Annotated in this window: 781 protein-coding genes, 5 tRNA genes, 6 rRNA genes, 2 other RNA genes, 13 pseudogenes, 1 riboswitch and 1 other annotated feature (2 of these 809 running past the window's edge); of the genes and pseudogenes, 309 read left to right on the forward strand and 498 right to left on the reverse strand. The window is 48.4% G+C overall.

All coding sequences use genetic code 11. The annotated features are described in order from the left end of the window. The 6 genes from K9N75_RS16250 to K9N75_RS16275 all read left to right on the forward strand — a co-directional run. Positions 1 to 348, forward strand: partial view of an efflux RND transporter periplasmic adaptor subunit gene (locus K9N75_RS16250; protein ID WP_008814250.1) — the final stretch only. 843 nt of this gene lie to the left of the window's left edge; the window shows 348 of its 1,191 coding nt (coding positions 844–1,191); its start codon lies beyond the left edge, outside the window; it ends in the stop codon at positions 346 to 348. A gap of 45 nt (positions 349 to 393) precedes the next feature. Then, complete coding sequence (locus K9N75_RS16255) at positions 394 to 3,546, forward strand: multidrug efflux RND transporter permease subunit AcrB (RefSeq protein ID WP_039188527.1); 3,153 nt, start codon at positions 394 to 396, stop codon at positions 3,544 to 3,546. Between the two features lie 160 nt (positions 3,547 to 3,706). Next, positions 3,707 to 3,979 carry a type B 50S ribosomal protein L31 gene (locus tag K9N75_RS16260; RefSeq protein ID WP_004091742.1) on the forward strand — a complete coding sequence of 91 codons (273 nt, stop codon included), beginning with the start codon at positions 3,707 to 3,709 and terminating at the stop codon, positions 3,977 to 3,979. Continuing rightward, positions 3,979 to 4,119 carry a type B 50S ribosomal protein L36 gene (gene ykgO / locus K9N75_RS16265; RefSeq protein WP_020303633.1) on the forward strand — a complete coding sequence of 47 codons (141 nt, stop codon included), beginning with the start codon at positions 3,979 to 3,981 and terminating at the stop codon, positions 4,117 to 4,119. The genes K9N75_RS16260 and ykgO overlap by 1 nt, the downstream gene beginning before the upstream one ends. Positions 4,120 to 4,635: 516 nt before the next feature. After that, a complete protein-coding gene (gene tomB / locus K9N75_RS16270; protein ID WP_008814252.1) occupies positions 4,636 to 5,010 on the forward strand; it encodes an Hha toxicity modulator TomB in 375 nt (124 codons plus the stop codon). 13 nt (positions 5,011 to 5,023) lie between these two features. Beyond that, a complete protein-coding gene (locus K9N75_RS16275; protein ID WP_004091739.1) occupies positions 5,024 to 5,227 on the forward strand; it encodes an HHA domain-containing protein in 204 nt (67 codons plus the stop codon). Between the two features lie 669 nt (positions 5,228 to 5,896). Here the strand turns inward: K9N75_RS16275 and ffs are convergent. Further along, positions 5,897 to 5,993, reverse strand: an RNA gene (gene ffs / locus K9N75_RS16280) — signal recognition particle sRNA small type. A 190-nt stretch (positions 5,994 to 6,183) separates the two neighbouring features. On the opposite strand from ffs, the gene K9N75_RS16285 reads away from it, so the two are divergent. Next, a complete protein-coding gene (locus K9N75_RS16285) occupies positions 6,184 to 6,516 on the forward strand; it encodes an MGMT family protein (RefSeq protein ID WP_224451891.1) in 333 nt (110 codons plus the stop codon). Between the two features lie 57 nt (positions 6,517 to 6,573). On the opposite strand, the gene K9N75_RS16290 is transcribed toward K9N75_RS16285, so the two are convergent. Beyond that, a complete protein-coding gene (locus tag K9N75_RS16290) occupies positions 6,574 to 7,092 on the reverse strand; it encodes a YbaY family lipoprotein (RefSeq protein WP_008814254.1) in 519 nt (172 codons plus the stop codon). Positions 7,093 to 7,404: 312 nt separating this feature from the next. Here K9N75_RS16290 and tesB point away from each other — a divergent pair, with 312 nt between their 5' ends. Next, entirely contained in the window at positions 7,405 to 8,265 is an 861-nt protein-coding gene (gene tesB / locus K9N75_RS16295) for an acyl-CoA thioesterase II (RefSeq protein ID WP_008814255.1), read from the forward strand. Positions 8,266 to 8,328: 63 nt separating this feature from the next. Here the strand turns inward: tesB and amtB are convergent, their stop codons facing one another. The 5 genes from amtB to K9N75_RS16320 form a co-directional block, all read right to left on the reverse strand. After that, positions 8,329 to 9,618 carry an ammonium transporter AmtB gene (gene amtB, locus K9N75_RS16300; protein ID WP_039188520.1) on the reverse strand — a complete coding sequence of 430 codons (1,290 nt, stop codon included), beginning with the start codon at positions 9,616 to 9,618 and terminating at the stop codon, positions 8,329 to 8,331. 33 nt (positions 9,619 to 9,651) lie between these two features. Next, positions 9,652 to 9,990 (reverse strand): P-II family nitrogen regulator, encoded by a 339-nt coding sequence (glnK, locus tag K9N75_RS16305; RefSeq protein WP_004091732.1) that lies wholly within the window; start codon positions 9,988 to 9,990, stop codon positions 9,652 to 9,654. Between the two features lie 345 nt (positions 9,991 to 10,335). Next, positions 10,336 to 12,114, reverse strand: a complete 1,779-nt coding sequence (locus K9N75_RS16310) for a SmdB family multidrug efflux ABC transporter permease/ATP-binding protein (RefSeq protein WP_096080499.1) — start codon at positions 12,112 to 12,114, stop codon at positions 10,336 to 10,338. Next, complete coding sequence (locus K9N75_RS16315; RefSeq protein WP_061059718.1) at positions 12,107 to 13,879, reverse strand: SmdA family multidrug ABC transporter permease/ATP-binding protein; 1,773 nt, start codon at positions 13,877 to 13,879, stop codon at positions 12,107 to 12,109. The genes K9N75_RS16310 and K9N75_RS16315 overlap by 8 nt, the downstream gene beginning before the upstream one ends. A gap of 253 nt (positions 13,880 to 14,132) precedes the next feature. Next, a complete protein-coding gene (locus tag K9N75_RS16320) occupies positions 14,133 to 14,594 on the reverse strand; it encodes an Lrp/AsnC family transcriptional regulator (protein WP_004091728.1) in 462 nt (153 codons plus the stop codon). A gap of 125 nt (positions 14,595 to 14,719) precedes the next feature. Here K9N75_RS16320 and K9N75_RS16325 point away from each other — a divergent pair, with 125 nt between their 5' ends. Next, entirely contained in the window at positions 14,720 to 15,760 is a 1,041-nt protein-coding gene (locus tag K9N75_RS16325) for a PLP-dependent cysteine synthase family protein (RefSeq protein WP_199371676.1), read from the forward strand. Between the two features lie 77 nt (positions 15,761 to 15,837). Here K9N75_RS16325 and cof read toward each other — a convergent pair whose 3' ends face one another. Next, complete coding sequence (cof, locus tag K9N75_RS16330; protein WP_008814260.1) at positions 15,838 to 16,659, reverse strand: HMP-PP phosphatase; 822 nt, start codon at positions 16,657 to 16,659, stop codon at positions 15,838 to 15,840. A gap of 103 nt (positions 16,660 to 16,762) precedes the next feature. On the opposite strand from cof, the gene K9N75_RS16335 reads away from it, so the two are divergent. Then, positions 16,763 to 18,463 carry an SgrR family transcriptional regulator gene (locus K9N75_RS16335; RefSeq protein WP_224451892.1) on the forward strand — a complete coding sequence of 567 codons (1,701 nt, stop codon included), beginning with the start codon at positions 16,763 to 16,765 and terminating at the stop codon, positions 18,461 to 18,463. Positions 18,464 to 18,587: 124 nt separating this feature from the next. Further along, entirely contained in the window at positions 18,588 to 19,274 is a 687-nt protein-coding gene (gene queC, locus K9N75_RS16340; RefSeq protein ID WP_020303632.1) for a 7-cyano-7-deazaguanine synthase QueC, read from the forward strand. A 51-nt stretch (positions 19,275 to 19,325) separates the two neighbouring features. Here the strand turns inward: queC and K9N75_RS16345 are convergent, their stop codons facing one another. From K9N75_RS16345 to K9N75_RS16410, 14 genes are all read right to left on the reverse strand, one after another. Continuing rightward, the gene (locus tag K9N75_RS16345) at positions 19,326 to 19,736 is read right to left on the reverse strand and encodes an acyl-CoA thioesterase (protein WP_061059717.1); all 411 of its coding nucleotides are present in this window, start codon (positions 19,734 to 19,736) and stop codon (positions 19,326 to 19,328) included. Positions 19,737 to 19,892: 156 nt separating this feature from the next. Next, on the reverse strand, positions 19,893 to 20,273 hold the full coding sequence (locus K9N75_RS16350) for a ComEA family DNA-binding protein (protein WP_008814264.1): 381 nt from the start codon (positions 20,271 to 20,273) through the stop codon (positions 19,893 to 19,895). A gap of 140 nt (positions 20,274 to 20,413) precedes the next feature. Next, on the reverse strand, positions 20,414 to 22,297 hold the full coding sequence (gene ppiD, locus K9N75_RS16355) for a peptidylprolyl isomerase (protein ID WP_008814265.1): 1,884 nt from the start codon (positions 22,295 to 22,297) through the stop codon (positions 20,414 to 20,416). 318 nt (positions 22,298 to 22,615) lie between these two features. Next, positions 22,616 to 22,888 carry a nucleoid-associated protein HU-beta gene (gene hupB, locus K9N75_RS16360; RefSeq protein WP_008814266.1) on the reverse strand — a complete coding sequence of 91 codons (273 nt, stop codon included), beginning with the start codon at positions 22,886 to 22,888 and terminating at the stop codon, positions 22,616 to 22,618. 218 nt (positions 22,889 to 23,106) lie between these two features. After that, positions 23,107 to 25,461, reverse strand: coding sequence for an endopeptidase La (lon, locus tag K9N75_RS16365; RefSeq protein ID WP_004091714.1), 2,355 nt, complete (start codon positions 25,459 to 25,461; stop codon positions 23,107 to 23,109). A gap of 190 nt (positions 25,462 to 25,651) precedes the next feature. After that, positions 25,652 to 26,923 (reverse strand): ATP-dependent protease ATP-binding subunit ClpX, encoded by a 1,272-nt coding sequence (gene clpX / locus K9N75_RS16370; protein WP_008814267.1) that lies wholly within the window; start codon positions 26,921 to 26,923, stop codon positions 25,652 to 25,654. A gap of 283 nt (positions 26,924 to 27,206) precedes the next feature. Continuing rightward, entirely contained in the window at positions 27,207 to 27,827 is a 621-nt protein-coding gene (gene clpP / locus K9N75_RS16375; protein WP_004091711.1) for an ATP-dependent Clp endopeptidase proteolytic subunit ClpP, read from the reverse strand. Between the two features lie 224 nt (positions 27,828 to 28,051). Further along, positions 28,052 to 29,356, reverse strand: a complete 1,305-nt coding sequence (tig, locus tag K9N75_RS16380) for a trigger factor (RefSeq protein WP_004091710.1) — start codon at positions 29,354 to 29,356, stop codon at positions 28,052 to 28,054. Between the two features lie 512 nt (positions 29,357 to 29,868). Further along, positions 29,869 to 30,198 carry a transcriptional regulator BolA gene (bolA, locus tag K9N75_RS16385; RefSeq protein WP_004091708.1) on the reverse strand — a complete coding sequence of 110 codons (330 nt, stop codon included), beginning with the start codon at positions 30,196 to 30,198 and terminating at the stop codon, positions 29,869 to 29,871. 196 nt (positions 30,199 to 30,394) lie between these two features. After that, positions 30,395 to 31,510, reverse strand: coding sequence for a glycoside hydrolase 5 family protein (locus K9N75_RS16390; protein WP_224451893.1), 1,116 nt, complete (start codon positions 31,508 to 31,510; stop codon positions 30,395 to 30,397). A 64-nt stretch (positions 31,511 to 31,574) separates the two neighbouring features. Next, positions 31,575 to 33,134: an MFS transporter gene (locus K9N75_RS16395; RefSeq protein ID WP_224451894.1), complete on the reverse strand. Its 1,560-nt coding sequence runs from the start codon at positions 33,132 to 33,134 to the stop codon at positions 31,575 to 31,577. A gap of 102 nt (positions 33,135 to 33,236) precedes the next feature. Further along, on the reverse strand, positions 33,237 to 34,259 hold the full coding sequence (locus K9N75_RS16400) for a Gfo/Idh/MocA family protein (RefSeq protein ID WP_130961777.1): 1,023 nt from the start codon (positions 34,257 to 34,259) through the stop codon (positions 33,237 to 33,239). Between the two features lie 12 nt (positions 34,260 to 34,271). Further along, positions 34,272 to 35,345: a Gfo/Idh/MocA family protein gene (locus K9N75_RS16405; RefSeq protein WP_224451895.1), complete on the reverse strand. Its 1,074-nt coding sequence runs from the start codon at positions 35,343 to 35,345 to the stop codon at positions 34,272 to 34,274. Then, complete coding sequence (locus K9N75_RS16410) at positions 35,342 to 36,535, reverse strand: Gfo/Idh/MocA family protein (RefSeq protein WP_224451896.1); 1,194 nt, start codon at positions 36,533 to 36,535, stop codon at positions 35,342 to 35,344. Before K9N75_RS16410 ends, K9N75_RS16405 begins: the two co-directional genes overlap by 4 nt. A gap of 343 nt (positions 36,536 to 36,878) precedes the next feature. On the opposite strand from K9N75_RS16410, the gene K9N75_RS16415 reads away from it, so the two are divergent. The 9 genes from K9N75_RS16415 (at position 36,879) to K9N75_RS16455 (ending at position 47,447) form a co-directional block, all read left to right on the forward strand. Then, positions 36,879 to 37,949, forward strand: coding sequence for a LacI family DNA-binding transcriptional regulator (locus K9N75_RS16415; RefSeq protein ID WP_224451897.1), 1,071 nt, complete (start codon positions 36,879 to 36,881; stop codon positions 37,947 to 37,949). 204 nt (positions 37,950 to 38,153) lie between these two features. Beyond that, positions 38,154 to 38,732 carry a lipoprotein gene (locus tag K9N75_RS16420; RefSeq protein ID WP_039188620.1) on the forward strand — a complete coding sequence of 193 codons (579 nt, stop codon included), beginning with the start codon at positions 38,154 to 38,156 and terminating at the stop codon, positions 38,730 to 38,732. A 59-nt stretch (positions 38,733 to 38,791) separates the two neighbouring features. Beyond that, positions 38,792 to 40,273: a muropeptide MFS transporter AmpG gene (gene ampG, locus K9N75_RS16425; RefSeq protein ID WP_185922331.1), complete on the forward strand. Its 1,482-nt coding sequence runs from the start codon at positions 38,792 to 38,794 to the stop codon at positions 40,271 to 40,273. A gap of 631 nt (positions 40,274 to 40,904) precedes the next feature. Further along, complete coding sequence (gene cyoA, locus K9N75_RS16430) at positions 40,905 to 41,834, forward strand: cytochrome o ubiquinol oxidase subunit II (RefSeq protein ID WP_008814277.1); 930 nt, start codon at positions 40,905 to 40,907, stop codon at positions 41,832 to 41,834. Between the two features lie 3 nt (positions 41,835 to 41,837). Continuing rightward, a complete protein-coding gene (gene cyoB / locus K9N75_RS16435) occupies positions 41,838 to 43,829 on the forward strand; it encodes a cytochrome o ubiquinol oxidase subunit I (protein ID WP_004091693.1) in 1,992 nt (663 codons plus the stop codon). Next, entirely contained in the window at positions 43,819 to 44,439 is a 621-nt protein-coding gene (locus tag K9N75_RS16440) for a cytochrome o ubiquinol oxidase subunit III (protein ID WP_004091692.1), read from the forward strand. Before cyoB ends, K9N75_RS16440 begins: the two co-directional genes overlap by 11 nt. After that, positions 44,439 to 44,789 (forward strand): cytochrome o ubiquinol oxidase subunit IV, encoded by a 351-nt coding sequence (locus K9N75_RS16445; protein ID WP_004091690.1) that lies wholly within the window; start codon positions 44,439 to 44,441, stop codon positions 44,787 to 44,789. The genes K9N75_RS16440 and K9N75_RS16445 overlap by 1 nt, the downstream gene beginning before the upstream one ends. 13 nt (positions 44,790 to 44,802) lie before the next feature. Beyond that, the gene (gene cyoE / locus K9N75_RS16450) at positions 44,803 to 45,693 is read left to right on the forward strand and encodes a heme o synthase (RefSeq protein ID WP_004091685.1); all 891 of its coding nucleotides are present in this window, start codon (positions 44,803 to 44,805) and stop codon (positions 45,691 to 45,693) included. 386 nt (positions 45,694 to 46,079) lie between these two features. Then, positions 46,080 to 47,447 (forward strand): MFS transporter, encoded by a 1,368-nt coding sequence (locus tag K9N75_RS16455; protein ID WP_130974203.1) that lies wholly within the window; start codon positions 46,080 to 46,082, stop codon positions 47,445 to 47,447. A 697-nt stretch (positions 47,448 to 48,144) separates the two neighbouring features. Here the strand turns inward: K9N75_RS16455 and K9N75_RS16460 are convergent. Next, positions 48,145 to 48,636, reverse strand: coding sequence for a YajQ family cyclic di-GMP-binding protein (locus K9N75_RS16460; protein ID WP_224451898.1), 492 nt, complete (start codon positions 48,634 to 48,636; stop codon positions 48,145 to 48,147). A 187-nt stretch (positions 48,637 to 48,823) separates the two neighbouring features. On the opposite strand from K9N75_RS16460, the gene panE reads away from it, so the two are divergent. Both panE and yajL read left to right on the forward strand, forming a co-directional pair. Continuing rightward, entirely contained in the window at positions 48,824 to 49,735 is a 912-nt protein-coding gene (gene panE / locus K9N75_RS16465) for a 2-dehydropantoate 2-reductase (RefSeq protein ID WP_008814280.1), read from the forward strand. Beyond that, positions 49,698 to 50,288: a protein deglycase YajL gene (yajL, locus tag K9N75_RS16470; protein ID WP_224451899.1), complete on the forward strand. Its 591-nt coding sequence runs from the start codon at positions 49,698 to 49,700 to the stop codon at positions 50,286 to 50,288. Before panE ends, yajL begins: the two co-directional genes overlap by 38 nt. Before the next feature lie 2 nt (positions 50,289 to 50,290). Here yajL and K9N75_RS16475 read toward each other — a convergent pair whose 3' ends face one another. Beyond that, the gene (locus K9N75_RS16475) at positions 50,291 to 50,857 is read right to left on the reverse strand and encodes a YiiX family permuted papain-like enzyme (RefSeq protein WP_263481249.1); all 567 of its coding nucleotides are present in this window, start codon (positions 50,855 to 50,857) and stop codon (positions 50,291 to 50,293) included. 91 nt (positions 50,858 to 50,948) lie between these two features. Then, positions 50,949 to 52,397, reverse strand: a complete 1,449-nt coding sequence (gene thiI / locus K9N75_RS16480) for a tRNA uracil 4-sulfurtransferase ThiI (RefSeq protein ID WP_004096669.1) — start codon at positions 52,395 to 52,397, stop codon at positions 50,949 to 50,951. A gap of 247 nt (positions 52,398 to 52,644) precedes the next feature. Here thiI and xseB point away from each other — a divergent pair, with 247 nt between their 5' ends. The 3 genes from xseB to dxs all read left to right on the forward strand — a co-directional run bounded on the left by xseB (position 52,645) and on the right by dxs (position 55,861). Further along, positions 52,645 to 52,902 (forward strand): exodeoxyribonuclease VII small subunit, encoded by a 258-nt coding sequence (gene xseB, locus K9N75_RS16485; RefSeq protein WP_008814283.1) that lies wholly within the window; start codon positions 52,645 to 52,647, stop codon positions 52,900 to 52,902. A gap of 2 nt (positions 52,903 to 52,904) precedes the next feature. After that, positions 52,905 to 53,810: a (2E,6E)-farnesyl diphosphate synthase gene (ispA, locus tag K9N75_RS16490; protein WP_039188484.1), complete on the forward strand. Its 906-nt coding sequence runs from the start codon at positions 52,905 to 52,907 to the stop codon at positions 53,808 to 53,810. 185 nt (positions 53,811 to 53,995) lie between these two features. After that, the gene (dxs, locus tag K9N75_RS16495) at positions 53,996 to 55,861 is read left to right on the forward strand and encodes a 1-deoxy-D-xylulose-5-phosphate synthase (RefSeq protein ID WP_224451901.1); all 1,866 of its coding nucleotides are present in this window, start codon (positions 53,996 to 53,998) and stop codon (positions 55,859 to 55,861) included. 85 nt (positions 55,862 to 55,946) lie between these two features. Here dxs and K9N75_RS16500 read toward each other — a convergent pair whose 3' ends face one another. The 26 genes from K9N75_RS16500 to tssB form a co-directional block, all read right to left on the reverse strand. Continuing rightward, on the reverse strand, positions 55,947 to 56,465 hold the full coding sequence (locus tag K9N75_RS16500; RefSeq protein ID WP_008814286.1) for an Hcp family type VI secretion system effector: 519 nt from the start codon (positions 56,463 to 56,465) through the stop codon (positions 55,947 to 55,949). A gap of 314 nt (positions 56,466 to 56,779) precedes the next feature. Further along, positions 56,780 to 58,051 (reverse strand): RidA family protein, encoded by a 1,272-nt coding sequence (locus tag K9N75_RS16505; protein WP_224451902.1) that lies wholly within the window; start codon positions 58,049 to 58,051, stop codon positions 56,780 to 56,782. A 364-nt stretch (positions 58,052 to 58,415) separates the two neighbouring features. Next, complete coding sequence (locus tag K9N75_RS16510; RefSeq protein ID WP_224451903.1) at positions 58,416 to 59,393, reverse strand: hypothetical protein; 978 nt, start codon at positions 59,391 to 59,393, stop codon at positions 58,416 to 58,418. 102 nt (positions 59,394 to 59,495) lie between these two features. After that, a complete protein-coding gene (locus K9N75_RS16515; RefSeq protein ID WP_224451904.1) occupies positions 59,496 to 59,636 on the reverse strand; it encodes a hypothetical protein in 141 nt (46 codons plus the stop codon). Positions 59,637 to 59,918: 282 nt separating this feature from the next. Further along, positions 59,919 to 60,896 carry a hypothetical protein gene (locus tag K9N75_RS16520; protein ID WP_224451905.1) on the reverse strand — a complete coding sequence of 326 codons (978 nt, stop codon included), beginning with the start codon at positions 60,894 to 60,896 and terminating at the stop codon, positions 59,919 to 59,921. Between the two features lie 531 nt (positions 60,897 to 61,427). Beyond that, positions 61,428 to 62,492 (reverse strand): hypothetical protein, encoded by a 1,065-nt coding sequence (locus K9N75_RS16525; RefSeq protein WP_224451906.1) that lies wholly within the window; start codon positions 62,490 to 62,492, stop codon positions 61,428 to 61,430. Positions 62,493 to 62,507: 15 nt separating this feature from the next. Next, positions 62,508 to 64,904 carry a hypothetical protein gene (locus tag K9N75_RS16530; protein ID WP_224451907.1) on the reverse strand — a complete coding sequence of 799 codons (2,397 nt, stop codon included), beginning with the start codon at positions 64,902 to 64,904 and terminating at the stop codon, positions 62,508 to 62,510. After that, positions 64,901 to 65,833 (reverse strand): DUF4123 domain-containing protein, encoded by a 933-nt coding sequence (locus tag K9N75_RS16535; RefSeq protein ID WP_224451908.1) that lies wholly within the window; start codon positions 65,831 to 65,833, stop codon positions 64,901 to 64,903. The genes K9N75_RS16530 and K9N75_RS16535 overlap by 4 nt, the downstream gene beginning before the upstream one ends. 7 nt (positions 65,834 to 65,840) lie before the next feature. Beyond that, a complete protein-coding gene (locus K9N75_RS16540; RefSeq protein WP_008814292.1) occupies positions 65,841 to 66,119 on the reverse strand; it encodes a PAAR domain-containing protein in 279 nt (92 codons plus the stop codon). Between the two features lie 10 nt (positions 66,120 to 66,129). Beyond that, the gene (gene tssI, locus K9N75_RS16545; RefSeq protein ID WP_224451909.1) at positions 66,130 to 68,184 is read right to left on the reverse strand and encodes a type VI secretion system tip protein TssI/VgrG; all 2,055 of its coding nucleotides are present in this window, start codon (positions 68,182 to 68,184) and stop codon (positions 66,130 to 66,132) included. Positions 68,185 to 68,195: 11 nt separating this feature from the next. Beyond that, the gene (locus tag K9N75_RS16550; RefSeq protein WP_064573131.1) at positions 68,196 to 68,606 is read right to left on the reverse strand and encodes a molecular chaperone; all 411 of its coding nucleotides are present in this window, start codon (positions 68,604 to 68,606) and stop codon (positions 68,196 to 68,198) included. A gap of 54 nt (positions 68,607 to 68,660) precedes the next feature. Continuing rightward, positions 68,661 to 70,025, reverse strand: a complete 1,365-nt coding sequence (locus K9N75_RS16555; RefSeq protein ID WP_224451910.1) for a VasL domain-containing protein — start codon at positions 70,023 to 70,025, stop codon at positions 68,661 to 68,663. Between the two features lie 51 nt (positions 70,026 to 70,076). Then, complete coding sequence (tssM, locus tag K9N75_RS16560; protein WP_224451911.1) at positions 70,077 to 73,775, reverse strand: type VI secretion system membrane subunit TssM; 3,699 nt, start codon at positions 73,773 to 73,775, stop codon at positions 70,077 to 70,079. A 6-nt stretch (positions 73,776 to 73,781) separates the two neighbouring features. Then, on the reverse strand, positions 73,782 to 75,227 hold the full coding sequence (tssA, locus tag K9N75_RS16565) for a type VI secretion system protein TssA (RefSeq protein WP_224451912.1): 1,446 nt from the start codon (positions 75,225 to 75,227) through the stop codon (positions 73,782 to 73,784). Positions 75,228 to 75,278: 51 nt separating this feature from the next. Beyond that, entirely contained in the window at positions 75,279 to 75,959 is a 681-nt protein-coding gene (gene vasI, locus K9N75_RS16570; RefSeq protein ID WP_064573125.1) for a type VI secretion system-associated protein VasI, read from the reverse strand. After that, positions 75,956 to 77,476 (reverse strand): sigma 54-interacting transcriptional regulator, encoded by a 1,521-nt coding sequence (locus tag K9N75_RS16575; RefSeq protein WP_224451913.1) that lies wholly within the window; start codon positions 77,474 to 77,476, stop codon positions 75,956 to 75,958. Before K9N75_RS16575 ends, vasI begins: the two co-directional genes overlap by 4 nt. Continuing rightward, complete coding sequence (gene tssH, locus K9N75_RS16580) at positions 77,476 to 80,076, reverse strand: type VI secretion system ATPase TssH (protein WP_224451914.1); 2,601 nt, start codon at positions 80,074 to 80,076, stop codon at positions 77,476 to 77,478. The genes K9N75_RS16575 and tssH overlap by 1 nt, the downstream gene beginning before the upstream one ends. 75 nt (positions 80,077 to 80,151) lie before the next feature. Then, positions 80,152 to 80,976, reverse strand: coding sequence for a type IVB secretion system protein IcmH/DotU (gene icmH / locus K9N75_RS16585; protein ID WP_064573119.1), 825 nt, complete (start codon positions 80,974 to 80,976; stop codon positions 80,152 to 80,154). 5 nt (positions 80,977 to 80,981) lie between these two features. Beyond that, positions 80,982 to 82,322: a type VI secretion system baseplate subunit TssK gene (gene tssK, locus K9N75_RS16590; protein WP_224451915.1), complete on the reverse strand. Its 1,341-nt coding sequence runs from the start codon at positions 82,320 to 82,322 to the stop codon at positions 80,982 to 80,984. Between the two features lie 2 nt (positions 82,323 to 82,324). Beyond that, positions 82,325 to 82,834: a type VI secretion system lipoprotein TssJ gene (gene tssJ, locus K9N75_RS16595; RefSeq protein ID WP_008814303.1), complete on the reverse strand. Its 510-nt coding sequence runs from the start codon at positions 82,832 to 82,834 to the stop codon at positions 82,325 to 82,327. Continuing rightward, complete coding sequence (gene tagH, locus K9N75_RS16600) at positions 82,831 to 84,120, reverse strand: type VI secretion system-associated FHA domain protein TagH (RefSeq protein WP_224451916.1); 1,290 nt, start codon at positions 84,118 to 84,120, stop codon at positions 82,831 to 82,833. The genes tssJ and tagH overlap by 4 nt, the downstream gene beginning before the upstream one ends. Positions 84,121 to 84,142: 22 nt before the next feature. Then, positions 84,143 to 85,105: a type VI secretion system baseplate subunit TssG gene (tssG, locus tag K9N75_RS16605; RefSeq protein ID WP_008814305.1), complete on the reverse strand. Its 963-nt coding sequence runs from the start codon at positions 85,103 to 85,105 to the stop codon at positions 84,143 to 84,145. After that, positions 85,102 to 86,877 carry a type VI secretion system baseplate subunit TssF gene (gene tssF, locus K9N75_RS16610; protein ID WP_008814306.1) on the reverse strand — a complete coding sequence of 592 codons (1,776 nt, stop codon included), beginning with the start codon at positions 86,875 to 86,877 and terminating at the stop codon, positions 85,102 to 85,104. The genes tssG and tssF overlap by 4 nt, the downstream gene beginning before the upstream one ends. Before the next feature lie 12 nt (positions 86,878 to 86,889). After that, complete coding sequence (tssE, locus tag K9N75_RS16615; protein WP_008814307.1) at positions 86,890 to 87,318, reverse strand: type VI secretion system baseplate subunit TssE; 429 nt, start codon at positions 87,316 to 87,318, stop codon at positions 86,890 to 86,892. 3 nt (positions 87,319 to 87,321) lie between these two features. Continuing rightward, positions 87,322 to 88,806: a type VI secretion system contractile sheath large subunit gene (gene tssC, locus K9N75_RS16620; RefSeq protein WP_130976007.1), complete on the reverse strand. Its 1,485-nt coding sequence runs from the start codon at positions 88,804 to 88,806 to the stop codon at positions 87,322 to 87,324. Between the two features lie 56 nt (positions 88,807 to 88,862). Next, positions 88,863 to 89,372, reverse strand: coding sequence for a type VI secretion system contractile sheath small subunit (tssB, locus tag K9N75_RS16625; protein WP_008814310.1), 510 nt, complete (start codon positions 89,370 to 89,372; stop codon positions 88,863 to 88,865). A 366-nt stretch (positions 89,373 to 89,738) separates the two neighbouring features. Between tssB and K9N75_RS16630 the strand changes: the two genes are divergently transcribed. Further along, positions 89,739 to 90,713 carry an aldo/keto reductase gene (locus K9N75_RS16630; protein WP_064573116.1) on the forward strand — a complete coding sequence of 325 codons (975 nt, stop codon included), beginning with the start codon at positions 89,739 to 89,741 and terminating at the stop codon, positions 90,711 to 90,713. A gap of 91 nt (positions 90,714 to 90,804) precedes the next feature. Here the strand turns inward: K9N75_RS16630 and pgpA are convergent, their stop codons facing one another. The 6 genes from pgpA to nrdR all read right to left on the reverse strand — a co-directional run bounded on the left by pgpA (position 90,805) and on the right by nrdR (position 95,123). After that, positions 90,805 to 91,275 carry a phosphatidylglycerophosphatase A gene (pgpA, locus tag K9N75_RS16635; protein WP_064573194.1) on the reverse strand — a complete coding sequence of 157 codons (471 nt, stop codon included), beginning with the start codon at positions 91,273 to 91,275 and terminating at the stop codon, positions 90,805 to 90,807. Positions 91,276 to 91,312: 37 nt separating this feature from the next. Beyond that, a complete protein-coding gene (thiL, locus tag K9N75_RS16640; RefSeq protein WP_008814313.1) occupies positions 91,313 to 92,290 on the reverse strand; it encodes a thiamine-phosphate kinase in 978 nt (325 codons plus the stop codon). A gap of 137 nt (positions 92,291 to 92,427) precedes the next feature. Beyond that, positions 92,428 to 92,847, reverse strand: coding sequence for a transcription antitermination factor NusB (gene nusB, locus K9N75_RS16645; RefSeq protein WP_004096748.1), 420 nt, complete (start codon positions 92,845 to 92,847; stop codon positions 92,428 to 92,430). Positions 92,848 to 92,867: 20 nt separating this feature from the next. Continuing rightward, complete coding sequence (gene ribH / locus K9N75_RS16650) at positions 92,868 to 93,338, reverse strand: 6,7-dimethyl-8-ribityllumazine synthase (protein ID WP_004096750.1); 471 nt, start codon at positions 93,336 to 93,338, stop codon at positions 92,868 to 92,870. Positions 93,339 to 93,510: 172 nt separating this feature from the next. Next, positions 93,511 to 94,632, reverse strand: coding sequence for a bifunctional diaminohydroxyphosphoribosylaminopyrimidine deaminase/5-amino-6-(5-phosphoribosylamino)uracil reductase RibD (ribD, locus tag K9N75_RS16655; protein WP_130976006.1), 1,122 nt, complete (start codon positions 94,630 to 94,632; stop codon positions 93,511 to 93,513). Positions 94,633 to 94,673: 41 nt separating this feature from the next. Beyond that, positions 94,674 to 95,123, reverse strand: coding sequence for a transcriptional regulator NrdR (gene nrdR / locus K9N75_RS16660; protein ID WP_004096754.1), 450 nt, complete (start codon positions 95,121 to 95,123; stop codon positions 94,674 to 94,676). Between the two features lie 315 nt (positions 95,124 to 95,438). On the opposite strand from nrdR, the gene K9N75_RS16665 reads away from it, so the two are divergent. Next, on the forward strand, positions 95,439 to 95,972 hold the full coding sequence (locus K9N75_RS16665) for a DUF3251 domain-containing protein (protein WP_224451917.1): 534 nt from the start codon (positions 95,439 to 95,441) through the stop codon (positions 95,970 to 95,972). Positions 95,973 to 96,055: 83 nt separating this feature from the next. Here K9N75_RS16665 and secF read toward each other — a convergent pair whose 3' ends face one another. From secF to queA, 5 genes are all read right to left on the reverse strand, one after another. Further along, on the reverse strand, positions 96,056 to 97,027 hold the full coding sequence (secF, locus tag K9N75_RS16670) for a protein translocase subunit SecF (RefSeq protein ID WP_008814316.1): 972 nt from the start codon (positions 97,025 to 97,027) through the stop codon (positions 96,056 to 96,058). 10 nt (positions 97,028 to 97,037) lie between these two features. After that, complete coding sequence (gene secD / locus K9N75_RS16675; RefSeq protein WP_008814317.1) at positions 97,038 to 98,894, reverse strand: protein translocase subunit SecD; 1,857 nt, start codon at positions 98,892 to 98,894, stop codon at positions 97,038 to 97,040. A 27-nt stretch (positions 98,895 to 98,921) separates the two neighbouring features. Further along, complete coding sequence (gene yajC, locus K9N75_RS16680) at positions 98,922 to 99,254, reverse strand: preprotein translocase subunit YajC (RefSeq protein ID WP_004096758.1); 333 nt, start codon at positions 99,252 to 99,254, stop codon at positions 98,922 to 98,924. A 166-nt stretch (positions 99,255 to 99,420) separates the two neighbouring features. Further along, on the reverse strand, positions 99,421 to 100,548 hold the full coding sequence (gene tgt, locus K9N75_RS16685; protein WP_008814318.1) for a tRNA guanosine(34) transglycosylase Tgt: 1,128 nt from the start codon (positions 100,546 to 100,548) through the stop codon (positions 99,421 to 99,423). Between the two features lie 154 nt (positions 100,549 to 100,702). Continuing rightward, positions 100,703 to 101,776: a tRNA preQ1(34) S-adenosylmethionine ribosyltransferase-isomerase QueA gene (queA, locus tag K9N75_RS16690; protein ID WP_008814389.1), complete on the reverse strand. Its 1,074-nt coding sequence runs from the start codon at positions 101,774 to 101,776 to the stop codon at positions 100,703 to 100,705. 188 nt (positions 101,777 to 101,964) lie between these two features. Between queA and K9N75_RS16695 the strand changes: the two genes are divergently transcribed. Next, positions 101,965 to 102,546 carry an ACP phosphodiesterase gene (locus K9N75_RS16695; RefSeq protein ID WP_096080429.1) on the forward strand — a complete coding sequence of 194 codons (582 nt, stop codon included), beginning with the start codon at positions 101,965 to 101,967 and terminating at the stop codon, positions 102,544 to 102,546. Between the two features lie 222 nt (positions 102,547 to 102,768). Continuing rightward, on the forward strand, positions 102,769 to 103,371 hold the full coding sequence (locus K9N75_RS16700; RefSeq protein ID WP_004847724.1) for a peroxiredoxin C: 603 nt from the start codon (positions 102,769 to 102,771) through the stop codon (positions 103,369 to 103,371). A 79-nt stretch (positions 103,372 to 103,450) separates the two neighbouring features. Here the strand turns inward: K9N75_RS16700 and malZ are convergent, their stop codons facing one another. Continuing rightward, on the reverse strand, positions 103,451 to 105,277 hold the full coding sequence (malZ, locus tag K9N75_RS16705; RefSeq protein WP_224451918.1) for a maltodextrin glucosidase: 1,827 nt from the start codon (positions 105,275 to 105,277) through the stop codon (positions 103,451 to 103,453). 401 nt (positions 105,278 to 105,678) lie between these two features. Here malZ and K9N75_RS16710 point away from each other — a divergent pair, with 401 nt between their 5' ends. Continuing rightward, positions 105,679 to 106,929, forward strand: coding sequence for a mechanosensitive ion channel family protein (locus K9N75_RS16710; RefSeq protein ID WP_004847716.1), 1,251 nt, complete (start codon positions 105,679 to 105,681; stop codon positions 106,927 to 106,929). Positions 106,930 to 107,088: 159 nt separating this feature from the next. Continuing rightward, positions 107,089 to 107,373 (forward strand): hypothetical protein, encoded by a 285-nt coding sequence (locus tag K9N75_RS16715; RefSeq protein WP_224451919.1) that lies wholly within the window; start codon positions 107,089 to 107,091, stop codon positions 107,371 to 107,373. 62 nt (positions 107,374 to 107,435) lie between these two features. On the opposite strand, the gene proY is transcribed toward K9N75_RS16715, so the two are convergent. From proY to K9N75_RS16740, 5 genes are all read right to left on the reverse strand, one after another. Then, complete coding sequence (gene proY / locus K9N75_RS16720; protein WP_039188460.1) at positions 107,436 to 108,830, reverse strand: proline-specific permease ProY; 1,395 nt, start codon at positions 108,828 to 108,830, stop codon at positions 107,436 to 107,438. Positions 108,831 to 108,974: 144 nt separating this feature from the next. Then, positions 108,975 to 110,294, reverse strand: coding sequence for a branched-chain amino acid transport system II carrier protein (gene brnQ, locus K9N75_RS16725; protein WP_008814394.1), 1,320 nt, complete (start codon positions 110,292 to 110,294; stop codon positions 108,975 to 108,977). 640 nt (positions 110,295 to 110,934) lie between these two features. After that, on the reverse strand, positions 110,935 to 112,380 hold the full coding sequence (locus tag K9N75_RS16730) for a sensor domain-containing phosphodiesterase (RefSeq protein WP_311136429.1): 1,446 nt from the start codon (positions 112,378 to 112,380) through the stop codon (positions 110,935 to 110,937). A 69-nt stretch (positions 112,381 to 112,449) separates the two neighbouring features. Beyond that, positions 112,450 to 113,597 (reverse strand): IS3 family transposase gene (locus tag K9N75_RS16735; RefSeq protein ID WP_109171055.1). Its coding sequence is split into 2 segments (ribosomal slippage): positions 112,450 to 113,360 and positions 113,360 to 113,597, totalling 1,149 coding nucleotides; the frame shifts between segments, so codons are not numbered across the junction. Positions 113,598 to 113,657: 60 nt separating this feature from the next. Continuing rightward, a complete protein-coding gene (locus K9N75_RS16740; RefSeq protein WP_224451921.1) occupies positions 113,658 to 114,371 on the reverse strand; it encodes an MASE1 domain-containing protein in 714 nt (237 codons plus the stop codon). Between the two features lie 541 nt (positions 114,372 to 114,912). Between K9N75_RS16740 and K9N75_RS16745 the strand changes: the two genes are divergently transcribed. The 3 genes from K9N75_RS16745 to K9N75_RS16755 all read left to right on the forward strand — a co-directional run bounded on the left by K9N75_RS16745 (position 114,913) and on the right by K9N75_RS16755 (position 119,859). Then, positions 114,913 to 115,155: a YfgG family protein gene (locus K9N75_RS16745; RefSeq protein WP_008814396.1), complete on the forward strand. Its 243-nt coding sequence runs from the start codon at positions 114,913 to 114,915 to the stop codon at positions 115,153 to 115,155. 65 nt (positions 115,156 to 115,220) lie between these two features. Beyond that, positions 115,221 to 116,657, forward strand: coding sequence for a magnesium transporter (gene mgtE, locus K9N75_RS16750; RefSeq protein ID WP_224451922.1), 1,437 nt, complete (start codon positions 115,221 to 115,223; stop codon positions 116,655 to 116,657). Between the two features lie 214 nt (positions 116,658 to 116,871). Beyond that, a complete protein-coding gene (locus tag K9N75_RS16755) occupies positions 116,872 to 119,859 on the forward strand; it encodes a PAS domain S-box protein (RefSeq protein WP_224451923.1) in 2,988 nt (995 codons plus the stop codon). A 10-nt stretch (positions 119,860 to 119,869) separates the two neighbouring features. On the opposite strand, the gene K9N75_RS16760 is transcribed toward K9N75_RS16755, so the two are convergent. After that, positions 119,870 to 120,352 (reverse strand): methylated-DNA--[protein]-cysteine S-methyltransferase, encoded by a 483-nt coding sequence (locus K9N75_RS16760; RefSeq protein ID WP_008814399.1) that lies wholly within the window; start codon positions 120,350 to 120,352, stop codon positions 119,870 to 119,872. Beyond that, on the reverse strand, positions 120,352 to 121,785 hold the full coding sequence (alkA, locus tag K9N75_RS16765; protein ID WP_224451924.1) for a DNA-3-methyladenine glycosylase 2: 1,434 nt from the start codon (positions 121,783 to 121,785) through the stop codon (positions 120,352 to 120,354). Before alkA ends, K9N75_RS16760 begins: the two co-directional genes overlap by 1 nt. A 195-nt stretch (positions 121,786 to 121,980) precedes the next feature. On the opposite strand from alkA, the gene yegD reads away from it, so the two are divergent. After that, positions 121,981 to 123,333, forward strand: coding sequence for a molecular chaperone (yegD, locus tag K9N75_RS16770; protein WP_130974197.1), 1,353 nt, complete (start codon positions 121,981 to 121,983; stop codon positions 123,331 to 123,333). A gap of 86 nt (positions 123,334 to 123,419) precedes the next feature. Here the strand turns inward: yegD and K9N75_RS16775 are convergent, their stop codons facing one another. After that, positions 123,420 to 124,100 (reverse strand): DUF1003 domain-containing protein, encoded by a 681-nt coding sequence (locus K9N75_RS16775; RefSeq protein WP_224451925.1) that lies wholly within the window; start codon positions 124,098 to 124,100, stop codon positions 123,420 to 123,422. Between the two features lie 589 nt (positions 124,101 to 124,689). Between K9N75_RS16775 and K9N75_RS16780 the strand changes: the two genes are divergently transcribed. Next, positions 124,690 to 126,051, forward strand: a complete 1,362-nt coding sequence (locus tag K9N75_RS16780) for an APC family permease (protein WP_064573086.1) — start codon at positions 124,690 to 124,692, stop codon at positions 126,049 to 126,051. A gap of 65 nt (positions 126,052 to 126,116) precedes the next feature. Here K9N75_RS16780 and K9N75_RS16785 read toward each other — a convergent pair whose 3' ends face one another. The 3 genes from K9N75_RS16785 to K9N75_RS16795 form a co-directional block, all read right to left on the reverse strand. Then, a complete protein-coding gene (locus tag K9N75_RS16785) occupies positions 126,117 to 126,596 on the reverse strand; it encodes a GNAT family N-acetyltransferase (protein WP_008814404.1) in 480 nt (159 codons plus the stop codon). Between the two features lie 4 nt (positions 126,597 to 126,600). Beyond that, positions 126,601 to 127,029: a TOBE domain-containing protein gene (locus K9N75_RS16790; protein WP_039188449.1), complete on the reverse strand. Its 429-nt coding sequence runs from the start codon at positions 127,027 to 127,029 to the stop codon at positions 126,601 to 126,603. Between the two features lie 101 nt (positions 127,030 to 127,130). Then, positions 127,131 to 127,445, reverse strand: coding sequence for a DUF2623 family protein (locus K9N75_RS16795; protein ID WP_008814406.1), 315 nt, complete (start codon positions 127,443 to 127,445; stop codon positions 127,131 to 127,133). Positions 127,446 to 127,746: 301 nt separating this feature from the next. Between K9N75_RS16795 and K9N75_RS16800 the strand changes: the two genes are divergently transcribed. The 3 genes from K9N75_RS16800 to K9N75_RS22765 all read left to right on the forward strand — a co-directional run bounded on the left by K9N75_RS16800 (position 127,747) and on the right by K9N75_RS22765 (position 128,924). Next, complete coding sequence (locus K9N75_RS16800) at positions 127,747 to 127,950, forward strand: hypothetical protein (RefSeq protein WP_004095514.1); 204 nt, start codon at positions 127,747 to 127,749, stop codon at positions 127,948 to 127,950. A gap of 114 nt (positions 127,951 to 128,064) precedes the next feature. Next, positions 128,065 to 128,490, forward strand: a complete 426-nt coding sequence (locus tag K9N75_RS16805) for a GNAT family N-acetyltransferase (protein WP_008814407.1) — start codon at positions 128,065 to 128,067, stop codon at positions 128,488 to 128,490. A 302-nt stretch (positions 128,491 to 128,792) separates the two neighbouring features. Further along, positions 128,793 to 128,924, forward strand: a complete 132-nt coding sequence (locus K9N75_RS22765) for a hypothetical protein (RefSeq protein WP_004095510.1) — start codon at positions 128,793 to 128,795, stop codon at positions 128,922 to 128,924. Positions 128,925 to 129,003: 79 nt separating this feature from the next. Here the strand turns inward: K9N75_RS22765 and yjjG are convergent, their stop codons facing one another. The 5 genes from yjjG to hpaR all read right to left on the reverse strand — a co-directional run bounded on the left by yjjG (position 129,004) and on the right by hpaR (position 133,091). Then, a complete protein-coding gene (gene yjjG / locus K9N75_RS16810; protein WP_008814408.1) occupies positions 129,004 to 129,678 on the reverse strand; it encodes a pyrimidine 5'-nucleotidase in 675 nt (224 codons plus the stop codon). Positions 129,679 to 129,843: 165 nt separating this feature from the next. Further along, on the reverse strand, positions 129,844 to 130,764 hold the full coding sequence (gene lpxP / locus K9N75_RS16815; RefSeq protein WP_437178030.1) for a kdo(2)-lipid IV(A) palmitoleoyltransferase: 921 nt from the start codon (positions 130,762 to 130,764) through the stop codon (positions 129,844 to 129,846). Between the two features lie 331 nt (positions 130,765 to 131,095). Then, positions 131,096 to 131,308 carry a transcription antiterminator/RNA stability regulator CspE gene (gene cspE / locus K9N75_RS16820; RefSeq protein ID WP_004095506.1) on the reverse strand — a complete coding sequence of 71 codons (213 nt, stop codon included), beginning with the start codon at positions 131,306 to 131,308 and terminating at the stop codon, positions 131,096 to 131,098. A 448-nt stretch (positions 131,309 to 131,756) separates the two neighbouring features. Then, on the reverse strand, positions 131,757 to 132,395 hold the full coding sequence (locus K9N75_RS16825) for a hypothetical protein (RefSeq protein WP_224451926.1): 639 nt from the start codon (positions 132,393 to 132,395) through the stop codon (positions 131,757 to 131,759). 225 nt (positions 132,396 to 132,620) lie between these two features. Next, positions 132,621 to 133,091, reverse strand: coding sequence for a homoprotocatechuate degradation operon regulator HpaR (gene hpaR, locus K9N75_RS16830; protein ID WP_114445719.1), 471 nt, complete (start codon positions 133,089 to 133,091; stop codon positions 132,621 to 132,623). Positions 133,092 to 133,462: 371 nt separating this feature from the next. Here hpaR and K9N75_RS16835 point away from each other — a divergent pair, with 371 nt between their 5' ends. The 12 genes from K9N75_RS16835 to K9N75_RS16890 all read left to right on the forward strand — a co-directional run bounded on the left by K9N75_RS16835 (position 133,463) and on the right by K9N75_RS16890 (position 145,535). Further along, positions 133,463 to 134,107, forward strand: a complete 645-nt coding sequence (locus K9N75_RS16835; RefSeq protein WP_224451927.1) for a fumarylacetoacetate hydrolase family protein — start codon at positions 133,463 to 133,465, stop codon at positions 134,105 to 134,107. Then, positions 134,104 to 134,868, forward strand: coding sequence for a fumarylacetoacetate hydrolase family protein (locus K9N75_RS16840; RefSeq protein ID WP_008814413.1), 765 nt, complete (start codon positions 134,104 to 134,106; stop codon positions 134,866 to 134,868). Before K9N75_RS16835 ends, K9N75_RS16840 begins: the two co-directional genes overlap by 4 nt. Beyond that, a complete protein-coding gene (gene hpaE, locus K9N75_RS16845; protein WP_008814414.1) occupies positions 134,865 to 136,331 on the forward strand; it encodes a 5-carboxymethyl-2-hydroxymuconate semialdehyde dehydrogenase in 1,467 nt (488 codons plus the stop codon). The genes K9N75_RS16840 and hpaE overlap by 4 nt, the downstream gene beginning before the upstream one ends. Before the next feature lie 68 nt (positions 136,332 to 136,399). Continuing rightward, on the forward strand, positions 136,400 to 137,257 hold the full coding sequence (gene hpaD, locus K9N75_RS16850; protein ID WP_008814415.1) for a 3,4-dihydroxyphenylacetate 2,3-dioxygenase: 858 nt from the start codon (positions 136,400 to 136,402) through the stop codon (positions 137,255 to 137,257). A 9-nt stretch (positions 137,258 to 137,266) separates the two neighbouring features. Beyond that, positions 137,267 to 137,650 carry a 5-carboxymethyl-2-hydroxymuconate Delta-isomerase gene (locus tag K9N75_RS16855; RefSeq protein ID WP_008814416.1) on the forward strand — a complete coding sequence of 128 codons (384 nt, stop codon included), beginning with the start codon at positions 137,267 to 137,269 and terminating at the stop codon, positions 137,648 to 137,650. Between the two features lie 87 nt (positions 137,651 to 137,737). Then, entirely contained in the window at positions 137,738 to 139,216 is a 1,479-nt protein-coding gene (locus K9N75_RS16860) for an NAD-dependent succinate-semialdehyde dehydrogenase (protein ID WP_224451928.1), read from the forward strand. A 25-nt stretch (positions 139,217 to 139,241) separates the two neighbouring features. Continuing rightward, positions 139,242 to 140,045, forward strand: coding sequence for a 2-oxo-hept-4-ene-1,7-dioate hydratase (gene hpaH, locus K9N75_RS16865; RefSeq protein WP_008814418.1), 804 nt, complete (start codon positions 139,242 to 139,244; stop codon positions 140,043 to 140,045). A 10-nt stretch (positions 140,046 to 140,055) separates the two neighbouring features. Then, positions 140,056 to 140,868 carry a 4-hydroxy-2-oxoheptanedioate aldolase gene (hpaI, locus tag K9N75_RS16870; RefSeq protein ID WP_008814419.1) on the forward strand — a complete coding sequence of 271 codons (813 nt, stop codon included), beginning with the start codon at positions 140,056 to 140,058 and terminating at the stop codon, positions 140,866 to 140,868. A 23-nt stretch (positions 140,869 to 140,891) separates the two neighbouring features. Then, positions 140,892 to 142,268: a 4-hydroxyphenylacetate permease gene (gene hpaX, locus K9N75_RS16875; RefSeq protein WP_004095486.1), complete on the forward strand. Its 1,377-nt coding sequence runs from the start codon at positions 140,892 to 140,894 to the stop codon at positions 142,266 to 142,268. Between the two features lie 74 nt (positions 142,269 to 142,342). Further along, complete coding sequence (gene hpaA / locus K9N75_RS16880) at positions 142,343 to 143,230, forward strand: 4-hydroxyphenylacetate catabolism regulatory protein HpaA (RefSeq protein WP_039188439.1); 888 nt, start codon at positions 142,343 to 142,345, stop codon at positions 143,228 to 143,230. Between the two features lie 209 nt (positions 143,231 to 143,439). Further along, positions 143,440 to 145,002, forward strand: a complete 1,563-nt coding sequence (hpaB, locus tag K9N75_RS16885; RefSeq protein ID WP_004095476.1) for a 4-hydroxyphenylacetate 3-monooxygenase, oxygenase component — start codon at positions 143,440 to 143,442, stop codon at positions 145,000 to 145,002. Positions 145,003 to 145,022: 20 nt separating this feature from the next. Next, entirely contained in the window at positions 145,023 to 145,535 is a 513-nt protein-coding gene (locus tag K9N75_RS16890; RefSeq protein ID WP_004095473.1) for a 4-hydroxyphenylacetate 3-monooxygenase reductase subunit, read from the forward strand. Between the two features lie 33 nt (positions 145,536 to 145,568). Here K9N75_RS16890 and yddG read toward each other — a convergent pair whose 3' ends face one another. Then, positions 145,569 to 146,465, reverse strand: a complete 897-nt coding sequence (yddG, locus tag K9N75_RS16895; RefSeq protein WP_224451929.1) for an aromatic amino acid DMT transporter YddG — start codon at positions 146,463 to 146,465, stop codon at positions 145,569 to 145,571. A gap of 381 nt (positions 146,466 to 146,846) precedes the next feature. On the opposite strand from yddG, the gene exbB reads away from it, so the two are divergent. The 6 genes from exbB to K9N75_RS16925 all read left to right on the forward strand — a co-directional run bounded on the left by exbB (position 146,847) and on the right by K9N75_RS16925 (position 154,392). Continuing rightward, complete coding sequence (gene exbB / locus K9N75_RS16900; RefSeq protein WP_094189167.1) at positions 146,847 to 147,692, forward strand: tonB-system energizer ExbB; 846 nt, start codon at positions 146,847 to 146,849, stop codon at positions 147,690 to 147,692. Positions 147,693 to 147,699: 7 nt separating this feature from the next. Continuing rightward, a complete protein-coding gene (gene exbD / locus K9N75_RS16905; protein WP_039188433.1) occupies positions 147,700 to 148,134 on the forward strand; it encodes a TonB system transport protein ExbD in 435 nt (144 codons plus the stop codon). Positions 148,135 to 148,188: 54 nt separating this feature from the next. Continuing rightward, a complete protein-coding gene (locus K9N75_RS16910) occupies positions 148,189 to 149,082 on the forward strand; it encodes a ChaN family lipoprotein (protein ID WP_185922317.1) in 894 nt (297 codons plus the stop codon). Beyond that, positions 149,079 to 149,867, forward strand: coding sequence for a TonB family protein (locus K9N75_RS16915; protein ID WP_224451930.1), 789 nt, complete (start codon positions 149,079 to 149,081; stop codon positions 149,865 to 149,867). The genes K9N75_RS16910 and K9N75_RS16915 overlap by 4 nt, the downstream gene beginning before the upstream one ends. Before the next feature lie 98 nt (positions 149,868 to 149,965). Beyond that, positions 149,966 to 152,071 (forward strand): S9 family peptidase, encoded by a 2,106-nt coding sequence (locus K9N75_RS16920; RefSeq protein WP_224451931.1) that lies wholly within the window; start codon positions 149,966 to 149,968, stop codon positions 152,069 to 152,071. Between the two features lie 56 nt (positions 152,072 to 152,127). Next, positions 152,128 to 154,392, forward strand: coding sequence for a TonB-dependent receptor domain-containing protein (locus tag K9N75_RS16925; protein ID WP_008814427.1), 2,265 nt, complete (start codon positions 152,128 to 152,130; stop codon positions 154,390 to 154,392). Positions 154,393 to 154,462: 70 nt separating this feature from the next. Here the strand turns inward: K9N75_RS16925 and K9N75_RS16930 are convergent, their stop codons facing one another. The 9 genes from K9N75_RS16930 to K9N75_RS16970 all read right to left on the reverse strand — a co-directional run bounded on the left by K9N75_RS16930 (position 154,463) and on the right by K9N75_RS16970 (position 163,779). Next, a complete protein-coding gene (locus K9N75_RS16930) occupies positions 154,463 to 154,783 on the reverse strand; it encodes a YnfA family protein (protein WP_367882867.1) in 321 nt (106 codons plus the stop codon). Between the two features lie 111 nt (positions 154,784 to 154,894). Next, on the reverse strand, positions 154,895 to 156,331 hold the full coding sequence (locus K9N75_RS16935) for an MdtP family multidrug efflux transporter outer membrane subunit (protein WP_008814429.1): 1,437 nt from the start codon (positions 156,329 to 156,331) through the stop codon (positions 154,895 to 154,897). Between the two features lie 5 nt (positions 156,332 to 156,336). Beyond that, positions 156,337 to 158,289, reverse strand: coding sequence for an FUSC family protein (locus K9N75_RS16940; RefSeq protein WP_224451932.1), 1,953 nt, complete (start codon positions 158,287 to 158,289; stop codon positions 156,337 to 156,339). A 9-nt stretch (positions 158,290 to 158,298) separates the two neighbouring features. After that, positions 158,299 to 159,327, reverse strand: a complete 1,029-nt coding sequence (gene mdtN / locus K9N75_RS16945; protein WP_008814431.1) for a multidrug transporter subunit MdtN — start codon at positions 159,325 to 159,327, stop codon at positions 158,299 to 158,301. Positions 159,328 to 159,333: 6 nt separating this feature from the next. After that, positions 159,334 to 159,606 carry a YtcA family lipoprotein gene (locus K9N75_RS16950; protein ID WP_071887105.1) on the reverse strand — a complete coding sequence of 91 codons (273 nt, stop codon included), beginning with the start codon at positions 159,604 to 159,606 and terminating at the stop codon, positions 159,334 to 159,336. 189 nt (positions 159,607 to 159,795) lie between these two features. Then, complete coding sequence (cbpM, locus tag K9N75_RS16955) at positions 159,796 to 160,101, reverse strand: chaperone modulator CbpM (RefSeq protein WP_008814432.1); 306 nt, start codon at positions 160,099 to 160,101, stop codon at positions 159,796 to 159,798. Further along, positions 160,101 to 161,018 carry a curved DNA-binding protein gene (gene cbpA, locus K9N75_RS16960; RefSeq protein WP_224451933.1) on the reverse strand — a complete coding sequence of 306 codons (918 nt, stop codon included), beginning with the start codon at positions 161,016 to 161,018 and terminating at the stop codon, positions 160,101 to 160,103. The genes cbpM and cbpA overlap by 1 nt, the downstream gene beginning before the upstream one ends. Positions 161,019 to 161,262: 244 nt before the next feature. Further along, positions 161,263 to 162,447 (reverse strand): MFS transporter, encoded by a 1,185-nt coding sequence (locus K9N75_RS16965; RefSeq protein ID WP_224451934.1) that lies wholly within the window; start codon positions 162,445 to 162,447, stop codon positions 161,263 to 161,265. A 195-nt stretch (positions 162,448 to 162,642) separates the two neighbouring features. Continuing rightward, a complete protein-coding gene (locus tag K9N75_RS16970) occupies positions 162,643 to 163,779 on the reverse strand; it encodes an alpha/beta hydrolase (protein ID WP_040012351.1) in 1,137 nt (378 codons plus the stop codon). A gap of 199 nt (positions 163,780 to 163,978) precedes the next feature. On the opposite strand from K9N75_RS16970, the gene K9N75_RS16975 reads away from it, so the two are divergent. After that, the gene (locus K9N75_RS16975; protein ID WP_008814443.1) at positions 163,979 to 164,875 is read left to right on the forward strand and encodes a LysR family transcriptional regulator; all 897 of its coding nucleotides are present in this window, start codon (positions 163,979 to 163,981) and stop codon (positions 164,873 to 164,875) included. Between the two features lie 201 nt (positions 164,876 to 165,076). Here K9N75_RS16975 and K9N75_RS16980 read toward each other — a convergent pair whose 3' ends face one another. The 8 genes from K9N75_RS16980 to K9N75_RS17015 all read right to left on the reverse strand — a co-directional run bounded on the left by K9N75_RS16980 (position 165,077) and on the right by K9N75_RS17015 (position 176,181). Beyond that, positions 165,077 to 166,045, reverse strand: a complete 969-nt coding sequence (locus K9N75_RS16980; RefSeq protein WP_224451935.1) for a carbohydrate kinase family protein — start codon at positions 166,043 to 166,045, stop codon at positions 165,077 to 165,079. Then, entirely contained in the window at positions 166,045 to 167,421 is a 1,377-nt protein-coding gene (locus K9N75_RS16985; protein WP_224451936.1) for a NosD domain-containing protein, read from the reverse strand. The genes K9N75_RS16980 and K9N75_RS16985 overlap by 1 nt, the downstream gene beginning before the upstream one ends. Before the next feature lie 54 nt (positions 167,422 to 167,475). Then, positions 167,476 to 169,164, reverse strand: coding sequence for a glycoside hydrolase family 32 protein (locus tag K9N75_RS16990; RefSeq protein WP_224451937.1), 1,689 nt, complete (start codon positions 169,162 to 169,164; stop codon positions 167,476 to 167,478). Further along, positions 169,148 to 170,569 (reverse strand): glycoside-pentoside-hexuronide (GPH):cation symporter, encoded by a 1,422-nt coding sequence (locus tag K9N75_RS16995; RefSeq protein ID WP_224451938.1) that lies wholly within the window; start codon positions 170,567 to 170,569, stop codon positions 169,148 to 169,150. The genes K9N75_RS16990 and K9N75_RS16995 overlap by 17 nt, the downstream gene beginning before the upstream one ends. 117 nt (positions 170,570 to 170,686) lie before the next feature. After that, entirely contained in the window at positions 170,687 to 171,697 is a 1,011-nt protein-coding gene (locus K9N75_RS17000) for a LacI family DNA-binding transcriptional regulator (protein WP_039188393.1), read from the reverse strand. Positions 171,698 to 172,479: 782 nt separating this feature from the next. Then, entirely contained in the window at positions 172,480 to 173,535 is a 1,056-nt protein-coding gene (locus tag K9N75_RS17005; protein WP_185922308.1) for an NAD(P)-dependent alcohol dehydrogenase, read from the reverse strand. Between the two features lie 80 nt (positions 173,536 to 173,615). Next, positions 173,616 to 174,443 carry an SDR family oxidoreductase gene (locus K9N75_RS17010; RefSeq protein ID WP_008814450.1) on the reverse strand — a complete coding sequence of 276 codons (828 nt, stop codon included), beginning with the start codon at positions 174,441 to 174,443 and terminating at the stop codon, positions 173,616 to 173,618. 676 nt (positions 174,444 to 175,119) lie between these two features. Beyond that, entirely contained in the window at positions 175,120 to 176,181 is a 1,062-nt protein-coding gene (locus tag K9N75_RS17015; protein WP_375374064.1) for a GGDEF domain-containing protein, read from the reverse strand. A gap of 384 nt (positions 176,182 to 176,565) precedes the next feature. Between K9N75_RS17015 and K9N75_RS17020 the strand changes: the two are divergent. The 6 genes and pseudogenes from K9N75_RS17020 to K9N75_RS17045 form a co-directional block, all read left to right on the forward strand. Then, positions 176,566 to 176,706, forward strand: a pseudogene (locus K9N75_RS17020) (aldo/keto reductase); the annotation flags it as partial. A 275-nt stretch (positions 176,707 to 176,981) separates the two neighbouring features. Further along, positions 176,982 to 177,239 carry a YjhX family toxin gene (locus K9N75_RS17025; protein WP_004110819.1) on the forward strand — a complete coding sequence of 86 codons (258 nt, stop codon included), beginning with the start codon at positions 176,982 to 176,984 and terminating at the stop codon, positions 177,237 to 177,239. Positions 177,240 to 177,414: 175 nt separating this feature from the next. Then, on the forward strand, positions 177,415 to 178,161 hold the full coding sequence (locus tag K9N75_RS17030) for an SAM-dependent methyltransferase (RefSeq protein ID WP_224452625.1): 747 nt from the start codon (positions 177,415 to 177,417) through the stop codon (positions 178,159 to 178,161). 169 nt (positions 178,162 to 178,330) lie between these two features. Then, positions 178,331 to 178,540 (forward strand): zinc ribbon domain-containing protein, encoded by a 210-nt coding sequence (locus tag K9N75_RS17035; RefSeq protein ID WP_254704377.1) that lies wholly within the window; start codon positions 178,331 to 178,333, stop codon positions 178,538 to 178,540. Positions 178,541 to 178,971: 431 nt separating this feature from the next. Next, positions 178,972 to 179,292 carry a hypothetical protein gene (locus tag K9N75_RS17040; RefSeq protein WP_208326247.1) on the forward strand — a complete coding sequence of 107 codons (321 nt, stop codon included), beginning with the start codon at positions 178,972 to 178,974 and terminating at the stop codon, positions 179,290 to 179,292. A 90-nt stretch (positions 179,293 to 179,382) separates the two neighbouring features. After that, positions 179,383 to 179,946 (forward strand): annotated as a pseudogene (locus tag K9N75_RS17045) (site-specific integrase); the annotation flags it as partial. 10 nt (positions 179,947 to 179,956) lie between these two features. On the opposite strand, the gene K9N75_RS17050 reads toward K9N75_RS17045, so the two are convergent. Further along, positions 179,957 to 180,032: transfer RNA gene (locus K9N75_RS17050), tRNA-Thr, on the reverse strand. Positions 180,033 to 180,295: 263 nt separating this feature from the next. On the opposite strand from K9N75_RS17050, the gene curA reads away from it, so the two are divergent. Then, a complete protein-coding gene (gene curA, locus K9N75_RS17055) occupies positions 180,296 to 181,327 on the forward strand; it encodes an NADPH-dependent curcumin/dihydrocurcumin reductase (RefSeq protein ID WP_224451939.1) in 1,032 nt (343 codons plus the stop codon). A gap of 47 nt (positions 181,328 to 181,374) precedes the next feature. Here the strand turns inward: curA and proA are convergent, their stop codons facing one another. The 5 genes from proA to gpt all read right to left on the reverse strand — a co-directional run bounded on the left by proA (position 181,375) and on the right by gpt (position 186,208). Next, positions 181,375 to 182,628, reverse strand: a complete 1,254-nt coding sequence (gene proA / locus K9N75_RS17060; protein WP_008814465.1) for a glutamate-5-semialdehyde dehydrogenase — start codon at positions 182,626 to 182,628, stop codon at positions 181,375 to 181,377. A 20-nt stretch (positions 182,629 to 182,648) separates the two neighbouring features. Beyond that, complete coding sequence (gene proB / locus K9N75_RS17065; protein WP_008814466.1) at positions 182,649 to 183,755, reverse strand: glutamate 5-kinase; 1,107 nt, start codon at positions 183,753 to 183,755, stop codon at positions 182,649 to 182,651. 114 nt (positions 183,756 to 183,869) lie between these two features. Beyond that, positions 183,870 to 184,271: a sigma factor-binding protein Crl gene (crl, locus tag K9N75_RS17070; RefSeq protein ID WP_008814467.1), complete on the reverse strand. Its 402-nt coding sequence runs from the start codon at positions 184,269 to 184,271 to the stop codon at positions 183,870 to 183,872. Positions 184,272 to 184,331: 60 nt separating this feature from the next. Then, positions 184,332 to 185,579, reverse strand: a complete 1,248-nt coding sequence (gene frsA / locus K9N75_RS17075; RefSeq protein WP_004095194.1) for an esterase FrsA — start codon at positions 185,577 to 185,579, stop codon at positions 184,332 to 184,334. A gap of 170 nt (positions 185,580 to 185,749) precedes the next feature. Next, the gene (gpt, locus tag K9N75_RS17080) at positions 185,750 to 186,208 is read right to left on the reverse strand and encodes a xanthine phosphoribosyltransferase (RefSeq protein WP_020303596.1); all 459 of its coding nucleotides are present in this window, start codon (positions 186,206 to 186,208) and stop codon (positions 185,750 to 185,752) included. A gap of 256 nt (positions 186,209 to 186,464) precedes the next feature. Between gpt and pepD the strand changes: the two genes are divergently transcribed. Continuing rightward, positions 186,465 to 187,925, forward strand: coding sequence for a beta-Ala-His dipeptidase (gene pepD, locus K9N75_RS17085; RefSeq protein ID WP_008814470.1), 1,461 nt, complete (start codon positions 186,465 to 186,467; stop codon positions 187,923 to 187,925). Positions 187,926 to 187,985: 60 nt separating this feature from the next. On the opposite strand, the gene dinB is transcribed toward pepD, so the two are convergent. From dinB to K9N75_RS17130, 9 genes are all read right to left on the reverse strand, one after another. Continuing rightward, positions 187,986 to 189,047, reverse strand: a complete 1,062-nt coding sequence (gene dinB, locus K9N75_RS17090; protein ID WP_114444327.1) for a DNA polymerase IV — start codon at positions 189,045 to 189,047, stop codon at positions 187,986 to 187,988. Between the two features lie 821 nt (positions 189,048 to 189,868). Then, positions 189,869 to 190,096, reverse strand: coding sequence for a (Na+)-NQR maturation NqrM (gene nqrM / locus K9N75_RS17095; RefSeq protein ID WP_004847648.1), 228 nt, complete (start codon positions 190,094 to 190,096; stop codon positions 189,869 to 189,871). A 1-nt stretch (position 190,097) separates the two neighbouring features. Next, a complete protein-coding gene (locus K9N75_RS17100; RefSeq protein ID WP_224452626.1) occupies positions 190,098 to 191,105 on the reverse strand; it encodes an FAD:protein FMN transferase in 1,008 nt (335 codons plus the stop codon). Positions 191,106 to 191,332: 227 nt separating this feature from the next. Next, entirely contained in the window at positions 191,333 to 192,559 is a 1,227-nt protein-coding gene (gene nqrF / locus K9N75_RS17105) for an NADH:ubiquinone reductase (Na(+)-transporting) subunit F (RefSeq protein ID WP_064572977.1), read from the reverse strand. Positions 192,560 to 192,577: 18 nt separating this feature from the next. Beyond that, on the reverse strand, positions 192,578 to 193,174 hold the full coding sequence (nqrE, locus tag K9N75_RS17110) for an NADH:ubiquinone reductase (Na(+)-transporting) subunit E (protein WP_004847642.1): 597 nt from the start codon (positions 193,172 to 193,174) through the stop codon (positions 192,578 to 192,580). A 5-nt stretch (positions 193,175 to 193,179) separates the two neighbouring features. Beyond that, entirely contained in the window at positions 193,180 to 193,809 is a 630-nt protein-coding gene (locus K9N75_RS17115) for an NADH:ubiquinone reductase (Na(+)-transporting) subunit D (RefSeq protein WP_008814474.1), read from the reverse strand. Continuing rightward, entirely contained in the window at positions 193,802 to 194,620 is an 819-nt protein-coding gene (locus tag K9N75_RS17120) for a Na(+)-translocating NADH-quinone reductase subunit C (RefSeq protein ID WP_048797633.1), read from the reverse strand. Before K9N75_RS17120 ends, K9N75_RS17115 begins: the two co-directional genes overlap by 8 nt. Next, a complete protein-coding gene (locus tag K9N75_RS17125) occupies positions 194,613 to 195,851 on the reverse strand; it encodes an NADH:ubiquinone reductase (Na(+)-transporting) subunit B (protein WP_008814476.1) in 1,239 nt (412 codons plus the stop codon). The genes K9N75_RS17120 and K9N75_RS17125 overlap by 8 nt, the downstream gene beginning before the upstream one ends. Before the next feature lie 3 nt (positions 195,852 to 195,854). Then, positions 195,855 to 197,198, reverse strand: a complete 1,344-nt coding sequence (locus tag K9N75_RS17130; protein WP_185922285.1) for a Na(+)-translocating NADH-quinone reductase subunit A — start codon at positions 197,196 to 197,198, stop codon at positions 195,855 to 195,857. A gap of 475 nt (positions 197,199 to 197,673) precedes the next feature. On the opposite strand from K9N75_RS17130, the gene dpaA reads away from it, so the two are divergent. Then, a complete protein-coding gene (gene dpaA / locus K9N75_RS17135; RefSeq protein WP_008814478.1) occupies positions 197,674 to 198,399 on the forward strand; it encodes a peptidoglycan meso-diaminopimelic acid protein amidase in 726 nt (241 codons plus the stop codon). On the opposite strand, the gene K9N75_RS17140 is transcribed toward dpaA, so the two are convergent. Continuing rightward, positions 198,370 to 199,137 (reverse strand): class II glutamine amidotransferase, encoded by a 768-nt coding sequence (locus K9N75_RS17140; protein ID WP_008814479.1) that lies wholly within the window; start codon positions 199,135 to 199,137, stop codon positions 198,370 to 198,372. The genes dpaA and K9N75_RS17140 overlap by 30 nt on opposite strands. A 209-nt stretch (positions 199,138 to 199,346) precedes the next feature. Beyond that, positions 199,347 to 199,925 carry a D-sedoheptulose 7-phosphate isomerase gene (gene lpcA / locus K9N75_RS17145; RefSeq protein ID WP_008814480.1) on the reverse strand — a complete coding sequence of 193 codons (579 nt, stop codon included), beginning with the start codon at positions 199,923 to 199,925 and terminating at the stop codon, positions 199,347 to 199,349. A gap of 317 nt (positions 199,926 to 200,242) precedes the next feature. On the opposite strand from lpcA, the gene fadE reads away from it, so the two are divergent. Then, the gene (gene fadE, locus K9N75_RS17150; RefSeq protein WP_224451940.1) at positions 200,243 to 202,735 is read left to right on the forward strand and encodes an acyl-CoA dehydrogenase FadE; all 2,493 of its coding nucleotides are present in this window, start codon (positions 200,243 to 200,245) and stop codon (positions 202,733 to 202,735) included. Between the two features lie 402 nt (positions 202,736 to 203,137). Here fadE and glnB read toward each other — a convergent pair whose 3' ends face one another. The 6 genes from glnB to purL all read right to left on the reverse strand — a co-directional run bounded on the left by glnB (position 203,138) and on the right by purL (position 214,236). Beyond that, positions 203,138 to 203,476, reverse strand: coding sequence for a nitrogen regulatory protein P-II (glnB, locus tag K9N75_RS17155; protein ID WP_004847623.1), 339 nt, complete (start codon positions 203,474 to 203,476; stop codon positions 203,138 to 203,140). 11 nt (positions 203,477 to 203,487) lie between these two features. Beyond that, positions 203,488 to 205,110 (reverse strand): NAD+ synthase, encoded by a 1,623-nt coding sequence (locus K9N75_RS17160; protein ID WP_039189995.1) that lies wholly within the window; start codon positions 205,108 to 205,110, stop codon positions 203,488 to 203,490. A gap of 192 nt (positions 205,111 to 205,302) precedes the next feature. Continuing rightward, entirely contained in the window at positions 205,303 to 206,643 is a 1,341-nt protein-coding gene (gene glrR, locus K9N75_RS17165) for a two-component system response regulator GlrR (protein ID WP_004094641.1), read from the reverse strand. Positions 206,644 to 206,656: 13 nt separating this feature from the next. Then, complete coding sequence (gene qseG, locus K9N75_RS17170) at positions 206,657 to 207,478, reverse strand: two-component system QseEF-associated lipoprotein QseG (RefSeq protein WP_052238114.1); 822 nt, start codon at positions 207,476 to 207,478, stop codon at positions 206,657 to 206,659. Positions 207,479 to 207,481: 3 nt separating this feature from the next. Further along, positions 207,482 to 208,918, reverse strand: a complete 1,437-nt coding sequence (locus K9N75_RS17175; RefSeq protein WP_008814484.1) for a sensor histidine kinase — start codon at positions 208,916 to 208,918, stop codon at positions 207,482 to 207,484. A 1,427-nt stretch (positions 208,919 to 210,345) separates the two neighbouring features. Then, positions 210,346 to 214,236, reverse strand: coding sequence for a phosphoribosylformylglycinamidine synthase (purL, locus tag K9N75_RS17180; protein ID WP_224452627.1), 3,891 nt, complete (start codon positions 214,234 to 214,236; stop codon positions 210,346 to 210,348). A gap of 315 nt (positions 214,237 to 214,551) precedes the next feature. On the opposite strand from purL, the gene mltF reads away from it, so the two are divergent. Further along, positions 214,552 to 216,048, forward strand: coding sequence for a membrane-bound lytic murein transglycosylase MltF (gene mltF / locus K9N75_RS17185; RefSeq protein ID WP_114475766.1), 1,497 nt, complete (start codon positions 214,552 to 214,554; stop codon positions 216,046 to 216,048). Here the strand turns inward: mltF and tadA are convergent. Further along, positions 216,045 to 216,557 carry a tRNA adenosine(34) deaminase TadA gene (gene tadA / locus K9N75_RS17190; protein WP_008814487.1) on the reverse strand — a complete coding sequence of 171 codons (513 nt, stop codon included), beginning with the start codon at positions 216,555 to 216,557 and terminating at the stop codon, positions 216,045 to 216,047. The two genes, mltF and tadA, sit on opposite strands and share 4 nt — an antisense overlap. Positions 216,558 to 216,777: 220 nt before the next feature. Between tadA and pspE the strand changes: the two genes are divergently transcribed. Beyond that, positions 216,778 to 217,098: a thiosulfate sulfurtransferase PspE gene (pspE, locus tag K9N75_RS17195; RefSeq protein WP_008814488.1), complete on the forward strand. Its 321-nt coding sequence runs from the start codon at positions 216,778 to 216,780 to the stop codon at positions 217,096 to 217,098. A gap of 294 nt (positions 217,099 to 217,392) precedes the next feature. Then, positions 217,393 to 218,544, forward strand: a complete 1,152-nt coding sequence (yiaY, locus tag K9N75_RS17200; RefSeq protein ID WP_008814489.1) for an L-threonine dehydrogenase — start codon at positions 217,393 to 217,395, stop codon at positions 218,542 to 218,544. A gap of 203 nt (positions 218,545 to 218,747) precedes the next feature. On the opposite strand, the gene K9N75_RS17205 is transcribed toward yiaY, so the two are convergent. Then, the gene (locus K9N75_RS17205) at positions 218,748 to 219,647 is read right to left on the reverse strand and encodes a LysR substrate-binding domain-containing protein (RefSeq protein WP_064572962.1); all 900 of its coding nucleotides are present in this window, start codon (positions 219,645 to 219,647) and stop codon (positions 218,748 to 218,750) included. A 116-nt stretch (positions 219,648 to 219,763) separates the two neighbouring features. Between K9N75_RS17205 and K9N75_RS17210 the strand changes: the two genes are divergently transcribed. Beyond that, positions 219,764 to 220,633, forward strand: a complete 870-nt coding sequence (locus tag K9N75_RS17210; protein ID WP_224451941.1) for a pirin family protein — start codon at positions 219,764 to 219,766, stop codon at positions 220,631 to 220,633. Positions 220,634 to 220,708: 75 nt separating this feature from the next. After that, complete coding sequence (locus tag K9N75_RS17215) at positions 220,709 to 221,392, forward strand: isochorismatase family protein (protein WP_061059638.1); 684 nt, start codon at positions 220,709 to 220,711, stop codon at positions 221,390 to 221,392. A 39-nt stretch (positions 221,393 to 221,431) separates the two neighbouring features. On the opposite strand, the gene yfhb is transcribed toward K9N75_RS17215, so the two are convergent. Next, positions 221,432 to 222,082, reverse strand: a complete 651-nt coding sequence (yfhb, locus tag K9N75_RS17220; RefSeq protein ID WP_039190014.1) for a phosphatidylglycerophosphatase C — start codon at positions 222,080 to 222,082, stop codon at positions 221,432 to 221,434. 265 nt (positions 222,083 to 222,347) lie between these two features. Between yfhb and K9N75_RS17225 the strand changes: the two genes are divergently transcribed. Next, the gene (locus K9N75_RS17225) at positions 222,348 to 222,608 is read left to right on the forward strand and encodes a YfhL family 4Fe-4S dicluster ferredoxin (protein ID WP_004094302.1); all 261 of its coding nucleotides are present in this window, start codon (positions 222,348 to 222,350) and stop codon (positions 222,606 to 222,608) included. Between the two features lie 40 nt (positions 222,609 to 222,648). Here the strand turns inward: K9N75_RS17225 and nlpE are convergent, their stop codons facing one another. The 3 genes from nlpE to K9N75_RS17240 all read right to left on the reverse strand — a co-directional run bounded on the left by nlpE (position 222,649) and on the right by K9N75_RS17240 (position 224,358). Continuing rightward, a complete protein-coding gene (gene nlpE / locus K9N75_RS17230; protein ID WP_008814494.1) occupies positions 222,649 to 223,329 on the reverse strand; it encodes an envelope stress response activation lipoprotein NlpE in 681 nt (226 codons plus the stop codon). 62 nt (positions 223,330 to 223,391) lie between these two features. Then, on the reverse strand, positions 223,392 to 223,808 hold the full coding sequence (gene arfB, locus K9N75_RS17235) for an alternative ribosome rescue aminoacyl-tRNA hydrolase ArfB (protein WP_096080376.1): 417 nt from the start codon (positions 223,806 to 223,808) through the stop codon (positions 223,392 to 223,394). A gap of 1 nt (position 223,809) precedes the next feature. Continuing rightward, entirely contained in the window at positions 223,810 to 224,358 is a 549-nt protein-coding gene (locus K9N75_RS17240) for a YaeQ family protein (protein WP_004094307.1), read from the reverse strand. A gap of 226 nt (positions 224,359 to 224,584) precedes the next feature. Here K9N75_RS17240 and K9N75_RS17245 point away from each other — a divergent pair, with 226 nt between their 5' ends. Beyond that, complete coding sequence (locus K9N75_RS17245; protein WP_008814496.1) at positions 224,585 to 224,785, forward strand: YaeP family protein; 201 nt, start codon at positions 224,585 to 224,587, stop codon at positions 224,783 to 224,785. Then, on the forward strand, positions 224,772 to 225,032 hold the full coding sequence (gene rof, locus K9N75_RS17250; RefSeq protein ID WP_004094310.1) for a Rho-binding antiterminator: 261 nt from the start codon (positions 224,772 to 224,774) through the stop codon (positions 225,030 to 225,032). The genes K9N75_RS17245 and rof overlap by 14 nt, the downstream gene beginning before the upstream one ends. 94 nt (positions 225,033 to 225,126) lie before the next feature. Here rof and K9N75_RS17255 read toward each other — a convergent pair whose 3' ends face one another. The 24 genes from K9N75_RS17255 to rpsB form a co-directional block, all read right to left on the reverse strand. Continuing rightward, on the reverse strand, positions 225,127 to 225,444 hold the full coding sequence (locus tag K9N75_RS17255) for a c-type cytochrome (protein ID WP_020303586.1): 318 nt from the start codon (positions 225,442 to 225,444) through the stop codon (positions 225,127 to 225,129). A gap of 650 nt (positions 225,445 to 226,094) precedes the next feature. Further along, positions 226,095 to 227,414 carry a tRNA lysidine(34) synthetase TilS gene (gene tilS / locus K9N75_RS17260; RefSeq protein ID WP_064572956.1) on the reverse strand — a complete coding sequence of 440 codons (1,320 nt, stop codon included), beginning with the start codon at positions 227,412 to 227,414 and terminating at the stop codon, positions 226,095 to 226,097. 78 nt (positions 227,415 to 227,492) lie between these two features. Continuing rightward, positions 227,493 to 228,977, reverse strand: a complete 1,485-nt coding sequence (dtpD, locus tag K9N75_RS17265; RefSeq protein ID WP_096080374.1) for a dipeptide permease DtpD — start codon at positions 228,975 to 228,977, stop codon at positions 227,493 to 227,495. A gap of 73 nt (positions 228,978 to 229,050) precedes the next feature. Further along, on the reverse strand, positions 229,051 to 231,192 hold the full coding sequence (locus K9N75_RS17270; RefSeq protein WP_004094314.1) for a lysine decarboxylase CadA: 2,142 nt from the start codon (positions 231,190 to 231,192) through the stop codon (positions 229,051 to 229,053). Between the two features lie 150 nt (positions 231,193 to 231,342). Then, positions 231,343 to 232,665 carry a cadaverine/lysine antiporter gene (cadB, locus tag K9N75_RS17275; protein ID WP_020303585.1) on the reverse strand — a complete coding sequence of 441 codons (1,323 nt, stop codon included), beginning with the start codon at positions 232,663 to 232,665 and terminating at the stop codon, positions 231,343 to 231,345. Positions 232,666 to 233,091: 426 nt separating this feature from the next. Then, on the reverse strand, positions 233,092 to 234,696 hold the full coding sequence (gene cadC / locus K9N75_RS17280; RefSeq protein WP_224451942.1) for a lysine decarboxylation/transport transcriptional activator CadC: 1,605 nt from the start codon (positions 234,694 to 234,696) through the stop codon (positions 233,092 to 233,094). 107 nt (positions 234,697 to 234,803) lie between these two features. Further along, positions 234,804 to 235,220 (reverse strand): VOC family protein, encoded by a 417-nt coding sequence (locus tag K9N75_RS17285; protein WP_008814502.1) that lies wholly within the window; start codon positions 235,218 to 235,220, stop codon positions 234,804 to 234,806. Between the two features lie 181 nt (positions 235,221 to 235,401). Continuing rightward, positions 235,402 to 236,361 (reverse strand): acetyl-CoA carboxylase carboxyl transferase subunit alpha, encoded by a 960-nt coding sequence (accA, locus tag K9N75_RS17290; protein ID WP_004094320.1) that lies wholly within the window; start codon positions 236,359 to 236,361, stop codon positions 235,402 to 235,404. Positions 236,362 to 236,373: 12 nt separating this feature from the next. Further along, positions 236,374 to 239,856, reverse strand: coding sequence for a DNA polymerase III subunit alpha (gene dnaE, locus K9N75_RS17295; protein ID WP_008814503.1), 3,483 nt, complete (start codon positions 239,854 to 239,856; stop codon positions 236,374 to 236,376). A 181-nt stretch (positions 239,857 to 240,037) separates the two neighbouring features. Beyond that, complete coding sequence (gene rnhB / locus K9N75_RS17300; RefSeq protein ID WP_039190216.1) at positions 240,038 to 240,631, reverse strand: ribonuclease HII; 594 nt, start codon at positions 240,629 to 240,631, stop codon at positions 240,038 to 240,040. 42 nt (positions 240,632 to 240,673) lie between these two features. After that, complete coding sequence (lpxB, locus tag K9N75_RS17305; RefSeq protein ID WP_061059633.1) at positions 240,674 to 241,864, reverse strand: lipid-A-disaccharide synthase; 1,191 nt, start codon at positions 241,862 to 241,864, stop codon at positions 240,674 to 240,676. 3 nt (positions 241,865 to 241,867) lie between these two features. Continuing rightward, on the reverse strand, positions 241,868 to 242,656 hold the full coding sequence (gene lpxA, locus K9N75_RS17310; RefSeq protein ID WP_008814506.1) for an acyl-ACP--UDP-N-acetylglucosamine O-acyltransferase: 789 nt from the start codon (positions 242,654 to 242,656) through the stop codon (positions 241,868 to 241,870). A 3-nt stretch (positions 242,657 to 242,659) separates the two neighbouring features. Beyond that, a complete protein-coding gene (gene fabZ / locus K9N75_RS17315) occupies positions 242,660 to 243,115 on the reverse strand; it encodes a 3-hydroxyacyl-ACP dehydratase FabZ (RefSeq protein ID WP_004094325.1) in 456 nt (151 codons plus the stop codon). A 281-nt stretch (positions 243,116 to 243,396) separates the two neighbouring features. Continuing rightward, positions 243,397 to 244,419, reverse strand: a complete 1,023-nt coding sequence (gene lpxD, locus K9N75_RS17320; RefSeq protein ID WP_008814507.1) for a UDP-3-O-(3-hydroxymyristoyl)glucosamine N-acyltransferase — start codon at positions 244,417 to 244,419, stop codon at positions 243,397 to 243,399. Between the two features lie 3 nt (positions 244,420 to 244,422). Beyond that, positions 244,423 to 244,920 (reverse strand): molecular chaperone Skp, encoded by a 498-nt coding sequence (gene skp / locus K9N75_RS17325; RefSeq protein ID WP_008814508.1) that lies wholly within the window; start codon positions 244,918 to 244,920, stop codon positions 244,423 to 244,425. Between the two features lie 174 nt (positions 244,921 to 245,094). Beyond that, entirely contained in the window at positions 245,095 to 247,482 is a 2,388-nt protein-coding gene (gene bamA, locus K9N75_RS17330) for an outer membrane protein assembly factor BamA (protein ID WP_008814509.1), read from the reverse strand. Between the two features lie 37 nt (positions 247,483 to 247,519). Further along, complete coding sequence (rseP, locus tag K9N75_RS17335; protein ID WP_224451943.1) at positions 247,520 to 248,875, reverse strand: sigma E protease regulator RseP; 1,356 nt, start codon at positions 248,873 to 248,875, stop codon at positions 247,520 to 247,522. A gap of 25 nt (positions 248,876 to 248,900) precedes the next feature. Further along, entirely contained in the window at positions 248,901 to 249,752 is an 852-nt protein-coding gene (cdsA, locus tag K9N75_RS17340; protein ID WP_008814511.1) for a phosphatidate cytidylyltransferase, read from the reverse strand. A 9-nt stretch (positions 249,753 to 249,761) separates the two neighbouring features. Beyond that, positions 249,762 to 250,523 (reverse strand): (2E,6E)-farnesyl-diphosphate-specific ditrans,polycis-undecaprenyl-diphosphate synthase, encoded by a 762-nt coding sequence (gene ispU, locus K9N75_RS17345; RefSeq protein ID WP_008814512.1) that lies wholly within the window; start codon positions 250,521 to 250,523, stop codon positions 249,762 to 249,764. A gap of 276 nt (positions 250,524 to 250,799) precedes the next feature. Continuing rightward, on the reverse strand, positions 250,800 to 251,999 hold the full coding sequence (gene ispC / locus K9N75_RS17350; RefSeq protein ID WP_008814513.1) for a 1-deoxy-D-xylulose-5-phosphate reductoisomerase: 1,200 nt from the start codon (positions 251,997 to 251,999) through the stop codon (positions 250,800 to 250,802). Between the two features lie 168 nt (positions 252,000 to 252,167). After that, a complete protein-coding gene (gene frr, locus K9N75_RS17355) occupies positions 252,168 to 252,725 on the reverse strand; it encodes a ribosome recycling factor (protein ID WP_004094336.1) in 558 nt (185 codons plus the stop codon). Positions 252,726 to 252,915: 190 nt separating this feature from the next. Then, positions 252,916 to 253,641: a UMP kinase gene (pyrH, locus tag K9N75_RS17360; RefSeq protein WP_020303583.1), complete on the reverse strand. Its 726-nt coding sequence runs from the start codon at positions 253,639 to 253,641 to the stop codon at positions 252,916 to 252,918. A 206-nt stretch (positions 253,642 to 253,847) separates the two neighbouring features. Beyond that, positions 253,848 to 254,699 carry a translation elongation factor Ts gene (gene tsf, locus K9N75_RS17365; RefSeq protein ID WP_008814515.1) on the reverse strand — a complete coding sequence of 284 codons (852 nt, stop codon included), beginning with the start codon at positions 254,697 to 254,699 and terminating at the stop codon, positions 253,848 to 253,850. A gap of 247 nt (positions 254,700 to 254,946) precedes the next feature. Then, the gene (gene rpsB, locus K9N75_RS17370) at positions 254,947 to 255,672 is read right to left on the reverse strand and encodes a 30S ribosomal protein S2 (RefSeq protein ID WP_004094351.1); all 726 of its coding nucleotides are present in this window, start codon (positions 255,670 to 255,672) and stop codon (positions 254,947 to 254,949) included. 374 nt (positions 255,673 to 256,046) lie between these two features. Between rpsB and map the strand changes: the two genes are divergently transcribed. From map to K9N75_RS17395, 5 genes are all read left to right on the forward strand, one after another. Beyond that, positions 256,047 to 256,847, forward strand: coding sequence for a type I methionyl aminopeptidase (gene map / locus K9N75_RS17375; RefSeq protein ID WP_008814516.1), 801 nt, complete (start codon positions 256,047 to 256,049; stop codon positions 256,845 to 256,847). A gap of 448 nt (positions 256,848 to 257,295) precedes the next feature. Beyond that, the gene (locus K9N75_RS17380) at positions 257,296 to 257,997 is read left to right on the forward strand and encodes a DUF4396 domain-containing protein (protein ID WP_039190043.1); all 702 of its coding nucleotides are present in this window, start codon (positions 257,296 to 257,298) and stop codon (positions 257,995 to 257,997) included. 381 nt (positions 257,998 to 258,378) lie between these two features. Further along, complete coding sequence (gene glnD / locus K9N75_RS17385; protein ID WP_371272863.1) at positions 258,379 to 261,015, forward strand: bifunctional uridylyltransferase/uridylyl-removing protein GlnD; 2,637 nt, start codon at positions 258,379 to 258,381, stop codon at positions 261,013 to 261,015. Between the two features lie 160 nt (positions 261,016 to 261,175). Next, positions 261,176 to 262,000: a 2,3,4,5-tetrahydropyridine-2,6-dicarboxylate N-succinyltransferase gene (gene dapD, locus K9N75_RS17390; protein ID WP_004094357.1), complete on the forward strand. Its 825-nt coding sequence runs from the start codon at positions 261,176 to 261,178 to the stop codon at positions 261,998 to 262,000. Positions 262,001 to 262,143: 143 nt separating this feature from the next. After that, complete coding sequence (locus K9N75_RS17395; RefSeq protein WP_008814520.1) at positions 262,144 to 262,530, forward strand: DUF3461 family protein; 387 nt, start codon at positions 262,144 to 262,146, stop codon at positions 262,528 to 262,530. Between the two features lie 540 nt (positions 262,531 to 263,070). Here K9N75_RS17395 and K9N75_RS17400 read toward each other — a convergent pair. The 4 genes from K9N75_RS17400 to syd form a co-directional block, all read right to left on the reverse strand. Beyond that, positions 263,071 to 263,520, reverse strand: a complete 450-nt coding sequence (locus K9N75_RS17400) for a flavodoxin (protein ID WP_008814521.1) — start codon at positions 263,518 to 263,520, stop codon at positions 263,071 to 263,073. Between the two features lie 40 nt (positions 263,521 to 263,560). Continuing rightward, positions 263,561 to 264,331, reverse strand: a complete 771-nt coding sequence (gene truC, locus K9N75_RS17405; protein ID WP_130974678.1) for a tRNA pseudouridine(65) synthase TruC — start codon at positions 264,329 to 264,331, stop codon at positions 263,561 to 263,563. Beyond that, positions 264,331 to 264,663 (reverse strand): YqcC family protein, encoded by a 333-nt coding sequence (locus tag K9N75_RS17410; protein ID WP_008814523.1) that lies wholly within the window; start codon positions 264,661 to 264,663, stop codon positions 264,331 to 264,333. The genes truC and K9N75_RS17410 overlap by 1 nt, the downstream gene beginning before the upstream one ends. 717 nt (positions 264,664 to 265,380) lie before the next feature. After that, positions 265,381 to 265,932, reverse strand: coding sequence for a SecY-interacting protein (gene syd, locus K9N75_RS17415; protein ID WP_008814524.1), 552 nt, complete (start codon positions 265,930 to 265,932; stop codon positions 265,381 to 265,383). A gap of 69 nt (positions 265,933 to 266,001) precedes the next feature. Between syd and queF the strand changes: the two genes are divergently transcribed. The 3 genes from queF to xni all read left to right on the forward strand — a co-directional run bounded on the left by queF (position 266,002) and on the right by xni (position 269,342). Beyond that, a complete protein-coding gene (gene queF / locus K9N75_RS17420) occupies positions 266,002 to 266,850 on the forward strand; it encodes an NADPH-dependent 7-cyano-7-deazaguanine reductase QueF (RefSeq protein WP_174705390.1) in 849 nt (282 codons plus the stop codon). A 313-nt stretch (positions 266,851 to 267,163) separates the two neighbouring features. Then, positions 267,164 to 268,528, forward strand: a complete 1,365-nt coding sequence (gene ppnN / locus K9N75_RS17425; protein ID WP_224451944.1) for a nucleotide 5'-monophosphate nucleosidase PpnN — start codon at positions 267,164 to 267,166, stop codon at positions 268,526 to 268,528. A gap of 61 nt (positions 268,529 to 268,589) precedes the next feature. Next, positions 268,590 to 269,342 (forward strand): flap endonuclease Xni, encoded by a 753-nt coding sequence (gene xni, locus K9N75_RS17430; RefSeq protein WP_061059627.1) that lies wholly within the window; start codon positions 268,590 to 268,592, stop codon positions 269,340 to 269,342. 97 nt (positions 269,343 to 269,439) lie between these two features. Here the strand turns inward: xni and rlmM are convergent, their stop codons facing one another. From rlmM to K9N75_RS17450, 4 genes are all read right to left on the reverse strand, one after another. After that, positions 269,440 to 270,585 (reverse strand): 23S rRNA (cytidine(2498)-2'-O)-methyltransferase RlmM, encoded by a 1,146-nt coding sequence (gene rlmM, locus K9N75_RS17435; protein WP_004094376.1) that lies wholly within the window; start codon positions 270,583 to 270,585, stop codon positions 269,440 to 269,442. Then, the gene (locus tag K9N75_RS17440; RefSeq protein ID WP_008814528.1) at positions 270,578 to 270,973 is read right to left on the reverse strand and encodes a DUF423 domain-containing protein; all 396 of its coding nucleotides are present in this window, start codon (positions 270,971 to 270,973) and stop codon (positions 270,578 to 270,580) included. Before K9N75_RS17440 ends, rlmM begins: the two co-directional genes overlap by 8 nt. Positions 270,974 to 271,030: 57 nt before the next feature. Then, positions 271,031 to 271,948: a transcriptional regulator GcvA gene (locus tag K9N75_RS17445; protein ID WP_008814529.1), complete on the reverse strand. Its 918-nt coding sequence runs from the start codon at positions 271,946 to 271,948 to the stop codon at positions 271,031 to 271,033. A 385-nt stretch (positions 271,949 to 272,333) separates the two neighbouring features. Then, the gene (locus K9N75_RS17450) at positions 272,334 to 272,555 is read right to left on the reverse strand and encodes a YgdI/YgdR family lipoprotein (RefSeq protein WP_004094379.1); all 222 of its coding nucleotides are present in this window, start codon (positions 272,553 to 272,555) and stop codon (positions 272,334 to 272,336) included. A gap of 190 nt (positions 272,556 to 272,745) precedes the next feature. On the opposite strand from K9N75_RS17450, the gene csdA reads away from it, so the two are divergent. Further along, positions 272,746 to 273,978, forward strand: a complete 1,233-nt coding sequence (gene csdA / locus K9N75_RS17455) for a cysteine desulfurase CsdA (RefSeq protein ID WP_224451945.1) — start codon at positions 272,746 to 272,748, stop codon at positions 273,976 to 273,978. Then, entirely contained in the window at positions 273,975 to 274,409 is a 435-nt protein-coding gene (gene csdE, locus K9N75_RS17460) for a cysteine desulfurase sulfur acceptor subunit CsdE (RefSeq protein WP_008814531.1), read from the forward strand. The genes csdA and csdE overlap by 4 nt, the downstream gene beginning before the upstream one ends. Here the strand turns inward: csdE and tcdA are convergent. Together tcdA and mltA are read right to left on the reverse strand one after the other, a co-directional pair. Beyond that, positions 274,404 to 275,216 carry a tRNA cyclic N6-threonylcarbamoyladenosine(37) synthase TcdA gene (gene tcdA / locus K9N75_RS17465; RefSeq protein ID WP_008814532.1) on the reverse strand — a complete coding sequence of 271 codons (813 nt, stop codon included), beginning with the start codon at positions 275,214 to 275,216 and terminating at the stop codon, positions 274,404 to 274,406. The genes csdE and tcdA overlap by 6 nt on opposite strands. Positions 275,217 to 275,300: 84 nt before the next feature. Next, entirely contained in the window at positions 275,301 to 276,416 is a 1,116-nt protein-coding gene (gene mltA, locus K9N75_RS17470) for a murein transglycosylase A (protein WP_020303582.1), read from the reverse strand. Positions 276,417 to 276,631: 215 nt separating this feature from the next. On the opposite strand from mltA, the gene K9N75_RS17475 reads away from it, so the two are divergent. Further along, a tRNA-Met gene (locus tag K9N75_RS17475) sits at positions 276,632 to 276,708 on the forward strand. Between the two features lie 141 nt (positions 276,709 to 276,849). On the opposite strand, the gene amiC is transcribed toward K9N75_RS17475, so the two are convergent. Further along, a complete protein-coding gene (gene amiC, locus K9N75_RS17480; protein WP_008814534.1) occupies positions 276,850 to 278,100 on the reverse strand; it encodes an N-acetylmuramoyl-L-alanine amidase AmiC in 1,251 nt (416 codons plus the stop codon). Between the two features lie 233 nt (positions 278,101 to 278,333). On the opposite strand from amiC, the gene argA reads away from it, so the two are divergent. Further along, complete coding sequence (gene argA / locus K9N75_RS17485) at positions 278,334 to 279,662, forward strand: amino-acid N-acetyltransferase (protein ID WP_008814535.1); 1,329 nt, start codon at positions 278,334 to 278,336, stop codon at positions 279,660 to 279,662. A 22-nt stretch (positions 279,663 to 279,684) separates the two neighbouring features. Here argA and recD read toward each other — a convergent pair whose 3' ends face one another. From recD to cysD, 15 genes are all read right to left on the reverse strand, one after another. After that, positions 279,685 to 281,541 (reverse strand): exodeoxyribonuclease V subunit alpha, encoded by a 1,857-nt coding sequence (gene recD / locus K9N75_RS17490; RefSeq protein WP_130961657.1) that lies wholly within the window; start codon positions 281,539 to 281,541, stop codon positions 279,685 to 279,687. Then, positions 281,538 to 285,113, reverse strand: a complete 3,576-nt coding sequence (gene recB / locus K9N75_RS17495; RefSeq protein WP_114444373.1) for an exodeoxyribonuclease V subunit beta — start codon at positions 285,111 to 285,113, stop codon at positions 281,538 to 281,540. The genes recD and recB overlap by 4 nt, the downstream gene beginning before the upstream one ends. Next, on the reverse strand, positions 285,113 to 288,019 hold the full coding sequence (gene ptrA / locus K9N75_RS17500) for a pitrilysin (RefSeq protein ID WP_375374065.1): 2,907 nt from the start codon (positions 288,017 to 288,019) through the stop codon (positions 285,113 to 285,115). The genes recB and ptrA overlap by 1 nt, the downstream gene beginning before the upstream one ends. A 144-nt stretch (positions 288,020 to 288,163) precedes the next feature. Further along, positions 288,164 to 291,535 carry an exodeoxyribonuclease V subunit gamma gene (recC, locus tag K9N75_RS17505; protein ID WP_224451946.1) on the reverse strand — a complete coding sequence of 1,124 codons (3,372 nt, stop codon included), beginning with the start codon at positions 291,533 to 291,535 and terminating at the stop codon, positions 288,164 to 288,166. Positions 291,536 to 291,633: 98 nt separating this feature from the next. Next, positions 291,634 to 292,005, reverse strand: coding sequence for a type IV pilus modification PilV family protein (locus K9N75_RS17510; protein WP_130974674.1), 372 nt, complete (start codon positions 292,003 to 292,005; stop codon positions 291,634 to 291,636). After that, complete coding sequence (locus K9N75_RS17515) at positions 291,999 to 292,448, reverse strand: DUF2509 family protein (protein ID WP_039190076.1); 450 nt, start codon at positions 292,446 to 292,448, stop codon at positions 291,999 to 292,001. Before K9N75_RS17515 ends, K9N75_RS17510 begins: the two co-directional genes overlap by 7 nt. Beyond that, the gene (locus K9N75_RS17520) at positions 292,445 to 293,026 is read right to left on the reverse strand and encodes a prepilin peptidase-dependent protein (RefSeq protein ID WP_039190080.1); all 582 of its coding nucleotides are present in this window, start codon (positions 293,024 to 293,026) and stop codon (positions 292,445 to 292,447) included. Before K9N75_RS17520 ends, K9N75_RS17515 begins: the two co-directional genes overlap by 4 nt. Then, on the reverse strand, positions 293,017 to 293,475 hold the full coding sequence (locus K9N75_RS17525; RefSeq protein ID WP_008814543.1) for a prepilin-type N-terminal cleavage/methylation domain-containing protein: 459 nt from the start codon (positions 293,473 to 293,475) through the stop codon (positions 293,017 to 293,019). The genes K9N75_RS17520 and K9N75_RS17525 overlap by 10 nt, the downstream gene beginning before the upstream one ends. A 246-nt stretch (positions 293,476 to 293,721) precedes the next feature. Then, positions 293,722 to 294,516 carry a thymidylate synthase gene (gene thyA / locus K9N75_RS17530; protein ID WP_008814544.1) on the reverse strand — a complete coding sequence of 265 codons (795 nt, stop codon included), beginning with the start codon at positions 294,514 to 294,516 and terminating at the stop codon, positions 293,722 to 293,724. Positions 294,517 to 294,583: 67 nt separating this feature from the next. Then, positions 294,584 to 295,453, reverse strand: a complete 870-nt coding sequence (gene lgt / locus K9N75_RS17535) for a prolipoprotein diacylglyceryl transferase (RefSeq protein WP_008814545.1) — start codon at positions 295,451 to 295,453, stop codon at positions 294,584 to 294,586. Between the two features lie 335 nt (positions 295,454 to 295,788). Next, the gene (locus K9N75_RS17540; RefSeq protein ID WP_224451947.1) at positions 295,789 to 296,181 is read right to left on the reverse strand and encodes a FlxA-like family protein; all 393 of its coding nucleotides are present in this window, start codon (positions 296,179 to 296,181) and stop codon (positions 295,789 to 295,791) included. A gap of 219 nt (positions 296,182 to 296,400) precedes the next feature. Further along, entirely contained in the window at positions 296,401 to 296,724 is a 324-nt protein-coding gene (locus K9N75_RS17545; RefSeq protein WP_373368230.1) for a DUF3561 family protein, read from the reverse strand. Positions 296,725 to 296,785: 61 nt separating this feature from the next. Beyond that, entirely contained in the window at positions 296,786 to 297,427 is a 642-nt protein-coding gene (gene cysC, locus K9N75_RS17550; protein ID WP_224451948.1) for an adenylyl-sulfate kinase, read from the reverse strand. 17 nt (positions 297,428 to 297,444) lie between these two features. Continuing rightward, complete coding sequence (gene cysN, locus K9N75_RS17555; protein ID WP_224451949.1) at positions 297,445 to 298,884, reverse strand: sulfate adenylyltransferase subunit CysN; 1,440 nt, start codon at positions 298,882 to 298,884, stop codon at positions 297,445 to 297,447. 37 nt (positions 298,885 to 298,921) lie between these two features. Next, entirely contained in the window at positions 298,922 to 299,830 is a 909-nt protein-coding gene (gene cysD / locus K9N75_RS17560; protein WP_130974673.1) for a sulfate adenylyltransferase subunit CysD, read from the reverse strand. 412 nt (positions 299,831 to 300,242) lie between these two features. On the opposite strand from cysD, the gene K9N75_RS17565 reads away from it, so the two are divergent. After that, complete coding sequence (locus K9N75_RS17565) at positions 300,243 to 301,283, forward strand: aminopeptidase (RefSeq protein WP_064572919.1); 1,041 nt, start codon at positions 300,243 to 300,245, stop codon at positions 301,281 to 301,283. Between the two features lie 263 nt (positions 301,284 to 301,546). Then, positions 301,547 to 302,335 (forward strand): DUF2076 domain-containing protein, encoded by a 789-nt coding sequence (locus K9N75_RS17570; RefSeq protein WP_224451950.1) that lies wholly within the window; start codon positions 301,547 to 301,549, stop codon positions 302,333 to 302,335. Positions 302,336 to 302,402: 67 nt separating this feature from the next. Here the strand turns inward: K9N75_RS17570 and fhuB are convergent, their stop codons facing one another. From fhuB to fhuA, 4 genes are all read right to left on the reverse strand, one after another. Beyond that, on the reverse strand, positions 302,403 to 304,421 hold the full coding sequence (fhuB, locus tag K9N75_RS17575) for a Fe(3+)-hydroxamate ABC transporter permease FhuB (protein WP_130953882.1): 2,019 nt from the start codon (positions 304,419 to 304,421) through the stop codon (positions 302,403 to 302,405). After that, entirely contained in the window at positions 304,418 to 305,335 is a 918-nt protein-coding gene (gene fhuD / locus K9N75_RS17580) for a Fe(3+)-hydroxamate ABC transporter substrate-binding protein FhuD (protein WP_130953883.1), read from the reverse strand. The genes fhuB and fhuD overlap by 4 nt, the downstream gene beginning before the upstream one ends. Positions 305,336 to 305,361: 26 nt before the next feature. Further along, complete coding sequence (gene fhuC / locus K9N75_RS17585) at positions 305,362 to 306,159, reverse strand: Fe3+-hydroxamate ABC transporter ATP-binding protein FhuC (protein WP_175320348.1); 798 nt, start codon at positions 306,157 to 306,159, stop codon at positions 305,362 to 305,364. A 77-nt stretch (positions 306,160 to 306,236) separates the two neighbouring features. Beyond that, a complete protein-coding gene (gene fhuA, locus K9N75_RS17590; protein ID WP_008814555.1) occupies positions 306,237 to 308,414 on the reverse strand; it encodes a ferrichrome porin FhuA in 2,178 nt (725 codons plus the stop codon). A 700-nt stretch (positions 308,415 to 309,114) separates the two neighbouring features. Between fhuA and ompC (K9N75_RS17595) the strand changes: the two genes are divergently transcribed. Then, a complete protein-coding gene (gene ompC / locus K9N75_RS17595) occupies positions 309,115 to 310,269 on the forward strand; it encodes a porin OmpC (protein WP_224451951.1) in 1,155 nt (384 codons plus the stop codon). Between the two features lie 180 nt (positions 310,270 to 310,449). Here ompC (K9N75_RS17595) and mrcB read toward each other — a convergent pair whose 3' ends face one another. After that, the gene (mrcB, locus tag K9N75_RS17600; RefSeq protein WP_039190115.1) at positions 310,450 to 313,026 is read right to left on the reverse strand and encodes a bifunctional glycosyl transferase/transpeptidase; all 2,577 of its coding nucleotides are present in this window, start codon (positions 313,024 to 313,026) and stop codon (positions 310,450 to 310,452) included. A 106-nt stretch (positions 313,027 to 313,132) separates the two neighbouring features. After that, entirely contained in the window at positions 313,133 to 315,607 is a 2,475-nt protein-coding gene (gene hrpB, locus K9N75_RS17605; RefSeq protein WP_224451952.1) for an ATP-dependent helicase HrpB, read from the reverse strand. A gap of 53 nt (positions 315,608 to 315,660) precedes the next feature. Between hrpB and thpR the strand changes: the two genes are divergently transcribed. The 9 genes from thpR to panD all read left to right on the forward strand — a co-directional run bounded on the left by thpR (position 315,661) and on the right by panD (position 323,110). Further along, positions 315,661 to 316,221 carry an RNA 2',3'-cyclic phosphodiesterase gene (thpR, locus tag K9N75_RS17610; RefSeq protein ID WP_008814559.1) on the forward strand — a complete coding sequence of 187 codons (561 nt, stop codon included), beginning with the start codon at positions 315,661 to 315,663 and terminating at the stop codon, positions 316,219 to 316,221. 37 nt (positions 316,222 to 316,258) lie between these two features. Further along, positions 316,259 to 316,966, forward strand: coding sequence for a DNA/RNA nuclease SfsA (gene sfsA, locus K9N75_RS17615; RefSeq protein WP_061059611.1), 708 nt, complete (start codon positions 316,259 to 316,261; stop codon positions 316,964 to 316,966). 192 nt (positions 316,967 to 317,158) lie between these two features. Then, positions 317,159 to 317,614: an RNA polymerase-binding protein DksA gene (gene dksA, locus K9N75_RS17620; protein WP_004094427.1), complete on the forward strand. Its 456-nt coding sequence runs from the start codon at positions 317,159 to 317,161 to the stop codon at positions 317,612 to 317,614. Positions 317,615 to 317,761: 147 nt separating this feature from the next. Beyond that, complete coding sequence (gene gluQRS / locus K9N75_RS17625; RefSeq protein WP_061059610.1) at positions 317,762 to 318,637, forward strand: tRNA glutamyl-Q(34) synthetase GluQRS; 876 nt, start codon at positions 317,762 to 317,764, stop codon at positions 318,635 to 318,637. A 151-nt stretch (positions 318,638 to 318,788) separates the two neighbouring features. After that, positions 318,789 to 320,183 (forward strand): polynucleotide adenylyltransferase PcnB, encoded by a 1,395-nt coding sequence (gene pcnB, locus K9N75_RS17630; protein WP_211271668.1) that lies wholly within the window; start codon positions 318,789 to 318,791, stop codon positions 320,181 to 320,183. Beyond that, positions 320,180 to 320,659, forward strand: coding sequence for a 2-amino-4-hydroxy-6-hydroxymethyldihydropteridine diphosphokinase (gene folK, locus K9N75_RS17635; protein ID WP_224451953.1), 480 nt, complete (start codon positions 320,180 to 320,182; stop codon positions 320,657 to 320,659). Before pcnB ends, folK begins: the two co-directional genes overlap by 4 nt. 220 nt (positions 320,660 to 320,879) lie before the next feature. Then, a complete protein-coding gene (gene panB, locus K9N75_RS17640; RefSeq protein WP_061059609.1) occupies positions 320,880 to 321,674 on the forward strand; it encodes a 3-methyl-2-oxobutanoate hydroxymethyltransferase in 795 nt (264 codons plus the stop codon). A 66-nt stretch (positions 321,675 to 321,740) separates the two neighbouring features. Then, the gene (panC, locus tag K9N75_RS17645) at positions 321,741 to 322,601 is read left to right on the forward strand and encodes a pantoate--beta-alanine ligase (RefSeq protein ID WP_035503722.1); all 861 of its coding nucleotides are present in this window, start codon (positions 321,741 to 321,743) and stop codon (positions 322,599 to 322,601) included. Between the two features lie 128 nt (positions 322,602 to 322,729). Continuing rightward, a complete protein-coding gene (gene panD, locus K9N75_RS17650; RefSeq protein ID WP_008814566.1) occupies positions 322,730 to 323,110 on the forward strand; it encodes an aspartate 1-decarboxylase in 381 nt (126 codons plus the stop codon). Positions 323,111 to 323,177: 67 nt separating this feature from the next. Here panD and K9N75_RS17655 read toward each other — a convergent pair whose 3' ends face one another. Together K9N75_RS17655 and cueO are read right to left on the reverse strand one after the other, a co-directional pair. Continuing rightward, entirely contained in the window at positions 323,178 to 324,509 is a 1,332-nt protein-coding gene (locus tag K9N75_RS17655; RefSeq protein WP_064572896.1) for a polysaccharide deacetylase family protein, read from the reverse strand. A 295-nt stretch (positions 324,510 to 324,804) separates the two neighbouring features. Continuing rightward, positions 324,805 to 326,427 carry a multicopper oxidase CueO gene (cueO, locus tag K9N75_RS17660; RefSeq protein WP_061059607.1) on the reverse strand — a complete coding sequence of 541 codons (1,623 nt, stop codon included), beginning with the start codon at positions 326,425 to 326,427 and terminating at the stop codon, positions 324,805 to 324,807. A 261-nt stretch (positions 326,428 to 326,688) separates the two neighbouring features. Here cueO and K9N75_RS17665 point away from each other — a divergent pair, with 261 nt between their 5' ends. Further along, entirely contained in the window at positions 326,689 to 327,036 is a 348-nt protein-coding gene (locus tag K9N75_RS17665) for a YacC family pilotin-like protein (protein WP_008814569.1), read from the forward strand. Positions 327,037 to 327,127: 91 nt separating this feature from the next. Here the strand turns inward: K9N75_RS17665 and yacL are convergent, their stop codons facing one another. Continuing rightward, positions 327,128 to 327,493: a protein YacL gene (gene yacL / locus K9N75_RS17670; protein WP_224451954.1), complete on the reverse strand. Its 366-nt coding sequence runs from the start codon at positions 327,491 to 327,493 to the stop codon at positions 327,128 to 327,130. Positions 327,494 to 327,825: 332 nt separating this feature from the next. Further along, positions 327,826 to 328,479 (reverse strand): tellurite resistance TerB family protein, encoded by a 654-nt coding sequence (locus tag K9N75_RS17675; protein ID WP_008814571.1) that lies wholly within the window; start codon positions 328,477 to 328,479, stop codon positions 327,826 to 327,828. Between the two features lie 491 nt (positions 328,480 to 328,970). Between K9N75_RS17675 and K9N75_RS17680 the strand changes: the two genes are divergently transcribed. Continuing rightward, positions 328,971 to 330,605 (forward strand): vWA domain-containing protein, encoded by a 1,635-nt coding sequence (locus tag K9N75_RS17680; RefSeq protein WP_224451955.1) that lies wholly within the window; start codon positions 328,971 to 328,973, stop codon positions 330,603 to 330,605. 772 nt (positions 330,606 to 331,377) lie between these two features. Here the strand turns inward: K9N75_RS17680 and K9N75_RS17685 are convergent. After that, complete coding sequence (locus tag K9N75_RS17685; RefSeq protein ID WP_130975265.1) at positions 331,378 to 332,148, reverse strand: helix-turn-helix domain-containing protein; 771 nt, start codon at positions 332,146 to 332,148, stop codon at positions 331,378 to 331,380. Between the two features lie 957 nt (positions 332,149 to 333,105). Here K9N75_RS17685 and K9N75_RS17690 point away from each other — a divergent pair. Both K9N75_RS17690 and K9N75_RS17695 read left to right on the forward strand, forming a co-directional pair. Continuing rightward, entirely contained in the window at positions 333,106 to 333,777 is a 672-nt protein-coding gene (locus K9N75_RS17690) for a winged helix-turn-helix domain-containing protein (RefSeq protein WP_193765304.1), read from the forward strand. Between the two features lie 88 nt (positions 333,778 to 333,865). After that, positions 333,866 to 334,246, forward strand: a complete 381-nt coding sequence (locus K9N75_RS17695) for a FidL-like protein (RefSeq protein WP_130975263.1) — start codon at positions 333,866 to 333,868, stop codon at positions 334,244 to 334,246. 376 nt (positions 334,247 to 334,622) lie between these two features. On the opposite strand, the gene K9N75_RS17700 is transcribed toward K9N75_RS17695, so the two are convergent. The 5 genes from K9N75_RS17700 to K9N75_RS17720 all read right to left on the reverse strand — a co-directional run bounded on the left by K9N75_RS17700 (position 334,623) and on the right by K9N75_RS17720 (position 347,283). Continuing rightward, positions 334,623 to 335,177 carry a tyrosine-type recombinase/integrase gene (locus K9N75_RS17700; RefSeq protein WP_224451956.1) on the reverse strand — a complete coding sequence of 185 codons (555 nt, stop codon included), beginning with the start codon at positions 335,175 to 335,177 and terminating at the stop codon, positions 334,623 to 334,625. 870 nt (positions 335,178 to 336,047) lie between these two features. Further along, positions 336,048 to 342,434 (reverse strand): Ig-like domain-containing protein, encoded by a 6,387-nt coding sequence (locus K9N75_RS17705; RefSeq protein ID WP_224451957.1) that lies wholly within the window; start codon positions 342,432 to 342,434, stop codon positions 336,048 to 336,050. A 209-nt stretch (positions 342,435 to 342,643) separates the two neighbouring features. Further along, on the reverse strand, positions 342,644 to 343,264 hold the full coding sequence (locus tag K9N75_RS17710) for a LuxR C-terminal-related transcriptional regulator (protein ID WP_130975960.1): 621 nt from the start codon (positions 343,262 to 343,264) through the stop codon (positions 342,644 to 342,646). Positions 343,265 to 343,649: 385 nt separating this feature from the next. Further along, entirely contained in the window at positions 343,650 to 344,306 is a 657-nt protein-coding gene (locus tag K9N75_RS17715) for a tyrosine-type DNA invertase (protein ID WP_224451958.1), read from the reverse strand. A gap of 1,444 nt (positions 344,307 to 345,750) precedes the next feature. Further along, on the reverse strand, positions 345,751 to 347,283 hold the full coding sequence (locus K9N75_RS17720) for an EAL domain-containing protein (protein WP_224451959.1): 1,533 nt from the start codon (positions 347,281 to 347,283) through the stop codon (positions 345,751 to 345,753). A 542-nt stretch (positions 347,284 to 347,825) separates the two neighbouring features. On the opposite strand from K9N75_RS17720, the gene K9N75_RS17725 reads away from it, so the two are divergent. Both K9N75_RS17725 and K9N75_RS17730 read left to right on the forward strand, forming a co-directional pair. Beyond that, positions 347,826 to 350,126, forward strand: coding sequence for an FdhF/YdeP family oxidoreductase (locus K9N75_RS17725; protein WP_224451960.1), 2,301 nt, complete (start codon positions 347,826 to 347,828; stop codon positions 350,124 to 350,126). A gap of 100 nt (positions 350,127 to 350,226) precedes the next feature. After that, positions 350,227 to 350,682, forward strand: a pseudogene (locus K9N75_RS17730) (transposase); the annotation flags it as partial. A 428-nt stretch (positions 350,683 to 351,110) separates the two neighbouring features. On the opposite strand, the gene acnB reads toward K9N75_RS17730, so the two are convergent. Then, complete coding sequence (gene acnB, locus K9N75_RS17735) at positions 351,111 to 353,708, reverse strand: bifunctional aconitate hydratase 2/2-methylisocitrate dehydratase (RefSeq protein ID WP_224451961.1); 2,598 nt, start codon at positions 353,706 to 353,708, stop codon at positions 351,111 to 351,113. Between the two features lie 416 nt (positions 353,709 to 354,124). Between acnB and K9N75_RS17740 the strand changes: the two genes are divergently transcribed. Next, positions 354,125 to 354,382 (forward strand): hypothetical protein, encoded by a 258-nt coding sequence (locus tag K9N75_RS17740; protein ID WP_008814574.1) that lies wholly within the window; start codon positions 354,125 to 354,127, stop codon positions 354,380 to 354,382. Between the two features lie 153 nt (positions 354,383 to 354,535). Here the strand turns inward: K9N75_RS17740 and lpdA are convergent, their stop codons facing one another. The 4 genes from lpdA to pdhR all read right to left on the reverse strand — a co-directional run bounded on the left by lpdA (position 354,536) and on the right by pdhR (position 361,753). After that, positions 354,536 to 355,960 (reverse strand): dihydrolipoyl dehydrogenase, encoded by a 1,425-nt coding sequence (gene lpdA, locus K9N75_RS17745; RefSeq protein WP_020303577.1) that lies wholly within the window; start codon positions 355,958 to 355,960, stop codon positions 354,536 to 354,538. Between the two features lie 304 nt (positions 355,961 to 356,264). Then, positions 356,265 to 358,151, reverse strand: coding sequence for a pyruvate dehydrogenase complex dihydrolipoyllysine-residue acetyltransferase (gene aceF, locus K9N75_RS17750; RefSeq protein WP_224451962.1), 1,887 nt, complete (start codon positions 358,149 to 358,151; stop codon positions 356,265 to 356,267). A gap of 13 nt (positions 358,152 to 358,164) precedes the next feature. Beyond that, on the reverse strand, positions 358,165 to 360,828 hold the full coding sequence (aceE, locus tag K9N75_RS17755) for a pyruvate dehydrogenase (acetyl-transferring), homodimeric type (protein ID WP_008814576.1): 2,664 nt from the start codon (positions 360,826 to 360,828) through the stop codon (positions 358,165 to 358,167). Between the two features lie 160 nt (positions 360,829 to 360,988). Next, complete coding sequence (pdhR, locus tag K9N75_RS17760; RefSeq protein WP_004094492.1) at positions 360,989 to 361,753, reverse strand: pyruvate dehydrogenase complex transcriptional repressor PdhR; 765 nt, start codon at positions 361,751 to 361,753, stop codon at positions 360,989 to 360,991. Positions 361,754 to 362,628: 875 nt separating this feature from the next. On the opposite strand from pdhR, the gene K9N75_RS17765 reads away from it, so the two are divergent. The 3 genes from K9N75_RS17765 to K9N75_RS17775 all read left to right on the forward strand — a co-directional run bounded on the left by K9N75_RS17765 (position 362,629) and on the right by K9N75_RS17775 (position 366,652). Further along, positions 362,629 to 364,026, forward strand: coding sequence for an amino acid permease (locus K9N75_RS17765; protein ID WP_039190149.1), 1,398 nt, complete (start codon positions 362,629 to 362,631; stop codon positions 364,024 to 364,026). Positions 364,027 to 364,247: 221 nt separating this feature from the next. Beyond that, entirely contained in the window at positions 364,248 to 365,651 is a 1,404-nt protein-coding gene (locus tag K9N75_RS17770; RefSeq protein ID WP_061059603.1) for a glycoside-pentoside-hexuronide (GPH):cation symporter, read from the forward strand. 50 nt (positions 365,652 to 365,701) lie between these two features. Continuing rightward, on the forward strand, positions 365,702 to 366,652 hold the full coding sequence (locus K9N75_RS17775) for a glycoside hydrolase family 43 protein (RefSeq protein WP_224451963.1): 951 nt from the start codon (positions 365,702 to 365,704) through the stop codon (positions 366,650 to 366,652). Between the two features lie 110 nt (positions 366,653 to 366,762). Here the strand turns inward: K9N75_RS17775 and ampE are convergent, their stop codons facing one another. After that, entirely contained in the window at positions 366,763 to 367,617 is an 855-nt protein-coding gene (ampE, locus tag K9N75_RS17780; RefSeq protein ID WP_064572880.1) for a beta-lactamase regulator AmpE, read from the reverse strand. A 20-nt stretch (positions 367,618 to 367,637) separates the two neighbouring features. Beyond that, positions 367,638 to 368,195 (reverse strand): 1,6-anhydro-N-acetylmuramyl-L-alanine amidase AmpD, encoded by a 558-nt coding sequence (gene ampD, locus K9N75_RS17785; protein WP_039190156.1) that lies wholly within the window; start codon positions 368,193 to 368,195, stop codon positions 367,638 to 367,640. 142 nt (positions 368,196 to 368,337) lie between these two features. Between ampD and nadC the strand changes: the two genes are divergently transcribed. The 4 genes from nadC to hofC all read left to right on the forward strand — a co-directional run bounded on the left by nadC (position 368,338) and on the right by hofC (position 372,455). Then, complete coding sequence (gene nadC, locus K9N75_RS17790; RefSeq protein WP_008814582.1) at positions 368,338 to 369,228, forward strand: carboxylating nicotinate-nucleotide diphosphorylase; 891 nt, start codon at positions 368,338 to 368,340, stop codon at positions 369,226 to 369,228. A 165-nt stretch (positions 369,229 to 369,393) separates the two neighbouring features. Further along, positions 369,394 to 369,876, forward strand: coding sequence for a prepilin peptidase-dependent pilin (gene ppdD, locus K9N75_RS17795; protein ID WP_061059600.1), 483 nt, complete (start codon positions 369,394 to 369,396; stop codon positions 369,874 to 369,876). Further along, positions 369,873 to 371,261, forward strand: a complete 1,389-nt coding sequence (gene gspE, locus K9N75_RS17800) for a type II secretion system protein GspE (RefSeq protein ID WP_224451964.1) — start codon at positions 369,873 to 369,875, stop codon at positions 371,259 to 371,261. Before ppdD ends, gspE begins: the two co-directional genes overlap by 4 nt. Continuing rightward, a complete protein-coding gene (hofC, locus tag K9N75_RS17805) occupies positions 371,262 to 372,455 on the forward strand; it encodes a protein transport protein HofC (protein ID WP_224451965.1) in 1,194 nt (397 codons plus the stop codon). A 59-nt stretch (positions 372,456 to 372,514) separates the two neighbouring features. Here hofC and K9N75_RS17810 read toward each other — a convergent pair whose 3' ends face one another. Further along, positions 372,515 to 373,561 carry a GMP reductase gene (locus K9N75_RS17810; protein WP_039190166.1) on the reverse strand — a complete coding sequence of 349 codons (1,047 nt, stop codon included), beginning with the start codon at positions 373,559 to 373,561 and terminating at the stop codon, positions 372,515 to 372,517. 393 nt (positions 373,562 to 373,954) lie between these two features. Here K9N75_RS17810 and coaE point away from each other — a divergent pair, with 393 nt between their 5' ends. From coaE to yacG, 3 genes are all read left to right on the forward strand, one after another. Then, positions 373,955 to 374,578 (forward strand): dephospho-CoA kinase, encoded by a 624-nt coding sequence (gene coaE / locus K9N75_RS17815; protein WP_020303575.1) that lies wholly within the window; start codon positions 373,955 to 373,957, stop codon positions 374,576 to 374,578. After that, positions 374,571 to 375,323 (forward strand): cell division protein ZapD, encoded by a 753-nt coding sequence (gene zapD / locus K9N75_RS17820; RefSeq protein ID WP_004094527.1) that lies wholly within the window; start codon positions 374,571 to 374,573, stop codon positions 375,321 to 375,323. The genes coaE and zapD overlap by 8 nt, the downstream gene beginning before the upstream one ends. A gap of 61 nt (positions 375,324 to 375,384) precedes the next feature. Beyond that, positions 375,385 to 375,582, forward strand: a complete 198-nt coding sequence (gene yacG, locus K9N75_RS17825) for a DNA gyrase inhibitor YacG (RefSeq protein ID WP_008814588.1) — start codon at positions 375,385 to 375,387, stop codon at positions 375,580 to 375,582. A 57-nt stretch (positions 375,583 to 375,639) separates the two neighbouring features. On the opposite strand, the gene mutT is transcribed toward yacG, so the two are convergent. The 19 genes from mutT to mraZ form a co-directional block, all read right to left on the reverse strand. Then, positions 375,640 to 376,035 carry an 8-oxo-dGTP diphosphatase MutT gene (gene mutT / locus K9N75_RS17830; RefSeq protein WP_008814589.1) on the reverse strand — a complete coding sequence of 132 codons (396 nt, stop codon included), beginning with the start codon at positions 376,033 to 376,035 and terminating at the stop codon, positions 375,640 to 375,642. A gap of 98 nt (positions 376,036 to 376,133) precedes the next feature. Beyond that, positions 376,134 to 378,842, reverse strand: a complete 2,709-nt coding sequence (secA, locus tag K9N75_RS17835) for a preprotein translocase subunit SecA (protein ID WP_004094534.1) — start codon at positions 378,840 to 378,842, stop codon at positions 376,134 to 376,136. Positions 378,843 to 378,917: 75 nt separating this feature from the next. Beyond that, the gene (gene secM / locus K9N75_RS17840) at positions 378,918 to 379,442 is read right to left on the reverse strand and encodes a secA translation cis-regulator SecM (RefSeq protein ID WP_039190226.1); all 525 of its coding nucleotides are present in this window, start codon (positions 379,440 to 379,442) and stop codon (positions 378,918 to 378,920) included. A 256-nt stretch (positions 379,443 to 379,698) separates the two neighbouring features. Further along, on the reverse strand, positions 379,699 to 380,616 hold the full coding sequence (lpxC, locus tag K9N75_RS17845; protein ID WP_004094538.1) for a UDP-3-O-acyl-N-acetylglucosamine deacetylase: 918 nt from the start codon (positions 380,614 to 380,616) through the stop codon (positions 379,699 to 379,701). A gap of 112 nt (positions 380,617 to 380,728) precedes the next feature. Beyond that, entirely contained in the window at positions 380,729 to 381,889 is a 1,161-nt protein-coding gene (gene ftsZ, locus K9N75_RS17850; protein ID WP_004094540.1) for a cell division protein FtsZ, read from the reverse strand. Between the two features lie 70 nt (positions 381,890 to 381,959). Next, positions 381,960 to 383,216 (reverse strand): cell division protein FtsA, encoded by a 1,257-nt coding sequence (ftsA, locus tag K9N75_RS17855; protein ID WP_004094542.1) that lies wholly within the window; start codon positions 383,214 to 383,216, stop codon positions 381,960 to 381,962. Then, complete coding sequence (gene ftsQ, locus K9N75_RS17860) at positions 383,213 to 384,079, reverse strand: cell division protein FtsQ (RefSeq protein ID WP_008814591.1); 867 nt, start codon at positions 384,077 to 384,079, stop codon at positions 383,213 to 383,215. The genes ftsA and ftsQ overlap by 4 nt, the downstream gene beginning before the upstream one ends. Before the next feature lies 1 nt (position 384,080). Beyond that, positions 384,081 to 385,001, reverse strand: a complete 921-nt coding sequence (locus K9N75_RS17865) for a D-alanine--D-alanine ligase (RefSeq protein ID WP_008814592.1) — start codon at positions 384,999 to 385,001, stop codon at positions 384,081 to 384,083. Further along, positions 384,994 to 386,451 carry a UDP-N-acetylmuramate--L-alanine ligase gene (gene murC, locus K9N75_RS17870; protein ID WP_039190229.1) on the reverse strand — a complete coding sequence of 486 codons (1,458 nt, stop codon included), beginning with the start codon at positions 386,449 to 386,451 and terminating at the stop codon, positions 384,994 to 384,996. The genes K9N75_RS17865 and murC overlap by 8 nt, the downstream gene beginning before the upstream one ends. Before the next feature lie 135 nt (positions 386,452 to 386,586). Further along, the gene (gene murG, locus K9N75_RS17875) at positions 386,587 to 387,666 is read right to left on the reverse strand and encodes an undecaprenyldiphospho-muramoylpentapeptide beta-N-acetylglucosaminyltransferase (RefSeq protein WP_008814594.1); all 1,080 of its coding nucleotides are present in this window, start codon (positions 387,664 to 387,666) and stop codon (positions 386,587 to 386,589) included. Further along, positions 387,663 to 388,817 carry a cell division protein FtsW gene (gene ftsW, locus K9N75_RS17880; protein WP_233454444.1) on the reverse strand — a complete coding sequence of 385 codons (1,155 nt, stop codon included), beginning with the start codon at positions 388,815 to 388,817 and terminating at the stop codon, positions 387,663 to 387,665. The genes murG and ftsW overlap by 4 nt, the downstream gene beginning before the upstream one ends. 83 nt (positions 388,818 to 388,900) lie before the next feature. Then, the gene (gene murD / locus K9N75_RS17885) at positions 388,901 to 390,217 is read right to left on the reverse strand and encodes a UDP-N-acetylmuramoyl-L-alanine--D-glutamate ligase (protein ID WP_224451966.1); all 1,317 of its coding nucleotides are present in this window, start codon (positions 390,215 to 390,217) and stop codon (positions 388,901 to 388,903) included. 1 nt (position 390,218) lies between these two features. Continuing rightward, on the reverse strand, positions 390,219 to 391,301 hold the full coding sequence (gene mraY, locus K9N75_RS17890) for a phospho-N-acetylmuramoyl-pentapeptide-transferase (RefSeq protein ID WP_004094552.1): 1,083 nt from the start codon (positions 391,299 to 391,301) through the stop codon (positions 390,219 to 390,221). Further along, positions 391,295 to 392,671 (reverse strand): UDP-N-acetylmuramoyl-tripeptide--D-alanyl-D-alanine ligase, encoded by a 1,377-nt coding sequence (murF, locus tag K9N75_RS17895; RefSeq protein ID WP_224451967.1) that lies wholly within the window; start codon positions 392,669 to 392,671, stop codon positions 391,295 to 391,297. The genes mraY and murF overlap by 7 nt, the downstream gene beginning before the upstream one ends. After that, positions 392,668 to 394,155: a UDP-N-acetylmuramoyl-L-alanyl-D-glutamate--2,6-diaminopimelate ligase gene (murE, locus tag K9N75_RS17900; protein WP_061059596.1), complete on the reverse strand. Its 1,488-nt coding sequence runs from the start codon at positions 394,153 to 394,155 to the stop codon at positions 392,668 to 392,670. The genes murF and murE overlap by 4 nt, the downstream gene beginning before the upstream one ends. Further along, positions 394,142 to 395,905, reverse strand: a complete 1,764-nt coding sequence (gene ftsI, locus K9N75_RS17905; RefSeq protein ID WP_008814599.1) for a peptidoglycan DD-transpeptidase PBP3 — start codon at positions 395,903 to 395,905, stop codon at positions 394,142 to 394,144. Before ftsI ends, murE begins: the two co-directional genes overlap by 14 nt. Positions 395,906 to 395,964: 59 nt before the next feature. Then, positions 395,965 to 396,285 carry a cell division protein FtsL gene (ftsL, locus tag K9N75_RS17910; protein ID WP_004094561.1) on the reverse strand — a complete coding sequence of 107 codons (321 nt, stop codon included), beginning with the start codon at positions 396,283 to 396,285 and terminating at the stop codon, positions 395,965 to 395,967. After that, positions 396,282 to 397,226 (reverse strand): 16S rRNA (cytosine(1402)-N(4))-methyltransferase RsmH, encoded by a 945-nt coding sequence (rsmH, locus tag K9N75_RS17915; RefSeq protein ID WP_008814600.1) that lies wholly within the window; start codon positions 397,224 to 397,226, stop codon positions 396,282 to 396,284. The genes ftsL and rsmH overlap by 4 nt, the downstream gene beginning before the upstream one ends. Positions 397,227 to 397,228: 2 nt before the next feature. Next, positions 397,229 to 397,687, reverse strand: coding sequence for a division/cell wall cluster transcriptional repressor MraZ (mraZ, locus tag K9N75_RS17920; RefSeq protein WP_008814601.1), 459 nt, complete (start codon positions 397,685 to 397,687; stop codon positions 397,229 to 397,231). Positions 397,688 to 398,566: 879 nt separating this feature from the next. On the opposite strand from mraZ, the gene K9N75_RS17925 reads away from it, so the two are divergent. Continuing rightward, the gene (locus tag K9N75_RS17925) at positions 398,567 to 399,016 is read left to right on the forward strand and encodes an L-alanine exporter AlaE (RefSeq protein WP_008814602.1); all 450 of its coding nucleotides are present in this window, start codon (positions 398,567 to 398,569) and stop codon (positions 399,014 to 399,016) included. 56 nt (positions 399,017 to 399,072) lie between these two features. On the opposite strand, the gene cra is transcribed toward K9N75_RS17925, so the two are convergent. The 5 genes from cra to leuO all read right to left on the reverse strand — a co-directional run bounded on the left by cra (position 399,073) and on the right by leuO (position 406,084). Further along, entirely contained in the window at positions 399,073 to 400,077 is a 1,005-nt protein-coding gene (gene cra / locus K9N75_RS17930; protein WP_004094567.1) for a catabolite repressor/activator, read from the reverse strand. A gap of 208 nt (positions 400,078 to 400,285) precedes the next feature. Further along, entirely contained in the window at positions 400,286 to 400,777 is a 492-nt protein-coding gene (gene ilvN, locus K9N75_RS17935; protein ID WP_008814603.1) for an acetolactate synthase small subunit, read from the reverse strand. A gap of 2 nt (positions 400,778 to 400,779) precedes the next feature. Then, positions 400,780 to 402,498, reverse strand: a complete 1,719-nt coding sequence (gene ilvI, locus K9N75_RS17940) for an acetolactate synthase 3 large subunit (RefSeq protein ID WP_224451968.1) — start codon at positions 402,496 to 402,498, stop codon at positions 400,780 to 400,782. Positions 402,499 to 402,965: 467 nt separating this feature from the next. Continuing rightward, entirely contained in the window at positions 402,966 to 404,768 is a 1,803-nt protein-coding gene (locus K9N75_RS17945; protein ID WP_224451969.1) for an AMP-dependent synthetase/ligase, read from the reverse strand. 362 nt (positions 404,769 to 405,130) lie between these two features. Then, entirely contained in the window at positions 405,131 to 406,084 is a 954-nt protein-coding gene (gene leuO / locus K9N75_RS17950; RefSeq protein WP_008814606.1) for a transcriptional regulator LeuO, read from the reverse strand. Positions 406,085 to 406,857: 773 nt separating this feature from the next. Between leuO and leuA the strand changes: the two genes are divergently transcribed. Genes leuA through leuD form a run of 4 tightly spaced genes read left to right on the forward strand, consistent with a single transcriptional unit; the run spans position 406,858 to position 411,585 of the window. Further along, positions 406,858 to 408,444 (forward strand): 2-isopropylmalate synthase, encoded by a 1,587-nt coding sequence (leuA, locus tag K9N75_RS17955; protein WP_004094574.1) that lies wholly within the window; start codon positions 406,858 to 406,860, stop codon positions 408,442 to 408,444. 2 nt (positions 408,445 to 408,446) lie between these two features. Continuing rightward, positions 408,447 to 409,538 (forward strand): 3-isopropylmalate dehydrogenase, encoded by a 1,092-nt coding sequence (gene leuB, locus K9N75_RS17960; RefSeq protein WP_215757698.1) that lies wholly within the window; start codon positions 408,447 to 408,449, stop codon positions 409,536 to 409,538. 2 nt (positions 409,539 to 409,540) lie between these two features. Beyond that, on the forward strand, positions 409,541 to 410,953 hold the full coding sequence (gene leuC / locus K9N75_RS17965; protein WP_008814608.1) for a 3-isopropylmalate dehydratase large subunit: 1,413 nt from the start codon (positions 409,541 to 409,543) through the stop codon (positions 410,951 to 410,953). A gap of 14 nt (positions 410,954 to 410,967) precedes the next feature. Then, positions 410,968 to 411,585, forward strand: a complete 618-nt coding sequence (leuD, locus tag K9N75_RS17970; protein WP_008814609.1) for a 3-isopropylmalate dehydratase small subunit — start codon at positions 410,968 to 410,970, stop codon at positions 411,583 to 411,585. A 717-nt stretch (positions 411,586 to 412,302) separates the two neighbouring features. Here leuD and K9N75_RS17975 read toward each other — a convergent pair. The 3 genes from K9N75_RS17975 to K9N75_RS17985 form a co-directional block, all read right to left on the reverse strand. Next, positions 412,303 to 413,775 carry a DASS family sodium-coupled anion symporter gene (locus K9N75_RS17975; protein WP_039185769.1) on the reverse strand — a complete coding sequence of 491 codons (1,473 nt, stop codon included), beginning with the start codon at positions 413,773 to 413,775 and terminating at the stop codon, positions 412,303 to 412,305. A gap of 193 nt (positions 413,776 to 413,968) precedes the next feature. Next, positions 413,969 to 414,772: a nucleotidyltransferase domain-containing protein gene (locus tag K9N75_RS17980; protein WP_130953904.1), complete on the reverse strand. Its 804-nt coding sequence runs from the start codon at positions 414,770 to 414,772 to the stop codon at positions 413,969 to 413,971. Beyond that, entirely contained in the window at positions 414,772 to 415,908 is a 1,137-nt protein-coding gene (locus K9N75_RS17985; RefSeq protein WP_008814612.1) for a slipin family protein, read from the reverse strand. Before K9N75_RS17985 ends, K9N75_RS17980 begins: the two co-directional genes overlap by 1 nt. Before the next feature lie 511 nt (positions 415,909 to 416,419). Here K9N75_RS17985 and rtcR point away from each other — a divergent pair. Then, entirely contained in the window at positions 416,420 to 417,997 is a 1,578-nt protein-coding gene (gene rtcR, locus K9N75_RS17990; protein ID WP_130996349.1) for an RNA repair transcriptional activator RtcR, read from the forward strand. Between the two features lie 5 nt (positions 417,998 to 418,002). On the opposite strand, the gene K9N75_RS17995 is transcribed toward rtcR, so the two are convergent. Then, positions 418,003 to 419,184 (reverse strand): sugar efflux transporter, encoded by a 1,182-nt coding sequence (locus K9N75_RS17995; RefSeq protein WP_061059591.1) that lies wholly within the window; start codon positions 419,182 to 419,184, stop codon positions 418,003 to 418,005. Between the two features lie 225 nt (positions 419,185 to 419,409). Here K9N75_RS17995 and sgrR point away from each other — a divergent pair, with 225 nt between their 5' ends. From sgrR to K9N75_RS18020, 5 genes are all read left to right on the forward strand, one after another. Further along, complete coding sequence (gene sgrR, locus K9N75_RS18000) at positions 419,410 to 421,128, forward strand: HTH-type transcriptional regulator SgrR (RefSeq protein WP_008814615.1); 1,719 nt, start codon at positions 419,410 to 419,412, stop codon at positions 421,126 to 421,128. Positions 421,129 to 421,314: 186 nt separating this feature from the next. Next, a riboswitch (TPP riboswitch) is annotated at positions 421,315 to 421,409 on the forward strand. A gap of 47 nt (positions 421,410 to 421,456) precedes the next feature. Beyond that, positions 421,457 to 422,455, forward strand: a complete 999-nt coding sequence (gene thiB, locus K9N75_RS18005; RefSeq protein ID WP_114445841.1) for a thiamine ABC transporter substrate binding subunit — start codon at positions 421,457 to 421,459, stop codon at positions 422,453 to 422,455. Next, positions 422,431 to 424,035, forward strand: coding sequence for a thiamine/thiamine pyrophosphate ABC transporter permease ThiP (gene thiP, locus K9N75_RS18010; RefSeq protein WP_224451970.1), 1,605 nt, complete (start codon positions 422,431 to 422,433; stop codon positions 424,033 to 424,035). The genes thiB and thiP overlap by 25 nt, the downstream gene beginning before the upstream one ends. Then, positions 424,032 to 424,727 (forward strand): thiamine ABC transporter ATP-binding protein ThiQ, encoded by a 696-nt coding sequence (gene thiQ / locus K9N75_RS18015; RefSeq protein WP_008814618.1) that lies wholly within the window; start codon positions 424,032 to 424,034, stop codon positions 424,725 to 424,727. The genes thiP and thiQ overlap by 4 nt, the downstream gene beginning before the upstream one ends. Positions 424,728 to 424,928: 201 nt before the next feature. Beyond that, positions 424,929 to 425,927 (forward strand): DUF3829 domain-containing protein, encoded by a 999-nt coding sequence (locus K9N75_RS18020; RefSeq protein WP_224451971.1) that lies wholly within the window; start codon positions 424,929 to 424,931, stop codon positions 425,925 to 425,927. 68 nt (positions 425,928 to 425,995) lie between these two features. Here the strand turns inward: K9N75_RS18020 and K9N75_RS18025 are convergent, their stop codons facing one another. Continuing rightward, on the reverse strand, positions 425,996 to 426,763 hold the full coding sequence (locus K9N75_RS18025; protein ID WP_064572847.1) for a DedA family protein: 768 nt from the start codon (positions 426,761 to 426,763) through the stop codon (positions 425,996 to 425,998). Positions 426,764 to 427,625: 862 nt separating this feature from the next. Here K9N75_RS18025 and K9N75_RS18030 point away from each other — a divergent pair. The 6 genes from K9N75_RS18030 (at position 427,626) to K9N75_RS18055 (ending at position 436,216) form a co-directional block, all read left to right on the forward strand. Then, a complete protein-coding gene (locus tag K9N75_RS18030) occupies positions 427,626 to 429,980 on the forward strand; it encodes a DNA polymerase II (RefSeq protein WP_224451972.1) in 2,355 nt (784 codons plus the stop codon). A gap of 230 nt (positions 429,981 to 430,210) precedes the next feature. Further along, on the forward strand, positions 430,211 to 433,117 hold the full coding sequence (rapA, locus tag K9N75_RS18035) for an RNA polymerase-associated protein RapA (RefSeq protein ID WP_008814622.1): 2,907 nt from the start codon (positions 430,211 to 430,213) through the stop codon (positions 433,115 to 433,117). Beyond that, the gene (rluA, locus tag K9N75_RS18040) at positions 433,117 to 433,863 is read left to right on the forward strand and encodes a bifunctional tRNA pseudouridine(32) synthase/23S rRNA pseudouridine(746) synthase RluA (RefSeq protein WP_008814623.1); all 747 of its coding nucleotides are present in this window, start codon (positions 433,117 to 433,119) and stop codon (positions 433,861 to 433,863) included. Before rapA ends, rluA begins: the two co-directional genes overlap by 1 nt. 156 nt (positions 433,864 to 434,019) lie before the next feature. Beyond that, positions 434,020 to 435,171: a double-cubane-cluster-containing anaerobic reductase gene (locus K9N75_RS18045; RefSeq protein ID WP_064572845.1), complete on the forward strand. Its 1,152-nt coding sequence runs from the start codon at positions 434,020 to 434,022 to the stop codon at positions 435,169 to 435,171. A 9-nt stretch (positions 435,172 to 435,180) separates the two neighbouring features. Next, on the forward strand, positions 435,181 to 435,969 hold the full coding sequence (locus tag K9N75_RS18050; protein ID WP_224451973.1) for an acyl-CoA dehydratase activase: 789 nt from the start codon (positions 435,181 to 435,183) through the stop codon (positions 435,967 to 435,969). Further along, on the forward strand, positions 435,959 to 436,216 hold the full coding sequence (locus tag K9N75_RS18055) for a putative Se/S carrier protein (RefSeq protein ID WP_008814626.1): 258 nt from the start codon (positions 435,959 to 435,961) through the stop codon (positions 436,214 to 436,216). Before K9N75_RS18050 ends, K9N75_RS18055 begins: the two co-directional genes overlap by 11 nt. Positions 436,217 to 436,257: 41 nt before the next feature. Here K9N75_RS18055 and djlA read toward each other — a convergent pair whose 3' ends face one another. Beyond that, positions 436,258 to 437,091, reverse strand: a complete 834-nt coding sequence (gene djlA / locus K9N75_RS18060; protein ID WP_039185742.1) for a co-chaperone DjlA — start codon at positions 437,089 to 437,091, stop codon at positions 436,258 to 436,260. A gap of 159 nt (positions 437,092 to 437,250) precedes the next feature. Here djlA and lptD point away from each other — a divergent pair, with 159 nt between their 5' ends. The 9 genes and pseudogenes from lptD to K9N75_RS18105 all read left to right on the forward strand — a co-directional run bounded on the left by lptD (position 437,251) and on the right by K9N75_RS18105 (position 445,695). Next, on the forward strand, positions 437,251 to 439,653 hold the full coding sequence (lptD, locus tag K9N75_RS18065) for an LPS assembly protein LptD (protein WP_039185740.1): 2,403 nt from the start codon (positions 437,251 to 437,253) through the stop codon (positions 439,651 to 439,653). Between the two features lie 108 nt (positions 439,654 to 439,761). Next, entirely contained in the window at positions 439,762 to 441,060 is a 1,299-nt protein-coding gene (gene surA, locus K9N75_RS18070; protein ID WP_008814629.1) for a peptidylprolyl isomerase SurA, read from the forward strand. Further along, complete coding sequence (gene pdxA / locus K9N75_RS18075; RefSeq protein ID WP_064572843.1) at positions 441,041 to 442,057, forward strand: 4-hydroxythreonine-4-phosphate dehydrogenase PdxA; 1,017 nt, start codon at positions 441,041 to 441,043, stop codon at positions 442,055 to 442,057. Before surA ends, pdxA begins: the two co-directional genes overlap by 20 nt. Then, a complete protein-coding gene (gene rsmA / locus K9N75_RS18080) occupies positions 442,050 to 442,862 on the forward strand; it encodes a 16S rRNA (adenine(1518)-N(6)/adenine(1519)-N(6))-dimethyltransferase RsmA (protein WP_039185736.1) in 813 nt (270 codons plus the stop codon). Before pdxA ends, rsmA begins: the two co-directional genes overlap by 8 nt. A 76-nt stretch (positions 442,863 to 442,938) precedes the next feature. Next, a complete protein-coding gene (gene apaG / locus K9N75_RS18085; RefSeq protein ID WP_004089015.1) occupies positions 442,939 to 443,316 on the forward strand; it encodes a Co2+/Mg2+ efflux facilitator ApaG/CorD in 378 nt (125 codons plus the stop codon). 57 nt (positions 443,317 to 443,373) lie between these two features. Beyond that, positions 443,374 to 444,207, forward strand: coding sequence for a bis(5'-nucleosyl)-tetraphosphatase (symmetrical) ApaH (apaH, locus tag K9N75_RS18090; RefSeq protein ID WP_008814632.1), 834 nt, complete (start codon positions 443,374 to 443,376; stop codon positions 444,205 to 444,207). Positions 444,208 to 444,629: 422 nt separating this feature from the next. After that, positions 444,630 to 444,755, forward strand: a pseudogene (locus tag K9N75_RS18095) (fimbria/pilus outer membrane usher protein); the annotation flags it as partial. 74 nt (positions 444,756 to 444,829) lie between these two features. Next, positions 444,830 to 445,372, forward strand: a complete 543-nt coding sequence (locus K9N75_RS18100; protein WP_039185732.1) for a fimbrial protein — start codon at positions 444,830 to 444,832, stop codon at positions 445,370 to 445,372. Positions 445,373 to 445,392: 20 nt separating this feature from the next. Further along, entirely contained in the window at positions 445,393 to 445,695 is a 303-nt protein-coding gene (locus K9N75_RS18105) for a fimbrial protein (protein ID WP_130961298.1), read from the forward strand. 131 nt (positions 445,696 to 445,826) lie between these two features. Here K9N75_RS18105 and K9N75_RS18110 read toward each other — a convergent pair whose 3' ends face one another. Next, positions 445,827 to 446,495, reverse strand: a complete 669-nt coding sequence (locus K9N75_RS18110) for a helix-turn-helix domain-containing protein (RefSeq protein ID WP_008814635.1) — start codon at positions 446,493 to 446,495, stop codon at positions 445,827 to 445,829. Positions 446,496 to 446,625: 130 nt separating this feature from the next. Between K9N75_RS18110 and K9N75_RS18115 the strand changes: the two genes are divergently transcribed. The 9 genes from K9N75_RS18115 to K9N75_RS18155 all read left to right on the forward strand — a co-directional run bounded on the left by K9N75_RS18115 (position 446,626) and on the right by K9N75_RS18155 (position 455,984). Further along, a complete protein-coding gene (locus tag K9N75_RS18115) occupies positions 446,626 to 447,531 on the forward strand; it encodes a LysR family transcriptional regulator (protein ID WP_008814636.1) in 906 nt (301 codons plus the stop codon). Positions 447,532 to 448,120: 589 nt separating this feature from the next. Beyond that, positions 448,121 to 448,663 carry a fimbrial protein gene (locus tag K9N75_RS18120; RefSeq protein ID WP_039185727.1) on the forward strand — a complete coding sequence of 181 codons (543 nt, stop codon included), beginning with the start codon at positions 448,121 to 448,123 and terminating at the stop codon, positions 448,661 to 448,663. Between the two features lie 133 nt (positions 448,664 to 448,796). Next, positions 448,797 to 449,489: a fimbrial biogenesis chaperone gene (locus tag K9N75_RS18125; RefSeq protein WP_224451974.1), complete on the forward strand. Its 693-nt coding sequence runs from the start codon at positions 448,797 to 448,799 to the stop codon at positions 449,487 to 449,489. 149 nt (positions 449,490 to 449,638) lie between these two features. Beyond that, positions 449,639 to 452,191 (forward strand): fimbria/pilus outer membrane usher protein, encoded by a 2,553-nt coding sequence (locus K9N75_RS18130; protein ID WP_311136395.1) that lies wholly within the window; start codon positions 449,639 to 449,641, stop codon positions 452,189 to 452,191. A gap of 175 nt (positions 452,192 to 452,366) precedes the next feature. Continuing rightward, positions 452,367 to 453,197 carry a fimbrial protein gene (locus tag K9N75_RS18135; protein ID WP_130973895.1) on the forward strand — a complete coding sequence of 277 codons (831 nt, stop codon included), beginning with the start codon at positions 452,367 to 452,369 and terminating at the stop codon, positions 453,195 to 453,197. A gap of 15 nt (positions 453,198 to 453,212) precedes the next feature. Beyond that, positions 453,213 to 453,737 (forward strand): fimbrial protein, encoded by a 525-nt coding sequence (locus K9N75_RS18140; RefSeq protein ID WP_130973894.1) that lies wholly within the window; start codon positions 453,213 to 453,215, stop codon positions 453,735 to 453,737. A gap of 71 nt (positions 453,738 to 453,808) precedes the next feature. Next, positions 453,809 to 454,342: a fimbrial protein gene (locus tag K9N75_RS18145; RefSeq protein WP_064572828.1), complete on the forward strand. Its 534-nt coding sequence runs from the start codon at positions 453,809 to 453,811 to the stop codon at positions 454,340 to 454,342. 19 nt (positions 454,343 to 454,361) lie between these two features. Continuing rightward, a complete protein-coding gene (locus K9N75_RS18150) occupies positions 454,362 to 454,889 on the forward strand; it encodes a fimbrial protein (RefSeq protein WP_008814643.1) in 528 nt (175 codons plus the stop codon). A gap of 171 nt (positions 454,890 to 455,060) precedes the next feature. Then, positions 455,061 to 455,984, forward strand: a complete 924-nt coding sequence (locus tag K9N75_RS18155; RefSeq protein WP_008814644.1) for a LysR family transcriptional regulator — start codon at positions 455,061 to 455,063, stop codon at positions 455,982 to 455,984. A 71-nt stretch (positions 455,985 to 456,055) separates the two neighbouring features. Here K9N75_RS18155 and folA read toward each other — a convergent pair whose 3' ends face one another. The 3 genes from folA to K9N75_RS18170 form a co-directional block, all read right to left on the reverse strand. Further along, entirely contained in the window at positions 456,056 to 456,538 is a 483-nt protein-coding gene (folA, locus tag K9N75_RS18160; RefSeq protein WP_008814645.1) for a type 3 dihydrofolate reductase, read from the reverse strand. Between the two features lie 122 nt (positions 456,539 to 456,660). Next, positions 456,661 to 457,134: a threonine/serine exporter gene (locus tag K9N75_RS18165; protein ID WP_039185718.1), complete on the reverse strand. Its 474-nt coding sequence runs from the start codon at positions 457,132 to 457,134 to the stop codon at positions 456,661 to 456,663. After that, positions 457,125 to 457,901, reverse strand: coding sequence for a threonine/serine exporter family protein (locus K9N75_RS18170; RefSeq protein ID WP_061059578.1), 777 nt, complete (start codon positions 457,899 to 457,901; stop codon positions 457,125 to 457,127). Before K9N75_RS18170 ends, K9N75_RS18165 begins: the two co-directional genes overlap by 10 nt. Before the next feature lie 164 nt (positions 457,902 to 458,065). Between K9N75_RS18170 and K9N75_RS18175 the strand changes: the two genes are divergently transcribed. After that, positions 458,066 to 458,680 (forward strand): LysE family translocator, encoded by a 615-nt coding sequence (locus K9N75_RS18175; protein ID WP_039185715.1) that lies wholly within the window; start codon positions 458,066 to 458,068, stop codon positions 458,678 to 458,680. Positions 458,681 to 458,724: 44 nt separating this feature from the next. Here the strand turns inward: K9N75_RS18175 and kefC are convergent, their stop codons facing one another. From kefC to dapB, 5 genes are all read right to left on the reverse strand, one after another. Then, positions 458,725 to 460,611, reverse strand: coding sequence for a glutathione-regulated potassium-efflux system protein KefC (gene kefC / locus K9N75_RS18180; protein ID WP_130973893.1), 1,887 nt, complete (start codon positions 460,609 to 460,611; stop codon positions 458,725 to 458,727). After that, positions 460,604 to 461,176: a glutathione-regulated potassium-efflux system oxidoreductase KefF gene (gene kefF / locus K9N75_RS18185; RefSeq protein ID WP_096080317.1), complete on the reverse strand. Its 573-nt coding sequence runs from the start codon at positions 461,174 to 461,176 to the stop codon at positions 460,604 to 460,606. The genes kefC and kefF overlap by 8 nt, the downstream gene beginning before the upstream one ends. Positions 461,177 to 461,409: 233 nt before the next feature. After that, positions 461,410 to 464,634: a carbamoyl-phosphate synthase large subunit gene (gene carB, locus K9N75_RS18190; protein ID WP_130973892.1), complete on the reverse strand. Its 3,225-nt coding sequence runs from the start codon at positions 464,632 to 464,634 to the stop codon at positions 461,410 to 461,412. An 18-nt stretch (positions 464,635 to 464,652) separates the two neighbouring features. Next, positions 464,653 to 465,840, reverse strand: a complete 1,188-nt coding sequence (gene carA / locus K9N75_RS18195) for a glutamine-hydrolyzing carbamoyl-phosphate synthase small subunit (RefSeq protein WP_061059576.1) — start codon at positions 465,838 to 465,840, stop codon at positions 464,653 to 464,655. A gap of 470 nt (positions 465,841 to 466,310) precedes the next feature. Further along, positions 466,311 to 467,132, reverse strand: a complete 822-nt coding sequence (gene dapB, locus K9N75_RS18200; RefSeq protein ID WP_008814653.1) for a 4-hydroxy-tetrahydrodipicolinate reductase — start codon at positions 467,130 to 467,132, stop codon at positions 466,311 to 466,313. A gap of 513 nt (positions 467,133 to 467,645) precedes the next feature. Between dapB and xdhA the strand changes: the two genes are divergently transcribed. The 3 genes from xdhA to xdhC are packed head-to-tail and all read left to right on the forward strand — an operon-like array spanning position 467,646 to position 471,285. Beyond that, the gene (xdhA, locus tag K9N75_RS18205; RefSeq protein ID WP_008814654.1) at positions 467,646 to 469,931 is read left to right on the forward strand and encodes a xanthine dehydrogenase molybdenum-binding subunit XdhA; all 2,286 of its coding nucleotides are present in this window, start codon (positions 467,646 to 467,648) and stop codon (positions 469,929 to 469,931) included. A 2-nt stretch (positions 469,932 to 469,933) separates the two neighbouring features. Next, a complete protein-coding gene (gene xdhB / locus K9N75_RS18210) occupies positions 469,934 to 470,812 on the forward strand; it encodes a xanthine dehydrogenase FAD-binding subunit XdhB (RefSeq protein WP_008814655.1) in 879 nt (292 codons plus the stop codon). Next, positions 470,809 to 471,285 (forward strand): xanthine dehydrogenase iron sulfur-binding subunit XdhC, encoded by a 477-nt coding sequence (gene xdhC, locus K9N75_RS18215; RefSeq protein WP_008814656.1) that lies wholly within the window; start codon positions 470,809 to 470,811, stop codon positions 471,283 to 471,285. Before xdhB ends, xdhC begins: the two co-directional genes overlap by 4 nt. Positions 471,286 to 471,544: 259 nt before the next feature. Here xdhC and K9N75_RS18220 read toward each other — a convergent pair whose 3' ends face one another. From K9N75_RS18220 to ribF, 6 genes are all read right to left on the reverse strand, one after another. After that, positions 471,545 to 472,528, reverse strand: coding sequence for an alpha/beta hydrolase family protein (locus K9N75_RS18220; protein ID WP_114445855.1), 984 nt, complete (start codon positions 472,526 to 472,528; stop codon positions 471,545 to 471,547). Positions 472,529 to 472,585: 57 nt separating this feature from the next. Further along, complete coding sequence (gene ispH / locus K9N75_RS18225; RefSeq protein ID WP_064572810.1) at positions 472,586 to 473,533, reverse strand: 4-hydroxy-3-methylbut-2-enyl diphosphate reductase; 948 nt, start codon at positions 473,531 to 473,533, stop codon at positions 472,586 to 472,588. Beyond that, on the reverse strand, positions 473,514 to 473,984 hold the full coding sequence (fkpB, locus tag K9N75_RS18230; RefSeq protein ID WP_008814659.1) for an FKBP-type peptidyl-prolyl cis-trans isomerase: 471 nt from the start codon (positions 473,982 to 473,984) through the stop codon (positions 473,514 to 473,516). The genes ispH and fkpB overlap by 20 nt, the downstream gene beginning before the upstream one ends. Before the next feature lie 5 nt (positions 473,985 to 473,989). Next, a complete protein-coding gene (gene lspA / locus K9N75_RS18235) occupies positions 473,990 to 474,478 on the reverse strand; it encodes a signal peptidase II (RefSeq protein WP_039185770.1) in 489 nt (162 codons plus the stop codon). Between the two features lie 11 nt (positions 474,479 to 474,489). Beyond that, positions 474,490 to 477,339: an isoleucine--tRNA ligase gene (ileS, locus tag K9N75_RS18240; RefSeq protein ID WP_130973890.1), complete on the reverse strand. Its 2,850-nt coding sequence runs from the start codon at positions 477,337 to 477,339 to the stop codon at positions 474,490 to 474,492. Between the two features lie 92 nt (positions 477,340 to 477,431). Then, complete coding sequence (gene ribF, locus K9N75_RS18245) at positions 477,432 to 478,370, reverse strand: bifunctional riboflavin kinase/FAD synthetase (RefSeq protein ID WP_008814662.1); 939 nt, start codon at positions 478,368 to 478,370, stop codon at positions 477,432 to 477,434. A gap of 408 nt (positions 478,371 to 478,778) precedes the next feature. On the opposite strand from ribF, the gene rpsT reads away from it, so the two are divergent. Beyond that, complete coding sequence (rpsT, locus tag K9N75_RS18250) at positions 478,779 to 479,042, forward strand: 30S ribosomal protein S20 (RefSeq protein ID WP_008814663.1); 264 nt, start codon at positions 478,779 to 478,781, stop codon at positions 479,040 to 479,042. A gap of 68 nt (positions 479,043 to 479,110) precedes the next feature. On the opposite strand, the gene nhaR is transcribed toward rpsT, so the two are convergent. The 4 genes from nhaR to dnaK form a co-directional block, all read right to left on the reverse strand. Then, positions 479,111 to 480,013 (reverse strand): transcriptional activator NhaR, encoded by a 903-nt coding sequence (nhaR, locus tag K9N75_RS18255; protein ID WP_004089142.1) that lies wholly within the window; start codon positions 480,011 to 480,013, stop codon positions 479,111 to 479,113. Positions 480,014 to 480,249: 236 nt separating this feature from the next. Continuing rightward, positions 480,250 to 481,431: a Na+/H+ antiporter NhaA gene (nhaA, locus tag K9N75_RS18260; protein WP_008814665.1), complete on the reverse strand. Its 1,182-nt coding sequence runs from the start codon at positions 481,429 to 481,431 to the stop codon at positions 480,250 to 480,252. Positions 481,432 to 481,653: 222 nt separating this feature from the next. Continuing rightward, a complete protein-coding gene (dnaJ, locus tag K9N75_RS18265) occupies positions 481,654 to 482,781 on the reverse strand; it encodes a molecular chaperone DnaJ (protein ID WP_004089150.1) in 1,128 nt (375 codons plus the stop codon). Between the two features lie 123 nt (positions 482,782 to 482,904). Then, the gene (dnaK, locus tag K9N75_RS18270) at positions 482,905 to 484,815 is read right to left on the reverse strand and encodes a molecular chaperone DnaK (RefSeq protein WP_004089152.1); all 1,911 of its coding nucleotides are present in this window, start codon (positions 484,813 to 484,815) and stop codon (positions 482,905 to 482,907) included. Positions 484,816 to 485,328: 513 nt separating this feature from the next. Between dnaK and satP the strand changes: the two genes are divergently transcribed. Further along, complete coding sequence (gene satP, locus K9N75_RS18275) at positions 485,329 to 485,928, forward strand: acetate uptake transporter (protein WP_008814666.1); 600 nt, start codon at positions 485,329 to 485,331, stop codon at positions 485,926 to 485,928. A 295-nt stretch (positions 485,929 to 486,223) separates the two neighbouring features. On the opposite strand, the gene K9N75_RS18280 is transcribed toward satP, so the two are convergent. From K9N75_RS18280 to tal, 13 genes are all read right to left on the reverse strand, one after another. Further along, a complete protein-coding gene (locus K9N75_RS18280) occupies positions 486,224 to 487,717 on the reverse strand; it encodes an MFS transporter (protein WP_096080315.1) in 1,494 nt (497 codons plus the stop codon). Between the two features lie 86 nt (positions 487,718 to 487,803). Then, positions 487,804 to 488,703, reverse strand: a complete 900-nt coding sequence (nanA, locus tag K9N75_RS18285; protein WP_020303567.1) for an N-acetylneuraminate lyase — start codon at positions 488,701 to 488,703, stop codon at positions 487,804 to 487,806. Between the two features lie 186 nt (positions 488,704 to 488,889). Next, complete coding sequence (locus K9N75_RS18290; RefSeq protein ID WP_371328677.1) at positions 488,890 to 489,654, reverse strand: transcriptional regulator NanR; 765 nt, start codon at positions 489,652 to 489,654, stop codon at positions 488,890 to 488,892. Between the two features lie 228 nt (positions 489,655 to 489,882). Continuing rightward, positions 489,883 to 491,217: an MFS transporter gene (locus K9N75_RS18295; RefSeq protein ID WP_039185683.1), complete on the reverse strand. Its 1,335-nt coding sequence runs from the start codon at positions 491,215 to 491,217 to the stop codon at positions 489,883 to 489,885. 165 nt (positions 491,218 to 491,382) lie between these two features. Beyond that, positions 491,383 to 491,970 (reverse strand): molybdopterin adenylyltransferase, encoded by a 588-nt coding sequence (mog, locus tag K9N75_RS18300; RefSeq protein WP_008814670.1) that lies wholly within the window; start codon positions 491,968 to 491,970, stop codon positions 491,383 to 491,385. Next, entirely contained in the window at positions 491,967 to 492,623 is a 657-nt protein-coding gene (locus tag K9N75_RS18305; protein ID WP_039185681.1) for an HAD family hydrolase, read from the reverse strand. The genes mog and K9N75_RS18305 overlap by 4 nt, the downstream gene beginning before the upstream one ends. Before the next feature lie 694 nt (positions 492,624 to 493,317). Next, positions 493,318 to 494,016 carry a DNA-binding transcriptional regulator CsiR gene (gene csiR / locus K9N75_RS18310; RefSeq protein WP_039185679.1) on the reverse strand — a complete coding sequence of 233 codons (699 nt, stop codon included), beginning with the start codon at positions 494,014 to 494,016 and terminating at the stop codon, positions 493,318 to 493,320. 131 nt (positions 494,017 to 494,147) lie between these two features. Then, positions 494,148 to 495,548, reverse strand: coding sequence for a GABA permease (gene gabP, locus K9N75_RS18315; RefSeq protein ID WP_008814673.1), 1,401 nt, complete (start codon positions 495,546 to 495,548; stop codon positions 494,148 to 494,150). A 141-nt stretch (positions 495,549 to 495,689) separates the two neighbouring features. Then, complete coding sequence (gene gabT / locus K9N75_RS18320) at positions 495,690 to 496,973, reverse strand: 4-aminobutyrate--2-oxoglutarate transaminase (protein WP_224451976.1); 1,284 nt, start codon at positions 496,971 to 496,973, stop codon at positions 495,690 to 495,692. 117 nt (positions 496,974 to 497,090) lie between these two features. Continuing rightward, complete coding sequence (gene gabD, locus K9N75_RS18325) at positions 497,091 to 498,539, reverse strand: NADP-dependent succinate-semialdehyde dehydrogenase (protein ID WP_224451977.1); 1,449 nt, start codon at positions 498,537 to 498,539, stop codon at positions 497,091 to 497,093. A 48-nt stretch (positions 498,540 to 498,587) separates the two neighbouring features. Further along, positions 498,588 to 499,847, reverse strand: a complete 1,260-nt coding sequence (lhgD, locus tag K9N75_RS18330; protein ID WP_008814676.1) for an L-2-hydroxyglutarate dehydrogenase — start codon at positions 499,845 to 499,847, stop codon at positions 498,588 to 498,590. A gap of 86 nt (positions 499,848 to 499,933) precedes the next feature. Beyond that, a complete protein-coding gene (glaH, locus tag K9N75_RS18335) occupies positions 499,934 to 500,911 on the reverse strand; it encodes a glutarate dioxygenase GlaH (protein WP_008814677.1) in 978 nt (325 codons plus the stop codon). A 447-nt stretch (positions 500,912 to 501,358) separates the two neighbouring features. Then, positions 501,359 to 502,312 (reverse strand): transaldolase, encoded by a 954-nt coding sequence (tal, locus tag K9N75_RS18340; protein WP_035502099.1) that lies wholly within the window; start codon positions 502,310 to 502,312, stop codon positions 501,359 to 501,361. Positions 502,313 to 502,790: 478 nt separating this feature from the next. On the opposite strand from tal, the gene K9N75_RS18345 reads away from it, so the two are divergent. Further along, positions 502,791 to 504,224, forward strand: coding sequence for an alanine/glycine:cation symporter family protein (locus K9N75_RS18345; RefSeq protein WP_224451978.1), 1,434 nt, complete (start codon positions 502,791 to 502,793; stop codon positions 504,222 to 504,224). Between the two features lie 129 nt (positions 504,225 to 504,353). Continuing rightward, on the forward strand, positions 504,354 to 505,133 hold the full coding sequence (yaaA, locus tag K9N75_RS18350) for a peroxide stress protein YaaA (protein ID WP_224451979.1): 780 nt from the start codon (positions 504,354 to 504,356) through the stop codon (positions 505,131 to 505,133). Positions 505,134 to 505,264: 131 nt separating this feature from the next. Here the strand turns inward: yaaA and thrC are convergent, their stop codons facing one another. From thrC to yjjY, 6 genes and pseudogenes are all read right to left on the reverse strand, one after another. Continuing rightward, complete coding sequence (thrC, locus tag K9N75_RS18355; RefSeq protein ID WP_199372272.1) at positions 505,265 to 506,554, reverse strand: threonine synthase; 1,290 nt, start codon at positions 506,552 to 506,554, stop codon at positions 505,265 to 505,267. Between the two features lie 3 nt (positions 506,555 to 506,557). Then, positions 506,558 to 507,487 carry a homoserine kinase gene (thrB, locus tag K9N75_RS18360; RefSeq protein WP_061059566.1) on the reverse strand — a complete coding sequence of 310 codons (930 nt, stop codon included), beginning with the start codon at positions 507,485 to 507,487 and terminating at the stop codon, positions 506,558 to 506,560. Between the two features lies 1 nt (position 507,488). Continuing rightward, positions 507,489 to 509,948 (reverse strand): bifunctional aspartate kinase/homoserine dehydrogenase I, encoded by a 2,460-nt coding sequence (thrA, locus tag K9N75_RS18365; RefSeq protein WP_130995781.1) that lies wholly within the window; start codon positions 509,946 to 509,948, stop codon positions 507,489 to 507,491. A gap of 25 nt (positions 509,949 to 509,973) precedes the next feature. Then, positions 509,974 to 510,097 (reverse strand) — a sequence feature (Thr leader region). Beyond that, positions 510,033 to 510,116 (reverse strand): thr operon leader peptide, encoded by an 84-nt coding sequence (gene thrL, locus K9N75_RS22845; RefSeq protein WP_071603088.1) that lies wholly within the window; start codon positions 510,114 to 510,116, stop codon positions 510,033 to 510,035. It overlaps the preceding feature by 65 nt. A gap of 241 nt (positions 510,117 to 510,357) precedes the next feature. Further along, complete coding sequence (locus tag K9N75_RS18375; protein ID WP_224451980.1) at positions 510,358 to 511,044, reverse strand: tRNA/rRNA methyltransferase; 687 nt, start codon at positions 511,042 to 511,044, stop codon at positions 510,358 to 510,360. 414 nt (positions 511,045 to 511,458) lie between these two features. After that, positions 511,459 to 511,607, reverse strand: a pseudogene (gene yjjY / locus K9N75_RS18380) (YjjY family protein). A 112-nt stretch (positions 511,608 to 511,719) separates the two neighbouring features. Between yjjY and arcA the strand changes: the two are divergent. Continuing rightward, the gene (arcA, locus tag K9N75_RS18385; RefSeq protein WP_004089205.1) at positions 511,720 to 512,436 is read left to right on the forward strand and encodes a two-component system response regulator ArcA; all 717 of its coding nucleotides are present in this window, start codon (positions 511,720 to 511,722) and stop codon (positions 512,434 to 512,436) included. 140 nt (positions 512,437 to 512,576) lie between these two features. Here the strand turns inward: arcA and K9N75_RS18390 are convergent, their stop codons facing one another. Beyond that, positions 512,577 to 513,692 carry a tRNA/rRNA methyltransferase gene (locus K9N75_RS18390; RefSeq protein ID WP_008814685.1) on the reverse strand — a complete coding sequence of 372 codons (1,116 nt, stop codon included), beginning with the start codon at positions 513,690 to 513,692 and terminating at the stop codon, positions 512,577 to 512,579. Positions 513,693 to 513,962: 270 nt separating this feature from the next. Between K9N75_RS18390 and trxC the strand changes: the two genes are divergently transcribed. The 4 genes from trxC to pssA all read left to right on the forward strand — a co-directional run bounded on the left by trxC (position 513,963) and on the right by pssA (position 519,427). Continuing rightward, the gene (trxC, locus tag K9N75_RS18395; RefSeq protein WP_008814686.1) at positions 513,963 to 514,394 is read left to right on the forward strand and encodes a thioredoxin TrxC; all 432 of its coding nucleotides are present in this window, start codon (positions 513,963 to 513,965) and stop codon (positions 514,392 to 514,394) included. A gap of 132 nt (positions 514,395 to 514,526) precedes the next feature. Beyond that, positions 514,527 to 515,219, forward strand: coding sequence for a tRNA-uridine aminocarboxypropyltransferase (locus K9N75_RS18400; protein ID WP_008814687.1), 693 nt, complete (start codon positions 514,527 to 514,529; stop codon positions 515,217 to 515,219). Between the two features lie 44 nt (positions 515,220 to 515,263). Continuing rightward, positions 515,264 to 517,939, forward strand: coding sequence for a bifunctional acetate--CoA ligase family protein/GNAT family N-acetyltransferase (locus K9N75_RS18405; RefSeq protein WP_224451981.1), 2,676 nt, complete (start codon positions 515,264 to 515,266; stop codon positions 517,937 to 517,939). Between the two features lie 132 nt (positions 517,940 to 518,071). Then, positions 518,072 to 519,427, forward strand: a complete 1,356-nt coding sequence (gene pssA, locus K9N75_RS18410; protein ID WP_008814689.1) for a CDP-diacylglycerol--serine O-phosphatidyltransferase — start codon at positions 518,072 to 518,074, stop codon at positions 519,425 to 519,427. A 364-nt stretch (positions 519,428 to 519,791) separates the two neighbouring features. Here pssA and rrf (K9N75_RS18415) read toward each other — a convergent pair. The 5 genes from rrf (K9N75_RS18415) to gmhB all read right to left on the reverse strand — a co-directional run bounded on the left by rrf (K9N75_RS18415) (position 519,792) and on the right by gmhB (position 525,921). Then, positions 519,792 to 519,907, reverse strand: a 5S ribosomal RNA gene (gene rrf, locus K9N75_RS18415). Positions 519,908 to 520,021: 114 nt separating this feature from the next. Further along, positions 520,022 to 522,930, reverse strand: a 23S ribosomal RNA gene (locus tag K9N75_RS18420). Positions 522,931 to 523,179: 249 nt separating this feature from the next. Further along, a tRNA-Glu gene (locus K9N75_RS18425) sits at positions 523,180 to 523,255 on the reverse strand. A 138-nt stretch (positions 523,256 to 523,393) separates the two neighbouring features. Beyond that, positions 523,394 to 524,936: ribosomal RNA gene (locus tag K9N75_RS18430) — 16S ribosomal RNA — on the reverse strand. The 16S, 23S and 5S rRNA genes sit together here with 1 tRNA gene alongside, the layout of an rRNA operon. Positions 524,937 to 525,357: 421 nt before the next feature. Continuing rightward, positions 525,358 to 525,921 (reverse strand): D-glycero-beta-D-manno-heptose 1,7-bisphosphate 7-phosphatase, encoded by a 564-nt coding sequence (gene gmhB, locus K9N75_RS18435; protein ID WP_096080306.1) that lies wholly within the window; start codon positions 525,919 to 525,921, stop codon positions 525,358 to 525,360. A 191-nt stretch (positions 525,922 to 526,112) separates the two neighbouring features. Here gmhB and metN point away from each other — a divergent pair, with 191 nt between their 5' ends. The 6 genes from metN to proS all read left to right on the forward strand — a co-directional run bounded on the left by metN (position 526,113) and on the right by proS (position 531,792). Continuing rightward, positions 526,113 to 527,144 carry a methionine ABC transporter ATP-binding protein MetN gene (gene metN / locus K9N75_RS18440; RefSeq protein WP_008815175.1) on the forward strand — a complete coding sequence of 344 codons (1,032 nt, stop codon included), beginning with the start codon at positions 526,113 to 526,115 and terminating at the stop codon, positions 527,142 to 527,144. Continuing rightward, a complete protein-coding gene (locus K9N75_RS18445; protein ID WP_004091338.1) occupies positions 527,137 to 527,790 on the forward strand; it encodes a methionine ABC transporter permease MetI in 654 nt (217 codons plus the stop codon). The genes metN and K9N75_RS18445 overlap by 8 nt, the downstream gene beginning before the upstream one ends. 109 nt (positions 527,791 to 527,899) lie before the next feature. After that, entirely contained in the window at positions 527,900 to 528,715 is an 816-nt protein-coding gene (locus K9N75_RS18450) for a MetQ/NlpA family lipoprotein (protein ID WP_224451982.1), read from the forward strand. A 113-nt stretch (positions 528,716 to 528,828) separates the two neighbouring features. Further along, a complete protein-coding gene (gene rcsF, locus K9N75_RS18455) occupies positions 528,829 to 529,248 on the forward strand; it encodes an envelope stress sensor lipoprotein RcsF (protein ID WP_004091334.1) in 420 nt (139 codons plus the stop codon). After that, positions 529,245 to 529,952, forward strand: a complete 708-nt coding sequence (gene tsaA, locus K9N75_RS18460; RefSeq protein WP_039184917.1) for a tRNA (N6-threonylcarbamoyladenosine(37)-N6)-methyltransferase TrmO — start codon at positions 529,245 to 529,247, stop codon at positions 529,950 to 529,952. The genes rcsF and tsaA overlap by 4 nt, the downstream gene beginning before the upstream one ends. Positions 529,953 to 530,073: 121 nt before the next feature. Then, positions 530,074 to 531,792, forward strand: coding sequence for a proline--tRNA ligase (gene proS, locus K9N75_RS18465; RefSeq protein ID WP_224451983.1), 1,719 nt, complete (start codon positions 530,074 to 530,076; stop codon positions 531,790 to 531,792). Between the two features lie 79 nt (positions 531,793 to 531,871). Here proS and creA read toward each other — a convergent pair whose 3' ends face one another. Continuing rightward, positions 531,872 to 532,381, reverse strand: a complete 510-nt coding sequence (gene creA / locus K9N75_RS18470) for a protein CreA (protein WP_008815178.1) — start codon at positions 532,379 to 532,381, stop codon at positions 531,872 to 531,874. Positions 532,382 to 532,592: 211 nt separating this feature from the next. Here creA and robA point away from each other — a divergent pair, with 211 nt between their 5' ends. After that, entirely contained in the window at positions 532,593 to 533,471 is an 879-nt protein-coding gene (gene robA / locus K9N75_RS18475; RefSeq protein WP_004091330.1) for an MDR efflux pump AcrAB transcriptional activator RobA, read from the forward strand. Here robA and gpmB read toward each other — a convergent pair. Further along, on the reverse strand, positions 533,468 to 534,115 hold the full coding sequence (gene gpmB, locus K9N75_RS18480; RefSeq protein WP_004091329.1) for a 2,3-diphosphoglycerate-dependent phosphoglycerate mutase GpmB: 648 nt from the start codon (positions 534,113 to 534,115) through the stop codon (positions 533,468 to 533,470). The genes robA and gpmB overlap by 4 nt on opposite strands. A gap of 52 nt (positions 534,116 to 534,167) precedes the next feature. Between gpmB and yjjX the strand changes: the two genes are divergently transcribed. Then, positions 534,168 to 534,701: an inosine/xanthosine triphosphatase gene (yjjX, locus tag K9N75_RS18485; RefSeq protein WP_061059561.1), complete on the forward strand. Its 534-nt coding sequence runs from the start codon at positions 534,168 to 534,170 to the stop codon at positions 534,699 to 534,701. Positions 534,702 to 534,768: 67 nt separating this feature from the next. On the opposite strand, the gene trpR is transcribed toward yjjX, so the two are convergent. The 3 genes from trpR to cspE (K9N75_RS18500) all read right to left on the reverse strand — a co-directional run bounded on the left by trpR (position 534,769) and on the right by cspE (K9N75_RS18500) (position 537,592). Next, positions 534,769 to 535,095, reverse strand: a complete 327-nt coding sequence (trpR, locus tag K9N75_RS18490; RefSeq protein ID WP_004091325.1) for a trp operon repressor — start codon at positions 535,093 to 535,095, stop codon at positions 534,769 to 534,771. A 94-nt stretch (positions 535,096 to 535,189) separates the two neighbouring features. Continuing rightward, entirely contained in the window at positions 535,190 to 537,118 is a 1,929-nt protein-coding gene (gene sltY / locus K9N75_RS18495; RefSeq protein ID WP_039184905.1) for a murein transglycosylase, read from the reverse strand. 261 nt (positions 537,119 to 537,379) lie between these two features. After that, positions 537,380 to 537,592, reverse strand: coding sequence for a transcription antiterminator/RNA stability regulator CspE (gene cspE, locus K9N75_RS18500; protein ID WP_004091319.1), 213 nt, complete (start codon positions 537,590 to 537,592; stop codon positions 537,380 to 537,382). 564 nt (positions 537,593 to 538,156) lie between these two features. Between cspE (K9N75_RS18500) and ettA the strand changes: the two genes are divergently transcribed. Next, positions 538,157 to 539,824 carry an energy-dependent translational throttle protein EttA gene (ettA, locus tag K9N75_RS18505; protein WP_224451984.1) on the forward strand — a complete coding sequence of 556 codons (1,668 nt, stop codon included), beginning with the start codon at positions 538,157 to 538,159 and terminating at the stop codon, positions 539,822 to 539,824. Positions 539,825 to 539,892: 68 nt separating this feature from the next. Here the strand turns inward: ettA and K9N75_RS18510 are convergent, their stop codons facing one another. Beyond that, positions 539,893 to 540,795 carry a LysR family transcriptional regulator gene (locus K9N75_RS18510; RefSeq protein WP_008815183.1) on the reverse strand — a complete coding sequence of 301 codons (903 nt, stop codon included), beginning with the start codon at positions 540,793 to 540,795 and terminating at the stop codon, positions 539,893 to 539,895. 122 nt (positions 540,796 to 540,917) lie between these two features. On the opposite strand from K9N75_RS18510, the gene K9N75_RS18515 reads away from it, so the two are divergent. After that, positions 540,918 to 541,919 (forward strand): zinc-binding alcohol dehydrogenase family protein, encoded by a 1,002-nt coding sequence (locus K9N75_RS18515; RefSeq protein WP_130955071.1) that lies wholly within the window; start codon positions 540,918 to 540,920, stop codon positions 541,917 to 541,919. 44 nt (positions 541,920 to 541,963) lie between these two features. Here K9N75_RS18515 and K9N75_RS18520 read toward each other — a convergent pair whose 3' ends face one another. From K9N75_RS18520 to serB, 5 genes are all read right to left on the reverse strand, one after another. Further along, the gene (locus K9N75_RS18520) at positions 541,964 to 542,821 is read right to left on the reverse strand and encodes a DUF2950 domain-containing protein (RefSeq protein ID WP_130975634.1); all 858 of its coding nucleotides are present in this window, start codon (positions 542,819 to 542,821) and stop codon (positions 541,964 to 541,966) included. A gap of 16 nt (positions 542,822 to 542,837) precedes the next feature. Further along, the gene (locus K9N75_RS18525) at positions 542,838 to 544,616 is read right to left on the reverse strand and encodes a DUF3300 domain-containing protein (RefSeq protein ID WP_224451985.1); all 1,779 of its coding nucleotides are present in this window, start codon (positions 544,614 to 544,616) and stop codon (positions 542,838 to 542,840) included. 528 nt (positions 544,617 to 545,144) lie between these two features. After that, positions 545,145 to 546,386: a multifunctional transcriptional regulator/nicotinamide-nucleotide adenylyltransferase/ribosylnicotinamide kinase NadR gene (gene nadR, locus K9N75_RS18530; RefSeq protein ID WP_008815187.1), complete on the reverse strand. Its 1,242-nt coding sequence runs from the start codon at positions 546,384 to 546,386 to the stop codon at positions 545,145 to 545,147. Positions 546,387 to 546,478: 92 nt separating this feature from the next. Continuing rightward, positions 546,479 to 547,861: a DNA repair protein RadA gene (gene radA, locus K9N75_RS18535; protein WP_008815188.1), complete on the reverse strand. Its 1,383-nt coding sequence runs from the start codon at positions 547,859 to 547,861 to the stop codon at positions 546,479 to 546,481. Between the two features lie 178 nt (positions 547,862 to 548,039). After that, the gene (gene serB / locus K9N75_RS18540; RefSeq protein ID WP_224451986.1) at positions 548,040 to 549,017 is read right to left on the reverse strand and encodes a phosphoserine phosphatase; all 978 of its coding nucleotides are present in this window, start codon (positions 549,015 to 549,017) and stop codon (positions 548,040 to 548,042) included. Between the two features lie 111 nt (positions 549,018 to 549,128). Between serB and K9N75_RS18545 the strand changes: the two genes are divergently transcribed. Then, positions 549,129 to 549,833, forward strand: a complete 705-nt coding sequence (locus K9N75_RS18545; protein WP_008815189.1) for a YtjB family periplasmic protein — start codon at positions 549,129 to 549,131, stop codon at positions 549,831 to 549,833. Between the two features lie 111 nt (positions 549,834 to 549,944). On the opposite strand, the gene rnpB is transcribed toward K9N75_RS18545, so the two are convergent. Then, positions 549,945 to 550,322: RNase P RNA component class A (rnpB, locus tag K9N75_RS18550), an RNA gene on the reverse strand. 25 nt (positions 550,323 to 550,347) lie between these two features. After that, positions 550,348 to 551,217 carry a 16S rRNA (cytidine(1402)-2'-O)-methyltransferase gene (gene rsmI / locus K9N75_RS18555; protein WP_008815190.1) on the reverse strand — a complete coding sequence of 290 codons (870 nt, stop codon included), beginning with the start codon at positions 551,215 to 551,217 and terminating at the stop codon, positions 550,348 to 550,350. A 62-nt stretch (positions 551,218 to 551,279) separates the two neighbouring features. On the opposite strand from rsmI, the gene K9N75_RS18560 reads away from it, so the two are divergent. From K9N75_RS18560 to dolP, 4 genes are read left to right on the forward strand one after another with little or no spacing between them, the layout of a single operon-like run. Beyond that, a complete protein-coding gene (locus K9N75_RS18560) occupies positions 551,280 to 553,322 on the forward strand; it encodes a penicillin-binding protein activator (protein ID WP_224451987.1) in 2,043 nt (680 codons plus the stop codon). Beyond that, on the forward strand, positions 553,280 to 553,693 hold the full coding sequence (locus K9N75_RS18565) for a YraN family protein (protein WP_048797480.1): 414 nt from the start codon (positions 553,280 to 553,282) through the stop codon (positions 553,691 to 553,693). The genes K9N75_RS18560 and K9N75_RS18565 overlap by 43 nt, the downstream gene beginning before the upstream one ends. 36 nt (positions 553,694 to 553,729) lie before the next feature. Beyond that, the gene (gene diaA, locus K9N75_RS18570) at positions 553,730 to 554,320 is read left to right on the forward strand and encodes a DnaA initiator-associating protein DiaA (RefSeq protein ID WP_004091302.1); all 591 of its coding nucleotides are present in this window, start codon (positions 553,730 to 553,732) and stop codon (positions 554,318 to 554,320) included. 10 nt (positions 554,321 to 554,330) lie between these two features. Further along, on the forward strand, positions 554,331 to 554,927 hold the full coding sequence (gene dolP / locus K9N75_RS18575; RefSeq protein WP_008815193.1) for a division/outer membrane stress-associated lipid-binding lipoprotein: 597 nt from the start codon (positions 554,331 to 554,333) through the stop codon (positions 554,925 to 554,927). Positions 554,928 to 555,015: 88 nt separating this feature from the next. Here dolP and mtgA read toward each other — a convergent pair whose 3' ends face one another. The 4 genes and pseudogenes from mtgA to mnmL form a co-directional block, all read right to left on the reverse strand. Beyond that, positions 555,016 to 555,753 carry a monofunctional biosynthetic peptidoglycan transglycosylase gene (mtgA, locus tag K9N75_RS18580; protein WP_008815194.1) on the reverse strand — a complete coding sequence of 246 codons (738 nt, stop codon included), beginning with the start codon at positions 555,751 to 555,753 and terminating at the stop codon, positions 555,016 to 555,018. After that, positions 555,750 to 556,403 carry an isoprenoid biosynthesis glyoxalase ElbB gene (gene elbB / locus K9N75_RS18585; RefSeq protein WP_039184880.1) on the reverse strand — a complete coding sequence of 218 codons (654 nt, stop codon included), beginning with the start codon at positions 556,401 to 556,403 and terminating at the stop codon, positions 555,750 to 555,752. The genes mtgA and elbB overlap by 4 nt, the downstream gene beginning before the upstream one ends. 331 nt (positions 556,404 to 556,734) lie before the next feature. After that, positions 556,735 to 559,138 (reverse strand): annotated as a pseudogene (gene arcB / locus K9N75_RS18590) (aerobic respiration two-component sensor histidine kinase ArcB). Between the two features lie 301 nt (positions 559,139 to 559,439). Beyond that, a complete protein-coding gene (gene mnmL / locus K9N75_RS18595; protein ID WP_039184875.1) occupies positions 559,440 to 560,342 on the reverse strand; it encodes a tRNA modification radical SAM protein MnmL/YtqA in 903 nt (300 codons plus the stop codon). Positions 560,343 to 561,034: 692 nt separating this feature from the next. Here mnmL and gltB point away from each other — a divergent pair. The 6 genes from gltB to K9N75_RS18625 all read left to right on the forward strand — a co-directional run bounded on the left by gltB (position 561,035) and on the right by K9N75_RS18625 (position 570,232). After that, positions 561,035 to 565,492, forward strand: coding sequence for a glutamate synthase large subunit (gene gltB, locus K9N75_RS18600; protein WP_224451988.1), 4,458 nt, complete (start codon positions 561,035 to 561,037; stop codon positions 565,490 to 565,492). Positions 565,493 to 565,506: 14 nt separating this feature from the next. Further along, positions 565,507 to 566,925: a glutamate synthase small subunit gene (locus K9N75_RS18605; RefSeq protein WP_224451989.1), complete on the forward strand. Its 1,419-nt coding sequence runs from the start codon at positions 565,507 to 565,509 to the stop codon at positions 566,923 to 566,925. Between the two features lie 190 nt (positions 566,926 to 567,115). Then, on the forward strand, positions 567,116 to 567,796 hold the full coding sequence (locus tag K9N75_RS18610) for an N-acetylmannosamine-6-phosphate 2-epimerase (protein ID WP_008815200.1): 681 nt from the start codon (positions 567,116 to 567,118) through the stop codon (positions 567,794 to 567,796). Between the two features lie 13 nt (positions 567,797 to 567,809). Next, positions 567,810 to 568,691 carry an N-acetylmannosamine kinase gene (gene nanK, locus K9N75_RS18615; protein ID WP_020303535.1) on the forward strand — a complete coding sequence of 294 codons (882 nt, stop codon included), beginning with the start codon at positions 567,810 to 567,812 and terminating at the stop codon, positions 568,689 to 568,691. Between the two features lie 12 nt (positions 568,692 to 568,703). Further along, positions 568,704 to 569,174, forward strand: a complete 471-nt coding sequence (gene nanQ / locus K9N75_RS18620) for an N-acetylneuraminate anomerase (protein ID WP_114445478.1) — start codon at positions 568,704 to 568,706, stop codon at positions 569,172 to 569,174. Between the two features lie 176 nt (positions 569,175 to 569,350). Further along, entirely contained in the window at positions 569,351 to 570,232 is an 882-nt protein-coding gene (locus K9N75_RS18625; RefSeq protein ID WP_008815203.1) for a MurR/RpiR family transcriptional regulator, read from the forward strand. Between the two features lie 71 nt (positions 570,233 to 570,303). Here K9N75_RS18625 and sspB read toward each other — a convergent pair whose 3' ends face one another. From sspB to zapE, 5 genes are all read right to left on the reverse strand, one after another. After that, on the reverse strand, positions 570,304 to 570,801 hold the full coding sequence (gene sspB, locus K9N75_RS18630) for a ClpXP protease specificity-enhancing factor (RefSeq protein ID WP_130975640.1): 498 nt from the start codon (positions 570,799 to 570,801) through the stop codon (positions 570,304 to 570,306). A gap of 2 nt (positions 570,802 to 570,803) precedes the next feature. Continuing rightward, complete coding sequence (sspA, locus tag K9N75_RS18635) at positions 570,804 to 571,445, reverse strand: stringent starvation protein SspA (protein WP_004091284.1); 642 nt, start codon at positions 571,443 to 571,445, stop codon at positions 570,804 to 570,806. Between the two features lie 346 nt (positions 571,446 to 571,791). Continuing rightward, on the reverse strand, positions 571,792 to 572,184 hold the full coding sequence (gene rpsI / locus K9N75_RS18640) for a 30S ribosomal protein S9 (protein ID WP_004091282.1): 393 nt from the start codon (positions 572,182 to 572,184) through the stop codon (positions 571,792 to 571,794). Positions 572,185 to 572,199: 15 nt separating this feature from the next. Beyond that, positions 572,200 to 572,628, reverse strand: coding sequence for a 50S ribosomal protein L13 (gene rplM, locus K9N75_RS18645; RefSeq protein WP_004091281.1), 429 nt, complete (start codon positions 572,626 to 572,628; stop codon positions 572,200 to 572,202). Positions 572,629 to 572,919: 291 nt separating this feature from the next. Further along, positions 572,920 to 574,041 (reverse strand): cell division protein ZapE, encoded by a 1,122-nt coding sequence (gene zapE, locus K9N75_RS18650; RefSeq protein ID WP_039184965.1) that lies wholly within the window; start codon positions 574,039 to 574,041, stop codon positions 572,920 to 572,922. Positions 574,042 to 574,351: 310 nt separating this feature from the next. Between zapE and zapG the strand changes: the two genes are divergently transcribed. The 3 genes from zapG (at position 574,352) to degS (ending at position 577,451) form a co-directional block, all read left to right on the forward strand. Beyond that, positions 574,352 to 574,747, forward strand: coding sequence for a Z-ring associated protein ZapG (zapG, locus tag K9N75_RS18655; protein WP_008815206.1), 396 nt, complete (start codon positions 574,352 to 574,354; stop codon positions 574,745 to 574,747). Between the two features lie 177 nt (positions 574,748 to 574,924). Beyond that, positions 574,925 to 576,253 (forward strand): Do family serine endopeptidase, encoded by a 1,329-nt coding sequence (locus tag K9N75_RS18660; RefSeq protein WP_040012418.1) that lies wholly within the window; start codon positions 574,925 to 574,927, stop codon positions 576,251 to 576,253. A gap of 121 nt (positions 576,254 to 576,374) precedes the next feature. Next, positions 576,375 to 577,451 carry an outer membrane-stress sensor serine endopeptidase DegS gene (gene degS, locus K9N75_RS18665; RefSeq protein ID WP_004091271.1) on the forward strand — a complete coding sequence of 359 codons (1,077 nt, stop codon included), beginning with the start codon at positions 576,375 to 576,377 and terminating at the stop codon, positions 577,449 to 577,451. A gap of 79 nt (positions 577,452 to 577,530) precedes the next feature. Here the strand turns inward: degS and murA are convergent, their stop codons facing one another. From murA to mlaF, 7 genes are all read right to left on the reverse strand, one after another. Continuing rightward, entirely contained in the window at positions 577,531 to 578,790 is a 1,260-nt protein-coding gene (murA, locus tag K9N75_RS18670) for a UDP-N-acetylglucosamine 1-carboxyvinyltransferase (RefSeq protein ID WP_008815208.1), read from the reverse strand. A 66-nt stretch (positions 578,791 to 578,856) separates the two neighbouring features. Further along, positions 578,857 to 579,111, reverse strand: coding sequence for a BolA family iron metabolism protein IbaG (gene ibaG / locus K9N75_RS18675; protein ID WP_008815209.1), 255 nt, complete (start codon positions 579,109 to 579,111; stop codon positions 578,857 to 578,859). 299 nt (positions 579,112 to 579,410) lie between these two features. Continuing rightward, complete coding sequence (mlaB, locus tag K9N75_RS18680) at positions 579,411 to 579,725, reverse strand: lipid asymmetry maintenance protein MlaB (RefSeq protein ID WP_061059551.1); 315 nt, start codon at positions 579,723 to 579,725, stop codon at positions 579,411 to 579,413. Further along, positions 579,725 to 580,366, reverse strand: a complete 642-nt coding sequence (gene mlaC / locus K9N75_RS18685) for a phospholipid-binding protein MlaC (protein ID WP_008815211.1) — start codon at positions 580,364 to 580,366, stop codon at positions 579,725 to 579,727. The genes mlaB and mlaC overlap by 1 nt, the downstream gene beginning before the upstream one ends. A 16-nt stretch (positions 580,367 to 580,382) precedes the next feature. Then, positions 580,383 to 580,922 carry an outer membrane lipid asymmetry maintenance protein MlaD gene (gene mlaD, locus K9N75_RS18690; RefSeq protein WP_039184853.1) on the reverse strand — a complete coding sequence of 180 codons (540 nt, stop codon included), beginning with the start codon at positions 580,920 to 580,922 and terminating at the stop codon, positions 580,383 to 580,385. A gap of 4 nt (positions 580,923 to 580,926) precedes the next feature. Next, positions 580,927 to 581,709 (reverse strand): lipid asymmetry maintenance ABC transporter permease subunit MlaE, encoded by a 783-nt coding sequence (mlaE, locus tag K9N75_RS18695; RefSeq protein ID WP_008815213.1) that lies wholly within the window; start codon positions 581,707 to 581,709, stop codon positions 580,927 to 580,929. A gap of 4 nt (positions 581,710 to 581,713) precedes the next feature. Further along, the gene (mlaF, locus tag K9N75_RS18700) at positions 581,714 to 582,544 is read right to left on the reverse strand and encodes a phospholipid ABC transporter ATP-binding protein MlaF (protein ID WP_004091262.1); all 831 of its coding nucleotides are present in this window, start codon (positions 582,542 to 582,544) and stop codon (positions 581,714 to 581,716) included. 451 nt (positions 582,545 to 582,995) lie between these two features. Between mlaF and K9N75_RS18710 the strand changes: the two genes are divergently transcribed. From K9N75_RS18710 to npr, 11 genes are all read left to right on the forward strand, one after another. Next, positions 582,996 to 583,979 (forward strand): calcium/sodium antiporter, encoded by a 984-nt coding sequence (locus K9N75_RS18710; RefSeq protein ID WP_008815214.1) that lies wholly within the window; start codon positions 582,996 to 582,998, stop codon positions 583,977 to 583,979. 75 nt (positions 583,980 to 584,054) lie between these two features. Then, positions 584,055 to 585,041, forward strand: a complete 987-nt coding sequence (gene kdsD, locus K9N75_RS18715) for an arabinose-5-phosphate isomerase KdsD (RefSeq protein WP_008815215.1) — start codon at positions 584,055 to 584,057, stop codon at positions 585,039 to 585,041. Positions 585,042 to 585,066: 25 nt separating this feature from the next. Continuing rightward, positions 585,067 to 585,633, forward strand: coding sequence for a 3-deoxy-manno-octulosonate-8-phosphatase KdsC (gene kdsC / locus K9N75_RS18720; RefSeq protein ID WP_008815216.1), 567 nt, complete (start codon positions 585,067 to 585,069; stop codon positions 585,631 to 585,633). Then, a complete protein-coding gene (lptC, locus tag K9N75_RS18725) occupies positions 585,630 to 586,208 on the forward strand; it encodes an LPS export ABC transporter periplasmic protein LptC (RefSeq protein ID WP_008815217.1) in 579 nt (192 codons plus the stop codon). The genes kdsC and lptC overlap by 4 nt, the downstream gene beginning before the upstream one ends. Further along, positions 586,177 to 586,806: a lipopolysaccharide ABC transporter substrate-binding protein LptA gene (gene lptA, locus K9N75_RS18730; RefSeq protein WP_008815218.1), complete on the forward strand. Its 630-nt coding sequence runs from the start codon at positions 586,177 to 586,179 to the stop codon at positions 586,804 to 586,806. Before lptC ends, lptA begins: the two co-directional genes overlap by 32 nt. A 6-nt stretch (positions 586,807 to 586,812) precedes the next feature. Further along, the gene (gene lptB, locus K9N75_RS18735) at positions 586,813 to 587,538 is read left to right on the forward strand and encodes an LPS export ABC transporter ATP-binding protein (RefSeq protein WP_008815219.1); all 726 of its coding nucleotides are present in this window, start codon (positions 586,813 to 586,815) and stop codon (positions 587,536 to 587,538) included. Positions 587,539 to 587,670: 132 nt separating this feature from the next. Beyond that, positions 587,671 to 589,104, forward strand: coding sequence for an RNA polymerase factor sigma-54 (gene rpoN / locus K9N75_RS18740; RefSeq protein WP_004091253.1), 1,434 nt, complete (start codon positions 587,671 to 587,673; stop codon positions 589,102 to 589,104). Positions 589,105 to 589,127: 23 nt separating this feature from the next. Then, positions 589,128 to 589,415, forward strand: a complete 288-nt coding sequence (gene hpf, locus K9N75_RS18745; RefSeq protein WP_008815220.1) for a ribosome hibernation promoting factor — start codon at positions 589,128 to 589,130, stop codon at positions 589,413 to 589,415. 79 nt (positions 589,416 to 589,494) lie between these two features. After that, a complete protein-coding gene (ptsN, locus tag K9N75_RS18750) occupies positions 589,495 to 590,001 on the forward strand; it encodes a PTS IIA-like nitrogen regulatory protein PtsN (RefSeq protein WP_008815221.1) in 507 nt (168 codons plus the stop codon). A gap of 142 nt (positions 590,002 to 590,143) precedes the next feature. Continuing rightward, a complete protein-coding gene (rapZ, locus tag K9N75_RS18755; RefSeq protein WP_004091249.1) occupies positions 590,144 to 590,995 on the forward strand; it encodes an RNase adapter RapZ in 852 nt (283 codons plus the stop codon). Positions 590,996 to 591,004: 9 nt separating this feature from the next. Beyond that, on the forward strand, positions 591,005 to 591,277 hold the full coding sequence (gene npr / locus K9N75_RS18760; RefSeq protein WP_008815222.1) for a PTS phosphocarrier protein NPr: 273 nt from the start codon (positions 591,005 to 591,007) through the stop codon (positions 591,275 to 591,277). A gap of 195 nt (positions 591,278 to 591,472) precedes the next feature. On the opposite strand, the gene ompC (K9N75_RS18765) is transcribed toward npr, so the two are convergent. From ompC (K9N75_RS18765) to K9N75_RS18810, 10 genes and pseudogenes are all read right to left on the reverse strand, one after another. Further along, positions 591,473 to 592,573, reverse strand: coding sequence for a porin OmpC (gene ompC / locus K9N75_RS18765; RefSeq protein ID WP_199372403.1), 1,101 nt, complete (start codon positions 592,571 to 592,573; stop codon positions 591,473 to 591,475). A 214-nt stretch (positions 592,574 to 592,787) separates the two neighbouring features. Continuing rightward, on the reverse strand, positions 592,788 to 594,707 hold the full coding sequence (locus tag K9N75_RS18770; protein ID WP_008815224.1) for a BglG family transcription antiterminator: 1,920 nt from the start codon (positions 594,705 to 594,707) through the stop codon (positions 592,788 to 592,790). A gap of 448 nt (positions 594,708 to 595,155) precedes the next feature. Further along, entirely contained in the window at positions 595,156 to 595,896 is a 741-nt protein-coding gene (gene dagF / locus K9N75_RS18775) for a 2-dehydro-3-deoxy-phosphogluconate aldolase (RefSeq protein ID WP_064572769.1), read from the reverse strand. Positions 595,897 to 595,908: 12 nt separating this feature from the next. Further along, complete coding sequence (locus K9N75_RS18780) at positions 595,909 to 597,024, reverse strand: DgaE family pyridoxal phosphate-dependent ammonia lyase (RefSeq protein WP_008815226.1); 1,116 nt, start codon at positions 597,022 to 597,024, stop codon at positions 595,909 to 595,911. Further along, on the reverse strand, positions 597,014 to 598,147 hold the full coding sequence (locus K9N75_RS18785; protein WP_224451990.1) for an amidohydrolase/deacetylase family metallohydrolase: 1,134 nt from the start codon (positions 598,145 to 598,147) through the stop codon (positions 597,014 to 597,016). The genes K9N75_RS18780 and K9N75_RS18785 overlap by 11 nt, the downstream gene beginning before the upstream one ends. A 67-nt stretch (positions 598,148 to 598,214) precedes the next feature. Beyond that, positions 598,215 to 598,862 (reverse strand): DUF4310 family protein, encoded by a 648-nt coding sequence (locus K9N75_RS18790; protein WP_008815228.1) that lies wholly within the window; start codon positions 598,860 to 598,862, stop codon positions 598,215 to 598,217. Positions 598,863 to 598,880: 18 nt separating this feature from the next. After that, positions 598,881 to 599,669, reverse strand: a complete 789-nt coding sequence (locus K9N75_RS18795; RefSeq protein WP_224451991.1) for a DUF4311 domain-containing protein — start codon at positions 599,667 to 599,669, stop codon at positions 598,881 to 598,883. Between the two features lie 287 nt (positions 599,670 to 599,956). After that, positions 599,957 to 600,241: pseudogene (locus tag K9N75_RS18800) on the reverse strand (DUF4312 family protein); the annotation flags it as partial. Between the two features lie 3 nt (positions 600,242 to 600,244). Continuing rightward, positions 600,245 to 600,607 carry an SFCGS family glycine-rich protein gene (locus K9N75_RS18805; protein ID WP_008815231.1) on the reverse strand — a complete coding sequence of 121 codons (363 nt, stop codon included), beginning with the start codon at positions 600,605 to 600,607 and terminating at the stop codon, positions 600,245 to 600,247. After that, the gene (locus K9N75_RS18810) at positions 600,604 to 600,957 is read right to left on the reverse strand and encodes a PRD domain-containing protein (protein WP_020303531.1); all 354 of its coding nucleotides are present in this window, start codon (positions 600,955 to 600,957) and stop codon (positions 600,604 to 600,606) included. The genes K9N75_RS18805 and K9N75_RS18810 overlap by 4 nt, the downstream gene beginning before the upstream one ends. A gap of 429 nt (positions 600,958 to 601,386) precedes the next feature. Between K9N75_RS18810 and rnk the strand changes: the two genes are divergently transcribed. Then, positions 601,387 to 601,797 carry a nucleoside diphosphate kinase regulator gene (gene rnk / locus K9N75_RS18815; protein WP_008815233.1) on the forward strand — a complete coding sequence of 137 codons (411 nt, stop codon included), beginning with the start codon at positions 601,387 to 601,389 and terminating at the stop codon, positions 601,795 to 601,797. Positions 601,798 to 601,973: 176 nt separating this feature from the next. Further along, positions 601,974 to 603,080, forward strand: coding sequence for a transglutaminase-like domain-containing protein (locus K9N75_RS18820; RefSeq protein WP_224451992.1), 1,107 nt, complete (start codon positions 601,974 to 601,976; stop codon positions 603,078 to 603,080). Positions 603,081 to 603,130: 50 nt separating this feature from the next. On the opposite strand, the gene K9N75_RS18825 is transcribed toward K9N75_RS18820, so the two are convergent. From K9N75_RS18825 to pmbA, 3 genes are all read right to left on the reverse strand, one after another. After that, entirely contained in the window at positions 603,131 to 603,649 is a 519-nt protein-coding gene (locus K9N75_RS18825; RefSeq protein ID WP_020303530.1) for a cytochrome b/b6 domain-containing protein, read from the reverse strand. 2 nt (positions 603,650 to 603,651) lie between these two features. Continuing rightward, the gene (gene cybC, locus K9N75_RS18830) at positions 603,652 to 604,044 is read right to left on the reverse strand and encodes a cytochrome b562 (protein WP_224451993.1); all 393 of its coding nucleotides are present in this window, start codon (positions 604,042 to 604,044) and stop codon (positions 603,652 to 603,654) included. Positions 604,045 to 605,465: 1,421 nt separating this feature from the next. Beyond that, positions 605,466 to 606,806, reverse strand: coding sequence for a metalloprotease PmbA (gene pmbA / locus K9N75_RS18835; protein WP_008815237.1), 1,341 nt, complete (start codon positions 606,804 to 606,806; stop codon positions 605,466 to 605,468). Between the two features lie 386 nt (positions 606,807 to 607,192). Between pmbA and K9N75_RS18840 the strand changes: the two genes are divergently transcribed. The 3 genes from K9N75_RS18840 to yjgA all read left to right on the forward strand — a co-directional run bounded on the left by K9N75_RS18840 (position 607,193) and on the right by yjgA (position 608,422). Beyond that, on the forward strand, positions 607,193 to 607,327 hold the full coding sequence (locus tag K9N75_RS18840; protein ID WP_105375245.1) for a type II toxin-antitoxin system HicA family toxin: 135 nt from the start codon (positions 607,193 to 607,195) through the stop codon (positions 607,325 to 607,327). 22 nt (positions 607,328 to 607,349) lie between these two features. After that, positions 607,350 to 607,760 (forward strand): type II toxin-antitoxin system HicB family antitoxin, encoded by a 411-nt coding sequence (locus tag K9N75_RS18845; protein WP_004097419.1) that lies wholly within the window; start codon positions 607,350 to 607,352, stop codon positions 607,758 to 607,760. 104 nt (positions 607,761 to 607,864) lie between these two features. Beyond that, positions 607,865 to 608,422, forward strand: coding sequence for a ribosome biogenesis factor YjgA (yjgA, locus tag K9N75_RS18850; protein WP_039184825.1), 558 nt, complete (start codon positions 607,865 to 607,867; stop codon positions 608,420 to 608,422). Between the two features lie 79 nt (positions 608,423 to 608,501). Here yjgA and K9N75_RS18855 read toward each other — a convergent pair whose 3' ends face one another. The 5 genes from K9N75_RS18855 to K9N75_RS18875 form a co-directional block, all read right to left on the reverse strand. Next, positions 608,502 to 608,780 carry a barstar family protein gene (locus K9N75_RS18855; protein ID WP_039184822.1) on the reverse strand — a complete coding sequence of 93 codons (279 nt, stop codon included), beginning with the start codon at positions 608,778 to 608,780 and terminating at the stop codon, positions 608,502 to 608,504. A 5-nt stretch (positions 608,781 to 608,785) separates the two neighbouring features. Further along, positions 608,786 to 609,244: a ribonuclease domain-containing protein gene (locus K9N75_RS18860; RefSeq protein WP_008815240.1), complete on the reverse strand. Its 459-nt coding sequence runs from the start codon at positions 609,242 to 609,244 to the stop codon at positions 608,786 to 608,788. 259 nt (positions 609,245 to 609,503) lie between these two features. After that, complete coding sequence (locus tag K9N75_RS18865) at positions 609,504 to 610,994, reverse strand: NAD-dependent succinate-semialdehyde dehydrogenase (RefSeq protein WP_224451994.1); 1,491 nt, start codon at positions 610,992 to 610,994, stop codon at positions 609,504 to 609,506. A 177-nt stretch (positions 610,995 to 611,171) separates the two neighbouring features. After that, complete coding sequence (locus tag K9N75_RS18870) at positions 611,172 to 612,209, reverse strand: LacI family DNA-binding transcriptional regulator (protein ID WP_008815242.1); 1,038 nt, start codon at positions 612,207 to 612,209, stop codon at positions 611,172 to 611,174. A 30-nt stretch (positions 612,210 to 612,239) separates the two neighbouring features. Next, positions 612,240 to 613,955 carry a solute:sodium symporter family transporter gene (locus K9N75_RS18875; protein WP_224451995.1) on the reverse strand — a complete coding sequence of 572 codons (1,716 nt, stop codon included), beginning with the start codon at positions 613,953 to 613,955 and terminating at the stop codon, positions 612,240 to 612,242. 217 nt (positions 613,956 to 614,172) lie between these two features. Here K9N75_RS18875 and K9N75_RS18880 point away from each other — a divergent pair, with 217 nt between their 5' ends. From K9N75_RS18880 to K9N75_RS18910, 7 genes are read left to right on the forward strand one after another with little or no spacing between them, the layout of a single operon-like run. After that, positions 614,173 to 615,924, forward strand: a complete 1,752-nt coding sequence (locus K9N75_RS18880) for an IlvD/Edd family dehydratase (protein ID WP_008815244.1) — start codon at positions 614,173 to 614,175, stop codon at positions 615,922 to 615,924. Between the two features lie 9 nt (positions 615,925 to 615,933). Then, on the forward strand, positions 615,934 to 616,725 hold the full coding sequence (locus tag K9N75_RS18885; RefSeq protein ID WP_224451996.1) for an HpcH/HpaI aldolase family protein: 792 nt from the start codon (positions 615,934 to 615,936) through the stop codon (positions 616,723 to 616,725). Then, on the forward strand, positions 616,725 to 617,609 hold the full coding sequence (locus tag K9N75_RS18890; protein ID WP_224451997.1) for an aldose 1-epimerase: 885 nt from the start codon (positions 616,725 to 616,727) through the stop codon (positions 617,607 to 617,609). Before K9N75_RS18885 ends, K9N75_RS18890 begins: the two co-directional genes overlap by 1 nt. Next, positions 617,602 to 618,474 (forward strand): SMP-30/gluconolactonase/LRE family protein, encoded by an 873-nt coding sequence (locus tag K9N75_RS18895; RefSeq protein ID WP_224451998.1) that lies wholly within the window; start codon positions 617,602 to 617,604, stop codon positions 618,472 to 618,474. The genes K9N75_RS18890 and K9N75_RS18895 overlap by 8 nt, the downstream gene beginning before the upstream one ends. A gap of 1 nt (position 618,475) precedes the next feature. Continuing rightward, positions 618,476 to 619,345, forward strand: a complete 870-nt coding sequence (locus K9N75_RS18900; RefSeq protein WP_096080287.1) for an NAD(P)-dependent oxidoreductase — start codon at positions 618,476 to 618,478, stop codon at positions 619,343 to 619,345. Between the two features lie 26 nt (positions 619,346 to 619,371). Then, positions 619,372 to 620,139: an SDR family NAD(P)-dependent oxidoreductase gene (locus K9N75_RS18905; protein WP_061059540.1), complete on the forward strand. Its 768-nt coding sequence runs from the start codon at positions 619,372 to 619,374 to the stop codon at positions 620,137 to 620,139. A gap of 9 nt (positions 620,140 to 620,148) precedes the next feature. Continuing rightward, the gene (locus K9N75_RS18910) at positions 620,149 to 621,036 is read left to right on the forward strand and encodes a sulfite exporter TauE/SafE family protein (protein WP_008815250.1); all 888 of its coding nucleotides are present in this window, start codon (positions 620,149 to 620,151) and stop codon (positions 621,034 to 621,036) included. A 92-nt stretch (positions 621,037 to 621,128) separates the two neighbouring features. On the opposite strand, the gene dbpA is transcribed toward K9N75_RS18910, so the two are convergent. From dbpA to yiaK, 13 genes are all read right to left on the reverse strand, one after another. Next, positions 621,129 to 622,508, reverse strand: a complete 1,380-nt coding sequence (gene dbpA / locus K9N75_RS18915) for an ATP-dependent RNA helicase DbpA (RefSeq protein ID WP_371419421.1) — start codon at positions 622,506 to 622,508, stop codon at positions 621,129 to 621,131. A 213-nt stretch (positions 622,509 to 622,721) separates the two neighbouring features. Next, a complete protein-coding gene (locus K9N75_RS18920) occupies positions 622,722 to 622,985 on the reverse strand; it encodes a YdgH/BhsA/McbA-like domain containing protein (RefSeq protein ID WP_008815252.1) in 264 nt (87 codons plus the stop codon). A 190-nt stretch (positions 622,986 to 623,175) separates the two neighbouring features. Then, positions 623,176 to 624,579: a GH1 family beta-glucosidase gene (locus K9N75_RS18925; RefSeq protein WP_224451999.1), complete on the reverse strand. Its 1,404-nt coding sequence runs from the start codon at positions 624,577 to 624,579 to the stop codon at positions 623,176 to 623,178. Between the two features lie 43 nt (positions 624,580 to 624,622). Then, complete coding sequence (locus K9N75_RS18930; RefSeq protein WP_199372412.1) at positions 624,623 to 625,945, reverse strand: PTS sugar transporter subunit IIC; 1,323 nt, start codon at positions 625,943 to 625,945, stop codon at positions 624,623 to 624,625. A 141-nt stretch (positions 625,946 to 626,086) separates the two neighbouring features. After that, positions 626,087 to 626,647, reverse strand: a complete 561-nt coding sequence (locus K9N75_RS18935) for a C40 family peptidase (protein WP_020303527.1) — start codon at positions 626,645 to 626,647, stop codon at positions 626,087 to 626,089. A 286-nt stretch (positions 626,648 to 626,933) separates the two neighbouring features. Then, the gene (gene araD / locus K9N75_RS18940; protein ID WP_008815256.1) at positions 626,934 to 627,629 is read right to left on the reverse strand and encodes an L-ribulose-5-phosphate 4-epimerase; all 696 of its coding nucleotides are present in this window, start codon (positions 627,627 to 627,629) and stop codon (positions 626,934 to 626,936) included. Beyond that, positions 627,623 to 628,495: an L-ribulose-5-phosphate 3-epimerase gene (locus tag K9N75_RS18945; protein ID WP_039184806.1), complete on the reverse strand. Its 873-nt coding sequence runs from the start codon at positions 628,493 to 628,495 to the stop codon at positions 627,623 to 627,625. Before K9N75_RS18945 ends, araD begins: the two co-directional genes overlap by 7 nt. Beyond that, a complete protein-coding gene (gene ulaD / locus K9N75_RS18950) occupies positions 628,492 to 629,151 on the reverse strand; it encodes a 3-keto-L-gulonate-6-phosphate decarboxylase UlaD (protein WP_008815258.1) in 660 nt (219 codons plus the stop codon). Before ulaD ends, K9N75_RS18945 begins: the two co-directional genes overlap by 4 nt. A gap of 13 nt (positions 629,152 to 629,164) precedes the next feature. After that, entirely contained in the window at positions 629,165 to 630,691 is a 1,527-nt protein-coding gene (locus tag K9N75_RS18955; protein ID WP_039184804.1) for an FGGY-family carbohydrate kinase, read from the reverse strand. Positions 630,692 to 630,763: 72 nt separating this feature from the next. Continuing rightward, positions 630,764 to 632,101: an MFS transporter gene (locus K9N75_RS18960; RefSeq protein WP_004097388.1), complete on the reverse strand. Its 1,338-nt coding sequence runs from the start codon at positions 632,099 to 632,101 to the stop codon at positions 630,764 to 630,766. A 119-nt stretch (positions 632,102 to 632,220) separates the two neighbouring features. Beyond that, entirely contained in the window at positions 632,221 to 633,192 is a 972-nt protein-coding gene (locus K9N75_RS18965; protein ID WP_224452000.1) for a DUF4862 family protein, read from the reverse strand. Between the two features lie 39 nt (positions 633,193 to 633,231). Next, positions 633,232 to 633,699: a NanQ anomerase/TabA/YiaL family protein gene (locus tag K9N75_RS18970; RefSeq protein WP_064572741.1), complete on the reverse strand. Its 468-nt coding sequence runs from the start codon at positions 633,697 to 633,699 to the stop codon at positions 633,232 to 633,234. 12 nt (positions 633,700 to 633,711) lie between these two features. Continuing rightward, the gene (yiaK, locus tag K9N75_RS18975) at positions 633,712 to 634,710 is read right to left on the reverse strand and encodes a 3-dehydro-L-gulonate 2-dehydrogenase (protein ID WP_008815262.1); all 999 of its coding nucleotides are present in this window, start codon (positions 634,708 to 634,710) and stop codon (positions 633,712 to 633,714) included. 296 nt (positions 634,711 to 635,006) lie between these two features. On the opposite strand from yiaK, the gene K9N75_RS18980 reads away from it, so the two are divergent. Beyond that, complete coding sequence (locus tag K9N75_RS18980) at positions 635,007 to 635,828, forward strand: IclR family transcriptional regulator (RefSeq protein WP_008815263.1); 822 nt, start codon at positions 635,007 to 635,009, stop codon at positions 635,826 to 635,828. A gap of 25 nt (positions 635,829 to 635,853) precedes the next feature. Here K9N75_RS18980 and K9N75_RS18985 read toward each other — a convergent pair whose 3' ends face one another. From K9N75_RS18985 to K9N75_RS18995, 3 genes are all read right to left on the reverse strand, one after another. Then, positions 635,854 to 636,471 carry a DUF3156 family protein gene (locus K9N75_RS18985; protein WP_061059533.1) on the reverse strand — a complete coding sequence of 206 codons (618 nt, stop codon included), beginning with the start codon at positions 636,469 to 636,471 and terminating at the stop codon, positions 635,854 to 635,856. A 157-nt stretch (positions 636,472 to 636,628) separates the two neighbouring features. Continuing rightward, positions 636,629 to 637,588: an HNH endonuclease gene (locus tag K9N75_RS18990; protein ID WP_008815265.1), complete on the reverse strand. Its 960-nt coding sequence runs from the start codon at positions 637,586 to 637,588 to the stop codon at positions 636,629 to 636,631. Positions 637,589 to 637,815: 227 nt separating this feature from the next. Then, entirely contained in the window at positions 637,816 to 638,433 is a 618-nt protein-coding gene (locus K9N75_RS18995; RefSeq protein WP_008815266.1) for a DUF3156 family protein, read from the reverse strand. A gap of 719 nt (positions 638,434 to 639,152) precedes the next feature. Here K9N75_RS18995 and K9N75_RS19000 point away from each other — a divergent pair. The 5 genes from K9N75_RS19000 (at position 639,153) to K9N75_RS19020 (ending at position 644,803) form a co-directional block, all read left to right on the forward strand. Continuing rightward, a complete protein-coding gene (locus tag K9N75_RS19000; protein WP_039184787.1) occupies positions 639,153 to 640,064 on the forward strand; it encodes a LysR substrate-binding domain-containing protein in 912 nt (303 codons plus the stop codon). A 129-nt stretch (positions 640,065 to 640,193) separates the two neighbouring features. Further along, a complete protein-coding gene (locus K9N75_RS19005) occupies positions 640,194 to 641,312 on the forward strand; it encodes an adenosine deaminase family protein (protein WP_224452001.1) in 1,119 nt (372 codons plus the stop codon). A 15-nt stretch (positions 641,313 to 641,327) separates the two neighbouring features. Beyond that, positions 641,328 to 642,584 carry a C4-dicarboxylate transporter DcuC gene (dcuC, locus tag K9N75_RS19010; protein WP_004097369.1) on the forward strand — a complete coding sequence of 419 codons (1,257 nt, stop codon included), beginning with the start codon at positions 641,328 to 641,330 and terminating at the stop codon, positions 642,582 to 642,584. A gap of 526 nt (positions 642,585 to 643,110) precedes the next feature. Then, positions 643,111 to 643,815: an MgtC/SapB family protein gene (locus K9N75_RS19015; protein WP_004097365.1), complete on the forward strand. Its 705-nt coding sequence runs from the start codon at positions 643,111 to 643,113 to the stop codon at positions 643,813 to 643,815. A gap of 100 nt (positions 643,816 to 643,915) precedes the next feature. Then, positions 643,916 to 644,803, forward strand: a complete 888-nt coding sequence (locus tag K9N75_RS19020) for a pirin family protein (RefSeq protein WP_224452002.1) — start codon at positions 643,916 to 643,918, stop codon at positions 644,801 to 644,803. Positions 644,804 to 644,833: 30 nt separating this feature from the next. On the opposite strand, the gene K9N75_RS19025 is transcribed toward K9N75_RS19020, so the two are convergent. Then, positions 644,834 to 646,393, reverse strand: coding sequence for a methyl-accepting chemotaxis protein (locus tag K9N75_RS19025; protein ID WP_224452003.1), 1,560 nt, complete (start codon positions 646,391 to 646,393; stop codon positions 644,834 to 644,836). 301 nt (positions 646,394 to 646,694) lie between these two features. Here K9N75_RS19025 and K9N75_RS19030 point away from each other — a divergent pair, with 301 nt between their 5' ends. After that, complete coding sequence (locus K9N75_RS19030) at positions 646,695 to 648,194, forward strand: aldehyde dehydrogenase family protein (protein WP_096080276.1); 1,500 nt, start codon at positions 646,695 to 646,697, stop codon at positions 648,192 to 648,194. A 76-nt stretch (positions 648,195 to 648,270) separates the two neighbouring features. Here K9N75_RS19030 and tynA read toward each other — a convergent pair whose 3' ends face one another. The 8 genes from tynA to caiT form a co-directional block, all read right to left on the reverse strand. After that, positions 648,271 to 650,538 (reverse strand): primary-amine oxidase, encoded by a 2,268-nt coding sequence (tynA, locus tag K9N75_RS19035; RefSeq protein ID WP_375374066.1) that lies wholly within the window; start codon positions 650,536 to 650,538, stop codon positions 648,271 to 648,273. Positions 650,539 to 650,962: 424 nt separating this feature from the next. Further along, positions 650,963 to 651,874, reverse strand: a complete 912-nt coding sequence (gene feaR, locus K9N75_RS19040; protein WP_061059523.1) for a transcriptional regulator FeaR — start codon at positions 651,872 to 651,874, stop codon at positions 650,963 to 650,965. A gap of 139 nt (positions 651,875 to 652,013) precedes the next feature. Further along, entirely contained in the window at positions 652,014 to 653,114 is a 1,101-nt protein-coding gene (locus K9N75_RS19045) for a DUF1615 domain-containing protein (protein WP_224452005.1), read from the reverse strand. A gap of 449 nt (positions 653,115 to 653,563) precedes the next feature. Next, a complete protein-coding gene (gene caiD, locus K9N75_RS19050; RefSeq protein WP_185922565.1) occupies positions 653,564 to 654,349 on the reverse strand; it encodes a crotonobetainyl-CoA hydratase in 786 nt (261 codons plus the stop codon). 14 nt (positions 654,350 to 654,363) lie between these two features. Further along, entirely contained in the window at positions 654,364 to 655,950 is a 1,587-nt protein-coding gene (gene caiC, locus K9N75_RS19055; RefSeq protein ID WP_224452630.1) for a crotonobetaine/carnitine-CoA ligase, read from the reverse strand. Positions 655,951 to 655,978: 28 nt separating this feature from the next. Beyond that, a complete protein-coding gene (gene caiB, locus K9N75_RS19060; protein WP_224452006.1) occupies positions 655,979 to 657,184 on the reverse strand; it encodes an L-carnitine CoA-transferase in 1,206 nt (401 codons plus the stop codon). Positions 657,185 to 657,310: 126 nt separating this feature from the next. Continuing rightward, on the reverse strand, positions 657,311 to 658,453 hold the full coding sequence (gene caiA / locus K9N75_RS19065) for a crotonobetainyl-CoA dehydrogenase (RefSeq protein WP_224452007.1): 1,143 nt from the start codon (positions 658,451 to 658,453) through the stop codon (positions 657,311 to 657,313). 51 nt (positions 658,454 to 658,504) lie between these two features. Further along, positions 658,505 to 660,028: an L-carnitine/gamma-butyrobetaine antiporter gene (gene caiT, locus K9N75_RS19070; protein ID WP_008815279.1), complete on the reverse strand. Its 1,524-nt coding sequence runs from the start codon at positions 660,026 to 660,028 to the stop codon at positions 658,505 to 658,507. Positions 660,029 to 660,736: 708 nt separating this feature from the next. On the opposite strand from caiT, the gene K9N75_RS19075 reads away from it, so the two are divergent. The 5 genes from K9N75_RS19075 (at position 660,737) to K9N75_RS19095 (ending at position 665,533) form a co-directional block, all read left to right on the forward strand. Continuing rightward, positions 660,737 to 661,510: an electron transfer flavoprotein gene (locus K9N75_RS19075; protein WP_008815280.1), complete on the forward strand. Its 774-nt coding sequence runs from the start codon at positions 660,737 to 660,739 to the stop codon at positions 661,508 to 661,510. A gap of 11 nt (positions 661,511 to 661,521) precedes the next feature. After that, the gene (locus tag K9N75_RS19080; RefSeq protein WP_008815281.1) at positions 661,522 to 662,469 is read left to right on the forward strand and encodes an FAD-binding protein; all 948 of its coding nucleotides are present in this window, start codon (positions 661,522 to 661,524) and stop codon (positions 662,467 to 662,469) included. A 61-nt stretch (positions 662,470 to 662,530) separates the two neighbouring features. After that, complete coding sequence (gene fixC, locus K9N75_RS19085; protein ID WP_130962188.1) at positions 662,531 to 663,823, forward strand: FAD-dependent oxidoreductase FixC; 1,293 nt, start codon at positions 662,531 to 662,533, stop codon at positions 663,821 to 663,823. After that, complete coding sequence (locus K9N75_RS19090; protein ID WP_008815283.1) at positions 663,820 to 664,107, forward strand: ferredoxin family protein; 288 nt, start codon at positions 663,820 to 663,822, stop codon at positions 664,105 to 664,107. The genes fixC and K9N75_RS19090 overlap by 4 nt, the downstream gene beginning before the upstream one ends. 109 nt (positions 664,108 to 664,216) lie before the next feature. After that, a complete protein-coding gene (locus tag K9N75_RS19095) occupies positions 664,217 to 665,533 on the forward strand; it encodes an MFS transporter (protein WP_039184942.1) in 1,317 nt (438 codons plus the stop codon). Positions 665,534 to 665,598: 65 nt separating this feature from the next. Here K9N75_RS19095 and aes read toward each other — a convergent pair whose 3' ends face one another. Continuing rightward, entirely contained in the window at positions 665,599 to 666,573 is a 975-nt protein-coding gene (gene aes, locus K9N75_RS19100) for an acetyl esterase (RefSeq protein WP_224452008.1), read from the reverse strand. Between the two features lie 462 nt (positions 666,574 to 667,035). Here aes and caiF point away from each other — a divergent pair, with 462 nt between their 5' ends. Then, positions 667,036 to 667,440, forward strand: coding sequence for a carnitine metabolism transcriptional regulator CaiF (gene caiF / locus K9N75_RS19105; protein ID WP_008815286.1), 405 nt, complete (start codon positions 667,036 to 667,038; stop codon positions 667,438 to 667,440). 145 nt (positions 667,441 to 667,585) lie between these two features. Here caiF and K9N75_RS19110 read toward each other — a convergent pair whose 3' ends face one another. From K9N75_RS19110 to K9N75_RS19130, 5 genes and pseudogenes are all read right to left on the reverse strand, one after another. Further along, complete coding sequence (locus tag K9N75_RS19110) at positions 667,586 to 668,707, reverse strand: ribosomal protein uL16 3-hydroxylase (protein ID WP_039184742.1); 1,122 nt, start codon at positions 668,705 to 668,707, stop codon at positions 667,586 to 667,588. Between the two features lie 177 nt (positions 668,708 to 668,884). Further along, on the reverse strand, positions 668,885 to 670,762 hold the full coding sequence (gss, locus tag K9N75_RS19115) for a bifunctional glutathionylspermidine amidase/synthase (protein WP_166713509.1): 1,878 nt from the start codon (positions 670,760 to 670,762) through the stop codon (positions 668,885 to 668,887). A 261-nt stretch (positions 670,763 to 671,023) separates the two neighbouring features. Continuing rightward, positions 671,024 to 671,347, reverse strand: a pseudogene (locus tag K9N75_RS19120) (alpha/beta hydrolase fold domain-containing protein); the annotation flags it as partial. A gap of 529 nt (positions 671,348 to 671,876) precedes the next feature. Then, positions 671,877 to 674,190, reverse strand: a pseudogene (locus K9N75_RS19125) (primase-helicase zinc-binding domain-containing protein). 11 nt (positions 674,191 to 674,201) lie between these two features. After that, positions 674,202 to 674,459: pseudogene (locus K9N75_RS19130) on the reverse strand (DUF5375 family protein); the annotation flags it as partial. A gap of 749 nt (positions 674,460 to 675,208) precedes the next feature. Here K9N75_RS19130 and K9N75_RS22930 point away from each other — a divergent pair. The 4 genes from K9N75_RS22930 to K9N75_RS19150 all read left to right on the forward strand — a co-directional run bounded on the left by K9N75_RS22930 (position 675,209) and on the right by K9N75_RS19150 (position 676,660). Continuing rightward, complete coding sequence (locus tag K9N75_RS22930; RefSeq protein ID WP_224452009.1) at positions 675,209 to 675,418, forward strand: hypothetical protein; 210 nt, start codon at positions 675,209 to 675,211, stop codon at positions 675,416 to 675,418. Between the two features lie 114 nt (positions 675,419 to 675,532). Further along, complete coding sequence (locus K9N75_RS22935; protein ID WP_224452010.1) at positions 675,533 to 675,829, forward strand: hypothetical protein; 297 nt, start codon at positions 675,533 to 675,535, stop codon at positions 675,827 to 675,829. Further along, complete coding sequence (locus tag K9N75_RS19145) at positions 675,826 to 676,068, forward strand: ogr/Delta-like zinc finger family protein (RefSeq protein WP_199372392.1); 243 nt, start codon at positions 675,826 to 675,828, stop codon at positions 676,066 to 676,068. The genes K9N75_RS22935 and K9N75_RS19145 overlap by 4 nt, the downstream gene beginning before the upstream one ends. Before the next feature lie 16 nt (positions 676,069 to 676,084). Next, complete coding sequence (locus tag K9N75_RS19150) at positions 676,085 to 676,660, forward strand: phage polarity suppression protein (protein WP_199372391.1); 576 nt, start codon at positions 676,085 to 676,087, stop codon at positions 676,658 to 676,660. A gap of 534 nt (positions 676,661 to 677,194) precedes the next feature. Here the strand turns inward: K9N75_RS19150 and K9N75_RS22855 are convergent. Both K9N75_RS22855 and K9N75_RS19160 read right to left on the reverse strand, forming a co-directional pair. Further along, a pseudogene (locus K9N75_RS22855) lies at positions 677,195 to 677,413 on the reverse strand (hypothetical protein); the annotation flags it as partial. Positions 677,414 to 677,499: 86 nt separating this feature from the next. After that, entirely contained in the window at positions 677,500 to 677,736 is a 237-nt protein-coding gene (locus K9N75_RS19160; protein WP_063978770.1) for a helix-turn-helix domain-containing protein, read from the reverse strand. A gap of 95 nt (positions 677,737 to 677,831) precedes the next feature. Between K9N75_RS19160 and K9N75_RS19165 the strand changes: the two genes are divergently transcribed. Next, complete coding sequence (locus K9N75_RS19165) at positions 677,832 to 680,060, forward strand: DNA-methyltransferase (RefSeq protein ID WP_199372389.1); 2,229 nt, start codon at positions 677,832 to 677,834, stop codon at positions 680,058 to 680,060. A 28-nt stretch (positions 680,061 to 680,088) separates the two neighbouring features. Here K9N75_RS19165 and K9N75_RS19170 read toward each other — a convergent pair. Together K9N75_RS19170 and K9N75_RS19175 are read right to left on the reverse strand one after the other, a co-directional pair. After that, positions 680,089 to 681,354, reverse strand: a pseudogene (locus K9N75_RS19170) (tyrosine-type recombinase/integrase). Positions 681,355 to 681,517: 163 nt separating this feature from the next. Continuing rightward, positions 681,518 to 681,602: transfer RNA gene (locus K9N75_RS19175), tRNA-Leu, on the reverse strand. Positions 681,603 to 681,925: 323 nt separating this feature from the next. Between K9N75_RS19175 and K9N75_RS19180 the strand changes: the two genes are divergently transcribed. Next, a complete protein-coding gene (locus K9N75_RS19180) occupies positions 681,926 to 682,333 on the forward strand; it encodes a DUF4440 domain-containing protein (protein ID WP_064572653.1) in 408 nt (135 codons plus the stop codon). Between the two features lie 55 nt (positions 682,334 to 682,388). On the opposite strand, the gene K9N75_RS19185 is transcribed toward K9N75_RS19180, so the two are convergent. Then, a complete protein-coding gene (locus tag K9N75_RS19185) occupies positions 682,389 to 683,309 on the reverse strand; it encodes a L,D-transpeptidase family protein (protein WP_008815344.1) in 921 nt (306 codons plus the stop codon). Positions 683,310 to 683,635: 326 nt separating this feature from the next. Between K9N75_RS19185 and ampH the strand changes: the two genes are divergently transcribed. Continuing rightward, positions 683,636 to 684,787, forward strand: coding sequence for a D-alanyl-D-alanine-carboxypeptidase/endopeptidase AmpH (gene ampH / locus K9N75_RS19190; protein WP_224452011.1), 1,152 nt, complete (start codon positions 683,636 to 683,638; stop codon positions 684,785 to 684,787). 74 nt (positions 684,788 to 684,861) lie between these two features. Here ampH and lptG read toward each other — a convergent pair whose 3' ends face one another. Both lptG and lptF read right to left on the reverse strand, forming a co-directional pair. Beyond that, a complete protein-coding gene (gene lptG / locus K9N75_RS19195) occupies positions 684,862 to 685,932 on the reverse strand; it encodes an LPS export ABC transporter permease LptG (RefSeq protein WP_004097246.1) in 1,071 nt (356 codons plus the stop codon). After that, the gene (gene lptF / locus K9N75_RS19200) at positions 685,932 to 687,032 is read right to left on the reverse strand and encodes an LPS export ABC transporter permease LptF (RefSeq protein ID WP_008815346.1); all 1,101 of its coding nucleotides are present in this window, start codon (positions 687,030 to 687,032) and stop codon (positions 685,932 to 685,934) included. Before lptF ends, lptG begins: the two co-directional genes overlap by 1 nt. 675 nt (positions 687,033 to 687,707) lie before the next feature. Here lptF and pepA point away from each other — a divergent pair. The 3 genes from pepA to K9N75_RS19215 all read left to right on the forward strand — a co-directional run bounded on the left by pepA (position 687,708) and on the right by K9N75_RS19215 (position 692,681). Continuing rightward, positions 687,708 to 689,219 (forward strand): leucyl aminopeptidase, encoded by a 1,512-nt coding sequence (gene pepA / locus K9N75_RS19205; protein WP_004097244.1) that lies wholly within the window; start codon positions 687,708 to 687,710, stop codon positions 689,217 to 689,219. Positions 689,220 to 689,347: 128 nt separating this feature from the next. Continuing rightward, on the forward strand, positions 689,348 to 689,797 hold the full coding sequence (locus K9N75_RS19210) for a DNA polymerase III subunit chi (RefSeq protein WP_004097243.1): 450 nt from the start codon (positions 689,348 to 689,350) through the stop codon (positions 689,795 to 689,797). A gap of 28 nt (positions 689,798 to 689,825) precedes the next feature. After that, positions 689,826 to 692,681 carry a valine--tRNA ligase gene (locus tag K9N75_RS19215; protein ID WP_224452012.1) on the forward strand — a complete coding sequence of 952 codons (2,856 nt, stop codon included), beginning with the start codon at positions 689,826 to 689,828 and terminating at the stop codon, positions 692,679 to 692,681. Between the two features lie 88 nt (positions 692,682 to 692,769). Here the strand turns inward: K9N75_RS19215 and K9N75_RS19220 are convergent, their stop codons facing one another. The 6 genes from K9N75_RS19220 to atoS all read right to left on the reverse strand — a co-directional run bounded on the left by K9N75_RS19220 (position 692,770) and on the right by atoS (position 700,116). Continuing rightward, a complete protein-coding gene (locus K9N75_RS19220; RefSeq protein ID WP_008815348.1) occupies positions 692,770 to 693,948 on the reverse strand; it encodes an acetyl-CoA C-acetyltransferase in 1,179 nt (392 codons plus the stop codon). An 11-nt stretch (positions 693,949 to 693,959) separates the two neighbouring features. Next, complete coding sequence (locus K9N75_RS19225) at positions 693,960 to 695,282, reverse strand: TIGR00366 family protein (RefSeq protein WP_130975529.1); 1,323 nt, start codon at positions 695,280 to 695,282, stop codon at positions 693,960 to 693,962. Further along, positions 695,279 to 695,944, reverse strand: a complete 666-nt coding sequence (locus K9N75_RS19230) for a 3-oxoacid CoA-transferase subunit B (RefSeq protein WP_004097238.1) — start codon at positions 695,942 to 695,944, stop codon at positions 695,279 to 695,281. Before K9N75_RS19230 ends, K9N75_RS19225 begins: the two co-directional genes overlap by 4 nt. Then, the gene (atoD, locus tag K9N75_RS19235) at positions 695,941 to 696,606 is read right to left on the reverse strand and encodes an acetate CoA-transferase subunit alpha (protein WP_008815351.1); all 666 of its coding nucleotides are present in this window, start codon (positions 696,604 to 696,606) and stop codon (positions 695,941 to 695,943) included. The genes K9N75_RS19230 and atoD overlap by 4 nt, the downstream gene beginning before the upstream one ends. A 268-nt stretch (positions 696,607 to 696,874) precedes the next feature. Continuing rightward, on the reverse strand, positions 696,875 to 698,269 hold the full coding sequence (gene atoC, locus K9N75_RS19240) for an acetoacetate metabolism transcriptional regulator AtoC (RefSeq protein ID WP_039184694.1): 1,395 nt from the start codon (positions 698,267 to 698,269) through the stop codon (positions 696,875 to 696,877). Next, the gene (gene atoS, locus K9N75_RS19245; protein WP_223283568.1) at positions 698,266 to 700,116 is read right to left on the reverse strand and encodes a two-component system sensor histidine kinase AtoS; all 1,851 of its coding nucleotides are present in this window, start codon (positions 700,114 to 700,116) and stop codon (positions 698,266 to 698,268) included. Before atoS ends, atoC begins: the two co-directional genes overlap by 4 nt. Positions 700,117 to 700,626: 510 nt before the next feature. Between atoS and K9N75_RS19250 the strand changes: the two genes are divergently transcribed. After that, on the forward strand, positions 700,627 to 701,130 hold the full coding sequence (locus K9N75_RS19250) for a GNAT family N-acetyltransferase (RefSeq protein ID WP_008815354.1): 504 nt from the start codon (positions 700,627 to 700,629) through the stop codon (positions 701,128 to 701,130). 38 nt (positions 701,131 to 701,168) lie between these two features. Here K9N75_RS19250 and K9N75_RS19255 read toward each other — a convergent pair whose 3' ends face one another. Genes K9N75_RS19255 through dokD form a run of 4 tightly spaced genes read right to left on the reverse strand, consistent with a single transcriptional unit; the run spans position 701,169 to position 706,593 of the window. Next, a complete protein-coding gene (locus K9N75_RS19255) occupies positions 701,169 to 702,566 on the reverse strand; it encodes an amino acid permease (protein WP_008815355.1) in 1,398 nt (465 codons plus the stop codon). Between the two features lie 46 nt (positions 702,567 to 702,612). Continuing rightward, a complete protein-coding gene (locus K9N75_RS19260; protein ID WP_061059503.1) occupies positions 702,613 to 703,716 on the reverse strand; it encodes an alanine/ornithine racemase family PLP-dependent enzyme in 1,104 nt (367 codons plus the stop codon). Position 703,717: 1 nt separating this feature from the next. Continuing rightward, positions 703,718 to 705,139, reverse strand: a complete 1,422-nt coding sequence (locus K9N75_RS19265) for an APC family permease (protein ID WP_008815357.1) — start codon at positions 705,137 to 705,139, stop codon at positions 703,718 to 703,720. A 56-nt stretch (positions 705,140 to 705,195) separates the two neighbouring features. Continuing rightward, positions 705,196 to 706,593 (reverse strand): ornithine/lysine decarboxylase DokD, encoded by a 1,398-nt coding sequence (dokD, locus tag K9N75_RS19270; protein ID WP_008815358.1) that lies wholly within the window; start codon positions 706,591 to 706,593, stop codon positions 705,196 to 705,198. Between the two features lie 193 nt (positions 706,594 to 706,786). On the opposite strand from dokD, the gene K9N75_RS19275 reads away from it, so the two are divergent. After that, on the forward strand, positions 706,787 to 708,232 hold the full coding sequence (locus K9N75_RS19275; protein WP_008815359.1) for a sigma-54 interaction domain-containing protein: 1,446 nt from the start codon (positions 706,787 to 706,789) through the stop codon (positions 708,230 to 708,232). Positions 708,233 to 708,325: 93 nt separating this feature from the next. Here the strand turns inward: K9N75_RS19275 and K9N75_RS19280 are convergent, their stop codons facing one another. Then, positions 708,326 to 709,954 carry an ABC transporter substrate-binding protein gene (locus tag K9N75_RS19280; RefSeq protein ID WP_114446028.1) on the reverse strand — a complete coding sequence of 543 codons (1,629 nt, stop codon included), beginning with the start codon at positions 709,952 to 709,954 and terminating at the stop codon, positions 708,326 to 708,328. A 242-nt stretch (positions 709,955 to 710,196) separates the two neighbouring features. Beyond that, entirely contained in the window at positions 710,197 to 710,628 is a 432-nt protein-coding gene (gene rraB, locus K9N75_RS19285) for a ribonuclease E inhibitor RraB (RefSeq protein ID WP_064572641.1), read from the reverse strand. Positions 710,629 to 710,795: 167 nt separating this feature from the next. Between rraB and argF the strand changes: the two genes are divergently transcribed. Continuing rightward, positions 710,796 to 711,812 carry an ornithine carbamoyltransferase gene (argF, locus tag K9N75_RS19290; protein WP_071603086.1) on the forward strand — a complete coding sequence of 339 codons (1,017 nt, stop codon included), beginning with the start codon at positions 710,796 to 710,798 and terminating at the stop codon, positions 711,810 to 711,812. Positions 711,813 to 711,873: 61 nt separating this feature from the next. Here argF and K9N75_RS19295 read toward each other — a convergent pair. Further along, positions 711,874 to 712,798: pseudogene (locus K9N75_RS19295) on the reverse strand (carbamate kinase). A 435-nt stretch (positions 712,799 to 713,233) separates the two neighbouring features. Here K9N75_RS19295 and K9N75_RS19300 point away from each other — a divergent pair. From K9N75_RS19300 to allS, 5 genes are all read left to right on the forward strand, one after another. Further along, complete coding sequence (locus K9N75_RS19300; RefSeq protein WP_061059500.1) at positions 713,234 to 714,457, forward strand: MFS transporter; 1,224 nt, start codon at positions 713,234 to 713,236, stop codon at positions 714,455 to 714,457. 15 nt (positions 714,458 to 714,472) lie between these two features. Then, the gene (fdrA, locus tag K9N75_RS19305; protein ID WP_224452013.1) at positions 714,473 to 716,140 is read left to right on the forward strand and encodes an acyl-CoA synthetase FdrA; all 1,668 of its coding nucleotides are present in this window, start codon (positions 714,473 to 714,475) and stop codon (positions 716,138 to 716,140) included. A gap of 10 nt (positions 716,141 to 716,150) precedes the next feature. Then, on the forward strand, positions 716,151 to 717,413 hold the full coding sequence (locus K9N75_RS19310) for a YlbE family protein (protein ID WP_224452014.1): 1,263 nt from the start codon (positions 716,151 to 716,153) through the stop codon (positions 717,411 to 717,413). Positions 717,414 to 717,497: 84 nt separating this feature from the next. Then, entirely contained in the window at positions 717,498 to 718,331 is an 834-nt protein-coding gene (locus K9N75_RS19315) for an oxamate carbamoyltransferase subunit AllH family protein (RefSeq protein ID WP_224452015.1), read from the forward strand. Then, positions 718,324 to 719,253 carry an HTH-type transcriptional activator AllS gene (gene allS, locus K9N75_RS19320; protein WP_061059496.1) on the forward strand — a complete coding sequence of 310 codons (930 nt, stop codon included), beginning with the start codon at positions 718,324 to 718,326 and terminating at the stop codon, positions 719,251 to 719,253. Before K9N75_RS19315 ends, allS begins: the two co-directional genes overlap by 8 nt. Positions 719,254 to 719,325: 72 nt before the next feature. Here the strand turns inward: allS and K9N75_RS19325 are convergent, their stop codons facing one another. The 4 genes from K9N75_RS19325 to K9N75_RS19340 form a co-directional block, all read right to left on the reverse strand. Next, positions 719,326 to 719,793 (reverse strand): NanQ anomerase/TabA/YiaL family protein, encoded by a 468-nt coding sequence (locus K9N75_RS19325; protein ID WP_061059495.1) that lies wholly within the window; start codon positions 719,791 to 719,793, stop codon positions 719,326 to 719,328. A 150-nt stretch (positions 719,794 to 719,943) separates the two neighbouring features. Next, positions 719,944 to 721,593 carry an alpha,alpha-phosphotrehalase gene (gene treC, locus K9N75_RS19330; RefSeq protein ID WP_224452016.1) on the reverse strand — a complete coding sequence of 550 codons (1,650 nt, stop codon included), beginning with the start codon at positions 721,591 to 721,593 and terminating at the stop codon, positions 719,944 to 719,946. 57 nt (positions 721,594 to 721,650) lie between these two features. Beyond that, on the reverse strand, positions 721,651 to 723,066 hold the full coding sequence (gene treB / locus K9N75_RS19335; RefSeq protein ID WP_004097204.1) for a PTS trehalose transporter subunit IIBC: 1,416 nt from the start codon (positions 723,064 to 723,066) through the stop codon (positions 721,651 to 721,653). Positions 723,067 to 723,292: 226 nt separating this feature from the next. After that, positions 723,293 to 724,477 carry an MFS transporter gene (locus tag K9N75_RS19340; RefSeq protein WP_224452017.1) on the reverse strand — a complete coding sequence of 395 codons (1,185 nt, stop codon included), beginning with the start codon at positions 724,475 to 724,477 and terminating at the stop codon, positions 723,293 to 723,295. A gap of 138 nt (positions 724,478 to 724,615) precedes the next feature. Between K9N75_RS19340 and K9N75_RS19345 the strand changes: the two genes are divergently transcribed. Continuing rightward, positions 724,616 to 725,326, forward strand: a complete 711-nt coding sequence (locus K9N75_RS19345; protein WP_008815365.1) for a MurR/RpiR family transcriptional regulator — start codon at positions 724,616 to 724,618, stop codon at positions 725,324 to 725,326. 32 nt (positions 725,327 to 725,358) lie between these two features. Here the strand turns inward: K9N75_RS19345 and K9N75_RS19350 are convergent, their stop codons facing one another. The 5 genes from K9N75_RS19350 to glpA all read right to left on the reverse strand — a co-directional run bounded on the left by K9N75_RS19350 (position 725,359) and on the right by glpA (position 733,030). Continuing rightward, the gene (locus tag K9N75_RS19350; RefSeq protein ID WP_224452018.1) at positions 725,359 to 726,738 is read right to left on the reverse strand and encodes a family 4 glycosyl hydrolase; all 1,380 of its coding nucleotides are present in this window, start codon (positions 726,736 to 726,738) and stop codon (positions 725,359 to 725,361) included. Positions 726,739 to 726,751: 13 nt separating this feature from the next. Beyond that, complete coding sequence (locus tag K9N75_RS19355) at positions 726,752 to 728,323, reverse strand: PTS transporter subunit EIIC (RefSeq protein WP_224452019.1); 1,572 nt, start codon at positions 728,321 to 728,323, stop codon at positions 726,752 to 726,754. 594 nt (positions 728,324 to 728,917) lie between these two features. Next, positions 728,918 to 730,117, reverse strand: a complete 1,200-nt coding sequence (glpC, locus tag K9N75_RS19360) for an anaerobic glycerol-3-phosphate dehydrogenase subunit GlpC (RefSeq protein ID WP_008815368.1) — start codon at positions 730,115 to 730,117, stop codon at positions 728,918 to 728,920. After that, a complete protein-coding gene (glpB, locus tag K9N75_RS19365) occupies positions 730,114 to 731,385 on the reverse strand; it encodes a glycerol-3-phosphate dehydrogenase subunit GlpB (protein WP_008815369.1) in 1,272 nt (423 codons plus the stop codon). The genes glpC and glpB overlap by 4 nt, the downstream gene beginning before the upstream one ends. Next, the gene (gene glpA, locus K9N75_RS19370; RefSeq protein WP_224452020.1) at positions 731,375 to 733,030 is read right to left on the reverse strand and encodes an anaerobic glycerol-3-phosphate dehydrogenase subunit A; all 1,656 of its coding nucleotides are present in this window, start codon (positions 733,028 to 733,030) and stop codon (positions 731,375 to 731,377) included. Before glpA ends, glpB begins: the two co-directional genes overlap by 11 nt. Positions 733,031 to 733,477: 447 nt before the next feature. Between glpA and glpT the strand changes: the two genes are divergently transcribed. From glpT to kch, 8 genes are all read left to right on the forward strand, one after another. Next, a complete protein-coding gene (gene glpT, locus K9N75_RS19375; protein ID WP_008815371.1) occupies positions 733,478 to 734,833 on the forward strand; it encodes a glycerol-3-phosphate transporter in 1,356 nt (451 codons plus the stop codon). Between the two features lie 144 nt (positions 734,834 to 734,977). Continuing rightward, positions 734,978 to 736,054 carry a glycerophosphodiester phosphodiesterase gene (gene glpQ, locus K9N75_RS19380; protein WP_039184672.1) on the forward strand — a complete coding sequence of 359 codons (1,077 nt, stop codon included), beginning with the start codon at positions 734,978 to 734,980 and terminating at the stop codon, positions 736,052 to 736,054. Positions 736,055 to 736,453: 399 nt separating this feature from the next. After that, positions 736,454 to 736,732 (forward strand): YdgH/BhsA/McbA family protein, encoded by a 279-nt coding sequence (locus K9N75_RS19385; RefSeq protein ID WP_008815373.1) that lies wholly within the window; start codon positions 736,454 to 736,456, stop codon positions 736,730 to 736,732. 203 nt (positions 736,733 to 736,935) lie between these two features. Further along, positions 736,936 to 737,547 carry a glutathione S-transferase gene (locus K9N75_RS19390; RefSeq protein ID WP_224452021.1) on the forward strand — a complete coding sequence of 204 codons (612 nt, stop codon included), beginning with the start codon at positions 736,936 to 736,938 and terminating at the stop codon, positions 737,545 to 737,547. Positions 737,548 to 737,649: 102 nt separating this feature from the next. After that, the gene (gene selA, locus K9N75_RS19395) at positions 737,650 to 739,053 is read left to right on the forward strand and encodes an L-seryl-tRNA(Sec) selenium transferase (RefSeq protein ID WP_130995837.1); all 1,404 of its coding nucleotides are present in this window, start codon (positions 737,650 to 737,652) and stop codon (positions 739,051 to 739,053) included. After that, entirely contained in the window at positions 739,050 to 740,918 is a 1,869-nt protein-coding gene (selB, locus tag K9N75_RS19400) for a selenocysteine-specific translation elongation factor (protein ID WP_224452022.1), read from the forward strand. The genes selA and selB overlap by 4 nt, the downstream gene beginning before the upstream one ends. Before the next feature lie 185 nt (positions 740,919 to 741,103). After that, positions 741,104 to 742,639, forward strand: a complete 1,536-nt coding sequence (exaC, locus tag K9N75_RS19405) for an acetaldehyde dehydrogenase ExaC (RefSeq protein ID WP_061059491.1) — start codon at positions 741,104 to 741,106, stop codon at positions 742,637 to 742,639. A gap of 153 nt (positions 742,640 to 742,792) precedes the next feature. After that, the gene (gene kch / locus K9N75_RS19410; RefSeq protein ID WP_008815378.1) at positions 742,793 to 743,986 is read left to right on the forward strand and encodes a voltage-gated potassium channel protein; all 1,194 of its coding nucleotides are present in this window, start codon (positions 742,793 to 742,795) and stop codon (positions 743,984 to 743,986) included. A gap of 65 nt (positions 743,987 to 744,051) precedes the next feature. Here the strand turns inward: kch and ridA are convergent, their stop codons facing one another. The 6 genes from ridA to aaeX form a co-directional block, all read right to left on the reverse strand. After that, the gene (gene ridA / locus K9N75_RS19415; protein ID WP_008815379.1) at positions 744,052 to 744,438 is read right to left on the reverse strand and encodes a 2-iminobutanoate/2-iminopropanoate deaminase; all 387 of its coding nucleotides are present in this window, start codon (positions 744,436 to 744,438) and stop codon (positions 744,052 to 744,054) included. A 194-nt stretch (positions 744,439 to 744,632) separates the two neighbouring features. Next, entirely contained in the window at positions 744,633 to 745,097 is a 465-nt protein-coding gene (pyrI, locus tag K9N75_RS19420) for an aspartate carbamoyltransferase regulatory subunit (RefSeq protein ID WP_004097184.1), read from the reverse strand. A 15-nt stretch (positions 745,098 to 745,112) separates the two neighbouring features. Further along, complete coding sequence (pyrB, locus tag K9N75_RS19425; RefSeq protein WP_008815380.1) at positions 745,113 to 746,048, reverse strand: aspartate carbamoyltransferase; 936 nt, start codon at positions 746,046 to 746,048, stop codon at positions 745,113 to 745,115. 346 nt (positions 746,049 to 746,394) lie between these two features. Beyond that, positions 746,395 to 748,356, reverse strand: a complete 1,962-nt coding sequence (aaeB, locus tag K9N75_RS19430) for a p-hydroxybenzoic acid efflux pump subunit AaeB (RefSeq protein WP_008815381.1) — start codon at positions 748,354 to 748,356, stop codon at positions 746,395 to 746,397. A gap of 91 nt (positions 748,357 to 748,447) precedes the next feature. Then, entirely contained in the window at positions 748,448 to 749,371 is a 924-nt protein-coding gene (gene aaeA, locus K9N75_RS19435; RefSeq protein WP_004097178.1) for a p-hydroxybenzoic acid efflux pump subunit AaeA, read from the reverse strand. A gap of 19 nt (positions 749,372 to 749,390) precedes the next feature. Then, entirely contained in the window at positions 749,391 to 749,594 is a 204-nt protein-coding gene (aaeX, locus tag K9N75_RS19440; RefSeq protein WP_004097177.1) for a p-hydroxybenzoic acid efflux pump operon protein AaeX, read from the reverse strand. Positions 749,595 to 750,007: 413 nt separating this feature from the next. Between aaeX and aaeR the strand changes: the two genes are divergently transcribed. After that, positions 750,008 to 750,928 carry an HTH-type transcriptional activator AaeR gene (gene aaeR / locus K9N75_RS19445; RefSeq protein WP_008815383.1) on the forward strand — a complete coding sequence of 307 codons (921 nt, stop codon included), beginning with the start codon at positions 750,008 to 750,010 and terminating at the stop codon, positions 750,926 to 750,928. A 709-nt stretch (positions 750,929 to 751,637) separates the two neighbouring features. Here the strand turns inward: aaeR and tldD are convergent. From tldD to csrD, 9 genes are all read right to left on the reverse strand, one after another. Next, entirely contained in the window at positions 751,638 to 753,083 is a 1,446-nt protein-coding gene (gene tldD / locus K9N75_RS19450) for a metalloprotease TldD (RefSeq protein ID WP_185922523.1), read from the reverse strand. A 7-nt stretch (positions 753,084 to 753,090) separates the two neighbouring features. Beyond that, positions 753,091 to 753,939, reverse strand: a complete 849-nt coding sequence (nit1, locus tag K9N75_RS19455) for a deaminated glutathione amidase (RefSeq protein ID WP_008815385.1) — start codon at positions 753,937 to 753,939, stop codon at positions 753,091 to 753,093. 4 nt (positions 753,940 to 753,943) lie between these two features. Continuing rightward, on the reverse strand, positions 753,944 to 757,747 hold the full coding sequence (gene yhdP / locus K9N75_RS19460; protein WP_130962205.1) for an AsmA2 domain-containing protein YhdP: 3,804 nt from the start codon (positions 757,745 to 757,747) through the stop codon (positions 753,944 to 753,946). Between the two features lie 42 nt (positions 757,748 to 757,789). Continuing rightward, positions 757,790 to 759,259 carry a ribonuclease G gene (gene rng / locus K9N75_RS19465; protein ID WP_004097171.1) on the reverse strand — a complete coding sequence of 490 codons (1,470 nt, stop codon included), beginning with the start codon at positions 759,257 to 759,259 and terminating at the stop codon, positions 757,790 to 757,792. Then, on the reverse strand, positions 759,249 to 759,842 hold the full coding sequence (locus tag K9N75_RS19470) for a Maf family protein (RefSeq protein WP_008815387.1): 594 nt from the start codon (positions 759,840 to 759,842) through the stop codon (positions 759,249 to 759,251). Before K9N75_RS19470 ends, rng begins: the two co-directional genes overlap by 11 nt. A gap of 46 nt (positions 759,843 to 759,888) precedes the next feature. Further along, entirely contained in the window at positions 759,889 to 760,377 is a 489-nt protein-coding gene (mreD, locus tag K9N75_RS19475) for a rod shape-determining protein MreD (protein WP_004097168.1), read from the reverse strand. Continuing rightward, positions 760,377 to 761,453, reverse strand: coding sequence for a rod shape-determining protein MreC (gene mreC, locus K9N75_RS19480; RefSeq protein ID WP_008815388.1), 1,077 nt, complete (start codon positions 761,451 to 761,453; stop codon positions 760,377 to 760,379). Before mreC ends, mreD begins: the two co-directional genes overlap by 1 nt. A 157-nt stretch (positions 761,454 to 761,610) precedes the next feature. Continuing rightward, positions 761,611 to 762,654 (reverse strand): rod shape-determining protein MreB, encoded by a 1,044-nt coding sequence (gene mreB, locus K9N75_RS19485; protein ID WP_004097166.1) that lies wholly within the window; start codon positions 762,652 to 762,654, stop codon positions 761,611 to 761,613. 441 nt (positions 762,655 to 763,095) lie between these two features. Next, entirely contained in the window at positions 763,096 to 764,997 is a 1,902-nt protein-coding gene (csrD, locus tag K9N75_RS19490; protein WP_096080233.1) for an RNase E specificity factor CsrD, read from the reverse strand. Positions 764,998 to 765,293: 296 nt separating this feature from the next. Between csrD and acuI the strand changes: the two genes are divergently transcribed. The 9 genes from acuI to prmA all read left to right on the forward strand — a co-directional run bounded on the left by acuI (position 765,294) and on the right by prmA (position 773,421). Next, on the forward strand, positions 765,294 to 766,271 hold the full coding sequence (acuI, locus tag K9N75_RS19495) for an acrylyl-CoA reductase (NADPH) (protein ID WP_130959406.1): 978 nt from the start codon (positions 765,294 to 765,296) through the stop codon (positions 766,269 to 766,271). A 170-nt stretch (positions 766,272 to 766,441) separates the two neighbouring features. Then, a complete protein-coding gene (msrP, locus tag K9N75_RS19500; protein ID WP_118938167.1) occupies positions 766,442 to 767,443 on the forward strand; it encodes a protein-methionine-sulfoxide reductase catalytic subunit MsrP in 1,002 nt (333 codons plus the stop codon). Between the two features lie 29 nt (positions 767,444 to 767,472). Further along, entirely contained in the window at positions 767,473 to 768,072 is a 600-nt protein-coding gene (gene msrQ / locus K9N75_RS19505) for a protein-methionine-sulfoxide reductase heme-binding subunit MsrQ (RefSeq protein ID WP_039184644.1), read from the forward strand. A 242-nt stretch (positions 768,073 to 768,314) separates the two neighbouring features. Continuing rightward, positions 768,315 to 768,767 (forward strand): type II 3-dehydroquinate dehydratase, encoded by a 453-nt coding sequence (gene aroQ / locus K9N75_RS19510; protein WP_008815393.1) that lies wholly within the window; start codon positions 768,315 to 768,317, stop codon positions 768,765 to 768,767. A gap of 92 nt (positions 768,768 to 768,859) precedes the next feature. Then, complete coding sequence (accB, locus tag K9N75_RS19515) at positions 768,860 to 769,321, forward strand: acetyl-CoA carboxylase biotin carboxyl carrier protein (RefSeq protein ID WP_004097158.1); 462 nt, start codon at positions 768,860 to 768,862, stop codon at positions 769,319 to 769,321. A gap of 11 nt (positions 769,322 to 769,332) precedes the next feature. Beyond that, positions 769,333 to 770,682 carry an acetyl-CoA carboxylase biotin carboxylase subunit gene (accC, locus tag K9N75_RS19520; RefSeq protein WP_004097156.1) on the forward strand — a complete coding sequence of 450 codons (1,350 nt, stop codon included), beginning with the start codon at positions 769,333 to 769,335 and terminating at the stop codon, positions 770,680 to 770,682. A gap of 157 nt (positions 770,683 to 770,839) precedes the next feature. Then, on the forward strand, positions 770,840 to 771,082 hold the full coding sequence (locus K9N75_RS19525) for a YhdT family protein (protein ID WP_008815394.1): 243 nt from the start codon (positions 770,840 to 770,842) through the stop codon (positions 771,080 to 771,082). Then, the gene (panF, locus tag K9N75_RS19530; protein WP_008815395.1) at positions 771,072 to 772,529 is read left to right on the forward strand and encodes a sodium/pantothenate symporter; all 1,458 of its coding nucleotides are present in this window, start codon (positions 771,072 to 771,074) and stop codon (positions 772,527 to 772,529) included. The genes K9N75_RS19525 and panF overlap by 11 nt, the downstream gene beginning before the upstream one ends. Before the next feature lie 10 nt (positions 772,530 to 772,539). Beyond that, on the forward strand, positions 772,540 to 773,421 hold the full coding sequence (prmA, locus tag K9N75_RS19535; RefSeq protein ID WP_004097150.1) for a 50S ribosomal protein L11 methyltransferase: 882 nt from the start codon (positions 772,540 to 772,542) through the stop codon (positions 773,419 to 773,421). 27 nt (positions 773,422 to 773,448) lie between these two features. On the opposite strand, the gene K9N75_RS19540 is transcribed toward prmA, so the two are convergent. Further along, on the reverse strand, positions 773,449 to 773,928 hold the full coding sequence (locus K9N75_RS19540; RefSeq protein WP_064572595.1) for an ASCH domain-containing protein: 480 nt from the start codon (positions 773,926 to 773,928) through the stop codon (positions 773,449 to 773,451). 310 nt (positions 773,929 to 774,238) lie between these two features. On the opposite strand from K9N75_RS19540, the gene dusB reads away from it, so the two are divergent. From dusB to K9N75_RS19605, 13 genes are all read left to right on the forward strand, one after another. Then, positions 774,239 to 775,243, forward strand: coding sequence for a tRNA dihydrouridine synthase DusB (gene dusB / locus K9N75_RS19545; protein WP_004097146.1), 1,005 nt, complete (start codon positions 774,239 to 774,241; stop codon positions 775,241 to 775,243). Further along, a complete protein-coding gene (gene fis / locus K9N75_RS19550; RefSeq protein ID WP_004097144.1) occupies positions 775,225 to 775,521 on the forward strand; it encodes a DNA-binding transcriptional regulator Fis in 297 nt (98 codons plus the stop codon). The genes dusB and fis overlap by 19 nt, the downstream gene beginning before the upstream one ends. A 411-nt stretch (positions 775,522 to 775,932) precedes the next feature. After that, positions 775,933 to 777,429 (forward strand): C69 family dipeptidase, encoded by a 1,497-nt coding sequence (locus K9N75_RS19555; RefSeq protein WP_224452023.1) that lies wholly within the window; start codon positions 775,933 to 775,935, stop codon positions 777,427 to 777,429. Between the two features lie 253 nt (positions 777,430 to 777,682). Then, positions 777,683 to 778,414, forward strand: coding sequence for a FadR/GntR family transcriptional regulator (locus K9N75_RS19560; RefSeq protein ID WP_008815399.1), 732 nt, complete (start codon positions 777,683 to 777,685; stop codon positions 778,412 to 778,414). Between the two features lie 178 nt (positions 778,415 to 778,592). Continuing rightward, the gene (locus K9N75_RS19565) at positions 778,593 to 779,435 is read left to right on the forward strand and encodes a 2-dehydro-3-deoxygalactonokinase (RefSeq protein ID WP_263481236.1); all 843 of its coding nucleotides are present in this window, start codon (positions 778,593 to 778,595) and stop codon (positions 779,433 to 779,435) included. After that, positions 779,432 to 780,082 (forward strand): 2-dehydro-3-deoxy-6-phosphogalactonate aldolase, encoded by a 651-nt coding sequence (locus tag K9N75_RS19570; RefSeq protein ID WP_224452025.1) that lies wholly within the window; start codon positions 779,432 to 779,434, stop codon positions 780,080 to 780,082. Before K9N75_RS19565 ends, K9N75_RS19570 begins: the two co-directional genes overlap by 4 nt. Continuing rightward, the gene (locus tag K9N75_RS19575; protein WP_224452026.1) at positions 780,058 to 780,954 is read left to right on the forward strand and encodes an SMP-30/gluconolactonase/LRE family protein; all 897 of its coding nucleotides are present in this window, start codon (positions 780,058 to 780,060) and stop codon (positions 780,952 to 780,954) included. Before K9N75_RS19570 ends, K9N75_RS19575 begins: the two co-directional genes overlap by 25 nt. Positions 780,955 to 780,976: 22 nt before the next feature. Then, entirely contained in the window at positions 780,977 to 782,377 is a 1,401-nt protein-coding gene (locus K9N75_RS19580) for a sugar porter family MFS transporter (RefSeq protein ID WP_008815403.1), read from the forward strand. Positions 782,378 to 782,410: 33 nt separating this feature from the next. Further along, positions 782,411 to 783,757 (forward strand): MFS transporter, encoded by a 1,347-nt coding sequence (locus tag K9N75_RS19585; RefSeq protein WP_048797719.1) that lies wholly within the window; start codon positions 782,411 to 782,413, stop codon positions 783,755 to 783,757. A 131-nt stretch (positions 783,758 to 783,888) separates the two neighbouring features. Beyond that, on the forward strand, positions 783,889 to 785,598 hold the full coding sequence (ilvD, locus tag K9N75_RS19590; protein WP_224452027.1) for a dihydroxy-acid dehydratase: 1,710 nt from the start codon (positions 783,889 to 783,891) through the stop codon (positions 785,596 to 785,598). Between the two features lie 2 nt (positions 785,599 to 785,600). Then, on the forward strand, positions 785,601 to 786,497 hold the full coding sequence (locus K9N75_RS19595; protein WP_224452028.1) for a dihydrodipicolinate synthase family protein: 897 nt from the start codon (positions 785,601 to 785,603) through the stop codon (positions 786,495 to 786,497). Positions 786,498 to 786,512: 15 nt separating this feature from the next. Next, positions 786,513 to 787,286, forward strand: a complete 774-nt coding sequence (locus K9N75_RS19600; protein ID WP_004097072.1) for an SDR family NAD(P)-dependent oxidoreductase — start codon at positions 786,513 to 786,515, stop codon at positions 787,284 to 787,286. Positions 787,287 to 787,664: 378 nt separating this feature from the next. Continuing rightward, positions 787,665 to 788,081 (forward strand): hypothetical protein, encoded by a 417-nt coding sequence (locus tag K9N75_RS19605; protein WP_008815407.1) that lies wholly within the window; start codon positions 787,665 to 787,667, stop codon positions 788,079 to 788,081. A 94-nt stretch (positions 788,082 to 788,175) separates the two neighbouring features. Here the strand turns inward: K9N75_RS19605 and K9N75_RS19610 are convergent, their stop codons facing one another. The 4 genes from K9N75_RS19610 to agp form a co-directional block, all read right to left on the reverse strand. Next, a complete protein-coding gene (locus tag K9N75_RS19610) occupies positions 788,176 to 789,612 on the reverse strand; it encodes a 6-phospho-beta-glucosidase (RefSeq protein WP_008815408.1) in 1,437 nt (478 codons plus the stop codon). Between the two features lie 39 nt (positions 789,613 to 789,651). Further along, complete coding sequence (locus K9N75_RS19615; RefSeq protein WP_020303503.1) at positions 789,652 to 791,163, reverse strand: PTS transporter subunit EIIC; 1,512 nt, start codon at positions 791,161 to 791,163, stop codon at positions 789,652 to 789,654. 240 nt (positions 791,164 to 791,403) lie between these two features. Next, positions 791,404 to 792,135, reverse strand: coding sequence for a MurR/RpiR family transcriptional regulator (locus K9N75_RS19620; RefSeq protein WP_061059476.1), 732 nt, complete (start codon positions 792,133 to 792,135; stop codon positions 791,404 to 791,406). Positions 792,136 to 792,259: 124 nt separating this feature from the next. Further along, positions 792,260 to 793,573, reverse strand: coding sequence for a bifunctional glucose-1-phosphatase/inositol phosphatase (gene agp / locus K9N75_RS19625; RefSeq protein WP_096080226.1), 1,314 nt, complete (start codon positions 793,571 to 793,573; stop codon positions 792,260 to 792,262). Positions 793,574 to 793,799: 226 nt separating this feature from the next. Here agp and K9N75_RS19630 point away from each other — a divergent pair, with 226 nt between their 5' ends. Beyond that, complete coding sequence (locus tag K9N75_RS19630) at positions 793,800 to 794,135, forward strand: DUF2002 family protein (RefSeq protein ID WP_008815413.1); 336 nt, start codon at positions 793,800 to 793,802, stop codon at positions 794,133 to 794,135. A 181-nt stretch (positions 794,136 to 794,316) separates the two neighbouring features. On the opposite strand, the gene K9N75_RS19635 is transcribed toward K9N75_RS19630, so the two are convergent. Both K9N75_RS19635 and K9N75_RS19640 read right to left on the reverse strand, forming a co-directional pair. After that, positions 794,317 to 795,006 (reverse strand): LrgB family protein, encoded by a 690-nt coding sequence (locus K9N75_RS19635; protein ID WP_224452029.1) that lies wholly within the window; start codon positions 795,004 to 795,006, stop codon positions 794,317 to 794,319. Further along, on the reverse strand, positions 795,003 to 795,443 hold the full coding sequence (locus tag K9N75_RS19640; RefSeq protein ID WP_185922518.1) for a CidA/LrgA family protein: 441 nt from the start codon (positions 795,441 to 795,443) through the stop codon (positions 795,003 to 795,005). The genes K9N75_RS19635 and K9N75_RS19640 overlap by 4 nt, the downstream gene beginning before the upstream one ends. Before the next feature lie 146 nt (positions 795,444 to 795,589). Between K9N75_RS19640 and K9N75_RS19645 the strand changes: the two genes are divergently transcribed. Next, the gene (locus K9N75_RS19645) at positions 795,590 to 796,504 is read left to right on the forward strand and encodes a LysR family transcriptional regulator (RefSeq protein ID WP_008815415.1); all 915 of its coding nucleotides are present in this window, start codon (positions 795,590 to 795,592) and stop codon (positions 796,502 to 796,504) included. Between the two features lie 190 nt (positions 796,505 to 796,694). Here the strand turns inward: K9N75_RS19645 and K9N75_RS19650 are convergent, their stop codons facing one another. The 9 genes from K9N75_RS19650 to K9N75_RS19690 form a co-directional block, all read right to left on the reverse strand. Then, positions 796,695 to 798,341: a Na+/H+ antiporter gene (locus tag K9N75_RS19650; RefSeq protein WP_004097049.1), complete on the reverse strand. Its 1,647-nt coding sequence runs from the start codon at positions 798,339 to 798,341 to the stop codon at positions 796,695 to 796,697. Between the two features lie 254 nt (positions 798,342 to 798,595). After that, positions 798,596 to 799,963, reverse strand: coding sequence for an NCS2 family permease (locus K9N75_RS19655; protein WP_008815416.1), 1,368 nt, complete (start codon positions 799,961 to 799,963; stop codon positions 798,596 to 798,598). Positions 799,964 to 800,216: 253 nt separating this feature from the next. After that, positions 800,217 to 801,533: a guanine deaminase gene (gene guaD, locus K9N75_RS19660; RefSeq protein ID WP_008815417.1), complete on the reverse strand. Its 1,317-nt coding sequence runs from the start codon at positions 801,531 to 801,533 to the stop codon at positions 800,217 to 800,219. Positions 801,534 to 801,569: 36 nt separating this feature from the next. After that, complete coding sequence (locus K9N75_RS19665) at positions 801,570 to 803,030, reverse strand: uracil-xanthine permease family protein (protein ID WP_008815418.1); 1,461 nt, start codon at positions 803,028 to 803,030, stop codon at positions 801,570 to 801,572. 156 nt (positions 803,031 to 803,186) lie between these two features. Beyond that, on the reverse strand, positions 803,187 to 806,063 hold the full coding sequence (locus tag K9N75_RS19670; RefSeq protein ID WP_008815419.1) for a molybdopterin-dependent oxidoreductase Mo/Fe-S-binding subunit: 2,877 nt from the start codon (positions 806,061 to 806,063) through the stop codon (positions 803,187 to 803,189). Position 806,064: 1 nt separating this feature from the next. Continuing rightward, a complete protein-coding gene (gene ygfM / locus K9N75_RS19675) occupies positions 806,065 to 806,841 on the reverse strand; it encodes a molybdopterin-dependent oxidoreductase FAD-binding subunit (protein ID WP_008815420.1) in 777 nt (258 codons plus the stop codon). A 66-nt stretch (positions 806,842 to 806,907) separates the two neighbouring features. Beyond that, on the reverse strand, positions 806,908 to 808,236 hold the full coding sequence (gene ssnA / locus K9N75_RS19680) for a putative aminohydrolase SsnA (protein WP_039184926.1): 1,329 nt from the start codon (positions 808,234 to 808,236) through the stop codon (positions 806,908 to 806,910). Between the two features lie 2 nt (positions 808,237 to 808,238). Next, on the reverse strand, positions 808,239 to 811,346 hold the full coding sequence (ygfK, locus tag K9N75_RS19685; protein WP_224452030.1) for a putative selenate reductase subunit YgfK: 3,108 nt from the start codon (positions 811,344 to 811,346) through the stop codon (positions 808,239 to 808,241). Positions 811,347 to 811,711: 365 nt separating this feature from the next. Then, positions 811,712 to 812,356 (reverse strand): NTP transferase domain-containing protein, encoded by a 645-nt coding sequence (locus K9N75_RS19690; protein ID WP_224452031.1) that lies wholly within the window; start codon positions 812,354 to 812,356, stop codon positions 811,712 to 811,714. 31 nt (positions 812,357 to 812,387) lie between these two features. Here K9N75_RS19690 and yqeC point away from each other — a divergent pair, with 31 nt between their 5' ends. Together yqeC and yqeB are read left to right on the forward strand one after the other, a co-directional pair. Beyond that, entirely contained in the window at positions 812,388 to 813,191 is an 804-nt protein-coding gene (gene yqeC, locus K9N75_RS19695; RefSeq protein WP_224452032.1) for a selenium cofactor biosynthesis protein YqeC, read from the forward strand. Between the two features lie 34 nt (positions 813,192 to 813,225). Further along, complete coding sequence (gene yqeB / locus K9N75_RS19700) at positions 813,226 to 814,818, forward strand: selenium-dependent molybdenum cofactor biosynthesis protein YqeB (protein WP_008815425.1); 1,593 nt, start codon at positions 813,226 to 813,228, stop codon at positions 814,816 to 814,818. A gap of 54 nt (positions 814,819 to 814,872) precedes the next feature. Here the strand turns inward: yqeB and arcC are convergent, their stop codons facing one another. The 5 genes from arcC to ygeW all read right to left on the reverse strand — a co-directional run bounded on the left by arcC (position 814,873) and on the right by ygeW (position 821,081). Next, entirely contained in the window at positions 814,873 to 815,805 is a 933-nt protein-coding gene (arcC, locus tag K9N75_RS19705) for a carbamate kinase (protein WP_008815426.1), read from the reverse strand. Between the two features lie 44 nt (positions 815,806 to 815,849). Beyond that, positions 815,850 to 817,238: a dihydropyrimidinase gene (gene hydA / locus K9N75_RS19710; protein WP_199372373.1), complete on the reverse strand. Its 1,389-nt coding sequence runs from the start codon at positions 817,236 to 817,238 to the stop codon at positions 815,850 to 815,852. 83 nt (positions 817,239 to 817,321) lie between these two features. Continuing rightward, positions 817,322 to 818,539 carry a YgeY family selenium metabolism-linked hydrolase gene (locus K9N75_RS19715; protein WP_008815428.1) on the reverse strand — a complete coding sequence of 406 codons (1,218 nt, stop codon included), beginning with the start codon at positions 818,537 to 818,539 and terminating at the stop codon, positions 817,322 to 817,324. 75 nt (positions 818,540 to 818,614) lie between these two features. Next, complete coding sequence (gene dpaL, locus K9N75_RS19720; RefSeq protein WP_008815429.1) at positions 818,615 to 819,814, reverse strand: diaminopropionate ammonia-lyase; 1,200 nt, start codon at positions 819,812 to 819,814, stop codon at positions 818,615 to 818,617. 79 nt (positions 819,815 to 819,893) lie between these two features. Beyond that, positions 819,894 to 821,081 carry a knotted carbamoyltransferase YgeW gene (gene ygeW, locus K9N75_RS19725; protein WP_004097024.1) on the reverse strand — a complete coding sequence of 396 codons (1,188 nt, stop codon included), beginning with the start codon at positions 821,079 to 821,081 and terminating at the stop codon, positions 819,894 to 819,896. Between the two features lie 511 nt (positions 821,082 to 821,592). Here ygeW and K9N75_RS19730 point away from each other — a divergent pair. Next, a complete protein-coding gene (locus tag K9N75_RS19730; protein WP_008815430.1) occupies positions 821,593 to 823,371 on the forward strand; it encodes a sigma-54 interaction domain-containing protein in 1,779 nt (592 codons plus the stop codon). Positions 823,372 to 823,457: 86 nt separating this feature from the next. Here the strand turns inward: K9N75_RS19730 and K9N75_RS19735 are convergent, their stop codons facing one another. Both K9N75_RS19735 and ssb1 read right to left on the reverse strand, forming a co-directional pair. Beyond that, positions 823,458 to 823,787, reverse strand: coding sequence for a hypothetical protein (locus K9N75_RS19735; protein ID WP_008815431.1), 330 nt, complete (start codon positions 823,785 to 823,787; stop codon positions 823,458 to 823,460). Between the two features lie 241 nt (positions 823,788 to 824,028). Further along, positions 824,029 to 824,568, reverse strand: a complete 540-nt coding sequence (ssb1, locus tag K9N75_RS19740) for a single-stranded DNA-binding protein SSB1 (RefSeq protein ID WP_004097018.1) — start codon at positions 824,566 to 824,568, stop codon at positions 824,029 to 824,031. A 533-nt stretch (positions 824,569 to 825,101) separates the two neighbouring features. Between ssb1 and uvrA the strand changes: the two genes are divergently transcribed. After that, positions 825,102 to 827,933, forward strand: a complete 2,832-nt coding sequence (gene uvrA, locus K9N75_RS19745) for an excinuclease ABC subunit UvrA (protein WP_064572755.1) — start codon at positions 825,102 to 825,104, stop codon at positions 827,931 to 827,933. Between the two features lie 99 nt (positions 827,934 to 828,032). Here uvrA and K9N75_RS19750 read toward each other — a convergent pair whose 3' ends face one another. The 7 genes from K9N75_RS19750 to K9N75_RS19780 all read right to left on the reverse strand — a co-directional run bounded on the left by K9N75_RS19750 (position 828,033) and on the right by K9N75_RS19780 (position 834,549). After that, the gene (locus tag K9N75_RS19750; protein ID WP_004097014.1) at positions 828,033 to 828,380 is read right to left on the reverse strand and encodes an MmcQ/YjbR family DNA-binding protein; all 348 of its coding nucleotides are present in this window, start codon (positions 828,378 to 828,380) and stop codon (positions 828,033 to 828,035) included. Further along, a complete protein-coding gene (locus K9N75_RS19755; protein ID WP_004097012.1) occupies positions 828,373 to 828,801 on the reverse strand; it encodes a secondary thiamine-phosphate synthase enzyme YjbQ in 429 nt (142 codons plus the stop codon). The genes K9N75_RS19750 and K9N75_RS19755 overlap by 8 nt, the downstream gene beginning before the upstream one ends. 205 nt (positions 828,802 to 829,006) lie before the next feature. Continuing rightward, complete coding sequence (locus tag K9N75_RS19760) at positions 829,007 to 829,480, reverse strand: DUF1097 domain-containing protein (RefSeq protein ID WP_224452033.1); 474 nt, start codon at positions 829,478 to 829,480, stop codon at positions 829,007 to 829,009. Beyond that, entirely contained in the window at positions 829,477 to 830,748 is a 1,272-nt protein-coding gene (locus K9N75_RS19765) for a NupC/NupG family nucleoside CNT transporter (protein ID WP_008815436.1), read from the reverse strand. The genes K9N75_RS19760 and K9N75_RS19765 overlap by 4 nt, the downstream gene beginning before the upstream one ends. A 132-nt stretch (positions 830,749 to 830,880) precedes the next feature. Continuing rightward, positions 830,881 to 831,819, reverse strand: coding sequence for a pseudouridine-5'-phosphate glycosidase (locus tag K9N75_RS19770; RefSeq protein WP_008815437.1), 939 nt, complete (start codon positions 831,817 to 831,819; stop codon positions 830,881 to 830,883). Continuing rightward, positions 831,816 to 832,934, reverse strand: a complete 1,119-nt coding sequence (locus K9N75_RS19775; RefSeq protein ID WP_008815438.1) for a PfkB family carbohydrate kinase — start codon at positions 832,932 to 832,934, stop codon at positions 831,816 to 831,818. The genes K9N75_RS19770 and K9N75_RS19775 overlap by 4 nt, the downstream gene beginning before the upstream one ends. A 424-nt stretch (positions 832,935 to 833,358) precedes the next feature. After that, positions 833,359 to 834,549 carry an amino acid aminotransferase gene (locus tag K9N75_RS19780; protein ID WP_224452034.1) on the reverse strand — a complete coding sequence of 397 codons (1,191 nt, stop codon included), beginning with the start codon at positions 834,547 to 834,549 and terminating at the stop codon, positions 833,359 to 833,361. Positions 834,550 to 834,786: 237 nt separating this feature from the next. On the opposite strand from K9N75_RS19780, the gene dkgA reads away from it, so the two are divergent. Then, positions 834,787 to 835,617: a 2,5-didehydrogluconate reductase DkgA gene (gene dkgA, locus K9N75_RS19785; RefSeq protein WP_008815440.1), complete on the forward strand. Its 831-nt coding sequence runs from the start codon at positions 834,787 to 834,789 to the stop codon at positions 835,615 to 835,617. Between the two features lie 49 nt (positions 835,618 to 835,666). Here dkgA and K9N75_RS19790 read toward each other — a convergent pair whose 3' ends face one another. Beyond that, on the reverse strand, positions 835,667 to 837,985 hold the full coding sequence (locus tag K9N75_RS19790) for a YgiQ family radical SAM protein (protein ID WP_224452035.1): 2,319 nt from the start codon (positions 837,983 to 837,985) through the stop codon (positions 835,667 to 835,669). A gap of 274 nt (positions 837,986 to 838,259) precedes the next feature. On the opposite strand from K9N75_RS19790, the gene treR reads away from it, so the two are divergent. After that, positions 838,260 to 839,219 carry a trehalose operon repressor TreR gene (gene treR, locus K9N75_RS19795; RefSeq protein WP_224452036.1) on the forward strand — a complete coding sequence of 320 codons (960 nt, stop codon included), beginning with the start codon at positions 838,260 to 838,262 and terminating at the stop codon, positions 839,217 to 839,219. Here treR and aceK read toward each other — a convergent pair. The 9 genes from aceK to K9N75_RS19840 all read right to left on the reverse strand — a co-directional run bounded on the left by aceK (position 839,216) and on the right by K9N75_RS19840 (position 852,360). Beyond that, positions 839,216 to 840,934, reverse strand: a complete 1,719-nt coding sequence (gene aceK / locus K9N75_RS19800; RefSeq protein ID WP_020303498.1) for a bifunctional isocitrate dehydrogenase kinase/phosphatase — start codon at positions 840,932 to 840,934, stop codon at positions 839,216 to 839,218. The two genes, treR and aceK, sit on opposite strands and share 4 nt — an antisense overlap. Before the next feature lie 122 nt (positions 840,935 to 841,056). Beyond that, a complete protein-coding gene (gene aceA, locus K9N75_RS19805) occupies positions 841,057 to 842,367 on the reverse strand; it encodes an isocitrate lyase (RefSeq protein ID WP_224452037.1) in 1,311 nt (436 codons plus the stop codon). A 61-nt stretch (positions 842,368 to 842,428) separates the two neighbouring features. Continuing rightward, positions 842,429 to 844,027 carry a malate synthase A gene (aceB, locus tag K9N75_RS19810; protein ID WP_224452038.1) on the reverse strand — a complete coding sequence of 533 codons (1,599 nt, stop codon included), beginning with the start codon at positions 844,025 to 844,027 and terminating at the stop codon, positions 842,429 to 842,431. Between the two features lie 365 nt (positions 844,028 to 844,392). Next, positions 844,393 to 845,322: a homoserine O-acetyltransferase MetA gene (gene metA, locus K9N75_RS19815; protein WP_004096975.1), complete on the reverse strand. Its 930-nt coding sequence runs from the start codon at positions 845,320 to 845,322 to the stop codon at positions 844,393 to 844,395. Between the two features lie 149 nt (positions 845,323 to 845,471). After that, positions 845,472 to 846,773, reverse strand: coding sequence for an MFS family transporter (locus tag K9N75_RS19820; RefSeq protein ID WP_039184538.1), 1,302 nt, complete (start codon positions 846,771 to 846,773; stop codon positions 845,472 to 845,474). Positions 846,774 to 847,215: 442 nt separating this feature from the next. Next, positions 847,216 to 847,331, reverse strand: a 5S ribosomal RNA gene (gene rrf, locus K9N75_RS19825). 114 nt (positions 847,332 to 847,445) lie between these two features. After that, positions 847,446 to 850,354 (reverse strand): 23S ribosomal RNA (locus K9N75_RS19830). A gap of 249 nt (positions 850,355 to 850,603) precedes the next feature. Then, positions 850,604 to 850,679, reverse strand: a tRNA-Glu gene (locus K9N75_RS19835). A 138-nt stretch (positions 850,680 to 850,817) separates the two neighbouring features. After that, positions 850,818 to 852,360, reverse strand: a 16S ribosomal RNA gene (locus K9N75_RS19840). 546 nt (positions 852,361 to 852,906) lie between these two features. Between K9N75_RS19840 and K9N75_RS19845 the strand changes: the two genes are divergently transcribed. Then, positions 852,907 to 853,473: a gamma carbonic anhydrase family protein gene (locus tag K9N75_RS19845; RefSeq protein ID WP_008815447.1), complete on the forward strand. Its 567-nt coding sequence runs from the start codon at positions 852,907 to 852,909 to the stop codon at positions 853,471 to 853,473. On the opposite strand, the gene K9N75_RS19850 is transcribed toward K9N75_RS19845, so the two are convergent. The 6 genes from K9N75_RS19850 to dprA are packed head-to-tail and all read right to left on the reverse strand — an operon-like array spanning position 853,428 to position 857,221. Next, the gene (locus K9N75_RS19850; protein WP_008815448.1) at positions 853,428 to 853,697 is read right to left on the reverse strand and encodes a DUF1488 family protein; all 270 of its coding nucleotides are present in this window, start codon (positions 853,695 to 853,697) and stop codon (positions 853,428 to 853,430) included. The genes K9N75_RS19845 and K9N75_RS19850 overlap by 46 nt on opposite strands. Further along, positions 853,694 to 854,512: a shikimate dehydrogenase gene (gene aroE / locus K9N75_RS19855; protein WP_130995616.1), complete on the reverse strand. Its 819-nt coding sequence runs from the start codon at positions 854,510 to 854,512 to the stop codon at positions 853,694 to 853,696. The genes K9N75_RS19850 and aroE overlap by 4 nt, the downstream gene beginning before the upstream one ends. Positions 854,513 to 854,517: 5 nt before the next feature. Further along, positions 854,518 to 855,087 (reverse strand): L-threonylcarbamoyladenylate synthase type 1 TsaC, encoded by a 570-nt coding sequence (tsaC, locus tag K9N75_RS19860; RefSeq protein ID WP_130974163.1) that lies wholly within the window; start codon positions 855,085 to 855,087, stop codon positions 854,518 to 854,520. A gap of 6 nt (positions 855,088 to 855,093) precedes the next feature. Further along, positions 855,094 to 855,636 carry a DNA topoisomerase family protein gene (locus K9N75_RS19865; RefSeq protein WP_008815451.1) on the reverse strand — a complete coding sequence of 181 codons (543 nt, stop codon included), beginning with the start codon at positions 855,634 to 855,636 and terminating at the stop codon, positions 855,094 to 855,096. Positions 855,637 to 855,666: 30 nt separating this feature from the next. Continuing rightward, a complete protein-coding gene (locus tag K9N75_RS19870; protein WP_039188672.1) occupies positions 855,667 to 856,140 on the reverse strand; it encodes a DUF494 family protein in 474 nt (157 codons plus the stop codon). Next, positions 856,112 to 857,221, reverse strand: a complete 1,110-nt coding sequence (dprA, locus tag K9N75_RS19875; protein ID WP_064572555.1) for a DNA-protecting protein DprA — start codon at positions 857,219 to 857,221, stop codon at positions 856,112 to 856,114. The genes K9N75_RS19870 and dprA overlap by 29 nt, the downstream gene beginning before the upstream one ends. A 125-nt stretch (positions 857,222 to 857,346) precedes the next feature. Between dprA and def the strand changes: the two genes are divergently transcribed. From def to mscL, 6 genes are all read left to right on the forward strand, one after another. After that, entirely contained in the window at positions 857,347 to 857,856 is a 510-nt protein-coding gene (gene def / locus K9N75_RS19880; RefSeq protein ID WP_004846534.1) for a peptide deformylase, read from the forward strand. A gap of 27 nt (positions 857,857 to 857,883) precedes the next feature. Next, positions 857,884 to 858,831, forward strand: a complete 948-nt coding sequence (gene fmt, locus K9N75_RS19885; protein ID WP_061059462.1) for a methionyl-tRNA formyltransferase — start codon at positions 857,884 to 857,886, stop codon at positions 858,829 to 858,831. A 154-nt stretch (positions 858,832 to 858,985) separates the two neighbouring features. Next, positions 858,986 to 860,278: a 16S rRNA (cytosine(967)-C(5))-methyltransferase RsmB gene (gene rsmB, locus K9N75_RS19890; protein WP_039188667.1), complete on the forward strand. Its 1,293-nt coding sequence runs from the start codon at positions 858,986 to 858,988 to the stop codon at positions 860,276 to 860,278. Positions 860,279 to 860,333: 55 nt separating this feature from the next. Then, a complete protein-coding gene (gene trkA / locus K9N75_RS19895) occupies positions 860,334 to 861,710 on the forward strand; it encodes a Trk system potassium transporter TrkA (RefSeq protein ID WP_004846539.1) in 1,377 nt (458 codons plus the stop codon). Between the two features lie 8 nt (positions 861,711 to 861,718). Beyond that, complete coding sequence (locus K9N75_RS19900) at positions 861,719 to 863,164, forward strand: TrkH family potassium uptake protein (protein ID WP_008815456.1); 1,446 nt, start codon at positions 861,719 to 861,721, stop codon at positions 863,162 to 863,164. A gap of 73 nt (positions 863,165 to 863,237) precedes the next feature. Further along, a complete protein-coding gene (gene mscL, locus K9N75_RS19905) occupies positions 863,238 to 863,645 on the forward strand; it encodes a large-conductance mechanosensitive channel protein MscL (RefSeq protein WP_008815457.1) in 408 nt (135 codons plus the stop codon). Positions 863,646 to 863,732: 87 nt separating this feature from the next. On the opposite strand, the gene K9N75_RS19910 is transcribed toward mscL, so the two are convergent. From K9N75_RS19910 to rpsJ, 31 genes are all read right to left on the reverse strand, one after another. Then, positions 863,733 to 863,909 (reverse strand): alternative ribosome-rescue factor A, encoded by a 177-nt coding sequence (locus K9N75_RS19910; protein ID WP_096080218.1) that lies wholly within the window; start codon positions 863,907 to 863,909, stop codon positions 863,733 to 863,735. A 10-nt stretch (positions 863,910 to 863,919) separates the two neighbouring features. Next, positions 863,920 to 864,381 (reverse strand): Zn(2+)-responsive transcriptional regulator, encoded by a 462-nt coding sequence (zntR, locus tag K9N75_RS19915; RefSeq protein WP_004846547.1) that lies wholly within the window; start codon positions 864,379 to 864,381, stop codon positions 863,920 to 863,922. Positions 864,382 to 864,399: 18 nt separating this feature from the next. After that, a complete protein-coding gene (locus tag K9N75_RS19920; RefSeq protein ID WP_039188665.1) occupies positions 864,400 to 864,759 on the reverse strand; it encodes a DnaJ family domain-containing protein in 360 nt (119 codons plus the stop codon). 144 nt (positions 864,760 to 864,903) lie between these two features. Beyond that, a complete protein-coding gene (gene rplQ / locus K9N75_RS19925) occupies positions 864,904 to 865,290 on the reverse strand; it encodes a 50S ribosomal protein L17 (protein ID WP_008815460.1) in 387 nt (128 codons plus the stop codon). Positions 865,291 to 865,330: 40 nt separating this feature from the next. Next, the gene (locus K9N75_RS19930) at positions 865,331 to 866,320 is read right to left on the reverse strand and encodes a DNA-directed RNA polymerase subunit alpha (RefSeq protein WP_004846552.1); all 990 of its coding nucleotides are present in this window, start codon (positions 866,318 to 866,320) and stop codon (positions 865,331 to 865,333) included. A gap of 25 nt (positions 866,321 to 866,345) precedes the next feature. Beyond that, positions 866,346 to 866,966 carry a 30S ribosomal protein S4 gene (gene rpsD, locus K9N75_RS19935; protein WP_004846554.1) on the reverse strand — a complete coding sequence of 207 codons (621 nt, stop codon included), beginning with the start codon at positions 866,964 to 866,966 and terminating at the stop codon, positions 866,346 to 866,348. A gap of 30 nt (positions 866,967 to 866,996) precedes the next feature. After that, a complete protein-coding gene (rpsK, locus tag K9N75_RS19940; RefSeq protein ID WP_002438687.1) occupies positions 866,997 to 867,386 on the reverse strand; it encodes a 30S ribosomal protein S11 in 390 nt (129 codons plus the stop codon). 16 nt (positions 867,387 to 867,402) lie between these two features. Next, the gene (rpsM, locus tag K9N75_RS19945; protein WP_008815461.1) at positions 867,403 to 867,759 is read right to left on the reverse strand and encodes a 30S ribosomal protein S13; all 357 of its coding nucleotides are present in this window, start codon (positions 867,757 to 867,759) and stop codon (positions 867,403 to 867,405) included. A 146-nt stretch (positions 867,760 to 867,905) separates the two neighbouring features. Further along, a complete protein-coding gene (gene rpmJ / locus K9N75_RS19950) occupies positions 867,906 to 868,022 on the reverse strand; it encodes a 50S ribosomal protein L36 (RefSeq protein ID WP_008815462.1) in 117 nt (38 codons plus the stop codon). Positions 868,023 to 868,055: 33 nt separating this feature from the next. After that, the gene (gene secY / locus K9N75_RS19955) at positions 868,056 to 869,387 is read right to left on the reverse strand and encodes a preprotein translocase subunit SecY (protein WP_004846557.1); all 1,332 of its coding nucleotides are present in this window, start codon (positions 869,385 to 869,387) and stop codon (positions 868,056 to 868,058) included. 7 nt (positions 869,388 to 869,394) lie between these two features. After that, positions 869,395 to 869,829 carry a 50S ribosomal protein L15 gene (rplO, locus tag K9N75_RS19960; protein WP_004846562.1) on the reverse strand — a complete coding sequence of 145 codons (435 nt, stop codon included), beginning with the start codon at positions 869,827 to 869,829 and terminating at the stop codon, positions 869,395 to 869,397. A 3-nt stretch (positions 869,830 to 869,832) separates the two neighbouring features. After that, entirely contained in the window at positions 869,833 to 870,012 is a 180-nt protein-coding gene (gene rpmD, locus K9N75_RS19965) for a 50S ribosomal protein L30 (protein WP_004846568.1), read from the reverse strand. Positions 870,013 to 870,018: 6 nt separating this feature from the next. Next, complete coding sequence (rpsE, locus tag K9N75_RS19970) at positions 870,019 to 870,519, reverse strand: 30S ribosomal protein S5 (RefSeq protein ID WP_004846569.1); 501 nt, start codon at positions 870,517 to 870,519, stop codon at positions 870,019 to 870,021. 14 nt (positions 870,520 to 870,533) lie between these two features. After that, positions 870,534 to 870,887 carry a 50S ribosomal protein L18 gene (gene rplR, locus K9N75_RS19975; protein ID WP_004846572.1) on the reverse strand — a complete coding sequence of 118 codons (354 nt, stop codon included), beginning with the start codon at positions 870,885 to 870,887 and terminating at the stop codon, positions 870,534 to 870,536. 9 nt (positions 870,888 to 870,896) lie between these two features. Continuing rightward, the gene (gene rplF / locus K9N75_RS19980) at positions 870,897 to 871,430 is read right to left on the reverse strand and encodes a 50S ribosomal protein L6 (protein WP_004846576.1); all 534 of its coding nucleotides are present in this window, start codon (positions 871,428 to 871,430) and stop codon (positions 870,897 to 870,899) included. A gap of 13 nt (positions 871,431 to 871,443) precedes the next feature. Further along, a complete protein-coding gene (gene rpsH, locus K9N75_RS19985) occupies positions 871,444 to 871,836 on the reverse strand; it encodes a 30S ribosomal protein S8 (RefSeq protein WP_004846579.1) in 393 nt (130 codons plus the stop codon). A 33-nt stretch (positions 871,837 to 871,869) separates the two neighbouring features. Beyond that, positions 871,870 to 872,175, reverse strand: coding sequence for a 30S ribosomal protein S14 (gene rpsN / locus K9N75_RS19990; RefSeq protein ID WP_004846582.1), 306 nt, complete (start codon positions 872,173 to 872,175; stop codon positions 871,870 to 871,872). Between the two features lie 13 nt (positions 872,176 to 872,188). Continuing rightward, a complete protein-coding gene (gene rplE, locus K9N75_RS19995; RefSeq protein ID WP_004846583.1) occupies positions 872,189 to 872,728 on the reverse strand; it encodes a 50S ribosomal protein L5 in 540 nt (179 codons plus the stop codon). A gap of 14 nt (positions 872,729 to 872,742) precedes the next feature. Continuing rightward, positions 872,743 to 873,057, reverse strand: coding sequence for a 50S ribosomal protein L24 (gene rplX / locus K9N75_RS20000; RefSeq protein ID WP_004846586.1), 315 nt, complete (start codon positions 873,055 to 873,057; stop codon positions 872,743 to 872,745). Positions 873,058 to 873,067: 10 nt separating this feature from the next. Next, positions 873,068 to 873,439: a 50S ribosomal protein L14 gene (gene rplN, locus K9N75_RS20005; protein WP_000613954.1), complete on the reverse strand. Its 372-nt coding sequence runs from the start codon at positions 873,437 to 873,439 to the stop codon at positions 873,068 to 873,070. 164 nt (positions 873,440 to 873,603) lie between these two features. Next, the gene (gene rpsQ / locus K9N75_RS20010) at positions 873,604 to 873,858 is read right to left on the reverse strand and encodes a 30S ribosomal protein S17 (protein WP_004846590.1); all 255 of its coding nucleotides are present in this window, start codon (positions 873,856 to 873,858) and stop codon (positions 873,604 to 873,606) included. Next, complete coding sequence (gene rpmC / locus K9N75_RS20015) at positions 873,858 to 874,049, reverse strand: 50S ribosomal protein L29 (protein ID WP_004846592.1); 192 nt, start codon at positions 874,047 to 874,049, stop codon at positions 873,858 to 873,860. The genes rpsQ and rpmC overlap by 1 nt, the downstream gene beginning before the upstream one ends. Continuing rightward, on the reverse strand, positions 874,049 to 874,459 hold the full coding sequence (gene rplP, locus K9N75_RS20020; protein ID WP_002438716.1) for a 50S ribosomal protein L16: 411 nt from the start codon (positions 874,457 to 874,459) through the stop codon (positions 874,049 to 874,051). Before rplP ends, rpmC begins: the two co-directional genes overlap by 1 nt. Positions 874,460 to 874,472: 13 nt before the next feature. Then, a complete protein-coding gene (gene rpsC / locus K9N75_RS20025; protein WP_004846598.1) occupies positions 874,473 to 875,174 on the reverse strand; it encodes a 30S ribosomal protein S3 in 702 nt (233 codons plus the stop codon). 17 nt (positions 875,175 to 875,191) lie between these two features. Continuing rightward, positions 875,192 to 875,524, reverse strand: coding sequence for a 50S ribosomal protein L22 (rplV, locus tag K9N75_RS20030; RefSeq protein WP_004391423.1), 333 nt, complete (start codon positions 875,522 to 875,524; stop codon positions 875,192 to 875,194). Positions 875,525 to 875,538: 14 nt separating this feature from the next. Continuing rightward, on the reverse strand, positions 875,539 to 875,817 hold the full coding sequence (gene rpsS, locus K9N75_RS20035) for a 30S ribosomal protein S19 (RefSeq protein WP_004846600.1): 279 nt from the start codon (positions 875,815 to 875,817) through the stop codon (positions 875,539 to 875,541). 14 nt (positions 875,818 to 875,831) lie between these two features. Then, positions 875,832 to 876,656 carry a 50S ribosomal protein L2 gene (gene rplB / locus K9N75_RS20040; RefSeq protein ID WP_004846602.1) on the reverse strand — a complete coding sequence of 275 codons (825 nt, stop codon included), beginning with the start codon at positions 876,654 to 876,656 and terminating at the stop codon, positions 875,832 to 875,834. Between the two features lie 19 nt (positions 876,657 to 876,675). After that, positions 876,676 to 876,978, reverse strand: a complete 303-nt coding sequence (rplW, locus tag K9N75_RS20045; RefSeq protein ID WP_004846604.1) for a 50S ribosomal protein L23 — start codon at positions 876,976 to 876,978, stop codon at positions 876,676 to 876,678. Beyond that, positions 876,975 to 877,580, reverse strand: a complete 606-nt coding sequence (gene rplD / locus K9N75_RS20050; RefSeq protein ID WP_004846606.1) for a 50S ribosomal protein L4 — start codon at positions 877,578 to 877,580, stop codon at positions 876,975 to 876,977. The genes rplW and rplD overlap by 4 nt, the downstream gene beginning before the upstream one ends. A 10-nt stretch (positions 877,581 to 877,590) precedes the next feature. Continuing rightward, on the reverse strand, positions 877,591 to 878,220 hold the full coding sequence (gene rplC / locus K9N75_RS20055; protein ID WP_004846608.1) for a 50S ribosomal protein L3: 630 nt from the start codon (positions 878,218 to 878,220) through the stop codon (positions 877,591 to 877,593). Positions 878,221 to 878,252: 32 nt separating this feature from the next. Continuing rightward, positions 878,253 to 878,564: a 30S ribosomal protein S10 gene (gene rpsJ, locus K9N75_RS20060; protein ID WP_001181005.1), complete on the reverse strand. Its 312-nt coding sequence runs from the start codon at positions 878,562 to 878,564 to the stop codon at positions 878,253 to 878,255. Between the two features lie 413 nt (positions 878,565 to 878,977). On the opposite strand from rpsJ, the gene K9N75_RS20065 reads away from it, so the two are divergent. Further along, positions 878,978 to 879,691, forward strand: a complete 714-nt coding sequence (locus K9N75_RS20065) for a prepilin peptidase (RefSeq protein WP_224452039.1) — start codon at positions 878,978 to 878,980, stop codon at positions 879,689 to 879,691. A 4-nt stretch (positions 879,692 to 879,695) separates the two neighbouring features. Here K9N75_RS20065 and bfr read toward each other — a convergent pair whose 3' ends face one another. From bfr to fkpA, 11 genes are all read right to left on the reverse strand, one after another. Then, a complete protein-coding gene (gene bfr / locus K9N75_RS20070) occupies positions 879,696 to 880,172 on the reverse strand; it encodes a bacterioferritin (protein WP_004846612.1) in 477 nt (158 codons plus the stop codon). Between the two features lie 72 nt (positions 880,173 to 880,244). After that, the gene (gene bfd / locus K9N75_RS20075) at positions 880,245 to 880,442 is read right to left on the reverse strand and encodes a bacterioferritin-associated ferredoxin (RefSeq protein WP_008815464.1); all 198 of its coding nucleotides are present in this window, start codon (positions 880,440 to 880,442) and stop codon (positions 880,245 to 880,247) included. A 157-nt stretch (positions 880,443 to 880,599) separates the two neighbouring features. Continuing rightward, positions 880,600 to 881,784, reverse strand: coding sequence for an elongation factor Tu (gene tuf, locus K9N75_RS20080; RefSeq protein ID WP_008815465.1), 1,185 nt, complete (start codon positions 881,782 to 881,784; stop codon positions 880,600 to 880,602). A gap of 70 nt (positions 881,785 to 881,854) precedes the next feature. Further along, a complete protein-coding gene (gene fusA, locus K9N75_RS20085) occupies positions 881,855 to 883,969 on the reverse strand; it encodes an elongation factor G (RefSeq protein ID WP_004090891.1) in 2,115 nt (704 codons plus the stop codon). Between the two features lie 93 nt (positions 883,970 to 884,062). After that, positions 884,063 to 884,533 (reverse strand): 30S ribosomal protein S7, encoded by a 471-nt coding sequence (gene rpsG / locus K9N75_RS20090; protein WP_004090892.1) that lies wholly within the window; start codon positions 884,531 to 884,533, stop codon positions 884,063 to 884,065. 96 nt (positions 884,534 to 884,629) lie between these two features. After that, positions 884,630 to 885,004: a 30S ribosomal protein S12 gene (gene rpsL, locus K9N75_RS20095; protein ID WP_002212323.1), complete on the reverse strand. Its 375-nt coding sequence runs from the start codon at positions 885,002 to 885,004 to the stop codon at positions 884,630 to 884,632. 142 nt (positions 885,005 to 885,146) lie between these two features. Further along, a complete protein-coding gene (tusB, locus tag K9N75_RS20100; RefSeq protein WP_004090893.1) occupies positions 885,147 to 885,434 on the reverse strand; it encodes a sulfurtransferase complex subunit TusB in 288 nt (95 codons plus the stop codon). 18 nt (positions 885,435 to 885,452) lie between these two features. Continuing rightward, a complete protein-coding gene (tusC, locus tag K9N75_RS20105; protein WP_008815468.1) occupies positions 885,453 to 885,812 on the reverse strand; it encodes a sulfurtransferase complex subunit TusC in 360 nt (119 codons plus the stop codon). 9 nt (positions 885,813 to 885,821) lie between these two features. Then, a complete protein-coding gene (gene tusD, locus K9N75_RS20110) occupies positions 885,822 to 886,211 on the reverse strand; it encodes a sulfurtransferase complex subunit TusD (RefSeq protein ID WP_008815469.1) in 390 nt (129 codons plus the stop codon). After that, positions 886,211 to 886,933, reverse strand: coding sequence for a helix-turn-helix transcriptional regulator (locus K9N75_RS20115; protein ID WP_008815470.1), 723 nt, complete (start codon positions 886,931 to 886,933; stop codon positions 886,211 to 886,213). Before K9N75_RS20115 ends, tusD begins: the two co-directional genes overlap by 1 nt. A gap of 207 nt (positions 886,934 to 887,140) precedes the next feature. Beyond that, complete coding sequence (gene fkpA, locus K9N75_RS20120) at positions 887,141 to 887,959, reverse strand: FKBP-type peptidyl-prolyl cis-trans isomerase (protein WP_008815471.1); 819 nt, start codon at positions 887,957 to 887,959, stop codon at positions 887,141 to 887,143. 272 nt (positions 887,960 to 888,231) lie between these two features. On the opposite strand from fkpA, the gene K9N75_RS20125 reads away from it, so the two are divergent. After that, entirely contained in the window at positions 888,232 to 888,465 is a 234-nt protein-coding gene (locus tag K9N75_RS20125) for a SlyX family protein (protein WP_004090901.1), read from the forward strand. Between the two features lie 69 nt (positions 888,466 to 888,534). On the opposite strand, the gene slyD is transcribed toward K9N75_RS20125, so the two are convergent. The 4 genes from slyD to kefG form a co-directional block, all read right to left on the reverse strand. After that, positions 888,535 to 889,131 (reverse strand): peptidylprolyl isomerase, encoded by a 597-nt coding sequence (gene slyD, locus K9N75_RS20130; RefSeq protein ID WP_004090902.1) that lies wholly within the window; start codon positions 889,129 to 889,131, stop codon positions 888,535 to 888,537. 107 nt (positions 889,132 to 889,238) lie between these two features. Beyond that, positions 889,239 to 889,433, reverse strand: a complete 195-nt coding sequence (locus K9N75_RS20135; protein WP_004090904.1) for a YheV family putative zinc ribbon protein — start codon at positions 889,431 to 889,433, stop codon at positions 889,239 to 889,241. A gap of 26 nt (positions 889,434 to 889,459) precedes the next feature. Continuing rightward, positions 889,460 to 891,274: a glutathione-regulated potassium-efflux system protein KefB gene (gene kefB, locus K9N75_RS20140; RefSeq protein ID WP_008815472.1), complete on the reverse strand. Its 1,815-nt coding sequence runs from the start codon at positions 891,272 to 891,274 to the stop codon at positions 889,460 to 889,462. Then, positions 891,271 to 891,825: a glutathione-regulated potassium-efflux system ancillary protein KefG gene (gene kefG / locus K9N75_RS20145; protein WP_008815473.1), complete on the reverse strand. Its 555-nt coding sequence runs from the start codon at positions 891,823 to 891,825 to the stop codon at positions 891,271 to 891,273. Before kefG ends, kefB begins: the two co-directional genes overlap by 4 nt. A 151-nt stretch (positions 891,826 to 891,976) precedes the next feature. On the opposite strand from kefG, the gene K9N75_RS20150 reads away from it, so the two are divergent. Next, on the forward strand, positions 891,977 to 893,905 hold the full coding sequence (locus K9N75_RS20150) for an ABC transporter ATP-binding protein (protein ID WP_061059459.1): 1,929 nt from the start codon (positions 891,977 to 891,979) through the stop codon (positions 893,903 to 893,905). Between the two features lie 78 nt (positions 893,906 to 893,983). Here the strand turns inward: K9N75_RS20150 and tauD are convergent, their stop codons facing one another. From tauD to K9N75_RS20175, 5 genes are all read right to left on the reverse strand, one after another. Continuing rightward, the gene (gene tauD, locus K9N75_RS20155) at positions 893,984 to 894,832 is read right to left on the reverse strand and encodes a taurine dioxygenase (protein ID WP_166713539.1); all 849 of its coding nucleotides are present in this window, start codon (positions 894,830 to 894,832) and stop codon (positions 893,984 to 893,986) included. Beyond that, entirely contained in the window at positions 894,829 to 895,677 is an 849-nt protein-coding gene (tauC, locus tag K9N75_RS20160) for a taurine ABC transporter permease TauC (protein WP_039189336.1), read from the reverse strand. Before tauC ends, tauD begins: the two co-directional genes overlap by 4 nt. Then, entirely contained in the window at positions 895,674 to 896,456 is a 783-nt protein-coding gene (tauB, locus tag K9N75_RS20165; protein ID WP_039189333.1) for a taurine ABC transporter ATP-binding subunit, read from the reverse strand. The genes tauC and tauB overlap by 4 nt, the downstream gene beginning before the upstream one ends. Positions 896,457 to 896,466: 10 nt before the next feature. Then, complete coding sequence (gene tauA / locus K9N75_RS20170) at positions 896,467 to 897,465, reverse strand: taurine ABC transporter substrate-binding protein (RefSeq protein ID WP_375374067.1); 999 nt, start codon at positions 897,463 to 897,465, stop codon at positions 896,467 to 896,469. 214 nt (positions 897,466 to 897,679) lie between these two features. Then, a complete protein-coding gene (locus K9N75_RS20175) occupies positions 897,680 to 898,285 on the reverse strand; it encodes a LysE family translocator (RefSeq protein WP_008815479.1) in 606 nt (201 codons plus the stop codon). Positions 898,286 to 898,386: 101 nt separating this feature from the next. On the opposite strand from K9N75_RS20175, the gene K9N75_RS20180 reads away from it, so the two are divergent. The 4 genes from K9N75_RS20180 to K9N75_RS20195 all read left to right on the forward strand — a co-directional run bounded on the left by K9N75_RS20180 (position 898,387) and on the right by K9N75_RS20195 (position 902,460). Continuing rightward, positions 898,387 to 899,367 carry a hydrolase gene (locus tag K9N75_RS20180; RefSeq protein ID WP_039189381.1) on the forward strand — a complete coding sequence of 327 codons (981 nt, stop codon included), beginning with the start codon at positions 898,387 to 898,389 and terminating at the stop codon, positions 899,365 to 899,367. After that, positions 899,364 to 899,600: a YheU family protein gene (locus K9N75_RS20185; protein WP_004090917.1), complete on the forward strand. Its 237-nt coding sequence runs from the start codon at positions 899,364 to 899,366 to the stop codon at positions 899,598 to 899,600. The genes K9N75_RS20180 and K9N75_RS20185 overlap by 4 nt, the downstream gene beginning before the upstream one ends. Before the next feature lie 107 nt (positions 899,601 to 899,707). Further along, complete coding sequence (locus K9N75_RS20190; protein ID WP_224452040.1) at positions 899,708 to 901,555, forward strand: DUF4153 domain-containing protein; 1,848 nt, start codon at positions 899,708 to 899,710, stop codon at positions 901,553 to 901,555. Between the two features lie 35 nt (positions 901,556 to 901,590). Beyond that, positions 901,591 to 902,460, forward strand: a complete 870-nt coding sequence (locus tag K9N75_RS20195) for a phosphoribulokinase (protein WP_004090919.1) — start codon at positions 901,591 to 901,593, stop codon at positions 902,458 to 902,460. Positions 902,461 to 902,525: 65 nt separating this feature from the next. Here the strand turns inward: K9N75_RS20195 and K9N75_RS20200 are convergent, their stop codons facing one another. Then, positions 902,526 to 902,933: an OsmC family protein gene (locus tag K9N75_RS20200; RefSeq protein WP_004090921.1), complete on the reverse strand. Its 408-nt coding sequence runs from the start codon at positions 902,931 to 902,933 to the stop codon at positions 902,526 to 902,528. 329 nt (positions 902,934 to 903,262) lie between these two features. Here K9N75_RS20200 and crp point away from each other — a divergent pair, with 329 nt between their 5' ends. From crp to K9N75_RS20215, 3 genes are read left to right on the forward strand one after another with little or no spacing between them, the layout of a single operon-like run. Beyond that, a complete protein-coding gene (crp, locus tag K9N75_RS20205; protein WP_004090925.1) occupies positions 903,263 to 903,895 on the forward strand; it encodes a cAMP-activated global transcriptional regulator CRP in 633 nt (210 codons plus the stop codon). A 43-nt stretch (positions 903,896 to 903,938) separates the two neighbouring features. Continuing rightward, complete coding sequence (locus K9N75_RS20210) at positions 903,939 to 906,017, forward strand: YccS/YhfK family putative transporter (RefSeq protein WP_008815482.1); 2,079 nt, start codon at positions 903,939 to 903,941, stop codon at positions 906,015 to 906,017. Positions 906,018 to 906,040: 23 nt separating this feature from the next. After that, on the forward strand, positions 906,041 to 906,448 hold the full coding sequence (locus K9N75_RS20215; RefSeq protein WP_224452041.1) for a hypothetical protein: 408 nt from the start codon (positions 906,041 to 906,043) through the stop codon (positions 906,446 to 906,448). A 56-nt stretch (positions 906,449 to 906,504) separates the two neighbouring features. Here K9N75_RS20215 and argD read toward each other — a convergent pair whose 3' ends face one another. Continuing rightward, positions 906,505 to 907,728 (reverse strand): bifunctional acetylornithine/succinyldiaminopimelate transaminase, encoded by a 1,224-nt coding sequence (gene argD, locus K9N75_RS20220; RefSeq protein WP_008815483.1) that lies wholly within the window; start codon positions 907,726 to 907,728, stop codon positions 906,505 to 906,507. 222 nt (positions 907,729 to 907,950) lie between these two features. Between argD and K9N75_RS20225 the strand changes: the two genes are divergently transcribed. Further along, on the forward strand, positions 907,951 to 909,480 hold the full coding sequence (locus K9N75_RS20225) for a helicase HerA-like C-terminal domain-containing protein (RefSeq protein ID WP_130961242.1): 1,530 nt from the start codon (positions 907,951 to 907,953) through the stop codon (positions 909,478 to 909,480). A gap of 96 nt (positions 909,481 to 909,576) precedes the next feature. Further along, positions 909,577 to 910,158 (forward strand): aminodeoxychorismate synthase component II, encoded by a 582-nt coding sequence (locus tag K9N75_RS20230; RefSeq protein ID WP_039189311.1) that lies wholly within the window; start codon positions 909,577 to 909,579, stop codon positions 910,156 to 910,158. 166 nt (positions 910,159 to 910,324) lie between these two features. On the opposite strand, the gene ppiA is transcribed toward K9N75_RS20230, so the two are convergent. Further along, positions 910,325 to 910,891, reverse strand: a complete 567-nt coding sequence (gene ppiA, locus K9N75_RS20235) for a peptidylprolyl isomerase A (protein ID WP_008815486.1) — start codon at positions 910,889 to 910,891, stop codon at positions 910,325 to 910,327. A 338-nt stretch (positions 910,892 to 911,229) separates the two neighbouring features. Here ppiA and K9N75_RS20240 point away from each other — a divergent pair, with 338 nt between their 5' ends. From K9N75_RS20240 to tsgA, 6 genes are all read left to right on the forward strand, one after another. After that, positions 911,230 to 911,535 (forward strand): PTS sugar transporter subunit IIB, encoded by a 306-nt coding sequence (locus K9N75_RS20240; protein ID WP_064572541.1) that lies wholly within the window; start codon positions 911,230 to 911,232, stop codon positions 911,533 to 911,535. A 63-nt stretch (positions 911,536 to 911,598) separates the two neighbouring features. Further along, positions 911,599 to 912,924 (forward strand): PTS sugar transporter subunit IIC, encoded by a 1,326-nt coding sequence (locus tag K9N75_RS20245; RefSeq protein ID WP_061059455.1) that lies wholly within the window; start codon positions 911,599 to 911,601, stop codon positions 912,922 to 912,924. 29 nt (positions 912,925 to 912,953) lie between these two features. Then, entirely contained in the window at positions 912,954 to 913,298 is a 345-nt protein-coding gene (locus K9N75_RS20250) for a PTS lactose/cellobiose transporter subunit IIA (RefSeq protein WP_008815489.1), read from the forward strand. Continuing rightward, positions 913,295 to 914,602 (forward strand): 6-phospho-beta-glucosidase, encoded by a 1,308-nt coding sequence (locus K9N75_RS20255; protein ID WP_224452042.1) that lies wholly within the window; start codon positions 913,295 to 913,297, stop codon positions 914,600 to 914,602. Before K9N75_RS20250 ends, K9N75_RS20255 begins: the two co-directional genes overlap by 4 nt. 233 nt (positions 914,603 to 914,835) lie before the next feature. Next, complete coding sequence (locus tag K9N75_RS20260) at positions 914,836 to 915,819, forward strand: LacI family DNA-binding transcriptional regulator (RefSeq protein ID WP_130961239.1); 984 nt, start codon at positions 914,836 to 914,838, stop codon at positions 915,817 to 915,819. A gap of 199 nt (positions 915,820 to 916,018) precedes the next feature. Beyond that, positions 916,019 to 917,203: an MFS transporter TsgA gene (tsgA, locus tag K9N75_RS20265; RefSeq protein WP_224452043.1), complete on the forward strand. Its 1,185-nt coding sequence runs from the start codon at positions 916,019 to 916,021 to the stop codon at positions 917,201 to 917,203. A 67-nt stretch (positions 917,204 to 917,270) separates the two neighbouring features. Here tsgA and codA read toward each other — a convergent pair whose 3' ends face one another. Beyond that, a complete protein-coding gene (gene codA / locus K9N75_RS20270; RefSeq protein ID WP_224452044.1) occupies positions 917,271 to 918,554 on the reverse strand; it encodes a cytosine/isoguanine deaminase in 1,284 nt (427 codons plus the stop codon). Next, a complete protein-coding gene (codB, locus tag K9N75_RS20275) occupies positions 918,544 to 919,815 on the reverse strand; it encodes a cytosine permease (protein ID WP_224452045.1) in 1,272 nt (423 codons plus the stop codon). Before codB ends, codA begins: the two co-directional genes overlap by 11 nt. 383 nt (positions 919,816 to 920,198) lie before the next feature. Between codB and nirB the strand changes: the two genes are divergently transcribed. Beyond that, positions 920,199 to 922,746: the 5' portion of a nitrite reductase large subunit NirB gene (gene nirB / locus K9N75_RS20280; RefSeq protein WP_224452046.1), read on the forward strand. It continues 5 nt past the right edge of the window; 2,548 of the gene's 2,553 nt are visible here — the first part of the coding sequence; its start codon is at positions 920,199 to 920,201; its stop codon lies beyond the right edge, outside the window.

Here is a 922,746-nt window from a genome sequence, read left to right on the forward strand (position 1 = left end):
AACCCTAAAGGCGATTTGTTGCCTGGCATGTTTGTGCGCGCTCGTCTGGATGAAGGGATCAAGAACAACGCGCTGTTAGTTCCTCAGCAAGGGGTTACGCGTAACCCTCGTGGTGAAGCGACCGTCATGGTCGTCGGCGCGGACAACAAAGTTGAAAACCGTACCGTGACTGCAGCTCAAGCTATCGGCGATAAGTGGCTGGTAACCGCAGGCTTGAAATCGGGTGACAAAGTCATTGTGACCGGCTTGCAGAAAATCCGTCCAGGTGTGCAAGTGAAAGTAGAAGAAGCCTCTGCAGGGAACGCTTCAACAAAAGATGCGGCAGCCAGCGAACCTAAGAAGTCTTAAGTGATGCTCGTTGCTGATACATTGATAAAAAGGAGCCAGTAATTCATGGCTAAGTTTTTTATAGATCGACCTATATTCGCCTGGGTTATCGCCATCATTATCATGCTGGCCGGTGCGCTAGCGATTATGAAACTACCGGTGGCGCAGTATCCAACGATTGCCCCGCCGGCGGTGTCGATCTCCGCAGTCTACCCTGGTGCTGATGCGCAGACGGTACAGGATACGGTTACCCAGATTATCGAACAGAACATGAACGGTATCGATAATCTGATGTACATGTCCTCTACCAGTGACTCATCTGGTAGCGTGTCGATCACGCTGACGTTCCAGTCTGGTACTGACCCGGATATCGCACAGGTTCAGGTGCAGAACAAATTGCAGCTAGCAACGCCGTTGCTGCCGCAGGAAGTTCAGCAACAAGGGATCAGCGTTGAGAAATCCAGTAGTAGCTTCCTGATGGTTGCAGGCTTTATTTCTGAAGACGGTAGTATGTCTCAGGACGATATCGCCGACTACGTGGCTTCCAACATTAAGGATCCGATCAGCCGCTCCGAAGGCATTGGTGATGTCACCCTGTTTGGTGCCCAGTACGCTATGCGTATCTGGTTAGATCCAAACAAGCTGAACAACTATCAGATGACTCCTCTGGACGTGATCAACCAGATAAAAATCCAGAACAACCAGATTGCGGCTGGCCAATTGGGTGGCGCTCCTCCGGTTCCTGGTCAGCAGTTGAACGCATCAATCATTGCACAAACTCGCTTACAGACTCCGGAAGAATTCGGCAAGATCCTGATGAAGGTTCAACCTGATGGCTCTCGTGTCCTGTTGCGTGACGTCGCGAAGATTGAACTAGGCGGCGAGAACTATAACGTTATCGCTCGCTTTAACGGCAAACCCGCTGCCGGTCTGGGGATTAAACTGGCAACCGGTGCAAACGCGCTGGATGCGGCCGAAGGGGTTAAGAAAGAACTGGCGAAGCTGGAACCGTTCTTCCCTGCCAGTCTGAAAGTGGTGTATCCATACGACACAACGCCATTCGTTAAAATTTCTATTAACGAAGTGGTAAAAACGCTGTTAGAAGCGATCGTATTGGTATTCTTGGTTATGTATTTGTTCTTGCAGAACATTCGCGCAACCTTGATTCCAACGATTGCAGTACCTGTGGTTCTGTTGGGTACCTTTGCGATTCTGTCAGCCTTTGGTTACTCGATAAACACCCTGACGATGTTCGGTATGGTGCTTGCGATAGGGCTATTGGTGGATGACGCCATCGTTGTGGTGGAAAACGTTGAGCGTGTGATGGCCGAAGAGGGCCTACCACCAAAAGAAGCTACCCGTAAGTCGATGGAACAGATCCAGGGCGCGCTGGTGGGTATCGCGATGGTACTGTCGGCAGTATTTATCCCGATGGCGTTCTTTGGTGGCTCAACAGGTGCAATCTATCGTCAGTTCTCTATCACGATTGTTTCCGCAATGGTGTTGTCAGTACTGGTCGCGATGATCCTGACTCCGGCACTGTGTGCCACTATGCTTAAGCCCGTTGAAAAAGGCGGACATGGTAAAACCACCGGCTTCTTCGGTTGGTTTAACAACATGTTTGAAAAGAGCACTGAGCACTACACGAATTCCGTTGCCGGTATTCTGCGTGGTACAGGTCGCTATCTGCTGATCTATCTGGTTATCGTGGTAGGTATGGGCTTACTGTTTGTTCGTATGCCAACCTCCTTCTTACCAGATGAAGATCAGGGTATTGCCCTGACCATGGTTCAGTTGCCAGCCGGTGCCACGCAGGAACGTACCAACAAAGTACTTGCTGAAGTCACCGACTACTTCTTAGACAAAGAGAAAGCTAACGTTCAGTCCGTGTTTACCGTTAGCGGCTTCGGCTTCAGCGGTCAGGGTCAGAACAACGGCTTGGCGTTCGTGAGCTTGAAACCGTGGGATGAGCGTTCTGGTGCCGACAACAAGGTTCCAGCGATTATCGCCCGCGCAACTGGCGCATTCAGTAAGATTAAAGATGGTCTGGTGTTCCCATTCAACCTACCAGCAATTATCGAACTGGGTACGGCAACGGGCTTTGACTTTGAACTTATCGATCAGGCTGGCCTAGGCCATGAAAAACTGACCGAAGCGCGTAATCAGCTGTTAGGAATGGCAGCAGAGCATCCAGATACCGTGGTTCGTGTACGTCCTAACGGTTTGGAAGATACGCCGCAGTTTAAAATTATCGTCGACCAGGAAAAAGCACAGGCCTTAGGTGTCGCTATTTCAGACATCAACCAAACGCTGTCTACTGCGTTAGGGGGCACTTATGTGAACGACTTCATCGACCGCGGTCGTGTGAAGAAGGTTTACGTACAGGCTGATGCGCCATACCGTATGTTGCCGAACGATATCAACAACTACTATGTCCGTGGTGATGCAGGACAGATGGTACCGTTCTCAGCCTTCTCATCCTCAAAATGGGAATATGGTTCGCCTCGTTTGGAACGTTACAACGGCCTGCCATCCATGGAAATCTTAGGGGAAGCTGCACCGGGTAAGAGTACCGGTGAAGCAATGAACCTTATGGAAGAGTTGGTGACTAAGCTGCCTACCGGTATCGGTTATGACTGGACGGGGATGTCTTATCAGGAACGTTTGTCTGGAAACCAGGCTCCGTCACTGTATGCCATCTCGTTGATTGTCGTGTTCCTGTGTCTGGCGGCACTGTATGAGAGCTGGTCAATTCCATTCTCCGTTATGCTGGTGGTTCCACTGGGCGTTATTGGGGCATTATTGGCGGCAACCATGCGCGGTATGAATAACGACGTTTACTTCCAGGTGGGTCTGTTAACCACCATTGGTCTATCAGCGAAGAACGCCATACTTATCGTCGAGTTCGCCAAAGACTTGATGGATAAGGAAGGCAAAGGGCTGATCGAGGCGACGTTAGAATCCGTTCGTATGCGTTTACGTCCGATCCTGATGACATCTCTAGCATTTATGCTCGGGGTTCTCCCATTGGTTATCAGCTCTGGCGCGGGTTCTGGCGCGCAGAACGCAGTAGGTACTGGTGTTATGGGCGGGATGATTTCTGCAACCATCTTGGCCATCTTCTTCGTACCGATGTTCTTCGTTGTGGTTCGTCGCCGCTTTAATCGAAGTGGTGAAGATATCGAACACAGCCATGCCGTTGACCATCAGGTGAAATAATCTTTCTCCTCTCTAAAAGGCCGCAAATGCGGCCTTTTTTACGCCTCTATCACTCCCCGACTAACCGCGAACTCATCCATAGAGCAACAATCCGCTTGCATCAATAAAATATCTGCCGCATAATTATTGTTATGTTATAACATCAATTAAGGCTTGAATAATGAAACCCAACATTCATCCGCACTATCGCACCGTAGTCTTTCATGACACGACGGCTGATGCTTACTACAAGATTGGCTCAACCATTCACTCCGAGCGAGAAATTGAAATGGATGGAGTGAAGTATCCCTACGTCACGCTCGATGTCTCCTCTGCGTCACACGCCTATTACACCGGCAAGCAGAAAGAGTTCTCAAAAGAAGGGAGCGCCGCAAAATTCCAGCAACGCTTTGGTCATTTCATGACGAAGAAAAAATCAGCAGAGGAAAACTAATGCAAGTTCTGAGTTCATTACGTTCGGCCAAACAACGGCACCCTGATTGCAAAATAGTTAAGCGTCACGGTCGCATATTTGTTATTTGCAAATCAAACCCACGCTTCAAAGCAGTACAAGGAGGGAAGAAAAAACGCTAACGCCGACGCACATCGCCTTATCTCAGCCCCGATCATGGGGCTGACGAACTCAGAATCCTCCCAAAGCCTTGCCACAACCAACGGGTGATAGCATCAATAACTCGTTGAAACCACGAAACTATATTGATAGTGACTGACTTAGCACGTCACGACACAAACGGATATCGTAATAAAAGGTAAAATCTTCTTGGATAGACAATTATTTGTGCAATAATCATAAGAGATCGCTAATGTGATTAATCTAATCACAGTTCTGTTTCTTATTGATTCACTTATTCGGTTCCATGACGATAATTAAGTTTAGTGTCTTTGTTGATGTGTTTAAAAAACGCTCAAAACGTATTAATTAAATACTTCTTAACACAAAATATCGCCAACCCCGATGTGCTTTTGCTATGATACTGCGGCCTTCAGTATTGCTCTATGGTTGTAAACTGCTTATCAGATTTATTGTTGTATTATCTAGCAGCATCGACTAATTCGTTGAGACCACGTTAAGCGTGATGGGGGCATGATATGGATGAATATACGTCTTATCAGCACGATATTACGGAGCTGAAATATCTATGTAATATGTTGTACAATCAAGGAATGGATGTTCTGAGCGATAGCCATCATGGCTGGGTCAACGACCCAACAGCAGTGGACAATCTACAACTAAATGAATTAAACGAACATATTGCAAATTTTGGTTTAACATTCAAGATTAAGTATCCAAATGCTTCAGAATTAACTGAAATATTAGATGAGTATCTTGACGAAACATACAGTCTGTTTAGTAATTACAGCATCAACGAACCAGAACTTAAAAAATGGCTTAAAGCAAAAGGCCGTATTTTGCGTTATTTAGCAGGTGAAAAAACCACATCTGCATTAAATTTTAACCTTTAGACGAGGACTCCTTATGACTAAAATTGATTACCTGATGCGTTTGCGCAAGTGCACTACCTTAGACACTCTCGAGCGCGTGATTGAAAAAAATAAGTATGAACTTTCCGACGATGAGCTAGAGACCTTCTACTCTGCGGCAGATCACCGTCTGGCAGAGCTAACGATGAACAAGCTATATGACAAGATCCCAGCGGAAGTGTGGAAGTATGTACGATAATTAAGACGAAAGAGTCATCATTTAAGAAATTATCCTTATTTATTATTTAGTCATTATTGTCATCAATTGGATTATCCATCGATGATTCTCCATTTGTACATGTGTATCTAAGAATAAGTGCTATTGTTTCTGGCACAACAAATGAACGTAGAAAAAGGCCAATATCATTTATATACACTGGCCTCTTTGCTATTTATTACTATTCACCTGATAAATTTGTACTTCGGCTTGTACTTCGGCGTAGCCTGTCGAGATCGACTGCTTTATCCTTAATATCATTAAGCTTGGTTTCAGCGGCTACCTGCCTCATGTCGTTTTTTGCTTTTGGTGATAGGATGCACTTACCACTAAAACAGCCGCCCTTATACTTAACCCTATCTCAGTAAGAGAGCCCCCACCCTCTGAACTATCTCAATTTCTGAGTGTGATAATACTTTCATTTAATATTGATCTGATACGTTATCAACGGTGTCACCTAGGCTCGTTACAGCATTAGCGATTTCTGTAAGACAATAATGTCACCACTGCATGGGCACGCAGGAAAGCTAGACTATCTAGTTTGAGATATCTGGAGTGGAGATTTCGGGACGCAAATACTACCGATGTAGAAGCTTAGAGAAACAAACTGGAGTATTGATTGGCTTTTAGGTCGCCCTAAATGGGTGGAGGCCCTGCCAGCTACATCCCGGCACACACGTCGCCTGCTGCGGCTGCTTCCTTCCGGATCTGACCGAGTTCACAAGTTAGCGTTGCGGGAGAACCAACAGAGCCTCCATTGATGAGCACCTGAGTTAAAACCAAACAACTTCAGTGCGGGGGCATTATCAGTGATGACCGCGCGAAAAGCAAGGCTCTGGCGACCGAACGTCGTTTTATTAAACAACCGTTTTATCCCCCCATTCCTTATGGCAAACTGACCTTAGATAATGGATGACTGAATCAAAAATCTATCCCCTATGCCAAACGATACTCCCCCTGAAGATAATTTTCGCCAACGTGTGTTGATGACTATCCACGCCGTTCCTTATGGAAAAGTGGCCACCTATGGGCAAATTGCCCGCCTTGCGGGGTCATCACGCGCCGCACGGCAGGTTGGCGGTATTCTGCGGAAACTCCCTAAAGGCTCCACACTCCCGTGGTACCGCGTTGTCAACCGCACAGGAAATATCTCACTTGTCGGACCTGACTACATCCGCCAGCGCACCGCCTTGCAGGATGAGGGGGTTACTTTTAATGCCAATGGAGTTATCGATTTAGCTCTTTATGGCTGGGATCCCTCCCAGCCATAAAAAAACCTGCCTCACTGGGCAGGTTTTTAACGTCAGCCAAAGCCAAATAAATCAGTATTAAAGAGGTGATGCGCCTACAGACTTAGGTTTTTCACTCAGAACCGTTGCTGCACCATCAGCAGAAATAGGAACCAGCACCAGATCTTTCTGAGTACCCGCATTATTGTTCACGACTTCATTCAAAGTATCGGTGATAAACACCAAGCGGCCATCAATTTTAATTGCCGCACTCAGATTGATACGCTGATTTGGCTGGATATCCTGTGGGTTATACGGCAGCACAAAGTTGTATGGAGGCTGTTTGCCATCGGTGCGGAATACTTTCTGTGACAGAACGCGCGCTGGCGCATCGGCCAAAGAAACGTCTGCTAAGGTGACAGTCACTTCAGCATTTGGCGGCAGTGCGATACGTTGACGAAGATTAACGCTACCACGTACTGCTGGACCGCTAATCTGCGATGCATCTGCAGTGATTTGATTACCCGGAGCAGGTGTCGGTACGTCAGCAGCATTCGAAGAACAACCCGCTACTGTTGCCGTCATCAAAACACCACCTACAATTTTCCAGAGTTTCATCAGTTCGGTCTCCTTCCTTTTATTTTTGTTGCCGGATGTGGAATATAAAAATGCGATTCACCACAGCCGACATAGGTCACCTAAAGTAGTTTGTTACGCTACGATACTTTATAAGCATGGCATAAACGGCTGACTTTTCCAGTTTTATCTACTTTACATTAACAATTTCAGATAATTGAACCCTCTAAACAAGACTGAAAACGTTAAACGGTTTTGTGGTAATTTCTGCCATAATTACGCAAGCGATGTGCGCTACCCTCCCACATTGCTTACGCACTCTGTTTTCAACACGGATTAATTAGGATCTCATTCATGAGTCAGGCATTAAAAAATTTACTCGATCTGTTAGATCTGGAAAAAATAGAAGAAGGGATCTATCGCGGGCAGAGTGAAGATCTTGGCTTACGTCAGGTTTTTGGTGGTCAGGTCGTCGGACAAGCATTATATGCTGCAAAGCAAACCGTACCTTTGGAACGAAATATTCACTCTTTCCACAGCTATTTCCTACGTCCTGGTGATAGTAGCCAACCCATTATTTACGATGTAGAAAACCTTCGCGACGGCAATAGCTTCAGCGCCCGCCGCGTCAAAGCCGTACAACACGGCAAACCTATTTTCTATATGACAGCCTCTTTCCAAACCGCCGAAGAAGGCTTTGAGCATCAGAACGTGATGCCAGAGGTTCCAGCTCCTGAGTCGTTAAAATCCGAATCAGAAATAGCCAACAGCATGGCGCATTTAATTCCCGAATCCGTACGCGAAAAATTCACCTGCGAAAAGCCGCTGGAGATGCGCCCTGTCACTTTCCATAATCCCTTAATGGGTACGGTTGAAGAACCTATCCGCAACGTCTGGTTCAAGGCTAATGGGGAAATGCCGGACGATCCTCGTATTCATCAGTATTTGCTTGGGTACGCATCTGATTTCAATTTCTTGCCCACAGCGTTACAACCGCACGGTAAAGGTTTTTTAGAACCCGGTATGCAGGTTGCCACGATTGACCACTCAATGTGGTTCCATCGTCCATTCCGTCTAGATGACTGGTTGTTGTACGCCGTTGAAAGTACTTCAGCATCCGGAGCTCGTGGCTTTGTCCGTGGGCAATTCTATAACCGTGCCGGTGAGTTGATTGCGTCTACAGTGCAGGAAGGGGTTATTCGTCAGCGTTCATAATAAGTAAGAACGTAAAAGGGCGCAGTTCATTTTCTGCGCCCTTCTTCCAATAAAACAAACGTATTATTGGTTGTAAGCATTCTCACCGTGGCTATTTACATCCAAACCTTCACGCTCTTGATCTTCTGGCACACGTAGCCCAACGCAAACATCTGCAATCTTGAAAGCAATCAGCGCCGCCGCACCGGACCAGACGATACAAATTGCCACGCTCAGCGCCTGTACTCCGAACTGGTGCCCCATCGTCACGCCCTCCGCGTAGCCCGTTCCACCGAGCGAGGTTGCTGTCAGAATCCCCGTGGCTAAGCATCCGACGATACCGCATACCCCATGCACGCCAAACACGTCGCAGGTATCATCGACCTTCAACCAGCGTTTCAGCATGACTACGCCCCACAAACCAGCGACACCAGCAATCAGCCCCAGTAATAACGCGCCCCCCACACCGACTGTACCTGCCGCAGGCGTTACTGCCACCAGCCCAGCGATACAGCCAGAACACGCGCCTAACAGAGAAGGCTTACCACGCGTCATCCATTCGACCAAAACCCAAGACAAAATTGCTCCGGCAGTGGCCACAACCGTATTCACGAAAGCCAGAGCAGCAATTTCATTGGCAGCGCTTGCTGAGCCTGCGTTGAACCCAAACCAGCCAATGTACAGCACCGCGGTGCCCATGAAGACCATCGGCAGGTTATGTGGTTTAAAAGCTTCTTTACCAAATCCGGCGCGTTTACCCAGAAGATAAGCGCCAACCAGCCCTGCAATTGCCGCGTTAATGTGCACTACGGTGCCGCCTGCGAAGTCCAGCGCGCCATCAGTTGCCAGATAGCCGCCGCCCCAAACCATATGCGCCATCGGAATGTAGGAGAAGGTGAACCACAACACGGCAAAGATCAGCACCGCAGAGAAACGAATACGTTCCGCAAAGGAGCCCACGATCAAACCCACGGTAATACACGCAAAAGAGCCTTGGAACGCAACGTGGATCATCTTGTAAAACGAGCCGGTTAAATCCGTTAGGCCAATGCCTTTCAGCATCACTTCATCAAAGTTGCCAAAAATGGCGTTACCAGAACCAAATGCCAATGAATAACCATAAACAACCCACAGTACGCAAATTGCGGCGAAAGTGACCATGACCTGCGTCATCAGCGACAACACGTTTTTAGAACGCAGTAGCCCGCCATAAAACAGGCCAATGCCGGGGATGGTCATAAACAGTACCAATGCGGTACAAATCATCATAAAGGCGTTATCGGCCTTATCTGCCACGGCTGGAGCCGCAGCCATTGCGACACCGGGTAGTAATGAGGCACTCCCCAGACCCAAAGTGGATAAGCGTATTTTCATTATTAATCCATCCCTATCTGTGTGAGTTATTAATTACAGTGCCGCTTCATCAGTTTCGCCGGTACGAATACGAATGACGCGCTGTAGTTCAGCAACAAAAATTTTTCCGTCGCCAATTTTTCCGGTATAGGCAGATTTGCTGATCACATCGATAACTTCATCAAGTTGATCGTCAGCAATCGCTACATCAATTTTGACCTTGGGTAGAAAGTTCACGTTGTACTCTGCCCCACGGTATAGCTCGGCATGCCCCTTCTGGCGCCCGAATCCCTTAACTTCGGTAACCGTCAGCCCTTGGATCCCGACAGAGGAAAGTGCTTCGCGTACGTCTTCCAGTTTGAACGGCTTTATCACCACAGTTACCAGCTTCATACAGCCTCTCCTCAAATGATCCTGAATAATTTCGTTAGCGAATTAATATGAGCAAAGCCTATGCCAACTTTATAGAAATCAGTTTTGCGGGAGAAAACACTAGTTTTGGTGCAAAGAAAGAGAGCAGGCAGCAGATAAAACGTGAGGAGTTTCGCAAAACTGCACCAATAGTGTGCAGTTAGGAAAATGACGGTGCGTTTTTTTTACACAAACTATTTTTACATCACGCGGTGACTATCTGCACCACAAAGACCCAGAGATAGATTGTAATAATCAGGGGAATCAAAAAGAAAAGCCGATGTTATGAATAATCATCGGCTCTATGCTGCATTTCAAAAAGAGGGATTAGATGGTCGGTGGTTCCTGACTCAGCCCCGCGGCTAAAGCTTCGCCCACCAACTGCAACTGATGCATCTGATAATAACGCCCCTGCTTTGCTAACAGTTCATGATGCGAGCCTTGTTCCACGGCATAGCCACGATGCAATACCAAAATAGAATCTGCATCAACAATGGTAGAAAGCCGGTGAGCAATCACAATCAGCGTTGTTTGCTGGCGAATAACATTCAACGCCTTCTGAATTGCCTGTTCAGTGCCGGAATCAATGTTGGCCGTAGCTTCATCCAAAATCAAAATCTGCGGCGCTTGCACCAGCACCCGCGCCATCGCCAACAGCTGCTTTTGCCCTACCGATAGGTTATTCCCTTGCTCACCGAGCTGAGTTTGGATACCGTTCGGCCAAGTCCTGACCAGAGGTGCTAGCTGAACATCCTCAAGCGCTTTCCAAACCTGAGCTTCGCTGATATCTCGTCCTAGAGTCACGTTGTTCATCACCGATTCAGCCATAACAACCGGATCCTGCTGCACCATAGCCACGCCTTCGCGTAACACCTGATGGCTCAGCGTTGGGATTGGGCGTCCGTCGATACAGATCTCTCCGCCACTAACCGGATAGTATCCCATCAGCAAATTCGCGAGCGTCGATTTACCACTGCCTGTATGCCCTACCAACGCAACGAACCCGCGGGAAGCAATATGCAAATTGATATCTTGCAGTACAGGACGGCCTTCGCGATAGGCAAATGTTACGTTATTAATATCCACACGCCCGCTTTGCAGCGGCTGAATATCACCACCATAATTCTGCTGTGCATCGTCCATCAGTTCAAAAATACGCTCACCCGCCACAACGGCCTGCTGCATCATAGATTGCTGGCTCGTGAGCTCAATAAGAGGCTCATTCAGGCGGCTTAGATAATTGATAAAAGCGTAAAGAACCCCAACGCCAATCGAACCTTCAGCACTAAAACCAAACATCATCAGCAGCCCACAGAGGATCATGGCCGAAAACAGGCTGAGCAATGGACGCAGTAAAAAGCCTTCCAAACGAAGCGTTTGCATACGCGCTTGATAGTGAGAACGGCTAACCGCCCCCATTTTTTCACCAAATCGAGCCTGCTGACGAAATTGCTGGATCACGCCCATGCCGTTAATGACTTCGTTGAAGCCGTCATTGATATCCGCAAGATAGCTACGCACACGACGCACGACCGGCGTGCTGTAATGCTGATACACCGCCATCACCACAAATACCGCTGGGAAGATGCAGATAGAGATCAGCGCCATTCGCCAATCTAGCGTAAACATTGCCACCAGCATGGCGCCAATCAGCGCAGCGCTTTTTAACACGGTCGCGACTACGGTGACATAGAGATCTTTGATAACCTCGGTGTCATTGGTTACTCGGGAGATAAGCTGACCAACTGGCTGGTTGTCAAACGCAGAAAGAGGCTGACGCAATGCGGCATCCATCACATCGGTTCGCAGTTGCTGTACTACACCCACCGCGGCACGATTGAACAACAATGCCTGCGCATACTGTAAACCGGCTGCAGTAAATTCAAGCAGCAGGTATAACACCGCTAATCCAACGACTAAACCCAGTCTGAGATCGCCTTTGGCCACCACATTATCGATGAAATAACTGATAATGATTGGCCCACAGACCTCTGCCGCTGCCGCAACCCAAAGCATGACCACGGCTATTGCCAACGGTTTTTTGTAGGGACCACCGTAAGCCAGTAGACGTTTCAGCGTCGGCCAGAGCTGTTTGATATTACGCATTATCTGGCTCCTGAGTCTGAGTGTCTGGCTCATCAAGCTGAGCTTCTATTTGTTGGAAGCGATGCATATCGCGATACCAACCGCTTTGCTGACTGAGTTCAGTATGCTGACCACGTTGAGCAACCACGCCTTGCTGTAAGACCAGAATTTCACTCGCTTCAGTGAGTGCAGATAGGCGGTGAGCGCTAATAATGACGGTTCGGTTCTGCCCCCACTCGCGCAAATTATGTAGGATCTGATATTCCGTCCGACCATCAACCGCTGAAAGTGCATCATCCAGAATCAAGATCTCGGCATTAAGCAACAGAGCACGCGCAATAGAGATGCGCTGTTTTTGTCCCCCAGAGAGCATCACCCCGCGCTCCCCGACTTCGGTTTGGTATCCTTCTGGTAAACGCAGAATGTCCTCATGCACGCTAGCCAGCTTAGCGACGCGCTCAATGTCTTCCTGCGTGGCATCCGGCTTACCCAAAGCGATATTCATCGCCACAGAATCAGAGAACAGGAATGGCGTCTGGCTGACGACCGCCAATCGGGTACGCCATTCATCCAGACGCAGTTCACGTAAAGAAATCCCATGGAAACTGATTTCTCCCCGATCGGGGTCGAACTGGCGCTGGATCAGCGAGAGCAGCGCACTTTTCCCCGAGCCCGTTGGCCCGCATAGGCCTAACATCTGCCCAGGCGCGAGATTAAAGTTCACGTTATGCAGCACGGGATGAGCGTCTTCGCTGTAAGCAAAGCTTTCAACGTTAACGATCAGCTCACCTCGGCCTTCTGGCAGCGTTTTGTCACCATCAGTCACGGTTGACTGCTCCGATAGCATGCTGCGAATACGGCTGTAGGCAGCGCTTCCACGCTCAACGATGTTAAACATCCAAGCTAGCGCCAACATTGGCCAAATCATCAGCCCGAGATACATCACAAAGCTGGTCAATTGGCCTAAGGTTAGATGCCCATGTATGACCATCACTCCGCCGCCGCCAATGGCCAACAGGTTAGCGCAGCCAATCGCGATGAAGATAATCGGGTTAAAGCGCGCATCGACTTTCGCCACATGCATATTGCGCGATCCCGCTTCCGCAGCAACCTTGGCAAAGCGCTTAGATTGGTGGTTTTCAAGCCCGAAAGATTTGATCATGCGAATACTGGTTAAACTTTCCTGCGCCTGATCGTTCAGCATCGAGAAAGCGGCCTGAGCAGACTTAAAACGTGAGTGAAGCTGCTCGCCCTGATGTTTAATCACAATGGCCATGATTGGCATCGGAATAAGCGATAAGAGAGTGAGTTCCCAGCTAATCTGAGTGCTCATGACGAATAATACCGCCAACCCCATCACCAGAGAGTCCACCAGCGTCAATACCCCTTCCCCAGCTGCAAAGACGACACGGTCAACGTCATTAGTCGCTCGAGCAATCAAATCACCGGTACGATGGCGCTGATAAAATGACGGCGCCTGATTGCTCAACTGACGATAGTATTTTTCACGCAGCTCAACGGCGAGCAGATAAGAAGCACCGAATAAAAGCACGCGCCAAACGTAGCGCAATAAATACACCACCACCGCAATCGCCAATAAGATAGCGATCCAGAACATAATGGTGGTTCCAGACATATGCTGTTTCGATACGCCGTCAATCACAATCCCCACGATGCGCGGCGGCGCCAGTTGGAGAATAGCAATCACGACTAATAAAAGTACGGCTCCCAGATATCGCCGCCATTCACGGCGAAAATACCAGCCTAATTGGGCAAATAATCTCACGTAGTTTTATTCCATAACCCGCTGCGGGCTCTGATTTATCCCCGTAACACTCCAAGTTGCATGTGCGTTGGCTGCGTTTGTTCACCCTAGTCATAGAACTATCGATGAACTATCTATGCCGCTAGGGACTCAACAACTTGCCGCCTTCCTGCAACTCAAATTATTTAGGGCATACATGCTGTATATTTAAACAGCACTAGGATAACACCGATAGGAAACGTAGGTAACCGCCTGATGGGCAATTTGTCCGTTTTTATTCGCCGACAGGCAAAATCGTGGTGCTTTTGATCTGTTCCATCGCAAAGCTAGAGGTCACGTCACTCAAGCCTTTCACCGCATTAACTAATCGCTTATAAAACGCATCATAGCTTTTCATATCAGCGACTTGCACCTGCATCAGGTAATCGTATTCACCCGCCATACGATAAAAGGCCAGAATTTCAGGCATGTGCTCAACCTGCTGCACAAAATGGTGATACCACTCGCTGCTATGATGCTGAGTTTTAATCATCACAAAGGCGGTTAATCCCAAGCCAAGCTTATCTTTATCCAGCAACGCGACTCGCCCGACGATGTAACCATCGTCTTCTAAGCGTTTGAGGCGCTTCCAGCAAGGTGTCGAAGTGAGGTTGACCGCATCAGCCAGTACCTGCAACGACTGGGTACAATCGCGTTGCAGTAACGCCAGTAGTTTTCGATCTGTTTTATCTAACATATATCGCTTCTGGAGAAATATTTTCTCTTATTAGGCCAATATGAAGTCTATATAGCAACTTATTTTTCTGCAAAAGCAGATAGTCTTAACGCATAAGTTCTGACTGACTCACACAGGCCAATATCATGAACAACTCTTGGGTAAAGCACGCTATTAGCGAGATAGAAGCTGATTTCCAGCGTTCCGCGGATACACATCTTATTCGTTTGAATCTGCCGACATTTCCAGGCATCTATCTGTATCTCAAAGACGAAAGTACTCATCCAACCGGCAGCTTGAAACATCGTCTGGCTCGTTCATTATTTTTATATGGCTTGTGCAATGGCTGGATCAAAGAAGGCACGACGGTCATCGAAGCGTCCTCAGGCAGTACGGCGGTCTCAGAAGCCTATTTTGCTCGTCTGTTGAATCTGCCTTTCATCGCCGTTATGCCCTCGTGCACTGCACGTAAGAAAGTCGAACAGATCGAGTTTTACGGTGGACGCTGTCATTTTGTCGATCACGCCAGCCAGATCTATGCCGTTTCAGAACAGTTGGCCAAAGAGCTCAACGGACATTACATGGATCAGTTCACCAATGCCGAACGAGCAACGGACTGGCGGGGTAATAATAATATTGCCGATAGTATTTTCCGCCAGATGGAGCGCGAACCTTACCCTGTTCCCACCTATATTGTGATGAGTGCAGGCACAGGTGGCACATCAGCAACCTTGGGCCGCTATATCCGCTACCAAGGGCATCCAACCCATCTGATGGTTGTCGATCCGGAAAACTCCGTGTTTATGGATAGTTATTTGCAAAAAGACCGTACGATTACCGGCACCTGCGGCAGCAAAATTGAAGGCATCGGCCGCCCACGCGCCGAGCCATCATTTATACCAGAAGCTATCGACAGCATGATGCGCGTTCCCGATGCTGCCAGCATTGCAACAATTCACTGGTTGCAAAAAGTACTCGGTCGTAAAGTCGGCGCCTCAACGGGCACCAATATGTGGGGCGCGCTCGATTTAGCACGTCAGATGCGAGAGCGTGGTGAAAAAGGCTCAATCGTCACCCTGCTGTGCGACAGCGGAGAACGCTATTTAGAGACTTATTACGATGCGGGATGGGTGAACGCCAACATCGGCGACTTGAGCCAATATAGTCAGCAGCTAGAGTCGCTGTAATGTCAGCTTTTATACGCAAAAAAACCGGACAGCTGCATGCAATATGCGGCTGTCCGGTGGCTGAAAAAGAATCCTCGTTATTCGGGGGAATGGTGAGGTTTTTTAGGTGAACTCAGCCAAGTATTCAACTGTTTAGCCACCGCCTGATGCTGGCAGTGGCCGATAATCTCTAAATGCGGCAGACTTGCCTTAAGCTGCGGCAATGCGTTACCCATGATGTAGCCTTTTCCCACCATGCCAAGCATTTCTCGGTCGTTCATTGCATCACCAAATGCCATACAGTCAGCAAGATCGATATCTAAATGGTTGCACAAGTGACTTAGCGCCGAGCCTTTATTTGTCCCTTTTGGCAGAACCTCTAAGCAATCGTAGGCAGAAAAACAAAAATCGACAGCGTTGCCAAAATGCTGCAGTAGGCGAGCCTGCAATTGTATTAGAGCGTCATGATCGCCACAGAAGCAGATTTTACTGATGCCAAAGGCGGGCAATGAACGCAGCGGCATAATTTTATAACCAAATCCATTTTCCGCGTGGGGCGTTAACAATTCAGGAAGTTCATTCGTAGTAAGCCAGCCATCATCCCTAAATACATGCATCGAGGCGTCAGTGCCCCAATGCGAATGCAACACTTCTTGCGCAATTTCTGGCGAAAGATCCTGAGCAAAGAGATTATTCCCCTCGCAGTCGTGAACCCGGGTTCCATTGCCGGTGATCATGTAACCATGCAGTCCTAAACGGCGCGCAATGGTTCGAACTTCAAGGAAATGGCGACCGGTCGCAAAAGTCAATGCAACGTTTTGTTCAAGCAAGCGATGCAGCGCATCTAAGGTTTCAGCGCCAACCTGATGATCGGGCATTAATAGAGTGCCATCCATATCAAAGGCAGCTAAACGAACCATACCGAAACCTCTTTTTGTGACCGAGATATTGAGTGACTCAGTATGGCGTGGCATTTACGGAACTAATAGTGAACAATTAAAGAAAATTGTTCAGGATTTAGCGATGCGACTGTTACAAAGGCTCAGTCAATATCAACGTTTAAATCAGTTCGCCGGTGATGAGCCCATTTCCACCACCGTGGCTGAACTGGCGAGTGTCTTTTGTTGTAGCGAACGACATGTCCGTACCCTGCTTACCCAGCTACAAGCATTAAAATGGCTGGAATGGCATGCAACGGCAGGCCGTGGCAAACGAGCCCGCCTCCACTGCTTAATTCCAGAACAGCAACTGCGCGCGACTCTCATGCAGCAATTGCTGAAAATTGGCGATCACCAAAATGCATTGAAACTGGCCGAGCGCGATCCTAGCCATTTGAATGAACTGCTGATGCCTCATCTGGGCGGCCAGTGGGATTCCGATCTGCCCACGCTACGTATCCCCTACTACCGTACGTTAGAACCCATCGTCCCTTTGACGCTCACTGGGCGAGCAGAGCAGCATCTTGCACATACTATTCATGCAGGACTCACCCGTTTTGTGACCGGTAATCCTATTCCTCAGCCGGATTTGGCCCACCACTGGCAAACCAGTAGCGACGGTCTACGTTGGCAGTTTTTGCTACGCAGCGATCTACGTTGGCATAACGGGCAACCGATATCCGCAGAACAGCTAGTACAAACTTTAGAGCATCTGCGTTCGCATCCACGCTGCGGCAGTTTCCTCGATAGCATTGAGCAGATCTCATTGCCCCATGCACTCTGTCTCCGTTTTACATTAAAGCGTCCGGACTATTGGCTAGCCCATCGTTTAGCCGATATGCTGTGCCTGCTCCCTCATCCTGATTTTGCTGAGATCGGGGCAGGACCTTTCCGCCAAATCAGCTCGTCAGATATGCTAATTCGGCTTGAGCAGCACAGTAGCTATCATCTGCACCGCCCTTATCTACATGCCATCGAATATTGGATCACATCAAGCCCCGATCAATTGTCCGTTGCCCCCAGTTGCCAACACCCAGTAAAAATCACCATTGGACAATACGAGGAGTTAGACAGCGTACGTCCGGTACAACGGAGTACCAGCGTGGGCTTTTGTTATATCGCTATCAATCAAAAACGAGGAAAACTCACCGAGATACAAAGACGCTATTTAACGACGCTCATCCGCGAAGAGAATACGCTGAACCAATTGCCGATTGAGAATGGTTTGATCGCACGTAGCAGTGAAATGTTGTCTGGTTGGCCATTACCTGAACCAACCACTGAGCCCATCAGTTTGCCGCCAAAACTCACATTGCTCTATCACCCTCCCGCTGAGCTCACCGCGCTCTCTGAACGCTTACAGGAGCGCCTTGCTCAAGCGGGATGTGAACTGGAAGTTCGCTTCCATGATGGCAAACGCTGGGAATCACGCGAACAGTTTGAAGATGTTGACATTGTTTTAGGCGATCGACTCATCGGAGAGTCACCGGAGATGGCACTGGAAAACTGGCTGAGAGTCGATATTCTCTGGCAAGCCATTTTGAGTCACACCGAGCAGTTACAATGTCGTGCGGTGCTTGATGACGTGCAACTCATCAGCGATGAAACCCTGCGACACTATGCTCTTCGCGATTACTATGCCCATCTGATGCAGCAGGGCATTATCATGCCGCTGTTTAACTATCAGTATCAGATCAGCGCGCCCCCAAGAGTTGAAGGCGTGATCCTCACCGCTTACGGATGGTTTGATTTCAGCCAAGCGTGGGTGCCAGCACCAACAGATTAAAGGTCAGGCTGTTCATCCCTTCACGCAGCCGTTACCATATACTGAACCGATTTAAATTATAGATAGCGCAATGGCAGGCAATTTTTTGTCTGCCTCTGTTTTTTTGAACTATAGAGGTAAGGCGATGAAACGCGCGGTGGTAGTATTCAGTGGCGGTCAAGATTCCACAACTTGTCTGATTCAGGCATTAGATCAATATGATGAAGTGCATTGCATCACATTTGATTATGGCCAACGCCATCGTGCCGAAATCGACGTGGCGCGCGATCTCGCTATTAAACTGGGTGCTTCGGCACATAAAGTCTTGGATGTGGGTTTACTCAATGAACTGGCTATCAGCAGCCTGACTCGTGACAACATCCCCGTTCCCACCGAAAGCGAAGACGGTATCCCAAACACGTTCGTACCAGGTCGAAATATTCTGTTTCTCACGTTAGCCGCAATCTACGCCTATCAAGTTCAGGCAGAAGCAGTGATTACTGGCGTATGTGAAACCGATTTTTCTGGCTACCCAGACTGCCGTGATGAGTTCGTTAAGGCTCTCAACAAAGCGATTACGCTCGGTATGGCACGCGACGTTCGCTTTGAAACTCCGCTAATGTGGCTGAACAAAGCCGAAACTTGGGCCTTGGCCGATCATTACCAAAAACTGGATCTGGTACGCCGAGAAACGTTGACCTGCTATAACGGTATTCAGGGCGACGGTTGTGGCGAATGCGCAGCCTGCCATTTGCGTTCTCACGGGTTAAATGAGTATTTGGCAAACCAAGCAGTCGTCTCCGCCAGCCTGAAAGAAAAAACCGGTTTATAACATTTACGAAGCCGCTATGTTTTTTACACTGGCGGCTCAGCCAATGTCCCTTCACTTATTTCCGCTCAATTCCAGCAAGCGATCGCGTAAGGCGCCCTCTAGGGGCAACGCTTTTTGCGTTTTCAGATCGGTGCACACAAACGTTAATGCCGCATCAATAATGATTTCATTATCGGATGTGCGGGAAATCGTTTGATTTAAAACACCGCTTCGACCATTGAGCTGATGAAGTTTGCTCTCAACAATTAACTCATCATTCAACACTGCACCGCGACGATAGTTAATATTTAGGTTCACTACCATAAAAGCAATGGCTTCTTTCATCATCCACTCAAAAGCACCATGGTCTTCAAGCCATTGCCAACGCGCTTCCTCAAGGAATTCTAGATAGCGAGCATTATTAACATGCTGATAGACATCTAAATGGTATCCCCTAACCTTAATGATGGTTGCATTGCTCATCGTTCGAATGGCCTTTCAAAATAATCTCTATTTCATCTGAGGCAACCGTGATAAATCACGGCCACCTCCCCAGCGAGGCTTAACGCTTAGCGCACTATTGAAAGTAGCAGAGTGTTAAAAAACCAAACTGGTTAGACCACTGATTTTTGTGCTCGATCACAATTTTAAACGATCACGGTTACGTTCAATGAGAGAAGCGCCAATGCCTTTAACTTCCTCTAACTGCTCGATCTGAGTGAAAGCACCATTTTTCTCACGATACTCAACGATAGCCTGTGCCTTTTTGAGCCCGACGCCATTCAGCACCGTCGCCATTTGCTCTGCGCTAGCAGTGTTAATATTGACGCTGGTTCCCGTTATACCTGACGAACTCTCTTTAGTCGCTGGCTGTGGATCGGCCGCCTTTGGCGCTTGCTCTACGCTTGGGGAAACCGGCCTGTTTGTGGTTGCAGACTGAGCTTGTGACGGCAGCAGTAAAGCCCCTGTCAGCAACATCCACACACTGAATAAAGACACCATCATACTTTGTTTTTTCATGCTGAAATTCTCCTGTTATGTGTCAGCGAGCACAGGGTGCAACAGGGCAAAAAACATCACAAATAGCATTATGCAGATATGGAAAAGGCCGCATAAGCGGCCTTTTGTTATTGCACCAAAGTGCAAATTTATTGCGATGCTTACTGCATTTCGCTCGCTGCGCTGCCTAATTTAATTTTGGCATTAGCGCGCAAATTATCCATCAGAGAGTCAAAAGTAATACCCGTTGAGCCTGTTAACATCTGAGAAGAGAAGGCTTTAAGCTCCTCGTTGCTCAAATGACCAGACTTCACCGCATCAAGCTGAATCAGCACAATGTTATCCTGACGATCCTGAGCCAAACCATAAACAGGCTTGTTGTCTTTTGGCTGAGCTAACGCAAACACGGTATCAGCTAACTGACGATCTTCAGAAGCACGAGTCAATGTTTGTTCTGCACCAAAGCTAATACCTGCGGCTTTCAGTGCTTCCTCACCTTTACCTGCCTGCAGCGCAGTCAGCAGTTTATCGCCTTCAGTACGCGCCTGCTGGATAGCTTTCTGGCGTTTCACCATCTCGGTGATTTGCTCTTTCACCTGATCCATTGGCTTCACCGCTTCTGGTTTATGAGCAGAAATACGGATAACAAAAGCACGGTCGCCTTCAACGCTAATCACATCAGAGTTACTGCCCGGCGCACCATTTTCACCAAACAGAGAACCCTCAAAGATAGCCTGAGTAACGGGTTTGAAGTTGATAGCCGCAGGAACGTTATCCCGTGTAAACCAACCCGTTTCGGTCGCTTTCACACCAGCAGCCTCTTCCGCACCGGCTAAAGACTCATTATCACTGGTAGCTGAATCGCTGACCTTTTGCTGCAAGGCAAAGAAGGCATCCAGCGCTTTTTGCTGTTTAACCTGAGCCTCAATGTCCGCACGAACTTCAGCCAATGGCTTAACCTGCTCTGGCTTGATGTCATTCAAACGAACAACCAGATAGCCAACGCTCGACTTCACCGCGCCAGAAAGCTGGCCTTTGGTGGTTAACTTCGCGCCCAGAATTTCATCGGGTGTTGTACCTGGTTCTAACCAGCCCAGCTCACCGCCTTTTTTGCGCGAAATGATGTCAGTAGATTTCTCCGCTGCCACTTTGGCAAAATCTGCGCCGCTGTTTAGCTCATCCAGTACCGCTTTAGCATCAGCTTCAGTTTTTACCTGAATAACGCTGTAGTCTTTACGCTCTGGCTGGGTATAGCTGGATTTGTGCTGATCGTAATAGGCTGCAATCTCATCATCAGAAACGGTGACTTTATCCTGAATCGCCGCGGCATCCATTTCGATGTAGCTGACCTTCACTTCTTCAGGTGCGATGAAGCTATTCTTATTCTGCTCATAATAAGCTTTCAGCTCTTCATCAGTAACTTTCTGATCTTTTTCTAGCGCCTTGATATCAATCGTCGCCAGACGCACATCACGCTGTTGCATGGTGAGCGCAGCCATAGCTTCAACTTCGACTGGCAGAGTGAAGCCTGTCGCCGTATAGGCCTGAATCAGCTGTTGGCTGGTTAATTGCTGACGAACTAGCTGTGCATAGTTATCTGGCGTCAGCCCCATGTTGGCAATGATGCTCAGATACTTGGCATTATCAAACTGATTATTCGTCTGGAAATAAGGCATCGCCCAGATGGCTTCTTTCACTTGTTCATCGCTAATCCCCAGTCCCAATTTCTTGGCATACTGGTCAAGCAGCATATCGTCAATCAGGCGGTTAAGAGCCTGCTTACGCAGCTCCTTCATGTAACCTTCGTTCCCTGCCAACACTGAAAACTGGTCGCCCAATTGCTGCTGTAAACGACTGCGTTCGCTTTGAACCGCTTGCTCAAGCTGACCACGGCTAATTTCCTGACCATCGACCTTAGCCGCATAGTCACCGGAACCGCCGGTCAAATAACCCCCTACCCCGGTCAAAACAAATGACACGATGATTAGGCCCAGGATGATTTTGAGCACGACGTGATTAGCGGCCGCGCGTAAATTGTCCATCATAGTGTGGCAACACTCCGCTGTGATTGTGGGTAATACAGTAATTTTTGTCGGCTCAGTCTATCTGATTCGTAGCCAACACTGCACACGTAATACGACTAAATTGGCTATTAAATCAAAAACCACTCCTGTTAAGCGAATCGGCTTACTGGGAGAGACTCTGTTTCCATGAAACTTTAGCCATAAAAAAAGCGCATCGTTTATGATGCGCCTTGTATTTTACCCTAGCAGCTCAACCACGTCAGTCTAATGTTTCACTGTTTGCACTCACACGGAGTCATAACATACAAACAAATTCAGATGGTTGAACCTGACGCACAATTAATTAACTGCGTCTTTCAGCGCCTTGCCAGCACGGAAACCAGGAACTTTTGCAGCAGGAATGCTGATTTCTTTACCGGTCTGAGGGTTACGACCAGTACGTGCAGAACGTTCACGCACGTCAAAAGTACCAAAACCGACCAGAGCAACAGAATCACCGCTCTGCAAAGACTCAGTAACAGACGCAATAATCGCATCTAATGCGCGGCCAGCAGCCGCTTTAGAAATATCTGCACCTTCGGCAATCTTATCGACCAGTTGTGACTTATTCACTCTTTCATCCCCTTTAGAAATCTTATGCCGTACTGGAATATTGTCCTTTGGGTACGGCTGCGCAGCAGTTATATCAATCCTGTCAGTTCATGGCAAGACACATCAAATGCGGCTTTTCCTAATTTGACAGGGTTCTAAGTTAGCTGCACAAAAAAATGCTGGCAAGTCCGAAATGGGCTGCCAGCATAGGTTTTATCAGAGGTTTTTGCGATATATCACTATTTCGCGGTGACCACTTCCATTCCAAACGGTGAATTTTGCAGCGCCAAGGCTAAAACTTCATCAATTCGTTTTACCGGATGGATATCCAGATCGGCCAAGACGTTGTCTGGAATCTCTTCCAAATCACGTTTGTTCTCATCTGGGATCAGTACCGTTTTAATTCCACCACGGTGCGCAGCCAGCAGTTTTTCTTTCAATCCACCGATAGGGAGCACTAAACCACGCAGCGTAATTTCCCCCGTCATGGCAACATCAGCGCGAACTGGATTACCTGTCAGGCATGAAACCAGCGCGGTGCACATGGCAATACCGGCACTTGGACCGTCCTTCGGCGTAGCACCTTCAGGTACGTGAACGTGAATATCGCGTTTTTCATAGAAATCAGGGTTAATGCCTAATTTCTCCGCGCGAGCACGCACTACGGTCAGCGCAGCCTGAATAGACTCCTGCATAACCTCACCTAAAGAACCGGTGTAAGTCAGCTTACCTTTGCCCGGCACACAGGCCGTTTCAATGGTCAGCAGATCACCACCCACTTCAGTCCACGCCAAGCCGGTTACCTGACCAACGCGGTTTTCACTATCCGCACGGCCATAGTCGTAACGCTGTACGCCAAGGAAATCTTTCAGGTTGTCGCCGTTGATCTCAATGTGCTTGACGGATTTATCCATCAGCAGATTTTTCACTGCTTTACGGCACAGTTTCGAGATTTCACGTTCCAGACTACGCACGCCCGCTTCACGGGTGTAATAGCGAATAATGCCGCTAATTGCGCTGTCATCAACTGTCAACTCACCTTTCTTCAGCGCGTTGCGCTCTAACTGTTTTGGCAACAAATGCTGCTTGGCAATGTTGAGTTTTTCATCTTCGGTGTAACCCGACAGACGAATCACTTCCATACGATCCAGCAACGGCGCCGGAATGTTCATGGAGTTTGAGGTCGCCACAAACATAACGTCGGACAGATCGTAGTCCACTTCCAGATAGTGGTCGTTGAACGCGATATTCTGCTCAGGATCCAGCACCTCCAGCAGCGCTGAAGCCGGATCGCCACGCATGTCAGACGACATCTTGTCGATCTCATCAAGCAGGAACAGCGGGTTTTTCACCCCCACTTTTGCCATCTTCTGGATCAGTTTACCCGGCATAGAACCGATATATGTGCGGCGATGTCCACGGATCTCCGCTTCATCACGCACACCGCCCAGCGCCATACGGACGTATTGACGACCTGTGGCACGAGCGATTGACTGACCCAGAGAGGTTTTACCTACCCCTGGAGGCCCAACCAGACACAAGATCGGCCCTTTAATTTTGCTTACGCGGCTCTGGACTGCTAAATATTCCAGAATACGGTCTTTAACACGCTCCAAGCCATAATGGTCGGTGTCCAGAATCTCCTGCGCTTTGTTGAGGTCTTTTTTGACCTTACTGCGCGCATTCCAAGGAACCTGAATCATCCAGTCGATATAGCCACGAACCACCGTTGCTTCAGCAGACATCGGCGACATCATCTTCAGCTTTTGCAGTTCCGCTTCGGTTTTTTCGCGCGCATCTTTCGGCATTTTCGCCGCTTCGATTTTGCGCTTCAGCGCTTCGAATTCGTCTGGAGTATCATCCATTTCGCCCAGCTCTTTCTGAATAGCTTTCATTTGCTCATTCAGATAGTACTCACGCTGGCTCTTTTCCATCTGCTTTTTAACGCGGTTACGAATGCGTTTTTCAACCTGCAGCAGATCGATTTCAGACTCCATCATCGCCATCAGATATTCCAGACGTTCAGTCACATCTGACATTTCCAAAACAGCCTGCTTATCGTTTAACTTCAACGGCATGTGAGCAGCAATGGTATCTGCCAGCTTAGCCGCATCGTCAATACTGTTGAGCGATGTCAGCACTTCTGGTGGGATCTTTTTATTCAGTTTGATATAGCCTTCAAACTGATTAATGGCTGTGCGAACCAGAACTTCCTGCTCGCGTTCATCCATTTCTGGAATTTCTAAATATTCGGCCTGTGCAGCAAAATGTTCACCACTGTCTGATAACGTGGTGATTCGCGCGCGCTGAAGACCTTCGACCAGAACCTTTACGGTGCCGTCAGGCAATTTCAGCATCTGTAAAATAGAGGCAACGGTACCTACAGAGAAAAGGTCATTTACTCCAGGTTCATCCGTCGACGCTTCCTTCTGTGCGACCAGCAGGATCTTCTTGTCGTGATCCATTGCGGCTTCTAGGCACCGGATAGACTTTTCTCGGCCCACGAACAATGGAATCACCATGTGCGGATAAACCACCACATCGCGCAGAGGCAATACGGGGATTTCTATGCGTTCGGAACGCTCAGGATTCATAGAGCTCTCTCTTAGTTTAGCTTCCGCCAGGTTATGGGAATCTTACAACCCGTTTTACGTTGTTGCTTCACCCAGTTTGTATCTGAGTATATGGGGATGTTTACCAGGGATTCAACGCAAACAACAACAGAAAAAAAAATGGGAGATAAAATCCCCCATTTTATTGATAACCCATCAGTTTACTGGCTAATTATTCGCCAGAAGCTTGTGCTTCCGGTTTGCCATAAATCAGCATTGGCTCCGCCTGACCCTCGATGACATTTTCGTCAACGACGACTTTTTCGACGTTTTCCATTGAGGGTAAGTCGTACATCGTTTCCAGCAGAGCGGCTTCAACGATGGAACGCAAACCACGCGCACCTGTTTTACGTGCCATTGCTTTCTTAGCAATCGCCGTCAGGGCTTCGTCACGGAATTCCAGATCCACACCTTCCAGATTAAACAATGCCTGATACTGCTTAGTCAGGGCATTTTTTGGCTCTTTCAGGATCTGAATCAGTGCGTCTTCGCTCAGCTCACGCAGCGTAGCAACAACAGGTAGACGACCGATGAACTCAGGGATCAGACCAAATTTGATCAGATCTTCAGGTTCAGCTTGAGCCAACAGCTCACCTTCGGTGGCTTTCTCAGACAAAGCCTTGACCGTTGCACCAAAGCCGATACCAGTACCGGTATTTACGCGCTGGCCAATCACTTTATCTAAGCCTGCGAAAGCACCACCGCAGATAAACAGAATCTTGGAGGTATCAACCTGCAAGAACTCCTGCTGTGGGTGCTTACGACCGCCCTGTGGTGGAACCGCAGCGATAGTACCTTCAATCAGCTTCAGCAAAGCCTGCTGTACGCCTTCGCCGGATACGTCACGGGTAATCGATGGATTATCCGACTTACGAGAAATCTTATCGATTTCGTCGATGTAAACGATGCCTCGCTGAGCTTTCTGTACGTCGTAATCACATTTCTGCAGCAGTTTCTGGATGATATTTTCAACGTCTTCACCCACATAACCCGCTTCGGTCAACGTGGTAGCATCGGCCATCGTAAATGGCACATCCAAGAAACGAGCCAGCGTTTCAGCCAACAGCGTTTTACCGCTACCGGTTGGACCGATCAGCAAAATATTACTTTTACCTAGTTCAACACCGTTGCTGGTATCGCCATTGCGCAAACGTTTGTAGTGGTTATATACCGCTACCGCCAACACTTTTTTCGCCTGTTCCTGCCCAATAACGTAGTCATCTAGATGGTTACGAATTTCGTGCGGGGTAGGCAAAGCATTACGCTCACGATGTGGAGCGACTTCTTTAATCTCTTCGCGAATGATGTCATTACACAGATCGACACACTCGTCGCAGATATACACTGACGGCCCGGCGATCAGCTTACGAACTTCATGCTGGCTTTTGCCGCAAAAAGAACAGTACAGCAGCTTGCCTGAACCGTCTTTGCGCTTATCTGTCATCAGTAAACCTCTTTCATTAAGTATCTGTCCCGTCGAATCGGTCGCCAATGGCTTACCCTATCAACGGCAGTGCGACCAATCTGCGCAAAACAGCCTTTCAGCATAGGCCATACAACCCATTGGTACGATGCAAAGCATCACCCGACGCTTTATATTCACTATAGTATATCGGCAACCGACCCGATGTGGATAGTTGCGCTATCCATCAGTGGCAAACCGAGTTATTGCTATGTGAACCGAGGGTTGGATAGGCTACACCATTCAAGGCCGTAGTCTGACACAATCAGCCGCGGTGAGTCATTACCGAATCGACCAAACCGTATTCTACAGCTTCGTCTGCTGACAAGAAGCGGTCACGTTCGGTATCACGCTCAATTTCTTCGAGCGGTTTACCTGAATGTTTAGCCATCAGCTCATTCATACGAGCTTTAACTTTCAGGATTTCTTTAGCGTGGATTTCAATATCCGTCGCCTGCCCCTGGAAACCACCCAGCGGTTGGTGAATCATCACGCGCGAATTTGGCAGACAGAAGCGTTTGCCCTTGGCTCCTGCGGTCAGCAGGAACGCGCCCATGGAACAGGCTTGCCCCATGCAGATGGTGCTTACGTCAGGTTTGATAAACTGCATGGTGTCATAAATAGACATTCCCGCAGTGATGACGCCGCCCGGTGAGTTGATATATAGATGAATATCTTTCTCTGGGTTTTCCGCTTCAAGGAACAGCATCTGAGCCACGATCAGATTTGCCATGTGATCTTCAACCTGACCAGTCAGGAAGATGATTCGCTCTTTCAACAGACGGGAAAAAATATCGTATGAACGTTCGCCACGCGAAGTCTGTTCAACAACCATTGGCACTAAAGCCATGTGCGGTGCTAAATCACGCTCGCCACTGTATGACATTAACCGTCTCCTATAGAAATCACTTTGGCATTATTTGCTTTGATTCTACTGTAGATAAACTATGTTGACCATGCTCAACTGCCTGTGTCTGCTGTTATAGGTTAGACACTTGCCCAATATTTGGGGGCGGCACACAAAGAAATAAACCTTTTCCCATAAAAAAACCTTCGCTCTAGAGCGAAGGTTTTTATAACTTCAGAACGGATTAACCATTCAAAGCAACATTACGCTGCCTGAGTTTGGTTCATCAGATCGCTGAAGTTGGTCGCTTTTTCAGACACTTTAGCGCTAGCCAGCAGTGCTTCAACAGCTTGTTCTTCCAGAGCAACATTACGCATGTTGTTCATCAGCTCTTTGTTTTTGCTGTAGAACTCGATCACTTCTTTTGGATCTTCGTATGCAGAAGCCATCTCTTCGATCAGCGCTTTAACGCGATCTTCGTCAGCCTTCAGCTCTTTCTTAGCGATAACTTCGCCCAGCAGCAGACCAACAACAACACGACGCTTAGCCTGCTCTTCGAACAGTTCACGTGGCAGTTCCAGAGCTTGTTTCTCGTTGCCACCGAAACGCTGTGCAGCCTGACGACGCAGAACGTCAACTTCACCGTCAATCAGTGCAGCTGGAACGTCGATGTCGTTAGCTTTAACCAGGCCGTCGATAACCTGAGACTTGATACGGTTACGTACCGCGCCTTTCAGTTCGCGTTCCATGTTTTTACGCACTTCAGCTTTCAGACCGTCCAGAGAGCCATCAGCAACGCCGAAACGTTTAATGAATTCTTCGGTGAATTCTGGCAGTTCACGCTCTTCAACTTTCTTCAGAACGATATCGAACTTCGCTGCTTTCCCTTTCAGGTTTTCAGCGTGGTAGTCTTCTGGGAAGGTAACGTCGATAACGAACTCTTCGCCGGCTTTATGACCCAAGATGCCTTCTTCGAAGCCTGGGATCATACGGCCCTGGCCCATTGCCAGAACGAAATCAGAAGCTTTGCCGCCTTCGAAAACTTCGCCGTCGATAGAACCGGTGAAGTCTACGGTTACGCGGTCTTCAGCTTCTACTGCACGTTCGGTAGCAGCCCAAGTTGCCTGCTGCTTACGCAGAGTATCCAGCATTGCATCAACGTCAGCGTCGGTAACTTCAACAACTGGTTTTTCAACTTCGATGCTTTCCAGATCTTTCAGTTCGATTTCTGGGTAAACTTCGAATTCAACAGCGAAAGAGAAATCTTCGCCCAGTTTGTACTCGCCCGGTACATATTTAGGCGCGCCCGCTGGATTCAGTTTTTCTTTGATGATCGCGTCAACGAAGTTGCGCTGCATCAGATCACCCAGAACGTCCTGACGAACAGATGCGCCATAACGCTGAGAGATAATGTGCATTGGCACTTTACCTTTACGGAAGCCGTCGATACGTGCTTTTTTAGCCACGTTGACCAGCTCACTGTTTACTGCTTTTTCAATGCTGTCGGCTGCAACAGTAATGTTTACGCGGCGGCCAAGGCCTTCGGTGGTTTCAACAGAAACTTGCATCTTATACCTCAAAAAATCACAGTGCTCGGTCAACTCCAGAAGCCATTTTCAACGAAGAAAACCTGACTTCACAGAACCGGGACGGCCGCTTTCACCAGAACCGTGTTCCCTGTTTATCCCTTCTTACCTGAAGCCGCTGCTGTATTGCCTGCAACTTCAAGTCGTTTGGGCATAGAAGCGTCCCGAATACATTCAGGAAAAAATAGACGCGACATTATAGCGATGCATGAGCAATGAGTCGAGAACCGCACACCAAGTGTCCGCGGCGTGATTCACAGTTTCGAGCGATACCTTTGCCATTTCGGCTATAGCTCACACCGCTTTAGCCCCATAACAAAGACGATATGCCATGCAATCGACTGCGCATCTAATCATAAAACTCGCTACGCAAAAAGAAACGGCCTCAAGGGCCGTTTCTCATCGAACACGCTATTAATACAGCAAAAACGGTCAAGAGTTCCACCTTCGTGGTAATTTACTTGCCTTTTCGCCGCCTATTTAAGCAAGTTAGCTTAGGCTAAGGTGCCAGCCCCACGACAAGGGGGGGATGCAGGAACCGTATCTTGTAACGCTTCCCACTCTTTGTGCGTATAGGTATGCAGGGCCAGCGCATGAACACCATCGGCCAGTTCCTCTGAGAGCACGCCATAGATTGAACGATGGCGAGTCAGAAATCGCTCACCTTGGAAACGATCGCTGACTAACACCACTTTAAAATGACTTTCAGAACCTGCCGGTACGTTATGACGATAACTTTCATCAACCACCTCAAGATAGAAAGGTTCAAACGCGGCGCGTAACTTTGCTTCTATCTGTTCTCTCATCATAAGAAATCCCCTCATACTGCATCAGCCTACGTCGGCAGAAAAAACCTGGCGCTTAACAGGCTATATTCTCAAAAGATGAGCTATGACGCACCAATGAGAAACATACCTTAATGTTAATTGTAGCTTTTTCCTAGCAACCAACGACGATAAGTTACATATTTATCTTTTCTGAAACAGGGGATTTTACGCAAACGGGCGTAATGCATCCTTTCTAGTCATTTTTTCTCATATCGGTTTCTAATGCTCTCATCTCGTCGCTATGCATGAAGCGTGAAACCAGCGCCATTTCAGACTGTCGAAACGGTATGCCATGAACATCAAATACATCATGGAACCAAAGATGAGCATAGTCTTTACGGCGTTTAACGATACTGGGCCAAGGCAGCGTGGTCTGCGTTTTCCCAGCCACCAATCCCCAGTGATAACACGCAATATTATGCGTCCTCATTAAAGGAAGCTGCTCTTCGAAAGTGCTACCCACGTGTCGTGCCAGCCATTCGGTGCAAAACAGAGGTCTGCCAAATTGGTTAAGTTGATTTATTAGACCAACCATATCAGGCGTTGCGACATAGGCATGGAAACTGATCACGTCAGACTGTGCTAATGCCTCCTGATCTATCGGATGTTGGTAGGTATTCGCGGGGTGAGAAATAGGATCGGGAATATGCCATGCCCCCACGGTCAATGGCTGAATCGGGTTCACGTCTCGCGCCCATTGAAAAGCTTGCCGCAGCAAATCCAGCGCGAAAACCTCCAATTTTTCAGCATACAAAGCCTCATCGGCTCCACTGATAAATATTCCTCGATTACCCGGTTCGTTATAAAGATCCCAGAGCAGAATGCGTCCATCTGCACGAAACGTCGTGATGACGTCGTGAATATAACGCTCAATGCTGTTCCTCGCGGACAGGTTGCACACGGTATCGCGTCCGGGGCTCGCCACTGCGCGGCTGTTATGCACGCCAGGAATGGGCGCTTCTTGTAAACCGAGATGGGGTTCATTGCCTGAAAACCCACAGTCATCCATTAATGTGAGCATCACCGACATACCATGTTTTCGCGCCACTGAGAGGAAAGCATCAATACGAGCGAAGAGCCCTTCTCTATCGTGCAACCAAACAATAAAAGGCAAATTCACACGCAGCGTGTTGTAGCCAACATTTTCGGCCCAGCCCAATTCCTCATCGATTGTCGCTATATCAAAAGTTTCAGCCTGCCATAACTCGTTCCAATTAACCGCCGTGCGTGGGAGATAATTGAATCCACATAGACATCCTTGCCGTTGATACCAAGCGTTGGCTTCTTCTTTACTCCACTGTGCTCTCATGCACTTACCCTCTCTGCAATATGTCAATAGTTAACCTAATCTGGACATTTCATGACTTACACGCTTAAGAGGGATCGTTGCGGTACGAAACGGATGATAGGGGATCTTTATCGCACACCTTATCCATCCCACCCCACACTTTGTCATACTCATAGCCTGTGAGATCTTTAATCACTTGACGCGAACGGGGATCGCAATCGTCCAAACGTCCGCCCAACTTGAGACGGGCGACTTCTTTAATCAGTATCTTGTGAGTATCACGGGTGAGCTTAAATCGGTATGTGATATAAAAACTAATGGCCAGCAGTGCTCCGGTACCAAAAATCATTAAACCGACAATGGCATGAACTGCGCTAATCGGCTGCACACCGCTACCTTTTACAAATCCACTTTCCTGCAACACAATACCAATCAACATAATGGCAAGTGCGACAGTACTTTTTCGGGTTAAGACCATCACACCCGCAAAAATACCTTCACGACGTTTTTTAGTGATAATTTCGTCGACATCAGGAATAAAACTATAAATATTCCAAGGAATATAATACAACCCTGCACGAGCCACGCCAAAAATAATAAACACACCCGAGAACAGCCACACCGAGACCTGTGTTTCAGTCATATAAATATAAAAAAGAAAACACAGAACACCAAAAATACAGACATAGGATAAACGTAAAGCGCCACTCGGAGTCATATTAAATTTTTCGAGCAACATCATAAAGCCAAAAGTTCCAGGAACAGAAACAAAGGCGGCTACGGTTAAAAATCCAGAAACAACTGAAACATCCTGTTTTAAGCTATAAACCACATAATAGGTAAACACCGCACCGAAGACATCTAACGCTGTAAATGAGGAGATATAAATAGCAATATGCTGGCGGAAAATACGAATTTTGAAAGAAGAGAGGAGATCCAAGACTAAACCTTTCATATGATGCCAAAGGTTTCCCGGACCATGTGCCGATTCGTATTCAGGCTCATCACTATCGCATACATCTTTAGCTTCCCATGTACACATCCAAGTAATAAAAACAGCCACGCAAAATACGACAGCGAAAAACATCCCCGTATAAGTATACGTCATCGGATTATCTTTACCGGTAAAGTGCATAATGACACCCGGTACAGAAACAGCTAGCAGCCCTCCTAACTGTGAACACATCATACGCACACCAGACAAACGAGTCCGCTCGCTGAAACGATTGGTCATTTCTGAAGAGAGGGTTTCCCATGGGACCAGAACCATTGCCGAAAGCAGTTCAATCGACAAATAAGTACCAAGGTAGTACCAATAATTCATATCTGATATCCAAATTAGAGCATACAAAAACATCAGAGGTGAACTAATTAATAAGAAAAAACGTCGGCGACCAAATCGTTTACCTAACCATGTATTACCAAAATTATCGGTAACATATCCCATTATTGGGCTTAATAGTGCATCAATGACTCGTGCTATAGCAAAGATTGACCCAGCGTCTAATACTGTCAGTCCGCAGTAAGTTGTATAAAAGAATAGTAGCCATGTCCCTATAACGGCAAATGCACCACCACCGAATAAATCCGTGACACCATATCCTATTGCAGTACCATAACCGACTCGACGTTCCGTTGGTTTCATTATATAGACCCTGCATGTTGTGGTATAAAAAATAGCGGCTCTGCACGGAGTAATCCCCACGCAATTATTTCAAAGGTTAATAATTTTTAAAATTTAGCTATTTTATTCAGCTACTGTTATCCAACGGCGTAACAACGACGACTGGTATATAGCATCAACCATCCGTAATGATATTTCGGCCTGATTAATATCAACGTAACCAGAGTGGATATTTTCACTTATTGCACGGTAAAAAGATGAAATTGCTTTGTTGTGGCTGCTGCCCCAATAACTTTTTTCCATCCCGATAGTTATCTCATCACTAACGAGCTGAGTACTCCTTCCTTCAACTATTAGCCACAGACTATTTTGGTGCAGTTGTAATATTCCCTTTTCACAGTGAATTTCCAAAAGTAGCGGTGAATCCGTGCTGTAACAATTAGTGGCATAAAATAGTCCTCGGGCACCATTACCTAACATCATATTCGCGGTTGCGGTATCTTCAGCTTCCGTTGCCTGTGCGAGAAAAGTGCTATCGACGACGCCCTTAATCGCCTGAACACCGCCACCGAACCACTGCATCAGATCCAGCGTATGAATGGCCTGATTAATTAGCAGGCTTCCTCCTTCGCGAGCAAATCGCCCACGCCATTCACTTTGTGAGTAATACTCCTCAGATCGCGCCCACGTAAGCATTGCTCGCATACCTATCATTTTGCCAAGCGTCTGCTGTTCAAGCATGGATTTGATCTTCTGACTCGTCGGATTCAGCCTATTCTGGTAGCAGATGCCCAGCAAAACCTTGGATGCTAAGGCAGCCTGTTTGATTTGTTGGATTTCACTCACGTTTAGCGCTAACGGTTTTTCTGTGAATACATGTTTGCCAGCGGCTAAGGCCGCAATAATAATTTCTCGATGCGAATGATGTGGCGTGCAAATATGCACCACGTCAATCTCCTTATCACACAACATGTCATGATAATGACGTGCATAGAGACAGCCATAGCGAGATGCCAGCTCTTCGCCTTTAGCTTGGTCGAGCTCAACGATGGTGTGTAAATTTCCCTCAGGGTGATGTTTTATCCCCTCTACATGACGTGCATGAATAGAGCCACACCCTACAATAGCCGCGTTGATCCTTTGCATACCGCCTCCAACTTAGGTCAATTGATTCTGATTTGCCCACATTTGCGCCCGTACGCATACCTCAGCCGCTTTAAACGCATGAGCCTGAGTCATGGCGTTTTCAGTACGGTTGAGGCAATCAAGGATTAATTGGCCAAAATATGGGAAACCGACTTGACCGGCGACGGGATAACGGAACTCTCCCGCGTTATTGACCAGATACACCACATCCTGCTCCTGATGAGTGATGTCGACGTATTTGCGGATCTCAATGTAGCCCTCCGTTCCTAGCAACGTTAGGCGACCATCCCCCCAAGTGGAGAGTCCCTCTGGCGTAAACCAATCACAGCGGAAATAGCCCGTTGCACCATTGCTGCCCACTAGCATGGCGTCGCCAAAATCCTCAAAATGTGGATGTTGTGGGTGGTTGAAGTTTTTTGCCTGAGCGGCGATAACTCGGGCATTGTCGTTAGCGGTATAAAATAGAAACTGTTCTATTTGGTGGCTGCCAATATCACATAATATTCCGCCAAACTGCTTTCTGTCATAGAACCAATCGGGTCGCCCTTCACCTTCACGATGTGGCCCCATCCCTAGCGTTTGTACTACGCGACCAATTGCGCCTTGTTGCACTAACTGTCCAGCAAAGACAGCGCTTTCAACGTGCAAACGCTCGCTGTAATACACGGCATATTTACGCCCAGTTTGCTCTACCTTCTGTTGAGCCGCAGCCAGCTGCTCAAGGCTAATCAATGGCGCTTTGTCAGTAAAATAGTCTTTCCCAGCATCCATAACCTGCAAGCCAAGCGCACAGCGTTCGGCTGGAATCCCTGCCCCCGCAACCAGTTTAACCTGTTCGTCGGCCAATAAACTTGCAAGGGAATCAGCGACTTGAGCCTGTGGATATTGGCTAACAAACTTTTTAACCTTTTCAGGATCGGGATCGTAAACCCATTTCAAGGTCGCTCCAGCTTCAATCAGGCCATTACACATGCCATAGATATGCCCGTGATCGAGCGCCGCAGCGGCGAAAACAAACTCACTCGGTTGTACGACCGGCTGAGGCTTTCCAACCGGGGCATAGTTCATACCATCTTTGTTTTTCATGCCGAAACCTCGCTGCTCATGTCTTTGTCCATATCTTTGCCCAGAGGGATCTCCCCCTCATCACTAAAGTTTTCTACCGAAGCAGATTTTTCATGAAAATGAGGCGCGAGAGATATCAAACCACCGGTTTGGTAATATGGATCATCGGCATCAATAGGTAGGCTGACATAGGCACGCGTGATAGCAGACTTATAGATAGCAGTGATAAGTTCCAACGCGCGTTTGCCCTGCACACCATCCACTAACGGAGTCGTGCCGGTTTCTAGAGCATGCAGGAAATTATCTATCTGACCAGCATGTAAGGTGTGGGCCAGCTTTGGCACGGAACGATAAAGCTCATCCAACTGCTTTTCACACTCCGTATCGCGTTCTTCAATTGGAAACCCATTCGAGCCAGAAATACTGGCGTACTTATCCCACGGAGCTGAAATTCTAGCCTTCTCACCTTGAATGACTATTTTCTGATCTTCACCATGATGGACAACCGATGCGGTAAGCTGGGTTAATGCGCCAGAGTCATATCTAAAAATTGCGGCGGAAAGATCTTCAACTTCAGCGTTCTCATGCGCCGCATTGGTGATCATCGATACCACCTCAGAGGGATACCCTAGCATCCACTGAATGGCATCAACGTGGTGCACGGCATGATTAAGGGTGCACCCGCCGGCCTCTTTTTCCCAGGTTCCACGCCACCATAGATCATAATAAGAGCGCCCACGCCACCAAAATGAATCCACCTGCGCATGACAGATCTTTCCTGCCACACCTGAATCAATGACCGCTTTTAAGCGCCAGAAAGCATCGGTAAAGCGATTTTGCGCAATAATAGAAAGCGTCTTACCACTGGACTTGGCGGCAGCAATAACGGCATCGCACTCTTGTAATGAAGCGGCCATCGGTTTTTCACAAAGCACATGTTTACCTGCATTAAGAGCATCAATAGCAATCTCTGCATGGACATATGGCGGCGTACAGATATCAAAAACATCAATATTCTTATCGCTTAGAATATCGCTATGGCTGCTGTAAACTTTAGCGTCGTTCAGCCTATATTGGCGTTTTTTCTCTTCTGCCTTTTCAGGGTAAATGTCAACCAGCGCTACAATTTGGCAACGGTCAGAAAAATTTAAGTACCCTTGTATATGAGCACGAGAAATACCGCCGGTACCAATAATCGCGATTTTCTGCATTCTATTACCTCGTTATCATTGATAGAACAAACTCCGTTCCATTCATACAATTAATGTGTTTCTCATAAACATTCCCCATTATTAAGTCAGAGTTGACACCGTAACGCTTAGCTATCTCTGAATAACGGAGTCGGGAAAAAATAATTGTGTCTTGTTATCAACTTCTTCATTTGAATTTTATTTTTGAGAGAATAGTAATGGCTTCTTTTTCACACAACTGTTATTTATGGGACAAATTGCAGCATGTAGATTTAGTCAGCACGACAGAAATAAAACTTCAAAATATACAATTGGCTAGCCACGCAAATAATCTCATCACTCATACATGGAGTCGATCACAAAAATGACTGGCAAATTAAAAATCAAGCAGTTAGCAGAGCTTACCCAACTGTCGACCAGCACTGTTTCTCGCGTATTATCGGGTAAATCAAACGTCAGTCCTCAGGCAAAAGAGAAGGTATTTACTCACGCGAAATTACTGGGTATTTTGCACAACATACCCGCTGGACGGTTATTAATGAATTCCATATTAGTGTGTGCCCCAGCCAAAGCATTCACGCCTCATGGCGATCGTTATTATTATGAGATCATTCAAAGCATCCTCTCTGAAATCGAACATTACGACATACGACTCAGTAAATGCAGCTTGGAGGTCAATGGAGCTGATATTTCATCATTTATAAAACTAATCAACAATGATGATATTGATGCAATAATAATAATTGGAATTGATGACGCAATGTTATACAAGCTCGCCTCGGAATCCAATAAACTGGCTATTACGATAAATGCTAAAGATAAAGAAATGCGTTTAGACAGTATTTCGCCAGACCACTATTCTTCAAGTTACAGCGCTGCGACTTATTTATTTCAAAAAGGCCATCGTCCAGTTTTACTGTTTACAGACCTACGCCGCGATACCATGCTGCTACGCCTCGACGGCTTTAAAAGAGCCTGTTTAGATCATCATGTGTTTTTTGAAGAGTCAGAGCATCTGCTGGTGAATAAGGGGTACGAGGCTGAAGAAGCTAAACTCTCGTTTGAAAAATACCTGCAAAATCGCGCTCGCGAGGCGTTACCCTCTGCCATCCTGTGTGGAAGCAACACCATTGCTCAGGCTGTGATTGATGTTTTCGAACAGCACGGTATTCAGGTCCCAGATGACGTATCGGTCATGAGTCTAGATTTTAATATTGGAATAAAAAAAACTAACTCTCTCGATATTACTTCCGTTTATTTACCCTGTAGAGAATTGGGTCGAGAGTCTGTGTATGTTTTGCAAAGTCGGCTAACTCGCCCTGTTCGGACTGCATTTAACCTACTGTTGCAAAGCCAGTTTTACATCGGAAACTCCGTTGCTGATGTGAATTGGAAACGCAAAGATCTTTATCAGCCATCCTCCAATGACGCTTAAATGAATGAACGAGGATTCTGACATCCTCCTTGCTTCGGAGATTGTGAGCTTTCCTGTATGCAATAAAATCGTTTTTCAGGGCTTCAACATCTCAACGCCAATGTTATGATGGTGAAAATTTTGTCCATCAAGTCCGTAGCTTCGCCAGTACCAAAGTCGAACACGGCGTCTTCTCACGAAAAAATGGTTATTAACTCGATGAAAATGATCACAAAACTGTTTTTCCCGCTCCTTGCCGTTTTCGCCTTGGCCGGATGCGCAACCAGCACCAATACACTAGACGTTAATCCGAAGATGGCACTGCCGCAGCAGGACCCAACCCTGCAAGGTATTACCATCAGCATTAACGGCGCCGATGTTCGTCAGGACAAAGCACTGGCGAAAGTCAATCGCGACGGTGAGTTAGTTACGCTGACCCCGTCCCGCGACCTACGATTCCTGTTACAAGAAGTGTTGGAAAACCAGATGACTAAACGTGGTTATATGGTTGGGCCAAGCGGCGCTGTTGATTTACAGATTGTTGTAAACCAGCTGTATGCAGACGTTAAAGAAGGCAATCTGCGTTACAACATCACTACGAATGCCGATATCTCTATTATCGCTCAAGCGAAAAACGGCAATAAGCAGGTGAAGAACTACCGCTCCGTTTACAACGAACAGGGTGCATTTACTGCATCTAACAGTAAAATCACCAATGCGGTTAACAACGCGATGACGGATATTGTGGCAAACATGGCTCAAGACACCAGCATCAGCGACTTCATTAAAGCGAACGCCCGTTAATTACCCCCATCGTTTTCACCCCGCTCTGCCCTTCTGGGCAGAGCATGGGAATCAATTGAATGCCTAATTCAAATTTAGCTATTTTTGCTCATCGCAATACCGTCATATTACTTTTACTGGGTTTTGCCTCTGGCCTTCCTTTAGCTCTTACCTCAGGTACGCTTCAGGCTTGGATGACCGTTGCCAACGTCGATCTTAAAACTATCGGGTTCTTCTCTTTGGTAGGTCAGGCATACGTCTTTAAGTTCCTTTGGTCACCTATGATGGATCGTTATACGCCATCGTTTCTCGGCCGCCGCCGCGGCTGGCTGTTGGTCACCCAAGTATGTTTACTCATCACTATTTTTGCCATGGGGCTACTCAACCCAATCCAGCATCTATGGTGGCTGGCCGGATTAGCCGTTATTGTCGCGTTTTGCTCAGCCTCGCAAGATATTGTCTTTGATGCCTATAAAACCGATCTGCTCAGCGCTGAAGAGCGCGGAACCGGCGCCGCCGTTTCTGTTCTAGGCTATCGCCTTGCGATGCTGGTTTCTGGTGGACTCGCACTCTGGCTGGCCGATCGCTATTTAGGCTGGCAAGGCACCTATTGGCTGATGGCGGGTTTGATGCTGATCGGGATCGTCGCCACCCTATGCGCTCCCGAGCCACAGGTTTCTGCCCCTGCACCACGCACGCTTGAGCAGGCGGTCATTGAACCGCTCAAAGATTTCTTTGGCCGCAATAATGCCTGGCTGATCCTGCTGCTTATCGTGATGTATAAAATGGGTGATGCCTTTGCAGGCAGCCTAAGCACCACCTTCCTGATCCGTGGCGTCGGTTTTGATCCGGGTGAAGTTGGTCTCGTCAATAAAACGCTTGGCCTATTTGCCACCATCGTTGGCGCATTGTTTGGTGGCGTGCTGATGCAGCGTTTATCATTGTTTCGCGCATTGATGCTGTTTGGTATTTTGCAGGGCGTATCCAACTTCGGTTACTGGCTGCTCGCCGTGACCGATAAAAATCTGCTCACCATGGGAAGCGCCATTTTCCTCGAGAACCTCTGTGGGGGGATGGGAACCGCGGCGTTTGTCGCACTGTTAATGACGCTGTGTAATAAATCCTTCTCAGCCACTCAATTTGCGTTGCTTTCAGCCCTATCCGCCGTCGGTCGTGTCTATGTAGGACCTGTTGCGGGCTGGTTTGTTGAACTGCATGGCTGGCCGTTGTTCTATCTATTCTCCATCATTGCTGCTGTTCCGGGGCTTTTATTGCTCGCAGCCTGCCGAAAAACGTTGGAATACACGCAAACTACCGGTGAATTCTCCCGACGAACTCGGTTTGCACGTGCCTATAAAGTCGCATCTCAGTCGCTGCTGATTGGCTGTGTGCTGATCGCGCTATGGCTAATCGGACTATTAGTAGAAAGCGTACTAAGCCTAGATGCGGGGTCAGTGATGCTGTGGTTATTGGATATCGGTTTACTGCTCAGCCTGTTTGGCATTTTACTGGGTGCAACGTTGGATTATAGAAGCCAACGTCATCATCAACAGATTATTTGATTGCGCCGTTAAATTAATTTATGCGCAAAATTTATTGAGAAATAATTAAGAAAGCATCGGCTGTTTTTTAGTCGATGCTTTTTTTATTTCGCGTCATTGCCATTTTAATAACAATTTGAATAGTTTTTTATTGCTGTTTTTTTCATCTTCCCTTCAAAAATAACCGCTCAACTCTCGTTCAAATTTATTTTTTTGCAGCGAAAAAATAAAAACATATTTTTAACAATACGGAAATTCTTTCACGTTTTGTGCTTTATATCGCTTTCTATCACTCCAAATGTAACGCGTTACATATCCCTACGATCTGTGTCACATTTTCCTATTTTAAGCTGGCAATTCATGAGCTAACGCCCCATTAAGGACTACGCTAAAAGTGACAAAAAGTGATTTTCAAGGATGTGAAATCATTTTTTGTTACATTTACTTTGTTACAACAAAGTGAAAATAACCTACTGATTTAATAGCTACATTCACCTTAAAATGCACCATGAAATGCGACATTTAAAACAAATAATCTGGACTTTTTAAACAATAGGATGACAGTCCCTTAAGAATGTTTACAGATCTGCAACCTTACCGTAAAATGCCCCTACATTTGGGACGACAGAGAGCCTTCGATTGAGGTCGTTAGATGAGACTCAGTAAATTAAATAAAAGCTTTGGGATATTATCTTTAATCGCAGCCTCAGCCTTGCTGAGCGGTTGTGATATGGCGCTTCTGGATCCTAAAGGACAAATAGGTCTAGAGCAGAGATCCCTGATACTGACTGCCCTTGGGCTGATGTTAATCGTGGTGATTCCAGTAATCGTAATGACAATTGTATTTACGCGTAAATTCCGCGCGTCGAATACGGATGCCAAATACACTCCCAACTGGTCTCACTCTAATAAAATTGAAGCTGTCGTTTGGACAGTGCCAATTATCATTATCGCTATCCTCGCAACGCTAACGTGGAAAACGACTCACGAACTAGACCCGTATAAACCACTGGTTTCAGACGTCAAACCTATCCGTGTCGATGTTATTTCCCTCGACTGGAAATGGTTGTTCGTTTATCCGGATCTGGGTATCGCGACCGTTAACGAACTGGCTTTCCCAGCGAATACTCCGGTTAATTTCCGTATCACCTCAAACTCGGTAATGAATTCCTTCTTCATTCCTCGTTTAGGCGGACAGATTTACGCGATGGCAGGCATGCAGACCCAACTGCATCTGATTGCCAACGAGCCGGGTAAATACAACGGGATCTCCAGCAGTTACAGCGGCCCAGGTTTCTCTGGTATGAAGTTCACCGCCATTGCGACGCCGGATAACGCCACCTTTGATCAGTGGGTTGCTGACGTTAAAAAAGCGCCAAACCAACTGACCACGATGGCTGAGTTCGAAGCATTAGCGAAGCCAAGCGAATACCATCCGGTTGAATACTTCTCTAGCGCTAATCCTGAATTGTTTGTCGATGTGATCAACAAATTCATGGGCAGCAAGAAGATGGACATGAAGAAAGACGAGCATATGGATATGGACATGGGTGAGCACGCTCACGCAGGAGCCGAGGAATAACAGATGTTTGGAAAATTAACACTCGACGCCGTCCCGTACCATGAACCCATTGTTATGGTTACGGTTGCCGGCATTATCTTAGGTGGTCTGGCGCTTCTCGCCCTGATTACCTATTTTGGAAAATGGAAGTATTTATGGACGGAATGGCTGACCTCGGTTGACCATAAACGTCTAGGTATCATGTACATCATCGTGGCTTTCGTCATGTTGCTGCGCGGCTTTGCCGATGCAATCATGATGCGTAGCCAGCAGGCGCTCGCCTCAGCGGGAGAAGCCGGATTCCTACCACCGCACCACTACGACCAGATCTTTACCGCCCACGGCGTCATCATGATCTTCTTCGTCGCGATGCCGTTTGTCGTTGGTTTGATGAACGTAGTGGTACCGCTACAAATCGGTGCTCGCGACGTTGCCTTCCCATTCCTGAACAACCTGAGCTTCTGGTTCACCGTTGTCGGTGTGGTACTGATCAACCTGTCTCTTGGGGTCGGTGAGTTTGCTCAGACCGGTTGGTTGGCATATCCACCGCTGTCGGGCAAGGAGTACAGTCCCGGCGTGGGGGTAGATTACTGGATATGGAGTCTACAGATATCCGGTTTGGGTACCTTGCTGACGGGGGTTAACTTCTTCGCCACCATCATCAAAATGCGTGCTCCTGGCATGTCATTGATGAAGATGCCGGTCTTCACTTGGACCGCTCTGTGTACCAACGTTCTGATTATTGCTGCCTTCCCGATTTTAACCGTTACCGTCGCGTTGCTGACGGCAGACCGTTATCTCGGCACCCATTTCTTTACCAACGATATGGGCGGCAACATGATGATGTACATCAACCTGATTTGGGCCTGGGGCCATCCGGAAGTGTACATCTTGGTTCTGCCTGTCTTCGGGGTATTCTCCGAGGTCGTGGCTACCTTCTGTAAGAAGCGGCTGTTTGGTTACACTTCGCTTGTATGGGCGACCGTGTGTATTACCATTCTGTCGTTCATCGTTTGGCTGCACCACTTCTTCACCATGGGCAGCGGCGCAAACGTGAATGCGTTCTTCGGTATAGCCACGATGATTATCTCGATTCCTACTGGGGTAAAAATCTTCAACTGGCTGTTCACCATGTACCAAGGCCGTATCGTATTTAACTCTGCGATGCTGTGGACTATCGGCTTCATCATCACCTTCACCGTAGGTGGTATGACGGGCGTTCTGCTAGCAGTTCCAGGTGCTAACTTCGTACTGCATAACAGCCTGTTCCTGATTGCACACTTCCATAACGTCATCATCGGTGGTGTGGTATTCGGTTGCTTCGCGGGTATGACCTATTGGTTCCCGAAAGCATTTGGTTTCACGCTGAACGAAACTTGGGGTAAACGCGCATTCTGGTTCTGGATCATCGGTTTCTTCGTAGCCTTTATGCCGCTGTACGGTTTGGGCTTCATGGGGATGACCCGTCGTCTGAGCCAGCAAATTGACCCAGCCTTCCATCCACTGCTGATGGTTGCTGCGGGCGGCGCTGCGCTGATTGCATGTGGTATCGCGTGCCAGCTGATTCAGATCTTCGTGTCGATTCGCGACCGCGATCAGAACCGCGACCTGACTGGCGATCCATGGGGCGGCCGTACGCTGGAGTGGTCAACTTCTTCTCCACCACCGTTCTACAACTTCGCTATCGAACCGCAGGTTCACTCGCGTGATGCATTCTGGGAGCTGAAAGAAGAAGGTATCGCTTACAAGAAACCAGAGAAATATGCACCGATTCATATGCCACGTAACACTGGCGCGGGCGTCATCATTGCAGGCTTCAGCTTGGTATTTGGTTTCGCCATGATTTGGGACATCTGGTGGCTGGCGATCGTCTGCTTCCTGGGCATGATTGCAACTTGGATCGTGCACAGCTTCAACGATGATGTTGATTACTACGTTCAAGTTCCTGAAATTGAACGTATTGAAAATCAACACTTTGAACAAATTAGCAAAGCAGGCGTGAAATATGACAACTGATACTTTACATCATACTCACGGTCAGGAGGCCCATGCGGAGCATGGGCACCACGACGCCGGCGACACTAAGGTCTTCGGTTTCTGGGTCTACCTGATGAGCGACTGTATTTTGTTTGCGAGCTTGTTCGCAACCTATGCAGTCTTGGTAAACGGTACCGCTGACGGTCCATCCGGCAAAGATATCTTCGAACTGCCGTTTGTACTGGTTGAAACCTTCCTGCTGTTGTTCAGCAGCATCACTTACGGTTTCGCCATGCTGGCGATGAACAAAGGTAAAGTTGCTAGCGTAAACACTTGGCTAGGTCTGACCTTCCTGTTCGGCGCAGGCTTTATCGCGATGGAAATCTACGAATTCCATCACCTGATTGCCGAAGGTTTTGGCCCTGATAAAAGTGCATTCCTGTCTGCCTTCTTTACCTTGGTTGGCACGCACGGTATTCACGTCACTAGCGGCCTGATCTGGATTATTGTGATGATGATTCAAGTCGGCAAAAAAGGTCTGACCGCGCGTAACCGCACTCGCCTGATGTGTCTGAGCCTGTTCTGGCACTTCTTAGACGTGGTGTGGATCTGCGTATTCACCGTAGTTTATCTGATGGGGGCAATGTAATGAGTCACTCACCTACAACGGGTCACCATTCAACAGACAACAACGGTGCTAGCCACGGCAGCGCAAAGTCTTACATGATTGGCTTTATTCTATCAGTCATCCTAACGGTCATTCCGTTCTGGATGGTGATGGAAGGTACCGCTTCGCACCAAACGATTTTGATTACTGTGGTTGCGATGGCCGTGATTCAGATTTTTGTTCATCTGGTGTATTTCCTGCACATGAACACGTCATCTGAAGAACGCTGGAACCTGATAGCCCTGGCATTTACTGCCTTGATTATCGCGATTGTTGTCGTTGGCTCACTTTGGATTATGTACAACCTCAACATCAATATGATGGTCCACTAAAGAGCTGCCTGTGATGATGAAGCAATACCTGCAAGTAACAAAACCGGGCATTATCTTCGGTAACCTGATTTCGGTTATCGGTGGATTTCTCCTGGCCTCGAAGGGGAGCTTAGATGTTCCTCTATTTATCGCGACCATGGTAGGCGTGTCGCTGGTTGTCGCCTCGGGATGTGTATTCAACAACTACATTGACCGAGACATTGATAAAGTCATGGAGCGAACCAAAAACCGTGTTTTGGTGAAGGGATTAATCGCGCCTAAAGTGACATTGACCTACGCTACGCTGTTGGGCCTTGCCGGTGTTGCACTGTTATATGTCGCGGCTAATCCGTTAGCCGCTCTGTTAGCAGTGATTGGCTTCATCGTCTACGTTGGCGTTTACAGCCTGTATATGAAGCGCCATTCCGTTTATGGCACGCTGATTGGTAGTCTGTCTGGCGCGGCACCTCCGGTTATCGGCTATTGTGCTGTCAGCAATGAGTTCGATGCTGGCGCGCTAATCCTGTTGGCCATCTTCAGCCTTTGGCAGATGCCGCACTCCTACGCGATTGCCATCTTCCGCTTCAAGGATTATCAGGCCGCCAATATTCCAGTGCTACCCGTGGTAAAAGGCATCTCAGTCGCTAAAAACCATATAACGCTCTATATCGTTGCGTTTATGGTTGCCACTCTGATGCTGTCATTGGGTGGCTATGCTGGTTATAAATATCTGGTGGTTGCTGCGGCGGTGAGCGTGTGGTGGTTAGGCATGGCACTCTCTGGCTACAAAAAAGCGGTGGACGATCGCGTATGGGCACGCAAACTGTTTGTGTTCTCTATCGTTACCATCACCTGCCTAAGCGTGATGATGTCGGTTGACTTCCAGTCACCCGCAACAGAGAGCCTGCTAACAATGCTGCGCTAATATCGCTGCATCAATCACTCAGCACTCAGATTGTGCAAAAGCATTGTGCAAAAGCATTGTGCAAAAGCGTTGAAAAGCCGGATTTTATATCCGGCTTTATTTTTCCCTCTCCCCTATCCGCCTCCTAGTCTGTTCAAAATGGACAAGGTCAAGTAATCTAGCTCGGCTACAAATACGTATGTCCTAAATAACTGAAGCCGCTCTCCATACATTTTATAGGGTCACAGAATCTGCTTCAAATATGCAGGAAAGGTTTATGCCTCGGGAAGGCTTTCCATCAACTGCCTCTAGAGCAGAGCACATCAGAAAGCCACGAATAGCCAATAATTATTTCAACACAGCACAAATGCTGAATTGTTGTCGCATAAAAAGAAACTGAGGTTGTAATGAATGATTTTCAGATGACACCAGAGGAACGGAAAGCCACCTGGGGTCTAGGAACGGTATTCTCACTGCGCATGCTTGGTATGTTTATGGTTTTGCCGGTGCTGACGACCTATGGCATGTCACTGGCTGGCGCGTCAGAAACGTTAATTGGAATCGCAATCGGTATTTATGGACTGACTCAAGCCGTTTTCCAAATCCCTTTTGGCCTGTTTTCAGATCGCATTGGGCGTAAACCCTTAATCGTTGGCGGTCTACTGATCTTTGCTTTGGGCAGTGCCATCGCTGCCATGACAGACTCCATTTGGGGCGTGATACTTGGCCGAGCGCTGCAAGGTTCTGGTGCCATCGCCGCCGCCGTTATGGCGCTGTTATCAGACCTGACTCGTGAACAAAACCGAACCAAAGCGATGGCTTTTATTGGCGTGAGCTTCGGCATTACGTTTGCAATCGCCATGGTTGCTGGCCCAATTATTACCCACGCCATTGGTCTCTCCGGCCTATTCTGGATGATTGCCTTGCTGGCGCTCGGCGGCGTGGTTATTACACTACTCTTTATTCCGACTCCTCATCATCACGTACTGAATCGCGAATCCAGCATGGTGAAAGGCAGTTTTAGCAAAGTATTGGCTAACAGTCGTTTGCTCAAACTCAACTTCGGCATTATGTGTGTGCATATCTTGTTGATGTCCAGCTTTGTTGCTCTTCCTCCGCTGATGGAGCAGGCAGGGCTGGCGCGTGACAACCAATGGAAAGTCTATTTGGTGACCATGCTGATCGCATTCGCCTGCGTCGTTCCCTTCATTATTTACGCAGAAAAACAGCGTCGTATGAAACAGGTGTTTCAGGGATGCGTTATTTTAATGCTCGCAGCTGAAGTCATTCTCTGGTACGCCGGTTTGCACCTATGGGGCATTATTTTCGGTGTACAGGTCTTTTTTATTGCTTTCAACGTAATGGAAGCGCTTCTGCCTTCGCTTATCAGCAAAGAATCACCCGTTGGCTACAAAGGTACCGCGATGGGGATCTATTCCACCAGCCAATTCATTGGTGTAGCTATCGGCGGAAGCCTCGGCGGTTTCTTGTATGCGCACGACGGTGCCGCTACCGTTTTTACCGGCTGCGCAGTACTTGCGGTTATTTGGCTTGCCGTTAGCCTCACGATGCAAGAACCGCCTTATGTCAGCAGCCTTCGCATTGTTATTCCAGCAGGAATTCCGGCTACGCCACAGCTAGAACAGGCGATTAAGCAACATCACGGCGTAGCTGACGTGGTGCTGATCCCTGAAGAACAAACAGCGTATGTGAAAATTGACTCTAAGATCACAAGCCGTGGAGAGATAGAGTTGTTTGTGGCGGGGCAGCATTAGGTGTTTATAATTTTTTATGGGTAATTTCGTGCGCCTAATACACCGAAACCAGAATGTACAGGGTGCAGGCGTCCGAGCAAGGCGGCTCAATCGCCGCCTTCCAACCAGATTATTTCTATACTAGAACGGTGAAGGTTTTCGTCCGCCCGTTAGCATTAGTTTCTCCATGATGCCACTGGCGTAGGCGTCCGACGAAAGGTTGCCTGCGCGCAACCTCTCGACTCTCGCACTTTTTACCGCGTCGTTTGGCCGACCGGTCTCGGAGCGCACATCCTGTACGCCCTCAACCTACCGCCATCTTCCCTGATGGCGGTTCTATCACGCATTTCATTCAACACGAAAAAAACACAGCAATATTGTTTTTTTTGTGTCTTTTTAATTGTTTAAGTCTTGGTAGGGAGAGCCGCCGATACAGGGATGTATCGGCGGAGTTTGGGGCGCCCTGGATGGGCGATACCAAACCGGAGCGGGAATGGCGTCTCGGATAAAAGCGCGCGAGTGCAGAGACCACGCGCTGGTGGTCTCTGCCCGTACGCCTTCACCGGTGTATCAATGAAGCTCGGTATCGACAGGCGGGCGGAATATTACACAATGCTTGCAGAGTGGAGTTCCCAAACCGGAGCGGAGATGGCGTCTCGGATAATAAGCGCGAGGTTTGAAGGGGGCGCGTGCAGCCCCCTCTCCCGTGAAAACCGTATTAATCTCTGAAATTATTAAACTGGAATGGTTGTCCCAGAGCGGCGCCACGGATTAATGCCATTACACCTTGTAGGTCATCACGTGATTTACCTGTAACTCGCACCTGCTCGCCCTGAATCTGGGTTTGCACTTTCAGCTTGCTGTCTTTGATAAGCTTGATAACTTTCTTCGCCATCGTAGTATCAATACCTTTTTTCAGCTTGGCTTCGATACTGTAAGTTTTCCCGCTGTGTTCGATTTGCTCTGGAACTTCCAGCGCTGCACCGTCGATGCCACGCTTCGCCAGTTTTTCACGCATAATATCGACCAGCTGGTTCACCTGAAAATCTGAAACACTGGAAATCTTAATGCTTTCGTTTTTTTCAATCAGCTCAAAGCTGGCTTCGACGTTGCGAAAATCCCAACGGGTTCCCAGCTCACGTGAAGCGTTCTCTACGGCGTTACGGACTTCTTGAATATCAATTTCTGAAACGATATCGAATGAAGGCATGCTAAATCTCCTCTCGGTTGAATGCCGAGCATAATAGCGGCTTCCTACGTCGATGCAACTCTAGCCGCAGTCCTTACACCATAACAGATGCTTCCCACTGCGATCTGCGTCATAAAAGTTTATACTGATAAGATTGAATATTTCTGCTTTGCGCGCAAATTGCCCGATGTATCGGGAAGGAGGCCAAATGAAAATAACAGTTCTTGGTTGCGGAGCGCTAGGGCAGCTATGGCTATCAGCATTGGAACAGGATGGGCATGATGTTCAGGGTTGGCTACGCGTACCGCAGCCCTATTGCCCTGTGAACATTATCCAGCTGGATGGAAAGTCATATAATAAAAATCTTGCGGCTAACGACCCCATGCATTTGGCAGAGAGTCAAATTCTGCTGGTCACGCTCAAAGCGTGGCAGGTATACAATGCTCTAGCGCCCCTTTTGCCTAAAATTTCACCATACTGTCGCATCATCTTGCTACATAACGGGATGGGAAGCCAAGACGAACTCCCCTATGTTGAGCAGCCCCTTTTCCAAGGAGTAACCACTCACGCAGCGAGACATGATGGTAATACCATTATCCATGTCGCAGCAGGCGCCACACATATTGGCCCAACTAACTCTGCGGCCATTGGTCAAAGCAATATTGCAGAGGTTCTGCATCATGCACTTCCCGATGTGGCGTGGCACGACAACATTATGCCCGCCATCTGGAAAAAGTTAGCCGTCAACTGTGTAATCAATCCGCTGACAGTGATCTACAACTGCCGTAACGGTGACCTGCAAAAATATATGCCGCATGTCGTAGCCCTCGTCAAAGAGATCGCCTACGTGATGGAAGCCGAAGGATACAGTACCTCGTCAGACAGCTTGCTGCACTACGTCACCAATGTCATATGTATGACCGCCGATAATTATTCATCAATGTACCAAGATGTTCTGGCACAGCGTCATACCGAAATTGATTATATTACGGGCTATTTGCTGAAAATGGCGCGTAAGCATGGTATTAGTCTCACCGAAAATAGCCATGTATTTGAAACTATTAAACGAAAGGAACAAACCTATGAGCGCATCGGCTCTGGTGTGTCTGGCTCCTGGTAGCGAAGAAACCGAAGCAGTGACCACTATCGATCTGCTGGTTCGTGCCGGCATTAAAGTTACCACGGCAAGCGCCGCGGGAAATGGCGATCTGATGATAACCTGTTCGCGCGGAGTCAAACTGCTCGCAGATAAACCGTTAGTACAGGTCGCCGATGAGTCTTATGACGTTATTGTTTTACCGGGCGGGATTAAAGGCGCGGAGTGTTTCCGAGACAGTGAACTGGTGGTGGAAAAAGTGCGCCAAATGCATTTGGAAGGCAAATTAGTTGCCGCCATCTGTGCCGCTCCGGCACTGGTACTAGCGCACCATAAACTGTTCAGCGTCGGCAATATGACCTGTTTTCCGACTCTGAAAGATAAAATCCCAGAGAATCAATGGATCGATAAACGCGCCTATTACGATGAGCGCGTCAATTTACTCACCAGCCAAGGCCCCGGTACTAGTATCGATTTTGCGTTAAAAATTATTGATGTGCTGCTAGGCAAAGAAAAAGCTGCCGAAGTGGCAGCTCAGTTAATTCCTGCATCGGGGATTTGGGCATACAACGAATAGGCTCAGTATCCTACCGACGCCACGGTTTCCAGTAACGGTGAATCAAACATCGCCACCGGAGAAATAACCTGCTCATTGAGCGGTAATTTATCACCGTAGCGAGCCTTGATAATTTTCTTCACTGCAGGGGAAGAGAGATCAAAATCCTCTATCCTCTGCACGGTTCCAATTTTCAATCCAGCCGCGCGGAAATACATCTTCCAAACCAGCTCAGAACAATAAATATCTGTGTCTGACCAGCCAAACAAGATGTCGTATGGCTTACCGATAAAATAACCTGCCTGCTGATTTAGCGCCTGCACCTGCGCAGTCGCCAGGGGCTGTTTTAAGCGTTTAGCCACATAAGATTTTCCCACCCCGTGATCGATCCATTTCTGCAAAGGCGTGTATCTCACGTCGCCCGACGCTTCAAAAACCATGGGCTGATTATTCTTCAATAAGACAATTCCAACATGACTCCATATGGAATGTGTGGCCTTATGAATCGCCAAACTCTGCGACGATGGCGACGTTTGGAATATAATATCACCGGGCTGCGGTTGCCATGCTAGGCTTGCTCGCGGCTGCATGAAGAGCAGCAACAAGCACAACACAATAGCCAGACTGATAATACTTTTGCCCGTAATCCTTTTAGGCTCAGACCTCATTTCCATATGGTTCCTATGGTCGATACACCTTCACATTGTTATAGCCCTGCTCTTTAAGATACAGCGCCTGCAAGCGGCTCATCACACCTCTGTCGCAGTACAACACATAGCTTCGGCTCTGATCGAGATCGCCAAATTGGGTAGCGAGTTTGTAGAATGGTAAGCTTTTGACTTCTAACCCTTCAATTTTCAGCGGTTTATCTTCCTGTTCGTCATTCGAACGGATATCCAACACCACTTCATCACCGGTTAAAGCCTCAACGGTTTCAACTTCAATTACCTGTTCGCTAGTCTGCTCAGCAATTTCACGGATATCCATGTTTTGCGCTTCAGCGACCACGCGTTCGAGGATGTCAAAATCAAAGTTTTCCTCTTCGGCTTCAATCTTAGACTTCACTGCTTTTACGGTTGGGCTTTTCGAAATCACACCGCAGAACTCAGGCATGGTTTTCGCAAAGTCTTCAGTACCAATTTCCCTAGCCATATCAATGATATGTTCTTTATCATGAGAAATCAGCGGACGCAGAATCAGTGTGTCAGTAACGCCGTCAATCAGACGCAGGTTAGTCAGTGTCTGGCTAGAGACTTGTCCCAGTGCTTCACCGGTAACCAGTGCCTGAACACCATAGCGCTCAGCCACTTTGGACGCTGCTCGCATCATCATTCGCTTGAGGATAACACCCATTTGGCCATCATCCACTTTCTCAAGAATCTCACCAACAACGGGAGCGAAATCAATAGCGACAAAACGCACGCGGTGAGAGCTACCAAAGCGATTCCACAAATAATGAGCAACCTGTTTCACACCGATTTCATGAGCGGAACCGCCCAAATTAAAGAAGCAGTAATGCACACGGCACCCACGGCGCATCAGCATATAGCTAGAAACACCCGAGTCAAAACCACCGGAAATGAGCGACAGGACATCTTCCTGCGTGCCGATAGGATAACCGCCCAAGCCTTCATAGCGCCCTTTAATCAACAGCAAGCGATCGTCTTCGATCTCCAAATGTACGGTAACTTGCGGATGAGATAACTTAACTTTGGCGCTTTCAATATGCTGATTTAACCCGCCACCGACATAACGCTCGACTTCGATAGAGGTAAATTCATGCTTACCACGACGCTTAACTCGGACGCAGAAGGTTTTCCCCTCCAGCTTGTCACGGTACATTTCGAGCGTTTGCTCGAAGATGTTGTGCATATCGGTGTATGGGCAATCATCAACTTCTAAAATGTGATGGATCCCCGGGATTCGCGTTAAAGCATCACGTACCTGCTCGGTACGGCTTTCATCTTTAGCACGAACTTCGATATGATCCCAATGGCGTACGATAGCCACTTCATCAATCTGCTTTTTCAGAACGTTGCGAATGTTCCCTGTTAGGATCTTGATAAAGCGCAAACGTACTGATTGGCTTTTGATGGTGATTTCTGGGAATAATTTAATGATAAACTTCATGGCGGCCGTGGCTATTTCGTCGTGATTTACGTTAAAAGGGCTTACACTACGTACCCTAAATTGAGGACGTAATGTACAAGGCGCGCAGTATAGCACTAAGTTGTAATCTGGCGCACTGAACCTCATCTCATGAGTTGAAAATCCGTAATTTGCCAAGTCCTGCAGAGTCCGGTAACGTGGCGAAAAATTCTGGAACTCCATCGCTGAATCACTGTTGATTACAGAACATATAAAAGAAAAGAATACTATGGCAAAAAAAGCACCCGCGGCGCCCAGCTTTGAGCAGGCACTGAGCGAACTGGAACAGATTGTTACTCATTTAGAATCTGGCGAGCTGCCATTAGAAGACGCGCTGAATGAATTCGAGCGTGGCGTACAGCTAGCTCGCCTTGGTCAGCAAACGTTGCAACAAGCAGAACAACGCGTGCAGATCCTACTTAATGACGATAAGGATGCCCCTTTATCCCCTTTTAACACGGATCACGTCAGTGTGGATAAAAGTTAAACATGGTTGTTTTTGAACAGTTACTCAAAACCTATCATCAGCGCGCCGATGCAGCGCTTATTCAGTATATAGAGCCTCTGCCCTTTGCTGATGGACAACTCGTTGCCGCCATGCGCTACGGTGCTTTGCTCGGTGGCAAACGCCTACGTCCTTATCTGGTGTATGCCACCGGAGAGATGTTTGGTCTATCATTAGATAATCTGGATGCACCTGCGGCCGCCGTTGAATGTATTCATGCTTATTCCCTGATGCACGACGATTTGCCCGCCATGGACGATGACAATCTGCGTCGGGGTCAGCCCACTAGCCACATCAAATTTGGCGAGGCACATGCTATTTTAGCCGGTGACGCATTACAAACGCTCGCCTTTTCCATTCTAGCCGACAGCCCAATGCCCGACGTCGCGGTCAGCGATCGACTAGCAATGCTGAGTGAATTAGCGCAAGCCAGTGGCGTTGCGGGAATGTGCGGCGGCCAAGCGCTAGATTTGGAAGCCGAAGGCAAACACGTAGACTTACAGTCGCTTGAGCGAATTCACAACCATAAAACCGGCGCACTGATCCGCTGCGCGATCCGTATGGGCGCTCTGGCTGCGGGTGATACTGGCCGCGCTGCGCTACCTCTGTTAGACCGCTACGCAGCGGCGATTGGTCTCGCATTTCAAGTTCAAGACGATATCCTAGACGTTATCGGCGACAGTGAAAAAACGGGCAAACCACAAGGTTCAGATCAAGAGCTAGAAAAGAGCACCTACCCTGCTCTGCTCGGTCTAAAACAAGCCCAAAATAAAGCTCTAGATCTGTATCAAGATGCAATACAGGTACTTGAAGAGCTTGAGCAACACCACAGCATTGACACTCTGGCGTTAAAATCCTTAGCCAGTTTTATCATTGAGCGCGATAATTAAGACAAATAAAAAACCACGCATTCATTCTATGCCCAAAATAGTTGGAGTTGCGTCAAAGCAGCAAACAAGTAACCCCCTTTGAACTGACTTAGGTCAGAATATCGGGTAAATGTGTTGCTAACACCGATGTAGCTTCAAGTATGCTGGGCATATATCGCAGAACGAATTTCAGACATGAGCCGCTAATGAGTTTTGATATAGCCAAATACCCGACACTCGCGCTGGTTGACGATCCTAACGATCTACGCCTGCTACCGAAAGAAAGCCTGCCAAAGCTGTGTGACGAACTTCGTCAGTATCTGCTCAATAGCGTTAGCCGCTCCAGCGGACACTTTGCTTCCGGTCTTGGAACCGTCGAACTAACCGTTGCGCTGCACTATGTTTATAACACCCCGTTTGACTCGTTGATTTGGGATGTCGGCCATCAAGCATACCCACACAAAATTCTGACGGGGCGCCGTGACCGTATTGCAACTATCCGCCAAAAAGGCGGTTTGCATCCGTTCCCGTGGCGCGATGAAAGCGAATACGATGTGCTGAGCGTAGGTCACTCTTCCACTTCCATCAGTGCTGGCTTGGGTATGGCCGTGGCTGCTGAACGAGAAGGGAAAAATCGCCGTACCGTATGTGTTATTGGCGACGGAGCTATCACGGCAGGTATGGCGTTTGAAGCCATGAACCATGCGGGTGATATCAAAGCCGACATGCTTGTTGTCTTAAATGACAATGAAATGTCGATCTCTGAAAATGTGGGCGCGTTAAATAATCACTTAGCGCAGTTGCTTTCCGGCAAACTTTATTCCAGCCTGCGTGAAGGTGGAAAAAAGGTTCTGTCTGGCCTGCCGCCGATTAAAGAGTTGGTCAAACGCACCGAAGAGCATCTGAAAGGGATGGTCGTTCCAGGGACCTTATTTGAAGAGCTGGGCTTTAACTATATTGGCCCCGTTGATGGACATGATGTGCAGGCCCTAGCCGCGACGCTAAAAAATATGCGCGACCTGAAAGGCCCTCAGTTACTGCACATTATGACGAAAAAAGGCAAAGGCTATGCGCCAGCCGAAAAAGATCCGATCAGTTGGCATGCGGTCCCTAAATTTGATCCTGCCAGCGGCACTTTGCCGAAAAGCTCCGGTGGATTACCAACGTACTCCAAAATTTTTGGTGACTGGTTGTGTGAAACCGCGCTTGATGACAACAAACTGATGGCCGTTACGCCAGCCATGCGTGAAGGCTCTGGCATGGTGCGTTTCTCCAAAGAATATCCGCAGCAATATTTTGATGTCGCAATTGCAGAACAACATGCGGTGACATTTGCCGCCGGATTAGCCATTGGCGGCTATAAGCCGGTGGTGGCGATTTACTCAACCTTCTTACAGCGTGCTTACGATCAGGTCATTCACGACGTAGCCATGCAAAAACTGCCGGTCATGTTTGCAATAGATCGGGCGGGCATTGTTGGTGCAGATGGACAAACGCATCAGGGCGCTTTTGATATTTCGTTCCTGCGATGCATTCCTAACTTAGTCATCATGACACCAAGCGATGAAAACGAATGCCGCCAAATGCTGCATACCGGTCATCAGTATCAGGCCGGACCAACGGCGGTGCGTTATCCTCGTGGTTCAGGCACCGGCGCGACGTTAGAGCCTCTCGCCAGCTTACCGATCGGTAAAGGCGTCGTACGCCGTAACGGCGAGAAAATTGCGATTCTAAACTTTGGGACGCTGATGCCAGATGCCTTAACGGCCGCGGAGCAATTAAATGCTACCGTAGCCGATATGCGCTTTGTGAAACCGCTGGACGAAGCCTTGATCTTAGAACTTGTCGCCACTCACGATGCGCTAGTGACTCTGGAAGAAAATGCAATTATCGGTGGCGCAGGCAGCGGCGTTAACGAACTCCTGATGTCCAAACGCAAAATGGTGCCAGTCCTCAATCTGGGGTTGCCAGATCGTTTTATCCCTCAGGGGACGCAGGAAGAAGCATTGCACGAAATTCAGCTTGATGCCCAAGGCATCGTTGATCAAATCCAGAACTGGCTGCAAAACTAACCGCGTTATCCAATAAACAAAGCTACCTTTCGGTAGCTTTGTTCTTTTTATCTCATCGCACAAAATGAGCTTTCGCGAATCGAAATTAAGACTCGCTTGGCACACGCCAGTCATCAGCACCTGAAGTCCCTGAAACAGTGTGTTCCCAAGTAATTTTACGGTAAGCCAAAGATACTTTAACTAACTGGGTAAATTCTGCTTTCACAGCATCTTGGCAATGCGGCATGTGACAATCGATATCAACGATAGTCGCATCATCCAAAATAGTTGAGAAGAAGTGTTCCTGTTTACCTTCGATCGAGGTGCGGTACCACTTTAGCTCAACTTTCGGCAACATTTCACCGGATGCCAATGCGTTGTACAGCAATGGTACGGCTTTGTTTAATGCAACGGTGAAACGAAATGGCTTATGAACACGCTGACCTGAAGGCTGACCAGACTGTGGATCGGTAGGCACTGTCACAATGTGTTCAAATTCCTGCACTAGCATCTGATCTTCATGACCCTGCACGTAGATGTTACCTACAGAATCAGAGGTGAACGCACCAGAAGTAATGTTGCCCTGAGTTTTACCTTGAATGGCAATATAACATGGAGTTGGCATTGCAATATCCTTATAAAATCTAACTAACTATTGGGATGAATAATCCTTGATAGAACAAAGAGAGGCGCTCCCTTTTTTCTGTTTTTGATGCTATCAGCCCAGTTTAGAAAATAGCTGCCAATTACCTTGGTAAATGTAAGGAAATATAAATAGCGCAAACACAACTTAGAAAAAATTTTCTATCTCAGTCATTCATCACTTAAAACAAAAGATAGTTAGAATAATTAACTGCAGAACACAAACTCTATGTTTCTTTCACCGCTGATTTTATTCGCGACGATTTCGCCATCAATAAGAATCAGCGGTAGAAAACACTATGCTTGTGGCGGCGTCCCTTCAGCATTGGCTGCTACGACATCGATTTGGATCAATGCATCCTTAGGCAGCGCGGAAACCCCTACGATCCGTCGAGCAGGAATACCGCCGGGAAAGAATGTTGCGCAAACTTCATCTACGGCATCTATATCTGCAATATTTTTGAGGAAGATATTTACCTTAACGACATCTCCCATGACATGCTCAACGCTTTCTATGATTGCCTTAATATTTTTAAGGCACTGTACTGTCTGCTCTTTTATACCACCCGCAACCAATTTATTGGATTTTGGATCTATCGGTAATTGAGCCGAGAGATGATTGTAGTGAGAAAAAGCGACGGTCTGTGTAGATAGAGCACATTTAGGCGCATTCACCGTATTATGCGGTTCAATGATAAGCCCATGTCTGTCTTCAACAGCCTGAGGCGGGGTTCCATCGCCATGTGACACCACGGCTTCAATCTGAATCAACGCGTCCATAGGCAACGCTGATGCAACAATTACCGTACGTGCAGGAACATAAGCTATGGTTCTAGCGATGGCGGAATCTGGGAAAAATGTGGTATAGACATCATTCACGGCATCAATGTCTGAGAGATTTTTTAGGAAAATATTAACCTTCACGATATCGTCAAATGGAACGTCAATACTTTCTATGATGGCCTTAATATTCTTTAGACATTGTTTAGTCTGCTCCTTTATTCCTCCCTCAACCACTCTACCCGTTATCGGATTGATAGGTAATTGCGCTGAGAGATTATTATAATGAGAAAAGGAGACCGTTTGGTTAGATAAGGGGCTTATTGGTGCATTTATCGTGTTATGGGTAAGTTTAATTAGGTCACCCGACTGCGGTGCATTGGGAATTGTACCTTCACCGTTTGAAAGCAGAGCCTCAACCTGCACTAAAGCATCCATAGGCAAAGCATTGACCGCAACAACCGTCAGAGCAGGGACATAGGTTGGGAAAAATGATTTATAAACTAGGCTTACAGCATCCACATCTTTAATATTTCTGACAAAAATAGTAATCCTAACAACATCACTCATAACATGATTGATGCTTTCGGCAACTGCCTTGATATTTTTAAAGCATTGTTCAGCCTGTTCTTTTGCACCACCAAAAACCATTTTCCCCGATTTTGGATCGATAGGCAGCTGGGCCGAGAAATTATTATAATGAGAAAAAGCGACAGTTTGTGAATATATCCCGGTATTTTTCGGTGCATTTTCCGTATTTCTTGATAAAACCTCGTTATAACCACTCATAACAGTACTCGCCTTATAAAGTTAGGGTTTAGTGAACCACGAGACAGGCACGTGCGACACTTCATTACCGACAGCTAAGATGTCTATCCGTACTACAAACATGTTGGTTTCATGAATTCGATTGTTTATGCAAAAAAAATGCCACACGATTAAATGTGTGGCATTTAGTAACATCGTAAAATTCAATAGCTATCAATTTCGCTATAGCGATATAGTTCTAATATAATTATTTTTAGGCAAAATGATTCGCAACCTATAACACAACAAGCTTACTTAAAACATTAAAAATACAAATACGATAAGATATATTTAATTAAGTATCGCCACACGTTTATACGTATGGCGTTAATATTCAAGATATCAATTATCGATGAGACAAAATATCTTCGTCACCACCGGTACGCATTTTTATGCTTTCCAATATCCACAGGATCATCTCTTCACCGCTGATTTTATCGCGATATTCGGCAGGGAAATCTCGCGTATCGATTTCGCCATCAATCATAATCAACGGTTTTAGACGATTACCTAACTCAGTACCACTGGGTAACCACTGGAACTCTCGCCCAGTCGGGTTGAGTTTATCATGGCTGACATAGAGCTCCCCCTTAATCCCTCCCACCACAACGGTGGTGCTTGGGAAAAAGGTTCTCAATAGCTTACCTTTCGAAGTGCGGCTATCCAAAACGGACTGCTCATCTTTATTTAGACTTTTAACGTCAATCGTAATATAACTAGATGTGTATTTATCATTAATAATTCCGGCAAGTTCAATACTATAATTATCGCGCTTTTCCAACCGTCCAGGATAATATTGATATTCGTCATTTAGGCAGTAACCTTGCTCATAGTGAGGGTACTTATGGTAGGCTATTTTTGCTATATCACGAGATTGGGCATTAACCTGCCTCAGTATTTCGGCATCAAGCTTACCCGATGGTTGTGGACGAGGAATTTCAATAGAACTTCCGGTTGCTAGAATCCACTCCTTTCTTTCAGGAAAGGATTTTAGGAAATAAGATTGGAGCATATAAATAGAATTCAACCTCTCATTTATTTCCTTTGATGTCTCTATATACTCCAACATCATTCTTGGGTTGTTTTCCATATTCTGATGAATGATTTTACTGCCCGGAGACATTGCAATATCCTTCGCAACCTTACCATTGATATAGTTCACCCAATCTTTTTCTATCGAGGGATAGTCGCTACGAACCGCCTTTGTAATTTCAATATCAAAATTTTCAAATGAATAAGCCCCGCTTTTCATATAAATAAAATTAGGTAGCTCGATCTCATAACGACCAAAACAATGCTTTTGGGTGGGGAGTTGAGTACTCATGGCAACATCCTTATGAAGTGAGTGTGGCCCGCAGCCAGTAGAAGACAGCACCAAAGAACCAAGTAATAGCCACGATAAACGGCTCATAGTAAATCCCTTTAATTATTTTTTAGAAAGTTTAGCATTGTATTCCCACGCGGTGGTTTGCAGCGTTTTATACAAAGCCGCCCTGATTTTTTCGTCTTGATACAGGCTATCGTGATATTCACTGCATTTTTCAACCAGCGTTGCGTTCTGTGCCAATCAACGACTTCAGCGAGAGTCATTAGATTGAAATATTTATTCACTCCGGCAATACCATGTATATCACTTAACTAATATTCATTGACATATCACTGAGCCGTATTTCTCTATATATTCCCCCACTAAACATAATTCTATCCTGACTCAGCAACAAACTCATTAGTGAATGAGGTAATAAAGACTAACTTTTTATTTGATTGAAACAATATAAACGATTGGAAAATGATCATATGACATAACGCCACACGTTTATACGTATGGCGTTAATATTCAAGATATCAATTATCGATGGGACAAAATATCTTCATCACCACCGGTACGCATTTTTATGCTTTCCAATATCCACAGGATCATCTCTTCACCGCTGATTTTATCGCGATATTCGGCAGGGAAATCGTGGGTATCGATTCGGCCATCGATCATAATCAGTGGTTTTAAACGGTTGCCTAACTCCGTACCACTGGGTAACCACTGAAACTCACGTGCCGTTGGGTTAAGCTTAGCGTGACTGATATACAATTCACCCTTAATACCACCCACCACAACCGTGGTGCTAGAGAAGAACGTTCTCAATAATTTGCCCTTAGAAATACGGCTATCCAAGACCGACTGCTCATCTTTATTCAAGCTTTCTAAATTAAGCGTAATGCGGCTATGCGTATCGGCACTTCCCGTGGTGCCACGCCAGATGACGGTATATCTGTCTCTTTTCTCCAATCTTCCTGGATAATATTGATATTCGTCATCCAAGCAGTAACCTTGTTCATAGTGAGGATACTTATGATAGGCAATTTTTGCAATGTCACGAGATTGGGCACTTACCCGTTTTTGCAATTCGCTGTCAAGCTTATCCGAAGGTTGCGGACGAGAAATTTCTATTGTCTTCCCTGTGACCAGAATCCACTCTTTACGTCCAGGAAAAAAACTCAAATAATATGGGTGAAATAGGTACAAGGAACTCATTCCAATATCAGGATTTTTTTCTGTACTAGAATATTCTAATATCACTCTGGGATTAGACTCCATATTTTTGTGTACAACTCGGCTACCAACATTATACTTACCATCCATGGCTATTTTTTCATTAATATAGCTCACCCAATCTTTTTCTATCGTTGGATAGTCCGTACGAACAGCCTTTATAATTTCAACATTAAAGTTCTCAAATGAATAGTTACCACTTTTCATATACATAAATGTTGGCAATTCAATTTCATAGCGGCCAAAACAGTGTTTTTGAGTGGGGAATTGGGTACTCATGGAAACATCCTTATGAAGTGAGCGTGGCCCACAGCCAGTAGCCGACAGCACCAAAGTGCCAAGTAATAACCACGATAAACGGCGCATAGTAAATCCCTTTAATTATTTTTTAGGAGTAGGAGGGTTAGCATTGTAACTCCAGGCAGCTGTTTGCAGTTCTTTATACAACGCAGCACGGATTTTTTCGTCTTGATACAGGCTGTCGTGATATTCACTGCATTCTTTAACCGGCGTTGCGTTCTGTGCCAACCAACGACTTCAGCGAGAGTCATTAGATTGAAATATTTATTCACTCCGGCAATACCATGTATATCACTTAACTAATATTCATTGACATATCACTGAGCCGTATTTCTCTATATATTCCCCCACTAAACATAATTCTATCCTGACTCAGCAACAAACTCATTAGTGAATGAGGTAATAAAGACTAACTTTTTATTTGATTGAAAGAATATAAACGATTGGAAAATGATCATATGACATAACGCCACACGTTTATACGTATGGCGTTAATATTAAAGATATCAATTATCGATGAGACAAAATATCTTCGTCACCACCGGTACGCATTTTTATGCTTTCCAATATCCACAGGATCATCTCTTCACCGCTGATTTTATCGCGATATTCGGCAGGGAAATCGTGGGTATCGATTCGGCCATCGATCATAATCAGTGGTTTTAAACGGTTGCCTAACTCCGTACCACTGGGTAACCACTGGAACTCACGCGCCGTTGGGTTAAGCTTAGCGTGACTGATATACAATTCACCCTTAATGCCACCCACCACAACCGTGGTGCTAGAGAAGAACGTTCTTAGCAATTTTCCCTTAGAAATACGGCTATCCAAGACTGACTGCTCATCCTTATTCAAGCTTTCTAAATTAAGCGTAATGCGGCTATGTGTATCAGCACTTCCCGTGGTGCCACGCCAAATGATTGTATATCTGTCTCTTTTTTCCAATCTTCCTGAATAATATTGATATTCGTCATCCAAGCAGTAGCCTTGTTCATAGTGAGGGTATTTGTGATAGGCTATTTTTGCTATATCACGCATTTGAGCATTGACCTGCCTCAGTATTTCGGCATCAAGCTTATGCGATGGTTGGGGCCGTGGAATACTCATGGTTTTACCCGTAACCAACATCCATTCTTTACGTTCAGAGAAAGATCTCAAATAATATGGATGTAACATATAAATAGAATTCAATCTCTCATTTATTTCTTTTGATGTCTCTATATATTCCAACATCATGCGTGGGTTACTTTTCATATCTTGATGAATGATTTTGCTCCCAGGAGACATTGCAATATCCTTCGCAACCTTACCATTGATATAGTTCACCCAATCCTTTTCTATCGTTGGGCGTTCAGCTTTTAATGCCGTAACAATCTCTACACCAAAGTTATCAAATGAATAGTTCCCGCTTTTCATATACATAAAATTTGGCAATTCAATTTCATAGCGGCCAAAACAGTGTTTTTGAGTGGGGAATTGGGTACTCATGTCAAAATCCTTATGAAGTGAGTGTGGCCCACAGCCAGTAGTAGACAGCACCAAAGTGCCAAGTAATAACCACGATAAACGGCGCATAGTAAGTCCCTTTAATTATTTTTTAGGAGGTTTAGCATTGTATTCCCACGCGGCGGTTTGCAGCGTTTTATACAACGCTGCACGGATTTTTTCGTCTTGATACAGGCTGTCGTGATATTCACTGCATTTTTCAACCGGAGTCGCACCAGTGGCTGATGAAATAGGCAGTTTACCATCCCCCTCACCGCTGCCCGGTTGTAATACAAACTCAGTCGGTAACACGGTTAATCCTGCCGTTGGCGGCGAGAGATACAGCGTTCCCTTCCCTTCGTCTGCCAATGAACTGAATATATGTGTTCCTAGCAAAGAATCGATGCCTGCCAGCAACTTGTTTGAGTTGGTAATTGAATCGCCGTACTTAACCCATCCCTCAGCCGGTGGAAGCGGAGTAATGCCCTGCGCCTGCCAAATCGCTTTATCCCGCGTCGTTAGTTTACTGGTTTTACCACTGAATTGCTGGGTATTATCTAGACCAGAGGAGCCAAGGGAGGCATGAAAAGTTGACGCTTGCTTTAAATATCCAGACACACTCTGGTAATTATCATTTATTTGTTCAGGATCACTGCATAACAAATTGCCATTAATTGTTTTATACCAGTGTTTCTCACTCTGATACTCCGCATAAATATCCCCTTCAACAGCCATTGCCACCGGAGCCGGCGCTTTTTCTCCTTCCACTAAAGAAAAGGATGACGGTTGGTAACACAGCCATCCTTTGGCATAGCTGTTATTAGGTAAGCACTCCAGCGTACTTTGGCTATAGCTCAGCACCATAGTGATTTCGGCTGCATCAGCGCCCAGCACCTGATTGCTGATATAGGCTAACGTTTTGTTTTTCATTGCTTCGTCGGGTTTGCTCCAGTCCACCGAAACAGGCGTTTGCATACCTGCGCGGAACCAGCAATAAATATCCGGCATGCCGTTGGTCGGTAGCCCAACATGCACCGCTTTAAGCAGCAGTGATTTATCAAGAGGAGTGGTCTTCTGGATGCCAGCAAAACTGTTACCATCTTTACTACCGCTAGCAGCAGGGGCCTTAGTTTTCGGATCAACTCCACTCATATAATCATCATCTTGGCTATTTTTTTCACCGCCACCGCTCGATGAACCAGAGCCCCCCATCGTCTCTGGTGACATCCCCGCCAACATTGCCCGTACCACAAATCCACCCGCACCGTGCGAAATCAGTATCACTTGATCCACCGGTTTTTTGGTCAGCCATGTGCCATCAGTGTCATTTGTTCCTGCGGTTTGATATTCACCCATAATCTGAGTGATACGCGTGGTCAGGCGTTGAGCCGCATCAGCACAGCCTTGCATCCAGTTATACCCCACTACGTGCAATGGAAATGCATACCCCCCCATCACCTTGGCAAAATTGGCATCAGCTCCCCACGGAAGCGACGTGTCTTTTTCTTTGCTTTGGTCCTTGCTTTTGTCTCCATCTGTAGCTGCGGGCGCAGCCGGACTCGCCGCTGCCGTTGACGCTGCAGGGCTCGCTGCCGCTGGCGTGGCGGGTTTACTGCCAAAATCCAATAACGACTCTATTGCTGCCAATAAATCCTTCAGCGCCTTACCGGTCGGCAGCGTGGGTTTGGGAATATTGCCGGGCTGCCCCGCAGCACTCACGTCTTTAATGTTGAATCGTGCATCCAAATGGCGTTGCAACGTCATCAAAAACTCACCGTATTGGCTCCAGCACACCTCGCCCCAGCCCTGCTTAAACCGCATATTGATGTCCTGCACCCGCACCGATGTCATGGTGCTAAAGTACGCGGTGTCAGCACTGCCTTTCGTTGCATCTTGATCGATCTTCAACAGCGTATCATCACGACCAATTTGTTGACCTACCAGCAGTTCACGGCGCTTAGACGCATTGCAAAACATCCACTCTAATACTGAGATCGCTCCCCAAACATTACGCCCGATACGCAGAATATCTTCCGCTTTACCCATGACATCAAAAACGTTATTAATCTCTTTTTCGATGTGGGCAATTTTGGTGTTCACATCTGCCAGCTGTTCTTTAAGCTTGCTGGTTGCATCGGTAGCATTACGCTCCAAACGTTTCGCTAGGCTGTCCATCCCCAGTGCTTTCATGATTTTTTGACTGGTTTTATACAATGCCATCAGCCCACCATGCAGCGCGGTGAGTTTTTTTTGCAAATCCAATAGTTTTTGCACCATCGGCGACGACGTCACCTTGCCTGACGGATCGCTCATCATGCCACTGAGATCGGTGGCGGCGGTGCCCAACGGCGTATGGTAGCTGCCCATCCCCGCCATCGGATCCCATACCACGTCACCTTCCGATAGGTTAAACAGACGCGTGCCCATGATATCCGGTACAAAAATCACCGGGATCACCACCTTTTTACACTGGCAATCACCACGACATTCATGATCGCTCATGCATCACCTCCTGTGCGGGGTAGATACGTCGCAATAATCCGACGTTCCAATTGGTTGTCCATTTGGCTGTAGCCATGGAGCTGCTGTGCAGACCACAGCGGATTGGGGTCAGGGCTGAACCAGCGCTGTACCGGACCGAAGAAATCATCTAGCCGCTCGGGGGCTAACGAATTAATCCACGTCGCAAATACTCTCGGATCGTGAAAACGAAAGCGGCTACCGCCTTCTCCTTCCCCCTGACGGACATACAGCAACCCTTGCAAGTGGGTTACGATATCCTCAACTTCGCCGTCGGCCACCAGCCACAGCGTGTTGATGGCATACGCCGGACGCGACAACAGATATTGCACCATGCGTGGTTTCATCCACGCCGCAATCAGCCACGGCCCATGGCTTTCCAGTGCTCTATCGGCGGAGTTGAACAGCGAGTAGTGTGCTACGTCCAGCCCGCAGGCAAAGCCCTGAGGCGCGGCATCAAACGCACCGTCCACAAGAGCCCACAGCGGTAAACCTGCCTCACACCAGCGATAAACAGCATGCTGCGTGAAATCTACCGGTTGCACGGGCGTCTCTACCACTGGCCGTTGTTCTAAATCGGCCATTTGCAGCAACGTATTAATCCGCACATCGTTGATTTCACCAGCGTTCAAGACGGCCTGCACATCCTCAAGCTGCCAGAAGTTTTCCCCACCGCGATGCGCTATCTCTAGCCATAGCGGCAAATGGTAAGAGTTCATCACGTCATAACGACGAGCCTGCTCAACCGTTTGGGTTAGCCATGCTTCCCCAGTCGCGCCAAGCGGGATCGGAGGCATATCTTTAATCGCCATCACTGAACGCAACGCATTCCAGATAAGCGTTTGCTCGCGCCCTGCTTGCAGAACCTGATGATCCTGCTCGTTTAAGTACCAATATTTCTTTTCCACCATGCTGTCCTTAGCCGATGATAAGCCCCGGATCGCCCTGAATTACAACGCCCCCGTGTACGGTCTGTGATCCCATAACCGCCACAGGGATGCCATTGACCGTTAACAATGGGTTGCCCACGGCGATAATGTCCGGCCCGCCGGTTTTGCATTCACATTTATGCCCAACCAACGCCACCGGAATGCCATTCACCGTTAGCCCTGGATGACCTTCTTTGATGGGCCCCCCCACATGTTTAGGTAATGGGCAAACATGCTGGTGCCCTTTTAATGCAACAGGTACTCCCATATCCTTCTCCTTATTCCAGTGACTGTAGGCAAATTGGACAAATTTCTGATAGCGGATCGCCGTTCATCGCCGTTGCACTCAGCGCCGACATTGAATTCCCCCCACCGCTGGTAATCCGCGTAAGCGCCTTGATATTGACTATTGGCGACGACAGTGTGATGCCGCTGCTGTCGATCACAATTTTTCCTCCTGGCCCCTGCAACACCACGCTTTGAGCACCTTGCAACACCAAGTCGTTGGTGTTGATCAGCACTTTCTTGTTCGCTAGCAGTTCGTAGGTACCCGCTACCGTGTGATGATGATCACCCGCGATATCCTCGGTAAAATCCGCACCCATTTGGTCCTTGCGCTGATTTAACACGTGGAACAGATATTGGTTATCAACTTGGATCTGCTGGTTATGCATCACGTTGATCATCTGATCGTGATGAATACGCTCAATGTGATCATGAGTGACATCGCTGGTTTTATCGTTGCCGATCTCTTCGGTCTGATCGTGTTTAATGATTTTCGAGCAGTCTTGTTCAACCATGATGTATTGGTTGTTTTTGACTTCGGTTTGCAGATCTTTTTGCGCATGTAGGTAGATCAGCTGTTTATCTTGCTCATCCTCAAACGACAGCTCGTTGTAACCCGCACCTTTATGGGTATCTGTACGTAATACGGTGCGTGTTTTGTGCACCGGTAGTGCATGAGGCGGCACGTTGACAACGTGGTAGGTACGACCGGTAATAATCGGTTGGTCAGGATCCCCCTCAAGAAAATCGACAATGACCTCATGACCAATGCGTGGCACCGACATCGCTCCGTAGCGACTGCCTGCCCAACTTTGCGCTACGCGGATCCAGCAAGAGCTGGTTTCGTTGCCTTTCCCTTCCAGATCCCACGGGAACTGCACTTTAACTCGCCCCACCTCGTCGCAATAAATCTCCTCGTTTTCAGGCCCAACAACGACCGCAATTTGCGGTCCATCAACGCGTGGACGAGGATTTGGCATGGGGCGCCAAGTTTGCCGATCGGGAATAACGACGATCTGACTTTCCAGATAGGTGCCACTGACACCAGCTTCTTCCTTCTGCGATTCAGGCTGTTGCCCCTCACACAGCAACGACACAATCTGCCAACGTTGGTTAAACGCTTCGTTCGGGTGCTGTTGCATGATGATGCACTGCCCCCCCATCAACGAAGGGCTATCTGAACGTCCATGCGCCTGCATGGCATCCTGACGCAGCGCATCAAGCCGATAGCCACTATAGGCCTGCCCGTTGAAATCCGTTTTGTAGCGGCCAGGATAGTCGTAGTGCTGAATCTCGCTACGTTGATGGTCAGATTTGCTATGTTGCTGATAGAGCATTTCCCAAGCGGGATTTTTGAAGGTGTGATCTTTCAACAGCACCTGCGCAGGACGCACATTTTCTTCGTAGCTAAATCGTTGAATACTAGCCCCTTCGCTCAGCCCCCGCTGATGCGGGTTATAGGGCAGCGTTTCTCCCATCGGCAAGAAGGTACAATCATCTACAAAGACGATTTCTTGCTTGTCATTATCGAAATGGAAATACCACGAGATCCCTTCTTCCGCAGCCAACCGCTCGATAAAGGCCAGCGTAGACTCACGGTACTGCACGCAATACTCACGCGTCGGATGTTCGTAGCGCAATTGGAAGTTGAAAGAGATGATATTGGCTTTTTGCAGCAGCGTAGTGATGATTTGCTGGGGCGTCTGCTGCTGAAAAATACGTGAAGATTGGTCAAGCGAAAGTAGCCACATCTGGGGCCGTAACGTCACGCTGTAGCGAGTACGCTCGTTACCGGTGTCGCTATGTGAGAAACGAGTAATAATCCCATTAACCCGTCGCTTTATCTCACCGTTGTACCAGATTTGCAATTCACCAGATTCATCCAGCACGCGGCTAAATGCAATCTCAGCGGTTATGCTCGCCAGCTCAACATCCAGAGAGTAAATCTGAGACAGTCCCTCGTTAAGCGCAAAGCTCACTACGCTAAAGGTTTTTTCTGGCAGCGATTGCGTCGTAAAGGTGAACTGCAATCCCGTGTTGTCGGCCATAATGGACCTCCTTATCCTCGAGCTTTAGCTTGAGCTACGAACCCAGCAATATGCTGATTTCCAGCCAACGATTGGCATGTACCAGCAACATCTGGATTATCAGCCATCAAACTTTGCTCAACTTTTTGCCCCATTTGGTCCAATGTGGCGTTATACATGTCGTCGGATTTACCATCAGGGTAGTATTCCCGCGTATCCCACCCCATTTCCATTCCCGTCATCACCGCAATCATGCTCAGTGACTTGTTGGCTGGAATATCGCTCACTCCGCAGCGATCGCGTAAAAATGCGGCGCTACCAATGAGATCGGCTAGACCGTTCATCTGCTCTTGAACTGAAGGTATGGCGCTACTTTTTGCCTGACATCCCCCCACCAGCGATACTAATAACAAACTCAGTGTTATCACTTTTATCTTGTTCATTGACCCATCCTCGTCTTTATCACTAGATATAAGTACTCATGCTCTGTGTAACGTTTAGTTTGGCGTTCCATCTCCTTTTTCGGCTTGCAATAACAGATAGCGCGCCTGTAAGCCGCGTAGCTGATCGTCAATTTGGTGTAATAAAGCAGGAGAAGGCTTAATCCCTTGTTGTTTCTGCTGCTCTAATTGCGTAAGTAAATGCGTCACAGGCGGCGCCGCATTTAATTGGCTTTGAATGTTGTACAGACCCGTTTTCAGGCTAGATATCGTCATGTAGCCGCGATGCAATTTCTCTGATTCAAGTAATTCATCGAGCAGAGACTGCACCGCCTGCTGAGTTTTCACGTAATCAGAACCTTTCCCCGCCGCCGATAGGCTTTCCAATTGCTGTTGCCATTGCGTCGATACGCTATTTTGTGGATAAACCCTTTGCAGCAACTGGCTGATTGACTGCCCTCTTTGCAATGGTTCAATCGGAGATGCGTTTACAATCGACGTAAGTTTTTCTTGATAGAGCCTAAGAACCTTCTGTTCTTGCTGCTGTAGATCAGCGTCATGCACCAGCGCCTGATTAAGAGACATCAGCGCAGGCGAGGATTGAGCGGCTAATAAAAACTGAGCAACTGGGTTTTCTGGCTGCCAAGCGTGATAACCAAAGACGGCTGCGAGCGTCAATAGACAGCCGGTAACCGCGCCGGATAATACGGGCAGCCAGGGAAAACGTTTCTTCTGTGTATTGATTGACTGAATGGATGTAAAAACCTGCTGGGTATCTGAGGTTTTTTGCATTGCCGAAGGGGATGAAAATGGCGCATTTGCAGTATCACCTTGCTGCGGTAGATACACCAGAGGAAGAACCACCGGGGGTTCCCCTGCTTGCATTGACGTTGCCGCAGCTTTGCTCTCTTTTACACACTCTTGTAAGAAATAAAGCAGGCTGTTGATCAGCATGGGATTGATTTCTTTATGCAACTGCAGCTTGTCACTCACGCGTTTAAGCGCATATTCCGCACGGAAAACATCTCTCATGGTTTCCGGCGAGCGTGTTAGCTGTCGTACCAAAGCGCCAACCCTTGCAGCGAACCAATCCAGCATTTCATTGCGTGCTCGAGCTGCCGTTGGCATTGGCCAAAACATATCCCACTGAGCCACAATCAAAACAGCCATCAGCTCGCAGCCTTCAGCAAACCCATTCCATCCATTCAAACGGGTACGTGCCATTGAGTAATAAACTACGCTTTGTAAGTCGACGCCATTTTTAGTAAACAACGCAACGCCCAGTTGCTGCACCAGCGGCCAATCAACCGGAGGATGCAAGGGGTGGGTCATCTTATTAATCTCGCCCCGGATACGCTCGAACTCGTCAAAATCTCGAGGATCTTTGCCGGTGGCAACTTGCTGATAATCTAAATTAGCCATACGTTTCAAATCAGTGCTGCTTCATGACCAGCAGCACTGATGCTCTCCTGATCAGTAAAGTTGGTCGGTCAGCGTAAACTGACTGAATAAGCCACCCGCAAACGGATTATTTGATTCATCCACATATACGCGGTAGATCATTGTTCCGTTATCAACGGCAAAACGCATATCAAAGCTATTGTCTTGTACGTTGGTGAGCTCACCTTTATCCCAAAGCCGGAACATCGCCCAAGGCCCCACATAACCCACACTGCGTGGGGAGCCGCCGCTAACATCAGGCACTAAGGTCAATTTACTTTCATTACCCGCACGCATAGTGTTTGGCCATACCAAATGTGCCGTATGGCTATTACCTTGCGTGTAATCCACCAGTTGCCCATCTAGATTGAGGACAGCCCGACGCTTGTTGGCGCTGAGATCCACCGGAGAAATTGCAAACTGGATACCAAATCCATTTTGCGCGGTAAAAAATGTTGAGCGGATTTTCGCTGCCTGTTCCAACGCCGTTAGTATTTCAGGACGGATCAGGCTATTGCCTTCGCTATCCAAAGAACCATTACCGTCAATAAACACTTTCAGGTTGTTTTTGTAGAAACTGTCCAACGTTCCATTTGGTCCAAAGAACCGCTCCATATCGCTAAGCGCAACTTCTTTGCTTGCCTCCGGATTAAATGGATAACGATCGGCCATTTGGTTCATAAACGGCGTCACTACCGTTTTCGACCATTCAGCTTCCAGTGATTGCAATGCCAAAGCAGTCACGGCCTTCCAGCTATTATCAGCCAGTTGTTCAACCCAGCGCCCTAGCGGATCCGACAAGTTTTTAGACAGCTGTTGGGCCGTAAAGAATGCATCGGCATTATTTTGCTGCAATCTCATCTGCACCAGCAGGAGCGCTGCTTTGCCCGGCTCAGGCGCATTGCTGATCCGGTGCAGTTCATTGCTCATATCATTCAACGCTTTATAAGCCTGTTGAACCTGACCATTCTGATCATCACCACTCTCAACTAATGCATTTTGTTCTGAGAACGGACGACCTATACGACTGAGCAGCACGTATTCAGGTTGTTCTGCCAGTTGTTCAAGCGACTCTTTTTGTGCCGAGTTAAGCACCTTGTCTGCGACTGTTTTCTGGTTTTTCCCTTGTTTAGCCGCCACAACAACCGGCGTTTTCACGTCGCTAGATAGCGCGGTCACTAAATGAGGTTGCGTGTTGTCACCCAGTAAAACCAACGTTCTCCACAATGGCTGGCCATTATTGAGCACCGCGTCCAAAGCTGTTGAAGCTTGTTCAACATCATCAAATGGCTTGATGCTCAGGTTGTTAACCGCATTACGCCAAGTGCTGGTGTAATCCCCAACGTAGCGATCCGTAATTTGGCGTTCAATTTCAGCTTTATCCGCATCGCTATAATCTACATTGTCGGTTAACCCCAATACCCATGCGTCGAGCGCAGTGATCGAGACGAGCTTGTCGGTTTGCTTAACAAAGAAATGGCTTAACCCATAGCGAGTCCAGAATTGAGGTACTTTGAGCAGAGCTTCATTATCAAACACAAAGACTGAATCAAACTGGGCACCAATTTCAGTACGCAAATCCATATCCTGTGGAAGCTGTTCTTTCGCTTTAATCACTAAGTTTTGATATACACGCTGATATAGCGGCAGCTTACTTAGCTCAATTTGCGCAGCACGAATTGAAGCGGAGAACGGTTCATAGGATTTGATAGCTTCAGCATCTGAACGACTGCGATCCAACGCCCAGTCTGTATGCTGCAAAGCGTAATCAAGGTGCATCATCAGACGTTCTTGAACGTCGCGCTGTCCAGTAAATGCCGTTTGCCAGCGCGCACGCATATACTCTTCAACCAGCGAGATGTTACGTCCGCTTTTGTCATCAATCATGCGCATGATGCGGAGTATGGCGAGCTTCTCTTCACTGTTTGCCGGTGCACCGTCCAAATGCTGCTGCAAATCCTTCATAAGCACAGGTAAGAAGCGAGATTCCAGCAAGCGCAAATATGTCTTCTCAACCAGTTGACCTATTTTTGCCCCCTGATACAGCCCCATATCAGACAAAAATTGGTTTTTCTCACGGTAATCACCGTAAGACATGGTTGCATCGCGAATGATATTCATATGCGGCAGCCAGTCAGCCCCTAACGGCTGATTGTGGGCTGGTTCGCCCAGTCTCTGGAACTCGCTGACCTTACGCAGCGCCATTTCGCCAGCGTGATAATTTTGCAAATAGTAGTAATACCAACCACTGAGCAGGAGCACCGCGAAGCCGCCAGAAATCACGGCAATCAATGTCAGATTGTGACGCCGTACTCTGACGTGCTCGTAGTTTTCACCGGCAAGATTTGGCTCCGAAAAGAGAACCTGATTAAATAGTTTCTGGATAAAATAACCGCGCTGATTATCATTATTCGCCCACACATTTTTATTACTGACATACAGTTTGTAATGGCGGCAAATCGTATCGCTGAAGAAATCACTGCGCCGATTTTGTTGCAGACTTGAAGTGAAATAACAGCCGCGAATGAGCATTTGGCGCCCTGGATCGCGATTATAGTGGCGTTTTAAACCACTAATTACCTCCTCTACGACTGAGCGTAATCCCGCAATTTGTCCAACAAAATTGAACAATGCAGAACGGAGATCGAGCGACGTACGATGCACCATGTGCTCAGGCATCAACTCATTAAAGTTCTCCTGCCATTCACTCCAAAACTTAGAAAGTTCGCCCCGCCATTCTTCGTCAGACTCAGTATTTGCCGCAAATGTGATCCCCAGAGTCTCATCAAGTAAAGAACGCTCTAATAAGGGATAAATCGTCTCAAACCCGGTTAAAACATCTAATTTAGTGAACACTAAATAAACAGGAATTCGACAAGCAAATCGATCGCTCATTTCTAAAATATAGGTTTGCCATCTCTGCGACCACTCGCGTCGCCCTTCAGATGTCATTTCCATGATTTCCTGAATATTAACGGTCAAAATGACGCCGTTTAGCGGTTGGCGCTGACGAACCTCCATCAGCCAATCTTGTAAATGAAGATGTAAAGCACGGCCACGAGAGATGTCAGCCTCGCTCTCATCTTTTTCTGTTTCCTCATCAGTAGGGCTGAAAAACTCTCCCGGCGGATCGATGATGACAGCCTGCTGAGTCAACCAGAGCTGGAGCATTTTGAATGCAGAGCGATCTTTATTTGCTACATATTGTTTATCTGCAATGCCAATGGGAATGATCTGATTGGATTTTTGGATTAAGCTGGTTTTACCACTTAAACTTTGTCCCAGCACGATGTACCAAGGCCGCTCATACATAGCATTACGCCGATGGCTTCTTTGCTGATAATGGGCTAACCAGCCATTTAAATACTCTTTTTGCTGCTCAAGACTATTTTTGTACGGCTCATTTTTATCTTGAACCGCGCCGACAACGCTTTTAGCCACCTGTGTATACAGATAGATACTCACCACGCTCAAAGCTAAGAGCAGCATAAGCAATGTGGCAACAACCCGTCGGCTTGGCGTACTCAGGGGGGCTAAATCACCAATATGCCAAAGAGGTCCCCACCACCAGATGCTAAATAAACCGATGATCCATAAGATCCACAGCACGGCGAGTGAGAAAGATAAACGAGGTAGGGAGAATGGCAGCCTAAAACGCGTTAAATTACGAATGTAGCGAATAGGGGTTAACACATTAGAAACGACAGTAGATATAAGAGACAGAATAGTCATGATGGCTTACTCCTCACCCGCTAATACAGGAACAGGACGTTCAGCCGATATCCCCGCCGATAGAGAATTTTGAGCCAGTATAGTAAGCAAAGAAGGCTCCCAATCCGCGAGAGTCACCCCCTGACTATTACGCCACAAGTTATCAAAATGCTGATTCGCCAGCGTTGTTAAACCTGCTTGCATCAGCAACTGAGCTATTGTTAATTGGTTATAAAACTGTTCTCGAGGTTCCTGTACATCCATCTGTTGTTGTTCTAACTGTTGCAGCGCAGCATTAAGCCCTTGCTCTCTATATTTGTCCCATACCAGCTCATAAGAGCCGCTAGAAAAGCGGCTACTTTGTTGACGCTCAGCTAACCACTGTTGTGTGTCATCGCTAACAAACGGAGAGCCGTCACTGAATGTCATTTGTCGCAACGCAGGAATTTTATCTAGTAGACGCAGCACAGCCTCACGGATGGCATCGGCTACATTGTTAAAACCGAGGTGACGCGCAATTTGTGCCGAAAGAAAATGCCCGTCAAACCAATAAGGCGCTAAGGTGATACTGGTTTCAATTTGTTGCCATAAAGGGAGAGCCGCGCTCTGTAGTGCCGAACGATAGTCTGCGACGCGTTCACGAGATACAGCAGCCAACTGTGTCAGTCGCCCATCTTTACTTAAAGGAGCTGTCTGCAATGTGTACCAGATGGCATGTCGTCTCAGGCTATAGCCTATCGGATCATCAGGATGGCTCTCACATAACAACTCAGCGACTTTAAGCAGTGTTTGGCGCCAAACTCGGTCCGACTCATGTTGGACCTCCACTTTAGGCATAACTGTGGGAATATCCGCGTTGTCCTGTGATACCACTGTTTTGGTTGTAACAGGCGTTGAAGAAGGGGCTAGAGACGTTGCCTCTCTCTCTCGCTCAAACTGAGGTATGAGTACAGAAACTTCATTCGCTAAGAGCGAATCAAGGGGGCTCAAGAACGCCTGCAACTGTAATAAACCGCTACGCACCAACTCACGTGAATTCTCATCAGCCTGTTGGCAAAAATAGCTGGTACTACTACCGAATCGCTTGATCACTTGTAGCAACAGACGCTGGCGTAACTTCGCATCCTGAGGCCATGCCACAGACCAATAATGGCTGACGAAATCCACGATCAGCGTACACGCAAGAGCGATATTTGACGGCTGTGCACCATGCTGCAAAGTGCGTAATAAGTGCACAACAATACGCATATCTTTGCATTCAGTTTCTAGCAGGCTGAGACAGCCTTTCTGGAGATTGGGAATATCTACCTGCTCATGAGACAGCGAGCCTAATTTGGCAATTTCACTATCGATAGCTTCCCATAATGGCAAATCATCAGACACCCGAGCCGCCATATTTACCGCAGGCAATGAGGTCAAAATTCGCTGACGCCAAGGATGATCCATCAAAACAACATTTTCTAATGTACTCATATTAATTACATATCCCTGTATCTACCGACTTATCCCGCCAGTGTTTTGTTATCACCAGTGACACGCTTTGCGTAATGGCTGTAACGTTGTCTGAAGATTATTGAGTCGAAAACTCAAGCCATTAAGCGTTTCCTTTCCCGTTAAAATGGTGAGTGTCGTTCCGCCTATCAATTGCTGAATTTCTGCTATACCACTTAGCCCGCGACTAGATTCAAGGCGGTAGCCACTTGAGCGCCAAAACCAACGCGAGTTGATGTCATTGCGATCGGTTCGTAGTGTCAAAGCGCTTTCCCCGCTCCCCTGTGGCTGATAAAACACAATTTGCATACGAGTAATATTCTCTACGCAGCTCACGGCTAAAATTGCGCGCGTAAAGCTATGTTCTAAGCTCGGAGTCGTTATCATTAATACTGGCTGTCCGCTCGTATTTTTAAGTTCGCGCAGCATCAACGGTGGATCATCTGACGTTCTTTGTTGCTCCTGAGCCATAATCTGTCGCCATGTTTCATCGGCTTTATCTTTACTCATGGCCCTAATTTCTGGGTGCCACGCTTGGTCATAACACTGCAATCGAGGTAAAGGAGATGGCTGATCGCGACATGCACTTAGTGCCAGTTGTATATCGGGCGATAAAGCCATACTGATCTCGGGTTTCTGCGGTTTTCCTGCAGCCCAACTCCCCATAGAGATCAATGAAATCGCCACTACGCCTATGCTTAGTTTGTTTTTCATCGGGCTAACCCTAATTTCTTACATTTCATATCCAATGAACGGCGGGAGATTGCCAAACTCATAGCGACCCTCTCTTTATTAAAACACTGCCTAAGCAGACGATGATTTATCACCGCTTTTTCGAAAACAGAAACCACCTCTTTCAAGCTGCCCGATTGGGTGTAATCAGGTTCAGTGACAGAGCCAATACTAAAATTGAGCGCCAACAGCTCCATGAGTGCTGCATTATTTTCTACATGACCTTCCGAATTTCCCGCTCTAGACGATTCCAACAACAAGAGTTCCAGAAGCCTTTTCAGCTCTGAAACATTGCCGGGAAAATGATAAGAGTGGAGTTGAAGCTGTAGCTCATCAGAAATAACGAATGATGGTTTTTGATGTTGCAGGCACAGTTTGCGAAGAAGGTGCTGACTAAGCACAACCAAATCCTCCCGCCAATAACGCAGGGGTTGTAATTTGAGCGGATAATGATTAATACGTTGATATACAGGGAGAAAAGTAGGTATAGATGAAGCTATTGTAGACAACGGCTGACAGCTAGTGACTAAGAGTCTAAAACGACTGGAACCCTGCTCCAAGTTCTGGCATGGCATTATTTCACCGCAATCTAACGCATGCTGTAATTTTCCATACCAGCAAGAGGCAAGCTTATCGATATTCTCAAGCAGCAGTGTTCCCTTATTCGCCTGCATCAACGCGCTTTCAGCCACATTAGTGTGACCAAACAAGTGCTCCCCTTGCTGCTGTAAATCTAGACTATTGCAATCCACAGTAACCAAAGAGCCTGGCGGCTGTGAATAGGTATGTATTAATTGCGCTATCTCGCTTTTACCACTCCCACTTTCCCCTTCAATCGCAACTGGGATATCGTGTGTAATAGCAACCTGAATTTTTTTTCGCAATTGGCAAATATAAGAACTATTACCCACAAGGACACGCGGCAATACAGCAGTAGCATCATTCCTCGACAGAGCTAAAACATCGTTATCTCTATTTCGCACATGATTTTTAGCCATTATGTCGGCTTCTTTTTTCAAATGCTTAATCTGTGCTTGATACACTTGCAGCAAATAAATAAACGGATGTTCAGTTTGTTGCAAAGCATTGAGCATCGCGGTGCTATCAAAAATGGCAAATAGGCCATAGAGGTGTTGCTCGGCATCAAATAAAGGTTGCACGAACAGGCCACACTCTTTGCCCATACTCTGGACGAGCTGCCGAAACGCCTGATGCTCAATGCGCACACCATAATTGAGCGTTGACCAAATACTCGCTTTTCCTGTGCGCATTACCTGAGAAAACGGATGGCTGAAATCATCAAACCTCAACTTCAGCGCAGCCGAATCCCTGCCATTTATATAGCATGTTAATTCCTGTCCACTGACGGGAATGACGCCATTCAGAAGATAAGCCTCCGGGGCCCATTGCTGAATGCATTCGCAAAAAGCTTGCCCCAGAGTTTCCAGCGTTTCACATGACAACAACGCCAACGTGGCCTGTTGTGCTGGATTGATCATCAGCTATCTACCTCAACGCCAAACTCTCCATCCTCAGCGCTAAAATGGATCTTGGTGATTGATTCTCCTGCCGCCATTCGCTGTAACAAGATAAGAGAAACTGGCGGCAACAACACACCATCGATAACCGACTCCAACATACGCGCCCCATTTTCTTTACGGTGAGCGCGACGCATAATCTCTTCATGCACCTCATCATCAATAACAATCTGCGCATTGAACCGCTCAGATAATGTCTTATCAAGATGGGCTAATTTGCCTGCAACAATTTCACGTAAAACGTCTGGTGATAGCGGCAAATAAGGAATGACTTCCATACGCGCTAATAATGCGGGTTTAAAGAACGCAGCCAACTCAGGATAGAGTGCATCCTGAATTTCCTCAGGGCGATCGCTATGATCAACAATAGTTTGGTATCCCAAGTTTGACGTCAGGAAAAAAACGACATTTTTGCAATCAATAATCCGCCCTTCACCATCGGCTAATTCACCTTTATCAAAGGCTTGATAGAACAGATTTAGTACATCAGGATGCGCTTTTTCAACTTCATCAAGCAACACAACTGAATAAGGCTTTTGACGAATAGCTTCGGTCAGTATTCCGCCTTCTCCATAGCCAACGTAGCCAGGAGGGGAACCAATCAGGCGAGATACGGTATGTTTCTCTTGAAACTCAGACATATTGATACTAGTAAGCCAAGCTCGCCCCCCGAATAACAGATCGGCGATGCGTAATACGGTTTCTGTTTTACCCACACCGCTAGGCCCAACTAATAGAAAGGCTCCCAGAGGACGTCCAGTTTTACGTAAATCCGCGCGAGCCGTAAGCAGATGACGATGTAGATGGCTAAGCGCAAGATTTTGCCCTTTGATATCACCGCGCAAATATTCCGGCAGTTCCGTAATCACTTTCAATTCGCTACGAGAAATTTGACTGAGGGGCACTCCTGTCCACTCAGCAATAACAGAAGCAACGAGCAAACGGTCGACATGAGGAGTAACGATAACTCCTTGCTTCTGTAGTTCGGAAAGTTCATTTTCAAGTTGAACCAGATTTTCAGCTATCTCAGGAGTGCTTCCCTCGGCCAGAATGCGTTGGCGCAAGCTGATAATTTCAACGACGTGTTTTTGCTGTTGTTGCCAAACCTGATGTTGTTCATCGAGCTCATTTTTAGATGTTTGCTGTAGCTGATAAAGATCGCTTAAACGGCTGGCATGATCATTTAAGCCAATCCGTTGCTCACGCTCTATCTGCGTAATTTCAAGCTGGTATTCGCTTAAACGAGTGTGTAATGAGCTAATCGCACGAGGTGGCGTTGTCAGGTTAATGGCACAGCGAGCACAGGCCGTATCAAGCACATCTATCGCTTTATCCGGTAATTGGCGGTCTGAAAGATAGCGCGCGCTCAGCTGAGCGGCAGCCTGAATTGCATCTTCATTTATAAGAACATTGTGTGCCTGCTCATAGCGAGACTGTAAGCCACGTAAAATAATCGTTGCCTGTTCTATTGACGGCTCTTTTACCTGAACAACCTGAAAACGACGCGATAGTGCGGCATCCTTTTCTATATATTTTTTATATTCATGCCATGTTGTCGCCGCAATAGTTTTCAACTCACCGCGTGCTAACGCGGGCTTTAATAAGTTGGAAACATCTAGGCCGCCTTGCTGATTACCTGCACCGATCAATGTATGTGCTTCATCGATAAACAAAATAATTGAATATTCTGCCTCGAGAACTTCCTGCATTAGTCCTTTAAAGCGTTTTTCAAACTCACCTTTTACTGAAGCTCCTGCTTGCATAGCCCCCAAGTCAAGGCTAAGAAGTTCGCTACCGCGAATTTTTTCAGGCACTAATCCAGCAATCATACGCAGCGCAAGACCTTCTATCAGTGCGCTTTTACCAACTCCGGCCTCTCCGACGACGATTGGATTATTCTTTCTACGCCGGCACAAGATATCGATCATCAAATCAATTTCATCGTCGCGGCACAAAACGGGATCCAGTTTTCCAACACGCGCTTGCTCAGTGATATTCTGCGTAAAGCGAGACAGAAGAGAACCTTCAGCGCCCCCTGCTTGTTGATGAGATGTATTCTGAGAATTTGACTCTTTGACCACGGGCGTTTCCGCCGAGTCCTGAGTTAGTTGGGCAAAGTCTTTCGTTAATTGCTCTCGGTTTAATCCCTCTAATCGATAGCAAACCTCCGCAGATAAATATCTATGGCGATGATGTAGTAAGCCCAGTAAGAGAACACCGCTGCGTAGATTTTCATGCTGTAACTCAACGGATGCGAGTAGCCAACTGTCTTGCAACCACTCCACCAATAGAGGAGAAAAGCTAGGATAACTTTGCGGATAAGCTGAACGATCTAATGGTTGGTTTAACAGAGTCTGCTTCAGCGAATCTATATCCACATCTAGCTGACTAAAAATCATCCTTACATCACATAGCGGCGTTTCGAGCAAGTGATTCAAGAAATGCCCAACGGTGATTTCTGTCGCCTGCTGGCCTAAACTCCAAGCCGCAGCATTTTCCAACGCGTTGCGGGCAACAGGATGTAAACGCTCTACTAAAGCGGGAAGATCGATTCGAATCATAGGGTTTCTCCTTGTCCTAGACTCAGCGAAAATGGGGGCTACTTTCCCTTCGCCGCATCCTTGGTGACTTTTTATTTATGGCAACAGAGCATTGAGCTGAGTGATGATATTTTGTGTCTGACTATGCAGGCTCCAATCAAACATCCCGTACCCCAGCAAAACAGCAAGCGCAATGCCCCATAACACTTTCTTACCAGACAAATACCGATTTAAACGATAACGAGACTCATTGTTCGCTTTGCCATAGTGCATCACCGTCGCATTAAGCATTTCTTGGCGTTTTGTCGAATCAACCTTGTTTAAGGCCTGTAATTTCTGATGTATGTTCCTCAAGATTTTTTCGCGATCTTCTTGATATTGCATCGTCATCCGATAGCGGCCTTGAAAACCTAAACACAGACATAAATGTATAAACGCCAGCAAATCGCGATAACGGGCCGGTTCAAGCAGCAGGCGGTCGATCAGTTGAAAACATTTCTCTCCCCCCCAAGTTTCGCTATGGAATCTCACCAACAACGTATGCTGAGCCCACCCCTCAACCCCCCACGGTCTGGCCATCACCATTTCATCGATAAAGGTGCAGAAGAAATAACTCCAAGACAGCAAAATACCTGGCTCGTAATTTTCAATTTCAAGCCGTTGTAAAATGCCTTTTATTTCCTGTTCGATCTGAGCAATCAGTGGTTCTATTACTGGTGGCTCATTCAACGACTTGATGCGATTGATAAACCCTAACAGCGGTGACGATGCTTCAATTAAAGGGTTTTTATGCATCATGCAGGACAGCGCATCATCGCTCACGGCATGCATCACCTCACCTGCCCCGCCCAACCCACTTTTGAAATCAATACCACCTTTAGTTTCGGTAGCGCGTTCCGCTGTATCTTCTATTGCATCCATTTGTGTTATCTCCTGATCGCCCAGAATTGCATGTCAAGATTCGGGAACTTGCCGCCGATGTGGAATGCAAAGCCGCTGTTTTTAGCCAACTCAGGCCAATGCGGGCTTTGACGATCGAGAGAGAAATAAAGGTAACCACTGTGATAAGGCAACTGCCTTGGCGTTGATGTCAGCAAACGCAGAGGAATACCTTGAGTATGTGATCCCACCAGCTGCATGATTTTTTCCGGCGTCGCTACTTTGCTCTGCTGGATGAACTGCTTGCTGAGCACCTCCAATGGCATATTGGCGCGAATAGCCAACACAAACTCGGCCTCTTGAAGTAATTCGACTTGCCCAACGACTGCCACAAAAACCCCAAAGCGTTGTTCTCGTAACTGCAACGACACAGCTCGAGGAGAAAGCACCGTGCTCAAAGCTTGGCGTAGAGCTAACATCAGCGGCGCAAAGCTGTGCTGTAAGTCATCATGCCGATAAACTGGAGTATCAATCGGCAAACGAGAGGCATCGGTAAATGTCATAATTTCGCCGCACAGGCCAATTAATTCATGAAACAACGCCTCAGGATGCAAGGTCGCCCGATGGGTTAAATGCTGAAGCTGTGGTTGAACTCGGTTAAGCATTTGCAGCAGCATAAACTCAGCGACGTCCGCCACACCTTGCTGATTGGGTGAACCAATTCTTTCTGCCAAATTTTTAGCTCGTTCATTCACTAAGCCACTAATTTCAGATAGAAAACTTTTCAGCCGCGGCGTTGAGCTAATAGACAGACAGCTTGGAATAAACTCATGATCCAGCAGAATACTGCCATCGGGGCGCTTATCAGCAATTCGCGCAATCGGCAATGCCGCATAGGTACTGCGGTCTTCATGTTCCAACATCAGACGTAGATTCACTTTTGCCAACGGCAACTCTGTAATGTCTGCGCTAGTGGAGTAAAGATCGCGAACATCTTCCTTATATGATTGAAAACGAGAGCGATTTGGTCCGGATTGATCGTGGAAATTAATTTCAGTCACGTGATCATTTGCCAGCGCCTGAGCGAGATACACCTTTTGGCCAACAAAACTAGCATCGCTAATTTCTAACGGCTGAGGCATAACATCTTCATAAGGCAGGCTGAAAACGCTGCCATCAGGCATAATGCCGGAAGCACCACTTAATGTGATTCGACCAAAACTCAGGTGATCATCATTAATCTTCAGCTCGGTAACACCAAAAAAATGCTCCCCTAAAGCAGCGAAACGACTCTGTAATAAGTAGTCGATATGGCGCTGCTGCTGCTGAAAATGTTGTGGTTTAATAAATAAGCCTTCACTCCAAACAATTCTATTTCGCGTCAACATAATTAATCCTCGCTCTCCTTGCGCATATCCACATCAGCTTTATGCAGGTGCACCAATACTTGATAGTTGTGGCCTATAGGCGCCAGCTTGAGCACCTTTTTCCATTGCGCGCCATTCGGCTGACTGTAATATGCAGCAATACCGACATAGCGTACTTTGCTGTCTAATTCTGTTGGTTGGATATATTTGTACTGCCCTGGCAATAGAGTAAAATCCTGATGGTCGATGTAATTTTTCCCCAAAACATCTTTCATTTCTTTCGCCGTTAATTGGTCATAATCCGCGGCCAACAGCTTTGAGTCTTCAGACATAAGGATCACCTGAAAAGCCAGCGGTGATGCCACGTTTTCACCATTGGGATTAATGTCCTTATCAGCCAATAAAGTTAATCCCAGCGTAGAGGGAAGCTTGGTTGCATCAGGCACCTCTTTTCCGAACCAAGGGCCTTTGCTACATCCTCCGAGTAGAATTACGGTAATGCTTACAATGAGATATTTACGCCATGCACTCATCTAGCTTCCTCCTCCTGAAGTTGGCGGAGGGTTTTGTCATACACTTGCTCATAAACTTCATGAAACAGTTTCTCAACGCCGATCTGCCGCCCAGAAAGCAGCTCGTTGAAATAGTGTTGATACATATTCCAAATCCAATTTGGGTCGCTCGGATTAACCATATGATCGCGGCGATAACGCTGAAAACGAGTGATCAATACGTCTGGAGAAAAGCTCTGTATGACAGCTGAAAGTGCCGCATCTGTTGCCTGAGATGACGCCTGATAATGCAATCTCATATGAGTCAAACTTTCTGTAACCGCAGATGAAGGCGTTAAATGAACCTGACTCTTCTGTTCACCATAAAGAACCGCTACCGTCTCTTGAAAACTCAACCCCAGTCGTAGAGGATTATCTTCAATAGGTTGCAGCTGTTTATTGGCAACTTGTTGAGTTTGGTTTAGCGCGAGTAGCCCTTTAACCACGGCCTGCAAAGTCCTCCCCGCCTCTTCCAGAAATTCGTTGGCAACTTGGCTATTTCGAAAAGGAAGAAACTCGCCAAGACCACGCAGTACGGGAGTTAATGCCACGTTTTCGAAAATATCAGCATTGCTGTCGAGCGCAGATGCGGAGGGCGCATATGGCGCTGGGACATCAAGATATTCGTCATCCATCATGTGCTCTTCTTGCGAAGTCAGTGGCGGCTCCACACGATGAGGAAAAGGATTGTCTAGCAAGCTCGTTGCCGAATTGTCTGCAACCGAATTTCGGCTCAGACCTAATGTGCTTGGTTCATAAGGATGCATGGCAGATTCTTGTGATGGGAGATAAGAATGATGTTGAGATGCGCTCACTGATGTAGGTTCATCAATGACTCGATTCACATTGTTTGTTGCCTCGGTGCTGAGGATATTTTGTAATTGCAAATAATCAGGAGCAGATTGAGAATGTGCAGTCAGTTGCAAATGCGCAGTAAGAATTAAATCACCGATAGTAATTGTGTCTCCCTGAGCGAGCGCAATTAACTTTTCGGGTGGGCAACCGTGAACTGAATTATTGATTAAGCAGTTACCAATAAGGTCTTGTAGACAAAACTGCCCGTCGTTCCACACTATATAGGCATTCAGCGCCCTCACTTTCATTGCTGAATCTTGTAATTGCCAGTGATTGCCAATGCCACTTGGTTCTGAGCCAAAGCTGCCGCCGTCAGTCGTAAAACTATGCATTCGCTCAACGCTTGCGCGTAATGTTTTTACGTCTTTAATATAAAGCGTCAGTTTTGCGGAAGAAGGCGAAAATGTATCCATATCATGGCTCCTGTCCATATTGTTATTCCTGAACACCGATGGTTACGAGAGGGACTTCGGGAGGTTGGCCAAGAAAGGTTGTCCACCCCAACAAACAGCCTTTATCATTGCCTAAGCAAGTGGGCTCAAATTGCTTATCGGCCAAGCCAAGCTGTAAATCCCAAGCAAATTGATCGCGAAGAATGAAGGCTACAAACGTAACTAATGGCTGATAGAGATCCCCATTAGGTAAAAATCTCAGAAAATGATCATGAGATAGCTCATTAATACATAAAGTAAATTTTCCGCATACATCGGGTGCATAATCACCAATAACGAAATTTCCACGTAAATCGGAATTGACTCCACCAAGCCTGTTTTGTTGATGGGGAGCGATTGCGACTCGACGATATTCCCAGCTTGTTACATCAACAGTTGCAAGATCAAAGCAATGGGAGATCAGACCTGCCACCACCGCAGGGGAACGACCAGGAGCAGCAAGTAGCCCGGCATAGGCAAGCATTTTGCTGTGGTTAACGGGGATAACGTCCCTAAGTGCAGAGCTACCCAACCCAACCAAAGAGAACATCATTTGCGAGAACCCATCTTGACCATCGGCTCGATAACGAACGTGGTATCGATATTTTCGCCATGCAAGATGCAACAACATCAAAAAACGATGATTAAAGAAGTCCAGAAAATGGTAAAGATTTCCATCTTTCTGAGCATATTCCCAAGCAAGGCGTTCCAAATAATATCCGGGCATTGGCGATTGGCTGCCATGCAACCCTAGAAAAGCCACTTCTAACGCATACGTACTTTCTATTTTCTCAAGAGAAACCACATCGCTTGAGGGAAACCCCAAGGAAGCATTAGACGAGAAACGAATAAATTCATCTTTAGGGGCACGGGCAGGCCGCATCTCAACATGTTGCCCCTCAATTTGATAAAGCAACTCGACGAGCTGATAAAAATCATAATCTCGAATATTTGTTAATTCAGTCATATCAATGGCCGACAGCCGAGTTGAAGTGGCCAACGGTAGTTGGCCTGTGTATCCGTATTGACTACGGTCAGTTCATGGAAGGCGTTAACACTGGCAAATAATGCAAAAAAGCGTGCCAAAACGCTGCCAAATAAATACATATCACCTTCACAGGAAAATGCAGACTGACGCATATAGAGAGTGGATTGAATACCTCTAACCGGCCTCCCTTTTATCAAGCGATCTACCGGAGATGTTTCTAAACGTTCAATACCTGCAAATCGTTTCTGCGAAACCCTAGAGGCCTGCTGATCATTCATCGCAGGGAAATCATAGTTTCTGATAATTTGTAATAACGCGTCTTTATCGAGTAGTGACAAGTAGTTGAGAGATAAATTTGAAACGAGCGTCCACTGTAAACTTCCATCCATAATTGGCCTTAAAGGCATTGTTGGATGAGTGATATTTTGGAACGTCACAAAAGGTGGCGTGTCGCTATACCCCACATTAACGTCACCAATATCCAACTTAGTTGGAATGAGTCGGTTAGTGCAGAGCAGCCTCGTGGAGATTGTCTCTTCATTATCTGTTACCAGAGATTCATCGCCACGAACAAATGTTATGTCATGTTCGAAACCATCCATTTTTAATGCATTACGCACACTGAGATGGTAATAACGAGCGGAACGATCCTGCTCATATTCGATTTGATGACGGAAGCTCTCAAACGGATGGTATATTCTTGCTGGGCGAGTTTTATCTCGTTGTTCATGCCCATGTTTAGTCAACCAGCCTTCAACTTTTTGAACCGAAAAAATCTCGTAAAGCTCAGGTGATGAATGGCTCACTCTAAGTGGATAACTAACACTGCGCCCATCCAGTTGTAATGGTTCACTGTGATATGGGAAAAGGTTGACCGCAGGAACACAGTGTAGCTTTATGCTATCAGAGTGAATTTTGATGTCTAAAGGCAGTGGCTTATCAAAGTGGAACGAAATATCAATTTTTTCGATAGGCGTGTTTTGAGGTAAAGAATCAAAGCCGCTAAAATCAAGAAAGAATAATCCTTCAGGAAAACAAAAATACTCTTGCAATATCCGATATCCTGGATAGATATTCTTCGGATACGGCAGCAATGCATCCGTATTTTCAAATCCTATTGGCAAAACATCTAAATGTGGAATATCAAACTCCACACCATCTAGATGTACAGAAGTATGATGAAGATGCTGTTGTAACCACAGGTATAGTTGAGTGGCGCTATGGTGGTTATTACCAAGATAGATTCTCAGCTTATCAAGCTGAACTTGACGTAGCGGCAAAGCTCCAAACGTTTTGAGCGCTAGAGTCAGTGTGCCATTTTCATTGCTATTATTAGAAAATATTTCATGCAGCTCTAGTGGCAAAATCCATGCGCCACGACAGGTTGAAAACTGACAAGAAATATTGTCTACAGATTTAGAACCCAATAGAACGTTTTCAGGAATATATGCAGCTTCACTGATTGCCTGTAGCTTAGGGGTATATTGCACAATAGTCATGCTAGGCACTGAGCGCAAATAATTAGGCCATAGCATATTGAGCAATCCATGGGTCAGCTCGGGAAATTCATCTTCAATTTTTGCACGCAAGCTACCAGATAGAAAAGCAAACCCCTCCAGTAACCGTTCTACGTCTGGATCGGTACTCTGCTCAGAAAGAAAGCGAGTCAGTTGGGGCCAAGCTTGAGAAAACACTTCACCTTGCTGACGTAAATATGACAACTCATCTCTAAAATAATCTTCTAATTTCATATTTAAATTAATTTAACGAAGTTGATAGCGTGAGTTATCATCAAGCTGAATATTAAAATTAACAACGCTGTCGATATCCTCGAAATGTATATGTGCTTTGACCTGAAAAAAAAGCGTTAACGGATCGTTTTCATTGTTAAATGTCGCCACATCAACGGACTTTATCCTAGGGTCAAAATTTTCAATACATTGTTGAATCGCCAAACAAACCGACGCTGATATATCAACAGAGGTTCCCGTTGCATCATTAAAATCTATAACCCCTAGTGTAGGGCTACTTTGGCAACATCCAGGGCGTGAATTCAGCACAGCATTTAGGTTTTGCTTTAGAGATACCAGCAAATCACTCGTTTTATCGAATGGCTTTGCTGATACCTCCTCATCAATACGCCCAAATAAACTGCACGCCCGAGTCCTTCGCCACGGCGTGAGGGCTGACATGCACTAGTCCTTATCTAAACGACCAACAAGTGATAGTTCAAAACTCGCGCCCATATATTTAAAGTGCGGACGAACAGACATAGACACCTGATACCATCCAGGATCGCCGTCAACATCAGAGACCTCAATCGTAGCGCCACGCAAAGGACGACGGCTACGCACCTCGGAAGGAGGATTCTCTTGATCGGCAACAAACTGACGTATCCATTGGTTTAACTCGCGCTGTAAATCCTGACGCTCTTTCCATGCCCCTAACTGTTCACGCTGCAATACCTTAATGTAATGAGCCAGTCGGTTCACAATGAACATATAAGGGAGCTGAGTTCCTAATTTATAATTAGTTTCTGCCGTTTTCCCTTCGCGAGTGGGCGGGAATACTTTGCATTTTTGCACCGAGTTTGCAGAGAAAAATGCCGCGTTATCACTCCCTTTACGCATCGTTAAAGTAATAAAGCCTTCCTCGGCGAGTTCATACTCTCGACGATCGGTAATTAAAACTTCTGTAGGGATTTTTGACTGGAGCTGCCCCATAGAATCATAGACATGAACAGGGAGATCGCTAACACCACCGCCGCTCTGAGGGCCTATGATATTTGGACACCAGCGATATTTAGCAAAACTGTCGGTTAAATTAGTAGCCAATAAATAAGCCGTATTTCCCCATAGGTAATGCTCATGATCGGCGTTCACATCCTCTTCATAATTGAAGGTTTTTACAGGATTATCGTTACGATCATACGGTAAACGCAGCAAGAAGCGAGGAGCCGTTAGTCCAATATAACGAGAGTCTTCAGTCTCTCTCAGAGCCCGCCATTTCACATATGCAGGGCCTTCAAAAACAGCCTTGAGTTCTTTGATTGCCGATAGCTCAGTAAAACTATTCAAGCCAAAGAATGATGGCGCTACGGAAGAGAGGAAAGGAGCATGTGCCATCGCCCCCACAGAGCTGACATATTGCAGCAATTTCATATCTGCTGAGCTCTGGTTAAAGGCATAGCTTCCAACCACAGCCGCTATTGGCTCACCACCGAACTGCCCATAGCCACTGGCATATACATGTTTGTAGAATCCAGACTGAGAAATCTCAGGTGAGTATTCAAAATCGTCCAATAGCTCACTTTTAGTCGCATGGAGAATATGAATTTTAATGTTTTCTTTAAAATCAGTACGATCAACGAGAAGTTTTAATGAACGCCATGAAGACTCTAAATCCTTAAATCGAGAATCATGAAGAATTTCATCCATCTGTGAACTGAGTTTTTTATCAAGCTCCGCAATCATTCTGTCGACTAATAACTTATTAATCGGCTCGTTATTAGTTCCATTTTCTAGAATATTGCTGATAAATGCCGATACGCCCTGCTTAGCAATGTCGTAGGCATCATCACCTGGAGCCAACCTTGTTTGTGCCATTATCTCATTCAGTAAAGAAGGTGCAAACGCACGCTCTTCCGTACCGGATGTTTCGATTTCTGTTTCTAAGGACATTGAGTTAATTCCTGTTTTATACTCAAAAGATTATGTTGATAAATAACCGAAATTAATTATTTATCCGCCCCAGATGGAAGGGTCATATTCAGCTCACTTAGTAACTGTTCACGAATTGACTCATCAGAGAGCAATGACTGTAGGCGTGAGCGGAATGCTGGTATATTTCCTAATGGCCCTTTTAAGGCGACCAATGCTTCTCTTAATTCTAATAGCTTATTTAATTCAGGCACGTGATGAGCAACTTGATCGGGAGTGAAATCCACCATCGATTCAAACTCTAATCGTACACGCATATTTTCTTTAGAGTTTTCGTCTAATCTGTTTGGAACATCCATATCTAGCTTCAACCCAGCCTCTCTCATCACTGAAGAGAAATTGTATTTATCAATAGATACAGCGGGGCGTTCCTCGATGGAAAGCTCTTCAGTGGTTCCCTTCAAATCCCCAATAACGAGTAGATTTAATGGTAATTCAACCTCATCATGCTGCTCCCCCGTTGAAGGAACATACTTTATATTGATTCTTTCCTTCGGGGCTACGCTCCCTTCTGATTTTTTGTTCATATAGCGTTCCACTTAGTCCATTATGAATCTTAAGAAAAATCCCTACCGCAGATACATTAACCATCTACAGACTCAGTGTTATATCATTTTTAAATGCTCATGATAATTTCGTATAATTTAATAATTTATTCAAAACAATTAAATCGTACTGAATAAATATATATTTAATATACAAGAACACCAAACCATCACTCTCAATATCGTTTTCATGAATGAGTTCACTCTAAACTTTTGAGCATCAATAATCTCAATAACTTTCGATATTTGATATTTTTTAGAAATATTCCATAATCATTACATAAGGCATTGGAAATTTTATTAGAAAGAAAATAAAGATTCATCAACAATGGCTTCATAGGAGGTATTTTGAAATATATCCAGTTTGGCAGCACTGAACTCTACGTATCTCGCTTATGTTTAGGCTGTATGACCTATGGAGAACCCAGCCGCGGCAATCATGCGTGGACCTTACCAGAAGAGAGCAGTCTGCCTATGCTGCAACAGGCCTATGAGGCTGGCATCAATTTTTTTGACACAGCAAATAGCTACTCGGACGGCAGCAGTGAAGAAATTCTTGGCAAAGCAATCAAGAAATTTATGTCGCGCGACAAAATTGTGGTGGCAACCAAAGTCTATTTCCCTCTGAGCAACCTAGAAGGTGGGTTATCACGTCAATCTATCCTGAAATCTGTCGATGACAGCCTACAGCGCCTAAATTTAGACTATATCGATCTGCTGCAAATCCATCGGTGGGATTACGACACGCCTATTGAGCAGACGCTGGAAGCCTTAAATGACGTGGTTGAAGCTGGAAAAGTCAGCTATATCGGCGCGTCATCGATGCATGCACATCAGTTTGCCAAAGCGTTAGCGGTATCAGAGCAAAACGGTTGGGCACGATTTGTCTCAATGCAGGATCAGTACAATTTAATTCAGCGTGAAGAAGAAAGAGAAATGCATCCGTTATGCGAGAAGGAAAATATTGCCGTTATCCCGTGGAGCCCGCTGGCTCGGGGGCGTCTTGCCAGACCTTGGGGAGAAACCACTGCACGCTTGGTTTCAGATGAGGTTGGTAAAAAGCTCTACGATGCAACTGATGAAGCCGATAGTCAAATTGCTGAAAGAGTTAGCGCCATTGCCGCCGACCATGGCGTATCAATGGCGCAGATTGCACTCGCATGGCTGCTGAGTAAGCCGGTCGTCACCGCGCCGATTATTGGTGCATCGCGCGCTTCTCAGTTGGAAGATGCGATTGCTGCATTGGATATTGAGCTCAAATCCGAAGAGATTGCAGAGTTAGAAATGGCTTACCAGCCTCATGAACAAACCGGATTTGAATAACGCATACTAATGACTCAACGGTTCTAGAAAGTGCCGAACAGGGTTATCGCGAAAAGCATCTAACTCACTCACGATAACCTCTTCAATATTTTCAACCAAATAGCGCTATTGGCCAGTGATGGCCAATCACATAGATAATCAACGCAGAGAGAACGCCCGCCACGATATCATCCACCATGATGCCCATACCGCCGTGAACATTGCGATCAAACCAACGGATTGGCCATGGTTTCCACATATCTAGCACGCGGAAAACCAGAAAACCACCCAATACCCACTGCCAACTATTCACTGGCAAAGCCATCAACGTAATCCACATGCCAACAAACTCATCCCACACGATACTGCCATGGTCGTGAGTTTTCATATCCTTGGCCGTACGATGGCAGATATAAACCCCAATGCAGATGCTAAACATCACTATCAGCGAATAAAGCTGCCACGGTAGCTGGATCAGCAGCAACCAGAATGGGATCGACGCGAGAGATCCCATTGTGCCTGGAATGATCGGGCTTAGCCCACTGCCAAATCCCGTTGCTAAAAGATGCCAAGGATTGCTCATGCGCAGGCGTGCTTTTGCCGCCTTGCTATCGTATTTGCTAATCTTTGCCAAAATGATCAAACCCCTGAAAGTCCAACTCAACCTGATCGTTTCCGCGCCAGAAGCGTATGCCGTCAGCGGCCGGTGCAATTTGTCCAATGCAGGTGAAGTCAGCCCCCAGTAAGCCCAGTGCGACGTCTAATGCTCCGCGATGCATCTCTGGAACAGTAAAACAGAGCTCATAATCTTCACCACCGGAAAGCGCCCACTGCAACGCCTGATCTGGCGTCGTATTATTGGTCAAACACGCTGACAGTGGCAGGTCGTCTAAATAGAGATTAGCACCACAGTCGCTCGCTTTGAGAATATGACCTAGGTCTGAAATCACACCATCAGAAATATCAATCGCCGAGCTCGCTAAATCACGCAGTGCTTGACCTTGCAACACGCGAGGATGTGGACGAAGATGACGCTGAATCAACATGTTACGTTCATCTTCATCAGCCACCGTTAGACGATTTTGCAAAATCGCTAACCCTGCAGCGCTATCTCCCAGCGTACCTGTAACGTAGATCCAGTCGCCAATACGCGCACCGCTACGCAGCAAAGCACGGCCCGCAGGCACCAAACCATTAATGGTGAACGTAATGCTCAACGGCCCGCGTGTAGTATCACCGCCAATCAACTGCATGCCGTAGTAATCGAGCTGCTCAAACAGGCTATCGCTAAAACGCTCAAGCCAAGGCTCGTTGATTTCAGGCAGCGTCAGCGCCAGCGAAACCCAAGCAGGATCCGCGCCCATTGCTGCTAAATCGCTGAGGTTCACCGCCAGAGATTTGTAGCCTAAATCGGCTGGATCGATATCTGGCAAAAAGTGAATACCAGAGACTAAAGTATCTGTACTGATTGCAATCAGCTGTTTCTCAGAGATCGAGAGCAAAGCACAATCATCACCAATGCCCTGCTGCACATCTCGCCGAGCCGTCCGATGACGGTTAAAGTAGCGGGCAATAACATCGAATTCGCCGCATGCCATAACGCATTTCCTGATTGGTTTAAATTATCGCCATTATCTATTCACCTGATTTTACCCAACAAAAAGGCCGGAAAACCGGCCTTTTGAATAAACGAGATGGCCCGAGGGCTTCCGTCAGGTGAACCTGAACAGCAATTTTATCTTTTAGATTTACGAATAGTCGGGGCAACTTTGTCCAGCACACCGTTGACGAACTTATGGCTATCTTCTGCACCAAAAGTTTTTGCCAGCTCAATACCTTCGTTGATTGCCACTTTGTAAGGGACGTCTTCGCGCTTGCTCAGTTCAAACAGAGAAATACGCAGAACCGCTCTCTCAACCTGACCCAATTCTTCCAACTGACGCGACAATACTGGAGCCATCAGGCCATCCAGATACTCTGCGTTAGTGGCGACGCCAGACAACAGCTCACGGAAGTAGCTAATATCGACATCTTTGACGTCCTGCTCTGACAAGAACTGATATTCAACATCAGCAATGTCGTTTTTGGATATCTGCCAAGAATAAAGTGCCTGAACAGCACATTCACGGGCGCGGCGGCGAGCAGCAGGTTTCACGGAATTCCCCTTACTAAAAATCAGGCTTTAATTGCTTTAAGAACATTGATCATTTCGAGAGCGGTCAGGGCAGCTTCTGCACCTTTGTTACCCGCTTTAGTCCCTGCACGTTCAATGGCTTGTTCGATACTTTCGGTAGTCAGTACGCCAAATGCGACCGGCACAACGCTGTTCATCGCAACGCTTGCTAGACCGGAGCTGCATTCACCCGCAACAAATTCAAAGTGGGCAGTGCCACCACGGATAACGGTTCCCAAAGCGACAACCGCATCATAGCGATTGGTGTCGGTCAGTGCACGAACGGCTAATGGCAGTTCATAAGCACCCGGAACCCAGACTACAGTGATATTGTCATCAGAAACCTGGCCAATACGCTTCAGGGCGTCAATGGCACCCTCCAGCAAGCTGTCGTTAATGAAATTGTTAAAACGCGCAATAGCGATAGCAATACGAGCTTGCGGAGCAGCGACAACGCCTTCAATCGTTTTCATGCAGTTTCCTTAAAATCTTGATGTTCAATACCCCTATCCCTTCTAGAAGAGCTAATAGGGGGGCGGATTCTATCACATTCTTTCGTCACCTGCTCAGGTGCATTTTGCTTACTTGAGCTAGAGACGAACTGAAACAAAAATAAATCAGTAAAAACAATACCCGAAGAGCAGGTTAATACGCATTACGCAGCACAATACGTAAATCCGGCCCTACGGGCATGACTTCGCTAAAAACAAACTGGGGAGCGTCAGCTAGCTGTTCCAGCCCCGGCAAAACACACAGACCGCGCGCAGTATCCCCTAAAAGCTTAGGGGCAAGGTAGATAATCAACTCGTCGACTAAACCAGCCTGCAAAAGCGCGCCAGCAAGAGACGCCCCCGCTTCCACCCACACCGAATTGATCTGCAGTTTGCCTAGTTGCATCATCAAAACAACCAGATCTATCCCTTGCCCATACTGCGGGATCGCCAACTGTTTAACGTTTTCAGGCCAATGCAGATCATCGGGATGAATACGAGCTAGCAGGGTTTCACCTGCCTGAGAGATAAGTTTGTGCTCAGTCGTTATACGATTTTGGCTATCAATGATAACGCGCAGTGGCTGGCGAAGATTTTCACGCGGATAAGCCTGTTGGGTGGTCACGTCTAATTCATCCCAACGCACCGTCAATGAAGGGTCATCGGCTAATACGGTAGCACTAGAGCTTAATATGGCTGAGCTTTGAGCTCGGTAGCGCTGCACATCCTGACGCGCTGCGGCAGAAGTGATCCACTGACTCTCGCCCGATGCCATCGCCGTTCTGCCATCCAGAGATGCCGCCATTTTGAGCTGCACAAAGGGGAATCCTGTACGCATGCGCTTGAGGAAACCACGATTGACGGCTTCGGCCTCATTCATCATCAGGCCATGGCTGACATCAATCCCCGCTTGCTGGAGCTTAAACAGCCCACGCCCCGCCACGTTCGGATTGGGATCCTGCATAGCTGCAACAACACGGCTAACACCGGCTGCGACTAACGCATCGGCACAAGGCGGGGTGCGACCATGGTGGCTGCACGGCTCAAGCGTGACATAGGCAGTCGCACCACGGGCCTTATCACCAGCCATGCGCAATGCATGAACCTCAGCGTGGGGCTCACCCGCGCGTAGATGATAACCCTCACCGACAATTTCATCGTTAAGAACAATAACGCAGCCAACATTTGGATTAGGCGTTGTGGTAAAACGCCCGCGGCGTGCTAACTCAAAGGCTCGCGCCATGTAAAACTCATCGCCACGCGGCTGGTTATGCATAGGTTTCGTCCGGAGATTAACTTACTAATCTAAGCCAGTGCTTAGTCCTGCAATTTGGCAATTTCTTCGCCAAACTCGCGAATATCTTCAAAACTACGATAGACGGAGGCAAAGCGGATATACGCCACTTTATCGAGCTTTTTCAACGCATCCATCACCAGATTTCCCACCATCTTGGTAGGAACTTCTCGTTCACCGGTTGCGCGAAGCTGAGATTTGATATGGCTAATGGCCATTTCAACATCGTCTGAGTTTACAGGGCGTTTTTCTAATGCTTTTAGGATACCACTGCGTAACTTATCTTCATTGAATGGCTCGCGAACATCGTTACTTTTGATAACGCGGGGCATAACGAGTTCGGCAACCTCAAAAGTGGTGAATCGTTCATTACAAACCAGACATTGGCGACGACGACGCACTTGCGTACCATCCCCGACCAAACGGGAATCAATGACTTTGGTATCAACGGCGGAACAAAATGGGCAATGCATAGCTCTTCCTGAAAGGCCTGAGATAACGTTAGTGTACCCCGAAGTGGCATAACAACAAAGGGATGTCAGTTTGGCAATAATGCGCTCTCAGCCTCATTCTTCGCGAAAACAGGGCATTTATGCAAAATCTGAAGATAATTTGCTCGCGGCTCCCATCCTAATTTCGCGGGATGAAATGGCATGCAGATAAACTTCCCCGCACATCGCCGCCATCACACTATACTTAGTCATATCGATCTAGTAGCAATTAGCATGTGACATTCAGGTCAAAGGCGATTAATCTTTTATCTATGTCCATAATAAATCGAGCGATCTATGTCTATATACCGCCCTTTATTCGTGCTTGCCCCTTTGGCATTGATGCTAACGGCATGCGCTTCTGATCCAAAAACTGAGGCTCTTCAGTCGGAAGTTCAGGAGCTGACACAAAAAGTTCAGAAACTTAGCACTGAAGCCGAGTATCTGGAGCGTCAGAAAACCATGAATGAAAATAACGAGCAGAGCATTTACCTGATCCCAGCCGCCAACAGCGACGCCGTAGGAGTCACCAGCATCGGCCAACTGCGCTTGTTGATAAGCCATCTGGAACCCGAAGCCGATGGCAGCAAAGCCGTGTTGCAAATAAAAACCGCCAACGGCTCAATTCTGCCAAGTTTCACTGGTTCTTTAGAGTGGGGCTCACTGAATCAAGCTACGTTAGAGCCGGACCAAAGCAGTACGCTGTCACAAAGTATCAGCTTTAAAAGCCCTGCAACACCGACTAACGTTACCAGCATGGAAGTTCGCTTAAGCGATATCGCGCCAGAAAATCTGGGCTTCATTCGCTTAAGTGGTATTGAGCGCCAATAGATTTTCGTTTAGTGCTTATGCCATAAAAAAACCCCGCCGCAGCGGGGTTTTTGCATTATAGCCGACGATCACACAACATCAGATTACGGCAGAATTGACGGCTGATCCGCCCCTTCTTTCTCGACCTTCTGCTGTAGCATATGTTCACGCTTCATGCCCAGTTTCAGAGCCAGCGCAGATGCAACATAGATAGACGAAATTGTACCGATAGAAACACCGATCAGCATGGTCAACGAGAAGCCTTTCAGCATCGGTCCACCAAACAAATACAGCATCAGGATCACCATCAACGTGGTGCCGGAAGTGATCAGTGTTCGATGCAATGTTTGTGTCAACGACACGTTGAAGATTTCGTAAGGTGTTCCACGACGGATCTTACGGAAATTCTCACGGATACGGTCAGATACCACAATACTGTCGTTAAGTGAGTAACCGATAACCGACATCAGCGACGCGACGATAGTTAAATCGATCTCAATATGAAATAGCGACAATACGCCCAAGGTGATGATCACATCATGCAATAATGAAATGACCACACCAGCAGCCAAACGCCATTCGAAGCGAACGCCAACGTAAATTAAAATAGCAATTAGCGCGACCAACAGCGCCATAGCGCCATGTTGTGCCAGATCTTCGCCAACGCTCGGGCCTACAAACTCAATACGCTTTACCGTTGCATTCTGACTGGTCGCCTCGTTAATCACGCTAATGACTTTGCTACCTAACGCTTCCCCACTAGCTTCACTTGTCGCTGGAGGCATACGTACAACAATGTCACGACTGCTACCAAAATTCTGCAACAGAGGATCAACAAAACCTGCTTTCTTCAGTGCATCACGCATCATGTCCATATCAGCTGGTTTTTCCAGCGAAACTTCAATGACGGTACCACCAGTAAAATCCAGCCCTAAGTTGAACTTATTCACACCAATAATGATGATAGAAAGGAGCAACAGAAAACCAGAAATACCGAAAGCCCAGTAGTCCCAGCGCATAAAGTCATAGACTCTACGGCCGTAATTTAATTGTTCAACACTATATTCCTGTGCCACAACGCACTCCTCAGATAGACAGCTTGTTGATGCGCTTGCCGCCGTACAACAGGTTTACGATGGCACGAGTACCGATAATTGCGGTAAACATTGACGTCGCCACACCAATACCGGTCGTGATCGCAAAGCCTTTAATTGCCCCGGTGCCAACGGCATACAGGATGATGACCTTGATAAGCGTCGTAACGTTAGCATCAAAAATGGAGCTGAATGCGCCTTGATAACCTTCATTGATAGCCTGTTGTACTGAACGTCCGTTACTAAGCTCTTCCTTAATACGTTCGTTTATCAGTACGTTGGCATCCACTGCTACTGCAAGGGTTAACACAATCCCCGCAATACCAGGCATGGTGAGAGTCGCTCCCGGCAGCAGGGACATAATCCCAACGATGAGCACGAGGTTAGCCAGCAACGCAGAGGTCGCTATCAGACCAAACTTCTTATAGAAGAACACCATGAACAGGATTGAGATAATCAAACCCGCCAAGCATGCTTCCAGACCCTGAGTAATATTCTGAGCACCCAGCGTCGGTCCAATAGTGCGCTCTTCAACAATCTGAATTGGTGCAATCAACGCGCCAGCACGCAACAGCAGAGAGAGTTGGCGAGCTTCATTCGGGTTGTCGATACCGGTAATACGGAAGCTATTACCCAAACGAGACTGGATAGTCGCCACGTTAATCACTTCTTCTTGCTTAGCTAGAATTGATTTACCGCTCGCGTCTTTCTTACCACTGTCTTTGTATTCAACGAACAGGGTCGCCATCGGCTTGCCGATGTTATCCTTCGTGAAGTTAGACATCGCGCTGCCGCCAGCGCCATCAAGCGAGATATTAACCTGAGGGCGGTTAAATTCGTCTTGGCTCGAGGTAGAGTCGGTAATGTGATCGCCGGTCAGGATAACGCGCTTATACATCACGATAGGACGTCCATCACGTGTGTATTTCACTTCAGAATCGCCCGGTACTCGCCCATTGGCAGCAGCGGTGCTGTCAGCATTCGAGTTCACCAAACGGAATTCCAAGGTTGCGGTAGCCCCCAGAATCTCTTTCGCTCGTGCCGTATCTTGAATACCCGGCAGCTCAACCACAATTCGGTCTGCACCTTGACGCTGAACGAGCGGCTCGGCAACGCCCAACTGGTTTACACGGTTACGCAGGATATTAATGTTCTGCTGAACAGCATATTCACGGGCTTCTTGCAGACGCTGATCGGTCATCACCGCTTTCAGACCATTATCACCAACCTTGCTAAATACTAGATTATTAAGGTAACGAGGCGACAGATAGCTGCTCGCTTTATCACGAGTCTCAGCATCACGGAATGTAATGATAACGCCGTTGGTAGAACCGTCAGTTTTACGGATCGTTGAATAAGGAATGCCCTTTTCACGCAAATCGCTGCGCAGCATATCCATACTCTGCTCTTGCAATTTGCTCAGAGCAGTCTCCATATCAACCTGCATCAGGAAGTGCACACCACCGCGCAGATCCAGACCTAACTTCATCGGTTCTGCACCAATGGCTTCTAACCATCTTGGCGTAGCAGGTGCAAGGTTCAACGCGATAACGTATTTGTCGCCCAGCATATCCATCAGCACTTCACGTGCACGGAGCTGAACGTCAGTATCTTTGAAGCGTGCCAAGATGGCACCATTTTCCAGCGCAATAGATTTGCTGGCGATGTGCTGTTTTTCAAGCTCATCACGGACTTGGACCAGTGTTGTTTCACTGGCGGCGACACCGCGCGCGCCAGTGATCTGAACAGCCGGATCCTCGCCATAAAGGTTAGGAAGTGCGTAAAGCAGACCAATGGCAATCACCAAGATCAGCATGATGTACTTCCACAAAGGATAACGGTTTAACACGGCAGTTCCCTTAGGGAAAATCAAAAATTACAGCGCCTTCATCGTACCTTTCGGCAGAACAGCGGTCACGAAATCACGTTTGATGATAACTTCAGTGGTATCGTTCAGAGCGATGGCAATATAACCCGTCTCTGCAACTTTCGTTACGCGACCGATCAATCCACCGTTAGTCAGAACTTCATCACCCTTGCTGATGGCATCCATCAGTTTTTTATGTTCCTTAGCGCGTTTCTGCTGTGGACGCAGGATCATGAAATAGAAAATCAGGCCGAATACTACCAGCATGATCACTAAAGAGTACGGGCTGCCCTGAGCCGGTGCTCCAGCAGATGCCACAGCGTCGGAAATGAATAAACTCATCTAAATATCCCTCATTATTAACTACAGATTGAAAGCAACAACAAACAGCCAGAAACAAGCCATTCTATACTCTAAAGATGTCTAGTTGTAGAAGCGCTGGTTTGCTATCAACAACTTGGACGACAAAGAGTAAGCCGGTTAAAGATGACTCCTAACCGGCCAAATTCTATTTGGCGCCGACGGGCGGTACAGGTTTACCCTGACGGCCATAGAAATCAGCGACGAACTCTTCCAACTTACCGTCTTCAATAGCTTGGCGTAAACCAGCCATCAAACGCTGATAATAGCGCAGGTTATGGATAGTGTTTAAGCGCGCACCAAGAATTTCGTTACAACGATCAAGATGATGTAGATACGCACGGCTATAATTACGGCAAGTGTAGCAATCACACTCAGCATCCAACGTCGTCGTATCATCTTTATATTGAGCGTTACGGATTTTTACAATACCGTTGGTCACAAACAAATGACCGTTACGCGCATTTCGGGTCGGCATCACGCAGTCGAACATGTCGATACCACGACGAACACCTTCCACTAAATCCTCCGGTTTACCGACACCCATTAGGTAACGCGGTTTATCTTCCGGAATCTGTGGACATACATGCTCAAGAATACGGTGCATGTCTTCCTTTGGTTCGCCGACGGCCAAGCCGCCCACAGCGTAACCATCAAAGCCGATCTCTACCAGCCCTTTTAACGAGACATCTCGTAAATCTTCGTAAACGCCGCCTTGGATAATACCGAACAAGGCGTTTTTATTACCCAATTCATCAAAGCGTTGGCGGCTACGCTTCGCCCAGCGCAGAGACATCTCCATCGAGCTCTTGGCATAATCCCAATCTGCAGGGTACGGCGTACACTCGTCGAAAATCATCACAATATCAGAACCCAGATCGTACTGAATTTCCATTGATTTTTCAGGACTTAGGAAAATCGGAGAACCGTTGATCGGATGACGAAAATGCACACCCTCTTCTTTAATCTTGCGCATTTTGCCCAAGCTAAATACCTGAAAGCCGCCGGAATCCGTTAGGATAGGCCCCTTCCACTGCATAAAATCATGCAGGTCGCCATGCAACTTCATGATTTCCTGCCCAGGACGCAGCCATAGATGGAAAGTGTTGCCCAGCAGAATTTGTGCGCCCGTTTCTTTCACTTCTTCAGGCGTCATCCCTTTGACGGTACCGTAAGTACCGACAGGCATAAACGCAGGGGTTTCCACCACGCCGCGATCAAAAATCAGGCGGCCACGACGAGCGCGGCCGTCGGTTGTATCTAATTCATACTTCACTCAAAACCTCCAGCATCAGAAAAACAGTCTGATGTTGTATTCCTAATGGAAAGACGCCCTATTCGACATACCCGTTAGAACGGGAAGCCAAAGTCTAAGTGGGCAAAAATTGGCCCGTACGTCGCATTTCAGCGCAACAGTACGGGCCACGAAATTATTCGGCTGACACTTTCTCTTGCTCCGCTAATTCGCTGTGGGTGATAAACATCGCATCCCCATAGCTAAAGAAGCGGTATTCCTTTGCCACCGCTTCGTGATATGCATGCATGGTATTTTTATAACCCGCAAATGCAGATACCAACATAATCAGCGTGGATTCAGGCAAATGGAAGTTGGTTATCAGAGCATCAATCACCTGATAGTGGTAGCCCGGATAGATAAAGATTTGCGTATCGTCAAAAAATGGCGCAATAAGCTGGTCTTTTGCCGCAGCGGCTGCACTCTCAATCGACCGAACCGACGTGGTTCCAACGGCGATAACACGGTTGCCACGCGCTTTACAGGCCAATACGGCATCAACCACATCTTGCGGAACCTCTGCATACTCAGAGTGCATGGTGTGATTTTCTATGGTGTCCACTCGTACCGGCTGGAATGTTCCAGCGCCAACATGCAGAGTTACAAATGCCATCTCCACGCCTTTAGCGCGCAGTTTTTCCAATAGAGGCTCATCAAAATGTAGCCCAGCCGTCGGCGCCGCAACTGCGCCAGGACGTGAACTATATACGGTTTGATAAAGCTCGCGGTCTGCGTCTTCATCTGGACGATCAATATAAGGCGGCAAAGGCATATGCCCTGCAGCATTCAAAATAGTCAGTACATCGCGGCCATCTTCAAAACGCAGCTCAAATAGCGTGTCATGGCGTGCAACCATCGTGACACGAATATCCTCATTATCGCCAAGCAGCAGCTCTGCGCCCGGCTTAGGGGACTTGGATGCACGAACGTGCGCTAATACGCGAGTATCATCTAAAAGACGTTCCACCAACACTTCCAGTTTTCCGCCACTGGCTTTGCGACCGAATAAACGCGCCGGGATAACTCGAGTATTATTGAAGATCAGCAGATCTCCCGCGTCTATTTTGTTCAAAACGTCGGTAAACACGCCATGCTCTAATTTTCCCGTTGGCCCATCCAGCGATAACAAACGGCAAGCGCTGCGCTCCGCTTGTGGATAGCGGGCAATAAGGTTATCGGGGAGTTCGAACGAAAAATCAGAAACACGCATGGTTATTATTCACTCTATATATAGCGGACGCAGGGAGCACGCAAAAAACAGGCCGCTTAGTCTAGAGCTGCAAACGCTCTGCTGCAACTGTTAAGCGGTTCAGTATGATATAAGCCAGAATAAATAAGATTAAATAACCTTAGTTATTGAATGGATTAAACTGCGTTATTCTCATCTATACTCATCCCATGAACTTTCTAGCACACCTTCACCTTGCCTCATTGGCCCATAGCTCACTGTATGGCAATCTTTTAGCCGACTTTGTCCGTGGTAATCCACAGGGCATCTACTCTGCCCCCATCATTGATGGCATTTTTATGCATCGTAGAGTCGATGTTATGACCGATAGACTCCCTCAGGTCTTAGAAGCCAAACGCTGTTTTCGCCAAGAGTTTCGTCGCGTCGCGCCTATTACGCTCGATGTGGTTTGGGATCATTTCCTGGCACTACATTGGCAAGAGTTAGAGCCGGAAATATCTCTAAACGCTTTCGTAAACCACGCTCGATCCGAAATCGCCCCCATGTTGCCGCAGTCTCCCGAGCGCTTTCAAAATCTTAATGCTTTTATGTGGCAAGAGCGCTGGCTAGAACGCTATGCTGAGCTCCCGTTTATTGCCAAAGTGTTACAAGGTATGGCTAATCGACGGCCAAAACTCGGCGCTCTGGCCGGATCTTTTGTCGATATTGAAGATAATTACCTGCAACTTGAACAAACATTCTGGCAGTTTTATCCGCAAATGATCGCTCAAGCCAAAGCAAAGACCCTATAAACACTGACATTGTTAACACTTACCACGTTTAGCTATTGCCCTTTTTTACAAAAGCGCTATGTTATATACCAATCTTTACTTTTACCCTTTTGCATTATTGATAGGTAAAAGCTATCTTATCAATCGGCGCTTTACGCTTTATTCACCAACGTTTAATACGTATAGTGACTCCCGACCTAAGAATTTAATCATCCATCCAACATACAATTAACAGGAGTTAATATGGTCCTGGTTACTCGTCAAGCCCCAGACTTTACCGCCGCTGCCGTTCTGGGCAACGGTGAAATCGTTGAAAACTTCAACTTCAAAGAATTTACTAAAGGTAAGCCAGCAGTCGTGTTCTTCTGGCCAATGGACTTTACTTTCGTATGTCCTTCTGAACTGATCGCGTTCGATCACCGTTACAAAGAGTTCAAATCCCGTGGCGTTGAAGTTGTTGGCGTTTCTATGGACTCTGAATTCGTTCATAACGCATGGCGTAAAACCCCTGTCGACAATGGCGGCATCGGTGAAGTTCAGTACCCACTGGTTGCTGACATCAAACACGAAATCATGCAGGCATACGGCATTGAACACCCAGAAGCTGGCGTTGCTCTGCGTGGTTCTTTCCTGATCGACAAAGAAGGTGTTGTCCGCCATCAGGTCGTTAACGACCTGCCACTGGGCCGTAACATCGACGAAATGCTGCGTATGGTTGACGCGCTGCAGTTCCACGAAGAGCATGGTGATGTTTGCCCAGCTCAGTGGGAAAAAGGCCAAGAAGGTATGGGCGCATCTCCAGACGGCGTTGCTAAATACCTGTCTGAAAACGCGGCTAAACTGTAATTCAGTTTGTCACATGATAAAAGCGGCCAAATGGCCGCTTTTTTATTGGCTGTACATCAAACCCGCGTTGTCAAAATGGTTATTCTCTAAACCAACGCCACACTCCTGCACTCTCTGCCGACATCATCAGCTCGATATAGCCGTTCTCACGCACTAGTTTCCCGTATCCCTCAATACAACGCCAACGTCCTGCTGGAATAAACGGTGAATTGGGCAAAATACAACGTCCGCGACCGTTGCGTTGCAGAGCAATCAGTACCGTTTCGTTCTCATATTGGCGGATAAAGACCAGCATATCATCGCGAGCATGTACAATATGGCACCCTCCACGACGTAATGCCGTAGATCGATGTCTTAACGTTGCCATCCGTTGAGTTAACGCCAATAAATCGCTATTCCATCGACTCTCATCCCACGGAAATGTTTTGCGGCAAAACGGGTCATTTTCGCCATCTAGCCCAATCTCGTCGCCATAATACAAACAAGGCACACCAATCCAAGTAAAAAGCCATACCAAGGCCATTGGCATACGTTGTGGATTATCTGCCAATAGAGTGATAAAACGCGCTGTGTCATGGCTATCAAGCTGATTAAACATGGCGAGCTGTTGGGTATGTGATAATCCCGCACGGTAGCTATCCATCCATTCGGCACACTGTGTAGCGCTAAGCTGGATAGGCTGATACGCCACATCAACATCGGTCAAAAACGCTCGCACTGGCAGAGCAAAGCCCATGTAATTCATTGCGGCATCTTCTACTCCGGCTTGTAGCCAGCGGCGTGCATCACCAAAGTGTTCTCCAAACACGTATGCCTGCGGATTTTCACTCTTTACTGCACGATACATGCCTTCGAGATGGTGCAAATTCCCTCGTGCCGAGCCGCCTTCACCCAACATGTGCACCACGTCCAGACGCCAGCCATCAATATGATAAGGCTCACGCAGCCAATGGCGTAGCACGCTGTCATCGGCCTGATATACGCTATCGACCACCGACTGGCTAGAGAAATCCAGTTTAGGTAACGTGGTGTTTCCTTTCCAATCAAGCACCCGCCCATCAGCAGTAAAAGTGAATCGAGTGCGGTGAGGCGATGCAGGATCGTAATAAGCACCTTCGGTTTGTTGCTGGTAGCGATCAAACCACGGATGAGTATCACCGGTATGATTAAATACCCCATCAAGGATCAAGCGTATACCTAACTCATGGGTTTTCTCCCGCAATCTGATCAGCGCCGCATTTCCGCCTAGATAAGGATCAACCTGATAGTAGTCTTCGGTGTCGTACTTATGGTTGCTCGGCGCGGTAAAAATAGGGTTCAGATACAACGCGGTAATGCCTAGCGCCTTTAGGTAAGGCAAGCGCTCGACGATACCGTCTAAATCACCACCATAGAACGTAGAAGACGCATTTTCATCGGTTAAAGGTTCATCCCACGCTTTACGGATCACATCACGTTGCACCGCATGATGAAAATAGCTGCCATCTTTTACCGTATGCTCAAGCCCGCTAGAGGAAAATCTATCGGGAAATATTTGATAAAAAACCTGATCGGCCACCCACGCCGGTGACAGCGTTGGGCTCTCTAATGCAAACTGAGCCATCTGGGCTGGCGGAATAATGCTAAACCCCTGAGGGCCAAACCATTGCTGACGATTTTCCCACAACAGTTTAAAACAGTACCGACGTACTGACTCACCGGCCAACAGCGTAAGGTCTGCCTGATAGCGGGTATAATCCCCCTGCTTTTGTGTCTGCATCACCAGCAGCCATTCTTCGTTATCAGGCTCACACCGCAGCATGACCTGATGCGGCAGATCATCGCCTTGTAACCATAAACCGATCTCAAGACGATCGTCATGATGATGTACGTAGGGTGGTACGGGTAAGTGCCAAGCAAATAACATAAAATAGTCCCCCAATAATCATTGGAATGGAGCATGCCATGCTGAAGTTTTGCTGCACTCATCTGTAAACACTTTTTGTAGGGATGAGTTCGGGGGAGGATAGCCCCTATTATCTTACTGTAAATAATTCGAGCTGCAGGGCAATAAGGCTTTCGCTTTTTTAACAGCGCACAACGCGGGCTCCTAAGGAGCGAGGCATTGTCGAGTTACGCGGCAAGTGAGTGATTCCCTAAAAGCATCACTCTGTGACTAGAGCGAACAAACGCAGCCAACACGCATGTCACTTGACCTATGGCGAGTTGATACGTGATTAACTTTGCTTTTGGGTTGACTGTAAACCCTGAACGGTTAGCCTATGTCGGCATATTGCATCAAAATATTTGAAAGAAAAGGTAATCTCAATGCATAACACACTGAGACGATGGCTAGAACAGTATGGTATCGAATTCACTCATGTGACTTCGCTGATTATTGTTATCGGCCTCATCATGGTGACCGCGGTCATCATCCATCTACTTTTGCATCGGGTACTTCTTTCACGCTTAGAAAAACGCGGTCAGCATAGCAAAATACTCTGGCTGAAAGTGATTACCCAACATAAGCTCTTCCACCGATTAGCCTTTACCTTACAAGGTGTTATCGTCAATATTCAGGCCGTATTCTGGCTTCATCCTGGCACCGATGCCGGTGATGCACTCATCATCTGTGCCCAGATGTGGGTTATGTTGTATGCCCTACTCGCACTGTTTTCTCTGCTTGATACCTTACTGGATCTGGCGAGCAATATGTCGGTTGCCGATCAGCTACCGCTACGAGGGATTTTCCAAAGCATCAAACTCGTTGCCGCCATCATCATCGGTATTTTGATGATTTCACTGCTGATAGGGCAATCTCCGCTGCTGCTGATAAGCGGCTTGGGCGCCATGGCAGCGGTTTTGATGTTGGTGTTTAAAGATCCCATTTTAGGGCTAGTGGCAGGAATTCAGCTTTCAGCCAACAACATGCTCAAGCTGGGCGACTGGCTTGAGATGGCTAAATATGGCGCTAACGGCACCGTCGTGGACGTGGGGCTGACCACGGTCAAAGTGCGTAACTTTGACAACACCATCACCATGATCCCGACCTACGCGCTAGTTTCTGATTCCTTTATCAACTGGCGCGGTATGTCTGAGTCTGGTGGCCGCCGTATCAAGCGCAGCCTGAATATTGATACCACCAGCGTACATTTCATGTCAGAAGAAGAACACCAACGCTTAATGAAAAGCGCGCTACTCGCGCCTTATATCGATGCAAAAACGCAGGAGCTAAAAACCTACAACAGCGAGCTGCAAGCTGACCTGAGTTCTCCACTAAACGGACGACGCATGACAAACCTTGGCACTTTTCGCGCCTATTTAGTCGCCTATCTGAATGCGCATCCACAAATCCGCAAAGATATGACCCTAATGGTGCGCCAGCTCGCGCCAACGGCAGATGGCCTGCCGCTTGAAATCTATGCCTTCACCAATACCACGGTCTGGGCACAGTACGAAAGCATTCAGGCCGATATCTTCGATCATACGTTTGCCATCGTGTCTGAATTTGGTTTACGTGTGCACCAGACTCCTACGGGCAATGATATGCGTGCTATCGGCCATACACAGGCTGACTAAGACTGTTTTACCCTTACCTTCAACTGACATTTCCCCACATAAATGTGTCTGAAGGTAAGGGAACCATGACAAGCATGGCGAATGATTTCCTCACACTTTCCTTTCAATAGAAATCTGATATTTATGACACTCCATTTATTAGTATCAACGGAGGGGAATTTGTTCAGTAAACTCTGCTTTGGCAAATTACGAGCACACCTGATGCCATTTTTGTCTGCGCTGATCCTGATTACCAGCCTGCACTCTGCGGATGTCGATATCAGCAAAATCGCCAGCCAAAATGCACAAAACTATTCTCAACTGACTAGTGATTTACACGATGTTCGTGAAGCGCTGATACTCAGCGTTCGCGAGTCGCGTCGAGAAGAGAGAGATGAAGATCGCCACGAAATAATTGCACCGGCGGAACATAGTGAAGCTGAAGACATCAGTCGTTTGATTTAATTCAACACCAACAAAAACGGAGCCTAAACGCTCCGTTTTTGATTCGCTTATGCAAGCATCTATCAGCGAGCAATATGTTTTTGCTTATCCTGATGGCCTACTTTAGCCGACTTCTTAACAAAGCCGTACCCTAGCAACAGAACAATCACCCATACAATGCCTGCATACAGTGAAACTCGGGTATCAGGGAAATAGCCGATCAGACCGATGATAAATACCAAGAAAATAATGCCAATCGCTGAGGTCAAGATCCCACCACGTAGCGGAAACTCTAGCGCCTGCACCTGCTCTGGGCTCAGGCTGCGTCGGAATGCAATCTGAGAGAACAGGATCATAATCCATACCCACACCGTGGCGAACGTAGCCAATGAGGCAATAACCAAGAACACATTTTCCGGCATGATGTAGTTCAGATAAACTGCAATCAACAGTGCAAGAACCATCACCAGAACAGTGACCCACGGAATGCCACGACGTGAAACCTTCGAAAAGATTTTCGGCGCATGTCCCTGCTGTGCCATGCCGTGCAGCATACGCCCCACACCAAACACGTCACTGTTAATAGCCGATAAGGACGCGGTGATCACCACGAAGTTCAGAATACCTGCAGCTACCGTGATCCCCATATGCTGGAACGTCAGTACAAACGGGCTACCTTGTGTCCCGACCTGATTCCATGGGTAGATCGACATAATGACAAACAGCGTTCCGACATAGAACACAAGGATACGCAGCGGAACTGAGTTGATGGCTTTTGGGATCGACACTTTTGGATTTTCTGCTTCACCAGCAGTGATACCGATAATCTCAATCCCACCATAAGCGAACATCACCAGCTGGAGCGAGAAAATCATCCCGATAAAGCCGTTACTAAAGAAGCCACCATTGGTCCATAAATTATGAATGCCGGTAGGTTGGCCGCCGTTACCTATTCCCCAGAAGATAATGCCAATACCCGCTACAATCATAATGATAATCGTGGCGACCTTAAAGAACGAGAACCAAAACTCAAGCTCTCCAAAGACCTTCACACTCATCAGATTTACCGCACCGATGATCAGCACCACGCTGAGCACCCAGATCCAATGCGGTACCGCAGGGAACCAGACGCTCATATAGATACCGAATGCAGTCACATCGGCAATGGCGACGATCAGGATTTCAAAGCAGTATGTCCAGCCAGTTATATAACCAGCCATTGGCCCGAGATAATCCTGCGCATAGCGAGAAAACGAGCTGGCTTGCGGGTTATTAACCGACATTTCGCCCAACGCACGCATGATGATAAAGGCGACGACACCACCAATGAGATAAGCCAGCAGCACGCTTGGGCCAGCCATCTTAATCGCATCAGCGGAGCCATAAAACAGCCCCGTACCGATAGCTGAACCGAGCGCCATAAAACGAATGTGGCGCGTATTCAGTCCGCGCTTTAATTGGTTGGGTTGTTGTTGCATACAAAATTTACCCGTGGAGACCTGTCAAAAAAAACACGGGCGCTATACGCCCGTGCTGCAAATAAACTCATAATTTGTGATTATAAATGCATAGACCACTGAAGACACTATCTAAAAATGTAATCAGATCCATCAAAAATCATTTTAGTTATGCACCGTGACATTTCGCGGCCCCATCGTGCGGTCAATAATTGCCATAACCACGCATACCAACAGTGACGGTGGCAACCATGCCAAACCTTGACCTGCCAATGGCAAATGTTCAGTCCAAACAGGTAAATGGCTAGCCAATGCAGAGCCCTTCAACGCATCTAATATGCCAAATACTAAGCTCACAATCATAACCGGTGAAAATACACGCGGAGCAGAATTCCACCAGCGTACGGTGAAGCTTAAGACCACCAGCACAATACATGGCGGATAGATCGCCGTCAGTACCGGAATAGAAATCTGGATCAGATGACTCAAACCCAAATTCGACACAACCATCGAGAATAGGCCCAAAATAAAGACCAGCGTGCGGTAGCTAAACGGTAGGTACTGAGCAAAAAACTCCGCGCAGGCACAGGTCAGGCCAACGGCCGTTACCATACAAGCAATGAAAATCAGAGCCGCTAAGAACAAGCTTCCGATACCACCGAAGGTATGTTGAACGTAAGCATGCAGGATCACCGCACCATTCTGTGCATCAGGTACCAATTCACCGCTGCTTGACCCGAGCTTAAACAGGCTCAGATATACCAAAGTCAAACCGATACCCGCAATCAAACCAGCCCAAACCGTATAGCGAGTCAACAACCGGCTATCGTTTACACCACGGGAACGCGCAGCATTAACGATAACAATACCAAACACCATGGCACCTAACGTGTCCATGGTCAGATAGCCGTTAACAAATCCACTTGAGAACGGAACCTGCTGATAGATTTCAATGGCTGGCACATGTACGCCCGCAGGCCATAAAACCGCCGCAATCCCGAGAATAGCTAACGCAACGATTTTCAGCGGAGCCAGAATGTGCCCGACAGTATCCAGCAGTTTGCCTGGGTACAACGATATGGCAATGACCAGCGCGAAATAGACCACGCTATAAATCAGCAACGGAGCAGCGCCATCGCCCGTTAAAGGGGCGATACCAAGCTCGAATGAAACGGTTGCTGTACGCGGCGTGGCGAACAACGGCCCTACTGCCAGATAGCAGACCGTCGCCAGCAGTAACCCAGCCTTACGACCAATTGGCGTACTCAGCGCATCAATACCGCCGCCGACTTTTGCCAAGGCCACTACCGTCATCACCGGTAAACCTACCGCGGTGATAAGAAAACCGATAGCCGCAATCCAGACGTGCTCGCCAGACTGCAACCCAACCATCGGAGGAAAAATAATATTACCTGCACCAACGAACAGCGCGAAAGTCATGAATCCTAATGCCAGGATATCTTTGGACGTTAAACGATGAGTCATAATGAGATGTCGTGTTGCCTTATAACAGTTTAAGAGTTTCAAACGAATCGTGAGCCGCGGAAAAATCGCCTTGCAGATGAAAGTAGGGGTAATGAAGAAAAGACAACCGAGTTCGTAGTCGGCTTTCCTTCCAACAACATCATTCACATCTACACATAAAACGCCGCTCTGCCTGAGTTTGAATCCCCCTGACTTTCCCTGTGCAAAGCCATTTGATTGGGTTACATCACCGGACAGAAAGTTACTGTATAAGTTATTAGCTGACGAGATATGGCGACTACGCGGATAAGTAAACACGTTCTAGCAGGTAAAAGACAAGAGCTAAATTGACTTGCGGAATCATCATCCAGAGAAAGTTGGTGAGCTAGTTAATGATTTGGTATTTTAAGAGTATCACCATACATAAATTGCCCCATAATGTGGTGTTCTCTGCGGATGATTGATTAAAAAACACACATACATAAGAATTTTACACTACTGAGACCTTGAGCATAAAACTCACGTTTATTGATATAAAAACAGCAAAAACAAATAATAAAAAAATAATTTAATCAATAAGTTAACTACTTAACCCCGCCTATTCACTGCGGGACAAGCCCGGCAGTGATAAAAAGCAGATTTAGTCGTCATATGCAGAAAGTCAGAGAGAAGAGAGAGGTTGTGGCTTTCCTAGTAGATAACCCTGAATATAATCAACACCCAGTGCTTTCAACTGAAACTTTTGTGCTTCATCTTCAACATATTCAGCCACAACCAAAAGCTTTTTGAGGCGTGCTATCTGACACATTGCCGATACAATTTGCTGATCGATAGGACTATCCATTAATTGACGAACAAAGCTTCCGTCTATTTTCAAAATATCCGCTTCAATGTGTTTAAGTCGATCGTAGCTCGCAAAACCAGTACCAAAATCATCAATGGCAATACGACATCCCATCTGGCGTAATTGAGATAGCGTTTTTGAAGTCAGTTCTTTGGTCTGTGTAATATTACTCTCGGTGATTTCCAGGATTATTTGATAAGGCTCAACCTGATACTGTGCCAGAATACGAGCAATATCTTGCACCAGAGTCGGCCTAGCTAACGTTGATGGGGTCAGATTGATCGCAAAACACACCGCTGGCAGACGTTCACGATTTTCATTGATAAAAGCCAGCGTATTATTAAGTACCCATAAATCAACGTCATAGTTAAGTCCAAACTCTTGTACCACTGGGAAGAAGTCGTTTGGCATGATGATATTGCCGTGTTCGTCCTGCAACCTGAGCAAAACTTCGTAATAGCGATCGCCACGAAATCCCTCAATAGGCTGAGCCATCAGCATAAAACGATCTTTATCAAGGCCATTCTGGATGTGGTGAAGCATCGCGACTTTACTATGAATACCCTCTTGCAATGTCTGAGCATTAAGGTGGGTTGATTCTGCGTTCCCAGTGATAAGAGAACGCTCCGCCATCGAACTGAGTTCGCCAATAATGGTGTAAATGTGCTCTAGTGGCTGACGAACGGTGCAATAACCAATGCCATAATGTAAACGCAAAGGCAGACCATTCCACAGTAGACGAAATGCTTTCATTGCATCGTTAAGCCGCTTCAGTGTTTCAGCCGCACTTTTATTATTTAGCCGTAGTACGAGGTCATAGCTCGGAAGCTGGTATACCCCTTCATTATTAGCCATCACCTTTTTCATCATGCTGGCCAGACGCTGTTTATACTCAAGCCGTAACTGCATCCCGTAAGTACGGCAAAGCGTATCCAGATTCGCGATGCGTAAAAAACAGACCACCGAGCGCTCATGCTGTTTTAAGTCATGATGCAAACATCTCAAATTGGGCAGTTGAATAACAGGATCAATCATCGATGCACGCTGCGTTTTGATATAGAGCCTGCGTTGGCGTGTATTTACTGCGGCCATCAGAATAATGGTAAGTGTAAACATCACCATCATCGACATAATTAGCGCTAGGCTATGCGCTAAGTTATCCCACTGCACAAAGCCATCATAATTAATCAGTAGCGTAATCACCGAAGCTGACCATACAAGGCTAGTTAATTGATACCCATAGCGCATAGCCCCAAATAACATCAAAGGCAAAAGTAACGTCACCGTATAATCAGTGAAAAAAATGTTGGAACTTGAATCGCCACGGATAATCTAGACACTTCTGAGCCGTTGATAATACTGGTTTTCATATTCTGTCGGTGACATCTGATTGCTCGAACCATGCCGACGCTTACTGTTATAAAACATTTCAATGTAATCGAAAATATCGCTGCGGGCTTCTTCCCGTGTTCCGTAGATCTTTTTCTTTATCCGTTCGCGTTTCAGCAACTGGAAAAAGCTTTCTGCAACCGCATTATCGTGACAGTTACCGCGACGGCTCATGCTGCCCTCCAGGCCGTGTGATTTCAGGAATGACTGCCACTCATGGCTTGTGTACTGACTGCCCTGATCTGAATGAACCATCACCTGTTTTAGAGGATTACGTCGCCATATGGCCATCAGAAGCGCATTCAGGACAATGTCCTTTGTCATCCGGGATTGCATTGACCAGCCGATAATTTTGCGTGAGAACAGATCAACAACCACGGCAAGATACAGCCAGCCTTCGTGGGTCCTGATGTAAGTTATGTCCGTTACCCAACGCTCATCCGGAGCATCCGGATTGAACTGTCGCTGGAGCCTGTTGGGCGATACGATACTGACCTCGCCTTTGTGTGCCCGCGGGCTCCGGTACCCGACCTGAGCCTTTATCCCGGCACGATTCATCAGTCGCCAGACTCTGTTCACTCCGCACTGTTGCCCGCTATCCCGCAAGTCCAGATGGATCTTGCGATAACCATAAACGCAACCGGACTCCAGCCAGAACTGTTTGATCTGTCCCGTCAGTCTCAGATCTACCTGGTGGCGCTGAGAATACGGTTGCTTAAACCAGGCGTAAAAGCCACTGGGATGAACATCCAGCACCCTGCAGAGCAGACGAACAGGCCAGCAAAGGGAGTTGTCACGAATAAAGGCGTACCTCAGTCGGACAGCTTTGCGAAGTACGCCGCGGCTTTTTTTAATATGTCCCGTTCGTCAGTAACCCGCTTCAGCTCCTTCTGGAGTCGGCGGATCTCGGCCTGAGCATCTGACTGTTCTTTGTTAGTGGATGAGTCCGGACCGTACTTCTTTATCCAGGCGTAAAGGCTGTGGGTGGTGATATCGAGACGTGTTGCAACGCTGGAAACAGAATGACCGCGATCAATAACCTGTTTGACTGCTTCAATTTTAAACTCTTCGGGATAACGTTTACCGCTCATGGGCACCTCTCTTTAAGTCATCTTAAATGACTCTGAGGTGTCTGTTAAACCCGTGGCGATTCAACTATCGTTAGCAGGGATACATAACATGACCAGCATAATGACCAACAAAACCAGCCAAAGCTGAATTTCCCAAGCGCTAACGCCTTGGGCTAGCTCTTTACGACAACGACTGACAATAACGCGAATAAAGCGCGGTTTGATGGCAACACGGAGCAGGTAGTAGCACATTGGCACACCAGATAAGCAGGCCAATATTAATGCTTGGTAACTAATGAGTGTCCTTATTGAGAAGGGAGCAGAGGCAGCCATTCTCTCTACAGGAATGAACACCCCCAGAGCAACAGCAATCTGTATCAACAAAAGAAAAACCAATGGTAAAACAACGACAATCCAAAAAAGTCGTGGCAGCATCGTTTGCATGCGGCCGAACCCACATGACCATCGATTTCCAACATGCTTTAAAAAACTATACCAGCATATCCCCAGCGAAAGCGTAAACGCTAACGCGACCCATGCTCCGGGGAGGAGTCCTAATTTGTAGATATAGAGAACGAAAGAAACTATGGCAAGGGAGGGGAATACGCGCCAGCTAAAAATCATTAATAAAGAGACAGAAATCGCTAACGGCAGGAATAGGAGAAACACCTCGCCCTCACCAACGAGAAGATAAGGGGATGCCATCAGACTAAAAGGTAATAAAATAGCTGCAAAAAGTAGGGGGAGCCCCCACCAATAACTTAAGCGATGTATTTGATTTTGTAATTGGCTCATGGACTAGACTTTTATGGGTTCCGAGGTCACTCCTTGCTACATGTTCTAACACGGTCATTGAGTGAATGAATAACAACAATGCTCGTTGCAAAAACAGTGCTAATAAAAAGTGGCATCCTAATCACTCTTTTGAACTCCTACTAGGAGTTCAGACGTCAATCCAAGCCCATCATATGAAGGTGCTTTGAGAATGGCCTGAGATATTATGTAACGTGGTATTCTACCTTTTGATGATGATCAAAAAACACTGAATTCAATTATAATTTGCGCTTAATCCAGATTTATCCTGTAAGCATCTTTCTTTCTCTATTAACTAAATAGATTAAATATTGAACCAATGTTAAACCAAAATTTAAAAAGCTAATAAAATGCTAGACGCTAACGATGGTGAAACTTACCCTTTCCATCATTAATCACCAAAGATTGATAACTCATTCATAGCTCGAAAGATTTTGTCTTTAGTACATCTATGATTGACGCCTCAGCCTGACTATGCCTAAATCAGAGGCTGATATCTCTAAAACGAGATGATTAGACGACGATGAATATTCATAAACTAAAACGACGTACTAACGTCCAAATGACCAAAATTGTACTGCTGATCAGCTTTATCATTTTGATTGGTCGGTTACTCTACGCTTCCTTTGGCGCGATTTCCCATCATCAGGATAAAAAGGAAAATCAGCAAATCGCACCAACTGAGAAATCTCAGCCACTTCAACTCGATACTGAATCTGCAAAACCTGCGCAGAAAAAAGACGCGCAGACACCGCTTAAAGACTAAGCTTTAAGCAGGCAAATTTACGCCTACAACCTCATAATGAATAAGAAAAAGGAATTACTTTTCTGATGCCCGTCATTGCAAAAAATCATGTTAAACAACGCGCAGAAGACCGTTTCCGTATCCTGCAATTACTGCTTAATAATAAATCGCTATCTGAAGGTATCCTCGGCAAACTTGAGGATCCAGAACAACTGCACAACCCAGAACTCCTCGACCAAACCGCTGAAATAAAATCACTCGTTAATAAACTGCCCGCGCCGGATCTGGCTGATACACTGGAAGCGCTCCCCGCGGATGAGCGTCATGCGCTTTGGCGTTTAGTGGGTAAAGAGAAGCGTGGCAAAACGCTCGTCGAAGCCTCTGAAAGCGTTTGGGACAGCCTTATCGATGAAATGAGTGACAAAGAACTGCTAACCGCATTACGGTCACTTGATATCGATGAGCAGGTTTATCTCGGACAGTACCTCCCACGTAATCTGATGGGACGTCTACTGACATCGATGGAGCCGGAACAACGTGCGCAGGTTCGCGAAGTCATTCGCTACGGTAAACATACCGTTGGCGCTATTATGGACTTCGAAATTATCACCGTACGTCCTGATGTTTCACTCGCTACCGTACAACGTTTTTTACGCATGCGCGGGGCTATTCCCCTTAACACAGACAAGCTCTTTGTCACCGATAGAACCAATCGTCTACTGGGTGAACTTTGTTTAACGACCGTGCTGCTGAACAAGCCAGAAAAACGCGTCAGTGAGGTCATGGATAAAAATCCCGCAACATTCGATCCGGAAGATAATGATGAAGAAGCAGCGCGAACCTTCGAACGTGATGACTTACTCAGCGCCCCAGTGGTTGATGCCAAAGGTAAGCTGATGGGACGCCTCACCATTGAAGATATCGTTGACGTGGTTTATGAGGAAAGCGATACCGATTTACGTCGTATGGGGGGCTTGAGTGCCGAAGAAGATGTCTTCGCCCCAGTCACTAAAGCGGTAAAAACACGTTGGGCATGGCTGGCGCTTAATCTTTGTACTGCCTTTATCGCATCACGCGTCATTGGGTTATTTGAACACACCATTTCTCAGCTCGTCGCACTGGCTGCGCTGATGCCGATCGTGGCTGGAATTGGTGGTAATACCGGTAATCAAACCATCACCATGATTGTTCGAGCCTTAGCGTTACAACATATTCAAGCAGGCAATATCTCGTTTTTATTACTGCGCGAACTCGGCGTGGCCTTGATTAACGGAATTGTCTGGGGAGGGCTCATGGGGCTTGTCACCTATCTGCTCTATCATAATGCGGCGATGGGCGGCGTTATGACGCTAGCAATGATACTAAACCTCCTGATGGCGGCGCTGATGGGGGTGGTTATCCCAATGACAATGACCCGTTTCGGTCGCGATCCTGCCGTGGGCTCCAGCGTGCTTATCACTGCAATAACGGATACCGGTGGGTTCTTTATCTTTCTTGGATTAGCCACTTTATTCCTGCTTTAATTAGCTAAGAACCGCCCTAATTTATCATTAGCCCCATAAAATACGGTGTTTTTTGGGGTTATAACCAAATCACCCATCAAATGTAAGTCTATAAACTATTTGTTATGGCTATTAATGTTGCACATAGTGGCATTTAGACTAACATTCGTGCAAATGCCAGCGTAAAAAACATTAAAATATTAATGTATTACTCGCTCATCGCTAAGGTTAGGGTATGGATGTTAGTCTAGATGTGAGAGTTGAAAAAAAGCCCCATATCGTTGTCACACTCGCGGTTTTTGCTGGCTTGATTTATTCTCTGGCCTGCTTTTGCATTACTCTCACTCAGCATGATACCAATTTAGCTTCGCTATGGTTTCCAACTGCGGCCACCATTGCCTTTTTGTTTCATCATAAAAAACGGCTATGGCCTCTTTTCCTGATTACAGCACAGCTAGCCACTATGGCAGCGAATTGGACCTTCTTCCCTATCAGTTTATTCTCGGTTCAATTAGCACTAATCAACCAAATTCAGGCTGTGGTATGCACACTGCTTTTAAGTAAATTCCTCAATCATAAATCGCCGATCGACGGTCTACATACTTGGTTCAAGTTTGTGATCTGCAGTGTCATTGTCTCACCGCTGCTCAGCGCAACTTTAGCGGCGATTGTTGTCTCGTTACATGGGCTTGCCACTTTTAATCAGGTATTCGGTGTCTGGTTTATGTCCGAGTCAATCAGCGTGATGGCGCTAACACCGGTAGGCCTGTTGTATTACTACGGTTTCTTACAAAAAAGCCTCCGCGAACAGACCATGGTGGAATGTATTACGATTATTACTATTGCGCTTATTTCATGTTTTTACGCCATGCAATATCTCCCTTTTCCCTTTACTTTTGCCGTCATTCCAATGCTCTGGGCCGCTATCCGTCTGCCGCTGCTACAGGCTTTCACCAGTTTCTTATGCGTGATTATCTTATTGGCAATCATGATTGCTTACCACATCGTCGATATTCGTGCTGCATACCCCTCAGTGAACGATGTTCTCCTGTATACCCCGCTCTTATTGGTATTACTACCGGTCAACTCAGTAGCAGTATTGATGCATGCATTTCGTTCAGAACGCGATCACATTGAGGAAAGCGAAACTCGTTTTCGTAACGTCATTGAGTTCTCTGCCATTGGTACCGCCTTAGTCGGGCTCGATGGCCGTTGGATACAAGTTAACCCAGCGCTTTGCCAAATGCTGGGGTATCCGGCTGATGTGCTTACCGACATGACGTTTCAGGATATCACTCATCGCGATGACCTAGAGACAGATTTGCGCCAACTTAATGCGTTAGTTGACGGTGAGATCAATAGCTACAGCATGGAAAAACGCTATCTACGCAGTTCAGGTGAGAGCATCTGGACACTGCTGAGTGTTTCGTTGATCCGCGATCCTCAGGGAAAGCCGCTGTATTTTGTATCGCAGATAAAAGATATCAGTGAGATAAAAAATAACGAAAGATATAAACAACAACTGCTCGATAAGCTTTATGAAGAGAAAGAGCGCCTGCACATTACGCTGACCTCTATCGGCGATGCTGTCATCAGCACCGATAGCTATAAACACGTCACCTTCATGAACCCCGTAGCGGAGAAAATGACGGGATGGACACAACTGGAAGCACTGGGGCTTCCCATTAATAACATCGTACATCTCTACGATGGTGTTGATGGTGATACCGTTCATCCGCTACGTATTGATGAAGTCAGTCATGCAAAACGCACAGAAGACCGATTGATTCTAAAAAATCGGCAAGGAGCTCACTTTGACGTGCAGAGTCGCGTCTCAGAGCTCACCGATATCCATCGTAACCTCATGGGTTACGTTTTGGTCTTCCAAGATGTGAGCGAATCCCGTGAGCTACTGCGTAAACTCTCTTACAGTGCCCTGCATGACCCACTAACCGGATTACCTAACCGCGTAAGCTTCGAGCAGGCACTAAAACGAGCCCTACGTCAGGCCGTTGAAGAAAAACGCACTCACGCACTGGTGTTTCTCGATCTGGATCGATTCAAAGCGGTTAACGATAGCGCGGGTCATGCGGCCGGCGACGCACTGCTGCAAAAAATTAGCCAATCAATGTTATCCCATACCCGCCCACCAGATATGCTCGCCCGCCTCGGCGGAGATGAGTTTGCTTTTATCCTGCTTGATTGTGAAATCCATAAAGCCAAAGAACACATCACGCGCATTATCAATGAAATAAATGACTATCTCTTCGAATGGGAAGGCAAGCTACATCGCGTGGGTGCCAGTGCTGGAATGACGGTGATTAATTCCGGTAACGCAATCGCTGCCGATTTGATGAATCAGGCCGATATTGCCTGCTACACAGCAAAACACAGCGGTCGCGGCAAACTCATGTGCTACGAGCCAAAACACAAGCTGCATATTAACTATGAGAAAGGACTACTCAGCGGTGAGGATATCGATGCCATCTTGGCTGAGGATCGAATACACATTTTGGCACAGGGAATAGCGCCCCCTAAAACACCTCGTGCTATTGCCTTTTATAATTTAGAGCTCATGCCTTATCAGAATAATGGCGTCAATATTTTACCCGAGCTTTTTCTGGAATCATGCTTCCAGAGCCACCGACGAGAACATGTCGATCGTTGGCTACTACATAAAGTGTTAAACCACACCTCTCAAGTGCTGAAATATAAAGGCGTCAGTGTCGCGTTGCCTCTGGCAAGCAGCAGTCTCTGTAACGCTCAATTTACCGCACAGTTAATTGAAATGCTGCAACAGTCGGCTCTCCCTACTTCTCGATTGCTCATCCGTGTACCTGAAAGCGCAGTAAATGAAGACTATGCGCAATCACTGCCCGCGCTAAAGGCGCTGTCTGAGCTTGGTTGTCGACTTATTGTCGAGGATTTTGGACGTAACCTCAGCGCCATAGAGCGGCTAGAGTCGGTCAATATTGAATACGTAATGATTACCCCCACGCTAATTACCAACGTACATTGCAATCAAATGGATGAAGTTTTGGTATCTATCATTCACGGCAACGCGTGGCGGCATGGAGCTCAAACCATTGCAGGGCCCGCCGATATACAGGCTACGTTGCTGACACTGGACAGCATAAAAATCGATCTTGCGTTTGGTAACATGATTCAAGAGGTAAAACCGCTTACGGCAGTCCTTGAGGATGGCTATTTCGGCATGAATTAGCCTCAGTCGCCTAAGCCGGAATGTTTACACCTTCGCGTTCCAGCAGCCATGCTTTGCGATTTATTCCGCCGGCGTAGCCGGTTAATTTACCCGATGTACCAATCACGCGATGGCACGGAATGACGACTGACCAAGGGTTATGCCCGATGGCCTGAGCCACCGCGCGTACACCTCTCGGATTCCCCACTTTGATAGCAACATCCATATAGCTACAGGTTTCACCGCAAGGAATTTCACGGAGTGCCTGCCAAACAGCCTGCTGAAATGGCGTTCCTCTCACTGCTAGTGGAAAATCGAAACAATCGCTCTGGCCAGAAAAATAGGCGAGTAGCTGAGGCTTAACAGCATCCAGCAAAGGATGATTATTTAGCGCCTGATGCAGACTAAAATCAGGAAGATACTTTTGTCCGTCAAAGTAGATACCGTGCACACTCTCTTCGTCGAACAGCACAAACATCTCCCCTTGGGGCGTTGCAAAATGACCGTAGTTCATTAGATTGTCTCCGTTGTCCAACTATCGTTATGCCATAAATGTAAAGTGGCATAGGCTCGCCACGGCCGCCAACGTTCGGCGTAGTGCACGATTTTGCTCGGCGTCATCTGGGGAAAGCGCTGCTTTATCAGATAATCCCCTTGTAAAAAAGCATCTGGCCAGCTCCATGCGCGCATCGCGATATAAGTTGCCGTCCAACTCCCAATGCCCGGAATTGCCGTAATCGCCGCAATGCCTCCTTCAATATCCAGCACATCCTCTAGCGATAAACGACCTTCACTCACTTCTTTTGCTAAATGAACAATGCTCGCCGCACGTTTAAGAGGAATTCCGATCGTTTTCAACGCCTCGGGGGTTACCCGAGCGAGTTGATGTGCATCTGGGAATATGACCTTCAATTCATCCCACGGGGTATCTACAGCCTCCCCCCAACGTTCTGCGACGGCAGAAGCAAACTTTGCCGCCATTTTCACGCTAACCACCTGCCCTAAAATCGCCCTAACTGACTGCTCGAACGCATTTACACAGCCAGGTAGCCGTAATCCGGTATTTTGGGCAAGACTGCCTAGTCCGGCAGAAATTGCCACTGGGTCGGCGTCCAGATCCAAAAGTTGACGCACCCGCCGCAGAACCTCTGGCGCATGTGGTGCCAAAGAATCAGAAATCAGTACCTTTACACGGCAGCGCGACGCCTCTGGATGCAAAACTATCCAACCGGCCGCATCGCCAATCCGTAAAGTGCGCTGATAGTCACCGTTCGCAGTAATGCTATCTACACCTGAAACGCTACGCGCAGCGAGAAAACCCAGCATCCACTCCCAATCATAGGGAGGACGATAGCTCAGCGACAGCGTTAACCCGTCTTCCTGCCCTTTGTTATTTGCCCGTAGAGAACTTGGCGTCATTCGATATCTCGCACTAAACAATTCGTTAAAACGGCGTAGGCTGCCAAATCCCGCGCTGAGCGCAACGTCTGCCAGCGGCAAATGGCTGTCCATTAACAACCGCTTAGCCTGCAACAAACGGTAGGACTGCGCGTACTCAATGGGCGAGGCGCCAAAACGATCGGCAAATACACGGCGCAGTTGGCGATCGGAAATCCCTAATCGTGTCGCTAACTCTTCACAACTATGCTGGGTTAAAAAACCCTGTTCAATCAGTTGAACCGCAAGCTGCATGTAGCGGCTGGAAAGATCGACTATCGACAATCCTGGAGCCAGCTCTGGGCGGCATTTAAGACAGGGGCGGTATCCATCACGCTCCGCTGCGGCGGCACTGGGATAGAAGTGGCAGTTCTCCGCTTTTGGCGTACGAGCCCCGCAAACCGTACGGCAATATATTTTGGTTGATGACACGCCAACAAAAATGCGCCCATCAAACTTAGGATCACGCGCTTTCAATGCCGCATACCAGATTTCATGATTGCCGTTCATACTTCCTCCTGCCGTTTCTGTCTACAGCTTATCCTTTATTGACGGTTCTGACTCGCGGAAATCGGACATTGATATCACCATCGGTTCGGCTACATCCGTAAGGTAAAATCGCGATGAGAGGAGAGTTATTTGATGAAAACGGCGCAATAGAGTAAAGTCGCCGCCCTTCATGGCATGGGGAACGTTGGAGAACATATGTTTATTGGATTCGATTATGGTACCGCAAACTGCTCTGTGGCAGTGATGCGAGGTGACCAACCTGAGTTATTACCTCTTGAGCAGGATTCTCCGTATCTGCCCTCAATGTTATGCGCGCCCACTCGTGAAGCAGTGAGCGAATGCTTACATCGTCATTGGCAAGTGCCAACCGGCAGTGATGAAAACCAACAGCTATTGCGCCGAGCAATAAACTTTAACCGCGAAGAAGATATTCCTGTAAACAGCGATAGCATCCAATTTGGTTTAAAGGCTCTTGGAATTTACGTGGAAGATCCTGAAGAGGTCTACTTCGTAAAATCACCTAAATCATTTTTGGGCGCAAATGGTCTTAAGCCCCAGCAGATCGCCATGTTTGAAGATCTGGTGTGCGCCATGATGTACCACATCAAACGTCAGGCAGAAAGTTCGCTTAATCATCCTATTACTCAGGCCGTTATCGGACGGCCAATCAATTTTCAAGGCACTGGGGGCGAAGAGGCAAACGCACAGGCACAGGGTATTCTCGACCGTGCCGCACATCGCGCAGGTTTCCAAGACGTTACATTCCAGTTTGAACCCGTGGCCGCGGGCTTAGATTTTGAAGCCACACTCAATGAAGAGAAAAAAGTGCTCGTGGTCGATATCGGTGGTGGGACAACCGACTGCTCGGTGCTGTTAATGGGGCCACAATGGCGGGAACTTAGCGACCGCCACGACAGCCTGTTAGGCCACAGCGGGTGCCGCGTAGGCGGAAACGATCTGGATATCATGCTGGCCTTCAAACAGATGATGCCATTGCTGGGTGCTGGGGGAGTCACAGAGAAAGGTACAGCGCTGCCGGCACTGCCTTATTGGAACGCCGTCGCCACGAATGATGTGCCTGCGCAAAGCGATTTCTACAGCACTGCTAACGGCCGTATGCTGCGTGATTTAATCCGCGATGCGGCTGAGCCCAATAAGGTTGAACTGCTACTGAAAGTTTATCAGCAACGTTTGAGCTATCGTTTAGTGCGTGCTGCTGAAGAGAGCAAAATTGCGCTTTCCCAACAAGACAGCATCAGCACAACTTTAGACTTCATTGCGAAAGGTTTGGTACAGCATCTGAATGCGCACGAATTGGCAGAGGCGATTATTCAACCGCTGGAGCGTATCCAAGAACAGGTCAACAGTGCATTAACGGTTAGCAATATCACTCCTGAAGTCATTTATCTGACCGGAGGAAGTGCTCGCTCACCGATTATCCGAGACGCACTGGCACGCCAGTTACCAGGCATCCCAATCGTCGGCGGTAACGATTTTGGTTCTGTAACGGCAGGCTTAGCGCGTTGGGCTCAGCGCGTGTATCGTTAGCCGGTTAGTAAGCACTTAATCTGCACGGCGTAACGGTAAAATATCGCTACGCCGCTCAGCCAACGCGTTAGCGTGTGATGATAGGATCAAGTTTTATCCGCAGGTGGCGTGCTATTTGACTGTGCAGCCGCAGCATCCAGACGTGCAGTCAGCGTACGAATCGCTTCGGTGAGCGCCTGAATCTCCTTCTCTTTCAACAAATCTATTTTTTCGTGCAACAACTCAATTTCCAGTTCAGCTTTGACGTTAATTTCAAAATCATTCTCAGCTCTTTTCCGATCCATATCACTCTGACGCGTTTGGCTCATCATAATGGCCGGAGCCGTATAAGCGGCCTGAAACGAGAGTAATAAGTTCAACAAAATAAACGGATACGGATCCCATGCGTTATGACCAAACCACGCATTACCGGCCATCCAGCAAGCCAGCAGAACACTTTGGATAATGATAAAACGCCACGAGCCAATGGTGCTGGTGACGCCGTCTGCCATACGTTGGCCAAAGGTTAACGTAGGGGCTGTCGGAGATGCCGCGCTAGCGGCTTTCTTCTGATTAAGAAATCTTTCTCGGCGTAACCGGCGGGATTCACGTAGCTTTTGTAGTAAGGAGTTGTCGTTAATGTTCATGGCGTTTCTCTGTTGCAGGCACTGGTAGCCATCACGAATAGAGCAAACCAATGTCAAGATACTCACACTTTGGCAATAGCGCCCGAATTCGTCAAACGCGATTCCATATAAATTTTGCCAAACAAAGGATAACCCAAGCATTTATTCTCATTTGCGATACATGATTCAGGTCACGAAATAAGGTTATTTTTTAGCAGTTACGTGAATGTTTGAGGCCTAAATAAGTTGTAAATTTGTTAGCTTTTTAGGCATGTTTTTTGCCACAGATAAATAAAATGAAAAAATAGCACGAAAAGCAAAAAAGAAAGGCCTCAAGTAGGCTTACACATCTTGTCAGATTGCCCCCCTTGGGGCAAAATACGCGCCCTGCAAATGGCCGATGTTTAAAATGACATCGGTTATTTTTTTGCATCAGGTAATGAGTTTTATAACTGAGGCCGGCTTATAAACCGGACATGATAATCGCTATTTAGCGGCACATTTAGCCGCGCTACTACTGAGGAAACTTAGATGGGGCAATCATTCGCTTTCGCGCCGGGATTCACTGGCATGCGCTGCAGCAGCAGCGACTATGGGGCAGGAGCTTCTTTCTCCGCTCGCACCTCTTTTACACCTTCCCTGTCCGAATATTATTCAATTATTAGTAGTATCTTCACACGAAGTTTTCCTGTGATCTCTCCGCTTTGCGCAACATCGAACCAAAAAGTCGAGAGCATGGGAGGACTGCGTCATGGCGATTAATACCGCACCTCAAAAACGTGTAGAACTCCGTAAAACATTGACGCTTGTCCAAGTCGTCATGATGGGGTTAGCGTATCTGCAACCGATGACCATTTTTGATACCTTTGGTATCGTCAGCGGTCTGACAGATGGCCACGTTGCAACGTCTTATGCTATTGCTCTGATTGCAGTGCTTTTCACTGCAGTTAGTTACGGAAAGCTGGTTAAACGCTTCCCGTCAGCTGGCTCAGCTTATACCTACGCGCAGAAGGCGATTAGCCCGCACGTTGGTTTTATGGTGGGTTGGTCTTCTCTGCTTGATTATCTGTTTATGCCGATGATCAACATTTTGCTGGCTAAAATTTACCTAGAAGCGATTTTCCCAGGCGTGCCGTCTTGGATCTTCGTTGGTGGTTTAGTGACGCTGATGACGCTGTTTAACCTACGAGGCATTAACCTCGTTGCAAACTTGAACTCCATCATTGTGGTGATTCAGGTTTCTATCATGGTTATTTTCTTGGGTCTGGTCATCCACGGTATTTACGGTGGTGAAGGTGCCGGTACGCTGATCAGCAGCCGTCCATTCATCTCTGAAAATGCGCATGTGATACCAATGATAACCGGGGCAACGATACTCTGCTTCTCGTTCTTGGGCTTTGACGGCATCAGCTCATTGTCCGAAGAAACGCCAGATGCAGGCCGCGTTATCCCTAAAGCGATTTTCCTGACTGCGCTGATTGGCGGTGTGATCTTTATCGTGGTGTCGTACTTCTTACAGTTGTACTTCCCTGATATTTCACGCTTCACCAACCCAGATGCATCACAGCCAGAAATCATGCTGTTCGTTGCAGGTAAGTTCTTCCAGTCTATTATTCTGGTGTTCTCCTGTGTGACCGTACTGGCTTCAGGCATGGCAGCACATGCTGGCGTTTCTCGTCTGATGTATGTTATGGGTCGTGATGGCGTATTCCCTGAGCGCCTGTTCGGGTATATCCATCCTAAATGGCGTACTCCGGCGTTCAACGTACTGCTGGTTGGTGCAATTGCACTGTCTGCTGTTTCCTTTGACTTAGTCACTGCAACGGCGCTGATTAACTTTGGTGCACTGGTCGCGTTCACTTTCGTGAACCTGTCAGTGATCTCTCAGTTCTACATTCGTGAAAAACGTAATCGTACGCTGAAAGACACCATTAACTACCTGATCCTGCCGGTTCTGGGTGCTGCGACCGTAGGCGTTCTGTGGGTGAACTTGGAAGAAAGCTCCATGACGTTAGGCCTGATTTGGGGCGCTATTGGTCTGGGCTACTTGACCTTCCTGACCCGCCGTTTCCGTCAGCCGCCTCCACAGTACGATGCAGAAATCGCTCAGTAAAAACTCTACCTGATTAACTGAAAAAGCCCGCAATGCGGGCTTTTTTTTCATCGGAAGGTTAGTACTTACTCAGGCAGCAAAACTTTACGCATCCGCGCATTCTCAAGAACCTGTCCGCCTAGCTCAACTTTTTGGGTAAAAACGACCTCAAAACCGTTGCGAACAAAAAACGGCTGGGCCGTGAGGCTGACATAAGCATAAACTTCTGGCAAATGTTGCTGCCGAGCGCGATGCAGGATCTTCGCCATCATCAGACGCGCAATGCCCTGATGGGCAAACGGTGCCGCAACATAAAACTGATCGATTAAACCGTCTGGCTGTAGATCGAAGTAAGCACTAACCACGTCATCGATAATGACCACAGTAGGCTGAATACGCTCCAGCGTTGCTCGCCAACACTCTGGCGCCTGACTAGCCTGAATCCACGCGGTACGCTGCTCTTGGGTATATTCTCGGGCGGTAAGCTCAGAAACCGCGGATTCATAAACGTGCCGTAGCGGTAAAATATCCGCCTCGACAAAAGGTCGAAATCGAATTTGACGCATAGCATTAAGCTTTAGTTGCCAGCATGACGCTTGAAGCTTTGATCAACGCGATCACACGACTTCCGTTGCTCAACGCCATCTCTTCTGCGCTTTCATTGGTAATCACAGACGTCAGCGTAATGCCTTGATCGGTTTTGATGTGCACCGTCGAATTCACCGCACCTTTAAGCAATGCGCTGACTTCCCCAGCAAACTGGTTACGGGCAGAGAATACTAAACCACAGTCAGCCGAAGCGAGGATCACCCACGGCGCTTTAATTAAAGCCACGGCCTCTTTGCCTTTTGCCAATCCCATCGCTTGTTTGCTGGTATGAGTCACGACAGCAACAATTTTAGCACCACCGTTGAGAGTTAATTCCACCTCATCGTTCACCGCCCCATCCGCTACCGCTGAGATAACACCACTTAGTTGATTACGTGCAGAAACAGACATTCGACTCTCCTTGAGAATTAGACGTGTAGAAACCATTTCCGATAGTAACAGATGCCTATCATAACAGCAGGGGCATCCACAGCGACTGTGACCCCTATAGTCTATGCGTCAATCGATACCTCATCAGCTCGCCGTGAACGCTCATACCCAGAATAGTAATAATCCTGAAGCCCTCGCTCTTCGCTACCATGGAAAAAATCGGCGATTGCGTCTCGCTCAAGCCCATAATCACGAGCCAGTTCACCAGCTCGGCAAGCGGCCATATACCGATTATCAACTCTTTTGCCGAAACTATGCGCAAAACCACACACAAATCCGCGGCGATAGTCAAAACAGCGCTGATTCATCTCTGAAGCCGTTTTCGGCTCGTATGCCCGAACACCATCCATCACGCCTTCACCAAAATGGTTTTTCACATCATCCTCCACGATCCCCCAACCCTGTGAGATAACCTCGATAACCCGCTATACTTGAGCAAATAGCGCTAGTTATATAAATTATTATATAACGATTTTATCAACAAAAGGTATACCCTACGCGAGGTATGCCAAGGAGTAGTCCGATATTTAATCTGAAACGATTCTGGGCTATGACGAACATCTCACAACCGAGTATAATCGCCGGCTTGATTCAAGAGCAGCGCAGAATAGCGATTCTGTAACTACCATGTTCTGTAACTATAAAGTTCTGTAACAACTATTTATTAGAGGAATAAAAATGGCTGATGAATTTGATAATGCCAGTGCACTGGAAGAGTTAGAGCGTGATTTAGCCTTGGCTAATCGCCAAAAGACGCAAATGCCGTTTACCGGTATGTGCTATAACTGCCACGAAAAAATCGAAAGTGGTAATTTCTGCGATAAAGACTGCTGCGAAGATTGGCAGAAAGCACAATGGGCTAAATCACAGCGCCAACGCTAATATGTGATGAATAAGTCATTATTTATAATTCTAATATCTCAGAGATAATGTAATGATGTAGGCCATATCTAATTCATTAATTTCATTATCTTTGAGACGATAGGAAAATAAGCGATGTCGCCAATGCCTGAAAAAATAAGCTACCACGTGAATAAACCAATCACCGTTGAGCAATTTGTACAGTTATTGTCTGAAACGACGCTTGGCCCTCGTCGTCCATTGAATAATCATGAGTGCTTGGCTGGGATGCTAGAACATGCCGATATTCTCGTAACCGCTTGGGCAGGAGAGCGCCTTATCGGTGTGGCTCGATCGGTAACTGATTTTCACTATTGCTGCTATCTGTCCGATCTCGCGGTATCAGAGTCTGTACAAAAAGGGGGAGTTGGTCAGGAATTAATAAAAATGACTTGTCGTCAGCTAAAGCCTGACTGCAAAATTATTCTCCTCGCAGCACCACTGGCTCAAGAATATTACCCACGTATCGGATTTGATAAACACCCAAGCGCATGGACCTGTACAGCTCAGCAGTTCTGCTGACTTTCACTTTGCCTCCGTTCTAATCACCATTTAGAGAGAAGCACCAGCCTGAGAAGTGATGCAGGAGCGGCGTGGTAGATTTGGCTGGATTTTGGTTTTATTTTCTCAATATTCATTTTTAGTCTAAGAAAGGGGAACACTTCCCCTTTCAGAATTAGCCATACGTGCGAAAACTTTTGAATTCTGTGCGTCAATACAGCATTTGTATGACCTATTCTAGATAGTGTGACAACGATCACAATGAAACGCCGTTTTGAAGTATAAAAAGGATTTATCCACATTGATATTTCAAGGCGATAATAATGACAACCACAGTTAAAAGTTATATTTCAGACAACAAATCCACTATCGATACTCTAGTGCTTCGCTTTTGTTGGGGTGTCGCTGCATTAGGTATTGTCGCCTGTATCCTACTCACCAAAATGTATTGGTAAATAAATTCCTATTTCTTTCTTACTTTTTTCAAACAAAAACATCTCCAATTGAGGAGATGTTTTTGTTTACATTATATAATTAAGCCAACAAAATTTTTTGCAGTTCACTCAGTGAGCTTACTTGATAACTTGGTGAAATTCCTTCGGGTAAATCACTTCCCGCTGAGTTCACCCAGCAGGTATCAATGCCTGCATTAATTCCACCTAAAATATCAGAATGCGGATTGTCCCCGACCATCAAAATACGTTCTTTAGGCGGATTATTCATCAGTGAGAAAGCATATTCAAAAATACCAACATCTGGTTTTGCAATACCTACCTGCTCAGAAATCACCAACGTCGAAAAGGCATCCTTCATTCCTGTGCGCTCTAAGCGGATTGTCTGCAATTGGGTAAAACCATTCGTGATGATACCTAAGTTCGCCTTACCGCTTAACGCGTTAATCAGCTCCCTTGCCCCAGGCAACACATCACAAATATCAGCCATCGCTTGTAGGAACGCTTCATTGATGTGATTGGCTGTCACGCCCAGACGCTGAGACCACAGCTCGAAACGAGTTGTCTGTAACTGCTCTGCGTTGATGCGCCCGTCCTGGTAATCAACCCATAGAGGCTGATTCACTGACTGATATTCAGCATAATCACTATCGGTAAAATCAACGTTAAAACGAGAGAACATCAGCTTTAAGCCTTCAAAAGCATCAAACCGGAACAATGTCTCATCCGCATCAAAAAGAACCCAACTGTATTTCATTACGCTCGCCTCTCTCGTCATTTCACTCTTTAAAGCCTATCCAAACGTTCAAATAGTTCGTCTTACATTAAAATCTGCCGCTTAGAATAGCGTAAACCCCGAACATTTTCTTAACAAAATATTCGGGGCTTAAGATTTAATTATTATTAGCGTTGCAAAAGAAAACTATGCGTAGAGAGAAATATCCCCAATAGGTCGCGTTTTAAATCGACGATGTAACCAAAGATACTGTTCTGGCGCCCGCAAAATTTCTTTTTCTATTACCGCGTTAATAAATTCCGCAGCCGCTTGTTCATTATCGTAAGGATAGTCTTTTAGACCAGGCTGAATAATCAAATGATAACCACTGCCGTCTGGTTTACGGATCAGAACGGTAGTCAGCAAAACGGGCTTGGCTAATTTAGCAATAGTAAAGGTCCCGTTGGTCGTCGCCGCTTTTTTTACTGCGAAGAACGGCGCGAACGAACTTCCTTTTGGCCCAAAGTCTTGGTCTGGTGCAAACCAAACGGCTTCACCAGCCTTCAAAGCATGAACCATACCGCGCAGATTGCGACGGTCAATCATTGCTTTATTAGAACGAGAACGACCGCGAGTCTGCACGTATTCCATAACTTTGTTGTTGTGCTTGCGATACATGGCCATCATTGGTCGACACAAGCCCATCACGCGCCCGCCAAGCTCAAGAGACATAAAGTGTACGCCAATTACCATCACGCCCCGCTTCTCTTCCAGAGCTGCGTTCAGGTTTTCAATACCACTGACGTCAAACCACTTTTTGATACGTTCATCAGACCAGAACCACGCCATGCCCGTTTCTAACAATCCCATACCTAGCGAGGTAAAATTGTCCGTGACACGCGCGTCTAATTCTTCTGGAGAGAGATCGGGAAAGCACAATTCAAGATTACGGCGTGCAATGGTGACACGGCGTTTTAGAAAACGTTTAGAGATTCGTCCCATAGCTCCGCCAAGACGGCGAATGATCGGATAAGGCAATTGAACCAATAAATATAAAATACCTAATCCAAACCAAAGAAACCAATGACGCGGATGTAACAAGCTTTTAGAAAAAGCAGAATGTTTCACGATAGACCTTCTTTCTTTACACATACCCATGGCGTATCGCATAAAGAAAAATTTATCTATAGCGGTACATTATTGTATTTGACTCGCCGTGTTCGATTAAGTTGCAGCGAAATTAAAACTTAATAAATCGCGACAGTGTCGCATAGCAGATTTATCTTATCTGTCTTATTTTTCAGAAAGATACTAAATTTACAAATAATAACTTTTAATGATATTAGCAGACAAAATAAAACGGGCCCTGAATATACAGGACCCGTTCTAATTAAATGATTACCGGTTTAGCAATTTAGGATTTCCTAAAATCACAAACTCTGGTGGTCACTTAGCAATATTACAGAGCTACAACGTTAGCTGCTGAAGGACCTTTCTGGCCATTTTCAACAGTGAACTCAACACGCTGGCCTTCGTCCAGAGTTTTGAATGCGGTGCTCTGAATTGCAGAGAAGTGAACGAAAATGTCTTTGCTGCCGTTGTCTGGAGTGATGAAGCCGAAACCTTTACCAGCGTCAAACCATTTTACTAAGCCAGTCATTTTATCAGACATGATATTTCCTAATTTATTTAAAGTAGAGTCGCCGCTCTCGGGCGAAAAAGGTCTGTTCTATCAGAGGACGTACGGGAGCACTAAAGAAGGAAATTCATGAGCGAAGTGATACACATCGCTAAACAAAGAACTGCTTTACTAAAATGTCTTTCATACTGGTTCTGCATTACAAACCGTAGGCATTAACTCATGTTTGGTACTTTTACGCAAGCACTATCATGATAATTTGCCATATATAAAAAAAAGGTAACAAAATCAAAGCAAAAAATACCATTTGCATTGCAAGGATATCGTATCAGAAAAAATAATTTTCTATGAAATTATATTGCCAGAAAAATTTAGGAAAGTTCATCAACATGAAAGTTCATCAACATAGTGCGCCTAAACCTTTGGCGCACATTTTTCCTACTCTTCTACTTTTTTGAAGGCTTTCTTCATACGAGAACGTTTAGTGGTAAGACTCGATAAGCGCAAGACGTTCCTTGCGATGCAATTTTTTATCTGACCGCATAATGTCATAAGCAACACTAAATAAGCACAGCATAAACGGGAGCTCATAGAGTTCTTCTAACAAATCCTGATACTGTCGATCCCTAATAAAAAGCGGAGATAATAAACGATGATGTTCAATCGTATCAGAAATAAGGAAGCTTACGACCATCAGTAATACTGTCCATAGAGGAATACTTTGGTATTTAAACCTTGTGGCAATGTCTTTACGTAACGCAGGGATTAAAAGCATAAGTAATAGCGTACCAATAAGAACGACTGAAATAGTCCTAAAGTAAATCTTATTTACCTCTGGAAAAAAATCACGTCCCCAACTAATACCCCGTCCCAAAAGAACCATCCACCATACTGTAGCCCAGCACCAAAATACCTTCTGTCGCGAAGGAAGAGTTAATGGCTTCATATAACACCAAGTAAAAATCGCGCCAAAAAGCAGCCAGACAGACTGTGCATCTTCAATGACCTGAACCACAGCCCCATGAGCAAGAGGTAATTTTAAGATAGCAAGCAAAGGAAAAGTAGCAACAATAATAGCTAGCATCGCTGTCGCAGGTGAAAGCGCTTTATTAATTTTCATAGGATTTCTACATCTAAAATGGCGATCCTATTAATTTAACAACGATACTATCATCATATTTTTCAATTTGTGCTTAGCATTAAACTCATGTCATATATAATATATGATTATAAACTACCGCACAATTTGGTAAAAAATAAAAACATCCAAAAACAACTAATTAAAATTAAATAGCCTTATTTTCATACACAGAAATAAATAAAGCACATTTCGTATAACAATATATCACTTTTCCATTTGAAGACTTCTGCTCGGTGACTCATCATGTTCTGAAACTGAAGCCAAATCCCCCAAAGCAATCAGCTCATCTAAAAGCAGCGTCAACTGCGTCATTTTCTCGCTCGAAAATGCCTGTTCAATGGCTTGATAGCCCTCTTCGACCTGCAACCGCGCCTTTTCATATAACAACTTTCCATCAGGCGTCAGTGAAATATACAGCTTACGCTGATCGCTAACCGGCTTTAGTCGCAGAATCAGTCTATCGCGTTCCATACGCGTTAAGATCCCCGTCAAGCTAGGGCGCGATATACAGGTTTTACATGAAAGCTCATGAAAATCAATTGACTGACCATCGGCCAAAACGCGAATTATACGCCACTGCTGCTCAGTTAAATTGTGACTTTTCAAAATCGGACGGAAAAAACCCATCGCCGTTTCCCGAGCCTGCAGCAAAGCAATAGTTAAAGATTCATGCATAACGGAGCACTCTTCACAAAATCAGCCAACATCAGGTGGCAACCATAAATTTGATTATAGGTACATTTCGGCATTCTACATGTACTTACCATGAGTTTAAATTGAATCTTATTAATAACTAAATAATTTTATTTAGCGAACATCATATGTTTATGAAAGGTTACACCACAGATGATTAATTTCTTATAAAGAATCATAACAAACTGATTAATAGACAAATAACATCTTCATATGTAAAAACATTGTTACCAAGATCACACTTCAAGTTGATTCGGTTGCCTAAATGTTAAACAAGGATTAAAACATGATCATTAACATATTAATAAAAACCATTTATCGCACTAATTCGACCGTTTTCAAAGGAGTCGCTTATGAAAGGCACCGTCTTTGCCGTTGCGCTCAATCACCGTAGCCAGACAGAAGCTTGGCACGATGCATTTCTGCAACCGCCCTATAAAACACCACCTCAAACGCCGGTTTGGTTTATCAAGCCGCGCAATACCGTGATCCGCAGCGGTGATGCCATTCCTTTTCCTCAGGGTGAAGAGGTGTGTAGCGGCGCAACCATTGCCTTGGTGATTGGCAAAACGGCGCGCAAAGTCTCAGCTTCTAATGCAGCAAATTACATCGCCGGATATGCTCTGGCGAACGATGTCAGTCTGCCGGAAACCTCATTCTATCGCCCCGCGATCAAAGCCAAATGCCGTGATGGATTTTGTCCGTTAGGCGAGCTGGCGCCGCTTGCCAACGTAGACTCCGTTGAAATCGTGACTGAAATCAACGGTCAAGAAGCCAATCGTTGGAGCACCGCCGATCTGAATCGTTCTGCCGCCGAGCTACTCTGCGCCCTGAGCGATTTTGCCACCCTACAGCCTGGCGATGTCATCCTACTCGGTACACCTCAGCAGCGCGTCAGCATCAAACCGAGCGATAACATCATTATCAAAGCCGCCGGTCTTCCTACACTGGAGAACAGCGTGCGTTTACAACCCAAAAGGACGGGAGAAACAGCATGAAACACGCTCGTATCCGCTATCAAGGGAAAAAATTTGATGTCACCGTGGATGAACAACTGCGGGTTTGTTTACCCGACGGAACCACACTCACGGCCGAACAAGTGGAATGGCTCCCCCCTGCCGAAGGCACCCTGTTTGCGCTCGGCCTGAACTATGCCGATCACGCCGCTGAATTAGAGTTTAAAGCACCGGAAGAACCGCTGATCTTCATCAAAGCGCCAAATTCATTAACTGGCCACCAGCAGATCTCGGTACGCCCAGATAACGTTGAATACATGCACTATGAATCCGAACTGGTGGTGGTTATCGGAAAAACCGCGCATCAGGTAACGCCGGATGAAGCCATGGACTACGTGGCGGGTTATACCGTCTGCAACGACTACGCCATTCGCGACTATTTAGAGAACTACTATCGCCCCAATTTGCGGGTAAAAAGCCGCGATACCCTCACGCCTATTGGCCCGTGGATTATTGATAAATCAGAAATACCCGATCCACATCGTTTAGCGCTAAGCACCTACGTCAACGGCGAGCTCCGCCAGCGGGGTACCACTGCCGATCTGATTTTTGATATCCCGTTTTTGATCGCCTATTTAAGCGAATTTATGACACTCCAACCCGGCGACATGATCGCCACCGGAACCCCCAAAGGTCTGTCAGACGTAGTACCGGGAGACGAAGTGATTGTTGAGGTTGAGGGCGTAGCTCGTCTGGTCAACCGCATTATCAGCCAAACCGATTATGAGGAAAGCCTGAGATGAAAAAGGTAAATCATTGGATCGACGGTAAAAACGTTACCAGCAAGCAGTATTTTGAAACCACCAACCCAGCCACCGGTGAAGTATTAGCCGAAGTTGCCTCAGGTGGAGAAGACGAAATTTATCAGGCCGTCGCTGCAGCCAAAGAAGCTTTTCCCAAATGGGCCAATCTCCCAATGAAAGAGCGCGCCCGTCTGATGCGTCGCTTGGGCGATTTAATTGATGAAAACGTGCCAGACATTGCGGCTATGGAAACCGCAGACACCGGTTTGCCGATTCATCAGACCAAAAACGTGTTGATCCCACGCGCTTCACATAACTTTGAGTTCTTCTCCGAAGTATGTCAGCAGATGAACGGCAAAACCTATCCTGTTGACGACAAAATGCTCAACTACACGTTGGTACAGCCCGTCGGTGTGTGTGCGCTGGTTTCACCGTGGAACGTGCCCTTCATGACCGCAACGTGGAAAGTTGCGCCTTGCTTAGCGCTCGGGAATACCGCAGTGCTGAAAATGTCTGAGCTTTCGCCGCTCACCGCCGATCGTTTAGGGGAGCTCGCGTTAGAAGCCGGTATTCCTGCCGGCGTGCTCAACGTAGTACAAGGCTACGGCGCCACAGCGGGTGACGCGCTGGTTCGCCATCATGATGTCCGCGCAGTTTCCTTTACCGGCGGCACTGCAACCGGCCGCAACATCATGAAAAACGCGGGGCTGAAAAAATATTCAATGGAGCTGGGCGGCAAATCTCCGGTGCTGATTTTTGAAGATGCGGATATTGAACGCGCTTTGGACGCAGCGCTCTTCACGATTTTCTCTATCAACGGCGAACGCTGCACCGCCGGCTCACGTATCTTCATTCAACAAAGCATCTACCCCGAGTTTGTTAAACGTTTTGCCGAGCGCGCCAACCGCCTGCGCGTTGGCGATCCGCAAGACCCTAACACTCAGGTCGGTGCGCTTATCAGTCGCCAGCACTGGGAGAAAGTGTCCGGCTACATCCGCTTAGGTATTGAAGAAGGCGCAACGCTGCTGGCCGGTGGCCCTGATAAACCTAGCGATCTGCCTGCACATTTGAAAAACGGTAATTTCCTTCGCCCAACCGTACTGGCCGACGTAGACAACCGCATGCGGGTGGCGCAGGAGGAAATATTTGGCCCTGTAGCCTGCCTGATGCCTTTCAAAGATGAAGCCGAAGGCCTGCGCTTAGCAAACGACGTGGAATATGGTTTGGCGTCCTACATCTGGACTCAGGACGTCAGCAAAGTACTACGTTTAGCACGCAGTATCGAAGCCGGCATGGTGTTTGTGAACACCCAAAACGTTCGTGACCTGCGTCAACCCTTCGGCGGTGTAAAAGCATCGGGTACTGGGCGTGAAGGCGGCGAATACAGCTTTGAAGTATTTGCTGAAATGAAAAACGTCTGTATTTCGATGGGCGATCACCCCATCCCTAAATGGGGTGTGTAGTACCTGTTTCCCTGCGTTAACCCGCAGGGAAATCCCCAGCTTATATAAAATTATTCAAGCGAGGATGTATGGGAAAGTTAGCCTTAGCAGCCAAGATCACGCACGTTCCATCCATGTATCTATCAGAGCTACCGGGTAAAAACCATGGTTGCCGTCAGGGAGCCATCGATGGCCATAAAGAAATCGGCAAACGCTGCCGCGAAATGGGCGTAGATACCATTATCGTGTTCGATACCCACTGGTTGGTCAACAGCGCCTACCACATTAACTGCGCGGATCACTTCAGCGGCGTCTATACCAGCAACGAATTGCCGCATTTTATTCGGGACATGACCTATGACTACGACGGCAACCCCGAACTGGGGCAACTGATCGCTAAAGAGGCCTGTGCCATGGGCGTTCGCGCTCAGGCTCACAATATTCCAAGCCTGAAACTTGAATACGGCACGCTGGTACCGATGCGTTATATGAATAGCGATAAGCATTTCAAAGTTATCTCTATCTCAGCGTTTTGCACCGTTCACGCCTTTGAAGACAGCCGCAAACTGGGTCAAGCCATTCTCAAAGCCATTGAACAATACGACGGTACCGTGGCCGTTTTCGCCAGCGGATCGCTCTCTCACCGTTTCATTGACGATCAGCGCGCAGAACAGGGCATGAACAGCTATACCCGCGAGTTTGACCATCAAATGGATGAACGCGTGGTCAAACTCTGGCGCGAAGGCCAATTCAAAGAGTTCTGCGAAATGCTGCCGGAGTACGCCGATTACTGTTACGGCGAGGGCAATATGCATGACACCGTGATGCTGCTTGGCATGCTGGGCTGGGACAAATACGACGGCAAAGTCGAATTCATTACTGACCTATTTGCCAGCTCAGGCACGGGGCAGGTCAACGCCGTTTTCCCTCTGCCGGAACAGGCATAAGGAGCTGCTATGCCACATTTCTACGCTGAATGTACCGACAATATCCGCCAACAGGCCGATCTTCCGGCGTTATTTGCCAAGGTGAACGCCGCACTGGCCGATACCGGTATTTTCCCCATCGGCGGGATCCGCAGTCGCGCAATCTGGTTAGACACTTGGCAAATGGCGGATGGGAAGCATGATTACGCCTTTGTGCATATGACGCTAAAAATCGGCAGCGGACGCAGTCTGGAAAGCCGCCAGCAGGTTGGTGAAATGCTATTCGAGCTCATTAAAACCCACTTCGCCGCGCTGATGGAAAGTCGTTATCTAGCACTGTCGTTCGAAATTGAAGAGCTGCACCCACAGCTAAATTACAAACAAAACAACGTGCATGCGCTGTTTAAGTCTTAGTTGAAAGCACTCGCCCCACTCTGCCACTGCGTTGATAGGCTGAAGGTTCGGGGCTTGAAGGCACGATAAAAACAAAAAGGATCAACCATGACATCGCCTTTCACCACCGGCATATCGCGCGGATTATTGCGCCATCAGGCCTATATCAACGGGCATTGGCAAAGCGCGGCCGATGGACGCTCCTTTTCAGTGCTCAATCCCGCCAACGGTGACACCATCGCCGAGGTCAGCGATTTATCTGGCGTTGAAACCGAACAGGCTATTCAGGCCGCGGCTGAAGCGCTGCCCGCATGGCGTAAACACACCGCTAAGCAACGTAGCCAGATTTTGCAACGCTGGTTCCAATTGATTATGCAAAATCAGGCCGAACTTGCGGAGCTATTAAGCTTAGAGCAAGGAAAACCACAGGCTGAGGCGATGGGGGAAATCGCCTACGGTGCCAGTTTTATCGAATGGTTTGCCGAAGAGGGAAAGCGAACTTACGGCGAAACAATTCCGTCACCGTTGCCCGGCCGACGAATCAGCACGATTAAACAGCCAGTGGGTGTGGTGGCTGCCATTACACCATGGAACTTCCCCAACGCGATGATTACCCGCAAAGTCGCCCCAGCGCTGGCGGCAGGCTGTACCGTTGTATTGAAGCCAGCACCGGAAACGCCGTTATCAGCACTCGCGCTGGCGGTGCTAGCACACGAAGCAGGCCTACCTGCTGGCGTGTTTAATATCGTCACCGGCACCGATGCCGCCGCCATTGGCAACGTGCTAACCCAAAGCCCTATCGTACGTAAATTGTCCTTCACCGGTTCTACCCGTATTGGCAAGTTACTGATGGAACAAAGCGCTGCGACGGTAAAAAAACTGTCATTGGAACTCGGCGGCAACGCGCCGTTTATCGTATTTGACGATGCCGATCTCGACGCCGCCGTACAAGGCGCTCTCGCGGCAAAATTTCGTAATAGTGGACAAACCTGCGTTTGCGCCAATCGCATTCTGGTGCAAGACGGCATCTATGATGAATTCGCCCAGCGCCTGACGCGTGCGGTAAATGAGCTTCGCGTAGGCCCTGCCAGTGAGCCCGCATCACAGCAAGGACCGCTGATTAATCAGGCGGCTATCGACAAAGTGCAGGCGCATGTGACTGACGCGGTTTCTCACGGTGCCCGCATCCTTACCGGCGGCAAAAAGCATCCATTGGGCGGACTCTTTTACCTACCCACGGTACTCCGCGACGTTAATGAATCCATGCGAGTGGCACACGAAGAAACCTTCGGCCCCGTAGCCCCACTCTTCAAATTTCATGATGAAGCCGACGCGATTCGGTTAGCGAATCAAACCGAATCCGGTCTTGCCGCCTATTTCTATTCGCGCGACATCGGACGCATCTATCGCGTCGCTGAAGCACTGGAAAGCGGAATGGTCGGCATCAACGAAGGGCTGATTTCTAACGAAGTCGCCCCGTTTGGCGGTATCAAGCAATCCGGGCTTGGGCGTGAAGGTTCACGCTACGGCATTGAGGATTATCTGGAAGTGAAATATCTCTGCTTTGGCGGAATTGAGAACAACTGAGGTGCCTATGTCGGCAAAAAACGCAATGTTAGATAAAGCAACAATCAGCCAGATCGCGCATCGCCTACATCGGGCTGAGCAAAGCCGTGAGCAGATCCGCCAAATTTCACTCGATCACCCGCAGATCACAATTGAAGATGCCTATGCGATCCAGCGTCAGTGGGTTGATCTGAAAATCGACCAAGGGCGTGTACTCAAGGGTCACAAGATCGGCCTAACATCCAAAGCGATGCAGGCTAGCTCACAGATTAGCGAACCCGACTATGGCGCTCTGCTCGATGACATGTTCTTCCAAGACGGTAGCGATATTCCCATCGACAACTTCATCGTGCCACGTATTGAGGTCGAGCTGGCATTCGTTTTAGCAAAACCGCTTCGAGGCCCCAATTGCACGCTGTTTGACGTCTACAACGCAACGGATTATGTCATCCCTGCACTGGAGTTGATTGACGCACGTTGCCACAATATTGACCCCGAAACCCAGCGTCCGCGCAAGGTATTCGACACCATCTCAGATAACGCCGCCAACGCCGGTGTGATTCTTGGCGGTCGCCCAATTAAGCCGGATGAACTCGATCTCCGTTGGATTAGCGCGCTGATGTATCGCAACGGTGTGATTGAAGAATCGGGCGTCGCCGCTGCGGTGCTTAATCATCCGGCCAACGGCGTGGCTTGGCTGGCAAACAAACTGGCCGCCCACGATGTTCAGCTTGAGGCAGGACAAATCATTCTGGGGGGCTCCTTCACTCGACCTGTTCCGGCGCGTCGCGGTGATACCTTCCACGTTGACTACGGCAATATGGGCTGCATTAGCTGCCGCTTTGTATAAGGAAAATGTCATGTCCTCAGCCTCCCTACATAACAGCTTTAAACAAGCCCTTAAAGAAGGGCGCCCGCAGATTGGTTTATGGCTTGGTTTGTGCAGCAGCTATAGCGCGGAATTACTGGCAGGGGCCGGTTTCGACTGGCTATTAATTGACGGTGAGCACGCCCCTAATAACGTACAGACCGTGTTGACCCAACTTCAAGCTATCGCGCCCTACCCTAGCCAACCGGTAGTGCGTCCGTCTTGGAATGATGCCGTACAGATCAAACAACTGCTTGATATCGGTGCGCAAACGCTGTTGGTGCCGATGGTGCAAAATGCCGATGAAGCCCGTGCCGCCGTTCGCGCCACACGATATCCACCACAGGGAATTCGCGGCGTAGGCAGCGCGCTAGCTAGAGCTTCACGCTGGAATCGCGTTCCCGATTATTTGCAGTTGGCTAACGAACAAATGTGCGTTCTGGTGCAAATCGAAACCCGTGAAGCCCTGCGTAACCTGCCGCAGATTTTGGACGTTGAAGGCGTTGATGGCGTATTTATCGGCCCTGCCGATCTCAGCGCGGATATGGGGTTTGCCGGAAATCCTCAGCATCCCGAAGTCAAAAGCGCCATCGAACATGCCATTTTGCAGATTAAATCCGCAAACAAAGCGCCGGGAATTCTGATGGCGGCACCTGATGTGGCCGAACATTACCTCAAACTCGGCGCGCTATTCGTCGCCGTGGGGGTAGACACCACCTTACTCGCTCGCGCCGCAGAAGCATTAGCGGCACGGTTTGGCGCAGGTAAAGGTAATGAGCCTCCGGCTCCCGCTAGCGTGTACTGAGTTCATTCTGAGAGGAAAGACAAATGAGCGATTCATCATCAGCGGTAACCCATGAGGCCAACCCAGCTCATCGGCATAAAAACCTGACCGCACAGCAGCAAAGCGTTATCAACAAACTGTTTCGCCGCCTGATCGTATTTTTATTCGTGTTGTTTGTATTTTCATTCCTTGACCGCATCAATATCGGCTTCGCCGGTTTGACGATGGGGAAAGATCTCGGACTGAGTTCCACCATGTTCGGGCTGGCAACCACCCTGTTTTACGCCACTTATGTGATTTTCGGTATTCCTAGCAATATCATGCTGGGCATCGTCGGCGCACGGCGCTGGATAGCCACAATTATGGTGCTATGGGGGATCGCCTCTACCGCAACCATGTTTGCTACTGGCCCTCACAGTTTGTATGTTCTGCGCATGATTGTGGGGATCACCGAAGCGGGCTTTTTACCTGGCGTGCTGGTGTATCTCACCTACTGGTTTCCTGCCTATTTTCGCGCACGCGCTAACGCGTTATTTATGATTGCTATGCCTGTCACCACTGCGCTCGGTTCACTGGTTTCCGGCTATATTTTATCGCTCGACGGCATCATGAGCTTAAAAGGCTGGCAGTGGCTATTCTTATTGGAAGGTTTTCCCTCCGTTTTGCTCGGTATCGTCGTTTGGTTCTATTTGGATGACAAACCGTCTAAAGCGAAGTGGCTAAGCAAAGAAGATAAAGACTGCCTACAAGAAATGATGGACAGCGATAATCTTCAGTTAGTACAGCCAGAAGGAGCCCGTAGCCATAGCGCCTTGCAGCAGCCCAGCATGTGGCGCGAAGTTTTTACCCCTATCGTCCTGATGTATACGCTGGCTTATTTCTGTCTCACCAATACGCTGAGCGCTATCAGCATTTGGACACCCCAGATCATGCAGAGCTTTAACCAATCCAGTAGCAATATCACGATTGGTCTGCTGGCAGCCATTCCACAGTTTTGTACCATCGCGGGAATGATTTGGTGGAGCAAACACTCAGACCGCATGCAGGAGCGCAAGCACCATACCGCGCTTCCGTTCCTGTTCGCAGCCGTAGGCTGGCTGCTCGCGTCTGCCACCGATCACAGCATGATCCAACTACTGGGGATCGTAATGGCGTCTACCGGCTCTTTTAGCGCCATGGCGATCTTCTGGACAACGCCCGATCAATCGATCAGCTTCCGCGCCCGCGCCGTGGGGATCGCCGTGATTAACGCCACGGGCAACGTTGGCTCAGCAGTAAGCCCGCTGCTGATTGGTTGGCTGAAAGATCAAACCGGAAACTTTAATTCGGGACTCTATTTTGTCGCAGGGCTGCTCGTGATCGGCGCCATTATTATCTGGCTGATCCCGATGAAAGGATCACGTCCAAGAGCGACGCCGTAGGTTTCTGTTGCTCCCCTAATGACAAGGTTCGAGGCATTGGGGGAGCAAAAGCCAAAGAGTAAAAGGAGAAATCCATGAGCCAAATTACTAATATCGATATCAGCAAAGACTATGACGAAACACAGGGCTCAGACGACGTTCATTATCAGTCTTTTGCCCGAATGGCGGCATTTTTTGGTCGTGATATGAAGCCACACCGTCACGACAGCTTCTTTCAGATGCACTTCCTGAATACAGGTCAAATCGAGCTACAGCTAGACGATCATCGCTATTCGGTACAGGCCCCGCTATTTGTGCTCACGCCACCTTCGGTGCCCCATGCGTTCTTCACTGAGCCTGACAGCGATGGTCACGTACTCACGGTACGCCAAGAGTTAATCTGGCCGCTGCTGGAAGTACTCTATCCCGGTAAGCGCGATGCTTTCGATCTGCCCGGTATTTGCCTATCGCTGTCTGACAAACCGCAGGAACTGGCGGCACTTGAACACTACTGGACCTTGATTGCGCGTGAATCGGTCAACGATTTAGGTGGGCGTGAACATACGCTGGTACTTTTAGCCCAAGCCGTTTTTACCCTTTTGCTCAGGAACGTCCCTCTGGATGAACAGGCATCATGCGGAATGCGTGGAGAAATGCGCGTGTTTCAGCGTTTTAATCAGCTCATTGACGATAACTTTAGACTGCACTGGTCAGTGCCAGAATATGCCAACAAGCTCGGCGTAACCGAATCCCGACTCACTGATATGTGTCGACGTTTTGCCAATCGTCCCCCCAAGCGCCTCATTTTCGATCGACAACTGCGCGAGGCCAAACGCCTGCTGTTGTTCAGCGACTACGCGGTCAGCGAAATTGCCTATCAGCTCGGATTTAAAGATCCGGCCTATTTTGCCCGATTTTTTAATCGGTTAGTCGGTAGTTCACCGAGTGCCTATCGCGCTGAGCAGATTGCCGTCTCCCACTGATCCAGCTCAAAATTTGTGCTGGATCACATTCCTCAGACAAACCCTGCTCCTCGTCCGAAAAGTACCAGCAATTACCTCAAAAGTATCTTCCCGAAAGCTGATATAAACGCTTCAATTAAGAAACAAAAACAAAACAATAAATTAACAAACAACGATAGAATGCCTAATACAGAGCAGCCATCGTTCTCTGCCCTTACTCCGAGGTAAACATGAAACCAGAAGATTTTCGTGCCGACAACAAGCGCCCGTTAACCGGTGAAGAGTACCTGAAAAGCCTGCAAGATGGTCGCGAGATCTATATCTACGGCGAGCGTGTAAAAGATGTCACCACTCATCCAGCTTTCCGCAACGCCGCCGCCTCAGTAGGTCAGCTTTACGATGCGCTGCATAAGCCTGAGATGCAGGATAAACTCTGCTGGGGTACTGATACCGGCAGCGGCGGTTATACCCATAAGTTCTTCCGTTTCGCCAAAAGCAGCGATGACTTACGTCAACAGCGCGATGCCATCGCCGAATGGTCGCGTTTGAGCTATGGCTGGATGGGCCGTACGCCTGATTACAAGGCCGCGTTCGGTAGCGCCCTAGGTGCAAACCCGGCGTTTTATGGTCAGTTCGAGGACAACGCCCGCAACTGGTATAAGCGCATTCAAGAAACCGGTCTTTATTTCAACCATGCCATCGTTAATCCACCGATTGATCGCCATAAGCCTGCTGATGAAGTGAAAGATGTTTATATCAAGCTGGAAAAAGAGACCGACGCAGGCATTATCGTTAGCGGTGCTAAAGTGGTTGCAACCAACTCAGCGCTGACCCACTACAACATGATTGGTTTCGGTTCGGCACAGGTGATGGGGGAAAATCCTGACTTCGCGCTGATGTTCGTCGCCCCAATGGACGCCGACGGAGTCAAACTTATCTCTCGTGCATCATATGAAATGGTCGCAGGCGCCACCGGCTCGCCGTATGACTACCCGCTATCCAGTCGTTTTGATGAAAATGATGCGATTTTAGTCATGGACAAGGTGCTGATCCCATGGGAAAACGTGCTGATTTATCGTGATTTCGACCGTTGCCGACGCTGGACAATGGAAGGCGGATTCGCCCGTATGTACCCGTTACAGGCCTGCGTGCGTTTAGCGGTTAAACTTGATTTCATTACCGCATTGCTGAAGAAAAGCTTGGAATGTACCGGAACCTCTGAATTCCGTGGCGTGCAGGCCGATCTGGGTGAAGTGGTCGCATGGCGTAATATGTTCTGGGCTCTGAGTGACTCGATGTGCTCCGAAGCAACACCATGGGTTAACGGAGCCTATCTGCCAGATCACGCTGCTCTGCAAACTTACCGCGTGATGGCACCGATGGCTTATGCCAAGATCAAAAATATTATTGAGCGCAACGTCACCAGTGGCCTGATATATCTGCCCTCTAGCGCCCGTGATTTGAATAATCCCGAAATTGACAAATACCTTGCTCGCTATGTTCGCGGCTCAAACGGTATGGATCACGTCGAACGCATCAAAATTTTAAAACTGATGTGGGATGCCATCGGCAGTGAATTTGGTGGCCGCCATGAGCTATACGAAATCAACTACTCCGGCAGTCAAGACGAAATCCGTCTGCAATGTTTACGTCAGGCGCAATCCTCCGGCAACATGGATCGCATGATGGCCATGGTCGATCGCTGCCTGTCTGAATACGACCAGCACGGCTGGACAGTTCCACACCTGCACAACAATAACGACATTAATATGTTAGACAAGCTGCTGAAATAGTTCAGTAGCGGGAGGCCTGTATGTCTTTAGAAAATGAACACCGTCTGCGTTTTCGCGATGCGATGTCCAGCCTGTCGGCTGCCGTCAATATCGTTACCACCGATGGCCCTGCTGGCCGCTGTGGTATCACCGCAACCGCCGTCTGCTCGGTAACCGATACGCCACCGTCGCTGATGGTTTGTATCAATAGCAACAGCGCGATGAACCCTGTATTTCAAGAAAACGGTAAGCTGTGCGTTAACGTCCTTAACCATGAACAGGAGCTGATGGCGCGCCATTTTGCCGGCATGACGGGAACCAGTATGGAAGAGCGTTTTAGCTGGGACATATGGACTAAAGGCGTTCTGGGTCAACCGATGCTGCGTGGCACGCTAGCCAGCTTGGAAGGGGAAATCGAGCAAGTGCAAACCATCGGCACTCATCTGGTCTATCTGGTACAAATTAAACAAATTACCCTCAGCGAAGCCGGGCACGGGCTTATTTACTTTAAGCGCCACTTTCATCCGGTCATGCTAGAAGCGGTCGCGGTGTAAATTATTGCCAATAAGAAAAGCGCAGAGTGCAAGCTACTGCGCTTTTCTTTTTTTGGTAGATAACCAACAGATAAGTGCCCCAGCCGTTACTGCACATACACCAAGCCAAAACGTTGCAGGCAGCAACGAGGATAAAATCAACGAAGCGAATAACGCAGAAAGAATAGGTGTGAAATAAGACAGCGTCGCTAATAGATTAATATCCCCTTTAATCATGCCGATATTCCATGCGGCATAACCAAACCCCATTGCAGCCCCAGCCATCGCGATATAAAACGCGCTGTGCAAAGAAATAGTAAAGCTCTGCGCACCACCGAATAACCACTTGATCCACAAACATAGTGCCGTTAGGGCAAAAAATAACGCCGCGCCGTTCTGACCATTGGCATATTTGTTCGTCACGACACAATATACCGCCCAAAGAATAGCGCCAACAAACGCCAATATATAGCTGACGGGATGAGCAATAATATTGTCAGCCATACCGGAAAGTGAAGTGAGCGAACCGCCGTTGATCACGACCGTCACGCCTAAGAGTGAAAGTAGCACCCCGAGCAGTAGGCTAAGTTTTAACTTTCCCCCATTGCATAAGAAAGAAAGCAATACGGTAAAACTCGGCCATAAATAGTTAATAACTGAAACTTCAATAGATTGGGCACGCGTAGTGGCATAGCCAAGAGCCAGTGATAGACATATTTCATAGCTGGCAAATAGGGCGCCACCGGCAAACAAATAGGCGGGTTTGAACGCTCGTAGTTTAGGTGATCCCAGAAGAAGAAAAAGGAACACCGAGCCTGCGGTATAAATCAGGGCAGCCCCCGCTACGGCACCCACACCTTCACTAACGTTACGGATCAAACCGACGATAGTACTCCAGAGCAAAATGGCCAAAATCCCACACAAATTTGCCTTGGTTCTCGTGCTGTCCATGCTTTCCGCCCTGTATTCAATAAAGAGTAACTTCTGCTTTATAGCCAATTTTTTCTTGATAAAGAAATAGTTATATACGTAATACCCCGCTACAACAATCCTCCATTCTCACGCATTCTTATCCATAAATCCAACACCATTATTATGGTTATTATTCATCCCTTACTTAAATGGCCACCCATTATCATCCGCACACCCACGCGAATGAATTAACCTAAATAAATTCCTAACTTATAAAATCATTACCTTACTAATTAAATGAGAATGATAATGAGTATCATTTGATATCATTCTTTGCTAGCATTCTATCCGCAACAAATGCAGTTCAATCCAATGAAAAAAATAAAACGGAGGCTCCGCATAGCATTTGCGGAAAACTTTATGGCACAGGTACATCCTTTTTACAGCAAACTAAGCGCAATGCAAAAAATCGCCGGAACTATTTTATTAAGTGCGGGAACGGCCGGATTTGCATATGCAGATACACTTATTAATACAGCTGAAAACATGCCGCCCAACGTTTCAACAGGGGAAATTTCATCGCTGGACCTTTCTATTTTCGGCATGTATCAACAGGCTGACATTGTGGTGAAAAGTGTCATGATTGGCTTATTGGTGATATCCGTCATTACTTGGACGATCCTATTTGCCAAAGGCATCGCCTTACTGCGCGCCAAACGCAAATTACAGCAAGAATATCGCCTGTTATTTCCCTCACTTTCATTAACTACCGCCTGTGAGTTATCTCAATCCTTCGAGAAAGACAGCATCAGTGCTGCTCTACTGAACGATGCACAGGATGAAAAGCAGCTCTCTGCACAGATGCTGGATCTCAACGGAATTAAAGACCGCGCTAATTTCCGCCTCGATCGCCGAGTGGCGGCGTATGGACGTTCACTTGCGAAAGGCAACGGCTATTTAGCCACCATCGGTGCCGTTGCTCCGTTTATCGGTCTCTTTGGCACTGTTTGGGGCATTATGAATAGCTTTATCGGTATTGCCCATTCACAAACAACCAATCTAGCCGTAGTTGCCCCAGGTATTGCCGAGGCATTGCTCGCCACCGCAATGGGTCTAATTGCCGCTATTCCTGCCGTGGTCATTTATAACCTGTTCAACCGTCTGATCGGCGAACACCGAGCACAGGTGGGAGACGCCGCTGCGCAAGTGCTCTTGCTGCTAAGCCGCGATCTGGATTTGAACGCTGCCAACCAGCATCAAGGGTAAAAAACCTATGGCACTGCAAATCAAAGATTATGCCAACGGCGGCGCTGACGATAACGCAGAACTCCACGATATCAACGTCACACCTTTCATCGATGTGATGCTGGTTCTACTGATTATTTTTATGGTGGCGGCACCTCTGGCCACCGTGGACATCCGCGTTAATTTACCGGCCTCTTCGGCTCAGCCGCAGCCACGCCCAGATAAACCGGTATACCTAACGATTAAAGCGGATAAGCAGCTCTATCTTGGTGACACGCTGACCACCAGCGATAACCTCAGCGTGCAGCTCGATGAGCAGACAAAGGCGGATAAAGACACCACGATCTTCCTACAGGCCGATCAGGCCGTGGACTACGCCACTCTGATGTCTGTCATGGATGCGCTGCGTAACGCGGGTTATCTCAAGGTAGGGTTGGTCAGTCTGGAATCTGCAACATCCTAATTTTCGTTTAATTATCAAGAATAGCGGTGATGACTCGCCGCATTAGGCAAAACAATGAGCACAAAATTTAGCCTTAAGTCTTTGATTATATTAGCCACATTAGCACTCAGTGCATGCAGCCAACCAACATTGACACTTCCCTCACGCCCATCGGCGCTGAAAGAGATTGAAACCACGGGCAAAATCATCGATTTACGCAGTGGAGATAGCATAACTAGCCAACAACTGCTCACACAGTTAGCGAGCGCACCACGGCTCATCGTGGGTGAAAAACACGATAATGAGAAACACCACCTGATTGAAATGTGGCTGATTAAAAACCTGCCCCAACAGCGCCTACAGGGTAGTGTGCTCCTAGAAATGCTGACGGCTAATCAACAGCCACGTGTGGATCAGCTAAAGCAATGGCTAAAAGACGATCCCATGGTACGCGAAGGACGTATTCAACACTTACTCAATTGGGAACAAGGCTGGCCGTGGGAGATGTATCACGGTGTTGTAATGCAAGCCTTGCGCGCGCCCTACCCGCTTTTGGTCGCCAATATCAACCGTGATCGGGTGCAGGATTTATACAAAAACCCACGTATTCCCGTTGGAAAAATCTCGACCGCACCTGACGTCCAAAACGCCATACGAGAAACCATCACTAACATGCATGATGGAAAAATCGATCAGACACAGCTCAACGCCATGTTAGCGATTCAGCAGCAGCGCGACCGTTTTATGGCACAACAGTTACTGGCGGCACCGGCTCCTGCCCTGCTGATCGCCGGTGGGTATCATGCGGCAAAACAGATGGGGGTTCCTTTGCACATGCAAGATTTAGCCCCTGCGTCACGCCCCGTCGTTTTGATGCTGGCAGAAACGGGGATGAATATCACCTTCGCCCAGGCCGACTACGTTTGGTACGTACCACTGCCAGAGGCTAACTCACTCGCGGGGTTATGATGGATATTCTCTACGGTACGCAACCTAAATGGGGCCGCTGGTTTGTTTTTACACTGACCCTACACGGTCTGATTTTGCTGGCACTAGTCTGGCGTAATGCCGATGCCTATCAGCCTTACCAGCCACCTCCAGCAGTGATGTTGCAGTGGTCAGAGGCCATTGAAGCGCCAGCCTCTCCACTTCCGCTTCCTATCGGTATCGCTCAGCAACAGCAATCTGCGGCAGCCGAAGAGAAACAGCAGGCAGAAGATAAGGAGCAGCCGAAGCTTGTTCTGGCTAAAGATGCCAAAATCGAAGTGGCTAAGCAGAAAAAATCGACCGAGGGTGAAAAGAAAAAACCACGTCCGGTGCGCAAGATAAAAGACCAAACCAGCGACGCGAGTCAGGCTGCGGTGGCAAGCAATGCTGCGCCACAGGCCAACACGCTATCGTCACGCATCGCAGCCCCCTTTAATAGCGATGCTAGCCGCCATAACAGCGAAAAAGTGACATGGGAAAGCTTGGTTAAAGGCCATCTGAATCGCTATAAAAAATATCCCACGGATGCACGCCGTCGTGCCAGAACCGGGCAAGCCATAGTGACGTTTACCGTCAATGCCTCAGGGCGAGTGCAAGGTAATCAGCTCCATACATCATCGGGGACGATTTCGTTAGATCGCGAAGCACTAGCCGTATTGGAGCGTGCTCAACCGCTGCCTAAGCCTCCGGCTGAGATATTAAGCGATGGGCGATATAGCGTAACCATGCCCATCAATTTCGACTTGAACGAGCTCAGACAACCATGAGTTAGCGCTGCTCACACGGCCAAAAACCTATTCCATTTTCGATGCTGGAAATACTCCGGCAGGGCACCTTTTCGCCCGTAGAACCAAAAGGATCAACCATGTTCAGATCATGGCATCACGCTTTGCTAGCCCTGCTAGCAACGATATTGTCTTGGCAGACCGCCGCCGAACCTCAACCGCCTGTGGCTGCTGTCGTGCCGAAGGTGCTTACCGAACACAATGACCGACGCATAGACAACTACTTTTGGTTGCGCGATGACAGCCGTAGCGAGCCAAAAGTACTGCGCTATTTACAGGCTGAAAATCAGTATGCCGATGCCGTCCTACGGCCTTATCAAGCGCTGCGAGAAACGCTGTATCAGGAAATGGTTTCTCGCATGAAGCCTGAAGATAGCTCCGTTCCCTATCAACGCAATGGCTATCGCTATCAGGATGTCTATCTGGCCGGAAAAGATTTTGCACTTACCCAACGCCAACCCCTAGGCGGCAAGCTAATTTGGCAAACGTTGCTCGATGGTAATCAGCGTGCCGCGGGGCATGCTTATTACCGTTTGGGTGGCATAGCCATTAGCCAAGATAATCATATGATGGCCGTCGCCGAGGATTTTCAGGGGCGACGCCAATATCGCCTGTCGCTGCGAAATCTGCACAACGGAGCGTGGCTAACTGATGTCATTGAAAATACGTCCGGTAATATGCTGTGGTCCAATGACGGCAGCACGCTTTTTTATGTGCGCAATCATCCGCAAACGCTAATGCCCTATCAGGTGTATCAACATCGGATAGGAACGCCTTTGGCGCAAGATCGTTTGATCTATCAGGAAAATGACGGTGCGTTTTACCTCACCCTGTCGCGCCTAACGTCAGATCGCTATTTAGCAATAACGCTCGGCTCAAACACAACGTCGGAAGTACATCTGTTGGATGCCGATAATCCAGACGCACAGCCCGTGCTGTTTGCCGCCCGTCGCCAAGGCGTGGAGTATTACCTCGATCACTTTAACTCCACGTTTTATCTACGATCCAACCATGAAAATGCCAATTTTGGTTTATATCAGGCCAAGAACAACCACGATGTGTGGCAGCCACTCGTGGCGCCTCAGAACGATAACATGGTCGAAGGTTTTGCCCTGTTTCAGAACTGGCTGGTGGTTGCTGAACGCCGTGATGGGTTGAGCCAGATTCGTAAGATCAATTGGAAAACCCACGCCGAGCAAACGCTGGATTTCGACGACGCCAGTTACATGGCCTGGTTAGGCTACAACCCCGATTCGCAAACCCATCAGTTGCGTTACGGCTACTCATCCATGACCACGCCAACCAGCATCTATGCATGGGATTTGAACAGTGGGCAACGGACGCTACTCAAGCGTCAGGAAGTTAAAAATAGCCATCCGGCGGATTATCACAGCGAGCGCCTCTGGATCACCGCACGCGACGGCGTGAAAGTGCCAGTGTCATTGGTTTATAACCAGAAAATGTTTAAAGCAAAACAAAGCCCACTGTTGGTATATGGCTATGGTGCCTATGGCATGAGCATGGATCCCGCTTTTAGCGCACATCGTCTCAGCCTGTTAGACCGCGGTTTTGTGTTCGCCATGGTTCACGTACGCGGTGGCGGGGAGTTGGGACAACAGTGGTATCAACAAGGAAAGCTGGCGAATAAGCCAAATAGTTTCAACGACTTTATCGATGCGACCCAAGGCTTGGTTGCCCGCGGTTTTGGTCAGCCCGGCCGTCTATACGCCATGGGCGGCAGCGCGGGAGGGCTACTCGTTGGCGCGGTGATGAATCAACACCCCGAGCTGTTTAACGCCGTGGTTGCCCAAGTGCCTTTTGTCGATGTGGTTACTACCATGCTGGATGACTCATTGCCACTGACGCTAGGTGAATATGAAGAGTGGGGAAACCCACACCTTCTGGCTGACTACCAGCGAATGAAATCCTACAGCCCCTACGACAACATTAAACCTATGCATTACCCAAACCTGTTAGTAACTACCGGTTTACATGATTCACAGGTGCAATATTGGGAACCCGCTAAATGGGTCGCCAAGCTGCGCGCTAATCAATTGGGTTCAGGAAAAATATTGCTGTTAACAGATATGCAAGCTGGCCACGGAGGAAAATCAGGACGGCTTAAACGTTTGGAAGATACCGCGCTGGAATACAGCTTTATTTTGGCCGCGGATCGGCAGCAGTAGCTGCAACAAAATAACAATAAATTGATTTGTACATTGTGATACTTCTAAGGGTGTTTATGAAACTTAATAAAATAGCCGGCTTGATCGGCTCGGGCATGGTATTGCTCAGCGCGGGCGCATACGCACAATCAACCAGCGAAGAAACCAGCGGAGATAAAAAAGGCTCAGCGGTATTTTCCCCACTCAATGTTTCCGCGGGGAAAATGACCAGTGAGCAAGAAGCACTCGATAAACCCGGAGCCACCAGCTCACGAGCCACGGACAAAAATCTGGAATCATTAGACTCCACGCTGCGCAGTATGCCCGGCACCTATACCCAGATCGATCCGGGCCAGGGCTCGGTAAGCGTCAATATCCGCGGCATGAGCGGATTTGGCCGAGTGAATACCATGGTCGATGGCATTACACAGAGCTTCTACGGCACTTCAACCTCGGGTACTGCCATACATGGTTCAACCAACAGCATGGCTGGCGTGCTCATTGATCCCAACTTCTTGGTGGGTGTTGACGTTACACGCGGAGACAGCAGTGGTTCTTCTGGCGTCAATGCGTTAGCAGGAAGCGCAAACCTGCGTACCATCGGCGTCGATGATGTCGTCTTTACCGGTAATCCTTTTGGCGTTCGCTCACGATTCTCTGTAGGCAGTAACGGCATTGGCCGCAGTGGCATGATTGCCGCCGCAGGCAAAACCAATGCCTTTACCGATACCGGAAGCTTTGGTGCAATGGCAGCGATCAGCGGCAGCTCGGTCTATTCCAACTTTGATAACGGTGATGGAATTAATAGCGAAGAATTTGGCTACGACAAATTCATGAAGCAAAACCCTAAATCCCAGTTATATAAAGTTGATATTAAGCCTAACGAGTTTACAAGCTTCGAACTTTCTGCTCGTACCTATCAGAATAAGTTTTCACGTCGTGATATCACCAGCGATGATTACTATATTAAATATCACTACTCACCGTTCTCTGAATTAATTGATTTAAATGTTACTGCCAGTACCAGCCGCAGCGAACAGCAATACCAAGATGGCTCGCTTTATACGTTTTACAGTACCTCGGCTCGTAACCGCTCCAATGCACTCGATATCAATAACACCAGCCGTTTCACGCTAGGTAATAACGATCTCGCCTTTAGCCTAGGCGGAAAACTGATGCGTACCCGCTATGATAAGTTGATTAAATCAAACGCAGGCGATCCCCAGTCGTCACAAGAATCCATAGAAAACAATCCGTTTGCCCCTTCCGGCAATCAAGATATTTCAGCGCTATATACCGGACTAGAGATCACTCGCGGTATCTATCAGGCTAATTTAAATCTTAACTACACTCAGAATAAGATCAGCGGTTTCAAACCGGCCTGCGATCCACGCGTGACCTGCGTACCTCAAGGGGAATACAACGTCGACGAAAAAGAGAGCGGCTTCAACCCGTCAGTGCTGCTTTCAGCTCAGGTCACGCCTTGGCTACAGCCGTTCGTTAGCTATAGCAAATCAATGCGTGCCCCAAATATTCAGGAGATGTTTTTCTCCAATTCCGGCGGCGCATCAATGAACCCTTTCTTAAAACCTGAGCGAGCAGAAACCTATCAGGCCGGTTTTAATATCAATACCCAAGACCTATTGCTGAAGGAAGATTCGCTACGACTAAAAGCATTGGTATATCGCAGTAAAATTAAGAACTACATTTTCAGCGAATCTTATTTAGTCTGCACGAATGGACGTAAATGTAATATGACGGAAGTGAACGCCAACGACTGGGAAGACGTTAGCGACTATAGCGATAACATGTACATTTACGTTAACTCAGACTCTCTGGTTCGCGCCCAAGGTTTTGAATTAGAGATGGACTACGATGCGGGATATGCTTTTGCTCGATTAGCATACAGCCAGCAACACACCGACCAGCCAACGTCCATTGCCAGTACCTATTTTGGTGCGGGGGATATTACCGAGTTGCCACGAAAATATATGACGCTAGACACCGGTTTACGTTTCTTCGACCAATCTTTAACCGTCGGCAGCGTGATCAAATACACCGGGAAAACGCGTCGTCTATCGCCCAACTTCGATTTTGATGAGAAAACGGGGGCTATTGTGAAAGAAGAGATGCCGCAAATTCCAACTATTATCGATCTCTACAGCACCTATGAGTTTAATCGTAATTTTATGCTTAAATTCAGCGTACAAAACCTGATGAACAAAAATTATTCCGAAGCGTTAAATAAACTCAATATGATGCCAATGCAAGGTGATGAAAGCACCGCGGCCAATACCGCACGCGGCAGAACCTATATCTTTGGTGGAGAGATTCGCTTCTAAAAACCCCACCGCCATGTTGATGATTCGACATGGCGGAGTTCCTTTATCAATGGGCGAAAAGCAAATTCAGCTAAGAAGGCTGCAAAACAATGATTGCCATCCCAACTAACGCCACGCAGGCGCCAGTAATATCCCAACGCGTCAGTGCGACACCATCAACAAATCGCAGCCAGACTAATGCCACGCCAATATAAACGCCGCCGTATGCCGCATAGGTACGCCCCGCTGCCGTGGGATGTAACGTGAGCAGCCAAGCAAAAATAATGAGGCTGAACGCCGCAGGAATAAGGAGCCAAAGCGGTTTGCTCTGTTTGATCACTAAATAAGGCAGGTAGCACCCGACGATCTCAGCAAGCGCAGTAAGACTAAATAAGATGAGTGCTTTAAAAATCAGCATGGCAGAACCCTTTAACTAAAAGCAAAAACGCGGGGACTCACAAATAAGGCCATATCCATATTATCAGCTCGACCTTAGGTATGGATTCTCCATCTCACCGCTCAATTAACGATATCCGCCACCGAGAGCTTTAATCAACGTTATATCGGTGCTGAGCTGCTGTGCTCGCATATCAAGCAATAGCAGTTGCTGAGTAATGGTGCTACGACGCGCTTCTTGCGCCGCATAACGACTGAGTAGGCCACGCTGATAATGGGCGCTGGCGCTTTGAGTGACGGTCATTGCCTCCGTAACTTTTTGATTCTGTAGCGCAACCTGCTGGTTGAGATCGTTTAATTGGCTCGAACTCATTGCCACATCGCGCACCGCATCCAGCACCGCTTGGTTGTACTGTTTAATCAGAATGTTGCTCGCGGTACGTACCGATTTTAAGTTGGCATTTAAGCGTCCGCCGTCAAAGATCGGCAGATACAAGCCGGGCAGCAAATTAATCTGTTGGAATGAAGATTTGAACAGATCGCCGACGTTAAGCGCGTTATACCCCCAGAATGCTTTAATATCAAAATGTGGGTAAAACGCTGCTTTAGCGGCATCAACCTGACTCATAGAGGCAGTCACATAACCGCTCAATGCTTGGAGATCTGGACGACGCGCCAGTAATTCAAAGGAGAGTGAGTCTGGCAACGTTTGCTGCACCGCTGGAAGTTCTACCGGATGTATGTCAGGCATACTATGGGCATCGGCCCCCATCAGCGCCCGCAGCGTTTCTCGATATTGAGTCAGCGTCCCGTTGGCCGCAATAACCTGTTGCTGAGCAGCCAATAATTCCGAGCGAGCGTTGGCAATAGCAACGCTGTCTTCCAAACCGCGATGGGTTCGTTGTTCGTGTGCTTGAACCGAAAGACTGGCAATGTCTTGCAGCTGATTGAGCAAAGCAATTTGCTGGTAAGTACTCTGCATAGCAAAGTAGAGCTGTGCCACGCTGCTGGCAATATCCAGTTCAATACCCGCAGTCTCTGCCAAACGGGCATTTTTCTCACCGATAGCCGCAGCCACCCTTGCCCTGTCAGCTCCCCATAGATCAATATTTAGCGTCGCGCCCACACCAACTGTATTTAACGTATACCAAGGGCCGTTCTTATCAATTGGCAGAGAGTATGAATAAGGCCAAGTAAACTCTTTATTCGTCACCCGCATCCGATTCTGAGCCGCAACCGCCGTGGCCTGTATGCCCATCGCCGACTGGGCTAATTCAACGGTGGACTGCGACTGAGAAATCCTCAGTCGCGCCGCCTGCATCGTCGGTGAATTTTGTAACGCACGGTTCACCAACATATTGAGCTGGGCATCATGATAGCCTTCCCACCATCGAGCCGCTGGCCAGTCGCTATTTGCCAAATGAATAACCTGTGAAAGCTGTGCCTGTTGCGGGTTTACTATCGGCACTTTACCTGGATCGTCCTGAATCAAAGCGCATCCAGACAACAGGAACAGTGCAAAAGCTATCGATGAATAACGCCAAAAGCGTGCCGCGGATTCCATTTTTCTCATTGCTGATTTGCCTGTTGCTGAATGTCGGAAGTTGCAGAATGCCAATGTGGTAGCATCGCCAGCGCTGCCGTCAATGGAGGGCCGAACGGATTCCCTGCGCTTCCGGTCGCCGTAAACGAGCTTGGTATTTTTACCTGTGGTTGCTCGATGCTGTTGGCATAGTCCTGCAACCGAGCGGCACAACGCTGGAGGAAATCGTCCCCCTGCGGAGCATACAATCGGTAGCCCTCACTTAAACGCACCACTTCTTGCACCTGATTAAAACAAGACTTCACCGGCCACCGTCTAACTTCTGGATACGGATAGGCATAGGTATTTATGGGCTCGGCCGCAACACGATTGATAAGCGACTCCGTCGTCGCCAACGCATGAAATAGAGGAAGGATTTTGACCTCCTCGCCCCTAGCCGCCAGATACTTCGCAGCCTGATTATAGAGGCGAGCCAAACTCGATTTGAGCTTCGGCGCTTCACTCTCAGGCCACAGATAAAGATGAACAATTGACGAGACCAGTACACCAAGCAGGATACCAATCACCCTATCGCGTAGTTCGGTTAAATTAGTCAGCGGGCCAAACCAGTTCAGGAACGCCAGTGAAAAGGTAAAGCCGATTTGGATCCCTGCATAGGCGATACGATCCGAACCTGCGGCGATCCAAGCAGAAAGCGCCATCACTGGCAGACTCATCGCCAATAGACCGATAATCGAATCCGTATAGGGCTGTATAAATACGAGTAACAGTAGCGCCAGCAGCGTCGCAATTAACGCACCGCCGATACGTAGCCACGTTTTTTGCATCGTTGCGCCTAGACCCGGCTGAGCAACGATAACGCAGCTTAGCATGATGGTATGAATCCCCTGCCAATCAGCCGCCGTATAAAATACATAGCACAAGAGGGTCGCTAGCAACGTCTTGAGTGCAAAATGTAAATAGGTCGGATTACTCCATGCATCTGGCGCCAATAAGGGTTCTTTCTCAACTTCTCCTGCGGGAAGTGGAACCTCTTCACCGCGCGCCAGTTTGCCAACGATAGTCGATATTTCCCGCAATATAGCGCCGTTTGCCATATCGTCAGTGAGTGGAAAAGGCTGAATATCAGGCAATTTGCCATCGTCTAGATGTAAAGCCAGTTCCCCGAGCATTGCAGATAATTGCTGGGCGTGTGCGTGGTTCTCAGAAGCGCTATTCATAGGCTGAAGAAGAACCGCAAGATGATAGCAGCGCACCGCAGCCCCCATCATCGATTGCCATGCCTGCGGCCTTGCCGCAATGTCAGAACTAGAACGGTTTGCCTGTTTATACAGTGATTGCAGTTGGGTAAACTGATCGGCAATATCTTTTAGCGTCGGTCGCTTTGTATCCGCATGGTTCCCCACTAGCAGTGACCCTGCTTCACGGAACATCAGCGCGAGCCGACTTTTAAACTGGTAGCCTGGAAACGCCTGTAGAAAACACGCATTCACCAAGAGCGTCACCAAAATAGCGGTATTAATTGCCACCCACAGCCAAAGCAGCAAACGAACCAGCACTTCACTCTGACTCGTCATCGATGGGAAGGTCTGAGCGTAGATCACCACCAACCCCATAACAAAAAAAGCCATCCCGAGTTTGCCCAGAATCCGCATCAGGTACATCGAGCAGAAAAATAGAAAAACTGAGGCAACTAGGCGGATCAACGGATAATCATAGGTCCACTTGATGATAAGAATGACCCCACCAAGCGCAACGCTGACCGTAATAAAAAACACCACACTAACCAGTTTGATCATCAACACGTTAGGCTGACTGACATAAAACACCACAATCAGCGCAACCGCTAAAAATGGGATCTGCAGAGCCATAAACAGCGTGATCAGCACGGCACAACTAAGCGTCAGGCGCAGGGTATAGTTTCCCCGCCCCGGAGCTGCGCTAAGTTCTCTCGTAAGAAACTGCCAGAAATTCCACATACCGAGCTCTTATTCCGGCTGCAAAACGGCGCTGGCGGAGGCACCCATGCGGAACACATTGGGATCGGGGTCTTTCACTGCGATTTTCACAGGGAAGCGTTGTGAAACATGAACCCAGTTAATCGTTTTTTGAATCACCGGAAGGCCTTCAAATACGCTGCCGCCGTCGGGCAAAACGCCGGAGCCAACAGAGTCCACAACACCGCTGAATGATTTACCGTGGTTGGTCATCACAGTCACTCGGGCTGGAACGCCAGAGTGCACATTTTTAAGGTCAGTTTCACGGAAGTTAGCGATCACATACCAGTGCTCGTCATCCATTAACGTAAAGACCGGTTTTAACGCCGACGCATACTGGCCGATGGTTGTTTTCAGCGCCACCACGATCCCGTTGAAAGGTGCGCGAACCTCAGTAAATTCGAGATGCAGTTCCGCCAGCGCGATCTGCGCCAAAATACCCGCTCGCTGTGCCACCATCGCATCCACGCCCGTCACTGCGGCGGAGGCCTGTTTGGCCTGCAATAGCGTCGCTTCCAGCTCAGCACGCGCCGCTTTCTCTGCGGTTCTCGCTTGATCGAGATCCTCTTGCGAAGCAAAACCCTGTGGCACCAGCGGTTCAAGTCGGGCACGCGTCGAAGTCGTTTGTTTCACCAGTGCTTTAGCACGCTCTACCGCGGCGGTAACCGACTGCGCGTTATATTCTTGCGCTTTGATGGTTCGCTGAGTCAGTGCTATCTGTGCGTCTAGCGTAGTCAGTCGAGCCTTAGCATCATCCAGCATGGCCTGATAAGGGCGCGGGTCGATACGAAACAGCAAGTCGCCTTTTTTCACGCGCTGGTTGTCACGAATCGGCATTTCCACGATTCGCCCACTCACTTCCGGCACGACATCAATGGTATCGGCATACACATAGGCATCATTGGTTTCCGGCGATGTTTGTAACTGCCAAATAACCACGATCAACGCCAAAATAGCAGCGAGAACAAGAGCCAACAATGGCCATTTTTTCCGTAATAAGCTTGAGCTGGAATTTGTCATAGGTATTTAGTGAGCAAAGAATAGAAACCACAAGATTGCGGCAAACAGGAATAATAGCGCCAGATAACTGAATACCAGAGGAGAGAAGCGTGCCTGCCAGCCTTTACGAACAATGAATATATGGCAAGGGATCAGCAAAAAGGCACCGACCAATAAGCAAAAAAACCAGCTAGGAAACGCCGCACCAAATACGGGAATAACGGGTGATAATGAACAACCGGATGCTAAGAGTGGTGATAATAACAGTGCGGGTCGTATCAGTTTTATAAAGCAATTCAAAGGATGTTACCTGAGCATTTATTCCGTATTTGAAAGCAAGTTTAACGAACTGATCCTTTCACCGCTACACATTTGCTCATTTATAGTAACCATTGGGAATATTTTTATGCTTTTATAAACTGGCAAGTTTTAATGCCAAGAATCGTTAAGGGGCGGTAATATGCGCCCCCTTAATCTTCAATGCTTTTACTACGGATGTGCAATGAAGCGTGACAGTCTCTGCCGCAGCAGTCGATTCTCCTGACGTAGTTGGGTATTCTCCTCCAACAACGTTAGCGCAACTGCGATACCCGGCCAGTCTAGTGCCAGCTCTTGCCGCAGGCGTAAAGCTCGTTGTACAACGGTAACGGCGTGGTCATCAAATAGCCATGTTGTTGATTCGTAATCACTCGGTTCAACTACGCCTAGTCCAACAATCTCGTTCAGTTCTTCTTCCGAGACTCCGGTATGCAGGCAAAACTCGGTAATGGTGAAAGTGACGGTGACATTAGCCATTATGCTTTCCCCCACTCTTTGCGTGGATCAAAGGACGACTGAGCGTCCGCCAGTTGTTGCCACAAAGCTGCACTTGCGGTGTCTGGTTTTGGCGGCATCACAATTTTGATGACGGCATACAGATCGCCTGTATGGTTTTTACTGACCAAACCTTTACCCTTGATACGCAACCGCTGTCCAGCCTGACTCCCCGCAGGAATCGTTAGCAGAATGCTATCTTTCAACGTAGGTACGGCCACTTTAGCGCCCAGAGCAGCCTCCCAAGGGGCGAGAGGAACCACAATTTCCAAATCCTGATTGACGATATCAAACAATGGATGCGGAGCAATACGGATCACCAACCACAGATCGCCATTTGGCCCACCGTTCTCACCCGGCGTCCCCTGCCCTTTCAAGCGAATACGCTGGCCATTGCCAACGCCGGCAGGAATTTTAACATTCAGCGTTTTAGGGATTTCCCGTTCAACCATGCCAAAAGCATTGTATACAGGTAGGTTATAGCTGATAGTGCGTTTATGTTCCTCTAGCGTTTCTTCGAGGAATACCGCAACTTCAATCTCCAAATCATGACCACGAGCAGCAGGACGCTGCCGCGATTGGCGGCCATGTTGACCAAAGATCGACGAGAAGATATCGTCAAAATCTTCAGGGCTGTAGCTTTGGCCCTCTCGTTGCTGGAATTGTTGGAACTGAGGATCGTTGCGGTGCTGCCACAACTGGTCATACTCGGCTCGACGCTGCTCGTCACTCAGAACCTCCCACGCTTCCGCCACTTCTTTAAATCGGGCTTCGGCATCAGGCTCTTTACTGACATCGGGATGGTACTTACGGGCCAATCGGCGATAGGCGGTCTTGATTGTCTTGAGATCGTCTGTCGGTTTCACGCCCATAATGGCGTAATAATCCTTTAATTCCATAGCGTTATCTCGCGTAAATCAAATCAGACTGAAGGGAACCTTTAGATAAATATCATCATTAAGCTTAGGTTAACCCCGAAAAAACCTACAGTCATTAGAAATAAGCTAGGTTCGCAAGATTCAGAGTCTACACTGCATATAACATAGAGATAATTAATCCCTGATATTGGTATGTACATTGGGCTCTCTACCAAGAGACATGGCAAAAACACTCTAATTAACAACTAAAATGTCGCAGATATGACTATCTGTTTTGACGAGAAGTGATAAACGTCATACCTACCGCACCAAGAAGTAATAGGCTACTCAGTCCAAAAGAACTTCGCCATCCCAAACTATCAAAGACCAACCCTCCTGCTGTTGAACCCAGCGCGATCGAGAGTTGAATAACCGCCACCATGAGCCCTCCCCCAGCCTCAGCATCCTCAGGAAGTGTTCGTGCGATCCATGTCCACCACCCCGTTGGAGCTGCCGTTGCAATCATCCCCCATAGGCTTAAAAGTACGGTAACACCCCAGAGATTCTGCCCGACTAAAAGTAACGTTCCGGCAATCGAGGCCATAACCAGAGGGATTATCATTAGCGTCAGATAAAATCTTGTGTTGAGAAATAACGTAATTAATAGTGTGCCAGCAAAACCAGCAACGCCCATAGCAAGCAATATTAAGGAGAGGATAGAAGCATTGACTTTAGTCACCGTTTCCAGAAACGGTCGTACATAGGTAAATAATGCAAACTGCCCCATAAAGAATAATCCGCATGCCAGAAGGCCAGTTGATACCGTAGTAAGTCTGAGCAGACGAAGCACAGACCGGCTCGGCTTATTTGCCTTATCGCTTTTCATCTCTGGCAAACCGATGTATTGCCAAATGAACGCAGCTATTGCAAAAGGAACGAGACATAAAAAGGCCCCACGCCAGCCAACAGTTGCCCCTAGATAGCTCCCCAGAGGGGCTGCCACTACGGTTGCCAGTGCGTTCCCACCGTTAAATATAGCCAGTGTTCGGGGAACCTGGTGCTGTGGAACCAGTCGGATAGCGGTTGCTGCCGACATTGACCAAAATCCACCAATGGCGATACCAATCAAAGCTCGACCTATCATGTAGACCTGATAGTTGGACGCCAAGGCAATAATCATTCCTGAAACAGCCATCAGAAGCGTCAATCCAAGCAGAAGATGTTTACGATTCAGGCTTCCTGCAACGTTAGAAATTATCAGACTGGTCAGCACAGCGAGTGCGCCAGAGATAGCAATCCCCTGACCAGCGAGTCCCTCTGTGACATGTAAATCTCTGGCAATTGGCGTCAACAGGCTGACCGGCATAAACTCTGACGCGATCAGTACAAAAACGCAGAGCGTCATGGCAAAAACGCCGCTCCAGTGTGCGTGTATTTTATTGTGCGATGTTTTAAAACTCGGTGCAGACATAATTAATTTCTCTGAATATTGCCCTCAACAACCTCTGTTTAACTGAGGCAGGCGATATTCATGGAATAACAGCAAAAACGAAGCTGATAACGGCTTAGGATGTGATGGATTTGCATCGCAACATACGACAAAAGGTCAGAATAAAAGCCATCTGCGAATGACCGATGGCTTTACTAAGAAATATTATTCAATAACTTATCTTAAGTTAGTTTTGAAAAACTGTTCAAATTTGGCGAACGGGATCTTACCAGCAGCGTTGTCGTATAAATCGACATGGTTCGCTTCCGGAACCACCACCAACTCTTTTTCTTTGCTACCGACAGCGTTAAAGGCATCCTCAGCAAAATAGCGTGAGTGCGCTTTTTCCCCCGTCACAATTAGCACAGGAATTGTAATTTCATTTGCATAGCTCAGCAGCGGCATATTCATAAATGACAGTGGCATTGTCGCAGTCCAAGCACCGGTTGAATTTACGGAACGCGCATGGAAACCACGTGGCATACGATAATAATCAAAGAATTCTTTCAATACGGGATGTGGATCCGTAGGTAAAGCCTCCGGCAGAATACGATCCGCTGCACTTACGTTGCCTTTTTCATCGACATAAACGTCATGTCCACCAGTGGCAAAAGTCCCCCTTTCCGCATCTTTCCAGCGCTGCGCATTCAGATACTGCAACACGGCGCGACGATCAGAGGTCGTGTAGCGGTCTTTGCCATCACCAACGCCATGACCCATTGCACGACTCATGTCGTACATGACACTGGTAGCAACGGCTTTAACGCGCGTATCCATCGCGGCGTCATTTAACGCCATACCGCCCCAGCCACAGATGCCAAGTAGCCCAATACGGTTGCGATCTACCTCTGTTTGTAAGCCGAGAAAATCCACCGCTGCGCTGAAATCCTCAGTATTAATATCCGGAGAAGCAACGTTACGCGGATAACCACCGCTTTCCCCCGTGTACGATGGATCAAAAGCCAGAGTAACAAATCCCAATTCTGCCAGCGTTTGTGCATACAGCCCGCTTGACTGCTCTTTTACGGCGCCAAAAGGCCCGCTAACGGCAATCGCCGCTAGTTTGCGTCCAGCACGATTTTTGGGGATATAGAGGTCTCCAACTAACGAGATCCCATAACGGTTCTGAAAAATCACTTTTCGGTGAGCAACTTTCGTACTCTCTGCAAAGGTTTTATCCCACTTTTCTGTCATCGAGACAGGTGCGTTTGGATTAGTTACATCAGCATAACTCATTGTAGTAACTCCACTTAATGATGCGAATAGCAGCATTGAGGGTATTGCTGCTGTCAATTTTTTGGTGAAAGCAATCATGTAAAGTTCCTTCTTAAAAATAAGATAGGGTCGCAGGTTCCATACAGAAAACGCCGCCGAGCTTTGTTTCAATGCGATCATTATAGTTAGCTAAAATAGTGCTGATTAGTGGGTGAAAAATGCTAGGATTAATATCAAATTGTTATAAATAGACGTGCTGTAACAGGCGTAGGGCTGAGTCAGTGGCCGAGGATAACGAATGGCTAAACGGGAAAACTATAATGAACTCTATCTGTTTATGCAGGTAGTACGAGAAGGCAGTTTCACCGCAGCGGCACAAAGGCTTGGGCTTGCACAATCAGGGATCAGCCGTTCCATTCGCGAACTAGAAGAAAGGCTAGGTGTACAACTTCTCGTTCGAACTACACGCAAGCTGTCAGTGACACAGGCAGGTGAACAACTCTATCGGACAGTAGAATCCGGCTTTGATGCTTTAGACATGGGGCTTGCCACTCTGGCGCATTATCGACAAACCCCATCCGGCACGGTTCGTATCAATGCTAGCCAACACGCCATTGATAAAGTGCTTTTGCCGAAGCTCGCAATGTTTAAACAGCGGTATCCTGATATCAGGCTTGAGCTCATTAGCGAAAGTCGGTTTGTTGATATTATTGAGGAACGATTCGATGCCGGTGTACGCCTAGGATCCGATGTTGGCCATGGTATGGTCGCCGTGCGTATTTCACCCGACATGGAGATGGTCGTGGTGGGCACACCCGAGCATTTTCGTCGCTACGGCTTTCCACAAACTCCGGCCGATTTAGTGGTGCACCCTTGCATAGCCTACCAGTTTGGTGACGGAAGCCTGTATGCGTGGGAGCTCAATGACGACGGTAAAAAAATCACTCACCGCCCACAGGGGCAATGGGCTTTTGCTGACAGCTATATGGAAGCAAAGGCGGCTAGATTAGGTCTAGGGTTAGCTTATGTTCCAGAGGAGTTGGTGGCTGATGATTTAGTACAAGGTAGTCTTATCAGGGTATTACAACGTTATAGTCAACGATTAGATGGTTCATTTCTTTATTATCCACATCGCAACGTGTCACCAGCGCTAAGGATAGTCATTGAGACACTAAAAATGGATATCAATAGATGAAATATTCCGTGGAGATTTAGCCGTGGGCAAGTGAACATTGTCACTTGCGACACGGTTCGGAAATAACAATAATTCTAGTGACCTGTGAACAAAAAACGGGGGTAATAGGACAATTGACTGCCGACATCTCGTGGGATTCTAAATCGATGGACTGATAAAAGTGAACGATGCGGAAATAAAACTCCGCACCAGTGTAGATTCTCAAGCGCCACGACTCAAAAAAATAGCATCGACTTCCGCTGCAGTAGGGATCGCATCAATTGCGCCAAACTGTGTACAAGTCAATGCTCCACAGATATTGGCCCAATGCACGGCATGCAGGAATTGTGTCGGGTCGTCTAACCTGCAACCGGATTGGTTAATCTGCTGTAGCAATGCGCCAATAAACGCATCACCTGCACCAGTAGAGTCAATCGCATTAACGGGAACAGAGGGGATGAGTTGTTGCATACCTAATTTGTGACTTATCCATGTTCCACGATCGCCGCAAGTGACAGCGATATAGCTGACGCCAAACTCATGCAACACGCGGCAGCCTTCTGTTATCGTCTTCGCGTCGGTAATGAAGTGTAGCTCCTCTTCACTGACTTTAACGATATCTGCATGCTGAAACCACGGCTTGCAGCGGGCGATAAATTCTTGCGGCTCCTTCCCCCACAAACCTTCACGATAATTTGGATCAAATGAGATCAACAAACCGCGTTGTTTTGCTTCGCGTAAGAGACGTCGGTAGGTCACATATAGCTCCCCGTCCAACAGACCCGCAGCGGCGCCAAAATGAACGATACTCACATCGTCGAGAAAGTCAGAGGGAATATCTTGCCAGCCAAGTTCGCCATCGGCGCCACGGAAAAAGCTAAAATCTCGCTCACCATCGTCCTGCAAACCGACGAAGGCCAACGTTGTGGGCGTGGCGCTGCGCGTGACGCCAGAAAGCTCAATGCCTTCCGACGCTAGCGTATGAAGCAGAAAATCACCAAAGGGATCGTCACCGACTTTCGCGGCCAGCTTGGCGTGACCTCCGCTACGGTTGATAGCAGCGGCAACATTAGCGGGAGCCCCTCCTGCTTTTTTGAGGAATTGGGTCCCCTGTTTCAGACCCAATCCAATATCGGTGCAAACAAAATCAATCAACAGTTCGCCAAGACAGGCAATGTGATAGTTAGGCATTAACAATATCCCTCCACTGTCGCGCCGGGAGTAGGCGTTGCTCTGAAGGCATTTACGGTTTTATCCATCACGACCTGACCGTCAGTACCTGAATCCAGCACGGTATTTTGCTGCGAGGCTGCTTCTATCTGGACGGCGATCACCGTCAACGCAGCTAGGCCGTCGGTCGCCAGTAACGCGCTGACTTGGGTAGAGAAACACGCACTGGCGTCTGCCGCCGCCTGTCCGTCGGAGGTTTCGGTCGTGGCGACAACATGATTATTAGAAATAGTATTTCCTTTGCCAGAAACCACCCGAATAATAACCGGTGTGGCACCCGTCGGCGTAATATATTGTGTATCAATGGACTCGGAAATATGATTGGCAATGATCGAGTTATTATCACCGCTAATATACAGCAGGCCATATAAATCATCTAATCCGTTATTGTAGGCTTGCATCGGAGCCCACGGTTCACGCTCGCGGAAAAAGTGGTTAGATGACACCAGATTCTCCGCGCTGCCGTTCTCCATTATCAACATGCCAGGGTAAAACGCATGGAATCGATTACTGCTGATTGAGGAGCGAACCACATTCGAGAAATGAACAACGCTTTTTCCTCGAGGGAATATATTATTAGCAGTAATTAAAAGCCCCCCAAAGTTCTCAGCGTAAATAGAATAGCCTCTGTAGCCCGCACCGATCAGATTATCGGTTATTTTTGACGCCTGACCGGACTCGCGTAACTCTATACAGTTCCCACATTCAGCGATGAAGTTGTTATGAATAGCCAAAGCATCAGCATTATAAATTGTCACGCCGTGCTCAAGGTAGACAAATCCCATACCGCTGATGCGGAAGGAGTCCTGCGCGCTGGCAATATAAATACCCGTCTTACCGTTGAGATAACTGTTCTCAGGGTCATCGCTGCCAGAACCATCGTCGACAAAATGCAAACCATCAATACAGAAGTCAGCAAACTCGACCGAACTTATCCGAGGATCTCCGCTGCGCGCAATATAGAATGCAGCCCCTGCTGATTCTGCTGCGCCTTCCGCCGGAGACATATCGACCAGAATACGGCTGCCACCCGGCCATAATTCGTGCCAGTTTGGCCAATCACTCTCTGGAGTATTAAAACGAATGCTGGAAGAGGTGAAGCCATGTCCAGAGCCCATAATTTTCAGATAGCTAATGTCTATCACTATTTGAGTGAGAAGATGGTAATCACCCGGCGGAATATAAATTACCGCTCCGGGTTTTCCACCTTCATTAATATCAGTATTGGTTTGTTTGTTTTTAATATCGGCGATAATACTATTAATCACTTCACCAATATCATTATACGGATTACCTATATTCCATTCCGTGACATCGTAATAATTATTACTCGACATAATGTTGAATCCTTCTGTGCTATTAAGAATAAACAGATTTATCGCGCGGGAATATTATTTATAAGCATAAGTGGCACGATACTGGGTGAGTATTGCCGGAGCTCCTGAGAGGTGTACTTGTGTCAGCGCACTGCATGAATAGTAGCGTCGCGTACCGCAAACACTGCCCCCGTTGGAGAAGACTTCAACGATCCCTGCATCAAAGCACACCATGACATCCTCCACGCTCGCCAGCGGTGCACGATAACGACCATCGTCCTGACCTTTTTCCCGTAATGTCAGCGCCTTGCCGTCAAATTCCAGTACAATTTCCTGACCGTTGTCCCCACTCAGCGTCAGACAAAAAGCATCTGTCGGGGTAAACGCGATCGTGCAGACTCTATTGACCTCAGTGCTCGACCAACGCTCGTTATCAGCTAACCTAGTCTGATTGATAACCAAGGACTCTGGCGGTAAAACAGGGGTCATGCAAAGCTGCTGTTGCGCGTTAAGATGAAAGCGACGCGGTAAGGACATTTCGCCACAATAGCTAGACTCGACGTTTTTTTGCGTGGCCCAGTTATACAGCCAGGCAAAACCGGTCCGCGCATCTTCCTCGCCCCAAGTTTGTAAGGCGTAGAAATCAGTGCCGAAATCCAGCATTTGCAGCGGATGTGACGACGGAATGAAATAGCCGTCGCGGAAATCACCGGTTTGTGCGAACAGCAGATTGTGGCGACCAGTTACGGGCTCGGTATAACCCACAACGCCAATAATTAACACCCACACGCCATCCAGACAGAAAAAGTCTGGGCACTCTACGCAACGACCGCCGTTTTCACGAAAGTAAGCGGGGGCCACGTACAGTACATGATGAAACGTCCAGTTCTCACTGTCCGCGGAATGAAACAGCAGCATCGCTGGGTCGCCGTTTACAGCGGCACCGAGGATCATATAGAAGGTCGCATCTGCCTCCTCATACCAGACTTTCGGATCGCGGAAATCACAGTCAACGCCGGGAGGCAGCTCCGTTAATACCGTTGTGACCGACGCGGGTTTGTCGTAGCTCTGTAGAGGCACGACCATTTTCTGAATTTCTCGATAGCCGCGATACAAATCGTAAGCCGGCAGCCGCTCGGTATACCAGAAGCGGGTTTTGCCTTGTGCATCAGTAAAGGCGCTACCGGAAAAAGCACCGCCTGTCGCTCCCAGAGCGGCCAGATTTTGCTCAGGCTGAAGAAAGACTGGGTAGTGTCGCCAGTGGTAAAGGTCTTTGCTCACCGCGTGATTCCAGTGCATCGGCCCCCACTGTGTGCTGTGTGGGTGATACTGATAAAACAGATGCCACTCGTCACCTTTGCGATGTAGACCATTAGGATCATTCATCCACCCAGTGCGCGGAGAAAAATGCAGCGCTGGGCGTAACGGATCCTGCAAATACGCAGTGGCAACGTCGCGGTCGCTCAACAAACAAAGCGCGTTGTCCTGAGTGGCGATAAAACTGACTCCGTTTTCGGGCAAGGTATCCGGATGCCAGCTGTAGCACAGTGAGATCTCGCTGTTCTCTGGCAGCCAGTCCAAACAGACAGTCCCGTCCTGCCATGCGGTCCAGGTAAAATAATGGTAGTAGCGAGGAGCCGTGGTGACTTTAAATACCACCTCATTTTCCATACGGATGGAGAATAGAGGGTGGCTGGCTGGCTTTGTTTCTCTCAGCCATAAATCAATCCGCTGGCCTTGCTTAATATTAAACGACAGGGACATCTTTATACTCCTGAGTCTGGGCAGAGCCGTTTTCCAGTTCACGCTTCGCGAGGTCAACTTTGATTTTTTCAAGTAATAGGTTGTTCAGTTTGAAATAACGCACTATATATGCGCTGATGAAGTAGCTCACCATGGGTAATAACGAGAACATGATAATAATCCCTTGAAGGGTCTGTTCGTTTTGCTGCGGTTTATTCGCGATATAACCAGTGTAAGACAGTATCCAGGCAACAATAGCGCCAGCAACGGCTAATCCCATTTTCAGCATAAACAGATTGCCAGCAAACGAAATACCGGTCAGACGCTTGCCAAATTTCCAGTCGCCGTAATCATCAACATCTGACATCATTGCCCACAAAATAGGGCCAGACTGAATCAGGTGCAAAATATTAATCACAATAAACAAAGCCAGCAGCGGCGTCAGTGAATGTGGATCAACAAACCACAGGGCGAAAGAAAGGATGCCGAGAATTATATTAATAATGCGGAACAGTTTTATTTTATCAAAGCGATCGGTCAACGGTTTCGCAATGACGCTGCCCAACATATTACAGGCCACACCGAGGGCCATAAAGAAGGTAATAAATCCTACGGAGGCTTTCATCACATAGGTGGCATAATATATGGTCACAGCTCCTCGAATGAATGCAGGGAAAACGTTCAGGAAAGTAATCGAGATCATTAGCAACCATTGGTCATTTTTAATAATATCTTTGAGATCTTTCCTTAAGCTGTCATTGGTTTTAATCGAGACGACGCGCTCTTTAATACTGGAGAAACAGAACAGGAACATTAAGGTCGCCGCTCCGCCCATCATCATCATTGTCAACTGAAAGCCGGATGCCCGGTTGCCGTTACCCAGCCAGTCGGTTAAAGGTAAAATAGAAGAAGAGACGATAAGTGTGGCTAAACCATTGAGGAAGAAGCGCCATGACAGACACCCTAGGCGTTCTTTCTGGTTGAGAGTAATGACGCCAGCTACCGAGCAATAAGGAATATTGATAGCGGTATAAATCAGTGACATGACTAAGTAAGTGACCCAAGCATAGATAATTTTTCCATTCATGCTCAGGTCAGGTGTGGTGAACATTAACACTGCGCCGAGCCCAAACGGCACAGCCATCCACAGCAACCAAGGCCGAAACTTACCCCAACGAGTTCTAGTGCGGTCGCAAATCGCGCCCATGATAGGATCACTGAATGCGTCAAACACACGGATAACGAGAAAAAGTGTGCCAACAATCCCAGCGTCAAGACCATAAACATCGGTATAAAACCATGTCAGATAGAGTGCTAGCACGCTCCAGATCATACAGGAACCGGCATCCCCCATCCCGTAGCCGATCTTTTCTTTCAGGCTCAATTTTTCATAAGCACTGTGTTTTTCTGCGGATGTAGCAGACATACATACCCCTCAATATTATTGAGCTGTCATAAATATAAAGCACCAGTTATTACGACCAATGCTATAGTGATAAAATAGTTTATTATTTATATTTAAAATACTTTTAAAAATACAACTTTATAGAATGGTTACATTAATATTAACGCTACTCTCTCGAATTATTAGCCTGGAGGTAATCTCATACATTTCGATACCTTCTCGATTATTTTCGTTCTTAACCATTTGAAACGCCAGATGAGCTATTTCATGTATAGGTTGTGCTACGCTTGTTATTCTTTTAGTTTGTGCAAGCAATGTGTTATCGAAACTGGCGATAGCAATATCTTTAGGTACAGAAACGCCTTTTTCTTTTAATCCATCAATAATATAGCTGGCAGCAACATCGTTATAAACCCAAAGACATGAGCATCTCTGTCTCCGACTGGCTAATTTTTCAATAATATCGTCAAGGATACTGATATGGCCTGATGTTTTTTCGCCCTCACCTTTCGCTATCCAGAATTGATTTTCTTTATCCAAGGTAAACCCCTGACTCGTTATTTTTTTAGTCCAAGAAGATACCTTTCTAGTATCGACACTTTCCTGAGCAATAAAACCAAATGAGGTATGCCCTGTTTGTATAAAATGCTCAGCAATGCTTGCCGCACCTTTGCTCTGGTTAATGGAGACCGAATTAAAAAAACGGGAAACCTGTGTCACAACCGCAACTGGAATACGAGTGGCCGTTAGCCACTCTGCAAGTTCAGCTTCCGCCTCCGTTGGAACCCATAGTAAGCAATCAATTCCCATGCCAATTAAAGTATGGATAATCTGTTTATCCTGTTGAGGTTGGTTCTGGTGCGTTTTAACGATCACTGTCTTTCCAATGTATCGTGCTTCTTCCTCAAAGGTAGCCAGCAGTTCACAAAAATGTGGGTTAACCAGATTCGGCAGCACGACGGCGACCAAGCCGGAGCGTTTGCCGCTCAGTTGAAACGCACTTTTACTGGGCACATAACACAGGTAATCCATCGCATCACGTACTGCCTGACGCGTTTCAGGCACCACGCTGGGATGATTATTTAACACCCGCGATACGGTAGCCGTTGATACTCCTGCTTTTTTTGCGACATCTTTAATGGAAGCCATGATTATCAAATGTGCCTTCTAAACCGTGGTGTCACTATAAAGTGTGATAGAGGTCAAAAATGTAAGCCAGTTCACATGTTGTTGCGTTACATGAAACCGTGCTTGCTCTCTCATTTCAGTGTGAGTCTTCGCTTATAACCCCCTTTCAAATAAAATTTCAATTAGGCCGACCTCGTGTCAAAGCAGGCCTAAGCCTGCCATTCTGCATTTATTCATATAATAACAAAATTAATGAATCCATCTCATAAGCCCCAGTTCGTTCCCTTCCCCCATCTAATCGAATAAATCACTCTGCGTTATGCTTTTTCTACACAACAGCTGAAGGATAACGTCATGCAAACGGTAAAACTTAACCACGGTGTTTGCTGGGCTTTGGTGTGTTTCAGAGGATGTTTGGGTATGTTGCTGTGACGCTCTCAGCCTGCTGGGAAAAACCGCTGGTCATTGAATGCGACCAGAAGCGGAGAACCAGTGAAACGGTCATCAGTTGGTTAGCAGCAATACGCAACTACGATCTTTTATTTATGATGCTGACAAAAAATAAGGGTAAGAAAAGAATCAAAACGCCCCTTTTCCTACCCTCTGGAATGATTGAGCGACAAGCGCTACAGGGGTAACCATCCTAGCTGCTCATCGCACTTTTTGGAGAAAATGATGAAGAATAAAAGGAAAATCAGCCAGCCGATAATAATACTAAAGAGAACGGGGTTATCTCTGTTCGCATCAGGTATAGCCTATGCTGCATTGACAGAAAATACGCAGGAGAATATCCCCCTGTTTCATCACGACTGGAGCGATGCAACATCAATCACGAACCGGTATTTAACATCACTTTTCAGCATTCGCTGCCAGGCCGTATTAATATCCTGAATATTGATCAATTCAATATCTGATGTGATCTGATGTTCCGCGCAAAAATCAATCATTTCCTGCGTCTCCGCAATCCCACCGATGACTGACCCAGCCACGGATTTTCGCCCTAAGATCAGCGGTGCGCTATTTAGCATTGGGTTCAAATCCCCCAGATATCCTACAAGCACCAGAGTTCCACTCAGCGCCAGCGTGGGAATATAGGGATTCAGGTCATGGACATAAGGTACTGTATCGATAATCAAATCAAACTGGTTATGCGCCCCCTGCATCTGCTTTTCATCGGTTGAAATAACAATATGCGAGGCCCCCAAGCGGCGAGCATCGGCTTCTTTATTCGGCGAACGACTGAATAACGTAACTTCTGCGCCCAGAGCTTTCGCTAATTTAATCGCCATATGTCCCAGACCACCTAAACCAACTACAGCCACTTTGCTGCCAGGGCCAACATTCCAGTGACGCAGCGGTGACCATGTTGTGATACCGGCACATAGCAGCGGTGCAGCCCCTTTTAAATCCAGAGTATCAGGCACTTTGATAACAAATTTTTCGGTGACAACAATCTTGTCGGAATAACCGCCATAGGTTGGCATATGGTCATGTCTGTCAACATCGTTATAGGTTAATGTATTCCCCTTTTCACAGTACTGCTCCAGCCCCTGCTCACAAGGTTTACAATGCTGACAGGAATCCACCATGCAGCCCACACCAGCATAGTCGCCCACGCGGAATTTGGTGACGGCCTTCCCGACCTGAATGACACGGCCAATGATTTCATGCCCCGGTACCATCGGGTATTTTGCACCACCCCAATCATTAAAAGCGTTATGGATATCTGAGTGGCAAACGCCACTGTATAAAATCTCGATAACTACATCATTATCGCGAGGATCACGACGGACAAAGTTATGTGGTACTAAATCTTCTTTCGCTCCGAAAGCGGCATAACCTTTCACATTTAAAGTCATCGGTGAATCTCCAAACAGGAAATGGAACGTCATGATTTAACAAGGTTATCATCACGTTGTGGGGAAATCAGGGCGTATTACTACGGACGTAATTCACCATATTTATAAGAGGCCGTTGCGCCACCATCAATCAGCAGGTCGCTTCCCGTCACATAGGTGCCATTAGGCCCAAACAGAAACTCCGCCAGCGCACCGATTTCATCCGGCGTACCACCCCGTCCAGCCGGAGATTTATCCAACATATTTCGATAGAATGCGCCCCTTTCAACACTGTTAAGCTCGTCATAGGCCAAAGGCGTATAGACGATACCTGCGCTGATACAATTAATTCGCGCACCGCGCTTACCCCATTTCACCGCTTCTGACATAACGCGAAGTGCGTTGCAGCGTTTGGATATCTGATAAGCATATAAGCTGTCTTTAATTTCTTTCACCAAAGGCAGTTCGAGAAGGTCTTCAGGCGGTAGGGTTGCAAGCGCATCCGCCTGAGCTTGTGTTAGAGCATCAACGTCTAAACGATGGCTAGACTGTGAGCCAATCACAACGCAGGACCCACCTGCCGCAATAACTTTACCAAATTCCTCAAACAGCACGGCGCTGCCGTAGAGATCAACGCGGATGAGATCCTGTGCTTTCGCCTGCGAGGGAGAAAGCCCTGCCGTATGAATAACGCCTTTAATGTCACCTAACGCAGATGCTGTATTCACCAGCGCCTGAACCGATTGGCGGGAACTAACGTCGACAGTCGTCGTGCTTACCTCAAAACCCGCACGAGAGAGCGTGTTTTCAGCCTGATGGGCATTCTCTATTTTGATATCAGCCAGAAGAATATGTTTCCCAACGCTGACACGTCGCGCAATGGCCTGAGCAATCGAGCCACTCCCGATAACAACAATAACGTCTTTCATTTGTATCCCTCTTCTACAGATATAGCCATCAGCTTATAGCAAGTCATTTCAGGTATTGACCCTATCATGGTGAGCTTTCATACAGCATAGCGCCTCTAAACGATCAGGTTAAGTCAGCCAAAGAACATAGCCTTATGAGCCTTATTCATAAATAACTACTTCAGGCAAAAATCTATCGTTCAAATATCTGCAAATTAATGGACACTACTAATAAACACTCGTGAATGCCCCCACCCAATCGAATTAATCGCTTTGAGTTACGCGTTTCCAATAGAACAGTTGAAGGATAGCCTCATGCAAATAGTAAAACTGAACAGGTTAGAAAAGATATGCAGCTAATCGTCCACATTCATGACGTCTACCAAATAAGGGCAATCAGGAGTGCTAAATAATTAACGCTGACAACTCAGATATAATTGAACGGCAAACATAACCGAGGATGTATGAGCCTTCATTATTGAGGGCTCAATACAATCATCTGCTTTATAATAATAAATGGTCTAATGTTGGTGCAAAGCTGTTGAACATGACTGTCAGCGTTGAGCGAGCCTTATGCTAAGCAGCATAGTCATGTGTAGGATAATAAAGATGGGTTCCGTAGACTATTTTTTAAGGATCTAGAAACTTCATTGTTCTAGTAACCTATATGGTAGATGATTTGGAATGGCGACTGGTTTTACTTTTCCCAACGATTACGTCCCTGCTGTTTTGCCCGATAAAGGGCTTCATCTGCTCTGGCAATAATTCCGTAAGCACTATCACCGTCCTTGGAAAGAGTGATGCCCATACTGACTGTGACCATTTCGCTAACCTCCGAAGCGGCATGCGGCAGTGAGATTTCTCGCAGGTTCGTCTGAATACGTTCGGCAACCCGCACAGCGTCATCCAAGGAGGACGCGGGCAGCACAATGACAAACTCTTCGCCACCGTAACGCGCTACCAAATCGGCCGGAGTACGTATTGACGTCTTCACTATGTCGGCTACTTTTATCAGGCATGCATCTCCAGCCTGATGACCATAGTGGTCGTTATAGCGTTTGAAATAGTCCACATCGAGCATAAGTAGCGCAAACGGCTCAGCCTGTAGAAGAGCATCATCAAGAAAGTTTTCCATTGACCGCCGATTAGCAGTCCCCGTCAGCGCATCCTGATGAGCCATAACGTCGAGCCGCGCGATAAGCATCCGGTTCTCCTGATAACGCAACCAAGCTTCATCAAACCAGCGTTGTAGGATAACGCGGCCATAAATGAGAATGGCAGTGAGAAGAAGCCAGACCAATAAAAACCGAATGTTAACCCCCTGATTAAGCTGCACACTGGCCAGCAGGGTAGTCAACCATAAAGGGATGATGAAAAGTAGCAAGGCCAGTGGATGATAATAAAGTGCTGCCAGCGCGGTGAGCATAAGGATGACGCTGAGAGGCCAAGCAAAAGGCAGTTGCCACCAGACAATAAAGTAGAAACTGCAGTAACTCCACATCAGACTGATAGTCATCAGCATCGCCACACAAAGGGGTGTAAACCTAGCGGGGAGGCGATAGATGAAAAGTACCAACATAAGCGACAAAACAATAATACCGACCGTTATTTCGTCTATAAACGGCAATATTTCAGTGTGTGTGCCGATCGAGCGGTCAAAGTGACTGATGAGAAAATTGCGGAACAAAATGATCAGAGCAAAACTAACATTCACAAATGTGAACCACGGGATACTCACAGATAACGCCTGTCTGACCATATCACTATAGTTCTGCCACATTCTTGCAGTATTGAAAGTACGGCGCTTATTGTTCGAATGCTGCTCCATCCCTAATTGCCCCACAAATGGATAATTACTCTCCAGTGTAATATAGATATATCTCATTGCAGGCGTTTCAGGCAGAACAATCAAACTCGGTAAGTATTATTTAAATTAACGCCACCTTCCTATTCTCTTTCACCTCAACGTTTTGCTTCGAGCAACGTTTAAAAGGCACTCAACGTCTGCTTCTGTCACAAAGTCGCCATCAATCCTCAATAGGATTAATGAACGCCACTAATAAACCCTAACTAATTGCCCCATCTAATCGAATAAATCACTTTGCGTTATGTTTTTCCTACACAACAGCTGAAGGATAACGTCATGCAAACTGTAAAACTGCACTGTGGTGTTGAAATGCCCCTGCTGGGCTTTGGTGTGTTTCAGATGTCTGATGACGCTGAATGCGAAAGAGCCGTTATTGATGCTATCGATACGGGATACCCCCTGATCGATACCGCTGCGCATGTCTTTTTTCAGTAAGTGGGCTGGCGTTCGATTTCCAAAGTACATCACACTTTTTCTACTGAAATATATCCCTCCTAAAACTACGTGTTATCATTCACTGCGTAAATACCTTTCAACTCTACCCGAGGCTTTGATGCTGGAGAATGTAATCATCCGATAATCAGCTTACCGACCTTTTCAGGCCGGACTGATTATCAATGCGCCGAAATCGAATGCGGACACCGCTGTGTGTTTGCACGTTTTGCACATGATGATTAAACAGGTTCTTCAGTATGAATTTATCCCGTCAGGAACAACGTACCTTACACGTTCTCGCTAAAGGTGGCCGGATCGCGCACATTCGCGATGCATCAGGCCGCGTAACCTCTGTTGAATGCTACAGCCGCGAAGGGCTCCTGCTCAGCGACTGCACGCTCGCCGTTTTCAAAAAACTCAAAACCAAAAAGCTTATTAAGTCCGTCAACGGGCAACCCTACCGTATCAATACCACCGGGCTGAACAACGTCCGCGCACAACTGGACAATCGCTAAGGAGCCTCTGATGACAAACCCCAGCCTCACTTTTCATGTCGCCTCTGAAGGCGATACCGATGACATTCTCGACGTCGAAGCCCGCGCTTTCGGCTACAACAAAGAGGCCAATCTGCTGGCCGAAAAAAACGAACCTTATTCTCTTACTACTCACTCAATGAAAGGAATGCCAACATTGGATATCCCACGTATTTTTACGATTAGCGAAAGTGAACACCGCATCCATAACCCGTTCACCGAAGAGAAGTACGCCACGCTGGGTCGCGTGCTGCGCATGAAGCCGGACACCCAAATACTTGACCTCGGTAGCGGCTCGGGCGAGATGCTCTGTACCTGGGCCCGGGACCATGGCATTACCGGTGTCGGTATCGATATGAGCCAGTTGTTCACCGCGCAGGCAAAACGACGCGCCGAAGAACTCGGCGTCAGCGAACGAGTGCATTTTATTCATAACGATGCGGCCGGTTACGTCGCCAATGAAAAATGTGACGTCGCGGCCTGTGTCGGCGCGACATGGATTGCTGGTGGGTTTGCTGGAACGGTCGAACTGCTGGCGCAGAGCCTAAAACCGGGCGGGATCATGCTTATCGGTGAACCTTACTGGCGTCAGCTACCCGCGACGGAAGAAATAGCCCAGGCCTGTGGCGTCAGCTCAATCGCTGATTTCCTGACGCTGCCGGAGCTTGCCAGCGCGTTCGACGATCTCGGCTATGACGTGGTGGAAATGGTACTAGCAGATCAGGAAGGTTGGGATCGGTATGAGGCCGCGAAATGGCTGACCATGCGCCGCTGGCTGGAGGCTAATCCAGACGACGACTTCGCAGCGGAAGTCAGGGCCGAGCTAAACATCTCACCGAAACGCCACGTTGCGTATGCGAGAGAATACTTTGGCTGGGGCGTGTTCGCGCTTATCGCCAAGTAACAATAGGCTCCCGGTATTTCTGACTGGAGATACTGGGAGCTTCGCCTTTGCTTTGATCTGATGCATCACCTACACAATACGTATTCAGTATATTTATTAATCAGGACATCACTATCAGGAGCATCATATGTCACAACATGAACAGTTCTGCCAGGCTTGTGGAATGCCGATGTCGGCCCCCGATGCACACAGTACCAGTGATACATATTGCGCGTACTGCAGCGACAGCAACGGCAATCTTAAACCCTGGGAAGAAGCGGTATCAGGCTTAGCCGGCTTCCTTGATTCTTGGCAAAAAGTCGGTCCGGAAGAAGCAAAAAAGCGGGCAAAACGTTATCTGACGGCAATGCCCGCTTGGGCTCATAAAGCGGATGAGTGATTTGAGCTGATTATCTTCCCCCTCCCCTGAATCCATCAAGGAGAGCCAATATTTTCTTACATTATAATAGGGGGATCTTAGCGCCCCCACCTGCCGCTAGTGTAATTCCAATAAACAAAACCTTAGCCTATTACTGAGTTCATTCATCATCATTTCTATATAGGCCAATGCCCACGCGCACGTAGAAGCAAGGAGCAGAGCAATGACTAAGTTAACAACTGAGCGTTTAGTAAGCGAGAACGGCTGAATTAAAGGCAAGTTTGACTATTAACACCTCTTTAATGCCATTGGTGCCGCAGTTGTTTCTAAACATCCGAGTATTGAGATATGCGTAAAGGCTTTTGAAGACTCAATGCTTGCCGCAGCCCCAGCACAGGAGCAGAAATAGCACCCTCTCAGCGTAGAATGTATAATCCAAGGATGGGGGATTTATGTCTAAAAAACGCAGCATAGGCCGTATGATTGCCAGAGCAAAGGCAATCGCTAACAAGCCTGATGCAAAATCAGAACTGGAGATGCTTAAAACTCCACCTAAAAATCGCACTGAAGCCAAAAAGCAATTAGCACTAAAGCTGAAATTGGTTAGGTCTGGCGCACTGGATAGCAAATCACTTCGAGCATTATCGAAACAGTCAGAACAGGCATTATTAATAGCTAATGCTTTGCGTTTTGATGAAGGTTTAGTTGATCCGGTATCTACTGATAAAACATCAGACTCTAACAAACGTTGGCGCGGGCGCACTGCCGACTGAGGCAAATAGCCCTACATCATCGAACCAAATGAACCTCGCTCCGGCGGGGTTTTTTATTGCCTAAATTTGGAGGATTTATGAGACATATCATTAAAGTCGGTAGTTAAGTTCGCGCTGTCTACCGGACTACGCCGCTCAAACATCGTTAATCTGGAATGGCAGCAGATTGACATGCAACGCCGTGTGGCTTGGATTAATCCTGAAGAAAGCAAATCAGGGAGAGCTATTGGCGTAGCCCTCAATGATACAGCATGTCAGGTTCTGATAAACCAGATCGGCAAACATCACAAGTGGGTTTTTGTTTATCAGGAGAAATGTACTCGGCCAGATGGAACAAAGACAGATGCAGTGAGGAAGATGCGATACGACGCTAACACAGCTTGGAGAGCTGCACTAAAGCGAGCCGGAATAGAAGATTTCCGCTTTCACGATCTGCGACATACATGGACGAGCTGGTTAGTTCAGGTCGGAGTGCCGATCTCGGTTCTGCAGGAAATGGGAGGGTGGGAATCTATCGAGATGGTTCGGCGTTATGCGCACTTGGCACCGAATCATCTAACGGAACACGCTAAGCAAATAGACACCATTTTTGGCAATGTTGTCCCAAATCTGTCCCACTTAGAAAGTTCAGAGCAATTAGTTTCGTATAAGTGATTGATTTAATTGGTGCCGATAATAGGAGTCGAACCTACGACCTTCGCATTACGAATGCGCTGCTCTACCAACTGAGCTATATCGGCACTGGGAGAAATTTTGCTGGGTATAACCCGAAGTGCGGAAATTACGATAGTGAAATTATCTAGCAGCGTCAAGGGCATCCGGTTTCGTATGACGATTTAATCAACACTCCAACCTATTTCGTTCTTAAGGGTATTGTTTATATCCAAAAATCATATGAAGCCGCACACAAACGACATCACATACTGCGATTTTTCGTTAGGCTGGAAGAAGTTTCCATTATGCAAAATAATGGAATGACCGTTCACTTGTTACGGAGCCTGTTATGTCTATCTCATCTCGCATTAATCGCCGTTATGTGTTGGCGCAACGCCCTCAGGGAATGCCCAGCGATCAGGATTTTCGCTTAGAGAAAGTCGCCCAGCCAGAACCGGAACAAGGTCAGGTGTTGCTGCGTACGCTCTATCTTTCTTTAGATCCCTATGTCCGTGGCCGTTTAGATGACGTTCCCTCCTATTCTCCCCCACTCGCGATTGGTGATGTTATCTGCGGCGGTACCGTATGTCGCGTGGAGCAATCGCAGCACCCAGATTATCAAGCAGGCGATCTAGTTTTAGCCTATACCGGCTGGCAAGACTATGCGCTCTCTGATGGTGAGGGCCTACAAAAGCTAGACGCGAATATGGCGCATCCCTCTTATGCTTTAGGTTTGCTGGGTATGCCCGGTTTTACGGGCTATATGGGATTAACCGATATCGGTAATCCGCAAGCGGGAGAAACCGTGGTGGTTGCCGCAGCAACGGGCGCTGTCGGTTCTGTCGTCGGTCAAGTTGCGAAACTGCGAGGATGCCGTGCAGTCGGCATTGCTGGCGGCGTAGAGAAATGTCGCTATGCCGTTGAAAAACTGGGCTTTGACGCATGTATAGACCATCGAGCCGCTGATTTCGCCCATCAGCTTAAACAAGCCTGTGACAAAGGCATCGATGTGTATTATGAAAACGTAGGCGGAGCCGTGTTTGACGCCGTTCTTCCGCTGCTAAATACCAAAGCACGCATTCCCGTATGCGGCATGATCAGCCAATATAACGGACATCATAGCGACCACCAGCAAGATCGGTTGCCGTTATTCATGTCGACCATTCTAAAGAAACGTATGCGGGTTGAAGGCTTTATTATTTCGCAGGATTACGGCGATCGTTACCCTGAGTTTTATGCCCAAATGAGTACATGGTTGGCTCAGGGAAAAATTGTTTTTAAAGAAGATATTGTAGACGGGTTAGAGAACAGCATCACCGCATTCCAAGGATTATTGAGCGGGAAAAACTTTGGTAAGTTGATTATTAAAGTCGCTGAGTAGATCAAAAAAACGGCGCACAAAGCGCCGTTTTCACTTTGGCTGAATATTTAGCTACGCACTAAATCATCACCATAGCCAATCCACTTATAGGTGGTTAAAGCTTCTAACCCCATTGGGCCACGGGCATGGAGTTTCTGCGTGCTCACGGCCACTTCAGCACCAAGACCAAACTGGCCGCCATCGGTGAAACGGGTGCTGGCATTGACATATACAGCAGAAGAATCGACCTCACGCACGAAGCGATCGGCGCTGTGCATATTACGCGTCAAGATAGCGTCTGAATGCTGAGTCCCATGTTCGCGAATATGCTCAATGGCACCGTCTAATCCTTCAACCACGACGACATTCAAATCCAGCGACAGCCATTCATCATTTAGCTCGATCTCTTGCACTGGCTTAACCGGTGCTGGCCCTTGGCTCAACAGCGGTAATGCTCGTGGGCAAGCGTGCAGTGACACACCAACGTCCTGCATACGTTGGCTTAACGCTGGCAGGAACTGCGATGCATCATGCTGATTCACCAGTAACGTCTCGACTGTATTGCAGGTGCTTGGGCGCTGGGTTTTGGCATTCACGATAATTTTCAATGCCTGTTCAACGTCCATTCCCTGATCGACATAGATATGGCATACCCCAATACCGCCGGTAATCACTGGGATTGTCGACTGTTCGCGACACAGCTTATGTAACCCTGCTCCACCGCGAGGGATCAGCATATCAACGTAACGATCCAGCTTGAGCAACTCTGTAACTAACGCTCGGTCGGGACTTTCAATCGCTTGAACGGCATCGCTCGGCAAACCGGCTTTCTCCAGTGCGCGTTGGATCACTTTTACCGTTGCCTGATTGGTACGATGTGTTTCTTTACCGCCGCGTAGGATCACCGCATTACCGGTTTTCAGGCACAGTGCCGCGGTATCCACGGTAACGTTAGGCCGAGCTTCATAAATCACACCAACCACACCTAACGGCACACGACGACGTTCCAGATTCAAACCACTGTCCAGCACGCTGCCATCAATTACTTTGCCAACCGGATCGGTCAGATTGCATACCTGACGCACATCGTTAGCAATGCCTTCCAAACGACTCTGAGTCAGTTGTAGACGGTCTAACATCGCCTCGCTCAGACCATTTTCACGTGCCTGCTGAACGTCCATCTGATTGGCTTGTAGAATAGATTCACTATCTTGTTCAAGGTAATCAGCAATCAGCGCCAACGCCTGATTTTTCTGTGCCGAGCTAAGAACGGCTAAGTGGTAGGATGCGCGTTTAGCGGCCTTACCCATTTCTTCTAACATGGTAGCTCCTTCACTCACGATCATATGCTCACGATCATATCGTCGCGATGTACCGCGACTGGACCATATTCATAGCCCAGTACGCCGCTAATCTGTTGGGAATGATGACCAGCAATCATGCGCAATGCATCGCTGTTGTAGCGGCTTACACCATGGGCAAGATCGCGCCCTTCTAAATTACGGATACGGATCACTTCACCACGCGAAAAATCGCCGCTGACTTCACGGATCCCTTTTGGCAGCAGTGAGCTTCCACGCTCCAAAATAGCTGAAACGGCACCGTCATCCACGGTGATCTCGCCCGCCGGTGGCGCACCAAAGATCCAGCGCTTACGATTTTCCAACGGTGTTTCCAACGCATGGAAACGAGTCCCGACGGAAACACCCTCAATGACGTCTCCGACTACGCCCGGTTTGCTGCCCGCTGCAATAATCACGTCAATCCCGGCGCGACACGCCACGTCGGCAGCCTGCAATTTAGTCGTCATACCGCCCGTACCGAGGCCCGATACACTATCACCCGCAATACCGCGCAGTGCATCATCGATGCTAGTGACTTCACGGATAAGTTCAGCCGTTGGGTTATGGCGAGGATCGGCGGTAAATAATCCAGCCTGATCGGTTAACAGTAATAGTTTGTCTGCACCCGCTAAAATTGCCGCAAGCGCGGAAAGGTTGTCGTTATCACCAACTTTAATTTCCGCGGTGGCGACCGCATCATTTTCGTTGATAACAGGAACGATTCGATTGTCCATCAGGGCATGCAGAGTGTCACGCGCATTCAGAAAACGCTCACGATCTTCCAAATCGGCGCGCGTCAGCAACATTTGCCCGATATGAATACCGTAAATGGAGAAGAGCTGTTCCCACAATTGAATCAAACGGCTCTGTCCTACGGCAGCCAGCAACTGTTTTGAGGCAATCGTTGCGGGGAGCTCGGGGTAGCCCAAATGCTCACGTCCAGCGGCAATCGCACCGGAGGTTACAATCACAATACGATGCCCCGCCGCATGCTGTTGAGCACACTGGCGAACGAGTTCCACGATATGGGCACGGTTTAGACGGCGCGAACCGCCGGTCAGTACGCTGGTACCTAGTTTTACAACTAGGGTTTGGCTACCACTCATAATCTTTTTGCCGTTTATTGGTGTTTGAGAAATTAGGGGAAAGAGAAAAAGTATCAGGAGAGGCGCGTTATGCCAACAGGCATAACGCAAAAGCACACTTATTACTGCGCCGGATCAGGCTCTAAGGCGAACTAACTCTTCAGAAAAGTCATCGGCTGGCTGAATTTTAATCTCGAGCGTCGTTAAAAGCTCTTGTAGGCGGTTATGGAAGTTAAGCGAGGTTTGTTCCAACTTCTCGGTCACTTCAGGATCTTTAATGGCTTGCTCTTGCCAAACACCTTGCTTATCGAAGAGTCCAAACGAATAGCGATAGGTGAAATGTGTTTCCTCAGCGGCTAGGTCGAGCCACCATCCCCAAAATTCTCGTTTTTCCGGATTCGGTTTGACGTTGACGCATACAGCCAGACAGTCAAAAAAGAAATGGTCTTCCTGACACTGCCCCGAACGAATGTAAGGGCCAAGCGCAGTAAATTTTTTGATTAAGCGGCTTTTAGAGTAACCACCTGGTAATGTCATACAGCATCCTCCTGTTGTGGTTACTCTTTTTTAACAAATTTACAAACTTTAGCAATCAAATTAATATGATTGTTCGCTAATCCAATCACAAACTTGATGTAAAGCTTTATGAAAACCTTCATAAAGTGGCGATGATGGCACCATCAGCAATTTGCCATTCAATGAAGAATCCACGATTAGCTTAGCCTCAGATTTCGGGCAGAATGGGTCACGATCCCAATATCCTGCCAGCATCGGTGTTTGACAGCGGCGTCCTAACAACCCCTGAGTTTTCAATGAATAGCAGCTTAGCTCAGTGCGCAAAGCGGCATCCGAAATGCTCTCCATTCCCAGCCGACTGGCTAGCACATCAATGTACATATCAGGTACCCGCTCCTGAATACGCGGGTCACAGAGTAAGTTGTGCACCACAGGTCCCAAAGTTGCGACCGCGCGTAAACGGCGTGGCTCCAGATAAGCTAAACGTACCGCCACGTTCGCACCAAACCTAAAACCAAATAACGATACACGGGTGTGATCAACCCACGGCACATTCGGCAATGCGTTTAAGACCTGCTGATGCAGGCGGCTGGAGTCCTGAGTCAAACAGTAATGTGACGACATACCTACCGAAGGCATATCAATGGTTAACATCGCCATGCCTGCTGGCGCTAGATAATCGCGGAACAGGCGATGGCTATCGCTCTGCATCATATCCAGGCCACCACAGATCAACACCGTAGGGAAAGGTCCGTTGCTGTTATCCGGCATATGCAGGAAACCGGTGATCTTACGACCGCCGTCAATGGCAAACTCAATTTCTTTAAGCGAATAAGGCAACAGTTTGGCCGATTCTTCATAGGCACGATTAGCCAAAACCTCGGCCTGCTCAGCCAAATCGTCACCCTTTAAATGCGGATAAGCCGCGATGCTGTAGAGATTTGCGGCCTGAAGCCAATAATCTCCAGCTACCTGCGGATCTTTTTCCTCCTGAGCGCGCTGTTGCCAGCCCATGGCCTGATGTGACCATTCATAGATCCAGTTACCGCTGCGATAGCCCACCACGGTGTCGAGCAACTTTTCGTCGCTGCGTTCTGCCGTTGAGGCTGCAATACGCGATAATACATGCTCAATCTCAATAGGTGAGACGCCACGCCAAACCCACATTAGGCGATTAATCGTGCGATACCAATTCGCCTGCGAGGTTCCCTCCAGCGCAGAGGCAATCGAAGCCTGTGGAACATGTCCATGCCGTTTGACCAGCGTGGATGTTTCACGATGCTTAAATCGAGGTTTGAATAAGGTTTCAGAAAGGTTTGCTTGGGACATGATAGACGGCAGCCTCCGAGTACTGTCTTTACCGCCGCAAACAAGAAGCGACGGAGCTAAATCTCGCACAGCGAGCGCTAAAGCTAGTGTAACGAACTCGGGAGCTAAAAAACAAACGTCCGGACAAAGCCGGACGTTTCTTTACATCAAATTTGATAGCCGTAGGCTAATTAGCGGCCGCTGATTGGCTCAACGAAGCAAACGCCCATATCCCATGGCTGTTCGATCCATGTATTCTGTGGGATATCGATGACGTAATCATCAACCAGTGGACGACCGGCTGGTTTCGCGAAGATAGTCACGAAATGCGCTTTTGGATACATTTCGCGAATCGCCTGTGCTGTACCACCGGTATCAACCAGATCGTCGATAACGATAAAACCTTCGCCATCGCCTTCAGCACGCTTAACGACTTTGAGCTCACGCTGGTTGTCATGGTCGTAGCTGGAGATACAAACGGTATCAACATGACGGATACCCAGTTCACGCGCCAGTAATGCGGCAGGAACTAAACCACCACGGCTTACCGCAATAATTCCAGTCCACTGTTCAGAAGGCATCAGGCGTGCAGCCAGCTTACGTGCGTGCATTTGCAGCACATCCCAAGTTACAACGTATTTTTCGCTCATTAATAGTGTCCCAGCCATAATATTCATGGCTTAAAGATTGGTCGGGGGGGAAAAAAGGTTGCGCGAGATTATAGAGAGCCAGAGCAATAAAAACCAGCCTCTTTCACACAAAGGCGCACTGCTGATGACGGATTTAGTGCCTTAGTCTGTCCACATAAGTAAATATAGTGGTATTCTCTGAAAAAATGAGAATATCTCTTAACCCCCTATTGTGTCGCTCTTGTCAGCAGCACAACTGATCATCAGGAGACTTAACGTGTCTGAACTGTCTCAGCTATCTCCACAGCCACTATGGCAAATTTTTGCGGATATCTGTTCTATTCCTCACCCTTCTTATCATGAAGAAGCTTTGGCCGCGCACATCGTTGCATGGGCAAAAGAAAAAGGTATCCACGTTGAACGTGATGAAGTCGGTAACGTCTTGCTGCGCAAACCCGCTTCCCGTGGAATGGAAAACCGTAAACCCGTTGTGCTACAAGCGCATCTGGACATGGTTCCACAGAAAAACAACGATACCGTACACGATTTTACTAAAGACCCAATCCAGCCATACATCGACGGTGATTGGGTAAAAGCACGTGGCACCACGCTAGGCGCTGATAACGGTATTGGCATGGCCTCTGCGCTGGCCGTTCTGGCTGACGATAGCGTTTCTCATGGCCCTATTGAAGTGCTATTGACCATGACCGAAGAGGCCGGAATGGAAGGTGCGTTCGGCCTGAAAGCCGGCTGGTTACAGGCTGATATTCTGATCAATACCGACTCTGAAGAAGAAGGCGAGATCTACATGGGCTGTGCTGGTGGTATCGACTTCATCACCACGCTGCCGCTGCAGCGCGAAGCCGTTCCTGCAAGCCATGACATCGTTAAACTGACGATCAAAGGTCTGAAAGGCGGACACTCGGGGGGGGATATCCATCTGGGTTTAGGCAATGCCAACAAATTGATGGCGCGCTTTTTAGCTGGCCATGCAACTGAACTGGGTCTGCGTGTGCTGGATCTAAACGGCGGTACGCTGCGTAACGCAATTCCGCGTGAAGCGACAGCGGTATTGGCCGTTCCTTCGGCAAATCTGGCGAAACTGAAAACTCTCGCAGAAACCTTCCTGAGCATACTGAAAATCGAACTCGCCGCGGTAGAAAAAAATCTGAATATTCAGGTTGAATCTGCACAGAGCGATTCTCAAGCCCTGACGTCTGATAGCCAGCAGCGCTTCATCGCCCTATTGAACGGTACGCCTAACGGCGTTGTGCGCATGAGCGATGAAGTGAAAGGCGTGGTGGAAACCTCGTTGAATGTGGGCGTGGTGACAACAGACGCCAAAGAAGCACAGATTATCTGCCTAATCCGTTCTCTAATCGACAGCGGCAAAGACTCAGTGGTGAGCCAATTGACCTCGCTGGGTGAACTGGCTGGCGCACACGTTGAAGCTAAAGGGAGCTACCCTGGCTGGAAACCAGATGCTAACTCTCCAGTGATGCATCTGGTGCGTGAAACTTATCAAAAGCTGTTCGACACTACGCCGAACATCATGGTGATCCACGCAGGTCTAGAGTGTGGTCTGTTCAAAAAGCCTTACCCAGAAATGGATATGGTTTCTATCGGCCCAACTATTACCGGCCCACATTCCCCTGATGAGCAGGTTCACATTGCCAGCGTTGGCCAATACTGGCAACTGCTGACCGCACTGTTAAAAGCGATTCCAGAGAAAGCCTAATCCCTCTGATTGCTTACTAAAAAAAGCCAACCCGAGGGTTGGCTTTTTTGTATGTTAACCCTAACCATCAATATCCAGAGAAAGCTGTTTTTCTAGCTGTGGATCAAGCAACGTCACGTGCAACCCCACCAAACGAACTCCACGCCCAGAGCGGCGTTCATCCCACGCCTGCTGAGCTACTTTGAATAAATCTTGTTTATCAAGCACTGGCCATACATGCTCCTGCGTTGTCTGTTGGAAGTCATGAAATTTGAGCTTCACCCCCTGACGAGCAATATGCAGGTCAGGCTGTACTTTACGCAAACGACGCTCCAACTCCTCATACAGCTTTTCCAACAACACTTCGCATTCGTCCCAGCGATGAATATCTTCCGACAGCGTTCTTTCTACGCCAACCGACTTACGTAAACGGTCAGGCATCACTTCGCGCTCGTCTTGCCCATGGCAGCGCTCCCATAAGACGCGGCCAAATTTACCAAAACGGCGCAATAACTCCGCCAAATCATAACGGCGAACATCAGCGCAGGTATTCAGCCCAAGCTCACTCAGCTTAGCCGCGGTCACTTTGCCCACGCCGGGTATCTTTTTCAGCGGTAGTTGAAGAATAAACTCATCAACCTGAGCAGGCGTGATCACGTATTGGCCATTTGGCTTATTTAAATCTGAGGCTATTTTTGCCAAGAATTTGATTGGGGCAATACCGGCTGATGCAGTGAGATCCAGCTCTGCTGCAATATCCTTACGGATCTGCTCTGCAATCAGCGTGGCTGAACCATGACATAAAGAACAGTCTGTGACATCAAGATAGGCTTCATCAAGCGATAGCGGCTCAATCAGAGACGTATAGCGCTGGAAAATACTGCGGATATGATTGGAGACATCTTTATAGACATCCATGCGTCCTGGCCGCAACGTGAGGTGGGGACAAAGTTTCAGCGCCTGCCCTGTTGGCATGGCACTACGCACACCGAATTTACGCGCTGCATAGTTCGCCGTACTAATAACGCCACGGCGATCGCGGCTACCACCGATCGCCAGCGGAACATCGCGTAATTCAGGGAAATCACGCATTTCGACTGCGGCATAAAAGCAGTCCATATCGACATGAATGATTTTGCGCATAAAAAGAATATTGGAGTTGATGACTGTATAAGTATACAGGTTATTTGTGGGCAATGGGAAGTGGGGGAATTTTGTTCGTCTATCGTTGATGTGGTCGCGGGGAATTGTTTCGTTCGCCGGTCGTTTATGAAACACCGGTGTAATGTTTCGTTCGCCCGCCGTTTATGAGACACCTGTGTAATATTTCGTTCGCCGGTCAGCAGATGCGTTTCCATGAGCCCACTGGCGAAGGCGACCGATGAGGGGCGCCAGCGCGCGCCCCTTCAAACCTCGCGCTTTTTATCCGAGATGCCATCTTCGCTCCGGTTTGGTATCGCCCATCCTGGGCGCCCCAAACTCCGTCACGACATCCCTGTCGTGCCGGCTCTATCTACCAAGACTTAAACTAAACCCAAAGAAGGTTTTGACTTTATCTTTTGGTTTTGACGTTGACCTTTTCCGGCACATTACCGGACAGCCGAGTGAATCATGAAGGTTAGGATTCGCCGATTGATATCGGCGAAAGAACGACGGAGGCATGGACAAATTTGCTTGGAGCAAATTTGAACAACGCTTGCGTTGGCCCCGAAGGGGTGAGGCGCATGGATGCGCCGAATACTCGCGATTGTCGTTCGTTCCGTCAAGACCGGAATGATAAAACGAGGGCACCCGCGTAGCGGGCTGGTAGGGGGTGCCAAGCCCGGATGCAAGGCGGCGGCGATTGAGCCGCCTTGCTCGGACGCCAGCACAAGGCTAATGTGATATTCGATGCTTTAGGCGTACGAAAAATTACACCGCCCTATTTTCATTCGTTCCGTTAAAACCGAAATGATAGTTCCCCATCACAAAATCCTATGCTTCTCCAACATCTCGCGCCGAGCTTCTTCACGCGCCATCCGTTTTTTGCGTGCATCACAAGGTTCTGGGCAGTCACATACTTTTTCAAGCCCAAGGCTAGCGATACCACCGCAGCTGCCGTGGATACTTTTGCGTTTGATGATATAGCCGATGGACATCGCGGCTATCACCACTAAAAACATCACAAAGGTTGCGATAAATACCGTTGCCATATCATTTACCTTTGGTTGATTGCACCAGATAAGGTTTGAAGGCCTCTGAATAGCGATCTTCAAAACCGTTTTCAGTCTTAACAATCATAAACACCGGAATTCCCAGCAAGTTTGCCAGCGCCATACCGCGCTCGGGTCCCATCACATCCAATCCGGTTGATAGACCATCAGCGGCCATACAGCTTGGTGCCAGTACGGTAATCGACACCAGATGATGCGTTACCGGACGCCCTGTTTTGGGGTCAATTTCATGAGAAAAACGCTGACCGTTCTTCTCAAAGTAGTTGCGATAATCTCCAGAAGTCGCAATCGCCATCTCCCCCGGCTGAATGATCACCTGCGCACTTTGCTGTAGACCCGCCTGCGGCTTTTCAATAGCAATACGCCACGGAGCACCATCTCCGTTAAGGCCTCGGGTACGTACTTCACCACCGATATCAACCATGTAATTAGTGATATGCAATGAGGCCAAATACTCAGCGGCTACGTCAACACCATAACCTTTGGCAATAGACGAAAGATCCAGATAAAGCTGTGGAATATCCTTCACCAAAGCGTCACCTTGAACAGCCAAGTGTTCGATACCAATCCAGCTACGGCGTTGATTGATCTCCTCATCGCTCGGCACGCGGTCAGGACGACCTTCCGGTCCGAATCCCCACAGATTCACCAAGGGCCCCACCGTGATATCTAACGCACCATCCGTCATCTTATTGATACGAATGGCTTCCGATACCACTTTCGCCGTCGCCGCCGAAACTGGGAATGGCTTATTCACATCCGTACTTTGATTAAAACGGCTTAGCTCCGAGTTAGAACGATAGGTCGACATCTGGTCGTTAACCAATTCCAAACGCTTATCTAGCTCAGCCTTAATCTCTTCAGGTGCAGGCATTCCCGATTCACTGACATATTTGATGGAGTAATACGTCCCCATCGTTTTACCTTCAATGTTGACCTGCTCCGGCCCACATCCTGTCAGTAAAAAAGCCAAACCGCAGAAAACCATCCACCGCGTTTTCTTAATAAAAAACGCGGTCGCCCGCGCAGTATTATTTATCATCATGTTCAACCAGTTTTTGGCTATGTCACAAAAAGCTCATCAAAAATAGATAGCCAATGGATGTCAAGATGCAGGAAGGCGGCAACGGAACGAATCCCCAGACGCTTACAAAAGTAAGTGACTGGGGTTAACTCGCGCAGCCAACACCGCCACTGCTTCAAGGACGATGGCTATCAGCCGCCGAAGTCATCAAGCATGATATTCTCGTCTTCTACCCCGAGATCTTTCAGCATCTTGATCACAGCAGCATTCATCATCGGTGGTCCACACATGTAGAACTCACAATCTTCTGGTGCTGGGTGAGCACGCAGATAGTTTTCAAGCAATACATTATGAATAAAGCCAGTGTAACCCGTCCAGTTATCTTCAGGCTGAGGATCGGACAATGCGATATTCCACGTGAAGTTTGGATTCTCTGCCGCAAGCTTATTGAAGTCTTCGACGTAGAACATTTCACGCGTTGAACGTGCACCGTACCAGAAACTCATCTTACGCTTAGTGTGCAAACGCTTGAGCTGATCGAAGATGTGCGAACGCATTGGTGCCATACCAGCACCACCGCCGATAAAGATCATCTCGGCATCGGTTTCTTTCGCAAAGAACTCACCGAATGGCCCAGAAATCGTTACTTTATCACCCGGCTTCAACGACCAGATATAGGAGGACATGATCCCCGGAGGCGCATCAGGCACGCCCGGAGGCGGCGTAGCAATACGCACGTTCAGCATGATCAGACCTTTCTCATCTGGGTAGTTCGCCATAGAGTAGGCTCGGATAGTCGGCTCAGTAACCTTGGATTCAAAGCGGAACAGATTGAACTTGTCCCAGTCGCCTCGGTACTCCTCTGGTACATCAAAATCAGCGTAGCGCACGTGGTGCGGTTCGCATTCGATTTGGATATACCCACCCGCACGGAATGGCACTGCTTCACCCTCAGGGATACGTAACTTTAGCTCTTTAATGAAAGTTGCGACGTTATCGTTGGAGATAACTTCACACTCCCACTTTTTCACGCCAAAGATCTCTTCCGGCAATTCGATTTTCAGATCCTGCTTCACGCTAACCTGACAGGCTAAACGACAGCCCTCTTTCGCCTCACGCTTGGAAATATGCGCCAACTCTGTGGGAAGAATATCGCCGCCACCTTCTTTAACGTGTACACGGCACTGGCCACATGAACCACCGCCACCACAGGCAGAAGAAACAAAAATCCCCTGACTAGACAGCATGTTTAACAATTTGTCACCGGCAGGAGCATCAAAGCTCTTTTCCGGATCGTCGTTCACTTCGACATGAATATCGCCGGTATTCACCAGCTTAGATTTGGCGAACAAGATCAGGACGGTCAGTGCCACCACGATCAGGGTGAACATCGCCACACCCAGAATAATTTCTTGCATAGGTTCCTTCCTGTCCTGTCAGAGATGTACGCCGGAGAAGGACATAAAGCCCAATGCCATCAGGCCGGTGGTCACAAATGTGATACCTAGCCCACGTAGCCCTGCGGGCACATTGGCATATTTCATTTTTTCGCGCAGACCCGCCATAGCCACAATGGCTAGCAGCCATCCGATCCCTGAACCAAAACCATATACCACGGACTCAGCGAAGTTGTAATCACGCTGAACCATGAATGATACCCCACCAAAAATGGCGCAGTTTACGGTAATTAACGGCAGGAAAATGCCCAGCGCGTTATACAGAGATGGGAAGAAACGATCGAGGATCATTTCCAGAATCTGCACCAAGGCCGCAATGACGCCAATGAAGGTGATAAAACTCAGGAAGCTTAAATCAACGCCCTCAACCAGCGCACTATCGCGCAGCACATAGTTATAGACCAGATTGTTGGCAGGAACAGAAATCCCCAAAACAACGGTCACAGCTACGCCCAAACCAAAAGCCGTGGTGACTTTCTTGGAAACGGCCAAAAATGTACACATACCCAAAAAGAAGGCTAATGCCATGTTTTCAATGAAAACCGAGCGAACAAATAGGCTGATATAATGTTCCATCTGCCTTACTCCTTCTCAATCTGTTCAGGCTTCAACGTACGCAGAGCCCAAATCAGCATACCGATAATAAAGAACGCACTCGGTGCCAGCAGGAACAGACCGTTCGGTTGATACCAACCGCCGTTTTGCACGCTTTCCAGCACGGTGATACCAAACAGCTTGCCTGAACCAAACAGTTCACGCAGGAAACCGACCAGAATCAGAATGACGCCATAGCCCAAACCGTTGCCGATACCGTCCATAAAACTTTCAATCGGCGGTGACTTCATGGCATAAGCTTCAGCACGCCCCATCACGATACAGTTGGTAATGATCAAACCAACAAACACCGAAAGTTGCTTCGAGATTTCATAGGCATAAGCACGCAAAATCTGGTCAACAACAATAACGAGCGAGGCAATAATCGCCATCTGCACAATAATGCGCACGCTGTTCGGGATCTGATGACGGATTAATGAAATAAAGAAGTTGGAGAACGCAGTAACCAGCGTTACGGCAATGGTCATCACGAATGCCGTTTCAAGCTTGGTCGTCACCGCCAACGCGGAACACACGCCCAGAATCTGCAAGGCAATCGGGTTGTTGTCGAGCAACGGCCCCAACAAAACTTTTTTAATCTCTTTAGTATCAGCCATGATTCAATGCTCCTTCACGAACGCGTTTCAGGAATGGCCCATAACCATTGTCACCCATCCAGAAATCAAAGGTATGCTGTACACCGTTCGCGGTCAGCGTCGCCCCCGACAGCCCGTCAACGCCGTGTGGATCCAGTGGATTTGCACCACCTTTCACGATACGTATAGCCGGTTTACCCCCGTCGTCAAACAGTTGCTTACCTACCCATTTCTCACGCCATGACGGATTTTCGATTTCTCCCCCCAGCCCCGGAGTTTCACCGTGCTCATAGAAGGTCAAACCTTTCACCGTATTGCCATCGGTGTCGATAGCCACAAAGGCGTACATCACCGACCACAGACCAGTTCCATATATCGGCAGCACAACCTGACCAATTTTGCCCTGTGCATCTTTTACCAAATACACTTCGACAATATTGCTACGGTGTTTGATACCCGCCAAATCCTGTTCAGGCGTCAATGCCGTACTCGCATTAGGATCTTTCAGCGCTTTGCTCATATCAAACGAGTTCGGCTCGCCTGCCGTAAACTCGCCGCTTTTCAGGTCAAGCAAACGTGGCTCAATACGCTCACCAAACAGCGTTTTAACCTGCTCGGCATCAAGCTTATCGCCATGCATCAACCCAGCAACCGCCAGAATGTTGCGTTGTTTATCCAGTTGCTTTTGCTCTTCCTGCATCGGCTTCAAGCCAACCGCTGAGCCAGCAACAATCACTGAACACACCAGACACAAAATCACGACCACCAGCAGCGTTCTGCCGATGCTATCGTTTTTGCCCGCGCTCGTTTTATTCACAGAATCCTTAGCCACGTGCTTTTCTCCTTTTGATGTTGGCGCGCACCACCATGTAATCGAACAATGGAGCAAACAGGTTTGCGAACAGGATCGCCAACATCATGCCTTCTGGGTAAGCAGGGTTAACCACGCGAACCAGAACGCACATCACACCAATCAACCCGCCGTACCACCATTTACCCTTATTGGTAAAGGAAGCCGATACCGGATCGGTTGCCATAAAGATCATACCGAAAGCGAAACCACCCAAGACTAAATGCCAGTACCACGGCATCGCAAACATTGGGTTAGTATCAGAACCGATAAAGTTAAACAGCGCAGACATCGCTATCATGCCAAGCATGACGCCCGCTACAATGCGCCATGACGCAACGCGGCCAAACATAATAATCAGGCCACCGATCAGAATCATCAGCGTGGAAACTTCACCAATAGAACCTGGAATGTTACCAATGAAGGCATCCATCCAAGTCACATGCTGACCGGTAATCGTGTTCAGTAAACCGCTCTGACCACCCGCGCTCCACTGAGATAACGGCGTTGCCCCCGAATAGCCATCGGCTGCGTTCCATACCAAATCGCCAGAGATCTGCGCCGGATAGGCAAAGAACAGGAACGCACGGCCAGCCAATGCCGGGTTCAAGAAGTTACGCCCCGTACCGCCGAAAATCTCTTTGGCAATCACTACGCCGAATGAAATACCCAGCGCGGCCTGCCACAGTGGTAACGTTGGCGGCACAATCAAAGCAAACAGAATCGACGTGACGAAGAAACCTTCGTTGATTTCATGTTTGCGGATGATGGAAAACAGCACTTCCCAGAAACCGCCGACTAAGAACACGACGGCATAAATCGGCAGGAAATAGACTGCACCCAGCGTCATCATGCTAGCCCAACCAGCATTAGCCTGTAGGCTGGCACCCAACATTTCAGCTAACCAATAATGCCAATCTGAAGCAATCACCTGAGCCAGTTTTTCGCCCTGATACAGATGGTTCAACGCGCCGATAGTTTCGTGACCGACGTTGTACATTCCCCAAAACATCGTTGGGAATACCGCCAGCCAAACCAAAATCATCATGCGCTTTAAGTCGATCGCATCACGAACGTGCGACGCACCGTGCGTCACTTTGCCCGGCGTGTACATCAGCGTGGCAGCCGCTTCATAGAGCGGATAGTATTTTTGCAGCTTGCCACCCGGTTCGAAGTGGTGCTCCATGTTCTCGATAAAACTCTTCAGGCCCATGAATTATCCTTCCTGCTCAATGGTCGTCAGCACGTCGCGCAGCACTGGGCCATATTCATATTTGCCCGGGCACACAAAAGTACAGAGCGCGAGATCTTCCTCATCCAGCTCTAAGCATCCTAGAGCTTGAGCACTTTCACAGTCGCCAGACAGCAGATCGCGCAGCAGCATGGTGGGTAAGATATCCAACGGCATAACGCGCTCATAGTTGCCAATTGGCACCATGGCACGCTCACCACCGTTCATATCGGTGGAAAAAGCAAACAGTTTGCGTTTGAAGAAATGCCCCAGCGTGGTGCGGGTGATCGAGAATTTATTCGCGCCAGGCATCATCCAGCCTAGTAGCTCTTTCTCACGCCCTTCTTTCACTACGGAGATTTGATTATGGAAGCGGCCTAGGAAAGCTTTGGTGCCAATCGCCTGCGTCCCACTCAATACGGAGCCACTGATAATGCGATTATCCCCCTGCTTTAGACGCCCAACCGTCATTTCGTCGGTGCTCGCGCCTAATCGGGTTCGCAGCAACACTGGTTTTTCTACCTGAGGGCCGCCCAAGGCGATAACGCGGTCGGTATACAATTCACCGGTGGTGAAAAGCCTACCGACGGCAATAACGTCCTGATAGCCAATATGCCAGACGGTTTTCGTCAGACTAACGGGCTCTAAGAAATGAATGTGAGTCCCTACCAACCCTGCCGGATGCGGGCCACTAAATTCGTTGTAGGTAACATTCGGAGCCGTTTTGTTTTGTAGCCCTGCGCCTGCCTGCTGGCATACATAAACCTTTCCTTCGGTCAAACGGCTTAGCACGGTCAGCCCATGCTCGAAGTCAGCCATGTTTTCACGCAGGATCAGCAAAGGATCAGCAGCCAATGGCTGAGTATCCATTACGCTCACGAAAATAGCGGCGGTGTCAGAACCCAGCTTTGGGGCATGGCTAAAAGGACGCGTACGCAGCGCGGTCCATAGACCCGATGCCACAAGATTGCTTTCGACCTGAGCTCGCGTCAAATCCGCCAGTTCGGCAGCATCATAGTGGGGAAATGTCACCTGCTCATCACCGTCGACGGCAATGACGACGGACTCCAGAACACGTTTTTCACCGCGATTGATCGCGATGACCTGTCCTGCAGCTGGAGCAGTAAACAATACGCCAGGATTCTTTTTATCTTCAAAAAGCACCTGACCTTTTTTAACTTGATCACCCTCTTGCACGACCATTGAAGGTCGCATGCCAACATAGTCGCCACCCAAAATGGCAACGCGACCGATGGCTGGGCCCTGTTCAATGACCGGGGCGGGTGCACCCTCGATAGGCAAATTAAGCCCTTTTTTAATTTTAATCATTTGGTTGCACTATATATATCGTCATGACATTAATGATGTGAACCCTGCAGGCGTTCCTGTATGCGCTATTTTCGTTAAGAAAAAAGAACATCGTTGCATGCAGATAAGAGATTGCTCATCGCTATCGGCGAATATTAACCCGAGGTATTACAGGGATTAAAAGCGATGTTACCGATAACCGCGCGATTTTACCATTTTACACCGCGAACATCAGCAGCATTGCCGTGACCTGCATCAAGCAAATTAGACATAGCGAGAAACCATTCATTTTTATCAGATGAACACCTCGGTTTTTATATGGCTATCAAGCAATGGTTATGATGCTTAATTTTAACTACACAAAGATTTCATCAGAAACGACTCAAAAAACACTCACTCCCGTTGCTCACTCTGGATTAAACTGGCGCTGTTTTGGGAGCTGTCAACAGACTTAATCTGAAGATCTTCTATCTATAGTTTATTTGCAGGGTTATAAATGGGCAAAATCATCGCCTTGTTGGCCGTATTTTTTGTACTGCCACTGACGTCATGTAGTTCGTCTGCCAGTGAGCAGGCGCAAAATACACCACTGGTCAAACAGCAGCTATTGGGTTCTCCGGTTTATATTCAGATATTCAAAGAAGAAAGAAAGCTCGAACTTTTTGCCAAAGTTCAAGACAAATATCAACTGGTGCAAAGCTTCAATATCTGTAAGTTTTCAGGTGGCTTAGGGCCGAAGCGTACCGAAGGGGATTTCAAAAGCCCTGAAGGTTTCTATCAGGTTGATGCGCGTCATTTGAAACCAAACAGTAAATTTTACCAAGCCATTAATATTGGATATCCGAATGCCTACGATCAGGCGCACGGTTATTCAGGCAAATATTTGATGATTCACGGTGACTGCGTTTCGATTGGTTGTTATGCGATGACTAACGAAGGTATCTCGCAAATTTATACCTATGTGCAAAGTGCATTTCGTAATGGACAAACGTTGGTCAATATCAATATTTATCCGTTCCGTATGACCGAGCAAAATATGCAGCGCCATCGCAACTCTGATTATTTACCGTTCTGGAAACAGCTGCAGCCTGGCTATGCTTATTTCAATGAGCACCACCAGCCCCCTATGGTGAATGTCGTTAATGGTCAGTATGTGGTGAATCGCCCATCAGCGCTGGATGGGCAATCTCCGTCACAGCTGGCGTTCACCCAAACAAAATAAGGCATACTCCCCTGACCCAATGCGGCTCCAGTTTTCATTGCTGGTTAGGGGTTGAGTAGCAATCACGGTAACGACGTCATTCGGCGTCGTTTGTGATTGGAAATCAATTTCCACATCCTCATCTAATAGCGTTGCCTTACCGAAAGGTGCCCGACGCGTTATCCAATATAAATTCGTCGAGCAATAGGCCATCACAAAACGCCCATCAGACAGCAGCATATTAAACACGCCTTTTGCGCGTAATTCATCGGCGCATTGAGCAATAAAGCGGAATACCGCAGGCCAGTTACCCGGCGTTCTTGGATATCGGGTCGCCATTTTATTCAGCAGCCAACAAAATGCATATTCGCTATCGGTTTGACCAACTGGGCGGAAATATCCCGTTTCTAGATTTTTGTATCCGGTCAGTTGGCCATTATGTGCAAACGTCCAATTTCGCCCCCATAGTTCACGAGTAAAGGGGTGAGTATTTTCGAGTGCAACGGTACCGCGATTAGCCTGCCGAATATGAGAAATCACCGCGCAGGATTTTATTGGATACTCTTGCACCAAGCGGGCAATAGGTGAATTGAAACTAGGATGCGGATCTTTAAATGTACGGCAGCCGTTACCTTCATAAAAGGTTATACCCCATCCATCTTTATGTGGCCCGGTGCGCCCACCACGCTGTACCAAACCGGTAAAGCTGAAGCAGATGTCCGTCGGCACATTGGCACTCATACCGAGTAGTTCACACATAGCTACCTCCTGTTCCAACGTCGACGGTTATACATCGGGCACCGTCTGCCTTCTTTATGTTGCCGCTGAAAAGGGCGTCGCTCGCCAGTTACGGTAAGTGAAAGAATTGAGCGCACGCCCCAACGCCAGCGCGCGTCCTGTCGCGCTGGCCCATACGATCAAGACATAAACGCTAATTTATGCCTCGCTCAAAAGGCAAGCAAAATAGCTTATTTCACCATCTCTTTTTCAATCAACTGGATCAGGATATGTATCGCTTTAATGTGAATTTCCTGAATGCGGTCTGCATAGCCAAAGTGCGGTACACGGATTTCAACATCGGCGCTACCCGCCATTTTCCCGCCGTCTTTACCGGTCAGGGTAATCACTTTCATGCCTTTAGCGCGCGCGGCTTCAATCGCCTTAATGATGTTGCCAGAATTGCCTGAAGTTGAAATGCCCAACAGCACATCGCCTTCACGGCCAACAGCTTCAACGTAGCGAGAGAATACGTACTCATAACCAAAGTCATTGCTCACGCAGGACAAATGGCTTGGATCAGAAATCGCAATTGCCGCATAGCCAGGGCGATTCTCACGGTAACGGCCAGTCAACTCTTCTGCAAAATGCATAGCATCGCAATGTGACCCCCCATTGCCGCAGGACAGCACTTTGCCACCCGCTTTGAATGAATCAGCCAACAGAACCGCAGCGCGCTGAATAGCATCAATGTTAGCGTCATCGCCGATAAAATTTTGCAGCGTTGTCGCTGCTTCGTTCAGTTCACTACGAATGAGATCGTGGTACATAGCAGCCTCTTTATTACATAGAAAATGGCATTCGACATATTGTAAGAAGTGTAACGGATAGCACCCACCCCGAGAAGTACCGCAACGCGCGTTTTCACCGATCCTAGACTTTCTTTTTCGCTCATCATCGCTCATAGGCGGCGTTATTTAGCTTGAAATGCGGTTTAAGGGTGAAATTGTGAGCTGCGTTGTAATTAATATGTAAACACATTGCTAAATAAAATTAACTCAACTACAACCTATATTATCTACAACAGGTCAGACCTCCTACTACTTGGTCCTCCTAACTCGACCTCTGAACGCGCAGGAGCATTAACATGATGGTTCTTAGTCTTGTGGTTTTTTTGATAGCGATTGGCGTGCTGTTCTATCACCAAGTTAATCTCTATCTAAGCAGCGCTATTTTGCTGGCATACACCGCAGCCATGGCTGCAATTGGTCTCTGGTCGTTCTGGGCACTGGTTCCGGTTGCCGTGGTCTTATTACCACTGGTACTGGTTTCGGTACGACGTTCACTGATCTCTACACCAGCCTTAAAAGCATTCCAAAAAGTCATGCCGCCAATGTCTCGCACCGAGAGAGAAGCTATCGATGCAGGAACGACATGGTGGGAAGGCGATATTTTCCGTGGGACGCCAGACTGGAAAAAACTGCATGATTATCCGCAGCCTAAGCTAACGGAAGAAGAACAAGCATTTCTGGATGGCCCAGTGGAAGAAGCTTGCCGCATGGCAAATGATTTCCAGATCACTCATGAACTGGCTGACTTGCCGCCTGAACTGTGGGCCTATCTAAAAGAACATCGCTTCTTCGCCATGATTATCAAAAAACAGTATGGCGGTCTGGAGTTCTCTGCCTACGCTCAGTCGCGTGTACTGCAAAAACTGTCTGGTGTATCAGGTATTTTGGCTATCACCGTGGGTGTTCCTAACTCCCTTGGCCCCGGCGAACTGTTGCAACATTACGGTACCGAAGCGCAAAAAGATCACTATTTACCGCGCTTAGCGCGTGGTGAAGAGATCCCTTGTTTCGCGCTAACCAGCCCTGAAGCGGGTTCCGACGCTGGCGCAATTCCCGACGTAGGGATCGTGTGCATGGGCGAATGGCAAGGCAAGCAAACTCTGGGCATGCGCCTGACATGGAACAAGCGTTACATCACTCTCGCTCCGATTGCGACCGTGCTTGGCTTAGCCTTCAAGCTTTCTGACCCTGAGCGTTTACTCGGTGGTGAAGAACACTTAGGTATTACCTGTGCGCTTATTCCAACCGATACCGATGGCGTAGAAATTGGTGCTCGTCACTTCCCTCTGAACGTACCGTTCCAAAACGGCCCGACGCGTGGCCAAGATGTTTTCGTTCCTATCGATTTCATTATCGGTGGACAAACCATGGCCGGCCAAGGCTGGCGTATGCTGGTCGAATGCTTGTCGGTTGGGCGAGGTATCACATTGCCGTCTAACGCGACCGGCAGCCTGAAAAGCGTCGCACTGGCCATTGGTGCATATGCCAACATCCGTCGCCAATTCAAAATCTCGATCGGTAAAATGGAAGGGATTGAAGAACCATTAGCGCGCATTGCGGGTAACGCTTACGTCATGGATGCCGCTGCAACCTTAGTGACCTATGGCATCATGCAAGGTGAGAAACCTGCGGTGCTGTCAGCGATTATTAAATATCACTGTACCCATAGGGGGCAGCGTTCAATCATTGATGCAATGGATATCGCCGGTGGTAAAGGCATTATGCTCGGTGAATCAAACTTTGTGGCACGTGCTTACCAAGGTGCTCCGATCGCCATCACCGTTGAAGGCGCCAATATTCTGACGCGCAGCATGATGATCTTCGGTCAGGGCGCAATCCGTTGCCATCCTTATGTACTGGATGAAATGGCTGCCGCGCAGGACAACAGCGTTCCGCGCTTTGATAAGTTGCTGTTTAGCCACTTAGGTCATGTTGGTAGCCATAAAGTACGTAGCTTCTGGCTGGGTCTGACCGATGGCCGCACCAGCGCCACGCCAACCAAAGATGCAACACGCCGCTACTATCAACAGATTAACCGCATGAGCTCTAACCTAGCGCTGTTATCTGATGTATCCATGGGCGTACTGGGGGGGGCACTGAAACGCCGTGAACGTATCTCAGCACGATTGGGGGATTTGCTCAGCCAGCTGTTCTTAGCCACTGCGGTTCTGAAACGTTACGAAGATGAAGGCCGCAACGAAGCGGACCTGCCGCTGGTGCATTGGGGTGTTCAGGATGCGTTGCATCAGGCTGAACAGGCCATCGATGACCTGCTGCGCAACTTCCCGAACGGCTTTGTGGCTGGCGTCATGCGCGCTGTGATTTTCCCACTCGGCCGCGCTCATACCGCCCCATCTGATTATCTGGATCATAAAGTGGCGAAAATCCTTCAGGTTCCATCCGCCACACGTAGCCGCATTGGTCGTGGAATGTATCTCACGCCAAGCGAATACAACCCACATGGTTTGATCGAAGCCGCGCTGGCAGACGTGATTGCCGCAGACCCAATCCATCAGCGCATCTGTAAAGCGCTGGGTAAAAACCTGCCGTTCACCCGCTTGGATCAGTTGGCAAAGGCAGCGCTGGATAAAGGGCTGATCAACGCTGAAGAGCAGGCAATCCTAGTGAAAGCAGAGGAAAGCCGCCTGCGTACCATCAACGTCGATGAATTCGAGCCTGAAGCGCTAGCTGCAGCCGTCGTACCAGAAAAAGAACCGGTAGAAGCCACGCATACGGAGAAAAACCTGCCGGAAAAGCAGAATGGCCTACGGAAAAACGAGGCCGCTTAATCTGAACTATCATGAAAATAGCGGGTCGTATGGCAATCAGTCACATAAAACCCGCTATTAATTTCTAGATAGCGAGCTATTAAGCTTTAGTTAGCTAACTATCAAAAAATTATAGCTATAAGCGAAGATACACGCGCAAGGAAAGCACGTCATGGGCATGATAATCATCCCCGGTTTTATTTTATTTTGTTTCCTCTTGATACTGGCTGCAGTGTTGATGGCAAAACTATCCAAAGCCACAACGCCGGACAAGAAACTAATTCTAAGTTTAGGGTTAGTGCTAGTGTTAAGTGTAGCTAGCTACATTGGTTGGATAGGATATCAATTATTCACCTTAGGTCACTAAGACAAAAAAAGCCCAGATTCTCATCTGGGCTTTTTGATGTTCAGTACTGACGCGATTTAGATCGCTTCCTCATCCTGCTCACCGGTACGAATACGCACTACGCGCGCAACGTCGAAGACAAAGATTTTTCCATCGCCAATTTTGCCAGTTTGAGCGGTCTGCATGATGGTTTCTACGCAGGTATCTACGATGTCATCGGCAACGACGATTTCAATTTTTACCTTCGGCAGGAAATCGACCATGTATTCCGCGCCACGATACAGTTCCGTATGACCTTTCTGGCGCCCAAAACCTTTAACTTCGGTGACGGTCATGCCAGTGATCCCCACTTCAGCCAGCGCTTCGCGAACATCATCCAGCTTGAATGGCTTAATAATTGCGTCAATCTTCTTCATTGCTAATCCCTTTACCAGTTTTTGCGGCCAAAGCCAGATGTAATCGGATAGCGACGATCTTTGCCAAAGTTGCGCGCGGTAATTCGCGGCCCAACTGCAGCCTGACGGCGCTTATATTCATTAATATCAACCAAACGAATAACCTTTCGCACCACCGCCTCGTCAAAGCCTGCGGCAACCAAATCAGCTACCGACTTGTCTTGCTCAACGTAACCTTCCAGAATTGCATCCAGAATGTCATACGGCGGTAAGCTATCCTGATCGAGCTGATCGGGAGCCAGTTCTGCTGATGGTGGACGATCAATAACGCGCTGCGGGATCACATAGGATACCGTATTACGATATTCAGATAGCTTGAATACTAGCGTTTTTGGCACGTCTTTCAACACATCAAAACCACCGGCCATATCACCGTAAAGCGTGGCGTAGCCTACGGCCATTTCACTCTTATTACCGGTAGTTAGAACCAAACGGCGGCGTTTATTCGACAGTGCCATCAGCACTACGCCACGGCAACGCGCCTGTAAATTCTCTTCGGTGGTATCGCGCTCAGTTCCAGCGAACATCGGTGCAAGCTGGCCCATAAAGGCATCAAACATCGGTTCGATGGAGACAATATCAAACTCGACACCCAGAATTTCAGCTTCTTCTTTCGCATCAGCAATGCTGATATCCGCGGTGTAACGGAATGGCATCATCATCGCTTGAACTTTATCTTTACCCAGCGCATCTACTGCAATCGCCAGCGTCAACGCCGAATCGATACCGCCAGATAGGCCGAGCACCGCGCCTTGGAAGCCATTTTTCGTGACATAATCACGCACGGCTAGCACCAACGCTTCATAAACCTGTGCCAGTTCGGGCAGGCTAGCGGCCGGTGCAACCATCGGTTCCACCTGCATATCATGCAAATTGAATAAGGCAGTTTGTTCAGCGAAGGCTGCTAAGCGGTGCGTCATATTACCGGACGCATCAAAGCCTTTAGAACAACCATCAAAAATGAGTTCGTCCTGCCCCCCTACCTGATTCAGATACACCAGAGGTAATCCAGTGCGTTGGCAGTGGCTTGTCAGCAAGGTTTTGCGGATATAGGGTTTTTCACGGTTGTACGGAGAGGCATTGATCGACAACAACACTTCAGCGCCCGCCGCCGCAACCGCATCAACGGGGCCATCGAACCACAGATCTTCACAAATCAGCAGGCCTAAACGATAGCCTTTGAGCTCAACCACACAGCTCTCATGACCCGCTGAGAAATAGCGTTTCTCATCGAATACGCCATAGTTTGGCAGTTGCTGTTTGAAATAACGCGCAACCAACTGTCCCTCAGAGAACAGAGATAGCGCATTATATAAATGCTCTCCTTCACGCCACGGATGACCAACTAAAACCGCGATATCTGTCGATGCCTGCTGCAAACGATCCAACTGCGCCTGACAACGCAGATAAAAATCATCACGGTACAGCAAATCTTCAGGTGGATAGCCCGAAAGCGCCAATTCAGAAAACATCACCAAATCGGCACCCGCTTTGCGCTGCTCGCACAAAGTATTCAGCATACGTTCGGTGTTACCTTCGATATCACCCACCAGCCAGTTGAGCTGGGCTAACGCAATAGAAAGAGATCGACTCATAATTACTCACTTCCTTCGTATTCGAAGCGGCGACCTTGTCGCCACTCCAACTACTTTGGATATAAAAAAGAGGCTGGTTTAATGCGCCAAGTGTAAAACATTCTCATCACTTTGTTTAGCGCCCTAAACGACCAAAAGCACTCGAATTCCCCAGCGTAATTTGACCAGCGGCACCAAGTACGCAGGGGATCCCTATTCTTTGAAATCAGCCGCATCTAACTCATGCCGCGCCAGCAGCTTATAAAACTCGGTACGGTTACGACCAGCCAAACGTGCGGCATTGGTGACGTTGCCTTTCGTTATTTGCAGGAGTTTGCGCAAATAGTTAAGTTCAAAGTGGTTACGCGCCTCAGCAAACGTTGGCAATACCGTATTTTCGCCTTCCAGCGCCTGCTCAACTAAGGCTTCGCTGATCACTGGAGCGCTGGTTAACGCAACGCATTGTTCGATAACGTTAACTAATTGACGCACATTTCCCGGCCAGCTCGCGGCCATTAAGCGGCGCATGGCATCAGTAGAAAAACTACGTACGAAAGGTTTATGGCGTTGAGCCGATTCGCGCAGCAGATGGTTGGCGAGCAGAGGAATGTCCTCAGCGCGCTCGTTCAGCGCCGGAATCTTCAGACTCACCACATTTAGGCGATAGAACAGATCCTCGCGGAACTCCCCTTTTGCCATCGCTTTTGGCAAATCGCGATGCGTGGCGGAAATAATACGCACGTTGATATCGATATCGCGGTTGCTGCCTAACGGGCGCACCTTGCGTTCTTGCAGCACGCGCAACAGTTTTACCTGTAGCGCCAGCGGCATATCACCGATTTCATCCAGAAACAGTGTGCCACCCTCTGCTGCTTGGAATAGCCCTTCTCGGCTACTCACGGCACCGGTAAAAGCGCCTTTAGCATGACCAAACAGCTCAGATTCCAGTAACTGTTCTGGCAATGCGCCGCAGTTGATTGCAATAAACGCTTTTCCTGCCCGTGGGCTAGCGGCATGAATCGCTTGCGCGAGCACTTCTTTACCCGTACCGCTTTGCCCGTTAATCAGCACGCTCACATCTGATTGAGCCACCATATTCGCCTGTTCCAGCAGACGCAACATGGTTGGGCTACGCGTGACGATACCTTCGCGCCAAGTGTCATCACCCGCAGCGGGCATCGACTGAGCTAAGGCCTCATCAATCGCTTTATAAAGGGCATCACGATCAACCGGCTTGGTTAAGAAACCAAATACACCTTGTTGAGTTGCCGCAACCGCATCAGGAATCGAGCCATGAGCGGTAAGAATAATCACCGGCATACCGGGCTGACGCTTTTGGATTTCAGCAAACAGCGCCATCCCATCCATTTCATCCATCCGCAGGTCGCTGATGACTAAATCAATCTGTTCACGCCCTAACACACGTAATGCGTCATGCCCGCTTTCTGCCGTAGTAACACGGAATCCTTCACTACTCAGGCGCATCCCCAGTAGCTTTAGCAAGCTGGGATCATCATCCACTAACAGTAAATTAGCTGGTTTACGTTGTGTCATTCAGTGTGGCTCCTTAGTGGGCGTCCGTGTTAGCAGGTTCTGAAGCTGGCTTGCCACTGGCCTCTGCCGGAGCTTTACTCTCAGATTTCCCTGTGTCGTCAGAGCTATCTTCTTTCACCGACGGATCGGACATCTCTCCCGACATCTGCTTGCGTGAAGAGAGCTGACGTTCGATATCTGTCAGGTTTTCTAGCTTACGAGTGGTGTCATCAAGTTGGTACTGCAATCGCCCCTGCGTTTCTCGTAGCGCATCTAGCTGCGAATCCGTACTGGCTTGTAACTTTTGATAACGCGCTTTTTCATCGAGAATATTGATCATCAGCATCTGTTTTTCGCGCCACAGCTGTATCAACGGACGCACAGAAGCAGGGAACTCGGAACGATAACCGTTCAAGCGATCGATAATCTGTCGACGCTCGGCGGCTGTTGGCTCTGCGCTGCCAACCAGAACGCTTTGTTTAAACACACGCTGCCAATTTTCACTGCCCAACGAGCGAGCCTGCAACCGCGCCTCTTGCCCGCTCAGGCGATCGGCACAGTCCATCGCGCGCAGCCAATAAAGCCCATTCTCAACGGCTTCTTTGTCATCATTAAACCAGAGGGTCTCGCAAGAAGCCGTTTGATAATCCACCACTTTACTGTCAGGAATAATCGCCTGTACAGCATGAGAAACCGGGTTACCGGTGCCCGTTTTAGCGCACCCTGTTAGCAAAAATGGAACCAACAACATAGCGCCCAATGCGGAAAATGGACGCAAAACAGACGCCATACGGCGAAGGCCGTCAGCGTCAATCAGATGTTCGTTGAATAGGGCGCGAACAGACCACTTATTCATTAGTTATGAGATCTCTGCGGTTAATGGTAATTCAATGCGAAAACAGACGTCAGCGCCGTCTACGGTCACCAGATGTAAATCACCCTGCATTCGGCGGATACAATCTCGGGCAATGCTTAGCCCCAAGCCGCTCCCTTTTACAGCGCCTTTACGTTGAAGACTTCCCTGATAAAAAGGTTCAAAAATCATGGCCTGCTCAGCCGACGGGATGCCAGCACCGGTGTTAGCCACATCTATCTGTATTTTATCACCAGCCAAACGACTGCGGATCCAGATGGTACCGGATTCCGCCCCATAGTGCACCGCATTGGAATAGAGATTATCAATAACGCGTTCTAATAGCGTAGGTTCTGCCCAGCAAAGGTCAACGTTTAGCTCAGTAAGTGTACGGATAGATTTGGCTCGTGCAGGCAAACTGTGGGCCGACACCACCAGCCCGACCATCTCGCCCAGATTAACATTTTCTTTCTCCATCGGGGCATCTGCCAGCTTGCGGTTGTAATCCAATAGCTGTTCGATGAGCTGCTGCAAATGACGACTGCTGGAGTCCAAAATGCCGACCACTTCCTTTTGATCCTGCGTGAGCGGGCCTGCGACCTCATCGGCTAAAAGCTCCGTTCCTTCTCGCATGCTGGCAAGCGGCGTTTTCAATTCGTGAGAGATGTGACGTAAGAACTCATGACGCTGCGACTCTAACCAAGAAAGGCGTTCACTCAACCAAACAATGCGCTGTGCCAACGATCTGATTTCACGCGGACCACGAAACGCCACCATATTGCCAACGTTTTTGCCCTCGCCTAGACGATTAATCATGCGCTCGACCCCCTTCACAGGGCCGATAATCATGCGAGTAAACAGAAATACCAACAGCACACTCACTAAAAACAGCACCAGTGCCTGCCAACCAAAGAACTGTCCACGCTCGGCAATAGCCTGCTGTAGCTGTTGTCCGCGCGTGAAAATAACGTCTCGCGTCGCCTGAACCATTTGGCCATTTGCCACTGAAAAACCAGCCAATAAAGCCGATGCCTGAGTCACAGGCGCATTATTCTGACACTGAAAAGTCGCCAGTTGGTCAATCAAACCGTTTAACTTTTGGTAATAACGTGGGTCTGGCAACACAGACGCCTGACGCTCCAGCATTTGAGAGTATTGCCCGCGCTGTTTTTGATACAGCTTAGAAAGTGATTCATCGCCTAGCACACAGAACTGCCGGTAGCTACGTTCCATTTCCACCGCAAGGCTCGCCATCGCTTCGCTGCGACGCGCATCGGAAAGCGTGGTGCGGTTGATATCGGCCGCCTGAGAGCTCAAATTATTAAGGCCTTGGTAGGCTTGATAAGCCAGCACCAATAAAGGCAGCAATACCAGCAGAAATGCCAGCAAGACTAGCTGACGTAGCGAACGAGGAAATAAACGCCATCTCTTCAAGGAAATCATCTCATTACCTAAAGGTTTACCCAGATGCTAACTGAGTCAGGCAGGGGGAGCAATTCTTCAATGCATACTCGGCATTCGGGGCGATACGTAGCCGAGCAAAACATCGCGTGACTAGGATTAACGAGCGCGGCCAACGCACATGCAGCGTAATAACTGACGGGAATAAAACAAAAACCCGAAGGCAGATAACTGTCTTCGGGTTCCGTTGGCTGAATGATATCGCTAGTGCAATTCTCGTCTTCAGTGTGATGAGGTAAACCGTCATCGGCGCCGTACAACGGCAAATAAGACGAATGTCATTCATTTTATGTCCCAAATTGATGAACCAATCATCACAGTCGGACATTGAATAGGTGGCGCCTCACTCAACGTGTCGTCCGGAGTTTGATAAAGCGCGTAAGCGACTGTTATCGGATAGTTGGACGGTAGGCACCTTACTTTGGCGTCATTCGATGGCTTATGTAGCCTGACTCGCTATTGCGGTCGCTGACATAAAAGAGTGAATGAGCAACTGTGTTATGCAATGCACGTACCGTGCCAACTTCATAAGACTCATTCTAACAATATAAAATATAAGTATTTTTAAATAAAAATACATTTATATAGGCAATCAATATAGGCGTTATCCTTGGTTCAGCTATATATTTTGCTCTTTTTTTCACCTAGCCGTCGCTAAAAGTAGACACTATGGGTATCGCTTATCACTGCCGTTAAAAATCAATAGGTTAAATGTCTCCTTTTGGAGACACCCATAGTGGGGTGATGTTGTTGTTTTGCGACATAGGGGAATTGCTTGGTTGGCTGACTGTCGTTGATGGGACTACTGTGAAATTTTTCGTTCGCCGATCAGCAAACGCATTTCCATGAGCCCACTGGCGAAGGCGACCGAGATGCCATCTCCGCTCCGGTTTGGAACGTCAATATCCTATGGGATTGTGGTGTAATGTTTCGTTCGCCTGTCAGCAAACGCGTTTCCATGAGCCCACAGGTGAAGGCGACCGATGAGAGCCCCATTGCGCGGGGGCTCTCAACTCGCGCGCTTTTATCCGAGATGCCATCTCCGCTTCGGTTTGGTATCGCCCATCCAGGGCGCCCCAAACTCCGCCGGTACATCCCTGTACCAGCGGCTCTCTCTACCAAGACTTAAGCTTTTAAAAAACAAACCAATATTGTTTTGTCTTTTCGTGTTAGATGAAATGCATGATAGAACCGCCATCAGGGAAGATGGCGGTAGGTCGAGGGCGTACAGGATGTGCGCTCTGAGACCGGTCGGCCAAACGACGCGGTAAAAAAGCGCGAGAGTCGAGAGGTTGCGCGCTGGCAACCGCTCGTCGGACACCTACGCCAGCAGTTTCATGGAAACACAGATGCTGACGGGCGGACGAAAACTTTCACCGTTGATGCATAAATTCAGATGCCCTAGATGATCACCCCAACTGCTTACGTGCATTACGGAACATACGCATCCACGGGCTATCTTCGCCCCACTCGGCTGGGTGCCAAGAGTTGCTAACCGTGCGGAACACGCGTTCTGGGTGTGGCATCATCACAGTCGCACGACCATTGGCGCTAGTAACAGCGGTGATGCCGTTCACTGAGCCATTTGGGTTCGCCGGATAAGACTCGGTGACTTTACCGAAGTTATCAACAAAGCGTAGCGCTACCAGATTATGATGCTCCAGCGCAGCCAGATGCGCATCATCGCGAACTTCTACATGGCCTTCACCGTGCGAAACCGCAATCGGCATACGAGAACCTTCCATTCCTTGGAACAACAATGATGGACTCGCAGTGACTTCCACCAAGCTGAAACGCGCTTCGAAACGTTCTGACGTATTGCGTACAAAACGAGGCCAATGTTCGGCACCGGGAATCAACTCACGCAAATTGGACATCATCTGACAGCCGTTACACACGCCCAAAGCCAAGGTTTGTGGACGATGGAAGAACGATTCAAACTGATCGCGTGCACGTTCATTGAACAGAATGGATTTCGCCCAACCTTCACCGGCACCTAAAACATCACCGTATGAGAAGCCGCCACAAGCTACTAGCGAATGGAATTCATCTAGCGTGATACGCCCTGCCAGAATATCGCTCATGTGTACGTCCACGGCATCAAAACCGGCACGATGGAAAGCAGCTGCCATCTCCACATGAGAGTTCACACCCTGCTCGCGTAACACCGCCAATTTCGGGCGGCTGCCTGTTGCAATATAAGGTGCGGCAATATCTTCCTGAGGATTGAAAGTCAGTTTGACGTTCAAGCCAGGATCGGATTCCACCTGTTTGGCCTGATGTTCCTGATCGGCGCATTCCGGATTATCACGCAGGCGTTGCATCTGCCACGTCGTCTCGGCCCACCACAGACGCAGCGTTGAACGCTGCTCGTGGTACACCTCTTTGCCATGCGACTGAATCGCAAAGCGATCGCCGCTTGAGGCATAACCAATTTCATGCGCGATATCAGCAATTCCCTGCTCGGTCAGAACGGCTTTTACTGCTGCGAGATCCGTGTTACGAACCTGAATAACGGCGCCTAACTCTTCGTTGAACAACGCAGCAAGGTGATCCTGCCCCAGCTTGCTGATATCAATATCCAGCGCACAGTGCCCAGCAAACGCCATTTCCGCCAACGTGACCAATAGACCACCGTCAGAACGGTCGTGATAAGCCAAAAGTTTACCTTCAGCCACCAGCGTCTGCATGGCATTGAAGAAACCAGCCAGCTTCTGCGTGTTACGCACATCTGCGGGCTTATCTCCCAACTGACGATAGACCTGTGCTAGCGCCGTCGCACCTAACGCATTATTCCCCTCGCCCAAGTCGATGAGCAGCAGCGTATTTTCGCCCTGATCAACATGCAACTGTGGTGTCACCGTATGGCGCACGTCTTCGACGCGGGCAAACGCGGTGATCACCAGCGACAACGGTGATGTCATCTCGCGTGGTTGGTTACCTTCCTGCCAGCGCGTTTTCATCGACATGGAATCTTTGCCTACGGGGATAGTGAGCCCCAGCGCTGGGCACAGTTCTTCGCCCACGGCTTTGACTGCTTCATATAAACCCGCATCCTCGCCTGGATGACCGGCTGCAGACATCCAGTTAGCCGAAAGCTTAACGCGTTTAAGCTCACCGATCTGAGTACAGGCAAGGTTAGTTAGCGCTTCGCCTACGGCCAAACGTGCCGAGGCAGCGAAATCAAGCAAAGCAACCGGAGCACGTTCCCCTAAAGACATCGCCTCACCATAGTAGCTGTCGAGGCTTGCGGTCGTTACCGCACAGTCGGCTACTGGGATCTGCCACGGGCCGACCATCTGATCGCGAGCAACCATACCCGTTACGCTACGGTCACCGATGGTAATCAGGAACGTTTTTTCCGCAACGGCAGGTAAATGCATCACACGTTTCACCGCATCAGCAATGCTGATGCTGCCACGGTTTAGCGAATCTCCCAGCGCTTTTAGCGTAGTGACATCACGTGTCATCTTCGGCGTTTTACCCAACAACACGTCCAAAGGCATATCGATAGGTTGATTGTCGAAATGGCGGTCATTCAGCGTTAAATGCAGTTCTTCGGTAGCCTCTCCGATAACGGCATAAGGCGCACGCTCGCGGCGGCAAATCGCATCAAACTGAGCCAGTTTCTCTGGTGCAACGGACATCACATAGCGTTCCTGTGATTCGTTACACCAAACCTCCAGCGGGCTCATTCCCGGCTCATCGTTGAGAATATCGCGCAGTTCAAAACGCCCACCACGCCCCCCATCGCTCACCAACTCAGGCATCGCATTCGATAACCCGCCGGCGCCAACGTCGTGAATAAACTGAATCGGGTTTTCATCACCCAACTGCCAGCAACTATCGATCACTTCCTGACAACGGCGTTCCATCTCTGGGTTGTCACGTTGTACCGATGCAAAATCCAGATCCGCGTCAGACTGGCCTGATGCCATTGAAGAGGCCGCACCACCACCTAAACCAATATTCATCGCAGGCCCGCCAAGCACAATGAGCTTGGCACCCACGGTGATCTCGCCTTTCTGTACGTGTTCCGCGCGAATATTTCCGATACCGCCCGCCAACATAATAGGTTTGTGGTAACCCCGTAGTTCAACGCCGTTATGACTTTTCACCTGTTCTTCATAGGTGCGGAAATAACCCAGCAGCGCTGGACGGCCAAATTCGTTGTTAAACGCTGCCCCACCTAATGGGCCTTCGGTCATAATGCTTAAAGCATTTACAATGCGTTCTGGTTTGCCAAAATCCTGTTCCCACGGCTGTTCAAAGCCAGGAATGCGTAGGTTGGAAACGGAGAAACCGACCAGACCCGCTTTGGGCTTGGAACCGCGGCCCGTTGCGCCCTCATCACGAATTTCGCCACCAGAGCCGGTTGCCGCACCAGGCCACGGAGAGATCGCCGTTGGGTGGTTGTGGGTTTCCACCTTCATCAGGATATGAGCGTCTTCTTGATGGTAGTCATACACACCTGATTCCGGATCGGCAAAGAAGCGCCCCACCGAAGAACCTTCCATCACCGCGGCGTTATCTTTATAAGCCGACAGCACGTAATCTGGCGTCTGCTCATAGGTATTCTTAATCATTTTGAACAGCGATTTTGGCTGCTCCAGCCCATCGATAATCCAATCGGCATTAAAAATCTTGTGGCGGCAGTGCTCAGAGTTCGCCTGAGCAAACATATAAAGCTCAATGTCGTTTGGATTACGCCCCAAGCGAGTGAACGATTCCAAGAGGTAATCGATTTCATCATCGGCCAGCGCCAGCCCTAGGCGTGTATTAGCTTCAACCAGTGCGCTACGGCCTTTTCCCAACATATCGACGCTCTGTACTGGCGCGGGAGATTGGTGGCTAAAGAGTTTCTGAGCGTCCTGCAATTCATGGAATACACGCTCCATCATGCGGTCGTGCAACAGACCCTGCAATTTTTGCCACTGCGCATCGGTAAGTTCAGGTGCATCCACGTAATAGGCAACGCCACGTTCTAAACGGATCACCTGTGGAAGATTACAGTTATGCGCAATGTCAGTTGCTTTAGATGACCACGGGGAAATGGTTCCAGGGCGTGGTGTCACCAACAGCAAACGACCTTTGGGTTCGTGCTCGGCCAAAGAAGGGCCGTATTTTAACAAACGCTGGAGTGTCGCCTTTTCTTCTGCTGAGAGAGGCGCGCTGACGTCAGCAAAGTGCACATATTCAGCATAGATATCGTTGACTGGAAGATTAGCGTCCTGACAAGCAGACAGCAGTTGGGTAACACGAAAAGCCGACAAAGCGGGTGAGCCACGCATGATTTCCATTGGAAATAAGTCCGTCATCTAGGTTCTCTCGTCTTCGAGATGGCTGTGAAAGGTCAAATAGCCTTGTCTACAACCGCCTCAGTGGGCGAAACAGGGGGAAAGCGGGAGACATTATAGAGAATCTACACGCCAGACGAAACCGTTTGCGTAGCCTTTATTTCACATAGGGTGTTTCATAGTGAGATAAAATTTATGTGTTTTTTGAGTTGCGCACTGACGCTTTGTTGCGCAAAATGCCGCCTACCTGTTGATTTAGCCATATACTATCCTGCAAACACAGCCTCACAACTCGATACACATTCATGAGATAACTATTTGAAACGTATAAAATATAATTATTATCTTATTGGTATCGTTTCTGCCCTGCTGGCGCTTGCGCTATGGCCCAACATTCCGTGGCGTAGCGGAAATGAGAGCCAGCTACAACAGATCCTTGACCGTGGGGAACTGCGGGTCAGCACGATTAATTCTCCCTTAACCTATCAGGCTGATGGGAAAAACGTGAGCGGCTTGGACTATGAGCTGGCAAAACGCTTTGCTGATTATCTTGGCGTAAAGCTAAAAGTTCGTGTGCGTGGCACATTGCCCGAATTATTTGACGATTTGGATAGTGGTAAAAGCGATCTGGTTGCAGCCGGTTTGCTTTATAATACCGAGCGCCTGAGCCGTTTTCGCACTGGCCCTGCTTATTACTCGGTATCACAACAGTTGGTTTATCGACAAGGTAAGTCCCGCCCAAAATCGCTGAATGATTTAAGCGGTACGCTTGCAGTGCAATCTGGCTCAGCCCACGTCACCACACTGAGCCAATATAAGCAGAATAAATATCCTAATCTCACTTGGGAATCTTCCAGCGATCTCTCTTCTAACGAGCTTATGCAGCGTGTCGTTCAAGGAAAACTGGATTACACCATTGCGGACTCTGTCAGCGTGGCACTGTTTCAACGCATCCATCCTCAACTCGCCGTTGCTTTTGATATCAGCGATGAAGAGCCAGTCATGTGGTATTTGAACCGCACTGACGACGACAGCTTATATGCCGCCGTTTTGGATTTTTTCAGCAACATGGTGGACGACGGCTCTCTTGCTAGGCTCGAAGAGAAGTATTTAGGCCATGTGGGCGGCTTTGACTACGTCGACATCAAAACGTTTTTAGCTGCAATTGATAACGTACTGCCAGATTTGAGCGATATCTTTAAAAAATATGCAGACAAAATTGACTGGAAACTGTTAGCCGCAATTGCCTATCAAGAATCTCATTGGAATCCTCAAGCAACCTCCCCCACGGGCGTTCGCGGGTTGATGATGCTCACTCGCGCTACGGCTGATGGGCTTGGCGTCAAAGATCGTCTCGATCCCGAACAAAGCATTGCGGGCGGTGCTTTATACCTTGAACGTTTGATGGATAAACTGCCGGACACTATCCCTGAAGATGAGAAAATTTGGTTTGCACTGGCCGCCTACAATATGGGCTATGGTCATATGCTAGACGTGCGTCAATTGACACAAAAACAGGGCGGAAATCCTAATAGCTGGGTTGATGTGAAGCAGCGATTGCCGATGTTAAGCCAGAAGAAGTATAACCAGAATCTCACCTACGGCTACGCACGTGGGCATGAGGCCTATCAGTATGTCGAAAACATTCGCCGTTATCTGGTTAGTCTGGAAGGGTATCTGTTAGAAAAAGAGAAACAAGTCGCCGCCGAGCAAACCCGTCAGGCACTTCTCGGTAAAGGCTATCCTGCCGTATCACCGGAAGATGCACTTGAAGGGAAGCCTAAGCGCAGCCCTCGCGGGCTGCTACCGTTTTAATCTGCTCGATCAGGTTGGTTTAGGCGCCGAGCCTCGCGCTCGGCTTTTTTCTGCTCGCGACGCTGCTGAAAGAACTGGCTTAGCATCTCTGAACATTCATTCGCCATCACGCCAGCGGTAATCTCGATCTGATGGTTCATCCCCGGATGACGTAAAACATCTAGCAAAGATCCCGCCGCCCCAGTTTTTAAATCACTCGCACCATACACCAAACGCTTGATACGGCTGTGAACCATTGCGCCAGCACACATCACGCAGGGCTCTAATGTCACATACAGAGTCGCGTTGAGCAGTCGATAATTCTGCACAATTTGCCCCCCTTGCTGTAACGCCATAATCTCAGCGTGTGCGGTAGGATCGTGGCGGGTAATCGGGCGATTCCATCCCTGCCCTATGACTTCATCATCCAGCACCAAAATAGCCCCTACGGGAACTTCGCCCTGCTCCCATGCTTTTTGCGCTAGTGCTAACGCTTGCTTCATCCAGTAAGCATCATTTAGTTCGCTCACGTGCTCACCTCCGTTCATTCAGGGCGCGCATTATACCTTTCTTGCTTGAAGTTGCATCTTTGGCTTAATCATCATCGTTCAACACCTCTGCACTATTTTTACTATGCGGTCTGGGCGCAAAGTTTTATGCCAAAGAATCACGTACGATGTAAAAGGCTTAAGCCGTCTATTTTATTCAACGTTGAAAAGGAGATGTATCACGATGTTTGGTCAAACTCGAATGGTAAAAAAAGCGCTACTCGCCGGTGTCATGCTTATGGCCTCCACTTCTTTGTGGGCTGCAGAACATTGGATCGATGTTCGCACTCCAGACCAGTATCAGGAAACTCACGTAAAAGGTGCCGTGAATATTCCGTTAAAACAACTGGATCAACGCATCAGCGAAGTGACACAGGACAAGAACGATACGCTGCACCTTTACTGCAATACGGGTAACCAGTCTGGTAAAGCTGAAAAACTGCTGCAAGATATGGGTTACAAAAACGCTATTAATGAAGGCGGCCTCAAAGACGTTGAAAAAACACAGGCCATGATAAAATAATCACACGATTATTCCCCTCGATGCAAAAACCATCGGCTTCGGGGGGCTGACTCATCCTCTCCTTTATCCCCCCTAATTTTACACCCGCGTAAAGATAGGTTAGCAGGACTAACACGTTTAACCACAGCAGAATATTTATACATGCCAAACATCACACAAGACACGAATATATAAATAATCAATGTATTAATTTTGCTATCATTTTATTCCTACCAGATCTTGAGGAAGATCAGATTTACTCTACCTCTTGAGTAGTATCGTGATGTTAATTTTCTCACATTAAGGAATGACACGATGACAACTTCTACCTTCTTTATCCCATCTGTGAACATGATTGGTGCTGGCTGCCTCGCAGAAGCTGCGACCACCATGAAAGGCTATGGCTACAAACACGCGCTGATCGTCACCGATGCCGTCCTGAACAAAATCGGCGTCGTTGCTAAAGTACAATCTCTGCTTGCCGATCTTGGTATCCAAAGCGCCGTGTACGATGGCACTCATCCAAACCCAACCAGCACTAACGTAGCTGAAGGTCTGGAAATTCTACGTCAGCATAAAAGCGACTGTGTTATTTCCCTTGGCGGTGGCTCTCCACACGACTGCGCGAAAGGTATTGCGCTGGTCGCTGCCAACGGAGGTGACATTCGTGATTATGAAGGCGTTGATAAATCAGCGAAGCCACAGCTGCCACTGATTTCTATCAATACCACTGCCGGTACCGCGTCAGAAATGACCCGTTTCTGCATCATTACCGATATCGACCGTCACATCAAAATGGCGATCGTTGATAAGCACGTCACTCCAATTTTGTCCGTTAACGATCCTGAGCTGATGGCGGGAATGCCAAAAGGCCTGACAGCGGCAACCGGTATGGACGCGCTGACTCACGCCGTAGAAGCCTATGTTTCTACTGCGGCGAACCCAATCACCGACGCCTGTGCACTGAAAGCGGTGACCATGATCAGCCAATCTCTGCGCCACGCAGTTGAAAACGGCAGCAACATGGAAGCACGTGAAACCATGGCCTATGCCCAGTTCTTGGCTGGTATGGCATTTAACAACGCGTCACTGGGCTATGTGCATGCCATGGCACACCAACTTGGCGGTTTCTACGATCTGCCGCACGGTGTGTGCAACGCGGTTCTGCTGCCACACGTACAGATCTTTAATGCGAAAGTTTGTGCTTCTCGCCTAAAAGATATCGCAGCCGCAATGGGCGTTGACGTCAGCAACATGAATGACCAACAGGGCGCAGATGCCTGCATCGCTGAAATTCGTAAACTGGCCAAAGATGTCAATATCCCTGCAGGTTTAACCGAGTTGAACGTTAAAATCGAAGATCTGCCAACGTTAGCAACTAACGCGCTGAAAGATGCCTGTGGATTCACTAACCCAATTCAAGCAACTCACGAAGAAATCGTCGCTATCTTTAAGGCAGCAATGTAATAACCTTCTGAGTTAAAAAGACAAAGGTAGGCATAGTGCCTAATGCTGTTCATTTAAGGGATCGAGATATACGGGGCTAGCACACCGCGGGGCACTCCGGCGGCTTCGCCGCTACGACCCCATCGGTGTACTTCCCCTAAAATCAGGCTTAACTGACAAGCATTGAGGCATAGTGCCTACCTTTTTTATGCCCCGAGTTAGCTCTACATCAAATCACTGTGCTGAAACTCTTCACCCAGAAAATCGAGCAACGTTTTCACCGCCGGTAGGAGTCCTCTACGGCTAGGATAAGCGGCATGAATTAACCCCGACGATGGATGCCACTGCGGCAGCACGTCGACCAGTTGACCGCTTGCCAACGCACTACGCGCAACGACATACGGCAAATGAACCACACCCAACCCGGCAACGGCGGCCTGACAGAGCAAACTTAGATTATCGGTGACTATCCGAGGCTGGAAGCTAATGTGTGCCGTCGCGCTATTAGGCCCTTGAAGTCGCCAGCTATAATCACTTTGTACCCATCCCCAATGTAATGCCGGAAGCTCACTGAGCGCCGCAGGCGTCATGTTTCTCCCATCAATCAATGCCGGACTTGCCACCAGCATCTGTCGGCTATTCCCCAGTCGTTTAACCACCAATTCGCTGTCTTCCAGCGGAGACATCCGCACACGAATGGCAATATCAATCCCTTCGTGGATCACATCAACCTTTCGGTTGGTGCTCTCTATTTGCAAGTTCACGCGTGGATAACGCAGCATAAAACGCGACAGCATAGACCCCACCCAATAATCCAACAGTGAAGTCGGGCAACTTATCTTAATCGTGCCACAGGGCTCTGAGTGGCGGCGTGCAACCAACTCTTCTGCCGCCTCGGCTTCCACCACCATCGCACGACAGTGGTGGTAATACTCTTGGCCCAAATCCGTTACTGAAAAACGGCGCGTCGAGCGGTTAATTAACCGGATACCTAAACGCTCTTCCAACTGGGCAATTCGGCGACTGATTTTAGATTTCGGCATACCTAGCGCACGTCCAGCAGCGGCAAAGCCCTGATTTTCGACGACATGAACAAATAAAAACATTTCATTTAAGTCATACATCGTACAACTCCAATTGTTCCAAATTTAGAACAGTGAAACACATTTACGCCTACTACTGCACCAACTTGCTCTGAATTAGACTTATTACATCGAATTTGGCTAAGCGGAGCAACATCATGAAAAAGATTATCGGCGTTTACAGCGCTCCAGGCTCACATTGGGTGGGCGACGGTTTTCCGGTTCGCAGCCTGTTTTCTTATAACCAGCAAGGCGAATACATCAGCCCGTTTCTATTGCTGGACTATGCCGGTCCACAACAGTTCTCAGCAACGGATAAACGTCGTGGCGTGGGTGAGCACCCTCATCGTGGCTTTGAGACTGTCACCATTGTTTATCAGGGGGAGTTAGAACATCGCGACTCCACCGGAAATGGCGGCTTTATTGGCGCAGGAGACGTGCAATGGATGACCGCCGGCGCGGGGATTTTACACGAGGAGTTTCATGCACCGTCATTTGCAGCCACGGGTGGCACGTTAGAGATGATACAGCTGTGGGTCAATCTGCCCGCGAAAGACAAGATGACAGAACCGGGTTATCAAACGCTGCTGAAAGCCCAGATCCCACAGCTCGATCTTGAAAATAATGCAGGACAGCTACGCGTTATCGCCGGTGAGTTCAGCGAGCACCAAGGCCCAGCGCATACCTTCTCACCGCTCGATGTGTGGGACATGAAGCTTAATGCCGGCAAGACAACGAACTTCACGCTACCCGCTGGGCGCAATGCCATTCTGGTGATACTGAAAGGTGCGGTGGAAGTGAATGGACAAAAGCTCCTGCATGATGCGGAACTGGCGTTGTTTTCCGTTGAAGGTGAGAGCGTCACCCTGACCGCACACAGCGACTCCGTGGCATTACTGCTTAGCGGCGCGCCACTCGATGAGCCCATCGTGGGTTATGGCCCGTTCGTCATGAACAGCCAACAGCAAATTGTTCAGGCATTGAGTGATTTTCAAACCGGTCATTTTGGACGAATGACGAGCCAGTAGTCGTCATGGACAAGGACGTCCCTACTTTTCAATTAATTAGATAGATCCCCTGCCATAAAACTAAAAGGTCATCCTATGAATAACCATATTGCTAACTTTAACGGCGATAAGCCGACTATCGATCCTAACGATACCGCGCTCTTACTTATCGACCACCAAAGCGGTCTGTTTCAGGTGGTTAAAGATATCGATTTACCCCAACTGCGAGCCAACGCCATCGCGTTGGCAAAGGCGGCAAATTTACTGCAAATTCCGGTCATTACCACAGCCTCTGTACCGCAAGGACCTAATGGCCCGTTAATCCCAGAAATTCACGCAGCCGCACCGCACGCTACCTACGTGGCGCGTAAAGGGCAAATTAACGCGTGGGATTCACAGGAGTTTGTTGATGCAGTGAAAGCAACCGGCAAGAAAACCTTGGTTATCGCTGGCACGATTACCAGCGTCTGCTTGGCCTTCCCGTGCATCAGCGCTATCTATGAGGGATATAAAGTCTTTGCCGTTGTTGATGCTTCAGGCACCGTTTCACAAATGGCCAGCGATTTAACGATTGCACGCTTAACGCAGGCAGGCGTTGTCCCTATCGACACCATGGGCACTATTTCAGAGCTACAAGGTACTTGGAATCGCCCAGACGCGGAACAGTGGGCTGAAGTGTATGCGCAGGCAATGCCTCATTATCAGTTGCTGATCGAAAGCCATACACGCGCACAACAGGCGGCGCGCGATAACGAAGTGTTAGACTCGCAACGTAGCTAACTTAGCCTAGCCTCTACGCCCCCGTAGAGGCTTTCTCATTCACTCCAGTTGCTGGAGTTCTCCCGTTGGGCTCACGCGGAAACGGTGCTCGCAAAACGCCAGTAGAGGATTATCCTGCTGGCTGTCACTGTATCCACTGAATAACTTAAGAGGTTTACCCAACTGCATTTCTAGCTGAACCACTTTTTCCTGCCCTAAACAGCGCAGCGGCATCACCCAGCCGCCGTTTCTACGCACCATGCGACTGCCGATCATCCTCACCTGATGAATAAAAGGTTCATCAGCATAAACCTGTTCAACCAAACGCTGTGGCGATCCGGTAATCAACCACACCTCTGCGGTTTGGCTGCCGAGATACTCTTTCAGCCGCCCCAGAACTACGGGAAAAGGAACGACATCACGCTTGAAGACTTGAACAAACTGACGTTCTAGCGCATTCAGGCGCGATTCTCGATGACCAAAAGTGATCGCCCAAAGCAACAGGCTTATCGGCCAACGCGTGGCTCTGCCCTGCACGATCAAGCCAAAAGCAATCACGGGTAATAATGGGATCACTAGCAGCAAATTTTGCGGCATATGCCAAATCAGAAATCTTAAAAAGCGCCCAAACATATCTTGCTGATGCAGAGTGCCATCAAGGTCAAAAAAGACCACGCGGTGTGTATTTTTCGCTGACGGGTTATCGGTCAAAATGGCTCCTCGGGAAAGCGAAATCCCATCCTCTAGACAAAAATCCTGTCATAACGGTAACCAGCATCTCTTCAAGATACAACTATGACATCCCATAAACTGCACCGAGCTAAACCAAAGCTCACCGCAAAGGAATAACCTGAGTAAAAAATTGGTGTCTGTCGCTGGAGGGGGTATAATCGCGCCCCCGCGAGTATTTATCCGCCCCACACGAGTGGTTTAGCCGACTTGGTTCGCGACCACCCAGCAACGTTATGAGAGAGTTATGGCCCTACTGATCACAAAAAAATGTATCAACTGTGACATGTGCGAGCCGGAGTGCCCGAACCAAGCGATTTCCATGGGAATGGATATTTACGAGATTGATGCCGAACGCTGCACCGAGTGCGTGGGTCACTACGATGAGCCAACCTGCATGAAGGTTTGCCCCATCGATAATACAATTATTCGCGATCCGGCTCATTTAGAAAGCAACGAACAGCTGTGGGATAAGTTCGTGGTACTGCATCACTCAGACAAAATTTAATGACCGCAGGGCTCTCGCCCTGAGGTCTTATTGAACGATATCAGTTAGCACAAGCGCCTTTAGCATCAAAACGAGGCTGACCGTCAGGGACAATCGCTTTTTCAACCATCCCATCTTCCATCGATGGCGTTATGGCGAAGTGCGCCTGAATTTCCAAAAATACCGGCTGACCGGCTTCGCCCTGAGCGCGGCTATACCCCTGCTCCAGAGCAATGTTATTGCTCACCGGGAAATTTTTGCCTGTAGCGCAATCATGGAAGGTCGCCGCGTCGGCCATGTAAACATACATGCCTTTAAACGTCATCGGCGTAACTGGCAGCGGCGCATCTGTCGCTTTCAGCGTGTAATTCAACGCGGAGTCGATATCGTTGCCGCTGGCGTCCAGCATGTTTAAATCATTGCCTTTAGGACGAAAATAACGCTTGCTGCCGTCTGTACCGGTAAGCACCAGTTTATCGGCGGTGCGCTGCCAGCTACCGTATTCCGCAAAGGCCTGATCGCCGTCACGTGTACCACGGTAAACTTCTTTTAGAACAAAAGTGCCATCTTTTTCCAAAAACAGCGACGTATCCATACCCTGACAATCAGCACAAGGCAACACGCCCTGAAAACTTTGCGCCATCGGCTGGAGAGGTTGTTCTACATATTGAGAACGAGCATTACACCCGAACAGTGCCATCGCACCCGCTGCCAGAAACAGCGAAATAGCCAATTTTTTCACAGTTATTCTCCTACTGTGGATCTTTATCATGTTTGTCTTAAGCCGCACGTAAAGTACTAATATTAATCAGCACTGATCTTACCGCGTAAAGACTTGGTCATCCCGCGTCGGGTTTTGCTTTCGACCCGCTTACGCTTTGCATTTCGGCTCGGCTTAGTAGGACGGCGAACTTTCTCAACCACCCCCGCCGATTTAATCAATTCAGCTAATCTCGCTAGCGCCGCTTCTCGGTTTAACTCCTGACTACGATACTCCTGCGCCTTAATCACCACGATGCCGTCAGAAGTAATCAGATGATGACTCATCGCCAATAAACGCTCCTGATACAACGGAGGTAAACTGGAGGTACGAATATCAAAACGTAGATGAATCGCCGTGGATGACTTATTCACATTCTGACCCCCGTTACCCTGCGCACGGATCGCGGTGAGTTCAATTTCGTCATCAGCAATAGAAACGGTATTGGTTATCTGCAACATCTTAAACTCCCGCAGGTTTCCAATGGTCAAACTGGATCTCTACGTTTTGTTGCGCATCAGACAGCCAAATGGCGCCTTCCTGTATCGTGGCCTGTAGATCCATGGTGCGACTAGCAAATTTTGGCAACTGAGCCATGATGTCATCACTGACAAAACGAATGGAAAGCGCCTTAAGACCACTCAGTTTTGCCTGATTTTGCTGCCACCACACTCTGCCCGCGCGTTCACTATAAGCGTAGAGCACCACTTCCTGCGATAACGAGCAGGCCTTTTTAAGACGTTTCTCATCGGGTAAACCGAGTTCAATCCACAAATCGATTCCGTTGTAATCGTTGCGCAACCATAACTCTGGCTCATCGTCGGCACATAGACCTTTAGTGAACGTCAAACGCTCGTTCGCATGGCAAATCCAGGCCAAAAGTCGCAGCATCATTCGTTGTTCGGTTTCTGAGGGATGCTGTGCCAGCGTCAAAGAAGCATCGTGATAAAAATGACGATCCATATCTGCAATATTGACGTTAGCTTTGTAAATCGTTGCCTTTAATGCCATAAAATCCTCTCGTATAATTATTTACAGTGTACCGTATCCCCTTCCAGCCAACTAGTCGGCTGGGGATTGTCACGTGTAAAGAACGAATTAATTGCGTTGCGCAACGGCTCTAGCTGCTTTCTAGTGAGAGCGACTGTGCTATAGTCGTTGAGATAAGCAGAGCTTATCCTCATGCCGGTTTTTACCAACTGCCCGTCATTGGGATAAGCTTTATAGGAGGATAACTTTGCAGCAATATTCTGAGTTAGTACGCCGTATGTATGCCCAGATTGGCAGTGGAGATTTGGGATATATACCTGATGCGTTAGGTTGTGTTTTAAAAGCTCTGGATGAGGTTGCAGCCAATGAAGCGCTGCCATCTGCCGTTAGGGAACAGGCGGCCTATGCCGCCGCTAACTTATTGGTGAGTGATTATGTCGAAAATTGAAGAGTATCAGCCAATCAACTGTGACGATTACGACAATTTGGAACTCGCCTGCCAGCATCATCTGATACTGGCGCTAGAACTGCGCAACGGAGAGAAGTTGCAAGCTAAAGCCAATGATTTGATTTCGCGTAAACACGTAGAGTATCTGATCATTGAGCAAGACGGCGAGCCACGGGAGTTACGTTTAGACCATATAGCCAGCTTCAGTCACCCAGAAATTGGTACCGTCAACGTAAGCATTTCTTAGCCCCTTTCGGCACACATCTCCAGCCACATATATACGAAGGGCGATGAAATCATCGCCCTTTCTATTTTGGATTTAAGTTTGGATTTAAGGCTGGCTAGGGTTTAAGACTTGCATAGTAGGCGGCTAAATCGCTGATATCCTGCTCAGAAAGATTGCCAACGTAGGCCTTCATCACCTCAGCCTGCCCACCGGAACGCCCCCCGCTTTTATAATCCTTCAGCGCCTGCTCAAGATACATCGCATTCTGACCTGCTAGATTCGGATACATCGGCACCGTCACTTTACCTTCCATACCGTGACAGGCGACACAGGTCATCGCCTTGCTTTTACCTGCTGCCGCATCACCCGCCGCCAGCACTGGCAAAGAAGCCACCGCCGTCAGCACGACCGCAGCCATTAATTTTTTCATCATTGTTATGTTCCTCGACATTGCAATCACGTCAACCCGCGCTATTTATTCTTTCATGAACGAACTATCCCTAGGAGCTTACATTGGTAAGTGACTAGGGTGAACGCGTGCAGCCAACGCGTCTGTGGCTTGAATTATGACGGAGATTATCCTCAACGTAATTGGAGCAGCATCAAGGCAGCAAGCGAGCGCATCCCGATGAGCTTACATAAGTAAGTGATTCGGGTAAGCAAGCACAGCTAACGCCGAGGCAGCTTCAATTATGACAACACCAAATCTCCTAAATAATTCAGGTCACAGGAAGGCGGCAAACACGTGAATCCCTAGGAGCTTACACTGGTAAGTGACTAGGGTGAACACGTGCAGCCAACGCATCTGTGGCCTGAATTATGACGGAGATTATCCTCAACGTAATTGGAGCAGCATCAAGGCAGCAAGCGAGCGCATCCCGATGAGCTTACATAAGTAAGTGATTCGGGTAAGCAAGCACAGCTAACGCCGAGGCAGCTTCAATTATGACAACACCAAATCTCCTAAATAATTCAGGTCACAGGAAGGCGGCAAACACGTGAATCCCTAGGAGCTTACACTGGTAAGTGACTAGGGTGAACACGTGCAGCCAACGCATCTGTGGCCTGAATTATGACGGAGATTTACATCCAGTCTTTGGTCCAGTGAATATTCCATACAGGCTCATCCGCCACGGCCTGCCCATTCTGGGTGATGAATACACCGAGAGCGGCGATGAGCGTTTCACCATAGTAGAGCATAGGCGTTCGCTCGCGTTCCCATGGTGGAATATTGTGTTCTTGCCAGATTTTTTTTATTGGTCGCGAATGGCGGCGGCCAACGATGCGTAGTGTGCCATGGGCGGCGAAGCGAATTGAGACAGCTTCATCGAATTTCGGGGCGCGTACACATATTCCTCGGCTACCGAGCTGTAGTTCACCGAGCCCATCGGGCAGCGACAACGACTCTCGCGGATCCCATGCTATCACTTGATCTTTTAGAGAACGCAGCGGCGGCAATAGATAAAGATGCTGGCGGTAACGGCGGATTTGGCTTTTGCCAAGCTGAAGCTGAGGCTCGGCATCTTCGCGTGCCATGGCGACTTCAGACCAGAGCAATTGGAGTTGCTCTCGGGTCGGCATCATGACGCCAAAGCAGGCGATCCAACGCCGTAATAGCGCATAACGTTTGGCCTCCGACATAGGCAATAGGCCGTCAATATTGAGCGAATCATCTTCACTCATGAGCGATTGCAGCGACTCTAGCAGTAACTCATCGAGCAGTTGTTCTTGCTCTGCACACAAGCTGGCGCTACGAGCAACCGCTTCGGGAAAATGCGGCCAGCGATCGCGTAGATTCGGAATGACGCGCAAGCGCAGGAAATTGCGATCGAAACGATCGTCTTGGTTGCTGTCGTCTTCGACCCATTTGAGATCGTAGTTAGCAGCATACTCCTCAAGCTGAGCACGGCTGATATCCAGCAGAGGACGGAGCTGTTCAGTGCTGAAGAATGGCATATGGCTCGCCATCGCAGAGAGTCCGGTTGGACCACTGCCACGCTTAAGCGCCAGCAAAAACGTTTCGCACTGATCGTCGAGATGCTGAGCCGTGAGCAACGTTTCGTGATGACTTATTTCGTCAGCAATGGCGTGATATCGCGCGTCGCGCGCTGCCGCCTCTACTCCGCTGCGTTGGGAATCAACCTTGACGCGTAGCACCTTCAAGGGAACCTGCCACTGGCGACAAACGGACTCGCAATGATCGACCCATAAATCGGCATAGCGGCTTAGTCCATGATGTACATGGACTGCACGCAGTTGTAGATGAGGAAAATTCTGCATGCGCAGTTGTGCTAGCGCATGCAGAAGTACGGTGGAATCAAGTCCACCGCTAAAAGCAACCATCAGTTGCGAACGCCCCTGAAGCTTGCTGGCAATTCGCATCTGGATTTCTGAGCTATTCATGAAACTTTACGGCGCGGTCACCGCCCTGAACGATTGAATATCAGAACGTTAACCATCCGCTCTGTTGGAAGCAAGTCCTTATTCGCACGACTCGGCGGCAATTGCATTACGGCGTACCATCAACATATGGCACAGCCAGATTAACGCGACTAATCCCACACAGCCGAGCGCGCCCCAGGCGATATCGCTAAAGACGCTCACATAAGCCATAACGGAATGCGCCGTTGCTTCTCCACCCTGTTCAAATGAAACTTCTGCCGTTTGGTTGGCAATAATTCCTGCTAGATAATTAGCTATCGATCCAGTCGCGAGCATATAAATACCGGTCAGGACGCCCGTCACTCCCGGTATTTTCAGACGTGTGATCTGTGCCATCGCAACTGGATCGATAAACAGTTCTGCGCATCCCATAACCGCTAAGCCCAATACGGTCAGCGCCATGGAACCCTGCCCATGAACCGCGGCCCAACGAGCATTAAAAGTAAGAATGCCAAACCCTGCGCTGATCAGCGCAAGGCCTAATGCAAATTTACCCCAGATGCGCAATATACGATTGCCGTTGCTATTTTCACGTACCAGCCAAGCTAGTGCCACGCCGCTTAGCATCACGGCAAAGCCATTCACGGATTGGAATACCGCCGTCGGAATGGTGAAAGAGAACCACTGGCGATTGACAAAACGATCGATAAATAGGCTTATCGAGCTTCCGCCCTGCTGAGCAAATGCCCAAAATAACGTTCCCAGCAACATTAGGATCACGATCTGTAGCAGACCTTTGCGCTGCTCAGGCTCTGCTCGACGATAGATTCCGGCCAGAATAATAATGGCACCAGCACACACCAGAGCCAAAGCGTAGCTCGACCAGTCGCGCCAGAAGAGCACTGCAACAAACAGAGGAGAGAGAATCACCGCCGCCAGCAACCAACCCCAGTTTGGGACGCGCAGCGTTGTATTTTTCATCCCCTGATGGTTCACACCAATGGTATGGCGGAAATGTTTGTGCCCACATAAGAAGATAATCAAACCGGCAAACATACCGATCCCCGCCAGCGCAAAGCCGACGTGCCAGCCGTATTGTTCGGCAGCCAGACCGCAGGCAATTGGCGCTACGATCGAACCAATATTCCCAGCTGCATAGAGCAGTGAAAAACCACCGTCGCGGCGTGGATCTTCGGGAGAGTAAAGTTCTCCCAGCAAGCAGCTGATATTGGATTTGAACAGCCCGTAACCACACACAATGATGGCTAAGGCTAAATAGAGAGAAGACGGTGAAACCGCACTAACGCCCAAGACCACATGGCCCAGCGTCATCAGGATCGCCCCTGCAATCACAGCCATCCGGTTACCTAACAATTTGTCTGCAAGGATCCCGCCGATGATTGGCGTGACATAAACGAGTGAGGCGTAAGCACTATAAAGACTGAAAGCGTGGGTATCGTTGTACCCTAGCTGATGGGTGAGATAAAGAATGAGTAACGCACGCATGCCGTAAAAGCTGAAATATTCCCAGATTTGCAATGCTACGACATAGTAGATAGCGCGCGGTTGTGAGGGTGTTTTCATGTCATCTCCCATTTAAGGGGGTTGCATAATAAAAGGGGGCGCCCTTTATTAGGACGCCCCCTCAGTCAGTCTATTACTTCTGTTCTTTGATAACTTTAACAGTGTAGCGACCGTCAGCCTGACGATATGCACCGTGGATATCAGTTTCGAAGCCTGGGTAGTGCGCACCGATTTCGCACAGCATCTGCAAGAATTCCAGAACTGGGCGACTTTCTTCGGTCAGCATTTCACCTGGCATGACCAAAGGAACTCCTGGAGGATATGGCAGGATCATGTTGGCATTCACTTTGCCGATCATCTCTTCCAGATAAACTTCTTCGGTCTGGCCACGCAGTTCCATCTGGAACGCAGCGTGTGGGTTCATCACCATGGTTGGCAGCACTTCAAATGCACGGTACATCAGGTCCGGCAGGTTGTGGTGCTGAATCAGCGCATGGATACCCTGTGCCAGTTCTTGAATACGCATGTTTTCATAGAACTCTGGATCTTCACGATACAGTGAAGGCAGCATGTTCTTAACGCGCAGGTTCAGATCGTATGAACGTTTAAAGTCGGTCAGTGCACGCAGCAGGCTGAGCGCTTTAGTTTTGTCGATACCGATGCTGAACAGGAACAGCATGTTGTATGGACCGGTTTTCTCAACGATGATGCCGTGCTCATCCAGGTATTTAGAGACGATAGACGCTGGAATACCGGTATCAGCCATTGAACCATCTTTCTGCATCCCTGGAGTCAACAGAGTGACTTTGATTGGGTCCAGATACATGTGGTCGTTATCGATATCTTTGAAGCCATGCCAGTTGTCTTTGGAATCCAAAGGCCAGCATTTCGCTTCGTCGATACCTTCTGGCTGCCATACGTCGAAGAACCAGCCTTCAGACTCGGAGTTCAGACGTTTGATTTCTTTACGGAAACGAATCGCACGTTCGATAGAACCGTTGATCAGACGTTTACCTGCATTACCTTTCATCATTGCTGCTGCGGTTTCGGTAGAAGCCACGATGCCGTAATGAGGAGAAGTCGAGGTGTGCATCATGTAGGCTTCGTTGAAGGTTTCTTCGTTGATATCACCTTTAACGTGAATCATTGAAGCCTGAGAGAATGCAGCCAGCAGTTTATGAGTAGACTGAGTTTCATAAATAACTTTGCCTTCAACACGGCCACCGCTCATACCGCACAGACCTTTGTAGATCGGGCTGAAGTTGGTGTAAGGAACCCATGCAGAGTCAAAGTGGATGGATTTAACGTCCAGCGCTTCTTTGATGTAATCAGTGTTGTACAGCAGACCGTCGTAAGTGGAGTTAGTCACTACGGCGTGAACTGGCCAGGTTGCATTTGGAGTTTGTGCAACGCGTTCAGCGATGGTGTCGTGCTGGAATTCACTCTTAGGAATACCACCCAAAATACCGTAAGCGTTACGGGTTGGACGGAAGTAGATAGGAGTGATGTCGCTCATCATCATCAGATGAGTCAGAGATTTATGGCAGTTACGGTCAATCAGAACGGTGCTGCCAGCAGGTGCAGAGTACATACCAACGATTTTGTTCGCGGTAGAAGTACCGTTAGTCACCATGTAGCTGCGTTCTGCGTTGAAAGTACGCGCAATGTATTCTTCCGCTTCTTTGTGTGGACCTGAGTGATCAAGCAGAGAACCCAGTTCACCCACAGAGATGGAGATATCAGATTTCATCGCGTTAGCGCCGAAGAAATCATAGAAGATGCTACCCACTGGGGATTTCTGGAACGCAGTACCGCCCATGTGACCCGGAGTACAGAAGGTGTATTTGCCTTCTTTAACGTAGTTGAACAGTGCTTTGGTCAGCGGTGGCAAGATTTCGTCGATGTATGCATCGGTGCTCTGACGGATTTTTTGCGCGATATCCTGAGCTGCGCCCAGTGCGTATTCAAAGAACTCAACGTTCAAACGCAGATCGTTCAGGCTAACATCCAGAGTGGAGTGGGTGTTGGCGAAAGCATAAACCGGCAGATGTTCGTTCATCGCGCTGATTTCTTCGCACAGGTCGAGATTATAAGTATCCCAGTCGAAGATAACACCGCACAGACGTGCATTGTTGTCGATGAGTTTCAGCAGGTCTTCACGGTCGTTTGGATAAACAATCTGAAAATCCAGTGCTTCCAGTGCCTTGTGCAGTTCACGGATAGGCTCTTCTTTGAAGTAGACGCCCATGTGATTCAAGATGGCAATAATATTCATACTCTAATTCTCCAGGCAAAAAGCTGGCCCCTCCCTACTTTTCAGTAGAAGTACTTCAAACAGAGAGAGGCTGGATAAATTAATTTGTCTTGCTGTGTGTAATCGCGAGGATTACTCAATTCGTTGTGTTCGTGGCGTTAGCCAAGTCACTTATGCGTTGCTGTCTGCGCTAGCTTGTGGTTTGCGTGAGTTCATTTTACGTGCATAGAACATCAGGATAACCAGGCTCACGATGAAGGTACCGGACAGTTCGAATGAACCCGCCCCCATCAGAGCGATGAAGCAGAAGCAACAACCCAGAACCGATGCAACCAAGCTCAACAGGTTTTTCACGTTGGCGCCTTCGAAACGAATCAGGTCAACGCAAGAGTAGAAGTAAGGCAGCATAGTCAGCAGTACCGCGATACCAGTCAGTTCACCGAACAGGTCAGACGCTTTACCGCCGCTGGCGCTCATTACAGTGATCAGAATCATCAGTACGGTCATTTTCACTGCGGCTAACAACAGGCCTTTCTTAGGAATGCCGTTTTTGTCCAGCTCGCCGTACACTTTAGGGAAGTTACCGTCTTTAGCAGCACGAACACCGGCTTGACCCACCAGCATCATCCAAGAACCTAAAGAGGTTAAACATGCGAATGCGGTGAAAGCAGATACTGCAGGAGCAGCCCAACCACCGACCATTGTTGAAGCACTCATTGCGAACGGTGCACCAGAAGCAGCCATTTCGTGAGCTGGGTACATACCGGCGATAACCTGAGTTGCCGCGATATACACGATACCTGCCAGACCAGTACCTAACATGGTAGCCAGTGGAACGGTACGAGATGGATTTTTCACCATACCAGTACTTACTGCTGCGGATTCAACACCGACGAACGCCCACAGGCACAACAGAATACTTTTGATAACTGCGTGGCTATCAGTACCACCAGAAGTGTTCCAGTTAGCGTGATAAGTCGCAGGGTCAAACCAAGCCCAACCAGCGATAGCAGTACCAATGACTGGGATTAATACCAGAACCAGACCGATAGTGGTTAAACGACTTACCCAAGTACCACCCAACATGTTAACGAAGGTGAAGATCCACACAATCGCGATACAGGCTATACCGGCTGCGATTGGGCTATTCAATACTGGGAAGAAAGTAGAAAGATAAGAAACTGCGGTAATACCGATTGCTAAGTTACCAATCCAGTTTGCATGGTAATAAAGAACACCGGTTTGGAAACCAAATGCCGGACCAATTTCACCAGCATAAGCAATTGGGCCACCTTCTTGAGGGTTTTTAGTAGCCAAACGTGCATATACATACGCTAGTGACATTGCACCGATTAAAGAAATGATCCAACCAAATATTGCGATGGAACCGAGACTCGCCAGGTTCGCAGGTAATAGTGCAATACCGCTCCCCATCATATTACCAGCTACTACGCCGGTGCAGGCAATTAGCCCGATTTTCTTGCTTGATGACATGGTCAGTTGCTCCTGATTAATTTTCAGAAAAGTCGCATTCACTCATTACCGCAGTTAGGTGACCGACTTGATGGGATGCATGGTACTGACCGGCAAAATAAAAGTCCTAAAGGTAAAGTTAAATTATCAGCGTGTCCCAATAAATGACATCTTGACATTTTTATCCAACAAGTAAAAAAACATCAAGAAACATAGATTTTATTCAATAAAAACAGAGTGTTGATATAAAATTTACCCGAATAATTTCAAGCAAACAATCAACATAAAGAAACAAAATTAACACATGCAAACACACAAAAAAACAACACATTTAATGCATATATTTTTCATTGTCAGCAGGATTTTGGGGGGAGGTTTATAATTCTTTGGAGGTAAAAAAAAGCCTGTCCTTTATAAGAAGACAGGCTAGATTAAATATCATACAAATTAATTGTTGTTAGAGAAATCGTAATTGGCAAGATAAGGTGCTACACGGATAACGTTAGTCTGGAAAACCCCATTCTTTATCCAGTCTAATGTGTTATTTCCAGGCCTCAAATTGAATGCCGTAATATAAGCATCAGCGGCAAGGTTATTCTGACCTTTCAATTCGTACACCTTTCCAAGCAATACATAGTTCAGCCAAGACATTTCTAAATCGATACCTTTATTTATCATCTTAAAGGCCTCATCAACTTTGCCCTGACTTAAATAATCAACCGTATATATCTGCTGGATAATTGCGCTATTCTGCAATAACGGAATAGCCTCAACGTCCGTAATCTCTTTACGGAGATCCGCCAAGTCTGATGCATTAAACGGTTGATATGAGTTCAGCAAAATATCAACCAATGCTTTTTCCGCACGCGCGTAGATAAACTCTGGCGACTGTTTTGTAATCTGAGCAAGCAGGACACTGGCTTGGTTCAGTGAGTCACTGTCGCCCTGAATCAATAATTGGTGCGCCTGATAGTAAAGCTGTAACACCTGACTATGTTGCGGTACTAGCGTTTCTATTCTCTGCACCATACTCGAAGGTTGAACGACTTTTAACGTTTGGAACATGCTATCGATGAAATCCTTCTGTACCGTCAGCAAATTATCCGTAGTAATAAAGTAGCGTTTTTCCAACATGACTGAGCTATCAGCGTTATCGATCAAGCGGACTGACAGAAAACACTGCTGCGCGCGATAGTGGCGCTGATTCACAAACTCAATATACATGGACTTACCAGAGCTACTCGGTCCACCATAGTTATAGTTCGTCTGATCATGCACCAAAAACGTTGAGTGTGTATTCAAGCCCTGCGCCAGCATTTCGCTCAGGCCGACAACGTAAGAAAGCTGATTTGTCCAGTTGGTACAGCTGTTGCCCCCCTGAATACGAATATCAATGTCGCGTGGGTTTAGCAACATTGGCGCCGGTGCAACAGGCACTCGCTGGTTAAACACCGCCAAGCCGACCAAAGAAATACACAGCAACAGTGAAGAAAGAAATGCCACCCAGACCCAAAAACGCGAATGCCATAGCTTAGACAACCGTTTTTTTTCACCCTTACTCTTGGTAACGGTTGCGGTTGCTGGGCTATTCAGCGCATCAGCCTGTTGTCGCTGAGATTCAGCCACAGTCGTGCTAAGTGGAAGCTGACCACTGCCGTCTTCTGGCTCATGATCGATAACGACTTTTACAGGCGCATGAGCTGGCATAGTAAAATCTGCACCGCCCTCTTCGCACCAGATAACGGGCTCAACCAGCTTGTAGCCGCGCTTAGGCACGGTGACGATATATTCCGGCGCATCAGGGCGACCGTCTTTGAGATATTTCCTCAGCTCGGAGATACACTGAGTCACCACATGGTTGGTGACAATATTACGTTTCCATACGTTATCAATTAGTTCATCCCTGCTTAGTACCGTATCGGGATGATGAGCAAAGTAGCTCAACATATCGATGAGGCGAGGCTCTAGCACTAATAACCGACCATCACGGGTGATCTTATTATCAGCGGCTAAAACCAACCATTCGCCAACGCGGAAAGTTTGCTCTTGCATGGTGTGCTAAGGCTCAGAGGGAAATGGAAAGAAGCGCGCAATAGTAGCACAGCGGAAGATGTTACACAGTAAACCGCAGCACCCTACGCCCTATTGGTATTATAATTTCAACAATTGGTACTATTTTTTAACCTATTGGTCGCCTGATAAAGCTCAAGCGGCAAGCCATCAGGGTCAGTGAAAAACGTGAATCGTCGTTCAGTGTATGGATCAATGCGTATCGGTTCGCAACGAATCTGGTGCTGCGCCAAATGGGTTACTGCGCTATCAATATCATCTACGCTAAACGCAAGATGTCGCAACCCACAGGCTTCGGGCTGCGAAACACGCGCAGGAGGTTGTGGAAACGAAAACAGCTCAATCGTGTAATCACCATTAAGTGCCAAATCCCCTTTCCAGGAATCTCGCTCCGCACGATACACCTCACTCAATAACGTAAAGCCTAAAATATCGCAGTAAAATGACTTACTGCGTGGGTAATCAGACGCGATAATTGCGATATGGTGGACTTTATTGAGTTTCACACATCCTCCAGATGCTAATGATTCTCAGGGAAATTACCCCCTTACTCAGCAGAAAGCAATTCTACAGTGATAATTGTGCCCTTATAAAGGGTACTCGAAAAATGCAATATTTGAATGATTGATAAAAACAACAAAGCCCGGCATAACCGGGCTTTACAATAGAGATGAGGTGTGGCGGATATTAGCAGTAGCCGTAGTTCATCAGACGCTGATAGCGACGATTCAACAGCTCTTCAGTTTCCAGCACGTCCAGATCGCTCAAATCAGCCAGCAACTGAGCTTTCAGTGATGCAGCCATCGCAGGAACATCACGATGTGCGCCCCCCAAAGGTTCAGGGATCACAGAGTCAATCAGCTTTAGCTCTTTTAGACGAGGAGCGGTAATGCCCATCGCATCTGCGGCCAGTGGCGCTTTATCAGCGCTCTTCCACAGAATCGAAGCACAGCCTTCTGGAGAAATAACGGAATAGGTGCTGTATTGCAGCATATTGACTTTATCACCCACCCCAATTGCCAGCGCCCCGCCCGAACCACCTTCACCGATGACGGTGCAGATAACTGGAACGGTCAAACCAGACATTTCACGTAGGTTACGTGCAATGGCTTCTGACTGGCCACGCTCTTCAGCGCCAACGCCAGGGTATGCGCCTGGTGTGTCGATAAAAGTGATAATTGGCAGCTTAAAGCGTTCAGCCATTTCCATCAGGCGCAGAGCCTTACGATAGCCTTCCGGCGCAGGCATACCAAAGTTACGACGGATTTTCTCTTTGGTTTCACGGCCTTTCTGATGACCAATGATCATCACCGCACGACCGTTCAAACGAGCCATACCGCCAACAATCGCCTTATCATCGGCGTAGGCACGGTCGCCAGCCAACTCATCGAAGTCAGTGAAAATATGCTCGATATAATCCAGCGTGTACGGACGACGCGGATGGCGCGCTAATTGCGCAACCTGCCAGGCCCCCAGATCAGAAAATATCTTACGAGTCAGCTCAACGCTCTTGTCACGCAGGCGCTGTACTTCTTCGTCGATATTAATATCTAATTTTTCGTCTTGACGGCTGACTGAAGTTAGCGAGTCAATTTTCGCTTCAAGTTCTGCAATCGGCTGTTCAAAATCCAGAAAATTCAGACTCATAGTATTCCTATATTAGTCAAATTCCAGTTCGACCTGTTCGTTACCCACCAGAGTACGCAGGTCAACTAGCAGGCGATCTGTCGGCGTTACCCGCCAGGCCGCGCCAAATCTTAACTTAGCGCGTGCATTATCACGTTGATAGTATAAATGCACTGGAATCGTCCCCGACCGATGTGGTTCCAACGAGTCGCGGAGACGGTTTAAAAGCTGGTCATCAATTTGCCTGTCAGTCAGCGAGATAGCAAGCCCACGCGCATATTTTTCGCGTGCTTCACTGATGTCCATTAGCTCGCGGGCGATCATTTTAAGCCCACCGCTAAAGTCATCAAAGCTGACCTGTCCGCTGGCAATCAGGATACGGTCTTTTTCCAGCAAATGTTGGTATTTATCTAACGCATCGGTAAATAGCATCACTTCGAGACGACCGGAACGGTCATCCAGTGTGCAAACGCCAATACGATTACCCCGCTTGGTGGTCATCACTCGTGCAGCTACCACGAGACCAACCGCAGTGGTCATTTTGCCCCGATCCGTCGGATGCATATCTTTTAGGCGCATGCCACCGGCGTAGCGCTCTATCTCCTTAAGGTATTGGGTGATGGGGTGTCCGGTTAGGTACAAACCTAACGTTTCACGCTCGCCATCCAATACCACCTGAGCAGGCCACGGCGCGACGCTGCTATAGGATTTCTCAACCTGTTCAGGTGCCTCTGCCAGCACACCGAACATATCCACCTGACCAATAGCCTCAGCTTTAGCGTGTTGGTCAGCGGCTTTTAATGCGTCATTAAGCGAGTTCATCAGCGCCGCGCGATGCGGCCCCAAGCGATCAAATGCGCCAGACATAATCAGCTTCTCCAGCATACGCCGGTTTAGCTTTTTGGTGTCTGTTCTGGCACACAAATCAAATAACTCTTTGAAATGTCCGCCTTCGTTACGTGCGTCGATGATCGCCTCAATCGGCCCTTCACCTACGCCTTTAATTGCACCGATACCGTAAACAATCTCACCATCATCGTTCACATGGAAGTGATACTGGCCACTATTGATATCCGGCGGAAGCACCTTCAACCCCATTCGCCAGCATTCGTCCACCAAGCCAACAACTTTTTCCGTGTTATCCATATCGGCGGTCATTACCGCTGCCATAAACTCAGCAGGATAATGTGCTTTAAGCCATAACGTTTGGTATGAAACCAAGGCATAGGCTGCGGAGTGAGATTTGTTGAATCCATAACCGGCGAATTTTTCTACCAAGTCAAAGATTTTCATCGACAGCTCACCGTCGATCCCCATCCGCTCTGCGCCCTCTTTAAACACCGAGCGCTGCTTCGCCATCTCTTCCGGCTTTTTCTTACCCATCGCACGACGCAGCATATCCGCTCCGCCCAGCGTATAGCCAGACAGCACCTGTGCGATCTGCATGACCTGTTCTTGGTACAGAATAATGCCGTAGGTCGGCTCCAGTACCGGTTTCAGCGACTCATGCTGCCACTGAACATCAGGATAAGAAACCTCTTCGCGCCCGTGCTTACGGTCAATAAAGTTATCAACCATCCCTGACTGTAAAGGTCCTGGCCGGAACAGCGCCACCAATGCGATCATATCTTCGAAGCAGTCAGGCTTCAGGCGTTTAATCAAATCTTTCATGCCGCGCGATTCAAGCTGGAATACCGCCGTGGTCTCCGAGCGTTGCAGCATGTCGAAACTTTTTTTATCGTCGAGCGGAATAGCCGCGATATCGATAGGATCTTCACCCGCTTTAGCGCGACGGGCGTTAATCATCTCCAACGCCCAGTCGATAATCGTCAGCGTGCGCAGTCCTAAGAAGTCAAACTTGACTAGGCCAGCGTACTCTACGTCGCTCTTGTCAAACTGGGTAACCGGATGATTACCTTCAGAGTCACAGTATAACGGCGCAAAATCGGTGATTTTGGTTGGCGAGATAACCACACCACCAGCATGTTTACCGGCGTTACGTGTTACCCCTTCCAGCTTACGCGCCATATCGATCAGCGCGCGAACCTCTTCATCAGCCTCGTAGATTTCAGGCAACTGGGGTTCGGCTTCAAAAGCCTTCGCCAACGTCATTCCCGGCTCTGGCGGCACCAATTTCGATATACGATCGACAAAACCGTATGGATGCCCGAGCACACGACCAACGTCGCGGATTACCGCTTTCGCCGCCATGGTTCCGAAGGTAATAATCTGCGATACCGCGTCACGGCCATACATTTCCGCCACGTGATCGATAACCCGATCTCGTTTCTCCATGCAGAAGTCGACGTCAAAGTCGGGCATGGATACACGTTCAGGGTTCAGGAATCGTTCGAACAGCAGGTCAAATTCCAGCGGATCCAAATCGGTAATTTTCAGCGCATAGGCCACCAAAGAACCCGCACCAGAACCACGACCGGGCCCAACCGGAACACCGTTATCTTTCGACCACTGGATAAACTCCATGACGATCAGGAAGTAGCCGGGGAATCCCATCTGGTTGATAACTTTTAGCTCAACGTCCAGACGTTCATCATACTCAGGGCGTCTCTTAGCGCGTACTTCCGGATCGGGGAACAAGAACTCCAGACGCTCTTCCAAACCTTCTTTGGATTTGGCAACCAAGAAGTCTTCCGTCGACATTTCACCGGTTGGGAACTGCGGTAGGAAATACTCACCTAAACGGATCGTGACATTACAGCGCTTGGCAATTTCTACGCTATTTTCCAGCGCTTCAGGAATGTCAGCAAATAGCTCACACATTTCCTCTTCGCTGCGCATATATTGCTGAGCGCTGTAGTTTTTAGGCCGTTTAGGATCGTCCAAGGTAAAACCGTCATGAATCGCCACGCGAATTTCATGTGCATCAAAATCACCGGGCTCCAAGAAGCGTACGTCGTTAGTTGCCACTACCGGCAGCTCTCTCTCCTCAGCCAGTGCTACAGCAAAATGGAGATAGCTCTCTTCATCAGGACGGCCGGTCCGGATCAGTTCGAGATAATAACTATCGGCAAAATACTGCTGATAAAAATCGACGCACTCATGCGCCAGTTGCTGATTACCACGCAGCAACATTTTACCGACGTCGCCTTGGCGACCACCGGAGAGCAAGATGAGCCCTTCGCGATATTCAACCAGCCAGTCACGGTCAATAACTGGGCCATCAGCACCGTACCCACGTTGATAGGCGTGCGAAATCAATAGAGTAAGATTTTGGTAGCCGGTATTGTTGGCTGCCAGAATAGTGAGATGAGAAAGCTCATCCCCTAACAATTCGCTTTTGACAAATACATCTGCGCCGATGATCGGTTTAATACCCGCGCCGTGCGCCGAACCATAAAATTTGACTAACCCACACATGTTAGTGTGGTCAGTAATCGCAAAGGCTGGCATACCTAGCGCAGCAACTTTCTTAACCAATGGGCCGACTTTCGCCAGCCCATCAATCATGGAATAGTCACTATGTACGCGCAGATGTATGAAACGTGGTTCAGCCATAAATCAATTACTCGTATAAAAAGCAGTTACTCATCGTGGAACACTATACCCTAAATCATTGGCGTTGCATGAAGACGTCCAGTTCATGAGCTCTTGGCAGAATAGATAATTCCGTCACGAGGAGGAACAATTTTAGTCACCACACATGCGGCTTCAAGTATGACGGATATAGAGGTTTCAATCAGATTCCAAGAACACGTTTTACCGGCCCAAAACTACGGCGATGATGCACTGTTGCGCCTAACTGGGCCAAACGCTCAAGATGAAAAGCGGTTGGATAACCTTTGTGCTGGGCAAATCCATATTCAGGAAATTGCGCATCTAAAACTTCCATTTCGCGATCGCGTGTGACCTTAGCCAAAATGGACGCCGCGCTAATCTCTGCGACCCGACTATCGCCTTTCACGACAGCTTGAGAGGCCATTGGCAGTTTAGGGCATCGGTTACCATCGATCAGTACATAATCGGGTTCAACGGATAACCCCGCGACGGCTCTTTGCATGGCAAGCATGGTCGCATGCAAAATATTTAACTCATCTATCTCATGCGGTTCCGCACGGCCTAAGCTCCAGCTCAAGGCTTTCTCAACAATTTCTTCATACAGCGCATTCCGGCGCTTTTCACTTAGCTTTTTCGAATCAGCCAAGCCAATAATCGGACGAGCGGGATCGAGAATAACCGCAGCGGTGACTACCGCACCAACCAAAGGGCCACGCCCGACCTCATCAACACCAGCAATAAACTGTGCAGATGGATAGACAAAAATGTCATTAATTAAATTGGCACTCATTGAATTACGGCCCATTGATTGACTAGCTTATTGATTGACCAATGACAGCACCGCATCGGCAGCTTGTTCATCAGCGCCACAGCGGATACTTTGATGCAATTCGAGGAAGGTCTTCTGCAAAGCTTTGGTGGATTCACCACCCTCAAGCAATGGCAGTAATGCCGCAGCCAATTTATCTGGCTGGCAGTCATGCTGTAACAACTCTTGAACCAGTTCACGGCGTGCCAGCAGATTAGGCAGAGAAACATAGTCGGTTTTCACTAAGCGCTCAGCCAGCCAAAAGGTGAAAGGCTTCATTCGATAACCCACCACCATAGGACATTTAGCTAGCATGCACTCTAACGCCGCGGTACCCGATGCCAGCAAAGCTGCATCGCTAGCGTACATCGCATTACGGGCTTGACCATCCAGCAGATGCGCAGTTAAGTCAGGTGCTACCTCAGCCTTAATGCGCTCAAACTGCTCACGGCGCTTCGCATTAACCAAAGGCACGACGATCTCTAACGCAGGATATTTCTCTCGCAAAATCATCGCTGTTTTCAAGAAGTCAGCGCTCAGCATTTCCACTTCAGCACTGCGACTTCCCGGTAACAACGCGAGGCACAAGGCATCTGGGGCTATTCCCAATGCTTGACGCGCGGCTTGCTTATCAGGGTTAAGCGGCATGGCGTCCGCCATGGTATGACCGATGAAGCGACAAGGAACATTGAATTTGTCATAAAACGCTTTTTCAAAAGGTAAAAATGCCAGCACTAAATCCGTTGCTTTACCAATTTTGAAAACACGCTTCTGGCGCCATGCCCAAACAGAAGGGCTGACATAATGAATCGTTCTAATACCGCGCTGCTTTAAACGCCCTTCTAACGTGATATTGAAATCAGGTGCATCAATACCAACGAACACATCGGGCTTTAGTTCGCTAAAGCGCTGTGTTAGCTCACGACGGATTTTTAATAGGCGAGGCAGACGTTCGAGGACTTCAACAATCCCCATCACCGCCAGCTCTTCCATTTCAAACCAAGCTTCACAGCCTTCGGCTTGCATTAAAGGTCCTGCGACGCCTACAAAGCGAGCATTAGGATGGCGGGATTTCAAGGCACGAATTAACCCCGCGCCAAGAATATCGCCGGAGGTTTCCCCGGCGACCAAACCGATTGTCAGCGGCCGCGAGTGGCGATCCGCTGGCAATGAGTCAGAGGCGTTCTGAGATAACGTCATAGCTTAGCGAATAATGCCGCGCGTAGAACGCTCAAAGAAATCAACGAACAGCTGCACAGCGGCATGCTGTTGAGCCAACTCGGCAATTTCTGGCTTAGCCTCTTCCAGTGTCTTACCACTACGATAAAGGATCTTGTACGCATTACGGATCGCGTGTAGAGACTCTTTATCGAAACCACGGCGTTTCAGCCCCTCAATATTGAGGCCAAACGGTGTAGCGTGGTTACCTTGAGCGATAACATACGGAGGCACATCTTGAGCAACGCCAGAACAGCCGCCCACCATGACATGAGCACCAATAACACAGAACTGGTGAACCGCCGTCATTCCACCGATGATGGCAAAATCGTCAACCGTAACATGACCACCTAACGTAGCGTTGTTAGCGAAGATACAACGATTGCCGATCACACAGTCATGCGCAATGTGCGCATTGATCATCAGCAAGTTATCGCTACCCACTTTCGTCAGGTTACCGCCCTGCGCAGTACCACGATGAATAGTGACGCTCTCGCGAATACGGTTACGATCGCCGATTTCTACGCGGGTTGGTTCGCCAGCATATTTCAGATCCTGATTCACTTCGCCAATAGAGGCAAACTGATAGATCTCGTTATCGCGGCCAATTTTAGTTATGCCATTGACGACGACGTGGGACTTCAGCACGGTACCTTCGCCGATTTCCACTTGGGAGCCGATATAGCAAAACGGGCCAATATGAACACCGGCTCCAATGACTGCGCCGTCTTCAACGATGGCACTTGGATGGATAAAGGCGGTTGGGTCAATCACGTATTAGGCCTCCCGGCTACGGGCACACATCATTGAAGCTTCGCAAACAATCTTACCATCAACTTTGGCAACACCGTTAAAGCGAGCTACGCCGCGGCGCTCTTTGAGGAATTCAACTTCCAGAATCATCTGGTCACCCGGTTGAACTGGGCGTTTAAAGCGAGCATCATCAATACCAGCAAAATAATAGAGCTCACCTGGTTCCAATTTACCGACGCTTTTGAATGCCAGAATACCGGTGGCCTGAGCCATCGCTTCCAGAATTAAAACACCAGGGAAAATAGGCTTACCAGGGAAGTGGCCCTGAAAGAACGGCTCGTTAAAAGTCACGTTTTTCACTGCGCGCAGGAATTTACCTTCTTCGAAATCCAGAACACGATCCACTAAGAGGAACGGAAAACGGTGCGGCAGTAACTCTAAAATCTCGGAAATATTGAGAGTATGAGTGTCAGTAGTCAAAATACTCTTCCTGTAGGAAAACTAATTGTCATCAACAACACGGCCCGCCTCACGTCAGCAAAGGACAATGATGCAGGCCGCAAATCGTTTTATCCCCGTCATACTTCGAGCTGCATTTTTGTTGGCTACGTTCACTTATCCGAATCACTTACTCGGGTAAGCTCATCGGGATTCACTCACTTGCCGCCTTCAATACAACTCGAATTATTTGGGTATATACCCAGTAAAACAGGATAAATGCCAGGAATTTGTATTCACTGACAAAGGCATAGCTTTAGTCGTTAGTCATTATTGACTTTCTTTTCCACGGCTTTCAGACGCTTATTGATTTCATCAATATTCATCACTAGAGCTGCCGTTTTACGCCAAGCCTTGTTGGGTTGCAGCGGAATACCAGAGGAATAAATGCCAGGTTCAGTGATAGGACGCATCACCATACCCATTCCAGTTACCACAGCTTTGTCGCAAATTTCCATGTGACCATTAATCACACTTGCACCGCCAATTTGGCAATAGCGACCAATCTTAAGACTGCCGGCCATGATAACACCACCAGCCACCGCTGTATTGTCGCCAATCATAACGTTATGCGCAATCTGGCATTGATTGTCGATAATTACACCGTTACCGATAATCGTATCATCTAATGCTCCACGGTCTATCGTGGTACAGGCACCGATCTCAACGCGATCGCCGATACGCACCGTGCCAAGCTGAGGGATTTTAATCCAATTACCGCGATCGTTAGCATAACCAAAACCATCAGCGCCGATAACTGTTCCTGACTGAATCAGACAATTCTCACCAATGTCAATTTGATGATAAACGCTAACGTTGGCCCATAAACGCGTGCCGGAACCAATTTTGGTAAATTTACCAACAAAACAGCCTGCACCGATGATAACGTTGTCGCCTAAAACAACGCCTTCTTCAATCACCGCATTGGCACCAACAGAAACATTGTTGCCTAGCTGAGCCGTCACATCGATCACCGCACTCGGCGCAATATCTTTTGCCGGAGCAGGGGTTGTATCCATAATCTGTGCCATCAATGCATAGGTCAGGTAAGGATTTCTTACCACCAGTGCTGCTGATGTACAGAAAGGCAGATCCGCTTCAGTCAACACCACAGCGCCTGCATTGCAAGCAGCTAATTGTTCACGGTAGCGGCTGTTAGATAAAAAAGTGATTTGGTGCGATTTTGCTGAATGCATAGAAGCAACGCCGGTGATGACGATATCGCCATCACCGTGAAGCTCTGCATTCAACTGCTGAGCAAGGTCAGCAAGTCGAATTGAAGCCATGCCTTATTTAACCTGTTTCAGCACTTGTGCAGTGATGTCATTGGAAGAATCAGCATAAGCGACAGCATTTGCATCAATAACCAGATCGTAGCCTTTGTCTTTAGCAACGGTACGAACAGCATCCTGAATGCGGCTCAACAGCTTATTACGTTCTTCAGCCTGACGGCGACGATTATCCTGCTCAAAAGCCTGTGCTTTCTGAGAGAAAGCATCACGTTGTGCCATGATGTCTTTTTCCATCTTGGTACGATCGCTGGCTTTCATTGTAGAACCGTCACGTTGCAGTTTTTGCATTTTAGACTGCAGATCACGTTCTTGGCTCTGCAGTTCAGTTGCGCGGCTCTTGAACTCATTCTCCAGTTGCTTAGCAACGGTTGCACGCTGTGGCAACTGCTGGAAGATGCTGGATACGTTAACAATTGCAATCTTATCAGCAGCTTGTACGTTAGCAGAAACCGCTAATGCCATGCCCAGACCTGCCGCATATAACCACTTTTTCAATTTAGACTCCTTACCATCACCCATATGTGTCGACGACACGTATACCGCATAGGCACCGACCCATAGTGTCTCTCACAACGTCCATTATAAAAGAACGCTCTGAGTGGAACTTATGCATTATGGTATGAGGACGTATCCCCATACCTTATACAGTAGCTTTTATAGAGTAGCTTATTACCAAGTCTTACCGATGTTAAACTGGAACTGTTCCGCTTTATCACCGTCGTATTTCTTAACTGGTTGCGCGTACGAGAATACCAATGGACCCAGTGGAGACATCCACTGCAGAGCCAGACCAGCAGAAACACGAATATTGCTTGGATCGCTATAATCTGGCTGATTAGGATAAGCGCTCTTATCCCAATTAGTATCCCAAACGGTACCGGCATCCATAAAGATTGAAGTACGCAGAGAGTTAGCATATTTCTCGCCAACGAACGGCGTTGGAGTGATCAGCTCAACACTGGCCACAGCCATCGCGTTACCGCCCACGGCATCATCATCACTCGTTTTGCTCTGATCAACAGAACCATTAGGATTCAGATAAACGGCTTTAGGACCGATGTTATTCGATTGGAAACCACGTACCGAGCTAGAACCACCGGCATAGAAGTTTTCATAGAATGGCATCTCTTTACCGCCAAGCCCGTCACCGTAACCTAAGCGAGAACGTCCCATCACGACCCAAGAACGATCATCATCCAGCGGTAGATAGCTTTGGCTATCGAAGGTGAGTTTGTAGTACTCGTTATCGGAGCCTGGAATCGTCACCTTACCGTTTAGAGAAGCCTTCGTACCCTGAGTTGGGAAGAAGCCGCGGTCAACGTTGTTGTACGTCCACCCCAGAGACCATGTGAAGTCATCTGCCGTGTAGTCAGCCTTATCCGTATCATTAGGATTCTGGCCGACAGACTTCAAGTAACGCCACATCGCAACCTGTGGCTGCATGTCAGACAGGGAGTTATGGACATAACCTAAACCAGTACGCAGCGAGTTATTTTCGTTGATTGGGAACCCTAAGGTACCATCAAGGCCATAGCTGCTGTTGGTATAGTCAGACAGATCCGCATCATCAGCTTTAAAGTCGTTATAGAAAATACGACCGCCCAAGCTGACACCATCAACCGTGAAGTACGGGTTGGTCATCGAGAGTTCAGCATAAGTCTGGTAATCGTTCTTGGTACCACTAATACCAACGGTATTACCTGTACCCAACCAGTTTTCCTGCTGAACACCGACTTGGAAGCTGACACCACTTTCAGTACCGAAACCAACACCAAAGTTGAAAGTACCGGTATTACGTTCTTTCACTTTGTAAGTCACATCGACCTGATCCGGTGCACCTGGAACGCGTTGTGTATCAACATCAACGGTTTCAAAGTAACCGGTACGGTTCAAACGTTCTTTGCCTTGATCAACTAAGTCGCTACCCAGCCACGCACCTTCCATCTGACGCATTTCACGGCGCAAAACAGAGTCTTTGCTTGTGTCATTACCGACAAACTTGATATTACGTACGTAGTAACGGTTACCCGCGTCTACGTTCATATGCAACTTAACGGTTTTATCCGCATCGTTGATTTCAGGCTGAGTCTGAACTTTAGGATAAGCATAACCATAACGACCGAGGAGTTTCTTAACGTCATCCTCCATCTTGGTCACTTTCGCACCGTTATACAGCTCGCCTGGTTCAATTGTAGTCAAGCGATTGATATCAGTACTGTATCCAGCCATATTACCGTTGACTTCAACGCCGGTCAGTTTGTACTGATCGCCTTCGGTAATGTTAATGGTGATATAGATGCCTTTCTTATCTGGCGTTAAGCTGACCTGAGTCGAATCAATATTGAAGCGAGCATAGCCACGATCCAAATAGAAACTTCTCAGTGTTTCGAGGTCGCCCGAAAGTTTTTGTTTTTGATATTTACGGTCACCAACCAAGTTCCACCAAGGAACTTCGTCGCGCAGTTGGAAACGAGCAATCAATTCTTCAGAGGTGAACGCATGGTTCCCCACGATATTGATTTGCTGAATCTGAGCGGATTTACCTTCGGTAAAGACCAGTTTCAAGTCAACACGGTTACGTGGCAGAGGGGTAACCACCGCTTTAACCGACGCACTGTATTTACCGACGCTGTAGTAGAAATCTTCCAAACCTTTTTCAATGCTGGAAAGCATTGTACGGTCCAGAGCTTCGCCTACACGCACGCCAGAAGCCTCAAGGTTCTGCTTCAGCATGTCGTCTTTTACAGACTTGTTACCCGAAAAGGTAATACTCGCGATCGTAGGACGTTCCTTAACCTGCACGATCAAGTTATCACCATCACGCAGCACCCGAACATCTTCGAAGTTGCCGGTCGCATATAATGCGCGAATAGTGTTACTGAGATCTTCATCGCTGACGGTATCGCCAACGCGAACCGGCATGTTAAGTAACGCCGCACCGACGGCGACCCGCTGCAGGCCTTCGAAATGAATATTTTTCACTACGAATCCATCTGCACCGTATACGGTTGCGCTGCCAAACAGCAGCGACGCTATGAGCAACTTTTTCATCGCCATCGTTGTTATGCGTTCTTCCTAACCTAAATCCCGTCCCTTAAAGGCGCGAGAAATCATTGAAAAGTGCAAGCCCCATCAACAACACCAGTAAAATAGAACCGATGCGGTAACTGAAGTCTTGAACTCGCTCGGAAACCGGCCCCCCTTTTAGCTTTTCAATCGCTAAGAAGAGCAAGTGACCACCATCAAGTACTGGGAGTGGGAACAGGTTAATAATTCCTAAATTGACGCTGATTAACGCCAAAAACATTAGGTAATACACTAACCCATACTCCGCTGACATCCCTGCGCCCTGCGCGATCGAAATCGGCCCACTCAGGTTATTCAGCTTTACATCACCAGTAATTAGTTTGCCTATCATAGAGACCGTAAGCTTCATCAACTGCCAAGTTTTATCACTGGCCTGATAAATCGCCATAAACGGCCCATATTGTCGAATCGTTTTATACTCTTCAGGTAATGGAATCACTTTTGGCGCAACGCCAGCAAAGCCTTCGATTTTACCTGCACCAACAGATTTACTGTCTGGTGTTAAATGCACTGATTGGGTATTTCCATTGCGCTCTATTTCCACCGCAATGCTTTCGTTAGGGCTTTCGCGAACCAGCTTAACGAAAGTTAACCAGTTTTTTAATGGCTGACCATCGACTTTAACGATCCTATCGCCGACTTGCAAACCCGCTTTCTGAGCAGCAGAGTCCTTCTGAACTTCAGCTAAAACCGGCTCAATCTGTGGCCCGCGTGGCATGATACCCAACGCAACAACCGGATCTTGCTTATCTGGCTCAAACTGCCAATGAGTTAAATCCAGAGTTTTCCGCGTCGTATTTTCGCTGCCAAACGGAGCGACTTCAACCGTCGTCTCTTTAGACCCGATTTTCCCCACCAGTGCCAAGCGAACTGCATCCCAATCAGGCGTTTCGATACCTGCAACGGACTTTAGTTCCAATCCTGGTGAAATATCTGCCTGAGCAGCGACAGATTGGGGAACAATCTCACCAATAACCGGACGAACACTAGGGACTCCGATGACAAAAACTAACCAGTAAGCGACGATGGCAAATAGGAAGTTAGCAATAGGCCCTGCGCTCACGATCGCTGCTCGCTGCCAAACCGTTTTATTATTAAACGCTTGGTGGCGATACTCTGGGGCAACAGTCTCTACCCGCTCATCGAGCATCTTGACATAGCCACCAAGTGGGATCAGCGCAACTACGTACTCGGTTCCACTGCGGTCAATGCGTCGCCATAAAGCTTTACCAAAGCCAATAGAAAAGCGTTCTACTTTCACCCCACAGCGACGAGCGACCCAGAAATGGCCGAATTCATGAACCGTGATCAACACCCCAAGCGCCACTAAAAACGCAATCAGGCTCCAGAGTATATTGGTCATTGGCAAGCTCCCTGTCTCAAGCGGACTAGTAAAACACTAACAGCATAAGACATGCAAACACTGGTACTGCCGCAGTCAAACTATCAATACGATCCAGAACACCGCCATGTCCAGGGATCAGATGGCCACTATCTTTAATACCGGCCTCGCGTTTGAACATGCTTTCAGTCAAATCGCCTAACACCGACACTAATGCGGCCACAATTGAACAAATCAGTAGGGTTTTGGGATTTATGGAGAGCGGTGCATACAAACCAAATCCCCAGGAAATAAGCGCTGAGGTGATCAAACCACCAATAAAACCTTCCCATGTTTTGCCTGGGGAAACTTTTGGTGCCAGCTTATTTTTGCCAAATAGCTTGCCGAACATGTAAGCACCAGAGTCTGCGCCCCACACAAGGAACATGACATACAGCAACCACCATGCCCCTTGGTAGTGATCGGTTTCATAACCATGCTGGCGTAGCGCAATCATTCCCCAAAAGAACGGGATAATCGTCGCAGCGCCAAAAATAATTTTCAGCACGCGTGAATGCTTCCACCAGCCTGCAGATTTTGGATAGAACAACACGAGTAACAGCGCAACAATCCACCAGACAACGGCTGTCCATAGCGAACCGGCTATGAGCGGAAGATGCACGCTACGGTTGAATTCAGGCAGGCTAAGCAGCATTGCAGCCAGTACTAAGCCACAGATCACCGCCCCCCAGATACGCTGCGAGTTTGTCGTAAACCCAGCAAGTTGTCCCCACTCCCAAGCGGCCAGCATACATATGACTAAAGTCACTATCGCAAAACCAACGGGAGGTAATAAAAACAGCGCCGCAATGACAATTGGCACCAAAATTAAAGCGGTTATAATGCGAGACTTCAGCAAGAGATCCCCCTATGGCGCATCAGGTGCGTTGATAGGTGTAGTTCCTCCGAAGCGGCGCTCGCGTTGTGCAAATGCATTAAGTGCACCTTCAAAGGTAAGTTCATCAAAATCAGGCCACAGCACGTCCGTAAAATAAAACTCGGAATATGCAATTTGCCACAGCAAAAAGTTGCTGACCCGATGCTCTCCACCGGTCCGAATGACGAGGTCAACCGGAGCCAGATCGTGTAAGCAAACTTGCTGGCTTAACAAGTCTTCAGTGATATCGTCAGGCTGAAGAACTCCGGCCTTAACTTGAGCAGCCAACGTTTTCACGCCCTGCATGATATCCCATCGCCCACCATAATTAGCGGCAATATTTAACGTTAGCCCATCATTATTTTCAGTTAATTGCTCAGAACGACGAATGCGTTCCTGTAAGCGAGAGCTAAAGCGACCAATATCACCGATAATTTTCAGACGCACATTGTGCTTATGCAAGCTTTTCACTTCACCGTCTAATGCACGAATGAACAACTCCATTAGAGCGCTCACTTCATGCTCAGGGCGGTTCCAGTTTTCACTGCTAAACGCATACAACGTTAACGCCTTGATGCCATGGCTAACGGCGAAACGTACGGAACGACGTACCGATTTCACCCCAGCTTTATGACCAAATACACGCATTTTGCCCTGACGCTTCGCCCAACGTCCATTGCCGTCCATAATGATAGCGACGTGCTGTGGACCACAGACTATCCCGTCAGTCATTGGTGATTGAGTGGAAGACATACGTGTAATCAATTCCTCAAAAGCATGGTGCTAAAGTAAGGCTCATCTGCAAGCTCAACCTAGCCCACGCGACATCAATTGCACAAACTGAACCGAGTATTAAACAACCAAGTGTTTCATGCGCAAAAAAGCCGTGTACAAGTCACGGCTAACCAATAAATCAGCAGCAAAATCAAAATACTTAACAGACTAAACATCTCGACCCGCTGAAAGTCGCCGCAAACTATATCATTTCACCCGAAAGGCCACAAACTACCTACACAGTGAATAGCTGATCTATATCCGAAAGTTTGCACACAATCTGCCAGCAACCTCTCGAGCTTGGCGATCAATATCCAAAACCTCCGCCACACTTTGTGGCTCACGGCAAGATAACGTCGACAATACATCTTGGTTCAGCGCCGCAATGTCAGTGAAGCGAATTTTTTCATGCAAAAACGCGTCAACGGAGATTTCGTTCGCAGCGTTTAGCGCCGTCGTCGCCGCCTGTCCTGCACGTGACGCATCAATTGCTAGTTGGAGACAAGGATAGCGCACCCTATCAGGTTGCTCGAATGTTAATGCACCAATTTTACAGAAATCGAGAGGTTCAACACCCGTTTCAACACGGTTTGGGTAAGCCATCGCATGGGCAATCGGAGTGCGCATATCAGGAGAACCTAACTGCGCGATCACGCTACCATCGCGGTAACGAACCATCGAATGAATTACAGATTGGGGATGGATGATCACTTCCATCTCTGATTCAGAGGCGTTAAACAACCAACGAGCCTCAATATATTCCAAGCCTTTATTCATCATGGTTGCTGAATCGACAGATATTTTTCGTCCCATCGACCAATTGGGGTGTGCGCAGGCTTGATCTGGAGTAACGGCTGCAAAGTCCTTCAGCGGTAACTGACGGAATGGGCCACCAGATCCGGTAAGAACGATACGTGAAATACCGTGATCGCTTAACGAAGCAAAGCCAAGATTGTGCTGTACCCCTTCAGGCAGGCTTTGGAAAATAGCATTATGCTCGCTATCGATAGGTAAAAGCTGAGCCTTACTCTGCTTCAACGCATCCATAAACAACCGACCGCAGGTTACCAAGGCTTCTTTATTAGCAAGCAGAACCTGCTTGTTTGCTTTGATAGCAGCCAACGTCGGCATCAGACCGGCAGCCCCCACAATGGCAGCCATGACCTGATCGACATCATCCAGAGCGGCTAGATCGCACGCAGCTTGTTCGCCAGCGCTAACCTCAATATCCCCTAACCCTGCATCGATAAGACGCAGACGGAGAGCCTGAGCAGCATTTTCGTCAGCCATCGATACGTAGCGCGGAGCAAACTCGACGCACTGCTGGAACATGACATCAACATTTTTACCCGCTACCAGCGCGGTAACGCTAAAATCATCGGGATTTGCTCGCACTACAGCCAACGTGCTAGTGCCAATAGAACCGGTAGAACCAAGAATAGTCAGTTGCTTCATGAGGGTCTTCTGAATAACTGTTTAGAACAGGAGATACATCAGTCTGAAACGAAGGTCGCGGCTTGTCTATGAGAATTAGCCCGTCTTCAGCAATAGTCTGGTATTTCCCGGGTAGCCAAAAAAACAAAAGCGCCGCCGGAGCGACGCTTTTTTCAAGCCAGAGCAGAATTAAACTTCCATCAACTCTTTTTCTTTGTCAGCTAACGCGGAATCGATCTTTTTGATCATCACGTCAGTCATTTTCTGCACTTCGTCCTGAGATTTGCGATCTTCGTCTTCGCTGATTTCTTTATCTTTCAGCAGAACTTTGACTTTATCGTTAGCGTCACGACGTACGTTACGTACAGATACGCGGCCCTGCTCTGCTTCAGCGCGAACCAATTTAATCAGGTCCTTACGGCGCTCTTCAGTCAGTGCTGGCAATGGCACACGAATAACTGCACCCGCTGACATTGGGTTCAGGCCCAAATCAGATGCCATAATCGCTTTCTCTACTGCAGCAGACAGAGAACGGTCGAACACCGTAATGGCCAATGTGCGAGAGTCTTCAGCGACAACGTTAGCAACCTGACGTAGAGGTGTCGCAGAACCATAATATTCTACAGAGATGCCATCCAGCAGGTTCGGATGAGCACGACCGGTGCGGATTTTACTGATGTTTGATTTAAATGCTTCAACACATTTATCCATGCGCGTTTCAGCATCTTTTTTGATTTCGTTAATCACGTTGCGAACCCTTGAAAACGGTTAATTAAACTGACGCTTCATCGTGAGAAACGTCGATATATTTTCAATCCAGCGTAACTGGCAAGAAAGTCCTGCACAATGCTCACGACAGTAAAACCGCCAGAGAGCCTTATAAACCGAACCTTCCTCGTTCGTAGAGCGCCGTTATGCTGCTAAAAAGTCACACCGATTATTTAGAAATCAGCGTACCTTCTTTCTCACCCATGACGACGCGACGCAAAGCTCCCGGCTTATTCATGTTAAATACACGAATCGGCAGGTTATGGTCACGAGCCAGAGTGAAAGCTGCCAAATCCATGACTTTCAGTTCTTTTTCCAAGACATCCTGATAGGTCATCTGATCAAACAGCGTTGCGTCTGGGTTAGTTACCGGATCGGCTGAGTATACGCCATCAACTTTTGTCGCTTTCAGTACAACGTCAGCTTCAATTTCAATGCCACGCAGGCAAGCAGCAGAGTCAGTTGTAAAGAATGGATTTCCCGTACCGGCAGAGAATATGACCACGCGGTTGTTACGCAACAGACTGATAGCTTCAGCCCAGCTGTAGTTGTCACAAACGCCATTCAGCGGAATTGCAGACATCAGACGCGCGTTAACATAGGCACGATGCAGCGCATCACGCATTGCCAAACCGTTCATCACCGTTGCCAACATCCCCATGTGGTCGCCAACAACGCGATTCATACCCGCCTGAGCCAAACCGGCACCACGGAACAGATTACCGCCGCCGATCACAACACCGACTTGAATTCCTAATTCGACCAGCTCTTTCACTTCCTGAGCCATACGATCCAGTACGCTTGCATCGATGCCAAAACCTTCTGCACCTTGCAGGGCCTCACCGCTAAGCTTGAGCAGGATACGCTGATATACGGGTTTGGAGTTGGTTGCCATGGTGTTCTGTCCTAAGAAGCAGTCAATAAATTGTCGGAGGTATTTCAATGCACGGTCGTAACCGATCATTGGGATACATTCTAATGCTGGCTGGATACTTACTAGTGTAAACCTTTCTACATTGAACTTCGTCGAACGTTTTCAGGTTTATTCAACGTTACATAAAACAATGGAACCACCATCACGGCGGTTCCATTTGAAGGCGATTAAGCGCCTTTAGTCATTGATGCAACTTCTGCAGCAAAGTCTACGGTCGCTTTTTCGATACCTTCACCCACTTCGAAGCGGATGAAATTGGTAACGTCAGCGTTGTGCTCTTTCAGCAACTGGCCCACAGTTTTGCTTGGGTCCATAACGAAAGCTTGACCCGTCAGAGAAACTTCACCGGTGAATTTCTTCATGCGGCCTTCAACCATTTTCTCTGCGATTTCTTTCGGCTTACCAGACTGCATCGCGATGTCTAACTGAACTTGGTACTCTTTTTCTACCACTTCAGCAGATACGTCTTCTGGCTTAACGAATTCAGGCTTGCTTGCAGCAACGTGCATTGCCAGTTGCTTAGCCAGTTCTTCATCAGCGCCTTTAGCAGCAACCAGAACACCGATGCGAGCACCGTGCAGGTAGCTAGCCAGTACGTCGCCTTCCAGAGAGGCAACACGACGGATGTTGATGTTCTCACCGATTTTCGCAACCAGCGCTACACGTTCTTCTTCGAACTGTGCTTTCAGAACTTCAACGTCAGTAATTTTGCCTGCAACAGCAGCATCCAGCACTTTCTCAGCGAATGCCTGGAAACCACCATCTTTAGCAACGAAGTCAGTCTGGCAGTTAACTTCCAGAATCACACCGTAGTTGCCAACGATCTTGGTTTTGATCACGCCGTCAGCAGCGACGTTGCCTGCTTTTTTCGCAGCTTTGATTGCGCCAGATTTGCGCATATTCTCGATTGCCAGCTCGATGTCGCCTTGGGCTTCGGTCAGCGCTTTTTTACAATCCATCATGCCTGCGCCAGTACGTTCACGCAGTTCTTTTACCAGGGTGGCGGTAATTTCAGCCATTGTATTTTCCTCGGTGGTCTCGTCGTGAAGAGCGAACCTCACGGAGACTGGTTCTCTCATCTAGGGATTGGTTCTTTATATCGCCGTGATAAAAAGGCGATTTTTACAAAGAAAGGGGGGGCCATAAAGGCCCCCTAACCAACATATTTCAATACCTGGTTAATAAGGGCTATACCTTTTTATTTGGCGCTGCTGCTGTGTTGGCGGCAACTCCAAAGCTCTTGGGTATAAGCTTGCGCTTGCCTTATTATTCAGCTTCTACGAAGCTTTCTTCCGCTTGGGTAGCCAGATCCTGAGAACGGCCTTCGCGAACAGTTGCCGCTACAGCGTTCAGGTACAGGCTTACTGCACGGATTGCGTCATCGTTACCAGGGATAACGAAGTCAACGCCGTCCGGATCGGAGTTGGTATCAACGATAGAGAATACCGGGATACCCAGGTTGTTGGCTTCTTTAATCGCGATGTGTTCGTGATCGGCATCAACTACGAACAGAGCGTCTGGCAAGCCACCCATGTCCTTGATACCGCCCAGGCTGTTTTCCAGCTTGGCCAGTTCACGAGCGCGCATCAGCGCTTCTTTTTTGGTCAGTTTTTCGAAGGTGCCATCCTGAGACTGGGTTTCCAGATCTTTCAGACGCTTGATGCTCTGACGAACGGTTTTCCAGTTAGTCAGCATACCGCCCAACCAGCGATGGTTCACGAAGAACTGGTCGCAGCTGTTAGCAGCTTCTTTTACCGCTTCGCTTGCAGCGCGCTTAGTACCAACGAACAGGATTTTGCCTTTACGAGCAGAAATCTTCTGCAACTCAGCCAAAGCTTCGTTGAACATTGGAACAGTTTTTTCAAGGTTGATGATGTGAACTTTGTTACGTGCACCGAAGATGAAAGGCTTCATTTTCGGGTTCCAGTAACGGGTCTGGTGACCAAAGTGTACACCAGCCTTGAGCATGTCGCGCATGGAAACAGTTGCCATGATTAAACCTCTATATAAAGTTTGGGGTTAAGCCTCCACATATCCCATGAGCCGACCCAGCAAGGCATTTGTCCGAAGACTCATCCTGCAAGGCACCCCGGCGCACGTGCCGATATGTGTGTGTTGTTGTCGTTTCTTTGCAAAGAATACAAATAACACAATTGAGATTTACAGCTTCCCTATCGGCCTCATTAATGAAAACAGATATAAGAACTGCGGCGCGCTTTATACCATAAACCAGCCACAGACTCCACCTTTTGTTGCATTTTGAGCCCACGGTTATCGTAGGATTTGGCAGCGGTTACGAGGACTGTTACCATGTTCAGCAATTGATTCTCATTGTCGATTTCACGACACCTGCGGACATATATTTCATGGCAATCTCAATAAAAACACCTGAACAAATCGAAAAAATGCGCGTTGCTGGGCGACTGGCGGCGGAAATTCTAGAAATTATCGAGCCATACGTGGTTCCCGGTGTTAGCACCGGTGAACTCGATCGTATCTGTGATGATTACATTACCCAAAAACAGCAAGCGATCTCTGCATGCTTGGGGTATCACGGCTATCCGAAATCCGTTTGTATCTCTGTAAACGAAGTGGTCTGCCACGGTATTCCTAGCGATGAAAAAATCTTGAAAGACGGTGACATCGTCAACATCGACGTTACCGTTATTAAAGACGGCTGGCATGGTGATACCTCCAAGATGTTCATCGTTGGCAAGCCAACCATTCTTGGTGAACGTTTATGCCGTATCACGCTGGAAAGCCTTTATTTAGCGCTGAAAATGGTTAAACCAGGTATCCGCCTGCGCACCATCGGTGCCGAGATCCAGAAGTTTGTTGAATCTCATGGTTTCTCCGTCGTACGTGAATACTGCGGCCACGGCATCGGCGAAGTGTTCCATGAAGAGCCTCAGGTTCTACATTACAATGCTGATGATGGCGGCGTAGTGCTACAGAAAGGCATGACCTTTACCATTGAGCCGATGGTTAACGCTGGTGATTACCGCATCCGTACCATGAAAGATGGCTGGACGGTGAAAACCAAAGATCGCAGCCTGTCGGCACAGTACGAGCATACTATTGTGGTGACAGATAATGGCTGTGAGATTTTGACCCTACGCGAGGAAGAAACCGACCTCCCACGCGTTATCGTTCACGAGAACGTATAACTCGCCGAGCTCTCAACGGGTCAAATTCAGCTCAAACAAAATCGCTGACAAATAATTGCCGTCACAGAGCTAACACCGTTCACTTAAGCTCGATTTTAGGGGGAGCACACCGATGGGGTCGTAGCGGCGTAAACCGCCCCGTGGTGTGCTAGCCCCGTGTATTTCGATCACTCAACTGAACGGAGTTAGCCTCAGAGCGGCTTTTTTTGTGTCTATAATAAATCGATAAATAATTCCATACGCCATCAAAGCCAAAGAAAAACGCTTATCTTTTTGTATCCCAAACCTCCCCCCATAAAAAAAACACTAAACTGACATTATTAGACCCAATATTTATAATTCACTGATACGTAAAGAATTAATTCCATTCTTTAAATTAAGTCGCGAGTGGATTTACCGATTTAAACCGATTACTTTTATTGTATGTTTATTTAGGAGGGGCAAACTTATGTTTCCTGACTGGCTACAATCATTAGCTCTATTTTGGTTATTCAGCGCATTAATTTCGTCAGTTATTATTTATTTGGACATTACGTTTAATCGCCCGCAACCCATGAAAATAATGGTGCTTGCATGGTCAATTAATGCTTTGTATTTCAGCGTTATTGCTTTGGTTGCTTACTTTTGGTTTGGGCGTGCTAAACCTCATATGATGCCAATGATGGAACATCATATGCAGGGGATGGATATGGATATGCCAAGCAAACCTATTACTTGGAAAGGCATATTCACAGTAAGTACTCACTGCGGCGCGGGGTGTACATTGGCCGATATTATCGGTGAGGTCCTCGTATTCTTCATACCCGTGACGCTGGCAGGCAGCGCCGTTTTCGGTAGCTGGGGGCTCGATTTCGTTTTAGCGCTGCTACTGGGTATATTCTTTCAATATTTACCAGGCAGGGAAATGGGGCTAGCGCCAAAAACGGCGTTGAAGAAAGCCATTCAGGCCGATATTTTGTCACTAATCAGTTGGCAAATAGGGATGTATATCTGGATGGCAATCGTGCTGTTCGGTATTTTTACACCAACGATGCCGCGTGACAGCGCCGTTTATTGGTTCATGATGCAGATTGCTATGATATTTGGCTTTATGACCGCTTACCCAGTCAATGGATTACTGTGCAAAAAAGGCATCAAGCATGTGATGTAATACATCCCGCTAGCGCTGAACTTTTTACCTCTTAAAACGCTCCGTATCGCCCTCGAGCGTTTTTTATTGTGTCACATCTATTTGGAGCCCCTCGTACAGTCCCATCGGCTTTGGCATCATCCTCTAAACCAGACTTCAGATTGATACCATTATATCTTGTCTTGTAGCGAACTAAATCAGCGTCCACTGAGGGCTAAAACCGAGTATATTATAGTTTGCTTTATATTCAGCTTAATGCAGCGTATTGAATATGAGGCTAATAACCTTCTGTTTTTAAAAGACTACACAGATAATTTGTGACGTCTTATTATACTCTATAGCCCGAATAAGACGACTAGGGGAGATGCGATGCCCATTCCACATCCAACGTTATTGGATCCCATGATTGAACCACTGATTCAGCCCCCCTCCCCTGACAACTTCGCGGCGTCCGACCTTGAGTGTGCACCACTAAAACAATCGCTTGAGCGTTTTCAGCAGTGGATGTCTGCCGCATTTCAGGCTGGAGAGTCTGCGGAATCATTGATTGCCGCTCGTACTCTCTATATCGATCGTCTACTGACACGTTTGTGGATCCATCTCGGTTTTAAAGAACGCCAAGGCATAGCGCTGATCGCGGTTGGGGGTTATGGCCGCGGCGAATTACATCCACTTTCTGATATTGACCTTCTCATTCTGAGCCAAACCTCACTGGATGACCCCGACGCACAGCGCATCAGCGAATTGATTACGCTGTTATGGGATCTCAAGTTGGAGGTCGGACATAGCGTACGTACACTAGATGAATGCCTGCAAGAAGGCCTTTCTGACCTCACGGTGGCAACCAACCTGATTGAATCGCGGCTGGTTTATGGCGACGTAGCGTTATTCTTACAATTGCAAAAACAAATTTTCAGCGACGAATTCTGGCCATCACCTAAGTTTTTTGATGCCAAAATTCAAGAGCAGAAAGACCGCCACCAGCGCTACCACGGCACCAGCTATAACCTTGAACCGGATATCAAAACCAGCCCCGGCGGGCTGCGTGATATTCATACTTTGCTGTGGGTTGCACATCGTCATTTCGGCGCGACCTCCATGAATGAAATGGTCGGTTTCGGTTTTCTCACCGAAGCCGAGCGCGATGAGCTCAACGAATGCCAAAGCTTTCTATGGCGCATCCGTTTTGCCCTGCATTTGGTTCTCAATCGCTACGATAACCGCCTGCTGTTTGATCGCCAATTTAGCGTCGCACAGCTATTAGGCTACGAAGGCGAAGGTAATGCGCCCATTGAGCGCATGATGAAGGATTTTTATCGCATGACGCGTCGCGTTGGCGAGCTCAACCAAATGCTGTTACAGCTGTTCGATGAAGCCATTCTCGCGCTGGAAACCAATGAAAAACCGCGCCCACTCGATGATCACTTCCAGCTACGCGGCAACCTTATCGATCTTCGCGATGCAGAAACCTTCATGCGCAATCCTGTCACCATTTTGCAAATGTTCTACGTGATGGCAAAAAATCAGGAGATAACCGGGATTTATTCAACAACCCTGCGGCATCTGCGTTACGCCCGTCGTCACCTTGCTCAGCCACTGTGTGATTTACCTGAGGCACGCAAACTGTTTATGGCAATACTGCGTCATCCTGGGGCAGTGAATCGTGCTCTGTTGCCAATGCACCGCCACAGCGTACTGTGGGCTTATATGCCGCAGTGGGGAAAAATCGTCGGTCAAATGCAGTTCGATCTGTTTCATGCCTATACGGTGGACGAGCACACCATGCGCGTGCTACTCAAACTAGAAAGTTTCTCCGATGAAAATACACGCCAGCGCCATCCGCTGTGCGTAGAGCTTTATCCGCGTTTACCACAGCCAGAATTGTTACTTCTCGCTGCGCTCTTCCACGATATTGCCAAAGGACGCGGTGGCGACCACTCTATTCTCGGCGCACAGGACGTGCTCGAATTTGCCCAACTGCACGGCCTAAACTCTCGCGAAACGCAGTTGGTTTCATGGCTGGTACGCTGTCACCTACTCATGTCGGTCACCGCTCAGCGTCGCGATATTCAAGATCCTGCTGTCATCCAGCAATTTAGCGCTGAAGTACAGAGTGAAACCCGGCTGCGCTATTTGGTGAGTCTCACCGTGGCCGACATTTGTGCCACCAACGAAACGCTATGGAATAGCTGGAAACAAAGCCTGTTGCGTGAGCTCTATTTCGCCACCGAAAAACAGCTACGCCGCGGCATGCAAAATACGCCAGATATGCGTGAGCGGGTTCGCCATCATCGCTTACAGGCGCTGGCATTATTGCGTATGGACAATATTAACGAGGAGGCACTGCACCACATCTGGAGCCGCTGCCGCGCTGATTATTTCCTGCGCCACAATCCCAACCAACTGGCGTGGCACGCTCGTCATTTGCTCAAGCATGATGCTAGCAAGCCGCTGGTCCTCGTCAGCCATTTGGCCACACGTGGCGGCACCGAGATTTTTATCTACAGCCCCGATCGCCCTTATCTGTTTGCTGCCGTTGCCGGTGAGCTAGATCGCCGCAACCTGAGTGTTCATGACGCGCAGATCTTCACTAACCGCGATAACTTTGCCATGGACACCTTCGTCGTGCTTGAGCCAGACGGTAGCCCTCTAGCACAGGATCGTCACGCCACCATCAAACATTCGCTAGAGCAGGCGTTAACTCAACAACATTACCGCCACCCGCGCACGCGCCGCCCATCGCCAAAACTCCGTCACTTTACAGTGCCTACTGAGGTCAGTTTCCTGCCGATGCACAACGAGCGCCGTAGTTATATGGAGCTGGTCGCTTTGGATCAGCCTGGATTATTGGCGCAGGTGGGAGAAGTATTTGCCGAAATGGGGTTGTCGCTACACAGTGCTCGAATTACCACCATCGGCGAGCGGGTTGAGGATTTATTTATTCTGGCAGACGGCGAACGTAAAGCATTAAGCATTAAAATGCAGTCAGAATTGGCTCAGCGGTTGACAGAGGCCCTCGATCCAACCGATAAAGGATGATGTATTTTTTGTGATATATGCCTAAATAATTCGAGTTGAAGTGATACGGCAAATTTGTGAGTCCCCAGCAGCATCGCTAACGATGTCACTGGGGAACAACGCATCGACAACTTGAAGTATCAAGGGTATACGTCAATTAATCTTCGGGAATAGAACAAATATGCAGCAGTTGCAAACTCTTATTGAAAACGCCTTCGAGCGCCGCGCGGATATCACTCCGGCTAACGTAGACAGCATCACGCGTGAAGCGGTTAATCAGGTTATTGCGCTATTAGACTCTGGCGAACTCCGCGTCGCTGAGAAAATTAACGGTGAATGGGTTACTCATCAATGGCTGAAAAAAGCCGTACTGCTCTCTTTCCGCATTAACGATAATAAGCTGATGGAAGGCGCTGAGACTCGCTTTTACGATAAAGTTCCAATGAAGTTTGCTGACTACGATGAAGCTCGTTTCCAGCGCGAAGGCTTCCGTGTCGTGCCACCAGCAAGCGTCCGCCAAGGTGCATTTATCGCCCGCAACACCGTGCTGATGCCTTCTTATGTGAATATCGGTGCTTACGTTGACGAAGGCACCATGGTTGATACTTGGGCAACCGTAGGTTCTTGCGCGCAGATTGGTAAGAATGTTCACCTGTCTGGCGGCGTAGGTATTGGCGGCGTTTTAGAGCCTTTACAGGCTAACCCTACCATCATCGAAGATAACTGCTTCATCGGCGCACGTTCCGAAGTCGTTGAAGGCGTTATCGTTGAAGAAGGCTCGGTGATTTCCATGGGCGTTTACTTGGGCCAAAGCACTAAGATCTACGACCGTGAAACTGGCGAAGTTCATTACGGGCGCGTTCCGGCAGGCTCGGTGGTTGTTTCTGGCAACCTACCGTCTAAAGATGGCAAATACAGCCTGTACTGTGCAGTTATCGTGAAGAAAGTAGACGCGAAAACTCGCGGTAAAGTCGGTATTAACGAGCTGTTACGCAGTATCGACTAACACAACATTGATAGCGGGCCATCAGCCCGCTATTTTTTTATCTGTCACTTTGCACTGACAGAGTGATACGCCACGCAGATTTAATGGATGCCGTTATTTAGTCTATATTTCATCTTCTCATGAAAGATACCAAAGGTGCCTCTATGTATGACAACCTGAAAAGCTTGGGGATTAATCAACCCGAAGAGATTGACCGCTACAGCCTTCGTCAGGAGGCCAATAACGACATACTGAAGATTTATTTCCGTAAAGATAAAGGCGAGTTTTTTGCCAAAAGCGTGAAGTTCAAATATCCACGCCAACGCAAAACTATCGTGGCCGATAATGCAGGGCAAGGTTACAAAGAGATCCACGAAATTAATCCTAACCTTCGCTATGTGATTGATGAGCTCGATCAGATCTGCAAACGCGATCAGGTAGAAGTCGATCTGAAACATAAGATCTTGGACGATCTACGTCATCTTGAAAGCGTAGTGGCGAATAAAATCGCCGAGATTGAGGCTGATCTGGAGAAGTTGACGCAGAAGTAGGCATCCAAGTAAGACGACACTTCTATACTCACTTCTATACTAGAGCAGTGAAGGGTTTCGTCCGCCCATCAGCATTTGTGTTTCTATGAACCCGCTAGTGTAGGCGTCCGACGAGAGGTTGCCAGCGTGCAACCTCTCGACTCTCGCACTTTTTACCGAGTCGTTTGGCCGACCGGTCTCAGAGCGTACATCCCTGTGCGCCTTCGACCTACCGCCATCTTCCTGATGGCGGTTCTATCATGCATTTCATTCAACACGAAAAAGACAAAGCAATATTGTTTTGTTTGTGTCTTTTTAATTGTTTAAGTCTTGGTAGGGAGAGCCGCCGATACAGGGATGTATCGGCGGAGTTTGGGGCGGCTTGGATGGCCGATACCAAACCGGAGCGGAGATGGCATCTCGGATAAAAGCGCGCGAGTGCAGAGACCACGCGCTGGTGGTCTCTGCACGTACGCCTTCATCAGTGTATCAATGAAGCTCGGCATAGACGGGCGGGCGAAATATTACACTGTAGGAACATAATCAAGCCCCACCTACAATCTACTGAACCAACAACCCCCACTTCTCCACCCACGGCCCTGTCACGACCTCGGGCTCTGCATCTACCTGTGCATCCACTTCAAGAAGCTCGCCGATGCGCGTCGCTTTTTGCTCTTGCAGCAACTCATCAAACTGGTGGCCAGCACCACAGAAATGGGTGTAACTACTGTCGCCTAGCGCGATCAACCCGTAGCGCAGTTCTGGTTGGTAGCCAACGTTATCTCTCACCGCATGAAACAGCGGTGCGATAGAATCAGGTAAATCGCCTTGCCCCGTTGTTGACGTGACGATCAATACATAATGATTGCGGTAGAACTGCCACTCTTCTAGCGTTCCTTCCTCAAACAATTTCACATCGTGGCCCTGTGCCTTGAGGATATTCTCCGCGTCCTCTGCAGCCATCAATGCGTTGCCGTAAACCGTTCCAACAAAAATGCCAACCTGCGCCATAATGCTTTCCCTTTTAGTAAGAATTTACGCTGACGTTGTCTTACTCATCCTGACCGTAACTCACGAGAAACTCAACCCTTTCAAGGTCAGGGAGATACTCTTCCCAACCAAAATGCGCCATCATTCGTTGCCAACGATCGTCAAGCCCAGCCTGTAGGAAAAGTGGCTCTCCGGTAATCGGATGCTCTAAACACAGCTCACTCGCGTGCAACATCAAACCAGAACAGGCAAAGTGCTGAGACATCGCGCGATTCTGGCGTAGGTCCCCATGTTTGGTATCGCCAATAATCGGGTGGCGTAGATGTGCCATATGACGACGTAGCTGATGTTTACGGCCTGTCTCCGGTTTTAGCTCAATCAAGCTGTAACGCGCGGTTTGATACTTACCTACCGCAACCGGCATTTCCACCGTAGCCAAAGAACGATAGTGAGTAACAGCCGTTTGTGGTGCTTTATCAGGAGAGCTGAACTTATCTGCAATCTTGTCCAGCTCAGGTGTCAGGGCATAATCAATAACCGCCTCACCTTCTAAATAGCCTCGCACCACCGCATGATACGTTTTATTCATTTCACGCTGCTCAAACTGCTCAGACAGCATACGTGCCACCTCGCTGGATAGCGCCATCAGCAACACGCCAGATGTCGGCCGATCTAGACGATGCACGGGAAATACATGTTGACCAATCTGATCACGCAGCGTTTGCATCACAAATACCGTTTCATGGCGATCAAGCCAACTGCGATGAACTAACCAGCCCGCAGGCTTATTGACCGCAACAAGATGCTCGTCCTGATAAATAATATTAAGCATCAATTAGCATCTTCTTGATTCAGCATGTCATCCAACTGCTGAAGCAATACGATTAAGGGCTGAACCTCCTGCAGACGCTCTTTAAAGGCAACTTCAAAATAAGGGGCAATTGCAAAACGACGTGGCAATGGCGATTGACTATCGAGCAAAGCAAACATGCGTGGTAGCAATATCCACTGCAGCCATTGTTCTGGCGCCATGGTATCTACACAAAAAGGTTCTTTGCTTTCAAATGCCTGAGCATCAGGCGCACATTCCTGAGACAGATTTAAACTGTCCAACTGTTGCTCTATTTGCAGCAAATGTTGTCTGACTTTAGCGTATTCGCTCATGCTTTTCTCACTCATCTCTACAGGCGGGATACAAAATGGGGGCAAAGGATAGCATTGAAGGGAGTTCCCCCCAATAGGCTCTCTTGATAGGGTACTGCGGGATATAACAATTCTGTATAGGCAAAGAAAAAGGGCGTACTGTTTACACAGTACGCCCGGTTCGTTTTATAGCAATCCAGCTACTCATTGTGCTCCCTGCTCATCCATGAAAACTTTTCCGTATGGCTATCCATTTCCTAACAATCCGTCGACTCGTCCTACTTTCGTCCTGACGTTTCATCCTGCATCATCCAGATGCTGTTCCTCAGTCTTCCTGACCCGCCTGTTATCCTAACCGGCTCTCAATCTCCGTCCTGGAGGTGTCCTTTACTTCAATCCTGAAGTGTCCTTGGCCAACATCCTGTGGCACATCCTTTATCACTCTTCCTGAGTGTGTCCCTAGCTCCTTCCCGAAGCAACATCATCCTGATGTGTCCTGCTCCAACCGTCTTCCCTTCCGGTGAAACTAATATCGCTGATTCTTTCCCTTAAAACAATAAGGCTTTAAGGCTCACAGATGGCTTACACGGTGGAAAATATCAAATTAAAAACGTAATCCATTGATGTATAAGAATAAGTAAAATACAACTTACGCAAACTCTGCATAAATAAGCGATATATCCTACACGCCGTGTGAGAGATCTCTCACACGGCGACGGGCAACCGTGTAAGCCAACCTTACTTTTTGATGACTGGCTGCAAACGAGAAAGGAACTCCGACAATGATTCAGCCAGCACTTCTCGCTGTTTACTACCGAACTGCTCCAGCAAAACATTGCCCGTGAGGTTACAGAGGGAAACTAGCTGCAGCTCTGAATCTGTAGTCGCTAAAAACAACGTAGGCGATAGTTTCAAACGGCGTTGCGTCACAAGATGTCCAATTTGATTCTCTTGCAAACGCTGCAAATCATCTTCACTCCACACCTGAACTAAATCCAAATGCAGATCATCCAGCGTGGCGCTCATATCACCGGCGTATTGTGAGGTAAAAAAGGGAACAATATCTTTATGCAATTGAATATCTAAAGCACGGGAAATACCGTTTAATCCGTCGGGAGCTGTCGCCAACAGAGCTTTCCAATAGACTTTCTCGTTCTCGGTGCGTACAACGCAGGGCGAAGCGACACCGTATAGCGCTTCACTATAAGGAAAATCGCCGGTTTCATTCTGCCAAACATTGATAAAACGGTGGGTAAACTCCGCTAATGCGGCAGAAACATCATGCACCATGTTTTCTCTCACTAAGGTAAACTATAAAGTATCTGCTGATTGTACCGTTCTTATTCAAACATAGGCCACATAATGTCATACCAAGATCACAAGGCGCTCTCCGGCTTAACCCTTGGCAAAGCAACCGAATACCGCGATCAATACGACGCAACCCTGCTCCAGCCGGTTCCTCGCAGCATGAACCGCGAGCCATTAGGACTTTATCCAGAAACTCTGCCTTTCCGTGGTGGCGATATTTGGACGCTGTATGAGCTGTCATGGCTCAATGCCAAAGGCTTGCCTCAGGTGGCCATTGCCGATGTTGAACTGGATGCCTTCAGCCACAATCTGATTGAATCAAAAAGCTTTAAGCTTTACCTCAACAGCTTCAACCAGACGCGCTTTGCAGACTGGAATGAAGTACAAACCACGTTACAGCGCGATCTGGCACACTGTGCACAGGGCAACGTTAGCGTACAGTTAATGTCGCTTGATAGCGTTGAAGGCCAAGCCATCGCATCATTTGACGGCGAATGTATTGATCATCAAGATATTGAAATCACCCACTACGAATTTAACGCTGAACTCCTTAAAAACGCCGCCAACAAGCAGGCTATCGTTGAAGAAACATTGGTGAGCCACCTGTTAAAATCCAACTGCCTTATTACTCATCAGCCTGATTGGGGCTCCGTGATGATTCAGTATCGTGGTCCAAAAATCGATCGCGAAGCATTACTACGCTATTTGGTGTCATTTCGTCATCACAACGAATTTCATGAACAGTGTGTTGAACGCATTTTCTGTGATATTCAGCGCTTCTGTCAGCCAGAAACGCTCAGCGTATATGCCCGCTATACCCGTCGCGGTGGCCTAGATATCAATCCTTGGCGCACAAATACTCCGTTCGTTGCACCAAAAGGCCGACTGGTTCGCCAATAAGCTTCGCAAAAATCGCAGAAGCTTACCGACTCTTACGTAAGAGTATTGGCAAAATCCAAAAGACAACGGTAAGGTGATTGAGGGGCGCAAAACGCGTTGTACCACAATAAACTACTGATGAATCAAGATACCTGCTTGGTTGATACGCTAGTTTTACGCCAGCTTTGAAGAATAATGTAAAAGGTAAAGTAGCTCATTAATTCCATTGCAAAACGTGTCAGGAACAACGGAAATCAACGGCCTCGCCACTGAACAGGCATGCTAATCCTGATACAAACGCGGTAACCGCATCGGTAGATGTATAGGAGTGACTTTGATTACACATATCAGCCCACTTGGGTCTATGGATTTGTTGTCGCAGCTTGAAGTTGACATGCTAAAGCGTACAGCAAGCAGCGATTTATACCGTCTATTCCGCAACTGCTCCCTCGCCGTTCTTAACTCTGGCGCACAAACCGATAACAGCACCGAGCTTCTATCGCGATTTGAAAGTTTTGATATCAACGTATTACAACGCGAACGTGGCGTAAAATTGGAGCTGGTCAATCCACCTGAAGATGCTTTTGTTGATGGACAAATCATCCGCTCTCTACAGGCCAATCTGTTTGCCGTCCTGCGAGATATTTTGTTCGTTAACGGACAGATGAGCAGTAATGGCCGCTACCCACATCTCGATAGTAAAAATCCAGTTCATATTACGAACATGGTGTTCTCTATCTTGCGCAACGCCCGAGCGCTTCATGTGGGTGAAGAACCCAATATGATTGTGTGCTGGGGCGGACACTCGATTAACGAAATCGAGTATCTCTATGCTCGTAAAGTCGGCAATCAACTGGGACTGCGTGAATTAAACATCTGTACAGGCTGTGGGCCAGGCGCCATGGAAGCGCCAATGAAAGGCGCCGCCGTGGGTCACGCGCAGCAACGCTACAGAGATAGTCGCTTTATCGGTATGACAGAGCCATCCATCATCGCGGCTGAGCCACCAAATCCTTTGGTGAATGAACTGGTGATCATGCCAGATATCGAAAAACGTCTAGAAGCCTTTGTTCGCTTTGGTCATGGGATCATCATCTTCCCTGGCGGCGTAGGTACTGCGGAAGAATTACTCTATCTGCTCGGCATTTTGATGAATCCGGAGAACAAAGATCAGGTATTGCCGCTGATCCTGACCGGCCCAAAAGAGAGTGAAGATTACTTCCGCGTACTGGATGAATTCATCATGAGCACGCTAGGCGAAACTGCGCGTAAGCATTACACCATTATCATCGACGATCCGGCTGAAGTCGCCCGCCAGATGAAACGTGCGATGCCGAAGGTGAAGGAGAATCGTCGTCAAACCGGAGACTTCTACAGCTTCAACTGGTCGATAAAGATTGCTCCAGACTTACAGCTACCGTTTGAGCCAACGCACGCGAATATGGCCGATCTCAATCTGTATCCAGATCAACCTCCAGAGCAGCTAGCCGCATCGTTACGTCGAGCATTCTCAGGGATTGTGGCGGGTAATGTGAAAGAAATAGGCATCGCCGAAATTGAAAAACATGGCCCGTTTAAAATCCACGGTGACGCTAAGATGATGCAGCACATGGATCATCTGCTACAAGGCTTTGTCGCGCAGCATCGTATGAAACTGCCGGGAACCGCCTATGTATCTTGTTATGAGATTATCAAATAATCATCATTAACACTCTGGGCGGTGGAATGCCGCCCATTTTCTCTGTTCATCAGTAATTACCATGCAAATACACCTTCTGATCGTTGATGCCTTAAATCTCATTCGCCGCATTCATGCCGTTCAAGGCTCCCCCTGCGTTGTTGCCTGCCAGCACGCGTTACAGCAGCTATTGGCTCATAGCCAACCAACACATGCCGTAGCGGTTTTCGATGAGGACGATCGGGATAACAGTTGGCGTCATCAGGCATTACCCGATTACAAAGCGGGCCGCAGTGCTATGCCTGAAAACCTCGCAACGGAAATGCCAGCCATCCGTGAGGCCTTCGCTAAACTTGGCGTGCAGAGTTGGCACTCGGCTGGTAACGAAGCTGACGATCTCGCGGCGACTTTGGCCCATAAAATCGCGTTAACAGGGCATCAGGTCACTATCGTTTCGACGGATAAAGGTTATTGCCAATTGTTAGCGCCTACGATTCAAATCCGCGACTATTTTCAAAAACGCTGGCTCGATTTACCTTTCGTAAAAAAAGAGTTTGGCGTGGAACCCGAGCAGCTTACAGACTATTGGGGGCTAGCAGGGATCGGCAGCAGCAAGATATCAGGAATACCCGGTATAGGCCCTAAAGCAGCGGCTACGCTACTTAATGAGTTTGGTTCACTCTCTGCGATTTTTGAACAGATTGAAAACGTGCCAAGTAAATGGCGAAAAAAGCTGGAAGAACATCGCGAACAAGCCGAACTTTGCAAGAAAGTGGCCACGTTGCAAACTAACCTCACCATCAGCGGCAATTTGCAGCAACTGAGATTACCTTAAGTTATCACCTGCACATAAAGCAGTAGTTTTCAGCTCACCGAGCAAAAAGGAGCCTTTCGGCTCCTTTCGTGTATCAAAGAAATGCTGGATATATCACTTAACCGTTATGGCTATTCTTAAGCTGCATACGACGATTAAGTTCACGCTCATCCCGACGACCAGGAATGGCGCCCCAAATTCGGCGCACGTGTACCGTAATTTCTTCGCGATCATGATAGAGCTGCTTCGCTGCAATTTGCGCATTAATGCCATTATCTTTTAGCGTTTGCGCAAGTATCGCCAGATTTTGGCTCACTTCTTCATAACGCTTCTTCATAGGCAATTTAAGATTGAAGATCGCCTCACGGCACCAACCATTAACCAGCCAGTGCGCCATTAAGTTAGAAACCTTCGCGGGTTTCTCAACCATGTCACAGACCAGCCAATCAACGCCATTAGTGTGCGGTGGTTCGAATTTAAAACCATCGGCTTTATGATGTGTCACTTGACCGGTATCCATCAAGCTAGGTGCCATTGGGCCGTTATCCACAGAATGCACCCACATGCTGCGTTTCACTAGCTGATAGGTCCAGCCCCCTGGACAGGCGCCCAAATCGACGGCTTTCATGCCTCCAGCTAGCCGCTCATCCCACTCATCGTGTGGAATAAATACGTGCAGCGCTTCTTCCAGCTTAAGCGTAGAACGGCTCGGCGCATCAGAAGGGAATTTCAAACGAGGAATTCCCATATAGAACGGCGAATTGTTGTTACTGTAGGAATACCCCACATAGCAACAGCCTGGCGCAATAAAGAACACATGTACCACAGGGCGATGCGCGTTTTCATTCTTTAGTAAGATCTTTTGCTCACGCAGCGCAGCACGCAGCGGAACCGTAAACTTACGGCAGAACTTCATCAGCTCTTTACTTTCGTTGGTATCAGGCACTTCTACGCGCAGTTCGCCCGCACCTTCAACCACATTCATCAGCATGCCAACAATCGGCGACACGCGGTCATCGGTTGGCAGATCTTTCAGCAGTTCGCCCACGACAATCATCTGGCGAGCAAAAATCAGCTCGCGAAAAGGCAGATTCTTAGCAAGCTTATCGGCATCTTCGTGCTGATAGCATTCAAAAGTTACGTAACCACTATTCTCTTTAACTCTTGGAAAACCAAAAACTTCCAGAGCTGCAGCCTTCTCGGTAATTTCTGCTGCACATTCTTTTTCGAATCCTGGGCGGCAATATAAAGCTAATTTATTCATGGCGTTCCGCCCTTTTCCTCATGCGTAGAGCCCCAACAAGCATCAAGGCCCAACCGACTAAAAAGCAAACGCCGCCGATAGGCGTGATATACACCCACAATTTAAGATGCGACAGCGCAAGACAATAAAGACTTCCACAAAACAACACAGTGCCCAATGCTAATAAAGCGCTGCTCCAATAAAACCATAGGTTCTTACGACGCTGCATTAAGGCTGCCAACCCAAGAATTGCCAACGTGTGAATCCCCTGATACTGCAATCCTGTATGCAGCCAATCCATTTCTGCCACGCCTAAGGTGCGGCTCAATACATGAGCGCCAAATGCCCCAAGTGCGACAAAAACAAAACCGCTAATCGCGGCAAAAATCATCATTGAACGACTACTCATCCCGATTACCTTACATTAAGCCGCTGTACGCTGCTTTTAACTGCCTGCAAAAAATAACTAAGATTCATAACGAAAACGGAATTTTTCCTGCTCGCTGGCAGCACGAGCAAGGATCCATTGACGGAAGGCCGCAATTTTGCCGAGCTCCGCCTGACTATCCTGACAAACCAAATAGAACGAATTTTTGCTAATTAATACATCGTTAAATGGACAAACCAACCGGCCTGCCTCAATTTCAGTCTGTGCCATCACGTTATTGACCAACGCAATACCTTGGCCATGCACCGCAGCCTGAACGACCATAGCACTGTGGCTAAAGATCGGGCCTTGCTGAACATTAATATGCTGTAGCCCTAATTGACGGGTGTAAGCCAACCAGTCTCGACGTGACGTATCATGCAGAAGTGTATGATAAGCCATATCGGCCGGATCTTTTAGCGGATGTTCGCTCAATAATAACTGTGGTGAACAAACTGGGAGCAAATATTCAGCATAGAGACGCTCTACGCGCAGCCCTGGCCAATGCCCGCGGCCATAAAAAATCGCGACATCGACGTCGTCAGCCAATTTACCTTCTTCACGATCTACAGCTTGAATACGCACGTCGATACCAGGATACGCCGTATTAAAACCTGAAAGGCGTGGCACAAGCCACTGAATAGCGAAGCTTGGCGGCAAGCTGACTGTCAATGCGCCTTTTGCACTGCGTGCCTGTAGTTTGCGCGTGGCTTCGTTAAGAGATGAGAAAATTTCTTTGATATCGAGGTAATAACTTTGGCCCTCTTCCGTTAGCAGTAACGAACGATTACGCCGGCGAAATAGCTTCAGCCCAAGGAAATCTTCCAATGATTTTATCTGATGACTGACCGCCGCCTGAGTAACAAACAGCTCCTCTGCAGCCTTGGTAAAGCTGAGATGTCGGGCTGCCGCATCAAACACGCGCAGTGAGTTTAGTGGTGGTAATCGTTTAGACATGGCTGGCCACTTTTTATCAAACGGTTGCAGATAATTAACCGTTTATTTACCCATTAGTTTTTTTTATCCGAGCCATTATAAATTGTCCGTTGAGGATAGGCCAGCAAATACCTATAGTGGCGCCACTTCCCGAGCCGGAACGAAAAAGTGTTTGTGGATTGAGTTCCTGAATGCTTTTGGCTTTGTGGTTGTGATGTTGTGTTTGCAAGTTGTCTGACGATTTCAGACATAGTAGCTCTGCTACTCTTTTTTTCACTTCCTGTACATTTACCCTGTCTGTCCATAGTGATTAGTAGCACCGCAAATTGCGGTGCTTTTTTTTAGCAAAAACGCCAGCCAAGGCCAGCGTTTTTTCGTGCTACGACGTTGATTTAGATAAATTTAATTAGTTACTCTCAGTCATTTCTTTTACGTCGTTACGGTTAATTTGCTGCTGATTGCCGTTAGCATCTTTGTAGCTAATCATTCCGGTTTCGTTATCCACCTGAGGTTTACCATCGCTCACAATGGTGCGACCATCGTTGGTGTGCATGACATAATTGCTTGAACACCCAGCCAGTACGAAGGTAAACATCACGGCGGATAAAACAGCACCTAATTTCTTCATGATTTACTCCTTGCAGTTTAAAATGCGCTACTAACGCTCTTTTTATCTCCGGCACATTCATTTGCCAGTAGTTAAAAGCATAACAAGCTATTTCAGCTTTGCCAGAAAACTGTCGGATTATTCAGATTAATCTTGCTGTACCATCATCTGGCTCAATAACAAAGCGGCCTGCAACGAGGAATTATTCCGCATGACATCCTTCGATTATTTAGCCTTTCGCGGCCACTTTCCTGCTCTCGCCACCAGCGATAGCCAGCAACACGCGGTGTATCTCGATAGCGCCGCCACCGCTCTCAAGCCTCAGGCGTTGATAAACGCGAGTCAGGACTATTACGCTGGTAGTGCCGCTACCGTTCACCGCAGCCAGCATCAAGCGGCTCTCAGACTGACTCAGCGCTATGAGTCAGCACGTCAGTACGTTGCCGAACTACTACATGCGCCAAGTGCCAATGACATCGTCTGGACCAAAGGTACCACCGAGGCGATTAATTTGGTGGCGCAGAGTTACCTACGCCCAATTCTACGCGCCGGTGACGAAATTTTGGTGAGCGAAGCTGAGCACCACGCGAATCTGATCCCCTGGCTGATGGTGGCTGAACAGTGCGATGCCAACGTCATCAAACTTCCCGTTAATGCGCAGGGTTTGCCGGACTTAAGCCTGTTACCCGCACTGCTTTCACCTCGCACGAAGCTAATGGCCTTAGGGCAAATGTCGAACGTTACCGGCGGCTGCCCCGATCTTGCCTATGCGTTACAGCTCGCCCATCAGAATGGTACGCCGGTGATGATCGATGGAGCTCAAGGGGTGGTTCATCACCCACTGAACGTCAGCGAACTCGATGTTGATTTCTATGCTTTTTCTGCTCATAAAATGTATGGCCCGACGGGCGTCGGCGTGTTGTACGGAAAAACGGTATATCTCGAGCAGATGCACGCATGGCAAGGTGGCGGAAAAATGCTAACTAAAGCCGGATTTGAGGGCTTTACAGAGCAAAGAATTCCACACCGTTTCGAAGCAGGAACGCCAAATATCGCCGGAGTTATCGGATTTTCAGCGGTATTAGAGTGGCTACAGCAGTTTGATTTAAACGCCGCAGAAACCTACAGCGTAGCGCTAGCAGAAGACGCTGAACGGCAGCTTAGGCAGATAACCGGTTTTACCAGCTACCGCGCCCCAAATTCTGCGCTGCTCGCTTTCAATATTGAGGGAGTTCATCACAGCGATTTGGTCACGTTAGTGGCAGAGCAAGGTATCGCTCTTCGTGCAGGCCAGCACTGCGCTCAACCATTGATTCAAGCATTAGGCATCACGGGTTCCCTGCGCGCCTCGTTTGCGCCTTATAATCGGCCAGAAGACGTTACTGCATTAGTAAAAGCGGTAAACTACGCACTATCTATCTTGAACGACGAGGATCTCGCATGATCGCCCCACACTCTTTTGGCCGCATATTGACCCCAGATATGTTAATCGCACGTTTTGATGCGCTGAAGCTGTGGGAAGAACGCTACCGCCAAATCATTCTGCTGGCACGGGAATTACCACCACTGCCGCCAGAGTTGAAGCAACAAAAGACCGAACTAGCCGGCTGTGAAAATCAGGTATGGTTGGGCGGAGAGTTGCTTGAGGATGGGACGATGCACTACTACGGCGATAGCGATGGCCGAATTGTGAAAGGCCTGTTGGCTATTTTACTGACCGGCGCTGAAGGCAAAACGCCACAGCAAATCATAGACAACGATCCGCTGACGCTATTCCAACAGCTTAATATTTTGGAACAGCTGAGCTCATCACGCGCCAGCGGTTTAAATTCGCTGGCAGCGGGTATCAAAAGTATCGCGAAAAACTATCTATAACGCGGCCTCACGCTCGGCTTTCGCTAACATCTTCTTAATCGCATGCGCGACGGCAACAAAACCAAACGTTGCCGTCACCATCGTGACCGAACCAAAACCTGAAGCACAATCCATCCGTTTTGGCCCTTCAGCCGTGCTACGCGAAGCACATACGCTTCCGTCAGGCTGTGGGTATACCAGCGGTTCCGTCGAAAATACGCAGTCAATTCCCAGCTTTCCTTTGCTGTTTTTCACCACGTTGAAATCATTCTTCAAGCGTTCACGCAGTTTAGCTGCCAAAGGATCCTGAATCGTTTTGGCAAGATCGGCAACTTCAATCCGCGTAGGATCAATCTGTCCACCTGCACCGCCGGTGGTGACTATCGGGATCTTAAATCGGCGGCAATAGGCCAAAAGAGCAGCTTTAGGACGTACGCTATCAATAGCATCAATGACATAGCTAAAACGACTATCAATCAGTTGATCAACATTATCTGGTGTAATGAAATCGTCGATACAGGTCACTTGGCACTCTGGGTTAATTTCTCGAATGCGCGCAGCCACCACTTCCGTTTTCGCCTGCCCAACATTGCTACGTAAAGCGTGGATCTGCCGATTGGTATTCGTCACGCAGACATCGTCCATATCGATCAACGTAATAGCACCAATCCCTGTGCGCGCTAACGCCTCTGCCGCCCACGATCCCACGCCACCAATACCGATAACGCATACGTGCGCCTGAGAGAAAACCCCCAACGCATGCTGGCCATATAGACGAGCGATACCGCTAAAGCGCTGCAGATAAGCGTCGGAAAAAGATGCTGTCATTGGATTTATTACCTTAGAAATTCTTGATCCCCCCTCTTTCTCGTTATCAGAGAAAGAGGGGGGTCATTACGATAGATGATTTTATTACCGATTATACGCGCTGAACAGCGGTCCACCGCTTTGTGGCGTTTTCAGCACCCAGACACGGCCATAGTGATTATAGAAACCAGCCGCATGGCCTGCTTCTGGTCCAATACCTTGATAGATATCGAAGTGTTGTCCTTTGATCGCCCCGCCCACGTCCAGAGCCACCATCAAACGCATTTCATACTTTCCGGTAAATTTGCCTTGGTTATCCAATAGTGGCACTTCTGCCAGCAACGTAGACCCTGCCGGAATAAGCGAACGATCGGAAGCCACGGAGGCCTTAGCGACTAAAGGCACACCGCTCGCCCCTTTCACTGGCGCATACATTTCTGGCTTAAAGAACACGAAAGAAGGATTCTGTTCCAGCAGCTCACGAACCTCAGCCGCAGAATGATTATCAGCCCATTTACGAATTGCCTGCATCGACATCTCTTCGCGTGCAACTTCGCCACGGTCAATCAACACCTTCCCAATACTGCGATAGGCATGGCCGTTTTTGCCGGAATAACCAAAGAAAGTTAACGGACGGCCATCGCCGTAATCCACATAACCGCTCCCCTGCACTTCCATCATGAAATTATCCATAATCGAATTGCTATAACCGATTTCAAGATTTCGGTTATCTAATGCGCCGGAATAAATAGCAGAGCGCTCCGGTAAACGGCGGTTCTTACCTTTGCTCGGCATACGATAGAGCGGATACTGGAACTCGCCCTGACGCGTGTAGCGCGCTTCAATCACCGGCGTGTAATAGCCCGTGAACTGCACGTTACCAAAATTATCCATACCTTCCATCTGGTAGGCGTTCAACCCAAACTGGGAAAGCTGACGTGTATCGGCTCCCGCACGTAGCCAGTTAGTGACCGCTTGGAAAGTATCGTTGTTTCTATTATAGAGAGAAGGCGAAGCACGCTGGATTGCGGTGAGCTGATCGGAGAAATCCTTTCCGTTAACCGGTTTTCCTTTTGCGTTCGGCCTATTAACGAGCTCCAACGGATCGTTAATCTTCCCATCCTTATATTGCTGGCCTTTATCCGTTGGACGGGACGAACACCCCGCCAGCAACGCAACCAACAGTCCACCAACTACATATTGTCCCCAACGACCTTTCATCTCACGCTCTCTAGAAACCAAATAACCACCGCCGCACGATAACAAACCCGCCGCACGAAAGGAATTCTCCCCACTAAAAAAACGAGAAGTCGGCAATATCGATTAAAAATAGCCCTGCATGATTAAAAAACATGCATCAAATTGATAAATGAGTGATGTTTGTCAAAAAATTCTTGCATCAAATTCTATCGAGTGTATAGTTCGCCCTCATCGGACGCGGGGTGGAGCAGCCCGGTAGCTCGTCGGGCTCATAACCCGAAGGTCGTCAGTTCAAATCTGGCCCCCGCAACCAATTTTCATACTGAAGTAAATCAACACCTTAACGGGTGTTTTTTTATATCTAAAATTTGAGTAGTCAGCACTCCAATCTCGCTAGCATCGTGTACATTTCGCCGTAATATCAGACGAACGCCCCCCTACCAATAGCGAACATCTATCTCCTCGCCAACTCTCCACCATTGGCAAAATAAGCTTTAATGCCTGCCAAAATAGACTCTGCAACCTGTTGTTGGAACGCGCTAGTACGTAGCTTCCGCTCCTCCTCAACGTTACTGATAAATGCGGTTTCTACCAAGATAGAAGGGATATCCGGAGCCTTAAGCACTGCAAATCCAGCCTGTTCAACGCTGTTTTTATGCAGTTTGTTCACTCGTCCCATATTCTTGAGCACTTCTTTGCCGAACTTCAGACTGTCGTTGACCGTGGCTGTCTGCATCAAATCAAAAATAGTATGGTCAAGATACTGATCGCCACTGCGGCTTACACCACCAATTTCATCTGATTCGTTCTGCGTCTGCGCCAAGAATTTAGCGGCTGCGCTGGTCGCACCTTTGGTTGAAAGTGCAAACACCGACGAGCCACGCACCGAACGGCTAGTAAAAGCGTCTGCATGAATCGAAATGAACAAATCTGCGCGCTGTTTACGCGCTTTAGCCACGCGTACTTTAAGTGGGATAAACACATCTTCGTTACGCGTCATATAGACACGCATATTCGGCTGTTTCTTAATTAGCGCACTCAACCGGCGCGCAATTTTCAGCACAATATCTTTTTCGCGAGTTTTGTTTTTACCAATTGCACCGGGATCCTCACCACCGTGACCAGGATCTAGCATGATAACAATCGGTCTATCGCGCCCTGCTTTCCCTTTCTGTGGCCCCTCTGGCGGCAGGCTCTTGCCTAAATCACCTTTGTTATAATCTTCCAACAATGCGAGCAAAGGATCTGATTCTTCTGCCGCAGAACCTTTAGCTGGATAGAGATCAACAACTAAGCGATTGTTAAACTCAGCAAAAGGCGCAAGGGTAAACAGCTTAGGGCTGATTTCCTGCTTAAGTTCTAAAACCAGACGCACAGTATTTTTGTCAAACTGCCCTACGCGAGCCGTTTTCAAATAGGGATCGCCCGACTGTACCTGATGACTAATCCCTTTCAATACGCTATTAAGGTGAACACCTTCGATATCCACCACGATGCGATTAGGGTTAGTTAATGCAAACTGTTTATATTTCAGTGGAATTTTCGATTCCAACGTCACTCGAGTATAAGTTGACGATGGCCATACCCTCACAGCAATCACCTGTGCAGACGCAGCAAAACCTACCCGGCTTACGCTCAAAAACCAGGTAGCTGCAGCACCCTGCAACAAACGACGACGAGTCAGATTATGGTTCGAGTTTGTCATGCAATCCCAAATAAAATAGCCAAAAACAGCGGAGTAGAACGCTCCCGCACAAATTTTAGGGCAAAACTTTATCGAATCAGAGGGGAACTGTCATTAGAAAATGCTTAACGGAGTTTTACAGATGACGACGGTAATCTCGTTCATCACTTGAATTTACATAAAATTCACACTTGCCTTTATTCGCAATAAAGAATAAAAATACAGTTTTAGCGAATAAAAATTCAGAGGGTTTCATGAAGGAGCGCAGCACCGAACTGGTTCAGGGTTTTCGTCACTCAGTACCCTATATCAATACTCATCGCGGCAAGACATTCGTCATCATGCTAGGTGGAGAGGCGATTGAGCATGAAAACTTTGCCAATATCGTTAATGATATTGGGCTATTGCACAGCTTGGGTATCCGGCTCGTGGTTGTGTATGGCGCTCGCCCGCAGATCGATAGCAATCTGAATGAACACCATCATGAGCCTGTTTATCACAAACACACTCGAGTGACAGATTCGCGAACGTTGGAACTGGTTAAACAGGCAGCAGGTCAGTTGCAACTGGATATTACAGCGCGTCTGTCGATGAGTCTCAACAACACGCCACTGCAAGGCGCCCATATCAATGTGGTCAGCGGAAACTTCATTATTGCTCAGCCGCTTGGCGTGGATGATGGCGTAGACTATTGCCACAGCGGGCGTATTCGCCGGATCGATGAAGAAGCTATCCATCGTCAACTCGACAACGGTGCCATCGTGTTAATGGGGCCCGTAGCCGTTTCAGTTACCGGCGAAAGCTTCAACCTGACCTCAGAAGAGGTCGCCACTCAGCTCGCCATAAAGCTGAAAGCGGAAAAGCTCATTGGCTTTTGCTCTTCTCAGGGCGTGATCGACGAAGATGGCAGCATCATGTCAGAATTGCTGCCTAACGAAGCGCAAACACGCATCGAAAAACTGGAAGCGTCTGGCGATTATAACTCCGGCACCGTCCGTTTTCTGCGCGGTGCGGTTAAAGCCTGCCGTAGCGGAGTCGGTCGCAGTCATCTGATTAGTTATCAGGAAGATGGCGCTTTAGTGCAAGAGCTGTTCTCGCGTGACGGCATCGGCACACAGATCGTCATGGAAAGCGCAGAGCAAATTCGCCGTGCTAATATCAACGATATCGGTGGCATTTTAGAACTCATCCGCCCGCTTGAGCAGCAAGGCATTTTGGTACGCCGCTCGCGCGAGCAGTTAGAGCGTGAAATCGATCAGTTCACGATCATTGAACGAGACAATCTCACCATTGCCTGCGCTGCACTCTATCCCTTCCCAGAAGAACGTATTGGTGAAATGGCATGTGTCGCCGTTCATCCTGACTATCGCAGTTCATCGCGAGGCGAAGCGCTACTTAAACGCGTCGCAGCGCAGGCACGGCAGATGGGACTGGAGAAACTCTTTGTGCTGACCACCCGCAGCATTCATTGGTTTCAGGAACGAGGCTTTACGCCTGCCGAAGTTGATGTTTTGCCACTACAAAAGCAAGAACTCTACAACTACCAGCGCCGCTCTAAGATCTTGCTCGCCGATCTATCCTAAAACACTCCATGCGGTCCGCTAATCAAGCGGGCTGCATCATTCGCTCCATTAAACCGCTTCGACGCAGCGTCGGCGTACGGATCGCCGTCAGCAAAATTTTATCCCTGCTGAACAACGTCAGTTGCTGCTTGGCACGCGTTATCGCGGTATAGAGCAGCTCACGGGTGACTATCGGTGAAAAATCAGCGGGCAGCGCCAATAGCGTGTGTTCGAATTCAGAGCCCTGTGATTTATGCACCGTCATCGCATAGGCCGTTTCCGTTTGCGGCAAGCGGCTAGGCTGAACGGATTTGATTGAACCATCGGGTAATTGGAAGTACACGCGGATATTCCCCGCCGAATCGGCAAGCGCAATACCAATATCGCCGTTAAACAACCCAAGAGAACTATCGTTGCGCGTGACCATAACGGGTCTTCCGCTATACCAACGCTGGTGTGCCTGCGTCGGCTTATGAATAAGTTTGGCCTTAGCTAACGCCAACTCGATACGTTCATTGAGTCCCGTCTGACCAAAAGGCCCTTCGCGTAGCGCACACAGCAATCGGAAGCGCGAAAAACTGGCGAGAACGTCAGCGGCATCGGCCATATTCGCGACTAATTGCAGCGTCGAGCGATAACCGTCAACGCAGGTTTGGATAAGCGTAGAGTAATCCTCATCCTTGGTCATCGGTATCCACGCAATGTCAGAAAACTGTCCATCAAAACAACGGCGCGCGCGTGCGGTATCACCTAAATTCACCGCCGTCGCCAACTGGCCAATGCCAGAATTGGCATCAAAACGATAGCTCTTTCTCAACAGGCAAATACTGTCACGAACGGCGATATCCGGTGCCTCAGCGCCTTCAGGAATTACGCTCTGGCACAACGTAGAGAGTTCTTGAGCACGCGCAGGGCGAAAACCAAACTCGGCAAAACGACACAAATCGCCTAATACTGCCCCCGCTTCAACTGAAGCCAACTGATCGCGGTCACCTAATAAAATCAAGCGCGCGCCATATGGCAGCGCGGCGATAAGCTTCGACATCATCGGCAAATCAACCATGGAGGCCTCATCCACCACCAACACATCTAAATGCAGCGGATTATCACGATGATAACGCAGACGAATGCTATTAGGTTGAGCGCCCAGCAGGCGATGCAGCGTATAAGCCTCTTGTGGGATAGATTCACGCTCGTTCGGGGTCAAGTTCAGCGCTTCAATAGCCGCGCCTAAGGATTCGGTTAACCGTGCAGCCGCCTTTCCCGTCGGCGCAGCCAGTTGAATACGTAGCTTCTGGCGTGGATGCAAGCGGATCAGCGCGGTAAGCAGCTTCGCCACCGTCGTGGTTTTCCCCGTGCCTGGGCCCCCTGAAATAACTGACACTCTACGAGTAGCCGCAACGGCGGCGGCCACCTGCTGCCAATTGATCTCATCGGCGGGATTTGTCGACGGAAAAAGCTGGGATAAAATCGGCGGTAGCGTTGATACACTCTCGTCGGGTGGCAAATCTGAAGCGGCAAAAAACTGCGCCACGACGCCTTCATCCTGCCACAAGCGCTGTAGGTACAAACGTTGATTTTGCAAAATCAACGGAGCCGCATAGCCTCCATCGCTGACCTCTGGTTCTGCCAGCAATAATGCCTGCCAGTGCATCTCATCTATATCGCCAAACAACGTTTTCAGATCATCGGTAAAGTCTGGGAACTGTGCCACTAGCGCATCTATTCTAAGCTGGTTCAAAGGCAAGCAAACATGTCCAGAAGCAACTTCCTGACTCACCAATGCCGCGGCTAAAGCCAGATGTGGCTGCCCTTGGCTAGCCATTAGGCGAGCAAACTGAACATCCAGAGAACGAAGCTGGTTTTGCTCTCCCATCCGCTGAAGAAGATCAAAAATCATTGTGCTTCACCCTCCGGAATATAGCCAAACAGCCTGTCCATGCCTTCTATCAGCGCCGCATCAGGACGGCAATGGAAAATGCCTTGCCCAGGTTGAGCTGGCGTCATACCACGTAGGAAGCAATAAAAAACGCCGCCGAAATGTTGTTCATATTGGTAGTTTGGCAAACGATGACGCAGATAACGGTGCAATGCTAATGAATAGAGCTGATATTGGAAATCGTAGCGATGCTCAGCCATAGCGGCGACCATCGCCTCTTGTGTATAAGCACTCGCATCCTCGCCTAACCAATTGGACTTATAATCCAGCACGTAGAAACGCCCTTGCCAGAAGAAGACCAAATCGATAAAGCCTTTCAACATGCCGCGCACCTGTCGAAAATCTAGTGGCGCACACTGTGCCGAAAGTGGATCGTAACGCTTAATTAAAGCGTCTAGTTCAGCGCTACGTACCAACTGTTCAATCGGCAAATAAAATTGTAGCTCGGCCTGCACTTGGCTTGGCGCAAGCTGCGCTAAACACGGCCCACTCTCTGCTAATGGGGCGCGAAGAATAGCGTCCAGCCAGCTATCTAACACAGGAACCCACTCAGTATTCAGCCCCTGTTGCGTCACCTGCTCAGTCAATCCTGTGATATCACGGGGCTGAGTGAAATCCATCGGCTCTAATAGACTATGTAAAAACGTCCCTGGAGCGGCGCCTTTAGGGAAAGTATGCGGTGTGAGTGCAGGTATACTTTCTACCTCTGACTCCCCTACCGCATCCACATCGAGTTTGGGTAACAAATCCAAAAATTGGGAACTACCGTGCTGCTGTAAGCCTGAATAGCTGGTGACTCGCCAATCATCCTGCATCTTGCGAGTGAAAAGTTTAGCCTGCAGTTCTTGTGCTTCTTGCGCCGTCGCTACCCACGGAGAGCCATCTTGAGCCTCAACCGTGGTGACCAGAATATCGTCGTTCTGTAAGCGCTCAAGACATGCTAATAGCATTGCTGCGTCGCCGGGCTCGCCTTTTTGTAGCAAGTGTCCGATAGCGCTGTTGTGGACATCGGTTTCCCCTTGCTTCTTGCGCCCGCCTAAAAACAGCGGTGCAAGCCCGAGGCTACAGTGATAAACCGAGCGCGTAAGCGCAACGTAAAGCAAGCGGAGATCCTCTGCAAGGCGCTCCTCTTCTGCCAACTTAACCGCATCGTCACTATAGTTGAGATCGAGAACCGCATTGAAACTGTCTCGGTCATGATAAAGCGGCTGTTTTTGCAACCGATAACTGCCGATAAATGGCAGCCAAACAATAGGAAATTCTAATCCTTTCGACTTATGAATCGTCACCACCTGAACCAAATGGCGATCGCTTTCCAAACGTAGTTGCTGGTTTTCAGATTGAACCTCAGGGCTATCGATTTGCTGAGCCAACCAACGCAGAAGTGCTGGCTCGCTATCCAAAGTCAGCGACGCCTCCTGCAACAGTTCCCCAATATGCAGCACATCGGTTAAACGACGCTCTCCCCCCTCGCTCGCTAGAAGGTTCTCAGCCAGATGCCTCCGCCCCATAATCTCACGTAGCATCGGCAATACGCCCTGCTTTTGCCACTGTTGGCGGTAAGTGTCAAACTCATCCACCAGCGCATCCCATAGACGCTCATCCTGATTAAGCTCATTGAGCTGCTGTGAATTCAGCCCCATCAGACTGGTCGCCAAAGCGCTGCGTAACAGACGCTCTTGCTCTGGAGCCAGAACCGCCTGTAATAACCAAAGCAGATCGCGAGCTTCTGGGGTTTGAAAAACGTTGTCTCGGTTGGAGAGATAAACAGAGGGTATTGCCAGCGCGCTTAGCGCATCTCGAACCAATGCGGCTTCTGCACGGCTACGCACCAGAATCGTGATATCTGATGCCTCAACCGGCTTAGCTATTTCACGCCCCAGTGAATCCTTCTTGTCAGTGTAAAGCAGCGCTTTTCCCTGCTGGCCTGCCGTTAACCAATCACGAATTTGCGCCGCACACTGCGCCGCCAGAGACTGTTGGTATTCCACTGTGCCGCAGCCTTCCCCCGGTTGCAGCCATATATGCATCGCTTTTTGAATATCGCCGGCTATTTCAAAACGCAAAGCCTGATTTTTCTTGGCTGCGGACACCGGTAAAAAGGGAATATCGGCAAAAAGAAAAGGTGATTCAACCGCAGAGAAAACCTGATTGACCGCCGACACCATTCCAGGTGATGAGCGCCAGTTTGTTCCTAACGTATAGTGATGCTTCACTTCGCTACGCGCGTACATATAAGTAAAGATATCGGCACCACGGAAAGCATAAATAGCCTGTTTAGGATCGCCTATCAACAACAGGGCTGAGTCCGATTGTTTGTCACTCTGAGGTTGTAAATATATCGCCTGAAAAATGCCGTATTGCTGTGGATCGGTATCTTGGAATTCATCAATCATGGCAACGGGGTAACGCTGCCTAATCGCCTGAGCTAACACATCACCACCAGACTGATTTAACGCCTGTGAAAGACGACTCAGAAGGTCATCAAAGCCGAGCTGTGCATGCTGGCGTTTCTCTTGCTGGACGCTAGTACGCACTTCGCTTAACGCTCGAGACAACAATAAATCGCGCAGCGATAGCGGCTCTGCAAGCAGTTGGTCAATCGCAACAAATAACGCATGCTGCGGAGGCGTCCCTTTCTTGGTTTTCTCCAACAGGAGGTTTTGTCCAAAACGTTTGAGTTCATCAGGAAGCTGATAGTCCCGCGTTTCCGATGTAGCCCAATCGCCGACGGTGGTTAGCCATTTGGGCAAAAAGCGACTGCTATAGCTGCGCTTATCCACGCCAGAATCCACAATCAGGCTTTCGATCTCGCCTGCGACCTCACGCCAATGTGCTTTTACGGCATCAATGCGTTCAATGATTTGCTGATGGCGCTGAGTCAACGTTTCATCGTCAGCGATAGCCTGCCGCAACATGGGTAACTCACCGTGCAGGTAAGGCTGCAAATCAGCCAATAGCTGTTCAGGACCGCTCCACTCTTGGCTGATAGCTGTAGCAATACTCAGCGGCAGCGGGTAACAATGGCGACGCCAGAAGTCGGCACATGCCTGTCGACGCAGCGGCAGTTCATCTTGCACTAGCGTTTGCTGGAACAAGATCCCTGATTCAAACGCATTGTTACTGAGCATCCGCTGGCAAAAACCGTGGATGGTATAAATCGCCGCTTCGTCCATTTGACGCTCGGCTGCCAATAACTGGCTGACAGCATCTTCCTTGTCATCAATCAAATCGAGTAAGTCAGACAACAAGGGATTCGTACTACTGCCACGCACACAGGCCAAGCGTAATTCGTGAATATTGCTACGAATACGCCCACGCAGCTCTTCAGTAGCGGCTTCGGTAAAAGTTACTACCAGAATTTCTTCAACAGACAAGGGGCGAGGGAAAGCATTCTCGCCTCCAAGTCCTAACAGCAAACGCAGATACAGCGCAGCGATAGTAAACGTTTTGCCAGTACCGGCTGAGGCCTCAATGAGACGCTCCCCAATAAGCGGCAACGCCAGAGCATCTAACGTTTGGGCTTGAGTCATTACGGCGCAACCTTAACAGGCAGAGTTTGCTGCAGCGTGGAGGCATCTGCATAGGTCTTCCAACCTTTTGGTGCGGCATAGTGCCCCTTCGCATGACCGCCGAGTACCTGTGATAGCAGCGCCATTCCCTGGGGTTTAATCACCGCCTGACGATAGAACGTCACGATGTTCTCACGGTTAAGCACGTCAATTTGTTTGATTAACTTTTCGCGCGTATTGAACTCAAAGTTGCCACGATCAAAATCATTGGTGAAGCGTCCAGCCTCTTCATCCAACGTCTGCGGACGCTGCCGTAGCTGATTCACTAGCGCGAGCTTGTACTGATTGAAGTCCGCCTCTTTTAACGATTTCAAGCGCTTATCTGCCTGAGCATAAAAATCGAGATAGCGGTTATACAGATACGCTGGAGCCTGATTATTGCTTTGTAGCAAGAAACCGATCCCCCATTGATTACCGATTGAGGATGGGAAGGCAAACACCGCATACCCCAACTGCTCTTTAGTCCGTAACTGATCGTAGAACCACGGTTGAATGATCTGACTCAACAGATTGCTGTGCGCCATTCCCTGCACTTCATCGTAACCGGTTGGAATATAAACCGCCCCCAGCGCGGAATCGGTACTGCTCCCTGCCCGCTGTAGGTTGGCAAGCTGTTTATGCTCAATAACCACATCCTGACCGTGCCACCAGAGTGTTCCGCCGCATTTAAGCTGGGTACGAATATTTTGCGCCAAAGCTTTCACCTGAATGGCGGTCATATTGCCCACCACCAGCAGCTCCGGCGTAGCACCCTCAATGAGCTGGCTACGGTAGTTTTTAATATCACTAAGTGTAATTTTATCCAACAGTGCACGTCGCTCACTGCGCTCGGTGTAAGGAACGTTAGATAATGCCTGAATCGGCTGCATCGCCTGCTCAAACGCCTTGGCTTTTTCGGCAGAATCTAACCGTTCACGATACCAAGACTTCGCCTGCTCCAGATGCTCCTCGGTGGCATCAAAATTGGCATAGCCTTCAACCAAGGTGGTCAGCAACTGTGGCAGACGCTGCGTAAACCCGCTAGCGCTGATGGTTAGTCCATCGTTATAGGTCGTCGAAAAACCAATACCACCGATTGAGGCCTGATAGGCCAACTGATCTAGCTCAATGCCGGCGAGATAATCCGTCAGCGCAAACATGACCTGCTCTTTGGCGCCGTCGCTCCCCACTTTGTTACGCAGGGAAAGTGTAATATTCGCTTTTGGCTCATCGGCAAAATAACGACTCGGCATATACAGAGCACGCAATCCCGGTTGATCGAGCACGATCTCTGGTTTTGTCAGCGTTGGAGAAACCGGTTTGATAAGTGAAAAATCGTCAGGAATGTAAGGGTTTAACGCGGGTAATGACAGCGAAATACGCTGCTCTAAATTATTCCAATCAGCAAACTGTTTCGCCGTGATGCGATCGACCTGATACGGAGCATCAACGAAATAAGCCGTTTTGTTATGTGGCTCATCAGGACTGATAAACCAGATACGAGCATTCTCTGGCGTCATACTACTCAGACGGGCAGTGATCGCCTGCGGATCATACTTATCCGCTAGATATGACGAGTCCAGCACATTTTGCACTGGCACTCGCAGCATGTTATCCACCAACCATTCGATGTAATCCATGTCACGGGTAATCGACGGATAGCGGAAATCCAGATCGAGTACATGCGCAATTTCATCAAAGTAGCTTTGCTTCACACCCTGTTCACGCAGCAGTTTTAAATAGTCATATACAGCAGCAATAACGCGGTCACGCTCAGCTGAACCTTTGTCGGTGAGCGAAACGCTAATAGAGAAAACGCCACCATTGCGATCGACCATCGGATCGGCACCTGCACCAATAGACTCTGCCAATCCCTGCTTTTGCAGCCAATCAGACAACGTATTCTTGCTACGATTACCAATGAGGTAAGCAATATACGTATCGGTTTTACTACGAAACGCAGCGCTATTGTTTTCAATACGATATTCAATTTTCAGCATCTTGCGTGGCTGAGCCGGTACGTAGTGGATAATAATTCCTTGCTGTTCCGGCGTAACCACTGGCACCGTAATCGGTGGCACACTTGCATCACGATTAGGTATACGACCAAAAGAAGTGACCGCGAGCTTGGCGAGACTAGAGAGTGGCTGGTTACTGTAAATAACGCCGACCATCAAATTAGCGGAATAGTAGCGATGATAAAACGACAGTAACTCTTGGTGTAGCTTGCTGTTTGGTTTATCGCTCAGTGTTTCTAAGTTACCACCAGAAAAACGCGCACTCGGATGAGCCGGATTTAACGTTTCGGCTGAAACCTGAGCCATACGCATACCGTCGCGTGAACGCGCCATGGTTAATTCGGCATTGACGGCATTACGCTCACGATCGGCATTTACTGGATCAAGTAAGGGTTCAGCAATGGCATCCGCAAGTCGATCAACGGCTGGCGACAGCGCATCATTTTCGACCTCAAGATAGAACGCCGTACGATAGGAGGCCGTACTGGCATTATGGCTACCGCCATGCTTTTTCAGGAATTCGGAAAGGTTATCGGCCTGCGGGTAGCGTTTCGAGCCCATCAACACCATATGCTCGAGGTAATGAGCCAAACCGAGCTGTGAGTTAGGGTCTTCCAGTGAACCTACCGGCAGCGCTAATGCCGCAAGCGATTTAGGTGCATCTTTATCTGATACCAAAATCACCTTCATTCCATTATCTAGCTTGATCGCCTCATATAAACGCGGATCGCTGGCGCTCTTATCGATTTTCTCAGCCAATGCTTCCCATCCGGCAGGATCAGCCTTGGCCGTGCTCGCCGTTGACCATAAAAGCGATGTGCTTATCAACAGTAATACCATTACCGTCAGGAATGAAAACTGCCTGCGCATGAATAATCTAACCATCTTTTACCCCAAAAAGCCGAAAAATAATGCCATTGATACACCGTCTCAGCAGCGAATAGACATCACGTTAAGACAGACTAAGCGCTCACGCAAATTCGGTCTGACAAAAACACCTGAGTTTGACCACCATCAATCCAGATTATTCCGCGCGATCGGCAAATAATACTGCTCCGCCCATTGCTGAACCTCGCGCATTTTTTTCTCATCCATAGTGCGCATTACTCGCTGGATGTAAGGATCAGAGCCCTCGCCTATAACACGCTGGTCACCCTGCCATGCCAACAATAGTTTCATTTGTGCCTTCGATTGGGTTTGCTCATCCCAATCGACCATTCCGGAATCCTTATCAAAGCAGGCGCTCAGCCACGCCCAACCGGTTTTAGGCAGCAGTAAAAGAGGACAACTGCGACCTTGGCGATAACCTTCAATCAGTGGTAATAGCGCTTTTTCAGCGTCTTTGGGTGATAAAGGCGCAAAATGCCACGCCGAGTTTTGGCGACCAAAACACCGACTCTCACCTTCACCACCGCTAAAGCAATAAAACAAATGCTCAATCCACAAAGCCATACCATCTACCGCCCCAAGGATTGCTGGCCGCCAACGTACCAAGCCGTTATCTTGTACCTGCTGTAACCAACCGGTTAACCGAACGCCCCCCAGCATATAATCAATCTCAATGCTGTGCCCCGCTTGGCGATGCTCTCTTACCTTTGCGGCAACCTCCGACATTTCTTCCTGCTGTTTTTCCCAATAGAGTTCACCAAAGGCACCGTACGGCAAGCCACCCGCAGAGCGAAAACGGCGGAACAACGTCTCAGCCTCATCGCCATCAATCAACTGATTCAAGAGCTGACTATTGAGCTGATAGCGGCTGAGATTATCCAGCGTGAAAGGTTCTTCATCCGGTAGCTCGGTTTCTTCTAAAACGAAGTTGACGCCAAGGCGCATCTGGAAAAAGGCGCGCACCGGATGACGGTAAAAACGAATCAGCTCATCTAGCGTAATCGTCGAAAACTCTTCTAGCGGCAACGCTAAAGCAAACTCCTGATGTGCCTCACCGCTACGCCGAGCGGCAGGCAACCACTCAGACGCATAACTTTGGCTTTCACTTCCCACGGCATAGTTTTCCGAGGCAAAAGGCACTCGCGGGTGCTGAATTTGCAAATATTCCATTACTCGCTTCGCGCTGCTATCGACGTCCAGCGTCTCGTCTCCCGGTAAATGGTGGCTTTGAGCAATATATTCCATCAGCTCACTGACCAATACCGACGGGTAACGCGGCGCATTATCCTGTATAGAGCGTCCTATGTAGCTGATATAAAGACGCTCTTGTGCTGACAGCAGCGCTTCAAGAAACAGATAGCGGTCGTCGTCTCGGCGGCTTCTATCGCCGCGTTGTACTTTATTCGCCATCAGATCGAAACCTAATGGCGCAATAGTGCGCGGATAAATGCCATCATTCATGCCTAGCAGGCACACCACTTTGAAGGGAATGGAGCGCATTGGCATAAGAGTGCAGAAGTTTATCGGCCCAGCCAAAAAACGTTGGCTAATTCGCTCATTGTCTAAGCGTGATGTCAATTCATCGCGCAAAATTGAGATAGGTATCGCCTGGGGATATTCCGCGCTAATGCCATAACCAATCACCTTTAACCATTGCTGCTCAATGAGAGCTTGAACCGCCTCGGTTTCGCTATCTTGCTCAAAGAATTCGTTAAGGATTTCACGGCATAGTGGCTGCCACTCCTGAACACGATATTCACCGCGAAGCCGCGTCCGCCACTCGCTGAGCCTCATCAATAAATCAGCCAGTTGACCAGCTAACTCAGCAATAAGCCCGCTGGATTCATCATAAGGTAGCACCCCATTCCAATCGCCACAGCGACTATCCATTGCATAACCGAGCAACATGCGGGTTAAGCCAAACTGCCACGTATGTTGCCCCGTCGCGGGCAGATCCAGCGCACGCACATTGTCATCGTCTAGCCCCCAGCGGATCCCAGACTCATCAACCCAATGGCGTAAACGACGCAATCCCTCTTCGCTAATGCCAAAATGTGCGGCCAGAGCAGGTACTTCCAGCAACGTTAAAACATGCTCAGAGGTAAAGCGGCTGTTAGGTAGCTCAAGCAACGTCAAGAAAGCCTGTATTACTGGATGTGCCTGACGCGCACTGCGGTCAGAAATGGCAAAAGGCAGATAGCGCTCACGCGGCGCATTACCAAACACGGCCTGAATAAATGGCGTATAGCTGTCGATGTCAGCAACCATCACAATGACATCGCGCGGAGTCAGAGAAGGATCTTCCGCAAATAAATCCAGCAGTCTGTCATGTAAAACTTCAACTTCACGCTGAGGGCTGTGGCAAAGGTTTACGCTAATACTGCGATCTCCCCGCTCTAACAACCGTTTTCCACTGCTGCTGTTTAGGCGCTCTGGGCTGTCGACTATCTGGCTGTGGTCTTCCAGCTCAAGCAAATCGCGTTGAATGCGCGTCAGAAGTGTATCTTCCGTTAAATCGACAAAGGCATGTACTTCCTGCGGCTCGCGCTGCGCCAACAGATACATATGATCGCGCCCTAGCTTTCCCCAAGACGCAAGCAGTGGGTTACTGAGGTCTTGTTCACCGTCTGGTTTAAATAGTTCAGACGCGCTCTGAGGATCGCGGAAGAGGCTAATTTCCTGTTGACGTTGAATATGGTGACGACGTTTCCGGCTCTGTAGCTTGGCAAGAAATGCATAGTCTTGAATATCACCCCAATAATAGCGACATGGGTTAGTAAACATCAGGTGCACATCAATATGCTTACCTAATGCCTTTAAAGCATTTAGATAAATCGGTGGAAGCGCGGCAATCCCACAAATGAAAACACGTTTAGGCAGCCCTTGTGGACACGCTGTTGCCTGCTCTAAGGTTTGTATAAACTTTTCGTACAAATTAGCGCGGTGCCATTCAGGCTGTTTGAGCTCGGCGGTATATTCTTTCAACGCCACCCACAGTGGAGCCTGCCATTGCTGCGACTCATCCAGACCGTCGACATACTCACCGCGCTCCCAAATCTGTAGCCACTCAGGACGGTACACTAAGTACTGGTCGTAAAGGTCAGCGACACGCGCCGCAAGCTGGAAATGTTTGCGGCGATCCTCATCGTCAGAGAGATAACGCGCCAGCGGCAAAAACGCTTCTTGCTCCAGCATTTTCGGCAATAGCCACATCAGTTTCCACGTCATGGCGTCTTTACTGAAGGCACTCTCTTTGGGAATGCCAGGCATGACCTGTGTAAACAAATTCCAGATGAATGTCGCCGGCAGAGGGAATTCGATATTGGCAGCAATACCAAACTGTTTCGCCAACTCCATTTGGAGCCACTGCGCCATACCGGGACTTTGTACCAAAATCACTTCCTGCTCAAAAGGATTCTGCAAAGGTTGTCCTTCAATCAGCGCCGCGATCAGCTGTTTGAGCAAATCCAATTGGTTCGAGTGATAAACAGTAAACATGCGTTCTCCAACAATACAGGCAATGCACATACAGCTTGAAGTATGACGGGGTATACACTTTAGCCTTTCACGTCAGCTCAGGGAATAACAACCGCGACTTACTCCATCAACTGACTGCAGATTGTTCTTTCAAGCTGAGCCTGAATATTCAACGGTGCTCGAATGCTGGCTGAAATGGTTTCGCATTCAAACTGCGACCGCGCCGTGACGACTATCGACCACGTATTGGGCAAAGCGAGCCGCGCGGGTATTTCAGCATTGGATGCCCCCATCCGATACAGCGTTATCGCCTGTTCACTCCTTTGCCATGCCTGTTGCTGCTGCCATAGCCTAACTTGCGATCGCGCCATCCATTGTTGATAGTTGAGTAACCCCAGAAACCCAACCGAGACTAATAGAATACTCACCATCACTTCAATCAGCCCAAAACCAGACTGGCTATGAGTCTTCTGCTCTGTCGTGGCTAACATAGACTTTCAAATCCTAGCGGAGAATAATCGAGCCACCCGGTAGAAAGTCGTAGCAAACGCGTCGTGCCCTGTGGCGTCACCCGCGAGTTTACATAGCTAAATCGCCTGATTTGTGCCGCATAGGTTTTTGTCTGTATGACCGCACACACAATGCCGAGCTCGGCGGTGATGGATTTAAAACATACCGTCACGGATGAAAAACGCTGGCAGCTATCCACTCGTGGTTTGGGCCATTCATGGGTCGCGATTACCTGACTTAGCGTTGATTCAACCTGTTGACGTACTGTCATTAGCTGCCGTTGGTAGGCGAGAGTTTGTACCTGATGCTCTATACGCCCCTGCTGCGCACTGACGATCAAGAGTGACAAGCTCAACATCATAAGCACCGAGGGTAGTAGCATGCTGCCTGACTGATTATTTTCATGGCTGCTAGATAAGTTCATTTTTCAACCATTCGCCCATTCTCTGGCAGTATATATCGCGTTTGCTGTACGGCAGTAAAAGGCGGCTTTATCCGCTGTAGCGCGAGCTGCACCTCATACCCACGATAAAGCGGAGCCACGTTGAAAAGCGAAACCTTAATCTCTTTTTCATCCGTGATTTTGTCCCAACCATTTCCCGAACATTGCTGGATGCCTCTTGCCGTTTCCAAAGCGCCATTGCGTAAGCGGTAACCGAATGAATCTGCAGTAGCCGCAGAAGAGAGATCGATTCTTCCGTTGGTATCTAGATCGTAGAACACGATCAAACACGAATTTGCGGACTCCCCGCCAGTGCTGGCAATCATTGGCTGAGGGACTGAACATCCTTGAGCGCAAAATCCTGATCGAGTGAGGTCTTTATCTATACGATCTAAAAGCTGAGCGATGGATTCCTGTATCTGCTGCCAACGCTGAGCTTTAATATTGCCAGCGCGTAGCATGACCAATATTTGGCTGGTTGATAGCAGCACGATGCTTGAGAGCAACAAAGTCACCAGCACATCGGGAAGCGCCATACCCTTCTGAGGGTTTAGCTGCATGATGGGATCCCCAGCAGGCGTTTAGGTTGAGCACACAAACGTAGACGTCCTTGAGCCGACCAAATGGCGCTTACCGTTCCCGCTTCACTGCTCAATTCGATATGCCCAGCCATCGCATTATTTCGTATGCCGTAAAATCCTGCGCTTTTGCTCATTTGGGATGCGATAGCAATATCTGGCGTGGAGGGGGTAAAACGCCGTGCGGTATTTTGAACACTCACGCTTCGTTGCGAAGCATCAACCACAATTTGAGCCGTGCCGTTTTCGGCAAAAGCGCGTTGCTGAATCTGCTGTAAAAATGCCAATAGTTGCAGACTAGTCTGTTCAAGCTGTAACGCCATCCGTTGTTGTTTGAATCCATGTAAGCCATACGCCGCCATACTGGATACCAGCAACATAACCACCATCATTTCCAGCAAAGTAAAGCCGCTCATACGTGACCATTCCATTGTCTTTTCCTTTGTACTGACCGATAGGCATACCCTAACGATCCAGATAAGAAAGAAAAGCACAGCGCTCAACTTCAGGAATACCCGCCGCAGACGATTTGAGCTACAGATGTAATTTGCACGAAGATTTGCGAAACACCGCTCAACGTCGTCTGGAAGTATGAAAAAGGAGAGGACAAGCGAAGATAAAGAAGGTAAAAAAACGCCAGCTCGGTGGCTGGCGCTTTATTGAACGGATAGATGAAATTATATCGCGACCGGCGCTTTGATTCCGGGGTGCGGATCGTAACCTTCAATCTCGAAATCTTCGAAACGGTAGTCGAAGATGGATTCAGGTTTGCGCTTAATCACTAACTTAGGCAACGCTCGAGGCTCACGGCTTAGCTGGAGCTGAGTTTGTTCCATATGATTGCTGTACAGGTGGGTATCACCGCCAGTCCAAACAAAGTCACCCACGTCGAGATCCAACTGCTGTGCCATCATATGCACTAACAACGCATAGCTAGCAATATTGAACGGCAAGCCAAGGAATACGTCACAGGAACGCTGATAGAGCTGACAGGACAGTTTGCCGTCAGCAACATAGAACTGGAAGAACGCATGGCAAGGTGCCAACGCCATTTGGTCTAGCTCGCCCACGTTCCACGCCGAAACAATAATGCGGCGTGAATCAGGATCCTGTTTTAACTGTTCCATCACCTTGCTGATTTGGTCGATCTGGCGGCCATCGGCTGCGCCCCAAGCCCGCCACTGTTTGCCGTAAACAGGGCCAAGGTCGCCGTTTTCATCTGCCCATTCATCCCAAATGGTGACGTTATTTTCACGCAGATAGGCCGTATTGGTATCGCCATTCAGGAACCACAACAACTCATGAATGATGGAACGTAAATGACAACGTTTAGTGGTGACCAGCGGGAAGCCTTCTTGCAGGTTGAAACGCATCTGATGCCCAAAAATAGACACAGTGCCGGTTCCTGTGCGGTCGGCTTTTTGTGTTCCCTCTGCGAGCACTTTTTTCATTAAATCCAGATACTGTTTCATGTCACCTCACGACGTTTGTACTGTTGACTCCTGCAGCAGTTTTTCTGCCACAGGCTTTCGGCGTTGCTTAAAGAGTTTTTTGCTGCGGCTGGCGGCGATAGGCCCAAATCATCATGATCACACCCGCAATAATCATTGGGATGGAAAGGATCTGCCCCATACTAATGACGCCATCGAACAGTCCGAGTTGAGCGTCAGGCTGGCGGAAGAATTCCACGATGATACGAAACGCACCGTAGCCAATCAGGAATAATCCAGAAACGCTGCCCATTGGGCGCGGTTTACGAATAAACAGGTTCAAAATAATAAACAGAACCACACCTTCCAGCAGCAGTTCATACAGCTGGGACGGGTGCCGAGGCAGCACACCATACTGGTTTAAAATCTCTTGCCACTGCGGATTACTTGCCGCCAAAGGAATATCTTCGCTACGTGAGCTTGGGAATAACATCGCCCACGGTGTATCCGTAGTCACTCGTCCCCACAGTTCGCCGTTGATAAAGTTCCCTAAACGACCTGCCCCCAAACCAAAAGGAATTAATGGAGCAATAAAATCAGACACTTGGAAGAAGTTACGTTTGGTGCGGTACGCAAACACTAACATCACCACGATGACCCCAATCAGGCCGCCATGGAATGACATCCCGCCATCCCAGACTTTGAATAGGTAAAGTGGATTTTCAAGAAATAGGGGGAAATTATAAAACAGGACATAGCCGATACGGCCACCGAGGAAGACCCCCAAAAAACCGACATACAGCAGATTTTCAACTTCATCTTTGGTCCAGCCGCTTCCCGGCTTGTTAGCACGGCGCACTGCCAGCCACATGGCAAAGACAAAGCCCACCAAATACATCAGGCCATACCAATGTAAAGAGACCGGTCCGATGGAGAAAATCACTGGGTCAAAACTAGGAAAATGCAGATAGTTCGTCATCTATCACCACGACAATATCGAATATTTATTCCCCATCACACCTGCAATTTGCAAGATACAGGGCATCAGCGGGAAGGCAAGTTGCGCATAATAGCATAGGAAAGAAATCGAGCGGGCTAGAGGTTGCGGAAAAGTTATGTAAAACCGTGAATCGTAGTATCACCATTGAGCCAGCGGCTCAAGAAGTCGACCGTCCTCAGAGTAATGTGCACATTTCAGAAAGCGAGAAACAGGGGGCTGGCACACCGCTGAGGCTCTATCGGTGTACTTCCCCCCAACATCAGGATTAAGTGAACGGCACTATTCCATTAGAGAATAACGAGCAAATCAGTCCATTAAATATAGACATCGATCTGGTTTTCATCGGTTGGACGGTTTACCCCATCACCGGTTTTACCTACTTTATCTAATTGATTTTGCTGGGTCTGCTCCATTTCTTGCTGACGAATACGTGCAATCTCTGCCTGAAGCGCTTTAATTTGAGCCTGAATCAGCTCTTGCTGCTTTTTAATTTCCTCGGGTGACCCACCTGAGTTGGCTAAATCGCGCAGCTGTTGCTGTAGCTCTTGGATTTGTTTGGTGAGCTGTTGAATACGTTCTGAACCGCCGCCGGCAGTGCTGGCGCCCACGGTTTTGCCGCTACCGCTGCCAACGCTTTCACCACTGCCAGTGAGCGCCGGTGATTTCCCCGCCGCAGGAACGGCCATTGTGATTGATACATTTGCCATAACATCTTTCCCCAAAGATATATTTTTATAATATCTCTGGGTTATCGGCAGAGCCGCGGGAAGATTGAACAATAGAATAAAAATAGTTTGATCCGCGCTGACTCTTAACGCTAAGTCATGCGGCAAGTGAGCGCCCAAGGCGTGCCTGTAGGTTTAGGTGAACCAACATCATCGTCAACGCGCGGGCAATTTGAAGTGTAAAGAGTCTAAACGGCGAAATCACCAACCGGTCAATAAAGAAAAGGTTTGCCAAAACAGCATCACAACGAGCACGGCACACAGCGGCACGCTGATAAGCAGTCGACCTGAAACCAGCTTATTAATGCCAATGCCCAATAACACAGAAATCGGCATCAGCGCTAAAAAAAACGGCCAAGTATAGAGCAAGAAGAAAGGCGTATTCATGCCGTAGACGATAAATGGCAGAACAAAAGCTAACCAATAGAACGAAAAGCCCAAGACACCACCAGCAAAGGCGTACGAAGGCTCTTCTTTATCCAATGACGTTTTCTTGTCAGCGGGAATGTTGGCGGCGTTTATCAGCATATATCAACCCTGAAAAATCGTTGCATTCACTCTAAGAATGAATTCCAAGCAACAATAACTAGGGTTTGATAATAGCGTTATGGCGTAAAACGTCTAACATTTGTGCGACCAAATTTGTTACTAATTGTTCGCCATTTAAATGAACCTCAGGCAGCTCGGGTGCTTCATAAGCCGAGCTGATTCCAGTGAAATTTTTAATCTCACCGGCGCGCGCTTTTTTGTAGAGTCCCTTGGGATCGCGTTGCTCACACACCGCTAGCGGCGTATCCACAAACACCTCAATAAAGCGGCCCTCTGGCAAGAGTTCACGCACTAATTGGCGTTCATGGCGATGGGGGGAAATAAATGCGGAGAGCACTATCAATCCCGCATCCTGCATTAGCTTAGCCACCTCACCGACGCGACGAATATTCTCAACGCGGTCGCCGTCACTAAAACCCAGATCGCGCGACAGACCATGACGCACATTATCCCCGTCTAATAAGTAGGTACTTACCCCTATCTGGTGCAGAGCCTGTTCCAAAGCACCGGCAATCGACGATTTGCCCGAACCAGAGAGTCCGGTGAACCACAGAACCGCCCCTTGATGACCATGCAGTTTTTCGCGATCTTCACGCTTCACTGCATGCTCATGCCAGACGATATCAGGGTTGGCAGCGTTACTTTCAGTAGCCTGTTGTAATAAATTGATATCAGTCACTCAAACATCCTTTCGCATTATTTACCGCCCAGCAAATCACGTGCTCCCCAGTGAGGAAAATGACGCCGGACCAAGGCATTGAGCTCAAGTTCAAACGCACTGTAAGCGTCGCTTTCTAGCGGTTGTTGAGTCATTGCTTCACGGATAAGACCTGCGCCAACGGTGACGTTAGTTAGACGGTCGATAAAGATGAAGCTGCCGGTGTCATGATTTTGTGCATAGCTGTCAATCACCAAAGGCTCATCAAAGGTCAGCTCGACCAAACCAATGCCGTTAAGCGGGAGTGATTCAACCGCTCGCTGTGTCAGTGTGTTGATCTCAACCTGATAGTGAATTCTTTCGATACGCGCTCGGGTTTTCTTACCGCCCAACTTGATGTCAAAGCTTTGTCCTTGACTCAATGGTTGCTCAGACATCCACACCACGTCCACACTGGCACCCTGTGCGGCAGGAATCGACTCCTCCGCCGCGACGATAAGATCGCCACGGCTGATGTCGATTTCGTCTTCTAAAACTAAAGTGATAGCCTCACCGGGAACGGCTTTCTGCAAGTCACCATCAAAGGTCACAATGCGAGCAACGTGCGAAGATACGCCAGACGGTAACACTTTGACGGCCTGCCCGACGCTGATAACGCCGGCCGATAACGTACCCGCGTAGCCACGGAAATCCAGATTCGGTCGATTAACATATTGCACCGGAAAACGTAGCGGCTGCGTTTCAGCATCATGCACAACGTCTACAGACTCCAAGATCTCCAGCAGTGTGGGTCCGTGATACCAGCCCATCGCCGTGCTTTGCGACGCCACGTTATCCCCATCAAGCGCCGATAGCGGAACAAACTTGATCTCTAAATCAGCGGGTAGTTGCTCTGCAAAACTCAGGTAATCCTGTTTAATTTGCTCAAAGACATCCTGTTGATAATCGCGCAAATCCATTTTATTCACGGCGACGACCAAATGGCGAATACCGAGCAGCGTGGCAATAAAGCTGTGACGACGCGTTTGATCCAACACACCTTTACGTGCATCGATCAACAAAATGGCCAAATCACAGGTAGACGCGCCGGTGGCCATATTACGCGTATATTGCTCATGCCCAGGGGTATCGGCGATGATAAATTTGCGTTTTTCGGTTGAGAAATAGCGGTAGGCAACATCAATCGTTATCCCCTGCTCGCGCTCAGCCTGTAGACCATCGACCAGCAGAGCCAGATCGAGCTTTTCCCCCTGCGTACCGATACGTTTACTATCACTGTGTAGCGTAGTCAGCTGATCTTCGTAAATTTGACGTGTATCGTGCAACAAACGGCCAATCAGCGTACTTTTTCCGTCATCTACGCTACCGCAGGTGAGAAAACGCAGCAGGCTTTTATCTTGTTGCAGTTGTAAATAGGCTTCCACACCGCCTTGCTCAGCGATTTGGTCAGCAATCGAATGGTTGATAATCTGGCTCATGACGCTAGCTCCTCAGCTAATTTCTTCAAGCGAATCCTTAAAAATAACCTTGGCGCTTTTTCAGCTCCATCGACCCAGACTGATCGCGGTCGATCATCCTGCCCTGACGTTCGCTGGTGGTTGAGATCAGCATTTCTTCGATAATTTCCGGTAGCGTTTGTGCCTGAGACTCTACCGCTCCGGTGAGTGGCCAGCAGCCTAGCGTTCTGAATCGCACCATTCTCTGTTTAATCACTTCACCCGGTTGCAGATCGATACGATCGTCATCCACCATCATTAGCATGCCATCACGCTCAAGTACGGGGCGTGGCTTAGCCAAATAAAGCGGAACAATATCGATATTCTCTAAATAGATGTATTGCCAGATATCGAGTTCGGTCCAGTTGGAAAGCGGGAATACGCGGATGCTCTCCCCTTTATTTACCTGTCCGTTGTAGTTATGCCATAGCTCAGGACGTTGATTTTTCGGGTCCCAGCGATGAAAGCGATCGCGGAATGAGTAGATCCGCTCTTTGGCGCGAGATTTTTCTTCATCACGACGGGCACCGCCAAAGGCGGCATCAAAACCATATTTATTTAGCGCCTGTTTCAGCCCTTCGGTTTTCATAATATCGGTGTGCTTGGCGCTGCCATGCACGAACGGGCTGATGCCCATGGCAACCCCTTCGGGGTTTTTGTGTACCAGAAGTTCGCAGCCATAGGCTTTTGCGGTACGGTCACGAAATTCGTACATTTCACGGAATTTCCAGCCAGTATCAACATGCAACAAAGGGAACGGCAGCGTGCCGGGATGAAATGCTTTACGCGCCAAATGCAACATCACCGAAGAATCTTTGCCGATGGAGTACATCATGACAGGGTTGGAAAACTCTGCAGCCACTTCGCGAATAATATGAATACTCTCCGCTTCGAGTTGCCGTAAGTGAGTCAGTCGTTGGTTATCCATGGACGATCCTTAAGCCAGAAATTCTCCCGAAGGCCACGCTGGCGCCTCGGACTCTTTTCCCAAGCCATTGATGTTACAGCAAAGCAGCCTGTCGAAAGCGGCCGTAAAACTCTGTCCGGCATTGCGGTGGGTGAACGCAGCTGTAACGTCAAGGGCGAAGAATAGAGGCACTATAAGACGTCAGCTTAACGCAAATGAAATGACGAAAAGGTATTTGAAATAACCGAAAGAAATATGCAGGCAGGCTAGATAGCGCAAGATTAAACAATAAAACATTTCCTTAAATTTTAAGAACGCTAGAAATTGTTTAATAACAGTAGAGACTTCATACTACCTACACTGATTTATCACCCTGATTATTACTCTGTTGATCGCCTTTCAAGCTCTCAGCAGATCTAAGGACGCTTTACCCATGTTTTCCTGCCGTTCCCTTAAACTGGTGTGTGCCGCCTTATGCCTGAGCAGTAGCTTTACGGTTTCAGCCGCAGGCGTCACTCATCAGCCCGTTGGCAAAATTGCCGAACAAGAAGTACGCCATATTGCCACCTATTTCCCCGGCCGTATGGCGGGTAGTCCAGCAGAGCTGATGATGGCCGATTACGTCAATCAACGCTTCCAAACGATGGGCTATCAAAGTGATTTAAGAGATTTCAAAACCCGATACATTTACACCTCAAACGAAGGCAAAAAAGATTGGCATAATGTTAATGCCACCTCCGTCATTGCGGTAAAACCAGGGACAACAGACAAACAAGTTTTAATCGTCGCACATTTGGATACCTATACGCCGCTGAGCGATGACGATGTGAACCATAATCTGGGCGGTTTAACGCTACAGGGCGTGGATGACAATGCCTCAGGCGTTGGCGTAATGCTGGAACTTGCCGAGCGGTTGCGTAATGTAAAAACCAAGGCCACCGTCCGCTTTCTCGCACTCAGCGCAGAGGAGTTGGGTAACAAGGGGGCAGAAAATTATCTGAGCAGAATGAGCCAAACCGACAAAGCCAATACCCTGTTGGTGATAAACCTCGATTCGTTAATTACCGGTGATAAGCTCTATTTCCACAGCGGCGTCAACACGCCGAAAGCCGTGGCCGAAAAAACCCGCGATCGTGCGCTTAAGCTGGCAAAACGCCTCGGTATTCACGCCGCGATCAATAATGGTCATAGCGAGCATTATCCGCAGGGTAACGGCTGTTGCTCTGCTCAAATGCCGTTTGATGCAGCCAAAATTCCCGTGTTGACCGTTGAAGCCAGCAATGGATCTTTGAGCAAAAAAGAGGGTTATCAACAAACGAATAAAACAGCGCAATTCCCTGCAGGAACCAGTTGGCATCAGCCGCAGTATGACAACCTTCAGTATCTGGACAAGAATTTGCCGGGACGAATCAAAGCTCGCACTCGTGACAGCGTGAAAATTTTACTGCCGCTGGTGCAAGAAATCGCCAAGTAATGCGCCCCACCAGCAGCCCTCGTTTATGGTAATGCCATTCACGTGAGCCTGATTTTAGGGGGAAACACATGGATGTGTTCCGTAACCCCCCCTGTATCTCTTAAGTGAACAGCATTATCCCTTTATGGGCTGTCTGTATAGAAACCTCTGCCTTTGTGACAAAGCGTTAACTCATATTGATCTTTGATGTATCGCCATTACATTAATCTCAAGATGATTGGGTTTTATCGCCATTTTTGGCAAAAGTATTTGTTGAGGTTCCTATGTCAGAGCAACAATCCGTAGAGCAACGCGTTATTTCCGATCTTTTCTCCCGAATCCAGCAGGCGGAAGCAGGCAGTGGGCCTCGGGATGCCGAGGCAGAACGTTTGATTCAGGAATGTATCGCTAAACAGCCTGCGGCGCCCTATTACATGGCTCAGGCAATGCTGGTACAAGAAGCGGCGATTAAGCGCCTGAACGATCAAGTGAATGCGCTACAGCAGCAGGTGACTCAATTGCAAAGTCAGCCGCGTCAAAGCAGCGGTGGTTTTCTGGCAGGTTTGTTTGGCGGCGGCAGCGAGACTCGACCAACATCGGCTCCAAACAGCGGCAGCCAACCCATTCCTGGTGCGGCAAACTACGCTAACAGCAATTATGCTAACAACAATTATGCTAACAACAATTCTGCTAACAGCGGCTATGCCAATAATGGCTATGCTGCGGCACCGTCTCGTCGCAGCGGTTTCTTAAGCGGGGCGTTACAAACTGCGGCGGGTGTCGCTGGGGGCGTTGTGATTGCCGATATGCTGACAGGTATGTTCCGCAACAGCCAGCCAGAAGAGATTGTGAACGTGGTTGAAGACAACAACATGGTTCAACCCGATTCAGCCCAGCCCGATCTCACTCAAGCGGATAATGCGCAACCTGATAACACTCAGCCAGACTTGCAGAATGCTGATTGGCAGGATGATACGTCTAATCAAAATGGACAGGACAGCGGGTTCTTCGATTCAGGCTTTGGTAGCGACGACGATAGCGACAATAACAACGACGATGATTCGTTTTTCTAACGCTCACAGCTAAACATCAACACTAGCCGCACCATGCGGCTAGTTTTTTATCTATTTGAAATGAGTTCTATCTCGCCTGCTTGCGTAGCAAGAAAATAAAGTATGGCGCACCAATGAAGGTCGCAAGTAAACCGGCTGGAATTTGGTAAGGGAACATCACCATTCGTCCACACCAATCCGCAAACATCATCAGGAAACCGCCGATAAGCGCTGCGATCATCAGTTGTGGCATGGCGCGTTTGAAACCTAACATACGTGCCATGTGGGGGGCCATCAGCCCGACGAAGCTTAACGGGCCCGTCATCAGCGTTGCCGCCGCCGTGAGCGCAGAGGCAATCAGTAAAATCGTTATCCGAGAAGGCATTAGCGCCACGCCAACGGCTTTCGCGGTGACAGATCCCAGCGGCAACAGCATCAGCCAGCGTCGGCAAAGCGGAGTCACGGCAATCAATACCGCAGCCACTCCAGCGGTACGCAACGCCTGAGCGCCGTCAACGCCATAGGTTGAACCAGCCAGCCACGTCAGCAGCATCCCTGTACGCGGATCACCGCTCGCCAAGACCATGACAACGAGCGTGGAGAAAACCGTGCTTACGGCGATCCCCGCCAGCAGCATTCGCTGGGCAGAAAAACCGTTTCGACTCGACGTAATCATCACCAACAGTAGCGTGAGCGCCGCACCGAGACTGCCAGCCGGGAGTAGCCAAACGAACGCGTTGCCCGGAACCAACAATAGCAGTACTAATACGCCGAGTGCCGCACCAGAAGTGATACCTAAAACCTCAGGGCTCGCCATCGGGTTTCCCGTGAGTTTTTGGATCATGGTTCCCGCAACGGCCAGCATCATGCCTGCCGCTAACGCGGCAATCACACGCGGCCAGCGCCACGGCATCATCTCTTCAATCTGTATGCCCTGTGCCCAGTACCAACCTTCGCTGCCACGCCCAAACAGCAGCGCGATGAGCAGTGCAAGCGCAAGCAAGACCATGCCTACGATCATCCAGCGCCAAAGATGATGACGCTCCGGCGCGACTTGGTCGCCCTGATTCATATCAGGCACATTGCCGCGGGTTCGCAGCTTAGGCAATAACCACAGCAATACCGGCGCGCCAATCAACGCGGTCGCGGAGCCGGTTGGAATTTCATGCCAAACCACTGCTAACCATTGCACAACCTGATCGGTTAACCAGAGCAGTAAAGCGCCGATCAGTGGAGCCATCACTAGGCGTTGAGACAAACGGCGAGCGCCACAGATACGTGCTAGCAGTGGGGAGAACAAACCGATAAAACCAATAACCCCAACGGCATTCACCATTTGGGCACTGATCAAAACCGCCAAAGCCAAGGTCGCGAGACGCGCAGAGCTCAAACCTAAACCTAAATTTTTCGCAACACCGTCGTCTAAACCAAGGAGCGTTAAAGGGCGAATAAGCAGCGCAGAGAGAATGAAGGCGACCAACAAGCGCGGAGCAAGGTCGGTAACATTATGCCAATCGTGCTGGTTTAACGCCCCGCTCGCCCACACGAACATGCCCTGTAGCGATTCATAGTTAAACAGCGCCATCAGGGAATTAAGTGCGCCGCAGTATAGCCCCATGACCAAGCCTGCAAGGATTAACGTTACCGGAGACATACGTTTGCCCCACGATAATCCAAACACGATGAGCGCGACTAACACCGCGCCGAGCAACGCGGCAACTTGCATCATCCAACTTCCGGGGGCTACAGCCAGCAGTATCGCAGCCGTCACACCAAACTGCGCACCAGCAGAAACGCCCAGCGTTGCGGGTTCAGCCAGTGGGTTTTTCAGCACCTGTTGGAACAGCAGCCCCGCTAGGCCAAGACCTGCACCAACCAGCAGAGACACCACACCGCGCGGCAAAATGCTGTAATGCATCACAACCTGTTGGATATTATTAATATCGGGCGTGGTCATCGCCTGCCACCATTGATTAACCGGTAGCTGGTGATGGAAATTAAACAGCGTCAAGGCCAGCGCAGGCAGCGCGAGTAAGAGCGGAATCAGCCAAAGCAAGATTCTATGTTGGGCATTTTTACGTTGAGAATGATTAACTCTGGCGTTCATGATTTTGCTCCTAGCGCCGATTCAAGCAAATCACAAAAACGCATAGCTGAAAGCGTCGCTCCGTAGAACCAAACGCCCGGTTGGCTAATCACTTTTCTGGCACGAACAAATGGCAACGCCTGCCACAAAGGCGTCTGCTGTACCTGAGCAAATAATGCGTCATTACCATGGCTGAAGAAAATAGCCTGTGACTGCGGTGATACCGTCGCCAACTGTTCAATGCCGACAATAGCGCTTCCCCAGAAGTTAGTTTCCCCCGTCCACGCATTTTTTAAACCAAGTTCATCCATCACTTCTTGGAACATACTGCCTTTGCCAAAAACTAACGCATGGTCGGCATCCAGCAACGTAAACAGCAGCAGCGGGGTTTTATCCCAAGGACGTAGACGCTGTCTACTTTGCGCCAAACGTTGCTGAAACTGCGCCAAATGCGCGGTGGCACGTTCTGGAATGCCCAGTCTTGCCGCTAGATTCTGCAACGATTGTTTAGCAAGCTTAAGCGGTGTGCCTGAACCATCGTTAAAGGAGAATCCCATCGTCGGGGCGATAGTTTGCATCTTTGGCACCGACGGACCAAAGCCTTCAGAATAGAGAATCAGAGAGGGGTCGATCTGCTGGAGTAATTCCATATTGGGTTCGGTACGATTCCCCAGATCGAGTACCGAAGGCGCTAACTGAGGCTCTTGTACCCACAAACGATAATTGGCAATTTCCGCTACGGCAAGAGGTGTTATGCCGAGCGTCATCAGCAACTCTATCGGTAACCACTCGAGCGCCACGATCCGGTTCAGATCGGGAAATTCTGTTTTAGAATTTAGCGATGCATGCGCGGCTAGAGGCAGCAAGAGCGGCGATAAAGTCAGAGCCATCACGAAACGGCGACGCCCTAAATCGGGAAAGTTAAAACGGCTCATGGGTAATGCTCATCAGAAAACGATCATCAAAAAACAAAGCTCACCGGAGCACCACCGCTTGGATGCGGCAGCGTTCCCATCGGAATACCGTAGATTTTTTCTAACACCTCACCTTGCATGATTTGGTCCGGTGTACCCTGAGCGATAAGCTCACCGGAACGCAGCGCCATGAGATAATCGCAGTATCGTGCAGCCATATTAATATCGTGTAACACCGCAATAACGGTTAAACCGCGTTCGCGGCTGAGACGTTGGATCAGTGCCAGAACTTCAACCTGATGCGCAATATCCAGTGCGGAAGTGGGTTCATCAAGCAATAAGCAGCGACTATTTTGCGCTACGGTCATTGCCAACCAAGCCCTCTGTCGTTCGCCACCGGATAAGCTATCAACCAAGCGTCCAGCCAGAGGTTTGAGATCGACCAACGCAATTGCCTCTTCCACTCGTTCACGATCTTCACTGCGAAAACGCCCCAAAGCACCGTGCCAAGGATAACGACCGATAGCGACTAATTCGCGCACGGTCATACCTTCAGCGGCCGGAAGTTGCTGTGGTAAGTAAGCAACCTCACGCGCAAACGCCTTGCTGTCCCAATCAGCGAGCGGCTTAATGCCTAACAGAATCTGTCCCTCGCTAGGAGATTGGTGACGGCCAAGCATTTTTAACAACGTAGATTTGCCCGAGCCATTATGACCAATCAGGCCGCATACCTGCCCTTGGGGGAACGTAAGAGAGACATTTTGCAGCAATGTGCGCCCTGGGACAGTAAAGCTAACCTGTTGCAAAGCGAAGGTAGATGGGGTGGAAATCGCCGTTTTACTCAATTGCGGTATGACCTTTAGTCTTATGTTCTTTGTATAAAAGAACGGGTGCGGTTGACCCGCACCCTTGAGAGTACATCTTAGAAACGGAATGTCGCTGTAGCAACAATCTGACGCTCTGCGCCCCAGAAGCAGCCATTGGTTGCGAAGCAGCTAGAAACGTATTCTTTATCAAACAGATTGTTCACATTCAGACCCACCGATGAACCAGGTAGGTTGAAACGAGCCAGATCGTATTTAATCATCGCATTCCAAATCGTGTAGTCAGGGACTTTGAACGTGTTAGCTTCATCACCCCAAGTGGAGCCGACATAACGCACACCAGCACCTGCCGATAGCCCACTCAGCGCTGTTTCGTGGAAAGTGTAATCCCCCCACAGAGACGCCATGTGCTTAGGTATAATTGCCGGTGTATTTCCTTGATTAGTCGTATCTTTGGTGTATTCAGCATCCGTATAGGTATATGACGCCAACAGGTTAATATTCGTGGTCAACGCAGCCTTGCCTTCAAATTCGACACCACGAGAGCGGATTTCGCCAGTCTGCTGCTGATACCAGCCTTTATCGGCATGCTCTGTATCCGTCACCAAGTTGTTCGACTTGGTCAGTTGATACAAAGCCAAAGTAGCTGAAACTGGGCGGTCTTCAGGAATGTATTTCACCCCTGCTTCATACTGCTCCCCTTTAGAGGGAGAGAACATTTTCTTGTCGTAGCCAGCACCGATATTAGGCTCAAATGATTGCGCGTAGCTGATATAAGGAGAAATACCGTTATTAAATAGGTAGTTCAGCCCAATTCTGCTAGTAGATTGGTGATCATTTTGCTTACCATAAGTATTCGCTACACGATCTTCAACGGTACTCTTTGCCCAGTCATAGCGCGTACCTGCAGTTAGAATCCATTGATTCCATTCCGCTTGCTCTTGCAGATAAATACCAACCTGTTCTTGACCATCGACTTTGCTTGTTGGATTTAACGGACTACGATTGTCATTTCCATATTGTGGGTTAGCAAGGTTTAGTGGGGTTGTAGTCCCCCACCCACCAACAATATCGTTACGCATATTCATATAGTCCACGCCCATTAAAAGCGTGTGGTCGACATCGCCAGTACCGAATTTAGCCTGTCCCTGAGTATCTACGGTGAAGTTATTCAAACGTTCATTGGACAAAATGTAGTTTCGGTTCAGAACTGTATCATTGGTTGCATCCACGCCAACGCCATAAACGTTATTTTGGTTGGTATGCAACTGCATGTATCGCAGGTTTTGTCGCACAGTCCACGTATCATCAAAGTCATGGGTAAAGCTGTAGCCGACCATACGAGTTTGACGGGAGTAGAAATTGCTTGATTCACCTTCGTTAAAGTCAGGAGACAAACGACCAAAAGACGCTTTCTGGACGGTTCCTTCTTTTGGCAGCCAACCGTAATAGCCCATATTTGGATCGTTTTGGATGTATGACATTATCGTCAGGTTAGTATGCTCATTCGGTTGCCAACTGAATGATGGCGCAATTGCATAGCGTTTAACCTTAGCCATTTCTTGCTGATCGTTAGCATCACTTGCTAACCCCGTCAAACGGAACGCATATTCACCGTTGTCATCAAGCGCATCACTGAAATCAAAGCCCGTTTCAAATAAGCTATTGCTGCCCATCTTGAATTGTACTTCACGGAGGGGTTCTGTTGTCGGGCGCTTAGAGACAAGAGACACGATCCCACCTGGGCTGCTCTTACCATACAAGACTGAAGAAGGACCGCGTAATACTTCAACGCGTTCTAAGAAATATGGGTCAATAGAGGCTTCATTAAAATAGTCCCCCTGAAGCTTTAAACCATCCAAATATTCGTTTTGGTTAACAGAACCAAAACCGCGGATGTAAACAGCATCATAGACATTGGAACTACCACGGCTTCCTACCATCACGCCAGGAGTGAAACTCAATGCTTCTTTGACTGACGCTGGCTGCTGTGTATCAAGCTGCTCGCGAGTCACCACGGAAACTGACTGAGGAGTTTTAACCAAAGCAGTATCAGTTTTCGTCCCTGTTGCACTACGTTTAGCCGCGATTGTCGGAGATGGACCCCATGCGCTTTCCTGCTCAACACCGCCGCCGGCAGTCACAACCATAGTGTCATCTGCCTGATTTTTTTCAGCTGTATCAGCAGCATTGGCGAATGTAGCCCACATGCCTAGGCTAGCAGCAATAGAAACTGCAACCTTAGTCCGGGAATATTTGAACGATGGTAAAGTCATGTTGGTTTCTCTGGCGAAAGATAAATAATAAAGTAAACGAGAATGATTATTATAAAGATCGCATTTTATGCGTAACCAAATGTAAAGTTCAAGCAAATTTCGTCCTTATAAGAATCAAGGGCACAAAAAATAACCTTTAACTTATTATGGGATAAATCAATAGGTAGGAACTATCCAAAAGTGGAGGTTTATTGGATAGGAAAATATGAAAAGGATGTCGTTCAACGTTATGCGGATGTTATATTTGGTTTGCAAAAATAATTTAATTAAACGCATACAAATAACAAATTAAAATACAAAGTATATTTCTTATTTTTTCTTGTAGTATGAAAACCATCAACTGCCTATATCCATATGGCGTGACTCGCCCTCGTCGTGTCGCGTTCTCTTCCATCACCCATATCAATTAAATTAAATGACATTTAAATTTAAGCACAGATTAAATAAATGAAATCACTAATGAAATTAAGTAAGAAAACACAAAATCCATAACATAAAAACATTGTTAAAATTAAAGCATTACAAAATGATATTGATATCAATACTATTTACCGCCCCCGTCACAAAATTAATTATTTATTTTATGAACCATATTGTAATTTAATAACCAAGCGACTTATCCTGCTCATGTCTTAAAAGGAATCCTTATAAATAATAAGGAATAAGAATAATACAAAAGCGTCAATTCAAGGAAATGATAATGAAGCGTAAAATTCTAGCGGTGGTAATTCCTTCTTTATTACTGGCAGGTATGGCAAATGCTACAGAAATTTATAATAAAGATGGCAATAAGTTAGATTTGGAAGCTAAGGTCGATGCCCGTCATCAGTTTTCTGAAAACAAAGGTGATGATGGTGATGAAACTTACCTGCGTGTAGGTTTCAGAGGCGAAACTCAAATCAGCGATCAGCTCACAGGCTTTGGTCAGTGGGAATATAACGTTCAAGCAAACCACACCGAAGGCGGTTCTACTGGTGGAACCAGCGGTAATGCCACTCGTTTAGGTTTTGCTGGTCTGAAGTTTGGTGACTACGGCTCATTTGACTATGGTCGTAACTACGGCGTCGTGTACGACGTTGAAGCGTGGACCGATATGCTGCCTGTATTCGGTGGCGATAGCTACACGCAAACCGACACCTTCATGAATACCCGTGGCAATGGCATGGCAACCTACCGCAACAGTGATTTCTTCGGTTTGGTTGAAGGTTGGAACTTTGCTCTGCAATACCAAGGCGCAAACGACAATGGCGGCGCTGAAGGCAACAACGGTACGAATAATGGTGATCGCAAAACCTCAACCCAAAACGGTGATGGTTTTGGTGTTTCAACCACTTATGATACCGGGATGGGCCTGAACTTCGGTGCCTCTTTCGCAACGTCAAACCGTACCCACGCTCAAGAGTTCGAATCTACTGCAGGTGGTCACACTGCTGACGTTTGGACCATTGGTGCCAAGTATGATGCTAACAACGTTTATTTAGCGGCAATGTATGCTCAAACTCAGAACATGACCGCATACGGTAGTGACGACGGGGAGCTTACCAAGGCCAAGATTGCCAACAAAACGCAAAACGTTGAACTTACCGCACAGTACCAGTTCGACTTTGGTCTGCGTCCATCCTTAGGTTATGTTTACTCCAAAGGTAAAGACCTCGGCAGCATCGCTGGCGATGGCCGCCATGACAATAAAACCTTAGTAAATTACATTGAAGTCGGTACCTACTACTACTTCAATAAAAACATGTCTACTTATATTGATTATAAAATCAACTTAATGAACGACAATGACTTCACTCGTGCTGCGGGTATTACAACAGACGACGTTGTTGGTGTTGGCTTAGTTTACCAGTTCTAATCTAGTCTGATTTTTATCTTATTGAATGCAACGGGTAGCGCAAGCTGCCCGTTTTTTGCTTATTTAACGATCAGGGAATTTCATTGGAAATTCATTTGATACCAAGCTCATTATTCATGACTTAACTAATAAAAAAGCCTCCAACGAATGGAGGCTTTTATTTTATTCGGCAAGCAGTAGCTAGTTGCTACCAAACATATCTTTTATCCACCCCGCAACACCATCACTACCTTTTTGTTCCTGTGGCTGCTGAGATGGCTGCCCTTCAGTCTGAGGTTGCTGTGACTGAGTGGCAGGTTGCTGGGCCGCTGACGCTGCACACAATCCCTCAGGGTTCTCTGTCCAAACCGGAAGAGTCCGCAAACCACCGCCATTACACACAAAGTTACCTGAGCCATCAATACTCATGGTGGTAATGCCCTCTGGCGGTACCAAATTCAACGGCAGAGGAGTTTGGTTTTCTAGATAGCGGCGATATAAGGTTAGAGCTCCGTTCGCCCCAGTTAGCTTAGCTGGACCATTGTTATCACGCCCCACCCAAGCAATAGTGACTTCCTTACCATCTACGCCGGCAAACCAGCTGTCGCGCAGATCGTTCGTAGTCCCCGTTTTCGCAGCTAAATGATAGTTACCAAACTTCGCAGTAAGAGAACGTGATGTTCCACGAGCCACGACCTGCTGCATGCCATACAATGTCAGATAAGCCGCCTGAGGAGGCACTACGCTTTGCGCCTGTGGCAAGCTTTGATACAGCACGGTGCCATCTTCTGCAATCACCGAGCGTACGGCTGATAGCGGTGCTCGATTACCACCGCCAGCAATCGTTTGATACTCCTGCGCCACTTCCATTGGTGTAAGGCTAATAGCCCCCAGTAACATCGATGGAACTGGATTAATCACATCCTTAGGAATGCCCAAACGCTGCAAAGTTGCGCTGATTTGATCTAATCCCACAGACATGCCCAAGTTTACCGTTGGTACGTTAAGCGAGTTTGCTAACGCATCCACCAGCATCACCTGACCACGATACTGACGATCGTAGTTTTTCGGCTGCCATATGCTGCCATTAGGTTGCTTCAATGACAGGGGCTGATCCGCAAGCCACGTGTTTAGACGATATTTATCTGGCTCACTCAACGCCGTCAGGTAAGTCGGTGGCTTAGCCAGAGAGCCGACCGAACGACGAGCGTCCATCGCTCGGTTAAAGCCAGCAAACTGAGGCTGAGCGCCCCCCACCATCGCACGAACTTCACCGCTGAAGCGGTCAACAATTACCATTGCGGCTTCAAGATCGTTCACATGACGTGCCGCTTTCAGGGCAGGAATACCATCCTCTACCGCTTTTTCTGCCGCATCCTGAGACACAGGGTCTAGCGTGGTAAAGATTTTCACACCGGACAGATCGTTTATCTTGCTGCCCAGTTTCTGCTGTAACTCTTGGCGAACCATTTGCATAAATGCAGGCTGTGGCGAAATCACGCCACCTTTAGGCTGTACACCGAGAGGACGTGCGCTCAGCATGTCATAAAGTTCTTTGTCAATAACCTGCTGGTTTTCGAGCAGTTTTAGTACCAAGTTACGACGTTCCAGCGCTAATGTAGGATTGCGCCACGGATTATACAGCGAAGCACCTTTCACCATCCCCACCAGCAACGCTTGCTGATCGAGACTCAGTTCATCAACTGGACGTCCGAAGTAATACAAACTAGCCAGCGGGAAACCACGGATCTGATCGCTCCCACTTTGCCCAAGATAAACCTCGTTCAGATATAGCTCTAAGATCCGATCTTTGCTGTAGCGATAATCGACGATCAGCGCCATATAAGCTTCATTGATCTTACGCCACAGAGAACGCTCGTTACTCAAGAACAGGTTCTTCACCAACTGCTGAGTCAACGTACTCCCACCCTGTACCGCACGACCAGCAGTCAGGTTGGCAACCACGGCACGACCGATAGAGTAGAAGCTAATCCCGTCATGCTCATAGAAATGGCGGTCTTCCGTTGCGATCAGCGTATCCACCAGCAGGTCTGGGAATCCGCTACGCGGGACAAAAAGACGCTGCTCACCGTTCGGCGATTGCAGCATGGTGATTAAACGAGGATCCAAACGGAAGAAACCAAACTGGCGCTGGTTGTCCATGTTCTGGATCTGACTCAAACGATCGTTGCTGAACACCAGACGCGCGTGGATCTGCCCTTCTTTTCCATCCGGAAAATCAAACGGTCGACGCAGCAAATCAATATTATCGCCGTTCACCGAGAACTCACCCGGACGTGTAATACGGCTAACCTGACGGTATTGCATTCCTTCCAGCAGATTCACCATCTCTTTTTTGCTGTAGGACATACCCGGTTCTAGATCGACCATGCGGCCATATACGGTGGCTGGCAACTGCCAGACTTTGCCGTCGATGCGCGCGCGGATCTGCTGATCAAGATAAAATCCGTAAATCGCCAATAGTACAAAGACGATCAGCGCTAATTTGATCAGTAATCCAAGCAGTCTGCGTTTACGCGGTTTTTTCACCTTCTTACGCGCCACATCGTCCTCTCTGTCATCATCTTCATAATCATCATCTTCTTCTTCATACTCGTCTTCGTCGTGATAGTCCGAGCTGCGACGAAAATCATCGCGATAGTCATCATCGTCGTCGTCATAACGGCGGCGGCGATTGGAAGCCGTTCTACGGGAAGGCGGGTTCCCCCCCTTTTTACTTTTACGTCCGATCGGCTCGCGATCATCATCCCTAGACATTATTCAGTTCTCCAGCATTGGCGCCTAATCTGTTCCTCACGGTCCACTGGGGGAAGAGGAAACCTCTGAAATTCACCCAGAATCACCACTGAGTATGGGAAATCATTCACTGAAAACGCTTCGTGCGTCGCGTTGGCAGCGCGTTACCCGGATCGTCAGGCCACGCGTGTTTTGGGTAACGCCCTTTCATCTCTTTTTGCACTTCACGATACGAACCTTGCCAAAACGCAGCGAGATCGCGAGTAATTTGTAAAGGTCTACGAGCCGGAGATAATAGCTCTAACACCAGCGCCACACGCCCCTCGGCAATCTTAGGACTTTGCTGTTCGCCAAACACTTCCTGTAAACGCACAGCTAACACGGGAGGTTTATCGCTAAAATACTGGATGGGCAAATGCGATCCCGTCGGCACAGTGTAATGCGTCGGCAAGGCACTATCTAGACGTTGGCGGGTCGGCCAATCCATCAAACTTAACAGAGCCTCGGTTAAATTAATATTCTGCAAACCGCGCAAGTCACGCACGCCATTCAAAGACGGAAGCAACCAATCTTCCAGCGAATCTAGCAGGCTATCATCATCAACGGCTGGCCAGTTAACGTCTGGCAACCACTGCGCTGCACATTGTAGCCGTAAACGCAGCTGTTGCGCAGAATCGCTCCAATTTAAGGCGCTAATTCCTTGGTGACGAACCCAATTGAGCAACGCCTGAGAGAGTTCCTCTGCGGAAGGTTTTGCCAATGGTTGAGCTTTCAGCACCAAGCGCCCTAACTGCTGGCGTTTCCATGCCCGCAGAGTGCCTTTGGATTCATCCCACTCCACACTGGTTTGCTCGCTGATGAGATGCGGCAAGCGTGGCGCCAGACGCTCAATATCACAGGGTAAGGCCAGCAAAATTCGCGCTTCACTGTTATTTACACCCTGCAATAGATTCGCCACGATCATCCACGGCGTACGCGCCAATGCATCGTCCGGCTCCATCGCAGCCCCTAGCCCGTTAGCCAGCAGATATCGTCCATCTTGTCCGCGTAAATTGGCGATACGATCGGGATATGCATGCGCAAGCCAAAATGCCGCCTCCTCAGGCTCAACCGTCCCCTGACCTTTTCCTAAACGCCGACAAAGCTGATCCGCACGCCGCTGCCAATGATTTTGCGGATGATAAAGCGCATTACGCAGATCGACGTTACCGCCACGCGGAGGCTCTTCGATAATCGCGGCCAGCAAAGCCGCCGTCGCCAGTGCATTTTCTCCTGCCTGCTGCGCTGCACACAGCATGGCAGCTAAACGCGGATCGCTGCCCGCATCGCTCATAACACGGCCTGTCGCCGTTAAAGCCCCCTGTTCATTGACGGCTCCCAATTGAAATAGCAGCCGCTGTGCCACCGAGATGGCGGCCTGCGGGGGAGTATCCAGCCATTGAAGCTGAGCGACGTCGGTACATCCCCATTGCAACAGATTCAGCCATAGGCTGCTCAGATCGCTATGTAAGATCTCTGGCTCACTGTATTCAGCGGTACGTTCCGCCTGCTCTGCAGCCATCAAATGCCAGCAAATACCGGGTTCGAGACGCCCAGCGCGCCCCGCACGCTGCGTCATTGAGGCTTGGCTGGCTCTTTGTGTCACAAGCTTAGTCAGCCCACTGCGGATATCAAACAGGCTCGCTCTTTCCAATGTGCTATCGATAACCAAGCGAATACCGTCAATCGTCAGACTGGTTTCCGCAATGTTAGTGGCCAGCACCACCTTTCGACGACCTGCCGGTGACGGATCGATAGCCTTCTGCTGTTCAGACAAAGGCAAAGCACCGTATAACGGGCAAAGATCCGTATCGTCATCAACACAGCTCTGCAGCAATTCTGCGGTGCGTCGAATTTCCCCCACCCCAGGTAAAAACAGCAATAAAGAGCCAGATTCCTGTCGTAACAAATTCAGCACCGCATTACAGGCAGATTGCTCCAATCCTTCATGCGCAGAAACGGGAGTATAGCGGCGAACCACAGGGAAACTTCGCCCTTCTGAACGGATCACGGGGGCATCCGGCAACAATTTAGTTAAGCGAACGTCGTCCAGCGTCGCCGACATAATCAGCAAACGTAAATCATCACGTAGCCCTTGCTGTACATCCAGCAGCAACGCCAGAGCTAAATCGGCCTGTAGGCTACGTTCATGAAACTCATCCAGAATCACCAGAGAAACGCCGGACAGCTCCGGATCTTGCTGTAACATTCGGGTCAAAATACCTTCAGTGACCACTTCCAGCCGCGTTTGCGTACTCACCTTTGTGTCGGCACGCATACGGTAGCCCACTGTCTGCCCTACGTTTTCACCTAACTGCTGAGCAAGACGATTCGCCACACTACGCGCAGCCAAGCGACGCGGCTCCAGCATAATAATCTTGCCATCCAGCCAGTCGGCTTTCAGTAACTGCAGCGGCAACCACGTAGATTTACCCGCACCTGTTGGCGCATTGAGTAACACCCGAGCAGATGATTGTAAGGCGGCCAGTAATGGCTCAAGCACGGCGGCAACGGGAAGTAAGGACACGAAGACTCCAAAATAAGAGGTATAATGCTTTAACATCAGCTGGGCTGCATTGTAGCATTCAGCGGTGAAACTAAGAGAAATGAGAACGCATGTCTGATACCCGCCGACTATTTTTTGCCCTGCCATTACCGCCAAAAACCCAGCGAGCGCTGGTGAAATGGCGTGCAGAGCAGTTTCCACCGGAAGCTGGGCGTCCGATTGCTGCGGCCAATCTGCATATCACATTGGCTTTTCTCGGCGAGGTGAGCGAACAAAAATCGCTGGCATTACAAAATATGGCTTCTCGCATCAAACAGCCTGCGTTTAGTCTTGATTTGGACGATGCGGGCCACTGGCCCGGCGCTGGGGTTGTATGGCTTGGCTCACGCCGAGCACCACGTGGGTTACTGCAATTAGCTGAACTTTTGCGCTCACAGGCCGCTCGTAGTGGGTGCTATCAAAGTCCTTTCCCCTTTCACCCTCATGTTACGCTGTTACGGGGTGCGACAAAAACGGTGGCAATACCGCCATCAGGTTTTCATTGGCCCGTAGCATTTGAACACTTTGCGCTCTACTCCTCTGAATTTCGGCGCGGACGCACTCGGTATGATCAGATCGCATGTTGGCCATTAATCACGCAAACAAAACGCGGTTCTGAACTTTCAGAATAATCTTGATCTATATAATAGAAAGAAACAGAGGAAACCCATGCTTTTTGCTCCTCCACTCCAATCAGGCCGCCTCATTCAACGCTATAAACGTTTTCTCGCTGACGTTCAACTGACTGACGGTAGCGAAATGACAATGCACTGTGCGAATACCGGCGCCATGACGGGATGTGCAACGCCCGGCGATACCGTGTGGTATTCCACTTCGGATAATCTCAAACGAAAGTATGCTCATTCTTGGGAGCTAACCCAAACTCAGCAAGGGCATTGGATTTGCGTAAATACTATGCGAGCCAATACGTTAGTGCAGGAAGCCATTGCCGCAGGACGAATAAAAGAATTATCTGGTTACACAAAAGTGCGTACCGAGGTGCGCTACGGTGAAGAAAATAGCCGTATCGACTTGTTATTACAGGCAGAAAATCGACCTGACTGCTATATTGAGGTGAAGTCTGTCACCCTACTGCAACAGGGCTGTGGATACTTCCCTGATGCGGTAACGTTGCGCGGGCAAAAGCACCTTAGGGAGCTTGCACAACAGGTTCAAAACGGACAACGCGCAGTGCTGTTTTTCGCCGTGCTGCATACCGGTATTGAGAAAGTTGCGCCAGCACAACATATTGACCCGCAATACGCGGAATTACTGGCACAAGCCTGTGCGCTAGGCGTAGAAGTCATATGCTATGGAGCACAGATAAACGCGGAAGGAATTGAGCTAAACAACCCGCTACCGTTCGGGTTGTATTGAGTCTGCTATTTCGTCTTCTGTTGAAAAAAACAACAAAAAACGCAGAGCCGCTCGCCAAATACGCCGTCCTTCACACCATTGTCAAGCATTATGCAGGAATAATTGCCAACCTGAACTGCATCTGCTATTTATAGCGGCCTGATTTTTCCCCCGTTTGGGGATCGCTAATGCGTGTTATGTAGGAGAAGCAACATGCAAGAAGGGCAAAACCGTAAACCGTCGTCCTTAAGCATTCTCGCCATCGCTGGGGTGGAGCCGTACCAAGAGAAGCCAGGCGAAGAGTACATGAATGCAGCCCAGCTGGCTCATTTCAAACTGATTCTTGAAGCGTGGCGTAACCAGCTCCGTGACGAAGTTGACCGCACTGTGTCCCATATGCAGGACGAGGCGTCAAACTTCCCGGATCCGGTTGACCGTGCGGCACAGGAAGAAGAATTCAGCTTAGAACTGCGCAACCGCGATCGTGAGCGCAAGCTGATCAAAAAGATCGAAAAAACTCTGAAGAAAGTCGAAGACGACGATTTCGGCTTCTGTGAGTCTTGCGGTGTTGAGATCGGTATTCGTCGCTTAGAAGCGCGCCCAACAGCCGATCTTTGTATCGACTGTAAAACTCTGGCCGAAATCCGCGAAAAGCAGATGGCCGGTTAATCTGGGATACCAAGAACCTTCAACGCTCATCAGGGCGTTGATAGTTTCAGCCCAGCCTCACCACGGCGTTAATGCAGGAAGCCAACACCGTGGTGAATTCTTCCCGTACAGAGGCATGACGCCAACGTAACGAAATCCACAAACCAAATGCCATCACATCACTATATTGGCCGCTTTGCCCCATCTCCATCTGGCGATTTGCACTTTGGTTCGCTCATTGCCGCCCTCGGTAGTTATTTGCAATCTCGATCGCAACAGGGTCGTTGGCTAGTTCGCATCGAAGATATTGATCCTCCACGTGAAGTTCCCGGTGCAGCCGATCGCATTCTGCGTACGCTCGAACACTATAAACTTCATTGGGATGGCAGCGTGCTGTATCAATCACACCGCCACGATGCCTATCGCGCCGCGCTGGATTTTTTGCGGCATGAACACAAAGCCTATTTTTGCACCTGTACCCGCAGCCGTATTCATTCGTTAGGCGGATTTTACGACGGTCATTGCCGAACGTTAGGTCTTGGCTCTGCTCATGCGGCGCTACGTCTGGAACAAACGCATCCGGTGTATGGGTTTGAAGATGAGTTACACGGTTGGCTGGCTGCCGATCGTGCAATGGCTGAAGAAGACTTTATTATTCACCGCCGTGACGGACTGTTTGCCTATAATTTGGCGGTGGTGGTTGACGATCATTTTCAAGGTATTACTGAAATCGTACGCGGCGCTGATTTAATTGAGCCAACCGTCAGACAGATGGCGCTGTATCACCAGTTTAACTGGCAAACGCCGCGCTACCTGCATTTGCCACTGGCGTTAAATCACGACGGCAACAAGCTATCTAAGCAAAATCACGCTGAACCCATTCCGATGAGCGATCCGCGCCCCGTTCTGGCTGCGGCTCTTGGTTTTTTGGGACAGCCAGTGCCGGAGGAATGGGCTGATTTAACAACCGAAGCGCTGCTAGAATATGCAGTGAGCCATTGGGATATGCAGCAAATACCAAAAAACTCGCGATTAATGGCGTGAATTTATCAGCGCCATTCTCAAAATGGCCCGCTTACGCTATGATGACCCGCTATTTTTTCTGCATATACTCGTCATGTATCACGTTGCGGGCGCTAAACGCAGCTTGAATGATTCAGAGCATACGACTAACAAGACACTATCGAGGTGCACCATTTTTACCCGAGTCGCCAACTTTTGCCGTAAGGTTTTAAGCCGAGAGGCGGAGAGCGCACAAGCGGAGGAGTCACGTTCAATGACGGTGATCCCGCGCGATCAACATAACATTTCGCGCCAACAAATCAGTGAGAACGCCCTCAAGGTTCTCTATCGCCTGAACAAATCAGGATACGAAGCGTATCTGGTTGGTGGTGGCGTGCGCGATCTGCTGCTCGGTAAACAGCCTAAAGATTTTGACATCACCACGAGCGCAACGCCGGAGCAAGTACGTAAATTGTTCCGCAACTGTCGCTTAGTTGGCCGCCGTTTCCGTTTGGCCCACGTGATGTTTGGCCCAGAAATTATCGAAGTTGCCACTTTCCGTGGTCACCATGAACATGCTGGTGATGGCAAAAATATCTCTCAGCAAGCGCAAAACGGCATGCTGTTACGCGACAACGTTTACGGCAATATCGAAGAAGATGCCCAGCGTCGCGATTTCACCATCAATAGCCTGTATTACAGCATTTCAGATTTTACGGTTCGTGATTACACCGGCGGCCTGCGTGATTTGCAGGAAGGTCGAATTCGCCTGATAGGCGATCCTGAAACGCGTTACCGTGAAGATCCGGTACGAATGCTGCGTGCGGTACGCTTTGCGGCCAAGCTGGATATGACTATCTGCCCGCAAACGGCGGAGCCTATTCCACGTTTAGCGGCGCTGCTGCATGAGATCCCATCGGCTCGCCTGTTTGAAGAGTCGCTGAAACTACTACAGTCTGGCTATGGTTTGGCCACTTATAAGTTGCTGTGCGAATACCAGCTATTCCAGCCGTTGTTCCCCGTCATTTCTCGCCACTTCACACCTAATGGCGATAGCCCGCTGGAACGAATCATCAATCAGGTGCTGAAAAACACCGATCATCGTTTGCAAAACAGCATGCGAGTGAATCCTGCATTTCTGTTCGCAGCTATGCTGTGGTATCCGCTGATTGAGCTGGCACAAAAAATTAATGATGAAAGTGGATTGACCTACTACGACGCTTTCGCTCTGGCGATGAATGATGTTTTGGACGAGCAATGTCGCACTCTCGCGATTCCAAAGCGTATCACCGCATTAGTTCGTGATATCTGGTCCCTGCAACTGCGTCTGTCTCGCCGCCAAGGAAAACGTGCGCATAAGCTGATGGAACAACCTAAGTTCCGTGCCGCTTTTGATCTGCTGGCGCTGCGTGCTCAGGCTGAGAACAGCAATGAGCTACAGCGTTTGACTCAGTGGTGGGATGAATTCCAGAAAGCTCCGCTGACGCGTCAGAAAACGATGGCCAACGAACTTGGTGATGATGGTGCTCGCCGTCGCCCACGTCGTCCTCGCCGCCGCGCACCGCGCCGTGAAGGCAACGGCGAATGACACGCGTCTATATTGCCTTAGGCAGCAATCTTGCCGATCCTTTGCATCAGGTTCAGTCAGCGCTCAACGCGCTGGCTAAACTGCCGCAGACTCAGCTTATCACAACCTCATCGCTGTATCGTACACCGCCGCTTGGGCCTCAAGATCAACCGGATTACCTGAATGCGGTGGTGGCACTAGACACAGATTTACCCGCAGAACGCCTGTTAGATCACACGCAAAAAATCGAGCTAGAGCACGGCCGTGTACGCAAAGATGAGCGTTGGGGGCCACGGACGCTGGATCTTGATATTTTGCTTTTTGGCAATGACATCATTAACACCGAGCGATTGACCGTTCCGCATTACGACATGAAAAATCGTTCATTTATGCTCTATCCTCTGGCTGAAATTGCGCCTGATGTCCATTTTCCTGACGGAGAAAGTCTGAGTCACGCCCTCAAAAAACTTGGCGCAGCGCCACTCCATCGCTGGTAATTTCATAGTTATATCCATGAAATAACTATAAATAATTATTTCCCTGTATATATCCATCCCCGCACCAACTATCGTTTTCCCCTTTGTTTTCTGATAGTTAGTGTTAATCCAGCGATAATACCTTTCCGATGCGACTGACAGATAAAGCGCTGTTCCTACCGCATAACATCTCTTAGAATGCGCTTTTGTCTCAGTCTGAATGACGCCGTCAGGGGATCTCATGAAACCGACCAGCATCACCCATCTGTTACAGTTAAAACAACAAAAAACTAAATTTGCCACCATCACGGCTTATGACGCCAGCTTTGCCAAGTTGTTTGAGGATCAGGGAATTCGCGTGATGTTAGTTGGCGATTCTCTTGGTATGACACTGCAGGGGCATGATTCAACACTGCCTGTCACGATCGAAGATGTGGCTTACCATACGCGTGCCGTACGGCGTGGGGCACCATACTGTCTGTTACTTTCCGATCTTCCGTTCATGACCTATGCCACGCCTGAGCAGGCCTGCACCAACGCAGCGACGTTGATGCGCGCTGGAGCCAATATGGTCAAGCTAGAAGGCGGGAGTTGGTTAACTGAAACCGTGCAGATGCTTACCGATCGTGCCGTACCCGTCTGTGCTCATCTAGGTTTAACGCCACAGTCGGTAAATATTTTCGGTGGCTATAAAGTTCAAGGGCGTGATAAAGACGGCGCGGATAAACTGCTGGAAGATGCGCTAGCGTTGGAAGCTGCGGGTGCACAGTTGCTGGTATTAGAGTGTGTACCTGCTGCGCTGGCAAAAACCATTACCGACGCACTACAAATTCCCGTTATTGGCATTGGCGCGGGTAAAGACACCGACGGCCAAATTCTTGTCATGCACGATGCTTTAGGCATTACCGGCGGCCACACGCCTAAGTTTGCGAAGAACTTCCTTGCAGGACAAAGTGACATTCGCTCAGCTATTCGTCTGTATATTGAAGAAGTGGAGCAGGGCTTGTATCCGGCTGCAGAGCATACGTTTAACTAATTCGTCAGCGTCATCCATCGCTCCCTCTTCAGGGAGGGGGATAGATCATCAGTTTGGAGAACCACTGTGTTAATCATTGAGACAATCCCTCTGTTACGTCGTGAAATTCGTCGCTGGCGTCAAGAAGGCAAGCGCATTGCGTTGGTACCCACCATGGGTAATCTACACCAAGGTCACCTTACGCTAGTCGAAGAAGCCAAAGCGCGAGCCGATGTCGTTGTGGTCAGCGTTTTTGTAAACCCAATGCAGTTTGACCGCCCTGACGATTTAGCGCGCTATCCTCGTACGTTGCAGGAAGATTGTGAGAAATTAACTCGGCTAGGCGTGGATTTGGTCTTCGCTCCGTCTGAAAAAGAAGTCTATCCGAAAGGATTAGAACAACAGACCTACGTCGATGTGCCTTCGCTTTCAACCATGCTAGAAGGCGCTAGCCGTCCTGGGCACTTCCGCGGTGTCTCAACTATCGTCAGCAAACTATTCAACCTGATCCAGCCAGATATTGCCTGCTTTGGTGAAAAGGATTTCCAGCAGTTGGCCCTGATCCGCAAGATGGTATCTGACCTGAACTTCGATATTGATATCGTCGGTGTGCCGATTGTACGCGGCCCAGATGGGTTAGCCTTGAGTTCGCGTAATGGCTATCTCACCGCAGATGAACGTCGCTTAGCGCCGCGCCTATATAACATCATGAGCCATTTAGCCACTCAGCTAGAGAACGGTGAGCGTAATATCGACGAGCTGCTAGAACAAGCCACTAGCCGCCTGCGTGAAGCCGGTTTGCAGCCAGATGAACTGTTTGTCCGTGATGCTGACACGCTACTGGATGTTAACGTCGATACCAAAACAGCGGTGATTCTGGTATCTGCATGGTTAGGTAAGGCTCGCCTTATCGATAACATGCGCGTGCCTTTTAACGCCGAGAGTTAATTATTTTACATACAGTGGTAAACTTATTTTAGATAATTTAGTCGACCACTCGATTAAAATAGGAAGAATTGCCGTCGCGGTTTTCAGCGCGACGGTTGCCATCAATAGATGTTAATGAAGGTATTGTTATGGTACGCACTATGTTGCAAGGCAAACTCCACCGCGTCAAAGTGACTCAGGCAGATTTGCATTACGAAGGCTCTTGCGCCATCGATCAGGATTTTCTGGATGCAGCGGGAATCCTGCAATATGAAGCGATCGATATCTATAACGTAGACAACGGTCAGCGCTTCTCAACCTACGCCATCGCCGCCGAACGCGGTTCAAAAATCATTTCCGTTAACGGTGCTGCCGCTCGCTGCGCGTGCGTTGGCGACACCATGATTATCTGCTCCTACGTACAAATGTCTGACGAACAGGCGCGCTCACACAATCCTAAAGTTGCCTATTTTGAAGGTGACAATGTGATGAAGCGCTTGGCAAAAGCAGTACCGGTGCAGGTGGCATAATCCCGATTTAAGCCGTTCGGAGCGCACGAGTACGATGAAGAGGCGCACGCTGGCGCCTCTTCACGATTTACAATACCGGTGCTGTCACCGCCTTCGCAGGCACTTTCACTGGCACCGCATTCGGCTTTTCTGGCACTGGTTGTGGGTTATTCGCAATCAGCGCAGCCATGCTCTGTACCGAATCTGTGCGTAGGACATATAACCGTTTCAGTGCAAACGGGTTATCCCCCATTCTGACTCTCCCCTGCACCGTCGTTACCGCTAAATGAAATCCCGCATCACGTGCGGCGTCCATCGCCTTTTGATTGTAGCCGCCAAAGGGGTATGACAAATACTGTACGTGTGGATTGAACTGGGACAAAGCACGCCGTGAACGCTGAAAATCGAACAGAATATTGTGATATGACCGGCTGAACAGAATAGGCTGCTTGTTAGCACTCACCCGATGCAGGAAATGAGTGTGCGATTGGATATCAAATACATCCTGGATTTCACGCAGCTCGGAAATACTCATAAACTGGAGTCCGTTAGGATTCCAGGCTTGTGGATGGCGCTTGATACGCGAAGAGATAATGAACGCAGTGGCTCTTTGCCCATTTTGCTTAAGCACCGGATAGGCATAGCGATAAACCGATTTCAAACCATCATCGAAAGTAAGCACCACGGCTTTAGCCGGTAGATTCATGCTTCCGGTGAGATAGCCTTCCAACTGATACATCGACAGCGTACTGTAGCCAGCCTGCTTGAGATAGGCCATCTGGTTACTGAAAGCCACATCCGATGTGGTCGTTGATGTCCGACGGAAACGCTTATTCTCTTCATTTTTCAGAATGTGGTGATACGTAAGCACCGCAATACCGTTATCTAAATCGGCATCGAGGGCACTGACATAGCCAAAGCGATCGCCTAGATTAATGGCATACCATGTCTGGTTGAGACGATCTTTTTGCTTATCAAGGACCGGATAGCGTAGGTTCTCTTCCAGTATAGCCACCGGCGTGCTTTGATTGTCTGCTTGGCTATAAACCGTCACAGGACGGCTTGTCACCAGATTTTGGAAACTTTTTTTGCGTAGGTCGTTCAGATTGTCGCGCGGAGGCTCACGCTTCTTTAGCTCTTTCACATCTTCGCGCGCAATAAAGCCGGTACCGTTGCCGAAGCGGAACTCATAATATTCCGAATCTGCTTGAAACACGTTGAGTATCTGCCCCTGCTGAATTTGCCCAACCGGAATAACGTGTTCCCCCACCAACGAATAAATCTCGCTGTCGCGCTCGGCTTCCATGTATTGATACTGCTGCCAACTATCAGGCAAAAGGTCGGCAATCGCCGTATTCGGCGTACAAATAACCCACAGAGAAAACAGCAGTCCTGCTGTTATTGTTTGAAATAGCTTCATTTTTATATTTAGGGAATTCAGATGTCACTTGGCTAAAAATCATTTTAAGAACAACAGAATAGCATGGGTGAGCAAGAAGGCACATGGTTAAAAGATTGTCGGTGATATAGGTATCGCTTATGAATTCAGGAAATCATCCGCAAAAAACGGATATACTGAAGAACTCGTAAGACTGAAAGGGTGTCGATGACGTCCACCAGCCAACATCAATATTTATATGAAAATATCAATGCTCGCTGATGGACGCGATTTCAGCCTATGTTTCATCACTAAATGGCATAGGCGGTCAGATAAATTAGCTAACGGTAAACGACATCATCATCCCTGTATCTTCGTGCTCTAGCAGATGACAATGTGCCATGTAGGCGCGTTCTTTAGGGGCTTCATGATTAAATTTCACTAATACCTCACTACGCCATCCTTCAACACGCACGGTGTCTTTCCATCCACTACGGTGGGCTGCCGGTGGTTTGCCGTTTTCAGAAAGAATACGGAACTGAGTACCGTGAATATGGAACGGATGGAGCATCATGTCGCCCTCCCCCGAAATCGTCCATTTCTCGTAGGTACCACGTTTGACATCAAACATCGGCTTCGCCATATCGAACGCGATTCCGTTGATTTTATTGCCATGCATGAAATCATAGTCCTGAGCGGTCTTCTGCCCATGTCCCATGCCGTCATGATTCATTTTGCCATGCCCCATATGCCCCTGCATTTTCATGCCCTGCATACCACTATGATCCATACCCGACATATCACCATGGCCCTGCATACTCATACCCGCCATTGATTCCATACCGTAGCGCTGCATCATCATCTGCATCCCCATCATATCGAGCTGTGGGTCCATCATCAGCTGTAACCAACGAGTTTTAACGTTATCAACCACTGGGATCGCGGGCATATTGACTAATGAATCAGGCAATTTTGCTTCGCTTTGTTTGAGCGTTGGCTGGATATGCAGTACCGGTAATGCATGATCGAACGGGGCTAACGTCATGCCCATTTGCTTAACGGGCAGTGTCACAATATCGAACGCTTTACCATCGCGGGTATCGATCAGCACTTCAAAGCGCTCCCCCATGAGAATGGGTAATTCACTCAGCTTCACTGGCTCAGCCAGCAGGCCACCATCGCTAGCAACAACGTACATTGGGCGACCATCGCTGGTCGCCAAATTGAGCGAACGGGCGTTACAACCGTTGAGAAAACGGAGTCGTAGCCAACCGCGCGGTGCAAGATGCTGCGGATAAAGTGTGCCATTCGTCAGCATCATATCCCCAAACCAACCCACTGCCGCAGTCATGATATCCAGTTGGTAATCGATATGACCTTTAGCATCGAGTCGCTTATCTTGCAGGATCACAGGGATATCATCGACGCCCCACTCCTTAGGCAAGGGAAGCTTGGTGCTCTCTTCATCGTCAATAATAATCAGTCCCCCCAACCCCATCGCCACCTGACGACCTGTAAGGCCATGAGTATGCGGATGGAACCATGCCGTGGTCGCTGGCTGATCGACCTTAAAGGCAGCCGTCCATACTTTGCCAGCCTCAATGACCGCCTGCGGGCCTCCGTCAGACGTTCCGGGGATTTCCATCCCATGCCAGTGCATTGTTGTGGCCTCCGGCAGAGCGTTGGTCACATTGATGGCAACATCTTTACCACGCTCTAAACGCATCGCAGGGCCTAACAGTGGGCCGTTAATTCCCCACGTTGGCGTCTGCACGCCCGCTTTCCAATTCATGCTACCTGTTTGAACTTTCAGATCTATTTTACCTGCAGCATCAGGTATCAGCAGCGAGGGGATGGGTAAATTGGGTCGATTAGCAGCAAAAACAGAATGGCTCCAGAGCGGTAAAGCACTCGATGCCCCCAGCACAGCGGTGAGTTTGATAAAGTCGCGGCGAAGCATGTCAGATTCCCTTGTGCGTCGTTGAAAAGACTCAGTTAAATATCGGAGTAACGAACAATATGGCTATAGTCGCCAAATGTTTTTCTGTACCCCGCATGATGAATTCAGGGTAGACCTTCCAGTAAGGGGAGAGTCAAGCAGGGACTTGATTAAATGACGTGAGATTAACAAAATTGATTAAGAAAATGAGTAAGAAACACTGTAGAAACAGGGTTAAAATATGATACCGTCAAAGTACAAATAAATAATGTGCATCTGTTTATGAAAAAAACCTCGCTGGTGCTTTTGCTTTTAGGTTTGCTGAGTTTTACCTCTGCCAGCCAGGCTATTGATGATATGCAATCCGAAGATTTAGCCGATCTCACCGCTATCTTCGTGTTTCTGAAAAATGACTGTGGCTATAATGATTTGCCAAATGCTCAAATCAAGAAGGCTATCGTGTTTTTTGCCAACCGTAATGGCTGGGATTTATCTAACTATAATACTAAAAAAATGAAAGCGTTAGGTGAAGATAGCTACCACGATCTCAGCCGCATTGCGATGCCAACGGCAACCAAATGCAAGTATCTGGCTCGAGACTCTCTGAGCCTTTTAGCCTACGCAAACTGATCGACAACGTATGCTTGGCAAAAAAAACGGCAGAAAATCTCTGCCGTTTTTAGTTTTTAAACGTCTAGCATCCATATTGGGTTAGGGTTAGCTAGCGTGTTGATGTGATAAACGCCCGATACTTATCCAGCGCCTGCAAAAAGTCTTCCAAGCCACAGAAAGAGAGACTTTCTTCATCGTAATAGCTCATCCCCTCTTCGATTTCATCGCCCTCAACGGCCAGTTGATTAGCCCGAACCATGACTTCTTCTCCGTCTAACCATAACGTATATTCATGTCCGGTAAGCTGCCATTGACGTTCACTGCCTTTTACCTCTGCCGCGGCCTGTTCAACCTGAGCCAGTAACTCCAGATTCCCTTTAACCTCTTCGTTAAGCCAATGTCCAACAACCTCGTGCCCCATCGAAAATACGGCGACGACCTGTCCAGTTACATCATGGCGAAATTCATAATCCATCGTTCAGCCCTCCGCGACGTCCCCTCTTTCATCTGGGGATTATTTATATACCCTAAATAATTCGAGTTGCAGGACAAAAAAGCGTTAGCCTTTTTGAACAGCGCACAGCGCTGGCCCCTAAGGGCGAGGCTTTGCCGAGTAACGCAGGTGAGCGCAGCCAACGCACATGCAGCTTGAAGTATGACAGGTGTAGTGTAAACATCCGTTGCGTAGCTGTACTGTCGAGGCTCGCAAACTGGAAAAATAAAACGGAGGCCATCGCCTCCGTCATGGAATTAACACCGTTTTCTTAGAAAACCGGCGCGGTATATCAGCAAAAATAACCTCTAGGGTCAAGCCAGCTCGCGCTTCTTCTCACTGATATCATGTTCAATGCCCTGCTTAACATCCTCGGGGATCTTCAACGACTGAGCCAAAGCATCCAGATAGCTACGCTCCATAAAGTGATCGATATCGATCACGACACAGCTGAGGTAATAAACCTCAAGCGCTTCATCCTCGTTCTTGATATCTTTCCCAAGCAAATCTGGATTTAACGGCTGCGCCAAAGCGTCTTGCACCCAGTGTTCAGCTTCCGCACCTAGCCCCAACTCATGCAAGCTCTTATCGATTGCCTGACGTTCAGTCTCATCAACGTGCCCATCACTTTTAGCCGCAAACACAATAGCCTGAATCAGTCGCTTAGTGCGCGTATCTAATGGTGAAACCTGAGCGCCGAACTGAGGCTCATCCTGATGAGTTTCTTTGACGCGCTGCTTATATTTATTCCACAGCACCGCGCCAACCGCCGCAGAACCGCCGACAATCAACGCGCTTTTGCCAAATTTTCCCACCAGTTTACGGGATGATTTATTTCCTAGCAGAACACCAACCAAACCACCTAATGCCGCAGGTGCGAGTAACTTACCCACTCCCTCTGAACCTCCAAGTGATTTAGTTTTATCACCCAGCATAGATTGAATTTGTTGCATCCAATTATTTTTCATCACACACCCCATGGGTACAATTTATCGATATTATTACATCTATATTACGGGGTTATCTGTCAGTTTACGTATGGGGATTGAAAACTTGCCTATATTTCAAGGGGCGATGAACTAAGACTTCGCTCAATATCATTCAACTTAATAATGTGCAGTAAATCTATAGAAAAAAACAGATAACAATCAGAATATTATTCCTTTCTTATATTGAAATTAATAATTTTATTAATTGCAGCTTATAACAACAGAAAATTAAAAACGGAATAATCTTAATGCCACCACTTTCAGCCCAACGTATGAATAAAATGCTGGTTATATTTTTCATTAAGATATCTACTAGAGGTATTAAAAACACTAGCGTAAATAATCGAGCAGATAGCTCTACTTTCTGTCACCGATAATCTAAGGCAATAAGATTCTATTATCTAGATGTAAAAAGTTTATAAAACGTTAAATTAATTAACCATTCTGTTCTGCATAAGGAAATGTTTAGCATGAAAAAAAAACCAATACATAAAATACTGCTTGTAAGCACTTTATGTGTATCCAGCTTAGTAGCCAGTGGTTGTTCACAAAAAAATCCATACGCACACACGGGAAACGAATACATCATTGGCGCAATGCAGCCTCAGCTAGCAGTGAATACTCAGGCCAGTCCGATGACCGTGGACCATAATAAATATCCAACCTATACGGAAAACAGTGTCAAATCTGTCGCTCAAGAACCCATCTCTACGTTTAGCGCCGATGTTGATACTGGCAGTTACACCATGATGCGCAGTTTATTGAATAGAGGAACATTGCCGCCGTCTGATTCTATACGTTTAGAAGAATGGCTTAATTACTTCCATTATAATTACCCTAAGCCGGTCGATAACTCGCCGTTTAGCGTCGCCACCGAGATTGCGCCAACCCCTTGGAACGCGCACTCGAAGCTGTTACGTATTGCCATTAAGGCAACCGACATAAACGCAACGGCATTGCCACCCGCCAATCTGGTGTTTTTAATAGATGTATCCGGCTCTATGAGTGACGAAGATAAGTTACCGCTAGTAAAAAACTCGCTGAAATTATTGGTTAATAAAATGCGCGATCAAGATAAAATATCTATCGTCATTTATTCAGGCGAAACAAAAACAGTTTTGCCACCGACCTCTGGTAAAGATAAATCAGATATTCTCTCTGCTATCAACCAGCTAAGTGCTGGCGGCAGTACTGCGGGCGGTTCTGGAATTGACTTGGCCTACCAAATGGCTGAAAAAGGATTCATTAAAAATGGGATCAACCGTATTTTCTTAGCCACCGACGGCGACTTTAACGTTGGTGTCACTGATACTCACCAGTTGGAAGAGAAAATAAAGAAGAAGTCTAAAAATGGTATTAACCTAACCACGTTAGGATTTGGTCAAGGAAATTATAACGATTCGCTCATGATGCATATTGCAGACGTCGGCAATGGTAATTACGCCTATATAGACAGTATGCAAGAAGCGCAAAAAGTACTGGTTGAGCAACTGAGTTCAACCATGAGCGTGGTCGCTAATGATCTTAAACTACAAGTTGAATTCAATCCGCAGCAGGTCAAAGAATACCGTTTATTGGGGTATGAAAAACGCCTACTCAACCAAGAAGACTTTAGCAATGATAAAGTGGATGCCGGAGATATTGGTGCAGGACATACGGTCACGGCCTTATATGAAATTATTCCAGTAGGGGAAAAAGGCTGGCTAGAGAAGTCTCGCTATCAGCATAATACGCCATCCTCTGATATAAAGAACAACGAGCTCGCCCTGCTGCGCATTCGGTATAAAGAGCCAACGCTGCAAAAAAACAAAGACGCGGACGTATCATCAGAAATCAGAAATGATTCAAAATTGATTGAAATCCCGCTCACAAAATCACAGATAAAATCATCGTTGTCGCAAGCCAGTGATGACTTCCGCTTTGCTAGCGCCGTTGCAGCATTGGCACAGCAGCTAAAAAATAGCGGGCGTTATACGGGAGCGTTTAGTATCGATGACACCATAAATCTGGCTCGTGATGCAAAGGGGGATGATTCATTAGGCCTGCGCGCCGAGTTTATCCAGATTGCGACTTTAGCGAAAAATCTTTCATCGACTGAGAAATAATTAGTCGGAAAACCCATCATATAGCTGGGTACGGCTTCATTCAGTGTCCTCAGTTTGATGAAGGGAAAAAGTCGCTTGGTGCCGTCAGCGCCAATATTCCATAGTGCTTCAATTAATACGCGTTGGCGTAAATCGGGAAGGAAACTCAGCAACACCGAAATCTCTGGCGCTAGTAAATAGCGGGGCACATCCAGGTCGACCGCGATAGCCACTCCACGCAGCCGAACCGCACGTGCTAGCAGCCAGGCAAACCGATCGCGCTACGTGAGTTCTGTTCTAAATTGTGGGGGATATTTTATTTCTGCAATTCAACATGTTTTAGTATAAAAAACACACAATGCTAGCCTTGATGTTTCGCTGGCCCAGTGACCAAAATATAAAAGACGTTTTCTTAGTGACTATTTTGCCGAGCTTGATGATAGCAGGGAAGAAGAATAAATCAGTGATCGGTCAATGCTGGCATTGGAAGAAAAAATAAAATCAGCGTAAAAAACAAAATCGCGGTAACAACCACCACGCGTCTGGAACGGCACCACCGCTGACTGCAAGGTATGAAACCCCACAGAGTGTAGTCAAAATAAAGGAGGATAAATAGTCCTTGGGGATTCTAGTGGCCCCTCCCCAAGAGGGCACAGGACAATTAACCCCTGATGGTTTTGGGGAGATGTAGGGATCCAAAAATGGATAAAAGATGACGAATAGAATCTTAGCGCAGCATAATTCGGAGTTATGCGAACGTTATCCAGAACAACGCCTCCCTGAGCTAGAAGCATTATGTGACGGCTTCATTATCAATGTGCAGACTATGCCTAACAAACTGGCACGGTGTTAAACCGTAGTACTTCCTAAATGCATAAATAAAGTAAGACAAATGACTATACCCGCACTGTGGCGCTAATTGGTTAATCGCGATATCATGATTAACGTTTAATATTTTCGCGGCATGTTGCATTCGGCACTGAACCAATATTTTATTATAGCTCGTTCCCTCCAACTTCAAATGCTTCTTAAGTGAACTTGGACTCATATATAAAATACGGGCGACAGACGCTAACGACCAGTCTTGACCAACGTCACCAGCTATCAACGCCTGCACTTTATATGTCACCGGATTATTTATTGAATGGATTAATCGGGGGAGGAAAGCTTTATTTTTTGTAAAAAAAGACAGCACGAGAAAGATCAACGTTCTCGAATAGTAACGCTCCTCTTCTGTTGGACTTGGAATGTTCGCGTATTTAAGGGCTAAATTAAAAATATTAACATCACGGCACTCAATCTGAAAGATGTCTTCATTGCTTTTTAAGTTACACACTAGACTATCAGAAGAAAACTTCACTGATAAGATGAACTCAGCAATAATATCCTCGCTTACCATTATCACGCTATGGTTTTCTTGGGTTAAGAATATCAATGGTTCCTTTCTGCTATCGATGAAGGCTTGGTGGTTTCTATTGATACAGACTTTATACCTGTTATTGATAAGAACAACCGTTTCATCCCTACACAAAGCTATACAAAAACTACCTCTGTATTCACTCATAACCAACTCCTGATAAATAAGTGTCAAGATAACGTCATAGTTTTCTTTGATTAAAGATAGAGCGTATTTAAAACCATTAGTATGGTGATTTGCTTTTCTATATGATTAGCTCGTGAGCGTATATTATTTGACACATTATCTCAACTATAGGGATGGATGTTATTGATAATACGTTTATGATGAATATCAACCACCGGCATCACCTTATCATAGAACTATCCTTGTACATATAGAACCTGCAAATTGAAAGTGGATTTCACTTACAGTTTCCCCCTCTGCAATAATCGCCATGTTTAACTACTCAGCCATGCTGATTGATATGGGGCACTACACTTTCTGTCGCAATATGCAGTCCCAACCCATGACAAATGAACGACTAATGTCCAATTGTTTGCACTTGTAATTGCAATTAATTATCATTATACAGTTTTACCTAAACCCCATTGACCCCGTTTTCAAACTTCTAAAAACGCCTCATCAGGCTATTACACCAGTCATTTTATCGGTACCTCAGACTTTGCTTTATCTTGTATCGCCACAGCAACTGTCTAAAACATCTGCTTGTATAGTGACTGTCTTTATCCGAGTACTTTTCCCTGCACTCTCCTGACCATCAGACCACCGACAGAGTTTTTCCTGTTAGTGCAGAATCTGGAAAAAGTAACAGAGCATAAATTTTAAGTCTTATGAGAAATATTGAGCTATATTATTAATACTATGATCTCTAGTGAGTGGTTTGATTTTCCGCCACATAGAGGCTAACACCCTATAAATTATGCTCTATGCCCTTAGGTCAATTTATAACTGTAAAATCTCGATCAGTGGGGTAAAACAAGAAAACTCAGCGAGTCAGATACACCTAAGGGTCGTCGGAATGCGGCAGCACTATCCGTAAATTGCTATTAAATATTGGAATGGTAACATATAAATACTATGCTTATAATAAATGACTCTGTCTTGTATAATGAGGATGATGGTTGTTTAGATAACAATCATTTAGGCATGTCAGTCACTATGGCTCCATCATCAAACAGGCTGTTTCTCATTCTGATATCAAATCATGGCAGTCCTGTTGAAAGAGATGAGATTTTAAAATCAGTTTGGGATGAATATGGGCTCCGTTCATCGAATAGCAATCTAAATCAATATATTAGCATGCTAAGAAAGCAACTTGTTCAGGTTGGACTACCGGAGGATACGATTATCACCATACCTAAAGTTGGCTTTATGTTGAATGGAAATCTATCGGTAAAAAAAATTGAAAATGCATCTATAAATAACAAGAAAAATCTCTCTAACAAGAGAAATTATAACTTTATTTATTTCTTTGTGGCTTTGTTTTTTTCTTTACTTTGTTTTTTTGCAACTCTGATTTATTTTAAAAATTATCACATCCCTAGTATAAAAACGACAACTATAAATGGGTATAATAAAAATTGTATTGTTAAGTCTATATCGGACATCTCTTTATTAAAACATTACGATTTACTTAATATTGGTGATTGTGACAGTAATACTGAATACTTTACCTTTTTAGATAAAGATGGCCTATCGAGTAGACTGATTGCCACCTGTAAGAAAACTAGAGGTGAAAAATTCGTCTATTGCGTAAATAACTTAGGTGATTAAATTGAAAAAAAACATATTTATTATTTTTCTGTTCCTTATTTCTTTACTTTCAGCTATAGGGATAATTTTTTATTATATTAAATTCGACATGAATTGCAATGCCTCATACGAAAAAAAGATAACACCAGAAAGATATGCCAATGGAGTAATATCAATTATTTTCTTTAAAGAAAACATCGGTATTAGTCATGTCGTAGGGAAGGTTATAGATAGCGGAAAAGTATATTCGATAAATAGAGAGATTGGTTTTAATTATGAAATTATTGATATAAGCAAAGGAATGTTCAAAGTTAAAAATAGCTATTTAAAAACACTACCTCAAGATAATTTACCAAAAAATCTTGATAGCGAGTTTAACTTAGATAATTCTGTTGAAAAGAGTGATTATCTAATAATCAAAATGATAAATAAAAATACCTACATGCTAAGTTCTCCAGTGGCACCCATTTTGCTTTGTGTTTCAGCATGATTCTATTTTATCATCGAGTATGAAAATCGTGAGATAACTGTAAGTTATGCGGCCATTGCAATTACCACCCTAAGGCTTTTGAACATTCGTCTAGTTAATCGTTAACTCTACTAAGACTGCTGATACCGCCTCACTGTAGTTTGGGGGCATCATTTGATTGATTCGGTTGTAGATGTACATATCGCTCTGATTTTCAGGCCAGTATAGCTGATTATTATAAAAAGATGCTAATTATATTCTGCCTCAATAAAATACCCATTCGATGACTGTCATACTTCCTTTAAACTTTCTGATAGAGAGATTATTAAGTCGCAGATTGGTGGTAGGTAATACAACAAATGTCTTAAGTGGTACATGCGTACCACTTTTCTATTCATCACATCCATACACGTGAAAATCGCTGGCAATTACTAGCAGTATAATGAACGGTATGCCTTATATTCTTGTGCCCTAAATAATCTTGTATTAGACGAGTATCAAGTCCTTGGTTAGCTAAAGCATAACCACAAGCATGTCTGAGTACATGAGGGTGAAGTCTAATAGGTAAACCAGCACGCTCTCCATATTTTCTAACTAGAGAATATATATATTGCCTGGAGATCTTTTCATTTCTTTTTGAGATAAAAAGCAAAGGGGATTTTTTATTTCCAAGCTGATTATTTCGTGATTTTAACCATATTTGTAACAATTTTTTTTCGTCGTTTTGTATTGGGTGAGTTGTTGAAAACCCATTTTTCAAACGCCTAATGTAAATCTCACTACTGTCTAGATCAATGCTTGAAATTGACATATTTATTAATTCACTAACACGCAATCCATGTATATACATCATTATTAACATACATCGATCACGAGCATACTCTTGGCTTTTAGGTATAGACTCAATCAATATATCCCACTCTTTTTGAGTGATGTATCGCCGTTTCTTCATTAGGAGGTTCTCTGTTGTGAATGCAGTTATCTGACAGACACAATGTTAGACAAAATCGCATACAAAAAGTATAAAAAACCCAAAAACACGCAAATAAAGAATATAACACCATATAAACGTATTTTTTTATAAATTAATTCTGTTTTTTACTTTTTAAAAGTACGTAAAAACCTTTCCAAGTTTAATCATATTTTAAAGTACCTTCTACGTTCAATAAGATAACCTCTTAAACTCCCATACATAAAATAAAAGGTAATGTAAAAATTATGTTTAATACGTGCCGTTAGGAAAGTGAGGATGAAGGTAGGCTATGTAGATACAGAGTTCTTATTAGTAATAGTGGACATGGCACTAAATGCGCAACCCTGAGGGAGCGTTCAACCAAGGAAAATTTTAATTCACGTGAGAAATTGGGCCGCCTCCGGTGTTTGCCAGTTGGGAGAGTTCTCCTGAAGTAAAAGCAACAATCTCCAAGACTAGTAGCGAGATAGATAAACGCTGTGGATACAGATTTTCTTGAGTTCCCGGCAGGCACGCCGTCTGGCGCCGTCCGGGTCAGACCGTATTTCTGAGTCGAATAAAAAAGATCACAGACCATATTTGAGGAGCCCTAGTCGTCGGACAACTTCAATTCTGGATTGGTACTCATCAAAATGTAATCACAGTAAGTCAATTAGCCATGTCCGGAGTTTCACTGGATAGAATCTATTAAATAATGATGGGCACTATTTTCCCTAACCAGAGGCTGCGAACAGATGGTCTAGATGAGTTGCTTATCTTTAATTAACAGCAGTTAATTTTTCTTAAATATAAAAGCCCGCACAAAAGTACGGGCTAGAAGAAATCAATAAAAAGTACCAAGACTAAAAATTAAAGGCTCTTCCGACATGCAACATAGTGTTGGACAGTATCAAAACTATAATAATTAGTATTGCCTGATCCATCGACTAAGTAATATTCATCACCTGAAGTACCATATGCATCTGACGTCCAATACTTATCCCCGTTGAAATATGCATTAGCATAGCTACTGATTCTTCCCCATTCCCCAATTAGTGAGGTTCCGACACCACGAACTCCAACTCCTGACGTTAGCTGCGATCTTGTAGGCAACGAAGCAGACGAAGCTTTACAATATAAGTCCGCTGCGGAGAAGTCGAGTGTTTGCAATTTATTATTAGTATACCAAGTCGTTAGTGTGAAGGTATAGGTCAATACGTCTCCTCCTTCCATAGTAGCGGTGATGGTCACTGGACTTGATGTGGCATTATTAAGCATAACTTTACCAGTACTATCGACGGAGACTGCTGTATCATTACTCGATGACCAAGTATAGTCACTTGCATTTCCTGTGGCATTAACTGTAAATACCGCATTGGCAAAGCCAGTTTTTGGGAAATTATCACTAATATTAAAAGTATATGCGTTAGCTGTTACTCCCTTGAGCGTTCGGATCGCATAAGGTGCTGACTCAACAGCACTACCCCAACCGCTTAATTTCAGGCCCGCCTTATTATTCAGTCCGTCAGTAACCGTCTTATAAGTCGCGGTGTATGTGCCATCGTTGTTATCCGTCCAAGCTGATTTCAACGTAGCATTAGCTACTGTCACACTAGTATCAGTCAGTTGAGATAATGCACCGGTAACCACATTGTTTGATGCATCCTTCAGCATCACCGTAACCACCATATCACTACCAACAGCGTAGTTAGCCTTATCAACGATAATACTGGAAGCCGCTTGGTCAGCATTTCCCACATCAGCAACAAACGTGGTGCTGACCGTGGCGCTGCTGCCGTTCGCCGTCGCCGTCACCGTATGGGCGCCCGCAACCGAGGCCGTCACCGTGGTCGTGGCTATGCCGCTGCCGTTGGTCGTGCCCGTCGCCGTTACCACGCTCGCCCCGCTGTCGACGCTAAAGTCCACCGCTAGCCCGCTGACCGGGTTGCCGTTGTGATCGGTGACCGTCGCCGTCACGGTGTTGGTCGCCACATTGTTCGCAATGGCTCCGCTGGTTGCCGTCAGGCTGCTGCCTGGGTTAGTGGTGCCGTCCAGCCCCGCGCTGCTGTTATCGGCAACAAACGTGGTGCTGACCGTGGCGCTGCTGCCGTTCGCCGTCGCCGTCACCGTATGGGCGCCCGCAACCGAGGCCGTCACCGTGGTCGTGGCTATGCCGCTGCCGTTGGTCGTGCCCGTCGCCGTTACCACGCTCGCCCCGCTGTCGACGCTAAAGTCCACCGCTAGCCCGCTGACCGGGTTGCCGTTGTGATCGGTGACCGTCGCCGTCACGGTGTTGGTCGCCACATTGTTCGCAATGGCTCCGCTGGTTGCCGTCAGGCTGCTGCCTGGGTTAGTGGTGCCGTCCAGCCCCGCGCTGCTGTTATCGGCAACAAACGTGGTGCTGACCGTGGCGCTGCTGCCGTTCGCCGTCGCCGTCACCGTATGGGCGCCCGCAACCGAGGCCGTCACCGTGGTCGTGGCTATGCCGCTGCCGTTGGTCGTGCCCGTCGCCGTTACCACGCTCGCCCCGCTGTCGACGCTAAAGTCCACCGCTAGCCCGCTGACCGGGTTGCCGTTGTGATCGGTGACCGTCGCCGTCACGGTGTTGGTCGCCACATTGTTCGCAATGGCTCCGCTGGTTGCCGTCAGGCTGCTGCCTGGGTTAGTGGTGCCGTCCAGCCCCGCGCTGCTGTTATCGGCAACAAACGTGGTGCTGACCGTGGCGCTGCTGCCGTTCGCCGTCGCCGTCACCGTATGGGCGCCCGCAACCGAGGCCGTCACCGTGGTCGTGGCTATGCCGCTGCCGTTGGTCGTGCCCGTCGCCGTTACCACGCTCGCCCCGCTGTCGACGCTAAAGTCCACCGCTAGCCCGCTGACCGGGTTGCCGTTGTGATCGGTGACCGTCGCCGTCACGGTGTTGGTCGCCACATTGTTCGCAATGGCTCCGCTGGTTGCCGTCAGGCTGCTGCCTGGGTTAGTGGTGCCGTCCAGCCCCGCGCTGCTGTTATCAGCAACAAACGTGGTGCTGACCGTGGCGCTGCTGCCGTTCGCCGTCGCCGTCACCGTATGGGCGCCCGCAACCGAGGCCGTCACCGTGGTCGTGGCTATGCCGCTGCCGTTGGTCGTGCCCGTCGCCGTTACCACGCTCGCCCCGCTGTCGACGCTAAAGTCCACCGCTAGCCCGCTGACCGGGTTGCCGTTGTGATCGGTGACCGTCGCCGTCACGGTGTTGGTCGCCACATTGTTCGCAATGGCTCCGCTGGTTGCCGTCAGGCTGCTGCCTGGGTTAGTGGTGCCGTCCAGCCCCGCGCTGCTGTTATCAGCAACAAACGTGGTGCTGACCGTGGCGCTGCTGCCGTTCGCCGTCGCCGTCACCGTATGGGCGCCCGCAACCGAGGCCGTCACCGTGGTCGTGGCTATGCCGCTGCCGTTGGTCGTGCCCGTCGCCGTTACCACGCTCGCCCCGCTGTCGACGCTAAAGTCCACCGCTAGCCCGCTGACCGGGTTGCCGTTGTGATCGGTGACCGTCGCCGTCACGGTGTTGGTCGCCACATTGTTCGCAATGGCTCCGCTGGTTGCCGTCAGGCTGCTGCCTGGGTTAGTGGTGCCGTCCAGCCCCGCGCTGCTGTTATCAGCAACAAACGTGGTGCTGACCGTGGCGCTGCTGCCGTTCGCCGTCGCCGTCACCGTATGGGCGCCCGCAACCGAGGCCGTCACCGTGGTCGTGGCTATGCCGCTGCCGTTGGTCGTGCCCGTCGCCGTTACCACGCTCGCCCCGCTGTCGACGCTAAAGTCCACCGCTAGCCCGCTGACCGGGTTGCCGTTGTGATCGGTGACCGTCGCCGTCACGGTGTTGGTCGCCACATTGTTCGCAATGGCTCCGCTGGTTGCCGTCAGGCTGCTGCCTGGGTTAGTGGTGCCGTCCAGCCCCGCGCTGCTGTTATCGGCAACAAACGTGGTGCTGACCGTGGCGCTGCTGCCGTTCGCCGTCGCCGTCACCGTATGGGCGCCCGCAACCGAGGCCGTCACCGTGGTCGTGGCTATGCCGCTGCCGTTGGTCGTGCCCGTCGCCGTTACCACGCTCGCCCCGCTGTCGACGCTAAAGTCCACCGCTAGCCCGCTGACCGGGTTGCCGTTGTGATCGGTGACCGTCGCCGTCACGGTGTTGGTCGCCACATTGTTCGCAATGGCTCCGCTGGTTGCCGTCAGGCTGCTGCCTGGGTTAGTGGTGCCGTCCAGCCCCGCGCTGCTGTTATCGGCAACAAACGTGGTGCTGACCGTGGCGCTGCTGCCGTTCGCCGTCGCCGTCACCGTATGGGCGCCCGCAACCGAGGCCGTCACCGTGGTCGTGGCTATGCCGCTGCCGTTGGTCGTGCCCGTCGCCGTTACCACGCTCGCCCCGCTGTCGACGCTAAAGTCCACCGCTAGCCCGCTGACCGGGTTGCCGTTGTGATCGGTGACCGTCGCCGTCACGGTGTTGGTCGCCACATTGTTCGCAATGGCTCCGCTGGTTGCCGTCAGGCTGCTGCCTGGGTTAGTGGTGCCGTCCAGCCCCGCGCTGCTGTTATCAGCAACAAACGTGGTGCTGACCGTGGCGCTGCTGCCGTTCGCCGTCGCCGTCACCGTATGGGCGCCCGCAACCGAGGCCGTCACCGTGGTCGTGGCTATGCCGCTGCCGTTGGTCGTGCCCGTCGCCGTTACCACGCTCGCCCCGCTGTCGACGCTAAAGTCCACCGCTAGCCCGCTGACCGGGTTGCCGTTGTGATCGGTGACCGTCGCCGTCACGGTGTTGGTCGCCACATTGTTCGCAATGGCTCCGCTGGTTGCCGTCAGGCTGCTGCCTGGGTTAGTGGTGCCGTCCAGCCCCGCGCTGCTGTTATCGGCAACAAACGTGGTGCTGACCGTGGCGCTGCTGCCGTTCGCCGTCGCCGTCACCGTATGGGTGCCCGCAACCGAGGCCGTCACCGTGGTCGTGGCTATGCCGCTGCCGTTGGTCGTGCCCGTCGCCGTTACCACGCTTGCCCCGCTGTCGACGCTAAAGTCCACCGTTAGCCCGCTGACCGGGTTGCCGTTGTGATCGGTGACCGTGGCCGTCACGGTGTTGGTCGCCACATTGTTCGCTATGGCTCCGCTGGTTGCCGTCAGGCTGCTGCCTGGGTTAGTGGTGCCGTCCAGCCCCGCGCTGCTATCATCAGCGATGAACATCACGCTCACACTGCGAGTGGTACCATTGATGGTTGCTGTCACCAAACTGCTCCCAGCCTTAGAGCTAGTTAAGGTTTGAATAAGGGAACCATCAGCACCTGTTGTGCCGGTCGCCATAATAGTGGCACCGTTATCGGCGGTAAAATTGACCACCGCATTGGGGACTGGACTACCACTGCTATCTGTCACTACAACTTTCACACTATTTTTGGCCAAACCGTTAGCAACAGCATTATTTACATTGACCGTCACATTACTGGCGAGCAATGTGGCTGTTGAATTGTCCTCAACAAAGGACATCGTCGCACTGGTATGGTTGCCGTTACTCTTGAGTGTTGCCGTCACTAACACGCTGCCGACAAGAATGCTGGTAACGCCAATTGTTGCTTTTCCGCTACTATCAGTAGTGACTTCTTGGTTGGGTAAGGACTGACCTTCGTTCGGACCACTCGTGTAAGTAAAGGCTAGGTCAACCACAGCGTTGGCTAATGCCTGACTGGTACTAGTATCTATTGTCGTGAGCGTGAGGGTATTTTGCGCCACACCATTCGCAACTGATTTATCCTGAGTAACCACCAAACTACCAATATCCTGTGGTGCGCGTGCTGGCGTCAATGTCAAAGTAACGTGATTAGATGCGTTACCGTTCTTATCATATGCCACTGCGCCGACCACGTAGCTCGGGCTGGCCTGCCTTGCAGCCATAGCAGATACTATGGGGAGATTAACCTTGGCGGAGCGGTCAGTCAGAGAGGTCAGAGTACCTCCAGCTGCAATCAGACTCGGCGCATCCCAAACGATGTGGTCTAATCCATGCTTGGTCGTGACATTAGCAGTCACAGTCACACTTCCCCCAGAATAAGGGGTATCTGATGTTGATAGCAGCAAGGAGATTAAATCCTGTTTGCGATACTGAAGGACAATATCGTAGTTACGATCGACTAAATCATAGCGGCTACCCGCTAAGGTACGACTAAAGTCTACCGACTCTGGACTTAATTGGTTTGCAAATGGCACTCCTAGGCGATAAGAGAAGCCCAACGAGACATTGGTATTGTTGATGCCAGAGCCCGCTGTGTGATCAAGTCCGAGCTTAATCAGAGGAACGGGCGTGTAACTCAGCCCTACAGTCACCGCTGACGGGTTGTCCCGTAAATCACTGGTTCCCCCATCCAGAGCCACATTTTTACCTTGATAGTGCTCATACATGAGTTTACCACCCAACTGTGGGTAGCCGGGTAGATAAGCTTCAGCACGGACATCATAGCCATTGGCTGGACGTTCATCGTAATCTTTCATCGAAGACAACGGCGATTGATGCCAGTCTGAAAGCCTGAAATAGCTGTTGGCGGACAGTTTCAGATAGTCACGCCAAGCTTCAACACCAACCCCCAGTCGACGGTTGTCTCCGGTGAAATCATTGTCATAAAAAGTGTTCACCCCGAACATCCAGTCCTGAGTAAAGGTTCGCGCACCTAACCCTATGTTTCCGGTGGTGCGGTCATCAGAACGGCGAAGCCCCGGCTGAGTAAACAGCAGGGTGTTGGGGGTATCAAGCAGAGGAAGGAGAATATCGGCACTGCCTGTTCCTTGAGTTGAAAAGGAAAGGCTGGCATTACCAAACTGATTGAGCCACTCTTGTGCAGCTTGATTCGCCATGCCACTGGCCATACCCGTAGCTACATCTAAACCTTGGTCTCGTTTAGATGGTCCGCCAAGTATCCCCCACAACCGTTGAGCCGCAGCAGCACTCTTGTCAAGTGTTTGCTGTTGTTCTCGTTGTTGATTCAGCGTATCGGTTTCACTCCCTTTTCTAGATATGTCACCAGTGCTGCTACCTAAATCAGGCAAGGTATTCGTTTGTGAGGACGTTTGGGCGGTAGCCTTGTTCTCTGACAAAACGGATTGACGGGCTGCAACGATGGTCGGTGTAAACGCCATCATCAGCGGAAACAACAATTGCAGAACGATATTCCCCAGTGCAACCATTCGATATAGGTTTGAATGTTGAAACGTTAATGAGAAAGTCCCTCGGCGAGGCTTTTTGCCCATTAGGGAATACTTCATTTTACATGTTTGATAAATGGACAGACAAAACGACCAGAAAAAGGATAACTTTCTCATTATATTTTCCACGCTATTATTAAATACAACTCATCGGATTTTGCTAAATCAGGCTCACCCATATTTCAATCGAGAACGGCACCTACATCGCAGCAACATCGAATATGATCCCTAAGAAATAATATTAAGCACGATGCCTACGCTAGGCGGAGATGCTTATCAGTGAGATAAGGCAACTGCACCATCAGCGCCTGAAAATTACGAACTCCCAATTTTTTCAACGCATTACTGCGGTGACTGTAAATAGTCTTACGGTCAAGGCCGCTCTGACATGCTTGCTGATGAGCATTTTTACCTTGTAAAAAATTGACTAAGCACTGATGCTCACGGAATGTCAGCATCGACGACACCCTTGGCGTGAATCTTGGTGGCTCACTGATGATCCAGGATTGAAGGGTTTCCTGGAGATGTGAATAACTCATTTGCTTAGAGATAACCTGCTCAACTCCGAGTGTGCACGCTAACCGGACTAAACCTGGGGTGGTGCAAGCACTCAGCATCAGTATTCTGGGTGAGCCTACCTGTGCTAACGTGTGCAACAACTTGAATAGCAGCGCGCTATTGAATACGGTGTCGAGCGAAATAATTAAAGGTCGCTGAAACAGGCCCTCACTGAGCAGAAAATCCTCCGTGAGAGGAAAGGCAGAATGACTCCATGTGGTCAAGAGTTCGCATAACGCCTGCCGGGTATAAAGGCAGTCTGAAACAATATTTAATTTATATTTCTCTTGTCGTACGCCATCTTTATATTGCGTCATAGACGTCCCTCCGCTTAATGGGGGTAAGCGCTAAGCAAGCATTAATAATTAATGCCGCTAATCTATTTTGTTCAAGAGAGGGCCACAGGATTGGTTGAAGCACAAAACTCCATGTGACAACTCGTTGAAGTCATAAAAATGACCACGAACTTGACAATTAGTACCATTCTGACAACAAAAGAATTAAATATTTAAAATTGATGATTTCATGGATGAAACATCCAACATAACTATAATTTTTAAAATATATTTCTTTCGTTTGTTTTCCATGACGTAAAGAAAACCATAAGAAATAAATGGTTAAATTTTGAGTGGAATTATGTACTGGGGAAAGGTGATGTGAATGAACTTTGAGTGATGAAATAAATCTATATATTACATTGAGTTAAAAAAAAGCTTGCCAAGTACAGGAATTTTCTGAAAGAATGTGCACAATATTTGTACGCACATGACATTTTGGTACTAATTGTCTGCTTTTCCCTCTCCTTTTGTCTCTCCATACACCTTCGAATCTAGCCGCATTACTCGCGGTGTAGAGCACGGTATGACGAATATTTCGATGACCTAAATAGTCTTGTATTAGACGAGTATCAACCCCATTATCAGCTAAAGCATAGCCGCACGCATGGCGCAACATGTGCGGATGTGCGCATAACGAAAATCCAGCTTTTTTACCCAGATTATTTAGTATGTTATACCCCTGCTGACGTGAAATGACATTACCACTGCGAGAAATAAATAGTGCATCGTTATCACCCACAGCCCAGACCTGACGGGCACGTAGCCAAGCACGAATGAGTCGAGCTTCAGAAGCTAATATAGGATGAATAGTCGAAAAGCCACTTTTGAGTCGATGGACATTGAGGGTGCGAGTAGGTAGGTCGATATCAGATAAACGAAGCTGTAATAGCTCACTGATACGAAAACCATGCAGATAGCCCATTGCAATCAAGCAACGGTTACGTTCGGCATGTTGACTTTGATGGGCTGCATCAAGCAGACGTTTGACTTCATCTGGGGTGAAATATTTACGTTGAAGCAACAACAACTCCTTATTAGTGTTAGGTGAATATGATTCAGGGATGTTCCCTCATATTATTTTGCAGTAATAACTCTCAGATAAAAAGTAGGGATATAGAAGTCTGTCATACCTAGCGTAAAGAAATATTAACACAATAAACATGGGTGAATAATATTATTATGTAATAATTACGTGAGCAGCATTGATCATGAAAAATCTATTCCGCTTATTTCATATCATATGTATTCTTAAACACCTTTCAATTATAAAGCACCTTTATTACAAAAAATATCATTCATATAATCTATGCCAATAAATTATCTCACAGATACGTACATTAATTAACATCAACAACGTCATCGATTCTGTTGCATGAGCTTAAGCAAATTAGCAAAAGTAACGCAGCCGATCAGTTAGGCTTGTCCACTGCTGGCTGTGTATATTCTTGTCTATAAAGAATGGTATTAGTTTCTTGGAACCTAATTCCACCCGCTGGAAAATCCACTTTGCGAAAAAGACTAAACATGCTCGGTAAAACATCAACTGCAGACGAGGTGAATTACTGTCTAGGGTCTATGCAGGTCTTGCGATGGAGGTAAAGGCAAAACGAGCCAAACCTGAGTATGCATCGTTAATGAAACAATTTACCCATGTAGCTCCCTATCTGTGAGCACCATGTGCGCTCGGATAGTATTTTCGAGTGCAGAAGTCAGTTCTCCAGCATAGCCCCGAGCCGTCAGTTGCTAGGAGAAAAACGATGGTTACTAGCGGTGTGGGGAGGATCTGCCGTAAATTTGGATTTATACCAAAAAGTGAATATTTTCCAACCAATCGTCATCCATTGAACATTGCTATCGTTGCTTATGAAAGAAGACTCTGTTTCGCAGGCATATAATTGGCTTTATAGCGTTAATAATGGCTGATTAAACATCCTAACTATGAATAAGAAAAATCAGCGCTCTCGAATAATAACGCTCATCTTCTGTTGGACTTGGAAAGCTCACCATTTATCAGGGCTAAATTAAAAATATTTGCGCGTAGCACTCAATCTGAAAGATGTCTTCATTGCTTTTTAAGTTACACTGTAGACTATCAAAAGAAAACTTCGCTGATGAGATGAACTCACCAATAACATCCTCGCTTACCATTATCACGCTATGGTTCTTTGGTGTTAAGAATACCAATGGTTCCATTCTACTATCGATGAAAGCTTGGTGGTTTCTATGGATACAGACTTTATACCTGTTATTGATAAGAATAGCCGCTTCATCTCCGCATAAGGCCACACAAAAACCACCTCTGTATTCACTCATACCCACTCCTGATAAAATAAGCGTCAAAATAAAACAATGTCTTTCCTTGGTTAAATATAGAGAATATCTAAGAATACACACAGTATTAGCATGATGATTTTCTTTTTTATTATATAATTATTTCATGAGCGTATATTACTTTTCACGCTATCTCAACGGTAGGGATGGTGGTTATTAATAAGAAGTTTCTTATGAATATCAACCAGAGGCATCGCCTTGTCATAGAACCATCCTTGTGCATATGGCACCTGTAAATTTAAGAGAGCTTTCACTTGATCTTCGGTTTCAACCCCCTCAGCAATAATCGTCATGTTTAACTGCTGAGCCATGCTGACAATGTGGGGCACTACACTTTCTGTCGCAATATTCAGCCCCAGCCCCATGATAAATGAACGGTCAATTTTCAATGTCTGTACAGGTAGTTTATTGAGATAGGAAAGGCTGGAGTAGCCCGTACCAAAGTCGTCCAGAACGAGTCCAAATCCTTCTTCATTTAGGCGTTTCATGTTGTACTTAGCTGTCTCGTCACGCACAAGATTACGCTCGGTAATTTCCAGCTTTAAATAATGAGGTGAGAGTGCATAATCGGCACACAGTGTTCTTAGCTGGGTTACAAATTTTGGGGATGACAGGTCAGCCGCAGAGATATTGACGGCAACGATGAGTTCAGGGTGAGTTTGGTGAAGCTTGCTCAGGTCGATGATAGCCTGGTGTAAGACATACTTCGTTATTTTGCAAATTAGCCCAGTATCTTCGGCGATAGCGATGAATGTATCAGCAGGTATCGTTCCTCCTGATGCGGTCGGCCACCGTATCAACGCTTCTAGTGACTGTATTTTCCCCGTATTAATATTAACAATAGGTTGATAGTAAAGGCAAAAACCTTCTTTTTTTAATGCCCGCTGAATAGCAGTCTTCATAGCAAGTTGATGTTTAATATAAATACTAAATAACAGACAAAACAATAAGAATGATAATATGTTAATAGCCCACTGAGTAGGCCAAAACGTTTTCAGCCAATAGGAATAGAGCAACGTATAAGGAATAGTATATTCAACCTGCAGCCCATCAACTGCATTTTTGCCGACGACAAACCAGAGGTTATCTTGGAGAGTAGTATTAGCCGTGTATGCCAACACTTCATTATTTGCCATAATACGCAGTTGGGGTTGCGGTACTCCATTGATAAAATAAAACCGAGTCAACTGTTGGTATGGGAGCAAGGCAAATACGCCATTTTCTCCAATTAAAACATTGCCTCTACCTGCAGCTAATTCACTCTCTGCAAGGAGATAAATCTGCATCCCATTCCATTCTGTGATGGGATGCTGAGGTAATGCCGTGTGTATGGTATCCCCGTATGTCAAACTACAGACCGTTTTATCTGGGAGTGTATAGAGAATATCGGTAACAATCACAGCACTAAGGAGGTCTGGTATAAATACTTCACGGCTTTTTAATGAGCAATCCTGTGGAGCGCGCTGGATTGTTTTATCCAGAAGTACTTTCGCCTCGGATAGATACCCTTCTATGGTATACATAGTCTCTTGTGACAATGCCATCAATTCATTTTTTGCCTGATGTAAAAGGCTGAACCACGTCATGGTTGCATTTAAGATAAATGTCAGTATAAGTCCCAAAAAAAACGATAAAAAAATATTTTTTTTCGCACTGGGTGGTTTCATGGTCGCCTCAAGTTTCATATAGCGAAGTAATGACATTCATCATATAGTGCTTTCATTTCAGATAGCCCGCTCATTTATTGATTTTTCCCGCCTAGCAGTGAACGAAAACGAGCCACCTTAATTTATGTAAGATAAGTTCATCTGAAAACAAATTTTAGGATGAAAATTAAGTGGAAATAGTGTTTTTATCACAAAAATCATCTTTGCTGCGAGTTTATCATGGCACCCAACATCAGAATTCATGGTTAGGATATTTTTAAAACATATTTTCAGTTTCCTAGCCATAAACAACCCCACTTACAACCATCCTAATAATTAACAACCTATGCTTTTATATCCTCTTAGTTACGGCAGAGGAAACATGGTAGGAAATTATATTGAGTGTCGTAATGATAACCGAGTCTCTTCTCATTGTTTGGAGAACGAAACTAAAATCGTTGGCAATTAAAAGTCCTATCCCGTAACGAGTTGCAATCTATCCAGTATAGCTATACTAAGTATATGGGTATATTCACTTCACAGCACTTTGCAGGAAATTGATAATGAATAAAAAAATTGAAGTTTACTCTGGCCCTGCAGGTGGGTGGGGAGCCTTAAAAGCCGTTGCAAAAGCATTGCGCGAACAAATGAACATTCGGCATGATGTTATTGCGCTATTTGACATGAATAAAGCTGAAGGTTTTGATTGCCCTGGATGTGCTTGGCCAGACCCCAATCATACAGCTTCATTTGATATATGTGAAAATGGAGCAAAGGCAGTATCTTGGGAGGCAACCTCTAAACGAGCCACCCCCGAATTCTTTGCGCATCATACAGTATCTGAGCTATTTGAATGGAGTGATTTTGAACTTGAAGATAGTGGACGTCTGACACATCCATTAAAATATAACCCAACAAAAGACTGCTTTGAACGCATAGAGTGGCAAGTTGCATTTGATGAGATTGGTACGCAGCTAAGGCAATATAATGACCCAGATGTGGTAGAGTTTTACACATCAGGACGAACCTCTAATGAAGCAGCATTTCTATATCAGTTGTTTGCCAGAGAGTATGGTACTAATAATTTTCCTGACTGTTCTAATATGTGTCATGAGCCGACAAGTGTCGGTCTTGCGGCTAGCATCGGTGTAGGGAAAGGTACTGTATCGCTCGATGATTTTGAACATTGTGATTTAGTTATTTGCATTGGGCATAATCCTGGGACAAATCATCCCCGTATGTTGACATCTTTACGTGAAATCGCATTGCGTGGTGCTCGAATTGTTGCAATAAACCCTATGCAAGAGCGTGGATTAGAACGTTTTACAGCACCGCAAAATCCAATAGAAATGTTAACTAATACTCAAACACAGTTGGCTAACGCTTATTTTCATGTCCGAATTGGAGGCGATGTCGCCTTGCTCAAAGGGATGATGCGACGATTAATCGAAAAGCATGATGAACAAAGAGCGGAGGGAAATATAGGGTTTCTGGATGAAGCGTTTATCAGTGATCATACCCAAGGATTTCAAGATTTACGCAGCGATGTTTTGAATACTGACTGGCATGATATCACTCAAGTCTCTGGCCTAACTTATGAGCAAATTGAAAGTCTAGCAGACATTTATGCTCAATCAGAGCGAACGATTATTTGCTACGGTATGGGAATAACTCAACACCAACATGGCACGCAAAACGTACAACAACTCATAAACTTATTATTATTGAAAGGTAATATAGGAAAAGCAGGTGCGGGGATCTGCCCATTAAGAGGGCATTCTAATGTACAAGGCGATAGGACTGTCGGTATCACCGAGAAGCCTTCAGAGTCAATGCTTAACAATATAGAAAAGCATTTTGGTTTTGTGCCGCCTAAAAAATTTGGTCATGCCGCAATTGAAAGCATGAAAGCTATCTGTGAAGGAAGCGCTAGAGCTTTGGTTTGTATGGGAGGAAATTTTGCGGTTGCGATGCCAGACCGAACAGTTACGTTTGAACGCATGACGCAATTAGATTTAGTAGTTCATTTAGCAACTAAACTGAATCGTTCACACTTACTTACTGCCAAGCAGAGTTACCTATTCCCTGTTCTTGGACGCACAGAAATTGATATGCAGGAAAGCGGAGCTCAATCGATCACTGTCGAAGACTCTATGTCAATGGTTCATGCGTCTCGAGGACTATTAAAACCGGCTAGCAACACACTGATGTCTGAGTGTGCCATTATTGCGGGAATTGCTCAATCTACACTACTGAACAGTGTGGTCAAATGGCGTACTATGGTGGCTGATTATGATAATATTCGTAATGCAATTGAAGCAGTAATCCCTGAGTTTTATAAATTCAATGAACGAATTAAACAACCGGGGGGATTTTATCTACCGAATGCCGCTGCGACACGATGTTGGTTGACTGCATCCCAAAAAGCGAATTTCATTTCAACAAAGGGACTGCTAGAGGATCCTCGTTCGGCTTTTAATAGTGAGTTAGTATTAGCTACCGTTCGTAGTCATGATCAATATAATACAACCTTGTATGGAATGAATGATCGATATCGCGGAGTTTTTGGGCGGCGTGATGTTGTTTTCATTAGCACAACACAAGCAAGACAATGTGGTGTAAATGCGGGTGACAAAGTCAATTTAGTTGCGTTATTACCAGATGGAAAGCGCAGTACTCGTTCAATGTTGGGATTGACTGTAGTGATATACGATATGGCTGATCGTTCGCTCGTTACTTATTTCCCTGAAGCCAGCCATATGTTGGCATTAGGAAATTATGATATACAATCTGGGATCCCCGCCTATAAAAGCATCCCTGTTGCCATGGATAAATGCTTCCCCGACAAGGCTACGTCGCATTAACAACAGAGGTTGCACTAAAGGTGCGCGGCCCGCTTTCTTAGCGGGCCATGTAGTTACTCATATCGAGCGATGAACGTCGGTTCTCCCACTTAAGTGTTAGGTACGCCAATTCCGGCAAGAGCATCAGGGTATTATGCCCTCTGCAGCACCCATCGCCCCAGAACAGATGCGCATCCGCGAGCTAGAAAAGCAGGTTCACCATCTGGAGGAACAGAATACGATATTAAAAAAGCTACCGCGCTCTTGATGTCCGACTCGCTGAACGGTTCACGATAGCAGCCAGATTGGTGACAACCACACGGTTGCCAGCTCGGAAAACATCAGTACGAAAATGCCCATCAAGAACATACATGCCTGCCGAATCTGCTCGAATATCAGTTCGCCGTACCGGAGCCAGACAGGGTATGTTACGTATATCTAGGCAGGAGATCGCTGCTGCTATCTGGTGGTCGTCATGGATCTTTTTGCCCGTAGAGTGGTTGGCTTGAGCCTGCCGGAAAATGCCTATACAGCGCCGATAAACAGTGCCCTGCGGATGGCATATGAGACTCGAGGCTAGCCGTGTGTGAGATGTTCCAAGTGATCAGGAAACCAGATTAGCTACTAACGTCACTGCCCGCAAGTTATTGATCATGAAGTCATTACTATTGAGCAAGGGCGAATCAGGCTTATACAGATAGATACCAAAAGTCATTAACAATAGAGAAATGCCAATATATAGGGCAATTTATTTTCCTCATCATTATTCTCGTTAATACTAATCATAAGCATACTTGTATATACAATCTATTTTGGCAATCATAACAACAGTCACCCGTAAACTATTTGCTCGTTATTATTACGTCTAGATTATGAGTTGCAACGCTAGGTGAACGCCTAGCCCTATCATTATCGGCTAGAGATAAGATCGCCTTTTCATCTGAACGAATAGCCCCGACAAAAAAGGGAGGCCGAAGCCTCCCTTTTAATCTCATTTGATGCAAATCAGACCGCAGTCTGGAAAATCACACCATCTGCTTTTTCAGTGTACTGGTCCAGCTTGTCAAAGTTCAGGTAACGGTAGGTGTCTACCGCAGTTTTATCTACCTGCTCCATGTACTGCTGGTACTCTTCAGGGTTCGGTAAACGCCCTAACAGCGAAGCAACCGCTGCCAGTTCAGCCGAAGCCAGATACACATTCGCGCCCGTCCCTAAACGGTTCGGGAAGTTACGCGTAGACGTTGAAACCACGGTTGCGCCATCTGCCACGCGAGCTTGGTTCCCCATACACAGCGAGCACCCAGGAATTTCGACACGCGCCCCGCTCTTACCGAAGATGCTGTAGTAGCCCTCTTCCGTCAGCTGTGCTGCATCCATCTTGGTCGGTGGAGCCACCCACAGACGCGTTGGCAGTTGGCCCTTGTGACCATCCAATAGTTTACCCGCCGCACGGAAATGGCCGATGTTAGTCATGCAAGAACCGATGAAGACTTCATCGATCTTCTCGCCAGCCACGTCAGACAGCAGACGCGCATCATCCGGATCGTTTGGCGCACACAGAATTGGTTGTTTGATATCAGCAAGATCGATGTCGATCACTGCGGCATATTCTGCATCGGCATCGCCTTCCAACAGTTGTGGATCGGCCAACCATTTTTCCATTCCCTGAATACGACGCTCTAAAGTGCGACGATCGCCGTAGCCTTCCGCAATCATCCACTTCAGCAACACGATGTTAGAACTGAGATATTCAGTAATCGGCGCCTTATCCAGTTTGATGGTACAGCCCGCTGCAGAGCGCTCTGCAGAAGCATCCGCCAGTTCAAACGCCTGCTCAACCTTCAGTTCTGGTAAGCCTTCAATTTCCAGAATGCGTCCTGAGAAGATATTTTTCTTACCTTTCTTCTCAACGGTCAGCAAGCCTTGCTGAATCGCATAGTAAGGAATGGCATGAACCAAATCGCGCAGGGTAATTCCCGGCTGCATTTTGCCTTTAAATCGAACCAGTACAGACTCCGGCATGTCCAGAGGCATCACACCCGTCGCAGCAGCAAACGCCACTAAGCCAGACCCTGCAGGGAAAGAGATCCCAATAGGGAAACGAGTATGGGAGTCACCGCCCGTACCCACCGTATCTGGCAGCAGCATACGGTTCAACCATGAGTGAATAATACCGTCACCTGGACGCAGTGATACACCGCCACGGTTCATAATGAAATCGGGCAACGTATGGTGCGTCGTGACGTCTACCGGCTTAGGGTAAGCCGCAGTATGGCAAAATGACTGCATGACCAAATCGGCTGAGAAGCCCAAGCAGGCCAAGTCTTTCAATTCATCACGAGTCATTGGGCCAGTGGTATCCTGAGAACCTACGGAGGTCATCTTCGGCTCACAGTACTGTCCAGGACGAATACCTTTGGTTCCACAGGCACGCCCCACCATTTTCTGCGCTAATGAGAAACCTTTACCGCTATCTGCTACCGGTTTAGCAATACGGAATACTTCACTCTGTGGCAGGTTTAGCGCCTCACGTGCTTTGGTTGTTAAACCACGGCCGATGATCAACGGAATACGCCCACCGGCGCGAACTTCATCCAGCAGTACTTCGGTTTTCAGCTCAAACTCGGCCAGCAGCTCATTGGTTTCGTGATGACGGACTTCACCTTTATAAGGGTAAATATCAATCACATCGCCCATGTTTAGCTTAGACACATCAACTTCGATTGGCAGTGCGCCCGCATCTTCCATGGTATTGAAGAAAATCGGTGCAATTTTACCGCCAAGAACGACCCCGCCAGCGCGTTTGTTTGGCACATGAGGAATATCATCCCCCATAAACCACAATACGGAGTTAGTCGCTGATTTACGTGAAGAGCCGGTTCCGACGACATCCCCCACATAAGCTAAAGGGAAACCTTTTTTGTTCAGCAACTCAATTTGTTTAATTGGACCAACGCTACCCGGCTGATCAGGAACGATACCTTCACGTTCGTTTTTCAACATTGCCAAGGCATGGAGAGGAATATCAGGACGTGACCAAGCGTCCGGAGCTGGAGACAGGTCATCGGTGTTAGTTTCACCGGTCACTTTAAATACGGTGACGGTGATTTTCTCGGCTAATTCAGGACGTGATAAATACCAGTCAGCGTCTGCCCAAGATTTCAGTACCTGCTGAGCATACTCATTCCCTGCTTTGGCTTTCTCTTCCACATCGTAGAAGTTATCAAACATCAGCAAAGTGTGTGACAACGCTTTAGCGGCGATTGGAGCCAGTTTAGTATCATCGAGAGCGTCAATCAGAGGATGGATATTATAACCGCCCTGCATGGTGCCAAGCAGCTCAACGGCTTTTTCTGGAGAAACCAGAGGAGAGGTTGTTTCGCCTTTCGCCACGGCGGCAAGAAAACCGGCTTTAACATAGGCCGCTTCATCAACGCCCGGTGGTACACGATTAATCAAAAGATCTAACAGGAATTCCTCTTCACCCGCCGGTGGCGATTTCAGTAATTCCACCAACCCAGCCATTTGCGTCGCATCCAGTGGTTTAGGAACCACGCCTTCTGCCGCACGTTCAGCAACGTGCTCGCGATATTCTTTTAGCACGACTTTATCCTCGCTCTCATTGTTGGAGTCATTATGTGTGCAGAGGGTGTGTTGCGTAGTGCGTTTCCAACGTTGGCATCTGAGCGATAACCCACTACGGAACACACCCACCACCGGGTCACTGGTAAGTCAGATATCTTTGGAACGTTATCCTACGCTCCGAAAGAACAAGACCTTTCTTTCGTTAAGGTCTTCATAGGTAGAGTACCCGGTTATGCCCGTCCAGCATATCAGGATTTAACGCGGTTGTTAAACTGTTCACATAAAAGCAACATAGATATAGCATGAAGCAAATTCTTACCTTTCTACGGCAGTATTAAATTCCAAAAACTGATAAATATTGATCTGTTCTAGGATCTAGTCGCCTATTTTTTCGCTATGATCCTCTATCGTTGTAAGCAGGTGCAGGATGCGAAATGAAGTTCAAAAGGAAATCAAAAACTTTTTATCTTACGGTGCTACAAATTGCCTCGGTATTACTGGCAATTGCGGCGCTGTTTTATCTGATTGATAGCTCGCAGACTCAATATTTAGTGCTCAATGGTGATCATTTAACGCGCACTGATTTAGACAGTGGCACCATGGTTTGGGGGATGAACTTCTTCCTATTTGCACTCATCGTTGGCGTGCTTCTGTTCACTGCAGCCTTTTTTATCGGATTCAAAGACGATTAGCCCGCCAAAAAACAGTTCCACCTCTGCGCACTTAAACCGGTTCTGAAAAAATCCCCCCCAGTCAGCTTCATTACTGGTTGTATATATCGTAAAAAAAACGGCTCCCTAAATTAGGGAGCCGTTTAGCAATTTCAGCGCATTAAACGCAAAAACTTATTTCTTTTTCGCTTTCGGGTTAGGCAAGTCAGTGATGCTACCTTCGTAGATCTCTGCGGCTAAACCAACGGATTCATGCAGCGTTGGGTGAGCATGGATAGTCAGCGCGATGTCTTCAGCGTCACAGCCCATCTCGATTGCCAGACCGATCTCACCTAACAGCTCGCCGCCGTTAGTACCCACAATCGCACCACCGATAATGCGGTGAGATTCTTTGTCAAAGATCAGCTTAGTCATACCGTCAGCACAATCGGAAGCGATAGCACGGCCAGAAGCAGCCCACGGGAAGGTGGAGGTTTCGTAGCTGATGCCTTTTTCTTTCGCTTCTTTCTCGGTCATACCAACCCAGGCAACTTCTGGCTCGGTGTAAGCGATTGAAGGAATGACCTTCGGATCGAAGTAATGCTTCATACCTGCGATAACTTCAGCGGCAACGTGGCCTTCGTGAACACCTTTGTGCGCCAGCATTGGCTGACCCACGATGTCACCAATAGCAAAGATATGAGGCACGTTAGTACGCAGCTGTTTGTCGACATGAATAAATCCACGCTCGTCAACTTCAACGCCTGCTTTACCTGCATCCAGCTGTTTACCGTTAGGTACACGGCCGATAGCAACCAGAACGGCATCATAACGCTGTGGCTCAGCCGGCGCTTTCTTACCTTCCATCGTAACGTAGATGCCATCTTCTTTGGCTTCAACCGCCGTCACTTTGGTTTCCAGCATCAGGTTAAATTGCTTGCTGATACGCTTGGTAAACACTTTCACCACGTCTTTGTCAGCAGCAGGAATGACCTGATCAAACATTTCAACCACATCAATCTGAGAACCCAGCGCGTGGTAAACGGTCCCCATTTCCAGACCGATGATACCACCGCCCATCACCAGTAGACGCTCTGGGACTGATTTCAGCGCCAGCGCATCCGTTGAATCCCAAACGCGTGGGTCTTCATGTGGAATGAATGGCAGTTGAATTGGACGAGAGCCCGCAGCGATAATTGCGTTATCAAAGTTGATCACGGTTTTACCGTTCTCACCTTCAACTTCCAGAGTGTTAGCGCCGGTAAATTTGCCCAGACCGTTAACCACTTTGACTTTACGACCTTTAGCCATCCCAGCCAGACCGCCGGTCAGCTGAGTAATGACTTTTTCTTTCCAGACACGGACTTTATCGATGTCAGTTTTCGGCTCACCGAAAACGATGCCGTGTTCAGCCAATGCTTTGGCTTCTTCAATCACTTTCGCTACGTGCAGCAAAGCCTTAGAAGGGATACAACCGACGTTCAAACATACGCCACCCAAGGTGGAATAACGTTCAACGATGATGGTTTCTAAACCTAAATCCGCGCAACGGAAAGCCGCAGAGTAACCTGCTGGGCCCGCCCCAAGTACCACGACCTGAGTTTTAATTTCAGTACTCATCATGACCTCTTTATTGTTTGTCCGGCGGGTGCGACATCATCCATATTGATAACATCACTGCCAACGTCATTGTTTGGCTCACAACCTGTATATCCTCGGGAATATTACCCACGGATATGGAGAGTCATTCATAACGCCCATCGACCACCGGGACGCTCGTACTGCCCATAGTTTACAAAAATGTTAACAATTCTGTAAAGCTTTGATCGGGTGACGAAAGTCTCACTATCCAATGCTGAACCGTATTAGCACCAGCATTGGCGCACTTGAAGAAAAAAGCCGGCCGTTTGGCCGGCTTTTGGGGTTACATCACTAGGCGACGAATGTCTGACAGCATGTTATTGATGATGGTGATAAAGCGAGCACCATCAGCACCGTCAATCACGCGGTGGTCGAAGGAAAGAGACATTGGCATCATCAGACGCGGAGTGAACTCTTTACCATTCCAAACCGGTTCCATCGCAGACTTGGATACACCCAGAATAGCCACTTCAGGCGCGTTAACAATTGGCGCGAAGTGAGTCGTCCCGATACCACCAAGGCTGGAGATGGTGAAGCAGCCGCCCTGCATTTCGCCCGCGGTCAGCTTACCGTCACGCGCTTTCTTAGAAATGGCCATCAGTTCGCGAGACAGTTCAGTGATGCTCTTCTTGTTCACATCTTTGAAGACTGGAACAACAAGACCATTTGGCGTATCAACAGCAACACCGATGTTGATGTATTTTTTCAGCGTCAGCTTCTGACCATCTTCAGACAGAGAGCTGTTGAAACGTGGCATCTGCTCAAGCGCTGCCGCCACGGCTTTCATGATGAACACAACTGGGGTGAATTTCACGTCCAGCTTACGCTTAGCGGCTTCCTCGTTCTGCTGCTTGCGGAACGCTTCCAGATCGGTGATATCAGTTTTGTCGAAGTGCGTAACGTGCGGGATCATGACCCAGTTACGGCTCAGGTTAGCACCAGAAATTTTCTGGATACGCCCCATTTCCACTTCTTCGATTTCACCAAACTTGCTGAAGTCCACTTTCGGCCATGGCAGCATGCCCGGCAGACCGCCGCCGGTTACAGCAGCAGGTGCAGATTCAGCACGTTTAACCGCGTCTTTCACGTACGCCTGAACGTCTTCGCGCAGGATACGACCTTTACGGCCAGAACCTTTAACTTTCGCCAGATTCACGCCAAATTCACGCGCTAAACGACGGATAACCGGCGTTGCGTGGACATAAGCGTCGTTCTCAGTAAACTCGCCTTTAGATTCAGCTTTAGCGGCTAAAGCTGGCGCAGCTTTCTGTTCCTGTTTAGCTGGAGCAGATTCCTGTTTCGCAGCGGTGTTGGTAGACGTCGCGGCTGCGGGTGCCGCGCCTTCCACTTCAAAGGTCATGATAAGCGAGCCGGTTTTCACTTTGTCGCCGGTCGCAATCTTGATCTCTTTGACCACGCCCGCAAACGGAGCAGGGACTTCCATAGAGGCTTTGTCGCCTTCTACGGTGATCAGTGACTGCTCAGCGGCGACTTTATCGCCGACTTTCACCATCACTTCAGTTACTTCAACTTCGTCGCCGCCGATATCTGGAACTTCAACGTCTTTAACCGCTGATGCGCCAGCTGAGGCTGCAGGTGCCGCAGCCTGAGCAGGGGCAGAAGTCGCAGGCGCAGCGCCGGCCACTTCAAAGACCATAATCAGAGAACCCGTTTTCACTTTATCGCCGGTGGCAATCTTGATCTCTTTAACCACGCCCGCAAATGGAGCTGGCACTTCCATAGAGGCTTTATCGCCTTCTACGGTGATTAGAGACTGTTCAGCTTCAACGGTATCACCGACTTTCACCATCACTTCGGTGACTTCAACTTCGTCAGCGCCGATATCTGGAACTTCAACATCTTTTGCCGCAGCGGTGGCCGCCGGAGCTGGTGCAGCTGATTTCTCTTCCGCTTTAGCAGGTGCAGCAGCGGCTGCACCCTCGGCTTCAAAGATCATGATCAGTTTGCCGGTTTCGACTTTGTCGCCCACGGAAACTTTGATTTCTTTAACCACTCCGGCCTGCGGCGATGGGACTTCCATGGAAGCCTTGTCACCTTCAACGGTGATCAAAGACTGTTCTGCTTCCACTTTATCGCCCACTTTCACCATCACTTCGGTGACTTCAACTTCATCAGCACCGATGTCCGGTACATTAATTTCGATAGACATTCTTCTGTACCTCTTATGCCAGACGCGGGTTAACTTTTTCTGGGTTGATATCGAATTTCTTAATGGCATCAGCAACAACAGATGCTTCGATTTCACCGCGTTTAGCCAATTCACCCAGTGCAGCAACCACAACGTAAGAAGCATCAACTTCAAAGTGGTGACGCAGGTTTTCGCGGCTGTCTGAACGACCAAAGCCGTCAGTACCCAGTACGCGATAATCGCTGGCTGGAACGTAAGTACGAACCTGTTCAGCGAACAGCTTCATGTAGTCGGTAGACGCAACCGCTGGAGCATCGTTCATCACTTGAGCGATGTACGGTACGCGTGGAGTTTCGGTTGGGTGCAGCATATTCCAACGCTCACAGTCCTGACCATCACGAGCCAATTCGGTGAAGGATGTTACGCTGTAGGTGTCAGAACCCACGCCGTACTCTTCAGCCAAGATCTTAGCCGCTTCACGTACGTGACGCAGGATAGAACCTGAACCCAGCAGCTGAACCTTACCTTTGCTACCTTCCAGAGTTTCCAGTTTGTAGATACCTTTACGGATACCTTCTTCTGCACCCTGCGGCATTGCCGGCATGTGGTAGTTTTCGTTCAGCGTAGTGATGTAGTAGTAAACGTTTTCTTGCGCTTCACCGTACATGCGCTCCAAGCCGTCATGCATGATGACTGCAACTTCGTAAGCGTATGCTGGATCGTAAGAAATACAGTTAGGGATAGTCAGAGACTGAATATGGCTATGGCCATCTTCATGCTGCAAACCTTCGCCGTTCAGGGTTGTACGACCTGAAGTCCCGCCGATCAGGAAGCCACGAGCCTGCTGGTCACCCGCTGCCCAGCACAGGTCGCCGATACGCTGGAAACCAAACATGGAGTAGTAGATGTAGAACGGAATCATTGGCAGATCGTTGGTGCTGTAAGACGTTGCCGCCGCCAGCCAAGATGATGCTGCACCCAGTTCGTTGATACCTTCCTGCAGGATCTGACCTTTTTCGTCTTCTTTATAGTAAGCAACCTGCTCACGGTCCTGAGGCGTATACTGCTGACCGTTCGGGCTGTAGATACCGATCTGACGGAACAGGCCTTCCATACCAAAGGTACGCGCTTCATCGGCGATGATTGGAACCAGACGATCTTTGATCGACTTGTTCTTCAGCATCACGTTCAGGGCACGAACGAAAGCGATGGTGGTAGAAATTTCTTTGTTCTGCTCTTCCAACAGAGAACCGAAGTCTGACAGAGCAGGCATTTCCAATTTCTCGGTGAAGTGAGTCAGACGCGTTGGCAGGTAACCTTGCAGCGCCTGACGACGCTCGTGCAGGTACTTGGACTCTTCAGAGTCTTTATCGAAGGTAACGTATGGCAGTTTTTCGATATCAGCATCAGCAACTGGCACGTTGAAACGATCACGGAACTGGCGCACGCCGTCCATGTTCATTTTCTTAACCTGGTGAGCGATGTTTTTACCTTCAGCGGTGTCACCCATGCCGTAACCTTTAACGGTGTGAGCCAGAATAACCGTCGCTTGACCTTTGGTTTCTTTCGCTTTTTTCAGTGCTGCGTAGACTTTCTTAGGATCGTGACCACCACGGTTCAATGCCCAGATCTCGTCATCGCTCATATCTTTAACCAGAGCGGCGGTTTCAGGGTAACGACCGAAGAAGTGCTCACGAACATAAGCGCCATCTTTGGATTTGAAGGTCTGGTAGTCACCGTCCAGCGTTTCGTTCATCAGCTGGATCAGTTTACCGCTAGTGTCTTTACGCAGCAGCTCATCCCAACGACCGCCCCAGATAACCTTGATCACGTTCCAGCCAGCGCCTGCGAAGATGCCTTCCAGTTCGTTAACGATTTTGCCGTTACCGGTGACTGGGCCATCCAAGCGCTGCAGGTTACAGTTGATGATGAAGCACAGGTTGTCCAGTTTTTCACGAGTTGCGATAGTGATCGCACCTTTAGATTCTGGCTCATCCATCTCACCGTCGCCCAAGAAAGCGTAAACGGTTTGTTCAGAAGTATCTTTCAGGCCACGGTGTTCCAGATATTTCAGGAATTTAGCTTGATAGATTGCACCGATTGGGCCCAAGCCCATTGATACGGTTGGGAACTGCCAGAATTCAGGCATCAATTTAGGATGCGGGTAAGAGGACAGGCCTTTACCGTGAACTTCCTGACGGAAGTTATTCATCTGTTCTTCAGTCAGGCGACCTTCAAGGAAGGCACGAGCATAAACGCCCGGGGAAATGTGGCCCTGGAAGTAAACCAAATCGCCGCCGTCTTTTTGGTTACGCGCGCGGAAGAAGTGGTTAAAGCAGACTTCGTATACCGTTGCGGAAGACTGGAAAGAAGCCATGTGGCCACCCAGCTCCAGATCCTTTTTCGATGCACGCAGAACGGTCATGATCGCGTTCCAACGAATCGCTGAACGGATGCGGCGTTCCAGCTCCAGGTTACCTGGGTACGCAGGTTCGTCTTCTACCGCGATGGTATTGACGTAGTTGCGGCTGGTCGCTCCGGTAGGCAGATTGACTCCACCTTTACGGGCTTCACCCAATACTTGATCAATCAGGTACTGAGCGCGCTCTACACCTTCTTCACGGATGACCGATTCGATCGCCTGCAGCCAGTCGCGGGTTTCGATCGGGTCCACGTCATTGTTTAAACGTTCTGACATGGTGGTATTCCTTATCTGTCTAATGGTTTGTCAGGAGCCTGTCTTCGTGTGTTTTCTTCATGTAGGAAAAAACACGAAGACAGGCCCAATCAGGGTTTAGTTGCCTAGTGGTGTTGCAATAAAACGGACTATCAGAGGGCTAAGCTCTCATAATCCGTTTTTAATCCTTGCGTTGCTGGAGTCGACGCAATGACCGCTCACGGCGGCTGTGCTCTCGATTAAGCTCCAGCAAAATATCCTCAATAAATGCCAGATGGCGGTGTGATGCTTCGCGAGCTTTCTCTGGCTCACGGGCCACTATCGCCTCAAAAATGCTGGCACGATGGTCGTTTACCTTTGCCAACATTTCACGGCGTGAGTAAAGCAACTCAAAGTTCTGTTTAACGTTTTGTTCCAGCATGGGCGCCATGCAGCGCAGCAAATGCAAAAGAACCACGTTGTGTGCAGCTTCGGTCACTGCGACCTGATACTGCATAACCGCATCGGCTTCGGCGTCTAAATCGCCGCTCTGCTGCGCCTCTTGGATAACCACATGGCACGCGCGAATGCGGGTGAAATCTTCGTCTGTGCCACGCAGTGCTGCGTAATAAGCCGCAATACCTTCCAGCGCATGACGAGTTTCAAGTAAATCGAATTGTGATTCTGGATGGTCTGCCAGCAGTTCAGCTAACGGATCGCTGAAGCTCTGCCAGAGGTTTGTTTGAACGAAGGTACCGCCTCCCTGACGACGCAACAGCAATCCTTTTGCTTCTAGGCGCTGTATCGCCTCTCTTAATGAAGGTCGAGACACATCAAACTGCTTCGCCAGCTCACGCTCAGGAAGAAGTTTCTCTCCGGGACGCAGAGTGCCTTCCAGAATCAGATATTCCAGTTGCTGTTCGATGACATCTGATAATTTAGGTTGACGAATTTTGCTGTAGGCCATGTCGCTCTTATCTTCTCTGCGAGTGCTTCTTCTTTATTGGCGTTCTCTTGTTTTGAGTATTCGCAAGCCGCTTAAAATCTCTGCGAGTGGCGCAAAGTCAATTGGTAATACCAATTTCAAAAACGTGACGCTAAAGTAACAAAGTATTCACCTGCTGTCCATACAGGCTTTGATTGAAATCATGAAAGCGAGCATTTTTTAACAAAGTCACTCAAACAACACAGCAATACTATAACTGTAACGTGGTAATACCATTTACTAGCCCTAAGGGTATTTTAACTTTATTGAAACCTAAACACACCCAAGCTGAAGCGTTAAAGCTGCATGAAAACTGCATATAAATTCATTATCATGCATTTTTATTTGGTTTGGGTTGGCATCATTGATGCTAATTCCTTGAAGATAAATATGTTACGAGCGATAGGTAAAATTAAGTAAAGAAGGCTGAGGGAGATAACATTATTTAGAAACCGTCGAATGGTATTGGATAAGATCCAATCAATTGGCAACTCCCCTCCTTGGCTTAAGGTATACCTCGAGTCGGCACTTTTTTTTGTAAAATTTAAGTCTTTTTTCGGTTACTTCGCCAATTTCCTCTAAAGCGTCTATTTTATAAACAATGCTCAATTCTTCTTACTGCTCATGCAAAAGTGCATCGAACCATTGATGTGATCTGTATCGGCGTTTGGCATTATAAATTTGGTGCATTTTCTTTCGCTTATCATTATTCTCCATCCATTGGTAGCCGATGAGACAAATCTATCGGATGCCTGTTGTAAACAACAAATTACACACTTCGTATTTTAATTATTACAAATGACAGCAACGGTGAGCCAGAAGTGAATATCGGCTGGCGTATTTAGAGGATAAGAGACATGAGTGACCAGCAACATCGCGCTCAGCCGCAGGGTGACCAACTGAAAAGGGGATTGAAAAATCGCCATATTCAGCTCATTGCACTGGGTGGTGCTATCGGCACCGGGCTATTTTTAGGTATCGCGCAAACCATCAAAATGGCTGGCCCATCCGTTATTCTGGGTTACGCAATTGGAGGCTTCATCGCCTTCTTAATCATGCGCCAATTAGGTGAAATGGTCGTTGAAGAGCCAGTAGCAGGTTCTTTTAGCCACTTTGCCTATAAATATTGGGGTAACTTCGCGGGGTTTGCTTCCGGCTGGAACTATTGGGTGCTCTACGTTTTAGTCGCGATGGCTGAGCTTACTGCTGTCGGTATTTATGTCCAATACTGGTTCCCTGATATTCCCACCTGGGTCTCCGCTGCGGTCTTCTTCCTTGCCATTAATGCCATTAACCTTGCCAACGTCAAAGTATATGGTGAAATGGAATTCTGGTTCGCCATCATTAAAGTCGTGGCAATTATCGGCATGATCGTCTTCGGTGCATGGCTGTTACTCAGCGGCCATGCAGGGCCAGAAGCAACTGTGACCAATCTGTGGGAGCAAGGCGGCTTCTTCCCGAACGGTATCATGGGACTCGTCATGGCCATGGCTGTGATCATGTTCTCCTTTGGTGGTCTAGAGCTGGTCGGTATCACCGCCGCTGAAGCTGATAATCCAGAGAAAAGTATTCCAAAAGCGACCAATCAGGTTATCTATCGTATCTTGATTTTCTACATTGGTTCCTTGTCTATTCTGCTGTCACTCTACCCTTGGGGCAAAGTGGTCGAAGGCGGAAGCCCATTTGTAATGATTTTCCACGAATTAGACAGCAACGTGGTTGCTACCATCCTGAACATTGTTGTTCTTACCGCGGCACTGTCTGTTTATAACAGTTGCGTCTATTGCAACAGCCGTATGCTGTTCGGTCTGGCTAAGCAAGGCAACGGCCCTAAAGCGCTGCTGAAAGTGGATGCCCGCGGCGTACCCGTGGTTGCCATTGGGTTGTCTGCGGCGGCAACGTTACTGTGCGTGCTGATCAACTACGTGATGCCGGGGAAAGCCTTCGAACTCCTCATGGCTCTGGTGGTTTCTGCTCTGGTCATCAACTGGGCGATGATCAGTCTGGCGCACCTTCGTTTCCGTGCGGCCAAAAATCGTGAGGGCGTAGTACCTAAGTTCCAGGCCTTCTGGTATCCATTTGGCAACTACCTATGCTTGGCGTTCCTCTGCGCCATCCTCGTTATCATGTATTTCACGCCAGGAATTCAGATTTCCGTTCTGTTAATTCCCGTTTGGCTAATTATTCTGGGTATTGGTTATGCGATAAAACAGCGTAACCAGCGCAACGCTCAAAGCGTATCCAGTCACTCTTAGCTTGAGTAATGAATCAAACAAAGCCTCCGCAAATCGGAGGCTTTGTTTTTCCAGTAAGACGTTTCCGCCCCCTATCGCCAAATTGTTACCCTGCTCACAATTCCAATCCAGTAGCACATTAATCCATCTCGCCAGCTAAACCTTTACCCATAGAATCAAGCCTCGTAAGCACATAATCCTCATTAAGATAGCTAAAAATTTTCTATATGAGGAAGCTAGCCATGAACGAAAACAAACTCTCGATAACAGAAAAAATCGGGTACGGAATGGGAGACGCTGGCTGCAACATGATCGGTGGCGCGATCATGATGTTCCTGAGCTATTTCTATACCGACGTCTTTGGCTTAACTCCAGCATTAGTGGGGGTGCTACTGCTTTCGGTACGCGTACTGGATGCGGTAACCGATCCGATTATGGGCGCGATAGCCGATCGAACCCAAACTCGATGGGGGCGTTTTCGTCCTTACCTGCTGTGGATATCATTCCCTTACGTCATTTTTAGCGTACTGATGTTTACCACCCCAGAGTGGACATACAACAGCAAGGTTATCTACGCTTTTGCAACTTACTTTCTTATGTCACTCACCTATACCGCAATTAATATTCCCTATTGCTCGCTGGGCGGCGTCATTACCGCCGATCCTAAAGAGCGCGTTTCCTGTCAATCCTATCGCTTTATCATGGTTGGCGTCGCTACGCTGATTCTCTCCTCAACCCTATTGCCAATGGCTGACTGGTTTGGTGGTGAGGACAAAGCCAAAGGCTATCAAATGGCGATGGGGGTATTAGCGCTGATTGGCCTGTGTATGTTCCTGTTTTGCTTTGCCACGGTACGTGAACGAATTAAACCTGCGGTTCCCAGCAACGATGCACTCAAACAGGATTTGCGTGACGTGTGGAAAAACGATCAGTGGGTACGTATTTTATTGCTCACATTTTGCAACGTCTGCCCTGGTTTTATTCGTATGGCGGCAACCATGTATTACGTGGTGTGGGTGATGGAAAAAAGCACCCACTTCGCCACAATGTTTATCAGCCTTGGTGTTATTGGCATGATGTTCGGCAGCGCCCTAGCAAAACCGCTAACCGACCGCTTCTGTAAACTCAAGGTCTTCTTCTGGACCAATATCGTGCTAGCCATTTTCTCCTGTAGCTTCTATTGGGTAAACCCACACGCCACAACGCTGGTTTTGGTACTCTATTTCTTACTCAATATTCTGCATCAATTACCTTCGCCTCTACATTGGTCGCTGATGGCCGACGTCGATGACTACGGAGAATGGAAAACGGGTAAGCGCAGCACCGGTATTAGTTTCTCCGGTAATCTGTTCTTCCTGAAAGTCGGATTAGCTGTCGCTGGCGCAATGGTGGGGTTCTTGCTTTCTGCATACGGTTACGACGCCGGTGCAGCACATCAGAGTGAAACCGCTATCGGTGGGATTATCCTGCTGTTTACCGTCATCCCCGGAGTGGGTTATTTGATTACCGCCGGAGTGGTTCGCTTACTGAAAGTCGATCGCACAATGATGATTAAAATCCAGAGCGACTTGGCCAAGCGTCGTGAAAATTATCATGAGCTGAATGAACTCATCGATGCCAAGCAGGCAAAACCAAACACCATCTAATTCATTGAAATATCAATTGATATAGCGAAATAACTATAACGGAGCTAGAGATGACGACTTTTCCCAATCCACTCATTGAGCAACGAGCCGATCCCTATATCCATTTGCATCAGGATGGCTGGTATTACTTTATTGCCTCGGTACCGGAATACAATCGCTTAGAACTCCGCCGTGCTCAAACCTTAGAGCAATTAGCAGAAGCCGAACCCACCACAATATGGCGCAAACCAGAAAGCGGTCCGATGAGCCATCTCATTTGGGCTCCAGAACTGCATTTCATCAACGGACAATGGGTTATCTATTTTGCTGCCGCCCATTCCCCTGAAATCAAAGATGGCTTATTCCAGCACCGCATGTTTGCACTCACATGTGATGAACCAAATCCGCTAAATGGAAAGTGGATCGAGCGAGGCAGAGTCGTCACGCCGCTGGATACGTTTTCGTTAGATGCCACCAGCTTTGAATACCAAGGAAAACACTATTATCTCTGGGCACAGAAAGATCCCGATATTAGGGGTAACTCCAACCTTTATCTCGCAGAGCTCGAAACGCCATGGTCGATCAAAGGCCATCCGGTCATGTTAACAAAGCCCGAGTTTGACTGGGAAATTCAAGGATTCTGGGTCAATGAAGGCCCTGCGGTCATTCGTCACGGTGATAAGATCTTTGTCACCTACTCCGCTAGCGCCACCGACGAAAACTACTGTATGGGGCTATTATGGGCCAAAGAAGGTGCCAATATTTTAGATGCTAGCGCATGGCATAAAGTCGATAAACCTGTGTTTAGCACCGCCAGACACCATCGTCAGTTCGGCCCTGGGCATAATAGTTTTACGCGCACTAAAGAGGGCCAAGACGTATTGGTTTATCACGCACGCAACTACACCGAGATCGAAGGCGATCCGTTGTATGATCCTAATCGCCACACTCGCATCAAAATTTTTCATTGGGATGAGAAAGGCATGCCGGTGTTTGGGGAGCCGCTAGCAGATAATAGGTAAAAATCACATTCGTTCTTTCTCTATACTGAATTTACGACAGGTTTCGTCCGCCAGTTAGCATGAGTGTTTCCATGTAACGAGTAGCGTAGGCGGACGAAACCTGACACCACCTACATCAGCGCCCCATAAATCGTCAGTAATGCCACAACCACCAGCAATACCATCGTGATTTTCCGTGCTAAAGTCACCGCCGCTCGCGGTGTTTTAATCGGGTCTAAATGCGGCTCTCGCGCCAAAGAGAACTGAGCTAAATTAGTCAAGACTTGATATTGAGAGGTGTGAACATCACCCAGTGAAGCCAACCATGCAGGTAGTGCTCTCTCACCATGCCCTAACAGCGCATAGGTTACTCCGGCCAAACGCACAGGAATCCAGTCCAACCAATGGAGCACTAAATCCACACCGGATTGCGCCCGTAATAAAGGGGATTCCTGGCGAGTTAACCAAGTTTGATAAGCACGCAGCATTGCATAACCCGCTAAAGCGACAGGACCATAAGGCCCCGCGACCACAAACCAGAACAACGGCGCTAAATAGAACCGAAAATTAATCCAAACCAGCGCATTCTGTAACTCACGCAAACGCACATCAGGAGTGCAATCTGTAGGCAGACCGTGAATTAAAGCTAATTCGGTCGCCATTTGATCGGTCGCGTGCTCATCACCTTTACGAGCCGCCACTAGGTACGCGCGGTAATGCTTGCGGATCTCCCCAGCACCAATACAAAACAACGCAATAATAATCCATAGGACTAAGGACAACACGCCAAAGAACATACCGTGAGCTGCCCACAAAACCACGAAGACCACCGCCATCCAAATGATAGTCATCAACAGCGTTTTAGCTAATGACACACCAGAACCTAAACGGAACAAAGGCTCAAAACGATGATCTATTTGCCAATGATGACCGAGCTTAAACAAACGCTCCCACGCCAAAACCAATAACAGCGAAAACAGAGTCATGAATCTTAACTCCCTATTTTTTATTTATTTTTAGTGTAATGACTTAACATCTCACGATAATCATCCCAGAAAAACATAGGGCCGGGATCGGTTTTTCTTCCCGGAGCAATATCACTATGTCCTGTCACTCGCTGGGGCGTTATCGGATATTCTTTCATCAGTAATGCGCTAATTTCTGCCAACTTACGGTATTGCTCAGGTTCGAATGGCTGAGTGTCCGTTCCTTCCAATTCAATACCGATTGAAAAATCGTTACAACGCTCACGACCTTCAAAACGAGAGACGCCAGCATGCCACGCGCGGCGATTAAACGGCACATATTGAATAATTTGGCCATCACGACGAATCAGGCAATGAGCCGATACTCGTAAATGCTGAATTTCAGCAAAGAAAGAGTGATCTTCCGCCCGCAAAGTCCCCGTAAATAGCTGGCTAATATAAGGGCCGCCAAACTCTCCCGGCGGGAGGCTAATATTGTGCACCACTAACAGTGACGGTTCTTCACCATCTGGGCGGTCATCAAAATGAGGAGAGGGTACGCGCTCGACTCCTACAATCCAGCCGTCTTCTAATCGCATTTATTACAGATACTCCTGACTGCGTTGATTTACATCGATACCAGCAACAGAGTAGCATGATTATTCTTTATACTTGGACCTATATCAACAGTCTAAGCCTATGGGCCTTAGGCCATCTTCTGCTACTTTCGGAGTTTTTATTATGCCGACACGTCGCTACAGTGCCGATGCGCGCCGAGCCGAGTTGTTAGAACGTATTGAAAACGATATTCCTTACTCTGTCTCTAACGCCTTACGCGAAGATCTCGGTGGCGAAGTGGATGCTGATCGTGATATCTCCGCTCAGTTGCTGCCAAGTGATAAACAGGCCACCGCAACGATCATTACGCGTGAAGCCGGCATTTTTTGCGGCGTGCGCTGGCTGGAAGAGGTTTTTCTTCAGCTCGGGCACAAAGTCACCGTTGAATGGCAGGTAAAAGATGGTGACGCTTTAGTGCCAAATCAATGCCTTTGTAAACTCACTGGGCCCGCAAGAATCTTGCTCACAGGCGAACGCACCGCGTTAAACTTTTTACAAACGCTGAGTGGCGTATCTACAACGGTAAATCACTACGTGCAAATTCTGGCTGGGACTAAAACGCGTTTGTTGGATACCAGAAAAACCATTCCTGGCATGCGTACCGCACTCAAATATGCGGTGCTATGCGGCGGCGGTAGCAACCATCGTTTAGGACTTTCTGATGCATTCTTAATTAAAGAGAACCACATCATTGCGGCAGGCTCCATCAAAAAAGCGGTCGAACAGGCATTCTGGATGCATACGGATGTGCCGGTCGAAGTGGAAGTTGAATCCATCGATGAACTGAAAGAAGCGCTAGACGCAGGCGCAGACATCATCATGTTGGATAATTTCACCACCGACATGATGCGCGAAGGCGTTGCGCTGACCGGCGAACGGGCACTTCTGGAGGTTTCGGGCAATGTAACCGATGAAACCCTGCGTGAGTTTGCAGAAACCGGCGTCGATTTCATTTCCGTCGGCGCGTTAACCAAACATATTCGCGCACTCGATCTTTCTATGCGCTTCCAGTAGCTTCATTTTCACCCCGCCATATTGCGAGAGGCTTCGCACTACGGCGGGTAACATTGCAACATTCATTAATTCCTCATCAACCTCCTTTCCAATCTTGCGATACACCGCTTGGTAACCGCATCCGCTCATTGCATGCTGCGCCGCATCCATCAGCGGAGATATCTCATGAACAATGCCCCAACAACGATACTCAACTTCAACCAACAAAGTGGATTTACGCTAATCGAATTAATGGTTGTTATTGCCATTATTGCCATCCTCAGCGCAGTCGGGATACCGGCCTATCAAAGCTACATCCAAAAAGCGGCGATGACCGACATGCTACAAGCCATGATGCCCTATAAAACCTCCGTAGAATTATGTGCGCTTGAACAAGGGAGTCTCACTGAATGTAATATTGGTGCCAACGGGATCCCACCCAATAAAAGCACCACTTATGTGAGCAGCCTTAATGTTTCTCAAGGAACGATTGCTGCAATCGGATTGCAGGCACTACAAGGACTAACCGCAACACTTACACCACAGCTAGATAGCTCTACGGGCGATCTTAACTGGCAAAAAAACTGTCAGGTTTCCGGCGGCAATGCGTCGTTGACTACCGCCTGCGAACAGGTCCTACGCTTTCCGTCGGTGGGAGATAGCCAATGACCCCCACGCGTCATGAACAGCTATGCCAGCAGTTTGGTTGTGTGGTGATTAGCGAAGATATGCAAACGATTCAAATTGCTGGACGTGATACCAACGCCCCCAGCAAATTGACAGATGCCATCAAGTTTGCGACGGGAAAATCTGTCGTTTGGCACAACTGGAGCCCTGCACAGTTAGAGTCTGCCATTCAAAATCATACGACCCCCTCGGGTCCTACTGAAGATGACTTCAGAGTCATGCAACGACTCGAACATATTCTAACGCAGGCGGTTAAGCGCAGAGCCTCTGATATCCACTTAGAGCCAAACGCCCGCGGCTTAAGCGTTCGATTGCGTATTGACGGCGTTTTGCAAGAGCTCCCCATCGCAAGCGGGGCCGAAACGCTACGTATAATTCCTCGGCTAAAAGTGATGGCTGAGCTGGACATAGCGGAACGTCGTCTGCCGCAGGATGGGCAGTTATCAGCCACGATAAATACGCAGAACGTCACCTTTCGTATTTCAACCCTGCCAACCCGCCTCGGGGAAAAGGTGGTATTACGGCAAGTGCAGGAAGGCGCTCAGCCTTTTGAACTGGATAGCTTAGGCTTCGAGCCCGATGCACTACGCAGTTTTAAACAGGCTTTAGAAAAACCGCAGGGGCTTATTTTAGTCACAGGCCCAACAGGCAGTGGTAAAACGGCCACGCTGTATAGCAGCCTTAACTCTCTACGATCGTCTGAGATCAATATTTGCAGCGTTGAAGATCCGATAGAATCCCCCTTGGAGAGCGTTAACCAAACCGCAATTAATACCAAGGCGATGCTAGATTTCACCGCGGTTCTGCGCGCCCTTCTACGCCAAGATCCAGACATCATCATGATTGGTGAAATCCGCGATGCCGAAACCGCTAATATCGCGGTGAATGCTGCACAAACGGGCCATCTGGTGTTATCTACGCTGCACACTAACTCAGCCTGCGAAACGCTAGTCCGTCTATCACAGCTCGGCGTCGCACCCTATCTTATCGCAGCCAGCCTTAGCCTGGTGATTGCCCAGAGATTAGTCCGCAAGCTGTGCTTGCACTGTCGCCAATTAGACCACTCCCCGCAGACACTCATTCCGGAAGGATGGCCGCAGGATGAATTTCACCATTGGCGCGCCGTTGGCTGCGAACATTGTTTCAACGGCTATTATGGCCGTAGGGCGGTGTATGAAGTTTTACCGATATCCAGCACAATTCAACAAGCGGTGTTAGCTCAAGCATCCGCAATGCAAATACAGACGCTAGCACAGCGTCAGGGCAGTATTTCACTGTGGGATTCTGGGCTCCAGTTAGCCCACCGAGGGGAAACGACGCTTTCTGAAATTATCCGAGTCCTTGGCGGCCATTTTGGTGAAAAATAGATGAATTACACTCTCTATGCTTGGTTGGCATTAGATGCTCAACAGCAATTACAAAAAGGTCTCTCTCTGGCAGAACACAAAGATCAGGCTCTTACTCAACTGCATGCACAGGGATTAGCACCGCTAAAATTGCAGCAGCAATATCATTTCCGTTCTTTGACGTGGAAAAATACCGATCGTATTCGCTATATTGAACAGTTAGCGACCCTGCTACATGCCGGATTACCTTTGGCAAAGTGTCTAACGTTACTGGCAGAGGACCATCCATTGCGCCATTGGCAATGTTTGTTGCAACGTTTAGCTAGCCAAATCAATAACGGCATTCCTCTGTCGGAAGCCATGATGGACTACTCCAGCATCTTTCCCCCCGTCTATGGAAAGACCATTGCGACCGCAGAACTCACAGGAAGGTTGGATGAAAGCTGTTTGGCATTATCTGAACAGCAAAAGCGCCAGGTCGAGCTCAAAGCTAAAATTGTCAAAGCGCTACGCTATCCCGCATTATTGTTAAGCGTTACGGTAATCGTTATTACGATCATGCTAGTTTGGGTTCTCCCTCAGTTTGCCGAACTGTATAAAAATTTTAATGCGCCACTGCCTCATTTTACCCGTCTATTGATGACCTGCTCCCAAGCTCTTATCCATCATGCACCGCTGTTTATTGGCCTTCTCCTCTCTATCGCTCTTATATCGACATATCGCTACCGGCGTTCAGCTCAGCTAAGAATTCGGATCCAGCGTGCCCTGCTGCACTTACCTATCATTGGCCGGCTGATCACAATGGCTAATCTCAGCCAGCTGTTTTATAGCCTTGCCATGACCCAACAAGCAGGATTGCCTTTGCTGAAAGGGTTAGAGAATGCAGCGCAGGCGCAGCAGAACCCTATCTTTAGGTTGGCCGTCGAAGCGGTAATTGAAAATTTGCATCAGGGAGAGGCGCTTAGCTTAGCGATAAAGCAGCAGAGCGTATTTCCATCGCTGTGTTTTCAGCTAATACGAGTCGGTGAAGAGTCAGGTAGGCTCGACCAAATGATGTCGCGTTTAGCACAGCATTATCAATATCAAGCAAATAGCCTGAGCGATACGCTATCGCAGATGATTGAACCAATAATGATGACGGTGATGGGAGTTATCGTCGGTGGACTGGTTTTGGCAATGTATCTACCTATTTTCCAGTTAGGCGGAATCATGTAGCCCAAATAAAAACAGCCATCCTGAATAAACCGAATGGCTGCCTAGATAAAACGATAGACTTAGTTGGAGCCGTACACGCGGTTCTCCTGCTCAGCCACGCGGATGAACGTCGTACGTTTAGTCAGCTCTTTCAGACGCTCAGCGCCCACATAGGTACAGGCTGAACGCAGACCGCCCAAAATATCACGAACAGTGTTATCGACTGGGCCACGCAAGGGTAGACGCACCGTTTTACCTTCTGCTGCACGGTAGCCAGCAACGCCGCCTACATGGCGGTTCATCGCAGATTCAGAGCTCATACCATAGAACAGCATGAATTTGTCGCCGCTTTCATCTTCAACGATACGACCTTCGCACTCGTCATGCCCTGCCAGCATCCCGCCCAACATCACAAAATCGGCGCCGCCGCCAAACGCTTTAGCAACATCACCCGGTACGGTACAACCGCCGTCAGAAACAATTTGTCCGCCCAGACCATGGGCAGCATCAGCACATTCAATAACGGCAGACAGCTGAGGATAACCCACACCGGTTTTTACACGCGTGGTACATACAGACCCTGGACCGATACCGACTTTCACAATATCTGCGCCAGACAGGATCAACTCTTCAACCATTTCCCCAGTCACGACGTTCCCCGCACAGATCACTTTGTCTGGGCAAGCTTCACGCGCCTTACGTAGGAATGCAACGAAATGCTCAGAATAGCCGTTAGCGACATCGATGCAGATAAATTTTAGAGAGGGGGATAGCGCCAGAATCTGTTTCATTTTCTGGAAGTCAGCTTCAGAGGTTCCGGTTGAAACCATGACATGACGCAGAACGCTTTCAGAAGAACGCTGAACGAACGCCTGCCACTGCTCTACGCTATAGTGTTTGTGTACTGCGGTGAGAACATCGAAAGAAGCGAGTGCTTCAGCCATGCGGAAAGTGCCTACGGTGTCCATATTGGCTGCGATAACCGGAACGCCGGACCACTTCCATCCTGAATGCTTAAAGGTGTACTCACGCTCAAGCTCAACTTCGGAGCGACTCTTCAGCGTTGAACGCTTAGGGCGGATCAGGACATCTTTAAAGCCTAACTTCAGATCTTCTTCAATACGCATGTGTTTGGTTTCCTGGTTAACGGCGACGATTCGCAGGGAATGCAATCATGCAAACGTTTGGTTATTACATGACGCCAGTTCCAGTGACGTTATCATACGCAAGAATTCCATATCGGCAAGACTGCTTTTTCATCAAAATTTAGGTTACACTCCTACAAATTTATCCAATTCTGCCAACCCCATCTGCATCACATTTCTTCACCGCCAAGCGGGAATTTTCTGCCTCCACCTGTTTTTGTCTCAAAATAAACAGAGTCAATAAGATCCTTGCTTGCACTTGGCGCTAAGACCATTATGATTCGCATGTCATTTATTTCTCTCATCCATTGTGGGTGAATTTAAAGGTTAACCAACCGGCATTATTTGGCTAATCAGCTATGTAAAGGTGGCGTGATGACTTACATCGTGGCATTAACTGGGGGGATCGGCAGTGGTAAAAGCACTGTTGCGGAGGCGTTCAATCAATTGGGCGTTCCTGTGGTTGATGCAGACATCATTGCCAGACAGGTTGTCGCTATCGGCGCTCCAGCGCTGCAAAAAATTGCTGAGCACTTTGGCCCAGAGATTTTACAAAATGATGGTGCCCTCAACCGAGCGGCTTTACGAGAAGTTATTTTTAATCAGCCACAGGAAAAACAGTGGCTTGATGGTCTACTCCATCCTTTGATTCATCTAGAAACTCAACGTCTGCTGGCTGCGATTGTTGCCCCCTATGCCCTGTGGGTCGTCCCGCTACTGGTTGAAAATGGGCTATCTAAACGAGCACACCGCGTATTGGTCGTTGACGTCGATCCAGACGTGCAGCTTCAACGCACTATGGCTCGCGACGGCATTTCTCGCGAACAGGCCGAGAACATTTTGGCAGCACAGGCAACGCGCGCCCAACGCTTGGCCTGTGCTGATGATATTATTGAGAACAGCGGCAGCCCTGAAACCATCGCTCCGCGCGTTGCCTCACTGCATCGTCATTATTTGAGTTTGGCGGCAGCGACCCAACAGGATCCACACCATGAGTGATACATCTACTACTGTTTTGTTTGAACATCCGCTAAATGAAAAAATGCGTACTTGGCTACGGATTGACTTTTTACTTCAACAATTACAGCAACATAGACATCTTCAAGATATCACTGGCGCACTGGCTTTTTTTCGAACCACCTCTGATTTACTCGATGTTCTCGAGCGTGGCGAAGTTCGCACCGAGTTACTAAAAGAACTCGAACGACAGCAACGTAAACTGTTGCAATGGACTGAGGTTCCCGGTGTCGATCAGGAGATGATCCGCCAGTTACGCAGTCAATTGAAGAATCAGGCCGCAACCCTGATGGCGGCACCGCGCATCGGCCAGCAACTACGTGAGGATCGCCTAATCGCCTTGGTTCGTCAACGCTTGGGGATCCCTGGCGGCTGCTGTAGTTTTGATCTGCCAACACTGCACATTTGGCTTCATCAGCCGCAAGACGTTCGCGATGAGTTGGTGGATTCTTGGCTGACATCCCTCGAGCCGTTATCTGCAACCTTGACGTTGATCCTAAGCCTGATCCGTAATTCTGGCGTTTTCAAACCGATGATCAGCCTGAATGGTTTTTATCAAGACAATGCTGAAGATGCAGACCTGCTACGGATGAACATCGCGCTAGATTTACAGGTTTATCCGCAAGTGTCTGGGCATAAAACTCGGTTTGCGATCCGCTTCTTACCGCTTGATAGCGAACACGGCGTTGTTCCAGAGCGTTTGAAGTTTGATCTGGCCTGCTGCTAAAAATGCATCAAAGGTTCGCAAGGCAGAAACAGTGCACGTGAACCAAGAAAGGAAAAATGAAATGACAGATGAAATTATGACGGTGAACTGCCCGATCTGTGGCAAATCCGTAGTCTGGGGCGAGCAAAGTCCTTATCGACCATTTTGCTGCAAACGCTGCCAATTGATTGATTTAGGCGAATGGGCGGATGAAGAGAAACGAATTCCGAGCAATCCTGATCTCTCAGAAAGCGATGATTGGAGTGAAGAACAGCAATAAGCGCATCGCTGGCTCTTCTTATAGATAGCGCAGAGCAGTTGCCTGCGCTAACCATTCTTAAGCGCGGTTAAGCTGCTCAATGATCGGTTTGTTCGGCTCAGGAAACTCTTCGGCCTTGAGCTGATGCTGATGCACCCAGCGCATTGGCTGCCCTTCTCGCCCATACGGCGTTTTATCCCAATCCGTCACCAGATAGAAATACAAGGTCACTATGCGATCGCTAAACCGATGATCGAGCTGGCAGAGTAATTCACAATCTCGCACTTCGATACCTGTCTCTTCCAGCAACTCACGATACAAGCCCTGCACGGGACTCTCATTAGCTTCAATTTTTCCACCTGGGAACTCCCATAAACCGGATAAATGTGAGTCACCACCGCGGCGAGTAATAAAAACCTCTCCCTCATCATTACGGATAATACCGACCGCAATGTGCAGATGCTTTAGGCTCATAGCTTATTCCTTTTATTCAAATTCTCGTCGCTATTGACAAGAAAAAGGGACACGCAAATGCGTATCCCTTATAGCCAACAGATCAATGTGCTACGCGATTAGCCTTGCAGACGACCATGGCACTGTTTGTATTTTTTACCAGAACCACATGGGCATGGATCGTTACGGCCCACTTTGCGCTCACCGGTCTGTGATGCCAGAGACTGTGCCGCTACGGTTTCATCGTCAACGTGGCTCAGTTGCTGCTGGCGAGCCAAACGTTCAGCCTCTTCACGGCGCTGCTGCTCCATCGCTTCAACCTCTTCTGGCATGCGTACTTGAACCTTGCTCAGAACGCTGATCACTTCATATTTCAGTGATTCAAGCATGGCAGCAAACATCGCGAAGGATTCACGTTTGTATTCCTGCTTAGGATCTTTCTGCGCATAACCACGCAGATGAATACCCTGACGCAGATAATCCATCGCGGCCAAATGCTCTTTCCACAGGGAGTCCAGCGTTTGCAGCATCACGCCTTTCTCGAAGTTGCGCATCATTTCTACGCCCACAACTTCTTCTTTGCGCTGATACACTTCAACGGCCTGCTGGAAGATACGCTCACGCAGAGTTTCCTCATGCAGTTCTGGCTCTTTATCCAACCACTCTTTGATCGGCATTTCCAAATCAAAGTCGTTTTTCAGGCGCTCTTGCAGACCATCGATATCCCACATTTCTTCCAGCGACTGCGGTGGAATGTAAGTATCGAGAACCGTTTTAAATACGTCTTCACGAATGCTGGTGATGGTTTCGCTCACATCGCTCACATCCAGCAGTTCATTACGCTGGGAGTAAATGGCACGACGTTGGTCGTTTGCCACATCATCATATTCCAGTAATTGCTTACGAATATCGAAGTTACGGCTTTCCACTTTACGCTGCGCATTAGCAATCGCTTTAGTTACCCATGGATGCTCAATCGCTTCACCCGGTTTCATACCCAGTTTGCGCATCATGCCAGTGACACGGTCAGACGCGAAGATACGCATCAAGGCATCTTCCATAGACAGGTAGAAGCGAGAAGAACCGGCGTCACCCTGACGGCCCGCACGGCCACGTAGCTGGTTATCGATACGACGAGATTCATGACGCTCAGTACCGATGATATGCAAACCACCTGCAGCAAGAACCGCGTCGTGACGAATTTTCCACGCAGCTTTAATTTCTTCGATCTGCTCATCCGTCGGCTCAACCAGCTCGGCGACCTCAGTTTGCCAGCTACCCCCTAACACGATATCGGTACCACGTCCGGCCATGTTAGTGGCAATGGTCACAGCACTAGGTAGACCTGCGTTGGCAACAATATCCGCTTCTTTAGCATGGAACTTAGCGTTCAGAACGTTGTGCTTGATGCCTGCTTTAGTCAGTTCCTGAGAAACCACTTCCGATTTTTCGATGGAAATAGTACCAACCAGCACAGGTTGTCCGCGTTTGGTGCATTCGCGGATGTCTTCAATAATGGCTCCAATCTTTTCCATTTCCGTCATATAGACCAGATCAGGCATATCCTTACGGATCATTGGGCGGTTAGTAGGGACAACGATGGTATCCAACTTGTAAATGGAGCTAAATTCGAACGCTTCGGTATCTGCAGTACCGGTCATACCCGCCAGCTTTTCATACAGACGGAAGTAGTTCTGGAAGGTAATTGAAGCCAACGTTTGGTTTTCGTTTTGAATTTCAACGCCTTCTTTGGCTTCAACAGCCTGATGCAGGCCATCAGACCAGCGACGGCCTTGCATGGTACGCCCAGTATGTTCATCGACGATGATGACTTCGCCATCTTTAACAATGTAGTCAACGTCGCGGGTAAACAGCACATGCGCACGCAATGCCGCAGTAACATGATGCATCAGCATGATGTTCGCCGGAGAGTACAGTGACTCCCCTTCTTCCATAATGCCGGCTTCAACCAGCATTTCTTCAATCAAGATCAGACCGCGTTCGGTCAGGTTAACCTGACGACTTTTTTCATCAACGGAGAAGTGGCCTTCACCCTGGAAGGTGTCGGAGTCTTCTTTTTCCTGACGGATCAGTTTAGGGATCAGCTTGTTAACGCGAATGTACATCTCAGAGCTATCTTCAGCCGGACCAGAGATGATAAGCGGCGTACGCGCTTCGTCGATGAGAATGGAGTCAACCTCATCCACCAGCGCATAGTGCAGTTTGCGCTGAACGCGTTCTTCAGGGCTAAACGCCATGTTGTCACGCAGATAGTCAAAACCGTATTCGTTATTCGTACCATAGGTGATATCCGCAGCGTAGGCTGCGCGTTTCGCTGGCGCGGTCATACCCGGCAAGTTGATACCAACAGAAAGGCCGAGGAATTCGAACAGTGGACGGTTATTTTCGGCGTCACGCTGTGCCAAGTAGTCGTTCACGGTAACCACGTGCACGCCTTTGCCGCTTAACGCATTCAGATAAGCTGGCAGGGTTGCCGTCAGCGTTTTACCTTCACCGGTACGCATTTCCGCGATACAACGATCGTTCAGAACCATACCGCCTAACAACTGCACGTCGAAGTGACGCATGCCAAATACGCGTTTACTCGCCTCGCGTACGGTCGCAAAGGCTTCTGGCAACAGGCTTTCTACCGTTGCGCCTTTTGCCAAACGCTCGCGGAATTCGTTAGTTTTTGCTTTCAGCTCGTCGTCGGAGAGTTTTTCCATCTCCGGTTCCATCTGATTAATCAGAGCTACAGCTTTGCGCATACGGCGCAAGGTACGATCGTTACGGCTACCAAAAACCTTGGTCAATAATTTGATTAACATAAGTCCTAATATCTCTTAGCGAGCGATACTTCACGATCGCCCAAATTTATAATGATGAGAGGGTAATACAAGCGATTAGATATAGCGCAATTGCGGTCCAGCACGAATGCCTTGAACCTGAGCGACCCAAAGTGCTGGAGCATGCGCATTCGGCGCAGTATCCAACATGGGCATCAGTAGAACGGGGGTAGATGGCGTGATCGCTGGCTGTAACGTTAACAACGAGCTTAGAGAACTGAGTAAAACCAGTTGCTGAGCATGCAGCTCATCAACCTGAATATCATTAGCTGGTTCGGCAGTAACCTGCGGTGTCATTCGATAGCTTAAATGACGAATAGCCGTTCGCAGTGCATGCTGATGCCAATAGTCTATGGATTGGAAGCTACCGCGACGTTTGCTAGCCTGCAACCAAGAAAACTCATTGGTGTTGTGAGCGTTGATTAGGCGCTGCAAGCTGGTGGATGGATCGGCAACCTTGGTCTGCTCAGTATTCGCTAACGCATTAGGCACGCCAAGCGTAGCCGCGACCATCCCCCAAAGGAGATGCGGCCAGAAATAGCGTCTGCCAAATTGTCGCCAACGATTGAGAATACCAATCACATTAAATTTCCGTGTTTCCACCACACATAGGCGGAAGATTTTACCATTATTATCATCAATCGACATCAGGATTAATCAATCACAGACGCGGGAAGCCATATTAATACGATAAAGACGGTATATTTTGCTTAGAAATGAAAAACAGAAATGAAGATAGCAGGAGAAAAAGAAAAAATAGGAATAAAAATTAGAACGACTGGCTTCATTAGCCGGAGAGAGTACTAACTCCGCCAGTCGTGATCAGAAACAGTCAGCGTTAAGCTAAAACTGTTGTTGGTGCACGGAATGCGATTGGCATTTCGGCATCATCTTCAAACGTTACGTATTCCCAAGCTTCCTGCTTAGCTAATACTGCTTGTAACAGTTTGTTGTTCAATGCATGACCTGATTTGTATGCGGTGAATGCACCAATGATGTTATGTCCACACATGAACAAGTCACCAATGGCATCCAGCATTTTGTGACGAACAAATTCGTCTTCAAAACGCAGACCATCTTCGTTGAGGACGCGATAATCGTCCACTACGATGGCACAATCGAAGCTACCGCCCAGGCACAACCCACGGGACTGTAAATATTCGATATCACGCATAAAACCAAAAGTACGCGCACGGCTAATCTGGCGCACAAACGATTCGGCGGAAAAATCCATCCGATAACGCTGTGAGCTGGAATCAATCGCTGGATGATTGAAGTCAATGGTAAAGTCTAAGCTGAAACCGTTATACGGAGACAGTTCAGCCCATTTATCACCATCTTCAACACGCACAGCCTGCTTCAAGCGAAGGAATTTCTTCGCGCAGTTCAGCTCTTCGATACCTGCTTCTAACAACAAATACACGAAAGGACTGGCGCTGCCATCCATGATAGGGATTTCTGCCGCGTCAACTTCAATAATTAAGTTGTCGATACCCAAGCCCGCTAATGCGGCGTTCAGATGTTCTACGGTAGAAATACGTACGTCATGCTCATTAACCAGGCAAGTACAGAGCATGGTATCACGCACGGATTTTGCATCAGCCGGAAAATCAACCGGTGGATTCAAGTCAGTGCGACGATAGATGACCCCGGTGTTAGCCGCGGCTGGGCGCATAGTCAGTGTGACCTTTTTGCCGGTATGAAGACCGACACCAGTCGCCTGAATAATACGTTTTAATGTCCGTTGTTTGATCATCGTTTTATCTCGCAGTGTTTATCCATCCAACCACCTCTAGCAAAGTAATTTTATACTAGGGGCGGCGGGACAGTTTAGCACAAAGAGCGGAGATGCCAAATATCTGAGCAAATTAGTCTGCTTGCTTACGCAAGAAGGCCGGAATATCCAGATAGTCAGGTTCTTTATTACTCCCCTGAGCAGTTTGGTCATTAACGACTTTCGCTGCTGCAGGTTTACTCTCTTGTGGCAACGGAGACAAGCCATGCTGCTGATAACGCTGGTCAATAACTGGCTGTGGAGCCTGTTTACTGGTAACCAGAGTGATCTCAGGACGCTTATCCATGCCGATACCGGTTGCAACGACGGTAACACGCAGTTCATCGTTCATCTCTGGATCCAGAGAAGTACCGATAACGACAGTTGCATTATCAGAAGCAAATGCGCGAATGGTGTTACCTACGGTTTCGAACTCATCCAAACGCAGGTCGAAGCCCGCGGTGATGTTAACCAGCACACCGCGTGCGCCAGACAGATCGATATCTTCTAACAGTGGAGAAGAGATAGCCATTTCAGCCGCTTCTTCTGCACGGTCCTCGCCACAGGCAATACCCGATCCCATCATGGCATAGCCCATTTCGGACATCACGGTACGCACGTCCGCAAAGTCAACGTTCATCAGACCTGGGCGTGTAATCAGTTCCGCAATACCCTGTACCGCACCTTTCAGTACGTCGTTAGCGGCGCCGAATGCGTCTAATAGGGAGATACCACGACCCAGAACTTTCAACAATTTGTCGTTCGGGATAGTGATCAGGGAATCCACGTGCTTGGACAGTTCAGCGATACCCTGCTCTGCAAACGCCATGCGCTTCTTGCCTTCAAAATTGAAAGGCTTAGTCACAACAGCAACAGTCAGAATACCTAAATCTTTAGCAACTTCAGCCACAACTGGCGCAGCACCGGTCCCTGTACCGCCGCCCATGCCGGCTGCGATAAATACCATGTCAGCGCCTTCCAATGCAGCTCGCAGACCTTCACGGTCTTCTTCTGCAGAGTTACGACCCACTTCTGGGTTCGCACCCGCCCCCAGACCTTTAGTGATTCCACTACCGATCTGAATGGTTTGGCCAACAGCCGTTTTACGCAACGCTTGAGCATCGGTGTTAACCGCGAAGAATTCAACGCCTTCGATACGCTCACGCACCATGTGCTCTACGGCGTTGCCACCGCCGCCGCCGACGCCGATGACTTTAATCACCGCGTCATTGGTTAATTCCATTGGTTCAAACATAGTTTCTCTCCGTTTTGTGCCTGTCGCTTCGAGATCATTAACGCGTAAGGATGATCTCTTTTTTTAAACATTAAAACTCTTTTCTCAGCCAGCCATTGATTTTCTTGAACCAATTGCCGACTGAAGCTCTTTTTTCTACTTCAGCCTCACCGCTAAGGTGCGACTCTTTTCCGTAATGCAGTAACCCAACCGCCGTTGAGTAGTAAGGTTCCTGCGCATAATCTGTCAGGCCGGTGATATTCAGAGGCTGTCCAATACGCACCTGCGTATGGAACACCTGTTGCGCACACGCTGCCAGTCCGTCGATCTGCGCGGCACCACCGGTCAAAACAATCCCTGCAGCCAGATGATGTTTTACACCCTGCTGGCGAAGCTGTTCCTGCAACTGCAGAATTTCATCATTCACCAGATTCAACAATTCGGTATAACGAGGCTCAATAACTTCAGCCAAGGTCTGACGTTGCAGGCTACGTGGCGGACGACCACCAACGCTTGGCACTTCAACGCTCTCGTCTTTGCTCACCAACGTTCCCATTGCACAACCGTAGCGAACCTTGATAGCTTCTGCGTCGGTTGGCGGAGTGCCGAATGCGTAGGCAATATCACTAGTGACCACATTGCCCGCATAAGGAATAACCTTGGTATGACGCAGGGCTCCACCGGTATAGACTGCCATATCCATGGTGCCACCGCCGATATCTACCACACAAACGCCCAGTTCGCGCTCATCTTCGGTCAATACAGCATAACTCGCTGCAAGTCCGGCAAAAATCAGTTGATCAACCTTGAGGCCACAGCGCTCAACGGCTTTGACAATATTCTTAGCCATATCATTATGGCAGGTAATCAGATGAACTTTAGCCTGCATACGCACGCCCGAGAGTCCAACCGGATTCTTGATGCCTTCTTGGTAGTCAATCGCATATTCCTGCGGAATAACGTGCAGAACACGGTGCTCATCACGTACGCGAACGGACTTCGCAGTGTGGACAACGTTTTCTACATCTTCCAGCGTCACTTCTTCTTCGGAAATAGGAACCATCCCTATTTCGTTCTGGCAGCTGATATGTTTGCCAGATAGCGCTAAATAGACCGAAGAAATTTGGCAATCTGCCATCAATTCGGCTTGATCAATGGCACGCTGGACACACTTAACGACGGATTCCAGATCGTTAACGCCGCCTTTGTCCATGCCACGGGATGGGCAACTCCCCACACCGATGATATTGACCATGCCATCGGGCAGAACTTCCCCTACCAGAGCGGCTACTTTTGCCGTTCCGATCTCCAGTCCAACTACCAGTTTTCTGTCCGTCGACTTGATCATTGTTGTTTAACCTGTGCCTGATTCTGTTGCTGATTAGCGTGTTGCTGTGTCTGCGTGTCAATCGGCGCTGGAGCCCATCCCACGGCTGCGCCGGTGTCATAGCGCAGATCAACGTAGCTAATACGTTGGTTTGTTGCCTGCGCCTGCTGCTGTAGCGCGGGATAAAGTTCCTCAAACCGCGCTAAGCGCCCAGATGGATCATCACGTCCCAGCTCAAGACGAATGTCATCCTCTAGACCTAACTGCCATGAGTGACGCGCACTCATTGACACCATTTTCAGCTTAAAGTTATTTTTCGCCAGTTCCTGACTCATTGAGCGATACCCTTCCAGCACATCATTTTCACTGCCTTCGGGACCATACAGCAGCGGCATTTTCTGCTGTATCGTGCGCTCTGCCGGTACACTGAATGGCTTACCTTCAGCATCAACCAACCGTAAGTCATTCCAACGAGCAACTGGAACATACTCAACCAGATGAATTTTAAGTTCGTTAGGCCACTGCTTACGCACGCTAGCCTGCTTAATCCACGGTAAACGCTCTATCTGCTGTTGGATCACATCAACGTTCTGCGTCATAAATGTGCCAGGGGCACCCAATGACAAAATGGCCTGTCGGATATCGTCATTCTTAGTGAAATGACGCTCTCCAGTCACCACTAGCTTGGAGAGTGGCATACGGCTGGCGTCTTTCATCCAGCTCACCACCATCCAGCCACTAACCACGATTGAACCCAGTACGATTAATAAAAAAATCATACCAAACAAACGAATACCATTACTGCGACGCAGGCCTGCACCACTACGGCGTTGGCCTGAACCTGCCGGTTCGCGGTCGCGAGTGTTCAGGGCTGCCTGCGACATATCAGTTAGCCAGCTCCAAGATGCGGGCAACTAGCTGAGAGAAGCTCAGCCCAGACTGACGCGCCGCCATTGGAACCAAGCTATGACTGGTCATACCCGGAGCCGTATTCACTTCCAGCAGATAGAATTCGCCATCGCTATCCATCATGACGTCCACGCGTCCCCAGCCACTGCAGTCGAGCGACTTATAAGCTTTACGTGCCAACTCGGCTAGTTCACGTTCGCGATCTTCGCTCAAACCACTTGGACAGAAGTATTCGGTCTTATCAGACAAATACTTAGCCTCATAATCATAGAATACTCCCGGCGCTTGTATACGAATCGACGGTAAAATCTCTTCACCCAAGAAGGCGACGGTGTATTCGGGACCACTCAGCCATTTCTCTACCAGAACATCATCATCATGACGGAAGGCTTCTACCAAGGCATCATCAAACTCACTGGCATCGCTCACCTTGCTCATACCAACGCTAGAACCTTCGCGGCTTGGCTTGACAATCAGCGGTAAACCTAACGCATTCAATGCAACCAACATCTCTTGCGTTAAGCCTTCGTCAAACTGTGCACGACTGATAGCAACAAAAGGCGAAACAGGCAGGCCTGATGCTTGCCAAACCAGCTTGGTACGCAGCTTATCCATCGTTAAGGCGGAGGCCATCACACCACTACCGGTATAAGGCAGTTGCAAAAACTCCAAAACGCCTTGCAGAGTTCCGTCTTCGCCACCACGGCCATGAAGGGCGATAAAGACTTTGTCATATCCTGCATCTTTCAACTGCGTCGCAGGGAAGTCTTTAATATCAACCGGATGCGCATCAATACCGGCCTCTATCAGACCCTTTAATACCGCTTGGCCTGACTGCAAAGACACTTCACGCTCTGCGGAGGTACCACCCAGTAATACAGCAACTTTCTCAGCCATGATGTTTTTCATCCGTACTTGTTCTGTCAACGTTAATCGGCTGCAGTTTCTGCTCAGCCAAAGTTCGCGCCACTTTGCCGATATTTCCTGCGCCCTGAGTCAAAATCAGGTCGTCATTTTGTAAAAACTGTGCCAGCGTTGCTGGCAAGGTTGCAGCGTCGGAAACCAAAACTGGATCCAACTTGCCGCGGCCGCGAATGGTGCGACACAATGAACGGCTATCAGCTCCCGGAATAGGCGTCTCGCCAGCGGAATAAACATCCAACATCAGCAATACGTCAACTTGAGACAACACATTTGCAAAATCGTCATACAGGTCACGAGTACGAGTGAAACGATGAGGCTGAAAAATCATCACCAGACGACGATTAGGCCATCCCGCACGAGCGGCTTTAATGGTGGCATCCACCTCGGTAGGATGATGTCCGTAGTCATCAACCAGCATCGCTTTACCTTCTTTGCCGTTCACATTCTCGAGCGCATACTCGCCGAGGAAATCAAAGCGGCGCCCGGTGCCCTGGAAGCCCTCTAACGCACGTAGAATGTCCTCATCCGCAATCCCTTCTTCTGTCGCAACAGAAACGGCTGCTGCCGCATTCAAAGCGTTATGGCGCCCTGGCGCATTTAGCGTTACCGCCAAACGAGGCTTATCCTGACGACAGATAAAGAACGTTCCCTGAGCGCCATTCTGCTGGTACGACTCAATACGTACATCCGCATCTTCGCTGAAGCCATAGGTCGTAATATGACGACCAACACGCGGCAGTAGCTCACGCACGACAGGATCGTCAATACACATCACTGCACGGCCATAAAACGGTAAATTGTGCAGGAAGTTGATAAACGTCTGCTTCAAATTTTCGAAGTCGCCATGATAAGTATCCATATGATCGGCTTCAATATTTGTTACCACAGCCACCATTGGCTGCAAGTGCAGGAACGATGCATCACTTTCATCTGCTTCCGCAATCAGATAACGACTAGAACCTAAACGCGCGTGTGTGCCAGCGGCTTTGACTAATCCACCGTTCACAAACGTCGGATCTAAACCTGCCTCGGCATAAATACTGGAAACCATCGCCGTGGTGGTCGTTTTACCGTGAGTACCCGCAATCGCAATACCATGGCGAAAACGCATCAGCTCAGCGAGCATTTCCGCACGGCGAATCACAGGAATACGCGCTTCACGTGCGGCAACAATCTCTGGGTTATCCGCAGAGATTGCCGTTGAAACCACCACAACGCTCGCATCTTTGACATTCTCAGGGCGATGGTGGAAATAAATCTGCGCGCCCAGCTCAGTGAGCTGCTGCGTGACGGGATTCGGTGCTAAATCAGAACCGCTAATTTGATAACCTTCGTTAGCCAACACTTCGGCAATACCGCCCATGCCAGCACCGCCGATGCCGACAAAGTGAATGTGCCGGACGCGACGCATCTCAGGCACCATGGTACGCAGTTTCGCGAGCTGTTGAGTATTTACGTTCTTATTCACTGTTTCTCAGTTCTGTCATTTTGGCCGGAGTTATTGAATAAACGGTTATCAAATAAACTGTTATCAAACGAACTCCCGCTCAGCGGTAAATTATTTCGCAACTTCACAAATCACGGCGGCAACACGTTCAGTCGCATCCGGAATTGCGGCAGCGCGAGCTTTCTCTGCCATTTCTAATAGGGTCTGACGATCCCATCCAGCCAACGTCGCTGTGACTGACTCCACGGTAAGCTGTGGCTGTTCAATAATTTTTGCAGCACCAGCTTGCTCCAACGGCAACGCGTTCCAATATTGCTGGCGATCTTTGTGCATAAAAGGCACAAATAACGCGGGAAGGCCCGCTGCAGCAATTTCACTCACGGTTAGAGCTCCTGAGCGGCATACCACGACGTCCGCCCAGTCATAGGCCGCAGCCATGTCATCAATAAACTCGGTCACCTTGTGCTGCGTCTGCCCAGCTTTCTCATAGTCGGCCAATACCGCCGGCAATGCGCCCTTACCGACCTGATGCCACAACGTAATTCTATCACCCAGTTGTTCCGCAACTTTTGGCATCGTCTGGTTTAAGATCCGCGCACCTTGGCTGCCACCCACCACCAGAACGCGAATCGGCCCCATTCGGCCGGCTAAACGTTGCTGAGGTATTGGTAGTGCTAAGACGTCTTCACGCACCGGATTACCCACTACCGGAGCGTTAGGAAATGCGCCGGGGAAAGCCTGCAATACACGTTTGGCAATCTTGGACAGCCAGCGGTTAGTTAAACCTGCAATCCCGTTTTGCTCATGCAGTACAACAGGAATTCCACATAGCCACGCAGCCAAACCACCGGGGCCGGAAACATACCCGCCCATCCCTAACACGGCATCGGGCTGATACGCTTTCATAATCGCTTTAGCCTGACGAACCGCGCGGAAAATACGCACCGGAGCACCCAACTGAGCTTTTAAACCTTTGCCACGCAGGCCAGAAATCTGAATAAAATCAATTTCAATACCATGCTGTGGAACCAACTGTGCCTCCATACGATCGGCGGTACCTAACCAGCGAACCTGCCATCCTTGAGCCTGCAAATAATGTGCGACAGCCAAACCAGGAAAAACGTGTCCCCCAGTGCCGCCAGCCATCACCATCAGGCGTTTATTCTTTTGACGATCAGTATTGCTACTCATCGGGCACTCCTTACTACCGCCTGCGCTTTCTCCAGACGGGTTTCATAATCTATGCGTAACAGCAATACCAATGCGGTCGACATAATAAGCAAACTGGAGCCACCGTAACTAATCAGCGGCAGCGTTAGTCCTTTAGTCGGCAACATCCCCGCAGCGGCGCCAACGTTCACCAGTGCCTGAAAACTAAACCAAATACCTATGGCGCAGGCTAAAAAACCAGAAAAACGCTGATCGGCCTCTAATGCACGTCGTCCAATAGACATCGCACGAAAAGCCACGAAGAATACCATTAACAAAGCGAGAACCACACCGAAATACCCAAGTTCCTCGCCTAAAATAGAGAAAATAAAATCGGTATGCGCCTCGGGTAAATACTCCAGTTTCTGAACTGAGTTACCTAAGCCTTGTCCCCAAAATTCGCCGCGACCAAAAGCCATCAAAGATTGTGTTAGCTGATAACCGCTACCGAACGGATCGGCCCATGGATTCCAAAACGAAGTAACACGTCGCATACGGTAAGGTTCAGCAATAATCAGTAGCACTACGGCAAAAATACCGGATCCGATGATCGCCAAGAACTGCCACATTTTGGCACCCGCCAAAAACAACAGACCGAGCGTAGTCACAAACAGCACAACTACCGTCCCCAAATCGGGCTGGGCCAACAGCAACACGGCTAATACCACCATCACGCCCATCGGCTTACAGAAACCCCAAAAATTCGAACGGACCTCTTCTACTTTGCGCACCAGATAGCTCGATAGGTAGCAAAACAGCGCCAGTTTGGAGATCTCAGCAGGCTGAATTCGCAGCGGGCCAAAAGCAATCCAGCGAGATGCACCGTTAACCGAGCTTCCCACCACCAGAACAATGAGCAGCATCGCAACGGACGCTAACAAAAGTGCGTTACTGTAACGCTGCCAAATTTCCATTGGCACGCGTAATGTCACCATGGCTAAACCAAACGCCAAAGCCAGATAAAGCGCATCACGTTTTGCGAACAGGAATGGATCGTCTGCCAAACGCTGGCCAATCGGCATTGAGGCTGACGTCACCATAATAAAACCAACGGCAGCCAACCCAAAGGTCAGCCAAAGCAACGTACGGTCATATAACACCACCATCGCGGCATCGCTTTCACCTGCGCCCATCACCCATTCACGAAAACGGGTGATAATGCCGAAATGCGGCAGTGATAATCTTGGACGAGGTAACCGTGGGAGTCTCAAGCGCATCAGCCAAGCTCCTTGGCTAAGCGGCTAAACTCATCGCCGCGTTGTTCAAAGCTTTTAAACTGGTCGAGGCTGGCACAGGCAGGAGAAAGCAGAACCATATCGCCAGACTTCACTCTAGTTGCAATAATACGCATGGCCTGTTCCATGGTTTCAGTCTGCTCGGCAACCTCTGGACGGAGTGCGGCAAGCTGTTCGCCATCGCGACCAAAGCAGTACAAACGGACGTTATCACCCTGTAGGTATTGCGCTAAAGAGCTAAAATCTGCCGATTTACCATCGCCACCCAGCAGAAGATGCAAAGTGCCATCGACATGCAGGCCATTCAACGCCGCCTCGGTGCTACCCACATTGGTTGCCTTCGAATCGTTGATCCAACGTACGCCGTTATGATCCAGTGAAAGCTGGAAACGATGAGCCAAGCCAGTGAATGTAGTTAGCGCTTTCAGGCTAGAGGCGCGCGGAATACCCACAGCATCAGCCAGCGCCAATGCGGCCAACGCATTCGTAAAGTTATGCTTTCCGGTGATTTTCATTTCACGTGTGTTCAGGATCTTTTCCCCACGCACACGCAGCCAGATTTCACCCTGTTGACGGTTCAAATGATAATCACCAACATCAGCGCCAAAACTGACACAGCGAGAGTCAGCTCCGCGGATGGGCATCGTCAAGGCATCGTCAGAATTCACAACGCACACTTTCGCATTTTCATAGACTCGTAGCTTTGCGGCGCGATACTGCTGCAAACCCAGCGGATAGCGATCCATGTGATCCTCGGTAACATTAAGGATCGTCGCAGCAGCAGCGCGCAAGCTGGTCGTGGTTTCAAGTTGAAAACTAGAAAGTTCAAGCACATAGAGGTCGCACTCTTGCTTAAGCAGCATCAGAGCCGGCAGACCAATATTTCCACCCACGCCAACGCTCCAGCCTGCAGACTTCGCCATTTCCCCCACCAGCGTCGTCACGGTACTTTTTCCGTTAGACCCCGTAATAGCAACAATGGGCGCCTGAGCTTCACGGCAAAACAGTTCGATATCCCCTACGATTTCAACGCCCGCCTCAGCGGCAACGCTCAGCGCAGGGGATGCCAGAGCGATGCCTGGGCTAGCCACGATGAGATCAGCGTCCAGTAACCACTCTAGGTTCATATCTCCTAGATGGCGCTCGACGTTTTCCGGCAGCTTGTCCAGCCCCGGCGGAGACAAACGGGTATCAATAACGCGCGGCGTAACGCCACGCGCCATAAAGAAATCAACACACGACAGGCCAGTAAGGCCTAGGCCGATAATGACGACTTTCTTACCCTGATAGTCCACCATATTAACGCACCTTCAAGGTTGCTAGGCCAATCAGCACCAGCATCAGAGAGATAATCCAGAAACGCACGATAACGCGAGGTTCTGGCCAGCCTTTCAACTCATAGTGATGGTGAATGGGTGCCATTCGGAAAATACGCTGTCCGCGCAATTTGAAGCTGCCGACCTGCAAAATAACCGACAGTGTTTCCATCACGAACACACCGCCCATAATCACCAACAGGAACTCCTGACGCAGCAGAACAGCAATCGTACCCAGTGCCCCACCTAAGGCCAGAGAGCCGACGTCTCCCATGAAGACCTGAGCCGGATAGGTGTTAAACCAAAGGAATCCAAGTCCAGCCCCCACGATCGCGGTACATACAATCACTAACTCCCCCGCATGGCGCAGGTAAGGGATATGCAGGTACGCCGCAAAATTCATGTTACCGGTTGCCCACGCCACCAGCCCCATCCCCGCGGCAACAAAGACCGTAGGCATGATAGCCAAACCATCTAACCCATCGGTCAAATTAACCGCGTTACTGGTGCCAACGATGACGAAGTAGCTCAATAAGATGTAGAGCAGGCCCAGCTGCGGCATAACGTCTTTGAAGAAAGGAACCACCAGCTCAGTGGCTGGAGTGCCTTTACCGATGGAGTACATAGCAAAGGACACCACCAACGCAATCACCGACTGCCAGAAATATTTCCAGCGGGCAATCAAGCCCTTAGTGTTTTTGCGCACCACTTTGCGGTAATCATCGACAAAACCAACAACACCATAACCAAGCAGTACGAACAGCACACACCACACATATGGATTGGAAGGATATGCCCACATCAGCACGGAAATAGTGATAGACGTGAGGATCATCAGGCCCCCCATCGTCGGTGTACCACGTTTGCTGAAATGCGACTCAGGTCCGTCGTTACGAACAACTTGACCAAAAGACATTTTTTGCAGACGAGCAATCATTCGCGGCCCAATCCATAGGGACAGGAACAGCGCGGTCAGTAAGCTGACGATGGCGCGAAACGTCAGATAGGAAAAGACGTTAAAACCGGAATAGTATTTGACCAAGTGTTCGGCCAGCCAGACTAACATGATTGATTCTCCTGCATTTCCTGCACAGATAAGCCTCGTACTACCTGCTCCATAGCGGCACTACGTGAACCTTTAACTAAAATGGTGATCGCCGCATGTTCGCATAACAGGTTTTTCAGGCGCTCAATCAGAGCCGTTTTGTCCGTGAAATGTTCACCACAACCACTGGTCTCGCTGATGAGATGGCTCAAGCGGCCAACGCTCAGCACTTTATCAATCCCCGCTTCGCGGGCCGCAATGCCCACCTGACGGTGACAGTCTTCTTCTTCCGTGCCCAGCTCCCCCATATCGCCCACCACCATCACTCGGTAACCGGGCATAGAACCAAGCACCTGTGCTGCGGCGGTCATTGAGCCTACGTTCGCGTTGTAGGTATCATCAAGGATCAGCTGCTGTGCATTTAAACGAATCGGGAACAGTCGACCCGGAACCGCTTTTAACTCACTCAGTCCCTGCCGTACGTTCTCTAGCGTTGCCCCCACGGACATCGTCAGCGCGGTCGCCGCCAACGCATTCGCAACATTATGGCGACCTGGCAACGGTAGAATGACTGGAACAGTACCAAACGGCGTATGCAGCTCAAATTCGGTACCTTGATGTGTTATACGCACGCCGCTAGCAAAGAAATCTACCGCCTCCGCTGCCTGCGGCGAGAAACGCCATACGCGTTGGTGAGTGATCTTTTCTTGCCAGTGCGGCCAATCATTGCTATCAGCGTTGATGATGGCCGTTCCATTTGACGTTAAACCATCAAATATCTCGCCCTTAGCCTTCGCGACTCCGGCCAAAGAACCAAATCCTTCTAGATGAGCCGCGGCGAGATTATTGACCAGCGCGCTTTCCGGCTTAACCAGATTGACCGTATAGGCAATTTCACCGACGTGATTAGCCCCCAGCTCGACCACAGCAAACTCATGCTCTGGTTCAAGGCGCAATAACGTCAGCGGCACACCGATGTCGTTATTAAAATTACCCGCGGTATACAGCACGTTACCGCACTGGCGCAGAATTTCTGCGCTCATCTCTTTCACTGAGGTTTTACCGGATGATCCCGTCAACGCAATAATACGAGCCGGCATTTGCTGGCGTATCCATGCACCGAGTAAGCCCAGCGCGATATGGGTATCAGCTACCACAATCTGCGGTGCATCAATGGGTAAGCGCTTACTTACCAACAAAGCCCCTGCGCCTTTTGCTACGGCATCCGCAGCAAAGTCATGGGCATCGAATTTTTCACCTTTTAGCGCGATAAACAGGCAGCCATCAGTCAGCTTGCGTGTATCGGTGACAACATCGCTAATCTGCGTGTCTGCGCCTATCAATTGGCCGTTTACAGCCAGTGCAACAGCCTGCAAGGAAACGGGGATCATGCTATCACCCCCAGCAGGCGCGCAACGGTCACACGATCGGAATAGTCCAAGCGACGGTTACCCACTAACTGGTAATCTTCGTGGCCTTTGCCAGCAACCAGAATCACATCATCAGGCTTCGCCTGCATGATCGCGCCGGTCACCGCTTCAGCGCGGCCAGAAATCGCCTGCGCATGCCCAGCATCGAGCATACCGTTGAGAATATCGGCCATAATGGCTCGAGGCTCTTCGCTACGAGGATTATCGTCAGTCACTACAACACGATCCGCATATTGCTCGGCAATGCCCCCCATGAGTGGGCGCTTACCTTTATCACGATCGCCACCGCAGCCAAAGACGCACCACAGTTGCCCTTTACAGTGCAGACGAGCAGCTTCGAGGGCTTTTTCCAGCGCATCCGGCGTATGGGCGTAATCGACAACGACGGTAGGTTTTCCTGGTGCAGTGAAAACTTCCATACGACCACATACTGGCTGCAGCTGGGATGAAGTTTTGCACAGCACATCCAATGGATAACCAAGCGCCAGCATCGTTGCCGCGGCCACCAGCAGGTTGCTCACGTTAAATGCGCCCATCAGGCGGCTTTCCAGCACACCCTTACCCCATGACGAATCAAAACTGATGCTTGCACCGCTATCGTGATAGTCAACTTGGCTTGCAGAAACCCAGCGTCCAGCCCAGTTCTCCGGCAGACGCTGTTCCATGGTGACAGCTACCGCATCCGGTGACTTAGCCAACCAACGCTGACCGACTTCATCATCGGCATTAATAATCTTTTCACCGCTGTGATGGGTTGAGAACAGCAGCCATTTAGCCTGTTCGTAGTGCTCCATATCGCCATGATAATCAAGGTGATCGCGGCTCAGATTTGTGAACGCAGAAGCTGCAAACGGCAGCGCCGCGACACGATCCTGAACCAGACCATGTGAGGAGACTTCCATCGCTGCCAGCGTAGCGCCTTGAGATACCAGACTACGCAACAGGTGTTGAACATCAACGGCTGAACCGGTGGTGTTCTCGCTTGGATGAACCTGCCCTAACAAACCATTTCCTACGGTTCCCATCACCGCGCTAGTTTCACCTAACAACTGCCCCCACTGCGCCAGTAGTTGCGTAATGGTTGTTTTACCGTTGGTACCCGTCACGCCGATTAAGCGTAAATCAGCACCTGGCTGATGGTAAAAGCGGCCTGCCAGCGCCGAAAGACGCTGATTTAACTGACTCAGGTAAATGACGGGAACACCATGGCTCTCACGAATGGTGCCATCTTCTGCTTCCCCATCTGCCTCTGCGATGACTGCAGCAACGCCTTGCGCTATCGCTTGCGGAATATAATGGCGACCATCTGCGGTGTGGCCAACAATCGCCACAAACAGATCGCCCGCAGCCGCAATGCGGCTGTCTAATGTCATTTCTCGCAAAACGCGCTCCGGAGCATCTGCTACCCAAGGAGCCAAAAGCGCGCGCAAATTACGATCTGCCACCTGAACCCTCTTTTTTATTGTTCGCTAATTCGTTTTTATCACCCGTGGGCAACGCGTCCGGCTCAACGTTCATGGTGCGCAGTACGCCACCCATGATAGCGCCAAAGATCGGGGCGGATACCGCACCACCGTAATACTTCCCTGCCTGCGGATCGTTGATGACCACAACCAGAGCAAATCGAGGATTACTCGCTGGCGCTACGCCTGCGGTGTAAGCAATGTACTTATCAACATAACGGCCATCAGGGCCTACTTTCTTCGCCGTACCGGTTTTAATCGCAATACGGTAGCCTTTAATGGCGGCTTTAGTACCACCACCACCCGGCAACGCTACGCTTTCCATCATATGTACGACCGTACGCACAATTGGCTCAGGGAACACACGCTCACCTGGCACCGGCGGATCGACTTTTGTTATCGACAGCGGGCGATAGATACCCAAGCTGCCAATCGTTGCATAGACACGTGCTAGCTGTAACGGCGTTACCATCAGCCCATATCCGAAAGAAAAGGTGGCCCTCTCTATGTCAGACCACCGTTGTTTTTTTGGGTACATGCCACTGCTTTCTCCGACCAGCCCCAAATTGGTCGCCTTACCCAATCCAAAGTGCGAGTAGGTTTCTACCAGCGCAGAGGACGGCATCGCTAACGCCAGCTTTGATACACCAACGTTACTCGATTTCTGGAGAATCCCCGTGATAGAGAGTTCTGCATAGCGGGCAACGTCTTTAATCTGGTGCCCGTTAACAAAATAGGGGAGCGTATTCAGTACGCTGTTCTCTTTCACCACGTTGTGTTGCAACGCGGTCATGACTACCATCGGTTTTACCGTAGAACCTGGCTCGAAAATATCGGTGATAGCGCGGTTACGCATGGCCTCTTTTGGCGTATCTGCTAGATTGTTCGGGTTGTATGAAGGGCTATTAGCCATCGCCAATACTTCACCCGTGTTCACATCAACCAACACCGCAGTGCCCGATTCGGCTTTGTTAAATGCGACGGCATTGTTCAGTTCACGGTAAACCAGCGCTTGTAAACGTTCATCAATACTGAGGGCAAGATTATGAGCGGCCTGACTGTCAACGGACGAAATATCTTCAATAACGCGACCAAAGCGGTCTTTGCGAACGGTACGCTCGCCGGGCTGGCCAGTTAACCAACGGTCAAAGCTCTTTTCAACGCCTTCAATTCCCTGACCATCAATGTTGGTCACCCCGATAATGTGAGCAGTCACTTGCCCTGCAGGGTAATAACGGCGAGATTCTTGCTTTTGGAAAATGCCTGGAAGTTTGAGTTTGTGAATGTAATCAGCCATCGCCGGGTTAACCTGACGCGCCAAATAAACGAAACGGCCTTTGGGGTTGGCGTTGATACGCGCAGCCATTTTGTCTAGCGGCATTTCTAATGCATCAGCCAACGCTTTCCAACGGGTATCTAAGGTGATACCACCGTGTTCGTTCACTTCTTTCGGATCAGCCCAAATCGCATTTACCGGCACACTCACCGCGAGCGGTCGCCCAGCCCTGTCGCTGATCATTCCACGCGAAGTGAGGATAGGCTGAGTTCTTAGTGAACGCGCATCGCCTTCACGCACCAAACGGTCGGGGTTAATCACCTGTAGATAGGCAACTCGTCCTAATAAACCCATTAATGCAATAAATATGCACCCGCAGAGCAACGCAAAACGCCAGCTGACAAAGCTGGCCTGATCTTCCTGACGCTTTAACTTTCCGGGTCGCACTGCTTTCATTGATTACACATTTACCTACGTCAAAGGTGGTTCATTGAAAATATAACCGGTTAAATACGCTATTGTTTAACCACGATATTCTCTTGAGATGGGTCTACGTGCTGCATTTGCAGCTTCTCTGTTGCAATTCGTTCCACGCGGCTGTGATCGCCTAACGCATTCTCTTCCAGAATCAAATTGCGCCACTCGATATCTAGAGCGTCACGCTCAAGCACTAACTGCTCGCGCTGCGCGGTCAACAAGCGTGTTTTATGCGTTGTTGTTACCACCAGCACAGCCGAAACCAGCACACCGATAAACAGAATCAGAGGCAGCTTGCCGTGGCGGAGAATATCTCCGCCAATAACGGCAACTAGCGTGTGGCGCTCGTTACCGATCATTCAACCGTCCTTTCCGCAAAACGCAGGACAGAACTTCGTGCTCGTGGGTTAGCGCTTACTTCATCACTGCTTGGTTTCATTTTCCCGAGCGCTTTCAACTTACGACCACCTTGGCTGCGCAGTTGAGCTTCGGTTAAAGGGATACCAGCTGGAACCTGAGGACCACGGCTATGGTGGCGAATAAACTGTTTAACAATGCGATCTTCCAACGAGTGGAAGCTGATAACCGACAGACGTCCTTCTGGGGATAGAATTTCCAACGCGCCGTTCAGTGCGCGTTCAATCTCTTCCAGTTCGCTATTGATATAGATACGGATCGCTTGGAAGCTGCGCGTGGCAGGATGCTTATGCTTTTCACGGAATGGGCTTGCGTTCGCAATCAGCGTTGCCAATTCATGCGTCCGTGTCATCGGCTCAAGACGATTACGCTCAACGATGGCGCGAGCAATGCGCTTAGCAAAGCGTTCTTCGCCGAAGGTTTTCAGCACCCAGGCAATATCTTCTTCTTCCGCTTTCATCAACCACTCTGCGGCAGAAAGGCCACGGGTTGGATCCATACGCATATCAAGCGGTCCGTCACGCATAAAGGAGAAACCACGCTCAGCATCGTCAAGCTGTGGTGAAGACACTCCAAGATCAAGCAAAACACCGTTGATTTGACCTTCCAGACCTAATTCGCGTACATAGGTCGCCATATCGGAGAATGGGCCGTGGATGATAGAAAAGCGTGGGTCGGTGATTTCTGCTGCTGCGGCAATAGCCTGCGGGTCACGATCGATAGCCAGCAAGCGTCCTTCCGGTCCCAACTGAGACAAAATAAGACGGGAATGACCACCGCGACCAAAAGTGCCATCAATATAAATGCCGTTACTGCGCAGATTAAGGCCGTTTACCGCCTCATCAAGCAACACGGTCTTGTGTTGGTAATTTTCTTCTGACATGACTATAACGACAAATCCTGTAGCCGTTCGGATAAAGGCTCCGTAACGGTCTGTTGTGCGTCAATATCTTCCTTGACTTGTTGATACCAGTTTTCTTCATCCCACAGCTCAAACTTATTGAACTGCCCAACTAGCATCACTTGTTTTGTGAGTCCTGCGTGCTGACGCAACGTACTTGCTATCAGCAATCGACCCGCGCTATCCATCTGACACTCACTCGCATGACCTAACAGCAGACGCTGAATGCGGCGCTCTACAGGATTCATGCTCGATAAACGCGAAAGCTTTTGTTCAATCACTTCCCACTGAGGCAGGGTATAAAGCAATAGGCATGGTTGATGGAGATCGATGGTGCAAACCATTTGACCTTGCGATTCCTCAAGCAGTAATTCGCGATAGCGCATCGGAACCGCTAAGCGTCCTTTACCGTCAAGGTTGATGGTTGTTGCGCCACGAAACATACCTAAATTACCCCTCGTTGCCCCATCTCACCACTTTACTCCACAAATTCCCACATAAGGAAGTTTACGGAGGGTAGGAAAACCTTGTCAAGCCAGAGCGGATGCGGTTTGGGATTATTTTTGCTTGAAGTGAATTTAAAACCTTCCACTATGAAAAGTCCTAAAGAGGAATAATAAAATTAACATCATGATAAATTAAGGGAAATTCTTGGAGGGAAGTGTCAGTGACTCGAAACACAGAAATTTTACCAAAAATTAAAATTTAACCAGACTTTGCAATATAGCTCTCATTTTGAACATGTCTTGGATAATTTACATACGCTTTACATTGGTAAAGCAAAGACTAATTCAGCATAAGTTATTCAATGCCAGAAATTAAAAATACCTTTTAACATCAATCAATTAATTAAAAAACCTTCATTTAATTTTTTCTGTCTGACATTTTATCTTACTTTATCGTCAGATAATAATGGCTTTAGGCACTAAATATCTAACTGCTTTTTTTAAATCGTAATTTAGATAAATTTACCTCTGAATAACGTTCACCTCAGATAGTTCTCAAATATCAATTTTATTTTGCAAACCTCCCGATTTGGCGGCGAACTCGTGATCGACAAACGTTATTTGTATGATTTTCACACAACAAATTGAAAGAAAACAAAAATTTTAACGCCACGGTAAGAAATCATGAAATTCTCTTCGGCGCGCTACTCTAAGAGTTTTTTGTAGCAAAAGTCATTATAAATTAAAATTTATAGCTAGTTAAAAAACAAACAGCAATCATGTATGCTATTTAAGCAACCAAAATGCAGTTCATAACACCAACAAAAGCGCAACAAAACAGTATTAATGACTAGTTTCAAAATGGAGTTAGCCGTTATGTTCTCACCCGCTTCACGTGCCCGCAGCGCTGCCGCAGATATTTTTGCGCTGGTAGTTTATTCCTTTATCGTCGGCATGCTGATTGAAGTTTTTATTTCTGGCATGAGCTTTAATCAGTCGTTGTCATCTCGCTTGCTTTCCATCCCCGTCAATATTCTTATTGCTTGGCCCTATGGCGTGTACCGCGACTGGTTCATTCGCCAGTCACAACGCTGTCGTTCAAAAGGCATGGCAAAAATCTTGGCGGATCTGATTGCCTATGTCTCTTTCCAGTCACCGGTTTATGCCATTATTCTGTGGTATGTCGGGGCTGATGGCGCGCAAATCCTGGCTGCGGTCACCAGTAATGCGGTGGTTTCAATGGCTATGGGCGTCGCCTATGGGTACTTCCTTGATTACTGCCGTAGACTCTTCAAAGTCTCGGGCTATATCAAAGCACAGGCATAAAAAAGCGCCGGTAAAAACCGGCGCCCATTGATGAGATAACACTTTATTATTGCTGCTTACATCCGGTTTAGTCGTCCGCGCTTTAATAAAACACGACGCATCCGGCTCAATCCCGCCTTCGGTTTCTTCGGTTCATCTAAACTTGCGAGTACCAGTTCCAGAACACGTTCGGCAATATCACGGTGACGCTGACCGACTGACAGTACTGGGCAATCCAGAAAATCTAGGAGCTCATTATCACCAAAAGTCGCAATGGCCAAATCGGTAGGTAAATGCCCGTGGTGTTTCAATGTCACATCCAAAACCCCTTGCAAAAGCGGGAAGGAAGTCGTGAACAACGCCTGCGGCATTTCATTATTTTTTAACCAGTTAGAGAATGCGACACCTGCCGCGTCACGTTCATAACTGTTGGTGTAAAGATATTGCACTTCACGTGGATCTTCTCGCCAAGCATCACGAAAACCTTGTTCGCGCAGGAAACTCACGGATAGCTCAGGAAGTGCGCCAAGATAGAGCACCGATTTCGCTGGGAATTTCCGTAACTCTTCCGCCAACATCTCCGAATCTTCACGATCGGCACCGACAACGCTAATAAAGTGTTCAGGATCGAGTGCGCGATCCAGCGCAATGATCGGCAAAGGATCCTTTGCCCAGCGCTGGTAGAACGGATGTTCTGGCTGCAGCGCCGTCGATACGATGATCGCATCAACCTGACGTTGTAGCAGATGTTCAATACAACGCATTTCATTGTCAGGTTGATCTTCTGAACAAGCAATGAGTAACTGATAGCCACGTTGACGCGCTTGGCGCTCCAGATAATTTGCAATACGGGTATAACTGGTATTTTCCAGATCAGGTATAACCAATCCAATTGAACGGGTGCGCCCAGCACGCAATCCTGCGGCAACGGCGTTTGGATGATAGTTATGCTCACGAACCACAGCCATCACTTTCTCAACCGTCTTATCACTTACACGGTACTGTTTGGCTTTACCGTTAATGACATAACTGGCCGTCGTCCGCGAGACCCCTGCAAGACGCGCGATTTCATCCAACTTCACGTTATCCCCCTCTTGAGCCAGTAAAATACATTACCTGCATCAAATGAAATAAGAAGACCGAATGGCCTTTAATAGCATTGATCTAACCGCATAAAGAAGAAAGGAGCAACCGGTTTTGCTGAAAGGCATCAGCAAATAGGAAAAAGTAAGAGGCTCAGCACAAAGCTGAGCCTCCAAATAGCACTATTAGACAGAAAATTGACCTGCATTAACGCATTATTTTGTCACCACGAGATACACCCACGATGCCTGAACGAGCGACTTCAACAATTTCAGCAACCTCTCGTACGGCACTTAGGAAGGCATCGAGCTTGTCGCTGGTGCCAACTAGCTGAACGGTGTAAAGCGAAGCTGTGACGTCTACGATCTGACCACGGAAAATATCGGTGCTACGCTTAACTTCTTCTCGTCCATAACCGCTAGCCTGTAGCTTCACCAGCATGATTTCTCGCTCTACGTGCGATCCTTGTACCAACTCACTCACTCGCAGAACATCTACCAATTTATGCAGTTGTTTTTCAATCTGTTCTAGCACCTTAGCGTCACCGACGGTTTGAATAGTCATACGCGAAAGCGTGGGGTCATCAGTCGGGGCTACAGTCAGGCTTTCAATGTTGTACCCACGCTGCGAAAACAGGCCAACCACGCGGGACAGTGCGCCTGATTCGTTTTCCAGTAATACAGATAAGATCCGGCGCATTATTAAGTCCTCTCCGTTTTGCTTAACCACATTTCATCCATTGACCCACCGCGGATCTGCATTGGGTAAACGTGTTCAGTTTCATCGATGGTCACATCAACAAACACCAGACGGTTTTTAACCGCCAATGCCTGTTCTAATTTGCTTTCCAGTTCATCCGGCGTGCGGATAGAAATACCAACATGTCCATAGGCTTCTGCGAGCTTTACAAAATCTGGCAACGATTCCATATATGACTGCGAGTGACGTCCCGCGTAAATCATATCTTGCCACTGCTTCACCATGCCTAGGAAACGGTTGTTCAGGTTAATCACCACGACCGGTAAATCGTATTGCAATGCGGTAGATAGCTCCTGAATATTCATCTGGATACTGCCATCCCCTGTCACGCAAATCACGGTTTCTTCTGGCAGGGCTAATTTAATCCCAAGCGCCGCGGGTAAACCGAAGCCCATCGTGCCCAAACCGCCCGAGTTCACCCAGCGCCGCGGTTTATCAAAGCCATAATAGAGTGCGGCAAACATTTGGTGCTGCCCCACGTCAGATGCAACATAGGCTTCCCCTTTCGTCAGCCGATGCAAAGTTTCAATGACCTGCTGTGGCTTAATGCGGCCACTTGTGGTGTCGTAACTCAAGCATTTGCGCGCACGCCATTGAGCAATGCTCTGCCACCAATCACGCAGGCCATCGAAGTCTTGTTTAACCTCTTTCTGACCTAACAACTCTAGGAACGTCGCTAGTGCCTCTTTAGCATCACCGACGATCGGAATATCCGCATCCACGGTTTTCGAGATCGATGTCGGATCGATATCAATATGTAGCACAGTCGCATTTGGGCAATATTTAGCAAGATTATTGGTGGTGCGATCGTCAAAACGGACACCAACGGCAAAAATAACATCTGCATTATGCATCGCCATGTTGGCTTCATAAGTGCCGTGCATTCCCAACATCCCTAGGCTTTGCGCATGTGATGCAGGGAAGCCACCCAGCCCCATCAACGAGGTAGTGACTGGAATATTCAAGCGCTCAGCCAGTTCACGCAGTTCTTCATGGCAGCCAGAACTAATCACCCCACCGCCGGCATAGATAATCGGCTGTTTGGCTGCTAACAACGTCTGCAAGGCGCGCTTAATCTGACCACGATGACCTTGCAAGGTTGGGTTATAAGAACGCATTTTGACACTTTCAGGGTATGAATAAGGCAGCTTAATCGCCGGACTCATGATGTCTTTAGGTAAATCGACTACGACTGGGCCTGGGCGTCCGGTAGACGCTAAATAGAAGGCCTTTTTGAGAATGGTAGGAATATCCTCGGTATGCTTAACTAGGAAACTGTGTTTCACGACTGGACGGGATATCCCCACCATGTCGCATTCCTGAAACGCATCATTACCAATCAGAGACGTGGCCACCTGACCAGAGATCACTACCATCGGCACCGAATCCATATAAGCCGTCGCAATACCGGTGATGGCATTGGTCGCTCCCGGTCCTGATGTGACCAGCACCACGCCCACTTCTCCTGTAGCCCGCGCAAAACCGTCGGCCATGTGCACTGCGCCTTGTTCATGACGCACGAGCACATGTTCAATACATCCAACCGTATGCAGAGCGTCGTAAATATCAAGAACGGCCCCGCCCGGATAACCGAATACATGCTTTACTCCCTGATCGATCAACGATCGAACGACCATCTCGGCTCCTGACAACATCTCCATGGTTTGCCTCCCGGCTGACTTTGCGTAGGTTATATCCAGGGTTTATCACTAATGCGAATCGTTTAAGAGATCGAGATACACGGGGCTAGCACACCGCGGGGCACTCCGGCAGCTAAAGCTGCTACGACCCCATCGGTGTACTTCCCCTAAAATCACGCTTAGCAGGCCAGCATTAGAGTTTATCCCTGTTTTTATGTGTTGTGTTTGATTTATTACCTTAACGTGGGAATAACAAGTGCGCAAACGGCAAACTCAGAAGCAAAAGTGGAGGAATTGTAACCTTGCTGGATTCTTGATTTTTTTAGGCATAAAACGCTAAGAGTAAGGGTGTTAGCTCCGCGCTTATCGCTGCAGGTGACTAAATTACAGAACTAAATCATTCTCAGCCCTAAAAGATAGTCTGTGATACCACACAAAAAGAAAACGGCCAGCAGAAGCGCTGGCCGTTGATACCACTGTGATAGAAATTAATGTTCCAAATACATGGACTCGATTTCCATCTGATAGCGAGAATTAATAATTTTTCGCCGCAGTTTCAGGGTTGGGGTTAGTTCTCCCTGCTCCATCGAGAAAGCTTCGGGCAGCAGCGTAAAACGCTTAACCTGCTCAAACTTCGCTAAACCCTTTTGCATCTCACGTAGACGCTGATCAAACATTTCTACAATATGGCTATGACGGAGTAAATCCAGACGATCGTGATATTTTAAGTTGATCGACTTGGCGTACTCTTCCAGCGACTCGAAACAAGGAACGATCAAGGCAGACACAAACTTTCTTGCGTCGGCGATCACGGCAACCTGCTCAATAAAACGATCCTGTGCTAGCGTACCTTCCACCATTTGTGGCGCAATGTATTTACCATTGGAGGTTTTCATCAGATCTTTTAGGCGTTCAGTAATAAACAAGTTGCCATTTTCATCTAATGCCCCCGCATCGCCCGTTTTCAGCCAGCCATCTTCCGTAAAGGTTGCCGCAGTTTCTAACGGTTTGTTGTAGTAACCGCACATAACAATCGGTCCGCGCACTTGGATTTCATTTTCGTGGCCAATGCGAACTTCAACATCGGGCAGCGGTTTGCCGATAGAACCAAAGCGGAAATCGTTCTCTTCCCAACAAGATACCGTGGCGCAGGTTTCTGTCATGCCATAGCCATATTTAATATTTGCGCCCAATGCTTGGAAGAAGAGAATAACGTTATCATCCATTTTTGCCCCAGCCGCAGGCAAAAATCGCACGCGTCCCCCCAAAATCCCGCGCAGTTTGCTCAGTACGAGTTTATCAGCCAGCTTATGCATAGCTGATAAAACGACGTTCGGCTTGCAGCCTGCTCGTTCAGTGAGGAAACGTTTCTCCCCTACCCAAATTGCACACTTAAACATGGCGCGTTTATGCCATTTCGCCTGTGCCACTTTTTCATGGATGGCGCTGAAAATTTTCTCGTAGAAACGCGGCACCGCACACATCACTGTTGGTTTCACTGACTGCATCGCTTCGCGTACCTGATTGGTATCGCTGAGATACACGTTTTGCGCGCCACTATGCATAACATAGAAGCTCCAAGCGCGTTCAAATACGTGCGAAAGTGGCAGAAAACAAAGTGACACATCCTCTGCTGTTACGGTCAGACGTTCGTCATGCAAACGCAGTTGAGCACCCATATTGGTGTAATTCAGCATGACGCCTTTCGGCTCACCGGTAGTCCCTGATGTGTAGATCAGCGTGAACAGATCGCTCATGTCAGCCTGTTCAATACGTTCTTTTAACAGAGGTAAAAAGCGTTCTTGTGCACTGGCCGCGAATGAATCTAGCGTACATGCAATTTCGCAGCCCTGCATGTCGATACTGTCCGACATAACAATAATATGCTCAAGCTGAGGGCATACTCCTCGTAATGCTAGCGCCGCGTTATATTGAGATTGACCATCAACAAACAAAATACGTACGTCTGCATCATTGAGAACAAATGCCGTCTGAGCTGCGGTATTCGTCGAGTAAACAGGAACCGTGATCGCACGCAGGTGTAAGATCGCTAGATCAATCAGTGACCATGAAACCGAGTTGTGGGCAAAGATCGCCACTCGTTCCTGAACATCAACACCTAGCGCACACAATGCCAGCGCCAATTTTTCAACGCGCAGTCCGACCTGCTGCCAAGTATAGGGTGTTTCACCGTGAGCAGACCATTCACGTAGCGCAACGCGATGCGGAATATGTTTGATCTGCTGCTGAATACGTTCAACCAGATGGTATTTATTTAACTCATTGATCATAGAAGAAGTTCATTGAATTTATCGAAGTGGAAGTCGCCATGAGATATAAGTGAAAAATCTCATTCAGCTTACAGCTGTGCGCTCTTTTGGCGGAAGTCTACCTGTTCTAGCTGTCGGGTCAACGATTATTCAATCCATAAATGTGAGTTATGATCGATTTTTTGAATGATTTATAGCCATGACATCGACACCATAGATGGAAAATCTAGGCGCGATAGACGAAAAAATGAAAAACATAAAAAACTGGGAAAAGAGGGTTCAGGATGTATAAAACACTAGTTTATGAGCTATTGTGCTAAAGATAAAAATGGAGAGCTAGGCTCTCCATTTTATGTAATTTCAATTTTTAAATTAATTAATAATTAAAACTTACTACCAAACTCGCTGAGGACTGACTTCATCCACTGGTGACCGCTGTCACGCTCTGCCGCATGGTGCCAGCTCAGGTAGCAGGTACGCTCTCTTTCGATATCACTCAGAAGCACGGCAGAGAGATTCAAATGCTCAGCGTATTCTTCAACAAGCCAACGAGGTGCAATAGCAACCATTTCTGTTTTAGAAACAACGCTCAATACGCTATTCATATCAGTACCTTGATATGCAATGCAGCGTGCTAATTCACTAGACTCATAATAACCACGACTCAGCGATGAGAAGAGATTTAATCCAACAACCGCATGCTGCTCAACCAATAACTGCTGAGCGCTAACCATATTATTAATACGCGGGTGATTTTTGGATACCGCTAAAACAAACTCATCTTTGAATAACGGCTCACAGGAATATTCATCACTTTCAAAACGGCTGTAACTGATCAGGAAGTCTTTTTCTTGATAACGCAATTTACGCTCAATATTTTCATTCACCGATGAGTTTAAATGTAATTGAACATGGGAAGCGCTATCTTTGATCTGATTAAACAGCTTCGCTGTTAAGCGAATATCTAATGGGCTACAAATTGCAACATTGAAAACTCTTTCGCTGATCAGCGGATTAAAACCTGAACCTGGGAGTTCGTTCTGTACAATCTGCAATGCCTGACGAACCGAACCAAACAGCTGATATGCACGATGAGTTGGCTGAATACCTCGGCCATAGCGCATAAACAATTCATCATTGAACATCACTTTTAAGCGAGCAACGGCATTACTTACCGCGGGTTGAGACATGCCCAAAGCATGTGCCGCTCGGGTAATATTTTGCACCTGCATTACCGCATCAAAAACGGTAAGCAAATTAAGATCAACGTTTCTTAACTGAACCAGTTCTGTACTTCCATTCTCGGCCAATGACATAACTTCACTTTGTGCTGACATACATCACCCTAATATAAATAACTTTGTTAACGTCGAAATTAAAACAAACGACATTACGGTTTGATTAAAATTCTGAGGGCAAATGAATTCATAAATGATAGATAGCCATTAAGCTTTATGAATTAAAGCACTCACATGATTTAAGATAAATTTATACAATTCGAATTACAATGACATGCGAGTACAACAATCACTCATTAGGCAGCCACTCATTCAATATTGATACATTCTACTGATTAATGATTTAGTTGTACTTAAAATTCAAGGAAGCAATGATTAAATAACAATGAATAATACCCATGTATATTTATGGAAATACTGTTCTCATCCAATTAGTTACAATAAAAACGCATGAAGCTATAGAATAAGCCGAACGCAATTAGCACACTAATGTTTCGAATAAAGATTGAAGGAACTTCACAATTCTGTATTACATGACAACGGGAACATTAATCACTATCACGCAAGAAGATGAGTTTTCTTCACTCAACTAAATAGCCGTTGACAAGGTTACCGCTATCCAGTATCACTTTAAGCATTGAGTTTATTCACCCAGATTAAGAGCGGAATCACATGATCAAGATGACTCGTCTCCTAGGCCTCCTCCTTCTCGCATCCAATTTGCGCGGTGAGCCTGTGGGCGGTAATCAAAACTGATTCCAACCAAACACAAGAAAGCCCGCGCAAATGCGCGGGCTTTTTTTTGCATCAAAAGCAGCGCAACGCGTTAATAAAAACTGATGAGTTAATAAAAACTGCGAGGAGCAACCTGCATGAGCCAACAAGTCATTATTTTCGACACCACGCTGCGCGATGGTGAACAAGCGTTACAAGCCAGCCTGAGCGTCAAAGAAAAGATGCAGATCGCAATGGCCTTAGAGCGCATGGGCGTTGACGTGATGGAAGTTGGCTTTCCCGTTTCTTCACCAGGCGATTTTGAATCAGTACAAACCATCGCACGCAACATCAAAAATAGCCGAGTCTGTGGCTTAGCGCGGTGCGTAGATAAAGATATCGACGTTGCGGCTGAAGCGCTGCGCGTGGCTGAAGCCTTCCGCATCCATGTCTTTTTGGCTACCTCAACGTTACATGTTGAATCTAAACTGAAAAAGTCCTTTGAAGATGTGGTCGCGATGGCGGTACATTCTGTCAAACGCGCTCGCAATTATACTGACGACGTCGAATTTTCCTGTGAAGACGCGGGCCGCACTCCGTTAGACAATCTGTGCCGCATCGTGGAAGCGGCGATCAAAGCCGGCGCGACGACCATCAATATTCCCGATACCGTTGGCTATACCACGCCGTATCAATTTGGTGGCATCATCACCAATTTGTACGAGCGAGTTCCAAACATAGATAAAGCCATTATCTCCGTACACTGTCACGATGATTTAGGGATGTCGGTCGCTAACTCTATTACTGCCGTACAAGCGGGGGCTCGTCAGGTCGAAGGGACGATCAATGGTATCGGTGAACGTGCTGGAAACTGTGCGTTGGAAGAGGTCATTATGGCCATCCGCACTCGTTCCGAAATGCTGGGCGTCCACACCAATATTCATCATCAGGAAATCTATCGTACTAGCCAATTTGTCAGCCAAATGTGCAATATGCCCATCCCTGGCAACAAAGCCATCGTCGGTTCTAACGCTTTTGCCCACTCATCAGGTATTCACCAAGACGGCGTGCTGAAAAACCGCGAAAACTACGAAATCATGACGCCAGAATCGATTGGTCTGAATCAGGTACAGCTGAATCTGACCTCACGATCCGGACGCGCCGCGGTGAAGCATCATATGGAAGAGATGGGATATCGCGAAGGCACCGACTTCAATCTGGATACTCTGTATGACGCTTTCCTGAAGCTGGCTGATAAAAAAGGTCAAGTTTTCGACTACGACTTAGAAGCCTTAGCTTTCATCAATAAACAGCAAGAAGAGCCTGAGCATTTCCGTTTGGACTACTTCAGCGTGCAATCTGGCACCAGCGTAATGGCTACAGCCTCGGTAAAACTGAATATCGGAGGAGAAATTAGCGCCGAAGCAGCGACCGGTAATGGCCCTGTTGATGCGGTATATCAGGCTATCAACCGTATCGCCGGTTATGACATTGATATCGTCAAATATCAGCTGTCAGCCAAAGGCCAAGGTAAAGATGCGCTGGGTCAGGTGGATATCGTCGCTAATTATAATGGTCGTCGCTTTCACGGCGTTGGCATCACAACGGACATCGTTGAGTCATCAGCTCTGGCGTTAATTAACGTTCTGAACAATATCTGGCGTGCACAACAGGTGGAAAAAGAAAAACAACGCATCCACCAGACACAAACAACATCATCACATTCTAATCAGGAAGCCGTCTAATCATGAGCAAAACACATCACATCGCCGTTTTACCCGGAGACGGCATCGGTCCAGAAATCATGGCTCAGGCCTACAAAACCATCGACGCCGTACGTCAGCGCTTTGGCCTGCGTATCTCCACCAGCGAATATGACGTTGGTGGTGCGGCAATCGACAAGCATGGCACACCGCTGCCGGCGGCAACCATCGCAGGCTGCGAACAAGCCAGCGCTATTTTGTTTGGCTCCGTCGGTGGCCCTAAGTGGGAAAATCTGCCACCGGCGCAGCAGCCAGAACGCGGAGCCTTATTGCCACTGCGTAAACACTTCAAGCTGTTTAGCAATCTGCGCCCAGCGCGTTTATATGAAGGTTTAGAAGAATTCTGCCCGCTGCGCAGCGATATTGCCGCACGCGGCTTTGATATCCTGTGCGTGCGCGAATTGACCGGCGGTATCTACTTCGGCCAACCGAAAGGCCGTGAAGGTCAGGGAATGCATGAGCGTGCGTTTGATACCGAGGTATACCACCGTTTCGAGATTGAACGCATCGCGCGTATCGCCTTCGAAGCTGCCCGTAAGCGCCGTGGAAAAGTGACCTCAATCGACAAAGCTAACGTATTGCAAAGTTCTATTTTGTGGCGCGAAATTGCTACCGAGATTGGCAAAGACTATCCAGATGTCGCGTTAAATCACATGTACATCGACAACGCCACCATGCAGTTGATCAAAGACCCTTCGCAGTTTGACGTGATGCTGTGCTCCAATATCTTTGGCGATATTCTGTCTGACGAGTGCGCCATGATCACCGGCTCTATGGGGATGTTGCCTTCCGCCAGTTTGAACGAACAAGGCTTTGGCCTGTATGAGCCTGCGGGCGGCTCTGCGCCAGACATCGCGGGCAAAAACATTGCCAACCCTATCGCACAAATTCTGTCATTCGCCCTGCTGCTGCGTTACAGCCTGGACGCTGACGACGCGGCCAACGCCGTAGAGCAAGCGGTAAACAAAGCATTAGAACAAGGCTTCCGCACTGGTGATTTAGCCGGTGATGGTCAGGCTATTTCAACCTCAGAAATGGGTGATGTCATCGCCCGCTTTATCGCTCAGGAGGCCTGATCATGGCGAAAACTTTATATCAGAAACTGTTTGATGCACACGTGGTTTATGAAGCTAAAAACGAAACGCCACTGTTGTATATCGACCGCCACTTGGTGCATGAAGTGACTTCTCCACAGGCGTTTGACGGCCTGCGCGCGATGGGGCGTCCGGTACGCCAAACAAGTAAAACCTTTGCCACCATGGATCACAACGTATCAACGCAGACTAAAGACATTAATGCCTGCGGCGATATGGCACGCATCCAAATGCAAGAGTTGATGAAAAACTGCAAGGAATTTGGGGTTCAACTGTATGATCTGAATCATCCATTCCAAGGCATTGTTCACGTCATCGGGCCAGAACAGGGAATGACGCTGCCGGGCAATACTATCGTCTGTGGTGACTCTCACACGGCAACTCACGGTGCATTTGGCGCATTGGCTTTCGGCATTGGAACCTCAGAAGTTGAACATGTTTTAGCCACGCAAACCTTGAAACAGGGGCGGGCGAAGACCATGAAAATTGAAATTATCGGCGATGCGGCAGAAGGCATCACGGCCAAAGATATCGTTTTGGCCGTGATTGGAAAAATCGGTCACGCGGGCGGTACCGGACATGTTGTCGAGTTCTGTGGCAAAGCCGTTGAAGCACTGTCAATGGAAGGACGGATGACGCTGTGTAATATGGCCATTGAGATGGGCGCTAAAGCGGGTCTGGTTGCGCCAGATGAAACCACGTTCACCTATCTGAAAGGGCGTCAGTTTGCCCCACAGGGTGATAACTGGGAAAAAGCCGTCGAGTACTGGCGTACGTTGAAATCCGATGCAGGTGCTCAATTCGACGCCATCATCACGTTGAACGCAGGCGAGATTGCACCGCAGGTTACCTGGGGAACCAACCCAGGACAGGTGATTGCGATTAATCAGCCTATCCCAACGCCCGAATCCTTCAGCGATCCTATTGAACGCGCCTCGGCGGAAAAAGCGCTGGCCTACATGGATTTAGCAGCAGGTGTTAAGTTGACCGACGTCGCGATCGACAAAGTATTCATCGGCTCCTGCACCAACTCACGCATTGAAGATTTACGTGCGGCAGCGGCAATTGCCAAAGGCCGTAAAGTCGCCAATGGCGTACAAGCCATCGTCGTTCCCGGCTCGGGGCCAGTAAAAGCCCAAGCGGAGTCAGAAGGTTTAGACAAGATTTTCATCGAAGCCGGTTTCGAATGGCGTTTGCCGGGCTGTTCCATGTGCTTGGCGATGAATAACGACCGTCTGAATCCGGGTGAACGTTGTGCATCTACTAGCAACCGTAACTTTGAGGGACGTCAGGGCCGCGGTGGTCGTACTCATTTAGTTAGCCCTGCCATGGCCGCAGCGGCAGCCGTGAGCGGACACTTTGCCGATATTCGTGAATTAGCGACCGCAGCGGTCTAACAGGAGCACTCTTCATGGCTACATCTACTCAGTCTGGTTTAATTAAACATAGTGGGATCGTGGTTCCTTTAGACGCCGCCAACGTCGATACTGACGCCATTATTCCTAAGCAGTTTTTGCAAAAAGTGACTCGCACCGGCTTTGGTCAACACCTGTTTAACGACTGGCGTTTTCTGGATGATGCGGGGCAGCAGCCAAATCCTGACTTCATTCTGAATCAGCCCGAATTCAAAGGTGCCAGCATTTTGTTGACGCGCGAAAACTTCGGCTGCGGCTCTTCTCGCGAACATGCGCCATGGGCTCTGACCGACTACGGCTTTAAAGTGGTTATTGCGCCGAGTTTTGCCGATATTTTTTACGGTAACTCGTTCAATAACCAGCTGCTGCCGGTCACCTTGAGCGAAGCCGAAATAGATGAACTGTTCGCACAGGTTGAAGCCGCACCGGGGATGAGTTTCACCGTTGATTTAGAAACACAAACCGTGCAAGCGGGAGATAAAAGCTATTCGTTTGAGCTGGATAGTTTCCGCCGCCACTGCATGATGAATGGTTTAGATAGCATTGGATTGACGTTGCAGCATGAGGCGGCTATTTCAGAATATGAGGGGAAATTACCGGAGTTTTTGCGATAGGGATGCATTTACCGCGCCCTGTGTTCAGACGGTGTAAGTTTTCGTACGCCTAGAGCACTGAAATCTACATGAGCACTGTGTAAGGTTTCGTACGCCTAGAGCACCGAAACCTACATGCACTCCGTGCAGGCGTCCGAGTCGGGGGGCCAGTCGCTGCCCCCCGACACCCCAGCTTGGCACCGTCCTTCAGCCTGCTTCGCAGGTACCCGAATCTCGTCATTCCGGCTTTAACGGAACGAACGGCAATCGCCATCCTGGCTCCTCCGTTCTTTCGCCGACGTCCTGTCGGCGAATCCTAGCCTTCATTCCTCTCTTCGGCCGAAGAACAACGTGCCGGAAAAGGTCAACGTCAAAACCAAAAAGACAAAAGACAAAAGACAAAATCAAAACTTTTTTAGGTTTTTAGTTTAAGTCTTGGCTGGGAGAGCCGGCACGACAGGGATGTCGTGACGGAGTTTGGGGCGCCCTGGATGGGCGATACCAAACCGGAGCGGAGATGGCGTCTCGGATAAAAGCGCGCGAGTTGAGAGCCCCCGCGCAACGGGGCTTTCATCGGTCGCCTTCGCCAGTAGGCTCATGGAAACGCATGTGCTGACCGGCGAACGAAACATTTCACTGTAATCCCATAGAGGATTAGCGTTCCAAACCGGAGCGGCGATGGCATCTCAAATAACAGCGTGCAAGTGCAGAGAACAAGTGGACGGAATCTGGTTCCTATTACCAATACCCCAACCACTTCCACCACAAACTCCCAATCACCATCCAAATCAGCAGGTTAATTACACTAAGAACAAAACCGGTTTTCCACCATTCCCCCAGCGTCACATATCCAGAACCAAAAATAATAGGCGCAGTCCCTGTACCATAGTGGGTTAAGGACATCATCAGCGAGGAGGAAAATGCTAATACCAGACCCAGCAGCGCAGGCGGTGCGCCCAGCGCCAATCCTGCGGCAAAGAACGCGGCGAACATAGCGGTGATGTGCGCAGTGGTACTGGCAAAGAAATAGTGCGAATAGACGTACACCAACGTCAGCAAAATCATCCCGCCAATCCAGCCCATGCCAAGATGAGAAATCGCACCACCGACCGTTTGGGAGAGCCAACTAATCAGCCCTAATTTTCCCAGATAGGTCGCCATCATCACAAGCGCGGCAAACCACACTACCGTATCCCAAGCACCTTTGTGCTTGAGCACGTCATCCCAACTCAAAACACCGCTGGCCAACAGAATAGACAATCCGATAAATGCTGCGGTGGTTGGATTTACCGTCCAGTCACTCCCCAATAGGAAAGCCGGGATTCCTGCCCACAGGAAGAGCAACAGCGCGAATACCCCTAGGGTAATTTTTTCCGCCAGCGAAATTGGCCCCAGATCGCGCAGTTTATCTTTGGCAAATCGCGGCGCATCAGGCGTGCTTTTAATCTCCGGTGGATACAGCCAGTAAACAATTAACGGCATCACCAGCAGAGAAATAATGCCCGGTACCAATGCAGCAATTGCCCACATCGACCATGTCAGCTCAAAGGTCGAATCCGTTCCTTTCAGTAAAAGATTCACAATTAACGGGTTGGGCGCAGTCGCGGTGATAAACATCGCCGACGTTACGGGGTTGATGTTGTAGTTCACTAACGATAAATAGCGACCAATTTTCTCCGTTGAGCCCGGCTCCGGCTTCGAGCCAAAACTATCGGCAATCGACTTCATTATGGGGTGGATGATCCCCCCACCGCGCGCGGTATTACTTGGCGTAACCGGCGCTAACGTTGTTTCAGCAAGCGCCAACGCATAGGCAATGCCCAGCGTTTTTTTGCCAAACAGCGAAATAAAGTAATAACCAATGCGTGCCCCCAGCCCCGTTTTATTGAGGCTCAGGGAAATCATGATGGAAATCCCGATCAGCCAAATCAGCTGATTTGAAAAACCACTGAGCGCATCGTCCAGCGCAGCGGTGGGCTTACCCGGATTCGTGACTTGTGTAACGGCCACCAGCGCAATAGCAATAATGGACACGGCACCAATCGGCATCGCTTTACCAATAATGGCTGCAATGGTGCCCACGAATAGCGCAAGCAAGTGCCATGCATTTGGACTAACGCCCTCAGGCACAGGGATCACGAACCAGATAATCAATGCGATAGCGATGGAGATCAGCGAAGGTATAGGTTTAAGCGGTGTTAATTTACCCATATTGTCATCAACTCTTCCAAAGTGAGTCGGTATCTCAAAGCGAGACAGGCAAGCGTAGTTAGGTTTTGCACCTTACATCATACGTTTTATAGGCTCACTGCGCACGGGCCATGTGCATGCGATTGGGTGTATGACAGTGGTTTATCCAAAAATCAGTAAGCACAGTTATCCTCATCTGCGCTTACTGCTCAACTTAACAATTAACCTCCTGAAACAGCAATCGGTTCAAAACATCATCACTACATGCAACATTGTCTACCATTTCACAACGAGAAAGATTGTCATCCAGCTCATATTGAATGAACTCATGGATCTTCTTCATCCGAGGCCCATACTTAGCTTCGCTGGCTTCACATTTTGCATGCAATAATTGCGCTATTTCATCCAATAAATCAGCGTCATCGACAGTACCAGCCACTAATTGCTCGAAACGCATAGGCGGAACACCTTTACCTGCTTCAATCCAACGCACCGCCAGCAATGGCCGCAACACATAGAAGTATTTTTTCAAGCGAACTTCTTCACCTTGCAGATACCCACGAAAGTTTTTCCGCGCCATCGACAAATAGTGATAACGCCCACGTAAGCCAGAGAAGTAATCGGGCAACAATGCTCTTAATGCAGCGGTCGCCCTTTCCTCATTGCGATAAACAATCGGGGAATCCAGCCATTCCATCAACGTTGGGTTCGAGCGTTTTATCAACCCCAACGTTTTACGTAGCTCCCAGCCACACACGTCTAACTCATCGTCAATTGGCATTTCTATCACATCACGACCGGACTCAACTCGCAGATACCATTCTGGTCGATGAACGTAAATAAAGCGCACATCATAATCACTGTCCGTTGAAGCAAATCCCCAGCCTCGGCTGCCTGATTCACAGGCGTACAATATGCGTATCTGATATTCCTCTTCCAACGCACACAGCGTCTGTTGAATACGCATCCGCATTGCGGCGCTTACGCCGCATGAAGTTCTGAGTTCCATAGGTAACATTACACCCCTTTAATTTGTATAAGCCCGTTTAGCACCTGATCTAATCCACCAAACACGGATATTTTATCGATACGCTCTGCGACTCTTTCCAACGTTTCTAACTCTTTTAGGCGCAGCGCCACGGGGTTGTTTTCCATGACTTTCGCCGTATTTAATAACGATCGCGTCGCAGAGGTTTCTTCACGACGGCGGATCACATTAGCCTGAGCCAATTTTTCCGCTTCAACCACACGCGACAAAATGGTTTTCATATCACCCGGTAAAACAATGTCTTTAACACCTAGCGATACGACCTCAATGCCATAGCCAACCAGTTTCCGCGACACCTGCTCACTCACGATGTCGTCTATAATCTGCTTATTCTCCAGCAACTCGTCTAATGTGCGTGTACCAACAGCCTCACGCAGCGCGAACTGCAACTCGCGATAAATGTGCTCCAGCGGTTTAGCAACCAAAGCAAATGATTGCAGCACATCGCTGTAGCGCCAGTTAGCGGCTAAGTTCAACCGAAGATTCACTTTGTCACGGGTCAATATCTCTTGCCCGCTGACTTCTAACACCTGCAAACGGGTATCAACAATTTCGGCTTCCACCGCATGGTTGAAGCGCCAATATCCACTAATACCAGGGCTTAACAACGCCTGTGTTGCACCATCAATTTTTAATATGCCGACATGCCACGCTGGCACCTGCACCAATAACACCCCTTCTCCACCTTTAATCGTACGGTTGCGTAATTTCGGTTGATGCAGCGCAGCCACAATCTCTGACGGTACTTCTACATTATTAGCCTCAATTCGTTCGATGCGTTGCTGATTGCCATTCAACCAATAAAGACGACGCGTCCCCGGTGGCAATATTTCCTGTAAAATGTCATTTTCATAGCGCAGGCCGATCTCTTGTTCAGATAAATCCACCGCGGTGCAATAGCGTTCAACCCACTCAGGCTGGTAGCTGCGTAAATGTTCGGCCAGTGCGGGCTCCACTCTGCTATCGCTAAGATTAACCACCGTCACTGCCAACTGATTAGTCCAGTCAAAAAAGCGATATTCTCCCGCTTCGAGTACTTTCTGATAATCGCCTTTCTTCGTCAGTAAACCGATCTGCCCTTTTTGTATAATGATGTTCTTACGCATATTTTTTCTTCCTTGTGATTAATTAGCCCGCTGTCTTAGAAAACGGGCAGTGACGCGAAGCGGGTGGGGAGAACTCTCTAGCCGATACTCGCGCTAACGAGACCTTGCCACCTGCCCAGCGTGTTAGCTGGTTTTCTACGACGGTAACCATTAACGGCTTGGCTACACGGGCTGGCACTACAATAAATTTCTAAATTTCCTACCCATCAGGAATATTTGATGTTCTGGGATTCGAACCCAGGTTAACCAGGCCATCTACCGCTGGCAGAACACATCGCAGATAACGCAACTTGGCGTTCTTGATGTGCCGGTGGGAGTTTAGAATCCCTACGACCCCAGCAAGTGGCGTTATAAATATTGCCAAAAGCGTGCCATTTTTTAAAAACAGCAAAATAAAAAATTAATCACATGAAAAATAAGATATTTATTTTTATTACTTGCGATATCACCTTGAATCAAATACGTGTAAAGTTATCTTAAAATATCGTCATTTATAATTTTGGATAAGAAGATGAAGCGCAGAGTCGTTATTGGTGTGCTGGGCACTGTTCTGGATAAGCGCGGTAAACGAGCAAATCGTTGGAATAAATGGCGACCGACGGTAGGACTATGCCAACAGCCTGATTTGCCCATTGACCGGCTCGAACTTCTGTATCAGCCAAGAGATCTCGGCATGGCGCAGCAGGTAAGCGATGATATTGCCCAGCTCGGCAGCACTCAGGTTTGCCTGCATCAAGTTAATCTGCACGACCCGTGGGATTTTGAAGAGGTTTATACTGCATTTCTCGACTTTGCCACCCATTACCCTTTCGATACCGATAACGAAGAGTATTTAATCCACATCACCACCGGCACCCATGTGGTACAAATTTGCTGGTTCCTGCTCGCGGAGGCCCGCTATTTCCCAGCCAGCCTGCTACAAACCTCGCCAGCGCCTAAAAGCCAAGAGAAAACCGAGGCCACTCCCGCCGGTGTTTACTCCATTATCGATCTTGACCTTAGTCGCTATAGCAAATTAACCCGTCGCTTCCAGCGCGAGCAGCAGGCTTCAATTTCATTTTTGAAATCGGGAATTGCCACTCGTAATACCACCTTCAATACGCTGATTGATCAGATTGAACGCGTTGCCTTACGTTCGACGGCACCTATTCTGCTGACTGGCCCCACCGGGGCGGGTAAGTCATTTTTGGCACAGCGTATTTACCAGCTGAGGCAATCACGGCACAAAGTTAGCGGACGATTTGTGGCCGTAAACTGTGCGACGCTACGCGGGGACAACGCGATGTCGACCTTGTTTGGTCACATCAAAGGGGCATTTACCGGTGCGCTACAGGCGCGTAGCGGCCTGCTGCGAGAAGCCGACGGCGGCGTGCTGTTTTTGGACGAAATCGGAGAGTTAGGACTCGATGAACAGGCCATGCTGCTCAAAGCAATCGAAGAAAAAAGGTTTTTACCTTTTGGCTCAGATAAAGAGGTTTCCAGCAATTTTCAACTCATTGCAGGCACCCATCGCGATATGCGGCAATGGGTCAAGCAAGGACGTTTTCGCGAGGATTTATATGCGCGCATCAATATGTGGACTTTTCCTCTCCCCAGCTTGGCGCAGCGGCGAGAAGATATAGAGCCGAATCTGGATTTTGAACTCAACCGCTATAGCCAAGAACAGCAAGCACAGGTGCGTTTCAATAAAGAAGCACGTCAACGCTATCTGCAATTTGCCTGTTCCGAGCAGGCTGAATGGCGAGGAAACTTCCGTGAACTAGCGGCTTCGGTCACCCGTATGGCAACACTTGCGGATACAGGGCGTATTGATGACGAACTGGTACAAGAAGAAATCGCTCGGCTACAACAAAACTGGCAAAAAGATCAGCCAGAAATTTTACCCGATCTCCCCGAGTTAGATCTGTTCGATCGCAGCCAATTAGCCAGCGTGATCAGCGTTTGCCGCTCGTCAGACAGCTTATCCGAGGCAGGACGTAAGCTATTCTCCGTATCACGCCAATTGAAAAAACAGCCCAATGACGCCGATCGTCTACGTAAATATCTGGCACGTTTTGGGCTGAGCTGGGAGAGTATCAAAGGAGAATAAATTCCCTAGGGCACATCTCGCACTCGCGAGCACAAAATCAAGGCCACTATCGCCAGCGCTGTCGCTAGCCAATATACCGCGTAGTGGCCTAATGTTTCAGCCAACGCGCCTTGTAATACCCCTGCCATAATCACACCGGTCGAAATACTGTTGGTGAATAGCGTCGTCGCACTGCCCGCTCGACCCGGCATTAAATCTTGAAAATAGAGCATGCCGATACCGGCAATAATTCCGATGAACACCGCGTTAAACAACTGCAACACCATCAATGCCAATTTGAATTTAAACAACACCAAACCGGCATAAAATAAGATCCCAGCGGCAACGGCAAACAGCATCATGTTACGTTTGCCAAAACGTTTAACGTAGTAACCCGCTAGAATCATCGCGGGAATCTCTAAACCCGCAGCAGTCCCCATCAAGAGCCCTGCCAAATTTTCTGGCAGACCAAGATCCTGCGTGATATACAACGGCATATCAATGATATACATGGTATTGCAGGTCCACATCAGCATGGAGGAGATAAACAGCATCACCACGTTTTTGTCGCCAAACGCATTGGTGGGAATAACGACGGCTTCACCCGTGGTTTCTGTGCGGGGCATTGATGGCAACATAAAGGCCACCAGCACAATCGCAAGAATAAACACGGCAGCAGCAATCAAATACATAAAAGTGAAGCCGTAATTCAGCGCCAGCATGAATGAAAGCGGCGGCCCAATCACCCATGCCAAAGAGAGCTGTGCTCGCATTACCGAACTAAACATCACAACTTCGCTGGCTGAACGGTCGGCATATTCACGCGCTAAGGCAAAAATCTGCGGCATTCCCGTATTCGCCAGCGCTGCCAAGAAAACGCCTGCGGAGATCAGCAACAAATAACTGCGGCAAAACGCAAACAACAGGCAGTTTCCCACCGCCATTGCGCAACAAAACATGATCAGTTTGCGACGATCGCCCTGACGATCGGAACGCTTCGCTAGCAAGAAACTCACCGCAATCCCGACAATCGCATTCACCGTATAAAAGAGGCCAACCCAAAGGGGACGCACCTTCACTTCAGTCGTTAAAAATAAACTTAGCGTAGGAGCCTGAAGCGCTCCCGCAATTCCGGTTAAGAATGCAACAATCAAAAACGCGGCATAGATGGGATTAATTCGGCGGCGAGCAGTCAACAAAGAGGTCATCCTGATTTCCTAAGCTGGCATTATCAAATACGGCTGGCAGTACGATAACAGAAAAAAACCAGCAGGCAGACCTGCTGGTCGGTGAAAAGCACCATTACTCAGAAACACTCTTTGATGTCGGAGAGACAAATGATTACTCACCTCTTTCTCTTTCATCTGCTGAAATTATCTGCGTAATATAGGGAAAGAAAAATTGATAGCTTTACCTAAAAAGGTTCCTCTTTTATGGCGACGTCGCGTTTACAACATCAATTCATCCGCTTATGGCAAAGTTTTCAAGGCAAATCAGCGGAAACCACGCTAGCCGATCTGGCAGAAACGCTCAGTTGCTCGCGTCGTCATGTGCGAACCTTACTCAACGCTATGCAGCAACAAGGATGGTTACATTGGCAGGCCGAGTCTGGACGTGGTAAACGCTCCACACTCACTTTCCAATCAACTGGCCTTCAGGTACAGCAGTTACGCGCCGAAGAGCTGTTAGACCAAGATCATATCGAGCAGTTAGTGCAACTGGTTGGCGACCGCAGCTCAGTGCGCCAAATGCTGCTCTCTCAGCTAGGACGCAGCTTCCGTCAGGGTAAGCATATCCTGCGTATTCTTTACTATCGCCCGCTGTTTAATTTGCTTCCAGGAACGCCAATGCGTCGCTCCGAAACCCATTTGGCCCGACAGATATTTAGCGGCCTCACTCAGCTAAATGAGGAAAACGGGGAACTCGAACCCGATCTAGCGCATCACTGGCAGGCTTTAACGCCGCTGCATTGGCGCTTTTACCTACGCCCCGCTATTCGTTTTCATAACGGACGCGAGCTAGAAATGGCCGATGTGATCCACTCTCTTGAACGACTGCGGGAACAACCGCTGTTTTCACATCTGAAAAGCATTACCTCCCCAAATCCGTACGTTATTGATATTCAAATAAGCACGCCAGATGAGTGGCTACCGTGGCTACTCGGCAGCGTCAACGCCATGATTCTACCGCGCGAATGGAAATCACTGCCCAATTTTACTCGCTCCCCCATCGGGACTGGGCCCTATCAGGTGGTACGTAATACCCAGACTCAGCTTAAAATCCGCGCCTATGACGACTACTTTGGTTTTCGCGCGCTAATCGATGAAGTCAATATCTGGGTGTTACCCGAAATTTCGGAAGAACTGGTGCACGCTGGCGTGCAGCTTCAGTCCGATGAAACCGGAAAAGATGAATTAGAAAGTCGTTTGGAAGAGGGCTGCTATTTCATGCTGTTTGATCAGCGCTCAGCAATCACCTCCGACCCCGCAGTGCGTGAATGGCTGTGTCAGGTCATCAACCCTATCGCGTTGCTGAATAAAGCGAGCAAGATCCATCAACGCTACTGGTCACCTGCGTATGGCATTTTGCCTCGCTGGCACCACAACCTACTGATTAGCGATAACGAGAAACCGGCCCATCTGACCCATCTCACGCTGACGGTGTACACCAAGCACTCGGAGTTTCACGCAATATTCTTGGCACTAAAACCGCTGCTTGCAGACTATGGCGTTGAGCTCACGATGCAAGAAATCAGCTATAGCCGCTGGTATGAAGGCGATGCAAAAAGCGATCTGTGGCTGGGTAGTGCTAACTTTTACATGCCGCTCGAATTCTCGATTTTTTCGATGATGTATGAATTGCCTCTGCTACAGCACTGCCTGAGTGGCGATTTGCAGCAAGATGCCAGCCAGTGGCGTAACAACGCTCTGCCGATGGCGGAATGGAGCCAACGTCTAGTGCAAGAGCATCAGCTTCACCCCCTATTTCATCATTGGCTCAAACTCCACGGGCAGCACAGCATGCGCGGTGTCCGGATGAACACTCTCGGCTGGTTCGACTTCAAATCCGCATGGTTCGCGCCTCCAGCGCAATCCAACGAAAGCGATATTCACGAATTAACCGTTTCTACCGGCTGTGAAAAACCTCGATAACGTTATTAATCCTTTCTAATAACACATGCTCTCTTTACAATAACGCGCTGTTCTCAACGGGGTGCAGAAAACAGAGTTAGATCGGCGATCTAAAAAACGTCGTGAGCAAGCGTTCAGCCGATGGAGGCCGGAGCGGAGTAACCGCAGCATACAATAGTATGTGAGGATTACGAGCACCGCACGACATCGGATCAACGCGGGCGCAACCAGTTTTTTGCTGAGAGAAACCCGTCGAACCTGATCCGGATAATACCGGCGGAGGGATTTGAGAGCGTATCCACGCTTGCTCAAAGACCTTTGCGACCTGACTTAACTCACGGAGTGCAAAGTGTTGAAACGAATAATTCCTGCCTTGATGCTGATATCTACGGCCTTTGCGGTGCATAGTGCTGCCGATAAACCGGTTCTAACGGTTTATACCTATGACTCTTTTGCTGCGGAATGGGGGCCTGGCCCGAAAGTGAAAGCCGCTTTTGAAAAAGAGTGCGGCTGCGAGCTGAAATTTGTGGCGCTAGAAGATGGCGTTTCGGTGTTAAACCGCATTCGAATGGAAGGCCAAAAGAGCAGTGCCGACGTAGTGTTGGGGCTGGATAATAACTTGGTGCAGGCGGCGGAAAAAACGGGGCTGTTCGTGCCTAGCAACGTTGATACGCAGACACTCAGTGTCCCTGGCGGCTGGCGGAATAACACATTTGTGCCTTATGACTATGGCTATTTTGCCTTCGTTTACAACAAAAACACATTGAAAAATCCGCCAACTAGCCTGAAGCAATTGATAGAAAGCCCTGAAAAATGGAAAGTGATTTATCAAGATCCACGCACCAGTACACCCGGTCTTGGCCTGATGCTGTGGATGCAAAAGGTGTATGGCGACCAAGCGCCACAGGCGTGGCAAAAATTGGCGCAAAAAACCGTGACGGTCACCAAGGGGTGGAGCGAAGCGTACGGTTTATTCCTTAAAGGCGAAGCCGATTTAGTCTTGAGTTACACCACATCGCCGGCGTATCACATCATCGAAGAAAAAAAAGATAACTACGCCGCCGCTGAATTTAGCGAAGGGCACTATCTGCAGGTAGAAGTTGCAGCGCAGCTTGCGGGCAGCAAACAACCAGAACTGGCACATAAATTTATGCAGTTCATCACAACACCGGCATTCCAGAATGAAATGCCTACTGGAAACTGGATGTATCCGGTTATCCAAACGACGCTTCCACAGGGCTTTGAACAGTTAAACGTCCCCGCTAAGGCTCTCGAATTCACCCCAGCCGAAGTCGCTCAAAACCGCGCAACATGGATCCGCTCATGGCAAGCCGCCGTCAGCCGTTAATTCCATTCTGGCTACTTCCAGGGCTGTTCGCCGCCATTGCTATTATTGCCGTGGCGACGGCAGCGTTTAGCGCCCTTTGGCGTCACGCTCCGGAGTCGGATTGGCATAGCCTGTGGCAAGATGACTACCTGTGGCATGTCGTGCGTTTTACTTTTTGGCAGGCGTTTCTGTCCGCCATGTGCTCCGTATTCCCTGCCATCTTGCTCGCACGGGCGCTGTTCCGTCGCCGATTCATCGGCAGGCAGCTATTGCTGCGGCTCTGTGCCATGACGCTGGTGCTACCGGTACTGGTCGCGGTCTTCGGTATCCTCAGTGTTTATGGTAGGCAAGGCTGGCTGGCTCAAATTTGCCAATGGCTGGGGATTGATTACGCATTCTCGCCTTATGGTTTACAGGGCATTTTGCTTGCGCATATCTTCTTTAACCTGCCGTTAGCGGCGCGCCTATTGCTACAGGCGCTGGAGAATATCCCCACAGAGCAACGCCAGCTCGCCGCTCAACTCGGCATGAGCAGTTGGCAGCAGTTCCGTTTTGTTGAATGGCCCTATCTGCGCCGCCAAATCCTGCCCGCTGGCGCGCTCATCTTTATGTTATGTTTCGCCAGCTTTGCCACCGTGCTTTCTCTTGGCGGGGGACCTCAGGCGACGACTATCGAACTCGCTATTTATCAGGCCTTAAGCTACGACTACGACCTCAGCCGGGCTGCGCTTTTAGCCATGCTGCAACTGTTCTGCTGTTTAGGCTTAGTGATGTTGAGCCAAAAACTCAGCGGTATTCTCCCCGTCGGCCATACACGAGCCATCAAATGGCGTAATCCGCAAGACACTCTCTTCGCTCGCTGGATCGACGGTAGCGTAATTTTATGCGCCCTGCTGCTTATTCTGCCCCCGCTGTTTGCCGTGGTTGCTGATGGCTTAAATCAGGCGGTTAACCGCGTGCTCGTCCAGCCTATTTTGTGGCAGGCCACGCTTACATCGTTAAAAATTGCACTCGGCGCTGGTTTGCTGGCCGTGTTGCTAACCATGATGCTGTTGTGGAGCAGTCGTGAACTAGTGCTGCGCCAGCGACGCTGGCTGGGGCAAGGCATGGAATTAACCGGAATGCTGATTTTAGCGATGCCGGGCATTGTGCTAGCCACCGGCTTCTTTTTGCTGCTCACGGATACCATTGGCATTCCACAGTCCGCCTACGGATTAGTGATTCTAACCAATGCTCTTATGGCCATCCCGTACGCGCTTAAAGTGCTTGAAAATCCAATGCGCGATCTGGCTGAGCGTTATAATCCGCTGTGTCTATCGCTGCGCATTCAAGGCATTAACCGACTCAGGCTGATTGAGCTACGCGCGCTTAAGCGCCCGCTGTCTCAAGCCATGGCGTTCGCCTGCGTTCTATCCTTGGGGGATTTTGGCGTGGTGGCGCTATTTGGCAATGAGCAATTCCGTACGCTGCCATTCTACCTTTATCAGCAAATTGGGGCTTATCGCAGCCAAGATGGTGCAGTCACCGCGCTGTTATTATTGATCTTGTGTTTCTTACTTTTCACTCTGCTGGAACGCCTTCCAGGGCGGGATAAATCATGATTACGCTGAACGATCTCACTTATCTCTATGAGCATCAGCCGATGCGTTTTTCACTCGATGTTTCTGCGGGAGAGCGGATTGCCATATTGGGGCCAAGCGGCGCAGGCAAAAGCACTCTGCTGGCGTTAATTGCGGGTTTTCTCATGGCAGACAAAGGCACGGTGATGCTTGATGGTATCAATCACACCAACACGCCCCCCTCTAAGCGCCCCGTATCTATGTTATTTCAAGAGAATAATCTGTTCTCTCATCTGAGCATTGAGCAAAATTTAGGATTAGGGCTTGATGCGGGATTACGTTTGAACCGCACTCAAAAACAGCGCTTACATGAGATTGCGCAGCGGGTCGGAATTATCGATTGTTTACCCCGATTGCCGTCCCAGCTTTCTGGTGGACAACGTCAACGGGCAGCGCTGGCGCGCTGTCTGCTGCGTCATCAGCCCATCCTGTTGCTCGATGAACCCTTCTCCGCGCTCGATCCGGCGCTACGTGGCGAGATGCTGCAACTGTTGGAACAGGTGTGTTCAGAGCAAAACCTCACTCTGCTGATGGTTTCGCACAACCTAGATGATGCCGCGCGCATTGCGTCGCGCACGTTGCTGATCGCCGATGGACGATTCGCCTACGACGGCAGCACCCAAGATTTGCTCGATGGGAAAGATCCGCTGGCTGCGGCGTTACTAGGACGTTAAATCGACATCATTCATATGCTGAGAAGATGATAAATGCGTCAGTTTACGCAATCTATTTTCAGCGTATCATTTATTCTATTTATTATTTTATAAGTTTTGTTATTTTAATAATTATTATTCCCTCCTGTTCTAAATTAGATATTGTCACCATGATACAATTGTCACCGGATACATTATTTTATAAATACAAAATAGGGAAATATGAAAATTTTATATAAATGGAAAAAGCTAGCACTGTGCATATTGCTGGCAAGCACCACAATCATCACTGCCTGTGATGATAATAAAAACACCAAGACTGCGACATCAGAGAACGACACGCAGAAACAGGTTAGAGATAAAGAGCAACACCAAATAGTTAAATACAATGCTTATATTGATGTTGCTAATGCTGAGTTCATTACCGATGGTTTCTCCGGTGATTTTGAGAAGCAGATGCAATTCATCAACGACAACATTGAAAATAAAAAACCGTTAAAAAATTACTTCGCAGTCAACGACAATAATATTCAAGGCAAGAAAAAAGGGCTAGAGAACGCCCTTAAAATGGAAGGAAACCTCGCTGAACTGGACGTTGCAGCTGAAAAATACCTGCAAGCGCTCAACGTTCTCGAACCACTGAATCAAGAACTATCCATGTATGGAAGTACTAAGGAATATCTTTCAGACGGTGGTAAGCTATTTATGGAGAAAGAACCCGCGTTGTTTGAACAACTCAAAAAAGTTCTGTTAGCTGAGAATGAGTTTAAAGAACAGATACAGATACTTGATGAGAAAAATATAAAGCAGACGTTCGATAGCGCTAAAAAAGAATCATTGTCCTATTATAAAATAGGCGTTATTTACTACGGCAAACTCATTAGCCGTGAAATAAAAGAAGCCATTTCTCAAGCGGATAATACCGGCCTCGCCAAACTGGATGAAAATATCAACTTGATGAACACGCTAGTTAAAGGCTATGACAAAACTAAAACGGTTACCGGCGGTACCTGTCTGAGTAGCATGACTTTATTTTTAGCCTCAGCGCGCACTATTAGCAATGAACTGAAACATGATAGAACAGAATACACCACGGTTCCCCCCGCCGCCTTCCCAGGTATGGCGAGTATGCAACGAGGTTCCCCTGCTCAGCAGGAAGCAAACACGATGAATGATAATTTATCTTCTGTCATCGATAGCTTTAACACTGACGGATGTTAACCCCAAGCTTTCATAACAAAACTGAGAAAGGTTAAATATCAAGGGCTGGTATCAACCCGCCCCTAACCTTAAAAATGCACCACCTTCCACAATAGCGAGCGATAAATGGGCATGAGGGGATGGTTGTGCATAAAGACAAAACTCACTGCGGCCAAACCCCACATGGTCACGGTGGCGATACGCAGGCGCAGCGGTGTTAACCACTGAGAGAGTTTATCCGCCGAGCGTTTCCCTTCTCGCCACCAGCGCCAACTTAGCCAGCCAGCAATCCAAATCGATACCACAACTAACGCGAGCAGCACTTTGAATAGCGTACTGCCACTACCGGCGGGGATATCAATCGCCACTCCCGCCAGAATGCCTGGAAAGAAATAAACCGGCGGCCACGTAATACAGCCAATGATATTGGGTGGAATAAATTTGCGCGGTGGGAGCGCCAACATTCCCGCCACCATCGGCACAACGGGACGAGTAGGGCCTACGAAGCGTCCAATCAACACTGTCATCATGCTATGACGATGCAGCGCATGTTCTGTTCTATCCAGCAGCGCTTTATTCTTCTTGATAAATGACCAACGATGTAATGGATCTTTAAAGGCGCGGCCAATAAAATATGAAATCCAGTCACCAGCAAAACACGCCAAAATCCCCACGCCCCAAGCATAGTAAAAATTCACCTGCCCACTACCGATCAGAGCACCTAGCGTCGCCATCATGACGGTTCCCGGCAAAAGCAGCCCCACCAACGCCAGAGACTCTAAAAACGCCACTAAAAATACGGCGATCAATGAGTAGGCCACTGACTGAGTCACCAAGTGTTGCAGGTATGCTTCCATAATTCTTCCACCGGAAATAATGAGCCAGCGATTTTGCGTAGCGCCCTCTTTGTCGTCAACATCTCATTGAGGGGATAAACGTTTATTTACAAATGAGTAACTTAATGAGTATAGGTAATGGTGGGGATTTCGGCTGAATGACGATTATGAAGCGGCTGTGTCATATTTCGTTCGCCAACCGTTTATGAAGCAGCTGTGTAAGATTTCGTTCGCCGGTCAGCAAATGCGTTTCCATGAAATCACTGGCGAAGGCGACCGATGAGAGCCCCGTTGCGCGGGGGCTCTCAACTCGCGCGCTTTTATCCGAGACGCCATTCCCGCTCCGGTTTGGTATCGCCCATCCAGGGCGCCCCAAACTCCGTCACGACATCCCTGTCGTGCCGGCTCTCCCTACCAACACTTAAGCTTTTAAAAGACAAACCAATATTGTTTTGTCTTTTCGTGTTGAATGAAATGCATGATAGAACCGCCATCAGGGAAGATGGCGGTAGGTCGAGGGCGTACAGGATGTGCGCTCTGAGACCGGTCGGCCAAACGACGCGGTAAAAAGCGCGAGAGTCGAGAGGTTGCGCGCTGGCAACCGCTCGTCGGACGCCTACGCCAGCCGTGTCATGGAAACACAAATGCTGACGGGCGGACGAAAACTTTCACCGTTCTAGTATAGAAATAATCTGGATGGAAGTCGGAGATTGAGCCGCCTTGCTCGGACGCTGGCACGGAGTGCATATCAGTTTCGGTGCATTAGGCGTACGAAACATTACATCGTTCTAACATACAAGAGCCAAGCCCCCCGTAGACAACCACTGTATAAATACTCATACTAGCAATCAATACTTTCCCTTTATCGGCCAAAAGCACCACGATGACCCAATCCCCACAGCAAGGCTTCGTCCTCACCCGTCATTGGCGGGATACACCGGCCGGCGTGTCGGTGGAGCTGTGGCTGGCAACCGATAATGGACCACAAAAAGTTATTCTACCGCCGCAGAAAGCAGTGGCCTTTTTGCCCGCGGAGCAGCTTCCACAAGCTGAAAAACTGCTGCATAGCGAACGTCATGTGGAAATCAAACCATTGCCGATGAAGGATTTTCATCATCGTCCCGTGGTCGGCATCTATTGTCACAGCTATCGCCAGCTGATGAACCTTGAAAAGACATTCAAGGAACATGGAATCACGCTGTATGAGGCCGATATTCGCCCACCGGATCGCTATCTGATGGAGCGTTTCATCTGTGCTCCGGTGTGGTTTTCTGGCCATCAGGATACTCAAGGCGTTTGGCGTAATACCCAATTGAAACCGAACCCCTCCTATCGCCCCACGCTTAAGCTAGTCTCGTTGGATATCGAAACCACCATGCACGGTGAACTCTATTCCATCGGGCTTCATGGCTGTGGTCAGCGCGTGGTGTATATGTTGGGGCCAGAAAACGGTGATGCCAGTCAGTTAGATTTCGAACTGATCTATGTCAACAGTCGTCCTCAGCTATTAGAAGCGTTAAATCAGTGGATAGCGCAGCACGATCCTGATGCGATCATCGGCTGGAACCTGATCCAATTTGACCTACGCGTATTGCAAAAACACGCCGAACGCTACGCGATACCGCTGCGTTTGGGACGCGGTGGCGACGTTTTAGAATGGCGCGAGCACGGTTTTAAGCAAGGGCATTTTTTTGCCTCTGCCACCGGCCGGTTGATTATTGACGGCATTGAGGCGCTCAAAAGCGCATTTTGGAATTTCCCTTCGTTCAGCTTAGAAAACGTTTCACAAACGCTGTTGGGCGAGGGTAAAGCCATGGACGATCCTTACAGTCGGATGTCGGAGATCGACCGACGCTTTCGCGAAGATAAGCCAGCGCTGGCTCATTACAACCTGAAAGACTGTGAGCTAGTGACCCGCATTTTTGACCATACGCATTTGATGACGTTTTTGCTTGAGCGCGCGACGGTCACAGGCCTGAATGCTGACCGTAACGGTGGCTCCGTCGCCGCATTTACCCATCTCTATCTGCCACGTATGCATCGCGTCGGGTTTGTGGCGCCTAATCAGGGTGATTTGCCTGAAGAGGCGAGCCCCGGCGGCTTTGTGATGGATTCTCGCCCCGGTTTGTATGACTCCGTGTTGGTGTTGGACTATAAAAGCCTGTATCCCTCGATTATCCGTACGTTTCTTATCGACCCCGTCGGCTTAATTGAAGGTTTGCGACAACCAGACGACGCGCATTCTATCTCCGGTTTTCGCGGTGCACGCTTTGCCCGCGCACAGCACTGTTTACCAGACATCGTTAGCCAAATCTGGCAGGGGCGCGAAGCCGCCAAACGAGAGAAGAATGCGCCGCTCTCACAGGCGTTAAAGATCATCATGAACGCCTTTTATGGTGTGCTTGGCTCAAGCGGTTGCCGCTTCTTCGATCCGCGCTTGGCATCATCGATCACCATGCGCGGACACGAAATTATGCGCCGTACCCGAGAGTTGATCGAGGCTGAAGGCTATCCCGTGATTTACGGAGATACCGACTCGACCTTTGTGTGGCTTAATCGGGCGCACGACGAACAGCAAGCCGCCGCCATTGGACAACATCTCATTACCGTCGTAAACCAGTGGTGGAAAGAACATCTTCGCACCGAATACGGTTTGGAAAGTGCATTAGAATTAGAATATGAATGTCACTATCGCCGCTTCTTAATGCCAACCATTCGCGGTGCCGAACTGGGCAGTAAAAAACGCTATGCAGGGCTTAAAGGCGATGAAATGGTGTACAAAGGAATGGAAACCGTGCGCAGTGACTGGACGCCTTTGGCACAGCAATTTCAGCAAGAACTGTATCAACGTATTTTCCTCAAACAGCCGTATCAGGAGTTTATTCGTGATTATGCGGCTCGTCTGATGAACGCTGAATTCGATGACAGACTGGTTTATCGTAAACGCCTAAGACGAAAGCTGAGCGATTACCAGCGTAACATCCCACCTCATGCGCGCGCGGCGAAAATTGCCGATGAATATAACCGCGAGCTCAATCGTCCGTTGCAGTATCAAAACGGCGGCTGGATTAGCTATGTCATCACCACCGCAGGGCCGGAGCCGTTAGAGTGCCAACGTGCGCCCATTGACTACGATCATTACCTCTCGCGCCAGCTTCAGCCGGTCGCCGATGCTATTTTACCCTTCATGCAGGATGACTTTTCTACGCTGGTTGCTGGTCAGCTTGGACTGTTTTAATTCAGACAAATCTTTTTTGGGGGTGACGAAAGCGCTGTCATCCATTAACATAGCGGCCTTCCCTCATTTCAAATATTGACTTCATTGCTTATTCAAAGCAACGAAGCGGCCTGCTATCGCTAATTAATGTAGGCCAAGTGAAAATCACTTACCCACGGCAGCGCCTGCTGCCTACGCAGTAGTTGTTCAATCATCAGTGTTCAATACATAAAAAGTTGAGTCGATAATCTATGCCATTTACCTTAGGTCAACGCTGGATCAGCGATACGGAAAGCGAATTAGGATTAGGAACTGTGGTCGCATTGGATGCGCGCATGGTGACATTGCTTTTCCCTGCGACCGGTGAAAACCGCCTTTACTCACGTAATGACTCCCCAATTACTCGCGTTATGTTTAACCCGGGTGACACTATCACCAGCCATGACGGTTGGCAGTTGAAGATAGATGAAGTCAAAGAGGAAAATGGTCTGCTGATCTATATCGGCACCCGATTGGATACTGAAGAAGCTAACGTCGTGATGCGCGAAGTATTACTCGATAGCAAGTTGACCTTCAGCAAACCTCAAGACCGCCTGTTTGCCGGACAAATCGACCGTATGGATCGTTTTGCTCTGCGTTTTCGTGCGCGTAAATATCAAAGCGAGCAGTTCCGCCTGCCGTGGAGCGGTCTGCGCGGCATGCGCGCCAGCCTGATCCCTCATCAGTTGCACATTGCGTATGAAGTCGGCCAGCGTCACGCGCCGCGTGTTTTATTAGCCGATGAAGTGGGCTTGGGTAAGACCATCGAAGCAGGGATGATTATTCATCAGCAACTGCTAGCCGGTCGCGCAGAACGCATCCTGATCGTGGTGCCTGAAACTCTACAGCACCAGTGGCTGGTCGAAATGCTGCGCCGCTTTAACCTGCGTTTCTCGCTGTTTGACGATGCTCGTTATTCAGAAGCTATGCTGGATGCCACCAACCCGTTTGAAACCGAACAGATGGTGATTTGCTCCCTAGACTTCGTGCGTCGCAACCGTCAGCGTTTAGAGCAGATGGCCGATGCCTCTTGGGATCTGCTCGTCGTTGACGAAGCGCATCATCTGGCCTGGAGCGAAAATGCTCCTAGCCGCGAATATCAGGTGATTGAACAGCTTGCCGAGCACATTCCGGGCGTACTGCTACTGACAGCAACTCCTGAGCAATTAGGCCAAGAGAGCCACTTCGCACGTCTGCGTCTGCTCGATCCAAACCGCTTCCATGACTATCAAGAATTCGTCAGCGAGCAGCAGAAATATCGTCCGGTGGCTGACGCTGTCACCCTGCTGCTCAACGATGGTCATTTGACCAACGAAGAGCTCAATATGCTGAGCGAAATGATCGCCGAGCAAGATATTGAACCGTTACTGAAAGCGGCTAACGCAGGCGGCACCGGCAGCGTAGATGCGCGCAACGAGCTGGTCAAAATGCTGATGGATCGCCATGGCACTAGCCGCGTGTTATTCCGTAATACCCGTCAGGGTGTGAAAGGTTTCCCACAGCGTGAGCTGCACCAAATCACCCTGCCGTTGCCTTCTCAGTATCAAACCGCGATTAAAGTGTCCGGCATTATGGGCAGCAAGAAAACGGTTGAAGCCCGCGCGAACGATATGCTGTACCCAGAGCGTATTTATCAGGAATTTGAGGGCGAAAACGCAACCTGGTGGAACTTCGATCCACGCGTTGAGTGGCTGATGAACTTCCTGACCTCACACCGCGATGAAAAAGTGTTGGTGATTTGTGCTCAGGCGGCTTCAGCGGTCAATTTGGAACAGGTACTGCGTGAGCGTGAAGCGATCCGTGCCGCCGTATTCCATGAAGGCATGACCATCATCGAACGTGACCGTGCAGCGGCCTACTTTGCATCACAGGAAGAAGGCGCACAGGTGCTGCTGTGTTCTGAAATTGGTTCCGAAGGACGTAACTTCCAGTTTGCTCACCATTTGGTGATGTTCGATCTGCCGTTTAACCCTGATTTGCTGGAACAGCGTATCGGTCGTCTGGACCGCATTGGCCAGAACCACGACATCAAAATTTTTGTTCCTTGCCTGGAAAACACCGCGCAGTCAGTTTTGGTTCGTTGGTATCACGAAGGTCTAGATGCCTTTGAGCACACCTGCCCAACCGGTCGCACCATCTATGACAGCAGCTATCAAACGCTGTTGGGTTATTTAGCGGCGCCTTCTCAGTTGGAAGGCTTTGATGACTTCATCAAAGCGTGTCGTACTCAGCACGATGCGTTGAAAGCGCAGTTGGAGCAAGGGCGCGATCGTCTGCTAGAAATGCATTCTAACGGCGGTGACGCGGCTCAAGAACTGGCAGAAGCCATTGCCGACCAAGATAACGATGTCGGTTTGGTTAACTTTGCGCTGAACCTGTTCGACATTGTTGGTATCAATCAGGACGATCAGAGCGACAACATGATCATCCTCACGCCGTCAGAACATATGCTGGTGCCTGATTTCCCTGGTCTGCCGCAGGATGGTTGTACCGTGACTTTTGACCGCGAACAGGCTCTGTCGCGTGAAGACGCTCAGTTTATTAGCTGGGAGCATCCGATTATTCGTAACGGCTTGGATTTAATCCTCTCCGGCGATACCGGTAGCTGCGCCGTATCCTTGCTGAAGAACAAAGCGCTGCCCGTTGGAACACTGCTGCTGGAAGCCATTTATGTGGTCGAAGCTCAGGCACCGAAGCATCTGCAACTGACCCGCTTCCTGCCACCAACGCCGGTGCGTATGCTGCTCGATGCCAAAGGTACTAATCTGGCGGCTCAGGTCGAGTTTGAGAGCTTTAACCGTCAGCTGAACTCGATCAACCGCCATACCTCCAGCAAGCTGGTCAATGCCGTTCAGCCGAACGTGCACGCTATGCTACAGGCAGGTGAAGCATTGATTGGTGAACAAGCGACTGCGTTGATCAACGAAGCGAAGCGCGAAGCAGATGAAAAACTGAGCGCCGAGTTAGCGCGTTTGGAATCCTTGAAAGCCGTTAACCCGAATATTCGTGATGACGAGCTGGAAACGCTGGAGTTCAACCGTCGTCAGGTCCTTGAGAATCTGGATCAGGCAGGCTGGCGTCTGGATGCGATTCGCCTCATCGTGGTGTCACATCAATAATGGCCTCTTCTGAGAACCATAAGGGTGTTTTGCATAACACCCTTATTAACTCCGTCGCCAGTGGCGGTGATCTGGCGCTACCGGCGATAAAGTTGGGGGAATACTTCCCCGCGCTCGAACCTTGGCTGCACGTGTTGTATCAAGATGACCACATCATCGTGGTCAACAAACCCAGCGGGTTGCTGTCAGTTCCCGGTAAAGCAGAGGAACATAAAGACAGCGTGATGACGCGCGTTCAGGTCGATTTTCCTATCGCCGAGTCAGTGCATCGTTTAGATATGGCGACCAGCGGCGTTATTGCCGTGGCGCTGACGAAAGCCGCTGAACGTGAGCTCAAGCGCCAATTTCGCGAACGCGAGCCGAAGAAGAGCTATATCGCGCGTGTTTGGGGACATATGGAGCACGATGAAGGTCTGATTGATTTGCCTTTGATTTGTGATTGGCCGAACCGCCCTAAGCAGAAAGTGTGTTTTGAGCATGGTAAGTCGGCGCAAACTCAGTATCAGGTACTCAGTCGTGATGCTGATGGTTCGACCCGCGTCAAGCTTACGCCCATCACGGGACGTTCACATCAGCTGCGAGTGCATATGCTGGCGTTAGGCCACCCCATTCTGGGCGATAAGTTCTACGCTCACCCAGAAGCTAAAGCGATGGCTTCACGGTTACAGCTTCACGCACAAGAATTACAGATCACGCACCCAGAGTTTGGCACACCGATGCATTTCCGCTGCGAGCCTGATTTTTAATCCCCTCCTCATCCGGTGGCTCTGTGAGCCACCTCCTATACCCATCACCTTGTTAGGGTTATAGTCCTTCGCGGTCATTCGATTTTCCTACCGCACTTTTTTGCTGTGGGTTTTCTATCTACTAATCATTCGCCCGGGTCCGGGGAAGGAATAGCCATGTCTCTTATCAATGAACTACCCGCCATTTTCGATCATTTTTCCGATGCCCGCCGTCAGGGCTTTCTTACCGTATTAGAACTTAAAGAACAGAATATCCCGCTGGTTGGCACCTACTGTACCTTTATGCCACAGGAGATCGCGCTGGCTGCCGGTGCGGTTGTGGTTTCGCTTTGTTCCACCAGCGATGAAACGATTGAAGAAGCCGAGAAAGATCTGCCACGTAACCTGTGTCCATTAATCAAAAGTAGCTACGGATTTGGCAAAACAGATAAATGCCCATATTTCTACTTTTCTGATTTAGTGGTGGGAGAGACGACCTGCGACGGCAAGAAAAAAATGTACGAATACATGGCGGAATTTAAGCCTGTACATGTGATGCAACTTCCTAATAGCGCCGACGACGCCGCCTCGCGCGCGCTGTGGCGCAGCGAAATTTTGCGCTTGCAGTCAGCCTTGGAACAACAATTCAACTGCACCATCAGCGAACAAGACTTACGTGCAGCAATTACGCTAAAAAACCGCGAACGGGCCGCCTTGTCGTCGTTCTACCGTCTAGGACAGCTTAATCCGCCCGCGCTCTCCGGTAGCGAAATTCTCAAGGTGGTATATGGCGCAACGTTCAAGTTCGATAAAAATACCCTGATAGATGAGCTCAATGCATTAAGCGAAAAAGTACGCAGCGAATACCAACAAGGCAAGCGGTTAGAAGATCGCCCACGCATACTGATCACCGGCTGCCCGATTGGCGGGGCGGCAGAAAAAGTGGTACGAGCAATTGAAGAAAACGGCGGTTGGGTCGTTGGATATGAAAACTGTACCGGTGCTAAAGCTACCGAAATGCAGGTAAGTGAAGAAGGCGATGTCTACGATGCGTTAACCGATAAATATCTCGCCATTGGCTGCTCCTGTATCTCTCCGAATACCCAGCGTTTAACCCTGCTTAGCCAAATGATTGAAGAATATCAGGTAGATGGCGTCATCGACGTGATCCTTCAGGCCTGTCATACCTACGCCGTGGAATCTTTAGCCATTAAGCGCCATGTTCGCCAACAGCATGATGTTCCTTATATGGCGATAGAAACGGATTACTCCAATTCAGATATAGGCCAGCTCAATACTCGCGTAAGTGCGTTTATCGAAATGCTGTAAGGAGCGCATGTGAGTTTAAGTATTGGTATTGATTCAGGCTCAACGGCGACCAAAGGGATCTTATTGAATGGTGCAAACGGAGGACAGATTCTGCGCCGTTTTCTCGCTCCGACTTCATTTCGTCCACAGGAGGCTATTGAGCAAGCATGGTCACAACTGTGTGAAGGCCTCACCGAGCGCCCGCATCTTACTCTCACTGGCTATGGGCGTGGCTTGATAGATTTTGCCGATAAGCAAGTCACTGAAATCACCTGCCACGGCGTCGGTGCTCGGTTTCTGTGCTCCGAAGCGCGCACCATCATTGATATCGGCGGGCAAGACAGTAAGGTCATTCATCTGGATGAGGAGGGAAAACTGACCGACTTTCTGATGAATGACAAATGTGCGGCTGGGACAGGCCGTTTTCTGGAAGTCATATCACACACCCTTGGCGCACAAATTCACCAGCTTGACGAATTAGTCACAGGCGTTGCTCCGCATGCCATCTCCAGTATGTGTACCGTGTTTGCCGAGTCTGAAGTCATCAGCCTACGTTCGGCGGGTGTCGCACCTGAGTCCATTCTATCGGGCATCGTTTACTCCATGGCGCGCCGCAGCGCCAACTTTATCGGGCGATTAGGCGTACATCCACAGGTGCTGTTTACCGGTGGCGTTAGCCGCTGTAACGCATTTCGTCAGCATCTGAGCGATACGCTCAATACACCAGTGGCGACGCACTCCGACGCTCAATTTGCGGGGGCGATAGGCGCGGCGCTAATGGGGTGCCGCCAGAAAAAGAGGAGGAGTCATGCAGGATGAATTTCTGTTTTTATTCCACAGCACGCTTGGCGTGGTTCGCTTAAAAAAACGGCTTCAGGCTCAGAATCGAGAATTCAAAGTCGCGGATATTCCACGCCAGCTCAGTAGCGGCTGCGGGTTGAGTATTCGGCTGAGCTGCACGGCGACAGAATTGGCACAATGGTGGGTAGACGGAGAAACCTCCGCTATTTTTCGTTGCGCCGAAGGGAGATATGTCCCCGTCTCGCCGCCGTCTTTCGGTCAATGAACGTAAAAAAGCCCGCGAATGCGGGCTCTCTTCAGAAAGGATTACTTGAAACCCTTCTCTTTCTTAATTAAATCGTAAGCAGCCTGAATCTCTTGAGCCTTTTGCTTCGCCATCTCCATCATTTCTGGCGGTAATCCTTTTGCCACCAGCTTATCAGGATGATGTTCGCTCATGAGCTTACGATAGGCGCGTTTAATCGTCGTCGCATCGTCATTGGGCTTAACACCTAAAACTTTGCAAGCATCCGCCAACGTTGGCCCCGTCTGACGCTGATAACCACCGAATCCGCCCTGCTGCTGATACTGTCCTTGCTGCTGATAGCCACCGCCAAACTGGCGTCCGCCTTCCATCATGCTAAGAAACTGCTCAAACTGAACACGTGAGAAACCGAGCTCTTCCGCAATCACGTACAAAACTGCACGTTCGTTGGGATGCAACGAACCATCAGCAAACGCGGCCTGTAGCTGGATTTCCAAAAACATGCGGATCAGATCGACACGTCCAAAGCAAATGCTGCGTAACTCGCGCAGTTTTTCCCGCAGTGGAAAATCGCCCTGTTTACCTTCACGAAACGCCTGCTGTGCCGCCGTTCTGGCCGCGCCATGCAGCTGCATTCGCTCCATCAGCGCGCTAGCAAGGTTGATATCCGCCTCAGTCACACGTCCTTTGGACTTCGTGAGATGCCCCATAACCTGAAATGTGGTGCTAAAGAACAGAGCTTGTCGCTGAGCCTGATTAGAAAAATAACCACTGCTTCTTACCTGACGCGATTTATCGATCATATGACCGATAAGTAGCCCTAACACCACACCCCAAAAGCCCGTTCCTGACATTAGACCAAGAACTAATCCGATTAATTTACCCCAATACTGCATATCGTCCTCAATTCATCATGCCGTGGGACATAATTTGCTTTATCATACCTGTCATTTATTCTGACGCCTAACGACAGCAACCAAGAATGCGTCAATTTAACACTAGCGTAACGCTTAGGGGTGATATAGTCTCTGACCGTTCGCTGCTCGACGCCTCTGATGACGGAACTTCTGAAACCGCGTATGAAAAAAAGTATTCCAACACTGGTTGCCACCTTGGTTTGGTCGGCACTCTATAGCCAGAACGTTCTGGCCGATCTCGCTGAGCAATGCCTGCTCGGCGTGCCTATGTATAACAAACCGCTGGTATCCGGCAATCCAAATGATTTACCGGTTCATATTCAGGCCGATAAAAGTGATGCCAACTATCCTGATAATGCGGTGTTCAGCGGCAACGTGAACATCGAACAGGGAAACAGCACACTGACAGCCGATCAGGTTCAGCTGGATCAGAAGTTTCTTAAAGATAAGCCCGATCCGCTGCGTACCGTGACCGCGACTGGTAACGTCAACTATTCAGATAATCAGGTAAAACTGAAAGGCCCCAATGCGTGGTCTAATTTGAATAACAAAGACACCAACGTATGGCAGGGCGACTATCAGTTCGTCGGTCGTCAAGGTCGCGGCACCGCGGACCTGATGAAAACCCGCGCTGAAAACCGCTATACCATTCTGGAAAACGGGACATTTACCTCCTGTTTGCCGGGCGATAACAGCTGGAGCGTCGCCGGTTCTGAAATTATTCAGGACCGTCAGGAAGAAGTCGCTGAAATTTGGAACGCCCGCTTTAAGATTGGCCCAGTGCCCGTGTTCTACAGCCCGTACCTTCAGTTGCCTCTCGGTGATAAGCGTCGCTCAGGTTTCTTGATCCCCGATTTTAAATACTCCAGCACAGACGGCGTTGAGTTCAGCCTGCCGTGGTATTGGAACATCGCGCCACAGGTCGATGCGACCATCACCCCGCACTACATGGAAAACCGTGGTCTGCAATTGCAGAACGAATTCCGTTACTTGACCGTTGCGGGTTCCGGCTTGATGGAGTTGGATTGGTTAAACCAAGATAAGCAATATGCCGACGATCGTTTAAATAAGAACAATATTTCCGACGCAGAAAACGATAAAAAGCGTTGGTTGTTCTACTGGCAGCACAGCGGTGTAATGGATCAGGTGTGGCGTTTCAACGTCGACTACACCAAGGTAAGCGATCCTTACTACTTTAACGATCTGGATTCGACTCACGGTTCCAGCACCGACGGTTATGCCACGCAGAAATTCAGCTTGGGATACGCTGAGCAAAACTGGAATGCGACCCTATCAACCACGCAGTTCCAAGTCTTTGCGGACGCGGGTAACTCGAACTCATATCGTGCTGAGCCGCAGTTAGACCTGAACTATTACAAAAATGACATCGGTCCCTTCGACCTGCATATGTATGGTCAGGCGGTTAAATTCACCAATGAAAGCGATAATCAGCCAGAGGCCGATCGTTATCACTTTGAACCAACGATAGATCTTCCTTGGTCTAACGGTTGGGCAAGCGTGAATACTGAAACCAAACTGTTAGCAACTCACTATCAGCAAACAGTACCAGACAGTTATTACACCACTAACCGTTCAGCGGCTCATCTGGCTGATTCTGTTAACCGAGTGATGCCTGAGTTTAAAGTTGACAGCAAAGTCACCTTTGACCGTGATATGGACTGGGCTCAAGGCTATACCCAGACGCTGGAACCGCGCGCTCAGTACCTGTATATCCCTTATCGTGATCAAAGTGATATTGGCGTTTACGACTCTACGCTGCTACAGATGGACTATACCGGTCTGTTCCGTGACCGCATCTATAGCGGTCTGGACCGTATTGCTTCGGCAAACCAGATGTCTACCGGTCTGACAACCCGTATCTATGATGATGCATTGGTTGAACGGTTTAACGCTTCTTTGGGTCAAATCTACTACTTCGAACGTTCACGTACCGGTGATGAAACGCTGTCGACTGACAAAGATAAAGATACCGGCAGTCTGGTTTGGGCAGGCGATTCCTATTGGAAAATTACCGACCATTGGGGCATCCGTGGCGGCTTGCAGTATGACACCCGTTTAAACAGCGTCGCGCTAGGCGATGCAATAATGGAATATCGTAAAGATGCCGAAACGATGATCCAGTTAAACTATCGTTATGCTAGCCCTGAATACGTGACCGCAATGATCCCACGTTATGCAAGTAACGATCTGTATAACCAAGGGATCAGCCAAGTGGGTACTATCGGCAGTATTCCTATTGCAGACCGTTGGGCGCTGGTTGCCGCTTACTATTACGACACCAATGCTAACCAGACCGCGGATTCTCTGGTCGGTCTTCAGTACAACACCTGCTGTTGGTCTGTCGGCGTGAACTATGAACGTAAAATTACCTCATGGGATTCCACCGCCTCTCAACCAAACAGTAAGTATGACAACAAGTTCTCGTTCACCTTCGCACTTCGCGGACTGGGAACCAACTACAGCTTGGGTACCGCCGATATGCTGCAGAAAGGTATTCTGCCTTATCAGAGAGCTTTCTAACATTTTGAGATTTTTGTGGTCTAATCGTTGCCTAGTTGCATCTTGATTAGTAAAAGCAGAGTTTTGACATTAACCCGCAGTCATGCGGATTGGACAAATGGAAAAGGTATGAAGAACTGGAGAACGCTGATCCTCGGTGTGGCATTCTGTGCCAACACTGCGTTTGCAGCCCCTCAAGTCGTTGATAAAGTAGCGGCCGTGGTTGATAACGGTGTGGTGCTGGAAAGTGACGTCGATGGTCTGATGCAGTCCGTAAAACTGAACGCGCGTGAAGCCGGTCAGCAATTACCTGATGATGCAACCTTACGTCACCAGATCCTTGAGCGTCTGATTATGGATAACATCCAGCTGCAGATGGCGAAAAAGATGGGCATTGATATCAACGATGCCGATGTTGATCGCGCTATCGGCAATATTGCTCAGCAAAATCATATGTCACTGGATCAGATGCGTAGCCGTTTGGCCGCCGATGGGATTAACTACAAAACCTACCGCGACCAAATTCGCAAAGAAATGCTGATTTCAGAAGTACGTAACAACGAAGTTCGCCGTCGTGTCACCATCCTGCCTCAGGAAGTTGAAGCGCTGGCAAAACAAGTTGGCGCACAGAATGGTGCGGATACCGAACTTAACCTCAGCCACATTCTCATCGCACTGCCAGAGAACCCATCTCAGCAACAGGTTGATGATGCAGAGCAACAAGCTCGTCAGTTGGTTGACCAACTGAACAAAGGTGCTGATTTTGGCAAAATGGCCGTCAGCTACTCCGCTGACTCTCAGGCGCTGAAAGGTGGCCAAATGGGTTGGGGTAAAATCCAGGAGTTGCCATCCCTGTTTGCGGCTGCACTGCAAACGGCTAAAAAAGGCGACATCATTGGCCCAATCCGTTCAGGTGTTGGCTTCCATATCCTGAAAGTTAATGATCTCCGCGGCGGTCAGGGAAATGTGTCTGTCACCGAAGTTCATGCTCGCCACATCTTGCTGCGCCCATCGCCGGTTATGACCGACGATCAGGCTCGTGCAAAACTGCAAGAAATTGCTCAGCAAATCAAAAGTAAGCAAATTACCTTTGATGAAGCTGCTCGTGCGGTTTCTCAAGATCCAGGTTCAGCATTGAAAGGGGGTGACTTAGGTTGGGCAGTGCCAACCATGTACGATCCTGCTTTCCGCGACGCCTTAATGAAACTGCAGAAAGGCGAACTGAGCGCACCGGTTCACTCCTCCTTCGGCTGGCATTTGATCCAACTTCTGGATACTCGCCAAGTTGACCGCACCGATGATGCACAAAAAGATCGTGCATACCGTATGCTGTTCAACCGTAAATTTGCTGAAGAAGCGCAAACCTGGATGCAGGAAGAACGCGCCAGCGCCTACGTAAAAATTATTGATGGTAGCAATGCCCAGTAATAGTTCACATGACACGTTTCGTGTCGTCATAACCCCCGGCGAACCCGCCGGGGTCGGGCCGGATCTGGTTATCGCTCTCGCTCAACAGGCATGGCCTGCGGAGCTTGTAGTGTGCGCCGATCCGGCCTTGTTGCTTGAACGCGCCCAATGGTTAAAGTTGCCATTAACGTTGCGCGAATATCAGCCTCATGAACCTGCACGCCCACAAGATGCAAATACACTGACGATTTTACCAATCGCGCTACACAGCCAAGCTGTCGCGGGTCAGTTAGATGTCAATAACGGTACTTACGTTGTCGACACTCTGGCGCGTGCGTGCGATGGCTGTCTCAGCGGTGAGTTTGCCGCCTTAATCACTGGGCCAGTACACAAAGGCATTATTAATGATGCCGGAGTGCCATTTACCGGACATACCGAATTCTTTGCCGATCGCAGCCACTGCGCACGCGTGGTGATGATGCTGGCGACCGAAGAACTGCGTGTCGCCCTAGCCACGACGCACCTTCCTCTGTTGGAGGTTCCCGCAGCGATCACGGCGCAAACGCTCGATGAAGTCATCACTATTCTTAATCACGATTTACGCACCAAGTTTGGCATTCGTGAACCGCAAATCTATGTCTGTGGCCTTAATCCACACGCAGGTGAAGGCGGCCATATGGGGCGTGAAGAGATCGATGTGATTATTCCGACGCTAGAATCGTTGCGTCAAAAAGGTCTTCATCTCATTGGGCCTTTACCTGCAGATACACTTTTCCAGCCTAAATATTTGGCGCACGCCGATGCGGTTTTGGCGATGTATCACGATCAGGGCTTACCGGTGTTAAAATACCAAGGCTTCGGCCGCGCTGTGAATATTACTCTGGGGTTGCCGTTTATACGCACCTCTGTCGATCACGGCACCGCGCTGGATCTGGCTGCTACTGGCCTCGCTGATGTTGGTAGTTTCAGAACAGCATTAAATCTCGCTATTAAAATGATAAATAACAGTAATGAATAACAGAGTTCACCAAGGCCATCTGGCTCGTAAACGTTTCGGACAAAACTTCCTTACCGATCAATATGTGATCGATAGCATTGTGTCCGCTATTCATCCAATGCCAGGTCAGGCAGTGGTGGAAATCGGCCCGGGATTGGGCGCATTGACCGAACCTGTTGCCGATCGCATGGATAAAATGACGGTCATCGAACTTGACCGCGATTTGGCGGCTCGACTGGCGACTCACCCATTCATCAGCAGTAAATTAAACATTCGCCAGCAAGATGCGATGACCGTTGATTTTGGCGAGCTGTCTCAAGAACTCGGCCAGCCGCTGCGCGTATTTGGTAATTTACCCTATAACATCTCAACCCCTTTGATGTTCCACCTCTTCACCTATACTGGTGCTATCAGCGACATGCATTTCATGTTGCAAAAAGAGGTAGTGAACCGTCTGGTTGCTGGCCCAAACAGCAAGGCCTATGGTCGTTTGACCGTCATGGCACAATACTATTGTCAGGTCATTCCTGTATTGGAAGTGCCGCCAACAGCATTCCGTCCAGCGCCAAAAGTTGACTCGGCCGTGGTTCGGCTGATCCCACACGCGACCATTCCGCATCCGGTCAAAGATATCCGTGTGCTCAGCCGTATTACCACTGAAGCATTTAATCAGCGCCGCAAGACCGTGCGTAATAGCTTAGGTCACCTGTTCACACCAGAGCAATTGACCGAGTTGGGGATCGATCCAGCCCAGCGCGCAGAGAACATCTCTGTTGAAAACTATTGCAAGCTCGCCAACTGGCTATGCGAAAAATCGCCAGAATAGTGGGTGTAATGCCCTTTTCGTTTAATCGATGAGGGTATAGGTCTCGCTGACAACGTCATAACGGGAGCCGTACATTATGATTGATTCACCTCGTGTGTGTGTTCAGGTACAAAGTGCCTATGCCGAAACCCAATCACTTCCAGATGAAGAGCGTTTTGTTTTTGCATATACCATCACCATCAGGAATCTAGGACGATTCAATGTGCAGCTCCTGCGGCGTTACTGGCTGATTACCAATGGTAACGGACGTCAGACGGAAGTTCAGGGCGAAGGCGTCATCGGTGAACAGCCACTGATTTTGCCCAACAATGAGTTCCAATATACCAGCGGCGCCATTATTGAAACGCCTTGCGGCACAATGGAAGGTCATTATGAAATGATTGACCATCAGGGTCAGGAGTTCCGTATTGCGATTCCCGTATTTCGTTTAGCAATCCCAACTCTAATTAACTAGTTGTATATTCACAAAATATTTTGAGTTGCGACAGAGCAGCAAGTAAGAAGGGTTTGAATGTCTACATTATTGATTGGCGATGTCCACGGTTGCTACGCAGAGCTACGGGCGCTATTGGAACAAGCTGATTTTGATCCTGCTAAGGATACGCTGTGGTTAACCGGGGATTTAGTCGCCCGCGGCCCTGACTCCCTAGAGGTTCTGCGCTACGTACAGTCATTAGGCGACAGCGTTCGCATGGTGTTGGGCAACCATGATTTACACCTTTTAGCGGTCTACGCAGGCATCAGCCGTAATAAGCCCAAAGATCAAATTACTCCGCTGCTGGATGCCCCTGATGCAGATAGCCTGATCAATTGGTTACGCCGTCAGCCCATCCTGCAGGTTGATGATAAGCTAAAACTGGTGATGGCCCATGCGGGTATCAGCCCCCAGTGGGATATTGCTACCGCACAGCTATGCGCCCGTGAAGTTGAAGCCGTACTCAGCAGTGACAGCTATCCGTTATTTTTAAATGCCATGTACGGTGATATGCCCAACAGCTGGATTGACGGTTTAACCGGGCTACAACGCCTGCGTTTTTCTACCAATGCGCTGACCCGCATGCGCTATTGTTTCCCTGGCGGTGAACTGGACATGATCTGCAAAGATGCGCCAGGCGAAGCGCCGTCCCCTCTTAAACCATGGTTTGATTTGCCCAGCAAAGTGCTGGATGCCGGATACTCCATTGCTTTCGGTCACTGGGCATCATTGCAGGGTAAAGGGACACCATCGCAGGTGTATGCTCTCGATACGGGCTGTTGCTGGGGGGGAGAGCTAACGATGTTACGTTGGGATGACAAACAATATTTCACCCAGCCGTCTCTGCGGCCTAAAGAGATTGAGCAATAAAATTTCGCCGTGCTGAAGGATCAGCAATCAGTTAAGTTAATGTATGCCCAATTAACCCTTGGGCAATTCCTCCCTTAATCAATCCCGCTGACGCCAAAGAACAACCTTCAACGCGGATATTTTCACCGCCCCCAGCAGTAAGTATAAATTAATTCAATATTCACTTTCCCTAAATAAATATTTTGGAACGTAAAAGAGCACACCTATCCTATTAATTATTCTCTTTTTTTTGACAACATATTTAGCCAGGCAATTTATTGAATTAAGTAAAACACGTGACTCCCCTCTTTATTTCCACATCTCGATTTCGGTCTACTTTTGGACTCTTTTCAAAAACAAAAAAAGGAATATATTGCACTCAGGAATGAGGACATATTCCGACTCATCATTTAATTACTGAGCCAATCTTTATTAAATATCGAGACAGCGGTGATTTAGATGTCACCATCAAAGAAGAAGATGGTAGCGAACTACATTTTGTACAGCCCTATTCAGCGGTACCCATTTTACAACGCGAAGGACACTTAAACTACAGCATCCACGCTGGGAGCCGTCATCGGTGTCACAACGGTTGCCTATACCGTTAAATAATTCTCATCCATTCATTAGGTTACGAATTACCATGAAAAATAGACTTTGGAAATCAACGAGTGGGTTATTTTTACTCGCCGCGCTCTCATCAACAGCGAGTGCTGCCGGTGATCAGACCGCCGTGATGGTGACAGCAAACGTCGTGGCCTCCCCCTGTGTGGTTCTATCGCCTAACCTCACCATTCCCTTGGGGAATATTGAAGCGTCGACGCTAGAAAGCGCCAATGTCTATACTGCATGGTCAGAGATGACGTCGACGGCAACGATAAAATTAGCCAATTGCCCTGCAGGAACCACGGAAGTTTTGATGACGTTTACTGGCCCCCCCGATCCCAACGGTGGCGCTGGTAGCTTCTTAAATATGGATACAGGAACGGGAGCAGCCACAAACGTGAGCGTGCAATTGAAACCCAGTGGCAGCACCGACCCAATAAGAAATAATGAGGTGATAGATATACCTATTGAAACCGGCGCCGCATTAATACCGCTGTCGGCACGCCTGTATACAAAATCTGGCCGCGTCACACCGGGCAGAGTGTCTTCAGTTATCAACGTGGCCTTTTCCTACAAATAAGCTAGCACAAGGACGATAATATGTTTAACAGGGCTTGTTCTCAGTGGCTGACGCTATTTTTCCCGCTGGCATTATCCGAATTTGGATATACCGAAGAACCTTCTATTCAGGGGGATAATGCTGAGGTTAATATTTCTGCAACCATAACAGAATCGGTCTGTACTGTTATCAATCCTTCTAGCGATACTAACAGCGTTCATTTAGGAAAAATGCGCTCTGCAGATATGCATGACGCCGGCAGCGCTGGTCAGTCGATGCCATTTTACATTGAGCTAGTTAATTGTCCTACGCCGCAAATACACAAAATGTGGCTATTGAGCTGAGTGACATGCTGCCACATACGCCTTAAAAGCCCGAATGATCACGCCAAAAGGCAACGCTCAGGTGGGCGCTGTTTCTGGGCTCGTTGAATGGCCATTGACTTATCAATAAAGAACTAATCTGAAAAAATATATCAATATTCTTTAGGGAATTTACGAATAATGCTAATTAACTTTCCATTTTCAATATTGATGTAAAGACCTTGGCGTAAATTAGCGAGTATTTTCATAATCCCGCTACGTGCCAGATGGCTACGTGCAAGAATAAAATTTAGCACGCTGATATGAGCCCGTTTATCGGCGGGAATTTTTTCAAGTTCAAAAAGCAATGCACAAACAATTTCGTAGGCTGATTTATTAATGAGTAAGTTATTTCGATAAGCCTGATAGTCATTAAAATAAATTTGATAAGCCAACAGGTCTTCTAGGAGACCGTGCTGCGCCACCAGCTCAATGGCTCGCGTTAGCGGCAATGTTTCTAGTTTGCTGTCAGGATTAGATTGAAATGTATACATATCATAACGATAAGCCGAGCCCTGCATACCGAAGATTGCGGGAGCAGCCGCGGTAGCGAAAAGGAGTTCATCAGAAGTGCGATACGCATCAACTAAACCTTCTACGACGAGAAGAACGTGTAATTCGCCCGATGGGTTATGCAACCTGACGATGCAATCCTCGTTTTCAAAAACAAGTGGGACTGACTCTGTGCGAAAGAGCGACATCAGCCTACTGATTGCCTTAAGAGGCTTAGCCATCGGTTGAACTGAGGAGCCAACCGTCATATTAGTCTCAAACTCACGCATTATGTTTTCACCACATGATGTATAGGATTGTACACACGAAATTATAGCATAGCCGTTTTTGTCTATTGCTTACGCACCTGCATATCAGGTTATTTTACGCTGAGATAATAAATGACGTTCAGAGGACATTATGAATTCTAAGGATAAAAACACCAACAAAAAGTTAGACCTTAACCTTTTACCTATTTTTATTGAGATATTTATTCATCAAAGTATCACTAAGGCAGGTATAACGCTCGGCATTTCAACCACCGCGGTATCTAATGCTTTAGCTAAACTTAAGTATCACTTTGGTGATCCGCTTTTCCTAAGAGATGGATTGGTTCTATCGCCGACAAAAACAGCCCAAGAACTGTTTATATCACTACAGGACGACGTTGATAAGTTAGTTAACAACGTGAATTCATTTGGTCAAAACGATTATTTTAATAAAATAGCGATTCATTGCTCCCCCTATATCTCTGTTCGGCTGCTGCCAAAGGTGTCGAATGCCATATGGGCGAAAAATCCCAGTTGCGAAATAATTCATAGAAGCAATTTTTCTGACGCTAAAAATAACATCCACGGCGTTAGGCTGCGGATGAACGATCTGTTTTTTGCGCTTAAACCTAACTCTAGCCGATCGATGATTTGCGTTCCCGTTTTAGACGAGCCTATGTATTTGTTTTGTTCCCAGCAGCATCCAAGAATGGACAAGCTTATCAACAAGGATTTCAGCGCTGAGACATTTGTCACTTTTGAAACGCCAGATGACAAATTTACTCAGCAACACGTAGCGATTCGGCAAGCGCTTGGTGAAAATATAACATTATTAAAGAGCGATTCTTACTTTGCATTGCTGTCGATTATCGAAAACTCGGACAAACTGGGTGTCATGCCCCAATGGTTATATGAGAAATTTTCACCTTCGTTCAATGTCACCGCGCTTGATCAAGGAAAAAAGATGCCGTCAATATCCATACATTTAATCTATGACAAATCATCCCCAATCTCGAGTATTGCGGGTGATATTATTTCTGTTTTATCCGCCCAATGATGCATCGCATGAGTTTAAGATAGTGGGGAGCTGCGCCTCCCCTCGCTATATAGAATATTTTTTCTAAAAAACAGGTTTAAAGCTTTCGCTAATACATTCAGATACGCATTCTTTTACAGGCTGAATGTGTAAAGCATAAATTAATTCAATATTAAGTGGATTTAACGAATTAATTACCCATGCAACAACCGCTGAAAAATGACGTTGATTTTATTGATTTTTTTAAATGCGGATTTATTTTTTCTATTTATAAATTAATCAACAATTCATTTCGCCTTGTTGTTTCACCCAAAATAACAACAGTCTATTTTTGGACTCTTTGCAAAAGAAAAAAAAGGAATAACATATGGCCCAGTTACGAAAGAAGTCGATTAGTTATTTAATATCTGAGCCAAATCACGCTTAGCATTTACCGAGTCAATTAATTCAATTTGAGTTAATCGTGAATGTCGCTCTTTCTGCTCTGTTCGGTCAACGAACTCAGTCTTAGGAAATGATTAGGCTTGATATTAGTCCCGTGTTGTTTAATGCAACAAAATAAAATCGTCCAAATGATTGGACTTTCAGTATAGGTTATAAGGAAATTTTTATGTCATTCAAGAAAACTACATTTTGCTTAGCATTGTCTTTAGCTGGTTTGGCATCTGCATCCGTAATGGCTGCCGATGGTACTGTCAATTTTAAAGGTAAGATTTCAGATGCGCCGTGTAGCGTTTCTATTCCTTCATCAAATCAGGTTGTTGATTTAGGTACAGTGCCTGCCGCTGACCTGAACGCATCAGGGCTGAAATCGACAGCTAAGAACTTCCAAATTGATTTGCTGAATTGTTCCGCTGCGGCTAAATCAGTCACGGTAACATTTGGTGGCTCAAGTCCTGCTGGAAAAGATGCCTTGTTTAACATTTCATCTCCAGATGGCACCGCTGCCGGCACTGTGGCCACGAATGTGGGTATTGAAGTCGCCGATTCAAAAGGCGTGGATATTAAACCTAACGTAGCATCAAGCTCTATCACGTTAACGCCAAGTATCGCATCACAATCGCTTTATTTCACAGCTAACTATCAAGCCTATGGCGTTGCAACCACCGGTGATGCTAACGCAACCAGTGATTTTACGCTGACTTACCAATAATGGTAATACCCCCCTTCTTCATTATCTAACGGATGAAGAAACCAAGTCTGAGTGTTATTCGCTAATGTTGCTCTTTATATAGCGACATTAACCGAGTTCACTCAGGCTTTTAACACTAAAAAAGGTCATCTTTATGTACGGTAAATTAATTATTTCTTCACTTGCATTATTAATAGCCTCTCAGTCAGCTTTCGCTGCGGGTTCTGGCGGTATTGTATTAGGCGCAACAAGAGTAGTTTATGACGCCAATAATAAAGAAGCCTCAATAACGATAAATAATAAAAATAGCGACCAGTATTTTCTGGTTCAATCGTGGATTGATGATGAAAATGGGAATAAAAAAGTTCCATTTGCCATCACCCCCCCGCTGTTTCGCTTAGACGCTGAAAAAGAAAACATGATGCGTATTTTGAAAACCGCTGGCGACCTGCCTAGCGATCGCGAATCTGTTTTTTATATCAATGTGAAAGCTATTCCGCCAGTCCCTGAAAACACAAACGCCCAGAACACGCTCCAGCTCGCGATCAAAACACGGATCAAAATGTTCTATCGCCCTAAAGGTCTGACGGGCAGTCCTGCAGAATCAGGCAAGCAGCTGCAGTGGAGCCACCAAGGCAACGATCTCGTGGTGAAAAACCCGACCAATTATTCCGTGAGTTTTAATGAAATTAACCTCTCAGGCAAAGCGCTTAAAGATATCAACATGGTCTTGCCAAAATCAGAGACACACTACGCTTGGCCTGCCGGAGCAGGAAATAACGTCACCTTTGCTTTTATTAATGACTACGGCGGCGTATCTGAACTTATTAGTGCAACCGCTAATTAATCACTTAATTGATAAATATCCATTTCCTTTTATTAGAGAACACCATGATGCTGTTAAAAATATCTAAAAAGAGTCATTCGGCACCATCGCACTCTTTGCACAAGGAAAGTTATAGATATTTTTCGCTAAGTGCACTGACGCTTCTGATCATGTCCGCCAACGGCTACGCTGCCGGTGGCTTTGACCCCGCATTTCTAGAGCAAATAGACTCTAGCAATGAGGTCACCGATCTCTCTACCTACGCGTTGCCAGAAGGCGGTCAGATACCGGGTAAATATGTCGTTGATATTTATCTTAACAAGAACCCCGTAGATCATCGTGAAGTGACCTTTATTGCGTATAAAGGGCCTAGCGCCAATGATAAGACGGGGCTCGTTCCTTGCTTTACCGAAGAAGAGCTAAAAGACTACGGTATCAAAACCGATGCGGCTCTTGCCATGATAAAAAAAGGCACGGATTCCCCGATGCCTGCCGCCACGCAAGATAATACGGATACCGCCACTCAGCCGGCCGATAGTGCAAAGTGCAATTTATTACTGCAAGCGATCCCCTCCGCTAAGACGAATTTTGACTTTTCGAATCAACGTTTAAATATTAGCGTACCGCAGTTATTAGTTTCGAATTCCGCGCGTGGGTATGTCGATCCTTCTATGTGGGATGACGGAATCCCCGCCCTGCTGCTGAATTATAATTTCACCGGCGCCAACGACAGCGACGATCAGAGTAACTACTATCTCAACCTGCGCAGCGGTTTGAACTTGGGCGCTTGGCGCCTGCGTAACTACTCCACCTGGAACGACAACAACGGTGTTCGTCAGTTTACCAACGTCAATACCTATGTGCAGCGCTCCATTGCCGCGTTAAAAGCGGGTTTAACCCTAGGTGATAGCTACTCTGGCTCTGATGTTTTTGACAGCGTTCAGTTCCGAGGCGTTCAGCTCGCCTCCGATGACGACATGGTTCCCGATAGCCAGAAAAACTTTGCTCCGGTGATCCGCGGCATTGCGAAAACCAATGCCCAAGTGACCGTTGAGCAAAACGGTTATATGGTTTACCAAAGCTATGTCACGCCTGGCGCATTTGAGATTACCGATCTCTATCCAAGCTCCGATGGCGGCGATTTAACCGTTAAAATCAAAGAAGAAGATGGCAGCACGCAGACCTTTATCCAGCCCTATTCCTCTGTCCCTATTTTACAGCGCGAAGGCCACACCAAATTTAGCCTGACGGCGGGTCAATACCGTAATGGCTACGGTTCTGATAAACCGGATTTTGCTCAATTCACGCTGATTCACGGTTTTAGCAAAGGCATCACGCTGTATGGCGGTATGCAGGCAACAGAGAATTATACCGCGGCGGCGCTCGGCTACGGGCAGAACTTAGGCTCTTTCGGGGCAATTTCCGTTGACGTCACGCAGGCTCGCACTCAGCTTCCAGATACTAATTCATCGCAGGGGCAGTCATACCGGTTCTTATATGCAAAAACCTTTGCCGAGACCGATACCGACCTCCGCTTGGTCGGTTACCGCTATTCCACTAGCGGCTTTTACAGCCTTGATGACTCCGTCATATTGAATGACCAGAATAATGACTATACCGATTACAATATTCGCACCCACAAACGCAGCCGTATTGAAAGTTCGCTTAACCAGCAGCTAGGGGAAGACGCGGGTTCTCTCTATGTTTCGGCTAGCATGCAAGACTACTACGATGACAGCAGCAAAGAACAAACGCTGCAGGCAGGCTACAGCAATACCTGGAATGGCATCAGCTATAACATTGCCTATTCAGATAACTACATCAGCAACGAAGATCAAAAGCACGATAAGCAGATATCTTTCTCCGTATCAATCCAGCTCGATCGCTGGGTGAAATCAGCATGGGCTAACTACAGCGTTAACCATGGCTCAGATGGTCGAGTACAGCAAATGGCGGGCGTCAGTGGCACCTTGCTTGATGATAACAATCTGAGCTACAGCGTTTCCGAAAGCTATGCCAATCAGGGTGAAGGCGACAGCGGTAACGCTAACCTTAATTATCAAGGCCAGTACGGTAACAGCAACGTTGGCTACAGCTACAGCAAAGACACTCGTCGAGTGAACTACGGCGTACAGGGCGGCATCGTTGCGCACAGCGAAGGAATTACGCTTTCACAGCCGCTGGGTGAAACCGTAGCGCTGGTGTCGGCATCGGGAGCCGATAACACCAAAATACTGAACAACATCGGGGTTAAAACCGATTTCCGTGGTTATGCGGTTGTGCCGTATATCAGCCCGTATCGCCGTACCCGCGTCAGCCTCGATACCACCAGCTTAGGCGATAAAGTGGAAATAGAGGAAAGTGCCAAAGACGTCATCCCAACCCGCGGAGCGGTGGTGAGAGCGCGTTTCAATGCCCACGTCGGCTATCGCGTCATGATGACCTTGACCCGCTCGGACGGCAAATCGCTACCGTTTGGCGCCACCGTTGCGCTGATAGATGAAAGAGCAGATAAAGCCGGCACCGACAATGCCAACGCGGGCATCGTCGGTGAGCAGGGTGTGACCTATTTAAGTGGTTTGCCAGAAAAAGGTTCCCTGATTGCCCAATGGGGTAAAGGGGTTAATCAACAGTGCAAAATTAACTATCAACTTAGCCAGCAGGATCTAGAAAATTCGATATTAACCGCTGCGGCTACATGCCAGCCTGGCGAGGTGAAATAATATGTGGAATATTTCCGTTTTGAAAAAAATACGTTTTAATTACGCCAGTATTTTATTATTGCCCGTAATTTTATTTTGCAATACATCGTTTGCGGATTGCCAAACCAATGTTCCTATTGAGCTACCTGGCACAACCAAAACAATTTATGTTTCCAGGGATTACACTGACCCGGTAATGCGTGGCAATTATGTATTATCGACTCTCAATGTCACCTTCACCTGTCAATATAACGACGAAGCGCCCAGCGCTAAATTAAACGCCAACCCAAGCGGGTCGTTTGATCCTAGTAGTCCTTTTGGTCCAGACTTTCAGGGGAATACCGCGGTGGCATTAACCGGTGGTGGGTTAGGCATTGAAGTCTATGAAACGCCAGAAGGACGTTCGCCAGTCTGGTTTGGGAATTTTATGAATCAACCTAATGCGGGGTTCCCTGCCTCTCAACATTTCAGCGCGGAGTTTGGCGTTGACCTGGTATCTCTTAATAATGGCAGCGCAGTGACTGCTGGGGTTCATTCTTTTTCCGGTCAGGTGGGTATTATCTATTTTAGGCAAACAACTCAAAGCATCCCCGTTATCATGGGGGCCTTCAACCTGAATGTTATTTTCACCAGTTGCCAGTTAAATAGCAGTCAGGCCAACCTGAGCTGGACCAACCTCTCTTCGGCAGACATTATCAGCGGTGTCGTCCCCCCTCAAGAAGCTCGCGTGGGCGCAGACTGTGGGGACGTTCCAACTCCCGTTTCAATTACATTCTCATCCAGCCGTGGTTATGTCAACGCAGCTCAGGGGATTGTCAAAACGGATAGCGATGGCAGTAACAATTTGGGGCTACAGCTGAGTTGGGTTAGTACGGGTCAGCCCATCAATATGAACGAAACAACGCACGCCACCATCAAAGCTCAACAGTTTGACGTATCGGCTAAGCCTGTGGCTATCAACTCTGGCGCCCCCGTTAAGTCAGGGGATTATAACGGCACCGTCACGATGATGTTTTCTTATCGCTAAGGCCAGGAATTTAAAATGAAAAAATTACTGTCTTACGGAATGTCATTCTCGTTATTCCTGCTGGCAATGCAATCCGGTATAGCTTCAGATGTGAATAACTTCACCATTAATTATTCCATTGGTGTACGGCCTGCTACGTGCGAAGTTCACACCAGCAACGTGGATATTGTATTTGAAGATGCGATTGGGGCTAATATGCTGGAAACACTCGGTAATATGACAGAGTGGAATAGCGGACACAGCATTGAACTAACAAACTGTGAACCCGGCTTAAAAATAAATATGTGGATGGCAGGCACACCAGACCAGGATGTTCAGTTCTATAAAAATGAAGGCACTGCAAATAATATTATGATTGAACTGTCTGGCGATGAGAAAAATATCAGTTACCAGAATGGCTCAGTGCAGATTTTCCAACTACAACCCCAGCAAACCGCTATTTCAATTCCATTGAAAGCGCGGTTGTTAAATAACGGGAATGGTGCTGCAACACCAGGCACCGTTAGAGCGGTAGTGACAGCGACCTTTAGTTACAACTAATTCGTTACAAGCATCGCTCATTAAAACTGAGCGTTTACACACTCTATTACCGGAAATAAAAAGGACTTATCATGCAATATAAAAAATTATCTCTCCTGAGCACATTCGCTGTGGTAGGAATGATTTCAGCAGTCAATGCTCAGGCGGCGGCTGATACCACCATTAATATTACGGCAACCGTCACCGCAACGCCGTGCACGGTGAAAGCGCCGAGCACAATCAATATTGGATTTACCCTAGACGCCAGTGAAGTGGCTACGGCAGGCGTAGATTCGATAGCATCTGGTACTGCAAATATTGATCTGTCTGGCTGCCCGTCTACCACGACAAGCATTGATGCCAAATTTAGTGGCCCGTCTGTTGCAGGCGACACCAGTGGCTTCGGCATGAAAGATTCAGGCGGTACCATCGTGACAACGGGCAGTATTCGCCTAGCAAATGCTGATACCAGCGCCGTGATCAGCAATACTGCTAACACCTATACGGTAACACCGTCTGGCGGTGCAGCGACATTTAAATTGAAAGCCTATATGCACTCTATTGCAGGAGGCGTCAAGCCGGGTGTTTACACCACGCCGATTGAGGTTACCTACGCATACCATTGATATTATAAGCAGGTAAATTATGCGCATCTTTAATAGCAGATTGCAGATTTCTGCATATTGCATCACTGCCACATTACTGCTTCACGCGATGCCTTGCATGGCGGATGCAGATACAAATTTGGCGGTGAACGCAACAGTGACTGCCTCTCCTTGCGCACTGGTGGCAACGCCTGAGGTTGACTTGGGAGCTTACACTTCGTCAAATTTAACCACCGCAGGTAGCACGACAACCTGGGTGCCATTTAAAGTTGACCTAGAAAAATGCCCATCCACCAGCACCACGGTGACGTTAACGTTGGGTGGGACAACCGATCCTGTTTATACTCAGTATTATAAAAATACCGGCACCAGTACGAATGTGGTTATCGATGTCGTTAATGATGCGGATGGAAAAGCGCTTAATCCAGGCACTTCAACCAAAATCAATATCGACCCTAAAACGCACACCGCATCTTTCCCTATGAAGGCGCAGATGGTTTCTCCTCAGGGGGGGGCAACGTCAGGCACGGTCACAGGGCAAATGGAGTTAACATTTTTTTATGGGTAGTCAAAGCAGCATCTGCAATATACCAGATGCTGCTTTAACAATGATTATCGTTTGAAAGATAATCATCTTAAAAATTCATCGAGAAAAGTGAGATAGGAAATTCATTCAGCAGATATTAACGTTTTTATCTGCCTAAAAATTATATTCAACAGGATTGAATGTGAGTACAGAATGGACGAAAAAAAATTAGACCTAAATCTCTTACCTATTTTTATTGAAATATATATACATCAAAGTATAACTAAAGCAGGTATTACCCTTGGTCTTTCAACCACGGCCGTCTCTAATGCATTAACCAAACTGAAAAGTCATTTTGGCGATCCGCTCTTTTTAAGAGAGGGACTGAATCTAGCACCCACAAAAATAGCTCATGAACTATTTAGCTATTTGCAAGATGACGTTGATAAATTAGTCAGAAACGTGAATTCATTTGGCAAAATCAACAATTTCAGCCAAATATCAGTCCATTGCTCACCTTATATCTCTACGCGGTTACTTGCCGATGTGTCTAATATTATCTGGCAAAAAAATCCTGACTGCGAAATAATTCATCGAAGCAATTTCTCAGATACCAAAAACAATATTCAGGGTGTCAGACTGCGGATGAACGATCTGTTTTTCGACCTTAAGCCGAATCTAAGTCGTTCAATGATCAATACTGCTGTCTTAGACGATCCATTATGCCTTTTCTGTTCTAAGCAGCATCCAAGAATTAATCAACTTTTATGCGGCGATGTTAGCCATGAAACGTTCATTGCTTTCGAAACGCCTGATGAAAAATTCAACCCACAGAAATTTCATATCAGAAAGACTTTCGGGGAAAGATTGACGTTGCTAAAGAGCGACTCCTGCTTTGCCCTGCTGTCTATTATTGAGGACTCTGATAAAGTGGGTGTATTACCCAAATGGCTATATGGGAAATTTTCGCAGTCTTTCGATGTCGCAATGATTGATTCGAGCAATCAATTACCTTCTGCATCTATATATATGATTTATAATAAATCGAATGGAATGTCAGATATTGCGGAAAGCATTGTCAGCCATCTATCACCAACGCGAATCGCTGCGCCAGTTGCGTTAAAAAACGTGAATTAACATAATCTCATTCAGCCATTTTAAATACCCTTCGGCCTTGAAGGGTATTTAATCGCATAGGTCATGCGTGATTAGCGCTTATGTAAAATCTCAAAGCAATAGCCGTGCGAGTTAGCGCTGTCTGCATCATGAAACTCGCTAAATGTGGTTTCCCATTCATCTGGCTCGTAATCAGGGAAGTAGGTATCACCTCCCACTTCAGCATCAACATGCGTCAGGTACATGCGTTGGGCTAACGGCAGGAATTGAGAATAAATGCTGCCACCACCAATCACCATCACCTCTTCCACATCGCCCGCAGCGGCAATAGCAGCCTCAGGTGAAACCACCCACGTCACGCGATCGTCAGTACCTGCTTGGCTACTCAATACGATGTTGTGACGTCCAGGTAAAGGACGGCCAATAGATTCAAATGTTTTACGCCCCATAATAACCGGTTTATCCAGCGTATTACGTTTAAACCACGCGAGATCAGCCGGTAAATGCCACGGCATCGCGTTTTCCATACCAATAACACGATCTGCCGCAAGCGCAGCAATCAGGCTGATATTCATGATGGTCGATCCTATCAAGTAGAAAAATTGCGCACACTATAAGTAAAGGGGTTGCAGGTGTCGATAGCCAGATGACGTCATTTAGCGCTACTTAAACTAACTCTCAGATAAACCAACATTATTTATACACTCGGGCGCTTACGATATAACCATAATCCAGGCAACGACAGGCCGATGGAGAGCGCACCGACAATAAATGACGCTTTTAGGAAGTTTGTCACCATCGTTTCAAACAGCGCATCGCTAAAACCCTGATGTGAAATTTTCACCACGGAGATCATCGCCGTATAAGCATAAATCCCCGGAAACATAGGGATCACCGCCGCAACGGTAAAGACTTTCGGGTGAGCAAGCAGCCTGCGAGACCATTGAATGCCCAGCACGCCAATCAATATTGCCGCGCCCAAAGTAGACCACTCGATGTTAATGCCAAAATGCATCATGAGCATACGTGAGCCATGGCCAATAGCGCCGAGCAGTGCGCAGTAACGTAAAGCACGAACCGGCACATTAAACACCAAGGCAAAACCCACTGCGGGCACCGCGGCCAAAATCATGTCTTGCAGCAGCGCGAGCAACAAATCGATTAAATCCATCCTCTTAGCCCCCACAACGACATCGCCATCACCACACCAATACAGGTTGCTAGGGTCAGCAACGAAGCCATCGCCCATCGTGCAAGCCCAGTATTCACATGGCCTTTAAACATATCTGCCACGGCATTTATCAGAGGAAATCCCGGCACCAGCAACAGCACGCTCGCCGCCATCGCAATAGTCGAGGTTGTTTTGAATGGATCGTATTGGATCAGCAATCCCGACACGCTGGTTGCAACGAAAGCCGTGATGCAGAAGTTAATTTGTGGATGCATTTGCCGCTGCGTGAGCACCTGACGCACATACATCGCCACGGCGCTGGCCATAAATGCCACGACAGAACCGTCCCAGCCTCCACCGTTCAGTTTGCAAAAGCAGCCACAAGAGAGCCCGACCATTAACACCAGCAGCCAGCGCGGATAGCGCAACGGCTTGATATGATCAAAGCGACGGCGAACATCCTTAATGTCTAGCAAATGGTGTTCAGCCATAATCACAATATGCTGCACTTCCGTCACCACATGCATATTGATACCGCGATCGACGTTCTTGCGCGTCGAGGTCATACAGTGACCATTAATGATCGTGCTGAGCACCACCGCATTCGCTGAGATAGAGCTTTCAACACTCTCAGCCCCTAGCGCAATGCCTAGGCGAGAAGAAAGCTGTTCGACCAGCATACTTTCAGCGCCGTGCTGCAATAAAAAAAGCGCGCATTGTATGCACAGTCGCGTGAGCTCCCGCTGCCTGTCTGAATCCACATCCATGGTTATTCCTGACTCAATTGATTATTATCCATACCACTATCGTTTAAAAACAACTCACCTCAATTCTTATGACATCACCGATATAGCTCCTTAATAGATCTGATACACTCACGGAAAGGCGGCGTTATTATCTTGTTCTAACAACCTACACCACGGATCTCATCATGCTCGAAACCTCGTTGTTTGTTGCAAGTATTGCGACATTAGGGATGTTATCGCCCGGCCCTGATTTCTTTTTAGTGATCAAAAATGCGGCGCGCTATCGACGTCAGGCGGGCATGATGACCGCACTCGGTGTTATCTGCGGTGTCGCCACCCATATGTCATATTGTGTTGCAGGCTTGGCCGTTGTTATCACCACGACACCATGGCTATTTAATATCCTGAAATACGCCGGTGCCGCTTATCTCGTTTGGATTGGTATCCACGCCCTACTTTCTCGTGGCGGCAGTAAAATTCATCTAGATAGCCAAGCACCTCTCAATGTCAGTCTGAAAAGTGCATTCTTACAAGGCTACCTGTGTAACCTGCTTAACCCTAAAGCCACGCTGTTTTTCTTAGCGGTATTTACTCAAGTATTAGAGGTTAACTCAGGTTTTATTGAAAAACTGTGGTATGCGGGGATAATTTTAGGTTTATCTTTCATTTGGTGGCCGATGTTGGTGATACTAATTCAAAGCGCCCCGGTGCGCCGTGCTCTGGCAAAAGCGCAGAAAATCATCGATCGTTTACTGGGTGTGATGCTGATTGGATTAGGCTTGAAAGTTGCCTTAAGCTAATTAAGACGCCCTCTTCTTATATCAAAGAAGAAGAGGGCGGAAGACTATGCCTCTTTCTGAAACTTCGGCACGTCCTCTTCATGAATGGTTACCATAGGATCGAGATCCGGTGACTTACCATCGATACTACCGCGCCAACCGCTTTGCTGAGCAATGGTCAAACGCGCCTTATCGTGTTCTATCGCCTGACTCAACATCTCTTTAGCCCGCTGTAAGCTCGCCAAACGGAATTCGACATCCTCGTAGTTAGGCACCGTATCTTCCAGCATCTGCACATTATAGCGACGGAAAATATCTGCCTTTTCGCGTGCTTCATACGCATCACAGCCAAGGTGTTCTAAGACATTTCGCCCTACACGCAGCGAGCCTTCAAACAACTCTCGCTCGACAAACTCAACCCCGCGCTGGCGTAGTTGATAGTAGTGATCGACATCACGCGCGCGCGCAATAATTTTCAGGTGTGGAAAATGTTCCTGCGCCAACTCGGTAAGTTGCAGATTGGCGTCTACATCGTCGATGGCGTTGATTAAGACTTTGGCCTTCGCCGCACCAGCAGACTCCAGCAAATCGACGCGAGTTGCGTCGCCATAAAAGACCTTCATGCCAAATTTACGCAACGTTTCAACGTGATCGGGATCGTGATCCAGCACCACCGTATGCACATCATTGGCTAACAGTAGGCGCCCCGCGATCTGTCCGAAGCGGCCAAAACCGGCAATAATCACACTGGCATTTTCGTCATCGATAATGTCCTGTGGTCGCTCTTCCTGCTTAACGTTCTTCTCGAGCCGCGAATAAATCACCAGCAAAATCGGTGTTACCGCCATTGATAACGCCACTGCCAGCGTCAGCGATTTCGCCCATTCAGCAGGTAACACCCCCGCCATTTGCGCGGCCCCAAAGACCACAAATGCAAATTCACTTCCCTGCCCTAACAGAACGGCAAACAACGCGCGTTGCTTGCGCGGCACGCCCAAAATAGGAGCCACTAGCCAGAGCAAAACCCCCTTAAGGATCAGAAATCCAAACAGCAGCGTCGCAATCAGTAATGGGTGACTAAACAGCGTGCCAAAATCGATCGACATCCCCACGCCGATAAAAAACAGCCCAAGTAACAATCCCTTAAACGGCTGAATATCACTTTCGAGTGCATGTCGATACTCTGAGCTCGCCAGAAGCACGCCAGCCAAAAATGCCCCCATCGCCATCGACATTCCGGCCATTTCCAGCAGCACGCCGAAACCAAACACCAAGAACAATGCCACGGCGCTAAAAACTTCTCGCATACCAGAGCGAGCCACAAAATGCAGCAGTGGACGAGTGACATAGCGCCCAAGCAGGATCACAACCGCTAACGCTCCGACTACCTTAGCCGCTGACATGGCAAATGCGCCCATGGTCGTCGTCGCACCACTGCTGGCGAGCAAGGGGATCATCGCAACCAGTGGAATCGCGGCAATGTCCTGAAACAGCAGCACCGCAAACGAGGAACGCCCAACCGGAGAAGGCGTTAAATTACGCTCGCTCATCGCCTGCATCGCAATTGCGGTCGAAGAAAGTGCCAGCGTTAAACCAATGAGCAACGCGACCTGCCAACTTAATCCCAGCAGATAGCAGAACAGACTCAGCACTAGACCGCAGCCCACCATCTGAATACTACCGCCGCCAAACACCGAAGCACGTAGCGTCCATAGGCGTTTAGGGTCCAACTCAAGCCCGATGACAAACAGCATCAACACCACGCCGATCTCAGCAAAGGTGAGGATAGATTCCGCATCCGATACCAGCCTTAGCCCCCACGGACCGATGATGCAACCCGCAATCAAATAGCCTAAAACCGAGCCTAGACCTAGGCGTACCGCAAGTGGCACGAACAGCGCCGCAGAGCCAAGATAAATCAGCCCCTCAATCATCATGCCGTGATTATCCATGAGTCGGTTCCTCTGCATCGGTTGACGGTAATTCCGTTTCGGCATGCAGCATCAAATAGTTCATCAGGCGCCGACGATAGCTCTCACTGGCGCGTATAAGCGCAGGCTCATCACAGGAAAACGTATTATGTTCGGCAAAATAAGGCAGCCAATTCATACCACAGTAAAGAGCCGTGGCTTGGATTGGCTGGGACAAAACCGGAAAAGTGGGATGATCGCCCAAATCAAAATGGTGATCGTTACCCCCAGTGGTGACCGCCCACATGAAATCCTTGCCTTCCAAAGCTTTACCGTTATGTCCGTAGGCCCAACCGTGCTCCAAAACCTTGTCCATCCATAGTTTGAGCAACGGCGGCACGCTATACCACTGCATCGGGTGTTGCAGGATAATCAGGTCGGCCTGACTAAGTGCTTGCTGCTCGGCAGCCACGTTGATATTAAAATCGGGGTAAAGGTCATAGAGCGAACGGACTTTGACTTCTGGAATATTAGACACCGCGTCTAATAGGCGCTTATTGGCATGAGAATGCCGAGGATAAGGATGGGCGTAAATAATCAGGATCATGCGATTCTCGTTGTACGGAAGCCTTAATTTATCTTAGACACAAATATTAATGTCATTAATATCGGCTAGATGAAACAGGTAAAACTTAAGGTCTAACTCAGTGAATAGCATGACAGCAATAGAGAAAAATAAAATCCGAAATATTTAAATAAGTTTCTCAACTTTTTGAATGGAGTGAAAATTCCTAAAAAAAAAGCCCAACCGAAGTCAGGCTTTATATAACAAAATACAGGTTATCCTTTCAGACGAGCGTGCATTTCCTGCACCGAGATAACCTGATCGGTTGGATCGGAGTTCAGTGCCATTGCAGTAGCAAAACCACCGTTAAGCGTGGTGTCATAGTGCACTTTATACTGCAGCGCGCTGCGGCGAATCAGCTTAGAATCTTCAATCGCCTGACGACCAGCGGTAGTATTCACAATGTAAGAATACTCACCGTTTTTGATGCGATCCTGAATATGAGGACGCCCCTCATGCACCTTGTTGACTAAGCGAGGGTTAATCCCTGCTTCACCCAGCACAATTGCGGTACCGTGAGTGGCATCCAGCTCAAAGCCTTGCTTAAGTAATTTAGCGGCTAAGTCCACCACGCGGTGCTTATCCCCTTCGCGAACCGATAACAGCGCACGGCCCGGCGTTTTCACCTTAGACTGGCTGCCTAGCATCGCCTTCGAGAAGGCCTCCGCAAAGGTGCGGCCCACGCCCATCACTTCCCCTGTCGAACGCATTTCTGGCCCTAAAATAGGGTCTACGCCCGGGAACTTATTGAACGGCAGCACGACTTCTTTCACAGAGTAGTACGGAGGAATCACTTCTTTCGTGATTCCCTGCTGAGCCAGCGTTTGACCGGCCATGACTCGAGCCGCAACCTTCGCTAACGGAACCCCCGTCGCTTTCGATACAAACGGAACCGTACGCGCCGCACGTGGGTTAACTTCAATCAGATAAACTTCGTTATCTTTGACCGCAAACTGTACGTTCATCAAGCCACGCACGCCCAGCTCCATCGCCAGCTTTTCAGCCTGCTGACGCATCACGTCCTGAATCTCTTGGCTCAGCGTATAGGCAGGCAAAGAGCATGCAGAGTCACCGGAGTGAACGCCCGCCTGTTCGATGTGCTCCATGATACCGCCAATCAGCACCCGCTCACCGTCGCAGATGGCATCAACGTCAACTTCAACGGCGTCATCTAGGAAGTGATCCAGCAGCACCGGCGCGTCGTTAGATACGCTAACCGCATTCTGGAAGTAGCGACGCAGGTCGATTTCGTCATAAACGATTTCCATCGCGCGCCCACCAAGCACGTAGGAAGGACGAACCACCAGCGGATAGCCGATCGCGGCGCCCTTCTCAATCGCCTGCTCAATCGTTGACACCGTCGCGTTTGCTGGCTGCTTCAGGCCTAAACGAACCACCGCCTGCTGGAAACGCTCGCGGTCTTCAGCACGGTCAATGGCATCAGGGCTGGTGCCGATCACCGGTACTCCCGCAGCTTCCAGCGCACGAGCCAATTTCAGCGGAGTTTGACCGCCGTATTGCACAATGACGCCTTGAGGTTTTTCAACTGCGACAATTTCCAGCACGTCTTCGAGCGTGACGGGTTCGAAGTACAGTCGGTCTGAGGTGTCGTAGTCGGTTGAAACGGTTTCTGGGTTACAGTTAACCATGATGGTTTCATAGCCATCTTCACGCAGCGCCAGCGATGCATGGACGCAGCAGTAGTCAAACTCAATCCCTTGGCCGATACGGTTCGGACCACCACCCAGCACCATGATTTTTGGACGATCGTTATTCGGGTTAGACTCACACTCTTCTTCATAGGTGGAGTACATGTAAGCCGTGTCAGTCGCAAATTCTGCCGCGCAGGTATCGACGCGTTTGTAGACCGGATGCAGATTGTATTTATGGCGCAGTTTACGAATCTCAGTCTCCGCGACGCCAGCTAGCTTAGCCAAACGCGCATCGGCAAAACCTTTACGTTTCAGTTGGCGCAGGAATTCGTAGCTCAGCCCATTAATGCCCACGTCCGCCACTCGTTCTTCCAAGCGCACCAACTCTTCAATTTGCACCAAGAACCAGCGGTCAATGTTAGTCAGGTTAAATACGCCATCCACGGACAGCCCTGCACGGAAGGCATCAGCGATGTACCAAATACGCTCAGCGCCAGCGTCTTTGAGTTCACGACGGATTTTAGTCAGCGCTTCAGGGTCATCAAGACTGACTTTCGGGTCAAAACCAGCCGCGCCGACTTCCAGCCCGCGTAACGCTTTCTGTAAGGATTCTTGCTGCGTGCGGCCAATGGCCATCACTTCACCCACTGATTTCATCTGGGTGGTCAAACGGTCATTGGCGCCTGCAAATTTTTCGAAGTTGAAGCGAGGAATTTTGGTGACAACATAGTCGATAGACGGTTCGAACGACGCCGGAGTGCGACCGCCAGTGATGTCGTTCATCAGTTCGTCAAGGGTGTAACCCACTGCCAGTTTTGCCGCAACTTTCGCAATCGGGAAACCTGTCGCTTTCGAGGCCAACGCCGAAGAGCGGGAGACTCGCGGGTTCATTTCGATAACAATTAGGCGGCCATTTTTCGGGTTTACCGCGAACTGTACGTTGGAACCGCCGGTCTCTACACCAATTTCACGCAGTACCGCCATCGAAGCGTTACGCATGATTTGATATTCTTTATCTGTCAGCGTTTGCGCTGGCGCGACGGTAATGGAGTCACCGGTATGGATCCCCATCGCATCGAAGTTTTCAATCGAGCAGACGATGATGCAGTTGTCATTTTTATCACGCACCACTTCCATCTCGTACTCTTTCCAACCAATCAGCGATTCATCAATCAGCAATTCTTTAGTTGGGGAAAGATCCAAGCCGCGCTCGCAAATCTCTTCAAACTCTTCGCGGTTATATGCAATACCGCCACCGGTTCCCCCCATGGTGAAGGAAGGGCGAATAATGCATGGGAAGCCAACGTCAGCCGCGACGGCAAGCGCCTCCTCCATGGTGTGGGCAATGCCGGAACGCGCGGTGTCCAAACCAATTTTCTTCATCGCGATATCGAAACGGCGACGGTCTTCAGCTTTATCAATCGCGTCAGCGGTGGCACCAATCATAGTGACACCAAACTCAGCGAGTACGCCCTGACGTTCCAGCTCCAGCGCACAGTTCAGCGCGGTCTGGCCCCCCATCGTCGGAAGAACGGCATCAGGACGCTCTTTTTCAATAATCTTGCGCACGACTTCCCAGTGGATGGGCTCGATGTATGTCGCATCAGCCATCTCTGGGTCGGTCATGATCGTGGCTGGGTTGGAGTTCACCAGAATGACGCGGTAGCCTTCTTCGCGCAGCGCTTTGCATGCCTGCGCACCAGAGTAGTCGAACTCGCATGCTTGGCCGATAACAATCGGGCCTGCGCCCAGAATCAGGATGCTTTTTATATCAGTACGTTTTGGCATTTTGTTTATTGCTCCTGATTATTTAGCGTTTACGGCTGGGGTATTGACTGAGCCCGTGGAACGGTAGTTCTGAATTAAATCAATAAAGTGGTCGAACAGCGGCGCAGCATCATGTGGACCAGGGCTGGCTTCAGGGTGCCCTTGGAAGCTAAATGCGGCCTTATCGGTACGGTGAATGCCCTGAACCGTGTGGTCAAACAGTGATGTGTGCGTAATGCGCAGCGTCTGCGGCAAATTATCGCCGTCTACGGCAAAACCATGGTTTTGAGCAGTGATCATCACAACGTTTTTATCCAGATCTTTTACCGGATGGTTGCCGCCGTGGTGACCCAACTTCATCTTGATAGTCTTGGCTCCGCTAGCCAGCGCTAAAAGTTGATGACCTAAACAGATGCCAAACACCGGAATATCCGTATCCAAGAAGGTTTTAATTGCGCGAATGGCGTAATCACATGGTTCAGGATCCCCTGGACCATTCGACAAGAAAATGCCATCTGGATTAAGTTTCAGCACATCTTCAGCAGGGGTTTGCGCGGGTACGACCGTCAAGCGGCAGCCTCTGTCTACCAACATGCGTAAAATGTTACGTTTGACGCCGTAATCGTAGGCAACCACGTGGAATGGCAGCTCAGACGCCTCTTTCGCGGCGGGCAAATCGCCCATCAGCGTCCAGCTACCTTGAGTCCATGCGTAAGATTCTCGGGTTGTGACTTCTTTGGCCAGATCCATTCCTTTTAGGCCTGGGAACGCGCGCGCTTTTTCCAGCGCGAGCTGCGCATCGGGCAATGAGCCATCTACCGAGCCAGTAATAATGCAGCCGTTCTGTGCACCTTTCTCACGCAGTAGGCGGGTCAGCTTACGCGTATCAATATCAGCAATAGCGACAACGTTGTGACGTTTCAGATAATCAGAGAGCGATTCTGTGCTGCGGTAGTTGCTGGCAATCAGAGGCAGATCGCGAATAATCAGACCTTGAGCATGAACAGCGGAGGATTCTTCATCAGAGGCGTTAGTGCCGACGTTGCCGATATGAGGATAAGTAAGAGTGACTAGTTGGCGGGAATAGGAAGGATCAGTAAGGATTTCTTGATAACCGGTCATTGACGTATTGAAGACCACCTCGCCCACTGCCGATCCATCTGCGCCTATCGACCGACCGTGAAACTGGGTTCCGTCTTCCAGAACCAATATAGCTGACTTAATCAAAACACCCTCCAAAGAATATTCAGTCACATTATTTGCATATTAATGCAGATCATTCGATCTAAATCAACGCAAAAAACTGCCTTCTTGACTAATTTCCGGCAAATTGCGCGCATTCTAAAGACGCGACGAATCCTTGTCTACATGAAAACAGGATTTTTTTGTGTTTTTTACAGCTTTGAATTGATTTTTACAGCGAAGCGGTCAAAAGAAGATATTAATTGAAAATAGAAAACGGTTGCCAGTATCGGAGTTCAGCGGCAATGGGGTTATGATGCAATTTTCCTCTACAAAGGTCAATCAGAGTTTCCGTCAAGGTTAATAAAAAGTAAAATATGGTGACTTATACCAATCTTAAATCCAAATGCAAAAATACCCAATAAAAAAAACAAAACCCATAAATAACACCCTGTTATTTATGGGTTTAAGATAAAATTAAAAACAACAGAATCAAACAAAAATACGCATTTTACCTAGAGTTCATTGAGAGAAAGAACATCTCGCATATCATAGAGCCCTGTCGCTCGAGTGCCTATCCATGCAGCCGCGCGCACTGCACCGCTAGCAAACGTCATCCGGCTCGATGCTTTATGCGTAATTTCAATACGCTCGCCCACATCGGCAAACATCGCCGTATGCTCTCCCACAATGTCTCCTGCACGAATAGTGGCAAAGCCGATACTCTTAGGGTCGCGTTCCCCCGTATACCCTTCGCGGGAATATACCGCACACTCTTTTAGATCACGGCCAAGCGCCTGCGCAATGGTTTCTCCCATTGCCAAAGCCGTTCCCGATGGCGCATCGACCTTATGGCGATGATGCGCTTCGATAATCTCAATGTCGGTGTAGTCCCCCATGACTTTAGCGGCTTTTTCTAGCAGTTTAAGCATCACATTGACACCCACGCTAAAGTTGGCCGCAAATACAATCGCGATAGATTCAGCGGCCTGACGAATCGCCGCCTTACCCGCGTCATCAAAGCCGGTCGTACCAATCACCATATTTTTATGTTGCTTCACGCAGAACTCAAGATGGGATAACGTGCCCTCTGGACGGGTAAAATCGATCAATACATCAAAACTATCGGCGGCATCTTGCAGGCTGGAACTCACGACAACACCGGTTTTACCGATGCCGGCAAGCTCACCCGCATCAACGCCTAATAACGAAGAACCTTCGCGTTCAAAAGCTGCGCCAAGTACGACACCATCAGTGTTTGCAACAGCGCTGATCAGTTGGCGTCCCATACGCCCGCCAGCCCCAGCGACAGCAATACGGATCTGAGAATTAGACATCTTCCCTCTCTTAATTATTTAATTTCGCTCAGCAATATGGTCAATGAGCCTGCAATGTTAGTTTCAGGTTAACGGCTCTAAGATGTCACTGCCAGAAAAAATGCGCTGTAATTAGAAAATTGCGATGAGAGCTCAATATCATCAGCAACAACAATTCCCAGACAGTATGTTTTTGGCCTAAAACAGAAGCAAAGAATAAAAAACAATCACCCGCATAATCATGCAAAACCAAACAGTTAGCGCCGGTAGAACTAACATCTCATTACGATAAGTTCAGTGTCAATTTGATACCAACATTCCCACTTTGATAGGCCTGAGCCCCCCTTTCAACGCCTAAAACTGCCGTTGGTCACATTCTGTGGCCTTGCAGGTGAAAAACAGCCGATCATTCTCACGTTTCCGAAAATCACACTATTCAATAGCACCCGATGGCGTGCATCTTGCTGCTTTCATTCTGTTTATACATTCCTCTTAATTTTATTAAAAAAACCACGCTCCTCTAAGGAGAAAGCTATGTCGTTAGGATCACCACTCAAGCGGGTTGATGCTGAAGCAAAGGTTACCGGACGCGCCCGTTATACCGACGATCATCAAATGCCGGGGATGCGCTATGCCAAATACGTACGCAGTCCTGTTGCCCATGCGAAGGTCACCGCTATTGATACTTCTGCTGCGCTTGCCATGCCAGGCGTAGAAGCGATTTTTACCTTTAAAGATGTGCCCGAACTCCTCTTCCCTACCGCTGGGCACGCTTGGTCCTTAGAGGCCGCCAAACGTGACGTTGCCGACCGTAGTCTGTTGACCCAGCACGTCCGCCATTTTGGTGATGGGGTGGCGATTGTGGTCGCCAGAGATGCGCTTACGGCAGAACGCGCCGCAGCACTTGTGGACGTGACCTATCAAGAATTACCGGTCATCACTAATGCCCAAGCCGCACTGGCAGAAGGCGCAACGCCCATCCATCCAACGGGAAACATACTGAAAAAAAGCGACATCAGCGCTAATCAGCCCACAGAGGCGATCTCGGCGGCTGATTTACAGCTTTGCGCTCACTTTCAAACGCCAGTGATTCAGCATTGCCACATGGAAAGCGTGACCTGCTTCGCTTATATGGAGCAGCCCGATCACATTGTGATTGTGTCCAGCACCCAAATTCCTCAAATCGTTCGCCGCACCGTTGCTCAAGCGTTGGGATTACCATGGTCAAATATTCGCGTGATTAAACCTTATATTGGCGGTGGTTTTGGTAACAAGCAGGACGTTTTAGAAGAACCTATGGCAGCGTTTCTAACGCTGAAAATGGGGGGTATTCCGGTTAAAGTCGAATTGAGTCGTGAAGAGTGTTTTTTTGCCTCTCGGACTCGGCATGCATTTAGCATTGATGCCAAGTTAGGGCTCAATAAAGACGGCATACTCACGGGCTATCAGCTTGATGTGCTCTCCAATACCGGCGCTTACGCTTCTCATGGGCACTCTATTGCATCTGCCGGTGCCAACAAAATTAGCTATCTCTATCCCCGCAGTGCCTTTGGCTATTCGGCCCTCACCCACTATTCCAACTATCCTGCCGCGGGTGCCATGCGGGGATACGGTGCGCCTCAGGTCGCTTTTGCTCTTGAGTGCTTATTAGATGATGCCGCCGAAAAACTCGCGTTGGATGCCGTAGAGGTGCGCTTACTGAATGCCGCACGCAGCGGCGATATTAATCCGGTTAACCACAAAACCATATACAGCGCTGGATTAGTCGAATGCTTGGAAAAAGGCCGCGACATGTTTGAGTGGGACGCGCGCAAAGCCGAATGCCTGCAGCAAAACGGTGATGTGCGGCGCGGCATTGGCGTTGCCTGCTTCAGCTATGGCTCCAATACCTATCCGGTCGGCGTTGAAATTGCGGGCGCTCGAATGCTGCTTAATCAAGACGGTACGGTTAATCTGCAAATCGGCGCGACGGAAATTGGGCAAGGCTCGGATACCGTATTCGCTCAAATGGCGGCGGAAACGCTAGGACTCCCCTTTGAGCATATTCGCGTCATCTCCACCCAAGACACCGATATTACCGCCTACGATCCGGGCGCATTTGCATCGCGTCAGAGTTACGTAGCAGCGCCCGCGGTTAGACAGGCGGCAACCGAGCTGCGTAGCAAAATTCTGGCTCATGCCGAGTTGATTAGCCACCAGCCTCAGTGGGGGCTTACGCTACTCGATGGAAATGTGGTGATGGCCGCGCAGCCTGAAATGGTACTGATGAGCGTCGCTGACGTCTCTATGCATGCCTATTATCATCAGGAAATCGGCGCTCAGTTGCTGGCTGAAATCTCGCACAAAACCACGACTAACCCACCGGCTTTTGGCTGCACCTTTGTCGACCTCACTATCGATATTCCTTTGTGCAAAGTCACCATCAACAAGATCCTCAATATGCATGATTCTGGCCGAATTCTTAACCCTCAGTTAGCGGAAGGTCAGGTACATGGCGGCATGGGAATGGGAATTGGTTGGGCGCTGTTTGAGGAGATGATCATCGATGAGAAAACCGGCGTAGTACGCAATCCAAACCTGCTGGACTATAAGTTCCCCACCATTATGGATCTGCCCGATCTGGACTGTGCCTTTGTTGACACCTACGAACCGCAGTCTGCGTATGGGCATAAAGCACTGGGTGAACCACCGATTATCTCGCCCGCTCCGGCAATCAGGAATGCAATCCGCATGGCGACCGGCGTGGCAATTAACACCTTGCCTATCACGCCTAAAACGCTGTTTAACGAATTTGTTCTCGCCGGACTCATCAGGGAGTAATCATGTACGATATTGAAAGCTATCACCGCGCTCGCAACGTACAACATGCCTGTGAGCTGCTCACTGAACACCCACAGGCTCGTCTGCTGGCTGGTGGCACGGATGTGTTAATCCAACTGCATCACCTTAATCCTAAGTATCGTCATATCGTCGATATTCACGACTTAGCTGAACTCAAAGGGATCACGCTCGATCGCCATAACCATCTGCGGATCGGTTCAGCCACGACCTTTACTGAAATAATTGAACATCCATTGATCCAACAGCATCTGCCTCTACTTGCCGAGGCTGCGGCTACCATCGCGGGGCCACAGGTGCGTAACGTTGCCACCTTCGGTGGCAATATCTGCAACGGCGCCACCAGCGCAGACTCGGCGTCCCCCACGCTGGCGCTTAAGGCCGAATTAGAAATCGCCACCCAAAGCGGAAGCTATAAGCGCTCAATCGAAGGTTTTCACACCGGTCCCGGTAAAGTGGCGCTACAGCAAGGTGAAATCGTGGTGGCTTTCCACTTTGCTCCGGCCTACTACCAAAATATCGGCAGCAGTTACATTAAATACGCGATGCGCGGTGCGATGGATATCGCCACTATTGGCTGCACGGCGGTTTGTCGCATTGCCGAAGGGCGTTTTACAGAATTGCGCTTAACCTATGGGGTGGCGGCACCGACCCCAATTCGCTGCCCACAGGCTGAAAACTGCGCCATCGGTCAGCCAATTACCCAGCAAACTCTCGCCGCCGTTAGCGAGGCCGTTGCGCAAGATGTTTCACCACGTTCATCTTGGCGCGCAGAAAAATCATTTCGTCTACATCTGATCCGCACCTTGGCCCAACGGGCTATCACATTAGCCGTTGAACGCGCTGGAGGACATATCCAATGAAACATAAAAACTGGGTTGATATTGAGTGCCAAATTAATGGCAAAACCTATCAATTTTGCCTGTCTCCAGCGATGTCTTTAATGGAATTGCTACGTGAACAAGGCCTAACCAGCGTGAAGCAGGGATGCGGAGTCGGAGAATGCGGTGCTTGCACCGTGCTGATTGACGGCGTTGCCACTGACAGTTGCTTATACCTCGCCGTATGGGCCGATGGTAAGCAGATCCGCACCGCCGAAGGCGAGGTGAGAAATGGGGAAATATCAAAGGTACAACAGGCATACGTCAATGCTGGCGCGGTACAGTGCGGATTCTGCACGCCGGGTTTGGTGATGGCAACGACGGCATTGCTGGCTAAACATACCTCTCGCCCGCTGACGCACGAAGAAATCCGCCGGGGATTAGCAGGTAATCTATGCCGTTGCACAGGGTATCAAATGGTGATCCGCGCAGTAGATGCATGTAGGGATGAATAGCAGAATATTTGCTGGCTAGGAATAAGCAGGACACTCAACGGGTGCTCTATCCATTTAGAGCACCTAAAATCGCTGTCATTGCCTTTCCACTCACTCTACCGTGCTAGTAAGAAGCATTATCCGAATTCATTATGCTCATGTTTCTGGAACAAATATTGTTTAACGAATCTGCGTGACCGACGACATTCACAAAAGGCCAGTAAAACTGGCCTTTAACAGCAGAAAAATTTCCGTAAAAATTTAAACCCACACACAGAAACTAGTGAGAGATACCGTTTTGAATGGTACGCAGATCGCCATCGCTGAACGAAATATTCACTTTATCTTCGGTATCTTGCAGAATTTTTTGGGCTATCATCTCGGTTACCGGAGTAATGATATTAAAGTGGTCTCCACCATCTATTTTATAGATATGCAGCGGGATAGACTTTTCTTTGGCAACCACGTTTAAGTCATCGAACTCCGGCCAGAAATACTCTTCACCTTCGAAATAAAAGGTTGGCGATTTTATTGATGTTATAAACTCGCCAGGGGAGCGTAGGCGAAACTCTTCAGGGTTATTCTGATTAAAGGGTACGGCAACCATCATCTTCCCTCCCTCGATACGTTTTTTCAGATCGGGAATTCCGCCCAGAGAAAATGCCGCTCTAAATCCTGTTAGATATTCACTGCCTAAAAGAACACGAGTTCCCCCCGTGCTGTGCCCCGCCAAATAAATCCGATTTGGATCAACGTAAGGCTGTGATGCTAAGTATTTTCTGGCTGACTCTAAGTCGTCAATTTCACCATAAAACATCTCATATTTTCCTGGGTTAGCATTTTCTCCACGAAAACTGGGCACCATCATCACTAAGCCCGATTTTCTAAATGCGCTACCACTTTGATCGTTACTGCGATCTTGCTCGGTCCAGAAAAAATCATCGCTACCAATGCCGCCATATCCACCAACCAGCCAAATAACCGCAGGGTGTTTTTTTCCATCGTGGGGATCAGGTGTCAGAAATGCCGCCATTTTGCCATCTTGGGCAGGATAGCTTACGAGGGAAAAGATATCTGCGGGGGGAGTTGCCGGTTCACCATCGCCTTGGAAGCTGGTATCGACAATTTCTGTTTTGAATTTTGCTCGAGCACTACTCAAACTCTCTGGAGTCGCTGCGCTGTTATCACACGCACTGACAAACACACTGGCAACCAAAACCATCAGCGTCATTACACGCTTAGAGAAATACTTGTAACCTTCCATGAGAAACTCCGTTTCGTACAACATCCATTAAGCGCCCCACCGAAGTGGGGCAAAATTTTAATCTAATAGTTTAACTCGCAGTTCTTTCGGCACTTCGAAAACAATGTTTTCTTCACGTCCTTGCATCTCAACCGAACCTTCTCCGCCTAATGCCTGAAGACGTTTAATCACTTCTTGCACCAGAATATCGGGGGCTGAAGCGCCCGCGGTGACGCCGATGCAATTCACACCTTCTAACCACTCTTCGCGAATATCTTCAGCAGAATCGATCAAAAATGCTGGAATGCCCGCTCGCTGTGCTAATTCGGCTAAACGATTTGAATTCGATGAGTTCTTTGAACCAACAACCAGGACCACTTCGGCCTCAGCAGCCAAGTTACGTACGGCTTCCTGACGATTAGTGGTCGCATAACAAATATCATCTTTGCGTGGGCCAATAATCTGCGGAAAACGCTCGCGCAGTGCGTCGATAATGTCTGATGTGTCATCCACTGAAAGCGTAGTTTGCGTCATGAAACACAGGTTAGCTTCATTTTTAACCTGTAACTTCCACACGTCCTCTGGCGATTCAACCAGATACATCCCCCCTTCAGGGTTGCTGTACTGGCCCATCGTGCCTTCGACTTCTGGATGCCCTGCATGCCCAATCAAAATGGCTTCAGTGCCTTTACGGCTAGCACGGGCAACTTCCATATGGACTTTAGTCACCAGCGGACAGGTTGCGTCAAACAGCATAGTAAGATTACGCGCTTTAGCTTCTGCACGTACCGCCTGAGAAACGCCATGAGCGGAGAAAATCAGAATCGTGTTATCAGGGACTTCGCTGATCTCTTCAATAAACACGGCTCCGCGTTCACGCAGGCTGTTGACGACATAACGGTTATGCACCACTTCATGACGGACATAAATCGGCGCGCCATAAATTTCTAGCGCGCGTTCTACGATACTAATAGCCCGGTCGACACCCGCGCAGAAACCGCGCGGATTAGCCAGCAGGATTTGCATCAACGTCTCCCTGCTGCGGGTCAATCTCCAGCACCTCTACGTCAAAGGCGACCGGATGTCCCGCAAGCGGATGGTTAAAATCAACGGTCACTGAATCACAGGCAACTTCACGCACAATACCCGGCATTTCGCTGCCGTCTCGGCCAGTGAACATCATAATAGTTCCCGCCTCTGGAACGCCTACATCGGCGAAATCACGGCGGGTAAAGAACTGAACAAGATCGGGGCTGTTCTCACCAAAAGCATCCTGCGGCTGTAAAGTGAACTGAAACTTATCGCCCACCTTATGTCCCAGCAAGTGCTCTTCCAACGCGTCAGACAAACTACCGTCGCCTAAACGAAACAGAGCGGGCTTGCCACTGCTGCGCGTAGATTCAGCCTGAGTGCCATCCTCTAACTGCAAGGTGAAATGCACGAGTACTGCGCTGTTGCTCTGCACTTGCTGAGTCATAACGGTTATCCCTTTTTCTTAGGAAGGAAACCTTCCAAAACAATGAGCGCAGCGCCAACGCAAATGGCAGAGTCCGCTAAGTTAAAGGTGGCAAAATGCCAGTCTCCAACGTAGAAGTCGATCATATCGACGACGAACCCATGCCAGAGTCGATCAAACAAATTGCCCAGCGCACCACCGATGATCAGGGCATAGGCGATGTTATTCAGTTTTTGCGTCGCACTTGAGCGATACATCATCACTAACAACACCACACAGATCCCAATGGCAATGCCAGCAAAGAACCAGCGCTGCCAGCCACCGCTGTCAGCTAAAAAGCTGAAAGCGGCGCCGTAGTTACGTGCATAGTGAAGATTTAACGATGGCAGCAATACTTTAGTTTCGCCTAACGCGAACTCTTGTAGGACTAAATACTTACTGCCTAAATCTATCACTAACACGACCAGCACCAGCCAGAGCCAGCGCAGTCCTGTAGACATCATAGGTCGTTTCATTGCACCTACCATTATGCAAACTTACGTTGTTCGCCATGACCGGCGACGTTGATCACGCAGCGTGGGCACAATTCTGGATGCTCTGCGCTCTGACCAATTTTGGTAGAGAAGTGCCAGCAGCGTGGACATTTCTGGCCATCAGCCTTGCTCAGCGCCACTTTCAATCCTTTCAACACGTCGCTTTGTACTGCATCGGCCGGCGCATTCGCCAACGCTTCAACCTGAGCACCAGAGGTGATCAACACGAAACGCAGCTCATCTTCCAGACTGTTCAGTTTAGCCATCAGATCATCATCGGCGTACAGCGTGACGCTCGCTTCCAGAGAACCGCCAACGCGCTTATCGTTACGCGCCTGTTCAATCACCTTGTTCACTTCGCCACGAACTTTCAGCAGCTCAGCCCAGAAGTCATTATTCATGGACTCGGAATCACCCAAACCAAATAGCCCTTGATACCACTCTTCAGTGAAGACAAACTCGGCACGGTCGCCCGGCAGATAGCCCCACAGTTCATCAGCGGTGAAGGACATAATTGGCGCCATCCAGCGAACCAATGCTTCAGCGATATGGTACAGCGCGGTCTGACAGCTGCGACGCGCAATACTGTCTGCTTTGGTGGTGTACTGGCGGTCTTTAATGATATCCAGATAGAAGGAGCCCATTTCAACCGAGCAGAACTGCATCAGACGCTGAACCACTTCATGGAAGTCATAGTTCTCGTAAGAGACCAGAATTTCCTTCTGTGCTTCCATCGCGCGCTCAACCGCCCAACGATCCAGCACCACCATGTCTTCAGGCTTAACCATGTGTTGTTTCGGATCGAAACCATTCAGGTTAGCCAGCAAGAAGCGTGCAGTGTTACGAATACGACGATAAGAATCCGCAGAGCGTTTCAGAATTTCGTCGGATACCGCGATTTCGCCGGTGTAATCGGTAGATGCAACCCACAGACGCAGGATGTCGCCACCCAGCTTGTTCATCACATCCTGTGGACTTACGGTATTACCGATTGATTTGGACATCTTGCGTCCCTGACCATCAACGGTGAAACCGTGGGTCAGTACCTGACGATAAGGCGCTTTGCCTTTCATCGCGGTAGAAATCATCAGCGAGGACATGAACCAACCACGATGCTGGTCAGAACCTTCCAGATACATATCTGCCGTGTGACCGTGGAATTCAGGACGCGCATCAACCACAGAGAAGCTGGTTGAGCCAGAATCAAACCATACGTCCAAGGTATCAGGCACTTTTTCATACTGGTCTGCATCTGCGCCCAGAATGTCTTTTGGATCCAGATCCCACCATGCCTGAATGCCGTCTTTCTCAACGCGCTTAGCCACTTCTTCCATCAGTTCAGTGGTGCGCGGGTGCAGTTCCTGAGTCTCTTTATGCACGAACATCGACATGGGAACGCCCCATGTACGCTGACGAGAAATACACCAGTCAGGACGGTTCGCTACCATTGATTCAATACGCGCTTTACCCCATGCTGGGATCCAGCCGCTTAGACCATTTTCTTTCAGGCCAACCTGTTCGATTTCGTCGATCTCAGCCAGAGACTGCTTGCGCAGGCCTTTCTGATCCATGCTGATAAACCACTGTGGGGTCGCACGGAAGATGATCGGCGTTTTATGGCGCCAGCAGCATGGGTAGCTGTGATTCAGCTTTTCCACGTGCAGCAGCGCACCATGTTCTTTCAGCAGCTCAACCACCACGTCGTTGGCTTTGAAAACAAACAAACCATCCAGACCAGGGAAAGTCCCCTTCAGGTAGCAGCCGTTCGGGCCAACAGGGTTAGCCGTTTCCAAACCATATTTCTGACCGATAACATAGTCGTCAGGACCGTGGCCTGGAGCGGTATGAACGGCACCCGTACCGGCTTCCAGCGTGACGTGCTCACCCAGAACGATAGGCACATCAAAGCCCATAAACGGATGTTGGAAGCGCTGTAGTTCTAAATCAGCGCCTTTGCAGCTTCCCAGCACGACCCAAGACGTGATTCCTGCGCGTTTCATCACGCTTTCAACCAGATCGGCCGCCAAGATCAGGCATTCGCCTTCAACCTGCACTAACTGGTATTCAAAATCAGGGTGCAGAGAAATCGCACGGTTTGCAGGCATAGTCCACGGCGTGGTTGTCCAGATAACCACGGAAACGTTGCCTTCGACGTCTTTTACGCCAAATTTAGCCAACACTTCGTCTTTATTGACCGCAGCAAAGCGCACGTCAATGGATGGCGAGGTTTTGTCATAATATTCAACTTCGGCTTCAGCCAGTGAAGAACCACAGTCTGGGCACCAATGAACCGGCTTAGCGCCTTTCATCAGATGGCCGTTATCCACGATTTTAGCCAAAGCACGAATGATGTTAGCTTCAGTGTCGAACGCCATGGTCAAGTATGGATGATCCCAATCACCCAGCACGCCAAGACGTTTGAAATCTGCTTTCTGGCCTTCAACCTGCTCGGCAGCGTATTCGCGACATTTAGCACGGAACTCGGCGGCGCTGAACTTTTCGCCCGGCTTGCCGATCAACTGCTCAACTTTCAGCTCAATAGGCAAACCATGGCAGTCCCAACCCGGAATATACGGGGAGTCAAAACCGCTCAGACCTTTGGACTTAATAATAATGTCTTTAAGAATCTTGTTTACTGAGTGACCAATATGAATACTGCCGTTCGCATAAGGAGGGCCATCGTGCAGAATGAAGGTTTTCTTGCCTTTTTTCGCGTTACGGATAATCCCGTACAGATCCTGATCATACCAACGTTGCAGCATGCCAGGCTCGCGCTTGGCGAGATCGCCGCGCATCGGGAACCCTGTTTCCGGCAAGTTCAGGGTATTCTTATAATCACTCATTCGATTCTCGGTTCCGTTTTCGGCTATCCCCTTGGCTCAACAAACGGCTCGCTCAACGGCAGCCTCTGTGACTTTGGGTATATGTATATAGATTAAACCGGTGTCGCCAGCCCAAAAAACGCGCGGGCCGTCACCACATCATTGGCGATTTGTTGCTTTAATGCATCAAGCGAAGCAAAACGCTGTTCATTGCGCAGTTTTGCGCGGAGCACCACATCAATGTGGCGTCCATAAAGATCCATCGTGGTATCTAGCAGATGGACTTCTAACTGCTGACGTATGCCAGCGACTGTCGGGCGGGTGCCGATATTCGCAACACCGGGTAACGGCGTTGGCCCCAGCCCATAAACATCCACGGCGTAAACACCTTTTACCGGTGCCACCAGCCGTTTAAGCGGCAGGTTAGCCGTTGGAAAACCCATCGTTCGCCCAACTTCATCACCGTGCACAACGCGCCCAGAGATGCTGTATGGATGGCCTAAGAGGCTTTCCGCCAGATCAAGCTTATCTTCCTGTAATGCCTGTCGAACGGCGGTGCTGCTAATGCGTTTATTACCTTCGCAGAAGCTATCAGAGTTCGTTACGGTAAAACCGAACTGTGCACCCGCCAATTTCAACAACTCATAATCGCCTTCGCGCCCTGCGCCAAAACGAAAATCATCACCGACCATCAGATATTTTACGCCGAGCTTTTCAACGAGTAACTTTTTAACAAAGTCATGAGCTGAATTCGCCGCAAAATCACGGTTAAAACGAACACACAGAAGATAATCAACTCCTGCGTCTGCCAGATAATGACATTTATCGCGTAACCGAGTCAGGCGAGCTGGCGCTTTGTCTGCGCTAAACAGCTCCAACGGTTGGGGTTCAAAAATCATCACCATGACGGGCAACCCCAAGCGTTTCCCTTCCTGCTTCAGACGGGTTAGCAAGGCCTGATGACCGCGGTGCACACCATCGAAATTGCCGATCGTCAGCACGCAGCCATGATGGCGCGCCCGTAGATTGTGAATGCCGCGAATTAGCTCCATATCAGGCTCAAAACAGTGGAAATCGGCGGATTATACCTTGTACAGAGACTAAGGTTAACCAGCGATTAGAGAGTTTAAAGGGATTCTGCCACCATACCGGAGATAAGCCGCCGGTTAAATACATTACGCGTGATTTATGCCACTCTATTTACGCATCGGCTAAATGATATTTCGCTAAACCTGCGTTTTTGTTGCAAACGCTGATATAATCAGCAACCGCACAGGAAAAAACTCTCGAAAGGGTGTATTCCAAGGGACAAAGCTGGTAAAATCCCGCGCCATCACAACGCGAAAGTGTCGTTCGTACAAGCGACGCTTATTTGCACAAATCCATTGACAACAGAGGGCTAAAAAGGCATATTTCTCGGCCTTTGAATTGTCCTCATAGAATATTTTGGGAGTTGGACCTTGGCTAATATCAAATCAGCTAAGAAACGCGCCGTACAATCTGAGAAGCGCCGCAAGCACAACGCTAGCCGTCGCTCCATGATGCGTACTTTCCTTAAGAAAGTATACGCGGCGATTGCAACCGGCGATAAAGCCGCTGCACAAAACGCATTTAACGAAATGCAACCAATCGTGGATCGCCAGGCTTGTAAAGGCCTGATCCACAAAAACAAAGCTGCACGCCATAAGTCAAACTTGGTCGCGCAAATCAACGCAATGCAGTAATTGCTTTACGTTGGTAGCTTTGAAAAAAACCGGCCTAGGCCGGTTTTTTTACGCCTAAACGCTGAGTGTTAACGACTGAATAACGCTGAGAAATCTTTATTACATACGCGTTGAACTGCCGGATGTTGGATCATTCGCTCGGCAAAAATCACGTAGTACTCTTCCTGCAAGTTATCAATTCGCCCCACTTCCTTGATGTTATCCGATTCATTGGCGTACATATCCTGCGCATAAATCGACGGAGCAACAAAAATTGCATCGTGAAATTGAGCAAATGCCTTCATCAAGGCGGCATCATCAAATTCCCCGAGGATTTGTACTGTTAGTCCTTGGCTATTAAACCAGTTCAGCAATTTACGGCCGAGCATGGTTCTACGTCCTGGGATCAGCAGCTTACGTTGCTCGAGGCAGGCCGGAAATGGCTGCTCTGGCAGCGGCTGACGGCAAAAGAAACTGACGCCACACTCGCCTAGCTTTACTGAAAATAGCCCTTCTTGCTGGCTAGAATCAACGGGGCAGTCGGATAAAATCATATCGAGCTTATGCTGGCTAAGCTGTTCCAACAGCATTTCATGCGTAGACTCAAAGCAGCGTAAATGAATTTGCTCATGGTCTGCTACCGCCGTTTCTAGCACCTGACTCACCAGGCGCTTCGACAACGCATCGGCCACACCAACGTCAAACAGCATGTTAGATTCTTTGCGATAGTTCACGATATCTAGCATTTCTTGGCTAAGCATGAACATACGATCGGCATAACGGAAAACGAGCTGTCCCAGCTCTGAAGGTACTAAGCCACGTCCTTGGCGCTTAAACAGTTTCCCGCCTAACCGCTCTTCTAACGCTTTAATCTGCCCGGTGATGGTTTGAGGTGTTAAAAACAGCGCTTCAGCCGCGCCGACCACCGACCCTTCTTTGCAAACCTGCCAGAAGTAATACAGATGGTTAAAATTGATATGTGCTAGACGCACGATAGTGCTCTCCTATTACGTCCTACATGGGTTAATCACCATGCGAACATTGCTGCAGTGTTTGCCCTTTAGGGCTAATCAAGAAGGCAGCACAAACTGTGCGCCAAGAAAAACGCAGCGGCGTATGACTTATCTTGCCACTAAAACCGCTGACGACCTATGACGGTGCCTCTTCAACGGGAGCCAGATTACAAAAGACGCCCCAACTAATGTTGGAGCGTCTCAGGTAAAGTGGATTACTCCTCGTCGGCAGCTCGCCGTGGTAGTACACGCCTTAGCAACATATATCCCACTAAGGCAGAGGCCGTAGACCCAAGTAAAATCCCTAATCTTGAATAGGTTGCAAGCTCAGGTGCCCCTCCAACAAACGCCAGTGAAGCAATGAAAATAGACATGGTAAAACCGATGCCGCATAGCACCGAGACGGCAAAGATATGGCGGAAATTAATCCCACCCGGTAAACGTGCGATACCGATTTTCACCGCCACCCAGCTAAACAAGAATATCCCAAGAGGTTTACCAACGAACAGCCCCATCATAATCCCAGCAGGAAGAACGCCTGTTAGATCGCCTAGAGATACCCCCTGCAGAGAGACTCCCGCGTTCACAAAAGCAAACAGCGGCAAAATCAGATAGGCTACCCATGGATGCAGGCTGTGCTCTAATTTTTCGGCTGGACGTTTGCCGTTCTTGGCTTTGATTGGCAACATAAAGCCAACGATAACGCCTGCCAGCGTGGCATGAACGCCCGATTTCAGAATAGCCGTCCACAGTACCGCACCAACTAACAGATAAACCGAGGATTTTCCTACCCCACGCCAGTTGAGATATCCCAGCACCGCAATAGATGCCGCAGCCACGCCTAATGCCGATAAAGAAACCTCATGCGTATAGAACAAAGCGATAATCACGATAACGCCTAGGTCATCAATAATCGCTAGCGCCAGCAGAAAGACTTTCAGGCTGGTTGGTACTCTCTTACCCAGCAGCGCCATAACGCCTAGGGCAAAAGCAATGTCCGTTGCTGCCGGAATCGCCCAGCCTTGGCTGGTAACAGGATCGGCATGGTTAAATGCAAGATAGATCAACGCCGGAGCCAGCATTCCGCCAAGAGCGGCGATTGCTGGGAAAACGGCCTTATCTCGGCTGGCGAGTGAGCCACACATCAACTCACGCTTAACTTCTAAGCCAACCACCAAAAAGAAGATGGCCATCAGGGCATCATTGACCCATAACAGCAGAGTTTTGTTGATATCCAATGCCATAAAACGGAACTGAACTGGCGAATCTAAAAACTGCTGATAAAGGCCCTGTAGCGGGCTGTTTGCCAGAACTAAAGCCACAATAGCGGCCATGATGAGAATTATGCCGCCAGCGGCCTCAAGGCGCAGAAACTGACGGATTGCACGGGTTACCATAGTCACTCTCAGAAACTCCTTACACACATTCGTTAATAATGGGCGAGAGAACGAATTAATGCAGTTAGTTTACGGATTACTTTATTTCGGGAAAAGTAGTTTATAAGTGCTATTAACCAAGGTAAAACCGAGTAATTGATGAGTTTCGTCACACAAAATGTAAAAAAATCCCCACGGGTTAGGTAGGGATTTTTTATTAACTGCTTATTTTTAAAGAAAATCCTAGCGAGTTAAATCGTCGAAGAATTTCTTTACACCGTCGAGAAAACTTTTAGAGCGTGGGCTGTTATTAGCGCTCGAAGAATCGCCAAAACTATCTTCTAGCTCACGCAACAGCTGTTTCTGCTTCTCGTTTAGGTTAACCGGAGTCTCAACCACTACGCGGCACAGCAGGTCGCCCTGACTCCCACCACGAACGGATTTAACCCCTTTACCACGCATGCGGAACATCTTGCCAGTTTGAGTTTCAGCAGGGATTTTCAGCTTTACGCGTCCATCAAGCGTAGGAACTTCAATCTCACCGCCGAGTGCAGCCATGGCAAAGTTGATCGGCACTTCACAGAACAGGTTATTATCTTCGCGCTCAAAGATTGGATGCGCTTTCACCTGTACCTGCACATACAGATCGCCAGCTGGCGCTCCATGCTCACCGGCCTCCCCTTCGCCGCTCAAGCGGATACGGTCACCGGTATCCACACCAGCAGGAATTTTCACCGACAGCGTTTTGGATTTCTCTACGCGGCCATGCCCGTGACATTTGTTGCACGGATCTTTGATAATTTGGCCACGACCATGACAATGTGGACACGGCTGTTGTACGGTAAAGAAGCCCTGACGCATCTGTACCTGACCTGCGCCATGACAGGTTGGACAGGTCACTGGATCAGTGCCTTTCTTCGCTCCGCTACCGTGGCAAACTTCGCATTCAACCAATGTAGGAATGCGAATTTCTTTGGTCACACCGCGTACCGCTTCTTCCAGCGTCAGCTCCATGTTGTAACGGAGATCTGCACCACGGGTCGCACGCTGACGACGACCGCCGCCGAAGATGTCGCCGAACACGTCACCAAAGATGTCGCTGAAGTCTGCACCGCCGCCATAGCCGCCGCCTCCGCCCATTCCACCTTGTTCAAAGGCGGCATGACCGTACTGATCATAGGCTGCACGTTTCTGCGCATCGGTTAAGATTTCGTAGGCCTCTTTGACCTCTTTAAACTTTTCCTCTGCGTCCGTATCCTGATTGCGGTCAGGATGGAACTTCATCGCTAGGCGCTTATAAGCCTTTTTGATTTCGCGCTCTTCCGCGTCGCGGGATACGCCCAAAACCTCGTAATAGTCTCTTTTCGCCATTCTATTTATCCTGCCCTTAACATAACTGCACGGGCGTTGAGTTTCCTCGACGCCCGTGCCGGTTAACAGTCACGACGGTTAGCTAAATGCCACTTCCGCCGTCACCAAGCCCGCTAAGGGCAATTATTTTTTATCTTTAACTTCTTCGAATTCAGCGTCTACCACGTCGTCATCTTTCTGAGCGCTGGTATCAGCCTGCTGAGCACCACCGGCCTGAGCCTGCTGCTGAGCCATTTCTAACAGTTTGCTGGAAGCTTGTACCAGAGTCTGGATTTTCGCTTCGATGTCAGCTTTATCTTCGCCCTTCGCTGCAGTATCCAGCTCAGCCAAAGCAGCTTCGATCGCAGTTTTATCTTCAGCTGGCAGTTTGTCACCGGCTTCTTCCAACTGCTTGCGAGTACCATGAACCAGCTGATCGGCTTGGTTACGAGTTTGTACCAGCTCTTCAAACTTACGGTCAGCTTCAGCGTTAGCTTCTGCATCACGTACCATTTTCTGGATTTCTTCTTCGTTCAGACCAGAAGATGCCTTGATGGTGATCTTCTGCTCTTTACCGCTGTTTTTGTCTTTAGCAGACACATGCAGGATACCATCAGCATCGATGTCGAAGGTAACTTCGATCTGTGGCATACCACGTGGTGCTGGCTGGATACCATCTAGGTTGAACTGACCCAGAGATTTGTTATCCGCAGCGCGTTTACGCTCACCCTGAATGACGTGGATCGTCACAGCGGACTGATTGTCTTCAGCGGTTGAGAACACTTGGCTATGCTTAGTTGGGATAGTGGTGTTCTTCGCAATCAGTGAGGTCATTACGCCGCCCATGGTTTCGATACCCAGAGACAGAGGGGTAACGTCCAGCAGCAGAACGTCTTTAACTTCACCGGTCAATACACCGCCCTGAACCGCAGCACCGATAGCCACTGCTTCATCTGGGTTAACGTCTTTACGTGGTTCTTTACCGAAGAAATCAGCGACTTTCTTCTGAACCATAGGCATACGAGTCTGACCACCAACCAGGATAACGTCCTGTACGTCAGAAACAGACAGGCCTGCATCTTTCAGAGCCACTTTCAGTGGTTCCATAGAGCGGTTAACCAGATCTTCAACCAGTGACTCCAGTTTTGCACGGGTCACTTTAATGTTCATGTGTTTTGGACCAGACGCATCTGCAGTGATGTACGGCAGGTTAACGTCGGTCTGCTGAGCAGAAGACAGCTCGATCTTCGCTTTTTCAGCTGCTTCTTTCAGACGCTGCATCGCCAGCGGATCGTTGCGCAGATCCATGCCCTGTTCTTTCTTGAACTCTTCAACCAGATAGTTGATCAAACGGCTATCGAAGTCTTCACCACCCAGATGAGTATCACCGTTGGTTGCCAGAACTTCGAAGGTTTTTTCGCCGTCAACTTCGTCAATCTCAATGATAGAGATATCGAAAGTACCACCACCCAAGTCGTAAACGGCGATAGTGCGGTTACCCACTTCTTTATCCAAACCATAAGCCAGAGCAGCTGCGGTTGGTTCGTTGATGATACGTTTTACTTCCAGACCTGCGATACGGCCAGCATCTTTTGTTGCCTGACGCTGAGCATCGTTGAAGTATGCAGGAACGGTGATAACAGCTTCAGTCACTGGCTCGCCCAAGAAGTCTTCTGCAGTTTTCTTCATTTTCTTCAGAACTTCTGCAGAGATCTGCGGCGGAGCAATTTTCTGACCTTTAACTTCGACCCATGCGTCGCCGTTGTCAGCTGCGACGATACCGAAAGGCATGATGCCTTTATCGCGCTGAACTTCTTCATCCTCAAAACGACGACCAATCAAACGCTTGATCGCGAACAGGGTGTTTTGTGGGTTAGTCACCGCCTGACGTTTTGCAGGCTGACCAACCAGAATTTCGCCGTCCTGAGTGTACGCAATAATAGAAGGAGTGGTGCGGTCGCCCTCGGCGTTCTCCAGCACACGTGCGGTAGTCCCATCCATTACAGCTACACAAGAGTTAGTTGTACCCAGGTCGATACCAATAATTTTACCCATCGAACATCTCCACTAAGAATTTTGTTATTAATCTCGTTGCTACCGTAGGTGGGGGCGATATTTCTTTTTTCAACCGCCTTTTTTCTACCTATACCCTAAATCATTCAAGTTGCTGGAAGGCGGCAAACGAATGAGTCCCAATAAGCTTACCTAAGTAAGTGGCTCGGGTGATTGAGTGCAGCCAACACACCAGCAGCTTGAAGTATGGCGGGAATACCCGGTAACTAACTGCGTTGTAAGTAAGATGGGGTCGCTCAAGACGACAACAAGGGGGGAGATTAAAAAAAATATGATTTTTTAACCCACAAGATCATTGTTTATGTTCTGACTCCTCATTATTATGCCGCGCGCTCGATCGTTGAAAAGAACCACAATGCGATAAAACATTGTGTTCTCGGGCACGTACCAATGAATTTCCACGCCTAACCAATTGATGTTGCAAATATAAAAATCAACTTCAATGGCGCTGGAATATTTATTTCTACATTAAACTTCTCTTATTACAGAGGCTCTATGCACACCAACAAGTTGGCGAATCCCGGTCCTTTAGGCCTGATGGGCTTCGGGATGACCACCGTCTTGCTGAACCTGCACAATGCAGGCTTTTTCCCTCTTACTTCCGTGATCATCTCAATGGGGATTTTCTTTGGAGGGTTTGCCCAAATTCTCGCTGGGCTGCTTGAGTACAAAAAAGGCAACACTTTCGGTTTAACCGCATTTACGTCCTACGGCGCATTCTGGCTGTCGCTGGTCGGTATTTTATTACTGCCAAAAATGGGTCTGGCCGATGCCAGCGATGCCAGCTTCCTCGGTACTTATTTAGCACTGTGGGGCATTTTTACCCTGTTCATGTTCTTCGGTACTCTGGGCGCTAACCGCATTCTGCAATTCGTGTTTGCCAGTCTGACCGTTCTGTTCTTCCTACTGGCCTACGGCAATATCACGGGCAACGCTGCGGTTCTACACTTTGCCGGTTTTGAAGGTATCGTTTGTGGTGCGAGCGCCATTTATCTGGCTATGGCTGAAGTGATCAACGAACAAGCAGGCCGTACCGTGCTGCCAATCGGCGAATGCAAATGCCATAAAGCAAACGCTCATCCTGCTGAACTGTAATTCTAAGCAGTATCACGCTTTTCTATATCCAGAGCGTTAAACAGCAAAAAGCCCCGCCAATGATGTAATGCTTGTCAGTTAAGCCTGATTTTAGGGGAAGTACACCGATGGGGTCGTAGCGGCGAAGCCGCCGACAACTTTGCAGGGAGCAAAGTTGAACAACGCTTTAGCGTTGACCCCTAGGGTGGAACACATGGATGTGTTCCATAACCGCCCCGCGGTGTGCTAGCCCCGTGTATCTCGATCTCTTAAATGAACAGCATTACGCCAATGTGCGGGGCTTTTTTTACCCTGATTATTTGTGTGCAACAGGTTCTACTAACGCTTTCTTGGGTATACGACCAACGGCACCGCTGAAAGGTTTTCCATCGATGGTATCGTGCGTTCTGATCCCTTCTGGCTTCAACCAGCGTTGTACCCTTGATGGCATATCCAATCCAATCAACAGAATAACGACAAAGGTCAGGCTGAAAGAAAGCGAAGCTAACGCCGTACCAAGATCCAGGCGTTGGGCTATGGTCGCGCCAAGGATAGGTGCAAGTGCCCCGCCTAACGCGCCGACGTTATAGGTAAATCCTAACCCTGCCGCTCGTTGCTCAGTGTCAAAATAGCCGCCAATGAGCTTAGGTAAAATACCGGAAATCCCCTGTCCCAGCATTTGCTGAAGAAACAGCAGAATCCCCAGCGTCCATAGGCTTCCACCGCCAATAGCAAACACAGGAATAATCAGCAGTTGAGATAACAGTAGGCTATACACATAAGCTTTACGCGTTCCCAGCCAATCACCTAGGAAGCCACCAACACAGCACCCAACCGCAGCCCCAAATCCGCTAAAGAACAGAATATGTGCCACGGTCGATGGATCGTAAGCCAACTCAGTCTTTAAATAGGTGGGTAATAGAGCCTGAATCGGCCATGAATAAAGGAAGGCGAACAACACCACGACCATCAGCATCACGCCCGTGGGCCAGCGATTCCCACTGCTTTGCACCATGAAACTAATGAAAATAGCAGCACACAAAAGCCCAAGCACCGTGATGGCAAAAGGATTTCCAATATCGCCTGCAAAACATAAATAGAGAGCCAGTGAAGCGACTATCGTCATACCAACGTTCATCACTTTATAGGGTCCACGATATAAAATATCCACCATGGTTTTTACTGGCTGTTTATTACCAAATTTCTTTTCCCAGTCTTCCGCTTCAGGAATATTTTTACGTAGCCATAGCGCAAAAATAATCGGCAGAATGCCAATAAAGAATAATGCACGCCACCCCCATACAGGTACGACTACGCTGTATACCTGCGCGGAAAGAACGGCACCGATCGAAAAACCTGAAATCAAAAATCCGCTGGCTTTATTTCGTAAATGTTTTGGCCAGCTCTCAATAACATAGGTTGCACTAGAACCATATTCACCCGCCATTCCCATCCCAATCATCAGACGAGCAATAAACATGGTGGTGAAACCGGGAGCAAAACCACAGGCTAAAGTTCCGACTGAAAATAAGACAATGCTAGTTATCATTGCTAATTTTCGGCCATATCGGTCCCCCATTGCGCCTAATAATAACCCTCCAAACCATCTGGAGATAAATGCGGCTGAAATAAGGCTGGCAGCTTCTACGGTAGTTAATCCAAATTCACTTTGAATTTCGGTTAATACCAAAGCGATCAAGACAAAATCAAAGCCATCTAACAGATAACCAATCCATGCGGCAGAAAATGCCTTCCATTGCGGCTTACTGATGTGTCGATACCACGGTAGATCTTGGGTAGTGTTATTCATAAAGCACTCCCGGCGCAGGTCTTTTAAATTGCCTGCGCTCTATATCGTAGGGTAAGAGTTGTTAGTAGATAAGAAACGGTGTTGTATTATTTTGCCGTTCTTTCTGCACTCAGTAATTGGGCTAGCTGACGCAGCTCAGGTAAATACTGTTCTTCAACCGGAGCAAACGGCTTGCGACAAATTGGCGTATCAACAACATCCATATAGTGCAGAATGGTTTTCAGTCCACGGAATACGCCGACTTTAATCAGAACATCTATCACTTTATTACATTCCGTTTGCAGCGCTTGGGCTCGTGCAATATTGCCCTCTTTCAATGCCTGCATAATACCTTTATAACGCCAGCCCATAACGTTATAGGTACTGCCGATACCGCCATCGGCCCCCGCCAACAAGCCGGAAAGGAAGATTTCATCATAACCGTTATAAATGACCTTATCAGGATGTGCACGTCGCACTTGTTCCATCTGATAGAGATCGCCTGATGTTTGTTTCAAAGCAGCCACACCCGGCAGAGTAATCAGCGTTGAGATTTGATCGAGTGAAAGCTTCACTCCGCTCAACGCTGGGATGTTATATACCACCATCGGCAAGCCTTCGGCAGAGTCGATAATGGCGCGATAGTGATCGCAGTGCTCGGCAAAACTGAATGGATAATAGAAAGGAGTCACCGCAGATACAGCGTCAAAACCATAGCGCTTGGCAGCCTTCGCCAACACCTGACTTTCATGCGTACTAATCCCACCCACGTGAGCAATCAGCGTGACTTTACCTTTCGCTTCTTCTGCGACGACTTCCAAAACCTGCTCACGTTCCTGAGCGCTTTGAATGAAAGCCTCACCGGTAGAGCCCCCCACGTAAAGACCGTCAACGCCTTGAGCAATATTAAACTGCACTAAACGACGCAGACTTGGAATATCGAGCTGTTGCTGCGGGTTAAACGGAGTGAGTAACGCGGGCATAACCCCATGGAGATGTTTTGACATATGACCCTCTGACTTGTTTATTTGATGAGCTTAAAGATATACCTTTATACCTATTACACCAGTCTAAAAAACGAACTTTAGCGATATTCGGTTTAATATGTGATCAATCTCAGATATCAGAGAAGGTAAACGATCTTATTTCAATGCAAATGCTGAATAAGATCTCGTTTCACGATCCAAGGATCGTTATTTTTTGCGCGCGTAATAGGCTGCAAATACGCTGTTGAGGTGGGACTTCAGAGCTTTGTCAGCGGCATCAGGCTGCCGAGCACAGATGGCTTTATATATTTCAATATGCTGCTGATAACTCACGTTATTATGGGCATGAAGTTCTGCCAGTGACACGGTTGGACGCGCAGCAATCAGCCAGTCCAGCAGTGCCACATGGATAACCATAAAAATTGGATTTCCGGGGATCTCAGCAAGTTCACGGTGGAACTCAATATCAGAACGAATAAACAGATCGTTATCGTCGAGAGACTGGCTGTTCATTTCCAGTGCTTTCCCCAAACGCGCAATCTGTTCGTCAGTAGCGAACTCCGCGGCATAACGCACTAAACTGGATTCAAAGAATAGGCGCAGCTGTTCAAAATGGGCGATACCGTCCGGTTTAGTCAAAAAGTCTTTCGCCATTCCCGACAGTTCAGAAATGATAGTATCTGCCGAAGGACGACACACGCGTGCGCGTTCTCCGTTATTGATCTGTACCAGCCCTTTACGTTTCAGCGCCGCCAGTGCTTCACGCACGGACGGACGACCCACGTTGAAAAAAGCCATCAGCTCACGCTCAGAGGGCAGTTGCTCCCCTTCGGCGAATTCACGCCGACGGATCATCTGCTCGAGTTCTTCCTCCACCATATCAGACAACTTTTTGCGCGACACCGGCCTACGACGCATCGCATGGCCGATAGCTTCGGGAGTTTCAATTGGACGATCGTCTGATGTGCTCATAGCGTTTACGTTTTGGCTGGTTCCGTCAGTCATATATTCATCACCGAGAGACGGTACATGCTGAATCGCCCCGCTGGATGACAGATAAATAGTTAATAGGTATAACCATTTGAATCATAACATAGGAAAAGAGAAGCGGCTAAGCAAGAGAGAAAGTGGAAAGCGTGATGTCTGACGTGGCGAAAAACAAGCTCACCGCCTTAAAAGCGGAGAGCTGTTCGCACTGTGTTAGCTTTGCTTTTGCTGATTTATCGATACATCCAACAGAGATTCAGCATGCGCTTCACTATTCAAGTCACGCTGTAAATAAAGGCCCAACAGTAACCCAACTAAAGACAGAGCCAGCACATAGTAAGCCGGTGCCATCGGCGTTAGTTTCATTATCAGCGTAACAAAAATCGGCGTTAATCCCCCAAAGATGGCATATGCCACGTTGTATGAGAATGAAATACCGCTGAAACGAACTTCTGCAGGAAACGCGCGTACCATGACATAAGGAACGGCACCCACGATCCCCACGCTAAAACCGGCTAGTGCATAACCCAAGAATAGCTGTTCGGCACTCACGCCGGCGGCAACCGAGTGGTAAAACGTCCAGCTACACACGGCCAGAAAAAGGCTACCTACGATAAACGTTTTGCTCGCACCAAAGCGATCGATCACACGACCGGCAATCACGCATCCCATCGTCAGCGCAATTGTCGCCAAACAGTTTGCCTGTAAAGCCAACGCCGGTGAGATACCAAACTGTTTTTGCAGATAGGTTGGCGTCATGAGAATCACCACCACAATGCCAGCCGAAAGCAACCATGTGAGCAGCATAGAAATGGCGACCTCTTTGCGGTGATTTTTCACTACCGTTTTCAGCGGCATTTCTTCTGCTAATGCTTTTCGTGCCTGCATTTCAACAAAGATGGGTGTTTCTTGTAACCAACGGCGCAAATACATGGCAAATAGACCAAAAATCCCGCCTAAGAAAAACGGAATACGCCAGCCACCAGCCAAAATGGACTCTTGGCTCATAACGGTATTGAGCAATGTCGCCACCAGCGATCCCAACAGGATCCCTGCCGTTAATCCTGCGGTTAACGTGCCGCAGGCAAAACCAACACGTTTACGCGGTACGTGCTCAGCGACAAATACCCATGCCCCTGGGACTTCACCACCAATAGCCGCACCTTGCAGTACGCGCATTAACAGTAATAACAACGGGGCCGCAATCCCGATGCTTTGATAGGTCGGTAACATCCCCATGGCTAACGTAGGCAACGCCATCAGCAATATACTGAGTGAGAACATTTTCTTACGGCCAACTTTGTCACCAAAGTGCGCCATGATAATTCCGCCAAGCGGGCGAGCAAGATAACCCGCCGCGAAAATACCAAAGGTCTGCACCTGACGTAACCACTCAGGCATATCGACGGGAAAGAAAAGATCGCTGACTACCGCCGCGAAGAATACAAAAATGATGAAGTCATAGAACTCTAATGCACCGCCCAAGGCGGCCAGCGTCAGAGTTTTGTAGTCCTGCCGATTTAAACGGCGATTATGATGTTGTTCCATAAGATCCAGCCCAGTACGTTATTTTCATATTATTTTGCGATGTTGTGCTGTTTTAAACAGATGTCATAAAACAGATGTTAAACATTTGTGATGCGAAATAATTAATATAACGTTACTGGGTGACTGGCTAGTCGTACTGAATCTTATGCCACAATGAGCTCAATTTCAGTTGATTGTTTCGCGCCTTGCGCTTTTCGGGCGAAAAGCTGCTATTACACGCGGATCGGTTTCAACATAAGGACCGTCGAGTAATTGGATGCAATAAGGTACGCTGGCGAAAATACCGTGAACGATAGATTTACCGTTTTCGTCTTTCACGCCTTCCAGCGTTTCTTTGATCGACTTAGGCTGTCCGGGCAAGTTAATGATCAACGCCTGCTTACGAATAACGCCCACCTGACGAGATAAAATCGCCGTTGGTACATAATGCAAACTGATCTGACGCATCTGTTCACCGAAGCCTGGCATTTCACGATCCGCCACGGCTAATGTCGCATCCGGTGTCACATCACGACGTGCCGGCCCAGTACCGCCCGTGGTCAACACTAAGTGACAGCCCATCTCATCAACGAGCTCGCACAGAGTCTGTTCGATCATCACCTGCTCATCGGGGATCAGACGCGTTTCCAGCGTAAACTCTGTGGTGAGCGCCTGCTCTAACCACTCTTGTAATGCTGGAATACCTTTATCTTGATAAACACCGCTGGAAGCACGATCGGAAATCGAGACCAGACCTATACGCAATGCATTCATGCAACTACCTCTATGACTATTCCTTGACGCTGGGGATGCAGAATAATACTACGCCAGCCGCTAATAACCACATCTGCACGCTGTAAATGATGCCGTTGGTGGCGATTTGTGATGGCAATAACCGTCATCCCAGCGGCTTGCGCAGCCTTGATCCCAGCCTCATCGCTTTCAAATACCAAGCAATCACGAGGATCCACGCCGTAATAACTGGCCGCCAACAGATAGGGCTCAGGGTCAGGGCGTCCGCTAGTCACTTGTTCTGCGCCAATCATCAACGGCGGCTGCGGCATACCTGCCTGCTGCATTTGCACAGCGGCACGCGACCGGCTTGACTGCGTCACTACACCCCACGGTGTTTCTCCCAAGGCCTGCAACAGTTCAAAAACCCCCTGCTGTAATTGGCTGTGGTGGCGCTGAGTCATCTCTAACAGCGCTTGCTCTAGCGCCTCTAATTCCTGTTGAGTCTCCAGATGAGGCGCTAAACGACGTACGATCTCCTGTACCCGCTGACTATGAATCTGCGCGCCCAACAAGGCATTATCGATACCATGCCGCTGTGCCCACTGCATCCACACCTGTTCCGCATGATTACCTGAATCTAAAAGAGTGCCATCCATATCTAGAAAAACGGCGGCAAATTGTTTTCTCCACATAACGAATACCTCTTAGATAGGAATTAAGCCAAGTATAAGACTTACGGTAAATCCGTCTGGTTTATGAATCAAAGATTCGGAATAAACTGTAGGGGAATGAGTGGCAAGGAGTGATGACAGGAGTTATCTGGATTACATAAATGTCAGGTTTCGTTCACCAGTATATACGCCGCGGAGTAAAGTTTCGTTCGCCGGTTAGCATCTGCATTTTCATGAAATTACTGACGTAGGCGACCGAGTCGGGTGCGCCAGCGCGCGCACCCGACACCCGCGCGCTTTTATCCGAGACGCCATCTCCGCTCCGGTTTGGTATCGCCCATCCCGGGCGCCCCAAACTCCACCGGTACATCCCTGTACCGGCGGCTCTCTCTACCAAAACTTAACTCAAAAAAGACAAAGTCTTTTAGGCTTATTAGATTTTGATCTTGCCGTTGACCTTTTCCGGCACATTACCGGACAGCCGAGTGAATCATGCTGGTTAGGATTCGCCTACAGGGATGTAGGCGAAAGAACGGAGGAGCCAGGATGGCGATTGCCGTTCGTTCCGTTAAGACCGGAATGATGAAATGAGGGCACCCGCGTAGCGGGCTGGAAGGTGGAGCCAAGCCGGGTTGTTAGGGGGCGGCGACTGGCCCCCTAACACGGACGCCCACGCGGTTTAAATGTGGAGTTCAGTGTTTTAAGCGGACGTAGCTTACTCCATATCTAAAACACTTATGCCTCCTCCCCCCATGGCCTCCATGATAATCGGTATCGGCGTCAACAAGTGTTGTCGCATCAACTCACCCGCCTGTTTTCCATCACGAGCCAGAATGACGTTCACCAGTTGATCGTGCTCATGGTGTTTATTCTCCAGCATTTCTACGGAAAGTACGGTCTCGCGCAGCCAAATAAATCGATAGCGTGCTGCCAAATCAAACAAGCGCGCTCGCATTTGCAGTAAATATTGCGAGCCACAGCCAGCCACAATCGCGGTATGAAACGCCTGATGACGTTGATCCCATTCATCGAGCAGTGCTTCGCTAGCTTCTGTCGCCTCGAGTTTGGCAAGCATATGGGCACGCGCCAAAATGTCCGCTTCCCAATCATCGCCTCCGCGCTCAATCGCCAGTTGTACCAACATTGATTCCATATTGGCGCGCGCATCAAAAATATCCAGCAACTCAGCCTGCGACATCGGCGCTACGCGATAACCCTTTTGGCTCACCACGGTCACCAGATGTTCGGCTACTAGCTGTGACAACGCCTCTCGCAGCGGGCCAACACCTAGGCCGTAGCGATTCGTCAACAAGCTCATACGCAGTTTTTCTTCCGGCTGATAGACGCCACGAATAATGTCCCGTTTCAGCCATTGATAACCGTCAAAGGTAGGATGGGGTAAAGAGGCGGTCATAGGTATGGCTCCTAAACTAGCAACGAAGCAAAAAGAATCACCTGCCAAAAGTACAGGCTTTCTAATACCAATAAACGCCGTCCCAGTTCTCGCTGAGATCGGCGCATCAAAATTATTGCCAAGCTTCTGCGTTATCTCAAACTCTGCTGAGGCTGTTTTTGCCACTGAAACAATGTTTTCCAGCGGGTCATAATAGGCACTGTGCAAATAATACCAATGCCCAGCAACACGGTCGAAACCACTTCAACGCGTTGCTCTGGTCTGAACATCATGACCACCAGTACAAAAGTGATAAACAGAATTACCGTCCAAGTCAGGTAAGGGTAAAGCCACATTTTGAGTTTGATCTCCTGCCCACGCATCAACAGAATTTTACGCATGCGAAGCTGGGATACCGCGATCACCAGATATACCAACAAAGCGATGGCACCAGAGCTCGCAATTAAGAAATTAAACACCTTGGCTGGCGCATAGTAATTCACTACCACGGTAAGAAACGCCGCACCGGTAGAGAGTAATACCGCCACATAAGGCGTTTTACTGCGGTTAGTTTTTCCCATAAATGCAGGTGCGTCACCGCGATGGCTAAGTGAGTACAGCATACGTGATGCGGTATAAAGCGCCGAATTCAGACAGCTGGTTACCGACAATAAAATCACGCAGTCCATAATCAACTTGGCATGAGGAATATGCAGCAGCTGTAGCACTGAACTGTATGAGCCTATCGTTTTTAGCTCTGGGGCATTCCACGGAACCAACGCCACGACAACGAAGATCGAGCAGAGATAGAAGATCGCAATACGCCAAATGACAGAATTGGTTGCGCGCACAATGTGCTTATCCGGCGTATCGGACTCAGCGGCTGCAATCGTGACGATCTCGGCCCCCATAAACGAAAACATAGTGATCAACATCGCGCTAATTACGGCACCAAAACCATTCGGCATAAAACCGCCATGATCCCACAGACGAGAAATACCGCTCACCTGAACGTGCGGATAGAAACCAGTAATCGCAATGGTTCCTAGAACGATAAAAGCCAGAATCGCAATGACCTTGCACAGCGCTAGCCAGAACTCAAACTCCCCGTAATTTTTAACACTGAGCAGATTACTACCGGTCAAAGCAAGGGTAATTAATAGGGAAAAGAGCCAGATCGGCACCACCGGTAGCCATGAGTTGAGAATAATGGCGGCAATATTTGCTTCCAATGGGATCACTAAAACCCAAAACCACCAGTAGAGCCAACCAATGGTATATCCCGCCCATTTGCCGATAGAGCGTTCTGCATAGGTGGAAAAGGAGCCGGTATCCGGTGAAGCGACCGCCATTTCGCCCAGCATGCGCATGATCAGCAGCACCAGCAGACCGGCGAATAAATAAGACAGTAATACCGCTGGCCCTGCTTGAGAAATCGCAACGCCAGAGCCCACAAATAGACTTGCGCCGATAACCCCCGCAATGGACAGCATCGTGACATGGCGGGACTTCAGCCCGCCTCCCAGCGAGTTTGTTTCTGCTACCTGACCCATAATTAAACCCTCTCGAAAGTTTTTCACTTAGGGAGAGCGCTCCGGCATTCCCGCGCCGGAGCACGCGCGTTGTTATTATTTATCCATCAGACTTCCTTTATGACGGGTGCTACTCACATACCCTCAAGCACCACGTTGCGCTTAATTCTTCTTAGCCTCAGTAAAACATGCAGCAATAATATCCAACCCTTGCTTAATCTGTGCGTCGCTTACCGTCAACGGAACCAAAATACGTAGCACGTTGTAATACGGCCCACATGACAACAGGATTAACCCTTTGTCACGCGCTCTCGCCACCACTTCAGCCGTCAATTTGGCATTAGGTTTATGGACGTCGCCGTCTTCAAACAACTCGATAGCAATCATGGCGCCCAAACCACGTACATCACCAATTTCACGATGCGTCTCTGCGATACTTAATAAGCCTTCTTTCAGCTTTTGACCGACATCGTTGGCGCGCTGTAGCAGGTTTTCCTCATCGAAAGTGTCGAGCACGGCAAGCGCAGCAGCGCAGGCAATCGGGCTCCCCGCATAAGTTCCGCCTAATCCTCCCGGCGCAATGGCGTCCATGACTTCAGCTTTACCCGTTACGCCCGCGAGAGGGAAACCCCCTGCGATAGATTTAGCGAAAGTCGTGATATCGGCGGCAACGCCCAGCTGTTCCATTGCAAACAGCGTACCGGTACGTCCTGCCCCACTTTGCACTTCATCGGCTATCAGCATAATCCCGTGCTCATCGCACAGGGCCCGTAAGCGCTTCATAAAGTCCGGCGAAGCAGAGTAGAACCCACCTTCCCCTTGTACGGGTTCAATGACAATCGCCGCAATATCTTCCGGCGCTGCGTCATTTTTGAAGATGCGATGAATACTGGCGATGGCATCATTGTCGCTCACACCGTGTAACTCACACGGGTACAGCGCGCGAAATACGTGGCCTGGCATTAATCCCATCCCCGCAGAATACGGGTTCACCTTACCGGTGAGCGATAAGGTATAGTGGGTACGCCCATGATATGCCCCGCTAAAAGCAATGGTGCCGCTACGCTTTGTGGCGGCGCGAGCGATTTTCACTGCGTTTTCAACCGCCTCTGACCCCGTCGTCACCAGAAGCGTTTTCTTGGCGAAATCTCCAGGCACGCGTTTATTCATGATCTCGCACAGCTCCAGATAAGGCTCATAGGCGAGAACCTGGAAACAGGTATGCGACAACTTTTTCAGTTGAGCTTCCACCGCAGCGACGACTTTAGGATGCAAATGGCCAGTGTTCAGCACCGCAATTCCGCCTGCAAAATCGAGATACTCACGCCCTTCAACGTCCCATACGCGGCAATTTTCTGCACGCTCGGCAAAAATGGGATGGATCTGCCCCACTCCGCGTGGAACGGCGTTGCCGCGGCGCTGCATCAACTCTTTATTCGTGCTCATCAGATGTCCTCTCAGTGTTCGGGTAGGCGGCTAATGCCGCTCTATTGGCGTTAATAAATCAGTGTGGGTACCTTTATCCCAATCCCTTGAGAAAGAGATGGGCAGCATTGGGTTGTCTTACAAACCAATGCACATATATTTGATTTCTAAGTAATCCTCGATGCCATATTTGGAACCTTCTCGGCCAAGGCCTGAGGCTTTAATACCGCCAAAAGGCGCCACTTCGTTGGAGATAATTCCGGTATTAATGCCGACAATGCCGTATTCCAACGCTTCACCCACGCGGAACACACGGCTTAAATCACGAGCATAAAAATAGGCTGCCAAACCAAACTCGGTATCGTTAGCCTGAGCAATAACATCAGCTTCATCGTTAAATCTGAACAGCGGCGCTAACGGACCGAAAGTCTCTTCCTTTGCCACTTTGGCGCTAGACGGAACGTTAACGAGAATGGTGGGCTGAAAGAAATTACCGCCTAAATCGTGGGGCTTGCCGCCGGTAATGACGCGAGCACCTTTTGATAGTGCATCCTCGATATGCTCTTTCACTTTAGCCACGGCTTTTTCATCGATCAGCGGCCCCGTCGTCACCCCCTGCGTCAAACCATCGCCCAGAGTGAGTTTTTCGACTGCTGCCTGTAACTTTTCAGCAAAAGCGTCATAGACCCCATCCTGCACATACAAGCGGTTAGCGCAGACACAGGTTTGCCCCGCATTACGGAATTTAGAGGCTAAAGCACCTTCCACCGCTTTATCTAAATCAGCATCATCAAACACAATAAACGGCGCATTGCCGCCCAGTTCGAGAGAAACTTTTTTGATATCTTTGGCACATTGCTGCATAAGCTGGCGGCCAATCTCTGTCGAACCAGTGAAAGAGAGCTTACGTACCAATGCGTTACCGGTAAGCTCATTACCAACCTCACTGGCAGATCCGGTCACGACGTTAAATACCCCAGCAGGGATACCAGCACGCTGAGCGAGCTCGGCTAACGCTAGAGCAGAAAACGGCGTTTGGCTGGCGGGTTTGAGTACCATTGTGCAACCTGCGGCAAGCGCAGGTCCTGCTTTACGAGTAATCATTGCTGCAGGAAAATTCCACGGTGTAATCGCAGCGGTAACACCAATGGGCTGCTTAATCACGATAAGACGTTTATCCGCCTGATGCCCCGGAATTGTGTCGCCATAAATACGTTTGCCCTCTTCGGCAAACCATTCGATAAAAGAGGCCGCGTAGGCAATTTCACCCTTAGCCTCGGCGAGCGGCTTGCCCTGCTCCAGCGTCATTAACTTGGCAAGATCGTCTTGATTAGCCATCATCAAATCAAACCAGCGACGTAAAATCACCGCGCGCTCTTTGGCGGTCAATGCACGCCATGCGGGCAGAGCCTGATTAGCCGCTTCAATGGCGGCGCGAGTTTCATCTGCCCCCATTTTGGGCACCGTGCCCAATAACTGACCATTGGCCGGATTTGTCACGTCTATGGTTTGTTGATGACTGGCATCACGCCATTCCCCTTGAATAAAGGCCTGCTGACGAAATAGCTTATGGTCGTTAAGTTGCATTTTTATTTCCTTACTCATCATTAATTTAGCTATTTTTATGCGGTATTTTTACGGCACTGCAAACGCAGTTTTATCTTTAATATTCGCGGTTAATGAACGACCGAGATGAGTTTGCCCAGCCAACAAAGCCTGAACTTTACTTACAATATGCGTGCCAATGGGAATGGCTGAAGTCGCCGCCGGTGAAGGTGCATTGCAGACGTGGATACTGCGTGCGGTCGTCACGAACAGGAAGTCGTCGATAAGTTTGCCGTCGGGAGATACGGCCTGCGCACGGACACCTGCGGGATAAGGCTGCAGATCGTTTTTCGTTAAGCTAGGGCAATACTTTTGTACGCGTTTGAGGTACCCACTCTTACACAAGGAATTCTTCATCTCGTCCAAACCTGATTTCAGGTTTTGACGCATAACGCTGCGGATACCAGAAGAACCCAATATCTCCAGCGTATCGCTCAATGAAATATCGCGCTTACGGTAGCCCTCACGCTTAAATGCCAGCACGGCGTTTGGCCCCACGGTCACGCTACCGTCGATCATGCGGGTTAGATGCACGCCGAGGAATGGCATTGCTGGATCGGGAATGGGATAAATAAGATGGTTGACGATCTGATTGTGCTGCGGCGCTAAACGGAAATACTCACCACGGAATGGGCAGATAATGAATCCGGGATCGATGCCCAGCATTTTCACCAAACGATCCGCCATTAGGCCAGAACAGGTGATCAGGTTAGATCCTTCGTATTCCCCCTGAGTCGTGGAAACAATCACACCCTGCGCATGTTCCTGAAGAGCGGTGACTTCTGCGTTATAAAAAATCTCGCCACCAGCCGCACGAAAGCGCTCGGCCATCGCGGCGGTCACTTCGGTGTAGCTCACAATGCCGCTGGAAGGAACCAGAATACCGCCTAAGCCCACAATATTGGGTTCGCGCTCGTGTAGCTCTTCTGCGCTAAGCCAGTAACGCTCTAAGCCGTTAGCTTCGGTGCGATCCCACAGCGCACGCATCCGTTCCATTTCCAGCGCTGAAGTTGCCACCAGCATTTTTCCACAGGTGTCATATCGAATGCCGGTTTCGTCGCAAAACGCTTTGGTCGCACGGTTACCTTCAAGGCAAAACTTAGCCTTTAGACTACCGGGCGTGTAATAAACCCCCGCATGTATTACACCGCTGTTATGCCCAGTTTGATGACGCGCGGGGCCGCTCTCTTTTTCTAGCACTGCAATACGGGCGTCAGGGTAAACGCCGATCAACTGCATGGCCGTCGACATTCCAATAATGCCACCGCCAACGATCACAAAGTCATACATCCGGCTAATTCCTTCCTCGAACTTTCTTGCGTGCTCTCGTACTTACATACACAAGGGCACGCTTGGTTAATAAAAGGCAGGGGGGCTTATTGCCCTGTCTGATAGTGCGAAGTGGAATAGCTGATATAACCACGCTGACGCATCAACTCTCGGCGCAGTTCTGGATGCGGTGTAAAACGATCGCGGCCATGTAGCCAGAACAGGTTGTTAATCAGCAACAGCTTTCCAACCGGAACCGGAACCGAAACAATATTGCGGCTACCTTCTAAGGCGTCTGATAACTCACTCAGCCAGTTCCCCTCTTCAAAATCTTTTGGTTGGACAAACTGATCGATATACCGCATCACAGGACGGCCTAGCCCATCGACATCAAATACGGGATGGAAAACATCTTGCGAGACATTTTTGCTCGGTGGCGCAGTCCAACGCATTGGTCGGCGTGCCAGAGGATGACTGAAATATTTGTCCAGCGATTCCCAATCATCGAGATGTAGCAGAAGGGAGTTTCCGCCTTGCATATTCTGTTCATCGATTTTCATCATCAAAACATAGTCAGTCACTTCGTCGACAAAAGTGCCGTCGTTATGCAACTCCAGCACACGATGTGGCTGACGCAGATAGCTATCTGAACTATCGACATTTTTCACCACAAAACGCGCATAGAATTGGCCACTCATCGCATCGTAGTTTGAACGACCAATGAGATGAGCTACCGCGGTAGCAATTTTTACCATCTCATCAGCTTGCTCAACGTGATCGATACCGTCTGCGCCAATCAGTAGCGCGCCCTGTGAGCGGGAAAGAATGGTATTGAGCAACAGCGGCTGGAGCTGCTCTGCGCAGAGTTCATTGAGGATCTTTGCCACTCGGAAACGCAGGAAAGATTTGTACTCCAATGCCTGTACCGGCCATTCTTCAACTAACGATAAAAAGCGTTGGATTGTGGTTGCATCAAAATTGAGTTCAAGCATGCGCGGCGACTGTGCAGAGGGTCGAACGGTAAAGCCCTGCCCATTGGCTTTAGCTTCAGAGATATCCTGTTTTACGGCGGTTAACGCATTCATCAGAAAGTATCCTCGTTGCAGAAAATTATCTTCGGCAGAGCAATTCCTAGACATGCTCATTTCGTAGCCATAATCTAAAAATATCTACATTTTTGAGAATTGCGTATAAAAAGCACAGAAATGTTTATTTTTTGTGATCAAAGATACACATTTTATTTACATGAAGGGACTAAGGGATTAGCGGGAAAATAATTAATTTCTTTAAATTCAAATAATTATTTATTATCCAATAGGATGGGAAGAAAAATGGATGTTATTTGGATGTAAAAAAACCAGCCCTAAGGCTTAATGCTGATCGTTTAAGAGATCGAGATACACGGGGTTAGCACACCGCGGGGCGCTCCGGCAGCTAAAGCTGCTACGACCCCATCGGTGTACTTCCCCTAAAATCACGCTTAAGTGACCAGCATTAGCCCTAAGGCTGGTTTCATTGGCTGAATAGCGAGATTACAGCAGATCAGCGATCATTTTTTCCAGTTTGCCCTGGTCTACGGCAAACTTACGGATGCCATCAGACAGTTTATCAACGGCCATTGGATCCTGATTGTGCTGCCAGTAGAATTCCGCTTCGGTCAAACGGGCTGGACGCGCTTTGATTTCGCCGGTGTAGCTCAGTTTACGCTCAACGTCGCCCTGTGCTTCAGACAGTTCTTTTAACAATGCAGGTGCGATAGTCAGACGGTCACAACCAGCCAGTTCCAGAATTTCGCCCATGTTACGGAAGCTTGCGCCCATAACCACGGTTTCATAGCCGTGCTGCTTGTAGTATTCGTAGATTTCGGTCACAGACACTACACCCGGATCTTCGTTTGGCGCGTATTCTTTCTTATCGGTGTTAGCTTTGTACCAGTCAAGGATACGACCAACAAACGGAGAAATCAGGTATACGCCAGCTTCTGCACAAGCACGAGCCTGCGCGAAGGAGAACAACAGAGTCAGGTTACAGTTGATACCTTCTTTTTCCAGCTGTTCAGCAGCACGGATACCCTGCCAAGTAGAAGCCAGTTTGATCAGAATGCGATCGTTGCTAATGCCAGCATCGTTATACATTTTGATCAGACGCTTAGCCTTAGCGACGCTTGCTTCAGTGTCATAAGACATGCGGGCGTCAACTTCAGTAGAAATACGGCCCGGAACCAGTTTCAAGATTTCCAAACCGATATTGACGGCCAGCTTATCTGAAGCATCCACAACCTGCTGAGCTTTGTCGTTGCTCTGGCTGCGAGCCCAAGCGATAGCTTCATCGATCAGCTTACGGTATTCAGGAATTTGTGCCGCATTCAGAATCAAAGAAGGGTTGGTCGTTGCATCTTGTGGTTGATACAACTTCATTGCGGCGATATCGCCGGTGTCGGCCACAACGGTGGTCAGCTGGCGTAGGGATGTCAGTTTATCGGTCATTTTTAGCGTTTCCATTATTGGTGCATAAAACCAGAATTAATGCAGCAATGGTTTTGCTTGTCACTTTTGAGCTATAACACTGATAACCCCAAGTGAATAACGCCATTGTGCATGAACTGTTGGCGGTTTATGACGTGCCTATCGCTGATAATAACACGCATCACGTGTTGCGCAATGCACTAAACTCGTCATAAAACCTATCACTTTTATCGGTTCTAACGCAGAAATGGCAAGCAACCGTTTTCGGCCTAAGTAAAAACAGCGCATAGCCGATAACAAGAATAAATCGCCATAGGTTTTCAAACTTATGCTACATTCTTGCCGTTTTTTCAAACCACACTTTTGCGCGAGTTGCGCAACGCCGAAGCCCATTTGTCACAATAAAAATATCCTCGGCTAGGTAAAATTTGCGTAATGCTTGCCGATGTAGTTACAGCAGGTATAGTTACGCTAAGTAATTAAACACCAGGAGAGCATTTTGACGGATCTAATTAACTTTATTAACAGCATATTGTGGGGATCGGTACTGATCTACCTTCTGATCGGTACCGGTCTATTTTTCACTATACGTACCGGTTTTATTCAGTTTCGCCACTTCGGCCATATGTTTTCGGTACTCAAGAACAGCAACAAGTCAGACACGGCTGGGATTTCCTCATTTCAAGCACTCTGCACCAGCCTAGCGGCTCGCGTTGGCACGGGTAATCTTACCGGCGTGGCGATTGCCATCACCGCTGGTGGTCCTGGCGCGATTTTCTGGATGTGGGTGGTCGCTATTATCGGCATGTCGACATCCTTTATTGAAAGTACGCTGGCTCAGTTATACAAAACCAAAGACGATCAAGGGAACTATCGCGGCGGCCCAGCCTACTACATGGAGAAAGGGCTAGGCATGCGCTGGATGGGAGTGCTGTTTTCCATCTTCTTAATTATCGCATTTGGTTTGGTATTCAACGCCGTCCAGTCAAATTCTATCGCACAGGCAACAGCCGTCGCCTTTGGTATACAGCCATTTTATGTTGGCATTGGATTGGTGATCCTCAGTGGCGCTATTATTTTTGGTGGGCTACGTTCAATTGCCAAAACAGCAGAGCTCATTGTTCCGTTTATGGCAATTGCCTATCTTCTGCTCGCGTTCTGGGTGGTGGGACATAATCTAAGTCGTATGCCTGAAGTGATTATGCTGATTTTTAGAAGCGCTTTTGGTCTGCAGGAGGCCGCTGCCGGCGCAGTCGGTTATGGTATTGCCCAAGCAATGACGCAAGGGATTCAGCGCGGTCTATTCTCAAACGAAGCGGGAATGGGCTCGGCGCCTAACGCAGCAGCGTCAGCAACCCCTTACCCGCCGCATCCGGCGTCACAAGGCTATGTGCAGATGTTTGGAGTGTTTGTAGATACTTTGGTTATCTGTAGCGCTACAGCCGCTATCATCCTGTCATCCGGAGCATTAGAGCATACGTCAGGTTCCATCAGCGGTATTGAACTCACCCAGCGTGCACTCTCTTCTGCCGTGGGAGGGTGGGGCACTATCTTTATCGCCACCGCCATCTTCTTCTTCGGCTTTACGTCAATCATCGCTAACTACTCCTATGCTGAAAGTAATCTCATTTTCCTTGAGCATAACCATCCTGCTGGGCTGATGCTGTTTCGTTGCTGCACGCTCGGCATGGTGATGTTTGGTACCCTTGCCGAATTACCGCTAGTGTGGAAGATGGCCGATCTTTCGATGGCGATGATGGCCATCACTAACCTAATTGCCATTTTGCTGCTCTCAGGCGTGGCGCTCAAACTGGCTAAGGACTATAACCACCAGCGCAGTATTGGCCGATTACCTACTTTTGACATCAGCCAATACCCTGAAATCCAACAGCAGGTTGAGCCCGGTATTTGGGACAAGCCTAAATCTGAATAATTCATAGACTCCATCATCCGCTATTCATCATTAGGGGAGCAAACTATCGCTCCCCTATCACACTGATTCATCACTCCGCATAATAAATTTGTTACATTAGTCACCAGACACTAACCACAGGATCGATCCATGCTGATTATTATTTCACCTGCCAAAACGCTGGATTATGAAAGTCCGCTGGCGACAACGCGCTTTACCCAACCTGAGTTGCTCGATCACTCTGCCGAACTGATGGAGTACTGTCGTGAGCTAACACCTGCGCAAATCGGCAGTCTGATGAAAATCAGCGATAAATTAGCAGGCCTAAATGCGGCTCGTTTTGCAGAATGGCAGCCTAATTTCACGCCGCAAAATGCCCGTCAGGCTATTTTGGCATTCAAAGGCGATGTTTATACGGGTCTTCATGCTGAAGATTTCAGCGAGCAAGACTTCGACTTTGCTCAACAACACCTACGCATGCTCTCTGGACTGTATGGTTTACTGCGTCCGTTGGATTTGATGATGCCTTATCGTTTAGAGATGGGCATCAAGTTACACAACGCTAAAGGCAATGATCTGTATAGCTTCTGGGGCGATTTGCTCACCGAAAAATTAAACCAGCAGCTAAAAGAACAAGGCGATGATGTGCTGATCAATTTGGCCTCCGATGAGTACTTTAAAGCCGTCAAACCCGCCAAACTGGATGGCCAACTGATTAAGCCAGTGTTTTTAGATGAGAAAGGTGGGAAATTTAAAGTCATCAGTTTCTACGCTAAAAAAGCGCGTGGACTAATGAGCCGCTTTATTATCCAGAACCAATTGACTCAGCCAGAACAGCTGAAAGATTTCAACCTTGAAGGTTATTTCTTTGATGAAGAAAAAATTGATAAATCAGGCAGCGAGCTAATTTTTAAACGCCACGAGGCGTAAACCGCTGACAACGTTGCAGGGAGCAAGAAACATATGAATGTGCTCCTTGCTCCCTCGGCGTGGTAGACCCGCGTATCTCGATCTCTTAAACGATCAGGACACCTAGCTTTTTATCACTTATTTTCGCGTTTTCACTTTGCCCATTGCATCATAAAAGCGCGAAGCGGAACGAAATCTGCCGCCATCTGATGCGAGAGCAGAGGCAAATTGGCGCGTTCTGCCAGTTCGGCAGGCAAAGGTAAGTCGCTAGATAAAATCTCGTCAACCACCTCTTTAAATTTCGCTGGGTGTGCAGTGCCCAAGAACAAACCAAACTCGCCCGGTTGCAATGTATCGCGCAACACACGATACGCAATCGCAGCATGTGGCTCAGAGATATACCCCAACTGGGAAAGTTCGCGCACGGTCTGGCGTGTGACATCATCAGAAACATGCCCATACGCCAACTCTTTTAGCTGCCAAATTTTACGCCGGAATAGCTCTTCTACTCGTGGCCAGTTATTTGGGCGGCTCACATCCATCGCATTCGACAATGTCGCTACGGTGTTGTGCGGTTGCCATTGTCCCGTAGCAAGAAAACGAGGGACGGTATCGTTCGCGTTGGTCGCCGCGATAAAGCGTTTGATTGGCAGCCCCAACGATTTCGCCAACAGACCCGCGGTTAAATCACCAAAGTTACCGCTGGGAACAGAAACCACCAACTGGTTGCGCGCTTCCTGCGGGAGTTGAGCCACAGCTTCAAAGTAATAACAGATTTGCGCCAACAATCGGCTGATATTGATAGAGTTAGCAGAGTTAAGTCCCAATGCCTTTTTCAGTTCTTCATCATCAAAAGCCTGTTTGACCAGCGCCTGACAATCATCAAAATCCCCCTCAATGGCAATCGTCTGAATATTTCCACCTAAGGTACAAAATAACTTTTCCTGCAGTGGGCTAATTTTGCCCTGCGGGTACAGAATAACAACCCGCACGTTTTCCAAGCCATAAAACGCATGGGCCACTGCAGCTCCGGTATCGCCCGAGGTCGCCGTCAGAATGGTCACTGGCTCATTGCCGGCGACTTCCTGCAGCATCTGCGCCATAAAGCGCCCGCCGAAGTCTTTAAACGCTAGCGTAGGCCCATGGAAGAGCTCCAATGCTGCAATGTCAGGCTCAACCGAAGCAACTGGTGCAGGGAAAGCAAACGCTGCTTTGACTCGGCGATAAATCACGTCTGCTGAGAATTCATCCCCCAGATATGCCGATAAAATATTAGCACTGCGGGTAACAAAATCTTGTTGTAAGAGCTTATCGATCTCTGTCAGTTCAAACTCAGGGAGCTCAAGAGGGAAAAATAGCCCCTGATTCTTACCTAACCCCTGTTTAATCGCCTGCGCAAAGCTGACCTGTTCGTTATGATCTTTCAAATTATAAAGTTTCATGCATTATCCCAGTCGTCGTGCGCCTGCGTTATCCAGACGGCAAATGTGAACAAAACCTTCTTCGTTTTGCAGATAGTTATTTTCCAGCCACTGTGCCATACGCTGAGCAGTATCTTGACGATCGCAAATGGCAAACAGCGTTGGGCCAGAACCAGAAATCCCGCAGGCTAGTGCGCCGATATCCTGCGCAGCCTGACGTGCCTGCGCAAATCCGGGTAACAGTCGAGTACGGTATGGTTCGGCAATAACATCATGCATCAATTTAGCCGCCAAAACGGGCTGGCGGGTATGGCACGCATGGATGAAACCGGCCAGATAGCGTCCGTGGCTGATACAGTCTTGTCGGCGATACTGAGCAGGTAAAATAGCGCGGGCTTCAGCGGTGGAAACTTTGATGCCCGGATAAGCCATCACCCAGAACCATTCATCGAAACCGGGAACGGTTTGGCTAATGATGCCGTTTTCTTCCAAAATCAACTGCAACCCACCGAGGTAACACGGTGCAACGTTGTCATAATGCACGCTGCCGGAAATGCGCCCTTCCATTTCCCCCATCAGAGCTAATAGCTGAGTTTGATCGAGTGGTTGCTCCGCGAACTCATTGAGAGCCATTAATGCGGCCACAACGGAGCAAGCACTAGATCCTAAACCAGAGCCAATAGGCATATTCTTTTCTAGTACCATCGCTACCGGCAGTTCGTGACCAATGGCCTGACAGAAGCGCTCCCAGCACTGATATACAATGTTATCTTTCGGATCGCTTGGCAGCTTACTTACGAAGCTACCTTTCGCACTCAAGCTGAATACATCCGCAGCTTCAACGCTAACGCAATCACCAAGAAATTGGCCATCAATAGGTGACACGGCGGCCCCCAACACATCAAAACCCACGCTGACGTTACCAATTGAAGCCGGTGCGTAAACCTTAACCATATTAGACTCCCAACTTCCATGACAAAGTACGCAGCAAATCTGCAAATACACCGGCAGCGGTCACGTCGTTACCCGCACCGTAGCCCCGCAGAACCAGTGGAATCGGCTGATAATAGCGACTGTAAAACGCTAAGGCATTTTCGCCATTTTTCACTTTATAGAGCGGATCATTGCCATCCGCTTCTACCATTTTGACCTGACAGCGACCATCAACAATTTGTCCAACGTAACGCAGCACCGCTCCTTTCGCGCGCGCTTTCTCCACTCGTTCAGCAAACCCATCGTCTAACTGTGGTAGGTGAGCCAAGAACGCCGATGTATCCCCACCTGCGTCGAAATCGGCAGGCAGCACAGACTCAACCTCAATGTCGTTCAGCTCCATGCTGTAGCCCGCTTCACGCGCCAAAATAAGTAGCTTACGTGCGACGTCCATTCCAGAAAGATCGTCACGTGGATCGGGCTCGGTATAGCCGAGTTTCTTCGCCTCAAGCGTGGCTTGCGATAAAGACATCCCCTCCTCTAACTTGCCGAAAATAAAGGAGAGAGAACCAGACAAAATCCCAGAGAACTGTACTAGCTCATCGCCAGCGCTCAGCAAATTTTGCAGGTTTTCGATAACCGGCAAACCCGCACCGACGTTGGTGTCGTATAAAAACTTACGGCGCGACCCCGCTGCTGCCTGACGCAGTTGATGGTAGTAGTTCATGGAGCCGGTGTTGGCTTTCTTGTTTGGCGTCACCACGTGGAAACCGTTGCTAAGGAAATCAGCATATTGATCGGCAACTTCCTGACTGGAGGTACAGTCAACAATCACGGGATTCAGCAAATGGTATTCGTTCACTAAACGGATTAAGCGACCAAGGTTAAACGGCTCTCTGGCATCAGCTAATTCACTCTGCCAGCGATCGAGTTCAATACCATGCACGTTGGTTAGCAGCGCCCGCGAGTTCGCGATACCACACACTCGCAGGTCGATATGTTTATTCTTCAGCCATGATTGTTGGCGATGGATCTGCTCAATTAGCGCACCGCCTACGCCACCGGAACCAATCACAAAGACCTCAATCACCTGATCGGTATTGAACAACATCTGGTGGCTGACACGAACGGCCGTGGTCGCTGAGTCGTTATTAACTACCACGGAAATAGAGCGTTCTGAAGAGCCCTGTGCAATCGCAACAATATTGATATTGGCACGCGCCAGAGCGGAGAAGAACTTAGCCGAAATACCGCGCATAGTCCGCATACCATCACCGACGACGGAGATTATCGCTAAGTGCTCAGTGACATCCAGCGGCTCTAGCAAACCGTCTTTCAGCTCTAGATAGAATTCTTCGTTCAGTGCACTTTGCGCACGCTCCAGCTCACGCTGAGGGATGCAGAAGCTAATGCTGTATTCGGATGAGGACTGTGTGATCAGCACGACCGAAATCCCACTACGCGACATGACCGCAAACACGCGCGCCGCCATGCCAACCATACCTTTCATGCCTGGACCGGAGACGTTGATCATCGCCATATTGTTCAGGTTAGTTATGCCTTTTACCGGTACGCCATCAGCACCACTTTCGCGACCGATGAGAGTTCCGGGAGCTTGGGGATTTGCGGTATTTTTGATGAGGCAGGGAATTTGGAACTGGGCGATAGGTGCAATGGTGCGAGGATGAAGAACTTTGGCGCCAAAATAAGAGAGCTCCATCGCCTCTTGATATGACATTGATTTTAATAATCTTGCATCGGGTACAGTGCGTGGATCGCAAGTGTATACGCCGTCAACGTCGGTCCAGATCTCACAACAATCAGCGCGCAGGCAGGCCGCGAGCACCGCAGCGGAATAATCAGAGCCATTGCGGCCTAATACCACCAGTTCGCCTTTATCGTTACCTGCGGTGAAACCCGCCATTAATACCATGTGATCGGCAGGAATCGGTTCATCAGCGATGCGACGAGTGGACTCCGCAATATCTACGGTTGATTCCAGATAGCCGCCAACGGCCAAAAGTTTTTCCACCGGATTAATCACGCTAACGCCGTAACCACGCGCCTTAAGCAGCTCTGCCATAATTGCAATCGAGAGTTTTTCACCGCGACAAATCATCGCTGCATTCACACTATCTGGGCATTGTCCCAACAGCGAGATACCATGCAACACCTGTTTGATTTGAGCAAACTCAGCGTCAACCAGCTGTTTAAGGCGGCCATATTCAAATCCAGACTGAGCCTGATCAAGCCCTGTCAGTAAATCGGCAAAAATCGTTTCTGCGTCGCTGATATTTGGCAGCGCATCTTGTCCGGCAATCGTTTTTTCTACCATCGCCACTAAGTGATTGGTTATTTTCGCCGGCGCAGACAGCACGGTGGCAACCTGTCCCTGACGGGCATTATTTTCTAAGATGTCAGCAACGCGCAGAAACCGATCTGCATTCGCCACTGAGGTACCACCAAATTTCAGCACTCGCATTTGTAACACTCTCCCGAATTAGGCTTAAAAAAAAGCCCGCACTGTTTAGGTGCGGGCTTTTTTCTTTCTCTTTTTCTGTACGCGTCAGCCCGCCCCGTTACATGTAGTATCGGTGGTGGTAATAATTGTTGTGGTGTTCAGGCTGTAGTTATGAAAACTAATACGCATCTCTGTCTGTCCAATAAATTCTTGTGTCTGCCCTATATTGGTTAAAGCAAAGGCCAAACTAAGTCAACGAAATTCTGTTGTTACTCGACAACATACTGATAACCTAAGCAGCATAAAAACCTTTATAAAAACCCTATCTCAGCAAAAGTGCGCTGAGTCACACTTTATGACTGAGCAGAATGAGATAACTTTGCGCACCTTCACCGAGCATTCGACGTTTTCAGTTTTTTTCTTCGTTAGCTTATTTTTTCAGCGCCTTTTCGATATCGTGAATTAACGTATGTAGCATCGAAGTGTCACGCTGAGCGAGTAAACCGAGTCGTTGATCGAGCCAATCTGATAGTTTTTGATCGTCCTCAACGTTCAACGCGCTCAGCAAACGATGAACCCTATGACGCAAAGCCACTAATTGATTCTGTTCGGCCAGCTGTTGGGTTTCGACCCTATTTTGTATCAACGACGATAGCTGATAGCAAAACACCATCACCGCCTGACCCAAATTCAACGATGGATAGTCCGCCACCATCGGAACCCCCGTCAGAATATCCGCTAAGGCGAGTTCTTCGTTTGATAACCCCGACTCTTCTCGACCAAAAACGATAGCGCAACTGGCAGTCCAGCTCTGCTTTTCCTGCAAGATACCCGTAAGTTCCTGAGGCGAGCAGTAATAGTGGTATCTAGCACGGCTTCTGGCGGTCGTCGCAACGGTGAAATCCACATCAGCTAGCGCAGCTTCCAAGGTATTAAAGTGCTGGGCGTTATCTAAAATATCTCCAGACCCGTGCGCGACCCAACGCGTGGCAGGCTCAAGATATGCCTGACTATCAACGATCCGTAAAGATGAAAACCCCATGGTTTTCATAGCCCTTGCTGCAGCGCCAATGTTTTCAGGTCTGGCCGGAGCGACCAGTATGATGTGTATTTGCATATAAATGCCCGATTTTTAACAATTCGTAATTAACAGAGCGCACTTTATCTTGCTCTAGCTGGTTTTTCCAATAGCTTCAAAGTTACATTTTTTTAACAAAAAAACGGATTTTTCTATTAGATAAAAAAGGAAAAAGGTATTTTAATCAAAAAACATGCAGAGACTACGTTATTTAGAACAAATACGATAAATTCATTTTTACAATCAATGAATTAAATTTTATATAAATCTAGAATAAAGTTTAGTTTTGTCGTGCAAATTTACCGAGCTTAATCAGAGACAAACTGGCTTAAGTTCGTTATTAAGCTCACATACTTGTAAGTGTTTTTCACAAATCTGTTAACGTGCTACAATTGGATTTGATATATGTCAACAAAGCGTAGTTTTGTTGGATGGCAATTGCGGTGTGTGCTGTTATATTGCTGTTAATAGGGTTAGGATGTGCGCCGCTTTTGGCACCACCGGGGCTGTAGGGAGTAACATCCCCTGACCAACCTAGCGATGTTGTTGACGTTGATGGAAAGTGCATCAAGAACGAGTTTACGTACTTTAGTCTGTTGAATCTCTATGTTGTTACATCATCGAAACAGCCACACTCTCGATTTGATGTTTTAGGATCCAAGACTACTGTACTTCCCTATTTCTATTTTGTTGGCAATTTTAGGTAGCAAACACATGCAGACCCCGCACATTCTTATCGTCGAGGACGAACTCGTCACTCGAAACACACTTAAAAGTATTTTTGAGGCGGAAGGTTATATCGTTCATGAAGCCAATGATGGCGCAGAAATGCACCAGATCCTGTCAGAATTTGACATCAATCTGGTTATCATGGATATCAACCTGCCTGGTAAAAATGGCCTGTTGTTGGCTCGCGAGCTGCGTGAACAAGCAAATGTAGCGCTGATGTTCCTGACTGGCCGCGACAATGAAGTGGATAAAATCCTTGGCCTGGAAATCGGTGCCGATGATTACATCACTAAGCCATTCAACCCACGTGAGCTGACTATTCGTGCTCGTAATCTTCTGTCTCGCACCATGAATCTGGGCGGTGGCACCGAAGAGCGCAAGCTGGTTGAAAGCTATCGCTTTAACGGTTGGGAATTGGACATCAACAGTCGTTCATTAGTCAGCCCTAACGGCGAACAATACAAGCTGCCACGCAGTGAGTTTCGTGCCATGCTGCACTTCTGCGAAAACCCGGGGAAAATTCAGTCCCGTGCAGAACTGCTGAAAAAAATGACCGGCCGTGAGCTCAAGCCACATGACCGTACCGTTGACGTGACCATCCGTCGTATCCGTAAGCACTTCGAGTCTACGCCAGATACTCCGGAAATCATCGCGACGATTCACGGTGAAGGCTATCGTTTCTGCGGCGATCTGGAAGAGTAATCTCCAGCGTTAAGCAAGACACACAAAAAAGGCCGGATAATCCGGCCTTTTGCTTATCTGTCGTATGAATGTCTCATCAATGACAGCAATAAAAAAGCGGAGTTTCCTCCGCCTATTCATCATCTCAATCTAAAACGCAACTACGCGTTTTGACGCCACCACTCAGCGAGTAGGATGCCGGTTGCAACAGACACGTTCAAGCTTTCAACTTGGCCTGTCCCCCCGATGGACAGACTTAAATCGCCCTGCTGCATAACGGTTTCAGACAGACCGTCACGCTCTTGACCTAACACTAACACCATTTTCTTAGGCAATGTGGCCTTAGTCAGCGGCGTAGTGCCTTTATGACTGGAGGTGGTGACAATGGTATAGCCTGCACGACGAAACTCATCCAGCGCGCCATCAAAGCCATCGGCATCAATAGCCTGAATATGCTCTGCGCCACCTTCAGCGGTACGCACAGCCGCGCCAGATTCCAGCATCGACGCATCCTGAACCATCAGCCCTTTTACACCAAAGTGCGCACAGGTACGCATGATGCCGCCTAAGTTATGCGGGTTGCCCACATCTTCCAACGCCAGCACACAGTCGGTGTCCGCGGCAGTTTTCAGGTAAGAACGAGCATCTAGACCATTACGTTTTTTGATCAGGAAGCAGACACCGCCATGATGTTCGGTTCCTGATGCTTTCGTCAGTTCCTCATCATCAACCACATGATAGGCTTTACGGTTCGCCGCCATCCAGCGCAGAGCTTCTCGGAAACGTGGTGTTACCGACTGAACAAACCATGCGCGCACAATAGCGTCAGGACGGCTTGCAAACAAAGCCTGACATGCATTTTCGCCGTAGACTCGAGTTTCTTCAGCCCGCTGACGACGCAACTGCTCAGGGTCGATAAAGCTCTTACCGGCGATACCACCGTGATCTGGCTTATCTTCTTCATTCGGTGCACGAGAAACCGTTTTCCAAGGCGAACGATCATAAGGGCCTTCACTACGCCCTTCGCTACGGCCTTCACTGCGGTTCGCACCAGCAGGACGGCGTGAGCGATCGTTTTCTTGGCTACGGCCTTGACCACCACGGCGATCGTTGCGACGGTCTCCATCCTGAGCACTACGGCCCTGTCGACCACCTCGTTCACCTTGACGCCCTTTACCTTCCGGACGCGATTTTTGGTCACGGTCTTTGCTGTCGTCCTCACTACGGACGTACATCACTTTGACCTTGCCATTTTTGCCATTAAAAGAATCGTTCATTGCTATCTCCACCAACGCGCAGGGCGCGAAGATTACCTGATGTGTGACCACTAAGCTATACCCAAATGACTTGCATCCGCTAACAAATTACGGCGGCAAACAACCTGAGCACTTAAGCTTTGGACAAAAGCTGGCATCTATTATAACCATTGAGGAAACCTGATTGTGATTAATATCCCCAAGCACCATAATGCTTAACATTATCTAAACATTAACGTTGCTTTTACCGTTGAAAAGCTCGGAATATTTATCCAAACCACGAGGTTAACCATGAATACCGTTTGTCCATCCTGCCAAACCACCAATCGTTTACCCGAAGAGCGCATTGAGGATCAGGCTAAATGCGGTCGCTGCGGTCATGAGTTATTCGATGGTGAAGTGATTAACGCAACGTCTGCTACGCTGGATAAAATTCTCCAAGACGAATTACCAGTCCTAATCGACTTTTGGGCACCATGGTGCGGCCCGTGTCAGGGATTTGCCCCCGTTTTTGAAGAGGTCGCTGAAGAACGTGCAGGGCAGATTCGCTGTGTGAAAGTCAACACTGAGGCAGAACCCGAGCTCAGCGCCCGTTTCCGCATTCGCAGTATCCCAACGATCATGCTTTACCAAAATGGTCAATTGGTGGACATGCTAAACGGCGCGGTGCCAAAAGCGCCATTCGATGGCTGGATCAACGAACAACTTGCCACTAAAGCTTAGTTATCTCATTGATGCTATCAAGCCCAGAGAAATTCTGGGCTTTTTACTTTTTATCGATGCCCATACCTATCGACGCTGTACCCTGCTAGCCCGCTTGTTTAAAATAGCGCTTTTGCCTCATCAGAGAAGTCGATGTCTCCTAATGCCGTTCTGCGTTTGCGTGAGCTACGCTTAGCCAAAGCAACAAAACCCTTTCTTACCCGTGGAGGTCGAGTCACGCGCTGTCAGCGTTGTCTATTGCCCGCAACGCGCTGCTTATGCGAGACCATCTCACCACGCATAGCAAACAGCCGTTTTTGTCTGATGATGTACGATACCGAGCCGATGAAGCCGAGTAATACAGGACGCCTGATTGCTGATATTTTGCCAAATACCGCGGCCTTTCAATGGGCGCGCACCGAGGTTGATCCTGCGCTTTTAACGTTACTTAATAGCCCTGATTATCAGCCCTATGTGGTTTTTCCCGGTTCATATGCCCCAGAGCGGGCCGTGACAACGCTAGACACAAGTATGAATGCCAAGCCACCGTTATTCATCATGCTAGATGGCACATGGCGCGAGGCGACCAAAATGTTTCGTAAAAGCCCTTATCTCGACAAGTTCCCCGTTTTCTCGTTAGAGGCAAAGCTTGAGAGTGACTACACGCTACGCGAGTCGGCACGTGACGATCAGCACTGTACGGCAGAGGTTGCCGCGGCTTTGTTGGATATTGCTGGCGATAGCGAAGCGGCTTTGGGGTTACAACAGCACTTTACCTATTTTCGTCGTCAATATTTGCTAGGTAAGCCTCATCACCGTGAAGAGGTCACTGCAGAAAATATCTAGAGGTATTAGACTCAGCCTATCCGCTTCGGCAAGGAGTCATGGCTATGAGTCAACGCAGTCTGGAATCGTTGTTACGCCCCAAATCAATCGCCGTTATCGGTGCATCAAATAAGGTTGGGCGTAACGGCCACCTGATAATGCAGAATCTGCTGAAAGGAGGATTCTCTGGCCCTGTAATGCCCGTCACTCCTCGTTATCAGGCCGTTTGTGGTGTCCTTGCCTATCCAGACATAGAGTCTCTCCCCTTTGCTCCCGACCTCGCCATTTTGTGTATCAATGCTAAACGCAATATCGAAGTCATCGCCGCATTAGGAAAAAAAGGATGCCGAGCAGCGATTGTTCTCTCCTCTCCAAACGCTCAGGCTCAAGAGCTAAAATCCTGTGCCCAGCAACATAATGTGCGTCTGCTAGGGCCAAATAGCTTAGGCCTGTTGGCTCCGTGGCAGAAAATGAATGCCAGTTTCTCTCCTGTCCCTATTTTGCCTGGCAAGCTGGCGTTTATCTCTCAGTCTGCAGCCGTATCCAATACGATTCTGGATTGGGCTCAACAGCGTGAGATTGGCTTTTCATTATTTATCGCATTGGGTGATAGCCTTGATATCGACGTTGATGACTTACTCGATTTTTTAGCACGAGACAGCAAAACCAGCGCCATCTTGATCTATCTTGAGCATTTACATGATGCCCGTCGTTTTCTTTCTGCGGCGCGAAGCGCATCGCGTAATAAACCAATACTGGTCATCAAAAGCGGTCGCAGCCCGCAGGCTCAGCAGCTACTCAATAGCGTGCAAGGACTGGACGCTGCCTATGACGCAGCGATCCAGCGCGCAGGCTTACTCCGCGTTCAAGATACGCATGAGCTTTTCTCTGCGGTAGAAACACTCAGTCACATGCATCCCCTACGAGGGGAGAAGATCCTAATTATCAGCAACGGCGCAGCACCGGCAGCGATGTCCGTTGATGAGTTACTGCGCCGCAACGGCAAGCTTGCCACGCTTGATGAGGAAACCCTGACGGTATTACGTAGCAAAATGCCTGAAGATGTTTATCTGAAAAACCCGATTGACCTACGAGATGATGCAACGCCAGCGCGCTATCAGGTAGCTATCAGTACCTTATTAGACAGCCACTGCTACGATGCGGTATTAATCATCCATGCACCGAGCGCTGCGGCACCGGCCACAGCCACTGCAGAAACCGTGATTCAGGCGCTTAAACAGCATCCTCGCGGCAAACGAATTTCCGTACTGACAAACTGGAGCGGCGAGTTTTCATCGCAGGAAGCGCGCCGATTATTCAGCGAAGCAGGAATACCGACCTATAGAACACCAGAAGGTGCAATTACCGCCTTTATGCACATGGTTGAATATCGCCGCAACCAACGTCAGCTCATGGAGACGCCGGCTCTGCCTGCAGCCCTAATAGCCAACCCGACTCAGGCCCATGACCTTATTCAGCAGGCAATGAAAGAGGGGATCTACCATCTCGATACGCATGAGGTGAGATCGATTCTGTCGCACTATGGTTTGCATACGTTACCCACATGGATTGCCAACGATAGCACCGAAGCAGTACATATTGCGGAGCAAGTTGGATATCCAGTCGCCCTGAAACTCCGTTCGCCAGACATTCCTCATAAATCGGATGTACAAGGGGTCATGCTTTATCTGCGTAACGCGAGTGAAGTTGAGCAAGCGGCCAATGCCATTATAGATCGTGTTAAGCACGCGTATCCTCAAGCACGAATTCATGGTCTGTTAGTCCAAAGCATGGCTAACCGCGCAGGCTCTCAGGAGCTACGGATACTCGTCGATAATGATCCGGTTTTCGGCCCACTGATCATGCTGGGAGAAGGTGGTGGGACGTGGGATCCTGACAATGATGCGGCCGTTGCTCTTCCGCCGTTAAATATGACACTGGCTCGCTATCTCATCATGCAGGCAATTAAAGGCGGTAAAATTCGAGGCAGAAGCCCTTTGCAGCCACTGAATATCGATGGGTTAAGTCAGCTACTTGTTCAGGTTTCTGACCTTATCGTCGACTGCCCAGAGATTACCCGCCTCGATATTCATCCCGTCTTGGCCTCGGCAGATGATTTCACCCTGCTGGATGTTTCGTTACAGCTAACGCCTTTTGCTGGTGATGCCGAAAACCGCCTAGCCATACGCCCTTACCCACAGCATCTGGAAGAAAACGTCACCTTGCGTAACGGAGCGACCTGTTTGCTACGCCCCATACTTCCAGAAGACGAGCCGCTACTGCAGCAATTTATTCAAAAGGTAACTAAGGAGGATTTGTACTATCGTTACTTTAGCGAGATCAACGAATTCACTCATGAAGATCTTGCTAAGATGACGCAGATTGACTACGACAGAGAAATGGCTTTTGTCGCGGTTATACAGGAAGAAGGGCGCGATGCCATTATTGGTGTCACTCGCGCACTATCGGACCCTGATAATCACGAAGCAGAGTTTGCCGTCCTCGTTCGCTCAGATCGTAACGGCTTGGGGCTAGGAAAAACGCTATTAAGTAAAATGATCGCTTATTCAACCCAGCGCGGTCTTGAGAAGCTCGTAGGTATTACGATGCCCAATAATCAGGGAATGATTGGCCTAGCGCGAAAACTCGGATTTCAGGTCGATATCCAAATCGAAGACGGTATTGTCAATCTAAGCTTGCCGCTAGGTAATCTCACACAGGAACATACTGAATTTTGCTGAGAGGGTAGCGACAAATCGAGGCAAAACATACGCAATCAAGGGAAAGTAGTGTTATTATCGCCCGATTCCCTAGGCTAATATAACTGTATGTAGCATTTTGCTACACAATGATGAGAGAAGAAGCGCACTGTGATGTTGTCTAAATTTAAACGAACGAAACATCAACAACACCTTGCACAACTGCCAAAACTTCCCCAGACAGTTGAGGATGTTCAGACGCTGTTTACGCCAGAGGCTTTCCGACTGGCGCTAATAGACGCGATTTCTAACGCCTCTCGCCGTATTTACATCACGGCTCTGTATCTGGAAAACGATGACGGCGGACGCGATGTTCTCAATGCCTTGTATAGCGCAAAGCAACAGCATCCAGATTTAGAAATCTACGTTCTCGTCGACTGGCACCGTGCACAACGTGGACGTATTGGCGCCGCGGCAACGAATACAAATGCCGACTGGTACTGCGCCATGGCCGATCAACACCCTGGCATTTCAGTTCCTATTTATGGCGTACCGGTAAATACCCGTGAAGCTCTCGGCGTTTTACACCTCAAAGGCTTTATTGTCGACGATCAAGTGATTTATAGCGGCGCAAGCCTGAATGACGTTTATCTACACCGTCATGATAAATATCGTTATGACCGATATCACTTCATCAAGAACAGCCGCTTGGCCGATACGATGTCTGCTTATATTCAAAATAAGCTGCTTACCGATCCCGCGGTTCAACGACTAGATCGTGACGATCGTCCTAAAAGTCCAGAAATTCGCAATGAAACACGACAATTCCGCCATGGCTTACGCAGCTGCGGTTATGATGTTGCAGCGATTGCCAGCAACGATGAATTAGCAGTAACCCCTCTTGCTGGATTGGGTAAACATAGCGTACTCAATAAAACAATCCACCATTTGATGTGCAGTACAGAAGAGAAAGTGACGCTATGTACGCCTTATTTCAATATGCCGGCTCTTTTAGTGCGCAATATTATTTATTTATTGCGACAAGGTAAGCAGGTCGAAATTATCGTGGGCGACAAAAAGGCGAATGATTTCTATATTCCAGAAGATGAGCCATTCAAGATTATTGGTGCGCTTCCCTACCTCTACGAAATTAACCTACGACGATTTATGAGCCGCCTGCAACGTTTCGTGGATAATGGTCAACTCATTGTGCGTCTTTGGAAAGATGAAGATAATACCTATCATCTAAAAGGTATGTGGATTGATGATCAATGGCAGTTGATTACAGGAAACAACCTGAACCCACGAGCATGGCGACTAGATTTAGAGAACGCAGTTCTCATTCATGATCCTAAGCATCAGTTACATGACCAACGCCAGAACGAGCTAGAGTGTATTAGGACCAACACGCATATTGTGCGTAGCTACCTTGAGCTTGAAACTATTCAACAGTATCCACTGAAAGTACGTAAGCTAATAAGACGACTCCGCAGAATTCGTATTGACCGCCTAATAAGCCGAATATTGTAACTATATTAAGCCTCCTTTTTGGAGGCTTTTTTATATTCGTAATCCAATGAATGCTATTCATTCGTACGTTTCCATTAACAACTCAGCCATGCGAAAAACAAATTAACCCGAAGATTTCCATCGGCGATTCTTTTTAGGTTTTCTTTTTTCAAATAGCAAAGAACCCCAGCCTTTCGACTGAGGTTCTTTATAATGCTTGGCAGTTGTATGACGGGCTTCCTGCCCGTCACCCCTCGGGCAGCACTTCGCGCTGTGCAAATCCGTTCCCGACGGATTTGTCCTACTCAAAGCGTAACTCACCGACAAACAACAGATAAACAAAAAAGCCCCATGCTTTCGCATGAGGCTTTTCCGTTTATTTAATGCCTGGCAGTTCCCTACTCTCGCATGGGGAGACCCCACACTACCATCGGCGCTACGGCGTTTCACTTCTGAGTTCGGCATGGGGTCAGGTGGGACCACCGCGCTATCGCCGCCAGGCAAATTCTGTTAATCAACCCGCCGCGTATATCGCTATACCCAGCCAGTTAATCCAATCTTTGAACAAGCTTACTCTTCGTCTTAGTCTCTCAACCAAAACACCTTCGGTGTTGTAAGGTTAAGCCTCACGGATCATTAGTACTGGTTAGCTCAACGTATCGCTACGCTTACACACCCAGCCTATCAACGTCTTAGTCTTAAACGTTCCTTTAGGAGACTCAAGGTCTCAGGGAAGACTCATCTCGAGGCAAGTTTCGCGCTTAGATGCTTTCAGCGCTTATCTTTTCCGCATTTAGCTACCGGGCAATGCCATTGGCATGACAACCCGAACACCAGTGATGCGTCCACTCCGGTCCTCTCGTACTAGGAGCAGCCCCTCTCAATCTTCCAACGCCCACGGCAGATAGGGACCGAACTGTCTCACGACGTTCTAAACCCAGCTCGCGTACCACTTTAAATGGCGAACAGCCATACCCTTGGGACCTACTTCAGCCCCAGGATGTGATGAGCCGACATCGAGGTGCCAAACACCGCCGTCGATATGAACTCTTGGGCGGTATCAGCCTGTTATCCCCGGAGTACCTTTTATCCGTTGAGCGATGGCCCTTCCATTCAGAACCACCGGATCACTATGACCTACTTTCGTACCTGCTCGAGCCGTCACTCTCGCAGTCAAGCTAGCTTATGCCATTGCACTAACCTCACGATGTCCGACCGTGATTAGCTAACCTTCGTGCTCCTCCGTTACTCTTTAGGAGGAGACCGCCCCAGTCAAACTACCCACCAGACACTGTCCTCAATCCCGATTAGGGACCGGAGTTAGAACATCAAACATTAAAGGGTGGTATTTCAAGGTTGGCTCCATGCAGACTGGCGTCCACACTTCAAAGCCTCCCACCTATCCTACACATCAAGGCTCAATGTTCAGTGTCAAGCTATAGTAAAGGTTCACGGGGTCTTTCCGTCTTGCCGCGGGTACACTGCATCTTCACAGCGAGTTCAATTTCACTGAGTCTCGGGTGGAGACAGCCTGGCCATCATTACGCCATTCGTGCAGGTCGGAACTTACCCGACAAGGAATTTCGCTACCTTAGGACCGTTATAGTTACGGCCGCCGTTTACTGGGGCTTCGATCAAGAGCTTCGCCTTGCGGCTGACCCCATCAATTAACCTTCCAGCACCGGGCAGGCGTCACACCGTATACGTCCACTTTCGTGTTTGCACAGTGCTGTGTTTTTATTAAACAGTTGCAGCCAGCTGGTATCTTCGACTGGCTTCAGCTCCATCCGCAAGGGACTTCACCTACGCGCCAGCGTGCCTTCTCCCGAAGTTACGGCACCATTTTGCCTAGTTCCTTCACCCGAGTTCTCTCAAGCGCCTTGGTATTCTCTACCTGACCACCTGTGTCGGTTTGGGGTACGATTCAATGTTACCTAGAGCTTAGAGGCTTTTCCTGGAAGCTTGGCATCAACTACTTCATCACCGTAGTGACTCGTCATCACGCCTCAGGGTTGATATGCGACCGGATTTACCAAGTCACACCCCCTACACGCTTAAACCGGGACAACCGTCGCCCGGATAGCCTAGCCTTCTCCGTCCCCCCTTCGCAGTAACACCGAGTACAGGAATATTAACCTGTTTCCCATCGACTACGCCTTTCGGCCTCGCCTTAGGGGTCGACTCACCCTGCCCCGATTAACGTTGGACAGGAACCCTTGGTCTTCCGGCGAGCGGGTTTTTCACCCGCTTTATCGTTACTTATGTCAGCATTCGCACTTCTGATACCTCCAGCAACCCTCACAGGCCACCTTCACAGGCTTACAGAACGCTCCCCTACCCAACAACACCTAAGTGTCGCTGCCGCAGCTTCGGTGCATAGTTTAGCCCCGTTACATCTTCCGCGCAGGCCGACTCGACCAGTGAGCTATTACGCTTTCTTTAAATGATGGCTGCTTCTAAGCCAACATCCTGGCTGTCTATGCCTTCCCACATCGTTTCCCACTTAACTATGACTTTGGGACCTTAGCTGGCGGTCTGGGTTGTTTCCCTCTTCACGACGGACGTTAGCACCCGCCGTGTGTCTCCCGTGATAACATTCTTCGGTATTCGTAGTTTGCATCGAGTTGGTAAGTCGGGATGACCCCCTAGTCGAAACAGTGCTCTACCCCCGAAGATGAGTTCACGAGGCGCTACCTAAATAGCTTTCGGGGAGAACCAGCTATCTCCCGGTTTGATTGGCCTTTCACCCCCAGCCACAAGTCATCCGCTAATTTTTCAACATTAGTCGGTTCGGTCCTCCAGTTAGTGTTACCCAACCTTCAACCTGCCCATGGCTAGATCACCGGGTTTCGGGTCTATACCTTGCAACTTGACGCCCAGTTAAGACTCGGTTTCCCTACGGCTCCCCTATTCGGTTAACCTTGCTACAAAATATAAGTCGCTGACCCATTATACAAAAGGTACGCAGTCACCCCATAAAAGAGGCTCCCACTGCTTGTACGTACACGGTTTCAGGTTCTATTTCACTCCCCTCGCCGGGGTTCTTTTCGCCTTTCCCTCACGGTACTGGTTCACTATCGGTCAGTCAGGAGTATTTAGCCTTGGAGGATGGTCCCCCCATATTCAGACAGGATGTCACGTGTCCCGCCCTACTCATCGAACTCACAGCATATGCATTTTCAAGTACGGGGCTATCACCCTGTATCGCCGGACTTTCCAGACCGTTCCTCTGACACATACGCTGATTAAGGTTCTGGGCTGCTCCCCGTTCGCTCGCCGCTACTAGGGGAATCTCGGTTGATTTCTTTTCCTCAGGGTACTTAGATGTTTCAGTTCCCCTGGTTCGCTTCGTTAAGCTATGTATTCACTTAACGATAGTGCAACGAATTGCACTGGGTTTCCCCATTCGGAAATCGTCGGTTATAACGCTTCATATCAGCTTACCGACGCTTATCGCAGATTAGCACGTCCTTCATCGCCTCTGACTGCCTAGGCATCCACCGTGTACGCTTAGTCACTTAACCTCACAACCCGAAGGTGTCTCTTGGTGAACGCGGTTACGAACCGGTTCAAGACAACATTCAAGATTGCAAAAAATTGAGAGACTGCTTAATGCTCGCTGTGTCAGTGTTTGACCGAAGTCATTCTCACAGCGGCTTAAGCTTTCAAATTTCAGCTTGTTCCAGATTGTTAAAGAGCAATATCTTAAACACGACTTAATCAAGTCATCTTTAAGATATTCAGGTGATAATGTCTTTCACTCATTATCGGAATGGCGTCCCCAAGGGGATTCGAACCCCTGTTACAGCCGTGAAAGGGCAGTGTCCTAGGCCTCTAGACGATGGGGACACGAAAATACCGACAAAGCTTACACTTTCTCGTTTCGTATCAGCATGAGTCTTAAAACTCACAACATCAACAGGTGCTCTTGCTCATTAATTTCATCAGACAATCTGTGTGGACACTGCACTTAACGCTATCTTTAGGTAAGGAGGTGATCCAACCGCAGGTTCCCCTACGGTTACCTTGTTACGACTTCACCCCAGTCATGAATCACAAAGTGGTAAGCGCCCTCCCGAAGGTTAAGCTACCTACTTCTTTTGCAACCCACTCCCATGGTGTGACGGGCGGTGTGTACAAGGCCCGGGAACGTATTCACCGTAGCATTCTGATCTACGATTACTAGCGATTCCGACTTCATGGAGTCGAGTTGCAGACTCCAATCCGGACTACGACATACTTTATGAGGTCCGCTTGCTCTCGCGAGTTCGCTTCTCTTTGTATATGCCATTGTAGCACGTGTGTAGCCCTACTCGTAAGGGCCATGATGACTTGACGTCATCCCCACCTTCCTCCGGTTTATCACCGGCAGTCTCCTTTGAGTTCCCGACATTACTCGCTGGCAACAAAGGATAAGGGTTGCGCTCGTTGCGGGACTTAACCCAACATTTCACAACACGAGCTGACGACAGCCATGCAGCACCTGTCTCAGAGTTCCCGAAGGCACTAAGCTATCTCTAGCAAATTCTCTGGATGTCAAGAGTAGGTAAGGTTCTTCGCGTTGCATCGAATTAAACCACATGCTCCACCGCTTGTGCGGGCCCCCGTCAATTCATTTGAGTTTTAACCTTGCGGCCGTACTCCCCAGGCGGTCGACTTAACGCGTTAGCTCCGGAAGCCACGCCTCAAGGGCACAACCTCCAAGTCGACATCGTTTACAGCGTGGACTACCAGGGTATCTAATCCTGTTTGCTCCCCACGCTTTCGCACCTGAGCGTCAGTCTTTGTCCAGGGGGCCGCCTTCGCCACCGGTATTCCTCCAGATCTCTACGCATTTCACCGCTACACCTGGAATTCTACCCCCCTCTACAAGACTCTAGCTTGCCAGTTTCAAATGCAGTTCCCAAGTTAAGCTCGGGGATTTCACATCTGACTTAACAAACCGCCTGCGTGCGCTTTACGCCCAGTAATTCCGATTAACGCTTGCACCCTCCGTATTACCGCGGCTGCTGGCACGGAGTTAGCCGGTGCTTCTTCTGCGAGTAACGTCAATCACCAAGGTTATTAACCTTAATGCCTTCCTCCTCGCTGAAAGTACTTTACAACCCGAAGGCCTTCTTCATACACGCGGCATGGCTGCATCAGGCTTGCGCCCATTGTGCAATATTCCCCACTGCTGCCTCCCGTAGGAGTCTGGACCGTGTCTCAGTTCCAGTGTGGCTGGTCATCCTCTCAGACCAGCTAGAGATCGTCGCCTAGGTGAGCCATTACCCCACCTACTAGCTAATCCCATCTGGGCACATCTGATGGCGTGAGGCCCGAAGGTCCCCCACTTTGGTCCGAAGACGTCATGCGGTATTAGCTACCGTTTCCAGTAGTTATCCCCCTCCATCAGGCAGTTTCCCAGACATTACTCACCCGTCCGCCGCTCGTCACCCAGAGAGCAAGCTCTCTTGTGCTACCGCTCGACTTGCATGTGTTAGGCCTGCCGCCAGCGTTCAATCTGAGCCATGATCAAACTCTTCAATTAAAAGCTTGATGTGCTTCAACACGTGAAGCGATGCTCGAAAATTAACTTTCGTAGTTCTTCTTTAGTTAAACAAGTCAACTAAATGAATTACTGCTTGGTCACTCTTCAAGACTTTAATATTTTATCGTCCGAGGACGTTAGATATTGTCTTGTGAGTGCCCACACAGATTGTCTGATAAATTGTTAAAGAGCAGTGAGTTAGGAGACTTAGCTTGCTAACTCGAGGTGGCGTATAATACGCTTTCCTCTTTCAGAGTCAACCCATAATTTCAGGTTTTTTTCTCTGTCGAACTTCGGAGAGGATGTGAAGTGATTCACATGTTCCGTGTCGATGGAGGCGCATTATAGGGAGTTCTCGCAGGCTGACAACCCCTAATTTAACTTTTTTTTCTATTTGGCTCATTTTCAGCCATATCGAGCACTAAAACCGCTGTTTTATCACTTTTGGCAAATCTGCAAGGCTATTAATCACAAAATCAGCCTTAGATTCTGCTTCTGGTGTGACCGGCTTCCCCGTGCGAACTAAAATTTTAGTCGCCACTCCTGCAGCTTCACCCGCGAGCAAATCCTCAATTTTGTCGCCTACTATATAGGAAGCGCTCATATCGATATTTAGCTCTTCTTGAGCAGACAGCAACATGCCTGGCTGTGGTTTGCGGCAATCGCACACCTGACGGAATTCTTCTACCGTCCCTTCCGGATGATGTGGGCAATAGTAGACGCCGTCTAAATCAACGCCGCGATCGGCCAGTGACCAATCCATCCATTCGGTAAGATGCATGAACTGATCTTCGGTAAACATACCGCGAGCAATGCCTGATTGATTCGTGACCAAAACCAAGGCGAAGCCCATCTTTTTCAGTTCAGCCATTGCGTCAATTACGCCGTCTATAAACTGGAAGTTATCGCTTTCATGAACATATCCGTGATCGACATTAATCGTGCCATCACGATCTAAAAAAACTGCAGGAACAAGCTGGGCCACAGATATTCACTCCTTATGGCGTTAGTTGCTGCTAAGTATCGCATGATTTGCGCTAAAGAGAGAGCATCTAACTCACTCGACTTCTGTTGACTTAGACGTCTAGACGCCTTAACATCCAGTTCAATACTTTGGACCTTCCCAAAGTTTGCTTTTTATCTGCCACGGGCAATACCAAAAGTAAAAATATAAAAATGATTAAACTTACAAATATCACCAAAGTTTTTCAGCAGGGGCAGCGCCAAATTAAAGCGCTATCAGACGTGTCACTGCACGTCCCTGCCGGACAAATATATGGCGTCATCGGTTCTTCCGGTGCCGGTAAAAGTACGCTTATCCGCTGCGTGAATCTGCTGGAACGTCCAACCAGCGGCACAGTCCTCGTTGGCGATCAGGATATGACAGCACTTTCTGAAAGCGCATTGACCAAGGCTCGTCGCCAGATTGGCATGATCTTCCAGCACTTTAATCTTCTTTCATCTCGTACTGTTGCAGGAAACATTGCCCTGCCTCTGGAACTCGATAATACGCCACGCGACGAGATAACACGTCGCGTCAGCGAATTACTGGATCTGGTTGGTTTAAGTGATAAAAAAGACGCTTATCCTGCAAATTTGTCGGGGGGACAAAAGCAACGTGTCGCTATCGCTCGCGCCTTAGCCAGTAACCCACAAGTATTGTTGTGTGACGAAGCAACTAGCGCGCTCGACCCTGCGACAACGCGTTCTATTTTAGAACTACTAAAAGATATTAACCGTCGCCTAGGCTTAACAATTCTATTAATCACCCATGAGATGGACGTGGTGAAACGTATCTGCGATCAAGTTGCCGTAATTAGTGATGGCCAATTGATTGAGCAAGGTACCGTGGGTGAAGTGTTCTCACATCCTAAGACCCCACTGGCACAGCAGTTCATTCACTCAACGCTGCATTTGGATATTCCAGACGATTTCGCAGCACGCATGACGCCAGATCGTAAACCGGATACTCAGCCGTTATTGCGTTTGGAATTCACTGGGCAATCCGTGGATGCACCACTGATCTCTCAAGCAGTGCGTCGCTTCAATGTAGATATCAGTATATTAAGCTCTCAAATGGATTATGCCGGCGGTGTAAAATTCGGCGTTATGTTGGCAGAACTGCACGGAGATGATGCTGACGCGTTATCTGCTATTGAATTTTTCAAGAATCATCAAGTGAAAGTAGAGGTACTGGGTTATGTCTGAGGCAATGATGTGGTTGATGGGCCGAGGCATTTGGGAAACCGTCGTCATGACCTTTGTATCTGGCTTCTTTGGCTTTGTTATCGGTCTGCCCGTGGGCGTACTTCTTTATATTACGCGTCCGGGTCAGATCTGGGAAAATGCCAAGCTATATAGCCTTCTTTCCGCATTGGTTAATATTTTCCGTTCCATTCCATTCATTATCTTACTGGTTTGGATGATTCCGTTCACTCGTATCATCGTTGGAACGTCTATCGGTTTGCAAGCAGCATTGGTTCCCTTAACCGTTGGCGCGGCTCCGTTCATCGCGCGTATGGTTGAAAATGCGTTGTTAGAAATTCCAACAGGCCTAATTGAAGCCTCGCGAGCCATGGGCGCAACGCCGATGCAGATTATTAGCAAAATTCTGCTGCCTGAAGCATTACCTGGGCTAGTTAACGCTGCAACCATCACACTGATTACCCTAGTCGGCTATTCAGCGATGGGCGGTGCCGTAGGAGCCGGTGGTTTAGGACAGATTGGTTATCAGTATGGTTATATCGGATATGACGCAACCGTGATGAATACGGTATTGGTATTGTTAGTCATTTTAGTGTATCTGATCCAATTTAGTGGCGATCGTATCGTTAAAGCGGTTAGTCACAAATAAAGCAGTCCTAATAATAAAAACGGCGCTTGCTATGCCGCGCCATACGATGTTTCAAAAACAACGTCTCAAAAACAATGTCTCAAGAACAAGTCAAAAGAAGGATACGGGTATGTCACTAAAGTTTAAGTCGATTGCTGTCGTTGGCGCACTTCTGGGTTCTCTGGCGCTGGCGGGCTGTGGTCAGGACGAAAAAGATCCAAACCATATTAAAGTAGGCGTTATTGTCGGTGCAGAACAGCAGGTTGCTGAAGTTGCGCAGAAAGTTGCCAAAGACAAATATGGCCTTGATGTAGAGCTGGTTACCTTTAACGACTACGTTTTACCAAACGAAGCACTGAGTAAAGGTGATATCGACGCGAATGCTTTCCAACATAAACCTTATCTGGATCAGCAGATCAAAGATCGTGGCTACAAACTGGTTCCAGTCGGCAGCACCTTCGTTTACCCAATCGCGGGCTATTCAAAGAAAATCAAATCTCTGAGCGAGCTGCAGGACGGTTCTCAGGTCGCATTACCAAACGACCCAACTAACCTTGGCCGTTCTCTGCTGCTGCTGCAAAAAGTGGGCTTGATAAAGCTGAAAGATGGTATCGGCTTACTGCCAACCGTGCTAGATGTAACAGAGAATCCGAAGAAGCTGAAATTGGTCGAGTTGGAAGCTCCACAACTGCCACGCTCTCTGGATGACGCTCAAATCGCACTGGCCGTTATTAATACGACCTATGCTAGCCAGATTGGGCTGACTCCAGCAAAAGATGGTATTTTTGTCGAAGATAAAGATTCTCCATACGTAAACCTGATCGTTGCCCGTGAGGACAACAAAGATGCGGAAAACGTGAAGAAATTTGTTCAAGCGTATCAGTCCGATGAAGTCTACGAAGCCGCAAACAAAATCTTTAACGGCGGCGCAGTTAAAGGCTGGTAATTGCTCTACTCAATATATCGAGTAATATCTTCAAGACGGGCTTATGCCCGTCTTGTCATTTCTGTCATACCTTGATTCAATAGCAACCTCTTTATAAAAATCAGGAAATATTTATGCGCGCATTACCTTTATGCTTGCTCGCTGCCTCCTTGGCTTTGTCCGGCTGCTCTTTGCTGCACACAAAATCAGAAACTAAGACACCCGTTGAACCTGTGAAAACACAGACGAATACAACCAAAACGACAAAAACCACTCAGCAACGAGCTCGTCCAGTCAAAGTCTATGAAAATGCAGAAGACTTGGTCGGCAAACCTTTTCGTGATTTAGGGGAAGTGACCGGCAGCGTTTGTCAGGCCACAGCTCAAGACGCTGCACCTAATTTGGCAACGGCGCGTAAACGCATGCAAATAAAAGCATCGACGATGAAAGCAAACGCCGTGCTACTGCATCAATGCGAAATCGTGACAGACACACCGAGTTGCTACCAGCAAGCGGTATGTAAAGGTTCCGCGTTAAACGTTTCTCAACAATGAGTCAGTTTTCTTTCAATACTATCGGGCTGATTCGATCGCCCTATAAAGAAAAGTTCGCGATTCCACGTCAGCCTGGACTGGTTGAAGACGGCGGTGGCGAACTGGAGCTTATCGCACCTTATAATCAGCCAGAGTCGGTGCGCGGATTAGAGGAGTTCAGCCATCTGTGGATCATGTTTGTTTTCCATCAAACAATGGACGGTGGCTGGCGTCCAACGGTTAGGCCACCTCGTTTAGGTGGAAATATGCGGATGGGTGTATTTGCTACGCGTTCAACCTTCCGCCCTAATCCTATTGGCATGTCTTTGGTCGAACTGAAATCAGTTGAAACTCAAGGCAGTAAGGTTTGTTTGAAACTAGGCAGTCTTGATTTGGTCGACGGTACACCGGTTATTGATATCAAACCTTATCTACCGTTTGCAGAAAGTCAGCCACAGGCGCGTGGTGGTTTTGCTCAAAATGCACCACTAGCAGATATGTGCGTCGTTTTCTCTGACGTTGCCCAACAGCAAATCCTGCAGCAGCGTTCGCGTTATCCCCATTTAGAGCGATTTATTCGGCAAGTGTTGGCTCAAGATCCACGCCCAGCTTATCGAAAAGGTGAGAATGAAGAACGCGTTTATGCCGTTCATCTGCTGGATTTTAACGTGCGTTGGCAGGTAAAAGGTGGCATAACCGAGGTAATAGACCTGAATTCGGTCTAGATTTTCACGCCCTTCTCTTTTGACAACCCGCCGTCACTGATAAACTAAGCCACTTTTCTTTATTTTGGCCGCCTTATCCCGACGGTCTGATACATACTGCGTTCTAACGGAACATATACACATGCGTACAAGCCAATACTTGCTCTCCACTCTGAAGGAGACTCCAGCCGACGCCGAAGTTATCAGTCATCAACTGATGCTACGTGCCGGAATGATCCGTAAACTCGCCTCCGGTCTGTATACCTGGATGCCTACCGGTCTGCGTGTTCTGAAAAAAGTTGAAAACATCGTCCGTGAAGAGATGAACAACGCCGGCGCAATCGAAGTTTCCATGCCCGTGGTTCAACCGGCGGATCTGTGGCAGGAAAGCGGTCGTTGGGAACAGTATGGCCCAGAGCTGCTGCGCTTTGTCGATCGCGGAGAACGTCCATTTGTATTAGGCCCAACTCACGAAGAAGTGATCACCGATATGGTGCGTAACGAGATCAGCTCTTATAAACAGCTGCCGTTAAATTTCTTCCAGATCCAGACTAAATTCCGCGATGAAGTTCGCCCACGTTTCGGCGTGATGCGTTCACGTGAGTTCGTGATGAAAGATGCATACTCTTTCCACACGTCTCAGGAATCTCTACAGGAAACCTACGACAAGATGTTTGCTGCCTACAGCAAAATCTTTAGTCGCATGGATTTGGATTTCCGCCCAGTGCAAGCCGATACCGGCTCTATCGGCGGCAACGCTTCTCACGAATTCCAAGTTCTGGCACAAAGCGGTGAAGATGACGTCGTGTTCTCCAGCGAGTCTGATTTCGCAGCAAACATTGAGCTGGCCGAGGCCGTAGCACCTAAGGGTGAACGCGCTGCGCCAACAGAAGAGCTGCGTATTGTTGATACCCCTAATGCCAAAACTATTGCGGAACTGACTGAGCAATTCAATCTGCCAATTGAGAAAACGGTCAAAACTCTGCTGGTTCATGCAACTAAAGAGAGCGGCCACACACTGGTTGCCCTGTTGGTTCGCGGCGATCACGAACTCAACGAAGTAAAAGCAGAAAAACTGGAGATGGTTGCCAGCCCACTGACGTTTGCAACGGAAGCTGAAATTCGCGCAGTCGTAAACGCTGGGCCAGGCTCTCTAGGACCTATCAACATGGCCGTTCCTGTTGTTGCCGATCGTACTGTCGCCATGATGAGCGATTTCGGCGCAGGTGCAAATATCGACGGAAAACACTACTTTGGTATCAACTGGGAACGCGATTTGCCATTACCCCTAGTAGCAGATATCCGTAACGTGGTTGAAGGCGATCCAAGCCCAGATGGCAAGGGTACACTGCTTATCAAACGCGGGATTGAAGTCGGGCATATTTTCCAATTAGGTACAAAATATACCGAAGCACTCAAAGCTACCGTACAAGGTGAAGATGGCCGTAACCAGCTTATGACGATGGGTTGCTACGGGATCGGGGTGACTCGCGTGGTTGCAGCCGCGATTGAGCAAAACCATGACGAACGCGGCATCATCTGGCCTGACGCTATTGCACCGTTCCAAGTGGCTATCCTGCCAATGAACATGCATAAATCTTTCCGCGTGAAAGATCTGGCTGAGTCGCTGTACAACAGCCTGCGCTCTAAAGGTATCGACGTCATCATGGATGACCGTAAAGAGCGCCCAGGCGTGATGTTTGCCGATATGGAACTGATTGGTGTACCTCACACCGTTGTTATCGGCGACCGCAACCTTGATAGCGATGAGATTGAATATAAAAACCGCCGCAACGGTGAAAAGCAAATGATTAAAACCGGCGAAATCGAAGATTTCTTGCTGGCTCAAATCAAACGCTAAGATATCTCTTTCAGTAAAAACAAAGGCCGACAGCAATGTCGGCCTTTTTTGTAATAGTGTTTTTCAGTTTGACGCTATTTCACTGAGCTGCAGGTGCTGCAGATACGCTGGTTTCAGGCGTTGCCCACGGCATAATTGGCACCGCACTGATCGCATTTTTTGGCGAACCATCTACAACTTTGTCAGAGTAAGTCAGATAAACCAATGCGTTACGAGCAGGATCATAAAAGCGAACTACCTGTAGCTTTTTAAAGACGAGGGATGTCCGCTTACGAAATACCACTTCTCCGTCAGATTTTTTGTTCTTAATCTTCTCGCTTATCGCTATCGGCCCCACCTGCTGACAGGAGATTGCGGCATCAGCAGTATCTTCAGCCAGCCCTAAACCACCTTTAATTCCTCCAGTTTTCGCTCGGCTGATATAGCACGTGACGTTTTTAATATCAGGGTCATCAAAGGCCTCTACCACGATTTTGTGGTCTGGCCCCAAAATTTTAAATACCGTATCAACTGAACCAATCTGCTCAGCATGAGCGGATGTAAAGGCCGCAGCGACGGAGAAACATATGCCTACAAAATATTTGTTCACCTAAGTACCTCTGATACTTATAATCACGATAGTTATTAATATTACGAACTTAATTGCACAACGTATAAATTATATAAATTTTACATTACAGCTCACGTCTGCATAGCACTCTTTGCACTGAAAAAACCTTAATATAAGTCTAAGGCCAAAAAAATTGCTATCATGCCGCTCAGTTGCTATTTAAGTTCATTACTGCTTTTGAGGATGCTCTATGGATCAGGCCAGTATTATTCGTGACCTGTTAAGTTGGTTGGAAGGACATTTGGACCAACCTTTATCGCTCGATAACGTTGCAGCCAAAGCGGGATATTCTAAATGGCACCTGCAACGGATGTTTAAAGAAGTGACCGGACAGGCAATAGGCGCCTACATTCGCGCCCGCCGTTTATCTAAGGCCGCTGTCGCGCTACGCCTAACGAGCCGCCCCATTCTGGATATTGCGCTACAGTACCGTTTTGACTCACAGCAAACATTCACCAGAGCCTTTAAAAAGCAATTTAACCAAACCCCTGCACTGTATCGCCGTGCGGAAGATTGGCACGCTTACGGTATGTGCCCGCCAATTCGTCTGGGATTGAGCAATTTGGTTCAACCTGAGTTTATTACTCTACCAAGTACATCGCTGGTCGGTATCACTCAATGTTATACCTGCACACTAGAACAAATCAGCAAAGTGCGTACCGAATTACGTAGCCAGTTTTGGCATGATTTCCTGCATGATGTGAAAAATCTGCCACCGGTGCTTTATGGCCTGCATCATTCTCGCGCTAGTCTAGAAAAAGATGACGAACAGGAAGTGCTGTATACCACTGCGCTTGAAATTCAGCACCTACCGCCAGATGTCACCAAGGAAGTGCAATCCATCACGCTGCTGGGTGGAGAATATGCACAGTTCTGTTATAACGGCCCAGCGGAAGGATTTCAGGACTTTATCCTAGGTCTCTATGGCACTACGCTGCCAACGCTGAATCTGGTGCGTCGCAAAGGCTACGACATCGAACGTTTCCACCCACAGGCAGATTCCTCGCAGCGTCCGCCTCAACACATCTGCTGCGAGTATCTTATTCCGATTCGTCGCGAAGAAGATTAACGCTGAATCTCATCAAGCGCAGGTCTATCCAAATGATGGATATCACCTGCGCTTTCAACCACCCATCCCGGCGCTAACCATGGACTTTGCTGGTAATCCACCCGAGATAAAGAACAGTTACGTAGACGCAAACGTCGCTCGGCGTACGGAGGCAATCCCAGGATCGTGCCCAATAATGCCCCTAACGCAATACCATGGCTCACTAACGCTGGCTGACTTCCCGCAGGGAGATCAAGACAGCTATTGAGTGCCGCACGCATACGTGTTGCCAACTCAGCCATACTCTCCCCCTCAGGAATACGCGCATCAGGCGTACCATCAACCATCTGCTTACGCCATTTCTCTTCTTCAGGAGTGAGTGAATCCAGTAAGCGCTCCTCTAATACGCCCATATGCAACTCACGCAAACGTGAGTCGAGAATCAGCTCGCATCCGCAGGCTTCAGCAATAGCTAGGCCCGTTTGACGCGTTCTTCCCAAATCACTCGCAATCACATGCGTGATCCCCATTTGGCTTAGGCGGGCAGCAACCTGGCGCGCCTGAAGTTCTCCTAACTCGGTTAATGGGCTATTGGATTGTCCTTGAATCCGGCGTTCTGCGTTCCACTCGGTTTCACCGTGGCGAATAAGATATACCTGTGTCATGTACTTTTTCCGTATACTGCGAGAAATGCGCTAAAAGGAAGCTAGAAATCATATGTACCATGTTGTAGCTGCAACTACCAACCCTGCAAAAATTAAGGCTATTTCTCTGGCGTTCGACGATGTTTTTGGTCATGACCAGTATCGCATTGAAGGCGTTGAAGTTGATAGTGGAGTGCCCGAACAACCCATCGGAAATCATGAAACGCGAACCGGCTCACGCCATCGAGTCATGTGCGCACGCCAGGTTTGCCCCGAAGCCGATTTTTGGGTCGGTATTGAGGCCGGTATTGAAGAAAACATGACCTTCGCGTGGATGACGATTGAAAATCACCACATGCGTGGTGAATCACGTTCTGCGAGTCTGATGCTACCGGAAGTTATCCTGAAGGGAATTGCCGAAGGCCGCGCCTTAGGCAGTGAAATGAAAGGAATTACCGGAGTGAGTGATATCGGTCGCCGTGAAGGTGCCATCGGCGTATTCACCAATGGTATTCTGACACGAACTAGCGTCTATCATCAGGCGTTAGTGCTCGCGCTGGTGCCCTTCCATAATGAAATTTTCCAGCAGAACTGCGTGAAAAAATAATTACATACGCAGATGCTTGTGAACATTTAACGATGACACTCTAGGGTGCCATCGTTGTTCCTAGGCTTTATTTATCAGAAAGCAGTTGCTGTTCCAGCCACGCTTTCAAGTCTGCGGGGGCCGTTTTCAAGCTATTGGAACCACGCGTAATAGTAGCAATACCGGCTCCAAGCTGACTTTTAAGCTCACGCTGGCTGATTTCACCTTTCATCAATTCTTCAATGATTCGCACCCGCGTCGCCAACGCCGTTCTTTCATCTGGCGTCAAAAATAGCTGAAGCATAGGGCCTTGTAAATCTTCGGCAAACGCCTGCCTTAACAATTCAACAAAGCGTTGCCAGTCATCATTTTCTTGTGCGCTGAGCGCAGGATCGGTCAGGGATCGGTTTGTCATGATTAGCTGCCGTACTCTTGGTGAGAAAATACTCATTAACTAGTACGGCAGCATACCACAAAGTTTGCGCAGTCAAAGCGGCCTAACACAGAAATCAGTAACGGCGCTCCCACTCTGCGTCAGTTAAGATTTTGGTTGGGCGCTTCATGAAGTAGCGATAGTAAGCATCATAGGCCAAAACATTCTTCACATAGCCACGGGTTTCAGAAAAAGGAATGCTCTCAATAAAAGCAACGGCATCAACGCGTCCCCCAGTATTTCCAAGCCAAGTATTCACGCGCGACGGACCCGCGTTATACGCTGCGCTAGATAAGATTCGGTTACGCCCCAAACTTTGATACACATATTCTAGATAGCTAGTACCGATCTGGATATTTGTCACCGGATCCAGTAACTGGCTACTATTCATATAATTGCTCAGATTAAACATCTGCGCGGTATGCTCGGCGGTTTTTGGCATCACCTGCATGAGCCCGCTAGCCCCCACCGGCGACTGAGCCTTAGGATTCCAAGCACTTTCCTGACGAGCAATTGCCATGGCATAAGATTGAGAAATACCTTTATCTTCCGTAGCCTGACGGAACTGCTGCGGCCACGCCATTGGGAAACGCTCTTCTAAATGATCCCAAAGCTTCGCAGTGATCGTTGCCTGAACGCTCAGATCCGCCCAATTTTGTTCATAGGCGTAGCGAGCCAGCGCAGCCTGATCCTGTTTCGATTTACTGCTCACGAGTGAAACCCATTCGCTGCGAGCCGTATTGTCCATATTCCAATACATCAATTCACGAATACGATCGATCGCAGGGTCTTTCGTCAACGCCGCTGTCGGTTTATTCGCAACCTCAACCTGGAGTGGATAAGTAATCCCCAGTTTTTGCGCTGCAACCATTGGGTAAAAGCCGCGTTGCTGTGTTAGCGCACGTAAGATACTTTCACCTTCGCTACGCTTTCCATCCTCAATCATCACCGTGGCATTCCAATAACGCCATTCATCTTTATCGCGCACGTCTTGCGGCAATAACGCCAGCCAAGTTCGGATTTCCTTCTTATTACCGTTACCCAAGGCCAAACGTACGCGCCGTTCGATCAACGAAGCGCTATTGCTATTTTTGATAACGTTATCGCGCCATTGAATATCTTCGGTCGTTGCATCGTTACCCATTAATCGCCACGCAATGCTGTCTTCCATGGCCTGTCGCTGCTTAGCATCAATCTTCTGCAGGCGAACCAGCGTTGGTAACATTGCTCGGGCTGAGTCTGCATCCTGACGCGCTAAACTCGAGAAAGCAATTTCAGTGGCATCACGGGTAAAATCGGTTGGACCAACATTACGCGCAAAAGCTTCAACATTACGCGGATCGGCTTGTAGACTCGCTAGCGCATCGCCCATCGTTTTATAATCCGCCGGCAATTGCTTAGCTAAGAAACTCACTAAGCCGTTATTACCTTTCTTGAGCGCCAAACGCATTCGCTCAAGAACAGTCAGTGGAGTCTGATCGCCAGACGCTTTCCAAGCATCAAACAGCTTGTCACAGTTTGTTGGCAAAGACTGTCCACTCAGCCAGATATCACGCGCCCCATCCCATGCCGTCTTCTGATGTCCCGTTGCATATTGGGCATAGTAGTAGTTACAACGCGCGGCAATTGGCTTAGGTGGTTGAGGGCTAAACACGAGTAGCCCAGTCCAATCTTGACGACGTGAGAGTTCGTTAACATAGCGAGCTGGCAGCGATTTTGCTGGAGGCAGCGTTGGGTTGCGGGCGATAAAATCTTTAATCTCTATCGTCGTAGCCTGACCAAGATCCTGTGTCAGTTGGCGGTATTCAAGATAGGGGTAGAGAGGATAATCACGCAGCGTTGGCATTAGCTGATTAACCGTCATCATCTGGTTGCTATCCCAGGCCTGTTTCACCTGTAAGTAACGCTGACGCTGAGCATCCAAAGAGTCAGCAAAACTGCTCCCGGACACAGCGACTAAACATAAACCAATACCCCAAGCACGCCAATTGTCCGCCATGACCATCTCACCTTTCCTCGCGTTAAAACAATACTACTCATAGACAGCGATTTTAGCAGAGCATTCCCTCAGCCCCTGTCTTTCTTCACAACTTTTACTTTCAGCCTGTCGAGTATCAACATAAACAGCCAATGCTGCAAAACAAAGCAGTCGTGAATTTTAGGCATAAAAAAACCCGCTCAAGGCGGGTTTTTTTCGTTTTAGTATTCTTTAACTGCTCAGGTCTATACCGTCATCGCTATCGTAAACAATACTAAACTATTGAGATTACAGAGCGACTACGTTAGCTGCTGCTGGGCCTTTAGCGCCATTCTCGATAGTGAACTCAACTGACTGACCTTCGTCCAGGGATTTGTAGCTATCGCTCTGGATTGCAGAGAAATGTACGAATACATCTTTGCTGCCGTCAGCAGGAGAAATGAAGCCGAAACCTTTATCAGCGTTGAACCATTTTACTAAACCAGTCATTTTATTAGACATTAGATACTTCCTTTCAATTTTTTAAGCCACATTATTGCAGCGAACGAGGTTCGTCGTCAGAGCTAGCTTATGGGGGCACTTAGGAGGAGACTCACGAGAAGAAGAGGTATCTAAGGATAACGCTTGAACTGAGGACTGCTTTACTAAAACTGCTTTCACATAAGGTCTGTGTTCCAAACCGATGACGCTATTTACTCATGCCTAAGGTTTATAAGCAACACCTATTTTCTAATCATCTCGAATAACCCGCAGTGATTTCATGGGTAAATCCTGTGCTGACGCGGCCTGTAGGAAAGAAAATTCTTATCTATTTATTTCTCACTCGAGAGAAATAAACCTGATATTCGGCATAAATGATGGGCGCTGTCTCTACAATTTAAGCGGAAAACGCCGGCATGATGCGACGATGGCTGGGATAAAACGCTAAAACGGGCTAAACTCCGCCTTCATAAAATGCCCTGTCGCGCCAATGACAGAATGTCATTTAAATGCTTATGCCCCGCCTGTGTCCCATGAAAGCATGAGGCAGAGGTAAAACCCTTATAAATCAAGGAGTATATAGCCGTGGCTCAATACGTCTATACTATGCACCGCGTCGGCAAGATCGTTCCGCCGAAGCGTCACATTTTGAAGGACATTTCTCTTAGTTTCTTCCCTGGCGCCAAAATCGGCGTTCTGGGTTTGAACGGTGCAGGTAAATCTACCCTGCTACGCATCATGGCGGGTATTGATACTGAAATCGAAGGTGAAGCTCGCCCTCAGCCTGAGATCAAAATCGGCTACCTGCCACAGGAGCCAAAACTCAATCCAGAACAAACTGTTCGTGAAGCCGTAGAAGAAGCCGTTGGCGAAGTAAAACGCGCACTGACCCGTCTGGATGAAGTGTATGCGCTGTATGCCGATCCTGACGCAGACTTCGACAAACTGGCGAAAGAACAGGGCGAACTGGAAGCCATTATCCAGTCTCACGACGGACATAATCTGGATAACCAACTAGAGCGCGCCGCCGATGCGCTGCGTCTACCTGCATGGGATGCACAGATTGCTAATCTTTCCGGTGGTGAACGTCGTCGCGTTGCGATTTGCCGTCTGCTGCTGGAAAAACCAGACATGCTGCTGCTTGACGAACCCACTAACCACTTAGACGCAGAATCTGTGGCATGGCTGGAACGCTTCCTGCACGACTATGAAGGAACCGTTGTGGCAATTACCCATGACCGTTACTTCCTCGATAACGTTGCAGGCTGGATCCTCGAACTTGACCGTGGTGAAGGTATTCCATGGGAAGGCAACTATTCTTCTTGGCTGGAACAAAAAGATCAGCGCTTGGCGCAAGAAGCTTCTGCCGAAGCCGCTCGCCGCAAATCCATTGAGAAAGAACTGGAATGGGTGCGTCAGGGTGCCAAAGGCCGCCAATCTAAAGGTAAAGCACGTTTGGCTCGCTTTGAAGAACTCAACAACGTTGAGTATCAAAAGCGTAACGAAACCAGCGAATTGTTCATTCCACCTGGACCTCGTTTGGGCGATAAAGTGCTGGAAGTGCAGAATTTGTCTAAATCCTACGGCGATCGCCTGCTGATTGAAGATCTGTCATTCTCACTGCCAAAAGGCGCGATCGTCGGCATTATCGGTCCGAACGGTGCAGGTAAATCGACCCTGTTCCGCATGATTTCTGGGAAAGAGCAGCCAGATTCAGGCACTATCGATCTGGGTGAAACCGTGGTGCTAGCTTCTGTCGATCAGTTCCGTGACAGCATGGATGACAAGAAAACCGTTTGGGAAGAAGTTTCCAACGGTCAAGACATTATGCGTATCGGTAACTTTGAAATGCCAAGCCGCGCCTACGTTGGGCGCTTTAACTTCAAAGGCGTCGATCAGGGTAAACGCGTAGGTGAGTTGTCTGGTGGTGAACGTGGCCGTTTACATCTGGCCAAATTGTTACAGGTTGGCGGCAACATGTTGCTGCTCGACGAACCCACCAACGACCTCGACATTGAAACCCTGCGCGCACTGGAAAACGCCTTGCTGGAGTTCCCTGGTTGCGCAATGGTCATTTCCCATGACCGCTGGTTCCTAGACCGTATTGCAACCCACATTCTGGATTATCAGGATGAAGGTAAGGTTGAATTCTTCGAAGGTAACTTTACTGAATATGAAGAGTACAAAAAACGTACTCTGGGTGCTGAAGCCCTTGAACCACATCGCATCAAATATAAGAAAATGACTAAATAGTTATTTTTAATGCAAAAAGGCTCCCAGCGGGAGCCTTTTTCTATTCCGTTCAATCGTTTTATTGTCTATTAACGGAGTGCCTGATTGTATTCAGCAAAAGAAGCATGGTTGAGAGCCATTTCAATAAAGCGATCCAGCGCAGGGGAATTCAGTTTTCGGCTAGGATAAACAAGATACAGCTCATTTCCCTCAGCTTCCCACTGAGGTAGTACTCTGACTAAACGTCCCTGCTCCACCAGCTCCTGCGATAAAAATGCGGGCAGAAGCGTAATCCCTGCACCGGCCAGAACACACTCGCGCACATACAGTAAATTATCAGCAGCATGATCCATCGGCAGTTCCCAGCGATAGAACTCACCGCCGCGCTGCAATACCCATTCATGCCACGCACGATGGGCAATACACTGGTGTCGCTCTAGCTGCTTTGGATGCTCCAACTCTGGATGTTGAGCAAGATAGGAGGGAGAGGCCAATAAATAGCGCGGTGAATACCCCAAGCGGCGTCCCACCAGCGAAGAGTCCTGAGGTTTCCCCGTGCGTAATGCAACGTCAAATCCTTCCTGAACTAAATCGCGCATGACATCTGAAATGAAGATTTCTAAACTCACTTCTGGGTAGCTTAGGCGAAAATCGCTACATACATGAGCCAATAGCGTAGCGCCAATCCCAGCAGGAGCAGTAATTCGAAGGCGTCCGCTCGGATTATCCTTCAAACGTTGTAAGCTCAGATCGGCACGTTCGGCCGCCTGAATCATCTCTCGACAATGCACTAAATAGCGCTCTCCGGCAAACGTGAGATTTAATTGCCTCGTCGTTCGATTTAGCAAACGTAGACCAAGCTGTTGCTCTAAATTGCTCACCCTCTGACTCACGCTAGACTTGGGCAACCCCGCGCGCAGTGCTGCTGACGTAAAGCTCCCACACTCGACCACCAGCGCAAATAAGGCCATGTCCTGTAATTGATTAAACATTCCACCCCATTGTTCGTTAAATCAGAACACTTAGTTAGTGATTGTCCATCTTATCATCAAGGTTCAGCTCATCTACACTGATTTCATGCAATGCAATCCTGCACCTACATCGGAGTTTCAGCATGACTATTACCGCAATCGCAGTAAATCCCGCCAGCCCACAAGAATTTACCGTCATCCATCCGCAAATATCAGCGCCAACGGATTACGATTTGCTGGTTGAGGTCAAAGCCGTTTCCATCAACCCAGTGGATACCAAAGTTCGTGCCAATCTCATTAAAAACGGGCTAGAACAGCCACGCATTCTAGGATGGGACGCCAGCGGCGTCGTGATCTCTGTAGGCAGTAAAGTCAGCGGATTTAGCATTGGGGATGAAGTGTGGTATGCCGGTGACATCACTCGTCCCGGTAGCAATAGCACCCAACAGCTTATCGACTCACGCATCGTGTCGCGCAAGCCTAAAAGTATGAACTGGGCACAGGCTGCCGCAATGCCACTCACCACGCTCACCGCTTGGGAAGGTTTATTTGAACGCTTGAAAGTTCAAGACGCCGATGCGGATAAAACGCTCCTGATCATCGGCGGTGCAGGCGGCGTGGGATCGCTCGCCATTTCGCTGGCTGCACTGAATAGCAAAGTGAAGGTTATCGCCACGGCTTCGAATAAATCCTCGGCTCAATGGTGTTTAGAACGCGGAGCCGATCTCACCGTGGATTGGCATGATTTAAAAAGTGGTCTGGCTGAGCACAATATCAAGCAGGTTGATTACATTTTCTGCCTTAACGACACTGACGGACACTGGGCGGCAATCAGCGATCTCATCGCCCCACAGGGACAAATTTGTACCATCGTGGAAAACAGCCACCCATTAGATCAGTCGGCACTAAAAATGAAAAGCGCCGCTCTGCACTGGGAATTCATGTATACCCGCAGTATGTTCAATACGCCGGATATTGCCGAACAGGGCAAAATCCTGCATCAGGTCGCGGCATTGGTTGATGAAGGTAAGCTACAGGGAACTCTCAGCGATACGCTGCAGGGTTTTTCTATCGAAAATCTGGAAAAAGCCCATAACAAAGTTGCCGAAGGACGCATGCGCGGCAAGATGGTGATTGAATTTTAATGATTTCGCTCCCAGCCTCCCCGTCAAGGGGAGGCTTTTATGCATTAATGAGACTGAACGACCTGCCAATTTTTATCAGGATCGAACAGGCTGATTTTGCGCGCCAACGCGTCGCTATCAACACCTAAATCTCGCTGATATACCACGCCATCCTGATTCACCATAAAACTCATTATTCCACTGTGGCCATACGCTACCGGCCATGCCAGCATCGCAAAACCTTTAGTCATCTTTCCGTTATCCAGATAGCTAAGCTCACCGTCTTTAGCCGAAGCCCCTTGCGCAGAGAGAATACGATAGTAATAGCCATGATAATCGGTACCAGGATGATCCTGTCCAAAGGCAGGACCTAACGGACTAGGCGCCTCCCCCTCCTTCACTGGCCAGTACAAGCCATCTTTTTTTCCATCACTGCTGATAATCTTCTGTGCATACTGATTCATACCGTGCGCCCAATACTCTTTCTGCGCATCCACAAAGGCAGACATCGCACCGATGGCCGAAAGCTCATTACGACCGATATGGCGAGTATCGATCTCATCAGCCGCTTTTTGCATATCAAAGGACCAACCGTTGTGAATTTTTACCATCGGTAAAGGCAGTTGCCAGTTATTATCACCGACATTGAGATAAGCGGAATCACCTTGTTGTTCAATATGATGAGATACCTGCCAATCGCGAAGAAAACGATCTACCGCAGTTTGCTCCACGCTGTCTTCGGGCAGATATTGGCGCCAGTCATCCCCGAGAATATTTTTTAACGCTTCACTATCATTATCGGCGATAGCTTTCACAAGAGCCTGCGCGGCCTGCTCTGGCTGTTCGAACACCTGTTGCGCTAGTGCCGATAGGGGCAGAGCTAGCATGCTCGCCGCAATCAGGAAATACCTTATTTTGCTCATCATAATTCCTCGTAAACTAGCGACGATGCAGCGGCAAATTATTGGGCTCAGGTAACGGGCGCGACGGTGCATGATGGGTCGGCGCGCTATTCATCCGTTGGAGACTCTGATTACCGCGCTCTTGCTGTTGATGCCAATTCGGAGCACTGCTCGCGTTACCACTGAACAGATTCGCGTGTTGCTGTTGATTAAATTGGTTTACCGTTTGCGGGTTATTATGCTGCTGAAAGCCATTCTGCTGGCTATGATTCTGCGCCGCGCTAAAATGTGTCTCCCCCATTTGATTGCTATGGGCGGGCCGTTGCTCCCCAGAATTTTTGGCTGCTACAGGATGTTGATTCACCGATGGATTTACGGATGGATGTATTGATTGACGTGCAGGGGCCGATGGTTGGGCTCGTTCGTGCAAAACAGATTCTGCATTATGCCGACGCTGATCGGGTTGGTTAGCCGTCGCTACACCTGACGAATGATGCTGAGTTTGTTGATTGAAAACCGCCGCCGCATTTTGTCTCTGCCCGTCCGTTCCCGTCATATGAGTCGTACCATTATCAAAGCCGCGCAGGTTATCACGCTGGGCAATGGCCTTCAGATTCTGGCTTGCAGGTGAGTGAGTCTGACCGGATAAAACCGACGGGTTTCCGTCTTGAGTATGCAGTGAACTAAGATCGACTTTTTTGGCCGAGCTGCCCCCCACGTTGGCCTGAGTCGCTCCGGAGATAAACTTCTGCGAAGTGGCTGGGTCATGGTATGGCACCCCTCCCCGATAGGCAGGATTATGTTGCCACTGCGTTGCACCACCGATATTTCCCCCGGTGATATGGTTATAGTTGTTGACGTTGATATTCACATGGCTGTTATTGACGTAGTTATTGCCTTGATGATAATTCCCCCCGCCGTGGTAATCATCATGATGCCCATCATCATGATGATCGTCGTCGTGGTGGTGATCGTCATGATGGTCATCACCCCAATCCAGACTGCTGAACAAGGCATAGGTCGTCGCGACACCAATACCAAACCCGATTCCTGAAACTAGGCTATTGGTAAACACTTCTCCCGGAGGCGGTGGCAAATAAACGGGCGGATAGGCAGGCGTAGCCCAAGTGCCATACACCACATTAGGATTATAACTGGGTACATAGACAACCTGAGGATTGGTTGGCTGAATGATGATGGTCTGCGGCTGCGATTCAGCTACGGTCGTCGATTTACCCGCGCTATGACCACTCACCGTATTTTTGGCCGGTTGGACAATCACCTTTTGCTGCGCATTAGAGGTCAGCGATCCATTTTTCTGCGCTGCCTGCCTCAGCTTTTGTACCGTGTTCATCACATCATCTGGCTGAGCTAAAAACGCATCGCCCAGATTTTGTACCCATTCAGGATTTTCCCCCATGAGCGCAAGCAACTGCGGCAACGCGACCAATGACTTAACGCTAGGATCCCACGGCTGATTCGCGACTAACTTAACGGCAGAATCCCCCTGAGCCTTAGGGTTATCACGTGACCACTGCACGGCCTGCACCACGTTAGAGGGATAGGTAGATGCCATCAGGATCTGCGCTAAAACCGGATCGGGATACAACGCGATAGGCGCCACGAGCTGATCGAGCTGTGGCTGAGTGAATGTTTTGACCACGGGCGCGACTGGCGGCGTCTCCGGCTGAGTTTCTGCGGCCTTTGGCTGTTGCCAGCTAATGTATCCATTTTTCACCAAAACCGTACCCGCAACCGCAACAACGCCAATGCCGCAAAGCAGTGCAATCATTGACGGTTTAAATGACATACTCATTCTAACTCTCCCAGAAACCAACATACGGAGTGCGTGGCGATGCTACTAATCATAGTGCACGCCCAATAACAGCAAATTAATTCAACAGCAATGAGGCGGTAAAATAAGAGAATGGATTAAAATCCCTATGACATATCACTATGACAATGCACAGATAAATTAGTTAGCTTGGTAGGCAGCAGCAGAGAATCGATGGTTCACCCGCGCTCAGGCAATGTAGAATCAGAGAAAATACACTCATTATTTGTATGGATAAAAAGAGTTGAATAAAAAATTCTGTTATATCAATACATAAGAAAGCTTACTGAAAAATAATTAATAATGAAGAGTAAAAAAAACGACAGAAAAGATTTATATAAAAAATAACTCCGCAATTATCATTCTAAAATCACATAATAAATATGATAGAAATACATACTTAATAACATTAAGTCACATAATTTAGGCTGAGTAAGTGTTTTTTTGCCTATTTTCGACGCTGAAAATGAATAGACAATTAGCTCTTCTATTCACTTTCAGCTGAAATTTTTAAGCCTGATCCGTGTTCTCACCCAACATCTGCTTAACCAATTCGACGCAGCGCAGGAAGCGTTCATCATAGTCGGAGGATTCAACACGAACAAATTCCATATTATTCTTTCGCAGCATTTGCTCTAACAGTTCCTGAAATTCTCGGCGTTCCGCAGAGCTTCCCAAACTACGCAATCCATCCGCAACCCACGGCGTATTGTTCTCCAGCAGAATAATGAGATCGAAACGGTATTCATCAATCAACGCCTGAACAAACGGATGCTCGCGCCCTTCATATTTTTTGCAAAATGCCTGCGTAGTCACAAAATCAGTATCAATAAACGCCACTTTGTTGGCATATTTTACTGCAAAATCAATATACTGAGCGTGTCCTAGTGCAATTTTATCGTAGTCAGAATACTGCAGAGCCATCTCATCACCACCGAGGTGTGAAAAGACATAGTCGCGACCATATTCCCACGCACTGGTGGTATTGAAAATGTTCGCCAACTTATTCACCAGTGTCGATTTTCCACTGGATTCCCCTCCAAGAATTGCCACAGTACGCACGAAGAAAGGCTTCACTTCGGTGGGGATGTATTCCCAATATCTAAACGGATCGTGACGGATCTGCCCACCACTGATATTCATAAACGAACGCTCGGGATCAATCAGCATCGTCTCCATACCAAAGAATTCGTGATAAACCGGCGCATCTTGGCTGTCACCGGAATAGATCACGCTCGGCGTAATCCCGTTTTCAGTCATAAACGCTTTCATCCCATCGCTCCACACCTTCCATCCGTGTGGATAGGGTTCTATGCCCTGCTCGTCAAAGGAATGAATGCGAATATTCTTTTGATATTTGAATGTCTGTAACAACCAACGCAGGCGATCGCTCACGGTCGGCTGTTGTGACATCGCGCTGTTTTCGAACAGGTCGCGGTCACGAGGCTCATCGTGGCATAAAATCACATGCAGTTCGTCGACCTGACTGCAAGCACGTTGGATTAAATAAATGTGTCCCGTATGCAAGGGGTAGAATTTACCAAAAACCACGCCAACGCTCTTGGCTTTTCGTGGAAATTCAATATCTAGGAAGCGGTGAATAGCCTCAAGCTTTTGCGCACTCGGGCTTTTGATCTTTTCATTCAGCAGCTGGCTAAGGTAGCCCTTGGTCATTCCGCTGGCATCAGCCACCTGCTGTAATGTGCAGCCTTTTTGCTTAATGGCGGTCTTTAGATAATCAAACTGCGACATTCACGCCTCCTCACGTTTAGTTAACTAAACAAAAGTAGCATGAATGCCGCGATTATACGCGAGATAATTCGCGCGCTAGGACGGGTAAAGCCTTATAAATCTTGCAGCACATCTAATGCGTCAGAGAGCTTTTTCACCCCAAAGACCTGCATATTTGGCAACGGCTTTTTCGGCATATTCGCATGAGGAACAATAGCGCGCTTAAATCCATGCTTTGCAGCCTCGGAAATTCGTTCCTGACCACTGGTGACTGGGCGTACTTCTCCCGCCAATCCAACCTCACCAAACACCACCAAATCTTGCGGTAATGGGCGATCGCGCAGGCTAGAAACCAGTGACATCAATAGCGCCAAATCGGCTCCAGTTTCCGTCACCTTAACGCCTCCAACGACGTTGACAAACACGTCCTGATCCGCCATCTGCAAGCCGCCGTGGCGATGCAAAACCGCAAGTAAAATGGCTAAACGATTTTGTTCCAATCCAACCGCTACGCGGCGCGGATTTGACATCATCGACGTATCCACCAGCGCTTGAATTTCGACCAATAGCGGGCGCGTTCCTTCCCAAACCACCATCACTGAACTCCCCGAAGTAATCTCTTCACCACGGCTCAAGAAAATCGCAGAAGGATTGCTAACTTCGCGCAGCCCTTGCTCAGTCATGGCAAACACGCCTAATTCATTCACCGCGCCAAAACGGTTCTTGTGACTACGCAGGGTACGGAAACGAGAATCCGCATCGCCATCCAGCAACACGGAACAGTCGATACAGTGTTCTAAAACTTTCGGGCCTGCCAGTGAACCATCTTTAGTCACGTGCCCAACCATCACGATAGCAACACCGCGAGTCTTAGCAAAACGAGTCAAATAAGCCGCCGTTTCACGAACTTGCGCCACACTGCCCGGCGATGACTGGATATCGGCCATATGCATAACCTGAATCGAATCAATCACCATCAGCTTTGGTTGCTCTTGTTCGGCGATCAGGCAAATTTGCTCGATGCTGGTTTCTGATAACATATTCAGCCCATCGGTAGGCAGCCCTAAACGGTGGGCTCGCATCGCGACCTGCTGGAGAGACTCCTCCCCCGTTACGTACAGGGTTTTCATCTGCTGTGAGAGCTTGCACAATGTTTGCAGCAACAGAGTACTTTTCCCCGCGCCGGGATTCCCACCGATAAGAATCGCACTGCCTGGCACCACGCCGCCCCCCAAGACTCGGTCAAACTCGGCGAATCCGGTTGAAAAGCGTGGCAATGCTTCAAGACTGATTTCAGACAGTTTCTGTACTTTGCTAACGCCTGCGTCACCCGCATAACCAGACAACCGCTCCGCACGCGCCACAGCAGGAGAAGCCGCCAAGCGGACTTCAGTAATGCTATTCCACGCCTGACAGGCACTGCATTGCCCTTGCCAACGCGGATAATCCGCACCACATTCGTTGCAGACAAAGGCTCGTTTGATTGCTTTCGCCACGAAGACTCCTAGAACGGTGTTAGTCACAAATGAAGATGGGGGAATTCTAGCAGGAGATAAGGGGTATTTACTGTTTTTTTATACAGACTCTTAATGATTGCGGCAGAAAATGTCGAATAGATATCATCACCGAGCTCCCCCTCAATTACGAGGGGGAAACTGAAATGAGGTGAAACGACTATCGTTCTTCGTGCTTCAAACTAGCACTCAGAACACACAGTATCCCCATCAAATCCGCATGGCGAATAGCCACCGAAGCCTGTGCATACACCTTTGGCTTCGCATGGAAAGCCACACCTAAACCTGCCGCCTGAATCATTTTCAGATCGTTGGCACCATCCCCGATAGCGACCGTTTGCGACAACGGTATTTCCAGCTTTTCCGCCAGCTTTAACAGGGTATCCGCTTTGTATTGAGCATCAACAATCGGCCCAATAACTTTGCCGGTAAGTTTACCATCCTTAACTTCAAGATGATTTGATACCGCGTCCACCAGCTCAAAGCGATCGCGTAAGTGGTCAGCAAAATAGGTAAAGCCGCCAGACGCGATGGCGACATGCCAATCCAAAGATTGAAGCTTACGTATTAGGCTACTCAGCCCCGGCATTAACGGTAACGTTGCCCGCACCGTTTCGAGCACCGATACATCGGTGTCCTTTAGTTTACCGACTCGCTCACGCAGGCTGGCTTTAAAATCCAGTTCACCGCGCATTGCACGCTCGGTGACCGCTGAAACTTCCTCACCGACGCCTGCTAATTTCGCAATTTCATCGATGCATTCAATTTGAATGGCGGTGGAGTCCATATCCATGACCAGCAAACCGGGCGTGCGCAAATGAGGAATTTTGCCCAAAGTGGCGATATCCAGCCCTTGTTCATCGGCTAGCTTTTTCGCACGAGCGGGGAGATTACCCGCAAGCCGGATCACCTGATAATCCTCGATGCACCACGCGGTTACCACCACCATGGCTGCGCCAAGACGACGTTGAAAAGCGCATAGCGCGGTCTTGTCCAGATTGCGTCCATAAAGCAGCCATCCGGTGTGACCAGCGCGATAATCTAACGGCATCACTTCATCACCGCTAAGAGAAAGGGGTAAGCCCGGCCAACGATAAATTTCCGCCGGCAAATCGCAATAAGTCAGACTGTTTGGCATAACAACAACTCCTTTGAAGACTTCAATCGCCACCACAAAACCGAGCATCAAGCTATCCTATCGGTAAGGCTTCTGGCAACATAAAGTGATAAACCTCTTATAGGGCTAGCTATGGTTAAGGCTAAAATTAAATTCAGGCTCCATCGCACCGCTATTGTGCTGATTTGTTTGGCCTTATTAGTGCTTTTAATGCAAGGCGCCTCCTATTTCAGCTTGAGCCACCAAATGGCACGTTCTGAGCAGGTGGAGGAACTGGCACAAACGTTGGCCGAACAGGTCTCCGATCGTCTCATTCCATTGATGAATACCGGCAACGACGATCCTGACAGTGAAAAAATCACGCAGATCCTAAATCGACTGACTGAGCATAGTCGTATTTTAGATGCTAGCGTATACGACGTTGATGGCACGATGGTCGCCCGTTCAGGGGAAAAAGTGGCTGTGCGTGACAGGCTGGCTCTCGATGGAAAACGCGCAGGCAGCTATTTTAACCACCAGATAGTACAAATGATCAGTACCAAAGATGGCCCGATTGGTTTTTTGCGTATGACGCTAGATACTCATGTGCTGGCAACTGAATCTCAGCAAGTGGATAACACCACCAATCTGTTACGGCTGATGATGCTGTTGTCTCTAGCAATAGGCATTATTCTGGCACGCTCGTTGTTGCAAACACGGCGTTCACGTTGGCAACAATCACCTTATTTACTGACGGCCAATACACCGGTAGAAGAAGATCCTGAAGAGCAAAGCGACGCCGATTCTACCACTGAAAGCCCGCAGTCATCGGCAAAAGACCAGAAGAAGCACTTATAGCCTAAATAATCCGTGTTACAGGACAACCCTGTTGAACAGCGCAAAGCGCGAAACGGATACATAATGAAAAAAGCCCCGCCAAGCATAAGCTTCGCGGGGCTTTTTAACGAATGAGGGAGTTGACCGGTAAGCCGGGTTCTGTCGTGGACAGTCATTCGTCTAGGCCAGCAATCGCTCACTGGCTCAAGCAGCCTACCCGGGTTCAGTACGGGCCGTACCATGTGAACCCCTATTTGGCCTTGCTCCGGGTGGAGTTTACCCTGCCACGGACTGTTGCCAGCCGCGCGGTGCGCTCTTACCGCACCCTTTCACCCTTACCTGATCTCGCTTGCGCGAGCCATCGGCGGTTTGCTCTCTGTTGCACTTGTCGTAGGCTTGCGCCTCCCAGGCGTTACCTGGCACCCTGCCCTATGGAGCCCGGACTTTCCTCCCCTCCATCTGTCTCCCCGAAGGGGACGGCAATGAAGCGGCGACTGTCTAGTCAACTCCGCGGCGGATAATAGGGTATTACGCCCTATTTGTCACCCTCTGCGTTCTCAAGCGCGTATTTATACAGCGCATTCTTCTTCACCCCGTGGATCTCCGCAGCCAAAGCCGCCGCTTTTTTCAGCGGCAGCTCTTTTTGCAACAAAGCCAAAGTGCGTAATGCCTCAGCAGGCAGGGCATCCTCATCGGCCTTGTGGCCTTCAACGATCAGCACCATTTCACCACGGCGGCGCATATCATCTTCTAACACCCAGTCGAGTAATTCGCCCACTGGCGCACCGTGGATATTTTCCCATGTTTTGGTCAACTCACGCGCTAATACCACATAGCGATCGCGCCCCATCACTTCCACCATATCTTTCAGGCTATCAATCAGGCGGTGGGTAGACTCATAAAAAATCAACGTCCGCGGCTCTTCCAACAGCGCCAGCAGCGTATCTTTACGCGATTTGGTTTTCGCTGGCAGGAAACCTTCGTAGCAGAAGCGGTCAGAGGCAATCCCTGACGCGCACAGGGCGGTAATGGCCGCACAGGCACCGGGCAAAGGCACTACGCGAATACCCGCTTCACGGCATCGACGAACCAAATGATAGCCAGGATCATTGATAAGAGGCGTACCGGCATCTGAGACTAACGCAATACTTTGACCTTCTTGCAGTTTTGCAATCAACTGATCTGCTTTTTGTTGTTCATTATGGTCATGCAAAGCGAAAAGACGGGCATTAATAGCAAAATGCTGTAACAGTAGGCCTGTATGTCGAGTATCTTCTGCTGCTATCAAATCGACCGCTTTCAAAGTATCCAAAGCGCGCTGAGTAATATCACCGCGATTCCCGATTGGAGTCGGAACGACATACAGCGTTGCAGCAGAAATTACAGCTTGATCGTCTTGATTCATTGTTTCATCCGGTTTACCGATTTAATATTGAGCATCTTTGAAAAAACTGCACTGGATACAGTATGCTTTCCTCACTCATTGTCCGTACCAAGTCCGGACGCATTATCCCCGTCGTACTCGCCGCTATGTTAATGGCGGGTTGCCCGGGACGAGCTCCACAGACACCAGCGGCAGATATTCAGGCTGAAGCAACGTCTTCATCCGAATACTACCTGCAACAAATGCAGCAGAGCAGCGATGATAACAAGGCTGACTGGCAATTACTCGCCATTCGTGCCCTGATCCGCGAAGGAAAGCTTCCACAAGCTGCGGAATTGCTGGGCAAGCTACCGCAAGAGCTAACTGATGTCCAACGTCAGGAACAGCAGTTAGTGAGCGCTGAACTCTACATTGCTCAAAAAAATATGCCTAATGCATCGGCGATTTTGTCCAAGCTAAACATCGATTCGCTCTCTGATAGCCAAAAAGCACGCTATTATCAGGCAGTCATCGACGCGAGCCAAGGCAAAGCCTCGCTGCCTGTTATTCGCGCCTATATTGCCCAAGAGCCTTTGCTCAACGACAAACAGCAAGTACAAAACATCAATGGTACTTGGGCTGCATTAACTCAACTGACACAGGCCGATCTCAATAGTCTGGTGATCAACGCGGATGAAAACATCCTTCAAGGCTGGCTGGATCTGCTGCGTTTATATCAAGACAACAAGCAAGACCCAAGCCTGCTCAAAGCGGCAATTAAAGATTGGCAAACACGCTATCCAAACAATCCAGCGTCAAAAGTTTTACCGACCGCGCTGGATAATGTGCTGAACTTCAAACAGGCATCAACCTCAAACGTCGCTTTATTACTGCCAATGAATGGTCAGGCTCAGGTTTTTGCCAACGCCATACAGGCGGGCTTCAATGCGGCAAAAAATGGGGCAATAACTCAAAGCGCACCAACCCAACCACAGCCTGCCGCAGCGCCTAGCGATGCCAACGCAACTCAGCCAACCACAACCGATCCAAACGCTAACGGCGCAGTCAGCACCAGCGGTGCACAGCCTGCTGCCGAAACAGCACCAACAGCACAAGCAGATGCTGATGGCATGCCGATTGCGCCTATCGTGCCGCCTTCAGCCAGCAATGCGCAGATTAAAGTCTATGATACCAGCAGCCAGCCACTGCCGGCGCTTCTGGCACAGGCCAAGCAAGACGGCGCAACGCTGGTCGTCGGCCCATTGCTTAAAGAGAACGTTGATCAGCTATCGACGACCAGTACACCGCTGAACGTATTAGCACTTAACCAGCCAGAACAAGTACAGAACAACCCAAATATCTGTTACTTCGCGCTGTCACCAGAAAATGAAGCTCGTGACGCGGCGAAACACATCTGGGAACAAGGAAAACGCTCTCCGCTGATTTTGGCGCCACGCGGTTCATTGGGCGATCGTGTCGCGAAAGCCTTTGCGCAAGAGTGGCAACAACTCGGCGGTTCTACCGTTCTCCAGCAGGGCTTTGGCTCAACGGGAGAACTTCGTCAAGCCATCAACGGCGGCTCTGGTATTCGTATGACTGGCCAGCCAGTCTCGGTCGCAGCGGCATCACAGCCTCAGTCTGTCACGATTGCGGGTTTAACTATTCCGGCACCTCCAGCGGATGCAGGCGCGGTTTCTACCTCCAGCGGCAACGTGGATGCGGTTTATATCATCGCAACGCCAGCTGAACTGACGTTGATTAAACCTATGATCGATTTAGCCAACGGCTCGCGTAACGGACTAGGCTTGTACGCCAGCTCGCGTAGCTATCAAGCTGGCTCTGGTCCTGACTTCCGTTTAGAAATGGATGGGCTGCAATTCAGCGACATTCCATTACTGGCAGGAGGCAATCCAGCGCTACTGCAGCAAGCCGCGTCTCAGTTTAAAAACGACTACTCTCTGGTACGCCTGTATGCCATGGGGGCTGATGCTTGGGTTCTCGCGAACCACTTCTCGCAGATGCGCCAAATTGGTGGTTTCCAATTAAATGGTTCAACCGGTGTTCTGAGTGCTGACAGTAACTGTGTCATCAACAGGAAGTTGCCATGGCTTCAGTACCGCTCAGGAACCATCGTTCCGATGCAATAGTGGGTAAGCCTAAAAGTAACCGGCGACAAATCGGCGCGCAGTATGAATTGCTCGCGCGCCAATATCTTGAACGTGCCGGACTTCGTTTTTACGCCGCTAACGTGACGCTACGTGGTGGCGAGTTAGACTTGATTATGTGCGATGGCGATATTTGGGTGTTTGTTGAAGTTCGCTATCGTAAATCCTCTCTCTATGGCGACGCGGCTGCGTCGGTCAGCTATACCAAACAGCGCCGATTATTGCGTAGTGCCGCTATCTGGTTGGCTGAGCGTGACGGCAGCTTCGAAACCACAGATTGTCGCTTTGATGTTTTGGCAATCACGGGTAGCCAGTTACAATGGCTGCCAAACGCATTTACGGCGACTGAATAATTTCGCCTTAGCTACCTGAACCAATGGACATTTACCGTGCTGGAAAGAATTAAAGGCTGTTTTACCGAAAGTATTCAAACTCAGATTGCTGCGGCCGAGGCCTTGCCTGACGCTATTTCTCGCGCAGCCATGACGCTGGTGCAGTCACTGCTGAACGGCAATAAAATTCTTTGCTGCGGTAACGGTACTTCCGCCGCCAATGCCCAACATTTTGCCGCTAGCATGATTAACCGCTACGAGACCGAACGCCCAAGTTTACCCGCCATTGCACTAAATGCGGATAATGTGGTCTTAACAGCGATAGGCAATGATCGACTACATGATGAAGTGTATGCCAAGCAGGTGCGAGCCCTCGGTCACGCAGGTGATGTCTTGTTAGCTATCTCGACGCGCGGCAATAGCCGTGACATCGTGAAAGCCGTTGAAGCCGCAGTCACCCGCGACATGACCATTGTTGCGCTAACAGGCTATGACGGAGGCGAACTGGCGGGGCTGCTTGGACAGCAAGATGTGGAAATCCGCATACCTTCGCATCGCAGTGCACGCATTCAAGAAATGCACATGCTTACGGTCAATTGCCTCTGTGACTTAATTGATAATACGTTGTTCCCCCATCAGGATGATTGAAGGAGTCTCGATGACTAAGCGTTCCCCGTTAACCCGCTGTTTTCCAATTGCACTCGTCGTGATGAGCGCGCTATTGCTTCAGGGATGTATCGCCGCTGCCGTTGTCGGTAGTGCTGCCGTGGCCACCAAGACCGCCACCGATCCCCGCAGTGTAGGGACACAGGTCGATGATGGTACGCTCGAAGCCCGTGTGTCGAATGCACTCGGCAAAGATGAGCAATTGAAAAAAGAAGCCCGTATCGTTGCCACCGCTTACCAAGGCACCGTATTGCTAACCGGCCAAGCACCGTCGGCCGATCTGGGCGCTCGAGCCAAACAGATAGCCATGGGCGTAGATGGAACTAACGCTGTCTACAACGAAATTCGTACCGGCAAACCGGTGAGCTTAGGCACCGCCTCCAGCGATACTTGGATTACCACTAAGGTACGTTCACAGCTGTTAACCAGCGATGCGGTTAAATCTTCTAACGTGAAAGTGACCACCGAAAATGGCGAGGTGTTCTTGCTTGGCTTAGTCACTCAGGAAGAAGGTCAAGCGGCGGCCAAAACAGCCAGTCAGGTCAGCGGCGTGAAACATGTCACTACCGCATTTACTATTCTCAAATAACTTGACGATGGTACTCGGTTAGAGACAAAAATCCCCGCTGAAGCGGGGATTTTTATTGACGTTGATCGGTGACACACCCATACGCCGCTTAATTTAATTTATTTTGCTTGAGATAACTTTCCCCACCGAGCTGCCTCATCTGGCGCAAAATCCATTGCTGGCGACGCAACACATAGCCAGAAGGGGCTTTGACGCTAAAGCGATGCGGATTAGGTAACACTGCAGCAAGCAATGCGGCTTCAGAAGCCGTCAAACGGCTGGCTGGTTTATGAAAGTAACGACGTGCCGCTTCTTCCACGCCAAACACGCCAGGACCAAACTCTACGATATTGAGATAAACCGTTAGAATGCGGCGTTTAGTCCATACCACTTCGGTTCCCAACGTCAGCCCTGCTTCCAAGCCCTTACGAATCCAGCTACGTCCATCCCATAAAAACAGATTTTTAGACGTTTGCTGTGAAATAGTCGACGCCCCACGAACCGGCTTATCCCCCTTTTCACTACCGTCGATGACCGATTCAATCGCCCCAAGATCAAATCCCCAGTGCTGAGGAAACTTTTGATCTTCTGCGGCGATCACGGCAAGCGCCATATAGGGAGAGATTTCATCCATTGGCACCCAATCCTGATGGGCAACATAGCCAAAATCACCGGTAATCCATGCACCGAATTGACGCTCCACCATCACAGCAGAAAACGGAACGGGCAGGAAGGCAAAGATAACAATGCCAGCCAACCAAACACCGATAACGCCTAAAATGACGCTTTGGCTCCAAATACGCACTCGTCCTAACAAACCGTGCTTCTGCCCGCGCCCCTTGCTCATTCAGCCAGTTCCAGCACTCTTGCAACCAGCTTCTCAATACCTTGAGCTGCTTCTCCGATCGAGTTTGCCAGCATATAGGCAGGCGTTGTCACCACTTTCTGATCCAAATCGACCACAATATCATCCACCGGGCAAACTACGTGCTCACCGCCCATGGCATCAATCGCTTCGGCTGTATCAGGATCGTTGCCAATGGTTAAACGAGTATGTACACCGAGTAACTTCGGCAACAAAGCGGGCGCGATACAAATAAAACCTAACGGTTTTCCGGCCTGGTGCATCTGCTGAACCAGACGTTGTAGCTCGGCATCAACAGAGCACTCTGCACCTTGCGTAGCAAAAGAGCTTAGGTTTTTGGCGGCACCGAAACCGCCGGGGACGATTAGCGCATCAAGCTCACCAGCATCGGCCTGAGACAGTGGTTTAATGTTCCCGCGTGCAATGCGTGCAGACTCAACCAACACATTGCGACTCTCACTACTCTCTTCACCAGTAAGGTGATTAATCACATGCATCTGTGGCTTATCAGGCGCAAAGAAATGAACCTGAGCACCCGCGCGGTCTAATGCCAACAACGTTAAGACTGACTCATGAATCTCCGCACCATCAAAAACACCGCAGCCACTTAAAACTACGCCGACTCGCTTCATATTCTTCTCCTAATCACGGTGGCACCACGCTCATAGAAATACATTACCGACACAAAGGTATGCACGCTAAGCATTAGTAATGTTTACCAATTACCGTTTATGATGCCTTGGATAAAATAAATACTGGAAATTTCGTAGTAACTATCTAGAGTTAAGTCAACCACTAAAACGTTTGTATTAGCAAACAATAGCCCACATCACACATTTTAATGAATCAACTAACAAGCAGGAAAACATGTTGGTATCTTGGTTCAGTTTCGCGTGAAACCCATAAATTATGTTTACGCAATTGATCCAACTTAATACCTTTAGAAAAACTTAGCGTAAACATTCAGTTTCCCTGGTGTTGGCGCAGTCGTTGCGCACCCCAGCCTAGGCTGGGGTCATTTTTTCTATTTCTTGGTTGCTTTATCAGCCCAATCCCGCAGTACTTTCACATCGTGTCGCCATTCATGCTTAAGTTCATCCACCCACTCTTGAACATTATCCCACCATGCAGGCAGCGATGAAGTTTGGATTTGCTGAGCAACCTGCTGCAAGTGGCGTAACCCGACAGAACCCGCAGCACCTTTAATTTTGTGCCCTTCCTCGGTGATGCCCTTTTGATCGCGAGCAGTCATATTCGACTCCAGCACGGCTAAATACCCAGGCATCATTTTCTCAAACATATCAAGGCCTTGATAAATAAGTTGTGGGCCGACTAAATCAATGTACTGTTGCAGCATGTCAGTATCTAAAAGGTCTTCGGTATTCTGGGTCACTTTTTTACTCTCCACCTTTTTCTCTTTAGCCTTCGGCGCCTCATCCCAGAATTTCTTGATCATGGCCGTGAGAGCAGGAACCGAAAGCGGTTTACTCAGCACATCATCCATACCAGCATCAAGATATTCTTTTTTGTCTTTCAGCACGTTAGCCGTTAACGCCACCAGCGGTGGCAGGTCATCATCGCCATAGTTTTCACACAGGCTACGAGCAATATCCAGACCTGTCATATCAGGTAGCTGAATATCAAGCAGCACCAGGTCGTACTCACCCGGCGTAAACATGTCTAACGCCTGCTGTCCCGTCATGGCAACATCAACGCTATTACCCAATTTTTCTAATACCGAACGTGCCACAATCACGTTCAGTTCAATATCTTCCACCAACAGTACATGCAGCGCTGGCAATGGCAATTCTTCATCTTCAGGCTGTGGCGATAGCGCTTCTTCAACGACCGGAGCATCAATAGAAAGGGTAAAGCATGAGCCTTCCCCTGGAGTGCTGCGTACGACGATATCACCGCCCATGTTCTGAGCCAGACGCTTGGAAACGGCAAGTCCAATCCCTGTGCCTGTCGCGGGTTTTCCACCGTTTTGATCTTTAACCTGATAGTACATGGCAAAAATTTTATCTTGCTCATCCTGCGGAATACCGATACCGCTGTCTTTCACTTCAAAAAACAGTTTGCCGCCGGTTTCACGCCACACCTTCACGTTGACGCCCCCCTTCTGGGTGAACTTGACCGCGTTACCGATCAGGTTCCACAGGATCTGGCGCAATCGAGTCCCGTCGGCAAGAATTTTGTGCGGTAGATTTGGCTGGTGTTCAAGGGTGAAATCGAGCTTTTTCGGCTGCACTAACAGGCCGGAAAGGTTCTCCAAATCCGTTAAGAAACCGGTGAAATCTATCGGTTGGTTATCAAGTTGAACCTTACGACGTTCAAGCTTATCCATCTCAATAATGTCATTGAAAATATTACCCAGCGTAATCGCACTCACATGGATGGTTTTGAGATAGTTAAGCTGCTCTTGATTTAGCTCGGTATCCAGAAGAATACGGCTTAGGCCAACAATGCCGTTTAACGGCGTACGTAGCTCATGGCTGATGGTAGAGATAAAGGTTGTCTTATCACGGCTGGCGTTCTCCAGCGCATCTTGATAACGCTTACGTTCGGTAATATCACGCCCAAAGCCCATCAGACCATGGCGTTTACCCACACGGTCATAAAACGGTACTTTACGTAGCTCAAAGCAGGCTTTACGCCCATCGGGATAAACCAACCACTGCTCGTAGGTCAACGAAACGTTATGGCGGAATACTTTCTCATCGGTTTCGATCACTTTCTTAGCGATATCTTCGTCGTAGACATCTTCTGGTTTCAAGCCAATTAACTGCTTCTCGCTCTTACCCGTTAACAGTTCCATTGCTCGGTTACAGCCGGAAAACTCTTCGTTCTCATTACGGTAATAAACCAAATCTGGAGAGGCATCGAGGAAAGAACGTAATAAAGCCGACTGCTGTTCCAGCTCAATCTGCGCCTGCTCACGCTGGTCAATCTCGTGCTGTAAGGTATCAAGCACCTGCAAGCGAGCGTCTTCAGCCTTCTCTCGCTCGGCAATTTCCTGATTGAGTTGGGAAATATTGTTTTTCAGCTGTTGATTAAGTTCGAGATCGCGATAGCGCATCTCTTCCAGCTTATTAACCAGCTTGGAAAGACGCTGCCGCGACTCTTCTAATTGCTCAACGACGACAGAAAGGAAATAAACGGCCCATGGGGTGATCAATAAACCAAAGAATACCGAACGCACAACATCAATGCTTTCCACCTCTCCGCGCAGCAGCATAGTCACCGCCATCTGCACTACGATAGCCAGAATAACCAGCACCGAAGCCAGTAGGATGGAAAAGCGCACCAACCCAAGTTTTACCATTAAATCGACGTAATACTGGGCTAATACCCGGATTTGCTTCATGTGCGACTCCCTTGGTTTACAGTCTTTTAAATCATACCGTAAAACTATTGTTAAGGGAGATTTCTAAGATTGAAATGGGATATCAAAAAGTTAAGCTCTACTTTGCCGAAAAGGTTTAAGGTTTCGTACGCTAAAAGCAACAATTTGATATCTGCGCAGTGCAAAGGCCACGCGCTGGCGATCTCTGCTCGTACGCCTACACAGAACTGACATTGAAACTCGGTATGAACAGGTGGGCGGAATATTACACCTTGGCTTCAAAAACGAACTCTAATCCACCACGACCCAAAGCATTATCCCGCTATAAACCCGAAGCCTGCCCCCCAAACTCCAGCATATAGCGATTCAATTCAACCATTCCTGTCCAACGGTTCTCGCACCATAACGGTGCCAATAATGTTGGGCGACGAGCGCTCGCCGAGATGCGGTGATAAACGATATCCATCGGCGTATGACGTATCATTTCACCAGCAGTAGTGACATATTCCGCCAACGGCAGTTCACGTAAACGTCCAGCCTGCCATGCTTTGGCCATTGTGCTACCGGTGACAATATGTAACGGATGCAGCTTGATACCATCGACGCCTGTATTAACGACCTGCTCTAACGTCCGCATACACTCTTCTTTACCCTCACCGGGCAAACCAACAATCAAATGGCTACACACTTTCAAACCGCGTTCTCGCGCCGCTCGCGTGGTCTTTTGGTAACAGGTGAAATCATGGCCCCGATTGATGCGTTTCAGGGTTTTATCCTGTGCGCTCTGCAAACCAAGCTCAAGCCACACTTCATAGCCCTTATCGCGGTACTCACTCAGCAAATCCAAGACACTATCCGGCACGCAGTCAGGGCGGGTACCAACGCAAATGCCCACCATATCGGCCTGCTGTAACGCCTCCTCATACATGTTCTTCAAGGTACAGACTTCTGCATAAGTACTCGTATAGGCTTGAAAATAAGCGAGATAGCGATTGGCACGATTGACCTTGCGCGCCTGCGCCTCCAGCTGTTCCGCGATGCTCTGGCGCTGCATTTGTTCGTCCGCAAAAGAGGCCACGTTACAGAAAGTGCAGCCACCGCGCCCCAATGTGCCATCACGATTAGGGCAGTTAAAACCACCATGCAGGGTAAGCTTATGAATTTTTTCACCATAGCGGCGCTGGAGATCGGCACCGAACATATTTACGAGTTGCTGCAACTGCATAGTCTGAAGATTCGCCTGTACACATCACGGAAAAACTGAGGGCGATGATCCTATCTCATACTCCGCTTTGCTGCGCTGATGAAGATCAATCATCACCATGCAGCCAGAAGGAATAAAAATTCATTATTAATGATAATAAATTCACTTGAGCTGTAATAAAGAATTCTTATTATTTTCAATGCGCTGACACAATGATATTGCGGAGATGAAAAATAGTCATAACCAACGCGAAAACTTAATTTTACAATATAATTCACTATTAAAGTGAATTGCTCTAGCACGGTGCATAAATAATAGGCTTGCACTACAGTGAGTCAGCTCACATTTTTCTCGGCTTACCTTGACTTCCATAAAGAGCCAAAAATGATATTTTATATTTAATAATCAATTAAATAAGCATTCACAAGCAGATTAAAAGTGTGAACCTCCCCACATTTGACCTACGTACTCTTTCTAGATAAGTTGAAAGACCGCTGGAAGCTAAATGTTTTTTTAACGACTTTTTCTAGACGGGCTAATGTCTCGTCATTTTTATGTAGTCATTTACGACTCCCTCGAAACACGTTATTGACCACTGCTGGAAAGACGCCAAAAGTGCAATAACCGAGGCGGATGCGCGTGCCGAATGGTTATGCACTATCCAACTCGCAGTAAGATGGAAAGTAATGCAGAGCCTCGGGAGGTTCACAGAAATGCTATACGATGCATCCCTTGAAAAGGACAACTGTGGTTTCGGTCTGATCGCCCATATAGAAGGTGAGCCAAGCCATAAAGTAGTTCGTACCGCGATCCACGCACTGGCGCGAATGCAACACCGTGGTGCAATTTTGGCCGATGGTAAAACCGGTGACGGATGCGGCCTGCTGCTGCAAAAGCCCGATCGTTTTTTCCGTATGGTGGCCGAAGAGCGCGGCTGGCGTTTAGCCAAAAACTACGCTGTAGGTATGATTTTCCTCAGCCAAGATGAAAGCGAAGCGCGCGCCAGTCGCCGCATCGTAGAAGAAGAGTTGCAGAACGAAACGCTGTCGGTCATCGGCTGGCGTGAAGTTCCTATCAATTCTGACGTGTTGGGCGAAATCGCGCTTTCTTCTATGCCGCGCATCGAACAAATTTTTGTTAACGCCCCAGCAGGCTGGCGTCCGCGCGATATGGAGCGCCGTCTGTTCGTCGCTCGTCGTCGTATTGAAAAACGTATTGAAGATAAAGATTTCTACGTCTGTAGCCTCTCTAACCTGGTGACGATCTATAAAGGTCTGTGCATGCCGGCCGACCTGCCACGTTTCTATCTGGATCTGGCCGATCTGCGTTTGGAATCCGCCATTTGCCTGTTCCACCAGCGCTTTTCAACCAATACCGTGCCACGCTGGCCTCTGGCTCAGCCATTCCGCTATCTGGCGCACAACGGTGAAATCAACACCATCACCGGTAACCGCCAATGGGCGCGTGCTCGTACCTACAAATTTAAAACGCCGCTGATCCCTGATTTGCAGGACGCAGCGCCGTTCGTCAATGAAACCGGCTCAGACTCCAGCTCGCTCGATAATATGTTGGAACTGTTACTGAGCGGTGGCATGGATATCGTGCGCTCCATGCGTTTACTGGTACCACCAGCATGGCAGAATAACCCCGATATGGACGCCGATTTACGCGCCTTCTTCGACTTCAACTCCATGCATATGGAGCCGTGGGATGGCCCTGCCGGTATCGTCATGTCTGATGGGCGCTTTGCGGCCTGTAACCTAGACCGTAACGGCCTACGCCCTGCGCGCTATGTCATCACCAAAGACAAACTGATCACCTGCGCTTCCGAAGTCGGGATCTGGGATTATCAGCCTGATGAAGTGCTCGAAAAAGGCCGCGTTGGCCCCGGCGAGCTGATGGTCATCGACACCCGCAGCGGACGCATTCTTCATTCGGCAGAAACCGATGACGATCTGAAAAGCCGCCATCCTTATAAAGAGTGGATGGAGCGTAACGTTAAGCGCTTAGTACCGTTCGAAGATTTGCCAGACGATCAGGTGGGTCAGCGCGAACTCAATGACGATGAGCTGCTCACCTTCCAGAAGCAATTTGGTTACAGTAGTGAAGAGCTTGACCAAATCCTGCGTGTGCTCGGCGAGAATGGACAGGAAGCAACAGGTTCAATGGGCGATGATACGCCATTTGCCGTGCTCTCTAGTCGCCCACGTATTATTTACGACTACTTCCGCCAGCAGTTTGCGCAGGTCACAAACCCGCCAATCGATCCGCTGCGTGAAGCCCATGTGATGTCTCTGTCGACCAGTATTGGCCGTGAGATGAACGTATTCAGCGAAGCCGAGGGTCAAGCTCATCGCCTGAACTTCAAATCACCTATTTTGCTGTATTCAGATTTCACCCAGTTAACCACACAGGACAGTGAACATTACCGCGCAGAAACGCTCGATCTGACGTTTGATCCGCAGCAAACCGATTTACAGCAGGCGATTCATGCGCTGTGCGAAGAGGCAGAGCAGAAAGTACGTGGCGGTGCCGTGTTGCTGGTGCTGTCTGACCGCAATATCAGCGCTGAACGTTTACCGGTGCCTGCGCCAATGGCGGTTGGCTCTATTCAGCAACGTCTGGTGGAAAAGAATCTGCGCTGCGACGCTAATATCATTGTTGAAACCGCCAGCGCTCGCGATCCCCACCACTTTGCGGTGCTGCTTGGTTTCGGCGCGACGGCAATCTATCCGTATCTGGCATATGAAACTCTCGCCAAACTGGCCGACTCCCACGCTATCGACAAAAAATACCGTGACGTGATGCTGAACTATCGCAACGGCATCAACAAAGGTCTGTACAAAATTATGTCGAAGATGGGAATTTCCACCATCGCATCATATCGCTGCTCCAAACTGTTTGAAGCGGTTGGCTTACATCGTGAAGTCAGCAATCTGTGCTTCCCTGGCGTCGTCAGTCGTATCGGTGGTGCGGGTTTCAGCGACTTCCAACAGGATCTGCAAAACCTATCTAAACGAGCGTGGCTAAAACGCAAACCGTTGGATCAGGGCGGTCTGCTGAAATTCGTTCATGACGGCGAATACCATATGTACAACCCTGACGTGGTAAATACCCTGCAGGCCGCGGTTAAAAGTGGTGAATACGAAGATTATCAGAAGTATGCCAAGTTGGTGAACGAACGTCCGGTATCCACTCTACGTGATTTACTCCAAATCACGCCGAAAGGTGAAACCATTGCCGTGGATAGCGTTGAGCCTGCCAGTGAGCTATTCAAACGTTTTGATACCGCAGCTATGTCAATTGGGGCACTGAGTCCAGAAGCTCATGAGGCGCTGGCCGAAGCCATGAACGGTTTGGGCGGATTCTCTAACTCAGGCGAAGGCGGCGAAGATCCTGCACGCTACAAAACCAACAAAGTTTCCCGCATTAAGCAGGTCGCTTCGGGACGTTTTGGCGTCACTCCAGCCTATCTGGTCAACGCCGACGTGATTCAGATTAAAGTGGCTCAGGGAGCAAAACCTGGCGAAGGTGGCCAGTTACCGGGCGACAAAGTCACGCCGTATATTGCCAAACTGCGCTACTCCGTACCTGGCGTAACGCTCATTTCACCGCCACCGCACCACGATATTTACTCTATCGAAGACTTAGCACAGCTAATTTTCGATTTGAAACAGGTTAACCCAAAAGCATTAATCTCGGTCAAACTGGTCTCTGAACCCGGCGTTGGCACTATTGCAACCGGCGTTGCCAAAGCCTATGCCGATCTCATTACCATTGCTGGCTACGATGGCGGAACAGGTGCAAGCCCGCTGTCATCGGTAAAATACGCAGGCTGTCCTTGGGAACTTGGGTTGGTTGAAACTCAACAAGCTCTGGTGGCAAACGGCTTACGTCACAAGATCCGCCTACAGGTCGATGGCGGCCTCAAAACCGGCGTCGATATTATCAAAGCAGCCATTTTAGGCGCTGAGAGTTTCGGCTTCGGCACCGGTCCAATGGTCGCATTGGGCTGCAAATATCTGCGTATTTGCCATTTGAACAACTGTGCAACCGGTGTGGCAACGCAGGATGAAAAACTACGCCGCAACCACTTCCACGGTTTACCGGAGCGCGTAGCCAACTACTTCCAGTTCATTGCCCGTGAAACTCGCGAGCTGATGGCGGAGCTGGGCGTAACCCGTTTGGTCGATCTGATTGGCCGCACAGATTTACTGCTTGAGCTGGATGGTTTCACCGCTAAGCAAAACAAACTGGACCTGTCCGCGCTGCTGAAAACCGCAGAACCTAAACCGGGCAAAGCGGTGTATTGCACTGAGAGCAATCCTTCGTTTGATAAAGGTTTGCTTAACAAGGAGCTGCTGGCGCAGGTTCAGGCCAATATTGAAGCCAAGCAAAGCAAAACCGTGTTCTTTGATATCCGTAACACCGATCGTTCCGTCGGCGCATCCTTGTCTGGCGCTATTGCTGAACAGCATGGCGATCAGGGGCTAGCAAGCGATCCGATCAAAGCGCAGTTCACCGGCACTGCTGGGCAAAGTTTTGGTGTGTGGAACGCCGGTGGCGTAGAGCTAACCTTAACGGGTGATGCGAACGACTACGTCGGTAAAGGTATGGCGGGTGGCAAGATTGTGGTTCGTCCTCCCGTCGGCTCCGCTTTCCGTTGCCACGAAGCCAGCATCATTGGTAATACCTGTTTGTACGGCGCAACCGGAGGAAAACTGTTTGCCGCTGGCCGCGCAGGAGAACGCTTCGCAGTGCGCAACTCCGGCGCAATCACCGTGGTTGAAGGCATTGGTGATAACGGCTGCGAGTACATGACCGGCGGTATCGTTTGTGTTATCGGGCGGACTGGCATCAACTTCGGCGCGGGGATGACGGGTGGCTTTGCCTATGTGCTGGACGAAGACGGCGAGTTCCGCAAACGCGTTAACCCTGAACTGGTAGAAGTGCTAAGTATGGATCAGTTAGCGATCCATGAAGAACATCTGCGAGGTTTAATCACCGAACATGTACAGCTAACGGGATCGAGCCGTGGCGAAGAGATCTTGGCGCACTGGCCAGAATGGGCACCAAAGTTTGCGCTGATCAAACCAAAATCCAGCGATGTGAAAGCACTGTTAGGTCACCGTAGTCGTTCCGCAGCCGAGCTGCGGGTACAGGCGCAGTAAGGGCGGAGAAAAAAATGAGCCAGAATGTTTATCAATTTATTGACCTACAGCGCGTTGATCCGCCTAAGAAGCCGCTCAAGATCCGTAAGATCGAGTTTGTAGAAATTTATGAGCCCTTTTCTGAAACACAGGCTAAGTCGCAAGCAGACCGCTGTCTGTCATGCGGCAATCCATACTGTGAGTGGAAATGCCCGGTACATAACTACATTCCGAACTGGCTGAAGCTGGCAAACGAAGGTCGCATTATGGAAGCCGCCGATCTGGCACACCAGACCAACAGCCTTCCCGAAGTATGTGGACGCGTATGCCCACAGGATCGCCTGTGTGAAGGTTCTTGTACGCTTAATGACGAGTTTGGTGCCGTGACCATCGGTAATATCGAGCGCTATATCAATGATAAAGCACTCGCCATGGGCTGGAAACCAGACATGTCACATGTGCAGCCAACGGGAAAACGCGTTGCCGTTATTGGCGCAGGCCCCGCAGGTTTAGCCTGTGCTGATGTGTTAGCTCGCAACGGCGTACAAGCCGTCGTATTCGACCGCCATCCAGAAATTGGTGGCCTGCTTACCTTCGGAATTCCAGCCTTTAAGCTGGAAAAAGAAGTCATGACCAAGCGTCACGAAATTTTCACCGGTATGGGGATCGAGTTTCGTCTGAATACCGAAGTGGGTAAGGACGTGCCAATCAGCGAGCTACTGAATGAATATGACGCCGTTTTCCTTGGCGTTGGTACCTATCAATCTATGCGCGGTGGCTTAGAAAATGAAGATGCCAGCGGTGTATTCGACGCGCTGCCGTTCCTCATCGCCAATACTAAACAGCTGATGGGCTACGACGCTAGCGAAGAAGAGCCTTACATCAGTATGGAAGGCAAACGCGTGGTGGTGCTCGGCGGTGGTGACACTGCGATGGACTGCGTTCGTACATCCATCCGTCAAGGCGCGACGCAGGTCACCTGCGCATATCGCCGTGATGAGGAAAATATGCCTGGCTCTAAACGCGAGGTGAAAAACGCGCGCGAAGAAGGCGTAGAATTCATGTTCAATCTGCAACCATTAAGCCTTGAGCTCAATAGCTCTGGCCGAGTCTGCGGCGTGAAGATGGTGCGTACCGAACTGGGTGAGCCTGACGCTGCTGGACGTCGCATAGCGCAGCCTATCGCCGGTTCTGAACATGTTTTGGACGCAGATGCCGTAGTCATGGCATTTGGCTTCCGCCCTCACTCGATGAGCTGGCTGGCAGAGCATGATGTCAACTTGGATAAACAAGGGCGCATCATTGCACCAGAAGGAAGCCATAATGCCTTCCAGACCAGTAACCCTAAAATCTTCGCCGGCGGTGACGCCGTTCGTGGTTCTGACTTGGTCGTCACAGCCATAGCAGAAGGCCGCAAAGCCGCAGAAGGGATCATGAGCTATTTGGAAGTGTAATTTGGCAGTGTAAAAGCCCTTCTAATAGCAACTTCCCCAAAAAGCGGAGCTTCGGCTCCGTTTTTTGCTTCTCGCCGTCGACTTTATGATCCTGTTCACATTTCAGCCAATGAATACTTGATGCCGTTCCACTCCGTCTAATATTGTAATTTGGAGTTAAACTTCAAATAATTTTTTAGGATGGAGCAAAATGTCACTACTAGCCGATTTAGAACAGCGGGTGCGTGAGCAGGGAGGATTGATCGTTTCTTGCCAACCTGTGCCTGATAGTCCAATGGATCGTCCGGAAATCGTTACCGCAATGGCTCAAGCAGCTGTGTCGGCTGGCGCTGTAGCTATACGTATCGAAGGCATTACAAACTTAAAAGCCGTTCGACCGCATATTTCAGTGCCAATCATCGGGATCGTCAAACGTGATCTAGAAGATTCACCAGTACGTATTACACCTTATTTATCTGATATCGATGCGCTCGCCGAGGCTGGAGCCGACATCATCGCTTTCGACGCAACGTTCCGCTCAAGACCCGTCGAAATTGACGATCTACTGGCACGTATACGTCATCACGGTCTATTGGCTATGGCTGACAGCTCGACACGGGAAGAAGGTCTTGAGTGCCAACAAAAAGGCGTCGAGTTTATCGGTACGACGCTGTCTGGATATACCGGTGGAGAGATACCTGACGAGCCAGATCTGACGATGGTGTCTGAGCTGAGCAACGCAGGCTGTCGCGTCATTGCCGAGGGACGATACAACTCTCCGGCGCTGGCCGCCAAGGCCATCGAACAGGGGGCTTGGGCCGTTACCGTTGGGTCAGCAATCACCCGCATTGAACATATCTGCCAATGGTTTAGCCAAGCCATTAAGCGCTAACTGGGAGCTGATGATGAACATACTCGCCATTGATATTGGTGGAACTAAGCTGGCTGCGGCGCTTATCAACGCGGACCAACAGATATCGCAGCGTCAGGAAATATCAACACCGGCTAGTTCATCGCCGCAAGCATTGACCACGGCGTTGACACAGCTTGTCTCCCACTACCAAGGTCAAGCGCATTGCGTTGCCGTAGCTTCTACTGGGATCATCGATAACGGTATTCTCACCGCACTCAATCCAGATAACTTGGGAGGGCTCAATCAATTTCCGCTACAAAACACCTTAGAAAATCTAACCAAGCTTCCCTGCTATCTTTTGAACGACGCACAAGCTGCCGCATGGGCTGAATACAGCCAATTAGCGGAACAGTTCAGGCATATCGTATTTATCACGGTATCAACGGGGGTAGGCGGCGGCATTGTTATCAACGGTAAGCTATTAACCGGCCCCCATGCGTTTGCAGGACATATTGGCCACTCACTAGCCGACCCAAACGGGCCGCGCTGTGGATGCGGACGTACAGGATGTGTCGAAGCCATCGCATCTGGCCGAGCAATTGCCGCCGCCGCTCAGCTCGAATTACAGGGGAAAAATGCCCGCCAAATCTTCGCAGAAGCACAAAACGGTAACCCGCAAGCTCAGCGGCTAGTGGAGAACTCTGCACAAAGCATTTGCCAACTTATTGCAAACCTTAAAGCGTTACTGGATACCGAATGCATTGTGTTAGGAGGAAGCGTCGGTTTAGCGTCCGGTTATCTACAGCAGGTAAAACAGCAGCTAAGTTTACTTCCGACACCATTTCACGTGCCTATCGTTGCCGCGCATTACCAACACGATGCCGGATTAATCGGCGCAGCATTATTTGCCGCACAGGCTCATTCCGTTCAATAAGAGATAACATCTATGATCCTTGGAAAGATTTCAGATCTCAGCGTACAAACAGGGTTATCAAGCTCACTGCGCGCAATCATAAAACAAGCATTAACCCGAGATCTCGCCACTCTAGACGCTGGTCGTTACATCATTGATGGAGAGGATATTTTTATCAATGTGATGGCTTTTGACACATCAGCCGCAGAAAGTAAGCGCTACGAGCTGCATCGGGAATATCTGGATATCCAAATATTACTCAGCGGTACAGAGCGCATTGATTTTGGCCTCGAGGGCTCGGCACAACAGCCTGATATCTATCATGAAGATGATGACTACCAGCTATGTGACAGCCTCGAACAACGCCAAACCCTTCATATGGTGCCAGGAATGTTCGCTATTTTTCTACCGAATGAGCCACACAAGCCGGGCTGCATGGTTAACGATTCTCAGAAGATTAAAAAAGCTGTGATAAAAGTCCACCATAGTCTCCTCGCGAACTAAGTCATTAAAGATAATAATAACAATACGATAGTACCACTGCTCCTCTTTGACCGCGTGATAGACATGTACCCCCTATATGTATATCACGCTTTTTTTAGCGCCCTACTCTTGCTACGCTCGGATGCATTAACCCTCATCAGCAATAACCACTTCAAGCACGGATAAACAGGGAATTTATGGAGTCACAAGCCCTTCGCCTCAAACCGGGAAAAATTCTCGATACACTAGGTGCAATGCAAAACAGCCTAACCCGTGTTGCTCAACGCATTGCACACTATATTCTTCAATCGCCGCTGCGTGTCACACAGCTTTCGATCGCCGAGCTTTCGCGAGAAACTCAGGCGGGAGAAGCAACGGTAATTCGTTTTTGCCGCACGCTGGGCTATAAAGGATTTCAAGATTTTAAAATGGATTTGGCAATCGAGCTGGCCACCTCCGATGCTGAGGCGAGCAGCCCACTGCTAGATGCGGAGATCGCTGCGTCTGATGATGCTCATACCATCGGGCGGAAGCTGCAAAATACCATTAATAACGTGCTGTCTGAAACATTGAATCTACTTGATATGCAGCAAGTGAGTCTGGTGGTCGATGCCTTGAGAAACAGCCAGTCGGTATATATTTTTGGTGTCGGTTCATCGGGGATCACCGCTGAAGATATGAAACATAAACTGATGCGCATTGGATTACGCGTCGATGCCGTAACCAATAACCACTTTATGTATATGCAGGCAACCCTACTCAAAGCGGGCGACGTTGCGATTGCCATCAGCCATTCAGGTGACTCTAATGAAACCGTGCATGCGCTTAAACTGGCTAAGCAGGCCGGAGCCACCACCGTTGCGCTAACACACAATCTTGGTTCACCGCTGAGCGAGACTGCGGATTTCAGCCTGATTAATGGAAACCGACAGGGGACACTGCAAGGCGATTCGATGGGAACCAAAACTGCACAGCTATTTGTGATAGACCTGCTCTATACCCTGCTGGTACAGGCCGCACCGGAACAGGCAAGAGAAACAAAATTACGGACTATGGCTGCACTGAATCTATCCAAGTAAACGGCTATTTTTGAGATTTCAAAAACAAAAAAGCCAGTCATATGACTGGCTTTTTTACTGTCTTCAAGAGATTACTTCACGACGCGAAGTGAAGGACGACCACGCGGCGGCGGCGTTGGCTCATCGCCATCATCATCAGACTCTGTCGATGAATCCGGTAAATTGCCATCAACCACCGTCATGCTAGGCTCGCTCGACGCCTCTTCATCTTCCACTGACATCAGTGGCATCTCATTCTCATAAGCGGGTTCTGGTTCAAACATCGTGCCTGCACCATTTTCACGCGAATAAATTGCCATCACAGCAGAAATCGGCACATACACGTTGCGAGGAACGCCACCGAACCGTGCATTAAAACGAACGGCATCATCACCCAGCTCTAGATTACCCACCGCCCGCGGTGCGATGTTCAACACGATTTGACCATCGCGGGCAAACTCCATCGGCACCATCACACCGTGGCGGTTAACATCAACCACCAGATGCGGCGTAAGCTGGTTATCAAGCAACCACTCATAGAAGGCACGCAGCAAGAAAGGACGGCGTGGCGACATTTGAGACAATTCCATGATTAGCCTCGGGTGTGCAGACGCATTTCGCGCTCAGCTTCGGTCATAGAAGCCAAGAATGCATCACGCTCAAAGACACGAGTCATGTAGATCTTCAATTCTTTAGAACCTGCACCAGACAGTTCAATGCCCAGCACCGGCAGACGCCACAACAGCGGAGCCAAATAGCAGTCAACCAGACTGAACTCGTCGCTCATGAAGAATGGCTTCTGAGTAAAGACAGGGGCAATTGCCAGCAACTCTTCACGCAGCTGTTTACGCGCGTTATCAGCTTCCTGAGCGGTGCCTTTTTCAATTTTGTGCAGCAGTGAATACCAGTCGTTTTCGATGCGATGCATCATCAGACGGCTTTCGCCACGGGCAACGGGATAAACTGGCATCAGTGGTGGATGAGGGAAACGTTCATCCAGATATTCCATGATGATGCGGGATTCATACAGAGTCAGTTCACGGTCAACCAACGTTGGTACTGTGCGGTACGGGTTGAGGTCAATCAGATCCTGCGGCAGGTTATCCATCTCGACCTGCTCAATCTCGACGCTGACACCCTTTTCAGCCAGTACGATACGTACTTGATGGCTAAAGATGTCGGTCGGGCCGGAAAACAGCGTCATTACCGAACGTTTGTTGGCAGCGACAGCCATGAAAACCTCCAAGTTTATCTAGAAAACGGTATGAATAGTCGCCATTAAGAGCGCTATCCAGAGATTTGTTGTCACACCTGTAAACCGCATAAGCTATAAAATCGATGTATAAATAATGGGTTAGATTATTTACAGCCTCTATTGCTCAACAATTGTACGGATAACAGGGCGCAAAAGTGGGAGATAGTTTAACAGAATTTGGCCGTGTTGTGGGGAAGCGTTGGTTATTTCATAGTGTAATAAGTTTACAACACGTAAATTTCCGAGCTTTCTGGAATTTTATAGGTACAAAAAAGCCCGGCAAGCCGGGCTTTTAGTATTAATGTTCTGCCGAAGCAGAAAAACATTAACGTTTGGAGAACTGAGGACGACGACGTGCTTTACGCAGACCGACTTTCTTACGTTCAACCTGACGAGCATCACGGGTAACGAAACCTGCTTTACGCAGTTCGCCACGCAGAGACTCATCATATTCCATCAGTGCACGAGTGATACCGTGACGGATTGCACCAGCCTGACCAGAAATACCACCACCTTTAACAGTGATGTACAGGTCAAATTTACCAACCATGTCGACCAGTTCCAGCGGCTGACGAACTACCATGCGGGCAGTTTCGCGACCGAAGTACTGTTCCAGGCTGCGCTGGTTAATTACGATGTTACCACTACCCGGCTTGATAAAAACGCGAGCGGCGGAGCTTTTGCGGCGACCAGTGCCGTAGTATTGAGTTTCAGCCATTGCCTATAATCCCGATTAAATGTCAAGAACTTGCGGTTGCTGTGCCGCGTGATTGTGCTCGTTACCTGCGTAAACTTTCAGTTTACGGTACATAGCACGACCCAGCGGGCCCTTCGGCAGCATGCCTTTAACCGCGATCTCAATGACACGCTCAGGGTGGCGAGCAATCATCTCTTCAAAGGTCGCTTGTTTGATACCACCGATGTGGCCGGTGTGATGGTAATAAATCTTGTCAGAACGCTTGTTGCCAGTTACAGCAACTTTTTCTGCGTTCAGAACGATGATGTAATCACCAGTATCAACGTGCGGAGTGTATTCCGCTTTATGCTTGCCACGCAGGCGACGAGCCAGTTCAGTAGCCAAACGGCCCAGAGTCTTGCCGTCTGCATCAACTACGTACCAGTCACGTTTTACGGTTTCTGGCTTAGCTGTAAAAGTTTTCATTAAAAGCTTACCCAATTTAAGTTACACGTTGGTGAACACCCAAACGCTTACCTGTGTAAAAAAGTAAATGTATTAGAGGCTCACACGACCATCGTCCAGCAAACCTACCCCTTCGAATAGCCAATGCCGGCACATAAAGTTTTTGGGAAAAAAAACTTCGTTGTAACGTGGGGTCGCAAGATTATAGAGAAGTAGAATCTAAAGATCGAATAATTTTTCGGGGTAAAATTGATTTTGTGACTGCATCCGGTAGACAGCAACACCGGATGCGAGTGTTTTTTAAACAAACCTTTACGGTAAATGCTCTAGACGCAGGTAATCCTCACTCTGCATCTCCTGTAGACGCGACAAACAGCGCTGATATTCAAACTTAAGATGCTCACCCTGATAGATCTCAAACATCGATAACTCAGCGCTAATGATCAATTTTACGTGCCGCTCGTAGAATTCATCGACCAGCGCTAAAAAACGACGAGCGGCATTTTCGTTTAGTTTGTCCATCTTCTTGACGTGATGCAAAAAAACAGTGTGATAGCTACGAGAAAGCGCTATGTAATCAAGCTGGCTGCGCGCGTCTTCGCACAGCACCGAAAACTCAACGGCTAATACGCCACTCGAACGACACAATGCAGGGAGCGGGCGATGATTAATTTCTAATACTGGATTGATTTCACCCACGTTACCGGCCAGTTTGGCAAACATCTCATCCATGTGGTGTCGTGTTTCATTATTCATCGGCGAAAAATAGAGCCCCGCCTGTGTCAGGGTACGCAAGCGATAATCAATGCCGGCGTCCACGTTCATCACAGTACAATACTGCTTTATAAGATCGATCGCGGGCAGGAAGCGCGCACGCTGCAAACCGTTATAGTAAAGATTATCCGGCGGGATATTCGATGTTGATACCAGCGTAATGCCGCGAGCAAAAAGAGCCTGTAGTAAAGTTCCTAGTAGCATAGCGTCAGTAATATCAGACACAAAAAACTCATCAAAGCACAGCACGTCAGTTTCGGCTTTAAAGCCGTCGGCGATGATTTCAAGCGGATTTTCATGCCCCTGAAGCGCGACCAATTCTTCCTGCACACGCAGCATAAAGCGATGGAAATGCAGGCGCAGTTTGCGTTCACCGGGAAGGCTATGGAAAAACATATCCATCAGCCATGTTTTTCCTCGCCCAACACCGCCCCACATATACAGACCTTGGACGGGGACTTGCTGCTTAGACGTGGGCTTCCCCCATAGTCGTTGCAAGCGGCCGCGCAGTCCGCCGCTCTCTGACGGTGGCGTTGCATTTTCTTTTTCAATAAGCGCCTGCTGAATAATAGTCAGGGCATCGACAGTTTGCCGCTGCACGGCATCAGGCTGGTAATCTCCGGCATCTAACGCCTGCTGGTACAGCATTGCAGGCGTCATCACGGACGTTGTGCGATTTGATGGCATCAGGTACAGGGTCCCTACTGAATTATTATCTTTGTTGTAAACAATTTTAAAAATCACAAACGCTGCTTTTCGCGCAGCTTAACGACCAATTGTCGCCTGTTAACGATGTTTTGTCTCGTAGTGCAGATTGTTTTTGCACGAAAACCTCTCAGCAATACACCTTCAGGATTCCACTCAGACAAGGTTAACGGTTATAGTGTGCTTATGTGTAGGATATGTCGTTGAACCCCTACTAAGTAAAATAGCAAACGAAAGCACATTCTATATACAGATAGGAGTCATCATGACCTGGGAGTATGCGCTTATTGGTTTAGTCGTCGGTATCGTGATTGGTGCGGTGGCGATGCGTTTTGGCAACCGAAAACTCCGTCAGCAGCAGGTGCTGCAAAACGAGCTGGAAAAAAGCAAAAACGAATTGGAGCAATATCGTCAAGAGTTAGTGAGCCACTTTGCTCACAGTGCTGAACTGCTGGATAACATGGCGAACGATTATCGCCAGCTTTACCAACACATGGCGAAAAGCTCGAATAACCTGCTACCGGATATGCCGCCACAGGACAATCCATTCCGCTATCGTCTAACCGAAGCCGATAACGATCAAGCCCCTGTAGAATTCCCACCTCGCGATTACTCCGAAGGTGCATCAGGCTTACTACGCGCTGAACGTCGCGACAAATAATCGCTCTTCGGTGGCTGTTTTTCTAACAGCCACCTTTTAATCTTTCTTCCCAATACCCACTTTATTATTCTGAAATTGTGGAACTTAATACGCGCTCTTCGTTCTGAGTAACACAGTGAATTTACTTCGCCTGAGACACATTGACACCTTATATAGGCCATGAGAAACCATTCAATGATGAAGAAAAAATCTTTATTACTCAGTACACTCGCTTTAAGCATGGGCTTAACAATGTTGTCTGCACCAATAGCCAATGCAACGTTGCCGCCCATTGTTGCCGGACAAAATGTTCCGAGCTTGGCGCCAATGTTGGAAAAAGTGTTACCAGCCGTGGTCAGCGTTCACGTTGAAGGCATGCAAAATACCAAACCGACACCCGAAACTAAGGGCGGAGAACGCCAATTTGAAGGTTTGGGCTCTGGTGTCATTATTGATGCTGCAAAGGGTTATGTCCTGACAAATAACCACGTCATTAGCAACGCAACAACGATCAAAGTACAGCTTAACGATGGCCGCGAATACGTAGCCAAACTGATTGGCCGTGACGAGCAATCTGATATCGCGCTAATCCAACTGACCGATGCAAAAAACCTGACTGCGATAAAAATCGCTGATTCAGACAAACTGCGAGTAGGTGATTTTGCCGTTGCCGTTGGTAATCCGTTTGGCATTGGGCAAACGGCAACCTCAGGGATTGTGTCCGCATTAGGCCGTAGCGGTTTGAACCTTGAAGGTTTAGAAAACTTTATTCAGACCGATGCAGCGATCAACCGCGGTAACTCCGGCGGTGCTCTGATTAACCTCAACGGTGAGCTCATTGGCATTAATACCGCTATTTTAGCGCCTGGCGGCGGTAACGTCGGTATCGGCTTTGCCATTCCTAGCAATATGGCTCAGAGCCTGAGCGCCCAACTGATCAAATATGGCGAAGTCAAACGCGGAGTGCTCGGCATTCGTGGCCGTGAAATGACGGCTGACTTAGCTCAGGCCTTCAAGTTGGAAGCTCAGCGTGGAGCCTTCGTTAACGAGGTTTTGCCTAACTCTGCCGCGGCCAAAGCCGGAATTAAAGCAGGCGATGTCATTACAGCCTTAGATGGCAACCCGCTCAGTAGTTTCGCCGAGCTACGCGCCAAAATAGGCTCTGCGGCACCAGGCACCGTGCTGAAACTTGGCCTGCTGCGTAATGGCAAACCACTCGTCATTCCTGTGACGTTGGAAAATAGCGGAGTAACCACGACTCAGGCAGAAAATATCAGCCCAGCTCTGCAAGGCGCCACCTTGAGCGATGGCGATGTCAAAGGCACTCCGGGTATCAAGATCGACGACGTGGTAAAAGGTTCCGTCGCTGCTCAGATGGGAATGCATAAAGGCGACCTGATCATCGGCGTCAACAGCGAACGTATCCGCGATATCGCATCCTTACGTAAAGCGCTGGCAGCTAACCCACCGGTTATCGCTCTGCACATGCTACGCAACGGTGAAGGTCTGTATCTGCTGATTCGCTAATATTGCTTTAACAAAAGCACTAATTATACAAAAACCGCACAAAAATCGGGCATAGGCGTGTGCCGTGCCCGATTTTCTCTGTTATTCTTCGCGTATCTTTTCTTACCCTTTCAGAAACTTCATGTTTACTAAGATATTACGCTCAGTTTTTCTGGGTTTTGTGGTAGCCATCATTTTGCTGATTGCGGTGCCATCACTGCGTCCGGCAGGACTGTTCTCGCTGTTTAAAACGGCGTCGTTTGAAGAGTCCCCCGTCAGCTATAACTCTGCGGTGAAACGTGCAGCCCCTGCCGTCGTTAACGTATACAACGGCAGCATGAGCAACAACGGTCAGGGCAATAATGGATTGGCGATCAAAACTCTGGGTTCAGGCGTTATCATGGACAGCAAGGGTTACATTCTTACCAATAAACACGTGGTCAGCGGCGCAGACCAAATCGTCGTCGCATTACAAGATGGCCGTGTATTTGAGGCCATGCTGGTCGGTTCTGATACGCTCACCGATTTAGCCGTGCTGAAAATTGAAGCCACTAATTTGCCAGTCATTACGATAAACCCTTCGCGGGTTCCTCATATTGGTGACGTAGTGCTCGCCATTGGTAACCCATACAACATTGGGCAAACGACCACACAGGGAATTATCAGTGCTACTGGGCGTGTCGGTTTAAGCACCTATGGGCACCAGAACTTTTTACAAACCGATGCTTCCATCAATCACGGTAACTCTGGCGGCGCATTGGTTAACACGCTGGGCGAACTCGTCGGCATCAACACGCTATCACTAGACAAAAGCAACGATGGCGAAACCCCCGAGGGTATCGGTTTTGCTATCCCTACCGCTCTTTCTAGCAAAATTATGGCAAAACTGATCCGCGACGGACGCGTTATTCGCGGCTTTATCGGCGTGAGCGGGCGTGAAATTGCGCCAGCAAGAAACCAGCCTCAGGCCAATGCAATGGAACGAATTCAGGGCATTATCGTGCGGGATGTTGCGGCTAATGGGCCAGCTGCAAATGCTGGGATCCAACCCGGAGATATCGTGCTTAATGTAGACGGCAAGCCTGCCGTCAGCGCCGCTGAAACCATGGATCAGGTCGCCGAAATTCGCCCTGGCACCGTTGTTCCCGTTATCATTATGCGCAATGGCGAGCGCATGACGCTTAGCGTGACAATTGAAGAGTTTCCGAACGTAGATTAACTTGTTCGGCTCGCTTGATCAGTGAACATAAAAAAACGCCATCGAAAGATGGCGTTTTTATTTTTAAGCTCAGGCAGAATTACTCGCCTTTAACACGCTCGATATTTGCGCCCAAGGCGCTTAATTTGTTCTCGATGCGGTCATAGCCACGGTCGATGTGGTAAATACGATCGACGATAGTTGTGCCTTCCGCGACGCAACCTGCAATCACCAAACTTGCAGACGCACGCAGGTCAGTTGCCATAACCTGTGCACCAGACAATTTCTCCACGCCGTAGCAAATCGCCGTGTTACCTTCGATCTCAGCATGAGCGCCCATACGGATAAGCTCAGGAATATGCATGAAACGGTTTTCAAAGATAGTCTCAGTGATCACACCGGTACCTTCAGCCACCAGATTCAATAAGCTGAACTGTGCCTGCATATCCGTTGGGAACCCCGGATGTGGGGCGGTACGTACGGTAACCGCTTTTGGGCGCTCGCCATGCATATCCAGCGAGATCCAATCCTCACCCACTTCAATATCTGCCCCCGCTTCGCGCAGTTTCGCTAATACCGCATCCAAAGTATCTGGGCGCGTATTACGGCAAATGATTTTTCCACGAGTCACTGCAGCAGCGATCAGGAAAGTACCGGTTTCAATGCGATCAGGCAATACGCGGTAAACACCACCGCCCAGACGAGCAACGCCTTCAATAGTAATGCGATCTGTACCGGCGCCCGAGATTTTGGCACCCAACGTATTGAGGAAATTCGCAGTATCAACGATCTCCGGCTCACGCGCGGCGTTTTCAATCACGGTTGTCCCTTCAGCCAGCGTCGCTGCGCTCATGATGGTAACTGTCGCGCCAACGCTAACTTTATCCATGACGATATGCGCACCTTTCAGGCGACCGTCGACAGAGGCTTTAACGTAGCCCTCTTCCAGCTTAATCTCAGCACCCAGCTGTTCTAACCCTGTGATATGTAGGTCAACCGGACGTGCTCCGATTGCACAACCACCGGGCAGAGAAACCTGACCATAACCAAAACGCGCTACCAATGGACCTAACGCCCAGATAGAAGCACGCATGGTTTTCACCAGATCATAAGGCGCGCACAGCTCATTAACGTTGCTCGCATCCACATGAACGGAACCATTACGTTCGACGCGTACACCCAACTGGCTTAACAATTTCATCGTCGTATCGATGTCTTTCAACTTCGGCACGTTTTGAATTTCTACCGGCTCTTCAGCCAGCAATGCAGCGAACAGAATTGGCAGAGCTGCGTTCTTCGCACCAGAAATGGTGACCTCGCCGCTTAGGCGAGTGGGCCCCTGCACACGAAATTTATCCATTATTACCGATCTCAGTTAATCATTTAAAACAACCATCACCGCGAACGGTAATAGCGAGTATGGGGATCACAATGCGTTAAGCTTGCGGTCGCGCTGCCATTCTTCAGGCGTGAATGCCTTAATCGACAGAGCATGAATTCTGTTATCTGCAATGTATTCCATTAGAGGCGCATACACTGTCTGCTGTTTTTTGACTCGGCTCATACCGGCAAACTGTTCACCGACAACAATCACCTGAAAGTGGCTGCCGTCACCGGTCACATGGGCTTCCTGCAGGGATAATGCGTTCATCAACACATCTTTAATTTCATTGTTGTCCATGGGCGCTCAATCATTGAATTATAAAAAATAAGAAAACCATTTTAGCATTCTTGGCCAGATGCTCTTTATACCCGAGATAATTCGAAGCACATACTGACGGTAATCAAGCTAGCCATCAGGGCTTACGTGGGGATGTGTCTAAGGTAAACGAAGACGGCCAACGCATATGCAACGGGTGTAAGCCAAAAAGAACTTAAGCCGCCCATATTAGAGGAAATACGCCCCATCTTAAACAAAGAAAAGCCCCCGATAGCATCGTTATCGAGGGCTTTAGAAATAATCCTAATAATTGCACTAAGTTAGGATGCTAACAAAACGCTATCCGTCAAAAGTATGTCATTAAGATTGTAGAGTGCGATCAACGTGCGTAAACGCTCGCTCACACCGGTAATAACGATCTGAGAAGCGCCAGTAGCACCGGTGTTTTGTACATGAACCAACATCGCTAGCCCTGCAGAGTCCACCCGCTCTAATCCACTCAAATCCAGACGTTTCTTACCTTCAAGTAAAGTGTGGCGATCGTCCCAAAAACTCATTAGCGAATCTCTGTCGAGAATGCCAATCAGCTTGAGAGTATCCTCTTCGCTACGCCATTGCAGGACATTCGCCGCCATTATTTTTGATCCAACGTAATAGGCTGTTGAGCAGAGGAAATCAATTGCTTAGTCAACCCATCAACACCGTTCTGGCGCAGAATGGACGCCCACTCATTCTGCTTAGTGGTGATCATACTTACACCTTCCGCAATCATATCAAATGCCTGCCAATTTCCCGTTTGGCTGTTCTTGCGCCATTGGAAATCCAGACGTACAGGAGGACGGCCCTGCGGGTCAATGATAGTCACACGAATAGGAACAATAGTTGCGTCGCCCAAAGCTCGCTCAGGCGCAATATTGTATGTCTGGCCATGATACATGGCTAACGCCTGACCATACGCCTGTTCTAAGTAAGATTGGAACGCTTTGAAATAAGCTTCACGCTGCGCGGGGGTCGCACCGCGATAGTACTGGCCTAACACTAAAGCGCCAGCATATTTTACCTGTACATAAGGCATGAGTTCTTCATGAACGATAGTGCGCAGGTAATTTGGGTCTTGCTTAATCTTCGGCTGTTCGTTTTTCAGACGATCAAATGTCTGCTTAGCCGCAGCATCCATCAGTTTGTAAGGGTTGGTCTGATCAACGGCGGCATTTGCCAATGTTGAAGATATTGGAGCCACCACCAGCAGCGCCACCATCAAAATACGTTTAAACATGCATAACTCCCCTAAATTAATGTGCTGCCGGAGCCTCAGTTGGCGCAGTAGCGTCATCTGAAGCGCTGTCTTTCTTGTTGGCATCATCGTTGCCGCTCTTATACAAGAACTGGCCGATCAAATCTTCCAACACCATGGCTGATTTGGTGTCCTGAATCGTTCCGCCATCTTTTAAAATAGCAGTCCCCATCTCAGGATCTTCAAAACCGACGTTTAATGCGAGGAACTGCTCGCCGAGAAGCCCCGAGGTACGGATAGCCAGTGAGCTCGTGTCAGGGATATTGTTGTACTGCTCGTTGATATCCATCGCCACGCGTGGCAAATAGGTTTTAGGATCTAGCGTAATATCAGCAACCCGCCCGATGACGACACCACCGATTTTGATCGGTGAACGTGCTTTCAAACCACCGATATTATCGAAGGTCGCATAGATACGATAAGTGGGTTCATTGCCCAGCGACTTAACATTCGCAACCTGCAAGCACAGGAACACTACCGCACACAATGCGATAAGCATAAATACGCCAACCCAAATTTCACTTTTTTTCGTTTGCATTGCATCAGTTCCCAAACATCAGTGCTGTCAGCACAAAATCTAATCCTAAGACCGCCAGCGACGAATGCACGACGGTGCGCGTGGTCGCGCGACTAATCCCTTCAGAGGTCGGTATGGCATCATAGCCGTTGAACAAAGCAATCCACATAATCGTGATGGCAAAAACCACGCTCTTAATCATGCAGTTCACCAGATCGGTATGAAAATCTACCGAGCCTTGCATAGCCGACCAGAAGAAACCGCTATCAATCCCTTTCCAATCAACGCCCACCACAGAGCCACCCCAAATACCCACGGCAACGAAAATTGCCGTGAGCAAAGGCATACTGATGATGCCCGCCCAAAAGCGCGGAGCAACGATACGGCGCAGCGGATCCACTGCCATCATTTCCATACTGGAAATCTGTTCTGTCGCTTTCATTAAACCGATTTCTGCCGTTACCGCAGAACCTGCTCGACCTGCAAACAGTAAGGCGGTAACAACCGGGCCAAGCTCGCGTAGCAGCGACAGCGCCACCATCATACCAAGGCTCGCCTCTGCACTATAGGTGGTTAAAATCAGATAGCCCTGCAAACCCAGCACCATCCCGATAAACAATCCGGAAACGATAATGATCAGCAAAGACTGCACACCAACGCTATATAGCTGTTTACGCAGCAACGGCCACTGTTTGGCAAACTCGGGCTTGCCTATCAGGGCATTAAACATCATCAAGCCTGCACGTCCAAAAGAGGCACAAACGTTGATTCCTCGGCGTCCAAACGACGCCAATGCATTTAACAACATGTGATCACTTACTCCCTGATCCTAAGGGGGCCAATCCAAGCAACGCGGAGCGATAATCGCCTGCCGGATAACGGAACGGCACTGGCCCGTCGGCAATACCATCAAGGAACTGCCTAACTCGCGGATCGGTATTACTATTGAGTTCTTTCGAACCCCCCTGAGCCACTACGCGCTGATCAGCCACAATATAAGCGTAGTCAGCAATACTCAATACTTCCGGCACATCATGTGATACCACCACACAGGTAATGCCCAATGAATGATTAAGTTCATCAATCAACTTAACCAACACGCCCATGGTTATCGGGTCTTGACCCACAAAGGGCTCATCAAACAGAATCATTTCTGGATCGAGGGCAATCGCGCGCGCCAGCGCAGCTCGACGCGCCATGCCTCCCGACAGCTCAGACGGCATCAAACCACCTGCGCCACGCAATCCTACCGCTTCAAGCTTCATCAACACCGTCGTGCGAATCAGCGACTCGGGCAGTTGCGTGTGCTCGCGTAGCGGAAAGGCTACGTTATCGAATACGGTTAAATCAGTAAACAACGCGCCGGATTGGAACAACATGCTCATTTTTTTGCGAGCGTCGAACAGCTTATGACGCGAAAGAGAGGGAATATTTTGTCCATCAAACCAAATTTCCCCTTTGTCTGGACGGATCTGCCCGCCAATCAAACGCAGTAAAGTGGTTTTACCGATCCCAGAAGGCCCCATAATGGCGGTAATTTTCCCTTTCGGTACGGTCATCGTTATATCGGTAAAAATTTGTCGGTTACCACGGCTGAAACTCATGCCGTTGATTTCCACCAAATTCGTTGCCTGTTGATTCATGAGCTAGGGTCTCTTAGTCATCGTTATGGCACTGATTTATTGCACTGATAGCCTTCGGCCGCGAAACTCAATTTCTGTTAGCCATATTCAGTCTCCAGAGAGACTCGTCCAAGTCAGCACGAAACAGGATTCTCTCACGTTCTGCTCTAATACAATGCTAATTACTTTGGCCAATATTGTCATTTCAGCTCGAAACTAGGGCTATCGGGTGCATTCTTACAAATATTTCCCATGATTTTCTGACTAAAGGTGCCATGGGTTTTACTTTTCCTTCACTGGCAGTCAGAATTGTTACGATTAACGAGGATTCTGGCTCAACTCCTGCATCGATGGCTCACTTGCAAGAAATTCCGCGCCATTAGCAGAGTAAGACCGCCATTAATCGATTTTTCGCTACGTTTTTTACACGAACCTGCAAAAACGCCGGATTGTCCCCAACAAAGGATTCTGCATGCTGCTCGCCACCCTATTGTTGATTGTTGGCTTAATACTATTGGTTTATGGCGCTGACCGCTTAGTTTACGGAGCCGCAGCTATCGCACGATCGTTCGGCGTCCCACCGATGATTATCGGTATGACAATTGTGGGGATTGGCACATCCCTGCCCGAGCTGACCGTCTCCCTGACGGCGGTGATGAACAATCAACTTAACACCGCGGTCGGCACCGTTATTGGTTCAAATATAGCGAATATCTTACTGATTTTAGGCAGTGCTGCACTGCTTCGCCCACTTTCAGTCCGGTCTGATATTCTCAGGCGCGAACTCCCGCTAATGTTGGGCGTGACTATATTGTGCGGTTTTGTGCTCTATGACAATCAGCTAAGTCTGCTGGATGGTGTCATTTTATTGCTAACGTTTACCGCTTTTATCTGGTTAATGCTAAAAATGGCTCGCTTAGCCATGCGTGAGGGTAACGACCCTCTGACCGATGAACAAATGGCCGAACTTCCCAAGGATACCAGCAATACGGTGGCGTTGCTGTGGATTGCGCTGGGGCTGATCATTTTACCGTTATCAGCAAAGATGATTGTAGATAACTCGACGGTTATCGCTCGCTATTTTGGCGTTAGCGAATTAGTGATTGGGCTAACCATTATAGCCATTGGCACCAGTCTGCCTGAGCTGGCGACGTCAATCGCAGGTGCAATAAAAGGCGAGCATGACATCGTGTTGGGTAATATTATTGGGTCCAATATTTTCAATATTTTGATTGTACTTGGTGTTCCAGCCCTCATATCACAGGGGGATACTCACTTTGACCCAAGTGCATTTGGCCGAGACTACTGGGTGATGCTCGGCGTGAGCGTCGTGCTCACCGCATTGTGTATCAGACGAAAACACAAAATTGGCCGGATGGCTGGCGCACTGTTGCTGTGCGGATTTATTGCGTATGTTGCGCTGCTATTTATGCCTCACCCCATCAATCTGTATTAAATGAGTACAAGACGGCAAGCATAGCTTAACGTTGTGCATAACCGATTAAACCGCTGAATCGAGTGAGAAAAAAACATGTCACATTTGGATTTACAGCCGGGATTTGACTTCCAGCGAGTGGGAAAGCAAGTTCTTCAAACTGAGCGCGAAGGACTGGCACAGTTAGACCAATACATTAATGAAGACTTCACTAAATCCTGCGAGGCGATCCTAAGCTGCTTAGGCAAAGTCGTCGTGATGGGGATGGGTAAGTCAGGCCATATTGGTCGCAAAATTGCGGCAACGCTAGCCAGCACAGGCACTCCCGCGTTCTTTGTGCATCCGGGTGAAGCAAGCCACGGCGATCTGGGCATGGTCAGCTCACATGATATCGTGCTAGCAATTTCCAATTCTGGCGAATCCCATGAGATTCAAGCGCTGATTCCTGTACTCAAACGCCAAAAAGTAAAACTGATCTGTATGACCAACAACCCAGACAGCTCTATGGGTAAGGCCGCAGATATCCACCTATGCGTGAAAGTCCCACAGGAAGCCTGCCCGTTAGGTCTGGCACCAACCACCAGCACAACGGCAACACTGGTCATGGGCGATGCGCTTGCCGTTGCACTATTGCAGGCTCGTGGTTTTACCGCTGAGGATTTCGCCCTTTCGCATCCAGGTGGAGCCTTAGGCCGCAAACTGTTACTCCGCGTGAGTGACATTATGCACACCGGTAGTGAGTTACCGCACGTCAGCCGTGATGCCTCTCTGCGTGATGCTCTGCTGGAGATTACACGCAAAAATCTCGGGTTAACCGTCATCTGTGATGACCTGATGAAAATCGAAGGTATTTTCACTGATGGTGACCTACGTCGCATCTTTGACTTAGGCGTTGACTTAAATAATGCGAAAATTGCCGATGTTATGACATCCGGTGGTATCCGCATTCGTCCAAATGCCTTAGCTGTCGATGCATTAAACCTGATGCAGGCTCGTCATATCACTTCGCTGCTGGTTGCTGATGGCGATCAACTGATTGGCGTGGTTCATATGCATGATATGCTGCGCGCTGGCGTGGTTTAAGAATTAACGTTTAGGTGAAAAATTAATGAATGAGCAAGGTATGAATATCGCTACCTGTTATGGCCCTGTTGCCCGTAAAATCATGGACTGCGCAGCAGAAATTCGTCTCGTCATCTGCGACGTTGACGGCGTTTTGTCTGACGGCCTGATTTACATGGGCAACAACGGCGAAGAGCTAAAAGCGTTTAACGTACGCGATGGCTATGGTATCCGCTGTCTCATTACCGAAGGCATTCATGTGGCGATCATTACCGGTCGCCAATCTAAATTAGTTGCCGATCGAGCAACTACGCTAGGAATTGAACACCTATATCAGGGGCAGTCTGATAAACTGATTGCCTTTGAGAAAATTCTCGCCGATCTGAACTTGCAGCCGCATCAGGTATCCTACATTGGCGATGATTTGATTGACTGGCCGGTGATGGCCAAAGTTGGACTTTCCGTTGCAGTAGCTGACGCGCACCCTATTTTATTGCAGCGCGCTCAATATGTTACCCGTATTTCAGGCGGGCGCGGTGCAGTTCGTGAGTTATGCGATCTCATCCTACAGTCGCAGGGCAAACTGGATGAGGCCAAAGGGCTATCAATATGAGTAAAACCAAACGCTGGGTCATCCTGCTATTAACGATTATTGCGTTGGCACTGATTGGTTGGAATCTGACAGAAAATGATTCTGATACCTCTCAAGTGGCTGTCAATAATCAGGAGCCGACCTATCGCAGCCAGCATACTCTGACCGTGGTCTATGACCCGACAGGTAAACTAAGCTATAAGCTGGTAGCAGAAGATGTTCAGCATTTCTCGGAGGATAAAACCAGTTGGTTTACTCATCCGGTGCTGACGACTTACGATCAGGACACCTTACCGACTTGGTCTATCCGTGCGGATAAGGCAAAGCTAACCGATGACCGTATGCTTTATCTATACGGAAATGTAGAAGTAAACAGTTTGACGACGACCTCGCAATTGGAAAGGATTACTACCGATAATGCGCAGGTAAACCTAGTGACTCAGGACGTCAGCTCTGATGATGAAGTCACTCTTTATGGGTCAAACTTCACCTCCCATGGTCTGAAGATGCGCGGGAACATGCGGGAAAAAACCGCAAGGCTGATTGACAAGGTAAAAACCTACTATGAAATTCAAAACAAACCACAAAATCCTTAGCCTTATCGTTGCCGGTACATTGCTAACGGCAAGCGTTCCAGCGCTGGCTCTGACCGGAGATACAGAGCAGCCGATTCATATCGACTCGGCTCAGCAGTCGTTGGATATGCAAGGCAACACCGTCACCTTTACCGGTGATGTCGTCGTGACTCAGGGCACGATTAAGATTAATGCAGACAAAGTTGTCGTCATCCGTCCTAACGGTGCTCAGGGTAAAGAAGTCGTTGAAGGTTATGGTAATCCCGTAACGTTCTACCAGATGCAAGACAATGGTAAACCTGTCAGCGGCCATGGGCAGAAGCTTCGCTACGAACTGGATAAAGACTTCGTTATCCTGACCGGCAATGCATTCCTGCAACAGGTTGATAGCAGTATCAAAGGTGACAAAATTACCTATCTGGTTAAACAACAGCAGATGGAAGCCTTCAGCGATAAAGGCAAGCGCGTTACCACCGTGTTGATTCCATCTCAGTTGCAGGATAAAGGTGGAAAAGCAGCAGCGACGCCTGCGCCAGCTAAGCCGAAAGCGCAGAATGAACCTGCTGCATCAAAAGGCAAATCTCCGTTTAGCCAGTCCTCACAGACCAAGAGTAACTAATTCGTTATGGCAACTTTAATTGCTGAAAATCTGGCCAAAGCCTACAAAGGTCGCCGCGTAGTTGAAAACGTTAGCCTGACCGTTAATTCAGGTGAAATCGTAGGTCTGCTCGGACCCAATGGCGCGGGTAAAACGACCACGTTTTATATGGTTGTCGGCATCGTTCCACGTGATGCAGGCCGTATTGAAATCGACGATGAAGATATCAGTCTGCTGCCGCTTCACGCTCGTGCACGTCGTGGAATAGGCTACTTGCCACAAGAAGCCTCTATCTTTCGCCGCTTGAGTGTGTATAACAACCTGATGGCCGTGCTGGAAATTCGTGATGACCTCACGAAAGAACAGCGCGCCGACCGCGCCGACGAACTGATGGAAGAGTTTCATATTGCCCATCTACGCGACAACCTCGGACAGTCACTGTCCGGTGGCGAACGCCGCCGCGTCGAAATTGCACGTGCTTTAGCCGCAAATCCTAAGTTCATCCTGCTGGATGAGCCATTTGCGGGCGTTGACCCAATCTCTGTTATTGATATTAAAAAAATTATTGAACACCTGCGCGATCGCGGTTTGGGCGTATTGATTACCGACCATAACGTGCGTGAAACGTTAGACGTTTGTGAGCGTGCTTATATTGTGAATCAGGGCAACCTCATTGCTCATGGCACTCCATCTGAAATCTTAGATGATGAGCAGGTTAAACGCGTCTATCTGGGTGAAGAATTCCGTCTGTAATGACGGCTATCTTGCGTCATACATATCCTGCACTTTGCGCAGGATATGCCGTACGGTGGTCTTTATGCGGCCGGACTCTTTTTTTAGTTTAGCAGGTACTCTGCTTGCACCAATGGAAATGAGCTCGCGATTATGAAGCAAGGTTTGCAACTCAGGCTAAGTCAGCAGTTAGCGATGACACCACAATTGCAGCAGGCGATCCGCCTGTTGCAACTATCAACGCTAGAGCTTCAGCAAGAGATCCAACAGGCGTTAGAAAGCAACCCACTGCTTGAACAAGATGACACTCACGATGAAATAGAAACTTCAACGGAAGAAGTCAACGAGGAGCTGGACACACGTGAACAGCTAGAGCAACCGGATATGCCCGAGGAACTCCCCCTCGATGCCACATGGGATGAAATCTACACAGCAGGAACGCCATCAGGCACAGGCACTGATTACAGCGATGATGAGCTGCCTATCTATCAAGGTGAAACAACACAAAGCCTGCAAGACTATTTAATGTGGCAAGTTGAGCTAACGCCCTTCAGCGACACCGATCTGGCCATTGCCACCGCCATCGTAGACGCCGTCGATGATACCGGCTATCTCACTTCTTCTCTCGACGATATTTTAGAGAGCATGGGTGATGAACTTGTGATGATGGATGAAATTGAAGCCGTGCTCAAACGTGTACAACGTTTTGATCCCGTCGGCGTTGCTGCACGCGATTTACGTGACTGTTTACTAGTACAGCTTTCTCAGTTTGCCGATGATACCCCCTTCCTAAGCGAAGCTCGTCTCATTGTTGATAAACATTTAGATCTGTTAGCCAACCACGATTTCCGTAATCTGATGCGTTCGACTAAGCTGAAAGAAGACGTGTTAAAAGCAGCCATGCAGCTCATTCAAACGCTCGATCCGCGTCCTGGGCTCTCTATCAATACCGGCGAATCAGATTATGTCATCCCAGACGTTTTAGTGCATAAACACCAAGGCCACTGGGTCGTCGAACTGAATCAGGATAGTGTTCCACGTCTTAAAATTAATCAGCACTATGTCTCGCTCGGCGCACAAACCCGCAGCGACAGCGACACGCAATTCATCCGCAGCAATCTGCAAGAAGCGAAGTGGCTGATTAAAAGCTTAGAAAGCCGTAATGACACGCTGTTGAAGGTTTCACGCTGCATCGTTGAACAGCAGCAGGCATTTTTTGATAATGGTGCCGAATATATGAAGCCGATGGTGCTGGCCGATATCGCTCAGCAAGTCGACATGCATGAATCCACCATTTCTCGTGTGACCACGCAGAAGTTCCTGCACAGTCCGCGAGGTATATTTGAACTGAAATATTTCTTCTCTAGTCACGTCAGTACCGAAGATGGAGGCGAAGCCTCGTCAACGGCGATTCGCGCACTAGTGAAAAAGCTCGTTGCAGCGGAAAACCCAGCTAAACCGCTGAGCGACAGCAAGCTAGCGACCTTGCTTGCCGATCAGGGTATTATGGTTGCCAGACGTACCGTTGCTAAATACCGAGAGTCTTTGTCCATCCCACCGTCTAACCAACGCAAACAATTGGTTTGACCATAACAGAGAAGGAAGACACTATGCAGCTCAACATTACCGGACATCATGTCGAAATAACCGAAGCTTTGCGCGAATTCGTCACCACCAAATTTGCCAAACTCGAGCAATACTTTGACCGAATCAACCAGGTTTATGTGGTACTGAGCGTGGAGAAAATCCAACATATTGCCGAAGCAACGGTACATATTAACGGCGGCGAGCTGCATGCCACCTCTGAGCAAACAGACATGTATGCTGCGATTGACACCTTAGTTGATAAGCTGGCACGCCAGCTCAACAAGCATAAAGATAAATTAAAACAACACTAACGTTTAACTATTTTAAACACCAGCTGACTTAATCGGCCTGTTTCGTCAATGAAACGGGCCGATAAGCCATCAGGGGAGCATGAAAAATCAGTCTATGGCTGGTTTAAATGAAGAAGATGAGATGAGTAACGATTTAACTATGCCTTTAACCTCCGTACTGAGTCCGGAGTGCACACGCAATGCAGTTCACTGTTCCAGCAAGAAACGCGCTCTGGAAATCATCAGCGAACTGGCGGCTGCACAGCTCAACCTTCCACCGCAGGTCGTGTTCGACGCGATTCTAACGCGCGAACGTATGGGGAGTACCGGCATTGGCAACGGCATCGCCATCCCCCACGGAAAGCTTGAGGAAGATACCCTACGAGCCATTGCCGTCTTTATACATCTGGAACAGCCGATTAGCTTCGACGCTATCGACAATCAACCGGTTGACCTGCTTTTTGCGTTGCTGGTGCCCGCCGATCAGTGCAAAACCCATCTGCAAACATTAGCGATTATGGCGCAGAAGCTGGCTGACAAAGGTGTCTGCCGTCGCTTACGCAGCGCGCAAAGTGACGATGAACTGTACAAAATCATTACAGAATAAAGTGTTAGCACACAATCAAAATGGTGGCAGGATATTACTCGTCACGTTACATTGAGCATAACAATTTGTGATAGTCCTCCTGCGGGAGGCCAAATTTCAACAGGCGGCAATTTAGCTGTCCGAAATTAAGGGGAGTTGTGACATGGTGCTGATGATTGTCAGCGGCCGTTCCGGTTCAGGGAAATCTGTTGCGTTACGTGCGCTAGAAGATATGGGTTTTTATTGTGTAGACAATTTACCTGTAGAACTCTTGCCGAATTTAGCTCGTTCGCTGGCCGATCGTGGAACTTCCGCCGCCGTCAGTATTGACGTGCGTAACATGCCTGAATCTCCTGAAGTGCTGGAAACGGCGATGGATAATCTGCCAGACAGTTTTTCTCCACAGCTGCTGTTCTTAGATGCCGATCGCAATACACTAATCCGCCGCTATAGCGACACGCGTCGCTTGCATCCTCTCTCGACCAAAAATCTCTCTCTAGAAAGCGCTATCGATGAAGAAAGCGACCTGCTGGAACCGCTACGTTCCCGCGCGGATCTCATCATCGATACTTCTGAGATGTCGGTGCACGAGTTAGCAGAAATGCTGCGTACGCGCCTGCTGGGCAAACGCGAGCGTGAATTGACGATGGTGTTTGAATCCTTCGGCTTCAAACACGGCATTCCTATCGATGCTGACTATGTGTTTGATGTACGTTTTTTACCGAACCCACATTGGGATCCCAAACTGCGTCCTATGACTGGTTTAGATAAACCCGTCGCGGCATTTTTAGATCGCCATACCGAAGTACATAATTTCATCTATCAAACGCGTAGCTATCTGGAACAGTGGCTGCCAATGCTGGAAACTAACAACCGCAGCTACCTTACCGTCGCCATCGGCTGTACCGGCGGCAAACATCGTTCTGTCTATGTAGCGGAGCAACTGGCCGACTACTTCCGCTCACGCGGCAAGAATGTACAGTCTCGTCACCGTACGCTTGAAAAACGTAAATAGGCTCGTTGTATGACCGTAAAGCAAACCGTGGAAATCAGAAATCGCTTGGGCATGCATGCACGCCCTGCGATGAAATTGTTTGAGCTGGTTCAGGGATTCGACGCTGAAGTATTACTGCGTAATGAAAGCGGCGTCGAGGCCGAGGCCAGCAGCGTCATTGCACTACTGATGTTGGACTCTGCTCAGGGTGGCCATATTGAAGTTCAGGCGGAAGGGCCTGATGAAGATAAAGCGCTAGAAGCTGTAGTCTCTCTGTTTGAAGCAGGTTTTGACGAAGACTGATAGATTGCTGTTTTACGCTCCCAAGAAAACCTCTATTCTCTATAGAGGTTTTTTATCTAGATAATAATAAAAAAGCCCCATAAATCATTTATGAGGCAAACAATGAAGCCAATGACAGGATATAAATATATTTTGCAGTGGATAATGACAGCGGAAAAAGGAATAAAAACCGCCATCTAATTCTTAACGAAAAAATCAGAACTGATATACCAGCCCCGTTGCAACAATGTTATCTGAATTAATACCAGCACGATTATTGCTATCAATCAGGTTAATTTTATAATCAACATAAGCAGACATGTTTTTGTTAAAGTAATAGGTTGTGGCAACATCGGCATATTTGACTAAGTCCATATCGCCATATCGACCGATGCTTTCACCTCGGGACTGTAAATATGCTAATGATGGACGTAATCCATTATCAAATTGATATTGAGCGACCAACTCCCAGTTATCAGTTTTATTAGCGACACCCTGTAAACGACTACCGCTAAAATAAGTCATATTGCGTGTTTGCGCATAGGTTGCTGCGATATAAACGTTATTGGCATCATATTTCATACCTGCAGTCCAAGCCTCTGCACGCTTACCATTAGCCAAAGTAGAACGTTGCTGTTGCAGAGTACGATTGGAGTTCGTATATGCCGCACCTGCACTGATACCCCAACCTAAATCATAAGTCATTGCCATACCGTAGCCATCACCGTTTTGCTCGGAAATGCTACGACCTGATGTGCCATTAGAGCAACCGCCGTCCGAGGTACAAGCGCCGTTTTTTCCCTGATATTGTGCGGCGACATTCAATCCATCAACCAAACCAAAGAAGCCACTATTACGATATGTCAGCAAACCACTACTGCGATTGGTCATGAAATTATCTTCAGCTTCATAGGTGTTATCACCAAACTCTGGCAACATATCGGTCCACGAAGCAATGTCATACAACACTCCATAATTACGTCCATAATCAATCGACCCGAAGTTTCCATATTTCAATCCCGCAAAACCAAGGCGAGTATAGGCGTCGTTTTGTGTTTCTGGCGTGTTTGCCATAACCTGATATTCCCACTGGCCGTAACCGGTCAGCTGATCATTAATTTGGGTTTCACCACGAAATCCAAAGCGGATATAAGATTGGTCACCATCAGCACTTTTATCTTTGCTAAAATAATGAAGGCCATCAGCTTTCAGATTGAGATCCAACTTATTGCCATCATGGTTATAAATTTCTGCAGCATGCGCTAAACCAGAAACACTCAGTATCGATACAATGACTACCGCTTTAGATATTTTCATTATGACTCACCAAAAAGATACTTTATAAATTTGTCTGCCGGAGATCATAGGCGAATCAGCGATAAAATAATGATGAAATGGGATAATTATGTAACGAGATAGGATTTTGTTAATAGGAATTATAGAAATACAACTAAGCTGATACTATTTAGACGGCAGAATTTATAGCTACCGTCTAATGATATATATTTTTTAATATTAGCCAGCTAAATTATTAGCTGCGACTCAAACAATCCATGGCAATCGCCCTAAACTGCTCAAAGTGGGTACTGGATAACAGTCGACCGACGGTACGTTCTCGCATAAAGGTCACGAACAAATCGTAAATGGCCATCGCTTCTTCGTAATCCTGTTTGCTGATCGCTAATAAAAAAATCACGTATGCCGTTTCATTATTTCCCCAGCGAACCCCTTGAGGAGCTAACACGGTATAGATCACCGTTTTCTTAGCCAGCAACCCTAATGAATGAGGCAAAGCAATTCCTTCGCCTAGCATGGTTGACACAATGCTCTCACGTTCAACTAAAGAAGAACGAAAATCAGCCTCAACATATCCTTCCTCTTCGAGCTGCTGACAGATGTTGGCAAACAGCTCGGTCTGAGAAATCGGTTGTTCCAGCACACAGAAATGGGAGGCGTCAAAAAATTTCTCCAGCATATAAGGCTTGGTGCGATCCACCAGAACCAGCTTGGCTAGCTGCTCTAACTGGAAACTCGTTGGAAAAGGCGCAACAGTCACTACGGGCTTGTTTTTTTCTGGTACCTTCACCATCGAAATAACAAAATCCTCTTCAATCTGCTCCAGCTTTTCATACTCCCGCAGTGAGTCAATCTGATTGACGATCAATTGCGGAAACTCTCTCTTCAGTTTGGTCTCTAGCAAACGCAACGTCGACATACCGGAATCACACACCAGCAGAGCCTGAGGATGGCGCTCATAGCCGATATCATAGTGGCGCTCTAACCCCACACCGATGTGCAAAACCAGATAGCCAATCTCGTTATCGGTGATGGTATACGGCATATTTTTTCCCCAACTCGACACCGCTGCTAACGTCACATCATAGGCTAATGGGTAATGCTGTTTGATATGCTCAAGTAAAGGGTTAGGTATATTTATCTGGTACTTAGCGCGAGTCATCATTGTCGCGATATGCGACAGTAAATCGCTGCTAAGTTGTGTATCTCCACGCAGATCATAATTGTAATGCTCGTTGATAAAATTCAGGATGTGCTTCACTAAAGCATGATTTTCATCACCGACCGCGTTTTCTAAGCGGCTGGCATCCGTAATGCGCCGTGCCGCAATTTGTACGCTGAGATAGGCCACTTCGGTTTCTGGAATACCACAACCAAAGCGCTCTTCTAAGTAATATGCCACATCACGGGCAGCCTGCGTAAACACTGCCTCGACGTCACTAACATCAAGATTATCCAACAAGAATCCAGTGCGGATACGATGCAAAATAATGCCGCAGTAAATCAATAATTGCTGTTCACCCTCATCCGTCAGGCGAATTTGATACTGCCTCATAGTCAGATGTAATTGCTCACGCAGCTGCGTGATATCGATCTCTGGTAGCACTTTCCCACGCAACTCGCTGAAGAGCTCATCACTTTCTGGGTATTGAAACAGTAGATTAGCTAGGCAGGCACGCACCGCATTCTCGCTGCCAAACAGCTTCATGCCATAGTGCGCTTTGCTTTCGATGGTTAAACCATACTTACCGATCATCTCACGCACGTCAGCCATATCGCTTTGTAGCGATGCCCGGCTAACAAACCAGCTATCAGCAACGTCATCAAGCTTGAGCGGATCGCCCTGCGCTAAAAAACGCAGTAAAAGATGTGTAACGCGATCTTTTGCTCTACGTGGTATTCGGGGTGATGCCTGACTGCGTTGCTGTAATGCAGCAAAACACTCAGCATCCAGTATCTCCAGCCGATATCCACTGCCCCGTAAATGCACAAACTGAGCACCATATTGGCTCAGAATATCGTTTAACGTCGTGATGTCAGTGCGTACGGTGCGGGTGGAAACGGCAAAACGCCTCGCCAGCTCTTCCTGAGGCAATGTTTCCTCGCGAAGCGCATCAAACACCTGATTCAAACGGGGATAAGGAAATTGGATCATGCTAATACCGCTGCTAACTTGCTGATGGACGCAACCCTGCGCAAAAAAATCATATGTAGAACTAGACATGCCGAATATGCAGAGGCAATTTATGGACCAACTTTACACTGACATATCAATCATCAAGTGAATAGTTATGCGAGAATTATACCGTTCACTAACAGATGCAGACAGGCAAGTAGTGTGATCTAGCAATCAGAATTTGTAATTGATTCGCTGAGGAAAATACCTGATTCCATCCAACACAAAAAAGACAAAACAATATTGCATGTTCTTTGTCTTTTAAACGTTTACGTTTTGATATGGGCGATACACAACCATAACGAAGATGACCATTAGACTAATGGTACGCAAACGCAGAAACCATGTAGCAGTGGTTTCTGCATTATTTACTTATAAAGCTCGGTATGGGCTGTCTTAAGGGCCATATATAACGCCCCTTAAGATCCTATCCTAGCAATCCCTTCACCATGCCCAGCAATTGTGCGACATCCTCAGGACGTGTATTACCCGTCGTTTTATCAATAATCGAGCTATAAATGTGTGGGATCACTTTCTCGACCCCCGCATCCAACGCAATCTTCAGGATCTCTTCAAAATTATTCAGATCAATACCGCCAGTAGGTTCTAGCCAGAATTTCTGTGCGGCGCAGGCTTTTGCCAAATAGGCAAATTCTTCTCGGCATTTTAAGCCCCCCATCGGGAAATATTTCACCGAACTGCTTCCCATGTCCTGTAGCAGAGCAATTGCAGACTCCACAGGGACAATGGCATCAGGTCCTTGGCTACTCAGCGGCCCAGTGGAGATCTTCACCTGTCCTACGATACCCGTGGGTGAAACCAATCCATTCACCACCGATTCATTCTGACCCAGCATACCGCGACTGGTTCCCACGCCAGTAAAGACCTGATTTACATGCTGTGGTTGTACCTGAGCCGAAATCTGAGACACCATCAGTGATTGGTTAGGATCGCCTGCACCTAAACCAACTGACAATGCATTATTAATCAGCGCGGAATACTCCTTCATATCAGCAACTGCAGACGATACATCAGGATAGTCTTTCGACAACACGCCCACTAGCACGTAACCCTCAGCGGCTTCATAGATTTCACGCGCATTTTCTTTCGATCCTGCTAACACATTCAGGCATACACGGTTTTTATAAAATTTAGGTGCCAGTTGCATCGGTTCTCTCCCTTAGTTAAACAATGCCTTGATGCATTCATAAACGATGTGAAGTTGCTCAGCGTTAACGCTGCGAACATCAACCTCGATCTTGCCTTCATTGGCCTTGTAGCCACGGAAGTAAATTGCCGGATCACCATTTTTCAAACGATCCACAATTTCCTGTGTGGTAATCCCTAAAGCGGCATGATCAAAAGAGATTTCGGTCCGAGCAATGTCACGCCCCGCGCTATCCCAGACAACTTTCGCCTGTATTCCCTTGAGTGAATTCAGGTTATCAATGAAAGCCGACATTTTGTCGACCATCTGCTGGCCATTCTCTTTCTCCAACGTCATATAGCTGGTGATCGCCTGTGTCAGGCCAAGAATGCCCTCTTTACCCACCTTCATAGCACGACCAATACCGTTGGACTGAAGCTTCACCCACTCCACATACTGCTTCCGACCAATGACCAAACCGCTAGTGGGTCCTTCAATCGCTTTAGCACCGCTATAGATCACCAAGTCTGCTCCTGCCTGGTAATAACTCTGCAAATCTTCTTCTGCGGCAGCATCTACAATAAGAGGTAACTGATATGTTTTCGCTACTTCAGCTGCTTGAGCCACATCCAGCATGCTTTTCTGCACACAGTGATGCGACTTGATATACAGGATCGCCGCTGTCTTTGGCGTAATCGCCGCAGCCAGTTGCGCAGGCGAACATTCATTCGCATAGCCCGCTTCACGCAACGTACCGCCACCCAGTTGCACCATGGTGCCGACCGGTGCTCCGAAGTTCACGTTATGTCCTTTTGGCACCACAATTTCGCTTGGTACGTCATGGGAATGCGCATGCAGATTTTCTAAACGATACAGATTATCTTTCACGATCACCGCGGCAACCGATTGGGCAATCCCAGCCGAAGCACAGGACACCACTACCGCATCCTCCACGCCGAGTAAATCAGCAATATAGCGGCCGGTTTTATTGATTAAATCCTTCACTTCAAAATAGTGGTTCAGCCCAAAATTAACCGCCTCAACCACATCTTCACGCGGGGTCGATACCCCTAAGATAGTCATTCGACCAGACGTATTGATAACTGTTTTTAGATTATATTTCTTATAGATAGACTGATTAGCAGACATTTCTGGTCTCCCCATCCTGAGTAAGCATTATCTGGCCAGCCACGATAGCGGCCAATGGCAGGATCAGGTTTTGCCCACTCCTGTTTTGTTGTTCTGAATCGGCGAAAACCTGTGCCTGATCGATCACATCAAAAATCGTAAAGTCAGCGTCACAGCCCACTTCCAAGCGGCCTTTATTTGATAAACGTAGTGCATGGGCTGCATTTTTCGTTACACAGTCAATGACTTGCGATAGAGATAACCCCACCAACAAGAATTTTGACATCACATAAGCCAGGCTATAAACCGGCCCTTTGATACGATTTTTGCAATAAATATCGGAACTTATCGTATTTGGGTAAATCCCCTGCTTGATGGCAATTTCCGCAACATCGAAGCTAAAACTGGCGCTGCCGTGTCCCACGTCTAGCAACACCCCGCGATCTAAGGCTCTTTTCACCGCGCTACGCAGTTCACCTTTAGGCGTAAGAATGCGATTAGGTTTACCGTTGTAACAGTGGGTAATAATGTCTCCATGCGTCAGAAGATCGGCGATTTCATCCAAATTCGGGGGGTTATTTCCGATATGTACCATCAGGGGTAAACTGCCGTTATAAGCCTGTATCTCTTTGGCTCGAATCAATGGCTGAATACCATTTTTCTGCACGACGCTGCTGCTCATACGAGCCTTGATACCCACCACGAACCCTTGATGCTCACTAATGGCTTTGTGCGCCAGCACATCGTCAATGTCGTTCATATCCCCCAGTTCGTTTTGGCGCAGAAGGCCAATGCGGGAAATGTTTAGAAAGGCAAAAACGTTGGTTCTAGCGCTGCGCGTCAGCCGATAAAACTCATCAATATCGTCAGCGCCTGTGCTACCTGCATCAATCACCGTGGTAACGCCGCTGGCTACGCCAATGAGATCGGGTTCATCACTATAAATTGGCGAGGAGGGATAGCAGTGAGTATGAGCATCAATCCAGCCAGCACTGAGAAAATAACGCCCTTGTAAGTCGATGGTTTTCTCCGCAGAAATCATTTCACTGAGTTCACCGAGAGCGGCAATTTTTCCATCGTTGACAGCCACATCAATCACGCTGCCATCAGCGCATTTTCCCTGCTTAATGATTAAATCGTACATCGCACACCTTCTTACTTCTTATTTCAGGTGGAGTAACCCGCACGGTAGTGCGGGCATCGTGAGGCAGTTAAATCGCCACTGGGAAAATTGAGCCTAAAATCATAGCCCCCAAAATCGCTCCGCCGGTAATCGGTTTCTGCCAGAGATAGAACAACAGCGCGCCAAGCAAAGAGCCCACCCCGATAGGAATAGAAGCGGTAATGGCTGAGAGGATAATCAACGGTCCTAAGAAACGGCCAGAAGCATTGCCTGCGCCCATCATGACGTCTGCGCCATAGGTTGAATTGCTCTGATTAATAGTGAACTTACGCGCTAAAATAATCAGATAGCCGATGGCTAAGCCGATAGCCAAACCAGTCACTAGCGAAGCACCAAAGTTCTCTACGGGATAAACAAATCCAGCGCCCAGTAACAATGCAGGAACACCCAACCCAACGCCGGTTTGAATCGCCCCTCCAATATCGAGAATACCCACCAGCGAACCTTCAATAATGCGAGCGAACAGGAAGCTAGCACCAAATGCCGCCACGGCACCGTAGGAGCCAGTATCAATTCCCGCCCGCAGCATGGAGACAAATGCCACCTCGTTAAATGCACCAATACCATATAGATAGTACATATGCGTTCCGGCAAACACTCCAGCGGACAGCAATCCCACAAAGATCGGGAAAGACCAGTCGGCGTACCAGAAGTTATTCTTTAATTTCTCGTCCATTTTCTGTGCTCCTCCTGATTATTTGCCGCTAAGAGTGTTATGGATTTGGTCAAGCCAAACCGGCACTCCCATATGGAAGGATTCCAACATCTTCATATCGAAACCGCGGAAGAAACCGCTCAGCACAAACAGCAGCACAATGACGGCCATCATTATTTTGGTGACTTTATTCCAGCCACTCTCTTCCACACCTTTACCAATCAAAATGCCCAAAACCAGACCCGGTACGGCGTTCCCCATAATCAGCTGGGCTAAACCACCAAAAATCGTAGCCCAGAAACCTGAACGGCGACCGGCATCAATTGCAGCTAGCCAGAAGATCACCGGCATCACAGTATTCACCAGCAGGTTTGCCGCAGGCACCAATACTTTAACCGCGGTAATTTGCAGCGCTTCAGGTACGGCAGAAGCCGTTGAGTTGAGAAAGGCGACGACGATCACGCCGATGATACCGCAGGCAATCGCCATCTTTTTCGGATCGTGCATCGTTGTGGCGAGATCGCGATTTTTCATCAGCAGCACCGCTGCACCCCAGTTTGGGATAATGCGATGGTCAACATCTTGCGTGAATGCCCCAGCCGCAACGGAGGATGCCCAAGCGTTAAAGAAAAACCCTAGACCGAATGAGAAGTGAGAAGCCGGATCGCCTTCGCAGGAGTTCAGCTCACCTAACGTACGAAACGCCCCCATGCCCTGAACGGTGGGAGCATGGAACATACGCGCAGCACCTGCACCTACACCTACACCTACACCCACGCCAACCAATCCGCCGATAATAATCGACTTCAAGAGGATAATTAAAAACATCAGTATATTCCTTATAATGTTATCCCCTTTTTACTTAAAACAATAAATTACAGCGCAGTTTTAAGTAAAAAGGGGATAGAATAGCGCGATAAACATCAGAGCTATTCCGTTGTGATAATACACTGGGGTTTACCCGTCATACTTCGAATTGCATATGTGTTTTCACGCTCAATCCCCCGAATCACTTACTTCTGTAATTGATCCGTCCCATTCGCGAAATTCCCTCCTTCGTAGGCGCTATTAATCGTTTTACTGCACTTCGAATGATTTAGGGTATTTACCGACTTAAACTCAATTTTATCGGTATCAACGGTGGTCATATTGACAGTCACATCTAACGTTATTGAGTAGAGATATTTTTTTCTTGGCAAAAAGAAGAAAAGAAATTTCTCCATCGTTATTTTTTCTTCTGCTTTTACAACTTTAATATCTACGGGTTCAATTCTCAGAAAAACTTTTTTAGACTCCCGTAGCAATGTTCCCTGAATGCTACTTAAAGCAGCGGCGAAAGCTTTCTGCTTAGTATCACTTCTACCACTCACGGTTACCGTCGTTGTGATATTATCTTTCATAAATTAGCTACCGTACTTTTTGTTATACGCTTCAACTAATTTTTGCCCTAACTCTTCTTTATCCATAAAGCCAAAACCAAGCACGTTATAGCCTTCGTTAATTGCGGTTACACCCTCTTCAATAGAACGCATACCATATTTGGCTTTATATCCGTGTTTGGTTTGAGCCGTAATCGCGCCCGCACCACCGCTGCCGCAGAAAGAAATCCCTAGGTTGGCTTCTTCTTTCTTCATCACATCGCCCAGTTTCATATCTGCCGCAACACCTGGGATGACAACCGCAACACCGCCAGCAGCTTCAACACCCTGTCCCACTTTCTGTCCTTTACCCAGACGATCACCGATTACCACCTTAATTGCTGTCATGATGACTCTCCCGTTACACAACTTAATTCATTTTCTTTGGCTACTTCAAAATGCACAGATAATAAATGTGCTTCTTCGTAGGCTAAATTATTAAACCAGCTCACAACCTGCTCCGCTAAACTTAGCGATAAAGGCGAAATCTCATCGAATAAAGAAATATCGACCTCAGGTAATGCTTCACCAGTATGTGAACGTAACACCATCGCTTTCACATGAGAAAATAACATCTGTTTCTGCACTTCATTGGGATAAATCCCCTTATCAGAAAGTAGAGAAATAACCTTTTCAAGTGTGGTGTCTGTTTCTTCCGCTAATATTCTCTCATCCACTAAGAGTTGTTGTTCTGCCACGCCCACTCTCCCCTATAATTCATTTCAACTGGAGCGTTCTCTCTGTTGATGTTTGTACCCTACAGCGGATAAATAAAAGTGAGCAGAGGAATTTTTTCCAATTCAAACTGGAAATAGATGCCAAAAAGCATTTCCAGTTCAAATTTTCACGAAAATACCAGAGTGGAAAAAATTTTATTCCCTGATTTATCAGGAAAAAACGCCATCACTGTTATAAACTGCGACAGAGTTTGATACTATCCCAAGGGCGGATATAGAGTATCCGAATCGTGATACAGCTCACTTTTAAAAAGCCGGTAAGCTATCTATTATCACGTTATAGAAAGTCCACGAATCCTAAACCCTTGCGCTTACGGGCGTGAGGGTTTTCTTTTGACACCAAACAACAAGGACCGGAGCGACTCCAGTCCACCTTACATGGAGAGAACGATGTCACGACCAGCCATTATCCTGAATGAACTTGATGCTGCCCGCTTAGATACACTGCTTGAGCAGCCAGCTTTCGCCAGCCTGCCGGTCGCTGAAGCATTGAATAACGAACTGGATCGCGCGGAAATGCTCAGCCCTGAAAATATGCCGGCCGATGTAGTGACTATGAACAGCCGCGTCAAATTCCGCGATCTATCGTCTAAAGAAGAGCATGTACGCACGCTGGTTTATCCTGCCAGCCTGAAAGATAGCGCCGCAGAGCTGTCTGTCATGGCGCCTATCGGGGCCGCGCTGCTAGGTTTACGCGTCGGCGATGCGATTCAGTGGGAGCTGCCAAACGGCCAGACAACCCATATTGAAGTGCTTGAATTACAATACCAGCCAGAAGCCGCTGGCGAATATCATCGTTAACCCTGAAAATAGGTAAATATTACCTTTCCGATAATCTGGAATAAGCCCCTCCAAATCGGAAAGGCGTTCACCTCGCTGGGTTAACGGAAGGCCTCAGGCAAACGAAGACGGCGGATGAAACCATGGAAGCCAGACACTTGGCTTCTTTTTCCTGACAACACGAACATGGAAAATTCATGAACCGACGCCGTTTTATCCACCTTAGCGCCGCAGTGTCGCTCATCGCGTCAGCCATGATGAGCGTGGGATATGCCGCTTCAAACGATACCGTTCCCAACAATGAAACAAAAGATTGGCAGCATTACCGAGTCACAACGCAGGTAGATATTCCAGCTACCCATGAAGCCGTGCAGCTATGGCTGCCGCTGCCGGATACACGACTTGGCGATTATCAGCGCGCCCAAACTCCGCATTGGAAAGTCTCCGCCGATGGCAAGGCTAAACTGATACTGGTTAAGCCCTACAACGCACTGGTTTTACATGTTAGCTGGCCGGCAAAGGCCACACAGCACAGCATAACCATGACACAAAGCATAAGTACTCGTGATCGCCATATCGATCTCCAAACGCCGCCGGCCAATCCAGTCAAACTTTCAGCGCAAGAAATGGCACTTTACCTTCAACCTACTCGCTATTTGCCCACCGATGGTATCGTGGCAAAAACGGAGAATCAGATCATTCAGGGACGCGGTGAAAATAATATCGATCGCGCCAAAATGATTTATGACTGGGTAGTGGCTAACACTCAACGCGATCCGAAAACGCTCGGCTGCGGCGATGGCAACGTCAAACAAATGCTCGACAGCGGCAATCTTTCCGGTAAATGTGCCGACATCAACGCGCTGTTTGTGGCGTTAGCGCGATCGGTCGGTATCCCTGCCCGCGATGCCTATGGCGTACGTTTAGGCAAGTCGAGCATGGGATTCAATAGCCTCGGCAAAGACGGCGATATTACCAAAGCTCAACACTGCCGCGCCGAATTCTATATGGAAGGTTACGGCTGGATACCCGTAGATCCTGCGGATGTGCGCAAAGTGATGCTGGAAGAACAGGCGGGTGGCCTACCGTTTAGCGATCCTAAAGTGCAGAAGGCCAATAAGTGGATGTTTGGCGGTTGGGAGATGAACTGGATGGCCTATAACCACGCCCACGATCTTAAACTGCCCGGAGATGCCGAACAGGCCGCCTATTTAATGTATCCGCAAGCGCAGATTGGCGAGCAAAAATTGGATGGTTTGAAGCCTGATACTTTTAAATATTCAATCAGTAGCGTGAAACGTTAAGCGCATAGACTCCCTCTTCAGAAGTGGAGAGGGAGTCGATAAACCGCCGCCTACTTCTTACCTGGCAGCATAGCTCGAACCAAGTCCTTACGTAACCAGACAGACATCGCGATCACCGCAAGAATATGTATGCATACCAGCACAGTGACCGTGTTAACGAGCCAGTAATGCCAGTCATCCACCGGATAGAGATCGATAAAATCCGTATCTTGCGCCCAGCCGGTTAAGGCTACCAACGGCAACAAAATCCAAAACAGCCAGATGCCGATAGCTCCCAGCGGGTTATGATGTAAATGTGTCGGCACACTACGATTTTTTAATTCATGAAAATGGTATTTCAAAGACGTAGGGGTTGGAATCATTGCTGACAAACGCGCAGGGCCTTTCGCCAACGTAAATCCCCATATGATACGCAAGATCACTAGGCTGGCCACTGCAAGCCCAATAACCTGATGCCAATCACTCCCCGGCTTGGTTACATGCAGGCGATTTAGTAAAAAACCCAAAGCAACGCCCCAGTGGGTAAATCGCACCATCGCGTCCCAGCGCATTTCCAACCCCCGAGTCATAATTACTTGTACTTCTTATGGTAAGTATTGCGCGTATCTTTAAACTTCTCTGCGGCAGCTTTAGCCTGTTCAAACTGACCCGCGTCAGCCAATTTCTCCGCATCATTAATTTGCCCAATGAGAATATCGAGGCCATGACGGAAATCTGTCATTTTGGCGCCATCCGCGGGCTCCTTCTCAAGCTTAGGTGGCGTCCCTTTTTGAGCCTCCTGAGCCCCAGCTTTCATACCTTGCAATGCTTTCTTAAACTCTTGTGGATTATCGGCCTTTAGCGCGATTTTATAATGACTTGCGATAGTATCCATCGCATCGCCCACATCTTCTCCCGCGGCATAAACCAGAGAGCTTCCCATCATCATTGCCGCACTGGCTAACACTAGTAACGTTTTACGCATATTATTATTTCCTTACTTATTGATAACATTAGCTCACGATTATCAACATAGAGAGTAGGGAGAGGATGTGCAAGGTGCAGGGGGAGGAATTTACGTTTATTGACGGGGATAGAGATTGAGATTAAGGGGCGTTTATATGGATTCAGTGTAATGGTCTGTCCTGACGATCCTCTATGTTGCACGGTGTAATATTCCGCCCGCCTGTTCATACCGAGCTTCATTGATACATCCGTACGCTTTAATCCGAGATGCCATCTCCGCTACGGTTTAGGACGCTAATCCTCTATGGCATTGCAGTGAAATATTCCGCCCGCCTGTCCATACCGCGCTTCATTGATACATCCGTGAAGGCGTACGGGCAGAGACCACCAGCGCGTGGTCTCTGCACTCGCGCGCTTTTATCCGAGACGCCATTCCCGCTCCGGTTTGGAACGCTAATCCTCTATGGGGTTGCAGTGAAATATTTCGTTCGCCGGTCAGCAAACGAGTTTCCATGAAACCACTGGCGAAGGCGACCGATGAGAGCCCCGTTGCGCGGGGGCTCTCAACTCGCGCGCTTTTATCCGAGATGCCATTTCCGCTCCGGTTTGGTATCGCCCATCCAGGGCGCCCCAAACTCCGCCGGTACATCCCTATACCGGCGGCTCTCTCTACCAAGACTTAAGCTTTTAAAAGATAAAAAGATCTTTTCGTGTTGAATGAAATGCATGATAGAACCGCCATCAGGGAAGATGGCGGTAGGTCGAGGGCGTACAGGATGTGCGCTCTGAGACCGGTCGGCCAAACGACGCGGTAAAAAGGCGCGAGAGTCGAGAGGTTACGCGCTGGTAACCTCTCGTCGGACGCCTACGCCAGCAGTGTCATGGAAACAAAAATGCTGACGGGCGGACGAAAACTTTCACCATTTTTACATAGAAAGGTTCTGACGCATTTTCGTGTTGAAAGAATGCATTCTAGAACCGCCATCAGGGAAGATGGCGGTAGGTCGAGGGCGTACAGGATGTGCGCTCTGAGACCGGTCGGCCAAACGACGCGGTAAAAAGGCGCGAGAGTCGAGAGGTTGCGCGCTGGCAACCGCTCGTCGGACGCCTACGCCAGCGGTTTCATGGAAACACAAATGCTGACGGGCGGACGAAACCTTTCACCGTTGATGCATAAATTCAGATGCCCTAGATGAAATGCATCCTAGAACCGCCATCAGGGAAGATGGCGGTAGGTCGAGGGCGTACAGGATGTGCGCTCTGAGACCGGTCGGCCAAACGACGCGGTAAAAAGCGCGAGAGTCGAGAGGTTGCGCGCTGGCAACCGCTCGTCGGACGCCTACGCCAGCAGTTTCATGGAAACACAGATGCTGACGGGCGGACGAAACCTTTCACCGTTGATGCATAAATTCAGATGCCCTAGATGAAATGCATGTCCCTCTATTCTCCCGCTATCTTCATTGCTTCCAGCAGCGCAGAACCACACTGAATATTGCTACGCAGTTCTATATCATCACCAAGGGTGACCAGATTCGACCACATATCTTTCAGGTTACCCGCAATCGTCACTTCGCTGACCGGATATTGGATTTCACCATTCTCGACCCAGAAACCTGCTGCACCACGGGAATAGTCGCCGGTGACACCGCTTACGCCTTGCCCCATCAGCTCAGTAACCAAGAAACCAGTGCCCATTTTTTTCAGCATATCTTCGAAGCCTAAACCTTGCCCTTTGATACGCCAGTTATGGATCCCACCAGCATGCCCAGTACTTTGCATACCCAGCTTACGCGCTGAATAGCTGGTCATCAGCCAAGTCTGTAATACGCCATTTTCCACAATATTGCGTTCAACGGTACGTACCCCTTCGCTATCAAACGGTGTAGAAGCCATCCCTTTCAGTAAATGTGGCTGTTCGTTGATGGTTAACCATTCAGGCAGAATTTGCTTACCTAGACTGTCGAGCAAGAACGTCGATTTGCGATACACACTGCTACCGCTGATAGCACCGACTAAATGGCCAAACAGACCGGTTGCCACCTCAGCCGCAAACATGACTGGCGCTTCCATCGTCGGCAAGCGGCGTGGCGCCAAGCGGGAGAGCGTACGGCGCGCGCACTCTTCCCCTACCCACTCAGGGCTTTTCAGATCGTTAATGTCACGGGCGATGGTATAGGCATAGTCACGTTCCATATCGCCGTCATGCTCGGCGATAACACAGCTAGAGAGCGAATGACGACTGGAGCTGTAGCTTTGCAGCATACCGTGGCTATTGCCAAAAACTTTAATGCCATAGTGACTGTTAAAACTGCCGCCTTCGGTATTGGTAATACGCGGGTCAAATTTCAACGAGCTCTGCTCAGCGCGCGCAGCCAGTTCAATACCACGTTCTGCATCTAATTCAGCAGGGTGAAACAGATCGAGATCCGGCGCATCAAATGCCAGTAACTCTTTATCTGCAGGACCGGCAAAAGGATCGGGTGAAGTATAGCGTGCAATATCCAGCGCAGCCTGTACCGTACGAGCAATAGCGTCTGGGCTAAGATCCGTTGAGGATGCGCTCCCCTTACGCTGCTGGTGATAAACGGTGATCCCCAACGCGCCATCGCTGTTGAATTCAACATTTTCAACTTCACCAAAACGAGTACTGATGCTAATGCCCGTGGTTTTGGTGACGGCCACTTCGGCGGCATCCGCGCCGGCTTTAGCCAGTTCTAACGCCTGTGCTACGGCGTTTTCCAGCGTCTTGCGTTGTTCTGCAACCTGAGTGATTACTTTCATCAATCTGCCATAATTATCAGAAATGGATTAAACCACCGGCGCAATCATCGCCGTAGGCCGTTATGATTGGCACCTAAAACGGCGCCAGTTTCTAAAACTAAATTAACTCTGAGTTTATCAGGAACTGAGATCAATTTCGCACAATCGCTGAAACCCACGCAAAACTGCCAACGCTTACGGATCACCGACCGTATAACTTGGACAAAAGTAAAATTAAGTGGGGTTCTTTACCTCAAGATCGTATTCACTACTCACTTTTAGACGCGCTACGCGACGATAAATTGTGTTAACCGGCTCGCAGGGTTATTATAACCCTCATATTTAGGGAGTCAGTGGCTATAATGAATAGCAGGATGCTGATCGCTGAAATCATGGCTGACGGGTGAATCCTTAAAAGGGTGAAGGGAAGCCATCATCACTTCACTCACCCCAACAAAACGGGGCTAGTGACGATTCCTCATCCTAAAAAAGATCTCCCCGCCAATACCGTAAAAAGCATCCGGCAACAGGCTGGGCTTTAGCTTCACCACCAAGAGGTTTCCTATGCTTTATCCCATTGCTATTGAATCCGGAGATCAACACCATGCTTACGGTGTAACCGTGCCTGATTTACCGGGGTGTTTCTCTGCCGGTGATACGCTCGATGAAGCGATAGCTAACGCCAAGCAAGCAATCATTAGTCATATTGAATTGCTGGTTGAAATGGAAGCCGATTTTCCAATGCCATCAAAAATCGAAGATTTATCAAACAAAGCTGAATATCAGGAATACATCTGGGCTATCGTCGAGGTTGATGTTACTCGCCTCATGGGCGGCGCAGAAAAGATTAACGTCACGCTCCCTAAGTCATTGATTGCCAGAATCGATCGCGTCGTTGCCTTACATCCTGAATATAAAAGCCGATCCGGTTTTTTAGCTCAGGCTGCGCTCGAACAGGTAACAGTGATAAAATAGAAACAAATTTGCGATAGACATGATCTCCTTAATTTCATGTAAATCATTCAACATGAATCCTGCACAACCTGATAGGATTAGCGTCTTTTTTTAAGGAATCAGATATGCAGAAGCATCCAGACGAAGACTGGTTAGACGAAGTACCCGAAAACGATATTGATAAAGACGAAGATGACGAGATCATCTGGGTCAGCAAAAGCGAAATTAAACGTGATGCCGAAGCCCTGAAAGATCTGGGCGCAGAGTTGGTCGATCTAGGCAAAAATGCGCTGGATAAAATCCCGCTGGATGCCGATCTACGTGCCGCAGTTGAATTGGCACAGCGCATCAAAAAGGAAGGCCGTCGCCGCCAGCTACAGCTGATTGGTAAAATGCTGCGTCAGCGTGACCCTGAGCCAATCCAGATTGCATTAGACAAGCTCAACAACCGTCACAACCAGCAGGTTGCTCTGTTCCATAAATTAGAACAGATCCGCGATCGTTTGATCGACGAAGGCGACGATGCTATCTCGCTGGTTCTGGAACTCTATCCGCAAGCCGATCGCCAGCAACTACGCTCGCTGATCCGTAATGCGAAAAAAGAGAAGGCCACCAATAAGCCGCCAAAGTCAGCCCGCCAGATTTTCCAATACCTGCGCGAACTGTCTGAAGAAAACGAGTAATGGCGCCTCTGCCAGTGCATCTTTCAGCGACATTTGGCGCTGAAGGCTGCACTGTTGCAGCCATATGTAAATCGACGGATTAGACCGTTTTCTCCAACATATTAAAACGCAGCGCCCCTTCGAGTTCCTCTTCCGCCTCTTCAAAAAGCAGAACCAGCGCAGCAAAGCGGCGTTTTTTACGACCGTTAAAATTGACAAAATCGATTTCGACCGGAAGTTTAATCCCCCCCGTCACCGCATCCCACAGCGCATCTAGATTGTTACCAAATTCGCTATCAAGGGAAAATTCATGACTAAACTGACGATAAAAAGCCGGAAGATCGGCGATATGATTAAAATCGAATTTAACTTTATTCATGCTGATCACTCCATTTTTGTGAACGTGCGATAGTGATCTCGCGTTATATAAATCAGTCCATCGTTAGAGTAGATCAGTCGATCTGCCTGACGACGTCCGCAATGATAATTGATATCCGCTTCTCGCCATACGCGTTTGGCTTTTTGCGGTAAACGCTTTTCGCGATTAGAAAAACGATCGCCACCAATCGCTCTACCAGGAACCGCACTACACAAATTGCCTGCACTCGCATCCCAACCTTCCGCTCTTGCCTGTTTTTTCGTGATATAAAAATCAGGCAGGCGTTGATGTTCTCGCAGATAACTCACTACGCGATCCTGCTGTGTTAACTGTTCAATGCTTTCTGAAGTAGAAACCGAAGCCGACTTCCCTTCATGACTGCTGACGGCCGCTTGGCTGTTCAGAAACGCCACTCCGCTCAACGCCAGAATGATCAGTAACCCTGTCCATAAACGCTTTGCCATACACCCTCACCAGACCATTGCTTAAAGGTTTAAAACACGAATAACTGCGAGAAATGAAACAAAAATGAATCCACACTTTTTATTTTTGGCTGCCAGATAACCGGCAAGGATTCAAAACTGCATTTGCAGCCTTCGTACTTATCATAATCGTTGAATAGGGAAACACCAGTAGGGATAAGCTGAACAAATAGGAAAAACCATCAGAGCGAGGCCAAAGTGGGTGAATACTCAACAAAAATCGTATCCACCCATCAATGGATTATAGATTTCCGAGGTGAAGTGTTTTCACTTCCATGAATTCCTCAAGGCCCAGCGTTGAACCTTCGCGGCCTAAGCCAGACTCTTTCACGCCGCCAAACGGAGCCACTTCAGTAGAAACCGAACATTCGTTAATGCCGATCATGCCACTTTCCAACAGCTCAGATACGCGGAAAACACGTGACAGATTTTGAGTATAGAAATAGGCCGCCAAACCAAATGGCGTATCGTTAGCACGCTTGATCACTTCCTCTTCCGTTTTAAAACGGTAGCAGGCTGCAACAGGACCAAAAGTCTCTTCCGAGGCCATCAACATATCTTCGTTTGCTTCAGCAATCAGCGTTGGCTGGAAGAAGTTGCCGCCCAATGCATGGCGCTGACCTCCTGCCATCACTTTACCGCCGTTTTCCAATGCATCTTTAACGTGCTGTTCAACCTTATCGACACCCTTCTCGCTCACCAATGGACCAACGCTAACGCCTTCATCCATGCCGTTGCCAACTTTCAGCTTACGTATTTCATCGGCTAAGCGGCTTACAAACGTGTCATATATGCTGTCATGCAGATAAATACGATTAATACACACGCACACCTGACCCGCATTACGGAATTTGTTCGCCATGATACCTTTGATCGCAGCCTCTAAATCCGCATCTTCAAAGACGATGAATGGCGCATTGCCCCCCAACTCCATGGACACTTTCTTCATCGTTTCCGCAGCGTTACGCACCAAAGTTTTACCGACGCCCGTCGAGCCAGTAAACGAAATCTTGCGCACATCTTTGCTCGCCATGATCGCGTCGCTGATAGCCAAAGTATCACCTGAAACCGCGTTCAATACGCCATCGGGGACGCCTGCTTTTTGTGCCAATGCCAGTAAGGCAAACGCACACAGCGGCGTTTCATTGGCTGGCTTTATCAGCCCAGTGCAGCCAGCCGCCAAAGCCGGACCTAATTTGCGTGTCAGCATCGCCAGCGGGAAATTCCACGGTGTGATCGCCGCCACCACGCCAATAGGCTCACGCGTCGCCCAAATACGCGATCCCGGTTTAACCGGTGGAATGATCTCGCCATTGGCGCGTTTAGCTTCTTCGGCAAACCACTGAATGAAACTCGCCGCATAATCCACTTCGCCCATCGCTTCTTTTAAGGGCTTACCCTGTTCTGCGACCATCAATTCAGCCAAGAAAGGCTTATTTTCAACGATCAGGTGATACCAGTTTTGCAAGATCTCAGACCGCTGCTTGGCTGTCGTTTTGCGCCACGCGGGCAACGCTTCACTCGCTGCGCGAATAGCGGCCTGAGTCTCTTTCTGTCCTGCATTGGCGACTTTAGCTACCACTTCTCCCGTTGCAGGGTTTGTGACTTCATAGGTATTCGAGGCGTCCTGCCATTGACCGGCAATAAAATAGCCCGTTTTAAAGAATTCATTTTTCTTAAGTTTTTCGTGTAATGGGTTCACTTCAGCCTCCAGAATCACTGCGGTACTCATCGATACGTCGTTCTATGAGTGGTAAATAAAATGCACACTTGAAGAGTATAGAGGAAGATTTTTGAGGTGGGGGAAATTCGCTGTATCAGGTTATACAACAAAAAATGGCACCCGCTAGGTGCCACTGGTGACCGGCTGCGACTTATGTGGCGAATAAACTATCCAGCGACGGTGCAGTTAAGCAGTGTAAATCGGCAGTTTGGTGCTGCCACGCGGCATAATTTCAAAGCCAACGTCGCACACTTCACCGTGATAGTTTTCATCACTGCCCATTTTCAGCATCATTTCTGCCGTCCGGGTTGCGATGACATCAGCATTAAGATTGACGCTAGAAAGAGAAACTGGCGACATCCAAGCACTAGAGGGAAAATCACCGAATCCCAAAATGCTAAGCTGATCGGGGACGCGAATACCGCGATCGCAGGCTTCCATGAGTAGCGCACTAGCAATCGCGTCGCTGGTACAAAAAATACCATCCATCCCGCGCTCTTTAATCAACGTTTTCGTGAGAGTTTCTCGGCTCGCCTGATAAATATTCTCGGTGCGTGGAATATCCACCAAAGTGACGCTAACGCCCAGTTCGGCGAGCGCATGGCAAAACCCTTCATAACGTTTACGCGCGCGTATATCCTCCGCAAAACGCGTGGTGAAGTAACCCAGTTTTTTACAACCTGACTCCACGAGAAAACGCGCGGCTTCATAGCCAATATGTATATGGTCATTGCCTACCTGAGCGGAGAAATTACTTCCATCAACCTGCCACATCTGCACCACAGGCACACCGCTATTTTCTAGCATTTTTAGCGTTTCTGGCTTGTGGTCTGCACCAGCAATGGCAATCACCGCGGGTGACCATTGCAAAATAGCACGCACCTGCGCTTCTTCTTTTTCCAGATTATGGTCGTGAGAGGCGATCGATAGCTGATAACCTTGCTCGCTGACCGTACGCTCTATTTGCTGGATCACTCGGCTAAAAATAATGTTGGCCAACGATGGCAACACCACCGCCATGCTGCTGCTGCGTCCACCGGTGAACTGACTGGCAATTTTGTTATGAACATATCCCAGTTGATCTATGGCGTGTTGGATTTTTGCTCCCGTACGCTCAGACACCTTTTCCGGATAACGGATATACAGCGACACCGTCGAAGGGGAAACTCCTGCCTGCTGAGCTACGTCATCAAGTTTTATGATTTGTCGTGATCTTTGGCGCATTGATATCGTCTGTACTCGTTCAGGGCGCCATCAAGTTGCAGCCGATAACGAACGGTGATGGCGTCGTTTCATCCAATAGATCAGCATCAGTGCAACAGCCCAAACCGCAGCGATGAGGAATGGATAACTTTGAGGGATCCCCGCAGGGTCTGCGATTCCAGCGGGCGACAAAGTGATATAGATACTGATTAACGCGGCAATCATCATAACACTCGTCAGGTTAGCGTACTTCCATTTTTTCATCGGGATAGGGTTGAGGTTCGTGGCCGGCGGGTGAAAATCTGCCGGTTTTACTATCCCTAAAATCAACATCATTCCTACTTCCAAAACAAATAAAATCCCCATCACATGAATAAAGTGCAGGCTCAACGACTTATCCAAACCGGCGAAAGTATAAATACCATAAGCGACAATATGGAAAATTAGCGTAAATTTAGCCGCACAGGCAGGAACACGACGAGTCAGAAATCCCACCAGAACAATAGCGATAATTGGCACGCTGTAAAAACCGGTAAAGCGGCGCATCAGATCGAAAATACCGTTCGGCGTATTTAGCAACAGCGGAGCAATCACTACGGAAACCAGCGAGAAGAAAATGGAGGCGATTTTCCCTACCCGCACCAATTTCTTTTCATCCTTACATCCACTAATGGGTCCATACAGATCGATAACAAACAGCGTAGCGCTGGAGTTAATAATTGAATTAAAGTGGCTCGTCACCGTGCCAAAAATAGCCGCGGCAAACATTCCGGTTAGCCACCAAGGTAGTACGGCTTTCACCAACGCCGGATAGGCAAAATCCGCATGGTTTAACGTCCCGCCAAACAGATTAAACGCAATAAGACCAGGCAATACCATTACGACAGGAACCAGCAACTTAATAATTCCCGCCAGCAACACGCCTTTCTGGCTTTCAGCCAGCGAACGGGCACCCAGAGCACGTTGAATAATCATCTGATTCGTGCACCAGTAAAACAGATTCGCGCACAGCATACCGGTAAAAATAGTGCTAAATGGCACAGACGCGTTCTTATCGCCAATGGCATTAAACTGCTCCGGATGATCGGCAATGAGCTTGCGAGCACCATCCCAAAGCGCGCCATCCCCAATAGCGACTAACCCCAGAATAGGGATCAGAAGCGCAGCGACCAGCAAAATGACTCCGCTGATAGTATCCGACACTGCCACCGCCTTAAGCCCGCCAGCGGTGGCATAAATCCCGCCAATCGCTCCCATAGCCAGTGATAAAACAGCAATCGAACTCTGTGTAGAAAGCGCCGTAATTTGTTGGAAATCGAAAAGCTCATCCATGGTGATAGCACCAAGATATAGGCTGCAAGGGTTAGCCATTACCGCATACCCCACCAGCAGCATAATACTCACCATACGGCGCGTAGTGATATCAAAGCGCTCCTCTAAAAACTGCGGCATGGTGGTAATCCCACGGCGTAAAAAACGCGGCAGGAAAAATAGCGCCATCGCGATAATGGCAATCGCTGCCGTGCTTTCCCATGCCATTCCACTGATATCAAAACGGTATGCGTTGCCGTTTAACCCCACCAACTGTTCTGCCGACAGGTTAGAAAGCAAAAGCGAACCGGCAATGAAATAACCACTCAACCCACGTCCGGCCAGAAAAAAACCGTCAACACCCGATTCTGATACGCCTCGTGTTTTTCGATATGAATATAGCGCTACGATAAGCAAAAAAAGCACAAATGTGGAAAGCGTCATCACCATAACCATTTTTCTTCCACCTATAAAATAACTTACTTTTTACTATTGCACGGGCGTTATCGCGTGAAAACAGATCAAACAACGGAAGTATGACATAGATTATAAAATATCCAGCAAAGCAGTTTGAAATCCGCTTTAGATCACAAAATCAACTTTAACCATCTTGTTAATCGTAGCGCTACGATATTACTGTAAATAAAACATCAATCACCAAGGCAACTAACACATGTTCAATCATGATCATCTCAAGCGTCGAGAGATTTCGGCGTTGCGTAGTCAACGGTGGTACGCACCAAACACGATTCGTGCGTTTGCCCATCGCCAACGTAGCCAGCAAATGGGCTATCGGCGTGAAGAGTTTCTCGGCAAACCAGTCATCGGGATTATTAATACCTGGAGTGATATGAGCACGTGTCACACCCATTTGCGTGAACGTGCGGAAGCGGTAAAGCGCGGAATTTGGGCTGCCGGCGGTTTTCCTGTTGAATTGCCTGCGCTCTCGATGGGTGAAGTGATGGTTAAACCCACCACCATGCTATATCGCAACTTTTTGGCCATGGAGACCGAAGAACTATTGCGTCAGCATCCTATCGACGGCGTCGTATTGCTCGGAGGGTGTGATAAGTCAACGCCTGCGCTCCTAATGGGTGCCATTTCGATGGATATTCCTGCCATATTCTGCCCTGCGGGGCCGATGTCCTCAGGCAAATGGCATGGGCAGGTCACTGGCGCGGGCACACATACTAAAAAATATTGGGATCAGCTCCGCTTAGGTGCCATTACCCAGCACGATTGGATTGAGTTGGAAGGTGCGATGACGCGCTCCATCGGTACCTGTAACACCATGGGCACCGCCTCCACCATGACCTCAATTGCCGACGCAATGGGCTTTACCCTACCGGGAGCCAGCTCCATTCCAGCCGCTGATTCTCGTCATCCCCAAATGGCATCATTATGCGGGGAAACCATCGTCGATATGGTGTGGTACGACCATAAACCATCGAACTGGCTAAAGCGCGAGAATTTCCTCAACGGTATCGCAGCCTATTTGTCGCTCGGTGGTTCAACTAACGCCGCGATTCATCTTATCGCCATGGCTAACCGTGCAAAAGTGCAGCTCACGCTGGACGATATGGCTGAACTCGCTCGTCATATTCCTGTCCTTGCCAACCTATTCCCATCCGGCGAAAAGCTGATGGAAGAGTTTTACTTTGCCGGCGGCCTGCTGGCACAGCTCAGCAAAATTACAGATTTCCTCCATCAGGAGAGCGTTGGCGTCACAAATCAACCTGTTAGCCAATGGCTGGAAAATGCCCACTGCTATGACGATGACATCATCCGTAACCTCGATAACCCTATCGTTCCCCTTTCACAAGGATGCGCGTTAACCGTGCTGCGCGGTAATCTTTGTCCCAACGGCGCCGTAATGAAATCTTCTGCCGCCAGCCCCGCGTTACGTCACCATCGCGGACCTGCGCTGGTTTTTGATACCCATCAACAGCTTTCAGATTGTATTGACGATCCGGATCTCGACGTCACTAAAGACAGCGTCATCATTTTACGCAACGCCGGACCTGTCGGCGCTCCTGGGATGCCTGAATGGGGAAACCTTCCTATCCCTAAAAAACTCCTTCAGCAGGGCGTTACCGATATGGTGCGCATCTCCGACTGCCGCATGTCCGGTACCCACTACGGCACCTGCATTCTGCACGTGGCTCCTGAAGCCGCCGTCGGTGGGCCATTAGCGCTGGTACAAACCGGCGATCTCATCGAACTGAATATCGATGCTGGAACGCTAAACATGCTGGTCGATGACACCACACTAGCCCGCCGCCGCGCCGATTTCCAACCAACGCATCGGGTCTTTCAACGCTCGTGGGCGGCCCTCTACCAACAGCATGTGACCCAAGCAGATGAAGGCTGCGATTTTGACTTTTTACAGGCGGGCAGCGATGTCCCTGAGCCACCCATTTTCTAAGGAACTGTAATGAACATTTTTAAACAAGCGATAACGAGCGGCTCCGTGCAGCTAGGTACTTGGATGATGACGGGCAGCGACACCGTAGCCGAAGCGATGGCCACCGTAGGTTTTGATTTTCTAGTGCTCGATCAAGAACATGTCGCGGTCGACACGCTGGACGCCATACGTATCGATCGCGCCATTCGTAGCGTAAATCCTCGCATCACACCGCTGTATCGGTTAGCTGGAAATGAAACTGTGCTGATTAAACGCGCATTAGATGGCGGAGCAATGTCCCTAATGATCCCCTTTATCAATACGGTAGAAGAGGCTCAAAAAACGATTGAGTCAGCCTATTATCCGCCATATGGAAAACGTGGTTTTGCGGCTATGCATCGCGCATCTATTTGGGGAAGCAATCCCGATTTCGTTGCACAAGGACGTGACGATCTGTGCCTGATTTTGCAGATGGAAACCCCAGAAGCAATCGGCAACATCGCTGAAATCGCCAAGTTAGAAGGCGTAACGGGCTTCTTTATCGGCCCCGGTGATTTGTCCGCTGCAATGGGATATCCCGGCAACCCATCGCACCCTGAAGTACAGGCTATGATTAAAAAAGGCGTCGATGCCTGCGTTCGCCTCGGAAAGCCTTGTGGCATCGTCGGAGGTAACCCTGAGTTAGCCAATAAATATCAAAGCATGGGGTTCCGCTTCGTCGCACTGGCTTCGGATATGAGTTTCTTGCTGGCTCGCGCCAAAGAACAGTTGGCGGCTATTCGAGGCATCTCGCTCACAATTAGCGGTGGTGAGGTGTACTGATGGTCACGCTGATTGAAAAAAGCTGTGGCAACCTAACGCTTAGCGTCGCCCCCGAGTTGGGCGGCACTATCGCAGCGCTGAACTGGCGCGACTGCGCCATATTACGGCCGTTGCAGATAAACGGTGAGCTACGCGCCAATCTTTGCGGCAGCTATCCGCTGATCCCATGGTCAAACCGAATCGCACAAAGCCAATTTTCCTTTGCAGGGCAAACGTGGCAGGTAGCGAAAAACTTCGGCGATCACCCTCATGCCATTCACGGCAATGGATGGCAAGCCGCATGGAAAGTCACCTCGGAATCGTCAAACAGCATTTTGCTGGAGATGACCCACGACGCTTCTGAAGCTTGGCCATGGCCCTATCATGCCATCCAATTAATGGAACTCAGCGAGCACGCTTTACGCGTCAGCATGACATACATCAACCAAGCAGAGACCTCCGTTCCGGTTGGATTAGGGTTTCATCCGTTTTTTGCTCACGCTAGCGAGTGTGAAATCTGTTTTGTGGCAAAAAAAGTGTGGCTTAACGATGCCAGTGCCCTGCCAAGCCAAGAGTCTGAAATTCCTAAAGAATGGGACTATAACACCTTCCGTCAACCGCAATTTGGCTCGGTTGATAACTGCTTTACAGGTTGGAACGGCAGCGCTCAAATCCGTTGGCCTCGCCGTGATATTACCGCAACCATCTCTTCCGACACCGTAACCAACGCCGTGCTGTTTATTCCCGGAGCCGAGCGCAATGTGGTTGCTATTGAGCCTGTCAGCAACATCAACAATGCCATCAACCTGCTTCCTGTTGGCAGTGACGATCGGGCAATGCGGCTATTACCTTCAGGAGAGCGGTTTACCGTATCAATGGAAATAAGGATCGCCGAACATGCATAAGCCCGAACCGCTGTTTGATTATCAGGGGCATCTTCCCGAGTGTCCAACATGGGACAGCAGTACACAGTCCCTCTACTGGACGGATATTTTACAAAAGGAGATCCACTGCTATCGGCCAGAAAGCAATCAGCATCAGGTGATCGCCATGCCTGAAGAAGTAGGCTGTTTTGCGCTACGGGAACAAGGCGGATTTATTGTCGCCATGCGTACCGGCATCTGGTTAACCGATAAACAGGGATCGCTGCAGCAAAAAATCTGCGATAACCCTAACAATCCACAGCTCGCACGCTTTAACGATGGTGGTACCGATCCTCATGGGCGCTTCTATGCAGGCACCTACTGGGGACCGCGTGACTACAACGGAGCGTTACTGTGCCGCGTTGATGCCGCACTAAAAACCACGGTGATACAGTGCGACATTCTCGGTGCCAACGGCTTAGCGTTTTCCCCCGACGACCGTTGGATGTACACCAGCGATACACCAAACCACGTGATTTACCGCACCGCTCTTGATGAGCAAGGCCAGCTCGGCGAGCGACAGGTTTGGAAACGCTTTTCATTAGGAAACGGACGCCCTGACGGAGCGGCCATGGATAGCGAAGGCTGTTACTGGACGGCCCTGTTTGATGGATACCGTATAGCGCGTTTTTCACCACAGGGCGAATTACTGGAAGAACACCCACTACCAGTACGCTGCCCAACGATGGTCTGTTTCGGCGGATCACAGATGAACACACTATTTATCACCACTACCCGAGAAAACATGTCGCAACAGGAGCTACTGGAGCGTCCACTTTCCGGCGCAATTTTTACCCTTCAAGTCTCGGCCACCGGGATACCAAAACCTAAATTTAAAGAGAACTGATATGAAAACTATTGGATTTATCGGGCTGGGCCTGATGGGCGAAGCCATGTCTAAAAACATCGTTGAAAAATTTGATGGCGAAGTACTGGTTTATGACCTCAACCCTAAAGCCGTTGAAAATTTGGTCGTTTCAGGAGCCACAGCGGCTACATCAATCGCGCAAATAGCCCAACAGGCGGATGTCATTATCAGCATGGTGCCTCGTTCAGAGCACGTGCGAAGTGTCTATCAAGAAATGTTACCGCATCTGCACAGCGGTCAGATCACCATTGATATGTCGACCATTGAGCCCTCAGTGTCTGAAGCTATCGCCAAAGAGGTTGCCCAAACCGGTGCCATCATGCTGGATGCCCCCGTAGTGAAATCCGTTCCTGCCGCAGTTAAAGCAGAATTAGGCATCTACATCGGTGGCGACAAACAGGCATGGGAACAAGTTCGCCATATTCTCGCCATGATGGGCTGCAACCAGATCCATATGGGACCCAATGGTCGTGGCCTGGTAATGAAGATGATCCATAACGTGATGGTCGCCGGCATTCAAAACAGCGTGAATGAAATGCTCACCGCGGCAGCGGCGTTTGATATTCAGTGGCCCGATATGCATCAAGCCATTTCCTACGGCGGTGCCACTAATTTCTACCTCAACAGCAAAATTGACAGCCTGATTGCCGCCAACTTTGCTCCCGCATTCTCACTACAAAATATGGCAAAAGACGTCAACATCATGAAATCCATGATGAATGAATCTGGACTGCATCTACCGGGCGTCGATGTCATTAAGGCTGTCTACGATCAAGGGCTAAACACAGGCATCGGCAGCGAAGATTTTTGCGCCACCTTAAAAGTTGTTCGCTCTCAATCACAAGCCTGAGCTCCGGCAGAATAAGGAAATAGAAAATGAACTACCAAGAAAATGTTCAATACCAATCGCTCAAAAATAAAGTCGTCGCCATCACCGGAGGAGCCAGTGGTATTGGTGAGGAACTGGTTCGCGCCTATGTGAATCAGGGAGCGAAGGTCGCGTTTATGGATTTCAACCGCGAAGCGGGTGAAACGTTAGCGCTGGAGTTAGGCTGCCTATTTTTGGAGTGCGACGTCACCAACATCGAACAACTCAAATCCTGCTTTGTACAAATTGCAGGGAAAATTGGCGATGTCGATATTCTCATCAATAACGCGGGCAGTGACGATCACCACAAAATCGACGATATAACCGAAGAGTATTTTAACAACCGCATCAACGTTAACCTACGCCATCAGCTTTTTGCCATTCAAGCCGTTATCCCTGGGATGACCAAAAAAGGCAGTGGCAGCATCATCAATATGGGATCGATTAACTGGATGCGTGGGCGTCCAGGGCGCGTGTGCTACTCCCTTTCTAAAGCTGCAATCCACGGATTTACCCGTACTCTTTCACAAGAGTTAGGTGCGCGCGGCATTCGGGTCAACAGCTTAGTACCCGGCGCTATTCGCACTGCTAAGCAAGATGCGATGTGGGCCAAACTGGATCCTTCAGCGGTGAATCAGTTTATCGAACTACAGGCATTAAAAATCCGTCTGGATGGTACGCACTGCGCACGCTTGGCACTGTTTTTAGGTTCTGAGGAATCATGCGGTTGCACAGGGCAGGACTTCGTGGTCGACGCAGGATTGTCACTCAACTAAGGAGGGGATATGGATTTCTTTACGTTACTCACCCCGGATGGTGTGCCGCTTGAGACGTTTTCCATCCTTGTCGTTGTCGGCGTGATGTTTCTCTACACCTTTGTTGGGATCTGTGCAGGCTTTGGCGGTGGTTTAACATCCATGCCGTTAATTACCATGGTGTTACCATTAAAAATGGCCGCCCCCATGTCAGTCATCGTGGGAACAGGTACCGCATTGTACGCCACTTGGCTATCACGCAAAGAAACAGACTGGAAATCGGCAGCGGTGTTAATTATCTTCTCGTTGCTCGGTATTCCCGTAGGCCTATATGCACTTTCGTATTTACCCGATCACATCATGAAAATCGGGCTGGGCGGGTTCATCATTTTGTATTCGTTTTACAGCCTATTTATCCCGCGTTTGCCCGTTTACGACAAACGCTGGATCGCAGCGCCAATGGGGGCAGTAGCAGGCGCATTAGGTGCGGCATTCTCCACTAACGGACCACCAGTGGTGATGTACGGTATGCTGCGCAATTTAGGTCCCGCAGCGTTTCGCGGCACGTTGAATGCGTTTTTTACTGCCAACAACATTGCCATCATTGGCGGACTGACCACCAGCGGCATTCTCACTATCTCCACCGTGAAGCTCGTGGTTCTGTGTATTCCAACCATGATCCTAGGATCTATCGTTGGGCAATATGTCCATAAGCGTATCTCAGTAAAAGTATTCAGAATTATGGTGTTTTTACTGCTGATCGCCTCAGGAGCGATGTTAATCAAAGGCGCAACAGGAATATCTGCGTTAGCCGCGTTGCTGCCAGTATTTAGCGTTTTGGTCATCTTCCAAGTGTTATTTGGCAAGAAAGTTGCCGCTATTCGTGCCGCCGATGAGGCAGCCAAAAGCGCAACCTGACGGCTGTTCGCTAAAAGAAATTCTGGTTGGAGATACTGAAAAAGAAGAGCCCCGTAGATGAACTACGGGGCTGAACGCATACTGATTAAAACTTATTTATAAATCCTAACCTTGCAGCTTTTGCCTTTAATTTTACCTTCTTGCAGCTGCTTATAGGCTTTTTTGGCCGCCGCTTTGCGAATGGCGACATAAGCGTGGATCGGGAACATATCAATTTTACCCACATCGGCAGCGGTTAATCCCGCATCACCGGTAAGTGCGCCTAAAATATCGCCCGGACGGATTTTCGCCTTGCGGCCACCGTCGATGCACAGCGTTACCATTTCCGCCTCAAGAGGTTTCATCGGCGAAGCCATCATTTTATCGGCAGACAACCAGTTCGGCTTCAGGCCAATATAATCTTCCAACGCATGTGCCCGAACCATTTCAGATGGCGCAACGAAGCTAACGGCCAAACCTTTCTGACCCGCTCGCGCAGTACGGCCAATACGATGAACGTGAACTTCCGGATCGAAGGACAGCTCGTAGTTCACAACCATTTCTAACTCTTTGATATCCAAACCGCGCGCAGCGACGTCAGTCGCGACCAGCACACGGCAGCTACGGTTAGAGAATCGCACCAAAACCTGATCGCGTTCACGCTGCTCTAAATCGCCGTGCAGTGCTAATACGCTGATATTTTGCCCAGACAACGCGTCATAAACGTCTTGGCAATCACGCTTCGTATTACAGAACACCACGCATGAGGCGGGTTGCAGATTGCTGAGTAATGCCTGTAGCAAAAGCAGTTTCTCACCGCGTGACGTTTCATAAAACTGCTGTTCAATATCAGGCAATGCAGAAACGTCACCCGTTTCAATCGTGACGGGCTCACGCTGAACGCGGGCGCTAATGCGCTCAATGCCCTGCGGATAGGTCGCAGAGAACAGCAGCGTCTGACGAGCGGTTGGCGTATAGCTGATAACATCATCGATAGCGTCCGCGAACCCCATATCTAGCATGCGATCAGCTTCATCCAACACCAGCACCTTCATTGCATCCAGACTGACGCTTTTCTTGCGCAGATGCTCTTGGATACGTCCAGGCGTACCCACCACAATGTGTGGTGCATGGACTAACGAATCCAACTGATGACTGATTGGCTGCCCGCCGCAGAGGGTGAGAATTTTGATGTTCTGAGTGAAACGGGCTAAACGGCGCAGCTCTTTGCTAACCTGATCGGCCAGCTCACGAGTTGGACAAAGCACCAGCGCCTGAGTCGTAAACTGCATGACGTCAATCTGCTGGAGCAGACCAATACCAAAAGCGGCGGTTTTACCGCTACCGGTTTTGGCCTGCGCCCGAACATCGCGGCCTTCCAAAATGGCGGGTAATGCAGCGGCCTGCACGGGCGTCATGGAGGCATAACCAAGTTCAGCGAGGTTTTCAAGCTGCGCTGCTGGCAGCGACAGGGAAGCAAAGGATTGGGTCACAACAGTTACTCTAATCAGGCAAATAAAATAGGGAGGAGCAAGTTTGCTGTTTTACTCGGTCATTCGTTCATGACGACAACAGACTTGTACACATAGAGGCACATAATAGCAGAGAAGCACTTAGGCGAGCAGAAGTAAAAATGGGGTGCGGTGTAAGAGGGGAAATTGCGGGGAGGTCCCCGCAAGATATTATAGCGTTATCGCGTGATACGCTTATTTATACACTTCTGCCGTAGCACTGATTTTGCCATGCTCACGTCCGGCAATAATCACGAAGTATTTTCCGCCTTTCTCATCAGCCAGTTTAGACAGAACCTCTTTGGCATCCATTGGCGACGTAGTTTCAGCAGTCGTGCTTACTGTACCGATTTTCGTATATTTTGCTGCTTCTTCTTTGGTGATTTCCTCTGCTGCCAAAGCGCCAAAAGATACTGAACTCACCAGAATCGCTGCTGTAATCGCTTTAATTGCTTTCATGAATTACTCCTTGTCGTTTGTAATCGGATGTAACAACTACAGATTAAAGATAGTACAGATTCATGAATGTCGCAGAATAATGCTGACTTATTGTAAAGATTTAAGATAAATCTCGCATGCACGCACCGGTCAGCGCAGAGGATAAAAGCTTTAAACCTCCCCCGCAGAGGAGAGGTTTAAAGCAAATTCATTAAAGTTCTTCACCATTTGAATGAATCACTTTTTGATACCATTCAAAGCTCAGTTTTTTCTTACGCGTCAGATTATTTTCACGGTCGATATACACGAAGCCATACTGTTTTTGATAGCCATTGAGCCAAGACAGCAAGTCGATAAATGACCATGGATAGAAACCTCGAACATCAGCGCCCTGCTCAATGGCATTACCCACGGCACGGATATGCTCACGTAAATAATCGATACGCGGCTGATCGAGAACGGCACCGTTTACAATGGGATCTTTAGCGCCTAACCCATTTTCGGTGATATAAATCGGCACTTCGCCGTAGAGATGACGAATGCGACCAATCGCATCGGTAAGCCCCTGCGGATAAATCTCCCAATCCCAATCGGTATAAACTCCGTTCGGGTTTTTGACGATCTTGAACAAGCCTTTAAAGCCCATCCCACCGCCGCTACCCTTCTGTCCCGAGGTATTAAGATCAAAACCCTGCACATCATCGTTACGCGCAACCATTTCACGCTTGTAGTAATTCAGGCCAATAAAATCAACAATGTTATCTTTCAGTAACTCGGCATCGCCCGGATGGAATTCCGGTACACCAAATGCGGTCTGAGCCATCGCCAGCATATCCTGTGGATACTCACCTTTTAGCACCGGATCATAGAGCCAGTGCGTATAGATCCCCTCGGCGATTTCCCAAGCACGTAGATCTTCAGGCTCTTGACTGATCGGATCGTTCGGTTGCAAAACATTCACAAAACCGATCTGACCGTTGATCCCCATTTCTCGGAAGCTTTTCACCGCACGAGCATTCGCTAAAAACACGTGGTGGCAGGCTTGAATTCCCAGCGTCGGATCTTTCAATTTCGGCGGATGCTGACCGGTGAAGTACCCCATGCCAATGAAAACAATTGTTTCATTAAACGTCGACCATAAATCGACGCGATCGCCAAACCGTTGGTAGCAGAGACGAGCATACTCATCGAACGCATCCACAATGTCGCGTCCAGCCCAGCCACCAAACTTATCCTGCAACGCCTGCGGCAGATCCCAGTGATAAAGCGTGATCATTGGACGAATGTTGTGGCGTAACAGTTCATCGATCAAGTTGCTGTAGAACGAGATCCCCGCTTCGTTCACTTCGCCGGTTCCCTGTGGCAGCACGCGCGACCATGAAATAGAGAAACGGTATGAGGTCATCCCCAGTTCCGCCATGAGCGCCACATCCTCTTTAAAGCGATGGTAGTGGTCGGCAGCAACATCGCCGTTAGTTCCTTCGTGCGTAGTACCCGGCTGATGAGAAAACACGTCCCAAACGGATAAGCCTTTACCGTCAGCGTCATGCCCCCCCTCAACCTGATATGCCGCCGTGGCTGCTCCCCAGAGAAACCCCTTTGGAAACTGACTCATATTTTAATACTCCGTTTAATCAATCAATTAGAAGGCAACTCTGTTACCTTTGGGCGGTTTGCACCCTAGTTTGTTGTCGCGTGGATTCAACGCATTCCTGTGCCAAGAGTTGCTTCTCATACACTTTAAAGAACGGGTAATAAATCACCGCGGATAACGCCATCAATAACAGCACTAATACCGACACGCGGAAATCCCAACCCATCGCCCACGCAGCGCCAATCGGCGCAGGAGAGGTCCATGGAACCAAAGAAATCATGTGCGGTATCAAATTTGTTGTTACTGCCAGATAGGCCACCACGGCATTCACCATAGGTGCCAAAATAAAAGGAATGAAGAACGTTGGATTCATAACGATAGGCGTGCCGAAAATCACCGGTTCGTTGATGTTAAACATGCTCGGCACCAAACTGAGTTTGCCCATGGCACGCAAATGTGCCGATTTACTCCGCATAAACAGCAATATCAAGCCGAATGTGGCTCCCGAACCGCCAATCACAATCAGGAAATTCCAGAACGCCTCGGTCATGATGTGCATCAGCGGTAAACCTGCGGCCAGCTCCGTTTGGTTAAGCCCTAAATTCGTCAACCAGAATGCTTGCAGCATGCCAGACACAATGGCCGAACCGTGAATTCCGGCAAACCATAGCAGATGACAAATCAGCACCGCTAACAGAATGGCGGGCAGAGAGTCCGCAGCAGAAATTAGCGGCTGGAACAACGCCATAATGGCCTGCGGGAGCAACTGATTAAAAATCTCCTGAATCAGCAAGCTCAGTGGATAAAGCGTGATAATGACGGCAAGAATGGGAATCAACAGATCGAACGATTGTTTAATATTGGCCGGAACCTGCTCTGGCAGTCGAATCCCAATATTACGTAGCTTGAGAAAACGGGTCAGCTCGGTCACATATACCGCGACTATCACGGCGGTAAAAATACCGACACCCCCCAATGCCACCGTGGGCATATTCCCATTCACCTGTGGAGCCGATACCAATAAGAATCCCATTAGCGCCAGCATCGCTGTCATAAAAGGATCGAGCTGATAACTTCTCGCCAAGTTATACGCAATCGCTGCGCTGATATAGACCGACATGATCCCCATCGTCATATTGAATGGTGTCAGGATCTGGGATTCATATTTGCCCGATAGCGCCAACCAGCTACGCGCAAAACTCCAACTGCTCTCAGCCGAGAAAGGCGGATAGACAAAAACCAATAAGAAAGAGCCGACGATCATAAAAGGCATGGCTGAAATAAAGCCGTCTCGAATCGCCATAATATGTCGTTGGGAAGAGATCCTCCCCGCAATTGGACTGATTCTATTTTCAATAAAGCTAAACAGCGATTGACTGATATTCATCATGCCCTGCCCCTGCGTGAGCTACATAGAGGAAAGAGTATAAGATGCTATTTTCGCCAACTGCAACCGGTTTCAGTAACCGGTTTCAATTAAAATCTAGATTGTGAGAAGGATCGAAAAAACTAAAGTCATACGGGAGGATTAGATCACACGAACAGACGTTTCGTAGCTACGCTGCCAATAATTTTCATCGAGACGTGAAGTGGTAACCCCCATACTTTTTGACGCATGGATAAACTGCCCATTCCCGACATAAATTCCTACATGGCGCGTCACACTCGATGTTTTAAAGAAAACTAAATCGCCAATCTTTAGCTGTTGCTTAGAAACCTGGTTTCCAGAATGAATTTGCTCAGAGGTCGTGCGCGGTAAATTTATCTTCAGTTGACTTAGCACACGACGTGTAAACGCAGAACAATCAATCCCGTATTTGGAATCTCCGCCCCAAAGGTATTTAACACCTTCCCAATGACGATAATTCTGCAAAATAACATTTTTTACCATGGAATGATTAACATCGCCGACGCCCGTATTATTCACGCGAGCAAAATGCGTCATCGCTTTAGAATGGTGTGGAATTTTCGGCGTTTCCAGCAATTTGTCACTTTTAAAATAGCTGGGCAAATCAAAAGCTGAAGCCACCTGAACGGTAAAAGTCCCTAGGCAAAAAATAACGGCAAGGGTAAGTTTTCGAAATAACATGTATAAGCATCATCGCAGAAGAGCAAAATTTTCCATCGTGAGTACAACCAAGCGGCGATCTGCGGGCATTGGCCTGCAATCGCGTCCTTAAGCTGGAAAGAAAGAAAATAGACATCACTGCGCGATGATTCAACTGAATTGATATTAAAGTTATGCTTACAAGTTAAACATATTTTTTATGTATAGATAATTTCCCTTACGGGGGCATCAGTTACGCCAAGACTGAAATGTTAAGAAATAAATATCATAAAAAAAGCCTCAAATGAGGCTTCAATCAAAAGCAATTTTATTGCCCATAATAAGCGTTAGCACCGTGCTTACGCAGATAGTGTTTATCTAATAAAGATTGCTGCATCGCCGAGATCCCCGGTGTCAGTTGACGAGAGAAAATGCCCATATAGGCACACTCTTCTAACACGACGGCATTGTGTACCGCATCGGCAGCATCTTTACCCCAAGCAAACGGACCATGGGAATGCACCAACACCGCGGGTACCTGCATAGGATCGATGTCACGCTGGGTGAATGTTTCAATAATAACTTCGCCGGTTTCATGCTCATAGTCACCCGCGATTTCCTCACGTTTCATCAGGCGCGTGCAGGGAATCGGGCCATAAAAATAATCGGCATGAGTGGTACCCCAAGCGGGTAAATCGAGACCCGCCTGTGACCAGATAGTGGCATGGCGCGAATGGGTATGAACAATGCCACCAATATGCGGAAAAGCACGATATAGCGCCAAATGAGTGGCGGTATCCGAGGAAGGCTTTTTATCCCCCTCAACAACATTTCCGCTGCGGAGGTCGACCACTACCATATCTTTGGCTTGCATACCGTCATATTCCACGCCTGAGGGTTTGATCACTACTAACCCAGATTCGCGGTCAATAGCGCTCACGTTTCCCCACGTAAAGGTGACTAAATGGTGGTGTGGCAATGCCAAATTTGCGGCTAAAACCTGTTGTTTCAATTGCTCTAACATACAAAGTCTCCCTCAAGCATGCGTGCTTCGATCCACTGACGGGCCTTAATAATTTCCAGCACCGGTTCCTGCGCTTTTTCAGTCCACATTTCAATCAGGAATGAACCGCGGTAGTTCAGCTGTTTCAGCGTTCTAAATATCCCCACAAAATCCACACATCCCTCACCAAACGGCACGTCACGGAATTGCCCTTGGCTGCTTGCCGTTACGGGATAAGTGTCTTTCAAATGGATAGCAGCAATACTGTCGATGCCTAACGCCAATTCGGCCGACACATCGTTGCCCCACGCGCTAAGATTTCCTACGTCGGGATAAACGCTAAACCATGGTGAAGAAAGCAGTCGATCCCACTTTTTCCATTTGGTTATCGAGTTCATAAACTCGGTATCCATAATCTCAACCGCCAGCATGACCTGCGCTCCCGCCGCCTGCTCCACTGCCCACGTTAGCCCTTCGGTAAAACGCTGCAGTGTCCCTTCATCCTGCTCCTCGTAATACACGTCATAACCCGCCAACTGGATGGTTCGAATCCCCAAGTCCCGCGCTAACTGGATGGCTTTCGTCATGATTTCCCGAGCCTGCTGGCGTACGTTTTCATCATGGCTGCCAAAGGGAAATCGACGATGGGCTGAAAGGCACATGGAAGGAATGGCAATACCGCTCTCCAACATCGCACTCACTAAGGCACTGCGCTGTGCGGTACTCCAATCCAGGCGCGCCAGCCTCTCATCAGTTTCATCTACTGACATCTCAACGAAATCAAAACCACAGCTTTTGGCCAGCGCCAAACGTTCTGGCCAGCTCAACGTTTTTGGTAATGCTTTTTCGTAAATACCTAGCGGATGCACTCTCTTGGCAATGTTCATGCCCTTTCCCCCCAAATCGCGTTGATTTGTTGATGGAATTCCTGTGCAACCTGTGCCGGATTCGTCGCCTCAGACAACGCTCGGCCGGCAATAAACGCCCTAACGGAAATATCGCTGAATAAACTCAGATCCTGCGGAGTAATGCCACCGGTGATCGACAGCTCCAGCCCAAGATCGGAAAGCTGCTGCATTCGATCCAGATCCTGCTGACTCCAAGATTGCCCACTGGCCTGAGCATCACGTCCGCGGTGGTAGATCGCCTGCCGCACGCCCGCTGCGCGCCATGCTTTAGCGTCGTCTAGCGTCCAGTTACCAAAGAGCTCAATTTGTATTTCACCACCGCGAGATTGTGCAATCTGATGTGCTTTCACCACCGTTGCCAACGGGGCGGCACAAATCACCGTCATCCAGTCGGCTCCCGCATTAAAGGCTTCTGTTGCCAACGTTTCTCCAGCGTCGGCCACTTTAAGATCGGCAACAATAGTGTGCTCAGGACAAAGCTGGCGCAGCTGACGCACGGCTTGCAGTCCCTCGCTAATACATAAAATCGTACCGGCTTCGATAATATCCACGCTGTTTTTCAGCGCGTTCACACTCTGCAAAGCCGCATTCAGGCTCGTATGATCTAACGCCAGTTGGAGCAAAGGTCGGCTCATAATGGGTAACTCCTTAGGACTTATTCAAAGATGAACAGCGCACGTGATAGGTCTGTAGCGCTTCAATCAGATATTGGTAACGGGTGAATTTGTGTTGATATGCAGACCAAGCAGCGTCGTCGGGTTCAATACGCTGAATATCATGGCTAAGCTGGCCTTGCGCCTGCTTGAAATCCGAATAAACGCCGCAGCCCACTAAGGCCGCCAGCGCTGCGCCTAAACAGCCCGTTTCTTCAACCTGTGGCAGTTCAATCGGCAAACCGCTCACGTCGGCCAGCATCTGCATCCAGACCTTTGAATGCGCGGGGCCGCCGGTGACTCGCAATTTATTCACCTGAGTAAAACGCTCACGCATTCGATTCAGATGGGTCATATGGCTAAATATCACGCCTTCATACACGGCTTGAAGCAGGTGCCCACGGTGATGCAGCGACTGCAAACCATAAAAGCCGGCAGTCATATCCAATCCCGCATTGCTGCCGTATAGGAAAGGTAAAAACATCACGTCACTGCCCGCTTTAGGTAAGGCGGCAACCAAGCGATTAATTTCCTCAAAACCGAGACCGCCAAGCTGCTGGGTGAGCCACTCCAAATTGGCTGAAGAGGTCGGACTCGCTTCATGGACAATGTAGTTTTTTTCATCTGAGCTCAGGGCGTTGGCATAGCGTCCATATACGTATGGATGCGCTTCGTGTTGGCAGATCTCGGGTGCTAAACCGCTGGTCACGGCCCAAGTGCCCATCACCGCATTCAGCGTAAATTCATCCTGCAGCCCTGCGCACAACGCGGTAGAAACCACATCAAACAGCCCTCCGACCACAGGCGTTCCCACGCAAAGCCCGGTTTTTGCCGCAACCTCCTCGGTCACTCGGCCACTTATTTCTGCTGAACCCACCACGGGCGGAATAGCGGAATTGACCTCTGAAATGCCCAGTAACTCGGTGAGTTGCGGGTCATAGCCTCCCAAAGTCATGTTGTAGAGGTTAGATTCAGAAATATTGGTTTCTTCGCAGGCCCGCTCTCCAGTCAGACAAAAACGCAGATAGTCATGCGCCATCATTACCGAGCCAATCTGCCGGTAGCGTTCCGGCTGATGGAGTTTTACCCAGCGCAGGAGGGATACCGGATGTCCTGTCCATAGCGTTTGCCGAGTCAGCGGATACAGCAATTCAGGCAGCCCATCTCTTTGCCACTGCGAGACCACTTCGATTGCACGCCTGTCTGATGAAAGCATCGCATTACCGAGTGGTTTTTCATTTTTATCCAGCAGGAACAATCCTTTTCCCTGTGCCGAGATCCCTATCCCTTGGACTTGCTGACCGCTTACTCCGCTTTGGCGTAGCACATTCGCGATGGTGTCGATGCAAGACTGCCATAGCGCAGACATATCACGCTCCGCCCAACCCGGATGTTCGCTGATGACCGGCAGCGCTTGACGGCTGATGCACAGCTCTGCGCCTTGCCTGTCGTACAAGCCCGCTTTGAGGTAAGTACCGCCGCAGTCAATCCCCAGCCAATATTCAGTGGATGTCGCGTTCATAGTGATTCCTGTTATTTACACAATGACTTCTGCTCAATCAGCCTCCCCTGATAAGGAGAGGCTTGAGACAACTTATGCCGCCGAGCGCTTTCCTTTCGGCAATTGCGCAGTAGATTGAGTCGGCACGTCACATTTGGCGGGTAACAGCAGAGCCAACAGTGCTGCCAGCGCGAGCGATAGCGCCAGACAATAAACACCTGCGTCTTTGTTGTAATAGGTGATCAAAAGTCCCACCGCATAAGGCCCGCAGAAACCGCCCAAGTTACCCAGAGCGTTAATCACACCGCGAGCACCGCCCGCCATTTCCGCGCTAAACAATTTGGCTGGAATAGTCCAGAACACACCAGCAGCCGATTGCAGGAATACGCCGCAGCCCACCAGCATGGCGTATGACCACCAGATATGCTGTTTCAACGTCACGGACAGGAACATGCAAACCGCAAAACCGAGCAGCGGTAAAAATACGAACAGTTTGCGTTTGCCAGTGCGGTCAGAGAGTGAGGAGAATAGGAACATGCCCGCCATTGCGCCGATGTACGGCAGGATTGCCAACATGCCAACCTGTCCCATAGAGGTGTGAGTCAACTCTTTCAGAATGGTTGGAAGCCACAGGGTGTAGCCATAAATACCGGTTTGATAGAAGAAGTTCAGCGCTATCAGCTGCCACATCGTTTTGTCCGATAGGACTGCACTCAATGAAGCATTCTTTACCTCTTTTCCGGCAATGGCGCGCTGTTCTTCTGCCAAGGTGTCAATCAGCCAGGTTTTCTCTTTTTCTGAGATCCAACGTGCTTCCTGAGGTCGGTCACATACGGCAACCACCCAAAGCACCAGAACCGCAATCGACATCAAACCTTCGATAATGAACAGCCAGCGCCAATCCAGTGCGGTGATAATCCAACCCGAAAGCGGCGCAGTAATAATCCCCGCAATCGGTACAAACATAATCACAATGGCATTCGCACGGCCTCGCTCAGCGTCGGGAAACCAGTTGCTGATCATCGTTAACACCACCGGCAGCATGCCCCCTTCGGCAACACCTAGTGCGAAACGCAAAAACAGCAGCTGATACTGATTTGTCACCAAACCGGTTAATACCGAAATAACAACCCACGCCACTAGCGACCAGCCAATAAATTTCTTACCACTGCCGTGTACCGCAATTTTTCCGCCGGGTACCTGTAGGAACAGATAACCAATAAAGAAAATACCGCCCGCCAGCCCCGCCATGGATGCAGTAATGCCAAGATCGGCATCCATACCTCCCGGCATGGCAAAGGCAATATTCACCCTATCCATATATGAAATAATACAAGCGATTAAAATAGGGGGAATAATTCTTAGCCAACGCTGGCGTGGAATATCCTCGGGAATATTATTTTTATTTAGGGTATCAGAGTTAGAGTTCATAACTTCACGCCTTAATCATTATTGATACGGCCCATGTACATAAATACACAGATTTTTCCCTATAAAGGGTTTATTCGGTGAAGACTTGGCTTAATTAATCCATTAAAAAAGATTAAGTTTTAATTTTTACTGGCGATATTTAACGCTTTAATTCCATCACGTAAAATGGCAATCCGATGTTCTACGCTGGCCTGAGGATCAATTTCTAATAACTTTATCCCCGCAAAACTCAATGAGTCGAGTGGTGCCGCGTTAAACATCTCCGCCGCTAATGCCACCGTCATTAAACTTTCAGCACAATGAACCTCGGCCCCTGAGAATGGTGCAAAAGGTGCATGTAAATCTTGCCAGTCACCATAAGCTCCGCCGCAGGTCGTGCCAGAGAACATCAACGCTTTGAGTGCGCCGCTTTGCTGGCTTGCTCGGAGATGCTGCATAGGTAATTCGGTGTTACGGCCTTCTATAGCTGAACGTGCCCAGTTGAGCGCCACGCCGACCTCTTTACCGAGCTCTGACTTCAGACAGTCAATAACTGCAATTTCCTGTTCTAACGGCAGAAAACCTTTGCGTGCATCTGGTGTATTCATGGCATCACAATGTTCAATCACCAACTCACACGGCCAGTCCCAACTGGCTATCTGCCGCATAGAATCGGCAAAACACTCTGCGGCTAGCATCACATCACCTGAGCCTGCTAACGGTGCCGATTGGATTTCCAAAGCCAGAACCTTCTGCATTCCAAAGCGGTCGTTAGCACGATTGATTTTATCCAGTATGTGCCGATAGTAGTCAACGCAGGCCAAGCGTTGTTCTGTATCGCTCGAGGCTAACCCAAATCCAGAATTTTTACCGCGACGGCGCATGGTTTCCATCACCGCGGTGACAACAATTTGCCAATCCGATGGAATATGCTGGAATAAATAGTCGTCGCCATACGGATGGAGATCTTCCAAGCAGGGCTGCTCAATGCCGCGGATACCTTCAATATCAGCTAACCCACGCCAGAATGCGCTTTCCAGCGCCTCTTCTCGCTGATGAAATGAAGGCGCGCAGGGATACGCACCGACGATAAAGCCGTTATTCTGTTTCATAAAAAATTATCCCTTAGTGATGGCAATAATGACTTCAATTTAATTCAGCGCAGTTAATGCCACTTTCACAACAACTTTTCGAATCGGAGTTGCTTTATTTTTAATGCATGCAGGGCGATGAACATCTTGTGGAAAAAATATAGCGTAGCTTCCAGGTGTCATCGTTATTTCAGATTCGTTTTCAGCGCCGTGATAAAAAATAATATCTCGCTCAGCCAGTAATGATTCTGATATTTTATTATTTCCGCAATCGGCGGCAACGCCGATAATTTCCTCTCCCCACGCGAGAAATTGAATATCGATATAGCGCCGATGTACTTCAGGGCGATTCTCTGCTTTAGGCCGGGTCGTCATATCAATAATTTGGGCATAAATATCACGCCCATCAATTTCAACCTCGCCCGCCTCCTGTTGGCTAAAATCCGTGGAACGCAAAAACTGTAGCGCCCTTTGGATAGCCTCCGGCAGGTTGCAGGGATTTTCATTGCTTATATGGCCAAATATCATCGTCTTTTATCCTCAAAGCGCCTGAATTTTTGCCCATACGCTGTCATCAATGGTGATGCCATTACGACGATTTTCAGCCAACAAATGGGTAAACTCATGGCCCGGCAGGCGTATCGCCACATCGGGATTGGAGCGTTCAGCGCTGGTGACATAATCCATAATGCGCTGCAGCTTGGCATCGCGTGTTGCACCTTCGATTAAGCGATCCACTTCAATAGCAATAAAGATCTGTGAAATACCATATTCATCTGAGTTGTCTTCAGTCACTTCCGCGACCGATGCACCATCAGACAACAGCGTCGCAATCATATCCAACACGATGGATAAGCCTGAACCTTTCCAGTATCCCATTGGTAAGATACGGCGATTTTTCTCGATAACGCCAGGCTCGCGAGTAAGATTGCCCTCGTCATCAAATCCACCGTCGACTGGTAGCTCACGACCCGCTAAACGATTAACCTCTAGCATTCCATAGGAGAACATCGACATCGACATATCAACCATGGTGATAGGATTTCCAGGGATCGCCACGATCAATGGATTGGTACCAATACGACACTCTTTTGCTCCCCAAGGCGGCATAACCGCAATCGAGTTCGTCCAACAAATACCGATATAACCTTTTTCGGCCGCCTGCCAACCATAGCTCCCGCCTCGCATCCAATGATTTGCATTGCGTACTGCAATTAAACCGATGCCATGATCCGACGCCAGCGACATCGCGCGATCCATCATCTTTTTCGCTGTTAAATTGCCAATTGAGCGTTGTGCGTCCCACTGTTCAATCGCGCCCAGCGCCAGAATTCGTTTCGCCTGCGCTTCGGGAATAATGTCCCCTGCATCCAGTTGCTGGATAAAACGAGGAAAGCGGTTCACGCCGTGTGAATACACCCCAGATTCTGTGGTCTGCGCAAACATAGTGGCGCATTCACTCGCCGTTTCAGCCTGAACGCCGCGTGCCAATAGCACCCGTTCAAACTCCTGTTTTAACTGTTCAAAACTCACTCGCATACCGCTCTCCTCGTCAAACACATGAACCATCTGATCGTTTTTGAATCTCAATATTTCACTATGTGAAATCCGATTCCAAAAAATAATACCGCTCAAATTTTAACAAGTCAAAGCGAGTGAGTTTTTTAAAATCATTAAAAATCAATGGATTAATTTTTATCATTCAGGAACGTGACGTGAAACACACTTCAAGCGTTTAAGAAGAGAAGGAGAAAAATGCAGAGTAATAGCAAAAAATGACGATAAATTGAGTTAACATCTCAGCCAAGTTATTTGACTGGAATGATTGAAGGCGAATGAAAACTAAAGAGAAAGAAACCGACATCGAACCAAGCAAAGAAAAACCGGCTGGTAGCCAAAGCCTTTTTCGTGGCCTTCAGCTCATTGAGATCTTGAGTAACTATCCAAACGGCTGCCCGCTGGCACATCTGTCCGAACTGGCGCAGTTGAACAAAAGCACCGTGCACCGCCTGTTACAGGGATTGCAGTCCTGTGGATATGTCACTCCCGCGCCCGCTGCTGGTAGCTACCGTTTAACCACCAAATTTATTGCCGTTGGGCAAAAAGCGTTGTCATCTCTCAACATTATTCATGTCGCAGCCCCTCATCTGGAAGCGCTGAACATCAACACGGGAGAAACCATCAACTTTTCCAGCCGCGAAGACGATCACGCCATTTTGATCTATAAGCTGGAGCCCACCACCGGCATGCTGCGTACACGAGCCTATATCGGCCAACATATGCCGCTCTATTGCTCGGCAATGGGCAAGATTTATATGGCCTATGGTCATCACGACTACGTTGAATCTTATTGGAAAAGTCACCAGGACGAGATCCAGCCTTTAACGCGCAATACCATCACGCAGCAAGATAAGATGTATCAGGAGTTAGAGCAGATTCGCCAACAGGGCATGGCGATGGATCGTGAAGAAAATGAACTAGGGGTATCCTGCATCGCGGTGCCAATCTTTGATATTCACCATCGCGTCAGCTATTCGGTGTCAATTTCGCTCTCAACCGCCAAACTAGGGCTGATTGGCGAACAAAATCTGCTAAAACCACTGAAAGAGACCGCTGCGGCCATATCTCGAGAATTAGGGTTAAGCACCTACGAGTAATATTCAATGCATTCGAGGCTGCCGCTTATGCGGCAACACCTTCGATAGCAACTCGGGTCATCAGTTGTTCAAACATCTGCATCACATTTAGCAACTGCTGGCGCTGATCGTGATGCAGTTTTTGATAACGGCGTTCTACCGGCACCTGACTGATCACCTCAGAAGCCGCGAAATGTTCGATCTCTAATCGCCAGCGTCCCTGTTCTGACCACAGATTTAGCTGGCGAAAATGCAACTGCTCTAGTGCAGTAAAAATCTGCGGATAACAGTTCAATACGGCCAGCAAGCGTTGGCTATCATCGTTTTTCGCTTTACAGCGAAACCGAATCCCTCCTTGCCCAAAAACGTTACCATTGCGCACTTTCATGCGAACGGGATGCTGTAAACCGGTCACGCCCTGAATATAAAAATGGCTACAAACCACAAAAGAACGAAACAGCGCGGTCGCCTTTTCATGTACCTCAACCGTCATCCCTTGCGGTAAAGAGATCGACAAACAACGCAGCGATAGGCGCTCGCACGGATAGGGGCGAAAATCGCGCGCAACCAGTTTTAGCATCTGTCCCGGCTGATACCCAACTGGCTCTCGCGGCATTGTTAGCCAATGCCAGACACGACTCAAGAAAGGAACTGCGCTATTCACGACTCATTCTCCGAAACATTTCCCCCACCTCAACCTCACATCAACGCCATGCGAAGTAATCGCGCCAACTGGCGGCGTAATATACACAATCCGCAACGGATTTATGAACACTCATTTTAAAATGACAAAAAGAGGCATCGGGGGAGAAGAAAGCCAGCTACTTGTTGAGGAAAATATTGTTTCTATGAAACTCGAGATAAACACGTTGCTCGTCATTAAATGCCCCAACATTTCGCTTACTCATATTGTCTAAACCTAGCTTACTCAGCTCATTTTCTGAAATATTCGGTGATACGAGAACATCGCCAGTATCTGTAAAAGTGATAAGCCCTTTATCAAAAAGCCAATCAACATGCGGAGCGAGCAATAATCCATTATTCCCATCTAGCCGCTCATTACCACTTTCACAACAGCGCCACGGCTTGATGTGGCTGGCAATCAGTAGGCTTGGTGTATTAATTTTGGTAATGCGACAATAAGGCTCGACGCCTTGTAAGTTGCGGCGAAAATCACCTTGGCCTCGTCTTGCTTTTACTAGCTGTTCTTTAATTGTGTCACTTAGCGCCTTATCTGCAATAACCTGCTTTTCTATTTCATCATCAAGTTTTTCGCGCAAAGGGATCGGCTCAACACGGGTTTTTTTAGTCTCTAAATATGTTGTTCCATCACCTGCGGCGCAAACCACCTCAAACGCTGGCTTACCTATTTCAGTTAAATAGATATGTTGATAACCATGAGCATTATCTAAACGGATAGGAGAAAAAATACCATCAACCTCTAAGCATGGTCGAAGTTGATCAAGAATTTGTAGTGGGCTAACTGGAGCATTAAACTTTTGCCAATCTACAGGCAGTAGCCAACCATCATTATCCCAAAGCTTGCCAGCCGCACCAAACTCAGGTTTTGACGCACTAATTGCAAAATCTGTCACCACGCCCACGTAGGCAATCATTTTATTCGCGTAGGAAACGACTTTATCACCAGGGGAAGCAATACAAAGATTGTCATAAAACCGGTTTTTAGCATTCCCTTTCTTGGTCTTAGGAGACCATAAAAAACCGCCATCCACTTCGTGCTTCACTGTCTGTTTATGGTTAACCCACCAATATCTCATCATCGCCCCTAAGATGCCTTAATGATTATTTACCTATCAATTAAGACAATCTAAAGAATAAGTTAAGAGCTAACAATGATATTAGATAACTAGCTAATAGCTATTTTCTTGCGAAGCTGATTCCAAAAACGAGAAATACTTCACGAGAAAAATTTCCCTCACAAACAAAACCCCAACATCAAGTTCATCAATGTTGGGGCTATGGACTAAATTTGGATAGGTGGAATCGTTTAGGCAGCCACACCTTGCACCGTCACACGATCCATCATTTTCTGGAACATCTGCATCACGTCAAGCATCAGGTGACGCTGCGCGTATGGCAGACGCTGATAGCCGCTGCATACCGGACGTGGCCCCACCAGCTCAGTGGCGGCAAAAAGTTCTATCTCTAGCTGCCACTTTCCTGCTTCAGAGCGCAAATTCAGGCGGCGGAAATTCAGACAATCCAGTGCATCGGTAATTTCAGGATAACAATCCAGCACGGCCATGAGGCGGCGGCTGTCATCGTTATGCGTTTTAGCACTGAAGCGAGTATCTCCTCGGCCAAGAATATCGGTATTTTTCGCTTGAATATGGATCTGTTGTTGCAGACCAGTATCACCACGTAAATGAAAATGGCAGGTCACACTATAGCTTCTGAAGCTGGTAACCACCCGCTCTTCAACTTCAACCTCTAGCCCTTGCGGACACGCCACATGCAGCACACGATCAGAGACACGTTTGCATTCAAATGGTTGCAGATTCTTCTCGACGAGATGCAACACTCTTCCCGGTTGATAACCAATTGGATCACGCTGGCCGCTCAACCAACGCCATAAATTATTCACTACCTGAACTTCACTGTTCATGTAATTATCTCCCGTGTTTGCAAAAATGAATCAAAACCAAATCTTGGCTGCTTTTATTACGCTTCTTTCCCCTATTCATACTGAATCCATCGCGGCATTCGTTGCCTTATAAGGATCCCAATATGTTTGGATAAATAGCGATTGGCCTATTTCCTCTCTGAGATTTTCTATTTCGCCCAAATTTAGAGTAAGCGAAACCGCACAAATTTTTGCGTATATACCCAAAATAATTCGAGTTGCAAAGCAACAGCAATCGTCACATCCCTAGCAGCATAAAAACGATGTTACTCGGGTGAACAACCGCGGCTAACGCTTCTGCCACTTGATGTCTGTCGGGTATAGGTGCAAGTGATTTGCATTTCAGTCAGTCATTTCTAGCCCGTCATTCATAAATGCCAGCTTGGTGAGATAAATACAACAGAGATAATCATCTTTAATAGTGAGGTTATTCTCAGAAGTAATAGTAATAATTTAAGTGACTAAAATATTTAGGCACAAATAAGATGTTTTTATTCAATTGTTCTGTAGCCATTTCTAACCTAATTAATTCAAGTTGCAGGACAAAAAAACGAGCCCCCTCTGAGTCACGTGGCAAAAGGATGACTAAGGTGAAAGCACATAGCCAATGCACGTGTTACTTTGCGTATAAGGGATATATGCTTGGAAAATGACAAATAGGTATACTGAAAACAGCACAACACACAAAGGGATACTCACTGATGGATACCGGCTGGTTAGAGGATTTTTTGGCGCTCGCAGAACTGCGTAATTTCTCACGAGCAGCCCAGCGGCGTAACATCACTCAGCCTGCTTTTGGCCGTCACATCCGTGCATTAGAAGAAAGCGTAGGCCAGAAACTGGTCGATCGTAGTTCAACGCCGGTAACGTTAACCCCTGCTGGCTATCAATTTCGCTTAATCGCTCACAGCATGGTAAACCAGCTACAAGAAGGCATTCAGAAAATGAATGGCCTTCCGTCTGAGATGATCAATCCTGTCCGTTTCTGTGCACCGCACTCGCTGTCATCGCCCTTCTTACTGGATTTAATCGAGCAAATCGACCACACCACGCCTTTTTCGGTTGATATTTTGCGCGTAGATTTTGCCGTTGAATCCTTAATTGAAGGCGCTAGCGATTTTCTCTTGGCCTTCGACACCCACGCTCTACTCCAACCTCCGTTTACCAACTTGTTGTTAGGCAAAGGGGAGCTATTGTTGGTTAGCGCCGCCGATAATCATGGGCAGCCACTATTTACCCCAGATGAAAATAACCACCAACCCATGCCCTACTTGCGCTATTCACCAGACTCCTACAGCGCGCGCATGGTGGAACGCTTGATGCCGCAGCAACCTTTTGCCTGTCAGCCCGTATTTGAATCTTCACTATGCGACCTGCACCGCCAAATGGCATTACGCGGCAAGGGGCTAGCGTGGCTACCGGACTGCCAGATTGAAGACGAACTCAAACAGGGCAAACTGATCGCCGTAGATCGCAAACGCTGGCATATTCCCTATCAAATCCGTCTCTACCGCAATCAGGCACAACTGCACCAGCGCGCCGAAGCCTTTTGGCAAAGCCTTTCACAGCAGATTGCTCTCGGCAAAACGTTTTGGGCACCTTTACACCGCTAAATCTAGACGTAATACCACGCATCCTGAAATATGATGCCTAAATGTATCTGCCTGTGCCGGAATAGCATTTCCCCCTCAGTGGCGCTTTACTTATGATGGCGTTTTCTTTTTTGCCGATGAGCGCCTCTCATGACACCGCCTACGCAAACGATTACTTTGACTGAGTTCTTCACCACATTCCCTAAAGTGGATCTCCATTATCATTTGTTGGGCGGCGTGCGTTTAGCCACTATGCTGGATTTGGCGCAAAAATATGGCGTTCCTCTCACGGAAGCAGAAGCCAAAAGCTATTACCGCCGTTATCAACATGAAACCAGCGTCGTTAAAGGCGGCATCGCCGCACTTAACTTTTTATATCCTCTGCTACGCAGCGCCGAAGATTACTATCGAGTGACCTATGAAGTGGCCGAGGATGCCGCTGCAACCGGTATTCGCCATCTGGAACTGTTCTGGAATCCCTCAGACACCGCACTGACCTACGCTGAAGTCACAGAAGCAATGAGCGCAGCCATGCAGAAAGCGGCTGAGCAATGGGACATCCGTGCGCTGTTTATCCCTTCCATTAACCGTGAAAAGTCGCCCGAAGAAGCCGCTGCCATGGTTGAGGCCGTGCTGCAATACCCTCATCCACTGGTCCCCGGAATAGGTATTGATTACAAAGAAAATGACGCGCCTATTGAGCACTTCTGGAAAGCCTATCGCAAAGCGAAACAAGGTGGGCTGCGTTTGACAGGGCACTGTTCCGAGTTCGGCCTACACTGGCGTAACGTCGAAACCGGTTTGGATTTAATTCATCTGGAACGTATCGATCATGGTTACACCGTGCTGGATAATCCAGAGCTAACGGCTCGCTGCGTGCGCGAAAACGTGCCCTTTACCGTGGTGCCAAGCAATACCTACTACCTGAAAAAATGGCCTGATGCATCTCAATGGCGACAAAACCATCCGATTCGCCACATGGCGTTAGCGGGGATGAATATTATTCCCGCAACCGACGACTGGCATATGCATAACACCAACGGTGCCGAATGTTATCGCGTGATGGTGGAAGAGTTTGGCTTCGACCTCGACGGCGTTCGCCAGCTAATGCTAAACGGTATTGATGCCTGCTGGCAGCCAGAAGAGATTAAGCAGCAGTGGCGGCAACGCTGGGCAGAAGAATTCGACACGCTGCGCAGCAAGTTAAACCAAGAACCGCACATCAATGCGGCACAACATATTTCCTATCATCGTCCACACACGGCATAGCATCGAGAAAATTCCATGTTGACCATAACTGCTGGCGTAATAATTCTGTTATTAACCATCGTGCTGCTGATTAAAAAGCAGGATACCCGCACCGTGCTGCTGTTTTCCGGCATGCTGATGTGCTTAATTTCTCTTGAACCCATGGCTGCAATGAATAGCTTTGCAGAAAAAATGGTCTCCGAAGGGTTAATTCAGGCCATCTTATCTGCCATCGGCTTTGCAACCGTCATGAAGTTCACCGGCTGCGACCGCCACCTCGTTCGCCTGCTAAGCGCACCGTTAAAGCACGTCGGTCTTTTTCTTATTCCGGGCACCATTTTACTCACCACTTTCGTTCAGCTCGCGCTACCTAGCGCCGCCGGTGCAGCCGCCGCCGCGGGGATCACCATGATCCCTCTACAGCTGGCTGCGGGCATTCATCCAGTGATGGCCGCCGCATCCGTACTCGCGGGAACCTTCGGTGCCAGTCTGCTCAATCCTGGGAGCCCGCACATGGCGCTCGTGGCCAAGATCGTCGGCGGCGATGTGATGAATATCATCGGCGATCGCGTCATGACCGTTGTGTGGCTCGGACTGATTATCATGGTCGGTATGACCATCACCGCCATATTGCGCAAAGAGCACAAAGGATATCATTCACGCTTGGATGCTGAAGATCCGCAGGAAGGCCCAATCAACGTGCTGGCGGCGTTAATGCCTCTAGTACCTATCGCACTATTGATGCTGGGTGCGTTTGGCGGCGTAAGCTGGTTAAAAATGGGCGTTCCACAGGCTGTGATGTGGGGCGTATTAGCGACTCTAGCCGTGACGCGAACCCATCCTGGCAAAGTCGTTCCTGCCTTCTTTGACGGAATGGGTAAAGCCTACAGCGACGTGTTTGGCATTATTATCTGCGCCGGTGTTTTCGTCGCTGGACTCACTTCAGTTGGGCTCATCGACGCAGCCAAAAGTGCACTGATTGATTTCCCAGAAGCCGCTCGTTTTGGTGGCACTATCGGTCCATTCTTGATGGCCGTCGTGATCGGCTCCGGTGATGCAACAGCTTATGCGTTCAACGAAGCTATCACCCCGCACGCCGCTGAATTTGGCATGAACCCAACCAATCTTGGAACCGCTGCCGCATTTGCCAGCTATTTAGGGCGCACAGCTTCCCCGCTCTCCGCTGCGGCTATTGTGGTCGCTGGCATGGCTGGGGTGTCTCCTATTGAGCTCATTAAGCGCACTGCACCGGTTATGTTGATTGGGTTAGTTTTACTCATTATTTTAATTTAATCGCACTGCGCTATTTTTAAATGGGCCGTATATTCACGGCCCATTTGCTTTATTGTTTAGTTGACGTTCAAGGTTAATCAATTAAAATCCACATAATATTAATTGAGTACCTATTTTTTCTTCTCAAACATAGGAAATAACATGGACAACGATAGACCGAGACGGCGTGTTCCTCTCAACTAATCGCATGATGTGATAATGTCCACCTCACATCCTGCATAGACAAAGGATGTGGTGTTATTTTTCTCTTAGAGTCTTCTCCGTAGAACATCACCGCAGCTTCATTGTTCAGGCTTACGCTTGCGTGCGTATCATGCCTCGTTGAATTAACACGCCTCAAAAAAAACGTGTGGCCATTGATCAGATTTAATTCTGATGGGGCTCTACATCTTATTTTCTGCTTATTCGCAACGGCGATAGTGTTATTCATTCGCACCTGCTGCGAGTCGAGTTAAAACTCACTCCACCAGCAAAATAAAATTATTTCCGTTACTAACAAGCAGAGCTAAATTCTGAGGCTTTTAACATGAACTTCACTCTGCATTATGAAACATTCACTATTTTGCTGGTCGCTTTTTTATTAGGAGCCATTATTGGCTACGAGCGCCAGTATCGTCAGCGCACCGCGGGACTGCGCACCAATACGCTGGTTGCCACTAGTGCCGCCATTTTCGTGCATCTGGCAATGAGCATTGATGGCGCCGGTGGGGCCGTCCGCGTGATTTCCTACGTCGTCTCCGGCGTTGGTTTTCTGGGTGCCGGTACGATTATGAAAGAGGGGTTAAACATCCGCGGTCTTAATACCGCAGCAACCTTGTGGGGATCTGCCGCCGTCGGAGCCTGTGCAGGAGCGGGAATGATTGCCGATGCCTGCATGGCAACATTTTTTGTTGTGGCATCCAATACCCTGCTGCGCCCTATGGTCAATATGATCAACCGCCAGCCGCTTACCGATGAACACGGTGATGCAACCTATGAAATCTGCGTTATCGCCTTAGAAAACGATCAACGAGAAGCCCTCTCTCTGGTCAAGAAAACGCTAAAAGCCGAGAACTGCTTTATGTCACATTTGGACGTCGAGCCCTTCGGTGACGACGATGTCGAAATCACCGTTTCGCTGATCCCAGCCTCTGTTTCTGCCGACGATCTGGATAATCTGGTCAATGTGTTGCTGGATGAGCGTTTAATTAAACAGGCCTATTACAGCCGAATTGGCGGTAGCTCTAGCTAGATTATTTAATCAGATAACGCGCCACTGCAACTCGTCATCAAGTGGTATAGGATGAGATAGCAGTTACCCTATACCCTACTGATGATTTAAGAGGACGATTATGGATAGTAGTTTCAATTCTACGTCGCTTCAGCGCATCACGTCCCGCATCAAAGACGTGGGTGGAATCCCCGTATCACGTGCCATTCCAGTGAAAGAACGCCGCTTGATTGGCGCATGGTGCTTTCTCGATCACGCGGGTCCATCGGTGCTAAAAAATAGCACCGGCGGCTTTCGAGTCGCGCCACATCCTCATACCTGTTTGCAAACGTTCACTTGGATGCTGGAAGGTGAAGTACTGCATCGGGATAGCCTTGGCTACGAGCAAATCATTCGCCCCGGACAGGTCAATCTCATGACCGCAGGTCACGGCATCGCCCATACAGAAGAGTCAGTGCCAGGGTTCACTCGTCTGCACGCGGCTCAGCTGTGGATTGCGTTACCCGAAGCGGTAAAAGATATGCCGCCGCGTTTTGACCATTATCCAACATTACCCGTTTGGGACGCCGACGGTATCCGCCACACGCTGCTGGCCGGCGACTATGCGAGCTTTCATGCCCCTACGCTCTGTTTCTCTGAGCTGCTGGGCGTCGATCTTTATACTCCTGATGGTTCAAATACCCAGCTAAAACTCCAGCCTGATTTTGAGTACGGTCTGTTTGTATTGGAGGGCGAAATCAATATTGAAGGGAAACGTTTTGGTGAAAATGAACTGGCCTATATAGGCACGCAACATACGCGGCTAAATGTCACTCTTGCGCCTAAAACTCGCTTGCTATTCCTCGGAGGTGAGCCATTGGGTGAGCAGGTATTAATGTGGTGGAATTTTGTTGGCCGTAGCAAAGAAGAATTACGTCAGTCAATTGCCGAATGGAATCAGGACACCGGACGTTTTGGCACCGTACAAGGCTTTGACGGCGAACGTACATTGTCACCTGAAATGCCGTAATGACCTCCCCTTTTAGGGGAGGTCGTCAACTTAGGCGCTGACCCTAAACGCCGCCATCGACATCATGAGCTGCTGCGACTGAGTCTCCAGAGAACGCGTGGCCGCAGCGGCCTCTTCTACCAATGCCGCATTTTGCTGAGCAACTTCATCCATCTGGGTGACAGCCAGATTTACCTGTTCGATCCCTCGGCTCTGTTCCTTAGAGGCGCCAGAAATCTCTTTCATCAATCCGGTCACACGCATCACTTCACCAGAGATCTCATCCATGGTTTCACCAGCCTGATATGCCATTTTTGCACCTTCGCTGACGCGCGTTTGCGAGGTGGAAATGAGTGAGCGGATCTCTTTGGCCGCCTGACCACTGCGCTGTGCCAGATTGCGAACTTCACTGGCGACCACCGCAAAACCACGCCCCTGTTCGCCTGCGCGGGCAGCCTCAACCGCAGCATTCAACGCAAGAATATTCGTCTGAAAGGCAATGCCGTCGATGACTTCAAGAATATCGGCAATACGCCCCGAGCTCTCGGCGATCTCATCCATTTTTTCCATTACGTAACATACGGCTTCGCTACCACGGTCTGCGGTGTCGGATACTTTACGTGCCAGCTGATGCGCCTGTTCTGCGTTATCCGCATTGAGCTTCACCGTTGCCGTAAGCTGTTCCATGCTGGCCGCAGTTTGTTCTAGCGATGCCGCTGACTCTTCCGTACGCTGCGACAAATTAAGATTACCCGCAGCCAATTCACGGCTGCCTATATCAATTTGCTCGCTGGTCTCACGCACTTCACTCACAGACTTACGCAGCGACTGCTGCATGGTTTCAATCGCCTGTGTTAAACGGTTGAGCTCTTTGCTACTGGCTGGAAGCAAAGGCTGAGTTAAATCACCCGCCGCCAAGACTTCTAGATGACCTATCGTCGCGTCCAAGGGTTTGAGCAGCATAAGGCGCAACACTAACCACGACGTCACCACCATCACCAGCGTGAGCAGTGCAACAACCAGAATCAGCAACCGCATCCGGCTTTCGCTAGTTTCTGAATCCTGCAGCCTTTGTTCCACTGCGCCCTGCGCATAAGTATTAAATTCGTTGATTGCGTGACTAAAACCGATACTCAGCGGCGTAAGCTTATTTTCCAATACTTCGTAATACTCATCGGTATATTGCTTATTTAGTGCCGCTAACATAGGTTCTATACCTTGCTTGATGTAGGACTGATAGGTGCTCAACACCCGTTGATCCAAATCGGTATTACGCTCAGTCTGCCTGCTGATCTCGGCGAAGCGCTGCATCTGCTGCTGCGAATCTTTTATATTCTGTACGATCTTACGGCTTAACGCCGCGCCTTCATCCAGCAATCCAATCTCTATCTTGCGCACGGCTAAGGACGCATTCGCACGAGCAATCAGCGTTTGTGTATTACTGCCATTCAAACTATTGAGCTCGGTGCCTTGTATCTGATTAAGCTCCACCAGCGCCGCACGATCTCTGTGGATCGTTATCAGTCCCAATGCGCTAACCACCAATAAAAGTAACGTAATCAACAACAACAAAACCAATAAACCCGTTCGCAACGAAATGTTCTTCAACACAGGGAGGATTCCTTGTCGGTAAGTCGTTCAATGATAAGAGTAGGGGTGGACGAATTATCGGCAATCAGCGGCAATACTTTAGGCAAGTGCGTGCCCTGCATGCGTTGAAGGAATGCGACGCTTTGATCGTGAAAGTGAAAATGGATTTATTGTTCTCGCTGTCATATCCCACCAAGCAAATGTCAGGCACAGCAAAAAGAGATGACTATCCTTGTTATAGACTCATGAGGTCATGACTGGGTTGTCGCTCAGCGATCAGACCCATCTCTCACCAAACTCCTTTTGACCGACGGGAGGGCTTATGCCCGATAATAAAGTAGCCATACTGGACAGCGTTTCGCGTTTCCTTGACCGTCAGCACGGACTCTATATCAATGGAAAGTGGCAAGAATCTACCGCCGATGAACGTTTAGCCATTTATAACCCTGCGGACGGAGCACAAATATCGTCCTCCGCCGATGCCAACGCTGAAGACGTCTCCCGCGCGGTCACCTCCGCTCATCAGGCCTTTCATTCTGGCGTTTGGGCTCAACGTTTACCCGCAGAGCGTGAACGTATTTTGCTGCGTTACGCCGATTTAGTCGAACAGCATGCCGAAGAGCTCGCCCAGCTCGAAACGCTGGAGCAAGGTAAATCCATCAATATTTCCCGCGCTTTTGAGGTCGGTTGTACTCTGAACTGGATGCGCTATACCGCAGGGCTAACAACTAAAATTACCGGTCAAACGATGGATGTCTCTATCCCTATGCCTGCCGGAGCGAAATACATGGCCTACACTCGCAAAGAGCCCATTGGCGTCGTTGCTGGTATTGTGCCGTGGAATTTTCCACTGATGATAGGTATCTGGAAAGTGATGCCTGCGCTGGCTGCAGGCTGCTCTATCGTGATTAAACCCTCTGAGACCACCCCGCTCACGCTGCTACGCATGGCTGAGCTAGCCAGCGAAGCCGGTATTCCTGATGGCGTATTTAATATCGTCACCGGCAAAGGTTCTGTATGCGGTAAAGCGTTGACGGAACACCCATTAGTCGCGAAGGTCAGTTTTACCGGCTCTACACCGGTTGGCAAAGGTATTGCCCGCACCGCAGCCGATCGACTAACCCGCGTCACTCTAGAATTAGGCGGAAAAAACCCGGCTATCGTGCTGAAAGACGCGGATCAACAGCAGGTGATTGAGGGACTGATGGCAGGGAGCTTCCTCAATCAAGGACAGGTTTGCGCCGCCAGTTCGCGAATCTACATTGAAGAACCTATTTTCGACTCACTGGTTGCGGGTTTTGAACAAGCGGTAAAATCACTCTCCGTTGGCCCAGGAATGGATGCATCAACGCAGATCAATCCGCTAGTTTCACGTCAACATCGCGATAAGGTCGCCTCTTACCTGCAAGATGCCAAAGCCAAAAACGCCGAGCTAATCAGTGGCGCAGCTGGGCCAGACACACAAGGATTCTATATTCCACCGACGCTGGTGATTAATCCAGATGCTGCGCTAAATCTGGCGCGTGAAGAGGTTTTCGGCCCAGTGGTTAATCTTATTCGTGTCAAAAACGCCGAAGAGGCTCTGCATCAGGCCAACGACACCGACTACGGACTCACTGCCAGCCTATGGACCACCAGCCTACAAACGGCCATGGCTTATACCCCGCGAATTCAGGCCGGTACTGTGTGGGTCAACAGCCATACTCTGATCGACGCAAACATGCCTTTTGGCGGCGTAAAACAGTCAGGAACCGGACGTGATTTTGGCACTGATTGGCTAGATGCCTATACTGAAACCAAAACGGTATGTGTTAGATATTGAGTTCTGCTGATACGTTTATCTTCGAAAGACAAAAAGGGGTTGCTAGATGCAACCCCTTAATTTTTGCGTTACTGACTTATTCCTTCTTTCCACTTAAATCCAGCGTCGGAGTTTCGCTAAAGAAGTTCCACGGTTTCAGCAGAGCATGTACCCATTCGGTTGGCATAATGGGCCACTCTTCCGCACGGGCAACGTGCGTGGTACCCGTTGTGAGCCACACGACGTTATCGGTGTTTTCAATTGACTGATTATCAGAGGAATATTTCCCTAGCCCCGTGTCGTGAATAGAACGGTTCGGATACTTACCTTCCGGATAACGTTCATCCGCGTTGTAGCGCGTCACCCAAAGCTGTTTATCCATAAAGCTCAAACGATGGTAAATCCACTCATCTTTACCGAAGTTAGCACCTTTAGCGATGGGATGAGTTCCTCCCGCATAAGGGATCAACTGGTAAGAAACAGGGTTTCCCATTTTGTTGGTTATGTTGGTATTGCTTAACAAACGGATGGTTGAAGGATCAAATTTCTGCGCCGCGTCTTTTTCGGTTTTCACATCGACCTGATCCACCTGCATGGTACTGGTACGCGGGCCGCTGCGATCGTTCGGTTTCACATCTGGATTGAGCTCAACCAAGCTGTTGTTCTCGCCATCAATGTCCATATCCAAGCGGAAGTTATAGATATGCTGATGCGTTGTGCCCACGATATTATGATCGATAAGCGTGCCATATTTGGTGTCATCTTTAGCGGTTGGATCCTGCATAGTGCGCGCTTTTACGCCTTTCACCGCTTCGATTCCCGTTGCCCCAGCATCAATGCCAATAGTGCCGTTCTGGTGGAATACCCAGTCAAAAATATAGTCGTAGTTACCCACCGTACTAATCCAACGTACCACCAGTTCACGGCGCTCAGCGCTGACGTTGGGTTGCCCCATCTCCTGATGCTTGTATTCTGGCCCCGCATAGCGTTCGAATATTGCCATTGCCCGCGGAATGGTCATCGGTTTACCGGTGTAATCAGCGATAGTTTGATCGATTAACACCGCGTTTGATGGCGCATCTTTGCCACGCGCAATCGGTGAGGTCAGAGTTCCCATACCATAATCGCCAGAGTCCAAATAGGCTTTGAAATACCAGCCAATATCCGGATCGCCATAAGGGACGATCATGCCTCCTAACGATCCCTCATACATGATCTTCCGTTTTTTACCCTGATCGTTGTAAGTCACGGTCGAAATGATCGGCCCAACGCGTGAATTCAAGCCAACGTGGAAATCCCAATTCTGCCAATGAATCGTGTTGCCGGTAATGGTGTAGTTTTTCCCTTCTGGTTCAACGATTTCTAGCGGCTTGATCTCTGGTGCTTTGCGATCGCGTCCATCAAACGGACGCGGCGCCATCGGCACGGGGATCACTGGTCCCTCTTCAATCTTAATGATCTTCTTCTGCTCAAGATCGACCACCGCGACAAGATTTTCAATCGGGTGAGCCCAGTAGTTGCCATCGCCAACATCTAAATAGCTAACGACTTTCAACAAGCGCTGATCCTGCGTTAGCCCATCTTTGCCATCAAAATACCCCACGGTTAACGGCGTAGTGATCACCTTGCTCGGGTCGTTAATCCCACGTTTTTTCAGCACTGCGGCAAAATCGGTGCTAGCGTTAATCACTGACTGAACGGTGGAGAAATCATCCAGCAGTACCATACCCTGCGCATCTTTTATGGGCGTCCACGACACCACTTTTTTATCATTCAGATCGATAATGCTCTCCACCACGTGCTTACCATCCAACACGGTCACGTTCGCCTGACGCGGTTGCTCCACGGTTTTACCCGCTAACACAAACTGCCAAACTTCGTCTTTGGGTGGCTCGCGCAGTGAAATCTCAGTAAAGCGGAAATTATCTCGATAGTTATCGGATGCTTTAATCACATCGACTGCAGTTTTAATTTCATCAGCGCTGAGAGGATTCAGTGGATGGGCGCGTTTTTCAATCGCGAAGGTTTGATCTAAACCAGACTGAAAAACCTCATTAATAAAGTCTTCCGACATGTATGCCACTTTGTTGCGGAACACTATCGGCACCGCCAGTTTCAATGGTTTGCCGTTAACAATAGCTTCGTTGGTGTCTGGCTTGACCTTGATATAAGCACCGTCTTTGGAGAGGATAAACATACGTGCGTAGTCATCCCAATGTACGTCAGCACCAAACTCCTCTAATGTTTTTTCCATCGGAACCATATGGGCTGCGGCACCGTGAGCCTGTGCGGTCGTTTGCCAGCCAGCAGAGGTCAACACCCCTAATGCCAGCGCAATCGCAACCGGCAGTCGTTTCTTAGTCATCGTTTTTTTATGCAGTGCTGTTTTTGAAAACACGGTTTTGCGAAACATTATTTATTACCTCACCACTAGAAATTGGCATTCATGTCAGTGAATCAGTGCGCGGGATAATCTCGACCTGGTATAGCTGCATGCTTACGAAAGTCAGTTCCTCAATATCCCCGTCATACTTCTCGCTGTATTTCGTTGGCTGTACTCACACAGCTAATTCACCGATGTGTTGCCTCTGTACAACTCGAATTATCTTGGGGACAGGTTTTTGTTAGGGGCTTTAATGTGTCTTATTGTTGGTCTGCCGCCACGCTCTGCTACGGTTTAATGAGTCAGTATCGGCTGACCCAGCTCAAACATAGCAATTCGTTGGGGGGATTAATTTGTTGTGTATGCCATCAGCTTTGTCACTGATGACAAACTCACAGAGATGAGACTAACGATACTGTTTGCGGTATTCGCCTGGCGTGACACCAAAGCGCATTTTGAAAGCGGTGGAGAAATGGCTGTGATCGGCAAACCCCCACGAATAGCCAATATCCGACAATTTTTGTCTCACGGGCGCACTGCGTAACGCGTTAGCACACAGGTCTAGACGGCGATTTTTAATATACTGCGCCACCACCAGTCCTTTACGCGCAAACATGCGGTAGAGACTACGCACCGAAACTCCTACCTCACTGGCAATCCACTCTGGGCGTAACGATTCGGACTGAATATGTTTATCAATAAAAGAGAGCGTGCGATGGAAAACTTTATCCTGCGGCGCATCATCATCACGGGCGATCAGCGCTGGACGCAATAGCGTAGCCACGGCATCTAAAACCGCTTCGCTCTCCTGCTGATCTAGCGTGCTATTGCGCATACTTTCTTGCACCAACTGCTGGCTAAGCCGCACCATCGGCGCACCAGCAGCCAAGCGTTGTGCACAGCGGAGATCGGCAAACTGCAAATTACGTTCTAGGTAGCCGCGTGGCAGCAGTAGTGATATCTGGCTAGAGGTCTCACTGAAGGTAAAAGTGCTAGGTTTTGCGGCATCGATGAGCGTGATGTCTCCGGCGGAAAGTAGCGCTCGTTGCCCTTCCTGCTCCATTTCAGAATGGCCGCTGAGCTGAAATACCGTGTAAAAATAGGAGCCATCGCTCTGAGCGATTTCCTGCGGCGTGCGATACAGCTTGGTTTGCGCAATATCCACGACGCTCAGACGTAACGCTCCTGAGCGAAACTCTTGCACCGAGCCACTAAACCCTTCCCCCAACGTTTTTGCCGCAAAGCGTCCACAGGCCTGATTAATTTGGGCAAGCCAGACTTCGAAATCAGCGTCTTTAAGCTGGGAGGATGTGGTCATCGTCTTCTACCTCACACGAATAACGTGTTGCAATGCAGCGGAGGAAAGCACGTCCAGTAGCAGACGCCCGCCAACGATAACAAGTGATTAACACCTGAGCAACAAGAGACGTAATAAGATGCGAAGCACCCCGCAATTATTAACGTGCTTTAGCCATGCACTTCTGCCAGCGGCCATCGACACGTTTAGCAAACCACGCCGTTGTCAGTTGGCGTGTTATTTTTGGGCTTTCAAGCGTAATCCCAGGCAATATTTCACGTGGCAGCTTTTTACCACCTGATTTTTCGGCTAACGCATACACCTGTTTATACAGCGACGTTTTTTCAAAATCGATGCTATCGCCTTTTTCTAGCGCTCGGCGAATAGTGGAATCACTCATATCAAGACGCTTGCCTAGCGAGCGCACAGCCAGTTCGGTAGAACCCGGTTTATCGGTGCCATAGTTAATTAAATCACCGTCCAACGCCAGTTTGATCCCTGTCAGTCGGCTAACAGCACGTTGAAACGCGGCATTACGGCTGGCATACCAGCCGGCATTAAAATCAGCAAAACGGTAAATTGGCTGAGGATAATTCGCCGGATAGCCAAGCAGATGCATCGTGCCAAAATACACACCACCGCGACGGCTAAAAACTTCACGGCGAATGGTTCCATCAACCTTGTATGGATAGCCTTTGGCGTGTGCTTCAGCAAACGCAATGCTGACCTGCATTGGCCCGCCAGTGCGTACTGGATTCAGGTTACCGAATAATTTTTGCCCCATCGGCACCATATTGATGAAATCATCAAAGATCGCACTCAACTCTTTTTCGCTACGCGCTTTATCCAAGCGTTCACTGTAGCTTTTGCCGTTAGGTGATTTAATCAGCAACGCGGTATGAACTAAAAAGTTGGGTATATGCATCTGATCTGCACGGCGATCGATCTCTTTCCACGCAATTTTACCTAACCCCGGTACCTGTGGATCGGCCTGAAACGTAGATTCTTGTTCGGTAACCGCAATCACCGCGCACAAGTTCTCAGGCGTTGGCGGAATATCCTGCGCGGTAAACGCGGCGGCAATATCCTTCGCCCACCCCTGACGATCGCGTACGTTGCTTGGGATCAAATCCACTAGCTGGGCTTTCACCTGCGCCGGACGCGGCGTTGGCGTCTGAGTCGTTTTTGTTGAACACCCAGCCAATACTAACAAAGTCAGTAAACCCAGCGGCCGCAATCCTAAAGCACGAAAATTTGCCATTTTTATCGAATAATCAGAGTGATTGAGATAAGGAACGGTAACGCAGATAGAAAGGCGGGTCTAGGTTTTGCTGGTGCAGGCGCTTAATCTCGGTCGTCGTAAATTCGGTGGTTATAAATATAGAAACAAGCAGCAATTCATTGATACCGTAAAAAATCTGCGAGCGATAGGTACTCACCGAGTCATTGAAGCGGTAATCCATTTGATTACCGCCACAATAATAAACACCAACAAATTATTTCTCACACGACGTTACGCATGAATCCACATTCTTCTTACACCTTGGACACCAAGTCTGGCACTGATTCAACATGCTATACAGCTGCCCGCGGATACGCTGTCGACACCCCGGACAAGTGACATAACGTGAACCGAGCAGGCTTTGCATCCCCGCTTTGCGCGTCATTCCACCCTCTTTATTTTGGCTGTCCGGCTTTAATGTCATTAACCTAGCGTCCTTTCCATACAGGATCACGTTTTTCAGCAAACGCCTGCGGCCCTTCTAAAGCATCTTCAGAGTGCAGCACCGATGGATAATGTTTTAATTTGCCGCTGCGTGCGTGACGATAACCCTCTTCCACAGACAGCTCACTGGTTTCACGATAGATTTCTTTAATCGCGGCGACGGCCAGTGGCGCATTAGCCGCGATCTGCTCCGCTAATTCGCGAGCTTTGTCCATCAATTGCTCACTTTCAACCACCGCATTAACGACGCCCCAGCGCAGTGCTTCATCAGCATCCATGCTGCGTCCTGTCATCATCATTTCCATCGCTATCGCCGGCGGCAACAGCTTAGGCAAACGCAGCATTCCACCACTATCAGGCACGATGCCCAGTTTAGCCTCTGGCACTGAGAAGCTGGCGTGCTGCGCGCAAACGATCATGTCGGCAGCCAGAGCTAACTCAAATCCACCACCAAAAGCATAGCCATTAACGGCGGCAATCACTGGCTTATCCAAGTTAAACAGTTCGGTAAGGCCAGCAAACCCGCCCGGACCAAAATCAGCGTCTGGTGCCTCGCCTTCTGCCGCCGCTTTAAGATCCCATCCCGCAGAGAAAAAGCGTTCGCCCGCGCCGGTAATAATCGCGACACGCAGCTCTGGATCATCACGAAAAGCAATGAAAGCCTCACCCATCGCAAAACTGGTTTTTGCATCAATGGCATTGGCTTTCGGTCTGTCTAACGTAATTTCTAAAATATAGCCATTGCGCTTGATATGTAATGATTCGCTCATACTAATACCTCTTATTAAGAAGAAACTTCAACCAGACTTTTTTTAATCACTTTTCCCGAGCAGCTTCTTGGTAAACTTTCCCTTATTTCAAAAAAAGAGGGGACTTTAAATTTCGCCATATTGTTTCCACAAAAAGTAAAGAACTCTTTCTCTGTCATAAATTCGCCATCATTCAAGACCACCACCGCTTTTATCGCTTCATCACGAATAGAGTCTTTTAAACCGATAACCGCAACGTCCATAATTTTGGGATGCGTAGAAATAATATTTTCCAATTCAACGCAGGAAATATTTTCTCCACTGCGTTTAATCATGTTGCAGCTGCGCTCGACAAAATAAAAGAAGCCTTCTTCGTCAACATAGCCATAATCACCGGTGCGCAACCATCCTTCTGCGGTAAGCGCTTTGGTACTTTCCTGCGGTAGTTTGTAATACTCTTTAAATAGCGTTTTGCCCGGAATACCTTTGACCCACATTTCACCGACTTTCCCCGTCGGCATTTCCAGCCCCTGCGCGTCCCTAATTTGAGCTTCATATCCCATGCCAACTCGACCAATAGAAGGCCAGCGTCGTTTATCACCAGGACGATCGCCAATGACGCCGACGATCGTTTCTGTCATGCCGTAAGACGAGAGTAATCGCACCCCAAATCTCTGAATAAACGCTTCTTTTTCCTGTTCAGAGAGATTAAGGTAGAACAGCACTTCGCGCAGATTATGCTGTCGCTCCCACGGCATTATTGGCTGCATCATCAGGGTTTTCATCATCAACGGAATGCATTCGGTGACGGTAGCTCGGTATTGACATACCTGCCCCCAAAAAGCACGCGCACTGTATTTCTCTAGCAGAACAAAAGTCGCCCCCACCGTGAACGTCGGCATCGCAGCAGTACACTGGCAATCAATATGAAAAGCAGGCATTGGCGTTAAATAAATATCATCGCTTCTTAATGCGCACTGCCACGCCGTGTAATAGCCAGCAAACAGCAAATTATGGTGGGTGATCACGACGCCTTTCGGGCTGGAGGTGGTGCCTGAAGTAAAGAGAATCTCCGCCGTATCCTCACTATTAATCTCAACCGAGGAGAGCAAGGTATCCGGCTGGCATTTTTTCATCTGCTGAAAATAGAGAACGTCGCTAGACAATAACGCTTCAGCGTTGTTATCTATCAACATAATTTGGCGTAGAGAGGATGAACCCTGCTGCTTTAAATCAGCGTAAATAGAATAAAACTCAACGGAAGTCACTACGAGCGTGGCTTCACACTGATTAATAATATAGGCGCTTTCATCACGTAGTAAGTTGGCATTGATAGGTACCACGATGGCACCTATTTTCGCTAAGCCGAACCAACAAAAAATAAATTCAGCACAGTTATTAAGATGCAAAGCGACTTTATTGCCTTTGGTTATACCTAGAGAATAAAATAGATTAGCCGTACGGTTAATTTCATTATTCAGTTCGGTATAACTGTACTGGGATGCTTCTCTTTGTTGATGCTCAGTAGCAAGCCGTTCAACAATTAGAGCCGTTTTATTACCGTATAACTCCGCTAAATCATCCCAGGCCTGCCGCAAATTTCGTTTGCCTATCATGTCCATCACATATCTACCCAAATAATTGCAGTGGCTAGTCGGCTTTAGCCAACCCTTTAGCCACCAGTGCTTCAATGTCGGCTTCAGAGTAGCCAATACTTGCAAGAATGGTCGCTGTATCCATACCGTGGGTTGGCATGCCGCGCCAAATTTGCCCCGGATTATTTTTAAATTTCGGCATGACATTCGGCCCTTTATAGGTGCGGCCGTCGATGGTATTCCACGTCGTGATGGATTCACGGGCAATATATTGCGGGTTACTCTCTAATTCTGGAATAGTGAGTACTTTGGCAGAAGCAATGTTGAGTTCAGCAAAGCGAGCCAGCGCTTCTTCGTATGGTTTACCAGCCAGATATTCATCCAATTTATCTTCGACTAACTCACCAAACGGACATTCAACACGGTGAATTAACTGGGTGCCTTCTGGGATCTCTGGCGTACCCAGCAGATTGGCAATCCCCATATCTTTAAACATTTCTTGAATTTGGTTCACGCCAACCAATTCCATGACGATATAACCATCTTGGCATTTATACAGACCACAGCCCGCGTAGTAAGGATCTTTGCCTTTCGTCATGCGAGGGCAAACTTCACCACCGTTGAAGTAGTCCATCATGAAGTACTGTCCCATACGTAACATCACTTCATACATCGCCACGTCAATACTTTCACCAATGCCTGTCTTTTGCATTTTGTACAACGCAGCTAATGCAGAAGTGGTTACCGTTAGGCCAGAGAAATAATCTGCGGTATACGGAAATGCGGGCATAGGCTGATCTTTATCGCCGTTTTGAATCAGGTATCCGCTGAACGCTTGAGCAATCGTGTTATAGGCCGCTAAATTGGTATATTCCGGCGTACCGTACTGACCAAAGCCGGAGAGATGCGCGATGATAAGCTTAGGATTATGTTCCCAAAGAATGTCATCCGTGATGCCACGCCGAGCGAAAGCAGGACCTTTGCTGGCTTCAATGAAAATATCAGTGGTTTCCATCAATTTCAGAAACGCTTCACGCCCTTCGTCTTTGAAAATATTCAGCGATAATGCGTGCAAATTACGGCGAGAAAGCTGCGGGTAATTCGGTTGAACGCGGATCGTATCGCCGTAGGCGACGTTTTCAATCCAGATAACTTCAGCGCCCCATTCCGCAAACATTTGCCCAGCAAAAGGCCCCGCAATTTCAATTCCGGAAAAGACCACGCGTAAACCAGACAACGGACCAAACGTAGGCATTGACATAAAATACTCCTTCACCATGAGAGAGGGTGTAGCCACGACGACACCGCCTTTTAACCTGAGATATCTGGGCATAGCGCACCGCGAAGCGGTACGCTCTCCCTAATATCAGACTGACTCTGCCGACTATTACCGATACTGCTTCAGCACCGCACGGCCCAGCGTTAGGATCTGCATTTCATCCGACCCTCCAGAAACACGATCCACACGAAGATCGCGCCAGAAACGTGTAATACGATGATCGCCCGCGATCCCTACCCCACCGAGCACTTGCATCGCAGAATCCACCACTTCAAACGCAGCATTGGCGCAGAAGTATTTGCACATCGCCGCATCGCCGGAGGTCATCAAACCGTTATCGCTTTTCCACGCTGCTTCAAACAGCATGTTTTTCATCGAGTTAAGTTTGATTGCCATATGAGCAAACTTTTCCTGAATCAGTTGGAAACGCCCGATAGCCTCACCAAACTGAACACGCTGGTTGGCATAGCGCGCTGCATCTTCAAAAGCACAGAACGCGGTGCCGTAGTTGGTCAGAGCAACAATGAAACGCTCATGATCAAACTCTTCTTTCACACGATTAAAGCCGTTGCCTTCACGACCAAACATGTCTTTCTCTTCCAACTCAACATTGTCAAACAGGATCTCGCAGCAGCTATCCATGCGCAGACCCAGCTTTTCCAACTTATTCACCTTCACGCCCGGCTTGCTCATATCCACAAACCATTCGGAAAAAACAGGCTTATCTGGTGACGCCGCATCGCGTGCCATCACTACGATATAAGGCGTGTAGGCGCTGCTGGTGATAAAACACTTACTGCCGTTGAGATACACTTTGCCGTTTTTACGGGTGTAGGAAGTTTGCATGCTGCCCACGTCAGAACCGGCTCCTGGCTCAGTGATCGCCGAGTTCCACATCTGCTTGCCGGTGCCACGGAAAGCCATAATCTTATCGATTTGCTCCTGTGTGCCTTCACGCAGCACCGTATTAAAACCACCCGGCAGTTGATATAACACATAGGTTGGTGCACCTAAGCGCCCCAGCTCTGCCCATACCGCAGCCAATGTGACAAAGCCAGCATCCAAACCGCCATGCTCTTCAGGCAGCAGCAGACTATCGATCCCTATATCTGCCAATTCCTTCACGAAGCGCTCTGGATATTGGCTGTTACGATCGCACTCGGCAAAATAAGCCTCCCAGTTTTCTTGCGCCATCAGGTCGCGAATACCGGAAACGAATAACTCTTGTTCATCAGATAATGCAAAATTCATAAAGCAGGCCTCTTGGCGGTTAAGATTAAAAACGCTTCAATGTAATCGTGGTTAGTATTTCCAATGTGTAGCCTTGGCATCTTTCAAGAAAGATATAGTTATCAATATGTTGACAAAGAAAAGAGGGCATCCACCGGCGATGATCGCGGTCTGAATCGGCTTAAGCCCACCGAGCGCCAGTAAAATGATCCCGATGATCCCCACCAACACAGACCAACCCACACGTACCCAAATCGGCGGTTCGTCATAGCCGTTAGCCCCGCGGCAGGTAGACATCGCTAAGGTGTAAGAACAAGCATTGATGAGAGTGACGGTCGCAAGGAAGCACAGAATGAAAAACGCCCACATCGTCAGAGTGCTAAACGGTAACAGGGCCCAAGAATCGATAATGGCGCGCGCGACACCATGTTGTTCAATAATCTGAGGAATATTGATTTTGCCATTGTTGATCAGAGAGAGCGTGTTACTGCCCAGAATGGTCCACAGCAGCCAAGTCGAAGCGGTTAGTCCACCGACCATCCCCAAGCAAAGCTGACGAACGGTGCGTCCTTTGGAAATACGTGCCAGGAAAATACACATCTGAATGCCATAGACAATCCACCACGCCCAGTAGAACACGGTCCATGCCTGAGGGAATCCGCTCTTACCCACGGCATCGGTGTAGAACAACATACGGGTGAAGTTGTTCAGTAGCACGCCTACGGAATCGGTAAAATAGTTGATGGTGAAGCTGCTGGCGCCAATGATGAATACCCAAGCCAGTAAAATTAGGCTCAGATAGTTACGAACGTCGCTGGCAACCTTAACCCCACGCTGTAGGCCGAAAGCCACGCATACCGCGTTGAAAATGACCCAGCAGGAAATAATTAACGCGTCCAGTTGCAAGGTGTGCGGAACGCCAAACAGATATTGAATACACTCGGTCACCAACGGCGTCGCTAAACCAAGGCTGGTGCCCATGGCCAAAATCAGCGCCACCAGATAGAGGTTGTCGATAACCGTACCGATAATACCGTTGCAGCGTTTCTCACCAAACAGCGGAACGAGCGTACCGCTCGGGCGAACTACGTCGATTTTTTTTACAAACAGGAAATAACCAAAAGCGACGGCCAAGAAGCTGTAGGTTGCCCAAGGTAGAGGCCCCCAGTGGAATAAGCTGTAGGCCAATCCTAAATCTTTTGCCGGGTTAGAGAACGGTGTCAGCCCAAACGGAGGTGAGGAAACGTAGTAGTAAATCTCGATAGATCCCCAGAACAGCACCGCCGCAGAGGTACAGGAGGCGAACATCATGAAGATCCAACTAACCGTACTAAATTCTGGCGCTTCTTCTCCCAAACGACGTTGGGCAAAAGGTCCAAAAATCAGCCAGAACCAGCCGATAAACATGACAACCATATACCACTCAAACGCCCATCCCCACTCGGTGGTGATGTAATTAAATACCGAGTTAATGACGATATTTGATGCGTTTAAATCGCGCATGGTTAAATAACAAAGCAATGCGACAATAATCAATGATGGGAAAAAAACCTTGGGTTCAATCCCTATTTTCCGTTTGCTCTTTTCTGTGCTCATTTACATTTTCCTTTATGGAAAGAAGCCCCTAATGGAAAGTACACACTTTCCATAACAACTTGATATGCAATATCCAGAATAAAAATCAGCAGACTGCCCATGACATGACAAAAAACTGACACTCGTTTGCAGGCAAACTTAAAGTCATTATTTAAATAATGATGACGAGTTATTTCACTATTTCCATAAAAATGCCTGAATGTAGATAAATCGCGCTACTTAACGTTGAGATATAATGAGATTTGGCAAGTGATTAATCCGTGATCTTAATCAAACAATTTTCTGACTCAAAATTGAACACAACTTACCACCTCACAAACAATCAAATTAAAATTAAAATTATCAATAAGTTAAACGGAAACATAAAAATAAACTCATAGAAAACCCGGCCAAGACGTTCAATATTGGTGATCTAGGTATTATTTTGGTCTGGTGAATCATGGTATTTCTATTATCGTGATAGCGACTCATGGAAACAATTAACTAAACCATGTCGTTAATTTAAACTTAAGCAAGTGACTTTCTTTTATTAAATAGTCACCTTGCCATTATTTTTATTCCTACAATGTAGGCTTAACCCATCAACACAATTTAACGCGTATCTAAAAATAGAAATTTTTTTAATGTTTTGAGCTTTAAGTTATCGCTCAGAAATTATTACGCATAAGTATCACGCACATTGTATTGCCTATCGAAATCGGAGAAGTGATGAAAATTATCGCATGTTACAAACTCATCCCCGAGGAGCAAGATATCACTGTCAATGGTGATGGCTCTCTGAACCTCAGCAAAGCGGATGCCAAAATAAGCCAATTCGATCTCAACGCTATCGAAGCTGCGACTGCCTTGAAGCAACAAAATAGCGATATCCAAATCATCGCAATGAGCGTAGGGGGTGAAGCGCTCGCTAATGCCAAAGGGCGCAAAGATGTGCTATCTCGTGGCCCTGATGAGTTAGTCGTCGTTTCCGATGCTGGCTTAGAAAAAATGCTTCCTCACCAAACTGCCACAATGCTCGCTGCGGCAGCCAAGAAAACCGGTTTCGATGTGATCCTCTGTGGCGATGGTTCTGCCGACCTTTATGCCCAACAAGTTGGGCTGCTGCTTGGCGAAGCGCTCGGTGTTGCTGCTATTAACGGCGTCAGCCGTATTCTGTCGCTCTCCGAGACAAACATTCAGATTGAACGCACATTAGAAGATGAAGTGGAGACCCTCACGATCCCGCTACCTGCGGTGCTCTCAGTGTCCACTGACATCAATACGCCTCAAATTCCATCGATGAAAGCCATTCTTGGCGCAGCCAAAAAGCCGGTCACCGCATGGCAGCCCGCCGATCTTGAGCTGGGTGAAATAGCCCCTTACACAACGCTGCTGAGCGTACAAGCACCACAACAGAAAGCGCGTGGCCGCATCATTATCGAAGGCGACAGCGATGAACAAATCTCAGAATTCGCAGAACACCTGCGCAAAGTAATCAGCTAATTGGGGGCGTTATGAGCAAATTTTCAACTGTATGGGTGTTTAGCGACACCAAATCACATCTACCTGAGCTGATGAGTGGAGCACGTGAACTGGGTGAACTCATCCACGTTGTTAGTCAAAGCGATGAACAATCTGCCCTCGCCTTCCGTTTGGGGGCTAACGCCGTGTATAGCCTCGGTGAACAACCCGATGACCGCATTATCGAAGACTATGCCGATACGTTGGTACAAGCCATTCGTAGCCAGAGCCATAGCTCACGCGCTTTATTGCTGCTGCCAGCCACTCGTCGTTGTAAAACGCTGGCCGCCCGCCTAGGCGCACGCTTAGCCGCCGGAGTCGTTAACGATGCTGCCGAACTGAGCTTGGAAGACGGCTGCCCTGTTGCCACACATATGGTGTATGGCGGCTTGGCCTTCGGCAAAGAAAAAATTACAACCGACTACGCCGTTGTCACTCTGGCCAGCGGCGTATTTGCTCCTGCGCAGGAAGATAGCGCTCGTAGTGGAAACGCACAAACGCTGGAATTTATTGCTCCGGCTCACGCCATCATCTGTGAATCTCGACGAGTGAAACAGGGCGAAAGCGTCGATCTGGGTAAAGCCCGTTTGGTGGTCAGCGTAGGACGCGGTATCGGCTCACAGGAAAACATTGCTATTGCCGCCGCCTTAAGCAACGCGATTGGCGCTGAGCTTGGCTGTTCTCGCCCAGTGGCAGAGAACGAGAAGTGGATGGATCGCGAACGCTATGTCGGTATTTCAGGGATCATGATTAAACCCGATCTCTATCTGGCGCTCGGAATTTCCGGTCAGATCCAGCACATGGTCGGTGCCAATGGCGCACAGATCCTGATGGCAATCAACAAAGATAAAAACGCGCCAATCTTCCAATATGCCGACTACGGGATCGTCGGCGATCTGATGAAGATCGTTCCCGCATTGACCGAAAAATTAAAACGATAGAGCAAGACGAGGTAAGGCGAGTTGCAGGACTGGCCTGACTTGTCTGGCATACGGAGATCTTATGTCTGAAGATGTATTTGATGCCATTATCGTCGGCGCAGGCCTGTCTGGCTGCGTAGCGGCGCTAGTGTTGGCGCGGGAAGGCGCAAACGTATTAGTGATTGAACGCGGCAATCACGCCGGTGCTAAAAACGTGACTGGTGGCCGTCTGTATGCGCACAGTCTAGAACGTATTATTCCAGACTTCGCGACACAAGCTCCCGTTGAGCGTCGAATCACTCACGAAAAAATTTCATTTCTTACCGATGACAGCGCTGTCACTCTCGACTATCACCATGCTCGTGCGGCAGAACCTGCACAGGAATCTTATTCGGTGCTGCGCGGTAAATTTGACCCGTGGCTAATGGAACAAGCTGAAGCCGCTGGCGCTCAATTCGTCCCAGGGATCCGCGTAGACAAGCTGATCCAACGCGATGGCAAAGTGATTGGCGTTGAGGCTGATGGCGACATTCTCGAAGCCAACGCGGTCATTCTGGCGGAAGGTGTTAACGCGCTTCTGGCCGAACAATTGGGCATGGTGCAAAAACAAGTTTCGGCTAAACATGTGGCCGTAGGCGTTAAAGAGTTGATTGAGCTACCACGCGAACTCTTAGAAGCGCGCTTTAGCTTAACCGATAACGAAGGTGCGGCATGGCTCTTTGCCGGAACGCCGTCTGACGGCCAGATGGGCGGCGGTTTTCTCTATACCAATGGAGATTCGCTCTCTTTAGGCATCGTGGTTGGGCTTCATCATATCGCTAGTGCAGGAAAATCCGTGCCGCAAATGTTAGAGGATTTCAAACAACACCCTGTTGTTCGTCCTTTAATTGCTGGAGGAAAAACTCTGGAATATGCCGCGCACGTCGTTCCTGAAGCAGGCATTAACATGCAGCCGAAATTAGTCGGCAACGGGGTACTGATCGCTGGCGATGCCGCAGGTATGTGTATGAATCTTGGGTTCACCATTCGCGGCATGGATATGGCAATAGCTTCGGGAGAAGCAGCTGCTCGCGCAGTATTGGAAGCCAAAACCAACAACGACTTTAGCGAACGTGGATTGAGTGTCTATCTGAAGCTACTGGAAGAACTGCCGGTAATGAAGGATCTGCGCCACTACCGCAAAGTGCCAGCCATGTTGGAAAACCCACGCATGTTCACCCAATACCCGCAGATGGTGGCCAATATCATGGCGGATATGTTCACCGTCAATGGTCAGCCGCCGCAACCAATGCGCAAGATGATCATGCGTCACTGCAAAGAAATTGGTTATTTGAATCTGCTCAAAGATGGCATTAAAGGAGTGACAGCGCTATGACCGAACCTGTCAATGTTGACGTCAAATTAGGGATAAACAAGTTTCACGTCGATGAAGGGCATCCGCACATCATCATTCGCGAACACCCTGATATGGCGGCTTTTCACACCCTAACGCTGGCGTGTCCTGCGGGGCTATACAAGCTTCAGCCCGATGGGACTATCCGCTTCGACTACGCAGGCTGTCTGGAATGCGGCACCTGCCGGATCTTGTGTAAGGATTCCGTGTTAGATGAATGGAACTATCCACGTGGCAGCTTTGGCGTTGAATACCGCTACGGTTAAACCCCGAGACCCATGCTAGCCACGTGTTTTATCCCTCTTTTACCAACATTAGCCATTCAGCGGTAGTTACTGACGCTGAATGGCTAGCAGGCTGATTAGCAGCAACATTATGGAAAAATCCAAAAGGTTTGATGACATCAGTTTTACACCGATACATCGTAAAATCATGCTTTGGGGAAGCGGTGGACCCTTTCTTGATGGCTACGTGCTCGTCATTATTGGTATCGCGCTGGAACAACTCACGCCAGTATTGAAACTCGATGCTCAGTGGGTAGGACTTGTGGGGATCGCCACACTGGTTGGCCTGTTTATCGGCACGTCGCTGTTTGGCTATGTGGCGGATGTGCTTGGCCGTCGCCTGATGTTTATTATTGATATTATTGCCATTGGCGTGATTTCTGCCGCTACGATGTTTGTCACCTCTCCGCTTGAACTGGTGATATTACGTTTTCTCATTGGCATCGTGATCGGTGCTGATTACCCTATCGCCACCTCGATGATTGCAGAGTTCTCCACCACGCGTCAGCGCGCTTTTACCATGGGATTTATTGCTGCCATGTGGTACATCGGCGCCACCGCCGCGGATTTGGTCGGTTACCTGCTGTATGACGTAGCAAACGGCTGGCGCTGGATGCTCGGTAGCGCGGTTGTTCCCTGTATTATCATCCTGTTAGGGCGTTTTGAGCTGCCTGAATCACCGCGCTGGCTGATCCGCAAAGGGCGGGTCGAGGAGTGTCGTGCGCTGATGTTTAAATTGTTCGGTGAAAACGTCGTTTTCGATAATGAAGAAGCGCAGGAAACCCGCTATAGCCAGATTTTTACTCGCCGCCATCTGACATCGATCCTGTTTGTCGCCATTATTTGGACATGTCAGGTGATCCCGATGTTTGGTATTTATACCTTTGGTCCACAAATCATCAGTCTACTTGGTCTAAACGAAGGCAAAGAGGCCGTGCTTGGCAACGTAGTGATTAGCCTGTTTTTCCTAATTGGCTGTATACCCGCCATGTATTGGCTCAATAGCATCGGTCGTCGCCCATTGCTCATCGGCAGTTTTGCCATCATGACGCTGGCTTTAGCCGTGTTGGGCGTTGTGCCCGACCCAAGCATTACGCTTATCGTATCGGCTTTTGCTCTCTATGCTTTTTTCTCCGGCGGGCCGGGGATTTTACAATGGCTTTATCCTAACGAACTGTTTCCTACGCATATCCGCGCATCAGCCGTTGGCGCCGCGATGTCACTCAGCCGGATTGGTACCGTAATTTCAACTTTTGCGTTGCCGCTGTTTATGCAGCAGCATGGAATTGCGATGACAATGCTGGCCGGTGCTGGGGTTTCTTTATTTGGCATGGTGGTTTCGATATTTCTCGCACCAGAAACACGTGGGCTATCGTTAGATAAAACCAGCCAGATGGAACTGTATTAATTCAACCGTCATTCAAAGTGGCTCAAAACACGCGGGCAATCTCATCGACTGCCCGCAAGGTTGGGTTATAAGGCGAGTTGAAGCTGTTCACGGAAATAAATCGCCCCATCGCGTAAGGCTTGATCGGCACTTTCCATCATGCGCGAATAATGCAAAAACGCATGTAATGTGCCTGGATACATCTGATACCGGCAGGGCTGCTGATGTTCACTCAGCGTACGATAGAGTGCAATGCTGTCGTCAATCAGCGGATCAAATTCAGCGCTGGCAATAAAACAGGCTGGCATTTTCTGACTAAGATCGTTATTGAAAATACAATAGTATGGGGATTCTTTATCATCATCGCTGGCTAAATAAGCATTCTGGTACATTGCGATATCAGGTCCCGTCAATCCGTCCCACTCTCCGCCATACAGGCGCCGACTGGCAGAATCTTGCAGACCATAAAGCCCGTAATAAAGGAGTATCCCCTGCACTTTTCCACAATCAATACCGCGATCGCGCAGCCATAATCCGCTAGCAATGGCCAGCATGGCTCCTGCGGAATCCCCCGCAAAACCAATAGATTGCATATTTAAGTGGTAATCAGCAGCGTGCTGATGGAAATGACGACAAATATCGACGGTTTCCTCTATTGCTTGCGGAAATTTTGATTCAGGTGAAAGCGTGTAATCTATGCCAATAACGTTGCAACCGCTGTAATGAGCCAGTAAACGCATAATGCGATCGTGGGTATCTAGATTACCGACAATAAATCCGCCACCATGTAAATAAAAAATGACCGCTGAGGTTTCGCTATTGGGATAGTATATTCTTGTCTCTATTTCTCCATACGCAGTCATAACCTTTTCATGAATAGTTTTCATCATCTGTGGACCATGACGATTCCAATATTTACGTTCCTCTATATAAGCTAATCTTATCGTTGAATTATCACTATCTGGCGATATCGGTATTGCATTCTCCTTTTGGACAGACAACACCTCTCGCATCTCACTTGATATTTTTTCAAGCACATTAACTTTATTAACTGGTTTCATTACACCCTCTTTAGTAACTATTTCATTAATGAGTTAACAATCAAACATCGCCTCATCATTAAACAATAAAAAACATTACTAACCATATAGATACTCAAAAAACCGAGGCATACGTCTGTCATACAGTACTCTTGTTATGTCTATGATAGATATTCAGTTAATTGCTCTGATAATGGTTTCTCGCCACTGAAAAACACACGCAGTCATATTTAAAGAAACTGTAAAATGGTAATAATACACATCAAATAAACACTAGCATTACAATAAAACAACAATAGAAATAGTTACAAACCTTCGATGTAAAATCGATGAAATACATAGCGAATACACCATTAGACAGGTATATTCTGATCCATGTATGATTATTAATGTGAATATGATCGCATAGCTATAAATTCGTTCTTATATAGTGAAATATAGATAACGGTGTGCCAAATTTTGTTTTAATTAAAAGGTGAGTCTATGTGTAGAGAATACGTGCAAGAGCCTTTATATTTGTTGGTTGCACGCTGGGCGATGCAACAGCAACGCTGGATAAGCTCGCGTGAGATAGCCGATAAGTTTAATCTCACGCCTTGTAAAGCCATTAATCTGGTTTCCTATATTCTTTCTGCCGTTGACGAAATTGACTGCCAGACTAAAACGATCCCTAACCATTTAGAAGGCCGCGGCTGTCAGTGCCAACGAATGATCCAAGTCGATCACATTGATGATCAGATTACGGAGCGCATCAAAAACGCCATTAACACGGATGGAGACGATAATGACTCCACCAGCATGCCACGTATGACGATCCCGGTACCACCATCCGAGCTCAATCAAGAGCAAAAATGGAAATGGATGCTGTCTAAGGGGCAAAGAAAATAGCCTCTCAATGATTCATAAGAAAAATATTCATCGCTCATTTCAAATATGGGTGAAAACGGCGGTGACTAGCCACAAACCGATAGAAAAAAGGGATAACAATTGTCATCCCTTTAAGAATCATTACAGCGATTAATGAAAACCGCGCTTACTCATCAAAGTACCAGTATCCCTGATTGACTAAATCAGTGAGTTCAGCAACAAAGGCGGGATTATTCAGTGCATCACCCAGCTCTTTTTTACCTACCGTAGTATAACGGCACAGCGCATCGGCGGCTTCAGGCTCAACGGCGTCCATTGGCTCGCTGTTAACAAAGAAACTATCACCAATGTTCAGCACACGTAGACCGCTCAGGCGAGTTAAGACTTCATCGCCCAGCAACGCATCAAGGATTTCATCAGGTTCATAAGCCGGTTCAGCTGGCGCGATATCCAACTCATGACGCGGCGTAGTCGCAAAACGCCCCAGCCATTGTTTGAAATCCTCAGGCTGATTGAGCATCTCGATCATCATCCCGCGCAGGCGATCGACTTCATAATCTTCGATACGGCCTACATGTTCACGGCAGGTCAAATCAGGATCGCTGTAATGCTCACCGCCAAGATCGTTTTCCAGCGCATAGTCAGCAAAGCTGCTGATTAAATCTCTGCCGTTCGGCCCACGGAAACCAACGGAATAGTTCAACGCCGTTTCGTGAGTGAAGCCGTCATGCGGGAATCCAGGTGGAATATACAAAATATCCCCTGGTTCAAGATCTTCATCAATGATTGGCTCGAACGGATCCACATGCAATAGCGCTGGGTGTGGGCAGAACTGACGCATAGGTAATTTGTCACCCACGCGCCAGCGACGGCTGCCCATCCCTTGAATAATGAATACGTCGTACTGATCGATGTGCGGCCCAACGCCGCCGCCAGGAACAGAGAACGAAATCATTAGATCGTCTAAACGCCAGTCCGGCAATACGCGGAACGGACGCACCAGTTCTGCAGAAGGCGCATGCCAATGGTTAACCGCCTGAGCCAACAACGACCAGCCGCTTTCACCCAAACCATCAAAGTGCTCGAATGGCCCGTTGCTCGCCTGCCATTCGCCGTTTTTCTGGCTCACTAAACGGCTATCCACTTCCGGCTCCATCGCCAAGCCTGCCAACTCATCCGGCGTGATTGGATCAACGAAGTTCGGGAAGGCATTTTTCAATACAACAGGTTTTTTTTGCCAGTATTTCTCTAAAAATTCAGGCCAATTAAGATTCAGTTGATAAGCCATACTTTCACACCAGTGAGCAGATAAATGGGCTCGATTATAAAGAGGCTAATAGCTTGGGTACCTTGTCATTGGTCAAGGATAATGTTGAATAATTCGCGAGGGGTAAATCAGATGGGTGAAAAACAAAACGGCGTGCTGCACTATCTCTGCAGTACGCCGAATTAAAAGCGGCTTCCGTTAGAGGATAAAGTCCTTGTCATCAATAATCCGCAACGGATCGATATCACTCTCTTTCTTGATGACTAATCCCGTTTCAGAACGCACGCATACGCCACCGTAATGGCCGCCGACGGTAAAGGTACATAGCTGAATATAGCGTCCAGCAACTTCCGGCAAACACCAAAGCTGTTGGTAGATATTTTTCTGTTCAGCGAACTTACCGGACGTTTCATCCAGCACCCGATCTTCATGGCTGATTAGACCGATGTTGTTACCACAGCGTCCAGCAATAGGTTTCACCGCGTAGCCGCTCTGCTCCAACTCTGCGTTCAGCTCAAAATCGGCGTCTAACAGATAACGATGATGCGGGAATAGCGACCACAGAACCGGCAAAATTGCCTTATTGCTTGGGATCACGGTCCACAACGGCTCAAAGACCATCACTTCAGGACGCAACAATACGTCAATCAGGCGCACTGCATTTTTAGGATGGCCAGTTCGGATCGGAAGCGCTGCGTGATCGGCCTCGCTCTCTTCACGCAATTGATCGAGAGCCGTTTCCCATGCCCATGTTTTCCACACACAGCTCACTGGGCGGTTTTCACCATCCACCAATTGGCCTGACTCAGCCCAATGCAGCTCGTCTAAACCATGCAAAATCTTACTTTCAAAACCGGCTTTCGTTAACGCGCGCTGCATAAACTGCGCGTGGTAGCTCTCTTCTGCGTCATGATCCTGAAGAATATGCACGAATGGTGTTGCGTCACTGTGTTTCCACGTATTGGCTAACGCATCCAACAGATACTCGCCGGGATCGCTGCCTGCCACCTCACCCGCCTGCTGCGCCCACTTGTCTAAAATTAGCCCGGTTTCAGCATGGCATGAGGCTGAATCCGCATTATATTCATAGACTTTTAGCCCGCGCTCATCCATGCAGAAGTCGAGGCGACCGGTGATCATATGATGACGACGGCGCTGCCAAGAAAGTCGCAGGCGCGGCCATAACGCTTCTGGAATATCAAACAGCGCCAACAAATTGTCATCCTTAAGCACCTTGTCGGTCGCGTGCAAATACATCAAATGCAGCTCGTTAGTGGCGTGGATCAACTCCTGCTCGGCGCTGCGAGAAACGGCGAAATAGCGATAGGGATCGGCATTTAGCGTATGTCCGCCGTTGGCCTGAACGTAGGTATGCTCCAATGGATCCTGCTCGTTCAGCCAAGTTCCAGCAAACTGCCCGTGGTTTTCAACACGTTCACAGTGGATCGCCAAATACGGTGCAGGTGTCTGAGGCTGCGGTAAGCTATGGCGATCATCGGCGGTCTGGATCATCCAGCCCAAAATTTCGGTATCGTCAAAGGTATCTTGGATAGCGTACTTTCCATCGCGGTAAGTCAGCGGCAACTCGCGTGTCCACTGCTGCCCAGCGGGCAACGGATGATGAATGACATTCTGCTCAACGACACGAATTTTGTTCTCTAATACCTGAGTGATAATCGCGACGTGACCCGTGTGTTCAAACTCACCGCCCTGCTGCCAAATGAGCAACGAACCGGCAACTGGCGGGCGCTCGCAGCCATTAGGAAACGCTTGTAGCGGTAAAATATTGTCATTCACCACTTGGCGCAGATAACGCAATGAGAAGATCTCATAGGCCATTCTGACATCGGTGAAAACCGTGCCATAGTTGAGATAAAGAAAGCGGCGAGCGAACTCAACGCACTGCCACTTATAACCCATATATTCTTTATCTAGATAGTGACGGAATGACGCATCATCCATCTGTTCCAGATCGTTAAGGGATTCATAATTCGAAGAGTAAATCGCCACGCCTCCAGGGGCATAGCCTAACAGCGTACCAAAAGGGGCATGTTTTTCTGTCGTGTTTACACACATAGCGGAAGCCTTACGCGAATATCACTGTCGCGACGACAGTTGGAGGAAAAATCCATCTTAAAACCACTGGCCATCATCACCATGATTTACAGCCCGTTGCAGGTGGACAACATATCAATACGTTGCCTGACTCCTTCAAAACCTGAATCAATATGATAGCACCGTTGAAGGTGTGGGAAAGATGAATTGGGCGACGCGATGGTGGTTCTGGTGTGATGCAAAGTGAGCAGGCCGAGCTCGGCCTGCTCGCAGGAAGATAAATTATAATGGATAAGGTGAGCTAATTTTCGCCGCGATATCTCGCATAGCGTTGCGCGCTGTCGGGCTAATACCGCCAAGCTGGAAAAACCCGTGGATCACACCAAGATAACGCTGTGCACTACAGTTAACGCCCTGCTCCGTCATACGCGCAAACAACACTTCACCGTCATCACATAACGGATCGTATTCGGCCGTGAGAATATGTACCGGAGGTAAACCGAAAAAGTCATCGCGCCACAGCGGACTGACTTCTGGATGCATCAACTCAGTCTGCTGGAAATAGACTTCAAAACCGCTGAGCAGCGTGTCACGGGTGAGTACAGAGCCATACTTATCCCCTCCCTGTTGTACAAGCATTATCGAACCGGAAATACCATCATCTGTACCAACTTGTGTTGGTAGATGTACGTTGAAGTCGGTTGACCTTGAGAGAGTTAATATAGCGAGAAAAGTAGGTAACTGCTGGATTTTAGACATAAAAAAAGACCTCAGTTGAGGTCTATTTACATACTGTTGGTGCGAAGGCCGGACTCAAATCACAACTTAACATGTTAAATATAAAGATTTTATTTACCACAACTCATTAAAGTGCCCCCATTTGTGCCCCCATCATTTTTTAACCCTCCTTCAAACGACAACACTTTGATAAGAAAGATTAATAACTTCAAACCGGAAGAATGAAGAACCTAAAAAAACTTTTTTTACGGAAAACTGTTCACACTGTTCACTCGCCATTATTTTTCTTTAATTTCAATGTGATAAGCAGTGAACAGTCCGTGAACAGTGAACACTTTACTGTTCACTTTCCGGGATTTCAGGTAAAAAAAGACCGGCTGATGCCGGTCCGGGCAGGTTATGTCGCGGTGGTTTCGTCGCACCGGGGCAGCCAGTCGGCGTTGCTTTCCTCCCTGAGTGCAAGGTTCGTCTGCATCCCCTGATTTGTTCGCCGCCTGGCGTAATTCAGCCCGTACTCTTTCAGCATCGATGACAGCCCTTTGCCGAACATGGTCAGGCTGAGCGTGTTCTTGTAGCCGTGCGCCTCCATGTACACCAGATAGGCGTGATACAGGTACAGTCGCGGCTGTCGCGGGATGATATTCGCATTCCCCATGTACATACCGTCAGGCTCGGGCAGTGCCTCCAGATAGCCACAAAAATCAAACGTCGGGTCAGCGTCGCGCTTGATGCTGAGTGCCTCGTCGGAGTTCTGCTGCGACTGCAGCAGTGTACGCGCGGTCATCGGGTCGCTGAACGTTTGCATAAGCTGGCGCACGATGACGGCCAGCTCCCGGGCGATTTTATCTTTCAGCTTCGGGTCACGCTCTTCCGGGGCAATCTGTTCCGGGAGGTGCATAATCACCCGGCGACACGCCGCCGCTGCGGTCGGTGAAACGCATCGGATTGTTGTTCACGGCCAGAATGACCTCCGGAATATGGGTGGAGTATGCATCGCGGTATTTCGGGTCAACGGAGACCGCATCCCCGCCAGTAATGGCCTTGAGTCCAGCCCCGTCACCGCTCCATTTCTCCTGGTCAGGCAGACGTATCGGCGAGAAGCCAATCAGCGCCGCGCGTTCGCGGGGGATTCCAACGTTTCGATAGTCGCCGACGTGGCGTTATCTTCCCCACCGAGCATGGTCGCAATTTCGGCCAGAATACTTTTCCCGCTGCCGCCCGGACCGGTCACTTCGAGGAAGAGCTGCCAGTCGTAGCGGTTCGCCAGCACCATAAACAGCACGGCGAGTATGACGTCACGTTTATCGGCACGCGAACCGGCGGCACGGTCGAGCCAGCGTCAGAAATTCTGGCGCGTGCGTCTCCAGCGTTTCCCCCTCCACTGGCGGGGTGAAATCCACATCGCACAGCGTGCGCAGCCAGTGCGTTTTGCTGTGTGGGCTGAATATACCGCTTTTGGTATCGAGCACGCCGTTGCGAAAGCCAATCAGCCGCCGTGCCGGGGCGTCCTGCTGCGGAATAATCAGTTTCAGGGTATCGACCACCGAGGCAATTTTCCCCGATGAGAACGGGGCGCGCAGACGCTGGAACAGCCCGGCCACGTCGCGCGCAAAGTCCGACGGCGGAATGATTTTCCATATACCGGCCTCATAGCGGGACAGGAGCTGCCCGTTCGCATCCACCGCCAGCGCTTCGCCGTAATGCTCATGCACCCTCATGGCTTTCTTACTGGTGCTCATGGCAGTAAATTCCGCCTCGCTCATGGTGCTGAACGGGCTGTCAGCCGGTGGCCGGATGGCGTCATACATGGCTTTACGCGTGGCCTCCACGCCGTGCTGTGTATACGCATCATTCCAGTCACCGAACACCGGCGGCAGGGCGACCACACCCTCGTAGGACTCTGCGGCCGCAGACGCTTTTGTCTGGCCGTCGCCGTTAAGGTCACGGTCTGCGGCAATGACAATCCGGCAGGCCGGGTATGTGTGACGGGCAAGGCTCGCCAGAGAAAGGAGGTTCACCGACGACAGCGCCACCATGACCGTTTCGCCGGTCAGGTGATGCACAGTGAGCGCGGTCGCATAGCCCTCCGCTATCCACAGCCGTTTTCCCGCCTCTTTTTTCCCGTCGAGAATATGACATGCCCCTTTCACCTGACCGCCTTTCAGGGTGCGCTTGAGACCGTCTGCGTTAATGAGCTGGACGTTAACCAGTACGCCGCTATCGTCATACAGCGGGACAACCACATCACCGGCGCGGTACGTCACGCCGCCGGTTTTATGCAGGGCGGTGAGCGTCAGGCATTCCCGGCCGGGGAAGCCCTTGCGGGTGAGGTAGGCGTTGCCGGTGGCCGGGCGGGCTTTCTCCATGAGCTTTACGGCCATCGCGGCGGCCGCTTTGCGGTCGGCCTCAGTTTCAGCGTCTGCGGCCGCAGTCACCGCCGGGGAAACCGGCGGCAGGTTGCCGGTGATGGCGGCCGCCTCTGACGGGGTCACGCCGAACACTTTCTCAACCAGTTTCAGGCCGTCCCCGCGCACACTGGTTACAGAACCACGTCCCACGTCCCTCTTTATCGTCAAAGCGAAAGCGGTCGGAGCCGCCACACACCGGACAGGCCTGATGGCGGTTTTTGATGACCGTTACCCCATCGCCGGGAGAATGCGCGGCCAGTGGCCGCACGCCTGTTTTACGGTGTCCGTTACGCTCATTTTCATGGTGCTTTCCCTCAGTGCAGTGCCGGTGCGGTGATATGACGGGCGCAGAGTTCATCCATCACGGCCAGCCCGAGAAAGGACAGCGACGGCGCGGCCTTGAGTGGTCCGGCTTCCATTAAATCTTCGAGCAGGGCACAGGCAATCTGACGGCCTTTTTCCTCGCCGTGCTGGCGCAGATAGAAGCCCTCCAGCTCGGCCACAATGTCGCTTTCCAGCGTACTGAGTGTGAGCTGCGGGTAGCGGTGCTGACGTTCGCACAGGGTCAGCCAGCGCTGATTACAGCGGTCCACCACACCATCGAGCCGGGCAGTCATGAGATAAATCACCGAGGTGATCCGGACGTGTCCGTCCGGTATCAGGTAGCGCTCTATTTTGTGAATATTTTTCTCAATGCAACAGGGGGAAATTGTACAAAGCACGGGACAACGGGTGTTGTTTTTTTACTCATGACCATTTAAAGGCACTGGAAGGAGTTATAAGGCACTGGAGATTTCAAAAGTGAAATGCAAATTGATTTAATCATCCTAACAGCATGAATTAATAGGATATACCGCATAAAATTTACATTCGGGATGTTCAGACCAGTGAACAGTTGGTGAACACTTCACTCTCAACTATTCACTCTTTAATTTATTGTTTTACTTATATTTTTATACTGAGTGAACAGTAGTGAATAGTTATATGTAAAAAAACAAACAGAGAGAGGGGTTTCCTGCGACCTTTCTCTGGCCAGCCGGGTTTTTAAGTTCTGTTTGTGCCACGTCTGCTACAACGGCAATGAATCGAGTTGTTGTCTGAGGGACGGCAGAATGGCGTCAGGTTGAAAACACAGAGAGAACCCGACGATGAAACCAGATTTGTTTACCGCAGTAATGAAAACCATCGGCAGCACGCAGGATGAGAACATCCGCACGGCCATTGACAGCGCACTGGACAGCCTTAACGAGAAAGCAAACCAGAACGCAGAGGCCACGCGCTTGAGGCATTCAGCAAGGCCAAATCCGTGCACACGGAAAATATGCTGAGACTGAATGATATTGATGCCGCCATTACCCGCAGCGAGAAAGAGCGTCAGAACGCCCTGAATGAAAGTGCCGAAGCGGAACAGAACTGGCGTACCCGTTTTCGCGAACTGCGCGGCATGATGACCCCGGAACTGAAAGCCGAACACAGTCAGCGAGTGGCCGGTCGGGAGCTGGCGGAGGAATTCACCGGCCTGATTGATTAGCTCAACGATGATAAAGCCAGTACCATGCTGTCCGCCTGTACATCAGGAGATAAGTACGTCGGCACGCATTTTACGGTGTTCTCTGCCTACTCCCGTAATGAGTGGGCGACCGTGATGAAAGACATCCCTCCCTCACTGGTGCGCGCATTTGCGTTACGTCTGCGTGAACTCGAAATGAAAGGAGAGGAACACCCTCATAACGATCTCATTCAGGAGCTGGGGGAGAATGTACTGGCGCAAAGCAGATACTACACATTCAACATGGCGCAGGAGCCGGTAATTTCAAAAATTGGGCTTCACCGTCCGGCACTCACCGGCGTGGATATGAAACTCTATAAAAGCCCTGTTCTCAGAATGGCGCGGGCTAAGGAGCTGGCACAGAAGAAAAAATCGCGGGGGGTTAAGCCATGATGCGCTGTCCGTACTGCAAACAGGCTGCCCATGTCCGTACCAGCCGTTACCTGTCGGATAACGTCAAGCAGGGCTACCTCCAGTGCGTGAATGTCTTTTGCTCCGCAACCTTTCGCACCACCGAGTCTATCGACGAGGTGATACGGCCACCGGCAGAAGAAAAGCCCGAACCGCCGCAGACAGTACCAGAAACACCGACCCGAATTCTGGACTGCGCCCGCTCATCGCTGCGCCACTGATTCAGGAGAAAAGATAATGGCACGAGCACTACTGGAACAGGCCTTTGAAACCTGTCAGAAGAATAAATCGGACTGGATGAACAGCAAGTCAGCACTGGCGCGGACTGAAATGGCGCTGAAAGAGCTGGAGCTGACCTGCACCCGTTATGAACCGGAGGCAGCACAGGCGCTGCGGGATGATATTGACCTGAAAAAATGGGCGGTAAATCAGTCGGCCGGGCAGTACATCCGGTCACATGAGGCCGTGCAGCGTATCAGTATCCGTCGTCAGCTCCACGCCTTTATGCAGGTAAGCGGCGACGCGCTGGCCGCCGCTCTGGCACCGGAATTAATGCATCTCTGCGAACAACCTGACATCGTCAGAGAACAGGCTCTCGACCGGGCGGCCGCCAGTGTTCGCGAAGCGCTGTCCGTTCATGTAACTCGCGGAGGAAATATTGATTATGCAGAGGAAGATCGCGACATTCTGACAACTATCGGTTTCCGGCCTGACAGAGCATCGAGAGACGACAACCGGGCAAAATATACGCCTGAACAGAGTCAGATTTTCATGCACCGACAGGCCGCGCAGACCCGCAAAAAATCCGCATAAAACGCCCCGAAAATACCCGTCTTTCTAATAAAAATAGCCATGCATGCCTACGCTGCATGGCTTTGCATGCAAAAACCTGAATTTTCCACACCCTGTCGCACCAGCACTGGCGCGGCCTGAGCCTCTTCATACACCTGCATTAAAAGCGCCCCAGGAAGCGGGCAGGCGTGGCGGGGAGAGCATTGCGCGCTATTTTAGTCTCAAGGTTAAACGCGAAAGTCATGGGCAGATAATATATTTTTCGTATTCTCAAAAAATAGAAGTTTCGTCTATATAATACAAACCTTCTCTTTCCAGCCATCTTGCCATAGCCCATGCTTCTTCAAAACGGATACTTGCCATAGTCATTCCATATGCACGACACAACTCTCGATATGTTTGATAATTTGTAGGCTGATGAGTAAAGAGCAACCACATTAGTGCTGATTCGGTAGTAAGATGAGCTATTCCACCGTTTCTATGACTTGGCCTTCTTATAACGTTGCACCTTCGACATCTCAAAGCCATATTATCAAGCCGGTCAGCTTCATCACCTAGCAATTCTCGCGGAAGAACATGATCTGCCTGTAATTCAAGGCGAGTTCCACAGTCAATGCATCGCCCCGACTGTTCAAAATGCCAAGAACGAACAGCAGCCCAACATTGCCGAGGAGGATAATGCGCCTGAAATGTTTTTTTAGAGGCTATTGATGTACCGACTTGAGATGGGTTTAAATGCCCCAAAACGAGAGAAGTGATCTGTTCATATGACACTAAATTATTATTAACTAATTCTTGCAGAAATTAGTGCCAATCGTCTTCTCCCCAATCTCTACTATCATTTGGGTATAAACCAATATTCATATCTCATTCTCCATTATTGAAATAATATCCTTCATATTGATATCCAATGCTTTGCATATATCAAAAACCTCCACAACATCTAACCTTCTGATGCCGCTTTCATATTTGGAAACGTATGTTTGATCTTTACCTAAGAGTGAGGCTAACTCTTCTTGAGATAGATTTTTTTTAATCCTTGCAGATTTAAGAAAAAGCAAAATACTTACATATTCCTTTCTATATATAGTCTTCATTTTTTTCTCAAAGAAATGATGAATTAACGTTTCCAACTTGGTATAATTGCATCATTTTTCATATATGCGAAATTAGCATAAACACAGGTGATCAAATGCTACTATGCAATTACCTCATTGATTTATTTAGAAAAAACCTCAACACATCGTGGAATCCCAATGAGCAACTAAAACGCAAACTAGCTAAACACATTTCAGTTGAATGCACACAGAGCACCTACAATGAAAAAGTGTTAATAAATAATCTTGGTTTTTTGTTAAACGAAAGATTACAACTGAATCAGGATGTATTTAGATACGTCATAAATGAACTTGCAAAAAAAGGTTGTATTTTTAATTACCACGATAAACTTTTAATTAAAAATGCACTAAACCGTATTGACTTAAATTTTTCACACTGGTTTTCTTCACGATTTCCTTCTTATTTCGAAGAAAACATAATTTCTCACGCAGAGGAAAAAAGAAATAAATCATTCATTGATGTTGATTGGCATTTAAATAATGATAAGAAGTCAGATGATGTAATTGAATCAATTTTCTGTTCATTTATTCACTATGCGTTTATAAAAAACCCTGAAATTAGTGAAGATTTCTCTATCGAGCAACTTCATAAAGAGTCTTTTTGGGAATATTTAAAAAACAATCATAGCGAACAAATAAATAGAAAAAATGGACTCTCAATCGTAAATGCAACCTCAATAATTGATCAATGCGCTTCATATGAAGAAAATTTATCGTGTATTTTCAATTTAATAGAGGATCAATATACAACTCTTGATAATCATTCATATTTAGCCTTTGTATTTGACGATTCCATTGTTAATCGTTGGGAAATCATTGCTGACCTGAGCATTTACGCCGAGAAATTTGTCGAAGCACCATTGAACAAAAAATTCTTTGAGTACAAAAGAGTAGAATCAGACACTTGTTCACATGTAAAAGAATTAAACCTTGAAAAAGCTAAATTCGAGTTACTGAATGAGGGGTTCACTTATAAAGACTGCTATATTGCTTATGAAGCTGAAAAAGAAAATATCATTGTTCTTTTCGAAAAAAACATGAGAGATGAGAGAATAGTCCCTTGTCCTACTTGCAGAAGTAATAATGTACGAGGGAATTCTTATCCAGTTCTAGGTGTTAAGAGTTGGGAGTGTAATAATGTTTTTTGCGGTGATAAAAGCAAATATAATCGTGGCAAAAGATACTCTCTTGTATCTATAATGCGTCAGCAAGCTATCCTTGATGATAGGAATATAATTTGCAAAGAAGTATTGAAAAACTGGAGAAGGGATATAAGCTATATCAACTCCAAAAAGGAAATATACTCTTTCCTTATATCATGCTATTCTTTAGCAGATGATACTGTAAATATTATAAATAACTCAAAAATAGATATAATATTCCCATACAGGAATATTAGTATAAAAAAATGGGAAGTAAAATCAAATTTATATTACTATCAGAAATATGAATCCCTTCATTTTTTCTCTAGGTTTTTAGTTAAAAAGAAAACTAAAAAAGATATTAACTCGCCTGTAATAAATATCACGGGAAGGGATGATATTAAATTATATAACGGCGATTGCTTTGAAGTTTTATCACAATTACCTGATAGTATCTTTGATGGTGCGATCACATCACCTCCATACTATAATGCTAAAGAATATTCTAGCTGGAAAAATATATATTGCTACCTATATGATATATATGGAATGTTTCAAGAGACATACCGTACCTTTAAAGAGGGAGGGATATTTCTCTTTAACATTTTTGATTATTTTGATAACGAAAACACAATTGTCTTCTCTCAGATGGGGAAAAAACGCCTAATATTAAGTTCTTATATTATATACTTAGCAAAAAAAGCCGGTTTTAAAATAGTTGGCAATTGTGTCTGGGATAAAGGGGAGATCCAAGGAAATAGGAACTTTAATCAAGGGAATAACTCCCCATATTATCAAGCACCACTTAACTGCTGGGAGCATATATTGATCTTTGCAAAATCGGAAAGTGGTCGATTTGACAATATTGCTGATAACATACCTACAAAGCATAAGAGTACACCTGTATTTAAGATAATCAAAGGTGAAAATACTTATGGTCATTCCGCTCCTTTTTCAAAGAAAATCCCTAATATTCTTTTAGAAAAAATGGAGAAAGGTTCATTAGTACTAGATCCTTATTCTGGCAGTATGACTACAGGAAGAGCTGCATTAGATTTCGGGATTAATTCTATAGGGATTGAACTTCATGAGGATTATTGTCATCTATCCCTAAAGAAATTAGAAGATGAAGAGCAGGAAAGGCGTAACATGTTACTTTAAATAATCAGAGGGGGAATCCCCTCTGATATTATTTAATAAAGCTGATTTTAGCAAAGTCATATGGTGTTATAAAACAAAAACGATTTTTATCAATATAATCAGCCCACCATTGAACCATTAATTTCCGCTCATCCAAATGCTCTGAAGTATGAATATAAGCCGCACGCACATTATTACGCTCTGTGTGGCTTAACTGACGTTCTATTGCATCATCGCTCCATAACCCTGACTCACCCAGCGCACCACGCGCCATCGTTCTAAATCCGTGCCCGCAAACTTCGGTTTTCGTGTCATAACCCATGGCACGCAACGCGCCATTCACCGTGTTTTCACTCATGACCTTAGTTGCATCATGATCTCCCGGGAAAAGAAGCTCTTTATCTCCACTGATTTGCTTAAGCTGTTCCAACAACAACATAGCTTAGCGACTAAGCGGAACGATATGTTCCTCTTTCATCTTCATACCACGATACGAGTAACGTACACCTTTAATTTCCTCTCGTTTTGCAGGTACACGCCACTGAGATTTATCGAAATCAAATTCTTCCCAACGAGCAAAACGTAACTCACTGGAACGTACAAAAGTAAGCAATGAAAGCTCGACTGCGATCCGTGTCATTACACGGCCACGATATGCAGCAAGACGTGCAAGAAATTCAGGAAAACGGCTGGAGGGTAAAGCAGAGTAATGTCGTGCTTTGGTTGTTGATAACGCACCTGCCATATCACTAGCCGGGTTAGAATCGATGTAATCGCTCTGGACGGCATACCGCATAATGGCCGTGACACGCTGCTGAAGACGCTGCGCGACATCATGCTTACCACTGGCATCAACCTTTTTGATTGGGGCTAACAAGTGGCTAGTTTTGAGCAGGCGAATGTCTGACGAACCGATATGAGGGAAGATATAAAGCTCAAGATAACGAAGAACGCGCGATCGATGATCTTCGCTCCATCGCTTGTTAATGGCATGCCATTCACGAGCAATAGTTTCGAAAGTATATGCCCCCGAATTCTCGGCATGAGCTTCTTTCTGTACGGCTTTTGGATCAATGCCCTGCACTAACAGCTTTTTGGCTTCGTCGCGCTTTGCCCTAGCCTGAGCAAGCGTCACAGTAGGCCAAACACCAAAAGCGAGGCGATCCTCTTTTTTGTCAGAGGGGCATCTATATTTCATGCGCCAGTATTTAGATCCCTTGGCCGAAACCTTGAGATACAAACCACCACCATCGGCCATTTTGTAGGTTTTGTCTTTTGGCTTTGCTGTCTCGACCTGTCTGGCGTTGAGCTTCATTTGGGGGCACATTTCAAATCGAAGTTAAGATACCCCCAATTATGCCCCTACCAATGTCCGGATTGCAACGGATGTGCTCGGACGAATTGAGGCCAAAAAAAAAGCCTTTCGGCTTTATTTTTAGTAACTTATGGACTGTTACGGACGTTCTCGAACATTCTAATGGTGCCGAAGGCCGGACTCGAACCGGCACGTCTTTCAACGGTTGATTTTGAATCAACTGCGTCTACCGATTTCGCCACTTCGGCACGAAGAGGTATGCGGAAAACGTGTGCATTATACCTAGCCACGAACCTCACGCAATACTTATCCTGCATTCAATTGTTTAAGTGACCAAAAAAACGGCGAAGATGCGAGAGAAAGCGCGTTATTGCATATTTTATCATCGATATGTCATCACCATTACGTTCTTGTGGCGTGTTTTGCACTCGTTCAAAGCCGATATCCGTTTTCTTAAATGTCAACGTAAGAAGAAATTATCGCTTTTTCTGGCGGATGGCGTGAGTTGCGATAAGCTCACTCCACGTTAGCTTTAATTCATTGTGTAGTGCCCTCCTCATCGGGAAAATTTATGTCATCTAATAATCCTTATATTGTTGAAGTAATTGAATCACATGAGTTGATTCAGCAGTGGTTTGCAAATACTCCTGTGGAGGCTGATGTCTGTGAGCGCTTGCTGTCGCATTTTAGTCCTAGCTTCACCATGGTTGGCGTCAGCGGCCACGCGTTAAGCTACTCCGCGCTGTGTGCATTCTTTCAGGCTAATGGCGGTGCTAAGCAGGGGCTTAAGATTGAAGTGTCGGCGATAGAAATTATCAGTGAATGGGAAAACGGTGCGGTGCTCAGCTATCAAGAGCAGCAGTCATTGCCAGATCAGGCGGCATCGCTGAGATACTCAACGGTGGTGTTTGAGAAAGATCTTCAGGGGAAAGTTCTGTGGCGGCATCTGCATGAAACTAAGGCCAATAGCGGGACTTAAGACGTAAAAAAGGCGGGAGATATCCCGCCTTTCGTTTTTAATCAACCGGCGTTAATTAGTTGATTTTGATTGGCATACCAGAGCGTGCTGCAATGGCATTATCAACTGCGCTAGTTTGAACGCTTGGATCTGCAATCACTTTATTAATCGCATCGGTTAATACCACTGGCACCGGCGCATCAGAATTGAACTGCTGCTCTGTCGTCGACAGCGGGTTGTGTACCTCGATGTAACGAGAACCATCGGGCTCAACGGTCGCTTTTACAGGCTCATTGATAAACTGTAAACGGGTTCCGACGGGCACGTTGTCAAACAGGTATTTGATATCGTCATCACGCAGACGCACACAGCCGTGGCTTACGCGCAGGCCGATACCAAAGTTGGCGTTAGTACCGTGAACGGCATACAAACGACCGATATATAGCGCATAAAGCCCCATTGGGTTGTCAGGGCCTGCTGGGAATACCTGTGGAAGAATCTCACCATTGGCAGCGTACTCTTCATGCATTTTTTTGGTCGGCGTCCACGTTGGGCCCGCTTTCTTACGTTGAACAGAGGTTACCCAGTTCATTGGCGTATCGCGACCTAGTTCACCAATCCCAATCGGCAGCACTACAACGGTTTTAGAGCCTTTTGGATAGTAATACAGACGCATCTCTGCACTGTTGATGATGATGCCTTCACGCGGAGCATTTGGCAGGATCAGCTGGTGCGGAATAGTCAGCGTCATACCCGGTTTCGGCAGATAGGTATCCACTCCTGGGTTAGCTTCCAGCATGTTACTCAGGCCCATCTGATACTGAGCGGCAAAGTGCTCCAGAGGCAGTTTGCTGTCATCTGGAACTTTTACTTGGATATTCTCACCGATCAAGCGGCTATTATTCGCAGGTAAAGGGTATACAACGGCAAATGCGGACTGCATACAAGCAGTTGCTGCCAGAAGCACCGTGAAGAGCGCACGGATACTCATTTTCATGTTTATATTCCTGTTGAGTGCTAGACCGCGCGCAGGCGGTTGTCAATGTTAGTCAGAGAAGACTGGATGCGCATTATATGTGCACAAACGCAAAAGAGGAAAACATTCGTGTGTATCTTCACAACAACGTATTTTTCCATCACTAAACCAAACTGTGCATATCTTAAGATTAGCGCTGCCCGTGAGCTAGATCACAACCATTTTTGTTTCGATATGTGGCGTTTGGTTTTATTTACAAAAAATCAATGAATTCTGCTCTGCGACCAAACTTGTTAGCATTAATATGTCCCCACTAAAAAATCTGACCAAACCTATTGCCTGAAAAAATGGATAAACGCGTGTTGAAATTTTTCCCTGCGACACTGCTGGCTGTCGCCTGTGCGCTAACACCAATTAGTGCCTTTGCCCAACAACCTGAGCCCTTAGCCTCGCAGGTTGTTGACGGTTACGCCGAGCACATTTTCTATAACAGCGGTGCTGCTGCGATGGCTTTAGTGGCCATTGATAACAATCAACAGGTGTTTAGAAGCTTTGGTGAAACCCGTCCTGGGAACGATATTCGTCCGCGTAAAGACTCGCTCATCCGTATCGCATCACTCACTAAGCTAATGACCAGTGAAGTCCTCGTGAAACTGGCGGATGAAAGGAAAGTCAGTCTGTATGACCCCTTAAGGAAATATGCCCCCAAGGGTATGCGGGTGCCTTCCTATAGTGCCAATCAGCCTATCGTCCTAATGAATTTAGCATCTCATACCAGCGGACTCCCTCGTGAACAACCAGGAGGAGCCCCCCATCGCGATGTCTTTACGTGGCCAACCAAATCTGATCGTTGGCAATGGTTGAAAAGTGCCAAGATAACCGTGCCACCGGGCGTACGCGCATCATATTCCAATCTGGCTTTTGACCTGCTAGCGGACGCTCTCGCTCAAGCCACGGGAAAATCCTATCCGAGTTTATTGAAAGAGAAAGTCACTCAACCACTCGGTATGAAAGATACCACCTACACGCCGTCCCCAGAGCAATGCTCGCGGATGATCGTACCCGCTCGCGGCGCCAGCCCATGCCAAAATAGCCTTGCCGCCATCGGTAGCGGTGGGATTTATTCCACCTCGGAAGATATGCAGCGTTGGATGCAACAGTTTCTATCGTCAGCCACTCAGCCACGCAGCCCCTATGCACAGCAGTTGCTGAAAATGTATTACCAGCGAGAAAAGCTGACGATGATTAAAGGTATGGATGTTCCAGGCAAAGCCGCAGCGTTAGGGCTCGGTTGGGTTTATATGGCACCGCAAAATGGTTTACCGGGAATAATTCAAAAAACCGGCGGCGGCGGCGGATTCATTACCTATATGGCGCTGATACCAGAGAAAAATGTCGGTGTGTTTGTTGTGGTGGCTCGTACCGAGCTCAGCAAGTTTACAAATATGAGCGATGGCGTTAATCAACTTGTGAGTGAATTAGCCCAGAAAAACCAGTGAACTGCGTCAGTTTCAACCAATAAAAAAACGGGCCTATCAGGGCCCGTTTTTATCTCGTACTGCATAGAAGAAGACTACGATTTTCTCAGCAGCATATAGACACTAATCAGCAGGAATAGCAGACTTGGTAGTATCGCACCCAACACAGGTGGAACGCTGTACACCAAGCTTAGTGGTCCAAATATCTCATCAAGTACGTAGAAAAAGAAGCCAAAGCTAATGCCGGTTAACACCCTTACGCCCATAGGCACACTACGTAGTGGACCAAAGATAAAGGAGAGTGCCATTAGCATCATTACAGCAACAGACAGCGGAGCGAAAATCTTGCTCCACATGTTTAGCTGATAACGCGAGGATTCCTGACCACTTTGCTTCAAATACTTCACGTAATGATACAGACCGCTGATAGAAAGAGAGTCAGGACTCATGGCAACGACGCCCAATTTATCTGGGGTCAGATTGGTTTTCCAAACGCCGTTCAGCGTCTGTGAGCCTGTGATCCTTTTGCTGTCGGTTAGGTTAGATTCTTCAACCTGCGATAGCTTCCACTGGTGTCCTTCAAACGTTGCAGAGTTGGCATAGCGTAATTTTTGCAAGTGACGTTCATTATCAAAGCTATAAATACTCACGCCCTGAATACTCTTCTCACCGGTAACACGCTGGATAAAGATAAAGTCAGTGCCATCTTTCGCCCACAACCCCGTTTGCGTAGAGAGCAATGATCCCCCATACATCTGCTGAGCACGATAGTTACGCGCAGCCTGCTCCCCTTGTGGAGCAACCCACTCACCAATCGCCATCGTCAGTATCACCAGCGGAATAGCGGTTTTCATCACAGAGGAGGCAATTTGCATGCGGGTATAGCCAGCCGCCTGCATAACCACCAGCTCACTGCGTTGCGCAAGCATCCCGAGACCTAACAGCGCCCCGAGCAGAGCGGCCATAGGAAAGAAGACTTCAATATCCTTTGGCACGCTTAACAGAGTGTAAAGACCTGCGCCAGCGGCGGAGTAATCCCCCTGCCCAACCTTACGCAGCTGATCGACGAATTTGATAATTCCCGATAACGACACCAGCATAAACAACGTTGCCATGATGGTGCTGAAGATGGTACGCCCAATGTAACGGTCTAATACTCCTAGCATCAGGCGACTCCTTTACCAGTCATTCGCGCACGGATTCGACGCATCGGCAGCGTATCCCAAATGTTCAACGCAATCGCGAGCAGCAGATAGAAGCCGTTCACTACCCATACCCAGATAAAGGGATCAATCTTACCTTTGGCAGCGTTGGAGCGCAGAGAGCTTTGCAGCAGGAAGAAAATGAGATACAGCAGCATTGCAGGCAGCATACTCAACACTCGACCTTGTCGCGGGTTAACCACGCTCAAAGGCACGACCATCAACGCCATGACAAAGACAGAGAATACCAACGTGATACGCCAGTGGAACTCGGCGCGGAAGTCTTTTTCGTTGGAATCCCACAGCGCCTGCATTGGCGCCTGATCGGCATTGCTTGGATTTAAAACAACAGCCTGATGCCCAATAACCGCTTCATAGTTAACGAAATCGGTAATACGGAAGTCACGCAACAACGCGGTCCCTTCATAGCGAGTACCGGTATCGAGCACCACCTGTTGGGAACCATCAGGACGCCCTTCCATATGGCCAGTATCTGCCACCACGACCGATGGGCGTTGCGTTCCATTAGGACGCAATTGCGCTAAAAAGACGTTTTCGAACTTTTTGCCCTTAACATCGCCCACAAACAGTACATAGTTGCCATCCTTTGAAGGCTGGAACTGCCCTTCAACCATGGATGCTAAACCGGGGTTGGCCTTGGCCTCCGCCATCACTTCATCGGAGTGGAATGACGACCATGGGCTCACCCAAAACGCGTTAACCAATGCAAACGCGCCCGTAATAAAGGCAAGAATCATCGCGGTTTTAATCAGCACACCTTTGCCTAAGCCACAGGCATGCATAACCACGATTTCACTTTCAGTATAAAGTTTACCCAGCGTCATCAGTAGCCCAAGGAACAGGCTAAGAGGCAGAATAAGCTGGGCCATCTCAGGCACACCCAGCCCGAGGAGAGATAACACTAAGTTTGTCGGAATTTCGCCGTCAACTGCCGCACCGAGTATCCGCACCATCTTTTGACAAAAAAAGATCAGCAGCAGGATAAATAGGATAGCAATCTGACTCTTAAACGTTTCCCGTACCAGATATCTAATGATGATCACGCTTATTACGCCTGTGAAAACTTGTCTTTTTGCAGGAAAATAGATAATTTCTACGCTAACCCGCCATTTTTATGATGATTATGGCGGCGGTTACAATCAGAATAGCATTACAGCATGTGCCGCAAGTGTAACCTATAGGAACACACTTATAACTGACACTCTGTAGAGAGCGAATCGCCAACTACCTGTGATGTATACCCAAACTTGTTATCGTTGTCGCAAACAATGAACACAGCAACAACATAACGATAAGAAAGGTAAACTGATTGTACAGTAAAACAATTGTACCGTAATCGTTGGTAACGAAAACGAGAAAATAACTACCGATTGTACAACGCCCCTCTGCACAGCACATAAAGTGCCTAGCAGAATGAGAGAAAATCACGCTATTGCCGATAAAAATGTGGATAAAAACCGCCATCGTCGGTGAGAAACGTGAATTAGTGTTCCAGCCAGTTCAACGGCAAGGGCCGATATAATAGTGACTTAAGCGATATTTCTTGCAGTAAGAAATATCTCAACGCCCCAAATAATTGTAGCTGCATCAAGGTGACAAGCGAGAAACCCCAAAAACTCGGGTGAACAATCGCAGTTAAGAAGACACGGCTTCAAGTATGCAAGGTATTATAGCTTAGTCATCACCCGCACCGTTGTCTTTAAGATTCAGGAGAGTGCATGGAGTTCAGTGTAAAAAGCGGTAGCCCGGAAAAACAACGTAGCGCCTGTATTGTCGTCGGTGTTTTCGAACCGCGCCGACTGTCCCCAATCGCAGAACAGCTCGATAAAATCAGCGATGGCTACATCAGTGCCCTACTGCGCCGTGGCGAACTGGAAGGTAAAGTGGGTCAAACGTTATTGTTGCACCACGTACCTAACGTACTCTCAGAACGCATTTTGCTGATTGGCTGTGGCAAAGAACGCGAGCTGGACGAACGTCAGTATAAACAAGTCATCCAAAAAACGATTAATACGCTGAACGACACTGGTTCAATGGAAGCGGTTTGCTTCCTGACTGAGCTGCATGTCAAAGGCCGTAATACTTACTGGAAAGTACGTCAGGCGGTCGAAACAGCCAAAGAAACGCTTTATACCTTCGATCAGTTGAAGAGTAATAAAGCCGAGCCGCGTCGTCCACTGCGCAAAATGGTCTTCAACGTCCCAACCCGTCGTGAACTGACCAGCGGCGAACGAGCCATCCAGCACGGCTTAGCGATTGCCGCCGGTATTAAAGCCGCGAAAGATCTTGGCAATATGCCGCCGAATATCTGTAACGCAGGCTATCTGGCATCTCAGGCTCGCCAACTGGCAGATAGCTTCAGCCCCAACGTCAGCACCCGAGTTATCGGCGAGCAGCAGATGAAAGAGCTGGGCATGAATGCTTATCTGGCCGTTGGACAAGGTTCGCAAAATGAATCACTGATGTCTGTTATTGAGTATAAAGGCAGCAAGAACCCAGATGCCAAGCCTATCGTCTTGGTTGGTAAGGGATTAACCTTTGACTCCGGCGGTATTTCTATCAAACCAGCGGATAGCATGGATGAGATGAAATACGATATGTGCGGTGCAGCGTCTGTCTATGGCGTAATGCGTATGGCCGCTGAGCTGCAACTTCCGCTGAATATCGTTGGTGTGCTCGCAGGCTGTGAAAACATGCCGGGTGGGCGCGCCTATCGTCCGGGTGACATATTAACCACGATGAACGGCCAAACCGTTGAAGTTCTTAATACCGATGCCGAAGGCCGTTTGGTGCTGTGTGACGTTCTGACCTACGTTGAACGCTTTGAACCCGATGTGGTGATTGACGTTGCGACGCTGACCGGCGCCTGCGTGATTGCTCTGGGTCATCATCTGACTGGGCTGATGGCCAACCATAACCCATTAGCATCAGAACTGATCAGTGCATCAGAACAGGCCGGTGACCGTGCGTGGCGTCTCCCCATGATGGATGAATTCCAAGAACAACTGGATTCTAACTTTGCCGATATGGCAAACATCGGTGGCCGACCAGGCGGTGCAATTACCGCCGCTTGCTTCCTGTCTCGATTCACCCGCAAATACAGCTGGGCACATCTGGATATCGCAGGTACGGCATGGCGTTCCGGTAAAGCCAAAGGTGCAACAGGCCGCCCTGTTGCCATGTTGTCTCAGTTCCTGCTCAATCGCGCAGGGCTGAATGGCGACGATTAAGGAAATTTAGTTAATAATGGAGACCCCAATTCGGCTTCCCCTCCACAGGGAATGGCCGGAAGGGGTCTTTAGTTGTTTTTATTTCACTACTTCATAAGTGCTGTATAAGCTTAAGGCTCAATCACATCATGAAACAGGCAACCTTCTATCTTCTAGAACATCATCAACCTGATGGTGAACTGGATGCCGTTGAGGCGCTGGCCTGTGACCTTGCTGCCGAACAATGGCGTTCAGGTAAACGAATTCTCATTGCCTGCCAAAGTCAGGAACAGGCGGTAAAACTGGATGAGGCGCTATGGGCTCGAGATCCCCATCAGTTCGTGCCACATAATCTCGCGGGTGAAGGTCCGCATTACGGCGCGCCCGTGGAATTATCATGGCCTGGAAAACGCGGCAATGCACCGCGCGAACTGATGATCTGCCTACAGACCGAGTTCGCGGATTTTGCCACCGCTTTCCATGAAGTGATAGACTTCGTTCCTTATGAAGACGCTTTAAAGCAGTTGGCGCGTGAGCGCTATAAAATCTACCGCAGCGTCGGCTTCCAATTGACCACGGCTACGCCGCCAACTCACTGATCGATCAAAATCAAAGAACAGACGAACCATGGAAAAGACATATAACCCGCAAGACATTGAGCAGCCGCTCTACGAGCACTGGGAACAGCAGGGCTACTTCAAGCCGAATGGCGACACCAGCAAAGAAAGCTTCTGTATTATGATCCCGCCGCCGAACGTCACCGGCAGCCTGCACATGGGTCACGCTTTCCAGCAGACCATCATGGATACCATGATCCGCTATCAACGCATGCAGGGTAAAAATACCCTGTGGCAGGTTGGTACTGACCACGCGGGTATCGCAACTCAAATGGTTGTCGAGCGTAAAATCGCAGCCGAAGAAGGCAAAACACGCCATGACTATGGTCGTGATGCCTTCATCGACAAAATTTGGCAATGGAAAGAAGAATCTGGCGGCACTATCACTCGCCAGATGCGTCGTTTGGGCAACTCCGTAGATTGGGAGCGCGAGCGCTTCACGATGGATGATGGGCTGTCTAACGCAGTTAAAGAAGTGTTTGTTCGTCTGTATAAAGAAGACCTGATTTACCGAGGCAAACGTCTGGTGAACTGGGATCCAAAACTGCGCACCGCAATCTCCGATCTGGAAGTTGAAAACCGCGAAACTAAAGGTTCCATGTGGCACCTGCGTTATCCGCTGGCTGACGGCGCAAAAACCGCCGATGGTAAAGACTATCTCGTTGTGGCAACCACTCGTCCTGAAACCCTGTTGGGTGATACCGGCGTGGCGGTAAACCCAGAAGATCCGCGTTATAAAGATTTGATCGGTAAATTCGTGGTACTGCCACTGGTTGGTCGTCGCATTCCTATCGTGGGCGATGAACACGCCGATATGGAAAAAGGCACCGGCTGTGTGAAAATCACCCCTGCCCACGACTTCAACGACTATGAAGTCGGTCGCCGCCATGCGCTGCCAATGATTAACATTCTGACCTTCGATGGCGACATTCGCGACGAAGCAGAAGTATTGGACACCAACGGCGAAGAAACCGACGTTTATAGCAACGAAATCCCAGAACAATTCCGCGGCATGGAGCGTTTTGCCGCTCGCCGTGCCGTAGTAAAAGCCTGTGAAGATGCCGGCCTGCTGGTTGAAATCAAGCCTCACGATCTCACCGTTCCTTACGGCGACCGCGGTGGCGTGGTTATCGAGCCAATGCTAACCGACCAATGGTACGTGCGTACTGCGCCGCTGGCGAAAGTTGCGATCGAAGCCGTTGAGCAGGGCGAAATTCAGTTCGTACCTAAGCAATACGAGAACATGTACTACTCTTGGATGCGCGACATTCAGGACTGGTGTATTTCTCGTCAGCTGTGGTGGGGTCATCGCATCCCAGCGTGGTACGACAATGAAGGCAACGTATTTGTAGGCCGTGACGAAGACGAAGTTCGCCGCGAAAACAATCTGAGCGCTGACGTAGAACTGAAACAGGACGACGACGTTCTGGATACGTGGTTCTCTTCCGGCCTGTGGACCTTCTCAACGCTGGGTTGGCCTGAACAGACTGAAGCGCTGAAAACGTTCCACCCAACCAACGTGTTGACCAGTGGCTTTGACATCATTTTCTTCTGGATCGCTCGCATGATCATGCTGACCATGCATTTCGTGAAAGATGAAAACGGCAAACCACAGGTTCCATTCAAAACCGTGTATGTGACCGGCCTTATCCGTGATGACGAAGGGCAGAAAATGTCCAAGTCCAAGGGTAACGTTATCGATCCGCTGGACATGATCGACGGTATTTCGCTTCCAGAGCTGTTAGAAAAACGTACTGGCAATATGATGCAGCCACAGTTGGCTGAGAAAATCGCTAAACGTACCGAAAAGCAGTTCCCAGAAGGTATTGAGCCACACGGCACCGACGCTCTGCGCTTCACTCTCGCAGCGCTGGCTTCAACCGGTCGCGACATTAACTGGGATATGAAGCGTCTGGAAGGTTATCGTAACTTCTGTAACAAGCTGTGGAATGCTAGCCGTTTCGTGCTGATGAACACCGAAGATCAGGATTGTGGCCTGAACGGTGGTGAAATGGTGCTGTCTCTGGCCGATCGCTGGATCCTCTCTGAGTTTAATCAGACAGTAAAAGCGTACCGTGAAGCGCTGGATAGCTACCGCTTCGATCTGGCGGCTAATATTCTGTACGAATTCACATGGAACCAATTCTGCGACTGGTATTTGGAGCTGACTAAGCCAGTCATGAACGGGGGTTCTGAAGCTGAACTGCGAGGCACTCGTCACACGCTGGTGACCGTACTGGAAGCACTGTTGCGCTTAGCGCATCCAGTTATCCCATATATCACCGAAACAATCTGGCAGCGAGTGAAAGGCCTGAAGGGAATTACTGCCGACACCATCATGTTGCAGCCATTCCCTGAGTTCGACGCTTCTCAGGTTGACGAGAAAGCGTTGGCGGATCTGGAGTGGATTAAACAAGCCATCATCGCGGTACGTAATATTCGTGCTGAGATGAACATTGCGCCAAGCAAGCCACTAGAACTGCTTCTGCGTGAATGCAGCGCTGATGCACAACGCCGTGTACAGGAAAACCTGAGCTTCATCAAATCACTGGCGCGTTTGGAAAGCATCACCGTACTGCCTGCTGGCGATAAAGGTCCGGTATCTGTGACCAAGCTGGTTGACGGCGCAGAGCTGCTGATCCCGATGGCTGGCCTGATCGACAAAGATGCCGAGCTGGATCGTTTAGCTAAAGAAGTGGCTAAAATCGAAGCTGAGATTGGCCGTATCGAAGCAAAACTCTCTAACGAAGGTTTTGTCGCTCGAGCACCAGAGGCCGTTGTTGCTAAAGAGCGCGAGAAGATGAACGGTTATGCTGACGCGAAAGCGAAGCTGATCGAACAACAAGCGGTTATTGCCGCGCTGTAATTATTCGTCTTTTCATTAGCAACATATAAACAGGGAGCGATAATCGCTCCCTGTTTTCTTATCGGTAACTTGAGAAAATTTTTGTAGATTAAATGCGCTCAACCACCATTGCGATCCCCTGCCCACCGCCGATGCACAGCGTTGCTAAACCTAGCGTCTTATCTCTGGCGGCTAAAGCGTGTAGCAGAGTAACCAGAATACGCGCACCGCTCGCACCTATCGGATGACCTAACGCGATCGCTCCGCCGTTCACGTTCACTTTATCCTCATTCAACCCTAACGTTTTCCCTACTGCGCCAAACTGGGCTGCAAAGGCTTCATTAGCCTCAATAAGATCGATATCCGACAGACTCAAACCGCCATTTTTAAGTGCTAGCAGCGTTGCCGGAACCGGGCCCATTCCCATCAACGCAGGTGCAACACCGCCGCTGGCGTAGCTACGGATCCGCGCAAGCGGGGTTAGCCCCTGTTCTTTTGCCATGCTTTCGGACATCACAACCAAAGCCGCGGCACCATCGTTGATACCTGACGCATTGCCTGCCGTTACCGTTCCTTCTGAGGTAAAGGCGGGTTTTAAGCTGGCTAATTTATCTAACGACGTCATACGCGGATGTTCATCCGTAGAAAAAATCTGATCGCCCTTTTTATTCTTAATCACTACCGGCGTAATTTCTTTTTCAAAGCACCCATTGGCAATCGCTAGAGAAGCTTTTTGTTGAGATGAAAACGCGATGCGATCCTGCTCTTCGCGGCTAATGCCATACTCTTTAGCCACATTCTCCGCGGTGATCCCCATGTGATAACCTTCCGTTGCACACATAAGCCCATCACGCAAAATCACATCATAAACTTGGCCATCACCTAACCGATATCCCCAGCGAGCTTGGCTTTCTAGCAGATAGGGAGCTCGGGTCATATTCTCCATACCTCCGGCAACCACCGCTCTAGCATCGCCTGCGCGAATAGCCTGAGCAGCCAGCGCTACGCATTTTAAACCGGAGCCGCACACTTTGTTGACGCTATAGGCAGGTACTTGATGCCCAATACCCGCCTTAAGCGCCGCCTGCCGCGCAGGATTTTGTCCTAATCCAGCCTGAAGCACATTGCCCATGATAACTTCATCAACCAAATTCACATCTAGACCGGCACGATTCAACGCTTCACGAATCACGATTTCACCAAGAGAAACGGCAGGAATAGAAGAGAGTGAGCCATTAAAGCTCCCTACAGCAGTACGAGTAGCACTGACAATAACGACGTTTTCCATAATGAGATTCCCTAGAAGAAGACCAAACCAATAATGAAAATGGGGCATGTTAGGAGCAGCACGGTGACGCAATAACCCATGATGTCGCGGACTCCCAAACCTGCGATAGCGAGTGCTGGCAATGCCCAGAATGGCTGCGCCATGTTCATCCACTGCTCACCATAGGCGATAGCCATGGTGGCCTTGCCTAAGTCAGCGCCTAGCGCTTGAGCGGCTGGAATAACAAACGGTCCTTGGATAACCCAATGCCCACCACCAGAAGGGACGGCAAAGTTGATCAGCGCAGAGCTGAAGAAAGTCATGACCGGGAAGGTGTCTTTGTTGGCGATTTCGATGAACCACTGGGTGATCATTCCACCTAACCCCGAGTGTTCCATCATCAACTGGATACCCGCATAGAAAGGGAATTGAACCAGAATACCCGCCGTGCTGCGCGCAGCGGCCGTCACCGCACGCATGTAGGCCATCGGCGTTTTATGCAGCAGCAAACCGGCGATCATGAACAGCAGGTTGACAATGTTTATTGTCAGATTGAAACCGTTGTTCCAGAAATACATCACCAAATAGCAGATGCCTAACGCGCTGATAATGAGCGTGATAATGCGGCTCTCTTCCATTTTTTCAGCTATCGTTGCATCCGCTGAAAGGGTCTTTTGGAAATCAGGTTCTTCAGCGAGTAAAGCGGGATCGATGGAAACTACAGATCCTGCTTTTGGCATCATCATTCTGGTAATAAACGGTAAAAGGACGATCAGCGTGCCGGTAATAAAAATATTGGCGCCAGACAACAAGGTATGGCTGACAGGGATAAGCCCCGCAATATGCTCAACGGGGTTACCTGGGGTCGCGGCCAACAAAGGCATTGAGCCAGAAAGGCCACCGCCCCAAGTCATAAAGCCGATATAGGCACAGGCAATCAGCAGCGGATAGTCAGAACCGGGTACGCGCCGAGCAACTTCTCGGGCAAACATGGCGCCGACAATCAACCCAAAACCCCAGTTAATCACGCAGGCCACCAAGCCAAAGAAAGTCACCAGCATGACGCCTTGAACCGGCGTGTTCGCCATGGATGCCACGGTTCTCAATAGGCGTTTAACCGGAGCAGAACTGGCTAGCGCATGGCCGGTAACAATAATGAGCGCCATCTGCATCCCAAAACCAAGCAGGTTCCAGAACCCATCTCCCCACATTTGCACCATCTGTATCGCAGAGTGCGGCGTACAAGAAAGACCAATGATGAACATAATCATGGTCAGCAACATGGCAAATATCAGAGGGTCAGGAAGATAGCGACTAACGACTGCCGACATCGCACGAGAAATGCGTCCAATCATAGTGCCCCCTCATTGATCTGAATGGGCATCTCTTTGAAATCGCTCGCCACGCTAAACTGCGCGCCGGTCTTCTCTACGATGGTCTCCAAAGAGACTCCAGGTGCATGTTCTTTGAGAATGAGTGCCCCTTCAGAGAAGGCAAATACCGCCAACTCGGTCACGATCATATCGACGCAGTTTGTCGCCGTGAGCGGTAGCGTACACAGCGGTAAAATTTTCGCTGAACCATCTTTAGCACAATGTTCCATGGCGATAATCACGTGGCGAGCACCGGTCACCAAGTCCATTGCGCCCCCCATGCCTGGCACCATTTTTCCTGGCACCATCCAGTTAGCTAAATTTCCCTGCTGATCGACCTGCAAACCGCCGAGAATGCTGGCATCAACATGACCACCGCGAATTAATGCAAATGAAAAAGCGCTATCAAACATGGCGGCGCCAGCTCGCAAACCACAAGGTTTGCCTCCGGCGTCCACCAAGTTTGGGCAGGCTTCAGTCACTGGACCAAGACCTAAGAATCCATTCTCTGACTGCAGAGTGATTTCAATGCCATCAGGCAAGTAGTTCACTACCTGCGTTGGTAGCCCAATCCCTAGATTCACAACGTTGCCGTCTTTAAGTTCCAACGCAACACGGCGCGCAATTAACTCTTTCGCATTCATGAGCAAACCTCCGGTGAAACCACTACGTAATCAATCAATGCACCTGGCGTGATAACCTGATCGGGCAGGATAGAGCCGACATCAACCATCTGATCTGCTTGGGCAATAACCAGATCGGCCGCTAATGCAATGATGGGATTGAAATTTCGGGCAGTGAGTTGATAGGTCAGATTGCCGGAACAATCGGCGGTATGTGCATGTACAAGAGCCAAATCGGCACGCAGCGGAAGTTCTAATAAATATTCAACGCCGTTTTGGACGATCTTTTGCTTGCCTTCTTCGACCACGGTGCCAACGCCTGTTGGGGTCAGAAAACCGCCAAGCCCTGCACCACCACAACGGATGCGCTCAATCAACGTACCCTGTGGAACAAGCTCAACCAGCATTTCACCGGCAATCATCCGACGCCCCGTTTCAGGGTTAGTACCGATGTGTGAAGCAATAACTTTTTTGACTCGGCCACTGCTGATCAATGGGCCGACGCCGGTGTCTACAAACGCGGTATCGTTGCCAATAATAGTTAAGTCTTTTACACCAGATTCAAGTAAGGCTTCGATTAATAGTGGTGGCGTCCCAACCCCCATAAACCCGCCAAACATAATCGTCATCCCATCATGGAAATAAGGGATCACATCAGCGAGAGATATTTTTTTATTTTTCATTGCAGCTCCTTAGAGTTTGCCCTTACTGGGCTACACCAAGGCCATTGCAATGAGCAGGCCATTATTTATCAACCGTAGAAAATGAACATACGAATATCTATCCAAATGAATTTTAAGGATATATTTTCACGTAATTTAAATAGTAAGAAAATAAACAGTGAACACAGGTGCAATTTCTTGCACCCATCGCTGCAAGAAACTTCACCTGAACATTAATTTATGTGATCACGATGACTAAAGGGAATGGTTGAAAATAACATTAAGATAGCTAATTAATACTGTATTCCTGAAGCTTATACATTAAAGCTCGGCGACTAATTCCCAGCGCTTTAGCCGTATCGATACGGTTGCCCTGATATATTGCCAGCACTCGCTCAATAATCTCTTTTTCATATTGTTTTAAGCTCTCTTTTAATTTTATTGGTTTATCGAGCAGCTCTGTCATTTTCGGATTATTTTCCACTACAGCTGTGTCTTGAATCATTTCCTGCTGAAATCCGATGGGTAGATCGTCAACGAAAATCATATACCCCGTACTCATAATCACAGCGTGTTCAACGGCATTAGCAAGCTCACGCACGTTGCCTAACCATGGATAATTCTCAAGCATACGAATAGCACTGACGTCAAATCCGATAATATCTTTATTATTTTCCGCACTAAATTTCTGTAAAAAATAGCGCGCCAGTAATAAAATATCTTCCGGTCTTTCACGTAGAGGCAATGAATATAAGTGCATCACATTAAGACGATAATAAAGATCGCGCCTAAACTCACCTTGCTCGATCATGTCGCTCAAATCACGATTGGTAGCCGCTACAATGCGCACATCGATTTTGATAGTTTGGCTGCCGCCAACGCGCTCAAACTCCTGTTCTTGTAATACGCGCAACAGCTTCACCTGCAAATTAAGTGGCATCTCACCAATTTCATCCAGCAGCAGTGTTCCCTGATGGGCACGCTCAAATAGCCCCTGCCGTTGCATTTGCGCGCCGGTAAATGCGCCCTTCTCATGGCCAAACAATTCGCTCTCTAGCAACGATTCGGGCAATGCGCCGCAGTTAACCTTAATAAACGGTTGTTTAGAACGCGGGCTATTATAGTGAATCGCCTTCGCGATAAGCTCTTTGCCAGTACCACTTTCGCCTGTGACCAACACATTGGCGTGGCTCTGAGCCACTTTGGCAATGGTTCTACACAACTCCATCATTTTAGGGTTATTCGTCAGAATTTTGTCACAGTGATAACTATCTGACAGTTCACGGTGCAGAATATTGATTTCTTGCTTCATGTTGCGTAATTGCAGCGCACGATTAATTAAGAGTTTTAACTCATCCAGCTCAAACGGTTTGATCACATAATCGAAAGCGCCTAGGCGTAATGCCTCCACGGCCGTTTCAACAGCGGCATAAGCCGTCATTAAAATAATCGGCGTATCCAGCCATTTCTCTCGCATGCGCTGCAAAGCTTCAAGGCCATTCATCGTTGGCATGCGAATATCCATCAACACGACATCAGGCCTTTCTTGTTCAAAAATAGCCAGTGCATCCTGACCATTATCTGCACAGAAAACCTGATTACCTTCCTGTGAAAAAACCGTGTTCAACATCCTGAGAACGTTTTTTTCATCATCAACGATAAGAATACGGCAAGGCTGGCTCATAGCAAATTCCCATTATTTCTTTTCAGAGGTAAAATAATCATGACCTTTGTGCCCTGGTGAATTTTACTTTCTATTATCACGTCACCAGAGTGGTCGTTAATAATGCGCTGCACAATCGATAGTCCTAATCCTGTACCCTGTGACTTGGTGGTAAAGAACGGCATGAATATTTTCTTCTGAACGTCATCACTCATGCCACCGCCGGTATCTTTGATTGTGATCTGTATCTTTTCCATCGTTAAGCGGGTCGTTTCTATAGAAATTTCACCTTTAGCGGGAATTGACTGCACGGCATTAATAAGCAAATTCAGGAATACTTGTTTCAAACCACTAGCGTCTACCTCAAGAGCGGGCAGCGTTTCATCCAGTGAAATAGAAAAGTCTATTCGGCTATTCACTCCATTGGTCTGAACTAACACTAACGTTTCTTTTATAATCTGATTAATGGAGACTTCTTGGAACAGTCTGGATTGTGGACGCGCAAAGTCTAAAAGCTGCTGAATAACTTTATTAATAGAGCGTACTTCGTGAATAATAATATCGATATATTCAATTCGCTGTGGATCGCTCTCACCCTGTTTTAAATATTGGATAAACCCACTAATAGCGGTTAATGGATTTCGTACCTCATGTGCAACCCCAGCCATAAGCTCACCGAGCGTAGCCAATCGTTCAGCCTGAGCGATATGGCGCTGCATTTCTTTTTGCTCCGTAAGGTCGGTAAAAATCACCAAAGCACCAATAATTTCATCATCGGAGTTACGTAATTGGCTACTGCTGGCTTTGATTTGTAACACGCGTTCTTTTGCTGGATAACTGACCTCAACGCCAACGTGTTCCACACCGTGTTTTAGCGTATCAAGCAAGGGACTACGATATTCATCCTTTTCAAAGATAGCGGCGTAATCGTGATCGAAAAGCTCGACTAATGAATAACCCGTAATATTAACCGCAGCCGGATTACACATAATAATACGCCCGTTAACATCAACGCTAATCATCCCATCGGCGGCGCTTTCGATAATTAATTCATTCAAGGTTTTCGCTTCTTTCAGCGCGTAAGCCAAATGGTTAATTTTATCCGCAATACCTTCCATCTCCCCTTTAAGCGGTGGCATCTTCGTATTTAAATCAAAGGGAAGTTTACTCAATCGTTCTTTAATTAAATCCACATCTCTCGATAAACGTCGTGAAAATGAGAGGATCAAAAACAGGCTGCTAATAAGGCCAATACTTATCACGCTGATAATGCTGGCATCCATAGCCCAAGCCTGCTTATCAATATCGTTAGAAAACTCATTAGCCCAAATATAACCAATGACTTCACCCTTCCGGCGAATCGGGATCATGGCATTAAGAACATCTCCCCTGACCTGCGACCCCGACTTGATCTCAGCCTTACCGCTTTTCATCACCGTTCTTCCGGGATGATCCTGCGCAATCGAAACGCCCACTTTGCTGCCATACAGCGCCTGTGGCGCATAGGTGATGATGGCATCAACATCTCTATGGTAATAACCGGCTCCAACGTTTGGAAATGCACGCGTTATTTTTTCCGTTCTATCGGCCAACACCTTATTCAACGCAGCAATTCTTTCTTGCCGTGAGGCCGTTGCATAGAGCGTTAAATCATCACCTAAAGCGTCATCAAGTAGATGAGCGATAGAGTAAAGCTTATTCTGCTTCTCCTCTATCAATGCTGTTCTGCCATTCTTTTCAACAAAATACGACATCACTAAAATAGGAAGGAAAACCATAAAAACGGCCAAACAAATCATTCGGGCACGTAACGTTGCTGGGAATAATCGATTCCCTAGTGTGAAATATTGTCTCAACAGCCAATTCATAATGATATTTCGGTGTAGGCGCATAAAAAATTCATATTTATTAAAATTAAGTTAAGAAAATATTTATGACAATATATTCCACTCTCATATCATCAGAAATTCTTAATTATCATAGAAATTAAAAACTGTAGATAAATATACGCTTTTTTAAACAATAAGCTTTGAGCACACTCTCAAAGTCAGCAATGAATGAGGTTAATCAAATAGAAGAGAGATTTATCACTGGTGCAGAAACACATAGCACAAGAAGAAAAATCACATTGATGATCAGATATTGCATCTTGACCTTGTGCAATGGTATACCCGTAATACTTGGCGTGGCAGAGGCATTAGCGGCGTTTGTGACTCAGACCAGCCTTATGCCTCATCCCGCGATGATAGCTGCAACTCGAATTATTTAGGGTATATTAGAATTATTGCTAATCTCCACTTATCCGATCAGTAACGCTGCGCAACAAAACGACAAGCGGAGACAGAAACCACGGATTACATGCTATTACTGGAAAAACAATGACGACTGCAACCCATATTCACCTGCTAGTGCGCCCAATGACGCCCAGCGACAACTCCGACATTGCTCAAGTTATTCGTGAAGTCTCAGCAGAATGCGGGCTTACCGCAGACAAAGGTTATACCGTTTCAGACCCTAATCTCGATCACCTCTTTGACGTCTATAGCCAGCCACGCAGTGCCTATTGGGTTGTTGAACTAGATGGAAAAGTCGTTGGCGGCGGCGGCATAGCACCGCTTGAGGGGGCCGATATCACCTTGTGCGAGTTGCAGAAAATGTATTTTTTGCCAGTGTTACGCGGCAAAGGGTTGGCCAAACAATTGGCACTTCAGGCGATGGATTTTGCCCGTGAGAACGGTTTTACCCAATGCTATCTGGAAACAACCGCCTCTCTCACCGCGGCTATCGCGCTATACGAAAAGCTTGGTTTTCAACATATCGACGAAGCGCTAGGCAGTACACGTCATGTGGATTGCGAAGTTAGGATGCTAAGAGATCTGTAATCTTCACTCTGTCTTCAGGCCGATACATTCGGCCTGTTTTAATTTAACGAACTGCATTCTAGCCGCTCACGCCAGCGATAAGACGCCAGTATGATGATGAGTAAAACCCCCTCAGCCACCAGCATACTCATCCCCTGCGGGCTAAACCACGTTCCCAGAATCACCGCCGCGTTTAAAACAATTGAAATCCAAGCAATCCAAGGAAAGAACGGGGAGCGATATTTGATCGTCTCTTGTGGATAGAGCCCAGCGTTAACCTGCTTACGAAATCGATATTGGCACCAAGCAATAACCATCCACGCCAAGCAACCAACCTGTCCTGTGCTCGCAATAAGATAGAGATAGAGCGTTTGAGCCGAGATGTATTTTGTTAATAGTGAAACCAGCGCAATAGCCGCAGTAAATAAAATACCTTTAGCCGGAACGCCCTGCATATTCACGCTGGCAAAGACTTTTGGTGCGAAACCATCTTTTGCCATCGACCACAGCATCCGAGAGCTGGCATAAATGGCAGAGTTGGCGGCAGAAAGCGCAGCAGAAAGAATCACGATCAGCATGAGTGTTCCGGCGCTGGGTAAGCCGACTCGTTCAAAAACCCAGACAAACGGACTCACTCCGCGAATAGGATGGTTGTAAGGATAAACCAAAGCCAAAATAGAAATCGCCAGCACATAGAAGAGAATAATGCGTACACCAATCCCTTTAATGACTTTTGGTAAAACTTTTTGAGGGGATTCAGTTTCTCCAGCCGCATTCCCAACCAATTCCACACCTTGAAAAGAATACACCACGATAGTCATGCAAATAAAAATGCTCCACACGCCGTGTGGAAACCATCCATCAGCGGTTTTTAGCGTTGGCTGCCACGGAGTTTGGTTATACATCTGGATGATCAGATAGAGGCCGATCAGGATAAAGAAAATAATCGCGAAAACTTTAATGGCAGAAAGCCAATATTCACACTCGCCAAACACATTAGCAGATAACAAATTCACAGCGGTTAATAACAATAAAATCCCTAGGCAGAAATAATATACTGGGATATCTGGCATAAACTGATGAGCGATTAATCCTGCGGCAGTCAGATCGGCCGCCAGTGAAAATACCCAACTAAGCCAATAGAGCCAGCCAATGGCATAGCTCCAAATAGGATGGGGAAGAAACATCAATGCATAGTGTTGAAATGAGCCTGAGTGTGGAAACGCGCAGGAAAGCTCGCCAAGACACATCATGGTCATCATCATTACGCTACCAGCGATAAGATAGGCCAGCAGCGTTCCTAACGGGCCAACCGTATGTAATGGTTCAGCAATACCGATAAATAAACCCGTTCCAATGGTGCCCCCTAAAGACATCATCAGCAAATGACGTCTTTTGAGAGTACGCCGTAGTGTTGTTCCCTCTTGCGGGGGAGGCACTTCCTGCATACGGCTCATAGATTCCCCCTACCGGTGGGTTCTCCCACCGGCATTAGGTTAAGTATCAATATTTGAAACGTCGTTGCACACCACGCGTTTGGCACGCCATCAATAAACCGGTGTAATCCAGTTCAAAGCTGACGATATCCCCAACTTTCAGCGGTTGTTGGCTATCTTCAATATCAACGAGCGTATGATCGCTGGTTTGACCTAACACGCTGATAGCATCGTCTTGAGGTACACAGTTTTCAGCCGGCACATCCTGACGACCAAATGCCAACAACGCACGTTTGCGCGTGCCGTGATCGGTAAATGACTTTGGCTGCAGGAAAGCGTCAACGCCGAGCTCCCCGACAGGAACCGTCGGTTTACTATTAAGCTCAATAATTTCTGCATGCAGCATATACATATCAGAACATGCCTTGCCGACATCTTTGCCTGAATGGTGGAAAGCATCGAGATACTTCATATCCACATATTCGATGCCAAACTCATGCAATCCACCGATACGTAAATGATTTAATCCCGCAGGCCAGATACCTTTGTCCAACAGGTGATAGCTGGTGCAGTTTCCGGCGGAAAGATGCTCAATTTTCACGCCTGAATCCGTTTCAATACGTTTAGCGATTTCAAGAAAGTCTTCGCCGTTTTTCACCGTCGGCAAGACGGTTCCATAACAGTTGAAATTAGTTCCGAGCCCGTACAGAGCAAGCCCCGGCAGCTCTTCAATCAGTTTTACTGTCGCCAGAATTTGCTCGTAGTGGGCAAACCAAATGCCCTCTCGTAAATCCCCCATATCAATCATTAACAAGACTTGATGAATTTTTCCCTGACGCTGGGCCTCATCTGAGAGCGCCTGCATAACCACCGGTTCGCTGTTCAGACTGATATCCGCGTAACGCACCACATCTTCAATTTCACTCAAGCATGGGCTACGTAATAGACAGGTCGTACAGCCCGTAGCGCGAATTTTCTTCAAATTATAGGTACGCGATTCTGCGATCACGTTAATTCCGCCGTCTAAAACGGCCTGTGCAGTTTCAATACAACCATCAAAAACTTTATTCACTGCCATAACCTCAATACCGTGTGCGGCTAACATCTCTTTTTCCACACGAGCATTTTCGGTCAGTTTCTTTAAATCGATTTCAAGCGTTGGCATGTACATATTATTTCACCTCACCAGCCAGCAATTTTGCATTGCGCTTTTGAGCACGGTGATAAATCACTTCCGCCACGATGACAGCTAAAAGTGCCCCGCCGATAATTTTTCCGGCATATTGGAAATAACTCCCCATATCGATCTGCGAAGGGGGAATAAACAACAGACATACGGCAAAGGCGATAGAAATAAAGCCCAAAGCCGGTAGCAACACGGGTAATACGCGGCCAGGAATTTTAAAACTGCGAGGCGTATCCGGTTGAGTGATACGCAGGCGATAAAATGCTGGGAACATCACCAGATAAGGAATGAAATAGGTGATGGTTGTTAACGCAGTCAGCATCCAATACGCAGCAGCAACGCTTGGAGAGACGAAAGTAGAAAAGCACAAAACAGTCACGATTAGAGCTTGCATCACCAGTGCAAAAGCCGGCGTTTGATATTTAGGGTGCAGTTTACCGATGCGCTCGCCGAGCAAATTATCTTCACGTGAAGCTTCTTGCAGCATGTAAATTGGACCGACTAACCACGAGTTAATTTGCCCCAGCGCACCAAAAAACATACAGATGGCCATCACAGGCAATAACCACGGCATGTGCAATGTATCAGCCGCAGAACGCATCGCCTGCATCACGCCCGCTACGATATCGGTATTACCAGCCGGTAACAGCGTATTCAGCGCCCAAGTACCCACCATATAGATACCCACTATCACGACGGCAGAAACCGCCATGGCACGCGGGAAATCACGCTGAGGATTACGAGTGCGCCCAGCAATCATCGGAGCAACTTCTAGTCCAGCAAAGGCAAACATCATGCTAGATAAGAAAACAATGGTGTCCCAATGGCTAAGGTCAGGGATCCAGTTTGCCGCCGTTGCATAGTCGGTCTGCATTTCGTGTCCAGTACACAGCCAAACAACAGCCAGCAGGATCAAAATTGAGGAGGGAATAAATACGCCGCACCAAGCACTGACGCTATTAATTATTTTTGTCCACTGCATGCCACGAATATTCAACAGAGTCAGCAGCCAAAATATCACCATGGAGCCAACGCCGATAAATACCTTACTTTCAGCCAAACTATCGCTGAACATATAGCCCAACGCCGTAAAACCAAATTGCAGCATCAGAGGGAAAAACAGCACACAGGAAAAAAGAAAGCACACCACGACTATCCATGCGATGCGTTTGCCAAAGGCTTCTTTAATCCAAACGAAAATACCACCGTCTTTTGGCCAACCGGTAGACAGCTCGCCACACACCATTGCTAATGGGAAAAACAGGCAAAAAGCAGCGATAACCCACAGCAACATGGCTGATGCCCCATAAGGCGCCACGTTGGGTATTTGTCGTAAACTCAGAATCGCAATGACGTTCATAAAAACGATGTCTTTGATTCCGAGCAGACTTGAGTTGCTATTACTCATGGTCATCTCCAGAGAAAACCAGAGGGCGACCGTCGCCCTCTGTAGCAAAGGGCAAATTAGAAAATGTCGTACTTGACCATATCTTCGTAGGTGTCTTCGCGCCGAATCAGTCGATCCTTGCCCTGATTGTCAATCATCACCACCGCAGTGCGTGGGCGGTTGTTGTAAACCGTCTGGCTTTCAATGGTGTAGGCTCCCGCATCAAGGAACACGACGACGTCACCAATTTGGGTATCATGCGGCAATAAGAACTCTTCCCCTTTGACGCCCATATGGAAGTAATCCCCACCGTCACACAGCGGACCCGCTAGCTTGATATACTGATCGTGCGGCTCAGTGATGCGAGAAGCGTTATAGACGTAGAAGAACCAGTCGAAATGCTGGCTGTCAGACAAAACGCTGTAGCCCGCATCCACGAATTTCCATTCAACGTGGCATTCAACATTACCTTCAAGGTCATAGTTTGTTTTACGTTTTTCACAGGATACGTCGGTTAACAGCACGGCTGCAGACCCAGTGACTTTGCGCCCTGGTTCAATACAGATTTCAACGTCAGTACGCCATTTATGCACTTCGCGAATCACTGCATCAGCAAAGTCCTGAGCCGTGATCCCTGCATACATGTTGTCTTTTAACGGATCGCCATTCTCTTCATCATATTTGTAAGGTACTGGAATACCGCCACCCACGTTGATCAAATCAAATTTGATCCCCAGAACTTCTTCCAAACGGCGAGATTCATCTACCAACACCTTGGTCGCTTTCGCAAAAGGCTCTGATTCTGGAACCTGATCACCAACGTGCATGTGTAAGCCACGCAGTTTCACATAAGGCATTTGCAGAATACGACGGCAGGTTTCCTCTGCCTGCTCGAGATCCAGCCCCGATTTAGCATGAAACGCAGTGACTAACTCAGCGTGAGTGGCAGAGGGAACGTTTGGTTCTACGCGGACACAGACGTTGGCCGTTTTCTTCAAACGACGAGAAATTTCGTCGATATGGTCAAGCTCATACAGGCTATCGACGTTGATAAGATAGAGTTCATTATCAATAGCATACTCGAGATCTTCCGGCTTTTTTACCACTCCATTGAATACGATTTGGCTACCGGAAAAACCGATTTCTAGACACTTACGTACCTCATAAAGCGAGTTAGCCTCTGCACAGATGCCTGCATCTTTAATCGCTTTCAATACGCCCATCACCGAACATGTTTTTGAGGCAAAAAACGTTTTGGTATTGGCATGCGCAGAGAACGCCTGCTCAATTTCTTTGATGTTGCGCACAATCTCTGGCTCAGAAAACACATAAAACGGGGTACCGTATTTTTTTGCCAAGGCCTCGACGTCTACACCTTCAAAGCACAGTTTTCCATTATGGCTAGTGAAACGACGATCTTGCTCAATAACGTTTTGACGCAGTTGGTTATAGTTTTTAACGATGTTATCTGACATAAAATCCTCTGCTTATCGACGGCTTGATGTGTGATATACCCATACAGATAACATTGTTATTGCAACCACCATGCCAAAATTATTTTCCTTTAAAATCAATAAAATAATAAAACAGATAACAAAAAAATTTTGTCATATATTCGAAAAGTTACCTAAGTGACGAAAATCCGTCACTTTTTGAAAGGACACACATATGCCTCCACTCGATCCAGAATTGCAGCATGCACTTGAGATGTTTTCTCGCTTCTTCGATCTTATCCACCAGCCATTAGCGATTATTAATCGCGAGGGAAAATACGTTTATTACAATCAGGAAAGCGCAGATCTGGATGGCTATACCGTTGAGCAGGCGCTCGGTCACCACATGCTGGACGTGTACCCCAAGATGAAAGAGTCACAAAGCACTATGCTGCACTCTCTCAAACAGGGGGTGGAATATATCGGTCACTATCAGGTCTATTACAACGCTAAAGGGCAGGCCGTAGATTATCAGCACACCACAGCGCCGCTGTATGGCAGCAGTGGTGAAATGGTCGGCGTGATTGAGATTGGCAGAAACATGTCCAGCGTGCGCCGATTGCAAGAGCAGGTTGTCGAATTAAATCAATTACTCTACTCAAATCGAGCAGAAAACACGCACGACATCATTACGGAAAACGCCGCAATGCTTGCGTTGATAGACAAAGGTAAACGCCTTGCCGTCAACGATATTCCTGTCGTCATTGTGGGAGAGACCGGCACTGGCAAAGAGCTTTTTGCGCGCTTAATACATCGTTGCAGCAAGCGGGCGAAAAAGCCTTTCATCGCCCTAAACTGTGGCGCGCTACCTCCAACGTTGATAGAGAGCACCCTCTTTGGCACAGTCAAAGGGGCTTTTACCGGTGCAGAAAATAGCCAAGGTTATCTTGAGCTTGCTGACGGTGGAACCCTGTTCCTCGATGAACTGAATGCCATGCCAATAGAAATGCAAAGCAAGCTACTGCGCTTTCTACAGGACAAAAGCTTCTGGAAATTGGGGGGAAATCATGAGATTCATTCCAACGTGCGTATCGTAGCAGCAATGAATGAATCCCCTACCCAGTTAATCAAGCAAAATAGAATGCGCGCAGACCTGTTCTATCGTCTTGGAGTAGGGATGCTCGCGTTGCCACCGCTTGCCTCCCGACCAGAGGATATCCTGCTTTTGAGTCGCTACTTTATTGATAAATATCGCGATGACGTTGAGCATGACATTCAGGGAATAAGTGAGAAGGCCTGCAGTATTCTACTGAAGCGCTCATGGCCTGGTAACGTCCGTATGTTGGAAAATACCATCGTACGCAGCATGATTATGCAAGAACGCGACGGTCCGTTAGAAAACATTGCTTACGATGAGGAGTGTCCAGAGCTATTCCCTGAAAGCAGCACGGCTCGCGAGGTGCCTGCAGAGCAACTCCATACTCTTGAGTCATTTGCCAGCAACGGCGATCTCGTCAGTCAAGTGGCCCAGTTTGAACAACACCTGATTACCCGTGCGCTTAATCATGCCAATGGCAACGTCGCAGAAGCCGCCAAAAAACTGGGGCTATCCCGTACAACGCTGCATTATAAAATCAAAAAATATGCGATTCGATTAGGGGTATTATCTAACGGAGCTTAACCATTTTAGTCATAATCCACCGGCCAAAAGGTCGGTGGATTAATATGAGTGACGTTTACAGAATATCTTTGTCAGAATAAAAAACGCATTCAGTTAATGTTTTTTAATGTACATGTCCTTGGTATAGAAATATCCAAGATTGTTAGTGTGATACCCACCGACATACGGTTTTACTAGCTTAACGACCACATATTGGTAAACAGGAATAGCAGGAACATTTTGCGCGAGAACATCTTCTGCCTTCTGGTAAAACTGCCCTCTTTGTTCAAGACTTCCAGCCATTGCCGCTTGCTTCATTGCCTCATCAAAATCAGCGTTGCTAAAGCCGGTAGTATTCTGACTATCGCCAGTACGGAAATTATTTAAAAAGGTTGAAGCATCATCATAATCGGCAATCCATGCATAGCGTACCAAGTCATAAGTGCGGCTGTGCATGGTGTCTAACATGGTTTTCCATTCCTGATTTTGCAGTTTGGCTTCCACGCCTAAATTTTTTTTCCACATCGAACTTGCCGCAATAGCAATTCGCTGATGAGACTCCGAGGTATTGTAGAGTAAATCAAAACTCAATGGTTTCGCTTCGCTAAAACCAGCCTCTTTCAGCAATTTCTTCGCCTCGGTGATCCGCTGTTCATGCGTCCAGCTTGCGTAGTCTGGCTTCTTGAACGTCACACCACCGGTCGTATCCTGACTCGTCATCCATGCCGGCCGCTGTCCCTGGCCTAATACTTTCTCGGCAATAATATCTTTATCTAAACCAAGGTTTAATGCCAACCGCACCCGAGGATCATTAAATGGCGCTTTTGTTGTATTGAATTGGTAATAATACGTCGCCAGATTGGGTTCAACATGAACCTGCTCACCCAACTGCGCTTTTAGCGCTTTAAATTGAATCTGCGGAACCGGATAAGCAATATCGATTTCTCCGGCTTTATAACGATTTATATCCGCTGTTTCAGATGCAATAGGTAAATAAGTCACACGGTTAATCACCGTATGGGCATCATCCCAATAGTTTTTATTACGTTCTCCAACCACTTTTTCATTCACAACCCATTGCGAAAGGGTGTAAGCACCGCTGCTGACAAAATTTCCCGGCTGAGTCCATTTATCGCCATATTTCTCTACGGTTTTCTGGTTGATAGGCACTAATGAGTTATGCGCCAGCATCGAAAGAAAATAGGCCACCGGCTGATTCAGCGTTACCTGTACGGTTTTATCGTCCAGCGCTTTGATACCAAGCGTATCCGGTGATTGCTTGCCCGCCACGATTTCCCCTGCGTTAGTGACATGCATGTTATTAAGATAGCTACCATAAGGAGAAACCGTTTTAGGATCGACAAGCCTACGCCAGCTAAATACCACATCCTGCGCGGTAATAGGCTCGCCATTCGACCACTTAATATCAGGTCTTAAATGAAACGTCCAAACGCGGTTGTCTTTATTCTCCCAGCTTTCAGCCAATCGAGGCTCTATGCTGCCATCGTGTTTAATGCCGACCAGCCCATCAAAAAAATCGCTGATAATATTAAACTCAACGTCGCTCTCGACCTTATGCGGGTCAAGCGATGCGGGTTCACTGCCGTTATTTCTGACGAGTTCCTGCTTAGTCGCCAGTTCTGTTCCTGCGGGGATAACCGCCGCCAGCGCAGAGCTACACATTCCCATTAGCCCTAATGTAAGCCAGATATTGCGTTGTATTTTATGTTGGTTTGCAGCCATTACGTTCACCTTATGCAGTGATTTTTATAGGTATTATTTGTTTAATCTCTATGGCTTCGATTTACAATGAATTTAACTAACTATTTACATTAGATGTGACATACCGCATTTACATCACGCGCCTATTTATTCAACGCGTAATTCAATACTGATAAATATAAAAACTAACCAAAAAAATACGCAAAAAAAATCCGGTGCCATTACTGACACCGGATCCACTGTTCTCAATGAGAAGTTAAAGATTAATGGCGAATGCCGTTATCATCTTCATCAACGCCTTCCGCGTCGTCTTCGTCATCTTCGTCGCCTTCTTCACCATTTGGATCTTCGAAGTAGGTACCCCAGCCGTCGTAATTCACGTTCATTTTTTCGGCTAGGTTCATCAGCTGTTCAACCTGAGTGTCGATAACTTCCGCATTCAGACCGACTTCGCTGATCACATCACAGCACATCAACAATGTACCGTCTTCAACTTCCAGTTCTTCGGCATCCGTCACTTCATAACCCAGTTTGAAAGCTTCAACCGCCGCTTTCTCTAACAGCTCGAAGTTATCCGCCGAAAGGTGGTGTTCAATAGTGTATAACGCGTCCGGATCGCTACCGTCATCCAGCAGTTCTTCAATGATCAGGCGAGTTTCTTCACGTTGTTCTTCTAATAGCTCAGGGTTTGCCATGTCTTTGTCCTCAATCTGTGTGCAATCGCGCTAGTTTCATTCTCCCACAGCCACGGCTGCGCCTCCATAAGAAACGTGAATATTTATCTGACTGGGGGTTGATTTTGAATTTTAATACACTTAATGTGAATATTAATTCATCAAGCACAATAAAAACACAACTGGGGATGGGCACTATGAGTCAGCTATATCAGCATCACTTTCTTAGACTATTAGATTTCACTCCTGCGGATATCGCATACCTACTCACTTTAGCCGCTGAGTTAAAGCAGGCTAAAAAGGCAGGCAATGAACCGCAGACGCTGAAAGGTAAGAATATCGCGCTCATCTTCGAAAAAGACTCCACCCGAACCCGTTGCTCTTTCGAAGTTGCCGCTTATGACCAAGGAGCCAACGTGACCTATTTAGGCTCCAACGGCAGCCAGATTGGCCATAAAGAATCCATTAAAGACAGCGCACGAGTTCTGGGCAGAATGTACGACGCTATTCAATACCGTGGGTGGGGGCAAGAGGTGGTCGAAACGCTGGCTCAGTATGCCGGAGTACCGATTTGGAACGGGCTTACCGACGAATTCCATCCAACCCAAATTTTGGCCGATCTGCTTACAATTCAGGAGCATATGCCAAACAAGCCACTATCGCAGGTAAAACTCGCGTATTTGGGCGATGCACGTAACAACATGGGTAATTCTCTGCTGGAGGGGGCCGCTCTGATGGGAATGGAGCTACGTTTAGTGGCCCCAAAAGCCTGCTGGCCGGAAGCGGAGCTGGTAGCTCAGTGCCAAGCTATTGCCGATAAAACTGGAGCCAAGCTCGTTCTTACTGAAGATCTCGCCGAAGGCGTGAAAGATGCCGATTTCCTGTATACCGACGTTTGGGTTTCTATGGGAGAACCGAAAGAAGTGTGGAAAGAACGTATCGCGCAGCTACTGCCGTATCAAGTCAACATGAACGTGATTAAGCTAACGGGTAATCCACAGGTCAAATTCCTGCACTGCTTACCTGCATTTCATGACGATCAAACGGCCGTCGGCAAACAAATGGCGGAACAATACGGCTTACACGGCGGAATGGAAGTCACCGACGAAGTATTCGAATCTGAACATAGCATTGTGTTCGACGAAGCAGAAAATCGCATGCATACCATTAAAGCCGTAATGGTGGCGACGTTGGGTAAACTCTAATTACAACTCTACTCACCAACAAATCAGCGCGCCTGATATTCATCGGCGCGCTAATTTTATTTTAAATCGCGGTCACGACTTCAGGCCTAATACAAGTGCCTTTTTCTCGGCGTAAAATTGCTTCGGCATCGGATAACGCGCCAATGAATGCCGTTCCGCCGGTTTGTTCGACAAACTCAATGACGGCCTCCGCCTTTGGCCCCATGGCACCATCAGGTGCGGCAAAAGGACGCAATATTTCAGGCGTAACATCACGCAAAGCTCTAGCCTGCGGCGTCCCCCAATCCTGATAGACCGCATCTGCGTCGGTTAAAATCATTAAATATTCAGCTTGCAGCTCTTGGGCTAGTAAAGAAGCGGATAAATCCTTATCGATAACTGCTTCAACGCCACAATAGCCATGTTGATTCGCAATCACCGGCATTCCACCGCCCCCAGCACAAACTACAATATGATCGCTATCTAGCAAGCACTTAATGGAGGCAAGCTCTACCACCTTCCTCGGCTTAGGCGAGGCCACAACACGGCGAAAATATTGACCATCCGCTTTCATCGTCCAGCCATAACGCGCCTCTGGCTCATGTTGCTGATCGGGGGAGGTATACAGGGCCAATAAATTTACTCGGATGCTGGAACGCGGGGTCATCTGCCTCCACTTGAATGCGTGTCAAAAGAGTAACCACCTGTGGAATACTCTCTTTTTGCTCCAGCGTTTGAGCAATCATATACCCCAACATTCCCTGAGTTTCAGCCACGAGAATATCCAGCGGATACGCAGGCGTTTGCTGATCCAAGGCCCCTTGCAACGCAAGTAAGCCTACCTGTGGGCCATTACCATGCACAATCACCACTCGATAATTTTTGACCAGACCAGCAACTACCTCTGCCACCTGAGTAATATTTTTGTACTGATTTTGGGCCGAAAGAGTTTCTCCACGCTGCAAAATAGCGTTTCCTCCCAGCGCGATAACAACGGTTGGTTTCATTTTATTCCCCATAAAAAGCGTTAATTTGTTGGGGTAAAAATAAGTTTATTTAAAATATAAAATGTGATGGTTGCTACATTTAAAATACAGTCTATTATTTTTTTATAATCAGAATGCCACGCCGCCATTTAATTAAATAAAATTGAATAATAGATTTTTTAATTTTTTTTACTAATAAGCCTTCAAATAAGAAAACTTACCTTACAATAGATCAAATGTGATTTATCTCACCAGAATCCCCTTACGATTATTATAGCTTACCGTCATAGCGATTTGGCACGAACCATTTTTCATTATAGCTATGCCCAATAATTTCAATATTTGGGACGGTAGCATTTTTGACGTCCAGCACCACCGATTGAATCAGTGATAGGGATGAGCAGAACAGCTAACGCTCCAAATGCTAGAAGTGCTGGGTATTCAGGGGAGTATCTTATGTCACAATCGATAGAGCATGCGGGCTCACCGCAAAAAACAGGTATACCAGCTTGGTGGGTAACTGTATTTTTATTCTGGCTCGGCTGGATATTTATGTATGCAGACCGTACAGTATTGAACCCAGTGATGGGAGAACTACAGAAAGAGTTTGGATTAAATGGAACGCAATTAGGAATACTTAATTCAGTTTTTTATTTTTCCTATGCACTACTGCAAGTCCCAGCAGGAATTCTAGGCGATAAAATCGGTAAGAAAAAAGTATTAGTCCCTGGTTTTTTATTATTTGGCATTTTCACCGCCGTCACCGGATGGGCGAAAACTTGGACGACGCTACTATTTTCTCGCGTCGTTACTGGTGCTGGAGAAGGGACTTATTACGGCCCTCAATATGGTTTATCTTCTGAACAAATTCCTAAGAAATATCGTTCTCTGGGCAGCGCCATCATTAACAGCGGTATGGCATTCGGTATTGCTCTTGGACTGATGTCATCAAGCTGGCTTGTATACGATCAGGGGCACAGTTGGAGAATGCCGTTTTACGCGATGGCCGTGCCAAGCATCCTAACCGGCTTAGCTATTTGGTTTTTCGTTAAAGAAAAGAAACGCAGTGCTGTCACCGCCGATGGCGTCGCGGTTAAAAAAGGCAAATTCAGTGATTTACTGAAAAACCGCAACCTGCTGTTGGTCTATCTGATGGTGTTTTGTAGCCTGTTTGGCTTCTTCGTTATTCTGACATGGCTGCCCTATTACCTCCAAAGTGAACGCGGGATCCCTGGCAGTGAAACCGGCTTTATCTCGTCTTTGGTGGCATGGATTTCGATTCCTGGCGCCCTGATGTTCTCAACCATTTCAGACCGTTTAGGCAAGCGTAAACCACTCATTTTAATTCTGGTTCCACTCGCCATTCTGAGCATGCTCTCAATTGTTTGGATGCCCACCATGGGTGGCGTTATTACGGCGCTATGTATCTATGGTTTGGTTGGCAAGCTCGCACTCGACCCAGTTCTGGTGGCTTTAGTTGCCGATAGCGTAGACGAAAATAACTACAGCACCGCCTTCGGTTTATTCAACTTTATCGGCATGAGCTCCTCTATTTTGGCGCCGATCATCGCCGGTGCGGCTCGCGATCTCACCGGCAGTTTAGCCTCCAGTTTCTACGTATCAGCAGCCCTCTTGGTCATTGGCCTGTGCGGCATGTTGTTCCTGAAAGAAAAGAAATAATCCGAGGGAATTAAAATGATTTATGCATCTGTAAAAAAAGGCAGTTTTCAGGACTCCGTCAGTCTGATGCTGATATCACGTAAGCTCAGTGAATCACCTCAGGTCGATGAGGTTTCCGTCATGATGGGCACTCCAGCGAACAAATCACTGCTAGAGACGACGGGCTTCTGGCATGACAGTTTTGCCAGCGCCACACCAAACGATATCTGCGTAGCAATACGGACTCACGTAGAGGTTCCTGATATTGCCCAGCTCATCAGCCGACAGTTGGAAACTGAGTTGAGCGCTATCGCTCAAGGACAAGCCAGTGGGCAGCACTTGCAAAAGGTTCGTCGTTGGGAAACTGCGCTGCAAAAGCTTCCTGATGCCAATCTGTTACTCATCTCCGTCGCGGGGGAATACGCTAACGACCTAGCCCGTCAAGGGTTAGAAAACGGCAAAAACGTTATGTTGTTCTCCGATAACGTGCCGGTTGAACAAGAGCTCGCACTTAAGCAAACCGCTCGGGAAAAAGGGTTGCTGGTGATGGGGCCCGACTGCGGTACCACCATGGTGGCAGGCGCACCTTTAGCCTTCGCTAACGTTCTGCCTAAAGGATCTATCGGGGTAATTGGCGCATCCGGCACGGGCATTCAAGAGCTCACGTCACAAATCGCATTGCTCGGTCATGGGGTAACACATGCACTGGGCCTTGGCGGCCGCGATCTCAGCGAAGCGATTGGCGGTATCAGTGCGCTAAGCGCGCTAGAGATCCTTGCAGGAGATGAACAGAGCAAAGTACTCGCCTTTGTATCCAAACCTCCAGCGGAAAGTGTGCGTAAGCAGGTAATTAACGCCATGCAAGCCGTGGCAAAGCCAGTAGTCGCGCTCTTTTTAGGTAGTAAACCTGAACATAAACACGAAGGGAATGTTTGGCTAGCCAGCTCATTAGCGGAAGCTGCTCACCTTGCCGTTATGCTGGCCAGCGTTGAGGAAATCGCCGCCGCCCAGTCTAGCGTGGTAGGTAAGAAAATCCTTGGTCTCTATGCTGGTGGCACACTGGCGGCGGAAGCCGCGATGTTGTTGGCAGAGCAGATTAACGTCACTGCCGATAGCAAGCACGAGCGCGGCATTATGCTGCACGCCCAAGGACATACCCTCATCGACTTGGGTGATGATGCTTACACCGTTGGACGTCCACACCCAATGATCGACCCAACTAGCCGCTCGCTTGAGATCCAAAAGATTGCCCACCAGCCAGAAATTGGTGTGCTGATGGTCGACGTTGTGCTGGGCTATGGTGCATGCGCCGATCCTGCCAGCGCAGTTCTGGAAGCAGTAAACAAAGTACGCGCAGCACGCGGCGCTGAAAATCCATTAGTCGTCATCGCAACGGTTACCGGAACTCAGCAAGATCCTCAGCCGCGCGCTGAGCAGATCGACACGCTCATCAACGGCGATATTGTCGTGATGAACACGCTACAGGAAGCCGTGTTATTGGCTCACCATCTGATCGTCCGCGCACCAGAGACACCTCATTACTCCCGTGCTCCACTGCTGGATGGCGTCAAAGTCATCAACGCAGGCCTGCGCAGCTTTGCTCAGGATTTACAAAGCACCGGCTGCCCTGTGGTGCATTACCAATGGGCCCCCATCGCGGGCGGCAACGCTCATTTAGCCAGTTTGCTAAAACAACTACATTAAGAGGTCTGCTATGTACTCATCTATTACGCACGCCAATGAGGCGATCGTGGCACGCATTAAAGAAGCCCGCCCATTCTGGACCGGTGTTCATTTGGCGAAAGACGTTATTCCAGCTTTACGTCAGGGGAAAACCTTACTGCACGCCGGACCACCGATTGAATGGCAGGATATGACGGGGCCGATGCGTGGAGCATGCCTCGGTGCATGCCTCTATGAAGGCTGGGCTCAGAATGAACAGCAAGCTCATGCTCTGCTTGAAGCAGGAGGGGTAACGTTTATCCCTTGCCATCATGTTAACGCCGTCGGCCCAATGGGAGGGATTACCTCCGCCAATATGCCAGTGCTTGAAGTCAAGAATCATACACATGGCAACAGTGCCTACTGTAATTTGAATGAAGGCATTGGCAAGGTGATGCGTTTCGGGGCCTATGGCGAAGACGTTCAACACCGCCTACGTTGGATGCGCGATACTTTAGCTCCGGTGTTGCAACAGGCGCTGAGTGAAACCGAAAACGGCATCGATCTCAGTGCGCTGATGGCGCAGGCCATCACGATGGGAGATGAATTCCATCAGCGTAACATTGCCGCCTCTGCGCTGCTGATGCGCACGCTGGCGCCTAAAATTGCGCTACAAAACGACGATAAAGCACGGCTGGGTGAGGTCTTACAGTTCCTTAGCGTAACCGACCAGTTCTTCTTGAATCTCGCTATGGCTTATTGCAAAGCAGTGATGGATGCCGCCGCGGAAATCAAAGCGGGTTCCATTGTGACAGCGATGACGCGCAATGGCCGAGACTTCGGCATTCGCGTAAGTGGGCTGGGCGATCGTTGGTTTACGGCGCCGGTCAATACGCCTCAAGGGCTGTTCTTCACCGGCTTTAGCCAAGATGACGCTAACCCGGATATCGGCGATAGCGCCATCACTGAAACCTTTGGCATCGGCGGTGCAGCGATGATTGCTGCACCAGGCGTCACGCGTTTTGTCGGCGCTGGTGGCATGGATGCAGCGCAAGAAACCTCTGAAGAAATGAGCGAGATCTATTTACAGCATAATCCGCTGCTGCAAATTCCATCATGGAATTTCCAAGGCGCGTGCTTAGGTCTAGATATTCGCCGCGTCGTCGAAACAGGGATCACTCCGCTCATCAATACCGGTATTGCCCATCGCGAAGCAGGCATTGGTCAGGTCGGTGCAGGTACCGTTCGGGCACCGTTACCTTGTTTTGAACAAGCGCTAGAAGCGCTGGCTGAAGCAATGAATATTCACGCATAGCCGTTCGCACCAAACGTTTCACACATAACTTAGGCGTCTGCCTAACCGCAGACGCTTTCCCTCAAACCAATAGGAGAACGGATAATGATTTGCTCTCCTTTAGCCGCCAGCGATTGCCTACCGCCAATAAGTGGCGTTTGGGTATGTGAAAATCGGTTTAATCACGCTATCAATCTACGTAATGCATCACATCAATTATTAACACTACACCGCTATGGACAGGGTATCAGCCCGATGGGATGGCTGATACGCCGCGCTGACTTTGACCAGCTCGCCCATTTTTTGGAACCCGAAACCCGCCTGACAGCCATGAACGGTGGTTTGCATACTCCCTATTTTCAATTACTCAAACCACGGCGTACGCTCTGTTTACGCATGTCAGATACGCTACAGATAGCGCCGCAGCTTCTTGGGCAATATCTGGCGCGTTATGACAAGGAGACTGGACTGTGTGGGCCGCTCAGTCAGACACCTCACTCACCGTCACCCTATCTCAAGATTTTCGAAACACAGCTTTCTCGCTGGGCACAAGGTCTCACCCCAGATTGGCGTTCTATGATTGGCTTAGGTCCTGGCTTAACCCCCAGCGGTGACGACATGTTGGTAGGTATGATGGCCGTTCTATACGCCACGTATCACACCGCTCAGTTATCTTCGCTCCTTCCAACCGAAAGTCAGTTGACAGCATTAACCACAAGCGTCAGCGCCAGCTATCTTTACTATGCAAAACTCGGTTATTTCAGCACCACACTACACACGCTTCTACGTCGACTCGCATGTGGCTCACAGGGTATAGCACACTCACTTGAAAGCATGCTGCATCATGGACATACTTCGGGAGCAGACACCTTGTTGGGAATGGATCTCACTCTGCGCTGGCAACATGCTCATCAACGGAGGGGCGAATATAATGTTTGATCAAGAAACGCTCCGCACTTTTATTCGGGTGGCTGAAACACGTAGCTTCTCTAAAGCTGCGGAATGCCTACATAAAACACCTGCAGCCATCAGCTATCGCATTAAAACGCTAGAGGAAAGTCTGGGAACGCAGCTATTTCTGCGCACCACGCGAACCGTCAGTCTTACGCCTGCGGGAACGCATTTACTTGAACGTTGCCACCAATGGTTAAGTTGGATCGACGCGATGCCCGACGAACTAAGTCAGGTTAACGACGGCGTCGAACGACAGGTTAATATCGTGGTCAATAATCTGCTCTATAATGCGTCATCAGCGGCAAAACTGCTGACATGGCTAAATCAGCGTTTTCCTTTCACCCAATTCCAACTTTCGCGTCAGGTTTATATGGGCGTCTGGGATGCTATGCTCTACGATGATTTCCAGCTAGCCATTGGTGTAACAGGCTCTGAATCCCTCTCCAACTCAATACGCACCCTGCCATTTGGCGAAGTGAGCTGGGTCTTTGTACTCGCCCCCCACCATCCATTAGCAGCAAGCTCAAGCCCTTTAACGAATACACTCTTGCGCGCATACCCCGCCATTAATATCGAAGACACTTCGCGAAATTTAACGAAGCGAGTTGCTTGGCTGTTGCCGGGACAAAAAGAGATTAAAGTTCCAGATATGCAGACCAAACTCGAATGCCACCTAGATGGCCTTGGAGTGGGGTTTTTACCAAAAAATATTTGCCAACCGTTCATTGAACGGGGGCAATTGCTGACGCGAGATGTCGAAAACAAACGCCAACCCTCACCTTTATCTCTGGCATGGAGTAAAGACCGTAACGGTAAAGCGGTACAGGAAATTGTTTCATTATTTAAGTATGGGGATGAGCGAATACGTGGTTTTCTTGCCAATATCGACAAATACACACTGCTATAGTGGCGTTTTTATAAAATTAATCATCGCAACCACTGCTCTGGTTGCGATGAATCACCAATCTGCTTAACCAAATCAGTTAACCAAAATCTTCACGACTGCCTTCTTGACTGGCGCATTGTCGCCTGATGAGCACATCGGCTTATGCAACTCTCCAGGATAGAACACCACAAAATCGCCTGGGTTCATGATAATACTTTTCTCTTCAAGCCCCTGCTGGTCGAGCGGTAGAAACGCAATGTCGCTCCCCTCTAGCCATTCCCCCTGCCCCTCGGGAGCAGCCAAATTGCTAAAGGTCATTTTTTCCTGTCCGGCGAGCACAATCTGAATATCTAAATAGCGTCCATGATATTCCTGACGACGTTCTTCCGCCGGAGAGGTTGAATCATTAAAAACCATCACAAACTGGTTTTCACCATCAATATCAAATCGGCCTAACGCCGAATCGACGTTGATATTTTCCATAACATACTGAATAGCCTGCTTTAACTTTGCAGGTAGATAAGGCAGTAGTGCTAAATGGTTAACATTCCCGGTGATCATAAATTCCTCAATGTTATAATTAAATTATTTTGAAACATTGTTTTATTATATCTCTAGAGAAACCGCTGAAACGAGGTATTAACCACAATTTGGCTTATAGTAGTCCCCCCACAACCCCCCTTCACAGGGGGGACCAAGAAACTACTTTTATCACATCAACCAATAGATACTTTCATAGGGCTGCAATAGTGCTGGAATATCATCCTGTTGCGGATAATTGCCCATGAGCATACAGCCCTCCTTCGGCAGCGTCATCTCTAGGGTTAATGACTGCGACTGAGCACTGAGGTTGGCCAAAACATACAATGCACGCCCCTGATGGCTGCGGCGATAGCACCACAATGATGGATGATCCGGCAGCAAATCTACATAGTCGCCATGTGTCAGCAAAGGCAATTGTTTGCGAAGCTCAATGAGTGCCTGATAGCAGTAATAAACTGAATTTTTATCCGCCATCGCGGCTTGCGCATTAATTTCGGAGAAGTTGCCTGCGGGCTCAATCCACGGAGTACCCTGAGTAAACCCGGCATTTTTATCCACGCTCCACTGCATCGGCGTACGACTATTGTCACGCGATTTAGTCGCTAAAATCGCCAGCAGTTCGGCGCTCTCACGCCCCTGCGCACTCAGCTCACGGAACATATTCAGGCTTTCTACGTCTCGATACTGCTCAATACGCGTAAAGCCCGGATTGGTCATACCAATCTCTTCGCCCTGAAAAATATAGGGGGTTCCCTGCATACCATGTAAAACCATTGCCAACATTTTTGCAGCAGTCACGCGCAACTCGCCTTCGTCGCCAAAACGAGAAACAATACGCGGCTGATCGTGATTACACCAAAACAGCGCATTCCACGCTTTGTTGTGCATTCCCTGCTGCCAATAGGCAAAAATCTTCTTCAGCTCGATAAAATCTGGACGGGCTAGCGTCCATTTCTCCCCACCGGGATAATCAACTTTGAGATGGTGAAAATTAAAGGTCATCGATAGCTCGCTACCGTCTAGCGCCGCATAGCGCTGGCAGTGCTCAAGCTGAGTTGACGACATTTCACCGACCGTCATAAGCCCACGCGGTTTAAATACGTCGCGTCCAAACTCGCCAAGAAACTCGTGAATTCTTGGGCCATCGGTGTAAAAGCGTCGGCCATCACCCTGTAAATCGTCGGGGAAGTCTTGCTGCTTGGAAACCAGATTGATGACATCTAATCGCAGGCCATCCACGCCCTTGTCAGCCCAGAAATGACACACCGATTTCAGCGCTTCACGTACCGGTGGGTGCTCCCAATTCAAGTCCGCCTGCTCAGGAGCAAAAAGATGCAGATAATACTGATCTGCGCTTTCAGACCATTGCCAAGCATCCCCCCCAAATTTTGAGCGCCAGTTATTTGGCAGTGCATCCGCTTTACCATCGCGCCAGATATAAAAGTGATGCTTCTCGTTCGCTGGGTCTTGTGCCGCTACAAACCACGGATGCTGCGTTGAGGTATGGTTAAATACCATATCCATTACAATCCGCATTCCGCGTTGATGAGCCTGTTCCACCAAGCGTTCAAAGTCAGCCATCGTGCCGTAATCAGGGTTAATCGCGCAGTAATCCGCCACATCATAGCCATTATCAATCTGCGGCGACGGATATACCGGCGTCAGCCACAGTGCACTCACGCCGAGTTTTTCAAGATAGTCTAGACGACTGATAATGCCGTTAAGATCGCCAGTGCCGGTGCCTGTACTGTCTTGAAAGCTTTTTGGGTAGATTTGATAAATCACCCCGTTTTGCCACCACGGAAGTGTTTCACTCATCGTCATATTCCTATTATTCAACCCTTCGTATACGAAATACGAAGAGATAGCAGTTCGTTATACCGGCAGCTCGCCGCGTTTTTCTTTGCGCTTGTAAACCAAGATAGTCAGAACCAAAGGCACAACGACCGCAACCACCATCGCTACCGCATAGATGCCCCAGAAGCGCGGTTGGATAGACAGAATGCCAGGCAAACCCCCTACGCCAATCCCGTTAGCCATCACGCCAAACAGCCCGCAAATCAGACCTGCACAGGCCCCGCCGATCATCGCGCACAGCATTGGGAAACGATATTTAAGGTTGATACCGTACATGGCAGGTTCGGTCACACCGAGGTAAGCAGAGATAGCGGCTGGCACAGAGATTTCTCGTTCATTGGCTTTGCGACTAACAAAAATAATCGCTAATACTGCAGAAGCCTGCGCAATATTAGACAGTGCGATAATTGGCCACACCGGCGTTCCGCCCATGCTCTGCACCATCTGCATATCGATCGCCAACGTCGTTTGATGCACGCCGGTAACCACCAACGGCGCATATAAGAAACCAAACAGCGCAGCACCGATTGGGGCAAAACTGCCCGTCATGACCGACTTCACGCACCACGCCACGCCGTCGCCAATCATGCGGCCAAACGGCCCGATCAGGGTATGAGCTAAGAATACCGCCAGCAGCAATGAAGTAACCGGAACCACCACCAGATAGAGGTAGTCGGGAATTAAACGTTTCAGTCGAGTTTCAATCCATCCCAGCGCTAAACCAGCCAGCATAGAGGGAATAACCTGCGCCTGATAACCCACTTTCTCAATGGTAAACCAGCCGAAATTCCACACGTCGGGCAACTGCTGGCCTAGCATGTAAGAGTTCATCAACTGTGGGGAAACCAAAGTGACCCCCAAAACGATACCAAGAATGGGCGTACCACCCATTTTCTTCACCGTCGACCAACAGACGCCCACCGGTAAATAGAAGAAAATAGCTTCGCCTAATAACCACAGGAAATCGTAAATCGTTTTCCATGCTGGGTGTAACGCCGTTAGCGGTTGCCCATCGACCAGCGGAATATCACCGATCACATTGCGGAATCCCAAAATCAAACCACCGCTAATCAGCGCTGGTAACAGTGGGAAAAAGATCTCGGCAAAGTGAGAGATCGCAATTTCCCACCAGCTCATATTCTGCCGGGCTGCTTTTTTTGCCTGTTCTTTGTCGCTCGCATCCACATGTGCGGTGCTGATCAACGCCTGATACCAATCACCGACGTCCATGCCGATAACGACCTGAAACTGCCCTGCATTGGTGAAACAACCTTTCACCATCGGCAGCTCTTCAATTTTTTTTGGCGAAGCTAACGCCGGATCGTTCAATACAAAGCGCAATCGGGTAAGGCAATGGCTGACAGTGGCGATATTTCCGCGCCCGCCCACCAACGTAATCAGCCGATCAACCTGATCTTGTTTTACCTTGCTCATAATGAGTACCTGTAGATTCGTTCTGGTTTAAGAGTAACGCGGATCTCAATCATTCGATCCATAAGCATCTGGCTGTTTAAAGCGTAGCCACTCTTCTCTTCCTATGGAACGGGAACGTTCCCGAAACTAGGCGGAGATCACAAGAATTGTGGTGAGGGAATAGGAAAGGGAGCAACAGAACGCAATCCACCGTTAAAATCGAGCCAATCTACCGGCTAAATATTCTTCAGCCACCCGTCGCTGAAGGTGACTGTGAATCTAGATATTTTGCTCCCCAGCATGCCAATAGCAGATAAAGTGCAAACGGCAATAAGAAGCTAAACCGTAGCGCGATAATTTCTACCAGCATGGCCTGCAGATAAGGCACAACGGCGCCGCCAATTCCTGCCATGATTAAAATACCTGCGGCCAAATTGGCTAGCTGGGGCACCGTCTTCATACTGTGGCTGAAAATAATAGGATACATAATTGAATTAGCGAAACCAATCAACAGTAATAAATATCCGCCGATGGTGTTATTCAACACTATTGCTAAAAACACGAGTAAAGCAGAAGTGATAGTTACCGTAAAAAAGGCTTTTCGCAGGCTAACTTTATGGGCAAGAAAACCAAAGAGAAAACGGCCAATTAAAGCGCATCCCCAGTAAAAAGAGATTAATGAAATAGCGACTTCCGCATCCCACTGACCTAGTGAAGTGAGATAGCTAATAGTATTAGTACCTAAAGTGACCTCAACACCTACATAGGTAAATATAGCGCAGGCGGAAAAAACAAAACCTTTATTTTGCCAAAGTTGGACAAACTTCCGCTCTATTGATTTGGGTTGCATCACATCGGGAATTTTGATCAAGAAAGTGATCATTATCAGCATGCCAGAGAATATCGCCAGCCCCAGCCAAATCCATCTGATGGGTTCTTTGTGGCTGACATAATCAATGGGGGAATACTGTAGAGCGAAAGCAATACACAGTGGGGCTAATGTTGTTCCTAAAGAATTAACTGCCGATGCAAGACTCAGGTTGCCCACCCGCTTATGTTCTTTACTCAGTAGGGTGAGGTAAGGATTTGCGACCACTTGCAACGCCGCCACCCCCGTTGCAATCACAAAAACCGCACACATAGAAAGCGAAAGGAAATATTGACTTAATGCATAACTCAGCAAAAGGCATCCGCCCATCACCAGACTCAATGAAGCTCGTAAAACGTATCGATATCCCAGAGAAGCTATCAACGAAGAACAGGGTAAACAGGTCACAAAAGGAGCTACATAAAAAAGGACATTAATCAACATGGCCTGAGGCCACGATAGGTTAAAGTAGTGATAGAAAAACAAGACTAGCGTGCTGTTAATGGCAGTGATCAGTCCCCATAAAAAAAATGTAGAGCCGAGTGTAGCCAAGTTTTTTTCCATGTGCTTATATTCCACTGATTTATTTTCGTTTAATGTTTTCACAACAAGCGCTAATATATATATAAAATTTATCTATTGGGCATCCAGATATTCATATTTAGCTATGTTAATCTCTTTCCAACACAATAGGAGCATATAATGGATATAAAAAACATATTTCGCGACACAGTATTAAACAATACTGAAATTGGCGTACTTCAATATATCCAAGCTAACCCCGAAAAGTGTATTCAGGAAGGTATACGTAGCGTGGCCGAGAGATGCTACAGCAATCCTTCAACTCTCGTGCGTCTAGCCAAAAAGCTCAAGTTCAACGGCTGGCTAGAAATGGTCTATTTCATAAAATTTAATATTACTTTGCCTAAACTCGATGTGACTAATGACGTTAACTTTATGAATATCCGACCGCAGGAGAAGTTAGAGTCTCTTTTGCAGAAGTTAGCAAAAGAAAGAGTTCTTATCCACGGCAGCGGTTTCTCCCAACTCATCGCCCAATATATCTACAATAAATTTCTGGTCACCGGAGTCAATGCCAGTTTGGCTCTATGGCCAGATTATGAAATTCTAGAACAAAAGAATGCCAATAAATTTGATTCCGTCTGGATTATTTCAAAATCAGGCAGGAGTTCATCAGCACTCAGTTGGGTGAAGGCTCTAGAGCAAAAAAACATCGATCTTGTCTGCTTTACTGGCGATCACGAGAGTCCGTTGGCACAGGCCGCCGATATCTCATTTATTATCCACGACCCGCAAAAATATGATGATGATATCTACTGGTCAAATCCATTCTTTGGCTATTGTATTTTGGGGTTTGAGCATCTTCTCAAACTGTGGTTTAACCAAAGATAAGCAGGGCCCCCACAGAGTGCCCTGCTTCTTTTTTATTTCCAGTTTTGGAACTGTGCCCCCTGTAAATAGGCTGCCACTAATTTCTCAGCCAATGACCATGAACCCACTAGCGGGTGCGCCATTAACGCTCTGACCGCCAGCGTTCTGTCTTGATTTAAAATGGCTTCCACCGCGAGACGCTCATATTCTTTCACACAGGAAATCATATTTTTCTGTGCGGTTGGAACATGAATTGGCTTAACCGGTTTTAACCCTTCTTTACTGAGATCACAGCTAATTTCAATGACATCATCAGGCTGTAGGAAATCCAGCGTATCGTTGTTTGAAATGGAAACCACAATTCGTTTTGTGGTGTTACTGTTTACCGCTTCTAGAATATCTAATGCGACCCCCGCATAACCACCACTGTCCGGCTCTTCGATAAACTGTTGTAGTGTCAGAGGTTCCCTGGTGTGGAATTTCTCCTGCTGCGATTCATTTTGCATATAGCTATTTTCGCGGCGCAGATAATGTCTCATCCAGATATCAAAGGCTTCGGCAGGATTCGTTTTAACATCGATACGGCGCAGATCTTGACGCATTTCATGGTTGATACGGGCAATCTGTTCCCCTCTCGTTTCACCGGAGTCTTTAATTGCCTGCAAGGCTTCTTCTTTGTAATAGTAATAATATAAGTATTCATTCAGCAGTTGTTTATCACACAAACGAACCAGTTCTGGTGAAAAATACTGCATCGCCGTTTTGCTATACAGATCCGGAGAGCTAATCAGTCGGTCAGTAACGTCTTCACCACGAACGGTGAAATGCGTGAACCAAGAGAAATGATTTAATCCGTAGCATTCAACCTGTAATTCACTTTCCTCACAGTCCAAAATAGCCGGAAGTTCACGAATAAGTTCTGAAGGAGCATCACAAATCCCATAAACGCGGCGTTTAAAACCGGATTTAATAATGGCCTCTGTCACCAGCCCAGAGGGATTAGTGAAGTTGAACAAAATCGCATCAGAAGCCGCGTGTTCTTCAATTAACCGGCAGTAATCTAAAATCGCAGGAATAGAGCGCATCGCCATCGCAAAACCGCCCGCGCCCGTGGTTTCCTGCCCTAATGTATTATGGTCAAGCGCAATACGCTCATCACGAATACGGCTTTCATCACCGCCTACTCGTAATGTGGTAATCACGTAGTTAGCCCCCTGCAACGCAGACACCGGATCGGTTGTTAAGCTAAATTCAATATCTGGTCGGATAGTTTCAAAAATATAACGGGCGATCTCACCAAAGATAGACAGATTATCTTCTGAACTATCGAGAAAAACGACTTTCTCCAACCCGATCCGATGCGCATTATAAGCCAAAGATTTTGCCAAAAATGCGGAACGTACACCACCACCACCTAATACAGTCAGTTTCATAAATACTCCACAATTAGTTATCCGCTAGCCAGGTATCAACTTTGGAACGCACCTGCCCAACTTTGACGCCATATATAACCTGAACTTCATTTCTGTTTCGCACCACGCCATTTGCACCGGTTTTTTTCAATACGGCATCATCTACGAGGTTTAAATCATGAATGGCTACACGTAGGCGAGTGAAACAATTATCGATAGAGATAATGTTTTGTTTTCCGCCTAGCCCTTTAATAATTTCACCAATTTGTGTCTCCTTACCGCTCTTACCTTGCTGTATTTTTTCTTGATAATCTTTCTTGTTATACAGTTTCACTTCGTCGTCATCTTCACGACCCGGCGTTTTAAGTTTTAATTTCACAACAATAGTGCGAAAAATAACGTAATACGCGATAAATTGGCCGATACCGATTAACACATAGAGTGGCCAGCGTGTTAATGAAACAGGCAATGGAAGGTTATAGGCAAGAAATTCAATTAGCCCTGATGCGCCCCATGGCCTCACGCTTAACAAATCACAAATCGCCTGAGATGCAGCGGTTAATGTGGCATGTATAAACCACAGAAGAGGAGAAATAAATAGGAATGTGAACTCAATAGGTTCAGTAATACCGGTTAAAATAGACGTAATGATAGCGGGCAGTAAAACGGCCTTGGCAAGCATTTTCTTTTCAGGCTTTGCAGTATGATAAAAAGCCAAAGCAGCACCGGACAAGCCAAAAATAGTCGTCATGCCTTGCTGAGAGAAACGTAGCGCATCGTTCATGACGGGTGTCAGGTCAGGATGGCGCATATAGGCTAGGAAGATAGCCTGTGTTCCAGATATCGTTTGACCATCTACCGTTAACGACCCACCAATTTGTGTAAGCTGGAAAGGAGACCAAACAAAATGGTGCAAGCCTGTTGGGATTAAAAACTTCTCAAAGAAACCATAAACAAAAACACCCGCAACGCCTGCGTTTTTCATAAAGCCAGTCATCGCCGTGATGCCGTGAGTCATTATTGGCCAGAACCACGTGAAGGCAATAGCATAAATAATCACCACCGGTGTCATCGCAATGAGAGTCAGCTTTGCACCGCCATACATAGAGAGCGCGCCGGGTAATTCTATTGATGAAACTTTATTATGTACCCAAGCAATAGTGCAGCCAAGAATAATACCGAGAAATATCCCCATATCGACAACGACAAAACCCAATAATTGAGTTTGCCCCGTGCCATAATACTCACCATTTATTTTATCAGCTATCGCATTTGTATGCTCAAGCCAAGAATGATTAGCGCCAAGAAACATAATAAAGCACATAACAGAAACCAGCGCGACTTCTGTTTTCTTATCTTTGGCTAATCCATAACTAATACCCACACAGAAAAGCAAACCTAAATTACCAAAAAGAGGCCAAAAGGTGTCACCTAATAACTGGCCTAGTTGATGGAGAAAACTCGTTTCCGAAATAAGCGTTGGGTTAGTTAAGATTGAACTAAACGCCAGAATCAAACCAATTACTGGCAAAAATAACACTGCACCGATCATCGCTCTGGAGAATTGCTGCATACTCTCCAGAGTACGTTGCCGTATTCCAGACATAGTTGTTCCTTTATTATTAGTAGGGTTGAATTAATTATAATAAGTTCACTTCCAGTACAGACTTTATAGCAACTCTATTTTTTAAAAGGAACCTGTTGCAAAAAATAGGCACAAACAGCCTCGAAATGCACACCTGTTTCGGTTTTAAGGCAACGTAAATCACTTTATTGTGAAACGAAGATTTCGTTATTCCAGAGTTTATGTGACATACATTAAATATTTCGTCAGCCAGCAAAAACCCCGCCGACAGCTCTAGCATGCACTCTTTAAACACGATAAAGACAAAACAACATTGCTTTGTCTTTGTTTTTATCTTTTAAAAGTTTAAGTATTGGTAGGAAGAGCCACCGGTACAAGGATGTACCGGTGGAGTTCGGGGCGCCCAAGATGGGCGATACCAAACCGGAGCGGAAATCGCATCTCGAATAAAAGCGCGCGAGTTGAGAGCCCCACGCAATGGGGCACTCATCGGACGCCTTCGACGGAGGCTACATGTAAAAACGGTTATTAATAGGCGGTCGAAGCCTTACACCATAACCACATCAGCCATCAAAACATCACACCGCCATACCATAGCCGAGAACAGGTATAACCTTAAGCTATTGCCCTTGCCAGCAACGAAATAGGATGCTCACACTTCTTACTTGTCGACATCTCTATTTGCCATTTACAGGTTTCACAGTCAGTCACCACTAAATCGACACCGCTCTCTTCTATCTGGCGGAACAGCCCTGCGCCAATTCCCTGTGATGTCTCATAGTTTTCTTTTTTGAAACCATAGGTGCCTGCAATACCACAGCATTGAGAGTCGAGAACCGTTAGCTCAACACCGGGGATCATCTGCAACAAGGCCAACGTATATGGAGTCCAGCCCATTTTTTCCATGTGGCACGGCGTGTGATAGGCGATTTTCATCGGCGTGCTTTTGAGTTTCAGCTCACGCCCGCCGTCTAACAAGCGATAAAGATAGCGCGTTGCCAACTCTACGTGTTCGCGCACCTGAGTCGTATCTACATCCAGCACATGTGGGTATTCATCACGAATAGTGAATGCACAGGTAGAAGAGGTCGCCACCACTGGGATCCCTTTCCCGATCACGGCATCGGTCAATGATTCAGCATTAACACGTGCCTGTTTTTTTGCCTGTTCAATAAAACCATTAGCGATCAAAGGAACACCGCAGCATTTCTCACGCTTCAACAGCTGTACACCAATCCCCATCGCGTTAAATACGCTCACCAGATCTTTACCCAGTTGAGGATGGTTATAGTTAACAAAGCAGCCGTGGAAGAACGCGACCTGATCTGCAAATTTAGCCTGCTCTGCCGCCTGTTTCTTATACCAGTGGCGGAATGTACCCAGCGAGTATTTTGGCAGCTCACGACGGTGATCGATTTTCAGCGCCTTATCCAGCAACTTACGTACTGGTTTAAGGCCAGTAGTCATATTCACAATCGGGGCGAACGGCGTGGATAATGTCCCCATCAAATCGGTATGGCTCAGAATAGCATCACGCAGCGTGGGTTTATGTTGGCTGTAATTCGCTTTAGCACGCTGAATGATATCGCCGATTTTCACGTCTGACGGACAGGCGACCTCACAACGCTTACAGTTGGTACAATATTTCAGCGCATCATCATAAAGCAGGGGATCTTTTAAGCGCAGACGCTCGCCGTCTGGCCCCGCCTGTTTCGGCCCAGGGTAGTTCGGGTTAACCTTCGCGACCGGACAATAGGTCGTACACACGGTGCATTTAATGCAATTCTCGAAACTGTTATCTGCATGTAGGCTCATAGCGCGCCCTCCGCCTTAGCCAAAATTAGTTCTGCCGCATGCAAGGCCGTCAGCATTGACACACCAGCCCCACAGCCTTGTTGAATAGGATCATAGCCGCCTAAAACCGCGCCAATAACACGCAGATTATTCACAGGCTGGCCATCAATCGTTGGCCGTAGCTGTGAATCCGTTTTCACCCCAAACTGTAAATAAGGTTGAGGGGCAAACATATTCTCCTGACTCCAGTTTGCTCGGGCACTTTCGCTAATCACGTCTAAACCAAATACGGGTTCAGTAACACCGTTGAAATCCGCTTTTAAACCGTTGCTAAAGAAACTTCCGCTAGCGAGCACTACGTTGTGGGCGCGTAGAGGAATATCGGTATGGTTACGCGTATAAATTCTAACCTCTTTACCCTCGTCCAGATCGGCTCTTAGCGCCGCATCACCAGGCATGATCACGCCGCCCAATGCCTGAAAACGACGGCGTAATAGGTGGTGCAAACGCATACCCAACACCGAAGGTGGTAAGGTGGGCAATAGTAGCAGCGGCGTTTTCACCCGTGAACGTAGATGCTCTAGCGCGTCAGCCTGCTCCATACCGACACAGGCAGGCATGATGATGGCGTCAACCTGCTGGGCTAAACGGTTTAGCTCTTCGATCAGAAGCTGTTGGTTATCAGGTAAATCCAGCACACGGGCAATATTCACCGCGCGAAATTCACTTGGGTTATTACGCAAGCGATCGAGCGCAGGCAGCGTCAGCTCAGCAATTTTAGTTTCAATGCCCTGCTCTGCTAAAGAGTTGGCCACCAAGTGTGGTTGGAAATCGAGGAATCCCTCAATGCCAGCCACCAATACACGTTTCCACGGCAGCGATTCCTCTAAAGCACTTACCGGAACCTCATTCGGGCTCAGCCAAGTAGTGCGTCGAGTCCCTAGCGGGGTCACACGCAAATGATTCTGTTGGCAGCTTCCCACCAGCGCCAGCCCACTGCGTTCTAACAAACGCTCTGACTCAGCCGCATAACGAACCACAGCATCGTGTCCCATCAAGCTATAAGGATGTTGAGGAGCTTGTGAAAACAGTGCCTCTAGCGCCGCAAACGGCTGTTCTACAGGGCTACCGTCAGGCAGTTGGCAGAGTAAATCCAAGGAGCCAGAGGAGAAATGCAGCGCACTTTGACCGGAGCTAACGATGGCACACTTTTGTCCCGCTTCAGCCAAACGAATGCCACACAACAACCCAGCTAAGCCACCACCGATCATTACCGTATCAAATTTCATTGTCATTCTCCTGAACACTCTGATTCACCGTAGGTGCTTCCATGCCGCATAAACCTTGGTAAACCCAAGCTGTAAACTCGCTTTCACGTAGCGCATCACCCCACGCTATCGGACGTACGCCCTTCCAGCGTTCATTAAGGAAATGAGACAGTTGATCGATAGACTGTTTTGGTGTGGTCACTTTAAAGCGGTTGAGTAATCCAGCAGCGCGGCAAGCGCATAGCTCGCCCTGACAGGTGCCCATCCCCACTCGCGTACGACGACGTAGATCGACTAAATTGTTCACCGTCAGAGAATCAACCGCATAGCGTACCTCACCCGCGGTGACCGCTTCGCACTCGCACACCAGGCTGTTGCTCAAACGATCCCCAGCCAGCATACGATCGGCACGATCGCCATGCCGATACACCGCGGAGCCACGGATCGTCGCCGGCAGTGAAATCACCTTGCGCAGCGTCTCTTCTGCAGAATGTTGGGAACCGGGTAATGCCTCCGTCGCCGTGGTGCAAGCGGCTGTGATACCCAATTTTTCGCAGACTTTATCCGTAGCCCATTCCGCCATTAGGCGGTAGGTCATTAGCTTGCCACCGGTAATGGTGATGAAGCCTTCCAAACCATCGCGCACCGCGTGATCGAGTAAAACAATGCCACGACTAACGTTGCGTCCACTCGGATCGTCATCGCTCGCAACCAATGGGCGCACACCCGCATAAGCACGCAAAATACGTGTTCTCGCCATCTTAGGTGAGAGTTTTTCACCTTCTCGGATCAGAATATCTACTTCTTCAGGCGTAACGATCATATTGTCGATTTGATCGTAGTCGATATGCGTGGATGTGGTTCCAATAAGTGAAATAGTATCGCCAGGAACCAAAATATCGGCATCGGCGGGCTTGCGACAGCGGTTGATCACCATGTTGTTAATACGGTGTCCTAAGATCAGCAACGCACCTTTAGCTGGGAACATACGTACGCGGAGATCCGCGTATTCGGCAATATGTTGCCCCCAGATCCCTGCGGCATTCACCACAATCTGAGCGTGAATTTCATAACTTTCACGGGATTTATGGTCGATAACGCGCACGCCGGTAATCCGATCGCCATGGCGTAACAAACCGCTAACTTCATGATAGGTCAGTACCTGTGCTCCATGCTCACGAGCATCCAACATGTTCGCTGCGGTTAAACGGAAAGGATCGACAGTGCCATCTGGCACGCGTACCGCCCCAATCAACGCTGGGTTTGCCGCAGGCTCAAGCCGTAGCGCTTCTTTCGGGTCGATGGCCTGCGCATCAATACCCGCTTTTTGGCAGGCTTCAATAAAGCCGGACTGAAAACCCAAATCGTCTTCAGGAAGCGTGATAAAAAGCCCGTCGGAACGTTCTACGCAATGGCGAGCGATCCGCTTAAGAATTTTATTTTCTTCAATACATTCACGCGCGGATTCGCCATCGGTTACCGCATAACGCGCACCGCTGTGCAATAAGCCATGGTTACGACCGGTTGCTCCCGTCGCAATATCGTGACGTTCCAATAAAATGCAGCGTAGGCCACGCCGTGCGCAGTCGCGTGCAATCCCTGCACCGGTAGCACCGCCCCCGATGATGATGACATCAGTCTCTTGTGTCGCTGGGCTTTGTAACATGAATGGCTCCCGACCTTTTCACAACAATGAATATGCGGATAAAACGATTAGGGCTATTAAGACATAACCCACACTAAAATTGTTTGATAAGGAGCAAATACGCGCACAAAACGAAAGTGATTAGCGCGCATTTAACCATTTTTGTGATCATTATCACTGGGGTAGTATGATTTTTGGTTTCAAAAAATTAACTAACCGCTCAAAATCAGCATCGCATTCATAAAACTGTAACAATTTGAGCGATCTCTCACAGTAAAGAAATGCGCGTTTGAATACCCTACGCTCGAAAAAGAAAATGGATAACACTTTGCTGAACGGAAAGCGGCACAAAAATTAAAACATTGCTGTTCTACTTATCATAGGCACACAGCAGACCTTTACCGAGCTCACTGGGGAATCGATAAAGGAAACACAAAAGAATGAGAAAGCCATCGGAGGCATATCTATATGTTAAGCATTTTTAAACCCGCAGCGCACGTCAAGCGACTGCCTGACGCGCAGGTCGATCCGACCTATCGTCGCTTACGTTGGCAGATCTTCATGGGGATCTTCTTCGGTTACGCGGCCTACTATCTGGTGCGTAAAAACTTTACTCTGGCCATGCCTTACCTCATCGAGCAAGGCTTCTCTCGTGGCGACCTAGGCTTTGCGCTTTCAGGTATCTCCATCGCCTACGGTTTTTCCAAATTCATCATGGGCTCGGTCTCTGACCGCTCCAACCCACGCGTCTTCTTACCTGCGGGTTTGATCTTAGCTGCCGCGGTCATGCTGTTCATGGGCTTTGTGCCGTGGGCTACCTCAAGCATCGCGGTAATGTTCGTGCTGCTGTTCCTGTGTGGCTGGTTCCAGGGAATGGGATGGCCACCATGTGGCCGTACCATGGTTCACTGGTGGTCGCAGAAAGAGCGCGGCAGTATCGTTTCGGTCTGGAACTGTGCCCATAACGTGGGGGGCGGTTTACCTCCGTTGCTGTTCCTGCTGGGTATGGCATGGTTTAACGACTGGCACGCCGCACTCTATATGCCGGCTATCGCCGCTATCTTAGTAGCGCTGATCGCTTTTGGTCTGATGCGTGATACTCCTCAGTCCTGTGGCCTGCCACCGATTGAAGAATATAAAAACGACTATCCCGATGATTACAGTGAAAAAGCAGAAGAAGAACTAACTGCTAAACAAATCTTCATGCAGTACGTGCTGCCAAACAAACTGTTGTGGTATATCGCTATCGCTAACGTGTTTGTTTATCTGCTGCGCTACGGCATTTTGGACTGGTCACCAACGTATCTGAAAGAAGTGAAACACTTCGCACTGGATAAATCCTCTTGGGCTTACTTCCTGTATGAATACGCGGGCATTCCGGGCACCCTGCTGTGTGGCTGGATGTCGGATAAAGTCTTCCGCGGCAACCGTGGCGCTACAGGCGTGTTCTTCATGGTACTGGTGACAATCGCCACCATCGTCTACTGGATGAACCCTGCGGGTAATCCTGGCGTCGATATGGCTTGTATGATCATCATCGGCTTCCTGATCTACGGTCCTGTGATGCTGATCGGCCTGCACGCGCTTGAACTGGCACCGAAGAAAGCGGCGGGGACCGCAGCCGGATTTACCGGTCTGTTTGGTTACCTTGGCGGCTCCGTTGCTGCTAGCGCCATCGTGGGCTACACCGTTGACTTCTTCGGCTGGGACGGCGGCTTTATGGTGATGATTGGCGGTAGCATTCTGGCCGTTATCCTGCTGTTAATCGTGATGATCAACGAGAAGAAACATCACGAACAGATCGCGGCAAACCGCGGAAACTAACCATTGATGTGTTTCATTAGGCCGCGTCGTAACTCCTTGCGTCGCGGCCTTTTTTTACCTCGGTAGCGCCTAATGCATTCAATCTGGATACCAATACAATGCAATGTGAAGCAACACGGGCGTGGAAAATAATAAGGGAAAACCATGAACCTACGATTCAATACGATTATGGCTGGCCTGCTGCTAAGCGGAACTCTGGCCATGAGTGCTCAGGCTGCCGATAAAGTGGTTATCGCCCATCGCGGAGCGAGCGGATATCTACCTGAGCACTCCTTGCCATCCAAGGCGATGGCCTATGCACAAGGGGCTGATTATTTAGAACAAGATCTGGTGATGACCAAGGATGACCATCTGGTTGTACTACACGATCATTATCTAGATCGCGTCACCGACGTCGCTGATCGTTTCCCAGATCGCGCGCGCAAGGATGGTCGCTATTACGCTATCGATTTCACGCTCGATGAAATCAAGTCTCTGAAATTCACCGAAGGCTTTGACATAAAAGACGGCAAGCGTGTGCAAAGCTATCCGGGCCGTTTCCCTATGGGCAAATCGGATTTCCGTATCCATACCTTTGAAGAAGAGATTGAATTCGTTCAGGGTCTAAACCACTCAACGGGTAAAAATATCGGGATTTACCCAGAGATCAAGGCGCCGTGGTTCCACCAGCAGGAAGGCAAAGATATCTCCACCAAAGTATTGCAGGTGCTTAAGCAATACGGCTATACCGGCAAGAACGATAACGTCTACCTGCAATGTTTCGATCCTAACGAGCTCAAACGCATTAAAAATGAGCTTGAACCTAAGATGGGCATGGATCTGAAACTGGTTCAGTTAATCGCCTATACCGACTGGAATGAAACCTACGAAAAGAAACCTGACGGGACATGGATAAACTACGATTACGACTGGATGTTCAAGCCAGGCGCGATGAAACAGATTGCTCAATACGCCGATGGTATTGGCCCTGATTACCATATGTTGGTGGGGAAAGATGCAACCAAAGAGAACCCGAAACTCACCGCGATGGTTACCGATGCTCACGCAGTCAAAATGGTAGTACATCCCTATACCATTCGCGTTGACGCACTGCCTGACTACGTGAGTAACGGCGACCAACTGTACGATCTGATCTACAACAAAGCCGGCGTTGATGGGGTATTTACCGATTTCCCAGATAAAGGCGTGCAGTTCTTAGAAAAACAAGGTCAACATAAATAATATTTAAGTTTCATCATTATCTAAACAGGGAGCATACGCTCCCTGTTTTCTTATTCTATATCAACAGTTCAATCACGAATAATAATGGCTGTCTGTATTATCAGTCACTCTATAATAAATATTATCGCTACAAGATGAAGTGCCGATATTTACACCATCATTAAATAGAAACCGATAAGCATACGCGTGCTGCGCTCATACAGGGGAACTCGTCCCCTGCAATCCCATTAGACCGTTTTCCCCTATCATTTCTGAAAATATCCACTACGCTTAAAACGTGTTCAAAAAACACGCTTGTTAGCGTTCTTAATCATCTCATCTTGTTAGGCGTCACAATGCTGTTTTGAGTTTCAAATTGACCCCAATCAGTAACCCAATAATAAATTGAGGATTAAAGAAATGAATAAATATCTTCTGGCAATCGCAGGGGCCTCTCTGCTTTCTTTCTCTGCATTCTCTAGCGCAGCCGATGAAATCAAACATTCCGATATGGAGAAATACACCAAAATCGGCGATGTCAGCGCAGAAGTTCGTGACGGAACCATGGACGATATCGTCAAAAAATTGGAGAAAAAAGCCGAAGAAAAAGATGCTGATGCGTATCGTATAACCTCTGTTGGCACCGAAGGCATGGGAGATATTGCCCGCGGTACCGCTGAGATTTATAAGAAGAAGTAAACTATTTTATCAACCGGCCGCATACCGTGGTCGGTTCCCTCTTTCTATGCGAGGCGTTTCTGCCATACTCATCCCTAAATCCTCTTCATTAGCCAAATGACTCAAGTTGCATTGAGACGGTCAGTGAGCGCACGCAGCCACCAAAAATGCAGCTTGAAGTATGACGGCTATAAACTCTCAACTATTGGATAAGGACAGGGACAATGAAACTCATTGGCAGCTATACCAGCCCCTACGTGCGAAAAATCTTTATACTGTTGTTGGAAAAAGGGCTAACCTTTGAATTTGTTAATGATATCCCATGGGAAAGCACCACTCACGTACCGCAATACAATCCGCTCGGCAAAATCCCCGCGTTAGTGACTGCTGACGGTGAAATTTTTTATGATTCACCGATCATCGCTGAATACGTCGATCTCTTGGATGCCTCACCAAAATTTTTGCCCGAAGATCGCCAACAAGCGCTGCGCATTCGCCAGCTAGAAGCCCTGTCAGACGGTATCTGCGATGCAGCTGTACTTTTGGTGCAAGAAATGATGCGCCCTGCGGATAAACAAAATAGCGATTGGATCATCCGCCAACGTAGCAAAATCGATCGCAGTTTAGACGCGCTGGAAAAACATGCCAAAGACGGCAAGTGGCTCAACGGGCCGCAGATGACATTGGCTGACGTTGCAACCGGCTGCTGTCTGGGATATCTCAACTTCCGTCGCGTAGCGCCAAACTGGTGCGTGAATCGTCCAGAGCTAGTGAAACTGGCCGAGCGTTTATTTAAACGTGAAAGCTTTACCCGCACGGAACCACCGGTCAGCTGATTGAGCAGAACCGATAATGCACCTTCAAGGATGAAGGGTATATTCTTGCGCCCTCAGCCTTTATCATATTCGCCATTACGATGATAAAGGCGTGAGATCACCATGAGCGCAGACAGCCAGACTCTTTACAGTCAAATTCCGTCCGTCGATACCCTGTTACGCGACGACACTTTTCAACCCTTGTTGAAAACCTATGGCACACAGCTCGTCACTAAAACCCTGCGTGAGCTGCAACAGCAGGCGCGCGACCGTATTCGTGCCGAGCAACAGCTTCCCGCGTGGTGCGATAATTGGGAACTGGCTGTCGCTCATCAGCTCTCCGCTAGCCAGAAAAACGCGTTACAGCAAGTGTTTAACCTTACAGGCACCGTGTTGCATACCAATCTAGGCCGCGCACTGCTGGCTGAACAGGCCATCGACGCCACTGCTCTCGCTATGCGCCACTCAGTCACGCTGGAGTACGATCTCGACGGTGCAGGCCGAGGGCACCGCGACCGTGCGATAGCCGATCGACTGTGTGAATTAACCGGCGCGGAAGATGCCTGTATCGTCAACAATAATGCCGCAGCGGTATTGCTGATGCTGGCCGCATTAGCCAACAACAAACAGGTTATTGTCTCGCGTGGTGAACTGGTGGAGATCGGCGGCGCATTTCGCATTCCAGACGTCATGCGTCAGGCAGGCTGCGAACTGGCTGAAGTCGGCACCACCAACCGCACCCATCTGAAAGATTATCGCCAAGCGATCAATGAAAACACGGCATTGCTGATGAAGGTGCATACCAGTAACTATGCGATTCAAGGCTTTACCTCAGCGGTTAACGAAGCTGAGCTGGTCGCCTTGGGGCAGGAAACGGGTATTCCGGTCATCACCGATCTAGGCAGTGGATCTCTGATCAACATGGCTTGCTACGGTTTGCCAGCAGAACCCATGCCACAGACACTGATCGCCGACGGCGTAGATTTAGTGAGCTTCTCCGGTGATAAGCTACTCGGCGGCCCTCAGGCAGGCATTATCGTCGGCAAACGCAAATTAATTGAGCAACTGCAAAACCACCCGCTCAAGCGTGCGCTGCGTTGCGGCAAGATGACGCTGGCGGCGCTCGACGCGACGCTCCAGCTCTATCAGCAGCCGGAGAAACTCGCACAATCACTGCCAACGCTGCGCCATATGACACGCCCTGAGTCAGAGATTCGCGCCTGCGCCGAGCGCCTATTGCCACCACTGCAACGCCATTTTGCCGAGCAGTTTAACGTAGCCATTACGCCATGCCAGTCGCAAATAGGCAGCGGCTCACTCCCTATTGACCGACTCCCCAGCGTCGCTATTACATTCATGCCGCACAGTGGAAAAGGGGGGGAATTGGATGCGCTTTCCCAGCAATGGCGCGCCCTACCATGCCCAGTCATTGGCCGTATTGGCGAAGGTAAACTATGGCTGGACTTACGCTGTCTAGAAGATGAAGAAGGACTTTTGCTCGCGTTATTACAGGAGTTACGCCCATGATTATTGCAACCGCTGGGCACGTTGACCACGGAAAAACCACCCTGCTACAGGCGTTAACCGGCGTTGATGCAGACCGTTTGCCGGAAGAAAAACGCCGCGGTATGACGATCGATCTCGGCTATGCCTATCTCCCTTTAGAAAATGGTACGGTACTTGGTTTTATCGATGTCCCCGGCCATGAAAAGTTCCTCGCTAACATGCTGGCAGGGATCGGTGGCATTCCACACGCTTTACTGGTCGTCGCCTGCGATGACGGCGTGATGGCACAAACGCGTGAACACCTAACGCTGTTACGCTTAGCGGGCAAACCCGCGCTAACCGTTGCGCTAACCAAAGCCGATCGCGTAGATAGTGAACGCATCAATGAAGTCCATGAGCAGGTCACCGAGTTGCTCAATCAGATGGGATGGCGCGACGCCCCCATATTTGTTACCGCAGCCTCACAGGGTGACGGAATCGAAGCGTTGCGAACACACCTCATCGCATTGACCGAGGCGCCAGCCCATTTAGACAAACGCTTCCGTCTGGCAATTGACCGTGCCTTTAGCGTGAAAGGCGCTGGTCTCGTTGTTACCGGCACCGCGTTGGCTGGACATGTCAGCGTAGGCGATAGCTTATGGTTGACCGGCTGCGATCGACCGGTACGCGTACGCGGAATTCACGCTCAGAATCAACCATCTGAGAATGCTCATGCAGGACAACGCATTGCGTTAAATCTCAGTGGCGAGGTGAATAAAGATCAAATTAGCCGTGGCGATTGGCTACTGGCCCAGCGTCCATCTGAGGCTGCAAGCACGCGGATTCTGGTTGCGCTCGATCCCATCGCGCCAATTCAGCATTGGCAGCCGCTGCATCTGCACCATGCAGCCAGCCATATCACTGGTCGTATCTCTCTACTGGAAGAACAATCTCCAGAAAGCGTGGTTCAGTTGGCTGAGTTGGTGCTTGATAGCCCGCTGTGGCTGGTCGAAAACGACACGCTGATCGTGCGCGATATCTCCGCTCGAACCACGCTGGGTGCCGCACGCGTTTTGCAGATTTCATCTCCGCGTCGAGGCAAACGTCTCCCCGTCTTTTTGAATTGGCTTCAACAAATTGCTAACGCTAAATCCGATGCTGAGGTGCTCGCACTCCGTCTTCCAAAGGGCACACTTTCGATTCCTAATTTTGCTTGGGAACGTCAGCTCACCACAGAACACTGTAGCGAGCTATTCCACTCCGATGATCTACTCGTGGTCGGTGACTATGCACTGTCTAACGAATTAGCTAATCAGTTCCAACAGCGTTTGCTAGATACGCTTGCCTTGTTCCATGAGCAGCATAACGATCAGATGGGCGTAGGCCGGGCTCGCCTGCGTCGCATGGCGCTCCCCGTTGAGCCAGAATCTCTGGTGTTTACGCTTATCAACCAGTTGCTCGCTAACAAACTCATTGTAAATAGCCGCGGTTGGCTGCATCTGCCTCAACATGGTTTAACCATGACTCCTGCCCAACAGGCATTGTGGGAAAATGTCGAGCCATTGATGCAAGATGCGCCTTGGTGGGTGCGCGATCTGGCCAATGAATTGAAGGTTGATGAAAACGAAATGCGTCAGTTACTGCGTCAGGCGGCGCTGCAAGGGTATATCACCGCCGTAGTCAAAGATCGATACTATCGCACCGAACGCATGCACCAATTTGCCGATCTGATCCGTGCAATGGATGCGACTCAAGGCAGTACTTCAGCAGCAGATTTCCGCGATCGTCTAGGCGTGGGCCGTAAACTTGCCATCCAGATCCTTGAATTTTTCGATCGCAGCGGATTCACCCGTCGTCGTGGCAACGATCATTTACTCCGAGACAGCGCGTTATTTAGCGATGAGTAATCCCCCTTAATGGCTTTTTGGTGCGCATTTGCGCACCAAACTGTGATCCCTTCCGTATATTCACACCCTGTCAGCTCACGTGATTACCTAACGCACTACGCTTAAAGAGCTAATACCCTGCGCATTCTGCGCTGAGGTTTATGACGTTTCACTGTACCTGCCACTACGGACTAAAGGAGACAGTAATGACGAATCACGCTCTCGATACTCTCACCCCAGGCAGCGGCCAATCGCCTCTCAAACTCAAATCACACTATGACAACTTTATTGGTGGGAAATGGGTCGCTCCAGTTGAAGGGGAATATTTTACCAACCTAACACCTGTCACTGGACAAGCACTATGTGAGGTTGCCAGCTCGAGCAAAAAAGATGTGGATCTCGCACTTGATGCAGCACACGCCGCCAAAGACGCATGGGGTAAAACATCAGTGCAACAACGTGCCAGCGTATTATTTAAAATCGCTGACCGCATGGAGCAAAATCTGGAACTGTTAGCCCATGCTGAAACTTGGGATAACGGTAAACCCATTCGTGAAACTCTAAACGCCGATGTGCCTCTGGCTATCGACCATTTTCGTTACTTTGCATCCTGTATTCGCGCGCAGGAAGGTGGCATCAGCGAAATCGACAGCGATACCGTAGCCTACCATTTTCATGAACCTCTGGGCGTGGTCGGACAAATCATTCCATGGAACTTCCCGCTGCTAATGGCGTGCTGGAAAATGGCTCCAGCGCTGGCCGCCGGTAACTGCATCGTTCTTAAACCCGCCAAGCTAACGCCAATGTCAGTCCTTATCATGATGGAGTTAATCGGTGATTTGTTGCCAGAAGGTGTGCTCAACGTCGTTAACGGTGCAGGTGGAGAAATCGGCGAGTATCTGGCAACTTCGCCACGCATCGCTAAAGTGGCCTTCACGGGTTCCACCGAAGTTGGCCAGCAAATCATGGGATATGCCGCCAAAAACGTGATCCCTGTTACGCTAGAGCTCGGGGGAAAATCACCGAATATCTTCTTTGCCGACGTTATGGACAAAGAAGACTCCTTCTTTGATAAAGCGTTAGAAGGCTTTGCCATGTTTGCTTTTAACCAAGGTGAAGTCTGTACCTGCCCAAGCCGTGCACTGGTGCAGGAATCCATCTATGAGCGCTTTATGGAACGTGCAATCAAACGTGTCGAATCCATTCGTTCAGGAAACCCGCTAGACACGAATACCCAGATGGGCGCGCAGGTATCCTCCGGACAGATGGACACGATTTTAAAGTACATCGAATTAGGTAAGAAGGAAGGTGCCCGCGTATTGACTGGCGGCGGTAAACGCGCGTTAGAGGGCGGATTAGGCAGCGGATACTACTTAGAACCAACCATCCTGTTTGGCAAAAATAGTATGCGCGTATTCCAAGAAGAGATTTTCGGTCCTGTATTAGCCGTCACCACTTTCAAAAACCAGGCCGAAGCGCTCGAATTAGCTAATGATACGGACTACGGTCTCGGCGCTGGCGTTTGGACTCGTAACGGAACCGTCGCATACCAAATGGGGCGTGGCATTCAGGCCGGACGCGTATGGACAAACTGCTACCATGCTTATCCAGCACACGCCGCTTTCGGTGGATATAAACAGTCTGGCATCGGGCGAGAAACACATAAAATGATGTTAGAGCATTATCAGCAAACCAAATGCTTACTGGTAAGCTACAGCGATAAACCGCAAGGTTTCTTCTAATATCATTTACTCCAAAGCACATTGGTTTTTTCGAAAGTTGCCTTGCTCCTCCCCACATAGGGGTGGAGCAGCTTAGCTGCCGCAGCCCGATACTCACTGTTATTCATTGTTGTTTCGCGCTACACTTTTTTTATTTGAATCAGTCCCTTTGCCGTGAAAAAACTATTCCATAAATTTATCGCTCTGTTTAAGCCGCACTGGTGTCTGGCCGTATTAGTGGCCGTTTATGGCTACTTTTTCATGCGCCCTGTAATGCTGCGGGCGTTTGACTATGTGCCGAGTGCCATCAGCACGTTCAGCTCATGGAAAGACACGCTTTCTGTCGTGGGTCTACTGGAGATCCCACAGTTTGTACTCGGTTTTGGTTTGATATTAATGGCGTTTGGCCTATTGCTACGAGCCCGAGTGGCATGGGCATTTTCGCTGCTATTGTTACTGGTGACTGGAACGCTCAGTTTTTTGGCTCCGCAGGGAAGTTTAGGTCTATTCTTCTATGCCGTAATCCTGTCGCTCTTGCTGATAGTCTATTGGCGGCGCTTTGATCACGCGAGCTTAGCCGCTGGCGGGCTATTCGCCTTGGTCAGCTTCGCTTCTTTATTGTTGTATGCCGTATTCGGTTCGCTTTATTTAGGCGGTGAATTTGCGCCGCCCATTCTCGATATGCCGACCGCGTTTTATTTCTCCGTAGTTAGTATGTCAACGGTAGGTTTTGGCGATATTGTCCCCCACACGGCAACCGCAAGGCTGTTTACCGTATCCGTTATCGTGATGGGAATTACCGTATTTGCGACGTCGATCAGCGCCATTATCGGACCGGTGATTGGCGGTAATTTAAAACGATTAGTGAAAGGCAGGATTTCTCACGTGATGCGTAAAAATCACTTCATTATCGCGGGCGCTACTCCGCTGGCGCTAAGCGTCTACCTTGGGCTTAAGCAACGTGGCGATGCGCTAACCGTTATCGTTCCACCAAATGTTTCCCACGAGTATCCCCCCGATACCGACCTGATTATTGGCGACCCTTCTAGTGCTAAAGTGCTAATTGAAGCGGGTGCGGCTAAGGCGAAATTCATTCTGGCACTGCGCGATGATGACGCAGAAAATGCGTTTATTGTGCTGGCGGCTAAAGAGGTGGCGAACGCGAATACTAAAACTATTTCAGTGGTCAATGCCAGTAAGCATCTGCAAAAAATCAAACGCGTCCAACCTGACATGGTGTTCTCACTCCAATTGTTGGGCAGTGAACTGTTGGTAAGAACGCTCAGCGGCGAGCCGATTGACGACAAGCTGATTACAGAGTTGTTCTTCGGTAACACGTCTTCGGTAAAAGACGTCGAAAAAGGCTGATAGCCACGACCGAAAACAAAACAGGCCAGCAAAAGCTGGCCTGAATCACGTTTGGAATCGAAGAATTAACGACGAACAGCGATCGCTTCGATTTCAATTTTCACGTCTTTTGGCAGACGAGCAACTTCAACGCAAGAACGCGCTGGGAATGGCGCATTGTGCTCAGAGAAGAACGCTTCGTAAGTTGCGTTAACAGTCGCAAAGTCATTCAGATCTTTAACGAAAACGGTAGTTTTCACAATATCTGACACTTTCAGACCAGCGGCTTCAACGATAGCCTGCACGTTTTCCAGAGACTGACGAGCCTGTGCAGAAACGTCTTCAGCAACCTGACCATTTTTCGGATTCACTGGGATCTGACCAGAAGTGATGATCATGCTACCCAGATCAACGCCCTGAACATAAGGACCGATTGCGGCTGGTGCGTTCTCTGTACTGATAATGCGTGACATATCTACTCCTATTAGGATTTTCGGATGTGCATGATGAATATTAAGAATAAATTCGTCGCCTATTATAAGGAAGCCGCCAGCTAAAACCCACCCGCGGCCTCGCAAACCCGAGTAAATCTGGAAATTTCTATTGCAATCGCCTCCTCTCTGCCATGGCTGCGTCCTGCCAAAAAGAGGATTAGAAGAAAACGATACTAAGCGTTTTGCATCACCGCATGATGCTCAAACTCTTTCTCACAGTATTTACACTTCAACAGCACCTCGTCTTGACGAACACGAACCTTAAAGCTGGAAGAAACCGGCTCACTACGGCTAATGCAGTTGCTGTTTGGACAGTCCAACACGTGGTCAATCTGCTCCGGCAGCGTTGGTGTCAGCTTCAGTACAACCTCATAGTTGTCGATGCGGTTTACCGTCGCTTTCGGGGCATATAAAGAGAGCTGGTTCACTTGTTCTTCAGTCAAAAAGACGTTTTCAATCTTAATCAGATCTTTACGTCCCTGCGCATTGGAAGGCAAATTCAAGCCAATGGTAATTCGCTGGTCGGTTTCAGTAAGTTTAAACAACGTTAACAGTTTAAAACCAACCTGCGCTGGAATGTGGTCAATCACCGTGCCACGTTTAATCGCTTCTACCTGTAATTTATTATCGTGTGTCATGTTTAGCGTCCTCGATTAAAAGTTCAGTTCAGCGTTTAATACCAGTGCCAACAATGCCTGACGAGCGAAGATGCCGTTGCCTGCCTGCTGGAAATAATAAGCATATGGCGTGCTATCAACATCATTGGTGATCTCATCAATACGTGGCAGTGGATGTAGCACTTTCATATTGTCGCGAGCGCCTTCCAAAGAAGAAGCGCGTAAAACAAACTGTGATTTTACGTTCACATATTCTGACGGATCTAAGCGCTCTTTCTGTACACGGGTCATATACAGAATATCTAATTCCGGTATCACTTCTTCGATACTGGTGTGCAGGCTGTACTGAATTTCTTTTTCATCCAGCATTTTTAAAATATAAGCTGGCATCGCCAACGCATCCGGTGCGATGAAGTAAAAACGATTTCCCTCAAACTTCGCCAGCGCCTGAGTTAATGAATGCACTGTGCGGCCATATTTCAAATCGCCTACCATCGCGATATTGATGTTATTTAAACGGCCCTGCGTTTCCTGAATAGTGAATAAATCCAGCAGCGTTTGTGTTGGGTGCTGATTGGAGCCATCACCGGCATTTACCACCGGAATGGAACCACAAAACTCGGTGGCCAAACGTGCAGCCCCCTCTTGCGGATGACGCATCACTATCGCGTCAACATAGGTACTGATAACGGAAATAGTGTCTGCCAGCGTTTCACCTTTCTTACCCAGAGACGTGTTGCTGCTGTCGGAGAAGCCAACTACGGAGGCACCAAGGCGGTGCATGGAGGTTTCGAAAGAGAGACGAGTTCGCGTGGAAGCCTCGAAGAACAGGCTGGCAATCACTTTGTGCTTCAACAATTCTGGCTGCGGGTGTGCCTTCAGGCTTGCAGCAGTGCGTAATACCAACTCCAACTCATCACGATTTAGATCGTTTATGGAAATGATATCTTTGTTATACAACGGATTAGCCATTTCTTGTTCTCCTGTTTTTCACGCCCGCTGGCTGGGGTTACTGGATGTTTAAAATGTCATCAACGCGATCGCTGGGCAAAAAAAAGCCCCTCATTGAGGGGCGATTAACGATCGTTTTAGCAACGGAAGGAAAAAACGGTGGCAGCCGCCTTGTTCAGGCAGGGCGTTTAGTCGACTAGCGACCCAAACAGCACTCATAGCCACAACGTTTTTCATGCAGTCTCCCGGCAAATTGTCGGGCATTATACTCAGCCGGAGCGCGTGTGCAAGCGATAAATTGCTGTTTTAATGATCCTGCGCAAACGTTTACCTTTTCTCTGCCGGATAACAAAAACCAGTCTAGGACTCAATCAATCAGCGCATGTTGGTACTTATCCAGCATATCCGCCAACCGTTTCACAGGAATAGTAACGGTATAGGGAGCCTGATAGTGCACCAGACGTTGCTGGTATTCATTCAGTTCCTCAAGTAGACGGAAAAAATACCCTCTACGTTTAGTATCGCTGCCTGCGGAAATCACTTTATTTGCAGTGGCGCGGATCTGTTTATGGAAATCAGAGAGCTCCTGATTTACGGGAATCGGCGCGTTACGTAAACGCTGGTGAGCAATAATCAGCGTCAGCGCTAAACGATATTTAGCAATATCGTTCGGGAACATATTCAACAGTTGGAATAGCTGCTGATAAAGCGCTGGCAGATGGTTTTCATTACGGCGAGCCTGATTGGTCGTGAGTGCAGACACCGCGCTATAGACAAAACCATTCAGTAGAGCACGCCCTGTTCTCGCTTTTGAGCGATCACGAATCAAGAACAGCACGACCATCGCCACGAAACAACCGATAACCTGCCCTATCGCATTGTCTAAAAAGCTGCTGACAGGGAATGTCATCGGGTTACTGAGTACCATAATATTAATGGTCGATGCCAACGTCCCCAGTGAACCCAAGCGGCGTTTCTGTACTTCCAGACCAATAACGAACGCCATTAATCCAAGGCTAATGCACAATAACAGCATACTCTGCTGTGTGGCTGGCAGAATAAGCATGTAGAACAACGCGCCAATCGGCAGCGCCATCATTGTGCCTAATAGGAAATCGATGGAGGCCATACGAGGATTCGGCGTGCGCATTGCCAGTGCAGTAACGACTGCGATCATCACCATACAGCCACTACCGGAAGTCCAACCGGTCCACAACCAGAATAGCGCACCAATTGAGGTTGCAGCCCACGTACGTAAGCCGTTTATCATCGCGTGGTGACGCTCTGCGGAAGCGGGTTTCACCACGTATTCACCTTCGAGGATATTTTCTTCCACCGAGCTGATGCTGCTATTGGTGTGAACACCTTTAGCGAGCAGCAGATAACGCGTTGCGGCACCAATCCAACTACTGATGGTTAGCGGCACGCTACCGGTCGGCTGCATGGATAGCAACTGGCGCAGTTGCTTCATACGCTTGTGAACATCACCAATAGTTTCAACTGGTTCAAGGATCAACACCTGCATTTCACTAGGAATACGCTCTGGCGCATTGGTACTAATGAAAAACGTTTCACAGGCTTGGGTGATCAGCGTGAGAGAAACCGTATTTAGCGCCTTTAAGCGACGGTTAACCCGCACCCAACGAGTTGACTCCAGCATCAAATTGCCGCGCATTCCGTTCAGCGCATTGGTTCCCTTAACCAGATCGTTCCATGATTTATCAATCACTTCACGTTCATCTGGCCGAACACACATTTGCAGTAGCCGAAATTGATCGACGATCAACGAACTCACGACACGGTCAATATCACTTTTGATCGAACGTGGAGAGAAAATAATATCGGCCAGCACAGCACAGACGATACCCAGTACGATTTCGCTACAGCGTTCTACCGCATACAGCGGACTCAACAGCGGCTCCGTTGCCGTAGTCACCACAATAATCAGCGCAGTGTAACCTGCTAACCCAAACGCATATGAGTTTTCGATTCGTACCAGCGAAGAAATCCAAGTACACACTCCTGCCCATGCGCAGCAGAGTAGCATCATCACCAACGGTGCACGGATAAACAGCATCATAATCAGCAGGCCGCCAATCGAACCGATAAACGTGCCAATAATACGTAGCCAACCACGGTGACGAATGGCACCTGAGAAGGGTTCTCCGCCCGCTGCAAACGCGGGCCCCGCAGCGACGATAGCCGCGGTTAATACCGACCAGCGCGGAGTCTCTAGGTTCAGGTGGAATCCCAAAAACAGCGCCAGCACGATAGCAAATGCTAACTTACAGGCAAAACGTAAGCGCAAAAACATGCCACCATTATTCATCATTGCCTCTTTTGCGCTAAAATGATCGCGATTTGCACGTTATTAGTGTGCAAATCGCATAAACATCAGTGAAATGAGATAGGAAAGCGACTTAGCCGAATTCGCGCAGACGATGTAGCAGTTGAACAATCGGCGATGACGATTTTCGTTCCACATCTTGCTGATTGCTAACCACCACGGTCGCGGTTGTCCCTGCAGGATAAGGAGACTCCTGCTCGTTACCATCAAGCAGAATTTTTACCGGCACACGCTGTGCCAAACGTACCCACTCAAGGTTGGAATCGACGGTTGCTAGCCCTTTGCTATCCGCAGTAGAACTTTTGTTGTTCACGCCTGCCGATATGCTATCTACCGTGCCATATAGGATACGATTACTGCCCAACGGAGTGATCTCCACGCGATCGCCACGCTTAATGCCATCGAGTTTGGTCTCTTCCATATAAGCAAGAATGTAGAACGTACCTTTTTTGACCAATGCCACCGCGGTAGCGCCACGGTTGATAAATTCGCCCTGATGAACGTTGAGGTTAGTTACCCAGCCATCAGCAGGAGCACGTACCACGGTGCGTTCCAAATCAAGCTTCGCCAGATCACGCGTTGATTGCGCTTTTGCCAGCTGCTGGCGAACCGTCGCCAGCACGTTACTCGACTGATCAATCTCTTCCTGCGACATCGCCTGAACGCCTAAGCGTACACGACGCCCAGCCTCTTTGGCTTTTTCCGCCACTAACGTCTGGTAGTAACGCACATCGGCTTCAGCCTGATTCAACGCCTCTTGATAACGAGGACGGTCAATGACAAACAAGATTTGATCTTTTTTGACCAACTGGTTGTCGTGGATAGGAACGTCAGAAAGTAAACCACTCACGTCGGGCGCAATCGCGACGACATCAGCAGTAAATTTCGCATCGCGCGTCCATGGTGATTCAGTATAAAAGGCCCATGCTTTGAAAACGGCAATAGCCGCTAGTATCACGATGACCACGGTAATAGCGATGCGGGTCATTCTTATCATAATTTGATTCACAGTGACCTCAGACAAATAAGCAGGTAATCAAATAAAACAAACAGCAGTACAGCGCGGTGTTAAACAGTGCCGGATGCCAGACAAAATCGTAGATCCCTGTCGGCTGTAACACGCGCCGAAATAGTAAAAACAGCAGCAAAGCCACCAGCAATTCAAAAAATACCGGTGGAAAGGAAAGGCCAAAAACGACCATTACCGGTAGCAGCCCCATAGTTCTCTCCACTCAAATAATATTTAGCCTAGCTCAACGCGAAACACTTGGTCGTCCGTATCTCCCAAACTCAATCATTTACGGCCTGACACGATCCACTAATCGCCCTCATCCTAGGAAGCTGGCTGATGGCGGTTAACGCAAAAAAGGATGTCTGTCAGAGGATGTGAGCTACAGGATCTGATTGCAGAAGGACATTTCGTTGTTTGGTACGCAGAGGATTGTTCCGCATCGTCAATGACAATATCTTAGCGCAATAATAATCACCATGTATAGAATATGTGAGCTAAATCACTTTTTATTTAAAATAAACAATCGGTAGAATATTTAAGCTATCATCAACCCCACAAACTCTGGATGCATGGCGTTTTATGCAGCTATAGCATCGCTCTCCTATTAAGGTAGATTGAATAATGGAACGACTTAAGCGTATGGCTGTTTTTGCCAAAGTGGTGGAATGTGGTTCTTTTACCAGCGCAGGGCGGCAGCTTGAGATGAGCGTTTCTTCTATCAGTCAGACCATCTCCAAGCTTGAAAACGAGCTCAATATTAAGCTGCTAAACCGCAGTACCCGAAGCATTGGTTTAACCGAAGCAGGGAAAATTTATTATCAGGGCTGCCGGAAAATGTTGCTTGAAGCACAGGAAGTTCATGAACAAATCTACGCCTTCAATAATACGCCGACGGGTACGCTGCGAATCGGCAGTTCTTCCACGATGGCGCAAAACGTCATCGCCCCTATGACGGCGCGAATGTTGCGTGAATATCCCGGCCTTTCTATTGACTTGGTGACCGGTGTTCCGGCTCCAGATCTCATTGCTGACGGCCTTGATTTAGTCGTACGCGTAGGTGCACTGCAGGACTCAAGTCTATTTTCCAAACGGCTAGGTTCAATGCCAATGGTGGTCTGTGCGGCAAAAAGCTATCTGCAACAGCAAGGCACCCCAGAAAAGCCCAGCGATATCGCCAGCTTCAGTTGGCTAACCTACAGCGTACGTCCAGACAGCGAATTTGAGCTAATCGCGCCCGAAGGCCAAACGCTGCGCCTGTCACCACAAGGGCGCTTCGTAACCAATGACTCACAAACACTAATCCGCTGGCTGTGCGCTGGCGTAGGCATCGCTTACGTGCCATTGATGTGGATTATTGATGAAATTAAACGCGGAGAAGTGGAGATCCTATTCAGCCGCTACCAATCCGACCCAAGGCCGGTTTATGCTCTCTATACGCAAAAAGATAAGCTGCCGCTAAAAGTGCAGGTATGCATCAACTATTTGACGGAGTATTTCGCGAAGGTTGGGGAGATTTATCAGGATTATAGGCAGGGGGCATAGATTTGTTTTATGGATGTTTTGTGAAACTGAGATAAAAAACCTCAGATTTAAGTGTATGAAATTGATATGTAAAGTTTCGTACGCCTAATGGCATTGGAATCTGCATAAACACTGTGCAGGCGTCCGAGCAAGGCGGCTCAATCGCCGCCTCCTTGCATCCGGGCTTGGCACCGTCTTTCAGCCTGCTTCGCAGGTGCCCGAATCTCGTCATTCCGGCCTTAACGGAACGAACGGCAATCGCGAGTATTCGGCGCATCCCTGCGCCTCCCCCCTGTGGGGCCAACGCAAGCGTTGTTCAAATTTGCTCCGGGCAAATTTGTCCTGGCTCCTCCGTTCTTTCGCCGACATCCCTGTCGGCGAATCCTAGCCTTCATTCCTCCCTTCGGCTGAACGATAACGTGCCAGAAAAGGTCAACAGCAAAAGAGAAAGGCCACACTCTAATGCTGATCGTTTAAGAGATCGAGATACACGGGGTTAGCACACCGCGGGGCGCTCCGGCAGCTAAAGCTGCTACGACCCCATCGGTGTACTTCCCCTAAAATCACGCTTAAGTGACCAGCATTAGGCCACACTCTGTTTTTGTTTTTATAATTGTTTAAGTCTTGGTAGGAAGAGCCGCCGGTACAGGGAGATGCTCCGGCGGGGTTTGAGGCGGGGATAGATGACCGATACCAAAATGGAGCGAAGATGGCATCTCAGAAACGGGAGTTACGCCGTCCCGCCCACCGTCATTGAATCTAGCTTCAGAGTTGGTTGTCCAACACCGACCGGTACGCTTTGCCCCTCTTTACCGCACACGCCGACGCCTTTATCCAGCGCCAGATCGTTGCCGACCATAGAGATTTGCTGCATTGCTTCAATACCAGAACCAATCAGCGTAGCGCCTTTTACCGGTTTAGTGATTTTACCATTCTCGATCAGATAAGCCTCTGAGGTAGAAAACACAAATTTACCAGAAGTGATATCCACCTGACCGCCCGCGAAGTTTGGCGCGTACAGGCCATACTCGACGCTGGAAATAATATCCTGTGGGGTAGATTTTCCTGCCAGCATGTATGTGTTGGTCATACGTGGCATTGGCAGATGCGCATAAGATTCACGACGACCATTTCCAGTTGGAGCAAGCCCCATCAAACGGGCATTCATTTTGTCCTGCATAAAGCCTTTCAGAATACCTTTTTCAATCAATACATTGTACTGACCCGGCACGCCTTCATCATCGATAGCTAGGGAACCACGACGACCACTGATAGTGCCGTCATCAACCACGGTACACAGCTCAGAAGCAACTAACTGCCCCATCTGACCACTGAATACTGACGTACCACGACGGTTGAAGTCACCTTCTAAACCATGGCCTACCGCCTCGTGCAACAGAACGCCCGGCCAACCTGCCCCCAGAACTACCGGCATCGAGCCCGCAGGAGCTGCAACCGCCGATAAATTCACTAACGCCATGCGCACCGCTTCTTTAGCAAACGCATCCGCGCGAACGTCGCCATCGACCATTTCGAGGAAATATTCATAACCGGAACGACCGCCGCCGCCGCTAGAACCGCGCTCACGGCGACCATTTTCTTCTACCAGTACGCTTACCGAAAGGCGTACAAGCGGACGAACATCCGCCGCCAGCGTGCCATCGGTCGCAGCCACCAAAATCAGCTCATATACACCAGTAATGCTGGCTGAAACTTCCTGCACTCGCGGATCTTCAGCACGAGCAACGTTGTCCACACGATGTAACAGCGCAATTTTCTCTTCACGTGGCAGGCTTTGCAACGGGTCAATGGCTGGATACAGTAAACTATGAGGGATGTTGCCCAAGGTATGGACTTTGCCATTGCCTTGTTCACGCACAATGCTACGAGCGGCCTGAGCGCTTTGATTGAGCGCGTTAAGGGTAATCTGATCCGCATAGGCAAAACCGGTTTTCTCGCCGCTGATAGCGCGCACACCAACGCCTTGATCGATGTTGTAAGAACCGTCTTTAATGATACGGTCTTCAATCACCCAAGATTCGTGGTAACTGGACTGAAAATAGAGGTCAGCGTAATCAAGCTGACGCTCAGCCAGTGTGCCCAATACTGAAAACAGATCTTGATGACTCAGTTTGTTAGCAGCCAATAACTGCTCACTGACGAACGTCAGACTCATAGCGTTTTTACTCTTGTTTATCCAAAGGATTAACCAGCTTCGGCTGGAATCGGTTGTGTTGGGCGACCGGCATCTGGGTGCGGATATTCTCAAGTGAGTGAGTATTCACCTTCACCTTAATCGGCATAACCAAATCGGCATTTTGTTCAATCACATTGCCCCAGCCATCAACCGCCATGGTATGCCCCCATGTACGGCGAGTTGCGCCATGACGGCCAACCTGAGCCGGAGCCAAAATATAGCACTGGGTTTCGATAGCGCGTGCGCGCAGCAAAATCTCCCAGTGAGATTCTCCGGTCACGCGGGTGAACGCAGCCGGAACGGAAATAATTTCTGCGCCTTTATCACGCAGCGCTTGGAATAAGCCAGGGAAACGCAGGTCATAGCAAATTGTCATACCCAATTTGCCTACCGGTGTATCCACGACGGTAAGGTGCTGGCCATGCTGATAGGTATCAGACTCGCGGTAATGACCGTGAGTATCTTTGATATCAACATCAAACATATGTAGCTTGTCATAACGCGCTTTCAGCTCGCCTTGATCGTCAAACAACAGACTGCTCGCGGTGATTTGTTTGCTGTCTTCACGACTGACGAGTGGCATAGAGCCGACAAGAATCCACACGCCGTAGCGGCGCGCCATATCACGGATGGCATCCTGCAACGGCCCAGTGCCCTCCTGTTCCGCCTGTTGATGGTATGCTTTCGAATCAGCAAACAACAGCGCATTTTCTGGCGTCATGACCAGCTTGATATTGCTATTTAACTGTTTGAGTTGCTGTTCTATTTGCGCCAGATTCGACCGGATGTTATCTCCGCTGCACAGTTGCAATAAAGCAATATTTGCATTCCTCATCGTGCTATTTCTCCTTTGGCTGGCGTAACACTTCATTAATAGTTGGGTGATCTAAACTACCTGTAATGTTGTAGCGTATGAGCGATATTTTATTCCACAATGGGGCAAGCACTTTCGATGCGGCAAACACCGCGGCCCCCACCACGGGATTAATAACAAATGCGGTAGCAACGCCTACAGTCGCCGAAATCTCAGGCGCGACAACAGCCTGCATATCGATACGGCGTGTGACAAAGTTCACTGAACCATCCATCGCTATATCAGCGGCTAACCCGTCTACCAGCAAATCATTCGTGGATAAAATACCATTTTTAAACTTACCATTGCCGCGAATGCTGTCATAGTAGAACCCCTGACCAAACGTATCGCTAAAATCAAGTTTTAGCTTACGCAGCAATGCATCAAAACTCACCAAACGTAGGAGTTGCCCTGCTCGACCACCGCCCGCGTTATCAATCTCACCTTTACCCAGCTTACTGCTTAGCGTTCCATTAAGCGAATTCACCTGTGGGCTCCATGGTTCACCCATCCAATTCACATCGAAATGGATATCAAAAGGTGAGTTTTTTAACGGAGATGCAAAGCCAAAATAATCACTACTGTTGGTCACGTTAGCGCCCTTCAGCCGGCCTTTGAGCGTGGTATGATCTTTATCGCCGCTTTGGTTCCAGGTCCCCGTAAGCGTCAGTTGAGTATTGCCAGTATTTATCAACCCGTTGCTCAATACCAACTGATCGCCGCGAGGGGTCAAATCAGCATTAACCTGACGTAACCGCTGCCCCATCATCCAGCAGTCCTGACAGCGAAGTATCATGCTTGGCCATTGGCTGAAAGATATTTTTTTGACGGTAGAAGGGACCTGCGGAGCCTCACTAGGTGCTGGCGTCGCCGTGCTCCACTCTGGGTTATAATACAAATACGCCAAATTCGCGCGCAGTACGTTATTGTTATCAAGATCGGCCACGCCGTTAATTTCGCGCCCTTTAGCACTTATATGGGTACCGTTCGCCAGCTTAGAAGCCGACACGGTTAGCTGATGCCATGTTTGCCCTGCCAGAATTAGCTGCGGCGTACTCAGATTCACCACTTGCGGATAGCTAAAACTGGAGCCTGAGGTTTTCGATTTATCGCTCAGCGCAGGCGCCAATGCCGCCAGCCACTCTTCACCATCCAGCGCAGGAAGATTTAACGTCAACGATTCACTTTCTGGCAGCGCTGGAACCTTGCGACTGTTATCACTCCACGCCGCTCGCGCCAGTTTCACACCGTGTTTTTGCAGAATAAGCTGGCTATTAAAATGATTCTTCGGCCCCAAACTTCCCGAAAGTATAAAACCATTAAGATCGCCTTTGGCATTAACCACGAGCGGCAATGCCTCTCCTCTTGCTTTATCCAGTGGAGAAGGTAAGTGACTGCTTACATTTTTTAGATCTGCATTGACCTGAACGTCATACGATGGATGACCTTTATGCGGCAGTTTGATCGCAACTTTAGTATTCCAAGGCGCGGAACCACTGACATCTTTCGCCAAAGCCGTCGGCATCCATGGCAACTTGGCAGGCTGCCAATCCGCATTTAGCGCAACATCAACGCCGAAGTCCTGCTCCCCTTCAGCCGTTGAGAAAGTGAAATTCACTGGCTGACCAAACCACGACGCATTCATTGGGCTGCTGGTTAAATTGCCATTATCGAAGTGCAAGGAACCGTTTAGCTGGGTAAAGGTGCTATCAAGTGGCTTAATTAGCAAAGCGTTATTTTTGAACGTGACATCCCCCGAGGCGCGAGTGGCTTTGCCATCCAAAGGAATATCGAGATGTAAGCGCCCACTGACATTTCCACCGACTTCCAGCTCATCTAACGCAGCGCCCACAGAATCAGCTAACGGTGACGTTTTGAAGTATTCATGCACCGCTTTTCCTGAGCCTGAGACCTTGGCATCAACGAGGAGTTTTTCCTTGTGGTATACAGGGATAACCGCCGTGATATCCGTGCCATCGACATCGCCCAGCTTGGTATGCGGTGCGTCCATCCACAACCCATCGTTGAGGAAGTTCAAGTCTATCGCCAAATTGCTCAGAGGCGCCCACTCTGGCTGGAAGCGGAACGTCGCATCACGCAACGGCACGAACACTTGGAACTGGCCTTCATTATGCTGATACGGGAAATAATGCGGATTACCGGCATACACCAAGGTTGCATTATCGACTTTGCCGCCTTCTAACGCACCGGTCAGATAATCTACCAAGTGCGTTCCCATTAGCGGCTCAGGAAAATAGCGCCACGCCTGCGCGGCGTCATACAACCGAATCCCCGACAAAATACTCAGCCACGGCTGCCCCTCTTTAGGGGACTGATATTTAAATTCGCCTGTCGCCCATAGAGATTTAGCTTGAATATCAAGATTGTCACCTGATAGCGACCAGCCTTTATCATTATTAATAAAGGAGGTATAGCCGCTAGCGTGACTGACTTCCAACGGTGCACGGAACATATCGCCATAGGGTAATACGCTATCTTTCAAGGAGAAGTGCAGCCCTGCATTCATCGCACTGCCGGAAACACTACCGTTGAAGTGGTTCACGCCTGGCAATAATTTCCATGCCTGCCAACTCACATCCTGCCATGCACCAATAAACCGTGAACGCTCAGGCTGCTGTAGGGGAATATCAACCCCTGCATAGGAAATATGCCCCTTGGGCCTAATGTCATCCCAACGGCCAATAGCATCCGGAGTCAAGAACGCCAACGTCGGTAAAATAGGTCCGATGCGCTCTAGCTGTAAATCTGTCGCCCGCAGGCGCAATTCCTCTGGCTGGTCGGGACCAATGAAGCGGGTATTCTCAGGGCGATACATTGCGCTGAGTGAGCCTTTAGGCCACGCAACGCCATCGGTAGCGAGGTTAAGCTGAGGAATATCAAAGGTCCAGCCGCCAGCCACTCGCCCTACTTGCAAATTAAGGTTATCAACCGTGAGATCGTGCTGTTTATCCGCGGTGCTCCAATTGGCCTCACCTTGTTTGAGAACCAGATGCCCACCTTGAATTTCCCCGTCAGTCACCGTGAGCCACGAGGCAAGGCTGAACTTCGCGCTATGCAGCCCCGTATTACGATTCACCCAGCGACTCAGCCATGGCTTCATCTCAATCTCATCGGCCTGTAAATAGACCTGACCATCGCTCAGCAAGCCATTTTTATCATGCAAATCCATTCGAACCTGCAAATTGCCATGCTGGCCTTCTTGCGTCGAGAACATCACCTGTCCTTCAGCACGATGACGCGTGGCGGTGTTTAACCATGTCAGATTAGGGATGTTAAGTTGAATGCGCGTGCCAGACGGGCTAGGAAACGTGACCTTGCTATCGCGCAGGATAAAATGGTCAAACTGATAGAGGAAAATATTGGTGAGGGTGTCGCTTTCGAACCCATCGGAACCCGATGAAGAGCGGCTGAAAGGCTCGTTGCTGTTAGCGTTTAAATGATAAAATGTCAGATCGCGGAACTGCCAGCGCCAGTGCAGTAAAGACTGCCATACATCCAGCGCCACGGTCACGCGCTGAATTCTAATATTACCTTTGGGCTGTGCCAGTGAAATATCGCGCACATCCAGCGTTGGACCAAATGATTGCCAGCTGGCATCTAGCGAACCGATTTTCATCGGCACACCAGAATACTGCTCAATCTTTTCAACGATTTGTGGACGAAAACGCTCAAGATGAGGCAAGGCCAAACGTAGGCCACTCACTATCAGCGCCACTAGCACAGTCAATGTCACCAGTGTCGCTAGTAAGTATCCAGACAATCGCCTCACGCTCTTCTCCTTGAAATCATTATCGTAAGTTGAGCGTGCAAATCACATCATAACCACGTCGAATTGTTCTTGGTTGTAGAGCGGCTCAATCTGCACTTTGACCTGTTTGCCGACAAAAATCTCTACCTCAGCCAAAGAATGAGACTCTTCGCTTTTCAGCGCTTCGCCCACGGCGGGTGATGCATAAACCAGGAAGCGGTCACTGTCATAAGCATGATGAACACGCACGATTTCACGCAAAATTTCATAGCACACCGTTTCGACCGTTTTCACCGTTCCGCGTCCACGGCAAGTTGGGCAATCGCTGCACAGTACGTGCTCAATACTCTCACGCGTCCTTTTACGCGTCATTTCCACTAATCCTAGCTGGGAAAATCCATTTATGCTGGTTTTTGCACGATCTTTACTGAGCGCTTGTTCTAACGAATGTAAAACGCGACGGCGATGATCCTCACTGCTCATATCGATGAAATCAATAATGATTATGCCACCTAAATTCCGCAAGCGTAACTGACGCGCGATAGCCTGTGTCGCCTCTACATTCGTATTAAAGATGGTTTCATCCAGATTACGATGACCCACAAAGGCACCGGTGTTGATATCTACCGTTGTCATCGCTTCGGTCTGATCGATAATCAGATAGCCACCCGATTTTAGTTCAACACGACGATCGAGCGAACGCTGGATCTCATTCTCAACATCATAAAGATCGAAGATCGGTTGCTTACCGGCATAGAGTTCCAGCTTGGACGTCATTTCTGGAATATATTCGCGAGTGAATTCGGTAAGCGAGTCAAAATTAAGACGAGAATCCACACGAATGCGATCCAAAGCAGCGCCAGCAAAATCGCGCAATACACGATGCGCCAACGCCAATTCACCATACAGCTTACATTTGGTTTTATTGCGACGTTTGCGTTCCATCACTTTGGTCCACAAACGCTTTAAAAATGCGGCATCTTGTGCCAGTTCTTCGTCATCAATACCTTCAGCCGCAGTGCGGATAATAAAACCGCCCTGCTCATCACAGTATTCGGAAACGATCGATTTCAATCGATTACGCTCCGCTTCCCCCTCAATACGCTGAGACACGCCGACATGGCTAGCGCCCGGCATAAACACTAAATAGCGAGAAGGTAGCGTGATATCGGTTGTCAGACGGGCACCTTTTGTACCCAAAGGATCTTTTACCACCTGAACCATCAGGTCTTGTCCCTGACGAACCAGCTCAGCGATATCGCGGACATGGAAATTCTTTTGTTCATCACCCGCAACGCATTCAGTATGCGGCATGATGTCCGAGGCATGTAGGAAAGCTGCTTTATCTAATCCAATATCGACAAATGCGGCCTGCATACCGGGAAGTACACGGCTGACACGCCCTTTGTAAATATTGCCAACGATACCGCGTTTAGATTCGCGTTCGATGTGGATTTCTTGCAGGATCCCCCCGTCAATGTAGGCGACCCGTGTCTCTGAAGGTGTAACGTTAACTAGCAATTCAGCTGTCATGGTCTCTCCTCACGTCCCGTAACGCCATAAACTGTTCAAGTAGCTCCTGTGTTTCCACTAACGGTAGTCCCATCACGGCATGATAACTACCGGCAATGGATCTCACGAAGCAGCCACCTTTTCCTTGTATTCCGTATGCACCCGCTTTATCCATGGGTTCGCCGCTGGCGATATAGTCGTGAATATCCTGTTCGCTGAGAGCCCGAAATGTCACGTCGGTAATCACATGACAATATAACTGATGTTGGCGATCGGCCAGTGAAACCGCCGTAATCACCTGATGGGTTCGCCCCGACAGTTGACGTAGCATCTGCGCTGCATGCTCGCGATCGCGCGGCTTCTCCAATACTTGTCTATCAAGGACAACAATCGTATCAGCACCCAATACAGGCTTATCTTCAGGCGCAGCTTCAACGCCGGCACGCGCTTTGTCCTGTGCCAAACGACATACATATTCCAACGGAGCCTCTTCTGGCTGACGCTGCTCTTCCACATCAATAATCAGTCGTTCAAATGGAATATCCATTAACGCTAATAATTCACGACGGCGCGGCGATCCAGATCCCAGATAGATAGAGTCCATTGATAATTCTCTTTATATAAATGAATGATCTTTACCCAGAGGTAGATCATTGAACCGCAAAACGGCGGCGTACCTTACGCATCAGCAGAAATAGCCACGGCCAAAGTACACCGTTAACCACACTACTCCAGAATACCTCTGGACGGAAAGAGGCATTTGCAATAACAAATTCCCCCCAGAAAACAACAATGTCCATCGCCGCAGTCAGTAAGACCACCATCAAAGCCTGTTGCCATAGCGCCATATTGCGGAATAGCTGAAACTTGAATGCGACTAAATAGGCCAGCAGGCTAAAGGCCAATGCCCGAATGCCAAGCGTTGAACCTAAGATCAAATCCCAGATTAGCCCCAACACAAACCCTGTGCCCACATTCACGCGGTGTGGTAACGCCATAACCCAATAAATCAGAAACAGCGCTAACCAATTAGGCCTGAACATCATCAACTCATCCGGCCACGGCATGATCTGTAAAACGAAGGCCAGCAAAAAGAATAGCCAAATAACCCAGCGACCTTGGCTACGATATCCCGACATTAACGGCCCCCTTGCGTACGAGCAGGAAGCGACGTTGCGGATGGTGACACTGCGGGTGCGGCGCTGTTATTTGCAGGTGCCGCTGGCGTCGTTGGTGCTACGGCAGTGGTGCCTGGAGGCGTGATCCCTACGGCTGGAGCAGGTTGCTGTGGCCCCATCTCTGACGGCGTTGGCAATACCTGTGGCATCATTTGCATCAGACGCTCATTGGCAACGCGATGCACTTCATCTGGCGGCAGCGGCATCGTGCCGTTGCGATCGGCTCCCCACAGCAGCAACAGATAGCGCAGGCGCTGGAGCCCTGCTGTTGGGCGCGCTTTTATTACGGTATACGCACGCTGGTTATCAACTTTAACCGAAGAGACAACGGCAACCGGATAGCCTTCTGGGAAGCGTCCACCTAATCCCGATGTCACAAGCACATCACCCACACGAATGTCGGTATTGGCCGGTAGATGTTCAAGCTGGAGATCGTCGGTGCAACCATTGCCCGCAGCCAACACTCGGATATCGTTGCGTAAGACCTGAATAGGTAAGGCATGCGATGCATTACAGATAAGCAGCACGCGGCTGGTCATCTTACCAACCGCAACAACCTGACCCACCACGCCTTTATCGCTAATTATAGGCTGACCAAAATAAACACCGCTGTTACTGCCCTTGTCAATCACCACCTGATCGCTATAAGGATCGGGCAACGTTGAAATAACCTGAGTCACCATCTTGTGCTCATCCTGACGTAGCGGTGAACCTAATAATTCGCGCAGGCGAGCATTCTCTTGTTTAAACTGGCCGAGTAACAGGGTATCGCTATTTTTTAATAGGAGTTCTTGGCGTAATGCCCTGTTTTCCAGTTCCAATTGTTCGCGAGTGGCCAACGTATTGGATACATTGTCCAGAATCTGACGGGGTCCGTTTGACAGATAATAAAATGGACTGACGGCGGTATCGAGGTAGCTACGGATGTGCAGAAAAGTGCCAAAACGGCTATCTGCAACTACTAATCCTATAGCAACAACCACGGCCAGAAAAAGTCGGAGTTGCAGAGAAGGACCTCTGCTGAAAATCGGCTTCATAAAATTGCGTTATCCTCGACAGCAGGGAAACAGGCAAATTTTCCCGAGCGGTATTAGCGATTCCACGATGCACAACCACCGGCTTGGGGATCCCAAACCGGTGGCAGACACGTGGCATCACCGGCAAGCAGAAGCCAAGCCTCTGCCTACTGGCTGATTATTCTTCGCTGAACAAATCACCGCCATGCATATCGATCATTTCCAACGCTTTACCACCACCACGCGCCACACAGGTCAGCGGGTCTTCGGCAACAACCACTGGAATACCGGTTTCTTCCATCAGCAGACGATCCAAATTACGCAGCAGTGCACCACCGCCGGTCAGAACCATCCCACGCTCGGAGATGTCAGAAGCCAACTCTGGTGGACACTGTTCCAGAGCCACCATCACCGCGCTCACGATACCGGTCAGAGGCTCTTGCAGCGCTTCGAGGATTTCGTTGGAGTTCAGCGTGAATCCGCGTGGAACACCTTCAGCTAAGTTACGGCCACGAACTTCAATCTCATGAACTTCATCACCCGGATAAGCAGAACCGATACCGTGTTTGATACGCTCAGCGGTTGCTTCACCAATCAGTGAGCCGTAGTTACGACGCACATAATTAATGATGGCTTCATCAAAGCGGTCACCGCCAATACGAACAGAAGAGGAGTAAACCACACCGTTCAGGGAGATAACGGCAACTTCGGTAGTACCACCACCAATATCCACAACCATTGAGCCCGTTGCTTCAGACACAGGCAGGCCAGCACCAATTGCCGCAGCCATCGGTTCTTCAATCAGAAAGACTTCACGTGCGCCAGCACCCTGAGCAGACTCACGGATCGCACGACGCTCAACCTGAGTTGCGCCAACCGGCACACACACTAAAACGCGTGGGCTTGGACGCATGAAGCTATTGCTGTGAACCTGTTTGATAAAGTACTGAAGCATCTTTTCAGTCACGAAGAAATCGGCAATAACACCGTCTTTCATTGGACGAATTGCAGCAATATTGCCCGGTGTACGACCCAGCATCTGCTTAGCTTCATGCCCTACCGCAGCAACACTTTTCGGGGAGCCTGCGCGGTCCTGACGAATCGCCACGACGGACGGTTCGTTCAATACAATGCCTTGTCCTTTCACATAAATCAGGGTATTGGCTGTACCCAAGTCGATGGACAAGTCATTTGAAAACATGCCACGGAATTTCTTAAACATAACTGAAGGATAATCCTGAAAGCTGGGGGCGAAAAATAAAATCCGCCTACTTTACCAACCACACGAAGCAGCGACAAGGCGCAAAAACGTCCTACTTCGGTGAAAATTTACACCATGTTTGAGATTCAACGAATTAGGCTCGCAGGTCAGAGAAATAACAGCACAATCTCACCTTCAACAGCCACAGAAACACCACGCCGGTAATTCGTTTAACAGTAAAACACAGCACACATAAGCTTTAAAACTGACCGACAGACAATATACTGCTCAGCAGATCCATTAGCGTAAATGCGTTGAATACTGCGCACGGTCCTTTGTATCAATCGGCAGGCGATAAACAAACGTTAGCACCTACCAACTATGAATGACTTGGTCGCGCGCTATTCTACGTGAATTTCACGCGACAAAAAGGCCAATTTATTGCCTATGCGAATATTTTTTTTACACACGGCTAACCGGTCTCGGTTTTGCAAAGAAATCGCCCTGACCGCCGGCAATTCCCTTCTCTTTTAGCACCAGCCATTCCTCTTTGGTGCGAACACCTGCGGCAAAAACTTGCGCCGAGGTTCCCTCACAGGCACCTGTCAGACTCTGAACAAACAGCTGATTTTCTACGCGCTTGTGAATATTGCGGACCAAGCCGGGATGAAGTTTTACCAACGTCACCTGCAATTGCTTAATATAAGAAGTGCTAACCACTTTTAAGCCCGCTTGAGAAATAACAATATGGCATCCGAGTCCTTGCAGCAGTCTAACAACTGGGCGCAAGCGGTCTATATGCTGGCTCACATCCGCTTCAGCTAATTCAAAGAAAATGCGCTGACGGAGCGCTTTTTCATTCTGAAGCAGAGTATCGCGCAACCAACGTTGAAAACTGCGCTGCAATAATGAGTCAATACTAACCGGAAAGGCCAGTTTCTCTGCAGAAAAATGACGCAATAACGGAATAATCTGAAGCAGCATCTGGCGGTCGTAACTTTCAGCCATACCAAGCTGTTGAACTAGCGGATAATATTCGGCGCTGGGTAATGCCTGACCACCGTCGTAAATATAAGGCAGGATATCGTGGTGATGCACATCACCATTAACGTCGATGGCTTCTTTGTGCAAAAGCGTTGGGCCGCCTCGTGCCAGCGTTTGTTCTAACAAAGTGCGCCATTTGACGCTACCACGTACCACCTCAGGAACGGGATTATCATCCACGAACCATCCATTACTCCCCTGTAATGCGGCATTACGTGCTGCCTGCTCCGCCTGATCCATGACCTGTTCCGTACTTTGTCCATAGTGGTACAGGCTAATACCAATATGCAGTACTTCTTCGATGTCAATTCCGTTGGCCGGCGGTATTGCGCTAATAGAGTTAATGAGCTGCGCTGCAAATCCTTCCGCTTCTTTTAATGAACGATGAGGAAGCAATACGGCAAAATTATTTTGAAAATAACGAGCTAATAAACCCGATGGATAACGCATAACCGACGTCGATAGCATATTCACCAGCGAATAACGGAATTCTTCTCGCTCCCGTTTTCCGTGTAAGCCAGCCAGCGATTCCCAATCAGGCACACGGATAACCATCACAACCCCATGGGCTCCTTCATCTTCAAGCTGTGTCGTAAGTTGGTTATCAAAAAAGAGGCGATTATTCAGGCCGGTTCGAGAATCCTGGGCTGCAAATGCGCGGATCAGCGTATCAACGCGTCCACGTTCTTCTCTAGCATCAGCAAGATCGGAGAGTAATCGGTCAATCGCACTGCTCGCATTAGGAGGAAACTCGTGTACATCGCCGCGAACCGCATTCTCTCGTTCACCGGCAAGAATTTTACGCGCTCTACGCTCGAGCTTTTCTAACCCAAGGGTTTGCTCACGCAGCCAGCGATAGCTAAAGAGCAACACCACAATCATTAAACATATAGAGATCGTAACGGGGAACATTGTCTCCAGTGAGCGGGTATAGCTGGCAGTGGGGTCGATATACACCATTTTTAGGCTATAGCCCGGATGATGCATTAACGTGGCTTCGACATAGCGCTGATTCGTCAGGGTGTCCCATACGTTATATGTATTGGGCAATTTAAGTTGATAAACCTGATGGGCGTCATTATGCACAATGATTTCACTCACTCCGGAGGATCGCATCACCACCGGCAGCCATTTTTTAACGTTATCGCGCGGCTCAGTGAGGAGAAGCTGATCAATCGTGGTCGCGAGCGCATTCAATTGGCGCTCAGCGTGATTGTGGCTCTGATTGAAAAAACTGTATGTACTGCCTAGCAACATCAGCAGCATGGCTAATGCGACTAAAACAGTAATAAACGCAAATAACTTGGTTGTGATACGCATCCCTGTCAGTACCCACCTATATAATGTAACTTAGCCAAGAAATATGGCACCCAAGCGCTTTTCCTTTACACAATGCAGACATCCTAAGAGCTTCATTGCTCTATATCAAAGACAACTTTTCAAATTATTCACACACTGATTAATCTACTACTAGCATAGCGAATTACTGATTAATCTGAGACGATTTCTATCAACAATTAGTTCGGTAGTTATTTTTTACCGATTTATAATTTTTCACGATTTATCACTTCCCGACGGTTCGCTCGGCAATCTCACGACCTCAACGAGGATCCCGCATGAAAGCTTTAGTGCTTGAACAACTTGATGGCAAAACCATTGCCAATATTCAGACTCTGAAAACTGACGATCTCCCTGCCGGAGATGTTCTCGTTGATGTCCAGTGGTCTAGCCTGAACTATAAAGATGCCCTCGCGATCACTGGCAAAGGAAAAATTATACGCAATTTTCCGATGGTTCCCGGCATCGATTTCGCAGGCACTGTACACCACAGCGAGGATCCCCGTTTTCACGTTGGCCAATCCGTTATTCTCACTGGCTGGGGTGTGGGGGAAAATCATTGGGGCGGCCTATCCGAACAGGCTCGTGTCAGCAGTGAATGGTTAGTTGCGCTGCCGCATGGTCTAGATGCGCGTAAAGCTATGATTATTGGTACCGCAGGCTTTACTGCGATGCTGTGTGTCATGGCTTTAGAAGACGGCGGAGTTACGCCGGACAGTGGAGAAATTCTGGTCACCGGAGCCAGCGGCGGTGTAGGTAGTACCGCTGTCGCACTGCTGAGTCGACTAGGCTATCGCGTTGTTGCCGTCAGTGGCCGCGAAAGTAATGAAGAGTACCTAAAATCACTCGGCGCCGAACGCGTTCTGCCCCGCAGTGACTTCACCGCAGACAGCCGTCCATTAGAGAAACAGATCTGGGCTGGAGCCATTGATACCGTTGGTGACAAAGTATTGGCAAAAGTGCTCGCTCAGATGGACTACAACAGCACGGTTGCAGCCTGTGGCTTAGCCGGTGGCTATCAGCTACCGACCACCGTCATGCCATTCATCCTACGCAACGTACGCCTGCAAGGCGTGGATTCTGTGATGACCCCTCATGAGCGCCGCACTGAAGCGTGGCTGCGTTTAGCTGATTTACTGCCAGAAAGTTTCTATCAGCAAGCCTCCACGGAAGTCACCTTAGAAAACGCGGCTGAAACCGCAGCCGCACTGATGGATAACAAAGTCACTGGCCGAACCTTAGTCAAGGTACGCTGAACCACAGGAATTCTTGGCTAATTTCTGTATTACTTCCACTCCCGCGAATAAGGGGGAGTGGAAGTCTGCCCTCATTTATAACAATTTCGTGATACTCATCCATTACGCGCAAATCCTGCCATCATGTTTTTCAAGAGCGACAATAATTAAGAAAAACGAGGGCATCGATCATGGCCAAATTCCCGAAATTCACCGAAGCAGAAGTCACGCCAGAAAGCGTATTTCACCAACGCCGCAGTGTGTTAAAAGCCTTAGGCATTACCGCGGCATCATTAGCCCTTCCCCATGCCGCACAGGCCGACTTGCTATCGTGGTTTAAAGGCCACGATCGTCCCGCCGCGCCAGCGGGAAAACCACTCCAGTTTAGCCAACCGGCGCAATATCAAGCCAAGCTGGCGCTAACCCCAGAAGATAAAGTCACCGGTTACAATAACTACTATGAGTTTGGGTTGGATAAAGCCGATCCTGCCGCCAATGCGGGAACACTGAAGACCGAAGGCTGGAAAATCCGTATCGATGGCGAAGTCGCCAAACCGCTAACGCTCGATATGGACGATATCTATAAGCACTTTGCTTTAGAAGAGCGCATCTATCGTATGCGCTGCGTTGAGGCTTGGTCGATGGTGATCCCTTGGGTGGGGTTTGAGCTTGGTAAGCTGCTAAAAATGGTAGAACCTACCAGCAAAGCTCGCTATGTGGCCTTCCAAACGATCTATGACCCCGACAATATGCCTGGGCAAAAAGATCGCTTCATCGGCGGCGGATTGAAATATCCCTATATAGAAGGATTACGTCTAGATGAAGCAATGCACCCGCTCACCTTGATCACCACGGGTGTCTACGGCAAAGAACTTCCACCGCAAAATGGTGCACCGCTACGTCTAACGGTGCCATGGAAATACGGTTTTAAGGGAATCAAATCGATTGTCAGCATTCGCCTCACCCACGACGAACCGCCAACAACCTGGAATACCAGCGCACCCGATGAATATGGGTTTTACGCCAACGTCAATCCGCATGTTGACCACCCTCGCTGGTCTCAAGCCAGCGAACGTTTTATTGGTTCGGGTGGAATTTTGGACGTAAAACGTCAGCCTACGTTGTTATTCAACGGTTACGCCGAACAGGTGGCGTCACTCTATAAGGGCATGGATCTTAGGACGTTTTTCTAAGGGAATTGCGTACGGAGAATCATTCTACGATGAAAAGAATAACACTTAAACAAGTACAAATTCTCAAAGTGCTGATCTGGCTGGCGGCCAGCCTGCCGCTACTCTGGCTAGTATTTGCTGCGACGCAAGGATTGCTCAGCGCCGATCCCGCCAAAGATATTCAGCACTTTACCGGCAGAATGTCGCTAAAACTGCTGTTAGCCACTTTGCTCATTACTCCACTGGCTCGCTATGGCAAACAACCGCTGTTAATCCGCTGTCGTCGTTTACTCGGTGTATGGTGCTTTGTTTGGGCCTCTATTCACTTAGCCAGCTATACAATTCTTGAACTTGGGTTAGACTTCTCACTACTCGGTAGTGAGTTGATTAAACGCCCTTATCTGACGTTAGGTATCATCAGTTGGCTGATTTTGCTTGCATTAGCAGCGACATCAACACAATGGGCAATGCGAAAAATGGGTTCCAACTGGCAGAAATTACATAATTTTGTCTATATTGTGGCCATTCTCGCCCCCATTCACTATCTATGGTCGGTGAAAACGCTATCGCCACTGCCTATTTTTTACGCGATTGGTGCGGTTATTTTGTTAGCATTCCGTTATCAGAAAATTCGCCAATGGTGGCGGTAACGGTTGGAACTTATTAGTATTTTTCTGCCGAAATTCATACAACGTGTTTCCAATTGGAGAAGTTCGTAGTTGAATATCTTCGCTGATTCGACCAGTATTTAGCTGCTAATTGCCACGAAATCATTATAATGCCCGACCTTATACGCCGATCTGTGCCACAAATTGACACAGAAAAGGTGACAAGTCGGTGACATAGGGTTATTTTGACGGATGATCGTCTGATTGCCGGAGATAGCAGCACAATGGCAGATAAGTTCAACATTTTGCTTTTAAACGGACCCAATCTGAATTTATTGGGAACCCGTGAGCCAGACAAATACGGTAGTACAACATTGCCGGAAATTGTCGGCCACTTAGAACAGGCAGCCAATACGCTGAACGTTTCGCTCAGTCATTTGCAGTCTAATGCCGAATTTGAACTCATCGATCGCATTCATGCTGCTCGTGGCAACACCGACTTCATTCTGATCAACCCAGCGGCATTTACGCATACTAGCGTAGCGATCCGCGACGCATTGCTGGCAGTACAGATCCCGTTTATCGAGATTCACCTGTCAAACGTGCACGCTCGCGAGCCTTTCCGTCATCATTCATATCTGTCTGATATCGCCGTTGGCGTCATCTGTGGTTTAGGTGCTGATGGATACGAATTCGCTCTGCAGGCGGCAGTTAACCGCCTGAAAAAATTTAACTAAGGATGTCATTCCTGCCTATCCGAACCGATGGTTTAGAATCGGGTGGATGAACATCTATATTCTACGTAACAACAAAGAGTACGGAATCACACATGGATATTCGTAAAATCAAAAAACTGATCGAACTGGTTGAAGAATCTGGCATTTCTGAGCTGGAAATTTCTGAAGGTGAAGAATCAGTACGCATTAGTCGTGCCCCAGCAGCAGGCAGCATGCCAATGATGCAGCCTTACTACGCGGCAGCACCTGCACAAGCAGCGGCGCCTGTAGCAGCGGCTCCAGCGGCAGCACCGGCAGCAGAAGCTCCGGCAGCGATTAGCGGTCACATTGTACGTTCTCCGATGGTCGGTACTTTCTACCGTACTCCAAGCCCAGATGCGAAATCCTTCGTTGAAGTTGGCCAAAAAGTGAATGCAGGCGATCCGCTGTGCATCGTAGAAGCAATGAAAATGATGAACCAGATTGAAGCCGACAAATCCGGTGTGGTGAAAGCCATTCTGGTTGAAAACGGCCAACCGGTTGAATTTGACGAGCCTCTGGTCGTCATCGAATAACGAGGCGAGTCATGCTAGATAAAATTGTTATCGCCAACCGTGGTGAGATTGCGCTACGTATCCTACGTGCTTGCAAAGAGCTGGGAATTAAAACCGTTGCAGTCCACTCCACGGCTGACCGCGATCTAAAACACGTGCTGCTGGCAGACGAAACTGTCTGTATCGGCCCTGCACCATCAGTCAAAAGCTATTTGAATATCCCTGCCATCATCTCTGCAGCTGAAATTACCGGCGCCGTAGCGATTCATCCAGGGTATGGCTTCTTGTCTGAAAACGCCGATTTTGCTGAGCAAATCGAGCGTTCCGGCTTCATCTTTATTGGCCCACGTGCAGAAACTATTCGCCTAATGGGTGATAAAGTTTCTGCCATTAGCGCGATGAAAAAAGCGGGTGTCCCTTGCGTACCGGGTTCTGACGGCCCACTAGGCGACGATATGGTGAAGAACAAAGCCATCGCCAAACGTATCGGTTATCCGGTCATCATCAAAGCTTCTGGCGGCGGCGGCGGGCGCGGTATGCGTGTTGTTCGCGGCGATAAAGATCTGGAACAGTCCATCATCATGACCAAAGCGGAAGCTAAAGCAGCTTTCAGCAATGACATGGTTTATATGGAAAAGTATCTGGAAAACCCACGCCACATCGAAATTCAGGTACTGGCAGATGGTCAAGGCAACGCAATCTATCTGGCGGAACGTGACTGCTCCATGCAGCGCCGTCACCAGAAAGTTGTCGAAGAGGCACCAGCACCGGGTATTACGCCTGAGCTCCGTCGCTACATCGGTGAACGTTGCTCTAAAGCCTGTGTCGATATCGGCTACCGTGGCGCAGGGACTTTCGAATTCCTGTTCGAAAACGGCGAGTTCTATTTCATTGAAATGAACACCCGTATTCAGGTTGAACATCCAGTGACTGAAATGATCACCGGCGTGGACCTGATTAAAGAACAGCTTCGTATTGCCGCTGGTCAACCGTTGTCTATCAAGCAGCATGAAGTTCAGGTACGTGGCCATGCGGTAGAATGCCGTATCAACGCGGAAGACCCTGATACCTTCCTGCCAAGCCCGGGTAAAATCACGCGTTTCCACGCGCCGGGTGGCTTTGGTGTTCGTTGGGAATCTCATATCTACGCAGGCTACACTGTGCCTCCGTACTATGATTCCATGATTGGTAAGCTCATCTGTTACGGTGAAAACCGTGACGTGGCGATCGCTCGCATGAAAAATGCGTTGGCAGAACTGATCATCGACGGCATCAAAACTAACGTTGAGCTGCAACAAAAGATTATGAATGATGAAAACTTCCAACACGGTGGTACCAACATTCATTATCTGGAGAAAAAACTCGGCTTGCAGGAAAAATAACTGCGTGTGAGTTTTGTCTCTCTTAAAAGGTCGGGTAACCGGCCTTTTTGCTTTTTAGTGGCCAAATCGTCTGAAGAAACGATAACGCTGCATAAAAAGAACGGTTGCCGTAAAATCCCCTACCTTGTGATTTTGTACTTATAAATGGGAGACTCCCATGGATGCTCGCTTTTTGCAGGCAAATCGTGAAGCCCGCTGGGCTTTGTGGCTAACCATTGCTTATCTGGTGTTATGGATCGTAGCGGCCTATGTTCCTAACAGCTTACAAGGCATAACAGGACTGCCGCACTGGTTCGAAATGGCCTGTTTACTGTTGCCACTGGCATTTATTTTGCTGTGCTGGGCAATGGTTCGCCTGATTTTCAAAGATATACCCTTAGGGAACAATGATGCAGACTGATGTCATTTTACCGCTAGTCGGCTATCTGTTACTGGTATTTGGTCTGTCGGTCTATGCCTACCGTCGTCGCCAAAAAGGTAACTTCCTCAACGAATATTTCATCGGCGACCGCTCGATGGGGGGCTTCGTATTAGCCATGACGCTAACAGCCACCTATATCAGCGCCAGCTCCTTTATAGGTGGCCCAGGGGCTGCCTATAAATATGGGCTGGGCTGGGTATTACTGGCGATGATTCAACTACCTGCGGTGTGGTTATCGCTCGGGGTTCTGGGCAAAAAATTTGCTATTCTGGCGCGCAAATACAACGCAGTAACGCTCAATGATATGTTGTATGCCCGTTATAAAAGTCGCCTGTTAGTTTGGGTGGCTAGCCTCAGCCTACTGGTTGCTTTTATTGGCGCCATGACGGTGCAGTTCATCGGCGGAGCTCGTTTGCTGGAAACTGCAGCGGGTATTCCTTATGACACTGGGCTTTTGATATTTGGCATCAGCATCGCTCTGTATACTTCGGTGGGAGGATTCCGTGCGAGCGTACTAAATGATGCCATGCAAGGGTTGGTGATGTTACTCGGCACGATTATTCTGCTCGCTGGAGTGATCCATGCCGCTGGCGGTTTGCATGCCGCGGTGGATACTTTGCAAAATATCGATCCTAAGCTGGTTTCGCCGCAGGGCGCTGACGATATTTTAAGTGCGCCATTTATGGCATCGTTCTGGATATTGGTATGCTTTGGGGTTATCGGCTTGCCACATACGGCTGTGCGCTGTATTTCCTACAAAGACAGTAAAGCGGTGCACCGCGCCATCGTTATTGGCACTATCGTGGTGGGAATACTGATGTTTGGTATGCACCTTGCCGGCGCGTTAGGCCGTGCCATCTTGCCAGATTTAAAAGTGCCAGATTTGGTTATCCCTACCTTGATGGTCAAAGTTTTGCCGCCGTTCGCTGCAGGTATTTTTCTGGCAGCGCCGATGGCGGCGATTATGTCCACGATCAATGCTCAGCTGTTACAATCGTCCGCAACCATCGTTAAAGACCTCTATTTGGGGATGCGCCCTCAGGCGCTCAAAAACGAGAAACGCTTGGCGAGAATGTCCAGCCTGTCTACGCTGATTTTAGGACTTTTACTGTTGCTGGCGGCATGGCGTCCTCCAGAAATGATCATCTGGCTAAATTTGCTGGCCTTTGGCGGCTTAGAAGCGGTATTCCTATGGCCGCTCGTGCTGGGGCTTTATTGGGAGCGGGCTAATGCACACGGCGCGCTAAGCTCAATGATTTCTGGTGCTATTTGCTACGCCGTACTTGCTACCGCTGACTGGCATATATTCAGCTTACATCCGATCGTTCCATCACTGCTCATCAGCTTAGCAGCATTTGGGATCGGCAACTTTTTTGGCGAGCGTGGCGAAACAGTGCCAGCTGCGACTGAATTAAATTCAAAATAGAGACTTCGAGATGCCTTGGATTCAAATCAAAATCAACACGACCGGTAATCAGGCTGAATCCCTGAGTGATGCATTGATGGAAAGCGGTGCTGTATCAGTGACTTTCCAAGATACCCATGATAATCCGGTATTTGAACCACTGCCGGGCGAGACCCTGCTTTGGGGCGATACCGACGTTATCGGCCTGTATGACGCAGAAACCGATATGAAAGAGATTGTGGCGATTCTGGAGAATGATCCAGCGTTAGGCAAAGGCTTCCACCACAAAATCGAACAGATCGAAGATAAAGACTGGGAACGCGAATGGATGGATAATTTCCACCCAATGCAGTTTGGCCGCCGTCTGTGGATCTGCCCAAGCTGGCGCGATGTTCCCGATCCAACCGCGGTCAACGTCATGCTAGATCCTGGTTTGGCCTTTGGTACTGGGACTCATCCAACAACCGCGCTGTGCCTGCAATGGCTAGATGGTTTGGATCTGGAAGGCAAGACCGTGATCGACTTCGGCTGCGGTTCAGGTATTTTGGCCATCGCCGCCCTGAAACTCGGCGCCGCACGCGCTATCGGGATCGATATCGATCCTCAGGCTATTCAGGCTAGTCGTGATAATGCACAGCGTAACGGTGTTTCAGAGCGTTTAGAGTTGTATCTGCCAAAAGATCAGCCCGCCGACTTAAGCGCAGACGTCGTAGTCGCCAACATCCTGGCAGGCCCACTGCGCGAACTGGCACCGCTGATTAGCGATCTGCCAAAATCTGGCGGTCATCTAGGCCTATCCGGTGTTCTAGCGACGCAGGCGCCAAGCGTTGCAGAAGCTTACGAAGATAAATTTATCATCGATCCTGTCGCTGAACGCGAAGAGTGGTGCCGCATTACCGGTATTCGCCGCTAAGCTAGCTCGCTATATAAAAACAGCGCTTTATATAGGCGCTGTTTTTGTTTCCGCTACCCCTAACACACGGAAGTATTCGCATACCAGCCACATATCTTCACTAAACGTCTTACCTATCGCCAACTGCGACGTTTCAAAAAACGCCTGATGAGCCTGTCTCCAATAAGCCAAAGACTTATCTCCTTCGCCTTCTGCAGCCGCAAATATGGCGTCCACATCACGAAAGCGACGCAAAGATACCTGTGTTGTTTCTATCGCCGCCACGGGCTTTTCATGCCCATCTAGCACAATTGTCAGATAACCTGCGGTAGGAATGGTCATCCCCTCATGCCAATACTCATCCAAAGCACCACAGGTGGCATATTTTTCACCGCTCACGATAAGTTCAGACAGCTGCTGAGCTAAGTCCCCCGGCGTACCAAAATGCTCAGCATGATAAATTCGCCCCTCTAATTCAGGATGCTGTTGTACTATTTTCAACCAGAATAATGCGATTTCACTATCCATATCATCCTCTAAAATGCGATATGCATCTCATTTATAGCGCCATTATTGTGGGTTTCTTAAGCGTTTTATCTGGCAACAGGCACCAAAACTAACCTAAAACGACCAATAAGAAAGGGAAAAAACAAAAGAGCATTTTTTAACCATTAATACATAACCATATGTTAAACAACAAAAATAATCAAATACGAAGCGCCAGCTAGTGATTTCATTGATCTACAACAGCTGATTGTTCAAAGTTTGGCCTTTCATATCCGAGCAAAAATGCGTAATATACGCGCCCTTGCGGACACAGTATGGTCAGTCTTTGTCTATGCGCATTGGACATATAGAACTTAAAAATCGCCTCATTGCTGCGCCTATGGCCGGCATAACCGATCGCCCTTTTCGGACGCTTTGCTATGAAATGGGTGCTGGGATGGCTGTCTCTGAAATGCTCTCTTCCAATCCGGAAGTGTGGCAAACGGATAAGTCACGTCTGCGCATGGTTCATTTAGACGAACCTGGGATCCGAGCCGTGCAAATTGCTGGCTGTGACCCTGATGACATGGCTGCTGCGGCCAAAATCAACGCTGATAGCGGCGCGCAGATCATTGACATCAACATGGGTTGCCCGGCAAAAAAAGTGAACCGCAAACTCGCGGGGTCTGCTCTTTTGCAGTATCCCGACTTGGTTGGAAAAATCCTCAGCGCGGTGGTTAACGCTGTAGACGTACCGGTAACGCTTAAAATTCGTACGGGCTGGAGTCCAGAACACCGTAACTGTGTTGAGATTGCCCAATTGGCTGAACGCTGTGGAATTCAGGCCTTGACGATTCATGGCCGAACACGTGCTTGCTTATTCAACGGCGAGGCGGAGTACGACAGCATTCGGACAGTTAAGCAGAGTGTTTCCATCCCGATTATCGCGAATGGAGACATAACTGACCCGCATAAAGCCAGAGCGGTGCTCGACTACACTGGAGCCGATGCTCTAATGATAGGGCGTGCCGCTCAGGGGAGACCCTGGATCTTCCGGGAAATCCAGCATTATCTGGACACAGGGGAGCTGCTTCCGCCCATGCCGTTGGAGGAAGTTAAGCACTTGTTATTAGGGCATGTACAAGAACTGCATAATTTTTACGGTTCTGGTAAGGGATTTCGCATTGCCCGCAAGCACGTATCTTGGTATCTCCAAGAACACGCCCCATGTGACCAGTTTCGGCGCACATTCAACGCCATAGAGGATGCCAGCGAACAGCTGGAGGCGTTGGAGGCATATTTCGAAAATCTTAGCGTAAAAAAAGAGCTGACAGAACTATGTTCGAACAACGCGTAAATTCTGACGTACTGACCGTTTCTACCGTAAACTCCCAGGATCAGGTGACTCAAAAGCCACTGCGTGACTCGGTTAAACAAGCCCTTAAAGGCTATTTTGCTCAACTGAATGGTCAAGACGTTAATGATCTGTATGAGCTGGTACTGGCTGAAGTAGAACAGCCACTGTTAGACATGGTGATGCAGTATACTCGCGGTAACCAAACCCGCGCTGCGCTGATGATGGGTATCAACCGTGGTACTCTGCGTAAGAAATTGAAAAAATACGGCATGAACTGATACTAATCAGTTAACGTATTGAAAAAAGGTGCTTTTCCTTTATTGGATTAGCGCCTTTTTTATTAAAGTGAGTAGATGAATTCACCACAGCAATTAATCCACAGCATTATTCTGGTTTATGCCCCTCCTACCTGTGTAAATACGACTGCATTGAGAGCCGAGTCACGGTATTCAGTCACTGTAAGTTGTTAATCTTTCAAACATTACAATGGAATATCTAAATACATCAGTATTCATAGATATATCCATCGTTGATTCAAATCGCATACACGCTGGCTAAGCTCGTCACTCACCTCTCTCCTGAGCTTCGTCCCTCTAACCAGCATATTTAGCCTGCAACTTACGTTCGCAAGGGTATAGATGCGTTGTTTCATTGATCGTTTTTATTTACTCACTTAGTAGGGAAAAGAAATGTTTTTTTTCAAGAAATGTGTGGTCGCATTGTCGATTAACATTGCTCTAATTTCATCGGGTTTCGCCTGTACAACCTTGCTCGCAGGTAATGAAGCGACAACCGATGGCTCGGTGTTTGTTGCTCGCAGCGCGGACAGTGACGCACTTAAAGCACAGCATTTCGTTATTCATCCAGCGCAGAAAAATCAGACCGGCGTCTATAGCACCAAAGCACACAACGGTGCGAATGACTTCTCCTATCCACTCCCGAAAAACTCACTGCGCTACACAACAGTGCCAAATTGGAAAACACAATTGCATGGTGCGACCGGTTTTAACGAACTCGGCGTTGGTGTAAGCGGCACGGAGTCTATTTTTGCATCACCTAAAGCGTTAGCTGTCGATCCTTACGTCGAAGATAAAGGGATCACCGAGGACGATATTCCCGATATCCTGCTCTCTCAAGCCAAAACTGCACGGGAAGCTGTAGCCTTGCTCGGCAATATTATTGAAACGCACGGTGCGGGTGAAGGATTTGGGGTTGCCGTCGTTGATGAGCATGAGGTGTGGTATTTAGAGACGGGAAGTGGCCACCAGTGGATGGCACAGCGTGTGCCAAATGATAAATATTTCGCCACCGGCAATCAGGGGCGTTTACAACAGTACGATGCAAAAGATCCTAACGTGATGGGGTCAAAAAACCTGATCGAGTTTGCCACCGAAAAAGGTCTGTATAATCCAAAAACTGACGGTGAATTTAATTTCTCTAAAGCCTATACCCGCGACGACGAACGTGACCGTACCTATAATGATCCCCGCGTCTGGACAATTCAGAAGATCTTTAACCCATCAGTCAACCAAGACGTTTCTGCTGGAAGACAATTCCCTGTACTTCTGACTCCAGAGAAAAAGCTTTCACTGGATGACGTTAAGGCCGTGCTGCGTAACCATTACGATGGAACAAAACACGATCCTTACTCTAACGGCCTGAATGGAAAAGAACCGTGGCGCCCAATCAGCGTATTCAGAACCTATGAATCACACGTGATGCAGGTTCGTCCATGGCTGCCTAAAGAGATTGGCGAAGTGACCTATGTCGGTCTTGGTATGGCCGATCTCACCGCATTTGTTCCTTACTACAGTGGATTGCAGGCATACCCGCAAAACTATGCGCAGGGTACAGATAAAGCGGATAGTGATTCCATTTACTGGAAATATCGTAAGCTGCAAACGCTCGTTATGACCGACTATCCGAAGCTAGCTCCGATTGTTAAAAAAGCCTACCATGACTGGGAGATCAACATTGCCGATGAACAAAAGGCAATGGAATCTAAGTACTTGAAAATGGCTAAAACCGACAAAGCTGGCGCGGATAAAATGCTCAATGAGTTTAATCTACGCGTTATGGCTGATGCGGAAAAACTCACTGAAAATCTCACTAACGAGATTTTCACCCTCCGCACCAAAGATATTCAATCTGATATCTTCTTTGCCAACGCGGCCAAGAAGGATTAAGGCACAGGCGCTTTAATCACGGTGACATCGTGTTTTGTGTCGCTGCTATTATCATGAACGGTGACTGCTACGGCGGTCACCTTTATCCAACATCAATCCCCGCCGCACCTTTTCATTCGAATATCCGTCTCTTAAGCAGACACGGGATAACATCCTCATTTATCGCGCTAACAATGTTAATATAGCGTTCAGGCGAGATTCACTTCATGCCACAAAACCATGTTTTCTGTTTACCGCGGCCTCCGAGATTGCCATGAACAAACCTGCATCTTCTGTTTCTGAATCGATTACCCGTGATTTAGCTCTACGTATTATCCGTGGCGAGTTAGCTGAAGGTATGGCAATTCCGGGAGAGCATGAGCTCGCACAGCAGTACGAAGCGTCCCGCACCTCCGTACGCAACGCATTACAAGTACTTGGTGCTAAAGGCATGTTACTGATCCAAGCCAAACGCCGTAGCACGGTAACGCCACGCGAGCAGTGGAGTTTTCTCGATGCAGAAGTACTATCCTGGTTGGAAAATGTAGGTATTGAATCTGAACTGGTTGAGCAACTGATGCTGACGCGCCTCATCTTCGAGCCCGATGTTGCCGCTATGGCTGCACTCAACGCCAACGGTCATGATTTAGCGGCTATCGAAGATGCTTGGCATACCATGCAATTAGGGCAAAAAAATAATTCAGCAGAGCAATTCGAACGCGGCGATCTCGCCTTCCACACTGCGGTGCTACGCGCCTGCCACAATCCCTTTCTTGCTTCTGTCGGCAATGCTCTCTCTGCGGCAATGCTGCTGTCATTCAAACACACTCTAGAAGACGATCTCCAACTCACCCAAGACGCTGTTCAGCAACATCGTGATCTGTTGGAAGCGATCCGCTTAAAGCAGGCCGATCAAGCACGCCAATCTATGCGCCATATCCTCTTAAGTGCGGCTCACAAACATATTTGGCGCGAGATCCCAGAAAAATATCAGCACTTTTTCTAATCCCACACTTTTTGCATATTTCTTTTAGCTCGTAGCTAACTTTCGATCTCGTTCACAGATCTAAGCTTATTTATTCGCCATTATCCTTGTCATACAAGAATTGATATGTTGTAACTCAAGAATGAATAATTACTGGATCGCCATCGATTGGGGAACCTCAAATTTCCGAGCGTTTCTGATGAATAACAACCAATGCATTGACACGATAAATGCGCACTGCGGGCTGCTTAGCGTGCCTGACCGTCAATTTGATACCGCCCTTTTGCCACTTATCACGCCTTGGCTAATGAAGCATCCCAATCTCCCGATACTGATGGCGGGAATGGTCGGGTCACAACAAGGCTGGCAAGAAGTACCTTATGTCGCTCTCCCTGCAAGCTATCAATGCTTTGCTCAACAAACCGCTCAGGTTACAACTTCTTGGGGAAGTCCTTGCCGAATTGTAGCGGGTGCGAGTGGCGCCAATGCTTTTGGCTTACCTGATGTCATGCGCGGAGAAGAAGTACAACTGATCGGTCTAGCGGCACAATATTCGCAAGAACAGCATTTAGTGATTCTGCCCGGAACCCATAGCAAACACGCCACGATCGCTCACGATCAAATCCTGCACTTTAATACTTTTATGACGGGTGAGATCTATGCGGTGATGCTAAATCACTCGTTGCTAGGCCGAGATCTTCCTGAATCTGATGAAGACCATCACGCCTTTGCTCTTGGTGTGCAAAACGCGCAAAACGCCCCCAATCTCAGTAACGCATTATTTTCAGCTCGCACGCTAAAACTCGCCGGTTCTATCACCCCTGCTCAGGTTGCCAGTTATCTATCCGGTTTGCTCATCGGCTCTGAATTGTCGGCATTACCGGGCAAACAGGCGTGGATCGTGGGCTCTGCAACCCTTACCGAACGCTATACCCGCGCAGCGAGTCTGCTTGGCATCACGCTAACGCCTGCCAACGGAGATGACTGTTTTATTCACGGCATGAACACCATTTATCAATCCTTAACCGGAGCATTGGCATGAATTACATGAATTTTGCACTGCGTTGGCAACAGTGCCCGCTACCGCTGGTCGCGATTTTACGCGGAGTAACACCACACGAAGCCCATGGAGTAGCAGAAACTCTTCTGGAGTGTGGTTTCACTTATTTAGAAGTGCCGCTCAACAGCCCGCAACCGCTCGAATCTATCGCAATCATGGCTAAAACCATAGGTTCAAAAGGGTTTGTTGGGGCTGGAACCGTGCTGACTGAACATCAGGTTCATCAGGTTGCCGAGGCTGGAGGGCAATTAATCATTTCGCCCAATATGGAACCTTCGGTGATCCGCGCAGCCTGTGAGCTAGGGCTTATCAGCATGCCTGGCATCGCCACTCCCAGCGAGGCTTTTACCGCGCTACGCACCGGAGCCAGCGCACTTAAGCTCTTTCCGGCCGAATTAGTGACCCCCACGATTGCCAAGGCGATGAGCGTAGTACTTCCCGCCGAAACGGTCTGCCTACCGGTGGGAGGAATTAATCCTGACAGCGAGCAAATGCGTAGCTACCTGAACTCTGGTGCGCGTGGCTTCGGTCTAGGTGGAGGTTTATATCAGTCTGGGATTTCACTGGCGACTCTGCGTGAGCGAGCTATGGCCTACCGCCACGCATGGCAACAGGCCAATCAAAAATGATCGCTAATGCGCTGCAAGACCTATCTATTATCGGTGATTACCGCGCCCTCCTCGGAGAGTCTCCGGTGTGGTGTTTCCGCTCCCAATCGCTTATCTGGGTAGATATTTTACAACGTCGCCTATTGCGCTATTGGCCGCAACAGGGGAAAAAGATCGAGATCCACGAATTACCTTTTCTTTGTAGCGCAGCCTTACTCACCGAAGAATCCGAACAATTTCTCCTTGTGACCGCACAAGGCGTCATGCTTTACGACTATAGCCAGCAAAGCCATCGCCAGCTCTGTCCGTGGCCTGAAGATGAACAAACCCGTCCTAACGAGGCAGCGATCGCACCCGATGGATCGTTGTGGTTCAGCACGATGGACGTCACGGCTCGCTCGCCAATCGGGAGCTGGTATCGCTATGAGTACGACGGCGCCCAGCCTGAAAAAATGCTTAGTGACCAACATGTGCCCAACACCTTGGCTTGGCTGGGGTCATATGTCTGGTTTGTAGACACTTTCCGCCACCGTTTTTGTCGCAGCGCCGCACATCGCATCAGTACACAAACCCTGAGCGAATGGCCGATAGAAGACCTGCTTGCCGACGGCTCGGCGTTGACCCTAGACGGAATGCTGCTCAATGCCTGTTGGGGTAGCGCTTGCCTCACCGCCTACCGTTTAGATGCTGCTGCGCCTCAATGGCTCACCACACATCCACTGCCTGTAACACAACCCACTAGCTGCGCCTTTGGCGGGCCTGATTTACACGATTTATATATCACCTCGGCCTCTGATGGGCTTGCTATGCCATCAAAAACTGAGGGCGCACTTTTACGCTATCGAACTCCCTACACAGGACAGCAAGCCACGCTGTTCAACTTAAAAAAATAAATAATCACCCACGAGGTTAACCATGACTACGCATTCGATTTCGCAGTCAACACCCCATACAAATCGGCAGACTCTGCTGATCTGTTTTCTCGCTGCATTGGCTGGTCTGCTATTTGGACTGGATATGGGCGTTATTGCTGGCGCACTTCCCTTCTTAGCCAAAGAGTTTGCACTCAGCAGCCACCAGCAAGAGATGGTCGTCAGCATCATGATGTTAGGTGCCGCACTGGGCGCGTTATGCAGCGGTCCACTATGTACCCGAATCGGACGTAAAAAAACGCTGTTAATTGGCTCTGTTTTATTTGTTGTTGGATCAATTGGCTGCGCGCTGGCTCCAGATTTATCAACGCTGGTTATCTCACGCTTCTTACTCGGTGCAGCAGTCGGCGTAGCTTCTTTTGTTGCCCCACTTTACCTATCTGAAATCGCACCAGAACACATCCGCGGCAGCATGATCTCGCTGTATCAGTTGATGATCACGATTGGCATTCTGGCGGCATTTCTCTCTGACACGGCGCTAAGCGCAAGCGGCAACTGGCGCTGGATGCTAGGCATCATCACCATTCCGGCTCTCATTCTGTTTTTTGGGGTACTCACCCTGCCGGAAAGCCCTCGCTGGCTGATGATGAAAGATAAACATGCCCTAGCAGAGAAAGTACTGCTATTGCTGCGTTCTACCCGCGAAGAGGCGCATAGCGAACTGGAAGCTATTCGCGAAAGCGTTCAAGTAAGACAGCGTGGTTGGCAGCTCTTCCGTGCTAATAGCCATTTCCGCCGTTCAACCTACCTTGGCGTTTTGTTGCAGTTCATGCAGCAGTTTACCGGCATGACCGTAATCATGTATTACGCACCGAAGATCTTCGCAATCGCAGGATTCGCGTCAACCGAACAGCAAATGTGGGGAACCGTTATCGCAGGGTTAACCAACGTGCTAGCGACGTTTATTGCCATCGGCTTAGTCGATCGCTGGGGACGTAAACCCATCCTCAAACTCGGTTTTAGCGTCATGGCTATCTGTATGGCATCAATGGGTTACATGTTCTTCGTGGGTATCACAAGTGCTACCGAGCAATACACCGCTGTAACCTTGCTGCTGATTTTTATCGTCGGTTTTGCTATGAGCGCAGGTCCACTGATCTGGGTACTTTGCTCCGAGATCCAACCGTTAGCCGGACGTGATTTTGGCGTCACCTGTTCCACCATGGCTAACTGGATAGCCAACATGATTATTGGCGCTACTTTCCTAACGCTCATCGATACCATCGGCAGCGCAGGGACTTTCTGGCTCTACGCTGGACTCAACGTCGTCTGCATTGTACTCACCCTGTTGTTTGTACCTGAAACAAAAAATATCTCTTTGGAAAATATCGAGAAAAATTTAATGACCGGCCTACCGTTGAGAAGCATCGGCAGCGCGCTCTAATTCACTGTTATTTTTGTTTCGTCGAGGTCAGATATGACAGCTTTGGACATCACAAATACCTCTGAGAATGAGAAAAAGATCGCCGCGGTATATAACAAAATCACTCGCCGCCTGATCCCGTTTTTGATCCTATGTTATTTCTTCGCCTATCTGGATCGCGTCAACGTTGGCTTCGCTAAGCTGCATATGCAGGATGCGTTGAACTTCAGCGACACAGTATACGGAGTAGGAGCAGGGATCTTTTTTATTGGTTATTTTCTGTTTGAGTTGCCAAGCAATCTATTGATGCAGCGTTTTGGACCACGCTTTTGGATCGCTCGGATCATGATCAGTTGGGCAATTCTCTCTGCGCTGATGATCTTCGTGCAAACGCCTACTCAATTCTACGTTCTGCGTTTTTTGCTAGGTGTTGCGGAGGCTGGATTTTTTCCCGGCATCGTGTTTTATCTCACGCTATGGTTCCCGTCATGGCGTTCAGCACGCACGCTGGGGCTATTTATCCTAGTAACGCCGCTATCCACCATCATTGGCAGCCCGCTGTCGGGATTTATTCTTAAATTTTTTGATGGTGTTGATGGCCTGCATAATTGGCAATGGCTATTTGTTGTCGAAGCCATTCCTTCGTTCCTGCTGGCGTTCGTAGTGCTACGTTATCTCGACAACGACGTCAAATCTGCACGCTGGTTGAGCACGGAAGAGAAGCAAATTGTCGCAGACGATCTAGAAACTGATCGTCTGCGCAACCTCATTGCCAATGAGGGCAAGCCCCCGCAAAACCTAAAAATGATGTTCCGCAATGGCTACGTATGGCTGCTGGCGCTGATCTTCTTCAGCTTCAACATCGGCTATTACGGTATCAATTTCTGGCTACCGTCGATTATTAAAAGCTCCGGCGTTAACGACGATTTCCATATCGGCTTACTTGCCGCGCTGCCTTACGTCTTTGGTGCCGTCTTCATGGTGTGGAACAGCCGTCACTCCGATCTGTGCTGTGAACGCCGCTGGCATATAGCTATTCCAGCCATATTAGGTGCCGTGGGCCTGACGCTAAGTGCCTATTGCAGCGGTTCCACCCTATGGATGATGGCGTGGATTTGCCTAGCCATGTCCGGCACGTTAGCGCTTATCCCAACCTACATCAGCCTACCAGGTACGTTGCTGTCTGGCACAGCTGCCGCGGCGGGCATCGCTTTAGTTAACTCAGTGGGCAATTTAGCGGGGTTCTTCGGCCCTACCGTGCTCGGCTGGCTGAAAGACAACACAGGCAGCACCAATGTCGGCCTATATATTCTCGCCGCATTTTTACTGCTGTGTGCTCCATTGATGTTTTTGTTACCAGCCAAGCTGGTTAATCCCCGCCGTAATGCAGGCAGATCCTAAACCCTAAATAATTCGAGTTGCATTGAGGCGGCAAGTGAGTGAACGCGACCAACAAAAATGCAACTTGAAGTATGACGGGGATAAATGCAAAGCACGGTCGGCGTTGTATCGTTATTGAAAAGAGGCAGTTTATGAGTGGATGTAAAAGCTGTGGCACCTGTGGTGATGGGCACTTCAACCCTGTACTTAGTGGGGATGATGGTGCACTTAAGCGGGCCCTGTACAAATCGATGGGACATACGGATGAACAGCTACGCCGTCCGGTGATCGCGGTGGTTAATAGCTACACCAATGCCACGGCCGGCCATGCAAATCTCAACGAACTCACGGCAGAAGTCTTAAAAGGTATTGATGAAGCTGGCGGCGTCGGGATGGTATTCGGCACGATTGCACCTTGCGATGGTATCGCCGAAGGACATTTGGGCATGCGTTATATTCTTGCCGCCCGAGAAGTGATAACGAGCTCAATTGAAGTGATGATGCGCGCCCACCGTTTTGACGGCATGGTGTTACTCGGCTCCTGCGACAAGATCGTCCCTGCGATGCTAATGGCCGCAGCACGATTAGATATTCCAGCCATTCTGGTTAATGGTGGGCCGATGTATCCTGCCGAATATAAAGGTAAGCACTGGGACGGTAATATCGTCACCGAGGCCATTGGCTGGAAAAGACGCGGAGAGATTGACGAAGCTGAATTTCGCCATATCGAGGATATCGCTGAACCGGGTCCAGGTTCCTGCACCATGTACGGTACCGCTAACACCATGTGCTGTATTTCTGAAGTTCTCGGCATGAGCCTGCCGGGTAGCAGCACATTGCCTGCCGTATCACAGGAGCGCCGAGAATGTGCCTTCCGCACGGGTCAAACAGCGGTTGATTTAGTTAAGCACGGCGTCAATGCGCGCCAAATTATCACACCACAGTCAATTCGCAACGCCATGATTTACCTACTCGCCACCGGCGGGTCTACCAACGCTATTTTGCATTTACAGGCTATTCACTATGAAGGCGAATACGGGCATCTACCGCTGTCGGATTTTGACAAACTAAGCCACCACGTTCCGCTCGTGGCCTCACTCTATCCTGCTTCTGAATACGACATGATCGACTTCTGGGAAGCGGGTGGTGTCGCAGCCGTTGAGAAAGAAATTGCCTCACTGATGGATCTCAACGCCCTTACCGTAAGCGGTCAATGCAAAGCCGAATGGCTGGCTCAGGTTCCTGTCAGCCAGCGCCCTGAAGTCATCCATACGCTAGCAATACCGGTTCGCAATGAAGCTGGGGTTGCGGTGCTGCATGGCAATCTGTCTCCGCTTGGATGCGTCGTAAAACCTGCCGCGGTGCCAGAGCACTTGATGATCTTCACTGGCCCAGCCGTGGTATTTAACAGTGAGCAAGAATCCGTTGATGCCATCCTTTCTGGAGATATCGCATCAGGTTCTGTGCTGGTCTTACGTTATGAAGGTCCTAAAGGTGGACCGGGTATGCCTGAAATGTACAAGCCGATGAAATGTCTCGAAGGTATGGGACTTTCAGATAGCTGCGCGCTGATTACTGACGGCCGTTTCTCAGGCTCTAACCGAGGGCTGTTCGTTGGTCATATTTCCCCTGAGGCCAGCGATGGTGGCGATCTCGCGCTAGTCGAAAACGGCGATACCATCACCATCAATATCCCTACTCGCGAACTCACGCTAAACGTCGACGAAGCCACATTGGCAGAGCGTCGCAAACATTGGGTTCCGCTGGAGAAACAGGTACCACGCGGATTCTTACGGTTGTATCGCCGCTGGGCATTACCTGCGGCACAAGGCGCAGTGCTTGCAGACAGAGATGAGGAATAATCATGTACCAATCAGCAGACATCTGCGGTGTAAATCCTATTGCGGCCATGCCATTTAGCCCGCAAGGCGAGTTAGATGTTCCCAGCTTTAGCCGCATGCTAGAGCACTTAGCCACAACGGGCATCCAAGGGCTAACCCTGTTTGGTATTGCCAGCGAATTTCCTAAGCTGGATGACGGCGAGCGCTTGCAGCTCTCCAATCAGTTTTTATCCGACCTTCGTGGCAGCGGTATTTTTCGAGCGATTTCGGTCACTGACCACAGTACAGAAGTTGCGGTTAAACGCGCACGAGACTACCAAAAACGCGGGGCAGACTCCCTAATGCTGTTGCCGCCGTTTTTTCTTCAGCCCAGCCCAGAAGCGATTTCACATCATATCTTCTCAGTGCTAGAGGCCGTAGATATTCCTGTGATGGTGCAATACGCGCCGGGTGAAACCGGGCTTGCAATCACACCTGAGCAGTTGGCCGACGTCGCCACTCGTTATCCTCATGCGGTATTTAAGATCGAGTGCAATCCTCCAGTGGACTATACCCAAAAGTTCTTACAGCAAGCACCGCAGGCTAGCGTACTAAATGGTTATGCTGGGCTTTACATGCTTCAAATGTTGGAAGCCGGAGGCAAAGGTGTCATGCCGGGCTGCTCTTTTAGTGAGATTTATGTGCGGATATATCAGCTCTGGCAAAACGGCGATAAAGCCGCAGCGCAGGAACTGCATAAACAGCTGTTACCGTGGATCCAACGCTGGATGACACACTGCGAATACATTATCCAAGTAGAAAAAACGATCCTCCAACGCAGAGGGATCATTACCAGCGATTATTGCCGCCACCCCGGATGGACATTAACAGATCAGGATCGCGCAATGATCGACAATTTCATCTCAACATTTTCCCTTTAATTTTGCGGAGTCTCTATGTCTACATCAGCCCAACAACCACGCATTATCATTGTTACCGGAGCCAGCCAAGGTATCGGCCACGCCATCGCACAAACGTTCTTAAAACAGGGTGATATCGTTATCGGTTGTGCCTTTTCTTCCATTGAAAAAGCCCCCCACGCGAAAGAGCTTTTAGATCTTTACCCTGAACATTTTCATTATTATTCGGTTGATATCACGCGTACCGAATCTATTGCCGAATTTATCGCCTCGGTAGAACAGCGTTTTGGCCGTCTCGATGTGCTGGTTTCTAATGCGGGCAAAAACGTGTTTAAAGGTATCGATTGTGAACTGGAGGATTGGCACCACAATCTTGATCTTAACCTGCGTTCTCATTGGTATATGGCGAAATCCTGCCGAAGTATGTTAGAAAAATCTAAGGGCGTTATTCTGGTCATGACCTCCAACCACGCCTTTTCAACCATGCCTGGATGCGCGCCGTACAATATCACCAAACGAGCCCTGCTTTCGCTGGTACAAAGCCTGACCATTGAATGGGGGCCTGCAATTCGCAGCGTAGGCATCGCTCCGGGTTTTATTGATACTGCCGGTAATCAGGTATGGTTTGACTCACATGGCGACGGAGAAAAAGCACGCCTTGAGACTATTGCTAAACACCCCGTCGGTCGCATTGGGACTTCCGAAGAAGTAGGCGAACTATGCCTGTTCCTAGCCAGCCCCGCCGCTGGGTTTATTGCCGGTACCACCATCATCATGGACGGCGGGCGCAGCGCATTAATGCAAGACTGATTAGACGCTAACTCTGTACCTGAAACCTCAACCGCCTATCAGGGCGGTTTTTTTACGCCTCTCGGAAAAATGCCCCTTACAGACAGCACTGAGAGTACAGGGTGAGTTCTCATAAAAGTATTGCTGTATCTTTCAAGATATAACGATCCATCAATATTAAGACTAACACTATCACATTGAATTATAAGAAATATAAATAACTTTACGTTTTCTGATGCGATAAAAGCTTCACAAGCCCCTGCCAGAAGACATAAATTCTTGCAGAGCAAATTGGACAGAGGGAGAAGGTTTTATAAAATCGATTGTCCAAGCTACAAGCAATAGCCATTGAGCTTAACGCGCTGAAATAATGAATTTTTACTAATTGAGAACAATTCCATGAAGAAAACACTGTTAGCTCTATTCGTTCTCGCGCCATTTGCCAGCATAGCTGCGCCAACACCACAGCCGATGATTGGCAACTATCACGCTGTAGGCTATACCACCTGTGGTGGATATAAAGTGCTTTCGAGCGCCATCAGCAATGAAAACGTCATGGTGCTACAAATCACTGACCCCATTACCAAAGCATCACAGATTTTCTACGGCGATCGCAGCTCCGACGAGACTGAAAAAGTGCCTTACGTGCTTTCAAACTACGATGCAAGCACACAAAAATTTACGCCAGATCCCTCAAATACTACGATTCAGTTCGGGATCAAAATGGGGAATCCAGGCAAGCCAGGAAATGATTTATATAATCTGACGATGGGTGGCCAAACTTACGTCTGTAAACAGTTCACCATCTTTAGCTGATGCAATAAGCAACAATCATCATTGATTCGTTGTATTTTGCTCATACAAAAAGCCACCGACGCATAGTCAGTGGCTTTTTTTTAAAATCAGATAACTAAAGCTGCTCGCCGTTACTTTCAATGACCTGTTTGTACCAATCAAAACTCTGCTTTTTAGCGCGTTGTTGAGTGCCGCTACCGTCGTCGTGTTTATCTACGTAGATAAACCCATAACGCTTGCTGTACTGGCCAGTGGTGAAAGAAACACAGTCGATACAACCCCATGGGGTATAACCCATCAGTTCAACGCCGTCGTCGATCACCGCTTTCTTCATTTGCTCAATATGAGACTTCAAATAAGCGATACGATAATCGTCGTGGATCTGTCCATCAGCACTTGGCTTATCTATCGCACCAAAACCATTTTCCACGATGAATAACGGCTTCTGATAACGCTCGTACAGAATGTTAAGCGTGTAACGTAAACCCACAGGATCAATCTGCCACCCCCACTCGGAGGCCTTCACATGAGGATTGGGCACCGAGCCTTCAAATCCTGCCAGCGCGGTTCCTGTTCCGGCAGAATTTGCCTGCACGGCATTACTCATGTAGTAGCTCAGTCCAATATAATCCGCACAGCCTGCCCGCAGAACCTGTTCATCACCGGGCTGCATTTCAATGTGGTATCCCTTGCGTTCCCACTCTTTAAGAATGTACGAAGGATAATAACCACGCATATGTACATCACCAAATAGGAAACGCTCGCGCATCGCTTCCTGCGCGTACATCACATCATCTGGATGACAGGAATAAGGATAAAGCGGCACCATCGCAATCATGCAGCCAATTTTTAGCTCTGGATTGATGTCGTGCCCCAATTTAACGACCAGCGCGCTCGCAACAAACTGATGATGTAGCACTTGATACATACATTCTTCGGGGTTTGGTTCATTCGTGTAAATCACCCCAGAACAGCAATAGCCAAACAGCGGCGTTTTCCAGTTACGCTGATTATTGATTTCGTTGAACGTCATCCAGTACTTCACTTTATGCTGATAACGTTTGATCACTACTTCGCTAAAACGAACAAAGAAATCAACGATTTTACGATTTTTCCAACCACCATACTCTTTGACCAAATGCCACGGCATCTCGAAATGAGATAGCGTAATGACCGGTTCAATACCGTATTTCAACAGTTCATCAAACATGTCATCGTAAAACTGTAGCCCTGCTTCATTCGGTTCGAGTTCGTCGCCGTTAGGGAAAATACGCGACCATGCAATCGAAGTACGAAAGCATTTAAAACCCATTTCAGCAAAAAGGGCGATATCACCTTTATAGCGATGATAGAAATCAACTGCCTCATGGTTGGCGTACAAATAACCGTCCTGAATACCATCGGTAATCACACGATCAACACCATGTGCTCCGCTAGACAATACATCGACGATGCTGAGCCCTTTTCCACCCTGATCCCAGCCGCCTTCAACCTGATGGGCTGCGACCGCACCGCCCCACAGAAAATCATCCGGTAACCGTTGTTGTTTCATGCTGTTGCTCTCTTCTCTAATCAATTTTGTGGTTTACTCTTACACGGCTTCTGGCTGTGAAGAGGTTTTAACTTCTGCTGACGGAATATCTTCTTTAAATCCAGCAAACCACGTAAATATCGCGCCTAGCACGAAGGCCACGCTAATCGACAACACGAAGCCGAGGAACTGCGGTAGATGCCCTTCTTTAAAGAAAACCGGCAATACGGCTATCCCCGGAATACAGTAACTCCAAGACACGGCGTTAAATGAACCTGCAATAGCACCACCAACCGCTCCCGCCATGCACGCACACACCATCGGGCGTTTTAAACGCAACGCCACACCGTAAATAGCAGGTTCAGTGATGCCAAACAGGCCTGTCATACCCGCAGACAGTGCAACGCGTTTCATCTCAGCATCTTTGGATTTCAAATAAACTCCCAGAACGGCACCCGCCATGCCAAATACAGCGGAAGCCTGCAATCCGGTGAAAGTGTCATAACCGAGCGTGGCATAATTGCCGACCGTTACCGGCGTGATACCCCAGTGAACACCAAGAGTTACCAGCGGCGTCCACAGTGCACCAACCACGAATCCGGCAACGGCAGGGCTCAGGTGATACAAGGTGTTATAAACACCGCCGATAGCCCCACCGATCATATTTCCAATGGGGCCAAACACCAGCAGCGTAAGCGGCACAATAATGGCCAAACAGAACATCGGCGTGAACAGATTACGAATAACTAACGGCAGGATGCGTTCAAAAAAACGCTGCACGTAAGACATCATCCATACCATTAAAATGATCGGTATCACCGCAGAGGTGTAGCTTAGATACTGCACCGGCATACCCAAGAAAGTCAGCGGATCGGCACTCAGAGGAATACCCACCACGTCGGTTAGCACACGTGCAATCTGTGGATTGTTGACTGCTTCCTTCATGAGCGCTTGCATCGCAGGATCGGCCGAATTCACCAGCAGTATCTTGTTAGCGGTAAGCATGTTCATGTAGTCGGGACAAACCAGCGCACAGGCTGCGATCACCGCGGTGAAAGGGTTAACGTTAAATTTCTTCGCAGCGGTATACGCCACCATCACGGGCAGGAAGGTGAAACCGGTCCAAGAAACGAAGTTAAGAATACGGTAAGTACCGCTGGCAGGATCCATCCAGCCTAAAACGGCAAACAATGAGATTAAGCCTTGTAGCACACCACAGGCAGCTAGAGGATAAAGGAACGGTGCAAAAATACTGGAAATGATATCCATCAAGCGGCTAACAATGCCAACGTTTGGCGCACTGACGGCAGCATTTTCGTCAACATGAATCAGCTTTAATACTTCCTGATAAGCATCACCCACATGGTTGCCAATTACGACCTGTAATTGACCACCAGACTCTATTACCGTAATAACGCCTTTAACACGCTTTAGAGTTTCTTTATCTGCCTGAGCATTATCTTTTAATACAAATCGTAATCGCGTCGCACAATGTGTGACGCTAATCACATTATTATCGCTACCAATTAACTTTACGATTTCCTTGGCTGAATCTGCGTAATTAATTGCCATAGAATTAATCCTTCTGTAGGTACAGAAATCCCTATTCATTTAAATCTGAGAGGAGGATTTATACCCTAAATAATTCGAGCGCAGCCAACGCACATGCAGCTTGAAGTATGACGGGTATATTATGTATGAACTGGATAGTAGCAAAAAATTAAACAAAGTCACGATATAACAAAAAAACACAAATGTGATTTGTCACGTCGAAGAAACATGATGTTTTTTACTCGATCAACCTCTCAATTATTAAGTTGAAAGATTCTTAGCAAGTTTTTTACCAATTGCTTCAAGCATATAAATAACAGGAACCTGAGTAGTAATATTATATTCACTGGCAATCAAGATTTGTGGCATATGATAGGAGAGATTGAAGTCTGCCATCCGAGCTAAAGAGGAGGTTTCACTATTGGTGATACTGATGATTTTACACTGATGCAGGCTAAACTGGCTGGCCAACTTTAATATTTCAGGTGTTTCGCCAGAAACGGATAAAATAACAGCTATCGCATTTTTATACATATCCGAACTAATAGGATAGTAAGGATCGTCAATATAATTACTGAATTTACCCACGTTGGAGAAAAAACGAGCGCCATATTTACCTAGCGTACCTGAAGTGCCGGCTCCAACAAAGATAATCCGATCAGCCTCAGCAATTTGCTCTGCCGTACGCGTAATAAGCGCCTCGAACTCATCGTTATGAATACTTTTAAAGAAACTCATTATTTCACTCGCTCCCGAGGTCAATAATAATTTCTCTTCCTGCTCAATATAAAGCTTAAAACGAATACGGAATTCTGAATAACCACTGCAGTTCATTTTCTTGCAAAAACGTAATATCGTCGTCGTGGAAACATCCGCCGCATCAGCCAACTCGCGGATGGTCATATACATCACCTTATCTTTATTCTTAATGACATAGTTATATACCATTAATTCCAAGCCATTGAGCGTTGATAAGGCAATATGGGTAAACATGCGACCATCCGTTAACAAGTTATCGTGCCAAAGTATCAGAACATCACTGAGATGACAAAGCAACAGTGGCTAAAGCCGCCTTCCAATGAACCTCCATCAAAAGGCGGTAACGAGCGGCTGCGTATTATTCCCCTTTAATATCTTTCGCTATTGCCGCCTTAAAATCATCCATCGGGCAAAAACCATTAGCATCAATTTTACACCCATCAATTTGCAATATGACACGCTGAGCCGGCGTCGGTAGAGACAACGGAGTCGCATTGCGGATCTGATCGGTCGACTGGTAAACATATTCAATCTTCATCAGATCGCGGTTATCTTTCTTATCATGCCAACGCTGAAACACAATTTTTCCGCTGATCGGTGTTTTCTCATATTGCTTCGGCAAGTCGTATGGGGCGGTTTTCATCGCGGCTAACAGAGAGGCAATGTTGGAGTCATGCCCCACCAGTACGGCAACCTTAGCTTTGTGCGCATCAGCGGCTAGTGCATTTGTATCTGGCGTACCCACCAGCGTTGCGCTTACGAAACGCATTAAAGGCGCCGCTGCATTCTGGGCGACTGCCGACGAGCCAAACAGAGTCTCATGATAGAGATTTTTTATTTCCTCTAACTGCTGCCACTGCTTCTCATCAGTAATCTGTCCCCAGGCCACGTCTTTCAACGGATAACCTTCGTAATACTGCAACATGAAACCATCTGAGGCACCGGTACCGACGCGTAACGGTCCCGTGATACCGGGCTCTTTATCCTGCACAATATTGACCGTATTCGGTTGATCTGCCAGAGAGCAGGTTTTCTTTTCGCTACAAACTTTCGATTGCCCATAGTCCATAACCTGCTGTAGCACCGCATAATTAGGTTTCAAGCGCTCATTAAGACCATCAATTCCCCCCGGCCCCGCATGCTGATTAATCGACTCGATAGCCTTTTGTTTAAACTCATCCGTCACTTTCGCAGTGATGATAGGATTAAACGTTGGATCCATAGTGCCGACTTTTTCCTGATGATTCACTTTCAGCGAACACTCAGGAAATGCGCCGCTCACAAAGCTTTTCGCCGTATCAATGGTGCGTGGCAAGCTATTCGCGTAGACAAATACCGAACCGGCAGTTGGGCATCCCTTTGCCGGCAGAATGCCGGTTTGGACTAACCAGTCGCGCATGTACTTACCGAATAAGGTTTCTACTTCTGCACCTTTAGGCGTCAGCAATCCCCCTTCAGTTTTCCATACCGGCCACTGATGCGGCGTCGATTCTGCCAGAATATCGCCATAGCCCACTAATGGCGCTCGGATACCATGACGACTAAAAATAAGAACCTGCTCAAGCTGGTAACCCTCTGGCGTTGCATTGCTTGGTTCAGCGGCTTGAGCCCCAAGGGGGAGCAATAAAGCCAGCGTACTTAACGCAAAAAAGCCTTTTGTTATTCTTTTCATTTGTCTGTTTCCTTATACAAATTGAAGGGTTACCTACCGAAATACACACAAGTGAGTGTAGATAGCTTTCCATATTGAGTTATTGGCAAGCTTCACATAACGAGATTTATCATTTTCGAGTTGCTGATAAATATGGTGAATTTCTCTTCCAGATAAGTCCGGTTGTCCCACAGTTTCAATCCGCTATGGTCAGTGCCTATGATAGAGAACAATGGGAGAGTCAGACATGTATTTGCGCCCTGACGAAGTGGCACAAGTCCTTGAGAAAACAGGTTTTATCAGAGACTGCGTCACCGATAAAGCGTATGGTTTTCACAAAGGTGAACACTATGTTTACGTCAATCGTGAGGCCAGAATGGGCCGAACAGCGCTGGTCATTCACCCAGCGCTAGGGCAGAAAAGTCTCAAATTTGCCCATCCTGCTGAACCACTACGCAGCAGCGTGGCTTACACCCGCTTCCCACAAGACCCGCATGCGGTAGAAACAGCGTTCATTGGCATTCCGCATGGATTTACCTCGCGCGCGCGTTTAAGCCAATATCTTGAAAAAATGTTCCAGTAATTCACTGTAAAATCGCAAAAAAAACCTCTGCCAGCGGGTGCATGGCAGAGGCAAACTCTTGCAGCTATAGTGCTGTTTTATACCTTAAATAATTCGAGTAGCATTGAGGCGGCCAGTGAACGCAGCCAACAAAAAGGCAACTTGAAATATGACGGGTATACAGGCTTATTATTGAAATTTATTACCACATCAGATGAGCAATTAACGGGGCGAGTACCACCGTGACGACGCCAGCTAACATCATGACCAGACTTGAAACTACTCCTTCCGTTTGCCCTATTTCATAAGCTTTGGCTGTTCCTGCGCCGTGAGACGACGCCCCTAACCCTGCGCCCTTCGCCATACCGCTGCGTACCGCGAGCCGAAGAAACAAAATATCGCCAATGGCCATACCAAATACGCCGGTAATGACGACAAACAAGGCGACTAAATCCGGCTGCCCTCCCATTTGCTTAGCAGCCTCTAATGCAAATGGCGTCGTGATAGAACGGACAGCGAGGCTGCGTTGTACTTCTTCAGACAGAGTAAACAACCGTGCCAGCCACACAGAGCTGCACACGGCGACAATAGTGGCCGTGATAACCCCCGCGCTCAGCGACATCCAATGTCGGCGGATAATCGCCATATTTTCATAAACAGGCACGGCAAACGCGATAGTTGCTGGCCCTAACAGCCACAGCAGCCAATGGTTCTCTCCCATGTAATCCTGATAGGAAACGTGGGTTATGACCAAGAAAAGCACCAGAATCAATGGCGTTAAAACCAGTGGCATCATCCAGATACTGTGTAGACGGCGATAGATTTTCTTATTGGCAAAATAAAGCCCAAGCGTCATCAATAAGCAAAGGATGCTGATAGTTAAACTGCTCATGCGATATCTCGTTTATGTGCTGCCGTTTGTTTCTTACGCTGCATATAAATTTCGAAACGATAGACTTTATCCACAACCAGAGCAGTCAACCCGAGCGTCAGCATAGTGCTCACCGCAATAACGGCAAAAATCCGCCAGCCTTCTATCATTAACAATGAGGCATAGTTCACGACCGCAACCACCGCAGGCACAAAAAACAGCAGCATTTCAGCCAGCAGCCAACGCGATCCTGCTTTCACCCATTTAATCGGCAAGACACGTAAAACGATCATCGCCAATAACATCAACATACCTACGATATTCGCCGGAAGTGGTAAATGAAATTGCACCACAACCCATTGCGCAACCAGAAAGAGTCCGGCATACAAAGCGACCTGAATAGGCACCTGTAAACGACTAAGGACGAACGGCGCGCGAGAGCGCAACGCCAGAGACATGGGTAACCTCAGAATGAGAAAAATGTGAATGAGCGCACAGTATAGGCAAGAAACAATACCTGCATAAAATGAATTAATATTATTGCCATCATGCCAAATTGGCATACTTTAGGGTTTAACAACTCACATCGTTCTCAGGAGAGATCATGGATGTCAGAACGCTGCGCTATTTCGTAGAAGTGGTACGCCAACAAAGCTTTACCCGCGCTGCAGAAAAACTGTTCGTTACTCAGCCAACCATCAGCAAAATGCTGCGTAATTTAGAAGATGAGCTGGGTTGCTCATTGATAATCCGTGAGGGGCGCCGACTACATCTCACCGACAGTGGACAAGCCGTTTACCAGCGAGGTTTGGCGATCCTCGATCAGTTTAGTCAGCTAAAAGCTGAACTTGAGGATATTGGTACGCTCAAACGCGGCCAGCTTAAATTGGGTATCCCTCCAATGGTCGGAACACAAATGGCAGGGCTAATAAGCGAGTTCCGTCAGAACTACCCAGGGATTGAATTAATTATCTCCGAGTTTGGGGGGCTTACCGTTGAACAAGCATTGCTATCCGGCGAGTTGGATTTAGCACTAACGGCTCTTTCCGGCGATATCGACCCTGCAATTGCCTCACTGCCGCTGTTCAGCCATCCTCTATGCGTGTTGTTACCCCGCTCTGAGGTCTGGCTAGGGCGTACCAGTATCCATATGGAAGAGCTAGCAGAGCAAAACATTTTGATCTACAACGAAGATTTTGCACTCTATAAACAACTCATGCAGGCTTTTGCTGCTCACAATGTGAGCCCACAAATAGCCGTGCGTAGCGGTCAGTGGGATTTCCTCGCCGCGATGGTTCAAGCTAATGTAGGGATTGCCATTCTGCCCGAACCCATTTGCCAACGGCTCGACCCGAAAACACTCTTATGGCTTCCTCTAGAACCGAAACTCATGTGGGAACTGGGCTTGATTTGGTGTGAGGGGCGTTATTTATCTCACAGTGCGCAGGCGTGGATTGCCCGCTGTCGAGAGTTTTGGCCAAACGGCGTGATGCATCCAGAGTGGATAACGTTGAAGTAATGGACACCTATCGAGTTGCGGCTTTATCTCTCCAGACTGAAACGTGAAAGAAATAAAAACGGCGCATAAAAAGGGAGCACGCTCTGGTACTCCCTTGTTGAACACCTACCACCATCCATGAAGCATGAAATGACCTATGCAGTCAGATGGGCGCAACGCGACATCGTTTTGCCCACATAGGCAACACGTATTAGCTCTTCTCCACCAACAATGCCTCCAGCAAATCCAGATCGTGCAGCAACTTCTGCAAGGTCTCATTACTGATTTTTTGGGTAGCACGTAAGTGGTAAAGCTCACCGCGTTCTGCACGTAGCGCGGTAAGTCGGAAACGACGCTCAAGGTTCTCGACCTTGCGCATCTCTTCTGCATTCTCTTTGGTACTGATACGGCGGCGTAAACTCCCGATCACGCGAGAGCTGACTTCGGTCAGTAGTTGAGGATCGATATTCTCTTCGGTATCAACTTCCAAACGTTCCTGCATTTTCTTCAGGCTTTCAATCGCAACTTCTGCCGTAACAGATTTTGCCATTGTCTCTTCATCACGATAGGTGTTGCTATCCGTAACCTCCATCCCCTTCAGCAGCAGAGGTAATATAACTACCCCCACAATAAGGGAGAAAAGAATCACACCAGTAGCAATGAATACCAGCTGATATCGTCCAGGGAATGGCGTTCCATCGGTCAAGAATAGCGGTATTGAAAGCACACCAGCCAGAGTAATCGCTCCGCGAACCCCAGCGAAAGAGGCAATCCACAGGTCACGTAAACTGTAGCTGGCAAACTGGAGTGGATTACGTTTCATAAAACGCAGGCTCAGACGGCGCATGCACCACAGCCACAGGAATCGTAATACCAGCAGAACCGCATACACTAATGCGACATCAGCAAACAAATACCATGTCTGAATCGTCGGGTCTCGTTCTGCCTGAATGATCGAGCTTTCGAGGATCCCCGGCAACTGCAAGCCCAACATGATGAAAACCATGCCGTTAAACACAAATTCCAACATCGCCCACACGCTGTTTGCACGCAGGCGCATTGTCAACGGTGCATTACGTATAACGCCCGATTGGCTGATCGTCATACCCGCAGCGACGGCGGCCAAAATCCCCGAGACGCCAGCATGTTCAGCGATCAGATAACTAGCAAAAGGCAACAGCATCAGAAGGACAATTTGCGTTGCAGGATCATCGCCAGACCAGCGGCTCATAACCCGTAACGATTTACTGTAAAGCCACGTCACCGCGACACCGGCCAACAAACCACCGATAGCCACTTTCAGGAACTCAAGCGTTGCGCCTCCCACGGTGAACACCATGGTGCCCATCGCTACGGCAATCGCAAATTTGAGAGCCACTAGACCTGACGCATCGTTCATCAGGGCTTCGCCTTCCAATACACCCATAATGGTTTTTGGAATACGTCCCTTGCCAACAATCCCACCTAACGCCACGGCATCCGTTGGCGATAGCACAGCGGCCAATGCAAATGCGGCAACCAAAGGAACCTCTGGCAGCAAGATATGCAGAAAATACCCCACGCCAACGACCGTAATTAATACCAACACCAGAGCCAGACCTAGAATCTCACGCCCGTGATGTAGAAACTCTCGCGTTGGGGTTTTCCATCCGTCAGCAAATAGTAACGGAGGAATGAATAGTACGAGGAAAAGTTCAGGATCAAAGTCAACGTGAAGGCCAAAATGCGGCCAAGCGAGCAGAGCCCCGATAGCGATCTGCATCAGCGGCAACGGTATCTGAAATGGCAACATACGCGTTACCACCCCAGACAAAGAAACCACTAGGATCAGGATCAAAATAGTAAAGAAGATTTCCATGCTTTCCTTAGTCTCACTACAAAGTACAACCGCATTTTGCTCATTAATACCGTGTCAAACATATCACTTTATGAATTTTGTCCTAAAGGAAAAAGTGTGCAAATAGCCTGAGAATTACCTGAAAGTAACCAATGGTATTATTTCTGTTGAAGATTACTATGACAATTCCGAGTACACAAAAAATAAAGGCGCCCCGAAGGACGCCCTTAATGTTATTCGTGAACAACTAATGCTAAACGCTAAACCTGCTGACGTTAGATAGCCCAACCACCAGCATAGAACGCCACCAATGCAATCGCGATAATCACGGTTCCAATGTTCAGTTTGCGCCATTCATTAGAGAATATTCTCCCGACAACCAGAGTCGTGAACCCCAGCATAATGCCGGTAACAATGTTACAGGTCAGCACGATAAACACTGCACATACCAGACCAGACATGGCATCAACGAAGTCGTTAAAGTCGAGTTTAGAAACGTTACTCAACATCAGCAGGCCAACATACATTAACGCTGGCGCAGTAGCATATCCTGGAACCAGATAAGACAGAGGAGACAGGAACAAAATCAGCAGGAATAAAATGCCAACAACAGTGGCAGTCAAACCGGTTTTGCCCCCCGCGGCCGTCCCCGCGGCTGACTCAATGTATACCGCTGCAGGAGATGCTCCCACAAAACTGGAGATAATGCTGCTCACGGAGTCAGCGGTTAATGCTTTTCCGCCGTTGATAATCTGCCCATCTTTGTCTAACAAATTCGCTTGCCCCGCCACCGCACGAATCGTACCGGTAGCATCAAACACCGCCGTCATGACCAGTGCCAGAACGCTTGGCAGAACCACCGGTTTCAGAGCCCCCATGATATCTAAGCTAAAAATCAATGAAGAGCCATCTTCGGCAGTTAGGCTTGGTAATGCAAACAACCCTTGATATTTCACGCTAGGGTCAAAAATCAGCCCGACAATAGAAATACCGATAATCACTAGCAGAATGCCGCCGGGAACTTTCAGCTTTTCCAAACCAAAAATGATAGCCAACCCAAGCAGAGACATCATCACAGGGAAAGAAGTAAATGCGCCCAACGCAACTGGCAGACCTTCGATCGGATTCTTGATAACTAAACCCACACCGTTCGCGGCAATCAGCAGTAAGAATAAGCCGATACCAATCCCTGTACCGTGTGCAATCCCCATCGGTAAGTTTCTCAGTATCCACGAACGAATCCCAGTAACTGAAATCAGGGTGAACAGAACCCCCATAAGAAACACAGCGCCTAAGGCAACAGGGATACTAATATGCTGCCCAAGCACCAAGCTAAACGCGGTGAATGCCGTCAATGAAATCGCACAGCCAATCGCCATTGGCAGATTCGCCCACAATCCCATCAGTAATGAGCCAAAAGCAGCCACCAGACAGGTCGCAACAAACACGGCGGCCGGAGGAAAACCCGCTTTACCCAACATACTTGGCACAACGATGACCGAATAGACCATCGCTAAAAAGGTCGTAAGGCCAGCCAGTACTTCTTGGCGAACACTGCTTCCCCGTGCAGAAATTTTAAAGTAAGCGTCAAGCGAACCGCCCGATTTACCCGCAGACCCTTCTTGAGATGCATTGCTAGACATATTGATGTCCTCTGAGTGTTTTAACATTGCGCATGATGACAATAATTTTGTTCAAGATAATGAACGCCTGAACCTGCATTTTTCTTATTACCGTAACTTTGCGATATCCATTTGCGGTACTTATTAGTGCAACAAAAACCGCAAAGCAAACGATTACCCCATCAAGCACATCAGTCATAAAAATGGGACGGTTATTTAAGGCAAACGATTATCTGGCCTCTAAACCGTCATTTCAACAAAAGAAATCGACATTTTAGGTGCGTTCGTACACTAATTGTCCATCGACATAGGTTCTGTAGATTGAACGGTCGTCTCCGAGCGTCATCATCACAAATAATTTGTCCATGAGCGTCACAGAGTTATCGTAACGAAGCTGCTGCAATGGCGTTGCCGTTGGCTCTAAAACAACAAAATCAGCCTCTTTGCCCACGTTGAAATTACCGATGATGTCATCCAGCCCCAATGCCTTCGCGCCACCGAGCGTCGCTAAATAAAACGCTTCATACGCCGACATTCGCCAGCCTTGAAGTTGCATCACCTTGTAGGCTTCATTCAGGGTTTGCAGCATATTGAACGTGGTTCCGGCTCCGATATCCGTTCCCATCCCCACCTTAATCTGTTTATGCCATGCTTTTTTCAGATTGAATAAGCCGCTGCCAAGATACAGATTAGACGTCGGACAAAACGCAATTGATGAACCACTATCACGCAGACAATCCCATTCCTGCTCTTCCAAATGAACACAGTGAGCAAACACGCTGTTTTTTCCGGTCAGCCCATAATGGTGATAAACATCGAGATAGTTTTTACGATCTGGATACAGGGATTTCACCCATGCAATTTCATCTTTATTTTCGCAGAGGTGAGTATGCAGATAAGTGTCGGGATATTCTTCACGTAGCCGTTGCGCCATCGCCAATTGCTCTGGCGTGGAGGTTGGCGCAAAACGTGGCGTAATGGCATAGAGTAAACGCCCGTTACGATGCCAGCGTTCAATCAACGCTTTGCTTTGGGTGTAGCTGGTTTCAGCTGTATCGAGCAGGTAGTCAGGCGCATTACGATCCATCATGACTTTGCCAGCGATCATGCGCATATTGATGTTATGAGCGGCTTCAAATAAAGCGTCAACGGATTCGGGATGCACGGTGCCAAACACCAACGCAGTCGTCGTACCATTGCGCAAAAGTTGTTTGATAAAGAAAGCCGACATCTCACGCGCATACTCAATATCGTTATAACGGCGTTCGGCTGGGAAAGTGTGCTTATTCAACCATTCCAACAGCTGCTCACCATAGGCTCCAACCATTTCACTTTGTGGATAATGGATGTGAGTATCAATAAAGCCTGGAACAATCATCTTGCCGCTATAGTCACGAACACGAATGCCTTCAGGTATGAGATGTTTCCCTTCCTCCCATTGACCAAACCACTCTACTTTCCCACTACGGACAAGCATTAAGCCGTCTTCAATAAAACGGAGATGAGATTCAATCTCCTCGGGCTGTTCTACTGTTTTTACAATGTCTAAAAAATTACCGCGTATCGCTTTTAAAGATTTTTGTTCAGACATGATCCTTTCTCCATTACATGTCAGAGTGGCAAACCATTATTTCGCTTGAGTAAAATTCTCGGTCACAGGCTTAATTAGCTCTTCCAACTCATCTTCCTGACCATATTTTTTCACATGTGGGATCAATAAGTTAAGAATGATGGCGGTTACACCTCCCGCGCAGATAGGGTTTTCGAACAACACATAGACAGAATCAGGAAGCACGCGGAAAATTTGTGGGTCATAGGAAACACCGAGCCCAATTCCAAGTGCCGTGGCCACAATCAACGTTTCACGCCGATCCATACCGCCACACAAAATAATTTTTATCCCCGCTAGAGCAATCATGGAAAACATCAGCGTCATCGCCCCACCAAGAATTGGCGCAGGAATCGTCGTAAAAAATCGTCCGATAACAGGGAACAATCCCAGTATCACCAAGATCGCAGCGATGTATTTACCGACATGACGTGATGCAACGCCGGTCATCTGGATAACCCCATTGTTTTGCGCAAAAGTGGTTAATGGCAGTGAGCCCAGAGCACAAGCGATAACTGAAACCAAACCATCCGCTAATACGCCACCGGATAACCGCTTGTCATACTCCTCTCCCACGATAGGTCGTTCGGAGATAATGGCCGTTGCCGTTATGCTACCGACGGCTTCTAAAATACTTAATAGATAGATAGTGGCCGCGACTAAAAACGCGTGGAAATCAAATGAGAATCCATATTTAAACGGTTGAGGGATCGTGATGAGGGGAAGATCTTTCAACGTAGAGAAGTCGACAATCCCCATAAATAGCGCACAGATATAGCCAACAACCAGCCCGATCGCGATCCCCCCCATCCGCAGCAGTGCATTCTGGCAACAGTTAAAACCGATAACGACGCACAACACCAGAAAGCCCAGCCCCAGATTTTGATAGCTACCGAAGGAGCCATCGCCTTTTGCCGGTAATCCGCCACCGAAATCAATAATCCCGACCTTGATCAGGCTAAGGCCGATCATCAGGACCACCACGCCGCTGACCGTTGGGGTGATCACTCGTTTTAGATAGGGTAAAACCTGCGAGGATGCGACAACCAAGAAAGCCCCGACAAAGGCAACGCCCAACAAAGAGGAGATGATCGCCTGCTCATCTAGCCCTTCTTTTTTCATCGAACCGCCTAGTGCAATCATGACGGTAACGAAGGAGAAGTTCACAGACTGAATGGAAAGCAAACCTGAGCCAACACGCCCAAATCGGTTTACCTGAATGAAAGTGCCAATACCGGAGGCAATCATTGCCATAGAAACCAGATAGGCGGTGATTTCTGGCGATAATCCAAGTGCCGTGCCGACAATCAACGCAGGCGCTACCATCGGGACAAAAATAGCCAACAGGTGAGTTACCGCACCAATCAACATTTCATGTAACGGCGGCTTGTCATCTAGATGATAAATAAGCTCAGAGTCACTCGCATAGGGGTGCTCTTGTTTAACGGTTTTATCTGCAACTTGCTGTACATCAGACATTTTCTACTCCAGTGAGAAATTTAATATCTGATTCAATAAATGCGGGAAAAACCATGCAGAAACCCTGCCCGGATTAAATTAAATCCAGACTTAAGTCCATGCTTAGTTAACTATTGAATCGTAGAGATGCGGGGATTACCCCGCATCTTATTACGCTTACGCCTCGAGTTTATTCAGTCCTCGGAGGATTTTTTCCGGCGTGAAATGCCACTCTCGCAACCAGACGCCGCATGCATCGTGAATCGCCGTCGCAATGGCAGGAGCTGCGCCGTTTACACCGATCTCAGAAATCGACTTCGCACCAAAAGGTCCAACCTTGTCATCGCTTGGCACCAAAAATGCGCGGAAGTCACGTGGTATATCGCCAATCTTCGGCGCACCGTAGGTTTGTAGATCGCGGGTAATCGGATTACCGGTTTTGTCGTAAATCAACTTCTCGGTCAGGCTATGCCCGATAGCTCGCATTGACGCGCCATAGATTTGCCCTAACGCCAGTTCTGGGTTTACCGGTGTACCGCAATCGAGCAGGGCGTAAAACTTATCGAGTCTAATCTCACCGGTGCGCACGTTAACGGCAACCTCGGCAAAATTAGCGCCGAATGGGAAAGCAAAATCAGGGGTAATATAGCTCGCCGTCGCCACCAAAGTACCAAAACCCGTTCCTGTTTCGGCCTTATGAGCAATCTCGGCAAAGCTCACCTCGCCTTGCTTTCCTCGCACAATGCTTGGAGCCACAATAGTCACGTCCTCAATGGGCTCACCCAGCATCTGGGCTCCATGGAAGCGGATTTTCTCTTTCAGATTTTCAGCCGCCTTCTTGGCCGCATTACCTGAGAAACAGGTTCCCGAGGACGCATAAGCCCCCTTATCAAAGAGCGCGTGATCGGTATCACCCGAAATCACATGCACATCAGCCAGCGGACAACACAGCACTTCGGCGGTAAGTTTGGTCACAACCGTATCAAGGCCGGTACCAATATCAGCGCCACCGGAATGAACGATAATCGTGCCGTCAGACTCCAGCTTCACCATACAGTTTGCTTGGTCGATATCTGGGATCCCCGACTTTTGCATGATGATCGCAACACCCTGACCAATCCTCCAATCGCCCTGCGGAGCTTTATTCTCGCCCCAGTTCATCAGCTCGCGCCCTTTGCGCAAAATAGGCTCCAACGCACAGCTAGCCGCCGTTGGTACCGACGTCGGCATTTTCCCTTCGCCGATGGCCCCCAAAATCTTCAGCTCTTGCCCCTCAGTAACTCGGTTAAGCTCGATCATGTCCAGCAGATCGATATCAAGCTGCTCGGCCAACTCGGCTAACGCCATAGTGAGTGCAAAGTTACCTTTTGGTGCGCCATAGCCTTGATACGCCCCGGTTGGGCAAATGTTGCTGTAGTAAGTCGTGACTTGGAAATTAACGTTGTCGCAAGGGTATAGTGGCAAAGAAAGTGCTGGGCCGTTGCTTGGAACGGTAAGCGAGTGGTTACCATAAGGGCCGGTATTGGCACGGAAATCCATATCGATGGCAGTCAGCTTGCCCTCTTTCGTGGCGCCAATTTTGACCTTAACTTTGGCAACGTGCCGTGTCGTGTTGCTGATAAACTCTTCTTCGCGAGTGTAGTGGAAATAGACCGGGCGACCCGTAACGCAGGTTGCCCATGCGCATACTTCCTCTAGCAAAATATCTTGCTTAGACCCAAACCCGCCACCGACGCGCTCTTTGATAACATGAACTTTATTTTGTTTGAGCCCAACCAAGCGCGCGACCTGACGCCGAACATGCCATGGCACCTGAGTAGATGCGTGGATCACCAATCGTTCACCGTCCATGTAGGTGAAACAAATGTGGGTTTCTGTCGGACATTGCTGCGCCTGCGTAGACTCATACGTGCGCTCAATAACAACATCTGCCTGAGCAAATCCCTTCTCAACGTCCCCAATACGGCCGTGCACGCCTGCGGCTATATTTTTATGTGGCTTCGCACCAATCGGGAAGTTGATGATCATGTGCTCGCCCCGCGTCGCCGAGCCCCGATTCTGCACCTCAAGGTCAGCCGGTGCGCCATTGACATAAACAATAGGCTCATCGTGAACCAGCGGAGCATCTTCAGCCATTGCCTCATCAATCGACATCACTGGCTGTAACACTTCAAAACTGACGTCGATCAATGCCAATGCGGCTAGAGCGATCTCTTCACTTTCAGCCACTACTGCGGCGACACGATCTCCCACGTGACGCATCTTTTTACCAAACATCCTGCGATCTAGCGGCGAAGGTTCTGGTGCACTTTGTCCGCCAGGTGTGTAGTAAATGTCTGGGCAGTTCAAGTGCGTAATGACATGCACCACGCCTGGCAAGGCTTCTGCTTTGCTAACGTCTAAATGTGTAATCAATGCATGAGGATGTGGACTACGCAGCATCTTGATGACACAGGCATTTTCAGGAATACGATCCTCAACATAACAAGGTTTAGCCTGCACCATTTTGGCAGAATCGACCTTTGGGCACAGCTTGCCTACCACCTGAAGATCGTCACGAAACTCAGGGGCAATTTCGCGCTGGCAAAAAGGATCGCTCATGCGCGCCTGCGCTAGCTCAACAACCTGATAAAACTGCTGATAGCCTGCATCTCGGCTAAATAACCCCGACAACGCATCGTCGATCTGCGAACGTGAAGGTGAGGAAATACGCTCAAGGAGATCGGTCAGGATCAGTGCAGCAGCAGGATCATTGTATCCCGACTGCACAATGCCCACATCGACCATGGCTTGCTGAACTGGACTAAGCTGATTCCAAGTTCCGAGCGATTCGGCGGTACGTACCACAGAACCGTCAAGCTGAGCGGCGATCAATAGAGAAGCATTGACAATCACGCCATCAAAAATGATCGCATCTGAACCCGCAAAACCAAAACCGTCATCACTATTACGGACAGAATGCAGCCCCAGATTGAATAAGATTTTTTGTACATTATCGCCCGGCTCGCATGACAGCGTGCGTGGCGTACCGTTTAGCGTAAAGCGAATGTTCATATCACTTTTCCTCACTCATCTGTTGGCAATCAGCCAGCAGTTCTGCAACGACAACACCCGCGATATAACGCTTGTATGCTTCGCTGCCTCCGATATCAGCACGTGGATGAATGACATCGCTCACGGCTTTTTCTAATGCATCATCACTAAGACCGCGCGACTCCACATCGCGTAACCGGATGGGCTGCTCTGAGACACCGTCCAATGCAATTTTCATTTCACCTTTGGAGGTTAATGCAACGGCCGCAGTGACCACCGCTAGCCCAGCGGCAGAACGGGCAACTTTACGCGTTGCGCAGCGACGATAAGGATCGGGCAGGATCACTTCGAGCAGCAGATCGTCGCGATCGTGACATACATACTCTTCTAAGCTCAGTGTCTCACCGGTCGCTGTAATGACTTGGGCATCTAATGCATACAAAACGGGCAGTAAAACACGTTCTTTTTGCTTGGCCACCGCTTCACCCGCCAGCGAAGCCTGATTACGCAAATGACGAGAGTAGATAAAACCGAGCGCGTTGCGCAGCGACTCTGGGATTAACGGAGTATCAATGAGAGCCTGTAATTTAATCTGAGCACCAATATGCAGTTGACCTTGCTGCCAACTCACTTTATTGAGCCCTAATTTTGATAAATCGATAGCGATCTTTTTTGTGGTTTTGGTCGGTGTCGCATTGAGTTTGCTCCCTCCGCCAAAATAGACCGCCTGATCCTGAAACTGGCGCTTGAGCTCAAGCGCCTGCTTTACAGATTCTGGCCGATAAAATTGCTCAATCATTTTTCATCCTCTTGTTATTCTCCCCATAAAGGGCAAACCGCCCCTCAATAAGGGGCGGTATAACATTTATGCCAATGAATCCATCCGCTTCCATAAGCGCTCTGCGACCTTGTTGGCCTCAGCATAGATTGGCGCGACATCAAACGGGAACTGGCCGTTTTCATAAACAAAGCGCCCTTCTACCATCACACTTTTCACACTGCCTGCCCCCATGCCGAAAGCAAGATGCCCGCCGATATTCTGTGCGGCCAAAGGCGTAGGTTCTGGATAATCGCAAACGGTGAGATCGGCTTTATATCCCGCCTCTAAGCAGCCAAAACGCGCACTGAAGTTACGTTCCAGCAAGCGGTTGCCGTTCCATAGGAAACGAGTAAAACTGTCTGGCCATAGCGGCCCACCCGCATCGCGATGTTTAAAGAACGCAAATTTCAGTTCTTCAAACATATCTGAGCCAATACCGTCCGTGCCCAACGCTAAATTCCGGTACTCGCCAATACGATGGTTATAGCCAACATGGTTATTCATATTCGAGCGGGCGTTATGTACCAAAAACGCATCCTGCTGATTGATGATTTCAATATCTGCAGGTGAGAGATATAAACCATGTGCCACCAGTGTTTTAGCGTCGATCAGGTCATGCTCAGCGAGGCGGACGATTAAATCCTTACCGTATTTATCGTGGCTGTGGGAGACGTCATAGCTATCTTCCGCCGCGTGGATATGGAGACCGCGTCCCGTCGCCTTAATGGCTTCACGCAGCATATCCAAACCTGCATCTGATACGGTGAAAGGCGCATGAGCACCGATGTGCGCTTCAACCAAATAGGGTTCATCCCCACGTTTTTTAGCTGAGTCGATCTGTTGCGCAAAAGCGATGTTTTCCTCAACGCCGGCCTGAAGCTCTTTATTGCCACCGTTGCGATCGGTTGTTTCAAAACAGGTCATGCCACGCAGACCCGCTTTGATAAAACCTTTGCGTAACGTGTTAAGTGACCCAGCAATGTAGTTTGGCGACGCGTGGTGATCGATAACCGCCGTACAACCGCTCTTAATGGCTTCCAGTGAACAAATCAGCCCGCTGTAATACAGAGATTCCTCATCTAAAGCGCGATCTAAACGCCACCAGAGATTTTTCAGCGTAGAGATGAAGTCTGGACTTGGCGCGATATTGGCCATAATCCCGCGCGACAGGCCAGAGTAAAAATGGTTATGCGCACACACAATTCCAGGCATCACCAGTTTTCCCTGCATCTCTTTGACCTGAGCCTGCGGGTATTTAGCCGTTAACTGATGACCCACTTCTTTTATCAACGCCCCTTCAACCGCAATATCTACACCGTGCTGCACCGACGCAGGTTCAAACTGCACAGCAGTGACATTTTTAAGAATCAGCATCATTAAACCTCCACGCGGCCAAGTAGATAGTGATGGTGGTTGTGAACATGACTAATGATGCGGCACATGTCTTCCAACTCAGCGGGAACTTCGTCCAGTTGACCGTGTTCATCAATATGCAGGTGCCAGATTTGCTTGCCCTGACGTACGCTGACGTTTTGTTCATCAACATAGAAACCAGGGTTAGTGCTATTGGTAAAATCTTCTGGCAGGCTATAAATCGTGATTTTGTCTTTGTAAGGTTTGCCTTCCCACGGGCAGAACTGCGCACAGTTACCACATTCGTTGCAATAAGCGTCTAAATGCAGGGTTTGGAAACGGTCATGGAAACCTGGAACGGCGATTGAAACGTTGGCACGGTTAGGACAAACATCAACACACTTGCTACAGATGTAGTTACATTCCAAGCAGCGCTGAGCTTCCTGAGCGACAAAGGCTTCACGCTCTTCTTTATCAACCATCACGACGCTAATAGCGCCCTTACGCTGATAAATTTCGGCAGGATCGACATTCGACCACTGTTTGTCATGGTGATGTGAACGAATGTTTTCGCGCTTAAGTACCTCATCCGTTGCACGTCGAGCAGTGCCAATAGCGGCAACGATAGAAGAAGGTCCGTTTTGCACGTCCCCAATCAAGAACACGTTAGGACGGGTGGTTTCACCGGTATCATTAGCCACAGCAGGCCAACCCTCGGCATTCAACGGCACGCCCATGGCGCCTAATGCCGCACAGTCAGCCTGTTCACCGATGGCGGTAATGAGCGCATCCATCTGCAGTTTAATGGTTTTATCCGTTGCGACTGGACGGCGACGCCCTTTCTCATCAGGCTCACCCAGTTCCATAACGCGCGCAACTAATGTTCCGTCAGCATCAAACTGTTCTGGGTTTGTCAGGAACATAAATTTCACGCCGTCTTCCACCGCTTCTTCATACTCTTCGCGGTAGGCTGGCATTTCATTCAGGGTACGACGATAAATAACGGTGACATCTTCAACGCCCGGAACTTTCAGCGCAGCGCGCGCACAGTCCATCGCGGTATTACCCGCCCCTACAACGGCAACATGGCGGCCGAGAGAAAGCTTATCGCCACGGTTGTAGCTGCGTAGGAATGGCAGAGATTTGTAGACATTGCGGTTATCACCTGCCAGTTTCACGCCGCTATTTTTGTCAGTGCCGATACCAACGAAAACATAGCTAAAGCCTTGCTGCATCAGCTTATCGACGGTTAGTTCTGGGTCGCAGCCAAACTCAAACTTCACACCATGGGCAGCAACAAAATCGATATCATGCTGGATGGTTTCTGCTGGGATACGGAACTGAGGAATAATGTTTTTCACTACCCCACCCGCATTTGCCTCACGCTCAAACAACGTGACTTGATAGCCGGCACGAGCTAGGAAGTAGCCTGCAGAAAGTCCCGCAGGCCCTGCACCCAACACCGCAACCGGATGCTTAGAGCCAGAGCCCGCAGGTTTATGCCAACGTTGCTTGTATTCATCCCAGCCTTTTTCCAAGGCGACTTTTTTCAGCTCGCGGATATTTAGTGCGCTGTCGTAATCCAGACGTGTACAGTTGTACTGGCACTGGTGATCGCAGATATGTCCAGTGATCGCAGGTAACGCATTACGCTGATAAATCAGTTCTAATGCATCCGCATAACGCTGCTCGCCGAGCAGGCGAATATATTCAGGAATATCCTGCTTAATGGCACAGGCGGTAACACAAGGAGCCACATAGCAGTCAGTCATTGGCAACGGGCCACCAGCATCAATGCGATCTTGAGCTTTCCAATGTTTCTGAGTGTATTCCATGCTGACCGCTTTCTTCGCCAACGCTTCCAGGCGATCAACGTCGACTTTAGTCATGCCCCAAGTATCAGACTGATCCAGTTCACGCATGCACTCTAACTGGCGTAAGTATCCACCCGGCTTGAGTAAATCCGTTGCCATAGTGATTGGGCGAATACCGGTATCAAAAATCTCGCGAATATTAAATTTGCTCGCGCCACCAGAGTAAGAGATGGCAAGTTCGCCGTTAAAGGCGCGAGATAGCACCGCTGCCACGTTGATAGACAGAGGGAACAGTGCACGACCCGACATATACATCTCTTCGCCAGGCAGCGCGCCTTTGTGATTGATGGTGCCGAGCGTGTTAGTCAGCTTCACGCCAAAACTTAGCTGTTTTTCTTTACCGAGAGCAATCAGCCTTTGCAGCATGGAAATAGCTTGTTCCAGCTTCAAATCATGTTCGAAAGACTCTTCTTTCAGACCGATATAATCAAAACCACAGGTGTCTAAGATTTCACGCACACGTGGATAGCCGAGCAAGGTTGGGTTCAGCTTAACAAAGGTATTGAGCGCCTTCTCTTCCAGCATATAGCGGCAAATGGCTTCAATCTCATTTGGAGGGCAACCGTGCATCGTTGACAGGGTGACACCATGTACCATCTGCGCAGGGATCTGCTGTGGCAGCGTGCTGAGCTGTGCCGAACGAGATTCAAGGGCTAAACGTTGAGCAAAGTCTTTGTCACCAATGAAACTGGCCAGAATAGACTGATACTCGGCATATTTTGGATGTTGGGCAGAATCCATCATATTGTGAATGAAATTCTGCATTGGCGGCTGTTTAATACCTTCTAGGTTATAGCCAACGCTCATATTGAAAATGAAAGACTTTGCTTCACCTGGAGTGCGTGGATCAAAAATAGCTTCTAATAGATGCAGCACAAACCATGCTTTTAGATATTCGTCGTGTGCTTTTTGAAGGGTAAATTCCGTCGACCACTCGGTGTTAAAACATTCGTCTTCAGCGTCAATACAGGGTTTATCTAATTCTAAACGGTCGAGGATCTGCACCGTTTTCAGCTCGATAAAACGCCCACCGGTAAGCCAAGAAACAATGATATTTTGCGCAAGCTGCGTGTGTGGTCCAGCCGCTGGACCCATTGGGGTTTCGCAGGTTTCGCCAAATACCTTGATGAGTCGGTCATTGTCTTTACGATAAAACTGCTGTTCCGGTATACCGAAGATTGAGCGGCTTTCGTGGTATTCTGCGAAAACTCGCGTCAAAAGCTCCTCGAAAGGAACGGGGCGCATGATATCTCCCATGACTATCTCCTTGCTACGACATGCTCAAATGTAAAATGGCAGAGGATTAACAATCCTCTACGGATAAGAGATATCAGCAACAATCGAGCCAATGGTTTGCACTCAGAAATAAAAACATTAATTTCGTGAGCTAAATCGAATAGCAAATTTTATTTGTGAATCCGCTCACTAAACAAATGAGAATATAAATCAATGCCGCACTAGGCCACAATTACATCTACGGCCTACGCGTGAATCAATTATCAAAATAGAATAATACAATATCAGTTTGATAAACATTGAGACTTGAATATCTCAAAAATGAGAGCGCAATCGATAAACTAATATATAAAAAACAAAAACGATATTATTAGCCAGTAATTAAATTAATCATGGGAAGTTCCAAGCAGTAATTGATATGCTTCCGGTGTATCTATATCCATAACCGTCTGAGGTTGATTCATATTTAAATAGCGATACTCACCTGCAAGTAAAAACTCACGCATTGACGTCGTGGTGACATCATCCATGCAGGCTTGCTGTATGATTTTTTTAGGCAGCAAAACAGGATGTCCAGGGGTTCCCTGATGACAAGGCAACAATGCGTAAGGACCGCGCTTCAACCAAATCTGATGGTAGATCTCACGGTTTAAGCAAGGGATGTCACCATGAGTAATAAAGCAATACTCAGTATTAACATTTTTCCCAGCCGCTTGGATCGAAGAAAATAAACCGCTAGCATAATTATTATTTATAATAACTGTGATATCACTCTCATTATTATAACGCGCCAACAGTTCTTCACCGCGATATCCCACGACTAATATTATTCGCTGACAAAATTGACGTGCATTTTCTATACTTGAATCAAGAATCGTTCCTCCATTATAAGGTAGCATCATTTTCCATTGCCCCATTCGAGAGGAAAGACCCGCTGCCGTAATGATGCAATCTACGTTTTCACGCGGACTCATATCCACTATTGGCGATATAACCGCTCGTTGATGCTTTCCTAATTTATGATTCATCATTTCTCCTCGGCATGGTCTTTAATAAAAACTGATGATACCCAACATTGACGTGCTATTTAATGATGTCGTTTCAAATGTACAAAACAAACGCGCTTATCTTATCAGCCTGATTGGTGCTGGTGGGAAAACCAGTACCCTATTTTGGCTAGCTCAGTTTTTTGCTCAGCAAGGACTCAGCGTATTGATCACCACGACCACCCGAATGTATCGCCCTGAATCTTCTCAAGCTAACCCCATTATCATCGAAAAAGATTATTGGCCCACGCTCCTTCAACAGGCAAAGGTGCCAACACCCCCCCCTAAAATCGTAGCACTCTTCACGGAATATAATGCGGACACACAAAAAGTTTCCGGCATTACCCCAGAACAGGCTGACGAATTAAATCGCGCCCATCTTTTTGACATCATTTTAGTCGAGGCAGACGGCGCACATCAGAAACCGCTAAAAGCCCCTGCAGGGCATGAACCTTGCATTCCCCTCAGTAGTAACTGTGTGATTGCGTTAACCGGAGGGAGTGTCATTAATCGCCCCGCAGATCCTGAACATATTCATCGTTGGCCCATTTTCGCCGCCGTTTGTGGCATTAAAGCCGGTGATGTGCTCCAACTTTCAGTATTTGAAAAATTTATCTCACATCCTGAAGGCATGTTCAAAGGCGCCCCCGAGCACCCACTGCGCATCTGGCTGATTAATCAACTTTATCAGATCGATAATGCTCTTTTAGACGCGCTGAATGGCCTACTGGAATCCCAACCTGAGTTAAGTGCTATTTGGGTTGGCGCGGTTCAAGAACACCCTCCAATTACGCATCAGCTACACCAGTCACACAAATGAATTGACGAACTATCACTGGGATCTTGAGGTTGCTATGAACATTTTTGCGCAAGCAGCACGATTGGAAGAAGAAAACAAACCTTTTGCGTTGGCACAAATTATTGAAAGTCGAGGTTCAACCCCTCGGCACTCCGGCCAAATGTTGGTGCTGGCTGATGGCAGTATCTTCGGCACTATTGGTGGAGGCATGGTTGAACGTTTAGTTATTGAGCAAGCGCTCGAAGCGTTGTCCGAGCGTAAAGCTCGGGTCTTCCACGGGCGCATGGCGCGTAATGGCCAAGACGCCGTAGGATCAGACTGCGGCGGTGCGATGTCGGTTTATATTGATGTGCATGGTTTACGTCCTCGCTTAATCTTGATCGGTGCAGGACACGTAAACCGTGCGATTGCACAGGCGGCTGCGCCTTTAGGCTTTGATTTACACGTCGCCGATACCTATGCCTCTAGCCTCGATCCTGCCCTTTTTCCTGCGGGTACTACGCTGGTACATGCTGATAGCTTCAGCGCTGTCATTGAAAAGCTCAACATTGAAAAAGAAAACTTCGTTATCATCGCGACAAATAATCAGGACAAAGAAGCATTGGATGTGCTGATTGAGAAACCATTATGCTATTTAGGATTATTGGCGAGCCGAAGAAAAGTTCAGACCTTTACCCAAGCACTACGCCAGCAGGGAGTATCAGCAGCACTCATCGAACGTTTGCATGCCCCAATCGGCTATAACATCGGCGCAGAAACGCCAGAAGAAATTGCCGTAAGCATTTTGGCTGAAGTCTTACAGGTCAAAAATCAGGCTGCAGGTGGCTTGAAACAGGATGACGTAAGACTAAAACGCGACAAACTCGTCGTTATCCGAGGCTCCGGCGATATTGCGACTGGTGTTGCGCTCAGGCTTTTCCATTCGGGGTTCCATGTCCTCATGCTAGACATCGCGAAACCCACGGTGATCCGTCGTACCGTCGCATTCGCTCAAGCTATTTTCGATGGTGAAGCCTGCGTTGAAGGCGTCACTGCCAGAAAAGCGAACGGGATAGATGAAGCATTTAGCATTCTCGATCGTGGTGAAATCCCAGTCTTAGTGGATGAAAAGGCCAGCTACCTTGATGAATTAAAACCTCGCTTCTTGGTTGATGCTATTTTGGCTAAACAAAACTTGGGCACCCACAAGGATATGGCGCCGATAACCGTGGCGTTGGGGCCTGGATTTAACGCAGGCCACGACTGCGATGCCGTCATTGAAACAAACCGAGGACACTATCTAGGCCGTGTTATCTATCAAGGATATACGCAGCCCAACACCGGTATTCCGGGCAATATCTCTGGGCATACAACCCGTCGTGTTATACGAGCCCCCGCTTCGGGCATCATGCACTGCTGCGTTGCGCTTGGCGATCTCGTTAAAGAAGGCGATGTGATGGCACATATTGGTGAAGCACCGGTCTTTGCGCCATTAACTGGCATGGTGCGTGGCTTGCTTAGCGAGGGATTAGAGGTCTGCGAAGGATTTAAAATCGGTGATATCGATCCACGCGGCGCTGAGGCCGATTATATGACGGTTTCAGATAAAGCACGCGCGATTGGTGGCGCAGTTCTGGAAGCAATGATGAAGTTGGATCGGAAACATTAATTCTGAATATTCGCCCGCTTCCATGTAAATTAGGAAGCGGGCGAGGCAAACCGGTTAGTTAGCAATAACCGTCCCAGTTTTTCCTTCAATTCCCTGCTGTGCTTTACTCAAGACAGTAATCAATGCCTGACGGCCAGCACGAGACTCGGCGAAAGAAACGGCAGCTTCAACCTTCGGCAACATTGAGCCTTTAGCGAAATGTCCTTCTTCGATGAAACGCTGAGCATCAGCAATACTGAGCTGATCCAGCCACTGCTCATTAGGTTTCCCAAAGTTAATCGCCACTTTCTCGACCGCAGTTAAAATGATCAGCATATCTGCGTCGATCATTTCTGCCAGTTTGGCGCTAGCCCAGTCTTTATCGATTACTGCCCCCGCACCGCGTAAATGATTTCCTTCGCGCAATACAGGAATTCCACCGCCACCAACGGTAATAACCACTTGCCCCGCTTCAAGCATGGCCTGTACCGTTTCTTTCTCTACAATATCAACCGGCTTAGGTGACGCAACCACGCGACGATATCCACGTCCGGCGTCTTCCTTCATGATGTAACCGTTACGCGTCAACAGTTCGGCCTCTTCCTGCGAAAAGAATGAGCCAATTGGCTTGGTAGGATTCGCGAAAGCGGGGTCTTTAGCATCAACAATCACCTGTGTGATAATTGTGGCAACCGGCGTTTGCAGCCCGCGATCGAGCAGTTCCTCACGCAACGCATTTTGTAAATCGTAACCGATATACCCTTGGCTAAGCGCCACACAGACAGACATAGGCAGCATCGGAGTGTGCGCCTCTGTTTTCGCGGCAGCCTCAAACGCTTGATTAATCATCCCTACCTGCGGGCCGTTGCCGTGAGTTACCACCACCTGATGACCATGTGCAATCAGATCAACAATCGCTTTCGCCGTCGATTTCACCGCCTGCATTTGCTCGGCGAGTCCTTCACCTAACGCATTGCCGCCTAGCGCAAGCACAATTTTCTTTTTCATCCTATTCCTCGCAGATATTGGTGACGCAGATTAAACGAATAAAACTACATGGAAGGTTGAGCAAAAGGTTGGCGATGTATAAACCGACCATAGCCAGCCTGCCCTGTGAATTTTCCAGCCTGAAACACATTTGCGCCTCGGCATAACGTCGTGATGATCTCCCCTCGGCAACGGAATCCCTCATAAGGTGAATAATCAGCGTTATCATGCAAATGAGTATGCTCGATAGTGGTGGTTTTCTGCGGGTCGATAATGACTACATCGGCATCTGCCCCCACGGCTAAATTGCCTTTTTGTGGCCACAAACCAAACAGGCGAGCAGGATTGGCGCTAGTGAGTTGTACAAAGCGCGCGGGCGAAATTCGCCCAGTCATTACGCCCTCTGAAAACAGAAGCTGCATGCGATTTTCAACCCCAGGAAGTCCATTCGGACAGCGGGTAAAGTTGCCATCAGACATTGAAATACGTTGGTGGTAAGGGAATGAGCAATGGTCGGTAGCCACGGTATCAATCGCACCATCAGTGATACCACACCATAGTTTGTCTTGTTCTTGATGGTTACGGAGCGGCGGGCTAAGAATGAATTTCAGAGCATCTTCTTGCTGATAGCAACGCTCATCTAGCAGCAGGTATTGTGGGCAGGTTTCAACCCAGACTGGCTGATGGCGCGCACGCGCCAAACGGAGATAATCGAGCCCTAAACCGTTAGAAAGATGAACAATGTATAACGGCACATTCCCTGCCAACTGGGCAAGATTAATCATGCGGCTGATAGCCTCTGCCTCACACTCGAGAGGACGACTCAACGCGTGATACATCGGCGAAGTTTTTCCCTCGGAGAGATACTGCTTGCGGCGTAGCGCAATCGCAGCATCATTTTCTGGGTGTACTGTCGCCAATGCGCCAACACGATGCAGCTGCTGTAAAGCCCGCAACACATCCGCATCGCCCAGCTTGTAGTTATACGTCAGATAGAGCTTAAAACTACTGATGCCTTCCTCATGGACCATTGATGACATTTCATTAAGGATTTCATCATCAATGTGTTGGATCACGCCGTGAAAGCTATAGTCCACCACGGCCTTCCCCGCCGCATACTGATGGTAAGCTTTCAACTGGTGATGCAGATTGCACCCCGCAGGCCCAAATCCCATATGATCAATAATGGTTGTTGTACCGCCGCAAGCTGCTGCGCGTGTGCCGGTAAAAAAATCATCACAGCTACGGGCTATTCCAACGTCGATGTTGAAATGGGTATGAACGTCAATGCCACCGGGCATGACGTAACATCCTTCGGCATCAATCACTTCGTCTGCGTCTTCAGCAGAAATATGCTCAGCCATATGGCTGATAATGCCATTTTCGATCAGCAGATCCTGTCGGGTTTCACCGTCTGCGTTGACGACCACACCGTTGATAATCAGCTTTTTCATCGAATGATTTTCCTTGGAGCTATAGGCTGAAAAAACCACTCCAGCCAAATTATGGCCGGAGTGGATTACGCAATTAATGCTAATTATTTTTTCAGTTCATCGAGATAGGACAGTGGGATCGCGGCATACATAGCAGCACAGGTCACCAAATGGTCTTTCCAGGTTTTCTCATTTGGCGCATGTGCTTCAGGCTCTTTACCTGGGCCAAAACCAATTACTGGAATACCATGACGACCCATGATGGATACACCATTAGTAGAGAACGTCCACTTATCAACTACCGGTTTCTTGTTGAACAACCCTTCATAAGCTTTGCTCAGCGTTTTAACGGTGATGTGATCTTCTTCCACTTTCCACGTTGGGAAGTAACATTCGGTTGGATACACCAAACCGGTGTAAGAAGGTCGATCGTAGTTGTACATGGAAACCACGGCTTTAGAGGCTTTTACTGCAGGCAGGGCGCGAATTTCTTCCAATGCGCCTTCCCATGTTTCACCCCAAGTTAAACGGCGGTCAATGGAAACTGCACAGCTATCGGCAACCGCACAACGGCTTGGCGAAGTGAAGAATATTTCTGATACGGTCAGAGTCCCTTTACCCAAAAACTCATCATTCCCCAAATTATGAGAGAGTTCTTTCAATTCGTTAAGGATTGGACCCATTTTGAAAATGGCATTATCACCACGTTCTGGCGCAGAACCATGGCAGCTGATGCCTTGAACATCGACACGAATTTCCATACGCCCACGCTGGCCACGATAGATCTGGCAATCTGTTGGCTCGGTACTCACTACAAACTCAGGACGGATTTTTGATTGCTCAATGATGTACTGCCAGCACAGGCCGTCACAGTCCTCTTCTTGAACCGTACCGGTTACCAGCAGCGTGTATTGATCTTCCAGCCCCAGATCCTTGATGATCTTACCGGCATATACCATAGATGCCATGCCGCCTTCCTGATCCGATGCACCACGGCCACCGATCAGCTCATCATCTTCCATTCCTTGATAAGGATCGAAGGTCCAGTTTTTAATATTACCAATACCCACGGTATCGATATGCGCATCCATCGCAATCAGATGCGGGCCGTGGCCGATATAGCCGAGAATGTTACCCATTGGGTCAATCTCAACCTTATCAAAACCCACTTTTTCCATCTCTTTTTTGATGCACTGCACCACGAGTTTTTCATCGCAGCTTTCGCTTGGGATGGCGATCATATCGCGCAGAAAGCGAGTCATTTCATCTTTGTACTGATATGCTTTTTCCAACACCATTTCAAAAGGAACTTGCTTAGCCATTTTTCTTTCACTCCAATGTGTTAGCTCGCTTACGGCGAGAAAATAAAGGTCAAAAAGCCGTGGGGATATATGCGATCAACTACAGGCTGGATGCTTCCCTTCCCACACCACTTCTCGATAATGCTTAACGTCGGTGTCGCCTTCGGTGCTGATGAGCAACACTACAGAATCATGATTTAAACCAAGCTCTTGCATTAGCTCTTCGCGCTTCGGATGATGGTGAACTGCGGCTAAAACACCTAACCCAACGGCACCAGACTCACCCGATACAATCCGTGGATCTTTTCCAAGTGGATTGCCTAAAACACGCATACCAAGCGCAGCGACCTTGTCTTGACAGGAGATAAACTGAGTTGCGCAGTTACGCAGCAATGGCCAGCCCAGAGGATTAGGCTCACCGCAGGCTAAACCGGCCATAATGGTGGCCATATCGCCGCCCACGTTGACAATTTCGCCTTTCAAACCTGAGCGGAAAACACAGTCAGCTAAATCAGGTTCTACAATGACGGAGTGCAGTTTTTCAGCACCAAATACGTCAACTAAATACCCGAGTACGCCGCCAGCCATAGCGCCAACGCCCGCCTGTAAGAACACATGAGTTGGGCGCTGAACCCCCATCGCCTGCATCTGCTCCACGGCTTCGTCTGCTAGGGTGGAATACCCTTGCATAATCCACGTAGGGATCTTGGTATAACCTTCCCACGCAGTATCCTGCACCACTTCCCAACCCCGTTCCTGCGCGGTCTTCATCGTCAAGCGAACGGTATCGTCATAGTTCATATCGGTTACGATGCACTCAGCACCTAAATTACGAATATGATCAACGCGTTCACGAGCAGAACCTTTTGGCATGTAAATCACGGCGTTTTGACCAAGCTGCTGAGCAGCCCATGCAACACCACGGCCATGATTGCCATCTGTGGTGGTTGCAAAGGTCATTTTTTCTGTCAGAGTGGCTTTGAGTTTTTCAAAAGAGAATTCGTTGATATCGATTTGGTACTTTTCACAAAGCAGCCGAGCAATGGCATAGGCCCCGCCCAACATTTTGAAAGCGTTCAAACCAAAACGTTGAGACTCGTCTTTAACTAAAATCTTGCTCACACCAAATAGCTGAGCCAACTCTTCCAACGAGCGCAGCGGCGTCGGCTGATAACCCGTAATTTTTTTATGAAAGGCACGAGCCTTTTGTGCTTCTACGCGCGAGAAAAGTGGAGACGTTTCACCGTTGAAAAAACGGTTTTGCGCAATATCCACTTTCAAAGAGAAAACAGACATAACCCATCCTCATCAGGAGAGTATCCGCCTACGCGGCGGAAATACCGACGCATCGCCCGATGCGCCGGTGCAGACAGCCTTACTTGATGCGCTTTTGCGCTTCTTTCAGCAATTGTTCTAAAACCAGACCCGGTTTAGAGAATTTACGCGCCACGATCATGGCCGCGATGATGTATGGCTTCCAGCTAGCTTCTTTGTAAGTAGCGATGCGATATTTTTCGAATACGCCTTCGGTCACTTCGCCCTCTTTACAAGACACGCCGGAGATATCCGCAGGCAGACAGTGCATATAAAGCGCTTCACCGCCTTTGGTATGCTTCATCATTTCTTCGGTGCAGTGCCAATCTTTATGTTTAGCGTTCTCGGCTAAGCACTGTTTCTCCAACGCTTTGAGACCATCATGATCGTTGGCGCGCAGCAGTTCAGTACGCTCTTCCATCACTTTGTAAGGTGCCCAAGACTTCGGATAAACAATGTCTGCATCTTTGAAAGCTTCTGCCATTGAGTTCACCTGGCGGAAGCTACCGCCAGAAGATTCTGCGTTCTGTTTTGCAACAGCGACAACGTCAGGGATCAGGTCGTAACCTTCAGGATGAGCCAGCGTGACATCCATACCAAAACGCGTCATCAGGCCGATAATGCCCTGTGGTACAGAAAGTGGTTTGCCATAGCTTGGTGAATACGCCCAAGTCATCGCAATTTTTTTGCCTTTCAGATTTTCGAGACTACCAAAATGTTCCTGCAACCAAGCCAAATCGGCCATTGACTGCGTTGGGTGGTCGATATCACATTGCAAGTTAACCAACGCTGGACGCTGCGGCAGTACGCCTTGCTCGTAGCCTTCATCCAGTGCAGCGCCAACTTCACGCATATAAGCGTTACCCGCCCCCAGATACATGTCATCACGAATACCAATAGCATCGGCGCAGAAGGAGATCATATTTGCAGTTTCACGCACGGTTTCGCCATGAGCAATTTGTGATTTTCCCTCATCCAAATCTTGTTGCGTTAAACCCAGCAAGTTAAGTGCTGAAGCATAGGAGAAACGGGTACGTGTTGAGTTATCGCGGAAAACGGAAATGCCAAGACCACTATTGAAAATCTTGGTTGCAATGTTTTCTGCACGCATGGTTTTTAATGCTTCGGCCAGATCCAGAACCAGTTTCAGCTCCTCTGGGCTTTGCTCCCAGGTCAGCAGAAAATCTTTTTCATGCAGATTCGACTTAAGCGCGTTGATATCCTTAATTAATTCGTTAACTGTTCTCATCTCATGGCCCTACAATAGTAAGTGATTGGCGTTTGGATTTAATCTGCTACAACGCACGTGAGGCAGAATTTATGCGTGCATCAATAACAGCGACTGTTAACTCTTAAACAATAACTATGCCAAACTGTATTTAGATAAGGCACAAAGAGATAAATAGACTAAATAATGTGAGCTAAGCCGCACTATTTATTATGAAATCGAGAAAGTAACCTCACACAACAGGAATAGTTACAAGACTAACTAAGAAGCAATCGTATTTTTCCCCTTCACCACTTGAATTAAAAACGGTATTTTTTCCATTGATACAAACCAGAATGATAAGAAAAGCGCCATTCTTATCAATTTGATAATAAAGTGTGATGCGCGCTGCAGAAACTTATCCAACTTAACAAAAGACGATTGATGTTTATCAATCCCCCTACTGTATTCATGTATTATCGTAAGTTGAAAGGACATAATTCCCGATAACTATAAACGCGTGCAGTTGTAGCGTTAGAGAAAGGTTCCGATTATGACACCCGTAAACTCTCAGTCTATATTGATGCAAATTCAGCCCACGATCTTACGTTTCACCAAAATGCTCGCCAGCGTCTTACAGCTGGAAGTTGAGATCGTTGATGCCAACATGACGAGAGTCTCAGGGACAGGGCCCTACGGGAAATTTTTTGGCCGCAAGCTGAACAGCAACTCAAGACTACTTAGATATGTACTTGATACTAAGCAAGAAAAAGTTGTCATCCATTCTAGATTCGATCCTGTCTGCGAAGGCTGCACGAGTAAAGATAGCTGCAAAGAAAAAGCTTTCCTTGGCATTCCTATTATTTTTCAAAACGCATGTATTGGCGTGATCAGCCTGGTGGCATTTACTCCAGAACAACAAGAAAGAATTAAAGATAACATCCATGAGTTCTCAGATTATGTTCGTCATATATCCAACCTATTTGTTTCTAAACTATTAGAAAACCAAGGAGGAAGTGATGGGATAAATAAAATTCTGATGAGCCTGATTGAAAATATGGATCAAGGCGTATTGGTCATTGATAATGAAAACAAAGCCAAATTTGCCAACCCAACTGCATTGAAACAACTCAATGCCACACAAGAACAAATTATTGGAAAAACATTTAATATCAGGCCACTGACTTTCCAACAAAATTATACCAGTGGACATTTGCAACATATTATTTCATTCGATGAACAACAAGAGCTGATTATTGGTCAGCTACATGACATTCAAGACCACCAGCTATTTTTAATGGCATTTCATCAGTCTCATTCTCCGATGAATGTTGATTTCAATCCTGATGATCCGCGTATTGAACATTTAGTGGGTGAATGCCGCCCAATTCGAATTTTAAAGCGCCTGATTACTCGTGTAGCCCCTAGCCCATCCAGCATTCTCATTGTTGGAGAGAGTGGTACCGGTAAGGAAGTTGTCGCCCGAGCAATTCATCAATTAAGCGATCGAAATAATAAACCCTTCATCGCTATTAACTGCGCAGCAATTCCGGATCAACTCTTAGAAAGTGAACTATTTGGCTATGTGAAAGGCGCATTCACTGGAGCTTCAGCAAACGGCAAAATAGGGCTAATTCAAGCAGCCAATAACGGAACCCTATTCTTAGATGAAATAGGGGATATGCCACTGACCTTGCAGGCTAAACTACTACGCGCGATCGAATCTCGAGAAGTACAGCCAATTGGCTCAAGTAAACCGATCTCTGTTGATATCAGGATTATTTCCGCCACTAACCAGAATCTTGAGCAATACATTGCCGACGGTAAATTTCGCGAAGACCTTTATTACCGATTAAATGTCATTCCAATGACTTTGCCCCCCCTGCGCGAACGTCAGGGCGATATTGAGCTACTGGCTCATTATTTCCTTAATTTACATACTAAGCGTATTGGTATTGTTTACCCAGGCATGGCGCCTGAAGTCATGTCGCTGCTGAAATTATATCGCTGGCCAGGCAACGTACGTGAGTTAAGTAACCTAATGGAATATTTGATTAACGTGGTGCCAAGCGGCGAGGTGATTGATATCTCACTACTGCCACCTAATTTGGTCAACGGGCAAGTTACCCGTACTTATCGTGAAGATATTCCTTACCAAAGCGCAGCAGCATGCGAAGAACACGGAGCCACGGGGCTAGAAGATATGGAACGGCAAATGATTCGCGAGGCACTCAGTCGCCACAATAATAAAAAACAGGCTGCTGATGAACTTGGAATTGGCATAGCGACGCTGTACCGGAAAATAAAAAAATACGAGCTGACGTCGCTATAACCGCACACCTCTGTATAAAATCTAGGTCGATGGGATAGATGCTTGTACACGCATGCTGGCATGTACGGGACAAAGGTGAAATGTTTTCAGCCGTGAACCAGCAGTATCCCCATAATGAACAGACACAGCATCATAGGCAGAGCCAAAATCAGCAATTCAAGCATACGCTTGCCCGGATGAAGGATTTCATTCTCTTGGGTTTTAGCCAGCGCCATTGCCCCTAGCAACACGGCAAACAATGACAGCGCACCAGCAAAGCTAAAATCGGCGAATAGTACCGACATTTTCCATGCGTTATACGCTTCTGGCGACAAAGCGGCTTGGTTCTGCCCTTCCGTCAACCATTGCCATAGCAATAATACCAATGGCAGCAGCCATGCTCCCGCCCCAGCAATCCAAGATATACGTCTAATCACTGCACTTGTCCCCAGATACAGATTAAAACCAGCCTGACATTGATTTATTTTTTATCAAAAAAAGCCCCGCACTGCAGTAACGCCGTTCGTTTAAGAGATCGAGATACACGGGTCTACCACACCGTGGGGCGCTCCGGCGGCTTACGCCGCTACGACCCCATCGGTGTGCTCCCCCTAAAATCGAGCTTAAGTGAACGATGTTACGCAGTGCAGGGCTATGGGTTGATTTCTTTAATAGAAATCAGAATGGAATATCGTCATCGAAATCCATTGGCGGTTCATTGCTTTGTGGCTGAGCTGCTGGAGCACTCTGAGGGCGAGCCGCTGGCTGTGAGCCGCCGCTGAACTGATTCCCCTGTGGCTGCTGAGGTTGACCCCAACCGCCCTGCTGACCCTGTGCCTGACCGCCGCCCATAGGCGCACCGCCACCTTGACGTCCACCCAGCATCTGCATGGTGCCGCCAACGTTTACAACAATCTCAGTGGTGTATTTTTCAACGCCCGCCTGATCGGTCCATTTGCGCGTCTGTAGCGCGCCTTCGATATAAACCTGAGAACCTTTACGCAGATATTCACCTGCAACCTCTGCCAGCTTGCCAAACAGCACTACACGGTGCCATTCAGTTTTTTCTTTCTGTTCGCCGGTTTGCTTGTCGCGCCAAGTCTCGGAGGTGGCCAGAGTAATATTGGCTACAGCACCACCATTCGGCATATAACGGACTTCTGGATCTTGACCCAGATTCCCGACAAGAATCACTTTGTTAACGCCTCTGCTGGCCATTTCGATTCTCCTGATGAAGTAAATTTGTACATACCCACGACAATTGTAGCCGCATCACAAAAGGTCTACCCCTTTTATACAGCGCTTACACGGGCCCAATCGGGCAAGGCCTCGCCGAATAACGCGACTGCAGCTTCAAGTATGGCGGGTGTAGTCTAAACCGTTAATTCTAACACGCCAGTGGCCTAACGGCACCACTGTTCGCTTCTGTGAAGTAGATTCCCCAATTGTTTAAGCTTAGAACAATTTTGCATTCATATACTGGATATTCATTCAGGTTTTATTGTGCCATAATTGATCGTTTCAAGCATCGTTGCGTACAGCCAAATTCGCTAAAAATCTCCAGCAGGCCGCACCAGTACTGGAAACGTTGCGTTTTTTTCGCTGGAAAACCCGACGGTGTTCAAGATTATCCAGAGCCTATCCCAATGGGTGCTCTGTGGGTATTTCCCTATACCGCAATCAGTGCGAATGGGCAGAAATGCACCGCAGATAAGCCTAATGAGATGGGTTCTTCATCCGGGAAGTCGTTAATGGATAAAATAGAAATACGGGGTGCTCGCACCCACAACCTGAAAAATATCAATCTGACCATTCCACGCGATAAGCTGATTGTCGTCACCGGATTATCAGGCTCAGGTAAGTCTTCTTTAGCGTTTGATACGCTCTACGCCGAAGGCCAGCGCCGCTACGTAGAATCGCTGTCGGCCTATGCACGCCAGTTTCTTTCGTTAATGGAAAAACCGGATGTTGACCACATTGAAGGTCTGTCTCCGGCGATTTCCATCGAACAGAAATCTACGTCGCATAACCCACGCTCTACCGTAGGGACGATCACCGAGATCCACGACTATTTACGTTTGCTGTTTGCTCGCGTTGGCGAGCCACGTTGTCCGGATCACGATGTTCCATTAGCGGCGCAAACCGTCAGCCAGATGGTGGATAACGTATTAACGCAGCCAGAAGGTAAACGCCTGATGCTGTTAGCGCCGATCGTGAAAGATCGTAAAGGCGAGCACACCAAAACACTGGAAAATCTGGCCGCGCAGGGCTACATCCGCGCACGTATAGACGGTGAAGTTTGCGATCTTTCCGATCCACCAAAACTAGAGCTGCAAAAGAAACATAGCATTGAAGTTGTCGTTGACCGCTTCAAAGTGCGTGAAGATATGGCACAACGCTTAGCAGAATCATTTGAAACTGCATTAGAGCTTTCCGGTGGTAGTGCGATTGTTGCCGATATGGACGACAGCAAAGCACCCGAACTGCTGTTTTCGGCTAACTTTGCCTGCCCAATATGCGGCTACAGCATGCGTGAACTTGAGCCACGTTTGTTCTCCTTCAACAACCCAGCCGGCGCCTGTCCAACCTGTGACGGCTTGGGTGTTCAGCAGTATTTCGATCCGGATCGTGTGGTACAAAACGCTGAGCTTTCTTTAGCCGGTGGCGCTATTCGCGGTTGGGATCGTCGTAACTTCTACTATTTCCAGATGCTGAAGTCTTTAGCCGACCATTATCATTTTGATGTGGAATCCCCATTCGAGAGTTTGGATGCCAAAACACAGAAAGCCGTGTTGTATGGTTCAGGCAAAGAATCGATTGAATTCAAGTACATCAACGACCGTGGCGATATTACAGTGCGTAACCACCCGTTTGAAGGTGTACTGCACAATATGGAGCGTCGTTATAAGGAAACGGAATCTTCTGCCGTACGCGAAGAGCTATCGAAGTTTATCAGCAACCGCTCCTGTGCTTCGTGCCACGGCACTCGCTTACGCGAAGAGGCTCGCCACGTCTTTGTGGAGAACACTACGCTGCCAGAGATTTCCGATCTGAGCATTGGCAACGCGCTGGAGTTTTTCCGTGATATCAAATTACAGGGTCAACGCGCGCAAATTGCCGAGAAGATCCTGAAAGAGATCGGCGACCGCCTAAAATTCTTGGTCAACGTCGGACTGAACTATCTAAGCCTATCTCGCTCAGCAGAAACGCTCTCCGGCGGTGAAGCTCAGCGTATTCGCTTAGCAAGCCAGATTGGTGCCGGATTAGTGGGCGTTATGTACGTGCTGGATGAACCCTCTATTGGCCTGCACCAACGCGATAACGAACGCCTGTTGGAAACGCTAGTCCATCTGCGTAATTTAGGTAACACCGTCATCGTTGTAGAACATGATGAAGATGCCATTCGTGCCGCCGATTATGTGATTGATATCGGCCCTGGCGCGGGGGTTCACGGTGGTGAGGTCGTTGCCCAAGGTTCGGTTGACGAAATCATGGCGGTGCCAGAGTCGTTGACCGGTCAATTCTTAAGCGGCAAACGTGAGATCGCGGTTCCTTCCGAGCGCGTACCTGCGGATGCCACCAAAGTGCTGAAGCTTATTGGCGCCAGCGGGAACAACTTGAAAGACGTCACGCTGACACTTCCGGTCGGTCTTTTTACCTGCATAACCGGTGTTTCCGGTTCGGGTAAATCAACGCTTATCAACGACACGTTATTCCCGATTGCGCAGCGCCAGTTAAACGGCGCTACGCTGTCTGAACCTGCGCCTTATCGTGCGGTAGAAGGCATGGAACATTTCGATAAAGTTATCGATATTGACCAAAGCCCTATCGGTAGAACTCCGCGCTCGAACCCAGCAACGTACACCGGTATCTTTACGCCAGTACGTGAACTGTTTGCCGGTGTGCCGGAGTCACGTGCTCGTGGTTATAATCCCGGCCGTTTTAGCTTTAACGTAAAAGGCGGTCGCTGTGAGGCCTGTCAGGGCGATGGCGTTATTAAAGTCGAGATGCACTTCCTGCCGGATATTTATGTGCCTTGTGACCAGTGTAAAGGTAAGCGCTACAACCGAGAGACGCTGGAGATCAAGTACAAAGGCAAGAGCATCCATGAAGTGTTGGATATGACCATTGAAGAAGCTCGTGAATTCTTTGATGCCGTTCCCGCATTGGCGCGAAAACTACAGACGCTGATCGATGTAGGTCTGTCTTATATACGTTTAGGTCAGTCGGCCACAACGCTATCTGGTGGTGAGGCTCAGCGCGTAAAACTCTCTCGTGAGCTGTCGAAACGTGGTACTGGGCAAACGCTGTATATTCTGGATGAACCTACCACGGGCCTGCATTTTGCCGATATTCAGCAGTTGCTGGCGGTATTGCATCAGTTACGCGATCAGGGCAATACGATTGTGGTCATTGAGCATAATCTGGATGTGATTAAAACGGCGGATTGGATCGTCGATTTAGGTCCAGAAGGCGGCGGCGGCGGCGGGCAGATACTGGTGTCCGGCACACCGGAAACGGTGGCTGAATGTGAGCAATCACATACCGCCAGATTCTTGAAGCCATTGCTGAAAAAGAAATAATCCCTACCGATGACACCATAAGCCAAACACCCCGATGGCATCACCATCGGGGTGTTTTATATTTTGACATTCGATATCCGCTAACTGGAAAAATAAAGACTAAAGCCCTTGGCGGGTTTGCTCACCAACATGGTTAAGCGCCAATGAGTAAGAGCCGTCTACTAGCTTATAGAGCAATGAATCATTGAGCGTTCCATCAAGAAAGATAGTGCTCCAATGGGCTTTATTCAGATTAGGGCTGGGTACAATATCTTTATGTTCGCTGCGCAGTTGCGCGGCCTGCTCGCAGCTCATTTTTAGTGCGACGGCAGGACGTCCTTCAACATGATCAACCATCGCAAACATAACACCGCCCACTTTTACCTGATTGGCACGCCAGCGATTTTGAACGCTTTGCTCTGCCCCAGGTTTCGCCATGCAGTATTGCAGAAACGCCGAATTATTCATGAACAATATCCCCTTGTATAGTTGCGACGATCCGACGGCTACCGCCGTGCACGCGGTGTTCGCCGAACCATATACCCTGCCAGGTTCCCAACTGTAGTTTTCCCTTGCATATTGGCAACGTTAACGTCGTGCCAAGCAGCGATGACTTGATGTGCGCAGGCATATCATCAGCGCCTTCATAGTCATGCTCGTAGGGAGCATCTTCGGATACCGTACGCATAAAATGACGTTCCATATCGTCACGGACAGTGGGATCACAGTTTTCATTGAGGGTTAACGACGCGGAGGTGTGCTGTAACAGCAGATGCAATATTCCCACGTTGACAGAGGCTAACTGTGGAAGTTTTTCGATAATTTCATCGGTGACCAGATGGAAACCACGCGGTTTTGCATGCAAAACAATAGTGTGCTGATACCACATCTTCAGACGTCCTTAACTAGTATATTCTTTGTACAATTCACGGCAACTTTTAGGCATCAAAAGTTATGTAAAGGCGTGGTTAGCCTACGCTTCAGCCACATAATTTGCAGTAGCCAATTCGATTTCGCATCGCAAACCAACGTAAAAAGCCCATGTACTTTTGATACATAGGCTAAAAAAAATTATTTATATTGCTAAATATCAACTAGTTATAAACGGAGCTCCAGCGATTCGCCATCCATGTTCCGCTGCTTTGCATGAGAAAACCGAATATTCCTCCCAGACACAAAGTCAAAACCACCGACAGCCAGCCAGACTGGGAACCAAACAGCGCACAGGCACCAATAAAACTACCGGGAACAAAACAAAGCGTACGCAGCCGCGACTGGGCACACATCATGAAAGATATCGCGCCCGTTATCACCGCGGCATAGCTAAAACCCGTTGAAGTCGTCAGCGCAATAGCAATAGCGGCCCAGCTTGCACCGCTAATATTCGCTGCCATACCGCGACATAGCCCTGCTAGCCCTTTGCTGGGGATCGCAAAATAGGTTGTACCGCCTAAGAAGCCAATCCAACTCATCAGCACGAACTGTTCGGCTAACCATGCCCAAACACCGGATAAAACACCGGTGCTTAAAGCAAGGCAAAGCAGCAACCGAGTTTCACTTTTCATCATGACGCTATCGCTAGTGCTCCAAGGCCGATGAACAGGCCTGCAATGGTTGCGCTCATCAGATTAGAGAGCGTAGCCGCAAGCAGAGCACGTAATCCCAAGCGCGCAATGTCAGATGCCCGCTCTGGCGCAACTGCGCTGAAAGCTCCCACTACAACCGCGATTGAACCGAAGTTTGCAAAGCCACAGAGCGCAAAAGAGATAACGGCGATGGTTTTTGGATCTAGAACGCCAGCCGCATCCTTGAGATACGGAGAGAAATTCACATAAGCCACAAACTCGTTGATCGCCAGCTTTTGCCCGATCAACCCACCGGCTAGCGCGGAGTTATCCCAGCTAACGCCCATGATGTATGCCAGAGGTGAGAAAATATAGCCCAACAAACTTTCAAGGCTAACGCCTGACCAACCAAACAATCCACCAACGCCGCCAACAATACCGTTAATCAACGCAATTAATGCAACGAACGCCATCACCACCGTCGCCACACCTACGGCGATCTTGAGCCCTAACATCGCGCCACTCGCCGCAGCCTCAATAACGCTAGCTGGGCGCTTATCGCTAAATGACATCTGGCTAAACTCAACCTGAGATGCCTCCGTCGCCGGGCTCAGCATACGGGCAAACAAGATCCCGCCCGGAATTGCCATTAGCGATGCCGCCAGCAAATACTCAATAGGCACGCCTAAACCCGCATACCCAACCAACATAGAACCTGCAATTGACGCCATCCCGCTGCAAATCACCGTGAATAGCTCGTTGCGGTTCATTTTGCTAATAAACGGTTTGAGCACCGCAGGGAGTTCATTTTGTCCAAGAAATATCGTGGTGACCGCAGCAAAAGCCTCCACTTTGCTTACACGCATCATTTTCTGGAAAACGTAACCAAGAATATTAATAACCCATCCCATGACACCGATATAATAAAGAATTGAGATCAGTGAGGTAATAAAAATGATCGCGGGTAATACGTGAAATGCAAATACGAATCCAGCTCCGTCGAATAACACATTCATCTTGGGACCAACTAGACCACCGAAAATAAATGAGCTGCCAGCATCACTGTATGAAATAACCTTATTTACACCAGCAGCAATAGAGTTAACCAGCCACTTTCCCGCAGGGATATAAAGCATGACGGCACCGAGGATAACCTGTAGTAATAAGGCCGCACCAACTGTTCTTAAGCTTATTTTTTTTCGATTGTTAGAAAATATAAAGGCAATTAAAAGAAGAATAACGATACCGAACAAGCTGCGTAATAAGTCCATAAATCCGTCCTTTCAATATATACGTCTCTACCTGAAAGGGGATGAGAGCAAACAGATGCCCATCCACCTTTCAGGTCGGCGTTTTTATTTAGTTGTTAATATCAGGATAAAACTTAAGGAATAACGCTGTTTTTATGCTGCCGTTTCTTGGTAACAACGTGCAATCTGAGCAGCCAATTTTGCATTGTTGAATACCAATTGAATATTCGAGTGCAGGCTATCACCTCCTGTCAGTTCAGCCACTCTCGCCAGTAGGAACGGCGTACTATCTTTACCATGGATACCCTGTTCAACCGACTCCTGAACCGCCTGCTCAATAGCAGCATTAATTTTGGCTTCAGGCATCGCAAACTGCTCAGGGATCGGGTTAGCAATTACCATTCCGCCTTCCAAACCAGACTGCCACTTAGTCGCCATTGCTTTGGCAATCTGCTCTGGTTCATCTAATTGGATGCTGACTGAGAATGGGCTAGTGCGGCAGAAAAATGCCGGTAATACCTGAGTCCGATAGCCAATCAACGGCACACCGTGAGTCTCAAGATATTCCGTGGTGAGGCCTAAATCTAGAATCGATTTGGCACCCGCACAAATCACCGCCACGTTGGTTTTCGCCAGCTCTTGTAGATCCGCAGAGATATCAAATGTTTGCTCGGCACCGCGGTGAACACCGCCAATACCGCCGGTAGCAAAGACATGGATGCCTGCCATTTCGGCGATAATCATGGTAGACGCCACGGTTGTTGCACCATTCTTCCCTGCGGCTACGATAAACGGCAGATCTCGGCGACTCACTTTTGCCACGTTGTGACCTTCTTTGCCAAGTAATTCAATCTCTTCGCGAGATAAGCCCGCTTTCATTCGGCCATTAATAATCGCAATCGTTGCCGGAACAGCGCCGTTTTCACGGATTTGCTGCTCTACCGCCAACGCCGTTTCCGCATTTTGTGGATAAGGCATGCCATGAGAGATAATGGTAGATTCTAAAGCAACAACAGGACGATTATTGGCTAATGCCTCAGCTACTTCCGGCGAAATATCCAGATACTCATTGGTCATAACGTTATTTTTCATGATTGTAATTCCAACAGTTTTTGAACACTGCCATTTGACAGATTAGGGTTATTGGTAAACTCAGATGAAAGGGTTAATGCAGAACATCCCTGTGCAAAACGAATACTTTCGGCAAGCGTCATATCCTCCAGCCAACAGCTGGCCAGCCCTGCCATCATGGCATCACCGGCACCAGTGACGTTCACGATATTGACCGGCAGAGGGCTGGACCAGCCGCTTTGACCGTCAATTTCACTGTAATAAACACCCGCAGGTCCCATACTCAGCGCAATTCTCTGTACACCTTGTTCGTGGAACCATGTCGCCACAGCGGGAGCATCTTGCGGGCCAGTAATCGTCATCCCGCTAAGGATCTCAGCCTCAAGGCGATTCGGTTTCAGCGTATGAATATGTGATAACCAATTGCGAATTTTTGGTGCTTTAAATGCAGAGACCGTATCTACAAAGATTGGAACGCTACCTGCGTGGCTAAATAACCATGCCAGAGCATCTTCCGTCAGGTTACAATCCACCACTAATACACCCGCGTGCTGAATAAGATCTTTGGACGTTGCTAATAATGCCGGTGTTAGCTTCTCTAATATCCGCATATCATTAATAGCGACTAGCATTTCGCCACTTTCATCTAACAAAGAAACGTAGGTTGATGTGCTTTCGCCATGTAACTTGTGAAAACTATCAATATGGACACCGGCTAATTTTGCCTGTTCTAATAATGTATCGCCGTAAAAGTCATCGCCAACCACCGAAATCAAATGGCATTCACGACCTAATAAGGCAATGTTTTGTGCTATATTTCGCCCGACACCGCCGGGCGTGCACTTTATTTTCCCTGGGTTGGAGTCTTCATAAACTAATTTAGATGCAGAGTATCCGCAGACATCCATATTAGTGGAGCCTACAGTCACCACATAACTGTGTTCAGATAATATATATCCCTTTCCTTTGATATATCCTTTCTTCATTAAATTCATAATATGTCCTGCTACACCAGAGCGGCTAATACCTAAAACATCGGCAATTTCCTGCTGTGGGATCAAAGGATCACGTCTCAGAAGCTGCAATATCTGCTTTTCTCGGCTAGTCATATTGGACACTTGTTTGTTTTTAAACATGCGTTTGTTTTAAGCTGCTATTGGAAAACAGTAAAGCGAGATTTAGAAGTTTGAGAAGGAATTGGGAAGGCGATCGTAATTAGTGTGAATACGTTTTCATCCCTTATTTTGTGAACTCTATCATGCTATCAATCTGGCTATTTATGCCTAAAACCTACAGAAAAAAACATTAAAAATAATGCAGAATTTTATTCTTTTAATAACGATTAAAAAACATAGAGATAGGAATTTTCTAAAAAAATTCTAACTTTTGTTTGTTCAGCCAGCCATTATCGATTTTGAGCGATTCATCAGTGTGCAACTTGCTTAGAGCAACGAGATCGGCTTCACGTTTACCCAGCCGCTTTTTGACAGTTACGCTTGAAAAAATGGCATAAAAAAAGCTCCCGAGAATATCGGGAGCTTAAGCAATAGAACAACAGAGCTACACCGCAGCAAAAGACTGAGCGATACGCTGCGCGTTAGCATGGTTCATGCCCGCGACACACATGCGCCCGCTGGCGATCAGGTACACACCAAACTCTTCGCGTAAGCGATCGACCTGCTTGGCACTCAGGCCGGTGTAACTGAACATACCGCGTTGGCTCATCAGGTAATCAAAATTACGTTGCGGCAAGACAGCTTTAAGCCCATCCACCAGCGTACGACGCATTTCAATAATGCGAAGGCGCATGCTTTCCACTTCTTCCAGCCACATTGCCTTTAGCTTAGGATCGTTAAGTACAGTAGCGACCACCTGAGCACCAAAGTTTGGTGGACTGGAGTAAATACGACGTACGGTAGCTTTAAGCTGACCTAGTACACGATTTGCCGCTTCAGGGCTCTCACATACGACGGATAGCCCGCCAACACGCTCACCGTAGAGCGAGAAAATTTTCGAGAAGGAGTTACTGACCAAGCAAGGTAGCTCAGCCTGCGCCATCGCACGGATAGCATAGGCGTCCTCCTCCATACCAGCCCCAAAACCTTGGTAAGCAATATCAAGGAACGGGATAAGCTCACGCGCTTTCGCTACTTCAATGACGCGATCCCATTGTTCATTGGTGAGATCGGATCCCGTTGGATTATGGCAGCAGGGATGCATCAAAACGATACTGCGAGCAGGCAGCTGATTTAGCGTGTTCAGCATGGCATCAAAGTTAACACCCAACGTTTCAGGATCGAAATACGGATACTGATGCACTTTGAAACCCGCCCCCGAGAAGATCGCAATATGGTTTTCCCATGTTGGATCACTAACCCACACTTCAGAGTCAGGGAAATAATGTTTTAAGAAATCGGCCCCCACTTTTAGCGCACCAGAACCACCAATCGTCTGCACCGTAGCAATACGATTTTGGGCAACCATAGAGTTCGAATCGCCAAACAGCAAACTCTGAATCGCGCTACGATAAGGCGCTAACCCTTCCATTGGGAGATATAACGATGCTGCGCCAGCACGCGCATTAAGGAGCTCTTCTGCTGCGGCCACCGCTTTAAGCTGAGGAATAGTACCTTCCTCGTCATAGTATAAACCGATGCTAAGGTTTACTTTATCTGCACGAGGATCCTGTTTGAAGGTATCCATCAGCGAAAGGATCGGGTCGCCTGCGTAGGCGTCAACATGCTGAAACACGGGTGCTCTCCTTGGAATCACGGGTGGGTAAAACGGCTGTAATGCCCTAAATAATTGGCGTAGCTAACGCAACAAGTATGACGGGCATAAACACAATAACCTTGTCGATGACCATAAAGCTATAGCCAATTACTTCGTCCAGACCGATCTTTTTGGGCTAGGCTTAATGAATATGTTTTCACTAGAACGGACTGGCTTTTCTGTTCGGCCTATCCAGTAGATGTAAAGGAGATAACTATGTCCACACAACCTCTTATCAAGCTGAGCGACGGTCACGCGATGCCACAGCTGGGTTTAGGCGTTTGGCAAGCGACGAATGAACAAGTGGTGACGGCAATCGAAACCGCTCTGGAAACGGGGTATCGCTCAATTGATACCGCAGCAATTTACGGCAACGAAGAAGGCGTTGGTAAAGCGCTGGCGGCCTCAAACATTTCTCGCGACGAGCTATTTATCACCACAAAACTGTGGAATTCAGATCAAAGCAATCCCGCTAAAGCACTTGAAGAAAGCCTGCAGAAATTGCGACTCGACTATGTCGATCTATACCTGATTCACTGGCCGGCACCGGCACAAGACAAATATGTTTCCGCTTGGAAATCACTGATTGATTTGAAAAAGCAGGGGTTAATTAAGAGCATTGGTGTGTGTAACTTTAATATCCCGCATTTACAGCGTTTGATCGACGAGACCGGCGTTTCACCCACCGTAAATCAAATTGAACTGCACCCCTTAATGCAGCAAAAACCAATGCATGCATGGAATGCGACACATCATATCGCCACTGAATCTTGGAGCCCGCTAGCACAAGGCGGCGAAGGTGTATTTGATACCGAGATCATTCATAAGTTGGCACAAAAATATGGAAAAAGCCCAGCGCAGATCGTCATCCGTTGGCATCTAGATTCAGGGCTGATCGTGATCCCTAAATCGGTCACGCCTAAACGCATCCGTGAAAATTTTGGGGTGTTTGATTTTAAACTGGATAAAGAAGAGTTGAGCCAAATAGCTAAACTGGATTGTGGTAAACGCCTGGGTCCAGATCCTGATACGTTTGAGAAAATCTAGTATCAGCCATCCTTCACCTCCCCCTATTCAGGGGGAGGCATAAAGAATATTACTTACCTTTTGCCACGCGAGATGCTTTTCGCCCCGCACTCGTTCCCGTTGAAGGTCTGTTCGCTCCAGACTTTGCCGTTTGTGGTTTGCCTTTGAAAGGCTTACCTGCTGACGCGGCTTTATCATGAGATTTATCACGTCCTGCTGCTGACGCGTCGCTGCGAATCGCTTTTGGCTTCGCATTGCGCTGCTCAGGCTTAGCGGGAGCGCCAGTGTGTTTAGTCATCGCCGGACGCATATTTCGTTGATAACCACGGCGCGCTTCGCGCTGCTCTTCCAAGGTTGGCGCAGGAACTAAACATTCACGGCGAGCACCAATCAAATGCTTCATGCCCATCTCTTCTAACGCGGTACGGATCATTGGCCAGTTAGCCGGATCGTGATAGCGCAGCAACGCTTTGTGCAGACGGCGCTGACGATCGCCTTTAGGCACCACAACATCTTCACTTTTGTAATCCACCTTGCCCAATGGGTTTTTGCCCGTGTGATACATGGTGGTGGAGTTCGCTAGCGGTGATGGATAGAAGTTTTGTACCTGATCCAAACGGAAGCGGTTTTTCTTCAGCCATAACGCCAAATTCACCATATCTTCGTCACGCGTTCCCGGATGAGCAGAAATAAAGTAGGGAATCAGGTACTGCTCTTTACCGGCTTGTTTGGAATAGGTATCAAACAGCTCTTTAAAGCGGTGATAACTGCCCATACCCGGCTTCATCATCTTGGACAGAGGCCCTTCTTCGGTATGCTCTGGCGCAATTTTCAGGTAGCCGCCAACGTGATGAGTCGCCAACTCCTTGATGTAACGTGGATCCTCGACTGCCAGATCATAACGCACACCAGATGCGATCAGGATTTTCTTCACACCCTCGAGATCGCGGGCGCGACGGTAAAGTTTGATCGTCGGCTCATGGTTGGTATCCATGTGCTGGCAGATTTCTGGATAAACACAGGAAGCACGACGGCAGGTTTGCTCAGCACGCGGAGACTGACAACGCAGCATGTACATGTTAGCCGTTGGGCCACCAAGATCGGAAATCACGCCGGTAAAACCAGGAACTTTATCGCGGATCTCTTCGATCTCACGAATGATAGAATCTTCGGAACGACTCTGAATGATGCGTCCTTCATGCTCGGTGATCGAGCAGAACGAACAGCCACCATAGCAACCACGCATAATATTGATGGAAAAGCGGATCATCTCATAGGCAGGAATGCGCGCACTGCCGTAGGAAGGATGAGGGACTCGTTGATAAGGCAGCGCAAATACGCTGTCCATTTCTTCCGTGCTCAGCGGGATCGCAGGAGGGTTAATCCAGATATAACGGTCGCCATGCTTTTGCATTAAGGCTCGTGCGCAGCCAGGATTGGTTTCATGATGCAAAATACGCGACGTATGCGCATACAGCACTTTGTCATTTTTCACTTTTTCATAAGATGGCAGCAGCACGTAGGTTTTCTCCCACGGCTTTGGCTTAGGCGCACGCACGGTAATCGTCTGCACGTCGTCATCTTTTTTCTTGCCCGCATCAGGAGCACAGGCAAGATCGTCGCCATAAGGGTTTGGGATCGGTTCGATACGTCCCGGCTTATCCAAGCGCGTAGAGTCAACACCGCTCCAGCCCGGTAAAGCGTCTTTGCGCATGACAGCGGTGTTGCGAACATCAACGATGCTTGAAATTGGCTCGCCAGAAGCCAAACGATGTGCAACCTCAACCAGAGGACGCTCACCGTTGCCATACATCAGCATGTCTGCTTTCGAATCCACCAGTACAGATCGGCGAACAGTGTCAGACCAATAGTCATAATGAGCAATACGACGCAGGCTAGCCTCAATACCGCCTAAAATAACCGGAACGTCACTGAATGCTTCTTTACAGCGCTGGGTATAAACCAGCGTGGCGCGATCGGGGCGTTTGCCGCTTTCATTATTTGGCGTATAAGCATCATCGTGACGCAATTTTCGGTCTGCTGTGTAACGATTAATCATCGAATCCATATTGCCGGCGGTCACGCCGTAAAATAGATTCGGTTTGCCTAAACGCATGAAATCTTCTTTGCTGGTCCAATCCGGCTGCGCAATGATACCGACACGGAAGCCCTGTGCTTCGAGCATACGGCCAACAATCGCCATACCAAAACTTGGATGGTCAACATAAGCGTCGCCGGTAACCAAAACGATGTCACAGCTATCCCAGCCAAGAGTATCCATTTCTTCACGCGACATGGGTAAGAACGGGGCGGTACCATAACACTCGGCCCAATATGGCGTGTAGGAGAACAAATCGCGTTCTGGCTGGATCAGGCTGATACTACTCATGACATCACTCTTTTTTATGTATTGGGGGAAGATTGCACTGCGGCAGATTGGGCTAACATTCAGGAGCTAACGCTTGTGGTTAACAAAGCACCAATATCAGGGCGGCGATTATACGCATTTGCTCGTACAAAAGAGAGGGATATTTATAGTTTATACCCATGAGCCCTACTCATACGGCATGTCGCAGCCCCCAAAGTTAACGGGCAATACTTGCCTTAGACCACATTAGCCACAACAATAGCGTAATAACTTCTCACTGTGCGCCCATAAACCTATGTCCAACCGATTGACGATTAAAGATATTGCTCGCCTTAGCGGCGTGGGTAAATCCACGGTTTCTCGCGTCATTAATAAAGAATCCGGCGTCAAACCAGAAACGCGCGCACGCGTGGAAGAAATTATTAACCAGCAAAATTTTGCACCCTCAAAATCTGCTCGAGCCATGCGCGGTCAAACAGATAAAGTGGTCGCTATTATCGTGTCTCGCCTCGATTCCAATGCTGAAAATCAGGCCGTTCGCGCGATGTTACCGATGCTGTATGCGCAAGGCTATGACCCTATTTTATTAGAGAGTCAATTTGAACCAGAACGCGTGCAGGAGCACTTAACCGTGCTATCCCGTCGTCATGTCGACGGCATTCTGCTCTTCGGTTTCACCGGTTTAAATGAGTCTATGCTGTTGCCGTGGCGAGACAAGCTAGTCGTTCTCGCATGGGAATATGAGCAATTAACGTCGGTTCGCTATGACGATAGTGGGGCTGTAACCTTATTGATGAATGCACTGCTCGCAAAGCATCATAAAAATATTGCGTTCGTTGGCGTGAAACTATCGGATGCGACAACGGGTGGCCGGCGCTATAAAACCTATCAGTCCCTGTGCCAAAAACATCAATTAACACCCTCTAGCGCTCTCGGTGAGTTAACTTATCAAAGTGGCTATCAGCTGGCACAGCAGGTGATATGCCCCGAGACAACGGCAATTATCTGTGCTTCGGATACCATTGCCCTTGGTGTAAGTAAGTACTTACAGGAGCGGTCTAGAGGTGATGTTGTCGTCTGCGGTATGGGTAATAATTCGTTGCTCGAATTCTTATACCCGCAAACTTTTTCTATCGATCTAGGCTACGCCGAAGGTGGACGTCTGGCCGTGAAGCAATTACTCACTTTGCTGCATAATCCTGAATCTCATCGCCACATTACCGTTCCTTGTGTACTGCGTACCCCTGCTAATTAACGTTGCGCAAAACGACGTTTACGGCGATAGGCAAATACATCATCTACCATGCCGTTGTTGATCCTTTGCTGCAAGCTGCGCCAATAGTTTGCGGTAAATAAATCACCGTGCATTTCAGCAAAAAGCCGCCTAATGCGCGCATCTCCGCATAGAAAATGTTGAAACTCCTCAGGGAAAACATCATTGGGCGAAATGCTGTACCAAGGCTCACTGGCCATCTCATCCTCGGGGTAGCGCGGCGGGGGTATATCACGGAAGTTTACCTCCGTCATATAGCAAATTTCGTCATAATCATAGAACACCACACGCCCATGTCTGGTGACTCCAAAGTTTTTAAACAGCATATCACCAGGAAAAATATTGGCCGCGGCCAGCTGTTTGATGGCATTGCCATATTCTTCAATCGCATCATGTAACTGACGTTCATCAGCCTGCTCAAGATATATGTTAAGCGGTATCATTCTGCGTTCAATATAGAGGTGGCGAATCACAATCCTATCGCCTAAATCTTCCAATTTTTCAGGAACTTCTTTTTGTAACTCTTCCATCAAATCTGGACTAATACGCCATTTTTCGATAACAAAGTTTTCGTACTCTTGTGTATCCGCCATGCGCCCCACGCGATCATGCTCCTTAACCAACTGATAGCAGGCCTGAACACGTGCCGGATCGACTTCCTTTTGTGGCGCAAAGGTGTCTTTAATCACCTTAAATACTCGATCAAAAGAGGGTAATGTAAATACCAGCATCACCATACCGCGGATACCCGGCGCGATGATGAATTGCTCTTTTGACTCAGCCAAATGTTTTAAATATTCGCGGTAGTATTCCGTCTTTCCGTGCTTTTGACAGCCTATCGCCATATATAATTCAGCCGTCGTTTTACCCGGTAAAATCTCGCGTAACCAGTCAACAAGTGCTGCAGGTAAGGGGGCATACACCATAAAGTAGGAGCGAGCGAAACCAAAAACGATACTGGCCTCGTCCAAGCGTGTTAAACAAGTATCAACAAATAGCGCTCCCGCTTCATTATGATGAATAGGCAACAGAAATGGATAAACCCCCTCTGGCGTGTGCAGTTTTCCCACCAGCCATGCTGCTTTATTACGGTAAAACAGTTCATTAGCCACCTGCAAACGACTGCAATTTAACGTTTCGGCGCTAAACGTATTTTCCAAATGACCCACGATATAATTCACGTCTCGAGCACGATCCTCCCACGGCAGACGCAGCGGCAGCTCGGTCAGAAGATCGCTAATGAGAAAACGCCAACCGTTATCTGGTTTGAACGTTCTGGCCAACGGACGGGGAAACTCGCGCCAATGGCGTTCGGGCTGAGAGCTAAAAACAAACAGCTTATCTGGCGTCAATTCTCGATGATTGAACAGGCGGCAATAGACCGAATTAAAAAAGCTTTCAGCAATTTCAAAGCGCGGATATTCCGGTAACATTTCAGTGTATACGGTTTTCACCCGCGCGAGAAATTCGGCGTCATGGCATAAAGGCCCCGTCATCCGGCGCAACTGCTCCACGACCAGTCCAACATGATGGTCATACAGATGAATACGCTTTTTCATCGCCTGTTGGATAGCCGCCCAATTCGCTTTTTCAAAGCGCTGCTGGGCTCCGGCGGTAATTTCAAGAAAGCGCCCATACTGCGCATCAAAGCCCTGTAAGATCGTTTGAGCAATCAGTTGTTCCATACCAATAGCCATCTCTGCCACCTCACCTGCTATCCGACAAAAACGGGCAGAGCATCTGCCCTACCCGTTCAAATATCCAAAATCGTTGGTGTGCGGCCGCCCAACATTCTGACCGCGTTAAATTCGCTGGATACTTAGAATTGCTGCTCTTCCGTCGATCCCGTCAGCGCTGTCACCGAAGATACCCCGCCCTGAATCACATTGGTGACCTTATCGAAATAGCCCGTTCCGACTTCTTGCTGATGAGAGGCAAAGGTGTAACCCTGCTTTTGCGCCGCAAACTCACGCTCTTGGACTTTCTCTACGTAGTGTTTCATCCCTTCGCCGTTGGCATAGGCATGAGCCAAGTCGAACATGTTGAACCACATGCTGTGAATGCCCGCCAGCGTGATGAATTGGTATTTGTACCCCATCGCAGAAAGCTCATCTTGGAAACGCGCAATGGTTTGATCGTCTAGATTCTTTTTCCAGTTGAAGGATGGAGAACAGTTATAGGCCAGCAGTTTGTCGGGATACTGTGCATGAATGGCGTCAGCAAAGCGTTTCGCTGCATCTAGATCTGGTGTCGAAGTTTCACACCATACTAAGTCTGCATACGGCGCGTAGGCTAAGCCACGGCTGATTGCCTGCTCAATGCCAGCATGAGTACGGAAGAAGCCTTCAACGGTGCGCTCACCCGTCACAAATGCGCTATCGTAGCTGTCGCAGTCCGAGGTAATTAAATCGGCGGCGTCAGCATCGGTGCGCGCAATCACTAGGGTAGGAACCCCCAGAACGTCAGCCGCTAAACGTGCTGCAACCAGCTTTTGGATAGCCTCTTGTGTTGGAACCAGAACCTTACCCCCCATGTGGCCACATTTTTTCACTGAGGCCAGTTGGTCTTCGAAATGGACGCCACCGGCACCCGCTTCAATCATCGACTTCATCAGTTCAAACGCATTCAGCACACCGCCAAACCCCGCTTCAGCATCCGCAACAATAGGCAGGAAGTAGTCGGTAAATTTGCTGTCGCCCGGCTCAATACCGTTTGCCCACTGGATCTGATCTGCGCGACGAAATGAATTATTGATACGCTCAACCACGGCGGGTACTGAATTCACCGGATACAGTGACTGATCGGGATACATACTGGATGCCAGATTCGCATCGGCAGCCACTTGCCAACCAGACAAATAAATCGCCTCTACGCCAGCCTTTGCCTGCTGTAGCGCCTGACCTCCAGTCAGTGCCCCAAGGCAATTGACGTAGCCTTTGCGCGAACCGCCATGCAGCAGCTCCCACAGTTTCGCCGCACCTTTTTGGGCCAGAGTGCACTCTGGATTCACCGAACCGCGTAGATTAACCACATCATTTGCGCTGTAAGGGCGAGTAATACCCTCCCAACGCGGGTTAGTTTTCCAATCCTGTTCCAACTGCTGAATTTGCTGATTACGTGAGGTAGACATGGCAAGCGCTCCTTGGCTTTTTCTCTATTTTATTGTTCGGTATAGGGTTAGGTTGTAGGGCTTAATTCAACAGTTCGTAACCAGGTAGCGTCAGGAAATCAATGAGCTCACTGCTGGTTGTAATCCGTTCCATTAGGCGTGCAGCTTCATCAAAACGACCGCTATCAAAGCGTGCATCACCAAGCTCTTGACGAATCACCTGCATTTCTTCTTTCAGTAGCTGGCGGAAAAGCACTGGCGTTACCTGCAGGCCATTGCTGAGCGTTTTGCCATGATGGATCCACTGCCAAATTGAGGTACGAGAGATTTCAGCGGTCGCCGCATCTTCCATCAGTCCATAGATTGGCACACAGCCATTACCGGAAATCCATGCCTCAATGTATTGAACCGCAACGCGAATATTGGCACGCATACCTTCTTCAGTTCGTTCTCCGGGACATGGCTCTAGCAGTTGTTGTGCCGTAATCGGCTCATCTTGGGAGCGACTAACGTCTAGCTGGTTCTGGCGATCGCCCAATACCCGACCGAATACCTGCATGACTTCATCTGCCAGTCCCGGATGAGCAACCCAAGTGCCGTCATGACCATTGTTTGCCTCTAACTCTTTGTCAGCACGAACCTTGTCCATGACCCATGCGTTGCGCTCAGCGTCTTTGCTCGGAATAAACGCTGCCATTCCTCCCATGGCAAAAGCACCACGCTTGTGGCAGGTTTTGATCAAAAGCCGTGAGTAAGCACTCAAGAACGGTTTTTCCATCGTGACTGACTGACGGTCGGGCAAAACGCGATCGCTATGATTCTTTAGTGTCTTGATATAGCTGAAGATGTAATCCCAGCGGCCACAGTTCAAACCAACGATGTGATCGCGCAGACTATGTAAGATTTCATCCATCTGGAATACGGCCGGTAGCGTTTCTATCAACACGGTGGCTTTGATCGTTCCACGCGGCATATCGAAACGATCTTCAGTAAAGCTGAAGATCTCACTCCACCATGCTGTCTCATGGTAAGACTCCGTTTTCGGCAGATAGAAATAGGGGCCGCTACCCTTCTCCAGCAGAGCTTTGTAGTTGTGGAAGAAGTACAAGGCAAAATCAAACAGGCCGCCGGGGATAGGCTCACCTTGCCAAGTGACATGCTTTTCCGGCAAATGTAGCCCACGGACACGAGCGATTAACACTGCTGGATTTGGTTTTAGCTGATAGATCTTTCCTGCTTCGTTGGTAAAGCTAATCGTTCCATTTACGGCATCGCGTAAATTAACTTGGCCTTCAATCACTTTGTCCCAGTTTGGCGCCAATGAGTCTTCAAAGTCAGCCATGAAAACTTTAACGTTAGCATTGAGCGCGTTAATCACCATCTTGCGTTCAACGGGTCCCGTGATCTCCACACGCCGGTCTTGAAGATCGCTCGGAATACCGCGAATTTTCCAGTTTGAACTTTTAATGGAATCCGTTTCCGAAATAAAATCCGGTAGTTCTCCACGGTCTATAGCTTGCTGTTGCACCTTACGTGCGGCCAACAACTTATCCCGCTGTGGGGCAAACCGAGCCACTAGATCGGTCAAGAACTCGACTGCACCGTCTGTCAGAATCTGACGTTCATTACTGCCAAACCGCTGACTAAACGCCAACTCTGTATCTATTGCCTGTTGTGTCATCTGTCTGTCTCCTGCCTAAACTCGGGACGTAATCAAATTCCCGTTCCTGTCATTCAGCCAACTTTCCCGTTGCTAATAAGCGATTAAATTTCGCACCAACAGATTAAAGAGTAGACAGTGATTTCATTAAATCAAAAACAATTTCCATTTTTATTTAAATTATTTTTATATGTCTTATTTTTCATATAGATAGAATGACATATTGATTTGCACAGCAAGAAAACCGATTCCATTAATATTTTTAAACACAGATTATTGTTAATTAAGAAAAAGAATGAGAGGGACGAACATGAGGAATGGTTTCGCTGCCAAACAGAAATTCAGCAGCGCAATTGGTAAGGAGGCGCTAAACAGATGGAGAGGGGCTATTCCAACGTCGGATTCATATAGCGCAAATCAAACGGCGTAATCTGATAAACGTAGTAGTTTAACCAGTTAGTAAACAGTAGGTGTCCATGGCTACGCCAAGAGGCTTTCGGACTATTTTCTGGGTTATCATCTGGGAAATAGTTCACTGGCACATCCGGCGTCAGCCCCGCAGCAACATCGCGGAAATACTCACCAGATAAGGTGTGAGCATCATATTCCGGATGCCCTGTGACAAAAGCCATGCGCTTGTCTTTAGTCGCAAACAGATAAGCTCCGGCCTGTTCTGATTCAGCCAAAATATCGAGATCGGTATATTCACGAAGCACATCGACAGGAAAATCAGCGTAACGAGAATGAGGTGCCAAAAAGGTTTCGTCAAACCCGCGGGTGAGTAGCGCCAGCGGTTGTAAAGTTTGATGATGGTAAACGCCAGAGAGTTTAGTTTCACGCGTAAGCTTTGGAAGACCATATAATACATTCAATGCAGCCTGTACTGCCCAACACACAAACAGCGTTGAAGTGACATGCTCTTTCGCCCAATGCACGATCTGCTCAATCTGTGGCCAATACGCCACATCGCAAAAATCTACCAGCCCGAGAGGGGCGCCGGTCACGATCAAGCCATCAAAATTTTGATCTTTGATATCTTCGAAATTACAGTAAAAGTTATCCAAGTGTTCGGCTGGCGTATTCTTAGACTCACGGCTATCGATTCGCAATAGCTGCACATCAATTTGTAGAGGGGAGTTAGAAAGCAAGCGTAGAAACTGATTTTCCGTCTCTATCTTCTTAGGCATCAGATTGAGTACCAGAACCTTTAGCGGGCGGATTTCTTGTGTTGCAGCACGCGAAGATGGCATCACAAATACGTTTTCATTCCGCAAAAAACTTACGGCTGGTAGTTCATCTGGCACCCTGATTGGCATAATCGCTGCTCCTAGACTCTTTTATAGAAAAGCATCCATATAAACGTTTAGACTTCTAGATGCCTGACGATAACGAGTTTTTAGCGGCTTGTACAGCGTGCAGGATGAAGTTGAAAATCTTTCATCCTGCACGTCGCCAATCTTGAGCCTTACATTTTGATTTCCTGACCTTTTTTATGCAGCAGCAAAGAAACTAACATCGCGATAAAACACATACCGGAAACATACCAGAAGAAAGCCGTCTCAATGCCTGCCGCTTTCATCGACAAAGCGACATATTCAGCAGAGCCGCCAAATAACGCGTTGCCCACCGCATAAGAAAGTCCAACGCCCAGAGCTCGCACCTCTGGTGGGAACATCTCGGCCTTCAGCAAGCCACCAATCGAGGTGTATAGACTCACGATTGTCAGCGCTAGCACGATCATCACGAAGGCCAGATAAGGGTTAGTCACATCTTGCAAGGTTGTCAAAATCGGTACAGTAAGCAAAGAGGCTAATGCACCAAAAGCAATCATCGAATTACGGCGCCCCACTTTATCAGATAGCCCACCAAAAATCGGTTGTAGCAGCATGAAGACAAATAGAGCCGCAGTCATAATTCCGCTCGCCATTTTCGCATCCATACCTGCGGTGTTGACCAGATATTTTTGCATATAGGTAGTGAACGTATAGAAGCTGAGTGAGCCTCCTGCGGTAAAACCGAGCACCATCAGGAAAGCTTTTTTATTGTTCCATAACCCTGAGAGCGTCCCAGCATCCTTACGTTTCCTTGTTTCCTTGCTCGAGGTCTCGTGCAGTGAACGGCGCAAATAAAGTGCAACTACTGCCAGCAGCGCGCCTAGCACGAATGGCACTCGCCATCCCCATGAACGAAGCTCTTCCGTACTCAGTGTTTGCTGTAAAACCACTAACACCAGTAGAGCAAGCAGTTGGCCACCGATCAATGTGACATATTGGAATGATGCGTAGAATCCGCGCTTGCCCTCAACGGCTACCTCGCTCATGTATGTGGCACTGGTTCCATACTCCCCACCAACGGACAGCCCTTGGAATAGGCGAGCTAGAAGCAACAGGGCAGGAGCCCAGTTACCTATGGATGCATAGGTCGGTAAACAGGCAATCACCAACGAGCCACAACACATCATACAGACTGAAATCATCATCGATGTACGGCGGCCATGCTTATCTGCAATATAGCCAAACACCCAACCACCGATAGGACGCATGAGAAAACCAGCAGCAAACACACCCGCCGTTTGCAGAAGCTGCGTTGTGGAATCACCACTGGGGAAAAACACGGGAGCGAAGTAAAGCGCACAGAATGAATAAACATAGAAATCAAACCATTCGACAAGGTTGCCTGATGAAGCACCGACAATAGCGAAGATGCGCTTGCGAGTATCTTGCTCACCTGAGTTCTGCCCAGTCAGAGCTGGAGTAGTATCTGCCATAACAATTCCCCTACAGAGGTAAAAGGGTGCAATGGTCATTTGCCATGCACTTAATGTAAGTAAATTGTTATATATTGGTTAAAATAACACTTCAATAGCTAGCTAACCAATGAGAAAGACTCGAGGTACTTGCAGCGCTTTTTGTGATATCTGTGGGAAATTTGGCTGTATGAAGGCGTTTACTTGAATGGACAAATGATCAGATTTGTTCAAATGTTAGACAAAACAAAAAAGCCCCATGCTTTCGCATGAGGCTTTTTCGTTTATTTAATGCCTGGCAGTTGTATGACGGGCTTCCTGCCCGTCACCCTTCGGGCAGCACTTCGCGCTGTGCAAATCCGTTCCCGACGGATTTGTCCTACTCAAAGCGTAACTCACCGACAAACATCAAATAAACAAAAAAGCCCCATGCTTTCGCATGAGGCTTTTTCGTTTATTTGATGCCTGGCAGTTCCCTACTCTCGCATGGGGAGACCCCACACTACCATCGGCGCTACGGCGTTTCACTTCTGAGTTCGGCATGGGGTCAGGTGGGACCACCGCGCTATCGCCGCCAGGCAAATTCTGTTAATCAACCCGCCGCGTATATCGCTATACCCAGCCAGTTAATCCAATCTTTGAACAAGCCTACTCTTTGTCTTAGTCTCTCAACCAAAACACCTTCGGTGTTGTAAGGTTAAGCCTCACGGATCATTAGTACTGGTTAGCTCAACGTATCGCTACGCTTACACACCCAGCCTATCAACGTCTTAGTCTTAAACGTTCCTTTAGGAGACTCAAGGTCTCAGGGAAGACTCATCTCGAGGCAAGTTTCGCGCTTAGATGCTTTCAGCGCTTATCTTTTCCGCATTTAGCTACCGGGCAATGCCATTGGCATGACAACCCGAACACCAGTGATGCGTCCACTCCGGTCCTCTCGTACTAGGAGCAGCCCCTCTCAATCTTCCAACGCCCACGGCAGATAGGGACCGAACTGTCTCACGACGTTCTAAACCCAGCTCGCGTACCACTTTAAATGGCGAACAGCCATACCCTTGGGACCTACTTCAGCCCCAGGATGTGATGAGCCGACATCGAGGTGCCAAACACCGCCGTCGATATGAACTCTTGGGCGGTATCAGCCTGTTATCCCCGGAGTACCTTTTATCCGTTGAGCGATGGCCCTTCCATTCAGAACCACCGGATCACTATGACCTACTTTCGTACCTGCTCGAGCCGTCACTCTCGCAGTCAAGCTAGCTTATGCCATTGCACTAACCTCACGATGTCCGACCGTGATTAGCTAACCTTCGTGCTCCTCCGTTACTCTTTAGGAGGAGACCGCCCCAGTCAAACTACCCACCAGACACTGTCCTCAATCCCGATTAGGGACCGGAGTTAGAACATCAAACATTAAAGGGTGGTATTTCAAGGTTGGCTCCATGCAGACTGGCGTCCACACTTCAAAGCCTCCCACCTATCCTACACATCAAGGCTCAATGTTCAGTGTCAAGCTATAGTAAAGGTTCACGGGGTCTTTCCGTCTTGCCGCGGGTACACTGCATCTTCACAGCGAGTTCAATTTCACTGAGTCTCGGGTGGAGACAGCCTGGCCATCATTACGCCATTCGTGCAGGTCGGAACTTACCCGACAAGGAATTTCGCTACCTTAGGACCGTTATAGTTACGGCCGCCGTTTACTGGGGCTTCGATCAAGAGCTTCGCCTTGCGGCTGACCCCATCAATTAACCTTCCAGCACCGGGCAGGCGTCACACCGTATACGTCCACTTTCGTGTTTGCACAGTGCTGTGTTTTTATTAAACAGTTGCAGCCAGCTGGTATCTTCGACTGGCTTCAGCTCCATCCGCAAGGGACTTCACCTACGCGCCAGCGTGCCTTCTCCCGAAGTTACGGCACCATTTTGCCTAGTTCCTTCACCCGAGTTCTCTCAAGCGCCTTGGTATTCTCTACCTGACCACCTGTGTCGGTTTGGGGTACGATTCAATGTTACCTAGAGCTTAGAGGCTTTTCCTGGAAGCTTGGCATCAACTACTTCATCACCGTAGTGACTCGTCATCACGCCTCAGGGTTGATATGCGACCGGATTTACCAAGTCACACCCCCTACACGCTTAAACCGGGACAACCGTCGCCCGGATAGCCTAGCCTTCTCCGTCCCCCCTTCGCAGTAACACCGAGTACAGGAATATTAACCTGTTTCCCATCGACTACGCCTTTCGGCCTCGCCTTAGGGGTCGACTCACCCTGCCCCGATTAACGTTGGACAGGAACCCTTGGTCTTCCGGCGAGCGGGTTTTTCACCCGCTTTATCGTTACTTATGTCAGCATTCGCACTTCTGATACCTCCAGCAACCCTCACAGGCCACCTTCACAGGCTTACAGAACGCTCCCCTACCCAACAACACCTAAGTGTCGCTGCCGCAGCTTCGGTGCATAGTTTAGCCCCGTTACATCTTCCGCGCAGGCCGACTCGACCAGTGAGCTATTACGCTTTCTTTAAATGATGGCTGCTTCTAAGCCAACATCCTGGCTGTCTATGCCTTCCCACATCGTTTCCCACTTAACTATGACTTTGGGACCTTAGCTGGCGGTCTGGGTTGTTTCCCTCTTCACGACGGACGTTAGCACCCGCCGTGTGTCTCCCGTGATAACATTCTTCGGTATTCGTAGTTTGCATCGAGTTGGTAAGTCGGGATGACCCCCTAGTCGAAACAGTGCTCTACCCCCGAAGATGAGTTCACGAGGCGCTACCTAAATAGCTTTCGGGGAGAACCAGCTATCTCCCGGTTTGATTGGCCTTTCACCCCCAGCCACAAGTCATCCGCTAATTTTTCAACATTAGTCGGTTCGGTCCTCCAGTTAGTGTTACCCAACCTTCAACCTGCCCATGGCTAGATCACCGGGTTTCGGGTCTATACCTTGCAACTTGACGCCCAGTTAAGACTCGGTTTCCCTACGGCTCCCCTATTCGGTTAACCTTGCTACAAAATATAAGTCGCTGACCCATTATACAAAAGGTACGCAGTCACCCCATAAAAGAGGCTCCCACTGCTTGTACGTACACGGTTTCAGGTTCTATTTCACTCCCCTCGCCGGGGTTCTTTTCGCCTTTCCCTCACGGTACTGGTTCACTATCGGTCAGTCAGGAGTATTTAGCCTTGGAGGATGGTCCCCCCATATTCAGACAGGATGTCACGTGTCCCGCCCTACTCATCGAACTCACAGCATATGCATTTTCAAGTACGGGGCTATCACCCTGTATCGCCGGACTTTCCAGACCGTTCCTCTGACACATACGCTGATTAAGGTTCTGGGCTGCTCCCCGTTCGCTCGCCGCTACTAGGGGAATCTCGGTTGATTTCTTTTCCTCAGGGTACTTAGATGTTTCAGTTCCCCTGGTTCGCTTCGTTAAGCTATGTATTCACTTAACGATAGTGCAACGAATTGCACTGGGTTTCCCCATTCGGAAATCGTCGGTTATAACGCTTCATATCAGCTTACCGACGCTTATCGCAGATTAGCACGTCCTTCATCGCCTCTGACTGCCTAGGCATCCACCGTGTACGCTTAGTCACTTAACCTCACAACCCGAAGGTGTCTCTTGGTGAACGCGGTTACGAACCGGTTCAAGACAACATTCAAGATTGCAAAAAATTGAGAGACTGCTTAATGCTCGCTGTGTCAGTGTTTGACCGAAGTCATTCTCACAGCGGCTTAAGCTTTCAAATTTCAGCTTGTTCCAGATTGTTAAAGAGCAATATCTTAAACACGACTTAATCAAGTCATCTTTAAGATATTCAGGTGATAATGTCTTTCACTCATTATCGGAATGGCGTCCCCAAGGGGATTCGAACCCCTGTTACAGCCGTGAAAGGGCAGTGTCCTAGGCCTCTAGACGATGGGGACACGAAAATACCGACAAAGCTTACACTTTCTCGTTTCGTATCAGCATGAGTCTTAAAACTCACAACATCAACAGGTGCTCTTGCTCATTAATTTCATCAGACAATCTGTGTGGACACTGCACTTAACGCTATCTTTAGGTAAGGAGGTGATCCAACCGCAGGTTCCCCTACGGTTACCTTGTTACGACTTCACCCCAGTCATGAATCACAAAGTGGTAAGCGCCCTCCCGAAGGTTAAGCTACCTACTTCTTTTGCAACCCACTCCCATGGTGTGACGGGCGGTGTGTACAAGGCCCGGGAACGTATTCACCGTAGCATTCTGATCTACGATTACTAGCGATTCCGACTTCATGGAGTCGAGTTGCAGACTCCAATCCGGACTACGACATACTTTATGAGGTCCGCTTGCTCTCGCGAGTTCGCTTCTCTTTGTATATGCCATTGTAGCACGTGTGTAGCCCTACTCGTAAGGGCCATGATGACTTGACGTCATCCCCACCTTCCTCCGGTTTATCACCGGCAGTCTCCTTTGAGTTCCCGACATTACTCGCTGGCAACAAAGGATAAGGGTTGCGCTCGTTGCGGGACTTAACCCAACATTTCACAACACGAGCTGACGACAGCCATGCAGCACCTGTCTCAGAGTTCCCGAAGGCACTAAGCTATCTCTAGCAAATTCTCTGGATGTCAAGAGTAGGTAAGGTTCTTCGCGTTGCATCGAATTAAACCACATGCTCCACCGCTTGTGCGGGCCCCCGTCAATTCATTTGAGTTTTAACCTTGCGGCCGTACTCCCCAGGCGGTCGACTTAACGCGTTAGCTCCGGAAGCCACGCCTCAAGGGCACAACCTCCAAGTCGACATCGTTTACAGCGTGGACTACCAGGGTATCTAATCCTGTTTGCTCCCCACGCTTTCGCACCTGAGCGTCAGTCTTTGTCCAGGGGGCCGCCTTCGCCACCGGTATTCCTCCAGATCTCTACGCATTTCACCGCTACACCTGGAATTCTACCCCCCTCTACAAGACTCTAGCTTGCCAGTTTCAAATGCAGTTCCCAAGTTAAGCTCGGGGATTTCACATCTGACTTAACAAACCGCCTGCGTGCGCTTTACGCCCAGTAATTCCGATTAACGCTTGCACCCTCCGTATTACCGCGGCTGCTGGCACGGAGTTAGCCGGTGCTTCTTCTGCGAGTAACGTCAATCACCAAGGTTATTAACCTTAATGCCTTCCTCCTCGCTGAAAGTACTTTACAACCCGAAGGCCTTCTTCATACACGCGGCATGGCTGCATCAGGCTTGCGCCCATTGTGCAATATTCCCCACTGCTGCCTCCCGTAGGAGTCTGGACCGTGTCTCAGTTCCAGTGTGGCTGGTCATCCTCTCAGACCAGCTAGAGATCGTCGCCTAGGTGAGCCATTACCCCACCTACTAGCTAATCCCATCTGGGCACATCTGATGGCGTGAGGCCCGAAGGTCCCCCACTTTGGTCCGAAGACGTCATGCGGTATTAGCTACCGTTTCCAGTAGTTATCCCCCTCCATCAGGCAGTTTCCCAGACATTACTCACCCGTCCGCCGCTCGTCACCCAGAGAGCAAGCTCTCTTGTGCTACCGCTCGACTTGCATGTGTTAGGCCTGCCGCCAGCGTTCAATCTGAGCCATGATCAAACTCTTCAATTAAAAGCTTGATGTGCTTCAACAAGTGAAGCGATGCTCGAAAATTAACTTTCGTAGTTCTTCTTTAGTTAAACAAGTCAACTAAATGAATTACTGCTTGGTCACTCTTCAAGACTTTAATATTTTATCGTCCGAGGACGTTAGATATTGTCTTGTGAGTGCCCACACAGATTGTCTGATAAATTGTTAAAGAGCAGTGAGTTAGGAGACTTAGCTTGCTAACTCGAGGTGGCGTATAATACGCTTTCCTCTTTCAGAGTCAACCCATAATTTCAGGATTTTTTCTCTTGCGATTTCTTATTGAAACCGCCGATACGGTGTGAAGTGATTCACATGTTCCGTGTCGATGGAGGCGCATTATAGGGAGTTCTCGCAGGCTGACAACCCCTAATTTCCAATAAATCGATCGTTTGCTGCATTCCACAGCAAAACCCCGCCTTATACCCGTTTGTGCACAAACTTATCCACAGATATAAGGATCCACGAGTTGAGTTTTCACTAGTGCACGATAGTATTGGGTGTATTCATCCCTCTTTTGGCGCACTTTTTATGTCTCTTTCTGTTCGTCCATACCTCTCTTTACACCCTAAGATCGCAAATCGCGTATTTATTGATCCCACCAGCACCATTATTGGGGCTGTCGATCTGGCAGATGACGTGAGTATCTGGCCACTGGTTGCGATCCGAGGAGACGTTAACTATATATCCATCGGTGCACGATCCAATATTCAGGATGGAACCGTTATTCACGTCACTCACAAATCAGAGAATACTCCAGAGGGCTTGCCAACGATTATTGGTGAGGATGTTACCGTTGGACATAAGGCTATGCTTCATGGATGTACTATAGGAAACCGAGTTCTCGTTGGAATGGGTAGCATTATTCTGGACGGCGCAATCATAGAAGACGATGTCATCATTGGTGCTGGTAGTTTAGTTTCACCAGGAAAGCGGTTAGTCAGCGGATATATGTACTTTGGAAGCCCAGCTCGTCAGATCCGTCCATTAAGCGAAGAAGAGAAAATGGGATTACTGTATTCAGCCAATAACTATGTGCGTTGGAAAGACGACTATCTCTCACAGCCAGAAATCCATATCCAGCCATCGTCGTTGTAATCTTCGTTCAGGATCTTTTGCTCCGCTAAATCTTCAAGATCCCAGCGTAGCGATCTGAATAGAGCCAGAGGATCATGATTCACAGGATCCTCTACCATTCGTTTAAGCTCGTCTATATAGATAGCGCAGCATATTTGAAAACCATTGCTCGTTGCGGGAAAGAGGACAGCTCTCTTCTTCGCATCCCATTCTTCTTGGTCTGGAAACTGTATCGCTTGGTTCATCGTGATGATTCTTCACGCATGACGTTGAGCACAGATGCAATTTCCGGCATCACGCCATTCCACAGCAAGAATGCATGAGCCGCTTGTCCCACGAGCATCCCAAAGCCATCAGCTATCTGATTTGCGTCATGCTCTTTCGCCCAAGAGAGGAAAGGCGTTAGCCCTTTCTGGTAAAACATGTCGTAGCAAGCAGTATTCTCATCAATAACTTCAGTGGAAATCTGTGGAATTTCGCCATGAATGCCTGAAGCCGTTGCATTAATTATGAGATCAAATCGCCTTCCCGACAGTTCATTGAATTCAGCCGCGTCAATATTTCCCAAATGACTAAAGACCTTAGCCAACTCTTCAGCTCGACTATAGGTTCTATTGGCAATGGTAAGATCACAGTCTAGCGATAGGAGCGGTTGAATAACGCCACGAGCAGCACCACCGGCTCCTAACAGGAGCACTGTAGCCTCGGGGGCAATCATCCCCAAACGCTCAAGGTCACTGAGTAAGCCAATGCCGTCCGTGTTGTCGCCCAATAGACGACCATCATCCAAGAGTTTTAACGTGTTAACGGCTCCAGCTAATGAAGCTCTTTCGGTTAATTCATCTGAGAGCTCGTAGGCTTGCTCTTTGAATGGCGTCGTAATATTTGCGCCAATACCCCCACCAGCAAAAAATGCCTGAATACTCTTTGAGAAATCATCGACAGGGGCTAACCGAGTTTCATAATTAAGAGCAATACCCGTCTGCTGGCTAAACAGCTGATGGATACGCGGTGACTTACTGTGTTTAATCGGATTACCAAAAACCGCAAACTGTTTCATCTGTCTTATCCCTGCCTAAACAATTCGCCAGTCAGCGCATCACGGATTTCTGATGGGTTTAAACGCCCTCCCACTTCTGCATCAACAACAGGAAACGCATTGCCAAACTGCAAACGAACCTCTTGCGCCGTACGGCAAGGTTCCAAACCGCTCAGATTGGCACTCGTTGACACGAGCGGCTTACCAAACTGTAAGCACAGGGTTTGGACTAAAGGATGATCGCTAACACGTACTGCAATAGTAGAGAAACGACCTCTGAGCCATTGAGGCGTCGTTGGTTTAGCCGGCATCACCCATGTCACGGGACCTGGCCAATACGAAAAGACTTCTTCACGTCTTTCACCGGATAATTTCGCATCATCAACATATGGCAGCAGTTGCTCATAGTTTGCGGCAATCAGAATAAGCCCCTTTTCCCACTGGCGCTGCTTGAGATCTAGCAGTGCAAGCACAGCCAATTCACTGTCAGGATCGCAACCTAAGCCAAAAACGGCTTCGGTAGGGTAAGCCACAACTTTTTCATTTTTTAGCGCATTGAGCACGTTCGCTAGCGATGATTCTTGTTCTTTTTTCATTATCTTCTATTCAGTTACTACGGCCTTGCCGCAGAGTTTACTCGCACAAAACAGCTTAATGCCCTGAGCGGTGCGCTTTTCAATCAGCAATGGGTAGTGGCAGTAGCTACACTCTCCCTCCACTGGCTTTAGATTGATTGCAAACTGGCACTCAGGATATCTATCGCAAGCGTGAAAAACTTTTCCATAACGGGATTTTCTTTGTAGGAGTTTTCCCTGTTGGCATTGAGGACAGATTATCGAGGTGGTGTCAGGCTTATCGATCACCTCAGTATGATCACATTCAGGATACTCGCTACAGCCGATAAACATGCCGTAGCGCCCCTGACGCAAAACCAGTGTTGAACCACATTTCGGACACAGTTGACCATCCAGAATTTTGACCACGTGTCCATCAGCCTGTGGTTTTAGCGGACGAATGAACTGGCATTCTGGATAACGGGAACAACCTAAGAACGGCCCATGCTTACCACTGCGAATCACTAATTCCGCGCCGCAGTCTGGGCAGTTCTCAGTATTTTTAACAGCAAGCAGTGTTGCCTGACTCATAAATAGTTTCTTAATTCATCGGGTAACTGCTTAATGCAGATAGCCCTCATTAACTTCAAACAACAGTTCTTCCATCTGTTCGTAAGCATGCTCATGTCCCGGTACATTAAACAGCACCATAAGCACGACCCACTTCAAATCTTCAAGATCGAACTGATCCGCATCCAGCGCCATCACACGATCAATGACCATTTCTCTCGTTTCTGGAGTTAACACCTGTATTTGTTCAAGGAAGAGCAGAAACCCTCGGCATGCACTATCGAGACGTATCATCTCATCATCCGTATAAATACGCATCACATGAGGATCCGCGCATGAGATATACGGCAAAGCATCAGCTTCCTGCATCATAGCAAGCTTTTCTAACCAACCGAGGGCACTATAGATATCTTCCCGTTCAAACCCCGCACGCGTTAAATCATCGGTTAACTTATCTTGATCAACCTGCATTCCTGATGCTGTGTGTATATAGGTTTCAAACAGGTACATTAATACGTCGAACATGGCTAGCCCTCTTCAGTCGGACATAACCGCCGGACACAGCTTTAATCCATCCTGCTAACTCCAGGTCGAGCAGAGCGACAACGACCTCTGGCACAGGTTGGCCGACTCGTTCGGCGACGACGTCAACAGATGTCACCTCATATTCTACGTTAGCCAACACATCGGCAAATGGCAATTCTACATCGTCTCGCTCAGGATAAATAATTTCGACATGAGGATTGGGCAACCAATGCAAACCACCTAATTGCTCAATAATATCATTGGGATGGGCGACTAAATAGGCACCTTGTTGGATGAGCCAGTTAGCGCCGGCACTCTGCAAACTGTCAATTGAGCCGGGGATCGCAAATACATCTTTTCCCTGCTCTATCGCGCAACGCGCAGTGATCAAGGAACCACTTTTCTCTGCCGCCTCAATGATGAGCACACCATCACTCAACCCACTGATGATACGGTTTCGTCGCGGAAAGTATTCAGATCTTGCTCTGGTACTCGGTGGAAATTCGGAAATAATCGCGCCATTGTTTTCGACAATACGTGCGGCCAAATGCTCATGACACGTCGGATAAAGCTGCGCAATACCACATCCGAGCACCGCAATCGTTGTACCAAGCGACTCAAGACATGCGCGATGTGCGATTCCATCAATACCGAGTGCCAAACCACTGGTTATCACTAATCCTGATGCAGCAAGCTCGCCAGCAAAATAGGTGGCACAACTCTCCCCATAGTCGCTATACCGACGGCTACCGACAACGGCAATTTGCGCTTGTGAAAGACATTCGACGTTTCCCTTAACAAACAATACGGCCGGTGGATTAGCAATATTCTTTAGTTTTTCAGGATAGCGTGAATCATCATAAGCAATAAGATAATTTCCCTGCTGTGCTAGCCAAGATAAATCAGCCTCTAGGTGCTCAGATGAAAGGAATTTTTGTGCTTGAGCTGAGGTGAGCCCTAATTTCCTCAGCAGAAGAATATTAGGTGTCTCATTAGCGAACCGTTTAACAATGTGAATACACTGCGGCAAAGCAATTTTCTGTAAGCGGCTTAGACGCAACCAAGTTTCCTGAGCATGCATATCCGTCCCTTGCGCAGCCTGCACCTATGTGTTCAATAGGTGAACAATACTGTCAATCAAGGCCGGAAATGTCTAGAATAGTAAGTGACAATCATTCCACTACTCAGAGACAGATCGAATAATTTATGGCGGTATTGCAGGTATTACATTTCCCCGATGAGCGGCTCCGCACTGTTGCGCAGCCTGTAAAAGAAGTTACGCCCGAAATTCAGCGTATCGTTGATGACATGTTTGATACCATGTACGCGGAAGAAGGTATTGGTCTGGCGGCCACTCAGGTAGACGTTCACCAGCGTATTATCGTCATCGATGTGTCTGAAAATCGCGATCAGCGTTTAGTCCTGATCAATCCAGAATTGCTATCAAGCGACGGTGAAACCGGCATTGAAGAAGGCTGTCTGTCGGTTCCTGAACATCGAGCGCTCGTTCCTCGCGCTGAGCGTGTGAAAATTCGCGCATTGGATCGCGATGGAAAACCTTTCGAACTGGAAGCCGACGATCTTCTCGCAATCTGTATTCAACACGAGATGGATCATTTGATCGGAAAACTGTTCGTTGATTATCTCTCGCCTCTGAAGCGTCAGCGCATTCGTCAGAAGCTGGAAAAACTGTATAAACAGCAGGCCAGAGGCTAATTAGCTCATTATTAGCAGGAAACAACATTGTCTGATTCTTTGCGTATTATTTTTGCGGGAACTCCCGATTTTGCAGCGCGTCATCTAGACGCGCTTTTGTCTTCGCAGCATCAAATCGTTGGCGTTTTTACCCAACCAGATAGGCCTGCAGGTCGTGGCAATAAACTCACTCCGAGCCCTGTTAAGGTTTTAGCCGAGCAGCATAATTTACCTGTTTTTCAACCCGTGTCACTGCGCCCAGAGGACAGCCAGAAGCTGGTTTCCGATCTTAACGCCGATGTGATGGTCGTGGTGGCGTATGGGTTAATCTTGCCTAAGGCCGTTTTGGATATGCCACGTTTAGGCTGTATCAACGTGCATGGCTCCCTGCTGCCTCGCTGGCGTGGCGCAGCGCCTATTCAGCGAGCCTTATGGGCCGGTGATGCTGAAACAGGTGTCACTATTATGCAGATGGACGTTGGTTTAGATACTGGCGATATGCTGCATAAAGTCTCCTGTCCAATCACCGCTCAAGATACCAGTGCAACGCTATACGATAAGCTGGCTGAGATGGGGCCTCAAGGGTTGCTCGCTACGCTCGCTGAGTTAGCCAACGGTACAGCAACGCCTGAGAAGCAGGATGAAGCCCTAGTGACCTACGCTGAGAAACTAAGCAAAGAGGAAGCCCGCTTAAACTGGACTCTTTCTGCTGCACAGCTTGAGCGCTGCGTTCGGGCGTTCAATCCATGGCCGGTAAGCTTCTTTATGATTGATGGCCAACCGGTAAAAGTTTGGCAGTCTCAGGCGATAGCAGCCGAGCAGAACCAAGCTCCGGGGACTATCATCAGCGCCGACAAACATGGCATTGCCGTAGCAACCGCCGAGGGGGCCTTGCTGATGACCCAGTTGCAACCTTCTGGCAAGAAAAGCATGTCCGCGCAGGATTTACTCAATTCTCGCCGCGAGTGGTTCATTCCAGGTAATTGCCTAGAATAATTCCATTAGTCATTGTAAAAAGGGCCCAATGGGCCCTTTTTGTTTGAAATTGATGCTAATCCGTCTCTAAACTTCAAACCCGCCCCCTATTCGCGGTAAACTTCGCGCCATACTCTAAATTATTTATTTATGCTGCAACGGTCAGCCTAACGCTATGAAAAACACTCCATATAATCTGCGTGCTATTGCTGCCAAAGCGCTTGGGTCAGTGCTTGACCAAGGACAGTCTCTCAGTACCGTACTTCCGGCTCTAAGCAAAGAAGTCAGCGAGAAAGACCGTGCACTGCTACAAGAGCTTTGCTTTGGTGTTCTACGTGTTTTACCGCAGTTGGAATGGTATATCCAACAGCTGATGGCGAAGGTACTCACTGGTAAGCAGCGGCCATTACATTATCTAATCATGGTTGGGATCTACCAACTGGTCTATACCCGTATTCCCCCACATGCAGCCTTGGCCGAAACAGTCAATGGTGCTGTCGCATTGAAACGCCCCCAACTAAAAGGGCTGATCAATGGTGTTTTACGTCAGTTCCAGCGTCAGGAAGACCAGTTAAAAGAACGCGCACAGAATAACGAATGCCGTTTCTTACACCCTTCGTGGCTGCTAAAACGTTTACAACAGGCTTACCCGCAGCAGTGGGAATCCATTGTTGATGCCAATAACCAACGCCCACCAATGTGGTTACGCGTCAACCGCCTCCATCACTCGCGCGATGAATATTTAGCGTTACTGGCTAAAGCTGAAATCAATGCATTTGCACATCCACAGTTCCCCGATGCAATCTGCCTCGAAGAGGCTTCGCCCGTCGGTCGTCTCCCAGGATTTGAGCAAGGCTGGGTAACCGTTCAGGACGCCAGTGCTCAGCACTGTGTCGATCTGCTTGATCCGCAAAATGGTGAACAGATCCTTGATCTTTGCTGCGCTCCCGGAGGAAAAACCACACATATTCTGGAGGCGGCTCCAAAGGCGCACGTTCTTGCCGTTGATGTTGATGAAAATCGACTGAAGCGCGTGAAAGAAAACCTACATCGTTTACAACAACAGGCTGAGGTAAAATGCGGTGATGGGCGTTATCCTGAGAAATGGTGTGGGGACAAGCAATTTGATCGTATCTTGCTAGATGCCCCTTGTTCAGCAACAGGAGTGATCCGTCGTCACCCTGATATCAAATGGCTGCGTCGCGATCGTGATATTGCTGAATTGGCGGCTCTACAGAAAGAAATTATTGAAGCCATCTGGCCACATCTGAAATCCGGTGGGGTAATGGTTTATGCTACCTGCTCTGTTTTACCTGAAGAAAATGCTCAACAGATGCGCGAGTTTCTCTCCCGCCATCCAGAGGCTCAGCTGATGATCACCGGAGATCAAAAGAATCCGGGGCAACAGCATCTTCCCCATGCACAGGATGGCGATGGGTTCTTTTACGCTAAGCTGATTAAGGCATAACAGTGTCTGCCTGCGGACGACACAGGCTTATAAATAGCGCGAACCAGAGAACACAATGAAGATAATCATTCTTGGCGCCGGGCAAGTCGGCGGCACACTGGCAGAAAATCTCGTCGGCGAAAATAACGATATAACCATCGTCGATACGAATAGCGATCGCCTGCGCCAACTGCAAGATAAATTCGACTTAAGAGTGGTGCAGGGCCATGGCTCTCACCCACGCGTATTGCGTGAAGCAGGAGCCGACGATGCAGATATGCTTGTCGCCGTCACCAGCTCAGATGAAACCAATATGGTCGCCTGTCAGGTTGCCTATTCGTTATTTAATACACCAAATCGAATCGCACGCATCCGCTCAACGGAGTATATCCGTGAAAACGAGCGTTTGTTTAATGCCGAAGCCGTACCGATAGACCATCTTATCTCTCCAGAGCAGTTGGTGACAGACTATGTGTATCGGCTGATTGAGTATCCTGGTGCATTGCAGGTCGTCAATTTTGCCGAAGGAAAAGTCAGCCTCGCAGTGGTAAAAGCCTATTACGGTGGCCCACTGGTTGGTAACGCGCTCGCATCGCTTAAAGAGCATATGCCGCACATTGATACCCGGGTCGCCGCTATTTTCCGCCAAGATCGTCCCATTCGCCCACAAGGCTCTACCATTATTGAAGCCGGTGACGAAGTGTTTTTTGTCGCCGCATCGCAGCATATTCGCGCCGTGATGAGCGAGCTTCAGCGTTTAGAAAAACCTTATAAACGTATTATGATTGTCGGCGGCGGTAACGTTGGCGCTGGATTAGCTCATCGTTTAGAAAAAGACTACAGCGTTAAACTCATTGAACGTAATCAGCAACGCGCTGCTGAGCTTGCCGAAATGCTACATGACACCATCGTGTTCTATGGTGATGCTTCTGACCAAGAGTTGCTGACTGAAGAGCATATTGATCAAGTCGACGTTTTTATCGCTCTAACCAACGATGACGAAGCTAATATCATGTCTGCGATGTTAGCCAAGCGCTTAGGGGCTAAAAAAGTCATGGTGCTCATCCAGAGAAGCGCATATGTCGATCTGGTGCAAGGTAGTGTTATCGATATCGCAATTTCGCCACAGCAGGCAACGATCTCTGCGCTGCTTGGACACGTACGTAAAGCAGACATCGTCAGTGTATCCTCATTGCGCCGCGGCGTCGCTGAAGCCATTGAAGCCATCGCACATGGGGATGAAAGCACCTCAAAAGTTGTTGGTCGCAAAGTAGAAGAAATAAAACTTCCGCCGGGTACAACAATTGGCGCCATTGTTCGGGGAGATGACGTCATTATTGCTAATAGCGAGTCTAAAATTGAACAGGGAGATCACGTCATCATGTTCTTAACCGACAAAAAGTTTATTACAGACGTTGAACGCTTGTTCCAACCAAGCCCATTCTTCTTATAGCCGCGTATATGGTCAACTATCGTTCTATTCTCTACATCTTGGGGATGATGCTCTCAAAGGTCGCCCTCTTGATGTATATACCGACTATTTACGCGCTATTTACCGGTAGCGGTGGCGTTTCTGAATTTCTACAGTCGGTGATTATTACCCACGTCATTGCCATTATTCTTATCGCTCAAGGACGCGGGCAGAAATTTTATCTCCGCATTCGGGACATGTTTCTAACCACGACGCTTGCCTGGATCACCGCCTGCTGCTTCGGTGCGTTACCTTTTGTTTTTATTAAGCACATCGCGTTTACCGATGCCTTTTTCGAAACTATGTCTGGGCTCACGACGACCGGTTCATCGGTTTTATCTCACTTAAATCAGATGGAACCTAGTGTTCTGCTCTGGCGCTCATTGCTCCAGTGGATGGGGGGTGTTGGCTTTATCGTTATGGCTGTCGCAATTCTACCTTTTCTCGATGTAGGGGGAATGCGGTTATTCCATACCGAATCGTCGGATTGGTCAGAGAAAAGCTCTCCGCGTATGAAAGACGTGGCCAAAAGCATTATGGGCGTTTATGTGGTGCTCACATTCCTATGCTACTTTGGCTTTCGCTACGCGGGAATGGACAACTTTGATGCCGTTAACCATGCCTTTGCCACTATCTCTACGGGTGGATTCTCTACCAATGACTTATCCATGGCGGCCTATTCGAAACTCGCCCAGTGGAATGCAACGCTATTTATGTTTCTAGGGTCACTGCCATTTTTATTATTTGTGCAGTGCATTCGGCAACGAAGTGGCAAACCCTTATGGCGAGATCAGCAGCTTGTGGGATTCACACGCTTCGTGATTATCGTCGGTATGATCATCACTCTATGGCTATGGCATAAAAATATATTCAGCTTCACTGATAGTCTGAGAATCGCATTCTTTAACCTGATAAACATTTTATCTACCACGGGCTACTCCTTAGGAAACTTCGATCTGTGGACCCCGTTGACCACCGTAATTTTCGCCTCAGTGATGCTACTTGGTGGATGTTCAGGCTCAACCGCTGGCGGCATTAAAATGTTTAGAATACAGATTTGCTTTGAAACTCTGCATATCGAAGTACGTAAACTCATCCACCCTAACGCGATATTTCCACGTCGCTATAATAATCGCCCGATTACGAATGAAGTCAGCCGGTCGGTGATTGCCTTTATGATGGCGTTTATTGGGATCACGATTGTCATTGCCGGGATTTTGGGAATGAGTGGCGTTGATACGCTATCAGCTATCACCGGCGCAATGACCGCAATGGCCAATGTAGGGCCCGGTATGGGTCCGGTTATTGGCCCTAGCGGTAACTTTGCGTCGTTGCCTGATATTGCCAAATGGGCCTTATCGATAGGAATGCTTTTAGGACGCCTCGAAGTCATGACAGTTATTGTGCTAATGTTTCCTGCTTTCTGGCGTACTTAAATTTACGTCCGTCTTTTGTCAATTAATGCTATGTTTGTTAAACTTGTGTTATTGATTTTAAAAGGGGTGAGCTATGAGTTTATTAAAAGAGTTTCGTGAATTTGCCATGCGTGGCAACGTTGTCGATTTAGCCGTCGGTGTTATCATCGGTGCCGCATTTGGTAAGATTGTCTCATCTTTAGTCGCCGATATTATTATGCCGCCGCTGGGTTTATTGATTGGCGGCGTTGATTTCAAACAGTTCCATTGGGTCATACGCGCAGCGGAAGGTGCTACGCCCGCGGTTGTCATGAATTATGGTCAGTTTATTCAAAATATCTTCGATTTTGTCATTGTAGCCTTCGCTATTTTCTTAGCCATTAAGCTCATGAACAAAATGCGTCGCCAAGAAGCAGAAGAGCCAGCAGCTCCGCCAGCGCCAACCACGGAAGAAAAACTGTTGACTGAAATTCGTGACCTACTAAAACAGCAACAAAAATAATACATTAGAAGAACAGAAAAGCCGCTCTGAGCGGCTTTTTTATTGGTTGCTTGCAGAGAGGAAACTGTAGGTAAAATACATCAGAAATTAATGAATTTTACCTACAGCCTCCCAGCTGCCTTTTTTACCGTGCTTGGCTTTCCGAGTATAGCTGCCTTTACCCTTACTATTTTTTTCTACGCGTGCCTTAAACAAAGGATCGTGTAAAAGCGCTTGGATAGCATTATCCGTAATAATACCTTTGGTGTGCTGATACTTAGTCATGACTTCCTCACTAACAATATGAAGGTTTAGGGTAATAACCCCGCAAATCTATACGCATCAATCTTTCCGCTGCACCTTGTTCTAGAGCCTCAAGAATTGAACAATAGGTACTGGTATGAGCTTTTCCGCAACAGGCATCACTCAAACGTCTGAGTGATTGACGCATCAATTCCAACTCATGGATCTTACTTTCTACCTCGAGCAGTCTGGCGTCAACGATAGATTTAGACTCTTGGCAGGTATGATGCTTTGGATCGACTCTGATCGATAATAGCTCACGGATCGACTCCAATGTAAAACCTAGCTGCTTAGCATAACGAATAAAACGTAATCGTTGAAGATCGTGATCCGTATAAAGACGATACCCACCTTCGGTTCGAACTTCATGATCCATCATCTTCTGCTTTTCATAATAACGCACAGTATCAGGCGTTACTCCCGCTAACTTCGCTAACTGCCCAATGCGATACATAGCCTACCATCTCCCCAATTAGAAACGTTGTGCAAAATGCTCGACATACTCTGCATGCAAAAAATCTGTACTCATGCCAGCCTGGCGTAAACGAAACTCCAACAGTGCTAGTTTCTTATTAAGCTCGCTGTAATCAGGATGCTCGCGAGATAGACCCCTTAGTATTGATGCGATCGTTGCCGCCTCGTTCCGTTGCTCTATTTCAGGCGGTAAACACCCCGCATTCTTCAAAAGCCGGTAGCCAGCACGCAATTCAGCGGGAACATGAGAATCGTCATCCAGAACCAAAGGTTTACCTTCTCCGGACAGGTTATTTAATTCTCCACGTTTTAGCGCGGCGTTGATGTGGCGCTCAGCCCATTCATCCACTAAGAACATAAATTTATCCCCAATAACATCTGAATATAGCTTAATCAGGATAACGATAAAAAAGAAGAGACATGCGAGGGGCACAACAGAACATGATGAATTCTAGGTATAAAAAAGCCGGGCCTAAGCCCGGCATTTTCATGCTTCTACAGATTACTCTGCAGTTGCTTCTGCATCAGATACAGAACGATCAACGAGTTCGATGTAAGCCATCGGCGCGTTGTCGCCTGCACGGAAGCCACACTTAAGAATACGAGTGTAACCACCGGCACGGCTCGCGAAACGCGGGCCTAGCTCGTTAAACAGTTTTGCCACGATCTCGTTATCACGAGTACGGGCGAATGCCAGACGACGATTAGCAACGCTGTCGGTCTTGGCAAGAGTAATCAGCGGCTCAACCACGCGACGCAGCTCTTTCGCTTTCGGCAGGGTCGTCTTGATGATTTCATGACGAACCAAAGAGCCGGCCATATTGCGGAACATAGCTTGGCGATGGCTGCTGTTACGGTTCAGTTGACGACCACTCTTACGATGGCGCATGACCTTATCCTTCTCAGTAAAACCTTAACCTGTGACCTAGTTACTCGTCAGCAATGCTAGCTGGCGGCCAGTTTTCGAGGCGCATGCCCAGAGACAGACCACGTGAAGCCAGCACGTCTTTAATCTCAGTAAGAGATTTTTTACCCAAGTTCGGCGTTTTCAGCAACTCAACTTCGGTACGCTGTACTAGATCACCGATGTAGTGGATAGCTTCTGCCTTGAGGCAGTTAGCAGAGCGGACAGTCAATTCCAGATCGTCAACAGGGCGCAGCAGGATCGGATCGAACTCCGGCTTCTCTTCTTTAACTTCCGGCTGACGTACATCACGTAAGTCAACGAAAGCTTCAAGTTGTTCAGCCAAGATAGTTGCCGCACGGCGGATTGATTCTTCCGGATCAATCGTACCATTGGTTTCCATCTCGATAACCAGCTTGTCCAGGTCGGTACGCTGTTCAACACGAGCAGCTTCAACATTGTAGGCAATACGCTCTACAGGGCTGTAGCAAGCATCGACTAACAGACGGCCGATCGGGCGCTCATCTTCTTCCGAATGAATTCGGGCAGAAGCCGGCACATAACCACGACCACGCTGAATTTTGATACGCATGCTAATTGATGCATTTTCATCAGTCAGATGGCAGATCACATGCTGCGGCTTGACGATTTCAACATCACCATCATGGGTGATATCGGCTGCAGTCACAGGGCCAATGCCAGACTTATTCAGGGTAAGAATAACTTCATCTTTGCCTTGAACTTTCACCGCCAGCCCTTTCAGGTTGAGCAGGATTTCCAGGATATCTTCCTGTACACCTTCTTTGGTGCTGTACTCATGCAGTACACCATCAATCTCAACCTCGGTCACCGCGCAACCCGGCATAGATGAAAGCAGAATACGGCGCAGTGCGTTACCAAGAGTATGGCCAAAGCCACGCTCTAACGGCTCAAGGGTCACCTTGGCGTGCGTCGAACTCAGTTGCTCGATATCTACCAGGCGCGGTTTTAGAAACTCTGTCACAGAACCCTGCATTGTGTCCTCTCTTTGGTACTAAGCTTTACTTAGAGTAAAGCTCGACGATCAGGTGTTCGTTAATGTCCGCAGACAGGTCGGAACGTTCAGGATTACGTTTGAACACACCTTCCATCTTAGCAGCATCAACTTCCAGCCAAGTCGGCTTTTCACGCTGCTCAGCCAGCTCCAGAGCGGCCTTCACACGAGATTGCTTTTTAGCTTTCTCACGTACGCTGACTACGTCATTAGGAGATACCTGATAAGAAGCGATGTTAACAACGCGACCATTTACTACGACTGCTTTATGGCTAACCAGCTGACGTGCTTCTGCACGAGTGGCACCGAAGCCCATACGGTAAACGACGTTGTCCAGACGACCTTCCAGCAGTTGCAACAGGTTTTCACCGGTGTTGCCTTTCAGGCGGGCTGCTTCTTTATAATAGTTACGGAACTGACGCTCCAGAACGCCGTAGATACGACGAACTTTTTGCTTCTCACGTAACTGAACACCATAGTCAGACAGACGCGGTTTACGCGCACCGTGCTGGCCAGGTGCCTGCTCAATTTTACACTTGGTATCGATCGCACGAACGCCAGACTTAAGGAATAAGTCTGTGCCCTCACGACGGCTCAGCTTGAGCTTAGGACCCAAATATCTTGCCATTTTCTTTCTCCAACAATCCGAGGAACGACGTTATACGCGACGTTTCTTCGGCGGACGACAACCGTTATGAGGGATCGGAGTCACATCAGTAATATTAGTGATGCGGAAACCAGCCGCGTTCAACGCGCGGATAGTAGACTCACGGCCAGGACCAGGTCCTTTAACCATAACTTCCAGATTCTTAATTCCGTACTCTTTTACTGCTTCGGCGCAACGTTCTGCTGCTACCTGTGCGGCAAATGGAGTGGATTTACGAGAACCACGGAAACCGGAACCACCGGCTGTTGCCCAACCCAGTGCGTTACCCTGACGATCAGTAATGGTAACAATGGTGTTGTTGAAAGAAGCATGGACGTGAGCCACACCGTCAGAGACTTGCTTTCTTACACGCTTACGTGCACGAATAGGTGCCTTTGCCATTATTCAATCACCCCGATTATTTCTTGATCGGTTTACGCGGACCCTTACGGGTACGTGCGTTGGTCTTAGTACGCTGACCGCGAACCGGTAGACCACGACGATGACGCAAACCACGATAGGTACCAAGATCCATCAGACGCTTGATGCTCAGGGTTACTTCACGACGCAGGTCACCTTCTACAGTGTACTTGGCAACTTCGTCACGCAGCTTATCGATTTGCTCTTCAGACAGCTCACTGATCTTAACATTTTCAGCAATGCCCGTTGCTTCACAGATAGCCTGTGAGCGGGTCTTGCCGATACCGAAGATCGCAGTCAATGCGATAACAGTATGTTTTTGATCAGGAATGTTAATGCCTGCTATACGGGCCACTATGCACTCCTAAATTTTTATACAACAGCACCACTCTGAAAAGCCCGTTTTCAGGATACTCAAATGATACTGTAGCAACATACAAAAGATTGGCTGGCTAATCTAGCCAGCTCAACCCAACTTTGCAAGAAAAATATGCGAGATAATCAGCCTTGACGCTGTTTATGCTTCGGTTCTACGCTGCAAATCACACGCACAACACCGTTGCGCTTAACAATTTTACAGTTACGACATAATTTCTTGACGGAAGCACGAACTTTCATTTTACTCTCCGTAACTTCTCAAACTCACCAAGATTAGCGGTTATAGCCTTTCAGGTTCGCTTTCTTCAATGCAGACTCGTACTGACTTGACATCATCAGAGTTTGCACTTGAGCCATAAAGTCCATGATGACCACGACTACGATGAGTAGTGATGTACCACCAAAGTAGAATGGTACTTTCATTGCATCACGCATGAACTCCGGGATCAGGCAGATAAAGGTAATGTACAAGGCACCAATTAAGGTTAAACGAGTCATTACTTTATCGATATACTTCGCCGTTTGCTCTCCCGGACGAATTCCTGGTACGAATGCACCGGACTTCTTCAGGTTATCAGCTGTTTCTCTTGGGTTGAAAACCAACGCCGTATAGAAGAAACAGAAGAAGATGATTGCAGACGCATAGAGTAACACATAAAGCGGTTGCCCAGGCTGCAAATACAGCGAAATTGTTGTCAGCCAGTTCCAACCGGTGCCGCCCCCAAACCAAGATGCAATCGTGGCTGGGAACAGAATAATGCTGGAAGCAAAGATAGCAGGAATTACGCCAGCCATATTCACTTTCAACGGTAAATGTGTGCTCTGTGCTGCATAAACACGACGTCCTTGCTGACGCTTAGCATAGTTAACGACGATACGACGTTGACCACGTTCAACGAAAACAACGAAGAAGGTTACTGCAAATACTAACACTGCAACCAACAGCAACAGGAGGAAGTGCAGGTCGCCCTGCCGCGCTTGCTCGATAGTATGGCCAATTGCCGGCGGTAAACCCGCTACAATCCCCGCAAAGATAATGATTGAGATACCGTTACCGATACCGCGCTCAGTTATCTGCTCACCCAGCCACATCAGGAACATCGTCCCAGTAACTAAGCTCACCACTGCGGTGAAGTAGAACGCAAAGCCAGGGTTAATGACCAAGCCTTGCATTCCTGGCATATTCGGCAGACCGGTAGCAATACCGATCGACTGAAATATGGCTAAAACCAGCGTACCATAACGGGTGTACTGACTAATCTTACGACGGCCAGCCTCCCCTTCTTTCTTAATTTCCGCTAACGCTGGGTGAACCACCGTCAGTAACTGGATAATAATTGACGCCGAAATATACGGCATAATACCCAGAGCAAAGATAGAAGCACGGCTGAGTGCACCACCAGAGAACATGTTAAACATTTCAATGATGGTGCCTCTCTGCTGTTCGAGCAGTTTGGCAAGTACAGCGGCATCAATACCAGGGATCGGAATAAAAGAGCCAATACGGAAAACTATGAGCGCCCCAATTACAAACAGCAGTCTGCGCTTGAGTTCGCCAAGTCCACCCTTGGCACTTTGATAATCTAATCCTGGTTGCTTAGCCATCTGCTACTTATTCCTCAATTTTACCGCCAGCAGCTTCGATAGCAGCACGAGCGCCTTTGGTGACACGCAGGCCACGCAAAGTCACAGCACGATTGATTTCACCAGAAAGCATAACTTTCGCGAATTCAATCTGTGGGCCAACTACGTTAGCGGCTTTCAGAGTGTTCAGGTCGATAACATCGCCTTCAACTAAAGCGATCTCTGACAGACGAACTTCTGCAGTGATCATTGCTTTACGAGAAGTAAAGCCGAATTTCGGCAGACGACGGTACAGAGGCATCTGACCACCTTCGAAACCACGACGTACGCCACCGCCAGAACGAGACTTCTGACCTTTGTGACCACGACCGCCAGTTTTACCCAGGCCAGAACCGATACCACGACCCAGACGCTTGGAAGCGTGCTTGGACCCTTCGGCCGGAGACAGAGTATTTAAACGCATCTCTTACTCCTCAACTTTAACCATGTAGGAAACCGCGTTGACCATACCACGTACAGCAGGAGTATCCTCGCGCTCTACGGTGTGGCCAATACGACGCAGACCCAGGCCAAGCAGCGTTGCCTTGTGTTTCGGCAGACGACCGATTGCACTGCGGGTTTGAGTTATTTTAATAGTCTTTGCCATGGTCAATTACCCCAGAATTTCTTCAACGGATTTACCACGCTTGGCAGCGACCATTTCTGGGGACTTCATGCTAGCCAGACCATCGATAGTTGCACGAACCACGTTAATTGGGTTGGTGGAACCATAGGCCTTAGCTAGAACGTTGTGAACCCCAGCGACTTCCAGAACGGCGCGCATTGCACCACCGGCAATAATACCGGTACCTTCGGAAGCCGGCTGCATGAACACACGAGAACCCGTGTGAGCACCTTTAACAGGATGCTGCAGGGTGCCGCTGTTCAGCGCGACATTCATCATGTTGCGACGGGCTTTTTCCATCGCTTTCTGGATCGCTGCTGGAACTTCACGCGCTTTACCGTAACCAAAACCTACGCGACCATTGCCATCACCCACTACAGTTAGTGCGGTGAAGCTAAAAATACGGCCACCTTTTACAGTTTTAGATACGCGATTTACCGCGATCAGCTTTTCCTGCAGTTCGCCAGCTTGTTTTTCGATGTGAGCCATCTTACACCTCTACCTTAGAACTGAAGGCCAGCTTCACGGGCAGCATCTGCCAGTGCCTGGACACGACCATGATATTGGAAACCAGAGCGGTCAAAAGATACGCCTTTGATGCCCTTCTCCAACGCGCGCTCAGCAATAGTTTTACCTACAGCGATTGCAGCATCTTTGTTCCCAGTATATTTCAGTTGTTCACTGATTGCTTTTTCTACAGTAGAAGCAGCGACCAGAACTTCAGAACCATTCGGAGCAATTACCTGTGCGTAAATATGACGCGGGGTACGATGTACCACCAGGCGAGTTGCACCCAGCTCTTTGAGCTTGCGGCGTGCGCGGGTCGCACGACGGATACGAGCAGATTTCTTATCCATAGTGTTACCTTACTTCTTCTTAGCCTCTTTGGTACGCACGACTTCGTCGGCGTAACGGACACCCTTGCCTTTATAAGGCTCAGGACGACGGTAAGCGCGCAGATCTGCTGCCACTTGTCCGATTAACTGCTTATCAGCGCCTTTCAGCACGATTTCAGTCTGGGACGGGCATTCAGCAGTGATACCTGCTGGCAGAGCATGTTCAACTGGGTGAGAGAAGCCTAAGGCTAAATTCACAGAGTTGCCCTTAACTGCTGCACGGTAACCGACACCTACCAACTGAAGCTTCTTAGTGAAGCCTTCGGTAACACCAACAACCATTGCGTTAAGCAGAGCACGAGTGGTACCCGCTTGGGCCCACGCATTTGCAAAACCTTCGCGTGGAGCGAAAGTCAGTGCATTATCAGCATGCTTAACTTCAACGGCGTCGTGGACTGTACGAGTCAGCTCGCCGTTTTTACCCTTAATCGAAATTACCTGACCGTTGAGTTTAACCTCTACGCCGGCAGGAATGACGACGGGTGCTTTTGCAACACGAGACATTCTTTCCTCCCGATTAAGCTACGTAGCAGATAATCTCGCCACCAAGACCAGCCTGGCGAGCTGCACGATCAGTCATAACACCTTTAGAGGTAGAAACAACAGCGATACCCAAACCGGCCATAACTTTTGGCAGCTCATCTTTTTTCTTATAGATGCGCAGACCTGGACGGCTGATACGTTGAATGCTTTCTACCACTGCCTTGCCCTGGAAGTACTTCAGTACTAATTCCAGTACAGGCTTGGTGTCGCCTTCGATTTTGAAATCTTCAATAAAACCTTCTTCCTTCAGCACGTTGGCAATTGCCACTTTCAGCTTGGAGGAAGGCATGGTGACCGCAACTTTGTTCGCGGCTTGACCGTTACGGATACGGGTCAGCATATCCGCGATCGGATCTTGCATGCTCATCTGTCTTTACTCCCGTGATTCAATTGGTGACAATTACCAGCTAGCCTTTTTCAGACCCGGGATTTCACCGCGCATAGCGGCTTCACGGACCTTGATACGGCTCAACCCGAACTTACGCAGGAAAGCGTGCGGACGGCCAGTTTGACGGCAGCGGTTACGCTGACGGGACGGGCTGGAATCACGCGGCAGAGTCTGCAGCTTAAGAACAGCATCCCAACGATCTTCGTCAGAAGCGTTCACGTTAGAGATGATCGCTTTCAGTTCAACGCGTTTGGCAAAGAACTTATCAGCTAATTTCACGCGTTTGACTTCGCGTGCTTTCATGGATTGCTTAGCCATTAGTAACCCTACCTTACTTGCGGAACGGGAAGTTGAAAGCAGTCAGCAGCGCACGGCCTTCATCATCGGATTTCGCAGTAGTGGTAATGGTAATATCCAAACCACGAACGCGATCGACTTTATCATAATCGATTTCCGGGAAGATGATCTGTTCACGCACGCCCATGCTGTAGTTACCACGACCATCGAATGACTTAGCGGACAAGCCACGGAAGTCACGGATACGAGGTACAGCAATGGAAATCAGACGCTCAAAGAACTCCCACATGCGTTCGCCACGCAGAGTTACTTTACAGCCGATCGGATAGCCCTGGCGGATTTTGAAGCCTGCAACTGATTTGCGTGCTTTAGTGATCAACGGTTTTTGACCGGAGATTGCTGCTAAGTCAGCTGCTGCGTTATCCAGCAGTTTCTTATCAGCGATCGCTTCACCAACACCCATATTCAGGGTAATCTTCTCGACCCGTGGGACTTGCATGACAGAATTGTAGCCGAACTCAGACATGAGTTGCTTGACTACTTCGTCTTTGTAGTAATCATGCAGTTTCGCCATCGTACTACTCCAAATTACTTGATAGTTTCGCTGTTAGATTTGAAGAAACGGACTTTTTTGCCGTCTTCGAATCTAAAGCCTACACGGTCAGCCTTACCGGTTGCCGCATTGAAGAGAGCAATGTTAGAAACCTGAATAGCAGCTTCTTTTTCAACAATGCCACCTGGTTGGTTCAGGGCCGGAACCGGCTTCTGATGTTTCTTAACCAGGTTGATACCTTCAACGATGACCTTGCCAGAAGACAGGACATTTTTTACTTTACCGCGCTTACCTTTATCTTTACCGGTTAGCACGATAACTTCGTCATCACGACGGATTTTCGCTGCCATGGTTCGCTCCTTAGAGTACTTCTGGTGCCAGAGAGATAATTTTCATGAACTTTTCATTACGCAGTTCACGAGTTACCGGCCCAAAAATACGCGTACCGATAGGCTGCTCAGAGTTATTGTTCAAAATAACACAAGCATTGCCATCGAAGCGAATGACAGAACCGTCCGGGCGACGAACACCCTTCTTGGTGCGCACCACTACCGCCTTCAGCACATCGCCTTTCTTGACCTTGCCACGAGGAATTGCTTCCTTGATGGTGATCTTGATGATGTCGCCGACGCCTGCGTAGCGACGGTGCGAGCCACCTAGAACCTTGATACACATTACGCGACGTGCACCGGAGTTGTCGGCCACGTTCAGCATAGTCTGTTCTTGGATCATGTTAGTGCTCCGCTAATGTCAACTACAACTTTGGACCCAGAATGGGTCGTTTGAAATCCCCACAATTGAGGGCGCAGCATTATAACACCGCTTCCAGAATATGGGTAGAAAAAATAAACGGCTCAAAAACTGAGCCGTTTATAGTACTCGAGATGCGTACTGTATTACAGAACGGCTTTCTCTACAACGCGAACCAGCGTCCAAGACTTAGTCTTAGACAGTGGACGGCATTCGCGGATTTCTACCACGTCACCGATTCCACATTCGTTGTTCTCGTCGTGTACGTGCAGCTTGGTCGTACGTTTGATGAATTTACCATACATTGGGTGCTTCACCATACGCTCGATCGTAACAACAACGGATTTCTCCATTTTGTCACTAACTACTCGACCTTGCAGAGTACGGATTTGATCAGTCATTACGCACCCGCCTTCTCAGTCAGTAAAGTCTTAACGCGTGCGACATCACGACGCACTTGCTTCAACAGGTGAGATTGTTGCAGCTGACCGCTTGCCGCTTGCATGCGCAGGTTAAATTGCTCACGCAGCAGGCTCAGCAGTTCAGTGTTCAGCTCTTCAACACTTTTCTCACGCAGCTCTTGTGCTTTCATTACATCACCGTCTTAGTTACAAAGGTGGTTTTGATAGGCAGTTTCGCTGCTGCCAGCTTGAAGGCCTCACGGGCCAGCTCTTCAGGCACGCCGTCCATTTCGTACAGGACTTTACCCGGCTGGATCAAGGCAACCCAATACTCTACGTTACCTTTACCTTTACCCATACGAACTTCAAGCGGCTTTTCAGTGATCGGCTTGTCTGGGAACACACGGATCCAGATTTTACCCTGACGCTTAACTGCACGAGTCATCGCACGACGAGCTGCTTCGATTTGACGAGCAGTCAGACGGCCACGGCCAACAGCTTTCAGACCGAAAGTGCCGAAGCTAACATCCGTACCTTGCGCCAGACCACGGTTGCGGCCTTTGTGCACCTTACGGAATTTTGTACGCTTTGGTTGTAACATTCAGCGACTCTCCTTACTTGCGGCCTTTACGCTGCTGCTTTTTAGGTTGAGCAGCCGGTTTTTCCGGTTGTTCAACGGCAGCCATACCACCCAGGATCTCACCTTTGAAGATCCATACCTTAACGCCGATTACACCATAAGTGGTGTGCGCTTCAGAGGTGTTGTAATCGATATCCGCACGCAGAGTATGCAACGGAACACGACCTTCACGGTACCATTCGGTACGCGCGATTTCAGCACCGCCAAGGCGGCCGCTTACTTCAACTTTAATACCTTTAGCGCCCAGACGCATTGCGTTCTGTACAGCACGCTTCATAGCACGACGGAACATAACACGACGTTCCAGCTGTGAAGTGATGCTATCAGCAACCAATTTTGCGTCCAGTTCTGGTTTACGAACTTCGGCGATATTGATTTGCGCAGGAACGCCAGCGATATCCGCTACGACCTTACGCAGTTTTTCGACATCTTCACCTTTCTTGCCGATAACGATGCCTGGACGAGCAGTGTGAATAGTCACACGGATGCTCTTCGCAGGACGCTCGATAACGATGCGAGAAACGGAAGCCTTCGCCAGTTCCTTAGTCAGGAATTGACGAACTTTAAAGTCGCTGTCTAGGTTGTCAGCGAACTCTTTGGTATTCGCGAACCAAGTAGAGTTCCAAGGTTTGACAATACCCAGGCGAATACCATTAGGATGTACTTTCTGACCCATTGCTAGTCTCCAGAGTCTCAGCGATCGGACACAACCACAGTAATGTGGCTGGTGCGCTTCAGGATACGATCTGCACGACCTTTAGCACGCGGCATAATGCGCTTCATGCTTGGGCCTTCGTCGACGAAAATTTTCGTCACTTTCAGATCATCGATGTCAGCGCCATCGTTGTGTTCTGCGTTAGCAATAGCAGACTCAAGTACTTTCTTAACCAGACCAGCAGCTTTCTTGTTGGTGTAGGCTAAAGTTTCCAGAGCTTGCGACACTTTCTTACCGCGGATCAGGTCAGCAACGAGGCGAACCTTCTGAGCAGAAGAACGAGCGTGGCGATGTTTAGCGATAGTTTCCATCTCTTCCTCCTACCTTAGCGCTTTTTGGCTTTTTTATCAGCCGCATGGCCGCGATAAGTACGAGTCGGCGCGAATTCACCTAACTTGTGACCGACCATTTCATCGGCTACAAATACTGGAACGTGCTGACGACCATTATGGACAGCGATGGTCAAACCGATCATGTTTGGAAAGACCGTTGAACGACGGGACCAAGTCTTAATAGGCTTTTTGTCTCCGCTTTCCACCGCTTTCTCTACCTTCTTCAGCAAGTGCAGGTCAATGAAAGGACCTTTCTTGAGAGAACGTGGCATGGCTTATCCTCTAATTATTTTTTGCTACGGCGACGTACGATGAATTTATCAGTACGCTTGTTGCTGCGGGTCTTCTTACCTTTGGTCTGCAGGCCCCATGGGGACACTGGATGCTTACCAAAGTTACGACCTTCACCACCACCGTGTGGATGGTCGACTGGGTTCATCGCAGTACCGCGAACGGTAGGACGAACACCACGCCAGCGGCTTGCACCTGCTTTACCCAGAACGCGCAGCATATGCTCAGCGTTACCAACTTCGCCTAAAGTAGCACGGCAGTCGGATGGGACTTTACGCATTTCACCAGAACGCAGACGCAGGGTGACATAAGCACCATCGCGAGCAACGATCTGAACGTATGCGCCAGCAGAACGAGCCAACTGACCACCTTTGCCTGGTTTCATTTCTACGTTATGAACAGTAGAACCAACCGGGATGTTACGCATCGGCAAGGTGTTGCCAGGTTTGATAGCAGCATCAACACCAGATTGAATCTGGTCACCCGCTTTCAGGCCTTTAGGCGCCAGGATATAACGACGTTCGCCGTCTTTGTACAGAACCAGCGCGATGTTCGCGGAACGGTTCGGATCATATTCCAGACGCTCAACAACAGCAGGAACACCATCTTTGTTGCGTTTGAAGTCAACCAGACGATAATGCTGTTTATGACCACCACCGATGTGACGAGTGGTGATGCGGCCATTGTTGTTACGGCCACCGGATTTGCTCAGTTTTTCAAGCAACGGGGCATACGGTTTGCCCTTGTGCAGCTCAGGGTTAACCACTTTAACAACGTGGCGACGACCCGGAGATGTCGGTTTACATTTAACAATTGCCATTGTTCGCTACTCCTCCGACTTACTCTGCGCCGCCGATGAAGTCCAGATTCTGGCCTTCTTTCAGGGTGACGTAAGCTTTTTTCCAGTCGCTACGACGACCAACACGCTGACCGTGACGCTTCACTTTACCTTTAACTACCAGGGTGTGAACTGCATCAACTTCAACTTCGAACAGTTTCTTAACTGCGGCTTTGATTTCTGCTTTAGTTGCATCTTTAGCAACTTTGAGAACGATGGTGTTGGTTTTTTCCATCACCATAGACGCTTTTTCAGAAACGTGCGGCGCGCGCAGTACTTTCAGCAGACGTTCTTCACGGATCATGCCAGCATCTCCTCAACTTGCTTCACAGCGTCAGCAGTCATAACCACTTTGTCGAAGGCGATCAAGCTAACTGGGTCGATACCTGTAACGTCGCGCACGTCAACCTTGTACAGGTTGCGAGCAGCCAGGAACAGATTTTCGTCGACTTCGCCGGTTACAATCAGCACGTCTTCCAACGCCATATCTTTCAGTTTCTGTGCCAGCAGCTTAGTTTTAGGCGCTTCTACAGAGAACTTCTCAACGACGATCAGACGATCTTGACGTACCAGTTCGGACAGAATGCTTTTCAGCGCGCCGCGGTACATCTTTTTGTTAACTTTTTGACTGTGATCCTGAGGCTTCGCAGCGAATGAAACGCCACCGGAACGCCAGATCGGGCTCTTAACAGAACCAGAACGAGCGCGGCCAGTACCTTTCTGACGCCACGGTTTTTTGCCGGAACCAGTTACTTCAGCACGGGTCTTCTGAGCACGAGTACCTTGACGGGCACCAGCTGCATAAGCAACTACAACCTGGTGTACCAGCGCTTCGTTGAAATCACGACCGAAGGTAGTTTCGGAAACAGTCAGCGCGCTTTGCGCGTCTTTCAATACTAATTCCATTCCTATCTCCTCACGCCTTAACAGCTGGTTTAACGATCAGGTCGCCACCGGTTGCACCCGGAACAGCACCCTTAACCAGCAGCAGGTTGCGCTCAGCGTCAACACGTACTACATCCAGGCTCTGAACGGTTACGCGTTCGTTACCCAGTTGGCCTGCCATTTTCTTGCCTTTGAACACTTTGCCCGGAGTCTGGTTCTGACCGATAGAACCCGGAACGCGGTGAGACAAGGAGTTACCATGGGTAGCATCTTGGGTACGGAAGTTCCAGCGCTTAACTGTGCCAGCAAAACCTTTACCTTTAGAAGTACCGGTAACGTCAACTTTTTTAACGTCAGCAAAAATTTCAACGCTAATGCTCTGACCTACAGTGAACTCTTCGCCTTCGTTCAGACGGAATTCACGCAGAGTGCGGCCAGCTTCTACGCCAGCTTTAGCGAAGTGACCAGCTTCTGGCTTAGATACGCGGTTTGCTTTTTTAGCACCCGTAGTTACCTGTACAGCACAGTAGCCGTCGTTATCCAGGGTTTTCACCTGAGTAACACGGTTTGCTTCGATTTCGATAACGGTTACTGGGATAGAAACGCCATCTTCAGTGAAGATGCGGGTCATACCCACTTTTTTACCGACTAAACCAATCATTGTTTCAACCTCTCAATCGTTCAATGACCTGATTAACCCAGGCTGATCTGCACGTCTACACCAGCAGCCAGATCCAGACGCATCAGAGCATCAACGGTTTTCTCGGTTGGCTCAACGATGTCAACCAGACGCTTGTGAGTGCGAATTTCGTACTGATCGCGCGCGTCTTTGTTGACGTGCGGAGAAATCAGAACGGTAAAGCGCTCTTTGCGGGTCGGCAGCGGGATCGGACCACGGACTTGCGCACCAGTGCGCTTAGCAGTCTCGACGATTTCCGCGGTTGATTGATCGATCAGACGATGATCAAACGCTTTCAGGCGGATACGGATTCTTTGGTTCTGCATGAGACCAGAGCTCCAATTATTTTATAAACGTAAAAAATTACTCCTCGCACCCATTTCGATTGATGGGGGAGTGTAATCGTTCAACATATAACCCCCATATCGGGAGTATTGTTCGACAGTCTAAGACTGTCTCTGATTTAAAATCAGACCTACCAAGATTAGGTAAGCCCGCGCATTATACGTAAACCAGCTCAGGAAGCAACCTAAATGCGCAAAAATAGTGAGTGCCGTTGCGTAATAAAGGCTTACTGCAATGCCTATCCTTATCAGATATAAACAATAGACCATCAACACGCGAAAGAAGCATTACACAATTATCATCCTAATATGTGAACTCGACTGTAAAAACATGCCAGTAACCCTTTCTGCCTTTCCAATATGATGCTGCAAGTTGCATACCTGAGGTAAAGCAAATGGCACCCTTCGCTGACAATATCGAGCATATTTTATCTGGTATACCTTTTCACATCCTCATTAGCCTACTCTTTGCGTTTATCTGCGGATGTGTAACCCGCTTTGTCTGGAATAGACTTCCATCAAAGATACTTCGCGTGGATACGGACAGCTTAGAACATCCCCACCTACCGTTTTACAATCTCTGTCGGGGTAGCACTAATGAGTTCATTTTTTATGGTCTACTTTTTACCGGTATTTGTATTTTTACGAGCAGCGGCTTCACCAAGCTTCCCCTTATCTGGCTGATAAGCTGGTTTCTTACGACGTTGTCTATAATAGATCTCCGCCATTATCTGTTACCGGATATTCTTACCCTCCCCTTCCTATGGCTTGGCCTACTTTATAACGCGTATTCACATACGGTTCGCCCGTCGGATGCCATTGCTGGCGCCGCTATAGGCTATCTTTCCATATGGCTACTCTTTTGGATTGTTAAGTTGCGGATGCACAAGCACGGTATTGGGCTTGGAGACGCGAAACTTTTGGCAGCACTCGGGGCATGGACGGGAAAGGATAATGTGACATGGATATGCTTATGGGCATCACTGGGAGGTATTGTTTGGTGGGCTTTACGGACAATCTACTCGAACGATAAAAACCACCCTTTGCCTTTTGGCCCCTGCTTAGCCATTCCTGGCTGGGTGGTTATTGCCGATATCTTGCGCTCATAGAGCGTTAGGCTTCTTCTTTCACTTGCGCCAACAGGTAATTTTGAATCCCAAGACGCTGGATAAGATCGAGCTCGGTCTCAAGCCAATCGATATGTTTTTCTTCATCAGAGAGAATATCGATCATTAAATCACGGCTTACGTAATCATGAACAGAATCACAGTAGGCGATCCCTTCACGCAAATTTTTAGCGCCGTCTAACTCAAGTTTTAAATCAGAGCGGAGCATCTCCTCAACATCTTCGCCAATGTTAAGCTTGCCAAGATCCTGCAGATTTGGCAGCCCCTCTAAAAATAAAATCCTTTCGATATAGCGATCTGCATGTTTCATTTCATCAATGGACTCATGGTATTCAACGTCATTGAGACGAGTGAGTCCCCAGTTTTTGAACATACGTGCGTGAAGGAAATACTGATTGATAGCAACTAGCTCGTTACCAAGTAGCTTATTGAGATGAGTGATGACTTTCTTATCGCCTTTCATAAACAAAACCCTCCGCTTCCAGTTCTTTTAGTGTAGAACCAGACGTTGAAGAGTCAAAAAATAACCACTTTTTTATGCTACGTTTATGAAGTCGCTCTGTATTACGGCTGTTTCCTCATCAAAAATTTCGCGAGCCTGACGTATACATTTTCCACATTCTGTCCCAAGAGGAACAATTTTTCGCAGATGATGCAACGAGCTCGGTTGATATTTACGGATCGCATGACGAATTGTTTTGTCAGAAATCCCATTACATAAGCAAACGTACATAGCACTTCTCTTTGCCACTTTGATAATACTAGTCTAAATAATAAACATTATCATTTCAACATGAGCGCCGATTATTTGTGCAAAATAAGTGCTGCATAGAGGCAATAAAAAAGGGCGCCTAAGCGCCCTTTCATGCATTAAGTTAAAAGCTAAAAAATTAGCTCATTACCTTAGCAACAACACCAGCACCAACGGTACGGCCGCCTTCACGGATTGCGAAGCGCAGACCATCGTCCATTGCGATTGGGTGGATCAGGGTAACGATCATTTTGATGTTATCGCCTGGCATTACCATTTCCACGCCTTCTGGCAGTTCGATGGTACCGGTCACGTCAGTAGTACGGAAGTAGAACTGTGGACGGTAGCCTTTGAAGAACGGAGTATGACGGCCGCCTTCGTCTTTGCTCAGAATATAAACTTCTGATTCGAATTTGGTGTGTGGCTTGATAGAACCTGGTTTAGCCAGAACCTGACCACGTTCGATGTCTTCACGCTTGATACCACGCAGCAGAACACCAACGTTCTCGCCTGCACGACCTTCGTCCAGCAGCTTACGGAACATTTCAACGCCAGTACAAGTTGATTTAACGGTATCTTTGATACCAACGATCTCAACTTCTTCACCAACTTTAACGATACCGCGCTCTACACGACCGGTAACAACAGTACCACGGCCAGAGATAGAGAATACGTCTTCGATTGGCAGCAGGAATGGCTTGTCGATAGCACGTTCTGGTTCTGGGATGTAAGAATCCAGAGTTTCAGCCAGTTCTACGATCTTAGCTTCCCACTCAGCTTCGCCTTCCAGCGCTTTCAGAGCAGAACCACGGATGATTGGAGTATCATCACCTGGGAAGTCGTACTGAGACAGAAGTTCACGAACTTCCATTTCTACCAGTTCCAGCAGCTCTTCATCATCAACCATGTCGCATTTGTTCAGGAACACGATGATGTAAGGAACGCCAACCTGACGACCCAGCAGGATGTGCTCACGAGTCTGAGGCATAGGGCCGTCAGTCGCAGCAACAACCAGGATAGCGCCGTCCATCTGAGCAGCACCGGTGATCATGTTTTTAACGTAGTCGGCGTGCCCTGGGCAGTCAACGTGCGCGTAGTGGCGAGTCGGGGTGTCATACTCAACGTGAGAAGTGTTGATGGTGATACCACGAGCTTTTTCTTCTGGCGCGTTATCGATCTGGTCGAATGCACGTGCAGAACCGCCGTAGGTTTTAGCCAGAACGGTGGTGATTGCAGCAGTCAGGGTAGTTTTACCGTGGTCAACGTGGCCGATAGTACCAACGTTAACGTGCGGTTTTGTACGTTCAAATTTTTCTTTAGACACGGCTTTATTCCTTACTCTTGTGCTCTCCCTTCATAGAGAGAGCACGGGATCAATGTTTTAAACCAGTAGCTTATTTGCCACGAGCTTCAATAACGGCTTGAGCAACGTTGCTCGGCGCATCATCGTACTTCAGGAATTCCATGGAGTAAGATGCACGGCCTTTGGTCAGAGAACGCAGTTGAGTTGCGTATCCGAACATTTCTGACAACGGAACCTCAGCATGAATCACAACGCCAGTAACGTTAGATTCTTGACCACGCAGCATACCACGACGGCGGCTCAGGTCACCGATGACGTCACCAGTGTTCTCTTCTGGAGTTTCTACTTCAACCTTCATGATTGGTTCAAGCAGAACTGGTTTCGCTTTCTTAAAGCCATCTTTGAAGGCGATAGAAGCGGCCAATTTAAACGCCAGCTCAGAGGAGTCAACGTCATGGTAAGAACCGAAGTGCAGACGCACGCCCAGATCAACTACCGGATAGCCAGCCAGTGGACCAGATTTCAGCTGTTCCTGAATACCTTTATCAACGGCAGGGATGTATTCACCAGGAATTACACCACCCTTGATGTCGTTGATGAACTCGTAACCTTTCGGATTTGAGCCCGGCTCCAGTGGGTACATGTCGATAACAACATGACCGTACTGACCACGACCACCAGACTGCTTGGCGTGTTTACCTTCGATATCGGTAACTTTCGCGCGAATCGCTTCACGGTAAGCAACCTGAGGTTTACCGACGTTCGCTTCAACGTTGAATTCGCGTTTCATACGGTCAACGATGATGTCGAGGTGCAGCTCACCCATACCTGCAATGATGGTCTGGTTGGATTCTTCATCAGTCCATACGCGGAATGACGGGTCTTCTTTAGCCAGACGGCCCAGAGCCAGACCCATTTTTTCTTGGTCAGCTTTGGTTTTCGGTTCTACGGCGATGGAAATTACCGGTTCTGGGAATTCCATACGCTCCAGAATGATTGGCGCATCAGGGTCACACAGAGTGTCACCAGTAGTTACGTCTTTCAGACCGATAGCAGCAGCGATGTCGCCTGCGCGAACTTCTTTAATCTCTTCACGTTTGTTAGCGTGCATCTGAACGATACGACCAAAACGCTCACGTGCAGATTTCACGGAGTTCAGTACGGTATCGCCGGAGTTAACCACACCGGAGTAAACGCGGAAGAAGGTCAAGTTACCAACAAACGGGTCGGTTGCGATTTTGAATGCCAAAGCAGCAAACGGCTCATCATCGTTAGCATGACGCTCAGCTGGAGTATCTTTACCGTCGTCCAGCATACCGTTGATCGCAGGTACGTCGATTGGGGATGGCAGGTAATCAATTACCGCATCCAGCATCGCCTGAACACCTTTGTTCTTGAACGCAGAACCACAAGTTACCAGAATGATTTCGTTGTTCAGAACACGCTGACGCAGAGCTTTCTTGATCTCTTCTTCAGTCAGTTCTTCACCACCCAGGTATTTTTCCATCAGCTCTTCAGAAGCTTCTGCTGCTGATTCGATCAGGTTCTGGTGCCATTCTTCAGCCAGATCGGCCATATCAGCAGGGATATCTTCGTATTCGAAGGTAACGCCCTGATCGGCATCGTTCCAGTTGATAGCTTTCATTTTCACCAGGTCAACAACACCGGTGAAACCTTCTTCAGCACCAATCGCCAACTGAAGCGGAACAGGGTTCGCGCCCAGACGGGTTTTGATCTGACCAACAACTTTCAGGAAGTTAGCACCCATACGGTCCATTTTGTTAACGAACGCGATGCGTGGAACTTTATATTTGTTCGCCTGACGCCATACGGTTTCAGACTGAGGCTGAACACCACCAACGGCGCAGTAAACCATTACCGCACCATCAAGAACACGCATGGAACGTTCTACTTCGATAGTGAAGTCAACGTGCCCTGGGGTGTCGATGATGTTTACACGGTGTGGTTCAAACTGCTTAGCCATGCCAGACCAGAATGCAGTGGTCGCAGCAGAGGTAATGGTAATACCACGTTCCTGTTCCTGTTCCATCCAGTCCATGGTGGCTGCGCCGTCATGAACTTCACCGATTTTATGGTTTACACCGGTGTAGAAAAGGATACGTTCGGTAGTAGTTGTCTTACCGGCGTCGATGTGTGCGCTGATACCGATATTACGGTAACGGGCAATGGGTGTTGTACGAGCCATTTGATTCCTCTATTCCTAGGACGTTCAAGTTAAGTTACCCATAGCGGGCGGCTTGCTTGAAGCGCCCGCTTGGTGACTAACACTATGAAGGTATTACCAACGATAGTGAGCGAACGCCTTGTTGGCTTCAGCCATACGGTGAACGTCTTCACGTTTCTTAACTGCAGTACCTTTGTTCTCTGCAGCATCAGAAAGTTCGTTCGCCAGGCGAAGAGCCATGGATTTATCACCGCGTTTACGAGCAGCTTCAACGATCCAACGCATTGCCAGAGCATTACGACGAACCGGACGGACTTCTACTGGTACCTGATAAGTAGAACCACCAACACGACGAGATTTAACCTCGACAGCTGGGCGGACGTTGTCCAGGGCTACTTCAAAAGCTTCCAGTTCGCTTTTACCAGAACGCTGAGCCAGGGTCTCCAGCGCGGTATATACGATTGCTTCTGCGGTAGATTTTTTACCATCTACCATCAGGATGTTTACAAATTTAGCCAGCAGTTCTGATCCGAACTTAGGATCCGGCAGAATTTTACGCTGACCAATGACGCGACGACGTGGCATGGAAATACTCCGTTGTTAATTCAGGGTTGTCCAAAACTCTATAGTTCGAGTTTGACATTAAAGTTAAAACGTTTGGCCTTACTTAACGGAGAACCATTAAGCCTTTGGCTTCTTCACGCCGTATTTGGAACGTGATTGCTTACGGTCTTTAACGCCGGAGCAGTCAAGCGCACCACGAACGGTGTGGTAACGAACACCTGGCAAGTCTTTTACACGACCGCCACGGATCAGGATCACGCTGTGTTCCTGCAGGTTATGACCTTCACCACCGATGTAGGAGGTAACTTCAAAACCGTTAGTCAAACGCACACGGCAAACTTTACGCAGTGCGGAGTTTGGTTTTTTAGGAGTGGTGGTATATACGCGAGTACATACGCCACGTTTCTGCGGGCAAGCTTCCAGCGCAGGAACGTTGCTTTTAGCAACCTTCATGGAGCGTGGTTTGCGTACCAGCTGATTAATTGTTGCCATTAATAGCTCCTGGTATTTGCTTCGTTTTTTGCTTCGTAAACAAGTGTGATAAATCTCCCCATAAAGCCATGGGCAAAATATGAGGACGCAGAATTTTATGGCTGCCCAGTATAGGTGTCAAGAAATATACAAGATCGCGTCTTCACCAAGATAACTGTTGTGGGTGTTTAACACTCAGCTCAACGAACTGATTATAGTCTAGGAGCACGATATTGGATGAAATTCGAGCACTCAAACCGCGAGCAATAACATCGGCCTTCAGCGCATATAGGGATGTGGAGGCGGAAATGAGCTTTTCAAGGGAGTGGGTATTTACCAACCCACACAGAACACCATCCTGTAGCAACAAGATCGCATCATTATTGCCAGCTATAGCGCAAAGAGTTGTCAAATCTGCTGCAGTAGGAGACTTTGCCAGTGTATGTAACATGTAAAACTTCTCCAACGGCTAGAAGGTTAGCACAACATCGCGTTGTTCAAGATTTTGTCTAATTTGTGCCGCAGTTCGCACCTGAACGTCAATAATCCAGCTCTCAAACCCCAGCAAACCTCTTTCTTCTAGAGATTCTGAACAGATAAAGACCTCTTCAATATCGTAAAGAGACATGACACCAAAGGTTGCCACATAGTCACGGCAAAGAATTTCAGCCGGTTTTTGATCGGGCAACAGTTGGAATACACCATCGCCCACAAAAAACACCTGAATATCTTCGCTAAAAGCAGAGGCCGCTAACAGCGCATCTAATCCTTCTCGCCCTGAACTTGTCGTATGCGGAGGTTGAGTAAACACAAAGGCTAAACGTTTCATCCCATCCCCTTAAAACTGCATGATGCGATCGCAGGTTAACGCGGCTTCAGCCAACGCGCCTAGACCACTTAATACGAAACCATCCTGCAGATTAGAGGCTGGTAACCCAAGCTGAGTCGCTTCATCATGTGATACCACGCCGCGGCGCAAAGCCGCCGCGACACAAACATTTAGCACCACGCCATGTTCTTGCGCCAGACTCTGCCATCCGCGTACCAAATCGAACTCATCGCTTGCCGGTGAGGTTAGTTGGTTTGCGTTACTCACGCCCTCACGGTAGAAGAACACGCTGACTAAGTGATGTCCGCTGGCAATAACCGCCTGTGCAAATTGATAAGCACTACTGGCCGCTTGAGTGCCGTAGGCTGGGCCGGTCACAAACAGAGAAAAGCTCAGCATTAGCGATCGCTACCCTGTAGATCACCGCTTTTAAATTGGCGAATATACAGATACACGGTGTGCTTAGAGATGTTGAGACGATCCGCAACCTGATTAATGGCATCTTTGATATCAAAGATTCCTTTCTCATGCAGATTCAGCACAATCTGACGATTCTTGGCGTTGTTAGACACTGAACGATCGGCGTTAACCTCTTCGATAGTGAACTCCAGCGTTTGTGCCACCAGATCATCAACAGAAGAAGCAAAGTTAACTGATGACGCCACGTCCTGCGAAGCTTTTGGAATAAAGGTTTCCATAATCTGAGAAAAAGGCACATCCAGATTCATGTTAATACACAGTAAACCGATCACTCGCTGCTCTTTATTGCGAATCGCAATCGTCACCGACTTCATTAACACGCCACTTTTGGCGCGAGTAAAGTACGCCTTTGACACACTGCTATCTTCGCCTGCCATATCGTGCAACATGCGAAGCGCTAAGTCGGTAATCGGTGAACCAATTTTTCTCCCAGTATGCTCACCATTAGCAATTCTCACCGCCGAACATTTCAAATCCTCAAGCGAGTGCAAAACAATTTCACAATGGGAACCAATGAGCATCGCAAGACCGTCAACAACAGCCTCATATGATTTCAGAATTTCATGATCGGTCTGGCTGAACGGACGCTCATCCAGTAAATCTAGCTCGCTGGTATCACCAGGCATAAGCGTATTGGACATTGAAGACAACCCCCACGGAGGATTTAGCTACGCACCCATCAATGGATGCAGATTCAAGAAAACGTGCTATTTAAAAAATAAAGTTTAGCAAAACTGCCCTATTTAAATCCTTGTAGCCAGCGGGGTAAAAGATTTTTTTATCATCCTGCGATAAAAAACAAAAAAGCCGTGGAATAATCCACGGCTTTTTCCAATCATTCAAGGCAATTACTTACCAGCTTTCGCTTCTGCTTTTGCTGCCGCTTTCGCAGCATCTACATCGGCTTTAGGTGCAGCTTTAACATCCAGCAGTTCTACGTCGAATACCAAGGTAGAGTTTGCAGGAATGCCAGGGACACCCGTTTTGCCGTAAGCCAATTCTGGTGGGATAACCAGTTTGATCTTGCCGCCTTTCTTGATGTGTTTCAGGCCTTCGGTCCAGCCAGGGATAACGCCATCAAGACGGAAAGAAAGTGGCTCACCACGGCTATATGAGTTATCAAACTCAGTGCCGTCGGTCAGAGTACCTTTGTAGTTAACGACAACGGTATCACTGTCTTTTGGTTCAGCGCCTGTACCTTCTTTATCGACCTGATACATCAGACCTGTTTTCGTGGTTTTAACGTTTTTCTCTTTAGCAAATGCGTCGCGGAATTTTTTACCTGCATCTGCATTAGCTTTGGCATCCTGCTCCATCTTAGCTTGTGCAGACGCTTTTACGCGTGCCTCAAAGCCTTGCAGAGTACCTTCGATTTCTTGGTCGGTCAGCTTGCTCTTGCCAGCAAACGCATCCTGAACACCGGCGATCAACTGGTCTTTATCCAGTTTGATACCCAGTTTCTCTTGCTCTTTCAGGGAGTTCTCCATATAACGACCCAGAGAAGCGCCTAACGCGTATGCAGCCTGCTGATCGTCATTCTTGAATTTGCTGTTGGTCGCCGTCGGTGCAGCGTCCGTTGCTTTGGCAGCGTCAGCAGCGAAAGCCGATGCGTTCAGGGCCAGAGCCATTGTTGTTGCCAGCACGGTAACTTTAAAAAAAGATTTCATCCATTTCTCCAAACTTTAAGGCAAGTGACCTTAAATAACGATGAGCTAAATGTAGTGGGTTACTATAGCGGTCTGTCGACTCATAAAACAATCACTAAGCGCGCCAGTCTGATAAATTCAGACTACGTTGCCTGCAAAAAGTTTCATTCTATTTCCCAATCAACAAGCATAACGCGCAATTCATCTGCGTTATGAGTAAAATAACGAGAATGAGGTGAAATTTCACCTATGAAATTGTGAACGGAAACTACACCGTTATAAGAGGAAATATTATGCAACCATCGGCTTTGGATCGCGAAGAGCTTGAATCCAGATTTGAAATGCTCGAAAGCCGACTGGCTTTTCAGGAAATGACCATCGAAGAGCTGAACCAGACGGTTATCGCCCTACAGTTAGAAATGAACAAATATCGCGAGCAGATGCACTTATTGGTAGATAAGCTCAAAGCAGCACAGCCATCAATGATGGCTCATCCATCAGAAGAAACGCCTCCACCTCATTACTAACCGGCGAATTTTCACGATAAAAAAAGCGGCCTTGGCCGCTTTTTTCCATTCTGCATCTAATCGACAGAATTAATGGCAGCCGCAACCGCCGTTGCCTTTGCCATTACCACCGCAGCAACCGCCTTCTTCGCCATGGTCGTGACCGTGATCGTGGCCATGACCACCGCAACAGCCTTCACCGTGCTCGTGGTGGTGATCGTGCTCGCCGTGTACGTGGCCATGCTCCAGCTCTTCAGCTGTGGCTTCACGGATAGCAATAACTTCAACGTGGAAGTTCAAGTTCTGGCCAGCCAGCATGTGGTTACCATCAACAACAACGTGGTCGTCATCAACTTCGGTAATTTCTACTGGTACTGGACCCTGATCGGTTTCAGCCAAGAAACGCATGCCAACCTGCAGTTCGTCAACACCCATGAAAACGTCTTTTGGTACGCGCTGCACCAAGTTTTCATCGTAGTTACCGTAAGCGTCATTTGCGCCAACGTGAACATCAAAGCTATCGCCTTCAGCGTGACCTTCCAGAGCGGCTTCCAGACCCGAGATCAGGGAGCCATGGCCGTGCAGATAATCCAACGGTGCACTCACCGGAGACTCATCAACTAAAACACCGTCTTCTGTACGTACCTGATAGGCCAAGCTGACCACCAAGTCTTTTGCTACTTTCATGATATCTCCTAGCGTTGGAAACTAAATTGGCGCAGATTGTAGCGGAATTTTGCGCCACTGTACCCACAAGGATAAAAAATCCCTACAGGAAACGCCACCCTTGCCGCTTATTCTGGCTTAAAAATACCGATCATTTGATTATTGTGCTGCACATGCTCGCTCACATCCGCCTCTGGTTGGCTCAATTGGTGGCCACACTTAACGCATTCTGCATGTTCAATATTATTCTCACGCCAGACTACCAGCGTATCTTGCGCTTTACAGGCTGGACATGTTGCCCCTGCAATAAATCTCTTTTTCATTTTGTTACCTTATTGATTCGATATCATCACAGCTCTTCCTCATCCCAATCATTCATCTGCCGACGCTCATGCTGCATCTCGCGCTGAAAAATATCCTCTAGCTCGCGTCTGGCCTCTTTCACGCGTGAAATTTGGGTAACATCACCCTGATGATGAGGCATGAGTTCACGCAGCATCCGCATATCTAGACGCCGAAAATGCTGCTGAGCCCGATGTGCTTGATGTGGATGCATACCTAATTCCATCAATGCCTTACGTCCTAATTCTAATGCACTAGAAAATGTCTCACGGCTAAATTGACTCACCCCTGCCATCAGCAACTCATGCGCTTCAACACGACCACGCGCACGCGCCAGAATTTTTAAATGTGGAAAATGTTGTTGGCACAAATGAACCACCGCCAACGTATCCTCAGGTTCATTACAGGTGATAACGATAGCTTCGGCCTTTTCTGCACCAGCCGCACGCAATAACTCAAGTTCGGTTGCATCGCCGTAATAAACCTTATATCCGTAGCGGCGCATCACACTGACCGCGCTCACGTCACGTTCCAGAACCGTAATGCGCATTTTGTTTGCCATCAGTAAACGCCCAATCACCTGACCAAAACGCCCAAACCCAACGATAATGACCTGAGGATCGTCATCTTCCACAAAAGGCGTTTCTTCACTTTCATCCGAAGGGTTGTAGCGTTTTTCCAGTATCCTATCGACCAACTGCATCAGCAAAGGCGTCGTCACCATAGACAACGTGACGATCACCAGCAGCAGCGCCATCTGATCACCCTGCAGCAGTTTTTGGGTACTGGCGGCGGAAAACAACACAAATGCAAATTCACCGCCTTGGCTAAGCACCGCGGCAAACTGCATACGCACAGAACGACGAATCCCCGCAATACGTGCCAGTAGATATAACACGCCCCCTTTCACCACAACTAAGATAGCCACACCCATCAAGACTTCTGGCAAATGGGTATATAAAACGCCCAGATTTAACGCCATGCCTACGGAGATAAAAAATAACCCCAGCAACAGTCCCTTAAATGGTTCAATGGCGATCTCCAGTTCGTGCTGAAATTCGCTTTCTGCCAGCAGAACGCCCGCAATGAACGTGCCCATCGCCATAGACACTCCTAGCGCATCCATAAACATGGCAGAGCCCAGCACCACCAAAAGCGCCGCAGCGGTAAATATCTCACGGACACCGGTCGCAGCGATGTAGCGGAAGATCGGGCGCAGCAAATAGCGGCCGCCGATCAACATTCCTAACAACGCACCAACCTTCATCGCGATAAACGCCCAGTCAGTATCTTTGTTACTAGAGCCCACCAGCACAGGAATTAGCGCTAATGCAGGGATTACGGCCATATCCTGAAACAACAGAACCGAGAAACCGAGCTGCCCGCCCTCATTGCGGTTCATGCCCTTTTCTCGCATCATCTGCAAGGCCATCGCCGTTGAAGACATGGCTAACCCAATCCCACCGATCACGGCAGCCTGCCAAGAAAAATCGGTCAGTAACAGTAATCCCCCCAAAATGGCAGCGGTGAGCAATACCTGCCCAGCTCCGACACCAAAAATGGAGCGTCTCAACGACCAAAGTTTGCTCGGATTCAGTTCCAACCCAATAATAAACAATAGGAATACAACGCCAAGCTCCGAAAAATGCAGGATCTCATCCACATCTCGAATAAAGCCTAGCCCCCAAGGCCCAATCGCAATTCCTGCAATCAAAAAGCCAAGTACCGTGCCAATGCCAATCCGCCGAGCAATCGGCACTGCTACCACTGCCGCAAATAAAAACAGCAGTATTGCTGGTAAGAGTGAGCCCTCTTCAGTCATAAGCTACCGCCTCCAGCTAATGGTGACTCCAGCCATTGCCCATAAGCTTTGGCATGACTCTGTAATACATCCGGTTTTAACCGACGCGCCCAATACACCACCATTGGGGACATCCAATGCATATGGCACATCCCCGCAGTGAGCTCGAAAGGACGTAAAACTTCATCCATGGTGTACCGGTTATAGCCGCCCATTTGGTATGCCCCTTCAGGTTCGCCGGTAGTCACCACGCTACGCCAATACTTTCCACGCAGAGCGTTTCCCCCAACACCACTGGCAAAACCACGCGTCAGCACGCGATCGAGCCACTCTTTGAGTAAAGCCGGACAGCTATAGGTATATAAAGGATGTTGAAAAACAATGACCTGATGCTCACGCAGCAGCTTCTGCTCATGGTGAATATCAATAAAAAAATCAGGATAGTGCGCGTAGAGATCGTGCACAGTGACATGTTCCAATTGTTGTGCCGGCTGCAGTAGAACTCGATTCGCAACCGAGTCTTGTGATTCCGGATGGGCATACAGCAGCAATACTTTCGGTGGCTGCGACATCTATTCCCCTCCCCAAAGCGTCGTCATCGGTGAGCATTTCAGCTACCATGCAGCGCTAAGATTAAAATTAATAGTGTGCGTGTTCTGAATACTCATTATTGTTCACGCTAAAACAACGACAATTTAACACATTATCAATAGACGGCGCTTTATGATTGTTTTCTCATCGCTACAAATTCGACGCGGTACGCGCGTTCTGCTGGACAATGCCAGTGCTACGGTTAACCCCGGCCAAAAGGTTGGTCTGGTGGGTAAAAATGGCTGTGGGAAATCAACGCTGCTGTCGCTGTTAAAAGGTGAAATGACTGCCGACGCTGGCAGCTTCAATTTCCCTGGTAACTGGGCGTTAGCGTGGGTAAACCAGGAAACTCCGGCCTTAGATATTCCGGCCTTAGAGTATGTCCTCGACGGCGATCGTGAGTTTCGCCAGCTCGAGGCCGAACTTAATGATGCCAATGAACGTAACGATGGCAATGCCATTGCGCTCATTCACGGTAAGCTTGATGCGATTCAGGCATGGACCATTCGCTCACGCGCATCCAGCCTGTTACATGGTTTAGGTTTTAGCCAAAGCCAGCTTGAAGAACCGGTAAAATCATTCTCCGGTGGTTGGCGTATGCGCCTCAACCTCGCTCAGGCACTAATTTGCCGCTCAGACCTGCTTTTGCTCGACGAACCAACCAACCACCTTGATTTAGATGCGGTTATCTGGTTAGAGCGTTGGTTAAAAAGCTACACCGGCACCTTGATTCTGATATCGCATGACCGCGATTTCCTCGATCCTATCGTGGATAAAATTCTACACATTGAACAAGAACAGCTGTTTGAATACACCGGCAACTACTCATCGTTTGAGCAGCAGCGTGCGACCAAGCTGTCACAGCAACAGTCAATGTATGAAAGCCAACAACAGCGCGTTGCACATCTGCAAAGCTATATCGATCGCTTTAAAGCCAAAGCCTCGAAGGCGAAACAAGCACAGAGCCGCGTTAAAATGCTGGAGCGCATGGAGTTAATTGCTCCTGCACACGTCGACAACCCATTCCATTTCAGCTTCCGTGAACCAGAAAGTTTGCCAAATCCGTTGCTGCGAATGGAAAAAGTCAGTGCTGGATATGGCGACAAAACCATTCTTGATTCGATCAAATTGAATTTGGTTCCCGGCTCACGCATTGGCCTGTTGGGCCGCAACGGCGCAGGTAAATCTACGCTCATTAAGTTGTTGGCAGGAGAGCTTGCGCCACAGAAGGGAGAAATCGGCCTAGCCAAAGGTGTGAAGCTGGGCTACTTCGCACAGCATCAGTTGGAATATTTACGTGCTGACGAGTCGCCGCTACAGCACCTCACTCGCATCGCCCCACGTGAAACTGAACAGCAATTACGTGACTATCTCGGAGGATTCGGCTTCCGTGGCGATAAAGTGACCGAGCATACGGCTCGCTTCTCTGGGGGCGAGAAAGCTCGTTTAGTACTCGCACTGGTTGTTTGGCAACGTCCTAACCTACTGCTGCTCGACGAACCCACCAACCACCTCGATTTGGACATGCGTCAGGCACTGACCGAAGCACTGATTGATTTCGAAGGTGCACTGGTTGTCGTCTCCCATGACCGTCACTTATTGCGTTCGACTACCGACGATCTGTATCTGGTTCACGATGGTCAGGTCGAACCGTTTGCTGGCGATCTAGAAGATTACCAGCAGTGGATGATCGATCTTCAACGCCAACAGACACAGCAAGATTCGAACAAGACTGAAGGTGAAACCAGCGGTAATAGTGCTCAAGCGCGTAAAGATCAAAAGCGTCGCGCCGCCGAGTTCCGTACTCAAACCCAGCCCATCCGCAAGCACATCATGAAGATGGAACAGCAGATGGAAAAACTGAGTGCACAGCTCGCAACGCTGGAAGAAAAACTGTCTGACAGTGATCTGTATGACATTAGCCGCAAAGCAGAGCTCACAGAGTGCTTACAGCAACAAAACCAAACCAAAGCCGCGCTAGAAGAAGCCGAAATGGAATGGTTAGACGGTCAGGAAAAATTGGAAGCCATGACGCTGGCCTTCGAAGCAGAAAACGACTAAACCTCGCTGCCAAGAGGTTTTTTCTCCCCCCGCGCTCACTTCAACGCTGAGCGCGGGTCTACTCAATAAGCCATCCCTCTAGCCTCGATAAAACGGCTTATCTCCGAGAATCGTTGCGCGATGCATAATGCGACGCTGAGGCAAATAGTCAGCGTTAGCATAGTGCTGAGTCACACGGTTATCCCAAATCGCAATATCGTCTTGCTGCCAGCGCCAACGAACCTGAAACTCTGGCTTGGTCGTATGGCGGAACAAGAACTGCAATAAGGCTTCGCCTTCTTGCTGGGGTATCCCAACCAGTCTCGTGGTAAAACCTTCATTCACGAATAACGCCTGACGCCCGCTAACGGGATGAGTTCGCACCACCGGATGCAACAACGGCGGATGCTGGCGTTTGGCCTGCAGCCAACGCTGATGCTCTTCTTCTGAACGCAAATGTTTATGCTCAGGAAACGACTTTTCAAAATCGTGCTCAGCCTGTAGCCCGCTCAATAGCACTTTCAATTGCGGTGAAAGTGCTTCATAGGCCGCAATACCACTCGACCACAGTGTATCGCCTCCCACTTCAGGTAAACGCTTGGCGGCCAGAATTGCGCCCAAAGGCGGATTCTCAATGAAGGTAACGTCGGTATGCCAGTTATCATTATCTGGCGGATTGTCATGGTGAGTATCCAGCTCAATGATCTCCTCCACGCCCGCCGCATGCGGATAAACAGGATGAATATGCAGATCACCAAACCGTGATGCCAACTCGCGTTGCTGCAACGGCGTTATGACCTGTTCACGCGCAAACAGCACCTGATGTTTCAACAACGCGTGATACAGTTGTTCAAACTGGGCGTCGCTCAGTGGACGAGAAAGATTAAGATTACTCACCACGGCACCAATGGCAGGACTCAGCGGCTGAATAGTTAAACGTTCGTTCATTTTTTTACTCCATGCCACGGGGTTAAGCGGCGCTGCAAAGCTCGCAAGCCCAGTTCCAATGCAAAGGCAATAAACGCGATGACGCTAATGCCAGCGATAACCACATCAGTCGCTAAAAATTCACCTGCGGACTGAATCATAAATCCTAAACCACGCGTAGCCGCAATCAGCTCAGCGGCAACCAGCGTCGACCAACCAACGCCAAGGCCAATACGTAAACCGGTTAAAATTTCAGGCAAGGCGTTTGGTAGCACCACGTACCACAGCACCTGCCAACGGCTCGCCCCAAGCGCCTGAGCAGCGCGCACTCTCACCTGCTCCACACTGCGTACTCCAGCAGCAGCGGCTAGAGTTACTGGGGCAAAAATGGCCAGATAAATGAGCAGAATTTTGGACGTTTCACCAATACCAAACCAGATAATCATCAGTGGAAGATAAGCTAACGGTGGCACTGGACGATAAATTTCAATAATGGGATCAAGAATTCCGCGCACCGTGGGATTCAATCCCATGGCAATGCCGACCGGTACGCCAATCACTACCGCCGCCAGCAGCGCTATCAGAATACGGCTTAGACTTGCGGCCAGATGCTGGCCTAGCGTCGCGTCCATAAAACCTTGGGTACTGATGCTGACCCACTGTTTCAACACCTGTTGCGGCGCAGGTAAAAAAAGTGGACTGATGAGGTGCAGCGCCGTAACAGCCCACCACACGGCCAAAATCACCAGCAGCGTGAATGCGCTGACAACAACGTTAGAGGGAACTCTAACTTTTCTCCCTCGAGACACTGCTGAGTTACCGACTACCTCTCGCGTATCGTTTTTTAGCGTCGAGTGAATACTCATAGCCATGCCTCCTGAACGTGTGGAGTTCGCTGTTCAAAAACACGCGACAACACATATTCACGACGTTCAATAAATGCAGGATCGGATTTAATGGCTCGGCACGGTTCTCCATCCGCATAACGCTGGCCAAAATTCAGCGCCAAACGTTCGACGATCCGTCCGGGTCCCGGCGATAACAGGATCAGCTCAGAGGCTAAAAAAACCGCTTCTTCGATATCATGCGTAATCAGTAAAATCTGTTTACCCGTCTTGCGCCACACACCTAGCAATAACTCCTGCATCTGTTCACGGGTAAAAGCATCCAGCGCACCAAAAGGTTCATCCAGCAACAATAGCTGTGGATCTGCTGCCAACGCGCGCGCAATGCCGACACGCTGACGCATCCCGCCTGAAAGCTGCCAGATAAAGTGACGTTCGTAGCCTTCCAACCCCACCCATCGCAGCATACGTAGTGCAATCGACGTGCGCTCCTCGCGCGCTACGCCCTGTAGCTGTAAACCAAACGCGACGTTGGCTAACACATTTCGCCACGGCAATAGCCCTTCATTCTGGAATACCACGCCGCGTTCCGCGCTAGGTCCAGAGACATTACGTCCAGACAGACTAATGGAACCGGAATCCGGCTGACTAAACCCCGCCACCAAATTCAGTAGGGTCGTTTTTCCACATCCGGAGGGTCCGAGAACCACCACCAATTGTCCGCTCGCAATCTGTAATGAGATATCATCGAGAACCTTTTTTCCGTCATAGGACGCACTGAGATGATTCACTGACAGCATGAAATGCTCCTTATGACTGAGGTTCAGCCTGTACCTGCTTCACAAACTGATTATTAACAAAACGACGATAGTCTTTAGCCACCTGAGGAATTTTGCCCTGCTGCTGTAAGAACACAGCGGTGTCATAGATGGCTTTATCAACCGGTTGCCCCAGTTCACTCACCTGCTCTGCAACAGGCAGATAGCGATTTCCCTTAACCAGCCCTGGCACTTGTTCCTGCGGTACGCCGCTCAGTTTGGCGAGCTTATCGATGTTTTGACTCTCTTTAAGCCAGTGGTCTGGCTCTGCCAAATAAGCTTTCTGTGCGGCCAGCGTCGTGCGAGCAAATGCCGTTACGACATCGGGATGTTGCTGAGCAAAATCCTTACGTACAACCCAAACGTCCAGTGTTGGCGCGCCCCATTGACCTACCTGCTCAGAATCCGTTAATACGCTGCCCGTTTTCGCTAGCTCGTTAATCGCAGGTGCCCAAACGTATGCGCCATCGATATCACCACGCTGCCACGCTGCGGCTATCGCCGGTGGCTGAAGATTCAGAATGGTGAGTTGATCGGGCTTAATCCCCCAGTGTTTCAGTGCGGCCAACAAGCTGTAGTGAGTGGTAGAAACAAACGGTACGGCAATGCGTTTGCCTATGAGATCCTGTGGAGACTTAATCTCTTTTTTCACCACCAGCGCTTCCGAGTTTCCTAGCTGCGAGGCTAGCAGGAAAACTTCTATTGGCAGTCCTTGGCTAACGGCAGCCGCCAGCGGGCTGGAACCAATATTGCCAATCTGCACATCACCGGAGGCTAACGCTTTTACCACGCTGGAACCGCTATCAAACTTGCGCCAATCCACATTGGCTCCAGAGGCTTTAGCAAATGTGTTATCTGCCTGTGCAACTTTCGCGGGCTCAGCCGACGTCTGATAGGCCACGGTGACATCCAACGCGTAGGCACTCGTTGCTGCCAACGTCAGCGAAAGAAACGCCGCAACGCCGCGTAAGGAAAAAGTTTTACTCATCATCATATGCTCCGCTCATTTTTCTGTATCTGGAGCAATATGCCCCGCGCTAAACACAGTTGTAGCCGAGCCTGATTTAGTAAAGAAGGAATAAAAAAGTATTCTTTATTCCAAATAGCGATAATTGAGTTTTCTCGTTCTGCGGGCTAACGTGAAGGCTTAGAGAGGGAATAAGACGGAAATGGACGAGCCTCCGGCATCACCGGAGACGCCAAATTTAATGCCAGATTAATAACACACAGGCCGCCGTCAGCAGGCCCATTGAGATATTAAAGGTAAACCAAGCACGACGGCTATTGAGCAAACGGCCAATCACGGTGCCGAAACCAAGCCAGATAATGCCGGAGACCAAATTCACCATGAACATCGCAATGCTGATAGCAATAATAGAATGGTTATAGCCCGAGCCAGCCAAGCTGAAACTCGCCACGGCTCCCAATCCCATCAGCCACGCTTTGGGATTTAAAAACTGGAGTAGCCAACCTTGATACCAGTTAACCGGCTTTTTAACTTTCACGGCATTAGGATCGAGTTTTTCATAGCTTGAGCTCGCGATCTTCCAGGCGATATACAGAAGATAGGCACTACCCAGTATTTTTAGCGTGGTATGCAGCGCGGGATAGACCAGCAGCAAGCTCCCCACGCCAAAAGCCACCAACAACAGCAACGACTGCATTCCCAGCATAATGCCCAGCATCAGCGGAATCGATCGCATAAAACCGAAATTGGCGCCAGATGACGTCAATAACATATTGTTTGGGCCTGGGGTGATCGCCGCCACCCATAAAAACCCCAGCATCGAAAGAAATAATCCAAGCTCCATCTACTGAAAACTCCTCACCCTTAATGATGTTTGTCGTGACCTTGAAGCTATCAGTGTGATATTGATCGCACAAGAAAGATGACATGAAAATTAATCACCTTATGAATAATCAATTCTCACCCATGCGCGGGATCAGCAATCCGCACCTGCAAACTATTTTGCCCAGATTATTTCGCCGCAAGGTGTTATTACAGCCTCATTGGCAACGCTTAGCCTTGCCCGACGGAGATTTTATCGATCTGGCCTGGAGCGAACCACCGGAGCAGGCTCAACATAAGCCGCGCGTGGTCCTATTTCACGGTTTGGAAGGCAGTTTCTATAGTCCTTATGCGCACGGCCTGCTGCATGCTTGGAAAGAAGCGGGCTGGCTGGGTGTGGTGATGCATTTTCGCGGGTGCAGCGGTGAGCCCAACAAAATGAACCGTATCTATCATTCCGGTGAAACAGAAGATGCACGATTCTTTCTCAACTGGCTACGCGAAACTCACGGAGCAGTGCCGACCGCAGCCGTCGGCGTTTCGCTCGGCGGCAATATGCTGGCCTACTATTTGGGTCAGGAAGGTGCCAACGCCACGCTGGATGCAGCCGTGGTTGTTTCAGCCCCACTGATGCTTGAGCCTTGCTCATATCGGTTAGAACAGGGCTTTTCACGCGTCTACCAAAACTATCTCCTTGGGCAACTCAAGCAAAATGCTCAGCGCAAATTAGAGCGTTACCCAAATACATTACCACTCGATCTAAAAGCGCTAAAAAACCTGAAACGCATTCGCGATTTTGACGACGTCATCACCTCTCGCATTCACGGCTTTGATAACGCAACCGACTATTATCGCCGCTGTAGTGCGTTACCTTTACTCCCTAGAATAACCGTGCCGCTGTTGATCATTCATGCCAAAGACGATCCGTTTATGACACCAGAAGTGATCCCTCGTCCTGAAGATTTACCGTCTAATATTGAATATCAGCTTACCGAATTTGGTGGACACGTTGGCTTCATCAGCGGCAGTTTTAAAAAGCCTCAGATGTGGCTCGAGCAACGTATCCCTGCTTGGTTAGCCCCACATTTGGAGAAAGCACAGTGATTATTCCTTGGGAGAATTTAGCAACGGATACGTTGGATAGCCTGATCGAATCTTTTGTGCTGCGAGAAGGCACTGATTACGGTGTCCACGAGAAATCGCTGACGCAAAAAGTTGAAGATGTCCGCCGCCAGCTAAAGAATGGCGAAGCTGTTTTGGTGTGGTCAGAGCTGCATGAAACGGTCAATATCATGCCGAAAGGGCAGTTCCGTGATACCCCAGAAGAGTATGAGTAGGCTTCCGCTATAAGCCTTAGTAAAACCAATAATAAGTATAGGCATCCAAACGTTATGCTTAATTTGTGGTCAAAAAACCTCACTTTACGCAATAAGGAGAATCATGGATGTCTCTACTCGCAGCACATCATAGCAAGACCCAAGTCTCGCCCTCTGACCTACCGCTCAAAACGCGCATCGTCATTGTTTTAGTCTGTCTCATTCAAGGATGTTTGCTTTATTTATGTAACCACTTCAGCGATCGCGAGTGGATGATCCCCCATAGTTCAGCGCTGCTTTACACACAAGTTTTATCGGGCTCTCTGCCCCTGATCTTCGTGCTGTCTGTGAATACTCTACGAGACAAAATATTGTGGAAAGCCCTGCTGGCCTATACCGCCATATTCGTGGCAATGACAGCTTGGATAAAATGGAATGATGTAGGAGTAAGAGATTACGGCAGTCTATTCGGAACGTTTTATCTCGCGTTATTCCTTATGGTGTTTGTTACCCTTCCATGGTTACAGGCACGAATAAATAATCCTAGCTCTTCCATCGACTACTCTGAACTGCACGGTAATATATGGAAAAACACCATTACCGCCGTGCTAACCTTGCTGATTTCGGGTTTGATGTGGGGGATCTTGTCGCTGGGAGCGGGTCTATTCAAACTGATTGGCATTGATTTCTTTTATGAGCTCTTTTTCAGACATGAAATATTCATGTACCTTGCTAACGGTCTGATTGTTGCCATTGGCGTTCTCATTAGCCGCACCCATCCAAAATTAATCATTACCGTACGTAACCTTTTATCTCTGATGGTAAAAGGCCTACTACCTCTGCTATCGTTTTTCGCTCTGATTTTTATCTTCAGCCTCCCGTTTACCGGTATCGATGCGCTAACCGATAAATGGTCGTCTGCAACCACATTGCTAACCACCATGTCTCTACTGTTAGCCCTGCTGGTCAATGCGATATATTTGAGTTCCGATGGCATAGATAAAAAACCGTATCCAAATTTAATCCGCTATATCATCAACGGTTCCCTGCTTGTTTTGCCGATCTACGCGATACTGTCCACCTATTATTTGGGCCAGCGCATCGTACAATATGGCTGGACTCCCGATCGACTCAGGGCTTCAGTCGTTGTCGGCCTCTCTCTTTGCTTAACCCTTGCCTATGCAAGCGCCGTGGTTCGCAAAAATAACATCTGGCTGCACTCGCTTGGCAGCATCAACAAAAAAATAATGTGGCTAATCGCAGTGATTGTGGTTCTGTGCAACTCTCCGATCATCGATCCTTATCGCATTAGCGTGAACGACCAAATGAATCGATATTCCACAGGAAAGGTATCTCCTGATGATTTAGATCTCATCATGCTACGTTTTGACAGCGGCCGCAGAGGCAACGATGCGCTACAGGCGCTACGGTCTGATATCAAATTTGTCAGCGCTCCACGGCGTAAACTCAAGCTGGAGAAAACGCTATTACAAACCACTCGCTGGGGATCCTATGGCGATGATGATAAAAGACCCTATGCGGCGTTTACACCAGGAATAGCACGCAAGAACATTCAGCTGGCGGTCGGAACACCTTCACCAGAATCAACGTGGTGGGAATCTTTGCCAAACGATCTCGGCCGAGGAAATGACATTGGCGATTGCTATTTAATCGCTAACGCTTGTGTTGTCACAACGTTAGATCTGAATAATGATGGGAATAAAGAGCATGTACTGTGCAATTTCAGCGATCCCAAAGAGCCTTTCTGCCAAGTTTATACTTATAAGAAACAGGGTTGGGTCATTGCTGCTCATATCCGCTTTAACGATAGAGATACTTTGGACAACAACACACTGGATGCCGCTAAGATTAAAGACATCATTCTCGGCGGTCAGTTAAAAGCCGTGCCAAAAGAGTGGAGCGATATCCAAATTCAGGATACAACCATAGATGTAAGTTATTACGATTTACGATAAACCGTAGCCCCCCAACCACCGGAGCCGTGTTAATTATGTCAGCGAAACACCCGATCATTGCCGTGACCGGCTCCAGTGGAGCCGGCACTACCACCACCAGCGTAGCCTTCCGCAAGATCTTTCAACAGTTCCATCTGAAAGCCGCTGAGTTGGAAGGCGATAGTTTCCACCGGTATACCCGCCCAGAAATGGACGCTGCAATCCGAAAAGCCCGCGAGCAAGGGCGTCATATCAGCTATTTCGGCCCCGAGGCCAATGACTTCTCTTTTCTCGAACAAAGCTTTATCGAATATGGTCAGCATGGTCGTGGGCGCTCGCGTAAATATCTGCATACCTACGATGAAGCCGTTCCCTACAATCAGGTTCCCGGCACATTCACGCCGTGGGAACCGTTGCCAGAGCCGACAGATGTTTTATTCTATGAGGGATTACACGGCGGAGTCGTCACGCAGCAACACAATGTGGCTCAGCATGTCGATTTACTGGTCGGCGTAGTGCCCATCGTTAACCTTGAGTGGATTCAAAAACTGGTGCGCGATACCGGTGAGCGCGGCCATTCACGCGAAGCCGTGATGGATTCCGTTGTTCGCTCTATGGAAGATTACATCGGCTACATTACCCCCCAGTTTTCCCGCACGCATATCAACTTCCAGCGCGTACCAACGGTTGATACCTCTAATCCTTTTGCCGCTAAAGCGATCCCTTCGTCAGATGAAAGTTTCGTGGTGATCCATTTTCAAGGGTTAGACAATATTGATTTCCCCTATCTACTCGCGATGCTGCAAGGATCGTTTATCTCGCATATTAATACGTTGGTGGTTCCGGGAGGGAAAATGGGGTTAGCAATGGAACTGATCATGACGCCGTTGGTGCAACGGCTTATCGAAGGGAAGAAAATCGAATAACAACGTGTTACGCAATATCAGGCACCTTGGCACAAAACCACCGGTGCCTGATGAAGTGAATCAAATTACTCCACCACGATAGTTTCAAAACTATGGGTAATGTTAACGGCTTGACCCAACATCAACGCAACAGAGCAGTATTTTTCCGCAGAAAGCGCAACGGCGCGCTCAACGGCTTTATCCGTAAGGCCTTTGCCCGTGACAATAAAATGCAGATTGATATGGGTAAACAAGCGCGGAGCTTCCTCGCGACGTTCAGACGTCAATTTGACTTCACAATCGCGCACGTCCAATCGTCCTTTCTGTAAAATGGAAACTACGTCAATGGCACTGCACCCCCCTGCTGACATCAATACCATTTCCATTGGGCTTGGCGCTTTATCACCAGCGTTTCCGTCCATAAGAATCTGATGTCCTGAAGCCGATTCGCCCAGAAAAGTCATTCCTTCAACCCATTTCACTCGTGCCTGCATGTTTATCGCCCCTTTGGTTAAATTCTGTCATCAGACTACGCTTTCTGTAAAAAACAGGCAATCCGAGGCCTCACTTCTGATGCTGAAGCGAGACAACACGAGACACCTGAACAAAGCTGTGCTACAAACTATGCCGAAATGGATCTTTATGGATTGAAACGGGTATAGATCAATAACTCTAGGAAACAATTACCTTAGCCTATTACTCTATATCTCGATTATGCAGTGCTATAACAAGTTAATAAGCAAAGCCCCGTGCCACAATAAGCACACTGTCTGGATCAGTATCCCGATATTAGGGCCGCGATAACAACAGAGGATAATAGCGAATGGTTCTCGGCAAACCGCAAACAGACCCGACTCTTGAATGGTTCTTGTCTCATTGCCATATCCACAAGTATCCGTCCAAAAGTACCCTGATCCACCAAGGCGAGAAGGCGGAAACCCTGTACTACATCGTTAAGGGATCCGTTGCAGTATTGATTAAAGATGAAGAAGGTAAAGAAATGATCCTTTCCTATCTTAATCAGGGCGACTTCATTGGTGAACTGGGCTTATTTGAGGAAGGACAAGAACGTAGCGCTTGGGTTCGTGCAAAAACAGCCTGTGAAGTTGCTGAAATTTCTTACAAGAAATTCCGCCAACTGATTCAGGTTAACCCAGATATTCTGATGCGCCTTTCTGCTCAGATGGCTAGCCGCTTACAGGTTACCTCTGAAAAGGTGGGCAACCTTGCGTTCTTAGACGTGACTGGCCGTATTGCACAGACGCTGCTGAATCTGGCAAAACAGCCAGATGCCATGACTCATCCAGATGGTATGCAGATCAAGATTACTCGTCAGGAAATCGGCCAGATCGTTGGCTGCTCCCGTGAAACCGTTGGTCGCATTCTGAAGATGCTGGAAGATCAAAATCTGATCTCCGCGCACGGAAAAACCATCGTCGTTTACGGCACTCGCTGATAAATGATGCCCGTGTAGCATCGCTGCACGGGTTTCTTTCATTATGTGGCGGCGGTTTATCTACCACCCGGAAGTCAACTATGCACTGCGTCAAACGCTGGTGCTGTGCCTCCCTGTTTTATTTGGCCTACTGACCGGCAATCTACAGCTTGGTCTAATGTTTTCTTTGGTACCAGCCTGCTGCAACATTGCAGGGCTCGATACTCCTCATAAGCGCTTCATCAAACGATTAATCGTTGGCGGCAGCCTATTCGCGTTTTCCAGTTTCTTGTTACAACAATGCCTGCTATGGCAAATTCCGCTGCCGCTTATCATGCTTGGGCTTGCGTTACTGCTCGGTGTTAACGGTGAGATCAGCCCCCTACACGCTAGGCTTCTTCCCGCAGCACTCGTCGCTTCGATATTTACGCTAAGTATGGCTGGAACAGTTCCCATCTGGCACGGGCCACTGCTGTATATTGTTGGCACCATCTGGTATGGCGCTTTTACTTGGTTCTGGTTTCTCTTATGGAAAGGGCAGCCGATCCGAGAAAATCTCAGCCAGCTCTACACGCAGCTAGGCGACTATATGGACGCCAAATATAGCTTGCTAACTCAGCATATCGATCCAGAAACGGCCTTGCCGCCGCTGCTACAGCGCCAGCAAAAAGTGATGGACTTAATTACCCAGCTCTACCAACAAATGCACATGTTATCTCTGGTGCATAATCCTGAGTACAAACGTCTACTGCGCTATTTTCAAGTTGCATTGGATCTTCAAGAACATATTACCGTTAGCTTATCTCAGCCCGATGAAGTGCAAAGCCTAGTCGCCAAAAGTCAGGCTGAAGCTATTTTGCGCCGCAACGCTCAAGTCATATCAGAGAGGCTCAGAACGGTGGCTGGCGATATTCTGTATCACCGCTACCCCAAACATTTTTCGATGGATAACGAGCTAGCCGCGCTGGAAAAGCTGGCTAATCAGCACCCAGATAACCCCGTTGGAAAGTTTTGCTATTACCATTTTAGCCGTGTAGCTCGATTGCTAGTTCGTCAGCGTCCTCTCTATCAGCGCAATCTGATGTCTACACAGCAACGCCTTCCTTTTTGGCCTGCATTACGCGCCTATCTCTCATTTAAATCCGTAGCGCTACGTAATGCAGCGCGTTTAGGCATTACTCTCGCTGCGGGCAGCAGTTTGGGGATGTTATTCCATCTGCCAAAACCCTACTGGGTTTTGCTCACGACCATGCTGGTCATTCAAAATGGCTATAATGCAACGCGGGTGAGGATCCAGCACCGTGCGCTAGGAACCTTTGCTGGACTGATTATTGCTGCGGGATTACTACAGTTAGACCTACCGCTAAATGCCACCTTGGCCTGTATGCTGGTGATCACCATTGCAGCCTATTTGGTACTACGTAAAAACTACGGGCTGGCGGTGATTGGTTTCACCGTAACTGCCGTTTATACCCTACAGCTTTTACAGCTCAATGGGCTCCATTTCTTGGTTCCAAGACTGATTGATACCGTACTCGGCTGTATTCTCGCCTTCGCAAGTACCATCTGGCTATGGCCACAATGGCAAAGTGGTCTACTGCGCAAAAATGCTCATCAGGCACTAGAGGCATATCAAGATGAGCTTCGCCTACTGCTCTCTCCTGAACCGAAAGCAACCGATTTAGCCTATGCCCGCATGAAGGTCAATCAGGCACATAATGCCGTATTCACCTCGCTAAATCAGGCGATGCAGGAGCCGGGGTTTGATTCCAGATATCTGACCGACATGCGTCTGTGGATCACTCACAGCCAGTTTATCGTGGAGCATCTTAACGCAATGACAATCCTCGCCCGAGATCACTACATGTTGACTGAAAACCTAGCGCAAGATTATTTGCAGCGCTGTGAAATCGCCTTGCAGCTCTGTCAGCAACGCTTAGAACACGATGGACCAACCTTGAGCAATAACGCCGCCGTCTTCCAGTCTGATGAGCAGGAAACCAGTGGAATGCCCGTAACCCAGATTGAAGTCCATCTACGCCGAATCATTGCGCACCTGCGCGCCATGCATACCATTTCATCGATAGCCTGGCGGCAACGACCACATCATGGGATTTGGATGAGCCGTCGATTAAGGGATTAAATTTCTCCCGTGTCTTTCAAGAAATGGCGTATATTCTTCTTCATGCCAAGATAAACGCCAAACTATTGATGAACATACAATTTTTACTGCTAATATCATTTCAAATAATACTTATTATTTCTCTTCTGCTATTCAGAAAATACCCGCTCATACATATCGCATTCACTACGCTTGCCGTCATTTCAGTCATGCCACTCGCGTATTTCATTGGCACATTTTCGCAAGGGTTAAGTTCTAACCTTTGCTACTCCTACATGATTGCTGAATTAGCCACCACCTCTACAGTGGCGATCCAATCCAGCAGCAGCGCAACTCAACAAAAATATATTGATGGACTTAAATCCATTCCAAACTATGGGTATGAATCCAACTGCAATGATATGACGGCAGCGGTAAAGCGTTTGTCTCAATCAGTGAAAGACGCCAAATAAACAATCAATTACCCCATGAATTAAATGACTTATACTGCCATTCGCACAGCCAGGCATTACGATTTTTTAGCTATCACCGCCCCGATCGCTTTTTCTAATCGCATCATACCTTCATGGATATCCGCAAACTCCACAACGAGCGATGGAGCAAAGCGCAAAATATCAGGACCCGCATTTAACAACATGAGGCCTTCAGCGGCGGCGGCGTGCAGAATATCGCGCGCTTTACCATGGTATTCAGGGCTCAGTTCTGCGCCCAGTAGCAGCCCCATACCACGTACCTGCGTAAAGACGTTGTACTTAGCATTTATGTTCGCCAACGCCTCGACAAACAGCGAGTGACGTTCTTCAATACCCGCCATAACCTCTGGAGTATTAATCACGTCCAGCGCTGCTTCTGCTACCGCGCAGGCCAGTGGGTTGCCGCCATACGTAGTACCATGTGTTCCCACATGCATCGCGCTGGCAATTTCATTCGTCGTCAACATGGCGCTAATCGGGAAACCGCCGCCCAAAGCTTTAGCGGTAGTCAGAATATCCGGCGTCACGCCATAATGCATATAAGTAAACAGCTTACCGGTACGCCCCATTCCGCTTTGCACTTCATCAAATACCAACAGCGCCTGATGGCGATCGCACAGCTCGCGTACACCTTTAAGGAAGCTTTCAGTCGCAGGCATTACCCCACCTTCACCCTGAACCGGTTCTAAAACCACGGCACAGGTATGGTCGTCGATAACGGCTTTTACCGCGTCGAGATCGTTGAAAGGTACATGAACAATATCCGCAGGTTTCGGGCCAAAACCGTCAGAATATTTAGGCTGCCCGCCGACAGAAACGGTAAACAACGTGCGGCCATGAAATGCGTGGTGGAACGCAATAATCTTGGATTTGTATGGACTGATTTTGCTCGATGCGTAGTAACGTGCCAGTTTAAACGCCGCTTCGTTTGCCTCCGCACCGGAGTTGGCAAAGAAAACACGCTCCGCAAAAGTGGCATCAATCAGCTTCTGTGCCAAACGCAGCGCGGGTTCGTTGGTGAAAACATTGCTAACATGCCACAGCTTTTCGCCCTGCTCATGTAAAGCTGCCACCAATGCCGGATGACAGTGCCCTAGCGCCGTTACAGCAATACCTCCCGCAAAATCCACATACTCTCGCCCCTGTTGATCCCATACTCGGCTTCCCATTCCGCGCACAGGAACAAAATCTGCCGGTGCATAGATAGGCAACATTACCTTTTCAAATGTGTCTCTTGCGACTGCCTGTTGCTTCGCCATTACGCAACCATCCTTTTTACATTGCCAGAAAATCTCACTCGCAGGGAGTGAAAATATAATCATAAAATATGCATAATAAATCAAACAATGGCAACCGTATTTTCTCTTGGGTTTTCTCCGAATCCCACGTTTGGCAACGACGCTAAAGTTGAGACTAAGATACAGCGTGCTTATACTTTGAACTTGGAAGTTAGATTCCGCCTCTTTATTTAAGGACTGACCATGAGCGCTCCGCTTACCATTGCCAAGAATCAAAATGTCACGCTGCATCTCCTCCCCGCTCTGGCAAACCGCCATGGACTGATTACCGGTGCAACAGGCACGGGTAAAACCGTGACGCTGCAAAAAATGGCGGAGCAGTTTTCTCGCATTGGCGTTCCCGTCTTTTTAGCCGACGTAAAGGGTGATTTATCCGGTATCGCAGCGGCAGGAACGCTTTCAGAAAAGCTACAGAAAAGATTAGATGCCTTGCAGGTAGCCGACTGGTCACCGCAGGCGTGTCCGGTGGTTCCTTGGGATATTTTTGCCGAGAAAGGTCATCCTATTCGCGCGACAGTGTCAGACCTTGGGCCACTGCTGCTTTCCCGCCTACTCGATCTCAACGACGTACAGTCCGGTGTGCTACAGCTGGTGTTCAAGATTGCCGATGACAACAATCTGCTGCTGCTCGACATGAAAGATCTCCGCGCCGTGGTGCAATTCGTGGGGGATAATGCCAAACAGTTCACCACTGAGTACGGCAACATTTCTACTGCGTCCATTGGCGCTATTCAGCGCGGTTTGCTCACGCTAGACCAGCAGGGCGCTAACCATTTCTTTGGCGAGCCGATGCTAGATATTAACGATCTGATGCGTTGCGACGCCAATGGCATGGGCGTTATCAATCTCCTCGCCGCCGATAAGTTAATTAATCAGCCTAAACTCTATTCCGTGTTTCTCTTGTGGCTGCTTGCCGAATTATTTGAACAGCTTCCGGAAGTGGGTGACGTCGCTCAGCCAAAACTGGTGTTCTTCTTCGATGAAGCCCATCTGCTGTTTAACGATGCGCCTGCGGCGCTGCTCGACAAAATAGAACAGGTAGTCCGTTTGATTCGCTCCAAAGGCGTAGGGATTTACTTCGTCACCCAAAACCCTCTGGATATTCCCGATAATGTACTGGGCCAGTTGGGTAACCGCGTACAGCACGCGCTGCGTGCCTTCACGCCTCGTGACCAAAAAGCGGTCAAAGCGGCGGCTCAAACCCTGCGCGCTAACCCTGAATTCAGCACCGAAGTGGCCATCACCGAGCTCGGCGTAGGTGAAGCTTTAGTGTCTTTTTTGGATGAAGGTGGGCGTCCAGCCATCGTTGAGCGAGCGATGGTTATTGCACCGGAATCTCGCATGGGGCCATTAACCGCCGATGAGCTAAATCATGCAATCAATCACTCTCCACTTTATGGCCGCTACGATGAAACCATCGATCGCGAGTCCGCTTATGAAAAAATTACCCAGCAAGGCTTTAGCACTGTCGATAGCGGTGACGAAAACGCCAGCGCCGCCGACGTGAAAAAACCGGAAGCCAGCGCACAAGAAGGCGGCGGATTAATGGGAAGTCTGAATGAAATTTTGTTCGGCACCACCGGTCCACGCGGGGGTAAAAAAGATGGTGTGGTGCAAACTGCGGCTAAAAGCATGGCTCGCCAGGTCGGTAGCTCACTAGGACGCCAGATTCTACGCGGTGTTTTAGGCTCGATTATGGGTGGACGCAAATAGCGCTATAACGATTCTTACTCATGCCCCTCTTACTTGTGCCCCGCATGATTTATCATCGGGGCATCTGATATTTTTACTGCGCAAAGCGAACCCCTGATGCTGTTGTTGATCGATAATTACGACTCTTTTACCTATAACCTCTATCAATATTTTTGTGAGCTCAAGGCAGACGTTGTGGTGCGCCGCAACGACGAGCTAACGCTTGAACATATTGAATCCCTAGCACCTTCGCATCTGGTGATATCACCGGGGCCCTGTACACCCGATGAAGCCGGTATCTCTTTGGCTGCTATACAACATTTTGCAGGCAAGATACCTTTGCTCGGTGTCTGCTTAGGGCATCAGGCATTGGGGCAGGTATTTGGTGCCAAGGTTGTTCGTGCTCGTCAGGTCATGCATGGTAAAACCTGTGTGATTCGCCATACCAACAGTGGCGTGTTCCATGGCCTCAATAATCCACTCACGGTGACCCGCTATCACTCCTTGATTCTGGAAAAAGAAACGCTGCCCGACTGTCTGGAAATCACAGCGTGGAGCGAAAACAACGGCGAACAAGATGAAATTATGGGCGTACGCCATCGCACCCTAGACGTTGAGGGTGTGCAGTTTCATCCAGAGAGTATTTTGAGTGAACAGGGGCACGAGCTATTACAGAATTTTTTACGGCGCCAAAAGTAAAACGCCCGCCGTCAGCGTAACATCGTTCACTTAAATTCGATTTTAGGAAGAGCACACCGATGGGGTCATAGCGGCGTAAGCTGCCAGAGCACCCCGCGGTGTGGTGGATCCGTGTATCTCGACCTCTTCAATGAACGGCGTTAGCCGTCAGCGGGAGTTTTAGAAACTATGGCAGAACTTTCACCGACGTAATAACAATCGGCTTTGAAGGTACATTCTGGTATGGACCGACGTTCTCAGTGCGTACCTGAGCAATCTTATCCACGACATCCATTCCCTTTGTCACTTTACCAAATACCGCGTAACCAAAATCGCGCTGGCCGTGATCCAAGAAAGCATTATCCGCAACGTTAATAAAGAACTGGCTAGTCGCGCTGTCTTTTTCTGCCGTACGCGCCATCGCAATAGTGCCACGCAGATTACGTAAACCATTATCAGCTTCGTTCTTAATAGGCGCATTCGTGGTTTTTTGCTGCATATCCGCAGTGAAACCGCCGCCCTGCACCATAAAGCCAGGGATTACACGGTGGAAAATCGTGTTGTTGTAATACCCGCTGTTCACATAGTCGAGGAAGTTCTTCACCGACACCGGCGCTTTTTGACTATCTAACTCAATCTCAATATTGCCAGCAGTCGTAGACAGTAAAACATGGCTATTGGCAGCTAGAGCGGCCGGAGCCAATACCGTCAGCGAAAATAGCGCGGCTAGGGTGACTAATACTCTTTTGAACATGACACATCCTTTCTCAACGGGCTTTTTCAAAGCAGGTGAACAACAAATTAACCTAACGATTCTAATTAGGCCTAGACCTATTAGCTACCCATTTACTCACATTTACTTAACGATGGGATAAGTCCGATAAAAAGCCGACTTTCAGCACTAACCTCCGTAAGTATTTGGGATTAAGATCACAATTTAGCCTTAGCTCGTTTATTCCATCGTCAATTTTTGCGAACCATCTCCCAAACCGTTTGAGGAAAGTTGCTAGTCTTAAACACAAATGAGAGCGCTCTCATTTAACAATTACAACAAATAATTCTCTTTTATTAATCTGATTTGTGAGGCGGGTGATGAAAAAAATCTTACTGTGCTGTGCGGCTGGAATGTCCACCAGCATGCTCGTTCAACGAATGAATACCGAAGCAACCAAACGCGACATTGAAGTCGATATTCAAGCCGTTCCCGCCGCTGAGTTTGAACAGCGTATCCAAGATGCCGATGTCATACTGCTTGGCCCACAGGTGAAGTATGAACTGGCGCGCTTTAGCGCAATCGCCCAGCCTTTTGGCAAGCCCGTTGCCGTCATCGATATGATGGACTACGGCATGCTACGTGGCGACAAAGTGCTCGATAAGGCGCTAGCGCTAATCGCATAACGATTTCTTATTTGGGTCTTATTTTCCCTGTCAGCGTTATCTTCACCTTGTGGAGTCACTGCTATGAGTTTCTATGCTTCATTGATGCGCGTGGTTGAAAGCCACATCGCCCCTCTCGCGGGGAAAATCGGTAGTCAGCGACACATCATTGCTATCCGCGACGGCTTTATTTCAGCCATGCCCTTCCTGATTATCGGCAGTATCATGTTGATTATCGCCAACCCGCCGTTTGATGCACAAACCACATCCTCGTTCGGACAAGCATGGCTCTCCTTCGCCAAAGCGCACTGGGACACTATCACCATGCCTTTCTTCATGACAATGGGGCTAATGAGCGTATTTGTTACGGTGGGTACTGCATATAGTCTGGCAAAATCTTATGGAATTGACGGTCTCACCGCGGCACTGTTAGCGCTAATGGCATTCCTGCTGGCAGCGGCTCCTCAGCTTGAAAACAAAATGGCGCTCGACTACCTCGGTGGCCAAGGGGTTTTCACTGCTCTCATTTGCGCGATCTGGTCCGTTGAACTGATCCGTTTACTGAAAAAGTACAACATCACGATTCGTATGCCGGAACAGGTTCCACCGGCGATAGCCCGCTCCTTTGAACTACTCTATCCGGTCGTCGGTATTTTGCTCACGGTCTATCCGGTTAGCTTGTTTATGCAGAGCGAATTCAACCTGCTGCTGCCCGCCGCCGTGATGCAAGTTTTCCAGCCACTAATCGCCGTCGGTGACACGCTTCCTGCCATCTTGCTAGCACTGCTGATTGCCAACCTGCTATGGTTTGCGGGGATTCATGGCGACAACATTGTTACCGGCCTGCTTAACCCGATTTTTATGGCCAATATTGCCGCCAACGCTGCGTTAATGACCCACGGAATGGAAACAACTCAAATACTCACCGCACCTTATTGGTCATTTTATGTCTGTATTGGCGGTTCCGGTTCTACCTTAGTTCTCGCGATCCTTTACCTACGCAGCCGTTCAATTCATCTGCGAACCATCGGCAAACTTAGCGTAGTACCCGCCATCTTCAATATTAACGAACCATTGCTGTTTGGCTCCCCAGTGGTGATGAACCCGACGCTGTTTATCCCGTTAATCGTCGTGCCTATGGTCAACGCTGTTTTGGCCTACGTAGCGCTGCATTTAGATCTCGTACAAAAAATGGTGGCAATAGCCCCATGGACCGCTCCCGCGCCGCTCGGCGCGATGATCTCCGCCGCTTGGGACTACAAAGCGCTGATTCTGGTCTTAGTGCTGATGGTTATCGATATCTTGATTTGGTATCCGTTCTTTAAAGTCTATGAAAAACAGCTACTCGCTCAGGAAAATGAGCAAGCCCAAGAAATGGCCGCTGCCGCTGAAACTCAGCCTCAACCTTAAACCGATTTGAAAGATGTATCGGAGGAATTATGGATTTTGAACAAACGATCATGGAGCTGTTGGTTCATTCAGGCAGCGCTCGTAGCAGTGCATTGATGGCGCTTCAACGCGCCAGAGCCGGAGATTTTGTCGGTGCGCAAGAAATGATGGATGAGTCCAGAGCGGCTACGCGTGAAGCACACGGCATCCAGACGACGCTGATTGGCATGGATGAGGGTTGTGGAAAATTACAAATTAATCTGATTACCGTGCACGCACAGGATCATCTGATGAATGCCATGGTCATTCAGGATCTGGCGGGAGATATGATCGAACTGTATCGCCGACTGCCTGAAGAATCTGCTATGCAAGATCAAGAGGAGAGCCTCGCATGATCCCGATAAAAATTGCCATTATTGGCGGCGGTAGCAGCTACACTCCCGAACTGGTGGAAGGCATTATCCAGCGTTCAGAACAAATTCCGCTGTCTGAACTTGCCTTGGTAGACGTAGAGGCTGGCCATCACAAAGTGGATATCATTGCCGATTTGACCCGCCGGATGCTGGCACGCAATGGTCTTGAGCACGTAAAAGTCACCGTACATTTTTCGCCTGACGATGCCATCCGCGGCGCAAGTTTTGTATTAACTCAACTGCGTGTGGGGCAGCTTCCTGCTCGTGCCGCCGATGAACGTCTCGGTTTGAAATTTGGTTTGATTGGACAAGAAACCACCGGCGTTGGTGGCTTTGCCAAAGCGCTGCGCACTATCCCCGTGATGTTGAATATCGCTCGTAAAGTTGAGCAGTTAGCGCCCGATGCGTGGATTATCAACTTTACCAATCCGGCAGGGATCGTCACCGAAGCCGTTTCTCGCTATACCAAAGCCAAAATCATCGGCCTGTGTAACGTGCCGGTCACCATGCACCATATGATCGCAAAAATGTTACAGCGCCCTTATCAGGACGTTCAACTACGCTTTGCTGGATTGAATCATATGGTGTGGGTACATCAGGTCACCGCAGACGGGCAAGACCAAACACAGCGAGTGATCGACATGTTGTGCGATGGTGCGGCACTGACCATGAACAACATAAAAGAAGAGCCTTGGCCGCCGGAATTCCTGCGCGCACTGGGGGCGATCCCTTGCCCTTACCATCGTTATTTCTATCAAACACGCTCAATGTTGAAGGATGAAATGGCTGAAGCCAGCAAAGGCGGAACCCGCGCTGAACAGGTGATGAAAGTCGAGAAAGAGCTGTTTGAGCTGTATGCCGATCCGCATTTAGACCACAAGCCAGAGCAGCTCAGCTTCCGCGGAGGCTCTTTCTATTCAGAGGTCGCACTGGAACTGATCTGCGCCATCCACAACAATCTAGGCACGCGTCTGGTTGTTAACACACCAAACCACGGGGCGATCCGCGATCTGCCAGATGATGCTGTGATTGAAACTGACTGTATTGTAGATGCCCAAGGTGCTCATCCGTTGGCCTTTGGTTCTCTGCCCGTCTCAATGGTTGGACTCACACAAGAAGTGAAATCATTTGAGCGCTTAACCATTGAAGCCGCAGTACACGGCGACAGAAAATCTGCGCTTCTGGCGCTGGTCACTAACCCACTCATTGGCGATGCCGCACTGGCATCACCTTTATTAGATGAAGTGCTGGCGGTTAACAAAGAATATCTGCCACAATTTAATTAATGAGCAAGCATACCCCAGCCCATCGCGCAGCTGGGGTAGAAACCTAGCTCGCCGACGTGCTAAAGCTGCCAGCAATATTGGACTCAAAACGGCTATCCCCTAAATAGTTCGAGTTGTATTAAGGCGGCCAATGAGGGCACCCAGATGAGCTACTCTAGTCAGTCATTTGGGTGAGTGAAGGCAGCCAACAAAAATGCAACTTGAAGTATGACGGGTACATAAGGAAATTAACCATGACCACTCTTGAAGACGTTGCCGCCCGCGCTGGGGTATCCCGCGCCACGGTTTCACGCGTCGTTAATGGCGACAGTAACGTCAGGGAAAAGACGCGTCTCATGGTTGAAATGGCGATTGCCGAGCTGGGCTATAGCCCTCATCCCGCAGCCAGAGCATTAGCCTCCAGCCAAAGCCAAACATTAGGTTTAGTCACCACATCCTATCGCGGAGGTTTTTTCGGCGCGCTGATGGACAATGTACAGAGTGAGGCCGAAAGCCATCGCAAACAGCTTCTGGTGACTCAGGGGAAAAACAGCGCCGAAAATGAATGGCAGGCAATCCAACGTCTATATAATTTACGCTGCGACGGGCTGATTCTGCACGTCAGAGCGCTCAGTGACGAGCAATTGCGCCAGCTAGCACAGCAGGGGAAAGCATTTACAATTCTGGATCGCCTCGTTCCTGGCCTTGAAGATCGCTGTATCGCTTTTGACCACAATCACGCCAGCCAAATGGCAACTAACAGACTCATCGAACTTGGGCACACCAAAATCGCCTGCATCAGCGGTTCCTCCTTCCGACCTTCAAGTCAACTGCGCCGCCAAGGATTTTTGGATGCGATGCAAGCAGCAGGATTGCAACCCGTTGCCTGTTTGGAAGGTGATTACGATATGCAAAGCGGTTATCAAATGGCCGATAAGCTGCTACAAAGCCATCACCCAACAGCGATTTATTGCTGCAATGAAGAGATGGCGATCGGCGCATTGCTCGCTATCACCGAGCATCGACTCAATATTCCCAATGACATCTCACTCATCTGTTACGACAGCGGTGAACGTGCAGCCTTTGTACGTCCAGCATTAACCAGCCTTCATTTCCCAATAACGGATATGGCACGGCATGCAACCGAACGTCTGATCGATCCCAAATGCGCACCAGAAGTCTTTATACCAACGATCGTTGATCGTGGTTCGGTGATTGCGCGAAAAGGCAATTTATGAGCGAATAAGACCAATAATGTCTACCCAGATCGCCTTTGTAAGAAACTCATTCATAGAGTTACAGCAAAAAATCGACTTTCATCACAAAAATAGCCTGTAACTATGCTAGGATTCGCCGCCTTGTGGGATCGATTATTCTTGTCTCGACCCCTCGCAAATACTTTCCTATTTCCTCAATACTACTGACACGGGCCTTGCTATGACCAACAGCAACCGCATTCGCCTAACATGGATCAGTTTCTTCTCCTATGCACTTACCGGTGCATTGGTGATTGTCACCGGGATGGTGATGGGCAATATCGCAGAATACTTCAATCTGCCGATTTCCAGCATGAGTAACACTTTTACATTCCTTAATGCTGGCATTTTGGTCTCTATTTTCCTCAATGCATGGTTGATGGAAATCATCCCTCTCAAGCGTCAGCTGATTTTCGGTTTCGTGTTGATGATCTTAGCCGTTGCTGGCTTGATGGTCGGACACAGTCTGGTGATGTTCTCGCTGTGCATGTTTGTACTGGGCGTAGTGAGTGGGATTACGATGTCTATCGGTACCTTCCTCATCACCCATATCTATGAAGGCCGTCAGCGCGGCTCACGCCTGCTGTTCACCGACTCCTTCTTTAGCATGGCGGGGATGGTGTTCCCAATTGTCGCGGCAACCTTACTGGCTAACCATGTTACTTGGTACTGGGTTTATGCCTGCATCGGCGTGTTATATCTGGCGATTTTCGTATTGACGCTGATGTCTGACTTCCCTATTTTGGGCAAGAAAAAAGACGATCAAAGTGAGCCTGTCGCTAAAGAGAAGTGGGGCATTGGCGTACTATTCTTGTCGATTGCAGCACTGTGCTACATCCTTGGCCAATTGGGCTTTATCCAGTGGGTGCCAGAATATGCCAGTAAACACTTTAATATGAGCATCGAAGAAGCTGGCGCGCTAGTGAGCAACTTCTGGACGGCTTATATGGTTGGCATGTGGATCTTCAGCTTCATCCTGCGTTTCTTCGATCTACAACGCATCGTGACTGCTCTAGCCGCGCTTTCTACCGTGATGATGTATCTGTTCGTCACCACTGAGCAAGTCGGCATGCTGAGCATGTACATTCTCGGCCTTGGCTTCGTCAGCAGCGCAATTTATACCACGCTGATTACGTTAGGCTCGCTGCAAACCAAAGTGTCTTCACCAAAGCTGGTGAACTTCATTCTGACCTGCGGCACCATCGGTACTATGCTGACCTTCATCGTTACCGGCCCAATCGTTGCAAAAAGCGGTGCTCATGCAGCGCTGGCAACGGCCAATGGTCTGTATCTGGTGGTATTTGTGATGTGTTTACTATTGGGCTTCGTGACGCGTCACCGCCTACATGGCCACAGCACTAAATAATTCAGACTTGTGCTGAAAAAAAACCGGCCAGTAAAATGGCCGGTTTTTTATTACCGAAAGATTACGATTAACGCTTGAAATCCACGGCTTCCGACTGTTCCAAGTGCAACGTAGTTTTGGCTGGCTGAGTGCAAGCGATCACCGCGCCGTTGCGTACGGAATAGCGCACGGGAACCTGACGACGTACGGCGTCAAAACCACTATCAGCCGGCAATACAATGAGATTGGCGCTGTTCCCCACGTCGACTCCATAGTCCTTCAGATCCAAGGTCTTGGCGCCATGGTGAGTGATCAAATTGATACCGTCATTAATCTGGCCATAACCCATCAGCTGACACACGTGTAGTCCCATATGCAACACCTGCAGCATATTTGCTGTGCCAAGTGGATACCATGGATCAAATACATCATCATGGCCAAAACAGACGTTAATGCCTGATTCCAACATCTCTTTCACGCGCGTAACACCACGGCGTTTTGGATAAGTATCGAAGCGCCCCTGCAGATGAATATTCACTAGAGGGTTCGCCACAAAATTAATGCCTGACATTTTCAGCAAACGGAACAAACGTGAGGTATAGGCGCCGTTATAAGAATGCATCGCCGTAGTATGGCTCGCAGTAACTCGCGCCCCCATATCTTCACGGTGTGCCAATGCGGCAACGGTTTCCACAAAGCGAGACTGTTCGTCATCGATTTCATCGCAGTGAACATCAATCAAACGATCATATTTTTTCGCCAAGGCAAAGGTTTTATGCAGAGATTCCACACCGTATTCACGCGTGAATTCAAAGTGCGGAATGGCACCAACAACATCAGCACCTAAACGTAACGCCTCTTCCAGCAGAGCTTCGCCGTTAGGATAAGACATAATCCCTTCTTGCGGAAACGCGACGATTTGCAAATTGACCCACGGAGCGACTTCCTGCTTCACTTCAAGCATCGCTTTAAGCGCCGTTAATGTGGCGTCGGAAACGTCAACGTGGGTACGCACATGCTGAATACCGTTGGCGATTTGCCATTTCAGCGTTTGCCATGCGCGTTGTTTCACATCGTCATGAGTTAAGAGGGCTTTGCGTTCGGCCCAGCGCTCAATACCTTCAAACAGAGTGCCTGACTGGTTCCAGCTTGGCTGCCCAGCGGTTTGGGTCGTATCCAGATGAATATGCGGTTCAACAAAAGGCGGTAAAACGAGCCCTTGTTCAGCGTCCAGATTATTTGGCGAAACCGGTAATACGCCAGATTGCGCTTCGATGGTACTTATTTTTCCATCGTGCAAACGAATCTGCCAAAGACCTTCTTTGCCCGCTAACCGAGCATTAATGACCGCCTGAAGTAAGTTATTCGACACCGTTAGCCTCCGCATTTGTTATTGTTGATACTGCTGTTGTTGCCGTTTTACGATTCAGAATCGGGTTAAGTACCAGATAGCTCAGAGCGCCGCCGAGCACCGCATTCACCGGCACTACGCCTGGTAGCCAATGACCCGCCGCAATACCCAATGCTACGGCTAGAATAGCGACCCAATTGACGCTCATCATACGCACGGTAGCAAAGTGCTCATAGCGGCGGCGATTCATCAAGTAGTCAGCGATGATCACGCCCCCGACGGGAGGAATGGCGGCAGAGAGGAAGGTCAGCCAGCCAACAAAATTGTTATATAGCCACAGGGCACAGAGAGTGCCGATAATACCGTTTATAATCGACAGCGTTTTGCTCGACATGCCGGTAATGTTGGCAAAACCTAAACCTGACGCATACAGCGCATTGTCGTTAGTCGTCCAAATATTCAGCCCCAGCACCACGATAGCAGGCAGCAGCAAACCTTGGGCAATCATTACATCAGAAATGTCTGCCATGCCCAACGCCGCGGCGCCGGCGGCACCAAAGATAAACATCAAAGAGTTGCCGAGGAAGAACGCCACCATCGAAACTAACACCGCCAGCTTGGCGTTACGTCCAAAACGGACAAAGTCAGCGGTTAACGTTCCAGCACTGACAAAAGACCCCACCACTAATGCCAACGCAACGTTGAAATCCAAAGGCTCGGCAGGTACCACCGCTTTCAACGCGTCTAAGCCGCCCATTCCGTGTACCGCAAGCCAAACTGAGTAACCGCCAAGGCAAGCAATGGCAGGAACCGCAATCACCGAAAGCACCGTCAGTGCTGAAATACCAAAGAAAACGGTCACCGTCATCAGCAGCCCAGAAATCGCGATTAGCAAATTAATATCGAGCCCTGTCGCCTTCCCTACCGGAATAGCGAACATCGCAACGCCCACACCAAACCAGCCGACCTGAGTTCCTCCCAGCAACAGCGATGGTAGCCATGAGCCTTTAACACCAAAAGAAAATCGAGCAAGAAGATGTGTGGTTAGGCCGGTTTTCGCACCGATGTAGCCGAGAATAGAAGTGTAAATACCGAGAAGAAGATTACCGAGGAGTACTGCGAGGAAGAAATCATGATAACTAAGACCGGTTCCGAGAGCGCCTCCGGTCCACATACTGGCGGAAAAGAAGGTTAATCCCAGCATGACAAACGTCAATGCCAATACCCCTTTCCGCGCTGACTGCGGGACGGGCCCCTGACTATAGTTGTTATCTTGCGACACGACATTCCTCCTTTCGCTGTTTTCAGGCCAAAAAATCCGCCGCATTCTATTCTTCTGCATACAAAAAGCAATCGTTTTCGTGTGGGTTATAAGAATTTTATCGATTTCTGCCTGTTTGGCCGATGTGATTACTCTATTGTTTAAAATTAAAACAAAATGGCATTTCACTTTTTCTGATACTGCTTAGGTCGCCCACCTCCATGACTGACTCGTTTCAGCCAAAGTTGCGAAAAATCAGCAACTTAACAAATTTTCAATAAAATCAGTCAGCTACCACCTTAGAGGTATATGGAAAGCAAATTGATTTACATCAATAAACACAACCTACGGAGGATTATGGTAGGCGTAGACTTCTTTCATTTGCAGCAAATTCTGAGGCAAAAATGAGCAAACTAAGACTCGCCATTATCGGTAACGGGATGGTCGGCCATCGCTTCATCGAAGAACTATTAGAAAAAGCTGAACCGAATCAATTTGAGATTACCGTATTCTGTGAAGAGCCCCGCGTCGCCTATGACCGCGTTCATCTTTCTTCCTATTTTTCGCATCACACCGCTGAAGAGCTTTCACTGGTTCGTGAAGGCTTCTATCAGAAACACAACGTGAATGTGCTGGTTGGCGAGCGCGCTATCACCATCAATCGCAGCGAAAAAATCATCTATTCCAACTCTGGCCGTACTATCCACTACGACAAACTGATTATGGCAACCGGCTCTTATCCATGGGTTCCGCCAATCAAGGGAAGTGAAGGCCAAGATTGCTTTGTTTACCGAACCATCGAAGACCTTAACGCTATCGAAGCCTGTGCACGCCTCAGTAAACGCGGTGCCGTTGTCGGCGGTGGACTGTTAGGTCTTGAAGCCGCTGGCGCCCTAAAAAACCTCGGCGTTGAAACTCATGTTATTGAATTTGCGCCCGTTCTTATGGCCGAGCAGCTCGACCCAATGGGCGGTCAACAACTGCGTGAGAAAATTGAGCGTATGGGCGTGCGCGTTCATACCAGCAAAAACACGCAAGAGATCGTACATTCAGGCAGCGAAGCTCGTAAAACCATGCGCTTTGCCGACGGCACTGAGCTGGAAATCGACTTTATCGTCTTCTCCACGGGGATTCGCCCACAAGACAAATTGGCACATCAGTGCGGTTTAGCCACAGCCCGTCGCGGCGGGATCGTGATTAACGATCAGTGCCAAACCTCAGATCCTGACGTCTATGCCATCGGTGAATGTGCCTCTTGGAACGATCGTACTTTCGGCTTGGTTGCTCCCGGCTACAAAATGGCTCAGGTCACCGTTGACCATTTGCTTGGCAAAGAAAACGGATTCCACGGCGCGGATATGAGCGCCAAACTGAAACTGTTGGGCGTAGACGTCGGCGGCATCGGTGATGCCCATGGCCGTACCGAAGGCGCACGCAGCTATGTTTATCTGGATGAAAGCCAAGAAATCTATAAACGCATTATCGTCAGCGCTGACAACAAACGTCTGCTCGGCGCCGTTTTAGTTGGAGATACCAGCGACTACGGTAATCTGCTACAGCTCACACTGAACGACATCGAACTGCCAGAGCACCCAGACAGCCTCATTTTGCCTGCTCATGCGGGTAAAGGTAAACCGGCTATCGGCGTAGAGTCTCTGCCTGAAACCGCTCAAATCTGTTCTTGCTTCGACGTCAGCAAAGGCGACATCATTAAAGCTGTGAATGCAGGTTGTCATACCGTCGCCGCGATTAAATCTGCAACAAAAGCGGGCACCGGCTGCGGTGGCTGTATTCCACTCGTTACTCAGGTTCTGAACGCTGAGTTGGCGAAACAAGGTATCGAAGTTAACAACCATCTGTGTGAACACTTTGCCTATTCACGTCAGGAGCTCTATCACCTGATTCGCGTCGAACAGATCAAATCTTTCAGCGAATTGCTGGCAAAATACGGCAAAGGCTACGGCTGTGAAGTATGCAAACCTACCGTGGGCTCTCTGCTAGCCTCTTGCTGGAACGACTACGTTCTACAGCCAGACCTCACTCCGCTACAAGATACCAACGATAACTTCCTCGCTAACATTCAGAAAGATGGTACTTATTCGGTCATTCCTCGCTCTGCCGGCGGTGAAATTACGCCAGAAGGACTGATGGCAATCGGCGAAATTGCTCGCGAATATAATCTGTATACCAAAATCACGGGCTCGCAGCGTATCGGTATGTTTGGAGCGCAAAAAGACGATCTGCCCGCTATCTGGAGCAAACTGATTGAAGCCGGCTTCGAAACCGGTCACGCCTATGCCAAAGCGCTGCGCATGGCGAAAACCTGCGTCGGTAGTACTTGGTGCCGTTATGGCGTTGGCGACAGCGTTGGCTTCGGCGTGGAATTAGAAAACCGCTACAAAGGCATTCGTACTCCACACAAAATGAAGTTTGGTGTGTCTGGTTGTACGCGTGAGTGTTCCGAAGCACAGGGCAAAGATGTGGGGATTATCGCCACCGAAAACGGCTGGAATCTCTATGTTTGCGGCAACGGGGGGATGAAACCGCGCCATGGTGACCTGCTGGCCGCCGATCTGGATCGTGAAACCCTGATCAAATATCTCGACCGCTTCATGATGTTCTATATCCGTACCGGCGATAAATTGCAGCGAACCTCCGTTTGGCTGGAAAGCTTGGAAGGCGGTATCGACTACCTGCGCTCCGTCATCATTGACGACAAGCTGGGCATGAACGCCCTGTTAGAACAAGAAATGACCCGTCTACGCGAAAAAGTTATCTGCGAGTGGACTGAAACCGTTAACACACCAGCCGCTCAGGTTCGTTTCGCACACTTTATCAACAGTGACCAACGCGATCCTAATGTCCAAATCGTTCCAGAGCGCGCACAGCATCGCCCTGCACGTCCAGATGAACGCATCCCTGTCACCCTGATTGCAACCGAGGAGGCTAACG

The sequence above is a fragment of the Hafnia paralvei genome (assembly GCF_020150375.1).
In the GTDB taxonomy this organism is placed as follows: Bacteria; Pseudomonadota; Gammaproteobacteria; order Enterobacterales; family Enterobacteriaceae; genus Hafnia; species Hafnia paralvei.

What these genes read in the sequence shown, in the direction of transcription:
- K9N75_RS16255 (WP_039188527.1), top strand. Translation starts at nt 394, where the DNA reads ATGGCTAAGTTTTTTATAGATCGACCTATATTCGCCTGGGTTATCGCC.
- K9N75_RS16260 (WP_004091742.1), top strand. Translation starts at nt 3,707, where the DNA reads ATGAAACCCAACATTCATCCGCACTATCGCACCGTAGTCTTTCATGAC.
- ykgO (WP_020303633.1), top strand. Translation starts at nt 3,979, where the DNA reads ATGCAAGTTCTGAGTTCATTACGTTCGGCCAAACAACGGCACCCTGAT.
- tomB (WP_008814252.1), top strand. Translation starts at nt 4,636, where the DNA reads ATGGATGAATATACGTCTTATCAGCACGATATTACGGAGCTGAAATAT.
- K9N75_RS16275 (WP_004091739.1), top strand. Translation starts at nt 5,024, where the DNA reads ATGACTAAAATTGATTACCTGATGCGTTTGCGCAAGTGCACTACCTTA.
- K9N75_RS16285 (WP_224451891.1), top strand. Translation starts at nt 6,184, where the DNA reads ATGCCAAACGATACTCCCCCTGAAGATAATTTTCGCCAACGTGTGTTG.
- K9N75_RS16290 (WP_008814254.1), bottom strand. Translation starts at nt 7,092, where the DNA reads ATGAAACTCTGGAAAATTGTAGGTGGTGTTTTGATGACGGCAACAGTA.
- tesB (WP_008814255.1), top strand. Translation starts at nt 7,405, where the DNA reads ATGAGTCAGGCATTAAAAAATTTACTCGATCTGTTAGATCTGGAAAAA.
- amtB (WP_039188520.1), bottom strand. Translation starts at nt 9,618, where the DNA reads ATGAAAATACGCTTATCCACTTTGGGTCTGGGGAGTGCCTCATTACTA.
- glnK (WP_004091732.1), bottom strand. Translation starts at nt 9,990, where the DNA reads ATGAAGCTGGTAACTGTGGTGATAAAGCCGTTCAAACTGGAAGACGTA.
- K9N75_RS16310 (WP_096080499.1), bottom strand. Translation starts at nt 12,114, where the DNA reads ATGCGTAATATCAAACAGCTCTGGCCGACGCTGAAACGTCTACTGGCT.
- K9N75_RS16320 (WP_004091728.1), bottom strand. Translation starts at nt 14,594, where the DNA reads ATGTTAGATAAAACAGATCGAAAACTACTGGCGTTACTGCAACGCGAT.
- K9N75_RS16325 (WP_199371676.1), top strand. Translation starts at nt 14,720, where the DNA reads ATGAACAACTCTTGGGTAAAGCACGCTATTAGCGAGATAGAAGCTGAT.
- cof (WP_008814260.1), bottom strand. Translation starts at nt 16,659, where the DNA reads ATGGTTCGTTTAGCTGCCTTTGATATGGATGGCACTCTATTAATGCCC.
- K9N75_RS16335 (WP_224451892.1), top strand. Translation starts at nt 16,763, where the DNA reads ATGCGACTGTTACAAAGGCTCAGTCAATATCAACGTTTAAATCAGTTC.
- queC (WP_020303632.1), top strand. Translation starts at nt 18,588, where the DNA reads ATGAAACGCGCGGTGGTAGTATTCAGTGGCGGTCAAGATTCCACAACT.
- K9N75_RS16345 (WP_061059717.1), bottom strand. Translation starts at nt 19,736, where the DNA reads ATGAGCAATGCAACCATCATTAAGGTTAGGGGATACCATTTAGATGTC.
- K9N75_RS16350 (WP_008814264.1), bottom strand. Translation starts at nt 20,273, where the DNA reads ATGAAAAAACAAAGTATGATGGTGTCTTTATTCAGTGTGTGGATGTTG.
- ppiD (WP_008814265.1), bottom strand. Translation starts at nt 22,297, where the DNA reads ATGATGGACAATTTACGCGCGGCCGCTAATCACGTCGTGCTCAAAATC.
- lon (WP_004091714.1), bottom strand. Translation starts at nt 25,461, where the DNA reads ATGAATCCTGAGCGTTCCGAACGCATAGAAATCCCCGTATTGCCTCTG.
- clpX (WP_008814267.1), bottom strand. Translation starts at nt 26,923, where the DNA reads ATGACAGATAAGCGCAAAGACGGTTCAGGCAAGCTGCTGTACTGTTCT.
- clpP (WP_004091711.1), bottom strand. Translation starts at nt 27,827, where the DNA reads ATGTCATACAGTGGCGAGCGTGATTTAGCACCGCACATGGCTTTAGTG.
- tig (WP_004091710.1), bottom strand. Translation starts at nt 29,356, where the DNA reads ATGCAAGTTTCTGTTGAAACCACCGAAGGCCTTGGCCGCCGCGTAAAC.
- bolA (WP_004091708.1), bottom strand. Translation starts at nt 30,198, where the DNA reads ATGAGGGGATTTCTTATGATGAGAGAACAGATAGAAGCAAAGTTACGC.
- K9N75_RS16390 (WP_224451893.1), bottom strand. Translation starts at nt 31,510, where the DNA reads ATGAGAGCACAGTGGAGTAAAGAAGAAGCCAACGCTTGGTATCAACGG.
- K9N75_RS16395 (WP_224451894.1), bottom strand. Translation starts at nt 33,134, where the DNA reads ATGAAACCAACGGAACGTCGAGTCGGTTATGGTACTGCAATAGGATAT.
- K9N75_RS16400 (WP_130961777.1), bottom strand. Translation starts at nt 34,259, where the DNA reads ATGCAAAGGATCAACGCGGCTATTGTAGGGTGTGGCTCTATTCATGCA.
- K9N75_RS16405 (WP_224451895.1), bottom strand. Translation starts at nt 35,345, where the DNA reads ATGAAAAACAAAGATGGTATGAACTATGCCCCGGTTGGAAAGCCTCAG.
- K9N75_RS16410 (WP_224451896.1), bottom strand. Translation starts at nt 36,535, where the DNA reads ATGCAGAAAATCGCGATTATTGGTACCGGCGGTATTTCTCGTGCTCAT.
- K9N75_RS16415 (WP_224451897.1), top strand. Translation starts at nt 36,879, where the DNA reads ATGACTGGCAAATTAAAAATCAAGCAGTTAGCAGAGCTTACCCAACTG.
- K9N75_RS16420 (WP_039188620.1), top strand. Translation starts at nt 38,154, where the DNA reads ATGATCACAAAACTGTTTTTCCCGCTCCTTGCCGTTTTCGCCTTGGCC.
- ampG (WP_185922331.1), top strand. Translation starts at nt 38,792, where the DNA reads ATGCCTAATTCAAATTTAGCTATTTTTGCTCATCGCAATACCGTCATA.
- cyoA (WP_008814277.1), top strand. Translation starts at nt 40,905, where the DNA reads ATGAGACTCAGTAAATTAAATAAAAGCTTTGGGATATTATCTTTAATC.
- cyoB (WP_004091693.1), top strand. Translation starts at nt 41,838, where the DNA reads ATGTTTGGAAAATTAACACTCGACGCCGTCCCGTACCATGAACCCATT.
- K9N75_RS16440 (WP_004091692.1), top strand. Translation starts at nt 43,819, where the DNA reads ATGACAACTGATACTTTACATCATACTCACGGTCAGGAGGCCCATGCG.
- K9N75_RS16445 (WP_004091690.1), top strand. Translation starts at nt 44,439, where the DNA reads ATGAGTCACTCACCTACAACGGGTCACCATTCAACAGACAACAACGGT.
- cyoE (WP_004091685.1), top strand. Translation starts at nt 44,803, where the DNA reads ATGATGAAGCAATACCTGCAAGTAACAAAACCGGGCATTATCTTCGGT.
- K9N75_RS16455 (WP_130974203.1), top strand. Translation starts at nt 46,080, where the DNA reads ATGAATGATTTTCAGATGACACCAGAGGAACGGAAAGCCACCTGGGGT.
- K9N75_RS16460 (WP_224451898.1), bottom strand. Translation starts at nt 48,636, where the DNA reads ATGCCTTCATTCGATATCGTTTCAGAAATTGATATTCAAGAAGTCCGT.
- panE (WP_008814280.1), top strand. Translation starts at nt 48,824, where the DNA reads ATGAAAATAACAGTTCTTGGTTGCGGAGCGCTAGGGCAGCTATGGCTA.
- yajL (WP_224451899.1), top strand. Translation starts at nt 49,698, where the DNA reads ATGAGCGCATCGGCTCTGGTGTGTCTGGCTCCTGGTAGCGAAGAAACC.
- K9N75_RS16475 (WP_263481249.1), bottom strand. Translation starts at nt 50,857, where the DNA reads ATGCAGCCGCGAGCAAGCCTAGCATGGCAACCGCAGCCCGGTGATATT.
- thiI (WP_004096669.1), bottom strand. Translation starts at nt 52,397, where the DNA reads ATGAAGTTTATCATTAAATTATTCCCAGAAATCACCATCAAAAGCCAA.
- xseB (WP_008814283.1), top strand. Translation starts at nt 52,645, where the DNA reads ATGGCAAAAAAAGCACCCGCGGCGCCCAGCTTTGAGCAGGCACTGAGC.
- ispA (WP_039188484.1), top strand. Translation starts at nt 52,905, where the DNA reads ATGGTTGTTTTTGAACAGTTACTCAAAACCTATCATCAGCGCGCCGAT.
- dxs (WP_224451901.1), top strand. Translation starts at nt 53,996, where the DNA reads ATGAGTTTTGATATAGCCAAATACCCGACACTCGCGCTGGTTGACGAT.
- K9N75_RS16500 (WP_008814286.1), bottom strand. Translation starts at nt 56,465, where the DNA reads ATGCCAACTCCATGTTATATTGCCATTCAAGGTAAAACTCAGGGCAAC.
- K9N75_RS16505 (WP_224451902.1), bottom strand. Translation starts at nt 58,051, where the DNA reads ATGAGTGGTTATAACGAGGTTTTATCAAGAAATACGGAAAATGCACCG.
- K9N75_RS16510 (WP_224451903.1), bottom strand. Translation starts at nt 59,393, where the DNA reads ATGAGTACTCAACTCCCCACCCAAAAGCATTGTTTTGGTCGTTATGAG.
- K9N75_RS16520 (WP_224451905.1), bottom strand. Translation starts at nt 60,896, where the DNA reads ATGAGTACCCAATTCCCCACTCAAAAACACTGTTTTGGCCGCTATGAA.
- K9N75_RS16525 (WP_224451906.1), bottom strand. Translation starts at nt 62,492, where the DNA reads ATGCGCCGTTTATCGTGGTTATTACTTGGCACTTTGGTGCTGTCTACT.
- K9N75_RS16530 (WP_224451907.1), bottom strand. Translation starts at nt 64,904, where the DNA reads ATGAGCGATCATGAATGTCGTGGTGATTGCCAGTGTAAAAAGGTGGTG.
- K9N75_RS16535 (WP_224451908.1), bottom strand. Translation starts at nt 65,833, where the DNA reads ATGGTGGAAAAGAAATATTGGTACTTAAACGAGCAGGATCATCAGGTT.
- K9N75_RS16540 (WP_008814292.1), bottom strand. Translation starts at nt 66,119, where the DNA reads ATGGGAGTACCTGTTGCATTAAAAGGGCACCAGCATGTTTGCCCATTA.
- tssI (WP_224451909.1), bottom strand. Translation starts at nt 68,184, where the DNA reads ATGGCCGACAACACGGGATTGCAGTTCACCTTTACGACGCAATCGCTG.
- K9N75_RS16550 (WP_064573131.1), bottom strand. Translation starts at nt 68,606, where the DNA reads ATGAACAAGATAAAAGTGATAACACTGAGTTTGTTATTAGTATCGCTG.
- K9N75_RS16555 (WP_224451910.1), bottom strand. Translation starts at nt 70,025, where the DNA reads ATGGCTAATTTAGATTATCAGCAAGTTGCCACCGGCAAAGATCCTCGA.
- tssM (WP_224451911.1), bottom strand. Translation starts at nt 73,775, where the DNA reads ATGACTATTCTGTCTCTTATATCTACTGTCGTTTCTAATGTGTTAACC.
- tssA (WP_224451912.1), bottom strand. Translation starts at nt 75,227, where the DNA reads ATGAGTACATTAGAAAATGTTGTTTTGATGGATCATCCTTGGCGTCAG.
- vasI (WP_064573125.1), bottom strand. Translation starts at nt 75,959, where the DNA reads ATGAAAAACAAACTAAGCATAGGCGTAGTGGCGATTTCATTGATCTCT.
- K9N75_RS16575 (WP_224451913.1), bottom strand. Translation starts at nt 77,476, where the DNA reads ATGATCAATCCAGCACAACAGGCCACGTTGGCGTTGTTGTCATGTGAA.
- tssH (WP_224451914.1), bottom strand. Translation starts at nt 80,076, where the DNA reads ATGATTCGAATCGATCTTCCCGCTTTAGTAGAGCGTTTACATCCTGTT.
- icmH (WP_064573119.1), bottom strand. Translation starts at nt 80,976, where the DNA reads ATGGATGCAATAGAAGATACAGCGGAACGCGCTACCGAAACTAAAGGT.
- tssK (WP_224451915.1), bottom strand. Translation starts at nt 82,322, where the DNA reads ATGTTGACGCGAAATAGAATTGTTTGGAGTGAAGGCTTATTTATTAAA.
- tssJ (WP_008814303.1), bottom strand. Translation starts at nt 82,834, where the DNA reads ATGAGTGCATGGCGTAAATATCTCATTGTAAGCATTACCGTAATTCTA.
- tagH (WP_224451916.1), bottom strand. Translation starts at nt 84,120, where the DNA reads ATGGATACATTTTCGCCTTCTTCCGCAAAACTGACGCTTTATATTAAA.
- tssG (WP_008814305.1), bottom strand. Translation starts at nt 85,105, where the DNA reads ATGACTGAATTAACAAATATTCGAGATTATGATTTTTATCAGCTCGTC.
- tssF (WP_008814306.1), bottom strand. Translation starts at nt 86,877, where the DNA reads ATGAAATTAGAAGATTATTTTAGAGATGAGTTGTCATATTTACGTCAG.
- tssE (WP_008814307.1), bottom strand. Translation starts at nt 87,318, where the DNA reads ATGTCAGCCCTCACGCCGTGGCGAAGGACTCGGGCGTGCAGTTTATTT.
- tssC (WP_130976007.1), bottom strand. Translation starts at nt 88,806, where the DNA reads ATGTCCTTAGAAACAGAAATCGAAACATCCGGTACGGAAGAGCGTGCG.
- tssB (WP_008814310.1), bottom strand. Translation starts at nt 89,372, where the DNA reads ATGAACAAAAAATCAGAAGGGAGCGTAGCCCCGAAGGAAAGAATCAAT.
- pgpA (WP_064573194.1), bottom strand. Translation starts at nt 91,275, where the DNA reads ATGAGCAATCCTTGGCATCTTTTAGCAACGGGATTTGGCAGTGGGCTA.
- thiL (WP_008814313.1), bottom strand. Translation starts at nt 92,290, where the DNA reads ATGGCATGCGGCGAATTCGATGTTATTGCCCGCTACTTTAACCGTCAT.
- ribH (WP_004096750.1), bottom strand. Translation starts at nt 93,338, where the DNA reads ATGAAAACGATTGAAGGCGTTGTCGCTGCTCCGCAAGCTCGTATTGCT.
- ribD (WP_130976006.1), bottom strand. Translation starts at nt 94,632, where the DNA reads ATGCATAACCAGCCGCGTGGCGATGAGTTTTACATGGCGCGAGCCTTT.
- nrdR (WP_004096754.1), bottom strand. Translation starts at nt 95,123, where the DNA reads ATGCATTGCCCATTTTGTTCCGCCGTTGATACCAAAGTCATTGATTCC.
- K9N75_RS16665 (WP_224451917.1), top strand. Translation starts at nt 95,439, where the DNA reads ATGTCTATATACCGCCCTTTATTCGTGCTTGCCCCTTTGGCATTGATG.
- yajC (WP_004096758.1), bottom strand. Translation starts at nt 99,254, where the DNA reads ATGAGTTTATTCATTTCCGACGCTGTGGCATCTGCTGGAGCACCGGCT.
- queA (WP_008814389.1), bottom strand. Translation starts at nt 101,776, where the DNA reads ATGCGTGTTTCTGATTTTTCGTTCGAACTCCCCGATAACCTTATTGCC.
- K9N75_RS16695 (WP_096080429.1), top strand. Translation starts at nt 101,965, where the DNA reads ATGAACTTTCTAGCACACCTTCACCTTGCCTCATTGGCCCATAGCTCA.
- K9N75_RS16700 (WP_004847724.1), top strand. Translation starts at nt 102,769, where the DNA reads ATGGTCCTGGTTACTCGTCAAGCCCCAGACTTTACCGCCGCTGCCGTT.
- malZ (WP_224451918.1), bottom strand. Translation starts at nt 105,277, where the DNA reads ATGTTATTTGCTTGGCACTTACCCGTACCACCCTACGTACATCATCAT.
- K9N75_RS16710 (WP_004847716.1), top strand. Translation starts at nt 105,679, where the DNA reads ATGCATAACACACTGAGACGATGGCTAGAACAGTATGGTATCGAATTC.
- proY (WP_039188460.1), bottom strand. Translation starts at nt 108,830, where the DNA reads ATGCAACAACAACCCAACCAATTAAAGCGCGGACTGAATACGCGCCAC.
- brnQ (WP_008814394.1), bottom strand. Translation starts at nt 110,294, where the DNA reads ATGACTCATCGTTTAACGTCCAAAGATATCCTGGCATTAGGATTCATG.
- K9N75_RS16730 (WP_311136429.1), bottom strand. Translation starts at nt 112,380, where the DNA reads ATGTTATTTGGGGCTATGCGCTATGGGTATCAATTAACTAGCCTTGTA.
- K9N75_RS16740 (WP_224451921.1), bottom strand. Translation starts at nt 114,371, where the DNA reads ATGAGCCAATTACAAAATCAAATACATCGCTTAAGTTATTGGTGGGGG.
- K9N75_RS16745 (WP_008814396.1), top strand. Translation starts at nt 114,913, where the DNA reads ATGAATATTCATAAACTAAAACGACGTACTAACGTCCAAATGACCAAA.
- mgtE (WP_224451922.1), top strand. Translation starts at nt 115,221, where the DNA reads ATGCCCGTCATTGCAAAAAATCATGTTAAACAACGCGCAGAAGACCGT.
- K9N75_RS16755 (WP_224451923.1), top strand. Translation starts at nt 116,872, where the DNA reads ATGGATGTTAGTCTAGATGTGAGAGTTGAAAAAAAGCCCCATATCGTT.
- K9N75_RS16760 (WP_008814399.1), bottom strand. Translation starts at nt 120,352, where the DNA reads ATGAACTACGGTCATTTTGCAACGCCCCAAGGGGAGATGTTTGTGCTG.
- alkA (WP_224451924.1), bottom strand. Translation starts at nt 121,785, where the DNA reads ATGAACGGCAATCATGAAATCTGGTATGCGGCATTGAAAGCGCGTGAT.
- yegD (WP_130974197.1), top strand. Translation starts at nt 121,981, where the DNA reads ATGTTTATTGGATTCGATTATGGTACCGCAAACTGCTCTGTGGCAGTG.
- K9N75_RS16775 (WP_224451925.1), bottom strand. Translation starts at nt 124,100, where the DNA reads ATGCTTGGGTTATCCTTTGTTTGGCAAAATTTATATGGAATCGCGTTT.
- K9N75_RS16780 (WP_064573086.1), top strand. Translation starts at nt 124,690, where the DNA reads ATGGCGATTAATACCGCACCTCAAAAACGTGTAGAACTCCGTAAAACA.
- K9N75_RS16785 (WP_008814404.1), bottom strand. Translation starts at nt 126,596, where the DNA reads ATGCGTCAAATTCGATTTCGACCTTTTGTCGAGGCGGATATTTTACCG.
- K9N75_RS16790 (WP_039188449.1), bottom strand. Translation starts at nt 127,029, where the DNA reads ATGTCTGTTTCTGCACGTAATCAACTAAGTGGTGTTATCTCAGCGGTA.
- K9N75_RS16800 (WP_004095514.1), top strand. Translation starts at nt 127,747, where the DNA reads ATGGCTGATGAATTTGATAATGCCAGTGCACTGGAAGAGTTAGAGCGT.
- K9N75_RS16805 (WP_008814407.1), top strand. Translation starts at nt 128,065, where the DNA reads ATGTCGCCAATGCCTGAAAAAATAAGCTACCACGTGAATAAACCAATC.
- K9N75_RS22765 (WP_004095510.1), top strand. Translation starts at nt 128,793, where the DNA reads ATGACAACCACAGTTAAAAGTTATATTTCAGACAACAAATCCACTATC.
- yjjG (WP_008814408.1), bottom strand. Translation starts at nt 129,678, where the DNA reads ATGAAATACAGTTGGGTTCTTTTTGATGCGGATGAGACATTGTTCCGG.
- cspE (WP_004095506.1), bottom strand. Translation starts at nt 131,308, where the DNA reads ATGTCTGATAAAATGACTGGCTTAGTAAAATGGTTTGACGCTGGTAAA.
- K9N75_RS16825 (WP_224451926.1), bottom strand. Translation starts at nt 132,395, where the DNA reads ATGAAAATTAATAAAGCGCTTTCACCTGCGACAGCGATGCTAGCTATT.
- hpaR (WP_114445719.1), bottom strand. Translation starts at nt 133,091, where the DNA reads ATGCATGAATCTTTAACTATTGCTTTGCTGCAGGCTCGGGAAACGGCG.
- K9N75_RS16835 (WP_224451927.1), top strand. Translation starts at nt 133,463, where the DNA reads ATGAAAGGCACCGTCTTTGCCGTTGCGCTCAATCACCGTAGCCAGACA.
- K9N75_RS16840 (WP_008814413.1), top strand. Translation starts at nt 134,104, where the DNA reads ATGAAACACGCTCGTATCCGCTATCAAGGGAAAAAATTTGATGTCACC.
- hpaE (WP_008814414.1), top strand. Translation starts at nt 134,865, where the DNA reads ATGAAAAAGGTAAATCATTGGATCGACGGTAAAAACGTTACCAGCAAG.
- hpaD (WP_008814415.1), top strand. Translation starts at nt 136,400, where the DNA reads ATGGGAAAGTTAGCCTTAGCAGCCAAGATCACGCACGTTCCATCCATG.
- K9N75_RS16855 (WP_008814416.1), top strand. Translation starts at nt 137,267, where the DNA reads ATGCCACATTTCTACGCTGAATGTACCGACAATATCCGCCAACAGGCC.
- K9N75_RS16860 (WP_224451928.1), top strand. Translation starts at nt 137,738, where the DNA reads ATGACATCGCCTTTCACCACCGGCATATCGCGCGGATTATTGCGCCAT.
- hpaH (WP_008814418.1), top strand. Translation starts at nt 139,242, where the DNA reads ATGTTAGATAAAGCAACAATCAGCCAGATCGCGCATCGCCTACATCGG.
- hpaI (WP_008814419.1), top strand. Translation starts at nt 140,056, where the DNA reads ATGTCCTCAGCCTCCCTACATAACAGCTTTAAACAAGCCCTTAAAGAA.
- hpaX (WP_004095486.1), top strand. Translation starts at nt 140,892, where the DNA reads ATGAGCGATTCATCATCAGCGGTAACCCATGAGGCCAACCCAGCTCAT.
- hpaA (WP_039188439.1), top strand. Translation starts at nt 142,343, where the DNA reads ATGAGCCAAATTACTAATATCGATATCAGCAAAGACTATGACGAAACA.
- hpaB (WP_004095476.1), top strand. Translation starts at nt 143,440, where the DNA reads ATGAAACCAGAAGATTTTCGTGCCGACAACAAGCGCCCGTTAACCGGT.
- K9N75_RS16890 (WP_004095473.1), top strand. Translation starts at nt 145,023, where the DNA reads ATGTCTTTAGAAAATGAACACCGTCTGCGTTTTCGCGATGCGATGTCC.
- yddG (WP_224451929.1), bottom strand. Translation starts at nt 146,465, where the DNA reads ATGGACAGCACGAGAACCAAGGCAAATTTGTGTGGGATTTTGGCCATT.
- exbB (WP_094189167.1), top strand. Translation starts at nt 146,847, where the DNA reads ATGGCACAGGTACATCCTTTTTACAGCAAACTAAGCGCAATGCAAAAA.
- exbD (WP_039188433.1), top strand. Translation starts at nt 147,700, where the DNA reads ATGGCACTGCAAATCAAAGATTATGCCAACGGCGGCGCTGACGATAAC.
- K9N75_RS16910 (WP_185922317.1), top strand. Translation starts at nt 148,189, where the DNA reads ATGAGCACAAAATTTAGCCTTAAGTCTTTGATTATATTAGCCACATTA.
- K9N75_RS16915 (WP_224451930.1), top strand. Translation starts at nt 149,079, where the DNA reads ATGATGGATATTCTCTACGGTACGCAACCTAAATGGGGCCGCTGGTTT.
- K9N75_RS16920 (WP_224451931.1), top strand. Translation starts at nt 149,966, where the DNA reads ATGTTCAGATCATGGCATCACGCTTTGCTAGCCCTGCTAGCAACGATA.
- K9N75_RS16925 (WP_008814427.1), top strand. Translation starts at nt 152,128, where the DNA reads ATGAAACTTAATAAAATAGCCGGCTTGATCGGCTCGGGCATGGTATTG.
- K9N75_RS16935 (WP_008814429.1), bottom strand. Translation starts at nt 156,331, where the DNA reads ATGGAATCCGCGGCACGCTTTTGGCGTTATTCATCGATAGCTTTTGCA.
- K9N75_RS16940 (WP_224451932.1), bottom strand. Translation starts at nt 158,289, where the DNA reads ATGTGGAATTTCTGGCAGTTTCTTACGAGAGAACTTAGCGCAGCTCCG.
- mdtN (WP_008814431.1), bottom strand. Translation starts at nt 159,327, where the DNA reads ATGACAAATTCCAGCTCAAGCTTATTACGGAAAAAATGGCCATTGTTG.
- cbpM (WP_008814432.1), bottom strand. Translation starts at nt 160,101, where the DNA reads ATGGCTAATGTCACCGTCACTTTCACCATTACCGAGTTTTGCCTGCAT.
- cbpA (WP_224451933.1), bottom strand. Translation starts at nt 161,018, where the DNA reads ATGGAATTAAAGGATTATTACGCCATTATGGGCGTGAAACCGACAGAC.
- K9N75_RS16965 (WP_224451934.1), bottom strand. Translation starts at nt 162,447, where the DNA reads ATGTCTGCACCGAGTTTTAAAACATCGCACAATAAAATACACGCACAC.
- K9N75_RS16970 (WP_040012351.1), bottom strand. Translation starts at nt 163,779, where the DNA reads ATGATTGCTTTCACCAAAAAATTGACAGCAGCAATACCCTCAATGCTG.
- K9N75_RS16975 (WP_008814443.1), top strand. Translation starts at nt 163,979, where the DNA reads ATGGCTAAACGGGAAAACTATAATGAACTCTATCTGTTTATGCAGGTA.
- K9N75_RS16980 (WP_224451935.1), bottom strand. Translation starts at nt 166,045, where the DNA reads ATGCCTAACTATCACATTGCCTGTCTTGGCGAACTGTTGATTGATTTT.
- K9N75_RS16985 (WP_224451936.1), bottom strand. Translation starts at nt 167,421, where the DNA reads ATGTCGAGTAATAATTATTACGATGTCACGGAATGGAATATAGGTAAT.
- K9N75_RS16990 (WP_224451937.1), bottom strand. Translation starts at nt 169,164, where the DNA reads ATGTCCCTGTCGTTTAATATTAAGCAAGGCCAGCGGATTGATTTATGG.
- K9N75_RS16995 (WP_224451938.1), bottom strand. Translation starts at nt 170,569, where the DNA reads ATGTCTGCTACATCCGCAGAAAAACACAGTGCTTATGAAAAATTGAGC.
- K9N75_RS17000 (WP_039188393.1), bottom strand. Translation starts at nt 171,697, where the DNA reads ATGGCTTCCATTAAAGATGTCGCAAAAAAAGCAGGAGTATCAACGGCT.
- K9N75_RS17005 (WP_185922308.1), bottom strand. Translation starts at nt 173,535, where the DNA reads ATGACTTTAAATGTGAAAGGTTATGCCGCTTTCGGAGCGAAAGAAGAT.
- K9N75_RS17010 (WP_008814450.1), bottom strand. Translation starts at nt 174,443, where the DNA reads ATGAAAGACGTTATTGTTGTTATCGGGAGTGGCTCGATTGCTCAGGCC.
- K9N75_RS17015 (WP_375374064.1), bottom strand. Translation starts at nt 176,181, where the DNA reads ATGGTCAGACAGGCGTTATCTGTGAGTATCCCGTGGTTCACATTTGTG.
- K9N75_RS17025 (WP_004110819.1), top strand. Translation starts at nt 176,982, where the DNA reads ATGAATTTATCCCGTCAGGAACAACGTACCTTACACGTTCTCGCTAAA.
- K9N75_RS17035 (WP_254704377.1), top strand. Translation starts at nt 178,331, where the DNA reads ATGTCGGCCCCCGATGCACACAGTACCAGTGATACATATTGCGCGTAC.
- K9N75_RS17040 (WP_208326247.1), top strand. Translation starts at nt 178,972, where the DNA reads ATGTCTAAAAAACGCAGCATAGGCCGTATGATTGCCAGAGCAAAGGCA.
- curA (WP_224451939.1), top strand. Translation starts at nt 180,296, where the DNA reads ATGTCTATCTCATCTCGCATTAATCGCCGTTATGTGTTGGCGCAACGC.
- proA (WP_008814465.1), bottom strand. Translation starts at nt 182,628, where the DNA reads ATGTTAGAAGAAATGGGTAAGGCCGCTAAACGCGCATCCTACCACTTA.
- proB (WP_008814466.1), bottom strand. Translation starts at nt 183,755, where the DNA reads ATGAGTGGTAGCCAAACCCTAGTTGTAAAACTAGGTACCAGCGTACTG.
- crl (WP_008814467.1), bottom strand. Translation starts at nt 184,271, where the DNA reads ATGACATTACCAGGTGGTTACTCTAAAAGCCGCTTAATCAAAAAATTT.
- frsA (WP_004095194.1), bottom strand. Translation starts at nt 185,579, where the DNA reads ATGTCCCAAGCAAACCTTTCTGAAACCTTATTCAAACCTCGATTTAAG.
- gpt (WP_020303596.1), bottom strand. Translation starts at nt 186,208, where the DNA reads ATGAGCGAAAAATACGTTGTAACTTGGGATGTGCTGCAAATGCACGCA.
- dinB (WP_114444327.1), bottom strand. Translation starts at nt 189,047, where the DNA reads ATGCGCAAAATCATTCATGTCGATATGGACTGCTTTTATGCCGCAGTC.
- nqrM (WP_004847648.1), bottom strand. Translation starts at nt 190,096, where the DNA reads ATGGCAACGGTATTTATCGCAACCTTTGTGATGTTTTTAGTGGTGATA.
- K9N75_RS17100 (WP_224452626.1), bottom strand. Translation starts at nt 191,105, where the DNA reads ATGGTTTTCTGCGGTTTGGCTTTTTTACTGACAGGATGTGGGCCGGAG.
- nqrF (WP_064572977.1), bottom strand. Translation starts at nt 192,559, where the DNA reads ATGCAAGAAATTATTCTGGGTGTGGCGATGTTCACCCTGATCGTGGTG.
- nqrE (WP_004847642.1), bottom strand. Translation starts at nt 193,174, where the DNA reads ATGGAACATTATATCAGCCTATTTGTTCGCTCGGTTTTCATTGAAAAC.
- K9N75_RS17115 (WP_008814474.1), bottom strand. Translation starts at nt 193,809, where the DNA reads ATGGCTGATACTAAAGAGATTAAAAAAGTTTTGTTGGGGCCGTTGCTC.
- K9N75_RS17125 (WP_008814476.1), bottom strand. Translation starts at nt 195,851, where the DNA reads ATGGGCCTGAAGAGTTTTATCGAGAACATGGAGCACCACTTCGAACCG.
- K9N75_RS17130 (WP_185922285.1), bottom strand. Translation starts at nt 197,198, where the DNA reads ATGATTAAAATTAAAAAAGGGCTTAATTTGCCTATCGAGGGTGCACCC.
- dpaA (WP_008814478.1), top strand. Translation starts at nt 197,674, where the DNA reads ATGGGCAAAATCATCGCCTTGTTGGCCGTATTTTTTGTACTGCCACTG.
- K9N75_RS17140 (WP_008814479.1), bottom strand. Translation starts at nt 199,137, where the DNA reads ATGTGTGAACTACTCGGTATGAGTGCCAATGTGCCGACGGACATCTGC.
- lpcA (WP_008814480.1), bottom strand. Translation starts at nt 199,925, where the DNA reads ATGTACCACGATCTCATTCGTAGTGAACTGAACGAAGCAGCGACAACG.
- fadE (WP_224451940.1), top strand. Translation starts at nt 200,243, where the DNA reads ATGATGGTTCTTAGTCTTGTGGTTTTTTTGATAGCGATTGGCGTGCTG.
- glnB (WP_004847623.1), bottom strand. Translation starts at nt 203,476, where the DNA reads ATGAAGAAGATTGACGCAATTATTAAGCCATTCAAGCTGGATGATGTT.
- K9N75_RS17160 (WP_039189995.1), bottom strand. Translation starts at nt 205,110, where the DNA reads ATGAGTCGATCTCTTTCTATTGCGTTAGCCCAGCTCAACTGGCTGGTG.
- glrR (WP_004094641.1), bottom strand. Translation starts at nt 206,643, where the DNA reads ATGACACAACGTAAACCAGCTAATTTACTGTTAGTGGATGATGATCCC.
- qseG (WP_052238114.1), bottom strand. Translation starts at nt 207,478, where the DNA reads ATGAATAAGTGGTCTGTTCGCGCCCTATTCAACGAACATCTGATTGAC.
- K9N75_RS17175 (WP_008814484.1), bottom strand. Translation starts at nt 208,918, where the DNA reads ATGATTTCCTTGAAGAGATGGCGTTTATTTCCTCGTTCGCTACGTCAG.
- purL (WP_224452627.1), bottom strand. Translation starts at nt 214,236, where the DNA reads ATGGAAATCATGCGTGGCTCACCCGCTTTGTCGGCTTTTCGTGTTACC.
- pspE (WP_008814488.1), top strand. Translation starts at nt 216,778, where the DNA reads ATGGTAAAAAAAGCGCTACTCGCCGGTGTCATGCTTATGGCCTCCACT.
- yiaY (WP_008814489.1), top strand. Translation starts at nt 217,393, where the DNA reads ATGACAACTTCTACCTTCTTTATCCCATCTGTGAACATGATTGGTGCT.
- K9N75_RS17205 (WP_064572962.1), bottom strand. Translation starts at nt 219,647, where the DNA reads ATGTATGACTTAAATGAAATGTTTTTATTTGTTCATGTCGTCGAAAAT.
- K9N75_RS17210 (WP_224451941.1), top strand. Translation starts at nt 219,764, where the DNA reads ATGAAAAAGATTATCGGCGTTTACAGCGCTCCAGGCTCACATTGGGTG.
- K9N75_RS17215 (WP_061059638.1), top strand. Translation starts at nt 220,709, where the DNA reads ATGAATAACCATATTGCTAACTTTAACGGCGATAAGCCGACTATCGAT.
- K9N75_RS17225 (WP_004094302.1), top strand. Translation starts at nt 222,348, where the DNA reads ATGGCCCTACTGATCACAAAAAAATGTATCAACTGTGACATGTGCGAG.
- arfB (WP_096080376.1), bottom strand. Translation starts at nt 223,808, where the DNA reads ATGTTGCAGATAACCAATACCGTTTCTATTGCTGATGACGAAATTGAA.
- K9N75_RS17240 (WP_004094307.1), bottom strand. Translation starts at nt 224,358, where the DNA reads ATGGCATTAAAGGCAACGATTTACAAAGCTAACGTCAATATTGCAGAT.
- rof (WP_004094310.1), top strand. Translation starts at nt 224,772, where the DNA reads ATGTCGAAAATTGAAGAGTATCAGCCAATCAACTGTGACGATTACGAC.
- K9N75_RS17255 (WP_020303586.1), bottom strand. Translation starts at nt 225,444, where the DNA reads ATGATGAAAAAATTAATGGCTGCGGTCGTGCTGACGGCGGTGGCTTCT.
- tilS (WP_064572956.1), bottom strand. Translation starts at nt 227,414, where the DNA reads ATGAATAGCTCAGAAATCCAGATGCGAATTGCCAGCAAGCTTCAGGGG.
- dtpD (WP_096080374.1), bottom strand. Translation starts at nt 228,977, where the DNA reads ATGAAAACACCCTCACAACCGCGCGCTATCTACTATGTCGTAGCATTG.
- K9N75_RS17270 (WP_004094314.1), bottom strand. Translation starts at nt 231,192, where the DNA reads ATGAATATTATTGCCATCTTGAATCACATGGGCGTCTACTTCAAAGAA.
- cadB (WP_020303585.1), bottom strand. Translation starts at nt 232,665, where the DNA reads ATGTCATCAAGCAAGAAAATCGGGCTAATTGCCTGCACCGGCGTAGTA.
- cadC (WP_224451942.1), bottom strand. Translation starts at nt 234,696, where the DNA reads ATGCAAGAGCAAACTTTCCGCGTTGGCGAATGGTTGGTTTTAGCCGCT.
- accA (WP_004094320.1), bottom strand. Translation starts at nt 236,361, where the DNA reads ATGAGTCTGAATTTTCTGGATTTTGAACAGCCGATTGCAGAACTTGAA.
- dnaE (WP_008814503.1), bottom strand. Translation starts at nt 239,856, where the DNA reads ATGGCTGAACCACGTTTCATACATCTGCGCGTACATAGTGACTATTCC.
- lpxB (WP_061059633.1), bottom strand. Translation starts at nt 241,864, where the DNA reads ATGACGTTATCTCAGAACGCCTCTGACTCATTGCCAGCGGATCGCCAC.
- lpxD (WP_008814507.1), bottom strand. Translation starts at nt 244,419, where the DNA reads ATGGCTTCAATTCGACTTGCTGACCTTGCTCAGCAGTTGAATGCAGAG.
- bamA (WP_008814509.1), bottom strand. Translation starts at nt 247,482, where the DNA reads ATGGCGATGAAAAAGTTGCTCATAGCGTCGCTGCTGTTTGGCAGCGCA.
- rseP (WP_224451943.1), bottom strand. Translation starts at nt 248,875, where the DNA reads ATGACCAATATACTCTGGAGCCTGATTGCGTTTTTAGTGGCGCTTGGG.
- ispU (WP_008814512.1), bottom strand. Translation starts at nt 250,523, where the DNA reads ATGTCTTCCACTCAATCACCAATGACTGACGGGATAGTCTGTGGTCCA.
- ispC (WP_008814513.1), bottom strand. Translation starts at nt 251,999, where the DNA reads ATGAAGCAACTGACTATTCTTGGTTCTACCGGTTCTATTGGCACTAGC.
- pyrH (WP_020303583.1), bottom strand. Translation starts at nt 253,641, where the DNA reads ATGGCAACCAACTCCAAACCCGTATATCAGCGTATCCTGCTCAAGCTT.
- tsf (WP_008814515.1), bottom strand. Translation starts at nt 254,699, where the DNA reads ATGGCTGAAATTACCGCCACCCTGGTAAAAGAACTGCGTGAACGTACT.
- rpsB (WP_004094351.1), bottom strand. Translation starts at nt 255,672, where the DNA reads ATGGCAACTGTTTCCATGCGCGACATGCTCAAGGCTGGTGTACACTTT.
- map (WP_008814516.1), top strand. Translation starts at nt 256,047, where the DNA reads ATGGCAATCTCAATAAAAACACCTGAACAAATCGAAAAAATGCGCGTT.
- K9N75_RS17380 (WP_039190043.1), top strand. Translation starts at nt 257,296, where the DNA reads ATGTTTCCTGACTGGCTACAATCATTAGCTCTATTTTGGTTATTCAGC.
- glnD (WP_371272863.1), top strand. Translation starts at nt 258,379, where the DNA reads ATGATTGAACCACTGATTCAGCCCCCCTCCCCTGACAACTTCGCGGCG.
- dapD (WP_004094357.1), top strand. Translation starts at nt 261,176, where the DNA reads ATGCAGCAGTTGCAAACTCTTATTGAAAACGCCTTCGAGCGCCGCGCG.
- K9N75_RS17395 (WP_008814520.1), top strand. Translation starts at nt 262,144, where the DNA reads ATGTATGACAACCTGAAAAGCTTGGGGATTAATCAACCCGAAGAGATT.
- K9N75_RS17400 (WP_008814521.1), bottom strand. Translation starts at nt 263,520, where the DNA reads ATGGCGCAGGTTGGCATTTTTGTTGGAACGGTTTACGGCAACGCATTG.
- truC (WP_130974678.1), bottom strand. Translation starts at nt 264,331, where the DNA reads ATGCTTAATATTATTTATCAGGACGAGCATCTTGTTGCGGTCAATAAG.
- K9N75_RS17410 (WP_008814523.1), bottom strand. Translation starts at nt 264,663, where the DNA reads ATGAGCGAATACGCTAAAGTCAGACAACATTTGCTGCAAATAGAGCAA.
- syd (WP_008814524.1), bottom strand. Translation starts at nt 265,932, where the DNA reads ATGGTGCATGATGTTTCTGCCGCATTAGCGGAGTTTACCCACCGTTTT.
- xni (WP_061059627.1), top strand. Translation starts at nt 268,590, where the DNA reads ATGCAAATACACCTTCTGATCGTTGATGCCTTAAATCTCATTCGCCGC.
- rlmM (WP_004094376.1), bottom strand. Translation starts at nt 270,585, where the DNA reads ATGAATAAATTAGCTTTATATTGCCGCCCAGGATTCGAAAAAGAATGT.
- K9N75_RS17440 (WP_008814528.1), bottom strand. Translation starts at nt 270,973, where the DNA reads ATGAGTAGTCGTTCAATGATGATTTTTGCCGCGATTAGCGGTTTTGTT.
- K9N75_RS17445 (WP_008814529.1), bottom strand. Translation starts at nt 271,948, where the DNA reads ATGTCTAAACGATTACCACCACTAAACTCACTGCGCGTGTTTGATGCG.
- K9N75_RS17450 (WP_004094379.1), bottom strand. Translation starts at nt 272,555, where the DNA reads ATGAAGAAATTAGGTGCTGTTTTATCCGCCGTGATGTTTACCTTCGTA.
- csdA (WP_224451945.1), top strand. Translation starts at nt 272,746, where the DNA reads ATGACATCCTTCGATTATTTAGCCTTTCGCGGCCACTTTCCTGCTCTC.
- csdE (WP_008814531.1), top strand. Translation starts at nt 273,975, where the DNA reads ATGATCGCCCCACACTCTTTTGGCCGCATATTGACCCCAGATATGTTA.
- tcdA (WP_008814532.1), bottom strand. Translation starts at nt 275,216, where the DNA reads ATGACAGCATCTTTTTCCGACGCTTATCTGCAGCGCTTTAGCGGTATC.
- mltA (WP_020303582.1), bottom strand. Translation starts at nt 276,416, where the DNA reads ATGAAAGGTCGTTGGGGACAATATGTAGTTGGTGGACTGTTGGTTGCG.
- amiC (WP_008814534.1), bottom strand. Translation starts at nt 278,100, where the DNA reads ATGACAAACTCGAACCATAATCTGACTCGTCGTCGTTTGTTGCAGGGT.
- argA (WP_008814535.1), top strand. Translation starts at nt 278,334, where the DNA reads ATGAAGGAGCGCAGCACCGAACTGGTTCAGGGTTTTCGTCACTCAGTA.
- recD (WP_130961657.1), bottom strand. Translation starts at nt 281,541, where the DNA reads ATGATTTTTGATCTTCTTCAGCGGATGGGAGAGCAAAACCAGCTTCGT.
- recB (WP_114444373.1), bottom strand. Translation starts at nt 285,113, where the DNA reads ATGACTCAAGCCCAAACGTTAGATGCTCTGGCGTTGCCGCTTATTGGG.
- ptrA (WP_375374065.1), bottom strand. Translation starts at nt 288,019, where the DNA reads ATGCGCAGGCAGTTTTCATTCCTGACGGTAATGGTATTACTGTTGATA.
- recC (WP_224451946.1), bottom strand. Translation starts at nt 291,535, where the DNA reads ATGTTTACTGTTTATCACTCGAACCAATTGGATTTGCTCAAACAGCTG.
- K9N75_RS17510 (WP_130974674.1), bottom strand. Translation starts at nt 292,005, where the DNA reads ATGTTAGCCACGACAGAGCAGAAGACTCATAGCCAGTCTGGTTTTGGG.
- K9N75_RS17515 (WP_039190076.1), bottom strand. Translation starts at nt 292,448, where the DNA reads ATGAACTTATCTAGCAGCCATGAAAATAATCAGTCAGGCAGCATGCTA.
- K9N75_RS17520 (WP_039190080.1), bottom strand. Translation starts at nt 293,026, where the DNA reads ATGCAGCTAAACCCTCAGAAGGGTATGGCGCTTCCCGATGTGCTGGTG.
- K9N75_RS17525 (WP_008814543.1), bottom strand. Translation starts at nt 293,475, where the DNA reads ATGGAATGGTCACGTATGAGCGGCTTTACTTTGCTGGAAATGATGGTG.
- thyA (WP_008814544.1), bottom strand. Translation starts at nt 294,516, where the DNA reads ATGAAACAGTATCTGGATTTAATGAAAAAAGTGCTCGCAGAGGGAACA.
- lgt (WP_008814545.1), bottom strand. Translation starts at nt 295,453, where the DNA reads ATGACGAACTATCTGCATTTTCCTAGTTTTGACCCAGTGATTTTCTCC.
- K9N75_RS17540 (WP_224451947.1), bottom strand. Translation starts at nt 296,181, where the DNA reads ATGGCAAATGTATCAATCACAATGGCCGTTCCTGCGGCGGGGAAATCA.
- cysN (WP_224451949.1), bottom strand. Translation starts at nt 298,884, where the DNA reads ATGAGCCAGATTATCAACCATTCGATTGCTGACCAAATCGCTGAGCAA.
- cysD (WP_130974673.1), bottom strand. Translation starts at nt 299,830, where the DNA reads ATGGATAACCAACGACTGACTCACTTACGGCAACTCGAAGCGGAGAGT.
- K9N75_RS17565 (WP_064572919.1), top strand. Translation starts at nt 300,243, where the DNA reads ATGTTTTCCTGCCGTTCCCTTAAACTGGTGTGTGCCGCCTTATGCCTG.
- K9N75_RS17570 (WP_224451950.1), top strand. Translation starts at nt 301,547, where the DNA reads ATGTCAGAGCAACAATCCGTAGAGCAACGCGTTATTTCCGATCTTTTC.
- fhuB (WP_130953882.1), bottom strand. Translation starts at nt 304,421, where the DNA reads ATGAACGCCAGAGTTAATCATTCTCAACGTAAAAATGCCCAACATAGA.
- fhuD (WP_130953883.1), bottom strand. Translation starts at nt 305,335, where the DNA reads ATGAGCCGTTTTAACTTTCCCGATTTAGGGCGTCGCCGTTTCGTGATG.
- fhuA (WP_008814555.1), bottom strand. Translation starts at nt 308,414, where the DNA reads ATGACTTTACCATCGTTCAAATATTCCCGGACTAAGGTTGCAGTTTCT.
- ompC (WP_224451951.1), top strand. Translation starts at nt 309,115, where the DNA reads ATGAAGCGTAAAATTCTAGCGGTGGTAATTCCTTCTTTATTACTGGCA.
- mrcB (WP_039190115.1), bottom strand. Translation starts at nt 313,026, where the DNA reads ATGTCTAGGGATGATGATCGCGAGCCGATCGGACGTAAAAGTAAAAAG.
- hrpB (WP_224451952.1), bottom strand. Translation starts at nt 315,607, where the DNA reads ATGTTAAAGCATTATACCTCTTATTTTGGAGTCTTCGTGTCCTTACTT.
- thpR (WP_008814559.1), top strand. Translation starts at nt 315,661, where the DNA reads ATGTCTGATACCCGCCGACTATTTTTTGCCCTGCCATTACCGCCAAAA.
- sfsA (WP_061059611.1), top strand. Translation starts at nt 316,259, where the DNA reads ATGCTTTTTGCTCCTCCACTCCAATCAGGCCGCCTCATTCAACGCTAT.
- dksA (WP_004094427.1), top strand. Translation starts at nt 317,159, where the DNA reads ATGCAAGAAGGGCAAAACCGTAAACCGTCGTCCTTAAGCATTCTCGCC.
- gluQRS (WP_061059610.1), top strand. Translation starts at nt 317,762, where the DNA reads ATGCCATCACATCACTATATTGGCCGCTTTGCCCCATCTCCATCTGGC.
- folK (WP_224451953.1), top strand. Translation starts at nt 320,180, where the DNA reads ATGACACGCGTCTATATTGCCTTAGGCAGCAATCTTGCCGATCCTTTG.
- panB (WP_061059609.1), top strand. Translation starts at nt 320,880, where the DNA reads ATGAAACCGACCAGCATCACCCATCTGTTACAGTTAAAACAACAAAAA.
- panD (WP_008814566.1), top strand. Translation starts at nt 322,730, where the DNA reads ATGGTACGCACTATGTTGCAAGGCAAACTCCACCGCGTCAAAGTGACT.
- K9N75_RS17655 (WP_064572896.1), bottom strand. Translation starts at nt 324,509, where the DNA reads ATGAAGCTATTTCAAACAATAACAGCAGGACTGCTGTTTTCTCTGTGG.
- cueO (WP_061059607.1), bottom strand. Translation starts at nt 326,427, where the DNA reads ATGCTTCGCCGCGACTTTATCAAACTCACCGCTGTGCTGGGGGCATCG.
- K9N75_RS17665 (WP_008814569.1), top strand. Translation starts at nt 326,689, where the DNA reads ATGAAAAAAACCTCGCTGGTGCTTTTGCTTTTAGGTTTGCTGAGTTTT.
- yacL (WP_224451954.1), bottom strand. Translation starts at nt 327,493, where the DNA reads ATGGATTATGAATTTCGCCATGATGTAACTGGACAGGTCGTCGCCGTA.
- K9N75_RS17675 (WP_008814571.1), bottom strand. Translation starts at nt 328,479, where the DNA reads ATGAAAAATAATTGGATGCAACAAATTCAATCTATGCTGGGTGATAAA.
- K9N75_RS17680 (WP_224451955.1), top strand. Translation starts at nt 328,971, where the DNA reads ATGAAAAAAAAACCAATACATAAAATACTGCTTGTAAGCACTTTATGT.
- K9N75_RS17685 (WP_130975265.1), bottom strand. Translation starts at nt 332,148, where the DNA reads ATGAGTGAATACAGAGGTAGTTTTTGTATAGCTTTGTGTAGGGATGAA.
- K9N75_RS17695 (WP_130975263.1), top strand. Translation starts at nt 333,866, where the DNA reads ATGAATTGCAATGCCTCATACGAAAAAAAGATAACACCAGAAAGATAT.
- K9N75_RS17700 (WP_224451956.1), bottom strand. Translation starts at nt 335,177, where the DNA reads ATGAAGAAACGGCGATACATCACTCAAAAAGAGTGGGATATATTGATT.
- K9N75_RS17705 (WP_224451957.1), bottom strand. Translation starts at nt 342,434, where the DNA reads ATGGGCAAAAAGCCTCGCCGAGGGACTTTCTCATTAACGTTTCAACAT.
- K9N75_RS17710 (WP_130975960.1), bottom strand. Translation starts at nt 343,264, where the DNA reads ATGACGCAATATAAAGATGGCGTACGACAAGAGAAATATAAATTAAAT.
- K9N75_RS17720 (WP_224451959.1), bottom strand. Translation starts at nt 347,283, where the DNA reads ATGAAACCACCCAGTGCGAAAAAAAATATTTTTTTATCGTTTTTTTTG.
- K9N75_RS17725 (WP_224451960.1), top strand. Translation starts at nt 347,826, where the DNA reads ATGAATAAAAAAATTGAAGTTTACTCTGGCCCTGCAGGTGGGTGGGGA.
- K9N75_RS17740 (WP_008814574.1), top strand. Translation starts at nt 354,125, where the DNA reads ATGAAGTTCAAAAGGAAATCAAAAACTTTTTATCTTACGGTGCTACAA.
- lpdA (WP_020303577.1), bottom strand. Translation starts at nt 355,960, where the DNA reads ATGAGTACTGAAATTAAAACTCAGGTCGTGGTACTTGGGGCGGGCCCA.
- aceF (WP_224451962.1), bottom strand. Translation starts at nt 358,151, where the DNA reads ATGTCTATCGAAATTAATGTACCGGACATCGGTGCTGATGAAGTTGAA.
- aceE (WP_008814576.1), bottom strand. Translation starts at nt 360,828, where the DNA reads ATGTCAGAACGTTTAAACAATGACGTGGACCCGATCGAAACCCGCGAC.
- pdhR (WP_004094492.1), bottom strand. Translation starts at nt 361,753, where the DNA reads ATGGCCTACAGCAAAATTCGTCAACCTAAATTATCAGATGTCATCGAA.
- K9N75_RS17765 (WP_039190149.1), top strand. Translation starts at nt 362,629, where the DNA reads ATGAGTGACCAGCAACATCGCGCTCAGCCGCAGGGTGACCAACTGAAA.
- K9N75_RS17770 (WP_061059603.1), top strand. Translation starts at nt 364,248, where the DNA reads ATGAACGAAAACAAACTCTCGATAACAGAAAAAATCGGGTACGGAATG.
- K9N75_RS17775 (WP_224451963.1), top strand. Translation starts at nt 365,702, where the DNA reads ATGACGACTTTTCCCAATCCACTCATTGAGCAACGAGCCGATCCCTAT.
- ampE (WP_064572880.1), bottom strand. Translation starts at nt 367,617, where the DNA reads ATGACTCTGTTTTCGCTGTTATTGGTTTTGGCGTGGGAGCGTTTGTTT.
- ampD (WP_039190156.1), bottom strand. Translation starts at nt 368,195, where the DNA reads ATGCGATTAGAAGACGGCTGGATTGTAGGAGTCGAGCGCGTACCCTCT.
- nadC (WP_008814582.1), top strand. Translation starts at nt 368,338, where the DNA reads ATGCCGACACGTCGCTACAGTGCCGATGCGCGCCGAGCCGAGTTGTTA.
- ppdD (WP_061059600.1), top strand. Translation starts at nt 369,394, where the DNA reads ATGAACAATGCCCCAACAACGATACTCAACTTCAACCAACAAAGTGGA.
- gspE (WP_224451964.1), top strand. Translation starts at nt 369,873, where the DNA reads ATGACCCCCACGCGTCATGAACAGCTATGCCAGCAGTTTGGTTGTGTG.
- hofC (WP_224451965.1), top strand. Translation starts at nt 371,262, where the DNA reads ATGAATTACACTCTCTATGCTTGGTTGGCATTAGATGCTCAACAGCAA.
- K9N75_RS17810 (WP_039190166.1), bottom strand. Translation starts at nt 373,561, where the DNA reads ATGCGTATTGAAGAAGATCTGAAGTTAGGCTTTAAAGATGTCCTGATC.
- coaE (WP_020303575.1), top strand. Translation starts at nt 373,955, where the DNA reads ATGACTTACATCGTGGCATTAACTGGGGGGATCGGCAGTGGTAAAAGC.
- zapD (WP_004094527.1), top strand. Translation starts at nt 374,571, where the DNA reads ATGAGTGATACATCTACTACTGTTTTGTTTGAACATCCGCTAAATGAA.
- yacG (WP_008814588.1), top strand. Translation starts at nt 375,385, where the DNA reads ATGACAGATGAAATTATGACGGTGAACTGCCCGATCTGTGGCAAATCC.
- mutT (WP_008814589.1), bottom strand. Translation starts at nt 376,035, where the DNA reads ATGAGCCTAAAGCATCTGCACATTGCGGTCGGTATTATCCGTAATGAT.
- secA (WP_004094534.1), bottom strand. Translation starts at nt 378,842, where the DNA reads ATGTTAATCAAATTATTGACCAAGGTTTTTGGTAGCCGTAACGATCGT.
- lpxC (WP_004094538.1), bottom strand. Translation starts at nt 380,616, where the DNA reads ATGATCAAACAACGGACATTAAAACGTATTATTCAGGCGACTGGTGTC.
- ftsZ (WP_004094540.1), bottom strand. Translation starts at nt 381,889, where the DNA reads ATGTTTGAACCAATGGAATTAACCAATGACGCGGTGATTAAAGTCATC.
- ftsA (WP_004094542.1), bottom strand. Translation starts at nt 383,216, where the DNA reads ATGATCAAGTCGACGGACAGAAAACTGGTAGTTGGACTGGAGATCGGA.
- ftsQ (WP_008814591.1), bottom strand. Translation starts at nt 384,079, where the DNA reads ATGTCGCAGGCAGCCCTGAACACTCGCGACCGCGAACCGGCAGGTTCA.
- K9N75_RS17865 (WP_008814592.1), bottom strand. Translation starts at nt 385,001, where the DNA reads ATGGCTGAGAAAGTTGCTGTATTACTGGGTGGTACCTCCGCAGAGCGT.
- murC (WP_039190229.1), bottom strand. Translation starts at nt 386,451, where the DNA reads ATGGTGCCTGAGATGCGTCGCGTCCGGCACATTCACTTTGTCGGCATC.
- murG (WP_008814594.1), bottom strand. Translation starts at nt 387,666, where the DNA reads ATGAGTAGCAATACTGATCGTCAAAAGAATAAACGCCTGATGGTGATG.
- ftsW (WP_233454444.1), bottom strand. Translation starts at nt 388,817, where the DNA reads ATGGGCGCAGGTGAAAGCGATGCCGCGATGGTGGTGTTATATGACCGT.
- murD (WP_224451966.1), bottom strand. Translation starts at nt 390,217, where the DNA reads ATGGTGGACTATCAGGGTAAGAAAGTCGTCATTATCGGCCTAGGCCTT.
- mraY (WP_004094552.1), bottom strand. Translation starts at nt 391,301, where the DNA reads ATGTTAGTCTGGCTGGCCGAACACTTGGTCAAATACTATTCCGGTTTT.
- murF (WP_224451967.1), bottom strand. Translation starts at nt 392,671, where the DNA reads ATGATCCCCGTTTCCTTGCAGGCTGTTGCACTGGCTGTAAACGGCCAA.
- ftsI (WP_008814599.1), bottom strand. Translation starts at nt 395,905, where the DNA reads ATGAAAGCAGTGCGACCCGGAAAGTTAAAGCGTCAGGAAGATCAGGCC.
- ftsL (WP_004094561.1), bottom strand. Translation starts at nt 396,285, where the DNA reads ATGATCGGTAACGAGCGCCACACGCTAGTTGCCGTTATTGGCGGAGAT.
- rsmH (WP_008814600.1), bottom strand. Translation starts at nt 397,226, where the DNA reads ATGTCAGAAGAAAATTACCAACACAAGACCGTGTTGCTTGATGAGGCG.
- mraZ (WP_008814601.1), bottom strand. Translation starts at nt 397,687, where the DNA reads ATGTTTCGTGGCGCAACAACCATCAACCTTGACGGTAAAGGACGCTTA.
- K9N75_RS17925 (WP_008814602.1), top strand. Translation starts at nt 398,567, where the DNA reads ATGTTCTCACCCGCTTCACGTGCCCGCAGCGCTGCCGCAGATATTTTT.
- ilvN (WP_008814603.1), bottom strand. Translation starts at nt 400,777, where the DNA reads ATGCGCCGGATCTTATCTGTATTACTGGAAAACGAATCAGGCGCACTG.
- ilvI (WP_224451968.1), bottom strand. Translation starts at nt 402,498, where the DNA reads ATGGAGATGTTGTCAGGAGCCGAGATGGTCGTTCGATCGTTGATCGAT.
- K9N75_RS17945 (WP_224451969.1), bottom strand. Translation starts at nt 404,768, where the DNA reads ATGATCAATGAGTTAAATAAATACCATCTGGTTGAACGTATTCAGCAG.
- leuO (WP_008814606.1), bottom strand. Translation starts at nt 406,084, where the DNA reads ATGTCAGCACAAAGTGAAGTTATGTCATTGGCCGAGAATGGAAGTACA.
- leuA (WP_004094574.1), top strand. Translation starts at nt 406,858, where the DNA reads ATGAGCCAACAAGTCATTATTTTCGACACCACGCTGCGCGATGGTGAA.
- leuB (WP_215757698.1), top strand. Translation starts at nt 408,447, where the DNA reads ATGAGCAAAACACATCACATCGCCGTTTTACCCGGAGACGGCATCGGT.
- leuC (WP_008814608.1), top strand. Translation starts at nt 409,541, where the DNA reads ATGGCGAAAACTTTATATCAGAAACTGTTTGATGCACACGTGGTTTAT.
- leuD (WP_008814609.1), top strand. Translation starts at nt 410,968, where the DNA reads ATGGCTACATCTACTCAGTCTGGTTTAATTAAACATAGTGGGATCGTG.
- K9N75_RS17975 (WP_039185769.1), bottom strand. Translation starts at nt 413,775, where the DNA reads ATGGGTAAATTAACACCGCTTAAACCTATACCTTCGCTGATCTCCATC.
- K9N75_RS17980 (WP_130953904.1), bottom strand. Translation starts at nt 414,772, where the DNA reads ATGTTACCTATGGAACTCAGAACTTCATGCGGCGTAAGCGCCGCAATG.
- K9N75_RS17985 (WP_008814612.1), bottom strand. Translation starts at nt 415,908, where the DNA reads ATGCGTAAGAACATCATTATACAAAAAGGGCAGATCGGTTTACTGACG.
- rtcR (WP_130996349.1), top strand. Translation starts at nt 416,420, where the DNA reads ATGAAGCGCAGAGTCGTTATTGGTGTGCTGGGCACTGTTCTGGATAAG.
- K9N75_RS17995 (WP_061059591.1), bottom strand. Translation starts at nt 419,184, where the DNA reads ATGACCTCTTTGTTGACTGCTCGCCGCCGAATTAATCCCATCTATGCC.
- sgrR (WP_008814615.1), top strand. Translation starts at nt 419,410, where the DNA reads ATGGCGACGTCGCGTTTACAACATCAATTCATCCGCTTATGGCAAAGT.
- thiP (WP_224451970.1), top strand. Translation starts at nt 422,431, where the DNA reads ATGGCAAGCCGCCGTCAGCCGTTAATTCCATTCTGGCTACTTCCAGGG.
- thiQ (WP_008814618.1), top strand. Translation starts at nt 424,032, where the DNA reads ATGATTACGCTGAACGATCTCACTTATCTCTATGAGCATCAGCCGATG.
- K9N75_RS18020 (WP_224451971.1), top strand. Translation starts at nt 424,929, where the DNA reads ATGAAAATTTTATATAAATGGAAAAAGCTAGCACTGTGCATATTGCTG.
- K9N75_RS18025 (WP_064572847.1), bottom strand. Translation starts at nt 426,763, where the DNA reads ATGGAAGCATACCTGCAACACTTGGTGACTCAGTCAGTGGCCTACTCA.
- K9N75_RS18030 (WP_224451972.1), top strand. Translation starts at nt 427,626, where the DNA reads ATGACCCAATCCCCACAGCAAGGCTTCGTCCTCACCCGTCATTGGCGG.
- rapA (WP_008814622.1), top strand. Translation starts at nt 430,211, where the DNA reads ATGCCATTTACCTTAGGTCAACGCTGGATCAGCGATACGGAAAGCGAA.
- rluA (WP_008814623.1), top strand. Translation starts at nt 433,117, where the DNA reads ATGGCCTCTTCTGAGAACCATAAGGGTGTTTTGCATAACACCCTTATT.
- K9N75_RS18045 (WP_064572845.1), top strand. Translation starts at nt 434,020, where the DNA reads ATGTCTCTTATCAATGAACTACCCGCCATTTTCGATCATTTTTCCGAT.
- K9N75_RS18055 (WP_008814626.1), top strand. Translation starts at nt 435,959, where the DNA reads ATGCAGGATGAATTTCTGTTTTTATTCCACAGCACGCTTGGCGTGGTT.
- djlA (WP_039185742.1), bottom strand. Translation starts at nt 437,091, where the DNA reads ATGCAGTATTGGGGTAAATTAATCGGATTAGTTCTTGGTCTAATGTCA.
- lptD (WP_039185740.1), top strand. Translation starts at nt 437,251, where the DNA reads ATGACGGAACTTCTGAAACCGCGTATGAAAAAAAGTATTCCAACACTG.
- surA (WP_008814629.1), top strand. Translation starts at nt 439,762, where the DNA reads ATGAAGAACTGGAGAACGCTGATCCTCGGTGTGGCATTCTGTGCCAAC.
- pdxA (WP_064572843.1), top strand. Translation starts at nt 441,041, where the DNA reads ATGGTAGCAATGCCCAGTAATAGTTCACATGACACGTTTCGTGTCGTC.
- rsmA (WP_039185736.1), top strand. Translation starts at nt 442,050, where the DNA reads ATGAATAACAGAGTTCACCAAGGCCATCTGGCTCGTAAACGTTTCGGA.
- apaG (WP_004089015.1), top strand. Translation starts at nt 442,939, where the DNA reads ATGATTGATTCACCTCGTGTGTGTGTTCAGGTACAAAGTGCCTATGCC.
- apaH (WP_008814632.1), top strand. Translation starts at nt 443,374, where the DNA reads ATGTCTACATTATTGATTGGCGATGTCCACGGTTGCTACGCAGAGCTA.
- K9N75_RS18100 (WP_039185732.1), top strand. Translation starts at nt 444,830, where the DNA reads ATGAAAAATAGACTTTGGAAATCAACGAGTGGGTTATTTTTACTCGCC.
- K9N75_RS18105 (WP_130961298.1), top strand. Translation starts at nt 445,393, where the DNA reads ATGTTTAACAGGGCTTGTTCTCAGTGGCTGACGCTATTTTTCCCGCTG.
- K9N75_RS18110 (WP_008814635.1), bottom strand. Translation starts at nt 446,495, where the DNA reads ATGCGTGAGTTTGAGACTAATATGACGGTTGGCTCCTCAGTTCAACCG.
- K9N75_RS18115 (WP_008814636.1), top strand. Translation starts at nt 446,626, where the DNA reads ATGAATTCTAAGGATAAAAACACCAACAAAAAGTTAGACCTTAACCTT.
- K9N75_RS18120 (WP_039185727.1), top strand. Translation starts at nt 448,121, where the DNA reads ATGTCATTCAAGAAAACTACATTTTGCTTAGCATTGTCTTTAGCTGGT.
- K9N75_RS18125 (WP_224451974.1), top strand. Translation starts at nt 448,797, where the DNA reads ATGTACGGTAAATTAATTATTTCTTCACTTGCATTATTAATAGCCTCT.
- K9N75_RS18130 (WP_311136395.1), top strand. Translation starts at nt 449,639, where the DNA reads ATGTCCGCCAACGGCTACGCTGCCGGTGGCTTTGACCCCGCATTTCTA.
- K9N75_RS18135 (WP_130973895.1), top strand. Translation starts at nt 452,367, where the DNA reads ATGCGTGGCAATTATGTATTATCGACTCTCAATGTCACCTTCACCTGT.
- K9N75_RS18140 (WP_130973894.1), top strand. Translation starts at nt 453,213, where the DNA reads ATGAAAAAATTACTGTCTTACGGAATGTCATTCTCGTTATTCCTGCTG.
- K9N75_RS18145 (WP_064572828.1), top strand. Translation starts at nt 453,809, where the DNA reads ATGCAATATAAAAAATTATCTCTCCTGAGCACATTCGCTGTGGTAGGA.
- K9N75_RS18150 (WP_008814643.1), top strand. Translation starts at nt 454,362, where the DNA reads ATGCGCATCTTTAATAGCAGATTGCAGATTTCTGCATATTGCATCACT.
- K9N75_RS18155 (WP_008814644.1), top strand. Translation starts at nt 455,061, where the DNA reads ATGGACGAAAAAAAATTAGACCTAAATCTCTTACCTATTTTTATTGAA.
- folA (WP_008814645.1), bottom strand. Translation starts at nt 456,538, where the DNA reads ATGAATATCAGCCTGATTGCTGCGCTTGCGGCAGATCGTGTTATTGGT.
- K9N75_RS18165 (WP_039185718.1), bottom strand. Translation starts at nt 457,134, where the DNA reads ATGGATTTAATCGATTTGTTGCTCGCGCTGCTGCAAGACATGATTTTG.
- K9N75_RS18170 (WP_061059578.1), bottom strand. Translation starts at nt 457,901, where the DNA reads ATGGATGTGGATTCAGACAGGCAGCGGGAGCTCACGCGACTGTGCATA.
- K9N75_RS18175 (WP_039185715.1), top strand. Translation starts at nt 458,066, where the DNA reads ATGCTCGAAACCTCGTTGTTTGTTGCAAGTATTGCGACATTAGGGATG.
- kefC (WP_130973893.1), bottom strand. Translation starts at nt 460,611, where the DNA reads ATGGATAATCACGGCATGATGATTGAGGGGCTGATTTATCTTGGCTCT.
- kefF (WP_096080317.1), bottom strand. Translation starts at nt 461,176, where the DNA reads ATGATCCTGATTATTTACGCCCATCCTTATCCTCGGCATTCTCATGCC.
- carB (WP_130973892.1), bottom strand. Translation starts at nt 464,634, where the DNA reads ATGCCAAAACGTACTGATATAAAAAGCATCCTGATTCTGGGCGCAGGC.
- dapB (WP_008814653.1), bottom strand. Translation starts at nt 467,132, where the DNA reads ATGTCTAATTCTCAGATCCGTATTGCTGTCGCTGGGGCTGGCGGGCGT.
- xdhA (WP_008814654.1), top strand. Translation starts at nt 467,646, where the DNA reads ATGTCGTTAGGATCACCACTCAAGCGGGTTGATGCTGAAGCAAAGGTT.
- xdhB (WP_008814655.1), top strand. Translation starts at nt 469,934, where the DNA reads ATGTACGATATTGAAAGCTATCACCGCGCTCGCAACGTACAACATGCC.
- xdhC (WP_008814656.1), top strand. Translation starts at nt 470,809, where the DNA reads ATGAAACATAAAAACTGGGTTGATATTGAGTGCCAAATTAATGGCAAA.
- K9N75_RS18220 (WP_114445855.1), bottom strand. Translation starts at nt 472,528, where the DNA reads ATGGAAGGTTACAAGTATTTCTCTAAGCGTGTAATGACGCTGATGGTT.
- ispH (WP_064572810.1), bottom strand. Translation starts at nt 473,533, where the DNA reads ATGCAAATCCTGCTGGCTAATCCGCGCGGTTTCTGCGCGGGTGTCGAC.
- fkpB (WP_008814659.1), bottom strand. Translation starts at nt 473,984, where the DNA reads ATGACTCAGCAAGTGCAGAGCAACAGCGCAGTACTCGTGCATTTCACC.
- lspA (WP_039185770.1), bottom strand. Translation starts at nt 474,478, where the DNA reads ATGAAACGACCTATGATGTCTACAGGACTGCGCTGGCTCTGGCTGGTG.
- ileS (WP_130973890.1), bottom strand. Translation starts at nt 477,339, where the DNA reads ATGAGTGATTATAAGAATACCCTGAACTTGCCGGAAACAGGGTTCCCG.
- ribF (WP_008814662.1), bottom strand. Translation starts at nt 478,370, where the DNA reads ATGGAGCTAATTCGCGGCATTCACAATCTACGGGCGCGCCATCATGGC.
- nhaA (WP_008814665.1), bottom strand. Translation starts at nt 481,431, where the DNA reads ATGGTAACCCGTGCAATCCGTCAGTTTCTGCGCCTTGAGGCCGCTGGC.
- dnaJ (WP_004089150.1), bottom strand. Translation starts at nt 482,781, where the DNA reads ATGGCGAAAAGAGACTATTACGAGGTTTTGGGCGTATCCCGCGACGCG.
- dnaK (WP_004089152.1), bottom strand. Translation starts at nt 484,815, where the DNA reads ATGGGTAAAATTATTGGTATCGACCTGGGTACAACTAACTCTTGTGTA.
- satP (WP_008814666.1), top strand. Translation starts at nt 485,329, where the DNA reads ATGCACACCAACAAGTTGGCGAATCCCGGTCCTTTAGGCCTGATGGGC.
- K9N75_RS18280 (WP_096080315.1), bottom strand. Translation starts at nt 487,717, where the DNA reads ATGAATAACACTACCCAAGATCTACCGTGGTATCGACACATCAGTAAG.
- nanA (WP_020303567.1), bottom strand. Translation starts at nt 488,703, where the DNA reads ATGTCAAAACATCTCCATGGGGTTATGCCCGCGTTACTCACTCCGTTT.
- K9N75_RS18290 (WP_371328677.1), bottom strand. Translation starts at nt 489,654, where the DNA reads ATGAGCACATCAGACGATCGTCCAATTGAAACTCCCGAAGCTATCGGC.
- K9N75_RS18295 (WP_039185683.1), bottom strand. Translation starts at nt 491,217, where the DNA reads ATGGAACAACATCATAATCGCCGTTTAAATCGGCAGGACTACAAAACT.
- mog (WP_008814670.1), bottom strand. Translation starts at nt 491,970, where the DNA reads ATGAATGCATTGCGTATAGGTCTGGTCTCGATTTCCGATCGTGCTTCC.
- K9N75_RS18305 (WP_039185681.1), bottom strand. Translation starts at nt 492,623, where the DNA reads ATGTGGAGAAAACAATTTGCCGCCGTTTTTCTAGATATGGATGGCACT.
- csiR (WP_039185679.1), bottom strand. Translation starts at nt 494,016, where the DNA reads ATGACCGCCTCTTTACCCCATCCTACCTTTGACGGTTATCAATGGCTG.
- gabP (WP_008814673.1), bottom strand. Translation starts at nt 495,548, where the DNA reads ATGGGTCAGGTAGCAGAAACAAACTCGCTGGGAGGCGGGCTGAAGTCC.
- gabT (WP_224451976.1), bottom strand. Translation starts at nt 496,973, where the DNA reads ATGAGCACGAATAAAGAGTTGATGCAGCGCCGCGGCAACGCCGTTCCA.
- gabD (WP_224451977.1), bottom strand. Translation starts at nt 498,539, where the DNA reads ATGCAACTTAACGACCATAAGCTATTTCGTCAGCAGGCCTTTATTCAA.
- lhgD (WP_008814676.1), bottom strand. Translation starts at nt 499,847, where the DNA reads ATGTATGACTTTGTGATCGTTGGCGGTGGCATTATTGGAATGTCGACG.
- glaH (WP_008814677.1), bottom strand. Translation starts at nt 500,911, where the DNA reads ATGAATGCGTTAACCGCCGTAAAACAGGATATCTCTGAAGCTAAAGCC.
- tal (WP_035502099.1), bottom strand. Translation starts at nt 502,312, where the DNA reads ATGACCGATAAACTGACATCCCTACGCCAGCTGACCACCGTTGTGGCC.
- yaaA (WP_224451979.1), top strand. Translation starts at nt 504,354, where the DNA reads ATGCTGATTATTATTTCACCTGCCAAAACGCTGGATTATGAAAGTCCG.
- thrC (WP_199372272.1), bottom strand. Translation starts at nt 506,554, where the DNA reads ATGAAACTTTATAATTTGAAAGATCATAACGAACAGGTCAGCTTTGCG.
- thrB (WP_061059566.1), bottom strand. Translation starts at nt 507,487, where the DNA reads ATGGTTAAGGTTTACGCACCGGCTTCAATTGGTAACGTCAGCGTGGGT.
- thrA (WP_130995781.1), bottom strand. Translation starts at nt 509,948, where the DNA reads ATGCGAGTGCTGAAATTTGGTGGTACCTCAGTGGCGAATGCAGATCGG.
- thrL (WP_071603088.1), bottom strand. Translation starts at nt 510,116, where the DNA reads ATGCGTATTAGTTTTCATAACTACAGCCTGAACACCACAACAATTATT.
- K9N75_RS18375 (WP_224451980.1), bottom strand. Translation starts at nt 511,044, where the DNA reads ATGCAAATACACATCATACTGGTCGCTCCGGCCAGACCTGAAAACATT.
- arcA (WP_004089205.1), top strand. Translation starts at nt 511,720, where the DNA reads ATGCAGACCCCGCACATTCTTATCGTCGAGGACGAACTCGTCACTCGA.
- K9N75_RS18390 (WP_008814685.1), bottom strand. Translation starts at nt 513,692, where the DNA reads ATGAACGATTCTTTTAATGGCAAAAATGGCAAGGTCAAAGTGATGTAC.
- trxC (WP_008814686.1), top strand. Translation starts at nt 513,963, where the DNA reads ATGAATACCGTTTGTCCATCCTGCCAAACCACCAATCGTTTACCCGAA.
- K9N75_RS18400 (WP_008814687.1), top strand. Translation starts at nt 514,527, where the DNA reads ATGTCTCCTAATGCCGTTCTGCGTTTGCGTGAGCTACGCTTAGCCAAA.
- K9N75_RS18405 (WP_224451981.1), top strand. Translation starts at nt 515,264, where the DNA reads ATGAGTCAACGCAGTCTGGAATCGTTGTTACGCCCCAAATCAATCGCC.
- pssA (WP_008814689.1), top strand. Translation starts at nt 518,072, where the DNA reads ATGTTGTCTAAATTTAAACGAACGAAACATCAACAACACCTTGCACAA.
- metN (WP_008815175.1), top strand. Translation starts at nt 526,113, where the DNA reads ATGATTAAACTTACAAATATCACCAAAGTTTTTCAGCAGGGGCAGCGC.
- K9N75_RS18445 (WP_004091338.1), top strand. Translation starts at nt 527,137, where the DNA reads ATGTCTGAGGCAATGATGTGGTTGATGGGCCGAGGCATTTGGGAAACC.
- K9N75_RS18450 (WP_224451982.1), top strand. Translation starts at nt 527,900, where the DNA reads ATGTCACTAAAGTTTAAGTCGATTGCTGTCGTTGGCGCACTTCTGGGT.
- rcsF (WP_004091334.1), top strand. Translation starts at nt 528,829, where the DNA reads ATGCGCGCATTACCTTTATGCTTGCTCGCTGCCTCCTTGGCTTTGTCC.
- tsaA (WP_039184917.1), top strand. Translation starts at nt 529,245, where the DNA reads ATGAGTCAGTTTTCTTTCAATACTATCGGGCTGATTCGATCGCCCTAT.
- proS (WP_224451983.1), top strand. Translation starts at nt 530,074, where the DNA reads ATGCGTACAAGCCAATACTTGCTCTCCACTCTGAAGGAGACTCCAGCC.
- robA (WP_004091330.1), top strand. Translation starts at nt 532,593, where the DNA reads ATGGATCAGGCCAGTATTATTCGTGACCTGTTAAGTTGGTTGGAAGGA.
- gpmB (WP_004091329.1), bottom strand. Translation starts at nt 534,115, where the DNA reads ATGACACAGGTATATCTTATTCGCCACGGTGAAACCGAGTGGAACGCA.
- yjjX (WP_061059561.1), top strand. Translation starts at nt 534,168, where the DNA reads ATGTACCATGTTGTAGCTGCAACTACCAACCCTGCAAAAATTAAGGCT.
- trpR (WP_004091325.1), bottom strand. Translation starts at nt 535,095, where the DNA reads ATGACAAACCGATCCCTGACCGATCCTGCGCTCAGCGCACAAGAAAAT.
- sltY (WP_039184905.1), bottom strand. Translation starts at nt 537,118, where the DNA reads ATGGTCATGGCGGACAATTGGCGTGCTTGGGGTATTGGTTTATGTTTA.
- cspE (WP_004091319.1), bottom strand. Translation starts at nt 537,592, where the DNA reads ATGTCTAATAAAATGACTGGTTTAGTAAAATGGTTCAACGCTGATAAA.
- K9N75_RS18510 (WP_008815183.1), bottom strand. Translation starts at nt 540,795, where the DNA reads ATGTTTAATCAATTACAGGACATGGCCTTATTTGCGCTGGTGGTCGAG.
- K9N75_RS18515 (WP_130955071.1), top strand. Translation starts at nt 540,918, where the DNA reads ATGACTATTACCGCAATCGCAGTAAATCCCGCCAGCCCACAAGAATTT.
- K9N75_RS18520 (WP_130975634.1), bottom strand. Translation starts at nt 542,821, where the DNA reads ATGAGCAAAATAAGGTATTTCCTGATTGCGGCGAGCATGCTAGCTCTG.
- K9N75_RS18525 (WP_224451985.1), bottom strand. Translation starts at nt 544,616, where the DNA reads ATGAGTATGTCATTTAAACCGTCAATGATTGCACTGCTTTGCGGCATT.
- nadR (WP_008815187.1), bottom strand. Translation starts at nt 546,386, where the DNA reads ATGTCGCAGTTTGATTATCTAAAGACCGCCATTAAGCAAAAAGGCTGC.
- serB (WP_224451986.1), bottom strand. Translation starts at nt 549,017, where the DNA reads ATGCCAAACAGTCTGACTTATTGCGATTTGCCGGCGGAAATTTATCGT.
- K9N75_RS18545 (WP_008815189.1), top strand. Translation starts at nt 549,129, where the DNA reads ATGGTTAAGGCTAAAATTAAATTCAGGCTCCATCGCACCGCTATTGTG.
- rsmI (WP_008815190.1), bottom strand. Translation starts at nt 551,217, where the DNA reads ATGAATCAAGACGATCAAGCTGTAATTTCTGCTGCAACGCTGTATGTC.
- K9N75_RS18560 (WP_224451987.1), top strand. Translation starts at nt 551,280, where the DNA reads ATGCTTTCCTCACTCATTGTCCGTACCAAGTCCGGACGCATTATCCCC.
- K9N75_RS18565 (WP_048797480.1), top strand. Translation starts at nt 553,280, where the DNA reads ATGGCTTCAGTACCGCTCAGGAACCATCGTTCCGATGCAATAGTGGGT.
- dolP (WP_008815193.1), top strand. Translation starts at nt 554,331, where the DNA reads ATGACTAAGCGTTCCCCGTTAACCCGCTGTTTTCCAATTGCACTCGTC.
- mtgA (WP_008815194.1), bottom strand. Translation starts at nt 555,753, where the DNA reads ATGAGCAAGGGGCGCGGGCAGAAGCACGGTTTGTTAGGACGAGTGCGT.
- elbB (WP_039184880.1), bottom strand. Translation starts at nt 556,403, where the DNA reads ATGAAGCGAGTCGGCGTAGTTTTAAGTGGCTGCGGTGTTTTTGATGGT.
- mnmL (WP_039184875.1), bottom strand. Translation starts at nt 560,342, where the DNA reads ATGCAGTTGCAGCAACTCGTAAATATGTTCGGTGCCGATCTCCAGCGC.
- gltB (WP_224451988.1), top strand. Translation starts at nt 561,035, where the DNA reads ATGCTATACGATGCATCCCTTGAAAAGGACAACTGTGGTTTCGGTCTG.
- K9N75_RS18605 (WP_224451989.1), top strand. Translation starts at nt 565,507, where the DNA reads ATGAGCCAGAATGTTTATCAATTTATTGACCTACAGCGCGTTGATCCG.
- K9N75_RS18610 (WP_008815200.1), top strand. Translation starts at nt 567,116, where the DNA reads ATGTCACTACTAGCCGATTTAGAACAGCGGGTGCGTGAGCAGGGAGGA.
- nanK (WP_020303535.1), top strand. Translation starts at nt 567,810, where the DNA reads ATGAACATACTCGCCATTGATATTGGTGGAACTAAGCTGGCTGCGGCG.
- nanQ (WP_114445478.1), top strand. Translation starts at nt 568,704, where the DNA reads ATGATCCTTGGAAAGATTTCAGATCTCAGCGTACAAACAGGGTTATCA.
- K9N75_RS18625 (WP_008815203.1), top strand. Translation starts at nt 569,351, where the DNA reads ATGGAGTCACAAGCCCTTCGCCTCAAACCGGGAAAAATTCTCGATACA.
- sspB (WP_130975640.1), bottom strand. Translation starts at nt 570,801, where the DNA reads ATGGAATTGTCTCAAATGTCGCCACGCCGTCCTTTCTTGCTGCGTGCC.
- sspA (WP_004091284.1), bottom strand. Translation starts at nt 571,445, where the DNA reads ATGGCTGTCGCTGCCAACAAACGTTCGGTAATGACGCTGTTTTCCGGC.
- rpsI (WP_004091282.1), bottom strand. Translation starts at nt 572,184, where the DNA reads ATGGCTGAAACTCAATACTACGGCACTGGTCGCCGCAAAAGCTCCGCC.
- rplM (WP_004091281.1), bottom strand. Translation starts at nt 572,628, where the DNA reads ATGAAAACTTTTACAGCTAAGCCAGAAACCGTAAAACGTGACTGGTAC.
- zapE (WP_039184965.1), bottom strand. Translation starts at nt 574,041, where the DNA reads ATGACGCCTGCAATGCTGTACCAGCAGGCGTTAGATGCCGGAGATTAC.
- zapG (WP_008815206.1), top strand. Translation starts at nt 574,352, where the DNA reads ATGACCTGGGAGTATGCGCTTATTGGTTTAGTCGTCGGTATCGTGATT.
- K9N75_RS18660 (WP_040012418.1), top strand. Translation starts at nt 574,925, where the DNA reads ATGAAGAAAAAATCTTTATTACTCAGTACACTCGCTTTAAGCATGGGC.
- degS (WP_004091271.1), top strand. Translation starts at nt 576,375, where the DNA reads ATGTTTACTAAGATATTACGCTCAGTTTTTCTGGGTTTTGTGGTAGCC.
- murA (WP_008815208.1), bottom strand. Translation starts at nt 578,790, where the DNA reads ATGGATAAATTTCGTGTGCAGGGGCCCACTCGCCTAAGCGGCGAGGTC.
- ibaG (WP_008815209.1), bottom strand. Translation starts at nt 579,111, where the DNA reads ATGGACAACAATGAAATTAAAGATGTGTTGATGAACGCATTATCCCTG.
- mlaB (WP_061059551.1), bottom strand. Translation starts at nt 579,725, where the DNA reads ATGGCGGCGAATGTCCTGCAATGGCGTAGCGAAGAGGATACTCTCAAG.
- mlaC (WP_008815211.1), bottom strand. Translation starts at nt 580,366, where the DNA reads ATGTTTAAACGTATTTTGATGGTGGCGCTGCTGGTGGTGGCTCCAATA.
- mlaD (WP_039184853.1), bottom strand. Translation starts at nt 580,922, where the DNA reads ATGCAAACGAAAAAAAGTGAAATTTGGGTTGGCGTATTTATGCTTATC.
- mlaE (WP_008815213.1), bottom strand. Translation starts at nt 581,709, where the DNA reads ATGTTGTTAAATGCATTGGCGTCGTTTGGACGCCGAGGAATCAACGTT.
- mlaF (WP_004091262.1), bottom strand. Translation starts at nt 582,544, where the DNA reads ATGAATCAACAGGCAACGAATTTGGTGGAAATCAACGGCATGAGTTTC.
- K9N75_RS18710 (WP_008815214.1), top strand. Translation starts at nt 582,996, where the DNA reads ATGCTGCTCGCCACCCTATTGTTGATTGTTGGCTTAATACTATTGGTT.
- kdsD (WP_008815215.1), top strand. Translation starts at nt 584,055, where the DNA reads ATGTCACATTTGGATTTACAGCCGGGATTTGACTTCCAGCGAGTGGGA.
- kdsC (WP_008815216.1), top strand. Translation starts at nt 585,067, where the DNA reads ATGAATGAGCAAGGTATGAATATCGCTACCTGTTATGGCCCTGTTGCC.
- lptC (WP_008815217.1), top strand. Translation starts at nt 585,630, where the DNA reads ATGAGTAAAACCAAACGCTGGGTCATCCTGCTATTAACGATTATTGCG.
- lptA (WP_008815218.1), top strand. Translation starts at nt 586,177, where the DNA reads ATGAAATTCAAAACAAACCACAAAATCCTTAGCCTTATCGTTGCCGGT.
- lptB (WP_008815219.1), top strand. Translation starts at nt 586,813, where the DNA reads ATGGCAACTTTAATTGCTGAAAATCTGGCCAAAGCCTACAAAGGTCGC.
- rpoN (WP_004091253.1), top strand. Translation starts at nt 587,671, where the DNA reads ATGAAGCAAGGTTTGCAACTCAGGCTAAGTCAGCAGTTAGCGATGACA.
- hpf (WP_008815220.1), top strand. Translation starts at nt 589,128, where the DNA reads ATGCAGCTCAACATTACCGGACATCATGTCGAAATAACCGAAGCTTTG.
- ptsN (WP_008815221.1), top strand. Translation starts at nt 589,495, where the DNA reads ATGAAAAATCAGTCTATGGCTGGTTTAAATGAAGAAGATGAGATGAGT.
- rapZ (WP_004091249.1), top strand. Translation starts at nt 590,144, where the DNA reads ATGGTGCTGATGATTGTCAGCGGCCGTTCCGGTTCAGGGAAATCTGTT.
- npr (WP_008815222.1), top strand. Translation starts at nt 591,005, where the DNA reads ATGACCGTAAAGCAAACCGTGGAAATCAGAAATCGCTTGGGCATGCAT.
- ompC (WP_199372403.1), bottom strand. Translation starts at nt 592,573, where the DNA reads ATGAAAATATCTAAAGCGGTAGTCATTGTATCGATACTGAGTGTTTCT.
- K9N75_RS18770 (WP_008815224.1), bottom strand. Translation starts at nt 594,707, where the DNA reads ATGATCCAATTTCCTTATCCCCGTTTGAATCAGGTGTTTGATGCGCTT.
- dagF (WP_064572769.1), bottom strand. Translation starts at nt 595,896, where the DNA reads ATGCAACTGGCACCTAAATTTTATAAAAACCGTGTATGCCTGAATGTG.
- K9N75_RS18780 (WP_008815226.1), bottom strand. Translation starts at nt 597,024, where the DNA reads ATGTCTGCTAATCAGTCTATCTATAAGAAATATAATCTAAAAACAGTT.
- K9N75_RS18785 (WP_224451990.1), bottom strand. Translation starts at nt 598,147, where the DNA reads ATGTACGATTTAATCATTAAGCAGGGAAAATGCGCTGATGGCAGCGTG.
- K9N75_RS18790 (WP_008815228.1), bottom strand. Translation starts at nt 598,862, where the DNA reads ATGGACGAGAAATTAAAGAATAACTTCTGGTACGCCGACTGGTCTTTC.
- K9N75_RS18795 (WP_224451991.1), bottom strand. Translation starts at nt 599,669, where the DNA reads ATGTTTTTAATTATCCTCTTGAAGTCGATTATTATCGGCGGATTGGTT.
- K9N75_RS18805 (WP_008815231.1), bottom strand. Translation starts at nt 600,607, where the DNA reads ATGACAGCAATTAAGGTGGTAATCGGTGATCGTCTGGGTAAAGGACAG.
- rnk (WP_008815233.1), top strand. Translation starts at nt 601,387, where the DNA reads ATGTCACGACCAGCCATTATCCTGAATGAACTTGATGCTGCCCGCTTA.
- K9N75_RS18820 (WP_224451992.1), top strand. Translation starts at nt 601,974, where the DNA reads ATGAACCGACGCCGTTTTATCCACCTTAGCGCCGCAGTGTCGCTCATC.
- K9N75_RS18825 (WP_020303530.1), bottom strand. Translation starts at nt 603,649, where the DNA reads ATGACTCGGGGGTTGGAAATGCGCTGGGACGCGATGGTGCGATTTACC.
- cybC (WP_224451993.1), bottom strand. Translation starts at nt 604,044, where the DNA reads ATGCGTAAAACGTTACTAGTGTTAGCCAGTGCGGCAATGATGATGGGA.
- pmbA (WP_008815237.1), bottom strand. Translation starts at nt 606,806, where the DNA reads ATGAAAGTAATCACTCAGGTTGCAGAACAACGCAAGACGCTGGAAAAC.
- K9N75_RS18845 (WP_004097419.1), top strand. Translation starts at nt 607,350, where the DNA reads ATGCTTTATCCCATTGCTATTGAATCCGGAGATCAACACCATGCTTAC.
- yjgA (WP_039184825.1), top strand. Translation starts at nt 607,865, where the DNA reads ATGCAGAAGCATCCAGACGAAGACTGGTTAGACGAAGTACCCGAAAAC.
- K9N75_RS18855 (WP_039184822.1), bottom strand. Translation starts at nt 608,780, where the DNA reads ATGAATAAAGTTAAATTCGATTTTAATCATATCGCCGATCTTCCGGCT.
- K9N75_RS18860 (WP_008815240.1), bottom strand. Translation starts at nt 609,244, where the DNA reads ATGGCAAAGCGTTTATGGACAGGGTTACTGATCATTCTGGCGTTGAGC.
- K9N75_RS18865 (WP_224451994.1), bottom strand. Translation starts at nt 610,994, where the DNA reads ATGAGTACCGCAGTGATTCTGGAGGCTGAAGTGAACCCATTACACGAA.
- K9N75_RS18870 (WP_008815242.1), bottom strand. Translation starts at nt 612,209, where the DNA reads ATGCGCCAAAGATCACGACAAATCATAAAACTTGATGACGTAGCTCAG.
- K9N75_RS18875 (WP_224451995.1), bottom strand. Translation starts at nt 613,955, where the DNA reads ATGGTTATGGTGATGACGCTTTCCACATTTGTGCTTTTTTTGCTTATC.
- K9N75_RS18880 (WP_008815244.1), top strand. Translation starts at nt 614,173, where the DNA reads ATGTTCAATCATGATCATCTCAAGCGTCGAGAGATTTCGGCGTTGCGT.
- K9N75_RS18885 (WP_224451996.1), top strand. Translation starts at nt 615,934, where the DNA reads ATGAACATTTTTAAACAAGCGATAACGAGCGGCTCCGTGCAGCTAGGT.
- K9N75_RS18890 (WP_224451997.1), top strand. Translation starts at nt 616,725, where the DNA reads ATGGTCACGCTGATTGAAAAAAGCTGTGGCAACCTAACGCTTAGCGTC.
- K9N75_RS18895 (WP_224451998.1), top strand. Translation starts at nt 617,602, where the DNA reads ATGCATAAGCCCGAACCGCTGTTTGATTATCAGGGGCATCTTCCCGAG.
- K9N75_RS18900 (WP_096080287.1), top strand. Translation starts at nt 618,476, where the DNA reads ATGAAAACTATTGGATTTATCGGGCTGGGCCTGATGGGCGAAGCCATG.
- K9N75_RS18905 (WP_061059540.1), top strand. Translation starts at nt 619,372, where the DNA reads ATGAACTACCAAGAAAATGTTCAATACCAATCGCTCAAAAATAAAGTC.
- K9N75_RS18910 (WP_008815250.1), top strand. Translation starts at nt 620,149, where the DNA reads ATGGATTTCTTTACGTTACTCACCCCGGATGGTGTGCCGCTTGAGACG.
- K9N75_RS18920 (WP_008815252.1), bottom strand. Translation starts at nt 622,985, where the DNA reads ATGAAAGCAATTAAAGCGATTACAGCAGCGATTCTGGTGAGTTCAGTA.
- K9N75_RS18925 (WP_224451999.1), bottom strand. Translation starts at nt 624,579, where the DNA reads ATGAGTCAGTTTCCAAAGGGGTTTCTCTGGGGAGCAGCCACGGCGGCA.
- K9N75_RS18930 (WP_199372412.1), bottom strand. Translation starts at nt 625,945, where the DNA reads ATGAATATCAGTCAATCGCTGTTTAGCTTTATTGAAAATAGAATCAGT.
- K9N75_RS18935 (WP_020303527.1), bottom strand. Translation starts at nt 626,647, where the DNA reads ATGTTATTTCGAAAACTTACCCTTGCCGTTATTTTTTGCCTAGGGACT.
- araD (WP_008815256.1), bottom strand. Translation starts at nt 627,629, where the DNA reads ATGTTAGAGCAATTGAAACAACAGGTTTTAGCCGCAAATTTGGCATTG.
- K9N75_RS18945 (WP_039184806.1), bottom strand. Translation starts at nt 628,495, where the DNA reads ATGAACATTGCCAAGAGAGTGCATCCGCTAGGTATTTACGAAAAAGCA.
- ulaD (WP_008815258.1), bottom strand. Translation starts at nt 629,151, where the DNA reads ATGAGCCGACCTTTGCTCCAACTGGCGTTAGATCATACGAGCCTGAAT.
- K9N75_RS18955 (WP_039184804.1), bottom strand. Translation starts at nt 630,691, where the DNA reads ATGAACGCGACATCCACTGAATATTGGCTGGGGATTGACTGCGGCGGT.
- K9N75_RS18960 (WP_004097388.1), bottom strand. Translation starts at nt 632,101, where the DNA reads ATGAACTCTAACTCTGATACCCTAAATAAAAATAATATTCCCGAGGAT.
- K9N75_RS18965 (WP_224452000.1), bottom strand. Translation starts at nt 633,192, where the DNA reads ATGAAACAGAATAACGGCTTTATCGTCGGTGCGTATCCCTGCGCGCCT.
- K9N75_RS18970 (WP_064572741.1), bottom strand. Translation starts at nt 633,699, where the DNA reads ATGATATTTGGCCATATAAGCAATGAAAATCCCTGCAACCTGCCGGAG.
- yiaK (WP_008815262.1), bottom strand. Translation starts at nt 634,710, where the DNA reads ATGCGAGTGAGTTTTGAACAGTTAAAACAGGAGTTTGAACGGGTGCTA.
- K9N75_RS18980 (WP_008815263.1), top strand. Translation starts at nt 635,007, where the DNA reads ATGAAAACTAAAGAGAAAGAAACCGACATCGAACCAAGCAAAGAAAAA.
- K9N75_RS18990 (WP_008815265.1), bottom strand. Translation starts at nt 637,588, where the DNA reads ATGATGAGATATTGGTGGGTTAACCATAAACAGACAGTGAAGCACGAA.
- K9N75_RS18995 (WP_008815266.1), bottom strand. Translation starts at nt 638,433, where the DNA reads ATGAACAGTGAAGTTCAGGTAGTGAATAATTTATGGCGTTGGTTGAGC.
- K9N75_RS19000 (WP_039184787.1), top strand. Translation starts at nt 639,153, where the DNA reads ATGGATACCGGCTGGTTAGAGGATTTTTTGGCGCTCGCAGAACTGCGT.
- K9N75_RS19005 (WP_224452001.1), top strand. Translation starts at nt 640,194, where the DNA reads ATGACACCGCCTACGCAAACGATTACTTTGACTGAGTTCTTCACCACA.
- dcuC (WP_004097369.1), top strand. Translation starts at nt 641,328, where the DNA reads ATGTTGACCATAACTGCTGGCGTAATAATTCTGTTATTAACCATCGTG.
- K9N75_RS19015 (WP_004097365.1), top strand. Translation starts at nt 643,111, where the DNA reads ATGAACTTCACTCTGCATTATGAAACATTCACTATTTTGCTGGTCGCT.
- K9N75_RS19020 (WP_224452002.1), top strand. Translation starts at nt 643,916, where the DNA reads ATGGATAGTAGTTTCAATTCTACGTCGCTTCAGCGCATCACGTCCCGC.
- K9N75_RS19030 (WP_096080276.1), top strand. Translation starts at nt 646,695, where the DNA reads ATGCCCGATAATAAAGTAGCCATACTGGACAGCGTTTCGCGTTTCCTT.
- tynA (WP_375374066.1), bottom strand. Translation starts at nt 650,538, where the DNA reads ATGACTAAGAAACGACTGCCGGTTGCGATTGCGCTGGCATTAGGGGTG.
- feaR (WP_061059523.1), bottom strand. Translation starts at nt 651,874, where the DNA reads ATGACCACATCCTCCCAGCTTAAAGACGCTGATTTCGAAGTCTGGCTT.
- K9N75_RS19045 (WP_224452005.1), bottom strand. Translation starts at nt 653,114, where the DNA reads ATGGCAAATTTTCGTGCTTTAGGATTGCGGCCGCTGGGTTTACTGACT.
- caiD (WP_185922565.1), bottom strand. Translation starts at nt 654,349, where the DNA reads ATGAGCGAATCATTACATATCAAGCGCAATGGCTATATTTTAGAAATT.
- caiC (WP_224452630.1), bottom strand. Translation starts at nt 655,950, where the DNA reads ATGGACATGATAGGCAAACGAAATTTGCGGCAGGCCTGGGATGATTTA.
- caiB (WP_224452006.1), bottom strand. Translation starts at nt 657,184, where the DNA reads ATGTCAATGCCTACGTTTGGTCCGTTGTCTGGTTTACGCGTGGTCTTT.
- caiA (WP_224452007.1), bottom strand. Translation starts at nt 658,453, where the DNA reads ATGAATTTTGCATTATCTGATGAACAAGAGTTATTCGTTTCCGGTATT.
- caiT (WP_008815279.1), bottom strand. Translation starts at nt 660,028, where the DNA reads ATGAGCACAGAAAAGAGCAAACGGAAAATAGGGATTGAACCCAAGGTT.
- K9N75_RS19075 (WP_008815280.1), top strand. Translation starts at nt 660,737, where the DNA reads ATGAAAATTATCGCATGTTACAAACTCATCCCCGAGGAGCAAGATATC.
- K9N75_RS19080 (WP_008815281.1), top strand. Translation starts at nt 661,522, where the DNA reads ATGAGCAAATTTTCAACTGTATGGGTGTTTAGCGACACCAAATCACAT.
- fixC (WP_130962188.1), top strand. Translation starts at nt 662,531, where the DNA reads ATGTCTGAAGATGTATTTGATGCCATTATCGTCGGCGCAGGCCTGTCT.
- K9N75_RS19090 (WP_008815283.1), top strand. Translation starts at nt 663,820, where the DNA reads ATGACCGAACCTGTCAATGTTGACGTCAAATTAGGGATAAACAAGTTT.
- K9N75_RS19095 (WP_039184942.1), top strand. Translation starts at nt 664,217, where the DNA reads ATGGAAAAATCCAAAAGGTTTGATGACATCAGTTTTACACCGATACAT.
- aes (WP_224452008.1), bottom strand. Translation starts at nt 666,573, where the DNA reads ATGAAACCAGTTAATAAAGTTAATGTGCTTGAAAAAATATCAAGTGAG.
- caiF (WP_008815286.1), top strand. Translation starts at nt 667,036, where the DNA reads ATGTGTAGAGAATACGTGCAAGAGCCTTTATATTTGTTGGTTGCACGC.
- K9N75_RS19110 (WP_039184742.1), bottom strand. Translation starts at nt 668,707, where the DNA reads ATGGCTTATCAACTGAATCTTAATTGGCCTGAATTTTTAGAGAAATAC.
- gss (WP_166713509.1), bottom strand. Translation starts at nt 670,762, where the DNA reads ATGTGTGTAAACACGACAGAAAAACATGCCCCTTTTGGTACGCTGTTA.
- K9N75_RS22930 (WP_224452009.1), top strand. Translation starts at nt 675,209, where the DNA reads ATGCTGAGACTGAATGATATTGATGCCGCCATTACCCGCAGCGAGAAA.
- K9N75_RS22935 (WP_224452010.1), top strand. Translation starts at nt 675,533, where the DNA reads ATGAAAGACATCCCTCCCTCACTGGTGCGCGCATTTGCGTTACGTCTG.
- K9N75_RS19145 (WP_199372392.1), top strand. Translation starts at nt 675,826, where the DNA reads ATGATGCGCTGTCCGTACTGCAAACAGGCTGCCCATGTCCGTACCAGC.
- K9N75_RS19150 (WP_199372391.1), top strand. Translation starts at nt 676,085, where the DNA reads ATGGCACGAGCACTACTGGAACAGGCCTTTGAAACCTGTCAGAAGAAT.
- K9N75_RS19160 (WP_063978770.1), bottom strand. Translation starts at nt 677,736, where the DNA reads ATGAAGACTATATATAGAAAGGAATATGTAAGTATTTTGCTTTTTCTT.
- K9N75_RS19165 (WP_199372389.1), top strand. Translation starts at nt 677,832, where the DNA reads ATGCTACTATGCAATTACCTCATTGATTTATTTAGAAAAAACCTCAAC.
- K9N75_RS19180 (WP_064572653.1), top strand. Translation starts at nt 681,926, where the DNA reads ATGTCATCTAATAATCCTTATATTGTTGAAGTAATTGAATCACATGAG.
- K9N75_RS19185 (WP_008815344.1), bottom strand. Translation starts at nt 683,309, where the DNA reads ATGAAAATGAGTATCCGTGCGCTCTTCACGGTGCTTCTGGCAGCAACT.
- ampH (WP_224452011.1), top strand. Translation starts at nt 683,636, where the DNA reads ATGGATAAACGCGTGTTGAAATTTTTCCCTGCGACACTGCTGGCTGTC.
- lptG (WP_004097246.1), bottom strand. Translation starts at nt 685,932, where the DNA reads ATGCTAGGAGTATTAGACCGTTACATTGGGCGTACCATCTTCAGCACC.
- pepA (WP_004097244.1), top strand. Translation starts at nt 687,708, where the DNA reads ATGGAGTTCAGTGTAAAAAGCGGTAGCCCGGAAAAACAACGTAGCGCC.
- K9N75_RS19210 (WP_004097243.1), top strand. Translation starts at nt 689,348, where the DNA reads ATGAAACAGGCAACCTTCTATCTTCTAGAACATCATCAACCTGATGGT.
- K9N75_RS19215 (WP_224452012.1), top strand. Translation starts at nt 689,826, where the DNA reads ATGGAAAAGACATATAACCCGCAAGACATTGAGCAGCCGCTCTACGAG.
- K9N75_RS19220 (WP_008815348.1), bottom strand. Translation starts at nt 693,948, where the DNA reads ATGGAAAACGTCGTTATTGTCAGTGCTACTCGTACTGCTGTAGGGAGC.
- K9N75_RS19225 (WP_130975529.1), bottom strand. Translation starts at nt 695,282, where the DNA reads ATGATTGGACGCATTTCTCGTGCGATGTCGGCAGTCGTTAGTCGCTAT.
- K9N75_RS19230 (WP_004097238.1), bottom strand. Translation starts at nt 695,944, where the DNA reads ATGAATGCGAAAGAGTTAATTGCGCGCCGTGTTGCGTTGGAACTTAAA.
- atoD (WP_008815351.1), bottom strand. Translation starts at nt 696,606, where the DNA reads ATGAAAAATAAAAAAATATCTCTCGCTGATGTGATCCCTTATTTCCAT.
- atoC (WP_039184694.1), bottom strand. Translation starts at nt 698,269, where the DNA reads ATGAGCCAGCCTTGCCGTATTCTTATCGTTGATGATGAAAAAAACGTT.
- atoS (WP_223283568.1), bottom strand. Translation starts at nt 700,116, where the DNA reads ATGAATTGGCTGTTGAGACAATATTTCACACTAGGGAATCGATTATTC.
- K9N75_RS19250 (WP_008815354.1), top strand. Translation starts at nt 700,627, where the DNA reads ATGACGACTGCAACCCATATTCACCTGCTAGTGCGCCCAATGACGCCC.
- K9N75_RS19255 (WP_008815355.1), bottom strand. Translation starts at nt 702,566, where the DNA reads ATGAGCCGTATGCAGGAAGTGCCTCCCCCGCAAGAGGGAACAACACTA.
- K9N75_RS19260 (WP_061059503.1), bottom strand. Translation starts at nt 703,716, where the DNA reads ATGTACATGCCAACGCTTGAAATCGATTTAAAGAAACTGACCGAAAAT.
- K9N75_RS19265 (WP_008815357.1), bottom strand. Translation starts at nt 705,139, where the DNA reads ATGAGTAATAGCAACTCAAGTCTGCTCGGAATCAAAGACATCGTTTTT.
- dokD (WP_008815358.1), bottom strand. Translation starts at nt 706,593, where the DNA reads ATGTCAGATAACATCGTTAAAAACTATAACCAACTGCGTCAAAACGTT.
- K9N75_RS19275 (WP_008815359.1), top strand. Translation starts at nt 706,787, where the DNA reads ATGCCTCCACTCGATCCAGAATTGCAGCATGCACTTGAGATGTTTTCT.
- K9N75_RS19280 (WP_114446028.1), bottom strand. Translation starts at nt 709,954, where the DNA reads ATGGCTGCAAACCAACATAAAATACAACGCAATATCTGGCTTACATTA.
- rraB (WP_064572641.1), bottom strand. Translation starts at nt 710,628, where the DNA reads ATGGCAAACCCTGAGCTATTAGAAGAACAACGTGAAGAAACTCGCCTG.
- argF (WP_071603086.1), top strand. Translation starts at nt 710,796, where the DNA reads ATGGGCACTATGAGTCAGCTATATCAGCATCACTTTCTTAGACTATTA.
- K9N75_RS19300 (WP_061059500.1), top strand. Translation starts at nt 713,234, where the DNA reads ATGTCACAATCGATAGAGCATGCGGGCTCACCGCAAAAAACAGGTATA.
- fdrA (WP_224452013.1), top strand. Translation starts at nt 714,473, where the DNA reads ATGATTTATGCATCTGTAAAAAAAGGCAGTTTTCAGGACTCCGTCAGT.
- K9N75_RS19310 (WP_224452014.1), top strand. Translation starts at nt 716,151, where the DNA reads ATGTACTCATCTATTACGCACGCCAATGAGGCGATCGTGGCACGCATT.
- K9N75_RS19315 (WP_224452015.1), top strand. Translation starts at nt 717,498, where the DNA reads ATGATTTGCTCTCCTTTAGCCGCCAGCGATTGCCTACCGCCAATAAGT.
- allS (WP_061059496.1), top strand. Translation starts at nt 718,324, where the DNA reads ATGTTTGATCAAGAAACGCTCCGCACTTTTATTCGGGTGGCTGAAACA.
- K9N75_RS19325 (WP_061059495.1), bottom strand. Translation starts at nt 719,793, where the DNA reads ATGATCACCGGGAATGTTAACCATTTAGCACTACTGCCTTATCTACCT.
- treC (WP_224452016.1), bottom strand. Translation starts at nt 721,593, where the DNA reads ATGAGTGAAACACTTCCGTGGTGGCAAAACGGGGTGATTTATCAAATC.
- treB (WP_004097204.1), bottom strand. Translation starts at nt 723,066, where the DNA reads ATGAGCAAGGTAAAACAAGATCAGGTTGATCGGCTGATTACGTTGGTG.
- K9N75_RS19340 (WP_224452017.1), bottom strand. Translation starts at nt 724,477, where the DNA reads ATGGAAAAAAACTTGGCTACACTCGGCTCTACATTTTTTTTATGGGGA.
- K9N75_RS19345 (WP_008815365.1), top strand. Translation starts at nt 724,616, where the DNA reads ATGGATATAAAAAACATATTTCGCGACACAGTATTAAACAATACTGAA.
- K9N75_RS19350 (WP_224452018.1), bottom strand. Translation starts at nt 726,738, where the DNA reads ATGAAACTGACTGTATTAGGTGGTGGTGGTGTACGTTCCGCATTTTTG.
- K9N75_RS19355 (WP_224452019.1), bottom strand. Translation starts at nt 728,323, where the DNA reads ATGTCTGGAATACGGCAACGTACTCTGGAGAGTATGCAGCAATTCTCC.
- glpC (WP_008815368.1), bottom strand. Translation starts at nt 730,117, where the DNA reads ATGAGCCTACATGCAGATAACAGTTTCGAGAATTGCATTAAATGCACC.
- glpB (WP_008815369.1), bottom strand. Translation starts at nt 731,385, where the DNA reads ATGAAATTTGATACGGTAATGATCGGTGGTGGCTTAGCTGGGTTGTTG.
- glpA (WP_224452020.1), bottom strand. Translation starts at nt 733,030, where the DNA reads ATGTTACAAAGCCCAGCGACACAAGAGACTGATGTCATCATCATCGGG.
- glpT (WP_008815371.1), top strand. Translation starts at nt 733,478, where the DNA reads ATGTTAAGCATTTTTAAACCCGCAGCGCACGTCAAGCGACTGCCTGAC.
- glpQ (WP_039184672.1), top strand. Translation starts at nt 734,978, where the DNA reads ATGAACCTACGATTCAATACGATTATGGCTGGCCTGCTGCTAAGCGGA.
- K9N75_RS19385 (WP_008815373.1), top strand. Translation starts at nt 736,454, where the DNA reads ATGAATAAATATCTTCTGGCAATCGCAGGGGCCTCTCTGCTTTCTTTC.
- K9N75_RS19390 (WP_224452021.1), top strand. Translation starts at nt 736,936, where the DNA reads ATGAAACTCATTGGCAGCTATACCAGCCCCTACGTGCGAAAAATCTTT.
- selA (WP_130995837.1), top strand. Translation starts at nt 737,650, where the DNA reads ATGAGCGCAGACAGCCAGACTCTTTACAGTCAAATTCCGTCCGTCGAT.
- selB (WP_224452022.1), top strand. Translation starts at nt 739,050, where the DNA reads ATGATTATTGCAACCGCTGGGCACGTTGACCACGGAAAAACCACCCTG.
- exaC (WP_061059491.1), top strand. Translation starts at nt 741,104, where the DNA reads ATGACGAATCACGCTCTCGATACTCTCACCCCAGGCAGCGGCCAATCG.
- ridA (WP_008815379.1), bottom strand. Translation starts at nt 744,438, where the DNA reads ATGTCACGCATTATCAGTACAGAGAACGCACCAGCCGCAATCGGTCCT.
- pyrI (WP_004097184.1), bottom strand. Translation starts at nt 745,097, where the DNA reads ATGACACACGATAATAAATTACAGGTAGAAGCGATTAAACGTGGCACG.
- pyrB (WP_008815380.1), bottom strand. Translation starts at nt 746,048, where the DNA reads ATGGCTAATCCGTTGTATAACAAAGATATCATTTCCATAAACGATCTA.
- aaeB (WP_008815381.1), bottom strand. Translation starts at nt 748,356, where the DNA reads ATGAATAATGGTGGCATGTTTTTGCGCTTACGTTTTGCCTGTAAGTTA.
- aaeA (WP_004097178.1), bottom strand. Translation starts at nt 749,371, where the DNA reads ATGATAAGAATGACCCGCATCGCTATTACCGTGGTCATCGTGATACTA.
- aaeX (WP_004097177.1), bottom strand. Translation starts at nt 749,594, where the DNA reads ATGGGGCTGCTACCGGTAATGGTCGTTTTTGGCCTTTCCTTTCCACCG.
- aaeR (WP_008815383.1), top strand. Translation starts at nt 750,008, where the DNA reads ATGGAACGACTTAAGCGTATGGCTGTTTTTGCCAAAGTGGTGGAATGT.
- tldD (WP_185922523.1), bottom strand. Translation starts at nt 753,083, where the DNA reads ATGAGTCTGACGTTCGTCAGTGAGCAGTTATTGGCTGCTAACAAACTG.
- nit1 (WP_008815385.1), bottom strand. Translation starts at nt 753,939, where the DNA reads ATGAGGAATGCAAATATTGCTTTATTGCAACTGTGCAGCGGAGATAAC.
- rng (WP_004097171.1), bottom strand. Translation starts at nt 759,259, where the DNA reads ATGACAGCTGAATTGCTAGTTAACGTTACACCTTCAGAGACACGGGTC.
- K9N75_RS19470 (WP_008815387.1), bottom strand. Translation starts at nt 759,842, where the DNA reads ATGGACTCTATCTATCTGGGATCTGGATCGCCGCGCCGTCGTGAATTA.
- mreD (WP_004097168.1), bottom strand. Translation starts at nt 760,377, where the DNA reads ATGTCGGGATATCGTAGCCAAGGTCGCTGGGTTATTTGGCTATTCTTT.
- mreC (WP_008815388.1), bottom strand. Translation starts at nt 761,453, where the DNA reads ATGAAGCCGATTTTCAGCAGAGGTCCTTCTCTGCAACTCCGACTTTTT.
- mreB (WP_004097166.1), bottom strand. Translation starts at nt 762,654, where the DNA reads ATGTTTAAGAAATTCCGTGGCATGTTTTCAAATGACTTGTCCATCGAC.
- csrD (WP_096080233.1), bottom strand. Translation starts at nt 764,997, where the DNA reads ATGCGTATCACAACCAAGTTATTTGCGTTTATTACTGTTTTAGTCGCA.
- acuI (WP_130959406.1), top strand. Translation starts at nt 765,294, where the DNA reads ATGAAAGCTTTAGTGCTTGAACAACTTGATGGCAAAACCATTGCCAAT.
- msrP (WP_118938167.1), top strand. Translation starts at nt 766,442, where the DNA reads ATGGCCAAATTCCCGAAATTCACCGAAGCAGAAGTCACGCCAGAAAGC.
- msrQ (WP_039184644.1), top strand. Translation starts at nt 767,473, where the DNA reads ATGAAAAGAATAACACTTAAACAAGTACAAATTCTCAAAGTGCTGATC.
- aroQ (WP_008815393.1), top strand. Translation starts at nt 768,315, where the DNA reads ATGGCAGATAAGTTCAACATTTTGCTTTTAAACGGACCCAATCTGAAT.
- accB (WP_004097158.1), top strand. Translation starts at nt 768,860, where the DNA reads ATGGATATTCGTAAAATCAAAAAACTGATCGAACTGGTTGAAGAATCT.
- accC (WP_004097156.1), top strand. Translation starts at nt 769,333, where the DNA reads ATGCTAGATAAAATTGTTATCGCCAACCGTGGTGAGATTGCGCTACGT.
- K9N75_RS19525 (WP_008815394.1), top strand. Translation starts at nt 770,840, where the DNA reads ATGGATGCTCGCTTTTTGCAGGCAAATCGTGAAGCCCGCTGGGCTTTG.
- panF (WP_008815395.1), top strand. Translation starts at nt 771,072, where the DNA reads ATGCAGACTGATGTCATTTTACCGCTAGTCGGCTATCTGTTACTGGTA.
- prmA (WP_004097150.1), top strand. Translation starts at nt 772,540, where the DNA reads ATGCCTTGGATTCAAATCAAAATCAACACGACCGGTAATCAGGCTGAA.
- K9N75_RS19540 (WP_064572595.1), bottom strand. Translation starts at nt 773,928, where the DNA reads ATGGATAGTGAAATCGCATTATTCTGGTTGAAAATAGTACAACAGCAT.
- dusB (WP_004097146.1), top strand. Translation starts at nt 774,239, where the DNA reads ATGCGCATTGGACATATAGAACTTAAAAATCGCCTCATTGCTGCGCCT.
- fis (WP_004097144.1), top strand. Translation starts at nt 775,225, where the DNA reads ATGTTCGAACAACGCGTAAATTCTGACGTACTGACCGTTTCTACCGTA.
- K9N75_RS19555 (WP_224452023.1), top strand. Translation starts at nt 775,933, where the DNA reads ATGTTTTTTTTCAAGAAATGTGTGGTCGCATTGTCGATTAACATTGCT.
- K9N75_RS19560 (WP_008815399.1), top strand. Translation starts at nt 777,683, where the DNA reads ATGAACAAACCTGCATCTTCTGTTTCTGAATCGATTACCCGTGATTTA.
- K9N75_RS19565 (WP_263481236.1), top strand. Translation starts at nt 778,593, where the DNA reads ATGAATAACAACCAATGCATTGACACGATAAATGCGCACTGCGGGCTG.
- K9N75_RS19570 (WP_224452025.1), top strand. Translation starts at nt 779,432, where the DNA reads ATGAATTACATGAATTTTGCACTGCGTTGGCAACAGTGCCCGCTACCG.
- K9N75_RS19575 (WP_224452026.1), top strand. Translation starts at nt 780,058, where the DNA reads ATGGCAACAGGCCAATCAAAAATGATCGCTAATGCGCTGCAAGACCTA.
- K9N75_RS19580 (WP_008815403.1), top strand. Translation starts at nt 780,977, where the DNA reads ATGACTACGCATTCGATTTCGCAGTCAACACCCCATACAAATCGGCAG.
- K9N75_RS19585 (WP_048797719.1), top strand. Translation starts at nt 782,411, where the DNA reads ATGACAGCTTTGGACATCACAAATACCTCTGAGAATGAGAAAAAGATC.
- ilvD (WP_224452027.1), top strand. Translation starts at nt 783,889, where the DNA reads ATGAGTGGATGTAAAAGCTGTGGCACCTGTGGTGATGGGCACTTCAAC.
- K9N75_RS19595 (WP_224452028.1), top strand. Translation starts at nt 785,601, where the DNA reads ATGTACCAATCAGCAGACATCTGCGGTGTAAATCCTATTGCGGCCATG.
- K9N75_RS19600 (WP_004097072.1), top strand. Translation starts at nt 786,513, where the DNA reads ATGTCTACATCAGCCCAACAACCACGCATTATCATTGTTACCGGAGCC.
- K9N75_RS19605 (WP_008815407.1), top strand. Translation starts at nt 787,665, where the DNA reads ATGAAGAAAACACTGTTAGCTCTATTCGTTCTCGCGCCATTTGCCAGC.
- K9N75_RS19610 (WP_008815408.1), bottom strand. Translation starts at nt 789,612, where the DNA reads ATGAAACAACAACGGTTACCGGATGATTTTCTGTGGGGCGGTGCGGTC.
- K9N75_RS19615 (WP_020303503.1), bottom strand. Translation starts at nt 791,163, where the DNA reads ATGGCAATTAATTACGCAGATTCAGCCAAGGAAATCGTAAAGTTAATT.
- K9N75_RS19620 (WP_061059476.1), bottom strand. Translation starts at nt 792,135, where the DNA reads ATGTTTACCCATATTGCCTTATCAACGCTCAATGGCTTGGAATTAATG.
- agp (WP_096080226.1), bottom strand. Translation starts at nt 793,573, where the DNA reads ATGAAAAGAATAACAAAAGGCTTTTTTGCGTTAAGTACGCTGGCTTTA.
- K9N75_RS19630 (WP_008815413.1), top strand. Translation starts at nt 793,800, where the DNA reads ATGTATTTGCGCCCTGACGAAGTGGCACAAGTCCTTGAGAAAACAGGT.
- K9N75_RS19635 (WP_224452029.1), bottom strand. Translation starts at nt 795,006, where the DNA reads ATGAGCAGTTTAACTATCAGCATCCTTTGCTTATTGATGACGCTTGGG.
- K9N75_RS19640 (WP_185922518.1), bottom strand. Translation starts at nt 795,443, where the DNA reads ATGTCTCTGGCGTTGCGCTCTCGCGCGCCGTTCGTCCTTAGTCGTTTA.
- K9N75_RS19645 (WP_008815415.1), top strand. Translation starts at nt 795,590, where the DNA reads ATGGATGTCAGAACGCTGCGCTATTTCGTAGAAGTGGTACGCCAACAA.
- K9N75_RS19650 (WP_004097049.1), bottom strand. Translation starts at nt 798,341, where the DNA reads ATGGAAATCTTCTTTACTATTTTGATCCTGATCCTAGTGGTTTCTTTG.
- K9N75_RS19655 (WP_008815416.1), bottom strand. Translation starts at nt 799,963, where the DNA reads ATGTCTAGCAATGCATCTCAAGAAGGGTCTGCGGGTAAATCGGGCGGT.
- guaD (WP_008815417.1), bottom strand. Translation starts at nt 801,533, where the DNA reads ATGTCTGAACAAAAATCTTTAAAAGCGATACGCGGTAATTTTTTAGAC.
- K9N75_RS19665 (WP_008815418.1), bottom strand. Translation starts at nt 803,030, where the DNA reads ATGTCTGATGTACAGCAAGTTGCAGATAAAACCGTTAAACAAGAGCAC.
- K9N75_RS19670 (WP_008815419.1), bottom strand. Translation starts at nt 806,063, where the DNA reads ATGAACATTCGCTTTACGCTAAACGGTACGCCACGCACGCTGTCATGC.
- ygfM (WP_008815420.1), bottom strand. Translation starts at nt 806,841, where the DNA reads ATGATTGAGCAATTTTATCGGCCAGAATCTGTAAAGCAGGCGCTTGAG.
- ssnA (WP_039184926.1), bottom strand. Translation starts at nt 808,236, where the DNA reads ATGCTGATTCTTAAAAATGTCACTGCTGTGCAGTTTGAACCTGCGTCG.
- ygfK (WP_224452030.1), bottom strand. Translation starts at nt 811,346, where the DNA reads ATGGGAGATATCATGCGCCCCGTTCCTTTCGAGGAGCTTTTGACGCGA.
- K9N75_RS19690 (WP_224452031.1), bottom strand. Translation starts at nt 812,356, where the DNA reads ATGATGAATCATAAATTAGGAAAGCATCAACGAGCGGTTATATCGCCA.
- yqeC (WP_224452032.1), top strand. Translation starts at nt 812,388, where the DNA reads ATGATACCCAACATTGACGTGCTATTTAATGATGTCGTTTCAAATGTA.
- yqeB (WP_008815425.1), top strand. Translation starts at nt 813,226, where the DNA reads ATGAACATTTTTGCGCAAGCAGCACGATTGGAAGAAGAAAACAAACCT.
- arcC (WP_008815426.1), bottom strand. Translation starts at nt 815,805, where the DNA reads ATGAAAAAGAAAATTGTGCTTGCGCTAGGCGGCAATGCGTTAGGTGAA.
- hydA (WP_199372373.1), bottom strand. Translation starts at nt 817,238, where the DNA reads ATGAAAAAGCTGATTATCAACGGTGTGGTCGTCAACGCAGACGGTGAA.
- K9N75_RS19715 (WP_008815428.1), bottom strand. Translation starts at nt 818,539, where the DNA reads ATGGCTAAGCAAGTTCCTTTTGAAATGGTGTTGGAAAAAGCATATCAG.
- dpaL (WP_008815429.1), bottom strand. Translation starts at nt 819,814, where the DNA reads ATGTCTGTTTTCTCTTTGAAAGTGGATATTGCGCAAAACCGTTTTTTC.
- ygeW (WP_004097024.1), bottom strand. Translation starts at nt 821,081, where the DNA reads ATGAGAACAGTTAACGAATTAATTAAGGATATCAACGCGCTTAAGTCG.
- K9N75_RS19730 (WP_008815430.1), top strand. Translation starts at nt 821,593, where the DNA reads ATGACACCCGTAAACTCTCAGTCTATATTGATGCAAATTCAGCCCACG.
- ssb1 (WP_004097018.1), bottom strand. Translation starts at nt 824,568, where the DNA reads ATGGCCAGCAGAGGCGTTAACAAAGTGATTCTTGTCGGGAATCTGGGT.
- uvrA (WP_064572755.1), top strand. Translation starts at nt 825,102, where the DNA reads ATGGATAAAATAGAAATACGGGGTGCTCGCACCCACAACCTGAAAAAT.
- K9N75_RS19750 (WP_004097014.1), bottom strand. Translation starts at nt 828,380, where the DNA reads ATGAATAATTCGGCGTTTCTGCAATACTGCATGGCGAAACCTGGGGCA.
- K9N75_RS19755 (WP_004097012.1), bottom strand. Translation starts at nt 828,801, where the DNA reads ATGTGGTATCAGCACACTATTGTTTTGCATGCAAAACCGCGTGGTTTC.
- K9N75_RS19760 (WP_224452033.1), bottom strand. Translation starts at nt 829,480, where the DNA reads ATGATGAAAAGTGAAACTCGGTTGCTGCTTTGCCTTGCTTTAAGCACC.
- K9N75_RS19765 (WP_008815436.1), bottom strand. Translation starts at nt 830,748, where the DNA reads ATGGACTTATTACGCAGCTTGTTCGGTATCGTTATTCTTCTTTTAATT.
- K9N75_RS19770 (WP_008815437.1), bottom strand. Translation starts at nt 831,819, where the DNA reads ATGAAAAATAACGTTATGACCAATGAGTATCTGGATATTTCGCCGGAA.
- K9N75_RS19775 (WP_008815438.1), bottom strand. Translation starts at nt 832,934, where the DNA reads ATGTTTAAAAACAAACAAGTGTCCAATATGACTAGCCGAGAAAAGCAG.
- dkgA (WP_008815440.1), top strand. Translation starts at nt 834,787, where the DNA reads ATGTCCACACAACCTCTTATCAAGCTGAGCGACGGTCACGCGATGCCA.
- K9N75_RS19790 (WP_224452035.1), bottom strand. Translation starts at nt 837,985, where the DNA reads ATGAGTAGTATCAGCCTGATCCAGCCAGAACGCGATTTGTTCTCCTAC.
- treR (WP_224452036.1), top strand. Translation starts at nt 838,260, where the DNA reads ATGTCCAACCGATTGACGATTAAAGATATTGCTCGCCTTAGCGGCGTG.
- aceK (WP_020303498.1), bottom strand. Translation starts at nt 840,934, where the DNA reads ATGGCTATTGGTATGGAACAACTGATTGCTCAAACGATCTTACAGGGC.
- aceA (WP_224452037.1), bottom strand. Translation starts at nt 842,367, where the DNA reads ATGTCTACCTCACGTAATCAGCAAATTCAGCAGTTGGAACAGGATTGG.
- aceB (WP_224452038.1), bottom strand. Translation starts at nt 844,027, where the DNA reads ATGACACAACAGGCAATAGATACAGAGTTGGCGTTTAGTCAGCGGTTT.
- metA (WP_004096975.1), bottom strand. Translation starts at nt 845,322, where the DNA reads ATGCCAATCAGGGTGCCAGATGAACTACCAGCCGTAAGTTTTTTGCGG.
- K9N75_RS19820 (WP_039184538.1), bottom strand. Translation starts at nt 846,773, where the DNA reads ATGGCAGATACTACTCCAGCTCTGACTGGGCAGAACTCAGGTGAGCAA.
- K9N75_RS19845 (WP_008815447.1), top strand. Translation starts at nt 852,907, where the DNA reads ATGTCTCTTTCTGTTCGTCCATACCTCTCTTTACACCCTAAGATCGCA.
- K9N75_RS19850 (WP_008815448.1), bottom strand. Translation starts at nt 853,697, where the DNA reads ATGAACCAAGCGATACAGTTTCCAGACCAAGAAGAATGGGATGCGAAG.
- aroE (WP_130995616.1), bottom strand. Translation starts at nt 854,512, where the DNA reads ATGAAACAGTTTGCGGTTTTTGGTAATCCGATTAAACACAGTAAGTCA.
- tsaC (WP_130974163.1), bottom strand. Translation starts at nt 855,087, where the DNA reads ATGAAAAAAGAACAAGAATCATCGCTAGCGAACGTGCTCAATGCGCTA.
- K9N75_RS19865 (WP_008815451.1), bottom strand. Translation starts at nt 855,636, where the DNA reads ATGAGTCAGGCAACACTGCTTGCTGTTAAAAATACTGAGAACTGCCCA.
- K9N75_RS19870 (WP_039188672.1), bottom strand. Translation starts at nt 856,140, where the DNA reads ATGTTCGACGTATTAATGTACCTGTTTGAAACCTATATACACACAGCA.
- dprA (WP_064572555.1), bottom strand. Translation starts at nt 857,221, where the DNA reads ATGCATGCTCAGGAAACTTGGTTGCGTCTAAGCCGCTTACAGAAAATT.
- def (WP_004846534.1), top strand. Translation starts at nt 857,347, where the DNA reads ATGGCGGTATTGCAGGTATTACATTTCCCCGATGAGCGGCTCCGCACT.
- rsmB (WP_039188667.1), top strand. Translation starts at nt 858,986, where the DNA reads ATGAAAAACACTCCATATAATCTGCGTGCTATTGCTGCCAAAGCGCTT.
- trkA (WP_004846539.1), top strand. Translation starts at nt 860,334, where the DNA reads ATGAAGATAATCATTCTTGGCGCCGGGCAAGTCGGCGGCACACTGGCA.
- K9N75_RS19900 (WP_008815456.1), top strand. Translation starts at nt 861,719, where the DNA reads ATGGTCAACTATCGTTCTATTCTCTACATCTTGGGGATGATGCTCTCA.
- mscL (WP_008815457.1), top strand. Translation starts at nt 863,238, where the DNA reads ATGAGTTTATTAAAAGAGTTTCGTGAATTTGCCATGCGTGGCAACGTT.
- K9N75_RS19910 (WP_096080218.1), bottom strand. Translation starts at nt 863,909, where the DNA reads ATGACTAAGTATCAGCACACCAAAGGTATTATTACGGATAATGCTATC.
- zntR (WP_004846547.1), bottom strand. Translation starts at nt 864,381, where the DNA reads ATGTATCGCATTGGGCAGTTAGCGAAGTTAGCGGGAGTAACGCCTGAT.
- K9N75_RS19920 (WP_039188665.1), bottom strand. Translation starts at nt 864,759, where the DNA reads ATGTTCTTAGTGGATGAATGGGCTGAGCGCCACATCAACGCCGCGCTA.
- rplQ (WP_008815460.1), bottom strand. Translation starts at nt 865,290, where the DNA reads ATGCGCCATCGTAAGAGTGGTCGTCAACTGAACCGTAACAGCAGCCAT.
- K9N75_RS19930 (WP_004846552.1), bottom strand. Translation starts at nt 866,320, where the DNA reads ATGCAGGGTTCTGTGACAGAGTTTCTAAAACCGCGCCTGGTAGATATC.
- rpsD (WP_004846554.1), bottom strand. Translation starts at nt 866,966, where the DNA reads ATGGCAAGATATTTGGGTCCTAAGCTCAAGCTGAGCCGTCGTGAGGGC.
- rpsK (WP_002438687.1), bottom strand. Translation starts at nt 867,386, where the DNA reads ATGGCAAAGGCACCTATTCGTGCACGTAAGCGTGTAAGAAAGCAAGTC.
- rpmJ (WP_008815462.1), bottom strand. Translation starts at nt 868,022, where the DNA reads ATGAAAGTTCGTGCTTCCGTCAAGAAATTATGTCGTAACTGTAAAATT.
- secY (WP_004846557.1), bottom strand. Translation starts at nt 869,387, where the DNA reads ATGGCTAAGCAACCAGGATTAGATTATCAAAGTGCCAAGGGTGGACTT.
- rplO (WP_004846562.1), bottom strand. Translation starts at nt 869,829, where the DNA reads ATGCGTTTAAATACTCTGTCTCCGGCCGAAGGGTCCAAGCACGCTTCC.
- rpmD (WP_004846568.1), bottom strand. Translation starts at nt 870,012, where the DNA reads ATGGCAAAGACTATTAAAATAACTCAAACCCGCAGTGCAATCGGTCGT.
- rpsE (WP_004846569.1), bottom strand. Translation starts at nt 870,519, where the DNA reads ATGGCTCACATCGAAAAACAAGCTGGCGAACTGCAGGAAAAGCTGATC.
- rplR (WP_004846572.1), bottom strand. Translation starts at nt 870,887, where the DNA reads ATGGATAAGAAATCTGCTCGTATCCGTCGTGCGACCCGCGCACGCCGC.
- rplF (WP_004846576.1), bottom strand. Translation starts at nt 871,430, where the DNA reads ATGTCTCGTGTTGCAAAAGCACCCGTCGTCATTCCTGCCGGCGTAGAG.
- rpsH (WP_004846579.1), bottom strand. Translation starts at nt 871,836, where the DNA reads ATGAGCATGCAAGATCCGATCGCGGATATGCTGACCCGTATCCGTAAC.
- rpsN (WP_004846582.1), bottom strand. Translation starts at nt 872,175, where the DNA reads ATGGCTAAGCAATCCATGAAAGCACGCGAAGTCAAACGCGTGAAATTA.
- rplE (WP_004846583.1), bottom strand. Translation starts at nt 872,728, where the DNA reads ATGGCGAAACTGCATGATTACTACAAAGACGAAGTAGTCAAGCAACTC.
- rplX (WP_004846586.1), bottom strand. Translation starts at nt 873,057, where the DNA reads ATGGCAGCGAAAATCCGTCGTGATGACGAAGTTATCGTGCTAACCGGT.
- rplN (WP_000613954.1), bottom strand. Translation starts at nt 873,439, where the DNA reads ATGATCCAAGAACAGACTATGCTGAACGTGGCCGACAACTCCGGTGCA.
- rpsQ (WP_004846590.1), bottom strand. Translation starts at nt 873,858, where the DNA reads ATGACTGATCAAATCCGTACTCTGCAAGGTCGAGTAGTTAGTGACAAA.
- rpmC (WP_004846592.1), bottom strand. Translation starts at nt 874,049, where the DNA reads ATGAAAGCACAAGAGCTGCGTGAGAAAAGTGTTGAAGAGCTGAACACT.
- rplP (WP_002438716.1), bottom strand. Translation starts at nt 874,459, where the DNA reads ATGTTACAACCAAAGCGTACAAAATTCCGTAAGGTGCACAAAGGCCGC.
- rpsC (WP_004846598.1), bottom strand. Translation starts at nt 875,174, where the DNA reads ATGGGTCAGAAAGTACATCCTAATGGTATTCGCCTGGGTATTGTCAAA.
- rplV (WP_004391423.1), bottom strand. Translation starts at nt 875,524, where the DNA reads ATGGAAACTATCGCTAAACATCGCCACGCTCGTTCTTCTGCTCAGAAG.
- rpsS (WP_004846600.1), bottom strand. Translation starts at nt 875,817, where the DNA reads ATGCCACGTTCTCTCAAGAAAGGTCCTTTCATTGACCTGCACTTGCTG.
- rplB (WP_004846602.1), bottom strand. Translation starts at nt 876,656, where the DNA reads ATGGCAATTGTTAAATGTAAACCGACATCTCCGGGTCGTCGCCACGTT.
- rplW (WP_004846604.1), bottom strand. Translation starts at nt 876,978, where the DNA reads ATGATCCGTGAAGAACGTCTGCTGAAAGTACTGCGCGCGCCGCACGTT.
- rplD (WP_004846606.1), bottom strand. Translation starts at nt 877,580, where the DNA reads ATGGAATTAGTATTGAAAGACGCGCAAAGCGCGCTGACTGTTTCCGAA.
- rplC (WP_004846608.1), bottom strand. Translation starts at nt 878,220, where the DNA reads ATGATTGGTTTAGTCGGTAAAAAAGTGGGTATGACCCGCATCTTCACT.
- rpsJ (WP_001181005.1), bottom strand. Translation starts at nt 878,564, where the DNA reads ATGCAGAACCAAAGAATCCGTATCCGCCTGAAAGCGTTTGATCATCGT.
- K9N75_RS20065 (WP_224452039.1), top strand. Translation starts at nt 878,978, where the DNA reads ATGGCACCCTTCGCTGACAATATCGAGCATATTTTATCTGGTATACCT.
- bfr (WP_004846612.1), bottom strand. Translation starts at nt 880,172, where the DNA reads ATGAAAGGCGATAAGAAAGTCATCACTCATCTCAATAAGCTACTTGGT.
- bfd (WP_008815464.1), bottom strand. Translation starts at nt 880,442, where the DNA reads ATGTACGTTTGCTTATGTAATGGGATTTCTGACAAAACAATTCGTCAT.
- fusA (WP_004090891.1), bottom strand. Translation starts at nt 883,969, where the DNA reads ATGGCTCGTACAACACCCATTGCCCGTTACCGTAATATCGGTATCAGC.
- rpsG (WP_004090892.1), bottom strand. Translation starts at nt 884,533, where the DNA reads ATGCCACGTCGTCGCGTCATTGGTCAGCGTAAAATTCTGCCGGATCCT.
- rpsL (WP_002212323.1), bottom strand. Translation starts at nt 885,004, where the DNA reads ATGGCAACAATTAATCAGCTGGTACGCAAACCACGCTCCATGAAGGTT.
- tusB (WP_004090893.1), bottom strand. Translation starts at nt 885,434, where the DNA reads ATGTTACATACACTGGCAAAGTCTCCTACTGCAGCAGATTTGACAACT.
- tusC (WP_008815468.1), bottom strand. Translation starts at nt 885,812, where the DNA reads ATGAAACGTTTAGCCTTTGTGTTTACTCAACCTCCGCATACGACAAGT.
- tusD (WP_008815469.1), bottom strand. Translation starts at nt 886,211, where the DNA reads ATGCTGAGCTTTTCTCTGTTTGTGACCGGCCCAGCCTACGGCACTCAA.
- K9N75_RS20115 (WP_008815470.1), bottom strand. Translation starts at nt 886,933, where the DNA reads ATGTCCAATACGCTTATGCCTGGTGATACCAGCGAGCTAGATTTACTG.
- fkpA (WP_008815471.1), bottom strand. Translation starts at nt 887,959, where the DNA reads ATGAAATCTTTTTTTAAAGTTACCGTGCTGGCAACAACAATGGCTCTG.
- K9N75_RS20125 (WP_004090901.1), top strand. Translation starts at nt 888,232, where the DNA reads ATGCAACCATCGGCTTTGGATCGCGAAGAGCTTGAATCCAGATTTGAA.
- slyD (WP_004090902.1), bottom strand. Translation starts at nt 889,131, where the DNA reads ATGAAAGTAGCAAAAGACTTGGTGGTCAGCTTGGCCTATCAGGTACGT.
- K9N75_RS20135 (WP_004090904.1), bottom strand. Translation starts at nt 889,433, where the DNA reads ATGAAAAAGAGATTTATTGCAGGGGCAACATGTCCAGCCTGTAAAGCG.
- kefB (WP_008815472.1), bottom strand. Translation starts at nt 891,274, where the DNA reads ATGACTGAAGAGGGCTCACTCTTACCAGCAATACTGCTGTTTTTATTT.
- kefG (WP_008815473.1), bottom strand. Translation starts at nt 891,825, where the DNA reads ATGTCGCAGCCACCGAAAGTATTGCTGCTGTATGCCCATCCGGAATCA.
- K9N75_RS20150 (WP_061059459.1), top strand. Translation starts at nt 891,977, where the DNA reads ATGATTGTTTTCTCATCGCTACAAATTCGACGCGGTACGCGCGTTCTG.
- tauD (WP_166713539.1), bottom strand. Translation starts at nt 894,832, where the DNA reads ATGAACGAACGTTTAACTATTCAGCCGCTGAGTCCTGCCATTGGTGCC.
- tauC (WP_039189336.1), bottom strand. Translation starts at nt 895,677, where the DNA reads ATGAGTATTCACTCGACGCTAAAAAACGATACGCGAGAGGTAGTCGGT.
- tauB (WP_039189333.1), bottom strand. Translation starts at nt 896,456, where the DNA reads ATGCTGTCAGTGAATCATCTCAGTGCGTCCTATGACGGAAAAAAGGTT.
- tauA (WP_375374067.1), bottom strand. Translation starts at nt 897,465, where the DNA reads ATGATGAGTAAAACTTTTTCCTTACGCGGCGTTGCGGCGTTTCTTTCG.
- K9N75_RS20175 (WP_008815479.1), bottom strand. Translation starts at nt 898,285, where the DNA reads ATGGAGCTTGGATTATTTCTTTCGATGCTGGGGTTTTTATGGGTGGCG.
- K9N75_RS20180 (WP_039189381.1), top strand. Translation starts at nt 898,387, where the DNA reads ATGAATAATCAATTCTCACCCATGCGCGGGATCAGCAATCCGCACCTG.
- K9N75_RS20190 (WP_224452040.1), top strand. Translation starts at nt 899,708, where the DNA reads ATGTCTCTACTCGCAGCACATCATAGCAAGACCCAAGTCTCGCCCTCT.
- K9N75_RS20195 (WP_004090919.1), top strand. Translation starts at nt 901,591, where the DNA reads ATGTCAGCGAAACACCCGATCATTGCCGTGACCGGCTCCAGTGGAGCC.
- K9N75_RS20200 (WP_004090921.1), bottom strand. Translation starts at nt 902,933, where the DNA reads ATGCAGGCACGAGTGAAATGGGTTGAAGGAATGACTTTTCTGGGCGAA.
- crp (WP_004090925.1), top strand. Translation starts at nt 903,263, where the DNA reads ATGGTTCTCGGCAAACCGCAAACAGACCCGACTCTTGAATGGTTCTTG.
- K9N75_RS20210 (WP_008815482.1), top strand. Translation starts at nt 903,939, where the DNA reads ATGTGGCGGCGGTTTATCTACCACCCGGAAGTCAACTATGCACTGCGT.
- K9N75_RS20215 (WP_224452041.1), top strand. Translation starts at nt 906,041, where the DNA reads ATGGCGTATATTCTTCTTCATGCCAAGATAAACGCCAAACTATTGATG.
- argD (WP_008815483.1), bottom strand. Translation starts at nt 907,728, where the DNA reads ATGGCGAAGCAACAGGCAGTCGCAAGAGACACATTTGAAAAGGTAATG.
- K9N75_RS20225 (WP_130961242.1), top strand. Translation starts at nt 907,951, where the DNA reads ATGAGCGCTCCGCTTACCATTGCCAAGAATCAAAATGTCACGCTGCAT.
- K9N75_RS20230 (WP_039189311.1), top strand. Translation starts at nt 909,577, where the DNA reads ATGCTGTTGTTGATCGATAATTACGACTCTTTTACCTATAACCTCTAT.
- ppiA (WP_008815486.1), bottom strand. Translation starts at nt 910,891, where the DNA reads ATGTTCAAAAGAGTATTAGTCACCCTAGCCGCGCTATTTTCGCTGACG.
- K9N75_RS20240 (WP_064572541.1), top strand. Translation starts at nt 911,230, where the DNA reads ATGAAAAAAATCTTACTGTGCTGTGCGGCTGGAATGTCCACCAGCATG.
- K9N75_RS20245 (WP_061059455.1), top strand. Translation starts at nt 911,599, where the DNA reads ATGAGTTTCTATGCTTCATTGATGCGCGTGGTTGAAAGCCACATCGCC.
- K9N75_RS20250 (WP_008815489.1), top strand. Translation starts at nt 912,954, where the DNA reads ATGGATTTTGAACAAACGATCATGGAGCTGTTGGTTCATTCAGGCAGC.
- K9N75_RS20255 (WP_224452042.1), top strand. Translation starts at nt 913,295, where the DNA reads ATGATCCCGATAAAAATTGCCATTATTGGCGGCGGTAGCAGCTACACT.
- K9N75_RS20260 (WP_130961239.1), top strand. Translation starts at nt 914,836, where the DNA reads ATGACCACTCTTGAAGACGTTGCCGCCCGCGCTGGGGTATCCCGCGCC.
- tsgA (WP_224452043.1), top strand. Translation starts at nt 916,019, where the DNA reads ATGACCAACAGCAACCGCATTCGCCTAACATGGATCAGTTTCTTCTCC.